Source organism: Amycolatopsis pretoriensis, from assembly GCF_900107925.1.
In the GTDB taxonomy this organism is placed as follows: Bacteria; Actinomycetota; Actinomycetes; order Mycobacteriales; family Pseudonocardiaceae; genus Amycolatopsis; species Amycolatopsis pretoriensis.
The window spans coordinates 1-903,751 of the sequence record NZ_FNUJ01000003.1 but is presented as its reverse complement, the minus strand read 5'-3'; the positions used below and the strand labels follow the sequence as shown (position 1 = coordinate 903,751).

Annotated in this window: 867 protein-coding genes, 3 tRNA genes, 6 pseudogenes and 1 riboswitch (1 of these 877 cut by a window edge); of the genes and pseudogenes, 494 read left to right on the top strand and 382 right to left on the bottom strand. The window is 70.7% G+C overall.

Features of this window, described 5'->3' with window-relative positions; genetic code table 11:
- The 3 genes in view from BLV96_RS16760 to BLV96_RS16750 are tightly spaced (each overlapping or abutting the next) and all read right to left on the bottom strand, a layout consistent with a single transcriptional unit that may run on beyond the window.
- Window positions 1-347, bottom strand: partial view of an NUDIX hydrolase gene (locus BLV96_RS16760; protein ID WP_086678023.1) — the 5' portion only. It extends 43 nt beyond the left edge of the window; 347 of the gene's 390 nt are visible here — the first part of the coding sequence; its start codon is at window positions 345-347; its stop codon lies beyond the left edge, outside the window.
- A complete protein-coding gene (locus BLV96_RS16755) occupies window positions 344-736 on the bottom strand; it encodes an NUDIX hydrolase (RefSeq protein WP_086678022.1) in 393 nt (130 codons plus the stop codon). The genes BLV96_RS16760 and BLV96_RS16755 overlap by 4 nt, the downstream gene beginning before the upstream one ends.
- The gene (locus BLV96_RS16750; protein WP_086678021.1) at window positions 733-1,227 is read right to left on the bottom strand and encodes an isochorismatase family protein; all 495 of its coding nucleotides are present in this window, start codon (window positions 1,225-1,227) and stop codon (window positions 733-735) included. The genes BLV96_RS16755 and BLV96_RS16750 overlap by 4 nt, the downstream gene beginning before the upstream one ends.
- A gap of 30 nt (window positions 1,228-1,257) precedes the next feature.
- Here BLV96_RS16750 and BLV96_RS16745 point away from each other — a divergent pair, with 30 nt between their 5' ends.
- Window positions 1,258-1,983: an SDR family NAD(P)-dependent oxidoreductase gene (locus tag BLV96_RS16745; RefSeq protein WP_086678020.1), complete on the top strand. Its 726-nt coding sequence runs from the start codon at window positions 1,258-1,260 to the stop codon at window positions 1,981-1,983.
- Between the two features lie 203 nt (window positions 1,984-2,186).
- On the opposite strand, the gene BLV96_RS16740 is transcribed toward BLV96_RS16745, so the two are convergent.
- From BLV96_RS16740 to BLV96_RS16730, 3 genes are all read right to left on the bottom strand, one after another.
- On the bottom strand, window positions 2,187-3,368 hold the full coding sequence (locus BLV96_RS16740) for a PQQ-dependent sugar dehydrogenase (RefSeq protein ID WP_086678019.1): 1,182 nt from the start codon (window positions 3,366-3,368) through the stop codon (window positions 2,187-2,189).
- Window positions 3,369-3,460: 92 nt separating this feature from the next.
- Window positions 3,461-4,117, bottom strand: coding sequence for a response regulator (locus BLV96_RS16735; protein WP_086678018.1), 657 nt, complete (start codon window positions 4,115-4,117; stop codon window positions 3,461-3,463).
- On the bottom strand, window positions 4,114-5,211 hold the full coding sequence (locus BLV96_RS16730; protein WP_086678045.1) for a sensor histidine kinase: 1,098 nt from the start codon (window positions 5,209-5,211) through the stop codon (window positions 4,114-4,116). The genes BLV96_RS16735 and BLV96_RS16730 overlap by 4 nt, the downstream gene beginning before the upstream one ends.
- A 153-nt stretch (window positions 5,212-5,364) precedes the next feature.
- Between BLV96_RS16730 and BLV96_RS16725 the strand changes: the two genes are divergently transcribed.
- Window positions 5,365-5,961, top strand: coding sequence for a class I SAM-dependent methyltransferase (locus BLV96_RS16725; RefSeq protein ID WP_086678017.1), 597 nt, complete (start codon window positions 5,365-5,367; stop codon window positions 5,959-5,961).
- Window positions 5,933-6,424 carry a DedA family protein gene (locus tag BLV96_RS16720; RefSeq protein ID WP_086678016.1) on the top strand — a complete coding sequence of 164 codons (492 nt, stop codon included), beginning with the start codon at window positions 5,933-5,935 and terminating at the stop codon, window positions 6,422-6,424. Before BLV96_RS16725 ends, BLV96_RS16720 begins: the two co-directional genes overlap by 29 nt.
- On the opposite strand, the gene BLV96_RS16715 is transcribed toward BLV96_RS16720, so the two are convergent.
- On the bottom strand, window positions 6,400-7,173 hold the full coding sequence (locus BLV96_RS16715; protein ID WP_086678015.1) for a helix-turn-helix transcriptional regulator: 774 nt from the start codon (window positions 7,171-7,173) through the stop codon (window positions 6,400-6,402). The genes BLV96_RS16720 and BLV96_RS16715 overlap by 25 nt on opposite strands.
- A 74-nt stretch (window positions 7,174-7,247) precedes the next feature.
- Between BLV96_RS16715 and BLV96_RS16710 the strand changes: the two genes are divergently transcribed.
- The 3 genes from BLV96_RS16710 to BLV96_RS16700 all read left to right on the top strand — a co-directional run bounded on the left by BLV96_RS16710 (window position 7,248) and on the right by BLV96_RS16700 (window position 12,806).
- Window positions 7,248-8,171, top strand: coding sequence for an LLM class flavin-dependent oxidoreductase (locus BLV96_RS16710; protein ID WP_086678044.1), 924 nt, complete (start codon window positions 7,248-7,250; stop codon window positions 8,169-8,171).
- A gap of 153 nt (window positions 8,172-8,324) precedes the next feature.
- Window positions 8,325-11,879, top strand: a complete 3,555-nt coding sequence (mfd, locus tag BLV96_RS16705) for a transcription-repair coupling factor (protein ID WP_086678042.1) — start codon at window positions 8,325-8,327, stop codon at window positions 11,877-11,879.
- 84 nt (window positions 11,880-11,963) lie between these two features.
- Window positions 11,964-12,806 carry a helix-turn-helix domain-containing protein gene (locus tag BLV96_RS16700; RefSeq protein ID WP_143050978.1) on the top strand — a complete coding sequence of 281 codons (843 nt, stop codon included), beginning with the start codon at window positions 11,964-11,966 and terminating at the stop codon, window positions 12,804-12,806.
- Between the two features lie 15 nt (window positions 12,807-12,821).
- Here BLV96_RS16700 and BLV96_RS16695 read toward each other — a convergent pair whose 3' ends face one another.
- Window positions 12,822-13,229 (bottom strand): hypothetical protein, encoded by a 408-nt coding sequence (locus BLV96_RS16695; RefSeq protein ID WP_091389231.1) that lies wholly within the window; start codon window positions 13,227-13,229, stop codon window positions 12,822-12,824.
- Window positions 13,230-13,314: 85 nt separating this feature from the next.
- Between BLV96_RS16695 and BLV96_RS16690 the strand changes: the two genes are divergently transcribed.
- From BLV96_RS16690 to BLV96_RS16655, 8 genes are all read left to right on the top strand, one after another.
- Window positions 13,315-14,349: a hypothetical protein gene (locus BLV96_RS16690; RefSeq protein WP_244180262.1), complete on the top strand. Its 1,035-nt coding sequence runs from the start codon at window positions 13,315-13,317 to the stop codon at window positions 14,347-14,349.
- Window positions 14,346-15,275: a nucleoside triphosphate pyrophosphohydrolase gene (locus tag BLV96_RS16685; RefSeq protein ID WP_086684162.1), complete on the top strand. Its 930-nt coding sequence runs from the start codon at window positions 14,346-14,348 to the stop codon at window positions 15,273-15,275. The genes BLV96_RS16690 and BLV96_RS16685 overlap by 4 nt, the downstream gene beginning before the upstream one ends.
- A 124-nt stretch (window positions 15,276-15,399) precedes the next feature.
- Window positions 15,400-15,957, top strand: coding sequence for an RNA polymerase sigma factor (locus BLV96_RS16680; RefSeq protein ID WP_086684166.1), 558 nt, complete (start codon window positions 15,400-15,402; stop codon window positions 15,955-15,957).
- Entirely contained in the window at window positions 15,954-16,739 is a 786-nt protein-coding gene (locus tag BLV96_RS16675) for a zf-HC2 domain-containing protein (RefSeq protein WP_086684169.1), read from the top strand. Before BLV96_RS16680 ends, BLV96_RS16675 begins: the two co-directional genes overlap by 4 nt.
- A gap of 10 nt (window positions 16,740-16,749) precedes the next feature.
- Window positions 16,750-17,538, top strand: coding sequence for an ABC transporter ATP-binding protein (locus BLV96_RS16670; protein ID WP_086684171.1), 789 nt, complete (start codon window positions 16,750-16,752; stop codon window positions 17,536-17,538).
- Window positions 17,535-18,890 (top strand): hypothetical protein, encoded by a 1,356-nt coding sequence (locus tag BLV96_RS16665; protein WP_244180261.1) that lies wholly within the window; start codon window positions 17,535-17,537, stop codon window positions 18,888-18,890. Before BLV96_RS16670 ends, BLV96_RS16665 begins: the two co-directional genes overlap by 4 nt.
- Entirely contained in the window at window positions 18,887-19,450 is a 564-nt protein-coding gene (locus BLV96_RS16660; RefSeq protein WP_086684174.1) for a hypothetical protein, read from the top strand. Before BLV96_RS16665 ends, BLV96_RS16660 begins: the two co-directional genes overlap by 4 nt.
- 71 nt (window positions 19,451-19,521) lie before the next feature.
- Window positions 19,522-19,929, top strand: coding sequence for a hypothetical protein (locus tag BLV96_RS16655; protein WP_086684177.1), 408 nt, complete (start codon window positions 19,522-19,524; stop codon window positions 19,927-19,929).
- A 36-nt stretch (window positions 19,930-19,965) separates the two neighbouring features.
- On the opposite strand, the gene BLV96_RS16650 is transcribed toward BLV96_RS16655, so the two are convergent.
- The 3 genes from BLV96_RS16650 to BLV96_RS16640 are packed head-to-tail and all read right to left on the bottom strand — an operon-like array spanning window position 19,966 to window position 22,021.
- Window positions 19,966-20,376, bottom strand: a complete 411-nt coding sequence (locus BLV96_RS16650) for a PPOX class F420-dependent oxidoreductase (protein WP_086684180.1) — start codon at window positions 20,374-20,376, stop codon at window positions 19,966-19,968.
- Between the two features lie 17 nt (window positions 20,377-20,393).
- Window positions 20,394-21,455, bottom strand: coding sequence for an SGNH/GDSL hydrolase family protein (locus BLV96_RS16645; RefSeq protein WP_086684183.1), 1,062 nt, complete (start codon window positions 21,453-21,455; stop codon window positions 20,394-20,396).
- Complete coding sequence (locus tag BLV96_RS16640; protein WP_208608237.1) at window positions 21,452-22,021, bottom strand: TetR/AcrR family transcriptional regulator; 570 nt, start codon at window positions 22,019-22,021, stop codon at window positions 21,452-21,454. The genes BLV96_RS16645 and BLV96_RS16640 overlap by 4 nt, the downstream gene beginning before the upstream one ends.
- Window positions 22,022-22,085: 64 nt before the next feature.
- On the opposite strand from BLV96_RS16640, the gene BLV96_RS16635 reads away from it, so the two are divergent.
- Window positions 22,086-22,298 carry a KTSC domain-containing protein gene (locus tag BLV96_RS16635; protein WP_086684185.1) on the top strand — a complete coding sequence of 71 codons (213 nt, stop codon included), beginning with the start codon at window positions 22,086-22,088 and terminating at the stop codon, window positions 22,296-22,298.
- Here the strand turns inward: BLV96_RS16635 and BLV96_RS16630 are convergent.
- From BLV96_RS16630 to BLV96_RS16620, 3 genes are read right to left on the bottom strand one after another with little or no spacing between them, the layout of a single operon-like run.
- The gene (locus BLV96_RS16630; RefSeq protein WP_086684188.1) at window positions 22,295-23,113 is read right to left on the bottom strand and encodes an ABC transporter permease; all 819 of its coding nucleotides are present in this window, start codon (window positions 23,111-23,113) and stop codon (window positions 22,295-22,297) included. The genes BLV96_RS16635 and BLV96_RS16630 overlap by 4 nt on opposite strands.
- Window positions 23,110-23,841, bottom strand: coding sequence for an ABC transporter permease (locus BLV96_RS16625; RefSeq protein ID WP_244180260.1), 732 nt, complete (start codon window positions 23,839-23,841; stop codon window positions 23,110-23,112). Before BLV96_RS16625 ends, BLV96_RS16630 begins: the two co-directional genes overlap by 4 nt.
- 33 nt (window positions 23,842-23,874) lie before the next feature.
- Window positions 23,875-24,858, bottom strand: a complete 984-nt coding sequence (locus tag BLV96_RS16620) for an ABC transporter substrate-binding protein (RefSeq protein ID WP_086684192.1) — start codon at window positions 24,856-24,858, stop codon at window positions 23,875-23,877.
- 106 nt (window positions 24,859-24,964) lie between these two features.
- Here BLV96_RS16620 and BLV96_RS16615 point away from each other — a divergent pair, with 106 nt between their 5' ends.
- Window positions 24,965-25,675, top strand: a complete 711-nt coding sequence (locus BLV96_RS16615; protein ID WP_086684195.1) for a methyltransferase domain-containing protein — start codon at window positions 24,965-24,967, stop codon at window positions 25,673-25,675.
- Here the strand turns inward: BLV96_RS16615 and efeB are convergent.
- Genes efeB through efeU form a run of 3 tightly spaced genes read right to left on the bottom strand, consistent with a single transcriptional unit; the run spans window position 25,672 to window position 28,915 of the window.
- Window positions 25,672-26,928 carry an iron uptake transporter deferrochelatase/peroxidase subunit gene (gene efeB / locus BLV96_RS16610; RefSeq protein WP_091389227.1) on the bottom strand — a complete coding sequence of 419 codons (1,257 nt, stop codon included), beginning with the start codon at window positions 26,926-26,928 and terminating at the stop codon, window positions 25,672-25,674. The two genes, BLV96_RS16615 and efeB, sit on opposite strands and share 4 nt — an antisense overlap.
- Window positions 26,925-28,073, bottom strand: a complete 1,149-nt coding sequence (gene efeO / locus BLV96_RS16605; protein ID WP_086682637.1) for an iron uptake system protein EfeO — start codon at window positions 28,071-28,073, stop codon at window positions 26,925-26,927. The genes efeB and efeO overlap by 4 nt, the downstream gene beginning before the upstream one ends.
- A complete protein-coding gene (gene efeU / locus BLV96_RS16600; protein WP_086682640.1) occupies window positions 28,070-28,915 on the bottom strand; it encodes an iron uptake transporter permease EfeU in 846 nt (281 codons plus the stop codon). Before efeU ends, efeO begins: the two co-directional genes overlap by 4 nt.
- Before the next feature lie 368 nt (window positions 28,916-29,283).
- Between efeU and BLV96_RS16595 the strand changes: the two genes are divergently transcribed.
- Window positions 29,284-30,030: a lysozyme family protein gene (locus BLV96_RS16595; protein ID WP_086682698.1), complete on the top strand. Its 747-nt coding sequence runs from the start codon at window positions 29,284-29,286 to the stop codon at window positions 30,028-30,030.
- A 216-nt stretch (window positions 30,031-30,246) separates the two neighbouring features.
- Here BLV96_RS16595 and BLV96_RS16590 read toward each other — a convergent pair whose 3' ends face one another.
- Window positions 30,247-30,651 carry a tetratricopeptide repeat protein gene (locus BLV96_RS16590; RefSeq protein WP_167379621.1) on the bottom strand — a complete coding sequence of 135 codons (405 nt, stop codon included), beginning with the start codon at window positions 30,649-30,651 and terminating at the stop codon, window positions 30,247-30,249.
- Between the two features lie 72 nt (window positions 30,652-30,723).
- Between BLV96_RS16590 and BLV96_RS16585 the strand changes: the two genes are divergently transcribed.
- The 14 genes from BLV96_RS16585 (at window position 30,724) to BLV96_RS16520 (ending at window position 46,136) form a co-directional block, all read left to right on the top strand.
- The gene (locus tag BLV96_RS16585) at window positions 30,724-31,185 is read left to right on the top strand and encodes a VOC family protein (RefSeq protein ID WP_086682646.1); all 462 of its coding nucleotides are present in this window, start codon (window positions 30,724-30,726) and stop codon (window positions 31,183-31,185) included.
- A 60-nt stretch (window positions 31,186-31,245) separates the two neighbouring features.
- Complete coding sequence (gene eno, locus BLV96_RS16580; RefSeq protein ID WP_086682649.1) at window positions 31,246-32,532, top strand: phosphopyruvate hydratase; 1,287 nt, start codon at window positions 31,246-31,248, stop codon at window positions 32,530-32,532.
- A gap of 6 nt (window positions 32,533-32,538) precedes the next feature.
- Window positions 32,539-33,147: an FtsB family cell division protein gene (locus BLV96_RS50685; RefSeq protein WP_244180259.1), complete on the top strand. Its 609-nt coding sequence runs from the start codon at window positions 32,539-32,541 to the stop codon at window positions 33,145-33,147.
- A gap of 24 nt (window positions 33,148-33,171) precedes the next feature.
- Window positions 33,172-33,681, top strand: coding sequence for a DUF501 domain-containing protein (locus tag BLV96_RS16570; RefSeq protein WP_086682652.1), 510 nt, complete (start codon window positions 33,172-33,174; stop codon window positions 33,679-33,681).
- 145 nt (window positions 33,682-33,826) lie between these two features.
- Window positions 33,827-34,999, top strand: a complete 1,173-nt coding sequence (locus BLV96_RS16565) for a lytic transglycosylase domain-containing protein (RefSeq protein WP_091389224.1) — start codon at window positions 33,827-33,829, stop codon at window positions 34,997-34,999.
- A gap of 9 nt (window positions 35,000-35,008) precedes the next feature.
- Window positions 35,009-35,962, top strand: coding sequence for a Ppx/GppA phosphatase family protein (locus BLV96_RS16560; RefSeq protein WP_086682658.1), 954 nt, complete (start codon window positions 35,009-35,011; stop codon window positions 35,960-35,962).
- Between the two features lie 331 nt (window positions 35,963-36,293).
- On the top strand, window positions 36,294-37,919 hold the full coding sequence (locus BLV96_RS16555; protein WP_244180258.1) for a peptide ABC transporter substrate-binding protein: 1,626 nt from the start codon (window positions 36,294-36,296) through the stop codon (window positions 37,917-37,919).
- 103 nt (window positions 37,920-38,022) lie between these two features.
- Window positions 38,023-38,952 (top strand): ABC transporter permease, encoded by a 930-nt coding sequence (locus tag BLV96_RS16550; RefSeq protein ID WP_086682665.1) that lies wholly within the window; start codon window positions 38,023-38,025, stop codon window positions 38,950-38,952.
- Window positions 38,945-39,898 (top strand): ABC transporter permease, encoded by a 954-nt coding sequence (locus tag BLV96_RS16545; RefSeq protein WP_086682668.1) that lies wholly within the window; start codon window positions 38,945-38,947, stop codon window positions 39,896-39,898. Before BLV96_RS16550 ends, BLV96_RS16545 begins: the two co-directional genes overlap by 8 nt.
- A gap of 6 nt (window positions 39,899-39,904) precedes the next feature.
- A complete protein-coding gene (locus tag BLV96_RS16540) occupies window positions 39,905-40,900 on the top strand; it encodes an ABC transporter ATP-binding protein (protein ID WP_086682671.1) in 996 nt (331 codons plus the stop codon).
- On the top strand, window positions 40,893-41,891 hold the full coding sequence (locus tag BLV96_RS16535) for an ABC transporter ATP-binding protein (RefSeq protein WP_086682674.1): 999 nt from the start codon (window positions 40,893-40,895) through the stop codon (window positions 41,889-41,891). The genes BLV96_RS16540 and BLV96_RS16535 overlap by 8 nt, the downstream gene beginning before the upstream one ends.
- A 105-nt stretch (window positions 41,892-41,996) precedes the next feature.
- Window positions 41,997-43,691, top strand: coding sequence for a S8 family serine peptidase (locus BLV96_RS16530; protein ID WP_167379633.1), 1,695 nt, complete (start codon window positions 41,997-41,999; stop codon window positions 43,689-43,691).
- 904 nt (window positions 43,692-44,595) lie between these two features.
- Complete coding sequence (locus BLV96_RS16525) at window positions 44,596-45,381, top strand: hypothetical protein (protein ID WP_086682681.1); 786 nt, start codon at window positions 44,596-44,598, stop codon at window positions 45,379-45,381.
- Window positions 45,378-46,136: a hypothetical protein gene (locus BLV96_RS16520; protein ID WP_086682685.1), complete on the top strand. Its 759-nt coding sequence runs from the start codon at window positions 45,378-45,380 to the stop codon at window positions 46,134-46,136. Before BLV96_RS16525 ends, BLV96_RS16520 begins: the two co-directional genes overlap by 4 nt.
- Before the next feature lie 138 nt (window positions 46,137-46,274).
- Here the strand turns inward: BLV96_RS16520 and BLV96_RS16515 are convergent, their stop codons facing one another.
- A complete protein-coding gene (locus tag BLV96_RS16515) occupies window positions 46,275-47,768 on the bottom strand; it encodes a S10 family peptidase (protein WP_086682688.1) in 1,494 nt (497 codons plus the stop codon).
- A 71-nt stretch (window positions 47,769-47,839) separates the two neighbouring features.
- Between BLV96_RS16515 and BLV96_RS16510 the strand changes: the two genes are divergently transcribed.
- The 5 genes from BLV96_RS16510 to BLV96_RS16490 all read left to right on the top strand — a co-directional run bounded on the left by BLV96_RS16510 (window position 47,840) and on the right by BLV96_RS16490 (window position 52,376).
- A complete protein-coding gene (locus BLV96_RS16510) occupies window positions 47,840-48,523 on the top strand; it encodes a uracil-DNA glycosylase (RefSeq protein WP_086682692.1) in 684 nt (227 codons plus the stop codon).
- An 84-nt stretch (window positions 48,524-48,607) separates the two neighbouring features.
- Window positions 48,608-49,942 (top strand): NAD(P)/FAD-dependent oxidoreductase, encoded by a 1,335-nt coding sequence (locus BLV96_RS16505; protein WP_086682695.1) that lies wholly within the window; start codon window positions 48,608-48,610, stop codon window positions 49,940-49,942.
- Window positions 49,943-50,146: 204 nt separating this feature from the next.
- Window positions 50,147-51,478 (top strand): RICIN domain-containing protein, encoded by a 1,332-nt coding sequence (locus BLV96_RS16500; protein WP_091389220.1) that lies wholly within the window; start codon window positions 50,147-50,149, stop codon window positions 51,476-51,478.
- A gap of 23 nt (window positions 51,479-51,501) precedes the next feature.
- A tRNA-Leu gene (locus BLV96_RS16495) sits at window positions 51,502-51,578 on the top strand.
- Window positions 51,579-51,671: 93 nt separating this feature from the next.
- Window positions 51,672-52,376: a hypothetical protein gene (locus tag BLV96_RS16490; protein WP_086674887.1), complete on the top strand. Its 705-nt coding sequence runs from the start codon at window positions 51,672-51,674 to the stop codon at window positions 52,374-52,376.
- Between the two features lie 230 nt (window positions 52,377-52,606).
- Here BLV96_RS16490 and BLV96_RS16485 read toward each other — a convergent pair whose 3' ends face one another.
- Complete coding sequence (locus BLV96_RS16485; RefSeq protein ID WP_086674886.1) at window positions 52,607-53,722, bottom strand: helix-turn-helix domain-containing protein; 1,116 nt, start codon at window positions 53,720-53,722, stop codon at window positions 52,607-52,609.
- Between the two features lie 236 nt (window positions 53,723-53,958).
- Between BLV96_RS16485 and BLV96_RS16480 the strand changes: the two genes are divergently transcribed.
- Genes BLV96_RS16480 through BLV96_RS16465 form a run of 4 tightly spaced genes read left to right on the top strand, consistent with a single transcriptional unit; the run spans window position 53,959 to window position 57,840 of the window.
- The gene (locus BLV96_RS16480) at window positions 53,959-54,948 is read left to right on the top strand and encodes a CBASS oligonucleotide cyclase (RefSeq protein ID WP_086674885.1); all 990 of its coding nucleotides are present in this window, start codon (window positions 53,959-53,961) and stop codon (window positions 54,946-54,948) included.
- A gap of 5 nt (window positions 54,949-54,953) precedes the next feature.
- Window positions 54,954-55,463, top strand: coding sequence for an HORMA-1 domain-containing protein (locus BLV96_RS16475; protein ID WP_086674884.1), 510 nt, complete (start codon window positions 54,954-54,956; stop codon window positions 55,461-55,463).
- Window positions 55,460-56,371, top strand: a complete 912-nt coding sequence (locus BLV96_RS16470) for an AAA family ATPase (RefSeq protein WP_086674883.1) — start codon at window positions 55,460-55,462, stop codon at window positions 56,369-56,371. The genes BLV96_RS16475 and BLV96_RS16470 overlap by 4 nt, the downstream gene beginning before the upstream one ends.
- A 2-nt stretch (window positions 56,372-56,373) precedes the next feature.
- Window positions 56,374-57,840, top strand: coding sequence for an SAVED domain-containing protein (locus tag BLV96_RS16465; protein WP_158104116.1), 1,467 nt, complete (start codon window positions 56,374-56,376; stop codon window positions 57,838-57,840).
- A 59-nt stretch (window positions 57,841-57,899) separates the two neighbouring features.
- Here the strand turns inward: BLV96_RS16465 and BLV96_RS16460 are convergent, their stop codons facing one another.
- From BLV96_RS16460 to BLV96_RS49870, 4 genes are all read right to left on the bottom strand, one after another.
- Window positions 57,900-59,090 (bottom strand): hypothetical protein, encoded by a 1,191-nt coding sequence (locus tag BLV96_RS16460; protein ID WP_086674881.1) that lies wholly within the window; start codon window positions 59,088-59,090, stop codon window positions 57,900-57,902.
- Between the two features lie 269 nt (window positions 59,091-59,359).
- Window positions 59,360-60,058 (bottom strand): hypothetical protein, encoded by a 699-nt coding sequence (locus tag BLV96_RS16455; protein WP_086674880.1) that lies wholly within the window; start codon window positions 60,056-60,058, stop codon window positions 59,360-59,362.
- Window positions 60,059-60,711: 653 nt separating this feature from the next.
- Entirely contained in the window at window positions 60,712-61,560 is an 849-nt protein-coding gene (locus BLV96_RS16450) for a hypothetical protein (RefSeq protein WP_143050976.1), read from the bottom strand.
- 2 nt (window positions 61,561-61,562) lie between these two features.
- Complete coding sequence (locus BLV96_RS49870) at window positions 61,563-61,724, bottom strand: hypothetical protein (protein ID WP_158104115.1); 162 nt, start codon at window positions 61,722-61,724, stop codon at window positions 61,563-61,565.
- A 1,008-nt stretch (window positions 61,725-62,732) separates the two neighbouring features.
- Between BLV96_RS49870 and BLV96_RS16445 the strand changes: the two genes are divergently transcribed.
- On the top strand, window positions 62,733-63,089 hold the full coding sequence (locus BLV96_RS16445; RefSeq protein ID WP_244180255.1) for an ArsR/SmtB family transcription factor: 357 nt from the start codon (window positions 62,733-62,735) through the stop codon (window positions 63,087-63,089).
- 146 nt (window positions 63,090-63,235) lie between these two features.
- Window positions 63,236-64,297, top strand: a complete 1,062-nt coding sequence (locus BLV96_RS50680; RefSeq protein WP_244180254.1) for a GNAT family N-acetyltransferase — start codon at window positions 63,236-63,238, stop codon at window positions 64,295-64,297.
- Between the two features lie 44 nt (window positions 64,298-64,341).
- Here BLV96_RS50680 and BLV96_RS16435 read toward each other — a convergent pair whose 3' ends face one another.
- Window positions 64,342-64,812, bottom strand: a complete 471-nt coding sequence (locus tag BLV96_RS16435) for an ArsI/CadI family heavy metal resistance metalloenzyme (RefSeq protein WP_086674876.1) — start codon at window positions 64,810-64,812, stop codon at window positions 64,342-64,344.
- An 83-nt stretch (window positions 64,813-64,895) separates the two neighbouring features.
- On the opposite strand from BLV96_RS16435, the gene BLV96_RS16430 reads away from it, so the two are divergent.
- From BLV96_RS16430 to BLV96_RS16385, 10 genes are read left to right on the top strand one after another with little or no spacing between them, the layout of a single operon-like run.
- Entirely contained in the window at window positions 64,896-65,258 is a 363-nt protein-coding gene (locus BLV96_RS16430) for an ArsR/SmtB family transcription factor (RefSeq protein ID WP_086674875.1), read from the top strand.
- Between the two features lie 5 nt (window positions 65,259-65,263).
- On the top strand, window positions 65,264-66,322 hold the full coding sequence (gene arsB, locus BLV96_RS16425; protein WP_086674896.1) for an ACR3 family arsenite efflux transporter: 1,059 nt from the start codon (window positions 65,264-65,266) through the stop codon (window positions 66,320-66,322).
- Window positions 66,319-66,519, top strand: a complete 201-nt coding sequence (locus BLV96_RS16420; RefSeq protein ID WP_086674874.1) for a hypothetical protein — start codon at window positions 66,319-66,321, stop codon at window positions 66,517-66,519. Before arsB ends, BLV96_RS16420 begins: the two co-directional genes overlap by 4 nt.
- Window positions 66,503-66,913: an arsenate reductase ArsC gene (locus BLV96_RS16415; RefSeq protein WP_086674873.1), complete on the top strand. Its 411-nt coding sequence runs from the start codon at window positions 66,503-66,505 to the stop codon at window positions 66,911-66,913. Before BLV96_RS16420 ends, BLV96_RS16415 begins: the two co-directional genes overlap by 17 nt.
- A 31-nt stretch (window positions 66,914-66,944) precedes the next feature.
- Window positions 66,945-68,057 carry an acyl-CoA dehydrogenase family protein gene (locus BLV96_RS16410; protein ID WP_244180253.1) on the top strand — a complete coding sequence of 371 codons (1,113 nt, stop codon included), beginning with the start codon at window positions 66,945-66,947 and terminating at the stop codon, window positions 68,055-68,057.
- A 22-nt stretch (window positions 68,058-68,079) separates the two neighbouring features.
- Entirely contained in the window at window positions 68,080-69,090 is a 1,011-nt protein-coding gene (locus BLV96_RS16405; RefSeq protein WP_086674894.1) for a translation initiation factor eIF-2B alpha/beta/delta subunit family protein, read from the top strand.
- Window positions 69,087-69,803, top strand: a complete 717-nt coding sequence (mtnC, locus tag BLV96_RS16400; protein WP_086674872.1) for an acireductone synthase — start codon at window positions 69,087-69,089, stop codon at window positions 69,801-69,803. Before BLV96_RS16405 ends, mtnC begins: the two co-directional genes overlap by 4 nt.
- Window positions 69,800-70,417 (top strand): methylthioribulose 1-phosphate dehydratase, encoded by a 618-nt coding sequence (gene mtnB, locus BLV96_RS16395; RefSeq protein WP_086674871.1) that lies wholly within the window; start codon window positions 69,800-69,802, stop codon window positions 70,415-70,417. Before mtnC ends, mtnB begins: the two co-directional genes overlap by 4 nt.
- On the top strand, window positions 70,417-70,995 hold the full coding sequence (locus BLV96_RS16390) for a 1,2-dihydroxy-3-keto-5-methylthiopentene dioxygenase (protein ID WP_086674870.1): 579 nt from the start codon (window positions 70,417-70,419) through the stop codon (window positions 70,993-70,995). Before mtnB ends, BLV96_RS16390 begins: the two co-directional genes overlap by 1 nt.
- Window positions 70,992-72,188, top strand: coding sequence for an MFS transporter (locus tag BLV96_RS16385; protein ID WP_244180252.1), 1,197 nt, complete (start codon window positions 70,992-70,994; stop codon window positions 72,186-72,188). Before BLV96_RS16390 ends, BLV96_RS16385 begins: the two co-directional genes overlap by 4 nt.
- On the opposite strand, the gene BLV96_RS16380 is transcribed toward BLV96_RS16385, so the two are convergent.
- Both BLV96_RS16380 and BLV96_RS16375 read right to left on the bottom strand, forming a co-directional pair.
- Entirely contained in the window at window positions 72,074-72,556 is a 483-nt protein-coding gene (locus BLV96_RS16380; protein WP_086674869.1) for an arsenate reductase ArsC, read from the bottom strand. The genes BLV96_RS16385 and BLV96_RS16380 overlap by 115 nt on opposite strands.
- 73 nt (window positions 72,557-72,629) lie before the next feature.
- Window positions 72,630-73,694 carry a permease gene (locus tag BLV96_RS16375; RefSeq protein ID WP_086674868.1) on the bottom strand — a complete coding sequence of 355 codons (1,065 nt, stop codon included), beginning with the start codon at window positions 73,692-73,694 and terminating at the stop codon, window positions 72,630-72,632.
- A 331-nt stretch (window positions 73,695-74,025) separates the two neighbouring features.
- Here BLV96_RS16375 and arsL point away from each other — a divergent pair, with 331 nt between their 5' ends.
- The 8 genes from arsL to BLV96_RS16335 are packed head-to-tail and all read left to right on the top strand — an operon-like array spanning window position 74,026 to window position 82,015.
- The gene (gene arsL, locus BLV96_RS16370; RefSeq protein WP_086674867.1) at window positions 74,026-75,279 is read left to right on the top strand and encodes an arsinothricin biosynthesis radical SAM protein ArsL; all 1,254 of its coding nucleotides are present in this window, start codon (window positions 74,026-74,028) and stop codon (window positions 75,277-75,279) included.
- 36 nt (window positions 75,280-75,315) lie between these two features.
- Window positions 75,316-76,575 (top strand): GNAT family N-acetyltransferase, encoded by a 1,260-nt coding sequence (locus tag BLV96_RS16365; RefSeq protein WP_086674866.1) that lies wholly within the window; start codon window positions 75,316-75,318, stop codon window positions 76,573-76,575.
- A 19-nt stretch (window positions 76,576-76,594) separates the two neighbouring features.
- The gene (locus BLV96_RS16360) at window positions 76,595-77,707 is read left to right on the top strand and encodes a GTP-binding protein (protein WP_208608236.1); all 1,113 of its coding nucleotides are present in this window, start codon (window positions 76,595-76,597) and stop codon (window positions 77,705-77,707) included.
- Window positions 77,708-77,721: 14 nt separating this feature from the next.
- On the top strand, window positions 77,722-78,480 hold the full coding sequence (locus BLV96_RS16355; RefSeq protein ID WP_086674864.1) for a methyltransferase domain-containing protein: 759 nt from the start codon (window positions 77,722-77,724) through the stop codon (window positions 78,478-78,480).
- Window positions 78,481-78,515: 35 nt separating this feature from the next.
- Window positions 78,516-79,553: an inorganic phosphate transporter gene (locus BLV96_RS16350; protein ID WP_086674863.1), complete on the top strand. Its 1,038-nt coding sequence runs from the start codon at window positions 78,516-78,518 to the stop codon at window positions 79,551-79,553.
- A 9-nt stretch (window positions 79,554-79,562) separates the two neighbouring features.
- A complete protein-coding gene (locus tag BLV96_RS16345) occupies window positions 79,563-79,913 on the top strand; it encodes an ArsR/SmtB family transcription factor (RefSeq protein WP_086674862.1) in 351 nt (116 codons plus the stop codon).
- Window positions 79,910-81,124 carry an ATP-grasp domain-containing protein gene (locus tag BLV96_RS16340; protein ID WP_158104114.1) on the top strand — a complete coding sequence of 405 codons (1,215 nt, stop codon included), beginning with the start codon at window positions 79,910-79,912 and terminating at the stop codon, window positions 81,122-81,124. The genes BLV96_RS16345 and BLV96_RS16340 overlap by 4 nt, the downstream gene beginning before the upstream one ends.
- A gap of 48 nt (window positions 81,125-81,172) precedes the next feature.
- On the top strand, window positions 81,173-82,015 hold the full coding sequence (locus tag BLV96_RS16335; protein ID WP_086674860.1) for a helix-turn-helix domain-containing GNAT family N-acetyltransferase: 843 nt from the start codon (window positions 81,173-81,175) through the stop codon (window positions 82,013-82,015).
- Window positions 82,016-82,019: 4 nt separating this feature from the next.
- Here the strand turns inward: BLV96_RS16335 and BLV96_RS16330 are convergent, their stop codons facing one another.
- Complete coding sequence (locus BLV96_RS16330) at window positions 82,020-84,518, bottom strand: molybdopterin-containing oxidoreductase family protein (protein ID WP_086674859.1); 2,499 nt, start codon at window positions 84,516-84,518, stop codon at window positions 82,020-82,022.
- Window positions 84,519-84,795: 277 nt separating this feature from the next.
- Here BLV96_RS16330 and BLV96_RS16325 point away from each other — a divergent pair, with 277 nt between their 5' ends.
- Both BLV96_RS16325 and BLV96_RS16320 read left to right on the top strand, forming a co-directional pair.
- On the top strand, window positions 84,796-85,392 hold the full coding sequence (locus BLV96_RS16325) for a hypothetical protein (protein ID WP_086674858.1): 597 nt from the start codon (window positions 84,796-84,798) through the stop codon (window positions 85,390-85,392).
- A gap of 14 nt (window positions 85,393-85,406) precedes the next feature.
- Window positions 85,407-86,348, top strand: a complete 942-nt coding sequence (locus BLV96_RS16320; RefSeq protein WP_086674857.1) for a DUF4238 domain-containing protein — start codon at window positions 85,407-85,409, stop codon at window positions 86,346-86,348.
- Window positions 86,349-86,569: 221 nt separating this feature from the next.
- Here BLV96_RS16320 and BLV96_RS16315 read toward each other — a convergent pair whose 3' ends face one another.
- Window positions 86,570-88,486, bottom strand: coding sequence for an outer membrane protein assembly factor BamB family protein (locus tag BLV96_RS16315; protein WP_086674856.1), 1,917 nt, complete (start codon window positions 88,484-88,486; stop codon window positions 86,570-86,572).
- Between the two features lie 319 nt (window positions 88,487-88,805).
- On the opposite strand from BLV96_RS16315, the gene BLV96_RS16310 reads away from it, so the two are divergent.
- Both BLV96_RS16310 and BLV96_RS16305 read left to right on the top strand, forming a co-directional pair.
- Window positions 88,806-89,513: a hypothetical protein gene (locus BLV96_RS16310; protein ID WP_167379619.1), complete on the top strand. Its 708-nt coding sequence runs from the start codon at window positions 88,806-88,808 to the stop codon at window positions 89,511-89,513.
- Window positions 89,514-89,559: 46 nt separating this feature from the next.
- On the top strand, window positions 89,560-90,171 hold the full coding sequence (locus BLV96_RS16305) for a GNAT family N-acetyltransferase (RefSeq protein WP_086674855.1): 612 nt from the start codon (window positions 89,560-89,562) through the stop codon (window positions 90,169-90,171).
- A gap of 9 nt (window positions 90,172-90,180) precedes the next feature.
- Here BLV96_RS16305 and BLV96_RS16300 read toward each other — a convergent pair whose 3' ends face one another.
- Window positions 90,181-91,074, bottom strand: coding sequence for a phosphotransferase family protein (locus tag BLV96_RS16300; protein WP_086674854.1), 894 nt, complete (start codon window positions 91,072-91,074; stop codon window positions 90,181-90,183).
- A 13-nt stretch (window positions 91,075-91,087) separates the two neighbouring features.
- A complete protein-coding gene (locus tag BLV96_RS16295) occupies window positions 91,088-91,546 on the bottom strand; it encodes a glycine-rich domain-containing protein (protein WP_086674853.1) in 459 nt (152 codons plus the stop codon).
- Window positions 91,547-91,723: 177 nt separating this feature from the next.
- On the opposite strand from BLV96_RS16295, the gene BLV96_RS16290 reads away from it, so the two are divergent.
- The gene (locus BLV96_RS16290) at window positions 91,724-93,133 is read left to right on the top strand and encodes an NsdA family TPR-like regulatory protein (RefSeq protein WP_244180251.1); all 1,410 of its coding nucleotides are present in this window, start codon (window positions 91,724-91,726) and stop codon (window positions 93,131-93,133) included.
- A gap of 15 nt (window positions 93,134-93,148) precedes the next feature.
- Window positions 93,149-93,625, top strand: coding sequence for a hypothetical protein (locus BLV96_RS16285; protein ID WP_086674852.1), 477 nt, complete (start codon window positions 93,149-93,151; stop codon window positions 93,623-93,625).
- Window positions 93,626-93,632: 7 nt separating this feature from the next.
- Here the strand turns inward: BLV96_RS16285 and BLV96_RS16280 are convergent, their stop codons facing one another.
- Both BLV96_RS16280 and BLV96_RS16275 read right to left on the bottom strand, forming a co-directional pair.
- The gene (locus BLV96_RS16280) at window positions 93,633-93,893 is read right to left on the bottom strand and encodes a hypothetical protein (protein WP_086674891.1); all 261 of its coding nucleotides are present in this window, start codon (window positions 93,891-93,893) and stop codon (window positions 93,633-93,635) included.
- Window positions 93,893-94,870 (bottom strand): Scr1 family TA system antitoxin-like transcriptional regulator, encoded by a 978-nt coding sequence (locus BLV96_RS16275; RefSeq protein ID WP_086674851.1) that lies wholly within the window; start codon window positions 94,868-94,870, stop codon window positions 93,893-93,895. The genes BLV96_RS16280 and BLV96_RS16275 overlap by 1 nt, the downstream gene beginning before the upstream one ends.
- A gap of 229 nt (window positions 94,871-95,099) precedes the next feature.
- On the opposite strand from BLV96_RS16275, the gene BLV96_RS16270 reads away from it, so the two are divergent.
- The 3 genes from BLV96_RS16270 to BLV96_RS16260 all read left to right on the top strand — a co-directional run bounded on the left by BLV96_RS16270 (window position 95,100) and on the right by BLV96_RS16260 (window position 99,594).
- The gene (locus BLV96_RS16270; protein ID WP_086674850.1) at window positions 95,100-96,122 is read left to right on the top strand and encodes a helix-turn-helix transcriptional regulator; all 1,023 of its coding nucleotides are present in this window, start codon (window positions 95,100-95,102) and stop codon (window positions 96,120-96,122) included.
- A gap of 36 nt (window positions 96,123-96,158) precedes the next feature.
- Window positions 96,159-96,812 (top strand): YdcF family protein, encoded by a 654-nt coding sequence (locus BLV96_RS16265; RefSeq protein ID WP_086674849.1) that lies wholly within the window; start codon window positions 96,159-96,161, stop codon window positions 96,810-96,812.
- 160 nt (window positions 96,813-96,972) lie between these two features.
- Entirely contained in the window at window positions 96,973-99,594 is a 2,622-nt protein-coding gene (locus BLV96_RS16260; RefSeq protein ID WP_086674848.1) for an MFS transporter, read from the top strand.
- On the opposite strand, the gene BLV96_RS16255 is transcribed toward BLV96_RS16260, so the two are convergent.
- Both BLV96_RS16255 and BLV96_RS16250 read right to left on the bottom strand, forming a co-directional pair.
- Window positions 99,591-99,977, bottom strand: a complete 387-nt coding sequence (locus tag BLV96_RS16255) for a winged helix-turn-helix transcriptional regulator (RefSeq protein WP_158104113.1) — start codon at window positions 99,975-99,977, stop codon at window positions 99,591-99,593. The genes BLV96_RS16260 and BLV96_RS16255 overlap by 4 nt on opposite strands.
- 312 nt (window positions 99,978-100,289) lie before the next feature.
- The gene (locus BLV96_RS16250; protein ID WP_086674846.1) at window positions 100,290-100,982 is read right to left on the bottom strand and encodes a prepilin peptidase; all 693 of its coding nucleotides are present in this window, start codon (window positions 100,980-100,982) and stop codon (window positions 100,290-100,292) included.
- A gap of 142 nt (window positions 100,983-101,124) precedes the next feature.
- On the opposite strand from BLV96_RS16250, the gene BLV96_RS16245 reads away from it, so the two are divergent.
- The 21 genes from BLV96_RS16245 (at window position 101,125) to BLV96_RS49195 (ending at window position 120,449) form a co-directional block, all read left to right on the top strand.
- The gene (locus tag BLV96_RS16245) at window positions 101,125-101,484 is read left to right on the top strand and encodes a hypothetical protein (RefSeq protein ID WP_244180250.1); all 360 of its coding nucleotides are present in this window, start codon (window positions 101,125-101,127) and stop codon (window positions 101,482-101,484) included.
- Window positions 101,478-102,467 carry a hypothetical protein gene (locus BLV96_RS16240; RefSeq protein WP_086674844.1) on the top strand — a complete coding sequence of 330 codons (990 nt, stop codon included), beginning with the start codon at window positions 101,478-101,480 and terminating at the stop codon, window positions 102,465-102,467. Before BLV96_RS16245 ends, BLV96_RS16240 begins: the two co-directional genes overlap by 7 nt.
- A gap of 97 nt (window positions 102,468-102,564) precedes the next feature.
- Window positions 102,565-103,260 carry a hypothetical protein gene (locus tag BLV96_RS16235; protein WP_244180249.1) on the top strand — a complete coding sequence of 232 codons (696 nt, stop codon included), beginning with the start codon at window positions 102,565-102,567 and terminating at the stop codon, window positions 103,258-103,260.
- Window positions 103,260-104,102, top strand: a complete 843-nt coding sequence (locus tag BLV96_RS16230; RefSeq protein ID WP_086674842.1) for a CpaE/TadZ family protein — start codon at window positions 103,260-103,262, stop codon at window positions 104,100-104,102. The genes BLV96_RS16235 and BLV96_RS16230 overlap by 1 nt, the downstream gene beginning before the upstream one ends.
- Complete coding sequence (locus BLV96_RS16225) at window positions 104,099-105,514, top strand: TadA family conjugal transfer-associated ATPase (RefSeq protein ID WP_086674841.1); 1,416 nt, start codon at window positions 104,099-104,101, stop codon at window positions 105,512-105,514. Before BLV96_RS16230 ends, BLV96_RS16225 begins: the two co-directional genes overlap by 4 nt.
- The gene (locus BLV96_RS16220; protein WP_086674890.1) at window positions 105,511-106,422 is read left to right on the top strand and encodes a type II secretion system F family protein; all 912 of its coding nucleotides are present in this window, start codon (window positions 105,511-105,513) and stop codon (window positions 106,420-106,422) included. The genes BLV96_RS16225 and BLV96_RS16220 overlap by 4 nt, the downstream gene beginning before the upstream one ends.
- Window positions 106,419-107,312 carry a type II secretion system F family protein gene (locus BLV96_RS16215; RefSeq protein WP_086674840.1) on the top strand — a complete coding sequence of 298 codons (894 nt, stop codon included), beginning with the start codon at window positions 106,419-106,421 and terminating at the stop codon, window positions 107,310-107,312. The genes BLV96_RS16220 and BLV96_RS16215 overlap by 4 nt, the downstream gene beginning before the upstream one ends.
- A 37-nt stretch (window positions 107,313-107,349) precedes the next feature.
- Window positions 107,350-107,535: a hypothetical protein gene (locus BLV96_RS16210; RefSeq protein WP_086674839.1), complete on the top strand. Its 186-nt coding sequence runs from the start codon at window positions 107,350-107,352 to the stop codon at window positions 107,533-107,535.
- 14 nt (window positions 107,536-107,549) lie between these two features.
- Entirely contained in the window at window positions 107,550-107,972 is a 423-nt protein-coding gene (locus BLV96_RS16205; RefSeq protein ID WP_086674889.1) for a TadE/TadG family type IV pilus assembly protein, read from the top strand.
- Window positions 107,969-108,418, top strand: coding sequence for a TadE/TadG family type IV pilus assembly protein (locus tag BLV96_RS16200; protein WP_086674838.1), 450 nt, complete (start codon window positions 107,969-107,971; stop codon window positions 108,416-108,418). Before BLV96_RS16205 ends, BLV96_RS16200 begins: the two co-directional genes overlap by 4 nt.
- The gene (locus BLV96_RS16195; RefSeq protein WP_086674837.1) at window positions 108,415-108,855 is read left to right on the top strand and encodes a pilus assembly protein TadG-related protein; all 441 of its coding nucleotides are present in this window, start codon (window positions 108,415-108,417) and stop codon (window positions 108,853-108,855) included. Before BLV96_RS16200 ends, BLV96_RS16195 begins: the two co-directional genes overlap by 4 nt.
- A gap of 12 nt (window positions 108,856-108,867) precedes the next feature.
- Window positions 108,868-109,260, top strand: coding sequence for a hypothetical protein (locus BLV96_RS16190; RefSeq protein WP_086674836.1), 393 nt, complete (start codon window positions 108,868-108,870; stop codon window positions 109,258-109,260).
- Window positions 109,257-111,908 carry an AfsR/SARP family transcriptional regulator gene (locus tag BLV96_RS16185; protein ID WP_091389217.1) on the top strand — a complete coding sequence of 884 codons (2,652 nt, stop codon included), beginning with the start codon at window positions 109,257-109,259 and terminating at the stop codon, window positions 111,906-111,908. The genes BLV96_RS16190 and BLV96_RS16185 overlap by 4 nt, the downstream gene beginning before the upstream one ends.
- A gap of 436 nt (window positions 111,909-112,344) precedes the next feature.
- The gene (locus tag BLV96_RS16180; protein WP_143050975.1) at window positions 112,345-113,220 is read left to right on the top strand and encodes a hypothetical protein; all 876 of its coding nucleotides are present in this window, start codon (window positions 112,345-112,347) and stop codon (window positions 113,218-113,220) included.
- Window positions 113,221-113,294: 74 nt separating this feature from the next.
- A complete protein-coding gene (locus tag BLV96_RS16175) occupies window positions 113,295-113,822 on the top strand; it encodes a hypothetical protein (RefSeq protein WP_086684873.1) in 528 nt (175 codons plus the stop codon).
- A 74-nt stretch (window positions 113,823-113,896) separates the two neighbouring features.
- Window positions 113,897-114,541 carry a hypothetical protein gene (locus BLV96_RS16170; RefSeq protein WP_143050974.1) on the top strand — a complete coding sequence of 215 codons (645 nt, stop codon included), beginning with the start codon at window positions 113,897-113,899 and terminating at the stop codon, window positions 114,539-114,541.
- 109 nt (window positions 114,542-114,650) lie between these two features.
- Window positions 114,651-115,619, top strand: coding sequence for a hypothetical protein (locus BLV96_RS16165; protein WP_208608235.1), 969 nt, complete (start codon window positions 114,651-114,653; stop codon window positions 115,617-115,619).
- A 17-nt stretch (window positions 115,620-115,636) separates the two neighbouring features.
- Window positions 115,637-116,365, top strand: coding sequence for a hypothetical protein (locus BLV96_RS16160; RefSeq protein WP_086674310.1), 729 nt, complete (start codon window positions 115,637-115,639; stop codon window positions 116,363-116,365).
- Window positions 116,366-116,546: 181 nt separating this feature from the next.
- Window positions 116,547-117,392 carry an N-6 DNA methylase gene (locus tag BLV96_RS16155; protein ID WP_143050973.1) on the top strand — a complete coding sequence of 282 codons (846 nt, stop codon included), beginning with the start codon at window positions 116,547-116,549 and terminating at the stop codon, window positions 117,390-117,392.
- Between the two features lie 136 nt (window positions 117,393-117,528).
- Window positions 117,529-118,269 (top strand): hypothetical protein, encoded by a 741-nt coding sequence (locus BLV96_RS16150; RefSeq protein WP_086674308.1) that lies wholly within the window; start codon window positions 117,529-117,531, stop codon window positions 118,267-118,269.
- A 1,082-nt stretch (window positions 118,270-119,351) separates the two neighbouring features.
- A complete protein-coding gene (locus BLV96_RS49195) occupies window positions 119,352-120,449 on the top strand; it encodes a hypothetical protein (protein WP_143050972.1) in 1,098 nt (365 codons plus the stop codon).
- Window positions 120,450-120,498: 49 nt separating this feature from the next.
- On the opposite strand, the gene BLV96_RS16140 is transcribed toward BLV96_RS49195, so the two are convergent.
- The 9 genes from BLV96_RS16140 to BLV96_RS16100 form a co-directional block, all read right to left on the bottom strand.
- The gene (locus tag BLV96_RS16140) at window positions 120,499-121,437 is read right to left on the bottom strand and encodes a C40 family peptidase (RefSeq protein ID WP_086674306.1); all 939 of its coding nucleotides are present in this window, start codon (window positions 121,435-121,437) and stop codon (window positions 120,499-120,501) included.
- On the bottom strand, window positions 121,434-122,468 hold the full coding sequence (locus BLV96_RS16135) for a replication-relaxation family protein (protein ID WP_086674305.1): 1,035 nt from the start codon (window positions 122,466-122,468) through the stop codon (window positions 121,434-121,436). Before BLV96_RS16135 ends, BLV96_RS16140 begins: the two co-directional genes overlap by 4 nt.
- A 16-nt stretch (window positions 122,469-122,484) precedes the next feature.
- The gene (locus tag BLV96_RS16130) at window positions 122,485-124,986 is read right to left on the bottom strand and encodes a helicase HerA domain-containing protein (RefSeq protein ID WP_244180248.1); all 2,502 of its coding nucleotides are present in this window, start codon (window positions 124,984-124,986) and stop codon (window positions 122,485-122,487) included.
- A gap of 32 nt (window positions 124,987-125,018) precedes the next feature.
- Window positions 125,019-125,822 (bottom strand): GP88 family protein, encoded by an 804-nt coding sequence (locus tag BLV96_RS16125; protein ID WP_086674304.1) that lies wholly within the window; start codon window positions 125,820-125,822, stop codon window positions 125,019-125,021.
- 34 nt (window positions 125,823-125,856) lie between these two features.
- Window positions 125,857-127,683, bottom strand: coding sequence for a VirB4 family type IV secretion system protein (locus tag BLV96_RS16120; protein ID WP_086674303.1), 1,827 nt, complete (start codon window positions 127,681-127,683; stop codon window positions 125,857-125,859).
- Entirely contained in the window at window positions 127,680-128,852 is a 1,173-nt protein-coding gene (locus tag BLV96_RS16115) for a PrgI family protein (RefSeq protein ID WP_086674302.1), read from the bottom strand. Before BLV96_RS16115 ends, BLV96_RS16120 begins: the two co-directional genes overlap by 4 nt.
- A complete protein-coding gene (locus tag BLV96_RS16110) occupies window positions 128,849-130,795 on the bottom strand; it encodes a TrbL/VirB6 family protein (protein ID WP_086674301.1) in 1,947 nt (648 codons plus the stop codon). The genes BLV96_RS16115 and BLV96_RS16110 overlap by 4 nt, the downstream gene beginning before the upstream one ends.
- A gap of 3 nt (window positions 130,796-130,798) precedes the next feature.
- Complete coding sequence (locus BLV96_RS16105) at window positions 130,799-131,116, bottom strand: pilin (RefSeq protein WP_233224036.1); 318 nt, start codon at window positions 131,114-131,116, stop codon at window positions 130,799-130,801.
- A gap of 134 nt (window positions 131,117-131,250) precedes the next feature.
- Window positions 131,251-132,291 (bottom strand): serine/threonine-protein kinase, encoded by a 1,041-nt coding sequence (locus BLV96_RS16100; protein ID WP_244180247.1) that lies wholly within the window; start codon window positions 132,289-132,291, stop codon window positions 131,251-131,253.
- 273 nt (window positions 132,292-132,564) lie between these two features.
- Between BLV96_RS16100 and BLV96_RS49865 the strand changes: the two genes are divergently transcribed.
- The 7 genes from BLV96_RS49865 (at window position 132,565) to BLV96_RS16070 (ending at window position 138,660) form a co-directional block, all read left to right on the top strand.
- Window positions 132,565-133,521, top strand: coding sequence for a hypothetical protein (locus tag BLV96_RS49865; protein ID WP_158104101.1), 957 nt, complete (start codon window positions 132,565-132,567; stop codon window positions 133,519-133,521).
- The gene (locus BLV96_RS16095) at window positions 133,514-134,419 is read left to right on the top strand and encodes a DNA methyltransferase (RefSeq protein WP_158104100.1); all 906 of its coding nucleotides are present in this window, start codon (window positions 133,514-133,516) and stop codon (window positions 134,417-134,419) included. The genes BLV96_RS49865 and BLV96_RS16095 overlap by 8 nt, the downstream gene beginning before the upstream one ends.
- Window positions 134,401-135,030 carry a recombinase family protein gene (locus BLV96_RS16090; protein WP_086674298.1) on the top strand — a complete coding sequence of 210 codons (630 nt, stop codon included), beginning with the start codon at window positions 134,401-134,403 and terminating at the stop codon, window positions 135,028-135,030. The genes BLV96_RS16095 and BLV96_RS16090 overlap by 19 nt, the downstream gene beginning before the upstream one ends.
- Window positions 135,027-135,557 carry an XF1762 family protein gene (locus tag BLV96_RS16085; protein ID WP_244180246.1) on the top strand — a complete coding sequence of 177 codons (531 nt, stop codon included), beginning with the start codon at window positions 135,027-135,029 and terminating at the stop codon, window positions 135,555-135,557. Before BLV96_RS16090 ends, BLV96_RS16085 begins: the two co-directional genes overlap by 4 nt.
- A gap of 124 nt (window positions 135,558-135,681) precedes the next feature.
- Window positions 135,682-137,778 carry a recombinase family protein gene (locus tag BLV96_RS16080; protein ID WP_158104098.1) on the top strand — a complete coding sequence of 699 codons (2,097 nt, stop codon included), beginning with the start codon at window positions 135,682-135,684 and terminating at the stop codon, window positions 137,776-137,778.
- 72 nt (window positions 137,779-137,850) lie between these two features.
- The gene (locus BLV96_RS51250; protein WP_279627540.1) at window positions 137,851-137,979 is read left to right on the top strand and encodes a hypothetical protein; all 129 of its coding nucleotides are present in this window, start codon (window positions 137,851-137,853) and stop codon (window positions 137,977-137,979) included.
- 324 nt (window positions 137,980-138,303) lie between these two features.
- Window positions 138,304-138,660 carry a bleomycin resistance protein gene (locus tag BLV96_RS16070; protein WP_086674295.1) on the top strand — a complete coding sequence of 119 codons (357 nt, stop codon included), beginning with the start codon at window positions 138,304-138,306 and terminating at the stop codon, window positions 138,658-138,660.
- 3 nt (window positions 138,661-138,663) lie between these two features.
- Here the strand turns inward: BLV96_RS16070 and BLV96_RS50675 are convergent, their stop codons facing one another.
- From BLV96_RS50675 to BLV96_RS16050, 3 genes are read right to left on the bottom strand one after another with little or no spacing between them, the layout of a single operon-like run.
- Window positions 138,664-139,260: an alpha/beta hydrolase gene (locus BLV96_RS50675; RefSeq protein WP_244180245.1), complete on the bottom strand. Its 597-nt coding sequence runs from the start codon at window positions 139,258-139,260 to the stop codon at window positions 138,664-138,666.
- Between the two features lie 18 nt (window positions 139,261-139,278).
- Window positions 139,279-139,902 carry an alpha/beta hydrolase gene (locus BLV96_RS16055; protein ID WP_208608234.1) on the bottom strand — a complete coding sequence of 208 codons (624 nt, stop codon included), beginning with the start codon at window positions 139,900-139,902 and terminating at the stop codon, window positions 139,279-139,281.
- A 14-nt stretch (window positions 139,903-139,916) separates the two neighbouring features.
- Window positions 139,917-140,774: an NAD-dependent epimerase/dehydratase family protein gene (locus BLV96_RS16050; RefSeq protein WP_086674293.1), complete on the bottom strand. Its 858-nt coding sequence runs from the start codon at window positions 140,772-140,774 to the stop codon at window positions 139,917-139,919.
- 147 nt (window positions 140,775-140,921) lie between these two features.
- Between BLV96_RS16050 and BLV96_RS49860 the strand changes: the two genes are divergently transcribed.
- The gene (locus BLV96_RS49860) at window positions 140,922-141,089 is read left to right on the top strand and encodes a hypothetical protein (protein WP_158104097.1); all 168 of its coding nucleotides are present in this window, start codon (window positions 140,922-140,924) and stop codon (window positions 141,087-141,089) included.
- A gap of 449 nt (window positions 141,090-141,538) precedes the next feature.
- Here the strand turns inward: BLV96_RS49860 and BLV96_RS16045 are convergent, their stop codons facing one another.
- The 9 genes from BLV96_RS16045 to BLV96_RS16005 form a co-directional block, all read right to left on the bottom strand.
- Window positions 141,539-143,071, bottom strand: coding sequence for a hypothetical protein (locus BLV96_RS16045; RefSeq protein ID WP_086674292.1), 1,533 nt, complete (start codon window positions 143,069-143,071; stop codon window positions 141,539-141,541).
- Window positions 143,068-144,990 carry an AAA family ATPase gene (locus BLV96_RS16040; RefSeq protein ID WP_086674291.1) on the bottom strand — a complete coding sequence of 641 codons (1,923 nt, stop codon included), beginning with the start codon at window positions 144,988-144,990 and terminating at the stop codon, window positions 143,068-143,070. Before BLV96_RS16040 ends, BLV96_RS16045 begins: the two co-directional genes overlap by 4 nt.
- Window positions 144,987-146,219 carry a coiled-coil domain-containing protein gene (locus BLV96_RS16035; RefSeq protein ID WP_086674290.1) on the bottom strand — a complete coding sequence of 411 codons (1,233 nt, stop codon included), beginning with the start codon at window positions 146,217-146,219 and terminating at the stop codon, window positions 144,987-144,989. The genes BLV96_RS16040 and BLV96_RS16035 overlap by 4 nt, the downstream gene beginning before the upstream one ends.
- Window positions 146,216-146,860 carry a 4Fe-4S single cluster domain-containing protein gene (locus BLV96_RS16030; protein WP_208608233.1) on the bottom strand — a complete coding sequence of 215 codons (645 nt, stop codon included), beginning with the start codon at window positions 146,858-146,860 and terminating at the stop codon, window positions 146,216-146,218. The genes BLV96_RS16035 and BLV96_RS16030 overlap by 4 nt, the downstream gene beginning before the upstream one ends.
- Window positions 146,857-148,125, bottom strand: a complete 1,269-nt coding sequence (locus BLV96_RS16025; RefSeq protein WP_086674289.1) for a protein kinase domain-containing protein — start codon at window positions 148,123-148,125, stop codon at window positions 146,857-146,859. Before BLV96_RS16025 ends, BLV96_RS16030 begins: the two co-directional genes overlap by 4 nt.
- The gene (locus BLV96_RS16020) at window positions 148,122-148,952 is read right to left on the bottom strand and encodes a PP2C family serine/threonine-protein phosphatase (protein WP_086674288.1); all 831 of its coding nucleotides are present in this window, start codon (window positions 148,950-148,952) and stop codon (window positions 148,122-148,124) included. The genes BLV96_RS16025 and BLV96_RS16020 overlap by 4 nt, the downstream gene beginning before the upstream one ends.
- Window position 148,953: 1 nt before the next feature.
- Entirely contained in the window at window positions 148,954-149,706 is a 753-nt protein-coding gene (locus tag BLV96_RS16015; RefSeq protein ID WP_086674287.1) for a vWA domain-containing protein, read from the bottom strand.
- Between the two features lie 20 nt (window positions 149,707-149,726).
- Complete coding sequence (locus BLV96_RS16010; protein WP_143050971.1) at window positions 149,727-150,719, bottom strand: hypothetical protein; 993 nt, start codon at window positions 150,717-150,719, stop codon at window positions 149,727-149,729.
- A gap of 300 nt (window positions 150,720-151,019) precedes the next feature.
- Window positions 151,020-151,487, bottom strand: coding sequence for a hypothetical protein (locus BLV96_RS16005; protein WP_086674285.1), 468 nt, complete (start codon window positions 151,485-151,487; stop codon window positions 151,020-151,022).
- Window positions 151,488-151,675: 188 nt separating this feature from the next.
- Here BLV96_RS16005 and BLV96_RS16000 point away from each other — a divergent pair, with 188 nt between their 5' ends.
- On the top strand, window positions 151,676-152,215 hold the full coding sequence (locus BLV96_RS16000) for an RNA polymerase sigma factor (RefSeq protein ID WP_086674284.1): 540 nt from the start codon (window positions 151,676-151,678) through the stop codon (window positions 152,213-152,215).
- Window positions 152,216-152,247: 32 nt separating this feature from the next.
- Window positions 152,248-152,715, top strand: coding sequence for a peroxiredoxin family protein (locus BLV96_RS15995; RefSeq protein ID WP_086674283.1), 468 nt, complete (start codon window positions 152,248-152,250; stop codon window positions 152,713-152,715).
- Here the strand turns inward: BLV96_RS15995 and BLV96_RS15990 are convergent.
- The gene (locus BLV96_RS15990) at window positions 152,675-153,877 is read right to left on the bottom strand and encodes a cytochrome P450 (RefSeq protein WP_086674282.1); all 1,203 of its coding nucleotides are present in this window, start codon (window positions 153,875-153,877) and stop codon (window positions 152,675-152,677) included. The genes BLV96_RS15995 and BLV96_RS15990 overlap by 41 nt on opposite strands.
- Before the next feature lie 62 nt (window positions 153,878-153,939).
- Here BLV96_RS15990 and BLV96_RS15985 point away from each other — a divergent pair, with 62 nt between their 5' ends.
- The 5 genes from BLV96_RS15985 to BLV96_RS15965 all read left to right on the top strand — a co-directional run bounded on the left by BLV96_RS15985 (window position 153,940) and on the right by BLV96_RS15965 (window position 158,842).
- Window positions 153,940-154,551 (top strand): TetR/AcrR family transcriptional regulator, encoded by a 612-nt coding sequence (locus tag BLV96_RS15985; protein WP_086674281.1) that lies wholly within the window; start codon window positions 153,940-153,942, stop codon window positions 154,549-154,551.
- A 212-nt stretch (window positions 154,552-154,763) separates the two neighbouring features.
- Window positions 154,764-155,909 carry a thioester domain-containing protein gene (locus BLV96_RS15980; protein ID WP_244180244.1) on the top strand — a complete coding sequence of 382 codons (1,146 nt, stop codon included), beginning with the start codon at window positions 154,764-154,766 and terminating at the stop codon, window positions 155,907-155,909.
- Between the two features lie 134 nt (window positions 155,910-156,043).
- Complete coding sequence (locus tag BLV96_RS15975) at window positions 156,044-156,925, top strand: helix-turn-helix transcriptional regulator (protein ID WP_167379618.1); 882 nt, start codon at window positions 156,044-156,046, stop codon at window positions 156,923-156,925.
- A gap of 78 nt (window positions 156,926-157,003) precedes the next feature.
- Complete coding sequence (locus BLV96_RS15970) at window positions 157,004-157,834, top strand: dioxygenase family protein (RefSeq protein ID WP_086674278.1); 831 nt, start codon at window positions 157,004-157,006, stop codon at window positions 157,832-157,834.
- A 246-nt stretch (window positions 157,835-158,080) separates the two neighbouring features.
- Window positions 158,081-158,842 carry a thioesterase II family protein gene (locus BLV96_RS15965; protein WP_086674277.1) on the top strand — a complete coding sequence of 254 codons (762 nt, stop codon included), beginning with the start codon at window positions 158,081-158,083 and terminating at the stop codon, window positions 158,840-158,842.
- On the opposite strand, the gene BLV96_RS15960 is transcribed toward BLV96_RS15965, so the two are convergent.
- Together BLV96_RS15960 and BLV96_RS15955 are read right to left on the bottom strand one after the other, a co-directional pair.
- On the bottom strand, window positions 158,833-159,861 hold the full coding sequence (locus tag BLV96_RS15960) for a glycoside hydrolase family 19 protein (protein ID WP_091389212.1): 1,029 nt from the start codon (window positions 159,859-159,861) through the stop codon (window positions 158,833-158,835). The genes BLV96_RS15965 and BLV96_RS15960 overlap by 10 nt on opposite strands.
- Window positions 159,862-160,153: 292 nt before the next feature.
- Complete coding sequence (locus BLV96_RS15955; RefSeq protein ID WP_086674276.1) at window positions 160,154-160,330, bottom strand: zf-HC2 domain-containing protein; 177 nt, start codon at window positions 160,328-160,330, stop codon at window positions 160,154-160,156.
- A 320-nt stretch (window positions 160,331-160,650) separates the two neighbouring features.
- On the opposite strand from BLV96_RS15955, the gene BLV96_RS15950 reads away from it, so the two are divergent.
- A complete protein-coding gene (locus BLV96_RS15950) occupies window positions 160,651-160,899 on the top strand; it encodes a hypothetical protein (protein ID WP_086674275.1) in 249 nt (82 codons plus the stop codon).
- A 59-nt stretch (window positions 160,900-160,958) separates the two neighbouring features.
- Here the strand turns inward: BLV96_RS15950 and BLV96_RS15945 are convergent, their stop codons facing one another.
- Window positions 160,959-161,918 (bottom strand): Lrp/AsnC family transcriptional regulator, encoded by a 960-nt coding sequence (locus BLV96_RS15945; protein ID WP_244180243.1) that lies wholly within the window; start codon window positions 161,916-161,918, stop codon window positions 160,959-160,961.
- A 77-nt stretch (window positions 161,919-161,995) separates the two neighbouring features.
- Here BLV96_RS15945 and BLV96_RS15940 point away from each other — a divergent pair, with 77 nt between their 5' ends.
- Window positions 161,996-163,330 (top strand): MFS transporter, encoded by a 1,335-nt coding sequence (locus BLV96_RS15940; RefSeq protein ID WP_425266179.1) that lies wholly within the window; start codon window positions 161,996-161,998, stop codon window positions 163,328-163,330.
- Here BLV96_RS15940 and BLV96_RS15935 read toward each other — a convergent pair.
- From BLV96_RS15935 to BLV96_RS15925, 3 genes are read right to left on the bottom strand one after another with little or no spacing between them, the layout of a single operon-like run.
- Window positions 163,308-163,715: a hypothetical protein gene (locus BLV96_RS15935; protein WP_086674273.1), complete on the bottom strand. Its 408-nt coding sequence runs from the start codon at window positions 163,713-163,715 to the stop codon at window positions 163,308-163,310. The two genes, BLV96_RS15940 and BLV96_RS15935, sit on opposite strands and share 23 nt — an antisense overlap.
- Complete coding sequence (locus BLV96_RS15930; RefSeq protein WP_086674272.1) at window positions 163,715-164,584, bottom strand: oxidoreductase; 870 nt, start codon at window positions 164,582-164,584, stop codon at window positions 163,715-163,717. Before BLV96_RS15930 ends, BLV96_RS15935 begins: the two co-directional genes overlap by 1 nt.
- Before the next feature lie 46 nt (window positions 164,585-164,630).
- Complete coding sequence (locus BLV96_RS15925; RefSeq protein WP_244180242.1) at window positions 164,631-165,806, bottom strand: glycoside hydrolase family 3 N-terminal domain-containing protein; 1,176 nt, start codon at window positions 165,804-165,806, stop codon at window positions 164,631-164,633.
- A 149-nt stretch (window positions 165,807-165,955) separates the two neighbouring features.
- Here BLV96_RS15925 and BLV96_RS15920 point away from each other — a divergent pair, with 149 nt between their 5' ends.
- From BLV96_RS15920 to BLV96_RS15900, 5 genes are read left to right on the top strand one after another with little or no spacing between them, the layout of a single operon-like run.
- Window positions 165,956-166,534, top strand: a complete 579-nt coding sequence (locus BLV96_RS15920) for a helix-turn-helix transcriptional regulator (RefSeq protein WP_086674270.1) — start codon at window positions 165,956-165,958, stop codon at window positions 166,532-166,534.
- A gap of 9 nt (window positions 166,535-166,543) precedes the next feature.
- Window positions 166,544-167,800: an ABC transporter substrate-binding protein gene (locus BLV96_RS15915; RefSeq protein WP_086674269.1), complete on the top strand. Its 1,257-nt coding sequence runs from the start codon at window positions 166,544-166,546 to the stop codon at window positions 167,798-167,800.
- 5 nt (window positions 167,801-167,805) lie between these two features.
- Entirely contained in the window at window positions 167,806-168,702 is an 897-nt protein-coding gene (locus tag BLV96_RS15910) for a carbohydrate ABC transporter permease (protein WP_167379617.1), read from the top strand.
- On the top strand, window positions 168,699-169,514 hold the full coding sequence (locus BLV96_RS15905; RefSeq protein WP_086674267.1) for a carbohydrate ABC transporter permease: 816 nt from the start codon (window positions 168,699-168,701) through the stop codon (window positions 169,512-169,514). The genes BLV96_RS15910 and BLV96_RS15905 overlap by 4 nt, the downstream gene beginning before the upstream one ends.
- Window positions 169,511-170,875: a GH1 family beta-glucosidase gene (locus BLV96_RS15900; RefSeq protein WP_086674266.1), complete on the top strand. Its 1,365-nt coding sequence runs from the start codon at window positions 169,511-169,513 to the stop codon at window positions 170,873-170,875. Before BLV96_RS15905 ends, BLV96_RS15900 begins: the two co-directional genes overlap by 4 nt.
- A gap of 87 nt (window positions 170,876-170,962) precedes the next feature.
- On the opposite strand, the gene BLV96_RS15895 is transcribed toward BLV96_RS15900, so the two are convergent.
- Window positions 170,963-174,586, bottom strand: coding sequence for a BTAD domain-containing putative transcriptional regulator (locus BLV96_RS15895; protein WP_244180241.1), 3,624 nt, complete (start codon window positions 174,584-174,586; stop codon window positions 170,963-170,965).
- A 225-nt stretch (window positions 174,587-174,811) separates the two neighbouring features.
- Window positions 174,812-178,057 carry an ATP-binding protein gene (locus BLV96_RS15890; protein ID WP_086674264.1) on the bottom strand — a complete coding sequence of 1,082 codons (3,246 nt, stop codon included), beginning with the start codon at window positions 178,055-178,057 and terminating at the stop codon, window positions 174,812-174,814.
- 179 nt (window positions 178,058-178,236) lie between these two features.
- On the opposite strand from BLV96_RS15890, the gene BLV96_RS15885 reads away from it, so the two are divergent.
- The 4 genes from BLV96_RS15885 to BLV96_RS15870 are packed head-to-tail and all read left to right on the top strand — an operon-like array spanning window position 178,237 to window position 180,756.
- Window positions 178,237-178,494 (top strand): WXG100 family type VII secretion target, encoded by a 258-nt coding sequence (locus BLV96_RS15885; RefSeq protein ID WP_086674263.1) that lies wholly within the window; start codon window positions 178,237-178,239, stop codon window positions 178,492-178,494.
- Entirely contained in the window at window positions 178,491-178,763 is a 273-nt protein-coding gene (locus BLV96_RS15880; protein ID WP_091389211.1) for a WXG100 family type VII secretion target, read from the top strand. Before BLV96_RS15885 ends, BLV96_RS15880 begins: the two co-directional genes overlap by 4 nt.
- A 35-nt stretch (window positions 178,764-178,798) precedes the next feature.
- The gene (locus BLV96_RS15875) at window positions 178,799-179,401 is read left to right on the top strand and encodes a helix-turn-helix transcriptional regulator (protein ID WP_086685250.1); all 603 of its coding nucleotides are present in this window, start codon (window positions 178,799-178,801) and stop codon (window positions 179,399-179,401) included.
- Window positions 179,402-179,430: 29 nt separating this feature from the next.
- Window positions 179,431-180,756 (top strand): amidase, encoded by a 1,326-nt coding sequence (locus tag BLV96_RS15870; protein WP_086685253.1) that lies wholly within the window; start codon window positions 179,431-179,433, stop codon window positions 180,754-180,756.
- Between the two features lie 86 nt (window positions 180,757-180,842).
- Here BLV96_RS15870 and BLV96_RS15865 read toward each other — a convergent pair whose 3' ends face one another.
- From BLV96_RS15865 to BLV96_RS15850, 4 genes are all read right to left on the bottom strand, one after another.
- The gene (locus BLV96_RS15865; protein WP_086685256.1) at window positions 180,843-181,997 is read right to left on the bottom strand and encodes a coiled-coil domain-containing protein; all 1,155 of its coding nucleotides are present in this window, start codon (window positions 181,995-181,997) and stop codon (window positions 180,843-180,845) included.
- 105 nt (window positions 181,998-182,102) lie between these two features.
- A complete protein-coding gene (locus BLV96_RS15860) occupies window positions 182,103-184,097 on the bottom strand; it encodes an SDR family oxidoreductase (RefSeq protein WP_086685258.1) in 1,995 nt (664 codons plus the stop codon).
- Between the two features lie 101 nt (window positions 184,098-184,198).
- Window positions 184,199-184,840, bottom strand: coding sequence for a class F sortase (locus BLV96_RS15855; RefSeq protein ID WP_091389265.1), 642 nt, complete (start codon window positions 184,838-184,840; stop codon window positions 184,199-184,201).
- Window positions 184,841-185,322: 482 nt separating this feature from the next.
- Complete coding sequence (locus tag BLV96_RS15850; protein ID WP_091389208.1) at window positions 185,323-186,783, bottom strand: MSCRAMM family protein; 1,461 nt, start codon at window positions 186,781-186,783, stop codon at window positions 185,323-185,325.
- Window positions 186,784-187,102: 319 nt separating this feature from the next.
- Between BLV96_RS15850 and BLV96_RS15845 the strand changes: the two genes are divergently transcribed.
- The 3 genes from BLV96_RS15845 to BLV96_RS15835 all read left to right on the top strand — a co-directional run bounded on the left by BLV96_RS15845 (window position 187,103) and on the right by BLV96_RS15835 (window position 190,536).
- Window positions 187,103-187,936, top strand: a complete 834-nt coding sequence (locus BLV96_RS15845; protein ID WP_091389263.1) for a Bax inhibitor-1/YccA family protein — start codon at window positions 187,103-187,105, stop codon at window positions 187,934-187,936.
- 196 nt (window positions 187,937-188,132) lie between these two features.
- Window positions 188,133-188,855 carry an LppU/SCO3897 family protein gene (locus BLV96_RS15840; RefSeq protein ID WP_086679089.1) on the top strand — a complete coding sequence of 241 codons (723 nt, stop codon included), beginning with the start codon at window positions 188,133-188,135 and terminating at the stop codon, window positions 188,853-188,855.
- A gap of 151 nt (window positions 188,856-189,006) precedes the next feature.
- Window positions 189,007-190,536: a DHA2 family efflux MFS transporter permease subunit gene (locus tag BLV96_RS15835; protein WP_086679090.1), complete on the top strand. Its 1,530-nt coding sequence runs from the start codon at window positions 189,007-189,009 to the stop codon at window positions 190,534-190,536.
- 66 nt (window positions 190,537-190,602) lie between these two features.
- Here BLV96_RS15835 and BLV96_RS15830 read toward each other — a convergent pair whose 3' ends face one another.
- Entirely contained in the window at window positions 190,603-191,823 is a 1,221-nt protein-coding gene (locus BLV96_RS15830) for an acetyl-CoA C-acetyltransferase (protein WP_086679091.1), read from the bottom strand.
- A gap of 125 nt (window positions 191,824-191,948) precedes the next feature.
- Here BLV96_RS15830 and BLV96_RS15825 point away from each other — a divergent pair, with 125 nt between their 5' ends.
- The 7 genes from BLV96_RS15825 to BLV96_RS15800 all read left to right on the top strand — a co-directional run bounded on the left by BLV96_RS15825 (window position 191,949) and on the right by BLV96_RS15800 (window position 198,437).
- Entirely contained in the window at window positions 191,949-192,878 is a 930-nt protein-coding gene (locus BLV96_RS15825) for a pentapeptide repeat-containing protein (RefSeq protein ID WP_086679092.1), read from the top strand.
- Between the two features lie 54 nt (window positions 192,879-192,932).
- Window positions 192,933-193,094: a hypothetical protein gene (locus BLV96_RS49855; protein ID WP_158104189.1), complete on the top strand. Its 162-nt coding sequence runs from the start codon at window positions 192,933-192,935 to the stop codon at window positions 193,092-193,094.
- Between the two features lie 130 nt (window positions 193,095-193,224).
- Window positions 193,225-194,595: a cystathionine beta-synthase gene (locus BLV96_RS15820; protein WP_086679096.1), complete on the top strand. Its 1,371-nt coding sequence runs from the start codon at window positions 193,225-193,227 to the stop codon at window positions 194,593-194,595.
- Window positions 194,596-194,723: 128 nt separating this feature from the next.
- The gene (locus BLV96_RS15815) at window positions 194,724-196,253 is read left to right on the top strand and encodes a hypothetical protein (protein WP_086679093.1); all 1,530 of its coding nucleotides are present in this window, start codon (window positions 194,724-194,726) and stop codon (window positions 196,251-196,253) included.
- 348 nt (window positions 196,254-196,601) lie between these two features.
- Window positions 196,602-197,054: a hypothetical protein gene (locus tag BLV96_RS15810; RefSeq protein WP_086679094.1), complete on the top strand. Its 453-nt coding sequence runs from the start codon at window positions 196,602-196,604 to the stop codon at window positions 197,052-197,054.
- Window positions 197,051-197,245 (top strand): hypothetical protein, encoded by a 195-nt coding sequence (locus BLV96_RS15805; RefSeq protein ID WP_086679095.1) that lies wholly within the window; start codon window positions 197,051-197,053, stop codon window positions 197,243-197,245. Before BLV96_RS15810 ends, BLV96_RS15805 begins: the two co-directional genes overlap by 4 nt.
- A 34-nt stretch (window positions 197,246-197,279) precedes the next feature.
- Window positions 197,280-198,437: a cystathionine gamma-synthase gene (locus BLV96_RS15800; RefSeq protein ID WP_091389205.1), complete on the top strand. Its 1,158-nt coding sequence runs from the start codon at window positions 197,280-197,282 to the stop codon at window positions 198,435-198,437.
- 3 nt (window positions 198,438-198,440) lie between these two features.
- Here the strand turns inward: BLV96_RS15800 and BLV96_RS15795 are convergent, their stop codons facing one another.
- Complete coding sequence (locus BLV96_RS15795; RefSeq protein WP_086683725.1) at window positions 198,441-198,917, bottom strand: TIGR03618 family F420-dependent PPOX class oxidoreductase; 477 nt, start codon at window positions 198,915-198,917, stop codon at window positions 198,441-198,443.
- A gap of 81 nt (window positions 198,918-198,998) precedes the next feature.
- Window positions 198,999-199,262 (bottom strand): hypothetical protein, encoded by a 264-nt coding sequence (locus BLV96_RS15790; protein ID WP_086683729.1) that lies wholly within the window; start codon window positions 199,260-199,262, stop codon window positions 198,999-199,001.
- Window positions 199,263-199,357: 95 nt separating this feature from the next.
- Between BLV96_RS15790 and ilvA the strand changes: the two genes are divergently transcribed.
- Entirely contained in the window at window positions 199,358-200,560 is a 1,203-nt protein-coding gene (gene ilvA, locus BLV96_RS15785; RefSeq protein ID WP_086683731.1) for a threonine ammonia-lyase, read from the top strand.
- Here ilvA and BLV96_RS15780 read toward each other — a convergent pair.
- The 6 genes from BLV96_RS15780 to hppD all read right to left on the bottom strand — a co-directional run bounded on the left by BLV96_RS15780 (window position 200,545) and on the right by hppD (window position 208,354).
- On the bottom strand, window positions 200,545-201,390 hold the full coding sequence (locus tag BLV96_RS15780) for a ferredoxin (protein WP_086683734.1): 846 nt from the start codon (window positions 201,388-201,390) through the stop codon (window positions 200,545-200,547). The two genes, ilvA and BLV96_RS15780, sit on opposite strands and share 16 nt — an antisense overlap.
- 12 nt (window positions 201,391-201,402) lie before the next feature.
- A complete protein-coding gene (locus BLV96_RS15775) occupies window positions 201,403-202,263 on the bottom strand; it encodes an immunity 49 family protein (RefSeq protein WP_143050969.1) in 861 nt (286 codons plus the stop codon).
- 7 nt (window positions 202,264-202,270) lie between these two features.
- On the bottom strand, window positions 202,271-206,155 hold the full coding sequence (locus BLV96_RS15770; protein ID WP_244180239.1) for a hypothetical protein: 3,885 nt from the start codon (window positions 206,153-206,155) through the stop codon (window positions 202,271-202,273).
- A complete protein-coding gene (locus BLV96_RS15765) occupies window positions 206,155-206,463 on the bottom strand; it encodes a type VII secretion target (RefSeq protein WP_086679876.1) in 309 nt (102 codons plus the stop codon). The genes BLV96_RS15770 and BLV96_RS15765 overlap by 1 nt, the downstream gene beginning before the upstream one ends.
- A gap of 10 nt (window positions 206,464-206,473) precedes the next feature.
- A complete protein-coding gene (locus BLV96_RS15760) occupies window positions 206,474-207,031 on the bottom strand; it encodes a YbaB/EbfC family nucleoid-associated protein (RefSeq protein ID WP_086679878.1) in 558 nt (185 codons plus the stop codon).
- Between the two features lie 123 nt (window positions 207,032-207,154).
- On the bottom strand, window positions 207,155-208,354 hold the full coding sequence (gene hppD, locus BLV96_RS15755) for a 4-hydroxyphenylpyruvate dioxygenase (RefSeq protein ID WP_086679880.1): 1,200 nt from the start codon (window positions 208,352-208,354) through the stop codon (window positions 207,155-207,157).
- 109 nt (window positions 208,355-208,463) lie between these two features.
- Here hppD and BLV96_RS15750 point away from each other — a divergent pair, with 109 nt between their 5' ends.
- Complete coding sequence (locus BLV96_RS15750; protein ID WP_086679882.1) at window positions 208,464-208,943, top strand: Lrp/AsnC family transcriptional regulator; 480 nt, start codon at window positions 208,464-208,466, stop codon at window positions 208,941-208,943.
- A gap of 70 nt (window positions 208,944-209,013) precedes the next feature.
- Here the strand turns inward: BLV96_RS15750 and BLV96_RS15745 are convergent, their stop codons facing one another.
- The 3 genes from BLV96_RS15745 to BLV96_RS15735 all read right to left on the bottom strand — a co-directional run bounded on the left by BLV96_RS15745 (window position 209,014) and on the right by BLV96_RS15735 (window position 211,018).
- Entirely contained in the window at window positions 209,014-209,826 is an 813-nt protein-coding gene (locus tag BLV96_RS15745; RefSeq protein ID WP_086679884.1) for an MBL fold metallo-hydrolase, read from the bottom strand.
- A gap of 49 nt (window positions 209,827-209,875) precedes the next feature.
- Entirely contained in the window at window positions 209,876-210,379 is a 504-nt protein-coding gene (gene greA, locus BLV96_RS15740; protein WP_086679886.1) for a transcription elongation factor GreA, read from the bottom strand.
- Between the two features lie 195 nt (window positions 210,380-210,574).
- Complete coding sequence (locus BLV96_RS15735; protein WP_086679887.1) at window positions 210,575-211,018, bottom strand: DUF4307 domain-containing protein; 444 nt, start codon at window positions 211,016-211,018, stop codon at window positions 210,575-210,577.
- A gap of 136 nt (window positions 211,019-211,154) precedes the next feature.
- Between BLV96_RS15735 and mca the strand changes: the two genes are divergently transcribed.
- Together mca and BLV96_RS15725 are read left to right on the top strand one after the other, a co-directional pair.
- Window positions 211,155-212,057 (top strand): mycothiol conjugate amidase Mca, encoded by a 903-nt coding sequence (mca, locus tag BLV96_RS15730; RefSeq protein WP_086679890.1) that lies wholly within the window; start codon window positions 211,155-211,157, stop codon window positions 212,055-212,057.
- The gene (locus BLV96_RS15725) at window positions 212,054-212,377 is read left to right on the top strand and encodes a hypothetical protein (protein WP_086679892.1); all 324 of its coding nucleotides are present in this window, start codon (window positions 212,054-212,056) and stop codon (window positions 212,375-212,377) included. The genes mca and BLV96_RS15725 overlap by 4 nt, the downstream gene beginning before the upstream one ends.
- Here the strand turns inward: BLV96_RS15725 and BLV96_RS15720 are convergent, their stop codons facing one another.
- Together BLV96_RS15720 and BLV96_RS15715 are read right to left on the bottom strand one after the other, a co-directional pair.
- Window positions 212,378-214,870: a polynucleotide kinase-phosphatase gene (locus tag BLV96_RS15720; protein WP_091389202.1), complete on the bottom strand. Its 2,493-nt coding sequence runs from the start codon at window positions 214,868-214,870 to the stop codon at window positions 212,378-212,380. It abuts the gene before it with no gap.
- Window positions 214,867-216,234, bottom strand: a complete 1,368-nt coding sequence (locus BLV96_RS15715) for a 3' terminal RNA ribose 2'-O-methyltransferase Hen1 (RefSeq protein ID WP_086683870.1) — start codon at window positions 216,232-216,234, stop codon at window positions 214,867-214,869. The genes BLV96_RS15720 and BLV96_RS15715 overlap by 4 nt, the downstream gene beginning before the upstream one ends.
- A 65-nt stretch (window positions 216,235-216,299) precedes the next feature.
- Here BLV96_RS15715 and BLV96_RS15710 point away from each other — a divergent pair, with 65 nt between their 5' ends.
- Window positions 216,300-218,267, top strand: coding sequence for a thioredoxin domain-containing protein (locus BLV96_RS15710; protein WP_086683865.1), 1,968 nt, complete (start codon window positions 216,300-216,302; stop codon window positions 218,265-218,267).
- A gap of 78 nt (window positions 218,268-218,345) precedes the next feature.
- Window positions 218,346-218,903: a hypothetical protein gene (locus BLV96_RS15705; protein WP_086683862.1), complete on the top strand. Its 558-nt coding sequence runs from the start codon at window positions 218,346-218,348 to the stop codon at window positions 218,901-218,903.
- Between the two features lie 55 nt (window positions 218,904-218,958).
- Here the strand turns inward: BLV96_RS15705 and BLV96_RS15700 are convergent, their stop codons facing one another.
- Window positions 218,959-219,402, bottom strand: coding sequence for a hypothetical protein (locus tag BLV96_RS15700; protein WP_086683859.1), 444 nt, complete (start codon window positions 219,400-219,402; stop codon window positions 218,959-218,961).
- Between the two features lie 19 nt (window positions 219,403-219,421).
- Complete coding sequence (locus tag BLV96_RS15695; RefSeq protein ID WP_244180238.1) at window positions 219,422-220,564, bottom strand: DUF6745 domain-containing protein; 1,143 nt, start codon at window positions 220,562-220,564, stop codon at window positions 219,422-219,424.
- A 173-nt stretch (window positions 220,565-220,737) separates the two neighbouring features.
- Here BLV96_RS15695 and BLV96_RS15690 point away from each other — a divergent pair, with 173 nt between their 5' ends.
- Both BLV96_RS15690 and BLV96_RS15685 read left to right on the top strand, forming a co-directional pair.
- A complete protein-coding gene (locus tag BLV96_RS15690; RefSeq protein ID WP_086683857.1) occupies window positions 220,738-222,102 on the top strand; it encodes a glycoside hydrolase family 28 protein in 1,365 nt (454 codons plus the stop codon).
- A gap of 80 nt (window positions 222,103-222,182) precedes the next feature.
- Window positions 222,183-224,072: an acyl-CoA dehydrogenase family protein gene (locus BLV96_RS15685; protein WP_086683854.1), complete on the top strand. Its 1,890-nt coding sequence runs from the start codon at window positions 222,183-222,185 to the stop codon at window positions 224,070-224,072.
- Between the two features lie 45 nt (window positions 224,073-224,117).
- Here the strand turns inward: BLV96_RS15685 and BLV96_RS15680 are convergent, their stop codons facing one another.
- Complete coding sequence (locus BLV96_RS15680) at window positions 224,118-224,909, bottom strand: DUF2382 domain-containing protein (protein ID WP_086683851.1); 792 nt, start codon at window positions 224,907-224,909, stop codon at window positions 224,118-224,120.
- Window positions 224,910-225,201: 292 nt separating this feature from the next.
- Here BLV96_RS15680 and BLV96_RS15675 point away from each other — a divergent pair, with 292 nt between their 5' ends.
- Complete coding sequence (locus BLV96_RS15675) at window positions 225,202-225,675, top strand: carboxymuconolactone decarboxylase family protein (RefSeq protein ID WP_086683848.1); 474 nt, start codon at window positions 225,202-225,204, stop codon at window positions 225,673-225,675.
- A 352-nt stretch (window positions 225,676-226,027) separates the two neighbouring features.
- Here BLV96_RS15675 and trhA read toward each other — a convergent pair whose 3' ends face one another.
- The gene (trhA, locus tag BLV96_RS15670) at window positions 226,028-226,669 is read right to left on the bottom strand and encodes a PAQR family membrane homeostasis protein TrhA (protein WP_086683845.1); all 642 of its coding nucleotides are present in this window, start codon (window positions 226,667-226,669) and stop codon (window positions 226,028-226,030) included.
- A 113-nt stretch (window positions 226,670-226,782) separates the two neighbouring features.
- Between trhA and BLV96_RS15665 the strand changes: the two genes are divergently transcribed.
- Complete coding sequence (locus BLV96_RS15665) at window positions 226,783-227,559, top strand: isoprenyl transferase (protein WP_167379616.1); 777 nt, start codon at window positions 226,783-226,785, stop codon at window positions 227,557-227,559.
- 51 nt (window positions 227,560-227,610) lie between these two features.
- On the opposite strand, the gene BLV96_RS15660 is transcribed toward BLV96_RS15665, so the two are convergent.
- Complete coding sequence (locus BLV96_RS15660) at window positions 227,611-227,859, bottom strand: hypothetical protein (RefSeq protein ID WP_086683841.1); 249 nt, start codon at window positions 227,857-227,859, stop codon at window positions 227,611-227,613.
- Between the two features lie 724 nt (window positions 227,860-228,583).
- Between BLV96_RS15660 and phoH2 the strand changes: the two genes are divergently transcribed.
- A complete protein-coding gene (phoH2, locus tag BLV96_RS15655; protein WP_086683838.1) occupies window positions 228,584-229,876 on the top strand; it encodes an RNA 5'-3' helicase PhoH2 in 1,293 nt (430 codons plus the stop codon).
- A gap of 63 nt (window positions 229,877-229,939) precedes the next feature.
- Here the strand turns inward: phoH2 and guaB1 are convergent, their stop codons facing one another.
- Window positions 229,940-231,379: a GMP reductase gene (guaB1, locus tag BLV96_RS15650; RefSeq protein ID WP_086683835.1), complete on the bottom strand. Its 1,440-nt coding sequence runs from the start codon at window positions 231,377-231,379 to the stop codon at window positions 229,940-229,942.
- 43 nt (window positions 231,380-231,422) lie between these two features.
- On the opposite strand from guaB1, the gene BLV96_RS15645 reads away from it, so the two are divergent.
- Window positions 231,423-231,890, top strand: a complete 468-nt coding sequence (locus tag BLV96_RS15645) for a DUF309 domain-containing protein (protein WP_086683832.1) — start codon at window positions 231,423-231,425, stop codon at window positions 231,888-231,890.
- Complete coding sequence (locus BLV96_RS15640) at window positions 231,884-232,378, top strand: hypothetical protein (RefSeq protein WP_086683829.1); 495 nt, start codon at window positions 231,884-231,886, stop codon at window positions 232,376-232,378. The genes BLV96_RS15645 and BLV96_RS15640 overlap by 7 nt, the downstream gene beginning before the upstream one ends.
- A 32-nt stretch (window positions 232,379-232,410) precedes the next feature.
- On the opposite strand, the gene BLV96_RS15635 is transcribed toward BLV96_RS15640, so the two are convergent.
- On the bottom strand, window positions 232,411-233,034 hold the full coding sequence (locus BLV96_RS15635) for an MBL fold metallo-hydrolase (RefSeq protein ID WP_086683826.1): 624 nt from the start codon (window positions 233,032-233,034) through the stop codon (window positions 232,411-232,413).
- Window positions 233,035-233,130: 96 nt separating this feature from the next.
- Here BLV96_RS15635 and BLV96_RS15630 point away from each other — a divergent pair, with 96 nt between their 5' ends.
- Window positions 233,131-234,339 carry an NADH:flavin oxidoreductase/NADH oxidase family protein gene (locus BLV96_RS15630; RefSeq protein WP_086683823.1) on the top strand — a complete coding sequence of 403 codons (1,209 nt, stop codon included), beginning with the start codon at window positions 233,131-233,133 and terminating at the stop codon, window positions 234,337-234,339.
- Here the strand turns inward: BLV96_RS15630 and BLV96_RS15625 are convergent.
- The 6 genes from BLV96_RS15625 to BLV96_RS15600 form a co-directional block, all read right to left on the bottom strand.
- Window positions 234,311-234,931 (bottom strand): Pr6Pr family membrane protein, encoded by a 621-nt coding sequence (locus BLV96_RS15625; protein WP_086683820.1) that lies wholly within the window; start codon window positions 234,929-234,931, stop codon window positions 234,311-234,313. The two genes, BLV96_RS15630 and BLV96_RS15625, sit on opposite strands and share 29 nt — an antisense overlap.
- A 92-nt stretch (window positions 234,932-235,023) precedes the next feature.
- Complete coding sequence (locus BLV96_RS15620) at window positions 235,024-235,464, bottom strand: hypothetical protein (RefSeq protein ID WP_086683817.1); 441 nt, start codon at window positions 235,462-235,464, stop codon at window positions 235,024-235,026.
- A 145-nt stretch (window positions 235,465-235,609) separates the two neighbouring features.
- Window positions 235,610-236,902, bottom strand: coding sequence for a S53 family peptidase (locus tag BLV96_RS15615; protein WP_244180236.1), 1,293 nt, complete (start codon window positions 236,900-236,902; stop codon window positions 235,610-235,612).
- A gap of 136 nt (window positions 236,903-237,038) precedes the next feature.
- Window positions 237,039-238,571: an ATP-dependent DNA ligase gene (locus tag BLV96_RS15610; RefSeq protein WP_091389200.1), complete on the bottom strand. Its 1,533-nt coding sequence runs from the start codon at window positions 238,569-238,571 to the stop codon at window positions 237,039-237,041.
- Window positions 238,572-238,611: 40 nt separating this feature from the next.
- Window positions 238,612-240,285 carry a PstS family phosphate ABC transporter substrate-binding protein gene (locus BLV96_RS15605; RefSeq protein WP_086677574.1) on the bottom strand — a complete coding sequence of 558 codons (1,674 nt, stop codon included), beginning with the start codon at window positions 240,283-240,285 and terminating at the stop codon, window positions 238,612-238,614.
- A gap of 51 nt (window positions 240,286-240,336) precedes the next feature.
- Window positions 240,337-241,200, bottom strand: a complete 864-nt coding sequence (locus BLV96_RS15600; protein ID WP_086677576.1) for a helix-turn-helix domain-containing protein — start codon at window positions 241,198-241,200, stop codon at window positions 240,337-240,339.
- A 99-nt stretch (window positions 241,201-241,299) separates the two neighbouring features.
- On the opposite strand from BLV96_RS15600, the gene BLV96_RS15595 reads away from it, so the two are divergent.
- Complete coding sequence (locus BLV96_RS15595; protein WP_086677578.1) at window positions 241,300-242,325, top strand: aldo/keto reductase; 1,026 nt, start codon at window positions 241,300-241,302, stop codon at window positions 242,323-242,325.
- An 18-nt stretch (window positions 242,326-242,343) separates the two neighbouring features.
- Here the strand turns inward: BLV96_RS15595 and BLV96_RS49190 are convergent, their stop codons facing one another.
- A complete protein-coding gene (locus BLV96_RS49190; RefSeq protein ID WP_143050968.1) occupies window positions 242,344-243,411 on the bottom strand; it encodes a hypothetical protein in 1,068 nt (355 codons plus the stop codon).
- 86 nt (window positions 243,412-243,497) lie between these two features.
- Entirely contained in the window at window positions 243,498-244,895 is a 1,398-nt protein-coding gene (locus tag BLV96_RS15585) for a class II fumarate hydratase (protein WP_086677581.1), read from the bottom strand.
- A gap of 80 nt (window positions 244,896-244,975) precedes the next feature.
- Between BLV96_RS15585 and BLV96_RS15580 the strand changes: the two genes are divergently transcribed.
- The 5 genes from BLV96_RS15580 to BLV96_RS15560 all read left to right on the top strand — a co-directional run bounded on the left by BLV96_RS15580 (window position 244,976) and on the right by BLV96_RS15560 (window position 249,197).
- A complete protein-coding gene (locus BLV96_RS15580) occupies window positions 244,976-245,608 on the top strand; it encodes a GntR family transcriptional regulator (protein WP_086677584.1) in 633 nt (210 codons plus the stop codon).
- A complete protein-coding gene (locus BLV96_RS15575; protein WP_086677585.1) occupies window positions 245,605-246,057 on the top strand; it encodes an OsmC family protein in 453 nt (150 codons plus the stop codon). Before BLV96_RS15580 ends, BLV96_RS15575 begins: the two co-directional genes overlap by 4 nt.
- Before the next feature lie 92 nt (window positions 246,058-246,149).
- Entirely contained in the window at window positions 246,150-247,451 is a 1,302-nt protein-coding gene (locus tag BLV96_RS15570; RefSeq protein ID WP_086677587.1) for a lipase family protein, read from the top strand.
- Between the two features lie 53 nt (window positions 247,452-247,504).
- Entirely contained in the window at window positions 247,505-248,158 is a 654-nt protein-coding gene (locus BLV96_RS15565) for a TetR/AcrR family transcriptional regulator (protein WP_167379614.1), read from the top strand.
- A 49-nt stretch (window positions 248,159-248,207) separates the two neighbouring features.
- Entirely contained in the window at window positions 248,208-249,197 is a 990-nt protein-coding gene (locus tag BLV96_RS15560) for an NAD(P)/FAD-dependent oxidoreductase (RefSeq protein ID WP_167379613.1), read from the top strand.
- Between the two features lies 1 nt (window position 249,198).
- Here BLV96_RS15560 and BLV96_RS15555 read toward each other — a convergent pair whose 3' ends face one another.
- From BLV96_RS15555 to BLV96_RS15530, 6 genes are all read right to left on the bottom strand, one after another.
- Window positions 249,199-249,948 (bottom strand): S1 family peptidase, encoded by a 750-nt coding sequence (locus BLV96_RS15555; RefSeq protein WP_167379612.1) that lies wholly within the window; start codon window positions 249,946-249,948, stop codon window positions 249,199-249,201.
- An 8-nt stretch (window positions 249,949-249,956) separates the two neighbouring features.
- Window positions 249,957-251,009 carry a class II fructose-bisphosphatase gene (gene glpX, locus BLV96_RS15550; protein WP_167379611.1) on the bottom strand — a complete coding sequence of 351 codons (1,053 nt, stop codon included), beginning with the start codon at window positions 251,007-251,009 and terminating at the stop codon, window positions 249,957-249,959.
- Between the two features lie 82 nt (window positions 251,010-251,091).
- A complete protein-coding gene (locus BLV96_RS15545) occupies window positions 251,092-251,313 on the bottom strand; it encodes an exodeoxyribonuclease VII small subunit (RefSeq protein ID WP_013229792.1) in 222 nt (73 codons plus the stop codon).
- Window positions 251,310-251,702, bottom strand: coding sequence for a hypothetical protein (locus tag BLV96_RS15540; RefSeq protein WP_086677594.1), 393 nt, complete (start codon window positions 251,700-251,702; stop codon window positions 251,310-251,312). The genes BLV96_RS15545 and BLV96_RS15540 overlap by 4 nt, the downstream gene beginning before the upstream one ends.
- On the bottom strand, window positions 251,699-252,934 hold the full coding sequence (xseA, locus tag BLV96_RS15535; RefSeq protein WP_086677596.1) for an exodeoxyribonuclease VII large subunit: 1,236 nt from the start codon (window positions 252,932-252,934) through the stop codon (window positions 251,699-251,701). The genes BLV96_RS15540 and xseA overlap by 4 nt, the downstream gene beginning before the upstream one ends.
- The gene (locus BLV96_RS15530; RefSeq protein ID WP_086677598.1) at window positions 252,931-253,653 is read right to left on the bottom strand and encodes a lipid droplet-associated protein; all 723 of its coding nucleotides are present in this window, start codon (window positions 253,651-253,653) and stop codon (window positions 252,931-252,933) included. Before BLV96_RS15530 ends, xseA begins: the two co-directional genes overlap by 4 nt.
- A gap of 151 nt (window positions 253,654-253,804) precedes the next feature.
- Between BLV96_RS15530 and BLV96_RS15525 the strand changes: the two genes are divergently transcribed.
- Window positions 253,805-254,800, top strand: a complete 996-nt coding sequence (locus tag BLV96_RS15525) for a 4-hydroxy-3-methylbut-2-enyl diphosphate reductase (RefSeq protein ID WP_167379610.1) — start codon at window positions 253,805-253,807, stop codon at window positions 254,798-254,800.
- 378 nt (window positions 254,801-255,178) lie between these two features.
- On the opposite strand, the gene BLV96_RS15520 is transcribed toward BLV96_RS15525, so the two are convergent.
- On the bottom strand, window positions 255,179-256,114 hold the full coding sequence (locus tag BLV96_RS15520; RefSeq protein ID WP_086677600.1) for a DUF6542 domain-containing protein: 936 nt from the start codon (window positions 256,112-256,114) through the stop codon (window positions 255,179-255,181).
- Window positions 256,115-256,453: 339 nt separating this feature from the next.
- Entirely contained in the window at window positions 256,454-257,368 is a 915-nt protein-coding gene (gene rmuC, locus BLV96_RS15515; protein ID WP_086677602.1) for a DNA recombination protein RmuC, read from the bottom strand.
- A 632-nt stretch (window positions 257,369-258,000) separates the two neighbouring features.
- Here rmuC and BLV96_RS15510 point away from each other — a divergent pair.
- Genes BLV96_RS15510 through BLV96_RS15500 form a run of 3 tightly spaced genes read left to right on the top strand, consistent with a single transcriptional unit; the run spans window position 258,001 to window position 262,313 of the window.
- On the top strand, window positions 258,001-259,152 hold the full coding sequence (locus tag BLV96_RS15510; protein ID WP_167379609.1) for an exonuclease SbcCD subunit D: 1,152 nt from the start codon (window positions 258,001-258,003) through the stop codon (window positions 259,150-259,152).
- The gene (locus BLV96_RS15505) at window positions 259,149-262,100 is read left to right on the top strand and encodes an AAA family ATPase (protein WP_086677605.1); all 2,952 of its coding nucleotides are present in this window, start codon (window positions 259,149-259,151) and stop codon (window positions 262,098-262,100) included. Before BLV96_RS15510 ends, BLV96_RS15505 begins: the two co-directional genes overlap by 4 nt.
- A gap of 21 nt (window positions 262,101-262,121) precedes the next feature.
- On the top strand, window positions 262,122-262,313 hold the full coding sequence (locus BLV96_RS15500; RefSeq protein ID WP_086677607.1) for a DUF1737 domain-containing protein: 192 nt from the start codon (window positions 262,122-262,124) through the stop codon (window positions 262,311-262,313).
- 163 nt (window positions 262,314-262,476) lie between these two features.
- Here BLV96_RS15500 and BLV96_RS15495 read toward each other — a convergent pair whose 3' ends face one another.
- A complete protein-coding gene (locus BLV96_RS15495) occupies window positions 262,477-263,853 on the bottom strand; it encodes a DNA-3-methyladenine glycosylase 2 family protein (RefSeq protein WP_086677609.1) in 1,377 nt (458 codons plus the stop codon).
- A gap of 101 nt (window positions 263,854-263,954) precedes the next feature.
- Between BLV96_RS15495 and ychF the strand changes: the two genes are divergently transcribed.
- Window positions 263,955-265,037: a redox-regulated ATPase YchF gene (gene ychF / locus BLV96_RS15490; protein WP_086677610.1), complete on the top strand. Its 1,083-nt coding sequence runs from the start codon at window positions 263,955-263,957 to the stop codon at window positions 265,035-265,037.
- Window positions 265,038-265,083: 46 nt separating this feature from the next.
- Here the strand turns inward: ychF and BLV96_RS49185 are convergent, their stop codons facing one another.
- Genes BLV96_RS49185 through BLV96_RS15470 form a run of 4 tightly spaced genes read right to left on the bottom strand, consistent with a single transcriptional unit; the run spans window position 265,084 to window position 267,618 of the window.
- Complete coding sequence (locus BLV96_RS49185) at window positions 265,084-265,620, bottom strand: hypothetical protein (RefSeq protein ID WP_143050967.1); 537 nt, start codon at window positions 265,618-265,620, stop codon at window positions 265,084-265,086.
- Window positions 265,617-266,846, bottom strand: a complete 1,230-nt coding sequence (locus BLV96_RS15480) for a putative T7SS-secreted protein (protein WP_208608232.1) — start codon at window positions 266,844-266,846, stop codon at window positions 265,617-265,619. The genes BLV96_RS49185 and BLV96_RS15480 overlap by 4 nt, the downstream gene beginning before the upstream one ends.
- A complete protein-coding gene (locus BLV96_RS15475) occupies window positions 266,846-267,187 on the bottom strand; it encodes a WXG100 family type VII secretion target (protein WP_086677614.1) in 342 nt (113 codons plus the stop codon). The genes BLV96_RS15480 and BLV96_RS15475 overlap by 1 nt, the downstream gene beginning before the upstream one ends.
- A gap of 29 nt (window positions 267,188-267,216) precedes the next feature.
- Window positions 267,217-267,618: an SseB family protein gene (locus BLV96_RS15470; protein WP_158104156.1), complete on the bottom strand. Its 402-nt coding sequence runs from the start codon at window positions 267,616-267,618 to the stop codon at window positions 267,217-267,219.
- A gap of 130 nt (window positions 267,619-267,748) precedes the next feature.
- Between BLV96_RS15470 and BLV96_RS15465 the strand changes: the two genes are divergently transcribed.
- Window positions 267,749-268,336, top strand: a complete 588-nt coding sequence (locus tag BLV96_RS15465) for a MarR family transcriptional regulator (protein ID WP_086677618.1) — start codon at window positions 267,749-267,751, stop codon at window positions 268,334-268,336.
- The gene (locus tag BLV96_RS15460) at window positions 268,336-268,803 is read left to right on the top strand and encodes a hypothetical protein (RefSeq protein ID WP_086677620.1); all 468 of its coding nucleotides are present in this window, start codon (window positions 268,336-268,338) and stop codon (window positions 268,801-268,803) included. The genes BLV96_RS15465 and BLV96_RS15460 overlap by 1 nt, the downstream gene beginning before the upstream one ends.
- Before the next feature lie 213 nt (window positions 268,804-269,016).
- Here BLV96_RS15460 and BLV96_RS51245 read toward each other — a convergent pair whose 3' ends face one another.
- A complete protein-coding gene (locus BLV96_RS51245) occupies window positions 269,017-269,145 on the bottom strand; it encodes a hypothetical protein (protein WP_257926468.1) in 129 nt (42 codons plus the stop codon).
- A 76-nt stretch (window positions 269,146-269,221) separates the two neighbouring features.
- Window positions 269,222-269,506 (bottom strand): 4a-hydroxytetrahydrobiopterin dehydratase, encoded by a 285-nt coding sequence (locus BLV96_RS15455; protein WP_086677623.1) that lies wholly within the window; start codon window positions 269,504-269,506, stop codon window positions 269,222-269,224.
- 32 nt (window positions 269,507-269,538) lie between these two features.
- Window positions 269,539-269,645, top strand: a riboswitch (TPP riboswitch).
- A gap of 22 nt (window positions 269,646-269,667) precedes the next feature.
- Between BLV96_RS15455 and BLV96_RS15450 the strand changes: the two genes are divergently transcribed.
- Genes BLV96_RS15450 through BLV96_RS15440 form a run of 3 tightly spaced genes read left to right on the top strand, consistent with a single transcriptional unit; the run spans window position 269,668 to window position 273,328 of the window.
- Window positions 269,668-270,720: a thiamine ABC transporter substrate-binding protein gene (locus BLV96_RS15450; RefSeq protein ID WP_086677625.1), complete on the top strand. Its 1,053-nt coding sequence runs from the start codon at window positions 269,668-269,670 to the stop codon at window positions 270,718-270,720.
- Window positions 270,696-272,321 carry an ABC transporter permease gene (locus BLV96_RS15445; RefSeq protein WP_244180235.1) on the top strand — a complete coding sequence of 542 codons (1,626 nt, stop codon included), beginning with the start codon at window positions 270,696-270,698 and terminating at the stop codon, window positions 272,319-272,321. Before BLV96_RS15450 ends, BLV96_RS15445 begins: the two co-directional genes overlap by 25 nt.
- Complete coding sequence (locus BLV96_RS15440) at window positions 272,321-273,328, top strand: ABC transporter ATP-binding protein (RefSeq protein WP_086677626.1); 1,008 nt, start codon at window positions 272,321-272,323, stop codon at window positions 273,326-273,328. Before BLV96_RS15445 ends, BLV96_RS15440 begins: the two co-directional genes overlap by 1 nt.
- Before the next feature lie 18 nt (window positions 273,329-273,346).
- On the opposite strand, the gene BLV96_RS15435 is transcribed toward BLV96_RS15440, so the two are convergent.
- The 3 genes from BLV96_RS15435 to BLV96_RS15425 are packed head-to-tail and all read right to left on the bottom strand — an operon-like array spanning window position 273,347 to window position 276,287.
- On the bottom strand, window positions 273,347-274,225 hold the full coding sequence (locus tag BLV96_RS15435) for an ABC transporter permease (protein ID WP_086677628.1): 879 nt from the start codon (window positions 274,223-274,225) through the stop codon (window positions 273,347-273,349).
- Window positions 274,222-275,196, bottom strand: a complete 975-nt coding sequence (locus tag BLV96_RS15430; RefSeq protein WP_086677630.1) for an ABC transporter ATP-binding protein — start codon at window positions 275,194-275,196, stop codon at window positions 274,222-274,224. Before BLV96_RS15430 ends, BLV96_RS15435 begins: the two co-directional genes overlap by 4 nt.
- Complete coding sequence (locus tag BLV96_RS15425) at window positions 275,193-276,287, bottom strand: LolA family protein (protein WP_086677632.1); 1,095 nt, start codon at window positions 276,285-276,287, stop codon at window positions 275,193-275,195. Before BLV96_RS15425 ends, BLV96_RS15430 begins: the two co-directional genes overlap by 4 nt.
- Before the next feature lie 147 nt (window positions 276,288-276,434).
- Between BLV96_RS15425 and BLV96_RS15420 the strand changes: the two genes are divergently transcribed.
- The 3 genes from BLV96_RS15420 (at window position 276,435) to BLV96_RS15405 (ending at window position 279,485) form a co-directional block, all read left to right on the top strand.
- A complete protein-coding gene (locus BLV96_RS15420; protein WP_167379608.1) occupies window positions 276,435-277,151 on the top strand; it encodes a response regulator transcription factor in 717 nt (238 codons plus the stop codon).
- Window positions 277,148-278,467 (top strand): sensor histidine kinase, encoded by a 1,320-nt coding sequence (locus BLV96_RS15415; protein WP_086677634.1) that lies wholly within the window; start codon window positions 277,148-277,150, stop codon window positions 278,465-278,467. The genes BLV96_RS15420 and BLV96_RS15415 overlap by 4 nt, the downstream gene beginning before the upstream one ends.
- Window positions 278,468-279,095: 628 nt before the next feature.
- Window positions 279,096-279,485 carry a (deoxy)nucleoside triphosphate pyrophosphohydrolase gene (locus BLV96_RS15405; protein WP_086677638.1) on the top strand — a complete coding sequence of 130 codons (390 nt, stop codon included), beginning with the start codon at window positions 279,096-279,098 and terminating at the stop codon, window positions 279,483-279,485.
- Here the strand turns inward: BLV96_RS15405 and trpS are convergent.
- On the bottom strand, window positions 279,478-280,443 hold the full coding sequence (gene trpS / locus BLV96_RS15400) for a tryptophan--tRNA ligase (RefSeq protein WP_086677640.1): 966 nt from the start codon (window positions 280,441-280,443) through the stop codon (window positions 279,478-279,480). The genes BLV96_RS15405 and trpS overlap by 8 nt on opposite strands.
- Before the next feature lie 214 nt (window positions 280,444-280,657).
- On the opposite strand from trpS, the gene BLV96_RS15395 reads away from it, so the two are divergent.
- Complete coding sequence (locus BLV96_RS15395) at window positions 280,658-280,957, top strand: YciI family protein (protein WP_086677642.1); 300 nt, start codon at window positions 280,658-280,660, stop codon at window positions 280,955-280,957.
- Here the strand turns inward: BLV96_RS15395 and BLV96_RS49850 are convergent.
- A complete protein-coding gene (locus BLV96_RS49850) occupies window positions 280,954-281,103 on the bottom strand; it encodes a hypothetical protein (RefSeq protein ID WP_166641800.1) in 150 nt (49 codons plus the stop codon). The two genes, BLV96_RS15395 and BLV96_RS49850, sit on opposite strands and share 4 nt — an antisense overlap.
- Before the next feature lie 194 nt (window positions 281,104-281,297).
- Between BLV96_RS49850 and typA the strand changes: the two genes are divergently transcribed.
- The 7 genes from typA (at window position 281,298) to BLV96_RS15360 (ending at window position 291,113) form a co-directional block, all read left to right on the top strand.
- Window positions 281,298-283,223: a translational GTPase TypA gene (gene typA, locus BLV96_RS15390; RefSeq protein WP_086677644.1), complete on the top strand. Its 1,926-nt coding sequence runs from the start codon at window positions 281,298-281,300 to the stop codon at window positions 283,221-283,223.
- A 379-nt stretch (window positions 283,224-283,602) separates the two neighbouring features.
- Complete coding sequence (locus BLV96_RS15385; RefSeq protein WP_086677646.1) at window positions 283,603-285,339, top strand: ABC transporter family substrate-binding protein; 1,737 nt, start codon at window positions 283,603-283,605, stop codon at window positions 285,337-285,339.
- A gap of 285 nt (window positions 285,340-285,624) precedes the next feature.
- Window positions 285,625-287,433, top strand: coding sequence for an ABC transporter family substrate-binding protein (locus BLV96_RS15380; protein WP_167379607.1), 1,809 nt, complete (start codon window positions 285,625-285,627; stop codon window positions 287,431-287,433).
- A gap of 191 nt (window positions 287,434-287,624) precedes the next feature.
- The gene (locus BLV96_RS15375) at window positions 287,625-288,641 is read left to right on the top strand and encodes an ABC transporter permease (RefSeq protein ID WP_086677650.1); all 1,017 of its coding nucleotides are present in this window, start codon (window positions 287,625-287,627) and stop codon (window positions 288,639-288,641) included.
- Window positions 288,634-289,563, top strand: a complete 930-nt coding sequence (locus BLV96_RS15370; RefSeq protein WP_086677652.1) for an ABC transporter permease — start codon at window positions 288,634-288,636, stop codon at window positions 289,561-289,563. Before BLV96_RS15375 ends, BLV96_RS15370 begins: the two co-directional genes overlap by 8 nt.
- 79 nt (window positions 289,564-289,642) lie before the next feature.
- Entirely contained in the window at window positions 289,643-290,659 is a 1,017-nt protein-coding gene (locus BLV96_RS15365) for an ABC transporter permease (RefSeq protein WP_086677654.1), read from the top strand.
- 43 nt (window positions 290,660-290,702) lie between these two features.
- Window positions 290,703-291,113: a squamosa promoter-binding protein 15 gene (locus tag BLV96_RS15360; RefSeq protein ID WP_086677656.1), complete on the top strand. Its 411-nt coding sequence runs from the start codon at window positions 290,703-290,705 to the stop codon at window positions 291,111-291,113.
- A 55-nt stretch (window positions 291,114-291,168) separates the two neighbouring features.
- Here BLV96_RS15360 and BLV96_RS15355 read toward each other — a convergent pair whose 3' ends face one another.
- Entirely contained in the window at window positions 291,169-292,950 is a 1,782-nt protein-coding gene (locus BLV96_RS15355; RefSeq protein WP_167379606.1) for an ABC transporter ATP-binding protein, read from the bottom strand.
- A 113-nt stretch (window positions 292,951-293,063) separates the two neighbouring features.
- On the opposite strand from BLV96_RS15355, the gene mshB reads away from it, so the two are divergent.
- Genes mshB through BLV96_RS15340 form a run of 3 tightly spaced genes read left to right on the top strand, consistent with a single transcriptional unit; the run spans window position 293,064 to window position 295,069 of the window.
- Complete coding sequence (gene mshB, locus BLV96_RS15350) at window positions 293,064-293,909, top strand: N-acetyl-1-D-myo-inositol-2-amino-2-deoxy-alpha-D-glucopyranoside deacetylase (protein ID WP_086677658.1); 846 nt, start codon at window positions 293,064-293,066, stop codon at window positions 293,907-293,909.
- A 1-nt stretch (window position 293,910) separates the two neighbouring features.
- A complete protein-coding gene (locus BLV96_RS15345) occupies window positions 293,911-294,297 on the top strand; it encodes a hypothetical protein (RefSeq protein WP_086677660.1) in 387 nt (128 codons plus the stop codon).
- A complete protein-coding gene (locus tag BLV96_RS15340; protein ID WP_086677661.1) occupies window positions 294,290-295,069 on the top strand; it encodes a hypothetical protein in 780 nt (259 codons plus the stop codon). Before BLV96_RS15345 ends, BLV96_RS15340 begins: the two co-directional genes overlap by 8 nt.
- A 19-nt stretch (window positions 295,070-295,088) precedes the next feature.
- Here BLV96_RS15340 and BLV96_RS15335 read toward each other — a convergent pair whose 3' ends face one another.
- The gene (locus BLV96_RS15335; protein WP_086677663.1) at window positions 295,089-295,847 is read right to left on the bottom strand and encodes a site-2 protease family protein; all 759 of its coding nucleotides are present in this window, start codon (window positions 295,845-295,847) and stop codon (window positions 295,089-295,091) included.
- Between the two features lie 263 nt (window positions 295,848-296,110).
- On the opposite strand from BLV96_RS15335, the gene BLV96_RS15330 reads away from it, so the two are divergent.
- Window positions 296,111-296,398 carry a WhiB family transcriptional regulator gene (locus tag BLV96_RS15330; RefSeq protein ID WP_167379630.1) on the top strand — a complete coding sequence of 96 codons (288 nt, stop codon included), beginning with the start codon at window positions 296,111-296,113 and terminating at the stop codon, window positions 296,396-296,398.
- Between the two features lie 134 nt (window positions 296,399-296,532).
- Complete coding sequence (locus BLV96_RS15325; protein WP_086677664.1) at window positions 296,533-299,805, top strand: glycosyltransferase family 2 protein; 3,273 nt, start codon at window positions 296,533-296,535, stop codon at window positions 299,803-299,805.
- 30 nt (window positions 299,806-299,835) lie between these two features.
- Here BLV96_RS15325 and BLV96_RS15320 read toward each other — a convergent pair whose 3' ends face one another.
- On the bottom strand, window positions 299,836-300,300 hold the full coding sequence (locus tag BLV96_RS15320; RefSeq protein ID WP_167379605.1) for a metallopeptidase family protein: 465 nt from the start codon (window positions 300,298-300,300) through the stop codon (window positions 299,836-299,838).
- 79 nt (window positions 300,301-300,379) lie between these two features.
- On the opposite strand from BLV96_RS15320, the gene BLV96_RS15315 reads away from it, so the two are divergent.
- From BLV96_RS15315 to BLV96_RS15290, 6 genes are all read left to right on the top strand, one after another.
- Window positions 300,380-300,733 (top strand): DUF3499 domain-containing protein, encoded by a 354-nt coding sequence (locus tag BLV96_RS15315; RefSeq protein ID WP_086677666.1) that lies wholly within the window; start codon window positions 300,380-300,382, stop codon window positions 300,731-300,733.
- Between the two features lie 80 nt (window positions 300,734-300,813).
- Window positions 300,814-302,169, top strand: a complete 1,356-nt coding sequence (locus BLV96_RS15310) for a phosphomannomutase/phosphoglucomutase (protein WP_086677667.1) — start codon at window positions 300,814-300,816, stop codon at window positions 302,167-302,169.
- A gap of 75 nt (window positions 302,170-302,244) precedes the next feature.
- Window positions 302,245-302,466 (top strand): Trm112 family protein, encoded by a 222-nt coding sequence (locus BLV96_RS15305; protein ID WP_086677669.1) that lies wholly within the window; start codon window positions 302,245-302,247, stop codon window positions 302,464-302,466.
- On the top strand, window positions 302,450-303,544 hold the full coding sequence (locus BLV96_RS15300) for a serine/threonine-protein kinase (RefSeq protein ID WP_167379604.1): 1,095 nt from the start codon (window positions 302,450-302,452) through the stop codon (window positions 303,542-303,544). The genes BLV96_RS15305 and BLV96_RS15300 overlap by 17 nt, the downstream gene beginning before the upstream one ends.
- Before the next feature lie 54 nt (window positions 303,545-303,598).
- Entirely contained in the window at window positions 303,599-304,828 is a 1,230-nt protein-coding gene (manA, locus tag BLV96_RS15295; RefSeq protein ID WP_086677673.1) for a mannose-6-phosphate isomerase, class I, read from the top strand.
- Between the two features lie 98 nt (window positions 304,829-304,926).
- Entirely contained in the window at window positions 304,927-305,478 is a 552-nt protein-coding gene (locus tag BLV96_RS15290; RefSeq protein WP_091389197.1) for a hypothetical protein, read from the top strand.
- Between the two features lie 141 nt (window positions 305,479-305,619).
- Here the strand turns inward: BLV96_RS15290 and BLV96_RS15285 are convergent, their stop codons facing one another.
- The gene (locus BLV96_RS15285; RefSeq protein ID WP_086677676.1) at window positions 305,620-308,574 is read right to left on the bottom strand and encodes an AfsR/SARP family transcriptional regulator; all 2,955 of its coding nucleotides are present in this window, start codon (window positions 308,572-308,574) and stop codon (window positions 305,620-305,622) included.
- 368 nt (window positions 308,575-308,942) lie between these two features.
- Here BLV96_RS15285 and BLV96_RS15280 point away from each other — a divergent pair, with 368 nt between their 5' ends.
- The 3 genes from BLV96_RS15280 to BLV96_RS15270 all read left to right on the top strand — a co-directional run bounded on the left by BLV96_RS15280 (window position 308,943) and on the right by BLV96_RS15270 (window position 312,401).
- Window positions 308,943-309,860 carry a cation diffusion facilitator family transporter gene (locus BLV96_RS15280; RefSeq protein WP_086677678.1) on the top strand — a complete coding sequence of 306 codons (918 nt, stop codon included), beginning with the start codon at window positions 308,943-308,945 and terminating at the stop codon, window positions 309,858-309,860.
- Window positions 309,861-309,948: 88 nt separating this feature from the next.
- Entirely contained in the window at window positions 309,949-311,475 is a 1,527-nt protein-coding gene (locus tag BLV96_RS15275) for an amino acid permease (RefSeq protein ID WP_086677680.1), read from the top strand.
- Window positions 311,476-311,735: 260 nt separating this feature from the next.
- Complete coding sequence (locus tag BLV96_RS15270; RefSeq protein ID WP_086677681.1) at window positions 311,736-312,401, top strand: LPXTG cell wall anchor domain-containing protein; 666 nt, start codon at window positions 311,736-311,738, stop codon at window positions 312,399-312,401.
- 48 nt (window positions 312,402-312,449) lie between these two features.
- On the opposite strand, the gene BLV96_RS15265 is transcribed toward BLV96_RS15270, so the two are convergent.
- A complete protein-coding gene (locus BLV96_RS15265) occupies window positions 312,450-314,708 on the bottom strand; it encodes a hypothetical protein (RefSeq protein WP_086677683.1) in 2,259 nt (752 codons plus the stop codon).
- A gap of 93 nt (window positions 314,709-314,801) precedes the next feature.
- Here BLV96_RS15265 and ahcY point away from each other — a divergent pair, with 93 nt between their 5' ends.
- From ahcY to BLV96_RS15240, 5 genes are all read left to right on the top strand, one after another.
- Window positions 314,802-316,274 carry an adenosylhomocysteinase gene (gene ahcY, locus BLV96_RS15260; RefSeq protein WP_086677685.1) on the top strand — a complete coding sequence of 491 codons (1,473 nt, stop codon included), beginning with the start codon at window positions 314,802-314,804 and terminating at the stop codon, window positions 316,272-316,274.
- Window positions 316,275-316,384: 110 nt separating this feature from the next.
- Window positions 316,385-316,672 (top strand): FitA-like ribbon-helix-helix domain-containing protein, encoded by a 288-nt coding sequence (locus BLV96_RS15255; RefSeq protein WP_086677687.1) that lies wholly within the window; start codon window positions 316,385-316,387, stop codon window positions 316,670-316,672.
- Complete coding sequence (locus BLV96_RS15250; RefSeq protein WP_086677689.1) at window positions 316,666-317,115, top strand: PIN domain-containing protein; 450 nt, start codon at window positions 316,666-316,668, stop codon at window positions 317,113-317,115. The genes BLV96_RS15255 and BLV96_RS15250 overlap by 7 nt, the downstream gene beginning before the upstream one ends.
- Window positions 317,112-317,453, top strand: a complete 342-nt coding sequence (locus BLV96_RS15245; protein WP_086677690.1) for a VOC family protein — start codon at window positions 317,112-317,114, stop codon at window positions 317,451-317,453. Before BLV96_RS15250 ends, BLV96_RS15245 begins: the two co-directional genes overlap by 4 nt.
- Window positions 317,454-317,586: 133 nt before the next feature.
- A complete protein-coding gene (locus tag BLV96_RS15240; protein ID WP_086677692.1) occupies window positions 317,587-317,973 on the top strand; it encodes a YjdF family protein in 387 nt (128 codons plus the stop codon).
- A gap of 25 nt (window positions 317,974-317,998) precedes the next feature.
- Here BLV96_RS15240 and BLV96_RS15235 read toward each other — a convergent pair whose 3' ends face one another.
- Window positions 317,999-318,997: a hypothetical protein gene (locus BLV96_RS15235; RefSeq protein WP_003085563.1), complete on the bottom strand. Its 999-nt coding sequence runs from the start codon at window positions 318,995-318,997 to the stop codon at window positions 317,999-318,001.
- Window positions 318,998-319,244: 247 nt separating this feature from the next.
- Between BLV96_RS15235 and BLV96_RS15230 the strand changes: the two genes are divergently transcribed.
- The 3 genes from BLV96_RS15230 to BLV96_RS15220 all read left to right on the top strand — a co-directional run bounded on the left by BLV96_RS15230 (window position 319,245) and on the right by BLV96_RS15220 (window position 321,305).
- The gene (locus tag BLV96_RS15230) at window positions 319,245-319,820 is read left to right on the top strand and encodes a papain-like cysteine protease family protein (RefSeq protein WP_086677694.1); all 576 of its coding nucleotides are present in this window, start codon (window positions 319,245-319,247) and stop codon (window positions 319,818-319,820) included.
- A complete protein-coding gene (locus BLV96_RS15225; protein ID WP_086677696.1) occupies window positions 319,817-320,578 on the top strand; it encodes a hypothetical protein in 762 nt (253 codons plus the stop codon). The genes BLV96_RS15230 and BLV96_RS15225 overlap by 4 nt, the downstream gene beginning before the upstream one ends.
- Window positions 320,579-320,651: 73 nt before the next feature.
- Entirely contained in the window at window positions 320,652-321,305 is a 654-nt protein-coding gene (locus BLV96_RS15220) for a dTMP kinase (protein WP_091389195.1), read from the top strand.
- Window positions 321,306-321,333: 28 nt separating this feature from the next.
- On the opposite strand, the gene BLV96_RS15215 is transcribed toward BLV96_RS15220, so the two are convergent.
- The gene (locus BLV96_RS15215; protein ID WP_086677697.1) at window positions 321,334-323,388 is read right to left on the bottom strand and encodes an FAD-dependent oxidoreductase; all 2,055 of its coding nucleotides are present in this window, start codon (window positions 323,386-323,388) and stop codon (window positions 321,334-321,336) included.
- A gap of 87 nt (window positions 323,389-323,475) precedes the next feature.
- Window positions 323,476-323,925 carry a hypothetical protein gene (locus tag BLV96_RS15210; protein WP_086677699.1) on the bottom strand — a complete coding sequence of 150 codons (450 nt, stop codon included), beginning with the start codon at window positions 323,923-323,925 and terminating at the stop codon, window positions 323,476-323,478.
- A 64-nt stretch (window positions 323,926-323,989) separates the two neighbouring features.
- On the opposite strand from BLV96_RS15210, the gene BLV96_RS15205 reads away from it, so the two are divergent.
- A complete protein-coding gene (locus BLV96_RS15205; RefSeq protein ID WP_086677701.1) occupies window positions 323,990-324,958 on the top strand; it encodes a helix-turn-helix transcriptional regulator in 969 nt (322 codons plus the stop codon).
- Here the strand turns inward: BLV96_RS15205 and BLV96_RS15200 are convergent.
- From BLV96_RS15200 to BLV96_RS15190, 3 genes are read right to left on the bottom strand one after another with little or no spacing between them, the layout of a single operon-like run.
- A complete protein-coding gene (locus BLV96_RS15200) occupies window positions 324,955-325,266 on the bottom strand; it encodes an ArsR/SmtB family transcription factor (protein ID WP_086677702.1) in 312 nt (103 codons plus the stop codon). The two genes, BLV96_RS15205 and BLV96_RS15200, sit on opposite strands and share 4 nt — an antisense overlap.
- Window positions 325,263-326,105 carry a hypothetical protein gene (locus BLV96_RS15195; RefSeq protein WP_091389192.1) on the bottom strand — a complete coding sequence of 281 codons (843 nt, stop codon included), beginning with the start codon at window positions 326,103-326,105 and terminating at the stop codon, window positions 325,263-325,265. Before BLV96_RS15195 ends, BLV96_RS15200 begins: the two co-directional genes overlap by 4 nt.
- A gap of 33 nt (window positions 326,106-326,138) precedes the next feature.
- Window positions 326,139-326,963: an IclR family transcriptional regulator gene (locus tag BLV96_RS15190; RefSeq protein ID WP_086677707.1), complete on the bottom strand. Its 825-nt coding sequence runs from the start codon at window positions 326,961-326,963 to the stop codon at window positions 326,139-326,141.
- Between the two features lie 460 nt (window positions 326,964-327,423).
- On the opposite strand from BLV96_RS15190, the gene mtrA reads away from it, so the two are divergent.
- From mtrA to BLV96_RS15155, 7 genes are all read left to right on the top strand, one after another.
- Window positions 327,424-328,101 carry an MtrAB system response regulator MtrA gene (gene mtrA / locus BLV96_RS15185; RefSeq protein ID WP_005150760.1) on the top strand — a complete coding sequence of 226 codons (678 nt, stop codon included), beginning with the start codon at window positions 327,424-327,426 and terminating at the stop codon, window positions 328,099-328,101.
- 7 nt (window positions 328,102-328,108) lie between these two features.
- Window positions 328,109-329,833, top strand: a complete 1,725-nt coding sequence (gene mtrB, locus BLV96_RS15180; RefSeq protein ID WP_091389189.1) for an MtrAB system histidine kinase MtrB — start codon at window positions 328,109-328,111, stop codon at window positions 329,831-329,833.
- Window positions 329,830-331,542 carry an LpqB family beta-propeller domain-containing protein gene (locus BLV96_RS15175; protein ID WP_086674918.1) on the top strand — a complete coding sequence of 571 codons (1,713 nt, stop codon included), beginning with the start codon at window positions 329,830-329,832 and terminating at the stop codon, window positions 331,540-331,542. Before mtrB ends, BLV96_RS15175 begins: the two co-directional genes overlap by 4 nt.
- 43 nt (window positions 331,543-331,585) lie before the next feature.
- Window positions 331,586-332,227, top strand: a complete 642-nt coding sequence (locus BLV96_RS15170) for a ComF family protein (protein WP_208608250.1) — start codon at window positions 331,586-331,588, stop codon at window positions 332,225-332,227.
- Window positions 332,228-333,378: 1,151 nt separating this feature from the next.
- Complete coding sequence (gene hpf, locus BLV96_RS15165) at window positions 333,379-334,059, top strand: ribosome hibernation-promoting factor, HPF/YfiA family (RefSeq protein ID WP_086674916.1); 681 nt, start codon at window positions 333,379-333,381, stop codon at window positions 334,057-334,059.
- Window positions 334,060-334,264: 205 nt separating this feature from the next.
- Window positions 334,265-337,150 (top strand): preprotein translocase subunit SecA, encoded by a 2,886-nt coding sequence (secA, locus tag BLV96_RS15160; RefSeq protein ID WP_086674915.1) that lies wholly within the window; start codon window positions 334,265-334,267, stop codon window positions 337,148-337,150.
- 68 nt (window positions 337,151-337,218) lie between these two features.
- Window positions 337,219-338,397: a cytochrome P450 gene (locus BLV96_RS15155; RefSeq protein WP_086674914.1), complete on the top strand. Its 1,179-nt coding sequence runs from the start codon at window positions 337,219-337,221 to the stop codon at window positions 338,395-338,397.
- Between the two features lie 328 nt (window positions 338,398-338,725).
- Here BLV96_RS15155 and BLV96_RS15150 read toward each other — a convergent pair whose 3' ends face one another.
- Window positions 338,726-339,172, bottom strand: a complete 447-nt coding sequence (locus BLV96_RS15150) for an Rv3235 family protein (RefSeq protein ID WP_244180233.1) — start codon at window positions 339,170-339,172, stop codon at window positions 338,726-338,728.
- Between the two features lie 231 nt (window positions 339,173-339,403).
- On the opposite strand from BLV96_RS15150, the gene BLV96_RS15145 reads away from it, so the two are divergent.
- Window positions 339,404-339,778 carry an HAD-IA family hydrolase gene (locus BLV96_RS15145; protein ID WP_086674912.1) on the top strand — a complete coding sequence of 125 codons (375 nt, stop codon included), beginning with the start codon at window positions 339,404-339,406 and terminating at the stop codon, window positions 339,776-339,778.
- Between the two features lie 3 nt (window positions 339,779-339,781).
- Here BLV96_RS15145 and BLV96_RS15140 read toward each other — a convergent pair whose 3' ends face one another.
- Complete coding sequence (locus tag BLV96_RS15140; protein ID WP_086674911.1) at window positions 339,782-340,543, bottom strand: TrmH family RNA methyltransferase; 762 nt, start codon at window positions 340,541-340,543, stop codon at window positions 339,782-339,784.
- Between the two features lie 34 nt (window positions 340,544-340,577).
- On the opposite strand from BLV96_RS15140, the gene BLV96_RS15135 reads away from it, so the two are divergent.
- The 3 genes and pseudogenes from BLV96_RS15135 to BLV96_RS15125 form a co-directional block, all read left to right on the top strand.
- Window positions 340,578-341,984 carry a WS/DGAT/MGAT family O-acyltransferase gene (locus BLV96_RS15135; RefSeq protein ID WP_091389186.1) on the top strand — a complete coding sequence of 469 codons (1,407 nt, stop codon included), beginning with the start codon at window positions 340,578-340,580 and terminating at the stop codon, window positions 341,982-341,984.
- The gene (locus tag BLV96_RS15130) at window positions 341,981-342,472 is read left to right on the top strand and encodes a DUF6912 family protein (protein WP_086675282.1); all 492 of its coding nucleotides are present in this window, start codon (window positions 341,981-341,983) and stop codon (window positions 342,470-342,472) included. The genes BLV96_RS15135 and BLV96_RS15130 overlap by 4 nt, the downstream gene beginning before the upstream one ends.
- A 222-nt stretch (window positions 342,473-342,694) precedes the next feature.
- Window positions 342,695-342,901: pseudogene (locus tag BLV96_RS15125) on the top strand (transposase); the annotation flags it as partial.
- A gap of 184 nt (window positions 342,902-343,085) precedes the next feature.
- Here the strand turns inward: BLV96_RS15125 and BLV96_RS15120 are convergent.
- The 4 genes from BLV96_RS15120 to rsgA all read right to left on the bottom strand — a co-directional run bounded on the left by BLV96_RS15120 (window position 343,086) and on the right by rsgA (window position 346,825).
- On the bottom strand, window positions 343,086-343,973 hold the full coding sequence (locus BLV96_RS15120) for an NAD-dependent epimerase/dehydratase family protein (RefSeq protein WP_086675283.1): 888 nt from the start codon (window positions 343,971-343,973) through the stop codon (window positions 343,086-343,088).
- Window positions 343,974-344,006: 33 nt separating this feature from the next.
- Window positions 344,007-344,747: an SCO4651 family lipoprotein gene (locus BLV96_RS15115; RefSeq protein WP_086675284.1), complete on the bottom strand. Its 741-nt coding sequence runs from the start codon at window positions 344,745-344,747 to the stop codon at window positions 344,007-344,009.
- Between the two features lie 63 nt (window positions 344,748-344,810).
- Window positions 344,811-345,701 (bottom strand): SCO4651 family lipoprotein, encoded by an 891-nt coding sequence (locus tag BLV96_RS15110; protein ID WP_086675285.1) that lies wholly within the window; start codon window positions 345,699-345,701, stop codon window positions 344,811-344,813.
- 101 nt (window positions 345,702-345,802) lie between these two features.
- Window positions 345,803-346,825, bottom strand: a complete 1,023-nt coding sequence (gene rsgA / locus BLV96_RS15105) for a ribosome small subunit-dependent GTPase A (protein ID WP_086675286.1) — start codon at window positions 346,823-346,825, stop codon at window positions 345,803-345,805.
- A 115-nt stretch (window positions 346,826-346,940) separates the two neighbouring features.
- On the opposite strand from rsgA, the gene BLV96_RS15100 reads away from it, so the two are divergent.
- The 3 genes from BLV96_RS15100 to BLV96_RS15090 are packed head-to-tail and all read left to right on the top strand — an operon-like array spanning window position 346,941 to window position 349,073.
- Window positions 346,941-347,699 (top strand): SOS response-associated peptidase, encoded by a 759-nt coding sequence (locus tag BLV96_RS15100; RefSeq protein ID WP_086675287.1) that lies wholly within the window; start codon window positions 346,941-346,943, stop codon window positions 347,697-347,699.
- On the top strand, window positions 347,696-348,304 hold the full coding sequence (locus BLV96_RS15095; protein WP_086675288.1) for an alpha/beta hydrolase family protein: 609 nt from the start codon (window positions 347,696-347,698) through the stop codon (window positions 348,302-348,304). Before BLV96_RS15100 ends, BLV96_RS15095 begins: the two co-directional genes overlap by 4 nt.
- 7 nt (window positions 348,305-348,311) lie before the next feature.
- The gene (locus BLV96_RS15090; protein WP_208608231.1) at window positions 348,312-349,073 is read left to right on the top strand and encodes a phosphotransferase; all 762 of its coding nucleotides are present in this window, start codon (window positions 348,312-348,314) and stop codon (window positions 349,071-349,073) included.
- 11 nt (window positions 349,074-349,084) lie between these two features.
- On the opposite strand, the gene ybaK is transcribed toward BLV96_RS15090, so the two are convergent.
- The gene (ybaK, locus tag BLV96_RS15085; RefSeq protein WP_086675289.1) at window positions 349,085-349,564 is read right to left on the bottom strand and encodes a Cys-tRNA(Pro) deacylase; all 480 of its coding nucleotides are present in this window, start codon (window positions 349,562-349,564) and stop codon (window positions 349,085-349,087) included.
- Between the two features lie 193 nt (window positions 349,565-349,757).
- On the opposite strand from ybaK, the gene BLV96_RS15080 reads away from it, so the two are divergent.
- A complete protein-coding gene (locus BLV96_RS15080; protein WP_086675290.1) occupies window positions 349,758-350,381 on the top strand; it encodes a sigma-70 family RNA polymerase sigma factor in 624 nt (207 codons plus the stop codon).
- Entirely contained in the window at window positions 350,378-350,698 is a 321-nt protein-coding gene (gene rsrA / locus BLV96_RS15075; RefSeq protein ID WP_086675291.1) for a mycothiol system anti-sigma-R factor, read from the top strand. The genes BLV96_RS15080 and rsrA overlap by 4 nt, the downstream gene beginning before the upstream one ends.
- 63 nt (window positions 350,699-350,761) lie before the next feature.
- On the opposite strand, the gene BLV96_RS51545 is transcribed toward rsrA, so the two are convergent.
- Window positions 350,762-350,836, bottom strand: a complete 75-nt coding sequence (locus BLV96_RS51545) for a 50S ribosomal protein bL37 (protein WP_370444718.1) — start codon at window positions 350,834-350,836, stop codon at window positions 350,762-350,764.
- Window positions 350,837-350,937: 101 nt separating this feature from the next.
- Between BLV96_RS51545 and BLV96_RS15070 the strand changes: the two genes are divergently transcribed.
- Together BLV96_RS15070 and BLV96_RS15065 are read left to right on the top strand one after the other, a co-directional pair.
- The gene (locus BLV96_RS15070; protein ID WP_086675292.1) at window positions 350,938-351,150 is read left to right on the top strand and encodes a biotin/lipoyl-binding carrier protein; all 213 of its coding nucleotides are present in this window, start codon (window positions 350,938-350,940) and stop codon (window positions 351,148-351,150) included.
- Between the two features lie 2 nt (window positions 351,151-351,152).
- Window positions 351,153-352,673, top strand: coding sequence for a sensor histidine kinase (locus BLV96_RS15065; protein ID WP_086675293.1), 1,521 nt, complete (start codon window positions 351,153-351,155; stop codon window positions 352,671-352,673).
- A 339-nt stretch (window positions 352,674-353,012) separates the two neighbouring features.
- Here BLV96_RS15065 and BLV96_RS15060 read toward each other — a convergent pair whose 3' ends face one another.
- Entirely contained in the window at window positions 353,013-353,267 is a 255-nt protein-coding gene (locus BLV96_RS15060) for a WhiB family transcriptional regulator (RefSeq protein WP_043777259.1), read from the bottom strand.
- Window positions 353,268-353,542: 275 nt separating this feature from the next.
- Window positions 353,543-354,469, bottom strand: coding sequence for a diacylglycerol/lipid kinase family protein (locus BLV96_RS15055; RefSeq protein WP_086675312.1), 927 nt, complete (start codon window positions 354,467-354,469; stop codon window positions 353,543-353,545).
- Window positions 354,470-354,780: 311 nt separating this feature from the next.
- Here BLV96_RS15055 and BLV96_RS15050 point away from each other — a divergent pair, with 311 nt between their 5' ends.
- On the top strand, window positions 354,781-355,251 hold the full coding sequence (locus BLV96_RS15050; RefSeq protein WP_086675294.1) for a hypothetical protein: 471 nt from the start codon (window positions 354,781-354,783) through the stop codon (window positions 355,249-355,251).
- Here BLV96_RS15050 and BLV96_RS15045 read toward each other — a convergent pair.
- Both BLV96_RS15045 and BLV96_RS15040 read right to left on the bottom strand, forming a co-directional pair.
- Window positions 355,248-355,730, bottom strand: coding sequence for a GNAT family N-acetyltransferase (locus tag BLV96_RS15045; RefSeq protein ID WP_086675295.1), 483 nt, complete (start codon window positions 355,728-355,730; stop codon window positions 355,248-355,250). The genes BLV96_RS15050 and BLV96_RS15045 overlap by 4 nt on opposite strands.
- 1 nt (window position 355,731) lies before the next feature.
- Window positions 355,732-356,322, bottom strand: coding sequence for an acid phosphatase (locus BLV96_RS15040; protein ID WP_086675296.1), 591 nt, complete (start codon window positions 356,320-356,322; stop codon window positions 355,732-355,734).
- Window positions 356,323-356,405: 83 nt separating this feature from the next.
- Between BLV96_RS15040 and BLV96_RS15035 the strand changes: the two genes are divergently transcribed.
- On the top strand, window positions 356,406-356,879 hold the full coding sequence (locus tag BLV96_RS15035; RefSeq protein ID WP_086675297.1) for a hotdog fold domain-containing protein: 474 nt from the start codon (window positions 356,406-356,408) through the stop codon (window positions 356,877-356,879).
- On the opposite strand, the gene BLV96_RS15030 is transcribed toward BLV96_RS15035, so the two are convergent.
- The gene (locus tag BLV96_RS15030; protein ID WP_086675313.1) at window positions 356,876-357,544 is read right to left on the bottom strand and encodes a hypothetical protein; all 669 of its coding nucleotides are present in this window, start codon (window positions 357,542-357,544) and stop codon (window positions 356,876-356,878) included. The genes BLV96_RS15035 and BLV96_RS15030 overlap by 4 nt on opposite strands.
- A 136-nt stretch (window positions 357,545-357,680) precedes the next feature.
- On the opposite strand from BLV96_RS15030, the gene BLV96_RS15025 reads away from it, so the two are divergent.
- Complete coding sequence (locus BLV96_RS15025; protein WP_086675298.1) at window positions 357,681-359,291, top strand: GMC oxidoreductase; 1,611 nt, start codon at window positions 357,681-357,683, stop codon at window positions 359,289-359,291.
- On the opposite strand, the gene BLV96_RS15020 is transcribed toward BLV96_RS15025, so the two are convergent.
- From BLV96_RS15020 to BLV96_RS15010, 3 genes are read right to left on the bottom strand one after another with little or no spacing between them, the layout of a single operon-like run.
- Window positions 359,281-359,715: a MarR family winged helix-turn-helix transcriptional regulator gene (locus BLV96_RS15020; protein ID WP_086675299.1), complete on the bottom strand. Its 435-nt coding sequence runs from the start codon at window positions 359,713-359,715 to the stop codon at window positions 359,281-359,283. The genes BLV96_RS15025 and BLV96_RS15020 overlap by 11 nt on opposite strands.
- Window positions 359,712-360,125, bottom strand: a complete 414-nt coding sequence (locus BLV96_RS15015) for an SRPBCC family protein (protein ID WP_086675300.1) — start codon at window positions 360,123-360,125, stop codon at window positions 359,712-359,714. The genes BLV96_RS15020 and BLV96_RS15015 overlap by 4 nt, the downstream gene beginning before the upstream one ends.
- Before the next feature lie 51 nt (window positions 360,126-360,176).
- On the bottom strand, window positions 360,177-360,782 hold the full coding sequence (locus BLV96_RS15010; RefSeq protein WP_086675301.1) for a dTDP-4-dehydrorhamnose 3,5-epimerase family protein: 606 nt from the start codon (window positions 360,780-360,782) through the stop codon (window positions 360,177-360,179).
- Window positions 360,783-361,141: 359 nt separating this feature from the next.
- On the opposite strand from BLV96_RS15010, the gene BLV96_RS15005 reads away from it, so the two are divergent.
- Window positions 361,142-362,323: an NAD(P)-dependent malic enzyme gene (locus tag BLV96_RS15005; RefSeq protein WP_086675302.1), complete on the top strand. Its 1,182-nt coding sequence runs from the start codon at window positions 361,142-361,144 to the stop codon at window positions 362,321-362,323.
- A 51-nt stretch (window positions 362,324-362,374) separates the two neighbouring features.
- On the opposite strand, the gene BLV96_RS15000 is transcribed toward BLV96_RS15005, so the two are convergent.
- A complete protein-coding gene (locus BLV96_RS15000; RefSeq protein WP_086675303.1) occupies window positions 362,375-363,781 on the bottom strand; it encodes a bis-aminopropyl spermidine synthase family protein in 1,407 nt (468 codons plus the stop codon).
- A 92-nt stretch (window positions 363,782-363,873) separates the two neighbouring features.
- Here BLV96_RS15000 and BLV96_RS14995 point away from each other — a divergent pair, with 92 nt between their 5' ends.
- From BLV96_RS14995 to BLV96_RS14980, 4 genes and pseudogenes are all read left to right on the top strand, one after another.
- The gene (locus BLV96_RS14995; RefSeq protein WP_086675304.1) at window positions 363,874-364,959 is read left to right on the top strand and encodes an ABC transporter ATP-binding protein; all 1,086 of its coding nucleotides are present in this window, start codon (window positions 363,874-363,876) and stop codon (window positions 364,957-364,959) included.
- Window positions 364,956-365,623: pseudogene (locus BLV96_RS14990) on the top strand (ABC transporter permease). The gene BLV96_RS14995 and the pseudogene BLV96_RS14990 overlap by 4 nt, the downstream one beginning before the upstream one ends.
- Window positions 365,620-366,303, top strand: a complete 684-nt coding sequence (locus tag BLV96_RS14985) for an ABC transporter permease (RefSeq protein WP_086675305.1) — start codon at window positions 365,620-365,622, stop codon at window positions 366,301-366,303. Before BLV96_RS14990 ends, BLV96_RS14985 begins: the two are co-directional and overlap by 4 nt.
- Window positions 366,300-367,184: an ABC transporter substrate-binding protein gene (locus BLV96_RS14980; RefSeq protein WP_086675306.1), complete on the top strand. Its 885-nt coding sequence runs from the start codon at window positions 366,300-366,302 to the stop codon at window positions 367,182-367,184. The genes BLV96_RS14985 and BLV96_RS14980 overlap by 4 nt, the downstream gene beginning before the upstream one ends.
- Here BLV96_RS14980 and BLV96_RS14975 read toward each other — a convergent pair.
- Complete coding sequence (locus tag BLV96_RS14975; RefSeq protein WP_086675307.1) at window positions 367,181-367,783, bottom strand: LysE family translocator; 603 nt, start codon at window positions 367,781-367,783, stop codon at window positions 367,181-367,183. The genes BLV96_RS14980 and BLV96_RS14975 overlap by 4 nt on opposite strands.
- 565 nt (window positions 367,784-368,348) lie before the next feature.
- Window positions 368,349-369,458, bottom strand: a complete 1,110-nt coding sequence (locus BLV96_RS14970; protein ID WP_086675308.1) for an FAD-dependent oxidoreductase — start codon at window positions 369,456-369,458, stop codon at window positions 368,349-368,351.
- Between the two features lie 69 nt (window positions 369,459-369,527).
- Here BLV96_RS14970 and BLV96_RS14965 point away from each other — a divergent pair, with 69 nt between their 5' ends.
- On the top strand, window positions 369,528-370,208 hold the full coding sequence (locus BLV96_RS14965; RefSeq protein ID WP_086675314.1) for a TetR/AcrR family transcriptional regulator: 681 nt from the start codon (window positions 369,528-369,530) through the stop codon (window positions 370,206-370,208).
- Window positions 370,209-370,211: 3 nt separating this feature from the next.
- Here the strand turns inward: BLV96_RS14965 and BLV96_RS14960 are convergent, their stop codons facing one another.
- The 3 genes from BLV96_RS14960 to BLV96_RS14950 all read right to left on the bottom strand — a co-directional run bounded on the left by BLV96_RS14960 (window position 370,212) and on the right by BLV96_RS14950 (window position 375,569).
- Window positions 370,212-371,177 carry an LLM class flavin-dependent oxidoreductase gene (locus BLV96_RS14960; protein ID WP_086675309.1) on the bottom strand — a complete coding sequence of 322 codons (966 nt, stop codon included), beginning with the start codon at window positions 371,175-371,177 and terminating at the stop codon, window positions 370,212-370,214.
- A 10-nt stretch (window positions 371,178-371,187) separates the two neighbouring features.
- Window positions 371,188-371,706 (bottom strand): GNAT family N-acetyltransferase, encoded by a 519-nt coding sequence (locus BLV96_RS14955; protein WP_091389183.1) that lies wholly within the window; start codon window positions 371,704-371,706, stop codon window positions 371,188-371,190.
- A gap of 158 nt (window positions 371,707-371,864) precedes the next feature.
- Window positions 371,865-375,569, bottom strand: coding sequence for a multifunctional oxoglutarate decarboxylase/oxoglutarate dehydrogenase thiamine pyrophosphate-binding subunit/dihydrolipoyllysine-residue succinyltransferase subunit (locus BLV96_RS14950; protein WP_086670517.1), 3,705 nt, complete (start codon window positions 375,567-375,569; stop codon window positions 371,865-371,867).
- A gap of 258 nt (window positions 375,570-375,827) precedes the next feature.
- Between BLV96_RS14950 and BLV96_RS14945 the strand changes: the two genes are divergently transcribed.
- Window positions 375,828-376,100 (top strand): hypothetical protein, encoded by a 273-nt coding sequence (locus BLV96_RS14945; RefSeq protein ID WP_086670514.1) that lies wholly within the window; start codon window positions 375,828-375,830, stop codon window positions 376,098-376,100.
- On the opposite strand, the gene BLV96_RS14940 is transcribed toward BLV96_RS14945, so the two are convergent.
- The 4 genes from BLV96_RS14940 to BLV96_RS14925 all read right to left on the bottom strand — a co-directional run bounded on the left by BLV96_RS14940 (window position 376,097) and on the right by BLV96_RS14925 (window position 382,521).
- Window positions 376,097-376,633 carry a DUF4291 family protein gene (locus BLV96_RS14940; RefSeq protein ID WP_086670535.1) on the bottom strand — a complete coding sequence of 179 codons (537 nt, stop codon included), beginning with the start codon at window positions 376,631-376,633 and terminating at the stop codon, window positions 376,097-376,099. The two genes, BLV96_RS14945 and BLV96_RS14940, sit on opposite strands and share 4 nt — an antisense overlap.
- A gap of 148 nt (window positions 376,634-376,781) precedes the next feature.
- On the bottom strand, window positions 376,782-380,528 hold the full coding sequence (locus BLV96_RS14935) for an ABC transporter ATP-binding protein (protein WP_086670512.1): 3,747 nt from the start codon (window positions 380,526-380,528) through the stop codon (window positions 376,782-376,784).
- 95 nt (window positions 380,529-380,623) lie between these two features.
- Complete coding sequence (locus BLV96_RS14930) at window positions 380,624-381,508, bottom strand: ABC transporter permease subunit (protein ID WP_086670510.1); 885 nt, start codon at window positions 381,506-381,508, stop codon at window positions 380,624-380,626.
- Window positions 381,508-382,521 carry an ABC transporter ATP-binding protein gene (locus tag BLV96_RS14925; RefSeq protein WP_086670508.1) on the bottom strand — a complete coding sequence of 338 codons (1,014 nt, stop codon included), beginning with the start codon at window positions 382,519-382,521 and terminating at the stop codon, window positions 381,508-381,510. Before BLV96_RS14925 ends, BLV96_RS14930 begins: the two co-directional genes overlap by 1 nt.
- Before the next feature lie 444 nt (window positions 382,522-382,965).
- On the opposite strand from BLV96_RS14925, the gene BLV96_RS14920 reads away from it, so the two are divergent.
- The 3 genes from BLV96_RS14920 (at window position 382,966) to BLV96_RS14910 (ending at window position 386,149) form a co-directional block, all read left to right on the top strand.
- Entirely contained in the window at window positions 382,966-383,643 is a 678-nt protein-coding gene (locus BLV96_RS14920) for a response regulator transcription factor (protein WP_086670506.1), read from the top strand.
- Between the two features lie 70 nt (window positions 383,644-383,713).
- Window positions 383,714-384,991: a sensor histidine kinase gene (locus tag BLV96_RS14915; protein ID WP_167379602.1), complete on the top strand. Its 1,278-nt coding sequence runs from the start codon at window positions 383,714-383,716 to the stop codon at window positions 384,989-384,991.
- 45 nt (window positions 384,992-385,036) lie between these two features.
- Window positions 385,037-386,149 (top strand): acyltransferase family protein, encoded by a 1,113-nt coding sequence (locus BLV96_RS14910; RefSeq protein WP_086670504.1) that lies wholly within the window; start codon window positions 385,037-385,039, stop codon window positions 386,147-386,149.
- Window position 386,150: 1 nt separating this feature from the next.
- Here the strand turns inward: BLV96_RS14910 and ald are convergent, their stop codons facing one another.
- The gene (gene ald / locus BLV96_RS14905) at window positions 386,151-387,266 is read right to left on the bottom strand and encodes an alanine dehydrogenase (RefSeq protein WP_086670502.1); all 1,116 of its coding nucleotides are present in this window, start codon (window positions 387,264-387,266) and stop codon (window positions 386,151-386,153) included.
- 172 nt (window positions 387,267-387,438) lie between these two features.
- Between ald and BLV96_RS14900 the strand changes: the two genes are divergently transcribed.
- The gene (locus tag BLV96_RS14900) at window positions 387,439-388,374 is read left to right on the top strand and encodes a zinc-binding dehydrogenase (RefSeq protein WP_086670501.1); all 936 of its coding nucleotides are present in this window, start codon (window positions 387,439-387,441) and stop codon (window positions 388,372-388,374) included.
- Window positions 388,375-388,424: 50 nt separating this feature from the next.
- Here BLV96_RS14900 and BLV96_RS14895 read toward each other — a convergent pair whose 3' ends face one another.
- Both BLV96_RS14895 and BLV96_RS14890 read right to left on the bottom strand, forming a co-directional pair.
- Window positions 388,425-389,336, bottom strand: coding sequence for a zinc metalloprotease (locus tag BLV96_RS14895; protein WP_086670499.1), 912 nt, complete (start codon window positions 389,334-389,336; stop codon window positions 388,425-388,427).
- Window positions 389,337-389,485: 149 nt separating this feature from the next.
- Entirely contained in the window at window positions 389,486-391,033 is a 1,548-nt protein-coding gene (locus tag BLV96_RS14890) for a PucR family transcriptional regulator (protein ID WP_086670497.1), read from the bottom strand.
- Between the two features lie 50 nt (window positions 391,034-391,083).
- Here BLV96_RS14890 and BLV96_RS14885 point away from each other — a divergent pair, with 50 nt between their 5' ends.
- Complete coding sequence (locus BLV96_RS14885; protein ID WP_086670495.1) at window positions 391,084-391,701, top strand: class I SAM-dependent methyltransferase; 618 nt, start codon at window positions 391,084-391,086, stop codon at window positions 391,699-391,701.
- Here the strand turns inward: BLV96_RS14885 and rdmE are convergent.
- Complete coding sequence (gene rdmE / locus BLV96_RS14880) at window positions 391,698-393,224, bottom strand: aklavinone 12-hydroxylase RdmE (protein ID WP_086670493.1); 1,527 nt, start codon at window positions 393,222-393,224, stop codon at window positions 391,698-391,700. The genes BLV96_RS14885 and rdmE overlap by 4 nt on opposite strands.
- Before the next feature lie 162 nt (window positions 393,225-393,386).
- Here rdmE and BLV96_RS14875 point away from each other — a divergent pair, with 162 nt between their 5' ends.
- Together BLV96_RS14875 and metX are read left to right on the top strand one after the other, a co-directional pair.
- Window positions 393,387-394,697 (top strand): bifunctional o-acetylhomoserine/o-acetylserine sulfhydrylase, encoded by a 1,311-nt coding sequence (locus BLV96_RS14875; RefSeq protein ID WP_086670491.1) that lies wholly within the window; start codon window positions 393,387-393,389, stop codon window positions 394,695-394,697.
- The gene (gene metX, locus BLV96_RS14870; protein ID WP_086670489.1) at window positions 394,694-395,800 is read left to right on the top strand and encodes a homoserine O-acetyltransferase MetX; all 1,107 of its coding nucleotides are present in this window, start codon (window positions 394,694-394,696) and stop codon (window positions 395,798-395,800) included. Before BLV96_RS14875 ends, metX begins: the two co-directional genes overlap by 4 nt.
- Before the next feature lie 34 nt (window positions 395,801-395,834).
- Here metX and BLV96_RS14865 read toward each other — a convergent pair whose 3' ends face one another.
- Together BLV96_RS14865 and BLV96_RS14860 are read right to left on the bottom strand one after the other, a co-directional pair.
- Window positions 395,835-396,053, bottom strand: coding sequence for a hypothetical protein (locus BLV96_RS14865; protein ID WP_086670488.1), 219 nt, complete (start codon window positions 396,051-396,053; stop codon window positions 395,835-395,837).
- Window positions 396,054-396,066: 13 nt separating this feature from the next.
- Window positions 396,067-396,945, bottom strand: coding sequence for an AurF N-oxygenase family protein (locus tag BLV96_RS14860; protein ID WP_244180232.1), 879 nt, complete (start codon window positions 396,943-396,945; stop codon window positions 396,067-396,069).
- 69 nt (window positions 396,946-397,014) lie between these two features.
- Here BLV96_RS14860 and BLV96_RS14855 point away from each other — a divergent pair, with 69 nt between their 5' ends.
- Window positions 397,015-397,641, top strand: a complete 627-nt coding sequence (locus BLV96_RS14855; protein WP_086670484.1) for a TetR/AcrR family transcriptional regulator — start codon at window positions 397,015-397,017, stop codon at window positions 397,639-397,641.
- A 1-nt stretch (window position 397,642) separates the two neighbouring features.
- Here the strand turns inward: BLV96_RS14855 and BLV96_RS14850 are convergent, their stop codons facing one another.
- Window positions 397,643-398,383 carry an SDR family oxidoreductase gene (locus BLV96_RS14850; protein WP_086670482.1) on the bottom strand — a complete coding sequence of 247 codons (741 nt, stop codon included), beginning with the start codon at window positions 398,381-398,383 and terminating at the stop codon, window positions 397,643-397,645.
- Between the two features lie 74 nt (window positions 398,384-398,457).
- Here BLV96_RS14850 and BLV96_RS14845 point away from each other — a divergent pair, with 74 nt between their 5' ends.
- Window positions 398,458-399,015, top strand: coding sequence for a TetR/AcrR family transcriptional regulator (locus tag BLV96_RS14845; protein ID WP_086670480.1), 558 nt, complete (start codon window positions 398,458-398,460; stop codon window positions 399,013-399,015).
- On the opposite strand, the gene BLV96_RS14840 is transcribed toward BLV96_RS14845, so the two are convergent.
- Together BLV96_RS14840 and BLV96_RS14835 are read right to left on the bottom strand one after the other, a co-directional pair.
- Complete coding sequence (locus BLV96_RS14840) at window positions 399,012-399,512, bottom strand: hypothetical protein (RefSeq protein WP_086670478.1); 501 nt, start codon at window positions 399,510-399,512, stop codon at window positions 399,012-399,014. The two genes, BLV96_RS14845 and BLV96_RS14840, sit on opposite strands and share 4 nt — an antisense overlap.
- 46 nt (window positions 399,513-399,558) lie before the next feature.
- Window positions 399,559-400,149, bottom strand: coding sequence for an SACE_7040 family transcriptional regulator (locus BLV96_RS14835; RefSeq protein WP_167379601.1), 591 nt, complete (start codon window positions 400,147-400,149; stop codon window positions 399,559-399,561).
- Window positions 400,150-400,459: 310 nt separating this feature from the next.
- Here BLV96_RS14835 and BLV96_RS14830 point away from each other — a divergent pair, with 310 nt between their 5' ends.
- The 5 genes from BLV96_RS14830 to BLV96_RS14810 all read left to right on the top strand — a co-directional run bounded on the left by BLV96_RS14830 (window position 400,460) and on the right by BLV96_RS14810 (window position 406,573).
- Window positions 400,460-401,230, top strand: a complete 771-nt coding sequence (locus BLV96_RS14830) for an SGNH/GDSL hydrolase family protein (protein ID WP_086670476.1) — start codon at window positions 400,460-400,462, stop codon at window positions 401,228-401,230.
- A 149-nt stretch (window positions 401,231-401,379) separates the two neighbouring features.
- Entirely contained in the window at window positions 401,380-402,993 is a 1,614-nt protein-coding gene (locus BLV96_RS14825; RefSeq protein WP_086670475.1) for a carboxyl transferase domain-containing protein, read from the top strand.
- Window positions 402,994-402,995: 2 nt separating this feature from the next.
- Entirely contained in the window at window positions 402,996-404,981 is a 1,986-nt protein-coding gene (locus tag BLV96_RS14820; RefSeq protein ID WP_086670473.1) for an acetyl/propionyl/methylcrotonyl-CoA carboxylase subunit alpha, read from the top strand.
- The gene (locus BLV96_RS14815) at window positions 404,978-406,132 is read left to right on the top strand and encodes an acyl-CoA dehydrogenase family protein (protein WP_086670471.1); all 1,155 of its coding nucleotides are present in this window, start codon (window positions 404,978-404,980) and stop codon (window positions 406,130-406,132) included. The genes BLV96_RS14820 and BLV96_RS14815 overlap by 4 nt, the downstream gene beginning before the upstream one ends.
- A 54-nt stretch (window positions 406,133-406,186) precedes the next feature.
- A complete protein-coding gene (locus BLV96_RS14810) occupies window positions 406,187-406,573 on the top strand; it encodes a hypothetical protein (protein ID WP_086670469.1) in 387 nt (128 codons plus the stop codon).
- Between the two features lie 33 nt (window positions 406,574-406,606).
- Here the strand turns inward: BLV96_RS14810 and BLV96_RS14805 are convergent, their stop codons facing one another.
- From BLV96_RS14805 to BLV96_RS14795, 3 genes are read right to left on the bottom strand one after another with little or no spacing between them, the layout of a single operon-like run.
- Entirely contained in the window at window positions 406,607-407,947 is a 1,341-nt protein-coding gene (locus BLV96_RS14805; protein ID WP_086670467.1) for a hypothetical protein, read from the bottom strand.
- Window positions 407,944-408,279 (bottom strand): hypothetical protein, encoded by a 336-nt coding sequence (locus BLV96_RS14800; protein WP_086670465.1) that lies wholly within the window; start codon window positions 408,277-408,279, stop codon window positions 407,944-407,946. Before BLV96_RS14800 ends, BLV96_RS14805 begins: the two co-directional genes overlap by 4 nt.
- Before the next feature lie 15 nt (window positions 408,280-408,294).
- Window positions 408,295-408,831 carry a YbaB/EbfC family nucleoid-associated protein gene (locus tag BLV96_RS14795; protein ID WP_244180231.1) on the bottom strand — a complete coding sequence of 179 codons (537 nt, stop codon included), beginning with the start codon at window positions 408,829-408,831 and terminating at the stop codon, window positions 408,295-408,297.
- A gap of 147 nt (window positions 408,832-408,978) precedes the next feature.
- Between BLV96_RS14795 and BLV96_RS14790 the strand changes: the two genes are divergently transcribed.
- From BLV96_RS14790 to BLV96_RS14780, 3 genes are all read left to right on the top strand, one after another.
- Window positions 408,979-409,491, top strand: coding sequence for a GNAT family N-acetyltransferase (locus BLV96_RS14790; protein ID WP_086670461.1), 513 nt, complete (start codon window positions 408,979-408,981; stop codon window positions 409,489-409,491).
- A gap of 59 nt (window positions 409,492-409,550) precedes the next feature.
- Window positions 409,551-410,396: an SDR family oxidoreductase gene (locus BLV96_RS14785; protein ID WP_086670459.1), complete on the top strand. Its 846-nt coding sequence runs from the start codon at window positions 409,551-409,553 to the stop codon at window positions 410,394-410,396.
- 112 nt (window positions 410,397-410,508) lie between these two features.
- Window positions 410,509-411,570, top strand: coding sequence for an alpha/beta fold hydrolase (locus tag BLV96_RS14780; protein ID WP_086670457.1), 1,062 nt, complete (start codon window positions 410,509-410,511; stop codon window positions 411,568-411,570).
- Here the strand turns inward: BLV96_RS14780 and BLV96_RS14775 are convergent.
- The 5 genes from BLV96_RS14775 to BLV96_RS14760 all read right to left on the bottom strand — a co-directional run bounded on the left by BLV96_RS14775 (window position 411,559) and on the right by BLV96_RS14760 (window position 416,508).
- Window positions 411,559-412,425 carry a peptidoglycan recognition protein family protein gene (locus BLV96_RS14775; RefSeq protein ID WP_158104046.1) on the bottom strand — a complete coding sequence of 289 codons (867 nt, stop codon included), beginning with the start codon at window positions 412,423-412,425 and terminating at the stop codon, window positions 411,559-411,561. The two genes, BLV96_RS14780 and BLV96_RS14775, sit on opposite strands and share 12 nt — an antisense overlap.
- A 5-nt stretch (window positions 412,426-412,430) precedes the next feature.
- Entirely contained in the window at window positions 412,431-412,634 is a 204-nt protein-coding gene (locus tag BLV96_RS49845; RefSeq protein WP_086830281.1) for a hypothetical protein, read from the bottom strand.
- A gap of 47 nt (window positions 412,635-412,681) precedes the next feature.
- Window positions 412,682-413,887 (bottom strand): acyl-CoA dehydrogenase family protein, encoded by a 1,206-nt coding sequence (locus BLV96_RS14770; RefSeq protein WP_086670453.1) that lies wholly within the window; start codon window positions 413,885-413,887, stop codon window positions 412,682-412,684.
- 20 nt (window positions 413,888-413,907) lie between these two features.
- Window positions 413,908-415,203, bottom strand: a complete 1,296-nt coding sequence (locus tag BLV96_RS14765) for an acyl-CoA dehydrogenase family protein (protein ID WP_086670451.1) — start codon at window positions 415,201-415,203, stop codon at window positions 413,908-413,910.
- Window positions 415,204-415,302: 99 nt separating this feature from the next.
- Entirely contained in the window at window positions 415,303-416,508 is a 1,206-nt protein-coding gene (locus BLV96_RS14760; RefSeq protein ID WP_086670449.1) for a low temperature requirement protein A, read from the bottom strand.
- On the opposite strand from BLV96_RS14760, the gene BLV96_RS14755 reads away from it, so the two are divergent.
- From BLV96_RS14755 to fxsT (BLV96_RS50670), 3 genes are all read left to right on the top strand, one after another.
- Entirely contained in the window at window positions 416,501-417,535 is a 1,035-nt protein-coding gene (locus BLV96_RS14755) for an effector-associated domain 2-containing protein (protein ID WP_244180230.1), read from the top strand. The genes BLV96_RS14760 and BLV96_RS14755 overlap by 8 nt on opposite strands.
- Before the next feature lie 83 nt (window positions 417,536-417,618).
- Window positions 417,619-419,085 (top strand): VMAP-C domain-containing protein, encoded by a 1,467-nt coding sequence (locus BLV96_RS14750; protein WP_244180229.1) that lies wholly within the window; start codon window positions 417,619-417,621, stop codon window positions 419,083-419,085.
- Between the two features lie 60 nt (window positions 419,086-419,145).
- Entirely contained in the window at window positions 419,146-423,108 is a 3,963-nt protein-coding gene (gene fxsT, locus BLV96_RS50670; protein ID WP_244180228.1) for an FxSxx-COOH system tetratricopeptide repeat protein, read from the top strand.
- On the opposite strand, the gene BLV96_RS14740 is transcribed toward fxsT (BLV96_RS50670), so the two are convergent.
- Window positions 423,105-424,916: an HEXXH motif domain-containing protein gene (locus BLV96_RS14740; RefSeq protein ID WP_086670442.1), complete on the bottom strand. Its 1,812-nt coding sequence runs from the start codon at window positions 424,914-424,916 to the stop codon at window positions 423,105-423,107. The two genes, fxsT (BLV96_RS50670) and BLV96_RS14740, sit on opposite strands and share 4 nt — an antisense overlap.
- Window positions 424,917-424,919: 3 nt before the next feature.
- The gene (locus BLV96_RS49175; RefSeq protein WP_143050966.1) at window positions 424,920-425,120 is read right to left on the bottom strand and encodes a hypothetical protein; all 201 of its coding nucleotides are present in this window, start codon (window positions 425,118-425,120) and stop codon (window positions 424,920-424,922) included.
- A gap of 383 nt (window positions 425,121-425,503) precedes the next feature.
- Between BLV96_RS49175 and BLV96_RS14735 the strand changes: the two genes are divergently transcribed.
- From BLV96_RS14735 to fxsT (BLV96_RS14725), 3 genes are read left to right on the top strand one after another with little or no spacing between them, the layout of a single operon-like run.
- Window positions 425,504-426,940, top strand: coding sequence for a VMAP-C domain-containing protein (locus BLV96_RS14735; protein WP_244180227.1), 1,437 nt, complete (start codon window positions 425,504-425,506; stop codon window positions 426,938-426,940).
- Entirely contained in the window at window positions 426,918-427,973 is a 1,056-nt protein-coding gene (locus tag BLV96_RS14730) for an AAA family ATPase (RefSeq protein ID WP_086670525.1), read from the top strand. Before BLV96_RS14735 ends, BLV96_RS14730 begins: the two co-directional genes overlap by 23 nt.
- Before the next feature lies 1 nt (window position 427,974).
- Window positions 427,975-432,234 (top strand): FxSxx-COOH system tetratricopeptide repeat protein, encoded by a 4,260-nt coding sequence (fxsT, locus tag BLV96_RS14725; RefSeq protein ID WP_086670440.1) that lies wholly within the window; start codon window positions 427,975-427,977, stop codon window positions 432,232-432,234.
- Between the two features lie 5 nt (window positions 432,235-432,239).
- Here fxsT (BLV96_RS14725) and BLV96_RS14720 read toward each other — a convergent pair whose 3' ends face one another.
- Window positions 432,240-434,027, bottom strand: coding sequence for an HEXXH motif domain-containing protein (locus BLV96_RS14720; protein WP_086670437.1), 1,788 nt, complete (start codon window positions 434,025-434,027; stop codon window positions 432,240-432,242).
- A gap of 519 nt (window positions 434,028-434,546) precedes the next feature.
- On the bottom strand, window positions 434,547-435,725 hold the full coding sequence (locus BLV96_RS14715; protein ID WP_086670435.1) for a TetR/AcrR family transcriptional regulator: 1,179 nt from the start codon (window positions 435,723-435,725) through the stop codon (window positions 434,547-434,549).
- Between the two features lie 147 nt (window positions 435,726-435,872).
- On the opposite strand from BLV96_RS14715, the gene BLV96_RS14710 reads away from it, so the two are divergent.
- Together BLV96_RS14710 and BLV96_RS14705 are read left to right on the top strand one after the other, a co-directional pair.
- The gene (locus BLV96_RS14710) at window positions 435,873-437,084 is read left to right on the top strand and encodes an acetyl-CoA C-acetyltransferase (protein WP_086670433.1); all 1,212 of its coding nucleotides are present in this window, start codon (window positions 435,873-435,875) and stop codon (window positions 437,082-437,084) included.
- 8 nt (window positions 437,085-437,092) lie between these two features.
- Window positions 437,093-439,264 carry a 3-hydroxyacyl-CoA dehydrogenase NAD-binding domain-containing protein gene (locus BLV96_RS14705; protein ID WP_086670431.1) on the top strand — a complete coding sequence of 724 codons (2,172 nt, stop codon included), beginning with the start codon at window positions 437,093-437,095 and terminating at the stop codon, window positions 439,262-439,264.
- A 162-nt stretch (window positions 439,265-439,426) separates the two neighbouring features.
- On the opposite strand, the gene BLV96_RS14700 is transcribed toward BLV96_RS14705, so the two are convergent.
- Window positions 439,427-440,053 carry a flavin reductase family protein gene (locus BLV96_RS14700; protein ID WP_086670429.1) on the bottom strand — a complete coding sequence of 209 codons (627 nt, stop codon included), beginning with the start codon at window positions 440,051-440,053 and terminating at the stop codon, window positions 439,427-439,429.
- Between the two features lie 105 nt (window positions 440,054-440,158).
- On the opposite strand from BLV96_RS14700, the gene BLV96_RS14695 reads away from it, so the two are divergent.
- Window positions 440,159-442,498 (top strand): GH92 family glycosyl hydrolase, encoded by a 2,340-nt coding sequence (locus BLV96_RS14695; RefSeq protein ID WP_086670427.1) that lies wholly within the window; start codon window positions 440,159-440,161, stop codon window positions 442,496-442,498.
- A gap of 49 nt (window positions 442,499-442,547) precedes the next feature.
- Window positions 442,548-444,104 (top strand): nucleotidyl cyclase domain-containing protein, encoded by a 1,557-nt coding sequence (locus BLV96_RS14690; protein ID WP_143050965.1) that lies wholly within the window; start codon window positions 442,548-442,550, stop codon window positions 444,102-444,104.
- A gap of 4 nt (window positions 444,105-444,108) precedes the next feature.
- Here the strand turns inward: BLV96_RS14690 and BLV96_RS14685 are convergent, their stop codons facing one another.
- The 3 genes from BLV96_RS14685 to BLV96_RS14675 form a co-directional block, all read right to left on the bottom strand.
- Window positions 444,109-446,160, bottom strand: coding sequence for an MMPL family transporter (locus tag BLV96_RS14685; RefSeq protein ID WP_086670422.1), 2,052 nt, complete (start codon window positions 446,158-446,160; stop codon window positions 444,109-444,111).
- Window positions 446,161-446,273: 113 nt separating this feature from the next.
- Window positions 446,274-446,939, bottom strand: coding sequence for a response regulator (locus tag BLV96_RS14680; RefSeq protein ID WP_086670419.1), 666 nt, complete (start codon window positions 446,937-446,939; stop codon window positions 446,274-446,276).
- A gap of 7 nt (window positions 446,940-446,946) precedes the next feature.
- Window positions 446,947-448,014: a sensor histidine kinase gene (locus BLV96_RS14675; RefSeq protein WP_086670416.1), complete on the bottom strand. Its 1,068-nt coding sequence runs from the start codon at window positions 448,012-448,014 to the stop codon at window positions 446,947-446,949.
- Between the two features lie 80 nt (window positions 448,015-448,094).
- Here BLV96_RS14675 and BLV96_RS14670 point away from each other — a divergent pair, with 80 nt between their 5' ends.
- Both BLV96_RS14670 and BLV96_RS14665 read left to right on the top strand, forming a co-directional pair.
- Window positions 448,095-448,553: a DUF3761 domain-containing protein gene (locus BLV96_RS14670; protein WP_086670414.1), complete on the top strand. Its 459-nt coding sequence runs from the start codon at window positions 448,095-448,097 to the stop codon at window positions 448,551-448,553.
- Between the two features lie 91 nt (window positions 448,554-448,644).
- Window positions 448,645-450,054: an MFS transporter gene (locus BLV96_RS14665; RefSeq protein WP_425266178.1), complete on the top strand. Its 1,410-nt coding sequence runs from the start codon at window positions 448,645-448,647 to the stop codon at window positions 450,052-450,054.
- 12 nt (window positions 450,055-450,066) lie between these two features.
- Here BLV96_RS14665 and BLV96_RS14660 read toward each other — a convergent pair whose 3' ends face one another.
- The 7 genes from BLV96_RS14660 to BLV96_RS14630 all read right to left on the bottom strand — a co-directional run bounded on the left by BLV96_RS14660 (window position 450,067) and on the right by BLV96_RS14630 (window position 457,557).
- A complete protein-coding gene (locus BLV96_RS14660) occupies window positions 450,067-450,873 on the bottom strand; it encodes an SAM-dependent methyltransferase (protein WP_086670409.1) in 807 nt (268 codons plus the stop codon).
- A gap of 52 nt (window positions 450,874-450,925) precedes the next feature.
- A complete protein-coding gene (locus tag BLV96_RS14655) occupies window positions 450,926-451,729 on the bottom strand; it encodes an SAM-dependent methyltransferase (protein WP_086670407.1) in 804 nt (267 codons plus the stop codon).
- Window positions 451,730-451,771: 42 nt separating this feature from the next.
- The gene (locus BLV96_RS14650; protein ID WP_086670406.1) at window positions 451,772-452,572 is read right to left on the bottom strand and encodes an SAM-dependent methyltransferase; all 801 of its coding nucleotides are present in this window, start codon (window positions 452,570-452,572) and stop codon (window positions 451,772-451,774) included.
- 44 nt (window positions 452,573-452,616) lie between these two features.
- The gene (locus BLV96_RS14645; protein ID WP_208608248.1) at window positions 452,617-454,170 is read right to left on the bottom strand and encodes an acetolactate synthase large subunit; all 1,554 of its coding nucleotides are present in this window, start codon (window positions 454,168-454,170) and stop codon (window positions 452,617-452,619) included.
- Between the two features lie 5 nt (window positions 454,171-454,175).
- Window positions 454,176-455,561 carry an FAD-binding oxidoreductase gene (locus tag BLV96_RS14640; protein ID WP_086670402.1) on the bottom strand — a complete coding sequence of 462 codons (1,386 nt, stop codon included), beginning with the start codon at window positions 455,559-455,561 and terminating at the stop codon, window positions 454,176-454,178.
- Between the two features lie 89 nt (window positions 455,562-455,650).
- Window positions 455,651-457,210 (bottom strand): multicopper oxidase family protein, encoded by a 1,560-nt coding sequence (locus tag BLV96_RS14635; RefSeq protein WP_086670400.1) that lies wholly within the window; start codon window positions 457,208-457,210, stop codon window positions 455,651-455,653.
- Window positions 457,207-457,557: a hypothetical protein gene (locus tag BLV96_RS14630; RefSeq protein WP_244180226.1), complete on the bottom strand. Its 351-nt coding sequence runs from the start codon at window positions 457,555-457,557 to the stop codon at window positions 457,207-457,209. The genes BLV96_RS14635 and BLV96_RS14630 overlap by 4 nt, the downstream gene beginning before the upstream one ends.
- 77 nt (window positions 457,558-457,634) lie before the next feature.
- Between BLV96_RS14630 and BLV96_RS14625 the strand changes: the two genes are divergently transcribed.
- Entirely contained in the window at window positions 457,635-458,531 is an 897-nt protein-coding gene (locus BLV96_RS14625) for a LysR family transcriptional regulator (RefSeq protein WP_086670395.1), read from the top strand.
- Window positions 458,532-458,583: 52 nt separating this feature from the next.
- The gene (locus tag BLV96_RS14620; protein WP_086670393.1) at window positions 458,584-459,405 is read left to right on the top strand and encodes an aldo/keto reductase; all 822 of its coding nucleotides are present in this window, start codon (window positions 458,584-458,586) and stop codon (window positions 459,403-459,405) included.
- A gap of 540 nt (window positions 459,406-459,945) precedes the next feature.
- Here BLV96_RS14620 and BLV96_RS14615 read toward each other — a convergent pair.
- Entirely contained in the window at window positions 459,946-460,443 is a 498-nt protein-coding gene (locus BLV96_RS14615) for a DUF3830 family protein (protein WP_086670391.1), read from the bottom strand.
- A 2-nt stretch (window positions 460,444-460,445) separates the two neighbouring features.
- On the bottom strand, window positions 460,446-461,702 hold the full coding sequence (locus BLV96_RS14610; protein ID WP_086670389.1) for an aspartate aminotransferase family protein: 1,257 nt from the start codon (window positions 461,700-461,702) through the stop codon (window positions 460,446-460,448).
- A gap of 92 nt (window positions 461,703-461,794) precedes the next feature.
- Between BLV96_RS14610 and BLV96_RS14605 the strand changes: the two genes are divergently transcribed.
- From BLV96_RS14605 to BLV96_RS14595, 3 genes are read left to right on the top strand one after another with little or no spacing between them, the layout of a single operon-like run.
- Window positions 461,795-463,258: an NAD-dependent succinate-semialdehyde dehydrogenase gene (locus BLV96_RS14605; RefSeq protein WP_086670387.1), complete on the top strand. Its 1,464-nt coding sequence runs from the start codon at window positions 461,795-461,797 to the stop codon at window positions 463,256-463,258.
- Window positions 463,255-464,313, top strand: a complete 1,059-nt coding sequence (locus BLV96_RS14600; protein WP_086670385.1) for a tartrate dehydrogenase — start codon at window positions 463,255-463,257, stop codon at window positions 464,311-464,313. The genes BLV96_RS14605 and BLV96_RS14600 overlap by 4 nt, the downstream gene beginning before the upstream one ends.
- Window positions 464,314-464,373: 60 nt before the next feature.
- Window positions 464,374-464,838 (top strand): DUF4262 domain-containing protein, encoded by a 465-nt coding sequence (locus tag BLV96_RS14595; protein ID WP_086670383.1) that lies wholly within the window; start codon window positions 464,374-464,376, stop codon window positions 464,836-464,838.
- A 409-nt stretch (window positions 464,839-465,247) separates the two neighbouring features.
- On the opposite strand, the gene BLV96_RS14590 is transcribed toward BLV96_RS14595, so the two are convergent.
- The 3 genes from BLV96_RS14590 to BLV96_RS14580 are packed head-to-tail and all read right to left on the bottom strand — an operon-like array spanning window position 465,248 to window position 467,515.
- The gene (locus tag BLV96_RS14590; RefSeq protein WP_086670381.1) at window positions 465,248-465,967 is read right to left on the bottom strand and encodes a GntR family transcriptional regulator; all 720 of its coding nucleotides are present in this window, start codon (window positions 465,965-465,967) and stop codon (window positions 465,248-465,250) included.
- Window position 465,968: 1 nt separating this feature from the next.
- The gene (locus BLV96_RS14585) at window positions 465,969-466,715 is read right to left on the bottom strand and encodes a maleate cis-trans isomerase family protein (protein WP_086670379.1); all 747 of its coding nucleotides are present in this window, start codon (window positions 466,713-466,715) and stop codon (window positions 465,969-465,971) included.
- A 59-nt stretch (window positions 466,716-466,774) separates the two neighbouring features.
- Window positions 466,775-467,515, bottom strand: coding sequence for a maleate cis-trans isomerase family protein (locus BLV96_RS14580; RefSeq protein WP_086670377.1), 741 nt, complete (start codon window positions 467,513-467,515; stop codon window positions 466,775-466,777).
- Window positions 467,516-467,619: 104 nt separating this feature from the next.
- On the opposite strand from BLV96_RS14580, the gene BLV96_RS14575 reads away from it, so the two are divergent.
- The 3 genes from BLV96_RS14575 to BLV96_RS14565 are packed head-to-tail and all read left to right on the top strand — an operon-like array spanning window position 467,620 to window position 470,313.
- A complete protein-coding gene (locus tag BLV96_RS14575; protein ID WP_086670375.1) occupies window positions 467,620-468,618 on the top strand; it encodes a D-2-hydroxyacid dehydrogenase in 999 nt (332 codons plus the stop codon).
- A complete protein-coding gene (locus BLV96_RS14570; RefSeq protein WP_086670372.1) occupies window positions 468,615-469,997 on the top strand; it encodes an amidase in 1,383 nt (460 codons plus the stop codon). The genes BLV96_RS14575 and BLV96_RS14570 overlap by 4 nt, the downstream gene beginning before the upstream one ends.
- Window positions 469,998-470,055: 58 nt before the next feature.
- On the top strand, window positions 470,056-470,313 hold the full coding sequence (locus BLV96_RS14565; RefSeq protein WP_086670370.1) for a hypothetical protein: 258 nt from the start codon (window positions 470,056-470,058) through the stop codon (window positions 470,311-470,313).
- On the opposite strand, the gene BLV96_RS14560 is transcribed toward BLV96_RS14565, so the two are convergent.
- From BLV96_RS14560 to BLV96_RS14525, 8 genes are all read right to left on the bottom strand, one after another.
- Entirely contained in the window at window positions 470,300-471,523 is a 1,224-nt protein-coding gene (locus tag BLV96_RS14560; RefSeq protein ID WP_086670368.1) for an MFS transporter, read from the bottom strand. The two genes, BLV96_RS14565 and BLV96_RS14560, sit on opposite strands and share 14 nt — an antisense overlap.
- Window positions 471,524-471,574: 51 nt before the next feature.
- Window positions 471,575-472,093 (bottom strand): ArsR/SmtB family transcription factor, encoded by a 519-nt coding sequence (locus BLV96_RS14555; RefSeq protein WP_086670366.1) that lies wholly within the window; start codon window positions 472,091-472,093, stop codon window positions 471,575-471,577.
- Window positions 472,094-472,215: 122 nt separating this feature from the next.
- Window positions 472,216-473,034 (bottom strand): pyrroloquinoline quinone biosynthesis protein PqqB, encoded by an 819-nt coding sequence (pqqB, locus tag BLV96_RS14550; RefSeq protein ID WP_086670363.1) that lies wholly within the window; start codon window positions 473,032-473,034, stop codon window positions 472,216-472,218.
- A complete protein-coding gene (gene pqqE, locus BLV96_RS14545; RefSeq protein WP_086670361.1) occupies window positions 473,031-474,095 on the bottom strand; it encodes a pyrroloquinoline quinone biosynthesis protein PqqE in 1,065 nt (354 codons plus the stop codon). Before pqqE ends, pqqB begins: the two co-directional genes overlap by 4 nt.
- Window positions 474,086-474,352 carry a pyrroloquinoline quinone biosynthesis peptide chaperone PqqD gene (pqqD, locus tag BLV96_RS14540; RefSeq protein WP_086670359.1) on the bottom strand — a complete coding sequence of 89 codons (267 nt, stop codon included), beginning with the start codon at window positions 474,350-474,352 and terminating at the stop codon, window positions 474,086-474,088. The genes pqqE and pqqD overlap by 10 nt, the downstream gene beginning before the upstream one ends.
- Window positions 474,349-475,038 carry a pyrroloquinoline-quinone synthase PqqC gene (gene pqqC, locus BLV96_RS14535; protein WP_086670357.1) on the bottom strand — a complete coding sequence of 230 codons (690 nt, stop codon included), beginning with the start codon at window positions 475,036-475,038 and terminating at the stop codon, window positions 474,349-474,351. The genes pqqD and pqqC overlap by 4 nt, the downstream gene beginning before the upstream one ends.
- A gap of 3 nt (window positions 475,039-475,041) precedes the next feature.
- A complete protein-coding gene (gene pqqA / locus BLV96_RS14530; protein WP_086670354.1) occupies window positions 475,042-475,137 on the bottom strand; it encodes a pyrroloquinoline quinone precursor peptide PqqA in 96 nt (31 codons plus the stop codon).
- A 114-nt stretch (window positions 475,138-475,251) separates the two neighbouring features.
- Window positions 475,252-476,616 (bottom strand): WS/DGAT/MGAT family O-acyltransferase, encoded by a 1,365-nt coding sequence (locus BLV96_RS14525; RefSeq protein ID WP_086670352.1) that lies wholly within the window; start codon window positions 476,614-476,616, stop codon window positions 475,252-475,254.
- Window positions 476,617-476,696: 80 nt separating this feature from the next.
- Here BLV96_RS14525 and BLV96_RS14520 point away from each other — a divergent pair, with 80 nt between their 5' ends.
- From BLV96_RS14520 to BLV96_RS14475, 9 genes are all read left to right on the top strand, one after another.
- Window positions 476,697-477,875 (top strand): NAD(P)/FAD-dependent oxidoreductase, encoded by a 1,179-nt coding sequence (locus tag BLV96_RS14520; RefSeq protein ID WP_244180225.1) that lies wholly within the window; start codon window positions 476,697-476,699, stop codon window positions 477,873-477,875.
- 71 nt (window positions 477,876-477,946) lie between these two features.
- Window positions 477,947-479,542: a thiamine pyrophosphate-binding protein gene (locus BLV96_RS14515; RefSeq protein ID WP_086670350.1), complete on the top strand. Its 1,596-nt coding sequence runs from the start codon at window positions 477,947-477,949 to the stop codon at window positions 479,540-479,542.
- On the top strand, window positions 479,539-481,560 hold the full coding sequence (locus tag BLV96_RS14510) for a hydantoinase/oxoprolinase family protein (RefSeq protein WP_086670348.1): 2,022 nt from the start codon (window positions 479,539-479,541) through the stop codon (window positions 481,558-481,560). The genes BLV96_RS14515 and BLV96_RS14510 overlap by 4 nt, the downstream gene beginning before the upstream one ends.
- Window positions 481,557-483,257: a hydantoinase B/oxoprolinase family protein gene (locus BLV96_RS14505; RefSeq protein ID WP_086670346.1), complete on the top strand. Its 1,701-nt coding sequence runs from the start codon at window positions 481,557-481,559 to the stop codon at window positions 483,255-483,257. The genes BLV96_RS14510 and BLV96_RS14505 overlap by 4 nt, the downstream gene beginning before the upstream one ends.
- A 1-nt stretch (window position 483,258) precedes the next feature.
- Entirely contained in the window at window positions 483,259-484,044 is a 786-nt protein-coding gene (locus BLV96_RS14500) for an SDR family NAD(P)-dependent oxidoreductase (RefSeq protein ID WP_086670344.1), read from the top strand.
- A gap of 4 nt (window positions 484,045-484,048) precedes the next feature.
- A complete protein-coding gene (locus tag BLV96_RS14495) occupies window positions 484,049-484,735 on the top strand; it encodes a GntR family transcriptional regulator (protein ID WP_086670342.1) in 687 nt (228 codons plus the stop codon).
- Between the two features lie 282 nt (window positions 484,736-485,017).
- Entirely contained in the window at window positions 485,018-485,998 is a 981-nt protein-coding gene (locus tag BLV96_RS14485; RefSeq protein ID WP_086670341.1) for an ArsR/SmtB family transcription factor, read from the top strand.
- A gap of 12 nt (window positions 485,999-486,010) precedes the next feature.
- The gene (locus BLV96_RS14480) at window positions 486,011-487,210 is read left to right on the top strand and encodes a CaiB/BaiF CoA transferase family protein (protein WP_244180224.1); all 1,200 of its coding nucleotides are present in this window, start codon (window positions 486,011-486,013) and stop codon (window positions 487,208-487,210) included.
- A gap of 178 nt (window positions 487,211-487,388) precedes the next feature.
- The gene (locus BLV96_RS14475; RefSeq protein WP_086670339.1) at window positions 487,389-488,657 is read left to right on the top strand and encodes an aminotransferase family protein; all 1,269 of its coding nucleotides are present in this window, start codon (window positions 487,389-487,391) and stop codon (window positions 488,655-488,657) included.
- Between the two features lie 56 nt (window positions 488,658-488,713).
- Here BLV96_RS14475 and BLV96_RS14470 read toward each other — a convergent pair whose 3' ends face one another.
- The 7 genes from BLV96_RS14470 to BLV96_RS14440 form a co-directional block, all read right to left on the bottom strand.
- Window positions 488,714-489,151 (bottom strand): VOC family protein, encoded by a 438-nt coding sequence (locus tag BLV96_RS14470; RefSeq protein WP_244180223.1) that lies wholly within the window; start codon window positions 489,149-489,151, stop codon window positions 488,714-488,716.
- A complete protein-coding gene (locus BLV96_RS14465; protein ID WP_004561810.1) occupies window positions 489,130-489,327 on the bottom strand; it encodes a hypothetical protein in 198 nt (65 codons plus the stop codon). The genes BLV96_RS14470 and BLV96_RS14465 overlap by 22 nt, the downstream gene beginning before the upstream one ends.
- Window positions 489,328-489,446: 119 nt before the next feature.
- On the bottom strand, window positions 489,447-489,950 hold the full coding sequence (locus BLV96_RS14460) for a GNAT family N-acetyltransferase (protein WP_086670335.1): 504 nt from the start codon (window positions 489,948-489,950) through the stop codon (window positions 489,447-489,449).
- A gap of 31 nt (window positions 489,951-489,981) precedes the next feature.
- Window positions 489,982-490,770, bottom strand: coding sequence for an IclR family transcriptional regulator (locus tag BLV96_RS14455; protein ID WP_091389261.1), 789 nt, complete (start codon window positions 490,768-490,770; stop codon window positions 489,982-489,984).
- Window positions 490,771-490,824: 54 nt separating this feature from the next.
- Window positions 490,825-491,562, bottom strand: coding sequence for a 3-keto-alpha-glucoside-1,2-lyase-like domain-containing protein (locus BLV96_RS14450; RefSeq protein ID WP_244180221.1), 738 nt, complete (start codon window positions 491,560-491,562; stop codon window positions 490,825-490,827).
- A 95-nt stretch (window positions 491,563-491,657) separates the two neighbouring features.
- The gene (locus BLV96_RS14445) at window positions 491,658-493,118 is read right to left on the bottom strand and encodes a PH domain-containing protein (protein WP_244180275.1); all 1,461 of its coding nucleotides are present in this window, start codon (window positions 493,116-493,118) and stop codon (window positions 491,658-491,660) included.
- A gap of 71 nt (window positions 493,119-493,189) precedes the next feature.
- Complete coding sequence (locus BLV96_RS14440) at window positions 493,190-493,702, bottom strand: PH domain-containing protein (RefSeq protein WP_086672773.1); 513 nt, start codon at window positions 493,700-493,702, stop codon at window positions 493,190-493,192.
- 173 nt (window positions 493,703-493,875) lie between these two features.
- On the opposite strand from BLV96_RS14440, the gene BLV96_RS14435 reads away from it, so the two are divergent.
- The 3 genes from BLV96_RS14435 to BLV96_RS14425 are packed head-to-tail and all read left to right on the top strand — an operon-like array spanning window position 493,876 to window position 496,365.
- Window positions 493,876-494,793, top strand: a complete 918-nt coding sequence (locus BLV96_RS14435; protein ID WP_086672771.1) for a proteasome assembly chaperone family protein — start codon at window positions 493,876-493,878, stop codon at window positions 494,791-494,793.
- The gene (locus BLV96_RS14430; protein ID WP_086672769.1) at window positions 494,793-495,524 is read left to right on the top strand and encodes a class I SAM-dependent methyltransferase; all 732 of its coding nucleotides are present in this window, start codon (window positions 494,793-494,795) and stop codon (window positions 495,522-495,524) included. Before BLV96_RS14435 ends, BLV96_RS14430 begins: the two co-directional genes overlap by 1 nt.
- A gap of 19 nt (window positions 495,525-495,543) precedes the next feature.
- Window positions 495,544-496,365, top strand: a complete 822-nt coding sequence (locus BLV96_RS14425; RefSeq protein WP_086672767.1) for a class I SAM-dependent methyltransferase — start codon at window positions 495,544-495,546, stop codon at window positions 496,363-496,365.
- Here BLV96_RS14425 and BLV96_RS14420 read toward each other — a convergent pair.
- The 3 genes from BLV96_RS14420 to BLV96_RS14410 all read right to left on the bottom strand — a co-directional run bounded on the left by BLV96_RS14420 (window position 496,352) and on the right by BLV96_RS14410 (window position 498,971).
- Window positions 496,352-496,702: a YciI family protein gene (locus BLV96_RS14420; RefSeq protein WP_086672765.1), complete on the bottom strand. Its 351-nt coding sequence runs from the start codon at window positions 496,700-496,702 to the stop codon at window positions 496,352-496,354. The two genes, BLV96_RS14425 and BLV96_RS14420, sit on opposite strands and share 14 nt — an antisense overlap.
- Before the next feature lie 22 nt (window positions 496,703-496,724).
- Window positions 496,725-497,711, bottom strand: coding sequence for an MCE family protein (locus tag BLV96_RS14415; protein ID WP_086672763.1), 987 nt, complete (start codon window positions 497,709-497,711; stop codon window positions 496,725-496,727).
- 69 nt (window positions 497,712-497,780) lie between these two features.
- Window positions 497,781-498,971 (bottom strand): FAD-dependent monooxygenase, encoded by a 1,191-nt coding sequence (locus BLV96_RS14410; RefSeq protein ID WP_086672761.1) that lies wholly within the window; start codon window positions 498,969-498,971, stop codon window positions 497,781-497,783.
- 453 nt (window positions 498,972-499,424) lie between these two features.
- Here BLV96_RS14410 and BLV96_RS14405 point away from each other — a divergent pair, with 453 nt between their 5' ends.
- The gene (locus BLV96_RS14405) at window positions 499,425-501,566 is read left to right on the top strand and encodes a hypothetical protein (RefSeq protein WP_143050964.1); all 2,142 of its coding nucleotides are present in this window, start codon (window positions 499,425-499,427) and stop codon (window positions 501,564-501,566) included.
- 3 nt (window positions 501,567-501,569) lie between these two features.
- Here the strand turns inward: BLV96_RS14405 and BLV96_RS14400 are convergent, their stop codons facing one another.
- Window positions 501,570-503,150, bottom strand: coding sequence for a hypothetical protein (locus tag BLV96_RS14400; protein ID WP_086672756.1), 1,581 nt, complete (start codon window positions 503,148-503,150; stop codon window positions 501,570-501,572).
- 223 nt (window positions 503,151-503,373) lie between these two features.
- Between BLV96_RS14400 and BLV96_RS14395 the strand changes: the two genes are divergently transcribed.
- The 3 genes from BLV96_RS14395 to BLV96_RS14385 all read left to right on the top strand — a co-directional run bounded on the left by BLV96_RS14395 (window position 503,374) and on the right by BLV96_RS14385 (window position 505,369).
- Window positions 503,374-504,210, top strand: a complete 837-nt coding sequence (locus BLV96_RS14395; protein WP_158104072.1) for a helix-turn-helix domain-containing protein — start codon at window positions 503,374-503,376, stop codon at window positions 504,208-504,210.
- A gap of 108 nt (window positions 504,211-504,318) precedes the next feature.
- Window positions 504,319-504,585 (top strand): DUF397 domain-containing protein, encoded by a 267-nt coding sequence (locus tag BLV96_RS51240; RefSeq protein WP_341866091.1) that lies wholly within the window; start codon window positions 504,319-504,321, stop codon window positions 504,583-504,585.
- Window positions 504,586-504,706: 121 nt separating this feature from the next.
- Window positions 504,707-505,369: a TetR/AcrR family transcriptional regulator gene (locus BLV96_RS14385; RefSeq protein WP_086672750.1), complete on the top strand. Its 663-nt coding sequence runs from the start codon at window positions 504,707-504,709 to the stop codon at window positions 505,367-505,369.
- Here BLV96_RS14385 and BLV96_RS14380 read toward each other — a convergent pair.
- Window positions 505,366-505,641, bottom strand: a complete 276-nt coding sequence (locus tag BLV96_RS14380) for a YggT family protein (RefSeq protein ID WP_086672747.1) — start codon at window positions 505,639-505,641, stop codon at window positions 505,366-505,368. The two genes, BLV96_RS14385 and BLV96_RS14380, sit on opposite strands and share 4 nt — an antisense overlap.
- A gap of 62 nt (window positions 505,642-505,703) precedes the next feature.
- Window positions 505,704-506,618: an MBL fold metallo-hydrolase gene (locus BLV96_RS14375; protein ID WP_086672745.1), complete on the bottom strand. Its 915-nt coding sequence runs from the start codon at window positions 506,616-506,618 to the stop codon at window positions 505,704-505,706.
- 86 nt (window positions 506,619-506,704) lie between these two features.
- Between BLV96_RS14375 and BLV96_RS14370 the strand changes: the two genes are divergently transcribed.
- Window positions 506,705-507,637, top strand: coding sequence for an AraC family transcriptional regulator (locus BLV96_RS14370; protein WP_086672743.1), 933 nt, complete (start codon window positions 506,705-506,707; stop codon window positions 507,635-507,637).
- On the opposite strand, the gene BLV96_RS14365 is transcribed toward BLV96_RS14370, so the two are convergent.
- From BLV96_RS14365 to BLV96_RS14345, 5 genes are read right to left on the bottom strand one after another with little or no spacing between them, the layout of a single operon-like run.
- The gene (locus BLV96_RS14365; RefSeq protein ID WP_086672740.1) at window positions 507,610-508,248 is read right to left on the bottom strand and encodes a YopT-type cysteine protease domain-containing protein; all 639 of its coding nucleotides are present in this window, start codon (window positions 508,246-508,248) and stop codon (window positions 507,610-507,612) included. The two genes, BLV96_RS14370 and BLV96_RS14365, sit on opposite strands and share 28 nt — an antisense overlap.
- Window positions 508,249-508,267: 19 nt before the next feature.
- Complete coding sequence (locus BLV96_RS49835; protein WP_086672738.1) at window positions 508,268-508,696, bottom strand: hypothetical protein; 429 nt, start codon at window positions 508,694-508,696, stop codon at window positions 508,268-508,270.
- Window positions 508,697-508,699: 3 nt separating this feature from the next.
- Window positions 508,700-509,224: a DUF2589 domain-containing protein gene (locus BLV96_RS14355; RefSeq protein ID WP_086672736.1), complete on the bottom strand. Its 525-nt coding sequence runs from the start codon at window positions 509,222-509,224 to the stop codon at window positions 508,700-508,702.
- 13 nt (window positions 509,225-509,237) lie between these two features.
- The gene (locus tag BLV96_RS14350; RefSeq protein ID WP_086672734.1) at window positions 509,238-509,693 is read right to left on the bottom strand and encodes a DUF2589 domain-containing protein; all 456 of its coding nucleotides are present in this window, start codon (window positions 509,691-509,693) and stop codon (window positions 509,238-509,240) included.
- Window positions 509,690-510,349 carry a DUF2589 domain-containing protein gene (locus BLV96_RS14345; RefSeq protein WP_086672732.1) on the bottom strand — a complete coding sequence of 220 codons (660 nt, stop codon included), beginning with the start codon at window positions 510,347-510,349 and terminating at the stop codon, window positions 509,690-509,692. Before BLV96_RS14345 ends, BLV96_RS14350 begins: the two co-directional genes overlap by 4 nt.
- Before the next feature lie 295 nt (window positions 510,350-510,644).
- On the opposite strand from BLV96_RS14345, the gene BLV96_RS14340 reads away from it, so the two are divergent.
- The 6 genes from BLV96_RS14340 (at window position 510,645) to BLV96_RS14315 (ending at window position 516,129) form a co-directional block, all read left to right on the top strand.
- A complete protein-coding gene (locus tag BLV96_RS14340; RefSeq protein ID WP_143050962.1) occupies window positions 510,645-510,908 on the top strand; it encodes a hypothetical protein in 264 nt (87 codons plus the stop codon).
- Between the two features lie 122 nt (window positions 510,909-511,030).
- On the top strand, window positions 511,031-512,227 hold the full coding sequence (locus tag BLV96_RS14335) for a L,D-transpeptidase (RefSeq protein WP_086672729.1): 1,197 nt from the start codon (window positions 511,031-511,033) through the stop codon (window positions 512,225-512,227).
- A 318-nt stretch (window positions 512,228-512,545) separates the two neighbouring features.
- Complete coding sequence (locus tag BLV96_RS14330) at window positions 512,546-513,787, top strand: beta-ketoacyl-[acyl-carrier-protein] synthase family protein (protein ID WP_425266177.1); 1,242 nt, start codon at window positions 512,546-512,548, stop codon at window positions 513,785-513,787.
- The gene (locus tag BLV96_RS14325; protein WP_086672725.1) at window positions 513,784-515,010 is read left to right on the top strand and encodes a ketosynthase chain-length factor; all 1,227 of its coding nucleotides are present in this window, start codon (window positions 513,784-513,786) and stop codon (window positions 515,008-515,010) included. The genes BLV96_RS14330 and BLV96_RS14325 overlap by 4 nt, the downstream gene beginning before the upstream one ends.
- Window positions 515,007-515,399: a lipocalin-like domain-containing protein gene (locus tag BLV96_RS14320; RefSeq protein ID WP_086672723.1), complete on the top strand. Its 393-nt coding sequence runs from the start codon at window positions 515,007-515,009 to the stop codon at window positions 515,397-515,399. The genes BLV96_RS14325 and BLV96_RS14320 overlap by 4 nt, the downstream gene beginning before the upstream one ends.
- Entirely contained in the window at window positions 515,380-516,129 is a 750-nt protein-coding gene (locus BLV96_RS14315; protein WP_086672721.1) for an SDR family NAD(P)-dependent oxidoreductase, read from the top strand. The genes BLV96_RS14320 and BLV96_RS14315 overlap by 20 nt, the downstream gene beginning before the upstream one ends.
- Before the next feature lie 21 nt (window positions 516,130-516,150).
- Here the strand turns inward: BLV96_RS14315 and BLV96_RS14310 are convergent, their stop codons facing one another.
- Window positions 516,151-517,137: a TIGR03560 family F420-dependent LLM class oxidoreductase gene (locus tag BLV96_RS14310; protein ID WP_086672788.1), complete on the bottom strand. Its 987-nt coding sequence runs from the start codon at window positions 517,135-517,137 to the stop codon at window positions 516,151-516,153.
- Window positions 517,138-517,299: 162 nt separating this feature from the next.
- On the opposite strand from BLV96_RS14310, the gene BLV96_RS14305 reads away from it, so the two are divergent.
- From BLV96_RS14305 to BLV96_RS14295, 3 genes are read left to right on the top strand one after another with little or no spacing between them, the layout of a single operon-like run.
- Window positions 517,300-518,505, top strand: a complete 1,206-nt coding sequence (locus BLV96_RS14305; RefSeq protein WP_086672719.1) for a cytochrome P450 — start codon at window positions 517,300-517,302, stop codon at window positions 518,503-518,505.
- Between the two features lie 24 nt (window positions 518,506-518,529).
- Window positions 518,530-519,216, top strand: coding sequence for a TcmI family type II polyketide cyclase (locus tag BLV96_RS14300; RefSeq protein WP_086672717.1), 687 nt, complete (start codon window positions 518,530-518,532; stop codon window positions 519,214-519,216).
- Entirely contained in the window at window positions 519,213-520,151 is a 939-nt protein-coding gene (locus tag BLV96_RS14295; RefSeq protein ID WP_086672715.1) for an aromatase/cyclase, read from the top strand. Before BLV96_RS14300 ends, BLV96_RS14295 begins: the two co-directional genes overlap by 4 nt.
- A gap of 76 nt (window positions 520,152-520,227) precedes the next feature.
- On the opposite strand, the gene BLV96_RS14290 is transcribed toward BLV96_RS14295, so the two are convergent.
- Together BLV96_RS14290 and BLV96_RS14285 are read right to left on the bottom strand one after the other, a co-directional pair.
- Window positions 520,228-520,722 carry a nuclear transport factor 2 family protein gene (locus tag BLV96_RS14290; RefSeq protein WP_086672713.1) on the bottom strand — a complete coding sequence of 165 codons (495 nt, stop codon included), beginning with the start codon at window positions 520,720-520,722 and terminating at the stop codon, window positions 520,228-520,230.
- A 36-nt stretch (window positions 520,723-520,758) separates the two neighbouring features.
- Window positions 520,759-522,279: an MFS transporter gene (locus BLV96_RS14285; RefSeq protein WP_208608230.1), complete on the bottom strand. Its 1,521-nt coding sequence runs from the start codon at window positions 522,277-522,279 to the stop codon at window positions 520,759-520,761.
- 100 nt (window positions 522,280-522,379) lie between these two features.
- Between BLV96_RS14285 and BLV96_RS14280 the strand changes: the two genes are divergently transcribed.
- From BLV96_RS14280 to fabG, 6 genes are all read left to right on the top strand, one after another.
- Window positions 522,380-522,955: a TetR/AcrR family transcriptional regulator gene (locus BLV96_RS14280; RefSeq protein ID WP_086672711.1), complete on the top strand. Its 576-nt coding sequence runs from the start codon at window positions 522,380-522,382 to the stop codon at window positions 522,953-522,955.
- 79 nt (window positions 522,956-523,034) lie between these two features.
- Window positions 523,035-523,727, top strand: coding sequence for an SAM-dependent methyltransferase (locus tag BLV96_RS14275; protein ID WP_158104071.1), 693 nt, complete (start codon window positions 523,035-523,037; stop codon window positions 523,725-523,727).
- Window positions 523,728-523,811: 84 nt separating this feature from the next.
- Window positions 523,812-524,666 (top strand): TIGR03621 family F420-dependent LLM class oxidoreductase, encoded by an 855-nt coding sequence (locus BLV96_RS14270; protein ID WP_086672707.1) that lies wholly within the window; start codon window positions 523,812-523,814, stop codon window positions 524,664-524,666.
- Window positions 524,667-525,246: 580 nt separating this feature from the next.
- On the top strand, window positions 525,247-525,966 hold the full coding sequence (locus BLV96_RS14265; RefSeq protein WP_244180219.1) for a response regulator transcription factor: 720 nt from the start codon (window positions 525,247-525,249) through the stop codon (window positions 525,964-525,966).
- Window positions 525,967-526,180: 214 nt separating this feature from the next.
- The gene (locus BLV96_RS14260; RefSeq protein ID WP_086672703.1) at window positions 526,181-526,474 is read left to right on the top strand and encodes an acyl carrier protein; all 294 of its coding nucleotides are present in this window, start codon (window positions 526,181-526,183) and stop codon (window positions 526,472-526,474) included.
- An 18-nt stretch (window positions 526,475-526,492) separates the two neighbouring features.
- Complete coding sequence (gene fabG / locus BLV96_RS14255; RefSeq protein ID WP_086672701.1) at window positions 526,493-527,278, top strand: 3-oxoacyl-ACP reductase FabG; 786 nt, start codon at window positions 526,493-526,495, stop codon at window positions 527,276-527,278.
- Between the two features lie 241 nt (window positions 527,279-527,519).
- On the opposite strand, the gene BLV96_RS14250 is transcribed toward fabG, so the two are convergent.
- Window positions 527,520-527,592, bottom strand: a tRNA-Arg gene (locus BLV96_RS14250).
- Window positions 527,593-527,742: 150 nt separating this feature from the next.
- Here BLV96_RS14250 and BLV96_RS14245 point away from each other — a divergent pair.
- On the top strand, window positions 527,743-528,843 hold the full coding sequence (locus BLV96_RS14245) for an epoxide hydrolase family protein (RefSeq protein WP_086672699.1): 1,101 nt from the start codon (window positions 527,743-527,745) through the stop codon (window positions 528,841-528,843).
- Here the strand turns inward: BLV96_RS14245 and BLV96_RS14240 are convergent.
- Window positions 528,840-529,664 (bottom strand): SDR family oxidoreductase, encoded by an 825-nt coding sequence (locus BLV96_RS14240; RefSeq protein ID WP_086672697.1) that lies wholly within the window; start codon window positions 529,662-529,664, stop codon window positions 528,840-528,842. The genes BLV96_RS14245 and BLV96_RS14240 overlap by 4 nt on opposite strands.
- A 22-nt stretch (window positions 529,665-529,686) precedes the next feature.
- On the opposite strand from BLV96_RS14240, the gene BLV96_RS14235 reads away from it, so the two are divergent.
- Window positions 529,687-530,106 (top strand): MarR family winged helix-turn-helix transcriptional regulator, encoded by a 420-nt coding sequence (locus BLV96_RS14235; RefSeq protein WP_086672694.1) that lies wholly within the window; start codon window positions 529,687-529,689, stop codon window positions 530,104-530,106.
- A gap of 155 nt (window positions 530,107-530,261) precedes the next feature.
- A complete protein-coding gene (locus BLV96_RS14230) occupies window positions 530,262-531,182 on the top strand; it encodes a cation diffusion facilitator family transporter (RefSeq protein ID WP_086672692.1) in 921 nt (306 codons plus the stop codon).
- Here BLV96_RS14230 and BLV96_RS14225 read toward each other — a convergent pair whose 3' ends face one another.
- Together BLV96_RS14225 and BLV96_RS14220 are read right to left on the bottom strand one after the other, a co-directional pair.
- Complete coding sequence (locus BLV96_RS14225) at window positions 531,183-531,908, bottom strand: DUF305 domain-containing protein (protein WP_086672690.1); 726 nt, start codon at window positions 531,906-531,908, stop codon at window positions 531,183-531,185.
- Complete coding sequence (locus BLV96_RS14220; protein WP_086672688.1) at window positions 531,908-532,720, bottom strand: DUF3105 domain-containing protein; 813 nt, start codon at window positions 532,718-532,720, stop codon at window positions 531,908-531,910. Before BLV96_RS14220 ends, BLV96_RS14225 begins: the two co-directional genes overlap by 1 nt.
- A gap of 196 nt (window positions 532,721-532,916) precedes the next feature.
- Here BLV96_RS14220 and argS point away from each other — a divergent pair, with 196 nt between their 5' ends.
- The 8 genes from argS (at window position 532,917) to prfA (ending at window position 543,213) form a co-directional block, all read left to right on the top strand.
- Entirely contained in the window at window positions 532,917-534,578 is a 1,662-nt protein-coding gene (gene argS / locus BLV96_RS14215) for an arginine--tRNA ligase (RefSeq protein ID WP_086672686.1), read from the top strand.
- Window positions 534,579-534,581: 3 nt separating this feature from the next.
- Entirely contained in the window at window positions 534,582-536,012 is a 1,431-nt protein-coding gene (gene lysA, locus BLV96_RS14210) for a diaminopimelate decarboxylase (protein ID WP_086672684.1), read from the top strand.
- A gap of 5 nt (window positions 536,013-536,017) precedes the next feature.
- Window positions 536,018-537,331 carry a homoserine dehydrogenase gene (locus BLV96_RS14205; protein WP_425266176.1) on the top strand — a complete coding sequence of 438 codons (1,314 nt, stop codon included), beginning with the start codon at window positions 536,018-536,020 and terminating at the stop codon, window positions 537,329-537,331.
- A complete protein-coding gene (gene thrC / locus BLV96_RS14200) occupies window positions 537,328-538,389 on the top strand; it encodes a threonine synthase (RefSeq protein ID WP_086672679.1) in 1,062 nt (353 codons plus the stop codon). The genes BLV96_RS14205 and thrC overlap by 4 nt, the downstream gene beginning before the upstream one ends.
- Window positions 538,386-539,273 carry a homoserine kinase gene (thrB, locus tag BLV96_RS14195; protein ID WP_086672677.1) on the top strand — a complete coding sequence of 296 codons (888 nt, stop codon included), beginning with the start codon at window positions 538,386-538,388 and terminating at the stop codon, window positions 539,271-539,273. Before thrC ends, thrB begins: the two co-directional genes overlap by 4 nt.
- Window positions 539,274-539,662: 389 nt before the next feature.
- On the top strand, window positions 539,663-541,651 hold the full coding sequence (gene rho, locus BLV96_RS14190; RefSeq protein WP_086672675.1) for a transcription termination factor Rho: 1,989 nt from the start codon (window positions 539,663-539,665) through the stop codon (window positions 541,649-541,651).
- Window positions 541,652-541,832: 181 nt separating this feature from the next.
- Complete coding sequence (rpmE, locus tag BLV96_RS14185) at window positions 541,833-542,063, top strand: 50S ribosomal protein L31 (protein ID WP_086672673.1); 231 nt, start codon at window positions 541,833-541,835, stop codon at window positions 542,061-542,063.
- Between the two features lie 79 nt (window positions 542,064-542,142).
- Window positions 542,143-543,213, top strand: coding sequence for a peptide chain release factor 1 (gene prfA / locus BLV96_RS14180; protein ID WP_086672671.1), 1,071 nt, complete (start codon window positions 542,143-542,145; stop codon window positions 543,211-543,213).
- A 17-nt stretch (window positions 543,214-543,230) separates the two neighbouring features.
- Here prfA and wsfD read toward each other — a convergent pair whose 3' ends face one another.
- The 3 genes from wsfD to BLV96_RS14165 are packed head-to-tail and all read right to left on the bottom strand — an operon-like array spanning window position 543,231 to window position 546,115.
- A complete protein-coding gene (gene wsfD / locus BLV96_RS14175) occupies window positions 543,231-544,691 on the bottom strand; it encodes a glycan biosynthesis hexose transferase WsfD (protein WP_086672668.1) in 1,461 nt (486 codons plus the stop codon).
- 18 nt (window positions 544,692-544,709) lie between these two features.
- Window positions 544,710-545,141: a GtrA family protein gene (locus tag BLV96_RS14170; RefSeq protein ID WP_086672666.1), complete on the bottom strand. Its 432-nt coding sequence runs from the start codon at window positions 545,139-545,141 to the stop codon at window positions 544,710-544,712.
- A complete protein-coding gene (locus BLV96_RS14165; RefSeq protein ID WP_086672664.1) occupies window positions 545,138-546,115 on the bottom strand; it encodes a glycosyltransferase family 2 protein in 978 nt (325 codons plus the stop codon). Before BLV96_RS14165 ends, BLV96_RS14170 begins: the two co-directional genes overlap by 4 nt.
- 237 nt (window positions 546,116-546,352) lie before the next feature.
- Here BLV96_RS14165 and prmC point away from each other — a divergent pair, with 237 nt between their 5' ends.
- Together prmC and BLV96_RS14155 are read left to right on the top strand one after the other, a co-directional pair.
- Window positions 546,353-547,219 (top strand): peptide chain release factor N(5)-glutamine methyltransferase, encoded by an 867-nt coding sequence (gene prmC / locus BLV96_RS14160; RefSeq protein WP_086672662.1) that lies wholly within the window; start codon window positions 546,353-546,355, stop codon window positions 547,217-547,219.
- A gap of 3 nt (window positions 547,220-547,222) precedes the next feature.
- The gene (locus tag BLV96_RS14155) at window positions 547,223-547,567 is read left to right on the top strand and encodes a hypothetical protein (protein WP_086672660.1); all 345 of its coding nucleotides are present in this window, start codon (window positions 547,223-547,225) and stop codon (window positions 547,565-547,567) included.
- A gap of 86 nt (window positions 547,568-547,653) precedes the next feature.
- Here the strand turns inward: BLV96_RS14155 and BLV96_RS14150 are convergent, their stop codons facing one another.
- Window positions 547,654-549,627, bottom strand: a complete 1,974-nt coding sequence (locus BLV96_RS14150) for a M6 family metalloprotease domain-containing protein (RefSeq protein WP_086672658.1) — start codon at window positions 549,625-549,627, stop codon at window positions 547,654-547,656.
- Window positions 549,628-549,985: 358 nt separating this feature from the next.
- On the opposite strand from BLV96_RS14150, the gene BLV96_RS14145 reads away from it, so the two are divergent.
- The 14 genes from BLV96_RS14145 to aroA all read left to right on the top strand — a co-directional run bounded on the left by BLV96_RS14145 (window position 549,986) and on the right by aroA (window position 562,087).
- Complete coding sequence (locus BLV96_RS14145; protein WP_086672656.1) at window positions 549,986-550,636, top strand: L-threonylcarbamoyladenylate synthase; 651 nt, start codon at window positions 549,986-549,988, stop codon at window positions 550,634-550,636.
- Window positions 550,637-550,709: 73 nt separating this feature from the next.
- Complete coding sequence (locus BLV96_RS14140; RefSeq protein ID WP_086672654.1) at window positions 550,710-551,867, top strand: glycosyltransferase family 4 protein; 1,158 nt, start codon at window positions 550,710-550,712, stop codon at window positions 551,865-551,867.
- A gap of 49 nt (window positions 551,868-551,916) precedes the next feature.
- Complete coding sequence (locus BLV96_RS14135; RefSeq protein WP_086672652.1) at window positions 551,917-552,360, top strand: Cg1360 family ATP-synthase-associated protein; 444 nt, start codon at window positions 551,917-551,919, stop codon at window positions 552,358-552,360.
- A 533-nt stretch (window positions 552,361-552,893) separates the two neighbouring features.
- A complete protein-coding gene (gene atpB / locus BLV96_RS14130) occupies window positions 552,894-553,694 on the top strand; it encodes a F0F1 ATP synthase subunit A (protein WP_086672649.1) in 801 nt (266 codons plus the stop codon).
- A 56-nt stretch (window positions 553,695-553,750) separates the two neighbouring features.
- Window positions 553,751-554,008: an ATP synthase subunit c family protein gene (locus tag BLV96_RS14125; protein ID WP_033261340.1), complete on the top strand. Its 258-nt coding sequence runs from the start codon at window positions 553,751-553,753 to the stop codon at window positions 554,006-554,008.
- A 31-nt stretch (window positions 554,009-554,039) separates the two neighbouring features.
- Complete coding sequence (locus tag BLV96_RS14120; protein WP_086672647.1) at window positions 554,040-554,597, top strand: F0F1 ATP synthase subunit B; 558 nt, start codon at window positions 554,040-554,042, stop codon at window positions 554,595-554,597.
- Between the two features lie 6 nt (window positions 554,598-554,603).
- A complete protein-coding gene (locus tag BLV96_RS14115) occupies window positions 554,604-555,428 on the top strand; it encodes a F0F1 ATP synthase subunit delta (RefSeq protein WP_086672645.1) in 825 nt (274 codons plus the stop codon).
- A 56-nt stretch (window positions 555,429-555,484) separates the two neighbouring features.
- Window positions 555,485-557,125, top strand: a complete 1,641-nt coding sequence (gene atpA / locus BLV96_RS14110; protein ID WP_086672643.1) for a F0F1 ATP synthase subunit alpha — start codon at window positions 555,485-555,487, stop codon at window positions 557,123-557,125.
- A gap of 11 nt (window positions 557,126-557,136) precedes the next feature.
- Window positions 557,137-558,084: a F0F1 ATP synthase subunit gamma gene (locus tag BLV96_RS14105; RefSeq protein WP_086672642.1), complete on the top strand. Its 948-nt coding sequence runs from the start codon at window positions 557,137-557,139 to the stop codon at window positions 558,082-558,084.
- Complete coding sequence (gene atpD / locus BLV96_RS14100; protein ID WP_086672640.1) at window positions 558,084-559,511, top strand: F0F1 ATP synthase subunit beta; 1,428 nt, start codon at window positions 558,084-558,086, stop codon at window positions 559,509-559,511. Before BLV96_RS14105 ends, atpD begins: the two co-directional genes overlap by 1 nt.
- Before the next feature lie 114 nt (window positions 559,512-559,625).
- Window positions 559,626-559,991 (top strand): F0F1 ATP synthase subunit epsilon, encoded by a 366-nt coding sequence (locus BLV96_RS14095; RefSeq protein ID WP_086672637.1) that lies wholly within the window; start codon window positions 559,626-559,628, stop codon window positions 559,989-559,991.
- Between the two features lie 25 nt (window positions 559,992-560,016).
- A complete protein-coding gene (locus BLV96_RS14090) occupies window positions 560,017-560,451 on the top strand; it encodes a DUF2550 domain-containing protein (RefSeq protein WP_086672635.1) in 435 nt (144 codons plus the stop codon).
- 66 nt (window positions 560,452-560,517) lie between these two features.
- A complete protein-coding gene (locus tag BLV96_RS14085; protein WP_086672633.1) occupies window positions 560,518-560,838 on the top strand; it encodes a putative quinol monooxygenase in 321 nt (106 codons plus the stop codon).
- A 10-nt stretch (window positions 560,839-560,848) separates the two neighbouring features.
- On the top strand, window positions 560,849-562,087 hold the full coding sequence (aroA, locus tag BLV96_RS14080) for a 3-phosphoshikimate 1-carboxyvinyltransferase (protein WP_086672628.1): 1,239 nt from the start codon (window positions 560,849-560,851) through the stop codon (window positions 562,085-562,087).
- Here aroA and BLV96_RS14075 read toward each other — a convergent pair.
- Window positions 562,084-562,659, bottom strand: coding sequence for a cob(I)yrinic acid a,c-diamide adenosyltransferase (locus BLV96_RS14075; protein WP_086672626.1), 576 nt, complete (start codon window positions 562,657-562,659; stop codon window positions 562,084-562,086). The genes aroA and BLV96_RS14075 overlap by 4 nt on opposite strands.
- 61 nt (window positions 562,660-562,720) lie before the next feature.
- Between BLV96_RS14075 and murA the strand changes: the two genes are divergently transcribed.
- Entirely contained in the window at window positions 562,721-563,995 is a 1,275-nt protein-coding gene (gene murA / locus BLV96_RS14070; protein ID WP_086672624.1) for a UDP-N-acetylglucosamine 1-carboxyvinyltransferase, read from the top strand.
- 50 nt (window positions 563,996-564,045) lie between these two features.
- Window positions 564,046-564,621: a Uma2 family endonuclease gene (locus BLV96_RS14065; protein ID WP_086672622.1), complete on the top strand. Its 576-nt coding sequence runs from the start codon at window positions 564,046-564,048 to the stop codon at window positions 564,619-564,621.
- A 1-nt stretch (window position 564,622) separates the two neighbouring features.
- Here the strand turns inward: BLV96_RS14065 and BLV96_RS14060 are convergent, their stop codons facing one another.
- Entirely contained in the window at window positions 564,623-565,210 is a 588-nt protein-coding gene (locus BLV96_RS14060) for a TetR/AcrR family transcriptional regulator (protein WP_086672619.1), read from the bottom strand.
- Window positions 565,211-565,303: 93 nt separating this feature from the next.
- On the opposite strand from BLV96_RS14060, the gene BLV96_RS14055 reads away from it, so the two are divergent.
- The 4 genes from BLV96_RS14055 (at window position 565,304) to BLV96_RS14040 (ending at window position 568,823) form a co-directional block, all read left to right on the top strand.
- Window positions 565,304-565,723 carry a nuclear transport factor 2 family protein gene (locus BLV96_RS14055; protein ID WP_086672617.1) on the top strand — a complete coding sequence of 140 codons (420 nt, stop codon included), beginning with the start codon at window positions 565,304-565,306 and terminating at the stop codon, window positions 565,721-565,723.
- Window positions 565,716-566,534, top strand: a complete 819-nt coding sequence (locus BLV96_RS14050) for an NAD(P)H-binding protein (protein ID WP_086672615.1) — start codon at window positions 565,716-565,718, stop codon at window positions 566,532-566,534. Before BLV96_RS14055 ends, BLV96_RS14050 begins: the two co-directional genes overlap by 8 nt.
- On the top strand, window positions 566,531-567,721 hold the full coding sequence (locus BLV96_RS14045) for an alpha/beta hydrolase family protein (protein ID WP_086672613.1): 1,191 nt from the start codon (window positions 566,531-566,533) through the stop codon (window positions 567,719-567,721). The genes BLV96_RS14050 and BLV96_RS14045 overlap by 4 nt, the downstream gene beginning before the upstream one ends.
- A 94-nt stretch (window positions 567,722-567,815) precedes the next feature.
- Window positions 567,816-568,823: a hypothetical protein gene (locus BLV96_RS14040; RefSeq protein ID WP_086672611.1), complete on the top strand. Its 1,008-nt coding sequence runs from the start codon at window positions 567,816-567,818 to the stop codon at window positions 568,821-568,823.
- A 1-nt stretch (window position 568,824) separates the two neighbouring features.
- Here the strand turns inward: BLV96_RS14040 and BLV96_RS14035 are convergent, their stop codons facing one another.
- Together BLV96_RS14035 and BLV96_RS14030 are read right to left on the bottom strand one after the other, a co-directional pair.
- Window positions 568,825-569,448: a LysE family translocator gene (locus BLV96_RS14035; protein WP_086672609.1), complete on the bottom strand. Its 624-nt coding sequence runs from the start codon at window positions 569,446-569,448 to the stop codon at window positions 568,825-568,827.
- Window positions 569,448-570,071, bottom strand: a complete 624-nt coding sequence (locus BLV96_RS14030) for a LysE family translocator (RefSeq protein ID WP_086672607.1) — start codon at window positions 570,069-570,071, stop codon at window positions 569,448-569,450. The genes BLV96_RS14035 and BLV96_RS14030 overlap by 1 nt, the downstream gene beginning before the upstream one ends.
- Before the next feature lie 130 nt (window positions 570,072-570,201).
- Between BLV96_RS14030 and BLV96_RS14025 the strand changes: the two genes are divergently transcribed.
- The 3 genes from BLV96_RS14025 (at window position 570,202) to BLV96_RS14015 (ending at window position 573,362) form a co-directional block, all read left to right on the top strand.
- Window positions 570,202-570,714, top strand: a complete 513-nt coding sequence (locus BLV96_RS14025) for a PH domain-containing protein (RefSeq protein WP_086672606.1) — start codon at window positions 570,202-570,204, stop codon at window positions 570,712-570,714.
- A 59-nt stretch (window positions 570,715-570,773) separates the two neighbouring features.
- On the top strand, window positions 570,774-571,262 hold the full coding sequence (locus BLV96_RS14020; RefSeq protein ID WP_086672603.1) for a hypothetical protein: 489 nt from the start codon (window positions 570,774-570,776) through the stop codon (window positions 571,260-571,262).
- 84 nt (window positions 571,263-571,346) lie between these two features.
- Entirely contained in the window at window positions 571,347-573,362 is a 2,016-nt protein-coding gene (locus tag BLV96_RS14015) for a protein meaA (protein ID WP_086672601.1), read from the top strand.
- On the opposite strand, the gene BLV96_RS14010 is transcribed toward BLV96_RS14015, so the two are convergent.
- A complete protein-coding gene (locus BLV96_RS14010; protein ID WP_086672599.1) occupies window positions 573,355-573,897 on the bottom strand; it encodes a cysteine hydrolase family protein in 543 nt (180 codons plus the stop codon). The genes BLV96_RS14015 and BLV96_RS14010 overlap by 8 nt on opposite strands.
- 72 nt (window positions 573,898-573,969) lie before the next feature.
- On the opposite strand from BLV96_RS14010, the gene BLV96_RS14005 reads away from it, so the two are divergent.
- From BLV96_RS14005 to BLV96_RS13990, 4 genes are all read left to right on the top strand, one after another.
- Window positions 573,970-574,929 carry a GlxA family transcriptional regulator gene (locus tag BLV96_RS14005; RefSeq protein WP_086672597.1) on the top strand — a complete coding sequence of 320 codons (960 nt, stop codon included), beginning with the start codon at window positions 573,970-573,972 and terminating at the stop codon, window positions 574,927-574,929.
- Window positions 574,926-575,699 carry an enoyl-CoA hydratase-related protein gene (locus tag BLV96_RS14000; protein ID WP_086672595.1) on the top strand — a complete coding sequence of 258 codons (774 nt, stop codon included), beginning with the start codon at window positions 574,926-574,928 and terminating at the stop codon, window positions 575,697-575,699. Before BLV96_RS14005 ends, BLV96_RS14000 begins: the two co-directional genes overlap by 4 nt.
- A gap of 67 nt (window positions 575,700-575,766) precedes the next feature.
- Window positions 575,767-576,267 (top strand): TetR/AcrR family transcriptional regulator, encoded by a 501-nt coding sequence (locus tag BLV96_RS13995; RefSeq protein ID WP_244180217.1) that lies wholly within the window; start codon window positions 575,767-575,769, stop codon window positions 576,265-576,267.
- Complete coding sequence (locus tag BLV96_RS13990) at window positions 576,264-576,728, top strand: DUF2867 domain-containing protein (RefSeq protein ID WP_086672591.1); 465 nt, start codon at window positions 576,264-576,266, stop codon at window positions 576,726-576,728. The genes BLV96_RS13995 and BLV96_RS13990 overlap by 4 nt, the downstream gene beginning before the upstream one ends.
- Here BLV96_RS13990 and BLV96_RS13985 read toward each other — a convergent pair.
- Window positions 576,700-577,245 (bottom strand): NUDIX domain-containing protein, encoded by a 546-nt coding sequence (locus tag BLV96_RS13985; protein WP_086672589.1) that lies wholly within the window; start codon window positions 577,243-577,245, stop codon window positions 576,700-576,702. The two genes, BLV96_RS13990 and BLV96_RS13985, sit on opposite strands and share 29 nt — an antisense overlap.
- A 37-nt stretch (window positions 577,246-577,282) precedes the next feature.
- On the opposite strand from BLV96_RS13985, the gene nucS reads away from it, so the two are divergent.
- Together nucS and BLV96_RS49830 are read left to right on the top strand one after the other, a co-directional pair.
- A complete protein-coding gene (nucS, locus tag BLV96_RS13980) occupies window positions 577,283-577,942 on the top strand; it encodes an endonuclease NucS (RefSeq protein WP_167379600.1) in 660 nt (219 codons plus the stop codon).
- Window position 577,943: 1 nt separating this feature from the next.
- Window positions 577,944-578,150, top strand: coding sequence for a DUF1653 domain-containing protein (locus BLV96_RS49830; RefSeq protein WP_158104070.1), 207 nt, complete (start codon window positions 577,944-577,946; stop codon window positions 578,148-578,150).
- A 26-nt stretch (window positions 578,151-578,176) separates the two neighbouring features.
- Here BLV96_RS49830 and BLV96_RS50660 read toward each other — a convergent pair.
- A pseudogene (locus BLV96_RS50660) lies at window positions 578,177-578,704 on the bottom strand (ribosomal protein L7/L12); the annotation flags it as partial.
- A gap of 395 nt (window positions 578,705-579,099) precedes the next feature.
- Between BLV96_RS50660 and BLV96_RS13970 the strand changes: the two are divergent.
- The 8 genes from BLV96_RS13970 (at window position 579,100) to BLV96_RS13935 (ending at window position 587,366) form a co-directional block, all read left to right on the top strand.
- Complete coding sequence (locus tag BLV96_RS13970) at window positions 579,100-579,876, top strand: hypothetical protein (protein ID WP_086672583.1); 777 nt, start codon at window positions 579,100-579,102, stop codon at window positions 579,874-579,876.
- A 190-nt stretch (window positions 579,877-580,066) separates the two neighbouring features.
- Window positions 580,067-581,764, top strand: coding sequence for a sodium:solute symporter family protein (locus BLV96_RS13965; protein ID WP_086672581.1), 1,698 nt, complete (start codon window positions 580,067-580,069; stop codon window positions 581,762-581,764).
- 10 nt (window positions 581,765-581,774) lie between these two features.
- Window positions 581,775-582,059 carry a hypothetical protein gene (locus BLV96_RS13960; RefSeq protein WP_086672579.1) on the top strand — a complete coding sequence of 95 codons (285 nt, stop codon included), beginning with the start codon at window positions 581,775-581,777 and terminating at the stop codon, window positions 582,057-582,059.
- A 47-nt stretch (window positions 582,060-582,106) separates the two neighbouring features.
- Window positions 582,107-583,111: a DUF3558 domain-containing protein gene (locus BLV96_RS13955; RefSeq protein ID WP_244180216.1), complete on the top strand. Its 1,005-nt coding sequence runs from the start codon at window positions 582,107-582,109 to the stop codon at window positions 583,109-583,111.
- Window positions 583,112-583,178: 67 nt separating this feature from the next.
- A complete protein-coding gene (gene dhaK, locus BLV96_RS13950) occupies window positions 583,179-584,180 on the top strand; it encodes a dihydroxyacetone kinase subunit DhaK (RefSeq protein ID WP_086672575.1) in 1,002 nt (333 codons plus the stop codon).
- On the top strand, window positions 584,180-584,809 hold the full coding sequence (gene dhaL / locus BLV96_RS13945; protein ID WP_086672573.1) for a dihydroxyacetone kinase subunit DhaL: 630 nt from the start codon (window positions 584,180-584,182) through the stop codon (window positions 584,807-584,809). Before dhaK ends, dhaL begins: the two co-directional genes overlap by 1 nt.
- On the top strand, window positions 584,806-585,480 hold the full coding sequence (gene dhaM / locus BLV96_RS13940; protein WP_086672571.1) for a dihydroxyacetone kinase phosphoryl donor subunit DhaM: 675 nt from the start codon (window positions 584,806-584,808) through the stop codon (window positions 585,478-585,480). The genes dhaL and dhaM overlap by 4 nt, the downstream gene beginning before the upstream one ends.
- Window positions 585,481-585,599: 119 nt before the next feature.
- Window positions 585,600-587,366, top strand: a complete 1,767-nt coding sequence (locus BLV96_RS13935; protein WP_086672569.1) for a 3-hydroxyacyl-CoA dehydrogenase family protein — start codon at window positions 585,600-585,602, stop codon at window positions 587,364-587,366.
- On the opposite strand, the gene BLV96_RS50305 is transcribed toward BLV96_RS13935, so the two are convergent.
- From BLV96_RS50305 to BLV96_RS13915, 4 genes are all read right to left on the bottom strand, one after another.
- Window positions 587,367-587,867, bottom strand: coding sequence for a hypothetical protein (locus tag BLV96_RS50305; RefSeq protein ID WP_208608229.1), 501 nt, complete (start codon window positions 587,865-587,867; stop codon window positions 587,367-587,369).
- A gap of 103 nt (window positions 587,868-587,970) precedes the next feature.
- A complete protein-coding gene (gene tsaA / locus BLV96_RS13925; protein ID WP_244180215.1) occupies window positions 587,971-588,381 on the bottom strand; it encodes a tRNA (N6-threonylcarbamoyladenosine(37)-N6)-methyltransferase TrmO in 411 nt (136 codons plus the stop codon).
- Complete coding sequence (locus tag BLV96_RS13920; RefSeq protein ID WP_086672567.1) at window positions 588,378-588,803, bottom strand: nucleoside deaminase; 426 nt, start codon at window positions 588,801-588,803, stop codon at window positions 588,378-588,380. Before BLV96_RS13920 ends, tsaA begins: the two co-directional genes overlap by 4 nt.
- Window positions 588,800-589,639, bottom strand: a complete 840-nt coding sequence (locus BLV96_RS13915) for an LLM class flavin-dependent oxidoreductase (RefSeq protein ID WP_086672565.1) — start codon at window positions 589,637-589,639, stop codon at window positions 588,800-588,802. Before BLV96_RS13915 ends, BLV96_RS13920 begins: the two co-directional genes overlap by 4 nt.
- A gap of 93 nt (window positions 589,640-589,732) precedes the next feature.
- Here BLV96_RS13915 and BLV96_RS13910 point away from each other — a divergent pair, with 93 nt between their 5' ends.
- On the top strand, window positions 589,733-590,197 hold the full coding sequence (locus BLV96_RS13910) for an Lrp/AsnC family transcriptional regulator (protein ID WP_086672563.1): 465 nt from the start codon (window positions 589,733-589,735) through the stop codon (window positions 590,195-590,197).
- Window positions 590,181-590,705, top strand: a complete 525-nt coding sequence (locus BLV96_RS13905) for a P-loop NTPase family protein (protein ID WP_086672561.1) — start codon at window positions 590,181-590,183, stop codon at window positions 590,703-590,705. Before BLV96_RS13910 ends, BLV96_RS13905 begins: the two co-directional genes overlap by 17 nt.
- A gap of 2 nt (window positions 590,706-590,707) precedes the next feature.
- Here BLV96_RS13905 and BLV96_RS13900 read toward each other — a convergent pair whose 3' ends face one another.
- Window positions 590,708-591,181 (bottom strand): Lrp/AsnC family transcriptional regulator, encoded by a 474-nt coding sequence (locus BLV96_RS13900; protein ID WP_086672559.1) that lies wholly within the window; start codon window positions 591,179-591,181, stop codon window positions 590,708-590,710.
- 58 nt (window positions 591,182-591,239) lie between these two features.
- On the opposite strand from BLV96_RS13900, the gene BLV96_RS13895 reads away from it, so the two are divergent.
- Window positions 591,240-592,358, top strand: coding sequence for a trans-sulfuration enzyme family protein (locus tag BLV96_RS13895; protein WP_086672557.1), 1,119 nt, complete (start codon window positions 591,240-591,242; stop codon window positions 592,356-592,358).
- Here BLV96_RS13895 and BLV96_RS13890 read toward each other — a convergent pair.
- On the bottom strand, window positions 592,355-592,570 hold the full coding sequence (locus tag BLV96_RS13890; protein WP_086672555.1) for an FmdB family zinc ribbon protein: 216 nt from the start codon (window positions 592,568-592,570) through the stop codon (window positions 592,355-592,357). The genes BLV96_RS13895 and BLV96_RS13890 overlap by 4 nt on opposite strands.
- Window positions 592,571-593,214: 644 nt before the next feature.
- Here BLV96_RS13890 and BLV96_RS13885 point away from each other — a divergent pair.
- From BLV96_RS13885 to BLV96_RS13875, 3 genes are all read left to right on the top strand, one after another.
- Window positions 593,215-594,339, top strand: coding sequence for an alkaline phosphatase family protein (locus tag BLV96_RS13885; RefSeq protein WP_086672552.1), 1,125 nt, complete (start codon window positions 593,215-593,217; stop codon window positions 594,337-594,339).
- Between the two features lie 95 nt (window positions 594,340-594,434).
- Window positions 594,435-595,535: an NAD/NADP-dependent octopine/nopaline dehydrogenase family protein gene (locus BLV96_RS13880; RefSeq protein ID WP_208608228.1), complete on the top strand. Its 1,101-nt coding sequence runs from the start codon at window positions 594,435-594,437 to the stop codon at window positions 595,533-595,535.
- 267 nt (window positions 595,536-595,802) lie between these two features.
- Window positions 595,803-596,108, top strand: a complete 306-nt coding sequence (locus tag BLV96_RS13875; RefSeq protein WP_086672550.1) for a peptidase associated/transthyretin-like domain-containing protein — start codon at window positions 595,803-595,805, stop codon at window positions 596,106-596,108.
- A 30-nt stretch (window positions 596,109-596,138) separates the two neighbouring features.
- On the opposite strand, the gene BLV96_RS13870 is transcribed toward BLV96_RS13875, so the two are convergent.
- On the bottom strand, window positions 596,139-596,678 hold the full coding sequence (locus tag BLV96_RS13870) for a GNAT family N-acetyltransferase (protein ID WP_086672548.1): 540 nt from the start codon (window positions 596,676-596,678) through the stop codon (window positions 596,139-596,141).
- Between BLV96_RS13870 and BLV96_RS13865 the strand changes: the two genes are divergently transcribed.
- Window positions 596,677-597,438 carry an alpha/beta fold hydrolase gene (locus BLV96_RS13865; RefSeq protein WP_086672779.1) on the top strand — a complete coding sequence of 254 codons (762 nt, stop codon included), beginning with the start codon at window positions 596,677-596,679 and terminating at the stop codon, window positions 597,436-597,438. The genes BLV96_RS13870 and BLV96_RS13865 overlap by 2 nt on opposite strands.
- Here the strand turns inward: BLV96_RS13865 and BLV96_RS13860 are convergent.
- On the bottom strand, window positions 597,426-598,238 hold the full coding sequence (locus BLV96_RS13860; protein WP_086672547.1) for a phosphotransferase: 813 nt from the start codon (window positions 598,236-598,238) through the stop codon (window positions 597,426-597,428). The genes BLV96_RS13865 and BLV96_RS13860 overlap by 13 nt on opposite strands.
- A 135-nt stretch (window positions 598,239-598,373) precedes the next feature.
- On the opposite strand from BLV96_RS13860, the gene ctaD reads away from it, so the two are divergent.
- The 4 genes from ctaD to BLV96_RS13840 all read left to right on the top strand — a co-directional run bounded on the left by ctaD (window position 598,374) and on the right by BLV96_RS13840 (window position 602,712).
- Window positions 598,374-600,167: an aa3-type cytochrome oxidase subunit I gene (ctaD, locus tag BLV96_RS13855; protein WP_091389178.1), complete on the top strand. Its 1,794-nt coding sequence runs from the start codon at window positions 598,374-598,376 to the stop codon at window positions 600,165-600,167.
- A 118-nt stretch (window positions 600,168-600,285) separates the two neighbouring features.
- Complete coding sequence (gene serB, locus BLV96_RS13850; RefSeq protein WP_086672543.1) at window positions 600,286-601,515, top strand: phosphoserine phosphatase SerB; 1,230 nt, start codon at window positions 600,286-600,288, stop codon at window positions 601,513-601,515.
- The gene (locus BLV96_RS13845) at window positions 601,512-602,291 is read left to right on the top strand and encodes a peptidyl-tRNA hydrolase (RefSeq protein ID WP_086672541.1); all 780 of its coding nucleotides are present in this window, start codon (window positions 601,512-601,514) and stop codon (window positions 602,289-602,291) included. The genes serB and BLV96_RS13845 overlap by 4 nt, the downstream gene beginning before the upstream one ends.
- A 16-nt stretch (window positions 602,292-602,307) precedes the next feature.
- Window positions 602,308-602,712, top strand: a complete 405-nt coding sequence (locus BLV96_RS13840; protein ID WP_086672539.1) for an OsmC family protein — start codon at window positions 602,308-602,310, stop codon at window positions 602,710-602,712.
- On the opposite strand, the gene BLV96_RS13835 is transcribed toward BLV96_RS13840, so the two are convergent.
- From BLV96_RS13835 to BLV96_RS13825, 3 genes are all read right to left on the bottom strand, one after another.
- The gene (locus BLV96_RS13835; RefSeq protein WP_086672538.1) at window positions 602,709-603,050 is read right to left on the bottom strand and encodes a hypothetical protein; all 342 of its coding nucleotides are present in this window, start codon (window positions 603,048-603,050) and stop codon (window positions 602,709-602,711) included. The two genes, BLV96_RS13840 and BLV96_RS13835, sit on opposite strands and share 4 nt — an antisense overlap.
- Before the next feature lie 60 nt (window positions 603,051-603,110).
- The gene (locus BLV96_RS13830; protein WP_091389175.1) at window positions 603,111-605,159 is read right to left on the bottom strand and encodes an ATP-dependent DNA helicase; all 2,049 of its coding nucleotides are present in this window, start codon (window positions 605,157-605,159) and stop codon (window positions 603,111-603,113) included.
- Between the two features lie 102 nt (window positions 605,160-605,261).
- Complete coding sequence (locus BLV96_RS13825) at window positions 605,262-605,849, bottom strand: biotin transporter BioY (RefSeq protein WP_091389173.1); 588 nt, start codon at window positions 605,847-605,849, stop codon at window positions 605,262-605,264.
- A 213-nt stretch (window positions 605,850-606,062) separates the two neighbouring features.
- Here BLV96_RS13825 and BLV96_RS13820 point away from each other — a divergent pair, with 213 nt between their 5' ends.
- Window positions 606,063-606,680 (top strand): choice-of-anchor P family protein, encoded by a 618-nt coding sequence (locus tag BLV96_RS13820; RefSeq protein ID WP_086679744.1) that lies wholly within the window; start codon window positions 606,063-606,065, stop codon window positions 606,678-606,680.
- 67 nt (window positions 606,681-606,747) lie between these two features.
- On the opposite strand, the gene BLV96_RS13815 is transcribed toward BLV96_RS13820, so the two are convergent.
- From BLV96_RS13815 to BLV96_RS13805, 3 genes are read right to left on the bottom strand one after another with little or no spacing between them, the layout of a single operon-like run.
- Window positions 606,748-607,392 carry a bifunctional 4-hydroxy-2-oxoglutarate aldolase/2-dehydro-3-deoxy-phosphogluconate aldolase gene (locus BLV96_RS13815; RefSeq protein WP_086679746.1) on the bottom strand — a complete coding sequence of 215 codons (645 nt, stop codon included), beginning with the start codon at window positions 607,390-607,392 and terminating at the stop codon, window positions 606,748-606,750.
- On the bottom strand, window positions 607,389-607,967 hold the full coding sequence (locus BLV96_RS13810) for an isochorismatase family protein (RefSeq protein ID WP_086679748.1): 579 nt from the start codon (window positions 607,965-607,967) through the stop codon (window positions 607,389-607,391). The genes BLV96_RS13815 and BLV96_RS13810 overlap by 4 nt, the downstream gene beginning before the upstream one ends.
- 21 nt (window positions 607,968-607,988) lie before the next feature.
- Entirely contained in the window at window positions 607,989-609,290 is a 1,302-nt protein-coding gene (locus BLV96_RS13805) for a nicotinate phosphoribosyltransferase (RefSeq protein ID WP_086679750.1), read from the bottom strand.
- A 74-nt stretch (window positions 609,291-609,364) separates the two neighbouring features.
- Here BLV96_RS13805 and clpS point away from each other — a divergent pair, with 74 nt between their 5' ends.
- The 5 genes from clpS to BLV96_RS13780 are packed head-to-tail and all read left to right on the top strand — an operon-like array spanning window position 609,365 to window position 611,960.
- Window positions 609,365-609,664: an ATP-dependent Clp protease adapter ClpS gene (gene clpS, locus BLV96_RS13800; RefSeq protein WP_086679752.1), complete on the top strand. Its 300-nt coding sequence runs from the start codon at window positions 609,365-609,367 to the stop codon at window positions 609,662-609,664.
- On the top strand, window positions 609,661-610,218 hold the full coding sequence (locus BLV96_RS13795; protein ID WP_086679754.1) for a DUF2017 domain-containing protein: 558 nt from the start codon (window positions 609,661-609,663) through the stop codon (window positions 610,216-610,218). The genes clpS and BLV96_RS13795 overlap by 4 nt, the downstream gene beginning before the upstream one ends.
- Window positions 610,215-611,195, top strand: a complete 981-nt coding sequence (locus BLV96_RS13790; protein WP_086679756.1) for a P1 family peptidase — start codon at window positions 610,215-610,217, stop codon at window positions 611,193-611,195. Before BLV96_RS13795 ends, BLV96_RS13790 begins: the two co-directional genes overlap by 4 nt.
- 31 nt (window positions 611,196-611,226) lie before the next feature.
- Window positions 611,227-611,469: an ATP-dependent Clp protease adaptor ClpS gene (locus BLV96_RS13785; protein WP_086679758.1), complete on the top strand. Its 243-nt coding sequence runs from the start codon at window positions 611,227-611,229 to the stop codon at window positions 611,467-611,469.
- On the top strand, window positions 611,466-611,960 hold the full coding sequence (locus BLV96_RS13780; RefSeq protein ID WP_086679760.1) for a hypothetical protein: 495 nt from the start codon (window positions 611,466-611,468) through the stop codon (window positions 611,958-611,960). The genes BLV96_RS13785 and BLV96_RS13780 overlap by 4 nt, the downstream gene beginning before the upstream one ends.
- A gap of 4 nt (window positions 611,961-611,964) precedes the next feature.
- Here the strand turns inward: BLV96_RS13780 and BLV96_RS13775 are convergent, their stop codons facing one another.
- Window positions 611,965-612,342, bottom strand: a complete 378-nt coding sequence (locus BLV96_RS13775; RefSeq protein ID WP_086679762.1) for a hypothetical protein — start codon at window positions 612,340-612,342, stop codon at window positions 611,965-611,967.
- A gap of 71 nt (window positions 612,343-612,413) precedes the next feature.
- Between BLV96_RS13775 and BLV96_RS13770 the strand changes: the two genes are divergently transcribed.
- The 4 genes from BLV96_RS13770 to BLV96_RS13755 all read left to right on the top strand — a co-directional run bounded on the left by BLV96_RS13770 (window position 612,414) and on the right by BLV96_RS13755 (window position 614,849).
- The gene (locus BLV96_RS13770) at window positions 612,414-612,821 is read left to right on the top strand and encodes a M67 family metallopeptidase (protein ID WP_086679765.1); all 408 of its coding nucleotides are present in this window, start codon (window positions 612,414-612,416) and stop codon (window positions 612,819-612,821) included.
- A 64-nt stretch (window positions 612,822-612,885) separates the two neighbouring features.
- A complete protein-coding gene (locus BLV96_RS13765) occupies window positions 612,886-613,158 on the top strand; it encodes a MoaD/ThiS family protein (RefSeq protein WP_086679767.1) in 273 nt (90 codons plus the stop codon).
- Window positions 613,159-613,161: 3 nt separating this feature from the next.
- Window positions 613,162-614,112 carry a PLP-dependent cysteine synthase family protein gene (locus BLV96_RS13760; RefSeq protein ID WP_086679770.1) on the top strand — a complete coding sequence of 317 codons (951 nt, stop codon included), beginning with the start codon at window positions 613,162-613,164 and terminating at the stop codon, window positions 614,110-614,112.
- 14 nt (window positions 614,113-614,126) lie between these two features.
- Entirely contained in the window at window positions 614,127-614,849 is a 723-nt protein-coding gene (locus tag BLV96_RS13755) for an aspartate/glutamate racemase family protein (protein ID WP_086679772.1), read from the top strand.
- Here the strand turns inward: BLV96_RS13755 and BLV96_RS13750 are convergent.
- The gene (locus BLV96_RS13750; protein ID WP_086679774.1) at window positions 614,839-615,687 is read right to left on the bottom strand and encodes an arylamine N-acetyltransferase family protein; all 849 of its coding nucleotides are present in this window, start codon (window positions 615,685-615,687) and stop codon (window positions 614,839-614,841) included. The two genes, BLV96_RS13755 and BLV96_RS13750, sit on opposite strands and share 11 nt — an antisense overlap.
- 93 nt (window positions 615,688-615,780) lie before the next feature.
- On the opposite strand from BLV96_RS13750, the gene BLV96_RS13745 reads away from it, so the two are divergent.
- Genes BLV96_RS13745 through rdgB form a run of 5 tightly spaced genes read left to right on the top strand, consistent with a single transcriptional unit; the run spans window position 615,781 to window position 619,431 of the window.
- The gene (locus BLV96_RS13745) at window positions 615,781-616,425 is read left to right on the top strand and encodes a rhomboid family intramembrane serine protease (RefSeq protein WP_086679776.1); all 645 of its coding nucleotides are present in this window, start codon (window positions 615,781-615,783) and stop codon (window positions 616,423-616,425) included.
- Complete coding sequence (gene murI, locus BLV96_RS13740; RefSeq protein ID WP_086679777.1) at window positions 616,422-617,228, top strand: glutamate racemase; 807 nt, start codon at window positions 616,422-616,424, stop codon at window positions 617,226-617,228. Before BLV96_RS13745 ends, murI begins: the two co-directional genes overlap by 4 nt.
- A 29-nt stretch (window positions 617,229-617,257) precedes the next feature.
- Window positions 617,258-618,025: an MBL fold metallo-hydrolase gene (locus BLV96_RS13735; protein WP_086679779.1), complete on the top strand. Its 768-nt coding sequence runs from the start codon at window positions 617,258-617,260 to the stop codon at window positions 618,023-618,025.
- A 24-nt stretch (window positions 618,026-618,049) separates the two neighbouring features.
- The gene (gene rph / locus BLV96_RS13730) at window positions 618,050-618,826 is read left to right on the top strand and encodes a ribonuclease PH (RefSeq protein WP_086679794.1); all 777 of its coding nucleotides are present in this window, start codon (window positions 618,050-618,052) and stop codon (window positions 618,824-618,826) included.
- Complete coding sequence (gene rdgB, locus BLV96_RS13725; protein WP_086679782.1) at window positions 618,823-619,431, top strand: RdgB/HAM1 family non-canonical purine NTP pyrophosphatase; 609 nt, start codon at window positions 618,823-618,825, stop codon at window positions 619,429-619,431. The genes rph and rdgB overlap by 4 nt, the downstream gene beginning before the upstream one ends.
- Here rdgB and BLV96_RS13720 read toward each other — a convergent pair.
- From BLV96_RS13720 to BLV96_RS13695, 6 genes are all read right to left on the bottom strand, one after another.
- Window positions 619,428-622,565: an NACHT domain-containing protein gene (locus BLV96_RS13720; protein ID WP_086679784.1), complete on the bottom strand. Its 3,138-nt coding sequence runs from the start codon at window positions 622,563-622,565 to the stop codon at window positions 619,428-619,430. The genes rdgB and BLV96_RS13720 overlap by 4 nt on opposite strands.
- A 78-nt stretch (window positions 622,566-622,643) precedes the next feature.
- Window positions 622,644-623,117: a thioredoxin-dependent thiol peroxidase gene (gene bcp, locus BLV96_RS13715; RefSeq protein WP_086679786.1), complete on the bottom strand. Its 474-nt coding sequence runs from the start codon at window positions 623,115-623,117 to the stop codon at window positions 622,644-622,646.
- A gap of 16 nt (window positions 623,118-623,133) precedes the next feature.
- Window positions 623,134-623,676 (bottom strand): hypothetical protein, encoded by a 543-nt coding sequence (locus tag BLV96_RS13710; protein ID WP_086679788.1) that lies wholly within the window; start codon window positions 623,674-623,676, stop codon window positions 623,134-623,136.
- A gap of 192 nt (window positions 623,677-623,868) precedes the next feature.
- Window positions 623,869-624,051 (bottom strand): hypothetical protein, encoded by a 183-nt coding sequence (locus tag BLV96_RS13705; RefSeq protein WP_086679790.1) that lies wholly within the window; start codon window positions 624,049-624,051, stop codon window positions 623,869-623,871.
- A gap of 135 nt (window positions 624,052-624,186) precedes the next feature.
- Window positions 624,187-625,074 (bottom strand): hypothetical protein, encoded by an 888-nt coding sequence (locus BLV96_RS13700; RefSeq protein WP_086679792.1) that lies wholly within the window; start codon window positions 625,072-625,074, stop codon window positions 624,187-624,189.
- A gap of 49 nt (window positions 625,075-625,123) precedes the next feature.
- A complete protein-coding gene (locus BLV96_RS13695) occupies window positions 625,124-626,014 on the bottom strand; it encodes an AraC family transcriptional regulator (RefSeq protein WP_091389169.1) in 891 nt (296 codons plus the stop codon).
- Between the two features lie 140 nt (window positions 626,015-626,154).
- On the opposite strand from BLV96_RS13695, the gene BLV96_RS13690 reads away from it, so the two are divergent.
- On the top strand, window positions 626,155-627,234 hold the full coding sequence (locus BLV96_RS13690; protein ID WP_086679897.1) for an aldo/keto reductase: 1,080 nt from the start codon (window positions 626,155-626,157) through the stop codon (window positions 627,232-627,234).
- Window position 627,235: 1 nt separating this feature from the next.
- Here the strand turns inward: BLV96_RS13690 and BLV96_RS13685 are convergent, their stop codons facing one another.
- Entirely contained in the window at window positions 627,236-628,153 is a 918-nt protein-coding gene (locus BLV96_RS13685; RefSeq protein WP_086679899.1) for a helix-turn-helix domain-containing protein, read from the bottom strand.
- Between the two features lie 70 nt (window positions 628,154-628,223).
- Here BLV96_RS13685 and BLV96_RS13680 point away from each other — a divergent pair, with 70 nt between their 5' ends.
- Window positions 628,224-629,171, top strand: a complete 948-nt coding sequence (locus BLV96_RS13680) for a saccharopine dehydrogenase NADP-binding domain-containing protein (RefSeq protein ID WP_086679902.1) — start codon at window positions 628,224-628,226, stop codon at window positions 629,169-629,171.
- Here BLV96_RS13680 and BLV96_RS13675 read toward each other — a convergent pair.
- Entirely contained in the window at window positions 629,164-630,090 is a 927-nt protein-coding gene (locus BLV96_RS13675; RefSeq protein ID WP_086679904.1) for an AraC family transcriptional regulator, read from the bottom strand. The two genes, BLV96_RS13680 and BLV96_RS13675, sit on opposite strands and share 8 nt — an antisense overlap.
- Window positions 630,091-630,174: 84 nt before the next feature.
- Between BLV96_RS13675 and BLV96_RS13670 the strand changes: the two genes are divergently transcribed.
- Window positions 630,175-631,032: an NAD(P)H-binding protein gene (locus BLV96_RS13670; RefSeq protein WP_086679906.1), complete on the top strand. Its 858-nt coding sequence runs from the start codon at window positions 630,175-630,177 to the stop codon at window positions 631,030-631,032.
- Here the strand turns inward: BLV96_RS13670 and BLV96_RS13665 are convergent.
- Window positions 631,022-631,399, bottom strand: a complete 378-nt coding sequence (locus BLV96_RS13665; protein ID WP_086679908.1) for a hypothetical protein — start codon at window positions 631,397-631,399, stop codon at window positions 631,022-631,024. The two genes, BLV96_RS13670 and BLV96_RS13665, sit on opposite strands and share 11 nt — an antisense overlap.
- 151 nt (window positions 631,400-631,550) lie before the next feature.
- A tRNA-Leu gene (locus BLV96_RS13660) sits at window positions 631,551-631,624 on the bottom strand.
- Window positions 631,625-631,721: 97 nt separating this feature from the next.
- On the opposite strand from BLV96_RS13660, the gene BLV96_RS13655 reads away from it, so the two are divergent.
- The gene (locus BLV96_RS13655) at window positions 631,722-631,943 is read left to right on the top strand and encodes a DUF3618 domain-containing protein (protein ID WP_086679911.1); all 222 of its coding nucleotides are present in this window, start codon (window positions 631,722-631,724) and stop codon (window positions 631,941-631,943) included.
- A gap of 6 nt (window positions 631,944-631,949) precedes the next feature.
- Here BLV96_RS13655 and BLV96_RS13650 read toward each other — a convergent pair whose 3' ends face one another.
- Together BLV96_RS13650 and BLV96_RS13645 are read right to left on the bottom strand one after the other, a co-directional pair.
- A complete protein-coding gene (locus tag BLV96_RS13650; RefSeq protein WP_208608246.1) occupies window positions 631,950-632,363 on the bottom strand; it encodes a hypothetical protein in 414 nt (137 codons plus the stop codon).
- A gap of 205 nt (window positions 632,364-632,568) precedes the next feature.
- A complete protein-coding gene (locus tag BLV96_RS13645; RefSeq protein WP_086679915.1) occupies window positions 632,569-633,168 on the bottom strand; it encodes a TetR/AcrR family transcriptional regulator in 600 nt (199 codons plus the stop codon).
- A gap of 72 nt (window positions 633,169-633,240) precedes the next feature.
- Here BLV96_RS13645 and BLV96_RS13640 point away from each other — a divergent pair, with 72 nt between their 5' ends.
- Window positions 633,241-634,698 (top strand): flavin-containing monooxygenase, encoded by a 1,458-nt coding sequence (locus BLV96_RS13640; protein ID WP_086679917.1) that lies wholly within the window; start codon window positions 633,241-633,243, stop codon window positions 634,696-634,698.
- A gap of 48 nt (window positions 634,699-634,746) precedes the next feature.
- On the opposite strand, the gene BLV96_RS13635 is transcribed toward BLV96_RS13640, so the two are convergent.
- From BLV96_RS13635 to BLV96_RS13625, 3 genes are all read right to left on the bottom strand, one after another.
- Entirely contained in the window at window positions 634,747-635,217 is a 471-nt protein-coding gene (locus BLV96_RS13635) for a helix-turn-helix domain-containing protein (RefSeq protein ID WP_086679919.1), read from the bottom strand.
- A gap of 206 nt (window positions 635,218-635,423) precedes the next feature.
- On the bottom strand, window positions 635,424-637,079 hold the full coding sequence (locus tag BLV96_RS13630; protein WP_091389167.1) for an LCP family protein: 1,656 nt from the start codon (window positions 637,077-637,079) through the stop codon (window positions 635,424-635,426).
- 133 nt (window positions 637,080-637,212) lie between these two features.
- Complete coding sequence (locus tag BLV96_RS13625) at window positions 637,213-639,375, bottom strand: phospholipase A2 (protein WP_086674910.1); 2,163 nt, start codon at window positions 639,373-639,375, stop codon at window positions 637,213-637,215.
- Window positions 639,376-639,535: 160 nt separating this feature from the next.
- Here BLV96_RS13625 and BLV96_RS13620 point away from each other — a divergent pair, with 160 nt between their 5' ends.
- A complete protein-coding gene (locus BLV96_RS13620) occupies window positions 639,536-640,417 on the top strand; it encodes a hypothetical protein (RefSeq protein WP_244180214.1) in 882 nt (293 codons plus the stop codon).
- A 3-nt stretch (window positions 640,418-640,420) separates the two neighbouring features.
- On the opposite strand, the gene BLV96_RS13615 is transcribed toward BLV96_RS13620, so the two are convergent.
- Together BLV96_RS13615 and BLV96_RS13610 are read right to left on the bottom strand one after the other, a co-directional pair.
- Entirely contained in the window at window positions 640,421-641,851 is a 1,431-nt protein-coding gene (locus BLV96_RS13615; protein WP_086674908.1) for a sensor domain-containing diguanylate cyclase, read from the bottom strand.
- Between the two features lie 302 nt (window positions 641,852-642,153).
- Window positions 642,154-643,413, bottom strand: a complete 1,260-nt coding sequence (locus BLV96_RS13610; RefSeq protein WP_086674907.1) for an MFS transporter — start codon at window positions 643,411-643,413, stop codon at window positions 642,154-642,156.
- Between the two features lie 341 nt (window positions 643,414-643,754).
- Between BLV96_RS13610 and BLV96_RS13605 the strand changes: the two genes are divergently transcribed.
- Window positions 643,755-644,654: an SDR family NAD(P)-dependent oxidoreductase gene (locus BLV96_RS13605; RefSeq protein WP_086674906.1), complete on the top strand. Its 900-nt coding sequence runs from the start codon at window positions 643,755-643,757 to the stop codon at window positions 644,652-644,654.
- On the opposite strand, the gene BLV96_RS13600 is transcribed toward BLV96_RS13605, so the two are convergent.
- The gene (locus BLV96_RS13600; protein ID WP_086674905.1) at window positions 644,651-646,507 is read right to left on the bottom strand and encodes an AMP-dependent synthetase/ligase; all 1,857 of its coding nucleotides are present in this window, start codon (window positions 646,505-646,507) and stop codon (window positions 644,651-644,653) included. The genes BLV96_RS13605 and BLV96_RS13600 overlap by 4 nt on opposite strands.
- Window positions 646,508-646,701: 194 nt before the next feature.
- Here BLV96_RS13600 and BLV96_RS13595 point away from each other — a divergent pair, with 194 nt between their 5' ends.
- The 5 genes from BLV96_RS13595 (at window position 646,702) to BLV96_RS13575 (ending at window position 651,825) form a co-directional block, all read left to right on the top strand.
- The gene (locus BLV96_RS13595; RefSeq protein ID WP_086674904.1) at window positions 646,702-647,358 is read left to right on the top strand and encodes a transcriptional regulator; all 657 of its coding nucleotides are present in this window, start codon (window positions 646,702-646,704) and stop codon (window positions 647,356-647,358) included.
- A gap of 598 nt (window positions 647,359-647,956) precedes the next feature.
- The gene (locus BLV96_RS13590) at window positions 647,957-650,461 is read left to right on the top strand and encodes a sensor histidine kinase (protein ID WP_086674903.1); all 2,505 of its coding nucleotides are present in this window, start codon (window positions 647,957-647,959) and stop codon (window positions 650,459-650,461) included.
- A complete protein-coding gene (locus tag BLV96_RS13585) occupies window positions 650,461-650,874 on the top strand; it encodes a roadblock/LC7 domain-containing protein (protein ID WP_072476758.1) in 414 nt (137 codons plus the stop codon). The genes BLV96_RS13590 and BLV96_RS13585 overlap by 1 nt, the downstream gene beginning before the upstream one ends.
- Complete coding sequence (locus tag BLV96_RS13580) at window positions 650,871-651,242, top strand: DUF742 domain-containing protein (RefSeq protein ID WP_072476759.1); 372 nt, start codon at window positions 650,871-650,873, stop codon at window positions 651,240-651,242. Before BLV96_RS13585 ends, BLV96_RS13580 begins: the two co-directional genes overlap by 4 nt.
- A complete protein-coding gene (locus tag BLV96_RS13575; RefSeq protein ID WP_086674902.1) occupies window positions 651,223-651,825 on the top strand; it encodes a GTP-binding protein in 603 nt (200 codons plus the stop codon). Before BLV96_RS13580 ends, BLV96_RS13575 begins: the two co-directional genes overlap by 20 nt.
- 22 nt (window positions 651,826-651,847) lie before the next feature.
- Here BLV96_RS13575 and BLV96_RS13570 read toward each other — a convergent pair whose 3' ends face one another.
- Entirely contained in the window at window positions 651,848-652,291 is a 444-nt protein-coding gene (locus BLV96_RS13570; protein WP_086674901.1) for a DoxX family protein, read from the bottom strand.
- A 122-nt stretch (window positions 652,292-652,413) separates the two neighbouring features.
- Between BLV96_RS13570 and BLV96_RS13565 the strand changes: the two genes are divergently transcribed.
- Both BLV96_RS13565 and BLV96_RS13560 read left to right on the top strand, forming a co-directional pair.
- Window positions 652,414-653,157, top strand: a complete 744-nt coding sequence (locus BLV96_RS13565; RefSeq protein WP_143050961.1) for an aspartate racemase/maleate isomerase family protein — start codon at window positions 652,414-652,416, stop codon at window positions 653,155-653,157.
- An 8-nt stretch (window positions 653,158-653,165) separates the two neighbouring features.
- Window positions 653,166-653,633, top strand: a complete 468-nt coding sequence (locus BLV96_RS13560) for an NUDIX hydrolase (RefSeq protein ID WP_086674899.1) — start codon at window positions 653,166-653,168, stop codon at window positions 653,631-653,633.
- Here BLV96_RS13560 and BLV96_RS13555 read toward each other — a convergent pair.
- The 4 genes from BLV96_RS13555 to BLV96_RS13540 all read right to left on the bottom strand — a co-directional run bounded on the left by BLV96_RS13555 (window position 653,619) and on the right by BLV96_RS13540 (window position 656,965).
- Complete coding sequence (locus BLV96_RS13555; protein WP_086674898.1) at window positions 653,619-654,266, bottom strand: HAD family hydrolase; 648 nt, start codon at window positions 654,264-654,266, stop codon at window positions 653,619-653,621. The two genes, BLV96_RS13560 and BLV96_RS13555, sit on opposite strands and share 15 nt — an antisense overlap.
- Window positions 654,267-654,322: 56 nt before the next feature.
- Window positions 654,323-655,114, bottom strand: a complete 792-nt coding sequence (locus BLV96_RS13550) for an alpha/beta fold hydrolase (RefSeq protein WP_091389164.1) — start codon at window positions 655,112-655,114, stop codon at window positions 654,323-654,325.
- Window positions 655,111-655,755 carry a DUF998 domain-containing protein gene (locus tag BLV96_RS13545; protein ID WP_091389162.1) on the bottom strand — a complete coding sequence of 215 codons (645 nt, stop codon included), beginning with the start codon at window positions 655,753-655,755 and terminating at the stop codon, window positions 655,111-655,113. The genes BLV96_RS13550 and BLV96_RS13545 overlap by 4 nt, the downstream gene beginning before the upstream one ends.
- A 91-nt stretch (window positions 655,756-655,846) precedes the next feature.
- Window positions 655,847-656,965 carry a metallophosphoesterase gene (locus tag BLV96_RS13540; RefSeq protein ID WP_244180213.1) on the bottom strand — a complete coding sequence of 373 codons (1,119 nt, stop codon included), beginning with the start codon at window positions 656,963-656,965 and terminating at the stop codon, window positions 655,847-655,849.
- Window positions 656,966-657,061: 96 nt separating this feature from the next.
- On the opposite strand from BLV96_RS13540, the gene BLV96_RS13535 reads away from it, so the two are divergent.
- Both BLV96_RS13535 and BLV96_RS13530 read left to right on the top strand, forming a co-directional pair.
- Window positions 657,062-657,334 carry a DUF6412 domain-containing protein gene (locus BLV96_RS13535; RefSeq protein ID WP_091389158.1) on the top strand — a complete coding sequence of 91 codons (273 nt, stop codon included), beginning with the start codon at window positions 657,062-657,064 and terminating at the stop codon, window positions 657,332-657,334.
- A 63-nt stretch (window positions 657,335-657,397) separates the two neighbouring features.
- Window positions 657,398-658,045 carry a YidC/Oxa1 family membrane protein insertase gene (locus BLV96_RS13530; RefSeq protein WP_091389155.1) on the top strand — a complete coding sequence of 216 codons (648 nt, stop codon included), beginning with the start codon at window positions 657,398-657,400 and terminating at the stop codon, window positions 658,043-658,045.
- Here BLV96_RS13530 and BLV96_RS13525 read toward each other — a convergent pair.
- The gene (locus BLV96_RS13525; RefSeq protein ID WP_091389153.1) at window positions 658,028-658,441 is read right to left on the bottom strand and encodes a DnaJ family domain-containing protein; all 414 of its coding nucleotides are present in this window, start codon (window positions 658,439-658,441) and stop codon (window positions 658,028-658,030) included. The two genes, BLV96_RS13530 and BLV96_RS13525, sit on opposite strands and share 18 nt — an antisense overlap.
- Window positions 658,442-658,507: 66 nt before the next feature.
- Here BLV96_RS13525 and BLV96_RS13520 point away from each other — a divergent pair, with 66 nt between their 5' ends.
- On the top strand, window positions 658,508-659,278 hold the full coding sequence (locus BLV96_RS13520) for a TetR/AcrR family transcriptional regulator (protein WP_091389150.1): 771 nt from the start codon (window positions 658,508-658,510) through the stop codon (window positions 659,276-659,278).
- Here the strand turns inward: BLV96_RS13520 and BLV96_RS13515 are convergent.
- The 3 genes from BLV96_RS13515 to BLV96_RS13505 form a co-directional block, all read right to left on the bottom strand.
- The gene (locus BLV96_RS13515; RefSeq protein WP_244180212.1) at window positions 659,275-659,535 is read right to left on the bottom strand and encodes a hypothetical protein; all 261 of its coding nucleotides are present in this window, start codon (window positions 659,533-659,535) and stop codon (window positions 659,275-659,277) included. The genes BLV96_RS13520 and BLV96_RS13515 overlap by 4 nt on opposite strands.
- Complete coding sequence (locus tag BLV96_RS13510; protein WP_091389147.1) at window positions 659,532-660,680, bottom strand: lytic transglycosylase domain-containing protein; 1,149 nt, start codon at window positions 660,678-660,680, stop codon at window positions 659,532-659,534. Before BLV96_RS13510 ends, BLV96_RS13515 begins: the two co-directional genes overlap by 4 nt.
- A gap of 194 nt (window positions 660,681-660,874) precedes the next feature.
- A complete protein-coding gene (locus BLV96_RS13505; protein WP_091389145.1) occupies window positions 660,875-661,789 on the bottom strand; it encodes a LysR family transcriptional regulator in 915 nt (304 codons plus the stop codon).
- Window positions 661,790-661,892: 103 nt separating this feature from the next.
- On the opposite strand from BLV96_RS13505, the gene BLV96_RS13500 reads away from it, so the two are divergent.
- Together BLV96_RS13500 and BLV96_RS13495 are read left to right on the top strand one after the other, a co-directional pair.
- Entirely contained in the window at window positions 661,893-662,588 is a 696-nt protein-coding gene (locus BLV96_RS13500; RefSeq protein WP_091389142.1) for an SDR family oxidoreductase, read from the top strand.
- Window positions 662,589-662,689: 101 nt separating this feature from the next.
- Window positions 662,690-663,265: a hypothetical protein gene (locus tag BLV96_RS13495; RefSeq protein ID WP_091389140.1), complete on the top strand. Its 576-nt coding sequence runs from the start codon at window positions 662,690-662,692 to the stop codon at window positions 663,263-663,265.
- Between the two features lie 2 nt (window positions 663,266-663,267).
- Here the strand turns inward: BLV96_RS13495 and BLV96_RS13490 are convergent, their stop codons facing one another.
- Window positions 663,268-663,702, bottom strand: coding sequence for a GNAT family N-acetyltransferase (locus BLV96_RS13490; protein ID WP_086684951.1), 435 nt, complete (start codon window positions 663,700-663,702; stop codon window positions 663,268-663,270).
- A 1,000-nt stretch (window positions 663,703-664,702) separates the two neighbouring features.
- Window positions 664,703-665,926, bottom strand: a complete 1,224-nt coding sequence (locus tag BLV96_RS13480) for an HNH endonuclease signature motif containing protein (protein ID WP_086673433.1) — start codon at window positions 665,924-665,926, stop codon at window positions 664,703-664,705.
- A 154-nt stretch (window positions 665,927-666,080) separates the two neighbouring features.
- Here BLV96_RS13480 and BLV96_RS13475 point away from each other — a divergent pair, with 154 nt between their 5' ends.
- Window positions 666,081-666,857, top strand: a complete 777-nt coding sequence (locus tag BLV96_RS13475) for a DeoR/GlpR family DNA-binding transcription regulator (RefSeq protein ID WP_086673435.1) — start codon at window positions 666,081-666,083, stop codon at window positions 666,855-666,857.
- Here BLV96_RS13475 and BLV96_RS13470 read toward each other — a convergent pair.
- The 9 genes from BLV96_RS13470 to BLV96_RS13435 form a co-directional block, all read right to left on the bottom strand.
- Complete coding sequence (locus BLV96_RS13470) at window positions 666,854-667,666, bottom strand: SGNH/GDSL hydrolase family protein (RefSeq protein ID WP_086673436.1); 813 nt, start codon at window positions 667,664-667,666, stop codon at window positions 666,854-666,856. The two genes, BLV96_RS13475 and BLV96_RS13470, sit on opposite strands and share 4 nt — an antisense overlap.
- Before the next feature lie 64 nt (window positions 667,667-667,730).
- On the bottom strand, window positions 667,731-669,218 hold the full coding sequence (locus tag BLV96_RS13465) for an alpha/beta hydrolase (RefSeq protein ID WP_086673438.1): 1,488 nt from the start codon (window positions 669,216-669,218) through the stop codon (window positions 667,731-667,733).
- An 83-nt stretch (window positions 669,219-669,301) separates the two neighbouring features.
- Window positions 669,302-670,666 (bottom strand): MDR family MFS transporter, encoded by a 1,365-nt coding sequence (locus tag BLV96_RS13460; RefSeq protein ID WP_086673440.1) that lies wholly within the window; start codon window positions 670,664-670,666, stop codon window positions 669,302-669,304.
- A gap of 91 nt (window positions 670,667-670,757) precedes the next feature.
- A complete protein-coding gene (locus tag BLV96_RS50655; RefSeq protein WP_244180211.1) occupies window positions 670,758-671,060 on the bottom strand; it encodes a hypothetical protein in 303 nt (100 codons plus the stop codon).
- 17 nt (window positions 671,061-671,077) lie between these two features.
- Window positions 671,078-671,749 (bottom strand): hypothetical protein, encoded by a 672-nt coding sequence (locus BLV96_RS13455; protein WP_244180210.1) that lies wholly within the window; start codon window positions 671,747-671,749, stop codon window positions 671,078-671,080.
- Window positions 671,749-672,735 (bottom strand): substrate-binding domain-containing protein, encoded by a 987-nt coding sequence (locus tag BLV96_RS13450; RefSeq protein ID WP_086673443.1) that lies wholly within the window; start codon window positions 672,733-672,735, stop codon window positions 671,749-671,751. The genes BLV96_RS13455 and BLV96_RS13450 overlap by 1 nt, the downstream gene beginning before the upstream one ends.
- 14 nt (window positions 672,736-672,749) lie before the next feature.
- Window positions 672,750-673,754, bottom strand: a complete 1,005-nt coding sequence (locus BLV96_RS13445; RefSeq protein ID WP_086673445.1) for an ABC transporter permease — start codon at window positions 673,752-673,754, stop codon at window positions 672,750-672,752.
- Window positions 673,751-675,280 carry a sugar ABC transporter ATP-binding protein gene (locus BLV96_RS13440; RefSeq protein ID WP_086673447.1) on the bottom strand — a complete coding sequence of 510 codons (1,530 nt, stop codon included), beginning with the start codon at window positions 675,278-675,280 and terminating at the stop codon, window positions 673,751-673,753. The genes BLV96_RS13445 and BLV96_RS13440 overlap by 4 nt, the downstream gene beginning before the upstream one ends.
- A gap of 69 nt (window positions 675,281-675,349) precedes the next feature.
- Window positions 675,350-676,363 (bottom strand): LacI family DNA-binding transcriptional regulator, encoded by a 1,014-nt coding sequence (locus BLV96_RS13435; protein ID WP_086673449.1) that lies wholly within the window; start codon window positions 676,361-676,363, stop codon window positions 675,350-675,352.
- Between the two features lie 93 nt (window positions 676,364-676,456).
- Here BLV96_RS13435 and BLV96_RS13430 point away from each other — a divergent pair, with 93 nt between their 5' ends.
- On the top strand, window positions 676,457-677,941 hold the full coding sequence (locus tag BLV96_RS13430) for an FGGY-family carbohydrate kinase (protein ID WP_086673451.1): 1,485 nt from the start codon (window positions 676,457-676,459) through the stop codon (window positions 677,939-677,941).
- A gap of 12 nt (window positions 677,942-677,953) precedes the next feature.
- Here the strand turns inward: BLV96_RS13430 and BLV96_RS13425 are convergent, their stop codons facing one another.
- The 3 genes from BLV96_RS13425 to BLV96_RS13415 all read right to left on the bottom strand — a co-directional run bounded on the left by BLV96_RS13425 (window position 677,954) and on the right by BLV96_RS13415 (window position 680,041).
- A complete protein-coding gene (locus tag BLV96_RS13425) occupies window positions 677,954-678,268 on the bottom strand; it encodes a hypothetical protein (protein ID WP_208608226.1) in 315 nt (104 codons plus the stop codon).
- Window positions 678,269-678,559: 291 nt separating this feature from the next.
- The gene (locus tag BLV96_RS13420) at window positions 678,560-679,453 is read right to left on the bottom strand and encodes an SMP-30/gluconolactonase/LRE family protein (protein WP_244180209.1); all 894 of its coding nucleotides are present in this window, start codon (window positions 679,451-679,453) and stop codon (window positions 678,560-678,562) included.
- 123 nt (window positions 679,454-679,576) lie between these two features.
- Window positions 679,577-680,041, bottom strand: coding sequence for a GNAT family N-acetyltransferase (locus BLV96_RS13415; RefSeq protein WP_086673455.1), 465 nt, complete (start codon window positions 680,039-680,041; stop codon window positions 679,577-679,579).
- Between the two features lie 70 nt (window positions 680,042-680,111).
- Here BLV96_RS13415 and BLV96_RS13410 point away from each other — a divergent pair, with 70 nt between their 5' ends.
- A complete protein-coding gene (locus BLV96_RS13410; protein WP_086673457.1) occupies window positions 680,112-680,708 on the top strand; it encodes a TetR/AcrR family transcriptional regulator in 597 nt (198 codons plus the stop codon).
- Window positions 680,709-680,712: 4 nt separating this feature from the next.
- On the opposite strand, the gene BLV96_RS13405 is transcribed toward BLV96_RS13410, so the two are convergent.
- Window positions 680,713-681,690 (bottom strand): helix-turn-helix domain-containing protein, encoded by a 978-nt coding sequence (locus BLV96_RS13405; RefSeq protein WP_086673459.1) that lies wholly within the window; start codon window positions 681,688-681,690, stop codon window positions 680,713-680,715.
- 43 nt (window positions 681,691-681,733) lie between these two features.
- Here BLV96_RS13405 and BLV96_RS13400 point away from each other — a divergent pair, with 43 nt between their 5' ends.
- The 7 genes from BLV96_RS13400 (at window position 681,734) to BLV96_RS13370 (ending at window position 687,729) form a co-directional block, all read left to right on the top strand.
- Window positions 681,734-682,123, top strand: a complete 390-nt coding sequence (locus BLV96_RS13400; protein WP_086673461.1) for a cupin domain-containing protein — start codon at window positions 681,734-681,736, stop codon at window positions 682,121-682,123.
- A 10-nt stretch (window positions 682,124-682,133) separates the two neighbouring features.
- Window positions 682,134-682,709, top strand: a complete 576-nt coding sequence (locus BLV96_RS13395; protein ID WP_086673463.1) for a GNAT family N-acetyltransferase — start codon at window positions 682,134-682,136, stop codon at window positions 682,707-682,709.
- A gap of 32 nt (window positions 682,710-682,741) precedes the next feature.
- Complete coding sequence (locus tag BLV96_RS13390; RefSeq protein WP_086673465.1) at window positions 682,742-683,245, top strand: winged helix-turn-helix transcriptional regulator; 504 nt, start codon at window positions 682,742-682,744, stop codon at window positions 683,243-683,245.
- Between the two features lie 68 nt (window positions 683,246-683,313).
- Window positions 683,314-683,805 carry an SRPBCC family protein gene (locus tag BLV96_RS13385; RefSeq protein ID WP_086673467.1) on the top strand — a complete coding sequence of 164 codons (492 nt, stop codon included), beginning with the start codon at window positions 683,314-683,316 and terminating at the stop codon, window positions 683,803-683,805.
- Window positions 683,802-684,827, top strand: a complete 1,026-nt coding sequence (locus BLV96_RS13380; RefSeq protein ID WP_086673469.1) for an LLM class flavin-dependent oxidoreductase — start codon at window positions 683,802-683,804, stop codon at window positions 684,825-684,827. The genes BLV96_RS13385 and BLV96_RS13380 overlap by 4 nt, the downstream gene beginning before the upstream one ends.
- On the top strand, window positions 684,824-687,139 hold the full coding sequence (locus BLV96_RS13375; protein ID WP_086673471.1) for a molybdopterin-dependent oxidoreductase: 2,316 nt from the start codon (window positions 684,824-684,826) through the stop codon (window positions 687,137-687,139). Before BLV96_RS13380 ends, BLV96_RS13375 begins: the two co-directional genes overlap by 4 nt.
- 44 nt (window positions 687,140-687,183) lie before the next feature.
- Window positions 687,184-687,729, top strand: coding sequence for a dihydrofolate reductase family protein (locus tag BLV96_RS13370; RefSeq protein WP_086673473.1), 546 nt, complete (start codon window positions 687,184-687,186; stop codon window positions 687,727-687,729).
- 2 nt (window positions 687,730-687,731) lie between these two features.
- Here BLV96_RS13370 and BLV96_RS13365 read toward each other — a convergent pair whose 3' ends face one another.
- The 3 genes from BLV96_RS13365 to BLV96_RS13355 form a co-directional block, all read right to left on the bottom strand.
- Window positions 687,732-688,457, bottom strand: coding sequence for a hypothetical protein (locus BLV96_RS13365; RefSeq protein ID WP_086673475.1), 726 nt, complete (start codon window positions 688,455-688,457; stop codon window positions 687,732-687,734).
- Between the two features lie 208 nt (window positions 688,458-688,665).
- The gene (locus tag BLV96_RS13360; RefSeq protein WP_086673476.1) at window positions 688,666-689,388 is read right to left on the bottom strand and encodes a hypothetical protein; all 723 of its coding nucleotides are present in this window, start codon (window positions 689,386-689,388) and stop codon (window positions 688,666-688,668) included.
- A gap of 24 nt (window positions 689,389-689,412) precedes the next feature.
- Window positions 689,413-690,936, bottom strand: a complete 1,524-nt coding sequence (locus BLV96_RS13355) for an AMP-binding protein (protein ID WP_086673477.1) — start codon at window positions 690,934-690,936, stop codon at window positions 689,413-689,415.
- Between the two features lie 61 nt (window positions 690,937-690,997).
- Here BLV96_RS13355 and BLV96_RS13350 point away from each other — a divergent pair, with 61 nt between their 5' ends.
- Together BLV96_RS13350 and BLV96_RS13345 are read left to right on the top strand one after the other, a co-directional pair.
- Window positions 690,998-691,831, top strand: coding sequence for a hypothetical protein (locus BLV96_RS13350; protein WP_208608245.1), 834 nt, complete (start codon window positions 690,998-691,000; stop codon window positions 691,829-691,831).
- A gap of 173 nt (window positions 691,832-692,004) precedes the next feature.
- Window positions 692,005-692,316, top strand: a pseudogene (locus tag BLV96_RS13345) (nitroreductase/quinone reductase family protein); the annotation flags it as partial.
- 6 nt (window positions 692,317-692,322) lie between these two features.
- On the opposite strand, the gene BLV96_RS13340 reads toward BLV96_RS13345, so the two are convergent.
- From BLV96_RS13340 to BLV96_RS13320, 5 genes are all read right to left on the bottom strand, one after another.
- Window positions 692,323-693,174 carry an LLM class F420-dependent oxidoreductase gene (locus tag BLV96_RS13340; protein WP_086673479.1) on the bottom strand — a complete coding sequence of 284 codons (852 nt, stop codon included), beginning with the start codon at window positions 693,172-693,174 and terminating at the stop codon, window positions 692,323-692,325.
- A gap of 28 nt (window positions 693,175-693,202) precedes the next feature.
- On the bottom strand, window positions 693,203-693,892 hold the full coding sequence (locus BLV96_RS13335; protein WP_086673481.1) for a TetR/AcrR family transcriptional regulator: 690 nt from the start codon (window positions 693,890-693,892) through the stop codon (window positions 693,203-693,205).
- Window positions 693,893-693,947: 55 nt separating this feature from the next.
- Window positions 693,948-694,874: a phosphotransferase enzyme family protein gene (locus tag BLV96_RS13330; RefSeq protein WP_086673483.1), complete on the bottom strand. Its 927-nt coding sequence runs from the start codon at window positions 694,872-694,874 to the stop codon at window positions 693,948-693,950.
- Between the two features lie 11 nt (window positions 694,875-694,885).
- Window positions 694,886-695,998 carry a pyridoxal phosphate-dependent aminotransferase gene (locus BLV96_RS13325; protein ID WP_244180207.1) on the bottom strand — a complete coding sequence of 371 codons (1,113 nt, stop codon included), beginning with the start codon at window positions 695,996-695,998 and terminating at the stop codon, window positions 694,886-694,888.
- A 102-nt stretch (window positions 695,999-696,100) separates the two neighbouring features.
- Window positions 696,101-697,009: a hypothetical protein gene (locus BLV96_RS13320; RefSeq protein ID WP_086673487.1), complete on the bottom strand. Its 909-nt coding sequence runs from the start codon at window positions 697,007-697,009 to the stop codon at window positions 696,101-696,103.
- A gap of 212 nt (window positions 697,010-697,221) precedes the next feature.
- Between BLV96_RS13320 and BLV96_RS13315 the strand changes: the two genes are divergently transcribed.
- The 3 genes from BLV96_RS13315 (at window position 697,222) to BLV96_RS13305 (ending at window position 698,968) form a co-directional block, all read left to right on the top strand.
- Entirely contained in the window at window positions 697,222-697,521 is a 300-nt protein-coding gene (locus tag BLV96_RS13315) for a YciI family protein (protein WP_086673489.1), read from the top strand.
- Window positions 697,522-697,640: 119 nt separating this feature from the next.
- Window positions 697,641-698,234, top strand: a complete 594-nt coding sequence (locus BLV96_RS13310) for a pterin-binding domain-containing protein (RefSeq protein WP_086673491.1) — start codon at window positions 697,641-697,643, stop codon at window positions 698,232-698,234.
- On the top strand, window positions 698,231-698,968 hold the full coding sequence (locus BLV96_RS13305; RefSeq protein WP_086673493.1) for a dihydrofolate reductase family protein: 738 nt from the start codon (window positions 698,231-698,233) through the stop codon (window positions 698,966-698,968). Before BLV96_RS13310 ends, BLV96_RS13305 begins: the two co-directional genes overlap by 4 nt.
- On the opposite strand, the gene BLV96_RS13300 is transcribed toward BLV96_RS13305, so the two are convergent.
- The 10 genes from BLV96_RS13300 to BLV96_RS13255 form a co-directional block, all read right to left on the bottom strand.
- A complete protein-coding gene (locus BLV96_RS13300; protein ID WP_086673495.1) occupies window positions 698,955-700,190 on the bottom strand; it encodes an RNA polymerase sigma factor in 1,236 nt (411 codons plus the stop codon). The two genes, BLV96_RS13305 and BLV96_RS13300, sit on opposite strands and share 14 nt — an antisense overlap.
- Entirely contained in the window at window positions 700,187-700,510 is a 324-nt protein-coding gene (locus tag BLV96_RS13295; RefSeq protein WP_086673497.1) for a YciI family protein, read from the bottom strand. Before BLV96_RS13295 ends, BLV96_RS13300 begins: the two co-directional genes overlap by 4 nt.
- A 15-nt stretch (window positions 700,511-700,525) precedes the next feature.
- Window positions 700,526-701,119 (bottom strand): dihydrofolate reductase family protein, encoded by a 594-nt coding sequence (locus BLV96_RS13290; RefSeq protein ID WP_086673499.1) that lies wholly within the window; start codon window positions 701,117-701,119, stop codon window positions 700,526-700,528.
- Between the two features lie 1,654 nt (window positions 701,120-702,773).
- Window positions 702,774-706,124, bottom strand: coding sequence for a P-loop NTPase family protein (locus BLV96_RS13285; RefSeq protein ID WP_086673501.1), 3,351 nt, complete (start codon window positions 706,122-706,124; stop codon window positions 702,774-702,776).
- On the bottom strand, window positions 706,121-707,539 hold the full coding sequence (locus BLV96_RS13280; protein ID WP_158104086.1) for an esterase/lipase family protein: 1,419 nt from the start codon (window positions 707,537-707,539) through the stop codon (window positions 706,121-706,123). Before BLV96_RS13280 ends, BLV96_RS13285 begins: the two co-directional genes overlap by 4 nt.
- Before the next feature lie 144 nt (window positions 707,540-707,683).
- Window positions 707,684-708,496 (bottom strand): DUF72 domain-containing protein, encoded by an 813-nt coding sequence (locus BLV96_RS13275; protein ID WP_086673505.1) that lies wholly within the window; start codon window positions 708,494-708,496, stop codon window positions 707,684-707,686.
- Between the two features lie 32 nt (window positions 708,497-708,528).
- Window positions 708,529-708,918 (bottom strand): NUDIX hydrolase, encoded by a 390-nt coding sequence (locus tag BLV96_RS13270; protein WP_086673507.1) that lies wholly within the window; start codon window positions 708,916-708,918, stop codon window positions 708,529-708,531.
- A gap of 15 nt (window positions 708,919-708,933) precedes the next feature.
- On the bottom strand, window positions 708,934-710,604 hold the full coding sequence (locus BLV96_RS13265) for a hypothetical protein (protein WP_086673510.1): 1,671 nt from the start codon (window positions 710,602-710,604) through the stop codon (window positions 708,934-708,936).
- Window positions 710,605-710,685: 81 nt separating this feature from the next.
- Window positions 710,686-711,048: a VOC family protein gene (locus BLV96_RS13260; RefSeq protein WP_086673512.1), complete on the bottom strand. Its 363-nt coding sequence runs from the start codon at window positions 711,046-711,048 to the stop codon at window positions 710,686-710,688.
- 30 nt (window positions 711,049-711,078) lie between these two features.
- Entirely contained in the window at window positions 711,079-711,495 is a 417-nt protein-coding gene (locus BLV96_RS13255; RefSeq protein WP_086673514.1) for a hypothetical protein, read from the bottom strand.
- Window positions 711,496-711,596: 101 nt separating this feature from the next.
- Between BLV96_RS13255 and BLV96_RS13250 the strand changes: the two genes are divergently transcribed.
- The 3 genes from BLV96_RS13250 (at window position 711,597) to BLV96_RS13240 (ending at window position 715,958) form a co-directional block, all read left to right on the top strand.
- A complete protein-coding gene (locus tag BLV96_RS13250; protein ID WP_086673516.1) occupies window positions 711,597-712,733 on the top strand; it encodes a serine hydrolase domain-containing protein in 1,137 nt (378 codons plus the stop codon).
- A gap of 328 nt (window positions 712,734-713,061) precedes the next feature.
- Window positions 713,062-713,256 (top strand): hypothetical protein, encoded by a 195-nt coding sequence (locus BLV96_RS13245; protein WP_086673518.1) that lies wholly within the window; start codon window positions 713,062-713,064, stop codon window positions 713,254-713,256.
- 92 nt (window positions 713,257-713,348) lie between these two features.
- Complete coding sequence (locus tag BLV96_RS13240; RefSeq protein ID WP_086673528.1) at window positions 713,349-715,958, top strand: CHAT domain-containing protein; 2,610 nt, start codon at window positions 713,349-713,351, stop codon at window positions 715,956-715,958.
- Here BLV96_RS13240 and BLV96_RS13235 read toward each other — a convergent pair.
- Together BLV96_RS13235 and BLV96_RS13230 are read right to left on the bottom strand one after the other, a co-directional pair.
- Window positions 715,955-716,923, bottom strand: a complete 969-nt coding sequence (locus BLV96_RS13235) for an aldo/keto reductase (protein WP_086673520.1) — start codon at window positions 716,921-716,923, stop codon at window positions 715,955-715,957. The two genes, BLV96_RS13240 and BLV96_RS13235, sit on opposite strands and share 4 nt — an antisense overlap.
- Before the next feature lie 2 nt (window positions 716,924-716,925).
- Window positions 716,926-717,714 carry an SDR family oxidoreductase gene (locus BLV96_RS13230; RefSeq protein ID WP_086673521.1) on the bottom strand — a complete coding sequence of 263 codons (789 nt, stop codon included), beginning with the start codon at window positions 717,712-717,714 and terminating at the stop codon, window positions 716,926-716,928.
- Window positions 717,715-717,929: 215 nt separating this feature from the next.
- Between BLV96_RS13230 and BLV96_RS13225 the strand changes: the two genes are divergently transcribed.
- From BLV96_RS13225 to BLV96_RS49825, 5 genes are read left to right on the top strand one after another with little or no spacing between them, the layout of a single operon-like run.
- On the top strand, window positions 717,930-723,695 hold the full coding sequence (locus tag BLV96_RS13225; protein WP_086673523.1) for a type I polyketide synthase: 5,766 nt from the start codon (window positions 717,930-717,932) through the stop codon (window positions 723,693-723,695).
- Window positions 723,689-727,525 (top strand): beta-ketoacyl synthase N-terminal-like domain-containing protein, encoded by a 3,837-nt coding sequence (locus BLV96_RS13220; RefSeq protein ID WP_091389132.1) that lies wholly within the window; start codon window positions 723,689-723,691, stop codon window positions 727,523-727,525. Before BLV96_RS13225 ends, BLV96_RS13220 begins: the two co-directional genes overlap by 7 nt.
- Window positions 727,522-727,812 carry an acyl carrier protein gene (locus BLV96_RS13215; protein WP_086679142.1) on the top strand — a complete coding sequence of 97 codons (291 nt, stop codon included), beginning with the start codon at window positions 727,522-727,524 and terminating at the stop codon, window positions 727,810-727,812. The genes BLV96_RS13220 and BLV96_RS13215 overlap by 4 nt, the downstream gene beginning before the upstream one ends.
- Window positions 727,800-728,576 (top strand): alpha/beta fold hydrolase, encoded by a 777-nt coding sequence (locus tag BLV96_RS13210; RefSeq protein WP_086679141.1) that lies wholly within the window; start codon window positions 727,800-727,802, stop codon window positions 728,574-728,576. The genes BLV96_RS13215 and BLV96_RS13210 overlap by 13 nt, the downstream gene beginning before the upstream one ends.
- A complete protein-coding gene (locus tag BLV96_RS49825) occupies window positions 728,573-729,679 on the top strand; it encodes a glycosyltransferase (RefSeq protein ID WP_167379599.1) in 1,107 nt (368 codons plus the stop codon). The genes BLV96_RS13210 and BLV96_RS49825 overlap by 4 nt, the downstream gene beginning before the upstream one ends.
- 69 nt (window positions 729,680-729,748) lie before the next feature.
- On the opposite strand, the gene BLV96_RS13200 is transcribed toward BLV96_RS49825, so the two are convergent.
- On the bottom strand, window positions 729,749-730,582 hold the full coding sequence (locus tag BLV96_RS13200; RefSeq protein WP_086679140.1) for an ABC transporter permease: 834 nt from the start codon (window positions 730,580-730,582) through the stop codon (window positions 729,749-729,751).
- A complete protein-coding gene (locus BLV96_RS13195; RefSeq protein WP_086679139.1) occupies window positions 730,579-731,514 on the bottom strand; it encodes an ATP-binding cassette domain-containing protein in 936 nt (311 codons plus the stop codon). Before BLV96_RS13195 ends, BLV96_RS13200 begins: the two co-directional genes overlap by 4 nt.
- A gap of 254 nt (window positions 731,515-731,768) precedes the next feature.
- Here BLV96_RS13195 and BLV96_RS13190 point away from each other — a divergent pair, with 254 nt between their 5' ends.
- The 14 genes from BLV96_RS13190 (at window position 731,769) to BLV96_RS13125 (ending at window position 750,095) form a co-directional block, all read left to right on the top strand.
- Window positions 731,769-733,331 carry a DUF6801 domain-containing protein gene (locus BLV96_RS13190; RefSeq protein ID WP_091389130.1) on the top strand — a complete coding sequence of 521 codons (1,563 nt, stop codon included), beginning with the start codon at window positions 731,769-731,771 and terminating at the stop codon, window positions 733,329-733,331.
- A 118-nt stretch (window positions 733,332-733,449) separates the two neighbouring features.
- Window positions 733,450-734,181: a hypothetical protein gene (locus BLV96_RS13185; protein WP_086685203.1), complete on the top strand. Its 732-nt coding sequence runs from the start codon at window positions 733,450-733,452 to the stop codon at window positions 734,179-734,181.
- Window positions 734,178-734,972, top strand: coding sequence for an MlaE family ABC transporter permease (locus tag BLV96_RS13180; protein WP_086685200.1), 795 nt, complete (start codon window positions 734,178-734,180; stop codon window positions 734,970-734,972). Before BLV96_RS13185 ends, BLV96_RS13180 begins: the two co-directional genes overlap by 4 nt.
- The gene (locus tag BLV96_RS13175) at window positions 734,973-735,788 is read left to right on the top strand and encodes an MlaE family ABC transporter permease (protein WP_013229372.1); all 816 of its coding nucleotides are present in this window, start codon (window positions 734,973-734,975) and stop codon (window positions 735,786-735,788) included.
- A complete protein-coding gene (locus BLV96_RS13170; protein ID WP_086685197.1) occupies window positions 735,785-736,981 on the top strand; it encodes an MCE family protein in 1,197 nt (398 codons plus the stop codon). Before BLV96_RS13175 ends, BLV96_RS13170 begins: the two co-directional genes overlap by 4 nt.
- Window positions 736,978-737,994, top strand: a complete 1,017-nt coding sequence (locus BLV96_RS13165) for an MCE family protein (protein WP_086685194.1) — start codon at window positions 736,978-736,980, stop codon at window positions 737,992-737,994. Before BLV96_RS13170 ends, BLV96_RS13165 begins: the two co-directional genes overlap by 4 nt.
- Complete coding sequence (locus tag BLV96_RS13160; RefSeq protein WP_279627535.1) at window positions 737,991-739,001, top strand: MCE family protein; 1,011 nt, start codon at window positions 737,991-737,993, stop codon at window positions 738,999-739,001. Before BLV96_RS13165 ends, BLV96_RS13160 begins: the two co-directional genes overlap by 4 nt.
- Entirely contained in the window at window positions 739,001-739,999 is a 999-nt protein-coding gene (locus tag BLV96_RS13155; RefSeq protein ID WP_086685191.1) for an MCE family protein, read from the top strand. The genes BLV96_RS13160 and BLV96_RS13155 overlap by 1 nt, the downstream gene beginning before the upstream one ends.
- Window positions 739,996-740,967: an MCE family protein gene (locus tag BLV96_RS13150; RefSeq protein WP_091389127.1), complete on the top strand. Its 972-nt coding sequence runs from the start codon at window positions 739,996-739,998 to the stop codon at window positions 740,965-740,967. Before BLV96_RS13155 ends, BLV96_RS13150 begins: the two co-directional genes overlap by 4 nt.
- Window positions 740,967-742,073 (top strand): MlaD family protein, encoded by a 1,107-nt coding sequence (locus BLV96_RS13145; protein WP_086675053.1) that lies wholly within the window; start codon window positions 740,967-740,969, stop codon window positions 742,071-742,073. Before BLV96_RS13150 ends, BLV96_RS13145 begins: the two co-directional genes overlap by 1 nt.
- Complete coding sequence (locus BLV96_RS13140) at window positions 742,070-742,567, top strand: hypothetical protein (protein WP_086675054.1); 498 nt, start codon at window positions 742,070-742,072, stop codon at window positions 742,565-742,567. The genes BLV96_RS13145 and BLV96_RS13140 overlap by 4 nt, the downstream gene beginning before the upstream one ends.
- A complete protein-coding gene (locus BLV96_RS13135) occupies window positions 742,564-743,148 on the top strand; it encodes a hypothetical protein (protein WP_086675055.1) in 585 nt (194 codons plus the stop codon). Before BLV96_RS13140 ends, BLV96_RS13135 begins: the two co-directional genes overlap by 4 nt.
- Window positions 743,149-743,292: 144 nt before the next feature.
- Window positions 743,293-744,597, top strand: a complete 1,305-nt coding sequence (locus BLV96_RS13130) for an AMP-binding protein (protein WP_158104120.1) — start codon at window positions 743,293-743,295, stop codon at window positions 744,595-744,597.
- Window positions 744,594-750,095: a type I polyketide synthase gene (locus tag BLV96_RS13125; RefSeq protein ID WP_086675057.1), complete on the top strand. Its 5,502-nt coding sequence runs from the start codon at window positions 744,594-744,596 to the stop codon at window positions 750,093-750,095. Before BLV96_RS13130 ends, BLV96_RS13125 begins: the two co-directional genes overlap by 4 nt.
- Here the strand turns inward: BLV96_RS13125 and BLV96_RS13120 are convergent.
- From BLV96_RS13120 to BLV96_RS13105, 4 genes are all read right to left on the bottom strand, one after another.
- Complete coding sequence (locus BLV96_RS13120; RefSeq protein WP_086675058.1) at window positions 750,092-751,285, bottom strand: PucR family transcriptional regulator; 1,194 nt, start codon at window positions 751,283-751,285, stop codon at window positions 750,092-750,094. The two genes, BLV96_RS13125 and BLV96_RS13120, sit on opposite strands and share 4 nt — an antisense overlap.
- Before the next feature lie 25 nt (window positions 751,286-751,310).
- Window positions 751,311-752,501 carry a PucR-like N-terminal domain-containing protein gene (locus BLV96_RS13115; RefSeq protein ID WP_167379627.1) on the bottom strand — a complete coding sequence of 397 codons (1,191 nt, stop codon included), beginning with the start codon at window positions 752,499-752,501 and terminating at the stop codon, window positions 751,311-751,313.
- A gap of 395 nt (window positions 752,502-752,896) precedes the next feature.
- Window positions 752,897-753,820 carry an alpha/beta fold hydrolase gene (locus tag BLV96_RS13110; RefSeq protein ID WP_086675060.1) on the bottom strand — a complete coding sequence of 308 codons (924 nt, stop codon included), beginning with the start codon at window positions 753,818-753,820 and terminating at the stop codon, window positions 752,897-752,899.
- Between the two features lie 337 nt (window positions 753,821-754,157).
- Window positions 754,158-755,366, bottom strand: coding sequence for a PucR family transcriptional regulator (locus BLV96_RS13105; protein WP_086675061.1), 1,209 nt, complete (start codon window positions 755,364-755,366; stop codon window positions 754,158-754,160).
- Window positions 755,367-755,564: 198 nt separating this feature from the next.
- Between BLV96_RS13105 and BLV96_RS13100 the strand changes: the two genes are divergently transcribed.
- On the top strand, window positions 755,565-756,758 hold the full coding sequence (locus BLV96_RS13100) for a PucR family transcriptional regulator (RefSeq protein ID WP_086675062.1): 1,194 nt from the start codon (window positions 755,565-755,567) through the stop codon (window positions 756,756-756,758).
- A gap of 105 nt (window positions 756,759-756,863) precedes the next feature.
- Window positions 756,864-757,559, top strand: a complete 696-nt coding sequence (locus BLV96_RS13095) for a GNAT family N-acetyltransferase (protein WP_086675063.1) — start codon at window positions 756,864-756,866, stop codon at window positions 757,557-757,559.
- On the opposite strand, the gene BLV96_RS13090 is transcribed toward BLV96_RS13095, so the two are convergent.
- The gene (locus tag BLV96_RS13090) at window positions 757,449-757,976 is read right to left on the bottom strand and encodes a GtrA family protein (RefSeq protein WP_086675064.1); all 528 of its coding nucleotides are present in this window, start codon (window positions 757,974-757,976) and stop codon (window positions 757,449-757,451) included. The two genes, BLV96_RS13095 and BLV96_RS13090, sit on opposite strands and share 111 nt — an antisense overlap.
- 40 nt (window positions 757,977-758,016) lie before the next feature.
- Here BLV96_RS13090 and BLV96_RS13085 point away from each other — a divergent pair, with 40 nt between their 5' ends.
- Window positions 758,017-758,607 carry a hypothetical protein gene (locus tag BLV96_RS13085; protein WP_086675065.1) on the top strand — a complete coding sequence of 197 codons (591 nt, stop codon included), beginning with the start codon at window positions 758,017-758,019 and terminating at the stop codon, window positions 758,605-758,607.
- On the opposite strand, the gene BLV96_RS13080 is transcribed toward BLV96_RS13085, so the two are convergent.
- Complete coding sequence (locus BLV96_RS13080) at window positions 758,608-759,795, bottom strand: lipase family protein (protein WP_086675066.1); 1,188 nt, start codon at window positions 759,793-759,795, stop codon at window positions 758,608-758,610.
- Window positions 759,792-760,355 carry a hypothetical protein gene (locus BLV96_RS13075; protein WP_244180205.1) on the bottom strand — a complete coding sequence of 188 codons (564 nt, stop codon included), beginning with the start codon at window positions 760,353-760,355 and terminating at the stop codon, window positions 759,792-759,794. Before BLV96_RS13075 ends, BLV96_RS13080 begins: the two co-directional genes overlap by 4 nt.
- Before the next feature lie 318 nt (window positions 760,356-760,673).
- Between BLV96_RS13075 and BLV96_RS13070 the strand changes: the two genes are divergently transcribed.
- From BLV96_RS13070 to BLV96_RS13050, 5 genes are all read left to right on the top strand, one after another.
- A complete protein-coding gene (locus tag BLV96_RS13070; RefSeq protein ID WP_091389124.1) occupies window positions 760,674-761,903 on the top strand; it encodes a DUF6801 domain-containing protein in 1,230 nt (409 codons plus the stop codon).
- Between the two features lie 76 nt (window positions 761,904-761,979).
- A complete protein-coding gene (locus BLV96_RS13065; RefSeq protein ID WP_086676294.1) occupies window positions 761,980-763,020 on the top strand; it encodes a DUF6801 domain-containing protein in 1,041 nt (346 codons plus the stop codon).
- A 34-nt stretch (window positions 763,021-763,054) separates the two neighbouring features.
- On the top strand, window positions 763,055-764,392 hold the full coding sequence (locus tag BLV96_RS13060; protein ID WP_244180204.1) for a DUF2252 domain-containing protein: 1,338 nt from the start codon (window positions 763,055-763,057) through the stop codon (window positions 764,390-764,392).
- Window positions 764,393-764,458: 66 nt separating this feature from the next.
- Window positions 764,459-764,797: a YciI family protein gene (locus tag BLV96_RS13055; RefSeq protein ID WP_086676290.1), complete on the top strand. Its 339-nt coding sequence runs from the start codon at window positions 764,459-764,461 to the stop codon at window positions 764,795-764,797.
- Window positions 764,798-764,847: 50 nt separating this feature from the next.
- Complete coding sequence (locus BLV96_RS13050) at window positions 764,848-766,026, top strand: RNA polymerase sigma factor (protein ID WP_086676288.1); 1,179 nt, start codon at window positions 764,848-764,850, stop codon at window positions 766,024-766,026.
- Here the strand turns inward: BLV96_RS13050 and BLV96_RS13045 are convergent.
- Complete coding sequence (locus BLV96_RS13045; protein WP_086676286.1) at window positions 766,013-766,360, bottom strand: hypothetical protein; 348 nt, start codon at window positions 766,358-766,360, stop codon at window positions 766,013-766,015. The genes BLV96_RS13050 and BLV96_RS13045 overlap by 14 nt on opposite strands.
- 190 nt (window positions 766,361-766,550) lie before the next feature.
- Between BLV96_RS13045 and BLV96_RS13040 the strand changes: the two genes are divergently transcribed.
- The 6 genes from BLV96_RS13040 (at window position 766,551) to BLV96_RS13015 (ending at window position 771,484) form a co-directional block, all read left to right on the top strand.
- Window positions 766,551-767,753, top strand: a complete 1,203-nt coding sequence (locus BLV96_RS13040) for a PP2C family protein-serine/threonine phosphatase (RefSeq protein ID WP_086676284.1) — start codon at window positions 766,551-766,553, stop codon at window positions 767,751-767,753.
- Complete coding sequence (locus BLV96_RS13035; RefSeq protein ID WP_086676283.1) at window positions 767,743-769,266, top strand: sensor histidine kinase; 1,524 nt, start codon at window positions 767,743-767,745, stop codon at window positions 769,264-769,266. The genes BLV96_RS13040 and BLV96_RS13035 overlap by 11 nt, the downstream gene beginning before the upstream one ends.
- Complete coding sequence (locus tag BLV96_RS13030) at window positions 769,263-769,703, top strand: response regulator (RefSeq protein ID WP_086676281.1); 441 nt, start codon at window positions 769,263-769,265, stop codon at window positions 769,701-769,703. The genes BLV96_RS13035 and BLV96_RS13030 overlap by 4 nt, the downstream gene beginning before the upstream one ends.
- Window positions 769,704-769,750: 47 nt before the next feature.
- Complete coding sequence (locus BLV96_RS13025; protein WP_086676279.1) at window positions 769,751-770,110, top strand: STAS domain-containing protein; 360 nt, start codon at window positions 769,751-769,753, stop codon at window positions 770,108-770,110.
- A gap of 20 nt (window positions 770,111-770,130) precedes the next feature.
- Entirely contained in the window at window positions 770,131-770,547 is a 417-nt protein-coding gene (locus BLV96_RS13020) for an ATP-binding protein (RefSeq protein WP_086676277.1), read from the top strand.
- A 184-nt stretch (window positions 770,548-770,731) separates the two neighbouring features.
- Window positions 770,732-771,484 carry a dienelactone hydrolase family protein gene (locus BLV96_RS13015; protein WP_086676275.1) on the top strand — a complete coding sequence of 251 codons (753 nt, stop codon included), beginning with the start codon at window positions 770,732-770,734 and terminating at the stop codon, window positions 771,482-771,484.
- A 49-nt stretch (window positions 771,485-771,533) separates the two neighbouring features.
- On the opposite strand, the gene BLV96_RS13010 is transcribed toward BLV96_RS13015, so the two are convergent.
- The 5 genes from BLV96_RS13010 to BLV96_RS12990 form a co-directional block, all read right to left on the bottom strand.
- The gene (locus BLV96_RS13010; RefSeq protein WP_091389121.1) at window positions 771,534-773,156 is read right to left on the bottom strand and encodes a phospholipase C; all 1,623 of its coding nucleotides are present in this window, start codon (window positions 773,154-773,156) and stop codon (window positions 771,534-771,536) included.
- A gap of 32 nt (window positions 773,157-773,188) precedes the next feature.
- Window positions 773,189-774,340 carry a Dyp-type peroxidase gene (locus BLV96_RS13005; RefSeq protein ID WP_208608243.1) on the bottom strand — a complete coding sequence of 384 codons (1,152 nt, stop codon included), beginning with the start codon at window positions 774,338-774,340 and terminating at the stop codon, window positions 773,189-773,191.
- Window positions 774,341-774,411: 71 nt separating this feature from the next.
- Entirely contained in the window at window positions 774,412-775,566 is a 1,155-nt protein-coding gene (locus tag BLV96_RS13000; protein WP_086684724.1) for an imelysin family protein, read from the bottom strand.
- Between the two features lie 202 nt (window positions 775,567-775,768).
- A complete protein-coding gene (locus BLV96_RS12995) occupies window positions 775,769-776,551 on the bottom strand; it encodes an ArsR/SmtB family transcription factor (protein WP_086684722.1) in 783 nt (260 codons plus the stop codon).
- A 77-nt stretch (window positions 776,552-776,628) separates the two neighbouring features.
- On the bottom strand, window positions 776,629-776,982 hold the full coding sequence (locus BLV96_RS12990) for a hypothetical protein (protein WP_244180202.1): 354 nt from the start codon (window positions 776,980-776,982) through the stop codon (window positions 776,629-776,631).
- Between the two features lie 13 nt (window positions 776,983-776,995).
- On the opposite strand from BLV96_RS12990, the gene BLV96_RS50300 reads away from it, so the two are divergent.
- The 3 genes from BLV96_RS50300 to BLV96_RS50650 are packed head-to-tail and all read left to right on the top strand — an operon-like array spanning window position 776,996 to window position 780,550.
- Window positions 776,996-777,529, top strand: coding sequence for a hypothetical protein (locus BLV96_RS50300; protein WP_208608225.1), 534 nt, complete (start codon window positions 776,996-776,998; stop codon window positions 777,527-777,529).
- Between the two features lie 40 nt (window positions 777,530-777,569).
- Window positions 777,570-778,361 (top strand): hypothetical protein, encoded by a 792-nt coding sequence (locus BLV96_RS12980; protein ID WP_086677390.1) that lies wholly within the window; start codon window positions 777,570-777,572, stop codon window positions 778,359-778,361.
- Window positions 778,358-780,550, top strand: coding sequence for a serine/threonine-protein kinase (locus BLV96_RS50650; RefSeq protein ID WP_244180201.1), 2,193 nt, complete (start codon window positions 778,358-778,360; stop codon window positions 780,548-780,550). The genes BLV96_RS12980 and BLV96_RS50650 overlap by 4 nt, the downstream gene beginning before the upstream one ends.
- On the opposite strand, the gene BLV96_RS12965 is transcribed toward BLV96_RS50650, so the two are convergent.
- On the bottom strand, window positions 780,528-780,950 hold the full coding sequence (locus tag BLV96_RS12965; RefSeq protein ID WP_086677392.1) for a hypothetical protein: 423 nt from the start codon (window positions 780,948-780,950) through the stop codon (window positions 780,528-780,530). The two genes, BLV96_RS50650 and BLV96_RS12965, sit on opposite strands and share 23 nt — an antisense overlap.
- Window positions 780,951-781,233: 283 nt before the next feature.
- Between BLV96_RS12965 and BLV96_RS12960 the strand changes: the two genes are divergently transcribed.
- The 9 genes from BLV96_RS12960 (at window position 781,234) to BLV96_RS12920 (ending at window position 792,054) form a co-directional block, all read left to right on the top strand.
- On the top strand, window positions 781,234-781,785 hold the full coding sequence (locus BLV96_RS12960; RefSeq protein WP_086677394.1) for an AAA family ATPase: 552 nt from the start codon (window positions 781,234-781,236) through the stop codon (window positions 781,783-781,785).
- 621 nt (window positions 781,786-782,406) lie between these two features.
- Entirely contained in the window at window positions 782,407-784,173 is a 1,767-nt protein-coding gene (locus tag BLV96_RS12955; RefSeq protein ID WP_086677396.1) for a chitinase, read from the top strand.
- Window positions 784,174-784,216: 43 nt separating this feature from the next.
- A complete protein-coding gene (locus BLV96_RS12950) occupies window positions 784,217-784,954 on the top strand; it encodes an IclR family transcriptional regulator (RefSeq protein ID WP_086677398.1) in 738 nt (245 codons plus the stop codon).
- Window positions 784,955-785,027: 73 nt separating this feature from the next.
- The gene (locus BLV96_RS12945) at window positions 785,028-786,179 is read left to right on the top strand and encodes a 4-hydroxybenzoate 3-monooxygenase (RefSeq protein WP_086677400.1); all 1,152 of its coding nucleotides are present in this window, start codon (window positions 785,028-785,030) and stop codon (window positions 786,177-786,179) included.
- A 90-nt stretch (window positions 786,180-786,269) separates the two neighbouring features.
- Window positions 786,270-787,889 carry an FAD-dependent oxidoreductase gene (locus BLV96_RS12940; protein ID WP_086677402.1) on the top strand — a complete coding sequence of 540 codons (1,620 nt, stop codon included), beginning with the start codon at window positions 786,270-786,272 and terminating at the stop codon, window positions 787,887-787,889.
- Window positions 787,890-787,937: 48 nt separating this feature from the next.
- Window positions 787,938-788,993, top strand: coding sequence for a LacI family DNA-binding transcriptional regulator (locus BLV96_RS12935; protein ID WP_086677404.1), 1,056 nt, complete (start codon window positions 787,938-787,940; stop codon window positions 788,991-788,993).
- 73 nt (window positions 788,994-789,066) lie between these two features.
- Window positions 789,067-790,356, top strand: a complete 1,290-nt coding sequence (locus BLV96_RS12930; protein ID WP_208608224.1) for an ABC transporter substrate-binding protein — start codon at window positions 789,067-789,069, stop codon at window positions 790,354-790,356.
- Entirely contained in the window at window positions 790,353-791,237 is an 885-nt protein-coding gene (locus BLV96_RS12925; RefSeq protein WP_086677406.1) for a carbohydrate ABC transporter permease, read from the top strand. Before BLV96_RS12930 ends, BLV96_RS12925 begins: the two co-directional genes overlap by 4 nt.
- Window positions 791,227-792,054, top strand: coding sequence for a carbohydrate ABC transporter permease (locus tag BLV96_RS12920; RefSeq protein WP_086677408.1), 828 nt, complete (start codon window positions 791,227-791,229; stop codon window positions 792,052-792,054). Before BLV96_RS12925 ends, BLV96_RS12920 begins: the two co-directional genes overlap by 11 nt.
- A 690-nt stretch (window positions 792,055-792,744) precedes the next feature.
- On the opposite strand, the gene BLV96_RS12910 is transcribed toward BLV96_RS12920, so the two are convergent.
- On the bottom strand, window positions 792,745-794,649 hold the full coding sequence (locus BLV96_RS12910) for a sensor histidine kinase (RefSeq protein WP_086677412.1): 1,905 nt from the start codon (window positions 794,647-794,649) through the stop codon (window positions 792,745-792,747).
- Window positions 794,639-795,334 carry a response regulator transcription factor gene (locus BLV96_RS12905; RefSeq protein ID WP_086677414.1) on the bottom strand — a complete coding sequence of 232 codons (696 nt, stop codon included), beginning with the start codon at window positions 795,332-795,334 and terminating at the stop codon, window positions 794,639-794,641. Before BLV96_RS12905 ends, BLV96_RS12910 begins: the two co-directional genes overlap by 11 nt.
- 146 nt (window positions 795,335-795,480) lie before the next feature.
- Between BLV96_RS12905 and BLV96_RS12900 the strand changes: the two genes are divergently transcribed.
- A complete protein-coding gene (locus tag BLV96_RS12900) occupies window positions 795,481-798,615 on the top strand; it encodes a GH92 family glycosyl hydrolase (protein WP_244180200.1) in 3,135 nt (1,044 codons plus the stop codon).
- 60 nt (window positions 798,616-798,675) lie between these two features.
- Here BLV96_RS12900 and BLV96_RS12895 read toward each other — a convergent pair whose 3' ends face one another.
- From BLV96_RS12895 to BLV96_RS12885, 3 genes are all read right to left on the bottom strand, one after another.
- Complete coding sequence (locus BLV96_RS12895; RefSeq protein ID WP_143050960.1) at window positions 798,676-799,689, bottom strand: trypsin-like serine peptidase; 1,014 nt, start codon at window positions 799,687-799,689, stop codon at window positions 798,676-798,678.
- A gap of 94 nt (window positions 799,690-799,783) precedes the next feature.
- Window positions 799,784-800,023 (bottom strand): helix-turn-helix domain-containing protein, encoded by a 240-nt coding sequence (locus tag BLV96_RS12890; protein WP_086677422.1) that lies wholly within the window; start codon window positions 800,021-800,023, stop codon window positions 799,784-799,786.
- Between the two features lie 53 nt (window positions 800,024-800,076).
- A complete protein-coding gene (locus tag BLV96_RS12885) occupies window positions 800,077-800,937 on the bottom strand; it encodes an esterase/lipase family protein (protein ID WP_208608223.1) in 861 nt (286 codons plus the stop codon).
- Window positions 800,938-801,053: 116 nt separating this feature from the next.
- Between BLV96_RS12885 and BLV96_RS12880 the strand changes: the two genes are divergently transcribed.
- From BLV96_RS12880 to BLV96_RS12865, 3 genes are all read left to right on the top strand, one after another.
- A complete protein-coding gene (locus BLV96_RS12880) occupies window positions 801,054-802,172 on the top strand; it encodes a PucR family transcriptional regulator (RefSeq protein WP_086677426.1) in 1,119 nt (372 codons plus the stop codon).
- A gap of 99 nt (window positions 802,173-802,271) precedes the next feature.
- A complete protein-coding gene (locus tag BLV96_RS12875) occupies window positions 802,272-802,670 on the top strand; it encodes a hypothetical protein (RefSeq protein WP_244180272.1) in 399 nt (132 codons plus the stop codon).
- Between the two features lie 486 nt (window positions 802,671-803,156).
- A complete protein-coding gene (locus BLV96_RS12865) occupies window positions 803,157-804,380 on the top strand; it encodes an HNH endonuclease signature motif containing protein (protein ID WP_086677428.1) in 1,224 nt (407 codons plus the stop codon).
- 1,565 nt (window positions 804,381-805,945) lie between these two features.
- Here BLV96_RS12865 and BLV96_RS12860 read toward each other — a convergent pair.
- Genes BLV96_RS12860 through BLV96_RS12845 form a run of 4 tightly spaced genes read right to left on the bottom strand, consistent with a single transcriptional unit; the run spans window position 805,946 to window position 810,547 of the window.
- On the bottom strand, window positions 805,946-807,568 hold the full coding sequence (locus BLV96_RS12860; protein WP_086677430.1) for a DUF885 domain-containing protein: 1,623 nt from the start codon (window positions 807,566-807,568) through the stop codon (window positions 805,946-805,948).
- A 22-nt stretch (window positions 807,569-807,590) separates the two neighbouring features.
- Window positions 807,591-808,361, bottom strand: a complete 771-nt coding sequence (locus BLV96_RS12855; protein WP_086677432.1) for an IclR family transcriptional regulator — start codon at window positions 808,359-808,361, stop codon at window positions 807,591-807,593.
- A 53-nt stretch (window positions 808,362-808,414) separates the two neighbouring features.
- Window positions 808,415-809,788 carry a GMC family oxidoreductase gene (locus BLV96_RS50295; protein ID WP_208608222.1) on the bottom strand — a complete coding sequence of 458 codons (1,374 nt, stop codon included), beginning with the start codon at window positions 809,786-809,788 and terminating at the stop codon, window positions 808,415-808,417.
- An 18-nt stretch (window positions 809,789-809,806) separates the two neighbouring features.
- The gene (locus BLV96_RS12845) at window positions 809,807-810,547 is read right to left on the bottom strand and encodes an SDR family NAD(P)-dependent oxidoreductase (RefSeq protein ID WP_086677434.1); all 741 of its coding nucleotides are present in this window, start codon (window positions 810,545-810,547) and stop codon (window positions 809,807-809,809) included.
- 104 nt (window positions 810,548-810,651) lie between these two features.
- On the opposite strand from BLV96_RS12845, the gene BLV96_RS12840 reads away from it, so the two are divergent.
- Genes BLV96_RS12840 through BLV96_RS12830 form a run of 3 tightly spaced genes read left to right on the top strand, consistent with a single transcriptional unit; the run spans window position 810,652 to window position 814,043 of the window.
- Complete coding sequence (locus BLV96_RS12840) at window positions 810,652-811,677, top strand: ABC transporter permease (protein WP_086677456.1); 1,026 nt, start codon at window positions 810,652-810,654, stop codon at window positions 811,675-811,677.
- Window positions 811,619-812,662 carry a sugar ABC transporter substrate-binding protein gene (locus BLV96_RS12835; RefSeq protein ID WP_208608221.1) on the top strand — a complete coding sequence of 348 codons (1,044 nt, stop codon included), beginning with the start codon at window positions 811,619-811,621 and terminating at the stop codon, window positions 812,660-812,662. The genes BLV96_RS12840 and BLV96_RS12835 overlap by 59 nt, the downstream gene beginning before the upstream one ends.
- A gap of 1 nt (window position 812,663) precedes the next feature.
- Window positions 812,664-814,043 (top strand): sugar ABC transporter ATP-binding protein, encoded by a 1,380-nt coding sequence (locus BLV96_RS12830; RefSeq protein WP_086677436.1) that lies wholly within the window; start codon window positions 812,664-812,666, stop codon window positions 814,041-814,043.
- A gap of 40 nt (window positions 814,044-814,083) precedes the next feature.
- Here the strand turns inward: BLV96_RS12830 and BLV96_RS12825 are convergent, their stop codons facing one another.
- From BLV96_RS12825 to BLV96_RS12815, 3 genes are all read right to left on the bottom strand, one after another.
- The gene (locus BLV96_RS12825; RefSeq protein WP_086677438.1) at window positions 814,084-816,675 is read right to left on the bottom strand and encodes a glycoside hydrolase family 3 protein; all 2,592 of its coding nucleotides are present in this window, start codon (window positions 816,673-816,675) and stop codon (window positions 814,084-814,086) included.
- A gap of 253 nt (window positions 816,676-816,928) precedes the next feature.
- Window positions 816,929-817,417: a DUF2199 domain-containing protein gene (locus BLV96_RS12820; protein WP_086677440.1), complete on the bottom strand. Its 489-nt coding sequence runs from the start codon at window positions 817,415-817,417 to the stop codon at window positions 816,929-816,931.
- A 15-nt stretch (window positions 817,418-817,432) separates the two neighbouring features.
- The gene (locus BLV96_RS12815) at window positions 817,433-817,909 is read right to left on the bottom strand and encodes an Lrp/AsnC ligand binding domain-containing protein (protein ID WP_086677460.1); all 477 of its coding nucleotides are present in this window, start codon (window positions 817,907-817,909) and stop codon (window positions 817,433-817,435) included.
- Between the two features lie 125 nt (window positions 817,910-818,034).
- On the opposite strand from BLV96_RS12815, the gene pdhA reads away from it, so the two are divergent.
- From pdhA to BLV96_RS12790, 5 genes are read left to right on the top strand one after another with little or no spacing between them, the layout of a single operon-like run.
- Window positions 818,035-819,105, top strand: a complete 1,071-nt coding sequence (pdhA, locus tag BLV96_RS12810) for a pyruvate dehydrogenase (acetyl-transferring) E1 component subunit alpha (RefSeq protein WP_167379598.1) — start codon at window positions 818,035-818,037, stop codon at window positions 819,103-819,105.
- Window positions 819,105-820,100, top strand: coding sequence for an alpha-ketoacid dehydrogenase subunit beta (locus BLV96_RS12805; RefSeq protein WP_086677443.1), 996 nt, complete (start codon window positions 819,105-819,107; stop codon window positions 820,098-820,100). The genes pdhA and BLV96_RS12805 overlap by 1 nt, the downstream gene beginning before the upstream one ends.
- Window positions 820,093-821,286: a dihydrolipoamide acetyltransferase family protein gene (locus BLV96_RS12800; protein ID WP_086677445.1), complete on the top strand. Its 1,194-nt coding sequence runs from the start codon at window positions 820,093-820,095 to the stop codon at window positions 821,284-821,286. Before BLV96_RS12805 ends, BLV96_RS12800 begins: the two co-directional genes overlap by 8 nt.
- Window positions 821,287-821,339: 53 nt before the next feature.
- A complete protein-coding gene (locus BLV96_RS12795; protein WP_086677447.1) occupies window positions 821,340-821,888 on the top strand; it encodes a hypothetical protein in 549 nt (182 codons plus the stop codon).
- Entirely contained in the window at window positions 821,885-822,871 is a 987-nt protein-coding gene (locus BLV96_RS12790; RefSeq protein ID WP_086677449.1) for a hypothetical protein, read from the top strand. The genes BLV96_RS12795 and BLV96_RS12790 overlap by 4 nt, the downstream gene beginning before the upstream one ends.
- Window positions 822,872-822,875: 4 nt before the next feature.
- Here the strand turns inward: BLV96_RS12790 and BLV96_RS12785 are convergent, their stop codons facing one another.
- From BLV96_RS12785 to BLV96_RS12760, 6 genes are all read right to left on the bottom strand, one after another.
- Window positions 822,876-823,358, bottom strand: coding sequence for a putative immunity protein (locus BLV96_RS12785; RefSeq protein ID WP_091389118.1), 483 nt, complete (start codon window positions 823,356-823,358; stop codon window positions 822,876-822,878).
- A gap of 38 nt (window positions 823,359-823,396) precedes the next feature.
- Complete coding sequence (locus BLV96_RS12780) at window positions 823,397-824,527, bottom strand: NAD(P)/FAD-dependent oxidoreductase (protein WP_086677464.1); 1,131 nt, start codon at window positions 824,525-824,527, stop codon at window positions 823,397-823,399.
- Window positions 824,524-824,844, bottom strand: a complete 321-nt coding sequence (locus BLV96_RS12775; RefSeq protein ID WP_086677466.1) for a bifunctional 3-phenylpropionate/cinnamic acid dioxygenase ferredoxin subunit — start codon at window positions 824,842-824,844, stop codon at window positions 824,524-824,526. The genes BLV96_RS12780 and BLV96_RS12775 overlap by 4 nt, the downstream gene beginning before the upstream one ends.
- A gap of 181 nt (window positions 824,845-825,025) precedes the next feature.
- A complete protein-coding gene (gene betA, locus BLV96_RS12770) occupies window positions 825,026-826,684 on the bottom strand; it encodes a choline dehydrogenase (RefSeq protein ID WP_086677467.1) in 1,659 nt (552 codons plus the stop codon).
- An 8-nt stretch (window positions 826,685-826,692) separates the two neighbouring features.
- Window positions 826,693-828,261, bottom strand: a complete 1,569-nt coding sequence (locus tag BLV96_RS12765) for an amino acid permease (RefSeq protein ID WP_086677469.1) — start codon at window positions 828,259-828,261, stop codon at window positions 826,693-826,695.
- 29 nt (window positions 828,262-828,290) lie between these two features.
- Complete coding sequence (locus BLV96_RS12760; RefSeq protein WP_086677471.1) at window positions 828,291-829,718, bottom strand: aldehyde dehydrogenase family protein; 1,428 nt, start codon at window positions 829,716-829,718, stop codon at window positions 828,291-828,293.
- A gap of 91 nt (window positions 829,719-829,809) precedes the next feature.
- Between BLV96_RS12760 and BLV96_RS12755 the strand changes: the two genes are divergently transcribed.
- A complete protein-coding gene (locus BLV96_RS12755) occupies window positions 829,810-830,394 on the top strand; it encodes a TetR/AcrR family transcriptional regulator (protein WP_086677472.1) in 585 nt (194 codons plus the stop codon).
- 136 nt (window positions 830,395-830,530) lie between these two features.
- Window positions 830,531-831,652, top strand: a complete 1,122-nt coding sequence (locus tag BLV96_RS12750) for an aromatic ring-hydroxylating oxygenase subunit alpha (RefSeq protein WP_086677474.1) — start codon at window positions 830,531-830,533, stop codon at window positions 831,650-831,652.
- On the opposite strand, the gene BLV96_RS12745 is transcribed toward BLV96_RS12750, so the two are convergent.
- Complete coding sequence (locus BLV96_RS12745) at window positions 831,649-832,296, bottom strand: GntR family transcriptional regulator (protein WP_086677476.1); 648 nt, start codon at window positions 832,294-832,296, stop codon at window positions 831,649-831,651. The genes BLV96_RS12750 and BLV96_RS12745 overlap by 4 nt on opposite strands.
- A gap of 57 nt (window positions 832,297-832,353) precedes the next feature.
- Here BLV96_RS12745 and glyA point away from each other — a divergent pair, with 57 nt between their 5' ends.
- The 7 genes from glyA to BLV96_RS12710 are packed head-to-tail and all read left to right on the top strand — an operon-like array spanning window position 832,354 to window position 841,414.
- Window positions 832,354-833,628, top strand: a complete 1,275-nt coding sequence (gene glyA, locus BLV96_RS12740; protein WP_086677477.1) for a serine hydroxymethyltransferase — start codon at window positions 832,354-832,356, stop codon at window positions 833,626-833,628.
- On the top strand, window positions 833,625-834,836 hold the full coding sequence (locus BLV96_RS12735) for a sarcosine oxidase subunit beta family protein (protein WP_086677479.1): 1,212 nt from the start codon (window positions 833,625-833,627) through the stop codon (window positions 834,834-834,836). The genes glyA and BLV96_RS12735 overlap by 4 nt, the downstream gene beginning before the upstream one ends.
- Before the next feature lie 8 nt (window positions 834,837-834,844).
- Complete coding sequence (locus tag BLV96_RS12730) at window positions 834,845-835,123, top strand: sarcosine oxidase subunit delta (RefSeq protein ID WP_086677481.1); 279 nt, start codon at window positions 834,845-834,847, stop codon at window positions 835,121-835,123.
- Window positions 835,120-837,657 carry a 2Fe-2S iron-sulfur cluster-binding protein gene (locus BLV96_RS12725; protein WP_086677483.1) on the top strand — a complete coding sequence of 846 codons (2,538 nt, stop codon included), beginning with the start codon at window positions 835,120-835,122 and terminating at the stop codon, window positions 837,655-837,657. Before BLV96_RS12730 ends, BLV96_RS12725 begins: the two co-directional genes overlap by 4 nt.
- Entirely contained in the window at window positions 837,647-838,132 is a 486-nt protein-coding gene (locus BLV96_RS12720; RefSeq protein ID WP_091389115.1) for a sarcosine oxidase subunit gamma, read from the top strand. The genes BLV96_RS12725 and BLV96_RS12720 overlap by 11 nt, the downstream gene beginning before the upstream one ends.
- A complete protein-coding gene (purU, locus tag BLV96_RS12715; RefSeq protein ID WP_086681213.1) occupies window positions 838,132-838,974 on the top strand; it encodes a formyltetrahydrofolate deformylase in 843 nt (280 codons plus the stop codon). Before BLV96_RS12720 ends, purU begins: the two co-directional genes overlap by 1 nt.
- Before the next feature lie 13 nt (window positions 838,975-838,987).
- The gene (locus tag BLV96_RS12710; protein ID WP_086681211.1) at window positions 838,988-841,414 is read left to right on the top strand and encodes a GcvT family protein; all 2,427 of its coding nucleotides are present in this window, start codon (window positions 838,988-838,990) and stop codon (window positions 841,412-841,414) included.
- 27 nt (window positions 841,415-841,441) lie between these two features.
- On the opposite strand, the gene BLV96_RS51235 is transcribed toward BLV96_RS12710, so the two are convergent.
- Complete coding sequence (locus BLV96_RS51235; protein ID WP_279627534.1) at window positions 841,442-841,570, bottom strand: hypothetical protein; 129 nt, start codon at window positions 841,568-841,570, stop codon at window positions 841,442-841,444.
- Window positions 841,571-841,863: 293 nt separating this feature from the next.
- Between BLV96_RS51235 and BLV96_RS12705 the strand changes: the two genes are divergently transcribed.
- The gene (locus BLV96_RS12705; RefSeq protein WP_086681209.1) at window positions 841,864-843,174 is read left to right on the top strand and encodes a S1C family serine protease; all 1,311 of its coding nucleotides are present in this window, start codon (window positions 841,864-841,866) and stop codon (window positions 843,172-843,174) included.
- Between the two features lie 4 nt (window positions 843,175-843,178).
- On the opposite strand, the gene BLV96_RS12700 is transcribed toward BLV96_RS12705, so the two are convergent.
- Complete coding sequence (locus BLV96_RS12700; RefSeq protein WP_086681207.1) at window positions 843,179-843,553, bottom strand: MarR family winged helix-turn-helix transcriptional regulator; 375 nt, start codon at window positions 843,551-843,553, stop codon at window positions 843,179-843,181.
- 86 nt (window positions 843,554-843,639) lie between these two features.
- Between BLV96_RS12700 and BLV96_RS12695 the strand changes: the two genes are divergently transcribed.
- Window positions 843,640-845,097, top strand: coding sequence for an MFS transporter (locus BLV96_RS12695; protein WP_086681205.1), 1,458 nt, complete (start codon window positions 843,640-843,642; stop codon window positions 845,095-845,097).
- A 124-nt stretch (window positions 845,098-845,221) separates the two neighbouring features.
- On the opposite strand, the gene BLV96_RS12690 is transcribed toward BLV96_RS12695, so the two are convergent.
- Together BLV96_RS12690 and BLV96_RS12685 are read right to left on the bottom strand one after the other, a co-directional pair.
- The gene (locus BLV96_RS12690) at window positions 845,222-846,586 is read right to left on the bottom strand and encodes an MFS transporter (RefSeq protein WP_086681203.1); all 1,365 of its coding nucleotides are present in this window, start codon (window positions 846,584-846,586) and stop codon (window positions 845,222-845,224) included.
- Window positions 846,583-847,038, bottom strand: a complete 456-nt coding sequence (locus BLV96_RS12685; protein ID WP_086681200.1) for a carboxymuconolactone decarboxylase family protein — start codon at window positions 847,036-847,038, stop codon at window positions 846,583-846,585. Before BLV96_RS12685 ends, BLV96_RS12690 begins: the two co-directional genes overlap by 4 nt.
- Before the next feature lie 47 nt (window positions 847,039-847,085).
- Here BLV96_RS12685 and pdxR point away from each other — a divergent pair, with 47 nt between their 5' ends.
- Window positions 847,086-848,471 carry a MocR-like pyridoxine biosynthesis transcription factor PdxR gene (gene pdxR, locus BLV96_RS12680; protein WP_086681198.1) on the top strand — a complete coding sequence of 462 codons (1,386 nt, stop codon included), beginning with the start codon at window positions 847,086-847,088 and terminating at the stop codon, window positions 848,469-848,471.
- Between the two features lie 5 nt (window positions 848,472-848,476).
- Here the strand turns inward: pdxR and BLV96_RS12675 are convergent, their stop codons facing one another.
- The gene (locus BLV96_RS12675) at window positions 848,477-848,830 is read right to left on the bottom strand and encodes a VOC family protein (RefSeq protein ID WP_086681196.1); all 354 of its coding nucleotides are present in this window, start codon (window positions 848,828-848,830) and stop codon (window positions 848,477-848,479) included.
- 46 nt (window positions 848,831-848,876) lie between these two features.
- Window positions 848,877-849,677: a glycoside hydrolase family 25 domain-containing protein gene (locus BLV96_RS12670; RefSeq protein ID WP_086681194.1), complete on the bottom strand. Its 801-nt coding sequence runs from the start codon at window positions 849,675-849,677 to the stop codon at window positions 848,877-848,879.
- 259 nt (window positions 849,678-849,936) lie between these two features.
- Here BLV96_RS12670 and BLV96_RS12665 point away from each other — a divergent pair, with 259 nt between their 5' ends.
- Window positions 849,937-851,517 carry a substrate-binding domain-containing protein gene (locus BLV96_RS12665; RefSeq protein ID WP_086681193.1) on the top strand — a complete coding sequence of 527 codons (1,581 nt, stop codon included), beginning with the start codon at window positions 849,937-849,939 and terminating at the stop codon, window positions 851,515-851,517.
- 11 nt (window positions 851,518-851,528) lie between these two features.
- The gene (locus tag BLV96_RS12660; RefSeq protein ID WP_086681215.1) at window positions 851,529-853,271 is read left to right on the top strand and encodes a glycosyltransferase family protein; all 1,743 of its coding nucleotides are present in this window, start codon (window positions 851,529-851,531) and stop codon (window positions 853,269-853,271) included.
- Here BLV96_RS12660 and BLV96_RS12655 read toward each other — a convergent pair.
- Window positions 853,265-853,939 (bottom strand): class I SAM-dependent methyltransferase, encoded by a 675-nt coding sequence (locus tag BLV96_RS12655; RefSeq protein ID WP_086681191.1) that lies wholly within the window; start codon window positions 853,937-853,939, stop codon window positions 853,265-853,267. The two genes, BLV96_RS12660 and BLV96_RS12655, sit on opposite strands and share 7 nt — an antisense overlap.
- A 103-nt stretch (window positions 853,940-854,042) precedes the next feature.
- Between BLV96_RS12655 and BLV96_RS12650 the strand changes: the two genes are divergently transcribed.
- Window positions 854,043-858,053 carry an alpha-(1->3)-arabinofuranosyltransferase gene (locus tag BLV96_RS12650; protein ID WP_086681189.1) on the top strand — a complete coding sequence of 1,337 codons (4,011 nt, stop codon included), beginning with the start codon at window positions 854,043-854,045 and terminating at the stop codon, window positions 858,051-858,053.
- Between the two features lie 413 nt (window positions 858,054-858,466).
- On the opposite strand, the gene BLV96_RS12645 is transcribed toward BLV96_RS12650, so the two are convergent.
- On the bottom strand, window positions 858,467-859,669 hold the full coding sequence (locus BLV96_RS12645) for a lipopolysaccharide biosynthesis protein (RefSeq protein WP_086673229.1): 1,203 nt from the start codon (window positions 859,667-859,669) through the stop codon (window positions 858,467-858,469).
- A gap of 70 nt (window positions 859,670-859,739) precedes the next feature.
- On the opposite strand from BLV96_RS12645, the gene BLV96_RS12640 reads away from it, so the two are divergent.
- Genes BLV96_RS12640 through BLV96_RS12630 form a run of 3 tightly spaced genes read left to right on the top strand, consistent with a single transcriptional unit; the run spans window position 859,740 to window position 862,670 of the window.
- Window positions 859,740-861,422, top strand: a complete 1,683-nt coding sequence (locus BLV96_RS12640; protein WP_086673227.1) for an MmpA family trehalose lipid delivery protein — start codon at window positions 859,740-859,742, stop codon at window positions 861,420-861,422.
- Window positions 861,423-861,425: 3 nt separating this feature from the next.
- Window positions 861,426-861,608: a hypothetical protein gene (locus tag BLV96_RS12635; protein ID WP_086673224.1), complete on the top strand. Its 183-nt coding sequence runs from the start codon at window positions 861,426-861,428 to the stop codon at window positions 861,606-861,608.
- Window positions 861,609-861,611: 3 nt separating this feature from the next.
- The gene (locus BLV96_RS12630; protein ID WP_086673222.1) at window positions 861,612-862,670 is read left to right on the top strand and encodes a hypothetical protein; all 1,059 of its coding nucleotides are present in this window, start codon (window positions 861,612-861,614) and stop codon (window positions 862,668-862,670) included.
- Here BLV96_RS12630 and BLV96_RS12625 read toward each other — a convergent pair.
- Window positions 862,637-863,776, bottom strand: coding sequence for a glycosyltransferase (locus tag BLV96_RS12625; RefSeq protein ID WP_086673220.1), 1,140 nt, complete (start codon window positions 863,774-863,776; stop codon window positions 862,637-862,639). The genes BLV96_RS12630 and BLV96_RS12625 overlap by 34 nt on opposite strands.
- Before the next feature lie 151 nt (window positions 863,777-863,927).
- Here BLV96_RS12625 and BLV96_RS12620 point away from each other — a divergent pair, with 151 nt between their 5' ends.
- Entirely contained in the window at window positions 863,928-864,623 is a 696-nt protein-coding gene (locus tag BLV96_RS12620; RefSeq protein ID WP_086673218.1) for a class I SAM-dependent methyltransferase, read from the top strand.
- Window position 864,624: 1 nt separating this feature from the next.
- Here the strand turns inward: BLV96_RS12620 and pgfA are convergent, their stop codons facing one another.
- Window positions 864,625-865,686, bottom strand: a complete 1,062-nt coding sequence (pgfA, locus tag BLV96_RS12615; protein ID WP_086673216.1) for a cell envelope lipid trafficking protein PgfA — start codon at window positions 865,684-865,686, stop codon at window positions 864,625-864,627.
- 273 nt (window positions 865,687-865,959) lie between these two features.
- Here pgfA and BLV96_RS12610 point away from each other — a divergent pair, with 273 nt between their 5' ends.
- The gene (locus BLV96_RS12610) at window positions 865,960-866,439 is read left to right on the top strand and encodes a hypothetical protein (protein ID WP_086673214.1); all 480 of its coding nucleotides are present in this window, start codon (window positions 865,960-865,962) and stop codon (window positions 866,437-866,439) included.
- Here the strand turns inward: BLV96_RS12610 and BLV96_RS12605 are convergent.
- The 5 genes from BLV96_RS12605 to BLV96_RS12585 form a co-directional block, all read right to left on the bottom strand.
- Window positions 866,436-867,434, bottom strand: coding sequence for a pentapeptide repeat-containing protein (locus BLV96_RS12605; protein ID WP_086673213.1), 999 nt, complete (start codon window positions 867,432-867,434; stop codon window positions 866,436-866,438). The genes BLV96_RS12610 and BLV96_RS12605 overlap by 4 nt on opposite strands.
- Window positions 867,435-867,437: 3 nt before the next feature.
- Window positions 867,438-867,644, bottom strand: coding sequence for a helix-turn-helix domain-containing protein (locus tag BLV96_RS12600; protein ID WP_086673211.1), 207 nt, complete (start codon window positions 867,642-867,644; stop codon window positions 867,438-867,440).
- The gene (locus tag BLV96_RS12595) at window positions 867,644-868,123 is read right to left on the bottom strand and encodes a DUF2975 domain-containing protein (protein WP_086673210.1); all 480 of its coding nucleotides are present in this window, start codon (window positions 868,121-868,123) and stop codon (window positions 867,644-867,646) included. The genes BLV96_RS12600 and BLV96_RS12595 overlap by 1 nt, the downstream gene beginning before the upstream one ends.
- A gap of 40 nt (window positions 868,124-868,163) precedes the next feature.
- Window positions 868,164-869,336 (bottom strand): PucR family transcriptional regulator, encoded by a 1,173-nt coding sequence (locus BLV96_RS12590; protein WP_086673208.1) that lies wholly within the window; start codon window positions 869,334-869,336, stop codon window positions 868,164-868,166.
- 107 nt (window positions 869,337-869,443) lie between these two features.
- Window positions 869,444-870,070, bottom strand: a complete 627-nt coding sequence (locus BLV96_RS12585; protein WP_086673207.1) for a class I SAM-dependent methyltransferase — start codon at window positions 870,068-870,070, stop codon at window positions 869,444-869,446.
- Between the two features lie 135 nt (window positions 870,071-870,205).
- Between BLV96_RS12585 and BLV96_RS12580 the strand changes: the two genes are divergently transcribed.
- Together BLV96_RS12580 and BLV96_RS12575 are read left to right on the top strand one after the other, a co-directional pair.
- A complete protein-coding gene (locus BLV96_RS12580; RefSeq protein ID WP_086673205.1) occupies window positions 870,206-872,122 on the top strand; it encodes a glycosyl hydrolase family 28-related protein in 1,917 nt (638 codons plus the stop codon).
- A gap of 25 nt (window positions 872,123-872,147) precedes the next feature.
- Complete coding sequence (locus BLV96_RS12575) at window positions 872,148-872,615, top strand: nitroreductase family deazaflavin-dependent oxidoreductase (protein ID WP_167379626.1); 468 nt, start codon at window positions 872,148-872,150, stop codon at window positions 872,613-872,615.
- Here BLV96_RS12575 and BLV96_RS12570 read toward each other — a convergent pair.
- Both BLV96_RS12570 and BLV96_RS12560 read right to left on the bottom strand, forming a co-directional pair.
- Complete coding sequence (locus tag BLV96_RS12570) at window positions 872,605-873,138, bottom strand: GNAT family N-acetyltransferase (RefSeq protein WP_086673202.1); 534 nt, start codon at window positions 873,136-873,138, stop codon at window positions 872,605-872,607. The genes BLV96_RS12575 and BLV96_RS12570 overlap by 11 nt on opposite strands.
- Window positions 873,139-873,555: 417 nt before the next feature.
- Window positions 873,556-873,948 carry a hypothetical protein gene (locus tag BLV96_RS12560; protein WP_086673198.1) on the bottom strand — a complete coding sequence of 131 codons (393 nt, stop codon included), beginning with the start codon at window positions 873,946-873,948 and terminating at the stop codon, window positions 873,556-873,558.
- Between the two features lie 154 nt (window positions 873,949-874,102).
- Here BLV96_RS12560 and BLV96_RS12555 point away from each other — a divergent pair, with 154 nt between their 5' ends.
- On the top strand, window positions 874,103-875,287 hold the full coding sequence (locus BLV96_RS12555; RefSeq protein WP_208608242.1) for a glycoside hydrolase family 18 protein: 1,185 nt from the start codon (window positions 874,103-874,105) through the stop codon (window positions 875,285-875,287).
- A 50-nt stretch (window positions 875,288-875,337) separates the two neighbouring features.
- Here BLV96_RS12555 and BLV96_RS12550 read toward each other — a convergent pair whose 3' ends face one another.
- The gene (locus BLV96_RS12550) at window positions 875,338-876,498 is read right to left on the bottom strand and encodes an MFS transporter (protein WP_086673194.1); all 1,161 of its coding nucleotides are present in this window, start codon (window positions 876,496-876,498) and stop codon (window positions 875,338-875,340) included.
- 54 nt (window positions 876,499-876,552) lie between these two features.
- Between BLV96_RS12550 and BLV96_RS12545 the strand changes: the two genes are divergently transcribed.
- Both BLV96_RS12545 and BLV96_RS49820 read left to right on the top strand, forming a co-directional pair.
- Window positions 876,553-876,921: a MerR family transcriptional regulator gene (locus BLV96_RS12545; protein ID WP_086673192.1), complete on the top strand. Its 369-nt coding sequence runs from the start codon at window positions 876,553-876,555 to the stop codon at window positions 876,919-876,921.
- Between the two features lie 295 nt (window positions 876,922-877,216).
- Complete coding sequence (locus tag BLV96_RS49820; protein ID WP_158104074.1) at window positions 877,217-877,387, top strand: hypothetical protein; 171 nt, start codon at window positions 877,217-877,219, stop codon at window positions 877,385-877,387.
- Between the two features lie 262 nt (window positions 877,388-877,649).
- Here BLV96_RS49820 and BLV96_RS12540 read toward each other — a convergent pair whose 3' ends face one another.
- Entirely contained in the window at window positions 877,650-878,606 is a 957-nt protein-coding gene (locus tag BLV96_RS12540; RefSeq protein ID WP_086673190.1) for a LuxR C-terminal-related transcriptional regulator, read from the bottom strand.
- 498 nt (window positions 878,607-879,104) lie between these two features.
- On the bottom strand, window positions 879,105-879,527 hold the full coding sequence (locus BLV96_RS12535; protein WP_086673188.1) for a DUF5709 domain-containing protein: 423 nt from the start codon (window positions 879,525-879,527) through the stop codon (window positions 879,105-879,107).
- Between the two features lie 100 nt (window positions 879,528-879,627).
- Between BLV96_RS12535 and BLV96_RS12530 the strand changes: the two genes are divergently transcribed.
- Window positions 879,628-880,446 (top strand): cyclase family protein, encoded by an 819-nt coding sequence (locus BLV96_RS12530; protein ID WP_086673186.1) that lies wholly within the window; start codon window positions 879,628-879,630, stop codon window positions 880,444-880,446.
- On the opposite strand, the gene BLV96_RS12525 is transcribed toward BLV96_RS12530, so the two are convergent.
- The 4 genes from BLV96_RS12525 to BLV96_RS12510 all read right to left on the bottom strand — a co-directional run bounded on the left by BLV96_RS12525 (window position 880,443) and on the right by BLV96_RS12510 (window position 885,110).
- Complete coding sequence (locus BLV96_RS12525; RefSeq protein ID WP_244180197.1) at window positions 880,443-882,737, bottom strand: putative bifunctional diguanylate cyclase/phosphodiesterase; 2,295 nt, start codon at window positions 882,735-882,737, stop codon at window positions 880,443-880,445. The genes BLV96_RS12530 and BLV96_RS12525 overlap by 4 nt on opposite strands.
- A gap of 92 nt (window positions 882,738-882,829) precedes the next feature.
- Window positions 882,830-883,645 (bottom strand): ABC transporter permease, encoded by an 816-nt coding sequence (locus BLV96_RS12520; RefSeq protein WP_091389112.1) that lies wholly within the window; start codon window positions 883,643-883,645, stop codon window positions 882,830-882,832.
- Window positions 883,635-884,528 carry an ABC transporter ATP-binding protein gene (locus tag BLV96_RS12515; protein ID WP_086673181.1) on the bottom strand — a complete coding sequence of 298 codons (894 nt, stop codon included), beginning with the start codon at window positions 884,526-884,528 and terminating at the stop codon, window positions 883,635-883,637. Before BLV96_RS12515 ends, BLV96_RS12520 begins: the two co-directional genes overlap by 11 nt.
- 102 nt (window positions 884,529-884,630) lie before the next feature.
- Window positions 884,631-885,110 carry a carboxymuconolactone decarboxylase family protein gene (locus BLV96_RS12510; RefSeq protein WP_086673179.1) on the bottom strand — a complete coding sequence of 160 codons (480 nt, stop codon included), beginning with the start codon at window positions 885,108-885,110 and terminating at the stop codon, window positions 884,631-884,633.
- Between the two features lie 113 nt (window positions 885,111-885,223).
- Between BLV96_RS12510 and sigJ the strand changes: the two genes are divergently transcribed.
- Both sigJ and BLV96_RS12500 read left to right on the top strand, forming a co-directional pair.
- Window positions 885,224-886,093 carry an RNA polymerase sigma factor SigJ gene (gene sigJ / locus BLV96_RS12505; RefSeq protein ID WP_086673236.1) on the top strand — a complete coding sequence of 290 codons (870 nt, stop codon included), beginning with the start codon at window positions 885,224-885,226 and terminating at the stop codon, window positions 886,091-886,093.
- A 38-nt stretch (window positions 886,094-886,131) separates the two neighbouring features.
- Window positions 886,132-886,764 carry a TetR/AcrR family transcriptional regulator gene (locus BLV96_RS12500; RefSeq protein WP_086673233.1) on the top strand — a complete coding sequence of 211 codons (633 nt, stop codon included), beginning with the start codon at window positions 886,132-886,134 and terminating at the stop codon, window positions 886,762-886,764.
- Here BLV96_RS12500 and BLV96_RS49815 read toward each other — a convergent pair.
- Window positions 886,761-886,928 carry a hypothetical protein gene (locus BLV96_RS49815; RefSeq protein ID WP_158104073.1) on the bottom strand — a complete coding sequence of 56 codons (168 nt, stop codon included), beginning with the start codon at window positions 886,926-886,928 and terminating at the stop codon, window positions 886,761-886,763. The two genes, BLV96_RS12500 and BLV96_RS49815, sit on opposite strands and share 4 nt — an antisense overlap.
- A 409-nt stretch (window positions 886,929-887,337) precedes the next feature.
- On the opposite strand from BLV96_RS49815, the gene BLV96_RS12490 reads away from it, so the two are divergent.
- Entirely contained in the window at window positions 887,338-888,120 is a 783-nt protein-coding gene (locus BLV96_RS12490) for a hypothetical protein (RefSeq protein WP_244180196.1), read from the top strand.
- 3 nt (window positions 888,121-888,123) lie between these two features.
- Here the strand turns inward: BLV96_RS12490 and BLV96_RS12485 are convergent, their stop codons facing one another.
- Window positions 888,124-890,025 carry a P-loop NTPase family protein gene (locus tag BLV96_RS12485; RefSeq protein WP_086673175.1) on the bottom strand — a complete coding sequence of 634 codons (1,902 nt, stop codon included), beginning with the start codon at window positions 890,023-890,025 and terminating at the stop codon, window positions 888,124-888,126.
- Window positions 890,026-890,362: 337 nt separating this feature from the next.
- Here BLV96_RS12485 and shbA point away from each other — a divergent pair, with 337 nt between their 5' ends.
- The gene (gene shbA, locus BLV96_RS12480; protein ID WP_167379625.1) at window positions 890,363-890,992 is read left to right on the top strand and encodes an RNA polymerase sigma factor ShbA; all 630 of its coding nucleotides are present in this window, start codon (window positions 890,363-890,365) and stop codon (window positions 890,990-890,992) included.
- A 3-nt stretch (window positions 890,993-890,995) separates the two neighbouring features.
- Here shbA and BLV96_RS12475 read toward each other — a convergent pair whose 3' ends face one another.
- Entirely contained in the window at window positions 890,996-891,298 is a 303-nt protein-coding gene (locus BLV96_RS12475; RefSeq protein WP_086673172.1) for a cupin domain-containing protein, read from the bottom strand.
- 15 nt (window positions 891,299-891,313) lie between these two features.
- Window positions 891,314-891,826, bottom strand: a complete 513-nt coding sequence (locus BLV96_RS12470) for a sigma-70 family RNA polymerase sigma factor (protein WP_086673170.1) — start codon at window positions 891,824-891,826, stop codon at window positions 891,314-891,316.
- A 156-nt stretch (window positions 891,827-891,982) separates the two neighbouring features.
- On the opposite strand from BLV96_RS12470, the gene BLV96_RS12465 reads away from it, so the two are divergent.
- Window positions 891,983-892,342 carry a VOC family protein gene (locus BLV96_RS12465; RefSeq protein ID WP_086673168.1) on the top strand — a complete coding sequence of 120 codons (360 nt, stop codon included), beginning with the start codon at window positions 891,983-891,985 and terminating at the stop codon, window positions 892,340-892,342.
- Window positions 892,343-892,431: 89 nt separating this feature from the next.
- Here BLV96_RS12465 and BLV96_RS12460 read toward each other — a convergent pair whose 3' ends face one another.
- Window positions 892,432-892,797 (bottom strand): RNA-binding S4 domain-containing protein, encoded by a 366-nt coding sequence (locus BLV96_RS12460; RefSeq protein WP_244180195.1) that lies wholly within the window; start codon window positions 892,795-892,797, stop codon window positions 892,432-892,434.
- A gap of 209 nt (window positions 892,798-893,006) precedes the next feature.
- Here BLV96_RS12460 and BLV96_RS12455 point away from each other — a divergent pair, with 209 nt between their 5' ends.
- Entirely contained in the window at window positions 893,007-894,545 is a 1,539-nt protein-coding gene (locus tag BLV96_RS12455; protein WP_208608220.1) for a GMC oxidoreductase, read from the top strand.
- Between the two features lie 55 nt (window positions 894,546-894,600).
- Here the strand turns inward: BLV96_RS12455 and BLV96_RS12450 are convergent, their stop codons facing one another.
- Both BLV96_RS12450 and BLV96_RS12445 read right to left on the bottom strand, forming a co-directional pair.
- Window positions 894,601-895,086, bottom strand: a complete 486-nt coding sequence (locus tag BLV96_RS12450) for a carboxymuconolactone decarboxylase family protein (protein ID WP_086673162.1) — start codon at window positions 895,084-895,086, stop codon at window positions 894,601-894,603.
- Window positions 895,083-896,159, bottom strand: coding sequence for an NAD(P)H-dependent amine dehydrogenase family protein (locus BLV96_RS12445; RefSeq protein WP_086673159.1), 1,077 nt, complete (start codon window positions 896,157-896,159; stop codon window positions 895,083-895,085). Before BLV96_RS12445 ends, BLV96_RS12450 begins: the two co-directional genes overlap by 4 nt.
- A gap of 116 nt (window positions 896,160-896,275) precedes the next feature.
- On the opposite strand from BLV96_RS12445, the gene ilvD reads away from it, so the two are divergent.
- Window positions 896,276-897,967 (top strand): dihydroxy-acid dehydratase, encoded by a 1,692-nt coding sequence (ilvD, locus tag BLV96_RS12440; protein ID WP_086673157.1) that lies wholly within the window; start codon window positions 896,276-896,278, stop codon window positions 897,965-897,967.
- Here ilvD and BLV96_RS12435 read toward each other — a convergent pair.
- Together BLV96_RS12435 and BLV96_RS12430 are read right to left on the bottom strand one after the other, a co-directional pair.
- The gene (locus tag BLV96_RS12435) at window positions 897,957-899,285 is read right to left on the bottom strand and encodes a class I adenylate-forming enzyme family protein (protein ID WP_086673155.1); all 1,329 of its coding nucleotides are present in this window, start codon (window positions 899,283-899,285) and stop codon (window positions 897,957-897,959) included. The genes ilvD and BLV96_RS12435 overlap by 11 nt on opposite strands.
- A gap of 14 nt (window positions 899,286-899,299) precedes the next feature.
- Entirely contained in the window at window positions 899,300-899,713 is a 414-nt protein-coding gene (locus BLV96_RS12430) for an SsgA family sporulation/cell division regulator (protein ID WP_086673153.1), read from the bottom strand.
- A 1,069-nt stretch (window positions 899,714-900,782) separates the two neighbouring features.
- On the opposite strand from BLV96_RS12430, the gene sigK reads away from it, so the two are divergent.
- The 4 genes and pseudogenes from sigK to BLV96_RS12410 all read left to right on the top strand — a co-directional run.
- Entirely contained in the window at window positions 900,783-901,379 is a 597-nt protein-coding gene (gene sigK / locus BLV96_RS12425) for an ECF RNA polymerase sigma factor SigK (RefSeq protein ID WP_086673151.1), read from the top strand.
- Window positions 901,376-902,056 carry an anti-sigma factor gene (locus BLV96_RS12420; protein WP_086673149.1) on the top strand — a complete coding sequence of 227 codons (681 nt, stop codon included), beginning with the start codon at window positions 901,376-901,378 and terminating at the stop codon, window positions 902,054-902,056. Before sigK ends, BLV96_RS12420 begins: the two co-directional genes overlap by 4 nt.
- Before the next feature lie 13 nt (window positions 902,057-902,069).
- Window positions 902,070-903,392, top strand: a pseudogene (locus BLV96_RS12415) (molybdopterin-binding protein).
- Window positions 903,393-903,485: 93 nt separating this feature from the next.
- A pseudogene (locus BLV96_RS12410) lies at window positions 903,486-903,751 on the top strand (fasciclin domain-containing protein); the annotation flags it as partial.

Below are 903,751 nucleotides of genomic sequence, written 5' to 3'. Positions count from 1 at the left end.
TTGTCCACCGCCGACACCATCGGCCGGTCCGCGTACTCCAGCCAGGCGATCTCTTCGATCTCGCTGCTGGCGGCCAACGTCCCGGCGTACTCCGCCGTGTAGCAGGTCATCCGGACGAGCGTGCCCGCGTGGCCGTGCGCCGCCGCCTCGAACACGCCCGCCGGCTCGATCGACGACTCGGCGATCGCCACGTCGAGTTCCTCGCGGATCTCGCGCACCAGCGTCTCGGCGTCCGTCTCGCCCGGCTCGCGCTTGCCGCCCGGGAGGTAGTACACCTCCTTGCCGCGCGATCGCGTGCTCAAGATCCGGCCGTCCGCCAGGTGCAGCCACGCGATCTTGTCGATCACCGCAGCGCGCCGATCTCGTGCAGGTGGTCGAAGATCAGCTGGGCCACCAGTGAAACCCGCTCGCGGTCCGCGTACCCGAGCCAAGCGATCTCCTCGATCTCGCTGCTCGCCCGCAGCGTTCCCGAGTACTCCGCCGTGAACGCCGTCGTCCGGACCACCGTTCCCTCGGCCTTCCCGTGCGCCTGGCCCTCGAACGTGCCCGCCGGGGCGATCGTCGATGGCGTGATCGCCACGTCCAGCTCTTCGCGGATCTCGCGGACCAGCGTCTCGGCGTCCGTCTCGCCCGGCTCGCGCTTGCCGCCCGGCAGGTAGAACTTGTCCTTGCCCCGCGAGCGCGCCGCCAGGACGCGGCCGTCCGCCACCTCGATCCACGCCACCTTGTCGATCACGCCAGGACCTCGGCGGTCGTCAGCACCGTGCCCAAGCGCGGGAAGATCTTCGTGATCGCGTTCTCGTGGGAGATGTCGGACAGCGCCGTCATCGCGTCCGACACCGCCACCGTGTCGTAGCCGTGGTCGGACGCCGCTCGCAGCGTCGACTCGACGCCGAACTCCGTGGCGATGCCGCCGAAGTACACCGTTTTCACGCCCTTGCCGCGCAGGAACTCGTCGAGGTCCGTGCCCGCGAAGCCGCCGATCGTGTACTTCGTGACGATCTTGTCGTCCTGCGCGTCGAAGACGAGGTCGTTGCCCGGCGGGTTGTCCGGCCGCGACACCTTGACGATCACCACCGGCGCCCCGGCCTCGCGAAACGCCGTCCGCAGCCGCAGCGCGTTCGCGACGACGTCTTCGCCGGAGTACGGCGTGGTCGGCAGCGCGACGATCCGCTCCTGCAGGTCGACGAGCACGAGCGCGGACGTGGCCGGATCGATCTTGGTCATGCCCCGATCCTAGGCACTAGGGTCGGAGCCATGGGGAACAGCAGGGAAGTAGTGGTCACGGGCGGCGGCACCGGCATCGGGTACGCCGTCGCGGCGGCGTTCGCCGAAGCCGGCGACCGGGTCACCATCACCGGGCGTCGCGAGCAGGTCCTTTCCGAGGCCGCGACGCTCCTGGGCGCGCGGCCCGTGGTCTTCGACGCCGCCGATCCCGCGGCCGTCGAGTCCGCACTCGGGGAGTTGCCCGAGCGGGTCGACGTCCTCGTCAACAACGCCGGCGGCAACACGGACTTCCTCGACGCCGACGGCGACGGGCTGGCCGGCTTCGCGGCCGCGTTCGAACGCAACCTCCGGTCCAATGTGGTCAGTGCCGCGCTGGTGACGCACGCGCTGCGCGAGCGGCTCGCCGACAACGCGCGGATCGTGACGATCGGGTCGATCGCCGCCCGCACCGGCGCCGGCTCGTACGGGGCCGCCAAGGCCGCGGTCGAAGGCTGGAATGTCAGTGTGGCCCAGGAGTTCGGCTCGCGGGGCATCACCGCGAACGTCGTCGCGCCCGGACTGATCGGCGAGACGGAGTTCTTCCACGGCAAGCTTTCCGACCGCCGCCGCGAGTGGCTGATCGGGAACACGATGAACAAGCGACCGGGCACGGTGGAAGACGTCGCCGCCGTCGTGACGTTCTTGGCGAGCCCCGCCGCCGGGCACGTCACCGGACAGGTGGTGCACGTCAACGGCGGGGCTCACCTGGGGAAATAGGGCACGTTTGGAGGCCGGTCCCCGATCGTCAGGTCGGCGATGACGATCGAGGACCGGCGCGGTGCTGCCGCGGGAACGCTATCTTCGGACCGCGTCCAACACTCGTCGGTGGCGGGCGAAAACTCTTGGTGTACACCATGTTCCGCGATCCGCCACCCCGGCGGAAGTGTCCACGGCACTCGACGGCCGTGTTTTTCTCATGATCAGGCGGGCGTGACCTTCAGCAGCTTGTCGTCCGTGCCGTCCGAAGTCGTCACGTACAGGGCGCCGTCCGGGCCGGTTCGGACTGCTCGGAGGCGGCCGAACTTGTCGTCGAACTCCGGGGGCAGGGAGACGTCCAAGACCTTGCCCGCCGCGTCCAAGTGGTACAGCAGGAGCTTCTGGCCCTTCAGCGCCACCACGACCAGCGCGCCGTCGTTCGGGCCCCACTGGGCGCCCGTCAGGAACGCGTCGCCGCTGATCGCCTCCGTGATCTTGCCCGACGTCCACAGTGGACTCACCGCGTCCGGGAAGCGCTTGAGGTCCGTCATCGGGACGCTCTCGTCGTAGCTCGTGTCCGTGCCGCCCTTCGACGGGTCCCAGCCGTAGTTCGCGCCCGGCTTGAGCAGGTTGACCTCGTCGTCGAAGGTCGGTCCGTGCTCGGCCGTGATCACCTGACCGCTGCCCGGCCGGATCGCCACGCCCTGGACGTTGCGGTGCCCGTACGTGTAGATCAGCCGTTCTTTCGGATCGGACGAGCTGATGAACGGGTTGTCCGGCAACGGGTCCCCGGTCTTCGCGTCCAGCCGCAGCACCTTGCCGCCCAGGGAATGCCGGTCCTGGGCGATCGACGCGCGGGCCGTGTCGCCCGTGCCGACCAGCAGTGCGCCGTCGGGGGCGAACGTCGGGCGGCAGCCGGAGTGCCGGCCGCTCGGGTTCACCGGCAGCCCGGTCAGCAGGTTCTTCACCTTCGAAGCCGAGGCGCCGTCCTCGGCGAGCTTCCACGTGACCAGCCGGATGTCGACGGCCTTGCCGCCCTCCTGGTGGTCCTGGCAGGTGATGAACTCGCGGCTGGTCGTGAAGTCGGGGCTGATCACCATGCCGAGCAGCCCGCCTTCGCCCTGCACGAGCACGTCGGAGAAGTCGGCCTTGACGTCGGTCGCCTTGCCGCCGCGGACCAGCGCGAGCTTGCCGGGCCGCTGCGGCACGAGCATGCCGCCGTCGGGCAGGAAGCCGATGTCCCAGCCGTGCTGCAGCCCGGCGGTCACCGTCTCGACCTTGAACTTCCCGGTCGACGCCGGGGGCGTGGACGCCGGCGGGACGCTCTGGACCGGCGCGCTCGCGGCCCCCGAACAGGCCACGGCCAGCAGGGACACCGCACCGATGAGACCCAGCACACGTCGCATACGGCTCATCCTGCCATCAAGCGGTGAAATCGCCGTGCGACGCGACCGCCGTCAGGAACTCCGGATCGTGTGAACCCGGGATGAGGTGGCCATCAGGAACCAGGCCGCACCAGCCCGGACTCGTAGGCGAAGACGACCGCGTGCACCCGGTCGCGCAGCCGCAGCTTGCCGAGGATCCGCCCGACGTGCGTCTTCACGGTCGTCTCGCCGATGTACAGCTTCGCCGCGATCTCGCCGTTGGACAGCCCGCGCGCGATGAGCCCCAGCACGTCCTTCTCGCGCTCGGTCAGCACGTCGAGCTTCGCGACGTCGACCGGGTCGCGGCCGTCGGCGAGGTAGCGGTCGAGCAGCCGCCGCGTGACCGACGGCGAGACCATCGAGTCGCCGCGCAGCACCCCGCGGATCGCCACGAGCATCTCCTCCGACGGCGCGTCCTTCACCAGGAACCCGCTGGCCCCGGCGCGCAACGCGGCATAGGCGTACTCGTCGAGGTCGAACGTCGTGATGATCAGGACGCGCACGTCCGGCAGCTCGGCGCAGATCCGCCCGGTCGCCGCGACGCCGTCGAGCACCGGCATCCGGACGTCCATCAGCACCAGGTCCGGCCGCAGCTCGCGCGCCTTCGCCACGGCCTCCTCGCCGTTCGCCGCCTCGGCCGCGACGACCAGGTCGTCCTGGCTCTCGACGATCATCCGCAGCCCGACGCGCACCAGTTCCTGGTCGTCGCAGAGCAGCACCCGCGTGGTCACGACCCCACCACCAGGCTCGCGCGGACCCGGTACCCGCCGTCCGGCAGCGGCCCGGCCGCCAGGTCGCCGTGGTACATCTCGACGCGCTGGCGCATCCCGGCCAGCCCGCGCCCGGACGACGGCAACGCGGGTACCGGCGGTGACTTGCCGCCGGTGTTCGTCACTTCGATCCGGATCACCTCCGCGGTGAAAGCGACGTCGACGCGGCCCGTCGAGTCGGCCGGGGCGTGCTTGATCATGTTGGTCAGTGCCTCCTGGACGATCCGGTACGCCTGCAGCGCGGCGCTCGCGGGCAGGCCACCGGGATCGCCGGTGACCTCGAGCGCGACCGCGCGCCCGCACTGCTCGACGAGCTCGCGCAGCTCGCCGACGGTCGGCTGGGGACTGCGCGCCGCCTCGCCGGCGTGCAGAACTTCGAGCAGGCGCCGCAGCTCGGCGAGCGCGTCCCGGCCCGTGCGGCCGATCGTGTCGAGAGTGCGGTCGACGGCTTCCGGGTCGCGGTGCCGCGCGAGCTTCGCGCCTTCGGCGTTCAGCACGATCACGCTCATGCTGTGCGCGAGGACGTCGTGCAGCTCGCGAGCGATCCGCGTGCGCTCCTCCGCGACCGCCGCCCGCGCCTGGGCTTCGTCGCGTTTCTCCTCCTCCGCGGCGAGCTGTAGCTTGGCGCGGAAGAATTCCCCGAGCGCCCAGGCCGCGAAGTGCAGCGGGATGATCCCGACGATCGTGAGCGTCGGGTTCTGGGTGAACGGGCCCCAGCTGAACCCCCACATCACGTCGAGGCCGAGGATCGCGGCCGCGGTCAGCGCGGCGAACCGGCGATCGCCGCGCTGGACGAGGGTGAACAGCACGACCGCCATGCTCAGCTCGGCGCGGCCGCGGTCGTACGCCCAGATTTCGTTGGTGTAGGTGACGAGCGTGGCCGCGAGGATCCACACCGCGACCGTGCGCGGGAACCGGCGGCGCACGAACAAGGGGAGCAGGAACAGCATCGGGATCGCCCGCACCGCCCACGAACCCGTGCCGACCCAGTTGGGCGCGAGGAAGACGAAGACGGCGTACAGCGGCAGGTCCACCGTCCACCGGTGCCTTCGCATCCACACGACGAGTCGTTCCACGCCACCGAACGTAACGCGCGGTCCCGGCCCGGGTCGTCATCATTTCGGTCCGATTTCGTCCTCCCCCGGGAGGACCGGGCCGGTCGATCCGGCGGATTCGCGGCCACCCCGGTCGTTCCTAGCGTCGGCGGCATGTCGATCACCAGGGAATTCCTCCGCCACCCGATGGTGACGGGCGCGATCGCGCCCAGTTCGCCGCGGCTGGCCGAAACGATGACGGCGGGCCTCGGCCTGGAACGCGCGGCGCGCGTCGCCGAGCTGGGGCCGGGCACCGGCGTGTTCACCGAATCGGTCCTCGCGCTGCTTCGCCCCGAAGCAAGCCTGACCGCTTACGAGATCAACCCGCGTTTCGCGTCCGCACTTCGCGAGCGGTTCCCGGACTTGGCCGTCGTCACGACCTCGGCGGAACACCTCGCGCTGGACGGCGTCGACGTCGTCGTCTCGGGTCTGCCGTGGACGGCCATGACCGCGGACCGCCAGGGCCGCATCCTGGACGCAGTCACGGCGGCACTGGCCCCCAACGGCCGCTTCACGACCTTCGCGTACGCCCACGCGGCCTGGACGCCACTCGCGCGTCGCTTCGCCGCTTCGCTGCGAAGCCGTTTCGCCGTCGTGGAGCGCACTCCGGTCGTCTGGGGCAACCTGCCGCCTGCGTTCGTCTACCGCGCGGCGCTCCCGGTGGCGGTGGGGAGGACGCGGGATGGACAGCCTGCTGCGGCCACTGCTTGACGCGCCCCCGCCGGTCGTCTACTTGGTCTGCTTCGCGATCATCGCGGCCGAAACGGCGTTGCTGCCCGGGATCGTGCTGCCGACGTTGTCGACGTTGCTGCTGATGGGTTTCCTCGCCGAGCGGGGCACGCTCCACTTCGGACTCGCGCTGCCGGTGGCGGTGCTCGCGGCCGTCCTCGGCGACCAGCTCGCGTACCTGGAAGGGCGGCGGCTGCGCCGGTCCCGGCTCGCCCGCCGCGTCGGGCAGGACCGCTGGGACCGCGCGGAAGCGGCCGTCGCGCGCTACGGCGTCCCGGCGGTGATCGCGGGGCGCTGCCTGGCCGGGTTGCGGACGCTGGTGCCGCGCGTCGCGGGCTCGGCGGCGATGCCGTACCGCCGGTTCGCGGTGGGCAGCGTGTGTGCGGCGGTGCTGTGGGCGAGCGCGGAACTGCTGGCGGGTCAGGTCACGGCGCTGGTCGTCTGAAGGCGGTCCGCGGTTTCGGCGTCCGCGGGCAGGAACGTCTCCAGCTTCAGCTCCGACACCGTGACGTCGGCGGCGGTCGCGAACGTCGTGATCGCCGTGATCAGCCGCAGCTCACCGGCCGAAGTGGACAGTCGCACCGGGACGGCGAAGCCGAGGTGGCCGTCGGTCGGCGGCCGTTGCGGCGGCAGGTAGGACTCCAGTTCGGCGAGCTGCGCGGCCAGCCGGTCGTCCGGGGTGCGGGCCAGGTCGTTGCGGAGGCGCTCGAGGATGTGCCGGGCCCAGTCGTCGAGGTTCCGCACACGCGGCGCCATGCCTTTCGGGTGCAACGCGAGCCGCAGCGTGTCGACCGGTTCCCGCAGCAGTTCCGGTTCGACACCCTCGGTGAGCAGGGAAAACGCGTCGTTCTTCGCGACGAGCAGGCCGTAGCGGTCGACGACGATCGCGGGGTAGGGGCGGTGGCCGTCGAGCAGCCGCCGCAGCCCGTCGAGCACCGGCCGGATCGCCGGGTCGTCGAGCCGCGTCTCGGGGTACGTCGGCGCGTAGCCGGCCGCGTGGAGCAGGCCGTTGCGTTCGCGCAGCGGCAGTTCGAGCGACTCGGCGACGCGCAGCACCATGCCGCGCCCGGGCAGCGAGCGGCCGCTTTCCATGAAGCTGACGTGCCGCTGCGTCGTGCCCGCGCGCAGCGCCAGGTCGAGCTGGCTGAGGCGGCGCCGGGTGCGCCAGTCCTTGAGCGCCGTTCCGAAGTCCACCCGTTCATCTTGCTCGGGCGCGCCATTCCCCGCGGGGAATTGAGGGCATACCCGCTTTGCCCGACGCTTCCGGCATGACGAAATTCGGCCTGGTCGTGCCGACCTACCAGCCCATCCTCGACGCCGGGCGGACCGCGCCCGAGCTGGTCGACGTCGCGGTTTCCGCGGAGGAGCTCGGCCTCGACTCGGTGTGGGTGGGCGACACCCTGGCGCGCGCTCCTCTCGACGCGTTCGCCGTTTTGGGTGCTTTCGCCACGCGGACCTCACGGGTGACGCTGGGGACGTCCGCGCTGCTCCCGGCGTTGCGCGACCCGGTTCTCTCGGCGAACCAGCTGCTGTCCCTCGACCTCCTGAGCGGCGGCCGGCTGACGGTGGCGGTCGGCGCCGGTTTCGCCGGGCGCAGTGAGCCGGAGTTCGCGTTCGTGGGGGTGCCGTGGGCCCGCCGCCGGGCCCGGTTGGACGACATCGTGGGGCTGTGGCGGGCGGCGTGGAGCGGTGCCTCGTCGTTCCACGGGTCGGTGCTGCACTACGACTCGCTGCCGTCCTTCCCGGCGCCAGCGCGTGTTGGCGGGCCGCCGGTGTGGCTGGCGGCGTACACGCCGGGGGCCTTGGAACGCGTCGGCCGCCTGTACGACGGGTGGCTGCCGTACCCGCCTGACCCGGCGGACTACGTGTCGGGGTTGGCGCAGATCCGCGCTTCGTCTTCGCGCCCGATCACGCCTGCTTTGTTCGCGACGGTGCTGGTGGAGGAGGACTTGGACCGCGGCCGCGCGCTGCTGGAGGAGTACTGCCAGCGGAACTACGGGATGCCGGCGGACTTCGTCCAGGGGATCCAGATGCAGGTGACGGGCTCGGCCGCGCAGGTGGCGGCCCAGCTGCGGCGGTACGAAGGGGCGGAGCACGTGCTGCTGCGGATCGCGAGCACGGACCCGAAGGTGTTCGACGAGCAGCTGCCGAGGCTGGCGGAGGTGGCGAACCTGCTGCGCGACCAGCCGTGATCGGAGCCGAAGTCCGTGAATGGCACATTGAGGGCCTTGGCGTCCGTCAATGTGCCATTCACGGACTTTCGCAGGGCGTTCTGGGCCGTCACCAGCCGTGATCGGAAACTTGTCGGGGGTGGCACGTAGGCTGGGACCGTGACCGACGCTCCACTGTCCGGACTCCTCACCGCCACCCTTCCCGACCCGGCCCTGCGTGGCGTGGTCGAGCGCGCCGGGGCGCCGCTGCTCGAGCTGCAAGGCCCGATCGCCGCCCGGCAGCTCGTCGCCGCCGCTCTCGCCGCCGACGAGGGCGCCGCCAAACCCGTCCTCGCCGTCACCGCCACCGGCCGCGAGGCCGACGAGCTGACCGCGTCGCTCGGCGCCCTCCTGGGCAAGGCCAGAGTCGCCGACTTCCCCAGCTGGGAGACCCTCCCGCACGAACGCCTCTCGCCGCGCGCCGACACCGTCGGGCGCCGGCTGGAGGTGCTGCACCGGCTCAAGACCGACGACGACACCCTGCGCGTCGTCGTCGCCACCGTCCGCAGCCTGATCCAGCCCATGGCGCCCGGCCTCGGCTCGCTCAAGCCGATCGACCTGGTCGTCGGCGAGGAAGAGCCGTTCGAGGAACTGCTCGAACGGCTCGTCGAGCTGGCCTACACCCGCGTCGACATGGTCGAGAAGCGCGGCGAGTTCGCCGTCCGCGGCGGCATCCTCGACCTGTTCGGGCCGACCGCGCAGCACCCCGTCCGGGTGGAGTTCTGGGGCGACGAGGTCAGCGAGATCCGCGCGTTCGCCGTCTCCGACCAGCGGTCGCTGCCCGGCGAGATCCCGCGCGTCACCGCGCCGCCGTGCCGGGAGCTGCTGCTCACGGCGCCGGTCAAGGAGAAGGCCGCGGAGCTGGCGAAGACGTACGAAGCCGACGCCCACCTGGCCGAGATGCTCACCAAGCTCGCCGACGGCATCCCCGTCGAGGGCATGGAGGCGCTCATCCCGGTGCTCTGCGAAGGCGAGCTGGAACTGCTCACCGACGCGATGCCGGTCGGCACCCACGTCCTGCTCACCGACCCCGAGAAGATTCGCGCCCGCGCCGCCGACCTCGTCCGCACCGGCCAGGAGTTCCTCGAAGCGTCCTGGACAACGGCCGCGGCGGGCGGCCAGGCCCCGATCGACCTCGGCGCGTCCGCCTACCGCGCGCTCGACGAGATCGCGTCGCACGCGCAGGACACCAAGCGCGCCTGGTGGACGCTCACCCAGCTGACCAGCGAAGACCCGGACGTCTACCGCGTCTCGGTCGAGGCCGCGCCGTCCTACCGCGGCGAGCTCGACCGGGCGATGACGGACCTGCGCGCCCACACGGCGTCGGGCGGCACGGCGGTGCTCGTCGTCGCCGGCCAGGGCACCGCGGCGCGCGCGGTCGAGCAGCTGTCGGGTGCCGACGTCCCGGCGACCCAGGCGGGTGACGGCCTCACCGGTGCACCGGCCCCGGGCATGGTCACGGTCACCTGCGGCGGCCTCACCGACGGTTTCGTCTCGCCCGAGCGCGCGCTGGTCGTGCTCAGCGAAGCGGACCTCACCGGCCGCGGCGCGGGCGCCGGAACGTCCACAAAGGACTTGAACACCAAGATGCCGTCCCGGCGGCGCAACGCCGTCGACCCGCTGGCGCTGAAGGCCGGCGACTACGTCGTGCACGACCAGCACGGCATCGGCCGCTTCGTCGAAATGGTCCAGCGCACGGTCGCCGGCGCCACCCGCGAGTACCTGCTGCTGGAGTACGCGTCGTCGAAGCGCGGCCACCCGGGGGACCGGCTGTTCGTGCCCACCGACCAGCTCGACGAGGTCTCCCGCTACGTCGGCGGCGAGCTGCCCACGCTCAACAAGCTCGGCGGCTCCGACTGGAAGAACACCAAGGCCAAGGCCAAGAAGGCGGTCAAGGAGATCGCGGCCGAGCTGGTCCAGCTGTACGCGGCGCGCCAGGCCGCGCCCGGGCACGCGTTCGGTCAGGACACGCCGTGGCAGGGCGAGCTGGAGGACGCGTTCCCGTTCACGGAGACGAACGACCAGCTCGCCGCCATCGACGAAGTCAAGGCGGACATGGAACGCGGCGTCCCGATGGACCGCGTCATCTGCGGCGACGTCGGCTACGGCAAGACGGAGATCGCCGTGCGGGCCGCGTTCAAGGCGGTGCAGGACGGCAAGCAGGTCGCGGTCCTCGTCCCGACGACGCTGCTCGCCCAGCAGCACCTGAACACCTTCCACGAGCGCATGCGGTCGTTCCCGGTGACGATCAAGGGCCTGTCCCGCTTCACGAACAAGGCGGAGTCCGACGCGATCCTTGAGCAGCTGGCCGGCGGCGAGGTCGACATCGTGATCGGCACGCACCGGTTGCTGCAGACGGGGATCCGTTATAAGGACCTCGGTCTCGTGATCGTCGACGAGGAGCAGCGCTTCGGCGTCGAGCACAAGGAGCACATCAAGGCGCTGCGCACGCACGTCGACGTGCTCACGATGTCCGCGACGCCGATCCCGCGAACGCTGGAGATGTCGCTGGCCGGCATTCGCGAGATGTCGACGATCCTGACCCCGCCGGAGGACCGCCACCCGATCCTGACGTACGTCGGCGCGTACGACGACAAGCAGGTCGGCGCGGCGATCCGGCGTGAGCTGCTGCGCGACGGACAGGTTTTCTACGTCCACAACCGCGTGTCGTCGATCGAGAAGGCCGCCCGGCGAATCCGGGAGCTGGTGCCGGAGGCGCGGGTCGTCACCGCGCACGGGCAGATGAACGAGGAGAAGCTCGAGAAGATCATCCAGGGCTTCTGGGAGAACGAATACGACGTCCTGGTCTGCACGACGATCGTCGAGACCGGCCTGGACATCTCGAACGCGAACACGCTGCTGGTCGAGCGCGGTGACCTGCTGGGTTTGGCGCAGCTGCACCAGCTGCGCGGCCGCGTCGGGCGAGGGCGCGAGCGCGGGTACGCGTACTTCCTGTACCCGCCGGAGGCGCCGCTGACGGAGACCGCGCACGACCGGCTCGCGACGATCGCCCAGAACACCGAGCTGGGCGCGGGCATGGCGGTCGCGATGAAGGACCTGGAAATCCGCGGCGCCGGGAACATCCTGGGGGCGGAGCAGTCCGGGCACATCGCGGGCGTCGGGTTCGACCTGTACGTGCGGCTCGTGGGCGAGGCGGTCGACGCGTTCCGCCGGCACGCGGGCGCGGAGCCTTCCGAAGAAGAGGAATTGGCGGAAGTCCGTGTGGACCTCCCGATCGACGCGCACATCCCGCACGACTACGTCCCGGGTGAGAGGTTGCGGCTGGAGGCGTACCGCAAGATCGCGGCGGCACCGGACACGGAGGGGCTGGACGCGGTCCGCGAAGAGCTGATCGACCGGTACGGCCAGCCACCGGCCCCGGTGAACAGGCTGCTGTCGGTGGCGCGCTTCCGGCACACGTGCCGCGAGGCGGGCGTGACGGAGGTGGCGGTCCAGGGCAACACGATCCGGTTCGCGCCGCTGCCGCTGGCGGACTCGCAGATGGTCCGGTTGAAGAGGCTGTACCCGAAGGCGGTGTTCAAGGCGGTGACGAACACGGTGTCGGTGCCCAAGCCGACGGAGGGCCCGGCGGGTGGCCGGATCGGCGCGCCGACGCTGCGGGACGAAGAGCTGTTGGATTGGTGCACGAAGCTGCTGACGCAGCTGACGAAGAAGCCGGCGGCGGTGTAATAGGCATTTGACACCGGCGCCGGTTCGGGCGAACTGTCGTCTTGGCTGCTGGAGTCGCGGCCGCGGTGATCGTACGTTCACGCCATTGAGGACAAACGGGGGCCGAACATCCGCGGCAGGCAGCTCGGGGAACGGCTCCTCCGGCGCATGGCCGAGCAGAACTGGGGCGTCCGCGAGATGTCGCGGAAACTGGACATGAGTGCCCAGTGGGTGTCGTCGGTGACTCGGGGGCTGCACCGGCCCGAGCCGGCGCATCTGGCGCGGTTTCTGACGACCCTCGGCTTCGCCGGCGCCGAATACCGCGAGTTGATGGTGCTGGCCGAGGAAATCCGCAAACCCGGGCTGTTGGAGAGCTACCCCGGTGGTTGGCAGATCCAGACGTTGGCCTGGCACGAGGAGCGCGCCGCTGAGATCACAGCGTTCCAGAATTTGATCCTGCCGGGACTGTTGCAGACTGCGGATTACGCGCGAAGCATCATGATCGAAGCGGGCAACGTGCCATCGCCGGATGGCATCGATGAGCGCGTGTTCGCGCGCATGGCACGGCAGCTGGTGATCACTCGTCGCCCGAGGATCGAGTTTCAGTTCTTCATCCATGAGTTCGCGCTGCGCCTGCCGGTCGGCCGCGAAGACCGCTCGGTCATGCGAGAACAGTTGGCACATCTGCTCAGGACTTCGGCCCAGTCGAACGTCTCAGTCCGTGTGGTGCCCGCGCGCATCGGCGGCCACCCGGCCATCTCAGGCCGCTTCACTCTCATCGAATCGACTGAATTCGAGCCCGTGGTCTACCTCGAACACGAAATTTCGTCGCTCTTCCTCGAAGCGCCGGACGAAATCGCGGTCTATCGCCAAGTGCTGGCCAGACTCGGTGATGCCGCACTCGACGCAGCGCAATCGGAAGCGTTCATCGCCGACCTGGGGGGATGACTTGGCGGGAACTGCTCAGCCGACTTCGCTGAACATCGGCGGCATACTCTCCGCCAACCCCATCCGCACCGACTCCACCGGCACCGGAACCGCCCCGGCACCAGCCATCGGCAACGGCCGAGGCCGGCGCGGCATCCGAGACCCCGCGCCCCCACCCCGCCCCGGGTACACCAACAACCCCCGAGCCGGATCCGGCACCGCGTCCAAAGCCGCCGTCACCACCGGCAACCCCCGGAACGCGTCCCGGCGCTCCTCCGACGCGAACTCGATCTCCAGCACCACGCCCCAGCGGTGCTCGTGCCAAACCCACTGCTCAGCGCCGTTCGTCAGCGCTGCTTCCGTGAGTGCGTCGCCGTGCGCCAGGCGCCACAACGTTGCCGTGGACTCGCCGTCGAACACCTCGATCGTCAGCCACTGGTCCATAAGTCGACATTACCGCCGCGCGTAGCCCATGGGTGTTGCGTTTCGGGTGCGATGGTGTGAGAGGGTATGGCCTGTGATGCGGATCATGGGGCGCCCTCGCGCGCTGGTCGCGGTCGTTTCCGGTGTTCTGCTGCTCGGCGGCCTCGCCGGTTGTGGCTCGGGTCCCAGTCAGGTCGGCAGCGCCGTCATCGTCGGCGACAGCTCCGTCTCACTCGACCGTGTCCAGTCGATGATCGACCAGGCCGTCCGCGAACAGCCCTACGGCCAGAAGCTCGCGCGCGAGCACAAGCTCGACCTGCTGGGCCGCGAGATCGTCCGGCAGACCGTTCTGCACGAGCTCACCGAGCGGGCCGCGCGCAAGGAAGGCCTCGTCGTCGACCAGGGGAAGGTCGCCGCCCTCACCGCGCAGGAAAAGTCCGCTCCCGTCGCCGACACCGGGCAGGGCGACGCCGTCGCCGTCACGCAGATCGTCTCGAAGCTGCGTGACTCGAACGAGGTCGCCCACGACGTCGTCCTCGAAATGCAGCTCGCGCAGAAGTACCTGCCGAAGCTGTCCGTCGGCGCGGACTACGTCGGCATCGCCGCCACCAGCGAAACCGACGCCGAGGCCCGCGCCCGCGCGTTCGACCTCGCGCAGCAGTTCGCGGCCGACCCCGGGAAGATCCAGGCCACCATCCAGCAGGCCGGCCAGGAAGCCCAGCAGGCGCAGCAGACCGGCATGCCCGGCCCGGGCGGCTTCTCCGACGCGGGCATGACCGAGGTCTTCGGCGCCGCGCAGTACCTCTCGCTCGCGCAGACGCCGCTCTTCGGCTCGCCGGCCAACAGCGTCGTCGCGTTCCAGGCACGGATGCCCGCCAAGCCCGACTGGTACGTCTTCGTCGTCCGCAGCCGCGGCACCGACAAGGCCGTCCCGGCCGACCAGGAAGCCCAGAAGCCGACCGACCAGCAGCTGACCTCGATCGGCACCCGGCTCCTGCAGCCGTACCTGACCGACGCCGGGCTGCGCGTCAACCCCCGCTACGGCGTGTGGGATGTTGTCGCCATGAACCTCGCGCCGAACTCCGCCGCCACCCAGGGCACCGTGGTGCCCATGCGCGGTGCCGCACCCGCCCAGCAGTGAGCACGGGTGTCGTCGTAGTCGTCCGCGGGGCGACACTGCCCGCCGCGGCCCTGAAGATCCTTCGTGACGCCACCGCCGTGTACGCGGCGACGGACCTCGACGCGAGCGTGTTCGGCGTCCCGGCCGTCACCGAGGCGCCCTCGCTGAAGGACGTCGTGCTGCTCGCCGGGTCCCGGGACGAGCCCGCGGCGTCGCTGCTCATCGCGACCGGCGCGGAGGTCATCGAGACGCCGGCGCCGCCGCTGGTCGAGGCCGCCGAGGTGATGGACCGGCTCCGCTCGCCCGGCGGCTGCCCGTGGGACGCCGCCCAGACGCACGACTCGCTGCGGCAGTACCTCGTCGAGGAGACCTACGAGCTGCTCGACGCCATCGAGTCGGGCGACCGCGAAGCCCTGCGCGAAGAACTCGGCGACGTCCTGCTCCAGGTGCTCTTCCACGCGCGCGTCGCGGCCGAGGACGCCACTGACCCGTTCGGCATCGACGACGTCGCCGGAGAGCTCGTCGCGAAGCTGGTCGGCCGGCACCCGCACGTGTTCGCCGACGCCGATTCGGTGCACACCGTCGAGCACCAGAACGTCAAGTGGGAAGAGCTGAAGCAGCAGGAGAAGCAACGCAAGTCCATTGTGGACGGCGTCGCGCTCGGCCAGCCCGCGGTGGCGCTGGCCGGCAAGCTCGGGCAGCGCTCGGGGCGCGCGGGCATCCCGCTCGACCTCTTCCCGGCCGGTACCGGCGCCGCTTCCCAGCTGTTCCGCATCGCGGCGACGGCGCGGCGCGCGGGCGTCGACCCGGAGGGCGAGCTGCGGGCGGTCGCGAAGCAGTTCGCCGCCGACATCCGCGCCGCCGAGCAGGCCGCGCGCGACGCCGGCCTGGAGCCGACGACCCTGGAAGCCGACGGCTGGCGCAAGTTCTGGCCCTCCCACGACTGAGCGAAAGCGGAGCTTTCACGTGAAAGCTCCCACCTGGGGGCGGAGCTTTCACGTGAAAGCTCCGCTGTGACGCAGCACACAGTCGGGTGAGAACCGATCGCGGGTGCCCGGCGTCTTGCCTGGTGTGAGACAGAAGCCACTGGAGGACGCCGACGAGGAGCACCTCGTCCGGCGCACGGCCAAGGGCGACCGCGCGGCGTTCGAGGAGCTCTACCGCCGCACGTCGCCCTGGCTCGCCGTGCGCCTGCGCCGCCGGTGCGCGGACGAGCAGGTCGTCGCCGAAGTCATGCAGGAGACGTTCCTGGCCGTGTGGCGCGCGGCGGGCTCGTTCGCGGGGGCCGCGACCGGGGGCACCGCGGTCGGCTGGCTGTGGACGATCGCCGCGCGCCGGCTGGTCGACGCGTTCCGGCGCCGGGCGCACCACGCCGAAGTCCCGGCCGAGGTGGCCCTCGACGTCGCCCCCGTGCCGGCGGCCGAGGACGTCGCGCTGGCGACGTCGATCGGTGACGACGTCGGCGACGCGCTGCGCGACCTCGCCCCCGAACTGCGGCAGGTGCTGCAGGCGATGGTGCTCGACGGGCTGACCGTCCGCGAGACCGCCGTGCTGCTCGGGCTGCCGGAAGGGACCGTCAAGACCCGTGCCCGCCGGGCGCGGATCGCGATGCGGGAGGCACTGTCATGACCCATGCGTCGGACGAGCTCATCGCCGGGTACGCGGCGGGTGCGGACCTCCCGGGTGACCGGCTGTGGGGCCTCGAAGCCCACCTCGAGACGTGCGCGCGGTGCCGGGCGCGGCTCGCGGCGGTGGCGCCGGTGCAACCGGTCGTCGACGCCGTCTGGGACCGGCTCGCCGTCGAACTGCGGCCGCAGCCGCGGCGGTCCCGGCGGCGGTGGCTCGCCACGTGGGTCACGCCCGCGATGGTGCCGTGGCTGGCGATGATCGGGCTGGTCACGCTCGTCTCGGTCGGCTTGGACCAGCTCTGGGACGTCGCCCTCACCGACGTGACGGCGGTGCAGCTCTTCGCGCCGGTGCTGCCGGTGCTCGGGGTGGCGGCGTCGTGGGCGCGGGGGCTCGACCCGGCGTACGAGGTCGTCACGGCGACCCCGCGGGCCGGGCTCTACCTGGTCGCGCGGCGGACGGTGGCGGTGCTCGCCGTCGTCCTGCCGGTGCTCGGCGTCGCCGGGTGGCTGACCGGCACCGCGCCGGCGCTCTGGCTGCTGCCGAGCCTGGCCTTCACCAGCGGAACGCTCGCGCTCGGCGGCGTGATCGGCATCAGCCGGGCGGCGTACGCGCTGCTCGCGGCGTGGGGCGCGGTCGTCGTGCTGCCGAGCTTCGTGGTTCCGGGGCAAGCGTTTGCGCTCGGCACCGGCGCGCTGCCGGTGTGGGCGGGGATCTTCGCGTTGACCACGGTGGTCGTCGTCCTGCGCGGGACGGCGTTCACCCGGCTCGGCGCACACGACTAGGGAGGACGAGATGCGGGCAGTCGAAGCCGCCGAAGTCGCGCCGGCGACCTACGCCTGGGAAATCCGGGCGGAGGCGCTGAAGGTGCGGGTCGGCCGGCGGAAGATGGCGGTGGACGGGCTGGACCTGTCCCTGGGCAAGGGCGTGCACGGCCTGCTCGGCCCGAACGGGGCGGGCAAGACGACGCTGATCCGCGCGCTGGCGACGGTGCTGCGGCCGGCGTCGGGCACGTTGACGCTGCTCGGCGGGACGGAGCTGCGCGCGTTGCGCCGCCGGATCGGGTACCTGCCGCAGAACTTCGGGTACTACAAGCGGTTCACGGTCCGCGAGTTCGTCGAGTACCTGGCGTGGCTGAAGGAGATGTCCAAAGAGGACATCCCGGGAGCCGTGCAGCGCGCGATCGAGCGGGTGGGTCTGGCCGACCGCGCGAACGACCGCATGAGGACGCTGTCGGGCGGCATGGTACGGCGGGTGGGGATCGCGCAGGCGATCGTGAACGACCCGGACATCCTGCTGCTCGACGAACCGACGGCCGGCTTGGACCCGGCCCAGCGGGTGCGGTTCCGCGAGCTGATGCAGGAGCTCGGTCAGGACTCGTGCGTGCTGATCTCGACGCACCTGGTCGAGGACGTCGCGACGGCGTGCACGGACGTGGTGCTGTTCGCCGACGGCAAGCTGGTGTTCCAGGGCAGCCCGGCCGAGCTGGCGGCCGCGGGCTCGGCGGACGACGTGGGCGACAGCCCGATCGAGCGCGGGTACTCGGCGCTGCTGAAGCACGAACCGGGCAAGGGGGCCTGGTGATCTTCCGCATCGAACTCCGCCGCTCCATCGCGCCCTGGGCCGGGCTGGCGCTGCTGGTGGTGGCGCTCTGCTTCCTGTTCCTGATGCCCGGGCCGTGGTGGAAGGTGCCCGCGCCGTTGACGGCGAACACGACGACCACCGCGCTGTGGCTGCGGTTCCTGCTGGTGTTCCTGTGGCCGATCGCCGTCGGCGCCGGCGCGATCCAGGGCATGCGCGACAGCCGCTCCGGCGTGGTCGAGCTGCTGGCCACGACGTCCCGGCCGGGGTGGCACCGGGCGGTCCGGCTGGCGGGCGCGGTGGGGGCGTCGAGCGCGCTCGGGTTCCTGCTGGTGTTCGGCGTCGGCCTGGTGGAGGTGCTCGGGCACGGCGGGTTCGTGTCGGTGAGCTTCGTGCCGGTCGTCTTCGTCGCGATGCTCGCCGTCGTGGCGGGGAGCTGGGCCGGCCTGGCGGTCGGGCGGTTGCTGCCGCACCCGCTGACCGCGCCCGCGCTGGCCGTGCTGACGCTGGTGGCGTCGATTGTGGCGTGGGCGTCGCTGGAAGCGGTCTTCACGCTGCCCTACAGCCGGCTCGGCCTGCTGGCGCCGGCTCTCGGGGAGCCCCGGGGCGCATTGGTCACGACGTCGACCGCGGTCGACCTCGGCCAGATCGCGTGGTTCGCGGGGCTCGCCGCGACGGGGTTCCTGCTGCTGGCGGCGAACTCCGTCCGGGCCCGGCTGCTGGGACTGTTGCCGGTGGTGGCGGGGGCCGCGATCGCGTTGCCGGTCCTCCCCGCGTCCGCCCCCGCGCTCCTGACCCTGGACGGCATCGCCGCGCAGGAGGTCTGCGACGGGCCGATCTGCGTCAGCCGGGCGCACGAGGACAGGCTGGCCGCCCTGGCCGGACCGGGCCGGGAAGCACTGGCGATGCTGGCGAAGCTGCCCGGCGCGCCGACGCGGGTCGAGGAGCAGGCCGGGCCGACCCCCGTGCTCGGCCCGGCCGTCCGCGACCCCGGTGTCGTCTACCTGAACTTCCAGCTCAACGACGTCCTGCTCACGGCGGGCGCGGACGACCTGCGGCTCGCGGTGCTCTCCGGCGCCGGCGTGCCGTCGTGCGTCCACCCGTACGGCGGCGGCGGGGCGGATCTGGCCGCCCGGATGATCGCGGCGGCGTACTTCACCGGTGAGCTGAAGCCGTTGCCCGAATTCGGCGCGAAGTGGTTCCTCAGCGAATCCGGCCAGGTCGACCGGGCATGGGCGACGTTCCGCGCCCTGCCCGCGGAGGTCCAGCGCGCCCGGGTGATCGCGCTGCGCCAGGTGCTCCTGACCTGCCGGGGCGACCCGCTCGACACGCTGGTGCCGGGGGCGTCGCGATGAGGTGGGCGACGCTCTACGCGCGCTCGCGCCAGCTCCCGGCGGCGGTCACGGCACTGCTGCTCGTCACCGCCGGGCTGTGGTTCCTGGCGCGCGGGTGGTGGTCGCCGGTCCCGGTCGTGCTGACGCTGACAGCGGGCATCGCGGTGGCCGCGATCGGCCTCAGCGGCCAGGACCCGGACCTCGACCGAACGGCGGCGCTGCCGTGGCCGGTCCGCCGCTTCGCGCACCTGGCGCTGATCGGCCTGGCGGCGGGGGGCACGGTGCTGGCGTTCCAGCAGCTGGGTGCGACGACCGTCGCCACAGAGATCATCCTGCGCGACGCGGCGGGTCTGCTGGGGCTGGCGGGGTTGGCGGCGACGATCGCGGGTGGCCAGTTCGGCTGGACGCTCCCGCTGCTGTGGGCGGCGATCACGCCTTTCATCCCGGACGACGACACGACGACGAGCCGGGTCGTGACGTGGATGGTGCAGCCGGCGGGGACACCGGCGGCCACCTGGACGGCGCTGATTGCGGCGTGCGCGGGAGCGGCGACGTACACGGTCTGGGGAGGTCGTCGCTAGCCCGGGCTCAACCGGAAGCGGGGTCCGCGCGTGGAGGGGGCGGCACTTCCGCCGACTGGGAAGGAACCTTCATGCGCGTTCTCCGAGCACTGCTGGCCACCGTCGCGGTGGCCGGCACCCTCCTCACCGCGACGACCGCGGCCGAAGCGGCGACCACCACGCACTGGCAGCTCACCTACGGCGCCAGCAAGGCGGTCGGAACGATCGCGTGGGGCGACGGCCGCACGGCGGGGGTGTCCGGCACGATCCACGCCGTCAGCGGGTTCCGGCAGGTCTGCTTCTGGGGGATCAACGGCGGCACCAGCACGCCCGACACCCCGTGCTGGGCAACCTTCCCCGGGGTCGACACGCCGTTCTCGGATTCGCTGACCATCAACGTGCCCGGTGGCGTGAACACGATCTACCTCAACTTCTCCGACCAGTACCACCACGAATTCGACCAGCAGCGCTGCACCCGGTCCGGGTGCGTGGCCGGCTGACCCGGTGGGGCGCCGGACCCCGGCGCCCCACCGGCGTCACACGTTGCGGATGTTCGTCTCCAGCTCCAGCGGCTCCCGGTCCCAGTCCTCGACCCCGAAGGCCAGGATCCGCTCCGGGTGGATCCGGATCACGGCGTCGTCGAAGTGGTTGTCCGGGATGTTCACCCCGGTCAGCGCCTCGGCGCGGCCGCGGATCTCCAGGCAGCGCACGCGCCACGGGTTCGTCTGCGGCTGGTCGTCGACGACGAACGCCACCCGGTCGTTCTCCCTGAGGTTGCGGAACTTCTTGCTGCCACTCAGGTTGTGGCCGGTGACGTCGATCGTCTTCTCGTCCGGGTTGTACCGGAAGCCGACCGGGTTGACCTGCAGGGTTCCGTTCGGCTGCTGGGTCGCCAGCCGGCCCAGCGGCTGGGCGTCGAGGTACTCGAGCTCTGCTTCGGTGAACATGCCACCAGCCTTCAACTTCAAGAGAGGTTGAAGTCAAGCCACGGCGCGAACCGCGAGGCGATCCGCTGGTGCGCCGCGCCGTCCGGGTGGAGCTCGTCCGGCAGCGGGAACTCGGCGTAGTCGTCGGGTCCGTACAATGACAGCCCGTCCACGTAGTGCAACGCCGGGTCCGCGCGCTGCGCCACGATCTCCGCCAGCGCCTCGCGGACCACTTCCAGCGTCAGCTTCCCCTCGCCCGGTTCGCCGGTCGCCCGGAAGCGCACGACTCCCGCCGCCAGTGCCTCGTGGTCGAAGTCGCCGGGGCCCGGCGTCTGCTCGTGGATCGGGGTGTACAACGGCGAAACGACGAGCAGCGGCGTCGACGGGTGGCCGTCGCGGATCGTGTCGAGGAAGCCGTGCACCGCCGGGCCGAACGCGCGCAGCCGCATCAGGTCCGCGTTGACGACGTTGATGCCGAGCTTCACGCTGACCACGTCCGCCGGGGTGTCGCGCAGCGCGCGGGCGGTGAACGGGTCCAGCAGCGCGTTCCCGCTGAAGCCCAGGTTGACCAGCTCGACCCCGGCCGAAAGCGCGGTCAGCGCCGTCCACGTCGTCGACGGGCTCGCCGCGTTGGAACCCTGGCTGATCGAACTGCCGTGGTGCAGCCACACGCGGTCCGCCCGGGACGCGGGCGTCACCGGCGCGTCCGTGCGCAACGCGACCAACGTCGTCAATTCGTTGTGCGGCAACCAGATCTCGACGTCCTTGTCGTGCCCGGGCAGGTCCGCGAACCGCACGCCGGCGGGCGCGGTCGCCTGGGCGGCGAGCTTGCCGTCCACCAGCAGGTCGTAGACGCCGTCGGGGCGCGGCGGCGCGCCCGGGTACTCGACCTTCGTCGCCACCGTGTCGAGTTCGATCACGCGGGCCGTCGTGCGGAACCGCACCCGGACGCCCGCGGGCTGGGCTTCGGCCATCGCGAGCCGCGGGTCGGTGTTCTGCGCCCGCGCGCGGGCCGGCAGCCGGTGCGGGACCAGGCCGCGCGGGGTCTCTTCGAGTTCGAGGGCGCCTCGGACGAGGTCGGTCAGCGGGGTGGTGATCATGAACCGGGCCAATCGCGGAGAAGGGAATCGAGGACGTCGAGGAGGCGCGTCCAGCTCTGGGGCGCCGCGGGCGGGCTGTGGTCGAAGCCGCCGTCGGCTTCGAGGGCGACGAACCCGCGGACGAAGCTGCCCAGCAGCCGGACGGCGTGCGTCTGGTCCGGCCCGGTCAGGTCGTAGCCACGCAGGACCGCGCGCATCAGCTCCGCGTGCCGCACGCCCGCGCTCGCCGCCGCGGTTTCGGCGTCGAGCCGCAGCTGCGCCGCGGCGAACCGGCCGGGGTGCTCCCGGGCGTAGTCGCGGTGGACGTCGGCGAACGCGATCAGCGCGTCCCGCCCGGACCGGCCGGCCAGCGCTTCGGCCGCCCGGTCGGCGAGCTCTTCCAGCGCCAGCAGCGCGATCCGCGTCCGCAGGTCGTGCGCGTTTTTGACGTGCGAATACAGGCTCGCGACCTGGACGTCGAACCGGCGCGCCAGCTCCGACGGCGTCACCCGGTCGAAGCCGAGCTCGTCGGCCAGTTCGGCGCCCGCCCGCACCAGCCGTTCGGTCGTCAACCCGACGCGAACCATCGGCCACCTCCTAAAGCCAACATAGATCTACCTAAAGGCTTTAGGCAAGGTGATAATGAGTGACATGCGCCGCCACGCCGTGAGCTCGTCGACGATCGCGTCGATCGGCTACGACCGGGAGGAGCACCTCCTGGAGATCGAGTTCGTGAACGAGAGCGTCTACCGGTACCGGCTGGTGCCGGAGTCCGTGCACCGCGACCTGATGGCGTCGCCGAGCCACGGGCGGTTCTTCAACACGCGCATCCGGGACAAGTACCCGACGGAACAGGTGGACTAGCCGGCTCCGGCGACCAGCGTGCGGTGCCGGCCGAGGACCCGGTTCTCCAGCACCAGGAACAGCCAGTTCACCACGTTGCCGAGGATGCCGACCAAGGCGATCCACGCCCACACCGCGGCCAGGTCGAAGCTCTGGCTGGCGAGCAGGAACCGGTAGCCGATCCCGTTCGTGGCGCCGACCAGCTCGGAAATCACCATGAGCACCAGGGACAGGCCGAGCGCGATCCGCATGCCGGAGAAGATCTTGGGCAGCGACGCCGGGAGGACGACGGTGAACAGCAGCCGCGCCCGCCCGATGCCGAACGCCCGTGCCGTGTCGACCATGACCGGTTCCACCGACTGCGCGCCCTGGACGGTGTTCAGCAGCACCGGCCATACCACGCCGGACACGATCGTCGCCAGCTGAACGGGGGTGCCGATCTTGAACAGCACCAGGAAAACCGGGAGCAACGCGGGGGCGGGCAGCGCGCGGCCGAAGTTGATGATCGCGTCGGCGTAGTCGAGCCCGGTGCGGGAGCGGCCCAGCGCGAGACCGAGCGAGCCGCCGATCGCGCTCCCGATGAGCCAGCCGGTCAGCAACCGGCCCAGGCTCGGCACGACGTTCTCGATCGCCACCGTCGTCAGGAACAGGTGGTTCGCCGGACCGGAGAACCACAGTTCGTGCATCTTCGCGGCGATCTCGACCGGAGTCGGGAAGTACGCGTCGTCGAAGTACGCCGTCAGCGCCTGCCACCCGAGCAGGCAGCAGGCGAACACCGCCCACCGCCGGACGACCCCGGACACGAGGCGGGCCGGTGCCTCCGTCCGCCCGGTCATCGCGGTTCCCCCGGCGCCCAGGCGACGAACTTCCGTTGCAGAGCGGCGAAACCGCTGTTGCTGAGGTAGCCGATGATCCCGGCGAGCACGGCGCCGGCCAGCACGACGTCCATCCTGCCGCTCTCCTCGCCGTAGCGGACGACGTAGATCCCGATGCCGCGTTCCCCGCCGAACACCAGCTCCGTCGACACCACCACCAGCAGTGCGAAGGTCGCCGCGATGCGCAGGCTGGTGATCGCGAACGGCACCACGTCGGGCAGCTTGACCCACAGGAGGATCGACCACCTGCCGAGCCCGAAGGACCGCGCGGTCTCGACGTACCCGCGCTCGACCTCGCCGAGCGCGTAGACGATGTTGAACAGGATCGGCCAGATCGCCGAGTACGCGGCGAGCGTGATCTTGGTCTGCGCTCCGTCCACGAGGATGATGGAGAACAGCGGGAACCACATGATCGCCGGGATCGGCCGCAGGAACTCGATCACCGCGCCGATCGCCGTGCGCACCAACGGGATGCTGCCCAGCAGCAGGCCGCCGGGAACGGCGATCAGCACGGCGACGCCCACCGCGATCAGCCAGGCGAGGAGCGTCGCGACCAGGTCGAGCAGGAACTCGGGCTCGCCGAGCATCCGGACCAGCGCGACGACGACCTCGGAGGGCGGCGGGAAGTACTCCCGCCGGAGCGCGCCGGACCGGCTGAACCCCTCCCAGCAGAGGAGGAGCACAGCCACTCCGGCGAGGCGGCGGAGGAACCGGCGCACGACCTACGGCGCCGGGCGGATCATCGGGCCGACGTCGAACTTCTGCTTGAGATCGCCGTAGGTGAGCATCAGGTCGGCGACCGTCTGCAGCCGGGCCCGGTCGACCGCGGTGGGGAAGACGCCGGTGCCGACCGCGTTCGCGACACCCGGATCGATCTTGGCGTAGTCCTGCAGCGTCTTCCGGACCGTTTGCCCGTCGGCGAGGTCGCCCTGGCCCTTGGCCATCGCGCGCGCGAAGGCGTCGGCCGTCTTCGGGTTGTCCTTGACGAAGGCGGCGGGCGCGACGTAGCCGCTGATCGGGAAGTTGGCGACCGGCCCGGTCGCCCGGTCGGCCACGACCTTGGCGCCGAGTTTCTGCTTGGCCATGGTCAGGTTCGGCTCCTGCAGCGACATGACGTCGATCTGCCCGGTCTGCAGGGCGGTGAGCGCGTTCGCGGTCGGGATGACCTTGAACTGGACCCGGCCGGGATCGGCTCCGGCGGCCTTGATGACCGCCTTGCTCGTGAGCGTGACGTTGCCGACCAGCGCGTTGACACCGACCGACTTGCCCGGCAGGTCCTTCGCCGAGTTGATCGGCGACTGCGGCATGGCGACCAGCGCGGTCATGCCTTCCTTCGCCTGCAGGCCGTCCGCGACCGTCCGCAGGTCGACCGCGCCCTCCGCCTGGGCCGCGAGGAACGACGTCCAGTTGCCGAAGGCGAAGTCCAGCTCGCCCGTCTTCAGCTTGGGCACCGCCTCGGTGGCGCTCTTGATGGTGACCGGCTCGACCTGCAGGCCTTCGGCGGTGAAGTACCCGGCGCTGCGTGCCCGTTCGAACCCGGCGATGTCGATCAGCTGCGGGATGATGCCGACCTTGACGGTGGCCTTCTCGACCTTGTCGTTGCCGCCGGCGTCGTCGTCCGACCCGCCGAGCAGGCCGCACCCGCCCAGGGCGGCGACGGCGACGACCGTGACTGTGGCGGTGACCCACCGCCGGAATGCGCGCATGTTCCCTCCCTCGGTCCGCGTGGGAGAATACCGGTTTTTCCTCCGCCGACCGGGCGGGAATGGGAAAATAAACCGACACTGCGGCGAGTGCGACGAGGAGTCACAAATGCCCGAAACGGACGAATTCCGCCCGGAAAACCGGATCGGCGCGATTCTCGTCAGCTCCCGCTCGCTCGACGAGTACCGGCGGATGTTCGCCCTCACCGACGGCGACCTCGCCGGCCGCCTCCTCGACTGCCCCGGTGGCGCGGCCGGCTTCACCGCGGAGGTCAACGCGGCGGGCGGCACGGCGGTGGCGTGCGACCCGGTGTACGCCCACCCGGTCGAGCAGGTGCGGGCGACGGCGCTGGAGAGCCTGCGCCGCGGGTACGCCTACCACCAGGCCAACCCGGACGAATACGTGTGGACGTACTTCCGCGACCCGGAGCACTACCTCCGGGCGCGGACCGGGTCGGTGGAGCTCTTCGCGCGTGATCGTGGCGCGCACCCGGAGAACTACGTCGAGGCCGCGTTGCCCGAGTTGCCCTTCGCGGACGGGCAGTTCGACCTGGTGCTCAGTTCCCACCTGCTGTTCAGCTACGCCGACCGGTACGACCGCGAGTTCCACCTGGCGAGCCTGCGCGAGCTCGCCAGGGTCGGGCGGGAAGTGCGCGTGTTCCCGTTGGTCCCGATGGGCTCGGCCGAGAACCCGGAACTGGCCGCGGTCCGCGCCGAGCTGGCGGCGGCGGGGCTGCCCACGACCGTCCGGCGGGTGGGCTACGAGTTCCAGCGTGGGGGCGACACGATGATGACGATCGGCGGCGAGCCGCCGGCCTAGGAGAAGAGCCCTTCGCCCCAGTAGCCGGTGCCCGAGACACCCGGCGGCACGGCGAAGTGCGCCGAACCGGTGTGCTGGACGTACTCCATCATCGCGTCCTTCGAGGACAGCGCCTGCTGCATCGGCACGTACTGCTTGCGGGTGTCCCGGTTGAACGCCAGGAAGAACAACCCCGCCTCGAGGTGCCCGACGCCGTCGGAGCCATCGACGAAGTTGTAGCCGCGGCGCAGGATCCGGACGCCGTTCAGCGCCTGGTGCGAGGCCAGCCGAACGTGGGCGTCATCCGGGATCACCTTCTCGCCGCCCGCGCCGCCGACGTCGAGGTCCAGCTCGTCGAACTCCGCGGTCTGGCCCAGCGGCGCGCCGGTGCCCTTCGTGCGGCCGACGATCTGCTGCTGGCCCTCGAGGGTTTCGCGGTCCCACGTCTCGATGTGCATCCGGATCCGGCGCGCCACCAGGAACGAGCCGCCCGTCATCCACGCCGGGCCGTCACCCGGCGCGGCCCACACCTGGTCGCGCAGGAAGTCCGTGTCCTCGGACTTGATGTTGTTCGTGCCGTCCTTGAAACCGAACAGGTTCCGCGGCGTCGCCTGCGCCCGGGACGTCGACGAGCTGCGGCCGAACCCGAGCTGCGACCAGCGGACCTCGGTGACGCCGAAGCCGAGGCGCACCAGGTTGCGGACCGCGTGCACCGCCACCTGCGGGTCGTCCGCGCAGGCCTGGATGCACAGGTCGCCGCCGCTGCGGGCGGGGTCGAGCTTGTCCTTCGGGAACAGCGGCAGGTCGATCAGCTGCGCCGGGCGCTTGCCCGCCAGGCCGAACCGGCCGTCGAACAGCGACGGCCCGAAGCCGATGGTCAGCGTCAGGTTCGACGCCGGCAGGTCGAGCGCCTCGCCGGTGTCGCCGGGCGGCGCGTACTGGCCGCCGTCGACCGCGCCGCCGGCCACGACCTCCTGGCCCGCCGTCATCCGGCGGGCCGCGTCGGTCCACGTCTTCAGCAGCTGCCGCAGCTTCTCGCGGTCCTTCGTGGTGACGTCGAGGGCCGCGAAGTGCAAGTTCGCCTGGGTCGGCGTGACGATGCCGGCCTGGTGCTCGCCGTCGAAGCCGACGGTGTTCACCGCCGCCTCGGCGCTGCCCGTCGCCTTGTCGATCCCGATCCCGGCGGCGGCCCCCGCCCCGGCGAGCGCGACCCCCGCGCCCGCCAGGCCGAAGAGCTTCCGCCGCGAAACCCGCGTGCCCTCTGTCGACGTCACTTCGAGACGACCTCCGCAACCTTGCTCAGCGGCTCGCTCAGCGCGTCGACGGCCGAGGCGAACTCCTTGACCTGGTCCTGGGAAAGGTCCGTGTAGAGCTTGAAGCCGTCACCCGCGCGCTGCTTGTCCAGCAGACCCTGGACGTTCGCGAACTCCTTGTCCAAAGTGGACACCAGGGCCGGGTCCTTCGCCTGCAGCACCGGCCGCAGCGAGGTGATCGCGCCCTTCGAGCCGTCCAGGTTGGCCTGGAAGTCCCAGAGGTCGGTGTGCGAGAAGGTCTCCTCCTCGCCGGTGATCTTGCCGGTCGCGACCTCGTCGAGCAGGCCCTTCGCGCCGTTCGCGAGGTCGAGCGCCGTCAGTTCCAGGGTCTTCGTCTTCGCGACGAGGTCCTTGACGTCGGTGAGCAGCTTGTCCGCGATCTGCGGGCTGTCGGCCTGCAGGCCGGTCTTGAACAGGTCCTTCTCCAGCCGGTGGAAGCCGGTGAACTGCTGGCCCGGCTCGAGGTCGGCCTCGCGGACGTCGATCGCCGGGTCCAGGTCGCCGAACTTCTCGGCCACCGGCTCGATGCGTTCGTAGTAGACGCGGGTGCGCGCGTACGCGGCCTTCGCCTCGTCGGTCTTGCCCGCCTTGACGAGGTCGACGAACTTGGCCGTCTCCTCTTCGAGGGCGGCGGTGTTGTTCGCGATGTAGTCGTTGTAGCTCTTGGTCGCCTGCGCCTTCTGCGCGTTCGCGTCGTTCTGCTTGGGCGCGCCGCCGGTGACGGTGAAGTCGCCGCGGATGCCGTTGCCGGCCATGCCCGGCTTGCACGCGGTCTGGTACTTGCCTCCGTCGGCGACCTCGACGATCAGCCGGCGGTTCAGGCCGGGCGCGATGTTCTCGACCTCGCCCATGATCCGGTCGCCCTCGGCGTAGAGGTAGAACTCGGTGACCTTGCTGCCCTTGTTGGTGATCTCGAAGGTGACGTTGCCCGCGTTGGCCGTGGTGGCCGAGACCTCGCAGGCGGTGTCGGATGCCGAGACCTTGATCGGGCCCGGGGTGGACCCGCTCTCGTCGCCGGTGGTGCCCTGGCTGTCGCACGCGGCCAGGGTCAGGGCCACGGCGGCACTGGCCAGGACGGCCAGCGGGGTGGTCTTGCGCACGGTCACTCCTTCGGGGCGGCCGCGGCGGCGGGCGCCGGCGCGGTCTTCTTGCTGGGCTTGAGGAAAAGGGGCAGCACGATGACGACGTAGGCGACCCACGCGATGGCCTGCAGCACGGTCGTCTGCTGCGAGTAGTTGAAGATGCCCTTGAGCAGGGCGCCGTACCAGGACGTCTCGGGCAGGGTGTTCGAAGCGTCGAACGCGAGCGTGCCGATGCCCGGCAGGAAGGCGGCTTCCTGCAGGTCGTGCAGGCCGTAGCCGAGCACGCCGGCGGCGACGAACACGAGCAGGACGCCGGTGATCGTGAAGAACTTGCCCAGGTTGAACCGGACGGCGCCCCGGTAGAGCAGGTAGGCCAGGACGACCGCGGCCGCGATGCCGATGGCGAAGCCGATCAGCGGCTGCACGGTGTCCGACTGCGCGGTCTGGACGGCGGAGTAGAAGAACACCGCGGTCTCGAGCCCTTCGCGCCCGACCGCGAGGAAGGACAGCAGCAGGACGGCCAGCGGGCCGACGTCGAGCGCGTCGTCCATCTTGCCGCGCAGCTCGGCGGCGATGCTCTTCGACGCCTTGCGCATCCAGAAGATCATCGCGGTGACGAAGACGACGGCGACGATCGAGAGGCTGCCGCCGAGCAGCTCCTGGTGCTCGAAGGAGAGCTGGGCCGTCGTGTAGGTCAGGACCGCGCCGACGGCGACCGACAGCAGCACCGCGGCGCCGACGCCCGGCCACACCCAGCGCAGCGCGTGGCGGCGGTCGGTCTTGACCAGGAACGCCACCAGGATGCTGACGACCAGCGCGGCTTCCAGGCCTTCGCGCAGCCCGATCAGCGCGCTCGAGAACAACACCGGTCCGCCTCCCTGAGTTTTCTGCTTCCGAGATGGTTTTAGGTAAGGCTCACCTGTAAGTCCAGCGCGCCGGCGGCCGCTCGAAACGATGCAACCGGACAAACAGGGCATGGATCGGAAGTTAGGTTAGGGTAACCGCAGGTCAGGGCCTTGCGCGTCGACTCGATAACGAAATCTGTGATGTCGCTGGCAGTGGGCTTGTTTTAACCATCCGCTTGCCTGGTCAGGCTTCCGGGGGTCCCTCTTGAGTGGCTCCGTAACCTGATCGGGTGGCCGATACCGCTCAGCCGACCGTCACGCCTCCGTCGTCGCCCCCGGGCGGCCCGCCCAGGCGGTACGTCGGCCGGATCGCCCTCGCGCTGGGGCTGGTGCTCACCGGCGTGGTCCTGGTCGTCACCATCGGTGTCCGGAACCCGGACGCGCCCGCCGCGCCGCCGCCGGTCCAGCCGGCGCTGGCCATCCCGGAGCAGCGCCCGCAGCCCGGCGCGGAGTCACCGCGCGCCGGGCTCGCCGCGCCGGTCGACCGGCCCGCGGTGTCCGACCAGGCCGAGCTGGACGCGTGGGCGACCCGCGTCGCGGACAAGACCCACCTGCCGGCGCGCGTGCTCGCCGCGTACGGCCGGGCGGAGATGTGGATGCAGCGGCAGAAGCCGACGTGCCACCTGTCGTGGGCGACCCTGGCGGGCATCGGCCGGGTGGAGACCGAGCGCGGGGATTTCGACCTGTCGGCGATCGCCGCGAGCGGCCGGGTCGTCAAGCCGGTGGTCGGGCCGCCGCTGGACGGTTCGCCGGGCGTCCCGGCGGTGCACGACACCGACGGCGGCAAGCTCGACGGCGACAAGTCGTGGGACCACGCGATCGGCCCGCTGCAGTTCCTGCCGTCGACGTGGAAGAAGTACCAGGAGCGGGCCAACGGCGATGGCGGAGCGCCGGACCCGCAGAACGTGGACGACGCGGCCTTCACTGCGGCGCGGTACCTGTGTTCGGGCGGCGACGACCTCGGCACGCCGGCGGGCTGGTGGCGGGCGATCCTGTTCTACAACGCGGGGGTCGCGTACGGCCAGGACGTGTTCAGTGCGGCGGACGCCTACGCCGAAGCGAGTGTGGCGCCTTAGAGCTCCCGGTCGGCGAAGAACGGCGTGACGGCCATCAGGACCAGCAGCAGCAACCCGGCGTAGGCGCCCAGGGTGACGAAGATCGACATTTCGGTTCCTCCCTCGTAACGGTCTGGAACCAGCTTCGCCGCTCACCGGGGTGGCGCGGATCGGCCGAGGGGCCCGCCTTGATCGGCCGAAAGTCCGATGCCGCCCGGGCCGTTCGGCCCTGGTGGCTCAGGAGTCGCGCAGGGCGATGTGCGCCTTGACCTCGCTGATCGCCTCGAGGTACTCCGGGACCGGGTTCATCGCCGACGCCATCCGCATCTGGGCCAGGGCTTCGACGAACCGGCCGAGGCGCTGCAGCGTCCGGCCGAGGATGAACCGGGCGTAGTGGTCGGTCGGGTCCAGCTCCAGCACCCGCGTGAACGCCTGCTCGGCGCGGCGCAGCTGGGCGGAGTGGAAGTACGCGCGCCCGGCCAGGAGGTGTACCGACGGCTTGTCGGTTTCCGTCTCCAGCAACGGTTGCAACGCCTTCAGCGCGTCCAGCGGGCGGCGGCGGGCGACCAGATCTTCGGCCTGGCGGAAGGCATGAAACCGCGACTCCTCGGGAGGCTGCGAAGCAGCTGCGGCGTCCGTCATGGTCACTCCCACGTTACCTCGGAAGAGGGGGTTGCACACGCCGCCGATCGGGACGTGGTGGACTGTTCCGCCATGAGCAGCCCGTACCGGGGCCTGGCGCCCTACCTGTACTACGCCGATGCCACCGCGGCACTCGCCTGGCTGACCAGGGTCTTCGGGTTCACCGAGGAGGTCCGGTTCTGCGACGGGGCGGGCGAGGTGTTCCAGGCGACGCTGCGCGCGGGTGAGGCGCGGATCCAGATCGCGGGCGTCGGCCCGGACTACTGGCAGGCCAAGGGCGTCGACGGGCCGGTCGGCCAGCTCAACATCCTCTACGTCGACGACGTCGACAGCGTCTACGAGCGCGTCGAGACGGCCCTCGCCGAGGAAGGCGAGCTGGAGCCGCCGCAGGACCAGCCCTACGGCGCCCGCGTGTTCACCGTCGCCGATCTCGGGGGCAACAGCTGGACGTTCTGGCAGCAGACGTCCGAGACCGTCGAACTGCCGCCGGGCTGGCAGGCCGTCCGCGCGGGCGGTGAGTCCTCCAACGGGTGAACAGCCAGGACGGCTAGGCTGGGCGCGTAATCGCAGGCAAGACGCACCGAGGAGCATGGCGTGGCTCTCATCGAGCAGGTAGGCGCGCGCGAGATTCTGGACTCGCGTGGCAACCCGACGGTCGAGGTGGAGGTGGCCCTCGACGACGGCACGCTGGCGCGGGCCGCGGTCCCGTCGGGTGCGTCGACCGGTGAGCACGAAGCGGTCGAGCTGCGGGACGGCGACACCGGCCGCTACAACGGCAAGGGCGTCGAGCGCGCGGTCGCCGCGGTGCTCGACGAGATCGGCCCGGAGATGGTCGGCATCGAAGCCGTCGACCAGCGGATCGTCGACCAGAAGCTGGTCGACCTCGACGGCACGCCGGCGAAGTCCCGCCTCGGCGCGAACGCCATCCTCGGCGTCTCGCTGGCCGTCGCGAAGGCCGCCGCGGAGTCGGCCGAGCTGGAGCTCTTCCGCTACCTGGGCGGCCCGAACGCGCACGTGCTGCCGGTGCCGATGCTGAACATCCTCAACGGCGGTTCGCACGCGGACAGCAACGTCGACGTGCAGGAGTTCATGATCGCGCCGATCGGCGCGGAGACCTTCCGCGAGGCCCTGCGCTGGGGCGCCGAGGTCTACCACTCGCTGAAGTCGGTCCTGAAGGGCCGCGGCCTGTCGACCGGTCTCGGCGACGAAGGCGGCTTCGCGCCGAACCTGGCGAACAACCGCGAGGCGCTCGACCTGATCCTGCAGGCCATCGAGAAGGCCGGCTACACCCCGGGCCGCGACGTCGCGCTCGCGCTGGACGTCGCCGCGACGGAGTTCTTCGCCGACGGCGCGTACACCTTCGAAGGCAGCAAGAAGAGCGCCGAGCAGATGTCGGCGTACTACGCCGAACTCATCCGCGACTACCCGATGGTCTCCATCGAGGACCCGCTCAGCGAGGACGACTGGGACGGCTGGGTCACCCTGACCGCCGACATCGGCGAGAAGGTCCAGATCGTCGGCGACGACCTGTTCGTCACCAACCCGGACCGCCTCGAGGAGGGCATCACCCGCCGCGCCGCCAACGCGCTGCTGGTGAAGGTCAACCAGATCGGCACGCTGTCGGAGACGCTCGACGCGATCTCGCTGGCGACGTCGTTCGGCTACAAGTCGATGATGAGCCACCGCTCCGGCGAGACCGAGGACACGTTCATCGCGGACCTGGCGGTCGCCACCGGCGTCGGCCAGATCAAGACCGGTGCCCCGGCCCGCGGCGAGCGGATCGCCAAGTACAACCAGCTGCTGCGCATCGAGGAGACCCTCGGTGACGCCGCCCGGTACGCCGGCGAGCTGGCCTTCCCGCGGTTCAGCGCCGAGGGCTGATCGCCGATGGCGGACCGGGGGAGGACGACGCGCGGACGTCGCGGCAGCGGCGGGGCCGCCCGGGCCGGTGGGGCTTCGCGAGCCCGCCGGCCCGAAGCCGCGCGCGCGGGGAGCCCGGGCTCCCGGCCACCCCGGACCGCCGACGGCACGACCGCGGCGCGCCGCCGCACCGGCGACGTGGAGACGACCCGGACCCGGCTGCGCCGGAGCCTGGCGGCGAAGCGCGCGTCCGGTGCGGCGAAGGTGCTCGGCATGTCCACCACCCGCCGCGCGGCGGTGGTGGCGATCGTGGTGTGCGCGCTGGCGTTCACCATCGCCGTGCCCCTGCGCACCTACCTCGCCCAGCGGACCGAGATCCGCGAACAGCAGGCGCAGCAGGCCCAGCTGCAGCAGACGGTCGCCCAGCTCCAGGGCCGCAAGGCGGAGCTGAGCGACCCGGCGCAGATCGAGGCGGAAGCCCGGCGGCGGCTGCGGTACGTCAAGCCGGGCGAGACGCCGTACATCGTGCAGCTCCCGGAGGACAAGGCTCCGGACGCGGCGCCGCAGCAGGGACAGCAGCAGGTCCCGGACGGCTCCTGGTACGAGAACCTCTGGAACCAGGTCTCCGGCGGCTGAAGTGCACGCTCTAACCTTGACCGCGTGAACAGCACGCAGCAGCACCGGTACGAGCCCGTCACCGACGCCGACCGCGAGACCATCGCGGAGCAGCTCGGACGGCCGCCGCGGGCGCTGCGGGCGGTGGCCGCGCGGTGCCCGGGCGGGCACCCGTCCGTGGTGCAGACCAGCCCGCGGCTGGAGAACGGCACGCCGTTCCCGACGCTCTACTACCTGACCTGCCCGAAGCTGAACTCGATGATCGGCACGATCGAGGCGTCCGGGTTGATGAAGGAGATGACCGAGCGGCTCACCACCGACCCGGAGCTGGCCGCCCAGTACCAGCGCTGCCACGAGACCTACCTCGCCGAGCGCGACGCGATCGAGCCGCTCGGGCACCAGGTCACCGCCGGTGGCATGCCCGGCCGCGTCAAGTGCCTGCACGTGCACGTCGCCCACTCGCTCGCGGTCGGCCCGGGCGTGAACCCGTTCGGTGACGAGACGCTGGCGCTCCTTAAGGCGAACGGGTGGCCCTCGGGGGACTGCGCCGCGTAACGCTCGCGGGTCGTGAACAGATAACTGGTCTGGGTGAGCGAAAACCCTGATTCGGTGAGATCCAGACTCCCGAAGGGGTGAAACCGGGCCCCGGGTACGGCAGGCTGTCACCCGAGGGTGCGACCGGCCAGGAGGGGTTCGAGCGATGCGCGTGCGGCGGCTGCCTGACGCAGTCGGGAGTCACGCCCGAAGATTCGGGCTCCGGCACCGCACCGCGTTCCCGCTGATCACCGGCATCTTCGCGGTGGTCCCGGCGTTGCTCGCCGGCGGCGGCACGCTCGGCTGGCTCGGCGGCACCGGTGACCACACCCGCGACGCCGCCCTCGCCCAGGGCTACGACCCCGGCAACGCCGCCATCCAGCAGATCGCCGTCGACGGCACCCTGCCCGGCGCGCCCACCCCGCTGCCGCTCCCGGCGTACGAACTCCCCGACGGCCCCCTCGGCATCCCGGCCACCGCGCTCGCCGCGTACAAGAACGCCGCCGACATCCTCGGCCGCGAGCTGCCCGCGTGCCACATCGACTGGGCGCTGATCGCCAGCATCGGCCGGATCGAGTCCAACCACGCGCGCGGCGGGTACGTCGACGCCGCCGGCACCACCCGCGAACCGATCCTCGGCCCCGAGCTCAACGGCCAGGGCGGGTTCGCCGCGATCCCGGACACCGACCACGGCGAGCTCGACACGGACCCGGTGTGGGACCGCGCGGTCGGCCCGACGCAGTTCATCCCGGCGACGTGGAAGGGCTACGCCTCCGACGGCAACGGCGACGGCAAGTCCGACCCGAACAACATCTTCGACGCGGCGCTGGCGACCGGCCGCTACCTCTGCTCGGGCGGGTTCGACCTGTCGAACCCGGACCAGCTGCGCGGCGCGATCTACCGGTACAACAACTCCGACACGTACGTGAACACCGTGATCCTCTGGGCCGAGGCCTACCGCAACGGGATCATGCAGGTGCCGGACAGCACGGTCCCGGTCGGCGCGCCGAACGCGGCGGCGCTCCCCGCGCCGCCGGCGATCCCGCCCCCACCGGTCCCGACGACGACGCCGAGCGCGCCCACGACGACGCCGACCACCCCGGGCTCGACTTCGACCGGGCCGACCACGTCGAAGCCGGCTTGCCCGGCGCCGACCACGACGGTCACGACCGCGACCGAAACGTCGACGACGACCACCCCGCCGCCCCCGACGACGACCGGAACCGGCGAGACCACGCCGAATCCGACGACCACGCCGCCGCCCCCGACGTGCGGGACGATCACCTCGGTGACCACGACCACGACGACCACGACCGTGGGGCCGACGCCCGCCGGTTAGGGTGATCGCATGCCTCGTGTTGCCGCGATCGACTGTGGGACCAACTCCATCCGCCTGCTCGTCGCCGAGCTGACGCCACGTCACGACGGCACGGTCGACCTGCGCGACCTGCACCGCGAGATGCGGATCGTCCGGCTCGGCCAGGGTGTCGACGCCACCGGGCAGCTGGCCCCCGAAGCCATCGAACGCACGAGGGTCGCGCTCGCCGACTACACGATCGCCGCGCGGCGCAAGGGCGTCGAGAAGGTGCGCATGGTCGCCACCTCCGCGACCCGCGACGCGAAGAACCGCGACGACTTCTTCCGCATGACCCGCGAGACCCTGGGCGTCGAGGCCGAGGTGATCACCGGCGACGAGGAAGCGCGGCTGTCCTTCACCGGCGCGGTCGGCGAGCAGGACCCGGACGACGGCCCGTTCGTGGTGGCCGACGTCGGCGGCGGCTCGACCGAGCTGGTCCTCGGCACGTGGGACGGCCGCCGGGCCGAGGTGCTCGCCGCGAAGTCGGTCGACATCGGCTGCGTCCGCATCACCGAGCGCGCGCTCAAGAGCGACCCGCCGGCCGCGGACGAGATCGCCGCCGCCCGCGACCTGGCGGGCAAGGTGCTGACCGAGGCGTTCGACGTGGTCGACGTCGCCCGCGCGCGCACCTGGGTGGGTGTGGCGGGCACGGTGACGACGCTGTCGGCGATCGCGCTGGGGCTGCCGGAGTACGACAGCGAGCGGGTGCACCTGTCCACATTGGGCGCGGCGGACATCGACCGGCTGGCCGCGCGCCTGCTGTCGGAGAACCACGCGCAGCGGGCGGCCAACCCGGTGATCCACCCGGGCCGGGTCGACGTGATCGGCGGCGGCGCGGTGGTGGTCCAGACCCTGGCCGAGCAGCTGGCGGCCCGGGGCGGGCCGACGGAGCTGGTGGTCAGCGAGCACGACATCCTCGACGGCATCGCCCTGTCGCTGGCCTGACCGGCGGCCCCTCCCGCGGCACCCGCCGAGGCCGCGCGGCATCACTCCAGCGTCGGCGCGGTCCACAACCGACCGAGCCGCCCCCTTGCGCCCTGACCGACCGTTCGGCCACCCGAAAAGACTTGCGCCGCAAGCAAACCGTGGGTGAGCGTCCGATGACCACCTGTCCGCGCTAGGCCGTCCGGAGTATCCGGATTCCTACGTTGGTTGTGCTCCAACCAGGTGGTCCCGACGACCGTCACACATTTGCAACACCGCAGTCCGTGATCAGCTTCACCCGCCCCGATAGCGTGCGTCTCACCTTTCGGACACACCGGATATGGAGGGGATCATGCGTCGTTCGCGCAGGCTCTGGGGACCCACGGTGGTGATGACTTCGCTGGCACTCGTGCTCGCCGCGTGCGGTGGCGGGTCGGGCAGCTCTGCGGGAGCCGGCGAGACCGACCCGGACGGCACGGTCAGCGTCTACGGCACCGAGCCGCAGAACGCGCTGGTCCCGACGAACATCAACGACCTCGGCGGCACCAAGGCGATCCAGGTCATGTTCGCCACGCTGGTCGGCTTCAAGGGCGCGGACGCCAAGCCGTTCAACCTGATGGCCGACTCGATCACCACGACCGATTCCAAGGTCTACGACATCAAGATCAAGCAGGGCTGGAAGTTCCACGACGGCACCGAGGTGAAGGCGCACAACTTCATCGACGCCTGGAACTACGGCGCCTACGCGCCCAACGGCCAGCTCAACACCGACTTCTTCTCGAACATCCAGGGGTACAAGGACGTCCACCCCGAGGACGAGAACGCCAAGCCCACCACGGACAAGATGTCCGGCCTGGTGCAGAAGGGCGACTACGAGTTCCAGGTGACCCTGGACGCGCCGTTCTCCGTGTTCGACATCAAGGTCGGCTACCAGGCCTTCGCGCCGCTGCCCGACGTGTTCTTCAAGGACCCCAAGGGCTTCGAGCAGCACCCCATCGGCAACGGCCCGATGAAGTTCGTCTCGCGGACGCCGAACCAGGACATCAAGCTCACCCGCAACGACGACTACAAGGGTGACGACAAGGTCCACTTCAAGGACCTCGACATCAAGATCTACGCCAGCCAGGAGACCGCCTACCAGGACCTGCTGAGCGGGCGGCTCGACTTCATGGAGGCGCTGCCGCCGTCGGCGGTCGCGGGCGGCAAGTACAAGTCCGACCTCGGCGACCGGCTCGTCACCGGCCACCTGCTCGGCATCAGCACCATCGCCATCCCGTACTACGTGCCCGGGTACAACAACCTCGAGTTGCGCAAGGCCATCTCGATGTCGATCGACCGCGCGCAGATCACCAAGACCGTCATGAACGACACCTACGTGCCGGCCGACGGCTACATCTCGCAGGGCATCCCCGGCGCGCGGCCCGGCGTCTGCCAGTTCTGCAAGTACGACCCGGCGGCGGCCAAGGAGGCCTTCCAGAAGTCCGGGTTCACGGGCAAGCTGACCATCGCGTCCAACGCGGACGGTGGCCGCAAGGAACCGCTGGTCGCGGCGTGCAACAGCATCAAGAACACCCTCGGCGTCGAGTGCGACTTCGTGCCCGCGACCGACTTCGGCCAGTGGCGCAGCATCGTGACCGGGCACAAGCTGACCGGCATGGGCCGTTCGGACTGGTCGGCGGACTACCCGTCCATCGAGGACTTCCTCAACCCGATCTTCAAGACCGGTGGGTCCTCGAACGACTCGACCTACTCGAACCCGCAGGTCGACGCGCTCCTCGCGCAGGCGGACGCGACGGCCAACAAGGACGCCGCGGTCAAGCTGTACCAGCAGGCCGAGGACCTCATCGCGAAGGACCTGCCGACGATCCCGGTGTGGGACGAGAAGGGCGTCGCGGCCAAGTCGAAGAACCTCAAGTCGGCCGCGCTGGACTTCCGCCGCATGCCGGACTACCCGTCCATCGAGGTCCTGAAGAAGTAGTGACGCGCTGACCTGCCGTAACCACCACCACGCCGTCGTGAGTGGTAATCAGGGTTAGAACCCGAATTGCCACTCACGACGGCCGGCGCGCACTAGGAACGTCATGACCCGCTATGTCCTGCGACGGCTGCTCCAGCTGATCCCGGTGTTCTTCGGCACCACCTTCCTCATCTACGTCCTGGTCTGGGCCGTGCCCGGCGACCCGTTCTCCGGCAAGTGCGGCCAGGCCGCCTGCCCGCCGGCCTACATCGCCCAGATGACCCAGAAGTTCCACCTGGACGACAACATCTTCGTGCAGTACTTCAAGTACCTCGGGAGCCTGTTCACCGGCGACTGGGGCGAAACCTTCAACGGCACGTCCGTCGGCGAGCTGATCGCCACGTCGTACCCGATCACGCTGCGCCTGGCCGTGATCGCCGTGGTCATCGAGGCCCTCATCGGCCTGACCGCCGGCGTGCTGACCGGCTTGCGCGGCAAGGGTTTCCTCGACAACCTGGTCCTGGTCTCGACGACGTTCCTGATCTCGCTGCCGGTGTTCGTCACGGCGATCGTGCTGCAGCTGGCCCTGGGCAGCAACGGCCTCGGGCTGATCGAGGCCAGCGTGTCGGACGACCCGGGCATCGGCGAGCTCATCGTGCCCGGCATCGCGCTCGGCAGCCTGTCGATGGCCTACGTCGCCCGGCTGGCGAGAACGAGCATCGCCGAAAACCGCCGCGCCGACTACGTCCGGACGGCGATCGCGAAGGGCCAGCCGCAGAGCCGGGTCGTGCTCGTCCACCTGCTGCGCAACTCGGTGATCCCGGTGCTGACCTTCCTCGGCACCGACCTCGGCGCCCTGATGGGCGGCGCGATCGTCACCGAAGGCGTGTTCAACATCAACGGCCTGGGCGGGCTCATCTTCCGCGGCATCCAGAACCGGGAGAGCGCGACCGTCGTCGGCGTGGTCGTCCTGCTGGTGCTGGTGTACCTGCTGATGAGCCTGATCGTCGACCTGCTCTACGCCGTTCTCGACCCGAGGATCCGCTATGACTGACCCGAACCTGGTGGGCGGCGGCGGGGCCGACGCGGCCGAGCTGTCCCGTGTCGACGACTCCGCCACCAGTCCGCAGAAACCCCGCAGCCTGTGGAGCGACGCGTGGCGCCAGCTGCGGCGCAAGCCGGCGTTCGTCGCCGCGGCCGTGATCATCGTGCTGATCGTGCTGGTCGCGATCGCGCCCGGCCTGTTCAGCTCGCGTGACGCAGGTTTCAGCGACCTCACGCACGCCAACGAAGGCCCGTCCGGCGACGCCTGGTTCGGCTACGACAACCAGGGCCAGGACGTCTACGCCCGCACCATCTACGGCACCCGCGCCTCGGTGCTGGTCGGGGTGTTCGCGACGCTGCTGACCGTCCTCATCGGATCGGTCGTCGGCATCCTCGCCGGCTACTACGGCCGGCTCGTCGACAGCCTGCTGTCGCGGTTCGGCGACATCTTCGCCGGCCTGCCGTTCGTGCTCGGCGCGATCGTCATCCTGACGACGTTCAACGCGCCCGGCTCGAACCCCGGCGCGGTCACCATCATCGTCCAGGTGGTCTGCTCGATCGCGGTGCTGAGCTGGCCGGTCGCCATGCGCATCATGCGCTCGGCGACGCTGGTGGCCAAGCAGCTCGACTACGTCAAGGCCGCCCGCGGTCTCGGCGCGAGCACGCCGCGGATCATCTTCCGCCACCTGCTGCCGAACACCCTCGCGCCGGTGCTCGTGTACGCGACCATCGCGCTCGGCGCGTTCATCGGCGCCGAAGCGACGCTGGCCTACCTCGGCATCGGCGTGCGCCCGCCGGTGATCTCGTGGGGCGTGATGATCAGCGACTCGCGGGACTACTTCCGCAACGACCCGCACATGCTGCTGTTCCCCGGCGCCTTCGTCACCCTGACCGTGCTGGCCTTCGTGATGCTGGGCGACGGCATCCGCGACGCGCTCGATCCGAAGTCGAGGTAGATCCTCTTGTCCGACAACGAACTCCTGCTCGAAGTTGAGGACCTGCACGTCGAGTTCCGGACGTCCGACGGCGTCGCGAACGTGCTCAACGGCGTCGGCTACTCCGTGCACGCGGGCGAAACCCTGGCCGTGCTCGGCGAATCCGGCTCCGGGAAGAGCGTCACCGCGCAGACGGTGATGGGGATCCTCGACATGCCGCCGGGCGTGATCACCGCCGGTGCCGTCCGCTGGCGCGGCGAGGACCTGCTGACGGCGTCCGAAGAACGTCGTCGCGAAGTGCGCGGCAGCGAGATCGCGATGATCTTCCAGGACGCGCTGTCCGCGCTGAACCCCGTGTTCACCGTGGGCTTCCAGATCGAGGAACAGCTGCGCGTCCGGCTCGGTATGTCCAAAAAGGACGCGCGGAAGCGGGCGATCGAGCTGCTCGACACCGTCCGCATCCCGGCGGCGGAACGCCGGATCAAGGACTACCCGCACCAGTTCTCCGGCGGCATGCGCCAGCGCGCGATGATCGCCATGTCCCTGGCGCTCGACCCGGACCTGCTCATCGCCGACGAGCCGACCACCGCCCTCGACGTCACCGTGCAGGCCCAGATCATGGACCTCCTGGGCGAGATCCAGGCCGAACGCAAGATGGGCCTGGTGCTGATCACCCACGACCTCGGGGTGGTCGCGGAGGTCGCCGACCGGATCGCCGTGATGTACGCGGGGCGGATCGTCGAACAGGCCGACGTCGTCGAGCTGTTCCGCGCGCCGGCCCACCCGTACACCGCCGCCCTGATGGACTCGCTGCCGCGGCTCGACCTCAAAGGACAGACACTGGAGACCATCAAGGGCCTGCCGCCGAGCCTGCTCGACATCCCGCCGGGCTGCCCGTTCCACCCGCGGTGCAAGCGAGCCGAAGCGCGGTGCAGCGAAGAAGTCCCGCCGCCGCACGGCATCGGCTTCGGCCGGACCAGCGCGTGCCACTTCGCCGAAGAGGTGGTGAACTCCCGTGCCTGATCCCATCCTCTCGATCACCGACCTGAAGAAGTACTTCCCGGTCCGCACCGGCGTCCTGTTCAAGCGCACGATCGGTCAGGTCAAGGCCGTCGACGGCGTCTCGTTCGACCTGCTGCCGGGCGAAACGCTCGGCGTCGTCGGCGAGTCCGGCTGCGGCAAGTCCACTTTGGCCCAGGTGCTGATGCGCCTGGAAGAACCGACCGCGGGCGCGGCGAAATTCGAAGGTCGCGACATCTTTTCCATGAAGGGCAACGAACTCCGGAAACTGCGGCGCGAGATCCAGATCGTGCTGCAGGACCCGTACACGTCGCTGAACCCCCGGATGACCGTCGGCGACATCGTCGGCGAGCCGTTCGAGATCCACCCCGACGTCGCGCCCAAGGGGTCGCGCGCGACGAAGGTGCAGGAGCTGCTGGAGGTCGTCGGGCTCAACCCCGAGCACCTCAACCGCTACCCGCACCAGTTCTCCGGCGGGCAGCGCCAGCGCATCGGCATCGCGCGGGCGCTCGCGTTGCGCCCCAAGGTGATCATCTGCGACGAGCCGGTGTCCGCATTGGACGTCTCGATCCAGGCGCAGGTGATGAACCTGCTCGGCGACCTGCAGACCGAGTTCGGGCTGTCGTACGTGTTCATCGCGCACGACCTGTCCGTGGTGCGGCACCTGTCCAACCGGGTCGCGGTGATGTACCTCGGCAAGATCGTCGAGATCGGGACGGACGAAGAGATCTACGAGCGACCGTCCCACCCGTACACCCAGGCGCTGCTGTCGGCGGTGCCGGTGGCCGACCCGGCCGTGCGCGGGCAGCGGCAGGTGATCCGGCTGACCGGCGACGTGCCGAGTCCCCTGGACCCCCCGTCCGGGTGCCGGTTCCGCACGCGCTGCTGGAAGGCGCAGGACCGGTGCGCGACGGAGGTCCCGGAGCTGGTGCCCAGGACGGACGGTCATTTGTCAGCTTGTCACTTCGCGGAGCAGAAGTCGGTTGTTCCATAACGTACGTTTGGCCGTTGTTTGCGCTATGTCCGGTCTATACGGTGCGCAGGAACCGCTTTCCCGAGGAGGAGAATCGTGAAGAGACCCAGGCTTCTCGCCGCGGCCATGGCCGTCCCGCTGTTCGGGGCGATCTCGGCCGTCGCGGTCCCGGTCGCGTCGGCGCAGCCCGCGCTGTCCGGCCCGGCGACCGAGTTCACCGTGCTCGCCAAGGACACGCAGAGCATCGGCACCGTCCAGCAGGCCGTCAAGGCCGCCGGCGGCACCGTGCTGGAGACCAACACCGCCGTCGGCCTCATCAAGGCCAGCGCCCCGGCCACTGGGTTCACCGAGCGCGTCTCGGCGAACCGGGCCGTGTTCGGCGCGGCCAAGGCCCAGGTCATCGGCTCGCTGCCGAAGAACGGCAAGAAGGCCAAGAAGGACAACGTCGAGAAGGAAGGCCGCGGCGCCGCGGCGTCGAAGAAGGCCGCCGCGAACAAGGCCGTCGGGATGGACCCGCTGGACGACCAGCTCTGGGGCCTCAAGTCCGTCCGCTCCGACCTTTCGCGCACCAAGCAGCCGGGCAGCAAGCAGGTCAAGGTCGGCGTCATCGACACCGGCATCGACGGCACGCACCCGGACATCGCGCCGAACTTCGACGCGGCCGACTCGCGCAACTTCGTCAAGGACATCCCGTTCGACGTCAACGGCGTCGAGGTCGACGGTCCGTGCGAGTTCCGCGGCTGCGTCGACCCGGTCAACCACGACGACGGCGGCCACGGCACGCACGTCGCCGGCACGATCGCCGCCGCGGCCAACGGCTTCGGCGTTTCGGGCGTCGCGCCGAACGTGTCGCTGGTGAACATCCGCGCGGGCCAGGACTCGGGCTACTTCTTCCTGCAGCCGACCGTCGACGCGCTGACCTACGCCGGCGACGCGGGCATCGACGTCGTCAACATGTCGTTCTACACCGACCCGTGGCTGTACAACTGCACGGCGAACCCGGCGGACACGCCCGCCGAGCAGGCCGAGCAGCGCACGATCATCGAGGCGACGCAGCGCGCGCTGAACTACGCGCACCGCAAGGGCGTCACGATGGTGGTCGCGCTGGGCAACGAGCACACCGACCTCGGCGCGCCGCTGCCGGACACCACGAGCCCGGACTACCCGGCCAACACGACGCACCCGCGCACGATCGACAACACGTCCTGCCTGAACCTGCCGGTCGAGGGCAACCACACGATCGGCGTCGGCGCGTTCGGGCCGTCGCAGGCGAAGGCGGACTACTCGAACTACGGCACCGAGCAGATCTCGGTTTCCGCGCCGGGCGGTTACTTCCGCGACGGTTTCGGCACGCCGTGGTTCCGCACGGTCGAGAACGAGATCCTCTCGACGTACCCGAAGAACGTCGGTGTCGCCGAGGGCAACATCGACGCGGCGGGCAACCTGACGCCGGCCGGTGTCGCCGCGGGCGTCCAGAAGGCGACGGCGGCCGACGGCCGGGTCGGCTACTACCAGTGGCTGCAGGGCACGTCGATGGCGACGCCGCACGCGGTCGGCGTCTCGGCGCTGATCATCTCCCAGTACGGCAAGAAGTCGCACGGCGAGTTCGGCATGGACCCGGACAAGGTCCAGCGCGTGCTCGAGGGCACGGCGTCGGAGATCGCGTGCCCGGTCCCCCGCACGGTGGACTACCTGGATGAAGGCCGCGACGCTACGTTCACCGCTACCTGCCAGGGTGACCCGTCGTTCAACGGCTTCTACGGCCACGGCGCGGTCGACGCCTACGCGGCGGTGACGCGCGGTTCGCAGTACCTGAAGTAGGGAGTTCCTCGAAAACGGCCCACCTCCAGCCGGGGGTGGGCCGTTTTCGCGCGCAACCTTTTCCGGGGCTGAGGCGTGTACCCCGGGACGAGGGGGTTCGGGTGGGCGTGCGTGAACCGGCGCTGCCGGTCGATCCGTGGTTGCCGGGGGAGCCGACGGCTGCGGAGGTGGCGGCCGCCCGGGCGTGGCTCGCCCGGCGGGGCGTCCGGGTGCGGCTGCCGACCCGGCTGCTCTCGCTGCGGCTCGGCTCCCGGGAGTGGGCCACCCGGACGGTGTCGCCGTGGTTCGGGGCCGTCTCCGTCGCCCTGATCGGCACGAACGTCTTCACGCAGGAGGTCCCCGGCCGGCTGGGGGGTGCTCTTCGTCGTGTTCGCCGTCCTGGAGGTGTTCCGCTCGCGGGAGGTCCGGCACCGGGACGCGGTCGCCGAACGCTGGGCGGGCACCGGGAGGCCGCCGCCGCTGCGGGAAGCCGCGCGGCAGGTCGGCTGGGGGTATCTGGCCGCCACCGCGGTCACCTTCGTCGGGGGAGCGGCGTTGTGCGCGGCCACGATCGTGGCCGCGCCCTCTTTCGACGCCTACGCGCAGACGTTCGCGCTGGCGGTCGGCGTCGGGGTGACCGCGGCGATCGCCGGCCGGATCCTGCGTACGCCGGTCATCGCGGAGGATCCCACGTCGCTGGCCGTGGACGGCCTGCTCCGGAGCCGGGACGCCCACCGCTACGCGCCGCCGGTGGTGTTCGCGCTGGCGGCGATGCCCGTGACGGCGGTCGACCTGCGCGAGCCCGGCCCGCTGGGCTGGTCGGCGCTGGCTGGTGACGCGCCGGCGCAAGCTGCCGCCGGGCTTCTACGGCCGGTAAACCTCGACGGCGTTTCGCGCGTGTACAGCGGGACGAGGGGGAGGACCGATGATCGTGCTGACGGTGGAGGAGCGAGCGGCGGCGAAGTGGCTGAAGCGCCACGGCGTGAGCGTGGCCGAGCCGGCGACGCTGCTGACGGCGCGGCTGTGCCCCCGCGGCGGCAAGGGCGTGCCGGAGGCGTTCGTCCCCGTGGCGCTGGTGACCGTGGTGAACTGCGCCGCCCTGTTCGGTTACCGCTTCCTGCAGCTCCTGCCCGGAGTGGAGCGAGCCGACTTGCCGGACGCCGGGTTCACGACGTTGACGGCCGTGCTGGTGCTGTCGACGGTGTGGCTGCACCGCCGCGCCGGCGACCGCCGGGCGGCGGTCCAGCTGGGGACCCGGCGCCTGGACCGGCGGCCACCGCCGTGGCCGGAGGTGATCGGCGGCTGGTACGTGACGTCGCTGGCGATCACGTTCGGCGGAGGGGCCGTCCTCGGCATCGCGCTGGCGGCCGGCGGGGCGCTCTGGGGCGTGTTCTGGCTCGGCCTGGTCGCGCTCGGCGCGGTCGTGGAGGCGGTGATCCTGACAGGGGTGGTCCGTCGGCCCGTCCTCGCCGAGGACGAGGGATCGCTGGCGGTCGACGTCGTGACGCGGCTGGAGGACGTCCAGCTCGCCATGCCGTCGTTCTTCGCGGTGCCGGTGGTCGCCGACCTCTTGGTCGAGGACCCGCCGGGCAGGCCGTGGCTCATCGGTTACGTCGTGCTGGCGGTCGCGACGCACGTCGTCGCGTGGTTCGCCCAGCGCGCCCGGATCCCCGCGCTGCCCGCGGAAGGCGTTTACGGGGTGCCGGCGTGAGCGCGGCGGCGCTGCGCTGGCTGGCGAGCCGGGGACAGCGCGTCCGGGCCCCGGCGCCGTTCATCGACGCGCTGCTGGCCACGCGCGACCTGAGCGGCCGCAGCTTGGTGTGGCTGCTGGTGTTCGGCGTCCCGGTGTTCCTCGGCGGGGTGTTCTACCTGGACTTCTTCGGCGCGACCGTGAGCGCGCTGGTGTACCTCGTGTGCTTGGCCATCCTGCTTGCCGGGTGGCAGTCGATCCGGTCCGCGCAGAGGCAACTGGCTCGGCGCACCCGGCCGTGGCCCGGCCCGGCCTCCCGACCCGGCGGCTGGTTCGTCGCGGCGGGCGCGCTGGCCTACGGCGGCGGGGCGGCCATCGCGGTCTCGCTGCTCCCGACCGCACCGGCGTTCGCCACCGGCCGGCTGATCCTGCTGGGAGTGTTCGCGTCCTGCGGTGTCGTGATCGTGACCAGCTTCCTGCGGGCCCCGGTGCTCGCCGTGGACGACGCGTCGGCGGCGGTGTACCGGGGGCTGGTGGCGGAGAACCTCCACGCGGCTTCGCCTGCCCTGGTGGCGGTACCGCCGCTGCTGGACCTGGTCACGGAGTCCCCGGTGCCGCGCGGGTACGCGCCGGTCTTGGTCGCGTACGCGGTCGTGGTCATCGCCGCCGAGCTGGTCGCGTACCTCCGGGGGCGCCGTCCGTTGCCGGCCGGCCATTACGGGGACCCGCTGCCGCGGGGGACCGCGGTCGACTGGTCGCCCCCTGAAGCCCGCTGACCGGGCAGACCGGGGGGCATGATCAGGACGATCGAAGCCGCCCGGACGCGCCTGGCCGCCGGTGTGGCGGACGTACGGCAGCGCTCCGGCGACCTCCACCGGTCCCTGGAGCGAGGCCGCTCCGGGGACCGGTGAAGCTCAGCGGTTCGACGCCTTCTTCACGAACTTCGCGAGGTCCTTCGACTGCTGCACCCGCGTCGGCTCGTGGACGTACATCATGTGCCCCGCCGGGTAGTACGCCGTGTCGATGTTGTCGCGCAGCTCCTCCGGGATCCGCAGGTGGGCCAGCACGTGCTCGGCCGCGAAGTACGCCGTCGCGCCGTCGTAATGCCCGAATGCCACGTGCACCTGCAAGTGGGGGTTCGCGCGCATCGCCGCGCTCACCGAGTCCACCACCGACACCGAGCGGCCCTCGAAGTCCGAGTACGACCACGCCTTGAACGTGTCCTCGTGGATGAGCTCGTACGGCAGGTCGTTCTCGTACCCGAGCTCGGCGCGCACGTAGTGGTTGAACGCCGCCGCGTACGCGCCGATCACCCGGGAGATCGACGGGTCGTCGCTCATGTGCTCGCGGCCGCCGTCCACCTCCCACGTCGTGAAGCGGCCGTCCATGCGCCCGACCGTCAGGCCGCGGTCGCGCAGCAGCTCGGTGAAGAACCGCACGTGCTCGATCCGCAGGTTCACCCGGTCCACATAGGACTCGGTGAGCCCGGTCAGCGACGCCAGCGTGGCCACCGCCTCCGCCCGGTCCTGAGTGGACAGCCGCGCACCGCGCGAAAGCACGTACGGCAGGTCCTTCGCCGCGAAGTCTTCGGCGTCGGCCAGGACGTCGTCGAGCGGACGCTCGCCGTGCAGGCCGTGGTAGTGCGCGATGGCCGCGTACGTCGGCACGTACAGCGAGTACGGCAGGTCGTTGCCCTCGGTGAACCGCAGCGTGCCGAGGTCGAGCACCGACGAGATCAGCAGCAGGCCGTTGAGGTAGAGCCCGTGCCGTTCCTGCAGGTGCGCGGCCAGCCCGGCGGCGCGCAGCGTGCCGTAGGACTCGCCGGCCAGGAACTTCGGCGACAGCCAGCGCTGGTGGCGCGACACCCAGAGCCGGATGACCTCGCCGACCGACTCGATGTCGCCCTTGAAGCTGTGGAAGTCCTTGGTCTCGCCGCCTTCGGACGCACGGGAGTAGCCGGTGGAGACGGGGTCGATGAACACGAGGTCGCTGTGCGCGAGCAGCGTCTCGGGGTTGTCGGCCAGCCCGTACGGCGGCGGCACGAGGTCGTCGACGTCGCCGGAGAGCACCCGGCGCGGCCCCAGCAGGCCCATGTGCAGCCAGATGCTCGACGAGCCGGGGCCGCCGTTGAAGGCGAACGTCACCGGCCGCGTGCCCGGGTCCGCGTCGTCGAGCGTGTAGGAGGTGATGAACACCTCCGCCTTCGCCTTGAAGCCCTCGGACTTGCCGTCCTTGACGATCTCCTTGCGGAGCACGATCCGGCCCGCCTTCGCCGTGTACGCGAGCTTCTTGCGCTTCACGGTGAGCGTGTGCTGGGTCGTGACGATGTCGTCGGTCGGCTCGGCCGGGATCTCCGTCGTCTCCGCGACCTTCTTCTCGGGGGCCTCTTCGGGGGTGCTGTCCGCCATGGACCCAACTTAGACGGCGGCGGCGCGGGCCTGTGGCAGGGTGACTTGGTGCACACCGAGGACTGGCCGCGATGAGGTCCCTGGCCGAGCTGGACACCGCCGTCGCCGGTTGCCGCGCCTGCCCGCGGCTCGTGACCTGGCGCGAAGGCGTCGCGGGCACGAAGGCGGCCTTCCGCGGCGAGGAGTATTGGGCGCGCCCGGTGCCCGGCTTCGGGCCGCCCGACGCGTCCCTGGCCGTGGTGGGCCTGGCCCCCTCGGCGCACGGCGCGAACCGCACCGGCCGGATGTTCACCGGCGACCCGTCGGGCGACTTCCTCTTCCGGGTGCTGCACGAGGTCGGGCTGGCGTCGCAGCCGACGTCCGAGCGGCTGGGCGACGGCCTCGAGCTCTACGGCACCCGGCTCGTCTCGCCCGTGCGCTGCGCGCCGCCGGAGAACAAGCCGACGCCGGCCGAGCGCGACACGTGCCGTCCGTGGCTCGCCGAGGAGCTCACGCTGTTACGTCCGACACTGCGCTCGATCGTGGTGCTCGGGGCGTTCGGCTGGCAGGCGTTACTGCCCGTGCTCGCCGAGGCCGGCTGGCCGGTGCCGCAGCCGCGTCCCGCGTTCGCGCACGGCGCCGTCCTGGAGCTGGACGACCTGCGGGTTTTCGGCTGTTACCACGTGTCGCCGCGCAATGTCCAGACTCACCGCGTGACCCACGCCATGGTGGCGGCCGTGTTCCGCGCCGCGACCTCGGTGACAGGGGACAACTGAATCGTTACGGAAACCGCAGCGACGCTGGTCACAGCCGGATGGGGCCCCCGAGCGGGGTCGCGGCGAAGGTGTCACCATGAGGACATGGCTGCTGCGAAGTCGAAGTCGGAACCGACTCGGATCCTCGTCCTCGGTGGTGGGTACGTCGGGCTCTACACGGCGTACGGCCTCCAGAAGATGCTCCGGGCCAACGAGGCCTCCGTGACCGTCGTTGACCCGCAGCCCCACATGACCTACGCGCCGTTCCTCCCGGAGGCCGCGGCCGGCGCGATCGAGCCCCGGCACGTGGTCGTGCCGCTGCGGCGGGTGCTCAAGCGCTGCCACGTGCTGACCGCGCGCGTCACCAAGATCGAGAACGACAAGAAGTCCGTCACGGTCGAGGCCGCCGACGGCCACATCGAGCAGCTGGGCTACGACGTCCTGGTCGTCGCGCTCGGCGCCGTCGCCCGCATCCTCCCGATCCCGGGCCTGGTCGAGCAGGGCATCGCCTTCAAGACCATCGGCGAGGCGATCTACCTGCGCAACCACATCATGACCAAGCTCGACGAGGCCGCGAGCACGCTCGACCCCGAGCTGCGCAAGCGCCTGCTGACGTTCACGGTGGTCGGCGGCGGGTTCGCCGGCATCGAGGCGCTGGCCGAGCTCGAGGACATGACCCGGTTCGCGGTGGAGAACTACTACCCGAACATCCAGCCGTCCGACGTCCGCTGGGTGCTCGTCGAGGCCGCCGGGCGGATCCTGCCCGAGGTCCGCGAGACGCTGGGCGTGTACACGGTCGAGCAGCTGGAGAAGCGCGGCATCGAGGTCTACCTGTCGACCGCGGCGAAGTCGTTCGAGAACGGCCACGTCGTGCTTTCGGACGGCACGGAGTTCGACACCGACACGCTGATCTGGACCGCCGGCGTGAAGGCCAACCCGGTGCTGGCCAACTCGGACCTGCCGCTCGACAAGCGCGGCCGCCTCGAGGCGACCGCCGCGATGCAGGTCGTGGGCCACCCGGAGGTGTGGACCGCGGGCGACAACGCGGCGATCCCCGACCTCTCGCGCACGGAAGAGGACCCGACGGCGACGTGCCCGCCGAACGCGCAGCACGCGGTCCGCCAGGCGACCCTGCTGGCGAAGAACATCATCAAGGTGATCCGCGGCGGCAAGCCGAAGGACTACTACCACAAGAACCTCGGCGCGGTCGCGAGCCTGGGCCTGCACAAGGGCGTGGCCGACGCGCTGAACCTGAAGATCAAGGGCTTCCCGGCCTGGCTCTTCCACCGCGCGTACCACCTCAAGGCGATGCCGACCTGGAACCGCAAGATCCGCATCCTGTTCGACTGGATCCTCGGCGGGTTGTTCCGGCGTGAGGTCATTTCGCTGGGCCAGATCAACAACCCGAAGGACGAGTTCGCGCGCGTCTCGAAGTCCTGACGTTCGTTTCGCGGAAGGCCCCCAGCCTGTCTCGGTTGGGGGCTTTTTGCTGCTGTTAGGGCGTTTTCGGCGGAGATGACCGGCTGTGTGCCGGTGAGCGACATGGTCTGGACAACTGGGCCGGTGAGCGGGTAAACCCTTTCTTCACAACGCGGAATAAGTCCGCTCCGGCTCCCCACCCCACGGTCCCCCTGGAGCTCAGTCATGCCCTTTTCCCGCACCAAAGCGGCACTCGTCGCGGCGTTGCCCGCCGTCGCCCTCGCGCTCACACCGGCCACCGCCGACGCGGCCGGTGGCGCCTTCCCCGCCCACTACGCGGCGCCGTACCTGCAGATCAGCGACGCCGACGCCGGCCAGATGGCCGCCGACATGAACGCGACCGGCACGAAGTTCTACACACTCGCGTTCCTGACCCCGCAGTCCGGCTGCACGCCGGTGTGGGAGGCGAACGGCACCGGCGTCGGCTCGTTCAAGTCCCAGATCAGCGCGCTGCAGGCGGCGGGCGGCAACGTGATCCCGTCGTTCGGCGGCGCCGAAGGCGGTGAGCTGGCCCAGACCTGCACGAACACGGCCAGCCTGACCGCGGCGTACGCCAACGTCGTGAACACCTACGGCACGCCCCGCCTCGACTTCGACATCGAAGGCGGCGTCCTGAACGACACGGCGTCCAACCAGCGTCGCAACTCCGCATTGGCGGCGCTGCAGCAGCAGAACCCGGCGGTCCAGGTCGACTACACGCTGGCGGTCGACCCGACGGGCATCCCGGGCAACGAGCTCGACCTCCTGCGCGACGCGAAGAACAAGGGCGTCAAGGTCAGCGTGGTCAACCTGATGGTGATGGACTTCTACGACGGCCAGCCGGTCCTGGGCGACGCCCTGTCGGCGGCCCGGGCCTCGGCGTCCCAGCTGGCGAGCCTGTACGGCATTTCGACCTCGGCGGCGTACGCGATGATGGGCCTGACGCCGATCGCGGGCCGCAACGACGACGGCGCGCAGTTCAGCCAGTCGGACGCCCAGCAGCTGGAGACGTTCGCGGCGCAGAACGGCGTGGCGGAGCTGTCGTTCTGGGAGCTCCAGGACTACGACCGCGCAACGGGCTACGCGTACTCGAGGATCTTCAACGCGATCACGGGCGGCGGCACGACAACACCACCCCCGGCCGGCGGCGGCACGATCACGGGCTACGGCGGAAAGTGCGTCGACGTGGCCGGCGCTGCGACCGCCAACGGAACGGCAGTGGACCTGTACACGTGCAACGGGACGAACGCCCAGCAGTGGACGTCCACGTCGGGCACGCTGCGAGCGCTGGGCAAGTGCCTGGACGTGAACGCGGCGGGCACGACGAACGGGACTCGCGTACAGCTCTACGACTGCAATGGGACGGGCGCTCAGCAGTGGACCCGTTCGGGCAACCAGCTGGTGAACCCGGCATCGGGCAAGTGCCTGGACGCGACGGGCCCGAGCTCGGCGGACGGAACGCCGTTGCAGATCTGGACCTGCACGGGGGCCGCGAACCAGTCCTGGACGCTCAACTGAGGCGATCGCCTAGAGTGTGCGGTGCCCCCGTAGCCCAATCGGCAGAGGCAGTCGACTTAAAATCGATTCAGTGCGGGTTCGAGTCCCGTCGGGGGCACCACGCAGACCATCATCACCCTGAACGGCCTCGGCTGACCGGCACGCTGGTCATCGAGGGCACGTACGACCTCTCGTCGATGCGCGGGAGGTCGTGATGGGCTACTCGGACGGCGTGACCAGGTTCGTGACCACGGTTATGGGCATCGTCATCGGGCTGACCTTCCTCTTCGGTTTCGGAAATGTCCTTGCCTTGGCGCTGCGGATCGGTGTCCCTGCCTACGTCGCTCCGTTGATAGCCCCGGCGCTGGACCTGACCGTCCTAGGCCTGCTCGTAGGGACCAGACACCTAGCCATGCATGGCGCTTCGGAAGCGGTGCTGCGGCCAGCGCGTCGCCTCCTGCTGACGGCCAGCATCGCGACGCTTGCCCTGAACGTCGCTGACCCGCTCTGCGCCGGTCACTGGGGTAAGGCCAGCTTCGACGCGGTTGGGCCGCTGCTGCTCATCGGCTGGGCCGAGGTCGGCCCTGAATTACTTCGTGGCTTGCAGGCCACTGGGGCCCCGTTGAAGATCCTCGAGACGGTCGAGCGCGAGACGGCTGTTGAGACCGAAGAACAGAATAAGCCTTGCCGACAAGGTAATCCTGCGACAGTGAACTCTGCATCGAATCTGAATCAGGGGATGAACCGAGAAGAGCTAGAGCGTGCTCGTAGCCTTAATCATGAGCACTGGAGGGCACACAAGCGGCCGATCTCCGCGGAAACGCTGCGACGCAAGCTTGGAGTTGGCGCCGCGAAATCACGTCGGCTGTGCGCAATCGTGCGGAAGGAGCCGGCTTCGGCTATCACGTGGCCTGGATGACGGCCTGGTGACGGAGGCTGAGCCATCGTCGCGAGGTAAGCGCGACTCGTCTCGGTATTGTCGGCTTCGACTGCTGAGTCTGGAACTGTTGGTGGCCGGGCAAAGCACCCGCGAGAAGCCCAGCGGTCACCGAGTCGTGGCCTGAGGGACCTCCGTCCGTCTGGCGCTTGCTTCGCGTTAAGGCTGGCCACCGGCGCTGAATCTGTACTGCTGGATTGGCTGTACGAAGTTCATAGCTGGACGCGCGGCCGTTCGCTGACATCTCGGTCGAGCAATGTCGTTACATCCGCTTCCGGAAGGCCTGCGCGTCGGAGGAACTCAGAGTAGGAAACCCCAGTTGTTTCCAGCAGTTTCAAAGCTCTCTGTAAGAGAACCGGAACCTCCGGATTGCCCAGCGGACCCGGCTCGATCTTTCGCCACCCTCGGGCTGACAATGCTTTCCAGGCCTGTGCGTAAACGTGTTCGCTCATAACCCCTAAGGTCTTCGCTCGCACCAGGAGGGCGGCCAGTGAAACATGCCACTTTGCTTTGAGTCGCAGTAATGTTGGCCAATCGAGCTGGGTTGGTAGTTCGTGCTTGATATCGCTGGCCGGCATCAGGAACGCGGCGGCGAACGCGTGGGCTTGTCCTTCGGTGACCTTGTCGCCTATTTGACTTTGATTGCCATGCAATATCAGGTGGCCAAGTTCGTGGGCTGCGTCGAAGCGTGATCGATCACGCAGTCCCTTGTCTGCCCCCAATGCGATGACTGGCCGGTCTGGGAAATTGACACAAAACGCGTCAACTTTCTCGATGCTCACCTTAAAACGGACGACGATCATGCCGTTCATTTCGAGCATTCTCACGACATCTGGTATTGGACCGTCAGGAATGTTCCAGTGGCGACGTACTTGGGTTGCGGCTTGTTCTATGTCGGTCGCCTGCAGGGACGGCCCTTCTCCGAGTGGAACACGGGGAAGGTCGAGAGTAGGCAATGCGACGTACTTTTCGAGTTCGAGTGCGAGTTCCCGGGCCAAGTGGACGTAGGCCAATGCCTGTTGGCGGTCGCGGGGAGAAGTCGACCGTAGGCTCCGGAAGAACCCCGCCAGCTCTTCCTGAGCAGGTGGGCGAGCCGGTGCCGCGAAGAAGCTCAGCGGCACGCGTAGCGCAACAGCGAGTCGCTGCAGAGTGGCCGTGGCCGGCCTGGTGTGCCCCTTTTCAAACTGGCTGACTGAGGCCGCCGTAACCGAGCCCGCTTCGCGGGCCAGCTGCACTTGAGTAAGCCCGCGCAACTCGCGCGCCATGCGAAGCCTGCTGCGATCGAACAGGGCCGCGATGTCGCCCGGGTCCAGTTGCGCGTTGTTCACGTCGGCCGTCTCCGCGCCAGTCCGCGTCCGCTCGTGAGCGGACGACTCTCGATCTTGGTCAGTCCGTTCGCATCTTAGGCGCACCTTGGTTACTGCTGGGTCAAACCGGGCCGTGCCGCCGGACACGCCCGGGTGGAGTGTGCCCATTAAGCTGTTGGATCCGTCGTGTACTGTACCAAATCACAGAAGATCGTGTACGAATCTGAGGTTCCCGCCCGCGGGAGACAGGAGCTGCGATGTCGCCGAAGGTCACGCATGCTGACGTGGCGGAGTTCGCGGGACGCGCGGTGAACTTGCCTCGCGAAGTCGCGATTGCTAAGCGTCAACAAGTGAACACATTGCGTAGTCGACTGAAAACCCACATCGCGGACAACCCCGGGTTCTCGCTAGTGAAGATGCTGCACGCCGGGTCGGTGGCCAAGGGAACGGCTTTGCGGTCGGTCAACGACTTCGACGTGGCCATCTACGTCGAGCGCGACGACGCCCCCGTCGAAGAGGCCAAGCTCGTGGAGTGGACCGCCGACCGCCTTCGCGAGGCGTACCGAGGCCTGCTCGACCCCTCGCAAATCACCCCGGGCACCCACTGCGTGAACGTGCACTTCAAGTCCACCGGTACCGAGGTCGACGTCGTGCCGGTGCTTTACGAAGGCGACCCGGACGACCGGGGTTACCTCATCGCCAAGGATGCGGCCGACCGGACGGAGTGGTTGCTCACCAGCGTCCGGCTGCACCTCGACTTCATCCAGGCCCGGAAGAACGTGTGCAAGGACGACTGGGCGCAGGTGGTGCGGCTGGTGAAGTGGTGGGTCCGTGAACAACGGATGACCAGCGGCCCCGGCGACGAATTCCGGTTCAAGTCCTTCATGGTCGAGCTGCTGTGCGCGCACCTGCTGGACAGCTCGCGCGTCGACTTCACCGATTACGTGACCGCGCTCGACGGGGTCTTCGACTACATCGTGCGGACCGAACTGCGGGAGCGGATCGCGTTCGACACCTACTACCCGGCGTCAGACCTGCCGGCCGAGCGGGTCGGGGAGATCGAGATCTTCGACCCGGTCAACCCGAAGAACAACACCGCCCGACTGTACGAGGAACGTGATCGTGTCCGGATCGTCGAGGCGGCCGAAGCCGCGCTGGACGCCATCACGGAGGCGCGCTACGCCACGACGAAGGAGCAAGCCGTGAAATGCTGGCAGGTCGTCCTCGGTAGCCGGTTCCGGGGGTAGCAGTCATGACGACGTCCTACACCCGCTCCGAGGCCGGAACGTACAGCTTGGCGTCCGCGAAGTATGTCGCCTCGAAGATCGCCACCGACCTGCGGCAGGTGCAGCGCTACTACGGTCGCCCGTCCGACAGCGCGATCACGGACTACGCCCTGGAGGCCGCGCTCCTGTCCCACGGCGGCTACGTCGACAAGGTCATCTACGGCTTCCAGAGGGATGGCGACTGGATCCTCACCTTGGAGTACACGGCCGCGAACGGCACCTTGATCGCCGACGATCGCGCGGGCGGGATCTACCGCCACGCCGACACCGACGGCGCCGTGTTCACCAGCTTCCTGCACTACAGCTTGAAGTGGTCGTTCCTGCCCAGCACCGACCGGGACGAGTTCACCGAACTGCTGCCGTTCAGCCGCACCGATGCCCCCGCCCCTGGTTACACGGGCGGCTACCACACCTTTGACCGGACCTACTCGTCCAGCGGGACGGGTTTCACGAGGAGCACGTACCGACCGCGATGACCACCACTCTCAACGACCTGTTCGAGGACGACCTCGACCTCCCCGACCCCGTCGCCCAGCAGCGCTACGCACGTCTGGTCGGGCTCGACCACGTCAAGGCCCGGCTGGCCAGAGAGGCCGAGCTGATCATGCAGCCCGACTTGCTGCGCGAGTGGAGCCTCCGGGCCCACGGCACCGTGCTGCCCGCGGTCGAACGGCTGGCCGACCGGCCACCGCTGATCATCTTCGCCGGCGACGTGGGCACAGGGAAGACCACCCTCGCGGAGACGTTCGCCGACGCCATCGCCCGCAGGCACGGCATCGACGTGCGGGTGAAGCGGCTCAGCCTGCGGGCACGCGGCACAGGGGCGGTCGGCGAGATGACGCGGCTGATCGGTACGGCGTTCGACGTCGTGCTCGATGAGGCTCGCGCGGTCGGCTCGGCACGGCCTACGATCCTCGTCATCGACGAGGCCGACGCCCTCGCCCAGTCCCGAGAAGCGAGCCAGATGCACCACGAGGACCGAGCGGGAGTGAACGCCCTGATCCGCGGCATCAGCCAGCTTGCCACCGAGGCGCCGGGAGCCCTGGTGATCATGTGCACCAACCGCATCGGCGCACTCGACCCCGCGATCCGCCGAAGGGCCGCGGCCGAGTTCGACTTCGCCCGGCCCGACGAGGCCCAGCGCGCCGCCCTCCTGCAGTCCCTCTTCGAAGGGATCACCCTCAGCTCTGAGGACTTGACGCTCCTGGTCGACCTCACTGGCCCGAACGGGCGTGGGTACGGCCACACCTACTCCGACCTGGTCGACCGGGTGCTCGCCGCCTCCTGCATGGCCGCCTACCCGGAACACCCCATCACGGCCGAGCTCATCGCAGAGCAGGTCCGCAGCTGCCCGCCGACGCCTCCGTTCACGACACGGTCGTGAACGTGAACGGCACGTCCGCCGCTGGCCGACCTAGCGCGAGCGGCGCCCGGCTGACGGGCGACGACGTCCAGCACGCCGTCGCCTGGCACGCTGCCCTCCGCACCTTGGTCCCCAATACCGGTGTCCGAGGTGTCACTGTCGAAGCCGTCGAGGCCGGCAACGTTGACGACGTCGTGATCACCAAGGCTCGAGGCCCGAACGAGTACGTCCAGGTGAAGGCGACCGTGTCCGCGGAGCGGGCCGCGACACTCGACTGGCTGTGCGAACCGACCAGAGCCGGCGGGGCAAGCATCCTGCAACGGTTCTATCGCGCTTGGCTCGACCTCTCCCGAGACGAGACGCGCCCTCAGTTGACGTTGGTCACCACGCGTTCCATCGACCCGGCCGACGCGGTGCTGACGTTGCGCGATCGCCACGACCGTCTCGACGGGCGGCTCCGGCACGCGACATCGGCCCACGCACTCGAAGCCCGGGCACGTCTCAGTCAGCACCTGAACTGCACCGATGATGAACTACTCCGCTTCCTCGCCGACCTGCGCTTCCGTACCGACGCCTCCGAAGCCGTTTGGCGGGATCACGTCGCCGAGATCAGCTACGCGGCAGGGGTCCGAGCCGACGAAGCGGCCTTTCGCCTGGGGATCGCCGAAGTCCGGGAATGGGTCAAGACCAACCGGGTAGAGAGGTCGGCCGACGACATCCGTGATGCGATCGACCGGCTCGGGCTCCAGGCCACCGACCCGTTCACTGTCCTGGCCATCAACGCCCTCGAGGACCACGCCGCCCCCTCCGACGCGGCGGTCACCCTGGACTGGGTGGACCGCTTTCGGGGAACCGAAGCGCGAAACCGCAGAGGATTGAAGAGCCCGCGGGAGTGGGAGACGATCCTCCGACCCCAGCTTCTCGATGCGCAGCGCGAACTCCGCCGTCTTGGGGCACGCCGCATCCTGATCACCGGTACCATGCGGCTCCCTACGTGGTTCACCGCCGGTGTGATCTTTCAGGAGACCGCAGGGTTCACCGTCGCGAAGGTCAAGGACGGACAGCTGTGGGTTGCGCCGACCGGTGTCCCGCCCGCGGCGATCTCCTTGTCCGGCTCAGTCTCAGATCTCCCGGTCGGGCGGGACGTGGCGTTGTGCCTCGCGATCTCCGCGGATCTCACCGCCGATGTTCGCGGGTACCTCGCTTCGACCGGCCAGGACATCCCGTTGCTGACGGTCCAACCTGCCACGGGCACATCGAACGCGAGCATCGCCGGCCTGGACCACGCCTTCGGGGTCGCCGTCGCCATCCGGGATCTCGCCCGCGAGATCGCCCGCACCGTCAGGCCCCCGATGCTGCATCTCTTTCTTGCCACGCCCGCCGGATTTGCAGTTCTCCTAGGCGGGATCTGGGACAGGGTTCCTACAACCCAGACCTACGAAGACCTCACGATCGACGGTTACGAGCCCGCGTTCGTCATACCCAACTAGCCATTCCTATGCCCCCGTCAAGCCCAGCGCTCGACTGTCGCAGGTAGGTATCCGCATCATCATGCTGGTTCTTCGAAGTCATCCGCCATTCGCTGCATCAACTCGGCGAAACTGGGTGACCCGGGCTTCAGTAGACCGAGCTGGTCCCGTTGGAAGTACCGGGCGAACACGATGCTATGCGGTCCCGGGAAGACCATCGTCTTCGAGCTGAACGGCCGAAATCCTGCGGGGAAGGTGGATTCCAGGAGACCATCACTGTCGCGGGGGGCGGTCGTGACGATTTTTGGCAATGCTTCGGGGACGAGTGGCGTCGCGGCCCAGGGGTTGATGAACAGTGTCAGCCCTTCGGCAAAGTCTTCTTGTTCACCAGGGCGTTCGCCGACGACGTAGGCGAACTCGCTCGGCGACGCTGAGTTCGGTGTGTAGTCGTAGCAGGTGCCGAAGCGTACGAGCGCGGTCTCGTCGTTGCCGAGTCCTTGCTCGATGCCGATGCGGTTGAACTTCGCGATCGTGTGGGAGTTGCTGAACAACACGCCAGCGAGGTGTGCCGCTTCAGGTTGCTTGAACAGGCCGCTGGGAAGCGGCTTGGGCTTTGCCGACCAGCGGTGTTCCACCAGCTCCTGCTGTGCGATCGTGAGGTTGCCAGCCTCGTCGTGACTGAAGGACTGGTCTAGGCCATAGAGATAGCGGGCGAGGAGGGCATCGGGGTGGAGCTGCGCGTGGTCGTTGTGGAAAGCGCCGACAGCGATCACAAAGGGAATTCCTTCGACGTGGGGCAATTCCCAGTAGGCGCGGTCCTGGGCGTCGCGGTGGGTCAGTTTGCGACGGAGGGCCTTACCGAGCTGGAAGACGAACTCTTGGTCGGCTGTCTCCAGGTCGTCCGGCAGCCAGCTCGGCGTTGACGGAGCGCCGGCCAGCGCTGCTTGGGAAGGGTTGGTGGTGGTCACTTCGATGGCAACGGGATGGTCGCCTCGGATGACAAAGTCGGGTGCGGGGGCGCTGCGGTCGAGCGGAAGATCCTGTTCCTCGAGGTAGGCGAAGAGCGCCAGTTCGAATAGTCGTGGTGAGAACCCGGTCGTCTGAAACTCCCGGACGAAGCTGCCGTCGACGTCGACGAAGTTCTCGAAGATGCGGTTCATCAGCTCTCGGGCTGCTCCATGGCGGGGACCACTGGAGGCCTGCGTGAACAGGCGGTCGAGCTTGCCTGCCGGAACCACGGGTACGAACAGGTCGCGAGACTTCTTGGCCATGATCCCCCTCCTCGTGACGGAATGGCTCCGTTAATGTTAACGAGCCGGTAGCTGGTGGTCTGTCGACCGGTAATTCAAGCTCATCGCCTTCCTGATGGCTATGGGATTTGCTGAGGCGAGTCGTGGTGGGTCGCTCGATCAACCACGCAGTCAAGGGCTTAGACTCGCGTGGTTCAACGGCGCGGGGTAAACACCTCGTTTGCCGTCCAGCCTCATCGGCGTCAGCCGGATCGCTTGCCACGCGGTCGCCGACCTCAGTGCTCGGCTCTCTAGCCCGACGACGGTGCGCGTGGCTGCCGGAACTGGATGCCGATGCCGTCTAGACGCCGGTACCGGGCTGAGCAGATGGGGGTGTGTCCGACCGGCGGCGGAGTGAGCGCCAGCTCAGTCACAGTTCGGGTTCCGTCATCGTCGCACCCGTACATCAACGCCACGGGGTCAGCGAGCGTGTCGGCGAAGCCCTGACCCCGGAGGTTGTGCAGGACCATGTCTCGGTACTGAGCCAGGAGGACGGCGTGCGCCGGATCGGGGGTGACCCGCTGCGCCACCACGATCGCCTTGCCCCCGTCGTGCAGCCGCAACTCGCCGACGAGGAGACTGTCCTTCCACGCCACCGCGGCCGCGAGCTCCGGAGCCTGGAAGACGACGTGGATGTTCACCCAGAACCCCACGCCCGGATCAGGGATCCACCGCACCTGCCCGTTGCCGTCATCGGCTTTCAGGCGTAACTCGGTGTGCGGCACGCTCACGCGGTAGCCGCGCCTCAAGCCGGAGATGAAGGGCCGCGGCTGTTCCCAGCGGTCGACGTGCCGCTCGGCGTTGGTGTCGACGTACTGCATGGCCACGTTCGAAAGAAAGGAATGTTGCCACTGCCCGGACTCGTGGAAGCTGACCTTCATGGTGTGCGCCGTCGGTAGCGAAACGAGGTAGACATCGGAACGGGTCTTCGCGGAGAGGATCTTCCACACCGTCGAACTCGGCCCACCCGACGCGCCTACCGCGAAGGGGAACCCTTCACCCGGCCTGAGTACAAGTTGCCCGGCGCCAGGCGACGGTGTTCCAGTCATATGTGGATAGACGGCTGAGTGCGCGCCCGTGTTACGAACCTCACGCACCGCGAAATGCGGACCCGGGGGTCGTAGCGGTCATCCTGAAGTGCGGCCCGCTAGCGCTTCAAGCCGCGTGGCCGTTGCGGACCCGCTCGATTGCGGACGCGGCTTCGCGGACCAAGGGGTAAGAAGGGTACCGCTGCGCTGCTCAAGGTCGCGGAAGAACACCTGAACTGGCTGCCCGTGCTCGGCGGCCCGACGGTCTTCGTGCACGACGCCGTGTGGGTTCGGCGACGCCGTGTGGGTCGTCACCGTTGAACCGGCTTGGTGAGTGGGGATTGCGCTGGCGCCACGCCGAGGATCGGCCTCGGCGTGGCGCCAGCAATGGCAGCGTGCGGCGGGCGCACGAGGTCGCCTGCTGGGAAGTCGTCGCGGCGTCGGTATCCCGGCGACGCCGGGGTTCTGCGTTCCGGTGGTCCACGACCAGGGCAGAAAAGACGGCGAGGCACTACTTGGCAGCGCCGAGAAGTACCGCGTCCGACGAGACCACGGCTCCGGATCGAACGCCTACGTCAAGACCGGGGGCCCGGCTCGTGCGGTCGGTCACCGATGAGTAGCGCCCGCAGCCGGGTCCAAGGGCCGGATCGGGTGGGTTCCTGCGGCGCACCAGCGACCGCCGAGTTGTCTTCAGAGCGCGCGAGCTCAGCGGTCGCGGAGATCGCCGGCGAAGGCGGTTCGGTGGCTTCGAGCTTCGCCACTATCGCGGCCGCGCCGAGGCGACGCCAGCATTGGACGACGTGTTGGACGTCGTCGGCCTGCAGCCCGCTCACGCTGAGCAGGTTGATTAGCTGGTCGGGCTTGCGCGGCATGCGCGCGCTCCCGGTCAGGCTGTACAGCTGCGCCCGGGAGACCCCGGCCGCGACGGCCAGGTACTTGAGCGGGATCCCAGAACGGCGGGCGACCACGTCGAGAACGACAGCGAGGTCCGCCGGGCTGCCGATATCTTGCTCTGCAGAGGTAAGGCGGAGCTCGGTCGGCCGGAAGAATGGGATGACGGCGGCGTCGTCGAGGAACTCGGTCGCCTCAGCGGCCCGCCTGACGGTCGGCTCGTCCAGGCCGCACACGCGCAGCAGCCCAGCCAGCCGCGGAGCGGGCAGGTAGACCTCGCGGTGCCGCACCTTCTCGAGCGCTTCAGCGGGTAGCCCGGATCGCTTGGCGAGAACACGCACGTCAAGATCACCGAGATCAACCGCCAACGTGAATGCCAGCTCGACGGCCAGGTTCAGGTCGTCGAGCATCTTGCGCGGGAAGCCGCGCTGGAAGGCCGGGCGCCGGGCGCGATAGGACTTGTTGCCTCGGCGCGGCGGGTCGGCCGGTCGGATCACGTCATCGACGGAGCCCCGAGGGTCGTTGATCGTCATCATCACCCCTGCAGCACCGCGCGAATGACCCGGAGGACGACCAGGTAGATGCCACCACCGGTGATGCCGACGATGCCCGCGGCGCCAGCCGTGATCAACAACGCGTTCACGGGCGTGTAGCCATTGTGGAGCAGCCAGGCGATGAAGGCGAACACGACGATCATCAACGCAACGTGAGCGAGCGTGGGCGATTGCGGCGTCGCCGGCGGTGATGTGTCGGGACGGTCCGCCGGTGGCGTGTGGGACGCACTCAAGTGCTTCCTCCTGGGGTGAATCGGGTTGCCCACGGTCGAGCACGAAGGTGCTCGACCGTGGGCAACGTGTGGATGACTGGGCCGGGGCTGATCGCTTCCCCGACGGCGCGAGCCGGATGCCCGTCCGGTTCGTGCCGCGAGCGAAGCCCTTGCCGAGCCTCGCCATGCTGTTCATGATGGCCCTTGGAAGTCGATTCGCCAAACCGTCAAACGGTTGCGGGAGCCCGATTTTGTGTCTAACTCGGCTCAACCGTGTCTAAATTGGAGGTTTGTGAGCCGGGCTCGGCGCGGCTCACAAATCCCCTGGTGGGGGGACAGTTTCGTCCAGTTGCAGCAGGTAAACGGGACATCGCTCGTGTCTAAGTCGGCCGGGTTTTGTTGGCAGCTGTTGGCACTGGCGGTTACGCTGACACCACGCTGCAAGCTGAGAAAAAAATCTTGGTAGCAGTCCCTGGGCAAGGGTCTGACTGGGCCGGGCACAGGGGATGTTGGGGCGGATGGCCGTGCCCGCGGTCACTCCCAGACTCGGAACCCCGGGGAGCGAACGCTCCCCGGGGTTCCGCGTCGTCGGCCCCGCGATGGCTAGCTTCGGAATGGTCCCGACTGCAAGGTCGAGGCGGTTGTACTTGTCGATCACCTCGCCTTGGCTGCCGCGGGACGGGCCTGTGCGGCTGCGATCGCTCGCGCTCCGCCTAGCTGACGGGCGGCGGCGTTCCTGGTGACACAGTCGTTCCGGTCGGCATTGCTATGAGCCGTTCGGCCCTGCTCTGCGTTCACATCAGCGGACGATCTTCGGCTCGGCTAGCCCTCGCGGAGCCGTCTGCGACAAGTAGTTCGTCGGCAAGCTCGGGGCCGCGGAAAGTCGATCACCTTTGATTTCGGGTGGCTTCCGCGAATGACGTCTATCGTCTATCGTCGATGAGCGATGGATGGGAGTTGGCTGTGCTGGATCGAGACATCGCCAAAACCTACGCCGAGTGGTTCCGGGCGCTCGCTGACCCGACGCGCGTACAGATCCTTAACCTGCTTGCCGAGACTGGCAGCCCGATGACGGTGGGGGAGATCGTCGAGCGGGTCAGCGTGGGCCAGTCCACCGTCTCTGCGCACCTCAAGGTGCTGGCTGACACCGGGTTTGTGTTGGTCGAGCCGCGGGGGACTGCTCGGCTCTACCGCGTGAACGAAGAGTGCGTGTCCTGCTTCCCGAGCGCTGCGGACGTCGTCATGGGGCGCGGGGTCCGGTCGTTCGCCGAGACTGCCGACGAGGAGGCCCGATGAACCCCGATCGGGACGCGGTCCATGACCGCTACGCCACCGCCGCCAGGCGGGCCCTGGCAGGGGAAAATACCGGCCTGCTCGCAGGTGAAGGGGACGCTGAGCGGCTCGGCGCTGTCCATTACGCCGGCGCAGAGCTGCCGGTCGAGGTGACCGCGACCAGCCTGGGCTGCGGCAATCCGCTCGCCGTCGCCGAGCTCAAGCCCGGCGAGACCGTCCTCGACCTCGGCTCCGGCGGCGGGCTGGACGTCCTGCTCTCCGCGCGCCGCGTCGGGCCAGGTGGGCGGGCCATCGGCCTGGACATGACCGACGACATGCTCACCCTCGCCCGCCGGAACGCCGAGCAGGCCGGCGTGACCAACGCCGAGTTTCTCAAGGGCACGATCGAGCAGATCCCGCTTCCGGACGCCTCCGTCGACGTTGTCATCTCCAACTGCGTCATCGCCCTGTCGTCGGACAAGCCCGCGGTGTTCGGCGAGATCGCCCGCGTCCTGCGGCCCGGCGGCCGGCTCGGCATCACCGACATCCTCGCCGACGACAGCCTCACCGACGCCGAACGTGCGGCCCGCGCCGGTGCGGTCGAATGCCTCGGCGGCGCGCTCACCGCCGACCGCTACCGGACACTCCTGCATGACGCCGGGCTCAGCGGCGTCGACGTCCAGCTCACCCACGAGACCGGCGACAAGCTCCACTCCGCGATCATCCGCGCCACCAAGCCGGTCAGGGTCGTCGCGATGACGGACAATCACGCCGACCAGGTGCTGGCGATCTACCAAGCCGGACTCGACACCGGCCAGGCGAGCTTCGAGACCACCGCGCCTGCCTGGGAGGCCTGGGACGCCGCCCACCTTCCCGAGCACCGGCTGGTCGCCCTCGACCCGGCCGGGCGGGTCATCGGCTGGGCCGCGGCCTCCGCGGTGTCCTCGCGGTGCGTGTACGCCGGGGTCGTCGAGCACAGCGTCTACGTCGACCCGGCCGCACAGGGGAGGGGAGTCGGGCAGGCGCTGCTGGCCGCGCTGATCGACTCGACCGAGGACGCGGGGATCTGGACGATCCAGAGCGGCGTCTTCCCCGAGAATACCGCCAGCCGGGAACTGCACCGCCGAGCCGGGTTCCGGGAGATCGGCGTCCGCGAACGCGTCGGCCAGCATCACGGCGTGTGGCGGGACGTCGTCATGATCGAACGTCGCAGCTCGCGGGTCGGCAGCTGAGCGGAGCCGGTGCGCCCCTCGATTGCGCACCGGCTCCAGGGGCTTCAGTTGCAGCAGCCCTCCGGCTTGGCTGTCGCGCCGGTCTCGGCGTCCGGCGTGCAACACGTCGCCGGGGTGACCAGTGCGGCGCTGTCGGTGCCGAACGTCGTCGAGTCGCTCTTCACCGTGTAGACCTCCCACGGCTCCTTGCCGGGACCGTGCACCCACACCTTGTCCTGCACCGCGTAGCAGCAGGTGGTGTCGTCCTCGGTCAGCGTCTCGAGTCCTTCGCCGGTCAGCCGCTGGGTCGCTGCGTTGACCTGGTCGGTCGACTCGACCTCGACGCCGAGGTGATCCATCACCGTCTCCTGGCCCGGCTCGCCCTCCAGCAGCACCAGCTTCAACGCGGGCTCCTCGATCGCGAAGTTCGCGTAGCCCGGCCGGAGCTTCGCCGGCTCCGTCCCGAACAGCTTCGAGTAGAAGTCGATCGATCCCGCCAGGTCCCCGACCCGCAGGGCCAGCTGTACCCGTGACATCTCCGCTACCTCCTTGAATAGATGACTGTCTAAACAGCTGGAGTTAGATTGCTGTCTATATGTGAATCTGTCAATATAGAGGCATGTCGAAGCAACTGCCGCTCGTCGCGATGGACGCCTGCTGCGCGCCCCTGGCCCGGGAGCCGCTGACGCAGGACCAGGCGGTCGAGCTGTCGCACCTGTTCAAGGCGATGGCCGACCCCGTCCGGCTGCGGTTGCTGTCGCTGATCGCATCCCATGCTGGCGGCGAGGCGTGCGTCTGCGACCTGACCGACGCCTTCGACCTGACCGGCCCGACCATCTCCCACCACCTGAAGGTCCTGCGCGAGTCCGGGCTGATCACCGGGGACCGGCGGGGCACCTGGATCTACTACCGCGTGCACCCGGAGGTGCTGGCGCGGCTGTCGGCGGTACTGACGACCACGGGCGAGACGGTCACCGCGTGACCGCGATCGACGCGCGGGCGGAGGCGCCGCCGCGCCTGTCCACCCTGGACAAGTTCCTGCCGGTCTGGATCGCGGCCGCGATGGTCGCCGGGCTGCTGGCCGGGCGCTGGGTCCCCGGCCTCAACACCGCGCTGTCCGCGGTGCAGGTCGACGGCATCTCGCTGCCGATCGCCCTCGGGCTCCTGGTGATGATGTACCCGGTTCTGGCGAAGGTCCGCTACGACCGGCTCGGCACGGTCACCCGCGACCGGCGGCTGTTGTGGCCTTCCCTGGTGCTGAACTGGCTCGTCGGCCCGGCGTTGATGTTTGCGCTGGCCTGGCTGCTGCTGCCGGACCTGCCGGAGTACCGGACCGGGCTGATCATCGTCGGGCTCGCCCGCTGCATCGCCATGGTGATCATCTGGAACGACCTCGCCTGCGGCGACCGCGAAGCCGCCGCCGTGCTCGTCGCGCTGAACTCGGTGTTCCAGGTGATCGCCTTCGGGCTACTCGGCTGGTTCTACCTCTCGGTCCTGCCGGGCTGGCTCGGCCTCCCGCAGGCCGACCTCGCCGTGTCCGGATGGCAGATCGCCAAGAGCGTGCTGATCTTCCTCGGCATCCCGCTGATCGCCGGCTACCTGACCCGCCGCTTCGGCGAACGCGCCAAAGGCCGCGACTGGTATGAGAAGAACTTCCTGCCGAAGGTCGGGCCTGTTGCGCTGTACGGGCTGCTGTTCACCATCGTCATCCTCTTCGCCTTGCAGGGCGACCAGATCACCAGCCGTCCGCTGGACGTCGCGCGCATCGCCGTTCCGCTGTTGGTCTACTTCGGACTGATGTGGGCCGGCTCGTACGCGCTCGGCAAGGCCGTGGGGCTGAATTACGAGCGGACGACCACGCTGGCGTTCACCGCCGCAGGCAACAACTTCGAACTCGCCATCGCCGTGGCCATCGCGACCTTTGGGGCCGCGAGCGGCCAGGCACTCGCCGGGGTCGTCGGCCCGCTGATCGAAGTCCCTGTGCTCGTCGCCCTCGTGTACGTCTCCCTCGCGCTACGGCGCCGCTTCGCCAGGAGTCCTCGATGACACGCACCTGGATGTGGATCACCCGGCACCGCCAAGCGGCCGGCGCACTCGCGGGCGTCGTTTGGGTGCTGGTGCTGTGGCCGTTCACCGGCCTGGCCGTCGCGGCGGTGTGCGGCCTCGTCTTCGCCGCGATCATCGCGACTGCCCTGCCCGTCCCGCACGTCGAAGGGGAGAACACCCGTGACCGGCAAGCCTGAAGTCCTCTTCGTCTGCGTGCACAACGCCGGCCGGTCCCAGATGGCCGCCGCGCTGCTCGCCCACCACGCCGACGGTGCGGTCGACGTCCGCTCGGCCGGCTCCGCGCCCGCCGACAGCATCAACCCCGCCGTGCAGGAGGCGATGGCCGAGATCGGGCTCGACCTTTCCCGCGAGGTGCCTAAGAAGCTGACGACCGACGCAGTGGAGGCCGCCGACGTCGTGATCACGATGGGCTGCGGCGATGCCTGCCCGGTCTTCCCCGGCAAGCGGTACCTGGACTGGCAGCTCGAGGACCCCGCGGGCAAGGGCGTCGAGGACGTCCGGCCGATCCGGGACGAGATCGATCGCAGAGTGCGGGAACTGCTCACCGAGCTCTTGGCTGCGGAGGCCTGAGCGTGTTGGGTTGACCTCGGGAGGTCTGGGGATGAACTGGCGGGAATCCAGCGCGAAGGTCGCCGCGGCCCTGCAAGCCGACGCGGCCGAGCGTGATCGGGCCGGTGCCCTCCCGGTCGCCGAGGTCGAGCTGCTGCGGCAGTCCGGATTGCTCGAGCTGCTGACCACCGACGGGTGGACGGCCGCGAACGAGGCGGCTCGGACCGTCGCGGCCGCCGACGCCTCGGTCGGGCATTTGCTCGGCTACCACTACCTGCAGCGGTGGCGGACCGGGCTGTTCGGCCCGGCGGCGGAGTCGGAGCCGGGCTGGTTCTGGGCTGGGGTCAGCAACCCGCTCGACGCGGACCTGACGATGACCCCGGACGGCGACGCGTTCGTGGTCGACGGGTTCAAGACCTTCGCCACCGGCGCCGCCGTCGCCGACCGGCTGGTCGTCAGCGCGACCCGGACCGACACCGGCGAGAAGACCACCTTCGTCATCGATGCCCGCGCTCCCGGCATCAGCTACCCCGGCGGCTGGGACAACATCGGGCAGCGCCTCACCGCCAGCGGCGGCGTCCGGTTCGACGGCGTCCGCGTCGAACGCGACGACGTGCTCGGCGTACAACCGGATCCGGTGCCTCCGCGGCTTTCGTTGGCCGCGCTCGGGTTCCAGCTGATGCTCGCGCAGGTGTACGTCGGCCTCGCTCTTGGATCGCTCGACGCCGCCGCCGTCTACACCCGCGACCACGCCCGAGCTTGGACGCTCTCCGACGTGGCCACCGCGGCCGACGATCCCTACATTCTGGCTGGCTACGGCGAACTGCTGGCGATGGCTCGCGCCGCTGGCTGCGCGGTCGACGCCGCCGTCGCGGCCCTCGGCGCTGCCGACGAGCGCGGCATCGACCTGACCGCCGATGAGCGCGCCGAGGCGGCCATCGCCGTGTCGACGGCGAAGATCGCGGCCAGTCGCGCCGCGATCGAAACCACGTCGAAGGTCTTCGAGTTCACCGGTGCCCGCTCGACCGGCGGCAAGTACTGCTTCGACCGGTTCTGGCGCAACGCCCGCACGCTCACCCTGCACGATCCGATCAGTTACAAGGCCCGCGAGGTGGGCGCCTACTTCCTCGCGGGCACGCCGCCCGTCCCGTCCGGATACAGCTAGAGGGGGCGAGCCGGTGACCGACATGCTGCCCGTCCTCGCCGACAGCGTCCGTCTCGACGAGGACGGCGTGCACATCCTCGACCGCCGCCAGTTCCCGTTCCGACGCGAATGGGTGCTGTGCAAGAACCTCGACGAGGTTGCCGACGCGATCTTCGGCATGGTCACCCAGTCCTCCGGCCCGTACTTCGCCGCGCTCGGCGGGATGGTCCTGGCCGCCCGTGACGCGGCCGGTCTGCCGCCCGCCGAAGTCCGCGCACACCTGGAATCGGCCGGCGCGCGGCTCATCGCCACCCGCACGACGAACAACCACCTGCGCAAGGCCGTGGCCTGCGTGCTCGACGCCGTCGTCGGGCGGGACGACGTGGTCAACGCGGCCGAGGAGGGCGCCCGCCGCGGCGACGAGCTGTACCGCGCCCGCAGCCGCGCCCTCGGCAGCCACGCGGCCAAGCTGCTGCCCGACGACGGCGTCGTGCTCACCCACTGCTGGGCCGATCTCTACCTCGTGGAGCTGGTGCTCGCGGCCCGCCGCGCCGGCAAGGAGCCGGCGTTCGTCTGCACCGAGACCCGGCCCTACCTGCAGGGCGCCCGGCTCACCGCGGCGACGCTCGCCGAGATGGACGTCGACACCACGGTGATCACCGACGGCATGGGCGCCGCCGAACTGGCCTCGGGCCGGATCGACGCCCTGATCACCGCGGCCGACCGCGTCACCATGGACGGCCACGTCGTCAACAAGATCGGCACGCTCGGCCTCGCGGTCGCCGCCGCGGCCTTCGACGTCCCGTTCCACGCCCTGGTGCAAGCTCCGGACCAGGCCACCGCGACCGGGACCGACGTGCCGATCGAGTACCGCGATGGTGCCGAGGTGCTCACCGTGCTCGGGCAGCCCACCACCAGCGGCCGGATCCGCGGCCGCTATCCGGCCTTCGACGTCACGCCGCCCCGGTTCGTCACCACGGTGGTGACAGACCGCGGGCCCTTCGCCCCGGACCGGCTGGGGGAGTACTACGCGGAAGGGGAACCCAACCAGTGACCACGACGCTGTCCGCCCGATGGGTGGTGCTCGACATCGAGGGCACGCTCACCGCCACCAGCCAGGTGCACGTCGTGCTCTACGACTACGCCCGTCCGCGGCTGGGCCCGTGGATCGACGACCACCCGGACGATCCGGTCGTGACGGCTGCGGTGGCCGACGCCAAGCGTCTGGCCGGCCTGCCCGAGAGCGCGACCACCGTCGAGGTTGTCGCCGCCTTGCACGGGTGGATGGACGAGGACCGTAAGGCCGCCCCGCTCAAGACGCTGCAGGGGTTGATCTGGGAACGCGGGTACGCCGACGGGGACTTGACCACCGAGTACTTCCCCGACGTCGTCCCCACCCTGCGGGCCTGGCACGACTCCGGCCTGCGACTGGCCGTGTTCTCCTCCGGCTCGGTCGCCGGCCAGATCGCCTCCTTCTCCCGCACCACCGCCGGGAACCTGACCGGCCTCTTCGCCAGCCACTTCGACACCGTCAACGCCGGCCCGAAGCGCGAAGCGACGTCCTACCGGGCGATCGCCACCGCGCTCGGCGCGGACCCTGCCGACATCGCGTTCTTCTCCGACGTCCCGGCCGAACTCGACGCCGCGGCCGCCGACGGCTGGCAGACCGTCGGCGTCGCCCGCGCCGGCGAACCGTACGAGCACGCCGACTTCGGCGCACACCTCACGGTCGCCTCGTTCGACGAGGTCAAGGTGATCCCGAGATGACCGCCATCGACCTCGCCGGGCGCGTCCTGGCCGCCGAAGCTGCGCGCTACACCGCGATGGGCTGGATGCGCGGCACGTCGGGCAACCTCTCCGTCGTCGCCGGACGCGACCCGCTGCGGCTGATCGTCACGGTCAGCGGCCGCGACAAGGGCGAACTGTCCGAGCAGGACGTCGTCCTCGTCGACGAGGAAGGCGTCGCTGTCCCGGACCAGCCGCACCCCGAGCAGGTTCCCTCGGCCGAAGCCGGGCTGCACGGACGCATCGCCGCGGCCTCCGGGGCCGGAGCCGTGGTGCACGTCCACGCGCTCGCCCCGGTGCTGGCCGCCGAACGCTCACCCACCGGGGTCGTGCTGCGCGACCTCGAAATGCTCAAGGGGTTCGGACGGGCCGCGCACGACGACGTCGTGACGATCCCCGTCATCCCCAACAGCCAGGACATGAAGGTCCTCGGCGACACCTTCGCCGCCGGCTTCCGGCCCGACACCCCCGCGCTGATCGTCGCCCGGCACGGCATCTACGTCTGGGGAGACGATCTGCACCAGGCACGCCACCGCCTCGAATGCCTGGAATGGTTGCTGCGGTTCACGATCGAAGCCCAAGAAAGGGGAGCGTGATGACGCTGTTGACCGTCTGGCCCGACGACCGCCCCGAGCAGGTGCGGCTGCTCACCACCGACCCCGAGGCCATCGCCCGCGAGCTCGGCGAGCTCGGGGTCCGCTTCGAACGCTGGGACGTCGTCGAGAACCTCCCCCTGGAAGTCACCGCCGAGGAGGTCGTGGAGGCGTACCGGCCGCAGATCGACAAGGTCATCGCGCAGGAGGGCTACCAGCTCGTCGACGCCGTGCGGATGACCCCGTCCGCCGATCCGTCGTGGGCCGACGAAGCCGCTCAGGCGCGGCAGAAGTTCCTCGCCGAGCACACCCACGACGATGACGAGGACCGGTTCTTCGCCCGCGGCAGCGGCGTCTTCTACCTGCACATCGGCACCAACGTCTACGGCGTCCTGTGCGAAGCCGGCGATCTGCTGAGCGTGCCGGCGAAGACGACCCACTGGTTCGACATGGGCACCCGCCCGGACTACGTCTCGGTCCGGTTCTTCCACGACGACGGCGGCTGGGTCGGCACCTTCACCGGCTCACCGATCGCCCAAGCCTTCCCGGACTTCGACACCCTGGCGGCCGGGCTCCGTTGACCGAGCGCAAGCTGGGGACGGTGCTGGCCGTCTTGTGCCTCACCGAGATCACCAGCTGGGGCGTCCTCTTCTACGCCTTCCCCGTGCTGGTCCCGGCCATCGCCCGCGACACCGGGTGGTCGCCGGCCACGCTGACCGCGGCGCTGTCGGTCGCGCTGCTCGTCTCCGCGGTGACGGGCATCGCGGTCGGGCGGGTGCTCGACCGGCGAGGTCCGCGGCTGCTGATGACCGCCGGGTCCGTGGTCGGCGTGGCGGCGGTGGTGGTGATCGCCGCCGCGCGCACGCTGCCGTGGTTCTTCGTCGGCTGGTTCTGCGCCGGGCTCGCGATGGCCGCGACGTTCTACCCGCCGGCGTTCGCCGCGCTCACCCGCTGGTACGGCCCTCGCCGCGTCCGGGCGCTGACGACGTTGACGCTGGTCGCCGGGTTCGCCAGCACGGTGTTCGCCCCGCTGACCGCGCTGCTGGCCGAGCACCAGAGCTGGCGGACCACCTACCTGGTCCTCGCGGTCGTGCTCGCCGTCGTCACCGTTCCGGGGCACTGGTTCGGGCTCCGTCGCCCGTGGCCGCCCGTCGTCGAGGATGCCGAGCTGTCGAAGCCGGGAAGCGAGGCGCGGAGTCCGGCGTTCGTCGCGCTGGTCGCCGCGTTCAGCCTCACCGCGCTCGGTACCTACGCCGTCGTCGTCAACCTCGTCGCTCTGCTCGCCGAGCGAGGGCTCTCGACCGGGCTGGCCGCGATCGCGCTCGGGCTGGGTGGCGCCGGTCAGGTCGCCGGGCGGCTGGGGTTCGCGACGCTGGTCAACCGCACCGGGGTCCGGACCCGCACCGCCGTCGTCATCGTCGTGCTCGCGGCGACGACCACCTTGCTGGGCGTGCTGACGTCGGCGGTGGCGCTGGTCTGCGCCTCGGTCCTGGCCGGGATGGCTCGTGGGGTGTTCACGCTGCTGCAGGCGACCGCCGTCGCCGATCGGTGGGGAACCGCCGGGTACGGGCGGCTCAGCGGCCTGCTGTCCGCGCCGCTGGTGACCATGTCGGCCGTCGCGCCCTACACGGGTGCGGCGCTGGCCGCGCTCACCGGCAGCTACTCGACGGCGTTCCTGGTGCTCGGCGCGCTCACCGTCGCCGCCGTCCCGGTGTCGCTCGCGGCCCGGCCCGCCGTCGCGGAGGCGCCGGCCAGCTCGGACAGCAAGTCCTGAACCCGCCGCTCGATCTCGTCCCGGACGGGCCGGATCTCCTTGGCGGGACGGCCGGCCGGGTCGTCGAGCTTCCAGTCCAGGTAGCGCGTTCCGGGAACGATCGGGCAGGCGTCTCCGCAGCCCATCGTGATGACGAAGTCGGACCGTTCCACGCTCTCCGTGGTCAGCTTCTTCGGCTGCTCGCCGGAGATGTCGATGCCGCGTTCGGCCATGACCTCGACGACGGCCGGGTTGACGGTGTCGGCCGGCGCGGAGCCCGCCGAGCGCACGACGACCCGGTCTCCGCCGTGGTGACGCAGGAAGGCCGCGGCCATCTGCGACCGGCCGGCGTTGTGCACGCAGACGAACAGAACCTCGGGTATGGACACGAGAAGTCCCTTCGGAGCAGAGGATGTGCCGGGCGGACGGCTGGGGGGAGGGGCAGCCCGCCCGGCACAAGCTTCACAAGAGCAGTTGAGCGAGGAACCCGAGCAGGATGCTGCCGAGCATGCCGAACGCCAGGTACAGCGCGAAGACCTTGTTGTTGACCACGCTGCGGACCGCGACCATCGCCGGGATGGTCGTCACGGACCCGGCGAGCAGGAACGTCACCGCCGCGCCCTGGGCCATGCCCTTCGCCAGCAGGCCGCCGACGATGGGGATCGCACCGACACCGTTGAGGTACAAGGGAATGCTGATGACCGCGGCGAGCGGGATGGCCAGCCAGCCCTTGTCGCCGCCGAGGATGGCGGTGATGATGCCGTTCGGGACGTAGACGCGGATGACGCCTTCGAAGACACACGCGAAGACCAGCCACTTGCCCAGGGACACGGTGTCGCGCAGGAAGTTCCGGCCCGTGATCCGCCAGTTCCGCTTCGACTTCAGACTCGCCTTGGCCTGCGGCCACCATGGAGCGCCGTCATCGTCATCCTCGTCCGGCGTGCAACTCCCGTCGGCCGCGCAGGTCGACGAACCACCGGTCGCCGCGGGCGCCTCGGTGAGGACGGTCGTGCCACCGCCGGCGGCCACCGCCACCTGAGCGGGAGTGGCGTGCCGCTCACGCTCGTCGACGGCGGGCTTCTTCTCCGGGCGCAGCACGTCCTTGAAGCCGCCGCGCTTTTCGACGAGCAGGATGATGATCCCGGCTCCCATGGCCAGCACGAGCGCGCCGAGGAGGCGGGCGGTCGCCAGCGGAAGGCCGATCTCCTTTGCGGTCAACGCGAAGATCGGCGGATCCATGGCGGGGGAGGCGATCCAGAACGACATCACCGCCGACAGCGGCACGCCGCCCCGCAGCAGCTTGCGGATCAACGGGATGACCGTGAAGGAGCAGAACGGGCTGAACGCGCCGAGGCACGTGGTGAACAGGACACCCAGCAACCCGTGCTTGCGGAACGAGCGGCGCGCGACGACGTCGAGGTAGAGCAGGTCGACCATCGCCGCGATGGCCAGGGCGATGAAGAAGAAGATGCTCAGGTCGACCAAATTCTCCCAGGCCAAGCGCAGGACCTCGAGGATCTTGTCCATGCCACCATCCTTGACATCGGGGACCGGATTCGCGTGCCGAGGACGGTCTAGCTCCCCCAGCCTTCATCGATGCTAGTCGATGAAAGGAGCTCGGTCCATACCCGCCGATAGTCGGGAAGGTCCTCCGTGGAGTCCGGCGCGGGCGTGATCACAACGTCCGAAAGGATGAATTGCGACCCTGAAAACCGTGATCTACCTGCGTTTATCGATCCATTGACATGTATCGCTGAAGCATGCAATCGTGATCCCTCGTACGAGGAGAGGCCCGCCGCCGGGTCGGTTCCGCTGGGGGAACCAAATCCTTTTTGTCCGATTCAGTTGTGGGGGAAGCATGCCCGCTGCGCGTGTACTCGTCGCGTCCGCCTTCGAAGCCGAGCTTCAGCCGCTGACCTCCGCGTGTGCCGGCGCCGCGATGCGGGCGCAGGACGCCGACGTCGTGGGCTGGGACGCCCACAAGAATCCGGACGCGGTACCGGACGGCGAATTCGACCTGGTCCTGCTGTCGGTGCAGCAGTTCGAGGGCGTCGAGCGCGGCCTGAACCTCGCCGCCCGGCTGCGGGAATCCTTCGGTGGAGCCAAGCTGGTCGCGTTCGGGCAGTACGCCCAGATGAACCATCGCCGGTTCCTCGAAACGGTCGACGCGATCGTGATGGAAGAACCAGAGCTGGTCGCGGCCGAACTCGCCGAGGTCGCCCGCGGCGAGCGCGAGGTCGCCACCGTGCCGGCATCGATGACCGCGCAGGGAATGCGGCCGAAACCGCCGCACCGGCGCATCGCCGTCCCGGCCCCGGCTCGTGATTTGTTCCCGTCTTTGGTGCATTATCCGGCGCACCATTCACCGTACGGGTTGATGGGCAACGTCGAGACAACCCGCGGCTGCCACCACAAGTGCACCTATTGCTCGGTGTACGGCGCTTACGACGGCGGAGTCGCCGCCTACAACGCCGACACCGTCCTCGCCGACTGCCTGCAACTGGCCGAAGAAGGCGCCCGGCACTTCTGCTTCATCGACGCCGAGTTCTTCAACTCCCGCACCATCGGTCCCGGGGTCGTGCGCAAGCTCGTCGACGAGATCGGGCCGATCACCTTCGAGTTCACCACCCGCGTCGACCACATCCTCAGCTACCAGAAGGAACTCACCGAGCTGGTGTCGCTCGGGCTGGTGAAGGTCACCTCGGCACTGGAGTTCCCCTCGAACCGAATCCTGCGGATCTTCGACAAGCACATCGACGTCGACCACATGCGCGCCGCGATCGCCGAGGCCGAGCGGATCGGGTTCGTGCTGTACCCGACGTTCATCCCCTTCACCCCGTGGATCGAGTACGAGGAGCTGCTCACCTTCGAGGACTTCCTCGTCGACACCGGGCTGGCGAAGGTCACCGACCCGACTGCCCTGCAGACCCGCCTGCTGCTGTTCAAGGGCTCACCGCTGCTGTCCTCGCCGTGGATGGAGGACATCGCCACCGTCGACCGCGGCCTGTGGGTCGAGTGGACCCACCCGGACCGCCGCGTCGAAGAGCTGTGGATCGAGCGCCGCGCCGACGCCGAAGACGTCGGCAAGGTCCGCTGCTGCGTGAAGTGCTGAGCCAGGCCGGAACCGGATCGGGAGGGACAGGAAGCAATGGGTGGAGCACCGCGCGTCGTGGTGAGCACGGGTCAGGGACTGCCGGACCTGGACTGGGAAGGTGAGCTCGCCGACCTCACCGACGTCTTCCCCTACCTCGGCCCGACCTGGCTCGGGGCGAGCGAGAAGGCGCTGACCGACCTGCAGCCGTGGCACACGATCGCGACCCGCGCCCGGGGCGAGCTGGCCCTGCTGCCCGGGTACGTGATGACGACGCCGCCGGTCGTCGACCACGAGCCGCGCACCTACCTCGGGTGGCAGGCACCGACCGGTGAGGAGGTCTGCTGCGGCGCGCAGACCGACGCGTGCATCAGCGGCGAGGTCGACGCCCTGGGCACCGAGCCGTTCTTCCCCGCTCTGCTGCTCGGCTCCCCGCTGGGCTACCGCACCGAAGTGGCCTACAACTTCTGGACGCCCAGCCTGATGGCGCAGATGGTGTCCGAGCTGGTGCCGGCGGCGTTCGAGCAGGGGATCAAGTGCATCGTCGCGCCGTGGATCTCCGGGCGCAGCGGCAACGACGCAATCGTGACCGCGCTGCAGCAAGTGGGCGGTCACAGCACCTTCTGGGGCTACGAGGACTACCTGCGCCTCGACGCCGACTCCTGGGACGGCCACCTGGCCGCACTGCCGCTGAAGAAGCGCCAGCGGATCAAGAGCGACGTCCGCCGCGCCGAGGCGGCAGGGGTGCACGTCGAGCGCGTCGACGGCGAAGCCATCCGCCCCTTCGTCACGCGCATCGCCGAGCTGACGTGCCTCAACCGGGAGAAGAACGGTGCCGGTGAGGAGCCCGCGCACATCGTCGACGTCCTGACTGCCCTGCTGGACGCCCGCGCGGACGTGCGCGCCTACCTCGGCACGAAGGACGGCGCCCTGGTCGCCACCTGTGTCGTGATCCGCAAGCACCACCGGCTGTTCCCGAAGTGGGCGGGCTTCGACTACGCCGCCATCGGCGAGCGCAGCGGCATCTACTTCGCCCTCGTCCTCGACGCCCCGGTCCGCGACGCCTACGCCGAAGGCCTGCGCACCGTCGAGTTCGGCGCGGGCGCGCACCAGGCGAAGGTGCTGCGCGGCTGCACCCCGCGGCCGGTGACCACCGCGATGGTCGTGTCCGATCCGCAGCTGCGCCCGCAGGTCGCGAAGTGGATGGACGCCTTCGGTGCCAGCCGCCGCGTCGCGTTCGGCGATGCCCCCGCCGCCACCCGCACTCCGCTGCCGGTCGTCTCCGGCAGTTCCGGCGCCTGCTGCTCCGACGGCTGAAATCACTGGAGGAACGTTCGTGATCACCTTCGTGCCGCTGACCGGGTTCCTCGGGGCCGGCAAGACCACCACGATGATCGCCACCGCGCAGGCGCTGCAGGAGCAGGGCCGCCGCGTCGCGGTGATCACCAACGACCAGGGCGTCGAGCTCGTCGACACCGCGCTCGTGCGCAGCAAGCTCGACTCCGTCGCCGAAGTCACCGGCGGCTGCTTCTGCTGCCGCTTCGAGGACCTCGTCGACACCATCCGCGCACTTGTCGACGGCGCCGGCGACACGCCGGTGGACACGGTGATCGCCGAGGCCGTCGGCTCGTGCACCGACCTGCAGGCGACCGTCGTCCGGCCGCTGCGGGCCTACTACGGCGACAGCATGGTCGTCAGTCCACTCACGACAGTCATCGACCCGTTGCGATACATGGCTTTCGACCGCGCCGCCCAACGTGGCGAACCGGAATCGGACCTGTCGTATCTGTTCCGGCAGCAGCTGACCGAGGCCGACGTCATCGCCGTGAACAAGCTCGACACCATCGCGCCGGACCGCGCCACCGAGCTGATGACGCGGCTGTCCGCCGACTACCCGAACGCGGCGGTCGTCGGCTACAGCGCCAAATCGGGCGACCGCGTCGACGAGCTGGTGAAGGCGTGGGACGGCCCGTCCGGCAACCACGCCGTCGACCTGCAGGTCGACTACGACCGCTACGCCGCGGCCGAAGCCCAGCTGGCCTGGATGAACCAGGACGTGCAGCTCACCTCGGAAGCTCCGCTCGACCTCACCGCCTGGGGCCGGCAGATGCTCGCGACCCTGGGCAGCTGGGCGGACTGCGCGGGCGCCGTTGTCGGGCACGCCAAGCTCACCGTCGAGGCCGGGGACGGCGACTTCGCCAAGCTCAGCCTGACCGCCGCCGGTGCGGAGCCGACGGTCGACCGGGCCGCTGAGAAACCGGCCACGACAGCCCGGGTGATCGTCAACGCCCGGGTCGCCTGCGAGCCCGCCGAGCTCGATGCCGCCGTCCGCGACGCCGTGGCCACGGCGAACGCCGCCACCGGCGCCCGTTCCGCGGCCACCGCGCCGGTGTCGTTCAAACCCGGCTACCCCACCCCGGTCCACCGGCTCGCCGCCACCGGCGCCTGACCCGAAAGACGACCATGACCGACACCACCACCGCCGAGATCCAGGACTACTACCGCGGGAAAGCCGCCGAGGCCGCGGAAGCGACGAGCTGCTGCGCCCCGGACCCGACGCGGTTCGGGCCCGGCGCCTACGGCGACATCGGCCCCGACGAAGCCTCCGACGCCGCGCTGCTGGCCAGCCTCGGCTGCGGCAACCCGACCGCCGTGGCCGAGCTGCGCGACGGCGAGACCGTCCTGGACCTCGGCTCCGGCGCCGGGCTCGACCTGATCCTCTCCGCGCGGCGCGTCGGCCCGGACGGGCAGGTCTTCGGCCTGGACTTCCTCGAGGAGATGCTCGCCGTCGCGCGGCAGAACATCGAAGACGCCGAGGTCGACAACGTCATCCTGCTCAAGGGCACCATCGAGCAGATCCCGCTCCCCGCCGCCACCGTCGACGTCATCATCTCCAACTGCGTGATCAACCTGTCCCTGGACAAGCCCGCGGTGTTCGCCGAAATGGCGCGCGTGCTCGCCCCCGGCGGCCGGCTCGGGATCACCGACGTCGTCGCCGAGGACCACCTCACACCCGCGGACCGGGCCGAGCGCGGCGGCGTCAGCCAGTGCATCGCCGGCGCCCTCTCCAAGGCCGAGTACCTCTCGCTGCTGGCCGAAGTCGGCCTGACCGACGCCGAGGTCGTGTTCACCCAGGACGCCGCCGACGGCATGCACTCCGCGATCATCCGCGCCCGCAAGCCGGGCGCCGACGACTGCGGACCCGACAGCGGCTGCTGCTGAACATCGAGGTTTCGACCACTGAGGGGAGTACCTGCATGTCCTTCACCGCGATAGTCGTGTTCGTCCTCGTCGCCGCGCTGGCGGCGGTCAACGGCAGCAACGACGTCCCCAAGGGCGTCGCCACCCTGGCCGGCGCCGGAGTGACCAAGTACAAGACAGCGATCATCTGGGGCACCATCACCACGCTGATCGGCTGCGTCTTCTCCCTCGGCCTCGCATCGAAGATGACCGCCCTGTTCTCCAAGGGCATCATCACCGGCGCCACCACCGACGCGTTCGCCGTCGCCGTGCTCGCCGGCGCCGCCTTCTGGGTCGGCCTGGCCACTGTCCTGCGACTCCCGGTTTCAACCACCCATGCCCTCATCGGCGGCATGGTCGGTGCCGGGCTGCTGATGAGCACCGGTGGTGTCTCGTGGAGCGCGGTCGGCAGCAAGCTTGTCACGCCGCTGCTGGTCAGCATCGTCGTCGCCTACGCCATCACGCTGATCCTCGCCGTCGCCACCGGTGCCGCGAACAAGCGCCGGTCCGCGGCCACCCCGCCGGTCACGTCGTCCGGCAGCGGGGATGTCGCCGTGCAGACGGCTCCCGTGGTGACGCCGGAGAAGACCTCGTCTCGGATCATGACCGCGGCGCACTGGTTCACCAGCGGTGCCACTGGCTTCGCGCGCGGCCTCAACGACACCCCGAAGATCGTCGCCATCGGCGCGTTCGCGCTGGTTCCGGCTGGGATGAAGCCGTGGCACATCATGGTCCTGGTGACCGCCGCGATGGCCGCCGGGTCGCTGTTGGGCGGGATGCGTGTCGCGGAGAAGCTCGGCGAAGGCGTGGTCAAGATGAACCACCGCGAAGGCTTCCTCGCCAACCTCACCACCGCCGCCCTCGTCGGGGTCGGCGCGGGTGCGGGGCTGCCGATGTCGACCACGCACGTGTCCACCGGGGCGATCGCTGGATCCGCCGGCCCGAACCTGAGCCGGATCTCCGGCGGCACGGTCCGCAACTTCCTGATCGCCTGGCTGGTCACTCCGCCAGTTGCTGGTGTCGTCGCGGCGCTGGTGTTCATCTTGGCTCGCTAGCCTGGGTTAGTGAGCGAGCACAAGCTGGAGCGGGAGACCGCCGAGTCCTACGCCCGCTGGTTCCACGCGCTGTCGGACGCGAACCGGGTCATGATCGTGCACTTCCTGGCCCAGCAACGTGACCCGGTTCCCGTCGGCGCGATCGTGGACCACCTCGGCATCTCCCAGCCCACGGTCTCGCACCACCTGAAGATCTTGTCCCAGGTCCGGTTTGTCACCCGCCGCCGAGCCGGGACAAGCATCCTCTACGCGATCAACCACAGCTGCGAAGTCGGCCTGCCCACCGCCGCCAACGCCGTCCTCGGCCTGCTGGCCACCCGCGACGGCAACGACCCGATTCCGCTGGAAAGGACGTCGTGACCGAGCACCCGGCGCTGTTGCTGGTCGGCAGCGGGGACCGCCGCTACCGCGAATACATCCTCGCCGCGCTGCGGCCGCACTTCCGGCTGTGGCTGCTCGACTCGGTCGAGCCGACCTGGCAGACCGAGCACGTCGACGGCGTCACCGTCGTCGACACCCGCGACCCTGCCGCTCTCGCCGAGGCCGCGGGCAAGCTCGACTTCCAGCCCGACGGCGTGCTCACCTACGACGAATCCCTGGTCACCGCCGTCGCCGCCTTCGCACAGGACGCCGGATTCCCGGGCAGCCCACCCGAAGCCGTCCAGGCCTGCCGGGACAAGGCCGCGACCCGCGCCGCGCTCGCCGAGGCCGGGGTGCCGCAGCCCGCGTCCCGGCCGGTCGCCTCCGCCGAGGACGCCGTCGCCGCGGCCGAGGACATCGGCTACCCGGTCGTGGTCAAGGCCCGTGGTCTGGCCGGCAGCCTCGGCGTCCTGCGCGCGGACACCGCCGAGCAGGTCGCCGAGGCGTTCACCGCAGCCGCTGGAGCGTCCTGGCCCGGCGTCCCGCGCTACGAGGCCGACGTGCTGGTCGAGGAACTGCTGACCGGGCCGGAGATCAGCGTCGACGCCGCCGTTAACCAGGGCGTCTGCCACCCCCTGGTGATCGCCCGCAAGCAGACCGGCTTCGAGCCGTTCTTCGAGGAAACCGGCCACGTCGTCGATGCCGACGACCCGCTGTTCGACGACACCGCCCTGCTCGACCAGCTCGACCAGGTCCACAAGGGCATCGGCTTCACCCACGGCGCCACCCACACCGAGTTCAAGCTGACCCCGTGCGGCCCGCGCCTGGTCGAGATCAACGCCCGCCTCGGCGGCGACTTCATCCCGCGGCTCGGCATCCTCGCCGGCGGCGCCGACCCGGTCGTCGCCGCTGGTCAGGTCGCCGTCGGCCTCCCGCCGACGCCGCGGCGGGCGCTGCGCAAGACCGCGGCGATCCGCTTCCTCTACCCGGCCCACGACTGCGAGGTCACCGCCACGGAGGTGCACGCGGAGCGGTTCGGGCCCACGGTCTACGAGGCTCTCGGCACGGCCGGCCCCGGCACGAAGCTCGCCCTCCCGCCGCGCGCGTATCTCGCCCGCTACGGGCACGTCATCACCGTCGGCGACGACCACGCCCAGGTGGTCGCCGACCTGGCCGTCGCCGAGGAGCTTGTCGAGCTGCTCAGCACCTGAACCATCGACGGCCGTCGATCCCTCACCTGGGTGAGGCACAATCGGGACATGACCACGACTGCGCCCGACGCCGTGCTGCTGCCCGTCGAGGACGCCGCGACCTACGCCGAATGGTTCGCCTGCCTCGCCGACACCACGCGGGTACGGATCCTGCACGCCGTCGCGGCCGCGGGCAAAGCCGTCACCATCGGCGAGATCACCGAGCAGATCGCGATCAGCCAGTCCAACTGCTCCCACCACGTCCGCAAGCTCGCCGACGTCGGGTTCGTGCGGCTGCGCAAGGTCGGCACCGCCACCCTCGTCTCGGTCAACGCCTCCTGCGCGGTGAGCCTCCCGCACGCCGCCGACGTCGTCATGGGCCTGCTCGCCCCCAAGCCCACCGAGCCCGGCGACCTCGCCCCGGACGTCACCATCCGGCCCCTGCGCGCCAAGGACTGGCCGGCCGTGCGGCGCATCTACGCCGAAGGCATCGCCACCGGCGACGCGACCTTCGAAACCGACGTCCCACCGCGCGCCGAGCTCGAGGCCAAGTGGCTGCGCGGCCACCGCTGGATCGCCGAGGTCGACGGGCAGATCGCCGGCTGGGCCGCCGCGGCGGCGGTGTCCACCCGCGACTGCTACGCCGGGGTCGCCGAGACCTCGGTGTACGTGGGGGAGAAGTTCCGCGGCCGCGGCGTCGGCAAGGCCCTCATGCACCACCTTGTGGCCGCCGCCGACGAGGGCGAGCTGTGGACGCTGCAGACGTCGATCTTCCCGGAGAACCGCAACAGCGTCGCCCTGCACCACGGCGCCGGCTTCCGCACCGTCGGCATCCGCGAGCGCATCGGTGAGCTCGACGGCCGGTGGCGCGACACCGTCCTGCTCGAACGGCGCCGCGCCTCCCAGCTCTAAGTGTTCAGGCCTTGCTGATCCGGCAGGCGAAGCACTTGTACGCCTGCTGGCCGGACAGGTTGTCGTAGAACGCGTCGTCGACCAGCCCGTTGGCGGCTTCGTAGCGCGGGTCGCCGAACTGGTCACCGACCTGCTGGGCCGGGCCGAAGGTGTTGGGCACGAAGATCGTGTCGGGCCGGATCGCCGGCCAGAACAACGCCGTCCCGGTCACCTTCCCCCGCGGGCTCTCCACCACCACGGTGTCGCGGTCGCCGATCCCGAACCGCCGCGCGGTGTCGGGGTGCACCTGGACCAGGCGGATCCCGTTGAGCTGCTCGCCGGTCGGTGTCCAGTGCGTCACGCTCGCGAAGTGCACCACGCTCGGCCGCCCGGTCATGCCCATCAGCGGGAAGTCCCGGTGCATCGCGTCCGAGCCCGGGACGCCGAGGCGCACCTTGTGCGTCACCGCCTGCGGGTTGACCGGGTTGGTGACGAACCCGGGCTCGTAGGCGATCGTCGGGTTCGCGCCGGTCACCTCGGGGTGGGTGTAGAAGACCGGCAGCGCCCGGTGGCCGGCCGCGGCGAGCTTGCGGTCCAGCTCCGGGGTGAAGATCTCGACGTTCCCGCTCGGGGTGAGGAACCGCTTGCCCGGCGCGCCGAGCGCGGCGGCGGCCTCGTACCAGGAGGGGTGGTCGAGGTAGAGCGTGCTCACGCCGGGGTGCGACGTGCTCGGGCACGGCCAGCGCAGCGGCTCGGCGCGGGCGTCCATCCGCTGCTGCGTCATCCCGCCCATCGCCGGGGTGTGCTTCACGAACTCCGCCCACAGCGTCGAGTAGTCCTTCCAGCTCTGCGGGAAGGCGTCGGTCCAGTAGCTGGCGGGCTTCTTGCGGTCGCGGCGGCCGAAGGCGTGGGCGAGGTCGATCCAGATCTCCCAGTCCGGCTTGGACTGCCCGACCCGTGGCACGGCGGCGTGCTGCCAGCGGATCGCGCGGTCGTCGCGTCGCATGTAGACGCCGTCCAGCTCCAGGCCGCTGGTGACCGGCAGGATGACGTCGGCGTAGTAGGCGGCTTCCTCCATGAACAGGCCGGTGTAGACGTAGAAGTCCAGCTTCTTGAACGCCTCGCGGACTTTGTTGGTGTTCGCTGACGAGATGAGCGGGTTGCCTTCGGTGATGACGGCCTTCAGCGGGTACGGGCGGCCGGTGAGGATGGCCTCGGCGAAGTAGTCCGGCCCGACCGGCAGCGCCTGCTCCAGCGGCGGCGTGCTGACCGTCAGCTCCGGCAGGCGCAGGTCGCCGGGCCAGGTGTTGTGCATGAAGTTGCAGCCGCCGCCCGGGACGCCGATGTTGCCGGTGACCGCGGCCAGGAAGGTCAGGACGCGGTAGGTGTCGAAGGCGCCGAGCTGGTGGGAGATGCCGGCGTTGCAGAAGATCGCGGCGGGCTTGGCCGTGGCGTAGTCCTCGGCGAGCTGCCGGATCGTCGCGGCCGGCACGCCGGTGACGCCGGCGGCCCAGTCCGGGGTGTAGTTCTTGACGTGATCCCGTAGCTCGGCGAACCCGAGCACCCAGCGCTGCACGAACGCCTTGTCGTGGAGGTCGCGGGCGATGATGTGCTGGAGCATGCCGAGCGCGAGCGCGAAGTCGGTGTGCGGCTTCGGCGCCACCCACGTGTCGGCGGCCGCCCCCGTCGGCGTCCGGCGCGGGTCGACCACGACGAGCTTCGCGTGGGTCTTCTTCCTCGACCGGAGCAGGTAGTCGAAGGTGACCGGGTGGGTCTCGGCCTGGTTCGTCCCGAGGAACAGGAAGTACTTCGCCGCGCCGAGGTCCTCTCGGCCGGTGGCGGCGTCGACGCCGTAGCCGTTGGTGAAGTTCCCGAGCCCGAAGGTGGCGGCGAGGGCGTTGCCGCCGGCGTCGTTGCAGACCGGTCCGACGTCGGTGTTGTTCGGGCTCCCCAGCAGCGCGAACAGGCGCGCGACCAGCGAGCCGGTGCCGCGGGGGAGCCGGCCGGTGGTGCGGTTGGCGATCGACTTCACCTGCCCGCTGTCGCGCAGCTGGAGGAGCCGGTCGGCGATGAGGTCGAGGGCGGCGTCCCAGGAGATCGGTTCGAACTTCGAGTCCTTCGAGCCTTTGGTGCCGGAGACGCGGCGCAGGGGCGTGGTCAGCCGCAGGGGGCTGTAGGCCAGCTCCGGCATCATCGACGCCTTCACGCAGAAGTTGCCGGCTTGGACCGGGTCGTCCGGATCGCCGGAGACGCTGATGACCCGTCCGGCACGGATGCCGACCTTGAGGCGGCAGTTCGAGTTGCAGAACTGGCAGGCGGTCGAGACGACGGTGTCGGGGTGCAGCGCGGCCGAGTCGGTGGTGAAGCTGAGCTCCCCACCTGCTGGGCTGCCGTTCCGGGCGTCCGGAATGGCAGCGACCGCAGGATCCGCGGCGGCGACGGCCGGGTTGACGAACAGGGAGGCGCCGCTGATGACGGCACCTTGGACGAAACCTCTGCGTGACAGACCGGTGAAATCGTCCATAAGGACCTACCCCCAGAAGACGAAACGGACACAGCGCGCGACTCCATCGACACGCGTCGATCCACACTAGAGACTGTCGGAACCATTGCATAGCAACGAATGTCGCAATCGATCGGTGCAGATCGATGTTCGCTGCCGATCGCCGCGAACGCGGCGGACACGCCGCTGGTCGCGCAGCGCCTGCGGTGTTGGTCAGCGTGGGTAGTCAAGCTGGTGAAACGATCACGATTCCACGTGCGACTTATCGTCACCAGTCTCGTGACAGAGAGGAGCAACAGTGGACGCGGCAACCGCGGCGCTCCTCGGCGCGAGCATCGGCCTCACCGGCACTCTCGTGGCGCCGATCGTTACCTCTTACCAAGCTAGACGAGCTAAAAGCCAAGAACTCATGCGCGACGCCTATGCGCGCGGCTTCGCCTGCTTGGCGCGGATTCCGCGCTGCGATACTCCGGACGATCATCGGAAGCTGCGCGACAAGATGCTTGAGGCTCTTGCTCACATCGAAATCGTCGGGGTCAAGTCGACCAGCGACTTGTACGGCACGGTCGTCGAGTCCTATGAGGCGTGGAAAATCCAAGATGGAACGAACAGCGGCTTCGAGTCGAGCGCAAAGAAGTTCCAGCAGGCGGCTCGTTCCGACATCGCGTCGAGCGATGCAAATGGGGCGTCGACGCCGGCCCTGCTCGGCCGCGTCGTGGTGGTCGCGCTGCTACTGGCCTTCTACTGGTGGGCCAGGTTTCCCGGTCTCCTCGATTCGGGCAATCGAGCTCTTGGCGGACTCGAGTTCGCTGTCGTGACAGCGATGACGGTCGTGGGGCTCTGGGTGGTCGTTGTTTCGGTGCGGAAGCTGTTCAAGTCAGTACCTTCGACCTAGAACTGGATGCCGGAATGAGCAACGACCACACGGTGCCGCGGATGTACCTGCGGCGCTTCGCCGAGGAGCGCCGTGGCGAGTGGTTCGTGCGCGCTCGGCGGGTCGACGACCTCGAGCGCCACTTCCCGCCGAACATCCGGAAGGTCGCGGCGGTCAGCGACTTCTACGGTGAGCGGGTCGAGAAGTTCCTGTGCATGATCGAGAAGGGTGCGACGCCGGTCTTCGACGCGCTCCTCGACGCTCGTGAGGGAGCCCTGCCGGCGTACTGGCCGGTCGACAACGAAGATCGCGCGGCCCTTGCGTGGTGGATCGCCGCGCAGATCGTGCGGACTACCCGGCAGCGGCATCGGCTCGTACATCTGGCCGGAGACAGCCATGGAGACCTGGCGCTGCCGAAGGCCCTGCGGTCTAAGGCTGGGCGAGACAAGCACGTCAAGTTCATCGCCGAGCACCTGGCGAAGCTCGCATTCATCGTGTTCAACCGTCCGTGGGGCCTGGGCTTCAGCACGCTGTGCCTGCTGACCAGCGATAGCCCGGTCGTCGTGATCAATGGGCACGACGACCCCAACCAGCTACTGGCCGCCGCGTTCTGGGATGTCGTCCTGCCGCTCGACCCGCACAGGTTCCTGATCTTGCCCGGCCGCCCGATGAGGCGGAGAGGGCGTGCCAAGCAGCGCGACCACCTGGCCCTCCTGCCTGGCGGCTTGAGCCTGGCGTTGAACTCGATCATCTTCGAGGCCGCCGACAATCAGATCTTCTGTCACCCCGATCACGACCCCCTCCCGCACCTGCGGCTGGAAGGACCGCGGTTACCGACGCCGTGGCGCGACGACGATCCGCCGAGCCGACCGGAATGGGTGTTCGACTATGGGGTCGTTGCGTTCGGCCACACCATCGAGCGCCGGTGGCTCGAGGAGCACCCTTGGCAGCAGGGCCCCGACGCATCGGCAAGCTGATCTGTGCGAAGCCGTCGGTCTAGGCAACGAGGGGCACCCGAAGATCACCTGGCCGGGCTATCATCCACGACGATCACCTCGGTGGATACGACCTCCCCGGCGCAGGCGAACTCACGAAGATCGCCGAAGCTTGACCGACCTGCAACTCGGCGGGAAGCCGCCTTCCCCGGCCCTGCGAACAGGGGAAGGCGGCTGACTCGCCATCGACACGACGGGGTCGATCAGGGAAGCCGGAAGGCCTGCAGGCTCGGCTGCCGTGTTCCCAGGTCGGTGTTCAGCGTCGACAGCACGGTGCCGTTGACGACGGCCGGGCTGATTTCGAAGTTGGTGCTGCCTGAAGCGAGCTGAAGCGTCGCAACGGTAGCGCCGTTGTCCAGCCGGACTGCGTTGACGAGCGAGCCGTTGATTCCTGTGCCGAAGTACACGACTCCGTTCGCGACGACGGGATCGCCGCCCGCCGACGGCATGGGCGTGGTCTTCTGCCAGAGCGTCGCGCCTGTGCGTGGGTTCAACGCCCGGATCACCGCGGTCGTGGTGCCGCTGTTGTTGGTGACGAGGACGGCGTTCGGAGTCACCGCGGGGGTCTGCCAGAACTGGGAGACGTCCTTGCGTTGCCAGCGGATGGCGCCGTTTCCGGTGTCGAAGGCCAGCATCCCCTGGCTCGCGTACTGAGTGCCGACGTAGACCAGCCCGTCGGCGACGGCGGGTGTGCCGTCCATGGTCACGGCTGTGGTCTTCGACCAGACCAAGTTCCCGGTTGTTGCGTTGAGGGTGTAGAGCCGGCCTTGTTGGGCCGCCGGGTAGTTGGGTACGAGCCTGGTGACCGCGTAGACGCCGTTCGCCCATACGGCCAGGCCGCTCACCATGTACACCGGCAGGTCGTTGCGCCAGAGCACCGTCCCCGAGAAGGAATCGACCTTCGCCACGGAGGTCGAGGTGAGCACGTACGCGGTCCGGCCGTCGAGCGCGCCGCTACCCACGCTGCAGCCGCCGCCGGTGAGGGACGTCTGGCTCCAGGCCGCTGATCCGTCGGCAAGGTTGTAGGCGAAGAGGCCTTGGTCGGTTTGGATCAGAACGCGGGTACCGTCGGTCAGCGGGTGGCAGCCCCAGCCGTTCAGCTGTTTCTGCCACAGCAGCACGCCGGTTTTGAAGCTGACGGCGTTCAGTTGGCTTGTGGAGGTTGCCGGGTCGAACGCGGAGAAGACGACCTCGTCGCGCCACACGACCGGGCGGGAGAAGATCCAGCCGGCGGATCCGGCGTACTGCCAAGCCCTCTTCAGCTTGCCCGCGTTGCCCGTCGTGATGGTCGAGTCGTTTGTGTTGAAGCCAGTGTGTGCCGCGGTCAGGCCTTCCTGTGACCAGCCTGCCGACGCGATCCGGTCGTTCAGCCAGTCACCTGCTCGGTTCGTGAAGCCGGCATCGGCGTAGTGCAGGTGCGAGCAGTAGAGCCTGCTGATGGGCGCGCAGGCCACGGCGTCGGCAAACGAGTAGTTGCAGACCGGATCACCGGCGAGGCAGTAGCTGCGGACGGCATTGGTCCTCGCGGCGGGGATCGTTCGCACCGTGCCAGGGCCGCGAGCTTGCCAGACTCCTACTCGGTGCGGGTCGTATGGACCGACGTCGATGACGGCCTGATCGGGGTTGAACCGCGGATCGCCGAGCAGGGTGAGACCCACGACCATGTCCTGCGCTGCTTTCCCCAGTCCTTGGTAGACGTCTCCCGCGACGTGGGCGCCCTGACTGTAGCCCGCGAGAACCACCGCCGAGCCGGAGCACCGGGTTGCGAACGAGTTGAGGAAGCCGGTCAGGGCGTTGATGCCTTTTGCGATGCTGTCGCGGTAGTGCGGAAGGTAATTCGGGTCCAGAACGTTGACGGGGATCGCCGGATAGTCGATGAAGTACGTCTGCGCGTCGGGGTACTTCGCGAGCACCCGTTGCCGCACGGAGTTGATGGTGGTTCCGTACCCTGCTCCGTCGCTGTTTTTCTCGCCGGATCCTCGGACTCCGACGAACTGGACAGCGGGGCAAGATGTCTCGGCGCCGGATGCTGTAGGTGGACCTGTTGTTCCGAGCGAAGTAAGTGTCGAGCCCAGAACCACCGCAGCGAGCGTCAGGGCTGCCCGTGTGCGCAACTTCATTGCTTTCTCCTCCCAAGGATCTGCCGCGTTGCAAAGGGTCGGTCCGATCAAGGGAAGTGTTACGGCCGCTTATGACAACAATTTTTACGGCACGAATTAGATCGACTGATCTATTTGTTCGTTACTTTCCGATGGCGTGGTGTGCGCTCTCAAGACATCGGCCTCGGTCGCCGATGCCTGTGGGTGAGGTTGGCCGGCTCGACTTGACAGCGCAGCCGTCGTCTCGCAGTATCCGAACAGGTGTTCGATAAGTTCGGGTTCGCTCGCGGCTCCCCACGCGGGTGTCTCCGGTGCGTGTTCGTGGTGCTGGAGGTGCGTGGTGGCGGTGCCGGAGGCGGTGGCGGGCCTGGCGGCGATTCCTGGCGTCCGCACTGCCTCGCAGCTCAAGCAGCCGGGTCTCGAGACGCCGGCCGCCGCCGGCTCGCTTCCGGTGGTGCCGGTGCTCGCCGAGCTCCTTCCGGGCGGCGAGCTGCGGCGTGGCAGCACCGTATCGGTCTCGGGCTCGACCGCCCTGGTCCTCGGGCTGCTCGCCGAGGCGACGCAGCAGGGCTCGTGGGCTGCAGTCGCCGGCATGCCGGAACTCGGCGTCACGGCAGCCGCCGAGCTGGGGGTCGACCTCGACCGGTTCGCGTTGGTGCCCGAACCCGGTGCCGAACTCGTCGCGGTCGTCTCGGCGTTGATCGACGGGTTCGACCTCGTCGTGCTCGGCCCGGCCGCCGCGCGGGGAGTTCAGCCTCAGCTGGGCCGCCGGCTGGCCGGGCGAGTTCGCAACCGAGGTGCGGTACTGCTGGCCATGGGCGTCTGGCCCGGTGCCGACCTGGAGCTTCGGGTCTCGAACCGCAAGTGGCGTGGACTGACTGAGGACGGTTTCGGTCACCTGAAGTACCGCGACGTCGTCGTGTCCAGCCGAGGTCGCGGAGCAGCGGCTCGTCCGCACACGGTGGCGCTCCAGCTGCCGGGACCTGGTGGTGCGGCCGCTGCGGGCTCGCTGCCTGCGCGGAGCGGGCTGTCCGAGGTCGCAGGATGAGCCGTCCGGTCCGGTATCGTGCCGCGGACCTGCCACAGGCCGCTCGATGATCGGCAGTCAGACAGGTGGCGCGGTCCGGTCAGGCGCGCGAAACGAGTTCGGCGAGTTGCTCCCTGTCCGGCCGGCGACGGGCAGACCCGCCGCCTGTTTGCGCGGACACCGGCTCGACCTCGATCTTTACGAGAAGCTCGCGTCGTACAGCCACCGTTACCGCCTGCATGCCACGCTCTGCGAGGTATGCCGTGCGCTGGAGGGCTGCGACCCATCCGAGCGTCGCCTCGCCGAATGGGCGCACCTCGACGTCGCAAGCCAGCAAACTTCCGATGCGGCGGTCGGCGAAGGCCTCGCCCTCCTCGTTCGTCCTCCTGCAGCCGGAACGCTGGCCGGCCGAATCGACCTTCACTTGGACGGCGCCCAGGTCGCCACCGCGACGCTCAGCATCTGCGTCCTCTGCCGGACTGCCACCCTCGACTACGTCCACGTCGTTGCCGATTATCGACGACTCGGTTTCGGCCGCACGCTCGTCGCGGCCGCTATCGCCCGCGCGCCGTCCTATCGGTGGACCGTCCCGCTGCCGACTGGTCCGGTGGCTCAGTCGTTCCGCGCCCGGATCGCCATGCGCAGAGCGGATCGACCCTGTTCTCATCGGGCGAGCTGAACTCCGGAATCAAATGTCGGATTCGAGTCGGTGGCGAGCCCAGTCTCGCGCGGCCGCGGTGAGCGCCGCACGGTGAGCCAGCGGCTGGTGACGTTCGAGGTACTCCCAGATACCCCAGATCGCCACGGCGAAAGCGGTCTTTATATCCCCGGAGGCGTCGCGCCAGCACGGCAGTTGGTCCGCCCAGGCTTCGGCCGCCGCCGGGGTATGACCTGCCTCGATGAGGCGGGTGACGAGGAACGCCGGATCGACGGCGGGGTTGGCCTGCCGGGACCAGGCCCAGTCGACGATCCGGGCCCGGCCTTCGTGGACGAGCAGGTTCAGGCAGTGCAGGTCGGTGTGCGCCAGCGTCCGTCCCTCGACGAGCTCGACGGCGGCGGCTTCCCAGGTCGTCAGCTGGTCGAGGTGGTCGCGAGCCCAGGGATCGAGGTCGGCGGGGGTGTCCTTGGCGAGGCGCCGCCAGGCGGCCAGCCGGCCCCACTGTTCCGCCAGGGCCGGCGCGTCCACCGATACCTCCTGCAGCGCTTCGGCCATCGTGGCGACGACGTTGAGAACCGGCTGGAGGTCGGTGGATCCGGGGGACAGGTCGGCGTGGCGGCCTGGAGAGTGCTCGAAGCCGAGCAGCAGCCAGTCGTCGGCTTCGGTTTGCCACAGCAGGTGCGGCGCGACCGAAGCCGGGAGGACCGGGTTGACGGCCGCTTCGTGCCGGTGCATGCGCCCGCGCTTGCCGTCCGCCTCGGCGATGCCCTTGCAGAAGACCGTGCCGGTCGCGGTGTGCAGGGTGGCGGAGAAGTCGGAGTTGCGGCCCGCGCTGGGAAGCACGGCCTCGTGGACGTCGCCGGTCTCGTGCTCGATGGCCGCGCGGACGGCGGCGGGCAGTGCTTCCCAGGTGCTGCGGGGCATCCGGTTCGGCCTCCTATCGCGCCGGCGGTGGGTCTTCGTGGCAGCCATTGTGGCAACCGGTGCAGCTGCCGAGCGCGGCGCGTGGCCACAGCGCGTCGTCGAGCTGGAAGCCGAGCGTGCGCATCGCGGCGCAGGTTCGGGCGAGGACGTCCGCGGGTGACTCGGCGGGGTGCAGGTCGTCGTTGGGGACGTGGTGGAGGAACCTGCCGGCCACGCGATCGCAGAACGCGGCGTACTCGTGGGTGTCGAGGATGAAGGTGTGCCAGCCGATGTCGACGAGCTCGCTGGGAGCCAGCGGTGCACCGACGTTGACCGCGCAGGCGAGGAGGAACGCCAGCGCCTGGTCCATGATGCGTTCGGCCAGCTCCCGCTCGAACTGTTCGACCTTGATGATGCGGTCGGTGAGCCGGTGGAAGAGGTCGTCGGAGATGAGGGCTCGTCCGGTGCGGTGCGGGCTGAGGGTGATCGACATCGGTGCTCCAGTGGCTCGGAGGAGTTGGTGACCTCAGCGTCGAGCGCGACGTGACGAGCTGGGAGGCCAGAGCACGGGGCGGCCGGGGGAGGCCAGGGGCAGCTCGGGGCAGATGGGCTGAACGCCCATGACTCCCAGCGTGAGCGTGGATACACTCGCCGTGACCAGGGAGGGCGGATGCCGGAGCCGAACGGCCTGTTGCGCGCAGCACGGGAACGGCTGCCCTCGCCCGGGGTGCCCGGCGAGCACGCGTCTCGCGCCGACGTCGCCGATGCCGTGGTCAGCTGGCTGTGGGAGACCACCCATCAGCGGTATCCCTTCGACGCGCACTACGTCGCGAAGCTCGAACGAGGCGTCGTCCGCTGGCCCAGCGCGGCCTATCGAGCCGGCCTCCGGCACGTGCTCGGCGCACCCGACGACGCCGCGCTCGGCTTCGCCCCGTCCTCGCGCCTCGCCGACCCTGCTCCCGTGCAGTCCTCGTTCACCGCCTGGCACGCCGACCGGGTGATTTCGCAGGCCGTCACCACCACCGAACTGGACCTGATGCCGACGTCACGTCGAAGCCTGCTGGCGACCGCCACTGCCCTGGCCGGTTCAGCGCTCGCCGCGGAGCTCACCCCCTTCCTGTGGCCGGCCACCGCAGCTCGGCCCCGAGCTGGCACCGCGGCTTTCAGCATCGACGAGCTGACCGCGGTCGAGGAGTTCGTGCGGTTCGTGCGGCAGTGGCGCACGACCAACGGCACCGTGGCGCGTTCGTCCGCCGTCGCGCAGCTCGACAGCCACCTGCGGCGGCTCAAGTCGGCCCCGGCCGGCACGCGGGAGACCCAGCGTGGGTTCCGGGCCGGCGCCGAGCTGGCCGACATCGTGGCGACGATGGCGTGGGACGAGGGAGCGCACGGAGCTGCGCAGCGCTACTTCACCCTCGCGGCCCAGCTCGCTCACCTCGCGGGTGATGACGCCTTGGCCGCGGTCGCTCTTGCCTCTCTGGCCCGGCAGTGCTTCGACCTCGGTCGCCCGCACGACGGGCTCGAAGTTGTCCAGCTCGCGCAGTACGCCACTCGCCGGACGGCCAGCCCGCGCCTGCGGGCCGTCCTGGCCACCCGGGAGGCATGGGCGCACGCCCAGCTCGGCGACACCCGGGCGTTCCAACGCTCGGTCCACCTTGCCGAAGACCACTTCGGCGAAGGGCTACGCGACGGCGACCAGGACACACCCTCGGTACGCAGCCTGGACGAGGCCGAGCTGGTGGGCGTCATCGGCGCCCGGTACCGGGACCTGGCTCGCCACGACGCTCGTTACGCCCTTCAAGCTCAGGAGTACATCACCCGAGCGATCTCGCTGCGGGATCCCGGCCGGCGTCGCAACCGCGTTTTTGACCTGGTGGGGCTCGCGCGCACACATCTGATCGGTCGCGAGCCGGAGCGGGCCGCGGAACTGATCATGATGGCACTGCCGGATGCGGCGTCTTGGACGGCGGGTCGGGTCGGAGTGAAGCTGCGGGACTTCCATCGTGAATCAGCCCGGTTCGCTACCGTTCCCGCCATACACGACGTCCGCGAGGCCGTCGCGGCGAAGCTGGCAGCGTGAGGGAGAGGACGACACGTGGTGCGCATCGGGATCACCGGCCACTCGAACCTGACCGATTCCACCGCTGAACTCGTAGCGGAAGAGCTGCGGAAGATCCTTGCCGACCAGCCCGACCACCTCGTCGGCGTCACCTGCCTCGCGCGGGGTGCCGACCAGGTTTTCGCCCGGGTCGTCCTGGATCTCGGCGGCGCGCTCGAGGTCGTGCTGCCGGCCGCGGACTACCGCGAGCGCAAGGTCAAGCCCGACAACGCGGCCGACTTCGACAGCTTGATCGCCGCCGCGAGCGTTCACACAATGCCGTTCACCGAGTCGAACCGCGACGCCTACATGGCCGCCAGCGAACACGTTCTGTCCATCGTGGACAAGATGGTCGCGGTCTGGGATGGCGGGCCGTCCGGTGGCCATGGCGGCACCGCGGATGTCGTCGATGCGGCGAGGAATCGAGGTCTGGACGTCACGGTCGTCTGGCCGGAGCACGCTGCCCGAGTCTGAAAGTCCTTCAGCGGCGGCCGATCCGATCGCGCCGTGACGGAATTCCCTTCCGTTGCCGGAGGACATCGTCACAGGGCTCGCATTGCTGGTGGACGCGGTTGTTTCGACCCTCACCGGAGAGTTTGAACTCCGCCTCGCCGGATTCGCCGCAGAGCATGGTGACAGCTTGTCCCGGTTGGGGAACCGCAGTGAGGTCCATTCGATGCCACTTGCCGTTGAGGACCGGCTGGATCGTCTGCGGGTCGACGTAGATGACGGCGGCGACCATCACGACGCCCGAGCTTGGAGAGAATCGAGCCAGCCCTCGATCGTGACCGGCTTGGCGAAGGCGCGCCCCAGCAGTGCCCTCGCGGTGTCGTGGTACCTGTTCAGCACGTCCTTGTCCGTGCCGTACGTCGTGCAGTGGCTGTGCTTGAGCGCGACGGCGATCGGCCTGGGGCCGTCCTCGAAGAGCGTGAAGGCTGCCGCGGAATCGGGACCGGAGTGGACGATTTGGATTGTGACGTCGAGGCGGCGCCCTGCTTCGCGGAACTGCCTGATCTGCTCGGCGCCGTCGGGTTTGTCGCGGGCCATGCGCAGGGCCTCGTCGCCGATCAGAAAGACGTACCGGCGTCCGCCTTGCTCCATCGTCTGCCGACGACACTGGCGCTGGAATAGCTCCTGGTCGTGGCGTTCGGACTGCTCCGCGGCCTCATCCCGAGCCGCGGCGGGCGGCGGTGATGGCAGCAGGAGGTCCGGGATGCGGAATGGCGCCCACTCCACGATACGGCTCGAAAGCTGCTCGTACGTCCACAAGAGATCGATCAGCGGCGACGCGGACTGGTCGACGAAGTTCGGGACGTCGACCTGCTTGGCGATCTTCATGATCTGGTCGAATTCGGCACGGCTGACTCGGAGGCAACCGAGAATATGGGCGACTAGCGTGGGCTCGGGGACGTTGGTCCCCAGTTCCACGTTCGACAGCTTCTGGGCGCTCATTCCCAGCAGGCGAGCCAACTCGCGGAGCCCCATCTTCCGGCGCTCGCGCGCATCGCGCAGTCCGACGCTCACGGCGAGTACGGCAGGTTTGCGAGTTGCGTTCATCGTTCGGTCCTTGCTCTTACGTTGGTCAGCTGAAAAAGCTTCAGGAAGCTGACGAAGCCCGTGAAGTACGCGGCTGAGCAACACGTACAGAGCCAGGTCTTCCTCGTTCGGCCATTCGGGACCGCACGCTGGCTCGTCGTCTGATTTCTGTTTCGAGGTCATGGTTTTCAGTTGCCGCCGGTATTGGGTGGCACCCCTGGTGACCGGGGCTCACATCGGAGGGGGAAGCGAGGTGGTCGACCAGCCACCGGGGTGCCGAAATCGACCTTCGCGGGTCGTCCAGCTGAATCACCAGGGCGTACATCCGGGGCGAATCTGTAGGAGATCTTGCGTACAGCCATCTGACCTGCGGTAATCTGATGACCTCAGGCGGTGATCTAGGGAGTGAATCATGGGAACGCGGCGCCACGGGCTCATCCGGGCTCGTAAGGCAGCTGGCTACACCCAGGAGACGCTGGCCATCGAACTGGGCCTCGACACGACTACCGTCGGGCAGTGGGAACGCGGCAAATCGGAGCCGCTGCCTTACAAGCGGCCGAAACTCGCAAAGACGCTCGGCGTCACGTCGCGCGGCCTCGAAGAGCTGCTGGCCGAAGGCGCCGCCGTGGTGTCGCGTCCGAGCGCTGACTACGAAACCTGGGCCGACGACTTGGACCGAGTCGCCGTATGCCTCGGCCGCCAGGAGTTCGACCTGGCGAAGCTCCTGCTGGATCGCTGGACCGGCCGGCTGATCCCCAGCGGCGATGACCGGGGGCTCTACCTCTACGGCCGGTCGCTACGGCTTCTCGGTGATCTGCGTCAGGACCAAGGCGTCCTCACCGGACCGATGTCCGCCCGGCAGAGCTACGGCCGCGCGATGGCGGTCTTCCGCGAGCTCGGCGCCGACCGGCGGGTCGCGCAGCTCGAACTCCAGCTAGCTGTCCTCGACGAGATGGGCGGAAACCACGAACCTGCCGCCGAGCAGTACCGGCAGCTGGCCACGGACACCCGCCTCGACGCCCGCGACCGCACCCGCGCCCAGCTCTGGGTCGGGACCGCGCTCAGCAAGGCGGGCCGGAACGCGGACGCCATCACCTTCATCAAGCCCGCCATCCGGCAGTTCGAGGCTCTCGAAGAGCCGCAGGACTGGTCGGTGGCGTTCCAGAAGCTGGCCCTAGCGCACCGTGGTGATGGCGACCTAAGCCAAGCCGGCGTCGCCTTCCAGGTGGCGCTCGACCACCGGCCCGGCGACGCACCCATGCAGCGCGTTCGCCTCGATACCGCGCACGGCCACCTCCTGCTGTCCGACCCCGCCACCGCCGATAGCGGGCTCAAGCTGCTGGAGGGCGCCGCCGCAACCTCGACGCAGTACGGGATGATGCATCAGCTACAGGCCATCTCGGGCATTCGCCGCGCGTACGAACGCCAGGCGTGAGCCCGCGCACGCGACCCGAGGGAGTACGAACGCGCCGTGACGCGGCAACTTACCGATGTGGAGTGGCAGGACGCCGAGCTCGTGTGGGACTTCCACCAGGTCCACCACGAGATTTCTGCGTGCGACGTCGCCATCGCACTGGGGTGCAACGACATCGGCGTCGCCGAGTACGCGGCCGAGCTGTACCACCGCGGCATGTTCCAGACGGTCGTCTTCACCGGTGCGACCAGCCGGGACACCGCCGCCGTCTTCCCGCGCGGCGAAGCCGTCCACTTCCGCGAGCGCGCCTTGGAGCTGGGCGTGCCGGACGCCGCCATCCTGGTCGAGCCTGAGGCCGCGAACACCGGTGCCAACATCACGCTCTCCCGTGACCTGCTCATCGGGGCCGGGCTGACACCGGACTCCGTGCTCCTCATCTCGATGCCGTACATGGAGCGGCGGGCGTTCGCGACCTGCCGGCGGCTGTGGCCTGAAGTCGCGGTGACGTGCACGTCGGCGCCGCTGACGCTGGAGGAGTACGTCAAGACGATCGGCGACGCCGCCGAGGTCGTCGACATGATGATCGGCGATCTGCAGCGGGTGATGATCTACCCCGAACGTGGCTTCGCCATCGACCAGCCGGTGCCGCCCGCCGTGGCCGCGGCCTTCGATCGCCTGGTCGCGGCGGGATTCAACAGCCGCCTGCTCTGATCGGCAGAAGTCGATCAAGTCAGTAGCGGACCGTCACGGCCGTGCTGCGATTGGGTGATCTGTCGCTACTTGTGTCCACATGGACACGGAGCGGGCATACCGTGGTTCTTCCAGGTAGGGGGGCCTGCCGGGCGAGTTTCGACGGCGGTGGGGAGGGCCGATGACCGAAACCGGGTCCCGCGGTTTTGCGGCGGCGCTGCGAGGTCGTGAGTTCCGCGCGCTGTGGCTCGCCGAAGCCTTGTCGGTCTTCGGCGATCAGGTAGCGCGGGTGGCGCTCGCGCTGCTGGTCTACGCCCGCACGGACTCCGCGGCGCTGACGGCGCTCACCTACGCCCTGACCTTCGTGCCGGCGATCCTGGGCGGCTTCCTGCTCTCCGGTCTGGCGGACCGCTATCCGCGCCGGACGGTGATAGTCGTGACCGACGTCGTGCGTGCCGTGCTGGCGGCGGCGATGGCCGTACCGGGGATGCCGCTCTGGATCCTTTGGGCGTTGATCGGCTGCCTGACGATGGCTGCGGCGCCGTTCAAGGCCGCTCAGCTCGCGCTCCTGCCAGACGTGCTTCCGAACGGGCTGTACCAGGCCGGTCTCGGCCTCCGGCAGATCAGCTCACAAACGGCCCAGGTGGCCGGCTTCGGGCTCGGCGGCCTGCTCGTGACGAGCTTGAGCACCAGCGGCGCGCTGCTGGTGAACGCCGCGACGTTCCTGGTCAGCGCCGTTGTGGTCGCCGCGGTGGTCCGAACTCGTCCCGTCAGCCGAGCCGAGACCAAGACGACGCCGCGGTCAGCTGCGGCGGCCAGCGACCCGCGCATGGTCGCCATCAACATGCTGGCCGCGATGATCGGATTTCTTGTCGTACCTGAAGGCTTGGCGGCGCCGTACGCGAACGCGGTGGGCCTGACGTCGATCGGGGTCGGCGTTCTGATGGCGGCCGATCCCGTCGGCAGCGTGCTCGGCGGCTGGCTGGCCAGCCGGCTCCGGCCCGATACCGCGCTGACGGCGAAGCTGGTCGTCGTGCCGGCGGCGGCGTCCGGCCTGCCCCTGATCGCTTGCCTCGCGCTACCAGGCGCTTGGTGGGCCGCAGGCCTCTGGGCGGTCTCGGGTGCGCTGTCCACGATCTACTTGATCCGGCTGCAGGCGGTCGTAGTCGAGCTGGTGCCGGACGCGCGTCGCGGCACCACGATGGGACGGCTGAGCACCTGCCTCTACAGCTCGCAGGGCATCGCGATACTCGGCGCCGGCGTCGTCGCCGAGCGGCTCGATCCTGTCTTCGTCGTCGCCGGGTCGGGCGCGGTGGCGTCACTCTCCGCAGTCGCGGCCGGGTTCGTCTGGTGGGCGGCTCGACCTCGGCAGGCGAGAACTGTCGAGGACGAGCCCGCACCGGTGGATTCAGCGCGCTCAGAAGTCCTTGTTACGCATAGTGACCCCCTCCCGGAGCGTCCGGCGGCGGGAGGTGCCGAGGCGCGGCAGCCGGAGCTCGAGGACCTCGGGTCCTCCCCTGGGAACGGAAGCGAGATCAGTATGCCGAACGAGGGGGTCGCTGAGCGCTCCGGTTGGTCACGATGGGCTATCTGGTTGCTACCACGGCCCGCGGCAGTGTTTCTGCTGGTCATCGACGCCATCGCGGTAGCGGTCGTCGTCTTCGACGTGAGGGCCTCGATGGCATGGCGAGACGTCGTGTCCTGCGGGTTGATCGTCGGGCTCGGCATCCTGGCCGCGGAGATGACCCGACGGGTCGAGCGGCGGCGACGGCGGTTCTCGGACACGCCGCACGTCAACTTCTCGTCCGTGTGGACCCTGGCCGCCGCGCTGACCCTCCCGACCGCCTTGGCGGCCCTCGTCGCCGTGCTGCTGTACCTGCACCTGTGGCTGCGCAGCTGGCGAGGCGTCGCCGGGATCCACGCGCACCGCGTCATCTTCAGCACGGCGAACGTCATCCTGTCCTGTCAGATCGCCGGGTGGGCTGCCAAGCAGCTGCAGGTCGTGCCGCCCGGCCAGGAAGCCGGCATCTGGACGGCGGTGGGCTTGGCATCGGTGATCGCGATCTACTTCACCGCGAACTCGACGATCGTCGGCGTGGCGATCGCCCTCGCCAGGCGGAGCCTCTCGTTCAAGCGGATGCTCGGTGCGCTCAACGAGAACATCCTCGAGCTGGCGACATTGTGCATGGGCGCGCTGACCGCGGTCCTCCTGACTCTGCGCCCGTGGCTCGTGATCGTGTTGTTCCTGCCGCTCTACGCGCTGCATCGCAGCGTCCTGATCCGCCAGTTCGAGCACGCCTCGACCACCGATTCGAAGACCGGACTGCTCAACGCGGCGAGCTGGCACGCGATCGCGGCGAAGGAGATCGACCGCGCTCGCCAGCACGGCTTCAGCGTCGGTGTCCTGATGATCGACATCGACCACTTCCGCGACGTGAACAACGTTCACGGACACCTGACCGGCGACAGAGCGCTCGTCCTCGTCGGCAACGCCATCCGAAGCGAAGTCCGGAGCGACGACCTCTGCGGGCGATTCGGTGGCGAGGAGTTCGTCGTCCTGCTGCCGGGCAGCTCGCCGGACGCGATTCACGCCATCGCGGACCGCATCCGCGAGCACGTCGAACGCACCGTCATCGAGCCGGATTCCGGACCAGGCTTCCACCTCAGCGTGTCGATCGGCGCAGCTGCGTTCCCCGCGGCGGGCAGTTCGCTGGAGGAGGTCCTGATCTCCGCCGACAACGCGCTGTTCGCGGCGAAGGACGCCGGGCGCAATCAGGTCCGAGTCGTCAAGTCGACCGCCTAGCGATGACCGCGGCTGTCCGCTCGTGTCTGGTCGCGGCGCTGCTGCGCCCAGGTGGCCAACGGACGCAGCGCGCGCAGAAGCGCACGGCCGTCGGGTGACAGCTTGTACCAGACATTGGAGAAGGCGCTGCCTTCCGCGCGTCGTTCGACGAGCCCGTCTTGCTCGAGCCGCCGGAGGGTGTCGGTCAGCGTGCGAGCCGTCAGCGGCTTCGAGTGCGCCGTCCAGCCGGAGCGCTCCTCGGTTTCGTTCACCTCGTTCCGCAGCTTGGTGAATTCCAGTTCGCCGAGCGCGAGGGTCGCGAGGACGGCGACGGTCCAGTCACCTCGCAGCAGGGCAAGTACCTCGTACACGCTCTGCCGGTACGGCACGTCCCAGTCAGCCACACCAGCAGACCTATCACGAACTGCCGCCCGGCTTGCCCCGGTCGAGATCTTGACGTCCTTTGGACAGGACACCTTCCTCCGAACGAGTGAAGATCCGTCGGCTGAGTCCAGACTCACCCGTCGACTTACCTTGCACTCAGCTGAGGTCAGGCCGCTAAACCGGAAGTCACTCGGGCTCCGGCGCCCGGGAACGGAAGAGGAATCGAAGGGGACGGGGCCGGCCGTGTCTGGCGAGAAGGCCGGCCGGTCACCGAGACCAACAGGGGGAGGGAAGCTGCGATGACGACTCGCTCGCTTGAGCCGATCAGTCGGCTACCCGTTCGCGAGGAGCATGGCGGCCAGCGTACCGGCGATCAGGAACGGTCCCATCGGGATCGCGGTTCGACGCCGACCGAGATGCATGATCGCCACCGCGATCGCGGCGGCCAGCCAGGGCAGCAGACTGCCGAGAACGAGCGTTGGCCAGCCGAACCACGCAAGCGCCGCGCCGAGAGGAACGGCCAGCTTCACGTCCCCGCCACCGAGCTGGCCGGGCGCCATGAAGTACACGGCGAGGAAGAACGCGGCGGTCACGGCCGCGCCGGCGACGGCGCGAGCCAGCGAACCGGCGTCGCGGTTGAAGACGGCGGTCGCGACGACCGCGGCGCCGACCGAACCGGCGAGTCCGAGAACAAGCAGGTTCGGCAGGCGACGGTGTCGCGCGTCGGCGAAGGCGAGTGGCACGCCGAACGCCGCCACGCTCGCGGAAACCGCGAACTGCGCCACGCCGGGACCGCGCCAGGCGAGAGCGCCGACGAGTGCGGCCGCGATCACCAGTTGCGCCGCTACCTGCCGGCGGGGAGAACGGACCACGAGCGCGCCACCCATCACGACCGCGACGGCGGCCGTGATGCCGGTCAGGATGAACAGGGGTAGCGGAATGATGTCGACTCCGTCAGGTGCGGTTCGTCCATCATGGACGAACGTGTCAACCCACGCGATCTTGCTGAGCTTCGCCGCGCTCACGCTCAGCGCGTGCTCTAACGGCGGTTCTTCTGCACCGTCAGCCTCTGCGTCGAACCCGCCGGCGACCAGCTCGACCTCGGTTCCGCAGCCGACTCCCGCGCCCGAGCTGGCGACCGATGCCTACGTCGGCATGTGGCGGGCGATGGCAAAGGCCGGTGAGACGGCGGACTGGCAATCACCCGAAGTGGCGAAGTACGCGACCGGTGACGCGCTCGGCGTGATCAACCGCAGCCTCTACACAGACCACCTCAACGGCGTGGTGTCGAAGGGCGCGCCGGTGTCGAGCCCGAAGGTCACCGAGGAGAAGCCGCCGGGCAAGCCGACGACGATCATGATCTCCGACTGCGGAGACAGCACGAACTGGTTGAAGTACAAGAAGGACGGTTCACCTTTCACCGACTCGCCGGGCGGGCACCGCGCGATCACCGCGGAGATCAAGAAGCAGGCGGACGGCTCGTGGAAGGTCACCAGGTTCGCGGTCGAGGGGGTGGGGACATGCTGAACCGTGCGGCGCCTGCGGCCGTGCTGGCGGCGGCCATCGCGGTGATCGCCGCCGGGCCCGCGCTCGCCGACGGCTACGGCTACACCGACTGCAGCCAGTACCCGAATCCCGGCTGTGAACTCGGCGCGGGCAAGGGCGGGCAGCAGGGTGGCGATCACGGCAACCAACCGAACAAGCCCGGAGGCCAAGGGCACCACAACTCCGGCGGTGGACCTTCGGATCCCGGCGGCGACACGATCATCGGCGGCGGCAACCTGGCCCAGTGCGCCTACGAGCGCAGCGGATACCAGGGACCGCCCCCTGGAATTGCTCAGCCGGCAGCGTTCCATGTCTCGCCGAGGACTGGACCGGCCACGGCGGTGCCCGCTGCCTATCGGCGCCTGGCAGGCGCGCAGCCGCCGTCCGGCGCCTGGTACGTCTACAAGTGCACCGGGGCCGGCTTCCGGGACGCGCTGTACCGGCCACCTGTCTGGATCGCGGATGGTGAGCCAGGTCCGGCACCGCTGCCGTCGCCCGCTGAGCTCGCCGCGCAGGCGCGGAACCAGCTGCGTCTGCCCTCGCCGAAGATCAAGGCAAATCCGGCCGGCGACCAACTGGTCACCCTGCCGACCTGGTTGTGGCTGGACCGGAGCAGCTGGGGTGACGTCTCGGCCACTGCGTCGGTGCCGGGGGTCTCGGTGACCGCGGTCGCCAAGCCGACCTCGGTGACCTGGTCGATGGGCGAAGGTGGCTCGGTGACCTGCACCGGCCCCGGCTCGCCGTTTCCCGGAGGCGGTGACCCGAAGAGCGCGTCGCCGGACTGCGGCTACACGTACAAGACGTCCTCGGCCGGCCAGCGCGCTGACGCGTTCCCGGTGACCGCCACGGTGAACTGGACCGTGACGTGGTCGGGCGCAGGCACGGGCGGCACGTTCCCGAACATGACGACCTCCGCCTCGGCGGCGTTCCGAGTGGCGGAGAGCCAGGGAATCGCGACCGGCTGAGGTCCGGCACGCACAACACAACCCCCCGTTGAGAAAAGGCACGTCGAACACCCGAGTCGACGCGTCGCGATGGCGTCATGCCTTGAGGAGGTCGGTGGTGACTACCGCAAGTTCAACCAGCCCGGACGCGAAACCCGCGTCGCTGAACTCGTGGGCGGGCCGTGATGGCAAGACGCCCGCACGCCTGAGTGGCGGGGGCCGGCGCCGCAGCGTGCCCCACCTGCTGCTCGGCGTCCTGCTGGTCGCCGTCTGCGCGGTCGGAGGCGTGGTCGCCGGGATGCAGCTCGGCGACCGCGAAAGCGTCGTCGCGCTGGCCCGTGCCGTCGCCGTGGGCCAGCTTCTCGAGGTTCAGGATCTCAAGCAGGTCAGCATGGCGGTGGACTCCGGAATGGACGTTCTGCCCGCGTCGGCAGCATCCACAGTGGTCGGCCGGCCGGTGGCATTCAGCCTGCCCGTCGGCTCGCTGGTGACCCGCTCGGTCCTCGGCGTTCCTCAGATTCCTGCGCCCGGCAAGGGTGTAGCGGCGGTGGGGCTCAAGCCGGGACAGTTTCCGCCCGACCTGGCGCCCGGCACCACGGTGGCGGTCCTCGCGACGCCAGGGCAAAGCCCAGCTGTCGGAACGCCGCTCGGTCAGACGTCGTCATGGACCGCGGTGGTGGCCGGCGTCGCTGCCCGGGAGACGGAGCAGATCACCGTGGTGTCCCTGCAGCTGGCCGAATCGGACGCTCGCGCGTTGGCTTCGGCCCCGGCGGGCCAGCTCAGCCTCGTCGCGATTGCCGGGGGAGGACGCTGATGCTGATCGCCGTCTGCTCCCTCAAAGGCTCGCCCGGTGCGACCACCCTGGCGACCGCACTCGGGGCCTGCTGGCCGACCCAGCGGAGTCCGGTCGTCGTGGAAGCCGACCCGGCCGGCGGCGACCTGATGGCCCGCTTCCGGCTGCCCGACACTCCGGGCCTGGTCAGCTTGGCCGCAGCGGCCCGAGGCCGTGGAGGTGCCGACCCGAACCTGCTCGTCCAGCACTCCCAGCCTCTGCCGGGCGGCTTGCGGGTCGTGCCTGGACCGGTCGGCGCTGAACAAGCTCGTGCAGCGCTCGCGGTGCTGGCCTCCGGAGGCTCGTCGCCGCTGCGTCGCGCGGCCGACCAGCCGGACATCGTGGTCATCGCCGACTGCGGCCGGGTCGATCCCGGTTCTCTCGCGCTGCCGATCGTCCGCGGTGCGGATGCGATGTTGCTGCTCGCGCGCCCGCACGACGACGAGCTCGCGCACGTCGCGCTCAAGCTTCAGGCCGCCCAGCAGTGGTCACGCCGACCGTGCCTCGTCCTGGTGGGCGACGGCTACCCGACCGCGGAGGTCTCGCAGACGCTGCAGATCCCGGTGATGGGCCGGGTGCCTGCCGACACCAAGGGCGCGGCGATGCTCAGCGGCCAGGGCACGAGCCGGCGCGGGGCGGGCAAGTCCGCGCTCGGCCGGGCCGCGGCAACGATCGCGCTCAACCTCCACGCGCACGGGCACCAGCCGACCACCACCGACGGAAGCCGGCCACCGCACCTGCGGCTGGCGGTTGTCGGCGAGTCGGTCCCAGGCGTACCCCCGCAGCGGGTCGGCCCGCACATCCGGAACGGGGCGACGCCATGACGCGCCCCGACCTGGCCGTGCCGGTCAACGGCCGCCCGCACGTGCCTGGGCCGACAGACCTTCTGCACCCGCCCGCCGGTGAGACCGCGGCGGTGAAAAGGCTGCGGCAGCACCTGCGCGACGAGCTGTCCAGCCAGCTCAGCGACCGCGTCCGGGCCGACGAGTCCGCCGGTCGGCCGCCGATGGACGCACCTGCACGCCGTCGCCTGGCCGAGGCCATCCTGACCGATGCGGCCGAAGCGCACGCGCAGGCGGAGCTGCGCAACTCCGCGGCTGGCGGGATGCTCGTGGCCCCCGAGGTCGAGCAGCGCGTGATCCGCCAGGTCCTCGACGAGGTCTTCGGCCTGGCCGGCCTGGAACCGCTGCTCGCCGACACCGACATCGAGAACATCAACATCAACGGCGACCGCGTCTTCGTCAAGCGCGCTGACGGCGGTCGCAAGCGTTTGCCTCCGGTGGTCGGTTCCGACACCGAGCTGATCGAGCTCATCCGGGACCTGGCGACCCGTTCCGGTGTGGAGGAGCGACGCTTCGACCGCGGCAGCCCGATCGTGAACTTCCAGCTGCCTGGCGGCGAGCGCGTCTCGGCGGTCATGGCGGTGACCGCGCGGCCGTCGGTGTCGATCCGCCGGCACCGGTTCACGAAGGTCACCCTGGCCGACCTGCGCAAGAACGGGACGATCGACCTCGCCCTCGAGAGCTTCCTGAAAGCCCTCGTGAAGGCGAAGCGGAACATCCTCGTCACCGGCGGTACGGCGATTGGCAAGACGACCATGCTGCGGGGCCTGGCCTCGGCGATTCCGCCGTGGGAGCGCCTGGTGACCATCGAGGACGTCTTCGAGCTCGGCCTCGGCGAGGACGCCGAGGTCCACCCGGATGTGGTGGCGCTGCAGGCCCGCGAACCGAACATCGAGGGCCAGGGCGAGATCTCGCTGTCGGACCTGGTGTGGCAGTCCCTGCGGATGAGCCCGGACCGGGTCATCGTCGGGGAAGTCCGCGGCCCCGAGGTCATCCCGCTGACCAACGCGATGTCCATGGGCAACGACGGCAGCATGGGCACCCTGCACTCCTCCAGCAGCCAGGGCGCGTTCACCAAGCTCGCCGCCTACGCGGTGCAAGGCCCGGAGCGGTTGCCGATGGAAGCGACCAACCTCCTGGTCGCCGCCGCGCTGCACTTCGTGGTGCACCTGGAGAAGCCCCGCGACGACCCCAGCAAGCGCGTCGTCTCCTCGATCCGCGAAGTCGTCGGTGCCGACGGCGCCCAGATCATCAGCAACGAGGTCTGGCGGCCCGGCACGGATCTGCGCGCGGTGCCAGGCGCCCCGCTCCGCACCGACACCGTCGACTTGCTCGTCGAAGCGGGCTACGACCCGGATCTGTTCGAGCGGCGCGAAGGTTGGTGGACGCCATGACCGTCGTCTTGCTTGGCGTGCTCGGAGGCGGTGTCGCCATCGGGTTGCTGCTGATCGTCGCCGGTCTGCGCGGTCGACCCGCGCGTGTGGCGACGTCGTCGCGGCTGAGCACCTGGCTGGCCGCACGGCACGACCGCAAGCAGGTCGGCCTGCTCGTCGTCGCCGTGCTCGCCGGCTTGGCGGTCGGTGTGGTCACCGGCTGGGTGGTCGGCGGCATCCTGGCCGTGGTTGCGGTGGTCGGCCTGCCGCGGATCCTCGGCTCGAACGTCGACCACCAGCACCAGCTCGAACGCATTGAGGCGATCGCCGGGTGGACGGAGATGCTGCGCGACACCCTCGTCGCCGCGGCCGGACTGGAGCAGGCCATCCTCGCCACCGCCCCGGCTTGCCCGGAGGCGATCCACGAGGAGATCACCGAGCTGGCCGTCCGGCTGGAACGCGGCGAACGCCTCGCACCCTCCCTACGGCGCCTTGCCGACCAGCTCCGCGACCCGACCGCCGATCTGGTGATCTCCGCTCTCGTGCTGGCCGCCGAGCACCAGGCCCGACAGTTGGCCGACTTGCTCGGCGAACTCGCTGCCGAGGCCCGTGAACAGGCGTCGATGCGCATGCGGGTTGAGGCCGGCCGTGCTCGCACCCGGACCAGCGTGCGGGTCGTCGTGATCACCACGTTGGTCTTCGCGGTCGGGTTGGTGCTGCTCAACCGCGGTTACCTCGCTCCCTACGACTCCGCGTTTGGGCAGGTCATGCTGCTGCTCGTCGGCCTGCTGTTCACGGTCGCCTTCACTTGGCTCGGCCGGATCGTGCGCCAGCGTGACCCCGAGAGGTTCCTGACCGAGCTGAGCGCGATCCGCCTGCACGACGCCGACGTCGATGACCTGCTCACCGGGAAGGGAGCGTCATCATGATCGAGGCGTTGCTGTGGGGAGCTGGGCTCGGCGTCGGCTTGTGGGCGCTCGTGGTTTTCGTGTTCCCGCCGCGGCCGCCGCTGCGGGCCCTGGTCGACCGGCTGCACGCGGCGCCAGCGCCACCGCCGATCCTCACCGCGGAATCCGACGGTTGGGCGCTGAGGGTGGGCCGTCCGTTCGTCAAGCCGCTGGCTGCTCTCGGGTTGCCCAACAGCAAGCTACGCAACGACCTCGCGGTCACCGGTAAGGGCATCGAGCACCACCTGGCCGAGAAGGCGACGCTGGCGCTGGCCGGGTTGCTGCTGCCGACCGGGATGCAGGTGCTGCTCGTCGTGGCGGACGTCGGCCTCGCATGGGAAGTTCCCGCGGCCGCCGGCCTCCTCTTCGGGCTCGGCGGATTCCTGCTCCCGGACATCCGCGTTCGAAAGGAAGCCGAACGGCGCCGCTCCACCTTCCGGCACGCGCTGTCGGCCTACCTGAACCTCATCCGGGTCCTGCTGGCCGGTGGTGCCGGCGTCGACGGCGCGCTGTCGGATGCGGTCGGGATCGGTAAAGGCTGGGCGTTCCAGCAACTTCGTCGCGCGCTGGTTACAGCCAAGCTGACCCGCACCACGCCGTGGGCCACCCTCGGTCAGCTTGGTGGCGAACTCGACGTGCACCAGCTCTCCGAGCTCGCCGCGTCGGTCAGCCTCGCGGGTACCGAAGGCGCCCGCGTCCGCGCGAGCCTCGCGGCCAAGGCCGCAGCACTACGTACTCGCGAACTCACCGACGCCGAAGGCGATGCCCAAGCAGCCACCGAACGAATGAGCCTGCCCGTGGTCATGCTGTTCATCGGCTTCCTCATCTTCATCGGATATCCCGCCCTTGCCAGCGTGCTGGCTGGCTTATGAGTCCACTTCGGACCGTCGTACCGTCAAGGAGAAGCTGATGTTGAACGAAGTCCAGATTCTGATCGCCCGCGTCCGTGCCGAGCTGGAAAAGCTCCGTCATGACGAAGGCGGCTACTCAACCGAAGCCGTCGTGGTGACCGCTGCCTTGGTCCTCCTGGCGATTGCCGTGGTCGCAATCATCGTCGCCAAGGTGACCGAGAAGGCCAACGGCATCACCCTCTAGGCCGGGTGACCACGATGCCTCGAAACGTACTGCGCCGACTTCGCACGGATGAGCGCGGCGCCGGCACGGCCGAGCTCGTCATCGCGACCCCGCTGCTGTTGCTGCTGGTTCTGCTCATCGCTCAGTTCGCGCTGTACATGCACGCCGTCCACATTGCTCAAGCCGCCGCGTCCCAGGCACTGTCCGTGGCACGAATCTCCGGCGGTAGCTCAGCCACGGGTGACACCGAGGGACAACGAGTCCTCACACAACTGGGCAACGGACCGTTGCGGGAGACCTCGGTGAACGTCCAGCGTGGAGCTGCCCAGGTATCCGTGACGGTCACAGGAACCGTGACCAGCCTGATCCCGTTCACAACCCTCGCGATCCACGCAGAAGCTGTTGGGCCAGTGGAGAAATTCACTCCGCCGAGCGGAGCCGTGGCGGTGACACCATGACCGCGGCCCGCAGCCTTCTTGCGCTACGGCGGGACGACCGGGGATCCGCCGCGGCCGAGCTCACCCTCCTGACCCCGGTGCTGATCCTGCTCTTGCTGTTCGTCGTCTTCTGCGGTCGGCTGGCCGATACCAAGCTGCGGGTCAACGACGTCGCCCACCAGGCCGCCCGCGCCGCCACTCTGGCCCGCAATCCATCGCAAGCCACCGCCAACGCTCAGGCCACCGCCAGCGCGGCCTTGCGCTCGGCCGGGATCGCATGCCAGTCGCTGTCGGTGTCCGCCGAAACCCAGGGGCTCAAACCTGGATCCACGGTGACCGTCACCGTGACGTGCAGCGTCGGACTAGGCGACCTGACCTCGCTCGGCGTGCCCGGCAGCCGGACGTTCGAGTCCACCTTCTCCTCGCCGGTCGACGTCTGGCGCGGCACCTCGGGAGGTACGGCATGAGGTCGATCGCAGTGCTACGTCGGCTGCGCGACGATGATGAAGGCCGGGTGACCGCCTTCGTCGTCACCTTCGCGCTCGCGGCCCTCCTCTTCGCCGGCCTCGTACTCGATGGCGGGCTGGCACTGGCCGCCAAGGTCCGCGCCATCGGCGAGGCGCAGGAGGCCGCACGGGCCGGCGCCCAGGAGATCGATCTGGCTGCGTACCGCGCCGACGGCTCGCTGCGCCTGGTCCCGCAGCGGGCTGGCGCCGCGGCCCGGAGTTACCTCGCCGCCGCGGGGCACACCGGCAGCGTGTCGGTCACCGGCAACAAGGTCGCCGTAACCGTCACCATCGACCAGCCCACCCAGCTGCTCGGGCTCGTCAGCATCGCCTCGATCACCGTAACCGGAGCCGGACAAGCTGAACCACAGCGCGGAATCTCCGGCGTACTTCCATGAGAGGACAAGAAAATGGTGACTACTGAAGAGATCGAACGCCGCGTCGAGGAAGCAGACGCAGCCCGCAGCGCGAAGAGGACCGAAGCCGCGCGGCGCGTCGGTGAGCTCGTGCGGCAGCGGACTGAAGTGGCCGACAAGCTCGGCGAGATCGACCGGCAGCTTGGAGACGTCCTCGTCGGAGCGAGCGATGTCATCGGCGTTGACGAGCTGGCCAAGTTCACCGATGTCTCGGCCGCTGACCTCGCCCAATGGCGCGACGGCCGCAAGACGACCCGGGCCAGGCGTAAGCGGCAGAACGCGAGCGCGCCTACCCCGAAAATCAGTCCGAGCGCGCCGCCGGCGGTCGCCGGGACGCGGATGTCGGCCGCCGATGCGTCCACACGGGCTCCCGTACCGGTGCCGTGACCTCGCAACCGCCCGTCTCGCGCCGGACGCGGGTGTTCGCCGCGGCACTCCGGTGTGTCCGCGGACTGCTCGCGTCCGGCGTCCTGATCGGTCTCGTGGCGGGCCTGCCCTGGGCGCTGGTGCACTTCGTGGGCTGGCCGCTGCTGGACCAGCTGCCGACCTGGGACGAGATCCAGGCGACTCTGCTCAACCCGATGAGCGTCCGCTTCCTGCTGAACACCTTGGCGGTGGTCTGCTGGATCGTCTGGTTCTTCTTCGTTCTGGATGTCCTTCGTTGCTCCGTCGACGCCGCGCGCGGAATGACGTGGCCGAGTCGCCGGCCCGGCCCACTGCGGGGGGTCGCGGCGGTCCTCGTCGGGACCATCGTGCTTACCCTGCTCGGCAGCCGAAGCTCGTACTCGACGCCGCTCGCGGGCACCGCGGCGCCCACCGTCGGCCTCCGGCCGGTCGCCGTCGTCGCATCGCCGCCTCCAGGTCCGGCACCACAGACGACCAGCGCGGTGATCCATCCCACCGCGCCGGCTCCGGCCGGCACGGTCCAGGTCACCGAAGAAGTCCGGCTCCCACACGACGGGGTCTACGACAGCCTGTGGCGCGTCGCCGAGCGCCTCTACGGTCCTGGCGGCGGCAGCCGCTGGCCCGAGCTCTTTCAGCTGAACCGCGGCGTGGAGCAGCCCGACGGACGCGCGCTGACGAACCCCAATCTCGTGCGGCCCGGCTGGAAGATCACCGCGTACATTCCGGCGCCCAACCAGGAGCACCCGCCAGTGCCGCCCCGACAACCACCACCTCCCACGACCACGGCGCCCACCCAGCCCGCTCCGGAACCAACCGCGGCGGAGGAGCACCGCGAAGACCGTCCCGAGCCTGCCGTGGACCTGGTGACGGGCGTGTTCGTCAGCCTCGGCCTCGCCGGAGCGATCGCCGCGGCCGTGGTGTCGACCAGGATGTGGCGCCGGCGGCGCTATCGGATCGGAAGCGGCGACCGTGCTGACCTCCGGCGCCCGATCGCCCCCGTGGTCCGCGCCCTCTGCGCCGCGCACGACGACGGCGACCTGCAGCCTGGTGAAGTTGCCGAGCTCGTCGACCTGGCATCACCGGGGGAGCCGGAACTCAGCGGCGAGCTGGACCAGGTGCCCGCGAAGATCGGCGTTCGAGAACGTCGCGAACTGGCCCTGAACCTCGCCAGCACCCGCGGGATTGGCCTCGCAGGCGCCGGAGCAACCGCGGCCGCTCGCGCGCTGCTCCTGCACCTGCTTGCCGAGCAGCAGCCTGGCAACGGTGTCGGCGTGATCGTGCCCGTTGACGACTTGCGTCTGGTCTTCGACGGCATCGCCGTTGAGGACCTGCCGAGCAACGTTCACGGCGTCGCGACGCTCGATGCCGCGCTCGACGAGATGGAAGCGGCCCTGCTGACTCGTACTCGCCACGCGATCGAGGAGGCCGGAGCTCGGCCCGCTGTACCTTCGCTCGTACTGCTCGCCAGCCCGGCATCCCACGCTGATCGTCGCCTGCAAGCCGTCCTCGACAACGGCTCAACGCTCGGCCTGGCCGGCGTGCTCCTCGGCCAGTGGCGTCCCGGTGCGACTCTGCTCGTCCGCCAGGACGGCACCGTCAGCGCGACCAGTCCCGGGATCGACGACGTCCTCACCGGTACGCGCCTGTTCAAGGTTCCGGCCGTCGACGCCACCTCGCTCCTCGAAGTGCTCCGAGTTGCAGAGAGCGCCGCCGAACAGGCTCGGGAACCGGTTCCCGAGCAGCGATCGACGGAGGTCGAGGCGAGCAGCTCGCTCGAGGAGGAGCAGCACGCTGAGGACAACCAGCTGGCGGCCGGCGAGGAACCGCCGGTCGGTACCAAGCAGCCCCGGCTGTTCCTGCGTGTGCTGGGCCGAGTCCAACTCGACGTACGGGATGAAGCAGGCGATCGCGAGCTGGGCGGTGCGTTCACGCCGAAACAGCGTGAAGTCCTCGTCTTCCTCGCGCTGCATCCCCAGGGAGTCCGGCGCGATGTACTCAACGAGGCCGTCTGGCCCGACAGCCGCCCGCCGCGGCCGTACAACTCATTCCACAACACCCTCTCGACGTTGCGCCGCGCGCTCGCCGACGCCACCGACGGCCAGACAGGCAACCTCGTCCTCAACGAGGACGGTCGCTACCGGCTCAGCGACGAACTCCTCGACGTCGACTTATGGCAGCTGCAGCGCGTTCTGCAGGCGCCGCGCCCACTGGACGAGCACGGCAGTGCCGGCCTCCGCGACGCGGTCGAGCTGTACCGCGGCGACCTCGCCGAGGATCTGCTCGCCCAATGGATCGAACCCTTCCGGGAGTCCGTCCGCCGAGACGTCTTGGACGCGCTCGGCGCGCTGATCCGCGCCGACGGCGACATTTCCCCGGAGACCGCGCTGATTCTGCTCGAACGAGCTCGCAAGTTCGACCAGTACAACGAAGGCGTCTACCGCGATATCATTCGTATGCAGGCACGGTTGGGCCAGTACGCGGCTATTCCGCGGACCGTCGCGCTTCTGAGTACGACGCTCGCCGAGATCGACCAGCAGGTTAGCGCCGAGACTCTTAATCTCGCCGATTTCCTCCAGCGTCGAGGTGGCGCGCGGTGGAAGGATGCCGCCGGCAGTGCAGCAGCTAGTTGACCGGCGGAGGGAGCTACCTCCGCAAGGTCCTTGCGACGGTCTTCTCGCGGTGCCTGTTAGAGCGGTAGCCCCCGCCAGCATATGAAGCGCCAGGTCGGCACGCTTACGGTGCCTACCGATGTGACGCCCGACTCGGATGCCGGCAGGCATGTGAACAGTCGGTAGGGGCGCGCTGCCGACAGCTTCGTTGACGTGTTACCGAATTCATTCGAATAAAATTCTTTCACTCGTCTTCTCATCTTCGCCTCTCGCGCTCTATTTGTCTTGCTCTTTGTCTATTCTTACAATTGCTCGTCTATGTTTCGGCGGCGCGCTGACCTGCGTTTTTGCTTCCATCTATTGGCCCCTTGGTCTGACTCGACGGGCCAGTGAGGGGCGCATAATTGTCGGGAAATAACCCGTTGGGGGTCTTGATTTCCTGTGGCCGAGTCCTAAAATGGAATGTAGGAGAGAACGGGACGGCAACCCCAAACTCTCCGGTTCGTCAACCAACACCGCTCACCTGACCGAAGGCTCAGTGATGACCATGCTTGAGGCGTGCGTATATCAATTCTCCCTTACTGTCGATGCGACGGAAACCATCCAAGCTTTGGTGGATAGCTCCGACCACCCTTGGGGCCGACGGCTTCACGATGCGCTGAAGTTCGCCACGTACGCGGAGTGCGTGTACGCCGTTGAGCCGTACGCGCGTATCGAAGTTGCGGACTTCCGGCCGGACACGCCCAAGTATCCCGACGTCGCCGACCGGTCCGTGTCCGGCGTGCTGGGTGGGCTGCAGGCTGCCGGGTACGTCGAGACGCGCGACGTGCTGCAGGAAGACGCGGGCCAGACCTACCTGTCCGAGGGACGCACGGTGACGTCGGTGCACGTCATCCGACCGTTCGCGCTGGTCGGCGTCGACTACCGTTTTTCGCAGGAAGCCGACAGCCGAGCGATCCGGTACGGGCACGCGTACGCCGACCGGTGGGAGATCACCGAACGCGCCTACACCGTCCCGGCCGGGTGGTACCTGGTCGGCGAGACAGGCGACTTCACAGCGGCCCTGGTCGGCGTCGCCGGCATCTCAGGGGACAGCGACGACTTGCTGTGCTCGCTGTTCGAAATCGAAGGGTTCGGCGCGTCAACCTGTCTTGCCGGGTGCGGATCGTGCGGGATGCGCTGGTCGGCGGAGTCGGGATCGTGGCACTTCCGGCCCGACGACTGCGACGCCGACGCCTGGGACTTCGACGACACCGCCGAGATCGACGACGAATCCGGCACCGTCGCGTGCCCGGCATGCGCTACCGGTCGCGTCGGCTTCTCCATCTTCTGATCTTTCGCCGTTGCGCGGGCGGTCCCGCGTCTTCGTGAGCCGTGCGCTCACCTCTACTTCCTTGTGAGGCCCCCATGTTCGCTGTGCTCTCCGTGGACGGAACCCCGATGGGGCTGTCCGACGACGTCGCCGAATCGATCACCCTGCAGTTCGACACGGACTCGGCTCCGACGCATCGGTGCCGAGCGTGCGGGGAGGAACTGGCCGAGACTCCGGACGGCTACGAATCGACGTCCGGCGACACCGCGTGTGCCGACTTCGAGCCGACGGCCGACACCGACCCGGACTACGGCGAGGGCCCGCACCATCCCGAGCGGATCCCGCTGTCCTGGTGCAACGGCGCGGCCGTGCACACCGACGAATCCGAGGACTCGGTCACGGTGTCCATTTCGGTCGGTGACCCGCGCGGCGCCTTCACCTTCACCATCCGGCGCGTGCCGGACGACGCCGACGGCGATCTCGCCGGACGGCTGATCATGCACACCCCGTACGCCGGAGAACCGATGCCGCACGCCGCCTTGACGGTGCTGCACGAAGGAACTCACGTCGTCGGCACCTACGCGCCGAATCGGCGTCTGCACTCGGTTCCTCCCGCCGCCTGAACGCCTACGGAGGTTCACGAATGAACACCGCACCAGCAGGCGACGGCGCCCAGCCGGGCGAGGTCTACGTGACCGTGGCCGACTCCGGCGCCGTCTTCCCGGCCGTGATCGAGGACGAGCGTTGGAACGGGTTCGCTCGGCCGCGCTTCAGCCGCGCGGCGGCTGAAGCCGTGGTGGCCTGGCTGACCGACTGTCACGGTGCCATCGCCGCCGCATTCGACGGCGAGGCAGTCGCCATCACCGAAACCGCGGCCGATCGCGCGGAACGCATCGAACCGGGCGCCGATGGCCGCTACCCGATCGGCGCCGGTGCGTGGGAATGGGAGCTGACCACACCAGCCGCCGACGTCGCCGCCGAGCAAACATTGCTCGCCGGTGCTTACCGGCTCGCGCCCGAGGCGGGCGAAGTCCTGGTCAAGATCAACGCCACCGGCAGCGATCCCGGCTTCCCGGCCCAGGTGGACCCCGTGTCCGGCTGGAGCCGGTCCGGGACCCCGCGCTTCCGCCCCGACGTCGCGGTCGTCGTAGTCGCCTGGCTCAACGCCTGCGGGCGGCAGTACCCGGGCGCCACGGTGGCGTACTGGGAGGACAGCACGATCATGCTCCTTGACCCGCTCGCCGCGATCCAGGACGGATACATGCCGACGCAAGTCGTCCTAGAGGCGGACGGCCGGTACGCGATCGGCGCCGACTTCGAGTGGGAACGCGCCAAAAGCTGACAGCTCGCGAACAACGAGAACCACGCACAGCCGTGGTGTTCCGGGACGGCAACCCCGGCGCACCACCGAACCACCAACACCGCACCACACCCGTCCGAAGGGATCCGTCATGACGCGCACACCCCGTCGACCGTCCAGGGCCGCAGCGAAGGCCCGGCGCACGGTTTCGCCCGAAGAACGCGCCGAGCGCCTCGAAGCTGCCCGCGAGCAGCTGCTGGAGGGCGTGGACAAGCTGATGACTGCGGACGGCTGGCAGCAGCTGATCACCTCACGCGCCTGGCTGCGCCGCTACAGCCTCAACAACCTGATCATGATCTTGCAGCAGTGCCCCGAAGCCACCGACGTTCGGCCGCTCTCGGAGTGGAAGCGCGAAGGCTACGGCTTCATGCGCAAGGGCACGCACAAGATCAAAATCTGGAAGCCGTGCTTCCGCAGGACGAGCGAAGACGAGAACACCAAACCGACCGAAGGCGCCGAGACGGATCCGGACAAGGCGCCCGCGTTGTCGGGATTCATGCTCGTGCCGGTCGTCGACGTCTCCCAGCTGCAGGGGGATCCGCGGGCCGCGCAGCCGTCCCCGCCGGAACCGATCGCGCTGTGCGGTGACGCGCCACGCGGCCTGTGGGACGGAGTCGCCGCCCAGATCGGCGCATGCGGCTTCAGGATCGAGCGTGGAGACTGCGGCGGCGCCTTCGGCCGAACCGTCTTCTCCGAGCGACGCGTGACCGTGCGCGACGACGTCGAACCCGCGCAGGCCGCGAAGACGCTGACGCACGAGCTGGCGCACATCCTGTGCGACCACGAAACCCGCTTGGCCACCACGCCACGGCATGTGCTGGAGGTCGAGGCCGAGTCGGTGGCGTGCATCGTCGCCGCGGTCTGCGGCATGGACACGCTGGCGTACTCCGTGCCCTACGTCGCCGGTTGGGCAGCCGATCGCGAGACGGCACGCACTTCGGCGGAGTGTGTACTCCGCGTTGCAGATCGGATCCTGGACCGGCTTGGCCACGCGGCAGCTTCACCCGTGGCGACTCTCGAGGATCTGGCTGCTGCGCACGGCGTTCCCGCAGTCGCGTGAACCGACCGGGGCGCGCTATGACTCCTTCAATCCTGGGCTGCGCCGAGCTCTACGGCCGCCTTCGCTACGTCACCAACCACGCCGGGGCGCAACGGCGAACCCATCCGCCCGCCGGCACGTCAACCGCATCCGCCTTCGACGACCACGACCCGCTCGGCTTGCACGGCCACGTCCTGCAGGACCTCGGGGCTACCCCCGAATACCTCGACGGCTTCACCGGGGCCTCGGCCGGCTATCCGGCGTTCGGATTCCGGCTCACCGAGAAAGCAGCTCGCCTGGCGCGGCTCTCGGAGGAGTTCGAAGCGTCCTGGACGTGGGGTGACGCCATCCGAGCCGCAGCCAGCCTGGCGCACCAGATCAACAACGCCGAGGACGACCAGGTGCTCGGCGACATGGCCTTGCTGGCCGTGGCCCGCCACGTCGGGCGTCAGCACCCACCCGAGATGACGCCGTTGCCCGGCTGGTCACCGCCCGGCACACCGCTGTTCCTCGACGGATACCCGGCGACGCTGTTCGGCCACGTGGCCGCAGATCTGCGCGTGGACGCGGTCACCGCGACCTGCACGCGGGAGACCAGGGCGGTCACGCTGTTCCGCTCGCTCGGCTGGCGACTCACTCCGCGGGCCGAAGCCTTGGCCGACGCGGTGCAGCATTACGAAGCAAAAGGGCTTCGCTGGCCCGACGCTATTGCCGCGGCGGCAAAGACCGATGTGACGCATCTCGAGCGGCACAACTGGGACCGCTGAAATCCGATTCCGAATCTATTAGTAGCGCCCGGCGGGTGAACACCTCCGAGAGGCGCGGCAACCACCCGCCGGGCTCCAACACCGCACACCCCAGAAGGGTGCGCGAGCCTGCAGTCTAGCGCACGGCTCGTGTCCGCGGTGTGACGCCGTGCCGTGCCTCTGATAGCTGGAGGGAACTCCCGTGTCTTCATCCCGTCGCGCAATTTCCACTTCTGTCGACGCTGGACAATTTGCGCATAAGATCGCCACGGCGGTCGAGTCCGCGTGGCACCGAACCTATGGAACCGGTCGGCTTGATATTCCGGTTTCAGTCGTTGCCACGCTCGCCGCCTTGCCGGACAAAGATTCGTGTGGACACAACGTCAGTGAATCGGTGCTCAGCTGGGACGCCGACACCTTCCATGACTTCGCGCGGCACACGTGGTCATCGATCATCCGGCACCGCGCCGAAATCACGCACCTCCTCCATCCGATGATCGCGTGGATCTTCGATGACCCTGACCGCGACGTGCGTGGCCACGCACTGGCCGTCGCGCAGGCCGCGCTGCGTGCAGGGCAACCACACCTCACCGGCACCGAACGGCGGTTCGACGTCGACCTACTTGGCACCGTGCTGACCGTCCTCCGACCGAAGTCGGCACTTAAGGCTCGTGGTCAGTTCTACACGCCCGGGTCTGTCGCGAAGCTTCTCGCCGGCATGTCCGACATCCAGGAGCACAGCAACGTCACCGACCCGATGATGGGGACGGGCGGCATGTTCCGCGCGGCCGCGGAAGTCATGCGCGAGCAGGGCCGAGACCCGCGTACGACCCGCTGGATCGGATGCGACGTCGACTCGCTCGCCGTGGCCTGCGCCACCGTGAACAGCATGATCTGGAACCTCGGAACCGACATCGTCTTCCACGCGGGCGACACGCTGGAGCCCGGTTGGCGAGAGCTGGCATTGGCGCGGCGGGAGGAGCTCAGTCGGCTTGCTGTGGACCTGCGGCGCGACCAGGCGATGATCGCCTTCTTGCGATCACTTTGATGATTGGGACGTCACGCTTCGCATGAGGGGCGGGCTTCGGGAGCTGGCGGAGGATGAGGGGTTCTGACGGTTGTCACTGAGGACGCCACGGGCGAGCCTCGAACGCTGAGGTCAAGATTTGCGGCAGACTTACGCTATGACCGAACTCGCGTACATGGTCCGGGAAGACTGGGCACAACAAGGCACCACTATGCAACAACAGAGCGTCGTGATCCGGGACTGGCTCGGAACCCCGCCATATGTTTTCGCCACGACCGATAGTAAGACGTATGAGGCGGACTACAGCGCCGACCGCGAGTTCGTCACGTACGTCGCTCCCGATGCCGAAGAAGGGCATATTTTTGACTTGCCCAAACTTGATGATGAGCTCCGACGTGCTGGCGAGACGGTCGACCTTTCTTTCGTTGTCTTGCATCCCCGTGAGGTACGGGATTGCGAATTGCTGCGAGAGATCGTCGTGAAGGGGTCCGTGGCGAAGCTCTTCGTCATCGTGTGGTCACCGCGCGACCTGGTCCGCACCTGGCTCGACGGCCTCGGTGCCATGAATCTCCACACCGGATCCGCGCTCGAAGCGCCGGATGCTATTCAGCAGGAGGCTGCGAAGTGCTGGGTAGGTGAGCAGTACAACGGGCTGTCGAGTGGCAACGGCAAGGCTGCTGTCGTGCAGCTACTGCGCGTGTTCACTGCGGCCGGCTATCCGCTGGACGCTGATACTTGGCTGCGTGCATTCTTCGCAGCGGGCGGCGAGTTCGACGAGGCCGCAAAGGTCGCCAAGATCATCAAGGAGATGCAGGGAGGCACCCAGCATCGCGTCAAGGCGCGCTACCAACCCAACATCTTGAGCGTCCTACGTGAGCGTGCCGCCGACACTCGATGATCCTCGGGCTGTGCGCAGCGCGCAGTCCGAGCCTCGCGCCTGGCAGCGTAGAGTTCTTGTTATGAGTAAGGGGGCCAGGAACCGCGCCAACCGCGTGAACGTCGACGTGCCAGCAGACGTCGGTTTGCTGCGTCGTAAGCATGATGAAGGTCCATGTGGCCTGTGCGGCGTTGTCGGCACGCTGAGCCGAACTCATGTGCCGCCTCAGGCGGCAGGGAATGATCATGGTGTTCAACGGCATCACCTGCGGTCGATGACCGTAGATGGAACTCGGACGCAGGTCGTAGGCAGGAAGTCCGATGGTGGACTGTACGTTTACGGTCTCTGTCAGACCTGCAACAGCAATGCGGGGAGATGGGACGCCTCGTATGCTGAATTGGCTCGGGGACTCAAGCCCTGTTGGGCTTCAGGCTCCGTTCTGGTTCCTGGTGATCGAATGCACCTCCCTTCCGTAGAGTGCAATCCCGGTCAGGTTGCGCGGTCAATCCTCATGGGTCTGTTCGGCGTCAACCATGTTCTTCGTGATCGTTTTCCCGGGCTTGCGGCAGGTTTGTTGGCGGGTGAGGATTCCCTCGTGCTCCCAGAAGGCCTCCGTCTTCGTGTGGCTCTTGCTTGGGGATCGGTTGGGCGACTCACCGGCGCTCTGCACTCCATGAAGGTTATAGACACGCAGAGTGGCGTCGTCGAATACCTGCAGTCCGATGCTGCCGTCTACTTCCCGCCGCTAGCTTGGAATCTGACCGATGAAGGATCGACCTACCTCGATCGGCAGGGGTGGGGCGATGCAAGCTCATGGGTATCCACACCTATTGGAGAACGGCGAGACGTCAGTGCACTATGCCCCTCGCTTCCTTTTGTGCGGGAACCGAGTCAAGATGCTCGCGAGTGGGACACTTTTATACATTTATTTTCTGACGAAATTACTCCGATCATCGAGTGCAGCGGCCTTGTCGTAAGGTAACGGTGATGAATGTTCGGGTGGCGCTGGCCCGGTCGAGTTCTCGGTGGGTCAACTGAGGCGGCTTGCGCAAGCGAGCTCCCCGAGGAGGCGTCGGATCGGATGTTGTGGCAGTCTGGTGATCGTGGCCTCTAGCGTGCGCCTTCTGGACGACTACACGTGGATCTTCGGTGATGCTCGCCGATCTCACGATGGAGCAGATTCCATCGTGATCAAACGCGGTGACCTTGCTGTCGCGAAGGCCACGGACCTCGCCCGCGAGCTTCGCAAGGCACGTGAACGCGAAGTCGAACCTCGTGGTGTGCTAATCGACCTTGCGCCGGGAGATCAATACTCGCCCAAGGAATCTGTCGTCGACCCGATATCATTCGTGTTGACCGACGATGGCCGCCTAGCGGTTGAATTCGATTTTACGAGCGAGGAATACTTCGACGATGATGAACAACTCCAAGCTGTCGTAAGGCCACTGATTGATCCTCTGCTGCAACGGCAAAAAGCTCATGTTGTTGCTCTGCATGTCGATGGTTACCGGTCGTCGGCTCCCTACTTCCACACGGTCGTTGTCTGTGTCCCGACACGAGGGAAAACTCTTCAGGAACATTATGCAGTCGCTGACGACGTGATGACCCTCCTTCAGGCTGCCGCGGCTGGCCAGGTCACACGTGACACGGTCGTAGATCTTCTGCTCGGTGGTCGAGCGGACCTTCTGATCGGGCTTCGGGAGGGACCCTGGCTCGACGTCAAATCTGAGCACTATGACCTCAGTGAGCCGGCGGGGCAAATTTCCCTGGCGCAAGCTATTAGTCGGTTTGGCAACGCCGAAGAGGGCGGAGTTGTCGTTGTCGGCATGGGGACCAAGCGAGTTCCGGGCGGTGAAGTCATCAAGTCTCTCAAGCCTGTGCCAATCGATGGGTCTGTCCTTCGCCGTTACCGGCAAGTCTTGGAGAACCGTCTCTTTCCGTTCCCGGATCGGCTGCGAATCGAATCTATCGAATCAGGTGCAGGCAACGGTGTTGTAGTTGTCTATATTCCACCGCAAGAAGAAGAGTTGAAACCGTTTCTTGTTCATGGTGCAATAGTCGGCGATCGTGTCGAAGGTGCTTTTATTAGCATCGTCAGGCGCAGTGGAGAGGATTCCATTCCGATTACTGCTCAGCAGATCCATGGCACACTCGCTGCGGGACGCGCACTCATGCGTCGTGGACAACTTCCGGACAGATAATGACTGATTTCGATCTTTGTAATTCTGCAAGTTATCCGACGTACCCTGCTCAACTGGCCGGTCGCGACGCCGCCAGGTAGTCGTCCCCTTTCCAGCGGTACGAGCTGACCTGGACTGGCTCGCCAAAGGTCGGGGCGTGCACCATCTTCCCTGCCCCGATGTACAGGCCGACGTGGTGCACGTTGCCGCGGGTGCCGTAGAAGACCAGGTCGCCGGGGAGTAGCGGCTGGCCGCCCGGCACCAGCGGGCCGGCGGAGTACTGGGTCCGGGCCGTCCGCGGCAGGGCGACGCCGGCAGCCGCGTAGGCCGCCTTCGTCAGGCCCGAGCAGTCGAAGCCGCTGTCGCCGTTCAACGGCCCGTTTCCGCCCCAGAGGTACGGCAGCCCGAGCTGGCCGCAGGCGAAGTTGATCGCCGTTGCGGTGGCGGCGGTCGGTGCCTGGATGTTGTCGCAACGGCCGGTGCCGACCGCGGCCTTGCTGTACCTCTCGGCTTGGTCGAGGACTTCGTTGACGTACCAATCCGCGTGGTTGTAGGCGAACAGCGCCTTGCGGATGTCGCCGGGCGCGCCGGACTCGCACAAGTAGTACGCCGCCGCGTAGATCGCGTCGTGCTTGTCCCATGGCGACGGCGGGGTCTCGCCGCCTGGCGGTAGTGGATGCCGGGCGACGACGCCGTCGAACGTGGACTGGAGGAACTGCATCGGGCCGCGGGCGCCGAACGAGTTCTCGGTGCCCTCCGCGATGCCGATCAGCTTGCTGCGGCCGTGGTCGCTCTCGACCTTGCCGATCGCCGCGAGGATCGACCAGTCCAGCCCGGGACACGCGGCAGCTGCCGCTCGGTAGAGGGCGAGGTAGTCGCCGGGGATGTCGGCGATGGCCTCCTGGCTCGGCTCGGTGCCGCTGCTGCCGAACACGGCCTTCACGACGCCTTGCCCGATGCCGCCGATGAGGATGATGACGACCACGACCGCGGTGTAGGCGAACTTCATGGGCGCCTCCGGAAGCGGCTGGCGGGCGAGGCGGGTGGGAACGGATCCGGAGCGGTCAGGGCCGCTGGGCCCTGCTGGGCCGGGACCGAGCCTGACGCCGGCACGTCGCCGGGCAGATCCGGTTGGGGCCAGAGCTGGGCGAGCTCGACGAGCCGCAACCGCCCGGCGTGACGCGTTGCCGACCCGGCGATCGGCAGCCACCGAGTGGCGGCGGGGTCGCCAGCTGCGTCCGCGGCGGTGGTGGCCAGCGGCACGAGCCCCGGCCGGTCGAGCTGGGACAGGCAGTCGGCGAGCGCTCGGCGGGCGGACGTCTCGCGCCGATGGGTGGGCAGCCAGATGAGGACTGGGGTGGTGATACCGGTCGCGGCGGCGAGCTTCTCGTAGCCGTAGAGCTTGCGGCTGAGCTTGCCGAGGTCTTCGGTGCCGAAGTCGAACTCGAGGAAGAACTCGACCTGATGGTCGTCTTCGCGCCACCGGCCGTAGGCGTCGGGACGCACCATGTCGCCGAACAGGCGTCCGCACCGCAGCTCGGACCACCACGCCGTCAGCGACCTTCGAGCCCTCGGACGTCGGCCCAGCGCGACCAGGGCGGTGAAGAAGCCGTTGACGCCGACCGTGTGGGCCAGGCGCAGGGAGTGCGCGATCCCGATCGCGTCTTCGTGCCGGTAGCCGATCGACTTCGGATCGAGCCCGTCTTCGTAGGCGAGGGCGACCGCGCCGGCGATGTCGAGCACGTAGTGCATCGGGGCGGTGCCGGTCGTGACGAACGGCTGGAACCGGTCGACGACCCGCCACTTGAACAGGTCGAGCAGCCGGTGGTTGGCCGCGCGCATGCTCGGGTAGCAGAGCTCGACGATCTGCTGGGTCGTGAAGACCTTGTGCTCGTAGAGCATCCGGGCCAGCCACCGGTCGCGGTGGGTCAGCCGCCCGGCGAGCTGGGCATGGTGCTCACCGGTGGTGGCCGCTCGCGGCGTGGGGCGCTGGGGCATGTGCCCGCGCAACGCCCGCTGAGGAGTGGAATTCGAAATCATCGGAGTACCTCCGGTTTCAGGCGGCGCGGCGGGGATCGGCGGTGGGTGCTGCGGCTCCGGGCGTGATGGGTTCGACCTCGGCGACTGGTGGCCGGGTGTTGACGCGGGCTGCTTTACGGATCGCCCTGGCACGGCCGGGGACCGCGGGCGGCAGCTTTTCGGTCACCGCGGTGAACGGCGGTGCTTCCTCGCCGCCGAGGACCAGGCGGGCGGCGACGTGGAAGGCGCCCAGGTTGGACAGGTCGTGGTCGCTCAGCCGCGGCATGGTGTGGCGTGCCAGCCGCTTCGCATCCTCAGGGGACGCGTTGAAGAAGATCTTCGACCGGGCGTTCGTGCTGATGCCCTCTTCGAGTTCCTTCGGGAGTTGGCCGAGGTACTGGTGGGCCAAGGTCATCGACAGGCGATATCCGCGAGCCTCAGCGAGCATGTCTTCCAGCGGGTACGCCAGGTTCAGGAAGTTGTGGCACTCGTCGACGTACAGCCCGCAGTCGCGCCGCTGACGCTGGGGAACGCGGGCCCGGCGCGTCGCGGCTTGCCAGGTGCGGGCGACGACGATCGAGCCGACCAGCCGCGCCGTTTCCATCCCCAGCGCGTCGCGGGCGATGCGAACCAGGCAGATGCCGCCGGTGTTGAGCACCTCGTCCATGTCCACCGTGGACGTCCCGCCGGCGATCGCGGCGCGGACGAACGGACGCAGCAGGAAGCCGCGGACCTTGTTCATCAGCGGCGCGATGACCTGCGCCCGGCTCGCTTCGGACAGGGCGTCGTACCAGGACCAGAACCCGCGCAGCACGTCATCGTCGATCTGGTCGCAGGCCCGTTGCCGGAACGCCGGGACCGTGAGGAGCTTGGGCAGGTCGACCAGCGTCGGCGTTCCGGGCATCGCGGTCAGGGTGAGCAGGCCGGCGCGCAGGATGTCATCGGTGCGCGGCCCCCACGAGGAGGCGTAGATCCGGGAGAAGATGCTGACGAGGTTGTCGACCGAGCGGGCCTTGTCCACGCCCTCCAGCGGGTTGAGCACTGGTGGCCGGCTGCGGGAGTCGGCGTCGAAGAGCACGACCTTCTCGCCGAGCTTCTCGGGGATGCGCATCAGCAGGTCCGACACGAGGTCGCCCTTCGGGTCAACGACCACCACGCCGCGGCCGGCCTCGGCGTCGTCGAGGATCAGGCGGGCCATCAGCTCCGACTTGCCGGAGCCGGTCGCGCCGAGGATGTGCAGGTGATGGCGTGCGTCGGCGACGTGCAGGCCGACCGGCCGGGAGTGTCCCGAGTCCGACAAGCCGAGCGGCTTGATCAAGTCACCGGCCGTGGCGATGCCGGGCGGCGGCGGTACGGCTTTCGCGCCGGCGCGCTGGAGGCCGGGCGTGGCTTCGTCGATCGGCAGGTGCGCGAGCGCGGCCAGCTCCGGGATCGAGAGCAGGTCGCCCTTGCCGAACCGGCGTTCGGCCAGCACCTGGACTGGGGCCCGGCGGAGCCGGATCCGGCGGAAGTAGTTGTGCTCGGAGAAGGCGGCGAACGCCGAGGCGATCGCGTGGCCGCGTCCCCGCAGCACCTCCTGGACCGCTTGGACCTCGGCGGTCGTCGCGTGCTCGGGGACCGTGGTGGCGACTGCGTATCGGATGCGGGTCTCGAACTGGTTGTGCCGCAGCTTTTCCACGACGGCGCGGTCCTGCGCGGCGAACTCCAGGGTGGTTTGCCGATCCAGCCCCGGCGTCCGCGCACTGGACGACGGCTTCGCGGTCTTGCCTGGCGTCACGAGGTCCAGCAGCCGGCCGGCCAGGTTGACCGAGCTGCCCGCGTGCACCCGCTTCGCCGCGCGCCGCGCCTTGGTCACGCGGTGCCCGGCGACGGGGCGGGCGAGGATCTGCACGCAGGCCCGCTCGTGGGGGCCGAGCCCGACCGGGGCGCCGAGCAGGGCCCGGATCGGGTCGGCGGGGTGCTCGGTGCGGATCGGAAGTGCTTCCGAGCGAGCCAGCCGCAGCTCGCCGCCGACCGCTTCGATTCGCCGGCCCGCTGCGGAGGCGGTGGGGATCGGGGGCTCGGCCGGCGTCGTGCGGGTGTGCGCGCCGGGCCAGGCCGCCTCGATGGCGCGCTCGACCATCCCCGGCGGCACCAGGCCAGGCACCCACAAGCGGATCTGCACGCCGTCGTCGGTGAACGTCAACTCGAAAGCCAGGTGAGGTTGGCCGCCGAAGCGCCGCCGCCAGCCTGGTCGCAGCAGGCCGACCAGGTTGGACCACACGGTGATCGCGCCGGATGGGTCGACGGTCGGCGGCGCCAGCACGGTGACCAACCGGGCGTCGCTGACCAGGCTCCCGTGGTAGCGGCGGCGCCAGCGGCGTCGAGCGATCACCACGGCGGTCGTCGCCACCGCCAGTGCCGGGCTGGCGATCGGACCCCAGGTGAAGACGAGATCGCGAAGGTGGGCCAGCACGGTCTGGAACGCACCGAGCGGGTCGCGCAGGTAGTCGCCGGCAGGTGAGGCGAGAGAGGTGGACAGGGCGAACGGCCGGGACATCGAGACCTCCGAACGTAAGTTGGAGCGCTGGATCAGGCAGCTCGCGGCTCGCCGCCTCGCTCAGGCCGCGCCTCGGAACGGGTGTTGTCGATGACCAGCCGCAGGCGCGTGCGGCGAGCGGAACGTGCGGCGTCGACTTCGGCCTGCCATTCGGAGAACCGGCGGCCAGCCAGGCGCTTGAGGTAGCGCGGAATCCGGTTTGCCGGCACACCGACCAGCTGCGGGCCGAGGACCGCGAGGAGGTCGCTGGCTTCCTGCGACGCCCACCCCGCCTCGACGATCGCCGCTTCGTCCGGGAACACGTCGGCGACGCGGTCCACGGCCGGGTTCAGCGCGGCGTCCTGCTTGCCGCCGTACGAGTAGACCCACAAGAAGTTCGCCGGCGGATCAGGCTCGACGAGGGACCGGAACCGGGAAACCTCCTTGGTGTACGCGTAGAAGTTCGTGTCCGGGCGAGTCCTGCAGATGTCGAGCCAGGCCAGCAGGTAGTCGTCGGAGAAGAAGTCGCCGCTGTCGTGGATCCTGATCCAGCTACCGCGGAACCTGGCCGCGCCGAGTTCGTCGACCATCGCGGTTCGCCAACCGGCCAGGTCGTCGAGGACGTACATCAGGTTCGCCTGGTGCTTGGCACGGACGACGGGCCAGGTGTACGTGCCGTGCCGGGCGTAACACGCTTGCGCACAGACCCCGGCGCTCGGACACGTGTTGTACGTGCGGCCGTCGGCCAGCCGCCCCGCCCAGGCCGGTAGTGACCAGTTCCAGACGCCGATCTGGCGCATTTCCCTGTTCTGCGTCAGTAATCGAGCGGGCCGACCAACAGCGGGCGACGAAGACATGGTTATCCCCTGGTGTGTTTGAAGGTGCGGAAGATCAGGCAGCGTCGAGGTCGACGAAGGAGGTCTCGGTCTCCGGTGAGATGTCGGAGTACTCGGCCAGCTCGGCGGGGTTCGACGTGACGAGCTGGTGCTCGACCGGCGACGCGATGGACTGGAACGCCACTCGTTGCGTGCCGGTGCTGAGCAGTCCTTGGCCGCGGTCGGCGGTGAGGAGGAACTGCCGTTCGCCCTGCGAGAGGTCGAAGATCCGGCAGATCTCGTCGATCGCCTGCGGTGCCTGGCGCAGCAGGATTTGCGTCGCCGCGTTCGCGATGATCGCCTTGCCCAGGTCGGTGCTCGTCACGTCGGGGGCGTCCTGGGTCGCCACCGTGACGCCGCCCCACCACTTGCGGGAGCCCTTGGACATCCGGAGGAGGAACTCGCCGCCGGCCAGATCCTTCATCAGCAGCCAGGCTTCGTCGACGACGACTTGCCGGGGTTTGCGGATGGCGGGATTGGACACTTGGCGCCACACCGCATCGAGCGCGAGAAGTGTGCCGATTGCCTTGAGCTCGCCGGGGAGGTCGCGCAGCGAGAACACGACGAGGTGACCCTCGGGCCGTGTCGTAGTCGGACCCGAGAACAGCCCGGAGAACGCGCCCGTGGTGAACGGCTGTAGCCGCGCCGCGAGGTCCGCCCCGCCTGCCTCAGCCAAGACCTCCGCGAGGTCGGCCAGCAGAGGCGCCGGCCGGGTCCAGGTTCGCGGATCCGACGTGATGCCGGCGCGCTGGTAGGTCGCGGTGATCGCCCGGTCGAGCGCGGCCCGGTCGGTCGCGGCGAGTTCGCTGCCCAGCAGCACCGAGATGACAGTGTGCAGGAACAGGCTGCGCCGGATGAGCGCGTCGCGGGGAGCTGTCCGGCGTCCGTCCGGCCGGGTGTGGATCGTCAAGTCCATCGGGTTCAGCCGGACCTGCTCGGCGCCGAGGTGGACGTAGGTGCCGCCGACCGCGGCGGCCAGCCGGGCGTACTCGTCCTCCGGATCGATGACGTGGATCTCGATCCCGCGATACAGGCTGCGCAGGAGCTCGAGCTTCACCAGGTACGACTTGCCGGCGCCGGACCGGCCAAGGATCACGCTGTTGTGGTTGTCGAGCGCGAACCGGTCGTGGTGGACGAGCCCTTGGCTGCCGACGTTGAAGCCGTAAAGCACGCCGCGCGGGGCACCGACCGAGGTCGGGTCCGGCGGCGGCAGGTCCGGTGACGTGAAGGGGAACGCCGCCGACAGCGCGCTGGTGTCGAAGGTGCGGCGCATCCCGACCAGGTCCAGGCCCATCGGGAGGCTGGTAATCCAGCCCTGCAGGCTCCGGTAGGTGGTGGGCTTGCAGTCCAGCAGGAGCGATGCCGCGAGCGACCGGATCGCGGCTACCTCGTCGCCGAGCGCCTCCTCGGTCGCGGCGTGCACGGTGAGGTAGAGGCCGAGCCGGTAGAGCTTGCCCTCGCCGCGGGCGACTCGCGCGGACAGGTCGTAGGCGTCCTCGGTGGCTGCTTCGACCTGGGGGTCGATCAGCCGTCCCTTGTCGCTGGTGTGCCGGCGGCCGGACTCCAGCTTCGACAGCTGCTTCTTCAGCCGGTTGGCCGCGGTGACGGGGTCTATCGGCTCGATGTGCAGCGAGACGTCGACCCGCCCGGGGTAGGTCAGCAGGGGCTGCAGCCAGCCGGGATGAACCTCGCGCGGGTAGCCGGTGACGGCGAATGAAGCGACCCATTCGCCTCCGACTTCGAGCGCTCGGGGACGCACGGAGATGGCGTCAGGGGTGAACGCGCCGGCCTGCCCGACGGGTGCCTGCCTGCTTGCGGACTCGCGGTGCCTGGTCCTCTTCATCGGCGGTCCCTCCTCGCGACGTCGTCGTAGTCGTCGTAGTCGTCGTCCTCCCACCCGGGCTCGGCCGCGCCGAACGCGTCTTCGGTGGCGAACGCGGTGCGGCCGAACGCGGTGTCGTTCCAGCTCTCGTCCGGGGCGGTGGTGATGACCTCGTCGGAGCCGGCGAGGTCGGAGTTCGGCGGGATCAAGCTGTCGGGGTTGCACGCCGCGGCGAGGACCGCGGTGGCCTGGCCGGCATCCAGCGGGGTGACCACGATCCCGGATGGCGAGAGCAGTTCCACCGCCTCGCCCAGCCGGCGCACCAACCGCGCTTCGACGGCGCGTCGGGCGGCGTCGTCGATCGACGCAGCTTGCCTCGCGGCCCTGCGTCGCGCCGACAAGGCGGCCAGCGGGGAGGCACCACCGAGCCCGTCGGTCGGGCCGCTGGTTCGCAGTGGCTCTCGCAGGATCAGCAGGACTTGGCGCCGCAGCAGGTCGGTGGCGCGGCCGAGCTGGTCGAGGTACTCGGCGTGCTCTCGTGCCGCCCGTTCCAGCGCGGGGTGCGGCAGCCCGCCGGCTTGTTCGCGAAGTTCCGCGATCTGCCCCGACAGGTCCAGCCGTTCGGCCCGGACGAGCACCTGGACCGGCGCGGTCAGCGAGTGCAGGTACCGGCCGAAGGAGGTAACGAGGGCCTCCTGCTCGGCGGGCGTGCGCAGCCCGAAGTTGATCGTGGAGCACACCGCGACCACGGCGGCGCCGTCCCTGCCGAGGTCGATGACGCCGGTGTCGGTGATCCCTTCGGCGGGCAGCCGCAGCGCGGCCGGTGAGATCGTCGACGTCGAAGAACTGGTTGTGCTCGCGGCCTGTCCGATCCACTCGGGGGTGGGCCGGACGCCCTCCGGCGCGGCAACCTGGTGCTGAGGGTTCATCCGCTGGCGCAGCGCCGCCAGCACGAGCCGGTCGAGGGAGATACCGTCGCGCTGACCCAGCACGAGGAACGCCGCGGTGACGCCGATCGGGATGGCGATGACCAGGAACACCGCCAGCGGGACGAACGCGCGGGTGACCGTGTACGTCCCGTACAGCACGATCCCGGTGACGGTCAGGATGAGCAGCTGCCGCGCGGTGAGCGGACCGATCACCCGGTCTTCGCGGTCGACATCGGCGGGAATCCGGACGGGCTGGCTCATTTCGCTTCACCTCCGGGGGCTGGCTTCGGCGCGCGAAACATCGGCGGCGGAACGGACTGGGTGCGCCGACGGGCATCACCGAGGCGGGGCTCCGGCGTCGCCTGCCGGAATGCCGGCGCGGCAGGTGCGGAGGTCGGTTTGGCTACGAGTGGTTGTGGTGCAGGCGGCGTCGCCGGTCGGAACTGCAGTTGCGGCGGCACCGATGCCGTGCGGATCGGGCGAGCCGATGGCGATGTGGCGCCACGTCGACGCGGGCCGCCGGCGGCTTGAAAATGCGGAGTTGCCGACCGTGGCCGTCGTTGTGGCGTGGGCGAGACAGGCGTCGGCGCGGAACTGAATTCGGGCATGGTCGGTCCCTGGTTCGCCGGGATCACGGCGGGGTCGTGAGTGCTGTCTTGGGGCGAGGGCTGCAGGAACTGCGGCGCCTGCGAGGGCAACGTCGGCCGCTGAGCTGCGCGGGCACGCTCGGCGTCGTGGGCCGCCTTGAGCCGCCGGTTGACCGCTTCGGGGTTGGGCGCAAAACGCGGCTGTGCCGGCCACGGTGGATCAGCCGCCGCGCCGCCGCCGCGACCGGCGTTCTTCGTCGCACCGGCGGCGCCGGCCTTGCCGAACGCGCCGGTCTTGCCGGCGACCATGCCGAAGGTTTTCGCCGCGATGTACGCGCGTGCCAACCCGCCGAGGAACGAGCGGCCGGAGCCGACCTTGACGGCCTTGAGCATCCAGAACGGGATCTTGAACAAGACGAAGAACAAGGCGATCGCGGCGATCAGCGTGCCGAGCGCGGACAGCGTCGAGCCGAACAGGTGCACGCCGCCGGACAGGAACGTGCGTACCGCGGTGATCAGCACCAGCGCCTGGGCGAACTGAACGCCTGTCGTCACGGTGATCGCCTTCCACCACCAGTGCGCCAGCGGCTCGGTGTGGGGCAGCCCGTGGCACATCAAGAAGAACGGCGCGCTGATGATCAGGACGAGGGTGATGACGATCCGGACCACGTAGACGACCAAGAGACCGAGGCCGAGCACCACCAGCACGAGCGCGACCAAGATGATGAAGAGCCCGCCGGTCTGAATGCCTTGGACGGCCTCCTGCAAGGTGTTGCCCAGCGAGGGCGCGTTGACTCCGTCTCCGAGGACACCCAGGGTCAGGCCGTTGGCCAGCCGGATGAGCTTGTCGGCGAAGAAGAGCGAGAGCGCCGAGGCGATGAACGCGATCGGGATGCGCGGCCCGATCTCCTTGATCGAGTAGCGCGTCTGGACGGTCTCGTGGCCCATCAGCAGGATGCCGCCGAGCAGGATGAGCAGCCCGTAGGCGGCGACCACGATCTCCCAGGAGCTGTTCCAGAGCTCGCCGATGCCGGGCAGGTCGCTGATCGTCGGCGTGGACAGCGCGGTGTGGCCGATCAGCTCGAGGATCGGATCCAGCGCGTCGTCGACGACACTGCGGAACGCCGAGTTGACGGCCTCGGTGATGCATGCGCCGACGTCGGTGATGCCGCAGTCCGAGTCGCCGTCGCCGCTGCCGGTGCCCGGCTGCTGCGGGTTCGTGCTCGGCGCCGGCGGAGTTGGCTGCGGGATGCAGTCCTCGCCCGTGCACGGCTTGCTCGGCGTTGTGGTCGGCGTCGGCGAGGTGCAGCCGAGCTGGCCGGGGAAGCTACACGGCGTGGGCATGGGCAGCGCGGTCGGAGGAGGCAGCGGCGGGTCCGCAGGCGGCTGCCGTGGCGCGGTCGGCGAGGCCCACGCGTTGACGGCGAGGATGCCGGCCAGGAGCACGACGGTCAGCACCAGTAGCCAGCCCGCTCGCCGGCGCCGCCGTCGGATGGAGACCTGCTGGCCGGCGTCGCGGACGGGGGCGAGCATCGGTCGATCCGCCGCGGCAGCGGTCTCGGACGGGTTGCCGGACCGGCGGTACGGGCGAACCGTGGGCAGGGTGTTGACGGCCATCGGTCAGGCCCCCACGATCCCTTTGAGGATCTCCACGACCAGGGGCGCGAGCGCCGCCAAGCCGTAGCCCCACCCCGCGGACTTGAAAGCCGTCTTGGCCTTCTCGACCTCGCCGGGGTCGCCGCCACCCATCACGTAGCGGACGCCGCCGATGGATAGGAACACCGTGGCGAGGCCGGCCAGGATGCCCATGATCCAGTTGCGGACGTTGTTCAGGACGTCGGTGACCGACCCGGCGAGGGCGACGACCATCGTGTCGGCGTGTCCCGCCGACGCCGAGGCCAGCAACGCGATGGCCGACAGCTCGACCACCAGCACCACGTGCGACCACCGTCGGCGGCGTACTGGCCTAATGGTCGGAGCATTCGAGAGCGTCGAGCTCGTTTCCATGGTCCGGTCCGGCGGTTGGAGGCCGCCGTCGAGACGAGCGCTACGCGGCCCGCTCTCGGCATCGATCACGCGCATTGGGGCACCTCCGAAGTTCGGGCTGAGCGCGGGTTCGTCCCGCAGCCCTGAACTCCGGAATCCGCGTCCGTTTTGGACACGCGGCGCCGAACTTTCCGCTCCGACTCGCCGTTGGTGTCGGACACGGAAGGTGACAACCGTGGCGTTTCGCGAGCGGGTGTGACGGGGCGTGCCAGGGCCACCGCGGCGGCCACCTGGTCGATCAGCGGGTCGGCGGGATCGGCCGTGGCCGCGCCCTCGCGCAGGTATTCGGCAAGCCGGCGTTCGGCGCGTTTGCGCGTCTTGTAGGCGGCCCACTCACCGGTCTGGTGCTGCGCGGCCCAGTCCGTCACCGGCATGTTTTCCAGCCGGGTCGCGCCGATGAGCGCGGCCTCGGTCCGAGTCAGGACTCCGTCCGCGACGGCGCGAGCGAGGACGAGATCCGGGTGTCCCCACGGCGCGTGCGGCGGGGTGGATCGGAAGCCCGGTGCGACCGGAGTCGGACCGGCCAACGCTTCGGTCAGCGCGTCGTAGCCGGCCCGGTAAGCGGCCCACCGCAGCCGCAGCATGATCCGCGGCGGCCGGAGGTCGATCGTCGACAACGCGGTCAGGAAGCCGCGCAGCACCTCCGCGTGAACGTCGGCCGGATCGCCGGCGAACCGATGGGACAAGGTGGCCGCTGCCGACGTCAGCGCGGGCAGCGCCACACCCACGGCGGCGACCGTCCAGGTCGCTCCTTCGGTTCGCGAGCGCAGCACCAGATGCGCCCACACCGCGTCTCGCGTCGCCTGCGGGCACCTGCGCGCCAGCAGGCGATCGCGGACCTCGTCGAGCGGGACGTGCCGGTCCGGGAGACCGGCGAAGAGCCGGCCGTTCAGCGACACCGGATGCGATCCCGTCACCAGCCAGGTGAACGTGTTCCGGGCGATGTCCAGAGAGTTCGGGGTGGCCTCGTCGTGACGGCGACGAAAAGTGGATTGAGTTGCCATGTCGTGACTCCCGCGGCGTCGATGTGAACAACAACGACGCCATGAATCCACGACCGGTACCAAGGAAATACCGTGCTATTGCTTGAGGTCGACTAGTAGCTGTCTTTGCGCTGTTAGAGGCCTACTATTCGGCTCGGTGGTCGTCCGAACCGTAGATCGACTAGTTGAAGTTGAAAATGATGACTGACCTGTGTTTGTAGTAGTTCTCTAGTAGGCGGCGCGGTGTCCACGTTGAGGTGCCCGGCAATTTCTTTGAAGTGTGTCCAAAATCGGACCTTCAGCCGGAGTTAAGGGGTGTCAGAACACGCAGCACCCTTCCGTCGGAGGAGATCCACGATGACCCCGGCATACGACAACGAACGTCCAGAGGATGGCTCGCCGCAGCACGCTCCCGCCGACCCGCCGACCGTCCCGATCCTGCTTCCGCAGCGTCGGCAAGCGCGGCGTCTGCGCACCGTGCGCCGTTCGCGAACGGTCCGGCCGAGCACCGTCTGGACGTGCGCGCAAGACGAGCTCCTCGGAGGCACCGGGCTGCTCGCGAGCTGGTTGCTGACTGCGGTCGTGAAGATCGTCACCGCCTACACGCAGCCGGGCCAGCGGGTGCTCCTGCTCGCGCCTGCGCCCTACCTCGGACCCTCCGCTTCGACCTCGTCAATCGGCGATCGACACCGGTCCCGGCCCGGTCCGTACGGCGGGCTGCACGAAGCCAGCTGGACAGTGGTCCGACTCGGCCGTCGCGTCCAAACCCAGACCGCCGTCGCGCCTCAGGCCCCGATCGGGGAACACCACGGCGACGCGTTGGCCGGGGCCGAGTCCGGACTCGGCCCCGGCTCGGGCGGTCCGACCGGCGTCGGGGTCGTTGCGCCGCCTGCGAGCGATCGGTCCGGACCGGACACGACCGCGACCGGCGTCGGACCGGACCGCTATGACCTCATCATCACCGCGTCCGGACCGCGGCCCGGCGACTGGTTCCGACCGGCCGATTGGGCCGATGCGCTCAACCCGATCGGCATACTCGCCGTGATCACGCATGGTGATCGTGTGGAGGGGCGGCTCATCGACCCCGCAGGCTCGTTCGTGCGTGCCGCGCAGGGCGCCGGCCTGCGCTATCTCGATCGCATCGTCCTGCTGCGCGCGCCGGTTCGTAACGGGGCGCTCGTTGCCGCGGTACCGGTCGCGCAGCCCGCTGTGCCGCCTGCGCGGCACGCCCGCGTGCACGACGACCTCTTGGTCTTCGCCCGCAAGCCGGTCTCCAAGGCCGCCGTGGCAGGGGATGAGACCTCCGATGAATGACCAGCTGAAATCACTTGGATCGTCGGTCGACGGGCTGCCTCTTTCGGTCTGGCCAACCGGACAGCGGAGCCCGCTTGTGCAGCTGCGCGACGCCGGGTGTGTGCCCGGCACCGAGATCGACGACGAGCGGATTCCTCCTGCCGTCGCCGCGCATGCGATCGCCGCCTACAGCCAACCCGGCGACCTCGTTCTCGATCCTGATTGCGGTGCGGGGACCGTACTGACCGCGGCGCTGAGCGCCGGCCGGGATGCGTTCGGCTTGACCGGCCGCACCCGGTGGTGGTCCCTGGCCCGCGCCAACGTCACCGCCGCCAAGACCGCGGGCGCGTGGCGCGACGGCTCGGTCTTCGATGCCCGTCCGAAGGTCCTCGCGACCGCCCGAGCCGCTGGCTTGATCGGGCGAGTCGGACTCGTGTTGACCGCCCTGCGAATGGAGCCGGAGCCTGCGAACCGTCCAGACCGCGACCCGGTCGAGTCCGCGCTCGCTGACGCCGCCGCGACGATGCTCTACGGCGAATCGCTGCTGCGCTCAGGCGGCCACTTCGTCATCGTCGCAAGACCGCGCCGGCGCCCGGACAGCACGTTGGCCGACCTGGCCACGCCGCTCATCGCCGCCGCGACCGCTGCTGGGCTGGCGCCGGTCGAGCGGTGCGTGGCACTGACCGCCGGACTGCGCGGCAGCCGGCTGGTCACCCGCGCCCCGCTCCCTGCCCGTCGGGCTGCTGCCCGAGCCCGTACCGCCGGCGCGCCGACCGCGCTCCCGGCGCACCACGAGGTGCTCGTCTTCGGACTTGCCCACGACGTCGAGCTTGCCGCCGCGGCGGCAAGCGGCGTTCCCCGGCCGACTCGGCCCCGAGTCAACGACACCGTCCATGCGGGATGGAGGCGAGCGGCATGACAATCCGCTTCTCCTGCTGCGAGCACACCGACACGCCGATGGTCGAGACCCGTCCACAGCGGTGGTCCCGGCTGTGGGCAAACCTGTGGACAAAACGACCTGGCGTCGCCGAAGAGGGCCGGGACGCGCTCGCTCGGCACCACGCCGAAACAACCCGCCGCGCCCGCGAGGCGATGATCGGAATCGTCCGCGCCGGTTACCAGATCGGGCCCCCGCCCTACGGCTACCGCGCGCTGCGTATCCGCGTCACCGATCCCAGCGGACGCAGCAAGCTGCGCGCAGTCCTGGTCCCTGACTGGCAGACCGCCGCGGTCGTGAGGCAGATCTTCGTGTGGCGAGCTGACGACGGCCTGACGTTCGCCGCCGTCGCGGCACGACTGAACGCCGACCTTCGCCAGTACCCGGCGCCCTGCAGGTCGTGGACGGCGAAAGCCGTCCGGCGGATCGTCACCAACGTCAAGTACACGGGGCGTCAGGTCTGGGCTCGCACCGCGGCCGGCCGTCCTGCTCCTGCCGAGCAGTGGGTGACCTCGGCGCCGAACGCGCACGAGCCGTTGATCGACGAGCGACGTTTCGAGCTCGCCCAGCTGCGTGCGGGGGCGGGGCGGTGAGCCTGACGATCGTGCCCGTCACCTTCCGCCAAGCGTGCCAGTTCATCGAAGCTCACCACCGCCACCACCGGCCGCCCCGCGGGATGAAGTTCGCGATCGGCGTGATGAGCGATGACGGACTGGTCGGCGTCGCCACGGCCGGTCGTCCTGTCGCGCGTCACCTCGACGACGGCGTCACGCTCGAAGTCACGCGGACCTGCACCGTCGGCGAGCCGAACGCGAACTCGAAGCTCTACGGCGCCGCCTGGCGAGCGGCGCGAGCGATGGGCTACCGCCGTCTGATCACCTACACGCAGGAAGGCGAGAGCGGTGCCAGCCTCCGCGCGGCCGGCCTGCAGCCCGTGGCGGAACTTCGGCCGCGACCGGGATGGACAACCGCGTCCCGGCCACGGAACTCGCACGGCGTCGATGGCGTCCGGCGAACTCGGTGGGAAGTCTGCGCGAAGCCGGCGGCATTCGTCCCCGTACCCGGTGAATCGTCTTGTCGGACAGCTGTTTCAGCTGGTACAGCTGGCGAAGATCGATGACCGGCGACGACTCGTTCGTCGCCGCCGACGGCACTCAAGTCGACTTCGAGCTTCGCGTCGTGACCGGCGCCGAGGGTGCGCGTCTCGCGAGAGCGCAGGCACGCGCGATACAGGAGGTACTGGCATGGCTCACGGCCCAGAGGCAATCCGAGCATGGGCCGGACCGCGCCGCGTAGACCGCGTCAGCGCGTTCATCGGGCAGTCGCCAGCCGCGGTGCAGCTTGAACCCGCCATCATCCGAGTCGCCTTCCTTGGCCGGACGTCGACGTACGACCAGCAGGACCCCACGCTCTCGCTGCCCCGCCAGTTCCGCAACTGCGTCTCGGCTCTGCCGGAGAACGCCACGATCACCGCCCACTTCTATGACATCGAGTCCGGGCGCAAGGAAGCCGACGTGCGCAGCGGGAGCCGCGCGCACGAGATGTTCGACATCGACATCCCGCGCGACGGTGGCATCCAGGAACTCCTCGACGAGGCCGCGCGTCCGGGCCGCCGGTTCGACGTCGTCATCTGCGAGGACATCTCGCGGATCGCACGGCGGACATACATCGGCACCCGGATCGAGCACCAGCTCGAACAACTCGGCGTCCCGCTATTCGCGGTCGACGAAGGCGTGCGGATTAGCGAGCCGGGGAAGAGAACGAAGACCGCGACCCAGATCCTGACCCGGCGCGTCAAACAAGGGGTCGCCGAGTGGTACGTCACCGAGATGCTCGAGAAGAGCTGGGACGGGTTCGAAACGCACACCGATCAGGGCTACAACGTCGGCAAGCCTTGCTACGGCTACCGCGCCGACCACATCAAGCACCCGGTGCCGGCCAAGCGCGCCAAGGGGATGAAGAAGACCAAGCTGAAGGTGCACGAGGTTGAGGGCGCCGTCGTCCGCAAGGTGTACGAGTGGCGCGTGTCGGAGCGTCTCGGCTACCAGGCGATCGCCGACCGGCTCAACAAGGACCTGACGACAAACCCGCCGCCGGTGCCGGTGGACCCGACTCGCGCCGTCGGAGTCTGGACGTATTCGAGCGTGCGTGAGGTGCTCACCAATCCCAAGCACACGGGGCACATGGTGTGGAACCGGCGGGCTCGGAAGGGAAACGGCAAGAACAAGCTGAACCCGCCGACCGAGTGGGTGTGGTCGCCGAAACCGGCGCACGAGGCACTTGTCGACTTGGATACGTTCGTCCTGGCGCAGCAGGTCGCGCCGCAGCGCGAGCGCTCGCGGACTTCGCCGGGCAAGAGCCGGGACCCTCAAGCCAAGGTGGTGTATCCGCTTCGCAGCTTCGTGTACTGCGAGCTGTGTGGCCGCCGGATGTGCGGCAACAAGCCGACGGCGCATCGCTACTACGCCTGCGCGCCGAAGCGCGCGTGGCGGCCGGCAGGGCACCCGACGATCTGCCGCGTCCGGGAGGACTCGCTGCTCGAAGCGCTCGAATCCTTCCTGGACTCGCGACTCTTCGGGGCGTATCGGCAGGACCTCCTGGACCGGAACCTGAAGGATCTCGACCACGCCGGCCGCCGAGACCGCGTCGACCGCATCCGTGCGTTGGAGCGCGCGCTCGCCGAGAACGCGACGAAGAGCAAGAACCTGCTCCGGACCCTGGAGGTCGCTGACGACGTCAGCAAGGAGATGGTGCGCGATATCAACGAGCGGCGTGCCGAGCTCAGGGTCGAGAAAGCGAGTCTCGAAGCCCAGCTCGAAGAGGCCGAGGAGACAGCTCGTCAGGCTCCCAACGCTGACCTGCTGCACGAACTGCCGCTCGGCGCCGTGCGGTTGGACGGCTTGCCTGACGAGCTGACCCGTCAGCTGTTCGAGGCTCTTCGCCTCGAGATCCGCTACGACCACGCGACCCAGAAGGCGACGTGCCGGGTCACCCTCGTGGGCGAGAGCCTGGCCGCGGTGTCGCAGGTGCTCAACCGCTCGAACGTCGTCCCGCTGCCGGTCGAGATCGCAGACAGTCCCGCCACATCGAAGGAGGGCCAGCAGATGGCCAGCTCAAGCACGTCTTCTTCGATGATGGTTTGCGTGGCATCCCGTCGGGGGCACGTACAGCATCCTCACGAGCCGGGATCCCTCTTGAACTCCGGCTTTCCGCGACTGTCAGGGTTAGCCGACGTCGTCGCAAGGGCGGTGACGCCCGGTGAAGTCACCGTTTTCGTACGCTCCGTTGTCCCGGGAGTCGGTGCCCTCGGCGGGATCGCCGAAGGATGGGAACGGGTCTGAGCAGGGTTTTTACGCCGCTAGGCTGATGATCGAGGCGAGCTTCGAGCTTCCGGACCTAAATGGGAGCTCGTCATGAGCGCCGACTCGCAGATGGTTGGTCGGTTTGTCACGGTGACCATGGGGTTGATCATCGGCCTGACCCCGTGTTTGCTGGTCAATGGGGCAAAGCCGCTTTCGGCGCGGTCGGTCCTCTACTGCTGATCGGATGGGCCGAGGTTGGCCCTGGAGGCACATTCCTCCAGCGGGGTCTGCACGCGAGACGGTTCGGTTCCAGAGTCACAGCACGGAAGCGTCGAAGACGAACTGGAACGTGCGCGGGCCCTGAACCTCGAGCACTGGACGGTGTTCAAACGCCCGATCTCCGCCGAAACGCTGCGCCGTCGGCTACGGGTTGGTTCGGCGAAATCCCGTCGGCTGTGCGCGGTTGTGCGCGAAGAATCGGTCGCTTGAGCAGCGCAGTTGCACTCTGAGTAGCTGCATGCTGTCTGGAAGGCAGTGCACAAGCAGGTCAGGTAAGGTGACGGAATGGTCATGCGGGTGGCGATTCCCGTGCTGCCGTGCCGAGATGTGCAGGCAGCGCGGTCGTACTTCACGGACGCGCTCGGGTTCGACACCATATTCACCTGGGAGACCCCACCTAGCTACGCGGCCGTGATCCGCGACACCGCCGAGTTCCACCTGTACGCCGAAAGCAGCGTCGGCCCGGCCAGGGTGACGGTTATCGTCGACGACGTCGATTCCTGCCACGACGAGCTGCGCGCCCGCGGCGCCGACATCGTCGAGCCACTGGCTGACCGGCCCTACGGGATGCGCGACTTCACCGTACGGACACCCGATGGGCACTTGTTGATCTTCAGCCAGCCCCTCACCGAGAACGGGTGACCATCAGCGGACCAGCCGGAAGAATGACCGGACCTCGTCGACGAACAACGCCGGCTGCTCGAACGCCGCGAAGTGGCCGCCCTTGCCGGGCTCGTTCCAGTACCGGATGTTCGGGAACCGGCGCGCCGCCCACCGCCGAGGCGGGCGCTGCAGCTCCCTGGGGAAGACCGAACGGCCAGTGGGTACGGTCACCGGCGCGCCGGCCGACCCGGAGATCCATTCGTTGATCTGCCGGAGGCTTTCCCAGTACAGCCGGGCGGATGAGGCACCGGTGCCGGGCAGCCGGTAGAGCATCAGGTTGTCGAGCAGCTCATCCCGGGTAATAACCCGATCGGACCGGTTCTGGGCGCAGGTGATGGCGTGCCGGTAGTCGCCGACCTGGACCCATGGGTCGATCTCGTGCCGCGGCTGTCCCGGCGCCGGCTCGGAATCGCCCCAGCCGCGGTTGTCGTACACCAGCACGGCCAGCCCGGCCGCGGCGAACACCTCCGCGAACCGGTCGAGGTACATCCGCCTCGTGGAACTCCAGCCGTGGGCCATCACGACGCACGGCGCCGGCCCCGTGGCTCCTTCGGCATCGAATTCGATGTCGTGACGCATCATTCCTCCTCGAACCCGCTAGCGGATCTGCTTGCCGACGAACGTGGCGACGTCGTCGATCTCCTGGCCGCGGACGTCGTGGCCCAGTCCGGGATAGACGTGGACCTCCGTGGTGGCGTGGCGAGCGAGCCATCGTTCGGTCCGCACGAGCGCGCCGGGCGGGATGACCCGGTCCTCCCGTCCGCGTCCCCAATGGACGGGCGGCCGCGTGACGCTCAGCGTCTCGTCGCCGGGCTGCTCGTCTCGCACGACGAACCCGGCCAGGTTCACGCAGTAAGCGAACCGGTGCGGCGCCAACCGCATGAGCTGGTGCGCCATGGCCCCGCCTTGCGAAAAGCCGAGCAGGCCGATCGAGGGCGCCTCGATGGTCTCCAGCCACGACAGCACGTCCAGTGCTGCCGCGTTCGCCACCTGCGGCCGCGGATCACCGATGGGGTTGCCCCCACTGGGGAACCACGCATAGCCACCGGCTTCGGGAATCCGTGCCCGCACCGAGGCGACCACGACCTCGTCCGGCAGGTGCGGCGTGATCAGCCGGTGCAGATGCGTCTCGTCGTAGCTCCAGCCGTGCAGCATCACCAGCAGCGGCCGTGCCCGGCGGGCACGCTCCTCTTCGGACCACAGCACCGCGCCGCGGTCCATTCCCGGCTCCCGGCTCATCCGGCGGCGAACTCGGTCAGCGGGTCGGTGTGCGCAGGCGTCCAGCCCAGCTCACGCTGTGCCTTGGCCGAGGTCAGCTGCTGGTCGAGGGCGAAGGCGTCGGCGATCGGTCCCATCTGCTCGCGCGCCTGCTCGAGGCTGAGGGAGACGGTCTTCCCGTCGAGCCCGGCGGCGTGGGCGCACGCCTCGGCGACCTCCTTGGCCGTCGGGTTGACCCCGCCCACACCGAGGTACACCGAGCCCGCCGGAGCCGACAGCGCCGCCACGTACAGCCGGGCGAGGTCGTCGAGGTGGATCAGGGCCCAGTGGTTGCCGCCGTCGCCGATGTACGGGATCGCGCCGCTTTCCTTGCCCGGCTGGACGAAGAAGATGTCGATCAGGCGGTTGTCGCCGCCGTGGAGCAGGCCGGGCTGGACGACGACCGGCCGTCCGCCGTCGGCGGCCCGCGCCAGCACCGCGTCTTCGACGGCTTTGCGCCAGGCCACGATCGCGGGCGGGTTCCAGGGCGCGCTCTCGTCCTGGACCCCGTCGGTGTCGCCGTAGACCCAGCTGCCGCCGGTGTGCACGTACGTGCCGCCACCGACGCCGTCCTGCATCGCGGTGGCGGCCGCCAGGTCCTCCTCGCCGCTTTCGGCCTGCGCGAGGTGGATCACGGCTTCCGCCCGCGCCGCGGCGTGGTTGAGCACGCCGAGGTCGGTCAGGCCGCCGCGGACGGCCGTTGCCCCGGCGGCGGCCACGGTCCGCTCGGCGCGGTCGCTGCGCGCGAGCGCCTCGACGCTGTGCCCTTGCCGGACCAGCTCACCGATCGTCGCGCGGCCGATGTAGCCCGAGCCGCCCGTGAGGAAGATCTTCATCCCTGTCCCATCACTCGTGTTTCGTTCCTCCTCCACGGTGACCCGGGCACCCCGGGCGCGTCCAAGACCCGTTCCGCGCGCTGTGATGCCGCGACGGCATCACCGACCTGCGATGATGGGGCCGACGAGGACGGGAGGTGCGCGGGCGTGGACTTCGACCTGCGGAAGCTGCGGTACTTCGTCGCGGTCGGCGAAGAGCTGCACTTCGGGTGGGCCGCCGCGCGCTCGATGCGGGCGTGCTCCCGGCGAATCTGCACGACCTTGGTGATCGACAGGCCGAACAGCAGGGTCGGCGCACCGGCGACCCGCGTGTAGTGGCAGAGCCTCGTCGTCGAGGCAACGCCGGAGCTGGGCCAGCCGCTCGTTGGCGTCGAGATAGTTCGCTCGCTGCGGGTAGGCCGGTAGCGGCATCGGTCAGCCATTCGTCCACCAGCGATTGGGTCAGCTCCGGCAGGCCGACACCTACTTCGTCAAGCCACGTGAGGAGCCGTGCCGCAGCCCGCACGAGCGGCGGAATCGGAGCCGGCACACTGTCCCCGACGCCGCGGCGTGCCACGACGCGGTACGCCTTCGGCAGCACGTACCAGCGGACATATTGCGCGAGTATGCGAGCGTGTTCGACGGGGAGGGACGCGAGTTCGTCCCGAAGGCAGGGATGGATGCGCTGCAGGTACTCCGCGTGACGTCGAGCTCCTGGTCACGGCGCTCGGACTGCTCCGCGGCCTCATCCTGGGCCGCCAGCGTCGGCCGCGGCGGAAACCCGGTCAGCCGCCCAAGCTTGTCTTGATCGCTGTTTCGGCCGCGGTCATCGCCAACTTCCCCGCCATCGTCAACGCCCACTGGCCCGCCTTCTTGAGGTGGGCCGCCACGCCTTTCTCGTCGCCTATCCGGGCCTGCTGCTCCGCCGTGGCCAGCTGGGTGATCGATTCCCGCTGTGCGTCCGTCGTCGCCCAGGACTGCAGTGCTTCGCGCAGCTCTGCCAAGTTGTCGGCCAAGTCGCGTAGCTCCGTCACCGTCTTGGTGTCGCCGGACGTCGTGATCCGGTCGCCGACGTGGACCCGGGCGTGGCCGGCCGCGACCGGGCCCTCCACGTTGCCTCCGACGCTGATGTTGCTGGTCTCCTCGTGCTTCACGACGTTTCCTCCGTAGGCGTTCTGCGTGACGGTCAGGGCACCGGCGGTCCGGTAGTACTCCTTCAACCGGTCGATTTCCTCGTACAGCCGTTTCGCGCTCTTCCACCGGCGAGTGGTCGCCTGCAGCAGCATCTCGCCGTTCGAAGTCTGGTACTGCGGGGTCAGCATCCCGAGCAGCGCGTGGCGCCGGGCGAGGTCGCTGCTGTCGGCCCAGTGCGTTCTCGCCGCCAGGATCTGGCCCTGGCACGCTCCCCAGTCCTGGCGTTCCAGCGCGTGCTCGGCGTGGGCCCACGCCCGCCAGCCCTTGAAGTGCGCCAATTCCATCGCCCGCGACCCCTGGACCTGCGACGGCAACGCGGTCGCGGCCGCGCGTTTGACCCAGGCTTCGTACAGGGCCACGGCGTCGTCGACGTAGACCAGCGCTTCGCCGATGTTGTCGGCCTGCATCTGGCCGAAGAACGAGACGAACCGGATCATGATGTCGGTGTAGGCGAACTGGTCGTCGAGCTCGCGCAGCAGTTTCCCGATGGTGTTCTGGGCGCGGCGGTCGGCGTCGGCCGCGCTCTCCAGGTCGTCCTTCAGCACCCCGTACTTCGAACGGGCTCCCTCGAACGACTCCATCGCCATCTCGTACTTGCCGCGCTGCATGGCGGCGACGCCGTCGAAGAACTCGATCTTGGTGATCGTCAGCGCGCCGGCGACACGGCCGGTTTCGCTTTGTGGCAGGGAACTGCCGAACAGTTCCCCGTAGCACTCGGACGCCTGCTCCAGGTGGACCTTGCCCTCGACGAGGTTGCCACCGAGGAGCTGCTCCTCCGCCTTGTTCTGGCAGAGCTGGCCCTGGATCAGCAGGATCAGCCCGGTCGCCGCGTCGGCCGCCGCGACGAGCCGCTCCTTGAACGGCTCGCCGGTTCCGGGCCGGTCCAGCTGCTTCCGCGCGACTTCCCGCATCACCTGGTTCAGCTTGATGACCTCGTCGAGGAGGTCGCGTGACTCGGCGAACTCGTGCTGTGCCGCGCGTTCGCCCGCCATCGCGGTGAGCCGGGATTCCAGTTCCACCTCAGTGTCGTAATAGTGTTCGAACTCTTCCGGGGACAGTTCCGCGGCCAGCTCGTAGCGTTCGAGCTCGCTCCCCAGCGCGGACACGGGCACCGGCTCGGTCACGGCTCGCCTCCGGGCAGTTCCTCGACCACGAACGGCGGGCTGCTCGCGCCGCGGTGCACCCAGATCCGCGTGCCGGGCGCGGGCGAGTTCTCGATGACCCACTTGTTGAGCGGGCGGCGGACCCACTCCTCGAGCAGCGGGCTGCGGATCTGCCGGGCCCCGAGCGCCGAGCCGGTGCCGGCCAGCTCGGTCGTCACGGCCCGCTCGATCGCCCGCTGGTCGAACACGAGCTCGTAACCGCGGGCGGCGGCGGACGCCTTCAGCTGCGTCAGGAACTTCTCGACGATCTTGGCGACGACCTCGCCGCGGAGGATGTCGAACACGACGATGCCGCTGCCGAGCCTGCCGAGCAGCTCCGGCCGGCCGAGCTCCTCCGTCAGGTAGCCGGCCACCGCCGACCGGAAGTGCTCGCGCACCTCGCTGTAGGGCGGCGGCATCTCGGGGGTGTACCCCGACAGCAGCCGCGGCAGCTCACTCGCGCCCAGGTTGGACGTGAAGATGACGACCGACTGGGAGAAGTGCGCGGTGCGGCCCAGGCCGTCGGTCAGCCGGCCGTCGTCGATGATCTGCAGGAACTTGTCGAAGATCTTCGGGCTGGCCTTCTCGATCTCGTCGAACAGGACGACGCTGAACGGCCGCTGCAACATCCAGTTGGTCAGCAGGCCGCCGTTCTCGTGCCCGACGAAGCCCGGCGGTGCCCCGGTCAGCCGCTCGCTGGCGTGCTCCTGGCTGAACTCGCTCATGTCGAACCGCCGCAACGCGTTCTCGTCGTCGAAGACGAGCTCCGCGATCGCCTTCGCCAGTTCGGTCTTGCCGACCCCGGTCGGGCCGACGAAGAAGAACACGCCCTTGGGCCGGGTGACCGCGGCGTCGGCGTCGGCCACGAAGTCCAGGCCGATCCGGGCGTTGACGAGCATGTCCGACGCCGTGCGCACGGCCGTGTCCTGGCCGATCACCCGCCGGGCGAGGATCTCTTCCGCGTGCTGCACCTTGGCCCGGTCCATCTGCTCCCACGGGTCGTCCTGCAGGCCGAACCGGTGCCGCATCACCAGCCGGCGCGGAGTGGTGACCGGGATCGCCGCCAGGCGCGAAGTCGCGGCCAGCGCCCGGATGTCCAGGATCGTCATGCCCTCGCACAGGTTCGCCAGCGTCGCGGACGCCTGTGCCGCCTGCTCCGCGCCGAGCCCGGCCGCGGCGTGGAACTGGGGAATCGTGGTCCGCAGGAACGCGGCCCGTTCGGCCGTGCTCGGCGAAGCCACCTCGATCACGGCGACGTGCGGGTTGTGCCGGTGCACCCAGTTCGGCAGCGCGCCGAGCTGCTGCGTGACGAGCACGACGATGTTGCGCACCGCGTCGCCGGCGGCGCCGGGCGCGGGGACCGCTTCGGTGATCATCTTGCGCAGGCACGCCAGGTTGGCCTGGTGGCGTTCCTCGTTCGCCCCGTCTTCGCCGAAGATCAGGTCGGCCTGGTCGATCACCACCGCGGCCGCGCGTTCGTTCTGGACGAGCAGGTCACGGGTCGCCGCGAGCAGGTCCGCCGGGGTGCGGACGCTGGGCCGGGCCGCGGTCGCCGCGCGGGCCCGCAGGTCCCGTTCGGCCTGACTGACCCGCCGGCCGCGGTCGGTCAGCCCGGCGACGGGCGGTTCGGCGGCCGGTTCGGCGACCGGCCCGGTGTCCACTCGCGACTGGACGAACTTGCGGCTGTCGTCGTCGGCGAAGGTCAGCCCGTCGACGAGGTCGTAGCGGGTGACCACGCGGAACCCGGCGACGGCGAGGAACGACGGCAACGCCTTCGGCAGGCTCTGGAAGGTGTCCTCCCAGAGCACCAGGTCGTCGATGTTGCCGTGCAGCACGAGGTGCCGCCCGCGGTGGATTTCGTGGTAGGCGCGGGCGAACCAGGTCGCGGCGGGAGCGGTCACGGCTTCCTCCCCAGCCGGCGCTCCTGCGTGCCGGCGCCCGCCCGGTGGCCGGGTACCGGCCGAGGCCCGTCTTCGTCCCACGTGACCGAACCGGCGGAGAAACCGTTGCGGCGCAGGGACGAGTTGAGCTCTTCGGCCAGCGACTTGAGGGACGAGCACGCCCTGGCTTCGAGCGGCCCGCCGCTTTCGCGGAGGTAGTTGATCCGGTGGTCCTCGGCTTCGTCGTCTTGGACGACGACCACGAGTGCCTCGCCGCTGCGCCGGTGCGCCTCCATCCCGATGCTGCCGTCCTCGCCGTGCACGAACGACCCCTGGTCGACGGCGAACCCGAGGGACGGCAGCGCTTCGATGATCGACCCGAGCATTTCGCGGCGCGCGGACAGCCGCTCGATCGCCGTGTCCAGTTCCTCTTCCAGGTCGTCCAGCCGGTGCGCGAGCCGGACGGCGAGCTCCATCGCCTCGATCGGCCGGTCGGCGGCGAGCTTCGCCGAGATGGTGCCGAGCACGTCGGCCGCCACCGGCAGCTCGCCGAGCGGCGTGCGCGCGGCCTGGGCGTCGGCGGTCAGCCCGGCCACCCGTGCGGCCAGCTCGTCGAAGGTGGACTTCGCCGTCCGGACGTGCTCGGCGTGCTCGGCCGCGCGGGTCGTCACTTCCTGGTGGTGGGCGCGAACCTGGGTGAGCAGCGTTTCGATGTTCTGCTCGAACAGGGCGATGTTCCCGTTGTCCAACGCGGTCGCGAGCAGCACGACCGACTCGTCGACCGTGCGCGCGGTGATGGGGGAGAACCGCGTCCGCTGCCCGGCGTCGAGCTCGGCGAGCAGGCCGCGCACGGCGGCGAGCTGCCCGGCGGCGTGCCGCGAGCTGCGGCGGAGGACTTCGGCGGCCGCCGCGACCCGCAGTCGTTCGGCCTCGTCGAGCGCCCGGACGGCGATCGCGATCTCGTCGTCGTTCGCCGCGGTCCCGGCGGCGCGGCGCGCCCGCTCGAGAGCGGCGTTCGCCGCGGTCAAGTCGGCGGCGACGGCCGAAGGCTGCTCGGCGAGCGCGGCACACCGGGCGGCCGCGGCCGCCACCTGCCGGGTGATCGCGGCGCGCGACCGCGCCAAGGCGGCTTTCGCCCGCCGCTCCTGTTCCTCTTTGCGTTTGCGCTCACGCGCCTGCCGTTCCGCTTCGAGGCGCTCGCGGATGAGCTCGCTCGCGCGGACGGTGCTGTACTTCGGCGATCTGCTCACTTCGTCACCGGTCCTCGGCGGGGGCGGGGGGCGGTGAGGCCCAACGCGCGTTCGAAGGCGTGCCGGAACCCGGGCGTCGGCGGGACGCCCAGCCACTGCACGCCGCCGTCGGGCCGGACCTCGATCTGCAGGCCGCCGCCCGTGTCCGGGCCGGCCAGCTCGGCGGTGTGCCGGCCGGTCAGGTCGTGGACGCGCTGGTTGGCCGACGCGCGCCAGCGCAGGTCGCCGTGCCGCGCGGCGACGTAGGGACCGTCGATCAGGATGTCCACTTCGGACAACAGGTCCCGGGTGCCCGCGTCGCCGGTGCGCCGCAGGTGTTCGAGGGTGTAGCCGGTGTAGCAGAGCACGGAGAGGTCCCGCCGGGCCCGGACGGTGGTGACGAGCCGGGCGAGCGCGTCGGCCTGCGCGAACGGCTCGCCGCCCGAGAGCGTCAAGCCGTCCGCTCCGGAGGCGGCGATCTCTTCGGCGAGCTCCGCCACGGCGACCCGGTGGCCCCCGGCGAACGGAATCCACTGTGGACTGACGCAGCCGTGGCAGGACAGCGGACAGCCCTGCACCCACACGACGTACCGGCTGCCCGGTCCCAGCACCCGGCAGGCGGGATGGGTCTCCGCGACGGTGAGGAAGCCCGCGGCGCTCACAGCAGCGCACTCACGATCGCGGAGATGATCACGAGGACGACGATGGCCGCGACGATCGCGGCGACCGTGGTGGCCCACTCGGGCAGTTCGGTGCCCTTCTTGACCGGCGGTGCGGGGGTGGCCGCCGGGGCCGGGTACGTCGGCTGCGGGGGTGACTGCGGGGCCGGCGATACCGGTGGGCGGGGCCACGGAACGGTCCGCGCGGCCGGGAGACTCGCCGGAATCGGGAGCGCAACCACGTCCGGCACCCCGAGGGCCGGGAAGTGGTCGCCGTGGCCGGCGTCGCGCCGGGCGCACCAGAGGCACGAACCGAGCGTCCGGTGGTACGTGTGGTTCTCGTTGTGGCGGCAGCCCATCAGCTGGAAGCCGACCTGGTCGAGCGTCTCGGCCCAGTCGCTCGCCGACGGCCGGGCGGCCGGGTCCCGATGACCTTCGCCGAAGCACGCCCGCGCGAGCTCGAGCACCCGCGGCGGCAGCACGTTCAGCGGCATGCCGTCGGCGAGCGCGGTGAACCGCTCGGGGAACAGGATCCGGTTGTTCTGCAGCCGGATGTTGTCCGCGGCGGTGCCTTCCGGCGCCGTCGCGTCGGCCGGGACGCCTTCGAAGGGGTGCTCGCCCTCCATCAGCAGCTGGCAGACCAGGATGGCCAGCCCGAAGTCGTCCTGGCTCGGCCGCAGCTCCACCGCCTGGCCGCTGCTCAGCTCGGGGGCGGCGTACTCGGGCGTCAGCTTGGTGCAGCGGTGCACCTCGCCGGTCTTCGCGTCGGTGAACTGGACGGTGTCGCAGTCGACCAGGGTGACGTGCCCGGTCCGGGAGAGCACCACGTTGGTGGGGCTCAGGTCGCCCATCACGACACCGGCGTCGTGCAGCATCGCCAGCAGCCGGGCGACCCGCGCCGCCACCGTGACGACCAGTCGCCAGGTCGGCGTGTCGACAGCGGTCAGCCGCTTGCGCGGGTCGAACAGGTGGGTCAGGGGCGCGCCCTCGACCAGCGGCATCAGGAAGCCGCGCGTCTGCCCGTTCCGGTCCTCGAGGACCTCCCGCGGCCAGGCGAGGTGCATGTGCTCGCCGTGGTCGCCGCGCCACCGCGACGGCGCGGCGGCCATCATCGCCACGAGCCGCTCGGTCGTGTACCGCTCCGGGTCGAGGTAGACCTTCGCGCAGAGGTCCGGGGTTTCCGCGAGCCGGAAGATCTTGCCCTCGGCACCGCCGCCGAGCGGGGCGTCGAGGGTGATCACCCGGCCCCCGGGCAGGTAGACGGTCATGGCCGGCGCACCGCCAGCACGACCGTCTTGTCGTCGCCGGACGTCGCGGCGAACTCGGCGGACGCCAGCTTCGCGGCCAGCTCACCGCTGTCGACGCGGTCGTCCGAGAAGGTGTCGAAGTAGGCCCGGAACGCCGGTGGGGCGGAGTAGTGCAGTTTGCCGTCTCCTTCCTTGCGTGCGCTCAGCAGTCCTTCGGCGACGCCGTCCGAACACAGCGCCAGCGCGCTGATCCGGTCGTCCAGCAGCACGCCGGTGCTGAGGTGCTCGTCGCGGTGGTCCGAGGTCAGGAACGTCGTCGCGCCGGCGTGTTCCCGCTCGGGCGCGCTCACCACCAGCCTCGGCTCACCGAGGTGGCGGTCGACCACGAGGAAGCAGTCGCCGACGCTCAGGTAGCCGAAGTACGGCGGTGCGGCGACCACGGCCAGCAACGTGGTCGCGAACTCGCGGCGCGAGTCCCGGACTCCTGGCCCGCCGGCGGTGTGGGGCCGCGCGGCCGCCTCGTCGACGGATCGGTCGAAGCGCTGGACGCACAGCATCCGGAACGTCCGCATCGCCCGGCGCCAGGCGTCGATCCCGTCCGGGTGCGGGTGGGCCCCGAAGGCCGACTCGGCGGCTTTGCCCGCGGCGAGGACGGCGAACTCCGCGCCTTCGCCGGACCGGCTGCGAGACCCGGCGCCGTCGGCGACCGCGTACAGGCAGGCGTGCGTGCCGATGGGGCGGACCAGCCAGCGGTCCTGGTTGGGCCGGCCCGACCGCACCTGACCGGGACCGATGACGGAGGCGACGGTGATCCGCCAGGTGTCGCCGCCTTCGGGAGTCGTCCGCATCTCAGCCGTTGCCCTGGAGGAACTGCGTCATCCGGGCGTCCAGGTCGAGGTGCTCCTGGACCCGCCGGTACACCTCGTCGGCCGGCTCGTTCCGCGCCGAGGCGGCCGACGCGGACTCGATGCTGGAGGAGACGAGGCTGAGTACCTGGGCGAAGTTCAGCCCGGCGAGGAACTGCCACGACGACGGCGCGAGCCCGGCGAGCACCTCCCGCTCGGCGCCGTCGACGCCCAAGGCGAAGAACAGCAGGTGCTTCCCGTCTTCGTGCTGCCGGATCACCGGGGCGAAGTCGCGCCAGCGATCGCTGCGGTACCCGCGCTCGTCGGTCGGCACGCCGTCGGTGATCAGGTAGACCAGCGGCCGGTTGGCCAGCGAGATGCCGTCGGCGCGCAGCTGCTGCCGGCGGGTGGCGAGCAGGTCGAACGCGTACTGCAGCGCTTCCACCATCGGCGTCACCCCGCCCGCCTCCAGCTCGGCCGGCTTGAACTGCGACACCGGCACGTAGGGCTGCTGGGCGTGACCGGCGAACGCGCCGCTCGGGTCGACCGCGACGACGTGGTCCTTGCCGAAGGTCACGAGCGCGATCTCGCCGCGGCTGCTCAGGTGGTCGTCGCCCATGAGCTCCTCCCGCCACGACCGGAGCGCGCGGTTCAGCTCGCCGATCCGGTCGCCCTCGGCCATCGAGGACGACGTGTCGACCACGAGCGTGATCAGGATCCGGCTCTTGGCCGGCTGGACGGGCAGTGCGTCTCGCACGGACGCGGGTGGTGGTTGGGTCACCGGTGGTACCCCTGCTCTGGAACGGAACGGGACGGAGTGGCCGAGATCGTCAAGGGGGCGGCGGGATCCCCGGTGTACTCGAGGCCGACGGGCTCCCCGGGCAGCACGCCGCCCGCCGGGCTCGCGGCCCACAGGACGACGTCGCCGACGGCCACGTAGCCGCCGGGTGCGTCGATGTGGGTGCGCGCCACGGCCCGGCCGCCCGCGTCGCGGATGATCCGCGCCAGTTCGGGGAGCACCGAGGAGCCGGCGGGAGGGAGCGCGATCCGCGCCGGGACGGGTGGCGACCACGGCGCGGGCGCGGGCGGCGGCTCGCCGGGCGGTGGCCGGCGGGGGATCGCCGGTGGCGGCGGCGGGCCCGGCGGGGCGACGGCGTCGCCGCCCGGCCGCGGCGGGTACCGGTGATCGATCACGGAATCACCCAGCTGTGTCCGGGGTGGGTGCCGGGGCACCGGGGTGGCCCGGCGCTTGCGCGGTGACGTCACGTTCTGCAGGGCGAGCAAAGCGATGAGGAGCGCTCCGCCGGTCAGCAATGCCGCGTACCACGCGAAGCCGCCTTGCGCCCGGCCGGCTTCGTAAACCCGGCCATCGGTTTCGAGGACGGTCACGGACAATCGGCCGGCCAGGTCCGCCACACTCTCCGGGGTCGGCGCACCGCCGAGAACGACGGTCGTGGGGGACGGAAACGGGAGCGGGCAGTAGGCGGCGATCCCCACCATGCCGCCGGGACGCGCCCCGCCGCCCGTTCCGACGGTCTTTTCGCACGGTATCCGGGCGTTTTCGCCGACCACCAAGAACACGTTTCCCGAGAATTGCTTGTGGTGCGTGACTTGCAGGTCGATGGCGTTCTGATCATTGGGCGGGCGAAGATCGACGATCAGCGTCGAAACCTGTTCAGCGGTCCGGAAAGCGTCTCCGGCCAGCCAGGACACCAGCAGGAGGAACACCACCGCGAATGCTCGCCACCAGCGGCGCCACAGCCTGGGCACGGTGATCAACTGCCTTCCCGGGTCTTGATCTCGAAGCGGTACCGACGTTCGTCGACGGGGGAGTCGCAAGAGGAGGAGCGCGCTGTTGCGCCATTTCGTGCAATCCGCGTCAACCGTGTCCGAACCGTGACCTCGTTTTTTGGATCACGGCGGAAGAAACGAGAGAACGGGCACGTCAACGACTTGAACGCAGTTCTGCTCCGACCTTCGCATGGGCTTTTCGCGGAAACAGGTGCTCAGTGGACGGACGATGGTGTCTTCTACTCTGCCCGTCGGGGCAGTCGTGCGGACCGGGGCCGGTCACTCTTTGCTGGTCATGTTCACGGTCAGGAAGGGAAGGAATCCCGATACCCAGTAGGCGACAAGAGCGGAGAGGATGACCGGAATGGCGAACTGCACCATCGCCGCCTGCATCTCGTCGGCTGTGGCGTGCCCGATGGGTGCATCGGGTGGTGCGCTGAACTTCGCGCCCACTTCGATCAGGTGGGGAGCCGTCGTCAACGTCACGACGTGCAGTAGCCGGCCGGCGAAGTCCCGCCATGGGCCGTAGATCGGCTTTGCTCGCAGCATGAGCCCGAAAGCCGCCACGCCGAGTCCGTATACCCCGATCCAGGCACCGGACGACGGGCGTCCCCAGTCGGCCATGCTCACTGGACCGCGGTGGTGGGTAAGGCTGTCGAACGCGGCGAAAACGAACATCGTGGCTCCGACGAGCACAGCGGCGCCACCGACGACGCGCACGAACCGGTAGACGGTCTTGGCGGCCATGGCACGTCCCTTCCGGGGAGACAACACCTTGGAACTCGACCACCTCGCCGCAGATGTTCCACTTACCTCCGTGAATTACCTGATCGGGGCAGGTTCGCGTGACAGGCGGCGACCCACCGAGGGACTGAATCCTTTCGCGCCGCCGACCTCTCTTATGGGGTGACAGCAACGCCAGGAGGGAGAACGACGTGGGTCGTGGCTGGGCCAGTGAGCAGCTGATCAAGGCCGCGCAGGACGGCGACCTCGAGTCGCTCGCCGCGGTCGTGCAGGACGCTCATCCGCACGTTCGCCGCTTCGCCGAACACCTCTGCGCGTCGCCGCAGGATGCCGAGGACGCCGCGCAGGAAGCGCTGATCGTCCTCTACCGCAAGATCGGTACCTTGCGGGCCTCGGCGGCGCTGGCGTCGTGGATGTTCCGGATCGTGAAGCACGAGTGCCTGCGTCGCGTCCGGCGCACGCTCGACCAGGACGGCGCGGCCGGTGCCGACCTCGTGGCGTCGGCCGAAGACGAGGTCCTCAAGCGCCTGGAAGCCGAGCGGGTCGCGGAGCTGATCCGGGCCCTGCCCGAGGTCACGCGCCGCGTGCTGATCATGCGCGACGTCCTGGGCTATCCGGGCCGGGCGGTCGCCGACGCGCTCGGGCTGAGCACGCCGGCGATGAAGTCCCACCTGCACCGGGCGCGGGCCACGCTCCGGCTCAACCTGCGTGCCGCGGCTCCACACGACTGATCACCTCCCCCGTTCGAAGGGAAGTCCCAACCATGTTCGAAACCGGATCGACCGCGCCCTCGATGGTGCTGGAAGACACCTCCGGGCAGGACGTCCGCATCCCCGGCCGGGACGCGGTGCTGCTCTACTTCATGCGGTCGACGTCGTGCCCGATCTGCAACCGGCACGTCCGGGACCTCATCGGCAGCGCTGTCGGCGTCCGCGTGCTGGTCGTGGTGCCCGAGGACCGTGCGAGAGCCGCCGCGTGGAAGGCCGAGCGCGGGATCCCGTTTCCCGTTCTCACCGGCCGCCACGACAGCCCGCACGAGATGATCGGCCTGAGCCGGAAGGTCTTCGGGTCGATGCAGCAGTCGGGCAGCGTCCTGATCGACGCCCACGGCGTCATCCGCCACGCCCACGGCGCCACCCTGCCCACGAACAGCTACGACAAGAAGGGCATCACGGCGGCCATCGCGGCTCTCATACGTGGACCGGGAACTTCGCCGGTCCCCGCAGGTTGATCCGCCCGTTCCACTCCAGCTCGCCCGCGAAACCCAGCCCCGGGAACCGCCGCACCAGCCGGCTCACCGCGACCTGACCCTCCAACCGCGCCAGCGCCGCGCCCAGGCAGTGGTGCGGACCCGCGCCGAACGACACCTGGTGACGCGCCTCCGGCCGGTCCAAACGCAACTCCGCAGCGTCCGGGCCGAAGAACCGCTCGTCGCGGTTCGCCGATCCCAAGCACGCCAGCACGAACGTTCCCGCCGGGATCTCGCGGCCGGCCACCGTGTGCGGCGCCGTCGTGATGCGGCGGGTCTGCTGGACCGGGGAGTCGTACCGCAGGAACTCCTCCACCGCGTTCGCCGCCAGATCCGGCTGTGAACGCAGCAGCTCCAGCTGGGAAGGGTTGCGCAGCAGTGCGTTGACGCCGTTCGCGATCAGGTTGACCGTGGTTTCGTGGCCCGCCACGTACAGCAGCACCACCTGGGCCACCAATTCGTCGCCGTCCAGTACCTGGCCGTCGTGCTCCGCCGCGATCAACGCCGTCAGCAGGTCCTCCGCCGGGTTGGCGCGCTTCCACGCGATCACTTCGCGGGTGATGGCCGTCAGCTCCGCGTCCGCCGCCGCGATCGCCCGGGCCGTCTCCTCGTCGGCGACGATCTCCAGGGAACGGACCAGCGTGCCGCTCAGCTCGCGGACGCGGGCGTGGTCCGTCGGGGGCATGCCCAGCATCTCGGAGATCACCGCGAACGGGAGCGGGAACGCCAGCTCCTCGACCAGGTCGCACGTCCCCCGCTCGGCCATGCGGTCGAGCGCCGCGTCCACGAGCGCGACGATCTTCGGCTCCAGCGCCGCGATCGCGCGGCGGGTGAACACCTTCGTCACCAGGGACCGCAGCCGCGTGTGGTCGGGCGGGTCGCGGTCGAGCATCGAGCGGTTGAGCGCGCCCGCGTCCTCGTCGGCGGCGAAGAACTCGAACGGGGTGTCCGCCAGGTTCGCGATGTCCACGGACAACCCCGCCCGCAGCAGCGCCGAGACGTCTTCGTAGCGCGAGACGAACCAGAACCCCAGCGGGTGCTCCTGCACCGGGTCTTCGTCGCGCAGCAGCTTGTACTGCTCGTACGGGTTCTCGAAGAACCCGGGCGCGAACGGGTTGAAGAGCAGCTCGTCGGTGTTCGTCATGGCCTACCCCCGTACCTACACCGTGTCGGTGACATACACAGTGTATGTCCTATGCTTTGCGCATGTCGACTGTCAAGAGCCGGCGCGAGCAGTACTCCGAGGCCACCCGGGCCGCCCTGCTGGCCGCGGCCACCCGCCGGTTCGCCGAGGACGGCTTCGCCGGCACGGCCCTCGAGGACATCGCCGCCGACATCCAGGCCACGCGCGGCGCGATCTACCACCACTTCGCCAGCAAGACGGCGTTGTTCGAGGCGGTCTTCGAGGAGCTCGAAACCGGCGCGATGGAGCTGTCCGCGAACGCGGCGGCGCGGGCGGCGGACCCGTGGTCGGCGGCGTTCGCGGCCCTCGACGTCTTCCTCGACCGCTGCTGCGACCCGGTGTACGGCAAGCTCGTCTGGCAGGAGGCGCCGCTGGCGCTCGGCTGGGTGCGCTGGCAGGCGGCCGAAGAGCAGTACGCGTACGGGCTCGTGGAGCAGTTGATCAAGGCCCTGGTCGACGGCGGCGACATCGACGACCAGCCGCTGGAAACCACGACCCGGCTGGTGTTCGGCATGCTCGGCACGGCCGGGATGGCGCTGGCCGAGGCGTCCGATGTGGACAAACCGCGGCTGAAGGCGGAGTACGCGGCGGTCATCGGGCGAATGGCCGCCGGGTTACGACCCGCTGTTGCCTGAAAGGCCATTCCCGACGACCGTTTTGGGCAATTCTTCACCCCATTCGAGATAACGGGGACACCCTGCGTAGCACGTGTGAGGTCCGTGTAGGCTCCCGTTTCGCTTGACCGGGTGATCGCTCACCCGAATCAGTGGCCGTCTGCGGGGGCACGCGGCCGCTCTGTCGCGGTTCGGGCTCGGATTGGAGATTTATGCAGGTCAGGTCCACTCTCGTGCGTGGCGGGATCGCGGCTCTCGCCGCGGCCGCCGCCGTCATGATCAGCTCGCCGGCCGCCCTCGCCGACGACGGTGCCGCCCGCGGCCGCGTCGTCGCCGACGAGAACGGCCACGCCAAGGCGACCGTCGGCTACCGGCTCAACCTGGGCCGCGGTGGCAACTACATCGCCGAGCTCTTCGAGATGAAGCTGTCCAACGGCAGCTCGCTGAAGCTCTACTGCGTCCAGATCACCGTCGGCCTGCGGACCGACGTCGACATGGTCGAGCGGCCGTGGAGCAAGTACCCCACCAAGCCGAAGACGTCGTTCAACGACAACAGCGCCAAGATCAACTGGGTCCTGCACAACGGCTACCCGGGCACCGGCCTCGACGCGCTGGGCAAGGCGCTGAAGAAGGCCGGCGTCGAGGTCCACGACGGCGTCTCCGAGCGCGAGGCCATCGCCGCGACGCAGGCCGCCGTGTGGCACTTCAGCGACGGTGTGAACCTGGACCCGAAGCAGCCGCTGGCCGAGGACAACCCGGCCGAGGCCAACGCCGACGTCGCCGCGCTCTACGCGTACCTCACCGGTGACCTGAACAAGGGCATCGGCGAGCAGCCGAAGCCGACCCTGAACATCGCCGCGGAGAAGACCGAGGGCACGGCCGGCGGCAAGATCGGCCCGTTCAGCGTCGCCACCAGCGGGGACATCACCTCGCTGACCAGCCAGCTGCCCGAGGGCGTCAAGATCACCGACGCCGACGGCAAGGAGCTGAAGAACTCCGACGTCAAGGACGGCAGCAAGCTGTACGTCGACGTCCCGGCGGGCACCAAGGCGGGCAAGGGTGGCTTCACGCTCAAGGCCACCGGCGAGCTGGACACCGGCCGCCTGTTCGTCGCGGAGAACTACGACCGGCAGCCGGCGCAGTCGCTGATCGTCGCCGACTCGGAGAAGACCGAGGTGACCGCGAACGCGGCCGCCAGCTGGACCGAGGCCGGCGCCCCGAGCACCGCGCCGAGCACCACCCCGGCCGGCTCGACCGGCGGGGGCGGCGACCTGGCCAACACCGGTGTCGACGCCGCGGTTCCGTTCACCGTCGGCGGGCTGCTGCTCGGTGGCGGCGCCCTGATGCTGCTGGTGAACCGCCGGCGCAGCCGCGCGTAGTCGTCAGACGCAACGAAACGGGGCCGGTCCACTGTGGACCGGCCCCGTTTTCCGTGTCCGGATACCGACGATCGGATTGCGATCATCGGGGCAAACCGGGCGAATCGCCTGGTAATTGGTCTAGACTTTTCGGCATGCGTGGGACGACCGTTCCGCCCGGGACACCCTGCCCGGCCCCGCGGGCGGGGGAGCTGCCGATGCACCGGCTGGAGGTGCCCGCCCCGCACGCGCCGCCGTTCGCGATCGGCACGTTCGACGAGATCGGGCCGCTCTCGCGCGCGGAGTTCCCGCACCGGCACACCTTCCACGAGCTCGTCCACGTCACCGGCGGCACCGGCGCTCACGTCGTCGACCTCGCCCGCCGGCCACTGCGGCCGCCGCACCTGGGCGTCATCGCGCCCGGGCAGGTGCACCAGTGGGCCGGCGCGCGCGGCCTGACCGGCCACGTCGTCGTGTTCACCGACGACTTCCTCCTCGACCACCCGGCCGACCGCGAGCTGCTGCGGCGGCTGAGCGAACAGCCGTGGCCGGAACTGGACGCGCACGCCGACGCCGTCGTCACGCGCCTGATCGCCGACCTCGTCGAGGAACACCGCCACGGCGAGGAGTCGGTGCTGCGGGCGCTGCTGCACGTCCTGGTCGCGCGCGCCGGGCGGCTGCTGGGGACATCGCCGCCCGCGCCCGCCGGGGCGGTCGCGGCCGAGTTCACCCGGCTCGCCGGCCGGCCCGACCTCGGGCTGTGGTCGGTGTCGGCGCACGCCGAACGCATCGGCGTCACCCCCGGGCACCTCACCGAAGCCGTGAAGGCCGCGACGGGCCGGACCGCGGCCCAGCTCCTGCGCGAGGCGCGGACCCGGGAGGCGCAGCGGTTCCTGCTCCGCACGGACCTCACCGTGCGGCAGGTCGCGAGCCGCGTCGGGTTCGCCGACCCGGCCTACTTCTGCCGGTTCTTCCGCCGGGAAACCGGGCTCAGCCCGGGCGACTTCCGCCGCGACGCGGGAAATCACCACGACTGACCGGTCCAGTCCATCGTCGCCCACCCGGTGCGCTGCCTACGTTCGAGGGGATTCCCGACGCCCCCACGAGGAGCAGGCATGGACGAAGACAGCAAGCTCAGCCGCAAGACGGTGCTGCGCGCCGCGCTGGCGGCGGGCGTCGCCGCGCCGGTCGCGCTGATCGGCGGCCCGGCGCTCGCCCGCACGACCGTCGCCGGTGGCCAGGTCCCGGAACTGACGCCGGCGTGCCACGACGGCGACGAGCCGACGATCGAGCAGACCGAAGGTCCCTACTTCAAGCCGAACTCGCCGGAACGGACCGACCTGGTCACGCCCGGCACCCCGGGCACGCGCCTCACGGTGTCGGGTTACGTCTTCGGGCGCGCCTGCCTGCCGATCAGCCGCGTGCTGCTGGACTTCTGGCAGGCCGACGTCAACGGCGCGTACGACAACACCGGCTACACCTTCCGCGGCCACCAGTACACCGACGCCCAGGGCGCGTTCCGGCTCTCGACGATCGTGCCCGGCCTCTACCCCGGCCGCACCCGGCACATCCACGTCAAGGTCCAGGCGCCCGGCCGGCCGATCCTGACCACCCAGCTCTACTTCCCGAACGAGCCGCGCAACAACACCGACACGATCTTCGACGCGCGGCTGCTGATGACCGTGCGGGACAACGGCTCCGCGAAGGAAGGCGCGTTCGACTTCGTGCTGAACGTCCCGCAGACGCCGACGTCGACGTCGAACCCGCCGACGTCGAACCCCCCGACCTCCACCCCGCCCGGGGGCACCACCTGGGCGGTGGGCACCAGCTACGCGGCCGGTGCCCGGGTCACCTACGGCGGCCAGGGCTACGTGTGCTTGCAGGGGCACACGGCCCAACCGGGCTGGGAACCCCCGGCCGTCCCCGCGCTGTGGCGGGCCGGGTGACCCGCTGAGGAGGGAGGGAACGGGCGGGTCGCGGTCTGCACGCCGGGGCCCGCCCGGCTTTCCGCACGATTGGCGTCGCGGGGCTTCGGCCGGCCTGCGATGTTCGCGGATCGCGGTCTGCACGCCGGGGCCTGCCGCGGCGGCTTCGGGCGGCCTGCGACCGTCGCGGTTCGCGCGCTGGGGCCCGCCCGGCTTTCCGCACGATTGGCGTCGCGCCGCCTCCGCACGGCCTGCGACATTCGCGGTATGACGGATTCCCGGCCGTGGCTCCGGCGCTTCCACCCGGCGGCCCCTGGCGCGCCGCGGCTCGTGCTGTTCCCGCACGCCGGCGGGGCGGCGAGCTGCTTCCACGCGGCGTCGGCGGCGCTGGCGCCGGCGGTCGACGTGCTGGCCGTGCAGTACCCGGGCCGGCAGGACCGCCACGCCGAACCGCTGGTGGACGACCTGCTCGTGCTCGCCGACCGGCTGGCCGCCGTGCTCGACGCCGACGTCACCGGGCCGGTGGTGTTCTTCGGGCACAGCATGGGCGCGAGCCTGGCGTTCGAGGTCGCGCGGCGGCTCGGGAGCCGGGTGCGCGGCCTGGTCGTGTCCGCGCGGCGGGCCCCGTCGGCTCCGCGGGCGGCGTGGGTGCACGAACTGGGGGACGACGCCCTGCTCGCCGACGTCCGGCGGCTCGGCGGAACCGACACGCGGGTGCTCGAGCACCCGCGGCTGGCCCGGATGGTGCTGCCGGTGCTGCGCAACGACTACCGGGCCGCGGAGACCTACCACCGCCGGCCCGGCCCCGACGTGAGCTGCCCGATCCTCGCGCTCGTGGGCGACCGCGACCCGAAAGTGCCGGAGGCCGAGGCGCGGCGGTGGGCGGCGCACACGTCCGGCGAGTTCGAGCTGAAAACGTTCGCGGGCGGGCACTTCTACGTGGACGACCACCGCGCGGCGGTGGACGCCCTGCTCGGTGAACGGCTCACCCGCTGGGCGGGTGAGCCGTCCGGGCCGGGTCAGCAGTAGAGGTTCGCGCCCGGGTCGACGCCGAGGATCGACGTGATCTGGCGGTACTTGTCGACGCGGCTCTGCACCTGGGCGGGGTTGCCGCCGTTGCACTCGATCGAGCCGTTGATGCTGCGGATCGTCTCGCCGAAGCCGCGGCCGTTCACCATGGCGTTGTGCGGGGTCATGGTGCCGGGGCCGCTCTGGGTGTTCCAGTACCAGAGGCCGGTCTTCCAGGCGACGGCCGCGTTCTGCTCGACCTGCCACGGGTTGCCGAGCAGGTCGATGCCCAGCGCGTCACCCGCGGCCTTGTAGTTGAAGTTCCAGCTGAGCTGGATCGGACCGCGGCCGTAGTAGGCGGCCTGGCCGGCCGGGCAGCCGTAGGGCTGGCCGTAGTCGCAGTAGTGCGGGTAGTTGGCCGTGTTCTGTTCGACGATGTAGACGAGGCCGCCGGTCTCGTGGTTGACGTTCGCGAGGAACGCGGCGGCTTCCTGCTTCTTGACCGTGTCGCTGCCGGTGTTCGCGAAGCCGGGGTAGGCCGACAGGGCCGCGGTCAGGCCGCTGTAGGTGTAGAAGGAGTTGCGGCCCGGGAAGATCTGGTTGAACTGCGCTTCGCTGATGACGAACGCGCCGGGGTTGCCCGGCGGGTTGCCGGGGTCCGTGCCGCCGCCGCAGGTGTAGGGCTCCCAGTACCAGGTGCTGATGATCGGGTCGTAGCCCGGGTTCGCGTTCTTGGCGCGGTAGTAGCCGCCGTTGGTGTAGCGGACGATCGCGCCGACGTCGTACCACTGGCCGGCGACCCAGTTGGGGGCGTTGCAGGTGGTCCCGCCGCCGCCGTCACAGCTGTAGGGCTCCCAGTACCAGGTGCTGATGATCGGGTCGTAGCCCGGATTGGCGTTCTTGGCGCGGTAGTAGCTGCCGTTGGTGTACTTGACGACCGCGCCCACGTCGTACCACTGGCCGGCGACCCAGTTCGGCCCGCTGCACGCGGCGGCCGCGGCCTGCGGGGCCTGACCGGTGGCGGCGGGCACGCCGAGCACGAGCCCGGCGGCGGCGGCGAATGCTGACAGGACCGCGACAAGACGTCTTCTCAAGACTGGCTCACTCCTTCGGCCACGACTGAGCCCGGGCGCGGGGGCGCCCGGAGTCGGAGGGGGTGTGCTCATCCGGCCGGGACGAGGGTGACACCGGTCACTAGAGCAGATTGGTCTAGTCCAGTCAAGGATTCTGGCGGGTCGGGCAAGGGGTGTGCGCGAACGACTCCCGAGTTGAACCGTGCGGCCGCCGTCAACCGGACGTGGCTCTCCGTGACGGTCGTGAGTGCGATCAGTCCTATGTGGACTGCGCGGGACCGAGGTGGTCGAGCATCGTGCGGACGGCCTCGAACTCCCGGACTTCCTGGCGGCAGTCCCGGCACGCGGCGAGGTGCCGCTCCACGCGTGCCGCGTCGGCGGCCTCGAGCAACCCCAGGCTGTACGCCCCGAGGTCGGTCCGGTCGTACCGGGCCATGGATCGCGTCTCCGTTTCCGCGTCCCGCAAGGGAACGCCCGCACTACCGGACGTCTCCAGAGTCCTGTCCCGTACGCGGCCCGGGTGGTCTTCCCGCGTTTTCCACCCGATCGGCCGACAACTTGAGGCGGCGAACAGCCCATGTGAGTGACAGCGGGTGGTCACGGTACTCACCGGTCCGGACACGGAAAGGGTTTGTGCCACGAATTTCCGCGATTCCGCGTCATGGCCCGGGGGTGGGCTCGTCGGTTCTGCGTCGGACCGGGATTTTCCGGCTTCGACCTGGGCGAAGGCGATCCGAAACGAGGAGAGCGAGAGCGATGACCGTACGGAGCCACCGGGCGGACGACGTCGTCAACGAAGTCGGGGTGTGGCTGGCCGGGGAGTTCGCGGGGCGGCTTCCCGCCGGGGAGATCGACCGCGTCGTCAAGCTGACGCGGCTGGACCTCGAAGGCAGTATCGCGTCGGAGGAGCTCGGGGAGATGCTCCACCGGCTGGGGCGGGCCCGGCTGCAGCGGATCCTGGAGCCGGCGCCGGCGATGCAGCTGCGGATTCCGCGAGCCCGCTGACGTAGCTTTCACGTGAAAGCTACGCCCCCTGGTGGGAGCTTTCACGTGAAAGCTGCGGGTCAGCGGGACGCGGCCGCTTTGAGGGTGCGCAGGACCGGCGCCGTCTCCAGCGTGTGGACGGCGTCGAGCGCACCCAGCCGGCGGGTCAGGTAGTGGTGCAGCCCGGCCGCGTCCGGGCAGAGAGCGTGCGCGACCAGGTTGGCCGGCCCGGTCGTCGCCGCGACGAGCGCCAGTTCCGGGTGGGTGGCCAGTTCCCGGGCGACGGCGTCGAGGTGCGCGGGCGCGACCGACATCCAGAGCAGCGCGTGGGTCGTCGCACCCAGCGCGGCGGGGTCGACCTCCAGGTCGAAGAACACCGTGCCGCCCGCCTGGAGGTCGGCCAGCCGGCGCGCGACGGTCGCCGCGGACCAGCCGGTGGCCGCCGCCAGGTCGGCCAGGCTCGCCCGGCCGTCCCGCTGCAACGCCGTCATCAGCGCGTCGTCATCCTCGGTCAGTGGCTTGCCCTCGCCCGACACGACAGGTGTCAACGCGGCGACCTGTGTGGCGTCGAGGGCATCCGCGCGGCCGAGCCACGCGGTCGGGCCGCCGAAGTAGCGGTGCAGCAACTGGTGCGCCGACACCGCGGTGATGCTCGCGGAGCGCGGGACGTCCCGCAGCAGCAGCGAATGGTCGCTCGCGGCCGGCGTGTGCACGTTCACGCAGATCTCCGTGCCGCCCGACACGAGCTTGACCCACGCCGTGTCGGCCCGCCGAGACAGTGCCAGCGCAACGTCTCGTGCGGTGTTCGGCGTCGCGGTCAGCCGGACCATCCACTCGGCCTGCCCGGCGCGTTGCGGGTCCGGCAGCCCGACAACGCGGAGCGACGCTTCGGCGCGTAGCCGTCGATAGCGGCGCGCGACTGTCTGCGTCGAGACGCCGAGCACTTCGCCGATTCTGGTGAACGGCGCCCGCCCGTCGAGGTGCAACGCGTGGATCAGCGCGCGGTCGACGTCGTCCAAAGCCGTGGTCATATCCCTCATCAAAGCGCACCACGTGGAACAAATCAGCAAGCTCGCCCTGGAAAGTGGAAGCTCCGGCGACGAAGAAGCGATGGTCGGTGGCGAACGAAAGGGGGCACCTCTTGCCGACCACGATCCGCTACCGGCACCGCTGGGCCGCACTCGCCGTGTTGCTCACGGCCGAAGCGATGAACCTGCTCGACGCGACGATCGTCCAGGTCGCCGGCCCGGTCATCCACACCGAGCTGCCCGGCCCGGCGGCCGACATCCCGTGGTTTTCCGCGGCGTACACGCTGCCGTTCGCGGTCCTCTTGATCACCGGCGGCCGGCTCGGGGACGTGTTCGGCCGCGCCCGGGCGTTCAAGCTCGGCGTGGCGAGCTTCGTGCTCGCGTCCCTGGTCTGCGCGGCCGCACCGGGCGCCGGTCTCCTTATCACTGCTAGAGCGGTGCAGGGTGCAGCGGCGGCGCTCGTCATCCCGCAGACCATCGGGCTCATCCGCGCACTGTTCGACGGCAATGAGCGCGCGAAGGCGCTCGGCACGATCGGCCCGGTGATGGGGCTGTCCGCGGTCACCGGCCCGCTGCTCGGCGGGCTCCTGACCCACGCCGTGTCGTGGCGCGCGGCGTTCCTGGTGAACGTCCCGCTCGGGCTGGCCGTCCTGCTCGCCGCGCGGTACCTGCGCGAGGACAGGGCCGCGACGCGCCCGAAGCTCGACGTCGTGGGCACGCTGCTCGTCATCACCGGAATCGGGCTCGTCGGCTACCCGCTGATCAGCCCGGCCGGAACGAACTGGTGGCTGCTCGCCGCCGGCGCCGTCGTGCTCGGCGTGTTCGCGGTGCACCAGCGTCGCACGTCCGCACCGCTGGTCGAGCCGAGCCTGTTCGCCAACCGCGGCTTCCCGTCCGCGCTCGCGGGGTCGCTGCTGTTCTTCGCGATGATGACCGGGCTGATGCAGGTCGTCCCGATGCAACTGCAGCTCGGCGAAGGCGCCGACGTCCGCACCGCGGGTCTGACGCTCCTGCCGCTTTCGGCCGGGCTCGCGGTGGCGTCGTGGTTCGCGGGCAGCGAGTTGGTGCCGCGGTTCGGCGCGCGCGTGATGTTCGCCGGACTGGCTCTATCGCTGATCGGGACGCTCGCTCTATCACTGATCGAGGTGCGCGCGGTCGCGCTCGCGGTGTGCGGTCTGGGCATGGGGACGTTCACGGTCCCGTTCTTCACCGCGGCGCTGGACCACGTCCGCCCGCACGAGACGGGCTCGGCCGCCGGGCTGCTCAACGCCGTGCAACAGCTCGGCGGAACCCTCGGAGTCGCGCTGCTCGGCGGGCTCTACCTGATCAGTGATAGAGCGGCCACGGCGTTCGGCGTAGCTGCCGGACTGACCGTGGCCGCTGCCATCGCGGTTGTGCCACTCAGTAGTCGTCGCGGCCGGTGAACTGCTGCTCCAGCAGCTCCGCCGCGCCCGCCACCAGTTCCAGGGGGTCGATGAACTCGTTGATGTCGAGGTTGATCAGCGGCAGCGAGTGGCGCAGCACGAGGTGGTCGCCCATCACCGCGAGGCCGCCCACGACAGTCGAGTTGCCGACCTCGGTCAGCACGTCGAGGAGGTCGACCTCGTCGTGGCGGGCGAACGGCGTCGCGATCTGGACCCAGTCCTCGCGCTGGTCGAGGATCTCGCGGGCGATCACCATGATCTGGGCGCGCTGCTCGGTGTCGGGGTCGTCGCCGAAGATCAGCCGGATGCGGATCTCGTCCGGCTCGTCGCGCACGACCCGGTACGCCTGCCGGATGTACGCGACCAGGTCGCCCCACTCGGCCATCAGGCGGCCCCGATCCGGTCGAGGTCGGCCAGGACGTCGGCCGGCAGTTCCAGCGAGGCCGCGGCGAGGTTCTCGCGCAGGTGCTCCAGCGACGACGTCCCGGGGATGAGCAGCATCGACGAAGACCGCTGCAGCAGCCACGCGAGCGCGACCTGCATCGGCGTCGCGCCGACGCGGGCGGCGCAGTCGTCGAGGATCCCGGACTGCAGCGGGCTGAACCCGCCGAGCGGGAAGTACGGCACGAAGGCGATGCCTTCGGCGGCGCACTTGTCGACGAGGTCGTCGTTTTCGCGGTGCGCCAGGTTGTACTGGTTCTGCACGCAGACGACCGGCGCGATCGCCTTCGCCTCGTCGAGCTGCTCCGCGGTGACGTGGCTGACGCCGAGGTGCTTGATCAAGCCTTGCTGCCGCAGCTCCGCGAGCACTCCGAACGGTTCGGCCACCGACATCGGCACCGGGTAGTCGCCGGCGGCGTTGCTCAGCCGCAGGTTCACGACGTCGATCGTGTCGACGCCGAGGTTGCGGAGGTTGTCGTGCACGGCCTGGGTCAGCTCGTCGGCCGACAACGCGGGCGGCCACGCCTTGTCGGGGGTCCGTCGCGCGCCGACCTTCGTCACGATCGTCAACGATTCCGGGTACGGGTGGAGGGCCTCCTTGATCACCGCGTTCACGGTGTGCGGCCCGTAGTAGTCGCTGGTGTCGATGTGGGTGACGCCGCTTTCGACGGCTTCGCGCAGCACGGCGACCGCGGTGTCGTGGTCGCGCGGCGGTCCCCAGACACCGGGGCCGGCCAACTGCATGGCCCCGTACCCCATCCGGGTCACGGGGACTTCCCCGCCGAGGCTGAAAGTGCCGCCCAGGTTTGCCATTCCGCTCCTCAGGTAGGTGGCGTTCCGCCGAGGAGTCTAGGGACGATCAGCCGCAGGCGCCCTTGCTGCGGAGCACCCGCGTCACCGACTCCTGCACGCGCGCCGCGGGCAGCTCTCCGGCCTGCACGGCCTTGGCCAGCCGGTCGAGCACCTCGTCCACGCGGCCGCCGGACGACCACAGCGCCTCGTCCGCGCCGGCCTGCAGTGCCTTGAGCACGGCGTCGGGCAGCGAATACTGCGCTGTGATCGCCTTCATCGCACCGAGGTCGTCGGTCAGGACCAGCCCGGTGAAGCCGAACTCGGTGCGCAGCAGCTGGTACGCCGCCGGCGAGATCGACGCCGGGACGCCGCCGGTCAGGTCGGGCACGTCGAGGTGGCCGACCATGACCGCGACCGGTCCGTAGCTCGCGATGTCGCGGTAAGGCACCAGGTCGACGGTCCGCAGCTGCGCGAGCGGGGGCGTCACGACCGTGCCCTTGTGCGAATCGCCCGAGCCGTGGCCGTGACCGGGGAAGTGCTTGAGCACCGGCTGCACCCCGCCGTCGCGCAGGCCCGCCGCGAACGCCGCCGCGTACGTCTTCACGCGGTTCGGGTCGGGGCTGAAGGAGCGGTCGCCGATGACGTCGTCGTCCGGGGCATCGGTGACGTCGGTGTCCGGTGCGAAGTCGACCGTCACACCGCGGGCGCGTAGCTGGCGGCCGCGGTCGGCGGCCAGCTTGCGGACCTCGGCGGGGGACTTGGTCGCGGCCAGCTGCCGGGCCGACGGGATGTCGCCGTCGAGGTCGTCGATGCGCTGGACGCGGCCGCCCTCTTCGTCCACCGACACCGCCACCGGCAGCTGGGCCGCGGCCTGGAGCGCGTCCAGGGAACGATCTTTCAACAACGCTGTTGCGTTACCGCCGATGAAGATCCCGCCGACCTGGTTGTCGCGCACCATCGACACCGCGGCACCCGGGTTGTCGCCGGACACCCCGACGACGACCAGCTGCGCCACCTTACGGCGTAAGTCGAGGCTGTTCACCAGTTCCGCGCAGTCGCCCGGCCGGGCCAGCTTCGACGTCGGGGCCGGCGTGGAGGTCCGTGAAGACGATGCAGAAGACGGCGGCGGCGGAAGCGGCGACCGCGGGATCGCCAACCCGGCCACGGTCTCCGACCCACACCCGGTGACCAGGGAACTCAAGGACAACGCCACCCCCACGGCGGCCAGACTTCGGCGGTTCATCGGTCCCTTCAGACGTCTGCGTGCCCCACGACCGTAGTCGACGCCCTGGCTTCACGATGTGAAGAAGGGGGTGAGGAAGGTTAGAGAATTCGTGAAGGCGGCCTCAGCAGACTGGCGCCGCAAGGACACGGACAGTGGGGAGGGGTTCGATGGACCAGGTGCGGGTGGCGGCGTGGGCGTCGGATCCGATCGCGCTCACCGGGCTGATCAACCACTTGAAGACGCGGCCGGAACTGCTGGTCGTGCCGCGTGCGCGGCGAGCCGAGGCGGCCGTGCTCGTATTCGCCGTCGGGCAGGTCGACCGCGAGGTGATCAACGCGCTGCGGGGCGCGTCCGCCGAGTCGCCCGCCGCGATCGTGCTGGTCGCCGGGCACGTCGACCCCGGGCACCTGAGCCCGCTGGCCGAGTGCCACGTCTCGGTCGTGCTGCCGCGGACCGCACTCGACCGGCTCACCGCGAGCGTGCTCGCCGCCGCGCGGGGCCGAACGGCGCCGTTGCGCGACCAGGTCGAGGCCCTGGCCCACGAAGGTGCCGGGGCGGCGCTGACGCCGCGCGAGGTGGATGTGCTTCGCCTGATGGCCGAAGGCTGGGACACTGCGGAGATCGCGGGCAAGCTCTGCTACTCCGAGCGGACCGTGAAGAACGTCATCTACGCCATGACCAACCGGCTCAACCTGCGCAACCGGCCGCACGCGGTCGCCTACGCCGTGCGGGCCGGTGTGATCTGAGGAAGCCCGTTGCGCACGATCGTCCGCCGGACCGCCGTCGCGGTCGCCGCGTTGATCCCGCTCGCCGCCTGCAGCCCGAGTGACGCGGGCGGCCCGACGAAGCTCACCATCGCCACCTTCGGCGAATTCGGCTACGCGCCCCTGATCGCCGAGTACCAGAAGCTGCACCCGGACATCACGGTGCAGAACCGCGTCACCGACTTCGACACCCACCACAAGGGCCTCGCGACGCAGCTCGCGACCGGCCGTGGCGCGGCCGACGTCGTCGCGATCGAAGAGCAGTACATCCCGCAGTACCGCAAGGCGAAGGACAAGTTCACCGACCTCGCCTCCTACGGCGCCCGGGACCTCGAAAAGCAGTGGGCGCCGTGGAAGTGGGCGCAGGGCGCCGACGGCGCGTTCGTCCTCGGCCTCGGCACCGACATGGGCAGTCTCGCCCTCTGCTACCGGCGTGACCTCTTCCAGGCCGCCGGCCTGCCGACCGACCGCGACGAGGTCGCGAAGCTGATGCCGGACTGGGACGCCTACGCGGCGGCAGCCCAGCGGTTCACGGAGAAGACGCCGAACGTTAAGTTCGCCGACTCCGCCGGGACCGTCTACACGGCGATGCTCAACCAGTCGCCGGAGAACTACTTCGCCGCGGCCGACGACTCCTTCATCGGCGACCGCAACCCGAGCGTCCGCACCGCCTTCTACCTCTCCGGCGGGATCGCCGCGAAGGGGCAGACGGCCGCCGCGACGACGTTCACGCAGGCCTGGAACGTCGCCATCAAGCAGGGTTCCTTCGCGACCGTCGCCTGCCCGGCGTGGATGCTCAGCCAGATCAAGGAAGCCGGCGGCGACGCGGGCAAGGGCAAGTGGGACGTCACGACCGTGCCGGGCAAGAGCGGCAACCAGGGCGGTTCGTTCCTGACCGTGCCGAAGCAGAGCGAGCACCCGAAGGAGGCGTACGAGCTCGCGAAGTGGCTGACCGCGCCGGAGCAGCAGAAGAAGCTCTTCCTCTCCGACGGGATCCTGCCCAGCGAGCCGTCGGTGTACACGGACCCGCAGGTCGTCGCGCACGCCGACCCGTACTTCGGGGACGCGCCGATCGGACGGATCTTCGCCGCGTCCGCCGATCAGCTGCGCCCCAACTACCGCGGCCTGCGTGACGCCGACGTCCGGCCGGAGTTCGGCCGAGCGCTCGGGCGGATCGAGGACAAGACCGACGGCGTCGACCAAGCCTGGGCGGAAGCCGTGCAGCAGGCGCAAGCCGCGCTGAAGTAGCGCGCGTGCTCGCTCGTTTCGACCGCAAAGCGACGCCGCTGCTGCTCGTCGCGCCCTTCTTCGCGCTGTTCCTGGTGTTCGGGGCCTTCCCGCTGCTCTACACGGCTTGGGTGTCACTGCGCGACTGGAACCTCCTGGACGGCGACCGCGGCTACCTCGGCCTGGCGAACTACGGCGAGCTGCTCACCGACCCGAACTTCTACAACGCGCTGGTCAACACCGTCGGCATCTTCCTGCTCGCCGCCGTCCCGGAGTTCCTGCTGGCCCTGGGCATCGCGGCGCTGCTGGACCGCCCGTTGCGCGGCGCGACCTGGTGGCGCACCGGGATCCTGCTGCCGAACGTCGTGTCCGTCGTGGCGATCGGGCTCGTGTTCGGGCAGCTGTTCAGCCGCGACTACGGCGTCGTCAACGAAGTGCTCGGCTGGTTCGGCATCGCCCCGGTCAACTGGCAGGCGACGCGGTGGACGTCGCACTTCGCGGTGGCGTCGATGGTGCTCTGGCGCTGGACCGGCTACAACGCGCTGATCTACCTGGCCGCGATGCAGGCCGTCCCGGGCGACCTGTACGAAGCCGCGGCGCTGGACGGCGCTTCGCGGTGGCGGACGTTCTGGTCGATCACCGTGCCGGGCATCCGGCCGGCGATCGCCTTCACCGCGATTGCCGGCACGGTCAGCGGCCTGCAGCTGTTCGCCGAGCCGCAGCTGTTCGACGCGGGCGGGTCGGGCGGGACCGGGGGCAATGACCGCCAGTTCCAGACGCTGGCGATGTACCTGTACGAGAAGGGTTTCACGCACTTCGACGCCGGTTACGCGGCCGCGCTGACGTGGGTGATGTTCGTGGTCTGCGCCGGGTTCGCGCTGCTCAACTACCGGCTGGTGCGCCGGTTCGTGAGGTCGGCGTGAGGCGCCCCGGCGGCTGGGTCTACGCCGTGCTGATCGGCGTGCTCGGCGCGTCGATCTTCCCGCTGTACTGGTCGTTCGTGGTGTCCACAAGGGACAACGCGGCGATCGGCGAGACGTCACCGCTGCTGCTGCCGGGCGGGCATCTCTTCGAGAACGTGCGGCGTGTGTTCGACACCGTCGACTTCTGGCTGGCGCTGGGCAATTCGCTGATCGTCGCGGGCACGGTGATGGTGTCCAACGTCGTGCTCGCGAGCCTGGCCGGGTTCGCCTTCGCGCGGCTGCGGTTCCCCGGCCGCAACACGCTGTTCCTGCTGGTCGTCGGCTCGGCGATGGTGCCGACGCAGCTCGGCGTCATCCCGCTGTACCTGGTGGTCGGCGAGCTGGGCTGGTACGGGCGGCTCGAGGCGGTGATCGTGCCGGGATTGCTCAGCGCGTTCAGCGTGTTCTGGATGCGGCAGGCGTGCGAGAGCGCGATCGACGCCGAGCTGGTCGACGCGGCGACCGTCGACGGCTGCTCGGTCCTGCGCACGTACTGGCACGTGGCCGTCCCGTCCCTGCGCCCGGCGGCCGCGGTGCTCGGCATGCTCACGTTCATGGCCACGTGGAACGACTACTTCTGGCCACTGGTCGTCCTCGACCCGAACGAGACACCGACCGTGCAGGTCGCGCTTTCCCGGCTCGCGAGTGGGTACTACACCGATTACGCGCTCATGCTGACCGGCGCGACCGTGGGCGTCCTGCCCGTGATCGCGCTGTTCCTGCTGCTGGGCCGCCACATCGTGCGGGGGATTCTGAAAGGGGCGCCGGTATGACCTTCCCGACGGGTTTCCTGTGGGGCGCGGCGACCGCGTCCTACCAGGTCGAAGGCGGGGTTTCCGAAGGCGGTCGCGGACCGTCCGTCTGGGACACGTTCGCGGCCCGCCCGGGCGCGGTGCTGGGTGACGCGTCCGGCGAGATCGCCTGCGACCACTACCACCGCTTTCCCGAGGACATCGGGTTGCTGGCGGACCTCGGCCTGAACGCGTACCGGTTTTCGGTGGCGTGGCCGCGGGTGATGCCGGACGGCCGGACGCCGGCGCCGGCCGGGCTCGCCTTCTACGACCGGCTGGTGGACGAGCTGCTCACCCGGGGCGTCAAGCCGGTTCTTACGCTGTACCACTGGGACCTGCCGCAAGCTCTGGAGGACGCGGGCGGCTGGCCTTCGCGCGATACAGCGTATCGGTTCGCGGATTACGCATCCTTCGTGCACGACGCGCTGGGGGACCGCGTCAGCCAGTGGACGACGATCAACGAGCCGTTCTGCGCGGCGTTCCTGGGGTACGGCAGCGGGGTGCACGCGCCGGGCGTCCAGGACTACGACACGGCGCTGGTGGCGGCCCACCACCTCCTGCTGGGGCACGGGCTGGCAACGCGGGCGCTGAAGTCGCAGGCTCGGCCAGGCCACGAGTTCTCGCTGGCGTTGAACTTCGCGCCGGCTCTGGCGGACGGGACTTCGCCGTCGCATGTCGAGGCGGCCCGGAAGTTCGACGGGATCCACAACCGGTTCTTCCTGGACCCGGTGCTGGGCCGGGGATATCCGCCGGACGTGGTGGCCGATGTCGAGTACCACGGCGGCCGGTTCGCGGCGTCGGTCCGCGACGGCGACACGGACACGATCGCGGCGGCGATCGACTGGCTGGGCGTGAACTACTACGCGCCGGCGCGGGTGACGCCGTTGGCGGATCCATTGTCGCCGGGTAACTGCCCGCTGCCGGGGTTGCGCGGGTTGGACGTGTTGCCGGCCCGGCCGCCGCTGACGGCGTTCGGCTGGGAGCAGGCGCCGGACGTCTTCACCGACTTGCTGGGGTGGCTGTCGGCGCGGTCCGGGTTGCCGTTGGTGGTGGCGGAAAACGGAGCGTCCTTTGTGGACCAGGTGGTCGGCGGGCGCGTGTACGACGCGGCGCGGGTGAACTACTTCATGGAGCACTTGGGGGCGGTCCACGCGGCCATCAAGGCGGGCGCGGACGTGCGCGGGTACTTCGCGTGGTCGCTGCTGGACAACTTCGAGTGGGCGATGGGGTATTCGCAGCGGTTCGGGCTGGTGCACGTGGACTTCGAGACGCAGGTCCGCACGGTGAAGGACTCGGGCCGCTTCCTGGGCAGGGTCGCCAAGGCCAACGCGCTCCCGGAGTGACCCCGGCTGAAGGGCACCTTCCTCACATCACATGAGGTGAAGGACACCTTCCACGCATCAGATGCACTGAAGGTGCCCTTCAGCCCGTCACGGCCGCTGCTGCCGGAAGGCGTCGGCGACGCCCGAGCGTGACGGGGTCTCCAGCTTCCCCAGCAACCGGGCCACGTGCGCCTGCACCGTCCGGCGCGGCAACGACAGCTCCGCCGCGATGTCCGGATTGGACTTCCCGTCCGCGACCAGGCTCGCGATCCGGACCTCGATCGGGGTCAGCGACTCCCAGCCGTGACCCGGCCGGATCGGCGAGAACAGCGCCCCGCGGCGCACGCCCAGCCGGCGCAAGCGCGTCTCCGCCCGGCGCAGGTCCCAGCGGGCGCCCAACGCCGTGTACAGCTCCGCCGCCTCCTCGAACGCCGCGTGCGCCGCGTCGAGCCGGCCCTCGCGGGCCAGCAGGACCGCCGCGTCCTCCAGGACCGTGGCCAGCTCCGGGCGGCGGCCGACCGCGCGGAAGTGCTCCGCCGTCGCCAGGACCGCCGCCGGGTCCTCCTCGATCAGCCCGCGGCACCACGACGCCGCCGCGTGGGCGCGCGCCGGGCGGCGCTCTTTCGCCGCCTCCTCCTCGCACACCGCCAGCGCGCGCCGCGCCCGGCCGACTTCGTCCTGTTCCATCGCCAGCCGGACGTACGCCGGAAGCCATTGGTGGCGCAGCATCATCTGCGCGTACGTCGGGTTCAGGATCGGCTCGAGGATCGCCAGCGCGCGGACCCGGTCACCGCGCTGCTCCGCGGCCAGCGCGTCCGCCACCAGCAGGAAGTCGAAGCTCTCGCGCTCGGCGCCGGTCGCCGGGGCGTACTCCTCCGCCGCGTCGAGGTGGGCCGCCGCCTGGGCGCGGTCGTCGCGGCGGCCCGCGATCAGCGCCGCGACGCCGTGCAGCAGCAGCGCCGCCGGCCCAGGCTCGCGCAGGCCGTAGAACGTGATCGCCGGGCCGTCCTCGGTGACCGTGTCCAGCTCGACCAGCGCCTCGTCCCAGCGGCCTTCCCAATACCGGTGCACCGCAACGGAAACCTGCAGCCCCACCGGCATCGCGTGCCGCGCCGCGACGTCGCCCGCCGCGCGCAGGGCCGCGTCCGCCTCGGCGAGCCGGTCGAGGTTCTGCAGCGTGAAGACGCGGTTGTCGAGCAGGTCGAGGTGCAGGTCGGCCAGCTCGTGCTCGTCGCCGACGGCCTCGATCGCCGCGTCGACGTGCGCCAGCGCGGAATCGTGCTCGCGGCGCACGGAATCCACCAGCCACAACGACTGCAGCGCGTGCGCCGTCAGGTACCGGTCGCCATCGGCGAACGACTTCGTCTCGTACGCCGCCTTTTCCGCGGTGTCCAAATCGGACAGATCGCCGCGCCGGAAGTTCGCCAGCAGCTGCCGGTGCTTGACCCGCCACAGCTCCGGCACGGCCGGGTCGTCGACCGACGCGGCGAGCGTCGCGACCGCGCCTTCGGTGTCGCCTCGGCGGTGCCGTAGCGCCGCCAGGACGTGCCGCATCTCCTCGACGGAGTCGGGCTCGGTGGCGACGTCGAGTGCTTGCTGCGCCAGCGTTTCCGGGTTCCGCTCCAATCGGAACAGCACCTTGACCAACGCCACGAGCAGGACCTCGCGCCGGTCGCCGGCCCCCGCGGCCAGCGCGCGTTCGAGCAGTTCGACGGCGATCAGCGGCGCGCGGTTGGACACGGCCGCGTGGTGCGCGGCGAGCCAGTCCAGCACCCATTCGTCCACTGTGGCCGGTGCTGCGACGAGCTGTTCGGCGACGCGCTTCACCGGCGCGCCGATCCCGGCGAGCGCTTCCGCGGCCTGCCGGTGCAGCGCGGCCCGCGTCCCGGCCAGCAACCGGTCGTAAAGTGCCTGGCGCAGCAGGGGATGCCGGAACGCGAGCTGAGTCCCGGTGTCGATGAGGACGTTCGCGGCGACGGCCTCTTCGAGCGGCTCCAGCAGGTCCGACGGCCGCGTGCCGAGCACTGCGGCGATGTCCCCGACGGCGAACTCCATGCCCAGCAGCGCACCCCAGCGCAGGACTTCCTGTGTGCGCGCGGGCAGGAAGTCGAGCCGCCGGTCGACCGCGGCGACCAGCGAACTCGGCGTCTCGAACTCGGCCGGGTCGTCGACGTCGGCCGCGCCGCCGGTCACCTCGAGCGCGCCGGCGCGCAGCAGGACGTCGACCATTTCCTTGACGTACAACGGGTTTCCCGCACCACGGGCGGCCAGCTCGCGCAGCCCGGGCCCGGGTGCCGCGCCGATCTGGTCCTCGATCAGCCGGCCGACGTCGTCGCCGCTCAGCGGGGTCAGGTCGAGCACGATGCCGTCGCGGGCCTGGACGCCGCGCCGCAGCTGGGCGAGCTCGGCGCGGTCCGGCGCGGGCCGGGTCGCGGCCACCAGCAGCAACGGCAGCTGCCGGGTCGCCGCGCACAGGCGGTGCCAGACCAGCACGGATGCCTCGTCGGCCCACTGGAGGTCGTCGACGACCAGCACCTGCGGCGAGTGCGCGCACAGCTCGTCGACCAGGGCCAGCAGCCGGTCGACGGCGCCGAGCACGGGGTCGGCGGGCCCCCAGCTGCGGCGCACCGGGTCGCCGGAGAGCTCTTTCGCCAGCCGCGCGCGCCGCGGGTCGGCCGAATGCGCGTCGATTTCGAGGCACTCCAGCATCACCTGCAGCGGGAAGCGGGTGCTCAGCTCGTCGGCGGCCGCCCAGAGCCGCTGGAAGCCGGGGCCGTCCGGCAGAGTGCTGGTGAGCAGCTCGGACTTGCCGATCCCGGCTTCACCCTCGATCCACACGGCCCGGCCGCGCCCGGCCCGGACGTCGGCGACGAGCTCGGCGAGCCGGGCCGTTTCGGCTTCCCGGCCGAAGAGCCGGTGCCCGGCGACCTCGACCGGCGCCGCGGGCGCGTCGAGTCCGGGGTCCTGGGCGAGGATCCGCTGGTGGAGCCGCTGCAGCGCCGGTCCGGGCTCGACGCCGAGCTCGCCGACGAGGGTGGCGCGGGCGTCGCGGAAGACGTCGAGGGCGTCGGAGTGGCGGCCGCTGCGGTAGAGGGCGAGCATGAGCGACTCGCGCAGGGACTCCCGCAGCGGGTGCTCGCCGGCCAGCACGGCGAGTTCGGGTGCGAGGTCGAGGTGGCGGCCGAGGTCGAGCAGGGCCTGGGCGCGCCGGTCGAGGGTGTCGAGCCGCAGCTCGGCGAGGTATTCGCGGTGCCGTTCGGCGAACCCGCCGGGCACCCCGGAGAGCGCTTCCCCTTGCCAGAGCGCGAGGGCGGCGTCGAGCTCGGCGACGGCGGCTCGCGGATCGCCTCGGTCGAGGTGCTGCTGGGCTCGTTCGCGGTGGCGTTCGAAGACGGCGGCGTCGAGCGCGTCTTCGTCGAGCAGGAGCGAGTACCCGGCGGGGTCCGAGACGAGGACGCTGGCCGCCGACCACCGCGACCGATCGGGTTCGAGGGCCCGCCGCAACCCGGAGACGTAGGTGTGAACGCTGCCTTCGACGCTCGCGGGCGCGGAGTCGCCCCAGACGCCGGCGATCAGTTCGGCCCGCGGCACGGGCCGGCCGGCGTTGACCGCGAGCACGGCGAAGATCGCACGCTGACGAGCGGGGCCCAGGCCGATTTCGGCTGCCCCGCGCCAGGCCCGCAGGGGTCCCAGCAAGCCCACTCGCAGACCGGTGTCCGCTTCCCCTCGCATGTCCTGCCGTTCCCTAGGGGGACGAACCCGCCGGGGGCGGGCCCCCAGGACCCCGGCGGACGTTTTCGTGCCGAGCTTACTGACGTGGCAAGCCCCGAAGGGGTTGCTCGGAGCGGGTTGGTATCGATCATCCGACCGGTATGCAGACCCCGCCGGACGTCATGAAAGGGTCGTTCACCGCGCCGGACGTCATGAAAGAGTCGTTCATGACGTCCCGGCCGGAGCTCACTCGCCGGCGACCGCTCGGGTCCGCACCGAGCCCGCCCGCCGGATCCCGAACGGCTGCATCCGGCTCTCCGCGCGCCGCACGTCCCACACCGCGCCCATGCCCGTGTACGCCGTCAACGCGCCCCGGAACGCCGCTCGCGCGTCGTCCAACCGGCCGGACTCCGCCAGCAAAATCGCCGCGTCCTCGGTCGCCTTCGCCTGCTTCAGCAGCCGGCCCGCCGCGCGGTAGTGCGAAACCGCCGTCAGGACCGGTTCCGGGTCGCCCGTCACCAGCCCTCGGCAGTGCGCGGCCGCCGCCGCGTGGGCCGGGGGGACCTCGGCCTCCGTCGTCAGCAACCGCACCGCCTCCTGCGCGCGGTCGGCCACCCCCAGCCGGAGCGCGAGCCGGACCACGTCCGGCAGCCACTGGTGGCGCGCGGCCGGCGGGTAGTTCTCCTCCAGCAACGGCAGCAACGCCGCCAGCGCCGCCTCGGGCCGGCCGTCCTGCTCGGCCAGCAACGCCCGCGCCGCCAGGAGGAAGTCGCCGCCGTCGGGCTCCAGGCCCGGGGGCCACTGCTGGCGGCCGGCCGCGTCGAGGTGCGTCCGAGCCACGGCCGGCTCGCCTCGGTGCCCCGCGATCAACGCGCCGACGCCGTGCACCAGCAACGCCGATCCCGGGCTGCGCAGGACGTACGACGCCGTTTCCGCGCCGTCGCGGATCACCGCGTCCAGCTCTTCGAGCGCCTCGGGCCAGCGGCCGAGCCAGTAGTAGTGGACCGCGCCCGCCAGGTGCATCTCGCCCGGCACCGCGCGGGTCGCCGCGATCCGCCGGGCGGCCCGCAGCGGTTCCGCGGCCTCGTCGAGGCTGTCGAGCGTCGGCACGGACAGCGCCGCGTCGTCCAGCGGGTGCAGCCCGGCCGGCGCCAGGACCGTCTCGTCGCCGAGCCGCTCCAGCGTGGCCAGCAACGACTCGTGCCGCCCGCGCCACATCTGGGGGACGTCGGCGTCGTCGAGGGTCCGCTTCAGCTCGGCCGTCGCCTCGGCGAAGTCGCCGCGGCGGTAGTAGACGTAGGCGAGGATCCAGCGCATCTCCGCCGCGCGCCGGCTGTCGGACGTCCGCGCGACGACCGAACGCGCTTCGGCCTCGGGTTCCCGGCCGAGCCAGAACAGCAGCCGCGCGAGCGTCGCGGTCAGCGTCTCGCGCGCGTCCGGCGGCAGCGCGCCCTGCGTGACGGCGTGGCGCAGCAGGTCGACGGCGACGCGCGGGGTCTCGGTCGCGACCGCGCCGATGTTGTCCAGCAGCCACGTCGTCACCCACGGGTCGACCTGCGCGGGCGCGGCCGCGAGCTGCCCGGCGACGCGCGCGGCGGGAGCATTAGCGGCGGCGAACGCCTCGGCCAGCTGCCGGTGCAGCGCCACCCGCATCGCCGCGGGCGTCTTTTCGTAGAGCACGCGCCGCAGCAACGGGTGCCGGAACGCCAGCCGGTCGCCCGACTCGACGAGCACCCCGGACGTGATCGCCTCGTCGACCGCGCCGACCAGCGCCGTCGGCGGCCGCTCGGTGGCGACGGCGATGTCCGACAGCGAGAACTCGCCGCCCAGCAGCGCGGCCCAGCGCAGCGTGTCCCGGGTGCCGCTGGAGAGGAAGCTCAGGTACAGCGTGATCCGCGAGCCCAGCGGCGCCGGGATGGTCTGGCACGAGTTGCCGTCCAGGTGCGCGTGGACGCCGTCGAGCACGATCATCGACTGCGCCAGCAGCGTCTCGACGATTTCCCTGGTGTAGCGCGGGTTTCCGGAGCCGTAGGACACCAGCGTCCGCAGCCCGGGCCCGGGTGGCGCGCCGACCAGCTCGGTGGCCAGCGCGTGCGTCTCCGCCTCGGCCAGCGGTGGCAGCGTCAGCACTGTGACATCGTTGTCGAGTTCGGCTCGCAGCTCGTCGAGCGCGGCCGGTCGCGGCACCGGGCGGCACGCGCCCACCAGCAGCAACGGCAGCTCCCGCGTCTCGCGGCTCAGGTACCGCCAGACGCGCAGGGTGGTGTCGTCGGCCCAGTGCAAGTCGTCGACGACGAGCACCAGCGGCGCCTCCGCACACAGCTCGCGCACGAGCCCGAGCAGGCCGTCGACGGGGTCCTCGCCCGACCGTTCGCCGAGACGGGCGGCCAGGTTCGCGCGGCGTTCGTCGGTGGCCCGCGGGTGCACGCCCAGCGCGTCCAGCAGCGGCCGCAGCGCGAACCGCTGGTCCAGCGCATCCGCCGCGGCGAACGCGGGCTTGAGGTCGTGGGCCACGGCGAGCAGTTCGGCCAGCAGCGCCGTCCGGCCGCTGCCGGGTTCGCCTTCCAGCCACAGCGAATGCCCGATGCCCGCGGCGGTGTCGGCGACGGCTTCGCGCAGCCGGGCCAGCTCCGCCTCCCGGCCGACGAAGACGTCCGCGCGCTCGGGCATCGCCGTGACGGGCGAGCGCGGAACGCGCACGGGCGGCGGCGGTTTCGGCGCCGGCTTGTCCCGCAGCTCGTCGTGCAGCCGCCGCAACGCCGGCCCCGGCTCGGTACCCGAAGACTCGACGAGCCGGTCGCGGACGTCGGTGTAGACGGCGATCGCCTCGGTCCGCCGGTCGGAGCGGGCCAGCGCGCGCATGAGCAGGCCGCGCAGCGTTTCGCGGAACGGGTGCTCGCGGGTCAGCGCGGTCAGTTCGGCGATGAGCTCGGCGTGCCCGCCGGACTCCAGCACGATCTCCGCGCGTCGCTCGATCGTCGCGAGCCGCACCTCGGCCAGCCGCGCGCGCTGGGCGGCGGCGAACGGCCCGGGCAGGCCCGAGAGCGGGACGCCGTGCCAGAGGTCGAGGGCCTCGTCGAGGACTTCTCGCGCCCCGCGCAGGTCGCCGGCCGACTGCTTGCGCTGGGCCAGTTCGCGCAGGGCTTCGAAGCGGTGGACGTCGATCGCGCCGGCGTCCAGGCGCAGTGAGTAGCCGGACCCGATCGACGCGAGCAGCTGCGGGCCTTCGCCCTTGGCGCGGCCGGGTTCGAGCGCGCGCCGCAGCCCGGAGACGTAGGTGTAGATGGAACCTTGGGCGCTCTGCGGTGGCGCCTCGCCCCAGACGGCGTCGATCAGCTCCTCGCGCGAGACCGTGCGGTTCGGGTTCATCGCGAGCGCCGCGAGAACCGTCCGACGGTGCGCGGAGCCGAGGTCGAGCTCCGTTTCACCCTGCCACGCTTTGACCGGGCCGAGCATTTGGAGTCTCGGTGCGGAGCCGTCCGCAGCCGACATCGGTCTCCCTTCGTGCGCTGACGAACCGTCACGCGCCGGATGCCTGACGTGAGCATACGCGGCCGCCGTGAACCGGCAGGCAAGGATGGCGGACATTCGGGCAACGGCGGACAGGCGGGGTTCCGCCGGGCCGCGGCGTGCGCGACGCTCGGGGGCGCCGAGATCTCGAGGAGCCCGAAATGGCCACAGCCGAGCCGACCGAGGACATGAAGCGGGCGGCCGCCCGCTTCGCCTTCGCCGTCGACGCAGCCGGCTCGCACCTCCGTGACGTCGCCAGCGAGATGGCGCTGGTGCAGGCGTCCTGGCGCGGCGAGGCGTCGGTGCGGTTCGGCCAGGCGATGAGCGACTGGGAGCAGGAGTTCGACGTGATCCTCTCGCGGCTGGCGCGGCTGCTCGAGACGACCGGCGGCCGGGTGCCGCTGCCCCGGCGGCCATGAGCCGGCCCGAACTGGACGTCCGGTTCGCCGATCTGGTGCTCGACCGGATGGGCGCGATCACCGGTGAGCTGGGCGACCTGCTCGCCGAGCTGGAGTCCACTGTGGAGCCGGAGCTGGCCGGCTGGACCGGCGAGGCGCGCGAGGAGTACCTGCGCGCGAAGCGCGAGTGGGGGCGGGCGGCCGAGCGGATGCCGGGGTGCCTGGAGCGGGCGCGGGAGGCGTTCGGCGAGCTGGCGGGTTCCGTCTTCACGCGCGTGAAGACGGAATAGGGACGGCGTGAAGACGGGCCGTCCACACTGCGACCATGAAGCCCGTCGAAGTGACCGTCCTCGCCTCGGACCCGATCACGCACGCCGGCGCGGTGAGCCTCCTGGAAAGCCATCCGGACGTCCGGATCACCGACCTGGTGCCCGACGTGCTGCTGGTGATGGAGGAGCACGTCACCGAGGCCGTGCTGGGCGAGGTCCGGGCGGCGAAGGCGTCACACGTCGTGCTGGTGGTCGAGCACTTCCGCGAGAGCGACCTGATGTCGGTGCTGGAGAGCGGCGTCGTGGCGATCCTGCCGCGCCGCGAGACGGGCGGCGCCGAACTGGTGACGGCGGTGCTCGCCGCGGGCGACGGCACGGCGAACCTGCCGCCGCGGCTGCAGGGGGCGCTGCTTTCGCAGGTCCAGCGGATGCGCAAGGACGTCCTGGAGCCGAACGGGCTCACGCTATCGGGGCTCGCGGCGCGTGAATGTGACGTGCTGCGGCTGGTCGCCGAGGGCTTCGGGACCGAGGAGATCGCGGCGAAGCTGTGCTACTCCGAGCGGACCGTGAAGAACGTCCTCTACGGCCTGATGACGCGGTGCGGGCTCAACAACCGCGCCCACGCCGTCGCCTACGCGCTGCGCGCAGGCGCTATCTGACCCGTTTCCCGTCGGCTAGGGTCGCGATCATGGTGTCGACCGCCGCCGAGATCGCGGCTTCCGTGCGGGCCGGGCAGCTCGATCCGGTCCAGGTGACCAAGGAGGCCCTCGACCGCATCGCGGCCGCGGACGGCGTCGTCGGGGCCTTCCGCCGGGTGCGCTCGGCCGAGGCGCTCGAGGAAGCCGCGGCGGTGGCCGCGCGGCCCGATCTGGCGTCGTTGCCGCTGGCCGGGGTGCCCGTCGCGGTCAAGGACGTCATGGCGATCGCGGGTGAGTACGCGTCGCACGGTTCGCTGGCGGGGTCGTCTTCTCCCGTCGAGGAAGACGGGGTGATCGCGGCCCGGCTGCGGGCGGCGGGCGCGGTGCTCGTCGGGCTGACGCGGGTGCCGGAGCTGTGCGTCTGGCCGATGAGCGACACCCCGGACGGCATCGCCCGCAACCCGTGGGACCCGACGTACGCCTCGGGCGGCTCGTCGGGCGGCAGCGCGGCGGCGGTGGCGGCGGGCCTGGTCCCGCTGGCCCACGGCACGGACGGCATGGGCTCGGTCCGCCTCCCGGCGGCGATGTGCGGGCTGGTTGGCCTCAAGCCGGGCGCGGGCGAGCTGTCGGAGGGCGGCTGGTTCGGCATGTCGGTGCACGGCCCGCTGGCCACGACGGTCGAGGACGCGGCGCTGCTGTACTCGGTGCTGGCCGGCGATCCTTCGCTGGCGTCGGTGCCGTCGCCGGCCGCGGTGCGCATCGGCATGTCGACGACGGTGCCGTTGCTGCACACCCCCGTGCCGCGAGAGCTGGTGTCGGCGGTGTCGCAGGCGGCCGGCCTGCTGGCGTCGGCGGGACACCCGGTGTCACCGGCCGCGCCGCGCTACCCGGCGACGATGGTCCTGGGCATGACGGCCCGCTGGCTGGCGGGCCCGGCCGAGCAGGCTCGCGACTTCGACTTCCCCCGGTTCCAGCGCCGCACACGCGCGCACGTCCGGGCCGGGCGGCTACTGTCGCGAGCGGGCGTGATCCGGTCGAGCACGCGGGACCGGTGGGTCGCGCGAGCCGCGGAGTTCTTCGAGTCGCACGACGTCTTGATGACGCCGACGTTGTCGCACTGGCCGGTGAAGGCGGGCCGCTGGCACGAGCGGAGGTGGTTGACGAACGTGCTGCCGTCGACGCGCTTGGCGGGGTTCACGGGCCAGTGGAACTTCGCGGGGTATCCGGCGATCACGGTCCCGGTGGGGCGCTCGGCGCGGTCGGGGCTGCCGACGTCGGTCCAGCTGGTGGGACGGCCGGGTGAGGAGTCGTTGCTGCTGGGCTTGGCGGCCCAGCTGGAGTCCGCGAACCCCTGGCCCCGCACCGCCCGCTCCTGAGCACGCTCGCCTGGAATCGAAAGTCCGTGAATGGCACATTCACGGACACTTAGTCCCTCAATGTGCCATTCACGGCTCTGGCAGCGTCAGGAACCCGGCTTGCTCGCCGCCGGGGACAGGGGCTTGGCGCCGTTGCCGTTCCCGTTCGCCGGCTTGGTCGCCGGGCCGTTCGAGTTGGCCGGTTTCGGGGCCGGCTTCGGCGCGGGCTTCGCCGCCGCCTGCTTCGGAGCCGACGCCGGGATCGACGGCTGGACCACCGGCACCACCGGCACCACCGGGGCCGCCGGCGTCGTCGCGGAGTCCGTGTCGCCGCCCACCAGCTTCGACGCCTGCGGGATCACCGCTTCCTCCGGCAGCGTTGCCAGCTGCGTCTCGCTGCGGTTGAGGATGTCCTCCGCCGCCGCCAGGCTCTTGCGGGCCTGCTCGCGGATCTCCGCCAGCCGCTCGACCTTGCGGTTCGCCGCCGTCGTGCGCTGGGCCGCCTGGGTCGTCGCCTCGTCGAGCCGGCGGCGGGCCTCCGCCGTCGCCTCGTCCAGCCGCCGCTTGGCCTCGGCCGTCGCCTCCGCGAGCCGGCGCTCGGCCTGGTTCTTGCTCGCCGTGCGCTGGTCGGCGACGTGCTTCTCCAGCGCCGCCTTCTGGGCCGCCTGGGACGACTCGAACTCGCGCTCGAGCTTCCGGCGCTTCCGCTCGGCCTCGTTGTCCAGCAGCTCGCGCCGCTGGGCCGCCTCGATGGTCAGCCGCTGCACCTCGGCGCGCGTCTCCGCGAGCGCGTTCTCGTGCTCCGAGTGCAGCAGGTCGGCCTGCTTGTCCAGCTCCGCGACCAGCTTCGTGTACCGCTCACGCAGCTTCGTCGACGCCTCGGTCGAGCCCGCCCACGTCTTCTCCGCGGCGGCCTCGGCGCGCTTGATGATCTCGTCCGCGCGGGCCTGCGCGAGCGTGACCGTGCGCTGCATCCGCTCGTCGAGGTCCTCGAGCCGCTCCGGCGGCTTCTTCAGCTCCTCGATGCGCGCTTCGAGCGACGCCACCTGCGAACGGGCCGACTCGGCGTCGCGCGCGGCGGCGGCGGCCTGCGCGGCGGCGGCGTCGCGTTCGCTGAGCACCCGGCGCAGCTGGGCCTCGACGTGGTCGAGGTACTGGCGGACTTCGTTGCGGTCGAAGCCGTGCCAAGCCTGCGTGTACTCGCGGCGGAGGGGGAGGAGGCCGTTGAGGGCGGTTGCGGCGGGGTCGCGCTCAGGAACCATGGGCCCGACCGTACCCGGGGACCGTCCGCATCCGCCGTCCGGCTTAACGAATCACCAACACGTGTCGCCGTGTCGCCGGAACGGCCTCACCCCCGAAACGCTCAGTTACCAGTGGAAGCCCCGCGAAAGCCGGGCCAGCGCCATCGCCGCACGCGAGAGGTGTTTCTCGCCACGGCCGATCTTCAGCTCGCCCGAACCGCCCGCCGCGGTCGAATCCGGGAAGATCCGGAATCCCTGGTACGCGACGGCGTCGGTGAGGCCCGGCGTGAGCGTGTAGGCCAGCCCGATCGCCTGCCCGGCCGGCGTGCCGATGTGCTTCGGCCGCTCGACCAGCGCCGTCAGCACCATGTCCGCGGCCTGCTCCGGCGACTTCGTCGGGAACGCGTCATAGATCTTCGTCGGCCGGATCATCGGCGTGCGCACCAGCGGCATGTGGATCGTGGTGAACGTGATCCCGTCGCCGTGCGTCTCGGTCGCCGCGATCCGCGAGAAGTAGTCCAGCGCCGCCTTCGACGCCGCGTAGGCCGAGAAGCGCGGCGCGATGCCCTGGACGCCGATCGACGACACGTTCACGATGTGCCCGAACTTCCGCTCCGACATGTGCGGCAGCACCGCGAGGATCAGCCGGACCGCGCCGAAGTAGTTGATCGCCATCGCGCGCTCGTAGTCGTGCATCCGGTCGTACGACAGCTTGATCGACCGGCGGATCGACCGGCCGGCGTTGTTGACCAGCATGTCGATCCGGCCGTGCTCGGCCAGCATCGCGTCGACGGCCTTGCGCACCGAGTCCTCGTCGGTGAGGTCGGCCGGGTAGACCGACGCCGTGCCGCCGGCGGCGACGATCTCGTCGCGGACCTCTTCGAGCTCGTGCTGGCGGCGCGCGACCAGCAGCGGGACGCCACCGGCGGCCGCGACCTTCAACGCCGTCGCCCGGCCGATGCCCGACGACGCGCCGGTGATGATCACGCGGCGGCCGTCGAGCTCGCCGCGCGGGCCGTGCTTGCGCGCGCGGAACGGGTCGAGGTGCTCGCGCCAGTAGCGCCACAGCGTCGGCGCGTACTCCTCCAGCCGCGGCACGTCGACGCTGCCGGCGAGCGCCTTGCGCGTCTCGGCCGAGGAGAACACCGACGGGAACGCCATGGTCTCCAGCAGCACCGGCGGGATGCCGAAGCGCTCCATGACGGCGTCGCGCGCGATGGTGACGCCGGGGATGTGCTCGGTCAGCTTGACCAGCCCGACGATCCGCTTCGAGAGGCCCTCGCCCAGCTGCACCGAGATCGTCGGCGCGCCCGCGGCCTTCGCGAAGGCGTTGTAGACCGAGACGACCGGCTGCGGCTCGGGGTTGACCAGGTGGAACGCGCGCCCGTCGAGCCCGGGCTTGACGACCAGCTCCAGCAGCGCCTTGGCGACGTAGTCGACCGGCACGATGTTGGTGTCGCCGAGGTCCGGGCCGACGATCGGCAGCACGTCCGGCAGCCCGGCGAGCCGGTTGATCGCGGGGAAGAGGTAGTACGGGCCGTCGACCTTGTCCATCTCGCCGGTCTCGGAGTGCCCGACGACGACGGCGGGGCGGTACACCCGCCACGGCACCCGGTCCTGCTCGCGGACGATCTTCTCGGCCTCGAACTTCGTCCGGTGGTACGGCGTGACGAGCCGCTGCCCGGCGTCGAACATCTCCTCGGTGAAGATGCCTTCGTGGTCACCCGCGACGGCGACCGACGACACGTGGTGCAGACAGCCGGCGCGCAGGTCGGCGGCGAGGTCGACGACGGCGCGCGTGCCGTCCACATTGGCCTTGACGCTCTCTTCGTCGTCGGCGGTGAGGTCGTAGAGCGCGGCCAGGTGCACGATGTGGTCGACGCTGCCGCGCAGCTCCTCGCGGTCCGCTTCGGACACGCCGAGCAGCGGCTCGCCGAGGTCGCCGGTGACGAGCGTGACGCGGTCGGAGTGCGGCCACTGGTCGACCAGCGCGGCCAGCTTGGCCTTGCTCGACGCGCGGACCAGCAGCGCGACGCGGTCGTCGTCGGGGCGGGAGAGCAGCAGCCGGGTGAACTGGCGCCCGATCAGTCCGGTCGCCCCGGTCACCAAGAACGTCGCCATCGTCTTCACACCTCTCACCGCTTCGCCCTGACCCTGGGCATTCTGCTGCATGTGGGCGTCAGTGACCACCGTGGCGGGACGTGAAGTTACTCACGGGTAACTTAGGCGGGGTCCGCGACGACGACGCGGTTCTCCTCGTAGCCGTCCGAGCCGCCGACCCAGCGGCCACCGCACGTCACGAGCACCACGCGGTGCGGGCCGGACTGGCCGAACAGGTCGTCGGCGCGGGCGGGCAGGTCGTTCTTGTGCACGGTGACCAGCTGGGAGATCCGGTAGCGCCAGGTCTTGCCCGCACTGTCCACAATGGTCACTCCGCCGCCGATCCGCGCGGACCAGAGCTCGGCGAACGGCCCGGTGGCGCCCCGCCAGTTGACGTGCCCGGCGAAGACGCTCGCGCCGCCGGCGGCGGTCAGGTCGGCGCCCCACCAGGTCGCTTGGCGCAGGTCGGCGGGGACGGGGAGTTCGCCGTCGGGGCCGAGGTCCTTGCGGACGAGGGACGCCGTGCCGCCGGCGGGCAGCCGGACGGTGCCGGGTTGCTGAGGTGGCGGCGGGGTGGACGTCTGTGCGGCGGGGGCCGCGGGCGCGGTGCTGGTGGTCGCCGGCGCTGGGGGTGGCGGTGGTGCGGGGGTGGCCGGACGGGCCGCGGGGGCGGCCGCGGCCCCGGCGGCGGGCAGCGCGGTGCCGGCGACGACGGCCACGGGAGGCGAGGTGACGACGGTGCCGCCGAACTGGATGGCGAGCACGGTGGCCGCGCCGAGCGCGAAGCCGGCGAGGAGCCGCCCGCGCTGGGGTTTCCGGGGTGCCCACTCGCCGCCGGGATCGGCCTCGCCCCAGCCGGCCCAGGTGTCGTCGGTGGTCCAGCCCGGGTTCGGCGTGGTCCGGCTGGTGGTGCCGGCGGCCGTCCAGCCGGGGTTCGCCGAGGCTTGGTCGGTGGTGGCGGCGGTTGCCGGGTTGCTCGCTGCCCAGTCGGGGTTCGGCGCGGCCTGGGCGGTGGTGCCGGCGGCCGCCCGGCTGCCGGTGTGGTCGTTCGTCGCCCAAGTCGGGCCGGCCTCGGCTCGGCCGCCGGCCGCCGCGCCCGGATCCGCATCGGCCCGGCCGCCGTCGCCGGCCGGGCTCGGCTCGAACCAGCCGCCCGCGCCACTCGCCGGCCGGCCGGTACCCGGCCGGTACAGCGTCCCGTCGTCGTCCGCCGACCAGCCCTCGGCTTTGGTGCGTGCCATCCCGCTTACCTGCGCGAGGCCCGCCGCGCGGCGAGGGCGACCAGCCCGGCGCCCACCAGCACCAGCAACCCGAGCCCGGCCAACCCCGGTACCGAATAGCTCGTCTCGACCGCACCCCGCGCCTGGACCACCGGCGCGTCACCCGCCGGGATCGCGCGCGGGACCTCGTTCGGCTTGTTCACCACCGTCAACACCAGCGTCTCGCCCGGCTTCACCGTCCCGCACGCCGACGGCGGGTTCTTCGGGTCGTACGCGTTCGTGTAGCCCGGCGGCGGCCCGGCCTCCACCACGCAGATCTCCTGCGGCGCGCGCAGACCGTCGACCGTCACGCCGCCCGTCTTCCCGTCCGTCGTGACCACGACAGGCTTGCCGTCGGCACCGGTGAGCGGCTTGCCGTCCTGGCCCAGCGCGGCCGTCGCCTTGTCCTTGCCCGTGATCCGCAGGACGGCGCCGCCGACGCCCTTGCCCGTGTTCGCGTCCGTCTTCGTCACCTGGACCTTGCCCGGCTTCGCGACGCTCACCACGCCCTGCGCCGTCAGCTCCTTCTCGCCGCCGGTCGAGACGACGCGCTGCTTGTCCGTGTCGACCGGAACCCGCACGTACGGCCGGTCGGCCGGGGCGGCCAGCGACGCCACCAGCTTCGGCTGCTCGCCGGTCGGGGTCAGCTTGACCGTCACGGTCCCGTCCGCGCCCGTGTCGAGCGTGGCGTCCTTCGCGGCGCCCTGCGGACTCGCGTTCCCCTCGGCCGGCTCCCCGCCGAGGGTCGCGGCGGACGCCACCAGTTTCACCGGGACGCCGGGAACGCCCTTGCCCTTGGCGTTCTTCACCGTGACCGTCCACTCGGCGGGCTCGCCGGGGTACTGCGGGTCCTTCGGCGTGGTCACCGACGCCGTCCACGGGCCGCGGTTCGCCTCGGCCTCGGTCCGCAGCCGCTCGACCGCCGCCACGGCGTCCGGGTGCGCCTGCAGCTGCTGCAGGTGGAACGGCGCGTCGTAGCCGATCTTGTCGTACGTCAGCGCCGGGTCGAGGTCCGCGGGCGTGCGCGGGGCCGCCGTCCAGGAGTGCAGCAGGTGCGCGAGTGCGGCGGCCTCGTCCGGCTTCTTGGTGTCGCCGTAGCGCAGGAGCAGGTACGAGATGTTCGCCGCCTGGTCGGCCGGGAGCTTCGTGCCCCATTTCGTCAGCAGCTCGTCGCCCGGCCGGTACTTCTCGTCCGAGTCCGGCGCCTTGAGCTGGAAGCTCACGCAGAAGACCTGCTGGCCGCCGACGATGTAGGAGCCCAGCCAGTTGCCGGTGTGCGGCAGCGGCGTCATCGGCTGCGGCTTCTCGGTGCGGTAGCCGATGCCCTCCTGCTTCGCGGCCGAGGCGACCGGAGCCGCGACGGTCACGGAAAGCGTGCCCAGCAGGGCCGCGGCGACCAGGCCGGTGAGTGCGCGGACGCCCGCGCGGGGACGTGTCGACCACCTCATGGTGTCCAGGCTCCTTCGTCGGACGCGGTGCGGTGCAGCCGCGTCTCCGCAGGTCACGTGATTGAGCAAGTCCCCGACGCGCGCACGGTGAGCAACCGGGCACGCCAGGTGAGGGTCACTCGGAAGGGGCTGAGGTGTCTACCGCTCTTCGGGTGGCTGTCGGTGAACGGTCGTGATCTCCGTCGCATACGGTGTCCACCGAGGCCAGGGGCCCGGCGTCGAGTAAAGTCGTCTTTACTCGACGGGAACCGCTCGCTCCCGGCGGTCGTTGAACCCGATGCAGCGTCGATCCACGAAGCAGCAGATCCAGGAGGATCAGGTGCGTTCCAGTAGCAACCCGGCGTTCCGCAACCTGCCGCACGGCGGAACGCAGACTTACGGCCAGTACGGCCCCCCGGTGGGCTTCAACCAGCCCCAGGGCGGCGTGCCCGGGTACGGCCCCGGGCAGACCCGTTCCGGTGAGGGCGACCGCCCGATGACGGTCGACGACGTCGTCGTCAAGACCGGCATGAGCCTCGGCGTCGCGCTGCTCGTCGGCATCGTCACGGCGATCTGGGCCCAGAGCGAGCTGGCGAACACCGGCCGGCTCTCCGGCGCCCTGATCGGCGCCATGCTCGGCGGCCTGATCGTCGGGCTCGTCATCTCCCTCGTGATCATCTTCCGGCAGAAGCCGAGCGGCCCGCTGACGCTGGTCTACTCGGCGGCCGAAGGGCTCTTCCTCGGCGCGCTCAGCGGCGTGTTCGAGGTCGTCTACCCGGGCATCGCCCTGCAGGCGATCATCGGCACCGCCGGCGTCTTCATCGGCATGCTGGTCGTCTACAAGACCGGCGCGGTCAAGGTGACCCCGAAGCTGACCAAGTGGATCGTCGGGGCCGTCGTCGGCGTCGCGATCCTGATGCTGTTCAACCTGATCAGCGCGCTGGCCTTCGGCTTCAACCCGCTGCGCGACGGCGGCCCGCTGGCCATCGTCTTCAGCCTCGTCTGCATCGGCATCGCGGCGTTCAGCTTCCTGCTCGACTTCGACCAGGCCGACCGGATGATCCGCGAGGGCATGCCGTCGAAGTGGGCCTGGTACACCGCGTTCGGCCTGATGACGACGCTGGTGTGGCTGTACCTGGAGATCCTGCGGCTGCTGTCGTACCTCCGCGAGTAACCCTGGCTCACCGTTCCGCGATGAAGGCGCTCCGTAACCAACCGGGGCGCCTTCTTTGTGGGTAATTCGTGCATATGGGGACCCCGCTGCGGGCCGTGCTCACCCTGCGTGTTGGATGTGCCGGTCGGTTCTTCATTTCACATGTGTGAGGTGCACAGTGAGCGTTCCCCCTCCGGCCCCCGGGGGCCAGCAGCCGGTGGGTCAGCCCGATCCCTACGGGCCGCCGCCGGGCGGTCAGCCGCAGCAGTACGGCCAGCAGGGCCAGTTCGGCGCCGCGCCGGGCACCCCGCCGCAGGGCCAGCCGGGCCAGTACGGCCCGCCGCCCGGCCAGTACCCGCCGCCGCCCGGTCAGCCCGGCCAGTTCCAGGGTGGCCAGTTCCCGCCCGCGCCGCCGGTGCCGAAGAAGTCGAAGACCGGCACGATCGTCAAGTTCTCGGTCATCGGCGTGGTCGTGATCGTCGCCATCGTCGTCGGGATCGTGTCGTTCAACAGCTCGCCGGCCAGCTCCAACGTCGGTGACTGCCTCTCGATCTCCGAGTTCACCCGGGGCGGCGACGACCCGGCGAAGGCCGACTGCGGCGACCCGAAGGCCAACGTCAAGATCGCCGCGAAGCTCGACAGCGCGAGCGACCAGTGCCCCGGTGGCTCCGACGCCGGCTACGACACCTACTCGGTCAGCGGCCGCAGCTCGTACAAGCTGTGCCTGATGATCAACGCGAAGCAGGGCGACTGCCTGGCGAACTTCTCGTCGCAGACCAAGGGCTACCAGAAGGTCGCGTGCACCGACCCGAGCAAGGACGCCGAGCTCGTGAAGGTCGTCGAAGGCCAGGCGAGCGAGAGCGTCTGCGAGGGCACCGAAGCCACCCGCGTCGCGATCTACCCGCAGCCGGCGACGACCATGTGCGTCAAGACGAACTAGCTGCCGGCTCGTCGAAAGGCCTCCTCGCGTGCTTCGCGAGGAGGCCTTCTTCGCTTGGGGCGTCCCACCGACAGCATCCGCTGAGACGCTTTTTGTCGGAGGCCCCCGGTACCCTCGCGGACGAATCGACGAAACTGGGGGAAATCTCCGCATGACTACGCAAAGAACCGGCTCGGCGCCGAACGGTGACGCGCTCGACGCCGGGGTGCTCAAGGTGGCTTCCGTGGTCGTCCTCGGTGCCATCATGGCGATCCTGGACACCACGGTCGTCAACGTCGCGCTGCAGAAGCTGACGATCGAGTTCTCGACGTCGTTCGACGTCATCCAGTGGGTCGCCACGGGCTACCTGCTGGCGCTCGCGACCGTGATCCCGGTCACCGGCTGGGCGTCCGACCGCTTCGGGACCAAGCGGCTCTACATGCTCGCGATCGTGCTGTTCCTGGCGGGCTCGATGCTCGCGGGCGCGGCGTGGAACATCGAAACGCTGATCCTCTTCCGCGTCCTGCAGGGCTTCGGCGGCGGCATGCTGATGCCGTGCGGCATGACGATCCTGACCCGCACGGCCGGCCCGCAGCGGCTCGGGCGCGTGATGGCGGTGCTGGGCGTGCCGATGCTGCTCGGCCCGATCGGCGGCCCCATCCTCGGCGGCTGGCTGGTCGACGCCGTGAGCTGGCGCTGGATCTTCTTCATCAACGTGCCGATCGGCCTGATCACGCTGCTGCTGTCGTGGCGGCTGCTGCCGAAGGACGAGCCCGAGACGGCGTCGCGCTTCGACTTCGTGGGCATGCTGATGGTGTCGCCGGGGCTGGCGGCGCTGATCTTCGGCGTCTCGAAGATCCCGTCCGCGGGCGGGATCGGCGCGGTCGAGGTGTGGCTGCCGGCGCTGGGCGGGCTGGCGCTGCTGGTGGCGTTCGTGCTGCGCGCGCTGCGCGTGCCGAACCCCCTGGTGGACCTGCGGCTGTTCAAGAACCGGTCGTTCACGGTGGCGATGGTGACGATGTCGCTGTTCTTCGTCGCGTTCCTCGGCGGGATGATGCTGCTGCCGACGTACTTCCTGCTGGTGCGCGGCGAAACGACGTTGAACGCGGGGCTGCTGCTGGCGCCGCAGGGCATCGGCGCGATGATCACGATGCCGATCACCGGCCGGCTGGCGGACAAGGTCGGCGCGCGCAAGATCGTGCTGCCGGGCATGGTGCTGATCATCGGCGCGATGGCGGTGCTGACCCAGGTCACGGCGACGACCCCGTACTGGACGCTGCTGTCGGCGCTGTTCGTGATGGGCCTGGGCATGGGCTGCACGATGATGCCGATCACGACGTCGGCGCTGCAGACGCTGCAGCCGAAGGACATGGCCCGAGCCTCGACGGCGACGAACATCGTCCAGCAGACGGCGGGAGCGATCGGGTCGGCGGTGATGGCGACGATCCTGGCGGCCCTGCTGGCGGGCAAGTTCGGCGTCCCGACGGCCCAGGGCCAGCTGGCGGCCACGGGAGCGATCCTGAACCCCGCAACGCACACGGCGGCGACGGGGCTGGCGTCGGAGGCCTTCTCGACGACGTTCGTGTGGTCGCTGGTGCTGGTGGTGCTGTGCGTGATCCCGGCGCTGTTCCTGCCGAAGAACCGCCCGGCTCCGGCGTCCGCGGAAGGCGAGGAGGCCGCACCCCCGGTGATGGTCCACTAGATGTCATGAACGACTCGTTCATGTCGTCAGGCGACATGAACGAGTCGTTCATGACAGTGGGTCAGCTCAGGAGAGGCGCTCGATGATCAGCGCCATGCCCTGGCCGCCGCCCACGCACATCGTCTCCAGGCCGAACTGCTTGTCGTGGTGCTGCAGCGAGTTGATCAGCGTCGACGTGATGCGCGCGCCCGTCATGCCGAACGGGTGGCCCACCGCGATCGCGCCGCCGTTCACGTTCAAGCGGTCCAGGTCGATGCCCAGGTCGCGGTACGACGGGATCACCTGCGCGGCGAACGCCTCGTTGATCTCCACCAGGTCGATGTCGCCGATCGACAGCCCCGCCCGCGACAGCGCCTGCTTGGACGCCTCCACCGGGCCGTAGCCCATGATCTCCGGCGACAGCCCCGTCACGCCCGTCGACACGATCCGCGCCAGCGGCGTCAGGCCCAGCTCGCGCGCCTTCGTGTCGGACATGATGACCAGCGCCGCCGCGCCGTCGTTGAGGGCGCAGCAGTTGCCCGCCGTCACGCGGCCGTCCGGGCGGAACACCGGCTTCAGGCCCGAAACGCCCTCGATGGTCACGCCGGCGCGCGGGCCGTCGTCCTTCGAGACGACCGTGCCGTCCGGGAGCGTCACCGGGGTGATGTCCTTGGCCCAGAAGCCGTCGGCGATGGCCTTCTCGGCCAGGTTCTGCGAGCGGACGCCGAACTCGTCCATGTCCTCGCGCGTGACGCCCTTCACCCGCGCCAGGTTCTCGGCGGTCTGGCCCATCGCGATGTAGACGTCGGGGACGTCGCCGGACGTGCGCGGGTCGGTCCAGCTGTCCGTGCCCGACTCGGCCGTCGCCGCGGTGCGCTTCTCCGCGTCGGCGAACAGCGGGTTGTGCGTGTCCGGCCACGAGTCCGAGCTGCCCTTGGCGAACCGCGAGACGGTCTCGACGCCGGCCGAGATGAAGACGTCGCCCTCGCCGGCCTTGATCGCGTGGAACGCCATCCGCGTGGTCTGCAAGCTGGACGAGCAGTACCGCGTGATGGTGCAGCCGGGCAGGTGGTCGTAGCCGAGCTCGACGGCGACCGCGCGGCCCATGTTGAACCCGGACTCACCGCCCGGCAGGCCGCAGCCCAGCATCAGGTCGTCGATGTCGGTGGGGTCGAGCTGCGGCACCTTGGCCAGTGCCGCCTGGATCATCTGCACGGTCAGGTCGTCGGGCCGCATGCCGACCAGCGACCCCTTCCCGGCACGGCCGATCGGCGAACGGGCGGTGGAGACGATGACGGCTTCAGGCATGACGTGACACATCCTCGTATCGCGAGCTAAGCGTGCTAAGCGGTTGCTCACCAGTGTGCCGTGAACCACGCTCCGGGCAAAGTCGAACGCGACCAACGCAACACCGGGCTGGCAGGATCACCCCGATGGGGACCGACGCGCGCGTGCTGCGGACGAGGACGATCCTGCTCTGGGGCGCCGGGCTGCTGGTGGTCGCCGCGCTCGCCGCCACCCTGCTGCTCACCCTCCTCGGCGGGGGCCGGCCCGAGGACTCCGCCCGGCTGGAGGCCCTCAAGACCGCCGCCAACATCGTCGTCGGTACCGGGGGCGCCGCCGCCCTGCTGCTCGCCGCGCGGCGGCAGCGGTCGGCCGAGCTCGATCTCGCGCAGAAGGACCACGACGCCACCGAACGGCGGATCACCGAGATCTACGGCAAGGCCGCCGACCAGCTCGGCAGCGACAAGGCACCCGTCCGGCTCGCCGGGCTCTACTCGCTCGAACGGCTCGCCGGCGGCTACCCCGAACACCGGCAGACGATCGTCAACGTCCTCTGCGCCTACCTCCGGATGCCGGTCGAGGACGCCGACCAAGAGGAGGCGCAGGTCCGCAGGACCGCGCAGCGCATCCTGCTGCTGCACCTGCGCCCCGGCAAGCCCGAACAGCCGAGCGACGCTTTCTGGCCGGACATCGACCTCGACCTCTCCGGGGCGCGGCTGGTCGGGCTGACCCTCACGCACTGCTCGATCCGCTCACTCGCTTGCTACGAAACGACGTTCTTCGAACTGACGTCCTTCCGCGGCACCCGATTCCGCAGCAAAGCGGACTTCAACAAGGCGCACTTCGAACACCGGGCCGATTTCCGCGGGGTCGAATTCGTTGACGGGTGCGAAACGTTCAACGGCGCCGTTTTCGCAGGTCCGGCCGATTTCGGGACGAAGTCCGCCGCCCGGCTCACCGGTGCCGAAGCCGAACCGGGGTTCCCCCGCACCTGGCCGCAAGGCTGGGAAGAACGCGCCGGCACGGGGAGGTCACAATTGACACGAAAGGACGAACCGGGGCAACCGGCCCGCCGATAGAATCGTCCCCGCAATGAGAGACCGCTATTCCGCTCACGGGAGGTGAACTCGGATATGGCCATCGAACGGACCCGCGGCTGGGCGTACTTGATCCTGCGGACGGGGTCCCGCGCGGTGCTCGGCACCGGGTGGCATCTCCGGGACGGGATGACGGCCCAGCCGGCGGCGGCTTCCGGGCCCGGACCGGCGACGACGAGCGGCTTGGTGGCCGCCTGAGGTCTTCGCCGGGGCGGACCGGCCCCGCGCCAGCGACCCGGCATCACCGACGCGCACCCGGAGGCCCACCCGGGCCCGGCACGTGGCTTGAGTGGACAACGCCACCGGTGCGCCGTTTAGGCTGGCGGTCGTGGAGTACGCAGAGCACATCGCAGACCTCGTGGGCAACACCCCGCTGGTCAAGCTGAACTCGTTGACCAAGGGGCTCAAGCCGCTCGTGCTGGCCAAGGTCGAGTACCTGAACCCGGGTGGCTCGGTCAAGGACCGGATCGCGCTGCGCATGATCGAAGCGGCGGAGCGCTCCGGCGAGCTGCGCCCCGGCGGCACGATCGTGGAACCGACGTCCGGCAACACCGGCGTCGGCCTGGCCATGGTCGCGCAACGCAAGGGCTACCAGTGCGTCTTCGTCTGCCCGGACAAGGTCAGCGAGGACAAGCGCAACGTGCTCAAGGCCTACGGCGCCCGCGTCGTGGTGTGCCCGACGGCGGTCGCGCCCGAGCACCCGGACTCCTACTACAACGTCTCCGACCGCCTGGTCCGCGAGATCGACGGCGCCTGGAAGCCCAACCAGTACGCCAACCCGCAGAACCCCGAGAGCCACTACCTCTCCACCGGCCCCGAGCTGTGGACGCAGACCGAGGGCAAGATCACGCACTTCGTCGCGGGCGTCGGCACCGGCGGCACCATCTCCGGCACCGGCAAGTACCTCAAGGAGGTCAGCGACGGCCGCGTGCAGGTGGTCGGCGCCGACCCGGAGGGCTCGGTCTACTCCGGCGGCAGCGGCCGCCCGTACCTGGTCGAAGGCGTCGGCGAGGACTTCTGGCCGGACACCTACGACCGGAACATCGCCGACGAGATCATCCCGATCTCCGACGCCGACTCCTTCCAGGTCACCCGCCGCCTCGCGCTCGAGGAGGGCCTGCTCGTCGGTGGCTCCTGCGGGATGGCCGTCGCCGCCGCGCTGAAGCTCGCCGAGCGGCTGACCGAGGACGACGTCGTGGTCGTGCTGCTGCCCGACGGCGGCCGCGGCTACATGACGAAGGTCTTCAACGACACCTGGATGTCCTCCTACGGCTTCCTGCCGCCCGACTCCTCCGGCGCCACGGTCGCCGACGTGCTCACCAGGAAGAGCGGGCACCTGCCGGCCCTGGTGCACTCGCACCCGAACGAGACCGTCGCCGAAGCCATCGCGATCCTGGCGGAGTTCGACGTCAGCCAGATGCCCGTGGTCAGCGCGGAGCCGCCGGTGATGGCCGCCGAGGTCGTCGGCGCGGTCAACGAACGCGACCTGCTCGACGCGCTGTTCACCGGCAAGGCGCAGCTGGCCGACCGGCTCGAGCGGCACATGTCCCCGCCGCTGCCGACGATCGGCGGCGGTGAGCAGGTCGGGGCCGCGATGACGGCGCTCGAGGGCGCCGACGGGGCGCTCGTGCTGATCGACGGCAAGCCCGCCGGCGTCGTCACCCGGCACGACCTCCTGGGCTTCCTGGCCGGGCGCTGAACAGCAGCTGAGAAGGGGCTTAATCGGTGGACCCGGCAGGGGCGTTACGAGCGCCCCGCCGGGTGATCCGATAGCGTGAGCGCGAGTACAAAACTTTCGCGTCCTCGTCAAGGGGGTTCAAGACCCACATGAGTGCACCGCAGCCACCGAACCAGCCGTGGGGTGGCGGCCAGCCACCTCAAGGCCCGCCGAGTGGCCCCCAGCCGCAGCAGGACCCGTTCGGCAGCCCGGAACCGACCCAGGTCGTCCAGCCCCAGGGCGGTTCGCCGTTCGGGGAGACGCCGGAACCGACCCAGGTCGTCCAGCCTGCCCAGCCGGGTGACGGCGGGGCGGGCGCGACCCAGGCGATGCCGCCGGTCGACGCGAACGCGACGCAGTGGGTGAACCCGGCCGGCGGCGGCGACGCCCCGGTCGCGGACTCCACGCAGCTGGTGCCCCCGGGCTCCCAGCCGCCGGCGGCGATCCCGTACACCCCGCCGCCGAGCGCGGCCGACAACCCGGCCGCGGCGTTCGGCCAGCAGCCGGGCGGCTTCGGCCAGCCCGGTCAGCCGGGGCAGCCCGGTCAGCCGGGCGGGTACGGGCAGCAGCCGGGCTTCGGCCAGCCGGGTCAGCCCGGCCAGCCGCCGCAGGGCTTCGGCGGTCCCGGGTTCGGTGGCCCTCCGCAGCCCGGCTTCGGCGGTCAGCCGCCGCAGTTCGGCGGCCCGTCGGCCGGCGGCAACGGCCTCTTCGGCTACATCGCCGGTGGCGTGGTCGCGCTCCTGGGCTTGATCGCGCTCATCATCGCGTTCAGCTACATGGGTGACGCGAGCGACTACTCCTCGCTCGTCGGGGACGGCCCGAGCCAGGAGTTCATCCAGAAGGCGCTCGACGCCGCCGGGCTCATCGGCCCGGGCCTGGTCTGGTTCTACGTCATCATGATCCTGGTGGCGTCGCTGATCTCCCTCGCCGGCGGCGTCGGACTGGCGCTCGTGGGCAAGCTGGGCGGGATCCGGAAGTTCGTTCCGATCGCGATCGTCGCGGGCGGTGCGCTCCTCACGATTTTCGCGCTCCTGCTCAAGATCGGCATGACCCCGAACGCCGAGGCGCTGGCCGGGGCCTCGGCCTCCGAGCGGGACACCTTCGGCCTCGGGCTCCCGCCGCTGATCATCGGCATCCTGATCCTCATCGTGGGCGTGCTCGGGCTCATCCCGGCGACGCGGCAGTTCGTCGGCCTCGGTGGTGGCGGTGCCGCGCCGGGTGGCCCGCAGGGCTTCGGCGGGCCGCAGGGCTTCGGCGGCCCGCAGCAGCCGGGCGCGTTCGGCCAGCCGGGACAGCCCGGTCAGCCGGGTCAGCCGGGCGGGTTCGGGCAGCAGCCGGGTGGCTACGGCCAGCCGGGTCAGCCGCCGCAGGGCTACGGCCAGCCCCCGGCCTACGGTCAGCCGGGCGGGCCCAACCCGTCCAGCGGCGGGTTCCCGCAGCCGTCGAGCGGGGGTTTCCCGCAGCCGGGTCAGCCGCCGCAGCAGGGCGGGTACGGCCAGCCGGGTCAGCCGCCGCACGGCTACCCGCAGCAGCCGGGCCAGCCGCCGCAGGGCTGGGGCCAGCCGCCGGGCCAGCAGGGTCCGCCGAGCGGCGGGTTCGGCCAGCCGGGACAGCCCGGCCAGCCGCCGCAGCAGTGGTGAACTAGTACACCTCCTCGTGCCCCGGAGCCGTTTCGGCTCCGGGGCACGCTGCATTTATAGTCGAATTCGCAATTGTCCGAAGAGGACGAATACGCGATACATCAACCGTCGGTGATCGCGTGACAGCATTTCTGCCACTACCGCAGGAAAATGATCTTGGGTTCCGCCGTCCGGCCGAATTCCGTTCTCTTTCGGAGTCATTCTCCCCTTTGCCGACTAGGGTGAACGCCGTAGTCCCGCGCTGGAGCTGATGGGGGAGTTGTGACCGGTCCGCACGGATACCCGGTGGCACATTCACGTTCGCATTCTTCGACTAGGCCGTCCGGCGTAACGGCGATTCTCGCCGGTTTGCTCGGGCTCGCGGCCGCCGTCGCCGCCGGATTCGTGCCGGTCAAGATCTACCTCGACATGCCCGCCGAATTCAGTCTCGGCGCCCTGCCGGTCTGGGTGCTGATCGACCTGGCCGGCTACCTCGGGGCCGGGCTGGTCCTCCTGCTGGGCGCGCTGGTGACGTTCTTCCGCGCGACGGCGGGGGCGGTCCTGCTCGGCATCGGCGCCCTGCTGGCCATCGGGGCGCTGCTGACCGAGCCGTTCTCGGTGGGCGTCCCGCCGGCCCGCTTCGCCGACGCGATGTTCACCCACGGCGGCTTGGCGATGGTCGACCGGGTCGGCCTGGCCGCGTTGGCCGTGCTGGTGCTGGTCCTGGCGTTCCTGCCGCCGACGTTGCGCTACCTGCGCTACCGCACGCCGACGCTGGGGATGTGGACGGGCCAGGAGGCCTACTCGACCCGGAGCTGGTGACCCTCGCCGGTCACCTCCGGACCGCACGCGCCGCCGCCGTGCTCGCGCTGCTCGGTGGAGTCCTGCTCCTGCGGCGGCAGGACGCCGGGCGGATCGGCTGCATCGCCGGGAGCGCGGCCGCGGTGCTCGCGACGCTGACAGCGGCGGCCCTGGCCGCCCGCTGGTGCACCCCTGAGATCCATCCCACCTGACGGGAATGTCCGGCCCCCGCCGTACGCTTACCCAATGGTGGACGACTACTCCGTACTGGGATTCGAGACTCGCGCGATCCACGCCGGTCAGAAGCCCGACCCCCGCACCGGCGCCGTGATCGTGCCGATTTACCAGACCTCGACCTACGCGCAGGACGGCGTCGGTGGGACCCGCGAGGGCGACTACGAGTACTCGCGCACCGCGAACCCGACCCGTTCGGCGCTGGAGGAGGCGCTGGCCTCGCTGGAAGGCGGCCGGCACGCGCTGGCCTTCGCGTCCGGCATGGCGGCGTCCGACGTGGTGCTGCGCAGTACCCTGCGCCCCGGTGACCACCTGGTGCTCGGCAACGACGCGTACGGCGGCACGTTCCGCCTGATCGACAAGGTGCTCAGCCTGTGGGGCGTCGAGCACACCGTCGCCGACCTCGCGAACCTCGACGAGGTGCGCGCCGCGATCCGCCCCGAGACCAAGCTCATCTGGTGCGAGTCGCCGACCAACCCGATGCTCGGCATCGCCGACATCGCGGCGCTGGCCGGGGTCGCGCACGACGCCGGCGCGCGCCTGGTGGTCGACAACACCTTCGCGACGCCGTACCTGCAGAACCCGCTGTCGCTGGGCGCGGACATCGTCCTGCACTCGACGACGAAGTACCTCGGCGGCCACTCCGACGTGGTCGGCGGCGCGATCATCACGAACGAGGACGAGCTGCGCGAGCAGTTCTTCTACCTGCGCAACGCCGCGGGCGCGGTCCCGGGGCCGTTCGACGCGTGGCTGACCCTGCGCGGCATCAAGACGCTGGCCCTGCGTATGGAGCGCCACAGCGACAACGCCGAGCTGGTCGTCCAGGCGCTGGTGAAGCACCCGAAGGTCGCGAAGGTCTACTACCCGGGCCTGCCGGAGCACCCGGGCCACGAGACGGCCGCGAAGCAGATGCGCCGCTTCGGCGGGATGGTGTCGTTCAGCCACGCCGACGGCGAGGCGGCGGCCCTGGAGGTGGCGTCCCGCACGAAGCTGTTCATCCTGGCCGAGTCCCTCGGCGGCATCGAGTCGCTGATCGAGCACCCGGGCAAGATGACCCACGCGAGCACGGCGGGCTCGACGCTGCAGGTCCCGGCGGACCTGCTGCGCCTGTCGGTCGGCATCGAGGACGGCCGCGACCTGGTGGCCGACCTGCTGGCCGCGCTGGGCTGACCCTCAAGCACCGACGTCGAGACCGCCGCCGTAGAGGCGCTCCACCCGGAGCGTGATCACCACGCGGCGGTCTTCGACCATGTTCCGCAGGAACACCGCCTCGTCTTCGGGGTCGGTGAACGGTGCCTGCATCGCGAGCAGCGCCCGCCCGGTCTCGTCGCCCGGCACCGCGCTCACCGGCGACACCTCGGCCACGCCCTCCGCGACGGCGAAGGCCAGGTGGTCGTCGCGGCCGACGTACAGCGAGGCGTGCGGGTCACGGGCGAGCTGGCGGACCTTCGCGCGGCCCGCCGTCGCTCCGATCCGCACGACCCGCTCCCCGGGATCCCAGGCGTAGGCGACGGTCGACAGGTGCGGGAAGCCGGCGCGATTGACCGTGGCCAGCGCGCCGAAGCTGTGGCCGCGGAGCAGCTCGCTCAGCTCGTCTTCGGTGGGCTTGGCGGGTCCCGGACCGCGGCCGGGCTCGTAAACGGTGGTCACCCGGTGATCATCGGGCGCGGCCGGCCCCCGCGGAAGAAGGCACTTTCGTGTTCCCCGGGCACACCGGGGTAACCCACCTGGTCAGGGGTTGTAGTTCCCGTGCACGACGCCGCCGGACTTCGGGGTGCCCGTGGCCGGGAGGTTCGCGCCGTCCACGCAGCCGCCGACCAGCTCGACGTGGCTGTCGTGGCGGATGTACTGGGCCGGGGACGCGCACGACGCGCTGTCCACCGTGATGTACGCGGCTCCCGTGAGCGCGGCGGCCGACGCCAGGCCGATCACGAGCGGGACCAACCCGGCGGACCGGGTGGCGCGGGCCCGTCGAGCGTCGTTCCCCCGTGCCATGGTTGCTCCCTGTTTACCGTGCGTTGACATCGCCCAGGGTACCCGGCTCCCCGCCCTGTCAACCTGTGGAGTTCCTGAGTGGCATAGTCCGGGCCATGGAACTCGTCACCATCGAGCGGATCCAGGCCGCCCGGGAACTCCTAAAAGGAGTGACCAGGGTGACGCCGATGGAGCACGCGCGCGACCTGCGCAAGCTCCACGGCGGTCCGGTGCACCTGAAGTGCGAAAACCTGCAGCGCACGGGGTCGTTCAAGATCCGCGGCGCCTACACCCGCATCCACGGTCTCAGCGCCGCCGAGCGCGAACGCGGCGTCGTCGCGGCCAGCGCCGGCAACCACGCGCAGGGCGTCGCGCTCGCGTCGTCGCTGCTCGGGGCCAAGTCCACCGTCTTCATGCCGCTGCGTGCGCCGCTGCCGAAGCTCGCCGCGACCCGCGGGTACGGCGCCGACGTCCACCTCCACGGCGCACTGCTGGAGGAGACCCTCGCCGCGGCCATCGAGTTCGGCGAGCGGACCGGCGCGGTGTTCATCCACCCCTTCGACCACGCGGACGTCATCGCCGGCCAGGGCACCGTCGGCCTCGAGATCCTCGAGCAGGTGCCGGGCGTGAAGACGATCCTGGTCGCCACCGGCGGCGGCGGGCTGGTCGGCGGGGTCGCGTCGGCGGTGAAGGCGGTGCGTCCGGACGTCCGCGTCGTCGGCGTCCAGGCCGAGGAGGCCGCCGCGTACCCGCCGTCACTGGCCGAGGGCAGGCCCGTCCGGCTGGGGTCGACCTCGACGATGGCCGACGGCATCGCGGTCGGCGAACCGGGCCCGGTCAGCTTCGCGCACGTCGCCTCACTGGTGGACGACGTCGTGACGGTGTCCGAACAGTTCCTCTCCCGCGCGGTGCTGCTCTGCCTGGAACGCCGGAAGCTGGTGGTCGAGCCGGCCGGCGCGGCGACGGTCGCGGCCCTGCTGCAGCACCCCGGCATCTTCGAGCCGCCGGTGGTGGCGGTCCTCTCGGGCGGCAACGTCGACCCGGTGCTGCTCCTGCAGATCATCCAGCACGGCATGACGGCGGGCGGGCGCTACCTGCGCCTGCACCTGCGCGTCCCGGACCGGCCGGGGTCGCTCGTGGGCGTGCTGTCCCGGGTGAGCGAGCTGGGCGCGAACGTCCTCGACGTCGAGCACTCGCGGATCTCGGGCAGCCTCGACCTCGGCGAGGCCGACATCGTGCTGGCGCTCGAAACCCGCGGTCCCGAACACTGCAAGGACCTCGAAATCGCGCTTACGGACGCGGGTTACACGGTCGTCTGAGGTGCTTCCCCGGTGATCGCCGCCAGGGCGAGGTCCTTGGCGGGCTCGGGCACCTCCGCCGGCGCGGTGAAGCGGCGGGCCCGGATGTGGGCGACCAGGTCCGGGTCCGGCGGCACGCCGTGCTCACGCAGGTAGTACGCGACCGCGCCGGGCCACGCCCAGGCCCCGTCGGTGCGGAAGTTCATCGGCACCGCGTCTTCGCGGTCCGGCGCGAACGCGTCCGGGCCGTTGCTGCGCGAGGCCAGGATGACCGGCGCCGCGTCGAGGTACGCGAGCACCCGTTCGATCTCCGCCGGGACCAGCTGCGGCCGGCGGATGAGCGGGCGGCCCGAGGCGTCGACGCCGTCGTAGATCCGCGGCGTGCGGACTTCGCCGTCGGCCACCGGCGGGGTCAGCCCGGCACGCTCGCGCAGCCAGGCCGGGACGTGCTCGTCGGCGCGCGGGAAGAACCGCAGCTCGTCCTGGAACCCGATCGGCGGCGGCTGCTGCCGGAACGGCGGTTCGAGGTCGGGCCGCACGAAGTCGACGTCGGGCGGCTGCGCCGGTTCGAACACGAGGATCGCGCCCAGCCACGTGCCGAAGCCGGGCCGGTACATGCCGGACCGCAGCACCCCGAGCAGCCGCAGCGCTTCCGGGTGCGGCTGACCGGGCCGGGGCAACCCGTCCAGCCCGGTCACCAGCAGGTCGGCTTCGACGTGCCGCCCGGCGGCCCGGTACTCGACGCGCAGCTGCCGCCACCCCGGCGGCACCTGCGACGTCAGCACCGCCCCGATCTGGCGGACGATCTCCTGCTGCTGGTCCGGGCGCAGCGGCCCCGGTGGCTGGCTCATGGCGTCCCCGGCTCAGATGGTGATCTCGCCGACGCGGGTGCCCGCGAGCAGGTGGTGGGGCAGGTAGTCCGACTCGACGTCGATCGCCATCCCGGCGTCGCGGGCGAGGCAGGCCATGGCGAGCGGCGCCAGCGCCACGAAGCCCTCCGGGTTCCGCTGCCGGTCCTCGTCGGCGGTCCAGTACTGCTTGTGCAGGTCCAGGGCGAGCACGAGGGAGTCGTTGAACTTCGCCTCTTCGCGCTGGGTGAACAGGTAGAACAGCTCCATCGGCGGGAACTGCTGCTTCAGCACGGGTTCCGGCGGGAACACCCGCAGCGACTCCGGTTCGGTACCGCTCATCGCGGTGAGCACGGCGTCGACCAGGCCGTCCTCGCCGCGAGCCCAGATCCGCAGCGCCTGCGCCCAGTCGGTCAGGAAGTCGTCGAAATCGGCGCCGGAGTCGCGGAACACCTCGGCCGGCACGGCGGCGAGCCGGTCGATCCGCGGCCGTTCGCGGCAGACGATCGCGAGGTAGAACGCGGTCAGCCAGTTCGCGGCGTGGCTGTCGCGGGTCGGGCCGGTCGCCGGGCGGCGGACGGTGTCCTCGCCGAACCGGAACTCGACCTGCTCGCCCGCGGGGCGCGCGGCCGTCACGAACAGCGCGTCACCGGCCTGCATGGCGCGCGCGAAGGCGAGCCAGGTGTCGTTCCACGCCGCGCGCGGGTCGCCGACGGTGCGCGTGCGGAACTCCTCCAGCGAGCGCTTCAACGCGAAGCCGGGGCCGAGGACCTCTTCCTCGATGTCCTCGCGTGCTTCGTGCAGCCGCTCGGCGAGCATTTCCACCGTCTCGGCGGCGTATTTCTCGTCGATTTCGTGCCGGGCAACAGTGCGCACGGTGTGGTCACTCCCCACGATTCTTCGGTGGCCGGGGCGTCAGGTCGAACTGCTTCAGGTTGTAGCCACCGTACACCGGGTGTTTCTTGTACTCGTTCGGCTTGCCGCCCTCGACGGGGACCTTGTTCCCCAGCTCGTCGAGGTCGAACTCGTCGCGGACGCGGGCCTTCGCCACGTAGTAGTCGAGCTTGTTCTTCCCCATTTGCCGTTCGAGGTCGAGCGCGAGCTTGCGTTCCGCCGGTGTTCCGTGGTTCTTCATGTTTTCCACGATGCTGTTCACGTATTCGGGATGGCCCTGTTCGTAACGGAGGCCGTGCGCGCCTTCGCGGGTGCCGAGCCCGGCGTTCGGGCCCTTCGCCTCGACGACCACGATCCGGGTGCCCTCCGGTCCCTTCACCTCGTAGATCTGGTCGAAGCGCCCCGAACCGGGTTTCTCGCCGACCCGGGTGTCCACGCCGTGGCGGGCGGGGTCGGGCAGCTCCGTGATCTCGTGGGGCGGCGACGGGAACCGGTCCCTGACGGCGTCGCTCGCGGCGTGTTCCCCGAGGTCCTCGCCGAGGTTGGTGCGGTCCCGGTGGGCGTCGGAGCGTTCGCGTTCGATCTCGTCGGTGAGCGTGCCCTTTTCCTTGGCGCCCTGGTAGTCGGCCTCGGCGTCGCGGGCGCGCGAGTTGGCTTCGTGGCGGCGGTCGATCAGGTCCTGCGCACGCTCCTGCTGCTGCGTGGTCGCGCTGTGTTCCTTCTCGTGCTGCTTGTGGTAGGTGGCTTCTTCGAAGTCGTCGGACTTCGGCTCGATGCGTTCGCCGTCCGGCTTGGTCTTGTCTTCCTTGATCTTCGGGAGGCGCTCGTCGGTGGCGTCGACCTGGTCGGCGTTCTTCCGCGAGTACTCGCCCTTCTTGTTCGGGCCGTCGTAGTACTTCTCGCGGTAGGCGTCGTCGTTGATCTTCTCCTTCATCGACGCCTTCGGCTCCCGGTCCGGGCGCTCGATGTCGACGGGTTCGTCGTCGATGTAGCGCTCACCGCGGTGCTGCGCGCTGTCGGCGTCGACGTCGTGCTGACCGCCGTGGTGGCTGTCGGGCGCGAAGCCGTCGTCGCCCGCGCGGTGCGTCGAGCCGTCCGGGCGGTGGGTGTTCCACTCGCCGTCCGGCGGGATGCGGGGGCGCATCTTGCCGTCGGGGCCGATTTCGTAGTCGGAGGAGAAGACCCGGCCGTGCGAGTCGGTCCACGCGGGCTTGGTGGGGGCCATGACTTCGGTGTCGAGCTCGCGGGAGAGCCGGTGCGCGAAGTCGTTGGAGCCGGCGTCACAGCCGATGAGCCGGATCGGACGGCCGTCGTAGTCGCCGTTGCGGCGCAGGATGTCGGCGAATTCTTCGGGCGTGTAGAGGCGGTCGCCGATGCGGGCGTGGCCGTCGGGGGTGACGTGCACGTCGACGGTGTAGCGGCCGTCTGGGTCCGGCTGGACGCGGTGGGGCAGGTCGCCCATGTCGGGGTCGCCGGCGTGGTAGGAGCTGCCCGAGCGGGTGCTTTCGGAGTGGCGGGCGTTGACCTCGTCGGGGGTGAGCGGTTCGTGGGGCGGGCCGTCGGGGTCGTGGTGGCCGGGGCCGTTGTCGTGGGGGGTGTTTTCGTGCGGGGTGTTCTGGTGCGGGCCGTGGCCGTCGGGGCTGTGCGGGCCGCCGGGTCCGGTGTGCCCGGGGCCGCCGCCGGGCCGGGTGCCGGGCGCGTGCGTGCCGGGGCGGGTGTCGGGACCGTGGGTGCCGGGGCCGAAGCCACGAGCGGCAGGCGCGTCCGGAGTGCGCGGACGGCCGCCGCCGGGCAGGTCACCGCCGGTGCGCGGCCGTCCGGGGGCGTCGACGTGCGGGCTGTGGGCGCCGGGGCTGCCCGGGGTGCCGGTCCAGCCGGGGCCACCGGCGCGCGGGGAGCCGCCGCCGAGGCCGCCGCCTCCGGGACCGCCACCGGGCGGCATACCCCCGCCACCCATCATGGGCGCGCCACCTTGGGACGGGACGGCGGCACCATCGCCGCCGCGCGGCGAGGGGACGGTCCCGGGATCGCCGGTGCGCGGGGCGGTAGGAGCGGTACCGCTGGCGGAGGTGGAGCCATCGGTACGCGGGGGTGCGGCGTTGCTGGGGGTTTCGGTCCCGGAATGCGAGCTGGGCGAGTTGCCCCCGGAGTGCGCGGGGCTGCTGTCGCCGCCGCGCGTCGGCGAAGGGCTGCTGTCTCCCGTGTGCGAGGGCGCGCTGTCGCTTGCCCGCGACGGTGTGTTGTCCGCGGAGTGCGACGGGGTGCTGTCGCTGCCGCGGGAGGGGTTGCTGTCGCTGGTGTGGGAGGGAGTGCTGTCGCTGCCTCGCGTCGGCGAAGGGCCGTTGTCGCCGGTGTGCGACGGGGTGCCGTCGCTGCCGCGGGCGGGTGAGGGGTTGCTGTCGCTGGTGTGCGACGGGCTGCTGTCGCTGCCTCGCGTCGGCGACGGGCTGCTGTCGCTTGCCCGCGACGGTGTGTTGTCCGCGGAGTGCGATGGCGTGCTGTCACTTCCCCGGGTGGGCGAAGGGCCGTTGTCGCCGGTGCGCGACGGAGTGCTGTCGCCGCCGCGCGTCGGCGAAGGGTTGCTGTCTCCCGTGTGCGAGGAAGCGCTGTCGCTTGCCCGCGAAGGGGTGTTGTCCCCGGTGCGGGAGGGCGTGCTGTCGCTGCCGCGGGTGGGCGAGGGGCTGTTGTCTCCCGTGTGCGACGGAGAACTGTCGCCGCTGTGCGAGGACGAACCGTCTCCGGTGTGGGAGGGCGAGCCGTCGTCCGAGCGCACCGACGAAGGCGAACCTTCGCCATCCGGCGAACTCGATCCGTCCCGGCTGGAACTCCGCCGCGATCCCGGATCGGTGTTCATCGGATCCGAACTCGGCGAGTCCCCATCGCTGCCGTGCGAACCGTCACCGCCGGACTCTCCATCGCCGGAGCGGGAACCCTCCCCGCCGGAATCCCCGTCACCGGAGTGCGCGCCCTCGCCGTCCCCGCCGTGGGCGCGGGTGTGGACTCCGCCGCCCTCCTTCGGGATCTTGTGGACGAAGCCGCCTTCCTTGATCTTCAGCCCGTCCAGGCCGCTGACCTTGCCCAGCACCTTGCCGAAGACCTTCGCGATCTTCTCGAACACGTCGACCAGCTTCGACAGCAGCGGCGACACCTTGCGGATCGTGTCGGTCAGCTTCTTGAGCAGGTCACCGATCTTCTTGCCCCACTTGGCGATCGCCGCCGAAGCCTGCGCGACCACCACCGGCGTGCCGAAGCCGAGGGAGAAGACCTCCTCCATCACCCACGCGATCAGCTTGCCGACCAGGTCCGCGATCAGCTGCCGCACCGTCTCGCGGACGAACGACACGACCTGGCCCATGATCATCGTGACCGTGCTGATCGCGCCGGCCACCGTCGCCGCGCCCGACAACGCCTCGGAGTGCTCCGCCGCGAACTTGCGGTAGGAGTCCGCGCCCGCGCCGGTCCAGCCCGTCGTCCCGTTCTTGACCGCGTTGTCGAAGTCGGTCTTGCGCTCGCCCAGCGCCTTCGACACGTTGCCCCACGTGTCGGCGTACGACTGGATCACCGGCGGGTTGCCCGCCACCGAATCCAGCATGTCCTTCAACGGCTGCACGTGTTCCATCAGGAACGACGCCACCGACGACATCAGGTACCCGAACGGGTCGACCGCCGCCCCGGCGATCTCGCCGGCCAGCGACAGCACGCCCAGGCCGCCGGAAACCCAGTCGCCGTCCTTGATGCCGTTGAACGCGTCCATCGACGACTCGGCGATGCCGATGCCGCCGGCCCAGCCGTAGTCGCCGTTGCCCGCGGTGAACGCGCCCGGCCCGTCCGGGTCCTTCTTCGCGTCGACGACGAGCGGATTCCCCTCCGGCATCACGCACCGCCCGCGGACTTGTTCAGGTCGTCGGCGACGCCGGCTTCGTACTTGTGGTACGCCGCAGCGGCTTCGCGGACCTTGCCCGACACCGCCGTCATCGCCTGCACGGCGTCCTTCAACGCGTCGATCCCGTACTGCTCCACCGGGTCGAGCATCATCCGGAACGGCTGGCAGAGGATGCCGTACGCGTCGGTCGGCATGCTCACCTGGTTCGCCGCGTCGACGGCCTGCTGCAGCCCGTCCCCGATGGCGTCGAGCTGGTGGGCGTGTGCCGTCAGGTCGGTGCTGAGTTCCACATCCGTCATCGGTTCCCCCTCAGGAAAGGATCGGTCCGCCGAAGTCGTCGTCATCGTCGGTGTCGGCCGGACGCCGGCGCCGCGGCGGCTGCGGCGGGGCCGGCGGCGCGGGTGGCTGCGGCGGGGTGCGCGGCGGCTGCTCGTCGTTGTCCTCCGGCAGGAACCGGCGGACGCGGTCGGGCTCCGGGAACGCGGGTTCGGGCTCCGGCGGCGGCTCCGGGAATGTGCTCTGCGCCTCGCGGACGATCTCCGCCGCGGCCTGGTCGCCGGTGCCGGTGGTCTCGCTCATGGCCTGCTGCAGCAGTTCGGGGATCCGGGCCTGCGCGCGCTGGACGAGCTGCATCACCTGCGCCGACACCTCGGCCATCCGCTTCCCCGAAGCGGCCTCGGCGATGACGAGGTTCTTCAGCAGCCCACGCGAATCGACGGTCACCTGGACGGTGCCGTCCTTCGACCGCTCGGTGACCGACTGGCCCTGCACGCGATCGGCCAGCGCCTGGTACCGGGCGGCGTTCTCCTCGAGCCGCTTGGTCCAGTTGTCGATCATCGCGTCGCTGGCGTCGATGCTGTCCGGCATCCCGGCCCCTCCTCTTGAGCTTCTCCACACTGACGGATCCGGGCAACCATCGGTTCCCGGAACACGCCAAAGGCCACCATAGGGGACCCGCAGGTTCCCGATGGTGGCCTTCGCCGAGATGGGTCAGAGGTTGCCGCGACGCTCCTGCTCACGTTCGATCGCCTCGAACAGGGCCTTGAAGTTGCCCTTGCCGAAGCCGAGCGAACCGTGCCGCTCGATCAGCTCGTAGAAGACGGTCGGGCGGTCGCCGATCGGCTTCGTGAAGATCTGCAGCAGGTAGCCGTCCTCGTCGCGGTCGACCAGGATGCTGTGCTCCTTGAGCGTCTCGATCGACACGCGGACGTTGCCGATCCGGGCGCGCAGCTCGGGGTCGTCGTAGTAGGAGTCCGGGGTGTCGAGGAACTCGACGCCGGCGGCGCGCATCGCGGTGACCGTCGCGATGATGTCGTTGGTGGCCAGCGCGATGTGCTGGCAGCCCGCGCCGCCGTAGAACTCGAGGTACTCGTCGATCTGCGACTTCTTCTTCGCCACGGCGGGCTCGTTCAGCGGGAACTTGACCCGGTGGTTGCCGTTCGAGACGACCTTGCTCATCAGCGCCGAGTACTCGGTCGCGATGTCGTCGCCGACGAACTCCGCCATGTTCACGAAGCCCATGACGCGGTGGTACCAGTCGACCCAGTAGTCCATCTTGCCGAGCTCGACGTTGCCGACGCAGTGGTCGACGGCCTGGAACAGCCGCTTCGGCGCGCCCTCGGGCCGCTTGATCGAGCTTTCGCGCGGCTCGTAGCCGGGCAGGTAGACGCCGGTGTAGCGCGACCGGTCGACCAGGGAGTGGCGGGTCTCGCCGTAGGTCGCGATCGCCGCGACGCGCACGGTGCCGTGCTCGTCGGAGACGTCGTGCGGCTCCTCGAGGATGGCTGCGCCCTGCGCGCGGGCGTGCTCGACGCACTTGTCGACGTCGGTGGTCTCCAGCGCCAGGTCGATGACGCCGTCACCGTGCTTGCGGTGGTGGTCCAGCAGCGGGGAGTCCGGCTTGACGCCACCGGTGATGACGAACCGGGCGGAGCCGGACTTCAAGACGTAGGACTTGCGCTCGAAGTCGCCCGTCTCGGGGCCCGAGTACGCGACGAGCTGCATCCCGAACGCGATCTGGTAGTACCAGGCGGTCTGGGTGGCGTTGCCGGCGATGAACACCACCGCGTCCATGGCCTTGACCGGGAACGGGTCGGTCGAGGCGTCGTGGTCCACGAGCCCGACGAGCTGACGCAGCTGGTCGTAGCTGACGTCGTCGAGCGCACCCTGGGGTTCGGCAGTCTGGGTCATACCTCGAAGGATCATCCCTGCGGGGCAAGATGCGCAATGGTCTCTATTTTTGCTGGACAATCTGACCGGTGACTGCCGGCTATCGACCGTCATCATGGACAATCTGTGCATGCCGGAGAACCTGGATGCGCTGGATGCGCGGCTGCTGCTGTTGCTCACCGACTCACCACGGCTGGGCGTGCTGGAGAGCGCGCGCCGGCTCGGCGTCGCCCGCGGGACGGTCCAGGCGCGCCTCGACCGCCTCACCGAGCGCGGCATCCTCGGTGGCTTCCCGCCGGAACTCGACCTCGCGGCGATGGGCTACGGCCTGACGGCGTTCGCGTGGCTGGAGATCGCCCAGGGCCGCCGCGCGGAGGTGACGGAAGCGCTTTCGGCGATCGACGAGGTGTGCGAGGTCCACGCGACGACCGGCCAGGGCGACCTGTTCGTCCGGATGGTCGCGCGCGGCAACGACGACCTGCAGCGGGTGATCGACAAGGTGGTCGGGGTCACGGACGTGCTGCGGACGTCGACGTCGATCGCGTTGTCGACGCCGGTGCCGCCGCGGGTCCGCCCCCTGCTCGAACGCACGGCCCGCGCCTGTGGATAAGCGGCGCTTTCACGTGAAAGTGCCGCCCCGCCCTGTGGACAAGCGCAGCTTTCACGTGAAAGCTGCGCTCTCAGCCTTGGTCGACGACGTGGGCCAGGTAGCGCCGGGCCGAGCGCTGGACGACCTCGAAGCCGTCGGTGCGCACGATCGCGTCCCACCAGGCCCCGTAGATCGCCTCGAACCGGTACCCGGCCAGCAGTTCCGCCGCGCGGCGCACGATGTGCGGGCGCTCGGGGACCAGGTTCGGGTAGCTGTACATGAAGCCGACGTGCGTCCGGTCGGGCACGACCTGCACGATGTCGCCGGACAGCAGCGCGCCCTGCCCGTTCTCACCGTCCGGCCAGTGCAGCACCGTGCCGCCGGTGAAGTGCACGCCGAGGTTGATCAGGCGCAAGTCGTCGGCGACGTCGAGCGTGGTGCCGGACCACAGCTTGACCGCCGGGTCGGGCCGGCCGATCCACTGCTGGTCGCCTTCGTGCAGGTAGACCGGCACGTCGAACGCGTGCGCCCACTCGACCATCGTCGTGTAGTAGTGCGGGTGGCTGATCGCGATGCCGGTGATCCCGCCCAGGTCGCGGACCTGCTGGACCAACGCGTCGTCGAGGTACGCGGCGCAGTCCCACAGGAAGTTCCCGGACCGCGCCCGGACCAGCAGCGCGCGTTCGCCGATCGCGAACCCGGGGTTCGAGCCGACGCCGATGATGCCCGGGCCCTGCTCTTCGACGCGCGGTGCGTACGTGCCGCTCTCGCGCAGCGACGCGAGGTTCGTCCACTGCTGCCCGGACTGCGGGACGTACTGGCGTTCGTCCTCGCAGATCGGGCAGTCGTCACGGGCCACGGCGTACTGCATGCCGCAGGCCTGGCAGATCGGTTCGGTGCTCACGGTGCTGTCCTCCCAGAAAGTGGATCCTGGGAGGACACGCTAGCCGCGGCTATTTGGCGTCGGTGTACGGAACCGCCTTGACGAGGGTGACCTTCTGCAGCTTGCCGTTGGGCAGCTCGTACTCGCGAGCCTCGCCCTCCTTGGCGCCGAGCAGGGCCTTGCCCAGCGGCGACTCCGGGGAGTACACGTCGAGCTCGCCTTCGGCGCCCTCTTCGCGGGTGGCGAGGAGGAACTTCTCGTCCTCGTCGTCGCCCTCGTAGCGGACGGTGAGCACCTTGCCCGGGCCGGCGGTGCCGTCGTTCGCGGGCGCCTCGCCGACCTTGGCCGAGCGCAGCAGCTCCTGCAGGTGCCGGATGCGCGCCTCGGCCTGGCCCTGTTCCTCACGGGCGGCGTGGTAGCCGCCGTTCTCCTTGAGGTCGCCCTCTTCGCGGCTGTCGTTGATGCGCGCGGCGATAACCGGACGATTCTCGATCATCTCGTCGAGTTCGTGCTTGAGCCGGTCGTAGGCATCCTGGGTCAGCCAGGTCACCTTGGTGTCGCTCACGGTCACCATCTCCTCGTCGGGCCTGCCAGGCTTGCGTGTTCAAGCCGGCCCACACGGGCCTAGGTGCCCGCGTGGCTGAGATAAAGGAAAAACACGGCCCGTCGTGGGCCGTGCTGAAGGGTCAGAGTATCACGGCGCGACAGTTCGACGCCCGTTAAATCCGCACGCCGCGGGCGTTGGGCGCGCGGTTCACCCCGTTGGCCGCTATGGGGTTGACAAATACTGTGGTACCTCGTACGAGCAGCCGTACACGTCGGCCGTCACCGGTGCCCCGATGCTCTTGATCGTCGTGCTCATCCTGCTGTACTTCGCGCCGGCGGGGATCAAGAGCTCTTTGCGGCCGCTCTCCGCGCCGGTCTTGTCGCGGACGCGCACGATGCACACGCCCGGCCTGCTGTTGTCGTCCCGCGTCACGTTGATGGTGATTTCCATCGCGTTGCCCGGTTTGCCGCTGAAGGCGACGCGCTCGGCGTCGATCGGCGCGGACCCGAGGTTGACGTACGCGACCCACGCGATCACGCCGCTGACCAGCAGGGCGATCGCCAGGAAGAGCCCCCGGCGCCAGCGCCGGGGCGCCTTCGCGCGGCTGGTGCCGTACCGGCCCTCGGGCAGCGCGGGGGCTGCCGTTTCCGCCGGTCCGCCTGCCAACGCGGGGCCTCCTGCTCGTTCTTGTCGTACCCGTGGGGACAATGGTGGGGCGGGTACGGCTTCGAGTATCCGCCCGCTGGGTGGGCGGCCCACAGGTGGGTCGCGGAATACGGGTAGAGAAGGAGTCGTTCGCAGCATGGTGGACCAGCTGACGAAGCCGCGCTTGCGCATGATGGCCGTGCACGCACATCCGGACGACGAGTCGAGCAAGGGCGCCGCCTCGATGGCGCGCTACGCCGCCGAGGGGCACGAGGTGCTCGTCGTCACCTGCACCGGAGGTGAAGCCGGCAGCATCCTCAACCCGGCGATGGACCGCCCCGAGGTGCTGGCGAACATGACCGAGATCCGCCGCGAGGAGATGGCCCGCGCGGCCAAGATCCTCGGCGTGAGCCAGCGCTGGCTGGGCTTCGTGGATTCGGGCCTGCCGGAGGGCGACCCGCTGCCGCCGGTGCCCGAGGGCTCGTTCGCCGTCGTGCCGCTCGAGGAGTCGACCGAGGCGCTGGTGCGCGTCATCCGCGAGTTCCGCCCGCACGTCATCACGACGTACGACGAGAACGGCGGCTACCCGCACCCCGACCACATCCGCACCCACGAGGTGACGATGGCGGCGTGGGACGCGGCGGGCGACCCGGACCGCTTCCCCGACGCGGGCGAGCCGTGGCAGCCGCTGAAGCTGTACTACATGCACGGCTTCTCGAAGGCCCGGATGGTGGCGTTCGACGCCGCGCTGAAGGAGGCCGGGCTCGAGTCGCCGTACACCGAGTGGCTGGCCAAGTGGGACCCCGATCGCGCCGATGTGATGGAGCGGGTGACGACCCGCGTCGAGTGCGGTGAATACTTCGAGGTGCGGGACGAGGCGCTCAAGGCGCACGCCACGCAGATCGACCCGAACAGCCGCTGGTTCTTCGTCCCGTTGGAGATCCAGCGCGAGACCTGGCCGACCGAGGAGTACGAGCTGGTCAAGTCGCAGGTCGACAGCACGTTGCCGGAGGACGACCTGTTCGCCGGCATCGGAGTCGAGGAGAAGGTGAACACATGAGTCTGACGCTGCCGGCCGGCGTGGCGCTTCCGGTGACCGCGTCGGCCCTGGTCTTGACGCAGCAGCCGGGTGACGGCGACAACGGCGGGCAGGGGGAGGACTTCGGCAAGTCCTCCCCGGTCGGCTTCCTGGTGCTGATCCTGTTCCTCATCGCGGTGGCGTTCCTGGTCCGCTCGATGACGAAGCACCTGAAGCGCGTCCCGGCCAGCTTCGACGAGCCGCCGGCCGAGGCCGAGACCACGGCGACGGAGAAGCCCGAGGAACCGAAGGCGGCCGAGAAGCCCGCGAAGGACTCCTCGGCCACCAAGGCCGACAGTTAGCTAGAGCCGGGGATCCACCGGGTCCGACTCCAGGGCGAGCACCGCGAACACGCACTCGTGGACGCGCCACAGCGGCTCGCCCCGGGCCACGCGCTCCAGGGCCTCCAGCCCGAGCGCGTACTCGCGCAGCGCCAGCATCCGCTTCCGGTTCAGCCCCCGCTTCCGCAGCCGCTCGAGGTTCGACGGCAGCGTGTAGTCCGGCCCGTAGATGATCCGCAGGTACTCGCGCCCGCGGACCTTCACGCCCGGCTGGGCCAGGCCGCGCGTGCCCCGGGTCAGGTTCGCCGACGGCTTGACCACCATGCCCTCGCCGCCGGCCTCGGTCAGCTCCTCCCACCACGACACCCCGGCCGCGACGGACGACGAGTCCAGCACGTCCACCATCAGCGTCCGGGTGCGCTGGAACCGCGGGCCCGCGAGCCGGTCGAGCACCGAGAGGTGCCACGCGTGCGGCCGGTCGTGGTAGGCCGTCCCCTCCGACGCCAGCAGCTGGAACGGTGCCAGCCGGACGCCGTCCAGGCCCGACGTCGGCCAGCAGTACCGCCGGTACGCCGCCCGGTAGGCGTCCACTGTGGACTCGCGCAGAGACGTGCGCCGCAGCAGGTCCGCGACGTCGATGCCGCGCGCGGAGGCCGTCGCCAACGCCGAGACCGCCGCCGGCAGCACCGCCTGGGCCGCCGCGCCGACCGACGCGTACTGGTCCGCGATCAGCCCGCCCGCCTTGGCGCTCCACGGGAGCAGTTCGGCGTCGAGCAGCAGCCAATCCGACTTCAGCTCGTCGAACAGCCCGGCCGCCGCCGACCGCACGTCCGCCAGCAGCAGGTCGTTCTGCGCCGCCGTGAAGAACGGCCGACCGGTGCGCGTGTACACCGCGCCGCCACCGTCGATGCCGAACCGCCGGACCGCGACGGCCTCGTTCCGGCACACCAGCACCACGGCCCGCGAGCCCATGTGCTTCTCCTGGCACACCACCGACTGCACGCCCGCCGCGCGGTACTCGGCGAACGCCTCCTCCGGGTGCTCCAGGTAGTCCTCGCGCGAAGACGTCGAGCACGGCGCCATCGTCGGCGGCAGGTAGGCGAGCCACCGCGGGTCGACCGCGAACCGGCTCATCACCTCCAGGGCCGCCGCCGACTGCTCCGCCGAAACGCCGACACGGCCGTGGTGCGCGGTCTGCACGATCCGCTTCCCGGTGACGTCGGCCAGCTCCAGCACCGCCGGCTCACGCCCGCCGAGCGGCCGCGAAGCGTCGAGCGGACGCGTGGGCTCGTACCAGACCCGGTGCGCCTTCACCGAGACGACTTCGCGCTCCGGGTAGCGCAGCGCGGTCAGCTTCCCGCCGAACACGCACCCGGTGTCGAGGCACATCGTGTTGTTGACCCACTCCGGTTCGAGCGTCGGCGTGTGCCCGTACAGGACCATCGCGGACCCGCGGTAGTCGCGCGCCCACGGCAGCCGCACCGGCAGGCCGTACTCGTCGGTCTCGCCGGTCGTGTCGCCGTAGAGCGCCATGCTCCGCACCCGCCCGGACGCGCGCCCGTGGTACCGCTCGGGCAGCCCGGCGTGCGCGACGACGAGGTCGCCGCCGTCGAGGACGTAGTGCGCGATCAGCCCGTCGCAGAACTCGTGGGCCGCCCGGCGGAACTCCTCGCTCTCCGCGCCGAGCTGCTCCAGCGACTCCGCGAGGCCGTGCGCGGCGTTGACCTTCCGCCCGTGCAGCGCGCGCACCAGCTTCTGCTCGTGGTTCCCGCAGACGACGAGCGCGCTCCCGGCCGCGGCCATCCCCATCACGCGCCGCAGCACACCCGGCGTGTCCGGCCCGCGGTCGACGAGGTCGCCGACGAACACCGCCGTCCGCCCGGCCGGGTGGACGCCGTCGACGTACCCCAGCTCGGCCAGCAGCTCCTCGAGCTCGGCCGCGCAGCCGTGGACGTCGCCGATCACGTCGAACGGCCCGGTCAGGTCGCGCTTGTCGTTGCGCAGCGGCTCGACGACGATCTCCGCCGCGGCCACCTCGGCCTCGCCGCGAAGCACGTGCACGCGCCGGAAACCCTCGCGCTCCAACGACTTCAGCGAGCGCTGCAGCTCGCCGCGCTGCCGCCGGACCACGTGGTCGCCGAAGTCGCGGTCGGGCCGCCCGGCGTTGCGCGCGACGCACACGGACAGCGGCAGGTCGAGCACGATCGCCGTCGGGAGCACGTCGTGCTCCTTCGCGAGCTTCACCAGGCTCGCCCGCGAAGCGCGCTGGACGTTCGTCGCGTCGATCACGGTCATCCGGCCGGCCGCGAGCCGCTTCCCCGCGACGTAGTGCAGCGCGTCGAAGGCCTCGGCCGACGCGGACTGGTCGTTTTCGTCGTCGGCGACGAGCCCGCGGAAGAAGTCGCTGGAGAGCACCTGCGTCGGCGCGAAGTGCGTGCGCGCGAAGGTCGACTTGCCGGAGCCGGAAGCGCCGACGAGCACGACGAGCGCCATGTCGGGGACGGTCAGCTTCACGCGGCCACCTCCTCACTGGTCGAAAAGACCGCCAGCTGGGTCGGCGGTCCCGATTCCTGGTCCACCGGTCCGATCGGCACGTACCGGACCTCGTAGCCACGCCGGGTCGCGACGCCGTCCGCCCAGGCGCGGAACTCGGCTCGCGTCCATTCGAACCGGTGGTCGGCGTGCCGGAAATGCCCCATCGGCAGGAACTCGAACAGCCGGTTGTACTCCGCGTTCGGCGTCGTGACGAGCACCGTGCGCGGCGCCGCGACCCCGAACACCGCGTGTTCCAGCGCCGGCAACCGCTCCTGGTCGACGTGTTCGACGACCTCCATCAGCACGGCGGCGTCGTAGCCGGCCAGCGCCGGGTCGGCGTAGGTGAGCGCGGACTGCCGGAGCGTGACGCGAGAGCGCTCCTTCAGCCGCTTCTCCGCGACGTCGAGGGCGCTCGCGGAGACGTCGACGCCGACGATCTCGGTGAACGACCGGTCCTTCTCGAGGACGCGCAGCAACGCGCCGCTCCCGCAGCCGAGGTCGAGCACGCGCCGCGCGCCCGCCGCCCGCAGCGCGGCCAGCACGCTGCCGTGGCGCTGCGACGCGAGGCTCTCCGGCTTGTCCGGCAGCTCGGTGACGAGCGCCTCGGCGTCCGCGGGGACGTCGTCGGACTCGGCCAGCCGCGAAAGCGCGTAGCGCACCACCGGCCGCCGCCGGTCGAGGTAGCGGTTCGTGATGAGCGTCCGCTCGGGGTGCGCGGCGAGCCAGCCGTCGCCGGCGCGCAGCAGCTTGTCGGCCTCGTCCTGGCCGACCCAGTAGTGCTTGCCGCCGTCGAGCGCGGGCAGCAGGACGTAGAGGTGCCGGAGCGCGTCGACGACCCGGTGCGTGCCGGCGAGCGTCAGATCGACATAGCGGCTTTCGCCCCACTCCGGGAATTCCGGGTCGAGCGGGATCGGCGCGGTCGAGACGCGCCAGCCGAGCGGCTCGAACAGCTTGCGCACGACTTCGGCCCCGCCGCGCGCGGACAGCGACGGCACCCGGATCTCCAAGTCGAAGAGCTCGTCGACGAGTTCCGGGCGCGCCGAGCAGCGGCCCGCGAGCGCGGTGGTGAACGCGGCCCGCAGCGCGACCGCGAGGTACGAGCCACCCGCGTACGGCCGGTCGTTGACGTACTGGGTCAGCGAAGTCCCGCCGCCGCGGACGAGCCCGACGGGGTCGATCTCGACGAACAACGCGACGGTGCAACGACCTTCGGCCGCCTCCGGGTAGAAGACGTGCGCAGTCCCGGCCGAGAGCGCGACCGACTGGGCCTTCTCCGGGTGCTTGTGGAGGAGGAAACCCAAGTCGGTGGCGGGGTTCCGGGTCGTCGTGATCGTCAGCAGCACCCGCCCAGTGTGGCGGAGCGACCGCCGACCGCGCGCCCGGTTTTCCCGGGTGCGACCCTGGAGGCATGAACCGTCTCGCGAGCGCGACCAGCCCGTACCTGCTCCAGCACGCGGACAACCCGGTCGAGTGGTGGCAGTGGGGTCCGGACGCGCTGGCCGAGGCGCGCCGGCGGAACGTGCCGATCCTGCTTTCCGTGGGGTACGCCGCGTGCCACTGGTGCCACGTCATGGCGCACGAGTCGTTCGAAGACGCGGAAACCGCCGCCGTGATGAACGAGCACTTCGTCAACATCAAGGTCGACCGCGAAGAGCGGCCGGACATCGACGCCGTGTACATGGCCGCCACGCAGGCGATGACCGGCCAGGGCGGCTGGCCGATGACGTGCTTCCTGACGCCGGAGGGCGAGCCGTTCCACTGCGGCACCTACTACCCGCCGTCGCCGCGGCCGGGCATGCCGTCGTTCCGGCAGCTCCTGGCCGCCGTCGCCGAGGCGTGGGGCGAGCGGCCGGACGAACTCCTGGACGGCGCGAAGCAGATCGTCGCCCACCTGGCCGAGCAGACGGGGCCACTCCAGGAGTCCATTGTGGACGAAGCGGTGCTCGCCGGCGCGGTCGCGAAGCTGCAGCAGGAGGCGGACCCGGTCAACGGCGGCTTCGGCCGGGCGCCGAAGTTCCCGCCGTCGATGGTGCTGGAGTTCCTGCTGCGCCACCACGAGCGCACCGGGTCGGCGGTCGCGCTGTCCCTGGTGGACCGGACGGCCGAGGCGATGGCCCGTGGCGGCCTGTACGACCAGCTGGCGGGTGGCTTCGCCCGGTACTCCGTGGACGCCGAGTGGATCGTGCCGCACTTCGAGAAGATGTTGTACGACAACGCGTTGCTCCTGCGGTTCTACGCCCACCTGTGGCGGCGGACCGGCTCGGCGACGGCGTTGCGAGTCGCCACCGGGACGGCTGAGTTCCTCGCCGCGGAGTTGCGGACGCCCGAGGGCGGCTTCGCCTCCTCGCTGGACGCGGACACCGACGGCGTCGAAGGCCTGACGTACGTCTGGACGCCGGAACAGCTGCGCGAGGTGGTCGGCGACGACTCCGCGGCTTCGCTGTTCGGCGTCACCGAAGAGGGGACGTTCGAGGAGGGCGCCTCGACGTTGCGCCTGTTCGGCGACCTGCCGGAACCCCTGCGCGGCAAGCTCCTGGAGGCGCGGGCGAAGCGGCCGCAGCCGGGACGTGACGACAAGGTGATCGCGTCCTGGAACGGCCTGGCGATCACGGCGCTGGCCGAGGCGGGCGTCGCGCTGGACCGTCCACAGTGGATCGCGCAGGCGGTTTCCGCGGCCGGGTTGCTGCTGGACGTCCACGTCGTCGACGGCCGGTTGCGACGCAGTTCGCGCGACGGCGTCGTCGGGGAGTCGGCGGGCGTGCTGGAGGACTACGCGTGCGTCGCCGACGGGTTCCTGGCCCTGCACCAGGCGACCGGCGAGGCGAAGTGGCTCACCGAGGCGACCCGGCTGCTGGACCTCGCGCTGGCGCACTTCGCGTCCCCGGACGTCCCCGGCGCGTACTTCGACACCGCCGACGACGCCGAGGCGCTGGTCCAGCGGCCGGCCGACCCCGGCGACAACGCGAGCCCGGCCGGGGCGTCCGCGCTGGCCGGGGCGCTGCTGACGGCGTCGGCGCTGGCCGGTCACACGGAGGCGAGCAGGTACCGCGAGGCGGCCGAGCAGGCGTTGCGGCGCGTGGGCGTGCTCGCCGCGCGGGTGCCGCGGTTCGCGGGGCACTGGCTGTCGGTGGCCGAGGCGCTGCAAGCAGGCCCGGTGCAGGTGGCGGTGGCCGGCGCGGACCCGGCGTTGCGGCTGGCCGCGGCGCGGGGCGTGCACGGCGGTGGCATCGTGCTGGCCGGCGAGCCGGACGCGCCGGGCGTTCCGCTGCTGGCGGACCGGCCGCTGGTGGACGGCTCGCCCGCGGCGTACGTCTGCCGGGGGTACGTGTGCGATCGGCCGGTCACCTCCGCCGAGGAGCTGACGGCTCAGCTCTGAGTGAACGACCTGCTGTTCCAGCTGTATTCGGCGTAGCGTCGGTAGCGTTGTAATCATGTAATCGCGGAGGTGGCGAACATGGGACGAGGCTGGAAGGGCGGCCGGGGCTGGCAGCAGGCCGAAGTGCCCCCGGCGGACGACGCGGCGGCCTGGTTCGGCGGGCGCCTGCCCGACGGCTGGTTCACCGGAGCCCCGGAGGTGACGGTCGACCGCGAAGAGATCATCGTGGTGGGCGAGCTCCCGGCGCTGACGGAGGAGTACGCGGACGACGCGGCCCGCGCGGCGGCCGAAGAGGGCCGCATCAGCCGCTACCGCGAGGAGACGCGCGACGAGCGCATCGAGATCGCGAGGCAGGCGGAGCACCGCTACCAGCGCAAGGTGGCGTGGGGCGCGAAGCTGGGCGGTACGAAGGCGCTGTTCACGACGCATTCGGCACCGGTGATGACCCGGCTTCGTCAGCCGGAGCGCTTGGTGCTGGACACGCTGGTGGACGCGGGCGTGGCCCGGTCCCGCTCGGACGCGCTGGCCTGGGCGGTCCGTCTGGTCGGCGAGCACGCCGACAGCTGGCTGGGCGACCTGAGGGAAGCGATGAGCAAGGTCGACGACCTGCGCTCGAAGGGCCCCGACCTGGCCTGACGACGGCCGGATTCGCGGGGTGCCGCCCCCTCGGTGGCACCCCGCGAGCCCGCGGTCAGTCCGCTACCAGCACCGACCCGCCCTCGTACCAGAGCGCGCCGGCCTTCCGGAAGGCGCCGGCCTCCCGCTGCCGCCGGACGACCCAGCGTCCCGGCGCGATGCCCGTCGCCCCGTGCTCCGGGTGCACCAGGTACACCGGCACGGTGTTGTGCAGCATCGCGACCGCGAGCCACTCGGGATCGGCGACCTGGACCGTCAGCTGACAGGAACCCACCAGCGTGTGCGGGTTGGTCCCGTCACCACCTCGGACGAGTTCCGCGCCCTCCGCGGGCAGGGGGTGCCAGCCGGCGCGGCCGCGCACCCCGTCGGCCATCGCCTCCGGGACGACGATCAGGTCGCCTTGGGCCTGCAAGCCGTCGATCACCGGGACGTCGACCTGCCGGTCCAGGTGGGCCAGGACGTCGAGGCCGGTCCGGTCGAGCAGTTCCGCCAAATGCATGGGAATCACCTCAAAGGTTTCAAGTCCGACGCACCAGCCGCGCGTACTGGGCTCCGGTGAGCCCGTACGTCCAGCCGGCCGCGTCGAGGGGATGGTCGATTTCGGCGGGCACGCGCAACCCGTAGCGGCGACGCGTGCCGTCGCGTTCGACGGAGCCGTTGACCACCAGCAGCAGGCGGGCCGGAGCGCGCCACGGCTGGGCCGAACCGCGGTACAGCCGCAGTTCGCACCCGGGGTTGCCGGGGTCGGCGGCGCGGCCGAGCAGGTCGAGCCCCGCCTCTTCGACGAACGCCGGCCAGCCGATCCGCTCGATCGCGCACCGGCGCACTTCGACGTTGCGCTCCGCCGTGATCAGCTCGGCCGTCGGCCCGTCGATCACCCAGGACGGCACCCGCGTCCCGTGCCACGCGTGCACGGTCCAGCCGTCGGGGAACGCCACCGCGGGGCCGTTCGCGTGGTGCGGGCGGACCCCGCCGTAGTCGTCGTCCACGCGCTCGGTGCGCACGACGAGCGGCCGTTCGGCGACGACGCACCGGCCTTCGCGCGGCCACCACCACCCGCACGACCGCGCGAGCGTGGCCCACAGATCCAGTTCGTGAACGTCTTCCGGACCGAACTCGACGCCGTCGACGCGGCGGTGGAGGTCGTACAACGCGATCCAGTGGGCTTCCTGCTGGCCGTACCAGTGCAAGCCGCTCCGCACCGGCAGCGCACCCCGCAGGGCCCCGGCGACGGAATCCCGGATCGACCGCTGCAACGCCGGGCCCAACCCGTTGTTCAGCAACGCCCGGAGCGGGACGCGCACGGGGTCCGGCGGCGGCCGGTACCAGTCGCGCCGGCTGCCGGTCCGCTGGTCGAGCCGCTGCCGAAGGGAGCGGACACACGTCGCCAACCGCGCTTCCACCGGCTGTTCGCCGTCCAGGGAAAGCGCTTGCCCCGGCGACACCAGCTCGGCCGCGGCGGCCGGGGAACCGACCCACGAGAACGTCGGCGGTGCCGCGCCGGCCAGTTCGTAGAGCCGGCTGATCGCCGTTTCCGCGGCCGGCCGGTCCGCCGGCTCGGTGCTCAGCGCGCAGCTCAGCCAGTCATCGCGGATTTCGAGGGCTCGGGACCACAGCGCGGGTCCGGGGAAGCGACGGCCTTGCCGTCGCGAGGCGCTCAACGCGCGAGGGCGCGCACGCCCTTTCGAGTCGTCATGATCCGATCATGACAGCACTTTCGCCGGCCGCGCAAGCCTGGACCCGCACCCGCGTTCACGCCTAGAGTTCCTCGTGCCCACGGTCCGTGCCGTGGTTCCGCCGTCGCACCCGGTCTTTCCCGTGAAGGAAGGCGTCCATGGACGGCAGGTTCACCCGGCGGCAGCTGATCAAGGGCACACTGGCGGTCTCCCTCGTACCGGCGATCCCGCTCTCGCACCGGTACCGCGTCGACGTTCCGGAGCTCCCGTGGCCGGCCGCGAACGACATCGTCGCGGCCACCACGATCCCGGTGTTCCCGGACCGGAGCTTCCCGATCACCGGTTACGGCGCGAAGAACGACGGCAAGACCGACAACACCGCGGCGATCGGCAAGGCGATCGCCGCGTGCACCGCGGCCGGCGGCGGCCACGTGGTCGTGCCGAGCGGTACTTTCCTCACCGGCGCGATCCGCTTGAAGAGCAACGTCGACCTCCACCTCGAAAAGGGTGCGGTGCTCAAGTTCAGCGGGGACGCCTCGAAGTTCCCGAACGTGCTGACGCGGTACGAAGGCATCGAGTGCGTCAACCGGTCGCCGATGATCTACGCCCACGGGGAGAAGAACATCGGCCTCACTGGCAGCGGCACCCTCGACGCCGCCGCGACGTCGTCGTGGAACAAGGGCAGCGACCGCGCGTACCTGGAAACGCTGGTGGCCAAGGGAACCGCGCCGGAGAAGCGGATCGTGCCGGGGTCCGGGCACACCATGCGTTCGGCGTTCGTCGAGCCGTACGCCTGCGAGAACGTGCTGATCCAGGGCGTCACGCTGAAGAACTCCATGTTCTGGCAGCTGCACCCGACGTTGTGCCGCAACGTCACCGTCGACGGCGTCAGCACCGACCCCAGCACCGCGCACTCCAACACCGACGGCTGCGACCCCGAGTCGTGCGACCACGTCGTCATCGCGAACTGCGCGCTGGGCGCGCACGACGACAACATCGCGATCAAGTCCGGCCGTGACGCCGACGGGCGGCGGGTGAACGTCCCGTGCCAGAACCTCGTCGTCGTGAACTGCGTGATGAACGGCAACTGGGGCGCGATCACCTGCGGCAGCGAGCAGACCGGCGGGATCCGCAACGTCTACGCGTACCGGCTCACCGTGCAGGGTGACACGAAGTTCGCGCTGTACGTTAAGTCGAACACGCTGCGTGGCGGGTTCTCGGAGAACATCAACCTCGACAGCGTCAGCGGCACCTTCGCGCGGAACTTCGTGTTCGTGACGTCGACGTACAACAGCCAGACCGGCGACCACGTCCCGTCCTTCGGGCCGTTCACGATCAGCGACTGCGCGAGCACGAAGATCGCGGGCAAGACGTTCGACGTCAGCGGGCTTTCGAACGCCCACGTGCACGGGTTCACCGTGGCGAACTCCACGTTTGAGGGAGTGTCGGACACGTCGAACACGCTGAAGTACGTGGACAACGCCAAGTTCACCGATGTGATGGTGAACGGCAAGCCGATCTGACCCTGCGCGATCGGCGCGGCTGCGGCAGGCTTACTACCAACGAGTAGGAAGCCTGCCGTCAGTCCTTTCCGGAGGTAGCCGTGGACGTTCCCGAAGTGCCCTCGAAGGTGGATCCGGACGCGCTGACCACCGTCCTCGACGGCCGCTGGGCCGAGCTGCGCCGCGGCGTCCGCGCGCAGATGGCCGGCGCGGAGTTCCGGGACCCGGTGGACCTCGGCGTCGAAGCGCACCGCGCCCAGGTGCTCGACCAGCTGCGCGCGCTCGCCGAAACCGACCGGCCCGGCCTGGGTTTCGACCCGGCGTACGGCGGCGGCGGTGACGTCGGCGGCTCGGTGACGTCGTTCGAGCTGCTCGGCTACGGCGACCTGTCGCTGATGGTGAAGGCCGGTGTCCAATGGGGACTGTTCGGCGGCGCCGTCCAGCTGCTCGGCACCGAGCGCCACCACGAGCGGTACCTGCGCGACATCATGGACCTGGGCCTGCTCGGCTGCTTCGCGATGACCGAGCACGGCCACGGTTCCGACGTCCAGCACCTGCGCACCACGGCGACCTTCGCCGACGGCGGGTTCGTCGTGCACACCCCGGATACCATGGCGCAGAAGGAATACATCGGCAACGCCGCCCGCGACGGCCGGATGGCGGTGGTGTTCGCGCAGCTGGTCACCGGCGGGGAATCCCGGGGTGTGCACGCGTTCATGGTGCCGATCCGGGACGAGTCCGGCGCACCGGTGCCGGGAGTGTCCATCGAGGACTGCGGCCCGAAGGCGGGCCTGAACGGTGTCGACAACGGACGGTTGAGCTTCGACAACGTCCGGGTTCCCCGCGAGGCATTGCTGAACCGCTTCGGCGACGTCGCCGAGGACGGGACGTACTCCAGCCCGATCGAGAGCGACAGCCGCCGGTTCTTCACGATGCTGGGCACGCTGATCCGCGGCCGGGTGAGCGTCGGCGGCAGCGCGGGGAGCGCGACGAAACGCGGGCTGGCCCTGGCGATCCGCTACGGCGAGCAGCGCCGCCAGTTCCTGACGCCGGACGGCGACGAGGTCGTCATCCTCGACTACCTCGGGCACCAGCGGAAGCTGCTGCCGGCGCTGGCGAAGACGTACGCGTTGCACTTCGCGCAGGAAGAGCTGGTGTCGAAGCTGCACGACATCGACTCGTCGGCGCCGGAGGAGGAGCAGCGCGAGCTGGAGTCGCGCGCGGCCGGGTTGAAGGCGCTCAACACGTGGCACGCGACGGCCACGATCCAGGCGGCGCGCGAAGCCTGCGGCGGCGCGGGCTACCTCGCGGAGAACATCCTCCCGGGCCTGAAGGCCGACACGGACGTCTTCACGACGTTCGAAGGCGACAACACGGTGCTGCTGCAGCTGGTCGCGAAGGGCCTGCTGACCAGCTACAAGCAGGACTTCCAGGACCTCTCGCCGCTGGCCACGGCCCGGTTCTTCACCGACCAGGTGGTCGGCGCGATCCTGGAGCGGACGTCGGTGCGCAAGGCGCTCGAGTCGCTCACCGAAGGGTCCGATTCGGACGTCTTCTTCCGCCGCGAGTGGCAGCTGAAGCTGTTCGAAGACCGCGAGGAACACGTGGTCGAGGGAGTGGCGAAGCGCCTGCGCAAGGCGGCCGAGGACCCGTTCGGGGTGTTCAACGCGGCGCAGGACCACGTGCTGCGCGCGGGCCGCGTCCACATGGAGCGGCTGGTGCTGGAGGCGTTCGCGGCGGCGGTCGAGCGCTGCGAGGACCCGGACGCCCGATCACTGCTGGAGAGGGTTTGCGACCTCTACGCTCTATCAGCGATAGAGGAGGACCTGGCCTGGTTCCTGGGCCACGGCCGCTTGACGGCGTCGCGCGGCAAGGCCGTGACGGCGGCGGTGAACAGCCTGTGCGCCCAGCTGCGTCCCCACGCGCGGGCGCTGGTGGACGCGTTCGCCATCCCGGAGCAGTTCCTGGCGGCGCCGATGCTGCGGGCATGACGAAGGGGTGGCCGGTGTCGGGAACCGGCCACCCCCGCGCGTTCGTCAGGACCGGCGGTGCTTCTTGCCCTCGTCATCGGTCACTTCGAACTGTTCCTTGCGGACCTTGCCGGAGACCGTCTGTTCGTCGGTCACCGTCTCCTTGCGCAGCCGAGCCCGTTCGACCGGCACGCTCTCCTTGCTCACGACGGGTTTCTCGGCGTGCAGGACGACGTCCTGTTCGGCCTCACCGATTTCGGCCCCGCGCTGCCCGTCCTTGATCGGCTCACGTTCGATGCGCACTTCTTCGTGCCGCACGGGGACGGTGACCTGCTGCTCTTCGGTGACGACGTACTTGCGCAGCCGCACGTGCCCGGTCTCGACCTGCTCGGTGCCGACGTTCAGCCGTTCCTCGGACCGCGTCATGGCGTCCTTGTCGGCCTTCCCCCGGGTCCCGGCGTCCATCCCGGCCCGGCCGCGGCCACCCATGGCGGGGTCCCGGCCCTGGGTCCGGTCACCCATCCGGCCATCCGGCGACGTCCGCGGCACGGGCAGGCCGTAGTGCTGGTAGAGCTGGGTGCTTTCCTCGGGCGAGAGGTGCCCATCGGCATCGATGCGCGGCGCGTCCGAGACGGCGTCCTTGTCGACCTGGACGTGCACGCCATCCTTGTCGGTGTGGGCGCCGGAGAGCGGGACGAAGCTCTCCTTGGTGCCGAACAGGCCGGTCTTGACGGTGATCCACTCGGGTTGGTGCGTGGCGTCGGCGAGGTAGACGTTGCCGACCTTCCCGAGCTTGTTCCCGGCCGGGTCGACCACGGCACTGTCGATGAGCTCCTGGGGCTGCATGGTCTTGGCCATCGCGGTGCTGCTCCTTTCGCGCGTCGGTGCTTGTAGGAGCCACGGTGGGACGCCCCGCTGATCACGGCAACCGTCGTGGTGTTCCCGTGGGTGACCCCGGAAAGTGGTGGTTTGAGAAGCGGCCCGCTGGCGAGGTCGGGTGAGTTTCCGCAGGTCGAAGGGTGTGTGTAAGCGGTGATCAAGAGGGTGGGTGATGGCGCGAAGGTGTGCATGTGACCGGCGCCACTCGTGAAGCTGTCACAACGCCGGCGCGCACGTCGTCAAGGGTGTGACACCGACGAAGGGAACGGTCATGGAACCGCGGTTCAACATGTTCGAGAACGAGGTCACGAGCAAGTTCTTCAAGCGCCTGATCGCGGCATCGAGGCCGATCGAGGAGTCATCCCTCCCGAAGGCGACGCAGGAGCTGGTGAAGATCCGCGCGAGCCAGATCAACGGCTGCGGAATGTGCCTGGACATGCACACGAAGGACGCGGCAGCAGCGGGCGAGACGGCGGTCCGCTTGGCAATGGTGGCGGCGTGGCGCGAAGCGGTGGTGTTCACGGAGGCAGAGCGCGCGGCATTGGCACTGGCCGAGGAGGGAACGCGCCTGGCGGACAACCACGCGGGAGTGAGCGACGAGACGTGGGAGCAGGTCCGCAAGCACTACGACGAGGAGCAGATCGGCGCGCTGGTGTGCTTGGTGGCCGAGATCAACACGTGGAACAGGCTGAACGTAATCGCCCGCAACCCGGCAGGCGAGTACCAGCCGGGCATGTTCGGCTGAGCAGGAGCCAAAGGAAAACCGCCAGCCGACGGCGAAAACGGCGGGAGCCACAGGCCAAGCTGGAAGCCGACAGCGCAAAGGCGGGAGCCACAGGCCAACCCGGCAGCCGACAGCGCAGAAGGCAGGAGCCAGCAGCCAAACCGGCAGCCGACAGCACAAAGGGCGGGAGCCAGCAGCCAAACAGGCAGCCGGCATCAAAAGAGGACCACCCCGTATCCAGACCCGCCCCTGCATCCCGATCCCAAGCCAGAACACGGCCGGCGACGCCGGGTCAAGGCACGCTGTCCCGCCTTGACGCGGTGCCGCCGGCCGTAGTCACAATAAAGAGATCGGGATGAAGGGGCATGCCAGATCAAGCGTACATGGCAAGCCAGATGGCAATGTAATGCGAAACGGCAGCCAAAACAGTACAGGCATGAAAGTATTCGTGATACCCAAAGGTATCCGGGAAGTGATTAGGCCACTTCACGGCATAAAACACAGCACCAAGGGTGTAGAACAACCCACCCACGCAAAGCAGCACCAAGGCCGCAACCCCGGCATGGTTCAAAAGCTCAGGGAAGACGAAAACCGCCACCCACCCCAAGGCGATGTAGATCGGCACCCCAACCCACCGCGGAGCATGAGGCCAAAGCATCTTGAGAGCAACCCCAAGAACAGCCCCACCCCAAACGATCGACAAGATCACATACCCGGTCGGCTGAGACATGGCCAACAAGGTGAACGGCGTATAAGTCCCCGCGATGAAAAGAAAAATCATCGAGTGGTCAGCACGCTTCATCCACTTGTAAGCCCGCGGGCTCCAAAACCGCCGGTGGTACAGGGCACTGACCCCGAACAGCCCAAGGACCGTCAACCCGTAAACCGACGTCGCCAACGTCGCGAGAGGCGACACAGTGGACGCCGCCAAAGAGATCAGCGCCGCCGCCGCGGCCAAGGCACCGAAGAACGTCCAGAAGTGGATGTGGCCTCGCAACCGCGGGCGGAGGTCCACTACGGGCTCGGGTGGTTCCGTCGTCACGCTCACCCTTCCAGGTTACGGGACCGTAGGTTCGCCGGCAGCGGTCGAGTCACGCGCCTCACACCGGGTGCGTAGGCTGCCTCGACGTGAGCGTGCGTTCCTTCTTGTCCGACGTCGTCTACAGCGTCTATGGCCGACGCCTCATCCAGCAAGCCGCCGGCCGCCATCCCCGGCACATCGCGATCATGCTCGACGGTAACCGCCGCTGGGCTCGCGAAGCCGGCTTTTCGGACGTAGCGGACGGCCATCGGGCCGGCGCGAAGAAGATCGCGGACTTCCTCAGCTGGTGCCAGGAGGCCGAGGTCGAGGTCGTCACCATGTGGCTGCTCTCGACCGACAACCTCAACCGCGACCCGGACGAGCTCACGCCGCTGCTGAAGATCATCACCGACGTCACCGACGAGCTGGCCGCGCCCGGCAAGAGCTGGCAGCTGCGGATCGTCGGGGCCCTGGACCTGCTACCCAGCGACGTCGCCAAGCGACTCAGCGAAGCCGCCGCGCGCACCGAGGGGCGGACCGGGATGGAGGTCAACGTCGCCGTCGGTTACGGCGGGCGCCAGGAAATCGCGGACGCCGTGCGCAAGCTGCTGCTCCAGCACGCCGACGAGGGCCGGACCATTCACGAACTCGCGAAGATCCTCGACGTCGACCACATCTCCGAGCACCTCTACACGTCGGGACAGCCGGATCCTGACCTCATTATCCGCACTTCCGGTGAACAACGGCTTTCCGGATTCCTGCTGTGGCAGTCCGCGCATTCGGAATTCTGGTTCACCGAAGCGTATTGGCCCGCATTCCGCCGCGTCGACTTCCTGCGCGCGATGCGCGACTACGCCTGGCGTCACCGCCGGTTCGGCTCATAAGACGCCGAAGGGGCCCCGGAGCGAACTCCGGGGCCCCTTCGCAAGCCACACTCAGTGGTGGTGGTGCTCCAGCGAGTGGAGGATCAGCGCCGGCGTCGTGGCGATGCCGGTGTAGGCACCCGCGACCAGGGAGGCCGCGCCGTAGCCCAGGGCGCCGCCGCCCTCGATGAACGTGGCGTAGGCGTCGCCGAACGTCGGGTCCGGGGTGCCCGTCGTGTCGCCCGTCGCGGCGAACGCGGTGCTGCCGATCATCATGAGTCCCGCAGCGGTGGCCGCGACGAAACCAGCCTTCTTCAGCACTTCGCACACTCCTAAGTAGAACTGTTGGAATTGGGGCACCGGGGGTCCGGTGGTGTGTCCCGCAGTCAGAAAATTACCTGTCGAACTGGCGTCTCGTCCGGGTTGTACGCCCATTGTGTGAGCCTGCAGCAGGCGCTTTCACTCGGACCGGTTCTCTCTTGGCGGCGCAAAATGCGCCACGCTACCGGACGTGGTAAAAGCGCGGCAATCGATCTTGTGAATACGACGGGTCAGCAATTTCTCCAAGATCATTCCGACGGGGGTGCACCGATCGGGACGTCGCACACGAAGAGTAGTCGTCACGGCACGTCGATGTCGGACGACCGACAGTGAGGTGACGATCTGGCGAATCACCGTGTTGGCTCCCTGCGCGATCCCTCATTCGTAGGTACCTTCCGAGGAGAGGGCACGCGTTCCGTGCGGGTCCTCGCGGGAGGCCCTGGTCGTGACGGTGATCGAGGGGGCGGCGCAGCCGTCCGCGAGACGCACGAGGGGGCCGGCACCCGGCCCTCGTGGCCGCGCCACCTGACGCAGGAGGTCAGGAGGAGTGGTCCAGCCAGGGAGGTGCCCGGCCCAGCGAGTGCGGGCGTGAGGTGCACACGCCCTCGAGGGAGATGCCGTCGTGACTGCGCAGCGTTTGCCCCGTAAGGCCTCTGGCCACTCTTCGACCGGTGCCGTTCCTGGCCCGGAGAAAGCCTCGACCTCGCCCGAATCCCAGCAGCACATGTACGTGCTCGACACGTCGGTCCTCTTGTCGGACCCGTGGGCGGTCACTCGGTTCGCCGAGCACGCTGTCGTGCTTCCGCTGGTCGTCATCAGTGAACTGGAGGCGAAGCGCCACCACCCGGAGCTCGGCTGGTTCGCCCGGGAATCCCTGCGCATGCTCGACGACCTGCGCCGGCAGTACGGCAGGCTCGACGCGCCACTCCCCATCGGGGACCACGGCGGCACGCTGCAGGTGGAGCTGAACCACTCGGACCCGTCGGTGCTCCCGTCCGGGTTCCGCACCGACTCCAACGACCACCGGATCCTCGCCTGCGCGCTCAACCTGGCGGCGGAGTTCCCGGCGGTCACCCTGGTGACGAAGGACATCCCGCTGCGGGTCAAGGCCGGGGCCGTCGGTCTCGAGGCGGACGAGTACCGCGCGCAGGAGGTGACGCCGTCCGGCTGGACCGGCATGGCGGACGTCGACGTCCAGCAGGAAGTGCTGGACGCGCTGTTCGGCGGCAGCACCGTCGACCCGGTCGAGTACGGCATGGACGAGCTCGCCGAGCTGCCCTGCCACACCGGGCTGCGGCTGCTCGCGGGCAGCTCCAGCGCGCTGGGGCGGATCACGGCGGACAAGCGCATCCGGCTGGTGCGGGGCGACCGCGAGGCGTTCGGCCTGCACGGCCGCAGCGCCGAGCAGCGCGTCGCGCTCGACCTGCTGCTCGACTCCGACGTCGGCATCGTCTCGCTGGGCGGACGGGCCGGCACCGGCAAGTCGGCCCTCGCGCTGTGCGCCGGCCTCGAGGCGGTGATGGAACGCCGTCAGCACCGCAAGGTCGTGGTGTTCCGGCCGGTTTACGCGGTCGGCGGCCAGGACCTCGGCTACCTGCCCGGGTCCGAGAGCGAGAAGATGCAGCCGTGGGCGCAGGCGGTGTTCGACACGCTCGGCGCGCTGGTCAGCCAGGAGGTCCTCGACGAGGTCTTCGACCGCGGCATGCTCGAGGTGCTCCCGCTGACCCACATCCGCGGCCGCTCGCTGCACGACACGTTCGTCATCGTCGACGAGGCGCAGTCACTGGAACGGAACGTCCTGCTGACGGTGCTCTCGCGGCTCGGCACGGCGTCCCGGGTGGTGCTCACGCACGACGTCGCCCAGCGCGACAACCTGCGCGTCGGCCGGCACGACGGCGTCTCGGCGGTGATCGAGAAGCTGAAGGGCCACCCGCTGTTCGCGCACGTGACCCTCACCCGCTCGGAGCGTTCGCCGATCGCGGCGCTGGTCACCGAAATGCTGGAGGACCACGGCTAGACCCAAGTCCGTGAATGGCACATTGAGGGACACTTAGTCCCTCAATGTGCCATTCACGGCGTTCTACCAGCCCGAGGGGAGCGGGCGGCCTTCCGCGAAGCCCGCTGCCGACTGGACGCCCAGCAGCGCGCGCTCGTGGAACTCCTCCAGGGTGCGCGCGCCCGCGTAAGTGCAGGAAGAACGGACGCCGGAGCCGATCGAGTCCAGCAGGTCCTCGACGCCCGGGCGCTGCGGGTCGAGCGCCATCCGCGACGACGAGATGCCCTCCTCGAACAACGCCTTGCGGGCGCGGTCGAAGACGTTGTCCGTCCGCGTCCGCGCGCCCACCGCGCGCTTCGACGCCATCCCGAACGACTCCTTGTACGGTCGGCCCTGCTCGTCGAACCGCAGGTCACCGGGCGATTCGTAGGTACCGGCGAACCACGAGCCGACCATCGCCGCGGACGCCCCCGCGGCCAGCGCCAGCGCGACGTCCCGCGGGTGCCGCACGCCGCCGTCGGCCCAGACGTGCTTGCCCAGCTCACGCGCGGCGGCCGCGCACTCGGCGACCGCGGAGAACTGCGGCCGGCCCACGCCGGTCATCATCCGGGTCGTGCACATCGCGCCCGGCCCGACCCCGACCTTGACGACGTCGGCGCCGGCCTGGATCAGGTCGCGCGTGCCTTCCGCGGTGACGACGTTCCCGGCGACCACCGGGACCTTCGGCGACACCGACCGGACGGCCTTCAGCGCGGCGATCATCTTCTCCTGGTGACCGTGCGCGGTGTCGACGACCAGCACGTCGACGCCGGAGGCGAGCACGGCTTCGGCTTTCGCCGCGACGTCGCCGTTGACACCGACCGCGGCGGCGACGCGCAGCTTGCCGGCGTCGTCGACGGCCGGGGTGTAGATGTCCGCGCGCAGCGCGCCGACGGCGGTCAGCACGCCCGCGAGGCGGCCTTCGGCGTCGAGACCCAGCGCGAGCGAAGCGCCGTGGCTGTGCAGCTGCTCGAAGACTTCGCGCGACGGCGTGGTCAGCGGCACCGCGACGGCCGCGGGCTGCGCGACGTCGGCGAGGCGCGCGAAGCGGTCGACACCCGCGCAGGCCGCTTCGTCGACGATGCCGACCGGGCGGCCTTCGCCGTCGACGACCACGACAGCGCCGTGGGCGCGCTTGTGCACCAGGTTGAGCGCGTCGGCGACGGCGTCACCGCCGGTCAGCACCAGCGGCGTGTCCCACACCGTGTGCCGGCTCTTCACCCAGCCGACGATTTCCGCGACGGCGGTGCTGTCCACATCTTGGGGGAGCACCACCAGCCCACCGCGGCGGGCGACGGTCTCGGCCATCCGCCGGCCGGCGACCGCGGTCATGTTGGCGACGACGATCGGGATGGTGGCGCCGGTGCCGTCCGCGGTGGCGAGGTCGACGTCGAAGCGGGACTCCACGTCCGAACGGTTCGGCAGCAGGAACACGTCGTCGTAGGTCAGGTCGTGGGCGGGCCGGTGGCCGTCGAGGAAACGCACGAGTCACCAGACTACCCGGCGGGCCCGTGGCAGGATCGAGGGCATGAGCCGCCGCGACCGGGACACCGAGGGACGCGCACGCAACGCACGGCCGCGTGACGGTCTCGGCCGCCCGCTGCCGTACGGCGCCGACGGCGTCGAGCGCCAGCCCGAAGGCATCGAGAGAACGCCGGCGCAAACGCTTGCGGAGGCGCAACGGCTGCTCGACGACGGCAAGCCGTTCCACGCGCACGAGGTCTTCGAGGACGCGTGGAAGACGACCGACGGCCCCGACCGCGAATTGTGGCGCGGCCTGGCCCAGCTGGCGGTGGGGCTGACGCACGCGGCGCGCGGCAACAACGTCGGCGCGGTGTCCCTGCTGGAACGCGGGGCGGCGAACATCGAGCCGTTCCGGAGCGAGCCGTCACACGGCATCGACGTCGCCGGCCTGCAGCAGTGGGCGCTCGCGCTGGTCGCGGAGGCGAAGCAGCGCGTACGGGTGTCGCCGAGCGCACCAAGGCTGACGTGCTGACGGCGCTCGGCGCCGCGGTCATCGCCGCGGTCGCGTCGCTGATCGGCGTGACGCTGGGGGCGCTGCTCGAGCCGTGGAAGCTGAACGCGGCGAGGCGCGCGAAATTGCGTCAGGACCGGGCCGACCGCTGTGGCAAGTACATCGAAGCCGCCGCCCGGGCGCGCCAGCACCTGGTCAGCATCAACGTCAGCCACCGCCAGGGCGCGGACGCCGAGCGGGTCACGGGCTACGAAGACGAGTACTACACGGTGCGGGCGGAGATGCGGTCCCTGCTGGGGCTCCTGGTGATGAGCGGGCCGGACGAGCTTGTGGAGGCGGCCAGGGAGGTGCGGCGGAAGGACATGGACCTGCACCACGTGCGGCACGAGCCGGACGACGGGGGCGAGTTCACCCGGGTCGTGTTGCCGACGGCCGTCCGGGACGCCGTGGTCGAGCTGGACCGGGCGATCGAGGCGTTCGCCCTCGTCGCCCGGAAGCACACCGCCTGAGCGGCACTTTCACGTGAAAGTGCCGCCTTTTCCTAAGCCGCGTCCCAGCCGCCCGAAGCCGTCTTCTCCGCGCCGAGCGTCGTGCCTTCGCCGTGGCCCGTGTGGACTTTCGTCGCCTCCGGGAGCGTGAACAGCTTCTCGCGGATGGACTTCACGATGGTCGGGTAGTCCGAATAGGACCGTCCGGTGGCGCCGGGGCCGCCGTGGAACAGCGTGTCGCCGGTGAACACGACCCCCAGCTCTTCGGCGTACAGGCACACGGCGCCGGGCGCGTGTCCCGGTGTGTGGACGACCCGCAGCGCCGTGCCCGCGATCGTGATCGTCTGGCCGTCCTTCAGCTCGCCGTCGGGCGCGCGGTCCGGGTGGGTCTGGTCCCACAGGACGCGGTCGTCGGGGTGCAGCAGGATCGGCGCGCCGGTGGCCGCGGCGAGCTCCGGGGCGGCGTTGACGTGGTCGTTGTGCGCGTGGGTGCAGACGATCGCGGCCAGTTTCCGGTCGCCGATGACGTTTTCGATCGCCTTCGCGTCGTGGGCCGCGTCGATCACGATCACCGCCGTGTCGTCGCCCACGATCCACACGTTGTTGTCGACGTCCCAGCTGCCCCCGTCGAGCTGGAAGGTTCCGGACGTCACCAGGTTCTGCACGATCGCCGTCATGGGGCGACCCTAACGGTCATTCGGCGGGTAGATGACATACCGACGGTATGCTACTCTCGCGTCACCTTACTTCGAGTAAGTTCGAGAGGGGACGCGATGACGCTCCTGGCCGAACCGCTGAAGCTGCGCTGCGGCGCCGTGCTGCCGAACCGCCTGGCCAAGTCGGCTCTGAGCGAGCAGCTCGGCGACCGGCGCAACGCCCCGACGCGCGAACTGCACGAGCTGTACCGCACCTGGGCCCGCGGCGGCGCCGGGACGCTCGTCACGGGCAACGTCATGGTCGACCCGGCCGCGCTCGGCGAGCCGCGCAACGTGACGGCTTCCGCGGACCCGGCCGGCTTCCGCGCCTGGGCGCGCGCGGTCGACGGCACCGACACGCGGCTGTGGGTGCAGCTCAACCACCCCGGCCGGCAGAGCCCGCGGTACCTCTCGCGCGAGCCGGTGGCGCCGTCCGCCGTGGCCTTCGGCAGCCGGGGTATCCGCACCGCCTTCGCCGCTCCGCGCGCGTTGACCGGCGAAGAGATCGAAGCGATCATCGAACGCTTCGCCGTTGCGGCGCGGACGTTCGTCGACGCGGGCTTCCACGGCGTCCAGATCCACGGCGCCCACGGCTACCTCGTTTCCCAGTTCCTGTCGCCGCTGACGAACCTGCGTACGGACGCGTGGGGTGGGGACGCGGTGCGCCGGCGCCGGTTCCTGCTGGAGGTCGTGCGGCGGGTGCGGTCGGCGGTGGGCGACGACGTTCCGGTGGCGGTGAAGCTGAACAGCGCGGACTTCCAGCGCGGCGGCTTCACCGAGGAGGAGTCCCTGGAGGTCGTGCGCGAACTCGGCGAATCCGGTGTCGACCTGCTGGAAGTTTCCGGTGGCACGTACGAGAAGGCTGCGATGATGGGCTCCGGACGGGCGAGCACTCAGGCGCGCGAAGCGTACTTCCTGGACTACGCGGCGAAGGCGCGTTCGGTGTCCGACGTCGCGTTGATGGTCACCGGCGGCTTCGCGACGCGGGACGGGATGGAGGAGGCACTGCGTTCGGGTGCGCTGGACGTCGTCGGGCTCGGGCGGCCGCTGATCGTCGACCCGGGGCTGCCGGCGCGGCTGCTCGGCGGCGAAGACGTCCGAGCGGAACGGCGCTGCCCGAAGACCGGCATCCGGCTGGCCGACAGCCTCCTCGAGATCCAGTGGCACACCCGCCAGATGCACCGGATCGCGGCGGGCAAGCCGGCCGACCGGCGCGGCGCGCTGCCGACGCTGGTCCAGGCCGGGTTGAGCGACGGGCTCAACGCGTTCCGCCGGGTGCGGGCGTGAGCCGGCGGTCGTAGAGGAACGCGCCGGCGGCGAGCGCGGTGAAGAACAGCCCGATGAAGACGCAGTTGAGCGCGACCCGGCCGTAGCCGAGCGCGCCGGCGTCGACGAACGGGTACGGGTAGAAGCCGGTGAGCGCGCCGCGCGGCAGCGTGAAGGCGAGCCAGGCCAGCGGGTAGAGCAGCGACCACCAGACGGTGGACCAGGTCAGCACGCCGCGTGGCGCCGCGAGGAGCCAGCCGAGCACGAACAGGATCGGCGTGACCTTGTGCAGCATGGTGTCGGAGAACAGCGGGAGGCCGTGCAGCTCGTACAGGCCGGCGAGAGCGACCTGGTAGACGATGCCGGTCACGATGATGCCGACGAGCGCGTCGAGCCAGAGGACGGTGAACAGCCGGCCGCGGGCGACGCCGAGCGCGACCAGTGCCGAAGTGATGGCGACCAGCAGGTTCGAGTCGATGGTGAAGAAGCAGAGCAGGTTCGCGAGGCGACCGTCCGGATCGGACGCGGTGGCGACGACCTGGCTGACGAGGCCGGTCAACGCGACCACGGCGGTGACCGCGAACCAGGCCCGGGTGAGCGTCTCGCTGCGCATTTCCGGAGCTTAGCTCCACTGTGGACGGCCGGCCCGGCGCAACTTCGATCGGGGGCGCCCCGGCGCTGTCCGGCACCGGGGCGCGCGAAACCTCAAGCCGTGGTGAGAGCGTCCCGAAGGGTGGTGAACGCCTCGTACTCGGCCTTCTGGTCGACGGGCAGCTGGTAGCTGGCCGCGAGCAGCTTCGGCACGGAGGGGATGATGCTGAGCCTGAAGCTCTGCCCGTCCGTCGTCTTGATGACGAACCGGCCTTGCAGGTCGCGCTTCTTGACCGAAGCGCGGTTCGCGTCGGTGATCGTCAGCGGGGTGCCCGCCGTGATCGTCCCGCTCTTTTCGGCGAGCGGGACGATCACGAGGTCGGTCGAGCCCGGCCGGAAACCGATCGCGAAATTGCTGACGGTGGTGGTGCGGAAAACGATGAAGTTCTTTTGCTTGATTTCCGCGCCGTACACCTTGGTGTAGCCGGGCCCGTCGGCGACAGCCCCGTCGAAGGCGGCGTGGATCGCCGCTTTCATCTCTTCTTTGCTTGCCACTTGTGCTCCTCCATGACCGCTCGGGGACTGAGCGGGTCTTCAGGGAGCAGCATCGTAGCGGTGACCGGATCTTCGTCCTGTCGGTAAAAATCCTGACATTTGTTCGCGTCGAAAAAACCGAATGTCACCGTTTCCGGTTAACTGGTCAGCGCAGCGCCTTCACCAGTGCGGGGACGAACACCGACGCGTCGACCGTGCCCCAGCCGCTGGCGATGTCGAAACCCTTCGCCGCGGTGAAGCCGGTGACGCCGTCCTGGCTGTTGTCGCCTTCGGTCACGTCGACGATGCCCGCCTTCGTGCCCTGCGGGCCGAGCTTCGTGTACAGCGCCGGGTTGATCTGGCCGAGCTTGCCGTGCTTGGCCTGCACCGCGAGCGCGAGCACGCCGGCGAACAGCGGCGCGGACTGCGAAGTCCCGTAGACGCCTTCCATGCTGATGTCCGGGAACGACCGCATCTTGCTGCCGGTGATCTTCTTGACGCCGTCCTGCCAGTTCGGCCGCGCGTAGGTCTTCGACAGCCCGGCGCCTTCGGAGAAGCCGTTGTCGGCGACGTTCACGACGTCGTCGGCCTTGGTGCGGGCGCCGTTCGCGTCGAGGTGCAGCTGCGTGCCGCCCAGCGTCGTGACGCGCGGGTCGGACGCCGGCCAGCTCGCGACGCGGTACGGGTAGTTGCCCGGGCCGTAGAGGTACCCGCCGGTCGGGCCGTCGTCACCCGAGGACGCGACCATCGTGATGCCCGCCTTGCTCGCGCGATCGAGCGCCGGGTCGAGCGTCTTGATCGAGTCGAACGACGGGAAGTTCTCTTCCGTGGTCCCGAAGCTCATCGAGATGACGTCGGTCAGCTTGTGCTCGGTCAGGTAGTCGACCGCGTGCATCATCTCGGGCAGGCCGGTGAAACCCTGCGTCTCCGCGACCGGCGTCGCCGCGACGATGATCTTCGCGTTCGGTGCCATGGCGTGCATCATCGTGACGTCGAGGTCGGTCTCGCCGCCCCAGCCCTGGCAGGTCGCGGTGTCGACGCCGGGGTCGGTGCACGCGGGCACCGCGCCGGACGGCTCGATGACCTCGACGTTCGCCGGCGGCAGGCCGTGGTTCTTCGAGTAGGTGTCGAGCACCTGCTTGACCTGGTCGTCGCCGAAGGACACCAGCGTCGTGACGGTGCTGCCCGCGCCGGTGATGCCGGCGTTCCACAGCTTCGTCGCGTTGTACGCGGTGCTTTCCTTCGGCAGCGACGCCATCGCCGCCTCCAGCTTGGCGACGCGCTTCTGCACGGTGTCGGCGCCGACGAACGACTGCGCGGCCGCCGAGAAGTGGTGCTTCGACGGCTGGTGCCCGGCGTTCGGCGTGCTCGGTACCGGCGTCGCACCGGCGGGCGCCGCGAACGCGGTCACGAGCAGGGTGGTGCTCGCGAGCAAGCCGGACACAGCGCGCAATCTCATGCTTTCTCCCACGGCCGAAGGAAACTCCGTCAGCCACTCTGCTCAGGACCGGGAGAAGGCAACATCGACTTTCGTCTTTCCTTTTACGAGGAAAGCACCGTCAACGCGCGAGATGTCGTGATCGCTACTTTCGTCGTCAGCTCCCTTCCGACCGGTCGCCGTGCAGCAGGCCGCGGACCGTGTCGATCGTGTCCGCGTCCGCCGGGTCCTTGTCCGGGCGGTAGCGGACGACCCGCGCGAACCGCAGCGCCAGGCCACCGGGATAGCGCGTCGAAACCTGGGCGCTGTCCAGCTCGATCTCGACCACCACCTCCGGCCGTACGTACACCGTCCAGTCGTCGCGGTGGGTCTCGATCTCCTGGAACGTCCTCGTCTGCCACGCGAGGATCTCGTCGGTCATGCCCTTGAACGTCTTGCCGACCATGATCGGCGGGCCGCCGTCCGGGTCGCGGGCGCCCAGGTGCAGGTTCGACAGCGTGCCCGTGCGCCGCCCGTGGCCCCACTCGGCCGCGAGCACCACCAGGTCGATCGTGTGCACCGGCTTGACCTTCAGCCACGCCCGCCCGCGCCGTCCGGCCGCGTACGGCGACGCCAGGTCCTTGACCATCACCCCTTCGTGCCCGGCTTCCATCGCCGCCTCCAGGACCGCGGCCGCCCCCGCCACGCCGACCTCGCCGGGGATCACGTGCGCCCCGGCGACCTTGCGCAACGCCGCGTTGCGTTCGGACAGCGGCGCGTCCAGCAGGTCGACGCCGTCGAGGTGCAGGCAGTCGAAGAAGTACGGCCGCAGCAGCAACGCCTTGACCTGCTCCTCGCGCGTGCTGCCGAACCGGCTCATCGTGTCCTGGAACGGCCGCGGCCGCCCCGCGTCGGTCAGGGCGAGCGTTTCGCCGTCCAGCACCACCGATTCGCACGGCAGCGCCCGCACGAGCTCGACCAGCTCCTGGACGCTCCCGGTGATCTCGCGCAGCGTCCGCGTCCAGACGTGCACCTCGTCGCCCTGCCGGTGCACCTGGATCCGCGCACCGTCCATCTTGTACTCGACGATCGCCTCGGCGTGCTCGGCCACGGCCTCGTCGAGCGACTCCGCCGGTGACGCCAGCATCGGCTTGATCGGCGTGCCCAGCGTGAGCCGGAACTCCGCCAGCGCGGCCTGCCCGCCGGTGATCGCGGCGACCCCGGTGACGCCCAGCTTCCCGGACAGCATGAACGCCCGCCGCACGTCCTCGGCCGGTACCTCGGCCGCCGCCGCGACCGCGTCGACCATCACGCCTTCCAGCGCACCCTGCCGCAGCTCGCCGGTGACCAGCCGGAACATGAACTGCTGCTCGTCCTTCGTGAGCCGCTCGAACAACGCCCGCAGGACTTCCTGCCGCCGCGTCGCGGAGCCCGTGCCCGCCGCGACGCCGGCCGCCGCGGTGAGCGCGGTGTCCACCTCGGCCACCGTGACGACGGGGTCCGGGACCGCACCGGCACCCAGCCCGGCCAGGGTGCGCCAGCCCGCACCCAGCCGGTCCTGCGCCGTCTGCCCGGTCAGGTACGCGATCACCACGGGCAGCTCGCCGACTTCGGCGGCGCGCAGCACTCCGGCCAGGAGGGCGATCTTCGCCTTCCTGGACCTCGTCGCCGCCAGCTCGGCGGACGCCCGGACCAACTCGCTCAGCAACACCCGGACATCATGACCCGCGCCACCGACAATTTCTCGTCGGTCAGATGTCCGGCCTGGTGCAGAGGGGGTCGAGCAACCCGTCCTTGGCCACGCAGGGGGTGTACCCGGCGTCCTGCAGCTCCGCCCGCGCGGTAGGGCTCGCCAGGTAGTCGAGGAAGTGCTTCAGCACGCTCCCGTTCGCGGGCACGCCCTTCGTGTACAGGTACTCGACGGTCCAGAACCGGTACCCGGCGCCGACGGTCGTGACGTCGGGGTAGTGCCCGTCGAGCTGCACGATGCCGAGCTGGTCGCGAGCGGCTGCTGTTTTGGCCGCCGGGACGTCGGCGTACCCGATCGCCCCGGGTACGGCCGCGACCTCGGTGAGCACCTCGGCGGTCGTGCCGCGCTCGCAGCGGGTGGTCGCGGCGGCCGGGTCGCGCTCGGGCTTGCGGCACGAGTCCGACGTCAGCTTGTCCTCCGAGCCGCCCAGCACCTTCTGCTCGAACGTCTTGCGCGTGCCCGACTCCTGCCCGCGCCCGACGATCCCGATCGGCACCGATGGCCCCGGCCGCAGCTGGTCCCAGTTGCGCACGCGGCCGCTGAAGATGTCCTTGACCTGCTGGGTCGTCAGCTTGTCGACCCCGGCCGCGCGGTTGACGACCAGGCTGTACACGACCACCGCGACGGCCTTCGCCTCCAGCTCGGGGCCGGCCTCGCCGGACCGGCCGTCCGAGAGCACCGCCAGCTCGTCCTTGCCCGCGGCGTCGACCGGGGCGAGCGCGCGGACGCCGGTGACGCTGCCGGTCGCGCGGGTCGTGATGGCCGCGCCGTCGCACTGGCCGTGGTACTCGGCCGCGATGCTGTCGATGATCGGGACGAACGCGCTCGACCCCTCGACCGACAGCTTCCCGGTGGCGCACTGCGCGGAGTCGCCCGGCCGCGACCACGAGACGAGCAGCGTCGCCAGCAGCGCGCCGGTCAGCAGCACCCCGACGGCCGTCGTGATGACCGGCCAGCCGAACCGGCGCTGCTTGCGGTCGTCCTTGATCCGGCCGGCCGCGAGCCGCGCGTGGTGGTCGATCTCCTTGCTGATCTCGCCGTCGTGCTCGTCGGACTCGCGCAGCACGACGACCAGCTTGAACTTCTCCTTGCGCTTCAAGGAAAGCCGCGCGAACCGCACGCCGTGCCACTCGGGTGCCTCCGGCGGTGCTTCGGCGGCGAGCCCGGCGAACCGCTTCGGCAGCAGCGCGCGCACGCGAGACAGCTTCACGCCTTCGACCGGCTTCTGCGGCGTCTCGCGCGTGAAGAACTCCAGGCCGTCGCGGACGTGCTGGCGCAGGCCGTCGTCGGTCGCGTCGGACACGCGCGCGTCCCAGACGATCCGGCTGCCGAAGGTGAACGACAGCGGGATCTCGAAGTCGCTCGGCGCGATGTCGAAGCTGCCGGTGTTGTGCACGCGGATGACGACGATGCTCATCCGGTCGAGCAGCCGCGCGACCTGTTCGAGCTGCGGGGCCGCTTGCGCCGAGCCGTTCTCGCCGTCGTGCAGGTCGATCGGGGACAGCCCGATCTTGGAGTTGTAGAGGACGCGGAACGTCATCCGCCGCCGCCGGATGAAGTAGCGGTCGATGAACGGCGCGGCGATCGCGACCAGCGCGGCCAGGCCGAGGACGAGGCTGCCGGAGTCGGAGCTCAGGATTTCGGCGAGTGACTGCATCGTCGCGCCGACGCCCACCGTGCTGCTCCTCTACCCCCGACTCCCCAGGTGAAGCAGCCTAGGCAGCCGTTACGCCGGGTGGGTGCGTGACGGCCGAGTGTTCACCGGTCGTTCATCGGCGGCGATCCAGCTGGCCAGCAGGCCCAGCGCGCGTTCGGTCTCCGACCCCGGTTCGGCGTGGTAGACGACCATGCCCTGGTCGGGGTCCTGGGGCAGCCGCAGCGTCTCGTAGCGCAGCCGCAGCTCGCCGACCACGGGGTTGTGCAGCACCTTCCACCCCTGCGCCTTCTCCTGGACGGCGTGCTCGGCCCACAGCTTCCGGAACTCCTCGCTGGCCAGCGAAAGCTCGCCGATCAGCTGCGCGAACCGCGGGTCGCCGGGGTGCCGGCCGCTTTCCGCGCGCAGGTTCGCGACGAGCTCGCGGCACACGGCGTCGTACTCGGGGTGCAGCTGCTTCGCGCGTTCGTCGGTGAAGATGAGCTTCGGCATGTTGCGCTCGTCGAGGTCGGCGAAGGCGAACGCGACCGCGCCGCCGAGCGCGTTCCAGGCCAGGACGTCCAGGTACCGCCCGAAGACGAAGGCCGGTGCCTGGATCGCGTCGAGCAACTGCTGCAGTTCGGGCCGGACGAGCTGCGGCGCGTGGTCGTCCCGGCGCTTCGGCGCGGCGAGGTTGCGCAGGTAGGCCTCCTCGCCGGCGTTGAGCCGCAGCGCGCGGGCCAACGCGTCGAGGATCGCGTCCGAGACGTTCTTCGCGCGGCCCTGCTCCAGCCGCGTGTAGTAGTCGACGCTGATGCCGGACAGCTGCGCCAGCTCCTCGCGGCGCAGGCCCTTGACCCGCCGCTGCGTGATCCCGGGCGGCAGGCCCAGGTCGGCGGGGTCCAGTGCGGCGCGGCGCGCCTTCAGGAAGGCGCCCAGCTCGGCTGCGTCACTCATGCCTCCAGTATCCCCGGCTCACGTTTCCCGCCTGGTACTGGCAGACCCAGGTCGAGCGTGACCTGGTCCGGTGCTTTTGCCGCCAGCAGGGTGGAACCCATGGAACGACGAATTCTGGGCGGTACGGGCATCTCGGTCAGCGAGTACGCGTTCGGCGCGATGATGCTGGGCAAGTGGGGCAACCCCGATCACGAAGAGGGGGTCCGGATGCTGCACACGGCGCTCGACGCCGGGGTCGACTTCTGGGACACCGCGGACATGTACTCCGACGGCGAGAACGAGCAGATCGTCGGCAAGGCGCTGAAGGGGCGTCGCGACGAGGTCGTGCTGGCCACCAAGGGCTTCTTCCAGATGGGATCCGATCCCAACCAGGGCGGGCTTTCCCGGCGGTGGCTGACTCGGGCGTTGGACGACAGCCTGCGCCGTCTCGACACCGACTACGTCGACCTGTACCAGGTCCACCGGCCCGACCCGACGACCGACATCGAGGAAACGCTTTCGGTGCTGACGGACTTCGTGCGCGCCGGCAAGGTCCGCGCGATCGGGTCGTCGGACTTCCCGGCCGAGCAGATCGTGGAAGCCCAGTGGGTGGCGGAAAAGCGGGGCCTGGCCCGGTTCCGCGCCGAGCAGCCGCCGTACTCGATCTTCAACCGCGCGATCGAGGCGGCCGTGCTGCCGACCGCGCGCAAGTACGGCATGGGCGTGCTGACGTGGAGCCCGCTGGCCAGCGGCTGGCTTTCCGGCAAGTACCTGAAACCGTCCGATGTGGACCTTTCGGAAGGCCGCCGGACGTTGCAGGCGCACAAGTTCGACCCGGCGCTGCCGGAGAACGCCGTCAAGTTCGAGGCGATCGCGCAGCTGAAGAAGATCGCCGACGACCTGGGCCGGCCGCTCACCCACCTCGCGACGGCGTTCGTCCGGGCCCACCCGGGCGTGACGTCGGCGATCATCGGCCCACGGACACCCGCGCAGCTCGACGATCTGCTGGCCGGCGCGGACCTGGTGCTGGACGACGACGTGCTGGACCGGATCGACGAGATCGTCCCGCCGGGCACGGACCTGAACCCGGCCGAGAAGGACTACACCCCGCCGGCGCTGGCGGACAAGCGCCTGCGCCGGCGGTGAGCTACTTGCCGCCGGCGTTCAGTTGGAGCAGGCCAGTTCGGTGTCCAGAATCGAGCAGCTCTGCGCGTTCTTCGTGCTGGTGGTCCGGAAGGGCTTGCCTGAATTGGTTACGGGCAGCACGCCCGTTTTGCCTTGGGCGGACCAGAACACGTCGGCGACCCAATCGCAGTCGCAGTCCTCTGTTTCCGCTTGGATCATGAACGTTTCCGGGTTCGTGATCGAGACGGTGTAGGGAAACTTGATCGGCTTGCGCTCCCAAGCCGGGGTGTCCTCCGGCATGGCGTCGAACTGGTCCTTCGCCACCGCCCGGACCGGATCGCGGTCGAGATCCACTTCGAGCCATCGAATAGCACCCTGGTCACCACACTCCCTGGTCAACGAAGTTCCGTGCAGGGGAGCGCGGCGATTGAGAACGCGGACCCTGATGTCGGTCAGGGTCACGGGGGCGTTGTCCCTTCCTTGGATGGTCAGCTGCACCAGTCCCGGAGGTGAGGTGGCTCCGTCGCTGACTTCCGCCCAGTCCGACCAGTTGCCGTAGGCAATGATCTGACCCGGGACCGGGAGGTGGATCTGATCCGGTCGCTTCGCTGTGACCCACGGGTACCCGCACAGCGGTGCCACTGCGTGAACTGCGGCCGTGATCGGATTCGGAGCTGAACCCGCTGCCGGGAAAGATGCGTCCTGCTGGGCCGGTTTCCCGAAGTATCCGCTCGCCCAGAGGCCGCCTCCGGCGGCGACCAGCACGACGACCGAAACGGTGATCACGAGCGGAATGGCCTTGGGGTTGAAGTGGACGCCTCCGTGGACCGTGGTCGTCGTCGTGTTGTGCCGGCCGCCCGAGCTGTGAGTGTTCACCAGCGCCGGAGTTCCGCTCCGCGAAGTGGATGGCGTGTTGCTCGTGCGTGCGGTGATCGCCGTGGCCAGGATTCCGGATGCCACGGTGAGTGCGACGACGCACAGCCAAGCCCACCAGTCGGTCTTCAGGTCAGTGGCGACGTTGATAGCCACGCCCAGGGCTGCTGCCAGGCCGGCTGTCAGCAGCCCCGGGAACCAGCCCGCGTGTGGTCGTCCACCGGTTGCGTTCACGTTCGGCTCCAAGTTCGTCTGAGGACGAACAAGGAGTCGGTCGGCGTGCGAAGCCTGTTGCGGTGATCAGGTCACGATCCGGGGTGTCACTTGCCGCCGCGGGCCATGCGGAGGACGTCGAGCGCCTCGTCGAGCTGCTCTTCGGTGAGCTTGCCGTCCTTCACATACCCGCGCTCGAGGACGACCTCACGGATCGTCTTCAGCTCCTTGAGCGCCTGCTTCGCGACCGCGGCGGCCTCTTCGTAGCCGATGTACTTGTTCAACGGCGTCACGATCGACGGTGAGCCCTCGGCGTAGGTGCGCGTGCGGTCGGTGTTCACGGTGATGCCCGCGAAGACCTTGTCCGCCAGCAGGCGCGACACGGCCGCGAGCAGACGGGCCGATTCGAGGACGTTCCGCGCGATCACCGGCAGGTTGACGTTCAGCTGGAAGTTGCCCGCGGCACCGGCGAACGCGACGGCCGCGTCGTTGCCGATCACCTGCGCGACGACCTGCAGCGTCGCCTCCGGGATCACCGGGTTCACCTTGCCCGGCATGATCGACGAGCCCGGCTGCAGGTCCGGCAGCGCCAGCTCGGCCAGGCCGGTGCGCGGGCCGGAACCCAGCCAGCGCAGGTCGTTGGCGATCTTGTTGAGCGACACGGCGATCGTGCGCAGGTGTCCGGACGTCTCGACGACGCTGTCCTGCGTCGCCTGCGCCTCGAAGTGGTCGCGGGCCTCGGTCAGCGGCAAGCCGGTGACGGTGGCGAGTTCCGCGGCGACTGAAGAGCCGAAGCCGTCCGGCGCGTTGAGACCCGAGCCGACGGCGGTGCCGCCGATCGGCAGCTCGCCCAGGCGCGGCAGGCCCGACTTCAGCCGTTCGACGCCGAACCGGACCTGCGACGCCCACGCGCCGGCCTCCTGGCCGAGCGTGATCGGGACGGCGTCCATCAGGTGCGTGCGGCCGGACTTCACGACGTCGGCCCACTCGGCGGCGCGCACCTCGATGGCGCCGGCGAGGTACTCCAGCGCCGGGATGACGTCCTTGGTGACCGCTTCGGTGGCGGCGACGTGGATGGTCGTCGGGAACGTGTCGTTCGACGACTGCGACGCGTTGACGTGGTCGTTCGGGTGCACGTCCCGGCCGAGGGCCCGCGAAGCGAGGGTGGCGATGACCTCGTTGGCGTTCATGTTCGACGAGGTCCCGGACCCGGTCTGGAAGACGTCGATGGGGAAGTGCGCGTCGTGGGCGCCCTCGGCGACCTCGTCGGCGGCTTTGGCGATGGCTTCCGCGACGTCGGCGTCGAGCACGCCGAGCTTGCGGTTCACGCGCGCGGCGGCGGCCTTGAGCAGGCCGAGCGCGCGAATCTGGGCGCGCTCCAGGCCCCGGCCGGAGATGGGGAAGTTCTCGACGGCCCGCTGGGTCTGCGCCCGGTAGAGCGCGGCGGCCGGCACGCGGACCTCGCCCATGGTGTCGTGTTCGATCCGGTATTCCTGGTCAGCCATACCCCCGATTCTGGACCTGTTCGGCGGCGCGCGCGTGGTGGCGTTGCGCACCCCGGCGGCCTTTGTATACATTGGATACCGTGAAGACGGTCTACGAAGACGTGCGCGGCCTGATCGTGCTCGGGACCTACCCGGCGGGGCGGGCGGTGACGGAGCAGGAGCTGTGCGATCGGCTCGGCGTCAGCCGGACGCCGGTGCGGGAGGCCTTGCGCCGGTTGGAAAGCGACGGCCTGGTCGAGCCCGCCCGCCGCGGTGTGACGGTCGTCGAACTGGACCCGAAAGCCCTGCAGGACGCCTACCTCGTCCGCGCCGCGCTGGAAGCGCTGACCGCCGAACTGGCGGCGACCCGCCAGTTCTCCGGAGAACTCGCGCCGGCCGATCTCGCGCGCTTGAAGGACCTCGCGGCCGAAGCCGACCGCGCGACCCGAAGCGGCGATCTCACCGAAGGTGTCCGGCGCAACCGTGCGTTCCACGGGCACATCGCGCGGCTGGCCGACAACCCTCCCGCGGCCGAGGCCCTGGAGCGGTTGTGGGACCGGATCGTCGTCTCCACCCGCACATCGCTGGCCGCGCCCGCCCGGACCGGCCAAGTCGACGACGAGCACCGGCGCCTGGTCGCGGCCATCGCCGACGGGCGGCCCGAAGACGCCGCCGCGCTCGCCCGGCAGCACGTCTTGACGACGATGTCCGCACTGGAAGGAGCCGGAAAGTGAGCCGGGAACACCGCTACGAAGTGACGGTCCGCTGGACCGGCGAAACCACGAGCTACCGCGCCTACGCCCGCGACCACGACGTCGAAGCGGCGGGCAAGCCCACGATCACCGCGACCGCCGACCCCGCGTTCCTCGGCGCGGCCGACCGCTGGAACCCGGAGGACCTGCTGGTCGCGTCGTTGTCCCAGTGCCACCTGCTCACGTACCTGTCGGTGTGCGCCCGGGCCGGCGTGGTGGTGACCGGCTACGTCGACAACGCGAGCGGCACCATGCAGGAGGACGCCGCCCACGGTGGCCGTTTCACCGAAGTCGTCCTGCGTCCGGAGGTGACGGTGGCGGAGGAGAGCATGCGCGAGAAGGCGGCCGCGTTGCACCACGACGCCCACGACCAGTGCTTCATCGCGAACTCGGTGAACTTCCCCGTGCGGCACGTGCCCGTCGTGCGGTAGCCCGCCGATCGTGTACGCGGCTGTACACCACACCTACTCACTGGTAGGTTACGGCGATCCGTGTGATCCACTTCATGATTCAAAGGGGAGTCATGATCCGTAGCCACGTCCGCACAGCCGCGCTCGCCGCCGCCGTCGCGCTCACCCTCGCCGCCGCGCCGGCGAGCCCGGCGGCCGCCGATTCCTTCTACTCCTACGACGGCAGCACCCCGCTGTCGTCCTACGCACCCGGGACCGTCCTCAAGACCCGGACCCTGAACTACCACGTCGCCGGGCTCGCGACGCCGGTGAAAGCCGTCCAGCTGCTCTACCGGACGACCGACGCGCAGGGCCGGCCGTCGGCGAACGTCACCTCGGTCGTCCGCAGCATCACCGGTGACAGCACGAAAGCCGTGTCGTACCAGTCGGCCTACGACTCGCTCGATCCCGCCGACGCACCGTCGCGGGCGATCGCCGGCGACGTCACCCTCGGCGGCCTCCTGCCCAACGGCGAGTCGCTGCTGCTCCTGCCGTCGCTCCTGCTGGGCTACAACGTCGTCGTGCCCGACACCGAAGGGCAGACCGCGAACTTCGCCGCCGGCCCGGAGTACGGCACGAACACGCTCGACTCGATCCGCGCCGTGACGAGCTCGGCCGCGACGGGGATGACCAAGAGCACGAAGTTCGGGCTCCTCGGCTACTCCGGCGGCGCGATCGCGACCGGCTGGGCGGCCGCCCTGGCGCCGAGCTACGCGCCCGACGTCAACGCGAACCTCGTCGGCTTCACCGAAGGCGGTGTGCTCGTCGACCCCGCGCACAACCTGAAGTACGTCGGCGGCAGCCCGGTCTGGTCCGGCGTCGTCCCGATGGCGCTGATCGGCGTCGCCCGCGGCTTCGGCATCGACTTGCGGCCGTACGCGAGCGAGTACGGCCTCAAGGTGCTCGATGACCTCGAACACGCGTCGATCATCAACGCCCTCGGCCGGTACCCGGGTTTGACGTGGCAGAAGATCGCGAAGCCCGAGTACGCGAACCCGAACTCGGTGCCGCCGTTCGTCGCCGCCGTGAACAAGGTCAACATCGGGTCCGCGCCGACGCCGTCGGTCCCCGGCTTCATCGCCCAAGGCAACGCCGGGTTCCTCGAAGGCACCACGAGCAACCTCCCGGGCATCGGCACCGGCGACGGCGTGATGGTGGCCGGCGACGTGCGCGCGCTGGCCCGGCAGTACTGCGCCACCGGCAACAAGTCGATCGAGTACCAGCAGTACGACCTGCTCAGCCACGTCGGTGGCGCGGCGGCGTGGGCGCCGGTGGCGATCGGCTGGCTGGCCGACCGGTTCGCGGGCAAGACGGCGCCGTCGAGCTGCGGGCGCATCCCGGCAGGCAACTCGCTGGCGCCGGAGCAGCCCGCCTGACGCACTCCGGCGGACCGGTCGCCGCGACCGGTCCGCCGGGTACGGTGCCGCGGATGAGGACCCAGGACCGCCGGCTCCCCAAGGGCCCGCACAGCCTCAGCCGCGAGGAAGTGGCCGAAGCCCAGCGCGCCCGGCTCGTCGAAGCGGTGCTGGCCAACGTCGGCGAACGCGGGTACGCCGCCACGACGGTCGGGCACGTCACGGCGTCCGCGGGTGTGTCCCGCACGTCGTTCTACGAACAGTTCACCGGCAAGCAGGCCGCGTTCCTGGCCGCCTACCGGGCGGTGACCGGGCAGTTCCTCGACCAGGGCGTCACGGTGGCGGCGCGGGCGCCGGCCCCGCTGGACGCGGTCGCCGCTTGCGGGGACTTCGTCGTCGGGTACGTGCGGCGCCGTCCCGTGGTCGCCCGCGCGGTCCTCCTGGAGATCTACGCCCTCGGCGACGCGGGCCTCGAAGCACGCGAAGAAGTGCTGCGCGCGAGCGAAGCGGTGTTCGACCGGACGGCGGCGTGGCTGCACACCACGGATCCGCTGGTGCCGGTGCCGCCGCCGTTCACCGCGCGCACCGTCGTCGCCGCGACGATCGAGCTGCTCACCCAGGCCATCTGGCTCGACACCGGCGAGGCCTACGACCGGGCCCGCGAAGCCATCCGGCACACGTGGCTGCTCGGCCTGTTCGGGCACCGGAACGTGCCCGGCTCCGGCTAGGATCGGCTGTGTTCTCGATCACCGCCATCCACCACTGGCTGGAGCGAGCATGACTGAAGTTCCTGGGGATTCCTACGACCTCGTGATCATCGGTGCGGGCCCGACCGGCCTGTTCGCCGCCTACTACGCCGGGTTCCGCGGCCTGTCGATGGCGGTGGTCGATTCGCTGCCCGAGCCCGGCGGCCAGGTCACCGCGATGTACCCCGAGAAGATGATCTACGACGTCGGCGGGTTCGCCGAGGTCCGCGGCCGCGACCTCGTCGACGGGCTGGTTAAGCAGGCCGCGCCGTTCGCGCCGACGTACTTGCTGGGGCGCAAGGCCGAGAAGCTCGAAACCGTGGGCGAAGGCGTCGAACTGACCCTCGACGGCGGCGAAACCCTGCGTGCGCGTGCCGTGCTGATCACTGCGGGCATCGGCGAGTTCACCCCGCGCCCGCTGCCCGCCGGCGACGGCTGGCTCGGCCGCGGCATGGTCCACTTCGTCCCGTCGCTGGCCGCGCACGCCGGCCAGCACGTCGTGGTCGTCGGCGGCGGCGACTCGGCGTTCGACTGGATCCTCGCCCTGCACCCGGTCGCGGCGAGCGTGACGCTCGTGCACCGCCGCGCCAAGTTCCGCGCGGCCGAGTCGATCGTGCGGCAGGCGCGTGAGCTCGGCACCCGGATCATCACCGACGCCGAGGTGACGCGGTTCGTCGAGGACGAGAGCGGCGCGCTCCAAGCCGTCGACCTCGCGATCAAGGGTGCCGAGGACGAGCGGCTGCCGGCCAACGCCGTCGTCGCGGCGCTCGGGTTCACCGCCGACCTCGGCCCGATCGAGAGCTGGGGCCTGGAGATCGACCACCGCGCGATCGCCGTCGACTCGACCATGGCGACCGCGCGTGAGCGCGTCTACGCGGCCGGCGACGTCGCCGCGTACCCGGGCAAGGTGAAGCTGATCGCGACCGGTTTCGGCGAGGCCGCGACGGCCGTCAACAACATCGCCGTCGCGCTCGACCCGGAAGCGCACCTGTTCCCGGGCCACTCGAGCAACGCCGAGTAGCTCAGGCCTTCGTCTTCTCCGCGATCCACGGCGCGTACGCGACGACGGACGTGTAGATCGACGGCGCCGTCGCGCACTGCGGGTCGTTGTTGCCCGGCCGGCTCGTGACGCCGGCGAGCAGCCAGTGGTCGCCGGCGCGGACGACCTCGGGGCCGCCGGAGTCGCCGAAGCACGCTCCGGACGTGCCGCCGGGGTTGTCCGTGCACAGCTCGGCGGTGCCGTCGAACCCCGCCGTGCACTTCGTGCCCTCGACGATGTGCGTGTCGAGCTGCTGCAGGTTCGCCGGGATGGCGCCGCAGTTGACCTTCGGGCAGGTCTGGCCCCAGCCGAGGATGCGCGTCGCGGTGCCGGGCGACGCGGCCGTGGCAAGACCGATCGGAGCCGCCTTGGCCGGCGTCGCCAGCCGCAGCAGCGCGATGTCGCCCGCCGGCTTCTGCGTGTCGAAGGCCGGGTTGACGACGATGTCCGCGACCTGGCCGACCTCGCCGCCCTGACCGACGTCGTTGGTCCCCGACCGGACGGAGATCGCGGACGGGCCCTTGTCGAACGCACAGTGCGCGGCGGTGACGACCCAGCCGGGGGCGATCAGCGCGCCGGCGCAGAAGAGCTTGCCCGCCGAGGTGTGCAGCGACACCGCGAACGGGTAGGGCTGGTCGGCGTCGCCGCCCCCGACGATGGCGGGGCCGGCCGACGCGGTGCCGGGGACCAGGGCGAACACCAGGACCAGCAGGACCAGCAATCGCCTGGGCACGGAACTCCTTACGGCAGCGGGGGAACGACGTCGTCGGCGGGCGCGTCCAGGTGGCCGTCGAAGTTGACCGAGGAGTACGCCCGCAGCTTGTTGAGCCGGTGGTAGCCGTCGATCATTCTGACGGTCCCGGACTTGGACCGCATCACGATGGACTGCGTCGTCGCGCCGCCTTCGCGGTAGTGGACGCCGCGCAGCAGGTCGCCGTCGGTGACGCCGGTGGCGCAGAAGAAGACGTTGTCGCCGGTCACGAGGTCGTCGTTGAGCAGCACGCGGTCGAGGTCGTGGCCGGCGCCGATGGCCTTCTCGCGCTCGGCGTCGTCCTTCGGCCACAGGCGGCCCTGCAGCTCGCCGCCAAGGCACTTCATCGCGCACGCGGCGATGATGCCTTCGGGGGTGCCGCCGATGCCGATCAGCATGTCGACACCGGTGGTCGGCCGGGCCGCCGCGATCGCGCCCGCGACGTCGCCGTCGGAGATGAACCGGATCCGCGCGCCCGCGTCGCGGATCTCCTTGATGATCTGCTCGTGGCGCGGCCGGTCGAGGACGCACACGGTGACGTCGCCGACGCTGCTGTTCTTCGCCTTCGCGACCCGGCGGATGTTCTCCGCGATCGGCGCGCCGAGCTCCACCTTGCCCGCCGCCTCAGGCCCGACGGCCAGCTTCTCCATGTAGAACACCGCGGACGGGTCGAACATCGCGCCGCGCTCGGCGACGGCCAGCACCGCCAGCGCGTTCGGCATGCCCTTGGCCATCAGCGTCGTGCCGTCGACCGGGTCGACCGCTACGTCGCAGTCCGGGCCGTCGCCGTTGCCGACCTCTTCGCCGTTGAACAGCATGGGCGCTTCGTCCTTCTCGCCCTCGCCGATCACCACGACCCCGCGCATCGACACCGTCGAGACGAGCTGGCGCATCGCGTCGACGGCCGCGCCGTCCCCGCCGATCTTGTCGCCGCGGCCGACCCAGCGACCGGCGGCCATCGCGGCGGCCTCGGTGACCCGGACCAGCTCCATCGCGAGGTTGCGGTCGGGCGCTTCACGACGACTCTCTGCGGCGGACATCATTGCCTCCCGGATGCTGGAACTGGCGGGTCAACAGTCTGTCAGATACCCGCGCTGATTCCAGATACCGTCGGCATGGCGAACCTCACTGCTCGGAGTCGTCCTCCACGGACGCCAAAGCGGCTTCGATACGCTCGCGCGCGCCTTCGAGATGGCGCTCACAGACCTTCGCGAGCTTCTCGCCCTTCTCCCACAACGCGAGCGACTGCTCGAGGGACAGACCACCGGCCTCGAGCTCGCGGACGACCTCGACGAGGCGGTCGCGGGCCTGTTCGTAGCCCAGTTCCTCGCTGGCTGCTTCACTCACGCTCGGTGTTCTCCGACCTTCCGGGCTTCCACGCTGTTCGCGCACACTACCGCGCTGGCCATCGCGTGGTCGTACCCGACGAACGCCAGGGCGAACTCCTGCCCGTCACCGTCCGCGATCGCCTCTTCGAGGTTCTCCTGCGCCCCGGCGACCCGTTTCCGGTGCCCGGCACCCTCGGCGAACCACCAGCGCGAGCCGACCTGCATCGACGTCGCTTCGGACAGCCGTCGCAGCTGCGGACCCAGGTCGCGGCGCGCGGCCGTCCCGCAGCCGGCGAGCAGCGCCGTCCAGCACTCGGCGGCCGCCCGGTCGGTGCGCACCGCCTGGTCCAGCAGCGCCCGCGCGCCCAGGCGGCGAGCCGCGTCCACCGTCAGCGGGAGGAACGTCACCCCTGCTCTCCTTCCGCCACCGCGCCGATCGCGCCGTCACCCACCCGCACGCGCAGCTGGGCACCGGCCTCGACTTCGGAGACGGAGCGGAGTACCTGGAGGTTGCCTTCGGGATCGAGGAACTGCACGACCGCGTACCCGCGGGCCAGCGTCGCGGCCGGCCCGAGCGCGGTCAGCCGGGCCCGCGAGCTCGCCAGCTCGGCCTGGTCCTTGGCGAGCAGCGTCAGCATGGCGCGGCGGGCGCGTTCGCGGTGGACGTCGACGTCGTCCTGGCGCCGCTGGACCGGCCCGAGCGGGTCGGCCAGCGACGGGCGGCTGCGCAGCTGCGTCAGCAGCCGTGTCTGGGTGTCGACCCAGCCGTGCAGCGCGCGGCGGCCGCGGTCGCGCATCTGCCGGACGCGTTCGGTCTCCTCGCGGAGGTCCGGGACGATCCGCTTGCCGGCGTCCGTCGGCGTCGAACACCGCAGGTCGGCGACGTAGTCGAGCAGCGGGGTGTCCGGTTCGTGCCCGATCGCGCTGACCACCGGCGTGCCCGCGGCCGACACCGCGCGGCAGAGCGCTTCGTCGGAGAACGGCAGCAGGTCCTCGACGCTGCCGCCGCCGCGGGCGATGACGACGACGTCGATCTCGGGGTCGGCGTCGAAGATCCGCAGCGCGCGCATGACCTGCGGCACCGCCTGCGAGCCCTGCACGGCCGTGTTGAGCACCTTGATCCGGACGTGCGGCCACCGGCCCTGCGCGTTGGCCAGGACGTCCCGCTCGGCCGCCGACGCGCGGCCGGTGATCAGCCCGACGCCCTTCGGCAGGAACGGGATCGGCCGCTTGCGCTGGGCCGAGAAGAGGCCCTCGGCGGTCAGGAGCTTCTTGAGGCGTTCGATCCGGGCCAGTAGCTCGCCGATGCCGACCGCGCGGATCTGGTCGGCCCGCAGGCTGATCGTGCCGCGGCCGAAGAAGAACGACGGCTTCGCGTGCACGACGACGCTGGCGCCCTCGCGCAACGGCGGTTCCATCTCGCGGATCAGCCAGTTCGGGCAGGTCACCGACATCGAGACGTCGGCCGAGGGGTCACGCAGCGTCAGGAACGCGGTCTGCGTGTTCGGCCGCGAGCTGACCTGCGTGACCTGGCCTTCGACCCAGACGGCGCCGAGGCGGTGGATCCAGTCGCCGATCTTGCGCGCGACCGTGCGGACCGGCCAGGGTTTTTCGGCGGTGCTGGCTTCGGTTTCGGTCACTGGCCGTTCTCTTGGCCGTCTTCCCCGGACCGTTCGGCCTTGCGGGCGTTGGCGATCCGGCGCGAGAGCATCCCGGTGAAGGACGAGCGGTCGGCGTTCGCCCGCTCGTATTCGAGGATGGTTTCGAGCTGGGGGATCGACAGCTGGCGCAGCCGGGCTCGCAGCTGCGGGAGGGTGAGCTGGTCGTAGCCGGTCAGCCCGGCCGGACCCTCGTAGCCGGCGGCGCTGGTCCGCGGCGCCTCGGTCTTGGCCTTCTTGTCGATCGCGGGCGTGCCGGGCTTGGGCTTGTTGTCCTCCTCCGGCGCGTCGTTCTCGCCGTCGGCGTGGTCCTCGGCGAGCGCGCGTTCCTCGTCGGCCCAGGGGTCGCCCAGTTCCGCTTCGAGTTCGGCCGCTGACGGAATGTGACCGTTGATCTCCGAACGCGGTTCGGGCACGTCGGCGACCGGTGCGAGGTTCGGCCGCGGGATGTCCGGTTCGACGTCCTCGTCGAAGGTCGCCCAGCTGGGCGCGTCCTCGACGGGGCGCAGGCTGGATAGGGCGTTGTCGCCCTTGATCGCCAGCTCGGTGACGTGCTGCTGGACGCGCATGGAGGCCTGCAGCACCTGGCTGACCACGGTCACCGGAAGCCCGGCGAGCTGCCGGGGAAGCTCACGAACCCGCTCGGCGGTGGAGACGGCGAGGCCCGCGGCGACCCGGAGGGGGAGCGGGAATGGCTTCATGCGTCCAGCCTGCCGCATCTAGGCCGAACTGCCCAACCGAACGGGTGGACTCGGGCGCGTTGCGTGACCCCCGGCACAGCTCTGAAGAGGGACGAAGCTCACCCGAAAGGGACTTCGAGTTCGTCTCGGACCTGCCCGTACCCTGGGTGGCATGAGTTCAGCGAGTCCCGGAATCGAGCCCGCGGGTACCCCGACGATCACCGGAACCGCTTCCGGCAAGCGGGTGCTGCTCGCCAAACCCCGTGGTTACTGCGCGGGTGTCGACCGCGCGGTGATCGCCGTCGAGAAGGCCCTCGAGGTCTACGGCGCCCCGGTGTACGTCCGCAAGGAGATCGTGCACAACAAGCACGTGGTCGAGACGCTGCGCGAGCGCGGCGCGATCTTCGTCGACGAGACGTCCGAGGTGCCCGAGGGCGCGCTGGTGGTGTTCTCCGCTCACGGCGTCTCGCCGATGGTGCACCAGGAGGCGGCCGACCGGAACCTGCGCACGATCGACGCGACCTGCCCCCTGGTGACGAAGGTGCACAAGGAGGTCAACAGGTTTGCCAAGGACGACTACGACATCCTGCTGATCGGCCACGAGGGCCACGAAGAGGTCGAGGGCACCGCCGGCGAGGCACCGGACAAGGTCCAGCTGGTCGACAAGGCCGAAGACGTCGACAAGGTCGAGGTCCGCGACCCGTCGAAGGTGATCTGGCTGTCCCAGACGACGCTGTCGGTCGACGAGACGATGGAGCGCGTCGACCAGCTCCGCGAGCGCTTCCCGGGCCTGGCGGACCCCCCGAGCGACGACATTTGCTACGCGACGACGAACCGCCAGGTGGCGGTCAAGGCGATGGCCGCGGAGTGCGACCTGGTGCTGGTGGTCGGGTCGACGAACTCGTCCAACTCGAAGCGCCTGGTCGAGGTGGCCCTGAAGGCGGGCGCGCGGGCGTCGTACCTGGTCGACTTCGCGCACGAGGTCGACGAGGCGTGGCTGTCCGGCGTGACGACGGTGGGGGTGACCTCGGGCGCGTCGGTGCCGGACGAGCTGGTGATGGAGCTGTTGGCTTGGCTGGCCGAGCGAGGCTACGGCGACGTCAACGAGGTGACCACGGCGAACGAGAAGATCACCTTCGCGCCGCCGAAGGAGCTGCGGAAGGTTTGACGCGGTAGGTCGGTTCGGCGGCGGGTCGCGGGTGCGGCCCGCCGCCGAACTGCGTTGGGGGTTGTCGCAGCGGCCGGCAGGTGCGTGGTGTCGGCGCTGCGGCGTGCTGAGTTGCTGGCGTTATCGCATGCCTTGGCGCTGAGCTGCTGGCGTTATCGCATGCTTTGGCGCTGAGCTGCTGGCACTGCCGCGTGCTGCGGTGCTGAACTGCCGACGGTGCTGCATGCCCTGGCGCTGAGGTGCTGGCGCAGCCGTGCCCCGGCATCGAGCTGCGTCCGCGCCCCGAAGCCGAGCCGCCGGCCACCCCGCACCGCCATGCCCGGACATGCGAAAGGGCGGTCCCCATCCACCGATGGTGACCGGCCTTTTCGCTGTTCGTCAGCGCTCTTCGTCGTCCCAGGGACGGTTCCGGCGCGGAGGCGCACCTCGCCCGCCGGATGGGCGGCGCGGCGGGGTGTCACGGCCGTCCTCCGCCGGAGGCCGCGGGCGTCGCCGGGGAGCATCTCCGCTGCGTCGGCGCGGGTCGCTGTCCGCCGGGGGCGGTGTCCGCCGGCCGGACGGCGGTGGCTTGCGCGCACCACGGTCACGTTCGGCAGGCGCACCCCCGCGCGAGGTCCGCCGTTCGCCGTCGGCCGGGGTGCGGCGTTCGCCGTCTGCGGGCGGGCGCGGGCGTCGCTGCGGTTCGCCGTCCCGGCCGCGACGCGGCGGCACCGGGGTCTGGCCGGTGCGGCTCGACCCGGGCGGCCGCGGACGGCCGCCGGCCGAGGTCGCCGCGGCCCGCGTCGACGGCTTCTCGTCGTCTTCGTCCGCCCGGCGACGGTCGGCCGCCTTGCCCTTGGGCGCCTTCTTCGGGGCGTCGGGGTCGCGTTCGCGGAAGATCCGGACGAACCCGATCAGCAGCGTGATGCCGGTGGTGATCGCCATGATCGGGAAGCTGTTGATCAGCGGGGTGCCGATGCTCAGCGCCTTCGAGAGCATGTCGTCGCCCTCGGACCCCGAGGTCAGCAGGATCACGGCGGGCACGGACACCGCCAGCACCAGCGGCGGCATGACCATCGGCCCGAAGATCCCGCGGCGCCGCACCGCACAGACCGCGATCACGGCCCCGGCGATGTAGAGGACGGTGAAGATCACCGGGATGCTGTTCTGGGTCGGCTTGCCGACCACGGCGCCCACGATGGCCAGGCCGAAGCCGACGAGCACCGCGGCCCACCACGGCAGCCCGCGCCTCGAACCGGCGACGGGACGCTCGTCCCACGGTACGGAGACGTCGTCGGCATCTGGATCGCTCTGGCGATCGCGAATCGCGGTCACGAGACAACACCGTATCTCGTGGTTGTGAAGATCTTGCCAGCACCGCCGCCGACGTGGGCGTATCGCCACCCGGCGGCGTGACCCGAAGGGCCCGCCGGGCGTCGCTGTGGTCTGGTCCAGTCCCTTCGCGCGCGCTGCCGGTTCGTCTCCTTTCCGCCACCAGGTGTTCCAGGTCGCCGCAGGTGAGAGGCTTACGGCCGAGCCGGCCCGCCGACGTCGGCAGTCCGCTGGTCGAAGCGGCATTTCGGACAACCGGCGCAGCGGCCGGACGTGTCCGCTCGGCAGCCCGGGTACCCGTGAAGCCGGGGTTCAGTCATCGGTCCACCCCGAACCGTCCACTCAGCTGGCCGCCAGCTCGTCCCCCTTCCGCACCTGGGGGACCGCGGCCGGGCTCCCCGCCGCGTCCGTCAGCGGTGCCACCGTCGCTCGGAACGCTTCCAGTGCCTCCAGCTCCCGCCGTCGCGCCGACAGGAATCGCTGCAGGTGCGTGCTCGACAGGTTCAGCGCGTCCACCGCCCCGGCCGCCGCCCGGTGCGCGGCCGCCGCCCCGGCGCGCACCTGCTCGACGTCGGCCTCCAGCGTCCGGTCGCTGGCCGCGAACAAGGCCGCCGACGCCAGCACCCCGAACCCGGTCGGCCCGCACAGGAACACCCGCCGGTCGATGAGCCAGCGCAGCAGCTCCGGGTCGGTGTCCAGCGCCGCGACCACGGCCGCGTCGGACGGGACGAACATGATCGTCCCGTAGATCGCGTCCGCCCAGCGCTGGTAGCCCTTGCCCGCCAGCTCGGCCGCCCGGGACCGGATCTGCCGGACGTGCGCGCGCAACGCGTCGACCCGCTCCGCCGGGTCGTCGGTCTCGACCGCCTCCGCCCAGATCGCCATGCTCGCCTTGGCGTCCACCGGCACCGTGCGGTCGCCGCCCACCCGCAGCACCATGTCCGGTTTCGCCGAGCCGCCGCCGCCCACGTCCGTCTGCAGCGTGAAGTGCAGGTTCTCGCGCAGCCCCAGCGCCCGCGCGGTCTCCACCAGCACCTGCTCGCCCAGCTCACCGCGCCCGCTGATCGAGGCGAACGCGACCTCGTACCGCCGCAACGCCAGCTGCTGCTGGTCCGACTTCGCCCGCTCGGCCGCCACCTGCCGGGCCGCCGCGTCCGCCCGGCGCATCCCGTCGTTGTACAGCCGCCACAGCACCGCGACGGCGAACAGCAGCAGGACCGCCAGCACGATCGCCGCCGTGGTCAGCACTGTCGCCACTTCCGCCTCCTCCCTCCGGGCCGCCTGGTTCCCGACCGTGCGGACATCATGGCGGACGGCACCGACAAAAACCGCAGCCGAACCGTCGCTCTGGGTAGCTGACCTGGGAACAAATGGAATTTCGCGGGGCGTGTCCGGTCCCGGCCCGCCGCTGCGAACCCTTCGCAGCCGACCGCTTCGACTTCCGCAGCGTCGGCACCTGCGGCCGCCTCCTCGTGTCCGCAACACCCGGCTGGCACAACGACGCCGGCCTGCCCGAGCACGCGGCCTTCGACACCCTGGAGACGCTGACCTGGGTCGCCGCGGTCAACGAGCACCTCCGCGCTGGTCCCGCTGCCCGTGCTGCTCGCGCGGCGGCCGGCGCCCCTCGACCGGCTCTCCGGCGGCCGCCGGGGCCGCGGTTTCGAGGGGTACCTCGAAGTCCCGCGCGCCTGCTGGGCGCCGGACCCCAGCGAGCACGCTGGCCCGCGCTACCCGGTCGCTCATCGGGCCCAAGCCCGAGGTCGCGCCCCAAGCGGCTTTCGAGGCCCTCGCCTTCGAATCGGGTACCTGCTAGTGTTCGTACACACGTTCGAGTGAGTTCGCGGCGAGTCGCCGCGATTTCGTCGGGGCCGGGTCGTACCTTGGCCCTCGTGAGATTCCTGCACACCTCCGACTGGCACGTCGGCCGTACCTTCCACGGCGCCGATCTGCTCGCGGAACAAGAAGCGGTGCTGGGGCACCTCGCCGACCTCGTGGCCGGTGAGGCGATCGACGCCGTCCTGGTGGCAGGCGACGTCTACGACCGCGCGGTGCCGTCGGCCGAGGCCGTCCGGGTGGCCACCGCAGCGGTCGCGCGGATCCGCGCCGCGGGCGCGCAATTGATCGTCACACCCGGGAACCACGACTCCGCTCCGCGGCTCGGCGCCTTCGCGGAGTTCGCCGCGGCGGGCGGCCTGCACCTGCGCACCACCGTCGGCGGCCTGGCCGAGCCGGTGCTCCTGGACGACGCCGACGGCCCGGTCGCCGTCTACGGAATCCCTTACCTGGAACCGGAACCGGCGCGCCACGCGCTGGGCGTGCCGGACGCGCGCGGCCACACCGGCGTGCTCACCGAGGCCATGCGGCGGATCCGCGCGGATCTCGGGACCCGGCCCGGGGTCAGGTCGGTCGTGCTCGCGCACGCGTTCGTCACCGGCGGCGAGCCGACCGATTCCGAGCGCACGATCGCGGTCGGCGGCGTCGAGCAGGTGCCCGGCTCGGTCTTCGACGGCGTCGGCTACGTGGCGCTCGGCCACCTCCACGGCCCGCAGACGCTCGCCGAGCACCTGCGGTACTCCGGCAGCCCGCTGGCGTACTCGTTTTCCGAAGCGCGGCAACGCAAATCGGTCTGGCTGGTCGACTTCGACGCACGCGGGCTCGCCGACGTCCGCCGGCACGAGCTGCCGGTGCCGAGAGCGCTCGCCACCCTGCGCGGCGAGATCGAAGACCTGCTGGTGGCGCCGGAACACGACCGGTTCCTCGAGCACTTCCTGTCGGTCACGGTCACCGACCGGGTGCGCCCGGTGGACGCGATGCGCCGGCTGCGCGAGCGGTTCCCGTTCGCGGTGCACCTGGAGTGGGAACCCGAAGGCGGGCACAGCGGCGCTCCGCTGCGGTACTCCGACGCCGTCCGCGGCCGGTCGGACATCGAGGTCTCGCGCAGCTTCCTCGACGACTGCCGCGGTGCTCCGCCCACCGAAAGCGAAGAGCAGCTCCTGTTCCGGGCCCTGGAAGCGGCCGACCGGGGGGCGCTCGCGAAATGAGGCTGCACAGGCTGGAGGTCGAAGCCTTCGGGCCGTACTGCGCACGCGAAGTGATCGACTTCGACGTGCTCGGCGCCGACGGCCTCTTCCTCCTGCACGGCGAAACCGGTGCGGGCAAGACCACGTTGCTCGACGCGATCGCGTTCGCCCTGTTCGGCGTGGTTCCCGGGGCTCGCAACGAGGCCAAGCGGCTGCGCTGCGACCTGGCCGAGCCCGAACAGGTCACCGAGGTCGCGCTGGAGCTCACCGTCCAGGGCCACCGGCTGAAGATCCTGCGCAACCCGGAGTACCAGCGGCCGAAGCGGCGCGGCGAGGGCACCACCACGCAGCAGGCCAAGGTGTCGCTGAGCTGGGTCGGCACCGCGCCCGCCGGGCTGGCGCCGGAGGGCCTGATCCGGATCGAGGAGGTCGCGCGCACCGTCGAGCGGCTGCTCGGGATGACGGCGGCGCAGTTCTTCCAGGTCGTGCTGCTGCCGCAGGGCGAGTTCGCGCGGTTCCTGCGGTCCGACACCGCCGAGCGCGAGAAGCTCCTGGAAAGGCTGTTCGGCACCGAACGCTTCGCCGACGTCGAACGCTGGTTCGCGGACCTGCGGGCCGAGCGCGGCCGGGAACTCGAGCAACGCCAAGGAAAAGTGCGCGAGCTGCTGGCCCGGTACGCGCAGGAAGCCCAGCAGGAGCCGCCCGAGGCCGAGGTGGCGGAGTGGGTCGACGTCGTGCTGGCGGCGTCCGCCGAACGCGTCGGGCAGGTCACCGCCGAAGAGGAACGAACGCGGTCGGCCACGCGGCGAGCCGACGTCTACCTGCAAGAAGAGCGTGCGGGCGCGGAAAAGATCCGCCGGGTCCGCACGGCGCACCTGCGGCTCGTCGAAATCACCGAGCAGGCACCGCAACGCGCCGAGTGGGCCCAGGAGGTCGCGGCCGCGCGGCGGGCGGCCGGGGTCGCCGTCGAGGCCGACCTGCTGGACCGGCGCGCCGCGGAGCTGACGGAAGCCGAGCAGGCGGAGAAGGAACGCGGCGCCCGGCTGCGGGAGTTCGGCACGCGGGCGACCGGCGACCTCAAGGCGCGGGCGGCCACCGCGCGGGAAGAGGCCGGCGCGGTCGCGGAACTCGTCGCAGAGGCCGAGCAGCAGCAGCTCGACGTCATGCGGCGGGACGACCGGAAGCTGGCCGCCGTCACGGCTCAGCAACAGGTCGAAGCGCTGACCACCGAGCTGGCCGCCATCCCGGGACAGCTGGCCAAGCTGCGTGCGGACGCCCTCGCGGCAGCCGAAGCCGAGGCGAAGCTCGACGGCGCGCGCGCCAAAGTGGACGAGCTGCGGGCGTTCGCGCGCGACGCGGCCGAACTCCCCGAAGCCCAGGCGAAAGTCGGGCGGGGCGAAGCGAAACTGCGCGAGGTCGTCGACGCGCACCAGGCGGCCCGGCAGCGGCGGCTGGACTTGCGCGAGCGGCGGCTCGACGGAATGGCGGCCGAGCTGGCCGCCGCGTTGCCGGACGGCGCGCCCTGCCCGGTCTGCGGGTCGGCCGAGCACCCGGCGCCGGCGAACCGGGACGCCGAACTGGTCGACCCGGCCGAGGAACGTGCGGCCGAGGAAGCCGAGCAGGCGGCGGACGCGGTGCGGCAGCGGGTGGTCGTCGCGCTGGAGGAGGCGAGGGCGCGGCTGGCCGGTCTGGCCGAACGGCTGGCCGGGCGCACAGCCGAGTCGATCACCGTGGAGCTGGCGGAAGCCCGGTCCGTGGTCGCCGGTCTGACCGAGCGGGCGGCCGGGAAGGCGAAGCTCGGCGAGCAGGTCGTGCTCCTCGAACGCGATCTCGAGCTGCGGACCGAACGTCGCCGGCAAGCCGAGCAGGCGGCGACCGAGGCCACGACCGATGTCCGGGCCCTGGAGGAACGGCTGGCCGAGCGTGAACGCCGGCTCGTCGCCGGGCGCGGCGAGTTCGCGGACGTCACGGCCCGGCGGGAACACCTGGTCGGGCTGGCCGAGGCGCTCGAAGGAGTCGCCGAGGCCCGGACGGCCGTCGCGGGCGCCCGGGAGCGCGTCGCCCAGCAACGCGTGCTGGTCGAGGCCGCGGTCAAGGCGAAAGGGTTCACGTCGCTGAAGAAGGCGCGCGCCGCGATGCTGCCGGATGAGCAGATCGAGAAGCTGGAGCAGGGCATCGCGGACGCCGAAGCGGCCGCGGCGGGGGCGCGGGCGCTGTTGTCCGAGCCGGACCTCTTCGGGATCTCGCCGGACGACGTGGCGGACGTCGGCCGCGCGGCCGACGCGGCCCAGCTGGCGCGGGCGCGCGCCGACTCCGCGTACGCGGCGCTGCGGGTGGCGACCGCCCAGCACGACGAGTTGACGCGGCTGGCCGTCCTGCTGCGCGAAGCGCTCGCCGGCCTGGCGCCGGCCGAAGCGGCGTACGCGGAGCTACGCGCGCTCGCGGACGTCGTCAACGGGCGCGGGCAGAACAGCCGGAAGATGTCGTTGCGCTCGTACGTGCTGGCGGCGCGGCTCGAAGAGGTGGCGGTCGCCGCCACCCACCGGCTGCGCACGATGAGCCAGGGGCGGTACGCGTTCGTGCACTCGGACGCGGCCGGGGCGCGCGGCACCCGAGGCGGGCTCGGCATCGACGTGCTGGACGACTACTCGGGCACGATCCGCCCGGCGAAGACGCTGTCCGGCGGGGAGTCGTTCCTGGCGTCGCTGGCCCTGGCGCTGGGGCTGGCCGACGTCGTGGCGGGCGAGACGGGCGGCGCGTTGCTGGACACGCTGTTCGTCGACGAGGGGTTCGGCACGCTGGACGCCGAAACCCTCGACGTGGTGATGAACATCCTCGACGAGCTCCGCGCGGGCGGCCGGGTGGTCGGCCTGGTGTCCCACGTGGAGGAGCTGCGCCAGCGCATCCCGACGCGGCTGCGGGTCCGCAAGTCCCGCACGGGCTCGACAGTGGAGGTGCGCGCCGGTTGACGACTCGGACAAGATGAAGCCATGACCGACGTGCCCCCGAACGGCCTGCCCCGCTACCGCCTCCTCACCGGCCCGGACGACGCGAAGTTCTGCCACCGGGTCAGCGAGGCACTGGAACTGGGCTACCGCCTGCACGGCTCCCCGGCAGCGACGTTCGACGGCAACCAGGTGATCGTGGCGCAAGCGCTGCTTTGGCAAGGCGAGCAGGGCTGACGCCGAGCGCGGATCCGGCCGGTCGAGCCCGGCCGAGCAGGTCAGGCGGGCCAGGCGGCCAGGGTCGGGCGGGCCCGGCTCGGGTGGCGCCGGCGGCCGGGCGGGCCATGCGGCGACCGCACCCTCCGTTCTGCAGGGCGCGTATCCCAGCCGGGGTGCGAACTCAGCTTGCCGCCCGGCGGAGGTGCATCCCGGCGTACGAACACCACGGCGTCCACATCCGCGCCCGGTCCGCCAGCGAGTCCGCCGGAATGCCCAGCGCCTCCGCTCCTCGCCGGATCACGGGGTCGTCGGTGAGCAGGATGTCCGGCGCCCCGAGGACCCGCATGACCACGTAGTCCGCCGTCCCCGCGTCGATGCCCGGGCAGTCCAGCAACTCCGCCCGCAGCTCGGCCGCGTCCCGGCCGACGTGCACGTCCAGCCGTCCTTCGGCCAGCGCCTCGGCCACCGGGTGACCCGTCGCCGCGACCTGCGCCGCGGTCGGGAACAGCCGCGTCACACCCCACTCGCCCGGGACCTCTTCTCCGGGCGGCACCGAAACAAGCGCCCGGAGCAGCAGCTCCTCGCCGTCGACGGTGCCCGGGACCCGGATCCCCGGCACGGCCGCCACCGCCGGGGCCAGCGCCGGGTCGGCGCCGAGGACCCGGGTGACCGCCGCCGGGTCGGCGTCGAGGTCGAGCAGCCGGCGCACGCGGCTGACCGCGCTGCCCAGGTCGCGCAGGTCGGTGAGCACCAGCTCGCAGCGCACGTGGTCGGACGAGGGCGTCAGCCGGACGACGCCGGTGCCGTGCGCGAGCCGCAGCGTTCGCGCGTAGGACGTCGAAGTCACCTCTTCGACGCCCGGCAGCGCGTGAGCTGCGAAGAAGCGAAGCAAGCCGAGAGCGTCGAAGGGCGGCCGGAACGGCAACCGGAGGCTGAGCCGGGTTCCGCTCACGTCGTGCCGACGCCGGGACGCGGCGAAGGCGCGAAGCTGCGACGGCGTCGTCGCGAACACCTCGCGGATCGTCTCGTTGAACTGCCGCACGCTGGCGAAGCCCGCCGCGAAGGCGACGTCCGTCAGCGGCAGCTCCGACATCTCGATCAGCAGCCGGGCCGAGTGCGCGCGGTGCGCCCGGGCCAGCGCGAGCGGGCCCGCGCCCAGCTCGGCGGTGAGCACGCGGCCGAGCTGGCGTTCCGAGTAGCCGAGCCGCCGCGCCAGGCCGGGGACGCCTTCGCGCTCCACGGTCCCGTCGGAGATCAGGCGCATCGCCCGCGCGGCGAGGTCGGCGCGCACGTTCCAGTCCGGCGAGCCGGGCACCGCGTCGGGCAGGCAACGGCGGCAGGCGCGGAAGCCGTTGGCCTGCGCGGCCGCCGACGTCGGGAAGAAGCGGACGTTGCGCTCCTTCGGCGTCGACGCCGGGCAGGACGGCCGGCAGTAGATGCCGGTGGTGCGGACCGCCATGATGAACTGGCCGTCGAAGCGGGAGTCGCGGGCGGTGACCACGCGGTAGCAGCGCTCGGCGTTGCGCCAGAGCGCCGGTGCCTCCGTCGATGTGACCATGATCCGAGCATGCCAGCAGGTCAGCGCGGTCGCTGGCGGAAATCCGACGCGGCGTTGGGCGCGTGGGCCCCGGCCGGGCGGCACCCGTAGACTGCGGGATCGTGAGTCTGACCCTCGGTATCGTCGGCCTGCCCAACGTCGGCAAGTCCACCCTGTTCAACGCGCTGACCCGCAACGACGTGCTCGCCGCGAACTACCCGTTCGCGACGATCGAGCCGAACGTCGGCGTCGTGCCGCTGCCGGACCCCCGGCTGGACAAGCTGGCCGAGCTGTACAAGTCGGAGAAGACCGTCCCCGCCGTCGTGTCCTTTGTGGACATCGCGGGCATCGTCAAGGGCGCGTCCGAGGGCGCCGGGCTGGGCAACAAGTTCCTCGCGAACATCCGTGAGGCCAACGCGATCTGCCAGGTCATCCGCGTCTTCGACGACCCCGACGTGGTGCACGTCGACGGCCGGATCGACCCGTCGAGCGACATCGAGACGATCAACACCGAGCTGATCCTCGCCGACCTGCAGACCGTGGACAAGGCGCTGCCGCGGCTGGAGAAGGAAGCGCGGACGAAGAAGGAGAACAAGCCCGCGCTCGACAACGCGCAGAAGGCGAAGGAGATCCTCGACGCCGGGCGCACGCTCTTCCAGGCGCAGAAGGAGGTCGACTTCGAGGCGCTGCGCGAGCTGAGCCTGCTGACCACGAAGCCGTTCCTCTACGTCTTCAACGCCGACGAGTCGGTGCTCACCGACGACGCCCGCCGCGAGGAGCTGACGAAGCTGGTCGCGCCGGCGGACGCGGTGTTCCTCGACGCGAAGGTCGAAGCGGAGCTGCTGGAACTGGACGACGAGGAGTCGGTCCGCGAGCTGCTCGAGTCCGTCGGCCAGCCGGAGCCGGGGCTCTATTCGCTGGCCCGCGCGGGCTTCCACACGCTGGGCCTGCAGACGTACCTGACGGCGGGCCCGAAGGAGTCCCGCGCCTGGACGATCCCCCAGGGCGCGACGGCCCCCCAGGCGGCGGGCGTGATCCACACGGACTTCGAGCGCGGCTTCATCAAGGCGGAGATCGTCTCCTACGACGACCTGATGGAGGCGGGCACGATGGCGGCGGCCCGAGCGGCGGGCAAGGTCCGCATGGAGGGCAAGGACTACACCATGGCCGACGGCGACGTGGTGGAGTTCCGCTTCAACGTGTAGTCGCCGGACTGCTCTCACGGTTCGGGATCGCCGGCAATGCTTGGACTCACCAGGTGTTGACGAGCGTCCTGGTCGCGGCGTCGGCATCCTGACCCGAGAGTTGCGCGACCATCGCGGTCTTCAGTGCGGCTGCTGCTTGCCCGAAGATCATTTCCGAGGAATTGACCAGGTCGAAGCCCGCGCGGTCGATCGTGAGCGTTCCTGCTGGGACACCAGGCCCTTCGCCGAGTGCGTCGGCCACCGCCCGGGCGAACTCGCTGGGCAGGCCGACAGTGAACGGTTCCTTCCACAACTCGCTCGGGCAGGTCGGCTCGTCGTCGGCGTCGAACAGCCCGAAGGTCGCCACTGCGACAGTGAATTGCGTCTGGTTGCCTTGGCCAGGGACGAACTGCCCGCCGACAAGAGCGCGTGGAGCGAGACCACCGAACCGTCGCAGGACTTCGACGTGCATCCGGACAGGGTTCGCCACGGTGCCGACGGCCGGTCGGGACGACCGCAGCCATTCTGCGGCTTGGTATGCCGCGGGGTGATCGCCTTCGCCAATCGCGACAAGGCCGTGACGTTCCACTTCGACGATCGTCATCGCGGTCCCAACCCGTTCATCTTCCGCCACCACGGACCGAACAGGGGTTCCTGGTCGATCACGTCAGGATCATAATTCTTGCCGGGAGGATGGGTTTGCAGAGCCTCGGCATGCGCCTCCTCGTAGCCCATCCCGCCATCCATCAGCTTCGCCTCGAGTGATTCGTGACGCATGAAGTTGGTCTGCGCCTCCGACAGCGGCTTTCCTTCGGCCAGGGCCTTCCCGATCCGGTCCAGCATCACGTCGTTCGGTCCGAAATGGTCAAGGCCGGGTCGGGAAAGGTGGTCCTTGACCTTGGACACGTCGGTAGGCGCGAAGCTGGTGGGTACATCCGGAGTGCCGCTCTCTCCCGGGAGACCGCGCTCCGAATCGGGCTCGTGCCCACGTGCGCGCTCCTTGAGCAGCTTTCCCGCTCCGAACGCGGTGAACCCAAGCAGCATGTTGCCGGTGATCTTGCCCAACGCACGGTCGCCGTGGCCATTGGCCCAGTCGTCCCAGGCGACCATCTCTTTGAACGTGTCGACCGGATGCGCGATGTTGTGCGCCATCGATGCGACGACTTCAGCCGGATCCGCGAGGATCTGGTAGAGGCCTTCACCTGCCCCCTTGATGCTGTCCCAGATGCCCCCGAAGAAGTTCGCGTCGGCCTGCTTTCGGGAGTCCTGCGGCGCAACTGCTCCCTCATAGCGGAGTGCGTCAGCCGTCAGGTTGCCTACGCTCGCCAACTGCTGCCGAGCGCGGTTCAGAATGTCCTGCGCGGCTTGGCGCTGGGCCTCGCCGGGGTCGGTGAACGGCGGGGCCCGCACCACGGTCGGGTCACCGTGTTGTGCGTTCGCCCTGGTCTTCGCGTCGGCATCGGCAACAGCGCGATCATGGTCGGTCTTCGCTTGCTGGGTGGCGTTGTCGCCCTGCTGCCACTGGGCGATGGCTTCGGTCGCCTGCCCCTGCGCCCAGGAGAGACAGTTCGCGAAGTCCGTCAGCGCGAGAGCGGCGTTGTCCAACGAGTCGCCGGCCCGACCCCAACGAGGCACCTCGGTCTGGTGGTCCTCGTGAAACCTGTCCGCCGCTGGTCCCTGCCAGGCGCCGGTGTCGATCCGCCGGAGCGCGTCCCCGACCGCGTGGGCCGTCTTGGCTCGTTCGCTCAATACTCGGGCGTTCTCGAACACGGCTGCCGGATCACCGGGGATCAAGGCCTTCGGATCGGCCGTCTGGCCGAGCTCCGCCATCAGACAGCGCCCATCGTCGGCTCGTCGGGCGAGACTGCGTCCCACCCGGGATCGGACTTCAGAGCCGCTGTGTTGGTGTGCTCGATCGCCCGGTAGGCGGATGCTGCCTTGCCGAGCAGGTCCCCGAGGTCACTGGCGCGATCAGATAGCGCGTCGAGCCCGACACTCCATCTGCCACATAACTCCGCGAAAGCGTCGTGAACGTCGTTGTGGCCATACAAGCTTGATTCACCGCACAGCCCGCGAAGCTCGAAGCTGTCCTGGTCGTGCACGACGGCGCTCATGTTCTTCGATGCGTTCTCCAGCACGTCGATGTCGACGTGAAAGCCTGGACCATCCATCTCTCTCCCCCTGTGCTCGCGTCATGCAACTAGTCGGCCGTGCGTCCCCGTTCTCCCGCATGCGCCCATGCCCGCGCGATCAGTTCCGGCGGCGCCATCCGAGACAGGACCGGAAATCGATGGGCATCGTCTGGGTCAACCATCAGACCCACGCCGGGCGGGACCAGTTCCAGCAGATCTGAACCCGTTGTAGTGAAGTAGCCGCACTCGCCGACGTGTGCAGCCAGCCGCTCGAGTGTCGTGAAGACGGCCATCCATTTGCCGCGTTCGCCGAGGTCGGTCACCAGCAGCGCCGGCTGCTCCGGCCGTTGCACGTAGACCAAAGCGCTCACGAACGCGTCGACGAAGTCATTCGGACCTCGGCTGCCACTCCAAACCTGCCGCGCAACGTTCGCCAGCTGAGCTTCAGCTGCCGCTTGGTCACGCTTCACGCTCGGCACAATACTTGCCGTAACCGTCCTGTTCAACGAGCTCTTGTGGGTCTGCGTCCTCGGTCTGGCATAGCAGCAACTGTCAACTACTGGTTGTTACTTTCATTGAACGCACGATATGCTGCGTCCAATGAAAGCTTCGCCGAGCCTCCTGCCCCTGCTGCGATCGCGCACGCAGGGCGAGCTGCTCGCGCTGGTGCTGCTGCACCCCGAGCGCGAGTTCAGCATCACCGAGCTCGCCGAAGCCTGCGGTGTCACGCCCACAGCCGTACTGCGCGAAGTCGAACGGCTCGTCGGCGGCGGCATCCTGGCAGACCGGCGGGTGGGCCGGAGCCGGCTCGTCAAAGCCCGCACTGACACCCCGCTCTACCGCCCGCTGAGTGACGTCATCGCGGTCACGTTCGGCCCGATGTCCCTGCTCGCCGAGGCCCTGTCCGGGCTGGCAGGCATAACCGAGGCCTACATCTACGGCTCTTGGGCCGCGCGCTACAGCGGTGAGCCGGGGCCGCCTCCCGGTGACGTCGATGTCCTCGTTGTCGGGGCGCCCGATCCGGACGAGCTCTTCGACCTGGCCGAGAGCGTGTCGCGACGGCTGGGGCGCGAGGTCAACGTCCACCGCGTCTCGCCCGAGTCGTGGGCGGCGGACACGGCGGATCCGTTCCTCACCAGCGTTCGCGAACGTCCGCTGGCCCGGCTGAACCTCGACCAGGAGTCCTGATGCCGCAGTGGAACCAGGGGCGCGAACGGATCGACGCCTTCATCGCGCGCGGTGCCATCGAGCACGTCCCGGCGTCGCGGGAGGCGGCCGAAGCCGAGCTGGCCCGCGCCCGTACCCACCTTGCTTCGGCGCGGCAGCTGCAGGACACCGACCCGGAAGGTGCCTACACGCTGGCCTACGACAGCGCGCGCCGGGCGTTGGCGGCCGTCCTGCAGAACCAGGGTCTGCGGGTGACGAGCCGGGGCGGTCACGTGACCGTCTACGAGGCGGTCCTCGGCCAGCTGGATCCGCCGCTGGGGCCGGTTTTGCGGCCCTTCAACCGGATGCGGGCAAGGCGCAACGAGATCGCCTACCGGTCTTCGGAGGCTCCGTCGATGACCGCCGAGGACGTGGCGGCCGACGTGCCGAAGGTGCTGGCGCTCATCGAGGTGGCCGAGAAGGCCATCCCGAACATGCCGCGCTACTGAGCGGCGGGGGAGCCGGCCCGGCCCGGGAGCCAGGCCGGCGGCCGGCTCAGCCGAGCAGGCCCATCAGGGCGATCGCGATCAGCACCACCGCGGGGGCGAGGGCGTTGATCCAGGCGCGCTGGGCGGGGGTGAGGACGGCGGTGCTGTTCATGGCTCTTCCTAAGGCCGAAACCGATGCTTCCGCCCTGCTCAGCGCGCTGATCATGCCCTTCGTTAGCGGCTGTGATCGAACTCACCGGCATCCGGGTGACGGCGTCCCCGGACGGTGAACCAGAGCACCCCGCCGGCCGCCGCCACCATCGTCGCGAATGCCGCCGTGCCGACCACGATCGCCTGCGTCATAACCCGTCTCTCCTAGCAAAAGTCGTTTACCGAGAGACGTCGAAAGCAGGAAAAAGTGCACTCAGCGTAACCGGGATCACAGGTCGGAAAGCACCGAGTCGATCTGGGCCGCCAGCGAGAAGTCCTTCTCCGTGAGGCCACCCGCCGAGTGCGTCGAGAGCCGGAACGTCAGCGTGCGCCAGCGGATGTCGATGTCCGGGTGGTGGTCGGCCGCTTCGGCCAGCACCGCGACGCGGTCCACCACCTCGATCGCCTGCGGGAAGCTCGCCAGTTCCGCCTCGCGCGCGATCACCGAGCCGGATCGCGTCCAGCCGGAGCCCAGTCGCTCGTCGGCCTCGGAGTCGCTCAAGATTTCCGTCATGTCTCCATGGTCGTACGTCCTGCACTACGCTGCACGGTTGCCACGGGAGTCCGGTCAGCCGGGCTGAGAGGCGGGTCACCCGCGACCGTTCGCACCTGACCGGATCATGCCGGCGAAGGGAGGGCTTTCCCTCCTCGTCCGGAGAAGTTGCAGGAGGGTAGATGAAACGCAGGGCTGTTCGCGCCGCGACGGCAGTCGCCGCCGTCAGCGTCGTCGCCGCGGGGTGCTCGCTGTCCGACGGCGACGGTGGCACGCAGCAGACGCCCACCGTCACCCTCGTGACGCACGACTCCTTCCTGGCGCCGCAGGAGGTACTCGACGCCTTCCAGAAGCAGTCGGGCATCAAGGTCTCCGTGCTCAAGCAGGGCGACGCCGGTTCGCTGACCAACAAGCTCGTGCTGACCAAGGCCAACCCGATCGGCGACGTCGCGTACGGCGTCGACTCGACCTTCGCCTCCCGCGCGCTCAAAGAAGGCGTTTTCGAGCCCTACACCAGCCCGGAGGCCGACCGCGGGCCGCAGCGCTACGCCGTCGACCCGGAGCACCGGCTGTCCGCGGTCGACGTCGGCGACGTCTGCGTCAACGTCGACACGAACTACTTCACGAGCAAGGGCATCCCGGCGCCGGAGTCCTACGACGACCTCGCCGACCCGAAGTACAAGGACCTGCTGGTCGCCGAGGACCCGGCGACGGCGTCGCCCGGGCTGGCGTTCCTGCTCGGCACCGTCGCGAAGTACGGCGAAGCCGGTTGGAAGGACTACTGGACGAAGCTGAAGGCCAACGGGCTCAAGGTCGTCAGCGGCTGGGAAGAGGCCTACACCAAGGACTTCTCCGGCTCGTCCGGCAAGGGACCGCGCCCGATCGTCGTCTCGTACGCCTCTTCGCCCGCCGCCGAGGTGGGTGACGACGGCAAGCCGCGCACCAAGGCGCTGCTCGACACCTGCTACCGGCAGGTCGAGTACGCCGGCGTGCTGGCGAACGGCAAGCAGACCGAAAGCGCGCGCAAGGTCGTGGACTTCCTGCTGTCGCAGCAGTTCCAGGCGACCGTCGCGGCGAACATGTTCGTCTACCCGGCGCGCCAGGGCGTCGACCTGCCGGCGGGCTGGGCGCAGGTCGCGCCCCTTCCGCAGAAGCCGCAGCAGCTGACGGCGGACCAGGTGCAGGCCGGACGCGAGAAGTGGATCGGCGAATGGCGCACGCTCGTGCAGTCGTAGCCCCACCCAGGACAGCCCGAGGGCTCGGTCTGGCACTGCTCGGCCTCGCTCCGATCGGCTTCCTGGTGGTGTTCTTCGCCTGGCCGGTGCTGGCGATCGTCGGCCGCGGGTTCGCCGCGGGCGGGCTCGACGTCGTCCTCGGCGACGCGCGGACCTGGCAGCTGGCCGGGTTCACGGTCGCGAGCGCGGCCGCGTCGACGGTCGTCGCGGTGGTGGCCGGGCTGCCGGTGGCGTTCCTGCTCGCGCGGGTGCGGCTGCCCGGCGCCGGTCTCGCGCGCACGCTCGTGCTCGTGCCGTTCGTGCTGCCGACCGTCGTCGTCGGCCTGGCGTTCCGGGCCCTCTGGCCGGACGGCGGCGTGCTGCCCATCGTGCTGGCCAACGCGTTCTTCAACGTCGCCGTCGTCGCGCGGACCGTCGCCGGGCTGTGGGCGCGGCTGGATTCGCGGATGACCGACGCCGCCCGCGCGCTGGGCGCGTCGCCGTGGCGGGCGTTCCGCTCGGTGACGCTGCCCGCGCTGGCGCCCGCGATCGCGTCCGCCGCGGCCGTGGTGTTCCTGTTCTGCGCCACCAGCTTCGGCGTCGTGCTGATCCTCGGCGGCGCGCGGTACCGGACCCTGGAAACCGAGATCTACCTGCGGACGGTCGACCTCCTGGACCTTTCCGGCGCGGCCGCTCTATCACTGATCCAGTTCGCCGCCGTCGTCGCCGCGCTGGTGCTCGGCGGGCTGGCACGGCGGCGCAAGGACGGCGCGCGGGCCGGCTCCGGCCGGCCACGGCGGCCGCGGGGCGGCGAGTGGTGGGTCGTCGGCGCCGCGGGCGTGGTCCTGGCGCTGCTCGTGACGCCGATCGCCGCACTGCTCGCCGAGTCGGTCTCCACTCCGGAAGGCTGGAGCTTCGCCGGTTATCGAGCGTTAACCTCCACCGGCGAGAAGGGCGCGCTGCAGGTGTCGGGCTGGGACGCCGCGGTGAACTCCCTGAAGGTGGCCATCGACGCGACGCTGCTCGCGATGGTCGTCGGCGTGCTCGCGTCCGTCGTGCTGGTGGCGCTGCGCCGGTCGCCCGCGAAAGCCGCGCGCGGGCTCGGCGAGACCATGGACGCCGTCCTGATGCTGCCGCTCGGGGTGTCCGCGGTGACCGTCGGGTTCGGTTACCTGGTGACGCTCGACGCGCTGCCCGGCGACCTCCGGACGTCGCCTTACCTTGTACCACTGGCCCAGGCGCTGGTGATCATCCCGCTGATCGTGCGGATGGTGCTGCCGGTGCTGCGCTCGGTCGATGTCCGATTGCGGCAGGCCGCGTCGACGCTCGGCGCGAGCCCGCTGCGGGTCTGGCGGGAGATCGACCTGCCGCTGACGCTGCGGCCGCTGGTCGCGGCGGCCGGCTTCGGGTTCGTCGTCGCGCTCGGCGAATTCGGCGCGACGAGCTTCCTCGCCCGGCCGGCCGCGCCGACGCTGCCGGTCGCGATCGCGTCCCTGATGGGACGTCCGGGGGAGCTGAACAACCAGATGGCGTACGCCGCGTGCGCGTTGCTGATGCTCGTGACGGTGCTGGCGGTCATGCTGATCGACCGGCTCGGGCGCGGCCGGGTGGGAGAGTTCTGATGGCGCTGTCGGTGCGGGATCTGACCGTCCACTACGGATCGTTCGCGGCGGTCCGCGACGTCCGGCTGGACATCGCCGACGGCGAGGTGCTGGCGCTGCTCGGCCCGTCGGGCTCGGGCAAGTCGACGCTGCTGCGCGCGATCACCGGGCTGGAACCGTCGGCGCGCGGCGCGGTGAGCTGGGACGGCGACGACCTCGGCGCGGTGCCGGTGCACCGGCGCGGCTTCGGGCTGGTGTTCCAGGACGGCCAGCTGTTCGGCCACCGCGACGTCGCGGCGAACATCGCGTTCGGCCTGCGGATGCACGGCGTACCCCGCGCGCAGTGGGCACCGCGCGTCGCCGAGCTGCTGGATTTGGTCGGCTTGACGGGTTTCGAGAAGCGGCGCGTGACGGAGCTGTCCGGCGGGCAGGCCCAGCGGGTCGCGCTGGCCCGGGCGTTGGCACCGAAGCCGCGGTTGCTGCTGCTGGACGAGCCGCTGTCCGGTTTGGACGCGGGGTTGCGCGAGCAGCTGGCCATCGACCTGGCGGATCTGTTGCGCCGCAGCAAGATCACGGCGTTGCTGGTGACGCACGACCAGGAGGAGGCGTTCACGCTGGCCGACCGGGTGGCGGTGCTGGACGCGGGCGAAGTGCGCCAGGAGGGCGCGGTCCGGCGGGTGTGGCGCAACCCGGCGGACGACGACGTGGCCCGCTTCCTGGGGGTGACGACGTTCGTCGAGGGCGTCGTCGCCGGCGGACACGCGCACACGCCCCTCGGCGACGTCGCTCTCCCGGACGTGGCCGACGGCCCGGTCCGGCTGGGACTGCGCCCGCACGCCCTGCGCGTGGCGGCGTCCGGCGTGGCCGGGGAAGTGGTCGCGGCGGTCCATCGCCGCGAGCACGTGCGCCTGGTGGTGCGCCTGGCGGAGTCCACTGTGGACGCGGTCGCCCCGGCGGTGTCGGACCTGCGGGCCGGGGACGCGGTGAAGCTGGAGTTCGACCCGGACGGCGTCGCGCTGATCGGCTGACGCCGTCCGGAAAGAACCTCAGCCGTCGCGAGTGGACAGCCGGGCGTAGGCCAGCGACAGGCCGATCACGATGTAGCAAGCCGCCCGCAGTGCGCCTTCGCCCAGCATCTGCGTGCCCATCGGGTCCTGCAGCACCTCCGCCGGCGCCATCGACCAGTTCTGCGTCAGCAGGAACGGGTGCAGCCAGTCCAGCGACGTCAGGAACCCGAGGATCGTGAACACGATGTCGGCCGCCAGGACCGACGCCACGACCAGCATCGGGTGTTCCGTCCAGCTGGAGATCGCCAGCGCCACCGCGCCGACCGCCCACAGCTGCAGCACCACCCAGCCCGCCACCAGCAGGATGCGGGCCAGCGCGCCGCCGAGGGACAACGTCGTGCCCGACAGCGTGAACAGCGAATCCGTCCCGTTGATGATCAGGCCGGTCACCACACCGGTGATGCACATCGCCAGCACCGAGACCACCGACACCGTCGCCACGCCGAACGCCTTGACCGCCAGCAGACGCCCCCGCCCGACCGGCGCGATCAGCCAGCCGCGCAGCGTGCCGTGCGCCGTCTCGCCCGCGATCGCGTCCGCGCCCGCCATCGCCGACGCCAGCGGCAGCAGCAACGCCAGGGACATCACGATCGCCGCGATCGGCAGCACGAACGCGTTGTTCACCGCGGACGCCAGCAGCGCTCCGCCGCCGTCGTCCGGGCCGCCGCCGGTCTGCGCGTTGTCGCTCACCAGCGTCAGGCCGATGCCGATCACGATCGGGATCAGCGCCAGCAGCCCCAGCACGGCCAGCGTGCGCGGCCGCCGGAAGATCCAGCGCAGCTCCGCGGCCAGCAGCCGCGGCAACGGCACCGTGTCGTGGCCCGTCCGGACTGCCGGTGCCTCGAGGACCGCAGTCATTCCGCCCCCTCCGTCAGCCGCGCGAACAGGTCTTCCAGCCCGGTGCGGGCCCGCGTCGCCTCGTGGACCGCGACCCCCGCGCCCACCAGGACCTGCAGCACGCGCGGTGCTTCCGTCGCCGTCAAGTCGGCGCGGACGCCGTCCGGGGTGAGCCGGACGCCGATCCGCTGCTCGCGCAGCACCTCCACCGCCTGCTCCGCGTCCGGCGTGCGGATCAGCAGGGCCGCGTTGCCGGACTCCAGCAGCTCGGCCAGCTCGCCCTGCGCGACGACGTTCCCGGCCTGCAGCACGGCCACGTGCGTGCACGTCGCCTCCACCTCGGCCAGCAGGTGCGACGACACCAAGACCGTGACGCCGCTCGCGTGCAGCTCGGCGACGATCCTGCGGATCTCCCTGGTACCCGCAGGATCGAGGCCGTTGGTCGGCTCGTCGAGCACGACCATCTTCCGCGGCACGAGCAACGCCGACGCGAGCCCGAGCCGCTGCTTCATGCCGAGCGAGTAGCCCTTGTAGCGGCGCCGCGCCGCGCCGGTCAGCCCGACGCGCTCCAGCGCGGCGTCCACCGCCGCCGGGATCCCGGCCGACGTCAGCCGCGGTTCCGCCGCGGCGAAGCGCAGCAGGTTGTCGCGCCCGGACAGGAACGGGTGGAAGCCCGGCCCCTCGACCAGCGCGCCGACGTCCGGCAGCGCGTGCGCGGCGGCGTCCGGCATCGGGCGGCCGAGCAGCTCGACCTCGCCCTCGGTCGGCCGGACCAGGCCGAGCAGCATCCGGATGGTGGTCGTCTTGCCCGAGCCGTTCGGCCCGAGCATCCCGACGACCGCGCCCTCCGGGATGTCGAGGTCGACGTGGTCGACCGCGACGGTGCTGCCGTAGACCTTGCGCAACCCCCGCGTGCGCGCGGCCAGGGGAACCGCCGGGGCGGACACCTCCGAAGAGACGTCCGCCCCGGTTTCCGCAGTCGTGCTGGTCACTTCTGGCCCAGCGCTTCGTACAGGACCTGCTCCGGCACCGCGCCGGCGGCGAAGCGGCCGTCGTCGGTCAGCACCGCGCTGCCCACCTTCGTGGTGACGAGGTAGCCGCTGCCCCACGCGCCGTTGACCTTCTTGGCGAAGCGCTCGAGCAGCGCCTTCGGGTCCGCGTTGCCCCGGCCTTCACGGCCGGACTGCTGCTTCGGCGCCGCGTTCAGCGCGTCCGCCGGGACCTTGCCGGTGACGACGGTGTCCCAGCCGTCGCCGACGACCTTGACGTCCTGCTTGGCCTGCTCGGCGAGGTCCTTGTGCTGCTGGTCGACCGTCGGCGTCTTCTCCTGCACCTTCGCGCCCTTCGGCGGGGTGAAGGTGAAGAGGTCGGCCGGCTGCTGCGTGAACTCGATCTCGCTGAACGCGACCTCGAGCGCCGGCGTCGACGTGCCGTTGCTCAGCACCGCCACCCGCAGCGGCATCCGCGTCTGCGAGTCGACCGCGACGCGGATCTCGCGCAGCAGCGTCCGCTCGCTCGGCTTCGGCGTCAGGACCAGCTCGTAGGCCGGGCGGTCGGCGACGGTCGCGGTGCCGTCGACCGACACCGTGCTGCTCTCGCGGACCTTCGCCAGCAGTTCCGTCGACGCCGCGACCGGGTCGGCCAGCTTCTCGCTGCCCGCGCCCTTCTGCTTGGCGACGTCGGCCGGGATGGTCACCTTCGTCGCGGTGTTCGTCTTGGAGCTGTAGTCCCAGACGGTCGTGCCGTCGTGGACCACGGTCTCCTGGCTCGCGCCCTGCGTGGCCGCCAGGCGGCTCTTGCCGGCGCCGTCGCTGAAGATGTGCGCCGAGTCGATGTTCAGCGCCGACGCCCCCGGCAGCGCGTTCCCTACCGACGGCAGCCCCAGGTCGTTGCTGATCTTCACCGTGCCGTCGAACGCGCCCGGCTTCGCCTTCATGACCGACTGCACCAGGTCCTCGGCGCTCACCTGCGGCAGGGCCGGCTTGTCGTCGGCGCTGGCCGGCATCGCGACGAACGCGAGCCCGCCCGCACCGAGCGCGGTGCCGACGACCGCGGCGGTGATGCCCTTCGTCTTCGGTTTCATGCGTCTCTCCCTGTGGTGTCCCGGGCTCGAGTGTGCCCGGCTCCCTGGCCACGACGCTTCCCTCTCGAGGCTGAGATACCCCTGAAGGTTCTCCCCCCGACGCTGAGATCGTGCTGAGAGCTGACGCACGACCTGCGGAGACCGGCCATGATGAACCTCGTGAAACCTCGGGTGCTGGTGGTCGACGACGAACCGGGCGTGCGGAAAGCACTGCAACGCGGGCTGCGCGCGGAGGACATGGACGTGGTCACCGCCGCGGACGGCCCGACCGGGCTGCAACTGGCGAGCACGGGCTCGTTCGACGTCATCCTGCTCGACATCATGCTGCCGGGCCTGTCCGGCTACCGCGTGCTGGAGCGCCTGCGCAAGGACGGCGTCATGACGCCGGTGCTGCTCGTCTCGGCCAAGGACGGCGAGATCGACCAGGCCGACGGCCTCGACCTCGGCGCCGACGGCTACCTCGTCAAGCCGTTCTCGTTCGTGGTGCTGGTCGCGCAGGTCCGCGCGACCCTGCGCCGCGCCGGACCGGAGGCGGGCCGCGGGACGCTGCGGCTGGGCGCGCTGGCCGTCGACCGCGGGCTGCGGCAGGTGCACTGGAACGGCGAAGAGGTCGGGCTGAGCCCGCGCGAGTTCGCGCTGCTGGAGGTGCTCGTCGGCCGGGCGGGCACGGTCGTCACGAAGGACGAGCTGCTGCGCGCGGTCTGGGGCGAGGAGCAGGCGGTCACGCGCAACCTCGTCGAGGTCTACGTCGGATACGTACGACGTAAGTTGGACGCCGTCGGCGCGGGAGCGCTGCTGCGGACTGTGCGCGGGCACGGCTACCTGGCCTCCGACGCGCAGCTCGACGAGGTCATCACCCCGTGAGCTCCTGGTGGCGGGGCCGGTCCCTGCAGGTCCGGATCACCCTGCTGGCCGCGACGATCACCCTGGCCTGCCTGCTCGGGCTGGCCGCGCTGGCCGCGTCGAACCTCTCGCCGTTGCTGATCGGTTCGGTCGACCGCGAGCTCTCGGCCGCGCTCGGCCCGGCCGGCGGCGAAGTGAGCGCGGGCCGCCCGCTGTCCGGCGCGGCGCCGGTGACACTGCGGGTGCTCGACATCGCGGGCGCGCCCGTCGACGGCGGCACCCCGACCGGCCTTACGTTGTACGACATCTCGACGCTCAAGGCCGGCCAGCCGGTCCAGCGCGACGGCGCGCGGTACCTGGGAACGGTCGTCAGCGCGCCGGACGGGTCGCAGCGGCTGGTCGTGGCCGGGGCCGGCCTGGTCGGGTTCTCCGCGGCGGTGCACTACGGCGGGGTGTGGCTGGCGGTCGTCGCGTCGGTCGGTGCGCTGGTCGCCGGGTTCGCGACGTGGCTGGTGGTGCGGCTGTCGCTGCGCCCGGTGGCGCGCATGCGGGGTTCGGTGCGCGCGCTGCCGCCGGGGGCGCGGCTGGCGCTGCCGGACTCGCACGACGAGCTGCGCGCGCTGGCGGAGGAGTTCAACGCGCTGCTGGAGCGGCAGGAGCAGGCGAGCGACCGGCTCCGGCGTTTCACCGGCGACGCGGCGCACGAGCTGCGGTCGCCGGTCGCGTCGATCCGGGTGCAGGCCGAGGTCGCGGTGACGAACCCGGATCCGGAGCTGTCGCAGGAGACGCTGTCGGACATCCTGACCGAGGCCGAGCGGCTGTCGTCGTTGCTTGACGGGCTGCTGTCGCTCGCGCGCTCGGACGCGGGGGAGGTGCCTCCGGCGGAACCGGTCGAGCTGGTGAGCGAAGTGCGCGCGGCGGTCGCGCGGCTGCCGGCGGGGGCGCCGGAAGCGCGGGTGAGCAACGCGGTCGCGCAGGCGTGGGCGTCTTCCGCGCACGCCGAGGTGGAGCTGGTGCTGGACAACCTGCTGCGCAACGCGTGCCGCTACGCGCGGGGCGAGATCGTGGTGTCGGTGCTGGCGTCGCGCTCGTCGGTCCGGGTGGTGGTCGACGACGACGGCCCGGGCATCGCGCCGGAGCACCGCGAGAAGGTGTTCGACCGGTTCTACCGGATCGCCGACGACCGGGCGCGCTCGTCCGGCGGGACGGGGCTGGGGCTGGCGATGGTCGCGGAGACGGTCCGGCGCCGAGGTGGCCAGGTACAGGTGGGCGAGTCCCCGGACGGCGGGGCGCGGTTCGTGGTCGTCTGGCGCGCGGCGGCGGGGGAGCCCGGCTGAGAGCCTGGGAGTTCGGCAGCGGCCGGGTTGCCCACAGCCTCGCCGTGATGTGGACAACCGGGCACCGGCGGCGAGCTTCGAGCGGGTTTCGTCGGACCGCGCCGATACGCTGGAGCGGGGCGGACCCCCAGGGAGGGTGGGCCCTGCTCGGCGGCGGCGCGGCCCTGCTCGGTGGCGGCACCCGCTCGGGCGGCGGCGCCCTGCTCGGCGGCAGCGCGGCCCTGCTCGGCGGTGGCGCCTGCTCGGGCGGCGGCGCCCTGCTCGAGCGGCGGTGCGGCCTTGCTCGGTGGCGCGGCCCTGCCGGGCGGCGGCCCGCTCGGGCGGCGGCGCGGTCACAACCAGCGCACCCACCAGCTGCTGCCGGCGCTGGTCGCCCAGGTGCGGTCGGGCCGGGTGCGCGTCTACGAGCGCGCGCACGGGGACCTGCTCGGCGGCGGCGTGGGCTCTGCTTGGCGGCAGCGGGGCCCTGATCGGCGCCGACGCGCGGGAAACGATCGCCCGGCGCGGCCCGCGGCGGCCGGAAAGACGGCGCACGACCCCGCGCCGCATTCTTACGCTGTAAGGCAACTTACGTCGTAAGGTGCAGCCGTGCGGCCGCGGGAGGGGCTTCCGGGTAGATTCCGGGGCTGTGAACGGTGTGATCGTGGGTGCCGCCCTGGTGCGGGACGGCAAGCTGCTCGCCCAGCAGCGGGCCTGGCCGCCGAAGCACTCCGGGCAGTGGGAACTGCCCGGGGGCCGGGTCGAGGAGGGCGAGTCCGAGGCCTTTGCGCTGGCCCGCGAGTGCAGCGAGGAGCTCGACGTCGTCATCGAAGTCGGCGAACGCGTCGGGCAGGACATCCCGCTGCCCGGCGAGAAGGTGCTCCGCATCTACGCCGCGAAGCTCGTTTCGCCCGGTGAGGAGCCGCGGGCCGTCGAGCACACCGCCGTGCGGTGGCTCGGGCCCGACGACCTCGACGACGTCGATTGGCTGCCCGCGGACCGGATCCTGCTTCCGGCCCTGCGCGCGCTCCTCAATTAGCTCCGATCATCCTCAGTGCCGCGTCGAGCCGGTGCGAGCCGCGCTCCCGGGCCCGCTCCGCGCCCGCCTTGCGGACCCGGTCCAGCTCCGCGACGTCGTCGAGCAGCTCCGATGCCCGTGAACGCAGCGGGCGCAGCTCCTCGATCACCGCGTCGGCGACCGCGTCCTTCACTGCCCCGTACGACGAAAACGCGGCAGCCAGGTCTGCCGGCGACCCACCCTGGCACGCGGCCAGGATCTCCAGCAGGTTCGCCATCCCCGGCCGGGTGTCCGGCTCGTGCGCCGGGACCGTCTCGCCGTCGGTGACCGCGCGGCGGATCTTGCGGCGGATCTGGTCGGGCTCGTCGAGCGCGAACACCACGCCCGCCGCGTCGCGCGCCGACTTCGACATCTTGCGCGTCGGGTCCGCGAGGTCCTTCACCCGCGCTCCCGCCGGCGGGAGCACCGCGCGCGGGATCGTGAACACGTCCCCGTACGTGCCGTTGAAGCGCTTGGCCAGCGTGCGCGTCAGCTCGACGTGCTGGCGCTGGTCCTCGCCGACCGGCACCTCGTCCGCGCCCTGCAGCAGGATGTCCGCGGCCATCAGCGCCGGGTACGTCAGCAGCGACAACCGCACCCCGGCCTGCCCCTTGGACTTCTCCTTGAACTGGATCATCCGCGCGGCCTCGCCGTAGTTGCAGGTGCACTCCAGGACCCACGTCAGCGCGCCCAGCTCGCGCGCCAGGTCGGACTGGACGAACACCCGCTCGGGGTCGATGCCGGCGGCGATCAGCACCGCCAGCTGCTCGTGCGCCAGGGATCGGAGTTTCGCCGGGTTGTGCGGCGTCGTCATGCCGTGCAGGTCGGCGACGAAGTACAGGTCGTCCGCGCCGCCCTCGCGCGCCCAGCGGCGCACGGCGCCGAGGTAGTTGCCGAGGTGGACGTGACCGGAGGGCGTGATGCCGGACAGCTTGCTCATGGGACTTCCTTCTCCGAGGTGGGACCACCCCGGAGAAGGCATGAAAAAGGCCGCCCGTCCGGGGCGGCCGCTGGTGATCAGCGCAGGACTGGAACGGCCGCCGAGGGCGGCCACCAGGACGTCTGCGCGTGCATGCACCCACCATAGCCGATGACCGTCACCACTCGGCAACATCCGGACGCGGGATCGGCCGCGCGGGTCTACCGTCTTAACCATGTATGTCGTCCTGCTGAACTACACGGCCCCGATCGAGGAAATCGACTACGCGCTCCCGGACCACGCCGAGTGGCTGAACAAGCAGTACGAGCACGGCCACTTCCTGGCGTCCGGGCGGCGGAACCCCCGCACCGGCGGCGTGATCATCACGCGGCCGATGTCCCGCGGGAAGCTCGACGCCATCCTGGCGTCCGATCCGTTCTGCGTGAAGCACCTGGCGCAGTACGAGGTCATCGAGTTCTCGCCGACGAAGACCGCGCCGGAACTCCGGCTGCTGAACGAAGCTGTGCCCCACTAAGCAGCGAGATCCAGCTTCGCCTTCTTCAGAGCCAATACCGGGCACTTCTTGCAGCGCGGCTTCGACCGGCAGCACTTCTTCTTGACCTTGCCGGCCTTCATCAGCTTGCGCACGACCTTCCGCGGGTCGTCGTGCTTCTTGCCCACGCGCACGCACCTTCCGGATCGGCGACCTTCACCGGGTTTCCACGTTAGGTCAGCCTAACCGTCGAGGGGGCGTGGGGCCGCTCACAATGGGGTGGCAGGTATCCTGGGTGAGGTCCGCGTGTGACCAGAGCCGGTCACGGGATGCCTGAACGGCTTGCGCGGCCACCCACCCCTTGAAGTTCAGGAGTTCTCGCGTGCCCGCAGCCAGCGCTACCGTCGAAACCGGCCGGCCGACCGGTAAGACCCGGCCCGACCTGCGCAACGTCGCGATCGTCGCCCACGTCGACCACGGCAAGACCACGCTCGTGGACGCGATGCTGCGCCAGTCCGGCGCCTTCGCCGAGCGGGCCGAGGTCGTCGACCGCGTCATGGACTCCGGTGAGCTCGAGCGGGAAAAGGGCATCACCATCCTGGCGAAGAACACCTCGATCCACCGCCAGACGCCCGAGGGCCAGGTGACGATCAACGTCATCGACACCCCCGGCCACGCCGACTTCGGCGGCGAGGTCGAGCGCGGCCTGGCCATGGTCGACGGCGTCGTCCTGCTGGTCGACGCGTCCGAGGGTCCGCTGCCGCAGACCCGTTTCGTACTGCGTAAGACGCTCGAAGCCGGCCTGCCGGTGATCCTGCTGGTCAACAAGACCGACCGCCCGGACGCCCGGATCGCCGAGGTCGTCGAGGAGACCCACGACCTGCTGCTCGAGCTGGCCAGCGACATCGAGGACGCCGACCACGACGCGATCCTCGACCTCCCGGTCGTCTACGCCTCCGCGCGCGCCGGCAAGGCGAGCCTGGAGCAGCCCGCCGACGGTGAGATCCCCGAGAGCGAGAACCTCGACCCGCTGTTCGACACGCTGCTCCGGCACGTTCCGCCGCCCGCCGCCGACCTCGACGCGCCGCTGCAGGCGCTGGTCACCAACCTCGACGCGTCCAACTTCCTCGGCCGCATCGCGCTGATCCGCATCCACGCCGGCAAGCTGCGCAAGGGCCAGACGGTGGCCTGGATGCGCGAAGACGGCAACGTCCAGAACGTGCGCATCTCCGAGCTGCTGGTCACCGAGGCGCTCACCCGCGTCCCGGCGATCGAGGCCAGCGCGGGCGAGCTCGTCGCCATCGCCGGCATCCCGGACATCACGATCGGCGACACGCTCGCGGACTCGGAGAACCCGGTGGCGCTGCCGCGGATCACCGTCGACGAGCCCGCGATCTCGATGACCATCGGCGTCAACACCTCGCCGCTGGCCGGGCGCAACGGCGGCGACAAGGTCACCGCGCGGCTGGTCAAGGCGCGCCTCGACCAGGAGCTGATCGGCAACGTCTCGATCCGCGTCCTGCCGACCGAGCGCCCCGACACCTGGGAGGTCCAGGGCCGCGGAGAGCTGGCGCTGGCCATCCTCGTCGAGCAGATGCGCCGCGAGGGCTTCGAGCTGACCGTCGGCAAGCCGCAGGTGGTCCTGCGCACGATCGACGGCAAGCTGCACGAGCCGTTCGAGCGCCTCTACATCGACTCGCCGGAGGAGCACCTCGGCGCGATCACCCAGCTCCTGGCCGCCCGGAAGGGCCGCATGGAGGACATGAGCGGCAACGGCACCGGCCGGATCAAGCTGGAGTACGTGCTGCCGTCGCGCGGCCTGATCAGCTTCCGCACCGACTTCCTCACCGAGACCCGCGGCACCGGCATCGCGAACCACGTGTTCGAGGGCTACTTCCCGTGGGCGGGCGAGATCCGCACCCGCCACAGCGGCTCCTTGGTCGCCGACCGGACCGGCCCGGTCACCGCGTACGCGATGATCCAGCTGGCCGACCGCGGCACGTTCTTCGTCGAGCCGGGCGCCGAGGTGTACGAGGGCATGGTCGTGGGCGAGAACCCGCGCTTCGAGGACCTCGACATCAACATCACCAAGGAGAAGAAGCTGACCAACATGCGTCAGTCCTCCGCCGACGTGATGGAGACGCTGGCCCGCCCGCGCAAGATGGGCCTGGAAGAGGCGCTGGAGTTCTGCTCGGTCGACGAGTGCGTCGAGGTCGCGCCGGATGTCGTCCGCGTCCGGAAGGTGACTTTGGACGTCAATACCCGCGCGAAGGAGCGTTCGCGCGCGAAGAGCCGCGACAACGGCTGATCGGCGAATAGCGAAAAAACCTCCCGGTGTTCCCCACCGGGAGGTTTTTTCGTTGCCCATCCGTCACCCTGGGTGGAGAATAGACCGACACGACGTCACGAATTCCGCGGTTCTTCTCCTTATATCTTTATAGGGGCCGCGGGGACTCGAAGCCTGGTGTTCACCACCGCGTGAATCCCGGCCCGTGTCCGGCGCGTGTTCGTTCCGCCGTTCCGGAACGGTCCGGGAACCCGGACGGTGCTCCGCGCGTCCTTTCCCATAGCGGCACCCAGGGGTGCCGGACCCGGCCGATCCGGGTGTGGGAATCTCGGTTCCGGCGGCGGACGCGGTCGTGGGAGCATGGCTGACCCGATCGGGGAGAATCTGGGAGGAACGGGGCGTGCGGGTGAATCGCAAGGCGGTGCCGGTACTGGCGCTCGCGACCGTGCTGGTCACCGCCTGCTCGAACACCCCGCCGCCGCCGGTGGTGTCGTCCTCGGTGCCGCCCGCCTCGACCACCGGGAAGACGCCGTCGCAGATCGTCGTCGGGGTCGACGACGTCCTGGGCGGGTACAACCCGCACAACCTCGCCGACTCCTCGCAGGTCACCTCGGCGCTGTCGCAGCTGCTGCTGCCCTCGGTGTTCCGCCAGAAGGACGACGGCAGCACCCAGCTCGACAAGAACCTCATGAAGTCCGCCGAGGTGGTCTCGCAGCAGCCGTTCGTGGTCGCCTACGAGATCCGGGCCGACGCGTCCTGGTCCGACGGCGCGCCGATCGCCGCCGAGGACTTCGACTACCTGCGCACCCAGATGCGCGACCAGCCCGGCGTGATCGGGCCCGCCGGCTACCGGCAGATCAGCGACCTGCAGTCCCGCGAAGGCGGCAAGCGCGTCGAGGTCACCTTCGCCAAGCCGTACCCCGGCTGGCAGACGCTCTTCTCCGACCTGCTGCCCGCCCACCTGCTCAAGGACGCCCCCGACGGCTGGCGCGGGGCCCTGGCCTCGAACTTCCCGGCCATCGCCGGCCCGTTCTCGATCAAGAGCCTCGACACCGCCCGCGGCGAGGTCATCCTCGAGCGCAACGAGCGCTACTGGGAGAAGCCCGCGGCGATCGACCGGATCGTGCTGCGCCGCTCGGACCCGCAGACCCTGCTGGCCGCGCTGCAGAGCGGCAACGACCAGTTCGCGCTGGCCCGGACCACCGGCGACCAGCTCAAGCGGCTCGGCGACCTCGGGCCGGCCGTCAAGCTGCACACCGTCGCCCGGCCGCTGGTCGCCGACGTGCTGCTGCGCCCGGTCAGCGCCACCCTGCAGGACGCCCAGGTGCGGGCCGGGGTCGCCGCGCTGATCGACCGGACCAAGCTGATCACCGAGGGCGTCAACGGCGGCCCGTCGTCGCAGCTGCACGCCGACGCGCAGGTGACGGCGCCGTCGGTGAAGGGCTACGCGGCGACCATCCCGCCCGGCCCGCCGACCGCGCCCGACGTCGCGAAGGCCGAGGAGTCGCTGAAGGCCGCGGGGTACGCCAAGACCGCGGGCACCTGGCGCAAGAACGGCAAGGCGCTCTCGCTGGTCATCGCCTCGCCGGGCACCCAGGAGCCGTACGCGACGATCGCCAAGGAGCTCACCGGCCAGCTGGCCGCGCAGGGCATCGAGGTCAACGCGATCACGCCGCAGCCGCGCGACCTGTTCAGCGGCCTGCTCGCGATGCCGGTCGTCTCCGGGGTCCAGCAGCCGACCGGCGACTCGGCGGGCAACGTCGGGGTCGACATCGCGGTCGTACCGCAGGCGGTGGGCGGCGACACGGCGTCGGTGCTCGCCTCGACCTTCGGCTGCCGCCCCGAGCAGACCGCCGCCGGCGCCGACCGGACGAAACCCGTCGTTCCGGGCAATTCGGCGGGGTTCTGCGATCCGGCGCTGCAGCCCTCGATCGACGCGGCGCTGTCCGGTTCGACACCGATCACCGAAGCGCTCACCACCCTTGAGCCTGAACTTTGGCGCCAGAACGTGGTGATTCCGCTGTTCCAATCGGCGGACACCCTGGCGATCGGTTCGGGTATCTCGGGTGTGACACCCGGTCCACCGATGGTGGGCCCGTTCGGGTCTGCCGTGAACTGGACTCGCGGCCCGAAGTAATCGCTCGGCTACGCATTCAGTACTACCGGGTGATCTTGACGCACGCCTTCGAGTGGGACCAGTTGAATCCGTGAGGTAACCGTCGTATTTCTGGATGTCGGCTGGAAGTCACCCTTTGGTCACGATCGACCCTGAACTGGTGACTGTCGGTGCTTTTCCTTTCTAGCGTGCACCCGCAGTGCGCCAGTTGAGTGTCGCTTGGCGTGTCGTAGGCTCCGGCACCAAACCGGAGCGGTGTGGGTCCTTGTCACAATTCAAGGGCTCAGTGCTAGGAGGGCACACTTCATGAGGAGAACCAAAGCAGTCTCCGCCTTGTCGCTCGTCGCAGGCGCCACGCTGCTGCTGAGCGCCTGCAGCGGCGGCGACTCGGGCTCGGGCAGCACCGACCAGAACGGGTCGTCGACCGACGTCAAGGCGATGGCGGTCGGCAAGGCCGAGCAGGGTGACACGTTCAAGCTCGCGGACGTCAAGGGCTGGGACGGCACGGTCACGGTCGGGATCGACGACGGGTACTCCGGGTACAACAACACCACCCCGGACACCAACAGCTCGTACAACACCTACATCTTGACCGCCGTCCTCGAAGACGCCTTCGTCCTCGACGGCAACAACAAGATCCTGCTCAACAAGGACATCCTCGACTCGGTCGACGTGACCTCCAAGGACCCCCAGGTCGTCACGTACAAGATCAAGCCGAACGTGAAGTGGTCGGACGACGCCCCCTTCGACTGCAAGGACTTCTACCTGAGCTGGCTCTCGCAGAGCGGCCAGGCGAAGGGCCCGGACGGCAAGAACCCGTTCGACGCGGCTTCGACCACCGGCTACGACAAGATCAAGAGCGCCACCTGCAAGGACAACCTGACCCTCGAGACGGACTTCAGCGAGCCGTACCTCGACTACAAGGGCCTGTTCAGCGGCGTCCAGATCCTGCCGGCGCACATCCTCGAGAAGCAGACCGGCATCGCGGACATCACGAAGCTCGCGCCGACCGGTGACCCGGCCCAGCTGGCCAAGGCCGGCGACTTCTGGACGAACAAGTGGAAGGGCTTCAACAAGGACCTCATGCCGGCTTCCGGGCCGTACATGATCACCGCGTTCGACGCCAACCAGAAGGCCGTCACGCTCGAGAAGAACCCGAAGTGGGGCGGCGGCAAGGGCGGCCCGTCCAAGATCGTGGTCCGCGCCATGGAAGACACCAAGGCCATGGCGACCGCGCTGCAGAACGGTGAGATCGACGTCGCGGCGTCGACCCAGCCGGACGCCACCGCGGCCAACACGATGAAGGGCCTCGCCCCGCAGGGCGTGACCTACGGTTCGGCTTCGCAGCTGACCTACGAGCACCTTGACCTGCAGTTCAACCGCATGTTCAAGGACGACGCGCTGCGCAAGGCGTTCTTCGAGGTCGTCGACCGCAAGGCGATCACCGACAAGCTGCTCAAGGAAGTCCAGGCCGACGCGGCCCCGCTGAACTCGATCGTGTTCTTCCAGGGTGAAGAGGGCTACACCGACCTGTACAGCAGCAAGGCCGGCCTGGGTGCCGAGGCGGCGGCGAAGACGCTGACCGACGCGGGCTGGGCGAAGGGTGCCGACGGCATCTTCGCCAAGGGCGGCCAGCGGGCCTCGTTCAAGATCACGCACAACCAGAACGCCCGCCGCAGCCAGACCGTCGAGATCATCATCTCGCAGGCCAAGGCGGCCGGCATCGAGGTCAAGGACGAGACCGACGCCAACTTCCTCAAGGGTGGCCGCGTCTCGACCGGTGACTACGACGTCGCTCTGTTCGGCTGGTCCTCCCCGCCGTTCAAGTCGCAGTCGCGTTCGATCTACGTCTGCCCGAACGCCGGTGGTGACCAGAACTACCAGAACCTCTGCGACCCGAAGATCGACGAGGCGTTCAAGACGGCTGTCGGCGCCACCGACGAGACCGTGAAGCTGCAGTCCTACCAGGCCGCCGACAAGGCGATCGCGGACAAGTACGCGACCGTGCCGCTGTTCCAGACGCCGAGCATGTGGGCGTTCAAGGGCATCGACCGCGTGTACATGCAGTCCTACAACGGTGTCCTGTGGAACGCCGGCGAGTGGGAGAAGAAGTAAGCAGGGCCTAGCCCCGCGGCTTCTTTCCCCTCGCTCCAGATGACCTGGGAGGTACCGGGGTCCGGCCACGAGCCGGGCCCCGGTACCCACCGGAAGTAGCTGTTGACCGTAGGGTTACCCCCACTACGGTAGACAACCGGGTAGCGGTCCAGCGCACTTCTGACGACCAGGCCCGGATGAGGAGCAGTTCGTTGAACCTGGTGATCTACATCCTTCGCCGTCTGGCGATATCGATTCCCGTCCTCCTGGTCGGGACCTTTTTGTCGTTCGCGATGGTCGCCGCCACCGGCGACCCGCTCGGCGAGCTCCGGCACAACCCGAACATCAGCAAGGAAGCGCTGGACTCGCTCTCCCACAAGCTGGGCCTGGACCAGGGCATCGTGCCGCGCTACTTCACGTGGCTCGGGCACTTCCTGTCGGGTGACTGGGGCACGTCCATCGCGCAGGGCAACGCGCTCCAGCCGGTCGCACCCAAGGTGATGGCCGCGTTCGGCGTCACCTTCAAGCTGGTCGTCGGCGCCGAGATCCTCGCGCTGGTCATCGGGATCATCGTCGGCGTGCTCGCCGCGGTGAAGCAGTACTCGATCGTCGACTACCTCGCCACCACGCTCGCCTTCCTGCTGTTCTCGATGCCGATCTTCTGCGTCGCGATCGTGCTGAAGAGCTACGCGATCGAGATCAACGGCTGGGTGCGAGATCTCGGCCTGACCGACATCCTCGGCAATCCATGGCTACGCACGACGAGCCCGGAACAGCTGAAAACCGACGGCGTCGGCGACTTCATAGCCAGCACGATCGGTGCCTACCTGCTCCCGACGCTGTCGATCATGGCGATCAGCTTCGCCGCGTACAGCCGGTTCCAGCGGGCCTCGATGCTCGAGGTCATGGGCTCGGACTACGTGCGCACCGCGCGGGCCAAGGGCCTTGCGAACGGCCGGGTCATCTTCCGGCACGCGTTCCGCAACGCCCTGATCCCGGTGACCACCCTGTTCTCGGTGAACTTCGGCTCGGTGCTCGCCGGCGCGATCATCACCGAGACGGTGTTCAACTGGCACGGTATGGGCACATTGCTGGTGGAAGCCGTCAACAAGAACGACACTCAGGTGATGATGGGCTGGCTCGTGGTCATCGCCACCAGCGTGATCGTCGCCAACCTGATCGCCGACCTGGTGTACGGCATCCTGGACCCGAGGATTCGCGTTGGCTGACTTGAACTCCCTTCTCGCGAGCGAGACCGCGACCAAGGACGGAACGCTCCCGCCGGAAGCGCTGCCCGAACCCCGGAGCCAGGGCAAGCTGGTCCTCCGGAAGTTCCTGCACCACAAGCTGGCCATGGCCTCGACCGCGGTGCTGGTGCTGATCATCCTGCTCAGCATCATCCTGCCGCTGTTCTGGAAGCACAGCTACGAGGACAGCTCCTTCCCGTCCTTCGCGAGGCCGAGCGGCGACTTCCCGCTGGGCACCACGCAGGTCGGCAAGGACATGGTGTCGCAGATCCTGCGCGGAACGCAGTTCTCGCTGCTCATCGCGCTCACGGTGTCGATCCTGTCGACGGTGATCGGCGTCGTGCTCGGCGCGCTGGCCGGCTACCTGCGCCGGTTCACCGACTCGGCGGTCTCGCGGGTGACGGACCTGTTCCTGATCATCCCGCAGATCGCCGCGGCGGCCATCCTGGCGAAGGTGTTCGGGAGCGGCTCCTGGTACATCGTCGCGCTGGTGCTGGCGGCGTTCGGCTGGATGCAGATCGCCCGGATCACCCGGGCCGAAGCGATGTCGCTGTCCCAGCGCGAGTTCGTCGACGCGGCTCGCGCTTCGGGTGCCGGCACGTTCCGGATCATCTTCAAGCACCTGGTGCCGAACATGGTCGGCAGCATCACGGTCAACGCGACCCTCGCGGTCGCCCAGGCCGTGCTGGCGGAAGCCGCGCTGTCGTTCATCGGCCTCGGCGTGCAGCTGCCGGACACCTCGCTCGGCCGCGTCATCCTGGAGAACTACGCCCAGCTGCAGACGCGGCCGGCGCTGTTCTTCGGGCCGTTCATCGTGCTCGTGCTGATTTCACTGACGATCAACTTCATCGGTGACGGTCTTCGCGACGCCTTCGACCCGCGGCAGCGGAGAATGAAGGCCTGAACGCCGACGCGGGGGTGACCGGTTCCGGTCGCCCCCGCGTCCGTTTTCGCGCGACGATCGCCGGACCTGGGGGTTTCGGATGAATCTCGTGCTCTACGTGCTCCGCCGGCTGGTCATCTCCGTCCCGGTCCTGCTGGTCGGCACGTTCCTCTGCTTCGTCATGGTCGCCAACACGGGCGACCCGCTCGGGGAGCTGCGCAGCAAACCCGGCATCAACCTCGAGGCGATCGCCGCCACCGAGCACAAGCTCGGCCTGGACCAGGGCGTCGTCGCGCGGTACTTCACCTGGCTCGGCCACTTCCTCAGCGGCGACTGGGGCATCTCCATCGCCCAGGGCAACGCGCTCCAGCCGGTGGCGCCGAAGGTGATGGCGGCCTTCAAGGTGACGCTCGAGCTGGTGCTGGCCGCGTCGATCCTGGCGCTGGTCTTCGGCGTGCTGGTCGGGGTGCTCGCGGCCGTCAAGCAGTACTCGATCTGGGACTACCTGGCGACGACGCTGGCGTTCCTGATGTTCTCGATGCCGATCTTCTGCATCGCCATCGTCCTCAAGGGCTACGCGATCCGCCTGAACGGCTGGGTGCGGCAGCTGGGCCTGTCCGACGTCCTCGGCGACCCGTGGCTGCGCACGACGAGCCCGGAGAGCCTCTCGGCGACCGGAGTGGGCGACGCGCTCGCGAAGTACGTCGGCGCGTTCCTGCTGCCGACGCTGTCGATCATGGCCATCACGTCCGCCGCGTACAGCCGCTTCCAGCGGGCGTCGATGCTGGAGGTCCTGGGCGCCGACTACGTCCGCACCGCGCGCGCCAAGGGCGTCTCGAACAGCCGCGTGATCTGGCGGCACGCGTTCCGCAACGCGCTGATCCCGGTGATGACGCTGTTCTCGGTCAACTTCGGCGCCACGGTGACGGGCGCGATCATCACGGAGACGGTCTTCACCTGGCACGGCATGGGCACGCTGCTGGTGGAGGCGGTCAACAAGAACGACCCGCAGGTCCTGATGGGCTGGCTGGTGGTGATCGCGGCGAGCGTGGTGATCGCGAACCTGGTCGCGGACCTGCTCTACGGCATCCTCGACCCCCGCATCCGGGTGGGCTGAAAACGGCTGGCCCGGCGCGTCGGCGACCGGGCAGGATCGCCCGGTGAGCTGGGTGACGAACATGATGCTGTCCACCTCGATGGAGGACTGGAAAGCCGCCGAGGCGCTGAGCGAGTGGCTGCGCACCGAAGCGCCGAGGCGCTACGACTCCGCCGCGCTCGGCTGCGGCTACCTCCGCGAGCTGACCGGGGCCGAGGTCAATCCCTGGGGCGGCTGGAAGAACCCGGAGTGCCGGGTCTGGGCCGGCGCGCTCAACCACGCCGACCTGAGCGCGCTGCTCGACCGGGTGCAGACGCTGCCGTGGCTGGCCCCGCACGCCGTCCAGGTCTTCCTGATGGACCAGGAGCAGCTGTTCTTCCGGGTCTGGATGTTCCGCGACGGCGAGTTGCGCCAGTACGCCCCGGAGCGGCCCGATGAGGAGGATCCGGCCTTCGGCCCGCCGTACCACCCGTGAAACGCCGGAAGGCCGCCACCCGAGCCGGGTGGCGGCCTTCCGTGTCTTCAGGGCCTCAGTCGGCCACGGGGGCCAGCTTGCCGGCCTCCCAGGCCGCGCGGCGCTCGGCCTGCAGCACCGGGTCCGCGACCGGGGCCGCCGACAGGAGCCGGCGCGTGTAGTCCTGCTGCGGCGCGTGCAGCACCTGGTCGCGCGTGCCGACCTCGACGAGCTTGCCGTGCTGCATCACCGCGACGCGGTCGGCCAGCAGGTCGACCACCGCCAGGTCGTGGCTGATGAACAGGCACGCGAATTGCAGCGACTGCTGCAGGTCGAGGAACAGGTCCAGCACGCGGGCCTGCACCGACACGTCCAGCGCCGAGGTCGGCTCGTCCGCGATCAGCAGCGCCGGGTCGAGCGACAGCGCGCGGGCGATCGCCACGCGCTGGCGCTGGCCGCCGGAGAGCTCGTGCGGGTAGCGGTTCATGTAGTGCCCGCCCAGCTCGACCTTGTCGAGCAGCGAGCGCACCCGCGCCGACAGCTCCTTGCCGCTCAGCACCTTGTGCAGCACCATCGGCTCGGCGATCGACTCGCCGATCGTCATCTTCGGGTCCAGCGTGGACGCCGGGTCCTGGAACACGATCGAGAAGTACCGGCGAAGCGGGCGAAGCTCCTTCGCCGACATCTTCGTGATGTCCTTGCCCGCGATCGAGACCGTGCCCGAGGTCGGGTCGAGCAGGCGGATGGCGCAGCGGCCGACCGTCGTCTTGCCCGAGCCGGACTCGCCCACCAGGCCGACGATCTCGCCCTTGGCGATGGTCAGCGAGACGTCGTCGACCGCGCGGTTCTTGCCCTGACCGCGGCGGCCCGGGTACTCGAGCACCAGGTTCTTGATCTCGAGGGCCGGGGCGGCCTCCTCGATCACGGCCTCCAGTTCGGCGTCGGCCAGCCGGATCTCCTCGGCGATCCTGGCCGCCTCGGTGCTGTCGGAGGCGATCCCGGTGTCGTCGAGCAGGCGGCGTCCCTCGGGGCGCTGGCCGAGCACCGGCACCGCGGCCAGCAGCCGCCGCGTGTAGTCCTCCTTCGGCGACGCGAACAGCTCGCGCGACGGGGACTCCTCGACGATCTCGCCCTGGTACATCACGATGACGCGGTCGGCCATGTCGGCGACGACGCCCATGTCGTGGGTGATCAGCACGATCGCCGTGTCGAGGGTGTCGCGCAGCTTGCGCAGCAGGCCGAGGATCTCCGCCTGCACCGTGACGTCGAGCGCGGTGGTCGGCTCGTCGGCGATGATGACCTTCGGGTCGCAGGAGATCGCCATGGCGATGACGACGCGCTGGCGCAGACCGCCCGAGAGCTGGTGCGGGTACTGCTTGAACCGCAGCTCGGGGTTCGGGATGCCGACCATGTCCAGCAGCTCGACCGCGCGCTTGTCCGCGGCGGCCTTGGAGATGTCCAGGTGCGAGCGCAGGGCCTCGCGCAGCTGCCAGCCGACCGTGTAGACCGGGTTCAGCGCGGTCATCGGCTCCTGGAAGATCATCGCGACCTGGTTGCCGCGGATCTTCTGCATGTCCTTCTCTTTGAGATCCGCCAGGTTGCGCTCGCCGAGGCGCAGCTCGCCGGCGATCTTGCTGGTCTTGGGCAGCAGGCCCAGCACCGACATCGACGTGACGGACTTGCCGGATCCCGATTCCCCGACCACGGCGACGATCTCGCCGGGCTTCACGTCGAAGCCGATGCCCTTGACGGCATCGACGACGCCGTCCTCGGTCCGGAACGACACGCTGAGATCGGAGATCGACAGAACGGATCCGGACACGCCGGCGACGTCCGCCGAAGTTGCTTCAGTGCTCACCAAGATGCCCTTCGTGGGGGTACAGACGATCGCGACGCGGCGGTCGCGACTCGCGCGAGGATAACCGAGGGTGTCCCCGACGAAGGTCGGACCACGGGAATTACGCTCAACCCGTGATCTCCCCGGAACCGCGCAGGCTCCTGCTCGTCCACGCCCATCCCGACGACGAGAGCATCACCACCGGCGCCACGATCGCACGATACGCCGCCGAAGGTGCCGAGGTGACCGTGGTGACCTGCACTCTCGGTGAGGAAGGCGAGATCATGGCCGGCCTCGGCGAGCTGGCCGGGCTGGGCGCGTGGGCCGCCGACCAGCTGGGCGGCTACCGCGCCGCCGAGCTGCAGCGCGCGTGCGCCGCACTCGGGGTGTCACGACATCGTTATCTGGGCGGGATCGGGCGGTGGCGCGATTCGGGCATGGCGGGCACGCCGTCGGCGTCGCACCCGCGGGCCTTCACCGGCGGCAGCGCCGAGGAGCAGGCCGCGCAGCTGGCGGAGGTCCTCGACGAGGTCCGGCCGCAGGTCGTCGTCACTTACGACGCCTTCGGCGGCTACGGCCACCCCGACCACATCCGCGCCCACGAGATCACGATGGCCGCGGCCACCCGCGCGGAGCCGGTGGCCCGGGTGTTCCACACGGTGACTTCGCGGGACGCGGTCCGCGCCGGCTTGGCCGCTCTGCGTACCCGCGGCGACACGGCGTTCGCGGTGCCGCCGGACGACGAGCTGCCCGCGACGCCGGACGAGGACATCACGACCACGCTCGACGTCACCGCGTACGTCCCGGCGAAGCTGGCGGCGCTGCGGGCGCACGCGACGCAGCTCGCAGTGGTCGGCGGCGACGTCCCGTACTTCGCGCTGACGAACGAGGTCGCCCAGCCGATCCCGGCGCACGACTCCTTCGTCCTGGCGCACGGCCCGGCCGAGGGCGCGGCGGACGACCTGTTCGGCGGGCTGTGACGTGCCGGAGCCGCTGACCCTCGACCAGCGCCTGCTGCTGGTGCTGCTCGTCGTCGACACGGTGCTGCTGGCCGTGCTGGAGCTGTTCTTCCTGCCGTTGCGGATCGGCGTAGTGCCGCTGCCGGTGACGGTCATCGTCGGCGCCGTCACCACGCCGTGGCTGGTGTCGACGACCGCGAAGCTGGTGCGGCCCGGGCTTTCGTGGGTACCCCTGGCGGTGTGGGTGGTCGTCGTGTTCGGGCTCGGCCTGCTGGGCCCGGGCGGCGACCTGGTGCTGATCCAGGATTGGCGGGCCCTGGTGCTGCTCGGCGCGAGCGCGCTGCCGGGCGCGCTGGTGCTCGGCGGCGGGCTGGGCCAGGCGGCGGGAAGGAAACCGGGACGTGGCTGAGGCGATCTCCGACAAGCAGGTCGTGGCCGTGCTGCGGCCGTTCGTGCGGGCGTGCGGGCCGATGCTCGACGCGCTGCGCGAGTCGGACCCGTTCGGCCTGCAGGCGCGGGCGAAGGAAGACCTGGCCGAGGTCGAGTCCGGGCTCAAGGCGAAGCTGATCCACGGCGTCACGTCGGTGAAGGTGCCGGGCACGGCGGCGTGGGGCCGGATGACGGGCTACGACCGGTCGAGCTGGTGGATGAACCGCGTCGGCCGCTTCACGGCGCTGCTGACGTCGATCCCGGGCCTGGGCGGCGCGCTGGCCGACCGGCTCCCGGTGCAGGACACGCTCGGGGCGGCGTCCCAGGGGCTGCTGCTGTGCGCGATCGCGGGCGAGTACGGCGTGACGGACGTCGGCACCCGCGTCCGGCTCATCGCGTGGGTGCTCTTCGAACGCGACATCGACGCCGACCTCGCGGCGGGCAAGCACCCGGAGCACGACGAAGCCGCGGAGGCGGACGAAGCGGCTCGCCTGACCGAGGACCTGACGGCGTCGGAGAAGAAGCACGGCAAGGCGACGATCAAGGCGGCGGGCCGGACGCTGTGGCGGCTGGGCCGCGGGCTGCTGGGGATCACCGAGGAGCTGGAGAAGCGGCCGCGCGGGAACTTCCTGCACCGTGCGATCGGCATGTTGCCGGTCGTCGGCGCGGCGGGCGACTACCTCGGGGAGCGGTCGGGGCTGCGGGAAGTCTGGAAGCGCGCGCACGTCTGGCTGACCGAGCACCGCACGTGAGCGGTGCCCGGCCCGGGCCTCAGTTCCAGAACTGGAAGAGGACGAACCCGTTCCGCGCGCCGGGGTAGCCGCCCAGCTGGTCGAAGACCCAGTCGGCGCCGTCCCACAGCGCCGCGTTCGCCGGCGGGAAGAGGAACAGCAGCGCGAACAGCACGATCGGCGCCCATGGGCGGACCTGCGCGCCGAACGCGCGTGCCTGCGGCGGCAGGTACGGCTCGATCGCGCCCCAGCCGTCGAGGCCCGGGATCGGCAGGATGTTGAGGATGAACGTCACGACCTGGAGCAGTGCGAGGAAGGACATCGCCATCACCAGGCCGGGCGACATCGGGATCAGCGCGACCGCCAGGCACAGCGCCGCGCCGACCGCGAGGTTGCTCAGCGGCCCCGCCAGCGACACCCACGACGACGTCCCGCGCGACCGCAGCGCGCCGCGGTTGATCCAGACCGCGCCGCCCGGCAGCGGGATGCCGCCGATGAACAGGAAGATCAGCGGCAGCACGATCGACAGGACCGGATCGGTGTACTTCCGGACGTCGAGATTGAGGTAACCCTTGTGGGCGACGCTGTAGTCGCCGCCGCGGAAGGCCACCATCGCGTGGCCGAACTCGTGCAGCGTCAGCGACGCCACCCAGCCGGCGGCGACGAAGATCACCAAGCCGGCCACGGCCAGCGCGTCGTGATCTCGGACGAAGTACGGGTCGACGTAGCCGAAGGCGGCCATCACGCCGCCGGCGACGGTGAGCGCGAGGATGCCGAGGAAGACCGGGCTGGGGCGCACTGCTGACTTCTGCACGCTTCCAGTCTTCCGTATGCCCGGTGTGAAGTTACCGGCGTGTCCCCTTGCGCGATCGGGCCCGAACGTCCCCCGAACTCGCTACTCCGCTTGACCTGACCGCACTACACGGGTGTAATCACAGTGATGTCATTCGCCGCCTAGAGGGGACGGCGAGTGTCGTTTCACCACCGCCAGCCTGGGGAGTGCTAGGGAGCGAGGAGGCGGACGTGCGGTTGGAAGCCGATGGTAAGGAATGGGGGCACGTCATGAGTTGGGGCGAGATCCCGGAGCAGGCTCTGGGAGATCTCACCGAGCTCATCGATGCCACCGAAGAAGAGCAGGATTGGCAGGAACGCGCTCTGTGCGCGCAGACGGACCCGGAGGCGTTCTTCCCGGAGAAGGGCGGCTCCACCCGCGAAGCCAAGCGGATCTGCCTGGGCTGCGAGGTCAAGGACGAGTGCCTTGAGTACGCGCTGGCCCACGACGAGCGCTTCGGCATCTGGGGCGGTCTGTCCGAGCGGGAGCGCCGCAAGCTGAAGAAACGCGCGATCTAGAGGGGGAGTCACCGGTGGTGCGCCGGCGTCACCGGTGATTCCGTGAGGTGAACACGGCGTGGGTTCACCCATCGGGTGACGGACCGGGGCCGTAGGGTGGCCGCACCGACTCCCCGCCTGAACCGGAGTGTTCGTTGCCCCGCACCGCCGCGCCGCCCGTCCTGCGCACCGCGCCCGTTCTGGCCATTGTGGTCTGTCACAACGGCGAAAACTGGTTACCGCTGGCGCTTTCTTCGTTGCGCCGCAGCACCGTCCGGCCGCGGCACGTGCTCGCCGTCGATACCGGTTCGACCGACGCCACCGCCCGGCTGCTCGCCGAAGCGGCCGCCGATCCCGGCCCGGATTCTGCGCCCGTGCTCTCTGGCGTCGTCACACTTTCGAGCGATACCGGCTTCGCCGCCGCGGTCGCCGAAGCCGTCGCGCACGCCACCGAGCGCTGGGGTGATCCCGGATCGTGGCTGTGGCTGCTCCACGACGACTGCGCGCCCGAACCCGACTGCCTCGACGAACTCCTGCGCGTCGCCACCAAAAACCCGTCGGCGACCGTGCTCGGCGCGCTGGGGCTCGACTGGACCGACCCGCGGCTGATCGTCGAAGCGGGCCTGTCCACCGACGCCTCCGGCCACCGCCAGCAGATCGCCGCGCTCGGCGAAGAACCCGCCGAAGTGCTCGCCGTGCCCAGTGCCGGCTCGCTCGTGCGCCGCGACGCCTGGGACGACCTCGGCGGCTTCGACCCCGAATTCCCGTTGCTGCGCGAGGATCTCGACTTCGGCTGGCGCGCGAACGCCGCCGGCGGCGTCGTCCTCTCCGTGCCGACCGCGCGGGTGCGGCACGCGCGCGCCGTCACCACCGGGCAGCGCGCGGCCGACGCCGTCGCCACCCCGCTCGCGGCCGCGAACCGCGCCCACGGGCTGCGCGTGTTCCTCGTGAACTGCTCGCCGTTTTCCTTCTGGCTGGGCATGATCCGGCTCCCGCTGCTCTCCCTGCTGCGCGCGCTCGCCTTCGTCCTGTTGCGCCGCACCGGCGAAGCCCGCGCGGAGTTCGCCGCGGCGACGTACCTCCTCAGTGGACGCGGCGGATTGCGCGCCGCCCGGGCCCACCGGCGGCGGAATCCGCGGCCGGGCACGGTCCGCGGGCTCTTCACCGGACGCGGGACGCGGCTCCGCAACGCCGTCCGCGCCGGGGTCGTCGGGCTGGTGCGCCGCGGCGTCGAGGAAGATGTCGCACTCGGGCGCGTGCCCGAGACCGTCGAAACCGAATCCGCGTGGGTGACGCCGGAGGCGCTCGACGCGCGGGAGACCCGGCCGGTCGGGCCGGACGCGCTGCCGGCGGGCGCGTTGCGCGGGCTCAGCTCGCGCGGGTCCGGGCTGCGCAAGCCGGGCACGCTCGTCGCCGTCGCGCTGCCGGAAACCCCGGCGCCCGAAGCGGCCGTCGAGACCAAAGACGCCCCGGCTGTCGCCGAAGAGCCCGAGCTCGTCTTCGTCGAAGTGAACCGCCGGCGCGTGCTCGCGGCGACGATCTTCGCGCCGCCGGTCGTGCTGCTCGTCGTGATGACCGCGCTCGGACTGGTCGTCAACCGCGCCCGGCTCGGCCTCGACCTCTTCGGCGGCAAGCTGCTCCCGGTCGGCGGGCTGGGCGAGCTCTGGTCGTCGTACCTGACGCCGTGGCACGCGATCGCGGGCGGCACCGGCGCCCCCGCGTCCGCGACGCTCCCGGTGCTCGGCACGCTCGGCGCGGCGTTCGCGCCGATCGGCGGCCCGGCCGCGCTCGTGGCGATCCTGCTCCTCGGGGACATCCCTCTATCGGCGATAGGGGCGTATGTCGCGACTCGACGTCTGCGCGTGCGCCGCTGGGTCCGCGCGGTCATCGCCGCGACGTACGCGCTGCTGCCCGCCGCGACCGCCGGCGTCGCGCAGGGCCGGCTCGACGTCGTCGTCGTGCACCTCGCGCTGCCGCTGGTCGCCGCGGGCATCGCCGGGCTGCTGGTCCGCGCGGACACGCGCTGGCTGCACGTCTCCGCTCTATCAGCGATAGGGGTGGCGGTGCTCGGCGCGTTCTCCCCGCTCGCGCACGGGCTCGCGCTGGCCGGGCTGCTGATCGGGTTCGTCGTGCTGCCGGCACCGACGGGGCTCGCGCGGCGCATCGCGTCGGTCGGCATCGTCGTGCTGCTGCCGCTGGCGCTGCTGCTGCCGTGGCCGACGGTGCTGCTGCGGCACCCGGAGCTGCTGGTCCAGGGACTCGGCGGCGCGGCGGCGACGGTGTCCGGCACCGACCTGGCCGGCCTCGACCCCGGCGGGCCGGGCGCGTGGCCGATCGGCGTCGCGGTGATCGCGGCGGCGCTGATCGCGATCGTCGTGCGCCCGACGAAGCTCGCCGCCGGCGGACTCGCGCTCGCCGCGCTGGGCGCGGGCGGTCTCGTCCTGGTGCGCCTGGTGACGGCGACGCCGATGCAGGGTGGCGCGGCGGCGCACGGCTACGCGGGCGTGCCGCTGCTGATCACCGGTGCCGGGCTGCTGTGGGTCGTGCTCGGGTCGTGGCAGCGCGGCGGCTCGGCCGGGGTCCCGTCGCCGTGGCTGCCGAAGGTGTTCGCGGTCGCCGGGTTCGCGGTGTTCCTCGGGCTGGCGGCGGGCGCGGTCCTGGTCGGCGGTCAGGGGCCGCTGCGCGCCGGCGAACGGCCCGCGCTCGCGCCGGAGGTGTCCGCCGAGCTCGCGGCGTCCGGCCGGTCGATCCTCGACATCGAGACCGACGCGACCCGCCAGATCGGCGGCCGCCTGCCGCACTACGGCGACGACGAACTGGCGCCGACGCCGGGCACCCCGGCGCGGCTGGCGACGTGGCGCCGCGACCTGGGCCAGGGCGACGCGGCGGCGGTCCAGCGCACGTTCGCCGCCGCGGCGGCCGCGGGGGTGCAGTTCGTGGTCCTCCCGGCGGGCGTCGACCCGGCGGCGTACCCACCGCTGGCGAAGGACCTGGTCTCGGTGGCCGCCCCGACGTCCGACGGCCGGGGCGTGCTGCGCCTGCTCCCACCGGCGGGCCAGGTGATCCTGATCTCCCCCGAGCAGGCGAAGGCGGCGGTGACGGGCGGCGGCGCGCCGGGCAACGCACCGGGCGTGGCACCGGTCCAGGCGGGGCTGCCGGACGTCCGGGTCCGGGTGTCCGACGGCCCGACGGGCCGGTTGCTGGTGCTGGCGGCCGAGCAGGAAGCGGGCTGGAAGGCATCGGTGGGGGGCAAGAGCGTGCCGATCGTCCCGGCGTGGGGGCACCAGGTGGCGGTGTCGGTGCCGCCGGCGTCGTCGGAGGTGACGGTGGAGTTCCCGGGCACGGAACGGAACTTGCTGCTGCTGGCGCAGCTGGCGGCGGTGCTGTTCACGCTGCTGACGGCGGTCCCGGCCCGCCGCCGCCCGTGAGGGGAGCGGCGCTTTCACGTGAAAGTGCCGCTACTCGCCTTCGATGACGTCCGGTTCCACGCCGAGATACCCCGCCACCTGCTCTACCAGCACGTCGTGCACCAGATCCGCCAGCTCCGACGGATCCTTGGCCCGCGCCTCCAGCGGCCGCCGGTACAGCACGATCCGCGCCCGCGTCGGCATGCCCGTCCGGTCCACCCCCGCCGGGACCAGGCGCGACAGCGGTACCGCGCCGTCGTGCAGCACGCCGTCCGATGGCGCGCGGCCGTTCTCGCGGACCTCCGGCACGTCGTCGACCGCCACGTCCAGCTTCGTCAGCTCGTGGCGCCACCGGGCCTCGATCGGTTCCAGTGCGTCGAGCACCAGCGCGTCGAACCGCTCCGCGCGGCTCGCGGCGGCGGGCAGGGTCGCCGGGTACAGCGTCCCGCGCAGGCCCCGGCCGTGCCGGTCCCGTCGCGAACGCCGCCGCTGTCGGTAGTCACGAGCCGTCGCCACCCCGGAAGTCTATGCGGTCGGCGCGTCCCAGCGCGTGTCGCTCCTACTAGCTTGCGGCGACGCGCTATCGTTTCCGATCGTGCGGAACGTACGGAAGTGTTCGCGTACCGGCTGCCTCGAGCCGGCTGTGGCCACGCTGACGTATGCCTACAGCGACTCCACCGCCGTCGTCGGCCCCCTGGCCACCGCTTCCGAGCCGCACTCCTACGACCTCTGCGAAGCCCACGCGCTGCGGCTGACCGTCCCCAAGGGTTGGGAAGTCGTCCGGCACGAAGGGGCCTTCGCCGCGCCGGACCCGTCGGCGGACGAGCTGACGGCGCTGGCCGAGGCCGTGCGCGAGGCCGGCCGCCCCGGCAAGCCGGCCCCCGCGCCCGAGCCGGAGGGCCCGTCCGGGCGCCGCGGCCACCTGCGCGTCCTCCCCGGTCGCGCCTGAACGCGTAACCCACCACCACCGCCGGTAGGCTTTCCGCGCGGCGCAGCGGGCGCCGGGACGACTATTCGCGGGGAGACGGCGTGCCAGACCTTTCGGGCATCGTGAAGGCCTACGACATTCGCGGCGTGGTCGGCGAGCAGCTCGACGCGGACCTCGTCCGCGACTTCGGCGCCGCGTTCGCCCTGCTCATCAAGCCGGAAGCGCCGGCGGTGGTGATCGGGCACGACATGCGGGACTCGTCGCCGGGCCTGGCGGCCGCCTTCGCCGAGGGTGTCACCTCGCAGGGCCTCGACGTCGTGAGCATCGGGCTGGCCAGCACCGACCAGCTCTACTTCGCCTCGGGTTCGCTGAACCTGCCGGGCGCGATGTTCACCGCGAGCCACAACCCGGCCAAGTACAACGGCATCAAGATGTGCCGCGCGGGCGCGTCCCCAGTCGGCCAGGACACCGGCCTCGCCGAGATCCGCGACACCGTCGAGCAGGGCGTGCCCGGCTTCGAGGGCCAGCGCGGCACCGTGAGCGAGCGGGACGTCCTCGCCGACTACGCCGCCTACCTGCGCAACCTCGTCGACCTGTCCGGCAGCCGGCCGCTGAAGATCGTCGTCGACGCCGGCAACGGCATGGGCGGCCACACCGTCCCGACCGTGTTCGACGGCCTTCCGATCGACGTCGTCCCGATGTACTTCGAACTCGACGGCAGCTTCCCGAACCACGAGGCCAACCCGCTGGACCCGGCGAACATCGTCGACCTGCAGGCGAAGGTGCGCGAGGTCGGCGCGGACGCCGGTGTGGCCTTCGACGGCGACGCCGACCGCTGCTTCATCGTCGACGAGCGCGGCGAGCCGGTTTCGCCGAGCGCGATCACCGCGCTGGTCGCCGTGCGCGAGCTGGCCAAGGACCCGGGCGGCACGATCATCCACAACCTGATCACGTCCAAGGGCGTGCCCGAGATCGTCTCCGAGCACGGCGGCAAGCCGGTCCGGACCCGCGTCGGCCACTCGTTCATCAAGGCCGAGATGGCCCGCACGGGCGCCATCTTCGGCGGCGAGCACTCCGCGCACTACTACTTCCGCGACTTCTGGCGCGCCGACACCGGCATGCTGGCGGCGCTGCACGTCCTCGCCGCGCTCGGCGAGCAGACCGGCCCGCTGTCCGAGCTGACCAGCGCGTACTCGCGCTACGCGGCTTCGGGTGAGATCAACTCCACGGTCGACGACCAGGTCGCGAAGATGATGGCCGTCAAGGACGCCTTCGGTGCCCGCTCCGGCGTCGAGATCGACGAGCTGGACGGCCTCACCGTGCAGCTGCCGGGCGGCGCCTGGTTCAACCTGCGCCCGTCGAACACCGAACCGCTGCTCCGGCTGAACGTCGAAGCCGCGAACGCCGAAGCCGTGCAGGGGCTGGTGGACGAGGTACTCGCGATCATCCGCAACTGACCGTCCCCGGTGAAGGGCGCAACCGTGTCCGGAAGGTGCCCTTCACCACACCCCTCTGCGTGGTATGGAGGAACCATGGCCATCACGCTCGACGCCCAGCTCCTCGAGATCCTGGCGTGCCCGTCGCCCGATCACGCCCCGTTGCGCCCCGGGGCGCCGGGCGACCCCGAGGCCGACGCGCTGACGTGCACCGAATGCGGCCGGGTGTACCCGGTCCGTGACGGGATCCCGGTGCTGCTCCTCGACGAAGCCACCCTCTCTGGCGACAACGGAAAATCCGATGCCGACAGTGCTTGACGACTCGCTGCTGGACGACCCCGGGCGGCTGGCCGAGGCCGACAGCTCGGGGCTGCTCCGGGCCGCCGCGATGGCCGGCGCCCAGGTGCGGGCGACCGCGGAGCTGGCGGCCGAGCTGGAGCTGGCCGAACGGCTCGACGTGGGCCGCCCGCGCGCCGTCGTGCTGATCGACCGGCCCGGTGTCAGCCGCACGCTCACTCGGCTGCTGGCCGCCCTGCTGGCGCCGTCGTGCCCGGTGCCGGTGGTCGTCGCCGAGGTGGTGCCGAGCTGGATCGGCGCGCTCGACGTCGTGTTCGCGCACACCGACGACCCCGGCGACCGCGAACTCGCCGCGTCGCTGGAGCGAGCCGCCCGCTACGGCGCCTCGGTGGTGCTCTCCGCGCCGGCGGAAGGGCCGGTGGCAGCCGCCGTCGCGGGCAAGGGTGTGCTGCTCGCGCCGCGGATCCCGGTGCCGCCGGAACTGGCGTTCCCGCGCGGCCTGGCCGCCGGGCTGCTCACCGCGAACGCGCTGGGCCTGCTGATCTCCGACGTCCAGGTGCTGGCCGACCAGCTCGACCTGGAGGCCGAGAAGGACTACCTCGCCCGGGAGTCGTTCGCGAACCCGGCCAAGGCGCTCGCGCTGCGGGTCGCCGACCGCGTGCCGCTGCTGTGGGGGCTGGACCCGGTCGCGGTCGCCGTCGGCGAACACGCTGCGCACGCGTTTGCCGCGCACGCTGCTACTGTCTGTGACGTCGAGGACTACCGGCAAGCGCTGGCGCGTCCCGCATTGCGGCGGGCGGCGCAATCAAGTGGCGCGGAGCGTGACATCTTCGCCGATCCGGACGATCCATCAGGTGACATCCCCACCCGGGTGCTGCTCCTCTCGGTGCGAACCGGTCCGGCCACGGACGCGGCGCGCTACCAAGCGGAGGATCTGCTGCCGGGAGCGGACGTCATCGCCCCGGCCGAGGAGATCGAGGCGGACGAAATCGTGCGGGCCGCGGTGCTGGCGCTGCGGTTCGAACTGGCGGCGGTCTATCTCGGGCTGGCGGCGGGCAGCATCGGCGGCGCGGGTCGCTTCGCGCCCGCGACGGCGTGAGACCCGCCGAGCACCGGCCCCGGCCGGCGCCGAAGGAGTGGAGTTGAGGTGACAGTGGAGCTGCTGCGCAACGCGGTGCGGCCCTACGCCTGGGGATCGCGGACGGCGATCCCCGAGCTGCTGGGCCGTCCGGTACCCGCGCCGCACCCCGAGGCCGAGCTGTGGATGGGGGCCCACCCGGGCGACCCGTCGCACGTCATCGGCCCCGACGGGACCGAGCGGAGCCTGCTCGAGCTGGTGGACGCCGACCCACTCGGCCAGCTCGGCGAGCGCTGCGCGAAGCGGTGGGGCGGGCGGCTGCCGTTCCTGCTCAAGATCCTCGCGGCCGAGGAGCCGCTGTCGATGCAGGCGCACCCGTCGGCGGCGCAGGCCGCGGAGGGGCACGCCCGCGAGGAGAAGCTGGGCATCCCGCGCGACGCCTCGAACCGCAACTACCCGGACCCGACGGCGAAGCCGGAGCTGGTCTGCGCGCTGACGGAGTTCCACGCGCTGGCCGGGTTCCGCGCCCCGGACCGCACGGTCAAGCTGCTGAAGGCGATCGAGACACCCGGGCTGGCGAAGTACACGGGCCTGCTGGAGGCGCAGCCGGACCCGGCCGGGCTGCGGGCGCTGTTCACGACGTGGATCACGCTGCCGCAGGCGTCGCTGGACTCGTTGCTGCCGGAGGTGCTCGACGCCTGCGTCCGGCACGTCCAGGAACACGGCGAATTCGCGGTCGAGTGCCGGACGATCCTGGAGCTCGGCGAGGCGCACCCGCGTGACGCGGGCGTGCTCGCGGCGCTGCTGCTGAACCGGCTGACGCTGCGCGCGGGCGAGGCGATCTACCTGCCGGCCGGCAACCTGCACCTCTACCTGCACGGCACGGCCGTGGAGATCCTGGCGAACTCGGACAACATCCTGCGCTGCGGGCTGACGCCGAAGCACGTGGACGTGCCGGAGCTGCTGCGCGTGGTCGACTTCGCGTGCGGCGAGATGCCGGTCCAGTGCGGCGACGGCGGCGACCGGCTTTCGGTGTACCGGACGGACGCGCCGGAGTTCGAGCTCTCGCGCGTCGAATGGGCCGCGGGTCAGGACGACGAGATCTCGGTCGACAGCGCGGGCCCGCAGATCCTGCTGTGCACGGCGGGCGACCTGCTGGTGACGGCCGACGACGGCGAGAAGGTCGAGCTGCGGCGGGGTCAGTCGGTGTGGCTGCCGGCGGCGGACCCGCCGGTGCACGTCCGCCCGCTCGGCGGCGAGCGCGCGCAGCTGTTCCGGGCTACGGCGGGAACCTGCGAGGACTGACGCACTTCTGTGTGCGTTCCGTGTGGTGCTCTTCTCCACTATCGCTCGTAGGGGTGGTTGTTACGCCCCAACGCGCGATTTTCGAGGAGAACGAGCTTGTGACTTCCTATCCCGATGCCGCGACCGGGCTTCCCCAGCCTGCCCCGGTCCTGGCGCCGTCCCGGCCCGGAGCGCTGCTCGCGCTCGTGGGGGTGGCCGTGCTGTCGGCGCTGGCGGCGATCGTCGACGGGGTCTTGTACTTCGTGGGCGGCCGGGACATGGCGCTGGACGTCTCGGCGCGGACGATCGCGGCGATCACGGGAACGTCGGCGGACTCGGTGAAGGCCGACGGCGGCGCCCTCCTGCAGGCGGCCGCGGACGAGGTGCAGAGCACGCTGCAGGTCCGCGGCGGGCTGGCGGTCTTCTTCGGCGTGGTGCTGCTGGTGTGGGGGTTGTCGGCGCTGCGGGGAGCGGTCTGGGTGCGGGTGCTGCTGACGCTGGCGGCGCTGGCCAACGCGGGGGTGGCGGTACGCCTGGCGACGGACATCGAGGGCGGGACGGCGGCGATCCGCGGCGTGGCGTGGCTGGTCGTGGTGACGGGCCTGGTGGCCGTGGTGCTGTCGTGGCTGCCGGCGATCAACCGGTACGCGAAGGCTCGCAAGGTCCGTTAGCCCGCTGGGGGTGACGCCGGTCGCGGGGCCCGGCGTCCGTGGGCTTGGGGTGGTGCCGCGAGGGGGCGGCACCACCCCGTTTCCTCGCGAGTCGAGGAGCAGGGGTGCGCCGGGGTGGCGTTCGGTGGGGACGAGGGGCGTTCACCGGAGGCTGCTCGGGCGCGGCTCATTCCCGGGCTCGGTCAGCGCCACCAACGCCCGCCGCACCAGCGCCGCGCTCGCGTCTCGCGGGTCGGTCAAGCTCTCCGCCTCTTCAGCCGCCTCGCGGGCCGATGCCGGGTCGCCCACCGCTTCGCACGCTCGTGACAGCACCAGCCACGTCAACCCCGTGGCCGACCGGCTGCCCATCGAGCGGAACTCCTCCAGGCACGCCCGCAACACCGGGATCGCTTCCGCCGCGCGGCCTTCGCCGATCCAGCCCGCCGCTATCGCGCGCGTGCACGACAGCTCCCGGGGCCGTTCGTCGAGGTCACGGGCCAGCTCCCGGGCCTCCGAGAACGCCGCCGTCGCGCGGGCGCGGGCTCCCGTCGCCGCGCAGATCGCGCCCAGTGTCCGCAACGACTTCGCCAGCGCCGAACGCGCCGGCGTGCCGCGCAGCAGCGTCACCGACTCCGCGATCGCCGACGCCGCCTCCTCGTCCGCGCCCGTCAGCAGCGACGACCACGCGAACCCGTGCAACGCCACGCCGATCCGGTGTGGGTCGTCCGTCGCGCGGGCCGCCGCCAGCGCCAGCCGGTCGACGTCGTGCGCGTCCGCCACCCGGCCCAGCCGCAGCAGCGCCGCCGATTCGGCCGCCCGGACCAGGTGTGCCTCCGGCTGACCGTCCACAGTGAACAGTTCGCGGGCTTCGGCGGCGGTGTGCAACGCCTCTTCCGCGCGGCCCAGCCCGATCAGGCAGTGCGCCAGGTTCGCCGCGACCCACGCGTGCGTGCGCCGGTCGCCGCTCGCTTCGAGCTCCTTCGCGCACGAGCGGTACGCCGTCGCCGCCTCGAAGTAGTGGCCGCGCGCGTGCCGCAGCAGGGCCAGGTGCGCCTCCGCGAGCACCGCCGTCGCGCGGTCGGCGGCGGCCGCCAGCACCGTTTCGTACGCCGTGCGCATGTCCGCGTAGTGGCCGTGCAGGTACAGGTACACGCTCAGCTTGTCCAGCAGCAGCAACGCTTCCCGCGCGTCCAGCGAGCCGATGAGCCGCATCAGGTTCGCGCGCTCGGCCGCGAACCAGTCCTCCGGACGCTCCAGCAGCCGCGACACCAACGCGCCCGGCAACGGCTGCGGCAGCGGCTCGTGGGCCACCGCCGGCATCGGCAGCGTGCGCGGCAGCCGGGCCGCGGCCGCGCCGGCCAGCGCGACGGTCGCCGCCAGCACCGTCGCCGAGCCGCCCTCCTCGGCCGGCCCTTCCGCCGCGTACAGCCGGACGAGGTCGTGCATCCGGTACCGGCCCTCGCCGGTCGCGTCCGGTCCGCGTGCTTCCAGCAGGCTCGCTTCGACGAGCTCTTCGACCGCTTCGTCGGCGTCCGGCGTGCCGATGAGCGTCGTGACCGCCCACGCCGGCAGGTCGGTCAGCCGGCACCGCCCCAGCAGCCCGAACGCGCGCCGCGCCGGCGGCCGCAGCCCTTCGTGGCTCAGCGCGATGCTGCTCCGGACGGCCAGGTCGCTCACGGTCAGCTCGTCGAGGCGGCGGACCTCGTCCTCCAGCCGGTCGGCCAGCTCGCCCAGCCGCAGGTGCGGGCGGATGGTCAGCCTGCTGCCCGCGATCCGCAGGGCCAGCGGCAGCCGGGCGCACGCCGCGATGATCCGGCCCGCGTCCGCGCGCTCGCGGGTCACGCGCGCCCCGGCGAGGCGGTTCAGCAGCTCGGCGGCCTCGTCGCCGGACAGCGGGCCGAGCGCCAGCCGGTGCGCGCCGGCCAGGCCGCTCAGGCGCTGCCGGCTCGTCACGAGCACCGCGCAGCCCGGCGTGCCCGGCAGCAGCGCGCGGACGTGCTCGGGGTCGACGGCGTCGTCGAGCACCACCAGGACCCGCCGGTCGGCCAGCCGGCCGCGGAACACCGCCGCGCGGGCGCGCACGTCGTCCGGCACCGCCGGGCCGGGCACGCCGAGCGCGCGCAGCAGGTCGGCCAGCACCTCGCCGATGTCGCGCCCCAGCGGGACGTACAGCTGGCCGTCCGGGAACCGCGCCCGCAGCCGGTGCGCGGCGCGGATGGCCAGGGTGCTCTTGCCCGCGCCCGGTTCGCCGCTGAGCACGGCGACCGGTACGCCGTCGCCGTTACCCAGCACGCTGGTCAGCTCGGCCAGTTCGGCTTCGCGGCCGGTGAAGTCCGCGATGTCCGGCGGCAGCTGGCACACCGGCCAGACCGGCGGCGGCATGCGCGGCACGGGATCCTCACCGCGCAGGACGGCGGCGTGCACCCGGCGGGCTTCAGCGCCCGGTTCGACGCCCAGCTCCTCGATCAGCGTGGTCCGCAGCCGCCGGTAGATCTCCAGCGAGTCGCCCTGCCGCCCGGCCCGGTGCAGCGCGATCATCAGCTGCGCGGCCAGCCGTTCGCGCAGCGGGTGCTCGGTGATCATGGCCTGCAGCTCACCGGTCAGCTCCCCGTGACGGCCCGCGGTGAGTTCGGCGTCGACGCAGTCTTCGAACACGGCGAGCCGTTCGGACTCCAGCCGCGCGACATCGGCGTCGAGCAAGGGGACGTGCAGCCCGGCCAGCACCGGCCCCCGCCACAGCCCGAGCGCCCGCCGGTAGTGCCCCGACGCGGCGACGGCGTCCCCGGCCCGCTGCCCGTCCGCGACGGCCGCCCGGAAGACGAGCAGGTCGAGCTCACCGGGTTCGACGCGCAGCCGGTAACCGAGCGGCCCGTGGCCGACGCGCAGGCCGTCGACGCGTTCGCGCAGCCGCGAGAGGTAGGTGTGCAGGTTGGAGGCGTAGGACTTCGGCGGCCGCTCCGGCCACAGCGCTTCGACCAGCACGTCGACGTGGACGTGCTGGTTGGCGTTGAGCAGAAGAACGGCCAGCAGGGTCCGCTGCCGATCACCGCGCAGCGCGACCCAGTGCCCGGGCGGCGCTTCGACGGCGAGCGGCCCGAGCACGCCGAAGTGAGCCATGTCCACCTTCCCCAGTGCCGGAGCGGCCCACCGTAGCGAAGGGGTCCGACAGAAACGGGCCGGTTCACCGAAGGCGGCAGGCTCGCCGGCGAAGGGTGGCCCCGGCCGGGGCCGCCTCCCCAGGGCGCCGGGTCGCCGAAATCCGCCGCGGCCGACGGCACCAAGGGCCGCTTCTCGCGGGTCGCCGGTGGCCCCGGTCGGAGCGGCCACCAGCGCGGAGGGCCCCGACAGGACCAGGCCGAGGATCGGCCGGACCGCCGGTCCCCACTGTCGGCTGAGCCGCAAAACCGGGCGGTGCGGCGCGGGAACCGATCAGGGTCCTCTAGGCTCCAACCCGGCAATTCGGGAACTTCGGCAGGGGAGCGGTCGTGTCAGCTGGAGGCGGAACCAAGGCGATCATCGCCGCGCTGGGGGCGAACGCCGGGATCGCGGCCGCGAAGTTCGTCGGCTTCCTCGTCACCGGGTCGTCGTCCATGCTCGCCGAGTCCGTGCACTCGCTGGCCGACACCACGAACCAGGGCCTGCTGCTGCTCGGCCAGAAGACGTCGAAACGGGCCGCCGACAAGGAGCACCCCTTCGGCTACGGCCGGGACCGGTACTTCTACTCCTTCATCGTCGCGCTGATGCTCTTCACCCTCGGCTCGGCCTTCGCGATCTACGAAGGCGTCCACAAGGTCGGCCACCCCGAGCCGCTCGAGTCGCCGATCGTCGCCGTGGTCATCCTGCTCGTCGCCGTCGGGCTGGAGGGTTACAGCTTCTACACCGCCATCGGCGAGTCCAAGAAGATCAAGGGCGACGCCACGTGGTGGGGCTTCATCCGCCAGGCCAAGGAGCCCGAGCTGCCCGTCGTCCTCCTCGAGGACGCCGGCGCGCTGATCGGCCTCGTCCTGGCGCTGCTCGGTGTCGGGCTGTCCGTTGTCACCGGGAACCCCGTCTGGGACGGCGTCGGCACCCTCGCCATCGGCGTCCTGCTCGGCGTCATCGCGATCATCCTCATCGTCGAGATGAAGAGCCTGCTCATCGGGGAAGGCGCCACCGAGCCGGTGCTCGCGACGATCGTCGACGAGCTCGCCGCGGGCAAGGTCGAGCGCGTCATCCACATCCGCACCCAGTACCTGGGCCCGGACGAGCTGCTCGTCGCCGCGAAACTGGCGATGGTCCCCGGCCTCGACACCGCCGAGCTGGCCTCGGCCATCGACGACGCCGAGGCCCGCGTGCGCGCCAAGGTGCCGGTCGCGAAGCTGATCTACCTCGAACCGGACCTCGACCGCAGCCTCGCGAAGTAATACGAGGACTTCTCGGCGAGCCGTCACGCGGCTGACCCGATAGGGTGACCTACTGCGATACATGCAGGCCAGCCGCAGGAGGTCAACGGTGCCCGGAACGGGATTGTGGCGCACTAAATCGATCGAACAGTCCATTAAGGACACCGATGAGCCGGACACCAAGCTCCGGCGGAACCTGAGCGCGTGGGACCTCACGGTCTTCGGCGTCGCGGTCGTCATCGGTGCCGGCATCTTCACGCTCACGGCACGCACGGCCGGCGACTACGCCGGCCCGTCGGTCTCGCTGGCCTTCGTCTTCGCCGCGATCGCCTGCGCGCTGGCGGCGTTGTGCTACGCGGAATTCGCCTCGACCGTGCCGGTCGCGGGCAGCGCGTACACGTTCTCCTACGCCACCTTCGGCGAATTCATGGCGTGGATCATCGGCTGGGACCTGATCCTCGAGCTCGCCGTCGGCGCGGCCGCGGTGTCCAAGGGCTGGTCGGTCTACCTCGAGACGGTGCTCGGCTACCTCTTCGGCAAGGGCACGAAGACGACGTTCGACATCGGCAGCGTGACCGTCGACTGGGGCGCGCTGCTCGTCGTGGCGGTCCTGACGACCCTGCTGGCCGTCGGCACGAAGCTCTCGTCGCGGGTCTCGATGGTGATCACCGGCATCAAGGTCGCCGTCGTGCTGTTCGTCATCATCCTCGGCATCTTCTACATCAAGGGCGCCAACTACACGCCGTACATCCCGCCGGGCGAGACCGGTGGCGCGGGTGAAACCGGCGTCGACCAGTCGCTGTTCTCGCTGATCGCGGGCGGGGCGAGCAGCTCGTTCGGCGTCTTCGGCCTGCTGGCCGGTGCCTCGCTGGTGTTCTTCGCGTTCATCGGTTTCGACATCGTCGCGACCACCGCCGAGGAGACGAAGAACCCGCAGAAGGCCGTCCCGCGCGGGATCATGGGCTCGCTGGCGATCGTCACCGTGCTGTACGTCGCGGTCTCGCTGGTGGTCGTCGGCATGACGTCGTACAAGGACCTCTCGACGAAGGCGGGCGACGGCAGCCACAAGACCCTCGCCACGGCGTTCTCCGCGAACGGCGTCGACTGGGCGGCCAACATCATCTCCTTCGGCGCGCTGGCCGGCCTGACCACGGTCGTCATGGTGCTGATGCTCGGCCAGGTCCGGATCATCTACGCGATGTCGCGCGACGGCCTGATGCCGCGCGGCCTCGCCAAGACGGGCGAACACGGCACGCCGAAGCGCGCGACGCTGATCGTCGGCGGCCTGGTCGCCCTCGCGGCCGGCTTCTTCCCGGCGGACAAGCTCGAAGAGATGGTCAACGTCGGCACGCTGTTCGCCTTCGTGCTGGTCTCGGCGGGCGTGCTGATCCTGCGCCGGACGCGGCCCGACCTGCCCCGCGCGTTCAAGGTGCCGCTGGTCCCGCTGATCCCGATCCTGGCGATCCTCGCCTGCGTGTGGCTGATGCTGAACCTGACGGTGCTGACCTGGCTGCGGTTCGTCGCCTGGATGGTCGTGGGCGTGGTGATCTACTTCGCCTACAGCCGGCGGCACTCGCTCCTGGGCAAGCGGCAGGCGGACGGTGTCGACGAGCCCGTCAAGGCCCCGGAGGCGTAGCACTTCACTCTTTCGGGAAGTCCCGCCGATCTGCGTTCGCGCAGGTCGGCGGGGCTTTTTCGTAGGATTTCACATCGGACGATCTTGCTGTTCGTACCTAAAAGGGGACCCGGTGTAGCGGGGTGAGTGACGTGCGATACCTTTCGATCCTTCGCGCACCACAGACGGGTGAATTACAGCAGCGTGATTCACACGCTCGGTGGCTTCGCGACCCCAGATTTCGCTAGTGCTCTCTCCCCCGCCGGTTACAGGAGTTCTGAATGCGCAGACGTAGCATCCGTGGCGCCGTCGCGATCATGGCGCTGACCACCGCCGCCCTCATCGGCACCGCCGGCTCCGCGCTGGCCTGCCACAGCGACGACACCCGCCCGCACCCGACGCCGGGTCAGGCGACGCCGTGCGCCAAGGGCACGGACCTCAAGCAGAGCGACGTCGAGTTCAAGATCGTCAAGAACCGCCTCAACATCTCCGAGGTGCACGAGGGCGTCACGGTCACGCGCATCGTCGTCGTCGGTGGCGACGACGGCTTCAACGACTACACCCCGGGCGCCAAGGGCCTCGACAAGTCCGCGCCGTGGAACGACCTGCGCGCGCCGTTCAGCCGCAACGGCCACCAGGCCGACATCAACCACTGGTACCTCTGCGGCAAGAAGACCGAGAAGCCGTCCGAGACCAAGACCCCGCCGACCACCAAGCAGACCGAGACCACGAAGCCGAGCGCTCCGGCCTCCTCGGAGACCACCGTGGCGCCGACCAGCACCACGGGTGCGGCCGTCCTGCCGGCGGGCAACGAGTCCGGCACCGGCGGCGGCCTGGCCAACACCGGTTTCGACAACATGTGGCTGGTCTGGATCGCGGCCCTGCTGATCCTCGGCGGTGGCGGCCTGCTCGCGCTGCTGAAGTTCCGCCGCAAGGCTTCCGAGTGAAGCTGAGCTAGCTCGCGGTCGAAGGCCCCTCGCTCCGGCGAGGGGCCTTCACTGTTTCAGGGGGAAGTCCCCGAAGAGCAGGCCCTGCTCACCGCCGGTGGGCTTGCCGAGCCCGGCCGCCATCGCGACGGCGTGGTCCCACTCGGCGTCGACGACGTAGTCCTGGTGCTTGAGCACCCCCGGCGCCCAGCGGTGACGCCCGGTCGGGCCGCGCAGCGGGTCCGGCAGCCAGTGGTCGCCGCCGAGGATGAGGACGCCGTTCGCGTCGGCCTTCGCCTTCAGCGGCCCGATGCCGCCTTCGGGCTGGTAGCCGACGCCGAAGAGCTGCCGGTCGGAGACCTCGTGGCGCCACGTCGTCACGCCGCCGCCGAAGATGTCGGTGCCGCGGCACAGCGCACGCCACCGGCCGTCGAGGTCGGCGAAGAGCGTCTCGAGCGCTTCCTGGGGCAGCAGCGCCGGGAAGGCGCGCTGGTAGCCCCACTGCAGCGGCGAACCCGCGGTGAGCACGCCGACGCGTTCGAGGTCGGCCTCCGGCAGTTCGGCCGCGAGCCGCGCGGCGGCCATGACCGTCAGCAGGCTGCCCAGGTTGTAGCCGGAGAGCACCACCCGCGTCCCCGGTTCGGCGAGGTGCTCGCGCGCCCGCGCGGCCAGTTCCGGGACGACCTTCAGGGCGTAGCAGGGCGGCACGGTCGGGTGCGCGGCCCGCGGCCAGAAGCAGACGAGGTCGGCCAGGGCGCCGAGGTGCCGGCTGCGCTGCGGGGTCCGCGCGGCCGTGTAGACGACGCGCAGCAGGCCCGCGGCCAGCGCGCCGAGCGCGACGACGCCGATCGCGGACAGCGGCCCGAACCAGCCGGGGACCAGCCCGAACCCGAACCGCAGCACGAGCAGTGCCGCGCCGCCCGCGGACATCGCGGACGCGACCGTCAGCGCGAGGTGGTGCAGGTGCCGCCGCTCCCACGCCGAGCGCGCCCACGCGGCCGCGGCCTGGGCTTCCTGACGCTCGTCGTGCTCCATCAGCGTGACGATCTCCGGGACGCCGCGGCGCAGCCGGCGCAACGGGACGGCGACCGCGAAGCCGAGCACGCCGAGCACCGCGGCCAGCGCCAGCCCGGCGCCCCACAGCACGGTGACCAGCAGGTACGTGTTCGGGACCGTCAGCAGTTCCGCCCCGGAAAGCCGCCGGACGGCTTCGGCGAGCCCCGCGCCGAACCCGCCGCCGAGCAGCCCGGCCAGCGCGAGCACCGGCGCGGCCGCCCAGCCGCCGAGCCACGGCCGCAGCCGGCGCGGCTTGTGCTCCCAGCTCGGCCGGGCCAGCAGCGCGGCCGGGAGCAGGAACAGCGCGAACAGCACCGTGACGGCGACGAGCGCCGCGCCGAGCCCTTCGACGACGCCGTTGGTGCCCGGCAGCGGGCCGGCGCCGGGCCGCAGCCGGACCGCGGCCACGACGACGAGCACCACGGCCAGCCCGATCACGCCGGGCCGGGCGAACCGGCCGGTGTCGACGCCGATCGCGGCGGCGACGATCGTCGCGACGACCAGCGCCAGCGTCACGATCCAGACGACCAGGTCGAAGACGTTCCCCGGCACGCGGAACGGCCCGCCGAGCAGCAGCAGGGCAACCGAGACCAGCGCCGCGACGGTGTGCAGGCAGCGCAGCGCCGGCGTCTCCGGGTCGGCGCGCATCCGCAGCGGCCCCTCGGTCAGGTCGCCGTCGGCGTGCACCGCCCAGGTCGCGCTCGAGATCCGGTGCAGGACGAAGATCACGAGCAGCAGGGGCAGCACGCCCACCGAGATCCGCGCGGGTACCGAGCGCAGGACGTCCGGGACCGCGGGCAGGCAGCCCGACCCGGGCGCGAGGCACTGCGCGGCGAACAGGTCGAGCGCGATCGTCGCGAGCTGGCCCATCAGCAGCATGGTCAGCAGCAGGGCGCCGACGCGCAGCAGGCCGCGGCACACGGCGCCGAGCCCGCGCGCGAGACGGCGTCCCGGCGGAGCCGGCGGCAGCATCCAGAACGCGACGTTGGCGAGGGAGAACGGGAACAGCAGCGCCCAGGTCGCCTTCGCGGCGCCCCCGGACGTCATGCCGCTCCAGAGGTAGCCTTCGAGGGTCCGCGGGATCGACCGGCCCAGCGCCGGCAGCACGGGCCCGGGCGCCGGGCGCCGCAGCCGGTCGGCCGGGCGGATCACGCGGCCCAGCCCGTCGCCGGCGACGTCGACGGTCGCGACCGCGTCGAGCAGCGTCTCCCCGCTGGTGCCGACCAGCCCGGCGACGCGGATTTCGACGACGCGGGTGTCCGGGCCGGGCATGGGCACGGTAAAGGCCTCCTACGTGATCCTAGGGAAGGTCGAGCGGACAACGGTAGTGTTCGGACGTCATCGAGTCTTGGAGGAATCGCCACTATGACCCCCGAAAGCGTTGCCAAGCGGCACCAGACCCGCAACGGCATCGAGTTCGCCGTCGCCGACCTCGAGGCCGCCGAGTTCGGCCGCAAGGAGATCCGCCTCGCCGAGCACGAGATGCCCGGACTGATGGCGCTGCGGCGCGAATACGCGGAGGTCTACCCGCTGCGCGGCGCGCGCGTCTCCGGCTCGCTGCACATGACCGTGCAGACGGCGGTCCTCATCGAGACGCTGGTCGCGCTGGGTGCCGAGGTGCGCTGGGCGTCCTGCAACATCTTCTCGACCCAGGACCACGCGGCGGCCGCGATCGTCGTCGGCCCGCACGGCACGGCCGAGGAGCCCAAGGGCGTCCCGGTCTTCGCGTGGAAGGGCGAGTCGCTCGAGGAGTACTGGTGGTGCACCGAGCGGATGCTCACCTGGGACGGCGAGGGCCCGAACATGATCCTCGACGACGGCGGCGACGCCACCATGCTGGTGCACAAGGGCACCGAGTTCGAGAAGTCGGGCGTCGTCCCGACCCCGGACGAGAACACCTCGGACGAGTTCAAGGTGTTCCTCGAGCTGCTGCGCGGCTCGGTGGCGGCCGACAAGGACAAGTGGACGAAGATCGGCGCGGGCATCCGCGGCGTCACCGAGGAGACGACGACCGGCGTCCTGCGGCTCTACCAGCTCGCGGCGGCCGGTGAGCTGCTGTTCCCGGCGATCAACGTCAACGACGCGGTGACGAAGTCGAAGTTCGACAACCGCTACGGCATCCGCCACTCCCTGATCGACGGCATCAACCGCGGCACCGACGTCCTGATCGGCGGCAAGGTCGCGGTGGTCTGCGGCTACGGCGACGTCGGCAAGGGCGCGGCGGAGTCGCTGCGCGGCCAGGGCGCGCGCGTGGTCGTGACGGAGATCGACCCGATCTGCGCGCTGCAGGCGGCGATGGACGGTTACCAGGTCCGCACGCTGGAGAACGCGCTGCCGGAGGCCGACATCGTCATCACGACGACCGGCAACAAGGACGTCGTGCTGGTCGAGCACATGGCGAAGATGAAGCACCAGGCGATCCTGGGCAACATCGGCCACTTCGACAACGAGCTCGACATGGCAGGGCTCGCTCGTTACCCGGGCATCCGCCGCATCAACATCAAGCCCCAGGTCGACGAGTGGATCTTCCCGAACGGCAACACGATCATCGTGCTGTCGGAGGGCCGCCTGCTCAACCTGGGCAACGCGACCGGGCACCCGTCGTTCGTGATGTCGAACAGCTTCTCCAACCAGGTGATCGCGCAGATCGAGCTGTTCACCAAGCACGAGGAGTACGACAAGGAAGTCTTCCGGCTGCCCAAGAAGCTGGACGAGAAGGTCGCGAAGATCCACTTGGACGCGCTGGGTGGTGAGCTGACGAAGCTGACCAAGGAGCAGGCGGAGTACATCGACGTGGACGTCGAAGGCCCGTTCAAGCCGGAGCACTACCGGTACTGAGGTTTTAGCGTTTTCGCTGGTCAGGGCCGCCCCGAAAGTGTTCGGGGCGGCCCTTTGTTCTGCGCTCTGAACAGTGATAGCACGAATGGGTGACGTGTTATCATTGATGGGTGAAGCAGTTGATCACGAGGATCGACGACGAGCTGCACGCCCGGCTGAAGGCGCGAGCCGAAGCCGAAGGGCGCAGCATGAACGACCTGGTCACGGAAGCGTTGAGGGGCGTTGTGGCGAAGACTGAAACCCGAGCGGAATGGAAGCGGCGACTGATTGCCGAAGGCAAGGTCGTGCACGTGGAGCCGCCGGCTCACGTGCCGACTTTGGACGAACTCGAAGACCTGTCCCGGGGCTGGGGCACGGCTGTGAGCGAAGCGCTCGACTGGACCCGAGGGGAGTGGTGACCGTGCTGTACGTCGACACCAGCGCGCTGGTCACGGCTTACCTGGCGGACGAGCCGGAGCACGGCAGGTTCCGCGAGCTTCTCCTTGAAGGGGACTCCCCGGTCGTGAGCAGCGACTTCACCCGCATCGAGTTCGCCGGCGCCGTGACAGCCGCCAAGCGGACCGGCCGGATTCCCGATCCCGCGGCGATGCTCGCGCACTTCGATTACCTCTCCTCCCCGGATGGAGAGCTGGTGCTCATCCCGTTCGACCCGAGCCGGGTCATTCCCGCCGCGCGCCGGCTGGTCACCGAGAACTACCCGGTGCGCACCCTGGACGCGATCCACATCGCCGTCGCGATGCACTCCACCGCCGAACTCACCGGCGGCGAGCCGGTCACCTTCGTCACCCGTGACGAGCGTCAGGCAGATGCCGCCAAGGCCAACGGATTCGAGGTGCTGTGAGCGTCGAACTCTTCGCCGGGATCGCCGTCCGGGACTTCGCCGGGGCCCTCGCCTGGTACGAACGCCTCTTCGGCTCCCCGCCCACGTTCGTCGTGCACGAGACCGAAGTCCTCTGGCAAGTCACCGACCACGGCTCCGTCTACGTCGTCCTCCGGCCCGAGCGGGCCGGCCTCGCCCTGCACACCCTCTTCGTCGACGACCTCGACGAACGCGTCGCCAAGATCTCCGCGCGCGGCATCGAACCCGCCGAGCGCGAAACCTACGACAACGGTGTGCGCAAGATCATCTACCGCGACCCCGAGGGAAACGAACTCGGCATCGGCGGCGGACCCGCGTAACCTCGACCTCGTTCTTGGCTTCACGAACCTCACGGCCCGGTAGGTAGTCCGGGCGGCCCCCTCGACGGGGCTCGTTGTCCCGGCAAGGGAAACCGGTGGCGCCAGGCTGATCCGTCACGCCTGGAGGTTCCCGATGCACGGGGTGTTCACGCTGTACCACGACGGCCGGTTCTGGGTCGGCGTCTACGAAATCCACGAAGACGGCCTGGTCCGGGCCGCCCGGCACATCTTCGGCGCCGAGCCGAACAACGCCGAGCTCGCCGCCTTCGCCGCCGGGCGCGACTTCGTGCGGCTCGCCGACGAAGCACGCGAAGCCCCGCCGGTGAAGGTGACCGGACGGCCCAAACGGACCTACGACGGCGAGGGCATCGGCACCGCCGCCCAGCGCGCGCTCAAGCACGCCGTCACTGAGCGGGCGATCGAAAACAAGGCCGCCCGCAAACGTCGGCTGGCCGCCGAAGCGACCCGCCGCCGCGCCCTCGCGCGAGCCAAGGCGAAAAGCAAGCACCGCGGCCACTGAGCGGAGCTTTCACGTGAAAGCTCCGCTAGTTCCACTCGACGGCGACGCCGGCCAGTCCCGGTCCGGCGTCGCTGAAGAACGCGCTGCTCACGCCGCCCATGTCGCACGCCAGCTCCTCCGCCACCACCGGCAGGGCGTCGTCGCGCGCGCGGACCTGGCGCGTGCACCGCGCCGGCAGAGCGTTGCGGTCGAAGCGCAGCTGGACCAGGTAACTCGCGCAGCGGTCGCGCAGCATCCGGTAGTACCCCGGCGACGCCGACCCGGAGTCGTCGCGGACCTCGAAGCAGAACACGTGGATGTCGCCCTCGGCGAGCTTGCGGTCGAACAGCAGCTCGGTCGCCATCGTGTCCGCGTCCGGGTTGCGGCGCATCCGCCCCACCCGGCAGCCCTCGTCCGTGATCAGCTCGACGTCGTCGATCCGGCAGCCCGGATCGCCGTTGTACACCGTCAGATAACGGTCCGGACCGTGGCGACGCGCGCGCGTCACCAGCCGCGTGCGCAGGCTGACCTGGCGGTGCTCCGCGTCGAACGTGATCGTGTCGTGGACCGACAGCAGCTCGAGGTCGGCGTTGTAGTGGTTCGACGACGGGTACGCGCCGAGCTCGGCCAGCAGGTCCTCGACGATCGACCCCATGTCACCGGAACGCAGGTCGTGGAACGACGCCGCCGGCTGGTGGCCGCGGCGGACCAGTCGCGGCCCGATCAGCACCACGAGGGCGTCCGCGGGCAGCTGGAGGACCGATTCCAGGGCCCGGACCGCCGGCAGCGCCTTCGGCACCTCGGGCTGGCGCAGCCCGCGTTGCCAGTAACTCAGCGTAGACTGTCCGATTTGGACCCCGCGCAGCGCGAGGTGCGCCCGCAGCCGCGCGAGCGAAAGGCCGCGGTAGGCGATCGCCAGTCTGAGGGCGTGGTGGAACTCGCCGGTGCGGAGTGCCTCGGTCAGCTCTTTCGGCAGCTCGGCGACCGATGCCCGGGTCGTGCGGGCGCCATCGATGATCAGTGGGAGGTTCCCGTCTTGTGCCACCGCTCGTCCCTTCACCCGACCAGTGTGTGCGCTGGGCGTGAACACCGCGGAACGTTCACGTTAGCAGCGTAGAGTGCCCTCGCCGACCCCCGTTCAGGGTGGTTGGCCTCGTTATGGTGACTGTTCCGCGTTCCGGCTGTCCCCCGGAACGGTCCGTTGCGCCGGATGGCGTTCTTGCTCCTTGTGACCGCGTTGTTCACCGTTGTGACCACCGCTGGTTCGCCCACGTTCGAGCAGGAGGCCGTCCGTGCTGGTGAAGTCGAGTCGGGTCCACGCCGTACTGGCGGTGAGCCTGATGTTGTGCCTGGTCGCCCCGGTCACCGCCGGAGCCGCGCCCGGAGTGCCGTCGACCTACCGGACCCAGATCACCATCCAGGCCCAACAGCGGACCCAGTGGTGCTGGGCCGCCGCCGGCGCCGCCATCGCGGCCGCCCACGGCGTCGCCGTCGACCAGACGCGGTTCTGTCAGCTTGCTCACGGTGGAGCCGGCCGAGACTGCGCGAACCTGCCCGGCACCCTCGCCGGCCCGCAGCGCGCCTTCGCCGAACTCGGGTTCTCTTCACCCGGCCGCTACCTCGACCGCCGCATCTCCTACGCCGACGTCCGGACGCAGACCGCGGCGGACCGCCCGGTTGAGACCCGCGTCGGCTACCGCTCAGGCGGTGGTCACGCGCACGTCCTCTACGGCTACGACACCCGCGGGAACTGGGTGTTCTGGGGTGACCCGGGGCCGGCCAAGCGCTACAACTGGTCGACCTACGGCTACTACACCCACAATTCGTCGTTCACCTGGACGCACACGCTCACCGGGATCGCCCGATGAGCAGGCGAGTGCTGGCGCTCGCCGTGCTGACCGGCGCGGCGCTGCTGATGACGGCTCCGGTGTCAGGCGCGGCCCAGGCCGCCGGCATCAGCAGCGCCGACGCCGTGGCCGCGCACACCGCGGCCGCCGCGCCCGGTCTCCAGGACACGTTGGTGCGCTTCTTCGCGCAGGCTCCGGACGCGCGGGGCCCGGTCACGGTCGAGGTCACGCCCGACGCGTACCCCGTCTACGAGCTTTCGCCGGACTTCGTCGCGGGCAAGCCGGGCGCGGCGCCGGGTGACTTCGCCTACTTCGCCGTTCCCGTCCGCGCCTCCGACGGCCGGACCGCGACGCTCTGGTCGGTCCGCGGCGACGACGGCGCCTGGCAGGTCGGCAACATCGCCTCGGGCGACGTCGAGGGCGGCTACGCCCGCACGTTGCCCGCGGGCGCGCAGCTGCTGCACGAGCCGCAGGTCGACGCTTGGTACGTCGTAAGGGACGGCCGGCTCACGTCGCTGTCGGAGCGAACGATCGTTAACGTCGCCGATTATCAGCGCACGGTCGCGGCGCGGTACGCCGACAAGCTCCCGGGCTCGGACTACGCCCGCGAAGGCGAGGCCGGCGGCTACGACGCGACGTCGCAGGTGATGCCCCGCGGCGACGGCGGCCCGGCGCCGTCCGCGCACGACACCGGCTGGGTGCCGCTGCTGATCCTCGTCGGCGTCCTGGCCGTCAGCGGTCTCGGCTACGTGCTGCACCTGCGGCGGATCTCCGCCTGAAGACGAACCGGCGGGCTCGGCGTCGATCCCCTTCCACCGAGCCCGCCGGTCCACCAACCGGCACCCGGTTACTGTGACGTCCGTGGGTCGACTGGTGGTCATCGAAGGGCTCGACGGCGCGGGCAAGCGCACGCTCGCCGACGGGCTGACGGCGCAGCTGCGCGCGAAGGGCGTGAGCGTCGCGTCGCTGGCGTTCCCGCGCTACGGCAAGAGCGTGCACGCGGACCTCGTCAAAGAGGCGCTGCACCGCGGGCACGGCGACCTCGCCGACTCGGTGTACGGCATGGCCGTGCTCTACGCGCTCGACCGCAGCGGCGCGGCCGACGACATCCGCGCACTGCGGGACGCGCACGACGTCGTCCTGCTCGACCGCTATGTCGCGTCCAACGCGGCGTACGCGGCCGCGCGGCTGCGGCAGGACGCGGCCGGCGAAGTCGTGAAGTGGGTGTGGGAGCTCGAGGTCGACCGCTTCGGCCTGCCGCGCCCGGACGCGCACCTGCTGCTGCGGGTCGCGCCCGCGGTGGCGGCCGAGCGCGCCGAGCGCCGCGCGGAAGCCGAGACCGACCGCGAGCGCGACGCCTTCGAGACCGACGACGGCCTGCAGCGGCGCTGCGCGGCGGTGTACGACGAGCTGGCGGCGTCGGGCTGGCTGGCGCCGTGGCACGTCCTGGACGGCGTCGCGGGTGTCGACCTGGAAGCGCTCGCGACGACGTTGCTGGGGCAGTAGCCGGAGAGCGCGATCACGTCGTAGTGCGTCAGGCGACCCTCCCGGGCACGCGCGTGCCGAAGTGCTCGACTTCCACCGTCGTTCCGGGACTGCTGTGCTCCACCGGCAGCCAGGCGAACGCGAGAGTCCGGCCCACGGTGTGGCCGTAGCCCGCGCTGGTGACGTACCCCGCAGGTCTGCCGCCGACGTAGACCGGCGCCTTACCTTGTAAGGCCGAATCGGCCGTCAGCCGGGTCAGCCGCCGGCTGACGGTCGCCGCGGACCGGCCCGCCAGTGCGTCGCGGCCCAGGAAATACCCCTTGTCCATCCGGACGGCGGCCCCGAGCCCGGCCTCGTAGGGGTCGTGCTCGGTGGTGAAGTCGACGCCGGCGACCGGAGTGCCGGCCTCCAGCCGCAGACTGGTTAACGCTTGATAACCCGCGACCGCGATGTCCCGCTCGCGCAGCGTGTCCCACAGGCGCCGCCCCCGGTCGGCCGTCGTGTGCAGCTCCCAGCCCGGCAGTCCCACCGTGGACAGTCGCAATGCGACGACCGGAACATCGCCGAGATACGTCTCTTCGGCCGAAAAGTCCGTTGTGGACAGTTCGGGCAGGGTCTCCGCGCAGTCAGGTCCCCACAAGCCGACGCAGCACGTGCCGGGCGTGGTCTCGTGGAGCTGCACCGAGCCGTCGCCGGGCAGGTGCCGCCGCAGCCAGGCGAAGTCGAGGCGCCCGCCCTCGCCGACGTGGAACCGCTCGGGGCCCAGCCGGGCCACGGTCAGCCGGCCCCGGATCCCGCCGTCTTCGCCGAGCAGCAGAGCAGCCGAAACCCGGCCCGGTTCCGCCGGATCGCCGGTCGTCATGGCCCGCAGGAACGGCAAGGCACCGGGACCGGTGACGGCCAGCCGCGACACCGGCGTCAGGTCGAACATCGCGACGCGCTCCCGAGCCGCGCGCGCCTCCGCGCCGGCGTCGGACCGGTACCGCTCCGGTCGCGCCCAGCCGTCCGCGGAAGCGAAGTGCGCACCCAGCGCGACTTGCCGTTCGTGGAAGGGGCTCGCTCGGATCGGTTCCGCGGTGAACCGGGCCGACGGTGCGAACCGGGCGAGGTCGCAGCCGTGCAGGGCCAGCGACGGCTGCCCGTCGACGAGCCAGCGCGCCAGTTCGCGCGCGACCCCCGCCGAGTGCTCGGGCCGGACCTCCTCCGCCACCCAGAAGCCGTCGAGGTCCGGGTGCTCGCCGAGCAGCGGGCGCCCGTCCGGGGTGCCGGGGAGCACCACCGTCGTCGTGGTTTCGAAACGGGCGTCGCGGAGTGCGGGGAGCAGCTCGGCTGCCGCGGTCACGCCGACGCCGAGCCGGTCGACGTGCTCGCGGACGTACATCCCGGAGTCGAGGTGGCGCAGCACGGGCTTGCCGGCCTGCACGTGTTCGTCGTTGTCCCCGGCGAGTTCCGGCAGCGGTCCGGTGGTCGCGTACTCGTGGGTCCGCGGCACCCGCGGGACGGTCAGGCCGGCGAACAGTCCCGCGCCGCACGACACGACGACGTCGGCGCGGTACCGCCCGGCCGCGGTGACGACGCCGGTCACGCGCCCGCCCGACCGGTCGACCGCCACGACGTCCTCGGCGGCGAACCGCGCGCCCCGGGCCTTCGCTCGCCGGGCCTGCGCTTCGGCCGCGCGCCGCGCGTGCAGCAGGCCGTCGCCGGGGACGTGCAACCCGCCCAGCACCCGGGTTCCGTCAAGAAGCGGGTGCAGGTCGGCGCACTCGCGGGGCGTGCGCGAGTAGGCGCGCACGCCCCACGACGTCGCCCAGCCGCGGCGCTGCTTCAGCTCTTCGAGCCGCTCCGGCGTGGTCGCCACTTCGAGGCTGCCCACCGGGTTGAAGCACCACTGGCCGTCGAGGCCGGCGTACTTCTCGACGGTGTACTTCGCGAACTCCGTCAGCGTGCGGTCGGCGTCGGTCCGGAACACCAGCCCCGGGTGGTCGTCCGCCTCGCCGCCGCCCAGCACGGTGACGTCGGTCCAGCCGCGCTCGGTCAGCTCGTCGGCGAGCGCGCAGCCGAGCAGGCCGGCGCCGACGACGACCACCCGGGGCCGTCCTGCCATGCGTTCCCTCCGGGCGACGAAGTTGCGTCTTCGGCAACAAAGTGCGTTATGCGCGACGCGGTGTCAAGCGCCCGAAAAGGTGCCCGCTCAGGCGCGGGCGAACTCCATGACCCAGTTGGCTTCCCACGTCTTGCCGCCGTCGGCGGAGAACTCCTGCTCCCACCGCGGCGTGGCCGTCTCGATGCCGGTCCAGGCGTAGTGCACCTTGACCGGCAGGCCCTCGTGGGTGTCGTCGCCGTAGAAGTCCCCGCGGCCGCCCGCGAAGGTGCCGACGACCGGGGGCTGGAGCACGCCGGACCGGCTGTTGGCCCAGTACAGCGACCACTCCTCGCGCTCGACGTCGAAGAGGCGGAGGGTGCAGCCGCGGCTGCCGAGGGTCGGGAAGGTGATCTCGTCCATGTTGCCGCCGCCCTCGAAGAGCGACCAGCAGGTCGAAGTGCCGGGGAAGACGTCCCAGTCGTCGCTGCCGGCGAGCGGCTTGGCGAGCCGCCGGTTGGTCACGGTCCAGGAGCCGATGAAGAAGTCGAAGTCGTTCATGCCGGTGATCCTGGGGCGCCACCACTGACACCTTTTGTCAGTGGTCGCTGGCAGACTCCCCGGGGTGCGCGCGAGCCGGCTGGTGTCCCTGCTTCTGCTGCTGCAGAACCGCGGCCGGATGAGCGCGGCGAAGCTGGCCGCCGAGCTCGGCGTGACCGCGCGGACGGTGTACCGGGACGTCGAAGCGCTCGCGGCGGCGGGCGTGCCGATCTACGCCGAAACCGGCCCGGACGGCGGGTACCAGCTGATGGACGGCTACCGGACCCGGCTGACCGGGCTGACCGCGGGGGAGGCCGGCTCGCTGTTCCTGACCGGCCTGCCGCAGCCGGCCGCGGAACTGGGCCTCGGCGCGCAGGTGGCCGCGGCGGAGCTGAAGCTGATGGCGGCGCTGCCGACGCCGTACCGGGACGCGTCGGTGCGCATCCGGCAGCGTTTCCACCTCGACGCGCCCGGCTGGTACCGCGAGGCCGACCCGGTGCCGCAGCTGCTCGCGGCGGCGGAAGCGCTGTGGCAGGACCAGGTCGTCGAGATCTCCTACCGCCGCTGGTCGCCGACGCCGGGCGTGGTGACGCGGCGGCTGCACCCGCTCGGCCTGGTCCTCAAGGCGGGTGTCTGGTACCTCGTCGCCGGGCCGAAGGTGCGCACTTACCGCGTCGGGAACATCGAAGAACTGCGGCCGCTCGACGAGCACTTCACCCGGCCGGCCGGGTTCGACCTGGCGGAGTTCTGGCGCGCCAACGTCGAAAGCTACGAGGAGGCCGAAGCGGGCGAGACGGCCGAAGTGCGGCTGTCCCCGGCGGGAATCGAGGCCTTGCCGGACATCCTGGGCCCGCGAGCCACTCGGCTGGTGAAGCGCACGCTCGAACCGCCGGACGCCGAAGGCTGGCAGCGCGCTCGCGTGCCACTGGAAAGCGTTCCCCACGCCGCCGCGGGATTACTGCGCCTCGGCGCGGACGCGCAGGTGCTGGCACCGGCGGAACTGGTGACACACATGGGAAAGACGATCCGCGCGATGGCGCGGCTGTACCCCTAGGCGTGCGGTTCCGCCTGGCACCGGCGCACTTCGCCGACGAGTTCGTCGAGAGCGTCGAGGGCGCCGGCCGGGACGTCGAGGCGGTAGACGCGTTGCGCACCCGCGCGGCTGACCGCCAGCAGGTGCGCGTCCAGCAGGATCCGCAGGTGGCGTGACACCGTGGACTGCGGCAGCTCGAGTGCCGTCTGGATTTCGCCGACCGTCGCGGAGCCGCCGCGTTCGAGGAACACGCCGATGATCCGCACCCGCGTCTCCTCGCCGATCGCCCGCATGACCGGCAACGCGGTGGTGAGCGCGTCGTGGATCATCCGGCCACCGCCGAGGGAAGCAGCGCTTCGAGCTCGTTCACCGGAAGATCGTGCCGTCGTCCCAGCTCGATCCAGTCGTGCAGCATGCGGACAGTCTGCGCGCTGTGTCCGCCGAAGTGGTTTCGCAGGTGCTGCCGGACATCGAAGGGTGCCAGGCGCGGCAACACGGTCAGCGCGGCACGGACAGCGGCCGGGCGCACCGCCTTCGGCCGGCGGACTCCGAACTCCGCCGCGACCGCGTTTCGGGCCTGGGTCGCGGCGAGAGCCAGCGGCCGCGCGGCCCGGCGAGCCGCCGTGAGGTCGAAGTCCGCAGCCTGGAGTCCGGCCACCACCGGCATCATGCCCGCGGCGGAGACCAGCGGTGCGGCCGAAGACGCGCGGCGAGTCCATTGTGGACGGGCGAAGAGGGAACGCAGCGAAGGGGGACCGGTGGTCGTGAACCGGAACCGTCCCGGCTGCCACCACCAGTCCTCCGCCGCGAAGAACTCCGGGACCACCAGCCCCCACGGTCGTTCGCCCGCAAGTTCACGCAGCCGCGCCACTTCCGACGGCACCTGCGTGACCGCGGCGACTGTGGCGGACGCGCCGAGCAGCCGGGCCACCTCGGGCGCGGCGGGTGATGCCGTGCTGATCACCACGTCCCAGTCCCGGGCCGGAGCGTCGATCGCCGTCAGGCCCACACGACGTTCGGCGCTCCGAGTCCCACGCAGCCGGTTGGTCGTGACGAGCAGCGAATCGGCCGCGGGCTCGCGCACCGCGAGCGTCAGTTCGTGGACCGGCGCCATCGACGTCACCAGTACCCGGGCCACCGGGCCGCGCCCGATCACGAGTACACGCATGTCGACAACATATCCGGATATCCGGATGTAGTGCTAGTCCCGGAAGTAGCCGAGCTGCGCGGAGAGGTCGTCCGCCGCGTCGGTCATCGGCCGCACGATCTGCTTCACCCGCTGCTTCGAAAGCCGGTACGACGGGCCGGAAGCGCTCATCGCCGCGACGACGTCGCCGCCCGGGCCGTGGATCGGCACGGCGACCGCGTGCATGCCGAGCTCCAGTTCCTCGTAGCAGGCGGCGAAACCGTCTTCGAGCACCCGGTCCAGCTCGGTCATCAGCTCGTCCGGCTCGACCGTCGTGCGCGGCGTGTACTGCTCGAGCTTCCGTTTGAGCACCCGCTTGCGCTCGGTTTCGGCCATGTACGCCAACAGGATCTTGCCGCTGGACGTCGCGTGCAGCGGCGTGCGCTGGCCGGTCCAGTTCTGCGTCGTGATCGCCGCGGAGCCGCGGGCCTGGCTGATGTTGATCGCGACGCCGTCGTCGGCGATGGCGATGTTCACCGTCTCGCCCAGTTCCTCGGCGAGCGACTGGCAGCTCGCGCGGCCCAGCTTGGCCAGGTCCATCCGGCCGGTCGCGGCGCCGGCCAGGCGCACGATGCCGAACCCGATCGCGTACTTCCCGCGTTCGCCGAGCTGCTCGACCAGGCCTCTCGCCTCCAGGACGCTGAGCAGCCGCGACGCCGTCGACTTGTGGACGCCCAGCTCGCCCGCGATCTCGGTGATGCCGGTTTCGCCGTTGCGGGCGAGCAGCTCCAGCACGCTGATCGCCCGATCGACCGACTGCACCTGGCTTTGAGTTGCGTTGCCACCAGCCGAGGCATGCTTTCCCGCCGAGGTTGCGTCAGCAGAGTCCTGGTTCCGCATAGCGCAACAGTATCCGTTTCGCGCCGTTCCTATCGGCTGAGTGGGCGAATCTCTTGACGCGGGCGAGGTTGGCGCCGGATTGTTGCGCAGGAAGCGTCCAGGCGCGTCATGCGCAACTTTCACGAACCGTCCCGGCATCCCGCCAGTCTTTTCCGGAGGCCTCGATGATCCGAGCGTGCACCGTCGCCGACCTGCCCGTGGGAACGCCGGCCGGCTCGAAGGCCGTTTCGCCGAGTGCCCGCCACGCCGCCCGGTTCGACCTGCGCACGTCCATGTGGACGTGCCCGTCCCGGCGGTTCCCTGACCTCCTCCCGCAGGTCCGTGAAGGCCGCGCGCCGGCCTTCACGGACCGTCCAGGGGCACCCGGATGGAGCAGGCACCCGTGCCGATCTTGATCTTTCTGGTGGTCAAACACGCGGGTCGTGCGTGCGGGCGCCGGAACTAGTGCGAATATGTGGTCATGAAGGCACGTGTTCTCGTGGTCGACGACGACCCCGCACTCGCGGAGATGCTCACCATCGTGCTCCGTGGGGAGGGGTTCGACACGGCCGTGGTCGCCGACGGTTCCCGCGCGCTGCCCGCGCTGCGCGAGCTGAAGCCCGACCTCGTCCTGCTCGACCTGATGCTGCCCGGGATGAACGGGATCGACGTCTGCAAGGCGATCCGCGCCGAGTCCGGGGTGCCGATCGTCATGCTGACCGCCAAGAGCGACACCGTCGACATCGTGCTCGGCCTGGAGTCCGGCGCCGACGACTACGTCGTGAAGCCGTTCAAGCCGAAGGAGCTGGTCGCCCGGGTCCGCGCCCGGATGCGCCGCACCGAAGCCGAGCCCGCGGAGTCGCTCACCATCGGCGACCTGGCGATCGACGTGCCGGGTCACGAGGTCACGCGCGAGGGCAAGGCCATCCCGCTGACCCCGCTGGAGTTCGACCTGCTGGTGGCGCTGGCCCGCAAGCCGCGCCAGGTGTTCACCCGCGAGGTGCTGCTCGAGCAGGTGTGGGGCTACCGGCACGCGGCCGACACCCGGCTGGTGAACGTGCACGTCCAGCGCCTGCGTTCGAAGGTGGAGAAGGACCCCGAGCACCCCGAGGTGGTGTTGACCGTTCGCGGTGTCGGGTACAAGGCCGGCCCGCCGTGATGAGTCGATGACTCTCGCTTCCGGCAGACGGATCCCCGCGTTCGCGCGTTCGACGGCACGCCTGGTGCGGCGTGTCGTCGTTTTCGCGCGCCGCCGGGCGGTCGCGTTCAACGAGCTGTGGAAGCACTCGCTGCAGTTCCGCGTCACCGTCTCGACGCTCGCGCTGTCCTCGGCCGTCGTGTTCGTGCTGGGCATGGTGCTGCAGAACCAGATCACCGAGCGCCTGCTGGACACCAAGCGCGACGCCGCGATCGCGCAGACCCGCGCGGCCGCGGACACCGCCGCGGGCGAGCTGGTCGGCCTCGGCGGCGAGACGCCGGAAGCGCTGAGCAACCGGCTGCAGAACGCCCTGAAGAAGATCGCGATCACCCCGACCAGCCAGGACGCCGCGGGTTCGGCGGCCGGCACGTTCGTCCCGGTGCTCGCCAGCGGCGGCCGCGACCAGTCCGGCGAGGAGCCCGCGTCCGCCGGGCCGTTCGACAGCGTTCCGCCGCGGCTGCGCCAGTTCGTCGAAGCCAACGAAATGAGCTGGCTCGAGCACACGGTCACCGACCCCGACGGCGGCCGCACGACGTACCTGATCGTCGGCACGCCGCTCAACACCGTCGCCAGCCCGCTGCAGCTCTACCTGCTGTTCCCGCTGACAACCGAGCAGAACACCGTCGCGACCGTGCAGAACACGCTGCTCGTCGGCGGGCTCGTGCTGCTGCTCCTGCTGGCCGGCATCACGAACCTGGTAACGCGGCAGGTGGTCCGCCCGGTCCGGCAGGCCGCCGCGGCGGCCGAGCAGTTCGCCGGCGGCGACCTCGACCAGCGCCTCACCGTGCTCGGCGAGGACGACCTGGCGAAGCTCGCGGTGTCCTACAACGGGATGGCCGCGAGCATCCAGAACCAGATCCGCCAGCTCGAGGACTTCGGCGGCCTGCAGCGCCGGTTCACCTCCGACGTCTCGCACGAGCTGCGCACGCCGCTGACCACCGTCCGGATGGCCGCGGACGTGCTGCACGCGTCGCGCGAGCAGTTCCCGGCCGGGCTCGCGCGCTCGACCGAGCTGCTGGTCGACGAGCTCGACCGGTTCGAGTCGCTGCTCGGCGACCTGCTGGAGATCAGCCGGCTCGACGCCGGCGTCGAGGAGCTCTCCGCGGAGTTCATCGACGTCCGCCCGATCGCCACCCGCGCGGTCGAGCAGGTCCGGGTGATCGCCGGCAACGCGGGCAGCTCCGTGGAGCTCGTGCTGCCCGACGAGGAGGTCATCGCCGAGGTCGACGCCCGGCGCGTCGAGCGGATCCTGCGCAACCTGCTCGGCAACGCCGTCGACCACAGCGAGGGCCGGCCGGTGGTGCTCACCGTCGGGGCCAGCGAGACGGCGGTCGCGGTGACCGTGCGCGACCACGGCGTCGGCCTGCGACCCGGCGAAGCCGACCTGGTGTTCAACCGGTTCTGGCGCGCCGACCCGTCGCGCAACCGGCGCACCGGCGGCACCGGGCTCGGCCTGGCGATCAGCCAGGAGGACGCGCGGCTGCACGGCGGCGAGCTCGACGCGTGGGGCGAGCTGGGCCAGGGCGCCTGCTTCCGGCTCGTGCTGCCGCGCCGCCAGGAGGTGCCGGCCGGCGACCCGCCGCTCGTGCTCCCGCCGCCCGACCGCATCGCCGCCGAGGTGCCGCTCGGGCTGATCGAGATCACGCCGGCGCCGGAGGCGATCTTCGCGGAACGTGAGGAAATCGGGCAGTGAAGCGCATTTTGCTTGCGGTGTTGTGCCTGGTCCTCGTGGCGGGTTGTGCCAACGTCCCGCTGGAATCGCAGCCCGTCGTCGTCTCGGGTGAACGCCAGGGCCAGGGCTCGGGGGACGTCGTCCCCGACCCGGAGAAGGACATCGACCCGCTGACGCTGGTCCGCGGCTTCATCGGGGCGACCCTCAAGCCGGGCCAGAACAACGCGGCCGCTCGCGCTTACCTGGACGACCAGAGCCGCGCCGCGTGGCGCCCGAACCGCAGCCTGACGATCATCCAGAACACCTTCGGCACGGTCTACGACCCGGCCCCGCAGCCCGACCCGAACACGCTGGTCGTCAACGTGCGCGGGTTCGACATCGGCACGCTCGACCAGAGCAGCGCGTTCGTCCCGGACTACAACGCGGCGGCGCTGCGGATCAAGGTGCGCAAGCAGGCGAACGGCCAGTGGCGGATCACCGACCCGCCCCCCGACCTCTACGCGACCGAGTCCGACTTCAGCGAGAACTACACCGCGGTGCCGGTGAACTTCTACTCGGAGCAGTCGGCCACCTTCGTCCCCGACCGGCGCTACGTCGTCGCGAAGCCGCAGTCCGGGCTGCCGAGCCGCGTGGTCAACCTGCTGGTCAGCGGGCCGTCGACGAGCCTGGCCGGGTCGGTGAAGAACCTGCTCGCCGAGCCGGTCGAGGTCGACACGAACGTCAAGAGCCTCGACGACGGCACGCTGGTGGTGGCGCTGACCGGGCTGTCCGGGGCCGCCGACGACATCCGGAACCTGATCGCCGCGCAGATCGTCCTCACACTGCAGTACGTGACGTCGGCGCGGATCCGGATCCTGGCCGACGGCGCCCCGCTGGTCGCGAACCACCCGGACTGGCGGGCGAACGAGCTGCCCGCGTACGACGCGACGCTGTCGCCGCGCCGGGAGCTGCCGGGCCTGATGACGGTCGGCGGCCGGGTCCGGTCCCTGGACGACGGCGCGCCGGTCGGCGGCCCGGCGGGCAACGGCGGCTACGACGTCGTGAGCGCGGCCCAGTCGATCGACGGCAAGCGCCTGGCGGTGGTGGAGCGCGAGGGCGGCGGCAAGGTCGGCCTGCGGATCGGCGACCTCGGGCACGACCTGGCGTCGGTCGGGCTGAGCGGGACGACGCTGAGCCGCCCGACGTGGCGGCCGGGCACCGGCGAGGTGTGGACGGTGGTCGACCAGGCGTCGATCGGCCGGATGGTGGTCAACCAGAACAACCAGTGGACGGCGCTGTCGGTCAACGCGACGGACCTGATCCAGCAGGGCGGCATCACCGAGCTGCGGTTTTCCCGCGACGGCGCCCGCGTGGCGGCGGTGGTGAACAGCCAGCTGTGGGTCGCGTCGGTGACCGGCAGCGGCGATTCGGTGGCGCTGCGCGAGCCGAGGCTGTTGCAGCCCAACGACCTCAAGGAGGTCGTCGACGTGGACTGGCTGGCCCAGGACACCCTGGTGGCGGCGACGAAGTCGACGTCCCAGCCGGTGGTCCGCGTGACGGTGGACGGCCAGCGCATGGACGCGTTCAACAGCTCCAACCTGACGCCCCAGGTCCACGGCGTGACGGCCGCGCCGGGCCGCCCGATCGTGGTGGCGGACGCGAGCGGCCTGTGGACGGCGTCGGTGCTGGGCGAGGTGTGGCGGCCGCAGAACCACTCGATGAAGGACGCGGATCCCTTCTACCCGGGTTAGGTTTTCCGAAACTGTCGGTGGTGGCGGGGACACTGTCCGTGTGGTGTTGCTCGATCTGCTGATCCCCGCCCGGTGCGCCGGCTGCGGGGCCCGTGGGCTGCCGTGCTGCGACCGGTGCGCCGCGGTGTGGGGTGCCGTGTCCGAGGTGGTGCGCGTGCCGGTGGCGGGGTTGGTGCGGGTGTTCGCGCTGTCCCGGTACCGCGGGCTGGGGCGCCGGTTGCTGATCGCGTTCAAGGAACGCGGGCGGCGGGATCTGGCCGCCCCGCTGGGGTTGGCGTTGGCGCGGGCGTTGGTGGTGTTGCCGGTTCCGGGGTCGGCGGTGTGCTTGGTGCCGGCGCCGAGCCGCCGGTCGGCCGCGCGGGTGCGGGGTGGTCCGCACGTCGAGCTGCTGGCTTTGGCGGCCGCGCGGGTGCTGGCGGGGTGGGGGTTCGAGGTCGCGGTGGCTCCGGCTTTGGAGCTGGCGGGTGGAGCGCGCGACGCGGTGGGGTTGGATCGCGCGGCCCGGGTGGCGAACCTGGCGGGGCGATTGCGGTTCCGCGAGGCGGGGCGGCCGCCGCCGGGGATGCCGGTGGTGGTCCTGGACGACGTGATCACAACGGGAGCCACGGCCGCGGCTTGCGTGCGGGCCTTGGCGGGGGAGGGGATCGAGGTGGCGGCGGTTTTGACGTTGCTCGCGGCCGGTTGATTTCCGGACGCGCGGCGGCGGGCCGACCTTGGCTTCGGCCGGCGTTGCCGACCCGCAGCTGCTGCCAACCGACCGCAGCTTGCTGCCAGCCGATGTAGCCGCGGGATTCCCGCCGCACCCGGTGCCGGCCTACTGCAGCGGCTGCCAGCCGATGTAGCCGCGGGATTCCCGCCGCACCCCGTGCCGGCCCACCGCAGCGACCGCCAACCCATGCAGCCGCCGCAGCCGCTGCCAACCCACCCAGTCGCTGTCGACCGACCGCGGCCGCTGCTAACCCACCCAGTCGCTGTCGACCGACCGCGGCCGCTGCTAACCCACCCAGTCGCTGTCGACCGACCGCGGCCGCTGCTAACCCACCCGGTCGCTGCCGGCCCATCGCAGCCGCCGCCGACCCGCTGCGGCCGCTGCCGACCCACCGCGGCCGCAGGAATCCGCCGCGCCCGAAGCCCACCGGCTCGATGGGGTGGATTTCGCGCAATCGCGACCAAACCTGACCCGTCCAGGCGCACAAAACCGACCGCGGCGCCACCGCAGCCCTCACCACCGCATACTCGCGTCCAGCCGGCCGACACCCGTCCCCTCACCCTCACTTCACCCGCCCCCGGGTGAACCCGAACGTCACCTACACGAGTGACATCCGCCGGGAACGCGTCCGGCGCCCCGGCCGTTGTCCCGGCATGAGGGTGTCGATCAAGACCACCTGGCCGCCGCGCCACTCCACCGGAGTGGCGGCTGCCGGAAACCTGGCCGTCACCCTCGGCGTCCACCAGCGGCCGGCCTTGCGCCGTCCGTGTGAAGTCACGCTCCGAAGCGGGCGTCCGACCAGCGGGTGTTGTCCGGTGTTCACCCTCCGCTCACTGCGCGGGGTGACGGAGTCTCATTCCTCGACATCCCCCGGCTCGGGGGCTGTTGCTCCGGGCGTGAGGAAGCTAACGTGCTCCGCTATCAGCAATCCCCGCAGGCAGGGAGGTGACGAGCCCATGTCCCTGGCGCCGGAGGTGCGCTGAGTCCGCGCTCGGGTTCCCGGCACGAGACGTCGTGATCCGACCCCGAGTTCCTTCTCAGCCCGCGATCCGGGCTTCCGTCCCCGCTACACCGGCGCCGTGTGTGAACTCAACAGCTCGCAGTCATCTCAGCGAGGGAGGTCGTGTATGGACATCGTCGTTAAGGGCCGCAACGTAGAGGTGCCCGAGCACTATCGGGCACTCGTCAGCGAAAAGCTGGCCCGCCTCGAGCGCTATGACAGGAAAGTCATCCGGTACGACGTGGAGCTGTTCCACGAACCCAACCGACGCCAGGCCAAGAGCTGCCAGCGCGTCGAAATCACCGGAAAGGGACGTGGCCCGGCCGTACGCGCTGAAGCGTGTGCCGCCGACTTCTACGCAGCGCTCGATTCCGCAGTCACCAAGCTGGAAAACCGGCTGCGGAGGACACACGACCGGCGGCGCGTGCACTACGGCCGCAGCCGCCCGGAATCGGTCGCCGAAGCGACCTCGGCACTGCCGGGTGGCGCAGCCCCGGCCGCGGCCGCACCCGTCGCGGGAACCGCCGTGCTCGAAGCACCGGAACCGCAGGCGAACGGCTTCGCGAGCGCCGATGAGATCCACCTGCCCCAGCAGCAGAGCTGGGCCGACGACGACCTGGGTCACCAGCCCGGTCGCGTCGTTCGCGAAAAGCAGCACACCGCGGAACCGATGACGGTGGACCAGGCTCTCTACGAGATGGAGCTGGTCGGCCACGACTTCTACCTCTTCAACGACTCCGAAGCGGGCCGGCCCAGCGTGGTCTACCGGCGGAAAGGCTTCGACTACGGCGTGATCCGGCTCGGCTGAGCCGGTCCTAGGAGGTCCTGCCGGATGGCCCGCACGCGGCTCGCGTGCGGGCCATCCGCATGTCAGGACGTACGGCGTGTGCACACGACCCCCGCCGTTCCCTACGATGGGGTGGGATGGTGGCGCCGACCGCGGCGGCCACCGCGGGAAAACCTGCCCGGGACCGGCCTGGGCGCACTCATGATCAGCTAGTGAGGTCGACCGGATGGTGCTGAACCGCCTGCTCCGCGCGGGTGAGGGCAAGATGGTGAAGCGGCTGCGCAACATCGCCGATCACATCAACACCCTCGAAGACGACGTCAAGGACCTGACCGACGCCGAGCTGCGGGCCAAGACCGAGGAGTTCCGCAAGCGGAACGGCGACGGCGAATCCCTGGACGAACTGCTGCCGGAGGCCTTCGCGGTCGTCCGGGAGGCGGCCAAGCGGGTGCTCGGCCAGCGCCACTTCGACGTCCAGTTGATGGGCGGCGCGGCGCTGCACCTCGGGCAGGTCGCCGAGATGAAGACCGGTGAGGGCAAGACGCTCACGTGCGTCCTCCCGGCCTACCTCAACGCCATCCCCGGCAAGGGCGTCCACGTCGTCACGACGAACGACTACCTCGCCAAGCGCGACTCGGAGTGGATGGGCCGCATCCACCGCTTCCTCGGGCTCGAGGTCGGCGTCATCCTGTCGGAGCAGCAGCCGGACGTGCGGCGCTCCCAGTACAACGCCGACATCACCTACGGCACGAACAACGAGTTCGGCTTCGACTACCTGCGCGACAACATGGCGTGGAGCCTCGACGACTGCGTGCAGCGCGGGCACAACTTCGCCGTCGTCGACGAGGTGGACTCGATCCTCATCGACGAGGCCCGGACGCCGCTGATCATCTCGGGCCCGGCGGACCAGTCGTCGCGCTGGTACGTCGAGTTCGCCCGGCTCGCGCCGCTGATGAACGGCATCGACACCACCACGATGGGGTCGCGCGAGCGCACCGAGAAGACGAACCTGATCAACTCGAAGTACCACTACGAGGTCGACGTCCGGAAGCGCACCGTCGCCGTCACCGAGAAGGGCGTGCGGTTCGTCGAGGACCAGCTCGGCATCGAGAACCTCTACGAGGCCGCGAACACGCCGCTGGTCGGCTACCTGAACAACGCGCTGAAGGTCCAGGAGCTCTTCCACAAGGACAAGGACTACATCGTCCGCAACGGCGAAGTCATGATCGTCGACGAGTTCACCGGCCGCATCCTGGTCGGCCGCCGCTACAACGAGGGCATGCACCAGGCGATCGAGGCCAAGGAAAAGGTCGAGATCAAGGCCGAGAACCAGACCCTCGCCACGATCACGCTGCAGAACTACTTCCGCCTCTACGAGAAGCTGTCCGGCATGACCGGTACGGCCGAGACCGAGGCCGCGGAGTTCCACCAGACCTACAAGCTGGGTGTGGTGCCGATCCCGACGAACCGGCCGATGATCCGCGTCGACCAGGCGGACCTGATCTACAAGACCGAAGAGGCGAAGTACGAGGCGGTCGCCGAGGACATCGCCGAACGGCACGAGAAGGGCCAGCCGGTCCTGGTCGGCACGACGAGCGTCGAGAAGTCCGAGCGGCTGTCGAAGCTGCTGGTGAAGCTGAGCGTCCCGCACGAGGTGCTGAACGCGAAGCACCACGACCGCGAGGCGCTGATCGTCGCGCGCGCGGGCCAGAAGGGCGCCGTCACGGTCGCCACGAACATGGCCGGCCGCGGTACCGACATCGTGCTCGGCGGCAACCCCGACCTGATCGCCGACCAGGTGCTGCGCGAGCGCGGCCTGGACCCGGTCGAGCACTCCGAGGAGTACGAGGCCGCCTGGCCCGAGGTCCTCGAGCAGGTCAAGGCGGAGTCGAAGGCCGAGGGCGAAGAGGTCCGCGAGGCGGGCGGCCTGTACGTGCTGGGCACCGAGCGGCACGAGTCGCGCCGCATCGACAACCAGCTGCGCGGCCGGTCCGGCCGACAGGGCGACCCGGGCGAGTCCCGCTTCTACCTCTCGCTCGGCGACGAGCTCATGCGCCGCTTCAACGCGACCATGGTCGAGCGGGTCATGACGACCATGCGGCTGCCCGACGACGTGCCGATCGAGCACAAGATGGTCTCCAAGGCCATCAAGAGCGCGCAGACCCAGGTCGAGCAGATCAACATGGAGCAGCGCAAGGACGTCCTCAAGTACGACGAGGTCATGAACGAGCAGCGCAAGGTGATCTACGCCGAGCGCCACCGCGTCCTCGCCGGCGAGAACCTGCGCGACCAGATCGAGGGCATGCTCGTGGACGTCGTCAACGCCTATGTGGACGGTGCGACCTCCAACGGGTACGCCGAGGACTGGGACCACGAGAAGCTCTGGACGGCGCTGAAGCAGCTCTACCCGGTCAGCATCGACTGGGACGACCTGATGGAAGACGGCGACCTCGACGCCCAGGGCCTGCGTGACGCCCTGGTGCAGGACGCCCGCGACGCCTACGACAAGCGCGAAGCCGAGATCAACGCGCTCGTCGGCCCGGAGGGCATGCGGACCCTGGAGCACCAGGTGATGCTGACGGTCCTCGACCGCAAGTGGCGCGAGCACCTCTACGAGATGGACTACCTCAAGCAGGGCATCGGCATGCGGGCGCTCGCGCAGCGCGACCCGCTGATCGAGTACCAGCGCGAGGGCTTCGACATGTTCCGCGCGATGCTCGACTCGCTGAAGGAGGAGGCCGTCGGCTTCCTGTTCAACCTGCAGGTCGAGCGGGCCGAGGCGCCGCCGGCGGAGGCCGCGGCCGCGGTGCCGACGGGCGTCGGCGCGGGCAACGGCCAGGCGCCCTCGGAAGGCCGTCACGCGCGGCCGGCGCCGCCGCAGCCGCCGACGACCGACACCGAGTCCGTCCCGGCCGCGCTGCGCGGCAAGGGTCTCGGCGGCGGCGGTGGCCAGCAGGGCGTGACGCTGTCCGGTCCGGGCGAGGACGGCGAAGTCGAGTCCCACGCCGAGGGCGGGGCGCAGGCCGCGGGCGGTGGCGGGGGTACCCGCCGGGACCGTCGCGCCGCTCAGCGTGACGCCCAGAAGAAGGGCAAGAAGGGCCCGCGTCGCTGACGTTGGTTTCCGGAGCCGGGGTGCGTGCTTTCGCGCGCACCCCGGTTCTTTCGTGAGGGGACGAGAAAGTGGATCCGCAGGAGTTCTTCGCGCTGTTCGCCGCCGAGCGGCGGCCGGACCCGTACCCGGCGTACCGGGAATGGCGCGAGCGGTTCCCGGTGGCGCGGTTGTCCGAGCAGATGTTCGCGGTCAGCGGCTTCGCCGAGGCCACGCAGGTGCTGCGCGATCCGGCGTTCGGCCACCCGGAACCGGAGTACCTGGATCCGGCGGACCGGCTTCCGGACCAGCCGGTCGACGAGTCGGGACGCGTGGTCCGGGCGTTCCTGTCGCTGAACCCGCCCGACCACACACGGCTGCGGCGGCTGGTCGCGAAGGCGTTCACCCCGCGGATGGTCGAGCGGCTGACACCGCGGATCGAGGAGCTCACCGCGTCGCTCATCGACGGCGCCGGCGAGTCGTTCGACGTGATGACCTCGCTGGCGAAGCCGTTGCCGGTGGAGGTGATCGCGGAGCTGCTGGGCGTGCCGTTGGACGACCGCGAGCGGTTCGCGGAGTGGTCGCACGCGATGGCGCGGGCGCTGGACCCGTCGTTCCTGCAGCACCCGGACACGATCGAGCCGGCGGTGAAGGCGCGGCAGTCGTTCGTGGCGTACTTCCGTGAGCTGGCGGAGCAGCGCCGCGGCTCGCCGGGCGACGACCTGCTGTCGGCGCTGGTGGCGGTGTCCGACGCGGGCGACGTGCTCAGCGAGGGCGAACTGCTGGTGACGTTGACGTTGCTGCTGATCGCCGGCCACGAGACGACGACGAACCTGATCGGCAACGGAGTCTTGGCGCTGCTGCGCCACGGAGGTGTCGTCGCGGCGGATCCGGAGCGGGTGGTGGAGGAGGTGCTGCGCTACGACTCCCCGGTCCAGCTGACGGCCCGGACGGCGTTGCGGGACACGGAGCTGGGGACGGTCGCGGTACCGGCGGGCAGCCAGGTGATCGTCCTGATCGGAGCGGCTAACCGCGACCCGGCAACGGGCCCGGAAACGTTCGACCCGTCGCGCGCGCCAGGGCGCCATTTGGCGTTCGGCCAGGGAATCCACTTTTGCCTGGGAGCACCCCTGGCACGGCTGGAGGGTCGCATCGCGTTTGGCGAGCTGGCGCGCAGGCTGCCCGGACTGAAGCTGGCAGGCGACCCGACCTGGAACGCGACAACGACATTGCGCGGGTTGGCAACGCTGCCGGTCGTGAGCGGTAAGTAGGGTTACAACCCTCCTGAACACTCACGACTTCGGGCTTTGGGGGCCGGCCCGAGCGCCCCAATGTGGCCTTGGTTGCGTCTCACGCACCCAATGTGGCCTTCGGTGCGTCAGACGCACCGAAGGCCACATTGGGGCGCTCGGGTCCGGCGATGCTCGGGCTGAGCAGCGCGGACCGCATGCATCGCCGGCTCGCCGACGGCCGGCGCGCCGGTCTGCCGGGTGCTGGACCCGACCGCCGCATGTCGCCGGGCTTCGGCGGTGCTCGGGGTCGAGCGGGCGCGCCACCCAAGCCGCGGGCGCGGCGGTGCTCGGGCTGAGCGGGCCCCTCTCACGCCGCCGCCTGCCGGGGTGTCCGCCGGGCCGGACCGCTCGGCTTGAGCAGCGCGAACCGCACGCACACCCAACCCGCCGGCGTGCGCGTGAAGCGGGCCGCCAGTGCGAACGACCGGCCGTCCGCCTCCACGCGGGTGCACGCCTCGATCACCTCCGGCGCCGGCGTGCACGTGTGGACGCGGCACAACCGGTGCCGTGGCCGCGTCCACCTCGGCCCGCTCAGACCCGCGTACACCTCCGGCGCCACCAAGCCCCGGATCTGCGGCACCGGGCGGCGCCCGTCGTAGGCCTCCAGCAGCATCGTCAGCAGCCGGCCCACCTCGCTCGCCTCGAGCTGCCGGGGCGAGGGCCACCGGGCGTCACCCCCGCGGTTCCCGTGCGGAGGCACCGCCGGCGGACGTTCGGCCCGGCGCGGCACTTCGGCGTGGATCAGCGTTCTCACGCGGTGTTCCTCGGTCATTTCCTCCCCTCCCGGGCGCGGCATTTCGCCGTCGCCACCGCTTAGAGGGAGGAACGGGCCGGAAAGGCGACGGGAATCGCCCGATTCGGCAAAGAACCGCCGAAGCGATGGATTCGCGCGAGCACGTGCGGTAAGCGCCATGTCGCGTTGTTGCGCTATGCGAGACAACGCGTCGCCGCCCCGGCTATGGTGTGCCGGGTGCTGAAGGGGTTATTGGTCGATTTCGCCGGAGTTCTCACGGATCCCGACGCCGGCCGCTTCTACGACTACCTGGCCGCGGCGCGCGAGCGAGGCGTCCGCACCGCGCTGCTGTCCAACGCTCCCGGGGCGTCGGCCGAGGTCAAGAACACGATGTTCGACTATTTCGACGCCCTCGTGTTTTCCGGCGAGGTCGGTGTCGCCAAACCGGATCCGGCGGTCTACCTCATCGCGGCCGAACGGCTCGGCGTGCCCGCCGTGCGCTGCGCGTTCGTCGACGACTCCGCCGCGAACATCCGCGGCGCCGTCCAGGCGGGCATGGTCGGCGTGCACCACCGGACGGTCGAGGAAACGCTCACCGAGCTCGGCGTGCTTTTCCCGGACGGGTGAGTGTCAGCGGGCGCGGCGGACCAGTTCGAACGACAGGACCGCCGCCGCGGCTGAGACGTTCAGCGACTCGACGTCACCCGGCATGGGAATCGACACCCATTCCGTGACGAGCTCGCCGACTTCGCCGCCGACCCCGGCCGTCTCGCCGCCGAGCACGAACGCGGCGCGCTGCGGCAGGTCGACGTCGAACACGGTCGTGCGCGCCGACGCGCCCAGCGCGTAAAGGCCGTACCCGGCTTCGCTGAGCATTTCGGCGGCTTCGCGAGCGGAGCCGCACCGCAGCACCGGCGCGCGGAAGGCGACGCCGGCCGAAGCCTTGACCACCAGCGGGTCCAGCGCCGCGACGCCGCGCCGCGGCACGATCACGCCGTCGAGCCCGGCGGCGGTCGCCGTCCGCAGGATCATGCCGACGTTCGCGGGCGTGGTGATGCCGTCGAGCAGCAGCACCCGCGACGGCGGCCGCCGATCGGCCAGCGCCGCGGACAGCGCCCGCATCCGCGGCGCGACGACGTCGGCGAGCACGCCCTGGTCCTGCTTGCCGTTGCCGGCGAGCACCTTGACCCGGTGCGCGCTGGCGCGCTGCACCGGCACGCCGGCGTCCTTCGCGGCGCGCTGGATCTCCGCGGCGCCGGGGCCGCGGGCGGTGTCGGCGAGGATCACCTTGTCCACGCGCAGGCCGGCGTCGGCCAGCGCTTCGAGCACCGGCTTCCGGCCGTACACCGTAAGAAAGCGATCTTTCGGCGAGATCGTCGACTCATCACCCACACCGGGCAGTCTCGCACTGTGCGACGATCGCCTCATGCCCGACCGCCTTTCCGCGCTGGACGCCTCGTTCCTCTACGTCGAGGACCACGCGACGCCGATGCACGTCGGCGGGGTGGCGATCTTCGAGCGGCCGCGGTCCGGGTTCGGCTACCCGCAGCTGCTCGACCTCATCGGCGCGCGGCTGGCGTACCTGCCGCGGTACCGCCAGCGCGTGGCGGAGGTGCCGGGACACCTGGCGCGGCCGGTCTGGGTGGACGACGTCGACTTCGACCTCAACTACCACGTCCGGCGTTCGGCGCTGCCCCAGCCGGGCAGTGACGAGCAACTGTTCGACCTGGTCGCACGCCTGATGTCACGGCGGCTGGCGCCGGAACGGCCGCTCTGGGAGGCGTACTTCATCGAGGGCCTGGCCGGCGACCGCGTCGCGTTGGTGACCAAGACGCACCAGTCCGTTGTGGACGGTGTCGGCACGATCGAGCTCGGCCAGCTCATCCTCGACCCGACCCCGGCCGAGCCGGAGCCGTTCGAGGACATCTGGACGCCGCGGCGCGAGCCGAGCCGCACGCAGCTGGTGCTGGACGCGGTCAGCGAGGGTGTCCAGCGGCCGGGCGAGGTCGTCGAGAACGTCCGGTCGGCGGCGAACGACGCGTTCGCGGCGGCGGGCAAGTTCGCCGAGACGGTCGGCGGGGTGGCGTCGACGCTGCGCACGCTGGTGAAGCCGGCGCCGACCGGCCCGCTGAACGTCCGGGTGTCCGGCGGCCGCGTGTTTTCGGTGGTCCGCACGCGGCTGGAGGACTTCCGCAAGATCCGCGCGGCGCACGGCGGCACGGTCAACGACGTCGTCCTGGCGGCGATCACGGGCGCGCTGCGCGAGTGGCTGCTTTCGCGCGAAGAGCAGGTGACGCCGACGACGACGATCCGCGCGCTGGTGCCGCTGGCGGTCCGCGACGCGGAGACGGCGGAGTACTCGACCCCGGCGCTGGTCGGCAACCAGGTGGCCGCGTACCTGGTGGACCTTCCGGTCGGCGAGCCGAACGCGGTGCTGCGGCTGCAGCACATCGGCCACGCGATGGCCGAGCACCTCGATTCAGGGCGCCCGGTGGCCGCGCGCGGGCTGCTCAAGGTGGGCGGGTTCGCCCCGGCTACGCTCCATTCCCTCGGCGCCCGGGCGGCGGGGTCGCTGTCGGGGCGCATCTTCAACGTCATGGTGACGAATTCACCGGGCCCGCAGGTGCCGATGTACGCGGGAGAGGCCAGACTGGTCGAGATGTTCCCGGTCATGCCGCTGATGCGCACCCAGGCGCTGGCGATCGGGGTGACGTCCTACCACGGTGGCGTCTACTTCGGACTGAACGGCGACCGCAAGGCCGCGTTCGACGTGGACCTCGTGGCCGGGATGATCGAAGAGTCCCTGGAAGAGCTGAAGGGTGCGCACTGGTGAGGGTCTATCTGCCTGCGACCATCGCGATGCTTCGCGACCTCGAGTCCTCGGGGGAGTTCCGCGCCCGCAGCGGAACGGCGTTCGCGTTGACGCCGGCGTTGCGCGAGGCGTACGTGAGCGGTTCGGACGAGGAGCTTGAGTACGCGGCACTGCTGGACGCGGCCCGGGCCTCGTTGCGTTTGATCGCGGCGGAGGAGAAGGGCGAGCCCCGCCGGGTAGTGATTTCGGCGGACGTCGAGGGCGTGACGTTGCGGCCCGACCTGGACGCCCCGGTGGTCCGGATAGGCGGCCCGATCCCGCTGTCGGCGGTGGCGGCGATCCACGTGGACGCGGCCGAGGCGGCCGACGCGGTGGCAGCCGCGGCGGCGGTGATCGACGCGGCGGACCTCGGGGACCCGGACGCGGAGTTCACTTTGGGGGACGCTGAGGACCATGAATTGGCTTGGTACGCGCCGCAGGAATTGCCGTTCTTGCTGGAGCTGCTCTGAGTTGTCCACAGGTGAGTAGACCTGTGGACAACCTTGCAACACCTGAGTGTTCAGGAGTTGCCTCATGTCCAGCCGGGATCGAGACCGGGCCTTGCGCGGTGTCGTGCGTGGTCCTGATCGGCGTAGCGTAAGTTACCGGACCGCGAAACGCTGGCGGGCTTAGGCGGCCCAGGCCACAGCGCCGCCGCCGGTGGAGCGGCGGCCGCGGATGGCCACCCGATGGTGATGATCAGCGACCGGCACGCACCCTGGCAACGCGGCTCGAACGAGAACACCAACGGCCTGTTGCGCCAGTACTTCCCCAAAGGCACCGACCTCTCGGTGCACACCGCCGCGCACCTCGATGCCGTCGCCACTGAACTCAACGACCGCCCCAGAATGACCCTCGACTGGGACACACCCGCCGAACTCATGACACGGTTACTCAACACCACCCAGGGCTGTGCGCGTGCGCCTTGCTGCTCGGGCCCGCGGCTTCGAGCCCCGGCGTTGTTGAGGCCACGTCACCGTCGGAGTGAGGGTCCAGAGCTGCGGCAGGCGCCCTATCAATGATCGAGACCCGCGCCGCGGCGACAGCGGAACAGGCCTTGCGCGGGCCCCGAGAGCAGCCGCGTCAGTCCTCCGTGAACCACTCCGGGCCCGGCACCGGCCGTTCGCACTTCCATCCGGTCGCATCCATCAGCTTCTCCGAAACCACCCGCTGCGACCGCCCCATCGGCTCGGCCAACGAGATCCGCGAGACCAGCCACTTCGGCAATGCCCGGGCCCGTCGCACCCCAGCGGCCTCGGCCAGCACCGCCCCCAACTCACCCTTGAGCACCGGCGGCGCTCCCACGTTGTAAACGCCCGAAGGCGCGTCCAAAGCCGCCACCGCCGCCGCGGCCGCATCGCTCGGGTGGATCGCCGTTGTCCAGTCTGAACGCGATCCCATGATCAACGGCGCTCCGCGGCGGGCCGCCGCCAGCAGCGCCGCGGTCATCGCGTCCGTTCCCAGTAGCGTCCCGATCCGCAGCCGCACCACCGTGCGGTCCTCCAAAGCCGCCACGTTCGCGTGCGCCGTCACCGATGAAGCCGTCACCCCGCGAGGCCGCAGCGGTGCGTCCTCCGCCAAGAGCGCCGCGCCCCCGTCCGCGTACACGAACGAGATCCCCTCCTGGACCACGACGCGCACCTCGTCGACCTGCCGGACCGCCGCCGCCAGCGCCGCGCTCCCCGCCACCCGGACCCGGTCGTTCTCCGCCCACGCGGACGCGCGAGTCATCTTCTGCGGAATCCGCGTCGCCAGGTTCAGCACCGCGTCATGTCCGCGCAACGCCGTCACCAGCGAAGGCGTCGAAAACAGATCGCCCACGACCGGCTGCGCACCCGTCGCGCGCACGGACTCCACCCGTGAATCGGACCGCGCCAAGCCGCTCACCGAATACCCCGCCGCCAGCAGGCGGGCCACCGCCGGCCGACCCAGTACGCCCGTTGCCCCGATCACCATCACTCGCTTGCTCATACGGCCTGGACGAGACCGCGAGCCGAAACGTGACTAGCCCACTTCACCCGGGGGTGGCGGCTGGACGTCGACGGGCACACCCCAGTCCGAATACCGCGTCGTGATGCGGGCGTCGGAACCCTGCAGGATCGGCGAAAGGTCCAGCACGATCTGCAGCGGCCGGTGCGAATCGTCGAGCCACAGCTCCACCGGGAACTTGCCCAGCGAGCCCGCGGGCAGACCCGCCGGCAGGTCCGCGCCCAGGCGCGCCAGGTCCAGCTCGACGCGGTAGTGCTCCGCCGTCACCCCGTCCAGCTGCCCGCGCTCGGCCGAGACGATCGCGCCCGCCGTGCGGATCTCGCCCAGCGTGTGCGCCGGGTCGTTCTGGGCCGCCAGCTGCGCCAGGCTGCCGCCGAGCACCTGGGAGAACGGGTCGGTGCCGTCCGCCGCGACCGCCACCCACGGCTTGCCCGTGCCGACCTCGTCGCGCGATCCCTCCGGCACCTTCGCGTACAGCTTCCCCGCCACCTGACGCAGCTCCATCGGCTCGCCGATGAAGTCGGTGGTCAGCACCTGCGTCGTCCCGCCCGCGCCGAACTTCGCCTGGCCCTGGCTCTTCGACCGGACCTGGCCGACCGCGACGTCCGTGCCGAACTTCGCCGAGCCGCCGCTCGTGGTGGCCGCCGTGGCGGCGTCGGCCAGCGCCCGCGCGTCGGCGAACGCCGGTGGCTGTGACGGGGTCGTGCACGAGCCGGCGAACAGGGCGAGGACCAGCACGGCGGCGGCTTTGCGCATGGCGCAACAAAAACACAGCGGCTCCCCCGAACCCGTTCGGGGGAGCCGCTTTTACTCAGAGTCTCAGCGACCGGCCTTCTTCATCAGCTCGCCGAAGTCGACGACCTGGTCGGCCGGCGGGGCCGTCACGTCGACCGTGGTGCCCCAGTCGCTGTACTTCATCGTGAACTTCGCGTCCCCGGCCGGCGCGCCCAGCGCCTGCATCATCGGACCCTGGTCCATGGTGACCTGCACCGGCAGGTTGTCCTTGTCCAGCCACAGCTCGGCCGGGATCTTGAGGTCCTTGCCCTTGAGCTTCTCGTTGATCTGGTCGCGCGCGGCGGCCGGGACCTGGCCGGTGAACTGGTCGATCGCCTTCGCGACGTCGAGTTCCACCTTGTAGTGGTTGACCTTCTCGCCGTTCAGCTCGGTCTGGTCGGACGAGATGATCCGGCCGGCCTTCGAGACCTGGTCCAGGATCTTGCTCGGGTCGCTCTGGTCCGCCGACTGCGACATCGCGGTGCCCATCGCCTGCGAGATCGGGTCCGTGCCGTCGGCCGAGATCTTGGCCCACGCCTTGTCGGTGCCCATCTGCTTCTGCTGGTCGGCGGGCAGCTTGATGTACATGACCTTGTCGACCATGCGCATCTCGGTGGTCTCACCGGCGGTGGTGGTCGACATCGAGAACTTGGTGTTCGCGCCGTCGAAGGCCATCGCGCCGCTCGCGCTGAGGGTCTGGCCGGCGGCCGAGCCCTCCATGGTGAACTTCGCCGACTTCGACTTCTCGGTGCCCTGCTTGGACGCCGAGGCCAGCGCGATCGCGTCGGTGAACGGCGAGGCGAGGCCGCTGCCGCCCTCGGCCTGGGTCTGGCTGCCGGCGGCGGCCGGCTGGGCGGTGCCGGAGTTGCCACTGCACGCCGTCAGCGTCAGCGCCAGCACGGCGGCGCTGGCGGCGACCAAGGTGGTCTTGCGCATCGAATTCCCCTCAGAGTCGGATCTTCCGCTCGGCATATCGCCCGAACGGGCGAATGATTACATCTCTGACGGTGACGATCCGCAATCGGTTCCCGGTTGTCTCAGGACTCTGTGACCCGGGTCACTTCGTGGCCGCCGCGCGAGGCCAGCAGGCGCCGCAGCGACGCGAGCCGTTCGGCGCCCGCCCGGCCTTCGGTGACGACGTCGTCGAGCGCGCAGTCCGGGTCTTCGGGCGGCCCGAGGTGCCCGCAGCCCGATGGGCACTCCTCGGCGGCTTCGGCGAACTCCTCGAACGCGTCGACGATGTCGTCCGCGGTGACGTGGGCCAGCCCGAACGACCGCACGCCGGGCGTGTCGATCACCCAGCCGCCGTCCGGCAGCGGCAGCGCGACCGCCGCGACGGACGTGTGGCGCCCCTTGCCGACACCGCTCACCACGCCGACGGCCAAGTCGGCGGCCGGGACCAGGCGATTGACCAATGTCGACTTGCCGACACCGGAGTGACCCACCAACGCCGTCACACGGTCCTTCAGCAGCTCGTCGAGGCCTTCGGGCTCTTCGTCGTAGCGGCTGACGATGACCGGGATGTCGAGGCCCGCGTAGCCGGCCAGGAGCTCGTCCGGGCTGGCCAGGTCGGCCTTCGTTAAGCACAGCACCGGCTCGACGCCGCCCGCGTAGCAGGCGACCAGGCAGCGGTCGATGAAGCCGGTGCGCGGCGGCGGGTCGGCGAGCGCGGTGACGATCAGCAGGCGCTCGGCGTTGGCGACGACCAGCCGCTCGTACGGGTCGGTGTCGTCCGCCGTGCGCAGCAGCGAACTGGTGCGTTCGTCGACGCGGACGATCCGGGCGAGCGTGTCCGGCTTGCCCGAGACGTCGCCGACGATCCCGACCCGGTCGCCGACGACCACCGGCGTCCGGCCCATCTCGCGGGCCCGCATCGCGGTGATCACCCGCTCGGGATCGGCGTCGACGGCGCAGGTCCAGCGGCCGCGGTCCTTGCCGATGACCATCGCGGTGACGGCGTCGGCGTGCTCGGGACGGCGCTTGCTGCGGGGCCGGGTGCCCTTGCCCGGACGCACGCGGACGTCGGACTCGTCCAGCCTGCTCCAGTCGTTGCGCGCCAAACCCTCGTCCTCTCGTGCGCCGGTGCCACCCGAATGATCCCACGTCACTCGCCAGGGCCCTGGCCTGCGTGTAACGATGGCGTCCCGGACGTATCCGGCAGGCAAGGAGGCACCCATGTGCGGCCGCTATGCCGCCACGAAGGACCCGGCGAAGCTGATCGAGGAGTTCGAGGCGATCGACCTCACCGAGGGGCACGCGCGCGCGGACCACAACGTCGCGCCGACGAAGAACGTCGTCACGGTCGTGCAGCGGCACCCGCGTGACGACGAGGGCGAGGTCCTCGAGGACGAACCCGCCGAGCGTTCGCTGCGGATGATGAAGTGGGGCCTGGTGCCGTTCTGGGCGAAGGACCCGTCGGTCGGCTCGCGGATGATCAACACGCGCGCCGAGACCGCGGCCGAGAAGCCGGCCTTCCGCCGCGCGCTGGTCTCGCGCCGCTGCCTGGTGCCCGCCGACGGCTGGTTCGAGTGGCGCCGCACCGGCAAGGAGAAGGAGCCGTTCTACATGACGGAGCCGGACGGCTCCTCGATCGCGTTCGGCGGCATCTGGGAGACCTGGCACCCTAAGGACGACAAGGACGCGGCGCCGCTGATCACGTTCTCGATCATCACGACCGACGCGGCGGGCCAGCTGACCGACGTCCACCACCGGATGCCGCTGATCGTGCCCCGCTCGCACTGGGACGGCTGGCTCGACCCGGACCGCGAAGACGTCAAGGATCTGCTGGTCCCGACACCGGACGACATCGTGGCGTCGCTGGAGCTGCGGCCCATCTCGACGCTGGTGAACAACGTCCGCAACAACGGACCCGAGCTGCTGGAGCGCGTCGACCCGGCGAACGAGGACGCTCTGTTCGACGTGCCGAAGTCATGACGGCCGTATCGGTCGATACAGCGTATGGCCCCGCGCGGGTGTATCTGCACTGCGCGGAGGAGGGCGACGCGGTGCTGATGCTGGGCCACGGCGCGGGCGGCGGCCTCGGCGCGAAGGACCTGGTGGCGGTGACGCGCGCCGCGCAGGCGGCCGGGGTGCACGTGGCGCTGGTCGAGCAGCCGTACCGGGTGGCCGGCCGCCGCGCGCCGGCCCCGGCGAACCAGCTGGACACGGCGTGGTTGACGGTCGCCGACGAGCTGTCGGAGCGTTTCGACGCACTGCCGCTGGTGTTCGGCGGCCGGTCGTCGGGAGCCCGGGTGGCCTGCCGGACGGCTTCGGCCGGGCAGGCGGTGGCGGTGTTGTGCCTGGCGTTCCCGGAGCACCCGCCGGGCAAGCCGGAGAAGACGCGGCAGCCGGAGCTGGACGCGGTCGAAGTGCCGGTGCTGGTGGTGCAGGGGGAGCGGGATCCTTTCGGCCGGCCGGCCGCGGGTCCGCACCACGAGATCGTGATGGTGGACGGCGACCACAGCTTGTCGAAGGACCTGGAGACGGTGTCCCGGGCGGCGACCGAGTGGTTGTCCCGGGTGCTGCGCCCGCTGGCCTGAGGAACGCGTGACGGAAATCCCGCTGACCGGCGGCAACGTCAGCGCCGGTGTGGTCCGGGTCGGCGACACCGTACGGCGCCCGGCCGGTCCGTGGACGCCCTCGGTGCACGCGCTGCTCGGCCACTTGCACTCGGTGGGGTTCCCCGGCGCACCCCGGCCGCTGGGCCTCGACGAGCGCGGGCGCGAGGTGCTCGAGTTCATCGACGGCGACGTGCCCTGGCCCGGTCGCGTCGACCTGCTGCTCCCCGACGCGGCGGTGGTCGCTGTGGGCGAGCTGGTCCGGGACTTCCACGACGCCGTGGCCGGCTTCGTCCCGCCCGCGGACGCGGCGTGGCAGGTACTGATGCCCGCGGACGGTGCCGAGATCGTCGCCCACCACGACCTCGCGCCCTGGAACCTCGTAGCGGGCCGGGGACGCTGGGCGTTCATCGACTGGGACACCGCCGCGCCGGGGACCCGGCTGTGGGATCTGGCGTACGCCGCGAACGGCTTCGCGCTGCTACCCGAAGGAGCGGGGGTGGCCGAAGCCGCCAGGCGCATGCGGCTGATGGCCGATGCCTACGACCTCACGGAAGCCCAACGCCACGAGCTGGTGGACCTGCTGGGCCCGCGGGCCCGTGCGATGCACGACTTCCTGGGCGCACAGAGCGCGGCGGGAACCGAGCCATGGCGGAAGCTCTGGGACACCGGCCACGGCACGCACTGGCGCCGTCGCGCCGACCACCTCGACCGGCACCGCGACGCCTGGCTGCGGGCGTTGCTCGGGTGAGCCGGCCTGGCTCAGGGGGCCGCGATCGGCGCCACGACCGCGTTGGTCAGCCGGATCAGGTCCGCGGGGGCCAGCTCCACTTCCAGGCCACGACGTCCCGCTGAGCAATACACTGTATCGAATGAATACGCTGTCTCGTCGACCACCACCGGCAGTCTGCTCCGGTGCCCCAACGGCGAGATCCCGCCCAGCACGTAACCGGTAGCCCGCTGCGCCGCCGCCGGGTCGGCCATCTTCGCCTTCTTGCCGCCCGCCGCGGCCGCCAGCGCCTTCAAGTCCAGCTGGCCCGTGACCGGGACCACGCCCACCACCAACCGGCCGTCCACCTCCGCGACCAGCGTCTTGAACACGCGGGACCGGTCCAGCCCGAGCGCCTCCACCGCCTCCAGCCCGTACGACTCCGCGCGCGGGTCGTGGTCGTACGCGTGCAGCTCGTGCGCCACCTTCTGCTTCCCCAGCAACGCCGTCGCCGGGGTGCCCTTGCCAGCCATGCGGCGGAGTCTAGGGAATGCCCGCGTGACCCGATCGGTTGTACGGGGCGTGACCACAACCCTCGCCACCACACGCTCTCGCAGCCGCCGCCGCCCTGAGGCACCGGCGAACCGCGGTGTGCCCGGCCCCCGCGTAAACTCGGGTCCGCCGTATGCGCGTACGCGCATCGACGCCGAGCGGGAAGGGAACGGTTTGCCGAGCACGCAGAACTCAGCGCCGGAAGAAGCGACCGAAGCCGAGCGCGCCGAGCGCTTCGAGCGGGACGCCATGCCGCTGCTCGACCAGCTGTACTCGGCCGCGATGCGGATGACGCGCAACCCCGCCGATGCCGAGGACCTGGTCCAGGAGACCTACCTGAAGGCGTACGCGGCTTTCGCCTCCTTCAAGGCGGGCACGAACCTCAAGGCGTGGATGTACCGCATCCTCACCAACACCTACATCAACGGTTACCGCAAGCGGCAGCGCCAGCCGGTGCAGCAGCCCACCGAGGAGATCACCGACTGGCAGATCGCCAAGGCGGAGAGCCACACCTCCAGCGGGCTGCGTTCGGCCGAGGTCGAGGCGATGGACAACCTGCCCGACACCGACGTCAAGGCCGCCCTGCAGAAGCTGCCCGAGGAGTTCCGGCTGGCCGTCTACCTGGCCGACGTGGAGGGCTTCGCGTACAAGGAGATCGCCGAGATCATGGACACGCCCATCGGCACCGTGATGTCCCGCCTGCACCGCGGCCGCGCCCAGCTGCGCGACCTGCTCGCCGACGTCGCCCGCGAGCGCGGGTTCGTCCGGGGTGCCCAGGAGGAGGTGGCGGGGCGATGAGCGACATGTGCGAGGGCTCGTCGGACAAGGTCCGCTGCGAGGAGGCACTCGCCGACATCTACCTGCTCCTCGACCGCGAGTGCAGCCCCGAGCGCGACGCCGCGCTGCGCGCCCACATCGAGGACTGCCCGCCGTGCCTCGAGGAGTACGGCATCGACGAGCACATCAAGCAGCTGCTGGCCCGCAAGTGCGGCGGTGACCACGCCCCGGCCGAGCTGAAGAGCCGGCTGCGCGCGTCGATCCGCCAGACCGTCGCCACGCGCGGCGGCGTCACCGTCGAACGCACCGAGATCACCCTCGAGCAGCGGTCCGAATAGCGCCTGAGCACGACGAAGGCCCCCGCGCAGGTGCGCGGGGGCCTTTTGCGTGCCGGCGCCGGCTCAGGAGTTGGGCTTGCCGCCGTGGTTCGCGGCGTTCTTCTTCCGGCTGCGACGCTTGCGGGCGCGCTTCGACATGTTCACTCCTCGTCGTCAAAGCTGGTCAACCTCTCAAGTGTGTCATGACGTCCCGTTCTGGTTGGATGGGGTGGCCGGGCGAGCGCGAGGAGGGGTGCCGGATGGCCGAGATCAGGGCCGAAATGGTCGGCACCGTGCTGGAGGTCGTCGCGGAGCCGGGCGCCGCGCTGGCCGCGGGGGACACCGTGCTGATCCTGGAGTCGATGAAGATGGAGCTGCCCGCCGTGAGCGAGAAGGCGGGCACGCTGACCAGCCTCGTCGTCGCGAAGGGTGACCGGGTCCAGCAGGGTGACGTCCTCGGGACGGTCGAGTAACCGTGTCCACGCTCGCCGAACTGCTCGCCGACAACACCGGCCTCCCCGGGGAGGCGGCGGACCACCTGCAGACCGTCGTCGCGGAGTGGCAGCTGCTGGCCGACCTGTCGTTCGCGGACTTCCTGCTCTGGGTCCCGGTGACCGAGGAGCTGCAGCCCGACGGTGGCGACTTCGTCTGCGTCGCGCACGCGCGGCCGACGACGGCGCCGACCGCGCACCCGGAGGACGTCGTCGGCACGCGGTTCACGGTGGAGGAGCACCCGCAGCTGGCCAAGGCCATGCGCGAGGTGCGGATCTGCCGCGAAGAGGACCCGCACTGGTACCGCGACCTGCCGATGCGGCGTGAGGCGATCCCGGTGCGCTTCCACGACACCGTTATCGCCGTGATGAGCCGCGAGACGAACCTCGCCGCGCCGCGCGTGCCGTCGCCGCTGGAGATCGCGTACCTGGGCAGCGCGGGCGACCTGTGCCAGATGATCGTCGACGGCACGTTCCCGCCGAACGGCAGCAACGCGACTGACACGCACACGTCCCCGCGGGTGGGTGACGGCCTGATCCGGCTCGACTCGAGCGGCACCGTGGTGTTCGCGAGCCCGAACGGGTTGTCCGCGTACCACCGGATGGGGCACGAGTCCGACCTGGTGGGCACGCGCCTGGCGCCGCTGACGCGGTCGCTGATCCGCGACCCGTTCGACGCGACCGAGGTGTCCCACCGGATCATCGAGGCCCTCGACGGGAAGCCGTCGAGCCGCACGGAGGCCGATTCGCGCCGCGGCGCGGTGGTGCTGTTCCGCGCGCTGCCGCTGCGGCCGGCCGGACAGGCGGCGGGCGCGCTGGTGCTGGTCCGCGACGTCACCGAGGTCAAACGTCGTGACCGCGCGCTGCTGTCGAAGGACGCGACGATCCGTGAGATCCACCACCGGGTGAAGAACAACCTGCAGACGGTGGCGGCGCTGCTGCGCCTGCAGTCCCGGCGGACGACGTCGGAGGAGGCCCGGCTCGCACTGGCGGAGTCGGTGCGCCGCGTGACGTCGATCGCGCTGGTGCACGAGGCGCTGTCCATCTCGGTGGACGAGCGCGTCGACCTCGACAAGCTGCTCGACAACGTGCTGCCGATGGTCGGCGAGGTCGCGACGGCGGAGTCGCAGGTCGGGCTGACCCGCAAGGGCTCGTTCGGGGTGGTGGTCGCGGAGATCGCGACGCCGCTGGTAATGGTCCTGGCCGAGCTGGTGCAGAACGCGGTCGAGCACGCGTTCCCGGCGGGCCGGTCGGGCAAGGTCGAGCTGGTGGTGGAGCGGTCGGCCCGCTGGCTGGACGTCGTGATCCGCGACAACGGGCGCGGCCTGCCGGCGGGGTTCTCGCTGGAGCGCTCGGACGGGCTGGGCCTGCAGATCGTGCGGACGCTGGTGGAGTCCGAGCTGCGCGGGTCGCTTTCGCTGCGGAAGGTGCACGCGGAGACGTCTTCGCCGCGCGTGACGGGGACGGAAGCCGCTCTGCGCATCCCGCTGTCGCGGCGGCTTTAGCTCTTTCGGTCCGCCTCCGCACTGTCGCGTTTGGACTCGATCACCGCCGGGCATATCCGGTGCAGCGGAAGCGATCGGGTGCGGATCGCTTGGAGGGACACACGCTGAAGGCCCGGCACCCACTATCCCGGTGCCGGGCCGTTCAACGTTTTGCGGGAGGACTTGAAGTCCTGGTGAGGTTTCAGCACACCCGTCGTCAGGTGGTTTCGCCTCGGTTGTTAAGCTCGAACCGGGTAGGTATCACCCCAGACGAAGTGGGCACAGCAGTGCTCCGCCGGGAGGATTCCGCCGCGGTTCTGGTGTAGCTGTACTGCTTTAGAACTGTGTTGCTGAGAAACGTCAGGCGTTGGTACGCGTGCCGATGTGCGTACGGCGGCGCTTGAGCGCGCGTCGCTCGTCCTCGCTCATGCCGCCCCACACGCCGGCGTCCTGGCCGCTGGCCAGAGCCCAGGCCAAGCAGTCGGAAGCGGAGGGGCAGCGGTGGCACACGGCCTTCGCCTGAGCTACCTGCGACAGAGCCGGACCGCTGGTTCCCACCGGGAAGAACAGCTCGGGGTCCTCGTCTCGGCAGGCCGCGTCGTGGCGCCAGTCCATGTTCGTGAGCTCCTTACACATGGCGCGGGAGGGCCGCGCCACAGTCGTCAATGGCGGTCGTGTTCTCGGGTGCTTGTGAATGCTTTCACGAAGCACCGCTTTCGACAAGGGTTTTCGGAAGATCGGTGAGTCAGCTCACCCGGCCGAGCGACACGTCTGACCTGCGGTTTCTCTCCGAAGCAGCCACCCGAAGGGAAGGCTGATGCGGTGAGTGGGGGTTCTGCGTCGACGAACGGCAGATTGCACTTTGCCGCAGGCGATCAGCGGTCCCGTCGTCACACGATTACCGTGAGTGCGTTCGGGACGCTGAAGAATTCCACCCTGGTCCGCTGGCCGACGAGGTCGCCGTCCACCTGGAAGTTTACCGGTTCAGCTGCATCGATGCGGATCATCGGCACGTCGTCGTGACGCACGAGACGTTTCCCTTTTTGGTTGCTCTTCGTAGCCAAAGCGCGGCGTACATGCTTGAACACCGTCGGCAACCCGAGACCGTTCAACGCGAACAGGCCCAATCCCGTCTCGAACGAGCAACCCGGGTTGAGGTGCACCGGACGCTCGCCCAGGTAGCTCCACGGATCGGTGTTGGACACGAAAGCGGTCAGCGCCTCGACGGGGTCCTCACCCGGGACGCGGATGGTGAGGGCGGGCCGGCCCAGCGGCGGCCGGAAGTACGAGCGGACGGCGGCCCTCATGTAGAGGCCCGCGGTCGTCTGCTTGCCGCGGCGCTTCGCCACGCGGCCGACGACGTCGGCGTCCCAGCCGAGCCCGGAGTTGAAGGTGAACCAGTGCCCGTCGGCCAGGCCGAGGCCGACCCGGCGCGAGCGGTCGTTCTCCAGCGCGTGCAGCAGCTGGTGGGTCGCTTCGACGGGGTCGGACGAGATGCCGAGGGCGCGCGCGAAGACGTTGGCCGAACCGCCGGGCACGACACCGAGAGCGGGAACGCGCCCGATCTGCGTGGGATCGCCGTCCGCGTCGGCCAGCAGGCCGTTGACGACCTCGTTGACCGTGCCGTCGCCGCCGTGCGCCACGACCAGGTCGATGTCGTCCCGCGCGGCCGAGCGCGCGACGGCCATCGCGTGGCCGCGGTAGTCCGTTTCGACCACGTCGAGCTTCACCTGGCTGGCCAGGGCGTGCGCCAGGACGTCCCGGCCACCGGCGGTGGTCGAGGTGGCCTGGGGGTTCACGACGAGGATTGCGCGCACCACCGCAGGGTAGGTGACTTCCGGCGGCCCGAGAACCTTCCGGACCCGCATGGTGACGGGCGCAACCCTGACGAACAGCACCTTCGGGACCCTGTGCCGGGCGGCCCTCCTTCACGCGCGAGTGTCCGCTCGTCGTGACAAGTGCACCCGGGCCGACCGCCCGCTCATCGACGACTCCTGAATTCTCAGCGCCCGGGCGGTCCCGGGAAAACGGCCGACCGGGTGGCATACGATCGAATCAGCTCACGCACGGTGACTCGCCCTGGTCGAGTCCACTGTGCTCCCGCAAAGGACCCCCGGAAGGCCCCGCCGTGAAGCTCTCGCCCGCTCCCCGTGAGGTCCGCTGGGCCGGCGCGGTCACCGCGGTGCCGTCGCTCGCCCTGCTGGTGTTCGGGGTGGTCGTGCTGGTGAACGGACTGGGCACGCCCGCGCAGCCGGGCAACAACGTCTACGTCGAGTCGGGCACGTTCATCGTGGTGGCGCTGGCTTTCCTGGCCGCCTCGGCCGGGCTGGTCCTCGGGCAGACGTGGGCGCGCTCGCCGGGCGTGGTGATCGCGCTGATCGTGGTCGGTCTCGGCTGGTACCTGCTCGGCCCGTCGGGCGAGCCGGGGTGGGGCGTGCCGGTCGCGCTGTTCGGCATCGCCACGCTGGTGCTGCTGTTCTCGCGGCCCTCCCGGGCCTGGGCGCTGGGCCTGCGCGAAGGCGAGACGGAGACGGAAGCCGCCGAACGCGGTGGTCTCGCCGGCCGCCGCGCCGAGCGCGAAGGCCACGAAGAGGACTAAGCCTGGGCGGCCAGCGCTTTCAGGGGCTCGTCGGTCAGCCGGTTGACCGTCCACTCGTCCATCGGGACCGCGCCGAGTGCCTTGTAGAACTCCGTCGCCGGGTTCCAGTCCAGCACCGACCACTCGAGCCGCGCGTAGCCCTTCTCGACGCACTCCGCGGCCAGCGCCGCGAGCAGCGCCTTGCCCAGCCCGGACCCGCGGTGCGACGGCAGGACGAACAGGTCCTCCAGGTAGATCCCGTGCACCCCGCGCCAGGTCGAGTAGTTGAGGAACCACACCGCGAAGCCGGCGATCTCGCCGTCCACTTCGGCCACGTGCCCGAACAGCTTCGGCGCCTCGCCGAACAGCGCCTCGTGCAGCTGCTCGGCGGTCAGGTGGCACTCGTCCGGGGCGCGCTCGTAGTCGGCCAGCGCGTACGCCAGGCCGACGGCGGCCTCGACGTCGTCGGGGCGGATCCGGCGGATGCGGTCGTCGGGCACGTCAGTCCTCCAGGGCGGGCGGCAGGTTGAGGTGTTCGATCTGGGGTTCGCCGCGCTCGTCGCCGAGCACCGCGATGCCGGCCGCGTCGAGTCCGAAGTGGACGCCGGACGTCGCGGGCAGGCCGAGCCAGCGCGACACCAGCACGCGGCTGAAATGCCCGTGGCCGACCAGGATCACGTCGCCGGCTTCGGTGTCGCGCCGGGCACGCGCGAGCACGCGGTCCGCGCGGTCGGACACCTGCGAAGCGCTTTCGCCGCCGGGGATCGGGTGGGTCCACACCGTCCAGCCCGGCACGGTTTCGCGGATCTGCGGCGTGGTGATGCCTTCGTATTCGCCGTAGTCCCATTCGGAGAGGTCTTCGGTGACCTCGTCGACGCGCAGGCCGGCCAGCGCGGCCGTCCGCAGCGCCCGGGTCCGCGGGCTCGACAGCACCAGCGACGGTCCGCCGACCAGGCTCCGGAGCGTGCCGCCGGCGGCCAGCGCCTGCCCTTCGCCGGCCGGCGTCAGCGGGATGTCGGTGCGGCCGGTGTGCCGCCCGTTCACCGACCATTCGGTCTGGCCGTGCCGGAGGAGGAAGAGACGGTTCGCCACACGGGCGAATATATCCGGCGGTTTGCCCGGCGGCCGGTCGTCTGCTTAGCTACTGAACAGTAGCTTAGTTCGAGGAGACCCCGATGTCCGAGACGCCGACGTTCGCGCTGTGGCACAGGCTGGCCGCCAAGCCGGGCGGGAAACAGCTGTTCAGCGCCGCGATGTGCGTGCGCGTGCCGTACTTCCGGACGGTCCTGCCGTCGGTGCGCGAGCTGCGGCCCGGTCACTGCGAGGTCACCGCGCCGAAGTGGTGGGGTGTCTACAACCACATCCGCACGTTCCACGCGATCGCCGCCTGCAACCTCGCCGAGATCGCGATGGGCATGCTCGCCGAGGCGACCGTCCCCGGCACCCACCGCTGGCTGCCGAAGGGCATGAACGTCCAGTACGTCGCCAAGGCCGAGACGGGCCTGCGCGCGGTCGCCTCGCTGCCCGAGCTGCCGGAGTTCGGCGACGAGGGCTTCGAACTGCCCGTCCCGGTGACCATTTCGGACACGAACGGCAAGCCCGTGGTCACCGGGACGATCACGATCTGGGTGACGCCGAAGAAGCGTTAGAGCGGCTTGTACTGCACGTACGTCGTCTGGTGGAACGTGTTCTCGCCGGCCGGCGACGGCAGGCCCAGCCGGTGGTCGACGAGCTTGCCCAGCGGGCCGCAGCCGGTCGTCGCGGGCAGGGCCACATCCGGGTCGACGACGCCGAAGTACGCCGTTCGCGGGTTGTCCGAGATGACCCGCGGCGGCACGGCCGGGTCGTCGTGGACGATCGTGTGCAGTGGTTCGGCCGGGGTGCCGATCCGGCAGTTCTTACGCAGTAAGGGGTGCTGGACCACGGCGTAGACGTCGAGAGCTCCGCGCCGCTCGGCCGTGCTCAGGAAGTCGGAGTACCCGCCGTAGCGCAGCTGGATCGTCGCGCCGGGAACGCCGGGCAGACGCACCGGCTCGTGGCGCAGCGTGCCGAACACCTGCGCGTACTGGCCGTTCACCTTGCCTTCGCTGAAGGTCAGCCGCATCTCCCCGAGCGGCACCTCCCGGTCGTGGATCGTCAGTTTTCCTTGCGAGATGAAGGCTTCGCAGCGCCACGTGCCCGGGTCGGCGTTCGCGGGCGGCGCCGGGCAGTCGGTGAAGTCGAATGCCGGCAGCTCGTCCGCGGACGCCGTCCCGGGCGCGACCCCCAGTGCGGCCACGGCGACCGCGGCCACCCCCAGTGCGAGAAGTTTCATGCCGGTGAGCTTGCTCGCGCCGCCCGGCGCGGACATCCGGGATCGCCCCCAGGGGGAGGCCGGAAATTTCCCTCGACTGGGTGAAACGTGTTCCATTTAGTTAACGCCGTTTACTGATCTCCGGCATGCTCGGCCCATGTCTGCCTTCTCCCGCCGCCGGTTCCTCGGCCTCGCCGCCCTGAACTCCGCCGCCGCCCTCGGGCTGACCACGGTCTCGACGCGGCCCGCGGCCGCGTCGCCGCTCCCGGAGTACGCGCCGGCGGTGGTCATCGGCACCGGCTACGGCGCCGCCGTCACGGCGTTGCGGCTCGGCGAGGCCGGGATCCCGACGCTGATGCTCGAGATGGGCAAGCTGTGGACCACGCCCGGCGCCGACGGCAAGGTCTTCTGCTCGATGCTCGCGCCGGACGAGCGGGCGATGTGGTTCAAGGACCGCACCGAGGCGCCGCTGGCGTCGTTCCTCTGGCTCGATTTGGCCAACCGCGACATCGGACGGTACGCCGGCGTGCTCGACCGGGTGAACTTCGGCGACATGGCGGTGTACCTCGGCCGCGGTGTCGGCGGCGGATCGCTGGTCAATGGCGCGATGGCCGTGACGCCGAAGCGGTCGTACTTCGAGGAGATCCTGCCGCGCGTCGACGCCGGCGAGATGTACGGCAAGTACTTCCCGCGCGCGAACGCGGAGCTCGGCGTGAACGTCGTCGACCCGGACTGGTTCGAAACGTGCCGCTCGTACCAGTACGCGCGCGTCTCGCGGAAGGCCGCGCGCAAGACGGGATTCGACACGACCTTCGTACCGACCGTGTACGACACCGACTACCTGCGGCGCGAAGAAGCGGGCGAAGTCCCGCGCTCCGCGGACGCGTCCGAAGTCATCTACGGCAACAACCACGGGAAGCGCTCGCTCGACCGGTCCTACCTGGCCGCCGCGCTCGGCACCGGCAACGTGACCATCGAGACGCTGCGCGAAGTCCGCGAGATCCTCCACCGGCCCGACGGGACGTACACGCTGGTCGTCCGCGAGATCGACGAGCACGGCACCGTCCTGGGTACGCGGCACGTGAACACGAAGTACCTGTTCCTCGGCGCCGGCAGCGTCGGCTCGACGGAGTTGCTGGTGCGCGCCCGCGAGACCGGCCGGCTGCCCAAGCTGAACGATGCGGTCGGACAGGGCTGGGGCACGAACGGGAACGTCATGTGCGGCCGCGCGAACCACGTCTGGGACACCACCGGCAGCCTGCAGTCGGGCATGCCCGCGCTCGGCATCGACAACTGGGCCGACCCGGTGCACCCCGCGTTCGCCGAGATCGCGCCGGTGCCCGCCGGCCTCGAGACGTGGGTCAGCCTGTACCTGGCGATCACGAAGAACCCCGAACGCGGGCACTTCACCTACGACGCCGCGAGCGACTCGGCGAAGCTGCACTGGACGGCGTCGCAGGGGCAGCCGTCGATCGACGCCGCGAAAGCGCTGTTCGACAAGATCAACCGCGCGAACAAGACGATCTACCGCTACGACCTGTTCGGCGACACGCGCACGTTCGAGAACCGCTTCACCTACCACCCGCTGGGCGGCCTGGTGCTCGGCGACGCGACCGACGACTACGGCCGGGTGCAGGGCTACCGCAACCTGTACGTCACGGACGGTTCGCTCATCCCGGGCAGCACCGGCGTCAACCCGTTCGTGACGATCACGGCGCTGGCCGAGCGCAACATCGAGCGCGTGCTGGCCGAGGACCTCAGGGGCTGAGCTTCGCGAGCGAGTCGGTGAAGCCGTCGTCGACCTCCACGAAGAAGGACGCGTCGGCGGCTTCGACGTCCTTCAGTGCCTTCGCGACCAGCTCCAGGCCAGCCGGTGTGATCTCCAGCCGCTTCGCGCGGGCGTCCGCCGGGTCGTCGGCGCGGGCCAGCAGGCCGCGATCGGCCAGCTTGCGGACGACCTGGCTGGTCATCATCGTGTCCGTGCCGGCCTGCTCGGCCAGCTGCCGCTGCGTCGGTGGCACGCCCGAGCGGGTGAACCACCACGTGGTCGTGAGCAGCACGAACTGGACGTGCGTTAGGTCGTGCGGGGCCAGCGCGGCCCGCATCGCCCGCTGCCAGGCCAGCGTCACGCGCCACAGCAGGAAGCCGGGGCTGCGCTCGGGGCCGGGCAGGCGGGACGTCGGGGTGGTCATACCCGCGAGGATGCCTCAGCCAGCCGTGCGAGTGCGCGCATGGCGTCGGGAGTGTCCGACGTGACCTGCGGACCGAAGCCCTCCGGCCCGTCGATGGTGACGCGGTAGGTGATCCGCGTGCCGTCGTCGACGTCGGTCAGGACGTGCTCGAACCGCAGGAACGCGTCGGGCAGCCGGGTCTCGTCGGTGAAGCTGCGGCCCTCGGTGACCTCGGTCAGGGTGAACGGGATCGGCGGCATCCCGTCCATCGTCATGGTGCCGCTGGTCCCCACGGTGAACGTCCCGTCCAGGACCACCGAGCGGACGCCCGCGTCCCACTCGGGCCAGCGGCCGGTGTCGGCCCAGAGCGGCCAGATCGCGGCGGCGGGAGCGGTGGACGTCTCGGTGTGCTCGTACTCGTAAAGTGCCATGCGTGCATACTATATGTGCGCTGCCTATCGGCGCTAGAGGTCAGTTGGCGATCAGTGGGCGGAGCGCAGCTTGTCGTAGTACGCGACGCAGTCCTGGTACGACGGCAGCAGGCCCTGCTCCAGGGCTTCGGCGAGCGTCGGAGCGGTGCGGTCCTTCTCGGACAGGATCAGCTCGACGTCCGCGGGCCAGGGCAGGTCGAGCGCCGGGTCGAGCGGGGTGATGCCGTGCTCGCCGGTCGGGTTGTAGCCCTCGGAGCACAGGTAGGCCATCACCGTGTCGTCCTCGAGCGCGATGAAGCCGTGCCCGAGGCCTTCGGCGAGGTACGCGGCGTTGTACCGGCGCGAGTCGAGCTGGACGGCGTCCCAGGTGCCGAAGGTCGGCGAGCCGACGCGGACGTCGACGACGACGTCGAGCAGCGAGCCGCTCGCGCAGTAGATGTACTTCGCCTGGCCGGGAGGAGTGTCGGCGAAGTGGATGCCGCGGATCGCGCCCCGCCGGGACACGCTGTGGTTCGCCTGCGCGAGCCGCAGGGGGTGCCCGGTCGCTTCGCGCAGGACGTCCTCTTGGAAGGGGGCGACGAACAGGCCGCGCTCGTCGGGGAACGCCCGGGGGGAGAACTCGAAGGCGTCCGGGACGCTCAGCCGGCGGAATTCCATGGCGTCACCTTATCGGGCGGCTAAAAAACCGAACGGACGTCTTGGCAATTGCCGGAATAGGGGTGCGGATGTGACATCAGCCGCACCGAGGGGTCCCCCTCCGGACCGGACCTGTCACACTGATTGGACCGCCGCGTCCGCGGCCATCGCCAGACCCACGGCACCGATGGCCGACGTGACGCCTCGCCGACAGGCCGGCGCTACCGCGCTGGGCTGCCGTGCCGGGACACAACCACGGTTTCCCCTGCAGCCCGTGGTCCCAGCTCGCATGCCCAGGAGAAATTCCAGTGACCCAAGTCCGATCCGCGAGTTCCGTCATTCCCACTGGGGGAATGACGGAAACGACGACAGGAATCCCCATGAGCGACCCCACCGGTGCCGGAGCGCCGGTCACCGACGAAGAGATCTTCACCGGGCACGAGGGCGGCAAGCTCTCGGTGGCGGCCACCCGCCCGATTTCCAGCCCGCGTGACCTTTCGATCGCGTACACCCCGGGGGTGGCGAAGGTCAGCCGCGCGATCGCCGAGGACGCCGCCAAGGCCAAGCGGTACACGTGGGCGGACCGGCTCGTCGTCGTGGTGAGCGACGGGACGGCGGTGCTCGGCCTCGGCGACATCGGCGCGAGCGCGTCGCTGCCGGTCATGGAGGGCAAGTCGGTCCTGTTCAAGACCTTCGGCGGGCTCGACTCGATCCCGCTGGTGCTGGACACCACCGACGTCGACGAGATCGTCGAGACGATGGTGCGGCTGCGGCCGTCCTACGGGGCCGTCAACCTGGAGGACGTCTCCGCGCCGCGGTGCTTCGAGCTGGAGGACAAGCTCAAGGAGGCGCTCGACTGCCCGGTCATGCACGACGACCAGCACGGCACGGCGATCGTCACGCTGGCCGCCCTGCGCGGCGCCAACCTGGTCCTCGACCGGGCGATCGCCGACCAGCGCGTCGTCGTCTCGGGCGCCGGCGCGGCGGGGGTCGCGTGCGCCCGGATCCTGCAGGAGGCCGGCATCGGCGACGTCACCGTCCTCGACTCGCGCGGCATCATCCACGCCGGCCGCGACGGCCTGAACCCGGTCAAGGAACGCCTGGCCGCGACGACGAACAAGGCCGGCCTGAAGGGCGGCTTGGCGGAGGCGCTCGAGGGCGCGGACGTGTTCCTCGGCCTGTCCGGCGCGACGATCGACGAGTCCCTGCTCGGCCGGATGGCGGGCGGCGGCATCGTCTTCGCACTGTCCAACCCGGACCCGGAAGTTCACCCGGACGTGGCCGCGCGGTACGCGTCGATCGTGGCCACCGGGCGCAGCGACTTCCCGAACCAGATCAACAACGTGCTGGCGTTCCCCGGCGTGTTCCGCGGCGCGCTGGACTCCGGCGCGCGGTCGATCACCGAGGGCATGAAGCTGGCGGCCGCCGAGGCGATCGTGTCGGTGGCGATGGACGACCTGGGCCCGGACCGGATCGTGCCCTCGCCGCTCGACCCGCGCGTGGCCCCCGAGGTCGCGGCGGCGGTGGCGAAGGCCGCGGAAGCCGACGGCGTCACGGACTGACACGTCGATCCGAAAGCGGCACTTTCACGTGAAAGTGCCGCTTTCGGCGTGTCAGAGGAGTTCGGCCAGGCGGTGGCGGGGGACGTCGACCAGGCGCAGGTTCACCAGGTCTTCCGGGACGTCCAGCGAGACGTTCGCCAGGCGGGCGTGGGCGCGGGTCAGGACCTCGTCCTGGTGCTCGACCGCGTCCGCGACCACCACCGCGTGCCGGTTGTCCGGCGTGCTCCGCAGGTACCGCAGCGCGTACTTCCCCCGGACGAGGGACGCCAGCGCCTCCTGCGAGGCCTGGTCGGCCAGGTCCGGGTGCGCGTTCGGGACCAGCAACGCCAGCCGGCGTGCGTTCGTACCCAGTAAGGTGCGCAGCAGCCACGGGCCCGGGTCGGCCGAGAGGTCCATCGCGACCGCGTCGCCCTCCGGCCCCGAGATCGACCAGTCGACCGGCCGCGACTCCAGCGCGAGCCCGCCGGCGCCCGCGATCTCCTTCAGCTTCTCCAGCAGTGCCGGCTTCGTCCCGGCCGCCTCCACCGACTGCGGCCCGTGCGTGTAGATCGCCTTGCCGGCGCGCACCTTCTTGGCCTTCGCCGTCGGCTGGCAGACGTACAGGTCCGCCGCGCTGCCGATCGCCTGCGCGCCGAAGTAGCGGTTGAAGTCCGGCAGGATCGCCTCGAACGTCAGCCCGAGCGTGGCCAGCGACCGCTGCACCTGCGCGCCCAGCGCGGGGTGGCGGGGGCTGTAGCCGTACGCGAACAGCAGCCGTCCCTCGCTCGGGTTCCGCAGCGCCTGCACCCCGCGCGCCGCGAACAGGCCCATGCCTTCCGGCGTGTACGGCGGATCGCTGAACACCAGGTCGAAGCCGCCGGTCACGGCCGGCGGCAGGCCGACGCGCAGGTCCGCGTGCGCGGTCGCGATCTCGCGTCCGCCGCGGTCGTCGAGGTAGGCCAGCACGCGCTCGTCGAGGTCGACGACCGTCAGCGACGCCGCCGGGCAGACCGCCCGCAGAGCCAGCGACGTCAGGTCGTGGTCGCCGAGGAACAGCAGCCGCGCGGACGCGAGGTCGTAGCGCGCGTCCAGCCACAGCGCGCGGCGCAGCACCGTCTCCGGGGTCGCCTGCACGTGGTCGAGCGCGGCCAGCGGCGGCGGCACCTCGGCCACCCACTCGGCGACCTTCGGCAGCAGCTCGTGGTTCGCGACGGCCTCGTCGAGCGGGTCCGCGTAGCGGGGGGCGCTGTACTGCAGGTACGCGGCGGCGACGCCGGGGGAGATCCGCAGCCGGTCGCCGCTGCGGTCCAGGTCGTCGCCGAGGGCGGCGAGGACGTCCTCGACGCTGCGGCGCGGCGCGGTGGACAGCCGCACCAGCTCGCCGAGGTCGTGGTCGCCGGTGCGCAGCAGGTCGATGACGCGGTACAGCGGGCGGACGCCGACACCGTGCGCGGCGAGGACGTCGTCGAGGGACTTCACGGGCCTTGAGCCTAGTCACCACCCCTCGGAACACCGTGCCAACCGCCGCCGACTCGGCTACGGTCGATTCCACCGGACATGGGGAGTGGGCAGTGACCATCGAATTCCGCGACGTGACCAAGCAGTATCCGGATGGGACGGTCGCCGTCGACAAGCTGAACCTGACGGTCGAGGACGGCACGATCACCGTGCTCGTCGGCCCGTCCGGCTGCGGGAAGACGACGTCGCTGCGCATGATCAACCGCATGGTCGAGCCGACCGGCGGCCAGGTGCTGCTCGACGGCAAGGACGTCGCCGAGGGCGACCCGGCGCTGCTGCGCCGCGGCATCGGCTACGTCATCCAGCACGCGGGCCTCTTTCCACATAGGACGGTGCTGGACAACATCGCCACCGTGCCCCTGCTGTCGGGCTGGGACAAGGCGAAGGCGCGCAAGCGGGCGGCCGAGCTGCTGGAGACCATCGGCCTGCCGGCCGAGCTCGGCAAGCGGTACCCGGCCCAGCTCTCGGGCGGCCAGCAGCAGCGCGTCGGCGTCGCCCGTGCGCTCGCTGCGGACTCGCCGGTGCTGCTGATGGACGAGCCGTTCTCCGCGGTCGACCCCATCGTGCGCGAAGACCTGCAGAACGAGCTGCTGCGCCTGCAGTCACAGCTGGGCAAGACCATCGTGTTCGTCACCCACGACATCGACGAGGCCGTCCGGCTCGGCGACAAGGTCGCGGTGATGCGCGTCGGCGGCAAGCTCGCCCAGTACGGCACCCCCGCCGACGTGCTGCGGCACCCGGTGGACGACTTCGTCGCGTCGTTCGTCGGTCGCGACCGCGGCTACCGCGGCCTGTCGTTCCTCTCCGCCGACGGCGTCGAGGTCAAGGAGATCGAGCTGGTCGAGATCGGCGCCCCGGTTTCGGCGAGCGACGGCTGGCGGCTCGGCGTCAACGCCGACAAGCAGCCGCGCGGCTGGCTGCCGCCGAACTCCACTGTGGACGGTGCACTGTCCGAAGACGACTTGGTCGCCGGCGGATCGCTGTGGATCCACGGCACCCCGATCCGCGGCGCGCTGGACGCGGCGCTGTCGTCGCCGGCCAGCCTCGGCGTGGTCGTCGACGAAGACCACCGCGTGCTCGGCGGGGTGGTCGCGAGGCAAGTGCTGGACGTGATCGAGGCGACGCCCCAGGCGTCATGAGCTTCTTCGACGAGCTCGGCCAGTACCTGAGCAGCGGGAACACGCGCGCCGAAATACTCGGTGACCTGGGCGACCACGTCTACCTGGCGCTGCTCCCGCTGGTGCTGGGCATCGTCCTCGCGCTCGCCGCGGGCTGGCTCGGCCACCGCTGGCGGCCGGCCCGGCAGGTGCTGATGGTGCTCGCCAACCTGCTCTACACGATCCCGTCGCTGGCGCTGTTCGTCGTCATCCCCGGCCTGATCGGGTCGAAGATCCTGGACAGCGTCAACGTCGTCGTCGCGCTGACGATCTACACCACGGCGCTGCTGGTCCGCCCGGTGCTCGACGCGCTGGACGCCGTGCCGCCGCCGGTGATCGCCGCCGCGACCGCCGTCGGGTACAAGCCGGTGCGCCGGTTCTTCGCCGTCGAACTGCCGCTGTCCGTGCCGGTCCTCGCGGCCGGGGTGCGGGTGGCGTCGGTCAGCAACATCAGCCGGTCAGCGTCGGTGCGCTGATCGGCACCGGCGGCCTCGGCGTCCTGTTCACCGACGGCTTCCAGCGCGAGTACTTCTCGCCGATCGTCGTCGGCATCGTGCTGACGCTGCTGCTGGCGCTGGTCGTCGACCTGGTCCTGGTGGGGATCCGGAACCTCCTGACGCCATGGGAACGGGTGAGCGCCGCATGATCACCGATCTCTTCCGCTGGTTCGGCGACCCGGCGCACTGGTCGGGCCCGGACGGCATCCCGCAGCGGTTGCTGGAACACCTGGGCTACACGGCTTTGTCGCTCATGATCGCGTTGGTCATCGCTGTCCCGTTGGGACTGTTCGTCGGGCACACGGGACGCGGTGGCGTCGCGTTGGTGGGTGCGGGCAACGTGATCCGCGCGCTGCCGACACTGGGCCTCGTGACGTTCCTGTTCCTGCTCTTCACCGAGAGCGTCACCTCGACGATCATCGGGCTCGTCGTGCTGGCCGTGCCGCCGATCCTGGCCGGGACGTACGCGGGGCTGCAGGCGACCGACCACGGCGTCGTCGACGCCGCCCAGGGCATCGGGATGACCGGCTGGCAGCGGCTGTGGAAGGTCGAGGTGCCGATCTCGCTGCCGCTCGTGCTCGGCGGCATCCGCAACGCCGTGCTGCAGCTGGTCGCGACGGCCGCGGTGGCCGCGTACGTCGGACTCGGTGGCCTGGGCCGGTTCCTGCTCGACGGACTGGCCATTTTGGACTATTCCGAGGTGATCGCGGGAGCGTTGCTGACAACGTTGCTCGCGATCGTGCTGGATCTGCTCTTCGCGTTGCTGAACCGCGCTCTGGTGCCGCGCGGCGTCCGGCTCGCGACGGCCGTGAAGAAGGTGACGGCGTGAAACGGCTGGTCGTGTTGCTCGCTTTGGTGCTGGCGGCCGGGTGCGGCAACCCGCTGGCGGGCGGCGGCGAGGGCGGCGCTTCCGGCGACATCATCATCGGCGCGTCCGACGTCGGGGAAAGCCTGCTGCTGGCCCAGATCTACGCCGGCGCGCTGCGCAACGCCGGTGCCACGAACGTGACCGTGCGGCCGCCGGTGGGCAGCCGCGAGGTCGTCGTCAAGGCGCTGCAGGACAAGTCGCTGTCGGTGGTGCCGGACTACAGCGGGAACCTGTTGCGGTACTTCGACAAGGAGACGTCCGCGACGACGTCCCAGGACGTCTACGCGCAGCTGCGGCAGAAGATCCCGGCGGGCTTCGAGGTCCTGGACCAGGCGCCCGCCGAGGACAAGGACCTGCTGGTGGTCGGGCCGCAACTGGCTTCCTCGGGCGTCAAGACGTTCTCGGACCTGGGGAAGCGCTGCGGCGAGCTCGTGTTCGGCGGCCCGGGCCAGTGGAGCAGCCGCTGGAAGGACAAGATCAAGTCGTTGTACGGCTGCGAGTTCAAGGAGATCCGCACGACCGACACGGGCGGCCCGGTGACGGTCGCGGCGTTGAAGTCGGGCGACGTCCAGGTGGCGGACCTCTTCAGCACGTCGTCGACGATCGCGGCGAACGGGTTCGTGCCGCTGGTTGACGACAAGAACATGTTCCCGGCGCAGAACATCGTGCCGCTGGTGGCGCGCGGGACGCTGTCGCCGTCCGAAACGGCTGCGCTGAACCGGGTTTCGGCCGCGTTGACGACCCAGCAGCTGACTGAACTGAACGTCGAGTTCACCGAGAAGAAGCGGAACCCGCTCGACATCGCCGAGGACTTCCTGGCGCGCAACAACCTGAAGTCCTAGTCGAGCGCGAGTTTCACGCCGAGGCCGATGAAGATGCCCCCGGTGGCGACCTCGATGCGCCGCTGATTCTTCTTCCGCCGGACCCACCCGCCGACGCGGCCGGCGAGGACGCCGACCGCGCCGTCGACGAGGAACTCGAACACGATCATGATCGCGCCGAGGACCGCGAACTGCAGCCAGACGTGCCCGCGCGCGGGGTCGATGAACTGCGGGAGGAACGCGATGGTGAAGGTGACCATCTTCGGGTTGAGCAGGTTGGTGAGCAGGCCGCTGAGGTAGGCGCGGTCACTCTTCCGTTCGACGAGCGGCTTGCGGTTCCGGATGGCTTGGACGCCGAGGTGGATGAGGTAGGCGGCACCGGCGATCCGGACAACGGTGAAGGCGACGGGAACGGCGGCGAAGAGGGCGGCCAGCCCGGCCGCGGCCATGGCGACGTGGATGGCCTCGCTGGTGGCGACCCCGGCGGTGGCGAGCAGCCCGGCTTTCGGGCCGCCGCGCATGCCGCAGCCGAGGATGAAGAGCATGTCCGGACCGGGGGTGACCATCGCGATCACGGTGGTGACGACAAAGGCGACGAGGAGATGCGGATCGACCGGCATGGGCCGATCCTGACACGCGTCCGAGCCGGGGCGAACCGCTTTTCTTCGGGGGGCGCTGGACGACACGCCCGGACCTTCGCGCGCCCGGAGCACTGCCCGCTGGCTGAGCAATGCCCGCTCCCTGAGCGGCGGCCGCTCTCCGGCCGACGTCCCGCTCTCCGAGCAGCGCCCGCTCCGGACAGCGCCCGCTCCTCGCCCGGACCTTCGCGCGCCCGGAGCAGTGCCCTCTGGCTGAGCAATGCCCGCTCCCTGAGCGGCGGCCGCTCTCCGGCCGACGTCCCGCTCTCCGAGCAGCGCCCGCTCTGGACAGCGCCTGCTCCGTGGGCAGTGGCCGCTTCCTGGGCAGTGGCCGCTCTCCGGCTGGCGCCCCGCTCTCCGGACAGCGTCCGCTCCCCGCCAGCGCACGCTCTCCGAGCAGCGCCCGGCCTCGGACAGCGCCCGCCCTCCCAGGGGGTCCGTCCCGGTTCCAGCGTATCGAGCGTCCCCGACAATCCGGCCACAAATAGCCGCCGCGCGGCCGGGTTGTCCACATCTCGGCCTGGCTGTGGACAAGCTCTCGGCTCGGTCAGCTCGGCTGGAAGAACTCGAGCAGTTTCCGCGCCGCGTCCGGTGACCGCAACAGCTCCTGCATGCCCGCCGACATCCGGGCCGCCTTGCCGGTGCGGTCGAACATCTCGTTGTCGTACTCCTTGATCGCCGCCGGGTAGTCGTCCCGGTGAGCTGCCAGCGCCAGGCCCAGCGCCGCGCCGTCGAGCAGTGCCTGGTTCGCGCCTTCGCCCACCGCCGGCATCAGGTGCGCGGCGTCGCCGAGGAGCGTCACGTCCGGCTTCGACGGCCACGTCAGCCCGATCGGGAGCGTTGTCATCGACCGCCGCGCGACCGTGTCGTCGCAGGCCTCGATCAGTGCGGTGAACCGGGCGTCCCAGCCGGGGAGCAGCTCGATCAGCCGCGCGCGGGCGGCGGCCGGGTCGTCGAGCGGGATTCCGCTCTTCGCGAACCAGTCCTCGGGGGTGTTGTAGAAGCTGATCCCGATGCGGACGCGGCCGTCGCCGTTGCGCTGCGCCGCCAGGGAGGTCCCCTTACCCATCACCCAGTAGGTGCCGCGGCCGACCATCGCCGCGAGGTCCGGGTGCGTGCGGTCGATGTCCGGGATGCCGACCTCGACGACGTTCTGGCCGGTGTGCGCCGGGCAGGCATCGGTGACCAGCGGACGCACCCGGGACTGCGCGCCGTCCGCGCCGACCAGCAAGTCGTACGTTGTATGGCTGCCGTTGGCGAACTGCACCACGCCGTTGTCCGCGGACTCGAACGCGTGCCCCCACCGGACCGTCCCGGCGGGCAGCGAATCCAGCAGCAGGTCGCGCAGGTCCGCGCGGTCGACCTCGGGACGCAGCAGCGGGGCGTCGTCCGGCGTGTCCTCCTGGAGCAGCAGGGTGCCGTCCGGCTCCAGGAGCCGCATGTCCTGGCCTTCACCGCGCGCGATCGCGAAGAACTCGTCGAGCAGTCCGGCCTCGCGCAGCGCGCGCTGTCCGGAGTGGATGTCGAGCATGCCGCCCTGTCCGCGCGCGTTGCGCGACGTCTCGCGCTCGTACACGGCGGACTCGATGCCGTGGACGTGCAGCACCCGGGCCAGGGCCAGGCCTCCCGGTCCGGCGCCGACGATGACGATGGTCATGAGGTCCCCATTCGATACGCTGTATCTCTCGATACACTGTATCGCACCAGGCGCTGTATGGTCAGCGCCGTGACGGTGTGGGAGCGGCCGGAGCCGCCGGAGAGGCCGACGCCGGCTCCACTGAGCCGGGAACTGATCATCCGCGCGGCGATCCGCCTGGCGGACGCGGACGGCCTGGCGGCGGTATCGCTGCGGAAGGTCGCCGGCGTGCTGGACGTCGGCCCGATGCGGCTGTACGGCTACATCGCCACCAAGGAAGAGCTGCTCGACCTGATGGTGGACGACGTCTACGCCGGGATCCGGCCCACCGGCGACAGCTGGCGCGAGGTGCTGCTGGCCCTGGCCGAACTGACCCGGCGCGCCGCGCACCGGCACGAGTGGTTCGCCGACCTGCTCGGCGGCCGGCCGCAGCTCGGGCCGAACGCACTCGCCCGGGGAGAGGCCGTCCTCACCGGGCTGCAGGGCATCGACGTCGACGACGTGATGCCGGTGGTCAAGGCCGTCAACGCGTACGTGGTCGGCGCCGTCCGCCGGGAGATCACCGAGCGCCGCGCCGAGCGGGCCACCGGGATGAACGAGTCGGAGTGGCAACGCACCCACGGGCCCTACCTGGAGCGGACCTTCGCCACGGGCAAGTACCCGGCGCTGGAAAAGGTCATCCGCGACGCCGTCCACTGGGACGTCGACGAGACCTTCCGCAAGGGCCTCGACTACCTCCTCGACGGCGTCGAAGCGAGCCTCTCGCGCTGACGCTCAGGCGCGCAGGGCCGCCGCGACCTTGCCCGCGTCCTCGATGCCGCGCTCCGGCGGCTCCTCCGGCAGCGGCAGCAGGACGACCGATCCGCTCCCGGCCGCGTGCAGCGCGCGCACCGAGGCCACGCACTGGTCGAGGTCGCCGCAGATCGCGAGCCGGTCGAGCCACTCCGGGCGCAGGCCGGCCGCCAGTTCGTCCACTGTGGACGCCGAGTCCACCAGTGCCAGCAGCTCGTCGGCGAACGGCAGGTCCGCCACCTGCACCCGCGCCCCGGGCGTCAGCGATTCCGCCACGGTGAGCCGCGCGCGTTCGCGGTCGCCCAGCGCCAGCCAGTTGTACGTCACCACCGCGTGCTCGGCGGGCTCGCCGGCGGCGATGCCCGCCAGCGCCGTCCGCACGAACTCCGGCGGCGACGGCTCGGCCAGGATCGTGCCGTCCGCCGAAGAACCCGCCACCGCCAGCGACTTCGGCCGCCGGACCCCCGCCAGCACCGGCGGCACCGTGGCGGGCGGGAACACCAGCTCGACCTCGTCCAGGTTCACGTGCCGGCCGCGCACCGAAACCCGGTCGCCCGCCAGCAGCCGGCGCACGGCCACCAGCGTCTCGTCCAGCGCCGCCAGCGGCGACTCCGGGTACGCGCCGATCTGGCGCATCCACGACGCCACCCCGTGGCCCAGCCCGCCGATCAGCCGTCCCGGGTGCAGCTCCGCGAGCGCGGCCAGCTCCATCGCCGCGATCGCCGGGTTGCGGGCCACCGCCGGCAGCACGCCGATGCCCACCTTGATCGTCGACGTCACCGCCAGCGCCGTCGCGACCGTGGCGATCCCGGCCGCCCAGAAGCAGTCCTCGACCAGCCAGACTTCGTCGAGGCCGGCGTCTTCCGCCTGGCGGGCCAGGTCCACCAGCTTCGACGGGTGCTGTTCGCGGTTGACGCGGACGCCGACGGACGAGCTCGGTGCGTACATGCCAGGCTCCTCAGATCCGGGAGAACGCGGGCGCGTACTCGAACGCGCCCGCTTGCGCGGGTTTGTAGCCGGTGAGCGTGCGGGCCTGGAAGTTCTTGACCCAGGCGGGATCCGGCGACGCGACCGAGAGCGTCGACGCCGCGACGAAGCCGAAGCGCGAGTAGTACGCCGGGTTGCCGAGCAGGACGACCAAGCCGTAGCCGAGCGCGTCCGCGGCGCCGAGCACCGCGTGCATCAGCGCCGAGCCGACACCGCTCGCCTGGTGCGCGGGCAGCACGCCGAGCGGCCCCAGCCCGACTGCCGACGTCGAGTCCTCGCCGACGCGGGCCCGGCTGCAGCACACGTGCCCGACGACTTCGCCGTCGCGGACGGCCACCAGCGAGAGCGCGTCGAGCAGGTCGCCGTCCGCGCGCAGCTCGTCCACCAGCGGTGCCTCGACCGGGGTGACGCCGGGTTCGCGCCGGAACGCTTCGCTGTGGATCGCGTGGACGGTGGTCCGGTCGGCGGGCGTCTCGCGGCGGATCAGCATGGTCGCCACCTTGCCGTGAACCGGCGGCCGCGGGCAAACGGGTTTGGGCTGCGCCCCCGATTGCCACGGTACCGGGAGGCACCGACAGTTCCGGAGGCGAGACGGCGAAGGCCTCCTCGCCGGCGAACCGGGAGGAGGCCTTCGGCGGGCTCAAGCGATCAGTCGAACGCCTTCGAGATCAGCGCCTTCTGCTCGACCTCGTGGACCTTCGACGAGCCGGCCGACGGCGCCGCCATCGGGCGCCGCGACACGACTTCCAGCTTCCCGAACAGCTCCGGGAACTTGCGCGGCAGGTTGAGCCCGAAGAACGGCCACGCGCCCTGGTTCTCCGGCTCCTCCTGGACCCACGCGACCTGCGAAGCGTTGGTGTAGCGCTCGAGCGCGGCCACCAGCTTCTTCTTCGGCAGCGGGTAGTACTGCTCGATCCGCACGATCGCGACGTCGTCCGCCTCGCGCTTCGTCCGCTCGGCCACCAGCTCCCAGTACAGCTTCCCGGAGGTCAGCAGCACCTTGCGGATCTTCGCCGGGTCCGGCGTCACGTCGTCGATGACCGACATGAAGCGGGTTTCGCCGGTGAAGTCGGCCGTCGGCGACGTCGCGGCCTTGTTGCGCAGCATCGACTTCGGCGTGAAGACGATCAGCGGGCGCTGGATGCCGTCGAGGGCGTGGCGGCGCAGCAGGTGGAAGTAGTTCGCCGGGGTGGACGGCACCGCCACCGTCATCGAGCCCTCCGCGCACAGCGAGAGGAACCGCTCGATGCGGCCGGAGGTGTGGTCCGGGCCCTGGCCCTCGTGGCCGTGCGGCAGCAGCAGCACGACGTCCGAGCGCTGGCCCCACTTGGCCTCGCCGGAGGAGATGTACTCGTCGATGACGGTCTGCGCGCCGTTGACGAAGTCACCGAACTGCGCTTCCCACATGACCAGCGACTCGGGGTTGGCCACCGAGTAGCCGTACTCGAAGCCGACGGCCGCGTACTCCGACAGCGCCGAGTCGTAGATCATGACGCGGCCCTGGCCGTCGGCCAGGTTCTGCAGCGGCGAGTACTCCTGGCCGGTCTTGCGGTCGATGAACACCGAGTGCCGCTGGGTGAACGTGCCGCGGCGGGAGTCCTGGCCCGACAGCCGGACCAGCCGGCCCTCCATCGCCAGCGACCCGAACGCGAGCAGCTCGCCGAAGGCCCAGTCGATGTCGCCTTCGCGCGACATCTTGTGGCGGCGCTCCATGACCGGCTTGACGCGCGGGTGCGGCGTGAAGCCCTCCGGGACGTTCACGAACGCGTCGCCGATGTGCTCGAGCGCCTCGGTGCTGATCGCCGTCGGCACCTTGGCCGGCATCGGCTGCTCCTCCTCGACCGAGGGGCTCGCCTTCGCCGGGTGCTTCTCCAGCTCGCGGACCTCGTTGAAGACGTGCTCCAGCTGGCTCGAGAAGTCGCGCAGCGCGGCCTCGGCCTCCTCGACGGAGATGTCGCCGCGGCCGATCAGCGACTCGGTGTAGGTCTTCCGCACCGAGCGCTTCGTGTCGATGATGTCGTACATCGCCGGCTGCGTCATCGAGGGGTCGTCGCCCTCGTTGTGGCCGCGGCGGCGGTAGCAGATCAGGTCGATGACGACGTCCTTGTGGAACGCCTGCCGGTACTCGACGGCCAGCTTGGCCACCCAGTGCGCGGCCTCCGGGTCGTCGCCGTTCACGTGGAAGATCGGCGAGCCGATCATCTTGGCGACGTCGGTGGCGTACTGCGACGAGCGCGAGTGCTCCGGCGCGGTCGTGAAGCCGACCTGGTTGTTGACGATGACGTGCACGGTGCCGCCGGTGCGGTACCCGCGCAGCAGCGCCAGGTTCAGCGTCTCGGCCACGACGCCCTGGCCCGCGAAGGCCGCGTCGCCGTGCATCAGGACCGGCAGCACGGTGTAGCCCTCGCCGCCCTTGTCCAGCAGGTCCTGCTTCGCGCGGACGATGCCCTCGAGCACCGGGTCGACCGTCTCCAGGTGGGACGGGTTCGCGGTCAGCGACACCTTCGTCTCGCCGTCGCCGAACATCCGGAAGTACTTGCCCTCGGCGCCGAGGTGGTACTTCACGTCACCGGAGCCGTGCGCCTGGCCCGGGTCGAGGTTGCCCTCGAACTCCTGGAAGATCTGGCTGATCGGCTTGCCGACGATGTTGGCCAGCACGTTCAGGCGGCCGCGGTGCGGCATGCCGATGACGACCTCGTCGAGCTCGTGCTCGGCGGCCTTGTCCAGCAGCGTGTCGAGCAGCGGGATCGCGGTCTCGCCGCCTTCGAGGGAGAACCGCTTCTGGCCGACGTACTTGGTCTGCAGGAACGTCTCGAACGCCTCGGCGGCGTTCAGCTTCGAGAGCACGTACTTCTGGACCGCGGGGTCCGGCTTCTCGTGCGGGATCTCGACGCGCTCCTGGATCCAGCGGCGCTCCTCGGGGTCGAGGATGTGGGTGTACTCGATGCCGACCGTGCGGCAGTAGGAGTTGCGCAGGACGCCCAGGATGTCGCGCAGCTTCATCCGCTCCTGGCCGGCGAAGCCGCCGACCGGGAACTCGCGGTCGAGGTCCCACAGCGTCAGGTTGTGCGAGAGGACGTCGAGGTCGGCGTGGCTGCGCTGGCGGTAGTTCAGCGGGTCGGTGTCGGCCATCAGGTGGCCGCGCATTCGGAACGCGTCGATCAGCTCGATGACGCGGGCGGTCTTGTCGACCGGGCCCTCGGGGATGTCGGCGACCCAGCGGATCGGCTCGTACGGCAGGCGCAGGCTGGTGAAGACGTCGTCGTAGAAGCCGTCTTCGCCGAGCAGCAGCTCGTGGATGCGCTTGAGGAACTCGCCCGACTCCGCGCCCTGGATGATGCGGTGGTCGTAGGTCGAGGTCAGCGTCATGATCTTGCTGATGCCGAGGTCGACCAGCGTCTTCTCGCTGGTGCCCTCGAAGGCGGCCGGGTACTGCATGGCGCCGACGCCGATGATGGCGCCCTGGCCGGCCTGCAGGCGCGGCACCGAGTGGTTGGTGCCGATGCCGCCCGGGTTGGTCAGCGAGATCGTGGTGCCGGAGAAGTCGTCGGCCGTCAGCTTGTTGTTGCGGGCCTTCTTGACGATCTCCTCGTAGGCCTGCCAGAACTGCAGGAACGTCATGTCCTCGACGCCCTTGACCGAGGCCACGACGAGGTTGCGCGACCCGTCCTTGCCCTTCATGTCGATCGCGAGCCCGAAGTTGACGTGCTCCGGCGTGATCGCGAACGGCTTGCCGTCGATCTGCTGGTAGTGCCGGTTCATGTTCGGGTAGTTCTTCAGCGCCCGCACCATGGCGTAGCCGATGAGGTGCGTGAAGGAGATCTTGCCGCCGCGCGTGCGCTTCAGGTGGTTGTTGATGACGATGCGGTTGTCGGCCATCAGCTTGGCCGGGACCGCGCGCACGCTGGTCGCGGTCGGGACGCTCAGCGAGGCGTCCATGTTCTTCGCGATGGCGGCCGCGGCGCCGCGCAGCTGCTTCGACTCCGGCTCTTCCTTCTTCGCGTCGGCCTTCGGCTCCGCCTTGGCCGCGGGCTTCGGGGCCGCCTTCGGCTCCGGCTTCGCGGCCGGCTTGGGCGCCGCCTTCGCGGGCGCGGCCTGCTTGGCCGCCGATTCCGCGTTCCGCACGGCCGTGGCCGACGGCTGCGCCGCCTGGCCGTTGGTGGCCGGCTTGGTCTCGGCCTGCTGCCGGGCCGTGTCCGCCTTGGCCTGCGCGTTCTGCGTCGGCTTGAAGTCCGCGAAGAAGTCGTGCCAGGCGGCATCGACTGAAGAAGGGTCGGCGAGGAACTGGTCGTACATTTCTTCGACCAGCCACTCGTTGGGGCCGAACTGTGACGCAGGGCTGCTGCTGGACACGGCTGGGGCTCGCCTCTATCCGTCTCGATCTCGATCTTGAATCCGCTGATGCGCCTACCAGGCTAACCCCCTCGGTGACCGCGATGTGATGGAACCGGCCTGTGTGAGGCGTGGCGCACTAGGGGATCGGTCACTGACTCGATCAAGATGTGCTAAGGGAACCTTAAGCGCTGGACCCGGTACAGGGTTCGCGGTCTCTTTCGTCCGGCTTCTCCCGGTGGCCGTCGGTCGTTCACCGCGGCGGGTTCCACTGGTGGGATGTGGCTGGTCGAATGTCCTTCGTTCTGGGACCAGGGCCTGGTGCGGCCGCTGGTGACGGAGTCCGGCACGGTCGTCCTGCGGTGCGACTCGTGCCAGGCGGTCTGGCCGACCCTGGCCGACTTCGAGGAAATGGAGTGGGTCGAGCCGGACGAGCCCGATTGGCTGGTCGGGGCCGGGGTCCACGTCCGCCCGGGGACGGTCCGGTGGGCTTCCCGCCCGGACGTCGAGGCGGCCGGCCTGGGCGCGCTGAAGTGGCGGGCGCTGCCTTAGCCGGTGGCGTCGACGGCCCGGGCGAGGTCTTCGGGCAGCTCGTACGGCGGCTCGTGGGGGACGAGCTTCACCGCTTTGTGCAGCCGGTCGGTGGCCAGCAGGCCGGAGATGTCGCGCATCACCGGTGTGACGTCGGTGATGGCGGTGATCCACTCGTCGACGTAGTGGTCGACCGCCTCGCCGGTGAGGCCGATGCGGATGGCCTGGAAGTTCAGCGGGGTGTGGTCGAGGTCTCGCTCGGCGTCCCACTGGATGAGCACCGGGCCACGGTGGGCCAGCGCCCATTCGAAGCCGGCCCGGGTCAGGTCGACGGCCAGGATGCGCTCGTGGCCGGGCTTGCTGCCGTTGCCGCTGTCGTAGGCGGCCAGGCGGAACGACGGGTCGAGCCGGACGGTTTCGCCTCGGGTGCCGAACGACTGCTTCTCGAGGGCGGCGTCGGCGACCGCGGGCGTACAGGCCTGGTAGACCCGGACGGTCGAGTCGGTCTGCGCCGCGCGGATCTGCCGGTCGGGCACCCGGTGCTCTTCGAACATGCCCGCCATGCTGCCAGCGCGGCGTGACCTCGGCCACGAACTTTCGGCGTTCAGCCGGGCGGTCGGCGCGCTGGTGAGCGGCGCGGAAGGGGCTTTGCAGCGACGGGAGCGGTTCTCGGGCACCTGCTCCCGGCTGCCCCAGTCGGCCTCAGCCCAGCGCCCACAGCCGCGCGTACAGGCCCTTCGCCGCCAGCAGCTCCTCGTGCGTTCCCGTCTCCGCGATGCGGCCGTGGTCCAGGACCACGATCCGGTCCGCCCTCGCCGCCGTCGCCAGGCGGTGGGCCACCACGAACGTCGTGCGGCGGCGAGCGACCGTCTCCGTGGCCCGCAGGACCGCCGCCTCCGTCGAGGGGTCCAGCGCCGCCGTTGCCTCGTCCAGCAGCAGTACGTCCGGGTCCACCAGCTCCGCCCTCGCCAGCGCGACCAGCTGGCGCTGGCCCGCCGACAGCGAGCGGCCGCGCTCGCCCACCGGTTGCAGGAAGCCCGCCGGGAGGGCCGCCACCCCGTCGAACGCGCCCACCGCGCGGACCGCCGCCTCGACCTCCGCGTCCGATGCCGCCGGACGGCCGTAGCGGACGTTGTCCGCCACCGTGCCCGAGAACAGGTGCGCCTCCTGCGGCACCACGCCCATCCGGCGGCGCAGCCCCGCGAGCTCGTACTCGCGGACGTCCGTGCCGTCGATCCGGACCTCGCCGCCCGTGACGTCGTAGTAGCGCGCCACCAGCTTCACCGCCGTCGACTTGCCCGCGCCCGTCGCGCCGACCAGCGCGATCGTCTCGCCGGCCGCCACGTCCAGCGAGAACTCCGCCAGCGCCGGCGCGTCCGTGCCGGCGTAGGCGAAGTCGACCTCCTTGAACGACACCTCGCCGCGCAGCCGCTCAGGCACCGCGACGGCGTTCTCCGCCGCCGGCACCGACGTCGGCGTCCGCAGCAGGTCGCCGATCCGGTTAAGGCCGACACGCGCCTGCTGGTACCCGTCGAACACCGACGACAGCTGCTGGATCGGCGAGAAGAACTGCTGCAGGTACAGCAGGAACGCGAGCAGCACGCCGGCCGACAGCGTCCCCGCCGAGACGCGGTTCGCGCCCGCGACCAGCACCGTCGTGGTCGCCAGGTCGGACAGCAGTGCCACCAGCGGGAAGTACGTGGCCACGTACCGCTGCGCCCGCAGCCGCGAGCGCCGGTAGTCGTCGCTGCGCGAAGCGAACGCCGCCGCGGAGCGGTCTTCGCGCGTGTACGCCTGGGCGACGCGCAGCCCGCTGACGTTCTCCTGCATGTCCGCGTTGACGACGCTGACCCGCTCGCGGGCCTCGTTGTACGCCTTCGACGCCGCGCGCCGGAAGATCACCGTGGCCACCGCCAGCACCGGCACCATGGCCAGCGCGAACAGCGCCAGCCCGGCGTCGGTGACCAGCAGCGCCGCCGTGATGCCGGCCAGCGTCAGCGCGCTGACCACGGCGGTCGCGAGCCCGGTCTGCAGGAACGTCGAGAGCGCGTCGACGTCCGTCGTCATCCGGGTCATGATCTTCCCGGACAGCTCCCGCTCGTAGTAGTCGAGCCCGAGCCGCTGCAGGTGCGCGTAACTGCGGACGCGCAGCGCGTACAGCACCGTCTCGCCGACCCGCGAGGTCAGCCGCGTCTGCGCGAACACGACCAGCCAGTCGGCCGCGATCACCAGCGCGCCGATCCCGGCGGCGAGCCAGATCATCCATTCGACGCCGGCGCGGACACCGTGGTCGACGCCGAACTGGTACAGCCCCGGCAGCGCGATCGACGCCAGCGCGTCCGCCGCCACCAGCCCGATGACCAGCGTGAGCGGCCAGCGGACCGGCCGCAGGAGCCGGGTCAGGCGGAAGGAAGGGTCGGGCGCGGTGACGTCCACATCGGACAGTCGCGGCTCGTCGGCCGCCGCGGGCAGCTTGCGCACGCCTTCGATCAGCTCCGGTGTCGGCGGCACGTCGAGGCCGGCGCCCCCGCCGACGAACCCGCTGCTGTTCGGGTCGCCGCTGCGTTGGCGCGCCGCGTCGGCCAGGTCGTCGACGTCGTCGCGGTTCTCGTCCCGCGGCCACAGCGCCGGGGTGATCCCGTCCTGGCCGCAGTCGAGGCCCTCGCAGCGGTGCTTCTCCTCGACGTCGTCGCCCGGGCCCGCGACCAGTTCGCGGAACAGCGGGCAACGCGCCATCAGCTCGGCTTCGGTGCCGACATCGACGACGCGGCCCTCGTCCAGCACCGCGATCCGGTCGGCCAGCGCCAGCGTCGAGCGCCGGTGCGCGATCAACAGCGTCGTGCGGCTCGCGGTGACCGAGCGCAGGGTGTCGTGGATCGCCGCCTCGGTGACGGTGTCGATGGCCGACGTCGCGTCGTCGAGGATCAGGATGCGCGGGTCGGTGATCAGCGCGCGGGCCAGCCCGAGCCGCTGCCGCTGGCCGCCCGACAACGTGAGGCCGCGCTCGCCGACCAGCGTGTCGTAGCCCTCCGGCAGGGCGCGGATGAACTCGTCGGCTTCCGCCGCGCGCGCCGCCGCGACGATCTCCTCCTCGCTCGCGTCCGGGCGGCCGTAGGCGATGTTGTCCCGGATCGACGAGGAGAAGAGGAACGCCTCCTCGAACACGACCCCGATCGCCTGCCGCAGCTGCCGCAGCGGCACGTCCCGGACGTCGAGGCCGCCGACCCGCACCGAGCCCGCGTGCACGTCGTAGAACCGGGGCAGCAGCAGGGAAATCGTCGACTTCCCGGACCCCGCGGTGCCGACCAGCGCGAGGGTCTCGCCCGGGTTCGCGGTGACCGAGAGACCGGCCAGCACCGGTTCGGTGCGCGTGTAGCCGAACCGGACGTCGTCGAGTTCGACGCCGAGCGCCCCGGACGGCAGCGGCCGCGCGTCGGGGGAATCGACGACCTCCGGTTGCGCGTCGATCAGCTCGTAGACGCGCTCGGCGCCCGCGCGGGTCAGCTGGGCCTGCACGACCAGGCCGGACAGCATCCGGGCCGGGCCGATCAGCGTCGCGAGGTAGGTCGCGAAGGCGAGGAAGGTGCCGAGCGTGATGGAGCCGTTCAGCGCGAGGACGCCGCCGATGCCGAGCACGGCGACCTGGCCGGCGGCGGGCAGGGCCGCGGTCGTCGCCGTCGGCACCGCCGACAGCTTCGCCGCGCGAAGCCGCTCCGCGAACAGCTTGCGCGCGGTGCCTTCGAGCTTCGAGACCTCCCGCGCCTCCTGGCCGAAGCCCTTGACCACGCGGACGCCGGTGACGGTCTCCTCGACCTGCTGCGCGACGTCCGCCGCGCGCTGCTGCGCCGACCACGTCGCCGGGAAGAGGCGCTTGCGGCTGCGGGCGATGACGATGCCGACCGCGGGCGTGACGACCAGCGCGATCAGCGTCAGCACCGGCGACATCCACAGCATCGCCGCGAACGACAGCACCGCGAAGATCACCGAACCGAACGACAGCGGGATCTGCATGAGGATCCCGACGACCAGCTGCAGGTCGGAGATCGCGCGCGAGACGACCTGGCCGGTGCGCAACGCGTCCTGCTTGCCGCCGTCGAGGCGCGAGACCGCGTTGAAGACGCGCTGGCGCAGGTCGTGCTGGACGTCGAGGGCGAGCTTGCCGCCGAAGTACCGCCGCAGGAACGCGGTGCCGAACGCGACCAGCTGCAGCGCCACCAGGAAGACGGCGATCCCGGGCAGCGCGCCCGTGCGCCCCGCCACGGCGTCGTCCACCGCCGAGCGCACCAGCAGCGGGCTCGCGGCCTGCACACCGACGCTGAACACGGCGGCGAGCAGCGACAGCACGACGATGGCGCGGTGCTCCCAGGCCGCGGCGAACAGCCGGCGGACCCAGCCGACGGTCTCAACGGGCGGGAGCTCTTGACGGGAGCGGGGCGGAGCGGTGGTCACGTTGCAACACTAAGCGCCACCACCGACAAAATATTTCCCGGAAAGCCGTGAAGGCCGTCTCGAAGACATCGAGACGGCCTTCACGGACGAGTGAACTACGTGATGTCGCGCTTCTGGTTGCCCGCCCAGCCCAGGCCGAAGAAGGCCATCGTCCAGGCGAAGAAGATCAACGCCGACGCCCACCACGAGAGCACGCCGGGCGCCGCGGCCGTGTACTGCAGCAGCAGCTGCGCACCCGAGTTGACGTCGTCGGGCAGGTTCAGCGAGTTGAACCCGAACGCGTCCGCCGCGATCCCGCCGACGATCCCGTTCGCGGTGCCGTTCGGCAGGATCCCGCCCAGCAGGGTCGTCTGGCCCCACAGCAGGATCACCAGCACGTTTTCGATGATCAGGAACCACACCAGGAACAGCACCACCGCCAGCGGCACGTTCCGCAGCACCGCGCCGAACCCGATGCCGAACAACGTCACCAGCACCGCGGCCAGCACCGTCCCGCCGAGCGCGGCCAGCCACTGGCCCGCCGACGGCCAGCGGCCCGAGTCGACCGACGACATCACGGCGATCGCCGAGACACCGAAGCTGACCAGCCCGTAGATGGCGCCCCACGCGACGTAGGTGAGCATCTTCGCCGTCAGCGCCGAGATCCGGTTCGGCGCGGTCAGGAACGTCGTCGTGATCGTCTTGCTGCGGTACTCGCCCGCCAGCGCGAAGATCCCGAACAGCCCGGGCACCAGCTGCGCGATGTTCACGCCGTGCGCCAGCGCGAGCAGCCCCACCGGCACGCTGCCCGGGTCCAGGCCGATCAGCCGGGTGACCTGCCGCGCGTCGCTGTCGCTGCTCAGGAAGTCCGCGAAGTCGTTGGTGATCTTGCCCCACGCGAACGTCAGCCAGAACGCCACCAGCGCCAGCGGGATCAGCAGCACCCACCACGTCTTCAGCGAGAGCGTCTTGCGGAACTCCGCCTTGATCAGGTTGCCCATCACCGCTGCGGTCCTCCCCAGTGCTGCTGCTGTTGCGGCCCGGACGGCGGGTACCCCGGCGGCGGACCCTGGTACTGCGGCTGCGGCTGCTGACCCGGCCCACCGGCGAACTGGCCCTGCGTCAGCTGGAAGAACATCCGCTCCAGATCGGCGTGGTCCTCCTGCATCCCGTAGACGGCGATCCCGGCCTTCGCGGCGAGGTCGCCGATCTGCTGGACGCTGGACCCGGCGACCGCGACCCGGCCGTCCGGTGTCGGCGAGACAGCGGTGATGCCGTTCTCCTGCAACGCTTTCACGAGCGCGCCCGGATCCGCCGGCTGCACCAGCACCCGCGACTGCTGGCTCTTGCGCAGCTGGTCCAGCGAGCCGTAGTAGCGCGTGACGCCCTGGCTGATGATGACGACCTGGTCGATCAGCTGCTCGACCTCGTTGAGCAGGTGGCTCGACACCAGCACCGTCCGGCGCTGCTCCCGCGCGTACGAGCGCAGGAAGTTCCGCAACCACAGGATGCCTTCGGGGTCCAAGCCGTTCGTCGGCTCGTCCAGCACCAGCACCTGCGGATCACCCAGCAACGCCGTCGCCAGCGCCAGCCGCTGCCGCATGCCCAGCGAGAACCCGCCCGCCTTCCGGTCCGCGGCACTCCCCAACCCGACCAGACCGAGCACCTCGTCCGCCCGCCGATCCGGCACCCCGATCGCCGCCGCGTACACCCGCAAGTGGTTGCGCGCCGTCCGGCTCGGGTGGAAACCCTCGTTCTCCAGCACCGAACCCACCACCCGCGCCGGATTCCCCAGCTGCGAGTGCGGACGACCGTTGATCGTCGCCTGCCCCGCCGTCGGCGTCACCAACCCGAGCAACATCCGCAACGTCGTCGTCTTCCCGGCACCGTTCGGACCCAGAAAACCCGTCACCGAACCCGGCTCGACCGTGAAACTGAGGTTCTGCACCGCGTTCACCGCGCCGAACTGCTTGCTCAGGTTCTGCACCACAATCCGGCCACTGCCGTCGTGCATACCGTCCCCTAACGTTCCCGCTGATGCGGCGTCATCCTGCCCTACCCGCGCGACCCGCGCGCACGGAACGCCCGAACCCACCGCGAGCGACCTTCGTCACGTTCCGCTACCACCCCGCCCCGGCATCGACGTCCTGACCTGAGGATTTCCCAGGCCGCTCAGATCAACTTGGTAAAGAATTCGTGCGACTTGCCGACCCGGTGCAGCGAAGACCGCCCGACACCTCTAAGCTAGGTATCGGCGGCCCGCTCCCAGTGACCCCCAGGCTGGTTGAGCGGGTCGCCCCTTCGTCTCTGCTTCGGGCTTCGCCCCTCGCTCGACTCATCCCGTTTCACCCGGGGGGCCGAGCCCCCCGGACCCCCCACGGTGCCTCTCTCGCGGCTTCTCGGGGTGGCCGGTGCCGGTTCGCCAGGCTGGTTGGGCTTCTTGTGGCATCTTTGCTGCGTGCGGATCTTGCTTGTTGAAGATGAACGGCGGCTTGCCGAGGCTCTGCGGGCCGGGCTCAGTGCTGAGGGCTATGCCGTTGATGTTGCCCACAACGGGCGGGATGCTCTGTGGCTTGCCCGGGAGCATCCTTACTCCGCCATCGTTCTCGACATCATGTTGCCCGGGCTCAACGGGTATCGCGTCTGCCGGCGGCTTCGGGAGCTTGGGGACTCCACCCCCATCCTCATGCTTACCGCCAAGGATGGTGAGGATGATGAGATCGAGGCTCTTGATACCGGGGCCGATGACTTCCTGCCCAAGCCCTTCTCCTATGGGGTCCTGCTTTCGCGGCTTCGCGCGCTCATTCGGCGTGGTGGGGCCACCCGGCCGGGGGTCCTCAAACTGGGTGACCTCGAACTCGACCAGGCTGCCCGGGCCTGTCGGCGCGGGGCTGCCGAGATTGCCCTCACCGGCAAGGAGTTCGCTCTTCTCGCCTACCTCATGCAACGGCCCGGGCAGGTGGTTACCAAGGCTGAGCTGCTGGACAACCTCTGGGACTTCGCCGCCTCTGCCACCGCCAACCTCGTTGAGGTCCATGTCAGTGCCTTACGGCGTAAGATCGATGTTCCGTTCGGTGTTGAGACCATTCGGACCGTTCGTGGGGCCGGTTATCACGTGGTGTCGGCGGGTGGCTGACTTCCTGCGCACCACTCGCTTTCGCGTTGCGGCTACCGCCTTCGCCGCTTCGCTCGTTGCGCTCGGCGCTGTGTCCGTCTGGTTCGTTCTCCAGGCTCAGAACCGGCTCGAGAACGCCGCCACGCAGCTCGCCGGCGCTCACGCCGACGCCATCGTCCAGCTGCTCAACACCGGTGCCCGGCCTGCCGATCTCGCGCTGCTGGTTCGCGACTCGATCTACGAGGTCCGCGGCCGCAGGGACGCGTCGGTCGTGTCGTGCCCGCTTCTGCGCGACGCGACGCTGGGCAGCTACGACACCACGGTCACTCTTCGGCCGTACGAATACGACCGGTCCGCGCCGGAATCCGTCGGCTGCGCGCCGGAACTGCGCGGCCTCGACGACGACCTCGTCCTGCACGTCGTCCACGCGAACAGCGGAGACAGCAAGTACGACATCTACGCCGGCGCCGCCATCGACACCGAGGGGCAGGCGGCGGTCGATTCCGTTCGTGCCGTGCTCACCGTGGGCGTACCTGTTGTCGCTCTGCTCATCGGTGTCATCGCCTGGCTTGCCGTCCGGCGGGCGCTGCGGCCGGTCGAAGCCATTCGTGGTGAGGTTGCCGAGATCGGCGCTCACGATCTGAGCCGGCGCGTTCCGGACCCGCGCACCGGCGATGAGATCGCGCGGCTCGCCGGGACCATGAACACCATGCTCGCGCGGCTCGACGAGGCCGTCACGCGGCAGAGCCGGTTCACCTCTGATGCTTCGCACGAACTGCGCACTCCGCTCGCTTCGCTGCGGACGCAGCTCGAAGTGCTGCTGGCTCATCCCGATCGTCTGGACTGGCGCCACGCCTGCGACAACGCGCTGCTCGATGTCACCCGGCTGCAGGACCTCGTCGCCGACCTCGTGCTGCTCGGCAAGCTCGACCACGCCGGACCCGATCGTCTCGAGCCCGTGGCACTGTCCGAAGTGGTCGAGGCGGCCGTGGCGGGGCGTGCTGTCGACGTCGACGTGCGCGGGACGCCCGTCGTGCACGGCCACCGGTCTCGGCTCGAACGGCTCGTCCGCAACCTCGTCGACAACGCTCAACGGCACGCGGTGTCGCGGGTGGCGGTCGAGGTGTCCGCTGTGGACGGCTGGGCTGTGCTCTCGGTCACCGACGACGGCCCCGGCGTCCCCGAAGCGGACCGCGAGCGCGTCTTCGACCGGTTCGTCCGCCTCGACGACGCCCGCGCCCGCGACGACGGCGGATCGGGCCTGGGCCTGGCGATCGTCGCCGACATCGCCCGAGCCCACGGCGGCACGGCCGCGGTCGAAGCCGGGAGCCGGTTCGTCGTCCGGCTGCCGGAGCTGAAGACGTCTTAAGCCGGCTTCAGGCCCGGTTCAGCGTCCGGGATCGACGCTGCGCGCATGATCATCTCCTGGCGGCCGCTCGACCACGCCGCATACCGGTCGTCGTCCTGGTTCCCCGGCCTGACCGGCCTGCGCGGGCTCGCCGCACTGGCCGTCGTGTTCTTCCACTACGGCGGCCCTATCACCGATAGAGTGCAGGGCTGGATCGCCGTCCAGCTGTTCTACGTGCTGTCGGGGTTCCTCATCACCACACTGGCGTTGCGCGAAGAGGACCGCACCGGGCGGATCTCGCTGCGCGACTTCTACGTCCGGCGCGTCTTCCGGATCATGCCGGTGTACTTCCTGCTGCTCGGCCTTACAGCGTTGGCGGTCACGCTCGCCGGGACCTACCAGAGCAGCCGGCTCGCCGACGCGATGCCGTACTACCTGACGTTCTTCAACGAGGTCGTCGACTTCAATACACCGTATCCCACATCGTGGTCACTCGGCGTGGAGGAGAAGTTCTACCTCGTCTGGCCCGCGCTGCTCGTGCTGACGTCGTTCGCGAAGTCCGGCAAGACCGCGCTGCGGGTGCTGATCGGCGCGGGTGCGATCGGTGTCGTGCTCGGTGTGCTGCCGCTGGCGCCCGCGCACCAGTGGGCGAGCCTGACCGTGCACTACGGCTCGCTGGTCGTCGGCTGCCTGCTGGCGCTGGCCCTGCACCACCCGCGCGGGTTCGCGGTGCTGCGGCCGCTGACCAGCCCGGCCGCGGCGGTGCTGGTCGCGTTGGGGTTCGTCGCCCTGCAGCTGTCGGTCAAGCCGCTCGGACAGGCGCTCGGCGGGAACTGGCAGTTCGTCGTGCCGATCTACGCGGTGGGTGCGGCGCTGCTGCTCGTCGCCGTGCTCGGACAGGGCCCGATACAGCGTTTGCTCTCGAGCCGGCCACTCGCCTTTATCGGTGATAGGTCGTATGCGCTCTACCTCGCGCAGACGGGCGCGGCGGGCGTGACCGGGCTGCTGTTCCCGACCGGTCTGGCGAAGGCCGCGGCAACGTCCGCTGTCGCGCTGCTCTTCGCGTGCGCGCTGCGCAAGTGGGTCGAGCTGCCCGCGATCGCGTTCGGACGGCGGCTGTCGGCAAAAGGGGAGCGGGCCCCTGCCGAAGAACGACAGGGGCCCGCTCGGGTGGGATAGCTCAGGCGAGCACCGTCTCCAGCGCCGTGTGGGGCAGGTCGTGGGCGACCGCGACCGGGCCGTTCGTCAGCGCGCCCGCGTGGGTGTTGAGGCCCTTCGCCAGCGCCGCGTCGGCCTGCAGCGCGGCCTTCCAGCCGTGCTCGGCGAGTTGTACGGCGTAAGGCAGCGTGACGTTGGTGAGGCCGTAGGTCGACGTCCGGGGCACCGCGCCCGGCATGTTCGCGACGCAGTAGAAGACGGACTCGTGCACGGTGTAGGTCGGGTCGTCGTGCGTGGTCGGGCGCGAGTCGGCGAAGCAGCCGCCCTGGTCGATCGCGATGTCGACGAGCACGCTGCCCGGCTTCATGCGGGCGACGAGCTCGTTCGAGACCAGCTTCGGCGCCTTCGCGCCCGGGACCAGCACCGCGCCGATGACCAGGTCGGCCTGCAGCACCGCCTCCTCGACCGACAGCCGGTTCGACGTTACCGTGCGGATGCGGCCGCCGAAGTCGTTGTCGATCTGGCGGAGGCGGTCGACGTTCGTGTCCAGGATCTCGACGCCTGAGCCGAGGCCCAGCGCGACGCGGGCGGCGTTCAGGCCGGCGACGCCGCCGCCGATCACGACGACGCGCGCCGGGTGCACGCCGGGGATGCCGCCGGGCAGGACACCGCGGCCGCCACTCGGCTTCATCAGCGAGAACGCGCCGACCTGCGGGGCCAGCCGGCCCGCGACCTCGGACATCGGGGCGAGCAGCGGGAGCGCGCCGTTCGCGGTCTGCACCGTCTCGTACGCGATCGCGGTGGTGCCGGCGGCCAGCAGCGCGTCGGTCAGCGGGCGGTCGGCGGCGATGTGCAGGTAGGTGAAGAGCACCTGGTCGGCGCGCAGCCGGGGGTACTCCTCGGCGATCGGCTCCTTGACCTTGAGGACGAGCTCGCCCTCGGCCCACGTCTCGTCGGCGGTGGCGAGGATCTTGGCGCCGGCGGCGACGTACTCCTCGTCGGTGATGGACGAACCGACGCCCGCGCCCGTCTCGACGAAGACGTCGTGCCCGCGGCCGACCAGCTCGTGCACCCCGGCCGGGGTCAGCGCGACCCGGTACTCGTGCTTCTTGATTTCACGGGGAACGGCGATACGCACGGTCGGCCTCCTGGGTCGGTCTGCGTCCGGATGCAAGGCGGTGTTGCCACTCACGGTGAACCACCCGGACGGCGGTGTCATCGTGCTGAGCGGACATTTCTTCGCCGGTTTCGTGGTGCCCGGCGGACAAGTGCGTTGACTTCGACCTCACTGGAGGTTGCAGCGTGGCCGCATGAGAGCTGTGTGGTTGCGGGAGTTCGGCGGGCCGGAGGTGCTGGTCCCGGGAGACGCGCCCGACCCGGTCGCCGGGCCCGGTCAGGTGCTGGTCGAAGTGGCGTACGCGAACACGACGTTCGTCGAGACGCAGTTCCGGGCGGGGGCGCCGGGGCCGTTCCGCGCGGAGCCGCCGCTGATCCCGGGCAACGGCGTCGGCGGCGTGATCAGCGCGATCGGTGAGGGCGTGGACCCGGGTTTGGCGGGGCAGCGGGTGGTGACGTCGACCGGCGGCTCCGGCGGGTACGCCCAGCGCGTGGCGGTGGACGCGGCGGCGGTGTTCCCGGTGCCGTCCGCGCTGGACCTCGACGCGGCGGTGGCGCTGCTCGCGGACGGCCGCACCGCGACCGGCTTGGTGCATGCCACCAGGGTGCGCCCGGGCGATCGTGTCCTGGTTGAGGCGGCGGCGGGCGGCGTCGGAGGCTTGCTGGTGCAGCTGGCTCGAGCGGCGGGCGCGCTCGTGATCGGCGCGGCGGGCGGGCCGGCGAAGGTGGCATCGGTGCTCGGCGCCGATTCGGTGGTCGACTACCTGGCGCCGGACTGGGCTTCGCGTGTCGGCGAAGTGGACGTCGTGTTCGACGGCGTGGGCGGGTCGATCGGCGCGACGGCGTTCGGGCTGCTGCGGCCCGGCGGCCGGATGGCGATCTACGGCCTGGCAGGCGGTTCGTGGACGGAAGTGTCCGAAGTGGACGCCGAGGCGCGGGGAGTCGCGCTGGTGCGGTCGATCGGGAGCCCGGCGGACATGCGGGGGCTCACGGAGTCGGCGTTGGCGGAGGCGGCGGCGGGGCGGTTGGTCCCGGTGATCGGCCAGCGGTTCCCGTTGGAGAAGGCGGCGGACGCCCACGCGGCGATCGAATCCCGCGCCACGGTGGGCAAGACGTTGCTGGTGGCCTGAACGCGGTGAAGGGCACCTCTGACGACGAGGGTGCCCTTCACCGGACGACGTCAGGCGCGGTAGGCCGACCAAGAGCTGTTCATCCGGGTGGCCTGGCCCGCGGTGAACTCGTACATGCAGGAGTCGTAGCTGTAGTCCATGAAGTTGTGCACCGGGTCGTTGCCCGCCGCCGAGCAGGTGTTCTTGCTCGCCGGGCAGCCCGATGTCGCCGTTGCCTCCGCCGGGGTGTCCGACACGTAGTCGCCCGAACCCGAACAGCCGCCCTGGAACGTGTGGTACAGACCCATCCAGTGGCCGACCTCGTGCGTTGCCGTGTCGCCCTCGTTGTAGTTCGTCGCCGAGCGGCCCGGGAGGGACTCGTCGAGGATCACGACGCCGTCGAGCTTCGGGGACGACGTGTAGTTCCACGGGAACGTCGCCCAGCCGAGGAGGTCGTCGCCGAGGTTGGCGGTGTAGATGTTCAGCGCGTTCTTGCCGCCCTTGCGCAGCGCGTTCTTCATGTTGCGCTCGGCCGACGTGCCGTCGGTGATTCCGTTGTACCAGGTGGAGTTGTTCGTGTAGTCCGTGCTGACCAGCGAGAAGCTGAAGCCGCTGGAGGCGTACGCGCTGTTGAGCACCGAAATCTGCTTGGTGATCGTCGACGCCGGCAGGTTGCCCGTCGAGCCGCTCGTGATCACGTGGAAGTACACCGGGATCGAGACGGCGGCGGCCGCGAGCGCCGTCCGCTTGCCCGCCAGTTTGCTCTGCATGTCCGCCTCGACGCGGGCCGCTTCGGCCGGGGACAGGCTGTCGGCGTGACCGTCCTTGCTGCGGTCGGCCGAGTGGGTCGGGGTGAAGCAGTCGCCCGACGGCGCCGCGACGGCACTGCCGGTCGTGGTGCCCGGGACGACCAGGGCGACCAGGGAGAGCGCGGACACCGCGCCCAGCTTGACGGCCCTGCGGAACCGCTCCGAACTGCTCATGGAGACTCCTCTGCGACGACCCGGCTACCCCGGGTGCTGCGAAGAAGGTGCGTCAGGCGATCACCGGAATCCACCACCTTTCGGCTGGAAAAGACAATCGGAACGTTCGGCGCGATCCATGCGGAGTAGTGCATACGACGCCGAACGGCCTAACTCCAGCGCAATGCCACCAGCTGGGTGATCAGGGCCAGCCGGACGTCCGGGTCGTCGAGGTCCATCGGGACGAGTTCGAGGAGCTTGCGCATCCGGTACCGCAGCGTGTTCGGGTGGATCCGCAGTTCCCGCGCCGCCGCGCGTGGGTCGCCCGGGTGACGCAGCCACTCGTACAGTGTCTCGACGTAGCCGGCCTTGCCGGTCTCGTCGTGCGCGCGCAACGCGCTCAGCGGGCCGAGTTCCGCGACCTTCGCCCCGGCCGCCGCCGTCGCGCCGCGGTGCAGCGTCAACGCCGTCCAGGCTTCGTCGAACGTGATCACGCGCTCGCCGAGCAGTTCCGCGCGCAGCAGGCCGAGCGCTTCGTCGGCCTGCAGGCGCGACGCGGACAGGTCGCCGATTTCGCCGGGCGCGCCTGCCGCGGCTCGGGGGGCACCGCCGCGCCGCGACGACGCCGTCGTCAACGCCTCGCGCAGCTCCGCCCAGCCGCCGGGCCCCGGCCGGTCGGGGACCACGGCGTAGAGCAGGCCGCCCAGCTCGGTCGCCACCGGGCGGTGGCCGATGCCCTGGGAAATCCGTTCGAGCAGGGCGAGCCGCAGGCCCTCGGCGTCGCGCCCGTCGCCGCCGGTGACCTCGATGACGACCACGCGGTGCGGCTCGTCGGACAGGTCCAGCTCGGCCATCGCCTTGCGCGGGTTCGCCCGGCCTTCGAGCACCCCGCGCAGCAGCTCGGCCGACGCGCGGCGCTGCGCGTCCGTGTGCGCGCGGCGGCGCAGCAAGTGCAGCGCGACGACCGGGGCGGCGTCGGCGAAGGCGGCCGCGCGCTCGTCGGACACCGGGCCGGCGACCACCGCCCACATCGAGCCGAGCAGTTCGCCGCCCATCCGGATCGGCACGATCAGGCGCGGCAGCGTCCCGTCGCGCTGGGCGGGGACGAAGATCGTCTGCCGGCCGCGGGACAGCTCGCGGAACACGCCACGCGAGCGGAACCGCGCGAGGACGTCGTCGGGAATGCGGCGGCCCATGATCGTCGCGACGCGCGCGGGGTCGGTCAAGTCCTGGCGCGCGGAGTAGGCGAGCACGCGGGAGTTGGTGTCCTCGATGGTCACCGGGGCGTCCACAACGGACGCGACGGCGTCGGCCAGCCGGAACAGGTCGCCGGAGCCGGGATCGAGGTCCTCGGATTCGTCGGCGAGCGCGTCGAGGACGGTCCGCAGCAGCCACACCAGCTGCGCCCACGACGTCGCGGCGTGCACCTGGACCAGCGCGATCCCGCTGGCCTTCGCGGCGCGTTTGACGGCCGGTTTCGCGGCGAGCGGCGGCTTAAGCAGCACGGCCGCGGCGCCCTGCTCGGCGCTCTGCTTCACCAGCTGGGCGGCGTCTTCGGGCCCGGTGGTCGCGACGCCGAGCACGAGGTCACCGGCGGCCACGGCCCCGCCGGGCTCGGCGATCACGACGTCGGCGACGGCAGGGGAGTCGTCGGGCACCTGGAGCGCGTGGAGCAGCGTCGGCCCCACCCGGTCGACCACGCTGCGCACCGAGACCACGGGATCATTCTGGCCGAGAAATGACCGGACGGCTCGGTAGGGTCGAAACGGTGAGCGACGCGCGGAAGATCGTCGAGTCCGGGTACGACGGCTCGGCGGAGCGGTACCTCGAATGGAGTGCCCGGATCGCCGACGATCCCCGGTTGCGCTTCCTGAGTGAGCTGACTGACCGGCTCGACGACGGCTCCGACGTCCTCGACCTCGGCTGCGGCGCGGGCGTTCCGTGCACGAAGCTGCTCGCCGAGCGGCACGACGTCCTCGGCGTCGACCTGTCCGCGGCGCAGCTCGACCTCGCGCGGCGGAACGTCCCGGACGCGCGGTTCGAGAAGGCGGACATGGCCGCGGTGTCCTTTCCGGACGGCGGCTTCGACGCGGTCACGGCGTTCTACTCGGTGCTGCACGTTCCGCGCGAGGAGCAAGGGGCGCTCTTCACGCGGATCGCGCGCTGGCTGCGGCCCGGCGGTTGGTTCCTGGCGGCACTGGGGTGCAGCGAAATGAACGGCGTCGAGGACGACTGGCTCGGCACACCCATGTTCTTCAGCAGCCACTCGACAGCGGAGAACCGGCGGCTCCTCGAAGCCGCCGGTTTCACGCTGGTCGTCGACGAGCCCGTGACGATGCACGAGCCGGATCCGGCCACCTTCCACTGGGTGCTGGGCCGGCGCTAACGCGACAGCACCGCGTCCAGCACCCGACGCAGCTCGCCCGCCGGGTCGTTGACCGGCTCCTTCGCCCGCCACGCGACGACGCCGTCGGGACGCACCAGCGAAGCGCCGCCCCGCGAGAGGCCGTACCGCGAGGCGAACAGCTCGTCCTTGACGACGTGGCAGTCGATCCCGGCTTCGGTCGCGGCCGAGGTCCAGCCGTCGTCCGTGCCGAGCAGCACCCACGACTGCCCGAGCAAGTCCACAGTGGACGCCAGTCCGGGCGCCCGGAAGCCGGGCCGTCCGGTCGGCGCGTTGATGTCCTCGACGCGCGATCCGTCGTCCGGCTCCTCGGTCAGCACCGCCGTCGAGCGGTAGCGGAACCCGAGGATGGCGTTCAGCATGTCCTCCGGCTCGCCGATCCCCGAGACGTCGAGGCCGGGGTGCATGCGCTGCTTCATGTTGTGCAGCGACGTGTCGATGATCATCCGCGCGATCGGCTTCCGCTCGGCTTCGTAGGTGTCGAGCAGGGCCGGACCCGCTTCGCCGCGCAGCACCGCGGCGAGCTTCCACGCGATGTCCGCGCCGTCGCCGACCGCCGTGTTGCCGCCCTGGCCGCCGGTCGGCGGCGTCACTTTCGCCGCGTCACCGACCAGGAACACGCGCCCGGCGCGGAACCGGTCGGCCAGCCGCGCGGCGATCTCCCACGAGCCGGTCCAGACGATCTCCGGCTCCAGCTGCGGCAGGTCGGTCGCCGCGCGGATCATCGAGACCAGCCGGTCGTGCGTGAAGTCCGCCGGGCTCTCGCCCTTCTCGGGGAAGTAGTCCGGCGCGAAGACGTACCGGTCCGGGAGGTCGGTGTTGACCAGCCCGGCGGTGAAATCGCCGTGCTGCAGGTAGAAGAGGTCCGTCACGCCGGCCTGGACGCGGTCGCCGAGGTCGGCGTCGAACACGACGCCGAGGCAGTGGCTCAGCGCATCCAGTCCGGTGGTCCCGATGCCGAGGCGGGCCCGGATGCCGCTGCGGCCGCCGTCGGCAGCGACGACGTAGTCCGCGTGGACCACTGTCTCCTCGCCGGAGTCGCGGTGGCGCAAGGTCGCGGTGACACCGTCATCGTCCTGGACCAGGTCGGTGAGCTCGGTGCGGAACCGCACCCGCGCGCCGGCCTTCTCCGCGTGCGCCAGCAGGATCGGCTCGACGACGTCCTGCCCGGCCATGCCGGCCGGCATCGTCGTCGACGTCGAGACGTCGAACTCGCTGCCGTCGTTCATGAGCCGGTGCAGGACGCGCCCGGCGAGGCTGGTCGCGACGGTGATCCGCAGCCCCTGCGACGCCCGCGGGCTCACTTCCAGCACCTCGCGGTCGATTCCTGCCCAGTGGAACAGCTCCATCGTGCGCCAGTTCTGCCCGGCGGCCCGCGAGTGGACCGACGTTCCGGCGTGCCGCTCGACGGTCAGCACATCCACTCCTTCCCGCGCCAAGAACAGCGACGCCGACAATCCGCCCAGCCCGGCCCCCACGACCAGCACCTGTACCCGCTCCGCCATGACTTCCTCCCTGCTCATAAATCTCCCTGTGTGAATATCTTAGACACAAAGAGATTCGACTCGCAAGAAAACCTGGCTCCCAGGACGTGGGAACGGTTGGGTACTCCGTTCGGCCGAAGTAGCTTCGAACCACCAGACCCCTTGAGCCGCAAGGAGAAACCGATGAGCGCGGACGACACCTCGGCGTGGTCCTTCGAGACCAGGCAGATCCACGCGGGCGCCGCGCCGGATCCGGCCACGGGCGCGCGGGCGACGCCGATCTACCAGACGACGTCGTACGTCTTCCGCGACAGCCAGCACGGCGCTGACCTGTTCAGCCTCGCCGAGCCCGGCAACATCTACACGCGGATCATGAACCCGACGCAGGACGTGCTGGAGCAGCGCGTCGCATCCCTCGAAGGCGGGGTCGCGGCGCTGGCGTTCGCGTCCGGCTCGGCGGCGACCACCGCGGCGATCCTGAACCTCGCGGGTGCGGGTGACCACTTCGTCTCGAGCCAGTCGCTCTACGGCGGCACCTACAACCTCTTCCACTACACGCTGCCGAAGCTCGGCATCGCGGTCACGTTCATCGACGACCAGGACGACCTCGAGCAGTGGCGCGCCGCGGTCCGGCCGAACACGAAGTTCTTCTTCGCCGAGACGCTCGCCAACCCGGGCAGCAACGTCCTCGACATCCGCGGTGTCGCCGACGTCGCGCACGAGGCCGGCGTCCCGCTGCTGGTCGACAACACCATCCCGACGCCTTACCTTGTAAGGCCGATCGAGCACGGCGCCGACGTCGTCGTCCACTCGGCCACCAAGTACCTCGGCGGCCACGGCACGACGATCGCCGGCGTGCTGGTCGACGGCGGCACGTTCGACTTCGGCAAGGACCCGGCGAAGTTCCCGGGCTTCACCGAGCCGGACCCGAGCTACCACGGCCTGAAGTACTGGGAGGCGCTCGGTCCGGGCGCGTACGCGGCGAAGGCGCGCGTGCAGCTGCTGCGCGACACCGGCGCGGCGATCGCCCCGCTCAACAGCTTCCTCATCCTGCAGGGCATCGAGACGCTGTCCCTGCGCATCGAGCGGCACGTGCAGAACGCGCAGGCGCTCGCGGAGTGGCTCGAGCAGCGCGACGAGGTCGATACGGTGTATTACGCGGGACTGCCGTCCAGCCCGTACTACGAAGCGGGGCAGAAGTACCTGCCGCGCGGCGCGGGCGCGGTCCTGTCGTTCGAGCTGCGCGGCGGCGTCGAGGCCGGACGCAAGTTCGTCGACGGCACCGAGCTGCACAGCCAGCTGGTGAACCTCGGCGACGTCCGCAGCCTGATCGTGCACCCGGCGTCGACCACGCACAGCCAGCTCGCGCCGCAGGAGCAGCTCGCCAGCGGCGTCACGCCGGGCCTGGTCCGGATCGCCGTCGGGCTGGAGGGGATCGAGGACCTCAAGGCCGACCTGGAGGCCGGATTCCGGGCGGCCAAGGCGGAACTGTGACCGTTACCGGTGCCTGGCGGGTCGGGGACCCGCCGGGCCGCCGGCAGTTCGTCACCCGCCCCGGCGCGTTCGCGCTGGAGGCCGGTGGCGTGCTGCCTGAGTTAACGATCGCTTACGAGACGTGGGGGACGCTCGACTCCGACGCGTCGAACGCGGTGCTCGTCGAACACGCGCTGACCGGCGACAGCCACGCGGCCGGACCGCGCGTGCCGGGGCACCCCAGCGCGGGCTGGTGGGACGGGCTGATCGGGCCCGGGAAAGCCCTGGACACCGGCGAGTTCTTCGTCGTGGTCCCGAACGTGCTCGGCGGGTGCCAGGGCTCGACCGGACCGTCGTCGGACCTGGACGGCAAGCCGTGGGGCAGCCGGTTCCCGGTCGTGACGGTCCGGGACCAGGTGGCGTCGGAAGCCCTTTTGGCGGACGCGCTGGGCATCGACCGCTGGGCGGCCGTCGTCGGCGGGTCGATGGGCGGGATGCGTGCGCTGGAGTGGGCGGTGACGCTGCCCGAGCGCGTGGCGTCGGTGCTGGTCCTGGCGTCGACGGCGCGGGCGTCGGCCGAGCAGATCGCGTGGGCGGCCCCGCAGCTGCACGCGATCCGGTCGGACCCGCACTTCCACGGCGGCGACTACTACTCGGCGCCGGCGGGCCCGCACGCCGGGCTCGGCATCGCGCGGCGGATCGCGCACGTCACCTACCGCAGCGAGCCGGAGCTGGCCCAGCGGTTCGGCCGGGCGTACCAGGGTGACGAGGACCCGTTGCGGGGCGGCCGGTTCGCCGTCGAGTCCTATTTGGACCACCACGCGGACAAGCTGGCCGGGCGGTTCGACGCGAACAGCTACCTGGTGCTGACGGAGTCGATGAACACCCACGACGTCGGCCGCGACCGCGGCGGCGTGGCGGCGGCGCTGGGAAGGGTGACCGCTCGATCGGTGATCGGGGGCGTGGACAGCGACCGGCTCTACCCGCTGTACCAGTCCGCGGAGATCGCCGCGGGCATCCCCGGCGCGCCGGAGCCGTCGGTGGTGTCGTCGCCGTACGGCCACGACTCGTTCCTCATCGAGACCGGCCAGATCGCGGCGCTGGTGAAGGCATTGCTGGGTTGAGGTCCGGGCGCGCACGCGGCTGGGTCGCTCGGGGTCAGCGGCCGGCGACGCGTTCTCCCAGGCGTACCAAACGGTTGGCGACCCGCCGCGACGCGCCCGCCGCGTAATCGCCGAGACGTTCGGCCGCGCGGTCGGACAGCTTCGCCACCCGCCAGGCGACATCGTCCGCGCGGTCGCCCGCTTCGTCGCCGGCCGTGGTGATCCGGTCGGCGAGCCGTCCCGTGCCCGCGGCGAGCAGATCCTTGAGCGCCATGGCTTCCCCTCCGCTAGAGCATTCCGGCGCGGCGCCACAGCGCCGCGCTCGGGCCGCCGATCAGGTCGTTCTCCCGCAGGAACCGCACGAGCTTCCGGGCCCCGAAGGCCAGGGTCTCCCGCCGGTGCGGGCTGGTCCGCGCGGCGGCCACCGCCACCCCCGGGTCGATCCCCGCGCGCAGGTACTGCCGCGGCCGGGAAAGCAGGCGGGACATCAGCAACGCGCCGACCGCGACGACCACCCGCGCGAACTCCTTGCGCCACCACGGGGCCCGGGCCAGCGAGCGGACCAGGTCGTCGCGCGCGTACCGGACGTGCCGCGCCTCTTCGGTGACGTGGATGCGCATCACCGCGCGGACCACCGGCTGCACGGACTCGTCGTCGAGGTGTTCGCGCTGCAGCGCGTCGAAGATCTCCTCGCCGATCAGCGTCGCCACCCACATCGCCGGGCCGTGCAGGATCACCGGCAGCGCCTGCGCGGACAACTGCAGCCACCGGTTGTTGCGGTACGGCCGGCCGCCGACGCGCTCGATCAGCGTCGCGAACATCGTGGAGTGCCGGCACTCGTCGGCGACCTCGGTCAGCGCGTAGTGCACGTGCCGGGTCGTCGGGTCCTGGCGGTAGGACGCGCGCAGCAGCATCTGCATGAGGATCAGCTCGAACCAGATCCCTACGCTGACGGTGTTCACCAGCTCCTGGCGCGACAGCTCGATCCGCTGCGCGCGGCTCAGCGTGTCCCACACCGGCGTGCCGTACAGGGAAACGAGCTTTTCGGGGATGAAGAACTGGTCGTCGTTCAGCGGGGCGGCCCAGTGGACGTCGACATCGGGGTCGTAGGAGAGCCGGGCGCTCGAGCGGAGCAGCCGTTCGGCGGTGGCTTCGCGATCACCCATCCGTGCCTCCCTGTGTCGTTTAACACTAGAACGCATGAAACAATCTCCGTCAAGATGTAAAGTCAGCTCATGCGCGATCTCCTGAAGCAGGCACTCGAGGCCGAACTGCCCGGCGACGAGACCGCGGAACGGATCATGGGCGCGGCGCTCACCCAGGCGGAGGACTTCGGGCTGCGCCGGTTCACCGTGGACGACGTCGCGCGCCGCGTCGGCCTCTCGCGGGTGACGATCTATCGCTACTTCCCGAAGAAGGACCAGCTGCTCGGCGCGCTGATCCAGCGGGAGATGAAGCGGTTCCTGACGAAGGTCGACGCCGTCGTCGAGGCGCAGGCGACCCCGGAGGAGAAGCTCATCGAGGGGTTGAGCTTCTCCCTCGGGTACCTGCGGGGGCACCGGCTGCTCAACCGCCTGCTGCGCACCGAGCCGGAGCTGATCCTCCCGCACCTGACCGTCCAGGCGGGCGGTCTGTTCGCCGCGGCCCGGGCGCGGATCGCGGCGCACTTCCACGCGGAGATCGCCGCGGGCCGGCTCAGCCTGCCCGCCGCGGACGTCGACGGCATGGCCGAGCTGCTGATCCGGATCGTCGTGTCCCTGGTGCTGACCCAGGAGACGGTCCTGCCGGTGGACGACGACGCCCAGCGCCGGCGGCTGGCCGAGCTGTACCTGGCGCCGATCGTCCGCTCGCTGCGTCCCTGACTCAGCCCTGCCGGGTGGGCCGGATGGTGAGGTCGCCGATCTCGACGTCGTCGGGCTGCTCGATCGCGAACGCGATCGCCCGCGCGACGGCCTCGGGGCTGATGCCGAGAGCTGCCATCGCCTGCTGGGCCTGCTCGCGCTGCGCGGGGTCCTCGACGTGGTCGACCAGTTCGGTGCGCACGTACCCCGGCGAGATCGACGTCGTGCGCAGGACGCCGTCGGTGGACTCCTGGCGCAAGGCCTCCAGCAGCGTCCGGACGGCGTTCTTGGTCCCCGCGTAGACGGCTTGCGTCGGGACGATCTTCAGCCCCGACGTCGAAACGGTCGTGACGAAGTGGCCGCGGCCCTGCATACGGAACACCGGGAGCGCGGCGGCGATGCCGTGCAGGACACCGCGGAGGTTGACGTCGATCATCGCGTCCCACGCGTCGACGTCGAGGTCGGCGACGGGCGAGATCCGCGCGACGCCGGCGTTGGCCACCAGGACGTCGAGACGTCCGAAGCGGTCGACGGCAAGCGTCACGAGCCGGTCGAGGTCGGCGCGCCGGGTGACGTCGACGTCCAGTACTTCCGCGCGGCCGCCGTCGTCGCGGATCTTCCGCGCGAGCGCTTCCAGCCGGTCGGTTCGCCGCGCGCCGAGCACCACCGCCGCGCCGCGGGACGCCAGCTCGACGGCGGTGACCTCGCCGATTCCGCTGCTCGCGCCGGTGATGGCGACGACCTTGTCGAGTCCGTTCGTCATGGGTCCTCCGTTAAGCTGACAACTGTCCGGTTAAGCCTACCGGACACTTGTCCACTTAAGCGAGGAGAGTTGCTGTGGCCGGTCGTGAGCGCCGTTCGGACGCCGTCGCCAACCGCGACCGGATCGTCGAGGCCGCGCGGGCGGAACTGAGCGAGTCCAACGGCGCGCCCGGCGACCTGAAGCTGCACCGGGTCGCCAAGACCGCGGGCGTCGGGCAGGGCACGCTCTACCGGCACTTCCCGACGCGCGAGCACCTGCTGGCGGAGGTGTACCGGGCCGAGCTGACCCAGCTCGTCGAGACCGTGGCGCCCCTGCTGGCCGAACACTCCCCGCTGGACGCGCTGGCCCGCTGGCTGGAGCGGCTGGTCGAGTACGCGCGCGTCAAACGCGGTGTCATGGCGGCGATCGAGGTGCCGGCGTGGCAGGACCTCTACTCCGGCCAGCACCACCGGCTCGACGAAGCGCTCGAAACGCTGCTGGACCGGGGCAAGACCGCCGGGGAGATCCGCGCCGGGGTCGACGCGGCCGACGTCATCCTGCTCCTCGGCGCGCTTTCGCGGATCCCGGAAGCCGAGTGGGACGACCGGGCGCCGCGGATCGTGGCGGTGATCGTCGACGGCCTCCGGGCCTAGTCGGAAACCGCTTCGGAGATCCAGGGGGCCACCGGCAGGTCGCGGTCGAGGCATTCGACCGACAGCCGGATCGTCCAGCGCAAGGCCTGCAGCACCAGGCTGTCCACCTCGTCGGGCGCCGCGTTGGCGAGCGCGATCTCGACCTGCTCCTGCGCGGCCTCGGTGTTGCCGTGGACCTCCGCCAGCAACGTCCGGACCGCGGTCCGCACCGGCGGGTCGGCCTGGTCGATCGAGACCTCTTCGCCGTCCTCGTCGAAGACCTGGACCTTCACCGGGGCGCTGCCGCCGTCGCCGAGGGTGGAGACCATCGCGCTGCACTCGCCGAACAGCAGCAGCATCAACGCTTTCGTCTCGTCCGCGCGGGCCTGCGGTTCGACGGCCGTCGGCGCGACCTCGACGAGGGCTTCGGCGTCGTCTCCGAGGCTCAACGCCGTCAGCGCGCGCTGAGCCTTCTCGACGAGCTCCTGCTCGTTCCAGTCCGCATCCACGTGCCCCATCAAACACCAGCGACGGCGGTCGTGGGGATACCTTGATCCGGGTCGGTCATCCGGCCGCGTGGAGCGCACCCAGTGCGAGCTGGGCGAGCAGTTCGGCGAGTTCCGAGTCACCGAGATGGCGGTTGTACGGCGTCGAGTTGATCAGGCCGAACACGGCGTGTGCCGCCGACCGCGCGTGCCGTTCTCCCAGCTCCGGCATGGCTTCCCGGATCGCGCTGACCCACACTTCGACGTACTGGCGCTGCAGCGCGCGGACCTGCTTGCGGTCGGCGTCGGTGAGGTTCGCGAGGTTGCGCTCCTGAACGGTGATCAGCGCCGGGTGGTTGAGCGCGAAGCCGACGTGGAACGCCACCAGGCCGGCCAGCGTGTCGTGCGGCGTGCCCGGCCGGGCCGCCCACGTGGTGCCGCCGTCGAGCAGGTAGCGGCTGATCGAGTTCAGCATCTCGCCGAGGATCGCGTCCTTGCTGCGGAAGTGCCGGTAGAGCGCGGGCCCGGAGATCCCGACGGCGGCGCCGATGTCGTCGATGCCCACGCCGTGGAACCCGTGGTGGGCGAACAGCTCGGCGGCCGCGGCCAGGATCTGCTCGCGCCTGCTCGCCTTCTCGCCGTTCACGAGCGGAGTGGAGTTGGCCGGCATCCCGCCATATTAGAGGGCGAAGTTAGCGACCGCTAACGCCCAGTGGTGCGCGGCGTGCGTCACCGTCCCGGGTGAACCTTTCCGCGCGGCGCCGGCGCCCGGCCGGTCCAGCCCGCCGCTCCCGTGAAACTCGCCGAATGGTGGCCGCTGACACAGTTCCCGTCTTCCGGCGTGAGCCGAGTGGGTTACTTACAGGTAACCAGGGGTTCCTTGTGGGGCTTCCACCTGCTGTGATTTTCAGGTCGGTTCTGTCACAAAGGAGTGGCCCATGGGGGTTCCGATCCGTCTTTCGCGACGGTTTCTGCAAAGGTTGAGCACGGCTCTCGGGGCCGTCGTCCTGTCCACTCTCGGCGTCACGGGTATCGCCCACGCCGCCGGGACCGTCTACGCCGCGCTCGGCGACTCCTACTCCTCCGGGGTCGGGGCCGGCAGCTACGGCAGTTCCGGGAGCTGTTACCGCAGCTCCAACGCCTACGGTCAGCTGTGGGCCAACGCCCACAGCGGCACGTCGTTCACCTTCCTCGCCTGCTCGGGCGCGAAGACCGGCGACGTCATCAACCAGGCCAACTCGATCCCCTCCAACGCGACCCTGGTCACGGTCACCGTGGGCGGCAACGACGCCGGCTTCAGCGACGTGATCCAGACCTGCACCCTCGGCAGTGACGCGACCTGCACCGCCCGCGTCAACACCGCGAAGACCTACGTCAACAACACCCTGCCCGCGTTGCTGACCAACACCTACAACGCGATCAAGGCCAAGGCGCCGGGCGCCAAGCTCGTCGTGCTGTCCTACCCGCGCTTCTACACCGTGCCCGGCTCCTGCTGGGTCGGGCTGAGCGACACCAAGCGGACCGCGATCAACTCCGGTGCGGACACCCTCGCCTCGGTGATCCAGTCCCGCGCGGCGTCGGCGGGTGCGACGTTCGTCGACGTCCGGCCGTCGTTCGTCGGGCACAACATCTGCTCGTCGTCCGACGACTACCTGCACAGCCTGACCTGGCCGGTGATCGAGTCCTACCACCCGACGGTGGCCGGGCAGTCGGGCGGCTACTACGCCCCGCTGCGCGGTGCCATCGGCTGACGTTCCTCCCGCGGAGCGGAGGCCACCCCGGTTCGCCGGGGTGGCCTTTCCGCATTCCGGCGACTGCCGCATTCCGGCGACTGGACACCCACGTTAGCGGTCGCTAACATCGAGACGGAGGTTAACGACCGCTAACTTCGAGGGAGCCCATGGACACGCCGGCACTGGGGACTTCGGCTGCCCCGGACAGCGAGGCTTACGCCCGCAACGCCACATCGCACGCGGAACTCGTCGAAGACCTTCGCAAACGCTTGTCCGCCGCGCGTCTCGGCGGGCCGGAGAAGTCGCGCACGCGGCACGTCGAACGCGGCAAGCTGCTGCCGCGCGACCGTGTCGACACGCTGCTGGACCCGGGTTCGCCGTTCCTCGAACTCTCGCCGCTGGCGGCGAACGGGCTGTACGACGACGAGGCGCCGTCCGCGGGCATCATCACCGGGATCGGGCGCGTCTCCGGCCGCGAGTGCGTGGTCGTCGCGAACGACGCCACCGTCAAGGGCGGCACGTACTACCCGCTGACGGTCAAGAAGCACCTGCGCGCCCAGGAGGTCGCGCTGCACAACAACCTGCCGTGCGTCTACCTGGTGGACTCCGGCGGCGCGTTCCTGCCCAGGCAGGACGAGGTCTTCCCGGATCGTGAGCACTTCGGCCGGATCTTCTACAACCAGGCGACGATGTCCGCGCGGGGCATCCCGCAGATCGCCGCGGTGCTCGGCTCGTGCACCGCGGGCGGCGCGTACGTCCCGGCGATGAGCGACGAAGCCGTGATCGTCCGCAATCAGGGCACGATCTTCCTCGGCGGGCCGCCGCTGGTGAAGGCCGCGACCGGCGAGGTCGTCACGGCCGAAGAGCTCGGCGGCGGCGACGTCCACTCGCGCCAGTCCGGCGTCACCGACCACCTGGCCGACGACGACGCCCACGCGCTGCGGATCGTCCGGCAAATCGTCTCGACGCTCGGGCCGCGCACGCCGCGGCCGTGGGACGTCCTCCCGACCGAAGCGCCGGCCGTCGACCCCGCGGAGCTTTACGGCGTGGTGCCGACCGACCCGCGCACCCCTTACGACGTAAGGGAGGTGATCGCGCGGATCGTCGACGGCAGCCGCTTCGGCGAGTTCAAGAAGGAGTACGGCTCGACGCTGGTCACCGGGTTCGCCCGGATCCACGGCCACCCGGTGGGCATCGTCGCGAACAACGGCGTGCTGTTCGCCGAGTCCGCGATGAAGGGCGCGCACTTCATCGAGCTGTGCGACAAGCGCTCGATCCCGCTGCTGTTCCTGCAGAACATCACCGGCTTCATGGTCGGGCGCGCGTACGAGGCCGGCGGCATCGCCAAGCACGGCGCGAAGATGGTCACCGCGGTGGCCTGCGCGCGGGTGCCGAAGTTAACGGTCGTTATCGGCGGCTCGTTCGGTGCCGGCAACTACTCGATGTGCGGCCGGGCGTACTCGCCGCGGTTCCTCTGGATGTGGCCGAACGCGCGGATCTCGGTGATGGGTGGCGAGCAGGCGGCGTCGGTGCTGTCGACCGTCCGGCGCGACTCGATCGAAGCTCGCGGCGGCGAGTGGTCCACCGAGGACGAAGAGGCGTTCAAGGACCCGATCCGCGAACAGTACGAGGCGCAGGGCAGCCCGTACTACTCGACGGCGCGGCTGTGGGACGACGGCGTGATCGACCCGGCGGACACCCGCACGGTGCTCGGTCTCGCGCTCTCGACCGCGGCCAACGCGCCCCTTTCCGATGTCAACTACGGCGTCTTCCGGATGTGATGATGTTCGACTCAGTGTTGGTCGCGAACCGGGGCGAGATCGCGGTCCGGGTCATCCGCACGCTGCGGGCGCTCGGCATCCGCGCGGTCGCGGTGTACAGCGACGCGGACGCCGAAGCCCGGCACGTCCGCGAGGCGGACGCGGCCGTGCGCATCGGCCCGGCCGAAGCCGCTCGCAGCTACCTGTCCATCCCGGCCATCGTGGACGCCGCCGTTTCGTCCGGCGCCCAGGCGGTGCACCCGGGTTACGGCTTCCTCGCGGAGAACGCCGAGTTCGCGCGCGCCTGCGAGGCCGCCGGGCTGGTGTTCATCGGCCCGCCGGTCGCCGCGATCGAGGCGATGGGCGACAAGATCCGCGCCAAGGCGACGGTGTCGAAGGCCGGCGTCCCCGTCGTGCCCGGTGCGTCCGATGTGGACATCCCCGAAGGCGGCTTCGCGGAAGCTGCCGCTCGCGTGGGCTATCCGCTGCTGCTCAAGCCGTCCGCCGGCGGTGGCGGCAAGGGTATGCGGCTGGTGCACGCGCCTGAGGAGCTGGACGCCGCGATCGAGTCCGCGCGGCGTGAAGCCAAGGGGTCGTTCGGCGACGACACCCTGCTGATGGAGCGGTTCGTCACGACGCCGCGGCACATCGAGATCCAGGTCATGGCCGACAAGCACGGCAACGTCATCCACCTCGGCGAGCGCGAGTGCAGCCTGCAGCGGCGGCACCAGAAGATCATCGAGGAAGCGCCGTCGGTGCTGCTGGACGACGTCACCCGCGAGAAGATGGGCTCGGCGGCGGCCGAAGCGGCTCGTTCGGTCGGGTACGTCGGCGCCGGCACCGTCGAGTTCATCATGTCGGCGAAGAACCCCGACGAGTTCTTCTTCATGGAGATGAACACGCGGCTGCAGGTCGAGCACCCGGTCACCGAGCTGGTCACCGGCCTCGATCTCGTCGAGTGGCAGGTGCGGGTCGCGGCGGGGGAACACCTTGCCGTCAAGCAGGAAGACGTCGTCCTCAACGGACACGCCGTCGAAGCGCGCGTGTACGCCGAGGACCCGGCGCGCGGGTTCATCCCGACCGGCGGGACGGTGCTGGCGGTGCACGAGCCGGCCGGCGACGGCGTCCGCGTCGACTCGTGGATGACGCGCGGTGCCGTGATCGGCTCGAACTACGACCCGATGCTGGCCAAGGTCATCGCCTGGGGCCCGGACCGCGCGGCCGCGCTGCACCGGCTCGACCGGGCGCTGGCCGACACGGCGTTGCTGGGCGTCGGCACCAACACGGCGTTCCTGCGCGAGTTGCTGGCCGACGACGACGTCCGCGCCGGCCGGCTCGACACCGAGCTGGTCGACCGGCGGCTCGCTGAGCTGGTCTCCTCGGACGTGCCGGCGGAGTTCTTCGTCGCGGCCGCGCTGGACCGCTTCCTGGAACTGCAGCCGTCGGGGTCCGTTGTGGACCCGTGGGACGTGCCGGACGGCTGGCGGATGGGCGGCTCCGGCGGGGTCGTCTTCCGGCTGAAGTCCGGTGCCGCCCGTGCGGTGGTCCGCGTGCAGGGCACGCCGTCCGCCGCGGTCGTCCAGGTCGACGACGCCGAGCCGGTCGAGGTCTCGGCCCGGCGTGAGGGTGACGTCCTGGAGATCCGGCACGCCGGCGGGTTCGACCGGTACCGCCACGCCTGCGGTCCCGATCGGACGGTCTGGCTCGCCCGTGACGGCCTGAGCTTTCCCTTCGGGGAGCAGGAGTTCGTGCTCTCGTCCCGCGGCGAGGCCGCCGGGGCGGGACCGGTCACCAGCCCGATGCCGGGCACGGTGCTCGTCGTGAAGGTCGCCGCGGGAGACGTCGTGAAGGCCGGCACGCCCCTGCTGGTCGTCGAAGCGATGAAGATGGAGCACACGGTCACCGCGCCGATCGACGGCGTCGTCAGCGAACTCCCCGTCCGGGCCGGCCAACAGGTCGCGCTGGACGAAACCCTTGCCGTAGTCACGCCCCAAGAGGAGCAGCAGTGATCGACTTCCGCCTGGACGAGGAGTACGAGTCCCTCCGCAAGACCGTCGAGGACTTCGCGCACGCCGAGGTCGCGCCGGTGATCGGCGAGCTGTACGAGAAGGAAGAGTTCCCGTACGCGATCGTCGCGAAGATGGCCGAGATGGGCCTGTTCGGCCTGCCGTTCCCCGAGGAGTTCGGCGGCATGGGCGGCGACTACTTCGCGCTCTGCCTGGCGCTGGAGGAACTCGCGCGGGTCGACTCGTCGGTCGCGATCACGCTGGAGGCCGGCGTCTCGCTCGGCGCGATGCCGATCTTCCGCTTCGGTTCCCAGGAGCAGAAGGAAAAGTGGCTGCCGTCGCTGTGCGAGGGCACGGCGCTGGGCGGCTTCGGCCTGACCGAGCCGGGTGGCGGTTCGGACGCGGGCGCGACCCGCACGCGCGCCACTTTGGACGGTGACGAGTGGGTCATCAACGGCAGCAAGGCGTTCATCACGAACTCGGGCACGGACATCACGCGCCTGGTCACGGTCACCGCGGTGACGGACGTGATGGAGAACGGCCGCAAGGAGATCTCGGCGATCATCGTCCCGTCCGGAACGCCGGGCTTCCAGGTGGCGCCGAAGTACTCGAAGGTCGGCTGGAACTGCTCGGACACGCACGAACTGTCCTTTTCGGACGTCCGCGTGCCGGCGGAGAACCTGGTCGGCACCCGCGGTCGTGGGTACGCCCAGTTCTTGTCCATCTTGGACGAAGGCCGCGTCGCGATCGCCGCGCTGTCAGTCGGTTTGGCACAGGGCTGCGTCGACGAGTGCCTGAAGTACGTGAAGGACCGCGTCGCGTTCGGCAAGCGGATCGGTGAGTACCAGGCGATCCAGTTCAAGGTCGCCGACATGGAGGTCCGCACGCACACCGCGCGCCTGGCGTACTACCAGGCGGCGTCGAAGATGCTGCGCGGCGAGCCGTTCAAGAAGGAAGCGTCGATCGCGAAGCTGGTCGCGTCGAACGCGGCGATGGACAACGCGCGCGACGCGACCCAGATCTTCGGCGGGTACGGCTTCATGAACGAGTTCCCGGTGAGCCGCTTCTACCGTGACGCCAAGATCCTCGAGATCGGCGAGGGGACGAGCGAGGTGCAGAAGATGCTGATCTCCCGCCACCTCGGCGTCGTGTGAGGTAACGCCGGAGCCGCCGTCGGCGAAGTCCTCCACGAGAGCGAGGGGGGTTAGGTGAAGCGGTTCGCGGCCATCGCGGTGGGTCTGTGCCTGACGGCGGGGTGCTCGCCCGCAGCGCCGGTCGACGACGGCTCGGAGTTCGACGAGCCGTCGTCGCCGGCCAGCACGGTCACCCTTCCCGCGCCCAGCCCGGTGCCGACGTCCTTCCCGGCCGGCTTCCCGAAGGTCGTGTCCGTGGCTTCCCTCCCGGCGCGACTGCGGGACGAGTACCGGGCCGGCGGCGCGGCCGAAGCCGTCGAGGTCGCGCCCGGTGTGTGGACGCCGGTGCAGGCCGCCGAGGCCATCGTGGAACCCCGCGTGCTCGACGGCTACTGCGCCTCCGTCAAAGCGTTCGAAGAGCAGTACCGGGCCGGCCGCGAGTACCCCGGCACCTGCTGGTGACCAGGACGCCGCCCCGCGGTGGGCGGCGTCGCGCTACTGCGGCTGTTGTTGCTGCTGCTTCTTGTCTTCCTCGGCCCAGGCCGCTTCCGCCTGCATCTGGATGTCGGTCAGGCCGCGGTCGACCTGCACGATGTCCTTGCCCGCCCAGCCCACGAAGTTCTTCGAGCTCTTCGCGTCGGAAAGCGCCTTCAGCATCGGGTAGTAGTCCGGGGCCTTGGCCTTCAGCCAGTCGTCGACGAACTTCATCTTCTTGTAGCTGTCGCCGAACTTGGTCTTCAGCCAGTCCTCGTGCTTCTTGATCGTCGAGATGTCGTGGTCGCTCAGGTGCGACTTCGGGCCCGACGGCTTGGGCGGGGCCGCGGGCGGAGGCAGCGGCCGCGAGAAGTTGGGCGTGGTGCCGTCGCCCGGGGGCCGGGTGCTGGGCGTGGCGCCACCACCGGGACCGTCGTGCGTGACCGCGGTGCCCGGCGGGGGGAGCGGCCGCGAGAAGTTGGGGGTCGTGCCGTCGCCCGGGGGCCGGGTGCTCGGGGTGGCGCCGCCACCGGGACGGTCGTGGGTGATCGCGGTGCCCGGCGGCGGCATCGGCGTCATCTCGTGTCCCGCGCTCGAGGAGGAGCCCGGCTTCCCCTTGACCAGCTTCGACAGCCCGGTGAGGCGGGCCAGCGTGCGGCCGGCGTAGGCGACGACCTTGGCGAGCTTCGCCATCATCGCCGCGACCTGCACCGAGACGGTCGCGACGCACTTGGTCACGCCGACGGCGATCGACGCGCCGAAGGTCGGGATGGCGAGCGCGAGCGCGATCAGCATCGTGGAGATGATGTCGCCGAGGATGGTCGTGATGATGTCGCGCAGCAGCGAGCGGACCGCGCCGATCAGGGCGCCGGTGGTCTCGACCATGTAGCCGGCGACGTCGGCCGCCTTGGCGTTGGCGTCGATCCAGCCCTTCCGGTCGTTGATCGACTTGATGAAGCTGTCGTAGCCCTTGCCCTGCCACTGGGTGATCGTCGACTTGAGCGTCTCGTCGAGCGAAGTGCCGGTGTTGCGCAGCGACTCGCCGATCTTGTGCAGTTCGTTGGCGACCTTCGTGACTTCCGACGGGTTGCCCGCGACCTGGTCGAGCGGCCACTTCAGGAACGAGACGTGCTCGATCAGCCAGCCGAGGCCCGCCGCGATCAGCTTCGCCAGCGGGTCCATGGCGAACGCGACCGTGTCGAGCACGGCGCTGATGACGTTGATACCGAGTTCGACGCTGACGGCCGCGAGGTCACCACCGTGCTCGGTCTGGACCTTGCCGATCGAGTCGCCGACCTGCTTCCAGCTGTCGAAGACACCGGCGCCCGTGGTGGAGTTCGCGGACGTGATGGGGACGGTCACTTGCCCAGCTCCGTTTCGAAGGTGCTCAAACCCTGCGCCGTGTTCGAGTCGTGGGTCTGGTACGTCTCGGCGGCCTTCTTCACGTCCTCGGCGGACTTGCCGATGTCCCCGACGAGGTTGTTGATCTCACCGGTGATCACGGCCATCGTGACCCGCGAGGGCACGGCGAGCACCTGGGCGAGCAGGATGCCGAACGCGGCGTTGTCGAACCCGTTCGCGGCCTGCATCCGGTTCGCCGCCTCCTGCACCGCCGGCTGCGTGGTGCCCGACAGGAACTGGCTGAACTTCTGCAGCTCGGCCGGGTCGACCGTGAAACCTTCTCCGGAAACCACCGGTTCTCCTCCGTACTACCAGGGGTTGCTGTCGCCGTCGTCCTCGTCCGGCGCGGGCCGGGGACGACGACGCGGCTGGTCGCGCTGCGGCTGTGGCGGGGGCGGCGGCTGCCGGTGCGGGGGTGCGGGCGGCCGGTCCTCGGCCTCCTGCTCCGGCATGAACACGTCGCTCTTGTCCGGCGGCGATCCCGCGTCCGCTTCGGGCGCGGGGAGGAACTCGTCCAGGAGCTCGCGGGCGGCCGAGCTTTCGCCGACCATGCCGTCGAACGCGCCGGCGACCTGGGCCGAGACCTTCTGCTGCGCGCGGCCGATGAGCTGCATCACCAAGCCGGACAAGGCTTGCGGCGGCCGCTCGTACGCGCGGGGGCCGAACCGGAGCTCCTGCAGCACGCCGCTGGGGCCGACGGTCACCGAGACCGCACCGTCCGGCGACTGCACGCTGGCGGTGGCGGATCGGAGCGCTTCCTGCGCGGTTGCGGCTTTTGCCCGGATTTCTTCGAGTTCGACGCTGAACGCGGCCAACGGATCGCCCGGGGGCACTGACTGAGTCACTTCGTCCTCGTCGCGAGAGAGGTGGGGAACGGCGAAAGTCAATCAGCGCTCTTTGAAGCTCGGATGACGTGCATCGAGCCGACGGCTGAACGCGGTGTGGATCGCCGAAGTCGGCCCGCGCGTACGCGTCGTGCGGTAAACAAGGGCATGGACAACACCGTCATCCGATCGGGTGACTCTGGGGACGCCGAAACGCTGCTGGGCTTCTTCGACGAAGCCGTCGAGTGGCTCGTCGCGCGGGGTAGCTCGAAGCAGTGGGGGACCGAGCCGTGGAGCCGCGTGCCGAAGCGCGTCGAACGCGTGACGGGCATGGCCGCGGACCCGGGGCTGCGCATCGCGGTGGTCGACGGCGAGCCGGCCGGCGCGCTGATCGTCTCGGAGGAGCACGACCCGCACGTGCCGCCGGTTAACGAGCGTGAACTGTACGTCCGGCTGCTGATCACGTCGCGGCGGTTCACCGGCCGGAACGTCGGCGGCCGCCTCGTCGAATACGCGCTCGACGAGGCCCGGCGGCGCGGTATCGACCTCGTGCGCGTCGACTGCTGGGCCGGCGGCGACGGTGCCTTACAACGTTATTACGAGAGCCAGGGCTTCAAGCCGACCGTGCGGTTCCACGTCGAGGAGTGGGTCGGGCAGGTCCTCGAACAACGCGTGGGGTAGCGCGATCGCGGGCCAGGGGTGACACTGTTGACGCTGTGCCAACAGACGAAGGAGTCGCCATGGCCGAGGAGCTCGCGGGCAAGGTCGTCGTCATCACCGGCGGCGGGCAGGGGATCGGCGCGGCGACCGCGTCGGCGCTGTCCCGGCTGGGCGCGAAGGTGGTGATCGGCGACCTCGACCAGGTCCGGGCCGAGAAAACCGCGGTTGAGCTGGACGCCGAGGCGCTCCCGCTGGACGTCACCGACATCGCCGGCTTCACGGAGTTCCTCGACGAGGTCGAGCGCCGCCACGGCCGCATCGACGTCCTGATCAACAACGCCGGGATCATGCCGCTCGCCCTCCTCGAAGAGGAAAGCGACGCCACGACCCGGCGTCAGCTGGAGATCAACCTGCACGCCGTCATCCACGGGACGCGCGAGGCGATGAAGCGGATGCGGCCGCGACGGTCCGGACACATCGTCAACGTCGCTTCCTTCGCGGGCAAAGCGGGATTTCCGGGCGCGGCGACGTACTGCGCGACCAAGCACGCGGTCGTCGGGTTGTCCGAAGCGGTGCACCTGGAGCTGCACGGATCGGGCGTGCACGTTTCGTGCGTGATGCCGGCGATCGTGCGGACGGAGCTCGCGAGCGGCCTCGGCGAGGCGAAGCTGTTCAAGTCCTCGCGGCCGGAAGATGTGGCCGACGCCATCGTATCCACGCTGCGCAAGCCTCGTTTCGAGGTCTTCGTGCCCCGGTCCGTGGGAACTATGGGGAAGCTCACCCGGCTGCTCCCGCGCCGGGCCGGTGAAGCGCTGGCGCGTGCTCTCAAGGCGGACCAGCTTTTGGCTTCAGCGGCCCATTCCCCGGCCCGCGCGGAGTACGAGGCGCGTGCGGCGGAAAGCGCGCCCGGAGCGTCCCAGGAGTAGCTCGGACGGCCTAGCGACTGTCCGATTTGGACGTGGGAGGTGTTGAGTCCACCGGCCTGACCGGGCAAGATTGACCGGAAGTGCCCGGGGGACGTCGCAGGAGGCTTTCGAAATGGTTTCACCGCCCGCACGACTGGCCGCGGCGGCGTCGAACGTGGTCGGCAAGGTGCTGCACGGCGGTGTCGCCGACCTGCGCCCGATGCCGCGGGTGCTGATCGACCAGGGCCCCAACCGCTCGGTGTACCGGATGACGCACAGCAGCCGCCCGGTGTCCGGGCCGCCGATCCTGCTGGTGCCGCCGCTGGCCGCGCCGGCGATCTGCTTCGACCTGCGCCGCGGCTGCAGCCTGATCGAGCACCTGGTCGAGGGCGGCCGCAACGCCTACCTCGTCGACTACGGCATGGTGGCGTTCTCGGACCGGCGCCTGGGCATCGAGCACTGGATCGACGAGGTGCTGCCGCGCGCGATCCGCAAGGTGAGCGCCGACAACGGCGGCCAGGCCGTGCACCTGGTGTCGTGGTCGCTGGGCGGGATCTTCTCGCTGCTGGTGAACGCCGACCAGCCGGACCTCCCGATCGCGTCGATCACGGCGATCGGCTCGCCGGTGGACTTCACGGCGATCCCGATCGTGGCGCCGTTCCGGCCGCTGGTGGACCTGACGAACGGCCACCTGCTGACGCCGATCTACCGCGCGTTCGGCGGCGCACCGTCCTATTTGGTCAGTCGCGTGTTCCGCGCGACGGGTATCAGCAAGGAAATCACGAAACCGATCGCGATCCTTTCGCACCTGGACGACCGGGACTACCTGGCGCAGATCGAAGCCGTCGACCACTTCATGAGCAACATGTACGCCTACCCCGGGCGGACGTTCGGCCAGCTGTACCACCGGTTGTTCCGCACGAACGACCTGGCGGAGGGCAAGGTCGACCTGAACGGCCGGATCATTTCGCTGTCGTCGGTGCGCGTCCCGACGCTGGTGGTGGCGGGCGAGAACGACACGATCGCGCCGCGGCCGTCGGTCGAGCGGGTGGTCGAGCTGCTGGACAAGGCGCCGGAGGTCCGGTTCAAGACGGCACCGGGCGGCCACCTGGGTGTCCTGACCGGCCGCAAGGCCCGCGGGACGACGTGGCGCTACCTCGACGAGTTCCTCGACGATCAGGTCTCAGCCGACTAGGTCGATCTCGAACGGTTCGGCCGCGCTGTAGCGGACGTCCGCCCACACCGCGCCGGGCACGTCGTACCGCCGGTGCGACGTCAGGCGTGCGTCGTAACCCGGTTGCTGCGCGGGGTTGTGGCCGACGCCCGCGTGGTCGGAGCCCCAGGCGAGGATGCCGCCCACCCACATCGGTTTCGAGGAGCCGTCCCCGCCCAGCCGGGGCCGCACGACGATCGCCGAGCCCGGGCTGCCGGACAGGAAGACGCGCACGGTGTGCTCGCCGCCGTCCGGCGGTGTGACGGTGATGCGTTCGAGGATTTCGACGCTTTGCGGCACGGTCACGGTCGGATTGGCGGCGCGTTCGCGCAGCCAGTCGGTGTCGATCCCGACGGGATCGATCTTCCGGCCGACGGGCAGGCAAACGTCCTTGTGCCCGGCGTAGCGGTCGAGACCGCGTGACATGTACCGCAGCAGCGCGGCGACGAGCCGGGGATAGGCATCCCGCTGGGCGTCCGTCCAGCCACCGGCGCCGGCTGATTCGGCTTCGATACCGAGGAATTCGTCGTTGACGTCGAGGAAGCCGAGCCACCGCGAGGCACCGGCGTGGTACGCGCACCCGGCGGCGACGACGTAAACGGTGCCGCTGCGCCCGAGCCCGAGGTTGCACAGCGGCCCGGCGAGATCGGCCCGGCCGTTGGTGACGATGTCGAGCGAGGGATAGTCCCCCGGCGCGGAGTCGGAGGTGGCGGTGTGGTGCCCGACCACCCCTTCGACGACGCGCATGCCACCGTGGCCGCGGGTCTGCCAGCCGGGAACCTCGACCACGGGGTAACCAGTGCTGCGAGCGGCGTCGACGAGCCAGGGAACGTACACGGCGATCAGCCCTCCAGGCCGTCGTAGGCCCCGGACTCCGCCTCGGTGTCGGGAGCGTGCGGATCCGCGATCCGGGCGTCGAGAGCGGACCGGGCTTCGCCGAGATCCTTCGGGCGTTGCCGATCGGCGTCCCAGCCTTCGGCGTCCCATTCCGCGGGGGTTTTGACGGGCGTGGAGTCATCGGGCTGGTGAACGATGAAGTCGGTCACGATCGGCCTCCCTGCCCCGAGGGTACCGGAGGCCGATCGCGCGTGACTCACTTCAATTCGGCGGAGGACTTCCCGAGGATGCGCCGGGCGACGATCAACTGCTGAATCTGCTGCGTTCCCTCGAAGATGTCCAGAATCTTGGCGTCCCGAGCCCACTTTTCGAGCAAAGACTCCTCACCGTAAGCCCCGGTCAGCTCGACGCACTTCAGCGCGATCTCCACCACCGAGCGCCCCGCCTTGGCCTTCGCCATCGACGCCTGCAGCGAGTTCGGCTTGCGGTTGTCCGCCATCCACGCGGATTCCAGCGTCAGCAGGTACGCCGACTCGTAGTCCGCTTCCAGGCGCAGGAACTCCGCCGCGGCCGCGTGCTGCGAGTTCGCCGGCCGGTCGTAGTCGATCGCAACGCCGGCTTCGGTCAAAATGCGGCGCGTTTCGTCCAACGACGCACGCGCGACGCCGATCGCCATCGCCGCCACCAGCGGGCGCGTGTTGTCGAACGTCTGCATGACGCCCGCGAACCCCTTGGCCGTGTCGATTTCCGGGGTGCCCAGGAGGTTCTCGGCCGGTACGCGGCAGTTCTCGAAGCGCAGCACCGCCGTGTCCGAAGCGCGGATGCCGAGCTTGTGCTCGGTGCGCACCACCTCGAAGCCCGGCGTGCCCTTCTCCACCACGAACGACTTGATCGCCGCGCGGCCCTTACTCTTATCGAGGGTCGCCCACACGACCACCGCGTCCGCGCGCTCGCCCGACGTCACGAAGATCTTCTCGCCGTTCAGCACGTAGTGGTCGCCGTCGAGACGGGCCGTCGTGCTGACCGCCGCCGAGTCCGAACCGAACGCCGGCTCGGTGATCGCCATCGCCGCCCACATGCCGGAGAAACGCTCCAGCTGCTCGTCCGTCGCGACCGAGCCGATCGCCGCGTTGCCGAGGCCCTGGCGCGGCATCGACAGCAGCAGCCCGACGTCACCCCAGCACATCTCGATCGTGCCGAGGACGACGTTCAGGTTGGCGCCGTTGCGATTTCCCTTGGCTTTCTCATCGGAGCCGGAGCGTCGGACGCCCGCCGCGCCCGCGCCGCCTTCGCCGGAGGAGTTGAGGCCGTCCAGCAGCGCCGCGAACATGTCCAGCTCGCTGGGGTACGTGTGCTCCGCGCGGTCGTACTTGCGCGAGATCGGCCGGAACACCTCGGCCGCGGCCTGGTACGCCTGGTTGATCAGGGCGCCGGCCTTCTTGGGAGCTTCCAAGTTGATCATCGTTAACGCCTTTCCGAAGCTTAGAGAAGGACAGCGCCTTCCATGACGCCGATGGCGCGCAGGTCGCGGTACCAGCGCTCGACCGGGTGCTCCTTGACGAAGCCGTGCCCGCCGAGCAGCTGCACGCCCGCGCTGCCGATCTGCATGCCCTTGTCCACCGCGAGCTTCCGGGCCAGCGCGACCTCCCGCGCGTAGGGCTTGCCCTGCTCGGCCCGCGCCGCCGCGCGCAGCGTCACCAGGCGCAGGCCCTCCAGCTCGATCGCGATGTCCGCGACGGAGAACGCCACGGCCTGCCGGTGGCTGATCGGCTCGCCGAACGCCACGCGCTCGTTGACGTAGGGGACGACGTAGTCGAGGACGGCCTTCGCGGTGCCGGCGGCCAGCGCCGCCCAGCCCAGTCGCGAAAGGCGGACGAGGTCGGTGAAGACGTCGAGCTTGCCGCCGCCGAGCAGTGCGCCCGCGGGAAGCGCGACGTTCTCGAGGTGCAGCTTGCCGGTCGCGGCGCCGCGCAGGCCCATGGCCGGCTCGGCCTCGATGGTCACGCCGGCCGTCGACGACTCGACGAGGAACAGCGCCGGCCCGCGGCCTTCGAGGTCGGCCGACACGATGAACAGCTCGGCCTGCGCCGCGCGCGGGACCAGCGACTTCACGCCGTCGAGCTGGTAGCCCTTCGGGGTGCGACGCGCCTTCGTCGCGGGCTTGAACGGGTCGTAGAGCGCCTTCTGCTCCTGCAGCGCCAGCGCCGCGGCGGGTACGTTCTCGCCGACGAACGCGGGCAGGTAGTCGGCCTGCTGCTGCTCGTCGCCCCAGCTGACGAGCGCGGTGCTGACCGCGGACGGCGCGAGCACGGCCACGGCCAGGCCGAGGTCGCCGTGGGCAAGCGCTTCCGCGACGAGCGCGTTGGTGACGACCGAGCGTTCGGTGCCGACGCCGCCGAGCTCCTCGGGGATGCCGACCAGGCTGATGCCCAGCTCGGCGGCCCGGGCCAGCAGTCCTTCGGGCGCCTCGAGCTTGGCGTCGGCGTCCGCGGCGGCCGGGCGCAGCTGCTCGGCGGCGAACTCGGTGACCGTCTCGACGATGAGCTGCTGGTCTTCGCTCGGGGTGAGGTCGAACAGCCCCGTGTCGGCGGACGGCGCGAGCCGGGCGGGCTTGCCCAGCTTCCGCACCGACTTGAACGACCGGGTCGCCGCGCCGGCGACGCGGAAGCCGTTGCGCGTTCCCGCCGTGACCAGGCCTTCGATGGGCTTGCGCAGCCCGGCCCGATCGACGACCTTGCTCCCGGCCAGCCGGGTCAGCGCGGAAAGGCCCCAGCCCATCGCGTCCCGTTTCCTTGGCGCAGCCATGTGGCCCTCCATCCGTTACCTACTCGCCAGTAGGTTAACCGGTGGGCCGGGATCGCGCCAGTGTGGGCTCACTTACGAGTGCGCGGTGTGCACCTTTCTGCGCCAGTCCGCGAACCGGAGTCGTTCGAAAGTGATGAGCCCGAGCACGACCGCGGCGGCGACCAGCAGCAGCGCCGCGGCGGGCACGTGCTCCAGCAGCGGCGTCGCCGCGACCAGCAGCACGCCGACGACCAGCCGCTGGACGTTCCAGCTGCCGAGGTTGCGCTTGCGCAGGGCGCTCAGCGCGACCAGGTACACCGCGAGCCCGCCGGTCAACGCCCAGATCGGGACGCCGTGCAGTGCCTCGCCCGGCGTGTGGTGCTCGGTGTCGGCGATGTAGACGAACGCCTTCTTCAACCCGAGTGCGACGAGCACGATGCCGGCGATCAGCGGCAGGTGCAGGAAGGTGTAGGTGTCGGTCGCGAGCTTCGTGCGTTCGGTGCCGGTGGCCCGGGTCAGCCGGTGCTCGGAGACGCGCGCGACGACGTCGAAGTAGGTCCACCACATCCCGGCGGCCAGCGCGAGCCCGCAGACGGCCGCCCCGGTAACCAGCCACGACATCGGCAGCGGCCCGATCCCGATGCCGATCGCGACGATCGACTCGCCGAGCGCGATGATCACGATGAGCCCGAACCGCTCGGCGAAGTGCGCGGGCGAGTTCAGCCGCCAGCCGTCGGGGCCGGCGAGGTAGACGTTGAGGTAGTCGGCCAGCAGCGCGACGACCCACAGCCCCAGCTGCCACGGCCCGCTCAGCGCGGTGCTGACGGCGAGCAGCACGACGGACGGCAGCAGCCCGACGAACATCCGCAGCAGGACCTTGCGCAACCCGGGATCGTGTTTAGCCGCGCCGAGGTAGGCGACGAGGTGCAGCAGCCGCACGAGCGCGTAGCAGACGACGAAGAGCACGGGCGCGAACAAGCCGCCGGGCCGGTCGACGAAGGCTTCGGGAATGGTCAGCGACACGAGGAACATCACGGCCATGGCCCCGAACATGGCCAGCCGGGCGACGCCGTGGTCGACGTGGATGGTGGTCCCGAGCCAGGCGTAGGAGCACCAGCACCACCACAGGACGGCGAGCATGACGAGCCCCTGCCCGACGCCCATCGGGCTCAGGTGGTCGGCCATGAGCTGGGTGGTCTGGGTGATGGCGTAGACGAAGACCAGGTCGAAGAAGAGTTCGATGGTGGAGACGCGGTGGTCCTCGTCCGCGGTCACCAGGTGCAGTCGTCTCGTGGGCACGCCGAATTATGGACGAAACAAGGACAAGGAGGACCGGTTTCGCGGTAACGCCCTGCGCGAACATGGCCGAGGGTGCACAGGTCTGGGACAATGGGCGGCGGACGTGGGGAGGTGGGTCGTGCATTCCTATGCGGCCGCGCACCACAAGACGATCATGGCGGTGGACATCGCCGGCTACAACGACCCGATGCGCACGACGGCGCACCGGCTGGTCGTCCACGAGGGTTTCTGGAAGCTGATGCGCACGGCGTTCGCCGAGGTCGGCATCCCCTGGGACGTGCTGTTCATGGAGAACACCGGCGACGGCGCGATGATCCAGCTGCCCCCGGAGGTGGCGAAGGCGGACTTGGTGGCCCAGCTGCCGGAGCGGCTGCTGGCGGAGCTGCGCCGTTACAACGCGGTCCACGCGAAGGAGGCGAACGTCCGCCTGAGGGTGGCGCTGCACGCGGGCGAGGTGTACCAGGGCAGCCACGGAACGATCAGCGACGCGAACAGCTTCGCGTTCCGCCTCTTGGAGGAACCGGCGGCGAAGAAGGCGCTGAAGGAATCAGGCGCGGCAATGGCGTTGATCGTTTCGGACACGTTCTACAAGGACGTGGTCCGCGCGGACCCGGCGGCGGACGCGGGGTCGTACCACCGGATTCCGGTGGAGGTCAAGGAAACTAAGACAGAGGCGTGGTTGCGCCTGTTGGGAGCGGCCACCAACGGTTTCTCCCTGCACAGCCGCCCGGCACCGGCGTCCGGCGCAGCGTTCACGGTGCTGGTGGAGGCATTGCTGGCGGTGCCGTGCGTACGCAAGACCGAAAGCCGTCGCTTGTTGCTGGAGCTGTTCCCCCGCCGGGAAATCGCCGACGTGGTGTCGTACCACGCCGAAGACCGCCTGCACGTGATCGCATTGGCCAGGACGTGTCAGCGCTTTGAAGGCGGACTGGCCGACCTGCTCGAGGCAATCCGGATGATCGAACCGGAATCACCACAGGTCACTGCCTTGGCGGAGATCATCGCTCGGTTCTCGGACACCCGCTGATCGGCGTTGTTGTCATTGAATTGTCATTTCGATCAAGATTTCATGCTGGTTAACTCATCTACTCGGGCTGTCGGCGAGGGGTGGTGAGCCATCAGGTGTCGGCGGGACTGGGACGGCACGAAGTGGCGATCGGTGCGCACAAAGCATTGGTGGACGTCCTGGTCGACGCGGGCTTCGCCGACGACCGGTCGGTCCGCTCGCTCATGGTGAGCGAACTCCGACAGGCGCTTCGGCAACCCTTCACCGTGACCGACCAATTGACCGCGCGAGACCAGTTGATCGAAATCGTCGGTGTCTGCAGCCGGATCGACGAAGGCCTGGGTGTCCTGGTGTCGGTCCTCGAACTGATGCGCCCGGGCAGCCCCGAATGTCTCAAGGCCCGCCGGCTCATCGCCGCGTTGCCGGTGCACGATCTCTTCCCCGAACCGGACTTGGTGATGGTGAAGGACTTGCTGGAGGGGTTGGTGCCACCCGCGTTTCCGTCGCTGGTGCAGCGAGCCGCCCGGCACGCGGCCCAGCCGCCTCCGCGGTTCGAGGATGCGTGGGTGGCGTTCTACTACCTGACAGACCTCAACACCACGCCTGGCGAATTGCCGCCGGCATTGGTCTTCGCCGAGCTCATCGCCGCCGGTTGCCTGGCCGATCGCCCGCGGCTCAGGGAGTGGGTTTCCGATCAAGCGACCCGGCTTCGGTGCGATGATGCCCTACGCGATTTGCGGGCAGAGGCGAGCAATGCGCTGCCCGAACGGGAAAAGCTGTACCTGGTGATCGTGATCCGGCAGGACCAGATCGAGCCGGATCTGTACCAGGTGTGCGGCTACCGGCAGGATACGCCGGATTGGCCACCCCCTTGCGGCGACACAGTGCTGGTGCGGGACGCGGATCTGGAGAGTCACGTCGACTCCCTCGTCGCCGCGTCGGAGGAGGCTTGGGCCGGCCGAGCGGTGGACGTGGCCATCGAGTTCGTGCTGCCCCGGAAGTTGGTGAACACACCCGTCCACCTGTGGTCGGCGGAGCTCCGGTCGGACGCACCCCAGCCGTTGAGCTTGTCCTACCCGATCGTCGTCCGCTCGCTCGAGCGGATGGCCTACCCTCGCTGGCACCGTCGCTGGCGAGTGCGCTGGTCCGAGCTCCAGGAGCACCCCACGTTCGACCGCGTGTACTTCTGCGAGGACAAGGACACCGGGGAACGCAACCGCCTCGACGGCATCCTCGGCGACGAGCGCCTGGTGATGCTCGTGTTCGCGGGATCGCCACCGAGCAGGCCGGTTCCCGGGCAGGATCAGCTGCACTCGGCTTTGTCGGCCGGCCTCCCGGCGCTCGTCTGGCACCCGACGGCGAGTTCCGACGTCTTGCGCGAGGTCGTGGCCTGGCTCGTCGACCAAGACCGGTTGAACGATCTCCCGAAGCGGACTCAAATGTCCCGCCAGGCGGTTTTCCGCGATCAGGAGGTGCCCTTCGATCTCGATCTCCTCCGCGATTTGGTGATCTTGTGGGACGATCCCCGCAGAGTTCTCTTCCTGGCCAGCTCGTCGTCGTACTCGGCGTAAGGGGTCTCGCCGTGGTTGATGCCATCCGTCCGGCTCGGCTCGACCAGACGGAGCAGTGACATGACCGGGAGCGCAGGCGATGTGCCAGACGCCGAAGCCCTGGTACCGCGGGACATCGCCGATGATCTGTGCCCGCCGGTTCTCCGAGGCGGCCATGTCGGGCAGGACTCCGTGCTCGACGTCGCGGTAGTCGTTCCCGATGCCCCATCGATGGTTCTTTGGCAGCCGGTGGTGGCGAGGTTCGTGGAGTTGATCACGGCCTCGAACGTCTTCCGGGCGGTGCGCCGATGGCGGCTCACCAACACGGAGGCGGAACCGTCCGGCGGCGGTGCCGCCGGCCAGCTGGTGCTCCGCGGCGAAGGCGAGGACTCTCCGGCGCGCCAACCGGCCGAGCTGCTCGAACACCCTGATCCCCAGGTGGTCCTCGTCGTGACCGACGGCCTCGGTGACATGTGGAGCAGGGATTTGGTGTCACCCGTACTTGCCGGCTGGGCCGGTTCCACGCCCACCGCGATCCTGCAGCTGCTGCCGACGCGGTTGTGGAACATCCGGGGTCCTGAATTGCACCAGGCGATTCTCGCCTCGGACGAGCCGCTGGAGGCGAATCGGCACTATCGGCTGAACCTCGTGGATGCGTGGATAGAGCCGACCGGGTTCGCGGAATTGGCGGAATCGGCAGTCCCGGTTCCCGTCCTGGAATTCACCCGCAGAGGGGTTCGGTGGTGGTCCGAGTTCATTTGCGGCGGAGGCGGCGAGCTGCCGGCGAAGGTGTTTTTGGCCCGCGATGAATCTTCGCGCACGTCGGAGGGGTTGTCAGTCGGTCAGGTGGATCTGACGGCGCACGATAGGGTGACGCGATTCCGGAGCGTGGCTTCGCGCTCGGCATTCCGGCTGGCGACACTGCTCGCGGCCGTGCCGATCAGCGTCGGCGTGGCCCGGGTGCTCCAGGAACGAATGGTTCCCGGCGGTGGGCTCGTCGAACTGGCGGAGTTGTTCGGAAGCGGACTGTTCGAGTCGTCGCCCGGTCTGTCCTGGGACAGGGCTGAATGGCGGTGCTCGATCGAGGTCCGAGAGCGTCTGCTCGGTGGTGCCCGCCGCTCCGAGACGGCCGAAGCGATCGAGGTCGCGTACAGCCACGGGGTCGACGTCGATCCGACGCTGTCGCGGCTGCGCCAGGCGGTCGCGGAGCCTGCCAGTGCTCTCAGCGGCCCTGCGGTGGACGCCGACGAGTCGGCCTTGCAAGGGGCGGTGCTCCGAGCGCTGTCGGGCGTGGCATATGTCTCAACTGCGACAATGGGTCTTGATACCACCTCGCGAAGAGCTACTTTAGAGGGTTCCCCTAAGGTCAATGCAATGATAGAGGCTTCGGTTCCCGCTGGGTTGGATGAGTGCACGTCGCCGGATGACGGTGTGGACGATGACGATGTCCGGAAGAAAACCCAAGCGCAAGCCGCCGCGGCGGAGATTCGGCGGCGCCATCCGAGGCCTGATGGTGAAGCTCCACCCGTTTGGGGACAGATTCCGCCACGGAACGCCAACTTCACCGGAAGGGGTGAGCTTCTCGCCCGATTGGTCAGGCAGCTGACCTATGGCGCTACCGCTGTGTTGCCTGCCGCGCTGCACGGAATGGGTGGGATCGGAAAAACTCAGATTGCGGTCGAGTACATTTACCGTTACAAGCAAATCTATGACATTATCTGGTGGGTGCAGGCCACTCGGCCGACGCAGATTCGAAAGTCGTTGACTGAATTGGCTCAGCGGCTTAAACTGCCGGACACCGAAGAATCTCTGACGGCCGTTCCCGCTGTGCTTGAAGCTCTTCGGGTCGGGGCGCCGTACAACCGGTGGTTGCTGGTTTTCGACTCTGCCGAGGACCCCGACGTTGTCCGGCAGTTCTTTCCCAGCGGTATGCCGGACAACGTGCGCGGCGATATTTTGGTGACCTCGCGCAATCCGAGCTGGGCCGGCGATGCCCAGCCGCTCGGGGTCGCGGTGTTCGATCGCACGGAAAGCAAGCAGCTGCTCAGCGCCCGCGGGTCGGCGCTCGACGACGCTGCCGCGGATCGAATCTCGAGCAAGCTGGGCGATCTGCCGCTCGCGGTGGAGCAGGCGGCCGCGTGGCTGGCGGAGACGGGCATGCCGGCCTCCCAGTACCTGGAGCTGTTCGACAGCAAGGTCGCCGAGTTGCTCAACACTCCGGCGCCGCGTGACTACCAGGTCTCGGTCGGGGCCGCGTGGAACGTGTCGCTCGACGAGTTGAGGAAGAAGAACCCGGCGGCCGATCAGCTGCTGCAGGTCTGCGCCTATTTCGCGCCCGAACCGATCGCACGCAGCCTGTTCACCGTAGTGCAGAAGATCGATGTGACGCCGGAACTCAACGCCGCACTCCACGATCCGATCCAGTTGGGGCGCGTCGTGCGCGACGTCAGCCGATACGGGCTCGCCAAGATCGATCATCGTGCCGACACGCTCCTCGTACACCGCCTGGTCCAGTTGGTGTTGCGAAGCCGGATGGACGAAGAGCGCAGGGGCCAGATGCGCAGCGCCGCGCACCAGTTGCTCGCGAACCTGGATCCGAACGCGCCGACCTCTCCTCGGGAGTGGCCGCGCTACCAGCAGATTGTCCCGCACATCTACGACGCCGAGCTGGTCAAGACCACCGAACCCGTGGTGCGGAAGCTGGTGGTGAACCTGCTCAGCTACCTCTACCACTGGGGTGACCACCAGGAGGCGCTGACACTGGCCGAGAGTGCCGTCGCGGAGTGGCGGCGAAACCGCTTCGAGCGCCTGGACCGTGGCGAAGAGCTACCGGAACAGGACCTCCTGCTCGAACTGCTTGCTGCCGAACGGCTGGCATTCTTCCAATGGGTTGTCGGCCGCTACGCGCACGCCGAGGTCACCATCAGGGAAACACTCGAGGCGTATTTGGAGTCCATTGGCCCCCGGCGAGAGGAAACCCTCGATGCTCAGGTCACCTACGCGCTGATCCTCAAGTCGCGCGGCGACTTCGCCGGAGCTCGGGCGCTCAATGAGCAAATCTTGGCAGAGGCCACGGGTTTGCTCGGACGAGACGACCCGATTTCTCTGGCTGCCGCGCACGACTGCGTCGTATCGCGTCTGCTCACTGGTGATTACAAGGCGGCCCGGGAACTGGCCGAAGAAACCTTCGAACGGCGAAGCCGGATTCTGGGCCACGACAATGTCAACACTATCGCGACGCAGGTGTTGCTGGTGATCGCACGGCGCGAGCTGGGTGACTATTCGTGGGCTCGGATCGAGCAGGAACAGATAACGAAGCGGGCCGAATCGTTCTACGGCAACGATCGAGTCGGAACCTTGCGTCGCAAACACCACCAAGCGGTTGCCTGCCGCAAGGACGGTGACCACGTTCGAGCCCGCTCGTTGTCGTCCGACGCGAACAAGCGTTTCGAGGCGCGGTACGGTGATCGGCATCCGAACGCTCTCGCCTGCGCTCTGGGGCACTCGATCGATCTGCGGCACGCACAGCTGTTCGACCAGGCCAAGGATCTGGGCGAGAAGGTGCTCGCGCGTTATCGTGAGAGCTTGGGCGAGAAGCACCCGCACACGCTCGCGGCCGCGGTCGATCTGGGTGTGACCTTGCGGCTCAGCGGCTCACCAGCCGATGCGCTGAAGATGGACGAGACGGCGCTCGAACTGCTCGAGGAGATCTTGGGGGCGGACCACCCACACACGATCGTCTGCGCGATCAATGTCGCCAGTGATCTTTTCGCGCTCGAGCGGACACAAGAGTCGGCGGCCAAGGATGCCAGGCTTGTCGAACGAGCTACTGGTGTTCTGGGGCGGAACCACCCGACCACCCTGGCAGTTCGGCTCAACTACTCGTTGGACCTCCGTGAGGTCCGGCGCTTCGAAGAGGCAGACGAGCTGTTCGCGGACGTCATGCACGGGTACCGGCAGAAGCTGGGGGATACCCATCCCGGCACTCTCGCGGCCAGTCGCGGAGTCCGGGCCGACTGCGACATCGACCCGATGCCGCTCTAGCGTCGATCAAGGACGAAGCGACCGATCCACTCGGCGACCGTCTCCACCGAAACGGCCGTGCTCGGGCGGAGCGAGCGGTGCACCGCCCGGACCAGCTCCGGGCGGTGCACCAATGCGCGGGAACTCGGTCCGCCGGTTCGTGCGGTGAGCGCGAGGCCGAGGCCGGCCAGCGCAGAAGGACTGTCGGGGTCCGCCGCCAGTTCCGCGCGATAGCGGACCGCCGCGCCCGCCGTTTCGCCGGCCACGAATGCCAAATCGGCCGAAGTCGCTCCGGGAACCAATGGGCCTTGGGTGTGCAGTGCCTCGGTGCCGCCCTCGCTCAAGCGCAGCCTGATCAAGTCGGCCCTGGCGTCCGGCCAACGGCCGTCCGGTACCGCGTTCGGCACCGAGTCAGGAGGAAGCGCGATGACCCGGGGGCTGCCGTTGCGCCATGCGCCGACCAGTTCGGTGACGAGGTCCGGGTCAGGGCGAAGGTGGCGGATGCGCCAGCCCGCGTAGTGATCGGTGATGGCGCGGTTCGCCCACAGCAGGGCCTCCGGAGCTACGGGCTCGGTCTGCCAAGGCCCCAGCCTCTCGGCGATCCCGGCCAGGAACCGGCGACCTGCGGGAGTGAGGGCGTCGTCTCGATGGACCGCCAGCAAGGTGCGCCACGTTCGCCGACGCCACAAAGCGAATTCGAACGCCGCCAGCAGGTTCTCCGGTTCGGCGCGGCTCAGTGCGCGCCAGAAGGTGGCGACACCGAAAAAGGCGTAGACGCCGTGGATCACCCCGCCCAGCGGCCGTGGATCGTCCCGCCAGGGAGCGTAGAACCGTTCACGTCGGTCGTCTTGGTGCAGGCGGACGAGGTGCAGCAGACTGCCCAGCCGGATGTGCTGGAACTCGTGCACGAGCGCCGCGGCCATCGCCGTGGGATCGCGGGAGTAGGAGACGATCGCGCTGCCGAACGCTTCCCCCGTCGACGCGGTCGGCAGGCGGAATGGGACCGCAGGCTCCGGGACCACGGACTCGAGACCTGCCGGCAATGCCTCGGCGACGGCGGGCAGGTGAGTTACGAGCAACCGCCAAGCGCCTTCGAGAACGGTTCTCCAGGATTCGACCTCAGCTGTGGTCAACCTGCTCGACGGCTGAGGTTTGTACAAGCCCCGGTACGGATCGACGTCGTCCAAGCGGAGTGCCAGGCGCCGCCCTGCGGCTATGAGGTCGACTTCGCGGATCGGATGCCACCGAGGATCGGTGTGGTGCACGTGCACCCGCAAGTGCCTGTCAACGACCTCGGCGCAACCGTGATGGCCGCGTACGACCACGACGGCGCAGGAATCGTCGGTGCTCAATTCGGCCATGCCCAGAGTGGGCAGCGCGACGTACCGGCCCCAGGCCGGAACTTCGATTTCGAACACAATTCCGGCCAAGATCGCCGCTGCGGCTGCGAGGCAGCGAACATACCCGACGTGAACCCACAGCGGGAAGTCCGAGGAGACATCGTGCCGGTACAACCGGGTGGTGTAACCGACCCAGCTGCCGACGTAGGGATGGGCGAGAACCTTTTCCACGGCCCCGGCGGCCGCGTGCTGGGCCCTTGCGAGCAGATCCCAGGCCACGCCCGGGGAAGGCAAGGGACGGAACATCTCCTCGGATTCCGTGGTCTCGTCGAGCAAGGCGCGCATGAGCAGCAGGCGTCGGCTTCGCTCTGCCGCGCGGAGCCGACTGATCGGCTCAGGACCACCCAGACCACGTGCCAGAGCGTCGAAATCCGTCCACGAGAGGTGATGTCGGGTCAATGCCGATGCGTTGTCCTCCGGCGCGAGCATGGTTCAGTCGACCCGTTTTGCTCCGCTGCCACCACTGCTTCCGCTCGCTGTCACCGGGACGTACGAAACTCGTTCGACCGCATGCCGCATCGCCTGCCGCAATTCGCCGCTGTCGAGGGTGCGCAGCCGCGCCAGTGACACCCCGCTGAGGTCGAGAAGCTCGGATTCGACTTCCGCTTCCCTGCCGGAGCGCGGCGCCTGCATCAAAAACCCCTCTCACAGGGAGAACGGACCCCGTCGGCCCGCTTTGCATTGTCTCGCATTCCCGGCGCTGGCGACAGGGACGCACGCGTTAGGCCGTTCAGGCGACCTGAACCGGCTGGCCCGCAACGCAGTGCGTGACGCGTGCCCATCGGCGTGGCCGATTCGCCGGTGTTGACAACTAGCACGCCGCAGACTGTCCGCCATTCTCTGCGTTGTGTCCACCTTTTGCCCACTACGACACCGGGGTTGGGGTGGGTAGAATCGTGCTCCCGGGCGGGGAGGTGGTTCGTCACGTGTCGGCCGGAGAACGAACCCATGGACCGGGACGGGAACTGCACTTCCCGTCGGCGGTCCGGGTGGCGGTCCGGGAGGCGATCGTCAACGTGCTCGCCGGCGCGGGTCTGGCCACCGACCGGTCGAGCCGGTCGCTGCTGGTGGACCTGATCCACGACAACCTCGGCTTCCTCCTGACGCTTTCCGACCAGGTGACCGGGCGAGACCATCTGATCGAGGTCGTCAACGCCTGTGCCAAGGCGGACGGCGGGATGCACGCGCTCGACCACGCCGTCCGCATGCTGCGCCCCGGTTCTCCGGAGTCCGCGCTTCTGCATCGGCTCGTGCACGAACCCCGCATGCACGATCTGCTCCCGGAGTCCGAACTGCTTTGGCTGCGGGCCACGCTGACCGGGTTCACCCCGCCGGGACTGAAGGCACTCGTCCGGAGAGCGGCGAGCCCGGCGTGTCCGGTGGACGACCCGGGCGATGCGTGGGATGCGTTTCGCTTGCTGACCGACTTCAACACACCCGCGCACGGACTGCCGCCCGCGCTCGCCTTCATCGAGCTGGTCGCCGCCCGGTGTGCCCGGCCGCTCGGCGACGAACTGCGGGAGTGGAACACCTGGCAGGCCCGCCGGGTGCAGGGGGAAACCCGGCTGCGGGCGCTGCGCGCCGAACAGGAACCCGCCGGTGCCACCGGTTTGCGTCTCCACCTGGTGATCATGGTGGAGGTCGACGGTATCGATCCCGACCGGCACGTGGTCTCTCACTGGCGTCAGGAAGATCCGCGGGAGTGGCCACCGGCCTGCGGTGGGATGGCGACCATCCGCGGCGCGGAGCTCGAACACCACGTCGATCGGTTGATCGTCGATGCCGAACGCGCCTGGTCGGAACACCCGCAGGAGGTGGCGCTCGAGTTCGTCCTACCCCGGGCGCTAGTCAACCTCCCGGTCCACCGGTGGTGCAAGGAACACGAGACCGGCGATCCACGGCCGTTGTTCCTGGACTACCCGATCGTCATCCGTTCACTGGAAAGGATGTTCTCCCCGCAGTGGCACCGCGCGTGGCGGATCCGGTGGGAAGCGATGCTCGGCAGTCCCTCGGCGGAACGGGTGTATTACTGCCGTCCACAAGACATGGACGAGCGCCACCGGCTCGACGCCGTCCTCAGCGACGGGCGGTGGCTCGTGATGGTGCTCGCCGCGCCGCCGACGGCGCGACCGCGACCGGGCGGGGACGAGCTGGCGACGGGACTGCGGACCGGGATCCCGGTCCTGCTCTGGCATCCCGACGCTTCAGCCGACGTCCTGCGCGAAATCGTCGCGTGGCTTGTCGACGGTGGCAGGCTCGGCGAGCTTCCCCTGCGAACCCAGGATTTCCGGCTGGCCGCTTCTCGCGAGCTGACCGATCCCGTCGACTTCCGGGTGGCCCGGGACCTGGTGATCCTGTGGGACGACCCGAGCAGATTGATCTTTCTCGACGATGGCCCCTACCTGTCGGACATGACGCGGGAGAGTGCTGATGAACGGGGAAAAGCGTCCTGAACGGCCGGACTGGTGGATCTACCGGGGTACCGGCCGCCCACTCGACGGCGCCACGCTGGCCGACTTGCTCCCGCCCGCGCCGCCGTGGCGCGCGTTCGAGGGCGGGCCGCTGCCGGACCAAGACGTCGTACCCCCGGACGAAAGCGAGGCGGACCGGCGGTTGGGCTCGGAGCACCGGCTCGTCACGAGACATGTGGACCCGCACGAGATCGACATGGTCAATGCGGCGCTGTACCTGCGGCGCCCGCTGCTGGTGACCGGACGGCCGGGCAGTGGCAAGTCGAGCCTCGCCTACCGCGTGGCCCGCGAGCTCGGGCTGGGCCGGGTGCTCCGGTGGCCGATCACCTCGCACACCACACTGAAAGCCGGGCTCTACACCTACGACGCGATCGGCCGCGCGCAGGCGGCCGGTACCCGATCGGCCGCGCGGGACAGCGATCCGGAGCCACCGATCGGCGAATACCTCCAGCTCGGCGAACTGGGCACCGTCTTCCTGCCCCGCCGGCTGCCTCGCGTGCTGCTCATCGACGAGCTCGACAAGAGCGAGGCCGACCTGCCCAACGACCTGCTCAGCTTGTTCGAGGACGGTGAATTCGCGATCCCCGAACTGATGCGGATGCGCAGCCGGACGCCCGAGGTCGAGGTCTTCACCGCCGATCCCGGCTCGACGGCCACGGTCGTGGACGGCCGGGTCCGATGTGTCGCCTTCCCCTTCGTGGTGATCACCAGCAACGGTGACCGCGACTTCCCGCCCGCGTTCCTGCGCCGGTGCCTCCGGCTGGAGATCCAGGACCCGGACATCGAGCAGCTGGCGGCCATGGTGGCCGCGCATGCGCTGGACCCGGGGGACGCCCACCGGTCCCGCATCATCGAGGAGTTCGTCAGCCGCAGCGAAGCCTACGGAGGACTGCCGGTCGACAAGCTGCTCGAAGCCGTCTACCTGGCGACTTCGGGGGCTTACCACGAGGAGGGCGACTCGTGGCCGCGGCTGGTGGACGCTCTCTGGCGGCAGCTGAACTCCGTGGTGCCCTGAGATGAGCCGGGAGCCGCAGGACATTCCGAGCGGGCAGCTGTCGTGGAGCGAAGTCGCCGACGCGATGTGGCTCGCGGCGGTGCTGGGACCACGGGCGCCGAGGCCGGAGGAGGAACCGGAACCGAGTCCCCGGCCGCGGACACCGGAATCCCCGCCTGAGCCACCACGTCCCGTCCGCGATCCGGAACCGCGAGCGGACCCGCCGTCCGCCGCGGAGGCGGGGCCGGCCGCTGGACCGCGCCCGCGTTCCCTCGCGCGCGAGCCGGGCCGGGAGATCGGCGGGGGCGGCAGCCTGCCGGGGACGCTGTGGAACGCCCTGGCCCGAAAGCCGTCGACGATGCCCGGCGGCCCAGACATCCTGCGGGCGCTTCGGCCGCTGAAGCAGCTACGCCCCTCTTCGCGAGAAGACGATCTCGAGCTGGACGAGGACCTGACCGCCGAGCAAGCGGTCCAGGACGGTCTTTGGTTGCCCGTGCTGAAGCCCGCCCCGACGACCCGGGTCCTCGATCTGACGGTCATCGTCGACGCGGGTACGTCGATGGCGCTTTGGGAGCCGGAAGTGACGGCGTTTCTGAAGCTAGTACAGCAGCTGGGAGCGTTCCGTACGGTCCGGATCCGTTATCTCGAAACGGAAGCCCGAGCGACGGACGGCTCGCTCGCACCGGTGCTGCGCGGCGGGACCCCGGACGCTCCGCAGCACAGCGTGGCCGAGCTTCTCGACTGGTACGGCGACCGGTTGATGTTCGTCCTGACCGACGGCGCCGGCGAAGCGTGGCGGCGCGACCTCGTTTCGCCGCTGCTCGCACAGTGGAGCCGAGCGATGCCCGTGGCGCTGGTGCACCTCCTGCCGCAGCACCTGTGGAAGAAGACGGGCCTTCCCTTGCACCGGGCGATGCTGACCACCCCGGGCCCGTTCCGGCCGAACGGCCGGTACGGGTTCGAGCTGCCGGACGCCTGGATGACCATGGCGGACCCGGAGAAGGCGGTCGCCGGTGCGGTGCCCGTTCCGGTGCTCGAACTCGACGGCCGGTGGTTCGGCTGGTGGGTGCGGTTGGTCTCGCGCTCGGTCGGCGAGCCGGTGCCGGGAACGGTTTTGCTCGCCCGCGACCAGCCACTGGTCGAAACATCGGACGACGAGCCCGCGGCGCCGCGCTCGGCCGAGGAACGAGTCCGGCGCTTCCTCGGTGTGGCGACGCCGTCGGCGTTCCGCCTCGCGACCCTGTTGGCCGCGGTTCCGGTCAGCCTGCCGATCGCGCGGTACGTCCGCGAGGAACTGGTACCCGAGGCCGGCACTTCACACCTCGCCGAGGTTTTCACGAGCGGACTCCTCGGACCGCCGTCGGCGGGCGGCGGCACCGGGAACGAAGCGGTCTTCGAAGTCCCGGTCGCGATTCGCGAAGCTCTGCTCGCGGCCGGGCGGCGCGCGGACACCGTGCGCGTCGTCGCCGTGACCGGAGAGCGGTTCGGCGAGCGCCACCCCGTGCTGTTGCGGATCGCCGATGCCCTCGCCGATCCCGACCGCGCGGCTTTGCCCGGCGAGACGGGGGAGGTCTCGCTCGAGAGAGTCGTCATGCGCGCGCTCTCCGGCCCCTATGCGCGTCGAGCCGAACGGCTGCGGGAGCGGGAGCAGGAGCTCGTCGCGGCGCAAGGTGAGCGGGAAGCCGCGAAGGACGAAAACGGAAGCGCCCCAGCGCTGGTCGACAAAGGTGTTCCGGACGAGCGGCTCGTCGCGGACGTCCGGGAGGAGGCGGCCACCTCACTGCGCCGGATCCGCCGGATCACCACGGACGCCCCGGTGGTCTGGGGTGCGGTCCCCGCGCGGAACGCGGAGTTCGCCGGCCGCCGCGAACTGCTCGACCGGCTCGGGGCGAGCCTGCGGTCGACGCGTTGCGCGGTCCTGCACGGCCCGGGCGGCCTCGGCAAGACTCAGATCGCCGTCGAATACATCTACCGGCAGTTGCGCGATCACGATCTCGTGTGGTGGGTGAGCGCGCCCGAGGAAACCCAGATCCGGGCGTCCTTGACCGTGCTGGCCCGGCACCTGCGGTTGCCGGGCGCGGAGGAGACCCTCACCGCGGTGCCCGCCGTCCTGGCGGCGCTCCGCGCGGGCCGGCCCTATCGGCGCTGGCTGCTGGTCTTCGACGCCGCCGACCAGGCCGAACTCGTCCGCCCCTTCATCCCCGCCGGAGGACCGGGGCGAACCATTGTCACCGCACGTGACACTCCTCGCGACTTCCCGGCGGACTCGATCTCCGTGGGCCGGTTCGCTCGTGCGGAAAGCATCGAACTCCTGCGGCGCCGGGATCCCGCGGTCTCGGACGCGGACGCCGATGCACTGGCACGGAGGCTGGGCGACCTGCCGATCGCGCTCGCGCAGGCAGCGGCGTGGCGCGCCGAAACCGGAATCCCGGTCGGCGAGTACACCCGGCTGCTCGAGGAAAAGGTGACCGAGATCCTCGATACCCTGCCCAGGCCGTCGGACGACGAGATCTCCGTGGCGGCTGCCTGGAACGTCTCGTTCGACGGCCTCGCGGCCCGTAGCCCGGCCGCACACCAGTTGCTCCAGGTCTGCGCTTTCTTCGCCGCCGAACCGATTTCCCGGAGCCTGTTCGCCGGCGTGCGGGGTGTCTCGATCGCCCCGGAATTGGACACCACCATGGAGGACCCCGTTCTGCTGGACCGGGCGCTCAGGGATATCAACCGGTGCCGGCTGGCGAAGCTCGATCACCGCAGCGGCACCCTGCTCCTGCACCGGCTCGCGCAGCTGGCGTTGCGGGCCCGGATGTCCGACGAAACCCGTGCCAGGATGCGCCACGGCGCCGCTCTCCTGCTCGCCAACCTCGACCCGAACGACCCCGAGACCGCGCCGTTGTGGCCGCGCTACCAGATGGTGCTGCCGCACCTGCGGCACGCCGGCCTGATCGACTGCGACGATCCGTGGGTCCGGCGGCTGCTGCTCAACCTGATGAAGTTCCTGTATTTCTCCGGTGACCACGCCGGGTCGCTGGCCCTGGCCGAAGAAGCCGTGGCTGCTTGGAGCGACCGATACGGGGCTGAAGATCCTCAGACCCTGGCCGCGTCGGAACACCTCGGGTTCGTGCTGTGGGTGCTCGGCCGGTACGAGGCGTCGTCCGAGGTCAGCAGAAGAACGCTGCGGTTGTACCGGCGGACTGTCGGCCCGGACTCGGAGCAGGCCATGCGGGCCGAGATCACGGTGGCAGTCGGGTTGAAGGCCGGCGGGAGCTTCTTCGCGGCTCGTGACCTCAACCGGCAGACCTACGAGAAGGTCCGCTCGCTCGTCGGAGACGACGATCCGATCGCCCTGCGGGCGGCGCACGACCTGGTCGTGTCCCTCCTGCTGGCCGGGGACTACGAACAGGCTCGCTGGCTCAGCGAGGACACCTACGAGCGTCGCTCGGAGCTTCTCGGTTACGACAATTGGGAGACCATCAGCAGCCTGAACATCATGATCATCTGCCGCCGGGAGCTCGGTGACTACTCGTGGGCGCGCATCGAGCAGGAAAAGGTCGTGGAACGGGTGCGCGGCCTGTTCGACTCGGAGACCGACGGCGTCATCCGTCGCGACTACCACCTCGCGGTGGCCCAGCGCAAAGACGGCTATCACGAAGCTTCGCTCAACCTGTCGGGCAGCGCGCTCGAGCGGTTCCGCCTCAAGTACGGCTCGAACCACCCCAACGCGATGGCCTGCGCATTGGCCCACGCGATGGACCTGCGCAACGCCGGCGATTTCCGGGAGTCCCTTGCGTTGGGTGAGCAGGCCTTGGCGCTTTATCGCGGCAGCCTTGGTGACCGGCACCCGCACACGCTGGCCGCCGAAGTCGACATCGGGGTGACGTTGCGGCTGTCGGGTGAACCGGCGAATGCGCTGGCCCGGGACGAGCGGGCGCTGAACGGCCTACGTGACCGGCTCGGTCCCGCTCACCCGCACGTCCTGGCCTGCCTGATCAACACAGCGAACGACTGGAGCGCGCTCGGCGACGTGCCCCGCTCACTGCGGATGAACACCGAAACGCTGGCGCGGTTGCGCAGGGCGCTGCCTGATAACCACCCCACCGCGCTCGCGGCCCGGCTCAACCGGGCCTTGGACCTAGAACGGCTCGGCCGCATCCGCGAGGCGGTCAGCCAGCACCAGGAGGTGCTCGGCGCGATCGGCCGGGTGCTCCGGCGCGGACACCCTGCGATCGCCGCCGCGGAAGAGGCGGAGCGCGCGGAGTGCGACATCGACCCGATGCCGTTGTAGCGGCGTCAGTGCAGCCCTTCCCCCGCCCATGCGGCGAGCTGTTCGACCGCGGGCGCGCCGCCGGCGTCGCGCAGCTTCCGGTGCACCGCGCGGATCAGCTCCGGCGCGTCGAGCAAGGCTCGTGCAGCCGGGCCGACCGGGAGTGACAAGCCGAGCCCGATCAAGGCCGAGGCGTGGTCCGGATCTTCGGTGAGTTTCGCGGCGTACGTGGCCCTGGCTTCCCCGACCCGGCCGGCGATCAGCCAGTGGTCGGCTTCGAGTACGTCCGGGACGTGCGACCATAGCTGCGACAGTCGGGTTTCGCCGTCTTCGCCGAGCCTGATCCGGATCAGGTCGGCGCGGGCGTTCGACCACTCGCCATCCGAGACCGTGTCGAGGCGGCCTGCCGGCTCGACACGGGGGCAGGCGAGTCCGTGCTGCCAGGCCCGTGCGAGTTCGTCCACTGCTCCGGGCTCGGGGCGGATGTGACGCAGCCGCCATCCCGCGCGGTGATCCGCGGCCAAGGCCGCTGTCCAACGCAGCGCTTCCGGTGTGGCCGGCTCGGCCTGCCACGGCCCGAACCTGGCTGCGAGTTCGGCCAGGAACCGCCGCCCCGCCTCGGTCAGCGTGACGTCGTCGCGGATCACTTCGAGGGTTTGCCAGGTCTGAGCGCGCCAGTGGGCGAACTCGAACGCGGCGAGCCGGTCGTCGGGGCGTGCCCGCGACAGCGCTCGCCAGAACGCCGATACCCCGAAGAAGGCGTAGACGCCGTGCACCAAGCCGCCCAACGGCCGGGGGTCCTCCCGCCACGGTGCGTAGAGCCGTTCGGTGCGGTCGTCGTCGTGCAGCCGGGCCAGCTGCAACAGCCCGCCCAGGCGGATGTGCTGGAACTCGTGCACCAGTGCCGCGGCGAGCGTGGCGGGTTCGTCGGGTGCCGCGATCGCCGCGCTTCCGAAGGCCTCGCCCGTCGACGCGCTGGGGAGCCGGAAGGGGACAGCCGGTTCAGGCACGATCGACGTCAGGCCGATCGGCAGGACTTCCGCGTATTCCGGCAGATGCTCGGCGATCAGCCGCCAAGCCTCGCCGAGCAGGTCCTGCCAGACTTTGACGTCGGCTTCCGCGAGCCGGTCGGGTGGGATCGGGTGGTAGAGCCCTCGATGCGGATCCAGATCGTCGAGCCCCAGCTCCAGGAGCCGTTCGCCGGTCGTGAACCGGAAGATCCGCAGCGGGCTCCACCCGGCCGCGCCGGAGGTGACCTGCGAGCGGTCACCGCTGATCGTGAAGCCGCCGGCTGCCGCGCTGACCACGGCGGTTGTGAAGCCGCCGCGTTCGTCCAGTTGCGCCGCCCCCAGCGTCGGGAGCACGACGGTGTCGTTCCAGACCGGTACCCGGATGGCGAAGTTCAGCTTCGCGTGGATGGCGGCCGCGGCGGCGAGCGTGTGGAGGTAGCCGAAGTGAACCCAGAGCGGGCACTCTCCGGTCAGCTTCTGCTCGATCAGTCGGGTGGTGTACCCCGCCCAGCTCCCGGTGTAGGGGTGGGCGAGCACTCGTTCGAGCGCTTCAGGGTCGGCTTGCTCTGCTCGTTCGAGCAGGTCCAAGGCTTCTCGCGCCTGGGGCAGCGGACCGGTCAAGCCGCTGTCCGGGGTCGCCTGATCGACCAGCCCACGCAGCAAGAGCAGCCGGCGACTGCGGTCGGCGCTGCGCAGCAGGCGGATGGCGTCGACTCCGCCACCACCGGAAGCCAGCTGGTCGAGGGTGTCCCACGGGACCTCGTGGAGGCCCGGAGCGGACGTCGCATGGTCCTGCGTGTGCACGGTGAACCTTCCGGAGCGGCTTCAGTCGACGCGTTTGGCGCCGCCGCCACTGCCGCTCGCGGTCACTGGGATGTGTGCGGTCCGATCGGCGGCATGACGAATCGAACGGCGCACTGCGGCGGAGTCCAGTTTCCGCAGTTCGGACAGCGACACGGCACTCAGGTCGAGGAGTTCGGATTTGATGCCCCGCCCGCACCCCCCAGGCGACTCCATGCCGATTTTCTCCTCGTCGGGAAGTGTCTTTAAGGGCGGTAAGTTAAACATGGTGTCGGCTGCTCGATCGTGGCGGCCCTGCCTAGCAACTTCCCCAGCTCAAGGCAGGTTTGACAGATGACTGGCATCGTACGCCCGTTCGAACGCCGGGAGACGGTTGTGTCGACATGTGGCACGCCTGTACGTAGGGTGACAACGGCCTTGCGCTTTGGAATCGACTGGTGGGCATCTATCCGCTGTTGAGCGCATTCCGTTTGCCCTTGTTCGGGAGATATTGGAATTGCAAATAGGATCTTTCGGTTCCGATTAGCCGATTCCGAGAACCGTGTGCAGCAGCGTTGTGAGTTCCGCTTCGAAGTGTCGCCGCGTCGCCAAGCGGCGAGTGCGGGCCAGGTCGTTCGCGATGGTCAGCGCCGCGTGGACCGTGATCTTCGCTTCCCGTACCGGCAACTCCGGACGCACCGCCGAAAGCAGCGTCACCCACTGGGCCACGTAATCCCGCTGCACCCGCAGCAGGTCCGCCTTGTCGCGGTCCGGCATCGTCACCCGGTCCGCCGAGAACGACACCAGCAATTCCGGCGTGTGCAGAATCGTGTGCACGTACGACGCCGCCAGCCGGCGCAAGGCGGAGAGCTCGTCCGACGTCTGCATGGCCCGCTCGGCCGCCAGTGCCAGCCTGTCCGCCGCGCGGTGGCCGATGGCCACCATCAGCGCCGCCTTGCTCGGGAAGTGGCGGTACACGCTCGGGCCCGCTATGCCCGCCGCCGCTCCGATGTCCTCCATGCTCACGTCGTGGAAGCCTCGCTGGGCGAACAGCGCCGTCGCCTCCGCCAGGACCTGCTCGCGACGGGACGGCGTGCCGAGACCCGCGATCGGCGACGAAGGCGGTGACGACGGCGCCGGCAGTGTGGCGTTGAGCACATCGAGCGCCAGTTCGACCAGTAGCGCGGCGAACCGGCGGCGCGCCACTGACGTGTGGTGGACCGACACGCTCCCGAACACTGATAGAGCCGCCCAGCAGAGCAGCTCCGCGTCCTCGGCCGGCAAGTCCGGGCGCTGGACCAGCAGTGCCTTCGACCACGTCGTCAGCGCCAGCGTCGAGCGGCGGGCGATCTCGCGCTGGTCCTCCTTGGGGAGGTGTCGGCCCTCCCAACGCCACAGCGCCGCGATCTCGCGTCGCTCGACCGCCTGGGTCGCCAGCCGGCCCAGCAAGCCTTCGAGCTGGTCAGACGCGGGAACGGAGTCCGACAGCGCCTCCGCCGTCGCCTCCTCCAGGTCCTCGAAGCCGTTTAGTACAACGTAAGAAAGGATCGCCTGCTTGTCCGCGAAGTGCCGGTACAGCGCCGGCCCCGTGACGCCCGCCGCGTCCGCGATGTCCTTGATGCCGACCCCGGGGAAGCCGCGGGCGCGGAACAGCTCCGCCGCCACCGCGGCCAGCTGGGCCTTGCGGTCGCGGGGTCGCGTGCTGCGCTCGACGTCGGTCATGGTGAGTGAACGATAGCGGCTCACGGCACACCCGCAACCCATTGACACCTTAGGGTTACCCGGCGATATGTTAATGGCCATTAGCACTACCGGTCGGTATCATCGGCCACGGAACGACGACGTCCACCGCTCGCGAGGAGAGGTTCTGTGAGTAGCGAGGCCTACATCTACGAGGCGATCCGCACGCCTCGCGGCAAGAACAAGGGCGGTGCCCTGCACGGCACCAAGCCGGTCGACCTGGTGGTCGGCCTGATCGAAGAGCTCAAGGTCCGCCACCCGAACCTCGACCCGAAGGCGATCGACGACATCGTCCTGGGCGTCGTCTCGCCGGTCGGCGAGCAGGGCGCCGTCATCGCGCGCACCGCCGCGCTGAACGCCGGCCTGCCCGAGACCGTCGCCGGCGTGCAGCTCAACCGCTTCTGCGCCTCCGGCCTGGAAGCCACCAACACCGCCGCGCAGAAGATCCGTTCCGGCTGGGACAACCTGATCATCGCCGGCGGCGTCGAGTCGATGTCGCGCGTACCGATGGGCTCCGACGGCGGCGCGCTGTTCATGGACCCGGCCACCGCGTACGACAACTACATCGTCCCGCAGGGCACCGGCGCCGACCTGATCGCGACCATCGAGGGCTTCTCCCGCGAGGACGTCGACCGCTGGGCCGTCCGCTCGCAGGACCGCGCCGAGGCGGCCTGGTCCGGCGGCTACTTCGCCAAGTCCGTCGTCCCGGTCAAGGACATCAACGGCGTCACGGTCCTCGACCACGACGAGCACCGCCGTCCCGGCTCCACCGTCGAGGGCCTCGGCAAGCTCAAGCCGGCCTTCGCGATGATCGGTGAGATGGGCGGCTTCGACGCCGTCGCGCTGCAGAAGTACCACTCGGTCGAACGCATCAACCACGTCCACACCGGCGGCAACTCCTCCGGCATCGTCGACGGCGCCGCGCTGGTCCTCGTCGGCTCCGAGCAGGTCGGCAAGACCTTCGGGCTGACCCCGCGCGCCCGGATCGTGGCGACCGCGTCGATCGGCTCCGAGCCGACGATCATGCTCACCGGCCCCACCCCGGCCACCGAGAAGGTCCTCAAGGCCGCGGGCCTCAAGCCCGAGGACATCGACCTGTGGGAGCTCAACGAGGCGTTCGCGTCCGTCGTGCTCAAGTGGATCAAGGACCTGCACCTCGACGAGGACAAGGTCAACGTCAACGGCGGCGCGATCGCCATGGGCCACCCGCTCGGCGCCACCGGCGCGATGCTGGTCGGCACCGTGGTCGACGAGCTGGAACGCCGCCAGGCGCGCCGCGCCCTGGTGACCCTGTGCATCGGCGGCGGCATGGGCGTCGCGACCATCATCGAGCGGGTGTGAGGACCACAATGGCCGAGAGCAAGACCATCCGCTGGGAGCAGGACTCCGACGGCATCGTCACCCTGACCCTGGACGACCCGAACCAGTCGGCGAACACCATGAACGCCGACTTCCGCGAGTCGCTCGGCGTCACGGTCGACCGCCTGGAGGCCGAGAAGGACTCCATCACCGGCGTCGTCATCACGTCCGCCAAGAAGACGTTCTTCGCCGGCGGCGACCTGAACGACCTCATCCAGGCCAAGCCCGAGAACGCGGTCGAGCTGACCGAGGGCAGCGGCGCGATGAAGGGCCAGATGCGCCGCATCGAGCAGCTCGGCAAGCCGGTCGTCGCGGCGATCAACGGCGCCGCGCTCGGCGGTGGCCTGGAGATCGCGCTGGCGACGCACCACCGCATCGCCGCCGACGTCAAGGGCAGCCAGATCGGCCTGCCCGAGGTGACGCTGGGCCTGCTGCCCGGCGGCGGCGGTGTTGTCCGCACTGTCCGATTGCTGGGCATCCAGAGCGCGCTGCTGAACGTCCTGCTGCAGGGCCAGCGCCACCGCCCGGCCAAGGCGCTCGAGCTCGGCCTGGTGCACGAGCTCGTCGGCACGGTCGAGGAACTCGTCCCCGCCGCGAAGGCGTGGATCAAGGCGAACCCCGAGGGCGGCGTCCAGCCGTGGGACGTCAAGGGCTACAAGATCCCGGGCGGTACGCCGTCCAACCCGAGCTTCGCGGCGAACCTCCCGGCGTTCCCGGCGAACCTGCGCAAGCAGATCAAGGGCGCGAACATGCCGGCGCCGCGGGCGATCCTGGCCGCCGCGATCGAGGGCGCGCAGGTCGACTTCGACACCGCGATCACGATCGAGACGCGCTACTTCATCCACCTCGCCACCGGCCAGGTCTCGAAGAACATGACGAAGGCGTTCTTCTTCGACCTGCAGACCATCAACTCGGGCGGCTCCCGGCCGGACGGCTTCGAGAAGTACACGGCCAAGAAGGTCGGCGTGCTCGGCGCGGGCATGATGGGCGCCGCGATCGCGTACGTGTCGGCGAAGGCCGGCATCGACGTCGTCCTCAAGGACGTCTCGCTCGAGGCGGCCGAGAAGGGCAAGGGCTACGCGGAGAAGCTCGAGCAGAAGGCCCTTTCGCGCGGCAAGACCACGCAGGAGAAGTCGGACGCGCTGCTGGCGAAGATCAAGCCGACCGGTGACCCGGCCGACTTCGCGGGCGTCGACTTCGTCATCGAGGCCGTCTTCGAGAGCGTCGAGCTGAAGCACAAGGTGTTCGGCGAGATCGAGAGCGTCGTCAACGCCGACGCGGTGCTGGGCTCCAACACCTCGACGCTGCCGATCACCACCCTCGCCGAGGGCGTGCAGCGGACCGAGGACTTCATCGGGATCCACTTCTTCTCGCCGGTGGACAAGATGCCGCTGGTCGAGATCATCTGCGGCGAGAAGACGTCGCCGGCGACGCTGGCGAAGGTCTTCGACTACACGCTGCAGATCAAGAAGACCCCGATCGTCGTCAACGACAGCCGCGGCTTCTTCACCTCGCGCGTCATCGGCACGTTCATCAACGAGGCCGTCGCCGCGCTGGGCGAGGGCGTCGAGCCGGCGTCGATCGAGCAGGCGGGTTCGCAGGCCGGCTACCCGGCGCCGCCGCTGCAGCTGATGGACGAGCTGACGCTGACCCTGCCGCGCAAGATCCGCAAGGAGACCCGCGAGGCGATCGAGGCCGCGGGCGGCACGTGGAAGGCGCACGCGTCGGAAGGCGTCATCGACCGGATGGTCGACGAGTTCGACCGCAAGGGCCGCTCGACCGGCGCGGGCTTCTACTCCTATGGAGAAGACGGCAAGCGAACCGGCTTGTGGCCGGGCCTGCGCGACGCGTTCAAGTCCGGCTCGGTCGAGGTGCCGTTCGAGGACCTCAAGGAGCGGATGCTGTTCGCCGAGGCGCTCGAGACGGTGAAGTGCTTCGACGAAGGCGTGCTGACGTCGGTCGCGGACGCGAACATCGGCTCGATCTTCGGCATCGGCTTCCCGGCGTGGACCGGTGGTGTCATCCAGTACATCAACCAGTACGAGGGTGGCCTGCAGGGCTTCGTCGACCGGTCCCGTGAGCTGGCAGCCCGGTACGGCGACCACTTCGAGCCGCCGGCTTCGCTGGTGGAGAAGGCCGCCAAGGGCGAGATCTACGAATAAGCAGTGACTGTGTGAAGGCCACCCCGCGTTCGCCGGGGTGGCCTTCACGGTTTTCAGAGCGCGACCGCCACCTCGGCGTGGCCGACCTCGTCGCGGACCGGGCGACGCAGTAATCGGCGCCCTGGAACCTGGCAGGCGCCCAGCCCCGCCAGGTGCGTGCGATCACCTTCGGTTCCCCGATCCGTCGAGGGCCTCGACGGTACCCGCGGTCTCCGAACGGAAGCTGTGCCCGAGTTCCGGGCCGAGGCCGAAGTAGTGCCGGAAGTTGTAGACCAACGGGCTCCACGCCGCGGGGTCGACGTGCTCGGTGTCGGGAACCACCACGCGCGGGTCCGCGTGCACCGCGAGCACCGCGGCCTCGACGATCAGGAACTGTCCCGCGGTGTCCGATTGCTCTATCAGTGATCGAGCCTCCAGTTGCAGCGGACACTCCGCGACGCGCGGTGGACGCACGAGCCGCGACGGTTCCGGCGTCAGACCCGCGGCTTCGAACTTGGCGCGCTCGTGGCGGAACCTCGGCTTGGTCGCCGGGACCGGGAACCGGCCGGTCAGCGGCGCCAGGCGCTCCACCGCCTCCCACTGGTCCGGGCCGGGCAAGTTGATCACGAGGTCCGGGCGGGCGCGGAGGTTGTGCGCGGTCTGGCCGTCGGCGGCGATGCCGAGCACGACCGTCCACCCGAGTGCCCACGCCGACGACATCGGGGCCAGGTTCGGGCTGCCGTCGTCGTTCTCGGTGCTCAGCAGCACCACCGGGGTGCCGAAGTACAGGATCCGGGGCTTGATCTCCATGACCGCGAACGTAGGCAGCGGAGCGTTCGCCGCGAGCCGAAGTGTCCGGCAGTTTGTCCGTTCGCGTTCGCCCGGAAGCCACTGAACGCGGGTTAACCTCCGCCCATGCGCCGTCCTGTCACGGTGGCGATTGCCGCCACCCTGCTCGCCTCGACGTTGACAACGATGTCGGCAGCCGCCGACCTGAGTTCCGCCGACTTCGTCGATCCGCTCATCGGCTCGGCCGGGGACGGCAACACCTACCCCGGCGCGACCGCGCCTTTCGGGATGCTCGCCTGGAGCCCGACCAGCACCCGCGACGACCAGACGTCGACCGGCGCCGCCAACGGCTACCAGTACGACACCACGCGCCTGCGCGGCTTCAGCCTCACCCACGTCAACGGCGCCGGCTGCAACCCCGGCGCTGCCGGCGACGTGCCGATCCTGCCCTTCGCCGGCGACGTCACCTCGTCGCCGACCGCCGACACCACCGACGCCGTCTACGCGAGCAACTTCAGCCACGCCGACGAAGCCGCGACGCCCGGCCGCTACCGCCTCGGTCTGCAGAACGGCGTCACGACCGACGTCGCCGCCACCGAACGGACCGCGATCGGCACGCTGGCGTACCCGCAGGGCAAACCGGCCAGCCTGCTCTTCCGGACGTCGAACTCCCTCAACGGCAGCGAAGACGCCGAGACCCACATCGACGCGGCGAACCGGCGTGTGACCGGGTCCGTGCTCACCGGCGCCTTCTGCGGCCGCCGCGCGAACGGCGGCGTCAACAACCGCAAGTCGTACTACCGCCTGTACTTCACCGCGCAGTTCGACCAGGCCGTCACCGGCACCGGGACGTGGAAGGACGCGACGCTCCAGCCCGGCGGCACCGACCAGACCGGCGGCGAGGGCTACGCGACCGGCAAGGACCGCGCCGGACGCGGTTCCGGCGGCTACGTCACCTTCGCGCCCGGCAGCAAGGTCACCATGCGGATCGCGATCTCCTACGTCTCCCTCGAAGGCGCGGAACGCAACCTCCGAGCCGAGCAGCCGAAGAAGTCCACAGTGGACAGCGTGGCCGGCGGGACGAAGAAGGCCTGGAACGCTGAACTCGACCGGGTGAACGTCGCCGGTGGCTCCGCGAACCAGCGGATCACCTTCACCACGGCGCTCTACCACGGACTGCAGCAGCCCAACCTGGTCAGCGACGTCGACGGCCAGTACCTCGGCATGGACGGCAAGCCGCACCGCGTCGAACGCGGCCAGGACGCGCAGTACTCCAACTTCTCCGGCTGGGACCGGTACCGCGCGCAGGTGCAGTTCCTGGCGCTGGTGGAGCCGCGCGTCGCGGGGAATTTCGCGCAATCGCTGTACAACTACGCGAAGCAGAACGACGGCGTCTGGGACCGCTGGGTGCACGTCAACGGCGCGACGCACGTGATGACCGGCGACCCGTCCGCGGCGACGATCGCGACGTTCTACGCGATGGGCGTGCGCAACTTCGACTACCGCGGCGCGTTCGATACGCTGTATCGGCAGGCTACGGTGTCTCGGCCCGAAGGCCTGCAGGACGCCGGCTGTCCCGGGCAGTGCGTCAGCCAGCGGCCCAACCTTACGCAGTACGTCACGTCGCACTACGCGCCGAACGACGTCTGCCACTGCTGGGGCGGCGCCGCGGAAACGCTGGAAGACGCCGTAGCGGACTCCGCAATCGGACATTTCGCGGAGCTGCTGGGCCGCACGCGCGAAGCCGCGGAGATGCGTGCGCGCGGTGCGTACTGGCGCAATGTCTTCAACCCGGACACCGGCTACGCGCAAGCCCGCAACGTCGACGGCAGCTGGGTGACGCCGTTCGACCCGGCGAGCGACCGCGGCTTCGCGCAGGGCAGCGCGGCGGCCTACACCTGGATGGTCCCGCAGGACGTCTCCGGTCTCGCCGACGCGATGGGCGGCAAGCCCGCCGCGGCGACCCGGCTCGACGGCTTCTTCCACGACGCGAGCGGCAACTGGCAGCTCAAGGGCGGCGGCCCGCTCAAGTACGACCCGACCAACGAGCCCGACATCCACGCGCCGTGGCTGTACAACGAGCTCGGGCAGCCGTGGAAGACCCAGGAGACCGTCCGGCAGCTGGTGTCGTCCGTGTACGGCACCGGACCGTCCGGCCTGCCCGGCAACGACGACCTCGGCACGATGTCCGCCTGGTACGTCTTCGCCGCGCTCGGCATCTACCCGCGCACGCCGGGGACGGGCGAGCTGCTGCTGTCGAGCCCGCTGTTCCCGAGCGCCGTGATCCGGCCGGCGGGCGGTGCGCCGATCCGGATCACGACGTCGGGCAGCGGGAAGTACATTCAGGACGTCCGTCGGGACGGCCGGCCGCAGCGCGACTGGAAGGTCGACGCGTCCTTCCTGCGCGGCGGGATCCTGGCCTTCCGCCTGTCCGAGACGCCGACGGCCTGGGGGAGCGTCACCTGATCGGGCTGGATCCAATCAGCCCGAGCGGTCCGGCGAGTACGGTCGGCGGATGCTTCCGGCCATGCACCACGCGATCTTCGCGGTCGACATGGAGAAATACGGCGCCGCAAAGCGGACGACGCATGACCGTGCCGCGCTGCGAGAAGGACTCCACGACGCGCTGAAGACCGCCTTCGCCGCGGCCGGTTTCCCGTGGCACGCCCTGCGGTGCGACGACAACGGCGACGGCTTCTGCGTGTTCGTTCCGGCCGAGTTCCCCAAGGCACTCTTGGTCGAACGCGTTCCGTTCGCCCTCGTCGAGGCAATCCGCGCGTACAACGTGAGGCACCGCAGGCAGGCACGCCTGAGGGTGCGTGTCGCGTTGCACGCGGGCGAAATCAGCGACGACGCGCACGGACCACAGGGGCCATCGATCATCACGGCTTCCCGCCTGCTCGAAGTGCAGCAACTCAGGGACGCGCTGACGGAGTCCCGGGGCGTGCTCGTCGCGATCACCTCAGCCTGGTTCTACCGCGAAGTCGTGTGGCACAGCACAATCGTGGACCCGGCGACCTTCCGGCGGATCCGGGTCAAGGTCAAGGAAACCGAGGAAGACGCGTGGATCGCGCGGCCGGACGACCCGTACCCGCCGGCGGCCCCGGCCGGTGCCGCAAGACGGTCGTGGCGGCTGCGCACCACCGCCGCGGTCGTCGCGGTCGCCGTCGTCGGCTACGTCGCGGGCATCGCCGGCGGCGACGGTTTGACCTCGCAGACGGCGTCCGTGGTGGCGGCGCACCCCGAACTCGTCATGGGAGACCCTCGGACGGTGCGGCCCTGCGGGCTGACGGACGCGAACGCCCTCAGCCGCTTCGGCGAGGTGGAGATCTCCGACGACTACGGCAACTTCGGCCGCTGCGACCTCTTGGTGCACGGGCCCACGGCCGATCCGGACCCGGTCGACGTGAAGATCGAGTTCGCCACGGGAGCCGCCGACCTCGCCACGGCGGTCGAGCCGGTCGGCGCGGTCGGCGTCCAGCGCCCGCCCGCCGATCCGGACGGCTGCACGCGAATCCTCCTGCTTCCGGACGACGACCAGGTGATCGTCGACGCCGGCGCGAGCGCCGATCCCTGCGGCATGGCCGACGCGGCCGCCGGCAAGGCCTTGGCGGTGTTGGGCACGGGCCGTCTCCCGCGCCGCGACCTGCCCGCCACGTCGCTGGTGAACGAGGACGCCTGCGCGCTGCTGGACACGGCTTCGGTGACGGCGGCGCTCGGTGGCGGTCCGGTGAAGCAGGTCGCGGCGTTCGGAAGCTGGGCGTGCGACTGGAGCTATGTCGGCTCCCGGCGGCTCGTGAAGGTCATCTTCGACCGCACCGCCGACGGCAGCGGCCAGAGCGAGGAGGTCCCGGCGCAGCTCGAGGGGTTCACGTCGTGGACACAACCTCGCGGGCGCGGCGACGATGATTGTCTCGTTTCCATCGTCTACCGGGCGTACGTCGACTCCAAGCAAGAACGGACGAACGAGCTGGTGCTCGTCGACGTCGAGAACGCCGACGAGCCGCCCGCACGCCTGTGCGCCCCCGCCCGCCGATTGGCGGCGACGGTGGCGCACCGGCTGGCGGGCTGAAGCGTCACGGCTCCAGCGCGACGTGCGGCAGGCGGCGGTCCAGCCACCGGGGCAGCCACCACGCCCGGGCGCCGAGCAGGCGCATGATCGCCGGGACGATCAGGCAGCGGATCACCAGCGCGTCCAGCAGGACCGCGGTCGCCAGGCCGAGCCCGAACTGCGCCAGCATCCGCGACGGGTCCAGCAGGAACGCGCCGAACACCAGCACCATGATCGCGCCCGCCGCGGTGATCACCGCGCCGGTCGACGCGAGGCCTTCGCGCACCGCGAGCCGCGCGTCGCCGGTGCGGCGCCACTCCTCGTGCATGCGCGACACGAGGAACACCTCGTAGTCCATCGACAGCCCGAACACGATCGCGAAGATCATCACCGGCACGAACGCCTCGATCGGGCCGGACTGCGCGCCGAACCAGCCGTCGCCGAACACCAGCGTCATGACGCCGAGCGAGGCGCCGATGCTCAGGAGGTTCAGCAACGCCGCCTTGAGCGGGATGAGGACCGACCGGAACACGACCATCAGCAGCAGCGCGGACAGCCCGACGACGACCAGCACGAACAGCGGCAGCCGGTCGGCGACGGCGTCCGCGAAGTCCGTCGCGGCCGCCACCGAGCCGCCGACCAGGTAGTGGCCCGGCAGTGCGGGGAGGACATCGGTCCGCAGGCGCGTCACGAGTTCGGCGGTCGCGGCGTCCTGCGGTGACGTTGTCGGGAATACGAGGACAGTCTGGTTAACCGGCGCTAACACGCGTGCGATCCCGGGCGTCGAGGCGAGCGCCTGCTGCAGTGCGGCGGTGTTGCCGTCTTGGCTGACGATCGCGAGCGGACCACTGAAGCCCGGTCCGAAGCCTTCGGCCAGCAGGTCGTACGCCCGCCGCGTCGTCGATCCGGCGGGGTCGGTGCCGGCGTCGGCGAGCCCGAGCCGCATGCCCGCGGCCGGGATCGACAGACCCACGAGGACGATCAGGCCGACCGCGAGCGGAGCCACCGGTCGCTTCTGGACGCCGTCGGCGAGCCGCCGCCACGTCTTGCCGTGCTCGCGCCGGGCGGCGTGCTTGCGGATGCCGCGTTCGAGCCGCGAGCCGAACAGCGAGAGCAACGCGGGCAGCAGCGTCACCGACGCGAGCATGGTCATCAGGACGGTGAGCGCGACGGCCAGTGCCACTCCGCGCAACCCGCCGAGCCCGAGCGCGAGCAGGCCGAGCAGTGCGATGATCACCGTGGTCCCGGCGAACAGCACCGAGCGTCCGGCGGTGTCGAGCGCCCGCCGCGCGGCGGTGTCCCGGTCGTGGCCGGCGAGGATCTCGCCGCGGTAGCGGGAGAAGATGAGCAGCGCGTAGTCCACGCCGACGCCGAACCCGACCAGCATCATCAACGGCGAGGTGTAGCTCGCGATGTCGACGAGGTGCGAGACGACCGTGATCACGCCGAGCGTGCTACCGACGGCGAACACCGCGGTGAGCACCGGCAGCCCGGCGGCGAGCAGCGAGCGGAACAGGAACACGAGGATGACCAGCGCGGCCAGCAGCCCGACACCTTCCGCGGGACCGCCGCCGCCCGAGACGCGCTCGATCGGGTCGCCGGCCAGCGCCACTTCGACCGGTCCGGCCTGCTTCGCGACGTCGGCGAACGTGACGATGTCGTCGTACGGGAGGTCGGTCGAGGAGGTGTCGAAGGTGACGGTCGCGTAGCCGATCCGGCCGTCGCGAGACAGTGTCTCGAACGGTCCGGTCACCGACCGCACGTGCGGTTGCAATCGGACATTTCCCAGAGTGTTCTCGATTGCGGCGCGCTGCGTGGTGAGCCCGCTGTCCGCCTTGAACACGATCTGCGCGGACGCGCCGGACTGCGCGGTGTGCTGCAGCATGTCGACGACTTGCTGCGATTCGGTGCCGGGCAGCGAGTTGTCGTCGTGGAAGGCGCTGCCGGTGAGGCGGGAGGTGAACGTGACGCCGATGAGGACCAGCGCCCAGAGTGCGACGGCGAGCCACCGGTGGCGCTGCGCCCAGCCGGCCAGTTTCGCCAGGCTTCCCCCGGTGGGGCGAGTGATGGTGTCCATGGTGGACAAGGATTCGCCGCGAGGGCACTACTGCGCGTCGCGCAGCGGAGGACACTTGCCGTGCTCCCGGCGGTGTCCCTTAAGGCGTTTCCCGTACCCCCGCGGGAGTACGGCTAGGGGGTGAGCCACCTCGGCGTCACCGCGCCGGACTCGTACGCGAGGACGACGAGCTGCGCGCGGTCGCGCATGCCGGTCTTCGTCATGATGCGGCTGACGTGCGTCTTCGCCGTCGCCGGGCTGAGCGTCAGTTCGCGTGCGATTTCGTCGTTCGACAGGCCGGCCGCGACCAGCGAGAGGACCTCGCGTTCGCGGTCGGTGAGCCGGTCGAGTGCGGGGGCGGGGGCCGGGCGCGTGACGCGCGCGGCGAACTCCGAGATCAGCCGCCGGGTGATCGACGGGGCCAGCAGCGCGTCGCCGCGGGCGACCACGCGCACGGCGTGGATCAGCTCTTCGGGCTCGGTGTCCTTGACCAGGAACCCGCTCGCACCCGCGCGCAGCGCGCCGTAGACGTCCTCATCCAGGTCGAACGTTGTAAGAATGACGACCTTACTGTGTACGGCGGGGTCTTCGAGGAGGTGCTTCGTCGCGGCGAGGCCGTCGAGCACCGGCATGCGGATGTCCATCAGCACGACGTCCGGGCGGTGGTCGTGCGCGGCCTGCAGGGCTTCGCGGCCGTCGGCGGCCTCGGCGACGACGTCGATGTCGTCCTCACCGTCCAAAATGGACCGGAAGCCGGCGCGGACCAGCCGCTGGTCGTCGACGAGCAGGACCCGGATCATCGGCCCATCATCGCACCGGCAACCGGGCGCGCACCCGGTAACCGCCGCCTTCGCGCGGCGCCGCGGTCAGCTCGCCGCCGAGCGCCCGCGCGCGTTCGGCCATGCCGCGGATCCCGGCGCCCGGTGGGGCGTCGCCGCCGCGGCCGTCGTCGTCGACCTGCACGGACAGCGCGTCGGTGCCGTACCCGAGCCGGACGACGACGGTCTTCGCGCCGGCGTGCTTCGCGACGTTCGTCAGCGCTTCCTGCACCACGCGGAAAGCGGCGTGCTCGACGTCCGGCGGCAGGTCGCGGGCGTCGCCGTCGATCTCGGTCCGGACGGTCAGCCCGGACGCGCCGACCGACTCGGCCAGTTCGGCGACGCGGGACAGGCTCGGCTGGTCGGCCTGGCGGAGCATGCCGAGCGTCGCACGCAACTCCTGGAGTGCGGTCTTGCTGGCGTCCTTGATGGTGCCGAGCGCCTCTTCGGCCTGCGCGGGATCACGCCGGTGCAGCGCGGCACCCGCCTGGACGTTGATCAGTGATAGATGGTGCCCGAGGGCGTCGTGCAGTTCGCGCGCGATGCGCAGCCGCTCGTCCGTGGCGCGGGCGCGGGCTTCGGCCTCCTTGGTGCGCTCGGCTTCGGCGCGGTAGTGCGCGACGGCACCGCCGGCGACGAGTGCGACGAACCAGCCCGTCATCAGGAAGAACGCGAAGTTGTCGACGTGCCGCCCGGTCCGCGAGCTGACCTCGCCGACGGCGACGCCGGCCATCGCGGCGACGACGAGCAGCGCGGCTCCGCGGATCCGTCCCGCCGCGGCCGCGTTGTAGAGCGCGTACGCGAAGGCGAGCAGGACGAGCCCGTCGGGATCGGTGAGCGGGTAGTAGAGGCCGCAGCAAACGAGCGTTAACCCCGCGACCGTCAACGGGTACTTACGCCGTAAGAAAACGGCCGCGCAGCCGAGAACGGTGAGCACCCAGCCGACGGCGGCGTGGTTCGCGGGCTTGGCGCCGTCGTTCAGGACGGCGAACAGCGAACCGACCAGCACCGCGACGGTGACCGCCAGTTCGGGAGCCCAACGCCGCAACCAGGCCATGCGGCGAGTCTAGGCGCCGTAACAAACACTTCCGGCGCAGCGACTACGGCGGCATTGGTTCGTGTTGCTAAGGAGTCGTCGTGGGAAAGAAACTGGGGTGGATCCTGGCCGCCGGCCTGCTGGTCGCGGGCTGCGGTGTCGGTTCGGTGCCGGCGAAGGATCCGGGTGGGGTCGGTGTTCTGGACGCACCGGCGACTTCGTACACATCGCCGACGGCCACCGTTCCGAGTACGACGGACACGCCCACCGCCACGTCCGAAGCGCCGGTGGTCACGACCGTGCCGACGCAGGCGCAGGCCGTCGCGCCGAAGACGACCGTGGCCAAGCCCAAGGCAGCGCCGAAGACCACCACGCAGGCCGCGCCGAAGCCGGCCGAGTGCGGTGCCGACTACTACCGGAACTCCGAAGGCAACTGCGTCCACCGCCCCAGCGACAACCCCGCCGGCGCCACGGCGCTCTGCAAGGACGGCACCTACAGCTACAGCCAGCACCGCTCCGGCACCTGCTCCGGCCACGGAGGTGTCCGCACCTGGCTGTGACGAATCACCAATCGGACCGAAACCAGCCACCCGGTGGGTACAGTGCATGAAGTTGCATGATGCGTACTAATTACACACCGGGGGTGTGCTGGTGTCCGAGACCGGACGGTCCGGCCGCGCGATCGTCGTCGTGCTCGCGTCGTGCGGGCTGGTCGCGTCGTTCATGCAGACGCTGGTCGTGCCGCTCATCCCGGTGTTCCCGCGGCTGCTGAACGCTTCGGCGGCCGACGCGTCGTGGGTCGTCACCGTGACGCTGCTGGCCGCGTCCGTCATCACGCCGGTCAGCGGGCGCCTCGGCGACCTCTACGGCAAGCGCCGGATGATCCTCGTCAGCCTCGCGCTGCTCATCGCCGGCTCGGTGGTGTCCGCGACGACGGGCGCGCTCGCGTTCCAGATCCTCGGGCGCGGGCTGCAGGGCTGCGCGATGGGCGTCATCCCGCTCGGCATCAGCATCATGCGCGACGAGCTCCCGGCCGAACGCGTCGGCGGCGCGATCTCGCTGATGAGCGCGACGCTCGGCGTGGGCGGCGCGATCGGGCTGCCGGTCGCGGCGATCGTCGCGGAGAACGCCGACTGGCACGTGCTGTTCTGGATGGCCGCCGGGCTCGGGCTCTTCTTCGCGCTGCTGATCGTCCGGTTCGTGCCGGAGTCGCCGCTGCGCACGCCCGCGCCGTTCGACTACTTCGGCGCGTTCGGGCTGGCCGCCGGCCTCGTCTGCCTGCTGCTGCCGGTCGTCAAGGGCGCCACGTGGGGCTGGACCAGCACGCCGACGCTCGGGTTCGCCGCGGCGGCCGTCGTCGTCCTGCTCGCCTGGGCCGCCTACCAGCTGCGCCGGCGCGACCCGCTCGTCGACCTGCGCGTGTCCGCGCGGCGGCCGGTGCTGTTCACGAACCTGGCGTCGATCATGGTCGGGTTCTCGATGTACGCCATGGCGCTGTCGTTCCCGCAACTGCTGCAGGCGTCCGCGTCGACCGGCTACGGGCTGGGCCAGACGATGGTCCAATCCGGCCTGACCCTCGCCCCGAACGGCCTGGTGATGATGCTGCTGTCGCCGGTGTCGGCCCGGCTCATCGCCCGCTTCGGCCCGCGCCCGACGCTGATGACCGGCGCGCTGGTGATCTCGCTCGGGTACGTGTTCGCGATCGCGCTGATGGACAACGCCGTCGAGCTGATCACGGCGTCGGTGATCATCGGCGCCGGCGTGGGCATCGCCTACGCCGCGATGCCCGCGCTGATCATGGGCTCGGTGCCGGTCACCGAAACGGCGTCCGCGAACGGCCTGAACTCCCTGATGCGCTCGGTCGGCACGGCGGTTTCGAGCGCGGTCATGGCGGCGATGCTGGCCCAGCTGACGATCACCGTCGGCGGGTTGACGGTGCCGTCGTTGTTCGGCTTCCGGGCGACCTTCGCCGTGGCGGCGTGCGCCGCGCTCGCCGGCGTGCTGCTCGCGGGACTGGTACCGAGGTCAAAGGTGGCGCCCGAACTGGTCGGTGCCGTCTGAGTTCGGGGCCGTCTAGTTCTTGCGCGCCACCAGCGCGAGCCCGCCGCACTCGGCCGGGTTCTCCGGCACGTCCGCCGGATCGTCCGGCCGCCACTGCGGGATGAACACGACACCCGGGTCGAGGATCTCGAAGCCGTCCACGAGCGCGCGCAGCTCGTCGGCCGTGCGGGGCGTCACCGGGTTGGCGCTCTTCTGGTACATCGCGACCGCGCGGGCGGTGCCGTCGCTCTGCTGCTCGGGGGTGGCCGACGACATCGCCAGGTAACTGCCGGGCGCGAGCGCGTCGCGGTAGGCGGCGATCAGCCGGGCCGGGTCGCGCTCGTCCGGGATGAAGTGCACGAACAGCGCCATCACGACCATCACCGGCTGGTCCAGGTCCAGCATCATCTCGGTGGTCTCGTGCTCGAGGACGTCGTCCGGGAACTCCGCGTCGGCGTGCACCATGACCGCGTTCTCGTTGTCCTCCAGCACGATCTCGCTGTGCGCGACGGCGACCGGCTCGTTGTCGACGTAGACGACGCGGGCGGTCGGGTCGACGGCGTGCGCGATCTCGTGGACGTGCCCGACGGTCGGCATGCCCGAGCCGATGTCCAGGAACTGCCGGATCCCGTGGTCGAGCCCGAACCGGATGGCGCGGCGCAGCCACTGCCGGTTCAGCCGGGCGCGCTCCCGCGCGTTCGGCTGCGCGGCGAGCACCTGGTCGGCGAACATCCGGTCGACGGCGTAGTTGAGCTGGCCGCCGAGGATGTAGTCGTACACGCGCGCGGGGTTCGGCTTGTCGAGGTCGATGCCACGCCGCGCGTACTCGTCTTCACTCATTCGCCGCTCCACGGTCCGGTGTGACGGCGAGAATAGCCGACGTGAGACATCCTCAGTTCTTGCGCGCCACCAGTGCGAGCTGGCTCGCCAGCTCCGGGTGCTCACCGACGTCGCCGGGGTCGTCCGGCCGCCACTCCGGAATGAACACGACCCCCGGCGGCACGAGCTCGAAGCCGTCCAGCAACGCGCGCAGCTCGTCCTTCGAGCGGGCCACGACCTGCGTGCCGCTCTTCTGGTACATCTCCGCCGCGCGACGCACCTCCTCGCCCTGGCCTTCGAACGTGCCCGACGACAAGGCGAGGTAGCTGCCCGGCGCGAGCGCGTCGCGGTAGGCGGCGATCAAGCCGGCCGGGTCGCGCTCGTCCGGGATGAAGTGCACGAACGCGGCCATGATCAGCATGACCGGCTGGTCGAAGTCCAGCAGCATCTCGGTGGTCTCGTGCTCGAGGACATCCTCCGGGACCTCGGCGTCCGCCTGCACCATCTCGGCGTTCTCGTTGTCCTTCAGCACTATTTCGCTGTGCGCGACGGCGACCGGCTCGTTGTCGACGTAGACCACCCGCGCGGCCGGGTCGATCGCCTGGACGACTTCGTGCACGTGCCCGACGGTCGGCATGCCGGAGCCGATGTCCAGGAACTGGCGGATGCCCTGCTCGGCGCCGAACCGCACCGCCCGGCGCAGCCAGCGCCGGTTCAGCAGGGCCAGCTCCCGGGACTCCGGGCGCACTTGCAGGATCTGCTCGGCGAACATCCGGTCGATGGCGTAGTTGAGCTTGCCGCCGATCAGGTAGTCGTACACGCGCGCCGCGTTCGGCTTGTCGAAGTCGATCCCGCGCGGCGCGTGGTCGTCGGTCAACGCCGTCCCCCTCCGTCGATGCGACAGTGAGGATAGCGCCGGCTACTCCTTGCGAGCGACGAGTGCCAGCCCGCCCGACTGCTCCGGAGGGTCTTCGAGCGGCCCGTCCGGACGCCACTCCGGCGTGAACACCACGCCCGGCGGCAAGATCTCGAAGCCCTTCACCAGCGCGCGCAGTTCGTCGGGCGAGCGCAGCGTCAACGGCGTACCGCTCTTCTCGTACAACGCCACCGAGCGCTGCGACTCTTCGCCTTGCCCCTCCCACGTGCCCGACGACAACGCGAGGTAGCTGCCCGGCGCGAGCACGTCGCGGTAGGTCGCGATCAGTCCCGCCGGGTCTCGCGAGTCCGGGATGAAGTGCACGAACGCCGCCATGATCATCATCACCGGCTCGCTGAAGTCCAGCAGCGCCTCGGTGGTGGGGTGGTCCAGCACTTCGTCCGGGTACTCGGCGTCGGCCTGGACCATCGCCGCGTTGTCGTTGCCCTCCAGGACGATCTCGCTGTGCGCGACCGCGATCGGCTCGTTGTCGACGTAGACCACCCGCGCGGCCGGGTCGATCGCTTGGACGACTTCGTGCACGTGCCCGACGGTCGGCATGCCGGAGCCGATGTCGAGGAACTGCCGGACGCCCTGCTCCGCCGCGAACCGCGCCGCGCGGCGCAGCCACGCCCGGTTGGTCAGCGCCATGTGCTGCGCGTTCGGCAGCACGCTCCGGATCTGGTCGGCGAACATCCGGTCGACGGCGTAGTTGAGCTGGCCGCCGATCATGTAGTCGTACACGCGCGCCGCGTTCGGCCGCTCGAGGTCGATGCCCCGCTTCGCGTGTTCGTCTTCGCTCATCCGCCGCTCCCGGGCTCTAGGTGTGCCCGGGAGAATAGTCCGGTTCAGAGCAGAGGCGGCACCACGGCGTCGATGAGGTGCGGACCCGGTTCGGCGAAGGCCCGCTGCAGCTGCTCGGCCAGCTCCTCGGCCGTGGTCGCCCGCGTCGCCGGCACGCCCATGCCCTCCGCGATCTTGACGAAGTCCATGTCCGGCCGCGAGAGGTCGAGCAGGTCGTTCGCCTTCGGGCCGCCCGACGCCGCGCCGACGCGCTGCAGCTCCAGCCGCAGGATCGCGTACGCGCGGTTGTTGAGCAGCACCGTCGTCACGTTCAGGTTCTCGCGCGCCTGCGTCCACAGCGCCGATACGGTGTATAGCGCGCTGCCGTCGGACTGCAGGTTCAGCACCGGCCGGTCCGGCGCGGCGATGGCCGCCCCGGTCGCGACCGGCATGCCGTAGCCGATCGCGCCGCCGGTCAGCGTGAGGACGTCGTGCCGCGGCGCGCCGGCCGTCGCCGTCGGCAGCATCAGGCCGGACGTGTTGGCCTCGTCGGCGATGATCGCGTTCTCCGGCAGCAGCGCGCCGATGACGTCGACCCAGTTCTGCGGGGTCAGCGGACCACTCGGCAGCGCGGGCCGGGATGCCGGCGCCAGCACCGGTTCGGTGTCCGCGGCGACGAGGTCGGCGACGTCGTTCAGCGCGCGCGTGACGTCCTGGCCGACCGACGCAAGCGTGTGCACCTGCCCACCTTCCGGCGTAAGGTCGCTCGGCTTGCCCGGGTAGGCGAAGAACGACACCGGCGCCTTCGTGCCCGCGATGACGACGTGTTTGATCCCGTCGAGCTGGTAGGTGACCTGCTCCGCGAGGTAGCCGAGCCTCTCTATCACCGGTAGACCCGCGCCGCGCTCCAAGCGGGCCGGGAACGTCTCGACGAACACCTTCGCGCCGGTCGCGGTGGCGATCCGGCTGGCCGCGCGCAAGCCCTCTTCGCGGCACGCGCCGCCGCCGATGAGCAGCGCCACCGGCTCGCCGGCGCCGAACACGGCGGCTACGTCCTTGACGGTAGTGGCGTCGACGGCCTGCGGCACGCGCGGCGGAACGGGCGCGCACGTCTCGCCGCCGTCACCCCACGAAGCGTCCGCGGGCAGGATCAGCGTGGCGACGCGGCCGGGAGCGTCCTGCGACGCGGCGACCGCGGCGGCGGCGTCCGCTCCGACGTCCTTCGTGTGCTCGGAGCGGCGCACCCAGCCTTCCAGCGAGCCGGCGAGGGCCTCGATGTCCGACTCCAGCGGCGCGTCGTACTGCTTGTGGTAAGTCGCGTGGTCGCCGACGACGTTCACGATCGGCGTGTGCGCGCGACGCGCGTTGTGCAGGTTCGCCAGGCCGTTGCCCAGGCCGGGACCGAGGTGCAGCAGCGTCGCGGCGGGCTTGTCCGCGATGCGCGCGTACCCGTCGGCAGCTCCGGTGACGACGCCTTCGAACAGCGCGAGCACGCCGCGCATCTCCGGAACGGTGTCGAGTGCGGCGACGAAGTGCATCTCCGACGTGCCGGGGTTCGCGAAGCACACCTCGACGCCGGCGTCGACCAGCGTGCGGATCAGGGACTGGGCGCCGTTCATCTCGCTCATTCGGTTCCTTCGGGGAAGAGAACGCCGGGGTTGAGGATCCCGGCGGGGTCGAAGCTCTGCTTGATCCGGCGCATCAGCTCGATCTTCGCCGGGTCTTCGAGTTCCTGGTGGTACTTCGCCTTGGTGCGGCCGAGGCCGTGTTCGCCGGAGATCGCGCCGCCCAGCTCCATGGCGTACGCGAAGATGTCGGTCAACAGCTGCTTACGCTTGTCCGCGTCCTTGCAGAAGATCCCGAAGTGGACGTTGCCGTCGCCGGCGTGCCCGCAGCCGAGCGCGCCGCCGCCCGCGGCCATCGCGAGCTCACGCGACTTGGTGATGAACTCCGGCATCGCGGTGCGCGGTACGACGACATCGATGATGTCGTCGGCACCGGCCGCCTTCGCGGTCCAGAAGGCCTTCTCGCGCGCTTCGATCAGCTTGCGCGCGGCGGGGCCTTCGAGGACGTAGACGTCGGTCGCGCCGAGTTCGCCGAGCAGCTCGCCGACCGTCTCGACGTCCTCGTGCAGCCGCGCGTCGTCCCGGTTCTCCAGCGCGACCACGAGGTAGGCCTCGCTGGTCTCGCGGATCTTGTCCGGGACGCCGAGCTCGAGCTTCTCGTTGTAGACGATCGCGGCCATCGTCAGGTTGTCGATGTACTCGAGGATGTGCGGCGCGAGCCCGCTGGAGAGGATCGCCGGCACGGCGGCCATCACCTGGGCGAGGTTGCCGAACGGGGCGAGCACCGTGGCGCCGTGCGTGAGCCGCGGGTGCAGCTTGACGGTGATCTCGGTGGCCAGCGCGAGGGTGCCTTCGGAGCCGATGATCAGCTGCGTGAGGTCGTAGCCGGTGGAGATCTTCGACGTCTTGCCGCCGGTGCGGAGGATCTCGCCGGTCGGCAGCACGGCCTGCAGGCCGAGCACGTTGTTGCGCGTGACGCCGTATTTGACGGCGCGCATGCCGCCGGCGTTGGTGCCGACGTTCCCGCCGACGCTCGCGCTCAGCTCGCCGGGGTAGACGGTGTAGCTGAGCCCTGCCTCGGCGGTCTTCGCGTCGAGTTCGGCGAGGGTGACGCCGGGCTGCACGACGGCGACGTGGTTGCCGGTGTCGACTTCGAGGACGGCGTTCATCCGCTCGAAGGAGATCAGCAGCCCGTCCGCACGCGGTCGCGCGGCGCCGGACAAGCCGCTTCCGGAGCCTCGCGCGGTGACAGGCACGTTGTGTTCCGAAGCGGCCTTAAGCAGCTCCGCGACTTCCTCCGCGGTTGCCGGCTTCGCGACGTACGCAGGCTTCTGCGGCTCCGCGGTCAACGCTTCGTCGTGCGCGTAGTCCTCGGAGATCGCCTCGCCGGTCAGCAGGTTCTTGTCCCCGACGATCTCGGCCAGCCGTGCCGCCACGTCGCCCATAGACAGCCTCTCCTCCGCGCCGTTGCTGTGGTTACCGCAGCGTAGTACGTACCGCCGGTACGCCGCCATGAAGGTTTTTCACATTCGGCTCAGACGGTCTCGAAGTTGGCCATCATGCCCATGTCCTCGTGCTCCGCGTTGTGGCAGTGGAACATATAGCGCCCCCGGTAGCCGTCGAACCGTGCGATCACTTCCACAGCTTCGCCCGGCCGCAGATCGACCGTGTCCTTGAGCCCGCCGTCGAAGGGCCCCGGCTCGCGGCCGCCGCGGGACAGTACCCGGAACTGCACGAGGTGCAGGTGGATCGGGTGGTGCACGTCCGCCACGAACCGCCAGATCTCGACGTCGCCGAGCCGGGGCCGCGCGTCGATCCGGGACGGTGAGTACGGCTGTCCGCCGATCAGCCAGCCGTGCCGCCCACCCGAGGGAGCGCCGCGGAAAGAGAACTCCCGGATCACTCCGGCACGTGTCCGGTCGAGGGGTTCGATCGTGCTCAGCCGGTCCGGGACGTGGCTGTCTTCGGTGCCGCGGCGGGTGACGCGAAACCGCAGCACGTACGCGGTGCTGCCGGTGCCGGCCCGGTTGACGAGCGTGATCTCGGTGCCCACCGGGTAGCGGCCGAAGTCGACGACGACGTCGTACCGCTCGGCCGGCGCGATCGGCAGGTGGTCGTGCCCGCGCGGCGCGTCGAGCAGGCCCTGGTCCGAACCGATCTGCGTGAAGGCCGGGCCGTCCGGCGGAGGCGGGTCGAGGGCGAGGTCGTAGCGGCGGGCGTTGGACGCGTTGAGCAGCCGCAGCCGGTACCGGGTCGCGGACACCTCCGCCACCGGCCACGGTGCGCCGTTCACCAGGATGACGTCGCCGAACACGCCGGCGGCGTAGGGCTCCTCGACGCCGGGCACGGTGCTCAACGTCGAGTCGAGCGAGGGGTAGCGCATCGAACCGTCCGCGGCGAACGCGCGATCGGCGATCATCAGCGGCAGTTCGCGCTCGCCGCGCGGCAACGGCAACGCGTCCTCTTCGGCGTCCCGGACGAAGTGGAACCCGGCCAGCCCGCGGTGCACGGCCGGGCCGGTGAAGTCCATCCGGTGGTCGTGGTACCAGAGCCCCGATGCCCGCTGGCGCAACGGATACGCGTAGTCACGCAGCCCCTGTGTGATCTTCGCGTCCGGGTCGAGCATGCCCTGGTGCGCCGCACGCCACCCGCTCGCGGGCAGGACGAGGTCGGTGGCGTAGCCGTCGGAATCCGGGGGTGTGCGGCCGCCGTGCAGGTGGACGACGGTCGGCACCGGGAGTTCGTTGCGGTGCCGGACGACCGTCGTCCGGCCGCTGCGGGATTCGATGGTCGGCCCGGGGAAAGTGCCCTGGTAGCCCCAGATCGGGGTGCGCAGCCCGGGCAGGATCTCCGCGGTGGCCACGCGCTGGACGATCTCGTACCGGTCGGCGTCCGCGTCACGCGACAGCGGCGGCAGCACGGCCGGGATCGGCAGCGGGACCTGGAACGGCGGCGGCAGCGGCACCTCGCTGGTGAGCAGTTCGCCGGTGGCCGCGGCCCGGCCGAGCAGCCGCGGCCCGACGGCTCCGGCGGCCACGACGAGACCCGCGCCGCCGGCCAAGCCGAGGAACCGGCGCCGGGACAGCCCGCTCATCGCCAGATCCCGATCAGCACGACCACGGCCAGCGTGACCAGCGCGACGCCCAGCGGGACGTGCAGGTCGAGAGCGCCGGCCAGGCCGGCGAAGTACTGCGCGGTCTCGCCGGCGACCAGCAGCAGGCTCGCCCAGAACGGCCACCGCGGGCCGCCCCGCCACCACAGCAGCGCCGTCGGCGCCAGCTGCGCCAGCCCGATCGCGAAGACGAGGTCCGCGCCGAACCGGTGCACCGCCAGCATGGCGTAGTCGCCGGTCAGGTACCTGCCCGCGAAGACCGGCTGGCCGAAGATCGCGACGGCGTGCACGGTGGCGAACCCGCGCACCACACTCCTTGCTTTGCTCACCCGATCGACACTAGGGACGACGATCTATGCTGTCCAAGACCGGAATTGCCATGGATTCATGACTCTGAGGCTATGAAATGGACCTGCTGCAGCTGCGCTACTTCCAGGCGGTGGCCCGCCGCGAGCACCTCAGCCAGGCCGCCGCCGAACTCCGCGTCGCGCAGCCGTCGTTGAGCCGCGCGATCGCCCGGCTCGAGGCCGATCTCGGCGTGCCGCTGTTCGACCGCGTGGGCCGCGGGCTGCGGCTCAACCGGTTCGGCGCCGGCTACCTCCGCCGCGTCGACCGGGCGCTGGCCGAGCTGGACGACGCCCGCCGCGAGCTGGCCGACGCCGCGGGGCTCGACCACGGCAGCGTCTCCGTCGCCGCGGAAACCCTGCTCACGCTCACCGGCGTGGTCACCGAGTTCCGCGCGGCGCACGCCGGCGTCGACATCCGCCTGTACCAGTCCTCGGCCACCGAGATGGCGAACCAGTTGCGCGCCGGGGAGGTCGACCTCTGCTTCGCCTCCCAGCCACTGCCCGGCGCGGACCTGCGGACGCGGGAGCTGCTGCACGAGGACGTGCTGCTCGCCGTGCCGGTCGGGCACCGGCTCGCCGGGCGGGAACGCGTGCGGATCGCCGACCTCGCGGGCGAACCGTTCGTCACCACCCGCCCCGGCTACTGGCCGCGCGAGCTGGCCGACCGGCTGTTCGCGGCGGCCGGCCTGCGTCCCGAGTACACGTGCGAGAGCGACGAGCCCGGTGCCACCGGCGACCTCATCGGAGCGGGTCTCGGGATCGGGCTGGTGCCCGCGTACTCCCGCGGGGTCACCCACATCCCGGGCGTCTGGCTGCACGTGGACGCGCCGGACTGCCACCGCACGTTGAACCTCGTCTGGCGCGCCGACGCGTACCTGTCCGTCGCGGCGCAGCGGCTGTCCGATTTCGCGGCCGAGTACTTCAGCGTGACGACCCGGTTACCGAACAGGATTTAGTCCAGACTAAATCTCTGGTGAGTGACGCCGGCGCCGGGTGAAGCTTCGCGACATGACATCGACGTACACCTTCGAAGACGGTGTTTCCGTGCGCCGCCTGGGTTTCGGCGCCATGCGGCTCACCGAGTGGGACCACGTCCGGGACGGCGCCGCCGCGGTGGCCCGCCGCGCGGCCGAGCTGGGCGTGACGTTCTTCGACACCGCGGACGCCTATGACCTGGGCCTGAACGAAGAACTGCTGGCCGACGCGCTGCACCCGTACGAGGGACTGTTCATCGCGACGAAGTGCGGCCACGCGCGCCCGAGCCGGGGTGAATGGGTGCCGCTCGGCCGGCCCGAATACCTGCGGCAGCAGGCGGAACTCTCCCTGCGGCGCCTGCGCGTCGAGCGTCTCGACCTGCTGCAGCTGCACCGGCTCGACCCGCAGGTCCCGATCGCCGATCAGGTCGGCGCGCTCGCCCGGCTGCGGGACGAGGGCAAGGTCGCTCGGATCGGGTTGTCGGAGGTCAGCGTCGCGCAGCTGGCCGAAGCGCGGGCGATCGCGCCCATCGCGAGCGTGCAGAACCGCTACAACCTGACCGACCGCGCGTCCGAGGACGTCCTCGGCTACTGCGAGCGCGAAGGGATCGCGTTCGTCCCGTGGCTGCCGATCGCGCGCGGTGACCACGCGACGGAGGGCGGAGTGCTGGGCAAGGTCGCGGCCGGCCTGGGGGCGACCCCCGCTCAGGTGTCCCTCGCCTGGTTGCTGCGACGCTCGCCGGTCGTGATTCCCATTCCCGGCACGTCTTCGCTCCCGCACCTCGAAGAGAATTGCGGCGCGGCTGGAATCACGCTTTCCGACGACGATTTCGCGCGGTTGTCCGAGCTGGCGTGAAAACGGCCCGGCTGCGGTTTCCCGCGGCCGGGCGTCGAGTTCCAGTCAGGCTCAGACGAGCCAGCCGAGAACGTGCGCCAGGTGCGCCAGCGCGCCGGTGATGATGTCGTGGCAGTAGGGGGCGTGCTGGACGAACGTCTGCATGGAAAGGCTCCTTGGTGAAGTGAAAAATGGTTTCCCTGGAGATGCTCTCGCGAGAGCGGAGTCAGGTTTTCACCGTGCTGGCGAGCTGTCAAAGAGCCGTATCCGCAAAGCTGTGGCGCCGCGGAATCTTCCCATGCTAAACACGTAATCCCTTCGTGTTTGACGCCGGGGTGCCCGTTTCGGCGGTCAACCACTCTGGGTAGTAAGCGGCCCGATCATCACACTCCGTGATTTCGGCCTTGATCCGGCATCTCGGGTACGCGAGTAGCTCGATCTAGTGATCACCGGCCACGAAAGGTGATTTTTTGATGATCACTCTTTCGGGTGGCCGCGGGCAGTGAAAAGGGACGCCGGATGCGGTCACCGCACCCGGCGTCCCCTTGGCGGGAAAGGGAATCAGGCCCGCGCGAACGAGAGCGTCTCGCCCTCGACACCCCGCAGCCAAAGGTCCTGCGCGGCCGCCGCCATGTCGGCGAGACCCTCCTCGATCGTGGCGAACACGTTGCCGGGCACCCAGCCCGCGTCCCCGTTGATCAGCAGGTTGTTGCGCCCGTAGAAGATCGCCAGGTCGGTCGCGCCCTGGTCGCCGTGCGCTTCGCTGTCGTCCTCGTAGCCGTACGCGGGGTTGCCGATCTCCCCGGCCTCGAAGCCGAAGTACACGACATCGCCGGGAATCGGCGTGATCGTCGGGTTCTCCCGCCCGGGCTTCGGCTCCGCGAAGGGCGGCACGAGCGTGTAGACCTCGTTGCGCGCGTACTTCGCGTGGTAGGCCGAGCCGCTCTGCGGCAACGCGTCCCACACCGCCTTGCACGTCCGCGGAGCTTCGTCGTCGAGCAGCCGCGCGCGGCAGGACACCCCGCGCTTGTCGAGGGTGATCGTGATGTACCGGGCCATGCTCAGCTCCCCGTGACCGATGCGACGACGTCTCCCCAGATGCGCAGAGCCTCGTCGACCTGCTCGGCGTTGACGATCAGCGGCGGCACCATCCGGACGACGTTCATGTACGGCCCGCAGGTGAGCAGCAGCAGGCCGTTCTTCGACGCCGTCTGCTGCGCGGCGGCTGCGGTCGCGGCGTCCGGCTCGCCGTCGGCGGTGGTGAACTCCGAGCCGACCAGCAGCCCGAGCCCGCGCACCTCGCCGATCGCCGGCGTCTTGTCCGCGATCACTCGCGCGCCTTCGAGCAGCTGGCGGCCGCGCTCGGCGGCGTTCTCGACGAGGTTCTCCTGCTGGATGACCTCGAGCGTCGCGATCGCCGCCGCGCACGAGACGGCGTTGCCGCCGTACGTGCCACCCTGCGAGCCCGGCAGCGCCTTCGCCATCAGCTCCTGCGAAGCGGCGATGCCGGACAGCGGGAAGCCGCTGGCCAGGCCCTTCGCGATGAGGACGATGTCGGGGGAGACGTCGAAGTGGTCGTGTCCCCAGAACTTGCCGGTGCGCCCGAAACCGGTCTGGATCTCGTCGACGACGAGCAGGATGCCGTGCCGGTCCGCGCGTTCGCGCAGGCCGGCCATGAACTCGGTGTTCGCCGGGACGTACCCGCCCTCGCCGAGCACCGGCTCGACGAAGATCGCGGCGGTCTCGTTCGGAGCGCTGACCGTCTGGAACAGGAAGTCCAGCTCGCGCAGCGCGAACTTCGTCGCGGTCTGCTCGTCCCACCCGTAGTGGTAGGCGTAGGGGAACGGCGTGACGTGCACGCCCGCCATCAGCGGGCCGATGCCGGCGCTGAACCGCGTCCCCGACGTCGTCATCGTCGCCGCCGCGACGGTCCGGCCGTGGAAGCCGCCCTGCATGACGATGACGTTCGGGCGCTTCGTCGCCTGCCGCGAAAGCCGCAACGCCGCTTCGACGGCTTCGCTGCCCGAGTTCGCGTAGAAGACCGAGTCGAGCCCGTTCGGCAGGACGGCGCCGAGGCGCTCGGTCAGCTCGAGCAGCGGCTTGTGCATCACCGTCGTGTACTGCCCGTGGACGAGCTTGCCGATCTGCTCCTGCGCCGCGCGCACGACGCGCGGGTGGCAGTGCCCGGTGCTCGTGACGCCGATACCGGCGGTGAAGTCGAGGTGGCGTTTGCCCTCGACGTCGTAGAGGTAAACCCCTTCACCGTGGTCGACCACGACGGGCGTTGCCTGCTTGAGCAGCGGAGATAGCTGGGCCATGGCAGCGTGCTCCTTGGTCGGTTGAGCGGGTTGTCGATTGTTGACAATATCCATAGCATGGCCCTCGGGACAACACGTGAGGAGCAGTCGGGATGAGCGCGAGCACCGAGTCCGGCGTCGTCGACGCGGTCGGCAAGGAACTGTTCATCGGCGGTAAGTGGGTCGCCGCCCGGTCCGGGAAGACGTTCCCGGTGGTCGACCCGGCCACCGGCAAGGAGCTGTGCCAGATCGCCGACGCCTCCCCGGCGGACGGCGTCGCCGCGCTGGACGCCGCCGTCGCCGCGCAGGCCGACTTCGCCAAGATGGCACCGCGTGAACGCGGGGAGATCCTGCGCCGCGCGTACGAGCTGCTGATGCAGCGCCAGGAGGAGCTCGCGCTGCTCATGACGCTCGAGATGGGCAAGCCGCTCGCCGAGTCGAAGGGCGAGATCGCCTACGCCGCCGAGTTCTTCCGCTGGTTCGCCGAGGAGGCCGTCCGCATCGACGGCGGCTTCGCGACCGCCCCGAACGGCGTCGGCCGGTTCCTCATCACCAAGCAGCCGGTCGGCCCGACGCTGCTGATCACGCCGTGGAACTTCCCGATGGCGATGGGCACCCGCAAGATCGGCCCGGCGATCGCCGCGGGCTGCACGTCGGTAATCAAGCCCGCCGCGCAGACGCCGCTGTCGATGCTCGCGCTGGCCGGCATCCTCGCCGAGGCCGGGCTGCCCGAAGGCGTGCTCAACGTGATCACGACCAGCGACTCCGGCGGCGTGATGGAGCCGCTGATCCGCGACGGCCGCGCCCGCAAGTTGTCTTTCACCGGCTCCACCGGCGTCGGCCGGAAGCTCCTCGAACAGTGCGCGGACAAGATCCTGCGGACGTCGATGGAGCTGGGCGGCAACGCGCCGTTCCTGGTCTTCGACGACGCCGACATGGACGCGGCCATCGACGGCGCGATGCAGGCCAAGATGCGCAACATCGGCGAGGCGTGCACGGCGGCGAACCGCTTCTACGTGCAGCGCGGCGTCGTCGAGGAGTTCTCGCGGCGGCTGACCGAGCGCATGGAGGCGCTGCCGATGGGCCGCGGCACCGAGAAGGACGTCGTCGTCGGCCCGCTGATCGACGACAAGGCCGTCGACAAGGTGACGGAGCTGGTCAAGGACGCCACCGACCGCGGCGCGAAGGTGCTCACCGGCGGCTCCGGCGTCGACGGGCCGGGGCACTTCTACCAGGCGACCGTGCTCACCGACGTCCCGCAGGAGGCGCGGCTGACGCACGAGGAGATCTTCGGGCCGGTCGCCCCGATCACGCCGTTCGACACCGAGGAAGAAGCGGTCGCGAAGGCCAACGACACGGAGTTCGGCCTCGTTTCCTACGTCTTCACCAGCGACCTCAAGCGCGCGCTGCGGGTCTCCGAAGCCCTGGAGGCCGGGATGATCGGGCTCAACCAGGGCATCGTGTCGAACCCGGCGGCGCCGTTCGGCGGCATCAAGCAGTCCGGGCTCGGCCGCGAGGGCGGCTCGGTCGGCATCGACGAGTTCCTCGAGACCAAGTACATCGCGGTGGCGATGTGACGGCCTACCGCATCGCGAGCATCCCCGGCGACGGCATCGGCGTGGACGTCACGGTCGAGGCCCGCAAGGTCCTCGACCGGGCTTCCGCTCTCTTCGGCTTTTCGTTGGAGTGGACGGAGTTCGACTGGAGTTGCGAGCGCTACACCCAGCTTGGGTCGATGATGCCGGACGACGGTGTCGCGCGGCTCTCGGAGTTCGACGGGATCCTGCTCGGCGCGGTCGGCTTCCCCGGGGTCCCGGACCACGTTTCCCTGTGGGGGCTGCTGATCCCGCTTCGGCGCGCGTTCCAGCAGTACGTCAACCTGCGTCCGGTGCGGCTGTTGCCCGGCACTACTTCGGTGCTGGCCGGGCGGAAGGCCGAGGAGCTGGAGCTGGTCATCGTCCGCGAGAACTCCGAAGGGGAGTACTCCGCGATCGGCGGCCGGCACAACGCCGGACGGCCGGACGAATTCGTGTTGCAGGAGTCGGTTTTCACGCGCGTCGGCGTGGAACGGATCATCCGGTACGCCTTCGAACTGGCGCGGACGCGGACTTCGCGCGTCTGCTCCGCGACGAAGTCCAACGGGCTCATCCACTCGATGCCGTTCTGGGACGAGATCTTCGCCGAGGTCGCGGCGGAGTTCCCGGACGTCCACAGTGAACAGATGCACGTGGATGCGCTGGCGGCGCGCATGGTCCAGGCGCCGGACCGGCTCGACGTCATTGTCGGGTCGAACCTCTTCGGCGACATCCTGAGCGACCTCGCGGCCGCGATCACCGGCGGGCTCGGCATGGCGCCGTCCGGCAACATCAACCCATCGGGTGAACATCCGTCGATGTTCGAGGCGGTCCACGGGAGCGCTCCGGACATCGCGGGACAGGGGATCGCGAACCCCGTGGCGCAGGTCCTGGCGGCCGCGATGCTGGTCGAACACCTCGGTGAAACCGTTGCCGCGCAAGCGATTCGGGCCGCGGTGGACCGGGTGCTCGACGAGGGCCGGGTGCGCACCCCCGACCTCGGCGGCACGGATACCACAGAACGCCTCGGCACGGCGGTGGCAGAAGCGCTGGGCTGAGTTTTTGTCGGTGCCCTCCGGCACGGTGGTCGCACACCCACCGAGGGGGAGGAGCCACCGATGTGCTTTGCCTGTGAGGACCCGGACAGATCCGGTTACGTGCAACGGCTTCGCGACGGCGTCGCCGAGCGGGGCTGGCTGGTGCAAGGGATCGAGGGAGCCGGGGCGTACCCGCCGTGGGCCTACACGATCGGCCTGAGCGGGTACGACCTGCCCGAGCTGGTCGTGACGGGCCTGCCGGTCGAGGCGGCCGGCCGGCTGCTGAACGACTCCGCCGCGCGCGTCTTGGCCAGCTCACCACCCGCGGCGGGCGACCGCGTCTCGCTGCCGGGCGGCACGCTGCTCGAGGTGGTCGCCCTGACCGAGCCGGGGGTGCACCTGGTGTTCGCGGCGGACCTGTACGGCCCGGAAATCCGTGCGCTGCAACTGGTCTACACGGACGCGCGTGGCCGCTGGCCGTGGGCCGCGGACTACCGCGACGGCCTCGGCGGCCAGCCGGTCCTGGGGGTGCGCGATGGCGATTAGCTGCGGGTGTTCTCCGCCGTCCAACTGCTTCCCGCCACCACCCGTGCGGATCGTCCACGCGCGCCTGCCGCGCGATTGGGACACCGAGCCGGAGCCGGAGCCGGTTGTCCGGGCGAGCCCGCCGGGCGATCCGGAGTCGGTTGTCCACGTGCACGTGCCGCGTGATTGGGAAGCCGAGCCTGAGCTGTTCGTCGATGTGTGCCTGCCGCGCGAGCCGGAGGCCGAACCAGAGTCGGCCGTGCGCGTGCCGCCCGATCCGGAAACCGAACCAGAGCCGGCCGGCCACGTGCCGCGCGATTCGGAACCCGAACCTGAGCCGGCCGTGCGTGTGCCGCCCCGGCGGCGGTTGCACGCGCCCGTTTACCGGGCACGTGCGTGGGCCCGCAGGTCACGGCTGCCGCAGCTGCGCTCAAGCGTTTCCCGGTACCGGCGGGGCGTGCCCGTCCCGGAGGCTCGTCCCCGGCGCCAGCCGCTGCACCGCGTCCTCCATGTGCGCCTCGAGGAGGGTCAGGGCCGTTTCCTCGTCCCCGTCGCGAAGCGCCTGGATGAGCTTCGTGTGTTCCTCCACGCGTTCCTCGACCCGCTGGTAGGTGCTCTGCAGCGCGGTGAGGCACATCCGCGTCTCGATGAGGAGGGTCCGGGCCATCCGGACGAGCCGCTTGCTGCCGGAAGCGTCGATGAGGGCCTCGTGGAACCTGAGGTCCGCGGTGGAGAGCGCGTTCGGATCGTCTTCGCTCGCAGCCGTCGCCATCTCCGTCACGGTGTGCTCGAGGACGTCGGCGATCCGGTCGCGGTCCCCGCCGCGCAGGGCGCGGAGCATGGCGGCGCGTTCGATCGCCGAACGAGCGGCATAGATGTCGTAGACATCGCCGGGCTCGAGGTCGATGACGAACAGCCCGCGGTGGCGCTCGCTGCGCAGGAGCCCTTCCGAGACCAAGTGCTGCATTGCTTCCCGGAGTGGCCCCCGTGACACCTGGAACCGGGACGCCAGCTCGGTTTCGCCGAGCTGGGTCCCGGGCGGGAGGGCGCCGGTCATGATCGCGTCGCGCAGCTGGCGCGCGATCACTGCGGCCGTCGACTCGCGGCTGACCGGTTCGATCTCGGGCAGCATGCCCGGCGGCAGGGCCATGTCAGGCGCTCCCGCCCGGCAGGTGCCGGAAGAGCGCGCCGAGCGAACGGACGAGCCGGTGCCGCCCGGTCAGGCGCAGGCCCTCCCACACGGTCACCTGGTTGGCGGTCAGCACGGGCTTCTTCAGCGCGGCTTCGACGATGTTGATCTCCTGGAGCGTGCGCATCGCGGTGTCCGGCACCAGCACCGCGTCCGCGTCCGGGTGGTCGTTGCGCACGGCGAGCTCGACGACGGCTTCGGACGTCATCGCCCCGACCTCGGCGGCCGTGACGATGTCCGCGCTGGCCATCGAGACGACCTCGATGCCGCCGGCCTTGAGGAAGTCCACGAACAGCCGGGCGATGTCGTCCGGGTAGCTGGCGGCGACGGCGACCCGCTTGACGTCCAGGGCGCGCGCGGCGTGCACGAACGCGAAGGAGGTGCTGGAGGCGGGAACCCCGGCGACGGCGGCGAGGCGGTCGGCCTGGTCGCGCGCGCCGTCCCAGCCGTAGACGAAGCTGCCGCTGGTGCAGGCCCAGATGACGGCGTCCGGCTCGTGCTTCTTGAGCAGAGCGGCACCGTCGGCGAGTCTGCTCTCGCTGCCGAGGTCGAGCAGTTCGGCCACCGCGTGCTTGTCGGTGCCGTAGATGTGCTCGACCGCGAGCCGGATGTCGCCCTCGTCGGCGGCCGCGCCGCCGAGCAGCTGCTCGGCCAGCGGGTAGTCGTCTTCGGCCGCGTGGTCGGGGTAGATGAAACCGATGGTGGTCACGGATCCTCCGGAGGGACGCAAATTGTCGACAATCCTAGAGGGTTGGTCAAGGAAAACCTTCACGACACGTCACGAAGCCACTTCCCGGGTCCGACGATGGGCAGGTTCATCCGGCGCAGGCACGCCCACATGGTCAGCTGGTTGGCCGTCAGCACCGGCTTGCCGAGCGCGGCCTCCAGCGGCTCGATCAGGTCGTAGGTGGGGAGGTTGGTGCAGCTGACGAAGATCGCTTCGGCCTCGCCGTGGTCGGCGGCGAGGATGCGCTCGGCGATGGTGCGGTAGCTGACCTTCCAGATGCCGCCGCCCAGGCCGAGGTGGTCGCTGGCGACGGTTTCGACGTTCAGCTCCGCAAGGAAGTCGTGCAGGGCGCGGGTCAGGTCCGCGTCGTACGGCGTAAGAACCGAGACGCGGTGGAGGTCGAGCTGGTGCAGCACCTCGGCCAGCGCGCCCGAGGTGGTGACGGCGTCCGGCGCGCCGGCATCGCAGATCGCCTTGGTCAGCGAGCGTTCGTAGTCGACGCCGTTGACGAAGCTGCCCGAAGTGCAGAGGTACGCGACGACCTCGGGCTCGACGTGCAGCACGTCGCGGGTCGCGCTGGCCAGGTGGTGGCTGTCGCTGACCAGGCGCGCCATCTCCATGCTGACCGGCACCGGCTCGTAGGGCGTGCGGGCGAGGTGGAGGGACACCTCCATCGGCACCCAGCGCCAGAGCTCGCGCTCCAGCGCGAGGTCGAAGGGTGCGATGACGCCGATGCCGCGTTGCGCCAGCGGGCCGTCGAACGCCAGGAAGTCGAAATCCAAGGCTCAGCCTCCGGAATACGTCTGCACTTGATGACACGTCCGGTGCTCCGGGGGTCGTTCCTCGGATTGTTGACAATCATACGAGCCGCTTTTACCGTGTCAACGTGATCGCCTCGGAAAACCAGGAAACCCCGGTCCTGGCAGTGCTCTGTGGCGAGCACCGCCCACCGGACATGCGTGCTGTCGAATCCAGGGCGGTCGTGCGTTACACGGACGCGGCGGGCCTGCCCGAAGCGCTGTCCGGAGCCGACGCGTTCTTCGTCTACGACTTCCTCTCCACGGCCGTGCCCGGCGCCTGGTACGCGGCCGATCGCCTGCGCTGGCTGCACATCGCGAGCGCGGGTGTCGACCCGGTGCTGTTCCCCGGGCTGGTGGAGAGCGACGTCGTGCTGACCAACTCGCGGGGTGTCTTCGACGACGCCATCGCGGAGTACGTGCTCGGCGTCGTCCTGGCGTTCGCGAAGGACTTCGCGCGCTCGCACGATCTACAGCGCGAGGGCCGCTGGCTGCACCGCGAGAGCGAGCGGATCGCCGGGCGCGAGGTGGTGGTCGTCGGCACCGGGCCGATCGGCCGGGCCATCGCGCGGCTGCTGCGCGCGGCCGGGATGCGGGTGCGCGGCGCCGGCCGCCGTGAGCGCACGGGCGACCCCGACTTCGGCGTCGTGCACGAGTCTTCGCGGCTCGAGGAGTTCCTGCCGCACGCCGACTACGTCGTCGCCGTCGCGCCGCTGACCGAGCACACCAAGGGCATGTTCGACGCGCGCGCGTTCGCCGCGATGAAACCCTCGGCGCGGTTCGTGAACGTGGGCCGCGGCGAGCTGGTCGTCACGTCCGACCTGGTCGCGGCGCTGGAAAGCAAGGCCATCGCCGGCGCCGCGCTCGACGTGTTCGACACGGAGCCGCTGCCGCCGGACAGTCCGCTGTGGAGCATGCCGGACGTGCTGGTCTCGCCGCACATGTCCGGCGACTTCGTCGGCTGGCGGAACACGCTCGTCGAGGTGTTCACCGAGAACTTCCGCCGCTGGCAGGCTGGGGAGCCGCTGCGCAATGTCGTCGACAAGACGCTCGGCTACGTGCCGTCGGGGAACCAGGGAGCCGGATGAACGACAGGATGCTGACCGCCAGCGAGCTCGTGGCCGCCTTCGCGACCGGTGAGCTGTCACCGGTGGAGGCGACGCAGAACGCGCTGCAGGCCATCGAAGCCCGCGACGGCGACTGCAACGCGTACTGCCTCGTCGACGCCGAGCGCGCGCTGGAGCAGGCCAAGGCGTCGGAGGCCCGCTGGCGGGACGGCAACCCGATCGGCTGGCTCGACGGCGTGCCGTCCTCGATCAAGGACATGTTCCTGACGCAGGGGTGGCCGACCGTCCGGGGCTCGAAGAGCATCAGCCCGGACCAGCCGTGGGACGTCGACAGTCCCGTCGCCGCGCGGATGCGCGAGGCCGGGCTGGTCTTACTGGGTAAGACGACCACGCCCGAGATCGCGTGGAAGGGTGTCACCGACAGCCCGCTGCAAGGCATCACGCGCAACCCCGCCGACCCGTCGAAGACGGCGGGCGGGTCGAGCGGCGGCAGCGCCGCGGCCGTCGCGGCGGGCATGGGCGAGCTGTCCGTCGGCACCGACGGCGGCGGCTCGGTGCGGATCCCGGCGTCGTTCTGCGGGATCGTCGGGCTGAAGCCGACGCACGGCCGCATCCCGTTGTTCCCGGCGAGCCCGTTCGGCCCGCTTTCACACGCCGGCCCGATGGCGCGCTCGGTGGACGACACCGCGTTGCTGCTGGACGTCCTGTCGCTGCCCGACCACCGCGACCCGGCCGCGCTGGCGCCGCCGGTGGCGTCGTTCCGTGAGGCCGTCCGCCGGGACGTGCGCGGGCTGCGGGCCGCGTTCTCGCCGACCCTCGGGTACGTCGACGTCGACCCGGAGGTGGCCGCGGTCGTCGCGGCGGCGGTGCGCGCGCTCGGCGACGCGGGCCTGCACATCGAGGAGACCGACCCCGGGTTCGCCGACCCGAAGCCGGCGTTCGACATCCTGTGGTCCTCAGGTGCGGCGAAGCTGCTCAGCACGTTCCCGCCCGGCTCGGAAGAGCGGACGGACCCGGGCCTGCGCAAGGTCTGGGAGCTCGGCGAGAAGTGGAGCGCGAGCGACTACCTCGACGCGACCGCCGAACGCGCCGCGCTGGGCATCCTCATGGGCGAGTTCCACACGCGCCACGACGTGCTGATCACGCCGACCGTCCCGATCCCGGCGTTCGAAGCGGGACACGACGTGCCGCCAGGCAGCGGGTTGAGCGAGTGGCCGGAGTGGACGCCGTTCACGTACCCGTTCAACATGACCCAGCAGCCGGCGATCAGTGTCCCGGCGGGCACGACGTCTTCGGGTTTGCCGGTGGGGCTGCAGATCATCGGGCCGCGGCATTCGGACGACCTCGTGCTCGCGGTGGCGAAGCTCCTGGAGGAAGTCCGGCCCTGGGCGCCCGCCTGACCACACGTGAGGGTGAAAGCGGTGCCGGGCCGGCGGAGGCTGTGCCACTGTCGGCCGGGTGAACGCTGAAGGCTGGCGGTACGAGCGCGCCATTCCGACCGTCGACCCGGCGGGCGAACCGACCCGGGTGGTAGTGGGCCTGATCGAGCAGGGCGACCGGCTGACGGCGGCCATCCGGGTGGACGACGGCAAAGTGGCGCTGGTCCCCCTGGAGATGGGCGGAGAACTGCTGAAGGTGCTGCGGGAAACGCTGGAGAGCTGGTGGCGGCTGGACGGCCACCGCGACCTGACCCCGGAACGCCTCACCCCGAACTGACCGGCGCGTGGCGGACCAGCCCGCGGATCTGCGGGTTGACCAGGACGACCGCCGTCGCCGCGACGACCAGGGCGGACGCGCCGAGCAGCGTCGCCGAACGGCCGGCGTGCTCGGCCAGCGGACCCGCGGCGATCTGGCCGAGCGGCATCGCGACGAACGAGCCCAGCATGTCGTAGGAGTAGACGCGGGCGAGCTTCTCCGGCGGCACGTTCTCCTGCAGCGAGACGTCCCACGCCACCACGAACTGCTCGATCGCGACACCCGCGAGGAACATCGCGAACAGCAACGGCAAGACGTACGGCGTAAGGCCGAGCGCGAGGATCGGCAGGGCGTCGACCATCACCAGCGCGACGCCGATCAGCAGCATCCGCCGGGGTTGCCAGCGCGCCGCGACGACGCCGCCGACCAGCGACCCGGCGGTCTGGACCGCCAGCGCGAGGCCCCAGCCGGTGCGGCCGAACGTGTCGTCGGCGACCAGCGGCCCGATCACCAGTAGAGCGCCCGCGTTCACCGCGTTGACGATCATGAACTGCAGGACCACGAGCCAGACCCACGACCGGGAGCGGAACTCCCGCCAACCCTCGGCGAGCTCGGCGAGCGGGCGGCTGCCGGGGATTCGTTCGCCGCGCGGCAGGTGGATGCGGCGGTAGGAGACCGCGGCCGCGAGGAACAGGACGGCGTTCCCGGCGAGCGCCCACCCGGAGCCGGCGAAGGCGACGAGGACGCCGGCGAGACCTGCGCCGGCGATGCGACCGGCGTTGGAGAGCAGGCGAACGAGCGCGTTCGCTTGGGCGAGCAGCGGCGCGGGCACGGTCAGCGGCGTGAGCGACGCGGCCGCCGGCAGTGAGATGGCCGAGACGGCGCCGTTGACCAGGCTGAGCCCGACCAGCAGCGGGATCGACGCGAATCCGAGAAGGACACTCGCCGCGATGGCGGCCTGCGTGAGCGCGGCGGCGGTCTCGGTGCCCTGCAGGATGACCGACCGCGGCAACCGGTCGGCGAGCATGCCGCCGAAAAGCACGAGCAGCACGTTCGCGATCGACCGCGCGCCGACGACGATCCCGAGGTCCACGGCCGACCCCGTCAGGTCGACGACGGCGAAGGCAAGCGCGAAGGGCGCGACGGCGTTGGCGAAGTCGGCGAACGTCCGTCCGGTGACGAGCGCGCGGAAACGTCTTTCGCGAAGCGGGGCGAAGAGCAGGGAGGTCATGGCAGCGGCTCCGGCGAGGTGGGGGCGATCAGGGCACGTGTTAACGCGCGTTCACGAGGACTCGGGCGGCTCGGCCAGTTCGAACAGCGCCACGCTCGCGCTGACTCGCACCGTCCCCGGGGTTCGCGGCGGCTGGGCCGCCGCGTGGAGTTCGTGGCTCAGCTCCGATGCCTGCTTCAGCAGGCGCGCCCAGACGTTCGGGTCCACCCACAGCTCCGCGTCCGTCAGCGACGCCGGCCGGCCGTGGGCCCGTTGCGACGCCCGGCGGAGCAGCTCGCCCGCTATCGCCTGCGTCAGCAGCTGCGCCTCGGCCGGGGAGCGGGTCGTCAACCGGCGGCCCGAGTCCGGGTCGTGGCGGTAGCGCTTCGCGCGGCCGCCGCGGATCGTGACTTCTTCGGCCACCTCGAGCAGGCCCGCTTCGTGCAGCCGGCGCAGGTGGTAGCTGATGTTCGCCTGCGTGTCGCCCAGCTCGCGCGCCGCTTCGGCCGCGCTCAGGGCCGTTCCCGTCAGCAGCGACAGGATCCGCATGCGGAGCGGATGCGCGAGCACGCGCAGGTTGTCGTGGGGCATGACGCCAGTCTGGCACAACTGTCAAAGAGTTATTTGGGGGTCTCGTTGGCCGGGAAGATCGCCTTCGGCACCTGGCAGCTCGACGCCGTCCAGGTCGCCGGCGCCGCTCCCGAAGGCATCGCCTAGAGCACGTACGTGGCGCCGTCCGGCGGGAGCAGCGCGCCGGCGGCTAGGACGGCGGCGTGCTCGGGCGATGTCGGGTCCAGCACCGGGTTCGTGTTGTTGAGGTGCGTGTACGCCCAGCGCCGGCCGGCGATCCGGGGCAGGCTCGCCGTGATCGGCAGGTGCCCCATCGCGAGCTGGTCCGGACCGCCGACTCCGGCCATCTCGTCCGGCGCGTAGAAGGTTCCGTCGAGGAGGACAAGCGAGGCACCGTCCACGAAGGCGTCGAACCCGGGAGGCCAGCTCTTCAGGCACGGCGCGTAGACCAGGACCCCGCCGGTCGCGACGTCCGAGATCCGGTAGGCGACCACCCACGGACCCTCCCCGGCGGCCGCGTACTTCGGCTTCTTGTCGCTGACCGGCAGTACGTCGACGCGCAGGCCGGGCAGGTCTGTGAGAGACGTCCAGCCGCCGTAGCCGTCGGCTATCGCGCGGAACGGGGACAGTGCTTGCCATACAGCGTAAGGTGCCTGCACCGGCAGCCCGCCGGCCTCGCGCAGCATCAGCAACCCCAGCGTGTGGTCGAGTTCGGCGTCGGTGAGCAACACTCCGCGCAGCGGGATCTCCCGCGGTCCCGGCCCGGCTCGCAGCGCCGGCGTCCCGAGGATCTGGGCGCGGATGTCCGGGGAGCAGTTGAGCAGGTACCAGCCGGTGCCGTCCGCGCTGATCGCGACGCAGTCCTGCGAACGCGGCGGCAGCCCGGACGCGCACAGCCGGCACGCGCAGTTCCACTGTGGACATCCGCCGCCCGCCGCGGTGCCGAGCACGATCACCCTCACCGGCGCATGACCAGGTCGGCGGCCGGCGGCCGCGACAGCGCGAGATCGACCAGCGAACGCTGCGGGGATCGCGAGCACACCGGGTCGGTGGCCGACGCGTCGCCGGTGAGCAGGAACGCCTGGCAGCGGCAGCCACCGAAGTCGAGCTCACGCCGGTCGCACGTCCGGCACGGTTCGGACATCCAGTCCTCGCCGCGGTAGGCGTTGAACGACTCGGACCGGTACCAGATCTCCGCGAGCGGCGTGTCCCGCACGGAAGAGAGCCGCAGCGTCGAGATCGCCGACGCCGCCGGGCACGGCAGCACCGTCCCGTCCGGCGCGATGGTCAGCTGCCGCGCGCCCCACCCGTACATGCACGGCTTCGGGTACGGCTCGTAGTAGTCGGCGACGACGTAGACGATCTCCATCGTGCCTCGCAATCGCGAAACCGCCGCGCGCACGACCGGTTCCGCCGCGGCGAGCTGCTCGGGCGTCGGCATCAGCGCCGCGCGGTTGCGCAGCGCCCAGCCGTAGTACTGCGTGTTCGCCAGCTCGAGCCGGTCCGCGCCCATCCGCTCGGCCAGTTCGATGATCCCGGCCAGCTGGTCGTGGTTGCGCCGGTGCAGCACGACGTTCAGCGACAGCGGCAGCCCGGACGACTTCACCAACGCGGCCGCGGCGAGCTTGTGGTCGAACGCCCGCGCGCCGGCCAGCAGGTCGGACCGCTCCCGCGTCGCGCCCTGCGCCGACAGCTGGACGTGCGCCAGCCCCCGCGAGACGAGGTCGTCGAGCCGGGGCGCGGTGAGCCCGAGCCCGGACGTGACGAGGTTGACGTAGCACCCGAGCGAACTCGCGTGCGCCACCAGTTCGGGGAGGTCCGGGCGGGCCAGCGGCTCGCCGCCGGACATGTGCACCTGCAGCACGCCCAGTTCACGCGCTTGCGACAGCACCGAAAGCCAGTCCGCTGTGGACAGTTCGGCGGCGCGGGAAACCAGCTCCACCGGGTTCGAGCAATAAGGACAGTGCAGCGGGCACCGGTGGGTCAGCTCGGCCAGCAGCCCGAGAGGAGGTTTCACGTCCACGCGACGACCCGCCGTTCGCCCAGCCGGGCCAGCACGTCGAGGACGTCCCGCTCCCGGACCCCGGTGAAGCGCGTGCCCAGCGCCGAGGTGATGTCGGTGACGGTCCGGACGCCGTCGCAGAGTTCGAGCACCGCCGCCGCGGTGGTGTTCGGGACCAGCACGCCTTCGGGGAACAGCAGCACGTGCGTCTCGCGAACGTGGTCGAAGGACAATCGGACACCGCGCCGGAGCTGCGGGACCGAGCCCACGGTGATCACCGCGCCGCCCGTTCGACCGCGTCGAGCATCGACCACAGGACGTCGCACTTGAACGACAGCGCGGCGACCGCGCGGTCCTGCTGCTCGCGCGTGACGCAGTGGCGGACCACGATGTCGAGCGTGTCCTTGCCCTCGCCGGAGACCTTGTCGATGCGGTTGGTGAAGTACGCGAGGTCTTCGCGCGCGATCCAGGAGTAGTGCGCGAGCATGTCCGCGACGCGCTGCTGCATCAGGTGCCCGGCGAACATCTCGGTGAGCCCGGACGCGACGGCCTCCCACCACGGCTTCGTCCGCGCGAACGTCACGTACGCGTCGACGGCGAACCGGACCCCGGGAGCGACGTGCCGCTCGTCGAGCACCTCGTCGCGATCGAGGCCGACAGCCTCACACAGCCGCAGCCACCGCTCGATCCCGCCGGCGCCGGCGTGCGGGCCGTCGTGGTAGACGATCCGGTCGAGCCACTGGCGCCGGATCTCCGGCAGCGGGCAGTTGCTGATGATCGCCGCGTCCTTCTGCGGCAACTGGCACTGGTAGTACCAGCGGTTGGCCGCCCAGGTCCGCAGCCCGTGCGCGTCGAGCTCGCCCGCGTGCAGCCGGTGGTGGAACGGGTGCGTGCCCCAATAGCGGGCGGAAAGACCGCGTAGGGCCGCGATGAATGCGCTTTCCGCGAGCGGCTCGACGGGCACCGGTCAGTCCGCCATGCGGGCCGCGTAGGCGGTGACCTCCATGGGGGTCTCGTACTCGACGAAGTCGGGAGTCGTCCACACCTCAACGGATTCGGTCATTTCCTGCTCCTCTCCGGGACTGATCGCCGCCACCCTAAGAGCGGGTGCACACGACTGACCAGCCGGTTCGGAAAGTTTCCTTCCGATGGGGGAGCAAACGTTTCGATGAGCGGGTTACTTTACCGCGGCTTCGAGTTCCACCAAGGCTGTGTCGAGGTGTGTCAGGATCCGCTGCAGGTGCGGAACGCTGCGGCGGCAGCCCGTGACGCCGAAGTCGAGGTGGTCGCCGTTGCTGGTCAGCGTGATGTTGACGGCCTGGCCGTCGAGCAGCACCGACGCCGGGTAGATGCCGTCGAGTTGCGCGCCGTTCCAGTACATCTGCTTGCGCGGCCCAGGCACGTTCGAGATCACCAGGTTGAACGGCGGCCGCGTGTTGTTGACGATGCCCGGAATCGGCGAGACGCCCAGCTGGGCGACGTTAACGGCCGATAACATCAGCGTTTGCAACGGCGTCAGCTCCGAGAACAGCCGCTTGCCGTTGCGCATCGACTGGTGGATCGTCACGAGCCGCTTGCCCGCGTCCGGCAGGTCGGTGGCCAGGTTGCACAGCAGCGCGCCGATGTTGTTGCCCGCCGCTTCGCCCGGGTCGTTCTGCCGGCGCAGCGACACCGGCACCATCGCGATCAGCGGCGCGTCCGGCAGCGCGCGCTGCTCGATGAGGTAATCCCGCAGCGCGCCGGAACACATCGCGAGCACGACGTCGTTGCGCGACACCCCGGCCGCCGTCGCCACCTGCCGGACGCGGTCGAGCGACCACGACTGCGCCGCGAACCGCCGCGCGCCGCCGATCGGGACGTTGAACATCGTCCGCGGCGCCTGCCCCGGCAGGGTCACGGTGTGCTCGCCGAACGCCTCCCGCGCCACCTTGATCGCGGCCGGGGCCAGCCCGGCGAGCTGGTTGGCGGTCTTGCTCGCGGTCTGCAGGAAGGACCGGGGCCGCTTGACCCGGCCTTCGCCGGGCTTGCGCCGGCTGCCCCACCACGGCGGGCAATCCAGGTCCGCGGGGTCGTCCGACAGCGTGCCCTGCAGCTGGCGCAGCGCCGAGACGCCGTCCATCAGCGCGTGGTGGACCTTGGTGTAGACGGCGAACCGGCCATCGGCGAGCCCTTCAATGAGGTGCGTCTCCCACAACGGCCGGTGCCGGTCGAGCAGGGTGCTGTGCCACCGGGACGTGAGCTCCAGCAGCTCGCGGATGCGGCCCGGTTGCGGCAACGCCGAGTGCCGGAAGTGGTAGTCGAGCTCGAGGTCGGTCTCCGCGCGCCAGGCCACGTGTCCCATCGTGTTGACGGGCCTCGCCGGACGGCGCCGGAACACCGAGCGCATGTTGTCCGATTCGAGCAGGTTCTTGCGGATGTCACGCAGGTACTCGGGTCCGGCGCCGTCCGGTTTCTTGAACAGCTGCAGACCGCCCACGTGCATCGGATGCTCGCGCGTTTCGACGAGGAGGAACATCGAGTCGGTCACGGGCATCATCGCCATGGGACATCACCTTCCGCACTCGGCACGCCGACTCTACGCGCTCGGCGGCCGCCGGTGGATCACGTTCTACATTGGCGAGTATGACCGTCACCGGCGCCGGGGAAACGTCGTTGCCACCGATGGCCGAGTGCGTCGTGATCGGTGGCGGTGTGATCGGCGTGAGCTGCGCGTTCCGCTTGGCGGAAGCCGGCGTCGACGTCCTGCTCCTGGAACGCGGCGGCCTGGGCGAGGGCTCGACGGCGAAGGCCGCGGGCGGCATCCGATCGTCGTTCACCAGCCGCGTGAACGTCGAACTGGGACTGCGCGGGCTCGCCGCGTACAGCGCTTTCTCGGAGCGGTTCGGCACGGAGATCGACTTCCGCCGCGACGGTTACCTGTACCTGCTCACCGACCCGGCGGAAGTCGCCGCAATCGGACACTGCGCGGAGCTGCAGCGGACTTACGGCGTAAGGAGCCACCTGCTGGCTCCTGCGGAAGCGAAGGATGTTCTCCCGCTGCTCGAGACGGACGGGATCATCGCCGCACTCTGGTCTCCGGGCGATGCGAAGGCGACGCCGGACGCGGTTGTCCGCGGGTACGCGCGTGCGGCGAGGATGTTCGGAGCGACGCTGCGCACCGGCGTGGAAGTGATCGGCGTCGAACGTGACGGCGACTCGTTAACCGGCGTTAACACGACCGCGGGCTTCGTCCGGACCGGCGCGGTCGTGTGCGCGGCGGGCGCGTGGTCCGGCCGGATCGGCGAACTGGCCGGACTGGACCTCCCGGTGCGGCCGTTCCGGCGGCAGGTCGTGTTCACCGGCCCGGTGCCGGGGCTGCCCGAGCGGATCCCGCTGACCATCGAGCTGCCGTCGGCGTTCTACTTCCACCGCGAAGGCGCGGGTCTGGCGATGTCGTTCCCCGAAGACGACGGCTTCCCGGGCTTCGACACCCGCTACGACGCGGGCGAGTGGCTGCTGCGGCTGGCCGAACTCGCGGGCCGGCGCGTCCCGGCCGTGCTCGACGCCGGCGTCCGGACGGCCTGGGCCGGTCTGTACGAAATGACGCCCGACCGCAACCAGATCATCGGGGAAAGCGTCCTGCTGTCACGGTTCTTCTACGCGACCGGCTTCTCGGGCCACGGCTTCCAGATGGCGCCGGCGACCGGCGAGCTGATCCGGGACCTCTACCTGGACCGACCGACGGCGGTGGACATCACCGAGCTGGACGTCCGGCGCTTCGGCCGCGCCGGTACCGCACCGGCGGAGCACAACATCGTTTAGGGGTCGATTGCCAGATCGTTCAACGATCTGGCAGTATCCGGGCCGTGGCTGTGAGTGGTGCTCGGGAGCTGGTGGACGCGCTTCAAGCGCTGGGGACGGAGATCGTCTTCGGCCTCCCGGGGGTACACAACCTGCCGTTGTGGGAGGCGCTTGCCGAGACGAGCATCAAGCTCGTCGGGGTCCGCCACGAACAGACCGCCGGCTACGCCGCCGACGGCTACGCGCGCGCGACCGGCAAGCTCGGCGTCGCCCTCGTCACCACCGGTCCGGGCGCCGCGAACACGCTCGGCGCGGTCGGCGAAGCCATGGCGTCCGCGGCTCCGATACTGGTCGTCGCCACCGACATCCCTTCGACGCTGCGGCGGCCGGGTGTCGTCCGCGGCGTGCTGCACGAGACGTCCGACCAGCAGGCGATGTTCGCGCCGGTGACCAAGGGCGGCTTCACCGTGCGCGCGGCCGACCAGATCGGCACCACCGTGCACCGCGCGGCCCGGCTCGCGCTGCAGCCGCAGAGCGGTCCGGTCTACCTCGGCGTGCCGACCGACTACTTGCGCGAGACGGTGCCGCGCCGGCGTCCGCCCGCGCCGCACCGCAAGCCCGACGGTGACGTCCCCGACCTCGCCCGCGCCGAGGCGCTGCTGTCCGACGCGGAGCACCCGCTGATCTGGGCGGGCGGCGGCGCGCTGCGGTCCGGCGCGGGGGACGCGATCGGCGCGCTCGCCGAGAAGATCGCCGCGCCCGTCATCACGACGTTCGGCGCCCGCGGCCTGCTCCCGCTCGACCACCCGTGCCTCGCGCCGAACCCGGTGCACACGCCGGAGGTCGGCGAGCTGTGGGACGAAGCCGACGTCGTGCTCGCCATCGGCACCGACTTCGACGGCCTGATGACGCAGAACTGGCGGATGCCCAAGCCGCGCAAGCTGATCGCGGTCAACGTCGACGCCGACGACGCCGCCAAGAACTACCAGCCCGACCTGACGCTGGTCGGCGACGCGCGCGGGATCGTCGAGCGGCTGCTGCCCAAGGAACGGCCGGGCCTCGACGACATCACCTTGCGGCTGGCCGGCATCGGCCGCCGGGTGCGCCAGCGGATCCGCGAGGAGGAACCGCAGGCCTACGACTTCCTGTCCACTTTGGACGAAGTGTTGCCGACGGACGCGGTGCTGGTGTCCGACATGTGCGTCGCCGGGTACTGGGTCGGCGGCTTCCACCGGGTGCGGGCGCCGCGCAAGCTCGCCTACCCGATGGGCTGGGGCACCCTGGGCTACGGCTTCCCGGCGTCGCTCGGCGCCGCCGCGGCGGGTACCGGCCGTGCCATCTGCATCACCGGCGACGGCGGTTTCCTCTACGGCTGCGGCGATCTGGCGACGCTCGCGCAGGAACAGCTGCCGGTCACGGTCGTCCTCGTCGACGACGGCGGGTACGGCATGCTGCGCTACGACCAGGACCGTTCGGGTCTCGCGCGGCGCGGAGTCGACTGGGACAGCCCGGACTTCGTCGGCCTCGCGCGGTCCTTCGGCGTGCACGCGGACCGCGTGTCCGGGTTCGGCCGGGCGTTCCGGCGGCTGCTCGGGGAGTTCGTCGAGTCGGACGAGCCGAACGTCCTGGTCGTGAAGGCCAGGCTGAAGCCGCCGCTCAACACGTCGCCGCGGTGGTACCGGACATGAGGATCGGCGTCGACATCGGCGGCACGTTCACCGACGTCTGCGCGGTGGACGACACCGGGATCGTCGCGGTCGGCAAGGTCCTGACCACGCACGACGAGCCGGCCCGGGCGGTCGAAGAGGGCCTGGCCGCGCTGCTCACCGATTTCGGCGCCGTCGAGCAGGTCGTGCACGGGACGACGCTGGTGACGAACGCGCTGATCGAGCGCAAGGGCTCGCGGACCGCGTTGCTCGCGACGGCGGGCTTCCGCGACGTCCTGGAGATGCGCCGCGAGCACCGGTACGAGCTGTACGACCTGCACCTCGAACTGCCCGCGCCGCTGGTCCCGCGGCACCTGCGGTTCGACGTTCCGGAGCGGATCCTCGCGGACGGCTCGGTCCACAGCGCACTCGACGAGGCTTACGTTGTAAGGCTCGGGCGTGAACTGACGGACCGCGGGATCGAGGCGGTCGCCGTCTGCTTCCTCCACGCGTTCACGAACCCCGCGCACGAACGGCGCGTGGCGGAGATCCTCGCGGAGGTGGCGCCCTTGCTCCGGGTGGCGCTGTCGTCGGATGTCGTCCCCGAGATCCGCGAGTTCGAACGCGCGTCGACCACGGTCGCCAATGTGTACGTCCAGGACCTCACCGAGCGCTACCTGCGCGACCTCGAACACCGGCTGCGGCGGCTGGGGATCACCGGGGCGCCGCACATCATGCTGTCCAACGGCGGTCTGGCCACCGTGGACACCGCGGCCCGGCACCCGATCCGCATCCTCGAGTCCGGCCCGGCGGGCGGGGCGCTGGCGGCGGCCGCGATCGGGCCGGCCGACCTGCTCGCTTTCGACATGGGCGGCACGACGGCGAAGCTGTGCCTCATCGCCGACGGCGCGCCGCTGGTCACGCACCAGTTCGAAGTGGACCGCAAGTACCGGCTTCTGCCCGGTTCCGGGCTGCCGGTGCAGGTGCCGGTGACCGACATGATCGAGATCGGCGTCGGCGGCGGGTCGATCGCCCGGATCGACGCGCTGGGCCTGCTGACCGTCGGTCCCGATTCGGCCGGCTCCGAGCCCGGCCCGGTCTGCTACGACCGCGGCGGCACCGAACCGACGGTCACCGACGCCGACCTCGTGCTCGGCTACCTCGACCCGGACTACTTCCTCGGCGGCGGCATGCGCCTGGACGCCGAAGCTTCTCGATCAGTGCTAGGGGAGAAAATCGCCGTCCCGCTCGGGGTGAGCGTTGAAGAGGCCGCGTGGGGCATCCACACCAGCGTCAACGAGGACATGGCCAACGCGGCCCGGGTGCACGCCGTCGAGCGCGGGCACGATCCGGCGAAGCTGCCGATGTACACGTTCGGCGGCGCGGGGCCGGTGCACGGCGTCGGGGTCGCGCGGGCGCTCGGGGCGCCGTCGGTCGTCGCGCCGCCGGCCGCGGGCGTGCTCAGCGCTGCCGGGTTCCTCACCGGCCCGCTCGCGTTCGATTTCGTCCGCTCGGCCCGCGCGGCCGTGCACGACCTGCAATGGGAGCAGGTCGACGCGCTGTTCGCCGAGATGGAGGCCGAGGGCGCGGCGCTGCTCGCGAAGTCCGGCGCGTCCGAAGTCACGCACCGGCGGATCGCCGAGATGCGCTACACCGGGCAGGGCTACGAGATCCGCGTCCCGGTGCGCGACGGCAGCTGGCCCCGAACACTGATAGAGGAGTTCACCCGCACCTACCGTGCGCTCTATCGGCGATCGGGGCCGGAAGTCGGCGTCGAGGTGCTGAACTGGCGGGTGGTTTCGAGCGGCCCCGCGCCGGACGTCACGCTGCGGCTGAAGGCGTCGGCGCGCAGCGGCGACGCGCGCAAGGGCACCCGCAAAGCGTACTTCCCGGCGGCCGGTGGATTTGTCGATACGGCGATCTTCGACCGGTACCTCCTGACCCCCGGTGAGCGCGTCGACGGACCGGCCATCGTCGAGGAGCGCGAGTCCACCGTGGTCGTCCCGCCGGGCGCGCACTGCGTCGTGCGGGACGACGCCGCGCTGGAGGTGACGGTGTGACCGTCGACCCCATTCTGGTCGGGTTGTTCGGCAACCGCCTGCACTCGATCCTCGCCGAGCAGCAGAACGCGCTGGTCAACACGGCTTTCTCCGCCGTCGTCCGCGAATCGCTCGACCTCGCCTGCGCGGTGTTCGACTCGCGCGGCGAGATGATCGGCCAGTCCGTCGGCGGCACGCCCGGCCACATCAACGCGATGGCCACCGGCATGCACCACTTCGTCACCGCGTACCCGCCGGAGACCCTCGAGCCCGGCGACGTCCTGCTCACCAACGACCCGTGGCAGACGGCCGGGCAGATCAACGACATCACCGTCGCGACCCCGGTGTTCCGGCGCGGCCGGCTGGTCGCGTGGTTCGCGTCCTGCTGCCACGCGCCCGACATCGGCGGCCGGCTCGTGTCCGCCGAGGCCCACGAGGTCTTCGAAGAGGGCCTGCGGCTGCCGATCCTGAAGTTCCTGCGCGCGGGCGAGGTCAACGCCGATCTGGAACGGCTCATCCGGGCCAATGTGCGGACGCCGGAGGAGACCATCGGCGACCTGTACGCGCAGGTCACCGGCAACGAGGTCGGCGCGGCAAGCCTGCTGCGGCTGCTGGACGAGTTCGGCCTCGACAGCCTCGACGACGTCGCCGCCGAGATCATGAACCGGTCGGAGAAGGCGCTGCGCGACGCGCTGCGGAAGCTGCCGGACGGTGTCTACACCAACGAAATCGGCACCGACGGCTTCGACGACGAAGAGATCGTCCTGCGCGTGACGGCCACTGTGGACGGTGACGGGATCCACCTCGACTTCGCGGGTTCGTCGCCGCAGAGCCGGCGCGGGATCAACGTCGTGCTGAACTACACGCGGGCGTACGCGTCGTTCGCGGTCAAGGCGGCGATCTCGCCGGAGGTGCCGCACAACGCCGGGTCGTTCCGGCCGGTGCACGTCACCGCGCCCGAAGGCTCCGTGCTGAACTGCCGGCCGCCGGCACCGGTCGCGTCACGGCACCTGATCGGCCACTTCCTGCCGTCGCTGCTGATCGGCGCGCTGCCCGGCGCCGCGATCGCGCCGAGCGCGGACGCGCTGTGGATGAGCATCTGGCGCGGGCCCGGGTTCATGCTCAACGTCTTCCAGACCGGCGGGATGGGCGCGCGCGTCGACAAGGACGGCCTCAACACCACGGGGTTCCCGAGTGGACTGCGCTCGACGCCGACCGAGGTCATCGAGACCATGGCGCCGCTGGTCCAGCGCACGCGCGAGCTGCGGGTGGACTCGGGCGGCGCCGGCCGGTGGCGCGGCGGCCTCGGTCAGGTGACGACGATGGCCCTGCGCACCGGTGAAGCGTGGAGTGTCAACGGGAACGTCGACCGCGTCCGGGCGGCGGCACCCGGCGCGGGCGGTGGATCGACCGGTGCGGCCGGGCGGTTCGGCCTGCACGACGGTCCCGACCTGCCCGCGAAGAGCCGCGTCACCCTGACGCCGGAGTCGCTCGTGGACGTGACGCTGCCGGGTGGCGGCGGTTACGGCTCGCCGTTCGAGCGGCCGGTGGCGGCGGTGCTCGCCGACGTCGTCGACGGTTACGTCTCCCTGGACGCCGCACGCGATCGATACGGCGTATCGATCCGATACAGCGGATCGCCCGAGGCACTCGTCCGGCTGCCGGAGGACTACGCGGTCGACGAAGAACGAACTGCACAACTGAGAGCGGGGAAGTGACATGGGTCGGTTGGCCGGCAAGGTGGCGGTCGTCTTCGGCGGCGCGCGGGGCATCGGCCTCGCTACGGTGAAGGAGTTCCTCGCCGAGGGCGCGACGGTGTTCGCTTCCGACATCCGCGAGCCCGCGGAGTCCGTCGAGGGCTACCGGCACTCCATAGTGGACGCGACGGACGAGGACGCCGTGGCGGCGTTCGTCGACGGCGTGCTCGCCGAGGCCGGCCGCGTCGACGTGCTGTTCAACAACGTCGGTATCCACCTCGGCAAGCCCCTCGCCGACACGACGCTGGCCGAGTTCGACAACATCTTCGCGCTCAACGTCCGCGCCGCCTTCCTCGGCACCCGCGCCGTGCTGCCGCACATGATCGAGCGCAAGGCGGGCAGCATCATCACGACGTCGTCGAACGGCGGCGTGATGGGCCGTCCCGGCGACCCGGTCTACAACGCCACGAAGCACGCGCTGGTCGGGCTGACGAAGTCGATCGCCGTCGCGCACGCGCACCAGGGCATCCGCGCCAACACGGTGAACCCCGGCGCCATCGACACCGACATGCTGCGCAGCACCCTGAACTCGCCGGAGGAGTTCGAGACCAAGCGGCACCAGCTGGTCGCGAGCACGCCCGCGGCGCGCGTCGGCGAAGCCTGGGAGGTCGCGAAGGCCGTCGTGTTCCTGGCCAGTGACGAGTCACGGTTCATCAACGGCGTCGTCCTGCCGATCGACGGCGCGAAGGCCGCGGGCGCGATGCCGGGCAACCGCTACGCCCTCGACTTCGACCTCGGCGTCAGGTAGCGCCGTGTCCGTCGACGCCTCGGGGCTCGAGAGCGAGCGGCACCAGCTCGAGCGCAGCGGCACGGCCGAACGGGTCGCCGCGATCCTGCGCCAGTACATCACCGACGGCGTCTTCGCCCCCGGTGAACGGCTGTCCGAACCGGTGATCAGCTCGGCGCTCGGCGTCTCGCGCAACACGCTGCGCGAGTCGTTCCAGCTGCTTGCCCACGAGCGGCTGGCGGTGCACGAACTGAACCGCGGGGTGTTCGTCCGCGAACTGACCACCGAGGACATCGAGGACCTGTACGTCGTCCGCCGCGCGACCGAATGCGGTGCTCTCCGGCGGGCGGCGGAGCTGTCCACTGTGGACCTGACACCGGTCGAGCGGGCCCTGCGCGACGGCCGGGTGGCGGCCGGGGCCGAGGACTGGACCGCGGTCGGCACCGCCAGCATCCACTTCCACCAGGCGCTCGCCGACCTCGCGGGCAGCGAGCGCATCTCCGCGACCATGCGCCAGGTCCTCGCCGAGACGCGGCTGTTCTTCGTCCTCAACGAGAACACGCGCGAGTTCTACGAGCCGTTCCTCGACTGCCACGAGCAGATCCTGCGCGACCTGCGGCGCGGCCGGTTCCGGGCCGCGGAGGCCGCGCTGGATCGCTACCTCCGGGACGCCGAGACCCGGCTGCTGGAGCTCAGCACACTTACAATGTAAGGCACACTTACGGCGTAAGGCTTGCGGTAGGTGGTGGCGCGGTACGTCCCGTCGGGGCCGGCCGACCAGCTGCGCCAGGCGATCGTGCGGACGACGACGTGCACGGCGTAACCGGGGGACTCGGCCGCGGCGGGTGGCGCCGAAGCGAAGGACACGGCGGCGACGGCGGCCAGGGTCCACGCGCGTCCTCGGAACACCGCACCAGTCAACCCCGCGGCGGCGACCGTTCGGAAAGGATTCGAGCCGGTTCAAATCCACCGCGGCGGCTGTTACCGTCGATCGGTGTTCACGCTGCGCGTCGACGCGGAGACGGTGGCCAGGACCCGGTTCTCGCCGTCACTCGCGGCGGAGTCCCTGGCCTGGCTGAAGCTCGCCGCCGGACCGGCGCGCCACCCGGTCTTCGGGGATCCCGGCCCGGCCGCCCGCGCCGCCCTCGCCCACCCCGACGTCGCCCTGCTCCTGGACCTGCTGCCGCGCCCCGGCGAGATCTACACGCCCGACCTGCTGACGCCACAGCCCGGCACGGCCACCCGGCATCGCGACCTGCTCGACGAGCAACTCGCGCGGATCGAAGCGACCCCGCAGGACGATCTCGAGGAGCAGGTGCTCTCCTACACGAGCGTGCACTGGAGCCGGCCGCTGCCGGTCACCGCCCGCCGGGCCGCGGAGTCGGGGACGATGCCGCGGCGCCTGGCCAACGGGCTCGCCCGGTTCTGGCGTGACGCGCTGGCCGAGGGCTGGGCCGGGCTGCAGTCCGTCCTCGACCGGGACATCACCCACCGCGCGAAGACCATCGCCGGCCACGGCGTCGGCGCGGCGCTCGGCACGCTGCACCCGAGCATCGACTGGGCGGGCGACGCGATCACCCTCGCCAAGCCGTTCGACGGCGAGGTCGACGTCGCCGGCCGGGAGCTGGTCCTCGCGCCCGGCGTGCTCAGCTGGCCGGGCACCAGCGTCCAGGTCGACGTGCCCGGGCAGGTCGTGCTCTGCTACCCCGCGCACGGGATCGGGACGGGCGGGGCGCCGCCGCCGGACCGGCTCGCACCGGTGGTCGGCGCCGCACGCGCGTCGCTGCTGGCGGACCTCGAAACCGCGCGGTCGACGGCCGAGCTCGCCACGCGGACGGGGTACGCGCCGGGCACCGTCTCCTACCACCTCGGCGCGCTGCGCCGCGCGGGTCTCGTCAGCCGGAGCCGGGACGGCCGGTTCGTGCTCTACCAGCGGACCCCGCAGGCCGTCGTCCTCCTGGACGGCGGTCAGTGATAGAGAAGGGACATGATGCCTGCCGACCACGCCGGATTCCGCCCGCTGGACGGGATCAAGGTCGTCGACCTGTCCCGCATCCTCGCCGGGCCGTACTGCACGCAGTACCTCGGCGAGATGGGCGCGGACGTGGTGAAGGTCGAGCCGCCCGGGCACGGTGACGACACCCGCGGCTGGGGACCGCCGTTCGTCGGCGAGAGCGACGAGGCCGTGTACTACCTCGCGGCGAACCGGAACAAGCGCGGGATCGTGCTCGACCTCAAGAGCGACCGCGGCCGCGAAGCCCTCCGGCGGCTGGTGGCCGGCGCGGACGTGCTCGTCGAGAACTTCCGGCCGGGGACGCTCGAGAAGTGGGGCATCGGGTACGACGTCCTGGCGGAGCTGAACCCGCGGCTGATCCACGTGTCGATCACCGGGTTCGGGCAGACGGGCCCGTACCGCGACCGCGCGGGGTACGACCTGGTGGCCCAGGCCCTCGGCGGCGTGATGTCGCTGACCGGCGAGCCGGACGGCGCGCCGGCGAAGGTCGGGCTGCCGGTCGCGGACCTGAACGCGGGGACGTGGGCGATCATCGCGGTGCTGATGGCGTTGCAGGCCCGGCACACGACCGGTCGCGGCCAGTACCTCGACGTGTCCCTTTTGGACAGTCAGCTGGCTTGGCACGTGTACGCCGCGGGCGCCGCGTTCTACGACACCGCGCGGCCGCGCCGGATGGGCTCGGCGCACCCGAGCATCGTCCCGTACCAGGCGTACCACGTCTCGGACGGCTGGCTGATCATCGCGGTGGGCAGCGAAAAGCTGTGGCAGGCGTTCTGCGGGGTGCTGGACCTGGACATCGCGGCGGACCCGCGGTTCTCGTCCAACGCGCTGCGGGCCGCCCACCGCGACGAGCTGAACGCGCTGCTGGAACCGGTCCTGCTGACGCGCACGACGGCGGACTGGCTGAAGGCGTTCGACGCGGCGGGCATCCCGGTGGCCCCGATCAACGAGATCGACGACGTGTACGCGGATCCGTGGGCGGAGGCGCGCGACCAGGTGGTCCGCCTGCCGCACCCGACGGTGGGGACGTACCTGGGGACAGGCTTCCCGGTGAAGGCATCGGACACCCCGGCACGGCCGACGTCCGCGCCGCCGACGCTGGGTCAGCACACCTCGGAGGTGCTGGCGGAGCTGGGCTACTCGGTGGAGGAGATCGCGGAGTTCCTGGCCTGAGGGGCCAGTGAGGTGATCCGCGACCGTCCGCTGCTCCTCGGCGCCAGGTCGACCGAGCGCTGTCGTTACAGGTTGCTGCGCCATCCGGGCCAGTCCCGCGGGGCGAACTGTGCACCATGGAGTGTTCGCGCTCCTCGCTTCGCCCTGGTAGGGATGGGGGAAGGACTGAGGAGGACCGATGTCAGCACAGCACGCCCTTTGGCACCCCTTCGCCGACATGGGCGCGGTCGCGAACGACCGGATGGTCATCACCCGCGGCGAGGGGTCCTACGTCTGGGACGACGCCGGCCGGCGGTACTTCGATGCCACCGCGTCGCTCTGGTACGCGAACTTCGGCCACGGCCGGCCCGAGATCACCGAGGCCGTCACCAAGCAGCTGCGGACGCTCGACTCGTACAACCTGTTCGGCTACAACGCCAACGAACCGGCCATCGAACTGGCCGATCGCGTCGCCGCGCTGGCGCCGACGCCGGGTTCGAAGGTCTTCTTCGGCTCCGGCGGCGGGGACGTCATCGACACCGCCGTGAAGCTCGCGCGCGCTTACTTCGCGCAGACCGGGCGGCCGGAAAAGGTGCACGTCATCGGCCGGGCGCAGGGCTACCACGGCACGCACGGCTTCGGCACGGCCGCCGGCGGCATCCCGGCCAACGCGGCGGGCGTCGGGCCGCAGCCGCCGGAGTTCTCGCACGTCCCGTTCGACGACGCCGCGGCCCTGGAGGCCGAGATCGAGCGCGTCGGCGCGTCGCACGTCGCGGCGTTCTTCTGCGAGCCGGTGATCGGTGCGGGCGGCGTGCTGCTGCCGCCGGACGGGTACCTCGAGGAGGTGGCGGCGATCTGCCGCCGGCACGACGTGCTGTTCGTCGCGGACTGCGTGATCGCCGCGTGGGGCCGGCTCGGGACGTGGTTCGGCATCGACCGCTGGGCGGTCGAACCGGACATGATCACGACGGCGAAGGGCATCACCGGCGGCACGATCCCGCTGGGCGCGCTGATCGTGGCGCCGCGGGTCGCGGAACCGTTCTTCACCGGAGCGCCGGGCGCGCCGATCTTCCGCCACGGCGCGACGTACGCGGGCCACCCGGTGGCGTGCGCGGCGGGCCTGGCGACCTTGGACATCTACGAGCGCGACGGCCTGATCTCCCGCGGCCGCGAGCTGGAGAAGCCTCTCGCCGACGCGGTCTCGGCGGCGAACGGGCACCCGCTGGTGGCGGAAGTCCGGGCCGGGCTGGGTTTCCTGGCGGCGGTGGAGCTGACGGCGGAAGTCATGGACGCCGACCCGGGAGCCCCGGTGAAGCTGCAACGCGCGTGCCGCGACGAGGGTGTGATCGTGCGCAACCTCGGACGCGGCGTCGCGGTGTCGCCACCGCTGGTGGCGGGGGAGACGGAGCTGGACCTGCTGGCTTCCGTGCTGCCCAAGGCCCTCGACCGGCTGGCTTCCCAGCGCTGACGCGGCGACCGGCTCTTTCCTGTCCTGAAGACGGCAGGAAAGAGCGGGTCATCACGTCACGAGATGCAGAACTCGTTCCCCTCCGGATCGGCCATGGTCACCCAGCTGTGCGGCCCCTGGCGTCCCCGGTGCAGGAACTTCGCCCCGCGCCCGGTCAGCTTCTCCAGCGTCGCCTCGACGTTGTCCGCCCCGACCCACACGTCGATGTGGAGCCGGTTCTTCACCGTCTTCGGCTCGGGCACCTCCTGGAACAGGATCCGCCGTGGCGGCCCGTCCGCCGGCGAGTCCGGATGGCGGATCGCCGCCCCCGTCCGCCACACCAGAGACCCGTTGTACGTCCGGGTTTCCTCTTCCTTCGCGTACCCCTTCGCGATCATCTCGCGGATGAAGTCCTCGTCCGTCGGTTCGACCGGCCAGCCGAGCGTCTCCGCCCACCAGTCCGCGAGCACGTGCGGGTCGGCCGTGTCCACCACTACCTGGAAGTCATGCGCCATACGGGCACGTTAACGACCGAGTCCGACATTTTCCGGAGCATCGGGTCCTCGGGCACGACCGTGAAGCGCCACTTGTCGACGCCGCCGCCCATGATCTCGGCGTAGCGGCGGGCGCCGTCGGCGTTGGCGAACCGCACCTGCTGGCCGTTCGTGAGGTGGGTGATCTTGACCGCCATGACAACCTCCGAAGTCTGTGGGCCGGCCCAGGAGCTTCCCCCTCCGAGGCCGGCGAGCACAGTAGAACACACGTTCGACTACGTTCGCCACTGGATCCCCCGCGCAGGTGAGAACACGTTCAGAGCGGCCGGATCATCGCCACGCGTGGCCACGCGTCGAGGCCGCGGGCCGCCTCCGCGCGCCGGATCGCGCGCAGGCCGTCTCCGATCTCTGCGTCAGCCAGCACTCGGAATCCCAGTCGTACGTAGTAAGGCGCGTTCCACGGCACGGTTTCGTACGTTGTAAGGGTCAGCGCCGGCAGTCCGCGGGCAGTGGCCCACCCGGCGAGTGTCTCGATCAGTGCCAGACCGAGCCCGCGTCGCGCGTGCGAGGGCCGCACCGAGACCTGCTCGACGTGCGCGCACCCGTCGACGACCTCGGCGACGAGGTACGCCACCGGCCGGTCGCCGTCGTCCACGGCCACCCAGGCGCGGCCGTCGGACTGGTACACCGCCAGTTCCGCCACCGAACCCGGGTCGTCGTCGGCGATCGCCGCCATGTCGACGGTGCGGAACAGGTTGCCCGCCTCGAGTTCGACGTCGATCAACGCGGGCAGGTCGTCGGGGCGCGCGAGCCGGATCACGCAGGCATTCGTACGCGCTCCGCCGAGATTTTCACAGCGAATAAGACGAAATCGTGCGCTCGATGCGGGTCGCGTACCCCTGCAGGGCGGTGATGGCGTTGTGCCGGGCTTCCTCGGTGATCCGCGCGGCCGGGCCGGCCATGGTCAGCACCGTCGGCCGCCGTCCGTAGGCGGTCACCGGCACCGAACACGCCCAGACGCCCTCGTCGATTTCCCCGGAGCTGACCGAATACCGGTTCTCCAACGCGCGCTTGAGCTCGTCGCGCACGTAGGTGCCGCGCTGCTCGACGACCGGCGCCAGCCGCCGGTCGCGTTCGATCTCCGGCAGCAGCGCGAGCAGCATCTTGCCGGACGCGCCGACGCCGAGCGGCAGCGAATGCCCCGGCTCGAACGTGAACCGCATGGCGCGGTCGCACTCGACGCGGTCCGCGCACACGGCGGCGTCGCCGAACTGCTGGAAGAGCATCACCGTCTCGCCGAGCTCCCGCGCGGCTTCCTCCATGGACGGCTTCGCCAGCCGCACGAGGTCGTTCGCCAGCTGCGCGGCCCGCGCGAGCGGCATCACCTGGCTCGTGAGGTGGTAGTGCCCGGCGCGGCCCTCCTCGAGCAGCTGCAGCTCCTTGAGCAGTGCGACGTAGCGGTAGGTCGTCGCGACCGGGGTGCCGATCGTCGCGGCGAGTTCGGCGACGCTCGCCTCCCAGCGCTGTTCGGAAAAGGCGAGGAGCAACTGGAGGACCTTGCGGGAACTGCTGGCGCCGGGAGTCCGGCGCGGGGCGGTGGTGGTGGCGGAACCGTCGACGGCACTGACGGCAGGCGTCATCATGACCTCTCGGTGAGACAAAAACGACCTTCGCTATCACACGCGGTGAATAAATTAGCACGTTGTGTTAATCGAAGGCCAGCATTGCGCCGGTGGTCGGCCAATCGGGAAAGAACCGGGTCGGAGCGTGAGGAACTCGCCCGGTTTCGTCACCACCGGTGACTCGACGTAGAGCCCGCGGTACTCGTCCTGGATCCCGGAGTTGTGCACCTGCAGCGCGAGCGGGCCGACGCGCCCGGCGGTCTTGTCGGTGAACCGCAGGACCTCGACACCCTTGCAGGTCACCGCCGTCCCGGTGAGCGGGCAGCACGCCATCCGGGCCACGCCGGTCGTCAGGTCCCCGATCAGTTCGCACTGCGCCCACTTCTTGATGTCGATCGTCGTGTGCGGCCACTGCGTGAACAGTTTGCCGCCGCCGTCGTTGTGGCCCGGCCGGTAGTCCCAGTGCCCGCCGTTCGGCGGCTGGAACTGGATGGCGCTCAGCGCGTCGCGGATCGGGTCGGTGGTGCCCCAGATCAGCACGGTCGGTTTGTGGTTCCCCTTGACCTGACGGACATTGAATATCCACCGAAACGTGCCGACCTGCTGTTTGTTGTAGTACAACCAGCCGCGCGCGGTGCCATCGCCGTGGACGACCCCGTTCTTCACCGACCAAAGGCCGGTTTTCGACGACGTCCAAGCGCTCAGGCTGGTGCCGTCGAACATCGAAACCAGGTTCGGGTCGCCGTAGGGGTTGCCGGCCGCCGCGGCCGGTGCCGAGACCGAGGTCGCGACGATCCCGACGGCCACCACGCCAAGGAGTTTCCGGAACATCCTGCCGCCTCTCTCTAGCACTGATAGAGGGTTCGGACGGCGGATTTCACGTTAGAAGCCGCGCGCGTGGAGCGTCAACCGCGGTCCCGCTCATCGGTCAGGAACGGGGTCAGCAGGCCGGGAACGGCCCGGTCGGCGAGCGCGAGCCCGTCGGCCTCGCCCACGTCGAGCACGCGGTAGTGGCCCTTGCCCGCGGCGACCGGCGCGATGATCGTGACCAGCCCGGCGCGGCGCTGGAAGTACGAGCGTTCGACGACGACGCCGGTCATCCCGTCGCAGCGGACCGCCGCGGTGCCGCGGTCCAGCGACCCCGAGCGCGTCACGAGGTAGCGGCCGGTGAACGCGTGCCCGAGGCCGCGGTAGCGGTCCCAGCCGACGAGCGCGGCGAACGGCAGCAGCACCAGCGCGGCCTGCCACGGCCAGTCCGGCAACGCGTCGAGCCACGCCAGCCCGTAGAGCGCCGCCGCGAGCAGCAGCACACCGACGACGGCCCGCGTGAGCCGTCGGTAGAGCGCCCGGCGTGGGTGTCGCACCAGCGGCGTCGCGGCCGGGTCCTCGCCGAGCACGTCCGCGACGACTTCGTGCGCTTTCGCGAGCGGCGCGGGCGGGAGCAGCAGGCCGCCGCTCTTGTCCGCGCCCTTGCCCTCGCGCAGGCCGCCGGCGATGGCGACGCACCGCGCGCCGCCGGCCAGCCGCAGCGGCAGCGGCTCGCGGATTTCGACGCCGCGCAGGCGGTCCTCCTCGATCGACACCGAGCGCGTCGTGATCAGCCCGCGCCGGATGTGCAGCGTGCCGGCCGGTTCGCGGGTGAGCCGGAAGTTCCAGAACGACAGGATGTACCCGCCGATCGACAGCACCGAGACGAGCACCAGCAGCCCGGCGGCGGCGAGCACCAGGCTCACCCACGTCGGCGTGTCCGCGAAGTGCCCGACGACCGTCTGGACGACCGAGAACCGGACCGGGTCGAAGTGCAGCTCGTGCGCGAAGTGGTAGACGGTGCCGACGGCGGCGCCGACCACGGCCAGCCCGGACAGCGTGAACGGCGCGTACCGCAGCCACTTCTTGTCGACGGCGGCGACCAGCTGCTCCGGCGGCGCGGGCGCCTCTTCGGTGGCGACCACGGCCTTACGGTGTAAGAGCAGGGTCCGCAGCCGCTGCGCTTCGGCGATCGTGACGGCGTCGAGGACGAGCTCGTCCTTGCCCGGCCCCTTGCCGTGGGAGTGCCGTCCGGTGCCGATCCGCGCGGCGGCCAGCGAGAACAGCCGGTGCTTCGGCTCGGACGTGACGTCGACCGTGCGGATCCGGTCGCGCGGGATGGCGCGCTGCTTGCGCAGCAGCAGCCCGGTGTGCCACTCGACCTGCGTCTCGGTGATCCGGTAGCGCGAGGTCAGCACGTGCGAGACGCCGGTGAAGACGGCGATCGCGGTGAAGACCAGGCCGATCCACTGCCACGGTTCGCCGTGGCCGAACAGCAGCGCGCCCAGCAGCACCGGCAGCGACCGCACCAGGTCGAGCACCGGCCGGATGAGCAGCATGCGCCGGTCGAGGCGGTGCCACGGCGCTTCCGGCGTGCCCTCGGCGGGCAAGGTCACGACGGCTTCGGTGCTCACGTCGCGTCTCCCCGTGCGGCCTGGGTCGTCTTGGTCAGCTCGTCGGCCAGCTCCAGCGCGCGGTCGTGCGCCAGGCCCGAGATGCGCAGCGGCCCGGCCGCGGACGCCGTCGTCACCGTGATCTTCGCCAGCCGGAACAGCTGCTCACCGGGGTCGCGTTCGATGTCGACGGTCTGGATCCGGGAGATCGGCGCGATCCGCCACTCCTGCTTCAGCCAGCCGGACTGCGTGTAGACGGCCTCGCCGGTGACCTCCCAGCGGTGCACGCGGTAGCGCCACTGCGGCATCACGATCAGGTGCAGCGGACCCACCACGCAGGCGACCACGAGGGCCACCGTGAGGAATGCCGGCGGATCGTCGCTGGTCACCACGATGGCCGTGAGGATCCCGATGACGACGATCCAGGAGATCGACGCCATCGCCGTCCAGTAGCCGATGGCCCGGCGGCTGACCCGGTGCGCCGGCGGCCGCAGCCGCACCGCCGCTGTGTTCGTGGTGTGTTCGCTCACGCCTCAAGCGTGCCCGATCGGCGCCTTGCGCGCCCACGACAAGTGTCATGATGCCGATCCGGTCCGGGTTCGATCGCATGCCGTTACGATCGGCCACACCGTCGGAGGAATGGAAACGCCGTCGGGCTGTGTTGTGCTTGAAGGATTGATGTGTAGGCGAGCAGGAGGATCCGGTGGGACTCGATCCCGACGACCTGTACGAGGTGGACTCGGACGTCCCCGACCTGACCGGGGCGGTGCTGCTGCACCACTTCGAAGGGTTCATGGACGCCGGTTCGGCGGGCCGCCTCCTGGCCGAGCACCTGCTCGGCGGTGAGCACCGGGTGGTCGCGCGCTTCGACGTCGACCGGCTCATCGACTACCGCTCGCGCCGGCCGACGATGACCTACGCCGTGGACCACTGGGAGGACTACGACGCGCCGGAACTGGTCGTCCACCTGCTGCACGACGGGGACGGGACGCCGTACCTGATGCTGTCGGGCCCGGAGCCCGACCACGACTGGGAGCGGTTCTGCCTCGCGGTCCGCAACCTGGTCGAACGCTGGGGCGTCCGGCTCACCGCCGGGTTCCACGGCATCCCGATGGGCGCGCCGCACACCCGCCCGCTCGGCGTCACCGCACACGCCACCCGCAAGGACCTGGTCGGCGACCACCAGCCGCTGCCGAACCGGCTGCAGGTGCCGGGCAGCCTGGCCGCGCTGCTGGAGCTGCGGCTCGGCGAGTGGGGCCACGACGCCATCGGGTTCGCCGCGCACGTGCCGCACTACCTCGCGCAGTCGACGTACCCGGCGGCGTCGCTGATCGTGCTCGACGCGCTGAGCCGCTCGACCGGGCTGAGCCTGGCCGAGGGCGAGCTGCGCGCGGCGGCCGAGCTCGCCGACGCCGAGATCAACCGCCAGGTCGCGGAGACCGACGAGATCGCCGACGTCGTCCGCGCGCTGGAAAGGCAGTACGACACGTTCATCGAAGCTTCGGAGCGCGGTTCGCTGCTGGCGGAATCGGTTGAGCACATGCCGACCGCGGAAGAGCTGGGCTCGCAGTTCGAGCGGTTCCTCGCGGAGCAGAACGGCGGCGACGGCCCGGAGCGCTGATGACGCGCTACGACGAGATCGGCGTCGGCTACGCCCTCGGTCGGCGGACCGACCCACGCTGGCTTGCGCCGGTGCTCGACGCGCTGGGCGACGCGGCTTCGGTGCTCGACGTCGGGTCCGGGACGGGCTCCTACGAACCGCCCGGTCGGCGGGTCGTCGCGGTCGAGCCGTCCGCGGAGATGGTCCGGCAGCGCCCGCCCGGCGCCGCGCCGGTCGTGCGCGCGGTCGCGGAGGCGCTGCCGTTCTCCCTATCAGTGTTCGAGGCCGGGCTGGCGGTGCTGACCGTGCACCACTGGGGCGATTGGCGCCGCGGTCTCGACGAGCTGCGCCGCGTCTCGCGCCGCCAGGTCGTCCTGGCCTACGACACCGCGTTGCACAACGACTTCTGGCTCGTCCGCGAGTACGTGCCGGAGGTCGCCGCGCTGGAGCTTTCGCGGCCGTCGGCCCCGGAGATCGCGGACTACCTCGGCGCGTCTTCGGTGCGCGTGCTGCCGGTGCCGTGGGACTTCACCGACGGCGTGTTCCCGGCGCACTGGCGGCGGCCCGAGGCGTACCTCGATCCGGCGGTGCGGCGCGCGTGTTCGGCGCTCGCGCAGACCCCGCCCGCGACCGTCGAGCGGGGGATCGCCCGGCTGCGAACGGATCTGGCGTCCGGGCGGTGGCACGAGGAGCACGCGGACCTGCTGAGCTTGACGGAGTGGGACGCGGGGTTCCGGCTGATCGTCCGCTGAGCTGAGGTACCGTCCCGAAATGAACCAAACGAAAAACCGTTCACCCGTAACGAAAACCGTGAGGCGCACGCTCGGTAGGCTGCTCAACCAAGCTGCCGCGAAAGTGCACGACCCGTACACCGATCAGCTGAACCGGATGGCCGCCGAGCTCCGCGAGGAGATCATCCGCCAGGGTGACCGAGTCCTCGATCGGGTGGTGGAGTTCGAGATCCGCAGCCGCCGGGACATCGTTTACGCCGGCGACCAGGACGCCGCCCTCGAGAGCAACGTCTTCGCCCGCGAGAACCTCGTCGGCGCCCAGCACTTCGGCCGTCCCAAAGAGACACTCGAGTACGCGCTTTCCCTGGCGCCGCAAGGCGGACTGGCGTTGGAGTTCGGCGTCGCGTCCGGCAACACGCTGCGCACGATCGCCGGCGCGCGCGGTGGCCGCGAGGTCTACGGCTTCGACTCCTTCGACGGGCTGCCCGAGGCGTGGCTCAACGGCATGCCCGCCGGCGCCTTCGCCCGCGACGACCTCCCGGACGTCCCCGGCGCCGAGCTGGTCGTCGGCCTGTTCGCCGACAGCCTCCCCGGCTTCCTCGAGAACCACGAAGGACACGTCGACTTCCTGCACGTCGACGGGGATCTCTACAGCTCCGCCAAGACGGTGCTCGATCTGTGCGGGCCGCGGCTGCGCGCGGGCAGCATCGTGCACTTCGACGAGTTCTTCAACTTCCCCGGCTGTAAGCGGCACGAGTACCGCGCCTGGACGGAGTACGTCGAACGCACCGGCGTCGAGTTCGAGTACGTCGCCTACACCTACAGCGACAACCAGGTGACGGTGAAGATCACGAAGCCGTAGGCGGCCCGTCGAGGATTTCGCGCAGCTCCAGCGTCCCGACCTCGGCCCACGGGTGCCGCGAGGCCACTTCGACGGCCTTCGCGCGGTCCGCGCACTCGAGGATGTTGTAGCCGCCGACCTGCTCCTTCGTCTCGGCGAACGGGCCGTCGGTCAGCAGCACCTCGCCGTCGCGCACCCGGATCGTCTTCGCTTCGGCGGGTGGGCGCAGTCCCTTGCCGGCCTGCCGGACGCCTTGGCGTTCGGCCTCGGCGGCCCATTCGTGGCAGCGCCGCGCCATCTCCGGGCCGGCCGAAGCGGCCGCGGACTCGTCGCCGCACAGCAGGAGCAGGTATCGCACCGCGTCAGCATGCCACGCGGGCTCAGCCGTGGCAGCCCTCTTCGTTGAGCGGCCCGAACGACGGCAGGATCAGCCCGCACAGGTAGCCGTCGATGAACCGGCCACTGCCGGAGATGTTGGTGCCGAGCCGGACCAGCGGCGCGAACCCGCGGATGCCGGCGGCGAGCGCGTCCTGGTTGCGTTGCAGCATCGACGTCAGCTGGTCGAGCTGGGTGAGCAGCGGGTCCAGCCGGGTGTCGTTGTCCTCGATCAGCCCGGACAGCTCGGTGGCGAGCCGCCGCGAGCCGTCCAGCAGAGAGCTGATCGCCTGTTCACGGTCGTTAACCTCGGACAATAGCTGGTTGCCGTCGTTCAGAAGCCGTTGCACGGCGGCATCGCGGTTAACGAGCGTTTGCGAGATCACTCGCGTGTTGCCCAGCAGGGTGGCGAGCTGGTGGTCGCGCGTGGCGAGCGTGTCCGACAGCCGGGACAGCCCGGTGAGCGCGGCGCGGACACTCTGCGGCGTATCCGCCAGCGTCGCGGACAGCGTGTCGAAGCTCTTCGCCAGCTGGGACGTGTCAATCCGGTCCACAGTGGACGAAAGCTCGCCGAACGCCGTTAGTACGTCGTAAGGCACGGTCGTGCGCGACCGGGGGATGGGCCGGCCGGGATCGAGCGTCCCCTCGCCCTGCGGGTCCAGCGCGAGGTACTTCTGGCCGAGGACGGTCTTCAGCCGGATCGCCGCGCCCGTCGCGTCGCCGAGCCACGCGCCCTTGACCCGGAACGAGACCAGCACGCGGTCGCCGCGCAGCTCGACGTCGGAAACCCGGCCCACCTCGACGCCGGCGATGCGGACGTCGTTGCCCTGGAACAGCCCGGCCGCTTCGCTGAACTCGGCGGCGTAGGTCGTGCCGTCCCCGATCACCGGTAGGGAACGCGCGTTAAGCGCCGTTAACACGCCCAGGGCCAGCGCAGTCAAGCCGGCGAGCGCCGTTCTGACCGGGACGTCGGCGGCCCGGCGTATTGACATGGCGTAAAGAGTGACGCACGCCACGCCGGGCCGCCAGCGGAGTCCCCCGAAGAGACGAAGATCGCCGGGTCACGCGGACGTGAGCGCGGGGTACTCACGATATTCCAAAGCGTTGGCCGCGCGGTCGGTCATCCAGGTGAACACCTTCCCGAACACCCGGGTGCTGATCATCCGGTAGGCGCGGTTACGGCTGCGGATCTTCGCGGCGGTGCGCGGCGCGAGGAAGTTGCCGGAGCCCTTGCCGTTCTTCTGTCCCACCGTCGCCGGCTTGCGCAGGCGCTCCTCGTACTTCGCGAACGCCGTCACGTGGTCGCCGCCGGCCGCGGCGAGCTCGCCGGCCAGCACCTGCGCGCCCATCATGGCGAGCCCGGTGCCGGACCCGCCGGGCCCGGCGCACCACGCGGCGTCGCCGAGCAGCACGACGCGGCCCGTCGACCAGCGCTCGAGGTGGATCTGGCTGATCGAGTCGACGTACAGGTCGTCCGCCGCGGGCAACGCCCGGAGCAGCGCCGGCGTCTCCCAGCCGGTGTCCGCGAAGAGCTGCGAAACCAGAGCGCGCTGCTCGTCGGCGGTGCGGCGGCGGAACTCGACGCCGTCGGCGGCGAAGACCAGGCTGACGTGCAGCTTGTCCGGCAGCCGGTGGCTGCCGACGGTGAGGCCGCGACCCGGCTCGTTGTACATCACGCTGGTGTGGTCGAGACCGAGGTGGTTGGGCGCGGTGAAGCCGGCGATGCCGAAGCCGAGGTCGCGCCGGAAATCCGCTTCGGGACCGAAGGCGGCGGCCCGCACCCCGGAGTGCACGCCGTCGGCCCCGACGACGAGGTCGAACCTGCGCGGCGCGCCCCGGCGGAAGGTGACGTCGACGCCGTCCGCGGTCTCGGTGAGGCTGGTGACCCGGTCGCCGAAGACGTATTCGGTGTAGTCCTTCGTGTGGTCGTAGAGCACCCGCGCGAGGTCGCCGCGCAGGATCTCGACCTCGCCGCTCCAAGCGGCGCCGGGCACGGTGAGCACGGGACGGGCGTCGAGGCCGAGCAGCGTCTGGTCGCCCATCGCGGTCTCGAACCGGCGGATGTCGTCGAGGACGCCCATGGCGCGCAGCAGCTTCACCTGCTCGCCGCGGAAGTCGACGGCCTGGCCACCGGGCCGCAGCGCGGGCGCGGTCTCGACGACGGTCACGCGATAGCCGTACCGGTGCAGCCAGTAGGCCGCGGACGGGCCGGCGATGCTGGCCCCGGACACGAGCACGGTCTTGGCGGTCATCGGAGTTCCTCTCGGTCGGTGCTTGGTGACACCGAGAGTGCGCGGCCGCGCTGACGGTCCGCGCACGATCCGCTGACCGTTCGGCGGGAACACCGTGCTCGCGATTGCTCCGGTGGGAATTCCTCGATTCAGCGTCACCCGTTGGAGATTCGCTGTCTCTACTTTGCGACGCCGATGATGAGATCCGATCCGGATAAGCATAAGGTGCACTCATGGCGGCGCGCGTGCCAATGCGGGTGCGTCGGCACGTGCATGTAACAGCGGTGCGTGCTGCTCCGAACCCACACAGGGATGTGTCAATGCGAAAGTTGGGTAGTCGTCCGGAACGCGGGTTCTATCCCGAGTTGCCTGGCATAGTGGCCGTGTATCCAGGGGGTGACTACCGCCTTAGCGGCTTCGGAAGCCGCTCGGGGCTGGAATACTTACGGGGGTTGCGACGGACGGTGGAGGCCGATGCCGTATTCGACGGTTCGGACTTACCGGTCGGGAAGCGAGCTGATGAGCGCTGACGGGAGACAGGACGCCGCGCCGGCCACCGGCAGTTCTGGCGCCACGTGGTTCCCGGCCGACGGCGTCGATTCCACGGCGCTCGGCCCGAACGTACCCCGGCAATTGCCTCCACCGCCCCCGGTGTTCGTCGACCGCGTCCGAGAGCTCGGTCTGCTGACCGAATGGCTGCGGGATCGGCCGAGCCGGACGCGGGCGCCCATCGTCGTGTTCAGCGGGCTGGCCGGGGTCGGCAAGAGCGCGGTCGCGCTGACGTGGGCTCATCGTTATCGCGATCTTTATCCGGACGGTCAGCTGTACGCCGACCTGACGGCCTACCGTCGGCCAGGCGGAGTCGAAATGACCGAGGTACTGGCCGCCTTCCTGCGTGCCCTGGGAGTCCGGGACGAATTCATCCCGCTCTCGTACCCGGAGCGCTCCGCGCTGTTCCGAAGCCGGACGCGCGGCCGGAAAGTGCTGGTGCTGCTGGACAATTCGGACGCGGCGGCCCAGGTGCGGCCGGTGATTCCGGGCTCCCCGGACAGTGCGGTCCTGGTGACGAGCAGGCGCCGGTTGGGTGGCCTCGTCATGGACGGCGCGGATTTCGTGGAACTACCGCCCTTGTCGGTCACGGACGGCACTTCACTCGTCCGGACGATCCTCCCCGGCGTGCCGGACGCAGCCGACGAAGAAGCGATGGCCGCGTTGACGGAGCTCTGCGGCGGCCTGCCGATCGCCTTGTGCATTGCGGGAGCCCGGCTGGCCGAACGACGGAGCTGGACGGTGGCGCGCCTGGTGCGGTACTTGTCGGATGACCGGCTTGGTCGCCTTTCGGTGGAAGGAGACGGCGCGGTGGGACGGGTTTTCGATGCTGCGTACGAAGATCTTCCGGAGCCGGCACGCCGCCTCTACCGCAGACTGGGTTTGTTGCCGGGCACGGAGTTCGAGTTGGGGGCCGCGGCCGCGGTCGCGCTGCTTTCGCTTGCCGACGCCGACGATCTGACGGGCACCCTGGTCACTTCGTCCCTGCTCGAAGAGCTCGATCCGGAACGCTATCGCTTCCACGAGCTGGTTCGTTTGCACGCCAGGAAAATGGCGGAGAAAGACGACAGCGCAGCCGAACGGGACAGGGCGACCCGGGGTTTCGTCGATTGGTATCTGCTGGGCGCCGCGGCTGCGGATCACGCGATATTCGGTGAAGGTCGCTGGCGGCTCGCGCGCCTGCCCGTGGATCGGTGGTACCGGCCGTTCGATTCCGCGTCGGCCCTGCGCTGGCTGGAGAGAGAACGGTCGAACCTGCTCGACGTCGTGCGCACGGCGTGGCAGTCCGAATGGTACGAAACCGTCTGGCAGTTTTGTGAAGCGCTGTGGGCGCTGTACCACAGCCACAAGAATCACGCGGACTGGCTGGCCGCCCACCAACTCGGCCGTGCTGCCGCGCAGAGGTGCGGGAATCGCCAGGCCGAAGTGCGGATGTGCAACCAAAGCGCGCGGGCGCACATCGAACTGGGCGAATTCACCGCCGCGGCCGAGCTCCTGGAGTCCGCGACGGAGATCGCGGCAGGTGACGCCCGGTCCGAGGCGGTGCTCGCGGAGTCTCTCGGTCTGCTGCACCGGGAACAACATCGCTACGGCGAAGCCGAGCAGATGTTGCGGCGGGCACGCGACCTCAACCGGGCGGTGGGCAGCGCCCGCGGGGTCGCCCTCCAGAGCTATCAGCTCGGGGACGTCCTCGTGCTGGCAGGGCGGACCGAGGACGGGCTGGAGGAACTGACCAGCGCGCTGGCCGCAGCGGGGGAGATCGATGACGAGCTGACCGCCGCACGGGTGCGCATCGCCCTCGGCCGAGCCTACAACGCACTGCGTCGCGACCGAGACGCGATCGATGCGCTCGACGCCGCGGTAGAGATCACCCGGCGGCGCGGTCAGCCAGTCAAGGAAGCGCAGGCGTTGGAAGTCCTCATCCGGATCGCCCGACGCGACAACGACGTCGAGCGCTTCCGAGAGTCAGCGGGACGGCTGGTGCGGCTTTACCACGAAGTCGGCAGCCCCCGGAGCGCGACGGTCCAGGACTGGCTCGACGGTGGTCCGGGCTGCGGACAGGACTGACGGTCAGCCGCGTCGCCGAATCACGACCCGCTCGCTGAGCCGGCCGCCGACGTCGGCCCGAAGCCGGAGTGCGTCGGGCACCGGCTGTTGTGCGCGCCGCCAGGCGAAAGCGGCGATCGACGTGGTCGACACGTCTTTGTCCGTGGTGAACAGCTCGACGCCGTCGAGGAACCGCAGGATGCATCCGGCCGCGGTCCGGACGGCGACCAGCGCGGCATACGGGGAGTAGGCGCGAACGTCGGCGAACCAGGCTCCGAGGTCTTCGGGGATCTCCTCACCTATCACGATTTCGGCGTCGCTGTAGGTGTCCGGGTCCACCTCAAGGTCGGTGACGACGTAGAACACCGGGTCCGTGCTCTGCCGGTTCGTCGCCAGGAGAGGGAACCGCCGGGCGACGACCGTGCCGCAGGTCGCTTCCGCCTCGACCAGGTCGGCCGAGACGGCGAACGCCGTCGGCGGCTTTCCCACGAGCGGCCGCGGACTGTCGATCGCCCGCAAGCGGGGGGTCGTGTCGGGCGGACGGCGGCCCATCGCTTCGTAAAGCACGCGCTGCAGCGTCTCGCGCGCTTTGCCGCGGTTGGCGAACATCAGGTCGACGGCAGGCCGCAGCAGCGCGGGATCGTGGTGCTCGATCGCGCGCGCCACCTGCGGTTCGAAGGGGGAGTCCAGGTCGAGGGCGTTGGCCGTCGCACACAGTTCGGCCGTCGGCGACCCCGGGATGAGCTCGCGGCGGCCGTCGGCGGCGAGCAGGAACGGGATGTCGAGAGTAGCGCCGTAGAACGACACGGAGCCGTGGTCGCCGATCACGACGTCGGCGGCCATGATGACCGCCTCCCAGCTGCTCTGGTGCGGAACCAGCAGGAGCCCGCTGTCGAGTTCGTCGCGCAGGGAGTGCTGCACGGCGAAGGGGCTTTCGCCACGCCAGATGTTCGGGTGCAGCACCAGCGCGAGGCGGTACTCGTCCATGGGCAGGGAGCCGAGCAACCGGCGAGCGAGGTCGCCGTGGCGGCCCCAGAGCGAGTACGGACCCCAGGTCGAGGAGACAACGACCAGGCGCTGCCCGCAGGACAGGCCGAGCTCTCGCCGGAACTTCTCGCGCCAACGCTGGCTGCCGCACATCCGGTCGAGTACCGGGTCGCCCAGCACCACGGCCAAGTGGGCGATCTCCGGGCAGGTCCGGCGCAGCCACTCCCGCTGCGACGGGTGAGACAGCAGGACACGCGCGACGGCCGGCTGTCCGTCGGCTCGCAGCAACTGACTCCGCGCCAGCCCGGTGGGCACCGATTCCCGACCCCCGGTGATCCGGCTCAGGTCCCGGTTGTGGCCGGCGCCGTGCGGCATGACGACCGCGGGGCCGCGCAACTCGGCGAACCTGGCGCTGGCGTGCGCGGCGAGGATCACGTCGAACTCGATCTCGCGTCCCTGATCCCAGCTGAGCACCGTCGCCCCGCGTCCCGTGAGATCCTCGATCACCCCGTCGGCCCACAGCGAGTCGGGCTCCATCACGAACACGATCTCGACCGTGCCGGGGCCGAGGTCTTGGAGAACCCGCAGCAGCCGGTTCGCGGCGGCGAAGCTGCGCACCGGGGCGCCGAGCCGGAAATCGGCAGGCCTCGTGCGTTTGGGTGGCACATCACCCGACAAGGGCGGCTCACGCCTACGTTCCGTCACTCTCGTGGCTGCCGATCCTCGCCTGCCTGCCGTTGATACCGAGCAGTAGGTGCGGTATCAATTAGTCAGTGGCAGAACGCCACGTGGCAGATCGTACCTCGCTGACCGGTACATGGCGAGGAGGGAGGACGGTGTCATGGCCACCGAGCTGAACCCGCTCGCCCAGCAGAGACGGTTGCGGACCCGGTTGCGCCAAGCGCGGACGCACGCGGGGCTCACCCAGAGGAGTGTCGCCGAGCAACTCGATTGGTCGACGTCGAAGGTGATCAGGATCGAGACCGGTGCCGTCGGCGTGTCCACGACGGACCTTCGTGCCCTGCTCCAGCTCTACGGGATAACCGAGCCGGACCGGGTTGCGGAGCTGGTCGAGGTGGCCAAGGCGGCTCGGCGGAAGGCGTGGTGGGACGAGTACCGGGACAGCTTCAACCCCAAACTGGTCAACTTCGTCGCCAGCGAGGCCGGTGCGTCCGGTATCAGGCACTTCCAGTCGTTGGTCGTGCCCGGCGCGCTCCAGACCGCCGACTACGCCCGTGCGGTGCTGCAGGACTTCGGGTCCGAGTCCGAGCTCGTCGAGCGCGCCGTCCGGATGCGGCTCACGCGCCAGGAAGGCATCGTCGCCGAGGGCGGCCCCTCGGCGGTCTTCGTCCTCGACGAGTCCGTCCTCCTGCGCCACGTGGGCGGCCCCGGAATCATGCAGGCCCAGATCGAACACCTCCAGGAGCTGGACCGGCTGAAGCACATCGCGATCAAGGTGCGGCCCTTCGGTGCCGGCGTGCGCGACGGGATGCAGGTGTCGTTCACGATCTTCGACTTCGACGACGGGCCCGAGCACGTCGTCTACGTGAACCAGCCGGGCGAAGACGTCGCGGTGAAGAACGACGCCGATGAGGTCTGCCACTACATCGATTTGTTCGCCGAACTGGACGAACGTGCATCTGCACTGTCGACATTCATCGGAAGCCGTCCGCAATGAGACGTTGACCGGTTTGAGTCGTCGTTTGCCGTCATCTCCTTGGCTCAACGACGGTTCACTCCGTGTGTTGTTGACCGGGAATTGTCCACTTTCCCCCACCGGGACGAGGTGCGCGGATCCGCTATCCTCGACCTGTTCGCGGAGCCTGAGGGGGTTGCGGTGCAACGAAGCACGGCTCGACCTGTGGAGATCGACGATCATCAGCCGTCGTGGCGGAAAAGCTCGCGATGCCAGAACCCCGACGGCGGGTGTGTGGAACTCGTCGTGGGCGGTAATTCGGTCCGTATTCGAGATTCACAGCACCCGGCCGGCGGCTTTCTGATCTTTCGCGGCCGTTCGTGGTGTGCCTTCGTCGTCCAGCAGAAGGGACCTTGATTCCCCTGTCCGATTAATGGTGCGAGCGGAGCTCGCGAACGAGCTCGGCCGGCCTCGCCGCGGCCGGCACGACAAGCCCGTTCGGCTGTTCGGCCGGTGGTGTCCGGTTCGAGTGGCTAGCATGACGCGCGTGGACCGCTCCGCCGAAGACCGGATCCCGCAGGACGGCGAAGACGCCGCCGTCGAGGCGCGCATCCTGAACGCCGCCGCGCACCTCATCGCCGACGAGGGTTTCGGCAGGCTGAAGCTCGGGGCCGTCTGCGCCCGGTCCGGTTACGCGCGGTCGGTCATCTTCCAGCACTTCGGCGACAAGGACGGCCTCGGCAAACGGCTGGTCGAGTACGCCGTCGAGGAGTTCACCAATTCCTACAGCGAAGCCGTCGCGGCGCGGACCGGCGCGGCCACCGCGACCCCGATGGACCTGCTGCGCGCGCTCGTCGACATCATCTTCGAGCTGATCCGCACGATGCCGACGCTCAACCAGGCGTTCCTGGCGCTCTGGGGCGACGCGGCGGCGGAGTACTCGGCGCTGCGCGGCGCGCTGACCGAAGCCGACCGCCGGTTCCGGTTCGCGATCGCGCAGACGCTGGCCAGCGGCGTCGCGGACGGATCGATCACCGGCGTCCGCGACGCCGACGCGTACGCCTCGGCCATGCTGGCCCAGCTGCGCGGCATTTCGATGCAGGCGCTGATCGACCCGGACGGCATCGACCTGCGCGGCGTCCGCACCGAGCTCGAACGCGGTATCGACCGCCTTTCGGCGGGATTCCGCGGCAGCCTTTAGAGCGCGAAGACGATCCCCCGCAGCACGACGACGCCGATGAAGACGAGCGTGAACGCGAGATCGAGCGAGATCCCGCCGAGCCGCACCGGCCGCACGACCCGCCGCACGGGCCCGATGACCGGCTCGGTGGCCGCGTAGGCGAGGCTCCGCGCCCGCCGCGTCCACGGCGGGCTGTTGGCGACCATCCCGACCCAGTCGAGCACCATCCGCGCGATCAGCACGAGCATGTAGACGGTCAGCGCGAAGCCGAGCAACGTCCCTAGTGCACCCATGGTTCCTCCTCCGTCCCCCTGAGAACGCGCGGGCGGGGCGGGGAGTGCCAGATCTGTCCGATTCACAGCGTTTCAACAGGATCGGCGGGCCACCGGTGGATGGCGAACCGGCTGCCGTCGCGCCGGACTTCGACGGCACCGGGGCCGGCGAAGTGCGCGGGGACGACGAGTTCGTGGCCGTCCGCGGCGCGCGCGAGGACGCTGCGCCGGGTGGCGGCGGCTCGCACCGGGTCTTCGCAGAAGCAGCTGCTGTGCTCCGGCTCGAGGATCTGCACCGGACTGTGCAGCAGGTCACCGACGAACACCGCGCGGTCGTTCCCCGAAACCACCCGCAGCACCGACGAACCGGGAGTGTGGCCGGGCGCGGGTTCCAAAGTGAGGTTGCGGTCGATGCGGTGAATTCCCTCCCACAGCACGGCTTTGCCGAGCACGGGGGCGATGCTGTCGGCGTAGACGAGCAGGCTGCCCTCCCGCCGGAGCTGATCGTGTTCAGTGCGCGGGGCCGGACGCCGGTGGGCGTTGCGCGGGTCGAAGTACGTCTGGTCGGCGCGGGGGATCAGGTAGGTCGCGTTGGGGAAGGCGGGCACCCAATCACCGTTGCGCGGCACCGTGTTCCAGCCGACGTGGTCATAGTGGATGTGGGTGTTGACGACGACGTCGACGTCCTCGGGCCGGACGCCGGCGTCGGCGAGCCGGTCGAGGAAGGGCGTCGACAGGTGGTCGAACAGCGGGATCTGCGGGCGTTGGCGGTCGTTGCCGACGCCGGTGTCGACGAGGACGATCCGGCCTTCGCTGCGCAGCACCCACGTCTGGACCGCGCCGCGGTAGCCGCCGGTTCCGGCGTTCCAGTGGTCGGGCGCGAGCCACTCGGCGTTGTCCTCCCAGAGCGCGGCCGGGCTGGGCACGATGGTCCGGGCGGGCGCGATCTCGCCCTGCCATTCGACCACCTTCACGATTTCGACGTCACCGATGTGCATGTCTCCACTCTGCCGCGACCGGCTGAGCGTTCCAATGCGTTATCCGCTCGTTCTGATACGTGATCCGCTCACGGTATGGTCGTGGGGTGGATTTGCTGAGCGACGCGATCGCGGCGGTGCGTCTCGGCCGGCCGACGTCGAACCGCCTGCGTGCCGGCGACGAGTGGTGTTACCGCTTCGCGCCGTACGAGGGCGCGGGCTTCCACGTGCTGCTACGCGGAAGCGGCTGGCTGATCCCGCCCGGCGGTTCGCCGATCCAGCTGAGCGCGGGTGACGCGGTCCTGGTGCCGCACGGCGGCGAGCACACGCTGTCGTCCCGCCCGGACGGGTCCGGCGCGGTGCCGTTCGAAACGGCGGTGGCCGACCCGGCCGGCCGCACGGAGTTCCTGTGCGGCAAGTACCGCCAGTCCCGGACCCGCCGGCACCCGGTGCTGGCGACCCTGCCGGAGGTGGTCCACGTCCCGGCCCGGATCGGCAGCCACCCGGAACTCCGGGCGGCGATCGACCTGCTGGGCGGCGAAGTGGCCGCGAACCGCCCCGGCGCGTCGACGGCGCTGACGGGCCTCCTGGACTTGCTGCTGGTGTACCTGCTTCGGGCGTGGCTGGAGCAGAACCCGGCGACGGGCTGGCCCGAGGCCTTGCGCGACCCGCCGATCGCGGCGGCGCTCGAAGCCCTGCACGCGAATCCCGAGGCGCCGTGGCGGATCGAGGACCTGGCGAACCGGGTGGGACTGTCCCGGGCGACGCTGGCCCGCCGGTTCACGACGTTGACGGGTCACCCGCCCATGGCGTACCTGACGTGGTGGCGCTTGACGACCGCGGCCCGGCTGCTGCACGACACGGAGCTGCCGCTGCCGTCGATCGCCGCGAAGGTGGGCTACGGCTCGCCTTTCGCGTTCTCGCACGCGTTCAAGCGCCAGTTCGGCGTCGCGCCGGGGAACTACCGGCTGGGGTCGCGCCGCGAGCACTCGCGGCGCGACCCGGTCGCCGATCAGCCGGCGAAGCTCCACAGGATGTAGCTGTCGTGGAGGTTCATCCGGTGTTCCCGGTACGCCGCGGCGATCGCCAGCAGCAGCGCGCGCAGCCCGGCTTCCGACTTCGCCACGAACTCACCGATGTTCGGGTCGAACAGGTGGACCTCGCGGGAGTGGCGGTACACGCCGAGCGAGTGGCCGCCCGAAGTGCCCTTGATCGACAGGATGAACGCCCGCGAGTGCGCGTCGAACGCCGCGTGGACGATCTTCTCCGGCTCGTCGTTCGGTTTCTCCGTCGCGAAGCCCCACTGGGCCGACGCCGTCGTGTCCCGGATGACGAACCCGAGGCCGCCTTCCGAGAGCGCCTGTTCCGTGGCCGGGTCGAGCACGAGCCGCGACTGCGCGACGCGTTCGTACTCCTCCTGCAGGCGGACCGCCTTGGACAGCCTCGTCGAGGCCGCCAGCAGCGGCTCGGTCACCTTGCCGCTGCTCGTCCAGTAGTCCTCGCCGCGGGCCTTCGCCACCAGCCAGTGCACGACCAGGGCCCGGCACACGCCGTCGCCGATGTGCACGCGCTCGCGGGCGGCCTCGACCGACTGGTCGAAGCCCTGCACGCCGGAACCGGGCACCTTCGAGCTGATCTTTTCGTAGTCCATGGGCTGCCCTTTCTTCGTGTTAACGGTTGTTCACGGGGACGGCTGTCCCCGGGCCGCGGACCCGGGTGCGGGCCGCGACCACGACCGCGTACCGGCGGCCGCGGCGGAGGGGGCAGAACGGCACCACCGCCGTCGTGCCCGAGACGGTGCTGGTGCGCAGCGTGACACCGCCGCGCACCAGCCTTACAACGTAAGTCGTCGCGTCCGGAACCGGTGCCCAGCGTGCGACGAGCCGGCCGGCGCGTCGCCGGACGGTGACGCACGCGGGTGCGGGCACCGGCGTCGAAGACACCCGGGCGGCACCGCCGCCGACCACGACCCGCACGGCCCGGGCGCCGCCCGGCGCGGCGATCCAGAACGCGGCCTCCAGCGTCCGCATCGGGACCGCGCCGAACTCGCCGTTCAGGTCGCGGAACAGCGTCCGCAGCCGGTCGGTGACGGTGTCCACCGGTCAGCCCTTCGCCGGCGGCCGCGCGACGGCGGTGACCGACTGCGCCATCAGGTCGAGCACGCGCGCCAGCGCCTCCGACGGCGGTGCCGCCGACGCGCGCAGGTCGACCGTGTACTTCGCCGTCTTGTCGGTGTCCCGCGTGTTTTCCCGCTGGGCGGCGGGTTTCACGAGCACCTGCGGCGTGTCACCGCCGGTCGGTGCCAGCGAGCGGATCTCGAGGCTGAAGTGCGTCTCGAAGGAGTCGATCCGCAGGCTGGGCACCGAAACCAGGGCCAGCAGCGGCAGCGAGACGTGGACGTCCTGGGCCTCGACGGCCGGCTCGTCCGCCGGGCCCGGCTGTTCGACGGGCCGGCTGAACGCGAAGTCGACGGTCCGGACGGCGCCTCGTTCGTCGACGCCGACCCGGCGCACGAAGTCCGCCGACGCGTCCGCGAGGGCTTCGGCCGCCCGGGCCGCCGAGACGACGGGCGCCGCGATCATCTGGTCGAGGGACAGGGTGTCCGCCGGCGGATCCGGTGTGGTCACGGCAGTTCTCCTTTCACGGCACGTTGCTGGTGGTCATCCGGTCGAGGAGCCGGGCGAACGCCTCGGGCCGCTCACCGGTCTCGAAGGTGACCTTGAACTGGGCGAAGTCGCCGTCGTCGCCGGAGCCGAGCGACGCGAGCAACGGCGCGACGGCGGCCGGGTCGCCCGGCGTGTCCGGGGCGGTGCCGAGGCCGAGCAGCCGGGCCCGGAAGCTGACCGTCACGTCGTGGATCCGCAACGGGTGCGGCGGCGCGAGGGCGAGCACCGGTACCTGGATCTCCTGGTCCTCGGCCTCGGGCAGGGTGCCCGGGATCGTGACCGGCAGCAGCTGCGGCGCACGGCTCTCGCCGGCGTCGCCGAGTGTGTGCCGGCGCAGCTGGCGCACGTGCTCCTGTTCGGCCAGCTGCTGGGCGTCGAGCACCGCGTGGTGCAGCGCCCGCAGGATCGTCGCGACGGTCTCGCCGGTCATTTCGCCGCGACCGCCTTGTCGGCGGGCTTGTCGGGCATGACCGTCGTCACCGGGGCGATCGACGTCGCCATGATGTCGAAGACCCGGGCGAGACCTTCGGGCATCGCGTGGTTGGTCGCCTTGACCGCCACGTGGTACTTGGCGGAGTTGTCGGAGCTGCGGGTGTTCTCCTGGTGCGTCGCGACCTTGCCGTGCACCGAGACCGACAGGCTGAACGGCCCGATCCGGCCCTCGCCCTTGGCGTCGAGCGAGGCTTCGACGTCCTTGCTGTCCTTCGACTGCTCGGCGGACTTCACCTCCATGTCGAAGGCGACGTCGACGGTGTCCACCTGCAGGTTCGGCACCGGGACCATGGACAGCAGCGGCACGGAGAGGCTGACGTCCTCGGTCACCGCGGTTCCTTCGCCGCCCGTGTCACCGGTGGGCGGGACTTCGCGCGGGCGCTGGAAAGCGAACTTCACCGTCCGCAGCCGGGCGAAGCCGGCCTGGTCGGTGACCGGCCCGTCGGGCGGGCGGTCGAAGCCGACCGTGTTGATGTAGGTCGCGGTGGAGTTCGCGAGCATCACCTGGGCGTTGCAGGCCGCGGTCAGCGGACCGCCGATGAGCGACTCCATCGGCAGTCCCTGGAACTGGTCGGACATCTTTTCGAGAGCCATGGTTCCTCCGTTCGAAAGCGGTATCTTCCGAGATGGAACTGTAGGCAGTTCTCCGGAAAAGGAAATGTTTGCAGGCGGTTGTTCGCCGCATCGGACCAATTACACCATTGTGGTTGACGATTTGACGTGAATGCGTCAAGGCGCTTTCACGAGGTCCGTCGAGTACCTTGTGGACGGGCGCTGGCCTGCCTCGATCGTGCGCGCGGTGTCACTCCAATGGCCGTCTGGTCATTCCCGGTTCGCGTGATCAGACTCGAAAGGAGTGATCAACCGTGCCGAGTTCAAAGAGGACGAAATGGCGAGCAGAGAACGCGTCGACGACCCTGCGGACGATCCGGAGGACCCGCGGATCCTCACGGTCGAAACGGTGACGGCGCACCGCGTGAGCGTTTATCTGCACCCCGACGACGCCCGGGTGCTGCGCCAGGGCCGGGTGGACGACGGGGCGGACGTGAACACCCGCATCCGGGCGTTGCTGGCGGTCTACCGAGCCGACCACGAGGTCCGCGAGCGAGTCGACGCGCTGGCCCGCAGCGCCTCCCGCCGCGGCCGTCATTGAGCCATCCGGGCCGAGTCGGCCTCGATCGAGGGAGGGGCCGTCACGCGTAGTCAGAGCGTCTTCAAGAGATCGAATCGTGACACAACGCGCAGCGGGGTTCGGACGTCTCTGACAGCGTGAGAGTGATCCGTATCGCCGGACTCGGCTTGGCCGGCTTGTTGCTGGCGGCGTGCAGTGGACAGACCGCGGGGACGGCGCAGGCCGTCGGAGCGGCCGGGACGGCGGCCACCACGCCCGGGGTACCGGCCGCGACGGTGGCGTTCGAGGGTGGGGACCGGCTGAGCCCGAAGGACCCGATCGTCGTCAAGGTGTCCGGTGGCACGCTGCAGGCGGTCACCGTCACCAACCCGCAGACCGGCAACGCCGTCAAGGGCGACCTCTCGCCGGACAAGACGACCTGGACCAGCGACGACCACCTCCGGTACAACGCCACGTACCAAGTGGTCGCCACGGCGGTCAACCAGGCGGGCGCGGCGACCGAGCAGCGCGCGGAAGTGCACACGATCAAGCCGGCCGGTGTCGCGACGCCCGCGCTCTTCCAGCCGGCGTCGAACGACGTCGGGGTCGGCCTGATCATCGGCCTGAAGTTCGACCACGACATCACCGACAAGGCCACGGTCGAGAAATCGCTGAAGGTGACTTCGTCGCCGTCCCAGGACGGCAGCTGGTACTGGGTGAGCAAGCGCGAGGTGCACTTCCGGCCCAAGGACTACTGGAAAGCCGGCTCGACGGTGAAGCTCGAGACGACGACGTTCGGCACCCCGATCGGCGGCGAGGTGTACGGCGGCCAGGACGTCACGGCGACGTACAAGGTGCACGACTCCTGGATCGCCAAGGCGGACGGCAAGACGCACCAGATCAAGGCGTTCCACAACGGACAGCTGGTGAAGACGGCACCGATCAGCATGGGCAAGACGGCCAACACCCCGCCGCGCGGCCCGACGCCGACCTTCAACGGCACGCACACGGTGCTGTCGAAGGAGGAACACAAGATCATGGACTCGTGCACGTACGGAGTGTGCGAAGGCGACCCGGGTTATTACAGCGCACCGGAGAACTGGAACGTCCGCATCTCCAACGACGGCGAGTACCTGCACGAGAACCTGAAGACGGTAAGCGTCCAGGGCAGCGACAACGTGTCCAACGGTTGCCTGAACATGAACACAGAGAACGCCAAGTGGTTCTTCGACAACTTCAACACGGGGGACGTCGTCGAGGTCACCAATTCGGGCGGACCGCAGCTGTCGATCAACAACGGCCACGGCGACTGGGCGATCAGCTGGGCTGCTTGGCAGGCGGGGAGCGCTTTGCGCGGCTAGCCCGGCCCGACCGGTGAGACGTAGATCGGCCCCTATCGCGTTCGCGCTGGTAGGGGCCGGTTCTTTGGGTTCGACCCGGCCGGCTCGGTACGACTTGCGAAACATCTGACGATGTCCTGAAGTTTCCCTGGAAATCGCGGTGAAACTTCCGAACCTCATTCGCGATATGTACGAGTCGTGAACAAAGTGATCTTGCGATCTTTTCGGCGCTACCGAGACAATCTGTATGAAAAGTGTCGGAACAGCCCGAATCCTGGGGGATCTCATATGCGTGGAACACGCCTGGCGAACCATACCCGTCGTGTCGGGATAACCGGTATGGAGGTCATCGCTCCGGGGGGTTTCGGCACCAAGCGGTTCTGGAACCTGCTGACCGAAGGGCGCACGGCCACCCGTGGGATCACCTTCTTCGACCCTTCACCCTTCCGCTCGCGGGTAGCCGCCGAGATCGACTTCGATCCCCTGGAGCACGGCCTCTCGCCGCAGGAAGCGAAGCGGATGGATCGTGCGGCGCAGTTCGCCGTCCTGGCGGCGAGGGAGGCGATCGCCGACAGCGGCGTCGAGCTCGACGCCCTGGACCCGTACCGCGTCGGCGTCGCGCTCGGCAGTGCCGTGGGTGCCACCATGCGGCTGGAACAGGACTACCGCGTGATCAGCGACGGCGGTCGGCTGCACCTGGTCGATCAGGACTACGCCGACCAGCATCTCTACCACCACCTGACGCCGGGTTCGTTCGCTGCCGAGATCGCGTTGGCGACCGGCGCCCAGGGGGCGTGCGCCGTCGTGTCGTCCGGCTGCACGTCCGGCATCGATGCGGTCGGCTACGCCGTCGACCTGATCCGGGAAGGCACCGCCGATGTGATGATCACCGGCGCGTCCGACGCCCCGATCTCCCCGATCACGATGGCCTGTTTCGACGCGATCAAGGCCACCACGCCGCGCCACGACGAGCCGGAGCGCGCGTCGCGGCCGTTCGACCGGACGCGGAACGGTTTCGTGCTCGGCGAGGGCGCGGCGATGTTCGTCCTGGAGGAACTGGGCAGTGCCCGCGCGCGGGGTGCCCACGTCTACGCCGAAATCGCCGGGTACGCCACCCGCAGCAACGCCTACCACATGACGGGTTTGCGCGCGGACGGAGCCGAAATGGCGGAAGCGATCCGCGTCGCCCTCGCGGCCGCCCGGTTGAACGGCGACGAGATCGACTACGTCAACGCGCACGGTTCCGGCACCAAGCAGAACGACCGGCACGAAACCGCCGCGTTCAAGCGCAGCCTGGGCGAGCACGCCTACCGGACGCCGGTCAGCTCCATCAAGTCGATGGTCGGGCATTCGCTGGGGGCGATCGGTTCGATCGAGATCGCCGCGTCCGCGCTCGCGATCGAGCACAACGTCGTTCCCCCGACGGCGAACTGGCGGACACCGGATCCCGAATGCGATCTGGACTACGTGCCGGTCACCGCCCGGGAGCACGTCACCGACGCCGTCCTGACCGTCGGCAGCGGGTTCGGCGGCTTCCAGAGCGCGATGGTGCTCACCCGGCCGGAAGGCGAAGCGGCATGACCGGCGCAGTGATCACCGGCTTGGGCATCACCGCCCCCAACGGCCTCGGCAAGCAGCAGTACTGGGCCGCGGCGAGCGCCGGGACCAGCGGTATCGGACCGGTGACGCGCTTCGACCCCGCGCGCTACCCGGCCACCCTCGCCGGGGAGATCGCCGGCTTCCGGCCGGAAGACCTGCTGCCGGCCCGGCTGCTGCCGCAGACGGATCGGGTGACGCGGCTGGCGCTCGTCGCCGCCGAATGGGCACTGGCCGACGCGCGTGTCGAGCCGGCCCGGCTGCCGGAGTTCGAAATGGGAGTGATCACGGCCAGTACCTCCGGTGGCTTCGAGTTCGCCCAAGGTGAGCTGCAGCAGTTGTGGAGCCGGGGCAGCCGGTACGTGAGCGCCTACCAGTCGTTCGCCTGGTTCTACGCGGTGAACAGCGGGCAGATCTCCATCCGGCACGGGATGAAGGGACCGGGTGGGGTGGTGGTCAGCGACCAGGCCGGCGGCTTGGACGCGCTCGCCCAAGCCCGCAGGCAGATCCGCAAGGGCACCAGCCTGATCGTCTCCGGCGCCATGGACGCCACGCTGTGCCCGTGGGGCTGGGCCGCGTTGTGGACCAGCGGTCTCGTTTCCGCCGCCGGCGACCCGAGCCAGGCTTACCTGCCGTTCGACCCGCGGGCGTGCGGACACGTGCCGGGGGAGGGCGGTGCGATCGTCATCATGGAATCCGCCGAGCATGCCCGCCGTCGGGGTGCGCACGTCTACGGGGAGGTCGCGGGTTACGGCGCCACGTTCGACGCCCGTCCCGGCAGCGGTCGTGAACCCGCCCTGCGCAAGGCCATCGAGCTGGCACTGGCCGATGCCCGGACCACACCCGCCGAGGTGGACGTCGTTTTCGCCGATGCCGCCGGTACTCCCGCTCAGGACCGGATCGAGGCCGCGGCCATCACCGCGGTGTTCGGGCCACGCGCGGTACCGGTGACCGCACCGAAGACGATGACCGGCCGGCTCTATTCCGGGGCCGGCCCCCTGGACACCGCGACGGCCCTGCTGGCGATGGCCGAGGGCGTCATCCCGCCGACGGTCAACGTCGAACCGGGCCCGGACCACCCGCTCGATCTGGTCGTCGGTACCGCACGTCCGGCGTCGCTGACCACCGCGCTGGTGGTGGCGCGTGGGTACGGCGGGTTCAACGCGGCCGTGGTCCTGCGCAAGCCGCGAGAGGAAGTGGCAGCGTGACGCCGGCGCCGGACGAGCTCGTCGGCGCGTGGGAGCTCGAGACGTTCGGCGATCCCGCCGGACCGCTGGGCCCGCGGCCCGCCGGGTTCCTGCTGTACCTGCCGGACGGGTACCTGAGCGTCAGCATGATGCGAGCGTCTCCGGGCGAACCGCGGTTCATGGGTTACGCCGGTCGCTGGCGCATCGAGGGCGACCGGCTGGTCCACCGGATCGTCGTGTCGTCGAGAGCCGACTGGGTGGGCACGGAACAGGAGCGCGTCGCGGAATTGGACGGCGACCGGCTGCACATCACCACGGCCGGCCCACGCCGGCGCCGCGTGGTCGTCTGGCGCCGGGAAAACGGTGAGCTTCGAGGCAAAGGAACCCGAGATGTCGAATTTGGCCGGTAAAGCAGCGGTGGTCACCGGAGGAAGCCGCGGAATCGGCGCGGCGACGACGATCCGGCTGGCCGACGCCGGGGTGCGCGTCGCCTTCACGTACCTGAATTCGGCGGAGGAGGCCGGAAAGGTCGTGCGGCAGATCGAATCCCGCGGCGGGCGGGCCGTCGCGATCCGTGCCGACGCCGCGGATCCGGCCGCCCAAGCGGCGGCGATCGACAGTGCGGCGGCCGAGTTCGGCAGGCTCGACATCCTCGTCAACAACGCCGGAATCCTGATGGGCGAGGAACTTCCCAAGATCACGCTCGAGCAGATCGACCGGATTCTGGCGGTCAACGTCCGTGCCGCGCTGATCGGGGCACAGGCGGCCGCGAAGTACCTGCGCGCGGGTGGGCGGATCATCAACATCGGCAGCATCGGCGCCCGCTGGTTCCCGCAACCGATGGGCACGCTCTACGGGATGAGCAAATCGGCGTTGTGCGGCCTCACCAAGGGGCTGGCGCGCGACCTCGGCGAGTACGGGATAACGGTGAACCTGATCGAGCCCGGCCCCATCGAAACCGACATGCTCGACGCGGACGGTGCGGACGGGCCGATGGACATCCCGTTGTTGCCGCTGGTGGCGCTCGGGCGGTTCGGGTCGCCGGCCGAGATCGCCTCGCTGGTGGCCCACCTTTCCTCGGAGGAGGCCGGCTTCATCACCGGCGCCACCATCACCGCCGACGGGGGCCTGACGCTCTGACGAACGGCGGGCCCGGGCGGCTCAGCAGTCTCGCACCAGCGGGGCCAGGGTGCGTCCGGCGAGCTCGATGACACCCGGCTCGTGGCCGTCGGCCAGGAGGTTCACCATCAGCCCGCGCACGCCGTGGGCGAAGACCTTGGTCCTGATCTGGTCGGCGACCTCGGCGGGGGTGCCGACGAAGAACCGGTCCGTGGCGGCGGCGCGCTCGGTGCCGGACAGCCGAGCGATGTCGACGCCGGAACGGAGAACCAGGTCGCGCAGCCGCTTCCGGGCGCGGTCCCCGTCCTCGTCGATCATCATCGGGGTCGCGAAGCTGACTTCCAGCGTCTCGGGATCGCGCCCGGCCTCCGCGCACCGGTCTCGCAGGGCCCGCATCTTGCGGGGGAGTTCGGCCGGGTTGCAGATGATGTTGAGGTGGTCGGCGTGGCGTGCGGCGGACGCGAAAGTCCGGCGTTCGCCGCCGCCGCCGACCAGCACGGGAAGGTCATCGCGCAGGCGGGGCTCGTTGATGGCGTTCTCGGCGCGGTACCAGGTTCCGTTCAGCGTCGGACGGCCTCCGCGCAGCATCGGCACCGCGATCCGCAGCGCCTCCTCCAGGCGGTCGGCCCGGTCCGCCGCGGTGCCGAAGTCGAATCCGTAGCCGCGGTGTTCCAGCTCGAACCAGCCCGCGCCGATGCCGAGCACCGCCCGTCCGCCGCTGATCACGTCGAGGGTGGTGACGATTTTGGCCAGCAACGCCGGGTTGCGGAAGAGGTTGCCGGTCACCATGGCCGAGAGCTGGATCCGCGTGGTGGTGGCCGCCAACGCCGCCAGGGTCGTGTACGCCTCGAGGATCGGCTCGTCGGGTTCGCCGATGAGGGGCGGCTGGTAGAGGTGATCGCTGACCGTCAGCACGTCGAATCCGGCGTTTTCCGCGGCACGCGCTTGAGCGGTGACGGCGGAAAACAACTCGGTCAGCGAGATTTCGTGATTGAATGACGCGATGTGGTATCCGAGCTGAATACTCATGATCACGATTTTATCCAGGCATTCTTGGCAGCGTCAATTCAGTTGATGGCCAGGTGTGTCAAATAATTATGCAGTCAATTTCAAGTTTTCTTGTAATCGTAACCGGAGGTGGTCTCGTACGATGATTCTGAAAGAGTGGAATCTCTTGCCGGAGGAAGCCCCATGACGACCGAGCCGCCTCAGTTTCCGTTTCATCGCGAGTGTCCGTTCACCGAACCGCACATCTACACCGAGTCCCGCGCCGAGCAGCCCGTCCGCGGTATCCGCATGGTCGACGGGCGTCCGGCCTGGCTCCTGACCCGGTACGAGGACGTGCGTGCCGTCCTCAACGACCGCCGGTTCAGCTCGGACAAGTCCGCCCCCGACTACCCGGTGTTCGTGGTCGGCCAGAAGGAAGGGCTGGACAAGAGCGAACGTTTCATGGTCAACATGGACGGCGAGGAACACGCCGCCGCGCGCCGCGCGGTGATCAGCGAGTTCTCCACCAGGCGCATAGCGGCGTTGACCCCGCACATCCAGCAGTCCGTGGACACCGCCGTCGACAACCTGCTCGCGTCGCCGCGGCCCGCCGATCTGATCCGGTCGGTGGCGATGCCGGTACCGTCGATGCTCACCGCGCGGCTGGTCGGCATCGACCACACCGACTACGACCGGTTCCAGAACCTGACCTCCCGCTCGGTCCGGCACGACATCAGCGCCGAGGAACGGGTGCGGTTCGCCGAAGAGCTGCGGGAGTACATGGACTCGCTGGTCGCCGCGAAGGTGGAGCACCCCGGCGACGACCTGCTCAGCAGGCAGATCGCGCAGCAACGCCGGGAGCGCGGCGAGGTCGACGTCGCCGGCCTCTCGAGCCTGGCCGTCCTGCTGATGATCGCCGGCCAGGAAACGACGACGGACACGATCGCCCTCGGGGTGCTCGCTCTGCTGTCCGAGCCCGATCAGCTGGCCGAACTGGCCGCCGATCCCGGCAAGGTCCCGCTCGCGGTGGAGGAGATCCTCCGGTACTTCTCCGTGCTCGACTTCGGTCCGCCTCGCCTCGCGACGGCGGATGTGGAGGTCGGCGGGGTGCTCGTCCGGGCCGGCGAGGGTGTGGTCGCCAACGTCTACGCGGCCAATCGCGACAGCTCGGTGTTCACCGATCCCGGGGCGTTGAACGTCAACCGGGCCAACGCCCGCAGCCATCTCGCGTTCGGGTACGGCCCGCACCAGTGTCTCGGCGCGAACCTCGTCCGGCACGAGCTGCGGATCGTTTTCGAAACGCTGATCCGGCGGGTGCCCGGGTTGCGGCTGGCGGTGGATTTCGGCGAGCTGAAGTTCAAGAACAAGGGACTGATCTACGGCGTGCACGAATTGCCCGTCACCTGGTGACCTACGCGAGTCGAGGGGAAAGCTATGCACAGCGTGGTATTCGTCGGGACCATGGACGCGGACGCGGCGCCGGCGGTGTCCGATCTCTTCGCCCGGTTCGACGCTTCGGATCTGCCGCACCTGGCCGGTGTCCGCAAACGGCAGATGTACACCTACCACGACCTGCACATCAACGTCGTCGACTTCGGTCGGGAACCCGACGACGCGCAGATCGAGGTGCTGAAGACCGACCCCCGGGTGGTGACGCACCAGCAGAAGCTGAACGCACTGGTCGCCCCGCTGCGGCCGGACAGCTGGCGCGGCGCGGCGGATTCCGCGGCCACGCCGTTCTACCTGTGGCAGCAGCGCGGGTGGAAGGATACCGCCGCCGGTTCGACGCACAGCACGATCGTCGTGAACAGGATGGACCAGAGCGCCCGGCCGGAGGTCGCCGCCCTGTTCGCGGGGCTGGACGCCACCGATTTCCCGTACCGGATGGGTACGCACCGGCGCCAGCTGTTCACCCACCACGGGGTGTACTTCCACATCCAGGACTTCCCGGAGCAGAACGGGAAGGCCGTGATCGCCGAGGCGTGGAAGGAAAAGGATCCGCGCTTCATCGAGATCTGCCGGGAGCTCGATCCCCACATGACTGTCTACGACCCCGGTACCTGGCGTTCGACGGCCGATCAAATCGCGACGCGGTTCTACCACTGGGAGGCAGCGGCATGACCTTGTCCGGGCGACACGGAACACAGCACGAGATCACGGTCGCGGCGGCCGCCGGATCGGTGTACCGGCTCCTCGCCGACGTCCGGCAGTGGCCGCACGTCTTCCCGCCGACCGTCCACGTCGATCGGCTCGAGGGCGACGAGCGCACGGAACGCATCCGCATCTGGGCGACCGCCAACGGCGTGGTCAAGAACTGGATCTCGCGGCGCGACCTCTTCCCGGAGGAGCTGCGGATCGCGTTCCGGCAGGAGGTCAGCGCCGCCCCGATCGCCTCGATGGGCGGTGAGTGGATCATCGGGACCACCGGCGACGGGCAGTCCCGGGTCCGGCTGGTCCACGACTACGAAGCCGTCAGCCCGGAGGAGGTGGCCTGGATCGAGGAAACCGTCGACCGCAACTCGCGGGCCGAACTCGAGGCACTGCGGACGCACCTCGAAGCCGCGCGGGCCGGTGAAGAGCTCGCGTTCTCGTTCGAGGACACGGTCGAGGTCGACGGTGGCGCGCAGGACGTGTACGACTTCATCGACCGTGCCGACCTGTGGCCGGAACGGCTGCCGCACGTGGCGAAGGTGAAGCTGGTGCGGGAGCCGGACGGGGTGCAGACCCTGGAGATGGACACTCGTGCGCACGGCGCCACCCACACGACGAAGTCCTACCGGGTGCCGCTGCCGAACCACTGCCTCGCCTACAAGCAGGTGACCTTGCCGTCGTTGTTGTCGGTGCACACCGGGTGCTGGACCGTCGCGCCGCGCGACGGCGGAGTCACGGTGTCGTCACAGCACACGGTGGTGCTCGACGCCGGCAACATCGCGCCGGTGCTCGGTGAAGACGCCGCGGTGTCCGACGCGAGGAAGCACGTCCAAGACGCGCTGAGCGGCAACAGCCGCGTCACGCTCGAGCACGCGAAGCAGTACGCCGAAGCAAGGCGCCGGTAGGAAAACCGGCGAAGAGCCTGTGCCCCGCTACCGGACGGACGGTAGCGGGGCACAGACCTGGGTTCGGACGTCGCCGCTAAGCCATCGCGGCGAAGTCGATCAGCAGCGGCGGCCCCGCGCCGTCGCGCCAGGTGATGTTCAAGGACAGCTCGCTCAGCCGCCAGCCGGCGGACGTCCGGGCCGCGAGCGCGTGGAAGACGCCGCCGGAGATGAAGTGGTTCTGCAGCGAGTAGGGGTCACTGCCCTCGGCGGTCCACAGGTGCATCGCGATCATGTTGGCCCGCATCCGCGCGTGCTCGCCGTCGAGTTCGACGATGTGGTCGCCGGTCACGTGGTGGGTCGACCGGAACTGGGCGAAGTTGGTGGTCTCGCGGTCCAGGATCTTGTCCCAGCCCGCGAACTCGACGCCGGCCGGGTTGATCAGCTTGCCGTCGGGCGCGAAGACGGCTTCCACCGCCGCGCGGTCGAGGCGGTTGTCGTCGATCGCCGCGTAGTAGCGGCTCAAGAGCTCGATGATCGCCGTGCGGTCGGCCGGGCTGATGGTTCCGGTGGCGATGGCTTCCGATTTCATCGAAAATTCCCCTCTGTTCGGATCTGGCTGGACTCGTTACTGGGTACCGGCCTTGACGCCGGCCTCCCGCGCACCGGCCTCGACCGGGCTCGGCGGGGTGCGCCGGGTGGTGATCGCGACGAGCCCCGCCGACACGGCGCAGATGCCGGCGCAGATCGCCAGCAGCAGGCTCATGCCGCTCGTGAAGGCGGAGTGGACCTGGGCCAGCATCGCGCCGTCGTGGGCTTGGTTCGCGACGCCGACGCCGGCGATCACGCTGTCGCGGATCGGTTCGGTGTCGAGTGCCCCGAGCCGGTCGTGGTAGCGGGTCATCGCGACGGTGCCGAGCACGGCCGGGCCGAGTGTCATACCGGCGTTGCGCAGCACCGTGATCAGCGCCGAGCCGACGCCGGAGCGTTCGTCGTCCAGCGATCCCAGCGCCAGCGCCATCGAGGTGATCATCACGAGGCCGATGCCGACCCCCAGGACGGCCGTCCACACCGCGGTGAACCAGTACCCGGTGGACGCCGTGGTGAAGGCGCCGAGTGCCATGCCCGCCGTGCTGATGCCGAAGCCGGCGAGCAGCACCCTGCGCGCCCCCAGTTTGTCCTTGAGCGGCTCGGAAACGCCGTTGGCCACCAACATGCCCGCGACCATCGGCAGCAAGCGCAGGCCGCTGCCGAAAGCGTCGGTGCCGAGCACGCCTTGGAAGTACATCGGCACGGTGAACACCACGCCGAACATGGCGAACGCGTTGAGCACGGAGTAGAGCGTTCCCCAGCGGAACCCGTTGTCCGAGAACAGGCTCAGGTCGATCAGGGCGTGCCGCGCCCGGCGTTGCCAGACGAGGAACAGGCCGAGGAAGACCACGCCCGCGAGGAGGGAGACGGTCACCGGCGGGTCGCTCCAGCCCTGTTCGCCCGCTCGGATGAACCCGTAGGTGACGCCGACGAGGCCGAGGCTCGACAGTGCCGTGCCGAGCAGGTCCAGGCGACGCGCGGTGCTGCTGCGGGACTCGGGGACCAGCGCCACGACAGCGGCGATGGCGATGACCGTCAAGGGCACGTTGATGATGAACACCGAGCCCCACCAGAAGTGCTCGAGCAGCCAGCCGCCGAGCAAGGGGCCGAGCGGCATGCCCACCGCCAGCGCGGCGATCCACACGGCCATGGCGCGGTCGCGCTCGCGCGGGTTCGGGAACAGCACCGGCATCTGCGCCATCGACAACGGCATGATCGCCGCGCCGCCGAGGCCGAGCGCGACGCGGGCGGCGATCAGTTCCCCGGAGCTGGTCGAGTAGGCGCACCAGGCCGAGGCCAGGCCGAACACCAGCAGCGCCGCGAGGAGCAGCTTGCGCCGGCCGTACCGGTCGCCGAGGGCGCCGATCGGCAGCATCACCGCCGAGACCGTCAGCGTGTAGGCGGACGCGAACCACTGCAGGACGGAGGTGTTCGCGTTCAGGTCGTGCGCCAGCGTCGGCAACGCGACGTTGAGCACGGTCATGTCGAGCGCGGTCGCCAGCACGGCGAGCGCCAGCGCGATGAGCGCCGCCCACCGGCGCATCGGGGTCACTTGCATCAGGATCTCCTCAAAGTCGAAGTGACTACGAAAATACAGTAGCAACGATTATGGCGTGAAGGTAGTTTCAATCTGACTCCGACTACGGTAGGCTGGCCGCATGCCTGGTCCTGGACTTCGAGAGCGGAAGAAGGCGCAGACCCGGCAACGGCTGGCCGACGTGGCCTTCGCGTTGTTCCGGGAGCGCGGGTTCGACAACGTGTCGGTCGCCGAGATCGCGGACGCCTCCGACGTGGCGGTCTCCACCCTGTTCGCGTACTTCCCGAGCAAGGAAGCCTTGGTCTTCGACGAGGACCAGGCGCACGAGCAGCGGCTCGTCGGCATGGTCCGGGGGCGCGCCGAAGGCGTGTCGATCATGGACGCGCTCGAGGCGCAAGCCGAAAGCCTGATGGCCGGGCTGCTGGTCGACCGGGCAACGGTGGAACAGTTCCAGGAACTGCTCGCGGCGACACCGCAGTTGCGGGACTACTTCGAGCGCATCCGGCGCCGCTGGGAGAAGTCGCTGGCGGTGGCGATCGCGCAGGAAGCCGGGTTGCCCGACGACGACGTGTCCGCCGCGGCGTTGGCGCGCTACGTGATGGGAGCGGTGGAGCTGGGCCACGACAGCGGGGACCCGCGCGCCGCGATGCCGGTTCTGTTCGCCCGGCTGCGGCGTGGCTGGCCTGATTTCTGCTGACCCACCGGTCGTGGCGGTGAGCTGTGCCGGAGTCGGACCGCATCGCGGTTCACGGGGTGCTCGAAAGGAGTGTCGGCCGGTGATCGAATTCTGTTCCGAAGCACGGCATCGCGACTACGACCTCGCCTACCGTGGCGAAACCGCGCTCGGAGAGCAGCTGCCCTGGGACATCCCGGGGCCGCAACCCGCCTTCGTCGACATCGAACGGGCCGGCCTGATCCGTGGTGCGGTGCTCGACTGCGGTTGCGGCACCGGCGAAAACGCGCTCTTCCTCGCAAGCAAGGGATATGCCGTCACCGGTGTCGACCTCGCGCCGACAGCGATTTCCCGGGCGCGGCAGAAGAGCGCGGAGCGCGCGATCGACGTCGCTTTCGCCGTGGCCGATGCGTTGGAACTGGCCGGGTACGAGGAATGTTTCGACACGGTCGTCGACTCGGGCATGGCGCATGTGTTCGGTTCCGGGGAGCTGCCCCGGTACGCGGCCGCGCTGCACCACGCGTGCCGTCCGGACGCGGTCTTGTTCGTCCTCGGTATCGACGAGCAGCACGCTTCCGGAAGCCGGCTGTCCGAGGCGGTTTCCCGGTTGGCCGAGGACGAGCCCGGCCCGGGGGCGCGGACGCTCCCGATGATCGACGAAGATTCGCTTCGCGAGGCTTTCGCCGATGGCTGGACCGTGGGTTCGATCGGGGAGGCGAACATGCGCGCGGTGCTTCCCCACGCAGGACGGGACACCGTGGTTCCGGCCCTGCTGGCCCAATTCGTCCGGGTGTGAATCGACGGCGTGATCCTTCGGGATCCGCTGTGTCAGCCGAGATGGCCTTTCACTGAAACAGGTGGCTTTCGAAAGGGGTTCGGTATGCGGTTTTGCGTGAACATGGAGGCGTCCGCCGGGCGGCGGGAATGGGTGCGCAGGTGCCGGGAAGCCGAGGAAATCGGAATGGACGTCATCGCGACGCCGGACCACCTCGGAATCACCGCTCCTCTTCTTCCGTTAGTGCTTGCGGCCGAGGTGACCGAGCGGGCGCGGCTGACCACGCTCACCCTCAACGCCGCTTTCTACAACCCGACCCTGCTGGCCAGGGACGTGGTCAGCGTGGACGTGTGCACCGACGGCCGGTTCGAGCTCGGGCTCGGCACCGGCTACGCGAAGCCGGAGTTCGACAAGGCGGGTATTCCCTTCGAGCGTGCCGGAGCGCGCGTCGACCACCTGGTGCGCACGCTCGACGAACTGGAGCGCTTCTACGCGGACCCGGAGGAGCCGAATCCGGTGCAGCAACCCGGTCCGCCGGTGCTGATCGGTGGTGAGGGGGACCGGATGCTGCGGCTGGCGGCGCGGCGGGCCGACATCATCGCGTTCCCCGGCGCGGGGATCGACCAGAATGGCCTGCACCTGCGCGAGCCGGAAGAGCTGCTCGAACGCACGCGGTTCGTGCAGAAAGCCCTTGACGGCCGGGACGCCGAACTGAACCTGCTCGTCCAGCACGTCGAAGTCACGAACGACAGTGCGGGTGCCTACGAACGGCTCGCCGAGAGGTTCAGGGGCGCCTACAGTGCCGAACAGCTCAGGCGGTACCCGATTTTCCTGATCGGCAGCGCGGAGCACATCGCCGAAGAACTGCGCGCGCACGGCGAGCACTACGGCATCACCTACTTCAGTGTCAGTCACACCAGCATGATCGAGCTCGCGAAGGTGTTGCCGCGACTGCGTTAGACGACCATTTCGAGGAATTCGCTGAATTTCCCCTCGGTATCGGCGGAATAATTGGGCCTTGTCGCTGCGTCGGCAGTGTCGGCGAAGATTTGTTGTCGCCTCGGCAACAACTGTGCCGCGGTGACTTCGCGGACCTCTCTGCCGGCTTTTCCGCATTGCGCCTGCCTGCGGCTCGCTGTAGACTCAGGTCACGGATCACGGTGCCGCGAGGCGGCTGGTGAGCGTGGGAGCCGGCGGCCAGGGTGAACCGCGGTGGGCTTACCAGGTTTTGGTGGCTTGTGCTGGAATACAATCGTGGTGCCAAGGGGGGCACCCTGTTTTCGGCCCCGTGGTCCGGACGGCGATAGTGGTGAAATCGTATACCGTCCAGGGGGAATTTTGTCAGCCAAGTTTCTGTTTTCCGGTCCGAACCTGCCGTTTCGGCTCGCGTCGATTGCCCGGGCCTGCTCCCCGTGGTGCGCCTGGGGCGTGGCCGATGAGTAGAAGTGCTGCTGTTTCGGGTTCGGCCGCACCGGACGGGGCCGGTGTCCTCCCGTGGGAGAGGGCGGAGCTGACGTCGGATCGTGGTCATCGTGCGGGTGTGCTGTTCGGCAACTGGCCGGACGTCCGGGGCCGTGCGGCGCGTCCGATCAGGTCGTCGGACTCCTGGCGGCTCCTCGTCGTCGAGGACGACGACCTGGAACGGGACACCCTCAAGCAGGGCCTGGGGCGGCACGGGCACGAAGTCGCCGAAGCCAGGACGGGTGAACAAGCCCTGGCCGACCACGACGACGCCGACCTGATCCTGCTCGATCTCGAGCTGCCCGATCTGGACGGCCTCGAAGTCTGCCGTGCGATCAGGGTCGACCGGGACACACCGATCATCGTGGTCACGGAACGGGCGTCGGAGCTCGACTGCGTCCTGGCGCTGCAGAACGGCGCCGACGACTACGTCGTGAAGCCGTACGGCTTCCGGGAACTGCTGGCCCGGATCGAGGCGGTGATGCGGCGGGCCCGATCGGGGGTGTCGGCGGTGGAGGTCATCGAGCACGGACCGCTGCAGATCGACACCAACACCCGGGAGGTTACGTGCCACGGCAAGCAGATCCGGACCACTCGGAAGGAGTTCGATCTGCTGCGCCTGCTCGCTTCCCGCCCGGACACGGTGGTGTCGCGGAAGTTCATCATGCACCAGATCTGGGGTGATTCCTGGTCGCGGAGAACCGTGGACACGCATGTCAGCAGCTTGCGCAACAAGCTCGGTGGAAGCGATTGGATCGTCGCGGTCCGCGGGGTGGGATTCCGGATCGGACCGGTCTGACAGCCGGGCGTTGAAGAAGGGGCTCGCGGCCGGTTGCCGCGGGCCCCTTGTGCGTGTTGTCAACGTTATGACAATCGTTTCTGGACTTTCCATGGCATTTCTCTGAATCGATGACTACTCGTCGAGGGACCTGGCCAAGATTTGAACCGGCTGCCCTTGCTGCTGCCGTTGGTTTTCTTGGACCATGGGGTTGTGGTGCCGCCGCGGGGCGGGTATGGCGACCACCGGAAAAATCTTTCTGGAAGGAGTTTTCGTGCTCGAAAAAGCGTTCACCATCGAGGACCTCAAAAGAATTCTGGCCGAAGGGGCCGGCATCAGCGAGAATATCGATCTGTCGGCCGATATCCTCGACATCGAGTTCGCGATGCTCGGCTACGACTCGCTCGCCCTGCTCGAGACGGCAGGCCGCATCGAGCGTGAGTACGGGATCAGCCTGGACGAGTCGATCCTGGGCGATGCCACCACCCCACGCGCGTTCGTCGATGCCGTCTGCGCGTCTGCCGGCTGAATTCACGAAGGGGAACCCATGTCGCAGGAAGACAAGCGAGTGGCGCTCGTCACCGGGGCCACCAGTGGTATCGGCTTCGCCGTGGCGCGGCTGCTGGCAGGTCAGCAGCACCGGGTCTTCGTCGGGGCGCGGACCGGAGAAAACGTGGTCTCGACCGTGAAACTGTTGCGGGAGGAAGGTCTCGACGTCGAAGGAACGGTGGTCGACGTCCGCTCCGGCGAGTCGGTGCGACGATTCGTGCGGGCCGCGGTCGACCGGTTCGGGAGCATCGACGTCCTGGTCAACAACGCCGGGACGCCGGGCGGCGGCGTCACCGCGGACCTGGAGGACGAGGTGTGGGAACGCGTCATCGACACGAACCTCACCAGTGTGTTCCGCGTGACGCGAGAGGTCCTGAACGCCGGCGGCATGCGTACGAAGAGCCGCGGGCGGATCATCAACATCGCCTCGACCGCCGGCAAGCAGGGAGTCGTCCTCGGAGCCCCGTACTCCGCGTCCAAGCACGGCGTGGTCGGCTTCACCAAGGCGCTCGGCAACGAGCTGGCGCCGACGGGCATCACGGTGAACGCCGTCTGCCCCGGCTACGTGGAGACCCCGATGGCGGAGCACGTCCGCCGGAACTACGCAAAGCTGGGCCGCACGACCACCGAGGCGGTGCTGGCGAAGTTCAACGCGAAGATCCCGCTGGGCCGGTACTCGACGCCACAGGAGGTGGCGGGCCTGGTCGGCTACCTGGCCTCCGACCCCGCGGCATCGATCACATCCCAAGCCATGAACGTCTGCGGCGGCCTCGGCAACTTCTGACCCGGCCGCACCACGGGCCCCGCTGAAGGCGACTCATCGCCGCGACATCTGGGTGTGGCCTTGCCGCGGTCGGACTCCCGGACCTCACCGGAGCCCGTCATGAGCGCCAACTCGCAGGCGATCGCTCGACAAGTCATTGGCCGCCGGCTGCCGGATTCGGCCGCGGTCTGCCGGGTAGGACGCAAATCGGCCCCTACCGCGTTCGCGCTGGTAGGGGCCGGTTCTGTTTGTCCAAAGTGAGTGCCCTCGGCAGGATTCGAACCTGCGACACCTGCCTCCGGAGGGCAGTGCTCTATCCCCTGAGCTACGAGGGCCCATCGCTGGGCGACTCGGAAAGCTTAGCGCATCGCGACGACCCCTCGCGCGCAGGTGGTCCGACTGGCGAATCGGCTGGTCAACGGGCTGAAAGTTGATCCACTCGCCGAGACATCGCTAGCGTGGGAAGCCCACCTGAAGGAGCTGAGATGGTCAAGCCGTTCCAGGTGTCTCTCGATGAGGCCGATGTCGCCGATCTGCGGGAGCGGCTTCGGCGGACTCGGTGGCCCGAGGCCGAGACCGTCGGGGACTGGTCTCAAGGCGTTCCGCTCGCCTACGTGCGGGAGCTCTGCCGGGACTGGGGTGAGGAGTACGACTTCGGGTTCGCCGCGCGGCTGAACGCTTTCCCGCAGTTCCGGGCCGACGTCGACGGTGTCGGCCTGCACTTCGTGCACCTGCGGTCGCCCGAGGCCGATGCCCTGCCGCTCGTGCTCACCCATGGGTGGCCCGGTTCCGTCACCGAGTTCCTCGATGTCTTCGGGCCGCTCAGCGATCCCGCCAAGTACGGCGGCGACCCCCGCGACGCCTTCCACGTCGTCGCGCCGTCGCTGCCCGGCTTCGGGTGGAGTGACAAGCCCGCCCTCAAGATCGCGCGCGTCGCCGAGCTCTTCGACCTGCTCATGCGGGAGCTCGGCTACGACCGCTACGGCGCTCAGGGCGGTGACTGGGGTGCCGCCGTCACCAACGCCCTCGCGCGGTCCGGGCGCGTTGCCGGGGTGCACGTCAACTTCGCCTCCATCCGCATGATCCTGGACGATCCGACGCCGGAGGAACGCCGCGCGCTCGCCGATCTCGAGGAGTTCCGGCGGACCGGGAGCGGGTACTCCGCGCAGCAGAGCACCCGGCCGCAGACGCTCGGCTACGGCCTCACCGACTCGCCCGCCGGCCAGGCCGCCTGGATCGCCGAGAAGTTCTGGGCCTGGACCGACAACAAGGGGCACCCGGAAGACGCCGTCGACCGGCAGAAGATCCTCGACGACATCTCCGTCTACTGGTTCACCGCGACGGCCACGTCGTCGGCGCGGATGTACTGGGAGAACAACGACCGGGACCTGTCCACTGTGGACGTCCCGGCCGGGGTTTCGGTGTTCCCGCGGGAAATCGTGCGGCCGTCGCGGCGGCAGGCCGAGCGGCGCTACACCGACCTGCGGTGGTTCGAAGAGCTGCCCGTCGGCGGGCACTTCGCCGCGCTGGAGCAGCCCGAGCTGTTCGTCGACCAGGTCCGCGGCTTCTTCCGGCTGGTGCGCTAGGCGAGCCAGCCGGTCGTCAGGCGCTGGACGGCCGAGCCGTCGCGGTCGGCGAACTTGAGCCCGGTGAACTCCTCGGCCTGCTTCGACGTCTGGATGCGGAACGCGGGCGACTCGGCCGTCATCGCGTCCAGGATCACCTCGGCGACCTCGTCGGCCGTCTGGGCGCCCTCGAACGACTTCGTGACGTTCGCGATGTACTTCCGCAGCGACTCCGCGTAGGGGCCGGCTTCGGCGAAGAGGCGCTCGTCGACGCCGATGTTGTTCACGAACTCCGTCGCGACCGCGCCCGGCTCGACGACGCACACCTTGACGCCCTGGGCCGCGGCGACCGGCGCGAGGGACTCCATCAAGCCTTCGACGGCGAACTTCGCCGCGCAGTACGCCTCGTTGAACGGCTGGCCGACCGCGCCGCCGATGCTGGTCACCGTGATCACGCGGCCGCCGCTCGCGCGCAACGCCGGCAGCGCGGCCTTCGTCGTCTCGACGACGCCGAAGAAGTTGACCTCCATGGTCTCGCGCACCGCGGAGACCGGCTCCTGCTCGAGCGTGCCGACGTGGCCCGCGCCGGCGTTGTTGACCAGCACGTCGAGCCGGCCGTAGTCGGCGAGGACGCCCTCGACCGCCGCGCGGACGGACGCGGGATCGGTCACGTCCAGGGGGCGGATGTCCAGGTCGGCGCCGGCTTCGCGCAGGCGGTCCGCGCGGGCGGGGTCGCGCAGCGTGGCGACGGTCCGGAAGCCCGCGCGAGAGGCCCGGACGGCGGTGGCGAGGCCGATGCCGCTGGACGTGCCGGTGATCAGGGCGACGCGGTCGTTGCTCATCTGGGAGACCTCGACTCTCCGGATGAGCGCTGACCCGATCACCGACGACGTCGTCGCCCTGCTCGCGCGGATCGTCGACCGGTTCGTCGACTCCTACGAGTCCGCGGCGGCCACGCAGGGGCTGACGACGGTGCAGGCCAAGGTGCTCGGCGCGCTCGGGGAGCCGCTGCCGATGCACCGGATCGCCGAGAAGCTGAAGTCGGAGCGCTCGAACGTGACGGGCATCATCGACCGGCTCGAAGCGCGCGGGCTCGTCGAACGACGGGTGGACCAGCGCGACCGGCGGATCAAGAACATCGTGGCCACGCCCGCGGGGGCCGTGCTGGCCCGCGACCTCCAGCGGGGGCTGGGGTTCGCGGCCGACCCGCTGGCCGCGCTCGGCGCGGACGACCGCGTCCAGCTGCGCGACCTGCTGCGGCGGATGGTCGACGTCGAAGCGTGACGGGCCCACCGGGTGGGAAACCCCGCCTGGAGGATTGGTGCGCGCTGTTCCGGGTAGTAGCTTTCGGATGGGTGAACTTAGGGTGCCCTCTGTTGCACATATGCGCATCCGACTATATGTTTGGCCTCGACGGTGACCACGGGAACGGAGGCGGAATGGGACACGGCCACGGACACGGGCACACGAGCGCGCCGACGAGCGCCTCGGGCCGGTACGTGCGGAGCCTGACCATCGCCCTCTGCATCGGCGCCGGCTTCATGGTGCTCGAGTTCGTCGTCGGCTTCACGACCGGTTCGCTGGCCCTGATCTCCGACGCCGCGCACATGTTCACCGACGTACTCGGGGTCGGCATGGCGCTGACCGCGATCGTCCTGGCGCGGCGCTCGGGCCCCACGGTCAGCCGCACGTTCGGGCTCTACCGCGCGGAAGTCCTGGCCGCGCTGGCCAACGCGGTCCTGCTGTTCGGCGTCGCGGGATACGTCCTCGTCGAGGCCGTCGGCCGGATCGGCGACCCACCCGCGGTGCCGGGCCTGCCCGTGCTGCTGGCCGCTTCCGCGGGACTCGCGGCCAACATCGTGTCGTTCGCGGTGCTGCGCTCGGGCGCGAAGGAGAGCCTCAACGTCCGCGGCGCGTACCTCGAAGTGCTGGCCGACCTGATCGGCTCGGTCGGCGTGCTGGTCAGCGGCGCCCTGACGCTGCTGACGGGCTGGCGCTACGCGGACCCGATCATCGGTGTCGCGATCGGGCTGTTCGTGCTGCCGCGTACGTGGACGCTGGCCCGCCGGGCGCTGCGCATCCTGTTCCAGCACGCGCCTCAGGGTGTCGACGTCGGGGCGATCAATAAAGAGTTGGCCGCGCTGCCGGGCGTCGCGGACGTGCACGACCTGCACGTCTGGACTTTGACTTCGGGCATGGAAGTGGCTTCGGCGCACTTGACGCTCGCGCCGCCCGCGAAGCAGTCCGATGTGCTGACGGAGGCGCAGAACCTGCTTTCTTCGCGGTATGCGATCGAGCACGCGACGCTGCAGGTGGAGGCGCCGCAGTGTGCGCGGCGGTGCCAGGAACTGAGCTGGTAACTACGCCGGGAGCGGCTGGGCGCCCCGGCCCGAAAGCATCAGCTTGATCTGGTCCATCTCCGCCCCCTGCGAAGTCAGAATGCTGGTCACCAGCGCCTTCAACGCCGGCAGTGTCGAATGCGCCGCCGCGTACTGGGCCATCGACGTCCCGCCCTGGTGGTGGCGGAGCATCAACTGCAGGAAATAGACGTCGAACTCGCGGCCTGACAACGAACGCAGCTTCTTCAGCTCCGTGTCCGTCGCCATGCCCGGCATCAGCGCGCCGCCCGCGGGGTTTACCGAAGACGTGCCCATCGACATTCCGTCGTGGCCCGCCATCGGTTCCGTCATCCACTTCATCGGCGCGCCGATCGGCTGCTCGGGCTGGTCCCACAGCATGAGCCAGCCCTTCATGCGGCCGACCTGCTCCAGCTGCGTTCGCTCGATGTCGAACGACAGCTGCTTGATCTCCGGGTCGGTCGTGCGGTCGCGGGCGATGCCCGCCATCGTCACCGCCTGGAGGTGGTGCGTCGACATGTCCTGGGCGAAGCCGACCTCGACCGAGCCGGCGGCGGGCGTCGCCGCCGTCCCGGAGTCGTCGACGGCACGGGTGAGGAACATCCCCGCCGTCGCGCCGATCAGCAGGACCGCCAGCAGCGTCCCGCCGATGATCACCCAGCGCGACCAGGTCGGCTGCTCGGTGACCTCTTCGGATTCGAAGTCGGGGTCGAGGTCGGCTTCGGCCATCACTTGGTCGGGGTCGGCGAAGCCGGAGCGGACGAAGCCGGCGGCTGCGAAGCGGGCATGCCCTGCTCACCCTGCGCCGCGGTGCTGCCCTTGTAGTCCATCGGCTTCGCGTCCGGGCCCGGCTTCGACGCGTCGAACGGCGGCGGGTTGTCCGGGTCGAACTGGCCGGGGACGGCGTCGCAGGACGCGCCGACCTCGGGGTAGACGCCGTTCGGGTTGGCGCGCAGCGCCGCGATGAACTCGTCGATCCGCGCGTCGTTGGCGTCGTCCAGCTTCAGCTGGTGGCCCCACGACTGCAGGGAGATCGGCTTGTCCAGGCCCGGGTACGGCGACATCATCGTGTACGGCTTGTCCTTGACGCGGACGCTCAGCAGGTTCAGCGCGTCGCCGGTGACCTGCTGCGGGTTGTAGGCGATCCAGACGGTGCCGTGCTCGAGCGCGTGCACCATGTTCTCGGTGCGGACCGCGGTCGGGTAGACGATGCCGGTGCAGGTGGCCCACGTCTGGTCGTGCGGGCCGCCGAACGGCGGGGTCTTGTCGTAGGCCACGCGCTCGGTCGGGAGCACGTGCACGCTGCCGGTGTAGGTGGCCGTCACCACGCCCGGGATGCGCTTGGACGGGTCCGGCTCCTGCGCGCTCGGCGCGAACGACGCGGCGGCGGCCTCGCGGTCGGCCTGCTCACGCTTGGGCGCGGACTTCACCATGTAGTAGGTGATCACGGCGCCGAGCAGGGCGACGATGGCCACGACGGCGATGATCGTGCCCCACGGCGTGCCCTTCTTGCTCACCACGGAACCGCGGGCCGCCTTCACCGCCGACCCCTTTTTCCGAGTTGTCCCGTTCGCCATGGCTCCCGCGTTCTCCCTCTGGTGGCTGCGGACGGATTCCCGCCCCGGCCAGTGTAGAGACCACCCGTCTGATCACCGTTAACACCTCACGAACCCGCCCGCCGTGACATCCCCGAGACCGCTGCGAGCGCCCGACCAGGGCACACCTAGAATTCGGCAGGTGACTCCCGCCGCTCTCGCCGACCTGGTCCGCAGCTCCGCCGTGCAGGTACTGACCGCACGCGGCATCGACGACACCGTGCTGCCGGAGCAGGTGACCATCGAACGCCCGCGCAACCCCGACCACGGCGACTACGCGACGAACCTGGCGCTGCAGGTGGCCAAGAAGGCCGGGCTGAAGCCGCGCGAGTTCGCCGAGGCGCTCGCCGAAGCGGTCTCGGCCGACGACGGTGTCGACTCGGCCGAGGTGGCGGGCCCCGGCTTCCTCAACTTCCGGCTCGCCGCGGCCGCGCAGGGCGACATCGTGCGCCAGGTGCTGGACGCCGGCGCCGCGTACGGCCGCGGGGACGCGCTGGCCGGGACGAAGATCAACCTCGAGTTCGTCTCGGCGAACCCGACCGGCCCGATCCACCTGGGCGGCACGCGCTGGGCCGCGGTCGGCGACGCGCTGGGCCGCGTGCTGGGCGCGCAGGGCGGCGACGTCACGCGCGAGTACTACTTCAACGACGCCGGCGCCCAGATCGACCGGTTCGTCCGGTCCCTGATCGCCGCCGCGAAGGGCGAGCCCGCGCCGGAGGACGGCTACGCGGGCGGCTACATCAACGACATCGCCGCCGAGGTCATCAAGGCCGAGCCGAGCGCGTTGTCGCTGCCGGAAGAGCAGCGCCACGAGACGTTCCGCCGGATCGGCATCGAGCTGATGTTCACCGAGATCAAGCAGAGCCTGCACGAGTTCGGCACCGACTTCGACGTCTTCTTCCACGAGAACTCGCTGCACGAGTCGGGCGCGGTCGACGCGGCCGTCCAGGAGCTCAAGGACTCCGGGAACCTCTACTTCGAAGACGGCGCCTGGTGGCTGAAGTCCAAGGAGTACGGCGACGACAAGGACCGCGTCGTCATCAAGCAGGACGGCAACCCGGCCTACATCGCGGGTGACCTGGCCTACTTCAAGGACAAGCGCAACCGCGGCTTCGACCTGTGCATCTACATGCTCGGCGCGGACCACCACGGCTACATCGCCCGTCTCAAGGCCGCGGCCGCCGCGTTCGGCGACGACCCGGCCACGGTCGAGGTGCTGATCGGCCAGATGGTCAACCTGGTCAGCGACGGCAAGCCGGTGCGGATGTCCAAGCGCGCGGGCACCGTGATCACGATGGAGGACCTCGTCGAGGCCGTCGGCGTCGACCCGGCCCGCTACGAGCTGATCCGCTACTCCGTCGACTCCACTTTGGACGTCGACCTGGACCTGCTGCGCAAGCACTCCAACGACAACCCCGTCTACTACGTCCAGTACGCGCACGCGCGGCTGTGCACGATGCTGCGCGGGGCAAGCGATCTCGGCCTCAAGTCCACTGAGGACGTCGACCTCGGGCTGCTGACGCTGCCGGTCGAAGGCGACCTGATCCGCACGATCGGCGAGTTCCCCGAGACGGTGCGCCGCGCCGCCGAAATGCGGGAACCGCACCGGATCGCGCGCTACCTCGAAGACCTCGCGGGCGCGCTCCACAAGTTCTACGCGGTCCGCGAGGCCCGCGTGCTGCCCAAGGGCGACGAGCCGGCCACCCCGGCCAACCACGCCCGGGTGGCTCTCTGCGAGGCGGCGCGCGTGGTGCTCGCCAACGGCCTCGCCCTGGTCGGTGTCTCCGCTCCGGAACGGATGTAAGAAATGGCGCACCCCGCGGGCCCCAGGCACGCCGACGTCTACCCCCACGCCGACACCTCCGGGCTCCAGCCGTCGGGAGCCGAGGAGCTCGACAAGCTCCCCGCGAAGGTGTGGCCCCGCAACACCTTCCGCGCCGCCGACGGTGTCGTGCGGATCGCCGGGGTCGACGTCCGCGAGCTGGCCGAGAAGCACGGCACGCCCCTGTTCGTGGTCGACGAAGCCGACTTCAAGTCCCGTTGCGCGGACTACGCCGAGGCGTTCGACGACCCCTCGCTCGTGCACTACGCGTCCAAGGCGTTCCTCTCCATCGAGATCGCCCGCTGGGTGGCCGAGCAGGGGCTGAGCCTGGACGTCTGCAGCGGCGGCGAGCTCGCCGTGGCGCAGCGCGCGGACTTCCCGGCCGACCGGATCACCTTCCACGGCAACAACAAGTCGCCCGCGGAGCTCGAGGCCGCGGTCGTCGCCGGGGTGGGCACGATCGTGCTCGACTCGTACTTCGAGATCGCCCGGCTGGGCGACATCGCCGCGCGCCACGACGTCGTGCAGCCGGTGCTCATCCGGGTCACCGTCGGCGTCGAGGCGCACACCCACGAGTTCATCGCGACCGCCCACGAGGACCAGAAGTTCGGGTTCTCCCTCGCGAGCGGCGACGCCGCCGAGGCCGTGCGCCGGGTGCTCAACGCGCGGTCGCTCAAGCTCGTCGGCCTGCACAGCCACATCGGCTCGCAGATCTTCGACGCCGACGGCTTCGAGGTCGCCGCCCGCCGCGTAGTCGGGCTCCTCGCCGACCTCGCCAAGGAGCACGGCCCCGAGCTGCTCGACCAGCTGAGCCTGGTCGACCTCGGCGGCGGCTTCGGCATCGCCTACACCGAGAAGGACAACCCGCCGCCGCCGGCGCAGATGATCACGCAGATCCGCGAGATCGTCCGCAAGGAGTGCGCGTACGCGGGCCTGCCGGTGCCGCGCATCGCGGGCGAGCCGGGCCGCGCGATCGCCGGTCCCGGCACCGTCACGCTCTACGAAGTCGGCACGATCAAGGACGTCTCGCTCGGCGACGACGCGGTCCGCCGCTACGTCAGCGTCGACGGCGGGATGAGCGACAACATCCGGACCGCGCTGTACGACGCCGTGTACGACGTCCGGCTGGTTTCCCGCTCCGCGGAAGACGCCGGCCGCCCGGTGCAGGCCGTACTGTCCCGCGTGGTGGGAAAACACTGTGAGTCCGGCGACATCGTCGTACGAGACTGCTGGCTGCCCGACACGCTGGCTCCCGGCGACCTGCTGGCCGTGGCGGCGACCGGTGCCTACTGCTACTCGATGGCGAGCACGTACAACCGGCAGCCCCGCCCGGCCGTGGTCGCCGTGCGCAACGGCAGCCCCCGGCTGCTGCTGCGGCGGGAGACGACCGACGACATGCTGCGCCTGGAGGTCTGAACACAGTGGCTGCCCCAGAGGAACGCCGGGCCGTGCGCGTCGCCCTGCTCGGCTGCGGGACCGTCGGCGGTGAGGTCGCCCGGCTGCTCACCGAGCAGGCCGATGAGCTCGCCGCGCGGGCGGGCACGGCGGTCGAGCTGGCCGGCATCGCCGTCCGCCGCCCGGACAAGCACCCCGAGCTGCCGCCGGAGCTGCTGACCGCCGACGCGGAGAAGCTCGTGACCAGCGACGACGTCGACGTCGTGGTCGAGCTGGTCGGCGGCATCGAGCCGGTGCGCGGCTGGCTGGTCGCCGCGCTGAAGGCCGGGAAGTCGGTCGTCACGGCGAACAAGGCCCTGCTGGCCGAGCACTCCGCCGACCTGTTCGAGGCGGCCGACGCCGCGGGCGCCGACCTCTACTTCGAGGCCGCGGTCGCCGGCGCCATCCCGCTGCTGCGCCCGCTGCGCGAATCCCTCGCGGGCGACCGCATCACGCGCGTGATGGGCATCGTCAACGGGACCACGAACTACATCCTGTCCGCGATGGACTCCACGGGCGCCGGCTACGCCGAGACGCTCGACGAGGCCAGCCGGCTCGGGTACGCCGAGGCCGACCCGACCGCCGACGTCGACGGCTACGACGCCGCGTCGAAGGCCGCGATCCTCGCGTCGCTGGCCTTCCACACCCGCGTGACCGCTTCGGACGTCCACCGCGAAGGCATCGCCGACGTCACCGCGTCCGACCTCGCGGCGGCCCGCGGGCTGGGCCGCACGGTCAAGCTGCTGGCGATCTGCGAGCGCGTGACCGACGACGACGGCGTCGAGTCGGTTTCCGCCCGCGTGCACCCGGTGATGATCCCGCGCAGCCACCAGCTGGCCGGGGTCGGCGGCGCGTTCAACGCCGTCTACGTCGAGGCCGACGCCGCCGGCGAGCTGATGTTCTACGGCCAAGGCGCGGGTGGCGCGCCGACGGCGAGCGCGGTGCTCGGCGACCTCGTCGCGGTGGCCCGCAACCTCGTGGCCGGTGGCCGCGGGCCGCGCGAGTCCGCGCACGCGGCGCTGCCCGTGCGGCCGATGGGCCAGACGCCGACCCGTTACCACGTAAGCCTTTCCGTGGCCGACCGCGCCGGGGTGCTCGCCCAGGTGGCGCAGGCGTTCGCCGGGCACGGGGTGAGCATCGCGGCCGTGCGGCAGAGCGACGTCGGCGACCGCGCGAGCCTGGTCGTGGTGACGCACCAGGCGCCGGACGCGGCCTTGCAGTCCACTGTGGACGAAATCGCGAAGCTCGACGTCGTCCACGAAGTTGTCAGCGTGATGCGGGTGGAAGGCGAAGACCAGTGATCAGGCACCCTTGGCCCGGACTCATCGAGGCCTACCGCGACCGCGTCCCGGTTCCCGACGGCGCGCAGGTCGTCACGCTCGGGGAAGGCAACACGCCGCTGCTGCCCGCGCGGTACCTGTCCGAGCTGACCGGCTGCGAGGTGCACCTCAAGGTCGAGGGCGCCAACCCGACCGGTTCGTTCAAGGACCGCGGGATGACCGTGGCCATCACGCACGCGCTCGCCAGCGGGCTCAAGGCGGTGATCTGCGCGTCGACCGGCAACACCTCCGCCTCGGCCGCCGCCTACGCCGCGCGCGCCGGCCTCACCTGCGCCGTGCTGGTGCCCCAAGGCAAGATCGCGATGGGCAAGCTCGCCCAGGCCGTGCTGCACGGCGCCCGGATCCTGCAGGTCGACGGCAACTTCGACGACTGCCTCGAGCTGGCCCGCAAGACCGCGGCCGACTACCCGGTCACCCTGGTCAACTCGGTCAACCCGGTGCGCATCGCCGGCCAGAAGACTGCCGCGTTCGAAATCTGCGACGTGCTCGGCACCGCGCCCGACATCCACTGCCTGCCGGTCGGCAACGCGGGCAACATCACCGCCTACTGGGCGGGGTATTCGGAGTACGCGGCCGACGGTGTGGTGAAGAACACCCCGCGGATGTTCGGCTTCCAGGCCGCCGGCGCGGCCCCGCTCGTGCACGGCGAGCCGGTGGCGGACCCCGAGACGGTCGCGACCGCGATCCGGATCGGCAGCCCGGCCTCCTGGACCGCCGCGGTCAAGGCGAAGGACGCGTCGAACGGCCTCTTCGAAGCCGTGACGGACGAGAAGATCCTCGAGGCCTACCGGCTGCTGGCCGGGCGCGAGGGCGTGTTCGTCGAGCCGGCGTCGGCCACCAGCGTGGCCGGCCTGCTGGCCACCGCCGCCGACGGCCGGCTCCCGAAGGGGTCGCGCGTGGTCTGCACGGTGACCGGGCACGGCCTGAAGGACCCGCAGACGGCCCTGGCGGGCAACGTCGAGGTCGAACCCCTCGCGGTGGACCCCTCGGCGGTCGCGGCGGCGCTGGACCTGCGGTGACCGGCGCGTTCAAGGTCACCGTCCCGGCGTCGACGGCGAACCTGGGGCCGGGTTTCGACGCCTTCGGCATGGCCCTGGGCCTCTACGACGTCGTCGAGGTGCAGGTCATCGACAGCGGCCTCAAGGTCGAGGTGGTCGACGCCGGCGCGGGCGGCGTCGAGGACGTCCCCACCGACGAGACCCACCTGGTCGTCCGGGCGATCCGCGAGACGTGCGCGCACCTCGGTGCCGAGCCGCCGGGCCTGCACCTGCGCTGCCACAACGCGATCCCGCACGCGCGCGGCCTCGGCTCGTCGGCCGCCGCGGTGGTGTCCGGCGTCGCCGCCGGCTACGCGCTCGCGGGCCGGGAACTGGACGCCTCCGGCGCGCTCCAGCTCGCCGCCGGCTTCGAGGGGCACGCCGACAACGCCGCGGCGAGCCTGTTCGGCGGATTCGTCCTCGCCTGGTGCGAGGGTGGCGAGTTCCACGCCGAGCGCCTCGCGCCGCACGCGTCGATCCGGCCGGTCGTGGCCGTCCCGGCCGTCCGCTCGGCCACCGCGACCACGCGCGGCCTGCTGCCGGCGACCGTCCCGCACGCCGACGCCGCGCACAACGCCGGCCGCGCCGCGCTCGCCGTCCGGGCGCTGACCGCGAAGCCGGACCTGCTGCTCGCGGCCACCGAAGACCGCCTGCACCAGCACTACCGCGCCCCCGCGTACCCGGCGAGCGGCGAGCTGGTGGCGACGCTGCGTGCACGGGGAGTGGCCGCCGCGGTGTCCGGCGCGGGTCCCACGGTGCTCGCGCTGACCACCACGGGAATACTGCCGCCCGGGGTCGACGTTGAGGGGTTCGACGTCTTCGAGCTGCCCGTGGATCTTTCGGGTGTGCAGGTTGCGGCCCGGTGAAGGCCGGGTCACACGCCCGCCACGCGGGGGGTGGTTGTTGCACCCGGAACCGCCGCGGTCTACCCTCGGGGGCGTTCGATCACCGTGCGTTTCCGCACCCGATGCCGGTCCTCCGGGATCGCATCCTTCGTTGATCCGCCGAATCCGCACCGCCTGGCGAGCGGGGTAACGCGGATGAACGCAGGCGGGTTTCCGGTTTCGGCGGTGCCGAATTCCGTGTCCTCCGAATGGAGGACGCAAACCCCTGTGGTGGAGGCGCTCCAGCTGTGTTCCGCACGGCCGAAGAGCTCATCTCCCGTATCGGGGGACAGATACGCCGGTTCGCGATCAGAAGCGAGCGGCAGTCCGCTGATCCGCCTGGAGGCGTGGATCGGTCAGGAAGGACATGTGTGAGCAACACCGATCTTTTGAGCGACGTGAGCGGCACGGCCGAGACGAACGGCACCGCCCCCGCTCCCAAGCGGACGGTCGGCGGGCTGACCGGTAAGACCGTCGCCGAACTGCGTTCGCTTGCTGGGGAGCTCGGCGTCGGCGAGACGACGGGCATGCGCAAGGGCGACCTGATCGCCGCGATCCGCGAGCGCCAGGGCAAGTCCCGCAAGCGTCCGGCCGCCGAGACGCTGCCCCTCGAGGGCGTCGGCGAGCCGGTGAAGGCGTCGGCCCCGAAGGCCGAGCCCAAGGCCGAGGCGCCCGTCGCCCCGGTCGAGAGCAAGCCGGAGCCGAAGGCCGAGGCCGCGGCTCCCGCGGACACCCAGCCGCAGGCCGAGCGCCCGCAGCAGGACAAGCAGGACGGCCAGCAGGGCCAGGACGGCCAGCCCGAGGAGGGCGGCCGCGGCCGTCGCCGTCGCGGCTCGAACCGCGCCGCCGGCTCGCCCGACGGCGACCGTCAGCAGGGCGACCGCCAGCAGGGTGACCGGCAGGGCGGTGGCGACCGCCAGCAGGGTGACCGCCAGCAGGGCCAGGGCGGCGGCAACCGCGACCGCGACCGCCAGCAGGGCCAGGGCGGCGGCCGGGACGGCAACCGCCAGGACGGCAACCGTGGCGACCGCGGCGACCGCCAGCGCAACCAGCAGCAGGACGGCGGCAACCGCGGCGGCCAGGACAACCGCAACCAGCAGCCGGACGACGACGAAGAGGGCGGCCGTCGCGGCCGTCGCTTCCGCGACCGTCGCCGCCGGGGTTCCGGCGGTGGGCGCGAGCAGGGTGGTTCGCCGGACACCGAGATCCGCGAGGACGACGTCCTGCTGCCCGTCGCGGGCATCCTGGACGTGCTCGACAACTACGCGTTCGTGCGGACTTCCGGCTACCTCGCCGGCCCGAACGACGTGTACGTGTCGCTTTCGCTGGTCCGCAAGTACGGCCTGCGCCGCGGTGACGCCATCACCGGCGTCGTGCGCCAGCCGCGCGAGGGCGAGCAGCAGCGGCAGAAGTTCAACCCGCTGGTGCGCGTCGACTCGATCAACGGCCTGGAGCCGGACGAGGCCAAGCGGCGGCCGGACTTCACCAAGCTGACCCCGCTGTACCCGAACGAGCGGCTGCGCCTCGAGACCGAGTCGCACAAGCTCACGACCCGCGTGATCGACCTGATCATGCCGGTCGGCAAGGGGCAGCGCGCCCTGATCGTGTCGCCGCCGAAGGCCGGCAAGACCACGATCATGCAGGACATCGCGAACGCGATCTCCACGAACAACCCCGAGTGCCACCTGATGGTCGTCCTGGTCGACGAGCGTCCGGAAGAGGTCACCGACATGCAGCGCTCGGTGAAGGGCGAGGTCATCGCCTCGACCTTCGACCGGCCGCCGTCGGACCACACCTCGGTCGCGGAGCTGTCGATCGAGCGGGCCAAGCGCCTGGTCGAGATGGGCCACGACGTCGTCGTGCTGCTCGACTCGATCACGCGGCTGGGCCGCGCGTACAACCTGGCGGCCCCGGCGTCCGGCCGGATCCTGTCCGGTGGTGTCGACTCGACCGCGCTGTACCCGCCGAAGCGGTTCCTCGGCGCGGCGCGCAACATCGAGAACGGCGGCTCGCTGACCATCTTCGCCACGGCGATGGTCGAGACCGGCTCGACGATGGACACGGTCATCTTCGAGGAGTTCAAGGGCACCGGTAACGCGGAGCTCAAGCTGGACCGGAAGATCGCCGAGCGCCGCGTGTTCCCGGCGGTCGACGTCAACCCGTCCGGTACCCGCAAGGACGAGCTGCTGCTCTCGCCGGACGAGCTCGCGGTCACGGTGAAGCTGAGCCGGGTGCTGCACGCGCTCGACTCGCAGCAGGCCATCGACCTGCTGATCTCGCGCCTGCGGAAGACGAAGACGAACGTCGAGTTCCTGATGCAGGTCTCGAAGACCGCCCTCGGCGGCGGCGAGGACGACTGAACGTGCTCATCGGAGGCCTCCCCGCTTCGCCGCGGGGAGGCCTCCGGCACGTTCGGAATACCAGGTCAGCGGGGTGCGTTCCACTGAGCGTCTGCCCGTCTGGCAGAATCATCCGCTGAAGTCCGGCACCGGTTCACCCCGCGGAACGACTGGGGACCCGGAGCCAACGAGAGAGGACACCATGAAGAGCGGTATTCACCCCGAGTACGTGGTCACGAACGTGAACTGCGACTGCGGCAACAGCTTCACCACGCGCAGCACCAAGACCAGCGGCAGCATCCACGTCGAGATCTGCTCGAACTGCCACCCGTTCTACACGGGCAAGCAGAAGATCATGGACACCGGTGGCCGGGTCGCGCGCTTCGAGGCTCGCTACGGCAAGCGTCAGAAGAAGGACGCCGACGCCAAGTAGCTTTTCCGACGACGCCCACTCGCTCGCGCGAGTGGGCGTCGTTTTTTGTCGTTTTCCCCCGGGCTGAGAGGTGGCAGAGGTGGATTCGAGCTCGCTCAAGGGGCTGCTCGCCGAACACGCGGAGCTGGAGACCCAGCTGGCGGACCCGGCGGTGCACGCCGACCAGGCGCGCGCCCGCAAGCTCGGCCGCCGCTACGCCGAGCTGACGCCGGTGATCCGCGCCGTCCACGAGCTCGACACCGCCCGCGACGACCTCGCGGCCGCGCGGGAGATGGCCGCGGAGGACGCGGACTTCGCCGCGGAGGCCGAGGAGCTGAGCGCGAAGATCCCCGAGCTGGAGTCGAAGCTCACCGAGCTGCTGCTGCCGCGCGACCCGTACGACGGCTCCGACGTCGTGATGGAGATCAAGTCCGGCGAGGGCGGCGAGGAGTCGGCCCTGTTCGCCGGCGACCTGCTGCGCATGTACCTGCGCTACGCCGAGCGCCACGGCTGGAAGGCCGAGGTCCTCGACTCGGTCGACTCCGACCTGGGTGGCTTCAAGGACGTCACGCTGTCGATCAAGACGAAGTCGGCGGTCGTCGACGGCGTCTGGTCGCGCCTGAAGTTCGAGGGCGGCGTGCACCGCGTCCAGCGCGTGCCGGCGACGGAGTCCCAGGGCCGGATCCACACGTCGGCGTCCGGGGTGCTCATCTACCCGGAGCCGGAGGAGGTCGAGGTCGAGATCGACCCGAACGACCTGCGCATCGACGTGTTCCGGTCGTCGGGCCCGGGCGGCCAGAGCGTCAACACGACGGACTCGGCGGTCCGGATCACCCACCTGCCGACCGGCATCGTGGTGTCCTGCCAGAACGAGAAGTCCCAGATCCAGAACCGCGCGCGGGCCCTGCAGGTGCTGCAGGCCCGCCTGCAGGCGATCGCGGAAGAAGAGGCGGCCGCGAAGGCGTCGGACGCCCGCAAGTCGCAGGTCCGCACGGTCGACCGCTCGGAGCGGATCCGGACGTACAACTTCCCGGAGAACCGCATTTCGGACCACCGGGTGAACTACAAGGCGTACAACCTGGACCAGGTCCTGGACGGCGACCTGGACGGCGTGCTGGACGCGTTGGCGACCGCGGACCGCGAAGAGCGGCTGGCCGCCTCGGCGGGCTGAGCCCCCGGCCCGCCGTCTCAGCGGACGGCGGGCTTCTCCGGTTCGCGGAACGCCTCGAAGATCTCGGTCGGCTGCTCGTCCGGAGCCTCTTCCGGCTCCGGCTCGGGCTTCGCCGGCTTCGGGAACAGGCTGATGACCCCGAACACGAACGCCAGGAACGTCGGGAACAGCGTCAGCAGCTGGTGCTTCACGCCCTCGACGCCCTCGCCCAGCGCGGACAGCCCGAACTGCCCGATCGCGAAGAGCAGCAGGAAGAACACCACGATCCCGTACTCGCGGCGGTGCCGGCGGAACGCCCGCACGCCCGCCCAGCCGATCAGCAGCCAGAACGGGACCAGCACGAACAGCCCCAGCGGCGCCGCGAGCTTCGACAGCCCGGAGAACACCGGCACCCGGTACTCCTGCGCCATCTGCGGCAGTCCGGACGACTCCGCGAAGCTGCCCAGCCGGGACGGGCGCGCCGTCAGCGTGTCGACCGCTCCCTGCTGGAGGATCTGCAGCGTGCGCTGCGGGTGGGCCGCGTAGTAGCGCACCACGTTGCGGCGGCTGATCTTGTCGCGGAAGCCGTTGTAGTCCGCGTCCGTCCACGGGTGCGCCGCCCACCAGCCGGTGCCGATGAACTTCTTCGCGCTCGGGGGCAGGCCCAGGGCCGCCAGGTCGGCGTCCGTGTCGTGCTTGCCGTCGACGATGCTGTCGAACACCACGTGGTAAATGTTCGCTTCGCGGTACTCGGCGTTGGCCGGGTCGCCGTGGGACTGCACGGCCGCCGTCCCCGCGCCGACGACCACCAGCACGCCCAGCGGCAGCAGCCACCGCGACCAGCCGCGCTTGCCGAGCGGCTTGACCAGCGCCAGCGCCAGCACGAACAGCGGGATCAGCAGCAGCGTCTGCGACTTCGCGTTCAGGCCGATCAGCGCGCCCCCGACCGTCAGCGCCGCGCCCCAGTACCGCGCCGCGCCCGTGCGGCTCATCAGCAGCAGGCCACCGGCCATCAGCAGCATGCCGACGAACCCGGCACCCTCGCTGAGCACCGACGCGAAGTAGCCGAAGAACGCCGAGTCGGCCATCACGAGCAGCAGGAGCACCGCGGCGATCACGCGGTTGCGGCGGCTCAGGTCCAGGCCGAGCACCGTCGCCGCGACGCCCACCGCGACCAGCACGCACGTGATCGCGCCGAGCACCAGCAGGTTGAGCTCCGCCGACGAGCCGAGCACCTTGCCGAGCTTGCTCGCGAACCAGTCGAGCCACGCCTGGCTGGAGATGTAGTCGCTCTTGCAGGCCGAACCCGGCCCGTAGCTGAAGTGCACGTAGAACTCGGAGCTGAGCTCCGGGTGCCGGCCGCCGAGGTCGCACAGCAGGCGCCAGCCGTCGCCGTTGTCGGCCATCCCGACCGGTCGCGGCACCAGGAACCGGAGCAGCAGGACGCCGAGGGAAAGGACGAAGACGCCCAAGCCGAAGCGCAGTTCACGGAATCGCACTCGGAAGAGCGTACGAGATCACGCAGAGTCGACGGGTGCCGCACCGGGAACGGGCGAAACGGGCCGGTGCCGGAACACGACGTAGTGGTAGAGCAGGTAGTTCCAAAAAAGCCCGACGACGATCGCCGCGCCCTTCGGAACCAGCAGGTTGATCCCCGGGAACAGGCGGCTGACCAGCGTGATGACGCCGAACTGCACCACCCAGAGCCCGAACGCCGTCACGCCGAAGAACAGCAGCGCCTGCTTGCGGATGTCGCCGTCCTTCGCGCGGAAGGTGAAGTTCCGGTTCAGCGTGAACGACAGCAGCATGCCGGCGGTCGTCGAAATGAAGTTGGCGACGAACGTCGGCACGCCCAGCGTCGCCAGGAGCGCGTAGCCCAGCGCGTCGACCAGGGTGTTGCCGATGCCGACGATCCCGAACCGGACCTGCGTGGCGGTGACGAACCTCATTGGACGGCGCTCCGGTCTCCGGCACCGGTCCGCACCGACGCCACCGTGTACAACGGCCGGTTCTGGACCTGGGAATACGTGCGGCCGATGTAGCTGCCGAGCACGCCGAGCATGATGATCTGGATGCCGCCGAGGAAGAACATCGCGATGGTGATGAACGCCCAGCCGGGCACCGCGGTCTCCGGCGCGAACAGCTTCACGCCGACGACGTAGAGCACGCCGAGGAAGCTCAGCAGCGAAATCAGGTACCCCATCCGCGTGATCATCCGCAGCGGCGTGGTCGAGAACCCGAGGATGCCGTCGGCGGCGAAGCGGAGCATCTTCGTCAGCGGGTAGCCGGTGACGCCGGCGTTGCGCTGGTCGCGGTCGAACAGCACCGCCGTCTGCCGGAAGCCGACGTAGCTGACCAGCCCGCGCAGGAACCGGTCGCGCTCGCGGTACTTGCGCAGCTCGTCGACGACCTTGCGGTCGACCAGCCGGAAGTCGCCGGTGTTCTTCGGGATCTCGACCGCGGCCATCTTCTGCAGGAACCAGTAGAACGCGCTCGCGGTGAACCGCTTGAACGGCGAATCGCGGCGCGACCGGCGCTGCGCGTAGACGACCTCGTAGCCCTCTTCCCACTTCTCGAGCAGCTCGAGGGCCACCCGCGGCGGGTCCTGCAGGTCGCTGTCCATGATGATCGCGGCGTCGGCGTCGACCAGGTCGAGCCCGGCGGTGACGGCCATCTGGTGGCCGAAGTTGCGGGACAGCTCGACGACCGTGACCCGGGCGTCGCGCGCGCCCAGCTCGGTGAGCCGGTCGAGGGAGGCGTCGCGGCTGCCGTCGTCGACGTAGATGAAGCTGAAGGCGTAGCGCCCGGCCAGGGGCGCGGTCACCTCGTCGACCGTGCGGTGGAGCAGGTCGATGTTCGCTTCCTCGTTGTAGATGGGGAAGATGAACGCGATCCGGCGGCGCGTGGTCGGCTCGGTCGGCACTGGCGCTCCCGGTGGGTCGGCGTCTCGGTGATCGGTGACGCTCCGGCCAGGATATCCGCGCGGTGGCGGCACCGGGAGCGTCCCCGCGCGGATCCATTGTGGCGGTGACCGGTGTTTCGCGGCTGTTTGTCATGCCGGTGAGGGGGCCTCGATACGCTGGACGGCGTAGGACCGGCGCGTGTCCTGACGGGGGAGTTCCGCCTGGTGTGCCAGGCTCGACGAGGTGAAGGACGACGAGTGAATCGGCAGCCGCTGCGCCTGGCCATCATCGAGGCCACCCGGATTCTCGAACGGGCGGGTGTCGAGTCGCCGCGGTTCGACGCCGAGGTGATCGCGGCGCACGTGCTCGGCGTCGAACGCGGGCGGCTGCCGATGGTGCCGCTGGTCGACCCGCCGGTCATCGAGGCCATCGGCCAGCTCGTCCAGCAGCGCGCGAAGCGGATCCCGCTGCAGTACCTGACGGGCTGGGCGGCGCTGGGGGAGATCACGGTCGCGGTCGGCGCGGGGGTCTTCGTACCGCGGCCGGAGACCGAGCTGCTGCTCGAGTGGGGCGTCAAGTTCCTGCAGGGCCGCGAGTTCCCGGTGGTGGTCGACCTGTGCACCGGCTCGGGCGCGCTGGCGCTGGCGGTGGCGAACGCGCGGCCGGACGCGGTGGTCTACGCGGTCGACGTCGACCCGCAGGCGCTGGCCTGGGCGCGCCACAACGCGGACGTCCACGCGGACGCGGGCAACACCCCGATCCGCCTGTACTCCGGTGACATCGGCGACCCGACGATGTTCGCCGAGCTGGACGGCCTGGTCGACCTGGTGCTGTGCAACCCGCCGTACGTCCCGGAGGGCACCCCGGTGCCCCCGGAGGTCGCGGAGCACGACCCACCGCGCGCGGTGTTCGCGGAGGAGAGCGGGCTGGCGGTGATCCGCCACGCGATCGCGGCGGGCTCCCGGCTCCTGCGGCCCGGAGGAGGGCTGGCGATCGAGCACGACGACACGCACGGGTCGGCGGTCCCGGCGCTGGTCCGGGCCCGTCGGGTGCTGACGGGCGTCGAGGACCACGCGGACCTGACCGGGCGAGCCCGGTTCGTCACGGCGCGAAGGCTGGGCTGAGCCATGTCCGCCGTGTTCGTCGTCGATCCCCGAGGCAAGCGCGACTTGGGGTTCCTCGACTGGAATCCGAGCCGCGGCATGCTCCTGCGAGTGCTGGGGTTTCTCGCGGACGAGGTCGAGGACCCAGCCCTTGCCGCGGACCTGCGGGAGTTCGTCGCCGGGGGATACGCGTTCATCTCACTGAGCAGCTACACCGCGGAGCAGGGGGCCGAGGTCATGAAGGTGATCCGGGAAAAGCTGCCGGCCGCGGTCGAAGAGTGGCTTCCGGGTCACGAGGGGGCCCGGCAGCACATCGCGGAGCTGGTCGAACTCGTCGAAGAGGCCGAAGCGGCGCCGGACGCGGGCTGAGCAGCCCCCGTTCCCACGTTACCGGGGAGCACCGACGATTCCGGGTGGCCCGGAGGGGGCTGTCCACAGCCCCCTCCGGACTCCGGCTAGAAGCCGAACGCCGTGCAGCTCGCCGTCGCCGTCTTCGACGGGTCGCTCACCGAGGTCGCCGTCAGCTTCACCCGGGCCGCCAAATCACCGCGCGCCCCGCGCTTCGCGTACGCCGGGACCTTCACGTGGCCGCCGAACTTCGCCGTCGCCAGCTCGTTCGGCAGGCGGACCTCCCAGCCCTTCGCGTCCGTCGACACGCTCAACCGGTACGTGTCCGTGTCGTACGGTGCCTTCGCGCCCTGCGCCGACCCCGTGTTGAGCAGGCCGAAGTCGCACGTCGCGAGGCCGCCGCGGGCGAACGCCGGCAGCGCCGGGGTCACCGCCGCGCCGCGGGACTGGCTGCCCGAGCCGTCCAGCGAGGCCACCGTCACCGAGTACGACAGCACGCCGTGGCGGTCGCGGGCCAGGTCGGTGATCAGGAACCGGAGCCGGTTCGCCTCGTCCGTGTACTCGTACGGGCTCGCCGCCTCCGTGCCCGCCTTGAACAGCGCGTCGTTGAGCTGGCGGTAGTCACCGATGGTGATCTTCACCGGGGTGCCGTCCGGCTTGGTGTAGTCGGTGATGCCGATGTCCTGCGGGTTCGCGTCGATCACCCAGTCGAAGGGCGCGTTGTCCTTGTTCTTCGTCTTGGTGATCATGACGCCGGAGTCCGGCGCGAACGAGTCCGCGCCCATCCGGTCGACGACCTCGACCGTGTAGTTGTCGTAGCCGCCGCCGTCGCAGAACGGGTCCTTCGCCCGGTCGCACTTCGGCGCCTTGTCGCCGCCCGTCAGCTTGATGTTCAGCCCGGTGAACGCCCCGGGCTGCGCCTCCGTCTCACGGGCGGTGATGCGCGCGGACACCGGACCGGTCTTCGCCAGCTCGTTGCGGTCGAGCTGCAGGACGTCCGCCGGGTCGACGATGCCGAGTTTCAGCTTGTTGCGCAGCTGGTGCTGGGCGCCCATCGAGCTGCCCTGCGTCGCCGGGATCTGCCAGCGCGTGTGCGGGCCGCCGGGCCCGTTGAACGTGCCGCGCGACAGCATGTCCCACGGCCCGCTGTAGCTGCGGGACGGCGGCACCCCGAACGGGTTGTTGTAGTTGTCGCCGATGCCCAGGATGTGGCTGAACTCGTGGGCGTAGGTCGACTGGCCGGAGCTTTCGGCCTGCACCGAGCTGCCGTCCTGGGCGTTGGGCCAGATGCTGGCGGCCGACGCCCACGACGTCCACGGCACGTACCGCGTCGCCGCGTAGTTGGGCAGGTCGTGGTTCGGCGGGCCGAAACTGTCCGGCACGTTCTCCTTGGCGCCGAACTTCATCTCGCCGAACTCCTGCCAGGTCGAGCTCTCGTCCTGGCCGGCGGAGAGGAAGAAGACGAAGTCGAACTGGTTCGCGGTGTCCCCGACGTCGGCGCGCCACGCGTCCCCGGCGTCCTTGCGGATGTCGCGGGTGCAGTTCGCGCCCGGCGGGCAGGCGCTCGGCTGGAACTCCATGCCGTATTCGTAGGACTTCCCGGACATCCGGTAGGGCCCGAACGCGGTCAGCTGCACGCCGAAGCGGCCGCCGGAGTCCTCCATCCAGTACTCGTTGATCGTGTGCCCGTTGTTGAGCGCTTCGGGCTTGTTGAGGAAGTCCTGGTAGTACTGCGCGACGTTCGCGCGCGGGATGTTCGCGGCGGACGGCGCGGGGTTGCCGAACACCGTCGAGTTCGCCGGCTTCGTGACGACGAAGTCCTGGTCGGGGTAGTCGGCGAGGACGACGGCGCCCTTGAAGGTGCGCTGGGTCGGCTTCAGGGTGGGGTCCGCCCAGTTCGTGCCGGGCACCTTCTTGTAGTCGGACCAGGTCATGTGGTCCTGGTTCTCCCAGTGCGCGGCGTCGATCGGCGCGGGCCAGCCACGGGTGAGCGGCTCGGCGGCGGCGGTGCCCGCGCCGAGCCCGGTGAGGACGGTGACCGCGGCGAGCAGGGCGAGCGCTTTCGGGGTTCTGGGGCGCATCTGCGGCTCCTTCACTGGGAACCCACGGGGGTGGTGGTTCCCGAAGATCGACCGTATTGAGCCACGCTGTCGTGGTTCTGCCTCGCGGCGAGGTTTACCCGCTTGCCCCACGACGAAAGTCTGGCCGGTTGTCAGCCCGGCGCGCAGCCGGGTCAGGCCGCGCGCCGGCGTGCGGCCCAGCCGTTTGGCCGAGCGTTGTGGACAACTTCGGCCACGCGGCCCGGGAGCGCCGGAAACTGTCGGTGCTCGCCGGTAGCGTGGAAGACGGGGGGCGCCCCCAAGGCGGCCGGGCCGGGCGGGGCCGCCGGGTGTGACGCGGCGAACGCCCCCTTCGGCCGCCGGACTACCCTTGGCCCCCATGAGCGTGGTCTACGACTGCAGCAAGCGGGAGTCCCGGGCCGACGGACTGGCGGCCGCCGCGGGGGCGGTGCGGTCGAGCAGGCTGGTCGTCCTGCCCACCGACACCGTCTACGGCATCGGTGCCGACGCTTTCGACGCCGGTGCCGTGCAGGCGCTGCTGCGGGCGAAGAACCGCGGGCCGGACATGCCGGTCGGGGTGCTCGTCGGGTCCTGGTCCACTGTGGACGGCCTTGTGCTCGGCGTGCCGCCGCAGGCTCGTGCGCTCATCGAAGCCTTCTGGCCGGGCGATCTGTCCATCGTGCTCCCGCACGCGCCGAGTCTGCAGTGGAACCTCGGCGACGCGCGCGGCACCGTCATGCTGCGGATGCCGCTGCACCCGGTGGCCCTCGAACTCCTTCGCGACGTCGGCCCGATGGCCGTCTCGAGCGCGAACGTCTCCGGGCGCCCGCCGGCCAGCACCGCGCAGGAGGCGCAGGAACAGCTCGGCGACTCGGTCGCGGTCTACCTCGACGGCGGCTCGAGCGGCGAGCCCGTCGCGTCGAGCATCGTGGACCTCACCGGCACCGAACCGGTCGTGCTGCGCGAGGGCGCGGTGACGAAGACGGCCATCGCGGAGGTGCTCGGTGTGCCCGCGGAAACGTTGGCCTGAAGCCGGATCAGCCCGGAAACCGCGGCACGATAGCGTGTCGCGGGTGACCCCCACCCCGCGAGCGTGACACCCCGTGCCGCCCACATCCGGTCTCCTCCCCATCCGGGAATACATCCTCGTCGCGCTGACCGCGACGGCCGTGACCTACCTGCTCACCGGCCTCGTGCGCCGGCTCGCGATCCGCGTCGGCGCGATCGCCAACCCGCGGGCGCGCGACGTCCACGTCGCCCCGATCCCGCGGATGGGCGGGATCGGCATCTTCCTCGGCGTCGCCGGCGCGATGGGCCTGGCCCACCAGCTGCCCGCGCTGTCGCACGGCTTCGACGCGTCGTTCGACTCGGTCGGCGTGCTGCTCGCCGCCGGTGTCATCTCGCTCATCGGCGCGCTCGACGACCGGTTCGAGCTCGACGCCTGGACGAAGCTGGCCGGCCAGGTCATGTGCGCCGGGATCCTGGTCATCTTCGGCGTGCAGTGGGTGTCGTTCTGGGTGCCGTGGGGCGGGCAGGGCGACTCGTTCGGCTCGGTGCTGGTGCTCGACAAGAACCAGGGCGCGCTGCTCACCGTCGTGATGGTCGTGGTGATGGTCAACGCGATGAACTTCGTCGACGGCCTCGACGGGCTGGCCGGCGGTCTCGGCTTCATCGCCGCGGCGGCGACGTGCGCGTTCTCCCTCGGCCTGCTCGACAGCTCCGGCGGCGACGTCGGCACGTACCCGCCGGCGCTGATCGCGGCCACGCTCGCCGGAGCGTGTCTGGGGTTCCTGCCGTACAACTTCCAACCCGCGAAGATCTTCATGGGCGACTCCGGGTCGATGATGATCGGCCTGATGCTCGCGGGCGCGACGACCTCGGCGTCCGGTCGTGTGCCGTACCCGCAGTTCAGCGGCAAGGACGCGATCGCGCTGCTCTCGCCGCTGGTGGTCGTGGCGGCGGTGCTGTTCGTCCCGCTGCTCGACCTGATCATGGCGGTCGTGCGCCGCACGCGCCGCGGCGAAAGCCCGTTCGCGGCCGACAAGATGCACCTGCACCACCGCCTGCTGGAGATCGGCCACTCCCAGCGCCGCGCGGTCCTGCTCATCTACTTGTGGGCGGGGATCCTGGCGTTCGGCGCGGTCTCGGTGACGCTGTTCGACGACGCCGCCGCGCTCTGGATCATCGGGGCCGGGCTCGTGTTCGCGGTGGTCGTCTCGATCGTCCCGCGGCTGCGCTCGCGCAACCAGCCCGGAACCTGACCGGCCGGGTTCTCTACACTCGGTGGCTGAACCGAGCAGGGAGCCAGCCGTGAGCGAGACCGAAACCGAAGCGCAGGAGAACCCGCACGCCAAGGTGGTGCTGCAGGCCGCCCGCGCGATGACGAAGGCTTCGCTGCTCGTCACCCCGCCCGCGGTGCTCGTCTGCATCGTGCTCTTCAGCATCCTCAACGGCTTGCCCGGCTTCCTCGGCTCGCTCGTCGGCGCGGTGCTGGCGATGCTCGCGTCGCTGTCGACGCTCGGCCTGATGCGGTTCAGCGCGGGCCAGGACCCGATGTTCGTGATGGTCATCGCGCTCGGCGGGTACGTCGTGAAGGTCGTGCTGCTGTTCGGCGCGCTGACGCTGCTGAAGGGCGTCACCGCGCTGCACCCGATGTCGCTCGGCATCACCATGATCGTCGCCATCCTGGTGGCCGCGGCGGCCGAGTTCGCCGCCTTCCGCAAGACCAAGATCCCGACGATCATCCCCTCCTGAAGCCCGTCCGTTTTGCCGCGCGCTTCCGTTACTCACCGTGAATCGCGCTGCGGCCGCTTGAGTGTGACCGGCGTCACGAAAGTGCGCCTTCGTGCGCGGCCGGAAAACGGGCCGGGACCCCTCGCCTGCACCGTTGCCGAGCGGGTCCTGTCCGGTCCCGGACCAGGGTCCCGGATCGACCCGGGACTTAGGTCCTGGGCTGATCGGTGGGTATGGAGTACGCGTGTACGGCACTGATTGACCTGCTGGTATGGTCCGCGTCAAGGGTGGCGGCCTCGGCCGCACGCTCCCTAAGACGAACCGCGATCAGCAGTGTGGCGACCGTGTAGTTCCGCCTCTTCGCCGCTGGTCCGAAGTAGACCGCAGGGCAGTGTTCACGCGAGACAACCCCGTGTGCAGAACGTGAAGGTGTGTTCTGCGGACCGTGGGGTAGCCGCCTCCGACGTCCCGATACGTATCGGGTACGTTAAGTCCAGATCGTGACGATTCCCCCGGCGGAGTGAACGCCGGCCGGGAGAACCGGAAGGAGCCCAGTGGGCGCGCTGGTACTGACCGAGGGTGGCACATTCACGCCCCCCGGTGTGGCGGACTTCAACCTGCCGCCTCTTTTCGGCTCCGGGTACTGGGGCAGCTTCACCAAGCCGATGCTGCTCGTGGTGATCTCGCTGGTCATCATCGTCGCCTACTTCATGCTGGCGTCCCGGAAGCTGAAGGTCGTCCCCGGCAAGGGACAGTTCATCGCCGAATCGATCTACAACTTCGGCCGCAACAACATCGCGCGGGAACAGATCGGCTCGAAGGACTTCAAGCCGTTCATCCCGCTGGTCCTCGGGCTGTTCGTCTTCGTGCTGGTGAACAACCTGTTCGGGATCATCCCGTTCTTCCAGTTCCCGACGATGGCGCGGATCGGGTTCCCGCTGGCGCTGTCCGTCCTGGTCGTTTACCCCGTGTACCACTACGTCGGGTTCAAGCGCCACGGCTTCGGGGGCTACCTGCGGAAGGAACTGGCGCCGCCGGGCATCCCCGGTTTCGTGCTGCCGCTGTATTCGACCATCGAATTCGCGCAGAAGTTCTTCATCGCGCCGGCCACGCTGGCCATCCGAGTCTTCTCCGCGATGTTCGCCGGGCACCTCATCATCATGGTGTTCACGCTCGGCGGCAGCTTCCTGCTGACGGAGACCGACGGCTTCGGGCTGAAGCTGGTTTCGCCGGTGGCGTTCATCTTCGCCATCCTGATGACCTTCCTCGAGGCCTTCATCCAGGTGCTGCAGGCCTTCATCTTCGCCCTGCTGTCGGCCGGGTACATCGGCGCCGCGCTGGCGTCGGAGCACTGAGAAACACAAGCCCCCGATCCACGCGAGCGCGTGGACCGAAGTGAAGGGAAACGCACGTGAGCAACATCGTTCTGGCCCAGGCCGCGGAGCAGGCCGCCAACATCAACCCCGGCCTCGCCGCCATCGGTTACGGCCTGGGCGCGATCGGCCCGGGCATCGGTGTGGGTCTGATCTTCGCCGCCGTCATCAACGGCACCGCGCGTCAGCCGGAGGCGCAGGGCAAGCTGCAGGGCATCGGCTTCTCGACCTTCGTGCTGACCGAGGTCCTCGCCCTGATCGGCATCGTCATCTACTTCATCGCCTCCGCCGCCTGAGTTCGGTTAGCTCATCGCTTAAGGAGACGTTGTGCTGAAGACGGACCTGGTGTTGGCCGCCGAAGAGGCGCCCAACCCGATCATCCCGCACATTCCCGAGGTCATCCTCGGGCTCGTCGCCTTCCTCATCCTGCTGTTCGTCCTCAAGAAGTACGTCGTTCCGCGCTTCGAAGCGGCGTACGAAGAGCGCGCCCAGATGATCGAGGGTGGCATCGAGAAGGCCGAGAAGGCCCAGGCCGAGGCCGAGGAGGCGCTCGCCAAGTACCGGGCGCAGCTGCAGGACGCCCGGACCGAGGCCGCGAAGATCCGCGACGACGCCCGGCTCGAAGCCGAGCAGATCAAGGCGGAGCTGCGGGCCGAGGCGGAGGCCGAGTCCCAGCGCATCGTCGCCCAGGGGCAGGCCCAGCTGCAGGCCCAGAAGGCGCAGATCATCGCCGAGCTGCGGGCCGACATGGGCCGCAACGCCGTGGAGCTGGCCAGCCGCATCGTCGGTGAGTCGCTCGAAGACGAGGCGCGCCGTCGTGGCACCGTCGACCGGTTCCTCGCGGAACTGGAGACCGCCGGTGCCGCTGGTGGAGCGGGGAAGTAGACCGGTATGACGCTGCATGCTGCGAGCCGTGAAGCGCTCGGCCTCGCCGAGGAACGCCTCGGCGAGGTTCTGGCCGACGCGGGAGCCGACGCGGCCACGGTCGGCGACGAGCTGCTCTCGGTCGTCGACCTGCTGGACCGGGAGATCGGCCTGCGCCGGGCGGTGAGCGACGCTTCGACGACGCCGGAGGCGCGCACCCAGCTGGTGCGCCGGCTGTTCGACGGCAAGCTGTCCGAACCGGCCCTGAAGGTGCTCGACGCCGTGGCGGGCAGCCGCTGGTCCAGCCCCCGTGAGCTGACCGACGGGCTCGAGGAGCTCGGCCGCTCGGCGCTGCTGACGTCGGCCGAGAAGACCGGGAACGTCGACACCGTCGAGTCCCAGCTGTTCCAGGTCGCGCGGATCGTGGCCGGCGCCCCGGAACTGGAGGCCGCGCTCTCCGACCTGGCCGGTCCCGCCGACGCCAAGCGCACCCTGGTGCGCGGGCTGTTCGCCGACAAGGTGGACGTGGTCACCGAGACCCTCGTGGAGCAGGTCGTGCGCCGGGCCAAGGGCCGCGGCGTCGGCGTCGGGCTCGACAAGCTGGTCAAGCTGGCCGCGGAACGCCGTGAGCGCTCGGTCGCCTACGTGACCAGCGCGAACGCCCTGACCGACGAGCAGACCGCCCAGCTGGGCGCGAAGCTCAACGACATCTACGGGCGGCAGATCGCGCTGCACGTCGAGGTCGACCCCCGGCTCGGCGGCGGGCTCGTCGTCCGCGTCGGCGACGAGGTCATCGACGGGAGCGCGGCGGGTCAGCTGGCGGCGTTGCGCAGGCGGCTGGCCCGGGCGTAGCCCCGGTCACACAAGACTTTGCATACTGGCAAGAACGAAGCGAGAGCGGGAAAGACATGGCCGAGCTGACGATCTCCTCGGATGAGATCCGTAGCGCGATCGAGAACTACGTCTCGAGTTACGCCCCGGACGTGAGCCGGGAAGAAGTTGGCATCGTGGTGGACGCCGGTGACGGCATCGCCCACGTCGAGGGTCTGCCCTCGGCCATGGCCAACGAGCTGCTCGAGTTCCCCGGCGGCGTCCTCGGCGTCGCGCTGAACCTGGACGCGCGCTCCATCGGTGCCGCGATCCTCGGTGACTTCGAAAGCATCGAAGAGGGCCAGCAGGTCAAGCGCACCGGCCAGGTCCTGTCGGTGCCGGTCGGCGACGGCTACCTCGGCCGCGTCGTCAACCCGCTGGGTGCCGCCATCGACGGTCTCGGCGAGATCGAGACCACCGACCGCCGCGCGCTGGAGCTCAAGGCCGCCTCGGTCGTCGAGCGCCAGCCGGTGTCGGAGCCGCTGCAGACCGGCATCACCGCGATCGACGCGATGACCCCGATCGGCCGCGGCCAGCGCCAGCTGATCATCGGTGACCGCAAGACGGGCAAGACCGCCGTCGCCGTGGACACGATCATCAACCAGAAGGCCAACTGGGAGACCGGCGACCCGAAGCAGCAGGTCCGCTGCATCTACGTCGCCGTCGGCCAGAAGGGCTCGACGATCGCCGCGGTCAAGAAGTCCCTCGAGGACGCGGGCGCGATGGAGTACACCACCATCGTCGCCGCCCCGGCGTCCGACTCGGCCGGCTTCAAGTGGATCGCGCCGTACACCGGCTCGGCCATCGGCCAGCACTGGATGTACGAGGGCAAGCACGTCCTCATCGTGTTCGACGACCTGACCAAGCAGGCGGACGCCTACCGCGCGATCTCGCTGCTGCTGCGCCGCCCGCCGGGCCGTGAAGCCTTCCCCGGCGACGTCTTCTACTTGCACTCCCGTCTCCTCGAGCGGTGCGCGAAGCTCTCGGACGAGCTGGGCGCGGGTTCGCTGACCGGGCTGCCGATCATCGAGACGAAGGCCAACGACGTGTCGGCCTACATCCCGACGAACGTCATCTCGATCACCGACGGCCAGTGCTTCTTCCAGTCGGACCTGTTCAACGCCGGCCAGCGCCCGGCCATCGACGTGGGCATCTCGGTGTCCCGCGTGGGTGGTGCCGCGCAGGTCAAGGCGATGAAGTCGGTCTCGGGCTCGCTCCGGATCGACCTGTCGCAGTACCGCGAGCTGGAGGCCTTCGCGGCCTTCGCCTCGGACCTCGACGACGCCTCCAAGGCGCAGCTCGAGCGCGGTGCCCGGCTGTACGAGGTGCTCAAGCAGCCGCAGTACTCGCCGATCCCGGTCGAGGAGCAGGTCTGCACGGTGTGGCTGGGCACGAACGGCCACTACGACTCGGTCCCGACCGAGGACGTGCGCCGCTTCAACCACGAGTTCCTCGACTCGGCCCGCCGCAAGCACGACGACGTCCTGGGCGCGATCCGCGACTCCGGGAAGTTCGAGGACGAGACGGCCGACAAGCTGGTCGCCGCGGTGAACGAGTTCAAGAAGGAGTTCACCACGTCCGAGGGCAAGCCCCTGGTCGAGGCGGACGCCGACGCGATGGACGCCGACAAGGTCGGGCACGAGACCGTCAAGGTCAACAAGCCCGCCCCGAAGAAGTGAGCTGATAGCTCATGGCCGCACAACTCCGGGAACTCCGGTCGCGCATCAAGGCGACCAAGTCGATCGGCAAGATCACCAAGGCGATGGAGCTCATCGCCACCGCGCGCATCACCAAGGCGCGGGCGAAGGTCGCCGCTTCCCGGCCGTACGCGGACGAGATCACCAAGGTGCTCTCGGCGCTGGCCGGTGCGGCGGCCAACCTCGACCACCCCATGCTGGTCGAGCGCCCGAACCCGAAGCGGGCCGCCGTCCTGGTCGTGACCAGTGACAAGGGCCAGTGCGGTGGCTACAACTCCAACGTGCTGCGCGCGACCGAAGAGCTGCTCGCCCTGCTCCGCAAGGAGGGCAAGGAGCCCGAGGTCTACGTCACCGGCAACAAGGGGCTGAACTACTACCGGTTCCGTGACCGCGACGTCGTCGACAGCTGGACGGGCTTCTCCGACCAGCCGGCGTACGACGACGCGGTCGCCGCGGGCAACGCGCTGGTGGAGTCGTTCATGCACGGCGTCGACGACGAGCACGGCAACGCCGACGGCATCGCGGGTGTCGACGAGATCCACATCGTCTACACCGAGTTCGTGTCGATGCTGACCCAGCGGCCGGTCGCCAAGCGCGTCGCGCCGCTCGAGGTCGAGTACACCGACGGTGAGGAGGAGCAGAAGCCCAAGGAGGGCGAGCTGCTCCCCAGCTACGAGTTCGAGCCGAGTGCCGACACGCTGCTGGACGCCCTGCTGCCGAAGTACATCAACACGCGGCTCTACGCCGCGCTGCTCGAGTCGGCGGCGTCCGAGCTGGCCGCCCGCCGGACGGCGATGAAGGCCGCGTCGGACAACGCGAACGAGCTGGTGGGCAACCTGACGCGGGAGATGAACCAGGCCCGCCAGGCGCAGATCACCCAGGAGATCTCCGAAATCGTCGGTGGCGCGAACGCGCTCACCGCAGCAGGAAGTGATGATTGATGACCAGTACTGAAGCCCCGCGCGCCAAGGGGCGCATCGTCTCGGTGACCGGGCCGGTCGTCGACGTCGAGTTCCCGCGCGGTTCCGTTCCCGACCAGTTCAACGCGCTCAAGGTCGAAATCGAGTTCGAGCAGCTGCGCAAGACCGTGACGCTCGAGGTCGCCTCCCACCTGGGTGACAACCTCGTCCGCACGATTTCGCTCCAGCCGCAGGACGGCCTGGTCCGCGGCGCCGAGGTCACCGACACCGGCAAGCCGATCACCGTGCCGGTGGGCGACAAGGTCAAGGGCCACGTCTACAACGCGCTCGGCGAGTGCCTCGACGAGCCCGGCTACGGCGACGACCTCGAGCGCTGGGGCATCCACCGCAGCGCGCCGTCCTTCGACCAGCTCGAAGGCAAGACCGAGATGCTGGAGACCGGCCTCAAGGTCGTCGACCTGCTCACCCCGTACGTCCAGGGTGGCAAGATCGGCCTGTTCGGCGGTGCCGGCGTCGGCAAGACGGTGCTCATCAAGGAGATGATCACCCGCGTCGCCCGGAACTTCGGTGGTACCTCGGTGTTCGCCGGTGTCGGCGAGCGCACCCGTGAGGGCAACGACCTCTTCCTGGAGATGTCCGAGGACGGCGTCATCAACGACACCGCCCTCATCTTCGGCCAGATGGACGAGCCGCCGGGCACGCGCATGCGCGTCGCGCTGTCGGCGCTGACCATGGCGGAGTACTTCCGCGACGTCCAGAACCAGGACGTGCTGCTGTTCATCGACAACATCTTCCGGTTCACCCAGGCGGGTTCCGAGGTGTCGACCCTGCTGGGCCGCATGCCTTCCGCGGTGGGTTACCAGCCGACGCTGGCCGACGAGATGGGGCAGCTGCAGGAGCGGATCACCTCGACCCGGGGTCGTTCGATCACCTCGATGCAGGCGATCTACGTCCCCGCGGACGACTACACCGACCCGGCCCCGGCCGCGACGTTCGCCCACCTGGACGCCACCACCGAGCTCTCCCGGTCGGTGTTCCAGAAGGGCATCTTCCCGGCGGTCGACCCGCTGGCGTCGACGTCGACGATCCTCGACCCGGCCATCGTCGGTGAGGACCACTACCGGGTGGCTTCCGAGGTCATCCGGATCCTGCAGAAGTACAAGGAGCTGCAGGACATCATCGCGATCCTCGGTATGGACGAGCTGTCGGAAGAGGACAAGCTGACCGTTCAGCGCGCGCGCCGCATCGAGCGGTTCCTGTCGCAGAACATGCTGGTCGCCGAGGCGTTCACGCAGATCCCGGGCTCGACGGTGCCGCTGTCGGAGACCATCGAGTCGTTCGACCGCATCACCAAGGGTGACTTCGACCACTACCCGGAGCAGGCGTTCCTGGGTATCGGTGGCCTCGAGGACCTCGAGAAGAAGTACAAGGAAATCACCAAGAAGTGATGTCCTGACGACGGCGGGGGCAGTGTCCACTATGGACTCGGGCCCCCGCCGTTCTCATAGCTTCAGACAGACCTATTACACTCGGTGGTAACACCCCGAGCGAAGGAGTGCTACGTGGCTGAGATGTCCGTGGAGCTGGTGGCCGTCGAGCGCCGTCTCTGGTCGGGTACCGCCACTTTCGTGGTGGCGCAGACCACCGAGGGCGAGATCGGCATCATGGCCGGCCACGAACCCGTGCTCGGGCAGCTCGTCGAGGGTGGCGTGGTCAAGGTGACGACCACCGACGGTGAGACGGTCTGCGCGGCCGTGCACGGCGGTTTCCTCTCCGTGACCGGCACCGGGGTGAGCATCCTCGCCGAGAGCGCCGAACTGTCCGACGAAATCGACGTCGACGCGGCGAAGGCGGCACTGAGCGCCGACGACGAAACCGAGCGGACGAGGGCCTCGGCCCAGCTCCGCGCGGCAGGCAAGTCGGTCTGAGCGCGAGACGGGCAGGAGCCGGGCCGTGAAGATCACCGTGGTGGTAGTCGGGCTCCTGATCGTGCTCGCGGTGCTGGCCGCCTGGTACGGCCAGCGGTGGATCCGGATGCGCCGCGGCGGGGGCGTGAGCGTCGCGCTGCGGTGGCGTCCGGACGCCGCGCGGTCCAGCTGGCACCTGGGGCTGGGCCGCTACGAGGGCGACGAGTTCGTCTGGTACCGCGTGTGGAGCCTGCGGACCGGCCCGGACCGCGTCTTCCAGCGCGAAAGCATGCAGATCGCCGACCGGCGTGACCCGTCCGGGACCGAGGCCTACGCCGTTCCCGAAGGCTCGACCGTGCTGCGCTGCGAGTCCGAGACCCAGGAGGCGATCGAGATCGCCATGGGCCCGGGCGCGTTGACCGGGTTCCTCTCCTGGCTCGAATCCGCCCCTCCCGGACGCCGTCTCCCGCGCGCGTCCTGACCTGTCTCGCTGTGTTGTCTCGAACTGGGACAGCCACGGCCCCTGATTTGGCCTACGGTTGAGCGCATGATCCTCATCGTGGTCAAGTTCCCGGTCAAGCCGGAGCACGCCGAAGCCTGGCCGGAAATCGTCGCCGACTACACCCGGAACACCCGCGCCGAAGACGGCAACCGCTTCTTCGAATGGTCGCGCAGCCTCGAGGACAAGAACACCTACGTGCTGGTCGAGGGCTTCGACGGCCAGGACGCGGCCGTCGCGCACGTCGGCTCCGACCACTTCAAGTGGGCCGTCGAGAACCTGGGTGGCTACATCAGCGACAACCCGCGGATCATCAACGTCCAGGACGCCTCCGACTGGGGCCCGATGGCGGAGATCCAGCCGCACTAAACTGGGGTCCGTGACTCTCGTCGAGATCCCCGGCTCCAAGTCCGTCACCGCCCGAGGCCTCTTCCTGGCCGCCGCCGCCCACGGCACCACCACGCTCGGCCGTCCCCTGCACTCGGACGACACCGAGGGCTTCGCCGAGGGCCTGGCGAAGCTCGGCTACCGCGTCGACCGGCAGCCGGGCGCGTGGACCATCGAGGGCCGCCCGTCCGGCCCCGGCGTCGCGGAGGCGGACGTCTTCTGCCGCGACGGCGCCACGACGGCCCGGTTCCTGCCCGCGCTGGCCGCGGCCGGCACCGGGACGTTCCACTTCGACGCCTCCGACCAGATGCGCCGGCGCCCGCTCGGCCCGCTGACCGACGCCCTGCGGGAGCTGGGCGTCGACCTGACCTTCCACGGCGAGCCCGGCCACCACCCGGTGACGGTCCGCGCGAACGGCGTCAAGGGCGGTTCGCTCACTCTCGACGCGGGGCTGTCGTCGCAGTTCCTGACGGCGTTGCTGCTGCTCGGGCCGCTGACCGCGGAGGGCCTGCGGATCACGGTGACCGACCTGGTGTCGGTGCCCTACGTCGAGATCACCCTCGAGATGATGCGCCGCTTCGGCGTCGACGTCCGCCGCGAGGGCAAGACGTTCGTGGTGCCGCCGCAGCCGTACCAGGCGTGCGAGTACCCGGTGGAGCCGGACGCGTCGACGGCCAGCTACTTCCTCGCCGCGGCGGCCGTCACGGGCCGCACGGTGACCATCCCGGGTCTGGGCTCGAAGGCCCTGCAGGGTGACGTGAAGTTCGTCGACGTGCTGCGCGAGATGGGCGCGCACGTGGAACTCGCCGAAGACTCGGTGACGGTCGCCGGCCCGTCGGACGGCCTGCGCGGCGTCACGGTGAACATGCGCGACATCTCCGACACGGTCCCGACGCTGGCGGCGATCGCGCCCTTCGCGTCCGGGCCGGTGCGCATCGAGGACGTCTACAACACGCGCATCAAGGAGTGCGACCGGCTCGACGCGTGCGAGGAGAATCTGCGCGCGCTGGGCATCGAGGTCGAGACGGGCCGGGACTGGATCGAGATCCAGCCCGGCACGCCGACGGGTGCCCTGGTCAAGTGCCGGCGCGACCACCGGATCGCGATGGCGTTCAGCATCACCGGTCTGCGCACGCCCGGCATCACGCTGGACGACCCGGACTGCGTGAAGAAGACGTTCCCCGGCTTCCACCAGGCGCTGGCGGCGCTGCGGGAGAGCTGGGGGATCTAGGAGGGCTGCCCGCCCGGCTGCCACAGCACGTCACCTTCGGGGTTGGCCAGCCGGGCGAGGATGAACAGCAGGTCCGACAGCCGGTTCAGGTACTTGAGCGCCACCGGATTCGTCGTTTCCGGCTCCGCTTCGTACAGCTCCCACGCGGACCGCTCGGCCCGGCGGGACACCGTGCGCGCCTGGTGCAGGAACGCCGCGCCGGGTGTGCCGCCCGGCAGGATGAACGACGTCAGCTTCGGCAGGCGGTCGTTGAACTCGTCGCACCAGCCTTCGAGCCGCTCGACGTACTTCTCGGTGATCCGCAGCGGCGGGTACGGCGGGTCGTCGGAGATCGGCAGGCAGAGGTCCGCGCCGACGTCGAAAAGATCGTTCTGCACCGTACGCAGCACGTCCGTGATTTCGGTGGGCAGCTGCCCGGCCGCGATCGCCAGACCCAGCACCGAGTTCGTCTCGTCGGTGTCGGCGTACGCGCCCAGGCGCGGGGACGTCTTGGGCACGCGGGACCCGTCGCCGAGCGCGGTCGTGCCGCTGTCGCCGACCTTCGTGTAGACGCGGTTGATGCGAACGACCATGAACCCACCATAGCGGCCCCCGCCCGGGCCGAATCCGGGCGAGAGGGCATGATTGGCGGCCATGAGCGAGCACTTCGACGTGCATGGCGGAGCCCGGCTGGTCGGCGAGGTCGACGTGGTCGGCGCCAAGAACAGCGTGCTGAAGCTGATGGCCGCGGCCCTCCTCGCGGAGGGCACCACGACCATCACGAACTGCCCGCAGATCCTGGACGTCCCGCTGATGGGCGACGTGCTGCGGAGCGTCGGCTGCGAGGTCGTCATCGAGGGCGACACCGCCACCATCACGACGCCGGCCGAGCTGTCGCACCGCGCGGACTCGGCCGCGATGGGCAAGCTGCGCGCGTCCGTCTGCGTGCTGGGTCCGCTGGTCGGGCGGCTGAAGCAGGCCGTCGTGGCGCTGCCGGGCGGAGACGCGATCGGCTCGCGCCCACTGGACATGCACCAGAACGGCCTGCGCAAGCTGGGCGCGACGAGCACCATCGAGCACGGCTGCGTCGTCGCGAAGGCCGAGACGCTGGTCGGCGCGCAGATCTGGCTGGACTTCCCGAGCGTCGGCGCGACCGAGAACATCCTGATGGCGGCCGTGCTGGCCGAGGGCACCACGGTCATCGACAACTGCGCGCGCGAGCCCGAGATCGTCGACATCTGCACGATGCTGACCGAGATGGGCGCGAAGATCGAAGGTGCCGGCACCTCGACGCTGACCGTGCACGGCGTGGAGCAGCTGCACCCGACGACGCACAGCGTGATCGGCGACCGGATCGTCGGTGCGACCTGGGCGTTCGCCGCGTCGATGACCCGCGGCGACATCACCGTCCGCGGTGTCAACCCGCACCACCTCGACCTGGTGCTGAACAAGCTGCAGCTGGCCGGCGCCGAAGTCGAGACCTACGACGACAAGGGCTTCCGCGTGGTCCAGCCCGAGCGCCCGAAGGCGGTCGACTGGGTGACGTTGCCGTACCCCGGCTTCGCGACCGACCTGCAGCCGTTCGCGGTGGCGCTGTCGGCGGTGTCCGAAGGGACGTCGATGATCACGGAGAACGTCTACGAGGCGCGCTTCCGGTTCATCGAGGAGATGATCCGCCTCTCCGGCGACGCGCGCACGGACGGCCACCACGCGGTGGTCCGCGGCGTCAAGACGCTGTCGAGCGCGCCGGTCTGGGCGTCCGACATCCGCGCGGGTGCGGGGCTGGTGCTGGCCGGGCTGTGCGCGGACGGCGTCACCGAGGTCTGGGACGTCTTCCACATCGACCGCGGCTACCCGCACTTCGTGGAGAACCTGAACCGCCTGGGCGCGAACATCAAGCGCGTCAGCGGCGAGCCCGACCGGGCGTAGCGCGCACCGGGTACCCTGAGACAGACAAACCGGCTGGCAGGGGGTTGGCGATGACGGCGCTACCCGACTGGATGGTGCTTCCGCCCGAGGGCCTCACGGTCGACGGGTACGAGGCGCTGCCCGAAGAGGTCTGCCGTGCGATCGAGATCGTCGATGGAGCGATTGTCGTGAACCCGGCCCCGCGCCGCCCCCACCAGAAGATCATCCGGCGGATGTCCTACGCGCTCGAAGAGGCGTGCGGGGTCGAACTCGCTGTCGAGTTCGACGTCGACCTGCGCCTCCGGGACGTGCCGCTGCTCAACCGCCGTCCCGATCTGGTGGTCTATGACGCGACCCTGAACGCGGACACCGTGCTGCGTCCGGAGCACTGCGCCCTGGTGATCGAGGTGATGTCGCCGGGTTCGATCACCGCCGACCAGACCGACAAGCCTGCGGAGTACGCGGGCGCCGGGATTCCCCATTTTTGGCGAGTGGAGAACGAGACGGACGATGTCCGCGGACTGACCGTCTTCTGCTATCGGCTCGACCCGACGACCGGCGTCTACACTTCGTCCGGCGCCCACAAGGGAAAGCTGGCGGTGTCCGATCCGTTCGATTTTGCGGTGGATCTGGCCGACCTGCTCTGATTCACACCGCGCCCAGTGCGCGCAGGGCGAACTCCACCAGCCGGTCCAGGTAGTCGGGTTCCGCCGGCGCCTGCCGGACGACCAGCCGCCAGTAGATCGGCGCGGCCAGGACGTCCATCGCCAGCTCCAGGTCGAGGTCGGCGGGCAGCTCGCCGCGCGTGATCGCCCGGCGCAGCATCACCTCGGCGACCTCACGTCGCGGCCCGCCGATGTTCTCGCTGGTGGCCCGCGCCTGCTCCGGGTTCCGCGCGGCCTCGGCGACGAGGTCCGGCAGGATCCGCGAGAACAGCGGGTGGGCCAGCCAGTCGAGCACCGCCTGCAGCGTCGCGCGCAGGTCGCCGCGCAGTGAGCCGGTGTCTTCGAGCACCGCGCGCGACACGCTGAACTCCGTGACGACCGCGGCGATCATCTCGTCCTTCGACTTCCAGCGCCGGTAGAGCGCGCTCTTGCCGACGCCGGCGCGTTTCGCGACGGCCTCCATCGAGAGCCGCCCGTAGCCCTGCTCGGCCAGTTCGTGCAGGACCGCGTCCGTGATCGCCTGCGTGACCTCGGGTTGGAGGACCGCCGCGCCGGTGGGGGTGCGTGCCATGGGCGCAGTCTAGCGGGTGGACGAGACGGTACCGTCCCGGCTATATTGACGTCGGGACGGTACCGTCTCGTCCAAACGTTCAAGGAGGCTGCGATGCGCGACTTCGTCTCCCGCGCGCTCGATCTGCTGCTGAAGCACGACATGGCCGGGTTCGCCGGGTTGTGGGCGCCGGCCGGTGTCCTCGAGTTCCCGTTCGCCGGCCCGGGCTACCCGAAGCGCGTCGAAGGGCGCGAAGCGATCGCCGAGTACCTGCGCGACTACCCGAACCTGCTGGACGTCCGCGAGGTCGTCGCCGAGACCGTGCACGAGACGGCCGACCCGGCCGTGGTCGTCGCCGAGTTCACCCTCGCCGGGGTCGTCGTGGCCACGGGGAAGCCGTACGAGCTGTCCTACATCGCGGTGATCACCGTCGAGAACGGCGAAATCCGGCACTACCGGGACTATTGGAGCCCGCTGGCCGCGGCCGAGATCATGGGCGGCGTCGAAGAGCTGACGGCAGCCTTCGGTGGCTGACGTCCTGGTGCTCGGCGGCACCGGCACGACCGGCCGCCGCGTCGTCGCGTGCCTGCGGGACGCCGGGTTCGCGGCGCGGGCGGCCACGCGCAAGCCGGGCGAGCCCGGTCAGGTCCGGTTCGACTGGACCGACCGTTCCACCCACGCCGACGCGGTGCGCGGGGTCTCCGCGGTGTACCTGCTCGCGCCGATCGGCGAGGCCGCGCCGGCGGGGCTCGTCGAGCCCTTCCTCGACGACGCGCTCGCGGCGGGTGTCCGCCGGGTCGTGCTGCTCAGCTCGTCGGCCGTCACGGCGGACACGCCCGGGCTCGGCGACCTGCAGCGGCTGGTGCGCGCGGCACCGGAGTGGGCCGTGCTGAAGCCGTCGTGGTTCATGCAGAACTTCACCGGCGAGCACCTGGTCGCCCAGGGGGTGCGGGACGGCGAGATCGTCACGGCCACCGGCGACGCCCGGGTCGCGTTCGTCGACGCCGGCGACATCGCGGCGGTCGCCGTCCGCGCGCTGACCGACCCCGAACCGCACAACACCGAACACGTCCTGACGGGCCCGGCCGCGTTGAGCTACGCCGAAGCCGCGTCGGTCATCGCCGCGCGCACGCACCGTCCGGTGCGGCACCGCGCGGTGAGCACCGCTTCGCACGCGGCCTCGCTCACCGCGTCCGGGATCCCGGCGGAGTTCGCCGCGGTGCTCGCGGCGCTCGACGAGGACATCCGGCGCGGTGCCGAAGACCGCGTCACCAGGGCCGTCGAAGAGGTCACCGGCCGGCCTGCCCGCTCGTTCGAAACCTTTGTGGAGGAAGAGATCCGATGAAGCAGATCCTGTTCGAAGAAGACCCGCAGTTCTGGTTCGAGACGCTGCGCCTGTTCGGCCACGCGACCTACGGTGGTTCGGACTTCGGCGAGGTGCTCGCCGCCGCGTCGACCGTGACGGCCGGCGACTACGACAGCTGGCACGACGCCTACCGCGCGCTGGCCGACCGGTTGTACGCCGAAGCGGCCGACGCCGGCCCGGTCACCGCGCGCGACCTGCTGCTGCGCGCGTCGACGTACTACTTCTCGGCGGAGTTCTTCCTGCACGGCGACCCGGCGGACCCGCGCATCGAAGCGGCGTACGACCGCAGCGTCGAGTGCTTCCGGCGCGCCGGTGTCGCGGAACCGGTCGAAATCCCTTACGAGGGAACGGTTCTGCACGGGTACTTCTACCGCGCGCCCGGTGCCGGGCCGAAGCCGCTGCTGCTGATCCACAGCGGGTTCGACGGCAGCGCGGAGGAGTGCCACTTCATGGGCGCGGGGGCGGGCGCCGAGCACGGCTACCACGTCCTGACGTTCGACGGCCCCGGCCAGCCGAGCGCGATGCGGCGCGAGAAGCTCGTGTTCCGGCCGGACTGGGAGCACGTCGTGACGCCGGTGGTGGACTTCGCGCTGGGGCTCGACGGGATCGACGCGGCGCGGATCGCGTTGCTGGGCATCAGCTTGGGCGGCGTGCTGGCCCCGCGCGCGGCGGCGTTCGAGCGCCGCCTGGCGGCGGTGGTCGCGGTCGACGGCGTGTACGACGCGGGTTCGGCGGTGACGCAGCTGCTGCCGTGGCCGCGCGAGGAGATCGTCCGCCGGGCGCGGGCCGCGGAGGACGCGGAGTTCGACGCGATCCTCGCGGCGGGCCGGGAAGCGAGTTCGACGTTGCGCTGGGCGTGCGACCACGGCCGGTACGTGCTGGGCGCGGCGACGGACCGCGAGTTCATCGCGAAATATCTGGAGTACACGCTGGCGGGCGGCATCGCGGAGCGGATCGAGTGCCCGACGCTGGTCTGCGAAGCGGCGGACGACCTGTTCTTCGTCGGGGAGGCGGAAACCGAGCCGCGCCGGCTGTACGACCACCTGAAGGCGCCGAAGACGCTGATGACGTTCACGGCGGAGGAAGGCGCGGACGCCCACTGCCACGTCGGCGCCCAGCGGCTCGCGGCCGGGCGCGTCTACGACTGGCTGGACCGGACGCTCTGACGCGCGGCCGAACGGGTGAACCGGGTCCCGGGGACTCAACGGCGAACGGCGCCGGCGCGTGGTGCCGTCGACCGAGTGACCGAGGGGGACCTTCATGAACCTGTTCAAGCGAACCACGGCGGCGGGGCTGGCCGGGCTGGCCCTGGCCGTCGTCCCGGCGGTTCCGGCGGCGGCCGATCCGGCACCGCCGGGGGCGTCCTGCACCTGGCGGGCCGAGCCGGTCCCGGTACCGCCCTTCGCCGAGCCCCGCTCCTACTACGTCGACGCGACGGACGGCGAGGGGAACTTCTCGGGCCGCACGTTCGTCGGCCAGAGCGCGTTCGGCGTGGTGCTGTGGGAGCACGGCGAGCCGCGGCAGCTCGACCTGCCGGAGGGCTTCGACTCGGCGGTGCCCGCCGGCCAGACCCGGTCGGGGACCGTGCTGGTGAACGCCACGTCCTTCGCGACCACCCCGGCGACCCAGCAGATCTTCCTGTACCGCAACGGAACGTACGAACCGGTCCGGCTGCCCGCGGGCTACCGGAACGCGCGCGCGGACGCGATCAACGACCGCGGTGACGTCGTGGCCACCGCGAGTGTGCCGGGTGGCAGCGTCGTGATCCTGTGGTCGGTGCTCGCCGCGGGGCCGATCGTCATCTCGCCGCCCGAGCTGCCCTGGGCGTCCGCGGTGGACATCGACGAGGACGGCACGATCCTGCTCGGCGACGGGTATTCGGCCTACCTCTGGCGGTCGGGCACCCTCACCCCGCAGCCGCCGTCCCCCGGGACCCCGGTGCTGACCCGGGAGATCAGCAACGGCACCGCCGTGGGCACGGTGCTCGACCCCGCCGGCCCGAAGGCCGTGCTCTGGTCGCAGGACGCGCCGCACCTGCTCGACGGCGGCGGCGAAGCCGAAAGCGTCAACCACCACGGCACGATCGCCGGCCGGCTCGGGGCCTGGGACGGCCCGCCCGCGGTGTGGCAGGGCACGAGCCTGGTCGCGAAGCTGCCGCTGCCCGCCGGCGCGGCTTCGGCGTCGGCCGACCTCATCGGCGACGACGGCACGGTCTTCGGCCGCGGCGACGGCGACACCGGTCCCGTCCGCTGGCGCTGCGGGTCCTGAATCAGCCTTCGAAGACGAGCGCCGCACCGAAGCCGACGAGAGCCGCGCCCGTCGCGCCGTCCATGGCGCGGCGGACGCGGCGGCGCTCCAGCCACCCGCGGACCCGGTGCACGAACAGCAACAGCAGCACCTGCCACACCACGCCGAGCGCCGCGACCGTGTACGCCAGCAGGAGCGAGTCGGCGAACGTCGACGCCGGGGTGAGGAACTGCGGCAGCACCGACAGGTACAGCACGATCACCTTGGGGTTGGTGATGTTCGACAGGAACCCCTCGCGGAACCGGCGGCTCCGGGTGCCGCGGGCGCGGCGGACGTCGTCGAGGGCTTCGTAGTTCCCGCGCCAAGCTCCGCGCAGGGCTTGGATCCCCAGGAACACCAGGTAGGCCGCGCCCAGCCACTTCACCGTCTCGAACAACGGCCGGTAGCGCGTGATCACCGCGCCCAGCCCGAACGCGACCGCCGTGCCCTGCAGGAAGTTCGCGACACTGATGCCCGCGCACGCCCAGCCGCCGCCGCGGGCGCCGCCGGTCAGGGCGTTCTTCAGGACGACCATCGTGTCCGGGCCGGGCATCATCGCCAGGAACGCCATCATCCCGGCGAACCCGAGGTAGGTGCTCCACGTCATCAGGACTCCCACGCGAGGGCGGCGCCGAACCCGAGCAGCGCGGTGCCGGTGACGCCGTCCAGCGTACGGCGGACGCGGCGGCGGCCCAGCCACTCGCGCACGCGGTGCACGAACAGCAGCAGCACCAGCAGCCACAGCCCGCCGAGCACGGCGACCGTGTAGGCCAGCACGAGCGAGTCGCCGAGCGTCGACGACGGCGTCAGGAACTGCGGCAGCACGGACAGGTACAGCACCAGCACCTTCGGGTTCGTGACGTTGGAGAGGAACCCCTCGCGGAACCGCCGGAACCCGCCGCCCCGCCGGCGCTGCGCGTCCCCGACGACGTCGTAGTTGCCGCGGAACGCCCCGCGCAGCGCCTGGAATCCGAGGAAGACGAGGTAGGCCGCGCCGGCCCACTTGAGCGCGAGGAACACCGGCTGCGACCGCGCGATCAGCACGCCGAGCCCGAGCGCCGCGGCGCTGCCCTGGACGGCGTTGCCGGCGAAGATGCCCAGCGACGCGAGCAGTCCGCCGCGGAATCCGCCGGACAGCGCGTTCTTCAGCATCACCATCGTGTCCGGGCCCGGGGCGAGCACGATCAGGACCACGATGAGCAGGTAACTGCCGTAAGCACTCCACGTCACAGCTGCCCACGCTAATTGAGCGGACACGTCCGGTCTCGCGGATTTCGGTCACAGTGCACTGAGCGTGCGCGGGTCCTCGCAGCGCGCTCAGGGCTCGGCGGGAGCGGCCGCGGCAGAGTAGTGTTCGGCCATGTCAGCAGGGGAAATCGATCTTCTACCCGGGGAGCGCGTGCTCTGGGCGGGAGAGCCGGTCCAGCGCCCGTTCTACGTCGCCGCGGACGGGGTGATCGCCCCTGCCGGAGTCATCCTCGCCGTCGCCGCCCTGTGGTTCCTGCTGGTGAAGCAGCCCAGCGGGGGCGCCATGGCCGGGGCGGTCGTCGTCCTGGTGGTCGGGCTCTACGGCGCCGTCGGCCGGTCGGCCGTCCGGTACCTCGCGCTCGGGCGCACGACCTACGCCGTGACCGACAGCCGGATCATCGCGCGCTCGGGCCTGTTCCGGCAGAAGGAACGCTCGAGCGAGCTCGCCGGCCTGCCAGAGCCGGTGCTCAAGCCGGGCCCGTCCCGCACCGGCACGCTTTCCTTCGCCGGGCCGGGAACCGTGACGCTGATGGGCATCGGCGAGCCCAAGCGCCTGCGCGACCTGCTCGTGAAGGCCATCGAGGAGGCCAAGTCCCGCCAGGCGCCGGACAGCTCCGCCGCCTGAAGGCAACCGGCACGGCCTTCTCGTGCGTCTGCCCGGCAACGAACGCCGGGGAGGTCGCCGTGGGGGAGCCGATCATCGTCCTGGAGCCGGGCGAGCGGCTGTTGTGGTCGGGGCGGCCGCGCCGGGTCGTCCCGACCGGCTGGGAGTGGTGCCGGCTCGGCTTCGGCTCGGTCCTGGTGTCGGTCGTGTTCGCCGCCCTCGGCGCCACGTTCCTGTTCCTGGCGACCCTCGGGTTCGCTGTCGTCTGGGGGCCGGTGCTCTGGCGGCTGTGGACGACGCACCGTGCGGTCTACGCGGTGACCGATCAGCGGGTCGTCGTGGCCGACCGCGTCTCGGGCCACACCCGCAAGTGGATGGACCTGACCACCCCGGCGGTCACCTCCCTCCGCCGCGACGGCCTCGGCACGCTCACCTTTCACCCGCTGGTCGAGACGATCGACGTCCTCGGCTTCGGCTTGCCGAAGAAGAACCAACCGCTCCCGATCGTGCTGTCCGCCGTGCCGGACGCCGAAGGGGTGCGTGAGCTGATCGCACACGCCCAGGCCTGAGTCACCCGGACGTGTTCGATTCCACTGCCACGTTAAGTTACCGGTCGGTACACTCGACGAAACGTCCACCGCCGGAGGTGCCCAGTGCCGTACCCAACGGACCGCGAGCGAGACCGACCGTGGGTGATGCGGACCTACGCGGGGCACTCCTCCGCGGCCGCGTCGAACGAGCTCTACCGCCGGAACCTCGCGAAGGGGCAGACCGGCCTCTCGGTCGCCTTCGACCTGCCCACCCAGACCGGCTACGACCCGGACCACCAGCTCTCGCGCGGTGAGGTCGGCAAGGTCGGCGTGCCGGTGTCGCACATCGGCGACATGCGGCGCCTCTTCGACGGCATCCCGCTCGCCGAGGCGAACACGTCGATGACGATCAACGCGCCCGCCATGTGGCTGCTCGCGCTGTACGTCTCCGTGGCGCGCGAGCAGGCCGAAGCCGAGGGCCGGGACGTCGACGAAGTCCTCGCGAAGCTCACCGGCACCACGCAGAACGACATCATCAAGGAATACCTGTCCCGCGGGACCTACATCTTCCCGCCGGGGCCGAGCCTGCGGCTGATCACCGACATGATCGCGTGGACCGTGCACCACGTGCCGAAGTGGAACCCGATCAACATCTGCAGCTACCACCTGCAGGAAGCCGGCGCGACGCCGACGCAGGAGGTCGCCTACGCGCTGTGCACCGCGATCGCCGTGCTCGACGCCGTCCGCGACTCCGGGCAGGTCGAGCCGGCCGACATGGCCAAGGTCGTCGCGCGGATCTCGTTCTTCGTCAACGCCGGCGTCCGGTTCGTCGAGGAGATGTCCAAGATGCGCGCGTTCACCGCGCTCTGGGACGAGATCACGCGGGACCGTTACGGCGTAACGGATCCGAAGGCACGCCGGCTGCGCTACGGCGTCCAGGTCAACTCGCTCGGGCTCACCGAAGCCCAGCCGGAGAACAACGTCCAGCGGATCGTGCTGGAGATGCTCGCGGTGTCGCTGTCCCGCGGCGCTCGTGCCCGCGCGATCCAGCTGCCGGCGTGGAACGAGGCCCTCGGCCTGCCCCGGCCGTGGGACCAGCAGTGGGCGCTGCGCATGCAGCAGGTGCTCGCGTTCGAGACCGACCTGCTGGAGTACGAGGACATCTTCGACGGCTCGCACGTCATCCAGGCCAAGGTCGACGAGATCATGACCGGCGCGCGCGAGGAGATCGCCCGCGTGCAGGACCTCGGGGGCGCGGTCGCCGCCGTCGAGAGCGGCTACATGAAGTCGCAGCTGGTCGGCTCGCTCGCCGAATACCGCCGGGGCATGGAGAACGGCGAGCGGATTCTGGTCGGGGTCAACAAGTTCGAGACGACCGAGCCGTCGCCGCTGCAAGCCGAGGGCGCCAAGGCGATCGAGACGATCGACCCCGCCGTCGAAAAGGCCGCCGTCACGGCGATCGAGGAGTGGCGCACCCAGCGCGACGACGCCGCCGTGGAGCGCTCCCTGGCCGCTTTGAAGGACCGCGCGCAGACCACGGAAAACCTGTTCGAGGCCACTGTGGACTGTGCGCGGGCCGGCGTGACCACCGGCGAGTGGTCCGGCGCGCTGCGCGAGGTGTTCGGCGAATACCGCGCGCCCACCGGGGTTTCCGCCGCTGCTGCCGGTGGCGGTGACCCGCAGATCGAGCGCGTCCGGTCCCGGGTCCGGGAAACCGAGACCGAACTCGGCGAACGGCTGCGGATCCTGGTCGGCAAGCCGGGGCTCGACGGCCACTCCAACGGCGCCGAGCAGGTCGCCGTCCGCGCGCGTGACGTCGGGTTCGAGGTCGTCTACCAGGGCATCCGGCTGACGCCCGAGCAGATCGTCGCGGCCGCCGTGCAGGAGGGCGTGCACGTCGTCGGGCTCTCGGTGCTGTCCGGCTCGCACCTGGAGGTCGTCCCGCACGTCGTCGACGGCCTGCGTGCCGCGGGCGCCGGGGACGTCCCGGTGATCGTCGGCGGGATCATCCCGCCGGACGACGCCGCGCTCCTGACCGAACGCGGCATCGCCCGGGTGTTCACGCCCAAGGACTACGAGCTGACCGAGATCATGGACGGCATCGTCTCGCTGGTCCGGGAGCGCAACGGGCTCAGCTGAGCCCGGCCAGAATGTCCTTTGTGGACTTCACGGTGGCGAACTGGTTGGCGAGGTTCGCCGCCGTGACGCGGTACAGCTCGTCGGCGGTCACCTCCGGGAGGTCGAACGTGAACGTGGCGTCGAGGGCGAAAGTCACGTCATAGCCGAGGTTCCCGCCCATCCGCGCGGTGGTTTCGCAGCAGAAGTTCGTCTGGATGCCCGCCAGGACGAAGCTCGTGATGCCGCGCTTGCGCAGCCACGCGTCGAGGTCGACGTCGCCGAGGAACGCCGAGTTGACCTTCTTGCCGAACACGAGGTCCGGGCGCGCGCCGGCGAGTTCGGGCTTGAAGTCGTTGCCCGGCTGGCCGGGCCGCAGGGGCGAGTCCGGTTTCGCGGAGTCGTGGTGCACGAGCACGACGGGCAGCCGCCGTTCCTGCCACGCGTCGAGCAGCGCCTTCATGTTCGCTTCGGCACCGGGGTTGTTGCGCGGGCCCCAGAAATCCGCCTCGTCGAACCCGCGCTGGACGTCGATCAGGATGAGTGCTGTTTCGGTCATGACGTCGAGTTTCGCGGGCTTTGGGCGCTCGGGGGGAGTGGCAGAAGACGCGCGATGCGGTACTTTCCTGCCATGCGCACCATCGGCGTTCTGCTCCTGCCGGGCACCCGGATGTTCGACCTCGCGGTGATCGGCGAGGTCTGGGGCCAGGACCGCACCGACAGCGGGATCGGCCCGTTCACCGTGCGGTTGTGCAGCCCGGGCCGGGGGCGCACGGCCGTGTCGCCGTTCGGGGACGTCGCGGCCACGCACGGGCTCGCCGGCCTCGACGGCTGCGACCTCGTCCTGGCGCCGGGCCGCGACGACCCGCTCGCGCCGGTGCCGCCGGTCGCCGTCACCGCGCTGCGCCGGGCCCACCGGGACGGGCGCACGGTCGCGGGGCTGTGCTCCGGCGCGTTCACGCTGGCCGCCGCCGGTCTCCTCGACGGCCGCCCGGCGACGACGCACTGGCGCGACTTCGACGCCTTGACCCGCGTCGCGCCGCGGGCGGACCTCCAGCGGGACGTGCTCTACACCGACGACGGCGGCGTCCTGACGTCCGCGGGTGTCGTCGGTGGCCTCGACCTCTGCCTGTACCTGGTGCGCCGCGACCACGGCGCGGACGTCGCCGCTTTGCTCGCGCGCCGGCTGGTGATGCCGCCGGCGCGGGAAGGCGGGCAGCGGCAGTACATCGACAGCCCGGTGCCGGCCGCGACGCAGCCGGGCTTGTCGTCCACAATGGACTGGGCGCTGGCGCGGCTCGGGTCCGGGATCGGCGTCGACGACCTCGTCGGGCACGCGCGGATGAGCGAGCGGACGTTCCACCGCGAGTTCGCCGCGGCGACCGGCGTGACGCCGGGGCGCTGGCTGCGCGTGCAACGCGTCCGGCTCGCGCAGCAGCTCCTGGAGACGACGTCGTTGCCGGTCGACCGCGTCGCGGAGCGGTCCGGGCTGGGCACCGCGGCGAACCTGCGCCGCCGGATGCACGCCGAAGTCGGCGTCGGGCCGGACAGCTATCGGCGCACGTTCCGAAGAGTTACGGTCGAGGCATGACCGAGTACGAACACATCCTGGTCAAGCGCGACGGCGACACCGTCACGATCACGATGAACCGCGCGGCGCGGCGCAACTCGCTGTCCGCGGACCACCTGGCCGAGCTGCTCGCCGCGTTCCACGAGGCCGGGACGTCCGACGCGACCGGCATCGTCCTGGCCGGGGCGGGCCCGGTGTTCTCGGCCGGCCACGACTTCGGCGACGTCGCCGCGCGCGATCTGATGGGCGTGCGCGAGCTGCTCACGCTGTGCACGGACCTGATGAAGACCATGCAGTCGGTGCCGCAGGTCGTCATCGCGCGGGTGCACGGCCTGGCGACGGCGGCGGGCTGCCAGCTCGTGGCGTCGTGCGACCTGGCGATCGCGGCCGAATCCGCGGGCTTCGCGCTGCCCGGCGGCAAGGGCGGCTGGTTCTGCCACACGCCGGCGGTCCCGGTGGCGCGCTCGATCGGCCGCAAGCGGCTGATGGAGCTGGCCCTGACCGGCGACGTCATCGACGCGCCCACCGCGCTGGACTGGGGCCTGGTCAACCGGGTCGTGCCCGACGACCAGCTGGACGACGCCGTCGCGGAGCTGCTGGGCCGCGCGACGCGGGGCAGCCGCGCGAGCAAGACGATGGGCAAGGTGACCCTGTACGCCCAACTCGACCGGCCCGAAGCCGACGCCTACGCGATCGCGCTGGAGGTCATGGCATCGGCGTCGCAGCTGCCGGGCGCCCGCGAAGGCATGGCCGCGTTCCTCGAGAAGCGCAAGCCCTCCTGGCCCGACTGATCCGCAGCTTTCACGTGAAAGCTCCATTTTCGTGCCCGCCGGCCGTACCATACGGTATGGTATGGCCATGGCGAGCAAGCGGGACTGGCTGGACGCGGGGTTGGTGCTGCTGGCGGAGCAGGGCGCGCCGTCGGTGACCATCGAGCGGCTGACCGAGCGGCTCGGCCTGTCGAAAGGCTCCTTCTACCACCACTTCAAGGGCACGGGCGGCTTCCGCACGGCCCTGCTGGCGCACTTCGAGGCCGAGCGCACGACGCGGTTCGTGGAGCAGGCCGACGCGGCCCCGGACGACAGGCTGGGCGCGCTGCTGAAGCTCGTCCTCGCGCCGGGTCCAGGCCTCGGGCTGGAGATCGCCGTGCGGGCCTGGGCCCTGCAGGACGCCGAGGCGAGGGTGGTCCAGGAACGCGTCGACCGGACGCGCGTGGCCTACCTGACCGAGGTCAGCGGCGACGCCGGCCTGGCGCAGGCGCTGTACCTGATCGTCGTCGGCGCCGGGCAGGTCGTGCCGCCGCTGTCCGGGCGGCAGCTCAAGAACGCGTTGGAACTCGTACTGGGGAGACGAAAATGACCGAACCGTTCGCCGAAGGCGCGGACTACGTCGAATTCAAGGAGATCGAGAGCGAGAACAGCCTGCGCGAGTTCGTCGCGGGCGTGTTCGGCTGGTCGCCGGCCTGGGTGAAGGCCCTGTTCGGCGTCCGGTACGTGCTCGCCAAGGCGCTGCGGCTGGACACCGCGTCCGTGCCGCGGTCGGGCCGGCTCCGGCCGGAGGACGTCGGGTTCGCGCCGGGCGACCGGGTCGCGTTCTTCACCGTCCGGGCCGGCGATCCTTCGCGGTACCTCGTCGCGGGCGTGGACGACAGTCACCTGACCGGGTACCTGACGGTCGAAGCGGTGCCCCGCGGGTTCCGGCTCGGCACGCTGGTGCACTTCCACAACCGCGTCGGGCCGGCCTACTTCGCGCTGATCAAACCGTTCCACCACCTGGTGATCCGCGGGATGCTCAAGGCCGGTGCCGCTCGAAGAGCATGAGCTGCGCCCACGCGGCGACCGACTGCGCGTCGGTGATCTCCCCGGCCAGGATCATCTTCTCGAGGTCCGCGCGGGAGAACCACGCGCTTTTCATGTCCTGTTCTTCGTGCTCGCGCTCGGGTTCGCCCTCGGTGATGTCCGTGGCGAGGAACACCCAGCCGCGCTGGCTGCTCATGCCGGCGGCGACGTCGAGCTTGCCGAGCGGCACCATCGAGCCGGCGCGCAGGCCCGTCTCCTCGCGCAGCTCGCGCGCGGCGAGCTCGGCGGGCGGTGTGTCGGCGAGGCCGGGCGCGGTGCCCTGCGGGAACTCCCAGCGGCGTTCGCCGAGCGGGTAGCGGAACTGCTCGACCAGCCGGAACCGGTCGCCGTCCTGGGCGATGACGAGGGCGTAGTCCGGCTTGTCGATCACGCCGTAGACGCCGGCCGAGCCGTCCGGGCGGCGGATGTCGTCCTCGCGCACGGTCATCCAGTTGTTCCGGTACACCTCGCGGGACGCGACACGCTGAATGGGGTCCACGCACCCAGTATCACCGACCCTGTCCTACCCTCCTCGGGTGCGTCTCGTGATCGCGCGGTGCCAGGTCGACTACGCCGGCCGGCTCACCGCCCACCTGCCGATGGCCACCCGTCTGCTGCTCGTGAAGTCCGACGGCTCGGTGTCGGTCCACTCCGACGACCGTGCGTACAAGCCGTTGAACTGGATGAGCCCGCCCTGCTGGCTGATCGAGGACGGCAAGATCTGGATCGTCGAGAACAAGCAGGGCGAGAAGCTGGTGATCTCCATCGAGGAGGTCTTCCACGACTACTCGCAAGCACTGGGCGCGGAGCCGGGCCTGCAGAAGGACGGCGTGGAAGCACACCTGCAGGAGCTGCTGGCCGAGCACATCAAGACGCTGGGCGACGGCTACACGCTGGTCCGCCGCGAGTTCCCGACGGCGATCGGCCCGGTAGACATCATGGCCCGCGACGCGGACGGCAAGTCGGTGGCGGTGGAGATCAAGCGTCGCGGCGAAATCGACGGCGTCGAGCAGCTGACGAGGTATTTGGAGCTGCTCAACCGCGACCCGCTGCTGGCGCCGGTCCAGGGGGTGTTCGCGGCCCAGATCATCAAGCCCCAGGCCCGGACGCTGGCCGAGGACCGCGGGATCCGCTGTTTGACGCTGGACTACGACGAGCTGCGCGGCATCGAGTCCGACGAGTTCCGGCTGTTCTGAGGTGGAGCCGGGCCGGTACGTCCACTACAAGGGCGGCGAGTACGAGGTCATCGGGGTGGCGCGCCACAGCGAGACCGAGGAGCGGCTGGTGGTGTACCGGGCGCTGTACGGCGCGCGGGGGCTGTGGGTGCGCCCGGAGGCGATGTTCACCGAGCCGGTCGAGACGGCTGGTGGTGTGGTGCCGCGGTTCCGGCGGGTGGCGGACTGAGGGCCGCAGCAGTTCGACGGGGTGCCGGTCACCAGTTCCTTGGCATCGATCAGACCGATGCCCCGCACGAGGTGGCGGACCGCCCGCACGACTTCGACCTGACGGGCGCCCGCGTTGAGCAGGGCAACGTCGAAGCGCTCCTGGCCGCCCCGCGGCCGGCTTTGCTCGCGGCGGTTCGACGCGGGGTGCGCGTTGAGGTGATTCAGCTGCTCGGCGAACTCTCGCGCCACGTCCGCGCCGTCCGGGTGCTTGCGGAGGCTCACCGCTCGTTCGAGTCTCGTTCCCCGCCCTTCGATGACCAGGTTGACTTCGGTGTCGTACTGCTCCTTCTTGACCGCCAGCGCGAGGATTCCGAGGAACGGCACCCTGGGAACCGTGACGCGACCGGTCCGGGCGCTCCGGATCTCGACCCTCGCGGACAGTCCCGTCAGGGAGTGGCGCAGAGCTCGGTCGCCGGCGCCCTCGACAACCGCGGTCCCGGTCAGCCGCAAGCCGCCGAAGGATCGCGATGACGCCGTCCGCCAGATCTCCCGGGCCGTTGTGGCGGAACGCATGACTCTCCAGTCACCGCGCGACGCCCAGGAGTCGCCCGGCCGCTCCTGGCTGTTACTGAAACACTGATACCGAATCGATGCCGGATTCCCGTATCTCGTTTCCCGCCTGATTACTCCGCAAGGAAATCGTTGACCCGATAGGTGGACGCGTAGTTATCCAGCCCATTCTGACCTGGATTTATGCGCTGTTCGGGTGAGTTCGGGATCCTTTCCCGCCGGCGAGTGGCACACTTATTTCGAGGGGTTCCGCCGGTGCGTCCGGCGTGGCCGGAGGGTGGTGTGCTCGGCCGTCTTTTCTCTGTCGTGCCTACGTTTCCGATCCGCCTTCGAGCTCGGGGTGCGCCACTTCGTCCGGCCGGTGTGCGCGCGTTTTCGCCTGCACGGAGGAGGATGTCATGCGTTATCGCCCACTCGGTTCCGATCCGGCCGATCCACGGCTCGGGCGGTTCATTCCGGACGACTGGCGGCACGTCGAACGGTACCCGCTGACCGCGTTGTCCGACGACGACCGGCCCACCCGGGCGCCGGTCGTGATCGGGGTCAACTGGTACTCCGCCTTCGACAAGCCGGAGCAGGACGAGACCTCCGGGGAGTTCTTCATCGCCAAAGCCGGCGTCGGGAAGCTCGGCCGGATCCGGGGCGGGCACTGCGTCTGCCTCGAACCGGGCGGCACCCCGGACACCGATGCCTGGTACGGCTTCTACGACCAGGGCAAGGAAGGCGCCTGCGTCGGGTTCGGCTGGTCGCGGTGCATGTCGATCTTCAACGGCAGCGAGTACACCGCCCGCTGGCTCTGGGACTCGGCCAAGAAGCGCGACGAATGGCCCGAAACCAACCCCGGCGACGACAACGGCACGTCGGTGCGGGCCGCCGCCGAGGTGCTCAAGGAAGCCGGGCACGTTCTCTGGGACGACTCGTTCAAGAACGACGACTGGCAGGCGCGCGAGAAGTACGTGCCCGAGGCCAAGCAGGGCATCAAGGCGTTCCGCTGGGCCAAGTCGGTCGACGACGTGCACTCCGTGCTCGCCAACCCGCGCGCGGACGAACTCGGCGCCGTGCCGCTGCTCAACTCGTGGGGCCCGGGCTACCCGCACCGCACCTACCTGCCCGACGAAGTGCTGGCCAAGCTGATCGACGAAGAGGGCGAGATCGGGGTCCCGACCGACCGCTGATCCGCCACCGCTCCCGCGGCGCACCAACAAGAGGGCGCGTTTTCCCAGCTCACGGGCTGGGGAGACGCGCCCTCCGGCCACTTTGGACACGTCAGCGTGCCGACCCTGAATCCATGCAGTACTGTCCGGATCCGACAGGACAGTGGTGATTCCTGTGGGTTGTTGTCCAGTTTGAAAAGAGGTGGGTCGGGTGCTCGTCCTAGCCGATGCGAACCTGCGACTCGACGCGAGCGCGATCGACTACATCGAGTTGGCGTTCTATTTCGTGCTCGTGCTCGGTATCGGGTACCTGGCGCGGCGGCAGGTGTCGAGCAGTCTCGACTTCTTCCTGTCGGGCCGGTCGCTACCCGCCTGGGTCACCGGCCTGGCATTCATCTCGGCGAACCTCGGCGCGGTCGAGGTGATGGGCATGTCGGCCAACGGCGCCCAGTACGGCCTGCCGACCGTCCACTACTTCTGGATCGGCGCGATCCCGGCGATGCTGTTCCTCGGCATCGTGATGATGCCGTTCTACTACGGCTCGAAGGTCCGCAGCGTCCCTGAGTTCATGCGCCGGCGCTTCGGCAAGCCGGCCCACCTCGTCAACGGCGTCAGCTTCGCCGCCGCGCAGATCCTGATCGCGGGCGCGAACCTGTTCCTGCTGGCCAGCGTGGTCAACCTCCTGCTCGGCTGGCCGCTGTGGGTGTCGATCATCGTCGCCGCCGCGATCGTGCTCTCCTACACCGCGCTCGGCGGCCTCTCCGCCGCGATCTACAACGAGGTGCTGCAGTTCTTCGTGATCGTCATCGCGCTGGTGCCGCTGACGATCATCGGCCTGGTCAAGGTCGGCGGCTGGCAGGGCCTGGTCGACAAGGTGACCAACAGCCCGGGCGGCACCGCGCAGCTGCACTCCTGGCCGGGTGACAACCTCACCGGCTTCGGCAACAACATCCTGTCGATTCTCGGCATCGTGTTCGGTCTGGGCTTCGTGCTGTCGTTCGGTTACTGGACGACGAACTTCGTCGAGGTCCAGCGCGCGATGGCGTCGAAGAGCATGTCCGCCGCGCGGCGCACGCCGATCATCGGCGCGTTCCCGAAGATGCTGGTCCCGTTCATCGTGATCATCCCCGGCATGATCGCTGCGGTCACCGTGTCCGAGTACGTCAAGGACAAGCAGGTGCTGCTCGACGGAGGCAAGGCCGAAAGCGGCGTCACGTTCAACAACGCGCTGCTGCTGCTGATGCGCGACCTGCTGCCGAACGGCATGCTCGGCATCGCGATCGCCGGCCTGCTGGCCTCCTTCATGGCCGGCATGGCGGCGAACCTCAGCTCGTTCAACACGGTCTTCACGTACGACATCTGGCAGACCTACATCAAAAAGGACAAGCCGGACGGCTACTACCTGCGCCTCGGGCGCGTGGTGACGTCGGTCGGCACGATCCTCGCCATCGGCACCGCGTTCATCGCGTCGAACTCCGGGAACATCCTGAACTACCTGCAGGACCTGTTCTCCTTCTTCAACGCGCCGCTGTTCGCGACGTTCATCCTCGGCATGTTCTGGAAGCGGATGACCCCGCACGCCGGCTGGAGCGGCCTGGTGCTCGGTACCGCGTCGGCGATCACGATCTGGGGCATGTCGCAGGCGGGGTACATCGGCCTGGAGGGGCAGGGCACCAGCTTCGTCGCCGCGGGTGTCGCGTTCGTCGTCGACATCGTGGTGAGCGTCGTGGTGTCGCTGGCGACCAAGCCGAAGCCGGACGAAGAGCTGGTGGGGCTGGTCTACTCGCTGACCCCGAAGGAGACGCGCAAGCACGACGACACCGGCGAGAACGCGGGCTGGTACCGCAAGCCGGGCCTGCTCGCGGGCATCGTGCTCATCCTGACCATCGCCCTCAACGCGATCTTCTGAGGAGGCCGCAATGGCTACCGAATCCGGAGCGCGGCCGCGCAAGGCCGGCGCCTTCGACATCCGGCTGATCATCGCCCTGCTGATCGGCGTCTACGGGATCATCCTGACGATCATGGGTGCGGCCTTCACCTCCGACGAGGAGATCGCCAAGGCCGCCGGCGTCAACATCAACCTCTGGGCCGGCATCGGCATGCTGGTGGTCTCCGCGTTGTTCATCATCTGGGCCCGCGTCCGGCCGCTGGTCGTGCCGGCCGAGCCCGAGAGCGACGACACACCCGCGGCCGCGGCCGAATAGCCGGGTTGCCCGGACAGGGACACGCGGTTCCGGATACCGTGCACCGCGTGCTCCCTGACGCTCGGCGCCGCCGTCTCCCGAAGCTGTTCCTGCTGGTCACCGCCCTCGCGCTGCCGCTGACCGCGTGCGGGCAGGACCTCGGCAAGTCCAACTTCGCGCGGACGACGGTGCCCGCGGCGGCCGGCACCGGCCAGGTCTCCGACGGCCCGATCACCGACGCCGCCGTGGCGGCGAACGTGCTGCGCACGATCAAGCCGTGCCAGTTCCTGACCAAGGACGCCCTCGGCTCGCTCGGGCTCGGCACGGTCGACGCGGACCCGTCGCCGTCGTCGATCGCCTTCGACCGGTGCAGCAACAAGGTGAAGGACCCGGGTGGCAAGGAGATCCGGCTCGAGTTCGAGATCGGCAACACGCTGCTGCCGCGCGCGGACAAGACGACCGGCCAGGTGGGCGGGCTGCCGCTGCGCGTCAACAAGACCGACGACACCAGCTGCACGGTCGCGGCGATGACGGCGCTCAACCCCGACCTGGCCCTGACGCTGTCGGTCACCTACCCCGGCGACCCGTGCCGTCCCGGTCAAGCCGTGATGGAAGCCGCGGTCCAGAAGGTGCACAACGGGCCGGAGAAGTACTCGACGCCGTCGGGCACCGTCCTGACCGCCGACCCGTGCGCGGCCGCCGACACCGCGGCGGTGACCGCCGCCGTGCCGTCGCCGAAGTCCGCGCCCACCGGCCTGCACTCCTGCGACTGGAAGAGCAACGGCACCGACCCGACCATCACCGTCGAGTTCCTGCCCGGCCTCCCGCCCCTCGAGGGAGACGGATACTCCAAGGTGGACCTCGGCGGCGGGATCACCGGCTTCCAGAAGAAGGGGACGGCGAGCTCGTCGGAGTGCGAGGTCGAGTGGCAGCACCGGCCGTGGCAGGGCGACGACGTCGAACTGGCCCAAGTGGACTACCGCAGCTACGCCGCCCAAGCGGACTCCGACGATCCGTGCGGCAAGGCGGTAGCCGTCGCCAAGAACGTCGTTACGAAGCTGCCGAAACCCTGATCTGGCGGTCGGCCGCGCGGAGAGGTAGGAAGGGGTCACCCCACCCGCCGATGCGCCGGAGGCTGCCGTGAAGAAGATCATCAACGATCCGGCGAACGTCGTCGCGGAGTCGCTGCGGGGCCTCGCCGCCGCGCACGCCGACGTCCTCCGCGTCCAGTACGACCCCGACGTCGTGGTGCGCGCCGACGCGCCGGTCGCGGGCAAGGTCGCGGTCATCTCCGGCGGCGGGTCCGGGCACGAGCCGCTGCACGGCGGGTTCGTCGGCCCGGGCATGCTCGCCGCCGCCGTGCCCGGGGCGGTGTTCACCTCGCCGACGCCGGACGCCGTGCAGGCCGCCGTCACCGCGACCACCGGCGACGCGGGCGCCCTGCTCATCGTGAAGAACTACACCGGCGACGTGCTGAACTTCGAGACGGCCGCCGAGCTGGCCGCGGCCGAGGGCCTCGAGGTCCGCAGCGTCGTGATCGACGACGACGTCGCGGTCAAGGACTCGACCTACACCGCGGGCCGCCGCGGGGTCGGCGGCACGGTGCTGCTGGAGAAGATCACCGGCGCGGCCGCCGAGCGCGGCGACTCCCTCGACGCCGTGACCGCGCTGGCGGAGAAGGTGATCGGCCAGGTGCGCTCGATCGGCGTCGCGCTGACCGCGCCGACCGTGCCGCACGCCGGCACCCCCAGCTTCGACCTCGGCGACGGCGAGATCGAGTTCGGCATCGGCATCCACGGCGAGCCGGGCCGCGAACGGATCCCGCTCGAACCGGCCGACGCGCTGGTGGCGCGGCTGGTCGAGGCGGTCGTGTCCGATCTGCCGTTCTCCTCGGGTGACCGCGTGCTGCTGTTCACCAACTCGATGGGGGCCACTCCGCTCGTCGAGCTCTACCTGGCCCACGGCATCGCTGAGCGCTTGCTCGCCGAGCGTGGGATCGTGGTCGAACGCCGGCTGGTCGGGCCCTACATCACCAGCCTCGAGATGCAGGGGATGAGTCTGACGTTGCTCAAACTGGACGACGAGCTGACCGAGCTCTGGGACGCACCGGTCAACACCGCGGCCCTGCGGTGGGGGCTCTGATGACCTGCAAGGCCGACGGGGTCGCGGCCGCCGTGCGCGCCGCCGCGGCCGTCGTCGCCGAGCACCGCGCCGAGCTGATCGACCTCGACCGCGCGATCGGCGACGGCGACCACGGCGAGAACCTGAACCGCGGGTTCACCGCCGTCGTCGCGGCCCTCGACTCCGCTGTTCCGGACACTCCGGGCGGGGTGCTGAAGCTCGTCGCGACGACGTTGATCTCCAAGGTCGGCGGGGCGGCCGGCCCGTTGTACGGCACGGCCTTCCTGCGGGCGTCGGCCATGCTGGGCACCGCGTCCGAGCTCGACGTCCCGGCGCTGCTGGACGCGTTGCGCGCCGGGCTCGAAGGCGTCCAGGCCCGCGGCAAGGCCGTGGGCGGCGACGCGACCATGGTCGACGCCCTGATCCCGGCGGTGTCGGCCGCGGAGAAGGCGGCCGGGGACGGCGGGGACGTCGCCGCGGTGCTGACCGCGGCGGCCGACGCCGCCGATCGCGGCGCGGAGTCCACAGTGGACCTGGTGCCGCGCAAGGGCCGGGCGTCCTACCTCGGCGAGCGGGCGGTCGGGCACCTCGACCCCGGTGCCCGGTCGTCGGCGCTGCTGCTGCGCGCGTTCGCGGAGGCCGCCCGGTGAGCGTCGGCATCGTGCTCGTTTCGCACAGCGCGAAGCTCGCGGAAGGCCTGGCCGAGCTGGCCGCCCAGATGGCCCCGGACGTCACCATCACGGCGGCCGGCGGCCTCTCCGACGGCTCGATCGGCACGGACTACGACGAGGTCGTCGCCGCCACCCAGCGCGCCGATTCCGGCGACGGCGTCGTGCTGCTCTACGACCTCGGCAGCGCGCAGATGACCGCCGAGCTCGCCGTCGAGTCGCTGGCCGACCCCTCGGCCGCCGTCGTCGCGGACGGCCCGCTGGTCGAAGGCGCGATCGCGGCCGCGGTCGCGGCGCAGGCGGGCCAGGACCGCAAAGCCGTGGCGGAGGCCGCCGCCGCGGCCGGGATGCCCGAGGACCTGACGCTCACCGAACCGGCCGCCGGCGAGGGCGACGAGATCGAGCTGGTGCTGCACAACGAGGTCGGGCTGCACGCGCGCCCGGCCGCGGTGCTGGTGCGCGCGCTGAGCGCGTTCGACGCCGAGGTCAGCGTCCGGCTCGGCGACCAGGAGGCCGACGGGCACAGCGTGCTGGCGCTGATGTCGCTGGGCGCCCGCCAGGGTGACCGGATCCGCGTGCGGGCGCGCGGCCCGCAGGCCGCAGCCGCGCTGGACAAGGCGAAAGAGCTGGTGGACGGCAATTTCGGCGAGTGATCCGGGGTCGCCGACCGGGTGACGTCCGCCGTTCTGACTCGATTCCGTCTGGGCTTCCGGCGGTTCGGTGTGGCAGCATCGGGGCCAATTACCAGCGAGTAACATCTCTGGAGGCCTCGATGGCGCGGGACATCTCGACGGTCGGAGTGGTCGGCCTGGGCACGATGGGGGCCGGCATCGCCGAAGTGCTCGCGCGCAGCGGGCTCGACGTCGTCACGGTCGAGCTCGACGAGGCCGGCGTCGCCCGCGGCCGCGGGCACCTGGAGCACTCCACCGAACGCGCGCTCTCGGGCGGCAAGCTCGACGCCGCCGGCCGGGAGGCGCTGCTGGGCCGGGTCCGGTACGGCACTTCGCTGTCGGACCTGTCCGAAGTGGACCTGGTTATCGAGGCGATCCCGGAGAGCCTGGGGTTGAAGGCGGACGTCTTCTCCGAGCTGGACAAGATCACCCGGCCCGAGGTCGTGTTCGCGTCCAACACGTCGTCGCTGTCGATCACCGAGATCGGCGTGCACACCGCGCGGCCGGGCAAGGTCGTCGGGATGCACTTCTTCAACCCGGCGCCGGTGCAGAAGCTCGTCGAGATCGTCAAGACGGTGGTGACCGAGCCGGAGGTGGTCACCGACGTGGTCGCGTTCGCCGAGCGGCTCGGCAAGGTGCCGGTGGTGATCGGCGACCGGGCCGGGTTCATCGCGAACGCGCTGCTGTTCGGCTACCTCAACCACGCGGTGCGGATGTACGAGCAGCGCTACGCGACGCGCGAGGACCTCGACGCGGCGATGCGCTTCGGCTGCGGTTATCCCATGGGCCCGCTGGCGCTGCTCGACCTGATCGGGCTGGACACCGCGTACGAAATCCTCGACACGATGTACCACCAGTCCCGCAACCGGCTGCACGCGCCGGCGCCGCTGCTCAAGCAGATGATCACGGCGAACCTGCTGGGCCGCAAGACCGGCCGCGGTTTCTACACCTACGACGCGCCGGACTCGCCCAACGTGGTCGCGTCGGCGGCCGTGTCCACTGTGGACTCGGTGCCGCCGCGCCCGGTCGCCCGCGTGGGCGTGGTCGGCACCGGGACGATGGCGACCGGCATCGCCGAGGTGTTCGCCAAGCGCGGCCTCGACGTCGTGCTGCGCGCCCGGAGCCTGGAGAAGGCGCAGGCGTCGGTGGCTCGCGTCAAGAAGTCGCTCGACAAGGCCGTGGTGCGCGGCAAACTGTCCGAAGAGGACGGTGCGGCCGCCTTGGCGCGGATCACCCCGGTGACCGACTTCGAAGCGCTGGCCGACGTCGACCTGGTCGTCGAGGCGGTGGCCGAGGAGCTGTCGGTGAAGCAGGCGGTGTTCGCGGCGCTCGACGAGGTCGTCCGCCCAGGCGCTGTTCTGGCGACGACGACGTCCTCGCTACCGGTGATCGAGTGCGCGGCGGCGACGTCGCGCCCCGCCGACGTGATCGGCCTCCACTTCTTCAACCCGGCCCCGGTGATGAAGCTGGTCGAGGTGGTCTCGACGATCGCGACGGCCCCGGACGTCGTCGCGACGGCGAGCGCGGTCTGCACGGCCGTGGGCAAGCACGCGGTCCACTGTGGAGACCGCGCGGGCTTCATCGTCAACGCGCTGCTGTTCCCGTACCTGAACGACGCGGTGAAGATGCTGGAGGCCCACTACGCGGGCGCGGACGACATCGACACGGCCATGAAGGTGGGCTGCGGCCTGCCGATGGGGCCGTTCGAGCTGCTGGACGTCGTCGGCCTGGACGTGTCCCTGGCGATCCAGCGGACGCTGTACAACGAGTTCCGCGAGGAGGGCTTCGCGCCGGCACCGCTGCTGGAGCACCTCGTGACCGCTGGGCGGCTGGGCCGCAAGACCGGGAAGGGCTTCAAGGACTACTGATCAGCTGCCCAGGCTGAGGGCGACGTTGCCGTTCCGCGCGTCCTCGGGCTGAACCATGATCCGGCCCCGGTGGGACACCTCGACGAGGTAGAACTTCTCGCCCGCCGGCACGTTCGGCGCGGACAGGGTGAACACGCAGCTGCCGGCGCCGTTCGGCCGCCCGGTGCCCAGCGCTCCTTGGGACAGCACGGTTCCCGCGGCGTTGTACACGGTGACCGCGGTTCCGGTGGTGATGTCCGAGTAGCCGCCGGAGCCGCCGCAGGTGCTGTAGCCGTACCCGCCGCTGTTCAGCGTGAACGTGCCGCGGAGGTCGAACGCCTCCCCGGAAGTGCCGGGCGGGCTGATGGGCGCGCCGGCACCGGCCAGATCGAGTCCCACCCACAGGGCGCCGACCAGGGCCCCGCCCGCGACGGCCGCGAGCACGAGGTGCCAGGGATTCGTCCTGGTCCGCACGGGCGGCGGCCACGTTTCCGGCAGTACGGGCTCGAACGCGTCGGTCATCGCGGTTCCTCCGTTCGGCGCTCGGGCTTACGCCGATCGCACGAAGGAGGTCGGGTGGAAACCGGCGGTCGTTACCCGAGTGCCCCGATCGTGATCGACCGGGTCAGCGGCCGGCCACCTCGCCCAGGACCGGCTTCACGTCCAGGACCGGCGTGCCGTCGATCGCCTCCAGGCCCGTCACCATCAGCACGCCGTTCTCGACCGCCGTCACCGTCACCGTGTGGAGGCCGATCGGGTTCGGGCGGTCCGGCGAACGGGTCGAGAACACCCCTTCGCGCGGGCGGTCCGGGTCGCCGCGCGGGTGCACCGCCTGGACTTCGCGGTCGGCTTCGTGCAGCCACGTCAGCAGGACCAGGTGGTCGCCCGGGTGGAGGTCGGCCGCCGCCGGGTGGTACTCCGGGGCGAACACCACCCGGGCCGGTGGGGCGCCTTCGTCGCCCTGTTTCGGGGCCGACGCGCGGTCCGTCAGCGCCGACGCGACGCGCGCCACCGGGCGCACCTCGTAGCTTGTCACCTGTAGTAGCCCTCGACCGGCACGCGGGCCTCGTCGAACAGCGCGGGGCCCTCCGATTTGTAGCCCCACGTCACCGGCGGGCGCAGGGTGAGGAACTGCTCCGACGATAGCGCGTAGACGACCCGGCCGAGCCCGGACCGCTCGATCGCGCCGGTGCACATCCCGCACGGCTGCGTGCTCGTGAACATCGTCGTCGCCGCCGCGGTTTCCGGGTCCAGGTTCTGCGCCGCCCAGCGGGCGAGCTTCAGCTCCGGGTGCGCCGTGATGTCGTTGTCGGTCAACGACGTGTTGCGGTCCTCGGCCAGGACGTTGCCCTCGGCGTCGGCCAGCAGCGACCCGAACGGCGGGTTGCCGTGTTCCTCCCGCGCCTCGCGGGCGAGCTCGATCGCACGGCGCAGCAGGGCTTCTTCGGTGTCCTTCACCGGTTCTCCTTCCAGGACGCGGCGATCGCCGCGAGGTCTCGCCAAGCGACCTCCGGGTGGAGGGTCTCGGCCGGGTCCGCGTCGAACGGGTCGAGCACGACGGTGTCCGCCCCCAGTGCCCGCAGCTGCGCCAGGTCGTCGACGACCTGGTCGAGCGTTCCTTCGCCGGCGCGCCGGTCCGGCCCGCTCACCGGTGTTCCGGTCAGCCGCAAGAGGATCCGCGGCGCGAACGCCGGCACCGGCCGGTCGCCGGCCAGGGTTTCCAGGCGCGCCAAGCCTTCCCGGAACCCGGCCATCGTCATCCGCAGCGGGTGCCACGCGTCGCCGAGCTCGAGCGCGCGGCGCAGCCCGGCGTCGCTGTGCCCGCCGAGCCACAGCGGGATCGGGCCGGCGCGGTAGTCGTCGTGATCGGCCCAGGCCGCACGGATCGCCCGCAGGTACTCGCTGGTGAGCTTCCCGCGCTGCTCGAACGGCACGCCGAGCGCGGCGAACTCCTGTTTGGCCCAGCCGATCCCGGCCCCGAGCACCAGCCGGCCGCCGCTGAGCGCGTCGAGGTTCGCCGCCATCCGGGCCACCAGCAGGGGGTGCCGGTACGGCACGACCAGCACGGTGGTGCCGAGCCGCACCCGCTCGGTGACGCCCGCGAGCCACGACAGCGTCGTGAACGGCTCGTAGAACGGCGCCGGGTACTGGCCGGCGACGTCGGGCGTGATCGCGACGTGGTCGGACACCATCAGCAGGTCGAAGCCGAGGCCTTCCACCGTGCGCGCCCACGCGCGCAGCACGCCGGGGTCGGTGCCGGGACCGAAGTTGGGGACGTTCACGCCGATCTTCACCGGAAAAGGCTATCGACGTTTTGCCCGGATCCGGAAGGGAACGATCACGGCGTTCGGCGGCTTCCGCCGTGGATCTCGCGGTACATTCGCCGGATGACCGAGAGTCTCGATCCGACGGACTGGGCCATCCTCGTCGAGCTCCAGCAGGACGCCCGGCTGCCGCTCACCGAACTCGGCCGCCGGGTGAACCTCAGCGCGTCGGCCACCACCGAACGGCTCCGCCGGCTCGAGGCGACGGGCGTGATCACCGGCTACCGCGCCGACATCGACCTCGGGAAGGTCGGCTACGCGGTGCTCGCCGTCGTCCGGCTCAAGTACCCCGGCAGTCGGCACGAGGCACTGCACAAGCTGCTCGGCGAGCGCCTCGAGATCCTCGAATGCCTGCGCACCACCGGCGACGACTGCTACACGCTCAAAGTCGCCGCGGCCTCGATGGCCCACCTCGAGCGCACGATGGACGAGCTGGCCCAGTTCGGCAGCACGACCACGAGCATCGTCTACAGCCAGACCCTGCCCTACCGCGGACCGCGGGAGCCCGCCCGTGACCTCGACGCCTGAGCGCATCGTCGTCTACGGCGTGACCGGTTCGGGCAAGTCGACGCTCGCGGCCCGGATCGCCGAGCGCGCCGGCCTGCCGTACGTCTCGGCCGACGACCTCACCTGGGAGCCGGGCTGGGTCGCGGTCCCGGACGACGAGCAGCGCCGCCGCCTCGCCGAGGTGTGCGCGGGGGAGCGCTGGGTCCTCGACGCCGCGTACGGCAAGTGGAAGGACCTCGTCCTGCCCCGCGCCCAGCTGATCGTCGGCCTCGACTACCCGCGCTGGCTTTCGCTGGGCCGCCTGGTGCGCCGGACCGCCGTGCGCTCGCTGACCCGCGAGCGGATCTGCAACGGCAACGTCGAGTCGTTCCGCCAGATGTTCTCCGCGGACTCGATCATCCGCTGGCACTTCCGGTCGTTCGCGCGGAAGCGGGCGACGATCCGGGACTGGGCGGCGTCGTCGCCGGGCCCCGCGGTCGTCCGGCTGACGTCGCCGCGCGAGACCCGCCGCTGGCTCGCGACGGTCTGAGGTCAGGCCGGCGGGAGCAGCGGGCCGCCGCTCCAGTGCTGGAACACGAGGTTCGTGTGCACGCGGGCGACCTCGTCGCGCGCGGTCAGCTCGTCGAGGACCAGGCGCTGCAGCTCGCCGGCGGAGCTGGTCGCGACGTGCGCGAGGAAGTCGTCCGGCCCGGTCAGGTGGTAGACGGCGCGCACCTCGGGCAGCGACAGCAGGTGTTCGACGAACGGGTCGACCAGCGGCCGCCGGTGCGGGCGGACCTGGACGAACAGGAACGCCTCCAGCGGCCGGCCCAGCTTCGCCGCGTCGACCGACGCGTGCTGCCCGGTGATCACGCCGGTGTCCCGCAGCCGGGCGACCCGGTCCAGGCACGTCGACGGCGCGATGCCGACCGCGGCCGCGAGGTCCTTGTTGGTGATCCGGGCATCGTTCTGGAGCAGGCGCAGAATCTCCAGGTCCACCGGACTCAGTTCGACAGAATCGGGCATCGGCGAATGATATCCGAGACTGTTGCCCTCGATCCGGTGAAAGCTCGACCATGCTGGCATGACTTCCTCGCTGCGCACGCGCGCCGTCCACGCCGGCCGTGACGACCTCACGGACCTCGGCGTGCACGCCGCCCCGCTGGACCTGTCCACGACGTACCCGTCGCGGGACAGCGCCGCCGAAGCCGCCCGGATCGACGCTTTCGCCGCCGGCGGTGAGCTCGACGGGCCGCCGATCTACGGCCGGGTCGGCAACCCGACCGTCGAGCGGTTCGAGCGGGCCCTCGCCGAGCTCGAGGGCTTCGAGCACGGCGTCGCGTTCGCCAGCGGCATGGCCGCCGTGTCGGCGTGCTTGCTTTCCGCGGTGGCGCAGGGGAAACGGCACGTCGTCGCGGTGCGCCCGCTGTACGGCTGCAGCGACCACCTGCTCGAGTCCGGGCTGCTCGGCACCGAGGTCACGTGGGCCGCGCCCGAGGGGGTCGCCGCCGCGTTGCGGCCCGACACGGGGCTGGTGTTCGTCGAGACGCCGGCGAACCCGACCCTCGCCGAGGCCGACATCGCCGCCCTGGCTCTGGCGTGCGGGGACGTGCCCCTGTTGGTGGACAACACGTTCGCGACCCCGGTGCTCCAGCGCCCGGGCCGCCACGGGGCGCGGATCGTGCTGCACAGCGCGACGAAGTTCCTCGGCGGCCACGGCGACGTGATGGGCGGGATCGTCGCGTGCGACGCCGCGGAAGCCGCGCGGCTGCGGCAGATCCGCTTCGCCACCGGCGGCGTGCTGCACCCGCTCGCCGGATACCTGTTGCTGCGCGGGCTTTCCACGCTGCCGCTGCGCGTCAACGCGGCATCGGCCACCGCGGCGACGCTGGCCGCCCGGCTCGGCGACCACCCGGCCGTGACGGCGGTCCACTACCCGCGGATCGGCGGGCCGCTGGTGGCGTTCGAGGTCGCCGGCGACCCGCACGCCCTGATCGGCGCGGTCCGGCTGATCACGCCGGCGGTGAGCCTGGGCAGTGTGGACACGCTGATCCAGCACCCGGGTTCGATCAGCCACCGGATCGTCGACGAGGGCGACCGGCACGACGCCGGCGTGTCCGACCAGCTGATCCGGCTTTCCGCCGGGCTGGAGGACGTCGAGGACCTGTGGGCCGATCTGGAGCAGGCGCTGAAGGCGGTCTAGCCGCAGCAGCCGCCGCCACAGCAGCCACCGCCGCCGCCACCGGCCGGGGCCGCGGGTCCGCTCGCGGCCCCGGTGAGGGCGACCGTGGTGAGCAGCTTGACGGTGTCGGTGTGCCCATCGGGACAGGCGGCCGGCGCGCCGGATTCGCTCATCGGCCGCAGGAGCTCGAAGGTCTCGGTGCACTCGCGGCAGCGGTAGGCGTAGGTCGGCATGCGGTGATTATCGCCGGGAACGCGGTGCTGGGACAGCCCGGGTCTTCGCGGTGCGCTGGGGCGCCGGCTGGGTTCGGTGCTGCGATATCGCCGAGGTGGGGCATCGCGGCTCCGCCGGGTCGGATCGGCGCAAACGCCAGTTGGTCGCTCCGGAGCTCGCTACCCGGGCTCGGGAACCGCCGAGTTGCGGCCGCCGGGAGGCTACCGGTGCCTCTGGGCGGAGGCCAGCTACTGTCCGGGGCTTCGGCCGTGGGGGCTTGAACCCGCTTGGCGGCGGCCGCCGCTGCTGCTCGGCCGTCCGGGGCTTTCGGCCTTGCGTAGGAGCTGCTCGAACCGCTGGGTGGCGGCCGGCGCCGCGCTCGGCTGTCCAGAGCTTTCGGGGGTGGGCTCGGGCTGCGGAATCGCCGAGGTGCGGCCTTCCTCGCCGGATCGGGATCGGCGCGAACGCCGAGCGGTGGCCGGCGCTGCTGCTCGGCCGTCCGAGGTCTTCGGCCTTGCGTAGGGGCTGCTCGAACCGCTGGGTGGCGGCCGGCGCTGCGCTCGGTCGTGGGGGCTTTCGGCCCGGCGAAGGGCTCCTGCAACCGTTAGGCGATGGCCGGCGCTGCCGCTCGGCCGTCCGGGGCCGCCGGTGGGAAGCTGGGCGCGTGCAGCCGCCTTCGCTTGCCGATGTTCCGCATCTCGGCCAGGTCGTTCCGTCCCTGCTCGCCGCTCTCGGGGTGCCCGGTTGTGGGAACTCCCTGGCTCTGCCGGAGGCGAGCAGCGCCGGCGTGCTGCTCGTCGATGGGCTTGGCCGGGAGCTGCTCGCCGAGCACGCCGCGGATGCGCCCGTGCTGACCGAGCTCGTTCAGGAATCCTTGCGCGTCGGGTTTCCGTCCACCACCGCCGCGGGTGTCGCCGCCATCGGTACCGGGCTCGCGTCCGGTGAGCACGGCATGGTCGGCTACACCTTCGAAATGCCGGGCACCGGCGTGCTGAACGCGTTGCGCTGGTGCAGTCACGAAGACGGCAGCGACCTGCGGGGCGCCCTCCCACCTCGCGAAGTGCAGCCGCTGCCGACGACCTTCGAACGGGCCGCCGCGGCGGGCATCGACGCGGCCGTCGTGTCTTCCGCCAAGTTCCGCGACACGGCCTTGACCCTGGCGACCCAGGGCGGCGCGCAGTACGCCGGGGTGCACGCGCTGGGCGACCTCGCCGCGCGGACGTTGTCGGTGCTCGGCGGGCGCGCCTTCTGCTACGCCTACCACAGCGAACTCGACCTGCTCGGCCACGTTTACGGCCCCGGCTCGGCCGCGTGGCGGATGCAGCTGCGGCAGGTCGACCGGTTAGTGGAGTCCCTTGTGGACGGTCTGCCGCCCGGTGCCCTGCTCGCGGTGGTGGCCGACCACGGGATGGTGACCGTCGACGACAAGCTCGACCTCGAAGACGTCCCGGAGCTGCTGGACGGTGTCCGGACGTTCGGGGGCGAGGTGCGGGCCCGGCACGTCTACACCGAGCCGGGCGCGGCCGCGGACGTCCTCGCGGCCTGGCGGGAGGTGCTGGGCGAGCGGGCGTGGGTGCGCTCGCGGGAGGAGGCCGTCGCCGAGGGGTGGTTCGGGCACACGGTCAGCGACCGGGTGCTGCCGCGCATCGGCGACGTCGTCGCGGCGGCCCGGGACCGGTTCGGGATGGTGCGGGGGCTCGCGGAGGCCGTCGAGACGTCGCTGATCGGGCAGCACGGGTCGCTCACCACCGCCGAACAGCTGGTTCCGCTCGCCCTCGCCCAGGGCTGACCGCGCCCGGTTTCCGGGAACGTGCCGCCGCGGGAACTTTCCCGGGCGGGGCCCCGACCTGTCCACTGCGTACCCGAGTGACGGGAGTGGGCGGAATGGGCGGGCTGGACGGGATCGGGGTCGTCGGTGCGGGGGGCGAGGGACGGGCCGTCGCGGCGTACCTCGCCTCGCGGGGACTGGCGGTGCACCTCTGCACGCGGGATCTCGAGGCGGTCAGGGAGATCGCGCGGCGGCGGGAGATCGTCACGAGCGGGGTGCTCACCGGGCGGTTCCCGCTGCGTGAGGTCACCGCCGACCCCGCCGCGCTGGGCGGGCGGGCCGTGGTGCTGGTCGCCACCGTCACCACCGCCTACCCGGAGGTCGCCGTCCGGCTCGCGCCGCACCTGCGCGCCGGGCAGGTCGTGGTGCTGTTCTCCAGCAAGCTCTGCGGGAGCGTCGAATTCGCGCACGCGCTCGCGGCCGCCGGGGCACCGGGCGTCGATGTCGTGGAGACGGACGCGTTGTTCGCCGCGCGGCCGTCCGGCACCGGTGGCGTGACGGTGCTGGGTGCCAAGGGCTGGAACCTGATTTCGGGCAGCACGGCCGCCGCTGTCGGACGGCACGCCGGGCTGCTGCGCTCGTGGTTTCCGATGCTGGAAGTCGCGCGCAACCCCGTGGAGCGCGGCCTGCACGACTTCGGCGCGGTCGCGCACGTGCCGATCGCGCTCGCCAACCTCGGCACCATCGACCGCGCGGAGGAACTGCTCTTCTACGTCGACGGCGTTTCGGCGCGGACGGTCGCGCTGCTGGAGCGCACCGAAGCGGAGTTCGCGCTGGTCGCGCGGGCTTACGGCGCGCGGCTGATGCCGATGACCGAGGTGCTCGACCGGTACTACGGGTGCCCGGCCACGACGCTGCTGGACGCGTTGCGGACGGTGGAGCCGTACCGGACGATCGCCGCGCCGACCAGCCTCGACCACCGGTTCCTGACGGAGGACATCCGGTCGACGCTGGTGCCGCTGCAGGCGCTCGCGCGGTGCGCCGGGGTGGCGACGCCGGTGGTGGACGCCGCGATCACGATCATGTCGGTGCTCGGCGGGGAAGATTTCCGGCGGACGGGGCGGACATTGGCCCGGCTGGGTTGGGATGGGCTGGGCCATGAGGGGATCGTGCGCCGGTTGCGGGGTGGCCGGGCGGTGGCAGGCCGGGCTGCTTGAGGTTGCGGAGTTGCGGGCGGGGAGCGGTCGCCGACCAGGCGGATGCCGGCCCGGCTCGGGTGGGATGGCTGGGCCACGAAAGGGATCGTGCGCCGGGCGAGCGGTGGTGGACCGAGCTGCTTGAGGTTGCGCGGTGAAGAGGCCGAGCGTGGCCGGGACTGCGCGGACGGGTGCCGGGCCGGGGCCGGTGGCACGCCGGGGATGGACCGACCCGGCCGACCAGAGCCGCGCGGTCGGCTCCGGCCGGCGCCGTTTACCGTTGGCCTCGTGCCTCGACGGAACCGTCCCGGCCGCCGCTCGGACGGTGGGCCGCCCGATCGCGAACTGGGTGCCGCCACCGGGTGGGCTCGTGCCGAGTCCGGGGACGATGGGGACTGGCTCGTCCGGACCGTGCCCGGCTCGCAGGCCGGCAAGACCTACCGGTGCCCCGGCTGCGACCACGAAATCCGGCCCGGCACGCCGCACCTCGTCGTCTGGCCCGCCGACGACACCGGCTCCGTCGCCGACCGGCGGCACTGGCACCGGGCCTGCTGGGACGCCCGGGCCCGGCGCCGGCCGAACCGCCGCCGCTGAACACTGTTGAGTTGTCAAACACCGCCCGGCTCAGCGCCGGTAGTGCCGCGAGAACGCGCCGTCGTACAGCTCCTCCGTGTACTCCGTGAAGCCGAGCCGCTCCGCCACCCGCAGCGACGGCTTGTTCTCCACGCTGACGCTCGCCAGCACCGGCACCGACGGCAGCTCGCGGGCACACCACTCCAGGACCGCCAGCCCGGCCTCCGCCGCGTACCCCTTGCCCCACGCCGACGGCCGGAACCGGTAGCCGAGGTTCAGCACCTTCTCGCCGTGGAACTCCCGCAGCCGCACCCCGCACATGCCGATCACCTCGGCGCCCCCGCGTTCGAGCACCGCGGGGTAGCCGAAGCCGTGCTCGGCCCAGTGCGCCAGCCACTCCGAGAACATCGCCGACGCGCGCGGGACGTCGGGCGGGTCGGGGTGGAAGCGGTTGGTGCGCGGGTCGGTGTGGATGTCGACCATCGCCTGCCGGTCCGCCTCGTGGAGCGGACGCAGCAGCAGCCGGTCGGTTTCGATGTCGGTGAACACATCGGCGAAGCTAGCGCGGGGGTCCGACAAAATGGCCCGCATGACCGAACTGCCGCTGGTCCTCCTCCACGCCTTTCCCCTGGACGCCCGCATGTGGAACGCGGTGCGCGAGCCCCTCGCTTCACACCTTCGGGTGATCACTCCGGACCAGCGCGGGCTCGGCCGCTCGCCGCTGCCGGAGTCCGATCGCGAGCCGAGTCTCGAGGACGCCGCGCGTGACGTCCTCGCCCTGCTCGACCGCCTGGAACTGGACCGCGTCGTGCTCGGCGGCTGCTCGATGGGCGGCTACCTCGCGATGGCCGTGCTGCGGCTGGCGCCCGAGCGGGTCGGCGGGCTCGTGCTCATCGACACCAAGGCGACGCCCGACACGCCCGAGGCCGCCCAGAGCCGGCTGGACGTCGCGAAGCGCGTCGACGACGAAGGCGTCCACGGCTGGCTGGCCGATGCCAACCTGCCGAACCTGCTGGCCGATTCGACCCGCGAAGAGCGCCCGGACGTCGTCGGGAACGTCCGGGAGATCATCGAATCGCAGCCGCCGGCCGGCATCTCGTGGACGGCGCTCGCCCTGCGGACGCGGCCGGATTCCCTCGATCTGCTACGCGAATCGGGCGTCCCCGCGCTGGTCGTCGTGGGCGAAGAGGACCCGATCACCCCGCTGGCCGCGGCGAACGAGATGGTCGAAGCGCTGGACGGCGCGACCCTCGTGGTGCTCCCGGGCGCCGGCCACCTGACCCCGCTGGAGGATCCGGCGGGCGTGGTCGAGGCGATCCTGTCCTGGTACCCGGCGACTCACGAGAAGTAGGCGTCGAGCGCCGAGCGGGCGCCGGCCAGCCGGTCCGGGAACCGGATCGCGATGACGAACTGCCAGACCGCGGCATACAGCTCTCGCAGCCGGGTGAAGTAGCGAAGAGCGTCTTCGTCCACGGACGCCGGGTACGCGGCGAGGTACTCCGGGCCGCCCTGCCGGGCGAGGATGCCGAGGTCCCAGGCCAGCGGCCCGCGCCAGGTGTCTTCGAAGTCCAGCCAGCACGGGCCGGCGGGGGTGGCGATCAGGTTGCCGGGGTGCGCGTCGCCGTGCAGCGGCTGCGCGGCGACGTCCGGCAGCAGCGCGGCGAGCCGGTCCGCCTCGGCGCGCAACCGGGGGTCCAGGTCGTGCCGGTCGAAGATGCGCCCGAGGTCGTCCAGCGGGCCGCGCCGCGGGAGTTCGCCGGGGTACTCGCGCAGCGCCGCGTGCACCTCGGCGAGCGACCGGGCGACGACGTCCGGTGCGTACCGGTGGTCCGGATCGTGCGGGGTGTGGTTCCAGAGAGTGACCGGCAGTCCCTCGGCGAAATGCGGTCCGGCCGGGGCATCCGTGGCCGGTGAGACGACGCGCACACCACGGTCCGTGAGGAACCCCGACACCGCCAGATCCCGTTCCTGCCAGGCCGGACCGAGCCGCGCCAGGCGGCTGGTCCCCGGCACCCGCGCGACCAGCGGACCCAGCCTCACCAGCACGTTCGAGCGCTCGTGGAGCACCTCGGGCTCGTGCGCGCGCAGGCCGAGCCGCGAGGTCACCGTCAGTGCGGCGCGGACCGCCGCCCGCGTGTATTCGTCGGCCACGGCCCGATCTTGCCAGCCGGTGCGCGCGACTGTCGGTAGCGAGGGCTACGATCCCCCTTGACCGCTGATCCGGGCGTTGCCCACCTCGGCGGCCGGACGATGACCACCACGAGGTTCTGAGTGTTGGAGGCAGGAGTGACGGCCGTAGCCCCCAAGCCGATCGCGACGCGCCCGTATCCCGCGCACGAGTCGGTCAAGGGTTCGTACCTGCTGCGGTTGTTCCGCACGACGGACCACAAGCAGATCGGGATCATGTACCTGGTCACGTCGTTCGCCTTCTTCATGGCGGGCGGCGCGATGGCCATGCTCATCCGCACCGAGCTGGCGCGCCCCGGGCAGCAGTTCCTTTCGCAGGAGCAGTACAACCAGCTCTTCACCATGCACGGCACGGTGATGCTGCTGCTGTACGCGACCCCGATCCTCTTCGGCTTCGCGAACTTCGTGCTCCCGCTGCAGATCGGCTCGCCGGACGTCGCGTTCCCGCGGCTGAACGCGTTCTCGTACTGGCTGTACCTCTTCGGCGGCCTGATCGTGCTGTCGGGCTTCCTGACGCCGGGTGGCGCCGCCGACTTCGGCTGGTTCGCCTACACCCCGCTGTCGGACGCGATCCACTCGCCGGGCGTCGGCGCGGACCTGTGGATCTCCGGCCTGGTGGTCTCCGGTCTCGGCACCATCCTCGGCGCGGTCAACATGGTCACCACCGTGGTCTGCCTGCGCGCGCCCGGCATGACGATGTTCCGGATGCCGATCTTCACCTGGAACATCCTGGTGACGTCGATCCTGATCCTGCTCGCCTTCCCGATCCTGACCGCGGCCCTGATGGGCCTGCTGGCGGACCGGCACCTCGGGGCGCACGTGTTCGACCCCGAAAACGGCGGCGTGATCCTCTGGCAGCACCTGTTCTGGTTCTTCGGCCATCCAGAGGTCTACATCGTCGCCCTGCCGTTCTTCGGGATCGTGTCGGAGATCTTCCCGGTCTTCAGCCGCAAGCCGATGTTCGGCTACAAGAGCCTGGTCTTCGCGACGCTGGCCATCGCGGCGCTGTCGGTCGCGGTGTGGGCGCACCACATGTACGCCACCGGCGCCGTGCTGCTGCCGTTCTTCTCCTTCATGACGTTCCTGATCGCGGTCCCGACCGGCGTGAAGTTCTTCAACTGGATCGGCACGATGTGGAAGGGCCAGCTGTCCTTCGAGACGCCGATGATCTTCTCGATGGGCTTCATCGTCACGTTCCTCTTCGGCGGCCTGACCGGCATCATGCTGGCCGCGCCGGCGATCGACTTCCACGTGTCGGACAGCTACTTCGTCGTCGCGCACTTCCACTACGTGCTCTACGGCACGATCGTGTTCGCCACCTTCGCCGGCATCTACTTCTGGTTCCCGAAGATCACCGGCCGGATGATGGACGAGAAGCTCGGCAAGTGGCACTTCTGGACCACGTTCATCGGCTTCCACGGCACGTTCCTCGTCCAGCACTGGCTGGGTGCCGAGGGCATGCCGCGCCGGTACGCGGACTACCTGACCAGTGACGGCTTCACGACGCTGAACACGATCTCCACGATCGGCGCGTACATCCTCGGTGCCTCGACGCTGCCGTTCATCTGGAACGTCTTCAAGAGCTACCGGTACGGCGAGATCGTCACGGTGGACGACCCGTGGGGCTACGGCAACTCGCTCGAGTGGGCGACGTCCTGCCCGCCGCCGCGGCACAACTTCACCGAGCTGCCCCGGATCCGGTCCGAGCGGCCCGCGTTCGAGCTGCACTACCCGCACATGATCGAGCGCATGCACTCCGAAGGCGAGATCGGCTTCTTCGGGAAGCAGAAGCTCAACAGCCACGCGGCGCCGTCGCAGGTGCTCACCGAAGCGGTGATCCCGGGAGACCACTCCAGCGACAACGCCAGCGAGCAGGGCGACGACAAGCAGTAACAACCCGAACGAGTGAGAGCGCGTGCCCGGCTTTTGTGAAGCCGGGCACGCGCTCTACTTATGTCCGGGCCCGGACCGGCAGACTGACCGTGCAGCGTTGCCGAACGAGGGATGACCAGTGACCCAGACCCCCGTCCTGATCACGACGACCGGCCCCGACAAGCCGGGTGTCTCGTCCGTGCTGTTCGCCGTGCTGACCCGCCACGACGTCGACGTGCTGGACGTCGAACAGGTCGTCATCCGCGGGCAGCTCGTGCTCGGCGTGCTCGCCGGCGTGTACCGCGACCCCGAGGGCCTGCAGGAGTCGGTCGAGCAGGCGATGGCGTCCGTCGGGATGCAGGTCGACGTCAAGATCGGTGCGGCCATCGGCGAAGACCCGTTCGCGCTCGGGCGCCGCGACTCCACCCACGTGCTGGTCGTGCTCGGCCGCCCGGTCACCGCGCGCGGCTTCTCCGAGGTCGCCCGGCGGCTGGCGTCGCTCGGCGCCAACATCGACGCGATCCGCAGCGTCGCCGACTACCCCGTGACCGGGCTGGAGCTGTACGTCTCGGTCGACCGGGACACGCCCGAGGCCGACGCCGCCCTGCGGTCGGAGCTCGCCGACGCGGCGGTCGAGGTCGGCGTCGACATCGCCGTCGAGCGGGCCGGGATCACGCGCCGGGCCAAGCGCATGGTCGTCTTCGACGTCGACTCCACGCTCATCCAGGGCGAGGTCATCGAGATGCTGGGCGCGCACGCCGGCGTCGAACCGGAGATCCGCGAGATCACCGAAGCCGCCATGCGCGGCGAGCTGAACTTCACCGAGTCGCTGGAACGCCGGGTCGCGCTGCTGGAGGGCCTGCCCGCCACGGCGATCGACGAGGTCGCCGCGTCGATCGAGCTGACGCCGGGTGCGCGCACGACGATCCGCACGCTCAAGCGGATGGGGTTCAAGACCGGGGTGGTGTCCGGCGGGTTCACCCAGGTCATCGGCGGCCTGGTCCAAGAACTGGGCCTGGACTTCGCGGCGGCGAACGAACTCGAGATCGTGGACGGCAAGCTGACCGGCAAGGTCGTCGGCGACGTCGTCGACCGCGCGGGCAAAGCGAAGGTGCTTCGCCGCTTCGCCGGTGAGTACGACATCCCGCTGGAGCAGTGCGTCGCGGTCGGGGACGGCGCCAACGACATCGACATGCTTTCGGCGGCCGGCATGGGTGTGGCGTTCAACGCCAAGCCCGCGCTGCGCGAGGTGGCCGACACCGCGCTGTCGCACCCGTACCTCGACGCCGTGCTGTTCGTGCTCGGCCTCACCCGCGGCGAGGTCGAGGCGGCCGACGCCGCCGACGGGCTCGAGCTGATGCGTCCGTGAGCAGCGTTCTCGACCCCCTGGGTGCCCGCTACGCCTACTGGCTCGGGCTTCCGGCCGAAGACACGTCGGGCACTTCGGACGAGCTCCCGGAGGAAGTCCGGGCGATGCCGGTCATCCTGCGCATCGAACGCGCCGAGCCGCCCGGCCGCACGCCGCTGCTGGAGGCCGCCGCGGCCGCCGCGCTGGCGGTCTGCCTCGACGAGCGCACCGAGCCCGGCGGCGAGTGGGCCGAGCCGATGCACGCGTGGCTCGACAACCGGATCCGCAAGGTCGCGCGGCGGGCGCGGGGCGCGCACTGGGCGGCCGTGCAGGACCTGCCGGGCATCACCGTCGAGATCGACGGCGCCGAGGCGCGGGCGCTGGTGCCGGGACTGGTCACCGAGGCGCCCAAGGAGGTCTCGCGACTGCAGATCTCGGGCAGCGAACTGCCGCCGGACGAGCCGGGCCCGGTTCCCGGCGGCGTCCCGTTGCTCCTGCTCAACCCGCACACGCCGATGACCGTCGGCAAGGCCGCCGCGCAGGTCGGCCACGCCACGATGATCCTCGCCGCGCTGCTGGACGACGAGCAGCGCGCGGCCTGGGCCGCCCGGGGCTACCGGACCGCCGTGCGGTCGGCGAGCGTCGCGCGGTGGAAGGAACTGCACCCCGGCGACGACCCCGAAGGCGCGTGGCGGCGCGACCGCGTCATCGCCGTGCGGGACGCCGGGTTCACCGAGGTCGACCCGGGCACCATCACGGTTCTCGCGCAGTGGGAGCCGGAACAAGGGGCTTCCTGAGCCGGTTGGAGCGGGCATGGGACTGGAAGTACAGCGCGACGGCCGGCACTCCTTCGTCGGCCGCAACGACCGCGGCGCGGAGGTCCGGCTGGGCCGCACCGGCGCCGAGGGGGCGTTCTCGCCCGCCGAGCTGCTGCAGATCGCGGCCGCGGGCTGCAGTGCGGTGACGGCCGAAGAGCTGATCACGCGGCGGATCGGGGAAGACGCGAAGTTCCGCGTCACCGTCAGCGCCGACCGTCGCGAGGGAGCTTCGGAGCTGGACGCCGTGCACGTCGCATTCGACGTCGACGTGTCGACTTTGGCCGCGGATCAGCGGGAAGCGCTGGCCGGCGCCGTGGATCGCGCGATCGAGCGGCTGTGCACGGTGAGCCGGACGCTCAAGAAGGGGATCCCCGTGACGGAAGAGTTCCCGACCGCCTAGTTCTCGCTGGATTCCCAGACGACGTAGGCCTGGTCGGCGTCGGTCGTCATGGCCTCGATGAACTTCTCGTTGTCGAACCCCGGCAGGGCCTGCAGGCGCTCGATCAGCGCGTCCGCGGCCGGGTCGCCGCTCGGCACCGCCGTGCCCTTGCCGTCGGTGCCCACCAGCATGAAGAAGACGTCTTCGTTCCAGGGGCCGTCGGGGATGACGCGGACCATCACCGACGACAGGCCGGCCCACGTGACGGCCTCTTCGCTGCCGTCCGCGAGCCGCCGCCGCACGCCGGTGTCGTCGACACTGACGGTCCGGGACTGTGCGCTGGACGAATCCTGGGTCAACCGGTGCTCCCTAATGTTGCTTGGGTTGCTTCACCGTACCGGTCGGCGCTGTGGACCGCGTCACGCGGGCGCGGCTGCGTCCAGCCGGCGCAACGCGTCGCGCGCCACCTTCGGGTCCATCGTGGGCCAGAACGGCGGCAGCGACGCACGGAGGAATCCGCCGTAGCGGGCGTTCGCCAGCCGCGAATCCAGCACCGCGACCACCCCGCGGTCGGTGACCGAGCGGTGCAGCCGCCCGGTGCCCTGCGCCAGCAGCAGCGCCGCGTGCGTGGCCGCGACGGTGAGGAAGCCGTTGCCGCCGCGGGCTTCCACCGCGCGTTGCCGCGCCGAGGAGACCGGGTCGTCCGGGCGCGGGAACGGGATCCGGTCGACGACCACGAGCTGCAGCGACGGCCCGGGCACGTCCACGCCCTGCCAGAGGCTCAGCGTGCCGAACAGGCACGTGCGGACGTCCTCGGAGAACTTCTGGACCAGCAGCGAAGTCGCGTCCTCGCCCTGGCAGAGGATCGGGAAGTCCAGCCGCTCGCGCATCTCTTCGGCCGCCTGCTTGGCCGCGCGCATCGAGGAGAACAGCCCGAGCGTGCGGCCGCCCGCGGCCTCGATGAGCTCGGCCAATTCGTCCATTGTGGACGATGCGAGGCCGTCGCGGCCCGGCGGCGGCAGGTGCTTGGCCAGGTAGAGGATGCCGTTGCGCTGGTGGTCGAACGGCGAGCCGACGTCCAGGCCGGTCCACTTCGGCCCGGAGGTGTCCGACGGCGCTTCCTTTTCCGTCGCGGCGCCCGGCGCCTGTTCGACGCGGGCCGAGCCCGGCGGGAGACCCCACTGGCGCGCCATCGTGTCGAACGTGCCGCCCAGGGTCAGCGTCGCCGACGTCAGGACCGTCGTGTGCAGGTTGAAGACGCGCTCGCGCAGCAGCCCGGCGACGCCGAGCGGCGCCACCTTCAGCGCCGGCGGCCGCGGGTTCGACGAGTACTTGTCTCCGGAGAGCCACACGACGTCGCGCTGGTGCGCCTGGTCGTCGTCGAACGCCTCCAGCAGCCGGACCGCGGTGTCGTGCACCTCGTCGAGCAGCGAGCGCGCCAGCTTGCGCGCGGTGGCCCCCTCGACGTCCTCCTTGCGGTCGGAGCCCAGCGCCGTGATGCACGCGTGCGCGGCGTCGCGGACCGCCGGGATCGCGCCCTTCAGCGGCCTCGGCAGCTCGTCCATCCGGCCCGCGGGCAGGTCGTCGACGATCAGCGCCAGCCCGTCACCCGCCTCCAGGAGGCCGTCGGCGATGTCGGCGTCGATCAGCTTGCCGCAGCGGCGCGCGGCCGACGCGCACATCGCGCTGGTCAGTTCGCCGGTGGCGACCGAGGTGACGCGGTCGACGAGGTCGTGCGCCTCGTCGATGATCACGACGTCGTGGTCCGGCAGGACCTGGTAGCCCTGCAGGGCGTCGATCGCCAGCAGGGCGTGGTTGGTGACGATGATGTCGGCGCGCCCGGCCTCGGCGCGGGCCTTCTCGGCGAAGCAGTCCGTGCCGATCGGGCAGCGTGAGGCGCCGAGGCATTCCCGCGCCGTGACCGACACCTGGCGCCACGCCTGGTCGGAGACGCCGGGTACGAGCTCGTCGCGGTCGCCGGTTTCGGTGTCCGACGACCACTCCCGCAGCCGCGTGACCTCCTTGCCCAGCCGAGACACCGCGAACGGGTCGAAGAGCTGGGCGTCCTCCGGCTCGTCCGGCGCGCCGGAGTCGAGGCGGTGCAGGCACATGTAGTTGCGGCGGCCCTTGAGGATCGCGAAGGTCGGTTCGCGGCCCAGCGGCTTCTTCAGCGCCTTCGCCAGGCGCGGGAGGTCGCGGTCGACGAGCTGGCGCTGCAGCGCGATGGTCGCCGTCGAGACGACGACGGTGGCTTCCTTCTCGACGGCGTGGCGGATCGCGGGGACGAGGTAGGCCAAGGACTTGCCGGTGCCGGTGCCCGCCTGCACGGCCAGGTGCTCGCCGGTGCGGATGGCGCGGCCGACGGCGTCCGCCATCTCCACCTGCCCTGGGCGTTCGGCACCGCCCACGGACTCCACCGCGTGGGTGAGGAGTTCGAGGACGCCGGGGAAATCGGTTCGGGCGGGCACAGCGACACATTAGCCGCCACCACCGACAGAGATCGGTGCTCCGTCGCGAACGGGCCACTCGCGTCGCGGAACCTCCCGGGTGAGAGGTCCCGCGACGAGCGATCAGTCCTGCTCGCGGCCCGAGACCAGCTTCCAGGTCAGCGGCAGCAGACCGGCGGCGACGACGATCTTGATCGCGTCCCCGATCAGGAACGGCGTGACGCCCTTGGCGAACGCCGTCGACAGGTCGAACCCGGTCGAGGCCATCAGCCACGGCACGCCGAACGCGTAGATCACGACGTTGCCGAGCACCATCGTGCCCGCGGTGCGCACCGGCGTCCGGTCGCCGCCGCGGCCGGCGAGCGCGCCCACGAGCGCGCCGGCGAAGACGAACCCGACGATGTAGCCGGCGCTCGCACCGGACAGGCCCGCGGTGCCGTGCTGGAACCACGGCACACCGACCGCCCCGACGAGCAGGTAGACCAGCATCGACGCGGCACCGCGCGACATGCCGAGCGACGCGCCGACGAGCAGCGCGGCGAACGTCTGGCCGGTCATCGGCACCGGGCTGCCGGGCACCGGGATCGTCAGCTGCGCGGCGGCGCCGGTGAGCACGGCACCGCCGGCGACCAGCGCGATGTCCCGGACGAGGGAACCGGGCACGAGGTCGGCCAGCACGGGCCGCTTGGCGGCGAAGGACAGCGAAGACACGAAACCTCCCAGGGTGGGACACAGGCGACGATCGAGGTTAACGCTCGTTACCCCCGCGGCAGCCCCTTAAGTTGCGTTCCTCACCGGCCACCCGTCCGGGTGGACCCGATCAGGGGCGGCACCCGGCCTGCCGATGACGAGATGGGTAACTACGAACTGTCACGCGAACGGGGAGGCCGGCACATGCGAACCGCCAGGAAGAGGACATTCCGGTTGCTGGCGGTGACGACGCTGGCCACTCCGCTCCTGGCCGCGGCGCCGCCGGTGACGTCCACCGGATGGGCGTCTTCCGGCTCGCTGGACGTGACGGTCGACAACGAGCACGTCGTCACCGGTGAGCTGGCGAAGTGCACCGCCGACGGTCCGTACCGCGCCCGGACGGTCGGGGGCACGACCGGCGACGTCGCGGCGTTCGGCATCGGCGAGAGCGGCTGCGGCCGCTCGGGCGCGGTGTCGGTCGCGCAGGCGTCCGGGCACCGGTTCGAAGCGACGGTGCTCCAGCGCTACGGCGGCCCGGTGATCACGGTGCGCACCTACTCGGCGAAGTGCGCCACGAGCGAGACCGGCAGCGGCGGCGAGGTCTCGATCGGCACGGTCGAGGGGATCACCGTGCCCGCGCAGATACCGCCGAACGACCGGATCGTCATCCCGGGCGGGGCAGCGGGCACGGCGTTGGCGACGGTGATCCTCAACGAGACCGTGACGCCCCAGCCGCCGGACGGCAGCCTGGTGACGCACGCGGTGCACATCAAGCTGTTCCCGCAGGGCGGCCCGGCGAGCGGCGACATCTACCTCGGCACAGCCGCCTGCGACCCCTTCGGCAAGAAATAACGCGGCACTTTCACGTGAAAGTGCCGCTTTGTGCCGCAAAGCGCAGCTTTCACGTGAAAGCTCGGGTTCAGGGGGTGGTGAAGCGGGCGGCGGCCGCGACGAACTCGCCCGCCCGGGTCGCCAGGTCCGGGAGGCTGCCGCTCGGCGAGAGAGCGTCGCCCAGCAACGGCGTCGCCGCGGCCACCGCGATCGCGCCCGCCTTCAGGTAACCCTCGACGTCGGACAGGTGGACGCCGCCCGTCGGGACCAGCGGGACGTCCGGCAGCGGCGCCCGGACCGCGCGCAGGTAGGCGATCCCGCCCACCGCCGCGACCGGGAACACCTTCACCGCGGCCGCGCCGAGCCGCCACGCCTGGTCGATCTCCGTCGGCGTCAGCGCGCCGCAGACCACCGGGGTGTCCAGGTCGGCCGCGCGCTCCAGCACCGCCGGGTTGACCGTCGGCGTGATCAGGTACGCCGCGCCCGCGTCGACCGCGATGTCCACATCGGACGGTTCGCGGACGCTGCCCGCGCCGATCAGCGCGTCTTCGCCGAGCGCCAGGCGCAGCGCGGTGATGGCCGCGGGTGCGCCCGGCGTGGTCAGCGTCGCTTCGAGCAGGCGGACGCCCGCCGCGTGCAGCACCATCGCCGCGTCGGCGAACCGCGACGCGTCGGCGGCGCGCAGGATCGCGACGAGCCGGTGTTCCGCCAGCAGCGCCCGCAGGTCCTTCACCCGGCCGACCCGACGAACGCCGTGCCGGTGTGGGTGACCCCCGCCTCGTCGAAGTCCGCGATCGTCGCGTCCACCGTCGGCTGCGAGCCGCCGACCGTCAGGTCCAGCAGCACCCGGACACCGAAGCCGGCCCGGGCCGCGTCGAGCGCCGTCGCGCGGACGCAGAAGTCCGTGGCGATGCCGACGACGTCGACGTCGGTGACGTCGTGCTCGCGCAGCCACGTCTCCAGGGACTTCCCGTCGCGAGCCGCGCCTTCGAAGCCGGAGTAGGCCGCGCTGTACTCGCCCTTCGAGAACACCTCGCCGATCGGGACGATGTCGAGCGCGGGGTGGAACGACGCGCCCGGCGTGCCGGCGACGCAGTGCACCGGCCAGCTGTCCTTGAAGTCGGGCGTCTCGCTGAAGTGGTCGCCCGGGTCGATGTGGTTGTCCCGGGTGGCCACGACGTGGCTGTACCCGCCTTCGGCGGCCTGCTTCGAGATGCCGGCGGCCGCGGCGGCCCCGCCCGGCAGGCCGAGCGAACCCCCTTCACAGAAGTCGTTCTGCACGTCCACCACGATCAGCGCGGTCCCCATGGTCGAACTCCGTTCGGAAGATCAGAAGAAGAGCGTCGGGATAGCGGGCTCGCCGTGCGAGAGCTTGAGGCCCTCCCACGGCAGGCTGACCAGGCCGCGGCGCAGCCGCTGCCTCGCGTCGTCGAGCGTAGGCAGGTCCGCCTCCGCGCGGCCGCCGCGGATCAGGGGAATCTGCAGCGGGCGGTCGTTCGCCTCCGGCTCCGGGGCCTTCCCGGACGTGGTCCAGACGACCTCTTCAACCGCCGTCCCGGTGCCGCGGTGGCGCCGCAGCGCGGACTTGCGCCCGCCGCGGGACTCCTTGTGCGCGCTGCGCTTGGCGACCGGCCTGCCGTCCACCTCGACCAGCTTGTAGACCATCCCGGCGGTCGGCGCGCCGGAGCCGGTGACCACCGACGTCCCGACGCCGTACGCGTCCACGGGCTCCGCGCGCAGCGCCGCGATGGCGTGCTCGTCGAGGTCGCCGGACACGACGATCCGGGTGTCCTTCGCACCCAGGGAGTCCAGCTGCTCGCGGGCGCGGCGGGCGAGCGGGCCGACGTCGCCGGAGTCGATCCGGATCGCGCCCAGCTCCGGCCCGGCGACGCGGACCGCGGTCTCGATGCCGGCGGTGATGTCGTAGGTGTCGACCAGCAGCGTCGTGTCCGCGCCCATCTTGTCGACCTGCGCGCGGAAGGCCGCTTCTTCGCTGTCGTGCAGCAGCATGAAAGCGTGCGCGACGGTGCCGCGGGTCGGAATGCCGTAGCGGCGGCCGGCTTCCAGGTTCGACGTGGTCGCGAAGCCGGCCAGGTAGGCGGCGCGCGCGGCGGCGACGGCGGCGTACTCGTGCGTGCGGCGCCCGCCCATTTCGATGATCGGGCGGCCGTGCGCGGCGCCGGACATCCGGGCCGCCGCGGACGCGATCGCGCTGTCGTGGTTGAGGATCGACAGGACGAGCGTCTCCAGCAGCACGCACTCGGCGAACGAGCCGGTGACCGTCAGCAGCGGCGAGCCCGGGAAGTACAGCTCGCCCTCGGGGTAGCCGTCGATGTCACCCGAGAACTCGTAGCCGGCGAGCCACGCCAGCGTCGCGTCGTCGACGACCGCCGTGGCCTCCAGCTGCGCCAGCTCGGCGTCGGTGAAACGGAAGTCCGCGATCGCGTCGAGGACGCGGGCGGTACCCGCGACGACGCCGTAGCGGCGCCCGTCCGGCAGGCGCCGGGCGAACACCTCGAACACGCAGGGCCGCTCGGCCGTCCCGTCGGCGAGCGCGCTGCCCAGCATGGTCAGCTCGTAGTGGTCGGTGAGCAGCGCAGTGCTGGCCGTCGCCGGCTCCGGTGAACCCATGGGGTCAGCCTATTCACCCACATGGCCGGACCTGGCGCGGCGTACCCCGTGCGCCCCGTGACACCATGGGGTGCATGTCCACGCCTGTCGCATCCGAACAGACGCAGGTCGAACCGGCCGGTGCGGAAGTCGCCGAGTCGGACACCCCCTGGCGGACCGTGGTCTGGAACGACCCGGTGAACCTCATGTCGTACGTGACGTACGTCTTCCAGAAGCTGTTCGGCTACAGCCGCGACCACGCCACCAAGCTGATGCTGGACGTGCACCACAAGGGCAAGGCGATCGTGTCGTCCGGCAGCAAGGAGAAGGTGGAGACGGACGTGGCGAAGCTCCACGCGGCGGGCCTGTGGGCGACCATGGAGCAGACCTCGTGAACGGCTGGCGGCGCAAGGGCGCGGTGATCCACGCCGGGTTCGAGCAGCAGGAGGCGGCGGTCCTGCGCGGACTGGTCAGCCAGCTCGAGGACATGCTGACCGCGCGCGCCGAGGAGGCGCCGCAGGACGAGCTCGCCGAGCTGACCGGCATCCGGACCGGGCCCACCGAATCGCCGGACGACCCGGTGCTCTCGCGGCTGCTCCCGGACTTCCACAAGCTCGACCCGGACAACCCGTCGCGGGAGGACATCGACGCGGCCGCGGCGATGCGCTCGCTGCACGAGCCGGAACTGCTCGACGTCAAAGTCGGCGTCGCGAAGATCGTGCTCGACACGCTGCCGCGCGACGGCGGCCACGTCCGGCTGACCGAGGAGCAGGCCGACGCCTGGCTGGGCGCGCTCAACGACGTCCGGCTGGCGCTGGGCACCGCGCTCGACGTCACCGAGGACATGCCCGACGAGCTGCCCGAGGACGACCCGCGGGCGCCGCACCTGGGCGTCTACCACTGGCTGACCTGGGTGCAGGAGACGCTGATCCAGGCGCTGACCGGATGATCACCGACGTACCGGGGGTCCTCGTCGGGCACCACGAGCGGGTCGGCGACGGCTGGGCGACCGGGACGACGGTCGTTCTGGTCCCGGACGGCGCGGTCGGCGCCGTCGACCAGCGCGGCGGCGCGCCGGGCACGCGGGAGACCAACCTGCTGGAGCCGGAGAACCTGGTGCAGCGGGTCAACGCGGTGTGCCTCTCCGGCGGTTCCGCGTACGGGCTGGCCGCGGCGGACGGCGTCATGAAGTGGCTCTCCGAGCGCGACCTGGGCTTTCCGGTCGGGACCCGGCCGCACGAAGTCGTGCCGATCGTGCCCGCGGCCGTGCTGTTCGACCTGCCGCGCAGTGAGTGGGGCAACCGGCCCGACGCGTCCTTCGGCTACTCGGCGTGCGAAGCGGCTTCGGGCTCTTTCGCGCTGGGCACGGTCGGAGCCGGTGCCGGCGCGGCTGTGGGGTCGCTGAAGGGCGGGATCGGTTCCGCGAGCGAGGTCGTCGGCGAGTACACGGTGGGCGCGCTGGCGGCGGTCAACGCGGCCGGCGAAGCCGTGGACCTGTCGACCGGCCGGGCGTACGCGGCCGACCACGGCGACTTCGGCGTGACGTGGCCCTCGCGGGCCGCTGACCTGCCTTCGCGGCGGACGGACCTGAACACGACGATCGGCGTGGTGGCGGTCGACGCGGCGCTGTCCAAGGCCGAGGCGCGCCGGCTGGCGGTCGCGGCCCAGGACGGGCTCGCGCGTGCGGTGCGTCCGGCACACACGATGTTCGACGGCGACACGGTGTTCGCGCTGGCCACGGGGGCGCGAGAGCTGCCGGACGCGAGCGGGCCGTTCGGCGCGGCGGCGCGCCCGGCGGCGTTGGACGCACTGTGTTCGGCGGCGGCGCGGGTGTTCGCGCGGGCGATGGTCCACGGGCTCCTGGCGGCGACCACGGCCGGCGGGGTGCCGGCCTACCGGGACGTCTGGCCGGAGGCGTTCGCGTAACGCCGGACGGCCCGGTTCGGATCATCCCGGGGTGCAGCTCGACGAGAAGTGGGTCGTCCGGATCCACGACGACAACGTGAACAGTTTCGCCGGGGTGGCGCTCGTGCTGGCCGAGCTGCTGGGCTTGCCCGTCGAAGAATCGTGGGCCGCCGCGGAGCGGATCCACACCACCGGCTCGGCCGGGCTCGACCCGCTGCCGGCCGGACCGGCGGAGGACTTCGTCGCCGCCCTGCAGGTCCGCGGCCTGCACGCGACCCTGGAGCCGGCCCCGTGACCGACTTCGCGCACGTCACGGCGTGGTCCGGGCGCGTCCGGCTCGCGCTGGCGCCCAACACCGCGTCGGTGCTGCACCGCACCCTCACCGAGGTCGCGGCCCGGCTGGGCGGCTCCGGGCGGAAGCGGATCGCGGACGCCACGCTGTTCCCCGATGCCTACCGGCGCCGCCAGCCGAGTGCGGCCTTCCGGGACCGGCACGGCGCCGCGATGCGCGCGGAAGTGGCGGCCGCGTTCTCCCGGGTCCTCGCGGCCTGGGACGGCGCGACGGTGCTCGACCTCGACCTCGCGGGCGCCCGTGACCTGCGGCTCGTACTCGCCCACGCCCAGTCGGCGTACCTGCGGCAGCCGCGCTGGGAGGTGCCGGCCGACGACCTGTTCGCGACGCGGTGGGGCTCCGAAACGAAGGTCGCCTGGCTCCAGGAGCTGGAAAGCCACGTCGCGACGGCCGCGCTGGCCCGGGACGACGTGCCGGTCTTCCTGGAGCTGTGACGGCTCAGAGGTCCGGGAGCGGATCCGGCGGCAGGTCGTGGGCGCCTTCGAGGTTCGCCGCGCGGACGGCGCTCACGTACTCCTCGTCGATCTCGAGGTGCAGCCGGGCGAACGACAGCACCGGGCCGAGTGACGGGTGGACCTCGACCGGGCCGATCTCGGTGCGCCGGGAGACGCGGTCGTAGACCGCCTTCGGCGAGTAGCGGCGGAACCGGCCGCCGTAGAGCACCGTGATGGCGCGGTCGGTGACCACGATGAAGAACGCGGCGCGCGTGCGGACGCCGTCGACGTAGAGCGAAATGCCGGGGATGAGGTACTGGATCACCTCGCCGTCTTCGAGGAACTCGCGGCAGCGTTCACGGGCGTTCGCGGGCATCGGCATGCCTCGATTGTCCTGGTGAGCGCAATATCTCATCATCTGGACAGCTTGTGTCCACCACCTAAGATGTCGGTGTGCTCCGGATCCGCCGTGAACTCGTCGACGAGATCGTCGCCCACGCCCGTCGTGACCACCCCGACGAGGCGTGCGGCGTGATCGCCGGGCCCGAGGGGTCCGACTCGCCCGAGCGGTTCATCCCCATGCTGAACGCCGCCCGCTCGCCGACGTTCTACGAATTCGACTCCGGCGACCTGCTGAAGCTCTACCGCGAAATGGCCGCCAACGACGAGGTGCCCGTGGTGATCTACCACTCGCACACCGCGACCGAGGCCTACCCGTCGCGGACCGACGCGAACATCGCGGCCGAGCCGGACGCGCACTACGTGCTCGTCTCCACCCGTGAGCCCGAAGTGCACGAGTTCCGCTCGTACCGGATCGTGGACGCCGAGATCACCGAGGAGCCGGTCGAGATCGTCGACTGACCCTCGGAATAAACCGCCGCGCCACCGGCGTCTGCGTGTAAGAACCCACCGGAGGTAAGAACCCATGGCCGTGACCGTCTCCATCCCGACGATCCTGCGCACCCACACCGGCGGCGAGAAGTCCGTCGAGGCGAAGGGCGCGACCGTCCTCGAGGTCATCGACGACGTCGAGTCCCGCCACGCCGGCATCAAGGGCCGCCTGGTGAAGGAGGAGAAGCTGCACCGCTTCATCAACGTCTACGTCAACGACGAGGACGTGCGCTTCGCCGGCGGGCTCGAGGCCGAGGTCAAGGACGGCGACACCCTGACCATCCTCCCCGCCGTGGCCGGTGGCTGATCGATGGCTCGCTTCGAGTCCCTGCTCGACGCGCTCGGCGGCACCCCTCTGGTCGGGCTGCCCCGGCTCTCGCCCACGCACGACGTGCGCCTCTGGGCGAAGCTGGAGGACCGCAACCCGACCGGCTCGATCAAGGACCGCCCCGCGCTGGCCATGATCGAAGCCGCCGAGCGCGAGGGCAAGCTCCGCCGCGGCTCCACGATCCTGGAGCCGACGTCGGGCAACACCGGTATTTCGCTGGCCATGGCCGCCAAGCTCAAGGGCTACGGGCTGGTCTGCGTGATGCCGGAGAACACCTCGACCGAGCGCAAGCAGCTGCTGCAGGCCTACGGCGCGCGGATCGTGTTCTCGCCGGCCGCGGGTGGCTCGAACGAGGCCGTCCGGCGGGCGAAGGAGCTGGCCGAGGCGAACCCCGAGTGGGTGATGCTCTACCAGTACGGCAACCCGGCCAACGCCGACGCGCACTACCGCGGCACCGGGCCGGAGCTGCTGAAGGACCTGCCGACGCTGACGCACTTCGTCGGCGGCCTCGGCACGACCGGCACGCTGGTCGGCGTCGGGCGCTACCTGCACGAGGCGAAGCCGGACGTCCAGGTGATCGCGGCCGAGCCCCGCTACGGCGAGCTGGTGTACGGCCTGCGCAACCTCGACGAGGGGTTCGTGCCGGAGCTGTACGACGCTTCGGTGCTCAACGGCCGGTATTCGGTCGGCGCGTACGACGCTTTGCGGCGCACCCGCGAGTTGCTGGAGCACGAAGGCATCTTCGCGGGCATCTCGACTGGCGCGGTGCTGCACGCGGCGCTGGCGGTGGCGGAGAAGGCCGCAGCCCGCGGCGAGGCGGCGGACGTGGCTTTCGTCGTGGCGGACGCGGGGTGGAAGTACCTGTCGACGGGGGCGTACGCGGGGTCGCTCGACGAGGCCGCCGAACGGCTCGACGGGCAGCTCTGGGCCTGAGGCATCCTGATGGCATGAAGGTCATCGGGTTGCTGGGCGGGATGAGCTGGGAATCGTCGATCGAGTACTACCGGCTCGTCAACGAACGCGTGAAAGCCCTGCTCGGCGGCTTCCACTCGGCGCACACCGTGCTCTACTCCGTCGACTTCGCCGCCATCGAACGGATGCAGGCCGAAGACCGCTGGGACGATGCCGGGGCCGAGCTGAACCGGGCCGCTCGCGCTCTCGAAGCCGCCGGGGCCGACTTCGTCGTGCTCTGCACCAACACCATGCACAAGGTCGCCGACCGGCTGGAAGACGGCCTCGGCATCCCGTTGCTGCACCTCGGCGACGCCACCGCCGCGGCCATCGAGGCCGCCGGGGTCCGGCGGGTCGGGCTGCTGGGCACCGGGTTCACCATGGGGCAGCCCTTCTACCGCGACCGGCTCGCCGCGCACGGCCTCGACGTCCTCGTGCCCGCCGAAGACGATCGCGACCTCGTGCACCGCGTCATCTACGACGAGCTCGTGCTCGGCGTCGTGAAGCCCGAGTCGCGCGAGGCCTACCGGGGCGTGATCGGGCGGCTCGTCGAGGCCGGTGCCGAGGGGATCATCTACGGCTGCACCGAGATCGAGCTGCTGGTCGGCCCGGACGACGCGCCCGTGCCGACCTTCCCCACCACCAGCCTGCACGCCGACGCCGCCGTCGGCTTCGCGCTCGGCAAGACGCCGCTGCCGCCGGCGCCGGTCACACGCTGACCACCGGCCCTCCCGCGTGGGCCTCGTGCTGCGTCACGACCTGGCGCCACAGCCGCTCGCGCTCGGCGTCCGTGAACAGGTCCGGCGTGACGCCGAAGACGTCCGCCGCGGCCGTCCACCACTCGGCCGGCGACTCGACGACCTCCTTCACCCCGTGGCGGTTCAGGGTCCGCGCCCGCAGGGTGTCGACGCCCGCCGCGTCCCGGCGTTGCAGCACGCAGACCCGGACGAACCCGGACTCCGGCGAGGTCGACAGCCACGCGTGTTTCTCCGCGAAGTCGGCCATCTCCGCCGCGCCCGGGGCGAAGTCGAAGCCCGCGAAGCTGCCCGACGGGTCGTGGTCGAACCGCCAGCCGCCCGGCGCGACCTCCGACGGCCGTAGCCGGTAGGTGTGCGGGCCCTGGGTGTACGTGCCTTCCCGTAGGGGGAGCGGCTCGTGGATGCCGTCGCCGAGCCCCACGTCGATCAGCCACGTCGCCGCCGGGTCGTCCGGCAGCCCGGAGACGGTCAGCGCCAGGTGGTTGCGGTCGACGTTCGGAGCGTCGCCCGGACCGCCCTGCACCCCGCCGAGGTGGCGCGTGACCTGGTAGCCGAGTTCGCGCAGCAGGGCCGAGAAAGCACCGTTCAGGTGGTAGCAGTACCCGCCGCGGCCCCGCAGGATCCGCGCCAGCGACGCCGACGGCTCCAGCGGTGTCGGCCGGCCGAGCTGGACCTCCAGCGCCTCGTACGGCACGCGCTCGACCTGCGCCGCGTGCAGCCGCCGCAGCGCGGCCACGCTCGGCGGCTCCGCCTCCAGACCGAGCCGGTCCAGGTATCCCGTGACATCGAAGTTCCCCATGCCGCGAAACGTTAGCGGCGAGGACCGACAAAAAGCCGGGATCAGGGATTTCACCCGAGGTGAACGCGGCCGGATCGACGTAGCGTCGATCACGTGAGCACCTTGAACCCCGCCCCGGAAACCGACGCCGCCAAGCGCGTGCTGCCGCCGAAGCCCAAGGCGGCCGCGCTCGTGGCGCTCTCCTTCACCCTGCTGCTCTACCTGGTCGAACTGGCGGACGTGATCCTGCCCGGCGACCTCGACCAGGGCGGCATCCACTCGCGGGCCCTCTCCGGCCTCGACGGCGTGCTCTTCGCGCCGCTGCTGCACGCCGGCTGGTCGCACCTGTTCGCGAACACCGTGCCGGTGCTGCTGTTCTCCTTCCTCGCCATGGCCGCCGGGATCGGCCGGTTCGCCCTGGTCACGGCCATCATCTGGGTGGTGTCCGGGCTCGGCGTGTGGCTGGTCGGCCCGGCGAACGGGGTCACCGTCGGCGCGTCCGGGCTGGCCTTCGGCTGGCTCGCCTACCTGCTGGTGCGCGGCATCTTCAACCGCGCGGCCGGGCAGATCCTGGTCGCCGTCGTCCTGCTCGGCGTGTGGAGCGGCATGCTCGCCGGGCTGCTGCCGGGCAATCCCGGCGTTTCCTGGCAGGGACACGTCTTCGGCGCGCTGGCCGGCGTCCTCGCGGCGTGGCTGACCGGCCGCACGGGCAAGTCCCGCAAAGCCGAGCCCGCGGTCCCGGGTAACCTCGAAGGGTGACATCTTCGCCCGCGGACGCCCCGATCGGCGTGTTCGATTCCGGCGTCGGCGGGCTGACGGTGGCCAGGGCGCTGCTGGAGCAGCTGCCCGCCGAGCAGCTCCGCTACGTCGGTGACACGGCGCGCAACCCGTACGGCCCGCTCCCGATCGCCACCGCCCGCAGCTACGCGCTGGCGGCGCTCGACGAGATCGTCGAGAGCGGCGTGAAGGCGCTGGTCATCGCGTGCAACACGGCGTCCGCGGCCTGCCTGCGCGACGCGCGCGAGCGCTACGACGTGCCGGTCATCGAGGTGGTCCTGCCCGCGGCGCGGCGCGCCGTCGTGGCCACCCACACCGGGCGGGTGGGGGTCATCGGCACCGAGGGCACCGTGCGGTCGCGCGCCTACGAGGACGCGTTCGCCGCCGCGCCGGGCATCACGCTCACCAGCGTCGCCTGCCCGCGCTTCGTGGACTTCGTCGAGCGGGGCATCACCTCCGGCCGTCAGGTGCTCGGGCTCGCGCAGGGCTACCTCCAGCCCCTGCTCGACGCCCAGGTCGACACGCTCGTGCTCGGCTGCACGCACTACCCGCTCCTGCAGGGCGTGCTGCAGATCGTGATGGGCCAGGAGGTCACCCTGGTCTCCAGCGCGGACGAGACGGCCAAGGACGTCGTCCGCGTGCTCACCGAGCGGGACCTGCTGACGACCCGGGAGACGCCCCCGCGCCACGAGTTCCTGGCCACCGGCTCGGCCGAGCCGTTCACCCGGCTCGCCGCGCGGTTCATGGGATTCGCCCCGGGTGTCCTCGCTCCCACCACCGCGTGATCGCGCCTGAAGGCGCTTAGGGTGTCGACGTGCGACTGACCATCCTCGGGTGCTCCGGCAGCATCCCCGGGCCGAACACCGCGGCGTCCGGCTACCTGGTCGAGGCGGAGGGCTTCCTGCTCGGCCTCGAACTCGGCAACGGCACGCTGGCGCAGCTGCAGGCCGTGGCCGACCCGTTCGACCTCGACGCGCTCGTGCTCACGCACCTGCACCCCGACCACTGCGCCGACGTCAGCGCGCTCACCGTCCTGCGGCGCTACCACCCGGCGCCGCCGTACCCGGCGCGCCCGCGCCTGCTGCCGCTCTACGCGCCGCCGGACGCGCCGGTCCGGCTGGCCAACGCGTACGCGCCCAACGAGACCGAGCGGGCCGTCACGGACCTTTCCGACGTCTACGCCTTCCACCCGCTGCGGTCGGAGCCGTTCCGGATCGGCCCGTTCGAGGTCGTCGCGGTCGAGGTCGACCACCCGACCCCGGCGTACGGCCTGCGCATCTCCTACGGCGGCCGGATCCTGGCGTTCACCGGCGACACCGGGCCGTGCCGGGCGCTGAACGAGCTCGCCGACGGCGTCGACCTCCTGCTCGCCGAAGCGTCCTGGACGGACTCGGCGGAGCGGCCGGCCGGGGTGCACCTGTCGGGCAAGCAGGCCGGCGAGCTGGCGCGCGACGCCGCGGTCGGACGGTTGCTGCTGACGCACATCGCGCCGTGGACCGACGCCGGCGCGGTTCTGGCCGAGGCCTCGGCGGAGTTCCCCGGCGCCGAGGTCGTCAAGCAGGGTGCCGTCTACGACGTCTGACCCGCCGGTCCTAGAGTGCTCTCCGTGGCTCGCAAAGATGGCAGGAACGACGACCAGCTCCGGGACATCAAGATCACCCGGGGGTTCCAGCAGTGGCCGGCGGGGTCGGTCCTGATCGAATTCGGCAACACGCGCGTGCTGTGCGCGGCGAGCGTCACCGAAGGGGTGCCGCGCTGGCGGGCCGGGTCCGGGCTGGGGTGGGTGACCGCCGAGTACGCGATGCTGCCGTCGGCGACCAACACCCGCGGCGACCGCGAGTCGGTCAAGGGCCGGATCGGCGGGCGCACGCACGAGATCTCGCGGCTGATCGGCCGTTCGCTGCGGGCCTGCATCGACCTGGCCGCGCTGGGCGAGAACACGATCGTCATCGACTGCGACGTCATCCAGGCCGACGGCGGCACCCGCACGGCCGCGGTGACCGGCGGCTACGTGGCACTGGCGGACGCGATCACGTGGCTGGGCGCGGCGAACCGGCTCAACGACCCGCAGCCGCTGTCGTCGTCGGTGGCCGCGGTGAGCGTCGGCGTGGTCGACGGCCGGGTGCGGCTCGACCTGCCGTACGAGGAGGACTCGCGCGCCGAGGTCGACATGAACGTGGTGGCGACGGACGCGGGCACGCTGATCGAGGTCCAGGGCACCGGCGAGGGCGCGACGTTCGCCCGGTCCACTTTGGACACCATGCTGGACGTGGCGCTGGCGGGGTGCGCCGAGCTGACCCGGTTGCAGAACGAGGCGCTGGCGCTGCCGTACCCGGGCGAGCTGCCGGAACCGCGTCCGGACAAGAAGAAGGGCTCGAAGTGACGAAGCTGCTTTTGGCGACTCGCAACGAGAAGAAGCTGGGCGAGCTGCGGCGGATCCTCGTCGCGGAAAGCATTTCCGGCATCGAGGTGCTTGGTCTCGCGGACGTCCCTTCGTTCCCGGAGGCTCCGGAGACCGCGCCGGATTTCGAGGGCAACGCGGTGGCGAAGGCGCGCGACGCGGTGGCGGCTTGCGGGTTGCCGGCTATTGCCGACGATTCGGGTCTTGCGGTCGACGCGTTGAATGGCATGCCGGGGGTGTTGTCGGCTCGGTGGTCGGGTGGCCACGGCGATGACGACGCGAACTTGGACTTGGTGCTGGGGCAGTTGCGGGATGTGCCCGATGAGCGTCGTGGGGCGCAGTTCGTTTGCGCGGCGGCTCTTGTTTTGGTGTCCGGTGAGGAGACTGTTGTCCGCGGCGAGTGGCGCGGGTCGCTGGTTCGTGCGCGGCGGGGTGTGAACGGGTTCGGGTATGACCCGATCTTCGTGCCGGACGGGGAGTCGCGGACGTCTGCGGAGATGGAGCCGGCGGAGAAGGACGCGGTTTCCCACCGGGGGCGCGCTTTGCGGGCTCTGTTGCCGGCGCTGCGGGAGCTTGCTGAGGGTTAGTCGACGATCAGCTTGACACCGGGGCCGAGCTTCTCCACGCCGAGGAGCTCGGTCTTGGTGGCTTCGATGGTCAAGGTCAGGTCGGCCAGTGGACTGAGATCCACCGGTGTCGAGAGTGAGTGGAGAGTCAACCTGCGCAGATGTGGTGCGGTGGCGACAAATCCGAGATCGTCGATCTCCGTGCTGCGGAGATCAAGGTCCTCCACCTGGGGAAAGCATGCGATGATCGCCTCGCCGGTCATGTGAATCTTTTCTGACCTGCCCTGAGAGTGGATCACGACACTTTTCGGTGCAGTCAGCGGAGCCGATGCGGTCAATGTTCCCGGTCGAATCCCCTGAAGGACGATTGTGCTCAGTTCTTCTAAAGCGGTGAGCGGATCGAGGCTTTCTACCTGCTGTAGGCTGTTGAGGGCCAGGAAATTGACACTCGTCAGCTCGCTGAAGTCTTCAAGATCGCGCCACGGCAGCCTGTTGTTGAGAATCAGGTACTTCAGCTGATGAAGATTCTTCAAGCTTCGTATGCCGATGAACTTGCGAGCGAAGTGCAGGAAGATCGAGTCCAGGTTTGAGTGATTTCTCAATGATCCGAGATCGACGGTAGCATCCTCGCGTAAGAATAGCAGAACAGAGGTCAGGCATGCTGCAGATTCGAACGCGCTAAGGTCTGATTGCGTCTCCGAGAATGGTAGGCTCACTCGGAGATCAGAAAGATTCTTGAGATGCCGCACGTGCGGTAAAAGTCGTGCGGTCTCGACGATGACCGAGCCGTCATCCAGGGGAGAATCGGCCAAGACCTCGATCGCATAGCTCTCAGGATCGAAGTATTGCCAGGCGTGGCACAGTTGCTCCTGAACCTTCGAGCGGGAATCCTGCGCGTAGTTGCGTAGAAGCTTCAGCGCTTCGGTGCCCGCGGTCAAAGCCGCCGCTCGGACCGAAGCCGCTGCCACCGCGTCCGACAGCCCCTCAAGGGTCTCCGGCAGGTACCTCAGCACCCGATGTCCGATCGACGCCAACGACCGCGTCTCACGCATGCTTCGCGGCGGCACCAAATGCTCCTGGACCGTCCGCTCGACCCGCGCGATGACGTCCGGCGACACATTGCTCACCGTCTCTAGACAGGCCGCCGCCAGCAACCGCAGGTGCCGGGCGTGACGGGTTTCCTCGTCCGCCCGGTCCAGGATTCCGTTCAGCAGGGTCCCCGCCTGATGGTGTTTCGCGTGACCGCAAGCCATTACGATCGTCTCCCACCACGTGTCCAGGTGGGCTCGGTCGATCAGCGTCTCCAGATAGTCCTGTTCGGTCGCTTCGTTGGCGGCCAGGCACTCCTGGAACGTTCGGTGCACGAAGTCGACCCGGTCCCGCACCGGCTCGCGGAGCACCCCGCTGCGTTCCAGAAGGTGATCCAGCACTTCGTCCGGCGTGTGGTCGACGTGCGGCAGCGACGGCAAGCGCCGGGCCACCTGCTGCCGGACGCGTTCCTTGGGCAATTCCACCTTCGAAGCCATGGTGAGCCGCCACGCCAGATCACCCAGCAAGATCTGCTTCTGCGCTTCCGTGAGGATCACACCGATCTTGCGCTCCGCGTCACGCAGGTGCAGCAGCATCGACAGCGCCTTGCGGTACAGATCCATCCGGTCGCGCGGCAGTTCCGACCGGTGCGCCAGGTTGAGCGCGCATAGCATGGCGCACAGGAGAGGGCTCGCTGCCAGCGTCCGCAGGTGCGGGCGGCTGTCGAGCTGGTTGAGCAGCCGTCGCTGGACCGCGGGCAGGTCCGTGTCCGGTCGTACTGTTCCGCCGGCCGCAGCCGCTTTGTGCCAGCGCTCCACCAAGGCCCGGATGTCGTCGGCGTTCATCGGCTCGAGCAGGACGCAGCCGAACTCTTCTTGGAGCAACCAGCGTTGATCGGCCGCAGCCGTGCGCGAGGTCACGACGACCACGCTGTCCGGGAAGGCCATCGTCAGTTCGCGCAGCCAGGATTTCACCCCCCGGCGGTGGCTCGTGCCCACCTCGTCAACGCCGTCGACCAAGACCATGGCCCGGCCGGTCTCGAGGAGACGGCGGGCCCAGCCCTCCGGCGGCGCCAGCATCGGCGCGATGTGCGCCACGAACTCCTCCGGATGCGGCAGCGGCTGGGCGGCGAAGGACCGTAGCCGAATCGGGAACGGTACCCGGCCGTTCCAGCCGGCGAGCTTGCCGGTGAACCGGCCACGAGCCGCCGTCACCGCCAGCCAGTCCAGCAGTGTCGTCTTGCCAGATCCTGCCTCCCCGCGCACCAGGACCCGGATGGTGCCGCTCAGTGCCGTTTCCACCCGCATGTTCGCGCTACCGACGTGGTCGTGGCGCTTTTCGAACCACAGCTCATCCATACGGCGGTCGGCCGGACGGGATTCGCCCTCGGGCGAGACGCTCAAGCTCAGGTAGGCGACCGTCAACGGTAGCGCAGGCTGGTCGTCCATGGTCAGGCCGAGCAGTTCCAGCCGGTCGAGGGTGCGGGCGAGGAAGCTCAGATAGCCAACCTCGAACTCGGCGTCGCGGTCGATGCCTTCCGGGGCCGCGAGGCTCGTCTTGGGGAGCCGCGCGAGCAGCTCCTCCAGTTGGTCACCCTGCTTGCTCAGCCGGCTCAGCACCTCCGCGAGCGCGCGCGGTTGAAACGACGGCAGGTGGCGGACCACCTGCACCAGGTGCCGACACGCTTGGTCCAGCGCCAGCTCGTACAACGCCGCTGCCTTCGGGGCGAGGTGCCGTGAAGCCGCCAGGTCGGGCAACGAACCGCGGATCTGCCGGGCCAGCTGCTCCGGATCCGCGTCCACCGACAGCAACGCCTCGTCCGACAGATCCGCCTTCGTCAGCGCGTCTTCGACCGCCAGGAAGGCCGCGTTGATCTCGTTCTGCGGCAACGTCGAAAAGCGGTCGGCGAGGACCTGCTCCAACTGCTCGGCCACCTGCGTGCCGATGTGCTGGACCAGGTTCTCCAGCTTGCGCCGCTCCAGCGGCCCCTTCAGCTCGCCCGCCGCGAGGTCGACCAGATCAGCGGACCGCGCGACGCCGGCCTTTCGCCGTTGCAGCCACGATTTCGCCGCCGATGACGCGATCTGCCCGCCGAGTTTCAGCGCCGGTGCTTCCAAGCCCGTCAAAACGTCCTCCCGCCCTCAGACCGCCGGATGTTTCCTGGCGGACCGGGGGAGGACAAGCCTGCAAGCGGGTGGAAGAACTCAAGAAGCCAGGCCGAGGTCCCGGATCAGCTTCGCCACGTGGCCGGTCGCGCGGACGTTGTAGAACGCGTTCGCGATCTTGCCGTCCGCGTCGACCACGAACGTCGAACGGATCACGCCCAGGTACGTCTTGCCGTAGTTCTTCTTCTCGCCGTACGCGCCCCATGCCTCGATGACGCCCTTGTCCGGGTCGCCCAGGAGCGGGAACGTCAGGCTCTCGTTCGCGGCGAACTTCGCCAGCTTCGCCTGCGTGTCCGGGGAGATGCCGATGACCTGGTAGCCCGCGTCGTTCAGCTCGGCGAGGTTGTCGCGGAAGTCGCACGCCTGCTTGGTGCAGCCCGGGGTGCTCGCCGCCGGGTAGAAGTACACGACGACGGACTTGCCGCGGTAGTCGCGCAGCGAGACGTCCTTGCCCTCGCTGTCGGGCAGGGTGAAGTCGGGGGCTTCGTCGCCGGGGGAAAGTCGCTCGGTCATGGGGCCGAGCGTAGCGTCAGGCCGGGCCGCAGTAGGTGACCGCGGCGGGCTCGGTCGCGCTCGGGCGGATCTGCAGCCGCAGCTGGGCCGGCTCCTGCGGGACCGCGAACGCCAGCGTGACGCGCACCGAGCGGCCCGGCAGCACGTCCTTGCCCGCGTCCGCGATGCCGGTGAACCCCTGGGTCGTGTCCACGACCTGCTTGACGGGGCTGCCCGACTTGGTCGCGGTGACCGTGAGGCCCGAGAGCTTGTACGTCGTCGCGCCGTCGTTCGTCAGCTCGACGTCGAACGCCGCGCCGCGGGGGCTGTGCGGGTAGGCCGACGCGCTGGGCTGGAACGACTTCGGCGAGCCGACCGAGATGGTGAGGCCGCTGGCGAACCGGTGGTCGGCGCCGAACTTGAGGTCGTTGCCCGCCTGTGAGGCCGACGCTCCCGCGCCCGCGGGCGAACCCGCGCCGAGGGCCGCGGTGCCGTCCTGCGCCGAAGGGACCCCGCACGCCACCGCCAGGGAAAGCAGTCCTGTGGTGAACATGATCTTGCACGTGCGCGCGAGCGCCATCGCGGGTACTCCAGTCGGCGGGTCGGGGGTGCCGTTCGGCAACGGGGCGTGCCGGGCGAACCCGCTCCACTCTGGCCGTGATCGCGCGGGGTTACGAGGAAACACAGGGGGTTGTCGCGCACCTGGTGCCGCCCCGTGGCCAATCCGTGACCGGAACGGCACGGGTGGTGACAATCACCACCGACATGCCACTTAAACGGCGAGTGCCAACAGCAGGATGAAGATCGCCACGCCGGCCACCCACGCGGCCATCAGCCAGCCGAAATCGCGGACCGGGTCGACCGCGCGGCTCTCCTCGCCGGGCACGTAGACGCCGCGTTCCTCGAACCAGTCGGCCCAGCGGGCGAACCAGCTCAACGGGTTGCGCGACGACATGCCTCACCTCCGGGCGCGAGCGTTCCCGTCACAGTACGGGGTCGGCCGGGCACACCGTAAGGCGCCGGACCGGTCACCGCCGGTGATTCCGATGTGCCACGGCCGAGTGAAGCTCCATATCGCCCGTGTAGAAGCTCAGACGACTCCGTTGCGCTGCAGGATCGACACCGCACGCACGGTCGCGTAACCACGCCATTCGAGCTCCGCGGCGGGCGAATAGCTCGCGAAGTCGACGCGCCAGCCGCCGTCGTCCTGCTGCTGCCCGGCGAGCCGCTGAAGCTCCGCGTCGATGACGGCGTCCGCGAACAACGCGCGGGCCGGGCGATCTGGCAGCGGCGCGAAGTCCAGTGCCCGCAGCGTTTCCCCTTCCGAACCGCCGGCCACCGGGACCAGCCCGTCGGGCGAGACGTACGCGGCCAGCCGGTCCAGGAGCGGGGCCGCTTCGGCGTGGAAGTCGTGCGCCGCGTCCACCATGCCCACCGCGAACGACAACGCGATCGCGTGCGGTGCTTCGGAAAGGCCGCGGATCTCACGGAAGCAGTAGTCGGTCGCCGCGGCCAGCCACGGGTGCTCACGCACCGCGCGGTCGTGGCGGGCGACGCGCAGGGCTACCCCGGCGGCGAACGCCGTGCTCTGCAGCGTCGCCTCCTTCGGGTCGGCCTGGACCCAGAAGGGCGCGCAGCCCGCCGGGTCCGCCACGGGCAAGGCGAAGGGCAGGCCACCGTCCGGGGTCGACACCGAGGCCAGCCAGTCGCAGAGCCGGGCCGCGTGCGGGGTCGTGTCCGGGCCGAGGTCCTCGAAGACCTCGAAGGCGTGCAGCGCGCCGCCGGGCTGGCTTTCCGGCGCCCGCAGGTCGGGCTCGAGGCCCCAGCCGTAGCCCCCGTCGGGGTTGCGGTAGCCGTCGACGGCGGCCAGCACGGCGTCGGCGTGGGTTTCGCCGCGGAGCAGCTCGAAGCGGCGTCGGTCGAGGAGCCGGGCGTGCGTCGCCATGAACGACGCCGCCGCGGAAAGGTTCACAGCCATGTGCCCAGCGTCGCACCGGCGCGGGCGCGGGTCTTGAACGGATCGGACGTCAGGGCAGCCGCGGCCCCGGGGCGGCCGCCGCGCGCAGCCGGGCCGCGTCCTGGCCGGGCGGGGCGCCGAAGAGGCGGCGGTACTCGCGGTTGAACTGCGACGGGCTGTCGTAGCCGACGATGTGCCCGACGCCGGCGACGTCGCCCGCGTCGGCCAGCAGCAGCGAACGGGCCTCCTGCAGGCGGATGCGCTTCTGGAACTGCAGCGGGCTCATCGCCGTGACCGCGCGGAAGTGCCGGTGGAACGCCGACGGGCTCAGCCCGCTCAGCCGCGCGAGCTCGTCGATCCGCATCGGTTCGGCGAAGTTCTCGCGGATCCACCGGATCGCGCCGTTGATCGAGTGGGACCCGCTGTCGGCCAGGCCGATCTGGCGGAGCAGACCGCCGTGCGGGCCGGTCAGCAGCCGCCAGAGGATCTCCCGCTCGATCAGCGGGGCGAGCACGGGCGCGTCGGCGGGGTGGCCGACCAGCCGCACCAGCCGGACGACGGCGTCGAGCAGCTCCGGGCTCGCGTCCCCGGTCGCGATCGGCGACGCCGGCGGGGTGCGCGGGAACCGGCCCGGCGGGGCTTCGAGCAGCAGCGGGGCGATGGCCGCGGGCCGCAGCGCCAGGCCCACGCCCAACGCCGGCGTCTCCGGTGTCGCGCCGAGGAAGTGGCCGGTCACCGGCAGGTCCGTGCCGACCAGGAGGTACTGCCCGGCGCGGTAGGTGTGCACCTGCTCGCCGAGCAGCAGGCGCTTGCCGCCCTGGGCCATGACCACCAGCAGCGGCTCGGCCAGCGAGTGGTGCGGCTCGCTGGTGTCCACTTCGGACAGCAGCAGGCCCGGGATCGGCGTGCGCAGGTCGGCGCGCGCGTGGGTGGCGACGAGGTCGCGGAGCTCGGTCAGCACGCTTCCAGGGAAGCACGGCCGATTGTCGTCGACAATCCACTGTGCGCGGATCGTGCAAGGACCCGCGTCGATCGATCTACCGTTGAGCTGGGTGTTCGCGGTTTCCTGGTGGTGTCAATCCGACACCGGAGGAGAGTTCCATGCCACTCGACCACTACGTCACCCTCGGCCGCTCCGGGCTGCGCGTCAGCCCGTTCGCGCTCGGCGCGATGACCTTCGGCGAGGACCCCGGCGGCGCGGGGTGCAGTGTCGAGGAGTCCGAAAAGATCCTCGCGACCTACCTCGACCTCGGCGGGAACTTCGTCGACACGGCCAACTTCTACACCAACGGCCACTCCGAGAAGATCCTCGGCGACTTCTTCGCGGCGCGGCCGGGCCTGCGCTCACGCGTGGTGCTGGCGTCGAAGTTCTTCGGCAACATGTTCCCGGGCGACCCCAACGGCGGCGGCGCCGGCCGCGCGTCGATCATCGCCCAGCTCGACGAGTCGCTGCGGCGGCTGCGGACCGACCACCTCGACCTGTACTGGCTGCACAACTGGGACCGCCACACGCCGACCGAGGAAACCCTGCGCACGCTCGACGACCTCGTGCGCGCGGGCAAGATCCGGTACGTCGGCTTCTCGAACACCCCGGCGTGGGTCACCGCGCAGGCGCAGACGACCGCGCTGCTGCGGGGCTGGACGCCGCTGGTCGCGCTGCAGGTCGAGTACTCGCTGCTGGCGCGGACGGTCGAGGGGGAGCTGGCACCGTTCGCGCTCGACCAGGGCCTCGCGCTGACACCGTGGAGCCCGCTGAAGAACGGCTTCCTGTCGGGCAAGTACCGCCGCTCCGGGGTTCCCGATTCGGCGCGCGCCGCCTTCGTCGGCGGCCCCACGGAGGAGGAGTTCGCCGTGCTCGACGTGGTGGCTTCGATCGCTTCGTCGTTGGAGACGACGTCCGCGGCGGTTTCCCTGGCGTGGCTGCGCGCGCGGCCGGGCACGGTGGTCCCGATCGTCGGCGCGCGCCGGCTCGAGCACCTGACGGGCAACCTCGCGGGCCTCGACGTGACGCTCTCGGCAGCTGATCTGGCCCGGCTGGACGAGGTGTCCGCACCGACGCTGGACTACCCGGCCCCGATGCACGGCGCCCAGCGGGCGATGCTGCAGTTCGCGGGGACGACGGTCGACGGCGAACCGTCCACTGTGTACCCGCCGCTGCTGCAGAGCGACGTGCGCTATTGACCTAACCGCGGAAGGTGCGGCGGTAGGTGTCCGGGGGCACTCCCACCGTCCGGTTGAAGTGCCGGCGCAACGTTGTCGCCGTTCCCATTCCGACCGCCGCCGCGATCGTCTCCACCGGTGAGTCGGTGTTCTCCAGCAGTTCCTGGGCCCGCCTGATCCGTTGGACCAGCAGCCACCGCAACGGTGTCGTGCCCGTCGCCGCGTGGAAGTGGCGGGTCAGGTGCCGTGTGCTCACCTTCGCCTGGCGGGCCAGGTCCTCCACCGTCAGCGGCCGGTCGAGGCGCGCGGTGATCCACGGGAGCAGCGCGGCCAGCGGGTGGTCGTCGCGGGCGGGGACCGGTGTGGCGACGTACTGGGCCTGGCCGCCCGCTCGGTGCGGGGGCACGACCAGGCGGCGGGCGACCGCGTTGGCGGCCGCGGGGCCGTGGTCGGCGCGGACCAGGTGCAGGCAGAGGTCCATCGCCGCGGCCTTGCCCGCCGACGTCAGCACGCTGCCGTTGTCGACGTACAGGACGTCCGGGTCCACCGTCACGCTGGGGAACCGGGCGGCGAGGACGTCGGTGTGCGCCCAGTGCGTCGTCGCGCGGAGGCCGTCGAGCAGGCCGGCGGCGGCGAGCACGAACGCGCCCGTGCAGAGGGACGCGACCCGCGCGCCGGCCGCGTGGGCCGCGCGCACCGCGGCGACCAGGTCGGCGGGCGGGTCCGCGTCGACGTCCGCCCAGCCGGGCACGAGCACCGTGCCCGCGTGCGCCAGCCGGTCGAGGCCGGCGTCCGGCTCGAGGAGGAACCGGCCGACGCGGACCGGCGCCGGTCCGCAGACGGCGAAGTCGTACCGCGGGTCGTCGCCGAACACCTCGGACGCGATCGTCAGCTCGAACGACAGCATCCCGTCGGTGGCGGCCAGCGCGACAGCGTGCATGTCCGAAAGTGTACGCAGGACGTCGTTCCGGACACTGTCGCGAGCGCGGAACGATCGCGAGGATTGCCGCATGACTTCGGTACTGGTTTACGGCGCTTACGGACACACCGGCCGCTTCGTGGTGGCTGAGCTGCGCGAACGCGGCTTCACGCCGGTCCTTTCCGGTCGCGACGCGGCGAAGCTTCCGGGCGGCCGGCCGGCCTCGGTCGACGACCCGGCGTCGCTCGACCGCGCGCTGGAGGGCGTCGCCGCGGTGATCAACTGCGCGGGCCCGTTCGCGGCGACCGCGCGCCCGGTGATCGAGGCGGCGGCGCGTGCCGGCGTGCCGTACGTGGACGTCGCGGCGGAGATCGAGGCCAACCTCGACACGTTCGCGCTGGACGTCGCCACGCCGGTGGTGCCCGCGATGGCGTTCTTCGGCGGTCTGGCGGACCTGCTGGCGACGGCGGCGATGGCCGGCTGGGCGGCGGCCGACGAGGTCCACGTGGCGTACGGCCTGAGCGGCTGGCACCCCACACCGGGCACCCTCGACGCGGGCCGGGTGTCGCGGGAACGCCGTGGCGGCAAGCGCATCCGCTTCGCGGGCGGCCGGCTGGAGCACCGCGAGGACGCGCTGCCGTCGCTGGAGTGGACGTTCCCCGAGCCGCTGGGGACGCGGCCGGTGCTCGGCGAGTTCTCGATGGCGGACATCGTGACGATCCCCCGGCACCTGAAGGTCGCGGACGTCACGAGCTACATGACGGCCGACGCCGCGAAGGACCTGGCGGCGGCGAACGAGCGCGACGCGGCGGAGGAGTTCGTGGTGGAGGTGGTGGTCCGCGCGGGCGCCGAGGAGCGCCGGGCGGTGGCGCGCGGCGAGGACATCTACGCGGTGAGCGCACCGCTCGCGGTCGAAGCGGTGGACCGGATCCTGAGTGGACGGACGAAGGCGACGGGCGTCGCGTCGGCGGGGGAGATGTTCGACGCGGCCGGCTTCCTGAAGGCCCTCCACCCGCACATTTCGGTGGAGCTCAGCTGAGTTCGGCGCCGCGGTAGCCACCCGGGGTGGTGGCGTACTCGCGCCGGAACGCTTTGGAGAAGGCGAAAGCCGACCCGTACCCGACGGCCGCGGCGACTTGGGCCACGGGCCGATCGGACTCGCGGAGCAGCTGCGCGGCGGTGGTCATCCGCCACCGCGTGAGGTAGGTGAGCGGAGGTTCACCGACGAGGGAGGCGAACCGCCGGGCGAAGGCGGCCCGCGAGAGGCCGGCGGCGGCCCCGAGCTGTTCGACGGTCCAGGCGCGGGCGGGATCGCCGTGAATGGCGGCGAGAGCCCGCGCGGTCGCGGGATCGGCGAGCGCGCCGGACCAGCCGGGCGAACCGGCGGTCTCCCCGAGCCAGGCCCGCAGCATGTAGACGAGCAGGGCGTCGACGAGCGAGGGAGCGACCACGGCGGCACCGGGCGGATGAGCGGCGAGCTCGTCGCCGAGGAGCTGCACGAGCGCCCGCAGCCCGGGATGCCGGCCGGGCGCGGCGGGCAGGTGCAGCACCTCGGGCAGGTCCCGCAGCAGGGGGTGCGGCCGATACCGGCGCAGCCGGTAGGCACCACAAACCACGGTGGCACGAGCGCCAGTGCCAGGAAGCGAGACGCGTCCGAAGGGCGTGGCAGCGGACGGCCGAGTGGGCCGGAAGTCGACCAGGGGAGTTCCGGGCGTCGAGGTCATGGCGTGCGGAACACCACGCCCGAGCAGGACGACGTCGCCAGGTCCGAGTTCGACGGGCTCGAAATCCGGGCCGTCGGGTAGCGGGGTCAGCCAGGAGGTGCCCTGCAGGACGACGTGGAAGGAAGCGCCCGTGGTGTGGTCGAAGCGCAGCCCCCAGGGAGCATGGGCCTCGGTGTGGGCGGCGACGGGAGTACCGGCTCGCAGGGCGCCCAGAACATCGGCAAGCACATCCATGAGTCCACAATAGCGAGACGATCGGACAAAGTAGCGAGAGTTTGAGCCATTCACCGTCTCGCCGAGTGACCATAGCGTGCAGCCATGACAGTGTGGATCGAAGGTGCGACAGGCAAGGCCGGAAGACGCGTGGTGGAGGCGTTGACGGCAGCGGGGGTCCCGGTACGGGCAGCGAGCCGCCACCCCGGCGAACCGAGCGCTTCGGTGACGCCGGTGAGGTTCGACTGGTACGACGAGTCGACGTGGACGCCGGCGGTCGGAGACGCGGAAGCGGTGTTCCTGAAGGGTCTGGACAGCGACGACGACGCGGCGGCGATCATGACGCGCTTCCTGGCGGCGAGCTCGGTGAGCCAGGTGGTGCTGATGTCGGCGGTGGGCGTCGACCGGACCCCGGAGGTCGCCCCGCGCCGAGCGGTCGAGCTGGCGGTGGAGCGTTCGGGCAGGAGCTGGACGATCTTGCGCCCGAGCTGGTTCCTGCAGAACTTCGACGAGGACGAGTGGGTGTTCGCCGGCGCGTTGCGAGAGAAGAACGAGCTGTACGCGGGAAGCGGCAAGAGCAGGGTCGGCTTCACGGACACGAGGGACCTGGCCGACGCGGCGGTGGCGGTCCTGACGGAGGAAGGCCATGAGGGCCGCGGCTACACGATCACGGGCCCGGACCAGCTGACGTTCGGGGAGATGGCGGAGCTGCTGGCCGAGGTGTCGGGCCGCCCGATCCACCACGTGGACGCGACCCCGTCGGAGCACCGAGCGCACTTCGCGAAATCGGGCCGCCCCGAAGCCTGGGTGAACCACATGCTGCACCTGTTCGAGCTGGTGAGGGCAGGGGTGTTCAGCCCGGTGACGGAGGACTTCGAGCACCTGACGGGCAAGAAGCCGCGAACGCCGAGGCAGTACGCCGAGGAGAACTGGCAGCCCCGGGCGCTGCCGGCTAAGGGTTGATTGTCCAGGTGAACGAGGTCGTGGCGGTCCGCTGATCGATGGTGTCCTTCACGGTCCCGTTGACGGTGTAGTAGCCGGCTGCCGTCGGCGTGCCGCTGATGTTCGCGAAGCCCGTGTAGGTCAGGCCTGGCGGCAGGCCCGTGATGTCCCAGGCACAAAGCAAGTTCTGGTGGTAGCAGTAAAGCTGCACCGGAGTGACCGGGACGCCGGCGGTGCCGGTCTGGGGGCCGGGGTTGCTGGCCGTGAGAGGCGGCTTCGGATCCGCCGGGCGCACGACGGCCGCGGCCTCCTGGGTGGCCGCCACCACCCCGCCGGACGACAGCACCAAGGCCGCCACGAATGTCAGCGATCGCTGTGACCGGCGCATTTCCCCTCCTGGATCCCGAGCTCCGCCCACGGCGGGCAGCCGTTGATCGGCAACGTCCCGAGGGTAAAGATCCGGATCGCCCCGAGACGTCTCTCATCGTGCGGCCACGCTTGCGTCGAATCCGGAGCGGTGCCGAGCGGGAAGCGGAAAGTGGGCCCGGAGAGACTCGAACTCTCACTGGCATGGACCTAAACCATGTGCCTCTGCCAATTGGGCTACGGGCCCGGTGCACTTGGCAGCGTAGCGTGCGGCGTGGCCCGTGCGGGGGACGCGGGGCGGTCGTCTAAGTTGGGTGGGGTAGTTCCAGCGGCGAGGAGGACACGTGGCTCGCGATCCGGAGACGATCGAGCGTGAGATCGAGCAGGCGAGGACCGCTTTGGCGGCGACGCTCGATCAGCTGACCGTCAAGGCCGACCCGAAGAAGCTCGCCGATGCGGCGCAGCGTGGGGTGCGTGCGAAGCTGGACAACCCGAAGGTCAAGTACCCGTTGATCGGTGGCGGGATCCTCGTGGTGGTCCTGTTGGTGCGCAAGCTCCTGAAGTAGGCCTTCTCAGGCGCGGGCCTGCTCGGCTGCTTTCTCGGGCTGGGCGGGCTCCGCTGCCGGCTTGCTTTCCTCGACCGCTTTGGGGAGCTGCTTGCTCGGGGGCAGCGCCGGCTTCTTCTCCGCGACGGCCTTCTGCTGCTTGGGCACGCTGCCGGGCGGCGGGACCTCGAGCGGGGGCAGCTTGGGGAGGGTCAGCCGGGCGGTCATGTAGGCCTGGGTGAACTCGAACGCGCTGCCGTTGAGCAGGTGGACGACGGTCGTCTTGCCTTCGCCGCCGAGCTCCTCGACCAGCTGGTCGGCTCGGTCGCGTGCGGCGATGATGCCGGGTGCTCGCGCCGTCAGTTCCTTGCCCTGGCCGCTGACCGTGATCGCCCAGTCGGCGTCTTCTTGGCTGTACGTCGCCGTGATCATTTCCACCATCTGCCTCACGCCCCTCTCCCTCTCCAGCATGCTTTACACAACCGTGACGCGGCTACCGCATTCCCATGACGCGGTACACGCGCCCCCTCTCGGCTGCGAAAAGTCCAGCACACTTTCTACCGTGTCCTCGACACCGTAGAGCAACTCTGTGTCACACGACACGACAGCGCTGAGTAACGACCGAATGGCCTAATGCACTTGCATTTTACCGTGCACGGTGCTGGAGGCCACTCCACAGCACGTCCATGGCGTATCCGGTGGCCGTCTCGGGGTCCACTTCGTCGTGGCGCTCGCACCAGATCGCGAGCCGTTCGCACGCTCCGACCACGAATTCCGCGGCCGCTTCGGCCCTCAGGTCGTCGCCGCTGTCGAAGTGGCCGCTCATGAGGGCGGCGATGAGGTCGGTCTGCTGGCGGCGGGTCTCCTCGACCTCGTCGGCGGCCGGCGTGCCGATCAAGGCCATCTCGTGGCGCAGCAGGGACCACGCCTGGCGCCGCTCGCGGATGAAGACGAAGAAGGCCAGCAGGCCGCGGCGCAGGGCGTCCTCGGCGGTGGCCGCGCCGACCGTCGCCTGCTCGGTGACCTCGCGCAGGACCGACCGGGACTCGCGGATGCAGGCCAGGAGCAGGCCTTCCTTCGAGTTGAAGTACTCGTAGAGCATCGGCTTGGAGACGCCCACGAGCTCGGCGATCTCGTCCATGGACGCCGCCGCGTAGCCGCGGGCCGCGAAGACCTCTTCGGCGACCTCGACCATTTGCCGCATCCGCTCGGCCCGGGGCATGCGCTTGCGCTTCGCGGTCGTCATGGGCAACACTCTACCGGCAGTAACCTACTCCGAGTAAGATGGACGACGGGTAACAGGCAACCGGGAGGCGCGATGGGAAACCGCACGGAGACCGGGGTCGTCATCGTCGGGACCGGGTTCTCCGGTCTCGGCATGGCGATCCAGCTGCGCAAGGAGGGGCGCGACGACTTCGTCATCCTCGAGAAGGCGCACGACGTCGGCGGCACGTGGCGGGACAACAGCTACCCCGGGTGTGCCTGCGACATCCCGTCGCACATGTACTCGTTCTCCTTCGAGCAGAACCCGGGCTGGTCGCGGGCGTACTCGCCGCAGCCGGAGATCTGGCGGTACATGCGCGAAGTGGCCGACAAGCACGACCTGCGCCGGTTCACCCGCTTCGGCCAGGAGATGACCGGCGCCCGCTGGGACGCCGACGAGAACCGCTGGCACGTCGCCACGAGGGGCGGCGACGAGTTCGTGGCGGACGCCCTGGTCGCCGGGGTCGGTGCCCTGCACCTGCCGATGGTCCCGGAGTTGCCCGGCATCGAGAACTTCGCCGGCCCGGCCTATCACTCCGCGCGGTGGCGTCACGACGTCGACCTGAAGGGCAAGAAGGTCGCGGTGATCGGCACCGGCGCCAGCGCGGTCCAGTTCGTGCCGAAGATCGCGCCGGACGTCGAAGAGCTGACGCTGTTCCAGCGGACGCCGCCGTGGATCATGCCGAAGGCCGACCACGAGATGTCCGGGCGCACCCGCGCGTTGTTCAAGGCGTTCCCGCCGGCCCAGCGCGCCTACCGGAACCTGCTGTACTGGCTGCTCGAAGCGCGCGCGATCGGCTTCAACGGCCAGTCGTGGGTGATGAAGCTCGGGCAGCGGCTCGCCAAGCGCAACATCGACCGCGCGATCACCGACCCGGCCTTACGGCGTAAGGTCACGCCGGACTACACCATGGGCTGCAAGCGCGTGCTCATCTCCAACGACTACTACCCGGCGCTGGCCCGGGACAACGTCGACGTCGTGACCGACGGCGTGCGCGAGGTCCGCGAACACAGCGTCGTCGACGCCGCCGGGGTCGAGCACGAGGCCGACGTCATCGTCTACGGCACCGGCTTCCACGTCACCGACGCCTTCGACGACCTGGAGATCGTCGGGCGCGACGGGCGGAACCTCGGCAAGGAGTGGGCGACCGAGGGGATGCGGACGCACCTCGGGATCACCGTCGCCGGCTTCCCGAACCTGTTCTTCCTGCTCGGCCCGAACACCGGGCTCGGGCACAACTCCGTCGTGTTCATGATCGAGGCCCAGATCTCCTACGTCGCCGAGGCGCTGCGGCTGGCGCGCGGCCGGGCGATCGAGCCCAAGCCCGAGGTGCAGGAGCGGTTCAACACCGCGATCCAGCGCAAGCTCGCGAAGGGCATCTGGACGCGCGGCGGCTGCAAGAGCTGGTACCTGGACGCGAAGGGCGTCAACCGGACGATCTGGCCGGGCTTCACCTGGCGGTACTGGCTGGACACGCGCAAGGTGCGGCGCGAGGACTTCCTGGTCGGCTGACCGGGCGCGGTCCCCGCCGGCGGAGGAGGCCGGTGGGGACCGCGGGGATCAGCGGGAGGCGTAGCGGCGCAGGCGCGCGATCAGGTCGACGGTCGGCAGCCCGCACAGCTCGGCCATGCGCTCCAGCGCCGGCAGGTCGAGCGCGATCTCGCCCGCGCCGTGCTCGCCGGCCTGCTGCAGCCGGTCCTCGGCCCAGCGGCGCAGCGGCAGCAGGTCGTCGGAGGCGTCGGCGACGACCTTGCGCAGGTCGACGCGGACCCGGCCGGGCTCGTCGACGAACACGCGGCGGTGCACCTTGGCCAGCAGGTCCTGGGGCAGCTCGTCCATCGCGACGCACAGCTCGACCAGGCGCACCACGGAGCACTGTCTGGTGCCCAGTTCGTAGGTGGCCAGCGTCTGCAGCGAAATCTCGCTCTGCAGGTGCTGGTTCAGCTCCTTGCGCGTCCAGCCTCGGCTGCGCCTGAGCTTGCGGAGCTCGTCTCCGAGAATCCGCTGATACTCCTCAGCGTCGATCAGCACATCAATGTCCCCTGCCGTGCTCTCCCGCGGCACCGGTACGGAAGTGACAACTTTCCCGTGCAGGTGCACCCTCACCTTTATGTAAGTGCGCAGGAGGCCGGCCCTTACGCGAATCCGGGCATGTCTTTGATACCGATTGCGCGAGTTAGGCCGATCGGGTTAACGACAGGTGGCTGAGCGTGCAAATTGCAGTCTGCGACTGGCTTTCAGTTGACGCAGGGGACGCCTTCGGCGGTGATCGGCTTCTCCTCGTCGGCCGGCGGCGGGGCCGGGGCCTGCGACGTCGCGCCCGCGGCGGCACCGGACCCGGCGCTCGCGTTCGAGCTCTCGCCCTCGTAGTCCGAGCCGAGGAACACCATCACGTGTCCCGCCTGGACGCTCTTGTCCTCCTGGACCGTCGGCGAGCCACCGAGGGCTTCGGCGACGGCCTGGCCCTTGTCCTTGCCGCCCTTCGGCACCCAGATCACCGTGGTCTTGCGCGCGGTCGCGTTCGCCGTGTCGCCGGAGGTGAAGCCCTTGGCCTCCAGGGTCTTGGCGACGCTCGCGGCCAGGCCGGTCTTGCCCGAGGCGTTGCGCACGTCGACCGTGGTCGCCTTGTTCGCGGGGTCGGCCTGCTGCGCCGGCGGCGTCGTGGCGCCCGGCTGCGGCCCGGCGAGGCTCTGCACGAACTGCTTCACCTCGGCCGGGTCGACCTGGATGGCCGTGCCGTCCTCGGGGGTCTTGTACTCGATGTTCTTCACCGGGATCGTGCGGAACTCGAGCTGGCCGCCGGTCAGGCCCTTCATCTGCTGGGCGAACCCGAAGATGTCCCAGTTCTGGTTGAGCACGACCGACTTCTTGATGGCGTCGATCAGGTCGGACAGCTTGCCCGGGTTGGTCAGCGTGCCTGCCGAGAGCACCTTGCGGGCCATCCCGGCCATGAACACCTGCTGGCGGACGACCCGGTCGAGGTCGCCGTTGGGCAGGCCGTGGCGCTGCCGGACGAACTCGAGCGCCTGCACGCCGGAGATCGTGTGCTGGCCCTTGGTGAAGTCCGCGCCGGAGTACTGGTCCTTGACGTTGTTGTTGAGGCAGACGTCGACGCCGCCGATGGCCTTCGTGATGTCGCTGAAGCCGAGCAGGTTGACCGCGGCGTAGTTGTCGATGGTGGACCCGGTGAGCTTCTCGATGGTCTCGATGAGCTCCTTCGCCCCGGCCTGGTTGGCCTTGACGTCGAGCTCCTTCGGGTCCGTGACGCCCTGCTTCTGCAGGTCCTTGCGGGCCTGCAGCATCGCGCGGGCGTAGGCGGAGTTGATCTTGTGCTTGCCGTAGCCGGGGATGTCCACGTAGGAGTCCCGCGGCAGCGACATCGCGACGGCCTTGCTGCCGTCGTTCGGGATGTGCACGAAGATCAGCGAGTCGGTGTTGAGCTCGCCGTCGGAGTCGCCGGCGCGCAGCTCGTCGAGCACCTCGCGCGAGAGCGGGTTGCCCTGGGCGTCGGTGCGGCTGTCCAGGCCGACCAGCAGGATGTCGCGGGCGCCGTCGGCGGGCTTGTCGCCGCCACCGCCGTCGCTGATCACGTTCGCGTAGTTCAGCCCGTTGACCAGGCCCTGCATGGCGGCCCACGCGTACCCGGTCAGGCCCATCACCAGCAGCGACACGACGGCCAGCGCGATCTTCGCGCCGCGGAAGGAGTTGCGGCGGGCGCGCGGGGCGGGCTTCGGCTGGGGCCGGCGGGCCGGCGGAGCGCTCCGGCGCGCGTCCGCCGGTTCACGGCGGGGCGCGGGGCGGCGGGACGGCGGGGTGCCGCGCCGGCCTGGCTCGTCCTGCCAGGGCCGGGCGGGGCGGCGGTCGCCTTGCCCGTTCCGAGGCGGGTGATCCACGCGGGCGACTCCTCACTGCTTCGATCGGTGGTCCTGGGGTTGGGACGCATGGTGCCCGCACCTGGTTGCCGTAGCGTTACACATCCCCCTGTGAATGTGGCACGCACCACCCAGTTTCCCGCATCCGCGCCGGTTACGCCTGGTCAGGGAGCCGGATCGGCGTCCGGCGGGCCGGCAGCAGCGTGCCCGCCGCCGCGAGCAGGGCGAACCCGGCCGTCGCCGCGTGGAGCGTGACGCCGAGGAGCTCGGACGTGCCGCCGCCGTCGGCGAACAGCAGCGAGGGCGCGCAGGCGAGCGCCGTGGCGAGCCAGGTGCCGGTCGCCGCGCCCGCCCCGAGCCGGATCGCGTGCAGCAGGAACACCCCGAGCAGCAGGTGCACCAGGCTCTGGATCGGGTCGAGCCGCAGGCCCAGCAGGTCGGCGTCGGCCGCGACTCCGCCGAAGCGGGTCAGCGCGAAGCCGAACACGCCGAGCGTCGCGTAGCCGATGCCGAACGCGGCCGCGGCCCGCGTCAGGACGACCGCCCGGCGGCCGGGGAGCTCGGCCGCGCGGGGCCGCCGTCCGTGGTGGCTGTGCCGCTCGAACCACCAGAAGACCAGGGTCGCGGGCACCGCGAGCAGCCCGACCGCGACCAGCGTGCGCGGCCGGACCAGCCAGCTCAGGCCGTCGGCGATCCGGCCGGGCAGGTAGACGACCGCGACCAGCAGCAGCATCGCGGCGAGGAACGCCAGGTAGAGGCTCATCGGCGCGCGCACGACCAACCGGCACACGGCGGTGACGCGCGGCCGGTCGCCGAGCCTGCCGAGCGGGCCGGCCACGAGCCCGAGCACGCCGAGCTGGACCAGGCCGAGCAGCAGCACGCCCCACGGCGGCGCCGACAAGGCCGCCGGGGCGCCCGGGCTGCCGAGCAGGACGGGCGGCCCGGCCCGCAGGACGCTCGCCACGGCAAGGCCCGCGACGCCGGTGGCGGCGGCCGCGGCGAGCAGCCGTCGTGACGGGCGTACGCCGTCGGCGTGCGCGAAGGCGAGTTGCTGGGCGAGAAGCGCGAGGGCGAACGTCGCCGCGAAGCGGGGCAGCGGCGAGCCGGTCGCGTCCGCGGCCAGTTCGCCGCCGACGACCAGCACGAGCAGCCCGGCCGCCGCGCTCACCGGGGCCCGGCGGTGCAGGGCCAGCAGCGGCGGCGCGCAGACGATCGTCAGCAGGTAGACCCCGAGCAGCCACAGCGGGTGCAGCGCGATCCGCATGACCGTCGCCGTCGTGCCGGCCGGGATGCCGAGCAGTTCGAGCGCGAGCGGCGTCAACAGGGCGACGACGGCGAAGATCAACGCCGGGCGCAGCAGCGGGCTCGCGCGTTCGGCCAGGTAGTGGCGGTAGCCGCCGCCGTGGTCCTGCTCGGCGCGCCAGCCCGCCGCGTTGGCGTGCCCGCCGGCGAAGAAGATCAGCGGGGCGAGCTGGGCGAGCCAGGTCAGCGGCCAGAGGGACGTCTCGGGCGCGCCGGCCCAGTGCGCGAGCGCCGTCACCGACTCGCCGACGAGCAGCAGGACGACCCCGCCCGCGCCGAGCAGCGCCCACCGGGTGACCTCGGCGGGCGGGCCAGCGGTGACCGGCACGCGTGGTTCGCGCCGGGCGCGCAGCCAGCCGCGCAGCCGGAACACGAGCAGGCAGGCGATCACGAGCACGCCGGCGACCATCGGGCCGATCGGGTCGCCGACCGGCGGGCCCCAGCGCTGGTGCCACGAGTTGACGACCAGGCCGGCGGAGTAGAGCGTCGCGACGACCCGGCAGGTGGCCGCCGAGTTCATCGGGTTGAGGTCGCAGGCGTGGTGCATGTCGTGCGACAGCTGGTTGTCGAGCGCTTCGCGGACCTCGGGGCCGAGCGGGTGGCCCTTGCGGTCGGCGTAGCGCAGCAGGTCGTAGCCGAGGTCGTGCGCCTTGCACGGCACGGCGTAGTCCCACTTCGTGTTGTCGTCGCCCCACGGCGTCGAGCAGCCGCCGTCGGTGTGCACGGCGCGGACGGTGCCGTCGCGGGCCGGCATCGCGCCGGGGGTGACGCCGCTGAGCGCGGTGAAGTCCTTCGGCAGCCGGGCGAGCGCGTCCGGGTGCGGGCCGGGGTGGACGAGCGCCTCGATGGCGTTCTGCGCGGCCAGGACGTCGCCGGTGGGCGGGCCCTGGTCCGGCGGCGCGGGCGGGCGCGAGGCGATCAGGCCGAAGGCGAAGACGACCAGCAGGACCAGCAGCAGCCAGCCGGACGTCGACCAGGGTCGGCGGACACGCGGCGGCTGGGTCGGGGCTGGCATGGTCCCAGGGTGCCAGCCCCGTCCCGGCGGCGACACGGGGCTAACCCCCGGAATCGCGTTGCCCGATCGGGTGGCGCTCGGACTGCCCCTTCTTACGTTCCTTCCCCGCTTCGAGCCGGGGAGAATGACGGCGGGGGTGCGGCGACCGGGAGGGCGTGCGGTGGGCTCGCTTGTGGTGCCCGTGGAGAACACGGTGTGCGCGTTGCGCCGGCTCGCTCCCGGCGCGGCGTTGCGCTCGCCGGCCTCCCCGGACCTGCGCGTGCTGGCGCGGGCGTTGCGTGCGTGCGCGCCGGCGGAGCTGGCTTCCGCGCGGCCGGGGACGGTGGTGCGGGTGGTGCTGGCCGCGCAGTCGCGGGCGCTCGACCGGGCGATGACGGGCCTGTTCGGCTCGGAAGCACCGGAGGCGGCCCGGCTGGTGCGCGCGGCCCGGTTCAGCGGACGCGGCCCCCAGCTGTCGCGGGTCCGGGCGGAGCCGGGGTTGCGGGCGGCGGCGCTGGGCTGGGCGTCGGCGACGGGTGCCCGGTTGCTGGCCGCCTCGCTCCGGGGGGTGCCGCTGGTCCCGGACGCGGCCGACGGGCGGCACGCGGCGGAGCTGGCGGTGGCGGCGCTGCTGCCGCGGGCATCGGCGGACGGCGAGGCCGTCGAGGTCGCCGGCGTGGCCGGTTTCCTGGAGGCCCGGTCGCTGCGGGTGGGCGACGGCGGCTTCCGGGTCGACGTCCTGGCGGATCCCCCGGTGGAACTGGCCGGCGACGCTCCGGTCCTGCGGGCGCTGTGGTGGAACGGCCTCGGCCGGGTGACGGACGACCTGGGGTACGAGTACTTGATCGTGGGCAAGGACCCGGAGGGCACCGGGGTGGTGCGCCACTGGTGCCACCCACGCCCGGCCCCGGGGGCGACGGTCCTGCGGCTGGAGTCGGCGGGGTACCGGGGCGAGAGCCTGCGGCTGGCGTCGGCGGTGGCGCACGGGACGTCGGCGGAGGTGCTGGTGAAGCGCGAACTCACGGTCCGGCTGGCCGACGCACCCGGCCGCACGCCCTCGTGAGCGTCAGGCTTCGGTGGGGCTCGGGAGGCCGCCGCCCGGGGTGTCCGGGGCGAAACACACCTGGTCGCGGCCGTTCTCCTTCGCCAAGTACACCGCCGCGTCCGCCGATTGCAGCAACCTCTCCAGCGTGTCCCCGTGGCGGGGGTGCCGGGCCACGCCGATCGACGTGGTCCGGTCGGCGATCGTGGCGGGATCGCCGCGCTTGTCCGTTGTCACGATATGCAACTTGGCAATGGCAACGCGTATGCGTTCGGCCGCGTCCCACGTCGACTCCTCGTCGATGTCCGGGAGCAGAATGAGGAATTCCTCACCCCCGAAACGGCCGACCAAGTCGCTCGGTCTCGTCACTTCGTCGAGGGTTTGCGCAACCGTCCGGAGCACGTCGTCGCCCGCCGGATGTCCATAGGTGTCGTTAATCCACTTGAAGTGGTCGAGATCGACCATCAGCAGTGCCAGTTGATCACCCGATCGTGCGGTCCGTTCGAGTGCCCGCTCGGCCGACTCCGACCAGCCGCGCATGTTGAGAATCCCGGTTTTCGGGTCGGTCCGGACGTCGTTCTGGAGCTGGTCGAGTTCCGCGAGCCGATTGAAGACCACGGTGACCACGGCCATCACCGCCACCATCGGCGGCACAGCGGCGAGCAGGATCGCGGTCACCGCCCCCAGGCCGATGGTGATCGCTTCGAGCGTGTTGTCGGCGGGGCTGCCGAGGACGTTACGAACCGTGCGCCCGGCGGGGGATCCGAGCAGCAGGACCCCGCCCACGTACGCGATCTGGATGGCCTCGTAGATGAGCCCGGTGAGCACGATCGTGCCCGACTCGCGGAGGAAGCCGCCCCAGTCCGGCGAGCCCGCCAGGTGCGGTCCGAGCGACGTGTAGGTGACGTGCGCGAGCGTCGCCGCGAGGCCGTGCGTGATCGACGAGAAAAGGAAGTTGTTGGCCGGCCGCCGCGCGATGAACCAATGCTGCGCGCGGATGACGGCGATGACGAAAAGAATCAGCGGGACCGGCAGGATCATCGCCGCGGAAAACGTCCAGACGGCGGTCAGGTCGATCAGCACCGTTTTCGTGCGGCTGCGTCGCCGCTCTTCCTGGCGCTGGGTCAATTGGATGTGCACGGTGGCCCCGGCGGCCAGGATCGCGCAATTGATCCAGTCGTTTCCGGACGGAATGGGGGACCGCGCGAACGCCACGGCGATAACGGCGAGGGCGACTGCTTGGGCCGCGAGCATGAACGCGATCTGGGGCGGCCGGCGGCGCCACAGCGCCCAGTTGCGCGGCCGGTACGGGTGGTCGGCGCGGAGGGTCGCCGGTGGACCACCGGTAGTGGCCGCCGGCCCGTCCGTGGTCACGCCCCGTTCCGCTTCGGTTTCCCGGTGCGCCGGCGCCGGGTCACCCGGCCCGTGCGGGTCGCCGTCCGGTCCTGGATGCAATTGGTCACCTCCTTTCCAGCCTAGTCGTCGCCTTGAGTAATCTCATCGGTACCTGGCAGAGTGTTCACGCATTCCGCGGCCGGGTATCATCCCACAGCAACACGCCTGCCAAGGGCCCGGAGGAACTGCCGGGAACGCGGCGGAAAAGGTTCTCCGAGACTCTCCCCGCACGGAGGTGGCCCCCATGCGCAACCGCGACTTCTGAACCACCCGCGAATTGTCGTCCGTGAATGTCGTTCATGATCTTGTCCGCACGGAGAGGTGGCGTCCGATGGCCAACCGTGACTTCTGATCCGGTCCGCTCATGACGGCCGCGGTTCCGGTTCCGCGGCGCCCACCCGGCGCCAGGACAACGCGACCGGCACCGCCAGCAGCAGTCCCACCGCCCCCGCGAGCGCGATCGTCGCGTGCGCGGACCCGAGCCACTGGGCCACGAGCCCGCCGATGCCCACGCCCACACCCTGGGCGACCCGCAGCCCCGTGCGGTAGAGCCCGCCGGCACTGCCCCGGATGTCATTGGGCACCCACGTGATGAACGTGGCCGACACCGTGATGACGTACGCGCCCGTCGCGCCGGCCAGCGCGAGCAGGACCAGCGCGACCGCGAGGCTCGGCCGCAGCGCGAACGCCGCGAGCGCGGCCAGCGGCAGCGCGGCCAGCACCCCCAGCAGCCGGCGCCGGTGCTCCGTCGAGACGAACCGCGAAAGCAGGAACGTCCCGACGACGAAGCCGAGCGGATCGGCCGCCAGCAGCCAGCCCACCGCCTGATCGCCCGCGCCCAGCTGTGCGGCGAGCGGCGCGGCGAGGCCCTCCGGGATCACCGCGAGGCCGACGAGCCACGACAGGTAGAGCAGCACCCGCAGCCGTTCGTCGCCGAAAACCTGCCGGACGGCGCCGAACCACGGGGCGCCGCCGTCCCCCGCGGCCGGTCGCCGCAGCACCGCCAGCCGCACGGCGACGGCGGCGACGAGGAACGTCAGCGCGTCGATCGCCAGCGCCCACGACGTGCCGAGGCCGGTCACCAGCAGCCCGCCGGCGGCGAGGCCGGCCAGCATCGCGGTGTTGTTCGTGATCCCACGCAGGTCCTGGCTCTGCAGGTAGACGTCGTCGTCGCCGAAGATCTCGCGGCCGAGCGCGTTCTGCGCCGCGTTGCCCGGCGCGTTCGCCAGCCGGGCGAGGACGAAGAGGACGAACAGCCAGCCCATCGGCATCCCGGGCAGCGCCATCAGCCCGATCAGCACGGCCTGCGCGAGCGAGCCGGACACGAGCACCGCGCGCCGCGGGAACCGGTCCGCGAGCTGGGACAACCCGAGCCCGCCGGCGAGCGCGGGCAGGAACGTCAGCGCGTAGACGACGGCCGACAGCAGCGGCGACCCGGTCCGGTCGAAGACGAGGATGGCCAGCGCGACGATGGTCAGCTGGTCGCCGAGCATCGACTGCGTTTCGGCGAACCACAGCGCGCGGAACTCGCGGTTGGCCAGGACGGCCCGGAGGCGGGGGGTCGCGCGCGTCGTCACCTCGTAACCACCGTCCCCCGATCGAGTGAATGGGTGCGCTCGCATTGTGCCTCGTGTGTGACGACCCCGTCCGGTGGAGTCACACTCGTCCGCCCGGAAGCACTGTCAGTATGCCGCCGATTACCCGCCGGTGTCCCCGGAACGGCTCCGCGCAGCTCCCTTCGGAGCCGATCGGGTTACGCCCCCTTCGGGGTCCGGTGATTGGCCGTGACCGGCCCGCGGGTACCTCCGGGCTGATCGAACCGGATTCGCTCGGCGCAGGGCGGCGGCCGCTCGTCGTCGCGACGATGCCCCACTGGACCGAATGGGCCAAGACTGGACAGCAGAGCCGGCCGGGGTGGACGGACCGCGCCAATGGCGGCGCGCCGCAGAGCGGGGAGACGACGATGGACGGGTTGATGCAGGGCAAGGCGGTCGTGGTGACCGGCGCCGGCCGTGGCCTGGGTGAGGCGTTCGCGGTGCACGTCGCCCGGGCGGGCGGGTCGGTGGTCGTCAACGACGTCGACGTCGAGCTGGCCGAGCGCACGGCGGAGAACATCCGCGCGCACGGCGGCCGCGCCGTGGCCAGCGGGCACAGCGTGGCCGAGGCCGGAGAGGCGCAGGAGATCGTGGACCTGTGCGTCAAGGAGTTCGGCGGGATCGACGGGCTGGTGAACAACGCCGGCCTGAACTACGAGGCCCTGCCGTGGGAGGACGACGCCGAGCTGGCGCGCGAACTCGTCGGAGTCAACGTCATGGGCGTGGTCAACACGGGCCTGGCCGCGATCAAGGCGATGGTCGGCGCCGGCACCGGCGGTTCGATCGTCAACATCTCTTCGGGCGCTTCGCTCGGGCAGCGCAAGCTCGGCGTGTACGCGGCGAGCAAGGGCGCGGTCGCGTCGCTGACCTACTCCTGGGCGCTGGACCTCGAAGAGCAGGGCATCCGCGTCAACGCCGTCTGCCCGCTCGCGCACACGCGGATGGTGTGGAAGTCCGAACGCTCGCTGCGCGCGTGCCCGCCGGACCGCACGCCGGCCCGGATCGCGCCGGTCGTGCTGTTCCTGCTCGGCGAGGGCTCGCACGGCATCACCGGGCAGATGATCCGGTGCAACGGCCCGCAGCTGCACGTCATGGGCCAGCCGTTCCTCAAGCAGCCGATCCTCGAGCGCCCGGTGTGGGACACCGAGACGGTGCAGAAGGCGTTCGACGAGGTCTTCTCCGCCCACCTGGAGAACTACGGCCTGGAAAAGCGCGTCCCGCCGCGGCTGCGCAAGTGGACGGAGTCGACCTCGCCCCGGACTGCCTAGGAACCGGCCGCCGGCTCGGGGTCGCGCGTCGCCGCATACAGCGCCTCGATGTCGGCCGAATAGCGGTCGTTGATGACCCGGCGCTTGAGCTTGAGCGTCGGGGTCAGCTCGCCGGACTCGGGCGTCCACGCCTTCGGGAGCACGTGGTAGCGCTTGATCTGCTCGATCCGGGCCAGCCTGCTGTTGGCCGACTCGACCGCGCGTTCCAGCTCGGCGCGCACGGCCGGGTGGTCGGCGAGTTCCTCCGGCGACGCTTCGACGCCGTTCGCCGCGGCCCAGCCGGGGGCGATCTCGTCGTCGAGCACGATCAGCGCCGTCACGTACGGCCGGTCGTCGCCGATCGCGACCGCCTGGCCGATCAGCGGGTGCTCCTTGAGCAGGCCCTCGACCCGGGTCGGCGCGATGTTCTTGCCGCTCGAGGTGATGATCAGTTCCTTCTTGCGGTCGGTGATCGTCACGAAGCCGTCTTCGTCGACCGTGCCGATGTCGCCGGTGGCGTACCAGCCGTCGGCGTCGGTGGCGTCGGCGATCGTCCCGTCCTCCTGCAGGTAGCCGAGGAAGACGATCGGGCCGCGCACCAGCAGCTCGCCGTCTTCGGCGACCTTCACCTCGATGTCGGCGAGCGGCTTGCCGACGGTGCCCGCGCGGAACGCCTCGCCGGAGTTCGACGTCGCCGCGCCGGTCGTCTCGGACAGGCCCCAGACCTCGCAGATCTCGACGCCGAGGCCGGCCAGGAAGTAGATGATCTCGACCGGCAGGGCGGCCGCGCCGCTGGAGGCGACCAGCACCTTGTCGAGCCCGAGCAGCGCGCGGATCGGGGCGAGCGCGGCTTCGTCGGTCTGCCGGATCTTCTCGGCCAGCTCCTCGGGCACCGGCTGCCCGGCGCTGCGCAGCTTGTAGCCCTGCTGCAGCAGCTCGTTCGCCTGCAGCAACGCCGTGCGCCGCTCCTCCGGGACGCCGCCGAGCATGTTCTTCAGCCCGGCGACCATCTTCTCCCACACGCGCGGGACGCCGAAGAAGCTTTCCGGGTGCACCTGGCCGAGCGCGCCGACGACGCCGGCCGGGTCGGCGAGCGTGTGCACGTGCCCGGCCCACACGATCGGCAGGTAGATCGACAGCTCCCGCTCGGCGATGTGCGCGAGCGGCAGGTACGCGATGTTCGACGCGTGCATCGGCGGGTGGTGCAGCTCGGTCACCGCGTACGCCTGGTGGATCGCGTTGCGGTGCGAGAGCACGACGCCCTTGGGGTCGCCGGTCGTGCCGGACGTGTAGATCATCGACAGCGGGTCGTCCGGCTTGATCTCCTGCCACGACGCCTCGAACGAGCCGGGGTCGGCGGCAAGCGCTTCCCGGCCCTGTTCCCGCACGGAAGCGAAGGAGTGGAACCGCTCGTCGCCCGCGGGGATCGCGGCCTCGTCCATGACGACGATGTGGCGCAGGGCCGGGAGGTCGTCGAGCACCTGCCGCCAGCGCGCCAGCTCGGTCTCGCCGCCGAGCACGACGACCGGGGCCGCGCTGTGCCGCGCGACGTACCGGATCTGGTCCGGGCTGAGCGTGGCGTAGGCGGTGCACGGGATCGCGGACAGGTGCGTCGCGGCGAGGTCGGCGATGATGTGGTCCGGGCAGCCGGGTGCCATGATCAGCATCCGGTCGCCGGCGGCGAGCCCGAGCCCGGCGAGGCCGCGCGAGACCTCCGCGATCGCGGTGCGGAACTCCAGCCAGCTGAGCGTCGGCTTGCCTTCGATGTCGAGCGAGGTGATCGCCGGCAGGTCCGGGTAGTCGACCGCGTTGCGGTGCAGCAGCCGCGGGATCGTCAGGCCTTCGGTCTGCTCGGCGACGGACGGGGTGGTCAACGCTGGCCTCCTCGGTGCTGAAGATGGCCCACACTGTATTGGCTCCCCGCCGAGGTGGATAGAGAATCGCGGCCACGTCAAACGCCCCCTTTACCCGGCCCTTCGCGGTCAGCTCCCCACGACTGTCCACAGTGCACACGGGCGCCGGCGCGCGAACTCCGGTTCAATGGAGGGGACTTCCAGGGGGGAATGCGATGACGAGGTCGGCTCGGAAACTGCATGACGAGATCCAGGCGGAGCTCGCACCGCGCGACGACGACAACCGGCTCGTCCCGCTGCTCGCCGCCGGCCGCGCGCCGCGCGCGGTGTTCGCCGCGCTCGCCGCGGAGGAGAAGCGGATCACGCTCTCGGACTGGCGCAGCTTCCACGCGCTCGCCGCCCGCGCCGACGAGCCGAACGCGCGGACCTTCTTCGGCGGTCTCGCGCCGGGGGAGCAGCAGGCGAACGGGATGCTCGACGCGTTGATCGCGGCGGCCGGTCCGGACCACGGGAAGGAACGGCCGCGGGCGGGCTGCCAGGCCTACCCCGCGTACGTCGCGTGGCTCGCGCTGAACGGCGAGTCGTCGGCGACCGCGGCGGGGATCTACGCGAACTTCGCCGCCTTCGGCCGGTACTGCGCCGACGTCGCCGCGGCCATGCGCCGCCACTACGGCTTCGGCGACGCCGAGTGCGCGTTCTTCGACTTCTTCGCTGCGGACGTTCCGGAAATCGAAGAACAAGCGCTCGCCGCGATCCAGGCCGGGATCGACGCGCACCGGCTCGACGAACGCGAAGCCCACCTCTACGCCCGGCTGTTCCAGAGCTACGAACTGCAGTTCTGGAACACCCTCGCCGACGAGTTCCGGGGCTGACGGCCGCGGAACCGGTTCCAGGCCCCTCGCGGGCGCCACGCGCGGTGGTCGAACCACTGCGTATGCGGAATGGCGGGAATTTCGGCTGCCCGCCCGGTGAATCCGTGGCGATGGTGTCGAATGCCACGCAATTCCGCTTTGCGGAGACCGGGGACCCCGGACGAACGAGCCGGCGCCGATCGGCGCGGCGCACTCGTGACCTTTCTCACCGAACCATCCGGCTCTTCCGTACGTAGCGGATCCTCGCCGGACCGTTGGGTCGATCGCACCACCGAAGAGCCTGCACCCAAGGGGCGGAACGGAAGTCGACCTGGGACGAACGTCACGACTTTCGGTGGTGGACTTTCCAAGCGCAGGCAGCAAGTGTGGACGGGTCACCGTTCCAAGATCACGTTCTCGCCACGGACTTGACGCGCCCTGAGCGGCTGCATACCGTCGTCGCGGGCGAAGCAGACCACGGTGATGTTGATCCGGCTGGTCGGAATCCGGGTGTTGACCGCCTCGGGCGACCCGAAACCATGTACTGCCGGAAGGAAAACGGACCCAGGTGAAGCAGATTTCTCTTCGACGCAACCGGGGATCCTCGATTCGGAAGCGCGTGCTCACGATCGCGCTCATCCCCAGTGTTGCCCTGCTGCTCGTCGGCGTGGCCCTCGCGGGCTACCTCATCTACGACGCGGTGACCGCGCGCGACTACACGACCAAGATCCGGAACTCGGAAGCCCCGGCGATCCCGTTCTTCGCCGCGCTCCAGCAGGAGCGCCAGGCGACGCTGAGCCTCCTGGCCGGCCAGGGCAACCAGCGGGCCGTGCTCGCGGCCATCCGGCCGAAGGTCGACGCGACCGCCGCCAAGGAGATCGAGAACCTCCGCGACAACTTCGCCGACTACGACGGGACGCCGCCGAGCGTCCAGAAGAACATCGCCACGTTCTTCGGGCTGTTCCAGCAGCTGCCGCAGACCCGCCAGGCCGTCGACGGCGGCCAGATGCAGATGCTGCAGGCCTTCGGCTACTACAACAAGATCATCGACCAGTTCACCGACGGCGTCGCCGGGCTGGCGCAGAACGCCCGCGGCGCGCAGAACGCGTTCGACCGGCTGACCGCCATCCCGATGTTCACCGCCGCGGACCAGATGCAGCGCAGCGACGCGCTCGCCGCGGCGGGGCTCGCCGCCGGCGGGCTCGGCAACGACGAGTTCCGCACCTACGTCGGCCAGGTCGGTGCCTACCACGCGCAGCTCGACGCGTCGGCGCCGAAGATGATCCCCGAGGTCAAGGCCAAGTACGACCAGCTGCTGGCCAGCCAGCCGTGGCAGACGGTCACCCAGGTCGAAACCGCTTTCCTGCGCGGTGACCTCTCGAAGCTGCCGGTGGCGCAGGACCAGTGGCGCACCGCCGCGCGTCAGGTCGGCGACGCCCTGATGGGCATCTTCGTCGCGCAGAGCTCGAACGCGAGCGCGGCCGCGATCGACGACGCCGACTCGACGTTCACCGAGTCGCTGATCGCCGGCGTGATCGCCGTCCTGTTCGCGGTCTTCGTGGTGTTCGTCGCCGTCCGGCTGTCGAACCGGCTCATCGGCCGCCTGCACCGGCTGCGCGAGGACACCCTCGACGCGGCCGAGGTCCGGCTGCCGGAGCTGGTCGCCCGGGTCCAGGCGGGCGAGCCCGTCGACCTCGAAGAGGGCGGGCACTTCCTCGACCACGGCACCGACGAGATCGGCCAGGTCGCCGACGCGTTCAACAAGGCGCAGCAGACCGCCATCGCGGCCGCCATCGACGAGGCGAAGATCAAGGAGGGCACCAAGACGGTGTTCCTCAACATCGCCCACCGCAGCCAGGTCATCGTGCACCGCCAGCTCAAGGTGCTCGACCAGGCCGAGCGCAAGCAGGAGGACCCGGAGCAGCTGGACACCCTGTTCCAGCTCGACCACCTCTCCACCCGCGCCCGCCGCAACGCCGAGAACCTGATCATCCTCGGCGGCGGGCAGCCGGGCCGGCAGTGGCGCAACCCGGTCGGGCTGGCCGAGCTGGTCCGCGGCGCGTCCGCCGAGACCGAGGACTTCGCCCGCGTGAAGACGGCCGCGCTGCCCCAGATCGCCATCCGCGGCCCGGTCGTCGGCGACCTCGTGCACCTGCTCGCCGAGCTGATCGACAACGCGACGTCGTTCTCACCGCCGCAGTCGCGCGTCGAGGTCCGCGGCAACGTGGTCGGCAAGGGCGTCGTGATCGAGGTCGAGGACCAGGGCCTCGGGCTCGAGCCGGACCAGACCGAAGAGATCAACTCGATGCTGGCCAACCCGCCGGACTTCGGGATCATGGCGCTGTCCGACGAGCCGCGCCTGGGCCTGTTCGTGGTCGCGCGGCTGGCCGCCCGCCACGGCATCCAGGTCCACCTGCGGGAGTCGGCCTACGGCGGCACCCGGGCCATCGTGCTGGTGCGCACCGACCTGCTCGCCCCGCTCGCCGAGAGCGAGCCGGAGCAGCCGATCACGCCGCCGAAGCCGGAGCTCGTGCCGAACCCGGTCGATCAGGAGCCGGCCAACGACGAGGTCGCGCCGCTGCGCCGGCCCGTCCGCCGCCCGGCCCGCCACCGCACCGAGCCGCCGGCGCCGGTGACCCAGCCCGAGCCGATCGCGCCCGTCGCGCCGCCGGCCCCGGCGCAGCCGCCGTCGGCGCCGACGCCGGTCCCGGTCGGGTCCGTGCCGGCGTCCGAGCCGGTCAGCCAGCCGACGCAGGCGCAGCCGGCGGTCGCGCCGGTGCGCCCGGCCGCGCCGTCCGCCCGGACCTCGCGCCCGGCCCGCCCGGCCGCGCCGCAGCCGGCGTGGCCGCCGTCGGAACCGCGGCCCGCGGTGCCCGAAGGCCGGCCCTCGCAGCCGCGCCGCCCGGAGGCCCCCGGCCGCCCGCCGCTGCCGCAACGGCGACGTCAGCAGAGCCTCGTTCCGCAGTTGCGGGAAGATAGGCCCGCACAGGAGCGCGAAGAGGTCAGGCTGGACTCGCCGGAAGCCGCCCGCAGCAGGCTTTCCGCCTTCCAGCAGGGCACCCGCCGGGCCCGTGACGAAGAACAACCGGCTGAGAACGACGACAGGTACGGAGAGCGCGACTAATGGCCAACGTCAGTGAGCTCGACTGGCTGCTGGACGACCTCGTCAAGCGGGTCGCCGGGGCGGACCGCGCGGTGGTCCTGTCCTCGGACGGCCTGCTCATCGGGCGGTCGGGCAACCTGTCCGAGGAGGACGCCGAGCACCTTTCGGCCGTCGCCTCGGCGTTCCAGAGCCTCGCCCGCGGGACCGGCCGGCACTTCGGCGGCGGCAACGTCCGTCAGACGATGGTCGAGATGGACCACGCGTTCTTGTTCGTGACGGCGGCCGGGCGGGGCGCCTGCCTCGCGCTCCTGGCCCGCGAAGACGCGGACATGGGCCTCGTCGCGTACGAGATGAACCTGATGGTGAAGCGGGTCGGTCAGGTGCTCACCTCGGCTCCGCGGACCGGCGCCGGCGTCCAGCCCACGTCGCCATGAGCGGGCGGCACGAAGCCTGGTTCGACGACGAGGCCGGCCCCCTGGTCCGGTCCTACGCGGTCACGGGCGGCCGCACGCGGTCGGACACGCTCGGGCTCGACCTCATCACGCTCGTCGTCGCGCTGCGGACGGCGCACGAAGCGGGCATGCTCGAACCGGAGTACGCGCGCATCATCGCCCTGTGCCAGCGGCCGGTCTCGGTGGCGGAGGTCGCCGCGCGCGTCGACCTGCCGCTGCCGGTGGTCAAGGTGATGCTCAGCGACCTCATCGAGCAGAACCTGGTGCTGTTCCGCACCGCGGCACCGGTCCAGGAAACCCCCAACCGACACGTATTGCAGGCGGTCCTTGATGGCATCCGGAAACTCTGATCCCCGGCGGAACCTGACCGCGACCGCGGTCAAGGTACTCATCGCCGGCGGGTTCGGGGTCGGCAAGACCACGATGGTCGGCTCGGTGAGCGAAGTGCCGCCGCTGCGCACCGAAGAGGTCATCACGACCGCGTCCGAGGGGGTCGACGACCTCTCGGGGATCGAGCAGAAGACCACCACGACGGTCGCGCTCGACTTCGGCCGCATCACGATCAACCCGGACCTGATCCTGTACCTGTTCGGCACGCCGGGGCAGGACCGGTTCTGGTTCATGTGGGACGAGCTGGCCGAAGGCGCGCTCGGCGCCGTCGTGCTGGCCGACACCCGCCGGCTGGACAGCTGCTTCGCGGCGGTGGACTTCTTCGAGCGCCGCAACCTGCCGTTCGTCGTCGGCGTGAACTGCTTCGACGGCGCGTACCGCTACGGCACCGAGGAGGTCCGGCAGGCGCTCGACGTCGGCATGGACGTCCCGCTGCTGCTGTGCGACGCGCGCGAGCGGGAGTCGACGAAGCAGGTCCTGACGAGCCTGATGGAACACGTGATGGCGCGGTCCGACCTCGCGGCCGCCCAGGGCGGCTACTGACCGGACCGCGCCGGGGTTCGGCTCAGCGGCGGCGCTTGATCAGGTTGTCGACGGCGAACCGGCCCGGGCCGATCGCGGCGAACAGCAGGAAGATCCACGCGTACACCGCGGCGGGCTCGCCCATGTTCTGCAGGGGCAGCAGCCCCATCGGCGCGTGCACGGTGAAGTAGGCGTACGCCATCACGCCGGACAGCAGGATCGCGGCCGCGCGGCTGCCGAGCCCGGCGAACAGCAGCACCGCGCCCACGAGCTCGAGGACGCTGCCCCACCAGCCGGGGAACGAGCCGAACGGGACGCCGCCGCCCTGGCCGTCGATGCCACCGAAGAAGCCGAATCCCTGCAGGCCGTGGAAGCCGAAGAGGAACGAGATCACGACCCGGCTCGCGCCGACGACGATGCCGGTGACCGGGGCGGTCCGGGTGGCGGCGGTGCGGGTCTGGGTCTCGCGGGCGATGGTGGTGGTCATGGCGGGGTTCCTTCCCTGGGTTCTTCCTTGCCTTCTGCCTACGCGTCGAGTGGCTTCTCCCCGGATCGACAACCCCGCGAAAGTTTTTTCGGGCCGCGTGGGTACCCGCGAGGATGATCCGCTTGGCCCTGCTCTACCCCACGCCGGACGCCGCCGAGGACGACTTCATCGACCTCGCCGCGCGCTGCGATCCGCCGGCCGAAGTCGTCCCGGTCCACTTCCCCTGGCCGGACGGTGTCGGGGACCTGTCCGCGCTCGGCACCGAGCAGACCTACGCCGCGGTCCGCGAGCTGGGCTCGGACGCCCACCTCGAGCGGGTGATCCCCGCACTGGACGGCTTCGACGCGGCGATCTTCGCCGTGACCAGCGCCAGTTTCCTGCACGGCGAGCACGGCGTCGGCCGCCAGCTCCGCACCCTGCGGCGGCTGACCGGGCGGCCCACGGTCAGCACGACTTCGGCGTTCCAGCACGCCGTGCGGCGGCTCGGGCTGACGAGAGTGGCCCTGGCCTCGGTCTACCACCCCTCGGCCAGTGCGCACTTCGTCCGGCGCCTCGCCGAAGCCGGCGCGACCACCGTCGGCCGCGTCGACGCCGATGCCCCCTCCGACCGCGAGCTCGCCGGGTGGACCGCCGACCGGATCGAAGCGCTGGTCCGGTCCTGCCGCCACGACGAGGCCCAGGCCGTGGTCCTGCCCGAGACCGCCCTGCACACCGCCGCGATCGCCGACCGGCTCGACGAAGCCGCCGGCCGTCCGGTCCTCACCGCCACCCAGGTCAGCGTCTGGGCCGCCTACGACGTCCTGGGTCAGCGACCCCGCGCGACGAACGCCGGTGTCCTGTTCGGCCGGCCGGCCGCATGCGGTTGACTGGGGCGATGGCGGGCAAACGCAGTGCCGGGCTCCTGCTCCACCGCGGGCGGGGCGACGACGTCGAAGTGCTGCTCGGGCACATGGGCGGGCCGTTCTGGGCGAAGAAGGACGCGGCGGCGTGGTCGCTGCCCAAGGGTGAGCTGGATCCGGACGAGGAGCCGGAGCACGCCGCGCGGCGTGAGTTCGAAGAGGAGCTGGGCCTGCCGGCGCCGTCCGGTGAGTACGTCCCGCTGGGCGAGGTGAAGCAGTCCGGCGGCAAGGTCGTCACGGCGTGGGCGGTCGAAGCGGACCTCGATCCGGCGTCGGTCGTGCCCGGGACGTTCAGCATGGAGTGGCCACCGCGCTCGGGCCGGCAGCAGGAGTTCCCCGAGGTGGACCGGGTTTCGTGGTTCTCGCTCGAGGTCGCGCGCGAAAAGCTGGTCAAGGGCCAGCTGCCGTTCCTGGACCGGCTGCTGGAGCTAGTGGGTCAGTAGGGCCTCGAGCGGCTTGGCGGTGAAGGACGGGAGCACGACGTCGGCCTGGCCGAAGTCGAGGCTCTCGGTGATGGCGTTCGGCACGGCGACGCAGGTCAGCCCGGCGGCCTTGGCGGAGGTGACGCCGTGGGGCGTGTCCTCGAAGGCGATGGTCTCCGCCGCGGTGGTGCCGAGCGCGGCCAGGGCGGCGAGGTAGAGGTCGGGGTCCGGCTTGGCCTTGTGGAGGTCCCCGGTCAGGACGGCGTCGAAGTAGGGCGCGATGCCGAGCCGCTCGAGGTGCGGGTTCACCCAGGCCCCGGACGAGCTGGAGGCCACGGCGAGCTTCAGGCCGTGCTGCTTCGCGGTCTCCAGGTAGGTGCGGACGCCGTCGCGCGGGCCCAGCTCGTCGAGGAGTTCGTAGACGCGGGCCTTGGACTTCGGCCGCAGCGCCTCGGGGTCGATGCCCGGGACGTGCTCGGCGAGCAGGGCGAACATGGCGGGTGTCGTGTGCTGCGTCCCGATGACGGCGTACCAGGCTTCCATCGGCAGCTCGACGCCGTGGTCGAGGAACAGCTCCCGCCACGACTGCAGGACGGCGGACTCGGTGTCGGCGAGGGTCCCGTCGAAGTCGAAGACCAGGGCGCGGGTGGGCACGCCTGCACCCTGCCCGGTCGGTGATCGACCGGGCAAGGGAGTTGTGACGAGGGCGGCTAGCCCAGGTAGAACTCCGCCAGCGCCGGGGCCAGCGCCGCCGCCTTCACGATGTGCGTCTGGCCCGGCAGCGTCCGGTACTCGGCCGACGGCAGCACCTTCGCCAGCGACGACACGCCGTTGCGCATCCACTCCGGGCTCTTGCCGCCGTCCGCCACCAGCGTCGGAACCTTCACCTCGGGCCACGCGGCTGGCAGCGGCGCACCCGACTGGTGGTCGCCGACCAGCGCCGTGTCGTACGGGAGCGTGTGGGCCACGCGCTTGAGCTTCGCCCAGAACGGCATGATCCGCATCAGCGCCACCGTCGCGCCGCTCAAGCCGACGCCCTCGGTCATGAACATCTTCACCGCCGTGCCGGGCTTGCCCGCGGCCAGTGCCGCGTCGAGCCGGGCCGGGTAGCCGGCCGGGACGCGGGGACGCGTGCCGTCGACGACGAACGGTGGCTCGTACAGCGCCAGCTTCGTCACGGGCAAGGAGCGGGCCGCCTCCAGCGCCAGCGCGGCGCCCGAGGAGATGCCGAACAGGAAGACCTCTCCGCCCGCCTCCTTGATCAGCGCGGCGAGGTCCTCGACCTCGCGCTCGACCGCGTACGGCCCGGTGTCGCCGCTCTCGCCGCGGCCGCGGCGGTCGTAGGTGTACACCGTGAAGCGCGTGGCCAGCTCCTTCGCGAGCGCGTCGTTCGGGGACGAGCCGCGGTAGCACATCGCGCCGTCGACGAGGACGAGCGCGGGGCCGGACCCGGCGCGGGTGTAGGCGATCTTCGTGCCGTCGGCGGAAACCGTCGTGCTCATCGGGCCTCTCCTCGCGACAGCAGGTAGGTGGACGTGGCGGCGAGCCACGTGAACGCGACGACCACGGCCGCCCAGAAGCCGAGCGTGACGGCCGGGCTCGCCGATCCGGACGCTACGCCCGCGAAGCCCGCGAGGAACAGCAACCCGCTGAGCCGCGAGTACCACGCCCGCGCGGGTGCCAGGTGCGAGCCGATCGCGAAGCAGGCCCCGACCAGGGCGAGGAATCCGATGCCGCCGGCGGCGAAGTGCAGCGTGCCGTGCCAGCTGATCGACGACGGCGGACCCGCGGGCGTCCCGGCCGGGAAGCCGTCCTGCGGGTCGGCGCGGAACACGCCCGCGCACAGCAGGCTGATTCCGTAGCCGGTGAGGAGTCTCGGCCCCCACCGCCCGGGCAGCACACGCCGGATCCCGGCCGCGGCGGCGATCGTGAGCAAGCCCGTGACCAGGAAGTTCGTGATCTGGACGAAGCCGAGCGACCCGTTGGACAGGACGCTCGCGGGGTGCCGCGTGAAGTCGAAGCCGGCGCGGGTCAGGCCCTGGACGACGCCGGTGGCGACGAAGACGGGCCCGGCGAGGATTCCGCAGGTCAGCAGCGTGCGGGTGGACGAGAAAGTGCTGGTGGGAAGCGTCGTGGTGGTCATGGCGAACAGCGTGGCATCCGACTGTCGAAACTGTCAAGACAAAAAAATTTGTCGGTGAGCCGGCGATCAATGAGAGAGGACTTCCTCGAGGTCAGGCCGAGCGCAGCGTGAGGAGCGTGATTTCGCTGGGCGCGAAGACGCGGAACGGCGGCCCCCAGAACCCGGTGCCCCGGCTGTTGTACAGCTGGGTCGGTCCGTGCCGGGTCAGCCCCGACAGCGTCGGCTGGTCGAGCCGCACCAGGAGGTGGAACGGCCAGATCTGCCCGCCGTGCGTGTGCCCGGAGATCTGCAGCGCGACGCCGGCTTCGCGCGCCTGCTTGACCTGCTTCGGCTGGTGCGCCAGCAGGACCACCGGGACGTCGGCCGGGGCGTCCGCCAGCGCCGCCGCCAGGTCGGGACCGTGGCCGGGCAGGCCGGACGCCGACCCGGTCGGGTCGTCGATGCCGGCGAACACGATGCGGTCGCCGTCGCGCTCCAGCAGCGTCGAGCGGTTGTGCAGCGTGTCCCAGCCGAGCCCTTCCATGTGGTCGATCCAGGCCTGGGCCTCGCCGAAGTACTCGTGGTTGCCGGTGATGTAGAACCGCCCGAGCGCGGCCTGGACGCCGCCGAGCGGGTCGACCTGCTTGCGGCGCGCGGCCACCGCGCCGTCGGCGAGGTCGCCGGCGTGGCAGACGACGTCCGCGTCGAGCGCGTTGACCGCCGCGACGACCTGCTCCGACCACTTCGTCCGGTCGATCGGCCCGTAGTGGGTGTCGGTCAGCACGGCCACGCGCAGGCCGTCGAGGCCGGGGCCGAGCCGCGGGATGACGACGTCGGTCGCCTTCACCGGCGGCACCCGCATCGCGACGCGGTTGCCGTGCACGAGCAGCCCGGCCGCCACGAGGAAGGTCGCGCCCGCGACGATCCGCGAGCGCAGCGGGTCGTCGACGCCGAGCAGCGCGGCGCGCAGCACCAGGCTCAGGACCGACCAGCTGAACAGGACCCAGATCACGGCCAGCAGCGAGTCGCCGAGCTTCGCGGCGCCGTCCTGGTGCCGCGCGTGCCCGCGGAACATCGCGACCGGCATGGTCACCAGGCCCAGCGCGAACACCGCGGTGCCGGCGATCGTGGCCGCCGTGCCCCAGTCCGGCGCGAGGACGAGCGTCCACCAGGGCACGGTGAACAGCAGGATCAGCGCCAGGATCGGCACGACGACGAATTGGCCTCTCATCGATTCAGGTTACAGCCCATCGGGCTGTTACCCCGGACCGCCGGGGGTCGCGATTCCGCTACCCTGGGGTTTCGGGCGATAGGGGGTGACGAGGCCGTGAACACACTGCTGGAGCTGGTGTTCCCCGTTCTCGCGAGCCCGACGGCGCTGGTCGCCTTCGCCTCGATCGCCGCCGCGAGCCTGCTGGTCGTGCTGCTGGTCGGCAGCACCCACCGAGCTGAGCTCGCCCTCTGGTCGGCGCCGGTGCGCAGCCGCGCGACCGCCCTGCGCCGCCGCGCCCGGCGTGCCGAATCGATCCGCCTGCGCGACCCCGGCGCCCCGGGACGCAGCAGGCCACGAGCACCCGGTTCCCGCAGCACGGCTGCGTAGGAACCTCTTCGACGCAGCCATTCCGCTCACCCCCACCCCTTCTGCTCATGCGGAGTGCTGCCCATGTTCGGCTTTCTCGACGTGCCCGTCGAAGGCGCGTACCACCTGATCCACGCGCTGACCGGTCCGTTCTCGACCGCGTTGGCCATCGTCGTTTTCACCCTCGGGGTGCGGCTCCTGCTGCACCCCCTCGCCCGGTCGGCCGCGCGCGGCGAGCGCGCCCGGGCCGCGTTGCTGCCGGAAATCAAGACGCTGCAAGCGAAGCACGGAAGCGACCGCGACCGGCTCGCCGCGGAGGTGACCAAGCTGCAGCGGGAGTCCGGGACCTCGTTGTTCACCGGCTGCCTGCCGATGCTGCTGCAGTTGCCGTTCTTCACGGTCATGTACCGGCTCTTCACGACGCCGGTCATCGGCGGCGAGCCCAACTCGCTGCTCGGCTCGACCCTGCTGGGGACGCCGCTGGGCGCGCACGGTCTCGCCGGCGGCCCGCTCGTGTACGTCGTCGCCGCCGGGCTGGCGCTCGTCGCGTGGTTCTCGGTCCGGCAGAACCGGCAGGCCGCCGACGGCGTGCCGGGCGGCAAGCTGATCCGGCTGCTGCCCTACGGCACGGTGCTCGCGACGCTCGTCCTGCCGCAGGCCGCCGGGATCTACCTGCTCACGACGACGGCGTGGACCGCCGCGGAACGGGCGCTGCTACGACGCGGCTCGTGAGCGACGCCAGTCCGCCACGGCCTCCTCGACGTCCACCAGCGCCACCGTGAGCGGCGGTCCCGTGTGGTGGTTGAGGTAGGCCTGGCGGATCCGCGTGTTGAGGTCGTCGACGACCTCCCGCACCCGCTGCTCGGTCCGTTCGGCGGTGAGCCGGCCCGGCAGGTCCTGGACTTCGCGCTTGAGCGCGAGCGCCGGCGGCAGCAACGCCTTGGTGTCGTGGCCGCCGGCCCGGACCTGCCGCAGCACCCAGTCGGTCGCCGCGTCGTGGCCGGTGGGCTTCGGCAGCGGCTTGCCGGTGCCGGGCAGGTCGTCGAACTCACCGCGGTCGCGGGCCTCGTCGATCTGCCGGTCGACCCACCAGCGGAAGGCGACCTTGGGCGGTTTGCGTCGGGTCATGACTCCAGAATGCCAGGTCGGACGGCCGGTCCGGGTAGGATCACCGGCGGGGAGCGAGGGGAGCGCATGACCGCCGAACGCACTGGTGCCGACGACGTGGACCGGACCCTCGCGCTGCTCTGGCGCGCCCGCGGCGGCGCGGCCGAGCCGACCCGGGGCCGCCGCCCGACGCTGACGATCGAGCGGATCGTCGCCGCGGCGATCGCGGTCGCCGACGCCGACGGGCTGGCCGCCGCGTCGATGCACCGCGTCGCCAAGGAGCTCGGCGCCGGCACGATGACGCTCTACACGTACGTCCCCGGCAAGGCCGAGCTGGTGGACCTGATGGTCGACGACGTGCTCGTCGAGCGCCGGCTGCCCGGGCCGGGCGAGCCGCGGCCGGCGGATTGGCGCGCGCAGGTGGCGCTGTACGCGGAGCGGACGCGCGAGGCGTACCGCACCCACTCGTGGCTGTGCGAGGTTTCGCGGGTCCGGCCGCCGCTCGGGCCCGGTCAGCTGGCGGGCCAGGAGTACCTGCTGTCCATAATGGACGATCTGGGGCTGCCGCCGCGGCAGGCCGTCGCGGCGGCCAACGGAATCGGCACGTACGTCGACGCGAACGCGGCGCTGGGCGCGGAGAACACGCGCCTCGAGCGCAGCACCGGGCAGTCGACCGAAGCGTGGTGGCACCAGCGCTCGTCGTTCTGGGAGAACTACTTCGTCGTCGACGCGCACCCGGCGATGAACCGGATCTGGCTCGGCGGCGGCTTCGACGAGAGCGCGAAGGGCCAAGGGGAAGCGGCCTTCGAGTTCGGGCTCAACCGCATGTTGGACGGCATCCAGGCGCAGGTCGGCTAACGCCGGGTCCGCCACCTCGACCGGCGCCGCTCCTGCCGCGGCACCGACGGCTCGGGCGCGTCGCGCAGGACGACCCGGCAGACGGGGTCGAACCGGCCGGGCGCCTCGATCATCGGCGCCGCCAGCACCACGTGCCCGCACACCGCGCGGAACCGCCCGTCGTGCCGGCCCGCCGCGAACTCGTCCTCGGTGACGGCGTGGGTGTAGCCGTCGGTGTCGCAGCGGATGTGCACCAGGAACGGCTCCACCGGGCTCATCCCGTCGGGCTGGTCGTGGTGGATTCGGTCGGGGTGCTCGCCGAGTCGGCGGCGGTGCTCGTCGGCGCCGCGCTGCTGGTCGTGGGCGTGCTCGACGTCGTCTCCGGCGGCGTGCTGGACGAGGGCGGGGTCGAGGTCGGGTCCGACGTGGGCGTGCTGGGCTTGGTGGTCGGCGTGGACGACGGCGGCGTGCTGCCCGGCGGCGTCGTCGTGACCGGGAGCGAGCCCGGCGGCTGGGCGACCACCGGCGGCGCCGGCGGGGCGGGCGCGCCGACCGGGCCACCGGCGGCGGCCGCGTCCGGGGCGTTCGGCGTGCCGATCGGGACCTCGCTGTCGGGCAGCTGGGCCACGCCGCCGCGGTAGGCCGCGGCCCACGCCAGCACCGTGTCCACATAGGACTGCGAGTTGTTGTACCGGCGGACGGCCAGGCGCTGGCCCGCGTCCGTCGAGAGGTCCAGTCCGCCCGAGCACAGGTAGCGCGCGGTGGCCAGGGCCTCGTCGTAGATGTTGTTCGGGTTGGACACGCCGTCGCCGTTGCCGTCGGAGGCGTAGCCGCGCCACGTCGACGGGATGAACTGCGTCGGGCCGACCGCGCGGTCCCAGACCGCGTCGCCGTCGTACTTGCCGCCGTCGGTGTCCGGGATCGCGGCGAACGCGCCGGCGCCGTTGAGCACCGGGCCGAGGATCGGCTCAAGGGTGTCGCCGTTGGCGTTGACGTACCCGCCGCGCGCGTGGTTCGACTCGATCCGGCCGATGCTCGCGATCAGCGCCCAGTCCAGGTGGCAGTTCGGCTGCTCCTTGGCCAGGATCGCGGCGGCGTTCTGGTAGGCCTTGAGCATGCTCGCCGGGATGCCGAGCGGCCCGGAGATGCCCGCGGAGCCCGCGCGCCCGCCGGGCACGACCAGCGGGGTGGGCAGCGGCGGCTGCGGGAGGCTGCCGTCGACGGCGACGGGCGGCATGACGATGTTCGGCTGCTGGAGCGGGGCGGCCTGGTTCGGCAGAGCGTCCCCGGCGTTGGCGACCACGACCGGCACGGGCAGGCCGGTGGTCAGCGTCGGCAGCACGACGAGCGCTCCGCCCGCGAGCGCGGCCGCGGCCCGGCGGACCGTCCGCGAGCTCTTGCGACGTGGCCGGTGCTTCGCCATGGTGCGTCCCCGCTTCCCTTGATCTTCGCTGATCGCCTCACCCGATCGGCCCCACCGCCGGTACTGGCCGGTAGGAGCAAGCTATCCGATGGAACCAAACTTTGGCGAATAGCACAGCGAAATCGGGGTGGCGAAGAGAAGTTCGTCCTGATGGCACAAAACCTTCGTAGGAAATCTGTCACATTCACCAGGACTTAACGCGGTGCTGAGGAGAGTTTGCCCTGCAGAGCGCCCGGAAGGGCGATCCCGCGGTGCCGTACGTCCGCGCGAAACCGCCGGACGAGTGGATCCGACGGCGTCGCGGTGAACGTGACGACGTCCCGGTGCAGCGCGGGCTTCAGCCGCCGCAGCGCACCCGCGAACGTGCGGGTCAGCGCGGTCGCCGGGACCAGCGCCACGCCCAGCCCGGCCGCCGCGAGCTGGGCCGCCGTCGCCGCCTGCTTCGTCCGCATCACCGCGCTCAGCACGGTTCCGTGCCGTGCCGCCTCCTCGTCGAGCCAGCCGCCCAGGCCGTTGTCCGGGTGGTAGTGCACCACCGGCAGGCCGGCCAGCTCGGCCATCGGTACCGCCGCCCGGGTGGCGAGCGGGTGGTCGGCGGCCAGGGCGACGACGACCTCCTCGCGTCCCACCAGTTCGGCGTGCCCGGTCCAGCGGGTCGGCCGCGGCCCGATGGCCACGTCCGCTTCGCCCGCTTCCAGCGCTGTCACCAGCGCGTCCGCGCTCGTCGTCTCGGCCAGGGTGATCGACACGCCGGGGCGGTGCCGGTGCCAGGCCCGCAGGACGGGCGCGAGCAGCCCGGCGGTCATGCTCTCCGCGCACGCGATCCGCAGCGTGCCTTCGCCGCCGCCGGCTACCGCGCGGCCGGTCCGGACCACGCGGTCGGCGGCGGCCAGCGCCGCCCGCGCGTCGGCCAGGACCGCGCGTCCGGTGGCGGTCGGGCGGACGCCGCGCGGCAGCCGTTCGAGCACCGGCGTGCCCAGTTCCCGTTCGAGCGCGCCGATCTGGTGGGACAGCGCGGGTTGCGAGAGGTGCAGCCGCGCGGCCGCCTCGGTGATCGACCCGGCGTCCAGCACGGCGACCAGGCACTCGAGGGCGCGCAGCGTAGGCATTCGCCGATTCTATCGCAGCCATCGAAAAGATTCGGATCGCGACGGGATGGTTCCGGCGGTCCGCCGCGCTGACTCCGGTATGCGAAACGGAAGGAGCACGAAAATGTCGTTCGAAGGAAAGCGGCTGGTCGTCGTCGGCGGCGGATCGGGGATCGCGCGCCGGATCGCGGTGGACGCGCACTCGGCGGGCGCCGACGTCGTCCTGGCCGGGCGGGACCCGGTGCGGATCGCCGTTCCCGGTATTCGCGCCGCATTCGCGGATCTCGGCGAAGAATCGTCGCTGAAAGCGCTTGCCGAGGAGGTCGGCGAACTCGATTACCTCGTCACGCTCGCGGCGGCGCCGGCGAACGGGCCCCTCGCGACGCTTTCGCGGGACGCCGTCGTCCGGGCTTTCGACGCCAAGGTGATCGGGCCCTTGCTACTGGCTCGGCAGTTCGCGCCGAGGTTCCGGGACGGTGGCGCGATCGCGTTGTTCTCCGGGGTCGCGGCGTGGCGCCCGGCGCGTGAGCGGGTCGTGATGGCGACGACGAACGGCGCGGTCGCGTTCCTCGCGGAGGCGCTCGCGGTCGAACTCGCGCCGATCCGCGTCAACGCCGTCTCGCCGGGCATCGTCGACTCGGGAGCGTGGGATCGCCTCGGCGAGGGGAAGGACGATTTCTTCCGCCGCACCGCGGAAGCGAATCCGGCGCGCCGGGTGGGCCGTCCGGCGGACGTCGCCGCGGCGACCCTGCAGGCGCTGGCGAACCCGTTCGTGACGGGCACGGTGCTGCACGTGGACGGTGGCGGCCGGCTCGCCTAGAAACGCTGGGTGAACAAGCCTTTACAGGAAGCTGGACCATTCCTATGATCGGCCGTCCGGACGCAGTTGCCCGCGTCCGGTCGGCCCAGGTGGAGGGTTTGATGGCACGCAGGGCTCCGCGCGGCGAGGCGGTCACGGTCGCCGAGCTGCTGGTCCGGTCCGCGACCGACGGGCGGCACCGCGAGCCGCCGCGGCACCGCGAGAAACCGCAGGCTTTGCGCTCGCTGGCCCGGTTGCGGGTGTTCTCGGTGGTCGCCGGCGCGCTGGCGCTGACCGGCGGCGTCGCGACGGCGGTGTCGATGCCGGTCGAGCGCGGCGCGGGCGCGTCGTGGCCGCCGGTCGGGCTGGAACCACCGGCGGCCGCGCTGGTGCCGTTCCCCGCGGACGTCGTCGTGCCGCCTGCCGCCCCGGCTCCGAAATCCGTTCCCGCGGCGAGTGCTCCTGACGAGGTCGCGCCGGTTGCGGTGCAGCCGGTTTCGAATTCCGTTCGTCGCGGGAATCTGGCCAAGGCGGTCAAGGTCGTCGGCAAGGTGAAGCCGCAGAAGGTTCTGAAGGCTCCGGCTCTGTCTCCGGCTCCGGCTCCGCCGAAGAAGGCGGCGCCGGTGCGGCACGAGATCCCGGACTTTTCGACGTGGTGGCGCGGCCGGCACGACGGCTGCGGCCACCACCGGCGGTGACGTCAGAGCGGGATTTGGTACTGCATGAAGCCCTTGTCGAGCGCGACCTGGTCGTAGAGCCGGCGCGCTGTGGTGTTCGAGGTCTGGGTGTGCCAGTAGACGCGGACGCAGCCTTCGGTCCGGGCCCAGTCGGCGACGGCTTCGATCAGCGCCCGGCCGGCCCCGCGGCCGCGGGCTTTGGTGTCGGTGAAGAGGTCCTGCAGGTAGCAGACGTCGGCGGAGGTGGTGCTCGGGTGCGTGAAGAAGTGCACGATGCCGACGAGTTCGCCGTCGAGCCGCGCACCGAGCGCGTGCATCCGTTCGCCGCTCTCGAACTCGCGCCACGCGCGCTCCACGAGTTCCGGCGCGAGCGTCCGGCCGTAGAACGTGTTGTAGCCGGCGAACAGGTTTTCCCAGGCCGGCCGGTCTGCCGCGGTGAGGCCCCCAGTGGTGATCATGCCCCGAGGCTAACGCGCCGGCTGACCGGTTCGATGAACACGCGAGACACAACTGGCCAGTAAGGTGACGAACCCGAATCCGATTCATAGAATCGGCAGCCATCAGCTCCCGGTAGGCCGAGCAAGCGGAGGTTCCCGATGGCGCGCACGGTGCACCGTGCCAGTGGCAAGCCAGTGACGGTGGGGGAGCTGATGCTCCGCCCGGACGTGCACGGCAGACGCCGCCCCGAGGACCTGGAGGTGTTGGAGCTGGCGTACCGCATGCGCCGCCGGGTGGGTCCGGAGCCAGCGGCGGCGCGGACACCTCGCTCTCGTGCGTTGGCCGTGGTCACGGGCCTTTGGCGGCGCAAGGCCCGGTAGGTTCGCAGCCCGACGGCCGAGATCGCCTGCCCGCCTCCCGTCTCCCCGCCGCCCGGGACCGCCGCCCGCCGCCGCTGGCGGGAACCGCCGCCCGCCTACCGTCGCCTGGGACCGCAGGCCCTCCGGCGCCGCCGCTGGCCGGAACCGCCGCCCGCCGCCCGCCTACCGTCGCCTGGGACCGCAGGCCCTCCGGCGCGGCCGGCGATAGTCCCAGCTCCAGAGCGGCGGAATCTTCACTTGCTCGTTCTTCGCGGGCCACTCTCATCGAGGGTGGCCTTTTTCGTGCCCGCTGGCGCCCGCTCAGCCACCCGCCGCTCCCTTCTCCTGCGCGCTACTGCTCACTTGATGCTCGAATCTGCTCGCTAAGCCGATTGACGATGCGCAAATGAGCTTGAGTGTTTAGTTGAGGATTCGTGGCCGGTGGGTGGAGCCGCGGGGTTCGGTGGCGCTGGAGCAACTTGCGGGCTCATTCTGAGCAGCCGATTCGTGGCGCGGCCTGGTGGCGGCGACGGCTGTGGTGACTCCGGTGCGGGCAGTGGCGGGAGCAACCGGTGGGTGAGAGCGTGGAGCAACCGGTGGGTGAGGGCGTGGGTGTAGGCCCGTAGCCGGTGGCTGCGGGCCTTTCCCATCTTTGGTTGTCTCAGGCTGCGAACGGCAGCGGTTGATGCAGGTTGTTGCGCCTGGGTTTTCGGCGCTTATCCAAGAACGCCGGCGGTAAGAACTCCGGGAGGCCATCGGCAGCGATGCGGACCTCCCAACCCGAGCGGTGCAGTAGTCGGTGGTGGTGGGCGCACATCAACACCAGGTTGTCCAAGTTCGTCGGGCCACCTTCTGCCCAGTGGCGGATGTGGTGACCTTGGCAATGCCTTGGTGGGCGGTGGCAGCCGGGGAAGGCGCAGCCTCGGTCGCGCAGGTAGAGCGCTCGGCATAAGCCTGCGGAGATCAGGCGTCGGAGGCGGCCTAGGTTCAGCGGCTCGTTTTTCTCGCCTAGGACTGCTGGGATGATCATGCTGTCGCAGGCGTGGATTCTGGCCTCGGCTGCGGTGATTGTGCCGGTGTCGCCGAGGGTTGCCTGGCCGACTGCGGACTTCAGATCGTTGAGGTGGACTGCGACCATCACGTGCGCTCGCTCGCCTGCCTGCATCGGCAGGGTCGGGGCGTTGAGCGCGAGGTCGATCGCGTCGGAGAACGCATCGCCGTAACGTTCCTGCGGAGAACGGTGATCGCCACCCTCGTCCGTGGTGCGGCGTTCGGCCAGCGCGTCCAGGAGGGCACTGGTCCGAGTTCCGGTTTCGTCGTCGAAGCGGCCGTGCAGCTCCCAGATACCGGTTCTTTTGCGGCGCAGGGAGAGTTCCCGGCCAGGAACCGCGGGTTCGGTGGTGTCGGGTTCGGGGCCGTCGAGGTCCAGGTGCGCCACGATGCGGGCGCCGAGGGCGGCGACCTGTTTGTGGCCAGCGTCTTCGGCGAAGGTGAGGAGGTGCTGTTCGGCGTCCTCGCGGTGTTCGGGCGGGATCTGCGTGAGCGCACCGACGATGGTGTCGATCATTGGGTTGCTCAGGCGACCCTCCGCAGCCGCCGCGGCGGTGGAGGGGGCGACTGCGGCAGGGCTGTCGAGGTGGTGACCGGGGTGCAGGGAGCGGGCTCGTTTGACAACCGTTTCCGCGGCGGACTTGGGCACGTCCGCCAGGTGCTCGAAGAGACGAGCCACAGACCGGTAGCCGAAGAGCTCCATCACCCCACGGGACTCGATCTCCACCAGCAACGCACCGATCTCGGCCTCGGCGGAGCGCACCACAGTAAGCAGAGTGGAGATGCGATCGGCCAGAGCCATCGCATCCGCTTTCCACACCGCTTCCGTTGCCATAAAACAAGGTTAGCCAACTTCGAACGCATGATCACCACACGAACAGGTGATAGCAGGGGTAGCGTGCGAGAGACACCTCCAATGCACCATAATGCTTGAAACACCGGCCAACAGCGCACGGGAATGCGCGAAGCCAAGCTAGGGAGCACCGCGAATGGCCCGGCACGAAAGACTCACCACCCTCCTGGACATGCTGGGCCAGCGGGAAAAGATCGACGTCGAGGACGTGGCGGTGGAACTGGACGTCTCCGCGGCCACCATCCGGCGGGATCTCGACCACCTCGCCGAACAACAGCTCCTCACCCGCACCCGCGGCGGTGCCGTGGCCAACGACCTCGCCTACGACCTCCCCCTGCGCTACAAGACCGCCCGCCACGTCCCGGAAAAGCAGCGGATCAGCGCCGCCGCGGCGGGGGAAGTCGGCAAAGGCATGGTTGTCGGCCTCAACGGGGGGACCACCACCGCCGGGGTTGCGCGCGCTCTGGCCATGCGGTCCGATCTCAACAGCGCTCCCGGGCTCACCGTTGTCACCAACGCCCTGAACATCGCGCACGAGCTGGCCGTGCGGCCGAACGTCAAGATCGTCGTCACCGGTGGGGTTGCGCGGCCTCAATCCTTCGAACTGAGCGGGCCGCTCGCCACTCGCGTGCTCAGTGAGCTCAGCATCGATCTGCTCTTCCTCGGCGTCGACGCCTTCGATGCCGACGCCGGCGCCTTCGCCCACCACGAAGGCGAGGCCAGCATCAACCGGCTGATGGTCGAACGCGCCGAGCGTGTGGTCGCCGTCGCCGATGGGTCCAAGCTGGGGCGGCGGGCCTTTGCCCGGATCTGTGAAACCACCCAGGTCCACGCCCTCGTCACCGATACCGACGCCGATCCCGAAGCTGTGCGGGCCTTCGAAGCCGCCGGGGTCGAGGTTCGGACCGTCTAGTGCGCGAACGCCAGCGCCGCCGTCAGCGCTCGGTGGCCGGCCGCGCTCGGGTGGACGTCGCAGCCGCCCGTTGACAGCTTCACCAGCAAGCCCGCCGCGCACGGGTCGCCGCCCGTGCGCAGGGATGCCAGCAGGAACGCCGTGAAGCCGTCGGCGATCTTGCCGTGGTAGCGGCGGGTCACCTGGGTCAGCGCCGCGTTGATCGCCTTGACCTGCGCCACCTGCGTCGGGTCGCGGTAGTCGAGGGAGTAGTACGACACCAGCACCACGTCGCCGCGGTACTGGGCGCGCACCGCCGACAGGATCGACGCGAGGTTGCGGCTCACCTGGTTCAGCGCGGCGGTGAACGACGCTCCCGTGCAGTGGTCCGGGGTGTTGTCCTGGCACAGGAACATGTCGTTCGCGCCGATCGTGAGCGTCACGAGCCGGGTGTCGCGGTGGGTCCGCAGGTACTGCACGGCGTAGCCGATCTGGCTGCCCGCGTACGAAACGTGCAGGGGATACGCCAAGCGGTAGCCGTTTTCGCAGCCGTTGCTCGGAGCGGTGACCACCAGCAGGCTCCCGGTCGTCTCACCCGGGCACGACGCGTTCGCCAGCCGAAGCCCGCGCAAGGCCGCGTATTTCTCCGCGTAGCCGCTGAAGTTGGCCGCGTTCGGGTAGTCCTCGCCCGCTTCGGGCCGGTAACCGAACGCGACGGAGTCGCCGAGCGCCAGGTACCCGCCGTGGCGGGACGTCGCCTGCGCCGGCGCCGTCAGGAGGGAACTCGCCGCGATGACCACCGCGGCCAGGACGAGAAATCGACGAAGCATGCTGAGCTCCCTCCGACACGTGGCCGGAACGATTGTGCCTCGTTCCGGCCACGCGACGGAAGCGTCAGAAGCCGATCGTCGACGGCGGTTTCGGCCCGGCGATCCGGGCTTCGGCCGACCCCGGCTCCACCGCCGCGCAGTGCGTGCCGCGCGCCGGGAGCTTGCCGGTGATCAGGTAGTCGTCGGTTGCCTTGATCACGCACTGGCTGTTCTTGGAGTACGCGCCGTGGCCCCAGCCGTCGTAGGTGAGCAACGTGCTGCCGCTCTGCCGGGCCGCGGCCTGCGACCACGCGTACGGCGTCGCCGGGTCGTACTTGCTGCTCAGCATCAGCAACGGCGGCGCGCCGTGGACCTGCAGCGGGTGCTGCGGGTTGCTGGTCTTGTTCGGCCAGCCGACGCAGCCGGTGACCGCCCGCCAGCCCAGCGAGTTGACCTTGACGTCCGGTGCGAGCGCCGCGGCCGTCCGGCGGTAGGCCTCGAGCTCGGCGTAGTTGTGCACCGGCAGGTTCCAGTCGTCGCAGAACACGCTCTGGAACACGGTGTTGACCGGGATGTCGTCCTTCAGCCGCGCCGACGCGGGCGGCGGGGTGCCGTCCGCGAGCGACTTGAGGACCGTCGCCAGCCTGTCCCAGCTCGGGCCGTAGAAGGAGCCCTGGATCAGCCCCGCGAGCGAAAGCGGCGTGACGACCTCACCGCTCTGCGGGTCTTTCAGTTCCCCGCGCGCGGCTTTGTCCTGCAGGTCTCGCGTCAGCTTCGAGACGTCCCGGCCGTGCAACGCGCAGCTCGGCGTCCGGTCGCACCACGCGACGAACTCGCCGAACTCCGCCTGCACCGACTGCGTTTCGCTGTTCAGGAACTGGAACGCGGTGAACTGCGAATGGTCCATGTTGCTGTCCAGCACGAGCGCGCGGACCTTGTCCGGGAACAACTCGGCGTACTGCTGGCCCATCAGGGTGCCGTAGGAAACCCCGTAATAGGTCAGCTTCCGGTCGCCGAGCGCGGCGCGGATCGCGTCCATGTCCCGCGCGACGCTGGCGGTGTCGCCGAACCGGCCCAATGGCCCGGAAAGCCGGTTGCAGCTCTCGCCGAGCTTCCGGTTGTACGCCGCGAGCTGCTCGAATTCGGCTTGGTTGCGCGGAACTTCCGGGTGGTCGGCGATGACTTCGTCGAGCCCGCACTTGATCTGCGTGCTGCCGCCGACGCCGCGCGGGTCGAAACCGACGGTGTCGAACCGCTTGGTGATCTCCGGCGAAAGCGACCAGCCGGCCTCGACCTCGCCGGCGCCCGGCCCGCCGGGGCCGCCCGGGTCCATCAGGATCGACCCGATGCGCGCCGCCGGATCGGTGGCCTTGCGCCGCGCGAGCGCGATGCTCGCGGTGCCGCGATCCGGGTGGGCCCAGTCGATCGGCACGGTCACCGTGCCGCAGTCCACGCCCGGCGCGTCCGCGCACGGCTGCCAGTCGATCGCCGCCGGGGCCGCGTTCGCCGGCGTCGCCGCCAGCAGGCTCCCCAGTACCGCGGTCGCGGTCAACAGCTTCGCTACCCCCGCCATGCCAGCCCTTCCCCTTTACCGACAGTGGTTGTCCGGCTCCAGGAAATCACCAATCGGGGGTTCGCGCCAGGTTCCCAGGTGGATCAGGCCGTGGTGTCCACTGTGGACGTACGCTCCGCGTGCCGGAGCCACGCCGTCGCCGCGGTGCCGAGCGCGCACACGGCACCCAGGACACCGAAGGCCCAGCCGAACCCGGTCGCCGGGCCGGCGGTGAGGCCGCGCGACAGCACGATCACGCACAACGCGCCCCCGGCCGCGCCGCCCACGCGCATCACGATGTTGACCAACGCCGTCGCGTGGCCGAGTTCGCCGGCGGCGACCGACGCGTACGCCGCCGTCGACGCGGGCATGATCGACAGCCCGAGTCCCGCGCCGCGGACCACGAGCAGCACCTGGATCAGCCACATCGGCGCGTCCGGGCCGAGCCACGGTAGCGGGACGGTCGCCGCCAGCACCACCACCGACCCGGTGAGCGAGACGGTGCCGCCGCCGTGGCGGTCGGTGAGCCGGCCGGCGACGAGCACGAACACCGTCGTGGCCAGGCCCATCGGCGCGAGCAGGACGCCGGCTTCGGCGGGGCCGGCCCCGAGGCGGACCTGGAACCACAGCGGCAGCACCAGGACCGCGCCGAACATCCCGGCGCCGGCGAGCAGGACCGACGCCAGCGCCGGGCCCATGACCGGCCGCGCGGCCAGCCGCAGGTCCAGCACCGGGTGCCGCACGCGCAGCGAACGCCGGACGAACGCCGCGAGCGCGACGGCGCCGACGGCCGCGAACAGCGCGTTCCGCTCGGTGAGCGTGTAGACGAGCAGCGGCAGGCCGAGAGTGATCAGGGCCAGGCCGGGCCAGTCCACCGGCGGCGGCTGCCCGCGGTCGCCGCGCGGGACGTACCGCAGCGCCAGGCCGAACGCGAGCAGGCCGATCGGCAGGTTGAGCCAGAACAGCACCGGCCAGGAGAAGTGCGCGAGCAGGAAGCCGCCGACGCTCGGCCCGACGACCGGCGCCAGCCCGACGACCAGGCCGAGCGTGCCCATGGTGCGGCCGAGCCGGTCCGGGCCGACGGCCAGCCCGATCACGGTCTGCCCGGCGGTGACCATGACTCCGGTGGCCATGCCCTGCAGGGCGCGGAAGGCGATCAGCGTGCCGGCGTCCGGGGCGAGGGCGCAGGCGATCGACGTGAGCAGGAACGCGGCCAGGGCCCAGAGCCAGAGCCGTCCGGCGCCGAGTTTCCTGACGAGCCACGGGGTCAGCGGGAGGGCGGCGGAGAGGCCGAGCAGGAAGGCCGTCGCCACCCACTGGATTTCGATGAGGCTGACCCCCAGGTGCAGCCTCATCGATTCCAGCCCGACCGCGACGATCGAGCCGTCCATGTTGCCCAGGAAACCGCCGAGGGCCATGACGCCGGAGGCGATCCAGACCGCGCGGGGGATGGGCGGGGCAGTGGTCATGGTGCCGACGGTAGAAGTTCGAGGAAGGTTGAAGTCAAGCGAGCGAGCAGCCCCCGGTTTCCACGCTAGCGGAGGGGACCGACAGTTCCGCTCACCCGCGGGTGAACTCGTCCAGGGTTGTCCCCATCAGCTCGCACACCGCCCGCAGCTCAGCCCGCCGGTCGCCCGGCACCGCGTGGATGTGATTGGCCCCGAAACGGGACAAGAACGTCGACGCCGGTGTGTCGAGCCGGGCGAACGCGTGGGGCCACTCCGGGGTCGACCGCGCCCCCAGTGCCGAAGTCGTTTCCTCGTCGTAGTTTTCGAACGAACCCAGCATGAGCTGCAGCCGGTAGTGGCCGTCCAGGCGGGTCAGCCTGGCCAACGTCATCTCGCCCGGCGCCGCGATGTCCATCGTCGCGAAGTGCTGCGTCAGCTCGGGCTGCCCCTTTGATGCCGGTGAAGTCCAGGCTCCCCTCCGAAATCAGTGAACGCATCACGAGGTACGCGCCGATCTGCCGCTCCAGCCACTCCCGCGCCCCGCGCTTCTCCGCCGGGTCGGCCGCTTCCGCCCGCCAGACGACCTCCCACTGGTCGATCTCCTCGACGTCGATGCCGAACTCGCGTTGCCACTGGTCCGTGTTGGCGACGGCCGTGTTCATGCCCATCGGCCGCCCGGGCGAGGACCCCGATCGGGGCGACGACGTCCGGCGGGGCGCCCCAGAGCCGCGTGTGCCGCCGGCCGATCTGGTCGAGCGCGCCGCCCGCCGCGAGCATGCCGACCATGCCCGGCTGCACCGGATCCAGGGTGGCCACCAGGACCAGCGGCCCGGTCAACGCGCCCGCGGCGAGCATCGTGAAGTGCGGGAACGCCCAGACGCAGTAGTGCAGCACGGTCAGGTCGACGCCGGCCGCCTCGAGCTCGCGCTCGGACGACGTCGCCAGTGTGCCGGCCGAGATCGGCGCCGACGCCCGGACGACGTCGTGGCCCTCCGCCACGAGCGCCGCGACCAAGCGGTCCTCGTTCTCCCGCACGAAGCCCGCGATTCCACTGTGGACGTAGTCGCGGCCGTTGGACGGCGAGAGGACGCCGATCCGGGCCATCAGCGGTTGCCCCGCGCGTACACCTCGGCGGCGTTCGCCTGCGTGACCAGCTGCGTCGGCAGCATCTGCGTCTTCGCCGGCTTCGCGCAGTCGACGAGGATGCTCTTCGCCGACGCCACCGCTTCGCGCCCGCCCGTCGGGTAGACGAACGTCGCCGCGAGGCGGCCGGCCTCGACCGCCTTGATCCCGCCGGACGGGATCGGCAGGCCGTCGATGCCGATGAACTTGACCTTCCGGTCCAGGCCCGCGGCCTTCGCGGCGAGGTACGCGCCTTCGGCCATCGGGTCGTTCTGGGAGTAGACGGCCTGGATCTCCGGGTGCGCCTTGAAGATCGCGTCGGCCTGCTGCTGGCCCTTCTCGCGCAGCCAGTCACCGTCCACAGTGGTCACGATGTCGATGCCGCGGCCCTCGATGCCCTTCGCGAAGCCGTCCTGGCGCTCCTTGGCCGGGGTTGACCCGGCGAGCCCGCGGATCTCGGCGATCTTCCCGCCCTGGGGCAGTACTTTGTCCGCCAGATACCGGCCCGCCTGCCGGCCGATGTCGACGTTGTCGGCGCCGATCCACTGCGTGTACGCGTCGCCGTCGACCTTGCGGTCCAGCACCAGCACCGGGATGCCCTTGTCGTAGGCCTTCTTGACGACGGCGGTCAGCGGCGTGGCCTCGTTCGGGCTGATGATCAGCAGGTCGATCCGCTGCGTCAGGAAGTTCTCGACGTCGGCGACCTGCTTCGAGTTGTCCTGCTGCGCGTCGGCGAAGTTCACGGTGAACTGCGGCACCCCGCGGGCCGCGCGGGCGATGTCGTCGTCCATCTGCTTGCGGTAGGGCTCGCTGAGGTTGGCCTGGCTGACGCCGATCGTGTACTTCCCGGCGGCGCCCTTGCAGGCCGCCGCGGACGTCGTCGCGCCCTGCCCCGAGTTCTCGTGCGTGGTGCCGCACGCGGCCAGGAGCAGGACGAGCGCGGGTAGCGCGAAGTGCTTGCCGGACATCTCTTTCTTCCCCTCTACGGTGTCGGACGCAGCCGCTGCAGACCCGCGGCGACCACGATGACCAGGCCTTTGATCAGGAGCTGCACGTTGGGGTCGACGCTGTTGAGCGCCAGGACGTTGTTGAGCACGCCCAGCAGCAGCGCGCCGGCGACGGTGCCGGACACCGAGCCGCGACCGCCCGAGAGCGCCGTGCCGCCGATCACGACCGCGGCGATCGCGTCGAGCTCGTAGCCGCTGCCGTCGTTGGGGCTGCCCTGGTTCAGCTGGCCGGCGTGGATGATCCCGGCGAGCGCGGCGAGCAGCCCGCTCAGGCCGTAGACCAGCACTTTCACCCTCGTGACGGCGACGCCGGAGAGTCGTGCGGCCTTCTCGTTGCCGCCGATCGCGTAGACGTGCCGCGCGAACGCGCTGGTGCGCAGGAAGACGATGGCCGCGACGGCGACCACGGCGAAGATCACCGCGGGGATCGGCACCAGCCCGTTGAACGTCCGCTCGCCGAGCAGGGAGAACGCGACGGGCGCCTCGCCGGGGCCGTCGCCGTACGCGATCGCGACGCCCTGCCCGCCCGACCAGATCCGCGCCAGCCCGCGCGCGACCTGCAGCCCGGCGAGGGTGACGATGAACGCCTGGATGCCGAAGACCGCCGACGCGATGCCCTGCAGCAGGCCGAAAACCAGGCCGGCGGCGAGCACGACGAGCACCGCCGGGAGCACGCCGAAGCCGTCGTCCACCAGCAGCACGGCCGAGCCGACCGCGGCCAGCCCGAGCACCGCGCCGACCGACAGGTCGATCCCGCCGACCAGGATCACGAACGTCATGCCGACCGCGATGATGCCGATCTCGGCGATCGCGCGGACGACGTTGAAGAGGTTCTCGCCGCTGAGGAACACGAGTTCACCGTCGTGGCTCGGCGAGAACACGATCGCCGCGGCGAGCACCAGGACCAGGCCGAAGAGGCTCTGGAAGCGGAACAGCGCGGTCACGACGTCGCGCCGCGGCAGGAACTCGGTGGTGGTCAATCCGTTGCCCCCATCGCGGCGGCGAGCAGCTCGGCTTCGCCGGCGTCGTGCGTGTCGAGTTCGGCGGCGCCGCGGCCGTCGTGCAGGACGACGACGCGGTCGCACAGCCCGACCAGCTCGGCCGGCTCGGAGGAGGCGAGCAGGACGCCGATGCCGCGGGCGGCCGCGGCGGCCAGCAGCTGGTAGATCTCGGCCTTCGCGCCGACGTCGACGCCGCGTGTGGGCTCGTCGAGCAGGAGCAGCCGCGGTTCGGTGAGCAACGCGCGGCCCAGCACGACTTTCTGCTGGTTGCCGCCCGAGAGCGTGCCGACCGGGTCGGTGAGCGCCCCCTTGACCTTGAGGTCGCCGAGCACCTTCGCGACGGTGTCGTTCTCCCGCCGCCGGGTCAGGAAACCGGCCGTCGCCAGTCTGTCCACAACGGACAGCGCGGTGCTGGCGCGGACGGAGTGGGGCAGCGCCAGGCCGGCGATCCGGCGGTCCTCGGGGACCAGCGCCAGCCCGAGCCGGACGGCGTGCCGCGGGCTTCTCGGCCGGATTTCACTGCCACCGAGGGAAACGTGGCCGTGCCACCGGCCGGGTGTCCCGGCCCCGAACAGCGTCTCCAGCAGTTCCGTGCGCCCCGAACCGAGCAGCCCGCCCAGGCCGACGATCTCGCCGGCGCGGACGGTCAGCGTGATGCCTGCGGGCTCCCGGCGGCCGGGCCGGTGCCGCCGCGGCTGCAGCGCGAAGTCGTCGAGGCGGAGCAGTTCGTCGCCGGTTTCGCCGTGCTTGACGCGGAAGAACGCCTGGACCGGGCGACCGATCATCGCCTCGGTGACCCGCTCGACGGTCAGGTCGCGGGCGGTGAACTCCGCGGCGACCCGGCCGTTGCGCAGGACGGTCGCGCGGTCGGCGAGCCGGCCGATCTCCTCGAGCCGGTGGGAGATGTAGACGATGCCGGCGCCCGCGTCGCGCAGCTCGTCGATCACCTTGACCATCCGCTCCACCTCCGCGCCGGTGAGCGCGGACGTCGGCTCGTCCATGACCAGCACGCGCGCGTCGAGCGCGAGGGCCTTGGCGATGGCGACGAGCTGCTGCTCGCCGGTGCGCAGCTCGCCGACGGCGCGCTTCGGGTCGAGCGCGATCCCGGTGCGGGCCAGCAGTTCGCGCGTCTCGCGGTGCATGCGCTGCCGCGCGACCGCGCCGAGCTTCGTGTGCGGCTCGCGGCCGAGGAAGATGTTGGCGGCGACGGAAAGCCCGGGGACGAGGTCGAGTTCCTGGGGGATGAGCGCGATGCCGCGGCGCTGCGCGTCGGCCGGGCCGCCGAACACGACGGGCTCGCCGTCGACCTCGATCGTGCCGCGGTACCCGGTGATGTCCCCGGACAGGATGCGCACGAGCGTCGACTTGCCGGCGCCGTTTTCCCCGAGCAGCGCGTGGACTTCGCCGCGGCGCACGGTGAAGTCCACGCCGTCGCACGCGAGCGCGCCGCCGTAGGCCTTGCTGATGCCGGTCAGCGCGACCAGCGGGGTACCCGGCTCTTCCATGACACCCCTCGCGTCGGCGGAAGATGGGAGTAATCGATTACTCGACGCTAGGGGCGATCCCGGGGTGTGTCAAGCGTCACTTCGGGCGGACTGACGGGCGGAGCTGCCGCGGACGATGAGCTGCGCGGCCATCGTCGTGGTGGTCGTCGCGCGGGATCCGTCGCCGATGCGGTCGAGCAGCAGCCGCGCGGCCAGCTGGCCCATCGCGTGGGCGGGCTGGGCGACGACGGTGAGCGCGGGCGAGATCAGCGTCGCCCACGGCGCGTCGTCGAACGACACGATCCCGACGTCGCGCCCGGGCCGCCGGCCGAGTTCCGCGAGCGCTTGCAGCACGCCGACGGACATCGTGCTGCTGGACACCAGGAGCGCGTCCGGCGGGTCGGGCCGGGTCAGCAGCTGGACCGCGGCTTCGCGGCCGCCGGTTTCCCGGAATTCGCAGCGGCGCACCAGTTTCGCGGCGTACTTCCGGCCCGCGGCGCGGAGTCCGTCGCGGTAACCGTCGAGCCGGTCGTCCGCCGTGGTGACGCCCGGTGGGCCGGCGATGCAGCCGATCCGCTCGTAGCCGTTTTCCGCCAGGTGGAGCACGGCTTCCCGGGCCGCGGCGCGGGAATCGAGGAGCACGGCGTCGCAGTCCGCCGAGTCGAGGCGGCGGTCGACCGTCACGATCGGTGTCCGGTGCGTGGTCAGCGGCCGGACGTCGCTGCCGCCGGTGGTCGGCGACATGATCACGCCCGCGAGCCGCTCCTGCGCCGCGACCTCGACGTACCGCCGTTCCTTGGCCGTGTTCTCGTCGGAGTTGCACAGCATCACCGAGTACCCGGCCGCCTGTGCCGCGTCCTCGACGCCGCGCGCGATCGCCGTGAAGAACGGGTTTTCGACGTCGGAGATGATGAGCGCCAGCACCGCGGTCTCGCGGCGGCGCAGGCTGCGCGCGAGGCCGTTCGGCGTGTAGCCGAGTTCCGCCACGGCCCGGGCGACGCGCTCGGCCAGCACCGGGTCCACAGTGGACTTGCCGTTGAGCGCCCTGGACACGGTCGCGGTGGAGACGCCGGCCAGTGCCGCCACGTCGGAGATCGTCGCCACGCGCGTCCTCGTTCGCTCTCGTTGACAGTGCTCTCGGCACACCATAGCGTGGTGGTAATCGATTTCCCGCAGGGTGAGTCCGTGGAGGGGCGGATGACGGGACTGCTGCTCGGCGTGGACATCGGCACGGCCGGTTCGAAGGGGGTGCTGGTGGACCCCGGCGGCGCGGTGCTCGCCCGGTCCGTCCGGGAGCACACCGTCTCGACGCCGCGGCCGGGCTGGTTCGAGCACGACGCCGAAAAGGTCTGGTGGGCGGACTTCTCCGCGATCATCGCCGACCTGCTGCGGGCCGCCGAAGGGCGGCCGCTGGCCGGGCTGGGGGTCAGCGGCATCGGGCCGTGCCTCCTCCCGGCGTCGGCCACGGGCGAGCCGCTGCGGCCGGCGATCCTCTACGGCGTCGACACCCGCGCGGGCGCGGAGATCGCGTCGCTGAACGCCGAACTGGGGGCGGCCGAAATCCTGGCGCGCGGGGGTTCGCCGCTGACGAGCCAGGCGGTCGGGCCGAAGGTGCGCTGGCTGGCGCGGCACGAGCCGGACGTCTACGCGCGCACCCGCAAGCTGCTGATGGCGAGCTCGTTCCTGGTGCACCGGCTGACCGGCCGGTACGTCCTGGACCACCACTCGGCGAGCCAGTGCACGCCGATGTACGACCTCGCGGCCGGGAAGTGGGCCGAGGACTGGGCTTCGCACGTCGCACCGGGGCTGGCGCTGCCGGAACTGCTGTGGCCGACGGAGGTCGCGGGAGAGGTGACCGCGGCCGCGGCGGCGCTGACGGGGCTGCCCGAGGGGCTGCCGGTGACGGCGGGGACGGTCGACGCGTGGGCCGAGGCGGCGAGCGTCGGGGTCCGCGAGCCGGGTGACGTGATGGTCATGTACGGCACGACGATGTTCCTGGTCCAGGTGCTCACCGAACCGCGTCCGCACCCCGGCCTGTGGGGTACGCGCGGGGTGACGCCGGGCAGTTTCACGCTCGCGGCGGGCATGGCGACGTCCGGCGCGGTGACGGGCTGGCTGCGCGAACTGACCGGCGGCTCGTACGCGGATCTGGTGTCGGAGGCGGCTTCGGTGCCGGCGGGCAGCCGCGGGCTGCTGATGCTGCCGTACTTCGCGGGCGAGCGGACGCCGTTGTTCGACCCGGACGCGCGCGGCGTGCTGGCGGGGCTCACGACGTCGCACGGCCGGGCCGAGATCTACCGCGCGGCCCTGGAGGGCACCGCGTACGGCGTGCGGCACAACCTGGAGGCGATGGCGGCGGCGGGTGGCGCGGCGGGCCGGCTGGTCGCGGTCGGCGGCGGGACGAAGGGCGGGCTGTGGACGCGGATCGTCTCGGACGTGACCGGGCTGCCGCAGCAGATCCCGGCGGAGACGATCGGGGCCTGCCTGGGTGACGCGCTGCTCGCGGCGGAGGCCGTGGGGATGGAACCGGCGCGGGGCAACCCGATCGCAGCGACGGTGACGCCGGATCCGGCGAACTTTGCGCGCTACGAGGAGTTCTACCGGCATTACCGGGCGTTGTACGAGGCCACCGCGGAGACGGCGCACTTCCTGGCGGAACAGCAGCGCGCGGCGACGCCGTGATCCGCGCCCCGGTCACTGGGCCGAGCGGCGGCGGTCGGCGACCGTCGCGCGGTAGTGCTCCAGCGCCGCCACGGATTGGGTGACCTGCTCGAAGCTCGGCAGCGCGTGCGCGTTCGCCACCAGCGTCATGTCCTTGCGCGGGATGTCCATGAAGCACACGTCGACGCCGAACTCGGCCGCGTGCTCGGCCACCTGCATCCGCCACGTCGGCAGGTCGTACTCGTCGCCGAGCCATTCGTGCAGGTAGACACACCACTTGCCGCGGCTGAGCTCGCCCGCGATCGCTTCCTGACCGACCAGGTACGGCTCGGTCACGCGGTCGTCCATGACCGTCCCCGGGTACACCAAGGCACTGCTTCCCTCCTGTCCGGCGGCGACCCCTACCTCCGGAAAGCGCTCTCTCGGCGTCAGCCTCCCCGCAGCGACCGAGCAGAGCGAGTCCCGGGAGCCGCTGTCGGCCCGGCCGGGACGGCGCAAACATACCGAGGGATTTGGCGCACAGCAACCATTTCGCCGGTGCGCGGCGGTTCCGTGACGGCGAGTGTGCACAGCTCGCGTGCGGATGCACGTGCCGATCATCGGTGATCGGCACGTGCGATCTGCACAATGCAAATTGCGCTACCTGGTGAGCGAGGCGCGGAGGAGGTTCGGCGATCCGCCGAAGTAGGCGCCGTCGGTGACGTACACCGTGTCGCCCCGGACGGCGACCGCGGTCGGGTTCGCCAGCCCGTCCGAAGTGGACAGAACGGTCCGCGCGCCGTCGCGGCCGATCGTCACGACCCGGTTGTCCTGGTTGACCGCGGCGACGACAGTGCCGCCGTGGAACGCGAAGTCGTCGACCGGGCCGAGACCCGACGCGACGACCCGGCCCGGTGCCCCGGTGAGCGGGAACCGGACGAGCGTGCCGCGGTCCAGGTTGGACACCCAGACCGCGCCGGCGTGGACCTTGATCCCGTTGGCGCCGAAGCCGGTCACCGGCGCGAGCAGGTCGCCGGTGGCGAAGGCGGTCACGCGCCCGTGCGAGACCCGCCAGACCGTCGAGCCGAACGAGTCGGCGACGAACAGGTCGCCGGTAGCCGGGTCGCGTGCGACGCCGTTCTGGAACCCGGACGGCGGCAGGGAAGCGACCTGGACCGGGGTGCCGCCGGGCCGGACCCGGTAGAGGCCGGTCGCCGCGGTGCCCGTCGAGACGGCGAAGTACAGGTCGCCGCCGGGTGCCCGGACGATGCCGCCGAGGAAGATTTTCCGGTGCACGACCGGGATGTCGCCGTCGGCCGGCACCGGGACGCGGGCGAGGACGCTCACCCGGCCACCGGGCGTGACCCGGCCGATTTCGCCGGTCCAGGCGAAGGTGAGGTCGGCGGAGCCGTCCGGCTCCAGGGCGATGTTTTCCGGCTGCTGCCCGGTGCCGGCGTCGAGGGGGATGATCCTCGACGCCGCCGTCGCGGGGGCCGCCGGCAGGGCGAAGACGGCGGCCGCGGCCAGCACGGCGCCGATCTGCTTGATGCGCAAGGGAAACTCCGGTTTCGTGAAGGGAACGGCGAAAAGAACCCCAGATCGCCGTGCCTTCGACGGTAGGCCCGGTGCGCTCCCGGCCACCAATAGCTCAGGCTGGGGTGGCCATCGGAAAACCGATCACAGGTCGCGGGCGAAACACCGCGAGAGCGCTTCGCCGACGTACGGCCCATAAGCGTCGATGGGTTCGTAGCCTTCGCGCTGGTAGAAGCGGATCGCGTCCGGCTGGCCGGTGCCCGTCTCCAGCAGCAGCCGGCCGATGCCCAGGCCGCGCGCGTGGTCTTCGAGCGCGCGCAGCACCGCGGTCGCGACGCCGGTGCCGCGGGCCGGCGGGTCGACGTACATCCGCTTGACCTCACCCGATCCCGGGCCGAGCAGGCGCAGCCCGCCGCAGGCCACGGCCGTGCCGCCGGCGTCCCGCGCGACGAGGAACACCGCGACGGTGTCCGCGGTCGGGGCCGCGCCGGGCTCGTGGTCGTCGGTGCCGTAGCGGGCGTCCAGTTCGGTGCGCTGGGCCGCGCGCAGCCGGACGGCGTCGGGATCGTCCCAGGTCACCGGCTCGATCGCGAAGGTGCAGTCGATCATCAGGTCGTACCCCCGTTTCGTAACGCTTGTTACCGTAGCAGCTGTTACGCTACCTCGGAAGGAGGTTCCCGTGCCGAAGCAGCGTGACGTCCAGGCGCAGCGGGAGCTGCTGTCGAACGCCGTCTGGCGGGTGCTCGCCGAGGACGGCCTGCCCGGGCTGACGCTGCGGGCGGTCGCCGAGCGCGCCGGCTGCACGACCGGCCTGGTGATGCACGCGTTCCCGGCGAAGAAGGCGCTGCTGCTGCACGCGCGCGACCTGCTCTACGCGCGCACCGCCGTCCGCGCCGACGCCGCCGAGGCCGCGAGCGCGGACGCGTCCGGCGCGCTGGCGGCGGTGCTCGGCCAGGCCGTCGACCTGCCGCACGGCCACCTCGAGGAATCCCGCGTGTGGGTCGGGTTCCTCGCGGCGGCCCTGGCCGACGAGGACCTGGCCGAACGCCACCGCGTGGCGAACCACTCGTTCCTGGCCCGGATCCGGCGGCTGGTGGCGGCGTGCCGTCCGGAGTGGACGGACGAGCGGCTCGAGCTGACGACGAAGAGCCTGGTGGGCCTGGTGGAGGGCTTGAACGTGCTGGCCGCGGCGGACCCGGAGGCCTACCCGGCCCGGTTGCAGCAGGCCGCGTTGTCGGCTGCGCTGAAAGATGTCGTGAGTGGTATTTCGGGTTAGAACCCTAATTGCCACTCACGAGGGCGGGGCCGAACCGGCGGCGGTACGCGCTCGGGCTCAACCCCGTGTGCCGGCGCAGCTGCAGACGCAAGTTGGCCGCCGTGCCGAAGCCGCTCGCCGAAGCCACCCGGTCCAGCCGTAGCTCGCCGCGCTCGATCAGGCGGCACGCCAGCGACACCCTCTCCGTCGTCAGCCACGCCAGCGGCGTCGTGCCCAGCTCCGCGCGGAACTTCCGGTGCAGCGTCGCCGGGCTGGTCGCCGCGCGCGTCGCCAGGTCGGTCACCGTCAAGGGCTGGTCCAGGCGGCTCAGCGCCCACGCGAGCACCGGCGCCAGCGACGTCTCCGGGACCGCGGGCACCGGCCGCGCGATGAACTGCTGCTGCCCGCCGTCGCGGTGGCCGGTGAACACCAGGCGGCGGCTGACCGCGTTGACGACTTCGGCGCCGTGATCACGCTGGATGAGGTGCAGGCCCAGGTCGAGCGAGGCCGCGCTGCCCGCCGCCGTCAGGACGTCGCCCTCGTCGACGAACAGCACGTCCGGCTCCCACCGCACCGCGGGGAACCGCGCGGCGAACTCCGCCGCCCACTGCCAGTGCGTGGTCGCCCGCTTGCCGTCCAGTACGCCGGCCTCGGCCAGCGCGAACGCGCCCGTGCAGAAGCTGACCAGCCGGGCCCCGCGGGCGGCGGCCCGGCGGATCGCCGCGATGACCGCCGGGTCCGTCGGCACGCCGGTGTCCGGCCGGGCCGGGGCGATTAGCGTGTCCGCCGTGTCGGCCGCCTCGATGCCGGCGACGCCGGTGAGCGTGAACATGCCGAGGTTCATCCGCACGTCCGGGGTCGCGGCACAGAGCGTGAAGTCGTACCAGGGCCGGTCCAGCTCCGGGCGCCGCAGGCCGAACAGCTCGGTCGCGACACCCATCTCGAACGGGTTCGACTCCGCCGTCACGATCGCGACGACCCGGTGCGAGAATTCTTGCGGCATGTGCGATTCCTAGCACTCGCGTCGGCGAAAAGCCAGGTCGACCATGGTGGGCATGAACCCGATCGACCTGAACGAAGTCCTCGCGACCTTCGACGCCGCCTGGAGCCCGCGGATCGTCACCCGCGTCAACGACTACGACATCCGGCTCGCCCGGTTCGACGGCGAGCACGTCTGGCACGTCCACACCGACACCGACGAGTTCTTCCTGGTTCTCGACGGCGAGATCGAGATCGGCGTGCGCGACCCGGACGAGCGCGTCGTCACGCTGTCGCGTGGCCAGGTCTTCGTGGTGCCGAAGGGGACGTTCCACAAGCCGTCGTCGAAGACGGGCGCGAGCGTGCTGCTCGTCGAGCCGGCCGGGACGCTCTCGGTCGGCGACGCGCACGACGAGGTGCCCGAGCACGTCGACGTCACCACCGGGCACCTGGTCTAACGTCGGGCGGATGCTGACTGTCGTACCCGTCGACGAGGCCTCCTGGGCGGACCTGGACGCGATCTTCGGCGACCGCGGGGATCCCGCCCGCTGCCGGTGCCAGTACTTCAAGCAGACGCCCGCGCAGTGGAAGGCGGGCACCCCGCCGGAGCGGGCCGAACGGTTCCGCGCGCAGACCGCGGACCACGCCACCGGGCTCGTCGCCTTCCTCGACGGCGAGCCCGCCGGCTGGTGCGCGGTCGAGCCACGCACGGCCTACCCGCACCTGCTCGGCAGCCGCGTCGTCTGGGCCGGCCGCGACGAAGACCCGGCGGACGACAGCGTCTGGGCGGTGACGTGCTTCGTCACCCGCAAAGGCTTCCGGCGCCGCGGGGTCAGTGCCGCGCTGGTGCAGGCTGTCCCGGACTTCGCCCGCGAACACGGTGCCCGCGCGGTCGAGGGCTACCCGATGCTGGTCGCGCCCGGGCAGAAGGTCGCCTGGCCCGCCGAACTGTTCGTCGGCACGGCCGGGATCTTCGCCGACGCGGGCTTCACCGAGGTCAGCCGCCCCACCGCACGCCGGGTGGTCATGCGGCTGACCTGCTGAGTCCTTCTCGAAAACGGCGTACGCTCGGCCGCATGAAACGGACCTCGTTCGCGCAGTGGCCGTGCTCGATCGCGCGCACCATGGACCTCCTCGGCGACTGGTGGACCCCGCTCGTGCTGCGGGACGCCTTCTACGGCGTCCGCCGCTTCGACGAGTTCCAGCAGGCGCTCGGCATCGCCCGCAACACCCTCGCCGACCGGCTCAAGCGGCTGGTCGAGGAGGGGCTGCTGGAGAAGGTCGCCTACCAGAGCGAGCCGGTGCGCTACGACTACGTCCTCACCGAAAAGGGCCGCGACTTCTACCCGGTCCTGCTCGCGATGACGCGGTGGGGCGACAAGTGGCTCGCCGCCGAAGCCGGCCCGCCGATCACCGTCCACCACCTCGCCTGCGGGCACGACACGCACGCCGAAATCGTCTGCGCGGAGTGCCGCGAACCGATGACGCCGGACGACACGCGCATGCGCCGCGGCCCCGGCTTCCCGCCGCGGCTGGCGCAGCGACCCGACGTCGAAGCCCGCTTCGCGCGGCAGGAGTGACGTTGACAGGGTAGGTCTATCTACGCAACTATCGTGGTCAACGGCTCAGTGAGGGGAGTGCGACCACGATGGAGTGGACCGGCGCGCGGTACGCGGACAGGCCGACGGCGGAGGTCTCGACCTGGATCGACGCCCTCCCCGAGGACGTCTGGCCGGTCGTCTCGGACATCTCGCTGATGCCGTCGCTGAGCGCGGAACTGCAGTCCGTCGAGTGGTGCGAGCAGGGCCGCACGTTCGTCGGCCGGAGCAAGCACGACGCTTTCGGCGAGTGGGAGACGACGTCGTACGTCGTCGAATGCGAGGCCCCGCGCGTGTTCTCGTGGGCCGTCGCGGACCCGGCCGAGCCGAGCGCGATCTGGAAGTTCACCCTCGAGCCCGACAACGGCGGCACGCGCCTGAGCCAGTGGATGCAGATGGGCCCGGGCCGGTCCGGGCTGTCGTTCGCCATCGACCGGATGCCCGAGAAGGAGCAGAAGATCGTCTTCGTGCGGCTGCGCGAATTCGAGACCGCGATGACCGGCAACCTCGCCGCGATCAAGGAGCGGATCGAGGGCCGATGAAGACCGCGACCACCGTCGAGTTCTCGAAGGACACCCGCGCGACGCTGGATTTCGTGCTGGAAGCGGAAAAGCTCGGTCTCGACGTCTGCTGGGTCGCCGAAGCTTGGGGCGCAGACGCGCCGTCCGCGCTCGGCTACCTCGCCGCCCGCACCGACCGGATCCGGCTCGGCTCCGGCATCGTCCAGCTCGGCACGCGCACGCCGGTCGCGATCGCGCAGGCGGCGCTGACGCTGGCCGACCTGTCCGGCGGCCGGTTCGCCCTGGGCCTGGGCCCGTCCGGGCCGCAGGTGATCGAGGGCCTGCACGGCGTCCCGTTCGCGAAACCGTTGACGCGCATGCGAGAGACCGTCGAGATCATCCGCCGGGCGTTCGCGGGGGAGAAGATTTCGTTCTCCGGCAAGGTGTTCGAGATCCCGCTGCCCGGCGAAGCGCGCCCGATGCGGCTGTCCACCGCGCCGAACCCGGACATCCCGATCTACCTGGCGACGCTGTCGCCGAAGCTCCTGGAGCTGACCGGCGAGGTCGCGGACGGCTGGCTCGGCACCAGCTTCGTGCCCGAAGGCGCTTCCGCGTACTTCGAGCCCCTCGACGCCGGGCTCGCGAAGTCGGGCCGCGCGCGTCAGGACATCGACGTCTGCCAGGGCGCCGAAGTCGCCTTCGCCGCCAACGAAGACGAGCTGCGCGTGCTGGTCGGCAGCCGCAAGAAGGAACTGGCCTTCAGCCTCGGCGGGATGGGCTCGGCCACCACGAACTTCTACAACGACGCCTACAGCCGCCAGGGCTGGGCCGACGTCGCCGGCGAAGTCCGCGAGCGCTGGCAGGCCGGCGACCGCGACGGCGCGACCGCGCTCGTCACCGACGAAATGGTCCTCGGCACCACCCTGATCGGCACCGAAGAGATGGTCCGCGACCGGCTGCGCGTCTGGCGCGACACCGGGGTCGACACGGTCCGGCTGTACCCGGCCGGCGAAACACTCGACGCGCGTCTCACGACGCTCGGCCGCGCATTGGAGCTGGTATGACCGGCGAATGGCACCGCACCGCGTGCAGCCTCTGCTACCTCAACTGCGGGCTGGAGGTGCAGCTCGACGGCCGGAAGATCACCCGCGTCCGCGGCGACAAGGCGCACCCGCGCTCGGGCGGCTACCTGTGTCAGAAGGCGCAGCGCCTGACCTGGTACGGCGACCACGCCGACCGGTTGACGACGCCGTTGCGCCGACGTCCCGACGGCACCCACGAGCCGATCGACTGGGAGACCGCGCTCACCGAGATCGCCGCGAAGCTGCACGAAATCCGGGACGCCGACACCGAAGCCGGCCGCCCGGGCTCGTTCGCCTACGTCGGCGGGGGCGGGCAGGGCAACCACTCCGGCGGCGCGTACGGCGCGTCGCTGCTGAAGTGGATGAAGTCGACGCGCCACTTCAACGCGCTGTCCCAGGAGAAAACCGGCGACTTCTGGGTCAACGGGCAGATGTACGGCTCGACGCTCGTGCACACCGCCGAGGACGTCGAGCACTGCGACCTGCTGCTCGTGCTCGGCTGCAACCCCTGGCAGGCGCACGGGTTCAGCAACGCCCGGCACGCGCTCAACACGATCAAGAACGACCCGGCGCGCCGGATGATCGTCATCGATCCGCGGCGCACGGAGACGGCGGAGATCGCCGACCTGCACCTGCCGCTGCGTCCGGGTACCGACGCCTACCTGCTGGGCGCGATCCTGGCGCTGCTGCTGGAGCGCGGGGGTGCGGATTCCGCGTTCCTCGCCGCGCGTACCGAAGGTTTCGACGAAGTCGCGGCGGTGCTGGCGAAGATCCCGGTGGACGAATGGATCGCGCACGCCGAAGTGTCCCGTGTGGACGTCGAGCAGGCCGTCGACCTGATCCTGGCCTCGACGGCCATGACCGTGCGCGTCGAACTGGGCATCCAGCAGGGCCGGCACTCGACGCTCAACAGCTACCTCGAGAAACTGTTGTACCTGGTCACCGGGCACTTCGGCCGCCGGGGCACGAACAACCTGCACTCGTGGCTGCTGCCGCTGTGGGGTTCGGGCAGCGGCAAGCGTTCCGACGTGACCGGGTTCGAGTACATCGGCGGCCTGCTGCCGGCGAACACCCTGGCCGAAGAAATCCTGACCGAGCACCCGAACCGCGTCCGCGCCCTGTGGGTCGAGTCGTCGAACCCGGCCAACACCTTCGCGGGCACGCGGGAAGTCGAACGCGCGATCCGGGAAACCGAGCTTTCGGTCGTCGTCGATGTCGCCTACACCGAGACGGCCGCGCTGGCGGACTACGTGCTGCCGGCGGCGTCGCAGCACGAGAAGTGGGAGTTCACGCTCTTCACCTTCGAGTGGCCGACGAACTACTTCCAGCTGCGGCCGCCGTTGCTGGACCCGTTGCCGGGCACGCTGGTCGAAGCCGAGATCTACACGCGGCTGTTCGACGCGCTGGGCGTGCTGCCGCCGTCGGACGTCCTGGCGTCGCTGGCCGCGGGGCCGCGTTCGGACCTGCAGGCCGGGATCGGGGCATTGGTCCAGGCGATGCCGGAGCGGTCCGCGATCCTGCCCGTGTTGCTCTACCGGACGTTGGGGGCGTCGCTGCCCGGCGGCGCGGCGTCGATCGCGCCGCTGTGGGCGGGGTGCCACCGCGCGGCGAAGACGATGACCGTGCCGGTGCAGCGGGCGCTGGGCAGTTCCGCCACCGGGGCTTCGCTGGGTGAGGAGCTGTTCGCGCGCGTGCTGGCCGGGCCGACGCCGTTTTCGACGCACGAGCAGGACGAGGTGTGGAGCCTGATGCGCCGGTCGCGCGTCCGGCTGGCCGTGCCGGAACTGCTGGACTGGCTCGGCTCGCTGGACCCGGCCGCGGAACGGCCTGACCCGGCGTTCCCGTATTCGCTGCTGAACGGGCAGCGCCGGGCGCACAACGCGAACCAGATCCTGCGCGACCCGCGCTGGCGCCGCACGGATCCCGACGGCGCGCTGCGGGCGCGTCCCGAAGAACTGGCGTCGATCGGTGCTTCGGCGGGCGACTGGGTGGCGGTCGTGACGCCGGCCGGCCGCGTGGTCGTCCGCGCCGAAGCCGATCCGGGGCTGCGGCCGGGACAGCTGGCGTTGCCCCACGGCTACGGCATGGCCCACCCGGACGCCGACGGCCGCCGCGTGGTCAGCGGTCCGCGGATCAACCTGCTGACCGACGCGCTCGACCGCGACCCGATCGCGGGGACGCCGCACCACAAGGACGTCCCGGCGCGGCTGGAGCCGGCGACGGAGGCGGAACGCGAGCGCGCGGAGTCCGACAGCGTGCGCGTTCGTGCGACTGTCGCGAGTGGACGATCCTGACGTTTCGCCGGTTTATAGTGGGACCCCTCAACCGAAGGGTGCCCATGCGCAAGATCGTTTCGAACCTGTTCATGTCGCTCGACGGCGTGGTCGAGGCGCCCGACCAGTGGTCGCTCCGGTACTGGACCGACGAGATCGGCCGGGCGGTCGGCGGCGGGATGGCCGCGGCCGACGCGATGCTGCTCGGGCGCGTCACCTACGAAGGGTTCGCCGAGGCGTGGCCGGGCCGGACCGTCGAGGACGACGAAGGTGCCGAGTTCATGAACAACGTGCGCAAGTACGTGCTTTCGTCCACGTTGTCCGAAGTGAGCTGGAACAACTCGACGCTGCTGACGGGCGACCCGGCCACGGCGGTCCGCGCGCTGAAAACCGAACCCGGCGGCGACATCATGACCAGCGGCAGCACGACGGCGGTGCGCTGGCTGCTGTCCGAGGGGCTGGTCGACGAGCTGAACCTGCTGCTGTACCCGATCGTCGTGGGCCGCGGGAAGCGGCTGTTCGCCGAGGACGGGCCGACGTTCCCGTTGGCGCTGAAGAAATCGGCGACGTTCGGCAACGGGGTCGTCCAGCTGACGTACGTCCCGGCCTGATCTCAGCCGATCGGGTGCTCCGGCGGTGCGAGGACCCGGTACTCGCACGCGCGGTCGTGCGGGAAGTAGTAGTGCGTCATCGTCCGGAACCCGGCCGCGGCGAGCACTTCCAATGCGGCCCTCAGCAGGATGTGGTGCGTCTCGATCGAGTAGGCCTGCAGCTCCGTCCGGTTCTGCGCGAGCAGGTCGTCCCGGTACTCCTTGGCGTTCTCGAGCGGGTTGCGCCACGTGAGGGTGATCCCGTAGGGCGGCAGCGTGAGGTTCAGCGCGATGTGGACGCCGGGCGCCGGGTCGAAGAGCCGCGTCTCGATGGTCGCGCCGATGCCCACCCGCGTGAGCTCCGCGTGGACCTGTCCGGCCAGGTCGCTCCACGCCGCGATCGCTTCCGGGGGCGCCAAGGTCACGATCTCCTCGGGGTCCTCCAGCCGGTCGACGACGAGCGGATCGGTCACCAGGGGTTCGCCCGGCGCTTCCGGGCCGCGGTCGTCCGACCGGATCCGCGCGACGAGCGCGGGATTCCACGGCGGGTCGACGGTCATCCACTCCGGCGCGCCGGCGGGCCAGGACGTGAACAGCAGCACGCACACGCGCCGGACGTGCGGGCCCAGTGACGGCCACAGTTCCCGCACCGACTCGAGGTCGAGCGCCGCGCGCAGGAACATCGAGATCACGGTGTGGCGGTCCGGGTCGCCGGGGCCGGCGAGCACGTCGTCGAGCACGGCCAGCACGCGACGGCGTTCCGCGGGACGCGAACGCGCGGCCCAAGCTGATGATCCGCATGCCCCGCGGCAGGCCTGCATCCGCCGGGTCACGGGGCGGGTAGCGCTCGCGCCAGCTCCGCACCTGCTCGGCGTCGAACCCGGCGAGGTGCTCGCTCGCCGCCAGTACCGCACCCCACCACGCCGGAACGTCGTTGGCCGTCATCGTTTCCGCCGCTCAGTCGAAGGGGATTTCCGGCGGGCCCAGGACCCGGCACACGCGCGAACGGCCGTACCGGAAGTCGTACCGCACCGCGGTCTTGAACCCGGCCGCGGCGAGCACGTCCAGCGCCGCCCGCGCGAAGAGGTCCCGGACGTCGTCCACGTAGTCGCCCAGGTATCCGGAGTCGGTTCCGGTGAGGGCCTGGTACCGCGCCGATTCGGCGTCGAGGGGGTTCCACTCCAGGAAGACGCCGGCGGGTTCTTCGGCGCTCACCGACAGCACGACGCCCGTCGGTGCCGGGCGGGCGCCACGCGGAACCACCGTCGCGGGCAGACCGCACCGCTCGAGTTCGTCCCTGGCCAGTTCCGCGAGTTCCGGCCAGGAAGCGGGATCCGCGCCGGCGGCCGGCCGGTGCCCGGCGATCAGGTCCAGCTCGCGCCGCACCCGGTCACCCAGGTCCGCGGGGCGCGGCCGGCGGGCGAGGGGCCACAAGAAGGTCAAGGCGATCGCGCGGCGGTGCGGTTCGCTTTCGTCGCCGAGGAGGTCGTCCAGCACCGCCAGGACGCGGCCGAGTTCGGCGTCACCGACCTCGGCCGCGAACCCCCGGGCCAGTTCCCCGATCCGCAAGCAGGCTTCCGCGCCGGGTCCGAACCCGTGTTCGTTCACCTGAAGTGGCTCCACCGCGGCGAGGTGCTCGCTCACCGCCACCACCCGCTGCCACCACCCGGGGATCCCCATGATCGGCAGCCTAGCGGCCGAGTGTCAGTTGACCTGCCGGGACTGGTCCTTCCAGAACGGCTCCCGCAGCTTGAACTTCTGGATCTTCCCGGTCGCCGTGCGGGGCAGTTCGTCGAGGAACTCCACCCGCTTCGGGCACTTGTAGCCGGCCAGGTGCTCCCGGCAGTGCTTGATCAGGTCTTCCGCGGTCACCTCCGAAGAAGTCACCACCAACGCCGTGACCAGCTCGCCCCATTTCTCATCCGGGATGCCGATCACCGCGGCTTCGCGGACCGCCGGGTGCGAGATCAGGGCGTCCTCCACCTCGATCGACGACACGTTCTCGCCGCCCGAGATGATCACGTCCTTCTTGCGGTCCGCGATCGTCAGGTAGCCGTCTTCGAAGGAACCGCCGTCGCCGGTGTGGAACCAGTTCCCCTCCTGCACGCGCGCGGTTTCGCCGGGGTTCTCCCAGTAGCCGTCGAGGTTGTGGTTCGACTGGGCCAGCACCTCGCCGTCCGTGTCGACGGCGATCCGGACGCCCAGCGCCGGCGTGCCCGCGCGGCCGAGCAGGCGCGCCTGCTCGTGCGGGTCGAGGTCCGCCCACTCGCTGCGCATCCGGTTGACCGTCAGCAGCGGGGCCGTCTCGGTCAGGCCGTAGATCTGGATGAACTCCCAGCCCAGTTCGGCCCGCACGCGCTCGATCGTGCGCGTCGGCGGCGGGGCGCCGGCCACCACGATCCGGACGCGGTCGCGGCCCGGAATCTCGCCTTCCCACGTCGCCGCGCCGTCCAGCGCCGCCGTGACCACCGCCGGGGCGGCGCACAGGATCGTCACGCCGTGCTCTTCGATGCGCCGCAGGATCTCGGTGCCGTCGACCTTGCGCAGCACGATGTGCCGCCCGCCGAGGCCGGTCACCGCGTACGGCATGCCCCAGCCGTTGCAGTGGAACATCGGCAGCGTGTGCAGCAGGACGTCGTGGTCGCTCAACGTCGTGTGCAGGCCGAAGACGGCCGCGTTCAGCCAGATGTTGCGCTGGGTGAGCTGGACGCCCTTCGGCCGCGCGGTCGTGCCGGAGGTGTAGTTGACGGTCGCCGTCGCCGATTCGTCGCCCGCCCACGGGCGTGGCGTCCCGCCGCCGCCCCAGATGGCCTCGTCGTCGCGGCCGAGGACGAAGACGTGCTTCGCCGTCACCGTGTCCAGCAGGTGTTCCAGCTCGGGGTCGACGATCAGCACCTCGGCGCCGGAGTGCTCCACGATGTACTTGACTTCGGCGGGCGCGAGCCGGAAGTTCACCGGCACCAGGATCCGGCCCCAGCCGGACACGCCGAAGAACGACACGAGCAGCCGCGCGGCGTTGTGCGACACCATCGCGACGCGCCCGCCGACCGGCACGCCGAGCGCGTCGAGGTTGGCGGCCTGCGCGCGAGCCCGCCGCGCGACCTCGGCGTAGGTGAGCGAACCCCAGCTCGGCGCGGGCTGGTCCGGCTCGTCGACCACCGCGACGCGGTCCGGGTACACCGTTTCCGCGCGGTCGAGGAAGTCCCGGACACCCAGATCGAAGTACATGCACCCGATGATGACTCTTCGCACGTGCTCGCACCAGTCCGATGTGGTTCGCTGGGACGCGATGGACTTCGACACGGTGGCCGGCGAGCTCTACGGGGGTGACCTCGCGGAGTTCGTCACCGCGCGCAACGCGGCGGCGAAAGCGGCGAAGGCCGAGGGGGACGCCGAGCTCGCGGCGAAGATCCGGGAGCTGCGGAAGCCGACCACGGCCGCCGCGATCGTCAACCGGCTGGCCCGGGACGACCCCGATGAGCTGCGGGAGCTCGCCGAACTCGGCGACGAGCTGCGGGACGCGCACACCCGGCTGGCCGGTGACGACCTGCGGGCGCTGACCCGGCGCCGCGGCGAGCTCGTGCGGCGGATCGTCCACGGGCTGCCGGCCATGAGCGACACCGTTTCCCGCGAGGTCGAGGCGACCCTGGAGGCCGTCGCGGCCGATCCGGGCACCGCGGCGCTCGCCCTCGCCGGGCGGCTGACGTCGGTCGCGCACCAGGACACCGACCAGTGGTTCACCCTCGCCGCCACCGCCCCGCCGTCGAGCGGCAAGCGGCCGGCCAAGCTGGTGGAAAAAGCCGAACCGGCCAAGCCCAAAAAGGACCACCGGCGCGAAGAGGCCGACCGCAAGGAGCGCGAACGCCTCCGTGCCGAACGCGAGCGCCTGCGCAAGGGAGCCGCCGAGCTGGCCAAGGAGCGCGCGGTGGCCGAGCGCGACCTGGTCCGCACCGAACGCGCGGCGGAGCAGGCGACCGCCCGCGTGGAAGACCTGCGAACCCGCCTGGCCGAGGCCGAGGAACGCGCCGAGCGCGCGACGGCGGAGTTCGAGCAGGCCAAGGAAACCTACGAGCGAGCCGACACCGCCGCCGAGGAAGCGCGAAAAGCCGCCGAGGCCCGTTGATCCTGTGCTAGCGTGAAAGCGCGCCCCGGATGGGCCTACGCACGGAGGTAGTGGCTACTCAGCCCCCTTGGCTCGACACGTTCCTGCTTTCCCGGCAGAAGTGTGCCCTCCGCGCGCCCATTCCGTGTCGGTTCACGGCCTCCGGCGATCACTTCCCTCGCCAAAGGAGCAACTTGATCCACCTCACCACGACCGGTGCCCGCACCGGCCGCCCGCACCGCGTTCCCTTGGGGGCCTTGGACATCGACGGCCGCCTGGTCGTCGTCGCGTCCGCGATGGGCTCGCCGAAGCACCCCGCCTGGTACCACAACATCCGCCACAACCCTTCGGTGACAGTGGAAACGGCGACCGAGACATTCGAGGCGATGGCCGTGCTCCCGCCGGACCGCGACGAGCTGTTCGCCGAGATCGTCGCGCGAGAACCGGGGTTCGCGGCCTACCAGGCGCGAACGACCCGGCTCCTGCCCGTCGTCGAGCTGCGCCGGACCTGATCAGAGCAGCACTTCGGCCAGCCGCCGGTGGTTCTCCGCCTCCACCTCGGCGGACCGGCCGATCACCTGGACGGCCACGTGGTCGGCGCCGGCGTCCACATGGGACCGAAGCCCCTTCGCGACGTCTTCCGGTGACCCGTGCAGCGCGAGGTCGTCGATCAGCCGGTCGCTGCCGCCGCCGGTGACGTCGGCGTCGGTGTACCCGTGGCGCCGCAGGTTGTTCACGTAGTTGCGCAGCCCGAGGTAGGGCTCGCGGATGAAGCCACGGCCGATTTCGCGGGCCTCCCCGGCGTCGCCGAGGACGACTTTCTGTTCCGGGGCCAGGAGCTTGCTAGCGCCGAGGACCGACCGGGCGTGCCGCGTGTGCGCGACCGGCACCAGGTACGGGTGCGCGCCCGCGGTGCGGTCCCGGGCGAGCTTGAGCACCCGGTCGCCGAGCGCGGCCAGCACCCGGGCTTCGGCGGGCACGCCGGCCGCGTCGAGCCGGTCGAGGTAGCCGACCAGCGTGTCGTACGGGCTGTGGTAGCCGGTGACGGACTCGGGGTGGCCGACGCCGATCCCCAGCAGCAAGCGCTTTCCGTACCGTTCGGCGAGCCGGTGGTACGACTCGGCCAGCGGCTCGGGCTCGTCGGCCCAGACGTTCACGATCGCCGTCGCCACGGTGATCCGCTCGGTCGAGGCGAGGATGTCTTCGACGAAGGCGAGGTCGCTGATCGACGCCCGCCCGGTGCCGAGCCAGACCGTGCCGTAGCCGAGCGCGTCCGCCGCGATGGCGTGCTGCTTGCGCGTCGGGTCGTCGCGGTGCGGGGACAGGAAGACGCCGTAGGTGCCGAAGTTCACTACATTTGTCATAGAACTCAATGTAGCAAATGTAGCGCGGTCAGTTCGAGAGGCGGTGCAGCCACTCCCGCAGCATCTGCCGTTCGGTCGACGTCAAGGCGTCGACGTCGTCGGCGAGCCGGGTCGACAAAGCGACCGCGAGCGCGCCGACGGACGAGCCCTCGGCCGGCCGCTCGGCGAGCAGCCCGGCCAGCACCGACTCCCGGACCTGCGTGGACATCGCCAGGTCACGGCCGTCTTCGGGCTGCGCGATCAGGCTGAGCGTGACCCCGCTGTTGGCCGCCGCGAACTGCCGCGCGGCCTCCGCGGCCTCGACGCGCAGCCGGCCGTCACGCGCCAGCGGCGTGAACAGCTCCAGCAACATCGCTTCGGCGCTGGAGGTCAGGTTGCACGGCACGCCGGGTTCGATCTGGCCGTAGAGCAGCACGTAGAACTGCGGGTTCTCCAGGCCGTACTCGACGTGCCGGTCCCAGCCGGCGCGGATCCGGTCGACCGGGTCGCCGCCCGGCGCCGGAGCCTGCACGTACTGCGTGAACCCGTAGTTGACGACGGCGTCGAGCAGGCCCTGCTTGCTGCCGAAGTGGTGGTAGAGCGTGGGGGCCTGGACGCCGGCGCGTTCGCAGATCGCCCGCGTCGACACCGACTCCCCGCCGGACTCGTGCAGGAGCTGCCCGGCCGCCAGCAGCAGGCGGTCGCGGGTGCTGGTGGCGTTGCTCGATCGTCCGGCCATGTAGCAATTGTAACGCCAGTCTGTAACGCGGCACTTTCGTAGGGAAAGTGACGGGTCAGCGGAGGCGGAGCTGCACCCGGCGAAGCCCGACGAAGGCGTTCAGCACCGCCGGGTCGGTCGTGGCCGCGTCGGGCCGCACCGACCGGTAGCCGTCCAGCAGCGCCTCCCGCAGCTCCGTGCGCTGCGGCAGGTGCTTGAGCTGGTCGAGCGCCACGGCGAGGTCGTAGGCGTAGTGCCCGTACCCGCAGTCGTCGAAGTCGATGGCCCGGACGCGCCCGCGGTGGAACAGGTAGTTCACCTGGCGCAGGTCGCCGTGCACCAGGCCGAACACGTCGGCGCCGCACCCCAGCCCGGCCCGCACCGCACGGACCCGCTCGATCGCGCCGCGGACGCGTTCGTCACCGCCGGCGAGCGTCACCGCCCGGTCGAGGACGGCGTCGGAGAACCCGTCCACCTGGGACCGCCCGAACTCGGTGAGGTCGTCGACGCGCCCGCGGTCGAGGCCGTTCATCCGGGCGCCGTGCAGGTGCAGCCGCGCGGTGAACTCGCCCACCGCGTACAGCTGCGGCGGGCTGAGCCGCTCGTCGACGAACCGGCCATCGACCCAGTGGCAGAGCACGCAGGTCCGCGGTTCCGGCACGGCCGGGTCGGCGACCACGGTGATCAGGTCCCGCGCCCGCGTCGGCACCGGCCGCGGGACCACGAGGTCGGTTTCCTTGCCCAGCATGGAAAGCCACGCCATTTCCGCCCGCACCTGCGCGGCGCCCGGGCCGTCCGCGCGCTGCACCCGCAGCACGTACCGGTGGCCGTCCGCGCCGTCGACGCGGAACGTCGTGTTGAGCCCGCGGCCCAGCGGCGTCAGCCGGGCGACCGGCACGTCGTAGTCGGTCAACGCGGCTTCGGCGAGCCGGCGCAGGCGCCGGGTGCGGCCCGAGCGGTCCAGCTCGGCGAACGGCCGGTCGTTCGCCGTCGAGCCGGCCATGGCCCAGGTGCTCAGCTGATCGACCGTTCCGGCTCGCGGGAGTGCGCGACGAGCTCGATCGCCGGCGTGTGGCGGCCGCCGCCACCCAGCCGCTCGACCCCGCGCAGGCCCTCGACCAGCCGCTCGACCTCGGTGTCCGGCCGCACCCCGAAGCGCATGAACTGGCTGGTCATGCCGATCTTGTTGCCGCACTGGCGCACCAGCAGGTGGTGCTCGGCGAGCAGGTAGTCGCACAACTCGGCGCCGTCGACCGAGCCGGGCAGCTTGACGAGCAGGAAGTTCGCCTGCGACGGGAACACCGTCAGCTCCGGGAACTGGTTCAGCTGCGAGTTCATCATGAACCGGTCGAGTGCGAGTTTCTTGAGGCTGTCCTCGTACTCCGCGCGGTGCTCGGCGAGCATGAAGATGACGGTCTCGGCGAGCGAGTTGAGGTTCCACTTCGGCAACGCGCCGGACAACTTGCGCGTCAGCGCCGGGTTCGACACCTGGTAGCCGAACCGGATCCCGTGCAGCCCGAAGTTCTTGCCGAGGCTCTTCAGCACGATGACGTTCGGCCGCACGACGGCTTCGGCGGCCACCGACGGGTTCAGCTCGGCTTCGACGAAGTCGATGAACGACTCGTCGATCACCACGAGGTCGAGGTCTTCGAGGGCGTCCATGAACCGGACGACCTCGCGCCGCGGCAGGTACCCGCCGTCGGGGTTGTTCGGGTTGCACAGCACCGCGACCCGGGAGCCGCGGCGCTTGATGAAGTCGACGTACTCGTCGACGCGCAGCTCGAAGTTGTCGGATTCCTTGAGCAGGAACATGTCCACGCGCTTGCCGGTCTCCAGCGGCTGGTCGGTCCAGCGGCCGAACGTCGGGATCGGCACGGCGACGCTGGCGTCGACCAGCAGCCGGTCGATCCAGGTGATCAGCTCGGTCGAGCCGTTGGCGAGTGAGATCGTCGACGGGTTGAGCCGCAGCACGTGCGCCAGCTGCGCGGTGATCGCGCCGGCGTCGCTCGGGTAGAACTTGAGGATCGTGCGGAGGTTGCGCTCGAGCTGGCCGAACATCTCGTCGGTGGGGAAGTACGGGTTGCAGGGGATGCAGAAGTCCGCGAGGTCGTCCGCGTGCTGTCCCATCGCGCGCGCCACGAAGAAGAACGAGGGGCTGTGGGCCGCGCTCTGCTGGAAAAGGCCTCTGGGTGTCATACCGTGCCGCACGCGTGGTCTCCGTCCGCCGCTTTACCGGCCCCTTGCCTTCCCGATGGGGACACGGGTGAATCGGACGGGCGGTTCAATGCCGGACAGCGCGTAGATCCCGGTACCGGCCAGCGCGGCCGCGGCCAGGGCGGACAGCGCGAGCACCGGCAGCGGCGCCGCGAACGGCGAGACGCCGGTGAACGACTCGACGCCGATGACCGCCGTCAGCACGGCGTCGGCGGCGACCGCGAGCTTCACGACCAGCAGCCGGTGCGTCTCGGGCCAGCGCGTGAAGCGCAGGATCCAGGCCAGCGCGGGCAGGACGAGGATCGCGTGCATCGCGACCGCGTGCAGCGGCTTGAGCGAGCCGGCGGTCGTGTACGCGGCCTGCGGGTCGCCGCCGCGCGCCGCGACGACGCCGCGGCCGATCATCACCGCGCCGGTGGAAAGCGCGACCAGCAGCACGACCAGGCCGGCCCGGACGGCCAGGCGCAGGCTCGCCGCCTCCGGGCCGGGTTCGACCAGGGCCGCGGCGGTGAAGCCGATGACGGTCAGGACGAGCACGCCGCCGCCCAGGGCGAGCGACATCGACACGGCGGTGTCGAACGGCGTCTCGAAGTTGAAATGTGACGGCACCCCGCGCCAGGCCTGCATGCTGACCAGCGCGACCTCGGCGACGCTCGCGACGGTGAACGCGCCGAGCAGGATCGTCCGCAGTCGCGGGCGGATGGTGAGGAACGACGTCGCCCAGGCGACCGACGCGAGCGTCAGCCCGAACGACAGGCCGAAGGTGACGGCCTTGCGCATCGACAGCGGGCCCAGCCACGAGCCCCCGGAGGCGATGAGCACGATCGCGTGGACGACGCCGCCGAGGAGCAGCGCCGCGCCGACGGCGTAGGCGGTCTTCTCGGCTCGCCTGCCGTCGTGCCGGATACCTGTCAGAGCGTTCATGGGAGGGAGTGTCGCGCCCGGGGGAGCGGCACCGCGTCGGCCCGGTGGCGGCACCGCGGCGTACGACGACGGGCGTACGGCAATGGGGAAGAATGTCGAAAAGTGTTGGTAAAGGAATTGCGGTGTTCTTGACCGGAATATGGGGGAAACGCGTGTGCCGCGACACTCGCCAGGCGGATGCGGTCCGGCCGGAAGAGTCCTACCATCGGATCATGTACATAGCCCTGCTGACCTACACGGCACCTGAAACAGAAGTCGACTACGCGCTGCCGGACCATTCGGAATGGTTGCGCAAACAATTCACGAAGGGGGTCTTCCTCGTTTCCGGAAAGGGGAACGGCGCGGCCGACCAGGTGATCCTCACGCGGTCGGTGCTGCGCGGCAAGCTCGACGCGGTGCTCGCCAGCGACCCGTTCGTCATCCGGCGGCTCGCCCGCTACGAGGTCATCGAATTCACCGCCACGCGCACCGCGCAGGAGCTGCTGGCGATCAACGAGGCCATCGCCTCCTGAGGAGTTCCGCCGACGGTCGGGTGGCCCGGCGACGAGGCCCCGCCACCTGCCGGTGAAACGTGCGCTCCCGCTGACTCGCTTATGATCGCGAGGCACGGATGTCCAGCAGGGAGAGCGCGATGAAAACCCCCGACCTCGTCTTCCGGGGCCGCCGGTTGAGCAGTGACCGCGCGCTGGTGCTGGCCGCGATCCAGGTGCTCCCGGAGCCCGACGCGGCGCGGGATGCGGTCGTGAGCGCCGTCGAGGACGGCGCCGACCTCGTGAGTTTCGCCGGAACCGGCGTCGAACCCCTGATCTCGTGGACGCGGGAGAAGTTCCCCGACCTCGTCGTGGCCGTCGACACCGCGGACGCCTCGGTCGCCGCCGGTGGCTGCGAAGCCGGCGCGGACCTGATCATCGCGCGGACCGACCTCACCGACGTCGCGGCGCGGTTCGGTGCCGGATACGCCGGCTCGTCGGAGGCCGGCCCGCCCGGGTTCGTCCTGGACGTCGGCGTCCTGCGGTCGGCGCCGTCGCTGCCCGAGGACGTCCCGGTGCTGGTGGAAGTGGCCGGCGACGGCACCCCGGCCGGCCTGGCGCTGGCGGCGCTCGCGGCGTCGGCGGGCGCGGCGATCATCCGGACCCGGCACGTGCGCGCGACGCGGCACGTCGCCGAGATGGCGGCGAGCATCGCGGGCACGCGCCCGCCGGCGAAGGCGGTCCGATGGGAGTGATCCGGCAGATCTGGCCGGTCGAGCGCGGCCTCGACGACCACGAGCTCGAGCAGCTGTACCGCTACCCGGACGGCCCGCGCTGGGTCGCGGTCAACTTCGTGTCCAGCGCGGACGGCGCGATCACCGTCGAGGGCCGGTCGGCGAGCCTGTCGACCCCGGCCGACCGGATCGTCTACCGGCTCGGCAACGACCTCGCCGACGTCGTCCTGGTGGGCGCGGGCACGGCGATGGCGGAGGGCTTCGAGGGCATGCGGCCCGACGAGCGCACGGCCGAGCGCCGCCGCCGGTTCGGCCTGGCCCCGATCGCCCCGGTCGCGGTGGTGACAACCGGGCGGTCGCTGCCCCCGGACGCCCCGGTGATCACGAAGGCGGCGGTCCCGACGCTGGTGTTCACGACGTCCTCGGCGCCTTCGTCGCTGCGGGACGAATGGGCCGCGAACGGCGCCCGCGTGTTCGTCACCGGCTCGACGGGCGTCTCGGCGACGCAGGTCGTCGAGACGTTGGCTGCCGAAGGCTTGGGCCGCATCGACTGCGAGGGCGGGCCGCGGCTGTTCGGCTCGCTGATCGAGGCGGGCGTCGTCGACGAGTTCCGCCTGACGGTGGCGCCGTTCCTGGTCGCGGGCGCGTCGAGCCGGGCCGCGGTCGGCGCGGCGATCGACCCGGCGTCAATGGAGCTGGCGTCGGTGCTGACGGACGGCGCCAGCGTGCTGCTGCGGTACCTCAGCCCCCGTTAGGCAGCTGGTCGCGGCGGCGGGTCAGCGACGCGGTCTCAGCGGTGTTGCCCGCCAGTTGGATGGCTTTGTCGTAGGCCGCGCGCGCCTCCGCACCGCGGCCCAGCCGGCGCAGCAGGTCGGCGCGGGTGGCGTGGAACGGGTGGTAGCCGGTCAGCTCGGGTTCGAGCCGGTCGACCGCCGCCAGCGCCACCTGCGGGCCGTCGAGCTCGGCGACCGCGATGGCCCGGTTGAGCGCGACGATCGGCGAAGCGTCGACGTGGACGAGCTGGTCGTAGAGGGCGAGGACCTGCGACCAGTCGGTGTCGCGCATGTCGGCGGCGGAGGTGTGCACGGCGTTGATCGCGGCCAGGATCTGGTAGCGGCCCGGCGCCACCCCGGCCGCCAGGCGTTCGCGCACCAGCGCGTGGCCCTCGGCGATCAGCGTCGTGTCCCAGGTCCCGCGGTCCTGCTCGTCGAGCGCGACCAGTTCGCCGCCGGCCGAGACCCGGGCGGGGCGGCGGGCCTCGGTGAGCAGCATCAAGGCCAGCAGCCCGGTCACCTCGCCGTCGTCCGGCAGCAGGGCGTGGATGAGGCGGGTGAGCCGGATCGCCTCGGCGGTCAGGTCGTGGCGCACCGGGTCGGTGTCCGGGCCGGTCGCCAGGTAACCCTCGTTGAACACGAGGAAGAGGACGGTCAGCACGCCGGAGACGCGGGCCGGCAGATCCCCGGCCGAGGGCACGCGGTAGGGGATGCGGGCCGCCTTGATCTTGGCTTTCGCGCGGGTGATCCGCTGGCCCATGGTGCTCTCGGCCACCAGGAAGGCCCGTGAGATCTCGGGCACGGTCAGGCCGCCGACCAGGCGCAGCGTCAGCGCCACGCGGGCTTCCACCGCCAGCGCGGGGTGGCAGCAGGTGAAGACGAGCCGCAGCCGGTCGTCGTCGATGGCGCCGAGGGGTTCGGGCGGGTCGTCGTCGTACACCAGCCCCGCCTCCTTCTGCTTGTCGTCGCGCTTGCTCTCGCGCCGGATCCGGTCGATGGCCTTGCGTTGGGCGGTGGTGGTGAGCCAGGCGCCGGGGTTCGGCGGCACGCCGTCGGCAGGCCACTTTTCGACGGCGACCGCGAACGCCTCGGCGGCCGCCTCTTCGGCGACGTCGAGGTCACCGAAGCGCCGGGTCAGGGCCGCGACCACCCGGGCCCACTCCTCGCGGTGGGCCCGGATGATCGCCTCGTCGACGTCGTTCACAGGAATGGCCGGACCTCGATCTTGCGGTCGCAGACCTTCGAGGCCTCGGTGGCGAGCTCGAGCGCGACGTCCAGATCGGGGGCCTCCCACACCCAGACGCCGGCGAGGTACTCCTTGGACTCGAGGAAGGGCCCATCGGTGACGACGGTCTGGTCGCCCCGGTTGTCGACGACGGTGGCGGCGTCGGTGTCGGCGAGCCCGCCCGCGAAGACCCAGTAGCCATCGGCGATCAGCCGGTCGTTGAACTCGCTGATCAGGGGCTGCCGGTCGGTGCTCCCGGGACTGCTCTTGTCGTCGATCACGGAAACCAGGTAGCGCATGCTCGTTCTCCTGTGTCAGGCGGTCGCGTACTGCGGGCGTCCGGCCGGCCGGTGGACCTGGATCGTCACGCCATTGGCGTCGACGCGCGAGTCAACCAGGTCGAGCGCGAGGTCCGGGCCGCTTTCCGGGAACAACCGCATCCCCTGCCCGACGACCACGGGGATCACGATCAGGGTCATTTCGTCGACCAGGTCGTTCGCCAGGAGCCACCGGATGAGGGTGCCACTGCCGTGCACCTGCAGTTCGCCGCCGGGCTGGGCTTTCAGTGCTTTGATCGCGTCCGCTGCGAGCACGGTGGAGTTTTCCCAGGTCGGCGCGGTGAGGGTGGTCGAGGCAACGTACTTGGGGGCGGCGTTCAGGGCGGCGCCGACGGGGTGGGTCTTCTGCGGCCCCCAGGCGGCGGCGAAGAGTTCGTAGGTGCGCCGGCCGAAGAGGAACGCGTCGGCGTTTTGGTAGGTGCGGGTAATGAAGGCGCGGGTTTCGTCATCGCCTTTGCCGAGGGCCCAGCCACCCCGTTCGAACCCGTTGCGTCGGTCTTCGGGGGAGGCTCCGCCGTTGCCTTGGACGACTCCGTCGAGGGTCAGCTGGGTCATGGTGGTCAGCTTCATGGGGTTCCTTCCCGCCGGGGCCGCTTGCTCGCGGCCTCACCCCTGCTACGAACGGTCCGAGCGGGATCCGACAGGTGCTTCGAAGATTTTTTCGGCACGTTGAGCCGGGCTACCGGTTCACGGAGGTGGGCGTGGTCCCGCAGCGAGACGGCGAGGCCATCGACATCGGTGGTGGCGGCGTCGCGCCGCGCGAGCTCCCACGGGTGGTGAAGCCGGCGTAGTGAGGGGAGTTCAAAGACGTCTTCGCGGAACGGGGCGTGGCGCGTGAGAAATGCCGAGTTGCGTAGCTGTCTGTGGAGCCTGGGACAATCCAGCGCGACCGCGCAAGCGGCGAACCTTCCGCAGCTGCAGGTGGTGTCCGGAGACAACGACAAAGAATTCGACGCTGCTACCGTCCAGTTGCAACACAGCTACGAAGCACTCCGCTCTCTCGCAACCTTGGCGATCCAAATGTGCGGCTTCATCATCGTCGCCGGCACTCTCTTGCTCGGCTATGGCTTGTCCCAACGGCAGTCGGACTTTCTCCTGATCGCGAGTGCGATGCCGCAACTCATCGCCCTGCTCGCCGCGATGGTGATTGCTCTCGGATCCCGATGGTTTACCTCGCGCTCTGAGCGGAACGCCGCCTGGCCGAGCACCGAGACACTGTGCCCGACTGATCTTGCAATCAGAGCCCCGCGCATCTTGCGCAAAGTCAACCAACACCTGGATGGCGATGATCCACCGATTCGGATGTCCGAGCTTCGGCGGCTCGCTTCGTGCAACGATTCGTCGACTTTCGGTACACTGGAATGGTGTTGTTCGAGGTCGGCTGAGTTAGCCAGGTTGTGCTCTTCATCCTCGCATTGTGTAGTTTCAACTACCGGTTGTTCTGAAAGTGTCACGGATGCCGGCGGAATGCCCGCGCATGCCGCGCAATGTGAGGGACCTGCGCAAACGCCCGCCCGCACCGGCAGGACCAGCGCGCAAGGTAGGAGACCGCAGTTACGGCTTCCGGTTCGGTCCGACAAACGCCACACACCTTGCGTCCGACCTGCGGTCGCGGTAAGTGAGCGCATACGTGCTCGGGAACTGGCACGCCCGGAAGTGATCGGCTCGGTGACCCGGAACCGCCGCGGATCGACACGATCAAGTCCGTGAACCTGCTCGAGATGGTCCTCGATCGGCTCGCCGGCCACCCGGCCAGGTGCCGTCTCTGCAACCTGGAAGGCTCACGACCTGGACACCATGGCAACGAGCGTGGGGAAGAGGGAATGAGGGCGTCGTCGCGCCGATTCCGGTCGCCCGGCGGCCACGCAGCGGCTCTGCAGGACAGGCGAGGATGTGCGCCCATCCGCGGACGAGTTGCCCCGATGGTCGCTCAAGCCGACGTGCAGATGGTCGGCACCTCCGTCGGCCGGTTCCGCAGCTACCGCCCAGTCACTGCTCCAGGTCGATCGCGCTTCGCCGAGGTTCGTGCGGATAGCCCTGGGCATGGGGCGGCGAGGATGACCTTATGCAGCGGTGCCGCTCGACCCAGGGCACCCAAGACCGAGATTGGTAGGCGGGCGCGAGGTTGTTCCGCGGACCGACCTTGGAACGTTAGTACTGCCGTGCGCCAACGGCGTGCAAGATCGTCAGTAGACGCTCGATTTACGGGACCGACGGATCAATCTCAAGATAGCTCGGGGTCGACAAAATTTCTGGCGAAATTGACGCAATTGAGGGCCTGAATTCGGTGTTCATCAAGATACTTCCAGTTGTGTATCCATGTTTCCAATCTGTCGAGTACCTCATTGGGCTTGCTTGGGGAGTTTTTCGATAGAATTAATAGACTGGTCACGCGAGATACGAATTCAATGTACGAAGTGCCGACTGAACAGTGCGGGCTCAGGCTTTCTGGTCGAGATAGCCACAAGCGAATCAAGTCATCGAACCTTGCTCCAAAAATGCCCGTTTTGAGCTGAGGGATTCGGCACAAGGCCTGCATGAGTGAGTCAACTTCTGAAAACGAGTTCAGAGTAGTCGTATTTGTTGGTATGGTCCAGACCATCTCTTCGATCGCGGCTAACAACTTGATTGTAAGGTCTGGCCACTTTTCTGTGTGTTTCACAAGCCTCGAAAGGCGCCAACTGACATCTTCATTGCCAGGATTGGCCATGGCCCATTCAATAAATTTTATGGCAACAGGCTTGGTCATCTCTCGCTGTCTGCTTACGAATTTTGATACGAGATCCGATCCGGCTCCGTTTTCCTCAATCCAGTCTAGTGAGAGTTGTACGACCTCGCGACGAGACTCGACCTTTAGTTTTATTGTAAGCATGCGGCTAAGAATGAATTCTGCGTCAGGTGTGGTGCCGTGCTGAGTGAGCCACGTTAATGCGGCGGTTGTGGCGACTTTTGTGTCTTTTTCGCTCAGATCCTGGCTCAAGAGTGAGGTGAAAACGAACTGGGCGCTGATGGTGTTGCCGTGTTGGTTGAGCCAGGATAGTGCGGCGGTTGTGGCGGTTTTTGCGTCTTTTTCGCTCAGGTCCCGGTTCAGGAGCGGGGGTAGAACAAAACCAGCTTCTGTGGTGGTGCCGTGTTGGTTGAGCCAGGATAGTGCGGCGGTTGTGGCGGTTTTCGCGTCTTTTTCGCTCAGGTCTCGGGCCAGGAGCGGGTTGAAGACGAACTGGGCGTCGATGGTGTTGCCGTGTTGGTTGAGCCAGGATAGTGCGGCGGTTGTGGCGGTTTTCGCGTCTTTTTCGCTCAGGTCTCGGGCCAAGAGCGGGTTGAAGACGAATCGTGCGTCGAAGGTGGTGCCGTGTTGGTTGAGCCAGGATAGTGCGGCGGCTGTGGCGGCTTTCGCATGTTCTTCGCTCAGATCCCGCGCCAAGAGGGGCGCTAGAACAAAACCGGCTTCCGTGGTTGTGGCGTGCTGAGTGAGCCACGACAGTGCGGCTGGGGTAAGTCGTTGATCAGTCTTTCCCTGCTCGGAGCGAAGACCTTTGTACAGCAGATGTCGAGCGTAGATTGACTTCGTGTACTTTTGCAGCCATGGGTCAACTACGAGTTGCCACTCCGCGAAAGCCACGTTGGACCACGACGGATTATCCAGTACCGCGCCAAGCGCGTACGAACCTTCATCCTCACGGGAGGCCAGTACTTTTCCGGTCTCTTCGGCTCGGCCGCTGAGCCACCTGGCGCAGTGCGTGCGTACACTCATCGCTTCGGGCCGATGTAGATCACGGATAATGCGGCTGAGGTTGATCGCGTAACGGCCGATTGTGCGGCCGGTAACCAGGCAAGCGTTAAGGACGTTGTCTGCGACTTCGGTCCTGACAATGTCGGTGGGCCGTTCCAGCAGGACGTTCTCGACCAGTTGATCGGTCACGAGATCGTGGACCGGCACCAGGCCCGTCGGACTGTTCACCACCCATTTCATCGAGCGCAATCGACGCAGGATCCGTTCCGCGTTGGCCGTCAGGTCCTTGCCGCAGGCCAGCAAGCCCGGCTCGTCCAGCGGGGTGGCCAGCAGCATCGCCGCGCAAGCCTGCAACGCCTGGCTGGGTTCGTTGTCGTCGTCGGAGAACAAGTTCTTCGGGCGCGGGGGCAGGAGGTCGTCTTCGGCGAGGCGGCGTTCGAGCCACTCCAGGAGGTTGGCCGGGCGGATGTGGCTCAGCATTTCCCGCAGTTGGCCCTGTTCGTGCAGGTGCTCCGCCTCCGCGGCGATCAGCATGGCGATCACCGGCCGGTCTCCGCACGTTTCGCGCATCCGCTCCAGCCCGACGTCGAGGACCGCCTGGCGTGCCACGACGTTGAGGATTTCGTCGCGGACAGCGGCTGTCCTCGCGGCGTCGGGTTCGAGGGTGACTTCCTCGAAGAGGAGACCGAGCGGCGCATCGGTCGTGGCGTGCCAACCCGGTCGGCAGGACGCGATCAGGGCGACTTTCGTCCGAGCCGTGAACTTGTGTGGCCGGATGCTGTTCTGCAACGTCGGGATGTGGAGGTTGCCGTACTCGTTGAGGTAGTCCAGTACGACGAGGACCTTGGCGGCACGCTCGAATTCGATCGCCTCGAACAGATCCGCGCTCGTGACCGCGGCGTCCCCGGAGGCGACGTGCATGACTGCCCAGCCTTCGCGCACCGCCAGCTCCGCCACTTCGAAACAGGTGCGTGTCTTACCAACTCCCGCCGCGCCCACCAGCAGCACACCTGGCAGGCCGCCGTCGTCGCCAAGCCGCTCCAGCAGCCGTTGGGGTTCGGTCGGGTCCTGGGGATCAGCCGGGTGGACGAAGGGCAGATTGGTGCTCAGGAGGTTCTCACGGAAGCCGTCGAGTGTGTCGATCGCTTCACTGTGCGTCGAAATGCCGCTGGGCTTGCGCGGTTCGGAACGGAACTCCCCTTGCGTAGCGTATTTGAGCCCCACGTCCGCCACGATTGACGCCTGCCACTCCGGCGATGTCAACAACTCGGCCCCCGAGCGCACCGCGTCGTCGAACGTTGCTCCGGCGCTGGTGATCCGGGTGACGTCCACGGGGAGGAACGCGCCGAAGTCGTCCGGTTCCCGACGCAGGCCACGCGCCCACGACACGTCACCATCGGTGCCCGGGGCGAAGGCGCGGTAGTCCGGGGCGCCGCCGGGGCCGGGCCACACACCTGCGGCCCACACCACGACGATCGCGTGCGCGGGGCCGCCGGCCCGAGGATCGAGCACCACGATGAGCGGGTGCACGCCGGAGTCCAAGCACGCTCCGGAGAACGTGACGGCCAGATCGACGCAATTCGCCATCCTGGCGGTCCGAAGCACCTCGGTCGGTCCTCGGATCGCTTGCCAGCCGCTCTCGCTGCCCACGGGTTCGTCCGCGTACCGGATGTTCAGGTCCGCGAAGGCCTCGAACACCGCGCGGGTCCGCTCGACCGCCCCGGCACCGACGGCTGCGGCGCGCGGCGGCAGCGTCGGCAGTAGCGACGCCGCGGTGCCGGTCTCGACGTAGCGCACCAGGAGGTCGGGATTCTCCGCGCGGTTCCAGTGGGGCCTGCTCATCCGGCTGCCGCCGCTTCCTCCGCCGCGTCCAGGACGACGATGTCGATGTCGGCGAACACCGAGTCCGGACCGGTCGTCCGGCGCGCTTCGAAAGTCAGCTGATAGCGGCCGGCCGGCAGGGCCGGAAGCATGGTCCGCCACGTCCGGGCGCCGCCATCCATCGCGGTGGCGAACACGGTTGCCCCGCCGAGCACGGACTTCGCGGTGACGCGCACCCGCTCGGCCTCGGTGCCTTCCGGGTGGACAGTCAAGCCGACAGTTACCTCTTCGCCGGCCGGCACCACGTCCTCGACGTCGAGACCGAGCCAAGGGGAGGAAGGTGCTTCGGCGCCCCGGGTGGGCAACGCCTCACCGGAGTAGGATCGCAGCGGATCGAGCAGCGACAGGGTGCTCGCGAGCGGGCCGTGCCGCTCGGCTGTGCCCCGCCAGATCAACCGGGTCTCACCGAGCTCACGCGGGATCGCCGACAGCGTGGGGACGGTGCCGTCACCGGCCCAGCCGACGTTCCCGCGCCACGGCGGATCTTCCTTGGTGATCACCAGACGGCCGCTCGATCCCAGGGTGACCAGGTTCGGTGTGGCGTGGCCCCGGCCGAAGAAGGGGACAACGTCCGGAACCCGGTCCGGGGGTATGTCCGCCCACGCCTTCGCGATGTCTTCGTGCACCTGCCGGCCCGCGGCGGCCATCGACGCGAACTGGTCCGCGTAGCTCGACCTGGGCAGCGTGGTCAATTCGATCTCGCGCCCAGCCACCGTGTCCCACACCGCCGGGTACTGCGGCAGCAGTTCGTACATCGACGGCCACCCGCGCAGCACGTTGCGCACACCGAGGTGGCGCAACGGGCCTACGCCCGGCCCCCTGATAAGCCATTCGAGAGCTTTCGGCGCGCCGCGGTGCGGTGTTCCGAGCGTCAGGAGAGCGTTACACACCGGCCAGCCCCCGAGCGGTCCCAGCCAGTACCGGGCTACCAGCCCACCCATCGAGTGAGCCAGCACCACGACCCGCCGTCGAGGTGCGTCCGGGCCCAGCGCCTCGTGCACGGCGGCGGCGAGCCGCTGTGCCGCGTCGGTCACCGACCGCCGGAAGTCGTACGGGAACAGCAGGACGTCGACGTTGCGGGGAATGGGTAAGCCAGGGTTGTGGACGTGCGTGACCACGTTCCGGAAGTTGTCGGTCAGCAAGCTGCTCAGACCCTCGTAACCCGGGCTCGTCACGATGGATCCCAACGCGGTGAATGTCGTGATCAACGCGGTGGGCTTCATTTCGGGGAAGCGGTCGAGGCCGAGGTACGAGGGGCGGATCACCGTGGTCGCGAGCTTGGCCGGCGTCCGTTCCCACGTCTTCCCGTCCGGCCGTTCCAGAATGCTGCCGCCGATGCCCGGAATCACCACGACCAGGTGCTGGAGGTGCTGCAAGCGGCTCGCCTTCCTCATGCGCACGGGTTTCGCCCGCTGACCGATAGTTCTACTATCGCAAAACGCCACCGCGATGTTGCAGCAAATGGTGCCGTCGTCGTGACACCGTCGAGCACGATCAGTGCTTCTCGTGGCGACGTGCGCTCAGAACAGCGTCGCGGGCTCAATCGGCTCCGGCTCTGGCAGCGCGTCCAGGCCGGGCACCAGCGCCCGCACCTCGTCGTGAAAACGGCGAGCCAACGCTGGCGCGTCGACATTGTCCGGCGTATGCACGAACACTGTCGGCGACCGACCCTCCCGCAGCCAACCCGCCGCCACCTCGACCCACGGCTGCCACCCGCGCACCGTCTCCTCCACCGAATCCCGGCCCAGGTAACGGACCACAGGCCGGTCGGTCAGCGCCCGCGTTCGTCGGGGCAAGCGCGGCTTCTTGGCCCACGCCTCCTGCTCGGCCTCACTGACCGGCGGACGATGGAAGAAAACCGTCGTGTCGAAAGGCACCCACTCCGCGTCCGCGTCCGCGAGTGCCCCCTCCAGCAGAGACGTCGAGCCGGCGAAGAAGTCCGGGTGACGCACCTCCACCGCGCGCCGGAGGTCGGCTGGTAGCCGGCGCAGGAAACGGCGGAGCGCGTCGACGTCGGATGGGCCGAACGAGCCCGGCAACTGCGTCCACAGGACCGCCCGGTCGCCCAGCGGCTCGATCGCGTTCAGGAACGCGCGCATCTCGGTCTCGACCCCGGCGAACCGGCGCTCGTGCGTGACGACCTTCGGCACCTTCACCACGAAGCGGAACCCGGGGCCGGTCTGCTCCGCCCACGTCGCGACGGTGGCCCGGGACGGCGTCGCGTAGAACGTCGTGTTGCCTTCGACCGCGTTGCACCAGCCGGCGTAGGCCTTCAGGCGCTCCTTCGCGGGCAGCGATGGCGGCTGGAAGGGCCATGCCTTGTGGGTCCACATCGCACAGCCGACGTGGAGAACGCCAGTTCCCATCAGAGCAGCCGGCGGAAGTGCTGGGACATCTCCAGGCCGCGCGCCTCTAGTGGGGTCAGCCAAGCGAAGTCGTCGTGCTCCTCCGGGTTCAGCACGACGTCCCCCTCGCCCTCCTCCTCCACCGTGTACACCCAGGCGTGGATCTCCATCTCACGGCCCGCGATGTCCGGCCAGGACGTGCGGGACAGCTCGCCCGTCACCTGGACCTTCAACCCCGTCTCCTCCACCACTTCGCGGATCGCCGCCGCCTCCGGGAGCTCGTCCGGCTCGACCGTTCCGCCCGGCAGCTCCCAGCGGCCCGCCAGGAACACGCCCGGGCCGCGGCGCAGGAACAGCACCCGGTCGCCGCGGGCTATCCAGCAGTACGCCAGGTACTTCAGCTCCGTCATGCGCCCGATTCTCGCTCAGTTGGTCTTCGACGTCGGCAGGTGGGCGCCGAGGTAGCCGACGTACACCGTGCCCGTGCGGTCGGTGTCGTCGAGGAAGTGCAGGCGGGGCGCCGGTGCCTTGAAGCGCTCGAGCGCGATGTGGGCGCCGAAATAGTCTCGGCCCGCCGGGTTCGTGCGCGGGTCGACGCGGAACGTCCGGGCCTGGCGGAGCCGCTCGTTCGTCGTCACCGTGTCCGACTCCGCCAGGGCGATGATGTTGGCGCTGATCAGCGAACCCGGCTGGCCGGTGCGGGCGAACGCGAGCACGTCCGACAGCCCGGGCCCGGGGTCCTGGCCCGCGTCGAGCAACGTCGTGCGCGCGCTCGCGTACGCGTCGAGCGTGCGCAGCGCGTCCCACGCCTTGCGGCGCCACGCCGTGGCTTTCGGGTGGTGGTCGAGGATCGCGGCGGGCGCCGGCTCGGCCGTGATCGCGAGGTGCTTGAGCGTCGCCGCCGCGGCGCCGATCAGCTCGGCGAAGCTCGGGAACTCCTCCGGCGGGCGCTCGGCGGCGGCGACCTCGTCGTCGGCGTCGTGGTAGCGGGCCAGCGTGCCCGCCAGCAGCCCGTTCACGCGTCTGAGCTCGTCGCGCTCGGCCTCGGTCTCCTCGAACGCGCGCGCGTAGTCGTCCACCGACCCCTGCAGCTGCGCGAGCTGCGTCCGCAGGTACCCGACGTCGACCGCGGACAGGTCGTCGAGCCGCCGGCGGAGCGCCTTCGCCTCGTCCGCGTGCCGGTCCCGTTCCTCGGCGTGCGCCTTCGCCTTCTTGCGCAGGATCGTCAGCACGCCCCGCGCTTCGGCGAGTTCACGCTCGGCGCGGCCGAGCTTCTCGGTCAGCTCGGCGTCCGGTTCCCGTTCCGGCGCGTCGAACGGATTCGCGGCGTACCACGCCTTCACGCTCGGCACCTCGGCCCACTGCTCCGGCAGCGGCGTCCGGCCGCGCGTCTGCAGCAGCCGCGTGATCGCGCCCTGCAGCGCTTCGCCGGACACGGGGCTGGCCGTCTCGACGAAGTCGGGGAGCTGGTCGCACAGCGGCGCGTACAGCCGCGCGCCCTGCGGCACCTCGTAGCCGAGGGGCACGTGCTGGTTGAGCGTGCGGCGGAAGCGGTCGTCGACGTCGAACACGTTGACCAGGCCGGGCCAGCCGTCGACCGGGACCGTCGGCGGTTCGGTGAGCACCAGCACCGCCGACGTCCGCCAGTCCGCGACCAGCGCCTCGCCGAGCAGTTCCGCGACGCGGTCGCACTCCTCGCGAGACCATCCGCGCATCGCGAGAACCGGGGCTTCGATCGGGATCTCGTCACTGCCGCTCGCGCCGAGCTCCTCCAGCCCGATCCGCTGCGCCGGCGCTTCGTGGCAGCTGCGCCACGGCCGCGTGCACGCGGCGGCCAGCAGCCACGCGACGCGGTCCTCACCCGCGTGGTAGCACAGGGAAAGCAATACCTGAACGGAGTAGCGGCCTCGGCTGTCCGTCCAGCCGAACTTGAGGTCGCACCGGCGCGATCCGCCGTCGTCGGACGAGCCGAGGTCGGTGACCGTGTAGTCGTCGTGCTGCCGCTGACGGGCGATCAGCCTGCCGCGCAACGCGTCGAGGGGGCGTTTTCCTTCGGTGGGAACCAGTCCGTGGTGCCAGATCCGGTGCACCCCCACAGGACTCAACTCCGTTCGCCGGAAACAGGACCTCAGCCGAACATAGCGGATCCTGTGACCGGACGAACGCGGGGCGTCACGTCATTCACGCGTCCAGAGGCAGAAGGGGTGCCCGGCCGGGTCGAAGCAGACGCGGACGTCGGATTGGGGCTGGAAGTCCGCGACGACGGCGCCCGCGGCGGTCGCTTCCGCCGTCGCCGCGGCGAGGTCGTCGACTTCGATGTCGAGGTGCAGCTGCATCTGCTGGGCGCCGCCGGCGGGCGGCCACACCGGCGCGAGGTGGTCGCGCTCGAGCTGGAAGGAGAGCCCGGCGCCGCCGTCTTCGGGGCGCAGGGTCACCCACTCCGGCTCGTCGGTCTTGATCGGCCAGCCGAGCAGCTTCGAATAGAACTCGGCGAGCGCGCGCGGTTCCGGCGTGCCGAGCACGGTGGAGGTGAGTTTCATGGTCCGGTGTTACCCGCCGTCCGGGGACTTCTACCGGGCCGGACCGGTCCGCGTGTCGAAGTAGGCGACGGGCGGGCCGACGCCGCGCCACGACGTCGTCGCGAACACCGCGGCCCCCGACAACGCGAGCAGCGCGGTGAGGACGGCGAGCGTGGCGCCGATCCGGCCGGGCCCGGGCCGGGTGCGCGCCCCGGCGCCGACGCCGAAGACCAGCGCGAGCACGCTGATCGGCAGCAGCGCGAACCACAGCGCGCCGAGGACCAGCACGAAGGCCTGCGTGACCCAGGAGAACGTCCAGGCGGCCACGACCGGCGGGCGGACGATCAGCCACGCCGCCCAGGTCGCGACGGCCAGCGTGAGCCCGGACGCGCCGATCGCGAGCGACGCGATCGCCAGGCCGCGGCCGGACCGCGTGGTCTCGGTCGGTTCTTCGTCGAATTCCCCCATGCCGGGAACATCCCGGCCGGATGCCCCGGCGTTACGCGGAATACCGCGGCACCGGGCGGGTTGTCTCCAGGCACAGGCTGAAGATCACTGAGGGAGCCGCCATGTCGTCCGAGCACATCCAGGGGACCGTCGCCGACGGGTTCGAGGCCGTCCGCGCGGAGTTCGCCGCCGTCGCGGCCGACGAGGGCGGGGACTACGCCGCCCAGCTCGTCGCGCACGTCGACGGCGAGCGCGTCGTCGACCTGTGGACCGGGCCCGAGATCACCGCCGACTCGCTGACCGGGGTCTTCTCCTCGACGAAGGGCGCGGCGCACCTGGTGGTCGCGCTGCTCGTCCAGGACGGTGTGCTCGACCTCGACCAGCGGGTCAGCCACTACTGGCCGGAGTTCGGCGCCGCGGGCAAGGCCGCGATCACGCTGCGGGAGCTGCTCGCGCACCGCGCCGGCGTCGTGGGCGCGGACGGCGGCTTCACGGCCGAGGAGCTCGCCGACGACCGCGTGATCGCCGAGCGGCTCGCGCCGCAGCGGCCGTACTGGCGGCCGGGCACGCAGTTCGGCTACCACGCGCTGGTGATCGGCGCCCTGACCGGCGAGGTCGTCCGCCGCGTGACCGGGCGCAGCATCCAGGAGCACTACGAAGAGCGCGTCCGGAAGCCGTTCGAGCTGGACTTCTACCTCGGGCTGCCGGAGGAGCTGGAGCCGCGGTTCCTGACGACGCAGCCGATGCTGCCGACCCCGGAGCAGCTGGCCCAGCTGGCGGCCGGCGCGACGGGCGCGGACAGCATCACGGGCATCGCGTTCAACCGCAACCACCCGAAGGCGCCGGAGCTGTGGGACCTCCCGAACATCAAGGTGGTCCGGCAGCTGAGCCCGGCTTCGGTGGGCGGCGTGGCGTCGGCGCGCGGCCTGGCGGGCATGTACGTGGCGGCGACCCGGCTGCTGGACCCCGGGACGGCGGCGGAGTTCGCGCAGATCCACTCGGCCGGGGACGACCTGTCGACGCGCAACCGCAACGCTTTCGGCCTCGGGTTCGCGATCGTGTCGGACGACTACCCGGTGCTGGGGCAGGGGGCGTTCGGGCACAGCGGGGCGGCGGGGTCCCAGGCGTTCGCCGACCCCCGGAGCGGGCTGGCGTACGGGTACAACCGCCGCCGGTTCGCGTTCCCGGGCGGAGCGGCGCCGGAGAACGTGCGGCTGGTGAGCGCGATCCACCAGGCGGTGACGGCGAAGCGAGGCTGACTGTCCACAGAGGACGGTCCGGGTGCGGGTGGTCACCCTCCGCACCCGGACCAAGACCTCACTCCGGACGGCCCCGGTCCCGCTCCGCCACCCAGGGGGATGCACGTCCCCAATGGACGTCGTTACAGAGTTCACCCGTTAGGACGTTCCAACCCCGACGTTTCGCCTGATCACGGACGTCGGACTGACTTTCCGTAGCGAAAACCCTCCCGATCAATGCTCCGTTGTGAAACTATTGGGCCGTTCGCGGGGAGAGGGCCTCGCGAAGGGGACTCACCGTCACGGCGAGCGGCCCCATGCAAGATCCCCAGGGGAGAGGAGATCGACCATGTCGACGCCCACGGACACCAAGCCGGAGGAAACCCCGGAACCGGTCGAGAAGGCCGGCCCGGTGGTCCCGCACCCGGAGGCCGACGAGCACGGCTGGGTGCACATCGACCACGAGCACATCGGCATCAAGAAGGACGACGGCCCGATCGTGGTGCCGAACTGCGGGCCGCCCTGCTACCAGGTCGCCCGCTGACCTTCACCGAACTGTGATCGCCCGCCTGCCGATCTTCCAGCGGCAGGCGGGCTTCTTTCTGCTACGGGCTGTGGTGTCATAGTGGGGTGCCCGTGACAAAGCTCGATCCGACCGAAGTCATAGACAAGGTTCGGCAGCTTCACCGGACAGCCGCGGACAAGTCCTGCCTCGCGCGCTACCACGAAGGCGTCCGCCTCCTCCGGCGAGCGGTCGGCCTGCTCGACTCGATCTACCCCGTGCCCGACGAGCACTACACCGAGTGGCTCGTGGTGCGGATCCGCGTGTCCAGCCTGCTGGCCGCGCTGTCATCGGAGATCTCCGGCGATGTCGGCGCCGGCCTCGCCGCGCTGGACGACGTGCGGCTGCTGACCGGCGCGGTCGACGACCTGGTGCTCAAAGCCGAGCTGAACGGCGCGCTCGACCACAACTACGCCGCGAAGCTCACCACGGTGGGGCGCAACGAGGACAGCCTCAAGTACTTCGACCTGTCGCTGGAGCACCAGGAGTATCGGCTCCAGCACGGGGCGGCCCCGGAGTCGCGCATGGAGGCGTTCACGCAGACGCTGACCATGCGCGCGTCGAGCCACACGCGGCTGGGCAACGTCCAGCAGGCCCGTGCGGACCTGACCCGGTCGCTGGAGCTGGCCGAGAAGTACGAGCTGCGTGCCCAGGCCGCCGACATCCACCGCAACCTCGGCACGCTGGCGCTGCGGACGGGAGACGTGCCGGAGGCCCTCCGCCTCTTCGAGGTGAGCGAACGCAGCTACCGGGCGCTGGGGCGGGACGCACCGCCGTGGCTTTGGCTCGAGCAGGCTCAGGCGCTGCTCGCCGCCGGGCTGGCCGACGAGGCCGGTGCCCACCTCGACGGCCACATGGCGGTGATGGCCGACCAGGACAGCGTCACCCGCGACCTGGGGTTCGTCGAGCTGCACCGGGCTTCGGCCGCGCTGCTGAGCGACGACCTCGACCTCGCCCGGCAGATGGCGGCCGCCGCGCGCAGGCGGATGCTGAAGGTCGGCTGCAAGACCTGTGTCGCGAACGCGACCATCGTCGGCCTGCAGGCCGACACGCGCGAAGCCCTACGGACCGGCGAGTTCGCCGCGGCCCTGCCGGGCCGGGCGTTGCGCGCGGCGGACAAGATGCCGGTGCCCCGCCTCGCCGACCAGGCCGCCACCGCGCGGATGCTCGCCGTCCGCCTGGACATCCGCCGGGGGAACCTCAAACGCGCCGTCGAAACCCTCGACAAGGTCCCTCGCCCCGGGCAGCTCACCCCCATCGACTACCGGATGCTGCGCCGGCTCTGCCGGGCCGAGCTCGCCGTCGCACAGGGGAACCGGGCCAAGGCCCTTACCGAAATCCGGTCCGGGCTCACCGAACTCGACGCCGTCCGGGACCGGATGGGTGGGCTCGACCTCGTCTCCGGGACCGCCCTGCACGGCCAGGAGCTCGCCGACCTCGCCGTCAAGCTCGTGCTCGAACGCAACGACGCCCGGCGGCTGTTCGTCTGGCTCGAACGCACCCGCGCGCAGACCTACCGGTACGAACCGCTGTCCGCCGGGACCGATCCCGAGCTCGCCGCGCGCGTCGCCGAGGTGCGGGGCCTCGGGCAGGCCATCCAGGAGGCCCAGCACGACGGCCACCCCATCGCCGGCCTGCGCGCCAAGTACAACGAACGCCTGCGCGAGGCCCAGCGGCTCGGCTGGCACACCGGGCGCTGGGGCCGGCCGCGGCCGGTGGCCGGGCTCAACGAGGTCGCCGACCGGCTCGGCGACCGGGCCATGGTCAGCTTCGCCGCTTCCGGGGACGAGCTCGTCGCCGTCGTCGTGGCCGGGGGTGAGTGCCGGCTCGTGCGGCTCGGGTCCGCCGAGGCCGCCGCCGAGTCCGCGCGCGTGCTCAACGTCGACCTCGACGCCCTCGCGCCCGACAACCTGCCCGAACGGCTGGCCGAGGTCGTCATGGTCTCGGCGCGCAAGCAGGCCGACAAGCTCGACGCCCAGCTCATCCGGCCACTGGCCGAACTGTTCGGCGGCCGTGAGCTGGTCATCGTCCCGACCGGGCCGCTCTACGCCGTGCCGTGGGGCGTCCTGCCCGGGCTGCGGGGGCGGCCGACCGTCGTCGCGCCGTCGGCGACCGCCTGGCTCGCCGCCGAGCTGACGAAGTCGCCGCGCGCCCGCAAGATCGTGCTCGTGCGCGGGCCCGGCCTGGCCGGCGCGCGCGGTGAGCTGGAGAAGCTGACCACCCACTACCGCACCGCGACGACCATGACCGGCGCGAAGGCCACCGTGAAGTCGGTGCTGCGCGCGATGGACGGCGCCAAGCTCGCCCACTTCGCCGCCCACGGCGCGCACGAGCCGGAGAACGCGCTGTTCTCCCGGCTCGAACTCGCCGACGGCGCGCTCTTCGGGCACGAGATGGCCGGGCTGCGGCAACCGCCGCGGCAGGTCGTCTTCGCCGCGTGCGAGCTCGCGCTCAACCGGATCCGGCCCGGCGACGAAGCGCTCGGTTTCGCCAGCGCCCTGCTCGCCAGCGGCTCCCGCACGGTCATCGCGCCGCTGTCGCGGGTCGGCGACCTGGCCTCGGCGGCCGCGATGGACGACTACTACCGCGCGCTGGCCGCGCGGGACAGCCCCGCGCTGGCGCTGGCCGACGCGATCGCCGTCGACCCCTTCCGCCGCCCCTTCGTCTGCCTCGGCTCCGGCTAGATCGCTGAGGACGCCGGCGGCGACCACACCAGCCGTGGGTCGGTCTGCACGAAGCTGCCGAGCAGGTGGTCGACGCGGGTCAGGACGTCGAGGTCCAGCCGGATGCCGGCCGCCTTCGCGTTCTCGGTGACCTGCTCCGGCGTGCTCGCGCCGACGACCGCCGACGCGACCGTCTCGTGCTGCAGCGTCCAGGCCAGTGCGAGCTGCGCCATGGTCAGCCCGGCGTCGTCCGCGACACCGCGCAGCATTTCGACCCGCTCCAGCAGTTCGGGCATCAGCAGTGGCCGCGCGTGGGGCTTCGCGGCCGCGCGCGAGCCCGCCGGGACGCGCCCGTCGCGGTACTTGCCGGTCAGCACGCCCTGCGCCAGCGGCACCGACGCGAACTGCCCGACGCCGATCCGCTCGCCGACCGGCATCACCTGCGCCTCGGCCACCCGCCACAGCATCGAGTAGTGCGGCTGGTTGCTGATCAACGGGACGTCGTAGCGCTCGGCCGCGTCGCGGGCCTGCAGGAGCTGCTCGGCCGTCCACTCCGCCGTGCCGGCGTACAGGATCTTCCCTTGCCGCACCAGGTCCGACAGCGCGAGGAACGTCTCCGCGACCGGCGTCCGGTAGTCGAAGCGCAGCAGCTGGTAGACGTCGACGTGGTCGGTGCGCAGCCGCCGCAGCGACCCCTCCAGCGACGCGATCACGTGCTTGCGGCTCAGCCCGGCGTCGTTCGGGCCGGGACCCTCGGGCCAGAACACGCCGGTGCACAGCACGAGTTCGTCGCGGCGCACGCCGGAAAACGCTTGCCCGAAAGCGGTTTCCGCCGCGCCGCCGTCCCACGCCGCCGCGGTGTGGAACGTCGTGACGCCGGCGTCCAGCGCCGCGGCGACGCAGCCGGGAGCGTCGTGCGTCAGCCAGTTGCCGTAGGCGATCTCGCTCACCGCGAGCCCGCTCGCGCCGATCCTGCGGTACTCCACGCTCAGCCTCCCTGGACGGCCATCTCGTCGATCCACGCGTCGACCGCGCCGGCCTTGCGCAGGAACGCCTCCCGCACCGATTCGTGCGGCAGGATCAGGAACTCCTCCGCGCCGAGCCCGGCCACGACCGCGTCGGCGACGTCCTCGGGTTCGAGCAGCGGGGCCGCCGCGGCGATCGCCAGCGCGGCCGGGTGCCCGGCGGCGATGCCGGGTTCGAGCAGCGCCGTGCGGACGCCGAGCGGGCACAGCGCGCTGACCCGCACCCCCCGCGGCCGGTAGGTGATCGCCAGCCACTCGGCGAGGCCGACGGCGGCGTGCTTGGTGACCGAGTACGGCGCGTCGCCGGGCGTGCCGAGCAGGCCGGCGCCGGACGCCGTGATCAGCAGGTAGCCCTCGCCGCGCGCGAGCATCGCGGGCAGCACGACCTGCGCGGCGTGGACGTGCTGCATGACGTTGATCTCCCACGACTTCGCCCACTGCTCGTCCGCCGCGTGGACACCGGTGCCGAAGGCCGCGCCCGCGTTGGCGCAGAACAGGTCCACCTCGCCGAACTCGGCGCGGGCCGCCGCGACCAGCGTCTTCAGGTCCTTTTTGGACGTCGCGTCGGCGGTGACGGCGATCGCGCGCCCGCCCGCGTCGGCGATCTCGTCCGCCACCCGGCCGGCGCCCGCGGCGTCGACGTCCGACACGACGACCCCGGCCGCGCCCGCCGCGGCGAAGCGGCGGGCCATCGCCGCCCCGATCCCGTGGGCCGCGCCGGTCAGCACGGCCACCCGTCCGGTCAGTTCCACGTGGGCTCCCGTAATTTTCGAGCCATTGTTACGCAGGTGAGTGAATGGTATTTCTCATTTAGAAGCCGTATGATAAAAGTGCTGGTCAGCGCCCTGTTCGTGCTGTGTTCCACAGTTTCGCACCCTAGCACGAGTATTGCTTTTTCCGGGCCTGGTGCGTTATTCCTTGGATTGGTCTCGTGAAGATCACCCCACCCCGCACTGGAGGTCCGCCGATGGCCGAGCTCGTCCCGCCGTCGCACGCTCGACGGCTGCGGTGCCTGGGCATCGGCGACCCCGGTGAGGTGGCGGCCGTCGCGCGCGGTGGCGGTCTCGGGGTGCTCGACGGCGCCGATCCGGCCGCTCTCCGGCTCGTCGCGGCGCGGGTCCGGGTGCCCTACGGCGTGCGCACCGACGGCCCGGTTCCCGAGGGCGCGGCGTTCGCCGTCCGCACGAGGGCGCCGTGGACCGGCGCGCTCGCCGAGGTGTCCGACGTCGCCACGGCGGCGGAGGCCGTCGCCGGCGGTGCGCTGGGACTGCTCGCGCGTGGCGGCGAGCTGAGTGACTTCATTCTGCTGCAACAGCTTCTCGGCGCCTTCGACGTCCCAGTGTGGGGTCGCGTGGCGGGTCCGCGGACGGCCGTCGGAGCGCTCGCCGGGGGCGCGGCGGGGGTACTCCTGGAGTCCACTGTGGAAGCGGACGTCCGCCGGGTCGTCGGTGCCGAGGTACCCGCGGTGACGTCGTCGGAACGGCTGTGCCGGACGCTGGGCAGCGCGCTGCCGGTCGTCCAAGGACCGATGACGCGGGTGAGCGACCAGCCCGGGTTCGCGGCCGCGGTCGCCGACGCGGGCGGGTTCCCGTTCGTCGCGGTGGCCACGTCGAGCGGCACGCGCACCACGGACCTGCTCACGCGCACCGCCGAACGGCTCGGCGACCGGCCGTGGGGCGCCGGGATCCTCGGGTTCGTGCCCGACGACCTGCGTGTCGAGCAGCTCGCCGCGATCCGGGCCGTCCGGCCGCGGTGCGTGCTGATCGCGGGCGGCAAACCCGGTCAGGTCAAGGCCCTGGAAGCGGACGGGATCGCGACGTTCGTGCACGTGCCGTCGCCGGTGCTGCTCGGCCAGTACCTCGACGCCGGGGTCCGCCGGTTCGTCTTCGAAGGCGCCGAATGCGGCGGGCACGTGGGCCCGCGGTCGAGTTTCGAGCTGTGGGAGGAACAACTGGCCGTGCTCGGCGCGGCGAAGGACGTCGAAGTGGTCTTCGCCGGCGGGATCCACGACGCCCGGTCCGCGGCGGTGGTCACCGCGATGGCGGCGCCGCTCGACGCCGTCGGCGTGCTGATGGGCACCGCCTACCTGTTCACCGAAGAGGCCGTCACGCACGGCGCGATCACCGGGCTGTTCCAGGAACGGGCGCTCGCCGCCGGCGCGACGGTCACCCTCGAAACCGCGCCGGGACACCGCACGCGGTGCCTGCCGAGCCCGTACACGGCGGAGTTCGAGCAGGTCAAGGCGGGTCTGCGGGACCTGCCCGCGCAGGAAGCCTGGCAGCGGCTGGAAGAGCTGAACACCGGACGGCTGCGCGTCGCGAGCAAGGGCGTCCGCCGGGACGGTTCGCCGCTCGGCGAAGAGACCCAGCTCGCCGAGGGGATGTTCATGGCCGGCGAGGTCGCCGTGCTGCGCGACCGCCGGACGACGATCGCCGAGCTGCACCGGGAAGTCGCGTCGGGGAAAACCTTTGCCCGGCGGGAAGCACCGCAGCCGCGGGACAGCCGGGACATCGCGGTCATCGGGATGGCCTGCACGTTCCCCGGAGCGCCGGACCTGGAAGCGTTCTGGTCGAACGTCCTGCGCGGCGAGGACGCCGTCACCGAGGTGCCCCCGCAGCGGTGGGACCCTGCTGTCTACTTCGGACAGTCGACGTCGAAGTGGGGCGGGTTCCTGCCGCCGGTGGCCGTCGACCCGCTGGACTACGGCATCCCGCCCGCCGCGATGGGCAGCATCGACCCGGCCCAGCTGGTGTCGCTGGAAACCGCGCGGCGGGCGCTGGTGGACGCGGGGTACGGCGAGCGGGAGTTCGACCGCGAGCGCACGAGCGTCGTGTTCGGCGCGGAGGCGGGCGGCGACCTCGCCAACGCGGGAACGCTGCGTTCGCTGCTCGACGGCTACCTCGACGAGGTGCCACCCGAGCTGCTCGCCCAGCTGCCCGAGCCGACGGAGGACACGTTCCCCGGCACGCTGGCCAACGTCATCTCCGGCCGGATCGCCAACCGGCTCGACCTCGGCGGCGCGAACTACACGGTGGACGCGGCGTGCGGGTCGTCGCTGGCCGCGTTGGACCTGGCCGCCAAGGAACTGCGTGCCGGTACCAGTGAGCTGGTGCTGTGCGGCGCGGTCGACCTGCACAACGGCATCCACGACTACCTGATGTTCACGTCGGCGGGCGCGCTCTCGCCGACGGGCCGCTGCCGCCCGTTCGACGCGGCGGCCGACGGCATCGCGCTCGGCGAGGGGGTGGCGTGCCTGGTGCTGAAGCGCCTGTCCGACGCCGAGCGTGACGGCGACCGGATCTACGCGGTGGTCAAGGGAGTCGGCGCGGCGAGTGACGGCAAGGCACTGGGCTTGACCGCGCCGCGTCCGGAGGGCCAGCACCGGGCGCTGGAACGGGCGTACCGCGACGCCGGAGTGTCCCCTGTGGACGTCGGGTTGGTGGAGGCCCACGGAACGGGCACGGTGGTCGGCGACGCGACCGAGCTGCGCACGTTGACGGGGTTCTTCTCGTCGGCGGGCGCGGCGCCGGGATCGTGCGTGCTGGGATCGGTGAAGAGCCAGATCGGCCACACGAAGTGCGCGGCGGGGCTGGCGGGGCTGATCAAGGCGGCGCTGGCGTTGTGGCACCAGGTGGTCCCGCCGACGCTGCACTTGAGCGCCCCGAACGCGGCTTGGGACGCGGAGACGAGCCCGTTCACGTTCACGACTTCGGCAAGGCCCTGGGCGGAGCCGGCCCGGCTGGCGGGGGTGAGCGCGTTCGGCTTCGGGGGGACGAATTTCCACGCGGTGCTGGGCGCGAGTCCGGTGGCCCCGGATCGCCGGCACGGGTTGCGTGACTGGGCGCCGGAGGCGGAGCAGGCGTTGGCGGACCTGCGGCGGGTGGTGGCCGAGCGAGCGGCGGAGCGCGGGCCGGCCAGGTCCGGCGCGACCGGCGCTGCCGGCCCCGGCAAGGTCGCCTTCCTCTTCCCCGGCCAGGGCAGCCAGCGCCCCGGCATGCTCGCCGACCTCTTCGTGCACTTCCCCGAACTCGCCGACCTCCTCCGGCTCGCCCCCGACGTCGCCGCGAAAGCGTTTCCACCACACCCCTTCGACGCCGCCGAAGCGCAAGAACGAGCCCTCACCGACACCCGCGTCGCGCAGCCGGCCCTCGGACTCGTCGAAACCGCCGTCGCGGACCTCCTGGCGCAGGTCGGCGTCCGCCCGGACTTCCTCGCCGGGCACAGCTACGGCGAACTCGTCGCGCTCTCCGTCGCCGGGGCCTTCGACACCGACACGCTCCTGCGCGTCAGCCGGGCCCGCGCGAACGCCATCGCCGACGTCGCCGAGCCCGGGACCATGGCCGCCGTCAAGGTGTCGCGCGACCTGCTCACCTCCACCCTGATCGGCCCGGACGTCGTCGTCGCCAACCACAACGCGCCCGAACAGGTCGTCCTCTCCGGGCCGGTCGCCGCTATCGAACGCGCGATCCGGCGCCTGCGCGAGACCGGCGTCACCGCCCAGCGGATCCCCGTCGCCTGCGCCTTCCACAGCCCGCTCGTCGCCAAGGCCGGCGACCTCTTCGCCTACGAACTCACCAGAGAGCCCATCGGCGATCCGCGCCTGCCGGTCTGGTCGAACCGCACCGCGAAACCGTACGCGGGCGACGTCAAGAGCGAACTCGCCGCGCAGATCGGTGCCCCCGTGCGGTTCCTCGACCAGATCGAAGCCATGTACGACGCCGGCGCGCGGACGTTCGTCGAGGTCGGTCCGGGACGCGTGCTCACCCGGCTGGTCAAGGACATCCTCGGCGACCGCCCGCACGCCGTCGTCGCGTGCGGGCCCGACCTCACGGCCTTCCTGACCGCGCTGAAAACCCTCGCGCAAGCCGGCGTCGACGTTCGTACCGAACGGCTGACCAGGAACGACCGCCCGGCACCGTCCCCCACCGCCTGGGCCGTCGACGGGCGGTCCGCCCGCGCCCCCGGCATCGAAGCGCCCGCCCTGCCCCCGGCCCGACGAATCCGGAGTTCTGTGATGACCCAGCCCGCTCCCGGCCGTGACCAGGCGGTCGTCGACTTCCTGCGCACCACCCGCGAACTCGTCGCGGCGCAGCGTGAGGTCATGCTCGGCTACCTCGGCAGCGCAGCCGCGCCCGTTGTCGTGCCCGAACCCGTGCGCATCCCCGAACCCGAGCCGGAACGGCAGCCCGAACCGGAACCCGCAGCCGACGTCCTCACCACGGTAATCGGCGTGATCAGCGAACGCACCGGCTACCCGGCCGAGATGATCGCCGGCGACCTCGACCTCGAAGCCGACCTCTCCATCGACTCCATCAAGCGCACCGAGATCGCCGGGACGCTGCTGAGCCGCCTCGGCCTGCCCGCCGACGACCGCACCGACCAGCTCAGCCGCGACCGCACCGCCAACGCCCTGACCGGGCACCTGGAGAGCTGGCTGAACCCCACCCCGGCGGCGGTCGCACCGACGCGGTACCGGCTCGAGCGAGTGCCCGTGCCGCTGGACCCGGACCCCGGGCGGCTGCGCGGGAAGACCGTGGCAGCGCCGGACGAAGCCGTGCGGGCCGCCTTCGTGGCGGCCGGGGCGGAGGTTGTCGCCGGGGACGCCGACATCACCGTCATCCTGGGCGGAGAAGCCCCGGAAGTGTTCAGCCGGCTCAAAAACGCCAAGGGCACCGTGCTCGTCGCGGCGGAGCCGGGCACGCCGGGCCTCCGCGGCCTGGTCCGCTCGGCCGCGCTGGAACGCGACGGCGTCACGCGGCTCGTCGAGGTCACGCAAGACGTCGCCAAAACCCTCGTCGACGAGGCCCTCAGCGACGGCCCCCCGGTCGTCGGCCACGACGAGACCGGCCGCTTCACGATCGAGCCGCGGCCCGCGGACGTCCCGTCGATCGCCTACTCCGGCGCCGGCCCGGGCGGTGGCGAGCTGGCCGCGCTCGGCCTCGGCCCGGACTCCGTCGTCCTAATGGTCGGCGGGGCCCGCGGGATCGCCGCCCGCGCGGCGATCGCGTTCGCCGCTTCCGGCTGCCGGCTCGAACTGGCCGGCCGGACGCCGTGGCCGGGCGAACCGGACGACCTGCCGGCCGACCCCACGGCGATGCGTGCGGTACTGGCCGGCCGCGGTGGCTCGGTGGCCGAAATCGAACGCCGTGTGCGGACCGTGCTGGCCCAGCGGGAGATCGGCCGCACCCTCGACGAAATCCGCGCCGCGGGCGGGGAAGCCGGCTACACCGCGCTCGACGTGCGCGACTCCGACGCCGTGCGGCACCTCGTCAAGAACCTGCCCAGCCGGCTCGCCGGGGTCGTCTTCGCCGCCGGCGTCATCGACGACAAGCTCATGGCGGACAAGGACGAGACGTCGTTCCGGGCCGTGTACGAGACCAAAGTGGACGGCGCGCGGACCTTGCTCGACGTGCTCGACGCCGAACCCGGGTTCGTCGCGTTCTTCGGCAGCATCGCCGCGGTGCTCGGCAACCGCGGCCAGACCGACTACGCCGCCGCGAACGACGCCCTGGACGCACTCGCGACGAGCTGGCCGGGCCGCGCGGTGACCGTCCACTGGGGACCGTGGGCACCCGCGGCCGACCACAGTGGAATGGTGTCGCCGGAACTCGCCCGCGAGTACGAACGCCGGGACATCAGCCTGCTCGACGCGGACGCGGGCACCGCCGCCCTGCTGCGCGAACTCGCCTACGGCACCGACCGCGCGGTCCTCTACACGGCGTCGCTGTGGTGAGCCAGGAGCCGGTCGCCATCGTCGGCCTGGGCGTGTTCCTGCCCGGTGCGTCCACAGTGGACCAGTACTGGCGCAACGTCGTCGGCGGCGTCGACGCCGTCACCGAGATCCCCGCGCACCGCCGTGACCCGGCGTTCCACGGCCACGACGGCACCGCGCCGGACCGGACCCACGGCCGTCGCGGCGGGTTCGCCCCCGACCTGATCGACTTCGACCCGGTCGCCCACGGCGTCCCGCCGACGTCCCTGGAGGGCACCGAGCCGGACCAGCTGACGGCGCTGGCCGTCGCCGTCGACGCCGTCGAGGACGCCGGTGGCCTCGGCCGGCTCGGCGACCCCGAGCGGATCGGGGTCGTGCTCGGCCGCGGCGGCTACCTCTCGCCCGGGCTGCAGGGCTTCGACCAGCGGGTCCGCACGGTCCGCCAGATCACCCGCACGGTCGGCGAGCTGCTGCCGTCGGCGGGCCCGGACGTCCTCGACCGGCTGCGAACGGCGCTGCTCGAACCGCTCGGTGAGTTCCGGCCGGAGACCGCCGCGGGGCTGGTGCCGAACCTCGCCGCGGCGCGCGTCGCCAACCGGCTCGACCTCGGCGGCCCGGCGTACACGGTGGACGCCGCGTGCGCGTCCTCGCTGGTCGCGGTCGACCAGGCGATCGGGGAGCTGACCCGGCACCGCTGCGACGTCGTCCTCGCCGGCGGGGCGCACCAGACGCACGACGACACGCTCTGGTCGCTGTTCACCCAGCTCGGCGCGCTGTCGCCGAGCCAGCGGATCAGCCCGCTCTCGCGTGCGGCCGACGGCATGCTCATCGGCGAGGGCACCGCGCTCGTCGTGCTCAAGCGGCTGGCCGACGCCCGCCGCGACGGCGACCGCGTGTACGCCGTGGTGCGCGGCAGCGGCACGTCGAGCGACGGGCGGGGAGCGAGCCTGCTCAGCCCGTCCGTCGCCGGGCAGACCCTCGCGCTGCGCCGCGCGTGGGAAGGACGCGACCCGGCGGAGATCGGCCTGCTGGAGGCCCACGGCACGGCGACGCCGGCCGGGGACGCCGCCGAGCTGACCACGGTCGCCGACGTCTTCGGCCAGGCCGACGGGCGGCGGTCGGTGATCGGCTCGGTCAAGTCGATGATCGGGCACACGCTGCCGACGGCCGGGGTCGCCGGTCTGGTCAAGGTGGCCCTCGCGCTGCACCACGGCGTCCTGCCGCCCACGCTGCACTGCGCCGACCCGAACCCGCTGCTGGACAAGACGCGGTTCCGGGTGCTGGCCGAGGCCGAGGACTGGGGTGCGCTGCCGCGGGTCGGCGCGGTCAACGCGTTCGGCTTCGGCGGCGTCAACGCGCACGTCGTCCTCGAAGCGGGCGACCCGGCACCGAAGCGGCGGGTGCGCGTCGACGAGCCGGAACGCGTGCTGCGGCTGGCCGCGAACACGCCCGAAGAGCTGCTGGAGCGCCTCGACCGGCCTGGCGAAGGCGACGGGCCCTGCCGGCTCGGGATCGTCGGCCCGGACGAGCGCAAGCTGGCGACCGCCCGCAAGGTACTCGCCAAGGTGACGGCCGAGGGCCGGTCGTGGCACGGCGGCGGGGACGTCTGGTGCTCGGTCGACCCGCTGCTGCCGGCCGGCCGGATCGCGTTCGTCCACCCGGGACTGGAAGACGGCGCCGAACCGCGGATCGACGACGTGGCCAAGCACTTCGGGCTCGACCGTCCACAGTGGTCGACGACGACCGTGCTCGACCGCGCGACGAGCGTGTCCGCGACCGGGCTCCTGCTCGACCAGGCCCTGCGGCGCCTCGCGATCCGGCCGGACGCGCTCGCCGGGCACAGCGTGGGCGAGTGGACCGCGATGCAGTCCGCCGGGATGTACCGGGCGGTGCCGGACCTGCTGGAACGCTACTGGCCCGGCGGGTTCGAGCTGCCCGACGCGGACTACCTGGTGCTGGGCTGCCCGGCCACCCGGGTCGTCGAGCTGCTGCCGGACGACCTCGTGGTTTCCCACGAGAACGCGGCCAAGCAGACGATCGTGTGCGGCCCACCGGAGTCCGTCGCGAAGTTCGCCGAGACCTGCCGCGGCGCCGGGATCGTGGCGCGGACCCTGCCGTTCCGCTCCGGGTTCCACACCCCGCTGATGCGTCCGTACCTGGCACCGTTCGCCCGGCTCGCCGCCGAGCTGGACCTGCGGGAACCCCAGCTGCCGGTGTGGTCGGCGACGACCGCGCGGCCCTACCCGGCGGACCTGGACGCGGTCCGCGAGCTGTACCTCGAGCACCTGGTCCGGCCGGTCCGGTTCCGGGCGCTGACCGAGGCCCTGCACGACGCCGGGTTCCGCGCGTTCGTGCAGGTCGGCGCCGGGCAGCTCGGCTCGTACGTTACCGACACGCTCGGCGAGCGGCGGCACCTGGTCGTCGCCGCCGCGTCCGGCACCCGGTCCGGGCTCGCACAGCTGCGCCGCGTCGCGACCGCGTTGTGGGTCGAAGGCGGCACGCCGGACTTCGAAGCCCTCGAACGACGCCGGATCCGGCTCCGCACTGGGAACTCCCTGCTGTCGCTGGGAGAGTCGGCCCGCGGTCTGCTCGCCGACCGTGCGCTGCCCGAGCTGCCGGCCGGGGTGCCGGACGCGATCGTCGCCGAGTTCACCGCGCTGCTCACCGAGACCCGGCAGACCGCGGCGGACGTCGTCGCGGCGGCCGCGCGCCGGCGCACCGAGTCCACTGTGGACGTCTCGCTGACCGCGATGCCGTACCTGCGCGACCACCGGTTCTTCCGGCAGCGCGACGACTGGCCCGACGAGTCCGACTTCCGGCCGGTCGTGCCGGCGACGACGCTGGTGGACCTCGCCTGCCGGACCGTCGAACGCACCTGGCCGGGCACGACGGCGGTCGCGGTGCGGGACGCCGTGTTCTCGCGGTGGCTCATCGCTTCTCCGGCGCAGCGGGTGCCGCTGTCGATGAGCCGCGAGGGCGACGACGTGACCGTCGAAATAGGACCGTACGCGCTGATGACCGTCGAGCTGGGGACGTACGCGCCACCGCCGTCGCGGACCGCCGTGCCCGGCCCGGAGACCGAGCCCCCGTTGAGCGCGGCCGAGATCTACGCGCGGCGCGAGATGTTCCACGGCCCCTCCTACCAGGGCCTGGCCCGGCTGGCAGGGCTCGGCGAGCAGCACATCCGCGGCGAACTGGTCGTCCCGGCAGCACCCGGCGGGCTGCTCGACAACGTCGGCCAGCTGCTCGGCTGCTGGCTGATGGCCACCCGCCCCGACGGCCTGCTCGCCTTCCCGCGGTCGATCGGCCGGCTCACCTGGCACGGGCCGGAACCCGCGCCCGGCACCCGGCTCGAGTGCCTCGTGCGCGTCCGGCTGCCGCGGCCGGACGTCCTCGAAATGGACGCCGAGCTGGTGCGCGACGGCCGCGTGCTGGCGAGCATCGAGGGCTGGCGGGACGTCCGGTTCCCCTGCGACCGCGCGGCCCACCGCGTCTACGCGTTCCCGGCGGAGCACCTCCTGGCCGAACGGCGGGACGACGGTTCGGTCGCGGTCACCGACCGCTGGCCGACGGTCGCCGCGCGGGACATCTACGCCGGGATCTACCTCAGCGCCGAAGAACGCGCCGAGTTCGCCGCCGTCCCGCCGCGGCGGGCGCGCGGCTGGCTGCTGGAACGCATCGCCGCCAAGGACGCCGTCCGGGCCCGGCTCGCCGAGCCCGTCTACCCGGCGGAAATCCGCGTCCACGCCGACGGCCGGGTGTCCGGCCGCGGCCGCGCACTCCCGGGCTTCGCCGTCACCATCGACCTGACCGGGGACACCGCCACCGCACGACTCAGGAGCACGCCATGACCATCGACCACTCCACCGCCGTCTTCGACGTCGTCGCCGAGCTGCTGACCCAGCTCACCGGCGACGCCGACGTGCTCGGCATCGACATCACGCCGGACACGACGTTCCACGAGGACCTGCAGCTGGAGAGCATCGACCTGGTGACCTTCGCCAGCATCCTTTCCGAGCACTTCGGCGCGGACGTCAACCTCGCCGAGTACCTGGCGGAGAAGGACCTCGACGACGTCATCGGCCTGACCGTCGGCGACATCGCCCGGTTCGTGGGGGAGCGCACGTGCCCACGATGACCGTGAACGGGCTGCGCACCAACGTGCAGCTCGTGCCCGCCGGCGGCACCGAGACCGTGGTGTTCCTGCACGGCATGGGCACCGACAGCCTCGCGAGCTTCTACCTCACCCTGGCCCCGCCGGTGGCCGCGGCCGGCATCGACGTCATCAGCTACGACCTGCGCGGGCACGGCAAGACCGAGCGGCCGGAGCGCGGCTACACCCTGGACGACTTCGTCGCCGACCTCGACGACCTGCTGCGGCAGCTCGGCGTCGACCGGCCCGTTCACCTGGTGGGCAACAGCTTCGGCGGCACGCTCGCCTACAGCTACGCCGTGGCCAACCCGGCCCGGGTCCGCAGCATCGTCTGCATCGAATCCGAACCCGCGACCGAGGTGTGGGCGGGCAAGATGGCCGAGATCCTCGCGCACACCGTGCGGTTCCTGCAGGTGGAGGAGAGCTTCGACTGGATCGAGGCGAACTTCAGCGCCCACCACCGGCGGCTCGCGCGGATGGCGGCCGAGCGGATCACCTCGACGAAGATGGCCGAAGAGGTCCCGCTCGGACCGTTGCTCACGTGGGAGCAGGTGGCGGCGATCGGCTGCCCGGTGCTGTCCATTTTGGGCAGTCACGGCTACCAGGCCGACGACCTCGAAGCCTTGACGTCGTTGCTGCCGAACGGCGAGCTGCACGTGTTCGAGGGACAGGGGCATTCGGTGCTGGTGGAGCAGCACCGGGAAGTGCGCGAGCTCGTGCTCAAGTGGGTCGAACGGCACGCGGCGTGAAGTTCCTGCTGGTCGTCCCGCCGCTGGCCGGGCACGTGGCGCCGTTGCGCGGGGTGGCCGCGGTGTTGTCCGCGCGGGGCCACCAGGTCGCCTGGTGCGGCCCGTGCCCGGAACTGTCCGCTTTGGTCTCCGGGCCGGTTTTCCCAGCGGGGGACTCCGCGCCGTTTTCGCTGGCGTTGCGGCCATCCGAGCTGCGCGGGTTCGCCGCGTTGAAGTACCTGTGGGAGTCGTACCTGGTTCCGCTGGCCGACGCGATGGTCCCGGGGGTGGCCTCGGCGGTCGCTTCCTTCGAGCCGGACGTCGTGGTGGCGGACCAGCAGGCGATGGCGGGCGCGCTGGTGGCCGCGCGGTGCGGGCTGCCGTGGGCGACGTCGGCGTCGACGTCGACCGAGCTGGCCGACCCGCTGGGCTCGCTGCCGAAGATCGCGTCCTGGGTGACCGATCTCCAGGCCGGGCTGCGGGCTCGCCACGGCGTGCTGCTCGGCGACCTGCGATTCTCGCCGCACCTGGTGCTGGCGTTCACGACCCGGGCGCTGGCCGGCGAATCCCGGTTGGCGGTGCCGGTGTCCTACGTCGGCCCGGCGCTGCCCGCGGCTTCGGGCGAATGGTCCCCTGTGGACGATCGGCCGCTGGTCGTGGTGACGCTGGGGACGTCGAACACCGCGGTGGGTTCACGCTTCCTCGCCGAGAGCGTGGACGCGCTGGCGGGGATGCCGGCGGTACAAGGCTTGGTAGTGGACCCGTCCGGCAGCTTGATCAGTGAAAGCTGCGCGCTGGCGCCGTGGATCCCGCAGGTGGCGGTGTTCGCGCACGCCTCGGTGGTGGTCTGCCACGGCGGGCACAACACGGTGTGCGAGGCGCTGTCGGCCGGGGTACCGCTGGTGGTGGCGCCGATCCGCGACGACCAGTCGATGCTGGCCCAGCAGGTCACGGCCGCGGGCGCGGGTGTCCGGGTGCGCTTCGACCGCGCGAAGGCGGCGGACATCCGCAAGGCGATCGAGTCGGCGGAGCAGTACCGCCCGGGGGCGGCGAAGATCCGCGAGTCGTTCGAAGCCGCGGGCGGCGCGGAGGAAGCGGCTTCACACCTGGAACGGCTGGGCTGAAGGGCACCTTCCTTGCGTCACATGAGATGAAGGTGCCCTTCAGCTCATCACATGCACGGAAGGTGCCCTTCAGCCGCGGTTGCGGAACGTGCGGGCCGCCAGCGTCGACCCCGCCACCGCCGCCACCGCGGCGATCACCAGAGCCGTCGCCACCGACCAGCCGATCGGCCGGGCCAGCGCCAACGCGCGGGTCGCGTCGATCGCGTACGTCAGCGGGTTCACCGCCGAGACCGCGCGGACCCACGCCGGCATCGTGTCCAGCGGCATGTACGCGCTCGAGGAGAACATCAGCGGGAACATCACCACGAACGACGCCGCCTGCAGGGTCTCCGCCTTGCGCAGCCACGTCGTGATCGCGACGAACACCCAGCTCAGGCACCAGCCCACCACCAGCGTCAGGACCAGCGCCAGCCCCAGACCGAGCACCCCGCCCGCCGGGCGGAAACCCAGGAACACCACGCTCGCGACCGCCGTCACCACCAGTTGCACGCCGAGCCGCGCGGAGTCCGCCAAGGTGCGGGCCACCAGCACCGAGAACAGCGAAATCGGCAGGCACCGCAGGCGCCCGGTGAAACCGCCGTAGATCTCGGCCAGCAGACCCGCGCCCGAACTCATCGCCGTCGTCATCGCGATGTTCACCAGGGTCGCCGGCACCAGGAAGTTCACGTAGCCCTGGTACGCCGCCACGCCCGGCAGCGCCCCGACGCCGCTGAACACCTGGCTGAACAACAGGAGCAGCACCACCGGCTGCAACAGTCCGAAGAAGACCAGCCGCCGGTCGCCGAACGCCGTGCGCAGCGAACGGGCCGCCAGCACGCGGACCTGCGTCCAGAAGCCGGATTCGGGCCAGGCCGCCGGGTCGGCGAGGGCGGCCACCGCCGCGCGGTGCCGGGCCTGCGTCACGACGCCACCGCCGTCCGGTGCAGGGAAAGGTAGACGTCGTCGAGCGTCGGCTCGGTCACCGTGAGGTCCCGCAGCGGTGCGCCGGCCGCGTCGAGCGCGCGCACCAGCACAGGGATGTCGCCCGGGCCGCCCAGCGGCACCGACAGCACCAGCCCGGTGCGGCCGGCCGCCAGACCCAGGCGGGAGAGGGCGTCCACCGCGCGCCGCAGCGCCAGTTCGGTGCCGAACGTCAGCGTCGCCGTCCGGTTGCCCAGGCGCGCCTTGAGCTGTGACGGCGTGCCGGACACGGTGATGTGGCCGAAGCCGAGGACGACGACGTGGTCGGCCAGCCGGTCGGCCTCTTCGAGGTACTGGGTGGTCAGCACGACGGTGGTGCCCCGCGCGGCGAGGCCTTCGACGACCGACCACAGCCCGGACCGGCTGACCGGGTCGAGGCCGGTCGTCGGCTCGTCGAGGAACAACACCTGCGGCGCGCCGACGAGGCCCGCGGCCAGGTCCAGCCGCCGCCGCATCCCGCCGGAATAGGTGCCCGCCGGGCGGTCGGCCGCGTCCTCGAGGCCGAACGACGCGATCAGCTCAGCGGCTCGCGCCTGCGCTTGGCGCGGCTTCGCGCCCAGCAGCCGGGCGATCAGCACGAGGTTCCCGCGCCCGGACAGGGCGTCGTCGACCGCGGCGAACTGCCCGGTGACGCCGATCCGCCGCCGGACCGCGCGCCCGCGCTGCACGACGTCGTAGCCGCACACGCGGGCGGTGCCCGCGCTCGGCCGGACGCGCGTGCTGAGGATGTCGATCAGCGTGGTCTTCCCGGCGCCGTTGTGCCCGAGGACCGCCAGCACCGCGCCGCGGGCGACGCTCAGGCTGATCCCGGCGAGCGCGGTGACTTCGCCGTAGGTCTTCGCGAGGTCCGTCACGGCGATGACCGGCTGGTTCATGGCCGCTCCTTTCCCTGCCCGCGAAAAGGTATCGGGAAACGGCCGATCCGGGCAAGAAGATCGCCGCCATTCGCCGGGCGCGTGACAATTTTCGCGACGCCGGATAGCACGCGCGTGACAACCGCTGACCTGCGTGACCCTTCAGGTGAGGGGCGATCCCCTGCGCATGACAAAGAATTCTGCCTCGCTTGTTAACCCGGTTTTGCGGAGGTACTTTTCGCTGAAATTACCCCCATTCCCCGAGGTGACGATCCGTGAAGTTTTCGTGGAAGTCGAGAAAGCCCGCCTACGGCCTCGCCGTCGCGACCGTCGCGGGCATCGCGGCGACCGTCGCGCTGGTCGGGGCCGGGCCGACCCAGGCCGCGCCGGTGAGTCTGACGCTGAACTACAACTGCCCGTTCCCGCTGATCGGCGACCAGGTCCTGACGGTCAAGATCGACACGAACCTGCCGGACAACGCCGTCGCGGGTGCCTCGTCGACCCCGATCACCTTCGACGTCGACGTCACCGTCCCGGAGACCGCGACCGAGGGGCTGGCGCTGGTCGGCGCCACGTCGCTGGACGGCTCGGCGAAGGCCGCGGCCGTGCTCAAGTACCCGGTCGACAAGACGCTGAACCTGAACCTGCCGCTGACCATCGCTTCGACGCCGGTACCGCCGTCCGGCGCGTTCCACGTCAAGAGCAGCGGCAAGGCGCCGGCCGTGACGTTCCCCAGCCCGGGCACCGCGTCGGTGACGGTCGGGAACTTCAGCACCACGATGACCCCGCGCACCGCGGACGGCCAGCCGACCGACCTCGGCACGTTCACCTCGGACTGCGTCGCGGTCCCGGGCCAGAACCAGCAGCTGGGCACGTTCGAGATCAAGCCGGCGGGCGGCACCACGACGCCGACCACCCCGACGACCCCGACCACGCCCACGACGCCGACGACCGAGCCGACGACGCCGACCACGGAACCGACGACGCCGACCACGGAACCGACGACTCCGACGACCGAGCCGACGACTCCGACCACGGAGCCGACGACTCCGACGACGGAACCGACGACTCCGACCACGGAACCGACGACTCCGACCACCGAGCCCACGACTCCGACCACCGAGCCCACGACTCCGACGACCGAGCCGACCACCCCGACCACGGAACCGACGACTCCGACGACGGAACCGACGACTCCCACGACCGAGCCGACCACTCCGACCACGGAACCGACGACTCCGACGACGGAACCGACGACTCCCACGACCGAGCCGACGACCCCGACCACCGAGCCGACCACGCCGACGACCCAGCCGACCACCCCGCCGGGTGGTATCGAGGTCAAGTACTCGGTCAAGGGCAAGTCGCAGCTCAAGCAGCTGCACGCCACCCTGCCGCTCGGCCCGGGCACCCTGGACGCCAAGCTCGACGCCGCGTCCGGCAAGTTCGGCGCGCGGCTGGTGCTGCCCAAGTCCGATGTGGACTTCCGGGTGCTCGGCTTCATCCCCGCGTCCGCGACGGTGAAGCTAAACCAGGTCGGCGCCATCAACGGCACGCTCACCGGCGGCGCGGTCAAGGCGAACGCCCAGGTCGACGTCCAGCTCACCAAGGTCCGCGTGTTCGGCTTCCCGATCCTGTCGTCGAACTCCTGCCACACGGTGCGGCCGGCCGACGTGCCGCTCGTCTCCGCGGCCGGGTTCGACCCGCTCAAGGGCGGCAAGCTCACCGCGACCTACGGCATCCCGCAGTTCACCGGCTGCGGCTTCCTGACCGGCCTGATCACCGGCATCACGTCCGGCCCGGGCAACAAGCTGGAGGTCACCCTCACCAAGAAGTGAAGTTGTGACGCGGCGCGGAAAAACCGCGCCGCGCACCACTGAGCGGCATGACAAGAAACGCGGATTCCTTGTGTGACAACGGGAATCGTGAGTAACTACGAACCATGAGGAACTACGGATGTCAATGCTGACACGCGCGGTGCCGCTCCTGCTCGTGCTGGCGCTGACCGCGTTCTCGCTCGGCGCCGCGGAAGCCGCGCCGGGCGAGACCGCGCCGGCCCAGGCCCAGGCGGCCACGTCGATCCCGTTCGGGTTCACCCTCGGGGACGCGCAGCAGCCGACCACGAGCCACGTGGCCAAGCTCGGTTCCGACATCGCCTTCCCGCCGGGCACCTTCGACGGGGCGCTCGGCGGCCTCACCAACACCGTGCCGATCTCCGGCAAGCTGACCATCCCGCCGGCCGACGGCTACTTCGTCGCGTTCCGGTTCATGGCCACCACCGGCCGGGTCGAGATCATCCCGGACGGCGACGCCACGGGGATGGCCACCGTGAAGACCGGCAAGGACACCAACTGCAAGGCCACGCAGACCAACATCTGCGCCGACACCGACGTCACCGCAAAGGTGTTCATCAAGCTCTCGGACGCCAAGGTGGACGGTAAAACCCTCGACGTCGGGCCGAACTGCCGGACGGCCCAGCCCGCGTCGGTGAACATCAAGGCCCTGGTGCCGATCTCCCTGCCGGCCCCGCCGGTGAAGGTGACCTCGACGTTCACCGCGCCGCCGTTCGCCGGCTGCGTCGGGCACGAGGACGTCAGCCGGCTGCTCACCGGCCTCGTTTCGGGGCCCGGCAACACCTTCGTCTCGAACCTCACCTTGCGGTGCTTCAGCAGCGGGTGCAAGGCATGACTACGCTGCTCACGGAAGCGCCGAAGCGAGCCGCGAACGGCCTGCGCGAATTCGGCCGCATGTGCGCGATGGGCCTCGACATCATCCTCGCGATGTTCCGCCGCCCGTACCAGGTCCGCGAGTTCGTCCAGCAGTTCTGGTTCATCGCCAGCGTGTCCATCACGCCGGCGATCCTCGTCTCGATCCCGTTCGGCGCGGTGATCTCGCTGCAGCTCGGCTCGCTCACCAGCCAGATCGGCGCGCAGCAGTTCAACGGCGCGGCGAGCGTCCTGGCCGTCGTGCAGCAGGCGAGCCCGATCGTGACGACGCTGATCATCGCCGGGGCCGGCGGCAGCGCCATCTGCGCGGACCTCGGCGCGCGCAGCATCCGCGAGGAGATCGACGCGATGGAGGTGCTCGGCGTCTCGCCGATCCACCGGCTGATCGTGCCGCGGGTGCAGGCCGCCGTCGGGGTGTCCGTCCTGCTCAACGGCCTGGTCAGCGTGGTCGGCGTGCTCGGCGGCTACTTCTTCAACGTCATCATCCAGGGCGGGACGCCCGGCGCGTACCTGGCCAGCTTCAACGCGCTCGCCCAGTTGCCCGACCTCGTCGTCAGCTCGGTCAAAGCCGTCATCTTCGGCTACCTCGCGGGGGTCGTCGCCTCCTACCGCGGCCTCAACCCGAAGGGCGGGCCGAAGGGCGTCGGCGACGTCGTCAACCAGTCCGTCGTCATCACCTTCCTGCTGCTGTTCTTCGTCAACACCGTGCTGACCGCGCTGTACCTGCAGCTCGTCCCCGCGAAGGGAACCTGAGTGGCCATCCTCGGCAAACCCGGCGACCGGCTGTTCGACCTCGGCGACCAGCTGCTCTTCTACGTCCGCGCGCTCGCGGCCGTCCCGCTCGCCGTCACGCGCTACTTCCGCGAAGTCGTCCGGCTGCTGGCCGAGGTGACGTTCGGCAGCGGCGCGCTCGCGGTCATCGGCGGCACCATCGGCGTGATGGTCGGGCTGTGCGTGTTCACCGGCGTCACCGTGGGCCTGCAGGGCTTCAGCGCGCTGAACCAGATCAACATCTCGGCGATGACCGGGTTCCTGACCGCGTACTTCAACACCCGCGAGATCGCGCCGCTGGTGGCCGGGCTCGCGCTGTCGTCCACTGTGGGCAGTGGGTTCACCGCCCAGCTCGGCGCGATGCGGATCTCCGAGGAGATCGACGCGCTCGAAGTGATGGCCGTGCGGAGCATGCCGTACCTGGTCACCACCCGGATCGTCGCCGGGTTCATCGCGATCATCCCGCTGTACGTCATCGGGCTGCTGATCTCCTACCTCGGCTCGCGGCTCACCACGGTCGTCTTCTTCGGACAGTCCGGCGGCACCTACGACCACTACTTCACGCTGTTCCTGCCGCCGGGTGACGTGCTGTGGTCGTTCGGCAAGGTGCTCGTCTTCAGCGTCGGCGTGATCCTGACGCACTGCTTCTACGGCTACCGGGCCAGCGGCGGGCCGGCCGGCGTCGGCGTGGCGGTGGGCCGCGCGGTGCGGACGTCGATCGTGCTGATCAGCGTCCTCGACCTGTTCCTGTCCTTGGCCATCTGGGGTGCGACGACGACGGTGAAGGTGTCGGGATGAGCCGTTTCGGCACGCAGCTCGCCGGGGTCGCGTTCCTCGGCGTGCTCGTCCTGCTCGGCTACCTCGCGGTCGCCATCTACGACAAGGACTTCGACGATTCGAAACTCGTGACGCTGCGCGCGGACCGCGTCGGCAACCAGCTCGCGCCGACCGCCGAGGTGAAGGTCAAGGGCGTCCCGTTCGGCGAAGTCCGCGCGGTGCGCAGCACGCGCACCGGTGCGGAGATCGACCTCGCGCTCGACCCGGCGAAGATCGGCCTGCTGCCCGAGAACATCTCCGCGCGGCTGCTGCCGAAGACCGTGTTCGGCGAACGGTACGTCAACCTCGTGCTGCCGGACCGTCCACAAGGGAAGCTCGCCGCCGGGGACGTCATCGGACAGGACAAGTCCGCCAACGCGATCGAGCTGGAACGCGTGCTCGGCGACCTGCTGCCGCTGCTGCGCGCGGTCCAGCCGCAGAAGCTGAACAGCTCGCTCGGCGCGATCTCCCAGGCCCTCGACCACCGCGGTCAGCCGATCGGCGACAGCATCGTCAAGCTGCAGGACCTCCTCGGTCAGCTGAACCCGCTGATGCCGCAGTTCAAGGCCGACATCACCGGCTTGGCGAACGCGGCCGACGTCTACACGACCGCCGCGCCCGACATCCTGCAGGCGCTCACCGACCTGTCGACCACCGCGAAGACCATTGTGGACACCCGCGCGGACCTCGACAGCCTCTACTCGAGCGTCACGAGCGCGACCGGGCACCTGAACGACTTCCTGCGCAAGAACAAGGACAACATCATCGGCGTCTCGGCGGCAAGCCGGCCGTCGCTGGAGCTGCTGTCGCAGTACTCACCCGAGTTCCCGTGCCTGTTCGACGCCGTCAACCGGCTCAAGCCGCTGATGGAGAAGGCCCTGGGCAAGGGGACCAACGAGCCGGGGCTGCACGTCACGCTCACCGTGCAGGACCCGCGCGAGAAGTACGTGCCGGGTCGCGACAACCCGCGTTACAACGCCACCGGCGGCCCGAAGTGCTACGGCGGCGGCGCCGCGGCTTCGGGCGCCACGGACGGCGACCTCGGCCCGGCCAACTCGCCGGGTGAGCGCCGGCTCGTCGCCGAGATCCTGAAGCCGACGCTGGGAGACGTGCCCGACTGGAGCAGCGTCCTCATCGGACCGGCGCTGCGCGGGACGGAGGTGACCGTCCGATGAGGAGCGTCGTGGCGCCCGCCGTCAAGGGGCTGATCTTCTTCCTGGTGACCGCCGTCGCGACCGGGATCCTCGCGATCACGATCGCCAACTCCAGCGTCGGCGCGACGATCGGGTACACCGCGCGGTTCACCGACGCGACCTCGGTCAACCCCGGCGACGAAGTCCGGATGGCCGGCGTCCGGATCGGCCAGGTCGAGGACGTGAAGGTGGTCGAACACCGGCTGGCCGACGTCGGCTTCTCGGTCGACCGCACGCACCGGCTCACGGCGTCCGCCGCGATCACCATCCGCTACCGCAACCTCGTCGGGCAGCGGTACCTCTCGGTCGACCCAGGGGCCACGGACACCTCGCCGACGCTGGCCGAAGGCGCCGAGATCCCCTTGGAACGGACCAAGCCGGCGCTCGACCTGACCGCGTTGTTCAACGGCTTCAAGCCGCTCTTCCAGGCGCTGTCGCCGAACGACGTCAACCAGCTGTCGTTCGAGATCATCCAGGTCCTGCAGGGCGAGGGCAGCACGATCGAAAGCCTGCTGCAGCACACGGCGTCGCTGACGTCCACTTTGGCCGGCAAGGACGCCGTGATCGGCCAGGTCATCGGCAACCTCAACACCGTCCTCGACACCGTGAACGCCCAGGGCGACCAGTTCGACGCGCTCGTCGACACGACCGCGCAGCTCGTCACCGGCCTCGCCGCGGACGCCAAGCCGATCGGGCAGGCGATCGGCGGACTCGGCGACCTGACCACGGCCACCGCCGGCCTGCTGCAGCAGGGGCGGCAACCGCTCAAGGACAGCATCACCGCCCTCGGCGACCTGTCGAAGAACCTGGCCGACAACACCCCCGTCTTCCAGCAGTTCATCGACAACCTGCCGAAGAAGCTCGAACGGATCGGCACGCTCTTCTCCTACGGCTCGTGGGCGAACTTCTACCTCTGCTCGGTGGAGTCCGACGCGAAGCCCGCGCCGGGCGGACCGCCCCCGGGCATTCCCGTGACCGCTGCGAGGTGCCGGTGAAACCCCCTCGGATCAAGCCGTTCCGCTCCCGCAACCCGATCGTCGTGGGGGCGGTGACCGCACTGGTCATGGCCCTGCTCGGCGGCGCGACCTTCTTCTCCGACGACCTGCCGATCGTCGGCGGCGGCACCACCTACAAGGCCGAGTTCCACGAGGCCGCCGGGCTCAAGCCGAACGACGAGGTCCGCGTCGCGGGCGTGAAGGTCGGCGAGGTCACCGACGTGCGGCTGGCCGGCGACCACGTCGAGGTGCTGTTCCGGGTCAAGGACACCTGGGTCGGCAACCGGACGACCGCGGCGATCAAGATCAAGACGCTGCTGGGCCAGAAGAACCTCGTCCTCGACCCGGTCGGCAACGGCGAGCTGAACCCGGACCAGCCGATCCCGGCCGAGCGCACCAGCTCGCCCTACGACGTCACCGAGGTGTTCAACGACCTCGCGAGCACGGTCGGGGCGATCGACACGAACCAGCTCGCGCAGGCGTTCCGGGTGCTGTCCGACACGCTCGGGGCGTCGGCGCCCGACGACGTCAAGACGGCGTTCAATGGCATCGCCGCCCTGTCGCAAACGCTTGCGTCCCGCGACGACGAACTGGTCAAGCTGTTCCAGAACACCAACCAGGTGTCCAAGACCCTCGGCGAACGCTCCGACCAGATCGAGGCCTTGATCCGCGACGGCAACACCCTGCTCACCGAGCTCAACGCCCGCAAGGACGCCATCGCGCAGCTGTTCACCGGCATCAAGAACCTCTCGATCCAGCTCCGCGGGCTGGTCGCCGACAACCAGCAGACGCTCGGCCCGGCACTCGACCAGCTCGACCGCGTGGCCACCGTGCTGCAGCAGAACCAGGGCAAGCTCGAGGACAGCCTGCGCCTGGCCGGCCCGTTCTACCGGCTGCTCGGCAACGCCGTCGGCAACGGCCGGTGGATCGACACCTACATCTGCGGGCTCATCCCCACCGGCACCACACCGGGCAGCTGCCTGCCGCCGAAGAACGGAGGACGCTGATGGCCCACCAGCTCATCGACCTGGGAGCCCGGGCCCGGCGGCGAACGCGGCTGCGAGCGCTCACCCTCGGCGTGCTCCTCGCGCTGGTGGTCTCGGCGGCCTGGCCGATCGCGACGGCACCCGCCGAGCGGACGCTGACCGCGTACTTCGCCGCCGCGGTCGGCGTCTACCCGAACTCGGACGTCCGCGTCCTCGGCGTCGCCATCGGCTCGGTGTCCAAAGTGGAACCGAACGGCACCGACGTCAAGGTGACCATGACGCTCAAGCCCGACGTCCAGCTGCCGGCCGACGCCGGAGCCGTCGTCATCACCCCGAGCCTGGTCGCCGACCGGTACGTGCAGATCACGCCCGTCTACCGCGGCGGCCCGCGGCTGGCCGACGGCGCGTCGATCCCGCGCGAGCGCACCGCGACCCCGGTCGAGGTCGACGACCTGCTGCACAGCCTCAACCAGCTGATGACCGCCCTCGGCCCCCAAGGCGCCAACAAGGACGGCGCGGTCAGCGAAGTGCTGACCAAGTCGGCCGAGTACCTGAACGGCAACGGCCAGACCATCGGCACGGCGATCAAGAACCTCGGCGAGTTCGCCCGCGCCGCGAGCGACTCGAAGGACGACCTCTTCGGTTCCGTCGACAACATCAGCAAGTTCACCGCGATGCTCGCCGCCAACGACGGGCAGGTCAAGCAGGCCATCTCGCAGATCGCGTCGCTCAGCCAGGTCCTGGCCGACCAGCGCGACCAGTTCTCCGGCGCGCTGACCGAGCTGACCCAGGCCCTGACCGTCGTGCAGGGGTTCATCAAGGACAACCGCGGCAAGGTCCAGTCCGATGTGGACAAGCTCGCCGACGTCACGAAGGTGCTCGTGAACCAGAAGGACTCCCTCGCCGAGGCGCTGAGCGCGGCCCCGAACGCCCTGACCAACCTGCTGGGCGCCTACGACCAGGCCAACGGGACCATCGACGGCCGCGGCAACCTCCTCGAGTTCCCGGAGCCGAAATGAAATCCCTGGTCAAGCTGGCCGCGGTGGTGACGCTCGCACTGGTCACCACCGGCTGCGGACGGGGGGTGAGTGTTTACGACATCCCGCTGCCCGGCGGCGCCGCGCTCGGCGACCACCCGATCCACGTCACCGCGAGCTTCACCAACGTCCTCGACCTCGTGCCGCAGTCCGGCGTCAAGGTCAACGACGTCCCGGTCGGGCAGGTCGTCAAGGTCGAACTGGCGCCGGACGGCCACAGCGCCATCGTGGACCTGCTGCTCAACGGCGACGTCGACCTGCCGGGCAACGCCGTCGCGCGGCTGCGGCAGGCCAGCATCCTCGGCGAGAAGTTCGTCGAGCTGGCCCCGCCGGACGACGCGACGCCGTCCGGCCGGCTCCTCGACGGCGCGAACATCCCCCTCGACCGGTCGACGTTGACGCCGGAGATCGAGGAGGTCTTCGGCGCGCTGTCGCTGCTGCTCAACGGCGGTGGCGTGGCTCAGGTCCAGAACATCAGCCGCCAGCTCAACGAAGCACTCGGCGGCCGCGAAACCGCGGCACGCAGCCTGCTGTCCAGTTTGGACGCTTTCGTGAAGGGGCTCGACGAGCACCGCACCGAGATCACGCGGGCCATCGAGAGCGTCAACAAGCTCGCGCAGACGCTCAACGCGCACACCGAGCAGATCACCACGACGCTCAACGGCCTCACGCCCGGCATCGGCGTCCTCAACCAGCAGCGGGAAGCACTGGTCGGGATGCTCAAGTCGCTCGACGGGCTGACCTCGGTCGCCGTCGACACGGTGAACCGCAGCAAGGACGACCTCGTCGCCGACCTGAAGGCCCTGGAACCGTTGCTGCGCCGGCTGGCCGACTCCGGCGACAAGCTGCCGAAGGCGATGGAGATGATCTTCACCTTCCCGTTCCCGGACGCCGCGCTCGACACGATCCGCGGCGACTACCTCAACGGGTTCCTCAAGGTGGGCCACTGATGCTGACCCGGTTCGTGCGCGTCCAGGTGACGATCTTCGTCGTCATCGCGGTGCTCGGCGTCGCCTACGTCGGGGCGACCTACGCCGGTCTGGACAAGGTGTTCTTCGACCGCGGTTACACGGTGAAGGCGCAGTTCCCGACCGGTGGCGGCATCTTCACCAACGCCGAGGTCACCTACCGCGGCGTCCCGATCGGCCGCGTCGGCGAGCTGCGGCTGACCCCGGCCGGGATGGAAGCCGACCTCGAGATCGACTCCGGCACCACGCCCGTCCCGGCCGACACCGAAGCCGTCGTCGCCGACCGCTCCGCCGTCGGCGAGCAGTACGTCGACCTGCGCCCGCGCACCGACGGCGGCCCCAAGCTGCACGACGGTTCGGTGATCACCCAGGCCGACACGAAGATCCCGCTGCCGGTGGACGTCGTCTTGTCGACAGTGGACACGTTCGCCAACTCGGTGCCGAAACCCGCGTTGCGCACGGTCGTCGACGAGCTGTACAACGCGACGACCGACGCCGGCCCGGCGCTGGACCAGCTCGTCGGCCGCGGCATCGAGTTCGTGCAGGCGGCGAGCGCGCACGTCGCGCCGCTGACCCGCTTCGTCACCGACGCGCACACCGTGCTCGACACGCAGGTGCAGCAGGCCGGCGCGATCCGCGAATTCGGCGCCAACGCGAAGCTGCTGGCGGCCACGCTCAAGGAGTCCGACGGCGACCTGCGCACGCTCATCCCGGCGGTCCCCGCCGCGGCGAACGAAGTCGGCGCGCTCATCCGCGATTCCGGGCCGCAGCTGGGCGTGCTGCTGGCCAACCTGCTGACCACCGCGGACGTCCTCGAAGCCCGCCAGGACGGGCTGCGGCAGCTGCTGATCACCGCACCGCAGGCGGTCGCCGCGGGCACCGCCGTGATCCGCCCGGACGGCGCGCACTTCGGGCTGTCGCTGACTTTCTTCGACCCACCGCCGTGCACCACCGGGTACACGACGCCGTACCACAACGGACTCGACACCTCGACCCGCCCGCTGAACACGGCCGCGCGCTGCGCGCTGCCGAAGGGCAACCCGACGAACGTGCGGGGTTCGCAGAACGCACCGGGAGGACGGCCGTGAGGGTTTTCGCGTGGGTTCTGGCGGCCGTGGCGACCGTCGCGGCCGGGTGGTCGGGGTACACCTGGTGGCAGGCGGCGCACGACGACGGCGTCGCCCGCGCGGTCGTCCGCGAGGACGCGCTGGCGGCGGGCCGGACGGCCGTCGCCGGACTGACCACTTTGGACTACCGCCAGGCCGCGCCGGGCTATCAGCACTGGCTGGACCTTTCGGGTGGGTCCCTGCACGACGAGCTGGCCGCCGATCGCCAAGGCAGTCTTGACCGGATCGCGCAGGCGAAGACCGTCACCACCGGCAAGGTGACCGACGCCGCGGTGACCGAAGTGGACACCGGCGCGGGCACGGCGAAGCTGATCGCGTCGGTCGAGCTGGTCGTGGCGCCCGACGGCGGCGACGCCGTGACGAAACGCAACCGGTTCCAAGCCGACCTGACGCGCGGGCCCGACGGCTGGCGGGTCACTGGGCTGGGCCAGGTCCCGACGGGGGAGACGCCATGACCGTGCCGACGAAGAAGCGAGCGGTGAAGGTCGCGGGCCGCCACCACGAACCGGCGCCGGAGACCGAAACGCCGGTTGCCGTGAAACGCCGTCGAGTGCCGTGGCCGGTCGTCGCGCTCGCCGTCGTGATGGCCGGGTTGGCGGTGTGGTTCACCCTCGAAGCGCGGAGCACGAACGCCGTCGTCGCGCACAACACCGCGCTTTCGGACGTCGCGGGCACGGCCGAAGCCGGGAAACAGATCAGCGCCGCGCTCGGCACGCTGTTCTCCTACCGCTACGACGACCCGGCCAAGAACGAACAGGCGGCGAAGGACCTCCTCGCCGGCCCCGCGCTCGCGCAGTACGACCAGCTCTTCGGCCAGGTCCGCAAGCTGGCCGCGGACCAGAAGCTCGTGGTGACGTCGACGGCCGTCGCGTCCGGGGTGAAACTGCTCGACGGCGACCGCGCGGCGCTGCTGGTGTTCCTCGACCAGACCGGCACCCGCGGCGACGGGCAGCGCAGCACCGGGGCGGCCCAGCTGAGCGTCACGGCCGAGCGCGTGGCCGGGAAGTGGCGGGTCACGGGGATGTCCGCCGCGTGATTGTCACGTTGACAACAGGCGTTGCCCGCGTCGCAGTGAACGGAATGACAAAGTATTTTCGCGCATTCCCGGTTCGTTGACACGGATTCAACGCGGGAAATACGGTGAATCACCGATCCGCCGCGAGAAATGCGCGAGGAATCCATGCTCACGAGTTCAGAACGGGTCTTCGGCGGCCGCGTCGCCGAAGCCGGCGCCACGACGCTTTCCACCTTGCTGGCCCGCCGGGCCGGGGTGGCGGGCGGCGAGCCGGCGCTGACGTGGCTCGCGACCACGTTGACGTGGGCGTCCCTCGACCGCCGCGTGACCGCGGTCGCGGCGGCGTTGCGGCAGGTCACCGAGCCGGGGCAGCGGGCCGCGATCCTCATCGCCCGGCCCGTGGACCACGTCGTCGCGTTCCTCGGCGCGATCCGGGCGGGTCTCGTCGCGATCCCCTTGGACACCGGAAACCGCGCGGCCGTCACCGACGCCGAGCCCTCGATCGTGCTGGCGACGGCGGACTCGGTGACCGCCACCCGGCGCTTCTTGTCCACTTTGGACACATGTGGGCACCGGGTGCTGGCCGTCGATATCGTCGAAAAGGCGAAGGAATTCACCGAGGACCCGGTGGCCGGCGAAGACGTCGCCTATCTGCAGTACCCGGCCGGCGTGATGGTGACGCACGCGAACGTCGTGGCCAACGCGCGGCAGGCGGCCGCCGAGCTCCCGGGGCGGACGATCGTGAGCTGGCGGCCGCCCAGCGATCCACTCGGGTTGCTGCTCGCCGTGGCCGTCCCGATCACCACCGGGCGGCCCGTGGTGCTCGTCGACCGGCGGCCGCCGCTTCACCTGCCGCTTGACGCCGGAGTGCTGGCGAGTGCCGCCGACCCGGACCTGGTGCGGTTCCGGGAGGCGTTCGCGGCGGACGCGCTGCGGGTGTGTCACGTGGTGGCCGAAGCGACGGCGGTGGTGGCCGTCGAGGGAGCGCCCGCCGGGCAGCGGATCGCGATCGTCGACCCGGCCGGGCGGCGGCGTCCCGCGGGTGAGGCCGGTGAGATCTGGGTGAGCGGCCCGAACGTCGGCCGCGGCTACTGGAACCGGCCCGCGGAGTCGGCGCGCGTCTTCTGCGCGTTCCTCGCCGATGACGACGAGCCCCGCTGGTGGCTGCGGACGGGGGACCTCGGGGTCCTGGACGGGTCCGCCACGCTGTCGGTGCTCGGCCGGGTCGTCGCCGGCCACGACTCCCGGGAGCTCGAGGCGACGGCGAAGGGGGCGCACCCGGCGGTGCGCGAGGCGGCCGCGACCGGGGGTGAGCGAGCGGTGGTCGTCGTCGGGCTGCGGCCACGAGTGGTGCCGCCGCGCGGGGAGGTCGAGCGAGCCGTGCGGGCCGCGCTTGCGGCCGAGCACGGGCTGACCCCGCGAAGGGTCGTCGTGCTGCCGGCGGGCGCGGACCTCGGTGGCGCGCGGTGAACGACCCCGACGAGCTGCGGCGGTGGCTCACCGAGCGGATCGCCGGGCTGGCGGGCCTCGCCCCGGAGCTGGTCGACGCCGGCGTCCCGCTGGCCGAGCTGGGCCTGTCCTCACGGGACGCGGCGACCGTCGCCGCGGAACTGGGGGAACTGCTCGGCCGCGAACCCGACCTCGGCCTGCTCGGCCGGTACCCGTCGATCGCGGCGCTGGCCACGGCGCTCGCCGGGCGTGACACCCGTCCTCGGCCCCGGGCGGGTGAACCGGTGGCGGTGCTCGGCATCGGCTGCCGCCTGCCGGGCATCGAGTCGCCCGACGAGCTCTGGCGCGCGTTGCTGGCCGGCGCTTCGGGGGGCGCGTCCGGCGCCGGGTTCGACGCGGCTTTCTTCGGCATCGACGTGGCGGAGGCGGCGGAGATGGACCCGCGCGAGCGTCTGTTGCTGGAGACGACGTGGGCGGCGTTCGAGCACGCGGGCATCGCCCCGAGCACGGTGCGCGGCAGCCGGACGGGGGTGTTCGCGGGCGGATCGGTGCGCACGACGGGGGTGTCGGACCGGTTCGACCTGCGCGGACCGAGCTTGACGGTGGACGCGGAGGGGACGGCCTCCCTGGCGGCGGTCCACCAGGCGGCGCGCGCGTTGTCGGCGGGGGAGGCCGACGTGGTGGTCGTGGCGGGGGTGAGCGAGGCGGTCGCGGGAGTGGCGGTGCTGAAGCGCTTGGCAGACGCCCGCCGCGACGGCGACCGGGTCTTGGCGGTGATCCGCGGAAGCGCGGTGGGCGCGGGCGGTGCGGAGGTCTTGGCGGACGCACACGCGGTGGCGGGCTCGGACCCGGCCACTGTGGACTACGTCGAGACGCAGGGAGCGGAGGCTGGGGCGCTGGAGGGGGTGTTCGGCCGCAACCGGGAGGGCCGGCCGTTGCTGGTCGGCGCACCGGCGGCGGGGATGGGTGATCTGGGCGCGGCGGCGGGGATCTTCGGGTTGATCAAGGTGGTACTCGCCTTGTGGCACAACCGGATCCCACCGGCCGGCTGGCCCGCGTTGCCGAGTTCGGCCGAGTGGCCTGCGCCGCCGAGCCAGCGGCCCGGCGCACCGGACCTGACTTCGGTGGACAGCGCGGCCGACCATCCCGGGCCGGCGAGTCAGCGGCTGGGCGCATCCGGGTTGCCCCCTGCGGACAGCTCGCCCGATTGGCCGGCGCCGTCGAGCCCGCAGTCCGGCGCAGCTGGGCTGTCGGACGAGGACGAACCGGCTGACCGGCCCGCGCCGCCGAGTCAGCGGTCCGGCACGCCCGGGTTGCCGCCTGTGGACAGCTCGCCCGATTGGCCGGCGCCGTCGAGCCCGCAGTCCGGCGCAGCTGGGCTGTCGCCGGTGGGTGACCCGGCCGAGTGGTCCGTGCCGCCGGGTTCGCAGTCCGGCACACCTGGAGTGAAGGGGGGCTGGCCCGCGCCGCCGAGTCAGCGGGCCAGCGCAACCGGGCCGTCGCCGGTGGACAACCCGGCCGAGTGGCCCGCGCCGCCGGGTTCGCAGTCCGGCACACCTGGCGTGGAGGGAGCCCAGCCCGGGCCGCCGAGTCGGCGGCCCGGTGCACCTTCGCTGTCCCTCGGCACCAAGCCCGCTGACTGGCCGCGCTACGGCGGGACCGCTCGCGCCGGGGTCTCCGCCTTCGGTCGTACCGGGGCGCACCTCGTGCTCGAAGAATGGCCGAAACCCCTCACCCCCGCCGCCCCCGGGTCGCGGTGGAATGGCCGGCCTCAGGTCTTCTCCCTCTCCGCCCACTCGGAAACCGCCCTGCGGCGGCGGGCCGGTGCGCTGGCCGACTGGCTTGCCGGGCCCGGCCGCGGTGTCGCGCCCGGGGATCTCGCCGCCGCGCTCGCGCGGCGGCGGGACCACCTGCCGCTGCGGGCCGCCGTTGTCACCTCCTCGCGCACCGCGCTCGCCGCCGGGCTGCGGGCCCTCGCCGACGGGCGGACCACCGCCGATGTCGTGCGGGACACCGCCGGGCGTGACCGGCCGCGTCCGGTCTTCGTGTTCTCCGGCAACGGGTCGCAGTGGCCCGCCATGGGACGGCGCATGCTCGGCGCCGAACCGGAGTTCCGGGCCGCCGTCACCGCGCTGGAACCGGTTTTCCTCGCCAGAGCCGGCTTTTCACTGCGGGGCGCCCTGCGCCGGCCCCTCGGCGACCCCACCGTGGTGGCGCCGCTCGTCTACGGCACCCAGGTCGCCCTCGCGAACTGGTGGCGGGCGCACGGCGTCGAACCCGCCGCCGTGCTCGGCCACTCGACCGGTGAGGTCGCCGCCGCCGTCGTCGCCGGGGCGCTCGACGTCGGGGACGGTCTCGACATCGTCGTCACCACCGCCGGCCTCCTCGCGGAACTGCCGCCGACCGCGATGGCCGTCGTCGAACTGCCGGCCGGCGAGGTGGACGAGCCCGGCCTCACCGTTGTCGAGTACTCGTCGCCCACGCAGTGCACCGTCGCCGGCGACGCGGAGCACATCGCCGCTCTCGTGTCCCGAGTGGACGGTATGGGCCGGCTCGCGAGACGGCTCGAAGGAACCGGGCACACCGCCGCCGTCGAGCCGATCCTCGGCCGGTTCCGTGCGGCCCTCGGAGATCTGCGGCACCGGTCGCCGACGACGACCTGCTATTCGAGCGCGTCGGACGACCCGGTGTTCGATGTGGACCACTGGGTCGCCACCCTCCGGCGACCGGTCCGGTTCACCCAGGCGGTCGCCGCCGCCGTCGCCGACGGGCACCGCTGGTTCGTCGAGGTCTCGCCGCACCCGATCGCGCTGCCCGCCGTCGAACAGACCGCCGCCGGTGTCCGGACGCTGGCCAGCCTGAGCCGCCGCGACGGTGAAGAAAACGCTTTCGCGCGCTCGCTCGCCGAACTGCACGCCGCCGGTCATCCGGCGGTGCTCGACCGCCGCTACCCGGAGGCGCCCGTGCTCGACCTGCCCCCGCCGCCGTGGGACCACCGGCCGTTCCGCCGGCCGCGACGCACCACGAGCCACCCGCTGCTCGGCGCCCGCGTCGAAGTGCCGGGCGAGGACCGGCACCTGTGGCAGACGGCGATCGCCCCGGACGCGCCCGCCTGGCTGGACGGACACCGGGTGCACGACGTCCCGGTGTTCCCCGCCACCGGGTTCCTGGAGCTGTTCCTGGCCGGCGCGCGGGAGCTGTTCGGTACCGGACGCGTCCGCGTCGACGGCCTCGAAGTCCACCGGGTGCTCGCGGTGACCGGGGAAACGCTGCTCAGCACGGAAATCCGCGTCGACGGCACCGCCGTGGTGCGGGCGAAAGCGGGCGCGGGCTGGGTAAGGCATGCGACGGCGTGGGTCTCGCCCGACACGGACCCCGCGCCAGCAGCCCTGTCCGAAGTGGACAAAAACCTGCCGACCGTGCCGAAGGGGTACGCGTTGCACCCGATCCTGGCCGACGCCTGTTTCGAGGCGGGCGAACCGGCCGCGTTCGGCCGGGTCCGGCTGCTCGGCGACGCGAGCCGGGGCGCGCGGGTGCGGACCGACGGCGCCGGAACGGTCCAGCTCGGCACCGAAGACGGCGAAGTCGTCGCCGACTTCGCCGACGTCCGCTTCCGGGCACCCGGCGACGTGCCGCTCGCGGCCCGCGCCTTCGGGACGACGTGGGCGGAAGTGCCGCTGACCGGGCCGGGCGAGCCGGGTTCGTGGCTGCTGCTGACCGACGAGCACCCGGCCGCGCTGGGCCGGGCCGTCGCGCTCGCCCTCGCGTTGGCCGCGGCCGGCGACGAAGCGCTTTCACTGCCGCAGGACGACCTCGACGAGCTCCCGGGTTTCCTGGCCGAGCGTCCGGTCCGCGGCGTCGTCTTCCTCGCCGGCGCGCCGCACGCCTACCACGACCCCGAGGACGCCCGCGACCTGCTGGACACCGTCCGCTCGGTGGTCGCCCGCCTGGGGCCGGACGTCCGGTTCCACCTCGTCACGCAGTCCAGTGGCGAGCCGGGGCTCGCGTTCCTGCGCGGGTTCGTGCGCGTGCTCGCCTTCGACCGGCCGGAACTGCGGGCGACGCTCGTCGACTGCGACGCCCGGTCCGATGTGGACGTTCTCGCGCGCGAACTGCGTTCGGCCGCGCCCGACGACGAAGTACGCTGGCGCCACGACGTCCGGTACGCGGCGAGGCTGACCCGCGTCCCGCTCGTCGACGGCGGGTCGACCGGGCCGGGCGCCTACGTCGTCACCGGCGGGGACACGCTGAGCCTGGCCACCGCCCGCTGGCTGGCGAGCGGCGGCGCGACCCGCATAGTCCTCTGTGGACTCGGAGAGATCGAACTGCCCGGAGTGGACGTCGTGGTCGTCGACGGCGACATCGCGGCGCCCGGCGTCGCGGAACGGCTCGTCGCCGCGGCCACCGAGGACGGGTTGCCACTGAGGGGAATCGTGCACGCGGCGAACGTGGCCGGTGATGGTGTCGCGGCCGTGTGGCGCCCCAAGGTGCTCGGGGCGCGGCGGCTGCACGAAGCGACCGCCGGCACTCCGCCCGAGTGGTGGCTGACGTACGCGTCGACGGCGGCGCTGTTCGGCGCGCCCGGCGAGACCGCCCACGCGACGGCGGACGCGTGGCTGGACGCGTTCGCGGCCTGGCGCCGCTCCCGCGGCCTGCCCGCGACGACCGTCCACTGGGGTGCGCTGCCGGACGCCGTCGAAGCCCTGCCGGCCGTGCTCGCGGCCGACCGGCCGTCGGTCGGGATCGCGCGGCCGGACGCGAACCGCGACTTCGTCCGGCGGCCGTACTTCTCCGGAGTGATGGCCGGCGTCCCCGCGGTCGCCACCCCGCGCGATCGGCTGGCGGACATCGTCGCCGGGCTGCTCGGCCGCGCGGCGGCGCCGGACGTACCGCTGGTCGAGCTGGGCCTGGACTCCCTGACGGCGATGCGCGCGCGGGCCGCGGTCGAGCGGGAGTTCGGCGTCGCGCTGCCGGTGCCGCTGCTGCTGGGCGGGGCGCGTCTCGACGACCTCGCGGGCTACGTGACGGGCACGACCGTCCCCGTCCGCACCCGGCGTGGCGGCACGCCGCTGGTGCTGTTCGGCGAGCCCGGCGTGTACCGGCCGCTGCGCGAGCACCTCGGCGACGTGCCGTGCCACGTCCTCGACGTGTCCGATGTGGACGCCGGCGTCGCCCGGCTGCGGGAGGTGCGGCCGGCCGGGCCCTACCGGCTCGGCGGCTGGGCGGCCGGCGGCGTGCTGGCCTACGAGACCGCGCGGCGGCTGACCGCCCTGGGCGAGCGGGTCGACGTCGTGGTGCTCTTCGCCACCGACGCGCCGCCCGATCCCGAGCCGTACGCCGGCCGGGTCGTGCTCTACCTGACCGCGCGGCAAGCCGCCGCCGGCTGGGCGGAATGCTGCTCGGACCTGCACGTGGAGGTCGTGCCGGGGGACCACCGGTCGATGCTGGAGCCGCCGCACGTCCGCCACCTCGCCGCCGAACTGGCCGGACGCACCAGCCCCGGCACCACGCCGGTCTAGGCCAAGGTCGCGCGCAGCGCCAGGATCATCTCGAAGCGGTCGTCCGGGTCGCGCAGGTGGTCGGCGAACAACGCCTCCAGCTCCTGGGCGCGGGCGCGGACCGTCTGCGGGTGGATGGCCAGGCGGTCGGCCACCTCACGGACGTTGCCGCACGTCTCCAGCCACGCCAGCAGCGTGCCCGCCAGCCGGTTGTACTGCTTCGGGTTCAACGCCGTCAGCGGCGCCAGCCGACGCCGGGACACCTCCGTCGCCAGGAACGGTTCCTTGCGCAGCCACAGCGTCGCCAGGTGGTCTTCGCACCAGGTCAGCGGCTCGTCCGGCAGGACGTCGGGGACCAGGCGCAACGCTTCCTGCGCCGTCGCCAGCGAGCGGCCCGCCTGCCGCGGGGGCACCGGCGGGCCGACCGCGGCCCGGTGCCCGGCCAGCGCGGCCGTCAACGCGGCGCGGTCCGAAGGAGCCGGCAGCAGCAGCCGCGGTGTCCCGTCCTCGAAGTCCTCCAGCGCGCCCAAACCGGCGACGTCGACGGGCCCGTCCAGCGCCACCGCGACGAGCCGGTGCGGCAACGGCCAGTCCGCCGCCGTCGCCGCTTCCTGGACCGTCCGCGACGGCGACGGCGGGTCCGCCAGCAGCAGGTCGAGCAGCCGGCGGCGCCGCCGTTCCAGCGCTCCCGCGGCACGGGCCTGCGCGGCCGCGTGCCCTTCGATCGACAACGCCGACAGCTCGTCGATGTAGGCGAAGATCGCCTCGGCCAGCAGGCACAGCGTCGCCGACGGCACACCCGCCCGCGTGCCGACCTCGGCCATCCGCCGCCAGGTGACGCGCGCCCCGACCCGGTAGGCCGCCTGCAGGACGTCGAGGTTGCGGCCCTGCGCGAGCTCGTGCACGCCGAGCCCGACGAACACCTTCCGCCGCGAGTCCGGGATCGGTCCCGAGGCGGCGATCCGGTCGATGAACTGCAGGATCGCCGCCTGCACGCCCGCCCGCAGCGCCTTGCCGAAGGCGCCGTCGAGCGGCCGCGCGTAGTCCGGGATGGTCCGCTGGATCTCGCGCAGCACCTCGTCGGCGACGTCGAGCAGGCGCGGCCGGAACACCGCGGCCAGCTCGCGGGGGAGCATCGCCCACAGCTGCCCGGGCCGGCCGTCGCCGCCGAGCATCGGCCCGAACGTCGTTTCGCCGGACGGTCCCGTCATGGCCCACCTCGTCGTTGAAGGGGAGTCAGGAGCCGAGCAGGGCCTCCGCCCGCAGCGCGATCTCCATGTCGAGCCGGTCGTCGGCGTTGTTGAGCCGGTCGCCGAAGAGGTCGATGAGCTGGTGCATGCGGTACCGCACGGTCTGCGGGTGCACCTTGAGCTTCTTCGCGATCTCCGGCGCGCTGCCGCGGGACTGCAGCCAGATCAGCAACGTCTCGCCGAGGCGCGCCCGCTGCTTCGGGGTGAGGTCGTTGAACGGCTCCAGGCTGCGCGAACACAGCTCGCGGACCAGGAACTCGTCGGCGAGCAGCCACAGCGTGGACAGGTGGTCGGTGCAGTGGGTGACCGGCGCGTCCGGCAGCACGCCGCGTTGCACGAGCTTGAGCGTCCGGCGGGCCCACAGCAGTGACCGCGGCGCGTCGGTGAGCCGGACGGTCGGGCCGATCACCGCGCGCCAGCCGGCCAGCCGCTCGCCGAGGTTCTTCAGGTGCTTCTCCGCGTCGCCGGTGACCAGGCACGGCTCGCCGCCCTCGAGGTCGACGAGGACGTCGGGGTGCAGGTCGGGCGCGGCGAGGCTGTGCTGGTCGGCGCGCGGTTCGAGGGCCACGACCGTGACCTCGGCCGGGAGCGCCCACTGCGCGGTCGCGGCCTGGGCGCTGATGGTCTGCGGCGCCGACGGCGGGTCGGCGAGCAGCAGTTCGAGCAGCCGTCTCCGGCGCCGGGCCCGGGTGCCGGCCGCGCGGGTCTGCGCCGCCGTGTAGCCCTCGATCGAGAGCGCGGAGATCTCGTCGACGTAGGCGAAGATGGCCTCGGCCGACGTGCAGAGCGTGTCCGCGGCGACGCCGGCGGCCTGCCCGAACTCCGAGATGTGCCGCCACGCCACGCGCCCGCCGACCCGGTAGGCCGTCTGGAGGCAGTCGAGGCTGCGGCCCTCGTTGAACTCGATCTTGCCGAGGTTGCGGAACACGGTCGTCCACGTCTCGAGCGGCACGGCACCGGGGGTGCCGACACTGTCGAGGCACTGGATGATCGCCTGCCGGACACCCTGGGTGATGATATGCCCGAACGCGCCTTCGAGGGGCTGGCGGTACTCGGGCACCGCCCGCTGGACCTCCTGCAGGATGGCGCGGGCCAGCGGGTCGACCCGCGGTTTGAAGCGGATCGCCAGCTCACGGGGCAGCGAAGCCCACAGCCCGATGGCGCCGGAAGCGCGCACGGGCCGGGGTTCCCCGGCGGTCCGCTGGGTCGGGGGGTAGGCGGGCCGGGGCCGGTCGGCCGACACGGACTGGTGCCGGTAGGCCGGTCCGGAAGGGCGTTCTCCGGGGTTGGGCCGTCCCGCGCGCAGGGCGGGGGCGGCGAACCCGGTGTCCACGTCGGTCATGTGTTTTATCCTTGCTGGCAACAAAACTGGCCTCTTCGTCGTCGAAGCCGGTCCGGATTTTGTGGCTCAGGCAACATAATTTCGCGCGAACCGCAGTGTCAACGGGTTCTCCGCTGACTTTGCGGTAACCCGTCCGGACTACACCCGAACGGGTGGAAGCGCGCGATGAGAGGTGACACTTCCGCTTCGGGCGGATGGTGCGCGGGTGACAACTTTTCCGTGGGGTGTTTTCACGGGGCCGACAGCCCGGCGCTCAGCCGTGCGACGACGTCGTCGAGCGTGAGCCGCGCGGGTTCCGTCGTGGTGACGAACTCGTGCAGGAGCAGGCGGAACCCGTCCGGATCGGCCACGTGCGGAAAGTGTTTCATGTTTTCTCGCACGGTCAAGCGGCTGTTCGGCAGCAGCTCGGCGGCCCGGCGGCCGTGCGCGGCGGGGATGAGCGGGTCGCGCGCGCCCCAGACCAGCAGCACCGGCACGGCTTCCGCCAGGTAGAGCTTCTCCAGCGCGCTCGCGCGCTGGCCGCGCAGGTCGATCAGGCTGCGCGCGATGGCGAAGAACGCCCGCCGCCGGGCCGGGTCGGCGAGCGAGCCGAAATGCCTTGCCAGCTCACGTGTTTCAGTTTTCAACGATCCACCCAGCCGGCGTCCGAGCCGGGCCGCGGCACGCGCGATCGCGAGCGTGCCGCGGTTCACCGCGCAGGCCACGACGGCCCGGGCGCCCGGCAACGCCGTCGCGCGCAGCACCGGGCTCACCTCCGGGCCGAGCCCGGCGCTGGCGACCAGGACGAGCCGGTCGCACATTTCCGGGAACTGGTAGGCGAACTGCAGCGCGACGCCGCCGCCGAGCGAGTGCCCGACGACGGTCGCGTGCCGCACACCGGACACCGCCAGCACGTCCCGCACGGTGCTCGCCAGCGCGCCGAGACCGTAGTCCGTGCGCGGTGCTTCGGATTCGCCGTGGCCGGGCAGGTCGAGTGCCAGCACGCGTTCGCCGAGCGATTCGCACCGCTTCAGCAGCGGTGTCCAGGTCTCCACGCTGCCCGCGATCCCGTGCAGCAGCACGATCGCTTCGTCGCGCGCACCCGCCGCGGGCAGGTGCTCGTGCAGCCGGATGCGGCGGCCGTGGAGGGTCAAGGTGTGCGTCTCGAGTGTCATCGGGAGCCCTTTCTCGCGAGCCGAAAATAGGGCATCCGACTACTCGCGCCGGATGTGTCGCACGCCACTTCGCGGGAATGCGGGTGCGGGTGACAAGAACGGCCGCCGAAAGGCGATCGCGGGTGCGGGTTTTCCCGGTTCACCCGGTTATGCGTATCGACATTCCGCCGGTATCCGCGTATTCCTCGAAGGCATGGTCGCAATGACGCACCGGACGCGCTGATGTCGTGCCGCGCGAGTTTCCACCCCTATTCGCGAGAGCCCCGGCCACCGCGGCCGGTGCGGCGCCCGTGGCGGCGCGTGCTGCCCGTGCCGGTGCGCGCGCTCGACCGCGCCCTCAGCGCTCCCGCTCACCGTCCGGCCGGTGCGCGCGCATGAGCCGCTGAGCCCGCAGCGCCAGCTGCATGCCGAGGCGGTCGTCGGCGTCCTTGAGCCGGTCGCCGAAGAGCTCCTCGAGCTGCCGCAGCCGGTTGCGCACGGTCTGCGGGTGGACGCCGAGGCGCTGCGCGATCTCCGGCGCCCCGCCACGCGTCTCCAGCCAGGCCAGCAGCGTCTCGCCGAGCCGGTCGCGCTGCTTCTCGCTCAGGGAGGCGAACGGGTCGAGGCTCTGGCGCGCCAGCTCGGCGGCCAGGAAGTCCTCCGCGAGCAGCCAGAGCGTGGCCAGGTGGTCGCGGCACCAGATGATCGGGCCGGGGACGTCGGGCCCGGACAGCAGCAGCGCCCGGCGGGCGGTGCGCAGCGCGGCCGGGGCGTCGGCGAGCGGCACGGTGGGCGACACCGCCGCCCGCCAGCCGTCGAGCTTGGCCTCCAGTGGCCCGAGATCGGCGTCCGGGTCGCGGGTCAGCAGGTGCGGCTCGGGCCCGTCGAGGTCGGCCAGGACACCGTCGCCGAGCAGGTCGGCGGGGAAGCCGGCGGCGTCCGGGCCGCGTTCGAGCGCGACCATCGCGGCGGTCTCGGGCAGTGGCCAGCCGGCCCCGCCCGCCAGCTCGGCGATGCTGGTCGCGGCGCCTTCGGGGCCTTGGACGATCAGCTCCAGCAGGCGCCGGCGCCGGACCGGGACGGCGCCCTCGGCCTCGGTCTGCGCCCGCTGGTAACCCTCGATCGCGGTGGCGCAGAGCTCGTCGACGTAGGCGAAGATGGCCTCCGCGGCGACCGAGATGACGGCCGGGTCGACGCCGGCCGCGACGACGCCGGGGTGCATCGCCCGCCAGGCCACCCGGGCCCCGATGGTGGCGCTGTCCTGCAGCGCGTCGAGGCTGCGGCCCTCGGTGAACTCGATGCGGCCGCGGCCCCGGTAGAAGTCGATCCAGTGGTCGTGGGCCAGGCCCGGTTCGCCCATCGAGTCGACGCAGTGCTGCACGGCGTACTCGACGCTCTTGACCAGGACTTTTCCGAACACGCCCTTGAGCGGCTGGCCGTAGGCCGGGACCGTGCGCTGGACCTCCTGGATCATCGCGGCCGCGGCGCGCCCGACGTGCGGACGCAGGCCCGCGCCGAGCGCGCGCGGCAGCGAGGCCAGCAGGCGGAAGCTGCGGTACTCGACCACCGATCCCCCTTCGAGTCGGTCCGGGCGGAGCAGAGCGTATCCGACGGTTGTGTCACTGAAAAATCAACGAGGTGTTCCCGGAAAGGGTGACGGGATGACGTCCTTTTGACACGGACGGGTGGGCGTCCTACGCTCCGTGTCAGGTGGTGGGGGCCAATTCCGAGTGTCGATTAATCCCGGTGGAGGACCGAATTCCCCATGCGTTCTCCTGCTTCGGACGGCTCGGTGTGGGCCCGGCTGCCGCACGAGCTCGGCGACGCGGTGCGCCCGCGGATCCCGGAGATCGCGCGGGCCTGCGTCGACGGCATCGCCGCCGAGATTCCGGAATATTCCGGGAGTTTCGGCCGGGGACCCACGCGCGTCGCGGCGATCGAGCAGACGCGGCGCGGGATCGAGCGGGACATCGACCGCGTCGGCACGCCCGCGCTGTGGCAGGCCGACCGGCTGGCCGAGTTCCGCGGGCACGGGCGTGAGGCGTTCCACAATGGCCTGAGCCGCGAGGCGGCGCAGGCGGCGGTGCGCGTGTCGAGCCGGGTGACGTGGCGCTGGATCGCCGACATCGCCCGGGAAGCGGGCCTGTCGGGCGACGTCCTGTACGGCGCGGCCGAGGGCATGTTCGCCGACGTCGAGACGTCGATGGCGGCAATCTCCGAGGGCTACCGCGCGGCCGAAGCGGCGATGACCGGCACGGGCGAGCGGCACCGCCGCCTGCTGCGCGCCCTGCTCGGCGGCCGCACACCGGCCGAAGTGGACGGTCTGATCGCGGCTTCGGGACTGCCGGTGCCGGCTCGGCTGGCGGCGGTGGCGTTCCGCGCGTTGCCGGGCGCCCCGGAGTTCCCGCCGGGGCTGCTGCCGGAGCACGTCCCGGCCGACCCGTCGGGCGACCCGCCGGCGGCGCTGACCCCGGCCCCGGACCCGGACCTGGCGGGCTTGGTGGGGTTGCCGGCCGGCTGGACGGCGGCGGTCGGCCCGCTGGTGCCCCCGGCGGCGGTCCCCGAATCGTTCCGGGTGGCCCGCCGCGCCCTGGAGTTGTCGGCGCGTGGGTTGCTGGACAACCCGGGGCCGGTGGTGTGGTGCCGCGACCACCTGACGACGTTGCTGCTGCTGGCGGACGAGTTCCTGGTGTCCCAGCTGGCATCGGCGACACTGGCCCCGTTGTCGGGGCTGCCCGAGCGGCGGCGCGAGCAGTTGGCGGAGACGTTGCTGGCGTTGGTCCGGACCCGCGGGAGCGCACCGGAGCTGGGGCGGCTGTTGGAGCTGCACCCGCAGACGGTCCGGGCGCGGTTGAAGAAGCTGGGGGAGCTGTTCGGGTCGCGGTTGGACGATCCGGGGGAGCGGCTGCGGATGGAGCTGGCGTTGCTGGCGGAACGGGCGTTGCCGGGCGGGGAGTGAGCGGCGCGGGTCGTCGGGTAGCGGGGTTCCGACGCGAAGTGGCCTGGTCCGGGCCGGCCGGATTGGCTCTGGGGGTAGATCCACTTCGCCCCTAAGCTGCCCGGCATGACCGGATTGCTCACCGAGCGCCGTCGGCAGGCCTGCGACAACGCCGTGGCCATGTGGACCACCCTGGCGAACGCCCGCGGCGACGTCGTCCGCGAGACCTCCACCTGCACCGTCATCGACGGCCGCCGGGTCCGGATCATGGTGCGGACCGACACGCCGGACCACGCCGAAGTCGCCGCGCTGGCTCGCGAGTACCGGGAAAACGGCCGGACCGTCGTTGTCGAAGACCCCTGGCGGACGGTCGACCTGAGCGACCTCGGCATGGCGCCCCGCTTGCTGCCCGTCATGGTCCGGGAACCCGGGCCGGTGCCGGACGAACCCGCCGTCACCCGCGTCGAAACCGTCGCTGAACTGCGGAAAGCCGAAGACGTCATCGTCCGCGGCTTCCCGCTGGAGGAGTACCAACCGGCCGAGCCCGGCCAGGTCTTCCCTGACGAACTACTAAGCCAAGCCTTCTTCCGCAAAGGCGACGAAGGCGCCTGCTTCACCATGGCCCACGGCGGAGTCGGCGGCGCCTACTGGGTCACGACGATGCCCGAGCACCGCTCCAAAGGCGTCGGCCGCGCCCTCATGCACGCCGTCCTACGGCACTTCGACGATCTCCCCGTCACGCTGAGCGCCTCGCGGTCGGGCAAGCCGCTCTACGACAAGCTCGGGTTCACCGACCTGGGGGACGCCCACTGGTGGCGCTGACCGGGGGAAAACCCACCGGCGGTAGCCGTACCAGCGGAACGCCGTCCCGGACAACGTCCCCAGCACCATCCCCGCCACGAAGTCAGCGACCTCCTGCGCCACGAAGCTCACATGGGGGACGGACAGGTGCAGGACGTACCGCGACACCAGCGGCGGCACCAGGTTCACCGCCACCGCACCAGCGTTGACCACGAAGAACAGTGCCGCCTCGCGGACGCGGTGGTGGCCGCCGCGGCCGGCGAACGACCAGCGGCGGGACAGCAGGTACGCGAACGCCGTCGAGGCCACCGTCGCGCAGAAAAGGGCCGTCACCGGTTTCTCGCGGAACACGGTGAGCTTCAGGCTGTAGTCGCCCAGTAGGGTGACCCCGTACGCGGCCAGGCCGACGACGGCGAAGCGGAGCAGCTCTCGCGGCATGGTTCCTCCAGGGAGACGCCGACAGGGTGGAGGTCTTTCGATGGCACGCACGGGCGGTGAGGGTGACATCCCCTCGGTCGCCGAGCTGGTGAACCTCTCGCAGACGAAACCGCTGATGATCCGCGGTGACCTCGACGAGATGCTCGCCAGGGAAGAACCCGCGCCCGAACCGAAGCCCGATCCGCTGGCCATCCTCGACGCCGAGCTCGCGGCCCCGGAACCCGACGACGAGCGCCCGCTCGAAGCGCCGCCCGCCGAGTCCCGGCGCACCAAGCCCTACGTCCTGGCCGCCGGTGCCGCCGTCGCGCTCGGGCTGGCCGCCGTCGTGCTCTTCCAGCCGCAGCAGGTGGGCGGGACGGCCACGCCGCCGCCGGGCGCGACCGCCCCCGCCGCGCCGCCGGCCTCGAGCGACGCGGTGGAGACGATGAGCGCCACCGCGGAGGCGCCGCCGCTCACCGCGAAGGTGCGCGACTCGCCGGTCCGGACCACGAACCCGCCGGCCGCCGCGGGGCGCAAGCCCGCGAACCCCACGACGTCGGCGCCGCCGGCCGAAGACCAGTGGCAGCAGTACGTGAGCTCGGTGGTCAGCTCGTGGCAGCACCAGCACCCGCACGGCCGGCCGAACCGCTGATCAGCAGTTCGGCGTCGCCGGCTTCCCGGCGATCCGGTCCTTGACGAACGCCAGGACGTCGGCGTTGCCGGTGTAGACCAGCGTGATGTGGTCGGTGTCGTAGGTCTTCCACGTCACCGCCACCCCGGCCGCGCAGTACGCCTTGTGCAGGCTGTCGGCCTGCGCGAACTGCACCAGCTGGTCGCCGGTCGCGTGGTACTCGAACACGGGCACGCGAGGCGGGCTGCCGCCGAGCTTGTTCTCGTTCAGCCGCGCGACCCACGCGGGCTTGATGTAGCCCGGGCCGGTCGTGTAGTCCGCGATCTTCTGGTTCGCGTACGTCGTGAGCAGCTCGAACGTGCACGCGCTCTGCTTCATTTCGGCGAGTTTCGCGCGGCCGTTGTCGCTCAGGAACGAGTCCAGCTGCAGCTCCGGGTAGGCCTGGTCGAGGCCGAGCAGGGCGTAGGCGAACACGCCGAACCCGAACTTGCCGTCGAGCTGCAGCGTCACCTGGACGAGGTCGGCGGGCACGCCGCCGGCCGCGATACCGACGAGGTTCAGCTCCGGCGCGTACGTCGGCTGCAGCTCCCCGGCCCACGCCGCGGCGCCGCCACCCTGGGAGTAGCCGCGGAAGACGACCTTCGCCGTCGTGGACAGCCCCGCCGCGGGCAGCCGCTGGGCCGCGCGGACCCCGTCGATCACCGCCGGTCCTTCGGAACGCCCCACGACGTACGTCGTCTTCGGCGCGCTCTGGTAGCCCTCGTAGTCCGGGACGGTGACGGCGTACCCCGCGTCCAGGAGGTCGTCGAGGCCGGGCTGTTCGTAGAACGCGCCGATGTCGATCATCTTCGACGGCGTGCAGCCGAACGCGGGCCCGTGCGTGCCGGGGTCGAACGAGACGATCGGCGCCGTCGCGCGGTCGGCGTTCTTCGGCACCAGCACGGTTCCGGTGACGGCGTCGGGCTGCCCGAGCGCGTTCGTGGACAGGTACATCACCTGCCACGCGTCGACGGACGCCTGGCGCGGGCCCGCGTTCGACGGCCGCCAGCGGAGGACGTCGCCGGGTTTGCCCGCGGGCAGCGGCGACGGCGGCGTGTAGAACGAGTCGTCGGCCGGACCGGGTGCCGGGGCCGCCGACGCCGCCGCGGGCGCGAACACGCCGGCGAGCGCCAGCGCGATTAAGACGGCCAGCACGCGGCGGGCCGTCACGAGCCCGTCCCGTAGACGCGCTTGCAGGTCGCGGACTCGCTGAAGGCCAGGTTCAGCTCGGGGTTCGCCTTGAGGTCCTTGATCGGCCCTTCCGGATCGGCGAGCTGGCCCATGGTCGCGTCGGCGTCGGAGATGACCTTGCGCAGGCTCGGCTGGTCGGTCACCTTCGCCTGCTCCATCTTGGACTTCGTCTCGGCGAGCTTGGTCTTCGTCTCGGTGAGGTTGCCGGTCGCCTTGTCCACAGCGGACTGTCCATCCGGGACGGGCGGGACGCCGGCGGTGCGCAGGCCGCCCGCCATGTCGTCGAGCGCGGAACCCAGGCGGCCCAGGAAGTCGACCATGGCGTCCCGGGTCTTCACCGGGTCGGCGTCGTCGACGGCCGGCGGCTGCGACAGCTTCGCCGAGCCCGAAGCCACCCCGGTGCACACCTTGTCGACCCAGGCCAGCGCCGCGGGATCGGCGTGCCGGCCGGGGTCGGCCGGGGCGTCCGACCCGCACGCGGAGCACGACAGAAGCGCGGCCGCCGCCATTGCGAGCACCGCGCTGTGCATTCTTTTCATGGGTTTCGAAGCTACGCGGCGCGGTCGCGCCCGAGCAAGACGGGAATGGCCGATTGGCACGCGCGTCAACATTTCGGGAGCGGTGTTTGTCACGCTCGTCAGCGCTTCGGCGACGGCCCTGTGCTGGGAAAACCTTCCCGGGGCTGCTAGGAACCCCGCCCGGGTGGCGTGCCGGGGTGACAATTTGCGGTGCCCGTGTGGACTTTTCACCGAAAGGCCTTGATCGGCGCTATCCGCGCTCGTTAGCTTACGGATCGGTCGCGATTCTCGAATAGCGCGGGCCGTTTCGTATCACTGTTGATACACGGAAGGACCATCGTGAGTCACCCAAGAGGCAAGAAGAAGACGGTCGCGGCCGCCGCGGCCGTGGGCGCGGTGGGGCTCGTCGCCACCGCGCTGGTCGTCGGGGCGCAGGCCAGCGCGGCCGACCCGATCTCGCTGACGCTGAACTACCACTGCACGCTCCCGCTGGTGGGGTCCCAGTCGCTGAAGGTGGTGATCAACACCGACCTGCCGACCACGGTGAACACCGGGCAGCCGACCGGCGCGTTCGACATCCGGGCGGTGTCCACGATCAACGCCGACACCGTCGCCGGCCTGAGCCTGATCGGGGCCACCACGATCGAGGGCACCGCGACCGCCGCCGCGACGGTGGCCGCACCGAGCCTCAACCTGCCGGTCAACGTCCCGATCACGCTGGAGAAGACGAACATCCCGGCCTCGGGTGAGCTGAACATCAACGCGGCGGGCAAGACGCCGTCGCTGACGTTCACCCAGGCCGGCCAGGCGAAGATCACCGTCGGCGACCTGAACCTCAAGGTCACCCCGCGCAAGGCCGACGGCTCGGTCACCGGCATCACGCCGGACGGCACGATCGACGCGCCCTGCACGCAGGACGCCGGCCAGAACAACACCCTGGCCACGATCACCATCGCCGGCGGTGGCGGCACGACGACGCCGCCCACCACCACCCCGCCGACGACGACCCCGCCGACCACCACGCCGCCGACGACCACCCCGCCCACCACGACCCCGCCGGGCGGGGGCATCAAGTACTCCTTCGGCATCACCGGCCAGACGGCGCTGAAGTCCCTCGGCAGCACCGCGCCGATCACGGGCTCGTTCGACGCCGACGTCAACCTGTCGGCCAAGACGTTCACCGGCAGCCTGCAGCTGAACCCGACCCACACCGACTTCAAGCTGTTCGGGTTCATCCAGGGCAGCTCGGACGTCAAGGTCGTGCAGAACGGCCCGCAGACCGGTGAGCTCGTCGGCACCGGCTTCAAGGCGCACATCAAGTTCGACACGTTCCTCACCACGGTCAACCTGTTCGGCATCCCGATCAGCACCGACCCGAAGTGCGGCACGACCACCCCGTCGACCAGCGAGATGACCACCGGTCCCGACTTCGACCTGCTCAAGGGCGGCAAGCTGTCGGGCACCTACTCGCTGTCCGCGCTGCAGAACTGCGGCTCGTTCAACGACATCATCAGCGCGTTCGCCAAGAGTGACGGCAACTCGCTGGACCTCGTGCTCGCCAAGAAGTGACCCGATCTGCCGGCCCCCGTCGCGCTGCGGCGGGGGCCGGTGCCACGCCCGAGAAACTCGAGAAAGGGGAGCGCCCGTGCGGATCGCCCGGTCGTTGCTCGCCGCCTGCGTGCTCGCCCTCGGAGTCGCCACGCCCGCGGCGGCGTCGACGCCGATCGACAAGAAGCTGAGCTTCACCTGCCCGTTCCCGTTGATCGGGCTGCAGAAGCTGGACGTCGAGGTCAAGGCGTCGTTCGACGTGCCGGCCGCGCCCGGCGGCACGTTCACGACGGCGGACCTCGCGGTGGCGGTGACCGTGCCGGACAAGTCCACCCGCGGCCTGGCCCTGGTCGGCGCGGCGAGCATCGAAGGGACGGCGTCCGCAGGGGTGACGCTGGCCAACGGTCCGCTGACGCTGCCGCTCGCCCTGCCGCTGACGGTGGCGAAGACCGCGGTGCCGGCGTCGGGGCCGTTCACCACAAACGCGTCCGGTTCGGTCCCGCCGGTGCAGCTGCCGAACGCGGGCCGGACGACGCTGACGATCGGCGGCTTCAGCGCGCGGCTCACGCCGAAGAAGGCCGACGGCTCGTTCACCGGGCTCGGCTCGTTCACCTCGGACTGCACGCTCGACGCGGGGCAGGACCCGGTGCTGCTTTCGTTCGACCTGGGCGCCTCGCGCGACTACGGCGTCACCGGCTCGACGACGCTGAAGGCGCTCGGGGCGACCGCGCCGGTCACCGGATCGTTCACGGGGTTCACCCCGGCGTTCGACCGGACGCGGGCGGAGTTCAAGGTGTTCGGGTTCGTGCCCGGGACGGCCGACCTGCTGTTCAGCCCGGACGGCCCGCAGACCGGGGAACTCACCGGCGACGGTTTCGTCGCGCACGCGAAGCTGGCGCTGGCCTTGCCGCAGGTGACGCTGTTCGGGCTGCCGGTCGCGGACGCGGGGTGCCGCGCGAGTGCCTCGATCCCGGTGGAGCTGCGGTCCGGCAGCGGCTTCACCCCGGCGACGGGCGGCCCGGTGAGCGGGCAGTACGCGATCCCGCCGCTGACCGGCTGCGGCACGTTCACGGCGTACCTCAGCTCGCTGGTCCAAAGTGACGGCAACACGTTCGCCGTCACGTTGGCCGCACGCTGACCGGGGTTCACGTCGGTCCGGTAGCTGTGGCCGAATGCGCCGAACCACTGTGGGGACCCTGCTCGTGATCCTGCTCCTCGCCACCGCGGCTCCCGGGGAGGCCGCCGGGCTGACCCGGGACCCGGTGGCCGTGGTCTACGACCGCGACCACGCGTTGCACGTCCTCAACGGCGGCGCGACCGACGACGAGCTGACGCTGCGGACGCAGACGCTCGCGTCGAGCGCGTGGGCGTTCTTCCGCGGGACTTCGCCGCTGTACTACCGGGATCTCGGCGAACTCCCGAAGTCCGCGTACGCCACCGCGGCCGGTGACGTCTGGCTGACCGGCGACGCGCACCTGGAGAACACCGGCGCCGACCGCGGGGCCGACAACGAAGAGCAGTTCGCGATCGACGACACCGACGACGCCTGGCGCGGTTCCTGGACGTGGGAAGTGCGCCGCGAAGCCGTGTCGATCGTCCTCGCCGGCCGCGCGAACGGCCGCGGCGCGAGCCAGATCGCCACCGACGTCGACACGTTCGTCGCCGAGTACGCGCAGTGGATCGCGAAGTTCCACGGCACCGACGACGAAGCGAGCTGGCGGCTCACTTCGGGCAACACCTCCGACCTCGTCGGGGACCTGATCGACAAGTCGGCGGGGGACAAGCGGGCCGACCTCGTCGCGAAGTGGACCACCGGCGGTCACTTCAAGTCCGACCCGGAGCTGCAGCCGGTCTCCGCGACGACGCGCACCCAGCTCGTCGACGCGATCGCGTCGTACCGGACCACCGCCGGCAAGCCGCTGAAGACGTCCGAAGCCGTGGTGAAGGACGTGCGGCGGCGGACCGGCGCGGGCACCGGCAGCCTCGGCCGCTTCCGCTGGTACGTCCTCGTCGAGGGGGACACGACCTCGGCGTCCGACGACCGGATCCTCGAGGTCAAGCAGGAAGTCGACCCGGCGCCGAAGCAGCTCGCGCCGAACGCCACCACGCTGACCGGCGGGCAGCGTCCCGCCCTGGCCCTGCGCTGGCTGGCGAACCAGTCCGACCCCCTGGCCGGCTGGGCGAGCGTCGGGAGCACGCCGGTGCTGGTGAAGGAGAAGTCGCCGTTCGCGGAGGACCTCGAAATCGGCGACCTGACGTCGTCGGCGACCTGGGACGACACCGTGCGGGACGTCGGCCGCCTGCTCGCCGCCGCGCACTCCCGCGCCGACCAGGACATCGCCGGCACCGGCCTCACCTACTCGGCGGACGCGGCCATCGACGGTGCCATCACCTCGGTGTCCGGGCTGCAGGCCGAGACCCGCGCGTTCGCCACGAGCTACGCGGATCAGGTCACCGCCGACTGGCACGCGTACGTCGCCGCGAAGAATTCCGGACGTCCGTTGTTCTGAGCTGTCGATTTCGCCGTTCCCCGCGTGACGGAGTAGGAAAGGACAGAACGACGAGGAGGAACGGACATGGCGCAGTACGCGGTGCTGATCTACGAGCGGGTGCCCGCCGAAGACCTGCCGAAGGAGATCATGGACCGGCACATCGGCCTGCCGGAGCTGATCGCTTCGAAGGGCGGCAAGGTGACCGCCGGCCTGGCCCTGCAGCCGAACGAGACGGCCACCGCCCTCCGCGGCGACCTCGTGACCGACGGGCCGTTCGTGGAGACCAAGGAGGTGCTCGCCGGCGTGTACCTGCTGGAGGCCCGCGACCTCGACCACGCGCTGGCCTGCGCGAAGCTGACGCCGATCGTCGAAGGTGGCGTCGAGGTCCGGCCGCTCGTCGACTTCCAGGTCGTGGCGGACTGACCCCGGTCGCGGACGCCGTCGCCGAAGCGCACCGTCGCGAGTGGGCCTACGTGCTCGCCGCGACGGTGCGGGTCACCCGCGACCTCGACGAGGCCGAGGAGGCCGTCCAGGACGCCTACGTCCAGGCGCTGAAGCGCTGGGCCGACGACGGCGTCCCGGACCGGCCCGGCGCGTGGCTGACCACGGTCGCGCGCCGGACCGCGCTCAACGGCGTCCGGCACCAGGAAGTGCTGCGGCGCAAGCTGCCCCTGCTCGTCGAACCCGATGCGGACCCAGCCGACGACCCGCCCGAGCCCGCCGGGCCGATCCCCGACGACCGGCTCCGGCTCGTCTTCACCTGCTGCCACCCCGCGCTCGCGCAGGAAGCCCAGATCGCGTTGACGCTGCGGCTGGTCTGCGGTGTCGCGACGGCCGACATCGCGCACGCCTTCCTGGTGCCCGAGCCGACGATGGCCGCCCGGATCACCCGCGCCAAGAAGAAGATCGCCGCCGCGCGCATCCCGTACGCGGTCCCCGCGGCCGAGGAACTGCCCGCCCGGGTGTCGGTCGTGCTGACCGTGCTGCACCTGCTCTACGCGGCGGGCCACACCGCGCCGTCGGGGGACGACCTCGTCCGCGACGAGCTGACCGGCCGCGCGCTGGACCTGGCGCGGATGCTGCGTGCCCTGCTGCCCGCCGACACGGAGGTCGCCGGGCTGCTCGCGCTCCTGCTCGTCCAGCAGGCCCGCCGGGCCACCCGGACCGACCCCGCCGGGCGCCTGCTGCGGCTCGAAGACCAGGACCGCTCGCGCTGGGACACCGCGATGATCGCCGAGGCCGACCTGCTCGTCGTCGAGGCGCTGAAGTCCGGCCCGCCCGGGCGGTTCAGCGTCCAGGCCGCGATCGCGGCGCTGCACGCCCAAGCGCCGAGCTACGCCGAGACCGACTGGCCGCAGATCCTGACCCTCTACGACGTGCTGCTGCGCCTGTGGCCCTCGCCCGTGGTGGCGCTCAACCGCGCGGTCGCCGTCGCCGCGGTGGCCGGCCCCGAGGCCGCGCTCGGGGAGATCGCCCGGCTGGAGGCCGACGGGCGGCTCGCGGGTTACCGGTACCTGCCCGCCACCAAGGCGGACCTGCTGCACCGCCTCGGCCGCGACGCCGAAGCGGCCGACGCCTACCGCGCGGCGCTCGCGTTGAGCGACAACGCCGTCGAGCAGGAGTTCCTGGCCGCGCGGCTCAGCGGCGCCTGAGCAGCAGGACGACCGCGGTGGCCGCGAGGAGCAGCGCGGCCAGGAAGAACGCGCCGTGCACCACGGCGCCCGTGGCCAGGTCTTCGGCCAGCTGCCGGACCAGGACCACGATGCCGAGCCCGCCGACGATCGCCGACGCGACGCGAGTTCCTTTCACACCGCGGTGAACGCCGTACCCGAGCAACGCGAACAAGCCGGCGCCGACGACGTACGCGAGGATCGCGACCGGCAGCGGGACAGCGGCCTCGGCCGGTGTGCGGCGGCCGCCGAGCAGCGAGCCGAGGAACCAGCACGCCGTCGCGCCCCACCAAGCGAGAGCGGCGCGCGGGGGCATGGCTGCAGCCTAGGACGGGGTCGTCCGGTTCCGGCACGGTCACGACCCGAACCGTTACCGGCCCGGTGTCACACCGGAGTGCTATAAAACGCTACCTCCGTGGGACCGGTTTCGAGGTCGTGGCCGCCGGTGCCGCTAGGGTGATCGTCTGGATGTGCTGGGCTCGCGAGCAGCCGAACGGGAGAAGCCGGTGACCGCCGCGCACGACTCATCGTGGGACTCCGGCACCCGCTTGCGCGTGCTGCTCGTCGAAGACGACGACGGCGACGCGCTGCTCGTCGAAGAGATGCTGGCGGACACGTCCGTGCCGTTCTCGCTCGAACGCGTCGACACGCTCGCCGCGGCGCTCGCCGGCCCGCTCACCGCCGACTGCGTCGTCCTCGACCTGCAGCTGCCCGACGCCATGGGCCTGAGCGGGCTGACGAAGCTGGGTCAGCACGCGCCCGGCGTCGCGATCGTCGTCCTCACCGGCGGGCACGACCAGGCCACCGGTGTCGCCGCGGTCGCCGCCGGCGCGCAGGACTACCTCGTCAAGGACCAGGTGGACGGGCCGCTGCTGGTGAAGGCGCTGCGCTTCGCCCGCGAACGCAAGCGCGCCGAGCAGGTCGAGCAGCAGTTCCTGCAGCAGCAGCTGCTCGCCCGGGAGAACGCGCGGCTGGAACGCGGCCTGCTGCCCGTCCCGCTGCTGCGCGACCCGCACCTCGACCTGGCCTCCCGCTACCGCCCCGGCCGCAACGGTTCCCTGCTGGGCGGCGACTTCTACGACGCGATCGAGCTCGCCGACGGCACCGTGCACATGATGATCGGCGACGTCTGCGGCCACGGCCCGGACGAGGCCGCGCTCGGCGTCGCGCTGCGGATCGCGTGGCGCTCGCTGGTGATGGCGGGCCTGCCGATGGCGGACGTGCTCAGCATGGTCGAACGGGTGCTGGTGCACGAGCGGATCGAGCCGCTGTTCGCCACCGTCTGCATGGTCGTCGTGGCGCCGGACCGGAGATCCCTGCGCCTGTCGCTGGCCGGGCACCTGCCGCCGCTGCTGCTCACCCCCGGCGACGGGCACCTCCTGTCCGGCGAACGCCTAGGCGTCCCGCTCGGCATCGTCGAAGGCACGAAGTGGGAGGCCCTCGACGTGCCGCTCGAACCGGGCTGGTCGCTGCTGCTCTACACCGACGGCGTCTTCGAGGGCCGCGTCGGCGCCGGGTCGGAACGGCTGGGCCACGAGCGGATGGCGGCCATCGTCCTGGAGGTCCAGCACCAGACCGGGCTGACCGGCACCGACCTGCTCGACGAGCTGATCGCCCGCGCCGAACGGCTCAACTCCGGCCCGCTCGACGACGACGTCGCCCTCGCCCTGCTCAGCCACGATCCGACAGGACCCGCCGATGAGCACTGAAGCACGCGGCTGGACGATCCGCCGCTGGCTGAGCCTGTTCGCCGTCTTCGAAGCCGTCCTGCTGCTCGCCGCGGTGGCCGGCGGCGTGATCGCGCTGAACAACCTGACCGAGGCCCGCAACAGCCTCCTGGACGTCATCGGGCCGCAGCGGCTGGCCGCGACGCAGCTGTCGACGGCGCTGCTGAACCAGGAGACCGGCATCCGCGGCTACCAGCTCGGCCGGCAGCCGGACTTCCTCGCGCCCTACACCGCGGGCCGCCAGGCCGAGGGCGACGCGGTCAGCCAGCTGCGCCAGCTCGGCGCCCTCCCCGGCACGCAGGCCGGCGACGACCTAGAGGCCGTGCTGCGGGCCGCCGTCGCCTGGCAGGCCGTGGCCGCGCCCAGCGTCGAACCCGGCGCGGGGGCGATGACCCCGGCGCAGATCGAGCGCGGCCGGACCCTGTTCGACGGGGTGCGCCAGTCCCTCGGCACCCAGTTCGACCACCTGACCGCCGTCCGCGACGCCGGCCGGGCGGACCTCGACGCGGCGGCGAGTTTCCTGACCGCCATGCTCGTCGCCATCGGCGTGCTGGTCGTGCTGCTGTTCGCGGTGCTCTTCCTCGGCCTGCGGCGGGTCATCACCGGGCCGATCGTGCGGCTGGCGGGCGAGGTCCGCGAGGTCGCCGACGCCGACGTCCGCCACCCGGTGCACGGGAGCGGGCCGCGCGAGATCGCCCAGCTCGGCTCCGACGTCGAGGCCATGCGCCTGCGGATCCTCGCCGAGGTCGCCGAGCTCGAGCGGGCGCACGCGCTGCTGGACCGGCGCACGCACGAGCTGGAGCGGTCGAACGCCGACCTGGAGCAGTTCGCCTACGTCGCTTCGCACGACCTGCAGGAGCCGCTGCGGAAGGTGGCGAGCTTCTGCCAGCTGCTCCAACGGCGTTACGAGGGGCTGCTCGACGAGCGCGGCCAGCAGTACATCGAGTTCGCGGTCGACGGCGCGAAGCGGATGCAGGTCCTGATCAACGACCTGCTCGCGTTCTCCCGGGTCGGGCGCAAACCCGCCGAGCACGTCGTGGTGGACGCGGGCAGCCTGGTCGACGACGCGCTCGCGAACCTGGAGGTCGCCCTTTCGCTCAGCGGCGGGAAAGTCGAACGCGGCGAGCTGCCCGAGGTGCGCGTCGAGCCGGTGCTGATGACGGCGGTGTTCCAGAACCTGATCGGCAACGCGCTGAAGTTCAAGGGCGAGGCACCGCCCGAGGTGCGGGTCACCGCCGAGCGCGACGGCGATGACTGGGTGTTCTCGGTGACGGACAATGGGATCGGCATCGACGCGGAGTACGCCGAACGGGTCTTCGCGCTGTTCCAGCGGCTGCACACCCGCAGCGCGTACCCCGGCACCGGGATCGGCCTCGCCCTGTGCCGCCGGATCGTCGAGTACCACGGCGGCCGGATCCGGCTCGACACCGAGGCCGAGGGCACCACGTTCCGCTTCACGCTGCCGGCGGCCACCGAGGATGGTGAGGACGCATGACGCACGCGCCAGTTCCGATCGACATCCTGCTCGTCGAGGACGACCCGGGGGACGTCCTGATGACCCGGGAGGCCTTCGAGCACCACAAGATCCGCAACGCGCTGCACGTCGCGAGCGACGGCGTGGAGGCCCTCGAGTTCCTGAACCGCCACGGGCGGTTCGCGGAGGTGCCGCGGCCGGGGCTGATCCTGCTCGACCTCAACCTGCCCCGCAAGGACGGCCGCGAGCTGCTGGCCGACATCAAGCAGGACCCGGACCTGCGCACCATCCCGGTGGTCGTGCTGACGACGTCGGAGGCGGAGGAGGACATCGTCCGCAGCTACGACCTGCACGCCAACGCCTACGTCACCAAGCCGGTCGACTTCGAGAAGTTCGTCGAGGTGGTCCGGAAGATCGACGACTTCTGGGTCACGGTGGTCAAGCTGCCGCACCGGTGAGGAGCGCCGTTGGCGCGGCGGCGGGGATTGGGGCACCATAAAGCGCCGTGGCCTCTTCATCCCGGGATCTCCCCGCCGTCGAGCTGGCGGTCACGCTCGACTGGCGGGACACCGCCGCGGTGCTGCGCGTGGCGGGGGAGATCGACCTGCTGAGCGCGCCGGAGTTCGAGGAAGTCGTCGACACCGTGCTGGCCGACGAGCCGCGGACGCTGGTGGTCGACCTGCGCGCGGTGACGTTCTTCTGCTCGGCGGGCCTGCAGGTGCTCGCGGCGGCGCACCGCCGGCTGCCCGAGCGCGCGCTGCGGGTGGTGAGCGACTCGGCGGTGACGTCGGGTCCGTTGAAGACGACCGGCCTCGACACGTGGATCGGCATCCACGCGACGGTCGACGAAGCGCTGAGCCAGTGACGGGCCCGGAAAGGCGACCGATGGACGAACCCCCGGGACCGTTCCGCTGCCACGGCGTGGAGGCGGTGCCCGAAGCCCTGCGCCGGCTCCGCCACGACCTGACGGCGTGGGTCCTCGCGGCGGGCGTCGACGAGGCCCGGACCCAGGACATCGTGCTGGCGAGCTACGAAGCGCTGGCGAACGTGGCCGACCACGCCTACGACGGCACGGGCTCCGGGGTGGTCGACCTCGACGCGGCCGTGCACCCGGACCGGATCGAGGTGGTCATCAGCGACCACGGCCGGTGGCGGACCCCGGTGGTCGACCCGCGCCCGGTTTCGTTGCGGGGGCGGGGATTGCTGCTGCTGCGGGCGAGCGCCGACCGCGCGGACATCGCGTCCGGCGAGTCGGGAACCGTGGTGACGCTGGTGTGGGACCGGACGCCGGTGCGCCCTTGACCGGCGACGCCGAAAACAGGTTGGGCGCCTCGGTGACCGGCTGGTAGCGTGCCGTCGACCGTGACCCACCCGAGGAGGTGAGACCCGTGAACGCTCAGCGCACGTGGGTGCTCCCCCTCGCCGTCATGGTCGGGCGATAGGCCAGGGGAGCGCCTCGATCCAGGCACTCCCGAAAGGCTTTCCCATGGGTTCTCTTTGTTTCACCTCCGTCGCGAAGGCGGACGGGGTCGTCGAGCGCGGCTTCACCGTCGGTGACGTCCCCGGCGTCCTTTGGTCACCCGCGTCCGGTCCGGCGGCCGCGGCCCTGGTCCTGATGGGGCACGGCGGCGGCCTGCACAAGAAGACGCCGGCGCTGGCGGCCCGCGCCCGCGAAGCCGTCACCAGGCAGGGTTTCTCCGTCGTCGCCATCGACGCGCCCGGGCACGGCGAGCGCCCGCGCACGGCCGAAGACGAGCAGGTCCGCGCTGATTTCCGGGAAGCGCACGCGACGGGTGACCGCGAACGCTTCCGGTCGGTCAGCATCGCCTACGCGCTCTCCCTGACCGAACGGGCCGTCCCCGAATGGCAGGCCACGGTGGATGCCCTGCAGCAGTTGCCCGAAATCGGCCGCGACGCGCCGATCGGCTACGGCGGCGGGATCTCGCTGGGCACCGCGATCGGGATCCCGCTGACCGCGGCCGACCCGCGGATCTCCGCGGCGATCTTCGGCGGCGGGTTCTTCGTGTACGACGAGCTGCTCGCGGCGGCGCGGCGGATCACCGTGCCGGTCCAGTTCCTGCTCCCGTGGGACGACGAGCACGTCGACCGCGAATCGTGCTTCGAGCTCTTCGACGCTTTCGCGACCGCCGAAAAGACGTTGCACGCCAACCCCGGTGACCACCGCACCATCCGCTGGAACGGAGTCGACGAGGGCTTCCTCGCGCGGCACCTGAGCTGACGGAACGGGCCCGTGGCGGAGTCGCCACGGGCCCGTCCTCCACTGTGGACTAGCTGTGCACGACCGCCCCGGTCTTCGGGTCGAGCGTGACCTTCTTCGCTTCCGGCCACCAGAAATCGAACATCCCGTTCATCGACCCCGCGCGGGTGTCGAAGGACGAGTCGCCGACCCGGCCGGTGAACCAGTTGTCCTCGATGAACTTCAGCACCGAGGTCTGGTCCGTCTGCGTGTGGTCGACGTGGTTCACCTTGCTGTACGGCGAAATCACCAGCAGCGGCAGCCGCGGGCCGTAGCCGCAGCGGTCGGCGTACGTGCCCACCTTCGTCGGCTTGCCCGTGCACACCGCCTGGTCCTGCGAAGCGTCGTGCGAGCCGTTGACGATCTGCGACGACACGTGGTCGTACCAGCCGTCGGAGTCGTCGTACGCCAGCACGATCGCCGTCGACTTCCACTCCGGGGACTGCTGGATCTTGTTGATCTCACCGACCACGAACTGCTGCTCGTCCAGCGGGTCCGAGTAGCCCGCGTGACCGTCCTGGTACTCCGGGGCCTTCAGGAAGCTCACCGCGGGCATCGAGCCGGCCGTCAACGCAGCGTCGAAATCGGAGATGTCGTACTGGTGGTTCGCGCGGTCGGTCTGGCCGATCGCCCGCACCGACGACGGCGCGAGGTGCTTCGGGTTCGCCGTCGACGGGTAGTACTGGAACGGCTCGTGGTGCGGGCTGTAGTCGACCGCCGCGTTGCCGCCGACGTTGGTGTGCGTCTGGCCGCAGACCGCGTACCCGTTGGCTTCGCCGGTGGGGCGGAAACCGCCCTGGAACCAGCCCCACGTCACGTGGCGCTGGTTGAGCAGGTCACCGACGTTGCGGCCGTGCATGGTGGCCAGGTTGTCCTTGCTCGTGTGGTTCTTGTCCGAGCAGTCGTCCCACGCCGGGTCCGGGTCGTTGATCATCGTGCCGACGCCGTTCGCGTCCGGCGACTGCACCGCGTAGGCGTCGCTGACCGGTTCGTGCGTCACCGGGTCGACGGCCTGGACGCCGTGGGTGTTGCCCGAGATCAGGTCGATCGCACCCGGGCTGGACGGGCCGAACACCGTGTTGAACGAGTTGTCGTTCAGCGCGTAGTGCTGCGCGTAGTTCCACATGCCGGTGACGGTGTTGCCGTCGTAGTAGTCCATCACCAGGCCGGGCTCGCCGAACAGCACCGGCTGACCGGTGCACTTGTCCGTCTCGGTCTTCTCGACGAACTTGTCCATCTTGCCGCCGTTGAACGCGGCCTGCTCGGCGCCGTAGTTGTGGTTCTGGTCGCAGGTCAGCGCCTGCTCGTGCGTCAGCCGCTTCGGGTTGTACGCGTTCGGGTTGTTCGTCAGCAGCTTCTTGTCGAGGCCGTTGACCTTCGGGGTGTTGCGCGCGGCCTGGAACGGGGTGCCGTCCGTGTTGGCCGCGTTCGGGTAGGTGCCGAAGTAGTGGTCGAACGAGATGTTCTCGCCGAAGATGACCACGACGTGCTTGATCGGCGTGGCCGTGGGGATCCAGTGGGCCGGGAAGACGTTCAGCGGCTGGGCGTCCGCGGTGGTCGCCGCGGAGCCGGTGACGACGGCCAGCGCGGCCACCGAGGCGAGGGCCCCGGCGCCGAGCAGGCCGCGCCGTCGCCGGCGGGTTCTCTTGTCCACAGTGGATGTTCCTTTCGTGGTGGGATCGCCAGTCAGGCGAGCAAAGCGCGGCCGAAGTGGTCGTCCGGCCCGGTGACGCCCGGCAGCGCGAAGAAGTAGCCGCCGCCGAACGGGGAGATGTAGTCGGTCAGGGGTTCGTCGGCCAGCCGCGTCTGGACCGCTTCGAACTGGCGCTCCAGGTCCTGCTGGTAGCAGACGAAGACCAGGCCCATGTCGAGGTTGCCGTTGCTGTCCAGGCCGCGGTCGTAGTTCACCGCGCGGCGCAGGATCCGGCTCGAGTCCGTCTCCGGCGTGCGGGGGTTGGCCTTGCGGATGTGGCTGGTCAGCGGGATGACGGTGCCGATCGGGTCGTCGGCGTAGCGCGGGACGTCGGTTTCCTCGGTGCCGTCGAGCGGGGCGCCGGTGTCGCGGCGGCGGCCGAACATGTTCTCCTGCTCGGCCAGCGAAACGCGGTCCCAGAACTCGACGAGCATCCGGATCAGCCGGACCACCTGGTAGCTGCCGCCGGCGGTCCAGGCGGGATCACCGGGTGTCCACACAAGACGGTCGAAGTCGGTTTCTTCCGGGTTGGCGGTGCCGTCCTTGAAGCCCATCAGGTTCCGCGGCGTCCCGGCCGGCCGCGGCGGCGAGCTGAAGCCGTTGATCTTCCAGCGCGGCTGCATGCCCCCGCGGGTCGCCCGGGCGATGTCGCGCAGGGCGTGCAGCACGGTGTCGGTGGAGTTCGCCGACAGCGTGAGGCTGAGGTCGCCGTGGCACTGGGCGGGGTCGAGGGCGTCGTTCGGGAACGTCGTCATCGGCTTCAGCTTGGCGGGCTTGAGTTTCGCGAGGCCGAAGCGGTCGTCGAAGAGCGAGGCGCCGACCCCGAGGACGACGCCCAGGTCGCCACCGGGCACGACGGGACCGAGCACCCCGGAGTCGGCGGGCGGCGCGGTGATGCCGAGCGCGGCGGGCGCCCCGCCCCCGGTGAGGAACCGCGCCCGCTCGGTGACGGCGCGGAAGAGGTCGGCGAGCTCGGCTTTCGACTCGGCGACGACGTCGAAGGAGGCGACGATGGTCTGGGTGGGCGGCTTCCGCAGGATGGCGGCTTGGTGGGGGCCGTGGAAGGGCACGGGCGCGGTGCTGTCGGTGACGGCGGCGGAAGCGCCCAGCCCCGCCCCGGCGGCAACGGTGAGGCCGGCGCCCATGGCGGCGCGCCGCAGGAAGGAGCGGCGCGGCAGCCCGGTGGGGTGGGGGACGGGACAGCGAGACTGGTCGGTCACGAGACCCTCCTCGGCTCGGCGATCGCGGCGATCGGCGCCAGCAACTCCGTCAACTCGCCCACATCCGCGTTCAGCTTCTGCCTTTCCTTCTGCGGCAGCTGCGCCAGCGGCGTCCAGCTCCCGTCCGGCCGGTGCGCCGCGTCCAAAAGGGACTGAGTCCGGGTCAGCCAGCGGTCCACCTTGGACAGATCCGGGTACCGGGGCGCGAGCAGCGGGCGGAGCACGTCCAGCACCGCGCGCGTGCCGTCGAGGTTGGCGCGGGCCGTGGCCAGGTTGGTGCCGCTGCCGTAGTCCGTGCGGCCCGTCAGCTCGAACTGCAGCGTGTTCTCCACGATCTCGTGCGCGCGCAGGCCGAGGTCGTTGCCGTCGACCTGGCTGTCGCCGAAGGACGCCTGCAGCGCGTGGGCGTCGGTGTCCAGCTGGTCGGCCGCCGCGCCCAGCGCGCCCAGGTCCTCGCCGTGCCAAAGGCCCTGCTCCAGGCGGTGGAAACCGGTGAACCCCGCGTCGGATGTGCCGTCCGGGAGGCCGTCGGCGGTGCCGTTGATGGCGCCGTCGGAGTCGCCGAACGCATCGTACGCCGCGCCCAGGCGCTCGTAGGTCAGGTGGGCCGTCAGCCAGGCGGCTTCGCTCGCCGCGCGGTCACCGCCGTGGACCGCGTTCTTCAGCGCGCCCGTGTTCGCGACCAGCTCGCCCAGGCCCGTCGTGACGTGCTGCTGGTACTGCTTGAGCGGCCCGAGCAGGTCGTTGTGCGTCACCGGCGCGACGCCCGGGCCGGTCCGCTCGGCACCCCCGCTGACCTGCACGGCCGGCCCGACGATCGCGCTCGCGTCCTCGGGCAGGCAGCGGAACGCGTAGCTGCCGTTGCCGAGGTTGACCTGCAGCGGCCGGGTGGTCGCCGGGCCGAGGCCCTCGACCTCGCCGTAGATCACGCCGGTCGCCGGGTCGATCAGGTCGACCTCGGCGGTCACCGACCCCGTGTTGTGCAGGCGGAACGTCTGCGGCCCCGGCTTCGGGTCCGCCCAGCCGGTGCCGCACGCCGAGCGCGACACCGCGATTTCGGGGTCACCGGCCGCCGCGCTGTCCGGCCAGAACGCCACGACGGCGCCCGCGGCGGCCACGACCACCGCCGCCACTACCCAGCGGGTACGCACTGACCCCGGCACGCCTGCTCCCGTCACTCGATCGGACCATCACCGGTCACGGATTATGCGAGCCTATCGCCCGGAAAACCGCATCGGATGCCGTCGAGAGGAGGGAATTCACCGGGACTTCAGCCGGGCGCCCACGAAAGGGGGAGGAATCAGACGATTGTGTGTGTCAGATCTGTCTGGTTGGACTGGTTGGTCCGATTGGTCACGCTGCGGGTAGCGGAGAACCGGTCTCCAGCAGCGTCTTCAGGCTGGAGAGCAGCGCGGGCCAGCCCTGGCTGCACATCGCCAGGACCGTGCTGCCGGGCTCGAAACCGTCGTGCAGGACCGTCAGCTTCACGGTTTCCCCCTGCGGTTCCAGGGTGAACGTGACCTTCGAACGGCCTTCCTGCTGCAATTTGGCGAGGGTTTCGGCGTCGATCCCGTTTCCGTCCGCCCATTCCTGGGTGAACGTGTGCCAGGTGTAGGAAAGGCGGCGGTAGGGGTCCGCTTCGAGGACGACCTGCTCGGGGTGACTCGTTTTCACGCCGCTTTCCGCCCAGATCATCGGCGAGCCCTTTTTCCAGTCGGTTTCGAAAGCGACGCCCCAGTACTGACGCGTGAACGCCGGCTTGGTAAGCGCTTGCCAGAGCTTTTCCGGGGTGGTGCTGATGTAGCTGGTGTACGCGAATTCGTTCATCGGTTCGGACTCCAAAGCTCGTTTCAGATCGGCGAGTGCGCCCGCCCGCCGCCGGTCGAAGCGGGTCATCCAGCGCTCGGCGATCGCGTTGATCGGCGCGGTGTCGAGGTGGTGCAGCTTTTCGCGGCCGCGCCAGGTCGTCGTGACCAGCCCGGCCGCCTCGAGCACGGCCAGGTGCTTGCTCACCGACTGGCGGGCCATGTCCAGCCCCGCGCACAGTTCGCGCAGGGTCCGGCCGTTGCGCTCGTTGAGCACGTCCAGCAGCCGGCGGCGGCTGGGATCGGCCAGGGCCTTGAACACCTCGTCCATCGCACCCTTTCACAACATGCAGCCGTTCGGCTGCCTATTCACGATAGGCAGCCGAACGGCTGCATGTCAACCGGGGGTCAGCGGAAGCGGATCACCGTGATGCCCGCGAGCACGAAGAACACCAGGACGACGAGGGTGCCGGTCTGCCCGCCGGACGAGCGGGTCACGACCTGGTCGACCGAGCCGGTCAGCCGCACCCCGCACTCGGCGACGACGGTGTGCCGCCCCGCTTCGATCCGCGCGAACTGGACCGGCGCGGTGAAGGCGCCGGAGCTGTCGGTGTAGGCGGAGCCGACTTCGGCGCCGTCGGAGGTGAGGGTGACCATCCGGCCCGGCTCGCAGCCCTTCCCGGACGCGGCCAGCTTGTCGCCGGGTTGGACGCTCGGCCGGTCGAGCACCAGTTCACCGGGCTTGGGCTCGGTGGTGGTCACCGGGGTGCCGGGCGTGGTGGGGGTGGTGGACGTCGGCGGGGTCGTCGTGGTGGTCGGCGGGGTGGTGGTCGTGCTCGGTGGGGTCGTGGTGGTGCCGGGCCGGGTGGGGCGTGTGGTGACCGGCGGTGCTGGTGTCGTGGTGGTCGGTGGCGGGGGTGTCGTGGTGGGGATCCCGGTCACGGTGAAGGTGCCGCTGGCGGTTTCTTTCTGGCTCGTGCAGGTCGCGGTCACGGTGTGCGGGCCCGGAGTCGCGCCGGCGGGCACGGTCGCGGGGAACGAGCCGCTGGTCGCCGGGGCCACCTTCGAACCGAGGGAGGTGCCTTCCCAGGTGAAATTGATGATCCGGCAGACCGCGAAACCGTTCCAGGAAATGGTGAAAGAACTGCCCTTCGGGCCGCTCGACGGTTTCAAGCCAACTGAAGGGGGAACTTGTGCGCTACCCGTGCTCGCCAGCGCGAGCAGAAGTATCGTTCCGGCCACGGCGCCGAAAAACAGCCGAACCACGAATCGCATTGGGACGTCCCTCCCCGGTGTGTGCTCGCTGTAGCATTCCGGACCAGTCGGATAACGCAAGTAGGGGATGCCCAATGGGACGTGTCATCGCGGCGGGGGTTGCGTTGGGTTTGTGCGCCGTCTTGCTCGGCGCGCCACCGGCGTCGGCGGACTCCGGCTCGCTCGACGTGCAGGCTTCGATCGACGGGCGGCCGGTCGTAGACGCGACCGTCCCGGTCGACCCGGCCAAGCAGATCGAGCTGATGGTCGTGGCCACCAACTCGGGCACCGCGCCGGTGAAGGTCCGCAGCGTGCGGCTCTCCGGCGTCGCGCTCGCCCTGACGTTCTTCGCCTACGACACGACGGCACCCTTCGAAGTTCCGGCGCGGGGCTCGATCACCCGGACGTTCGTGCTCGACCTCGGCGACCTCACCGGACAGGCGACGGGGCTGCTGCCGTCGTCGGTCGAGCTGCTCGACGCCCAGCGCGCGACGCTCGGTGAAGCGACGACCGTCGCCGACGTCCAGGGGTCCTTCTGGTCGGTCTACGGCGTCTTCGGCCTGGCGATGCTCGTGCTCACCGTGCTGGCGTGGCTGACCGCGCTGCTCGCGCTGGCCCGGCACCGGCTGGCGCCCAACCGCTGGCGCCGTGGCCTGCGGTTCCTGCCCGCCGGGTTCGGCACCGGCCTGGTCGCGGTGATCACGCTGTCGGTGCTGCGGCTGGTTCCGCCGGAGCCGGCGGTCGAGATCCCGGTGGTGCTCGGCGCCGCGGCGATCGCGTTCCTGCTCGGCTACCTGACGCCGCACCCCGCGCCGCCGCCGGTCGTCACCGACAGTGACACCACGGTCCGGCTGGCGGTCCCGCCGACGCAGGAATTCACCCGATGAGCGCACCGGCCGAGCTGGTCGCCGCCCTGCCGCAGTACGACATCGGGGCGGAGATCGGCGAAGGCGGCATGGGGGTCGTGTTCGCCGGGACGCACCGGACGCTCGGGCGGAACGTCGCGATCAAGCAGCTGCCGTGGGACGTGCTCAACCACGCGGCGAGCAGCGAGCTGTTCGACCGCGAGGCGCGCGTGCTGGCCAGCCTGGACCACCCGCACATCGTGCCGGTGTACGACTACGTCCGCACCGGCCGCGAGCACCTGCTGGTGATGGAGCGCCTCGACGGCGGCACCGTGCACAGCCGGTTCCACGGCGACGGTGTCACCGGCGAGCAGGCGTGCGCGATCGGCCTGGCGATGCTCGCCGGGCTGCACGCGGCGCACCGCGCGGGCGTGCTGCACCTGGACGTCAAGCCGCGCAACTTGCTGTTCACCCTGCAGGGCGTGGTGAAGGTGGCCGACTTCGGCATCGCCCGGGTGATCAGCGAGGGCGCGACCCTGGTCACGCACGGTGGCGAAATCCTCGGCACGCCGGCGTACATCGCCCCGGAGCAGGCGATGGGCAACGCCCTGAGCCCGGCGGCCGACGTGTACGCGGCGGGCACGGTGCTGTACGAGCTGCTGGCGAGGGAGCTGCCGTTCGACAACACGCGCGGCGCGATCAGCATGATGCGCCAGCACATGTTCACCGACCCGAAGCCGATTTCGGGCGTACCGATGCCGATCGCGGGCGTGATCATGCGAGCGCTGGCCCGCGAGCTGGACTCGCGGTACCGAGAGGCGGAGTCGTTCGCGGCGGACCTGGCCGGAGCGGCGACGGCGGTTTACGGGCCGGGGTGGCTGGAGCGGTCCGGAGTGCCGGTGCTGCACTTGACGCCCCGGGTGATCGCGGGGTTGAACTCGGCCACGGTTTCGCCGGGCGAAGAGCTGACGCGGCCGGTGAGAAGGCCAACGGGTCCAAACGCGACACTCGTCGCGACGAGTGGTGGGGTGGCCACGAGCCCCGGCTCGGGTGGCGCTGCGGGTGGCGCAGGCCTGGCAGGGGGCGCCGCGGCCGGCTTCGCCGGCGGGCCTGGCTCGGCAGGAGCCGCGGGCGGCTTCGGACCAGGCTCTGCCAGCGGCACGAGCCTGGCAGACGGTCCCCAGGCCGGCTATGCCAGTGGCCCTGCGGCCGGCGCGGGTTCCGGCTCGGCAGGCGGTCCCCAGGCGGGCTATGCGGGTGGCGCTGCGGCCGGAGCGGGTTCTGGCTCGGCAGGCGGTCTCCAGGCGGGTTATGCGGGTGGCGCTGCGGCCGGAGCCGGTCTGGCCGGCAACCCGGGCGCCGCGGCCGGCTTCGCCGGAGCGGGTTCCGGCTCGGCAGGCGGTCTCCAGGCGGGCTATGCCGGTGGCGGTGCGAGCCCGGCGGGCAGCTCCGGCTCCGCGTCCGGCTTCGGCGGCACCGGCTCCGGCTCGGCCGGTGGCACCCTCGCCCCGGATTCCGACCCTTCCAGCCGCTCCCAGGCCGCCGTCCTCTGGCTCCGCCTGGCCGCCGCTGCCGCCGCCGTCGTTCTCGTCGTCCTCGCGCTGCTCAACCCTGACCGATTGCCGCACGAGGCGTCGCCCACCCTGTTGCTCGGCGACACCCGCGTCACCGCTCCGGTCGAAGTGGACCTCAGCACGCCGCTCGTCCTCGCCGGGGCCGGGAACCCCGGGCGGGTCGCGATCAGCCTGTCCGCCGCCGGGATTCCGCTCGGCTCGGCTGAAACCGTCGCGAAGCCGGCCGGCAACGGCTTCACCGCCGAGCTCACCCTGCCGGCGATCGCGCGGTGGGTGGTCGGCGGGGCGGTCACCGCGACCGTCCAAACCGGACCCGTCACCCAGACCTTCACTCTGCTCACCAGCCAGCACCCGCTGGCCAGCGCGATGGGCGCGGGCAGCCTGATCCTGGCGCTGTTCGCGCTCGCCTACCTCGAATCCGGGCTGCGGACCATCCGCAACGGCCACCGCTGGCGCGGCGCGGCCGTGGGCGGGCCGGTGCTGGGCCTGCTGTTCGGCGCCGTCGCGTGGCTGTGCGTCTGCGTGTTGCGGGTGCACGAGCCGGCGCCGGGGTTCGGCGCCGGGTGCGCCGTCGCGGGTGCGGTCGCGGCGGGGCTCGTGGTCGCGGCGGCGCGGCGCCGCGCGTCCACAGTGGTCAGTCGACCATCCGGACGGTGACGTGCGGGCTGTAGCTCTTGCGCCGGCTCCACCCGGTTTCGGCGCAGAGGCCCAGCTGGATCGCGCGGTCGGCGGGCGCCCAGTAGCCGGTGCGGACGAAGTAGCCCTCCATCGTGTTCAGCGCGCCGAGCCGCTTGCGGGCCGAGCACATCTCCCAGCCCCACTGGCGCCCGGACTTCTCGACGCCGTTACGGCGCACGGACAGGCACGGGTTGCCGACCGCGCGGATGTCGGCGTCACCCTCGGTGACGTAGACGACGCCGTCGATCTTGTAGAACCGGTTGTTGTCGAGCAGGGACACCTGCCCGGAGAGCGTGACGGCGACCCGCCCGCTTTCGTCGCCCGTGAGCGTCCAATCGAGACAGAATTCCTGGACCGGGAGTTCGAGCGACTGGGTCATGACGAGTTCCCCTGTTCTAGGCCGAGCGTCCCTTTCAGAAGATAGGGAAAATCCGGACGCCGGGAAGGGAACGGGAAGATCTTCACCCGAAGCGGTTCCCGGGCGACGAATGCCTTGCCGCGCATGGGTTTTCAGGCGAGTGGGTGACACCGGGCACGGGAGGTGACATCGGCGCGTCTTCCCGGGTGGCGCCGTCCGTACGGTCGGGTTTGCTCCGGGCTTGGTTACGCTCGGTGAGGCAAAGGTAAAGGAACCATTACCTTTGCCGGGGCGTTGACGGGGCATGAGCGAGCCCACGGTCATCGAACTCGGGCCCCGCGACATGCTCGTCGTGGCGGGTCTGCCCGGCGCGGGCAAGACGACGATGCTCCACCACGCCGCGCCCGGCCTGGTGGTGCTGGATTCCGACCAGGTCCGCACGCGGCTGGCGGCGGCGGTGCCATCGGTGCCGTACCGCTGCTACCGGCCGGTCGTCCACGCGTGGCACCGGGCGAGGGTGGTCAGAAGGGCGCTGGCGAGAGGGCCGATCGTGGTCCACGAGCCGTCGACGCGCGCTTCGACCCGCGGGTTGCTGGCCCTGGTGGGAGCGGTGAGCGGCCGCCCGGTGCGGCTGTTGTTCCTGGACGTGACGGCGGCGCAGGCACTGGCGGGCCAGCGCAGCCGGGGGAGAGTGGTGCGGCCGCGGTCGTTCGCCCGGCACGTGCGGCGGGTGCGGCGCTGGCGGGAGGGGTTGCTGGCGGAGCGGGTGCCGGCGGGGTGGAGCAGCGTGCAGGTGATCGACCGGGCCGGTGCGGGCCGGACGCGCCTGGTGGCGAAGTCCCTGGTGGGCTGCTGACGCGGGTACGACGAGCCGCGGAAGACCGGCCGAGCTGCGGCAGATCGCTCGGCGGCGGGTGCCGCGGTTTGGGCCTGCGAGGCTTGCGGGCGCTGGTGGGTCGGTTGCCGGCGCGGCGGCCGGCCGGCTGTCGGGGCAGGAGTGGCCGGAGCCGCGACGGGGATGGCTGGGCGGTGAGCAGGGTGGCGGGGATCGCCAGGTGCGGCGGGCTGGGCTGCGGGTGCTGTGAGGCGAAACTCGGGCTTTTGAGGCGCGAGTTCGGGCAGTGGAGGGCTGTTGAGTGGGGCTTGGCTTGGCGGAGGTCTTCGCGGCGGGCTGCTGGGAGCTGGGGCGGAACCGTGGCGGTTGGCGAGGATCGCGGGGTCGAGCGGTTCGCGTGGCGGCGGGCCGCCGGGGCGCGCGGCGAATCTGTGGCGGCGAGGGCCGCCGGGCGTGGCAGGGCCGACTCTCCGGGCGATCGGGTGCAGCGAGGTTGATCCCGACGGCCGCCGAGACGTGCGGATGAGTTCGAGCCGTCGAGGCGCAGGGTTATCCAGCTGCGCAAGCCTCACCCTCGGTTGGTCTGGACATTTTACATATTGGTCTAGACAATATACCCAGTCTCCCCGACTGGAGGACCCGATGAGGCGTTCCAGACTGTCCGCAATCCTCGCCGCCGCGATACTCGCGCTCTCCGGACTCGCCACCGGAACCGCCGAAGCGGCCAACCTCCTCGCCAACCCCGGCTTCGAAGCCGGCTCCCTCACCGGCTGGACCTGCGCCAACGCCGCCGCCGTCAGCACCCCCACCCACAGCGGCGGTTACGCCCTCGCCGGCACGCCCGTCGGTGCCGATTACGCCCAGTGCTCGCAAACCGTGTCCGTTCAGCCGAACACCACCTACTCCGTCTCGGCCTGGGTGCGCGGGAACCCCGTCTACCTCGGCGTCACCGGTGGACCCTCGACCTGGTCCGGCAACAGCGGCGCCTACAACCAGCTCTCCCTCACCTTCACCACCGGCGCCCAGACCTCCGCCCAGCTCTACCTCCACGGCTGGTACGGCGCCGGCACCTACTACGCCGACGACGTCGTCCTCGACGGCCCCGGTGGCAACACCCCCGGCACGCCCACCACGCCGAGCACTCCCCAGATCACCACCGTCACGGCCAACTCCATCGCCCTGAGCTGGGGCGCGAGCGCCGGGACCGTCACCGGGTACCGCGTCTACGAGGGCAGCACCGTCGTCGCCACGACGACCGGGACCAGCGCCACCGTCGGCGGCCTGAAAGCCTGCGAAACCCACAGCTACGCCGTCGCGGCGTACAACAGTGCCGGCGAATCGCCCAAAACCTCGACCACCAGCGCCACCACCACCGGCTGCGTCGACACCGGCCTGCCCAAGCACGCCCTCATCGGCTACCAGCACGCCAGCTTCGCCAACGGCTCCGGCTACGTCCGGATGGCCGACGTCCCCGCCGCCTGGGACATCATCGACCTCGCCTTCGGCGAACCCACCTCCGTCACCTCCGGGGACATCCGCTTCAACCGCTGCCCGGCCACCGAGTGCCCGAACGTCGAGAGCGACGCCGACTTCACCGCCGCCATCAAGGCCAAGCAGGCGCAGGGCAAGAAGGTCCTCATCTCCATCGGCGGCCAGAACGGCCAGGTCCAGCTGACGACGACCGCCGCGCGGGACAAGTTCGTCAGCTCCGTCTCCGCCATCATCGACAAGTACGGCCTCAACGGACTCGACGTCGACTTCGAGGGCCACTCGCTCTCGCTCAACGCCGGTGACACCGACTTCCGCAACCCGACCACGCCGGTGATCGTCAACCTCATCTCCGCGCTGAAGTCGCTCAAGGCCAAGTACGGCTCGGGGTTCGTCCTGACGATGGCGCCGGAGACGTTCTTCGTGCAGGTCGGCTACCAGTTCTACGGCGGCACCAGCGCCGGTGACGCGCGGACCGGCGCCTACCTGCCCGTCATCCACGCGCTGCGCGACTCGCTCACCGTGCTGCACGTCCAGGACTACAACTCCGGCCCGGTGATGGGGCTCGACAACCAGTACCACAACATGGGCGGCGCCGAGTTCCACATCGCGATGACCGACATGCTCAAAGCCGGCTTCACCGTGGCGAACACCGGCCAGTTCTTCCCCGGCCTGCGCCCCGACCAGATCGCGATCGGCCTGCCCGCCGCGGTCAGCGCCGGCAACGGCTACACCTCGCCGGCCGACGTCCAGACGGCGGTGAACTGCCTGGTCAAGGGCACCGGATGCGGCTCGTACACGCTGCGCGGCGGTACCTCGCCGGCGCTGCGGGGCCTGATGACCTGGTCGATCAACTGGGACAGGTACTACAACTGGGAGTTCCAGAACAGCCACGAGTCGTTCCTGAACTCGCTGCCGTGACGCCGGGCAGTGTGCCCCGCTCAGGTGGGGCACACTGCCTGACGTGGCAAAACGCGACTCCGTGCTGACGCGCATCGTCCGCATCTACGAGACCTTCGGGCCGGACACGCCGGCGCTGCGCGTCACCGACATCGCGCGCCGCGCCGAACTGCACGTCGCCACGGCGTCCCGGCTCGTCGACGAGCTGGTCGGCCACGGCTGGCTGCACCGCGACCCCGATCGGAGGATCCGCGTGGGCGTTCGACTGTGGGAGCTGGCGTCGCGCGCGTCGCCGACGCTGGGGCTGCGCGAGGCCGCGATGCCCTTCATGGAGGACCTGCACGCCGTCGTCGGGCACCACACCCAGCTCGCCGTGCTGGAGGACCGGGAGGTGCTGTTCGTCGAGCGGCTTTCGGCGCCCGGCGCGGTCGTCAACGTGACGCGGGTGGCCGGCCGGCTGCCGCTGCACGCGTCGTCGTCCGGCCTCGTGCTGCTCGCCCACGCCCCCGTCGACCTGCAGGAACAGGTCCTGTCCGGTCCGCTCGAGGCGTTCCGCCGCACGACGTTGACCGACCCGGCGCGGCTGCGGCGGTTCCTCGCCGATGTCCGGCGCAACGGCTACGCGTTCTGCGCCGGCTTCATCGACGAGGAGACGACCGGGATCGCCGTGCCGCTGCGCGGGCGCGGTGACACCGTCGTCGCGGCGCTGTCGGTGATCGTCCCCAACGACCGGAACGCGCGGATGCAGATCCCCGCGCTGCGGGCGGCCGCGCGGGGCATCTCGCGGATGCTCTCTCACTGAATGAGAATGCTCTGGTCGGCGCCGGACCCGCCGGGAGATGCTTTGGGCTCTGTCGCGGGAAAGGACTCCTCCAGTGCGCACCCAGGTCGTCATCGTCGGCGCCGGCCCGGCCGGGCTGCTGCTGTCCCACCTGCTCGGGCTCGACGGCATCGACTCGGTGCTGCTCGAACGCCAGACCGCCGAGTACGTCCAGGCCCGGATCCGCGCGGGCATCCTCGAGGCGGGCACGGTCGAGCTGCTGCGGCAGGTCGGCCTCGGCGACCGGCTCGACGTCGAGGGCATGGAACACCGCGGCATCCACCTGCAGTCGGCGGGGGAGCGCCACCACATCGACTTCACCGACCTCATCGGACGGTCGGTGACGGTCTACGGGCAGACCGAGGTGACCAAGGACCTCATGGTGGCGCGGGAAAAGGCCGGCCGCCAGGCGTATTACTCCACTTCGGACGTCGCCGTGCACGACGTCACCGGCAAGCCGTACGTGACCTTTGTGGACGGTGACGGCAAAGCACGGCGGATCGACGCGGACGTCGTCGTCGGCTGCGACGGGTTCCACGGACCGAGCCGCGCGTCCGTCCCGGAGCCGAAGGTCTGGGAGCGGACCTACCCGTTCGCGTGGCTGGGCGTGCTGGCCGATGTCGCGCCGTCGACGGACGAGCTGATCTACGCCTGGCACCCGGACGGCTTCGCGATGCACAGCATGCGCTCGCCGCGGGTCAGCCGGTTCTACCTGCAGGTGGCGCCGGACGAGGACATCGAGCGGTGGAGCGACGACCGGATCTGGACGGCGCTGTCCGACCGGCTGGGCGTCGACGGCTGGACGCTCGAAACCGGGACGATCACCGAAAAGAGCGTCCTGCCGATGCGCAGCTTCGTGACGACGCCGATGCGGCACGGCAACCTCTACCTGGCCGGGGACGCGGCCCACATCGTGCCGCCGACCGGCGCGAAGGGCCTGAACCTGGCGGTCGCCGACGTCGCCCTGCTGGCCCGCGCCCTGAAGGCGTCTTTCGCCGGCGACGACGAACTCGTCGACGCCTACTCGGAGACGGCGTTGCGACGGGTCTGGCGCTGCACGCACTTCTCGTGGTGGATGACGTCGATGCTGCACCGCCACGGTGACGACTTCGACGCCCAGCTCCAGCTGTCCCAGCTGCGCCGCACGGTCACGTCGACCGCCGCGATGACCGAGCTCGCGGACAACTACGCGGGCCTGCCGCTGTAGTCCTGTCCGGTTCTGACTCTTGACGCCCAGTGCGCCCGCGTCGCACCATACCCGCGTAGTAATTCGAATTATCAGCGCCGGGAAGGGCTCATGAGGGAACTGGACACGGAGATTCTGGTGGTCGGCGGCGGACTCGGCGGGGTCGCCGCCGCGCTGGCCGCCGCGGCCCATGGACGGCGCGTCGTGCTCACCGAGGAGACCGATTGGCTCGGCGGGCAGCTCACCGCGCAGGCCGTGCCGCCGGACGAGAACCCCTGGATCGAGCGGTTCGGCTCCACCCGCACCTACCGCGACCTGCGCCAAGGCATCCGTGACCACTACCGCCGCCACTACCCGCTGCGGGCCGAAGCCGCGAAACGGTCCGAGCTGAACCCCGGGGCCGGGCGCGTCAGCAAGCTCTGCGGCGAACCCCGCGTCGCCCTCGCGGTCATCGAGGCCATGCTCGCGCCGCACGTCAGCGCCGGGCGGATCCACGTCCTGCGCCACCACCGGCCGGTCGAAGCGCACACGACACGAGATCGCGTCGACGCCGTGACGCTCGAGAATGGCGAGGAACGGATCACCGTCCGGGCCCAGTACGTCGTCGACGCCACCGAAAACGGCGACCTGCTGCCGCTCACCGGCACCGAACACGTCACCGGCGCGGAAGCGAAGAGCACGCACGACGAACCGCACGCGCCCGACGAAGCCGCCCCGGCCAACCTGCAGGGAATCACCTACTGCTTCGCGGTTTCCCACCACGAAGGCGAAAACCACGTCATCGACCAGCCGGAGATGTACGGCTTCTGGCGCGACTACCAGCCGGACTTCTGGCCCGGGCCGCTGCTCGGCTTCGTCGCCCCGGACCCGCGGACGCTCGAACCGGTGAAACGCACCTTCGTCCCGAACCCGCCCGGCGACCCCCTCGCGGTGAGCGCCGACCAGAGCGCCGACGCCGGCGACAAGGAACTGTGGGCCTTCCGCCGCATCCTCGCCCGCAACCTGCACACCGAAGGCGCGTTCGACTCCGACATCACGCTCGTCAACTGGCCGCTCAACGACTACTGGCTCAAGCCCGCGCTCACGATCCCCGGCCACACGACCGAAGCGGACGTCGCAGCAGCGCACCACGAGGCCAAGCAGCTCAGTCTGTCCGTCCTCTATTGGCTCCAGACCGAAGCGCCCCGCGCGGACGGCGGCACCGGCTTCCCGGGGCTCAAGCTCCGTCCCGATGTGACGGACACAAAGGACGGACTCGCGAAATCCGCGTACGTCCGCGAAGCACGGCGCATCAAGGCGGTCACGACCGTCACCGAGCACGACGTCTCGGCGGAAATCCTCGGCGTGGACGGCCAGGTGCGCCGCGCGGACGCCGTCGGTGTCGGGAGCTACCGGATCGACCTGCACCCGTCGACCGGCGGCGACAACTACATCGACGTCGCCAGCGTGCCCTACGAGATCCCGCTCGGGGCGCTGCTGCCCATCCGCACCAAGAACCTGCTGCCCGCCGGCAAGAACATCGGCACCACGCACATCACCAACGGCTGCTTCCGGCTGCACCCGGTGGAGTGGAACATCGGCGAGGTCGCGGGGCTGCTCGCGGCGTTCGCCATCAGCGAGGACGTCGAACCGAAGGCCGTCCGGGAAGACATCCGGCTCTTCGAAGACTTCGCCCGCGTGTTGGACGCCGCCGGGGTGGAGCGCCGGTGGCCGGAAGTGCGGGGTTACTGACCGTGCCGCCGGTAGAGTCCAGGCGAACCGCACGGGAGGGAGTCACCGATGACGGCGGGTTCGGGCCGGGTCACGCAGGCCCAGGTGGCGCGGCTGGCAGGCGTCTCGCAGGCCGTCGTGTCCATGGTGCTCAACGGCTCCGACAGCCTGCGCATCACCCCCGAGACCCGCGACCGCGTGCAGCAGGTGCTGCGCGAAACCGGGTACACGGTGGACATCATGGGCCGCCGGCTGCGCGGCGGGTCCAACCAGATCCTCGGCGTCTTCACCTACGAGTCGGTGTTCCCCTCCGGCGTGGCCGACTTCTACCGGCCGTTCCTGCTCGGCATCGAGGAGGAAGCCGAGGCGCAGGGCTTCGACCTGCTGCTGTTCACCAGCGGTGGCCGCCGCGACGGGCGCCGCCGCATCTACGAGGCGGGCACGAACCGGCTGCGCATCGCCGACGGCTCGGTCCTGCTCGGCCGGCACAACGACCCCCAAGAGCTCGCGCAGCTCGTCGAGGAGCAGTTCCCGTTCGTGTTCGTCGGGCGCCGCGAGTCGCCGACCGGGCCGATCAGCTACGTCGGCGCGGACTACGTCGCCGCCACCCGTGAGGTCCACGAACGGCTGTGGGGCCTCGGACACCGCCGGATCGGACTGCTCAGCGTGACCGAGGAGAACGAGCCGACGCTCGATCGCCGCAGCGGTTACGAAGCGGCGGCGCGCAAGCACCGCCGGCCGCCGCTGGTCTTCCTCGCCGACGACCCGGCGGTCGCGCTGCGGCAGGCGCTCGACGAGGGTGTCACGGCGTTGCTCGTCGAGAGCTCGGCGATGGCCGACGGGATCCTGGCCCGCGCGCACGAGCTCGGCCTGGACGTGCCCGCCGACCTGTCCATTGTGGTGCTCGGGGACGCCGACCCGTCGCAGCAGCCCCACGCGCACGCCGTGCCGAGCACCGGCACGGACTGGTCGATGTTCCGCATCCCGCGTCACGAAATGGGCGCGCACGCCGTGCGCGTGCTCGTCGGGCTGCTGAAGAACCCCCAGCCCCGCCAGCTGCTCCTGCCGTGCACGATCCACGAGGGCGCCACCACGACCGGACCCTCCACAACAGACTCCCGCTGAGGCCGAATGGCCTGTTGACAGCTTTGGCGGCGGAACCTACCGTCGCTGCTAATTCGAATAACCAGGAGGCATCGTGGCCTACCGGAGAATCCGGCTGCTCGCCGCGGCCCTGTCCGCCGTCGCACTGGCTTCGACGGCGTGCTCGGGCGGCGCCGGCGACGACAAGAACATCGCCCTGCGCATGACCGTCTGGACGACGGACAAGAACCAGCTCGCCCTCTTCGACTCCATCGCCACCGAGTACCGCACGGCCCACCCGGAGGTCACGTCGGTCAAGTTCGACGTCGTCCCGGGCGACACCAGCGCGTACTCGGCCGCGCTCACCACGCAGCTCTCCGGCGGCAACCCGCCGGACCTCGCGTGGATCCTCGAGCGCGATGCCCCGGACTTCGTCCAGTCCGGGGCGCTGACGAACCTCAAGCCCACTTTGGACAGTGCCGCCGGGTACGACGCCGGGGAGCTGGTGCCGTCCGCGACGAAGCTGTGGACCAAGGACGACGGCCTCTACGCCTACCCGTTCTCGACCTCGCCGTTCGGCATGTTCTACAACAAGAACCTGCTGACCCAGGCCGGGATCACCGAAACCCCGGACCAGCTGCTCGCGAGTGGACGGTGGACCTGGGACGCGGCCAAGCGGATCGCCACCCAGGTCGCCGCGAAGGACACCGGCAAGGCCGGCCTGGTCATCCGCGAGTTCGAGTACAAGCAGTGGGTGCTGCTCGCCTCGGTCTGGCGCGGCTTCGGCGCCGACGCCTGGGGCCCGGACGGCAAGACGTGCGGGTTCACCTCCCCGGAGATGACGTCCGCGATGACGTTCCTGCACCAGGCGATCTTCACCGACAAGGCACTGCCGGGCCCGGGCACGACGGCGGACTTCTTCGCCGGCGAGTCGGGCCTGACGATCGCGCAGATCAGCCGCGCCGGGCTGCTCAAGGCCAAGCCGTTCGAGTGGGGGATCGTCCCGCTGCCCGCCGGGCCGAAGGCGGCCGCGCAGGTCATCGGCCAGGCCGGGATCGGCGTCCCGGTCAAGGGCAAGCACGCCAAGGCCGCCGCGGACTTCCTCGCGTTCTTCACCAACCCGGCCAATTCCGCGAAGCTCGGCCAGTATTTCCCGCCGGCCCGCGACAGCCTGCTCAACGCCGCCACCCTGGCGAAGGCGAACCCGCTGTTCAGCCAGGAGCAGCTGCAGAACGTCGTCGTCAACGGGATCAAGACCGGCGCGGTGCTGCCGTCGCACACCGGGAGCGCGCGGATCGCGTCGCTCGTCCAGTCCGCTTTGGACCCGATGTGGAAGCCGGACGCGAACGTGCCCGCCGCGCTGGCCGGCGTCTGCCAGGCGATCGACCCGGCGCTGAGCCGATGACGTGGACGACGAAGAAGCGCGACGAGCTGGCGGGGTGGCTCTTCGTCGCCCCGCAGGCTCTCGGGTTCCTCGCCTTCGTCGTCGCGCCGCTGGTCGCGGTGGTCTGGTACAGCTTCCAGGACGTCAACCTGCTGGCCGGGACGTCGTCGTTCGCGGGTGCGGACAACTACGCGAAGCTCTTCGACGACCCGACCGCGCCGAAGGTCGCCCGTGCCACGGCGATCTTCTGCGTCGGCCTGGTCGTGCTGAACCTGGCGCTCGCGCTGTCGCTGGCGTTGCTGCTCAACCTGAAGCTGCGCGGCACCACGGTGTTCCGGACGGTGTTCTTCTCGCCGGTGGTCGTCACGCTCGTCGCGTGGACGATCGTCTGGAACTTCCTCCTGCAGGACAACGGCGGCATCAACTCGCTGCTGCAGACGATCGGGGTCGACGGGCCGAACTGGTTGCGGGGCAACGGCACCGCGATGCTTTCGGTGATCGTCGTGCAGGTGCTGAAGAACGTCGGGCTCAACATGGTGCTGTTCCTCGCCGCGTTGCAGGGCATCCCGGCGTCCGTCATGGAAGCGTCGCAATTGGACGGTGCCGGGCCGTGGCGGCGGTTCCGCTCGGTGATGCTGCCGATGATCAGCCCGACGACGCTGCTCACGGCGATCATCACCGTCGCCGGTGCGCTGCAGGTGTTCGCGCAGATCCAGGTGCTGACCCTGGGCGGGCCCGCCGACAGCACCAACGTCCTGGTGTTCTACTTCTACCAGCAGGCGTTCGCCAACCACGACCTCGGCTACGGCTCCGCGCTGGCCGTCGTGCTGTTCCTCGTCATCCTCGTGCTCACGCTGCTGCAGTGGCGGATGCGGAAGCGGTGGGTGTTCCATGAGTCGTAGGGCCAAGATCGCCTGCTACGCGGTGATGGTCGTGCTGGCCGTGCCGTTCGTGTTCCCCACGTGGTGGATGATCACGGCGTCGCTGCTGCCGGCCAACGAAGTGCTCGCGTACCCGCCGAAGCTGTTCCCGAACCAGCCGCAGTGGGAGAACTACCGGACCGCGTTCACGGACTTCCCGTTGGCGCGGCAGTACTTCAACAGCTTGTACATCGCCGTGCTCGTCACGCTCGGCACGATGTTCTTCTCTTCGCTCGCCGGGTACGCGTTCGCGCGCATCCGGTTCCGCGGCGAGAAGCTGTTCGCGTTGATCCTCATCGGACTCATGGTGCCGAGCGAGGTCACGATCATCCCGCTGTTCCGGGTGGTCGACGACCTCGGCCTGACCAACACGCACTGGCCGCTCATCATCGTGCCGATCTTCGGCGCGCCGAGCGTGCTGGCGACGTTCGTGATGCGGCAGTTCTTCATCACGATCCCGGGCGAGCTCGAAGAGGCGGGCCGGCTCGACGGCCTGTCCCGGTTCGGGCTCTACCGCCGGGTCGCCCTGCCGATCGCGAAACCCGCCCTGGCCGCGGTCGCCATCTTCACGTTCCTCAACACGTGGAACTTCTTCCTGGAACCCCTCGTGTACCTGACCGACAAGGACATGTTCACGCTGCCGGTGGCGCTGACGCAGTACGTCGACGTCTACGGCGGCCACCTCTGGAACGTCCAGCTCGCCGCCGCGACCACCACGGTCGTGCCGGTCCTGATCGTCTTCATCATCGCGCAGCGCCAGTTCGTCGAAGGGCTCGCCCAGAGCGGCCTCAAAGGCTAGGAGGCAGTGGTGATCGATCGCAGAACCGTCCACGGCGGAGCCGCCGCGGCGACCCTCCTCGGGGTCGCCGGCGCCGGGACCGCGTCCGCCGAAGTACCCCCGGCGGTGGGCCCGTTCCCGCCGGGGGTACTTCGCCCCGCTCCCGCCCGGTGCCCCGAACCGGCGGCTCTTCTCACCGCGGAGCAGCGTTTCGCGCCCTACCTCGCCATTTTGCCAGGCGTTGTCAACGATGTCGGCACCGATCCGGCCACGCTGGGGATGGTTCTATGCGAACCGGCGCCCGTGGAACCCGTACTACCTGGACAGTGCCCTGCGGAACCGGCTCGACGCGGCGGCTCGCTTCCGGAGTACTCGATCACCGAGAGGTCCAAGGCCGCCACCGGGTCCGGCCTGGGCTACGTGGCGAAGACGCCGGCCAACCTCCGCCAGGTCAACGCGCTACCCGCCCGCCCGCGCTGAAATCGAGGCGGCGTCGCACCAGGGCATGACGTGGTTCCTGAACCCGGCCAACCCGATCCGGGCGCACCCGGTCGAGTTCGCGAACCAGAACGCGTCCGGGCTGTCGTCGCAACTGGCAGTGAAGCTGAACGCGGACGCCGGGCTCTCGAGAGAGCTCCACGACCGCATCGAGTTCCTCGCCGCATGGACGTCAACTACAACTTCGAGGTCATGCTCCCGGAGCCGACCGCGTCAGGGCTGACGATCCGCCGCGGCGGCACGACGATCACCTTCGGCTGGGGCGTCGCCCTGGCCGCGACCGTCACCGCCGCCGCCGTCACGTTCCTGCGCGACGGCGCCCGGAAGCTGCACGTCCTGCGCGTCCCGCACCCCGGTACCCTCACCACGGAAATCCGGCTTCGGTAGCCGGACGGTGAACGTCGACCCGATGTCCACTTCGGACTCGACGGCGATGGTGCCCCCGTGCGCCTGCACGAGGTGCCGCACGATGGCGAGGCCGAGCCCGCTGCCGCCGGTCTGGCGGCTGCGGGACTTCTCGGCCCGCCAGAACCGGTCGAACACGTGCGGCAGGTCCTCGGCGGCGATCCCGGTGCCGGTGTCCGCGACGGCGAGCGTCACAACGTCCACAGTGGACGACACGCGGATCGTCACGCGGCCGCCGGGCGGGGTGTGCCGGACCGCGTTGGTCACCAGGTTGCCGACGATCTGGCGCAGCCGCACGGGATCGGCGTCCAACGCGGTCTCGCCGGTCGGCTCGACGGCGAGCGTGACGCCGGCCTCGGCGGCCCGGTCGGCGTGCGCGGCGGCGACGTGGCCGGCCAGCTCGGCCGCGTCCACCGGCTCCGGGTGCAGCCGCAGCCGGCCGGCGTCGGCCGCGGCGAGGTCCTGCAGGTCCTCGACGATGTGCTGCAGCAGCACGGTTTCCTCGAGCAGCGACGTCGACAGCGCCCGGTCGAACGGCAGGTGCCCGTCCTCGGCGGCCTCCAGCCGGCCGCGGATGACGTTGAGCGGGTTGCGCAGCTCGTGGGCGATGTCGCTGACCATCGCCTTGCGCTGCTCCTCGATGCGTTCGCGCCGCGCCGTGAGGTCGTTGAACGCGGCCGCGAGGTAGCCGACCTCGTCGCGGGACTTCACCGGCGCCGGCCGGTCCTGCTTCGCGGCCTCGGTCAGCGCGCGCAGCGGCCGCGACAGCCGCCGCGCGACCAGCACGGTGATCAACGCGGCCAGCACCAGCACGCCGCCGGTCACCGCGAGGATCCGGGTGAGGTTCTCCTTCGAGAGCGTGAACGTCGGCAGCTGCGACCCGCCGGGGCCGAGCGTGAAGAGCAACGCGGGCGGCGCGACGAACGGCGTCAGCTGCGCGCGGCGGGCGGAGTCGACGCAGGCACGGCTCGGGCCCTGGTCGGCGACGCCGAGCGCGTCGAAGTCGAGGCCCAGCTTCACCTGCTCGGCGCCCTGGGCCTGCAGGCAGCGGTTGACGGCTTCGTCGAGGCTGTCGAGCGCGGTCTGCTCGGTCGGGGTCGGGCTGGCCAGGTCGTAGATGCCGCACTTGGCCGCGAAGTAACGCGCGGCGAGCGGGTCGAGCCCGGTGAGCTGCGGCCGGCCGCTCGGCCCCGCCCGCACCTGGCTGGGGAAGCCGAACGAGGTCAGGCACGCGGCGGCCTTCTTCGCCAGGCCGTCGAGGTCGCCGCGTTCGTCCGCGGGCAGCCGGAACGGACCCGCCGCGCGCGGGTCGATGCCGCTGGTCCCGGCCTGCGGCAGCAGCACCGGGTCGACGTGCAGCGGGTCGACCGACGCCGTCGCCTTCACCGGCAGCGTGACCGGCTCGCCGCCGGAGTCGCCGAGGACCCGCCGGTCGAGGGTGGTCAGCACGATCCGGCGGCCGGTGCCGGCCGACAGCTCCCGCAGCCGCGGCCCGACCTGGTCCCACGTGTGGTTGGCCGCGGCGAAGCCGATCAGCTCGGTGTAGATGGTCGCGTCGCCCGACAGCGCCTGGCCCTGCTCCTGCTGGATCGCGCGGGTCGTGGTCTGCACGGCCAGCCACGCGGTCGCGGCGATCGAGCCCAGCGCGATCAGCAGGGAGACCGCCGTCAGCCGGACGACGAGACTGCGGCGGAGAGGAAAGCTACGCGTCATTTTCCGCCGTCAGCTTGTACCCCACACCGAAGACGGTACGCAGGTAGACGGGCTTCTGCGGGTCGGGCTCGAGCTTCTTGCGCAGGTTGAGGACGTGGACGTCGATGATCCGGGTGCTGACGAACCGGTCGTCGCCGCGGGTCAGCTCCAGCAGTTGCCGCCGGGTGAACACCCGTCCGGGCTGCCGGATCAGCGTCTCCAGCAGCTGGAACTCGCCCGGGGTGGTCTCCACCGGGCGGCCGTCGACCGACACCTCGTGCCGGACCGGGTCGAGCCGCAGGGCGCCGGCCCGCAACGCCGGGTCGGGCGGCTCACCGCGGGCCGACGTCCGGCGCAGCAGCGTCCGGACGCGGGCCATCAGCTCACGCGGGCTGTAGGGCTTGGTCAGGTAGTCGTCGGCGCCGAGGTCGAGACCGAGGAGCAGGTCCTCCTCGGTCGCGCGGGCGGTGAGCATCAGCACCGCGACGTCGGACTCCCCGCGCAGGATGCGGCAGACGTCCAACCCGTCGACCTCGGGCATCATCACGTCGAGGACCAGCAGGTCGGGCCGCTCGCGGCGGGCCTCGTCGAGGGCCGCGCGGCCGTCCGGGGCCAGCACCACGGTGTGACCTTCGCTCTCGAGGTAGAGGCGGAGGACTTCGGCCTGCTTCTCGTCGTCCTCGGCGACCAGTACACGTGCGCACACGGCGTCGAGGTTAGGCGTCCTGACACGGTCACCACCCGATCCTGACCGGATCTTCATACGTTGAGGGCACGAGCCAGGTCTTTGTCAAAGTGTTGACCCGGGGCTCGGTGACCGGCAAAGGTCGGATGACAGCTCTGGGAGGCACGGTGCGATACAAGTTCATGGCGGCGCTGGTCGCGACGGCGGTGATCGGGGCACCCGCCGTCGCTTCAGCGGCCCCGACAACGTTGTCACCGCTGGTCGGGGACCCGGCGGCCCACGTCGACCCGCTGATCGGCACCGGCCGCGGCGGCAGCTCGGTCGGCGAGATCAACAACTTCCCCGGGCCGGCGGCGCCGTTCGGGATGATGCAGTTCTCGCCGGACACCCAAGGCGCGTACGCCGGCTACCAGTACCACTCGGACCAGATCCGGGGTTTCAGTCTCGACCACGCCTCCGTCGGCTGCAACGCGTTCGGGGACGTGCCGCTCCTGCCCGTCACCGGGGACGTCGGCAGCGCGCCCTGGGACCGCACCGAGCACTTCGGCCACGACGGCGAGCAGGCCGAGCCCGGCTACTACGCCGTGACGCTCGCCGACTCGAACGTCCGGGCCGAGCTGACCGCGACGACCCGCACCGGGCTCGCGACGTTCACCTACCCGGCCGGCTCGACACCGCAGGTGCTGGTCAAGGGCGGGGCGAGCCTGGCGGGGAACTCACACGCGGATCTGAAGATCACCGGGGACCGCGAGGTCAGCGGCTCGGCGACCACCGGCAACTTCTGCGGCAAGGGCAACCACTACACCGTCTACTACGACATCGCGTTCGACCAGCCGTTCACCGCGCACGGGACGTGGGACGGCTCGTCGGTCAAGCCGGGCACCGACAGCGTCGACTCGCCGCGGGCGGGCGCGTACCTGACGTTCGGTTCGGGGACCGTGCGCGCGAAGGTGTCGATGTCCTATGTGGGCGTCGACGGCGCGAAGGCCAACATGGCCGCGGAAGCCCCGGGCTTCGACTTCGCCGCGGTCCGGAAGTCCACACGGGACAAGTGGACGCAGGCGCTGGGCAAGATACGCGTCGCCGGGCGTGATGAGGCACAGCTCAAGACGTTCTACACGTCGCTGTACCACTCGCTGCTGCACCCCAACACTTTCGACGACGCCGATGGCCGTTACATCGGCTTCGACAACCAAGTCCGGACGCTACCGGCAGGACGGCACCAGTACGCGAACTTCTCCGACTGGGACACCTACCGCTCGCTCGCGCCGTTGCACGCCATGCTGTTCCCGAAGGAAGCCAGCGACATGGCGCAGTCGCTGACGAACGACGCCGTGCAGGGTGGCTGGTGGCCGCGCTGGCCGATGGCGAACGGCTACACCGGGCAGATGACCGGCGACAGCTCGGTCGCGCTGATCTCGAACCTCTACGCGTTCGGCGCGCGGGACTTCGACGTCAAGACGGCGTTGAAGTACCTGGTCAAGGGCGCCACTTCGGTCGACGACACGCCGGGTGCGTACCAGGAACGGCGAGGCATCGCGGACTACGTCGCTCGCGGGTACCTGCCGAACAACGACGCCTCGCGCGGTGACCACGCCCGTGTCGGCGCGTCGATCACCCTGGAGTGGGCGATCGACGACTTCGCCATCGCGCAGTTCGCGCAGGGGATCGGCGACCGTGACGTCGCCCGCGAGTTCACCCGGCGAGGTCAGAATTGGCAGAACATCTTCAACCCGCTGACCGGCTACCTCCAGCCGCGCGGGCAGGACGGCCGCTTCCCGGACGGTCCGGCGTACGTCCCGCCGCCGCCCGGCAAGTTCGGCCAGGACGGCTTCGACGAGGGCAACGCGGCCCAGTACACGTGGCTGGTGCCGCAGGACCCGGCCGGGCTGGTGACGGCGATGGGCGGGCCGTCGGCGGTCGCGTCCCGTTTGGACACGTTCTTCCAGAAGCTGAACGTCGGCCCGAACGAGCCGAACATGTGGGCGGGCAACGAACCCGACTTCGGGGTGCCGTGGCTGTACAACCACGTCGGGCAGCCGTGGAAGACGCAGCAGGTGGTCCGCGAGATCGCGACGACGCTGTTCAGCGCGACGCCGGACGGCGAGCCGGGCAACGACGACCTCGGCGCGCAGTCGTCGTGGTACGTCTGGGCCGCGCTCGGCATCTACCCGGCCACGCCGGGGACGCCGGACCTGGTCGTGCACACCCCGCTGTTCGAGCGCGCGGTGCTCTCGCTGCCTTCCGGGCGGACGCTCGACATCCGCGCGCCGAAAGCGCCGGCGACGTACGTCCACTCGCTGTCGTTGAACGGCCGGGACTGGAACCGGACGTCGCTGCCCGCCGGGGTGGCCCGTGATGGTGGCCGGCTGGACTTCTCGCTCGTGTCCACTCCGGACAAGCGGTGGGCGGCCGACTCCGTGCCACCGTCCTATCGGGACAGTGAGAAGCCGTTCCTGGCTTCGGCGACCAACCAGGTCGTCGTGTCGCCCGGCAGCACCGGGGAGGCCGTGATCAGCGGGCAGCGGCTCGGCGGGCACGACCGCGTCCTCGACGTCACCACGAAGGCGCCGGCCGGGATCTCGGTGACCGGGCCGCGGCAGCTGCGGCTCGACGACCGGACCGGCAGCGGGACCACGAAGCTGGCGGTGTCGGTGGCCGCCGGGACGCCCGAGGGCTACTACCAGGTGCCGGTGACCGTCCGCGGCGGCCCGACGTCGGTGCCGGGCTCGGTGATCGTGCTGGTGGCGCCGAAGGACGGGCTGGCGGCGGCGTACTCGAACGTCGGCGTCTCCGACGACGGCGACACGGGCTCGGCCGACATCGACGGCGCCGGGAACAGCCTGTCCCGGCAGGCTTTGGCTTCCGCCGGACTGGTGGGCGGTCAGACCACGCAAGCGGTGGGCACGTCGTTCGTGTGGCCCGCCGCGCCGGCGGGACGGCCGGACAACGTCGTCCCGGCCGGGCAGACGATCCGGCTTTCGGGCACGCGGTTGTCGTTCATCGGCACGGCATCGAACGGCGACCACCGCGCGTCGGCGACGGTGACGTTCACCGACGGCACCACCGCGGCGGCGGACCTGTCCTTCGGCGACTGGGTGTTCCCGGGCGGCGGCACGGACCCGGTGTTCGGCAACACGCTGGTGGCCCGCACGGACCACCGCAACCAGCCGGGCGGCCCGGGCGGCGGGGCGTCGGTCTACGCGACGACGCCGTTCGACGCCCCGGCCGGGAAGCAGATCGCCTCGGTGACCCTGCCCTCCGACACGAACCTGCACGTGTTCGCCATCGGCCTCGGCTGAAAGACGTCGTGAGTGGTAATTCGGGTTCTAACCCGAATTACCACTCACGACGGGGTGGGGTCAGGCGGCTTGCTGGGCGTTGTAGACGTTGATCGCCGCGTCGCCGAAGTGCGGGCTGCGTTCCTCGTCCGAGTTGTCGTCGGAGTGGTAGCTCACGTTGCCGACCAGGTAGCCCCAGCCGCGGGCGAGCTGCAGGTCGTCGAGCCAGGGGCCGCCGCTCGCGCCGTGGCCCTGGTCGCAGTGGATCGCTTCCTGGTCGGGCTGGAACGGCCAGATCCCCGGGCGCCACGTCGTCCCCGTGCAGTAGCGCAGCTGCTGCCCGGTGATGCCGGTGCGGGCCGGGTGCGTGTCGGACGGGTAGCCGAACTCGTAGACGTTCCAGTCGTAGCCCTGGCCGAATTTGTAACCCTGCCAGCCGGTCACATTGGCGACGCTCACGCCGGCCCGCGGCCAGAGCGTGATGGCGGCGAAGTCGTAGTCGCTGTCCTTGCCGTCGAAGTACCCGTTCGGCGTCGACACCGACTTCCAGCTCCACCGGCCCAGCGGCTCACCGGAACCGGCGTAGTCCGGGACGAACACGAAGTTGCTGTACCAGTGCTTGGCCCCGTCGGTCACGCAGTGCCCGGCGGTCCAGATCATGCTGCGGTTCGTCGAGTTGATGACGCTGGCGGTGCACTGGTAGCCGCCGTCGGGCTTGTCGAAGTACAGCTTGCCGACGGTCGTCGCGGGCATCTGGCCGTGCGCGGTCCAGACCTGCGACTGGCTGAGGGAAGTCAGCGCGTCCGGGCGCACCTGCCCGGGTTTCGTCACCGCCGCGCCCGGCGCCGACCGCGCGGCCAGGACGTGCGACTGCGGCTCGGCCCCGTGCTGCTCACGCGGGACGTCGACCGGCTTGGCCGCCCGCATCCGTTCGGGCGTCCACGAGCTGAGGACGTCCTTTTCGGCCGTGGTGGACTGCTGGACGACCGCGGCGGAAGCCTTTCCCGGCACCGCGGGTGTCCCCGCTTGCGCGGTGCCGTGCACCAGCAATCCCCCCAGCGCGACGACGGCGGCGACGCCTGCCCATCTCCTCATGCGAAACCTCCCCTGTTCCGGACGGCGAACCCGCCCGGCAGCCAGATTGCCGTCGCGGCGCGGCCGGCGACACTGGACCTTGGAGTTGCGCCGTTCAGGGGAGACCGGGCGGAGCCGGCCGGGCGAGGAGCAGGCAGGCCACCGATCCGGCCTGCAGCCGCGACTCGACGCGCAGCTTGATCAAGACGTTGCTGACGTGAAACTTCACGGTGCTTTCGCTGATCTCCAGCCGGCGGGCGATCCCGCGGTTGGACAGGCCGTTGCCGAGCAGGCCGAAGATCTCGCGCTCCCGCCGGCTCAGCCGCTCGACGCGTTCGAAGACGCCGTCGTTCATCTGTTCCCCCTCCGCTCGCACCGAGAAGAGGGGGAACGCGCGGATGCAGATACTCAGCCGGGGGAGCCGACGGCGCAGACCTTGATCGGCGCCGCGTGCGCCGGGTCGAGCGCGTTGCGGACCAGGTGCCACACGTTCAGGTCGTAGGCCTCGCCGATGTGGCCCACCGGGTCGAACGGGCAGAAGTCCTGGACGTACTGGTTCTTGACGCCGGGCTCGCGCACGAACGACGTCTCGGTCGGCGTCACGAGCTCGTCGTAGCGCGAGGTGATGATCGTGTAGCCGATGCCGGGCTGGGCGACCGGGCCGGTGTTCAGCGCGACGACCGCGGCGCCGCCGTCCAGCTCGTCGGCGAAGATCGGCAGGCCGATGGTCTTGACGATCGTGTCCCACGTGCTCTTGCCGAGCAGCGTGTAGGCCAGCGTCAGGAGGCCGGACGCGTTCGCGCCGTGCGTCGGCGGGGCGATCGCGACGACCTGGCCGAGCTCACTCTGGATGCCCTGCATCTTGGCCAGGTAGAGCGACTGGAGGCCGCCTTCGGAGTGCCCGACGACGTCGACCTTGGCCGCGCCGGTGGCCGCGCGGACCTTCTCGACGAAGGCCTTGATCTCCAGCGACGACTCCGCGACCGGCTTCAGCCCGCCGACGAACGGGAACTGCGGGTAGGCGCCGTAGGTGAGCGAGAACGTGCAGTAGCCGCGGGCGGCGAGGTCGGCCTGCAGGAAGTTGAGGTCCTCGTAGTAGGTGGCGAAGGTGCCGTGGAGCAGGACGACCGGGTTCGGGTGGGCCGCGCTCGGGCGGCAGCCGAAGTCGTTGTTCCCGCCGCCGGCCGCCTGGGCCGGGACGGTCGCGCCCAGCGTCAGCAGGCTCGCCAGGCCCATCGCGGCCAGCCATCGTTTCGTTCCCCGCGCCATTGCGAAGTCCCTTCGTCTGGTGGTTGTGCACAGCATGCGCCGGTTGATCAACGCTGTCTGCTGGCAAAACGCGCAGAAACTTGCCGCGGCCGTTTGTGCATGGTGACAATGTAGGGGTGGATGCCGTCGAGGCGCTCTTCCCGCGGTCCGGGGAGATCGCCGCCGCGATGATCGCCCGGTGCGCCGCCGAGATCCCGGCGTACCGGCTGCTGCCGGCGAGCGTGCTCGAAGGTGACCTGGTCGCCAACGCGACGGCCGTGTTCGAGCTGTTCCTGGCGACGGTGGCGGAGGACCGCCGGCCGACCGCCGAGGAGCTCGCGTTGCCGATCGCGTGGGGTGCGGAGCGGGCCCGGGACGGCCTGCCGCTGGAGGCCGTGCTGCGGATCTACCCGCTGGCCGCTCAGGTCGCGTGGGAGCAGGTCGACGGCGACCGCGCGCTGCTCGGGGCGCGGATGCTCGGCTTCCTCGGCGAGGTGATGCCGCGCGTCGCCTCGGCGTACCTGAGTGAGCGTGACGCGCTCGACTGGGAGGAGCGGGAGGACCGGCAGCACCTCACGGCCAACCTGCTCGCCGGCCGGCCGGTGCGTCGCCGCGAGCTGGCCGAGAGCTACGACGTCGTGGCGTTCCACCTGCCCGCGTTGCCGGCGGCCGCGGACTCGCGCGCGGCGACGGACCTGTTCCGCGCGGTCCGGTCCGATTTGGACGGTCAGCCGGGCGTGCTGGTGACGTTCGAAGGGGACGGGGGCGTGCTGCTGGTGCCGGCCTCGTCGTCCGCCGACGACGTGGCAGCTCGGGTGGACCGGGTTTGCGGACGTCCTTGCGTCGCGGCCACCGCCCGCGCTTCGACGCACGCGGACATTCCTTTCGCGCATTCGTCGGCGTTGGAAATCCTTGCACTGGCGGAGAACTTGGGTCGGCCGCCGCGGCTCTACCGGCTGGGTGATCTGGCGATCGAATACCAGATCGCCCAGCCCGGTCCGGCGCGGGAGGCGTTGGCTCTCGTGCTGGCGCCGTTGGCGGACCACCCGCATTTGATCGACGCTTTGCGGGCGTTCGTGGCGTCGGGGTACAACCGCGGCGAAGCGGCTTCGGCGTTGAACATTCACCGGAATACGTTGACGTACCGGCTGGGCCGCATCCAGCTGATGACGGGGTACGACGCGACGCAGCCGGCGGACGCGCGTCAACTGGCCGCGGCGATGACGGCTCACGACATCGTGCGCCGGAACGGCTGATCCTCACGGGATAACGCTTGGGTCGCGTTCTCCCGGATCCGTTGCGGATCGGCGCGGGCGGCCGATTCCTGAGGGCGGACACGGAAGAAGTTGATTCCCATGAAAGCCTCCGTAATTCTGGTCGCCGTCACACCACCGGCACCGACCACCAGTACGGCAGTCGTCGCCGTGCCGCAGACGGTTTACGTGCCACAACCGGCTTACGCCGCTCCGGCCGACACGGTGGTGGCGTACTACGACGCCCTCAACCGCCGCGACTTCACGACGGCGTGGTCCCTCGGCGGCAGCCGAATCGCGGGCGGCGGCGGATATACCAAGTACGTGAACGGTTTCGCGACGACGTCGTGGGACACGCTGACCGTGACGGAGGTCCGCGGGAGCACGGTATCCGTCGTGTTGTCCGCTGCGCAGACCGACGGCAGTACGCGGATCTTCACTGGCACCTATACGGTTTCCGGCGGCGTCATCACCGGAAGTCACATGACCCGGACGAAATGAGCCAGCACATGCGTCTTTTCCGCGCAACAGTAGTTCTTTCCGCCGTGTTGGCGCTCGCCGCGTGCGGGTTGCCGAGGACTCTTTCCGGGAGCGGTCAGCCGGCAGTGTCCACTGTGGTCACCACCGCGCCGAGTACGCCGACTGTCACTGTCGCTCCGCCGCAGACGGTCGTCGTTCAGCCACCGCAGACCGTCGTCGTCGCGCCTCCTTCTGCCCGGTGGTATACCCAGCCGAGCTGGATTTCCGCCCAGCCGTGGATCACGATCACCCCGGCGGCCGGGCAGACGCCGTGCCAGTGGTTGCACGCGCGCGGCTACTCCTACGCGCAGGCGTACGCGGCTTGGGCGCAGAACGGGTATCCGGCCAGCTGGTCGGCCACCAATGATGGGTATCCCTGTCAGAGGTCTTACGGTATGCAGCATTAGGTTTGGGGAGTTAGCTCGTTCGTGTGGTGATCATGCGTTCGAAGTTCGGTAGTCTTGTTGTATGGCAACGGAAGCGGCGTGGAAGGCGGATGCGATGGCTTTGGCCGATCGTATCTCCACTCTGCTTACTGTGGTGCGCTCCGCCGAGGCGGAGATCGGTGCGTTGCTGGTGGAGATCGAGTCCCGTGGAGTGATGGAGCTCTTCGGTTACCGCTCTGTCGCGCGTCTCTTCGAGCACCTGGCGGACGTCCCGAAGTCCGCTGCTGAAACGGTTGTCAAACGAGCCCGCTCCCTCCACCCTGGCCACCACCTGGACAGCCCTCCCACGGTCGCGCCTGCCACCGCTGCCGTGGCCGCGGAGGGTCGCCTGAGCAACCCGATGATCGACACCATCGCCGGTGCCCTGACGCAGATCCCGCCGGAGCACCGCGAGGACGCCGAGCAACACCTCCTCGCCTTCGCCGAAGAAGCGGGCCACAAGCAGGTCGCCGCCCTCGGCGCCCGCATCATCGCCCACCTCGATCCCGACGGCCCCGAACCCGACACCACCGAACCGGCCATCCCCAACCGGGAACTCTCCCTTCGCCGCAAAAGAACCGGTATCTGGGAGCTGCACGGCCGCTTCGACGACGAAACGGGTTCCCGGGCCAGCGCCCTCCTGGACGCGCTAGCCGAACGCCGCACCACGGACGAGGGTGGCGATCACCGTTCCCCGCAGGAACGTTACGGCGACGCGTTCTCCGACGCGATCGACCTGGCCCTTAACGCCCCGACCCTGCCGATGCGGGCGGGCGAGCGAGCGCACGTGATGGTGGCGGTGTCGTTGAAGGACCTGAAGTCCGCGGTCGGCCAGGCAACCCTCGGCGACACCGGCACAATCACGGCAGCCGAGGCGCGGATCCACGCGTGCGACAGCATGATCATCCCAGCGGTCCTAGGCGAGAAGAGCGAGCCCTTGAACTTGGGCCGCCTCCGCCGCCTGATCTCCGCAGGCTTACGCCGAGCGCTCTACCTGCGCGACCGAGGCTGTGCGTTCCCGGGCTGCCACCGCCCGCCCCGGCATTGCCAGGGTCACCACATCCGCCACTGGTCCGAAGGCGGCCCGACGAACTTGACCAACCTGGTCTTGATGTGCGCCCACCACCACCGACTGTTGCACCGCTCAGGCTGGGAGGTCCGCATTGCCGCTGACGGCCTTCCCGAGTTCTTACCGCCAGCATTCTTGGACAAGCGTCGAAAACCCAGGCGCAACAACCTGCATCAACCGTTGCCGTTCGCGGCTTGAGACAACCGAAGATGGGAAAGGCCCGCAGCCAGAAGGCTCCGGGCCTACACCCACGTCCTCACCCTGCCAGCGGTAGATCCGCCACTGCAGGCGGCAAACGTTGCTGACACGGTGCTGGTTCTGCAACGTCAGCAAATCAGCCTCGCCACCGCCCACCGCCAGCAACGATCAAGTCGCTTCCTGGCCACCGTCGCCTGGCCCCCGCTCGAGTTACAGCCCGGCATGGGCACCGCACACGGTAAACCCGCCGTTGTGAGGGCACAGGCAAGTCATTCGGCGCACCAGCTTGAATCAACCACGCCCACCCGGCTGGGAATCAGCTTGCTTGCCCGGCCCGACGGCCGGAAACCGGCCGGCCGAGCCGGCCTAGCTCGGCGCATCGGCTTGAGCCCCCACTGCCATCAGCCGCATCACCTGGGCAGGTACCGGTTCGCTCTACCCAATGGCCAGAAACTGGTAGCCGCCGAGCGGGCCTTGGCTCGCCGCATGAGCTTGAACCGGCCACGCCACGGCCGAGAAACAGCCTTCCAGCCCGGCCGGTCCGCCGGGCCAGCCACAACTCGGCGCGTCAGCCTGAGCCTGCGCCGCGTCGGCGACGTCACTCGGGTAGGAATCGGCTTGTCCGGCCCGGTGGTCGGAAGGGGGTACTCGCCGGGTCAGTCTTGGCTTGGCGCATTGGCTTGAGCCCGCGCCGCGTCGGCCATGTCACCGGGGCAGGTATCGGTTTGCTCAGCCCGGCGGTCGGGAAGCCAGCGCCCGCCGGGCCGGCCATAACCCGCGCATCAGCCTGAGCCTGCGTCGCATTGCCCGGGTGGGAGTCGGTTGCCCGGTCCGGCGGTCGGAGGTCAAGGCCGGCTGGGCCGGTCATGGCGCATTGGCTTGGGTCGGCCGCATCGTCTGGCGGCAATTCGGCTTGCCCGCCCGGTCGGAAGTCGGTGCTCGCCGAGCCGGTCGTGGCTCGGTGCATCAGCTTGAGCCCAAAGCCGCATCACTCGAGCGGAATCGGTCTGCCCGGGTCCGGCGGTCGGAGGCCAAGGCCGGCTGGGCCGGTCATGGCGCATTGGCTTGGGTCGGCCGCATCGTCTGGCGGCAATTCGGCTTGCCCGCCCGGTCGGAAGTCGGTGCTCGCCGAGCCGGTCGTGCCTCGGTGCATCAGCTTGAGCCCAAAGCCGCATCACTCGAGCGGGAATTGGCCTGCCGGGTCCGGCGGTCGGAGGCCAAGGCCGGCTGGGCCGGTCATGGCGCATTGGCTTGGGTCGGCCGCATCGTCTGGCGGCAATTCGGCTTGCCCGCCCGGTCGGAAGTCGGTGCTCGCCGAGCCGGTCGTGGCTCAGCGCATCAGCTTGAGCCCAAAGCCTCATCACCCGAGCGGGAATCGGCCTGCCCGGTCCGGTGGTCGGAGGCCCAGGCCGGCTGGGCCGGTCTTGGCGCATCGGCTCGGATTGGCCACCTCACCCGCGCGGAGTCGGCTCGGCGGTCGGAACCCGATGCCCGCCAAGGCGACCTGGCTCGGCCGGCACCCGTTGCGTCAGTGAGCGCCGCAAAGCCTCGAGACCTCCTCCACCTCAACCCACCCAAGCGCGGACCACCTCCTCCAAAACCGACAACGGCAACGGCCCACCCCCAAGCACCACACCATGGAAGTCCCTCAAAGAAAACCGTTCCCCCAGCTCCTCCGCGGCGAACCGCCGCAGGCGCATGATCTCCAACCGCCCCGTCATGTACGCCAGCGCCTGGCCCGGGCACTCTATATACCGGTCCGTCTCCGACTGGACCTCCACCTCGCTCAACACCGTCCGCGTCCGCAAGAACTCCACACACTGCGAACGCGTCCAACCCAACGCGTGCAGGCCCGTGTCCACCACCAGCCGGGCCGCGCGGACCGAATCCTCGGCCACCATTCCCAACCTCATCAAGTCACTCGAAAACAACCCCATCTCGTCGGCCAGCCGCTCGGAATACAACCCCCACCCCTCGCCGTACGCCGTCACCGGGGCGATTCGGCGCAGCAATGGCAGGTCCGTCAGCTCCTGGGCCAGCGACACCTCGAAGTGGTGGCCCGGTACGGCTTCGTGGAACGCCACCGTCTCCGCGATGAACCAGTCACGCTTGTGCACCTCGTGGGTGTTCGTGAAGTAGATGCCCGGGCGCGAACCGTCGAGGGCCGCCGGCAAGTAGTACGCCGGGGCCGCGAGAGGCGCGTCGGCCGCCGGGACCGCTCGCACGACGCACTCCGCGCGAGGGATCCGATGGAACCACTCCGGGGCCGCCGCCGTCGCGCGGGCTACCGCCGCCCGGGCCACTTCGAGCATCTCCTCCGCGTCCGTCCAGCGGAAAGATGCGGAAGTGCGAAGCCGGTGGCGGACCTCCGCCGGGTCCGTCAACCCGAACTCGCGGGCGCCGATCTCGGCGTACTCCGCCTCCAGCTCCGCGAGCACGTCGAGACCCAGCTGGTGCAGCTCCTCCGGCGTGTGGCTCGTGGTCGTGTGCATGCGCGCCAACGCCGCGTAGTGCGCTGCTCCGTCCTCGAGGTGGCAAAGCCCCGGCCGGTCGTCGGCCCGGCCGTGCCCGACGACGTCGGTGGCCAGGAACTCGCGGTAGCGCGTCAACGCGGGCCGGACCGCCTCGGCCACCAGCCGGTCGCGACGCTCGCCGCGGGCGGGCGTCAGCGGCTGGGCGAACAGTTCCTCCTGCGCCAGGTACCGGTCCAGGAACGCGACCGCGTTGCGCGCGTTGCGGTCCACCGGTGTCCGGCCGGCGCGCAGGCCGGCTAGCTGGCGCTGCGCCAGCGCCGCGTAGAACGCCGGGAGCGCGGCCAGCCGGGTCAGGTAGTCCTCCTCCGCCTGCTCGCCGGACGGCGTCAGCTGCGGCAGGAACGACAGGTGGCTGATACCGACCGCGAACATCGGGTCGGCGAGGGTGAACTCGACGACCCGCGCGTCGAGCTGGGTGAGCACCGCCTCGGCCTGCTGGACGACGACCCCGAGCGTCACCCGGTCCGGATCAACCGAGGCCCTGGCCCGGGCGAGGACGTCGGCGGCCCGCTCCCGGATCCGGGCGTGCCCGGCTTCGGACGGATCGGGCAGCTGCGCGTCGTGACCGGGGATGCCCACCAAGGTCGCTTCGAGCGGCATCAAGGTGCCCAGCACGTCCAGCAGTTCGTCCGCGAGCGCGGTGGCGGAGGTCATCTCCCCATTCTGTCGGCGCCGCTCAGCCGCGATCCAGGGGATTTCGCACCGGCGCGAGCGCCAGCTCCCGGGACAACGCCAGCGCCGCCGTCCGGACCGCCGGGGCGAGCCGGTCGAGGTCGAGCTTCGCCGCGTTGCCCGTGATCGACAGCGCCGCGAGGACCCGGCGGCGCGCGTCGAACACCGGCGCGGCGACCGCCGACACGCCGACCTCGTACTCCTCGTGGTTGACGCCGTAGCCGCTCACCGCCGCCCGGGCCAGCTCCTGCCGCAGCCGCCCGGGCGCGACGATCGTGCGCGGCGTCCAGCGCGCCAGCCCGCCGACGGCGACCCGGCGGAACCAGTCGGGCGCGCCGAGCGCGAGGAACACCTTGCCGGTCGCCGTGCAGTGCAGCGGCAGCTTGCCGCCCACCTGCGACTCGATCGGCATCGACCGGCGGCCGCTCACCTTCTCCAGGAACAGCGTGTGCGGCCCGTCCTGCACCGCCAGGTGGATGTTCTCGTGCGTCGCCTCGTACAGGTCCTCCAGGTACGGCAGCGCGGCTTCGCGCAGGTCACGCCGCCGCGGCACGCGCTGGCCGAGCTCGAACAGCTTCATGCCGAGCCGGTACCGGCCGTCGGTGCGCTCCAGGCCGCCCCAGCCGACCAGCTCGGCGGCCAGCCGGTGCACGGTCGGCTTCGGCAGCCCGGTCCGCGCCGTCAGCTCGGCCAGCGACAGCGTCGTGTCCGCCGAGGAGAACGCGTCCAGCAGCGTCAGGCCGCGGGCGAGCACGGACTTCGGCGGGCCGGTCATCCCGTGATGATGATCCGGTGGTTCCGCCGGGGCAACGCCGGTGAGCCGAGCGGTCACCGGATCGCCTCGGCGACCTTGGCGGCCAGCGCGCGCACGGTCAGGTCCGGGGCCACCGAGAGCACGGCCGGCAGCAGCGACGCGTCGGCGACGTACAGGCCGTCGACGTCGTGGGACCGCCCGTCCGGACCCACCACCGAGCGCGCCGGGTCGTCGCCCATCGGCGCGCCGCCCTGCGGGTGCGCCGCGAACAGGCCGCTCCACACGACGTCACACGCCCCGGCCTCGCGAAGCAGCGCCACGGCGGCCTCGAGCGCGTCGGCGAGCAAAAGCCGTTCGGCCGTCGAGAACCGCTTGCCCACGACGACCTCGTCCCCGACGCCGAGGCCGGCGACGGCGGTGTTGTCGTCGGTGACCGGCACCCGCACGCCCGTCCAGCCGGGGTGCCCGCCGACGACCTCGGCCAGCCGCCCGCCCCACAGCGGCCGGTCCGCGGGGTCGACGAGGCTCGCGGCAAAGCCGACCGGGCCGGGCAGCTCGGCCGGTTCGACGGTGAACCCCGCGCCCGGGCGGGGGCCCGGTGCCCGGGCGCGCAGGCCGTACACCAACCGGGCCGGGCGCAGGCCCAGCGTCCGCCCGGTCAACCGGGCCGACGGGGAGTCGATCTCGGCCGACTCCTGGGTGTGCAACAGGATCCGGGGTGTCGCGAGCGGACCGGCGGCGAGCACGACGACCGGGGCTCGGAGCACGCGGTCGCCCGTGCAGGCGACGCCGGTGACCTTCGGGCGCGGCCCCGACGTGTCGACCAGGACGCGCCGGACGTCGTGCCGCCGGCGCATCCGGGCCCGGGAGACCGGTACCGGGCGGTCGTACCACGGTTCGAGGTCGGCCGGCCCGAACGGTCCCGCCGCGCCGAGCAGGCCGGTGTGCTCGTGGAACTTCGCGACGTCGGACGCGGGCGCGCGCTCGGCCTTCGCCGGGCCGGGCGCGGCCGGCGGCCCGATCGGCTCCTCGTCCACTGTGGACACGAAACGGGCGCGGCCGGGTCCGCTGTCGAGCAGCAGCACGTCGGCTCCCCGCGCGGCCAGCACCGACGCGACCGCCCCGCCGCCGGCGCCGACGACCAGCACGTCGGCCTGGTCAGGCCCCCGCCGGCCCGGCGGGGTGTGGTCGCCGTAGAACGCCTCGATCGCCAGCAGGCGGAACCGGTCGACGGCGGCGCTCCCGGCCACCCTCGCCAGCGCCCGCGCGTCCGAGACGCCGGCCAGCACCCCGATCGCCGCGTGCACCGCGTCCTCGTCGGCGGGGGAGAGAGCGGGCAGGGTCGCGGCGAGGTAGCGGTCCGGGCGGGCGGCGGCCGAGCCGGGGACGAGCAGCTCGCAGACCCGCGTCACCACGGCCGCCTCGCCGGCCCCCAGCAGCTGGCTCACACGCCCCCCTCAATGCACTCATCGGAAAGCCGACCCGCCGTCGACGTTCAGCGTCTGGCCGGTCAGGAACCCGCTGCCCTCGTCGCAGACGTACCGCAGCGTCGACACCAGGTCCGCCGGGCTTCCCGTGCGCGGCACCGCCTGGCTCGCCCGGACGCGCTCGAACCCGCCGCCGGCGCCGGTCGTCCGCGTGGCGGTCGCGGTCGTCACCAGCCCGGGCGCGATGGCGTTCACCGTGATGCCGTCCGGGCCGACGGCGTTGGCCAGCGCGCGCGTGAACCCGACCAGCCCCGCCTTGGACGTCGTGTAGGCGACCAGCTCCGGCGGCCCGAGGAAGACGACGGCCGACACGATGTTCACGATCCGGCCCCAGCCGGCGGCGCGCAGGTGCGGCAGCGCGGCCCGGGTGACCAGGAACGGGCCCTCCAGGTTGAGCCGCATGACGTCGCGCCAGTCGTCCACAGTGGTCTCTTCGAACGCGATCGGCGGGTAGATCCCGGCGTTGTTCACCACGATGTGCAGCCCGCCGAAGGAAGCCACCACCTGCTCGACGGCGGCTTCGACGGCGACGGGGTGCGTCACGTCGACGGTCACCGGCAGGAACTCCCCGCCCGCGGCGACCACCCGCGCGGACGTCTCGGCCTGGTTCTCGACGTCCCAGCCGGCCACGCGGTGGCCCAGCCCGGCGAGCGCGACGGCGAACTCCTGACCGAGCCCACGCGCGGCCCCGGTGACCACGGCGACGCGGCTGGACGGCATGGCGGCAGCGTGGCGGCCGGGGCCGGGTCGCGACAAGGTCACCGTTTCACCCACCGAAACGCGCGTCTTGCCGAACCCGCGCCCGGCTGGTGACCTTCGCGGCCATGACCACTCCGGCCGTCCGCTGGTACCGCGACGAACTCGGCGTCGTGCTGGTCCTGGCCGTGCTGGTGGGCGTCGTGGGGCTGGCGCACCCGGACTTCCTGCGCCCGGTCAACCTGCTCTCCACCGCGCAGAGCTCGGTCTACGTCGGCCTGATGGCCTGCGGGATGGTGTTCCCGCTCGCCATGCGCGAAGTCGACTTGTCGCTGGGCGGGCAGTACGCGCTCGGCATCGTGCTCGGCGCGGTGCTGATCCGCGACGGCTGGTCGCCGTGGCTCGCGCTGCCGGCGATCCTGCTCGTCGCGACCGTCCTCGGCTGCCTCAACGGCGTGATCACGACGTACCTGCGGCTGCCGTCGTTCATCGTCACCCTCGCCGCCGCGCTCCTGTTCCGCGGCGCCGCGCTCGCGCTGGCCGACGGCAAGCAGATCAGCGGCATGCCGCTGGACCACGCGTTCTTCAGCGTGCTCGGCGGCGACTTCGCCGGCGCGCCGACGTCGGTCTGGGTGCTCCTCGCGGCCACGATCGCCCTCACGGTCGTGTTCACGCGGACCCGGTTCGGGGCGCGGGTGCGAGCGGTCGGGTCGAACCCGGACGCCGCCGAGTTCAGCGGCCTGCCGATCGCCCGGACGCGGATCGCCGCGCTGGGCCTGTCCGGGTTCATGGGCGGCGTCGCGGCCGTGCTCGGGCTGGCGTTCTTCACCGCCGGCGACCCGACCGTCGGCAACGGCTACGAGCTGACCGCGATCGCCGCGTGCATCATCGGCGGCACCCCGCTCGCCGGCGGCCGCGGCTCGGTGCCCGGCGCGGTGCTCGGCAACCTCATCCTCACCACCGTCGCGGCCAGCCTGGTGTTCCTGCAGGTGCCGATCAACTGGACGACGTTCGCCACCGGCGCGGTGATCCTGGTCGCCGTCGCCTTCGACAGCGTGCTGCGCCGCACGCGCGGCCGGTCCACTAGGAGATCCCGTGAAACGCATCCCGATCCTGGCCCTGATCGCGTGCCTGACGGCGACCGCGTGCGGTAGTTCCGGCGGAGGCGGCGGCGGAAACCTCAAGATGGGCATCGCCGTCGCCAACATCAGCCTCAACTTCGCCCACGAGATGGTCGAAGGCGCGGAAACCGCCGCGCAGCACGAAGGCGGCGTCGACTTCAAGGCCGTGGGGCCGCCCAACACCGACGGCCCGGCCGAGCAGCAGCTGTTCACCAACCTCACGCAGACCAACCCGGACGGCGTGGTGCTGGAGAACCTCGACCCGCCGATCTTCACCCGCCCGGCCGCGACCGCGATCGACCGCGGCGTGCCGGTGGTCGCGCTGGACACCGCGCCCACCGACGGCAGCAAGATCACGTTCTACGTCGGCAACGACAACTACGACCTCGGCGTCCAGCTCGCTTCCGAACTGCTGAAGCGGTTGCCCGCCAACCCGTCTGGCACGGTCGTCGTCGGCGTGCCGAACCCGGGGACGCCGGTGCTGGACAGCCGCGCCCGCGGTATCAAGGGGACCCTGGCCGCGAAGGCGCCGGGGATCAAGGTGCTCGGCCCGTTCCAGACCTACAGCGACCCCAACCAGAACTACGGCGCCTGGGCGGCCCTGGTGCACGCGAACCCCGGTGCGTTGGCGTTCCTCGGCGTCGGCGACGCGGACAGCTACGACCTCGCGAAGATCAAGCAGACGGAGAACGGCAAGTACCTCGTCGCGGGCGCGGACGTCGACGCGAAGACGTTGCAGGGCGTCAAGGACGGCCTCGACTTCGTCACCATCGACCCCGAGCACTTCCTCAAGGGGTACGTCGTGACGGCGCTGCTGATCCGGTCGGTGAAGGAGAAGAAGCCGTTGCCGCAGGGGTGGTTGCGGATGCCGGGGCTGGTCGTGGACTCGTCGAACATCGACGCGGTCATCAAGCGCCAGACGTCGACGCAAGCCGCGTACGACTTCTACAAGCCGGAGATCGACCGCATCCTGGCGAACCCGACCGCCTTGGTGCGGCCGCTGGCCGAGGCCCGCTGACGTGCTGCGCGCGACCGGCCTGACCCGGCGCTACGGCGGCGTCACCGCACTGTCCGAAGTGGACATCGCATTGGCGCCGGGCGAAGTGCACGCCGTGGTGGGGGAGAACGGCGCGGGTAAATCGACGCTCGTGAAGCTCCTGTCCGGTGTGGAGCGGCCGGACGCGGGCACACTGTCGCGTTTGGACCGGATCGCGCTGGTGGCGCAGGAGCTGACGGTGTTCCCGGACCTGACGGTGGCGGAGAACCTGTTCCCGCTCGACCCGCCGCGGCGCGGCTTCCTGGTCAGCCGGCGGCGGATGGCTTCACTCGCTTCGCCGGTGTTGCGGGAACTGGGCTTGGACGTGCCGCTGGACGCCCGGGCCGGGACGCTGTCGCTGGCCGACCAGCAGCTGGTGGAGATCGGCCGGGCGCTGCTGCGGGAGCCGGCGGTGCTGATCCTGGACGAGCCGACGTCGGCGTTGCCGGCCGACGCCGTGTCGCGGCTGATGGGCGTGCTGCGCAAGCTGGTTTCGCGGGGCGTGGCGGTGCTGTACGTGTCGCACTTCCTGGAGGAGGTGCTGCGGATCGCCACGCGGATCACGGTGCTGCGCGACGGCCGGTCCGTGCTGGCGGGTGTCGAGACGGCTTCGGTGGACCTGGACGGCGTGGTGGCGGCGATGCTGGGGAACCGCGCACTCGCTCCCGTCGCGCAGCGGCGACCACCGCGGGACGGGCCGCCGGCGCTCGTGGTCGATGGCCTGTTTTCGGTGGCACCCGGGGAAATAGTCGGGCTGGCGGGTCTGCAGGGCGCCGGCCACCTCGAGGTACTGGCCGCGTTGTCCGGCCGGGGAAGCGGCACCGGCATGCCGCGTTCGGTGCGGGCGGCGGTCCGGGCGGGGGTGGCGTTCGTGCCGAGCGACCGGAAGCGCTACGGCCTGATGCTCGACAAGCCGTTGTGGCAGAACACGAGTGCAGCGGCGTGGCTCGGCGCCGGCCGCGGCGGCTGGTGGCTGCACCGCCGCGCGCACGTTTCGGCAGCGCGCCGCTCGATCACCCGGCTGCGCATCCGCGGCGGCCCGGACGACCTCGTGGCCACGCTGTCCGGCGGCAACCAGCAGAAGGTGGTGTTCGCGAAGTGGCTCGAAGCGGATCCCCGGCTCTTGGTGCTGGACGATCCGACCCGCGGCGTCGACGTGGGTGCCAGGGCGGAGATGCACGCGGTGATCTCTTCGCTCGCCGCCGCGGGGACGCCGGTCGTGCTGGCGTCGACGGATTTGGCGGAACTGTGCGAGCTGTGCGACCGGGTACTGGTGTTCCAGCGCGGCCGGGTGGTGGCCCGGTTGACGCGATCGGAGCTGTCCGAACGCGCGCTGAGCGTGGCGATGAACGCGGGAACGTAGACCGGGCCGGGAGCTTCACGCTCCCGGCCCGGTGCGGTACCTAGGTCAAACTCGAACAGGGCCTCGCATCAGGATCCTTCGCCCCGTTGGGCACCCAGCGCACGTTCGCGAACGACGCCTGGAACGCGGCGTCGGTGTACACGAGGAACGGCGTGTTGATGTGCTCGAAGTCCAGCCCGTTGTTGAAGCAGGACAACGGGATCTTGACCGTCGTCTTCGGGCCGCCCGCCAGGTCGGTGAACAGCTTCGTCGCGTTCACCTCCGAGAAGCACGGGTAGACGCAGTGCATGCTGATCACCGTCCGGTTGACCGGCGCCTGCTGCACGGTCGTGTCGAACTCCAGCGCCCCGTCCGCGTTCAGGTAGCTGCGCAGGTCGTTCGTGCCCGCCGTGTTCTGCATGTAGAGCTGAGCCGCTCCGGTGCCCGTCCAGGTGGCCTTCAGGCCGTCGCCCTGCACGTTGACGTCCGTCGGGACCGTGGTGATCTCCGGGTGCGAAGCCGTGCCGTCCGGGCCGATCACGGTGCCGCCCCAGTTCGAAGCCGAGCCGATCTGGCTGGTGTACGGCGGCACGTCGGTGCGGTCGTAGATCGACAGGTCCTCGGTCGCCGTCCCGCCGCCGCCGGTCGACCCGCAGGCCGCCGGGCCCGGCGTCTCGTCCAGCTGGCCGATCGTGACGCGCTGGCCGCTCTTCAGGCCGTAGCCCAGCTTGAACAGCGGGTCGTAGTCCGGGGACCACGGGTTGAGCGGCGACTGGCACGCGCTCTTCGGCCACGAGTACGACAGCGTGCCCTGGTAGCCCGTGCCGTCCTTGCCCTTGACCAGCATGTCGGCGACGCCGCCGCCCTCGGTGCCGGGCAGCCAGGCCGCCACGAACGCGTCGGAGCGGTTGATCTCCTTGTTCATGTACAGCGGGCGGCCGCCGACGTAGACGGTGACGACCGGGGTGCCCTTGCCGCTGACCTTGTCCAGCACGGCCAGGTCCTCGGGGTAGAGCTTCGACGCCTCGAGGGTCTTGCGGGTCAGGTCGCCGACGCCCTCGGCGTACGGCGTCTCGCCGATGACCGCGATGACGGCGTCGTAGCCCTTCGGGTCGACGTTCCCGGTGGCGTCGAACGTGACGTTCGCGTCGCCGAGGTCCTGCTTGATGCCGGTCAGGATCGAGGTGGCGTTCGGGAAGTCGGCGTTGGTGTTGCCGGTGCCCTGCCAGCTCAGCGTCCAGCCGCCGGTCTGGTTCTGGATGTTGTCGGCGCTCTTGCCGACGACCAGGACCTTCGACTTCGGCTTCAGCGGCAGCACGTTGCCGTTGTTCTTCAGCAGCGTCTGCGACTCACGGGCCGCGTCACGGGCCAGCCAGTTGTCCTTCAGCGCCTCGTCGGAGTTCGCGTAGGAGCGGTCGGACGGCTTCTGCGACTCGAAGAGGCCGTCGCGGATCTTCACCCGCAGGATGCGCGTGACGGCGTCGTCGATGCGTGACATCGGGATCTGGCCGCTCTGGACCTGGGCGATCGTGTTGGTGATGAACGCCTTCCAGTCGGCGGGCACCATCACGATGTCGATGCCGGCGTTGATCGCCTGCGGGCACGAGGAGTTCGTGCAGCCGGTGACCTGGCCGATGCCGTTCCAGTCGGACACGACCAGGCCGTCGAAGCCCATCTTGCCCTTGAGGATCTGGTTCAGCGCCTTGTCGCTGCCGTGCAGCTTGCCCTCGTTGATGCCGAGGTCGGCGTTGGTCCAGCTGTTGAACGACACCATGACGGTCTGGGTGCCGGCGGCGAGCGCGCCGTAGTAGCCCTGGCCGTGGATGTTGATCATGTCGGCCTCGGACGAGGGGTTGACGCCCTGGTCCTGGCCCTTGATCGTGCCGCCGTCACCGATGAAGTGCTTGGCCGTGGCGATGACGCCGTTGTAGCCGATGCGCTTGGTGGCGCCGTCCTGGAGGCCGTTGATGGCCTCGAAGCCGTAGGAGCGCGTGATGCGCGGGTCCTCGGAGAAGCCTTCGTAGGTGCGGCCCCAGCGGTCGTCCTGCACGACGGCGAGGGTGGGCGAGAAGGCCCAGTCCTGGCCGGTGGCGCGGATCTGCCGCGCGGTCGCGCCGGCGACGTCGCGGACGAGGCACGGGTCGTGCGCGGCGCCGAGACCGATGTTGTGGGGGAACACGGTCGCGCCGTAGACGTTGTTGTTGCCGTGCACCGCGTCGATGCCCCAGATGACGGGGATCTTGGTGCGGCTGGTCTTGGAGGCGTTCCAGTAGGCGTCGGCGAGGTTCAGCCAGTCCTGCTGGGTGGCGTGCTTGTTGCCGCCGGGCCACGCGCCGCCGCCGTTGAGGACGGAGCCGATGGCGTACTGCTTGACCTCGTCGGGGGTGATGGAGGTGATCTCGGGCTGCGTCATCTGCCCGACCTTCTCCTCCAGGGTCATCCCCTTGAGGATCTGGGCGATGCGCGCCTCGTCGTCGGCCTTGCCCTTGAACCGGCTGTCGACCTTCGGCCAGTCGGCGAGGGTCGGCAGGCTGTTCTCGATCTTGGCGCAGCCGTCCTTGTCCTTGGCGGGCTGGCCGATGACGGGCTGCGGCGCCTCGGCGGCTTGGGCCGGGATCGCCTGCGCGGCCCCGCCGAGCAGGCTCAGGCTCATCAAGGTGACGAGCGAACTTCGGCGCGCACGGACCCACGCGCGGGATCTTCTGGGCATGGTCTGGTCCATTCTGCGATGAACGGCGGACCGGCCGATCCTCACCGGGTGAGGGGAGCGGCGTCAATAGGTTTCGAGGTAGTTATTTCTCGACATAAAATAAGAGTCGCCCGGCGACGGGGTCACGTGGTGTCCTGCCTAATCGGTGCCGTGGTGAAAGGCAAGGGTGCTCGCGGGCAGCGGTTTTGCCCGCGCGTCAGGGGTGCAGCAGCATCTCGGCGACGGTTTGCACCCGGACGAGCGTGATCCCGTCCCGCTGCTCGACGGCGAGCGGGTGCCCGGTCGACTCGACCTCGATGACGGGCCGTTCACCCGGCGGCCGCGTGTGGAGGTGGGTCTTGAGGTTCAGGGAGCCGGGTTCGTAGCCGGGCAGCTCGGTCGCGAGCCAGCCGAAGTACGGCGGTTCTTCGACGCGCTCGGGGCTGTCCCAGAGTTCTTCGGCGCGGAAGAAGTTGTCTTTGCTGACGGAGACCCAGACGCCCCACTCGAAGTCGTCGTCGGCGTCGAGCACGGGGAGGACCAGGCGGCCGCGGAGGAAGAAGTGCTGACCCTCGATCACGCAGCGTTCGGGTTCGAGGACGCTGTCCGGAAGGCCGTCCTGCCAGAAGGCCGGAGCCGGTGCGCTGTAGGCGAACGGCAGGTCCTCGTGGTGCTCGCCGCAGCTGGTGCAGGCGTAGCCCTTCATGCCCCGCAGCCTAGGTCAGCCGAGGACCGAGCCCGGCAGTTCCTCGAAGATCAGCCAGGTCCGCGTCGACCGGACCCCCTCCAGGGCCTGCAGCCGCTCCAGCACCACGTCCCGCAGCGTCTGGTTGTCCGGTGTGCGCACCAGCAGCAGGATGTCGAAGTCGCCGCCGACCAGCGCCACGTGGTCGACGAACGGGATCTCGTGCAGGTCCGTCGCCATCGTGCGCCACGACGTCTGCTCCACCGTCACCATGATGTACGCCGAGGTGCCCAGCCCCGCCCGTCTCGGGTCGATGCGGGCGCCGAAGCCCGTGATCACGCCCTCGGCCAGCAGCCGCTCCAACCGGGCGTACGCGTTCGTGCGCGAAATGTGCAGCTTCTCCGCCAGCGCCCGCACCGCCAGCCGGCCGTCCGTGGACAGCTCCGCCAGCATCGCCCGGTCGACCTCGTCGAGGGCCGCGGCCGTTCGTCCCGGCAGGCCGCCGTGCGCCAGTGCGCCGATGGACGTTTGGTCACCGGAACCGCCAACTGAAGGCCGTTTGTCGCTCATTCGGCCAAGTCCTTGTACACCCGACCAGTAAGAACCACCATTTCAGCATCATATGTCTGCGAGAGGTGGTGTCCGTGGATACCCTGCTGCCGTCCGCGTCGCCGGTGCGGTTCGTCGCCGAGGACGGGACACCCGTCGACCAGCACGGCGAGTACGCCCGGCCCACCGAGGACCGGCTGAAGGCCGCCTACCGGCTGATGGTCCTGGGCCGCCGGTTCGACGTCCAGGCGACCGCCCTCACCAAGCAGGGCCGCCTCGCCGTCTACCCCTCCAGCGCCGGCCAGGAGGCCTGCCAGGTCGCCGCCGCGCTCGCGCTGCAGGACCAGGACTGGCTCTTCCCGACCTACCGCGACTCCGTCGCCCTCGTCGCGCGCGGTCTGGAGCCCGGCGAAGTCCTGACGCTGCTTCGCGGCGACGCGCACTGCGGCTACAACCCCGCCGAGACGCGCGTCGCGCCGCAGTGCACTCCGCTCGCGACGCAGACGCTGCACGCCGCCGGTCTCGCGCACGCGATGCAGCGACGCGGTGAAGACGCCGTCGCGCTCGCGCTCATCGGGGACGGCGCCACCAGCGAAGGCGACTTCCACGAGGCCCTCAACTTCGCCGCCGTCTTCAAGGCGCCCGTCGTGTTCTTCGTGCAGAACAACCGCTACGCCATCTCCGTCCCCTTCGAGAAGCAGAGCGCCGCACCCGCCCTCGCCTACAAGGGGATCGGCTACGGCATGCGCTCGGAGCAGGTCGACGGCAACGACGCCGTCGCGGTCCTCGCCGTCCTCGACGACGCCGTCAGGCACGCCCGCGAGGGCCAGGGCCCGGTGCTCGTCGAAGCCCACACCTACCGCATCGACGCCCACACCAACGCCGACGACGCCACCCGCTACCGCGACGCGGACGAAGTCGCGAAGTGGCGCGAAGCCGACCCGCTCAAGCGCCTCGAGACCTACCTCGGGGACGCCCTGAGCCAGAACGAGATCGAGCTCTGTCACGCCGAAGCGGAGGAGTTCGCCCAGTCCGTCCGCGACACCCTCAACGCCGACACCGAGCTCGACCCGATGTCCCTGTTCGACCACGTCTACGCCGAGCCGACCCGCCACCTCGAAGCCCAGCGGGCCGCCCTGCAAGCCGAACTGGAGGCCTGATGACGACCACGATGGCGCAGGCGCTCAACGCGGCCCTGCGCGACGCGCTCAAGGACGACGACCGCGTGCTCGTCTTCGGCGAGGACGTCGGCACGCTCGGCGGCGTCTTCCGGGTCACCGACGGCATCACCGCCGACTTCGGCGAGGACCGCTGCTTCGACACCCCCCTGGCTGAATCCGGCATCGTCGGGTTCGCCGTCGGGATGGCCATGGGCGGCTTCCGCCCGGTCGTCGAGATGCAGTTCGACGCCTTCGCCTACCCCGCGTTCGAGCAGATCACCTCGCACGTCGCGAAGCTGCGCAACCGCACCCGCGGCGCGCTGGAACTGCCCATGGTCATCCGGATCCCGTACGCCGGCGGCATCGGCGGCGTCGAGCACCACTGCGACTCCAGCGAGGTCTACTACACGCACACGCCGGGCCTGCGCGTCGTCACGCCGGGCACCGCGCAGGACGCCTACGACCTGCTCCGCGACGCCATCGAGTCACCGGACCCGGTCGTCTTCCTCGAGCCGAAGGCCCGCTACTGGTCCGGCGAAGAAGTCACCTTCACCCGGAACGGCCCGGCCATGGACAAGGCCGTGGTGCGGCGCCAAGGCAAGGACGTCACGCTCATCGCGTACGGCCCGATGGTCGCCACGGCCATGGAGACCGCCGAAGCCGCGAAGGACGAGGGCTGGGACGTCGAGGTCGTCGACCTGCGTTCCTTGAGCCCGTTCGACGACGAGACCGTCACGGCGTCCGTGCGCCGCACCGGCCGGGCCGTCGTGGTCCACGAGGCCGCGGGCTTCGGCGGCTACGGCGCCGAAGTCGTCGCGCGCGTCACCGAGCAGTGCTTCCACCAGCTGCACGCGCCCGTGCTGCGCGTGACCGGGCTCGACATCCCGTACCCGGCGCCGAAGCTGGAGCGGCACACGCTGCCCGACGTCGACCGGATCCTCGACACGATCGCGCGCCTGCAGTGGAACGACACGCCGGTGGTGGCCGGTGCCTGACTTCCTGCTGCCCGACCTCGGCGAAGGCCTGACCGAGGCGGCGATCCTGAACTGGCACGTGACCGTCGGCGACACGGTCAAGGTCGACCAGATCGTCGTCGAGGTCGAGACCGCGAAGGCCGCGGTCGAGGTGCCCGTGCCGTTCGCCGGCGTGGTCTCCGCGCTGCACGGCGAGCCGGGGCAGCTGCTGCCGGTCGGCGCGCCGCTGCTGTCCGTCGGCGGGTTCGCCGAGCCGGGCGTGACGACCTCTTCGGGGAGCGGCAACGTCCTCATCGGCTACGGCACCGCGCCCACCACCCGGCGCAAGCGCGCCCGCCGCGTCGAAGCGCCCGCCCCGAAGGCGGCCAAGGCGCCCGGCGTCATCTCGCCGTTCGTCCGGAAGCTGGCTTCGGACAACGGGATCGACCTCGCGAAGCTCACCCCGGCCGGTACCGACGGCATCATCCGCCGCGCCGACGTCGAGGCGGTGCTCAAGAACCCGGTGCCCGAGAAGCCCGTCGCGAAGGGCAAGCGGATCCCGCTGACCGGCGTGCGCAAGGCCGTCGCCGACAAGCTGACGACGTCCCGGCGGGAGATCCCCGAGGCCACGGTCTGGGTGGACGTCGACGCGTCCGAGCTGGTCGCCGCCCGCGCGGCGCTCAACGCGAAGTCCGACCGGCCGGTCAGCCTGCTCGGGCTGATCGCGCGGTTCGCCGTCGCGGGCCTGCGCAAGTACCCGGAGCTGAACTCGCGCGTCGAAGGCGACGAGATCGTGCTGCTCGACGAGATCCACCTCGGGTTCGCCGCGCAGACCGACCGCGGGCTGGTCGTGCCGGTCGTGCGGGACGCCGGCGCGCTGTCGACGCGGGACCTGTCGGCGGCGATCGGCGACCGCGCCCGCACCGCGCGGGACGGCAAGCTCGCGCCCGCGGACCTCACCGGCGGCACGTTCACCGTCAACAACTACGGCGTCTTCGGCGTCGACGGGTCCGCGGCGATCATCAACCACCCCGAGGCCGCGATCCTCGGCATCGGCCGGATCATCGACCGGCCGTGGGTGGTCGACGGCGCGCTGGGCGTGCGCAAGGTCTGCGAGCTGACGCTGGCGTTCGACCACCGCGTCTGCGACGGAGGCACGGCCGGCGGGTTCCTGCGGTTCGTCGCCGACTGCGTGGAGTCGCCGGTCACCGCCCTCGGCGATTTGTAGACGCACCGGCCGCATTGGCCGGTGGTGACGGTTTTGGCACCTACAGTGTTCGCGTGACGACTCCAGCCCAGCACGACCGGGACCAGGCGGAAGCCCGCGTGGGCCGGCTCAAGCAGGACCTGCGGGGCGGGCTGGCGACCCCGCCCGCCGACGTCGAGGCGATGGACGAGCTCGTCGCGACGGCGCACCGGCTGCTCGACGCCGAAGTGGCGTTCGACGAGGCGAAGCACCGGCTCGCGAACGCCGAGCTCGAGTCCCGGCACGCGGCGACGCAGCGCGCGGTCGTGTACTACGCGGCCGCGCCGGTGCTGGTGCCGCTGGTCGCCGCGGCGCTGGTGCTGTTCGACGTGCTGTCGCCGGTGTGGCTGCTCGCGCTCGTGCCGCTGTTCGCGGCCGGGCTGTGGATCGGCTTCGGCCCGGTGCGGCGCGTCGGCGACGTCATCCGCTCGCGGACGCGTGCGGCGTGGGCGGGGTGCGGCACGGCGGCGCTGCTGGTGGCGGCGCTGATCCCGTGGTCCGGGGCGGTGGTCTGCACGATCCTGACGGCGCTGGGCGTCGCGGTCACGTGCGGGCTGCTGTGGCGGGAAAGCCGGATCCCGTGAGCCACGGCTACGCGACCTACGGCGACGACCCCGAGTTCTCGGCCGATTACGAGGAGCCCGTCGACCCGACGCGGCGCGACCTCGACGAGCTGTTCGCGGCCGTCGACGGGCTGCGCGCGGCCGTCGAGGAGACCGACGACCGGGTGCGCCAGGACGTCGCCGACCTGACCGAGCGGCTCGAGACCGGCGGCGCGCAACGGCAGGAGGACCGGCTCGACCTGCTCGGCCGGCGCCTGGACCGGCTGCAGCAGCAGGTCCAGGCCCTGGAGCGCGCGGTGCGCGTGTCGGACGGGGTGCCGCAGGTGAACCTCGACGACGTCGGCGCGGAGACGCGCGCGCTGGCGGCGGAGGCGGCGCGCTGGGACGACCTGCACAAGGAGCTCGTCACGAAGGAGCAGCGGGCGCGGTACTCCGACGAGATCTCGCGGCTTTCGTCGGTGCAGGCGGCGTTGTCCCGCTGCGACGCCGACCTGCTGGACGTGATGGGGGTCCTGGCGTCGACCGATCGCGCTTCGCGGGCGCGGGGAGATGCGGAGTCGTCGTTGCGGGCGTTGTCGACGCGGCGCCGGACGTTGCTGGACGAGGAGATCCCGGCGGCGGTCGCGGCGGCGGACCAGGGCCGGCTGGCGTTGCGGGAAGCGGACGCGGTCGAGGCCCGGGTGGTCCCGCAGCTGGAGCGGGCCGAGCGCGCGTGGCACGACCTGCAGGTGCGGCTGCGGACGCGGATCACGGACGCGTTGGGGTCGAACGCGTTGCTGCCGACGTGGTTCGGTCACGCGCTGGGGGTGGCACCACCGGCGGGAGCCTCGGGAGACGCGTGGATCCGCACGGCGGCTTCGGTGCTGGCGTACCGGGTGACGTTCGGGATCACGGACCCGGCGTTGCCGCTCGGCCCGCCGGCGCTGGAGGGCGCGGACACGACCGAGCGGCGGTGGACCTGGCGGGCCCGCCTGGAGTCGGATCTGGACGACCTCTCGCTGTAGGCACTCAGCCGCGCAGCGCCGACTCCAGCTCGCGGTGCAGTTCGCCTGCGCGCGTCTTGCCCGGCTTGCCCTCCGGGAACCTCCGCAGGATCTCGCCGACCTCGCGTGGCGCGTGTTCGAGAGCCCACCGGATCTCCGCCTCCGCCGAACCGCCCGCCAGTTCGCGGGCCAACGCCGCCTGCTGTGCGGGTCCGACGATGTGTTTCACCTGGTGCGGCGACTCCAGCGGGTGCAGGTAAGCCGCCCCGGCCGCGCCCACCGCCGCGCGGGCGGCCGCCGCGGCCGCCGGGTCCGAAGTCTTGCTCGCCGCCAACGCTTCCCAGGCCGCCGTGCGCAGCGCGCGCGTTCGCGGGCCTCCCGAAGCGAACTCCCGCGCCGCCGCGATCGCCGTCGCCGGGCGCGGATCCGGTACCAACGGCAGCACCCGCGCCGCGCAGTCGGCCGCCCAGCCCGTCAGCGCACGCAGTTCGTCCAGAGTCAGCTCCATGTGGGTGAAGCGTATCTTTGAAACCCCGGTTGAGACTTTCAGACGACCGCCGGCCGGCGAAGGGGCCGCCGCAGCCGGTTGAACAGCTTCGCGTTGTTCAACGCGAACACCCCCACCGTCTCGCCGTCCCGCTGCCACACCGCCGCGAACGACGACGATGCCGGATCGCCGTCGACGAAGGAAAGCGTGTCGTCCGGGCGGGGGTGCCCGGCCAGCTGCAACGTCCCCGAATACTGGTCCGACCACACGTACCCGCTGGGTGTGTACGTCCGCGCGGTGTGCCCGGCCAGCAGGTTGGCCACCGCGACCGGCGCCTGCTCCGACGCGTTCGTCCAGTGCTCGTGCCGCCGTCCCGCGTACCGGGCCACGTCCCCGACCGCCACCACGTTCGGCAGCGACGTCACCAGCCCCGCGTCCGTGTGGACGCCGTCGCCGACCTTCAAACCCGAACCCGCCAGCCACTCCGTCGCCGGGGTCATCCCGACGCCCGTCACGACCACGTCGGCCGGCACCGACGAACCGTCGGAGAGCGAGACGCCGGCGGGGGACAGCCCCGAGACCCGGACGCCGCACCGCAGGTCCGTGCCGTTCTCGTGGTGCAGCCGGGCGCACACGGCGGCCAGCGTCGGGCCCAGCACTGGCGCCAAAGGAGCGTCCAAAGCTTCCAGGACCACCACGTCCAGACCCAGCGAACGGCAGGTCGAAGCCACCTCGGCCCCGATGAAACCCGCGCCGACGATCGCCACCCGCACCCCGGGCACCAAAGCCGCGCGCAAAGCGAGCGCGTCGTCGAGCGTCCGCAGCACGAAAGCGCCCTCGAACCCCGGCAGCGTGCGCGCCCGGCCGCCGGTCGCGATGACGACGCCGTCCGCGTGCACCGAACCGCCGTCCGAGAGCAGCACTCGACGCGCGGCCGGCTCCAACGCCGTCGCCCGGACGCCGAGCCGGAAGTCCAGTGCCAGCGAGGCGAGGTCCCCGGCGTCGAGCAGCTCCAGCGACGCCGCGGAAGCGGTCCCGGCCAGGAAGCCCTTCGACAGCGGCGGCCGGTCGTACGGCAGGTGGGCTTCGGCGCCGATCAGCACGATCCCGCCGTCGTACCCCTGCGCGCGCAGCTCCTGCGCCGCGCGGACCCCGGCGAGCGACGCGCCGACGACCGCGATGCGCTTCACGCGGCGTCCTCGCCGGCCACGCCCCGCACGTAGACGACGCCTTCGTCGACCACGACCGCGTACGTCCGCACCGGGTCCTTCGCCGGCAGGCACGTCGGCATGCCCGTGCGCAGGTCGAACAGCGCCGCGTGCAGCGGGCACTCGACGAAGCAGCCTTCGAGCCAGCCGTCGGCCAGGGAGGCGTCCTGGTGGGTGCAGGTGTCGCCGATGGCGTACAGCTCGCCCTCCTCGGTGTGGAACACCGCGATGGCGGGCGGTCCGGGGATCCGGACGGACTCACCCGGGGGCAGCTCGTCCACGGTGCATGCGCGAATCATGAGTCCTCCGAGACTGTTGCGCATGAGGGAACATCAACTGTCTTACGCAACAAAGTCTGAGTCTCGCGAAGGACGTCGTCAAGGGGTACGCCCGGGTAGTTTTCGTTACCGGGTAACGGGTATCCCGGGTACGCCGAAGGCCCGTACCGGGGATGGCGGTACGGGCGCTGCGACGTCGGGGCTAGTTCTCGCCGTGGCGGTAGAACGGCGTCTTGATCGGGGCGAGCGGGGTGTTGCCGAGGATCAGGTCGGCGGCCTTCTCGGCGGTCATCATCACCGGCGCGTAGATGTTGCCGTTGGTGATGTAGGGCATCACCGACGCGTCGACCACGCGCAGGCCCTCGGTGCCGTGCACCCGCATGGTCTGCGGGTCGACGACGGACTTCTCGTCCACGCCCATCTTGGCCGTGCACGACGGGTGCAGCGCGGTCTCGGCGTCCTTGGCGACCCAGTCGAGGATCTCCTCGTCGGTCTCCACCGACGGCCCCGGCGAGATCTCCCCGTCGTTGAACGGGTCCAGCGCGGACTGGTTGAGGATCTTCCGCGCCACCCGCACCGCTTCGACCCACTCGCGGCGGTCGGTCTCGGTCGAGAGGTAGTTGAACTTGATCGCCGGGTGCTGCCGCGGGTCGGTCGAGGTGATCTTCACCGAACCGCGCGTGTCGGCGTACATCGGGCCGACGTGCACCTGGTAGCCGTGGCCGCCCGTCGGTGCCGAACCGTCGTAGCGGATCGCCACCGGCAGGAAGTGGAACATCAGGTTCGGGTACTTCACCTCGTCGTTGGACCGGACGAACCCGCCGCCCTCGAAGTGGTTGGTCGCGGCCGGCCCGGACCGCAGGAACAGCCACTGCGCGCCGATGTAGGGCCGCTTCCACTTCGCCAGCGACGGCTGCATCGACACCGGTTGCTTGCAGGCGTACTGGATGTACACCTCGAGGTGGTCCTGCAGGTTCTCGCCGACGCCGGGCAGGTCCTTGACGACGTCGATGCCGAGCTTCTCCAGGTCGGCCGCGTTCCCGACGCCGGAGAGCTGCAGCAGCTGCGGGCTGTTGATCGCGCCGCCGCAGAGGATGATCTCCTTGCCGTACACCTCACCCGGCGCGCCGCGGCCCTCGGTGAACTCGACGCCGATCGCGCGCGTGCCGTCGAAGAGTATCTGCGACACGAACGCGTGCGTCTTCACCGTGAGGTTGGGCCGGTTCATGACCGGGTGCAGGTACGCGCCCGCGGCGGACAGCCGCCGTCCTTTCCGGACGTTGCGGTCGAAGGCGGCGAAGCCTTCCTGCCGGTAGCCGTTGACGTCGTCGGTGCGCGGGTAGCCCGCTTGCTCGGCGGCGTCGAAGAAGGCCTGGAACAACGGGTTCGACGCCGGGCCGCGCTCCAGTTCGAGGGGACCGTCGTGGCCGCGCCACTTCCCGTCCGGCGGGTCGGCGAGGCAGTTCTCCATCCGGTTGAAGTACGGCAGGCAGTGCGCGTAGTCCCAAGTGGACATTCCGGGGTCGGCGCCCCAGCGTTCGTAGTCCATCGGGTTGCCGCGCTGGAAGATCATCCCGTTGATGCTGGACGACCCGCCGAGCACCTTGCCGCGCGCGTGGTAGATGCGCCGGCGGTTCATGTACGGCTCGGGTTCGCTGCGGTAGCCCCAGTCGTAGAACTTCGACCCGATCGGGAAGGTCAGCGCGGCCGGCATGTGGATGAAGACGTCCCACTTGTAGTCCGACCGGCCCGCCTCCAGGACGAGGACCTTGTTCGCCGGGTCGGCCGAGAGCCGGTTCGCCAGCGCGCAGCCCGCCGAGCCACCGCCGACGATGACGAAGTCGTAGGTATCGGAACTCATGCGTCCTCCTAGCCGGGCAGGGTGTCCGGGGCGTTGTCGGGCATGTGCTCGGGGCTCGTGTGCGACGAACCCCAGGTGCGGCGCCGGACGTACAGCATGATCCCACCGATGATCACGATCAGCCCGGTGACGATCACCGCGCCCCACTGGAAGTACCAGTGGTCGTCGCCGTAGACCTCGGCGCGCGGCCAGATCAGGTTGACCGTCATCGCGCCGCCGTAGACGACCGCGACCAGGTTCACCAGCGTGCCCCAGCGGCCGAGCTTGAAGTACGGGCCGTGTTCCGGACGCGGCCAGTGCCCGCGCAGGCGGCGCACCAGCATCGGGCCGGTGACCATCAGGTAGGGGATGTAGAACAGGATGATCGCGGTCGAGGTCAGGATGAAGAACGCCCGCTGGTTGCCCAGGTTGATCAGCAGCACCACGATCGTGAGGCCGCCGGTGAGCAGCGCCGGCAGCACCGGCGTCTTGGACCGCGGTGACACCTTCGCCATCGCCTTGCTGAACGGCAGGCGGCCGTCGCGGGCCATCGCCCACGTCATCCGGATGGCCGCGGTCTGCACGGCCAGGCAGCACACGGTGATCGCGATCGCCGAGCAGATCAGGAACGCGTCGCCGAGCCCCTCGCCGAGGGTGCTCTTGAGCAGGTACGGCATGCCGGACGTGCTGAGCTCGTCGGCCTTGAGGTTGCCGACCGCCATCATGCCGAACAGCATGATCAGGCCGCCGACGATGAACGCGGCCGCGAGCGCCCGCAGGATCGCGCGTGGCGCGTGCCGCCGCGGCTGGGTGGTCTCCTCGGCCAGCGAACCCGCGGTGTCGAAGCCGTAGAAGACGTACGCGCTCATCAGCGACGCCACCAGGAACGCCCCGAGGTACCCGAACGAGTGACCCTCGCCGGTGCCCGCGGTGTCGAAGACGAGGCCGGGACCGCGCTTGATGTGGATGGCGAGCGCGATCACGAGCAGGATGCTCGCGCCGAGCTCGACGGCCACGCCGAAGTTGTTGATCTTGGCCATCAGCCGGACGCCGATGATGTTGACGATCGTGGCGAACACGATCAGCACCACGGCCAGGATGATGGCGTTCTGCGCGCCGCCCGGGGTGGACGTCAGGCCGGCGTCGGAGTCGCTGCCGACGATCTGGAACGCGGTCGAGACCTGCGGCAGGATGATCTGGTAGGCCACCGCGACGGCGCCCGCCGTCACGATCGCGCCGATGATCATGATCCAGCCGGCCAGCCACGACGTCGCGGGTTTCGCGATCTGCTTGGCCCACTGGTAGACCGAGCCGGCGAGCGGGAACTGGCCGGCGAGCTCGGCGAAGCACAGGGCTACGGCGAACTGGCCGAGGAAGACCAGCGGCCACGTCCAGATGAACGCCGGGCCACCCGACCCGAAGCCGAAGAAGAAGAGCTGGAACACGCCGGTCAGGATCGAGATGTAGCTGAACCCGGCGGCGAAGCTGGAGAACGACCCGAGCGAGCGCTCGAGCTCCTGGCGGTAGCCGAACTTTTCGAGTTCGGAAGAGTCGTCCGGAGCAGGCCCCCCGCCCGCCGGTATTTCCCTGGTGGTCATCGCAACGTCCTCACGTGGTGGGGGAGGTTTCAGCCCTTGAACCAGTGCTGCGGAACGGGATCGATGTTCTGGTAGACGTGCTTGCTCTCCTGGTACTCCGCCAGCCCGGACGGTCCGAGCTCGCGGCCGATGCCGGATCTGCCGAAACCGCCCCACTCCGCCTGCGGCAGGTAGGGGTGGTAGTCGTTGATCCACACGGTGCCGTGGCGCAGGGCCCCGGCGACCCGCTGGGCGCGGGACGCGTCCGACGTCCACACGGCTCCGGCGAGCCCGTACTCGGTGTCGTTGGCCAGCGCGATCGCGTCGGCCTCGCGCGCGAAGCGTTCCACGGTGACGACCGGGCCGAAGACCTCTTCCCGGACGACCGCCATGTCCCTGGTGCAGTCGGAAAACACGGTGGGGCGCAAGAAGAAACCGTTTTCGTACTCCGGTCCTTCGGGACGCTTGCCGCCCGCCCGGAGCGTGGCGCCGTCCTTGAGAGCGCTTTCGATGTAGCCCTCGACCTTGGCGCGGTGCTGCGCCGAGACGAGCGGGCCCGTCTCGGTGTTCGGGTCCAGGCCGTCGCCGACGCGGATCTTTTCGGCGCGCGCGGCGAGGTCCGCGACGAACCGGTCATGGATCTCATCCTGAACGATCAGGCGCGCGCCCGCCGAGCAGACCTGTCCGGAGTGGACGAACGCGGCCATCAGCGCGTAGTCGAGCGCGGTGTCGTAGTCGGCGTCGGCGAAAACCACGTTCGGGTTCTTGCCGCCGAGTTCGAGGGCGACCCGGCGGACGCCCTTCGCGGCGGCTGTCATGATCTTCTCTCCGGTCGCGTAACCGCCGGTGAAGGAGACGAGGTCGACCCCCGGGTGCTCGACCATCGCCGCCCCGACCCGGCCGTCGCCGAGCAGCAGGTTGACGACGCCGGCCGGCGCGCCGGCCTCTTCGAGCAGGGCGACGAGCTTGATCGTGGTCAGCGGCGTGACCTCGCTCGGCTTGAGCACGACGGTGTTGCCCGCGGCCAGCGCCGGCGCGACCTTCCAGGACATCTGCAGCAGCGGGTAGTTCCACGGCGCGATCAACGCGCAGACGCCGACGGGTTCGTGCACGATCCGGCTGACGACGGTCGCGCTGCCCGCGTCGACCAGGCGACCGGCGTCCTTGTCGGCGAGATCGGCGTAGTAGCGGAAGACGTTCGTGACGTCGTCGATGTCGATGCCGCCCTCGCCGAGCGTCTTGCCGGTGTCGAGGCTCTCGGTGCGGGCCAGTTCCTCGCGGTCGCGGACCAGCAGATCCGCCACCTTACGCAGTAAGGCACCGCGTTCGGTGGCGGTCGTCCGCCGCCACGGGCCTTCGTCGAAAGCCCGGCGGGCGGCTCTGACCGCGGCGTCGACCTCCTCGGGGCCGGCTGCGGCGACCTGCTCGATCACCTGGCCGGTCGCGGGGTTCAGTACGTCGAGGTAGCGGTCCGTCATGCGGCCCTTCCCGGATCGGTAGTGGCTGCTTCGCGTCGAGAGTGCGTACATTTGTACGCGAAACGTGTACAGATGTCCACAAGGGGGCTCAATGGCCAAGGACGAACCCGGCGCGACGCGGCGCCGTGGTCCGAACGACCCCGAGCGGCGCGCGCGGATCGCCCAGGCGGCGATCGAGGTCGTCGCCCAGCGGGGGATCGACGGGGTCACGCACCGCTCGGTCGCCGCGGCGGCCGGCGTCCCGCTCGGCTCGACGACCTACCACTTCGCGACGCTGGACGACCTCCTGGAGGTCGCGCTGCACGAGGCGGCCGAGAAGAACGTCCACGCGCTGAAGGAGTGGGAGGCCGCGCTGCCGCCGGACGCCGACTTCGCCGCGGCGCTCGCCGACCTGGTGATGGGCTACGTCAACGAGCAGTACCGGGACACCGTGGTCGAGTACGACCTGTACGTCGCCGCCCTGCACCGGCCCGCGCTGCGCAAGGCGAGCGCGGCCTGGGACGAAGCGCTCATCGAGTTCTTCGGCATCCGCACGGACCCGCTCACCGGCCGTCTGCTGGCCGGCCTGTTCTGCGGCCTGCTGATGCAGCTGGCGCTGGCCGACCCCCGCCCGGACCGCGCGGAGGTCGAAACCCTGTTCCGCCGGGCGATCAACGGCCCGGCCCCCTGTGGATAAGCGCAGCTTTCACGTGAAAGCTGCGCTTGTCCACAGGGTTGACAGCCGTGCGTGGCGGCAGTCACTCTGTTCCGGAGTGAGCAACAAGACGCGTTATGCGCAACTCCCGAACTGATCCGCGGAGAGGACCACGCCGGTGACCGCAATCGATCTCCCGCCGAGCCTGCTCGCCACCCTGCCCGGCTCCGCCTACACCGATCCGGCGGTCTTCGCGCTGGAGCAGGCGAAGATCTTCGAGGCGGACTGGTTCTGCGCCGTGCGCAGCGCCGACCTCGCCGGGCCCGGGGCGTTCGAGACCGTCCAGATCGGCAAGGAGAGCGTCCTGGTCTCGCGGGGCCGGGACGGCAGGCTCAACGCCTTCCTCAACGTCTGCCGCCACCGCGGCGCCCGGCTGTGCACGTCCGAAAGCGGGACGGTGAAGCGCGCGTTCCAGTGCCCGTACCACGCCTGGACGTACGGCCTCGACGGCAAGCTCGTCGCCGCGCCGAACCTCACCGGGATGCCGGACGTCGACCGCACCGAGTTCGGGCTGACGAGGCTTCACCTGCGGGAATGGCTCGGCTACGCCTGGGTCTGCCTGGCCGACGAGCCGCCGTCGTTCGAAGAGACCGTCATCGGTGCCGTCACCGAACGGCTCGGCGGCCCGGCCGAAATCGACGCCTACGGCATCGACGGCCTCGCGCTCGGCAAGCGCATCGAGTACGACGTGCGGGCGAACTGGAAGCAGATCATCGAGAACTTCATGGAGTGCTACCACTGCGCGACGATCCACCCGGAGCTCACCGAGGTGCTCCCGGAGTTCGCCGACGGCTACGCCGCGCAGTACTACGTCGGCCACGGCGCCGAGTTCGGCGGCGAGATCAAGGGCTTCACCGTCGACGGCTCCGAAGGCGTCGACCGCCTCCCTGGCGTCACCGAGGCTCAGGACCGCAAGTACTACGCCATCACGATCAAGCCGGGGGTGTTCGTCAACCTCGTCCCCGACCACGTCATCGTCCACCGGATGTTCCCCCTGGCAGCGGACCGGACGCTGGTGCGCTGCGACTGGCTGTACCTGCCCGAAGTGGTCGAGTCCGGCCGGGACCTCAGCCGGTCGGTCGAGCTGTTCCACCGCGTCAACCTGCAGGACTTCGAGGCGTGCGAACGCTGTCAGCTCGCGATGGACTCCCGTTCGTACGCGCGCGGCGGGGTGCTCGTGCCCAGTGAGCACCACATCGGCGCGTTCCACGACTGGGTCCGCGCCCGCCTGGCGGTCTAGATCAAGGCCCGGATGGCGGCCTCGAAGCCGGTGACGTGCGCGTGCGTCAACGCGGCCGCCTTCTCGGCGTCACCCTCGATGATCGCGGTGAGGAGCGGGACGTGCTCGTCGACGTGGCCGGCCATCCCCGGCAGCCGGGGCACGAACACGCACCAGATCCGCGTCGCCAGGTTGTCGTACCGGATCAGCGTGTCCTCGAGGAACGGGTTGTGCACGCACCCGTAGATCGCCCGGTGCAGGGCGAGGTCGGTGCGCAGCAGTTCGCTGTTGCCGCCCCCGGGAACGCCGGCGTCGAGCTGGGCGCGCAGCTCGGTCAGGGTCGCCCGGTCGGCCGCGGTCGCGCGCTCGGCCGCGGCGGCCGTGGCCATCGGTTCGAGGGTCCGCCGGACCTCGGAGATGTGCGCGAGGTCGGAGATGTTGACGTCGGTGGCGAACGTCCCGCGCCGCGGGTAGGCGACGACCAGCCGCTCGGACTCCAGGCGCTTCAGCGCCTCGCGGATCGGCGTGCGGCCCATGCCGAGTTCGCTGCCGAGCTCCTCCTCGTTGATGGGGGAGCCGGGCCGGATGTCGAGCATGACCAGGCGATCACGGACGAACCGGTACGCCTGTTCCGCCAGGGACGGGGGATTGACCTGCGGGTGCATGGCGCTTAGCCTACATCGACGATTGATATATCAGAAGTCGACCACGGAAGGTCCGCGATGACCGCGACGATCGAACCGGTGCTCAACCGAACTCTGGCCGACTACGACCCGGCGGTGGCCGAAGCGATCGGCGCCGAGCTGCACCGGCAGCAGTCGACGCTCGAGATGATCGCCTCCGAGAACTTCGCCCCGCTCAGCGTGCTCCAGGCGCAGGGCTCGGTGCTGACGAACAAGTACGCCGAGGGCTACCCCGGCCGGCGCTACTACGGCGGCTGCGAGCACGTCGACGTCGTCGAACAGCTGGCCATCGACCGCGTGAAGGCGCTCTTCGGCGCGGGGTTCGCCAACGTCCAGCCGCACTCGGGCGCCCAGGCCAACGCGGCCGCGATGGCCGCGCTCCTCAAGCCCGGCGACAAGATCCTCGGCCTCTCGCTGGCCCACGGCGGCCACCTCACGCACGGCATGCGGATCAACTTCTCCGGCCTGCTCTACGACGTCGCCGCCTACGAAGTGTCCGAAAAGGACTACCGCGTGGACCTGGCGGAGGTCGAGCGGCTGGCTCGCGAACACCGGCCGAAGGTGATCATCGCCGGCTGGTCGGCCTACCCGCGTCAGCTGGACTTCGCGCGGTTCCGGGAGATCGCCGACGAGGTCGGCGCGTACCTGATGGTCGACATGGCCCACTTCGCCGGCCTGGTCGCCGCGGGGCTGCACCCGTCGCCGGTGCCGCACGCGCACGTCACGACGACCACCACGCACAAGACCCTCGGCGGCCCGCGCGGCGGCGTCGTGCTCACCAACGATCCGGCGCTGGCCAAGAAGGTCAACTCCGCCGTGTTCCCCGGCCAGCAGGGTGGGCCGCTCGAACACGTCATCGCGGCCAAGGCCGTCGCGTTCAAGATGGCCGCCGAGCCGGAGTTCGTCGAACGCCAGCAGCGCACCTTGCAGGGCGCGAAGCTCCTGGCCGAGCGACTGGTCGCCGAAGACGACATCTCCGTGCTGACCGGCGGCACCGACGTCCACCTCGTGCTCGCCGACCTGCGGAACTCCGAACTGGACGGCAAGCAGGCCGAGGACCGGCTGCACGAGGTCGGCATCACGGTGAACCGCAACGCCGTCCCGTTCGACCCGCGGCCGCCGATGGTGACGTCCGGGCTGCGGATCGGCACCCCGGCCCTGGCCACCCGCGGCTTCGGCGACACCGAGTTCCGGGAGGCCGCCGACGTCATCGCCGAAGCGTTGAAACCCGGCTTCGACGCCGAGAAGCTGCGCGCCCGCGTCACCGCGCTGGCCGAGGCGTTCCCGCTGTACCCCGGGGAGGAGACCCGATGACGGACCTGCCGGAGCACCCGGACTTCCTCTGGGACAACCCGGAGCCGAGCAAGGGCTACGACGTCGTCATCGTCGGTGGCGGCGGGCACGGGCTCGCCACCGCCTACTACCTGGCCAAACAGGGCATCACGAACGTCGCCGTGCTGGAGAAGGGCTGGCTCGCGGGCGGCAACATGGCTCGCAACACCACGATCATCCGGTCCAACTACCTCTGGGACGAGAGCTCCGGCATCTACGAGCACTCCCTCAAGCTGTGGGAAGGGCTCGAAGAGGACCTCGGCTACCCGATCCTGTTCAGCCAGCGCGGCGTGCTGAACCTGGCGCACAGCCTGCAGGACGTCCGGGACAGCGTCCGGCGCGTCGAGGCCAACAAGCTCAACGGCATCGACGCCGAATGGGTGGACGCCGCCGGCGTCAAGGAGATCTGCCCGATCGTCAACACCTCGCCGGACGTCCGCTACCCGGTGCTCGGCGCGACCTTCCAGCCGCGCGCGGGCATCGCCAAGCACGACTACGTGGCCTGGGGCTTCGCCCGTGCCGCACACGAACTGGGCGTCGACCTCATCCAGAACTGCGAGGTCACCGGGATCTCCACAGTGGACGGACGGGTCACCGGCGTCGAGACGTCCCGGGGCCGGATCGCCGCGGGCAAAGTGGCGCTGTGCGCGGCCGGGCACACGTCGGTGCTGGCGCGCATGGTGGGGCTCGACCTGCCGCTGACGTCGCACCCGTTGCAGGCGCTGGTGTCCGAGCTCCTCGAACCGATCCACCCGACGGTCGTCATGTCGAACGCCGTGCACGTCTACGTTTCCCAGGCGCACAAGGGCGAACTCGTGATGGGCGCGGGCATCGACAGCTACAACGGCTACGGCCAGCGCGGCTCGTTCCACATCATCGAGCAGCAGATGGCGGCCGCGCTGGAGCTGTTCCCGGTGTTCGCGCGGGCGCACCTGCTGCGGACGTGGGCCGGGATCGTCGACACGAGCCCGGACGCGTCGCCGATCGTCGGCCTCACGCCGGTGGAGAACCTGTTCCTCAACTGCGGCTGGGGGACCGGCGGGTTCAAGGCCACCCCCGGTATCGGTGACGTCTTCGCCGCGACCATTGCGCGGGGCAAGCCGCACGAGTACGCCGAACCCTTCGCCCTCGACCGGTTCACCACCGGTGCCCTCGTCGACGAGCACGGCGCCGCCGCCGTCGCGCATTAGGAGTTTCCGTGCAACTGATTCCCTGCCCCTGGTGCGGGCCACGCGAGGAAGCCGAGTTCCACTACGGCGGCCAAGCGCACGTCGCCTACCCGGCGGACCCGTCGGCACTGTCCGATGAGGACTGGGCCAAGTTCGTCTTCTTCCGCGAGAACCCGAGCGGACCGTTCGCCGAGCGGTGGAGCCACTCCGCGGGCTGCCGTCGCTGGTTCAACGCCGTCCGCGACACCCGTACCCACGACCTCCTGGCGGTCTACCGCCTCGACGAGCCCCGGCCGGTGATCTCATGAGCCGACTGTCCGGCGTCCCGCTCAAGTTCACCTTCGACGACCGCGAGCTGACCGGTTACCTCGGCGACACCCTGGCTTCGGCGTTGCTGGCCAACGGCATCCACCAGGTCGCGACCAGCATCAAGTACGGCCGGCCGCGCGGCATCATCGGCGCCGGCGTCGAGGACTCGAACGCCTTGGTGCAGATCGAAAAGCCGTTCCCGGAGCCGATGCTGTCCGCGACGACGGTCGAGCTGTACGACGGCCTGGTCGCGCGGGGCCTGCGCGGTCAGGGCCGGCTGGCCACCGAGCCCGACCCGGCGCGCTACGACGCCAAACACGCCCACTGTGACGTCCTGGTCATCGGCGCCGGGCCCGCGGGCCGCGCGGCCGCTGCCGCCGCGTCCGGCCGGGTCCTGCTGGTGGACGACCAGCCCGACGGCGAGGCGCCCGAAGGAGTCCGGTTCCTTTCGCGCACCACGGCATTCGGCGTCTACGACGACGGTTTCGTGCTCGCCCTGGAACGCCGGGGCGAGCCCACGGCCCCCGAACGCATCTCGCGGCAGCGCGTCTGGCGGATCCGGGCGAAGCGGATCGTCATCGCGACCGGCGCCCACGAACGGCCGATCGTGTTCCCGGACAACGACCGCCCGGGCATCATGCTCGCCTCCGCCGCCCGCACTTACCTGAACCGCTACGGCGTCCTGGCCGGGCAGCGCGTGGTCGTCTTCACCACCAACGACTCCGCGCTCGACGCCGCCTCCGAACTGGCCGACGCCGGGGCCGAGATCGTGCGGATCGTCGACGCCCGCGAGGGCTACGGCGTCATCGGCACCGACGGTGACTCCCACATCACCGCCGCGCACGTCGCGCCCTTGGGTTCGCTGGAGGGGGAGCGGGTGCCGTGCGACCTGCTGCTCGTGTCCGGCGGCTGGAACCCGGCCGTGCACCTCTACAGCCAGGCTCGCGGCACCCTCCGGTACGCCCCGGAACTCGGTGCGTACGTCCCGGCCGGCGACCTGCCGAACGTGAGCGTCGTCGGTGCGGCCGCCGGGGAAGGACTGCCGGAGACCAAGGTGCTCTGGCAGGTGCCCGCACCCGAGTCCGAAGTGGACACGCGGTTCGTGGACCAGCAACGCGACGCGACCGTGTCCGACGTCCTGCGCGCGACCGGTGCCGGGCTCGTCTCGCTGGAGCACGTCAAGCGGTACACCACCATCGGCACCGCGCACGACCAGGGCAAGACGTCCGGCATGCTCGCCGCCGGGATCACCGCCGAGGCCCTCGGCGTCGACCTCGCCGACCGCCGGCCGACGACGTTCCGGCCGCCGTACACCCCGGTGCCGTTCGCCGCACTGGCCGGACGCGACCGCGGTGAGCTGCACGACCCCGTGCGCGTCACGACGATCCACCCGTGGCACGTCGAGCACGGCGCCGAGTTCGAGAACGTCGGCCAGTGGAAGCGGCCGTGGTACTACCCGCGGCCCGGCGAGTCGATGCCCGACGCCGTCCGGCGCGAATGCCGCGCGGCCCGCAACGACGTCGCGTGCATGGACGGGTCCACTTTGGGCAAGATCGACGTCCAGGGTCCGGACGCCGGCTGGTTCCTCGACATGCTCTACACGAACATGATGAGCAACCTCAAGGTCGGCCGGATCCGCTACGGCGTGATGTGCGGCGTCGACGGCATGGTGATCGACGACGGCACGGTCATCCGCGTCGGCGAAGAGCGGTTCCTGGTCACCACGACGACCGGCAACGCGGCCATGGTCCTCGAGTGGATGGAGGAGTGGCTCCAGACGGAGTGGCCGCACCTGCGCGTCTTCGCGACGTCGGTGACCGAGCACTGGACCACGATCCCGCTGGTCGGCCCGCGGTCGCGGGAAGTCCTCGGCCGGTTGGCCCCGGACCTCGACGTCTCCAACGAGGCCTTTGGGTTCATGACCTGGCAGGACGCCGAAGTCGCCGGCCTCCAAGCACGCGTCTGCCGGATCAGCTTCTCCGGCGAGCTGGCCTACGAGATCAACGTCAAGTCGTGGCACGGGCCCGCGCTCTGGCAGTCCATAGTGGATCAAGGTGCGACGCCGTACGGCACCGAGACCATGCACGTCCTGCGCGCCGAGAAGGGCTACCCGATCATCGGCCAGGACACCGACGGCACAGTCACCCCGCAGGACCTAGGCATGTCCTGGGCGGTGTCCAAGAAGAAGGCCGACTTCATCGGCAAGCGCTCCTTCGCCCGCCCGGAGAACAACCGCCCCGACCGCAAGCACCTGGTCGGTTTGCTCCCGGCGGACCCGTCGGTGCTGCTGCCCGAGGGGTCGCAGCTCATCGAATCGGAGGTCGTGCCCGAACCGCCGGTGCGGATGCTCGGCCACGTCACCTCCAGCTACGACAGCGCCGCCCTCGGCCGCACCTTCGCGCTCGCTCTGGTCCGCTCGGGTCGCGAGCGGGTGGGCGAAACGCTGTACGTGCCGGTCGGCGACGAAGTGGTGCCCGTGACCGTGACCGAATCCGTGCTCTTCGACAAGGAAGGAGCCCGCCGTGACGGTTGACGCGGTCGACGAACCGTTCCGCACCCAGCTCACCGTCCGCCTCCGCGACGGCGACTCACTCCTCGGCGTCCCCCTACCCGGCCCGTGCACGTTCACCAGCGGCAGTGACAGCAAGGGCAGGGACGTCGACATCCTCTGGATGGGCCCCGACGAATACCTGGTCCTCGGACCGGAGCTTTCACGTGAAAGCTCCGACCTGGAAGCGGCACTTTCACGTGAAAGTGCCGCCGTGGTGGACGTCTCGGCGCAGCGGAACGTCGTGCGGCTCACCGGGGCGCACGCGGCCGATGTGCTGGCGCACGGGTGCTCGATCGACCTGGAGGCGGCACCGCCGGGGACGTGCGTGCAGACGCTGCTGGCGCGCACCGGGATCGTGCTGATGGTCCGGGAAGAAGGCTTCACGATCCTCGTTCGGCAGTCCTTTTCGGACTACTTCCACGCCTGGCTGGCCGACGCGAGCCTGGAGTACGTCTGATGGCCTTCACCCTGACGCTCAAGTGCCCCGAACGCTCGGGCATCGTCCACGCCGTCACGTCGTTCCTGGTCGGGCAGGGCTGCGACATCGTCGAGCACCAGCAGTTCGACGACGACGTCCGCGGCTCGCTGTTCCTGCGCACGTCGTTCACCTGCACCGAAGCGACCACAGTGGACGATCTGACCCGCGCGTTCGCCCCGGTGGCCGGCGACTTCGGCATGGAGTTCGGCTTCTCCGACGGGACACCGCCGCGGATCCTGGTGATGGTCTCGAAGTTCGGGCACTGCCTCAACGACCTGCTCTTCCGCTGGCGCGCGGGCGGCCTCGGGGCGGAGATCGCGGTGGTCGTCTCGAACCACGAGAACCTGCGGCCGATGGCCGAGGCGGCCGGCGTGCCGTTCGTGCACGTCCCGGTCACCGCGGACACCAAGCCGGAGGCCGAGCAGCGGCTGCTCGACCTGGTCGGGGAGTACGAGGCCGACCTCATCGTGCTCGCGCGGTACATGCAGGTGCTGTCGAACGAGCTGTGCCAGAAGCTCGAAGGCCGCGCGATCAACATCCACCACTCGTTCCTGCCCGGGTTCAAGGGCGCGAAGCCCTACCACCAGGCCTACGACCGCGGCGTCAAGTACGTCGGCGCGACCGCGCACTACGTCACGCCCGACCTCGACGAGGGCCCGATCATCGAGCAGGAGGTGCAGCGCGTCGACCACACGTACTCGCCGCGCGAGCTCGTGACCGTCGGCCGCGACGCCGAAGCCCTCGCCCTCTCCCGCGCGGTGCGCTGGCACTGCGAACGCCGCGTCCTGCTCAACGGGAACAGCACTGTCGTCTTCCGGTAGAAGGAGTTCCGCCATGACCGCACCGCGAGTCGTGATCATCGGCGCCGGCATCGTCGGCGCGAACCTCGCCGACGAGCTGACCGCCCGCGGCTGGACCGACGTCACCGTGCTCGACCGGGGCCCGCTGCCGCGCACCGGCGGGTCCACCTCGCACGCGCCCGGCCTGGTGTTCCAGACCAACGCGTCCAAGGCGATGACGGACTTCGCGCGCTACACCGTCGAGAAGTTCCTGGAGCTGGACTGTTTCCTCCAGGTCGGCGGCATGGAGGTCGCGACCACCCCGGCCCGCTGGGAAGACCTCAAGCGCAAGCACGGCTGGGCGACGTCGTGGGGCGTCTCCGGTGAGCTCATCGACGCTGCCGAATGCGTCGAGCGCTGGCCGCTCCTGGACGGTTCCCGGATCTTCGGCGCGCTGCACGTCCCGACCGACGGGCTCGCGCGAGCCGCGAAGGCCGTCGAGGTGCTGGCCGCGCGGGCGGGATCCCGTGGGGCGAAGTTCATCGGCTCGACGCGGGTGACCGGCGTGCTCCAGGACCGCGGCCGCGTCACCGGCGTCCGGACCGACCAGGGCGACTTCCCGGCCGACGTCGTCGTGTCGTGCGCCGGGTTCTGGGGCCGCGAAATCGGCGCGATGGCCGGCATGGACGTCCCGCTGCTGCCCCTGGCCCACCAGTACGCGAAGACCGGGCAGGTCGCGGAACTCGCCGGGCGCAACACCGACGACGTCGAGGCGAGCCTGCCGATCCTGCGCCACCAGGACCAGGACCTGTACTTCCGCGAGCACATCGACCGGCTCGGCATCGGCTCCTACGCGCACCGGCCGATGCCGGTCGAGGAGTCCACGTTGGACCCGTCGGTGACCGAGACGGCCATGCCGTCCATGCTGCCCTTCACCGAGGACGACTTCGCGCCGTCGTGGGAACAGAGCCAGTTGCTGCTGCCCGCGCTGCGTCAGACGAAGGTCGAGGAGGGCTTCAACGGCATCTTCTCCTTCACCCCGGACGGCCAGTCGCTGGTCGGCGAGTCGGCCGACGTCCGCGGGTTCTGGCTGGCCGAGGCGATCTGGGTGACGCACTCGGCGGGCATCGCGAAGGCCGTCGCCGAACTGCTCGTCGACGGACATTCCGAGGTGGACACCCACGACATCGACGTGCACCGCTTCGAGGAGGTGCAGCTTGCGCGGTCCTATGTGGACGAGACCGCCCAGCAGAGCTTCGTCGAGGTCTACGACATCCTGCACCCGTTGCAGCCCAAGCTTTCCCCGCGCGATCTGCGCGTCACGCCGTTCCACGCGCGGCAACGCGAACTGGGCGCGGTGTTCCTGGAGGCGGGCGGGTGGGAGCGGCCGCACTGGTTCGAGGCCAACGCGCCACTGCTGAAGAAGCTCCCGCACGACGCACACCCGCCGGCGCGGGACGCGTGGTCGGCGCAGTTCCACTCGCCGATCGCCGCCGCCGAGGCGTGGCAGACGCGCAACGGCGTCGCGCTGTACGACATGACGCCGTTGAAGCGCGTGGAGATCAGCGGTCCCGGCTCGCTGGAGTTCCTGCAGTCGCTGACCACCAACCAGCTCGACAAGTCGGTCGGGTCGGTGACGTACACGCTGATGCTCGACAACGCCGGCGGCATCCGCAGCGACGTCACGGTGGCGCGGCTGGAACCCGAGGTGTTCCAGGTCGGGATCAACGGCGGCATCGACGTCGACCACTTCGTCAAGCACGCGCCGGCCGGGGTCCGGGTCCGGGACACCACCGGCGGGACGTGCTGCGTCGGCGTCTGGGGTCCGCTGGCCCGGGACCTCGTGCAGCCGTTGACGCGCGAGGACTTCTCGCACACCGGGCTGAAGTACTTCCGGGCGCGCAAGGCCCGGATCGCCGGGGTGCCGGTGGTCGCGATGCGACTGTCCTATGTGGGCGAGCTCGGCTGGGAGATCTACACGAGCGCGGACAACGGCCTGCGGCTGTGGGACGCGTTGTGGGCGGCCGGGCAGCCCCTCGGCGTCATCGCGGCCGGGCGCGCGGCCTTCAACAGCCTGCGGCTGGAGAAGGGCTACCGGCTCTGGGGTACTGACATGACGACCGAGCACGACCCGTACGAGGCCGGCGTCGACTTCGCGGTGCGCCCGGCGAAGGGGGAGTTCCTCGGCCGGGACGCGCTCGAGGGCCGGACGCCGACGCGGCGGCTGCGTTGCCTCACGATCGACGACGGCCGCACGGTCGTGCTGGGCAAGGAACCGGTGTTCGTCGACGGCGTGGCCGCGGGCTACGTCACGAGCGCGGCGTACGGCTACACGATCGGGCGGCCGATCGCCTACGCGTGGCTCCCGGCGTCGGCGGACATCGGCAGCGGCGTGGAGATCGAGTACTTCGGCCGCCGGGTCGCGGCCACCGTGGCCGCCGAGCCGCTGGTCGACCCCGGCATGGAACGGATCCGGCGGTGAGCGCGGTCCGGGAGGCGGGGCCGGCGGTCAGTCGCTGAAGTCTCCGTTCATCGACTGGGTGGACGGGCCGTCGCCGGAGCCCGCGCTGCTGCTCTGGAGCTTGCCGTCGAGCTTGGCCGTCGCGTTCACCGACCCGTCCGTGTACTTCAGGACCACCCGGTACTCGTGCTTGCCGGTGCCGGCCGGGAAGCTGAACGTGCGGCTCCAGGGCAGCCGAGCTGGTGCGGCTCGCCCGGCGGTACCTCGTTGCCACAGCCGGCGGCCAGCACCGCGGCGGTCACGAACACGACGGTGCGCTTCACCCCCCGAGGGTAACGTCGGTCACGTCGGCATGTCCGCCGTTCGCGCCGGGTACATCCACAGCAAGTCCATGGAAGCGCGCCAGGAAATTCTCAGGAACGAGGCGTTTCCTGGAACGGCCGGAGGCTTGTCGAGGGCTGGAGCTGTGCATGAGCGAGTACGACCGAGGACCGCAGGGCGGCGGCGAGTACCCGTACGGCTACGGCCAGGGCTACTACGACCAGCAGCCCCGTGACCAGTGGGGGCGCCCGTACCCGCAGCAGCAGTACACCCAGCCCCAGGGCTTCTACGCACCCCAGGGCTACTACGGCCGGCAAGGGTACGGCTATCCGCCGCCGCCCGTTCCGCAGCCACCGCGCCGGCGGCCGGTCCGCGCGCTGGCGTTCGCCGTCATCGCGGTGGCGATCGCCGTGGTCGCCGGGCTCGGCATCGGGCAACTCATCTCGGCCTCGACCAGCCCGACCGCGAGCAGCAACCAGAACTTCGGCTTCTCCGGGCAGCCCAGCTCGTCGCAGACGGTGCTCGACGCGGACGCCGTGGCCGCGAAGGTCAACCCGGCCATCGTCAACATCAACACCGAGCTCGGCCTGCAGGGCGCGGCCGCGGCGGGCACCGGGATCGTGCTCACCGCGGACGGCGAGATCCTGACGAACAACCACGTCGTGGCCGGCGCGACCAGCATCAAGGCGACCAGCATCGGCACCGGCGACACGTACAAGGCGCACGTCGTGGGCTACGACCGCGGCGAGGACATCGCGGTCATCCAGCTCGAAGGCGCCTCCGGCCTGCCGACGGCGAGCATCGGCGACTCGGGCACGGTGAAGGTCGGCGACCAGATCCTCGGCCTCGGCAACGCGGGCGGCAAGGGCGGCGACCCGGTGCCGGCGCCGGGCACGGTGACGGCGCTGGACCAGTCGATCACCGCGTCCGACGAGTCGAGCGGGTCGTCCGAGCAGCTCACCGGCCTGATCCAGGTCCGCGCGAACATCGAGTCCGGCGACTCGGGCGGCCCGCTGGTCAACGCGGACGCGCAGGTGATCGGCGTGGACACGGCGGCATCGACGGGTTACCAGCTCAACGGCCGCCGCAGCGGCGGCGCGGGGCAGGGCTTCGCGATCCCGATCAACCAGGCGGTCGACATCGCCCACAAGATCGTCGCGGGCACGGCGACGGACAAGATCCACATCGGCAAGACGGCGTTCATCGGCGTGTCGGTGGCGGACGGCCAGAGCGGCGCGCAGGTCCGCGACGTGGTGTCGCGCGGCCCGGCGGAGAAGGCGGGCCTGGCGAAGGGGAGCGTGATCACGGCGATCGACGGCAAGCCGATCGACTCGGCGACGACGTTGACGAACGTGATGGACACCCACCACCCGGGCGACCAGCTGACGCTGACGGTGACGGACGCGTCGGGCGGGCAGCAGCAACTGCAGGTGACGGCGGCCGAGGGGCCGGTCGGCTAGGGAGTCAGCGGAGAGTTTCGTTGAGTACTTCGCGGTGCGTGCGCTTGGCCGCGAGGTACTTCTCCCGGCCCGCGTCCGTGATCGTCACGAAGATGCCGCGCCGGTCCACCTCGCACAGTGCCCGCTCGACCAGCCCCTCCTTCTCCAGCCGCGCCACCAGTCGTGACGTCGCGCTCTGGCTGAGGTGGATCGCTCCGGTCAAGTCGGCCGAACGGCACTTGAAGTCGCACGTCGCGAGGCGTTCCAACGCTTCGAACTCGTTCGCACCGATGCCGTGCTCTTCCTGGAGGCGGCACTCGAGCGTGGTGAACACGGCCGAGTAGCGGGCCAGCAGCTCGTGCCACTCCTCGACCAGACCTTGCTCAGCGACGTCGCTCACGGCGGCCAACTTACCATGCGCAGACATCAGATGCAAGCGCATTAAATGCTTAGACATTAGATGCGTGTGCATGTAGTGTCGCCGCCATGAGCTCTTCCGTGTCCTTGTCCACCACCGCTACCCGGTGGGACGCACGTCTCTGGGGTGTCCTGCTCACCGTTTCGATCGTCATCGGCCTCGACGCGCTCGACGTGTCGATGGTCGGCGTCGCGCTGCCCGCCATCCAGGCCGACCTCGGCCTGTCCACCAACGCGCTGCAATGGGTCGTCAGCGGGTACGTCCTCGGCTACGGCGGGCTGCTGCTGCTCGGCGGGCGCACCGCCGACCTGCTCGGCCGCCGCCGGGTGTTCCTCGTGGCCGTCGCCGTCTTCGCGCTGGCCTCGCTGCTCGGCGGGCTCGTCGACGACGGCGCGCTGCTCATCGCCAGCCGCTTCATCAAGGGCCTCGCCGCCGCCTTCACCGCGCCGGCCGCGCTGTCCATCATCACCACGACGTTCCAGGAAGGCCCCGCGCGCAACAAGGCGATCAGCATCTTCGCCGTGTTCGGCGCCAGCGGCTACTCCGCCGGCCTCGTGTTCTCCGGCCTGCTGACCGAGGTCGGCTGGCGCTGGACGTTCCTGCTGCCCGCCCCGATCGCGCTCGTCGCGCTGGTCGCGGCCTGGAAGCTGATCCCGTCGTACCGGCGGGAAGAGGGCAAGGGGTACGACTTCCCGGGCGCCATCACCGGCGCCGCCGGGTCGCTGCTGCTCGTGTTCGGCGTCGTCGAGGCACCGGAGATCGGCTGGGCCGCGCCGCGCACGCTGATCACGTTCCTCGTCGCGGCCGCGCTGCTGGTGACGTTCGTCGTCATCGAAAAGCGCAGCAGCCACCCGCTGCTGCGGCTGGGGATCCTCAAGTCCGGCCCGCTGGCCCGCGCGAACCTCGGCGGCGCGCTCTTCTTCGGCGCGTACATCGGGTTCCAGTTCGTCGTGATGCTGTACCTGCAGCGGGTCCTGGGCTGGTCCGCGCTGCAGACGGCGCTCGGCTTCCTGCCGGCGGCGCTGATCGTGGCGTTCGGCTCGCCGCGCATCGAGCCGCTGATCGACCGCGTCGGCACGCCGCGCACGATCTTCGCGGGCGTGGTCGCGCACGTGCTGGGCTACGCGCTGTTCCTGCGGGTGGACGAGCACTCGGGGTACGCGGCGTTCGTCCTGCCCAGCATGATCCTGCTCGGCATCGGCTTCACACTGGCGTTCTCCTCGCTGAACATCCAGGCCACGGCCGGGATCTCGGACAGCGAGCAGGGTCTCGCGGGTGGCCTGCTGAACACATCGCTGCAGGTCGGCGGCGCGATCGGGCTCGCGGTCGTGACGGCGGTCCTGACCGCGAACGGCGGGCGTGAAGCCTCGCCGACCGCGCTGCTCACCGGGTTGACGCCGGCGTTGAGCGTGGTCACCGGGATCGCGGTGCTGGGCCTGCTGATCGCGATCAGCGGTCTCGCCGCCCGGAAGCAAAAGGCCGAGGAGCCGGTCCCCGAGGCCGATCTGCTGGCCCTGGCCGACTGACCCGGTGTCATGAACGACTCTTTCATGTCGTCAGACGACATGAAAGAGTCGTTCATGACGTTTGCCGCGCTCGACGGCGCCGGGACTGTCGGTGCCCTCCGGTAGCGTGGAAAACGGGGGCTGCTCAGGCCGGAACCGCCACCGCCGGCCGGGCGCCGCGGAACCGCAGGGCCGCCACCGCCGTCAGCGCGATCCCGGCCGCGGCCAGCAGCACCGCCGTGCGCAGACCGTCCACTTCGGACGTTCCCGCGTTGGCCACCGCGACGAACACCGCGAGCCCTACCGTCCCGCCGACCTGCTGGGCCGTCGAGGCCACACCGGACGCGATTCCCTGCTCCGACGCCGGAATCCCGGCCGCCGCCGCGCCGAACATCAGCGTGTACCCCGCACCTTGCCCCAGCCCCAGCACGACCAGCGCCGGCACCAGCTCCAGATAGGACGCCGAAAGCGTCATCGACAACCCCAGCATGACCGCCCCGGCCCCGCCGACGACCAGCGAAACCACCAGCGTCGGCCGGGTGCCGTAGCGGGTGGCCAGCCGGCCCGCCGCCTGCGAACCCGCCGCGATCGCCACCATCGGCACGCCGAACGCGAGCCCGGTCGCCAGCGCGCCGTAGCCGTGCACGCCCTGGAAGTACCCGGTGAGGAAGTACAGCAGCGTCCCGAACGTGCCCATGTAGAGGAACGTCACGACGGCCCCGGTGCCGAGGTTGCGCTCCCGCAGCAGCCGTAGCGGCAGCAGCGGGTCGCGGCTGCGGCGCTCGATCACCACGAACGCGGCCAGTGCGGCGAGACCGGCGAAAGCCGGGAGCAGCACCGACGTCCAGCCCAGCTCCGGGCCTTCGACCAGCGCGAACACCACCAGCGTCGTGCCGAGCGTCGCGGTCAGCGCGCCGGGGAGGTCGAACCGGCGGCCGGGCACCCGGGCCGGGTCGGCCGGCAGCAGGACGAACGCGAGCACCGCGGCCGCCGCGGCCAGGGGCACGTTCACGAAGAACACCGCCGCCCAGCCGAACACCTGCGTCAGCACGCCACCCAGCAGCGAGCCCAGGATCATCCCGCTGCCGCCCGCGGTGCCCCACACCGCGAACGCGCGGTTGCGTTCACGACCGGCCGCGAACGACGTGCTGACCAGGGTGAGCGTCGCGGGGAAGAGCAGCGCCCCGCCCAGGCCCTGCCCGGCCCGGGCGGCGACGAGCAGGCCGGGCTCGCCGGCCAGCCCGCCCAGCAGCGACGCCCCGGCGTAGAGCGCGCAGCCGGCGGCGAACACCCGGCGCGGGCCGATCAGGTCGCACGCCCGGCCGCCGAGCAGCAGCGCCCCGCCGAACGCGACGGCGTACGCGCTCACCACCCACTGCAGGCTCTGCGCGGAGAACCCGAGTTCGCGGCCGATGTCCGGCAGTGCCACGTACACGATGTTGTAGTCGAGGGAGATGATCAGCTGCGCGAACGCCAGCAGCGCCAGCACCGCGCCCGGCCGGCGGGTCATCGCGCGACCCGCTCGTCCGTGCCCGGCACCTTCGCCGTGGTGATCGCGATGCGGTTCCACGTGTTGATCGTGAAGATCAGCGCGAGCAGCTGGGCCAGCTCCTCTTCGCCGAACTGGCCGGCGGCCCGGGCGTAGACGTCGTCGGGGACGCCGCCCGAGATCAGCGTGACGGCTTCGGTCAGGGCCAGCGCCGCCTGCTCCTTCTCGGTGAAGAAGCTCGTGGCCTCGTGCCACACCGCGACCATGTGCAGCCGCTCTTCGCTCTCGCCGGCCTTGCGGGCGTCGGAGGTGTGCATGTGCAGGCAGTAGGCGCAGCGGTTGAGCTGCGAGGCGCGGATCTGCACCAGCTCGACCAGCGCGGGGTCGAGGCCGGCGCGGGCGGCGGCGTCGAAGCCGATCAGGGCCTTGAAGGCCTTCGGAGCGGTCTTGGCGAAGTTCACTCGGTTCGTCATGACCAGAAATCTATGGCTACTTTGACCCCTGTGTAGGGTGCACTTCCGTGCCGGAATCGTGGGTCAATTCGGGAGTCGACCTCCACCTGGAGCTGACGGGCGGCGGCAAGCGCGCCGCGCTCATCACCGCCCTGCGCGACGCCGTCCGCACCGGACGGCTCGCCCCGGGCACCCGCCTCCCGCCCTACCGGGCCTTGGCCGTGGACCTGGGGCTGGCCCGCAACACCGTCGCCGACGCCTACGCCGAACTGGTCGCCGAGGGCTGGCTGACCGCGGTCCAGGGCTCCGGCACCCGGGTCGCTTCGCGGGCCGAGCCGCTCCCACCGGCCCGGACGCCGAAGAAGGCGCCAGGATCAGCGGCGCCCCGGTACAACCTGCGCCAGGGCCAGCCGGACGCGACGTCGTTCCCGCGCACCGAATGGCTGGCCGCCGCGCGGCGAGCGTTGAACGTCGCCCCGCACGACGCTTTCGGCCCCGGTGACCCGCGCGGCCGGCCGGAACTGCGGGAAGCACTGGCCGGCTACCTCGCGCGCGCCCGCGGGGTGCGGACGGCGCCGGAGCGGATCGTCGTGTGCTCGGGGTTCGCGCACGCGCTGCGGCTGCTGTTCCCGGCCGTGCTGGCCGGCCCGCTCGCCGTCGAGGCGTACGGGCTCGCGTTCCACCGCTCGATCTTCGCGAAAGCCGGCGTCGAGACGATTCCCCTCGCCCTGGACGAAAAAGGCGCCCGCGTCGACGAGCTGGCGGTGCCGTCCGTGCTGCTGACGCCCGCGCACCAGTTCCCGACCGGCGGTCCGCTGCACCACGACCGCCGCACGGCCGTGCTCGACCACGTCCGCGCGACCGGCGGCGTGCTCATCGAGGACGACTACGACGGCGAGTTCCGCTACGACCGCAAGCCGGTCGGGGCGGTGCAGGGCCTCGACCCCGAGCGCGTCGTCTACGTCGGCTCGGTGAGCAAGAGCCTGTCGCCCGCCTTGCGGCTGGGCTGGCTGGTGCTACCGGAGGCGCTGGTCGACCCGGTGCTCGCGGCGAAGGGTGAGCGCGAGGCGTGGGCCGGGGTGCTCGACCAGCTGACGCTGGCGGAGTTCCTGAAGGCGGGCGCGTACGACCGGCACATCCGGCGCATGCGCCAGCGCTACCGGCGCCGCCGTGACCTGCTCGTCGACGCGCTGGCGAACCGGGCGCCGCACGTCGTGCCGGCCGGCATCGCCGCGGGACTGCACGCGGTGCTGCGGCTGCCGCCGGGGACCGAGCAGTCGGCGGTGAAAGCCGCGGCGTGGCAAGGACTCGCGCTGGACGGCCTGGCCGCGTTCCGCCACCCGGCCAGCACGATGTCCACAATGGACGGACTGGTCGTGGGGTACGCGACGCCGCCGGAGCACGCGTACCCGGCCGCGATCGAGGCCCTGTGCCGCGCGCTCCCGCCCGCGTGAGGCGATCAGGCGGGCTGCCACAGCTCGACGCGGTTGCCCTCCGGATCGGTGACCCAGCCGAACCGGCCGATGCCGGCCATCTCCTGGACGTCGTCGGCCACGACGGCGCCCTTCTCCCGCAGCTGCGCGAGCATCGCGTCCAGGTCGGCGACCCGGAAGTTCAGCATCGTCTGCTGCGACGGCGATCCGAAGTAGTCCGTCGAGGCCTCGAACGGCGCGAACACCGTCGGCCCCGGCTCCTGCCGCCACAAGCCGTTCGCGTCCGTGTCCAGGCCGAGGCAGTCCCGGTACCAGGCGCCCAGCGCCTCCGGGTCCGCCGCGCGGAAGAAGTACCCACCGATGCCGAGCACGCGTTCCATGCCCCGATCCTGCCAGTGAGAAGGCAGAACCGGGGCGAGGGACACGTCAGCCGACGATGTCGATCTCGAACGCGTCGGCCGCGCTGTAGTTGATGTCGGCCCACACCGCGCCCGGCAGATCGTAGCGCCGGTGGGACGTCAGCTTGTTGTTGTAGCCCGCGACCTGCGTCGGGTTGTGGCCGACACCCTGGTGGTCGTTGCCCCACGCGAAGATGTCGCCGACCCACATCGGCTTCGAGAAGCCGTCACCGCCCAGCCTCGGCCGGACGATGACCGCCGCGCCGGGGCTGCCGGACAGGAACACCCGCACCGTGTTCTGGTTGGCGTTCGGCGGGGTGACGGTGATGCGCTCCATGATCTCCACTCCAGTCGAGGCGGAACCGTTTCCGTCCACTCCGGGCCAGTAGTCCGCGACGGACGAGACGTCGTAGCCCGGGGCGACGTCCCCGCGGTACTGCTTGGCGATCGCGCCGGCGGGGATGGCGGGATCGCCGTTGTAGTGGGCGATCCAGTAGTGCGGCTCGGCGACGCCGGCGGACGAGAACGCCGAGCGCACCGAGGGCCAGGTCGAGAGGTTGCAGTAGATCGTGGGGTCGGCGCCCGCCGCGCGGCGCATCCGGACCCACCCCGGCGCCTCGCCCGGCGTGGCGTCGCCGGGTTCGACGTCCAGGACGTGCCCGTCGTCGGTCGAGGCCTTCTTGACGATCGTGACCTTGACCGCGTTCGGGAAGCGGGCCCAGTCGGCGGCCGACCAGGGTTCGAGCTTGATCTTGTCGATGTATCCCGCGACCATCTCCGCGCCGGCGGGGATGTTCGCGGCCGTGACCGCGTCGTACATCGTGCGCACGGGTTGCGTCTCCGTTCGGTTCCGTTCGCCGTTTCGGGGACGGCGAAATCGTCTCCGCGATCCGCCATCGTGCTGTTACCCATGTGGGACGGGCGTCAAGCAGGAATGTTACGCAGTTCGGAGCAATCACCAAAATGGCCGCACTTCGCAATTCCTTCACCACGGTTTGACGCGGGAGCCGTCACTTTCCGCTGCCGGGTCTGGCTTCCCGCTCACCCGGCTGGCAAGCTGCCAGGACTCCACGACGGAAGGCGAGTGCATGGCGGCACACCCGGCGCGGGCCCGGCGCGTCGACGCGCGGGTCGTCGTCCTGAGCGTGCTGCTCGTGGTCGCCCTGCTCGCCTGGGCCGGCGTCGACTGGCTGCGCGACCGCCTCGCCGCCGGCGGCTGCGACACCACGACCCCGGTGCACATCACGGCGGCCCCGGACGTCGCGCCGGTGCTCAGGGCGCTCGCCGGGACGGTGCCCGGCCCGGACTGCTACACCGTCGAGGTCACCGCGACCGCGTCGGCGGCCACCGCGGCCGCGCTGGAAGCCAACGGCGCGAACGGCCCCGACGTCTGGGTGCCGGAGTCGAGCAGCTGGCTGCTGCAGGCCCGCGACCTCGGCGCGTGGAACCTGCCCGAGTCCGGCCAGTCGGTGGCGAGCTCGCCGGTCGTGCTGGCGCTGACCGACGACGTCGCGAAACAGGCGGGCTGGCCGGGGAAGTCACCGTCCTGGTCGGACGTCCTCGCGGGCAGCCCGGTCGGCCTGCCCGACCCGAGCCGCGACCCGGCGGCGATCGCCGCGCTGATCGGCCTGCAGCAGCTGACGAAGGACGCGCCCGACCCCGGGGCGGCGTTCACCGAGGAGATCCGCAAGGCGTCCGCGGTGAAGCAGCCGTTCACCGCGGCACCCGCGTCGGAGCAGTCCGTGCTGGCGCGCAAGCTCGTCGCCGCGTACCCCGCGGCCGGCGTGCCGAGCTTCGACTACCCGTACGTCGTGCTGCCGCGCGCGTCGGAGGCGTCCCGGTCGGCGGCCGAACGGTTCCTGCGGCTGCTGCTGGACCAGACCGCGACGAAGTCGTTCGCCGAGGCCGGGTTCCGGACGCCGGCCGGGCAGCTGCTCGGCGACCGGCCCCGCGACACGCGCACGGACGCCGCGCCGCGCCCGGCCGGGCCGCCGGCACCCGACGCGATGTACGGCGTGCTGCAGGCGTGGGCCGGGGCCAACCTCAGCGCGCGCGTCCAGGTGCTGCTCGACGTCTCCGGCTCGATGGCCGCCACCGTCCCCGGCACCGGCCGCAGCCGGATGGCCCTGACGCTGGAAGCCGCGACGCAGGGCCTCGGGTTGTTCAAGCCCACGACGGAAATCGGCCTCTGGCTGTTCTCGACCAAGCTCGACGGCGACAAGGACTACAAGGAACTCCTGCCGATGCGGCCCATCTCCCAGCAGCTCGCCGCCGGCGGGGTCGCGACGCTGCAGGCGGTCAAGCCGAAGCCCGGCGGCGCGACCGGGCTGTACGACTCGATCCTCGCCGCCTACCAGAACGCCCGCCAGAACTGGCAGCTCGGCCGGATCAACGTCGTCGTCGTGCTGACCGACGGCCGCAACGAGGACAGCGACTCGATCGGGCTGCCCGGCCTGCTGGCCGAGCTGGGCCGGCTGCAGGACCCGCGCAAACCGCTCCCGGTGATCGGGATCGGCATCGGCCCGGACATCGACGCGAGCGAGCTGCGCCAGGTCTCGGCCGCGACCGGCGGCGAGTCGTTCACCACGCCGGACCCGCGCAAGATCTCCGACGTCTTCTACCAGGCACTGAGCAAGCTCATGTGCCAGCCGCCCGCCTGCAAGAATTGAGGACGCCCGTGTTGGTGGAGACCGAAAAGCCCGCGCCACGGGTGACACGAAGACCGTCCACTGTGGTCCTGGCGGCGTTCGTGGCCGGCGTGGTGCCGTTCGTTTTCCACGCTTGGGCGGCGCTGCACGGGAGTTTCGCGCAGGACGACTTCGTGATGACCTACCGCGCCGCCGCGGCCGGGCCGTTCGACCTCGGGTACCTCTTCCAGGACTACCACGGGCACCTGAGCCCCGGCGGCTTCTTCGTCGTGGCGGTGGCGACGTGGTGGGCGCCGCTGAACTTCCCGCTGCTCGTGGTGCCGCTGCTGCTGATGCGGGCCGTCGCGACGGTGCTGTTCTGGTGCCTGCTCGTGCGCTGCTTCGGCCGCCGCTGGGCCATCCTGGTGCCGTTCACCGTGTTCACCGCCTCGACGCTGCTGCTGGTCCCGACGCTCTGGTTCGCCTACGGCATCCAGATCGTCCCGGTGGTGCTCGCCGCCGCCGGGGCGCTCTACTGGCACGTCCGCTACCTGCGCGAGGGTGGCCGGTGGTGGCTCGGCACCTTCGCGTGGACGCTGTTCGGCCTCGCGTTCTACGAGAAGGCCGTGGTGGTCCCGGTGCTGCTGGCCGGGGTGACCGTCCTGCTCGGACAGTCCTTCCGGGAGCGGTGGCGCTACTGGGCGGGGCACGCGGCGCTGCTCGCCGCGTTCGTCGTGGGCTACCTCGCGCTGACGTCGAGCCAGGTGGCCCCCGGCGGCACGCCGATGACCGCCGGGACCGTCGCCGACCTGGCCGGCCGGATGCTCGGCGACACCTTCCTGCCCGGGCTCGCCGGCGGGCCGTGGTCCGGGCCCGGTCCGGGCGCGACCTGGGCGCCGTCGCCGTTCGCCGTCGTGGTCCTGCTGTTCGCCGCGGCACTGGGGGTGCTCGTCCTCGGCGTGCGCGTGGGCGGCCGCCGGGCGTGGCGGGCGTGGGCGCTGCTCGGGCTGCTGCTCGCCCTGGACGTCGGGTTGCTGGCGTTCACGCGGCTGCGCGAAGTCGGCCCGGCCGCGGGGGACGACCCGAGGTACCTGGCCGAGCTGGCGTTCGTGGCCGCCCTTTGTGGAGCGTTCGCTTTTCTGCGACCCGGGGAAATTGCGCCGTCCGGCGGAAAGCGTGAACGGCCGATCGCGCTAGCCGTGTGCCTGCTTTTGCTCATCAGTTCGATCATCGGATTCTCCGGGCTCGCCCCGGCGCTGCGGTTCGAGCATTCCGCGCAGTACCTCGGCCACGTCCGGGCCGCCGTCGCCGAGGACCCGGATCTGGTCTTCTACGACACGTTCGTGCCGTCCGATGTGGTCCACGAGTGGTTCGGCGTGGACTCCCAGGCCTCGCGCGTGGCCGGCCTGGTCCCCGGCACGCACTTCGACCAGCCGACGAACCGGATGCACCAGCTCGACGCCACCGGCACGCCGCACCTGATCACCGGCGTGGCCGCGGAATCCCGCGGGGTCCCGGGACCGGTGCCGAACTGCGGGTACACGGTGGGCGAGACGCTCGTGCGCGTCCCGCTGGACAAACCGGTGCTCGGCCGGCACCTGCTGAAGATCGACTACTTCACCTCGGACGGCGGCGAAGGCCTCGTCGACCGGACGCCGGTGTGGTTCCAGGCCGGGCTGCACTCGCTGTACCTGCCGGTCGACGGCCTCTTCGACCACATCGGACTACAGCTGTCGAGCCCGGGCGCGCCGGTGTGCGTCGCGCGGGTCGAGGTCGGGAAACCCGTCGCTCAGTAGGGGTCGTACGGGCTGTCGTGCCCGAGCAGCCGCGCGACCGGCCGCAACCGCAGGCGCAGCAGCACTTTGACGACGACGTTGCGCAGGAACCACGGCAGCTGCGCGAGCACGCGCAGGCGGTCCGCCGTGGACGGTGGCGTGAGCTTGAACCGCGCCAGCGAAGTCGCGCGGTCCACATAGGTGTACCGGCGTCCGAAGAGGACTTTCGCGATCGTGCCGAGTGTGACGCCGATCGAGGAAAAGCAGTCGTGCACCAGGATCTCCGCGCCCGGCGGCAGGTGCGCCGACCAGCGCAGGTCGTCGGTGTAGGTCCAGTAGTCGTGCTTGCCGTCGATGTAAAGCAGCTGTAGGGGCCGGTCCCAGTCAGGCCGCAGTTCCGTGCTGTAACCGGCGACGAGCTCGACGACGTCGTCCAGCCCGGCGTGGCGGATGTTGCGCTCGAACAGCTGCCGCGTCGGCGATCCGCCGAACAGCCGGCCGTCGACGAAGGGGTCGACGGCGATCACCGTGGCGCCGGCCGTGCGGGCCGCCGCGCCCAGGACGATCGTGGATCTGCCCTGGTGGCTGCCGATTTCCAGGACGACGTCGCCCTTCTCCAGGCGGCACACGGCGTTCCACAGCGCTTCGCCCTGCGCGCGCGTCATCCAGCCCTTGACGGGTTCGGCCAAGGCCCAGGCATCTTCGAACGAGATGGCGCACCTGCCAGGAGTTCGGGGACTCGGAGAAATTCGTCGGCACATGGTAGCCAGGTTTCGGCCTAGTATCTACCGGATGGTAACCGCCACCCGCGAACGGTCCCGGGACGACGCCCCGCCCTCGAGCGGCGCCCGGAAGTTCTCGGTGGGCGCGTTCGTGCGCCGGCCGAGCACGTGGATCGTGCTGGCGCTGACCACGTTGTCATTCCTGCAGATGCCGGGGAAGACGACGTTCGACACGAAGCTCGACCTCGCCGTCGACCCGCTCGCGTTCCTCGGCCGCGCGCTGCACCTGTGGAACCCGCAGGCCACCGCGGGGGAGCTGCAGAACCAGGCGTACGGCTACCTCTTCCCCATGGGCCCGTTCTTCGCGCTGTGCCAGGCCGTCGGGATGCCGGCGTGGATCGCGCAACGGCTGTGGGGCGCGATCCTGCTGTCGGCCGCGTTCGGCGGCGCCCTGCTGCTGGCGCGCGCGATGAAGCTCGGCACCGAGCGCACCCGGCTGATCGGCGCGCTCGGGTACGCGCTCGCGCCGCGCATGCTGACCGAAATCGGCGGTCTGTCCGCGGAAATGCTGCCCGCCGTGCTGCTGCCGTGGGTGCTGGTGCCGCTGGTGCGGGCCGGGACGATCGGTTCGCCGCGGCGGGCCGCCGGGTTGTCCGCGCTCGCCGTGCTGTGCATGGGCGGGGTCAACGGCGCGATGGTCGTGATGGCGCTCGTGCTGCCCGGGCTGTGGCTGCTGACGCGCAAGTGGACGCGCCACCACGTCGAGCTCGTCCTGTGGTGGTTCGTCTTCGTCGTCGGCGCGACGCTGTGGTGGATCCTGCCGCTGCTGCTGCTCGGCGAATACAGCCTGCCGTTCCTGGACTACATCGAGTCCGCGACGAACACCACCGCGCCGATGTCGCTGTTCGAGGTGCTGCGCGGGACCAACCAGTGGGTCGCCTACGTCGTGCAGGGCACGCCGTGGTGGCCGGGCGGCTGGTCGCTGATCGACAACCCGGTGCTGATGCTCGCGACGGGACTCGTCGCCGGCGTCGGCCTGCTCGGCCTGACCCGTCGCGGCCTGCCCGAACGCCGGTTCCTCGTGCTGGGCGTCCTCACCGGGCTGACGCTGCTGACCATCGGGTACGTCGGCACGCTCGACAGCCCGCTGGCCGAACAGGTCCGGCACCTGCTCGACGGCCCGCTCGCCCCGCTGCGCAACGTCCACAAGTTCGAGCCGGTGCTGCGGCTGCCGCTGATGCTGGCGTTCGTCCACGGCATCGCGAGCCCGGTGCGGCTGAAGTCCGCGCGCCGGTTCCTGCGGCCGGCGCTGGGGCTTTTGCTGGTCCTCGTGATGGCCGCGCCGGCGTGGCTGCTGAACCTGCGCTCCGGGCCGGGCTGGGACGAGGTGCCCGGCTACTGGTACGCCGCGATGGGCTACGTCGCCAAGGCCGACCCGAACGCGCGGACGCTGCTGCTACCGGCCACCGGGTTCGGCGAATACGACTGGGGCCGCACGGTCGACGAACCCGCGCAGGCCATCGCGAAGAGCCCGTGGGCGGTGCGCAACCAGGTGCCGCTCGGGTCCGAAGGCAACACGCGGCTGATGGACTCGGTCGACGCGGCGCTGGCCGACGGCCGCGGCGACCCCGGCCTCGCCGCGCTGCTCGCCCGGTCCGGGTACCGATTCCTGCTGCTGCGCAACGACATCGACCGCGACCGGGGCACCGCGCCGCCGATCGCGACCCTGCGGGCCGGGCTCGCCGGTTCGCCCGGTATCGGCAAGGCCGCGGAGTTCGGGCCCCTGGAGATCTACGAGGTCCGCAAGCCCGTGCCCCTCGCGACGGCGACGGCCACCACGGACGTCCCGACGGTCAGCGGCGGACCGGAAAACCTGCTGCCCCTCATCGATTCCGGGCAATTGGACCCGTCGACGCCGACGGTGCTGACCGGCGACGGCGGTTCGGCGGGCGGGCCGCGGCTGGTGACCGACGGCCTGCGCCGCGCCGAGCGGAACGTCGGCGGCGTGCGGGACAACCTCAGCCAGACCCTGACCGCCGGTGAGGCGTTCCGGCAGCAGCGGGCCGCGGGGGACGTGCTGCCGTTCCCGGGCGAAGAGCACCAGACCGTCGCCGCCTACCGGGGCATCCGCGCGGTGACGGCGTCGACGGCCGCGTCGTTCGCCGACGCGTTCGGCGGGTCCGACCCCGGCCACCAGCCGTTCGCGGCGATCGACGGCGACCCGCGCACGTCGTGGCGCTCGTCGTCGTTCACCGGCCCCATCGGCCAGTGGCTCGAGGTCGAGCTGGACACCCCGCGGCTGGTGAACTCGGTGGACCTGGAGATGGTCGACGACCTGCGCGTGGGCTGGCCGGCCACGCGGGTCCGGATCACCACCGACAACGGCTCGGTCGACCAGCAGGTGATCCGCGGGGCCGGGCCGCACACCTATTCCGTGGCGGCGGGTGTGACGCGCAAGGTGCGGATCACGCTGCTGTCGCTGGTGGTCGGGCGCCAGGACGGGAACGTCGGCATCGCCGAGCTGAAGATCCCGGACACGGAACCGCAGCGCGCGCTGGAAGTCCCGGCCGACCTGCCCGCCGGGCCCGCACCCGGGTTCGCGTTCACGCGGGGTGCCGCGCCGCGGTTCGCGTGCCTGCCCGCCGAGGGCGCGGTGCGGTGCGACGCGTCCGCGGCCCGCGACGGCGAAGAGCCCGACGGCATCCGGCGCCTGTTCAGCACTCCGGCCGAGCAGACGTTCCTCGTCGGTGGCACGGTGCTGCCCGCGGGCGGCGGCAAGAACCCGCTCTCGTTGCCGGGGGTCACGGTGGCGTCGACGTCGCAGCTGGGCGGCGACCCGGCGGCGGGCGGGTTCGCGGCGGTGGACGGCGACGCAGGCACGACGTGGCGCCCCGACGTCACCGACCTGCGCCCGACGCTCACCCTGAACTGGACCGCGCCGAAGCGGATTTCGGGGCTGCACATCGGGGTCGCGCCGGCGAGCGGCGCGCGGGCGCCGCGGCAGGTGGAGCTGGTGGCGAAGACGGGGTCGCGCACGGTCCAGCTCGACGCGAGCGGGTCGGCGTCCTTCGAACCCCTGAGCACCGACCAGCTGCAGCTCGTGCTGCCGGGTGACGACGACGACCCCGCGGCGCGGGCCGTGGTGGGCATCGGGAGCCTGGAACTGTCCGGCACCGACGGGCTGCTGCCCGGGCCGGACCCGGCGTTCACGGTGCCGTGCGGGTCCGGGCCGAACGTCCACCTCGACGGGCTGGACTACCGGACGTCGGTGCAGGGAACGCTGGCCGACATCATCGCGCACCGGCCGCTGGAGCTGCGGATGTGCCGGGATTCCGAAGGCGGGATCTCGCTGCCGTCCGGCGGGCACGAACTGCGGACGGACCGTTCGGACTCCTTCGTCGTCCAGGACCTGTGGCTGCGCCCCGCGGTCGAGCCGGCCCCGCCGGTGCACCGCGCGGTGCAGGTGGGGAAGTGGGACGCGGCTTCGCGGTCGGTGACGGTGGCGCCGGGCGCGGAGGCGGTGCTGGCGGTCCCGGAGAACGCGAACGCGGGCTGGGTGGCCACTTTGGACGGACGCGAGCTGACCCGCACCCGCGTCGACGGCTGGCAGCAGGCATGGATCGTCCCCGCCGGCGCGGGCGGGGTCGTGTCGCTGTCGTTCACGCCGGACTCGGCGTACCGCATCTCGCTGCTGGTCGGCGCGGTGGCGGTGTTCCTGCTGCTGGTGGGCGTCTTCTGGCCGGCCCGGCGGCGGGCGTCCGCGGTGCGGCCGGGCGGTGCTTTCGTGCCGGTGGCGCTGATCGGGCTCCTGGTGGCGCTGGGCGGGATGCTCCCGGTGGTGCTGCTGATCGCGTGCCTGCTGGCCCGGCAGCTCTGGGACCGCGCGCCGAGGTACCTGGCGTTCGGCGGGATGGCCGTGGCGGCGGTCGTGTCGGTGACGGGCCGCGTCCTGGGCCACGGCCAGGAGTGGGCGTACGGCCCGGTGACCCAGGCGGCGCTGCTGCTGGCGGCGGCCGCGATGGTGGCGACGTGCGTGGACTGGTTCACCCGTGGGGACAACCCGACGGAGCAGTCGACCTAGGCACCGGAAACTGTCGGTGCCTCCCGGTAGCGTGGAAAACGGGGGGCCCGCCCCGGCCAGGAACGACATGAAAGGGTCGTTCATGTCGTCCGGCGACATGAAAGAGTCGTTGATGACTACCGGAACTCGGCATCCTGCCGAAGCGCCTCTTCGGCCCGGCGTTCCGCGGGCGGTGGTGCCGGGCGGGGGCAGCTGTCCTGCCAAAGCGCCTTTCGGCACCCCGAAGCTGTCATTGTGACTACGGCCGGCAGCACCGGGTCAAGGCGGGAAAGATGCCTTGACCCGGTGCTGCCGGCCGTGTTTTGGCTTTGGATCGGGGTGCGGGGGAGTCTGGGTTCTCGTCGGTGCCCGTTCTCGGGGGCCTCTCGCCTTTGGCGCAGTCGTTCAGGCGGCGGTTGGCATGAACGAGTCGTTCATGCCGTCCGCCGCGCCCGCAGCTCCAGGATCGCGCCCGCCACCGCCAACCCGCCCGCGCAGCAGGCCGCGACCGTCACGACCTGCGTAGCCGAACCGTGCAGCCAAGCGGTGATCAGCAACGCCTCCACGCCGACCGCCGCCCACATCAGCACCGCCACCCGCCGATCCCCGTCCGCCAACCGCGCGTACAACAGGATCTGCACCAACGCCAGCATCGACCCCGCCACCGCGAACGGCCACACCGGCATCGTGCTTCCGGCGTACCGCGCACCGCCGATCACCGCGAGCAGCGACGGCCCCAGCACCACCGACGTCAGCACCACGAAGGCGTCCAAAAAGGCACACACGGCCAACGCCACCGGCAACGCCCGCCGACGTCCCGAAGAAGCCGCGAACCGGGGCAACACCAACACCCCCACCGCCTGCGGCAGCCAGTACGCGATCTTCGTGACGATCGCGCCGAGCGCGTACTCCCCGGCGGCCGACGACGGCAGCGTGTGCCGCGCCAGCACCAGGTCCAGGTTGACCAGCAGCACCAGCGCCAGCATCGCTTGCGCCGTGTGGAGCACTTCGGCGCCGTGCCGGTCGGCCCAGCGCGGCCGCGGGCGGCCGCAGACGAGCCAGCCCGCCACGACCACCGCCAGCGACCCGAGCGCCGTCCCGGCCAGCGCACCCGTCGGCGACCCCGACACCAGCAGGCCCACCAGGGAGCCGCCGACCTTGCCCACGCCCTCCAGCGCGATCAGCCCGGCCAGCAGCGCGAACCGGTGGGCGCCCTGCAGCAGCCCGTGGAACACGCCCAGCAGCGTCAACGGCCCGAGTGCGGCCGTCACCAGCAGCGCCGGCGTCAGCGAGCCCAGGTGCAGCAGGAGCACCAGCAACGGGCTGAGCGTCAACGCCGCCGTGGCGACGATCGCGCTCGTCACCAGCCCCAGGGCGAACAGCGAACCCTGCGCCAGCGACGGCGAGCGCGCGACCCGCAGCGCCACCACCGTCTGCAGCCCCATCGCCGGCACGACGCCGATGACCAGCACCGCCAGCAGCGAGCTCAGCTCCCCGAAGGCCCCCGGCGCGAGGATCCGCGCGGCCGCGAGGCTCAGCACGTAACTGCCCGCGTTGTTGCCCGCGAGCGCGAGCGAGACGAGGATCGCCGCGACCCGGTTGCCGGTCCGGGCCGGTTCTTCGGTGGCTACGCTCAACGGCGGGCTCCCATTACCGGCGGGTAATTTCCAGGGACCCTAACCGCGCGGACACCGGAAAGGAAGGGCCGTGGACGCACCGGGCAGACGCCTCGCGCTCCCCGCGGTGTCCGTCCTGCTCGCGTTCGCCGTCTGCGCGCCGCTGCTCGGCCGCGGGTTCGTCCTGAGCTACGACATGGTGTTCGCGCCCCGCCAGTACTTCGTGCCGGACGCGTTCGGGATCGGCAGCACGCTGCCGCGGTCCGTGCCCGCGGACGCCGCCGTCGCGCTCGCCACCACCGTGCTGCCGGGCGAGATCGTCCAGAAGATCGTGCTGCTGCTGGCGATCTTCGCGGCCGCGCAGGGCGCCGGCCGGCTCGTCCCGACCGAACACCTCGGCACGCGGCTCGTCGCCGCGACCGCGTACGCCTGGACGCCGTACGTCGCCGAGCGGCTCTTCATCGGGCACTGGCCGCTGCTCCTGACGTACGCGGCCCTGCCCTGGATCGTCCGCGCCGGCCTCGCCGCGCGGAAGCACGAACCGAACGCGCTGCCGAGACTCGTCATCGCCTGTGCGCCCGCCGTCCTGACGCCGCCGGGTGGCGTGCTCGCCGTCGTCGTCATGGCCGTCGCCGCCGGGTCGCGCCGCCTGTGGCAGACCCTCGCCCTCGCGATCGTGCTCAACCTGCCGTGGCTGGTCCCGACGTTCCTGAACGCCGGCGGCACGTACTCCGACCCGGCCGGCGTCACGGCGTTCAGCGCCCGCGCGGAAAGCTGGGGCCCGGCGCTGTTCAGCGTGCTCGGCCTGGGCGGGATCTGGAACTCCGAAACCGTGCCCGGCAGCCGTTCCCTGCCGCTCGTCCCGGTGCTGACGCTCATCGTCGTCGCCATCGCGGTCGCCGGTCTGAAGCCACTCACCGAACGGTGGGGGAAGGCGCCGGCGCGGTCGTTGTTCGCCCTGGGGCTCGCGGGCGTGCTCCTGGCGTCGCTGGCGACGTTGCCGGGTGGCGACGCGGTGCTGACCGCCGCCACGCGTCACCTGCCCGGCGCGGGACTCCTGCGGGACGCCCAGAAATGGGTCGCCTGGTGGGCGTTGCCGCTCGCGCTCGGGTTCGCGCTCGCCATCGAGGTCGCCGCGGCCAAGCTCAAGACCGACCGCGGCCGCGTCGCGCTCGTGACCGCGGCGGCCGTCTTCCCCTTGCTGACCCTGCCCGACCTGGCGTGGGGCGGCTGGGGCCGGCTCTCCACCGTGCGTTATCCGGCGGACTGGCAGGCAGTGTCCGAAGTGCTCGGTGACCGCCCCGGCGACGTGCTGACGCTGCCGCTGTCGGCGTTCCGCGGGTTCGCCTGGAACGACGACCGCACGCAGCTCGACCCGGCGCCGCGCGTCCTGCCGAAACCCGTGCTGATGGACGACACCCTCCAAGTGGGAGCGGACCGCGTCGCCGGCGAGGACCCGCGCATCGGCGACGTCCGGGCCGCGACGTCCGCGCGCGAGCTGACGGAGGCGGGCATCGGCTGGATCCTCGTGGAACACGGGACCCCCGGCGACGTCGACAAGCGGTTGCTCGCCGACGCGACGCCGGTGTGGTCCGGTGACTGGCTGACGCTCTACCGGACCCCGGGTGTGCCGGCCGTGAAACCGATTTCCTGGGCGCCCGCGTTGGTGGCGAACGGAGTAGCGCTCGCGTCGCTGTGCGTCGCACTGTTGTGCCGCATGTTACCGATGCGTACATTGGGCCGCGGCAGGAATCTCCCGCCGCGGAAGGAGTGACACGTGGGCACGGTCATCGGCGTGGTCGCCGCCGTCATCCTCGGAGGCGGTCTCGCGACCGGAGCGGGCTTCGCCCTCACCCAGGGCGCGGACCCGGACAGCTCCGCCCAGGTGCAGGAAAAGCTGAACGCGCAGGTGAAGTACAACCCCGCCGACCACCCCGGCAAGATCTACGGGAACCGCTGACGCGTGACCCGGCTCGCCTCCGACCACGCGCACCGCGTCGTCGGGCTCTACGGCGACCCCACCGTTTCCTGGAGCATCCTCCTCGAAGCGGACCTCGGCACGGCCGCACCCGAACCGGAGAAGCTCCGCGCCCGGCTCGCGGCCGCCGTCCAGCAGTACCCGCACCTCGGTGCCGTGCCGGAAATCGAGCAGGCCACGGACCTGCCGGCCACTCGCGACCGCTTCGCTTCGGCGCCCTACGAACGCGGTGCGCCGCTCCTGCGCGTCGCCGTCGGTGAGTCCACCCTGCTCGTCGCCGCGCACCACGGTGCCCTCGACGGTCTCGGCCTGCTCTCGCTGCTCGGCGTCCTGCTCGACGTCCCGGTTTCCTCGGGGGCGACGGGGATCGGCGAGCGCGCCGGCGGCAAACCCTTTGCGCTTTCGGCCCTCCAGCGGCTCGCTGAGGCACTTTTCGCGCCCCCGGGCCGGATTACGCCCGAACGGGCCGCGGTGGCGTCGGGTGACGTCTTCTGCGCCCGGCACGAGCCACGGCTGCGTCTGGGGGCGGCGGGGTTCGTCGCGGCGGCCGCCCGCGCCACCGGCCGCTGGAACCGCGCGCACGGCGCTCGCACGGCCCGCGTGGTGGCCGCGCTGGGTGCGTCGTGGCGGTCCGGCGCGGCGCCGGAACCGGTGCACGACAGCGCGTTCTTCCGGCTGCGGCTGCGTCCCGGCGCCGATGTCGCCGCGGTCTTGGCGGCCCAGCCACCGGAACCGGACTTCCCGGCCCGCAGCAGCCGGCTCGCGCGGCTGGGCACGCGGCTGCTGGCGGGCCGGCTCGGCTCGACGTTCCTGGTGTCCAACCTCGGTGTGGTGTCCACCGGGGACACCGTGCGCTCGCTGGCGTTCTACCCGGCGGCGAGCGGCCGGTCAGGAGTGGCGTTCGGCGCGGCGACCACGGGGGACGTCACCACGGTGACGGTGCGGGCTCGTCGGCGGGACTTCGACGCGGCGGCGGCGGAGCGGTTGCTGGAGGAGTTCCGGGCCGCGGTTCACGAAGCCAGCGCTTCACCCCGCGCCACTTGACCCAGGACCCGCGGCCGTGGCGCCGGAAGCCCGGAGACGTCCCGGACCAGCGATTCGAACTGCCCCGCACTCGCGTCCCAGCTGTACATCCCGGCCCGCTCGGCGCCGGCCAAGCCCATCTCCGCGCGCCGCAGGCCGTCGGCCAGCAGGCCGTCCACCTGGGCCGTGAAGTCCTCGAAGTCGTCCGCGAGCAGACCCGTGCGACCTTCCACAATGGATTCGGCCACCCCGCCCGCCGCGCGGTAGGCGACCGAGGGCACGCCGTGCGCCGCCGCCTCCATGATGACGATGCCCCAGCCCTCCTTGACCGACGGGCACAGGTGCAGCCACGACCGCGCGAGAATTTCGTGCTTGGCGTGCTCGTCGACCCAGCCGTGCAGCACCACGCGGTCGGCGACCCCGCGCGAAACCGCGTGCGCGCGCAGGACCTCGTCCCACGGCCCCTGGCCCACCACCTCGAGCTTCAGCTCCGGCCAGCGCCGCGCGAGCCGCGCGACGACGTCGATGGCGTGCTCGATCCGCTTGTGCGGCACCAGCCGGCTCACCGCGACCAGCGTCGGCGTCGTGTCCCGTTCGGACTCGCACGCCGGCGGCGCGTCCAGCCCGTTCGGCACCACGGCCACCCGCTCGCCCTCGACGCCCAGCCCGGCCAGTTCGGCCTTGGTGACCTCGGAAACCGTGACGTACCGGCACTTCCGGAACAGCCACGGCGCCAGCCGCGACTCGATCCACCAGCCGACGCGGCCGAGGGTCTCGCCGAGCGCGCTGATCCACTGTTCCTCGTGGACGTGGTGCACGAGCACCAGCACGGGACACCCGGCGACCAGCCGGGCGAAGAAGGGCATGCCGTTCTGCACGTCGACCACGAGATCGGCACGGGCCCGGCGGATCGCGCGCACCGCGTGCGCGTACACGCCGAACTTGTTGCCGCGGCGCCGGTAGCGGACGCCGTCGCGCCACTCGCCCGCGGTCGCGCCCGGGTAGGCGGCGCACTGGATTTCGACCCGGTACCCGGCTCTCGCGAGCCCTTCGGCCATCCGCTCGACGTACCGCTCCGACCCGCCGCCTTCGGGGTGGCCGGTGTCGCGCCAGTTGACGAGGAGCACACGAGGTCGTTCCATCGGGTTATCCAAACTGTAGCGACGATGCTAGGTTACCGGTGCGTACACAGTAGAGGAACGTAATCGGGAAAGCGACGGTTCAATGGTAGGTAATTCTGTTGTCGACCGGCCGCACCGGGCCACGCTCGGCCGTTCCGTGACGCTCTTCCGCACGTTCCTCACCGAGCAGACGGACCCGGACGGCTTCTATTCCGCGCTGGCCGCCGACTCCGTCCGGCAATTGGCGGCGCACACTCCGCTGTCCGGGCGCACGGTGCTCGACGTCGGCGGCGGCCCCGGGTATTTCTCCGACGCGTTCCGCGCGGCCGGCGCGGTGTACCTCGGCCTGGACCCGGACGTCGGCGAGCTGTCCGCACGCGGTGAACCCGGCGAGAACATGATCCGCGCCAGCGGCACGGAACTGCCGGTGCGCAGCGGTTCCGTCGACGTCTGCTACTCGTCGAACGTGCTGGAGCACGTCAGCGAGCCGTGGGTGATGCTCGAGGAGATGTGCCGGGTGACCAAGCCCGGCGGCACGGTCTTCGCGTCGTTCACGCCGTGGTTCTCCCCGTGGGGCGGTCACGAGACCGCGCCGTGGCATTTCCTCGGCGGGTACTACGCCCGGGAGCGGTATTCCCGGAAAGAGGGGAAGCAGCCGAAGAACAAATTCGGTGAAAGCCTGTTTCCCGTTTCGGTCGGCGCCGCGCTCCACTGGGCGAAGAAGACGCCGCTCGCCGATCTCGTGGCCGGGTACCCGCGTTACCACCCGAGCTGGGCGATGTGGATCGTGCGGATTCCCGGCCTGCGTGAGATCGCGTCGTGGAATCTGGTGCTGGTCTTGCGGAGGAAGTGACTCAGCTGCCGGCGAAGGCCACCTGACGCCGCCGGTGCGACGTCGGGGGCTCCGGCCGCCGGCGGCGGGCCAGCAGGACGATCGCCACGATGATCAGCACGCCACCGCCGATGCCGAGCCAGAGCGGGCCGGTGCTCGACAGGAACTCCAGCTTGCCCTTGTTCGCGTTCACCTGGTCGACCATCTGCGAGATCGTCTTGCCGTTGTAGGCGAGCGTCCCGTCGAACACGACCGCCGCGCTGGTCAGGGTCCGCAGTTCCTGGTGCTGCTGTTGCTGCTGCTTGACCTCGATCCCGGTGACCGGCTCCACCCACAGCGTGTTCACGCCGCGGTAGTAGAGGTCCGCGTCCACAGTGGACTGCTCGGAGCCGACGAGTGAGCCGGGCACCTTCTTCGAGTCGAGCTTCGTGTCCGGGATGTCCTGGACGAACTTGTAGGTCTCGATGCCGTTCACCGTCTCGGTGCCGGTGTAGCGCGCGGTGACGGCCGCGCCGGTGTTGTCGTCGTAGACCTTGTAGTCCTTCTGCTCGGTGCCGAAGGGGAACTTGAAGTTCAGGCCGGGCTGCGCCTTCTCGATGTTCGTCTCCGGCGGCTTCTGGCCGTCCTGGTCGGCCTTGTCCTTCAGCTCGGTGACGTAGCTGCTGTTCGCGGCGCACATCGGGTCGGTCGCGCCGCGCGGGTCGTAGCCCTCGCCGGTGCGCCGGTCGAAGCAGACCTGCCGCTTGCTGGCACTGAGCACCGTGCCGTCGGCGTCGTCGGTGACCTGCACCGCGAGCAGCCAGACCGCGTAGTCGGTGTCCTGGTGCATCTCGGGCGCGGCGAAGTTCGACTGCACGTGCGCCACCGCGGTCAGCTTGGCGTTCTCGCGGATGTTCGACACCGGGCCGGTGCCGTTGTCGGTGACGGCAAGGACCTTGCTCGCGGTGCCCTCGAGCACCGACGTCGAGTCCTGGTCGAGGGGCACCTTGGCGAGCTTCGGGTACACGTACGTGGGGAGGAGCACCGCTCCCGCGGCGGCGAAGACGCCCAGTGCCAGCAAGATCAGGCCGAAAGCACGTCGCAACGGTCCTCCTGGGTCGTCTTCGTCGACAGCACAAATTACCCGGCGGTAATCAGTGCTGCGGATAGTGGCCCGCGCCACGCCGCGCGTCAAAGTGTGACCGGCGGTCACAGACACCCGGTGCCACCGGAAGGTCGCATGTGCGCGGCCGTTCGGACCAAGCGACCAAACAAGTTTGTTCCCGGGCACAACGGGCACGGGCCCACCATCGGACGATCCTCACTCCGCCGCGCCGGACCGCAAAGGAGAGAATCCCTTTTGCCCCAGGACCCTTCGATGGTCGCCATCGCGGCCACCGCGCGCTGGCGGGCCCGGATCGTGGCGGCGGCCGCGAGCGCGGGGATCACGCTGACCGACCCGCTGGCCGGCGTGCCCGGCATCCGGCCGCTGGCCTGCACGCTCGGCGACCTCGGCGTGATCGTGCCGAGACTCGGCGGCGAGCCGTCCCCCGCGGCGATCGGCGCGCACTCCGACTCGATCGCCGACCGCGAGCTGCGCGACGCGGTCGCGGACGTGGCGGCGCTGCTTTCCCTGCACGGCAACGTGGTCCTCGACCTCGACGCCGGCGGCCGCCACCACCCGGACGTGGTGGTCTCGGCCGCGGTGGACTGTCCGCAGTGGACGGAACCCGCGGTGACGCTCCCGGTGGGCACGGGCCGGCGCGGGGGCCCGCTCACGGTGGCGCTCACCGCGGGTCCGGGTTTCGAGGGGACGTTGCTGGAACTGGCCCGGTTGGTCGAGGCGGACGCGGCTTAGCCGTCGAACGTGGCCGGCTCGGCGAAGGTCGCGGTGCCGAAGTCGGGTTTCTCGGCGAACTCCGCGAGGTCGAAAGCCGCCGGGCCGGCGAACCGGCTCCGCCAGAACACCGCGGACCCTTCGAACCGCGCCCCGTGGAACCGGGCTTCGCCGGCGAAAGTCGTGTCCTCGAACCAGGCGCTGCCGCCGAAGACGGCGCCGGCGAACTTGGCCTCGGAGGTGAATGTCGCCCCCTCGAACCCGGCGCCCTCGGCGAAGTGCGCGTAGTCGAACCAAGCCCGTCCGGCGAACGTCGCGCCGGTGAAGTCCGCGGCGCCGACCCGGCAGCCGATGAAGTCGAACTCGACCAGCGTGGCACCGGTCAGGTCGAGGGCGATGTCCGGCCAGAACGTCGGTTCGGGGTGCTTCGGGTTCTTGCCTGGATTCAGGTGATCGGTGAGCACCCGCTGGACGGTGAGCCGGACTTCGCGTTCCTGCCGCGCGTCGCCCGCGGGCAGCGCTGCCGGCGGGCGGAGGCCGCGCCGGGTCACCAGCGGCCGCCGGACGCCGCCCCGAGCCGGAGCCGGTTCGGTGTACGGCGTCCGCAGGTACGCGCACAGCACGTTGACCACCGTCTGCCGGTGCCCGGGGTTGTCCTGCGCGACGCGTTCGAGTGCGTAGCAGCCGCCATGTCGGACGGCCGCCTTGTCGGACCCGAGCTGCTCGATCGCCTTCAGGTAGAGGTCGGTGAGGCGCCGCTCGGCGGCGTCGTGCTCGGTGGTCCGCTGCCGGCGGCCGGTGAGCACCAGCGCGACGACGCCGCCGGTGCCCGCGCCGACCGTCAGCCCGGTCTTGATCAGCTCGATCCGGTCCGAGGGGGTGCCGCCGCCGACGAACAGCAGGAGCAGCGTGATCGCGGCCGCGGTGACCAGCGCGACGGGTACGACGATGACGGCGATCGCCCACCACCACGTGCCGCCGCGACGGCGCCACCACCGGCCGAGGCCGTCGAGCACGAGCTACTCCTCCACCCACTCCAGCAGGTCGCCGGGCTGGCAGCCGAGGACCCGGCACATCGCCTCCAGCGTGCTGAACCGGACCGCCTTCGCGCGTCCGTTCTTCAGCACCGCCACGTTGGCCGGCGTCAGCCCGACCTTCTCCGCGAACTCCCCGACGCTCATCTTGCGCTTCGCCAGTTCGACGTCGATGCGCACGACGATCGCCATCAGATGACCGCTTCCATGTCGGACCGCAGCGTAGTGGCCTGCCGAAGCAGGGCGCGCATGACCACCATCAGCAGGCCGAGCACGGTGATCCCGACGGTCACCAGGAACAGCAGCATCGGCATCCCCGGGTCGTCCGCGTTGAAGCCGACGAACAGCAGCATGCCGACGAAGACCAGCCACGCCGCGCCGATGGCCCAGACGATCGCGTCGACCCACTTCAGCGACGCCGTCGTGAAGATCCGGTCCTTCTTGACCAGCGTCAGCAGCTGCCAGGTCGCGACGAGCACCACCTGCACGCACAGCACGAGGAACACCGCGATGGCGGTCAGCGGCCAGCGCAGCGGAGCGTCGTGCGGGTTCTGCTGCGTGTGGTAGGCGATCCCGCCGGGCAGCGACAGCGTCTGGAACACGACGAGGACGCCGAACAGCACGACGAGGAACACTCTGAGCGCGCGAACGGCCCACTTCTCGGAAATCATGCGACGACTATCGCTCGATATCTATCGAAAGTCAATCGGTCTAGTCGGGATCGAGACGGACCGACTCCAGCGCCACGTACAGCTCCCCGATGTCGACGGGGTCGGTCAGATCCCGCTTCGTCAGGTCCTGCACCCGCCGCAGCCGGTACCGGACCGTGTTGGGGTGCACGAACAACCGGTCCGCGGCCTCCTTCGCCGAGCCGTGGCCGGCGAACCACGCGAGCAGCGTGTCCAGCAGGACCTTGCGCTCCGCGTCCGGCAGTGCGAGCACCCCCGTCAAAGCCGACCGCACGACGTCGCGGGCCATCCCGGGCGCCGCCGCGACCAGCGTCGTCACCGGGGAGTCGCCGAACACCACCACGCCCGCCGTCCCCGAGGGCAGCGAGCGGCGGGCGATCCTGGCCCGGTGCAGCGCGTCCGGGACGTCGGGGAAACCGCTGAACGGCTTGCTCATCCCGGCCGCCACCGGCAGCGACGCCAGCACTTCCCGCAGCCGCCGGACGTCCTCGATGCGGTCGATCGCCACCAGGCCCGCTTCGCCGCCCGGCCGCCACGCCGAGCGCCAGCGGCGCGCCCGCAGCAGGGCCTCGACCGTGTCGTGCTCGTCGGGCTCGACGCGCTCGGTCACCACCGCGACGAACATCCCCGCCGTCGGCAGGCCCAGCTCGCGAGCGGCGGCCTCCATGTCGGCCTGAGTCGCGAGCCGACCGCGCAGGAGGTCGTCGAGCAACCGCACGTTCGCGTGCGACGGCTCGGCCGCCACCTGCTCGTACGCCGTCGTCAGCGCGTCCGAATAGAGGTCGATCGCCTTCCAGACGTAGGAGTTGATCTCGATCGTGCGGGTGGGGTTGAGGAACTCCGGGCCGGCCAGTTCCAGCAGTGCTTCGTAGACGAAGGTGCCGCCGATCCGGAACGCGCGCAGCACCGCGGGCAGCGGTATGCCCTGCCGCGCCTGGACGAGCCCGGTCTTGCGGGCGGCGTCGAGCGCCAGGCCGCGGCCTTCGGCCAGTGCGGACAGCGCGCGTTCGAGGTTGGCGTGGCAGACCTGCCGCAGCTCGTCCGGCGCGACGTGGTCGACCTGCCGGTAGAACTCGTCCTCTTCACTCAGGAGCTGGGCGAGCCGGTCGGCGAATTCGGGCAGTCTGGCCAGCATCTCTCGCACCAGCTCGCGGTGTTCGCGAGGTACCGGCCTGGCCGGAGCTTCGATGCCCATCCCTCACTTTAGCTCGGGTCCCCGGCCCGGGACATGCACGAACTTGAGCAAAATTCATGTCCACCGGGTGATCGGCCCGGTGAGGGGTTGACGCCACGATCGACTCATCAACGGCGGCGCGCGGTGAGGTAGACGTGCGGTTCGGGCCCGGCTTCGGGGTGGTCCGGGACGAACACCGCCTCTTCTTCACGAACGATCTCCAGCCCGGCGGCGACGAGCTTTTCCTTCAGCACCTCGGCGGTGAAGCTGCTCGCGCGGACCGGGTGTCCCATGAAGACGATGTCGACGCCGTCCACGTCGGCGGGGACGGTCGCGAAGACGAGCAGGCCGCCGGGCTTCAGCCACGCCGCCAGCCGGCCGAGCATCGTCTCCTGGTCGGCGCGGGGGAGCTGCAGCATCGAGAAGAACGCCGTGATCGCGTCCCACGAGCCGTCCTCGAAGGTCAGTTCGCGCATGTCGCCGACCTCGAACCGCGCCGCGGGCACCTGGGCGCGCGCGATCTCGACCATCTTCGGCGCGACGTCGTACCCGGTCACGGCGCAGCCGGCCGCGGCGAGCGCGGCCGCGGCCGGGCGGCCGGTGCCGGAGCCGAGGTCGAGCACGGTCGCGCCCGCCGGCAGCCGCTCGGCCAGCGCGGTGAGCGCGGCCCGCTGCTCGGCCAGGTTCCGGAAGGCGTGTTCGTAGTCGGTGCCGAGGGCGTCGAACACTTCGGCGGCGGTTTCGGGACGCGTCATCCGCCCAACCTTGCCAGACGGTCGGCTTTCGCAAGGAATCGACTTCTTCTTGCAAGTTCAGGGCAAAGTCTTGTTTGATCCGCGAGGGTGACTTAATCTTCCGCCGCAGTCCTCTCCGGCGAAACGAGGCCCTGGATGTCGCGACGCACCTTCGGAGCCGCGCTCGTCGCGGTCACCGCTCTCGTGTCGGTGGCCGCGCCCGCGGCCGCCGCCGACCGGCCGGTCGTGACGCGGGCGGCGCTCGACCCCGCGCTGGTCGCCGGGCGCGGTGCCGGTGTCGGCTTCCTGGAACAGGAGGCGGAGAACGCGCGCACCGACGGTGTCGTGATCGGGCCCGACCGCTCGGCCTACACGCTGCCGTCGGAGGCGTCCGGCCGGCGAGCCGTGAAGCTGGCGCCCGGGCAGTACGTCGAGTTCACGCTGCCGGCCGCGGCGAACGCGATCACCGTCCGCTACAGCATCCCGGACGCCCCGCGCGGCGGCGGGATCACCGCGCCGCTCGACGTCACCGTGAACGGCGCTCACCGCCAGCGGATGACGCTGACCTCGCAGTATTCCTGGCTGTACAACCAGTACCCGTTCAGCAACGACCCGGACGCGGACCTGCTGCACCCGGACTGGTGGATCACCGAGTGCTCGTGCGTGCCGGCGGCGACCACGCCCGCGCCGGTGATCGCGAAACCGTTCCGCCCCACCCACTTCTACGACGAACAGCGGCTCCTGCTCGGCCGTTCGTACCGGGCGGGGGACCGGGTGCGGCTCACCGCGTCGGCGGGTGCCGGGTGGACGGTCGTCGACCTCCTCGACTCCGAGCTCGTCGCGCCACCGCGCGTGCTTCCCTTCGCCGCCAACGCGCTGCTCTTCGGCGCCGACCCGACCGGCCGCCGCGACTCGGCCGCCGCCCTGGACCGGGCCATCGCCTTCGCGCGGCGCGCGCACCTCAAGGTCTACCTGCCGCCCGGCACCTACCGCGTCGACCGGCACGTCATCGTCGACGACGTCACGATCGAAGGCGCGGGCAGCTGGTACACGATCGTCAAGGGCCACGGTGTCGGCATTTACGGCAAGGCCGAGGGCAGCCACGACGTCCACCTCTCCGGCTTCGCGATCGAGGGCGACGTCCGGGAACGCGTCGACACCGACCAGGTCAACGCGATCGGCGGCGCGCTCGACGACTCCACTGTGGACTCCCTGTACCTGCACCACACCAAGGTCGGCCTGTGGTTCGACGGACCGATGTCGGGCACGCGGATCACGAACAACGTCATCGTCGACCAGATCGCCGACGGCCTGAACTTCCACACGGGAGTGACGGACTCGGTGGTGGCGAACAACTTCGTGCGCAACACCGGCGACGACGGACTGGCCATGTGGTCGGAGAAGGCGCAGGACGCGCGGAACACGTTCGACCACAACACCGTCCAGACACCCGTGCTGGCCAACGGGATCGCGCTCTACGGCGGCGTGGACAACGTCGTCTCGGGAAACCTGATCGCCGACCCGATCCGCGAGGGCAGCGCCATCCAGGTGGGCTCGCGGTTCGGCGCGGAGCCGTTCGCGGGCAGCCTGCGGATCGCGGACAACACGACCGTCCGGGCCGGGACGTTCGAGCTGAACTGGAAGATCGGGCTCGGCGCGATCTGGTTCTACGCGCTGGAAAAGGACATCGCCGCGGACATCTCGGTGACCGGCGACCACTTCCTCGACTCCACCTACAACGCGATCATGCTGGTCAGTGACTTCCCGGTGAAGGACGAGTACTCGATCACCGGGCTGCGGTTCGCGGACCTGCGCGTCGACGGGACGGGAACGTCGGTGGTGAGCGCCCGGTCGGCCGGGGCGGCGTCGTTCCGGAACGTGGCCGCGCGGGGTGTCGGCGCGGTCGCCGTCAACAACTGCGGGTCGTTCAACTTCCCGCCGACGGGGTCGGAGTTCGCGCTGACCGACCTCGGCGGCAACGACGGCTGGCTCGCGCCGTGGCTCCTGCCGAACACGATCACCTGCGACGACCGGCCGCCGGTCGTGCCGCCCCCGCCTCCGTCGAGCTGGTGACCGCTAGGGTTTCGCCGTGGCTGGTTTGCGAGGTGTCTTCGCCGGGTTCGGCAAGAGCAGGGCGTTCGCGGTGCTCGGACGGGCGCTCGTGCCCGCCGACCGGGTGCTGCTGCGCGTCACCGGGGGCCGGGTCGGGGTCGGCGCGGCCGTCGGGCTGCGGACGCTGCTGCTGACCACGGTCGGCCGGCGCAGCGGCGAACCCCGGCAGGTGCCGCTGCTGTACGTCGAGCGCGGCGGCGGGTACGTCGTCATCGGCTCGAACTGGGGCGGCGAGGCGCACCCGGCGTGGTCGGCGAACCTGCTGGCCCAGCCGAAGGCGGCGGTCGCGATCGCCGGCCGGACCGTCGAGGTCACCGGCCGGCTCCTGACCGGCGACGAGCGGCAGGAGATGTGGGACGCGGTCGCGTTGTACTGGCCGGCGTACGACCGCTACGCCGTGCGCGCCGGCGACCGCGAAATCCGCGTCTTCCTGCTGGAGCCGGTCAGCCGATGAGGTCGGTGTGCCGGATCCGGTACACCTGCAGCCGCAGGTTGTAGTACTTCTCGGTCTCGCCGACCCACTGCATGCCGAGCCGTTTGGCGACGGCGATCGCGCGCGTGTTGTTCGGCCGCGCGACGGCGAAGAGCTCCTCGGTGTCCTGGGTGAACGCCCACTCGATCAGCGCGGTCGCCGCCTCCGACGCGTAGCCCTGGCCCCAGACACCGGGGGCGAGCTGCCAGCTGAGCTCGAGGTCCTCTTCGAACGGCGGCAGCAGCCGGATGCCGAGCCCGCCGATCACGACGCCGTCCTCCTTGCGCTCGACAGCCCAGCGCCCCCGCGGCGGCGGCAGGTTCGGCTGCACCTCCTGCCAGGCGGCCAGCACCGAGCGCATCGCGCCGATGTCGCCGACGCGCTCCATGGCCGGGGTCAGCCAGTGCGTGACGTCTTCCGCGCCGTAGATGCCGTACGCGGCCTCGGCGTCGTCAACCGTCCAGTCCCGGATCACGAGCCGGTCGGTGCTCAGCGGGGTCTCCATACCAGGACGCTACGCCGCACGGCCCGCGATTGTTCCCGGCTCCGGCGCACGTCACTTCGGGCTTGCGGTCACGTCGTGGACGAACTGCGTGATCTCCTGGCCCGCGCCGGCTCGGCGACCGCCCGCTGGTAGCTCCGCGACGCTCCGACACCGGCCGCGACCGTCCTCGAAGAACTCGCGCGAGCCGCCGAGCCCGGGCTGGACGCCATGGCGGGCTTGCCGGGGGCGCCGCGCGTCTGCGTCGTCGCGAGCGAGGAGCGGCACGCCACCGTCGACGGTGCGCCACCTCGTCGGGACCTGCCGGCTCGGCGGAACCAGCTGGCGCGCCCGCCGATACCTGCGGATTTCGGTGTCCGGCCGGACGACGACGGAAGCGGACGTCGACCGCTCGGCCGCGGCGATCCTCCGGCCGGCCGCTCAGTGGCCTTCGCGCACCGAAAGCGGGTCGGTCCGCCAGCCGATCTGCTTCTCCGCCCCGGTCGGCCAGCTCGACGACAGCCGCCGCCGGAGGCTGCCGAGCGCGCCCAGGCGCACGAGGTCGACGCGGGAACCCTGCGCTGCCAACGATGTCACCTCGGCGGGGGTGAGCGGCACGAAGTCGAAGTACTGCGCGTCCTCGCCGCCGGAGAAGTCGACGAACTCGGTGAAGATCGCGGCGAACCCCTGGCGGCACTCCGGACATTCGCGCAGCGAGATGCCGAAGTGGGACTGTTCGACCAGGCGGTGGGTTTCGCGCAGGCGGGTCGTGCAGAAGGCCAGCGCGGTGAGGGCGTCTTCGCCGGAGCAGCGGGCGCAGCCGAACTCGGTCATCGGCCGATCATGCCACGCCGTGAATTCGCGCCGGGCTGCGGTGTCATCGCGAAACCTTTGACCACAACGTTTCGCCCTGGTCCGCAGTGGTCTGGACCTGTTAGCCTCAGCGCGCCACCCAGTCCGCAGGCCGGAAGGGAAAGTCGTGCTCCGCATGAGAAAGAGCGTCGCCGTCGCCGCACTGGCGCTGGCCGCCGCCGGCGTCGTGGCGCCGTCCGCCGAAGCGAGCCAGCCTTCGGGCAAGGTGATGGCCTACTTCGCCGATTGGGACGTCTACGCCCGCAACTACCACGTCAAGGACATCGAGACGTCGGGTTCGGCCGCGAAGCTGACCCACATCAACTACGCGTTCGGCAACGTCACGGGCGGCGGGTGCGCCGTCGGCGACCCGTGGGCCGACCACGACATGCCCTACGACGCGACCATGAGCGTCAACGGCCAGGCCGACAGCGGCACGCTGCACGGCAGCTTCAACCAGATCCTCGAGCTGAAGAAGCTGCACCCGAAGCTGAAGGTGCTGTGGTCGTTCGGCGGCTGGACCTGGTCGGCCGGCTTCCCGGAGGCGGCCAAGAACCCGGAGGCCTTCGCCGAGTCCTGCTACAACCTGGTCAACGACCCGCGCTGGGCGGGCGTCTTCGACGGCATCGACATCGACTGGGAGTACCCGAACGCCTGCGGCGACACCTGCGACACCAGCGGGCCGAAGGCGTTCACGACGCTGGTCAAGGCGCTGCGGGCGAAGTTCGGGCGCCAGCTCGTCACCGCCGCGATCACCGCGGACGGCTCGAAGGGCGGCAAGATCGACGCCACCGACTACGGCAGCGCGAGCCGGTACCTCGACTGGTACAACGTGATGACCTACGACTACTTCGTCGCGGGCGGCCAGCCGACCGGGCCCACCGCGCCGCACTCGCCGCTGCGGTCCTACCCGGGCATTCCGCACGCCGGGTACTACGCCGACGCGGCGATCCAGAAGCTGCGTCACCAGGGCGTTCCGTCGTCGAAGATGTTGCTGGGTCTCGGGTTCTACGGCCGCGGCTGGGACGGCGTGACGCAGAAGCAGCCCGGCGGCACCGCCACCGGGCCCGCCCCGGGCACGTACGAAGCCGGCGTCGAGGACTACAAGGTCCTGAAGACGACGTGTCCGGCCAACGGCAAGGTCGCCGGTACGGCGTACGCGAAGTGCGGTTCGCAGTGGTGGAGCTACGACACGCCGGAGACGGCGTCGGCGAAGGCCGGGTACGCGAAGTCGCAGGGGCTCGGCGGGATGTTCGCCTGGGAGCTCTCGGGTGACACCGCGAACGCGGAACTGCTGCGGGCCATCGCCGGCCGCTGCTGAAACACCAGCTGGAGGGCCCGGGCGCGAACCCGCCCGGGCCCTTCGTCCATTCAGGACGCCGCCGGGAAGCCGTGCCGCCGGGCGCCGAGCACCACGGCGAGGACCGGCAGCAGGAGCAGCAGGAGCGTCCAGGGGAAAGACGCGGGACCGGCCGCGTCGAGCAGGACGCCGCCGAGCACGCCGCCCGCGGCCATCGCCGCGTTCCACAGCGTCACGAGCATGGCCTGCGCGTTGTCCGCCGCGTCGCCGCCCGCGTTGCCCGCCGCGGTCTGCAGGAGCGTCGGGACGCCGCCCCAGCCGAGGCCCCACAGCGTGACGGCGGCGTAGACCAGCGCCGGGCTGCCCGACGCGGTCGCCAGGATCGTCGCGGCGACGCCGACCAGGATCGTGCTCAGGACGGTCAGGGTGCGCAGCGCCCGGTCGATCCGCGCGCCGACGACCCAGATGCCGGCCATCGACGCGATGCCGAAGACGAGCAGGACGACGTCCACCGCGTCGCCCATCCCGGCGTGGCCGAGGAACGCGGCGACGTAGGTGTAGAGCACGGTGTGGGCCAGCACGAACACCAGCGTCACGGCCAGCACGGGGGCGACGCCGGGCACGGCCAGCGTGCGCAGCACCGGTGTCCGGGCGCCGGTCCGTCCCGGCTGGTCCGGGACCTTGAGGACGATCCAGGGGAGCAGCGCCACGGCGATCGCGGACATGACGCCGAACGCCGAGCGCCAGCCGAGCAGGCCGCCGAGGAACGTCCCGGCCGGGATGCCGAGCGACAGCGCCAGCGGGATGCCCGCCATGACGAGCGCGATCGCCTTGCCCTGGTTTTCGGGCGCGAGCCGCCGGGCGTACCCGGCCAGCAGCGCCCAGACGACGCCCGCGGCCACCCCGGCGACGAACCGCGCGACCATGGTGACGGGGTAGTTCGCGGACAGCGCCGTCACGGTGTTGGCGACGGCGAACCCGGCCACCCCGGCCAGCAGCAAGCGCTTGCGGGACCAGGCCGCGGTGGCCGCGGCGAGCGGGATCGCGGTGAGGGCCGTGCCGAGGGCGTAGACCGTCACGGCCTGGCCGGCCGCGGATTCGCCGACGCCGAGGCCGGCGCTCATGCCGGGCAGCACGCCGGCGGGCAGCGCCTCGGTGAGCACGGTGACGAACGCGGCGGTGGTCAGGGCGAGGAGGGCGGGGGTCTGTCGGCGGACTTCGGTGCTCGTCATGCCGCTATGCTCGAACCTTCACATACGTGTGAAGGTCTACGTGAGGTGGCGCACATGCGGATCGGCGAGCTCGCGGAGCGGACGGGGACGTCCCGGCGGCTGCTGCGGTACTACGAGGAGCAGGGCCTGATCATCGCCGCCCGCGGGGCGAACGGGTACCGCGACTACGACGAGCCGACGGTCGACCGGGTGATCCAGGTCCGCGGGCTGCTCGACGCCGGGCTGCCCACGAGGATCATCAAACAGATCCTGCCCTGCCTCGACAAGCCCCGCGCGATCTACTTCCCGGACGCGACTCCCGAGATGATCGCGACGCTCGAGGAGGAACGCGACCGCATGGCGCGGCGGGCGGAGTGCCTGCTGCGCAACCGCGACGCGATCGCCGAGTACCTCGACGCGGTGCGCGCGTACGACCCGGTCTAGTCGGGTTCGTCGGGGATCCGCACCCAGTGCAGGGTGTCGGCTTCGGGCCACCAGCCGGCGGGCTCCGGCCGGGGACGCGCCCCTTCTTCGGCCCACCAGCGCGTGTCCTCACCCATGGCTCGACGGTAGGGGCGGAGCAGGGTCTCGCGCACCGGTCGGGGGCGGCCAACGTCCGGTTTCGGCCGGTTCGCCGGTGGCCGGAAGCGGACAGTGGCCGAACCCGCCCCTGCCGGTGCGCGGGGCTCGGGTCTTAGGTTGGCTGCGGATGAAGAGCACTTCTTTTGGGAGAAGGACCATGATCAAGCGAGCGCTGGCGGGACTGGCCGCGGCGGCGGCGATCGGCACGCTGTGCGCACCCGCGGCGGCGGCCGCGACGGGCAACGGCGACCCGACGTACCGTCCGCCGGGAGAGGTGTGCGTCTGGATCTGGACCGGCGGGCCGCCGGAGTGCAAGAAGCTGGAGTAGCCGCGGCGGGAGTGGGCGGGCGCGGCTGATCGGCGGTGGTTCGGCGCCGGTCAGGTCGGATCCGCCGGACCTTGGGTGGGATCGCGGGTCGGCCAACCCGGTGCGATCCGGCCCGGCTGAGGTGCCGGGCAAGAGCGCCCCAATGTGGCCTTCGGTGCGTGAGACGCACCCAATGTGGCCTTCGGTGCGTCTGACGCAACCAAGGCCACATTGGGGCGCTCGGGCTCAGCCCAGCCGGGCCAGCCGCGGGGACCGTGCCGGCTCAGCCCAGCCAGCCCAGCCGGGTCGCCGCGAAGACCGCCGCCACGCGGTTGTCCGCCTGCAACGCCTCCAGCAACCCCTGTACGTGCCGGCGGACCGTCCTCTCGCTCACGTCCAAATGGCGTGCGATGGCCCCGTCCGTCATCCCCGTCGCCAGCAAGTCCAGCACCTTCGCCTGCGTCGGCGTCAATCCGTGCCGGGGCCGGGATGCCGGGCCGTGGACCGCCACCGCCTGGCTCCACACCAGCTCGAACAGCATCCGCAGCGCCGCCACGATCGTCGGGCTGCGGATGAACAGCGCGCCCTCCATGCCGCTCGGGTCCAGGGGCACCAGCGCCGAATGGCGGTCGGCGATCACCATCTTCATCGGCAGCTCGGAGGCCACCCGCATGGTCCAGCCCGCCTTGACGCTCGCGTCGACCACCTCCTTCGCCCCCTCGAACTCCAGGGCCGCGCGCTCGTACACGTTGCGCAACGCCACCCCTCGCTCGGTCACCGCCTCGGGCAGGCGCATCACCGTGCCCGCGTCCGGCTTGCGCTTGAAGTGGTGCGTCGTGAACGTCAGGAACTCCTCGCGCGCGGACAGGCAGAGCTCCAGCGACAGCGAGCCGATGCGCCGCGGGTCCGTCAGCACTTCGACGGCCGAGTCGCCGCCCGCGCCGTTCGCCGCCCGGTACACCGCCTGCAGCACGTCGAGCTGCTGGCGCGCCGCGACGATCTGCCGCTGCTGCTCCAGCAGCTGCTGCTGCGCGCCCAGGATCGCGTGGTCGACCGCGCGCACCGGCTCCATCGGCGCGATCACCGGGTCTTCGCGGTAGTCGCGGCGCACGAACCCGCGGTCGAACAGCTCCCGCATCTCCGGGCTCTCGGCCCGCGGGTCGTCCAGCGCCAGCGGCCCGGTGCGCACCATCGTGTCGTACAGCGCGCCCGCGCCGGGTGTGAGCAGCCCTTCGAGCATCCCGTGTCCCCTTCCGGCAGCGCGAGCGGGCCCGGCCGGATCCGGACACGACCGCTCTGCCGCCTACCCCACGCGCCGGACGGGGGAAAGGATTAGGCCGGTCGCGAAATCGGGGCCGGACCCGTCGAGGGGGCGGGTCCGGCCGGCGCGAGCAGGCACGCCTCGATCTCCTTGAACCGCGCCCCTCGGGGTGGGTCCGGTAGCGCTCGCGTGCCTCGTGCAGGACGTCGCGGGCTTCACCGTTACGGCCGGCGATGCGGTAGCAGTCGCCGAGCGCGACGAGGAAGAACGCCGCATGTTCCCGATGGTCCGCAGCGCCTCGACGGCCCGCTCGAGGTGCCGGATGGCGGCGGCCCAGTCGCCGCGGCGCAGGGCGACGTAACCCAGGTTGCCGACGGCGTGCGCCTCCCCAGCCAGGTCGTGGTGCTTGCGCGCCACGGCGGCGGTCCGGTGGTGGCGGGCGGCCCGGTGATCCCCGACGCCGGGACGCCCGCCACGTCACCAGCGTCGCGAGGGGTCGATCACGTGGACGGCCGCTTCCTCCGCCGAGGCCGCGCCGCCGTCGATGCCCGCGTCGGACGCGTAGAGCTCTTCGTCGGCGTCTTCGCCGAAGCCCTCGTCCGTCGCCACGAGCCGGCCCGCGCGGACGTCGCCGACCTCGTCGTCGATCAGCTCGCCGTCGGTGTCCTCGCTGTCGCCGAGGCCGTCGCCTTCGTCGGCCTCGATGTCCGGGACCTCGCGCGCCAGCCGGCCTTCCCAGCTCTCGCCCTCCGCGGTCTCGCGCGCGGTCGTGCCCCACTCCTCGGTCTCCCGCGGGCGTTCCGGCGGGGAGTACCCCTCGGCCAGCTCGTCGCGGTCGTCCAGCGTGTCCTCCGGGTCGAGGATGCCTTCGTCGGCGTGGTCTTCGATGTCGTCGTCCATGCGTCCATCCTCGCTCAGCTCCTTGGCCCCGCGCGGCTCGGGTGATATCACCGTGCAGGCCGCCGCCGCACGGGCGGTGTTCCGGTGAAAGGTGATCCCCATGCCGATGAGACGCAGGGTGCTGGCCGCGGGCCTGGCCGGGGTGTTCGGTGCCGCGCTGTCCGGGCGGACCGCCCAGGCCGCGACGGCGCCGCCGGTCCGGCTCGACCAGCTGAACCTGGTCAACCTCTCGCACGTCAACGATCCCGCCACGACGAACGTGTTCCCCGGCGACCCGGCCTTCGAGCTGGAAACCATCGCCACCATCCCGGACGACGGCTACTACCTGCAGTTCGTCCGCGAAGGCGAACACACCGGCACGCACTGGGGCGCGCCGGGCCACTTCAACACGGGCGAACCCCTCGCCGACGACCTGGACCCGGCGGATCTATTCCGGCCCGCCGTGAAGATCGACGTGAGAACGAAGGCCGCGGGCAACCCCGACTACGCCGTGACGGTCGACGACCTCAAGGCGTGGGAGAAGCGCCACGGCCGCATCCCCGACGAGTCCGTCGTCGTGCTCTGGACCGGCTGGGACGCGAAGTGGGGCACCCCGGCCTACCCGAACACCGGCGCCGACGGCGTACTGCACCAGCCCGGGTTCTCGATCCCGGCGGTCAAGTGGCTCATCGACACGGGCCGGCTCGGCCGCCGCGGCGGCACGGGCACCGACACGTTCAGCCCGGACGTCGGCACCGACGAGACGTACACGGTGTCGAAGCTGGTGTACCGGCGGCACCGGATCAGCCTGGAGATCCTGGCGAACCTGAAGGCGCTGCCGACGACGGGGGCGTGGGTGCTGGCGGGCGGCCCGATCAACCGGAAGGGGGCGGGCTCGACGGCGACGATCTTCGGCGTCCTCCCGCCCGGCGTGCGCTAACCCGCGGGGATCGTCGACAGTCTCAGCGCCGGCAGCGGCGCAGGGCGGCCGTACAGGTAGCCCTGCGCCGTGGTGCACCCGGCCGCGGTGACCAGCGACGCCTGCTCGGGCGTCTCGATCCCCTCCGCGACCACGTCCAGCTCGAGGTCCGCGCACAGCCCGACCAGCGACCGGCACAGCGCCGCGTCCCGGTCCGGCTGCACCCCCGTCGTCAACGCGCGGTCCAGCTTGATCAGATCGACCGGCAGCGCGTGCAGCACGGTCAGCGAGCTGTACCCCGCCCCGAAGTCGTCCAGCGCCACCCGGACGCCCAGCGCCTGCAGCCGCCGGATCGCCGCCGCGCCCGCGGCCAGGTCGGGGACCGGGACCGTCTCGGTGATCTCGACGACCAGCCGCGACGCCGGCAGCCGGTAGCGCGCGAGCGCGGCCGCGACGCTCTGCTCCAGCGCCGCCGCGCCGAGGCGGCTCGCGCACACGTTGACGTGCACCGTCAGGTCCAGCCCGGCCGCCGTGATCTCGCGGCACGCCAGGTCCAGCACCAGCGCGTCCAGCTCGGCGCCGAGGCCGGCGCCCTCGGCCGCGCGGACGAACGTTTCCGGCGACACGGCCGTGCCGTCGCGGGTGGTCCAGCGGGCCAGCGCCTCCACGGCCACCGGCGTCTCGCCGGCCAGCCGGACGATCGGCTGGAACACCAGGCCGAACCCCTCCGGGATGCCGCCCGATGCCCGCCGCAGCGCGGAGGGGAAGTCCGGCGGGCCGTCCTGAGACGGGCGGTAGACGACGGTCGTGTCCTTGCCGAGCCGCTTGCCCGCGTACATCGACGTGTCCGCGCGGCCCAGCAGCACGTCCGACGTCACCAGCGGCTCCGCCGGGTCCGGCACGACCAGGCCCATGCTCGCGCGGACCGGGACGAGCGTGCCGTGCACCGCGAACGGCCGCCGCAGCGCGCCCTGGATCCGGTCGGCGACGGCCTGCGGCGCGTCCAGCTCGCCCTCCAGGAGGATCGCGAACTCGTCGCCGCCCAGCCGCGCGACCGTGTCGCCCGCGCGCACGCAGCTCAGCAGCCGCTGGGCGACGGCGTGCAGCAGGACGTCGCCGCCGGCGTGCCCGAACCGGTCGTTGACCTCCTTGAAGTCGTCGAGGTCGACGAAGATCAGGACCAGCGGCCGGTCGACGGCCTCGACCGCGCGGTCCAGCCGGTCGGCGAACAGCGCGCGGTTGGCCAGCCCGGTCAGCGGGTCGTGGTAGGCCTGGTGGGTCAGCTGCTGTTGGCCCTCGTACACCCGCCGCAGCAGCAACCTGTTGTCCAGCAAGGAAAGCAGCTGGCGCGCGAGCACGAGGAACACGACGAGCACGCCGACGAACACCTCGACGCCGTCCGGGCCGGCGCCCGCCACGAGCTGCACGGTGATCAGCAGCGCCACGGCGGTGACGGGGACGTACGGCAGCGCGAGCTGCCACCAGTCCACCGCGGCGGCCGAGCCGGCGTCGTCACGGCGTCGCGAACCGGGCGTCACCAGCAACGCGAAGGCGATGAACAGCGGCCCGAGCACGAACCCGCCGTCCGACCACGGCTTCATGCTCTCCGCGCCGATGCTGACGAGGTAGGCGAAGACGCTGTCGGACGCGGCGAGCGCCACGATCCCGACCGCGGCGAGCAGCAGGTTCGCCCGGTAGGGGCGGTCCACCCGGTCGAACACGACCAGCAGCACCGCGACGACGACGATCACCAGGTCCGACAGCGGGTAGGAGATGGCGACGGCCCAGGTCGGCTTGTCCGGCGCGGTGGCCCGCACCAGCTGCCCGAGCGCGGCGGTCCAGGTGAGGATGAACAGCGAGCCGGTGACGATCAGCCCGTCGAGCACGACCGCGACGCCGAAGTGGGCGGTCCACTGGGCGGGCTGCCAGCGTTCGCGGTCCGGCCGGACCCGCGCCCGCGCCAGCACGAACAGCGCGGCGAGCGCGAACAGTGGGAAGCTCAGGTAGCCGACGTCGGCCAGGGACGGCGACGGCAGCCCGCGCCCGTCGATCAGCTGGTAGTACGACCAGGCGCACTGGCCGAGCGACCAGCCGGCCATCCCGATCGCGACGAGCACCCGCCACCCGCGCTGGTGCCCGCGGACCCGGCGCGCGGCCAGGACGCCGCAGACGACCGCGCCGACCCCGGCGCTCAGCTGCATGGCGTCGTCGACCCACAGGGCGAAGGTGTCGCCCCAGAACGCGAAGCCGTTGACCACGACGAGGGTCACCGTGAGGACGACGAGCAGGGCCGCGACTGGGTACCGCCGCACTGTCATGGCACCTCACGTGGGTCACCCGCCGGTCGGACCGGCAAACACTACACCGCGCGCACGGCCGTGCGCGGACACCGCACCGGCCCGCGTCAGGCGATGTCGCGGCGGTGCAGCAGCCAGCCGCCGAGCACGGCGAAGCCGACCAGGTACGCGCCCAGCACGACGGCCGCCTGCCCCGATCCGACGATCGCGTCGACACCCGGCGCGCTCGCCCCGAACGCGGCCGCCAGCGCGCCCGCGTTCGGCCCGGGCAGCGCCTTCTGCAGCTGCGCGACCCAGTCGAGCAGCGGCGCGGCGATGGACGCGAGCAGGTTCTGCACGGCCAGCAGCCACACCAGGCCGAGCCCGATCGGCAGCGCGACCGAGCGCAGCCCGACGGCGAGCAGCACGCCGAGCGCGCCCCACATCGTCGTGACGAGCCAGCCGGCGCCGACGCCGAGCAGGACGTCGGAGGCCGCCGGCCAGCCCAGCGGCTGGTCCTTCAAGGACGCGACGAGCGCGCTCGCGCCCGCCGTCGCCGCCAGCAGCGCGAGCACCGCGGCCAGCGCGCCCACCGCGACGGTGACCAGCTTCGCGGTGAAGACGGCGACGCGCGAAGGGTGTTGCACCAGCACGGTCTTCCAGGTGCCGTAGCCGTATTCGCTGCCCGCCACGAGCACGCCGAAGATCAGCGCGAGGGCGCCGACGAAGATCGGCAGGCCGCCCAGGGCGCTGCCGACGAACGCGCCGGGCAGCAGCGCGTCCAGCCCGCGGCCGGAACCGGGCGGCCCGGCGGCGCCGCTCAACCCCGCGTAGGGGACGGCGTAGCCGAACGTCAGCGACAGCACGACGGCGACGGCGAGCAGCAGCCAGCTCGCCGGGCGGCGGGCCTGCTTGGTCAGTTCGGCGCGGATGTCACGCAGCATGGCCGGTACATCCGGTGAGGGTGAGGAAGGTCTGTTCCAGGTCGGGTTCCCGCCAGCGCAGCTCGGTGACGGTCAGCCCGGCACCGACGAGCTCGGCGTTGACCCGCCCGGCTTCGCGGGCGTCGACGTCGAGTTCGAGGGCGTCACCGTCGACGCGGACTCGGCCGTAGAGCTGCCGGAGGTGGTCGCGGGCCCGGGCGAGTGGCTCGGCGACGACGCGCAGCGCCCCGCCCGCCCGCAGGTCCGCGACGGTGGTTTCGGTGACCAGGCGGCCGTGGTCGAGCACGCCGACGCGGTCGCAGATCTGCTCGACCTCGGCCAGCAGGTGGCTGGACAGCAGCACGGTGCAGCCCTCGGCGGCGAGCTTGCGCAGGGTGACCCGCATGTCGGCCATGCCCGCCGGGTCGAGGCCGTTGGTCGGCTCGTCGAGCACGACCAGTTCGGGCTCCTTCAGCAGCGCCGCGGCGAGCCCGAGCCGTTGTTTCATACCGAGCGAGTACGCCGAATACCGATCCTTCGCGCGGTCGGCGAGGCTGACGACGTCGAGCACGGCGTCGACGCGGGTGCGCGGCACCCCGGCGTGGTCGGCGAGGACGCGCAGGTTGGCCCGGCCGGACAGGTACGGGTAGGAGGCCGGGCCTTCGATCAGCGCGCCGACGCGGGCGAGGCTGCCGGGGCCGGGTTCGGCGCCCAGCACGCGGACGCGCCCGGAGGTGGGCCGGATCAGGCCGAGCAGCATCCGCAGCGTCGTGGTCTTGCCGGCGCCGTTCGGGCCGAGGAAGCCGTAGACCTCTCCGGCGCGCACCGAAAGGTCGAGCCCCTCGACGGCGGCGGTGGATCCGTAGCGTTTGGTCAGTGCGGTGGTTTCCACCGGCAGGGTCATGGGTCGCCTCCTTCGTGGCGTGTCCCATGGTCGGGCTCCCGGCGGCCCCGGTCGTCCGGCGGCGTACGGCAATCGCCACTACGCCGGCGGACGTACGCGGGGCTACTTCGTGTAGTTCTGGCCCAGCGGCTTGCCCGGCACCGGCTTAGCGATCAGCGCGACCGGGAGGAAGTAGCACATCTGGCTCAGCGCGAGGGCGAGCGTCCAGAGCGCTTTTTCGTCGTAGTGGGCGGAAGCCCGGGTGAACAGCTCGTCGGAAACGCGCTCGCCCAACGGGTTCGCGGTCAGCACGGCTTCGGCGAGTTCCAGCGCGACGCGCTCGGCGTCGTCGAAGTACGGGGAAGTCGGCCAGGACGCCACCGAGTCGACCTCCTCCTGGGTCGCCCCGGCTTTGCGGAGCAGGCCGGCCTGCCGCACCGTGTGGTAGGTGCTGCCCGCGAGCTGCCCGAGCCGCAGCTGCACGAGGTGGACCGTCTTGCGCGGGATCGCGCCGTTCATCGTCACCCGGGTCATCGCGCCGGCCAGCTCGCCCATCTCGGGGAAGAGCTCGGCGGCGTCGGGCAGGCGGGACTTGTCTGTCATCGTGGGTCCTTCCGGTCGGTTCGCCTGCCCGACGACGCGGGCGGCTCCGATGTGAGGCGGTGTCACAGATCGCCGCCCCGGCTCGTCGAGGCGGTGTGAGCGACAACGACTTGATGGCCGAGCGGCCGCAGCTGATCGGGATCGCCTACCGGCTGCTGGGTTCCCTGAGCGACGCCGAGGACGTCGTCCAGGAGGCGTACGGCCGGTGGTACGCCCTGCCCGGGCGGCAGCGGGAAGCGATCGCGAAGCCGGGGGCGTGGCTGACGACCGTCGCGAGCCGGATCTGCCTGGACCTGCTCGGCTCGGCGCGGGTCCGGCGGGAGCGGTACACGGGCGAGTGGCTCCCCGAGCCGCTGCCTTCGGACTGCCTGGCGGACCCGGCCGAGGCGCTGGTGCTCGACGAGTCGGTCACGATGGCGTTCCTCGTCGTGTGCGAGTCGATGACCCCGGCGGAGCGGGTCGCGTTCGTCCTGCACGACGTGTTCGGCTACCCGTTCGCCGAGGTGGCGGCGGTGCTGGGCCGGTCGGCGGCGGCGTGCCGCCAGCTGGCGACGTCGGCCCGCCGCCGCGTCCGGCCCGCGCCGGCTCCCGCCGGTGCGGGGGACGCCGCGGTCGTCCGGGCGTTCAAGGCGGCCTGGGAAGCGATGGACATCGCGGGTTTGGTCGGGCTGCTGGACCCGGCGGCCGTCGCGGTCGCCGACGGCGGGGGCCTCGCCACCACGGTGCCGCGCCCGGTCGTCGGCGGCGAGAACGTGGCGCGGTACACCGTCGAGATCACCCGCCGGATCCCGGCGATGACGCTGGTCGAGCGGGTCGTGAACGGGCGGCCGGGGCTCGTCGCGGAGCGGGACGGCGTGGTCGAGTCGGTGCTGGCGTTCGACGTCGCGGACGGGGTGATCCGGCGGATCTGGGGGGTGCGGAACCCCGAGAAGCTGCGCCCTTGGCGGGCCGTGGTCACGGAAAGCCGGTCAACTGCCCGATAGACTGAATCGAGCGGCCCACGACGTGACGGACGGTGCAGGTGACCGAGGCGAAGGAGCGGACCCGCGACCGGATCTCGCGCCGTCAGGTGGACAAGTTCGCCGACCGCCGGGCCCAGCTGGCCGAGTCGGCGCTGCGGACCCTGGCCGAGCTCGGCTACGCGCGCACCAGCCTGCGGGAGATCGCGCAGAACTCGGAGTTCTCCCACGGCGTCCTGCACTACTACTTCGCCGACAAGGTCGACCTGCTGACCCACTGCGTGCGCCGCTTCGAGGAAGTGTGCGTCACCCGGTACGACGAGATCGTCGCCCGCGCGCGGACGGCGGCCGACCTCGAACGGGACTTCGCGGCGGCGATGGCCGGGACCCTGCGCGCGGACGCCAAGATGCACCGGCTCTGGTACGACCTGCGCAACCAGAGCCTGTTCGAGGAGTCCTTCCGCGCCGACGTCCTCGAGATCGACCGGCGCCGCGAGGAGATGATCGACCACGTCGTCGCGCGGTACGCCGAGCTGGCCTCGGTGCCGGCCCGCGTGCCGCGTTCCGTCGCGTACGCGCTGTTCGATGGCTTGTTCCAGCAGGCCCTGCTCCGGCACCTAGCCGGCGCCGAAGACGCCGCGGCCGAGCTCGAACGGGCGGTTCCGGCCGTGCTGGCGCGCGTCGTGGCTGCCTAGGGGCCCAGGCGCTGGTGCGCGGTCCGCGGCGCGGGCACGACGAACGCGATCACCGTCGCGACCACCCCCACGAACAGGGAGAGGTGCGCGGCGGCCGGGACGGCGCTGATCAGGAACAGCCGCAGCGACCCCGAGATCAGCAGGCGCCACACCTTCGGGTTCATGATCAACAAGTACCCCGGTCCGCCCGCGACCACCCCACGATCACCCGCCCGGGGCGTTCGACACTTTCGACACGAAGGCGCGCGGCCGCTTCCCGGGGGCCGGCGCTTTTCGGGTGCGAAATCGATGCGGCTCGCCAAGAATGCGGCGGATAACGATCCGTTTGCCGCGGCTTGATCGACTGGACATCGGCGTCGGCGCTGACGAATATTGATGCCCGGCGGGAAGGGCGAGGGAGGAACGGTGGACCTCAGTGCGGCGGACGTGGTCGGTGAGCTGAAGGTTCTGCGCAAAGGGCGGGGAATTTTCACCACACCACTGGCGGATCGCGTCGGACCCGCTTTGCGCGCCACCTGTGGCATTTTGGAAGATGACGACTCGGTGGAGGTGCGGCGTAAACTCACCGACCGATTGCGCCCGCTCGTCGAGTCGTTGCCGGACGATCTGAAGATCGCTCTGCGGGCCGCGTTCGCGCTGGACGAGCGGGCGCGAAAACCGTTCTACCAGGAGCGGGTCCATTGGGCGGCGATCACGCTCGACCGCGACGACCGGACGGTCCGGCGCCGCATCGACGAAGGAATCGAGCAGGTCGCGGCAATGGCCGTCGCGGCGGGCGGACCGGATCCGCGACCGCGCTATCCGAGCCGCAGTTGGCACACCGAAGAACTGCGCGTGACGCTCGCACTCGACCAGCCGGTGGCCGAGGCGTTCGAATTCCGCCGGGTCGTCGCGGACGCCGACGAAATCGCCGAGCTGGACCTAGCGCTCACGCTCACCGCGGGCGCCGAATCCGGCGATTCGGTGCGTGAGTCCGATCTCGAGGTCGACGTGTTCCACGGCGGCGAGCTGACCGGCCGCGCGATGGAGTCGAGTGACCGGATCGGGTTGGCGTTGCGGTTGCCGGAGCCCCTGCGCCGGGGTGAGCGCCACGACATAGGTCTGCGATTCCGCGCGAACATGCGCCAGCCCCATTACATCTGCGTACCGAGGCACCCGTGCGACCTGTTCGACCTGCACGTCCGCTTCGGCGACCGGGTGCCGGACCGGATCGTGCTGCTGGAGAAGGCGTTCCAGAACGACACGAGGTCGCCCCGCGGAGCGGAACTGGAGCTGGACGACGTGGGCGAGGTGCACGTCCGGTTCCGGCACCTGGCGCCGGGTTTCGCGTACGGGATCCGCTGGCAGACGGGGTGAGGATCAGGGCGCAGGCCGATCGGTCCCGGCGGCGGCTTGACGGGTGTGGGCGAGGGCTTCGGCAACGAAGCCACAGGAGAGTTCAACCCGGGCGGCGGAGGTGAGGTCGGCGGAGGTGGCTTCGGCGGTCCCGAGGATGGCGGCGTGGATCTCACCGGCGGTGGCCGGGTCGCCGAGGGTTTCATAGGCGGTCGCGACGGGGCGTAGCAGGGCGGCGCGGTGGGCTGGGCTGTGGTTGGCGAGTACTCGGGCGTGCTGGATGAGGTAGGTGTGGGTGATGGTGGTCAGGTGGCCGGGTGGTGATGCGGTGGGGGAGCCATCGGTCGGGTTGCTGACCGATCCGCCGGCCGAGCCACCGGTCATTCCGCCGGCCTGCCCGCCGTTTGAGGTGCCCGCCGAGCCTCCAGTCGCTCCGCCGGTCATTCCGCCCGCCGGGATTCCTGCCGAGCCGCCGCTCGAGGCGCCCGCCAGCGCTCTCGACACCACCTCCGCCACCCCATCGGTGGGCGGCTCCCCGAACTCGGCGCGAGCCACTTCCACCGCCAGCGCCTGAAGCCGCAAGCCGCCCTCCGCCCACACCGCGAACCCGCGCGCGACCAACTCCTCGACCGCCGCCTCCCCGCCACTCACCGCGCCGGCCACCACCTCGACCGGGATCGGCGAAGGCGCCAGCACCGACCCCAGCCGCAGCACCTCGCAGACCGGCCGCCCGAGTCGCAAAAGCACCTCGCGGATCGCGTGCGGCGCTGTGTCCGGTAGCCCATCCAGTGCCTCACCGCGCGCCAGCAAGAACGCCGCCGCCCGGAGGGTCATCGGGTGCCCGTCGCAGCGCGCGATGAACTCCGCCGTCCCGGCCGGCAGCGACCGGCGATCCTCGATGACCGTGAGGTCCGGCGTCGTGGATGGCAGCGCCCGGCGGCGGTCCTCGGTGACCGTTGAGCTTGGTACCTCCGCCGTCCCGGCCGGCAGTGACCGGCGGTCCTCGGTGCCCGTGAGGTCCGGCCCCGCCGCGGCGGGCAGCGGCTGGCGTTCCTCGGTGGCCGTGAGGTCCGGCGCCGTCCCAGTCGGCAGCGACGGGCGGCCCTCGGTGGCCGTGAGTTCCGGTCCCACCGCGGCGGGCAGCGACCGACAGCCCTCGGCGGCCGTGAGGTCCGGCCCCACCGCGGTCGGCAGCGGCCCGCGGTCCTCAGCGCCCATGAGGTCCGGCGCCGTCCCAGACCGCAGCAATCGACGACCCTCCGCGACGGTCAACCCCGGCACCTCCACCGTCGCCCCCGGCCACCGGGCCGCCCGGCTCGTCACCAGCGTGCGGACCCGGCTCGCCGGCAGCAGAACCCGGGCCAGCTCGCCCGGCGGCAGCCCGGCCGGAACATCATCGACCAGCACCAACACCCGCGACCCCGCCGAGTCGATCCGGGCCGCGAGCCGCTTGCGCAACCGGTCGAACCCGCCGCCGGACGTGCCCGTCGCCGCCGCCAACGCCAGGTGGAACTCGGGCAGGAACTCGTCCGGGTCGAGGTGGCCGAACGGGCCCGTCCGCAGCACCCGGCCGCCGAACCCGCCGGCCAGGCACGCGTACTGCTCGGCCAGCGCCGTCTTGCCGATACCCGGCAGGCCGCGCACCAGCACCGCCCGGCGCGCGACCAGTTCACTGTGGACCGCCCACAGCAACGAGCACCCGGGTCCGGCGGCCGCTTTCTCGCGCACCCGCCGCACCAGGTCCGCGAGTGATTCCCCCGGAACCGTCGAATGGCCGGCGAGCACCACCCGGGAGGCCGCCAGTTCCGGCGCGAGATCGTCGAACGACGAACCCCGGAAAACGCGCAGCCCACCGGCGCGCAGGGCTTCCGCCACCCTGCCGGGCACCGTGGGACACAGGAAGACGTCGTACCGGTCGGCGGTCAATGGGTGATCATGGCTTCGGTTCCCGGGAGATCGGATTCGGTCACGCGCCAAGGATCGGAACGGGCCGCGAATTCGCTACGCGCGGCAGTATTTGTCCACTATTTGTCCCGCCCCGCGGGGATGACCCCCGGGTAAGCCCGGTGGGCCGTTTCTGGTTAACGGACAATATCTGGACAAGAACCACACTGCTGCAACGTTGCTGGTCAGCGCCTCGATTACTCCGATTGTCGGACCGGGAACCGAGGACAACGGACACGGGCCAGTGTGGTCCATTGTGGACGACGGGTACCCCGGTGGCGGTCCGGTGGACGATGCGAGGAGGGAACCCGTGGACACCATGATGGCGGAGACGGCGGTCGACGGCTACGTCGTGCTCGAGGAGCTGCCGCGCCCGGACGGGAAGCTGACGAAGGAGCAGCTCGACCCGGTCGTGGCGGCGGCGCGCGCCGGCGACCCGGACGCCGTCCAGGCACTGCTGCGGCTGATCAAGCCGACGGTCGTGCGCTACTGCCGCGCCCGGATCGGCGGGCGCGACCTGTCGTACCTCTCGGCCGACGACGTCGCCCAGGAGGTCTGCCTGGCCGTGCTGAAGGTGCTGCCGAGCTACCAGGACCGCGGCGGCTCGTTCCTCTACCTCGTGCGCGCCATCGCCGCGAACAAGGTCGCCGACGCCTTCCGCTCGGTCGCGCGCGACCGGTCGAAGCCCGTGCCGGAGCTGCCGGACCGGCCGCTCGGCGGCAACGAGCCGGAGAGCCACGTGCTCGACCTCGACCTCGGCGCCCGGCTGGGCAAGCTCATGGCGTTGCTCCCGCCGCTGCACCAGGCGATCCTGTCGCTGCGGGTCGTCGTCGGCCTGTCGGCGAACGAGACGGCGGAGGCGCTGGGCATCTCCGCCGGCAACGTCCGCATCACCCAGTACCGCGCGCTGACGAAGCTGCGCGGCATGATCAGCGACGGCGGGTTCTGAGCGTCACTCCAGCCATTCGGTGATGAAGTGGTCGCTTTCGTGGATGTGCACGGCCTCGTAGACGCCGGGGCCGAGCACGGCGAACTTGTGCGGCGTGCCGGCCGGGACGACCAGCACGTCCCCGGCGCCGCCGTCGCGTTCGGTGTCGCCGACGGTGAACCGGGCCCGCCCTCGGATGATCACGAACGTCTCGGTGTACGGGTGCTTGTGCAGGCGCGGCCCGGACCCGACGACGTCGCTGCTTTCGCGGATGACGGAGATCCCGGACCCGACATCGCGTCCTTCGAAGTTCTCGCTGTCGCTCACCGAGCCAGCGTAGCTCTAACCGCCGACCACTTTCCGCAGCTGGCTGAGCGCCCGGTGCTGGGCGACGCGCACCGCGCCCGGCGTCGACCCGACCTGTTCCGCCGTCTCCTCGGCCGAGAGGCCCACCGCGACCCGCAGGATGAGGATCTGCCGCTGCTTCTCCGGCAGCACCTGCAGCAGTCTCGCCATCCGCTCGCCCAGTTCCCGGCGCAGGGCGTGGTCTTCGGGGTCCATCGAAGCGTCGGCCTCGTCGGGCAGCTCGGCCGCCGGCTCGTCCCACTGGCGGGCGGCGGCCTTGCGGGCGGCCGTGACCTTCTGCCGGGCGATGCCCTGGACGAACGCGGGGAACGGCCGGTCCGGCGGCCGGGTGGTCAGCGCCTTGAACACGGCGACGCACACGTCCTGCGCGACGTCGTCCGCGGAGCACCAGGTGGCGTGCCGGGTCCCGAGGCGGGCGTGGCAGTAGCGCACCACCAGCGGCCGGGCCGCGGCGAGCAGGCGGTCCGGGGCTTCTTCTGCGGTTGTCATGGTTCCCCTCCATCCGGCGAGGGGACTACCCGTTTTCGCCCGGTCCGGACCGGAACCGGGCGAAGTCCCCGTTATCCCGGGCAGAACCCGCTCGCCGTGGCGATTCCGATGGTCATCGGGCGGAATGACCATCGGGCCGGTGGCACCCTGGGAGCCATGACCTTCGGCCTGCACCACGTCCAGCTCGCCATCGAACCGGGCAGCGAGGACCGCTGCCGCGCCTTCTACGTCGGCGTGCTCGGCCTGACGGAGATCCCGAAACCGCCCGCGCTCGCCGGCCGCGGCGGGCTCTGGCTGCGGACCGGCGGCCTCGAACTCCACCTCGGCGTCGAGCCGGGCTTCCGGCCCGCCCGCAAAGCCCACCCGGGCATCCTCGCCGACGACCTCGACGCGCTCGCCGACCGGCTGCACCGGCACGGCGCCGAGGTCGAGTGGGACGACGGCTTCCCCGGCCACCGGCGTTTCTACACCCACGACTGCCTGGGCAACCGGCTGGAGTTCCTCAGCCCGGCGTGACCGTGGTGCGCATTTGCCGGCGCCGGTGAATTACCGCGGTCGTGTTGCGATCGACCCATTTCGGAAATGGGTCGATCGCAACACCACGATCAGAGGTCCTGCTGCCGGAAAGCGTCCAGCACGCGACGCTCCCTTTTGGTCGGACGGCCCGCGCCGCGGTCGCGCCGGGCGACCGGGATCGCGGTCTCCGGGGGCGGCTTCGGAGTCCGGTCCACGTAGCACGTCACGGCGTCCGGCGCGCCGACGCGCTTCTGGATCACCCGTACCACGTCGAGGATCCTGGTCGTCCCGCCGATGCGCAGGCGCACTTCGTCACCGGGCACGACGGTCGTCGCGGGCTTGGCCGGCTTGTCGTTGACGCGCACGTGCCCGCCCCGGCACGCCGCCGCGGCGTCCGGTCGGGTCTTCGTCAGCCGGACCGCCCAGAGCCAGCGGTCCACTCGGGTCGACTCCACAGTCGTCCATCATGGCCCATTCAGCGGAATCCTCGCGCAACCCGGGGAGGTTACTCGCGGGTATATGTCGACTTGTCTGCACCACTGAGTTATAACCTGTTCTAATATACCTCAACGGTGAGGACCATCACATGCGTGACGAATCCGTGTGGAGCACCGCTTCTGGGCAAGTTTCCCGGCGTCTTTTCATTGCTGGAACTGGTTCTATCTTGGCGGCCGCGGCTGTGGGGAGCCGGGCGGCCGCCGCCACCATCGCCGACGCCGCGCGGGTGCCCGCGCTGGTGATCGGGTCGGGCTACGGCGGCTCGGTCGCCGCCCTGCGCCTGGCCCAGGCCGGCATCGACGTCCAGCTCGTCGAAATGGGCATGGCCTGGGACACGCCCGGCTCGGACGGCAAGATCTTCGCGAACACGACCAGCCCGGACCAGCGCTCGTTCTGGTTGCGCACCAGGACGAAGCAGCCGCTGTCCAACTTCCTCGGGTTCCCGATCGACAAGGACATCCCGAAGTACACCGGCATCCTCGACGCCGAGGAGTTCAGCGGGATCACCGTGTACCAGGGCCGCGGCCTCGGTGGCGGCTCGCTCGTCAACGGCGGCATGGCCGTCACGCCGAAGCGGGAGAACTTCGGCGCGATCCTGCCGACGGTCAACGCCGACGAGATGTACAACACCTACTACCCGCGCGCCAACGCCGGTCTCGGCGTCGGCCTCGTCGACCCGACGTGGTTCGACTCCGCCGAGTGCTACCAGTACGCGCGCGTCGGCCGCAAGCAGGCGCAGCGGTCCGGGTTCCCGTTCGTCTTCGTCCCGGACGTCTACGACTGGAACTACATGCAGCAGGAGCAGGCGAACACGGTCCCGCGCTCGGCGCTGGCCGGGGAAATCCTGTACGGCAACAACTACGGCAAGAAGTCGCTGCAGAAGACGTACCTCCCGCAGATCAAGGCGACCGGCCGCGTCACCATCTCGCCGTTGCACCGCGTGTCGTCGGTGACGCCCGCGGCGGGCGGCGGCTACGCGGTGTCGCTGGAGCAGCTGAACACCTCGGGCGCGGTGATCGCCACGAAGGGCGTCACCGCCGACAAGGTGTTCTTCGCCGCCGGTAGCGTCGGCACGAGCAAGCTGCTGGTGAAGCTGAAGGCCACCGGCGCGCTGCCCAACCTCAACGGCGAGGTCGGCAAGGGCTGGGGCGACAACGGGAACGTGATGTGCGGGCGCGCCAACCACATCTGGGACCCGACCGGCAGCCTCCAGTCGTCGATCCCCTGCGGCGGCATCGACAACTGGAACGCGGGCGGCGCGTTCGCCGAGGTGGCCCCGCTGCCGACCGGGATCGAGACGTGGGCGTCGTTCTACCTGTCCATCACGAAGAACCCGAACCGGGGCCAGTTCACGTACAACCCGGCGACGCAGGGCGTGGACCTCAACTGGCAGACGGCGTGGAAGCAGCCGTCGATCGACATGGCGAAGTCCATTTTCGACAAGATCAATTCGAAGGAGGGGACGATCTACCGGACGGACCTGTTCGGCGTGTACAAGATCTGGGGCGACCACCTGACGTACCACCCGCTCGGCGGCGCGGTGCTCGGCAAGGCGACCGACAACTACGGCCGGCTGGCGGGCTACCCGGGCCTGTACGCGATCGACGGCTCCCTGATCCCGGGCAACACGAGCGTCAACCCGTTCGTGACGATCACGGCACTGGCCGAGCGCAACATCGAAAAGATCATCGCCACCGACTTCTAGCAGTCTGCCGCGGCTTGTCGTGAGTGGCAATTAGGGTTCTAACCCCAATTGCCACTCACGACCGGTGGGACGGCAGGACGCAGACGGTGTCGAGACCCAGAACGTGGTTGAGGCGCCCGAAAGCCAGCCACGAGCCCAGGCTCATGGACAGCTCGACGATCTCCTTCTGGCTGTACACCGCGGACATCCGCTTCCAGAACTCGTCGTCCAGGTTGTGGTGGTCGGTCGCGTACCGCTCGGCGTACTCCGCCGCGAGCCGCGTCCGCTCGTCGAAGAGTTCCGTCGTGCGCCACTCCAACACCGCGTCCGCGAACTCCGGCTCGACCTTCACGCCGTCGCGTTCGGTGCGCCAGTCCAGGCAGAAGACGCACCCGTTGATCTGCGCGATCCGCAGCCGCGCGGCCTCGAACTCCCGCAGCCCCAACGTGGTGTGCGAGTACACGGCCAGCGAGAACTGCGACGCGGCGATGCCGATGCCGGGCACCAGCTCGCCCCACACGTACCCGATCGGGTCCTTGCCTTCGGGGATGTCGATGTTCACGAGCGCCTCCTTCCGAGCTTGCCGGCTGCCGGGCGCAGCGGGACGTCGAGTGCGTCGTAGAGACCGGGTTCCGCCTCGGCCAGCCAGTCGATCGCGCCGACGAGCCGGCCGACCGCGGTGGCATTGCCGCCCGCGGACCGGTTTTCGCCTTCGTCGGAAGCTTCGACGCTGACCTCGATGCGCGGCCGGCCTTCGATGATCACGCGGTGGGCGCCGTCGCCGCTGGGCGGCGTCGGCCAGTCCGGCGCGCACGACGGGTGGATGCGCGTGACGTGCTCGATGACGATCCGCGGTTCGCCGTCGACGATGCCCTGCACCTCGAAGCGCACCGCGCCCTGCGTGCCCTTCTCGAAGTCGCCCATCGTCCGTGTGGAGACGGTTTCCTCCAGCGGACGCCGCTGCAGCGTCTCGCGCAGCTCGTCGACCTCGACGCCGAGGCCGCGCGCGATCAGCCGGACCTGCCCGCCCCACACCATCGACGGCACGCCGGTCATCAGCATCGGCGGGTCGTAGTCCATCGGCTGGCCCATTCCGACCAGGTAGCGGACGGAGTCGGGCTGCTCGTAGGTCGAGTAGTCGAAGATCTCCTGGCAGCGGATGACGTCGACGTCCGTGCCGAGCCCGCTGATCAGCAGCGGCAGCACGTCGTTGCCCCAGCCGGGGTCGACGCCGGAGACGAACAGCGAGCCGCCGCCCTCCTTGATCGCCGCCAGCACCGGGTCCCGCAGCTCCGGGGGCGCGTTGCGCTGGTCGTAGAGGGGGTAGAGCGCCGGCGTCACGACGACCGCTCCCGTCCCGACCGCGCGGACGATGTCGGCGAGCGCGTCGTCGAACCGGACGTCCCCCGAAGCGGCGTAGACGACGGCCCGGGGACTCGCCGCCAGCACCGCGTCGACGTCGTCGGTGGCGGTGACACCCAGGTCGCCGACACCCGCGAGCGCGCCCGCGTCCTTGCCGACCTTGTCCGGGTTGTTCACCAGCACCGCGGTGAGCTCCAGCGCCGGATGGGCGTCGACGGCCCGGATTGCCGCACGGCCGACGTTGCCCGTGCCCCACACGACAGTGGCGATCATTTCGCCGAGTTTTCGCCGGTTCGCCCAGCTCCGGGAAGCACTTCGTTCCGGCCAGCGGACCGCGCCGGGCCGAGTAGGCTGCAGTGCGTCCGAACGTCGTATCGGAGGGCCCCGCGATGACGATCGATCCGAAACCCCGCAGCCGCACGGTGACCGACGGGATCGAGGCCGCGCCCGCGCGTGGCATGCTCCGCGCCGTCGGGATGGGGGACGGCGACTGGCGCAAGCCGATCATCGGCGTCGCCAGCTCGTGGAACGAGATCACGCCGTGCAACCTGTCGCTGGACCGGCTCGCGCAGGCGTCGAAGGAGGGCGTGCACGCGGCCGGTGGCTACCCGCTGCAGTTCGGCACGATCTCGGTGTCCGACGGCATCTCCATGGGCCACGACGGCATGCACTTCTCGCTCGTGTCCCGCGAGGTCATCGCCGACTCCGTCGAGACGGTCATGCAGGCCGAGCGCCTCGACGGCTCGGTCCTGCTGGCCGGCTGCGACAAGTCCCTGCCCGGGATGCTGATGGCGGCCGCGCGCCTCGACCTGGCGTCGGTGTTCCTCTACGCGGGCACGATCGCCCCCGGCTGGGTGAAGCTCACGGACGGCACCGAGAAGGACGTCACGCTGATCGACGCCTTCGAGGCGGTCGGCGCGTGCCGGGCCGGCCGCCTGAAGACCGACGACCTCGACCGCATCGAACGCGCGATCTGCCCCGGTGAGGGCGCGTGCGGCGGCATGTACACGGCGAACACGATGGCGTCGGCGGCCGAGGCGATGGGGATGAGCATGCCGGGGTCGGCCGCGCCGCCGTCCGCGGACCGCCGTCGCGACCACTACGCGCACCTTTCGGGTGAAGCCGTCGTCGGGCTGCTCGAGAAGGGCATCACCGCGCGGGACATCCTCACGCGGGAGGCGTTCGAGAACGCGATCACCGTGATCATGGCCCTCGGCGGCTCGACCAACGCCGTGCTGCACCTGCTGGCCATCGCGCACGAGGCGAAGGTCGAGCTGACCCTCGACGACTTCAACCGCGTCGGCGACCGCGTGCCGCACCTGGGCGACCTGAAGCCGTTCGGCAAGTACGTCATGAACGACATCGACCGCCACGGCGGCATCCCGGTGCTGATGAAGGCGCTGCTCGACGAGGGGCTGCTCCACGGCGGCGCGCTGACCGTCACCGGCCGGACCGTCGCGGAGAACCTCGCCGAGCTGGACCCCGACCCGATCGACGGCGAGGTCCTGCGGCGCTTGGACAACCCGTTGCACCCGACCGGCGGCATCACGATCCTGCGCGGCTCGCTCGCGCCCGAGGGCGCCGTCGTGAAGTCCGCGGGCTTCGACACGGCCAACTTCGAGGGCCCGGCACGCGTGTTCGAGCGCGAGCAGGAGGCGATGGCGGCGCTGAACGAGGGCCGGATCTCTTCGGGGGACGTCGTCGTCATCCGCTACGAAGGACCCAAGGGCGGGCCCGGCATGCGCGAGATGCTCGCGATCACCGCGGCGATCAAGGGCGCCGGCCTCGGCCGGGACGTCCTGCTGCTGACCGACGGGCGGTTCTCGGGCGGCACGACGGGGTTGTGCATCGGCCACGTCGCGCCCGAGGCGGTCGACGGCGGCCCGATCGCGTTCGTCCGCGACGGCGACCGGATCGCCGTCGACATCAAGGGCCGCAGCATGGACCTGCTGGTCGACGCCGCCGAGCTGGCGCGGCGCCGCGAGGGCTGGGAGCCGTTGCCGAACAAGTTCCCGGAAGGCGTGCTCGGGAAGTACGCGAAGCTGGTCCGGTCGTCGTCCTACGGGGCCGTCACGAGCTGAGCGCGCGCTTGTCGACCTTGCCGACGTCGGTGAGGGGGAGCGCGTCGACGAAGTCCACCTTCGCCGGGACGTAGTGCTCCTGGCCGAAGGTGGCTCGAGCGTGCGCTTTCAGTTCGTCTTCGGTGACCTTTCCGGCGACGACGACGGCGTGCAGCACGTCGCCCCGGCCGAAGACGGCCGCGCTCCGCACCGCCGGGTGCGTCTCGAGCGCGTGCTCGACGACGGTCGTGGCGACCTTCGTGCCGTGCTCACCGACCACGACGACGTCGTCGGCGCGGTCGAGCAGGTAGAGGTAACCGTCGTCGTCGAAGCGCCCGAGGTCGCCGGTGCGCAGCCAGCCGGCGCCGACGTCCGGGCCGCCGAGGTAACCGTCCATCATGGACAGTCCGCGTACTTCGACCTCGCCGCATTCGGTGATGCGGGCTTCCATGCCGGGGACGATCCGGCCGACCGAGCCGAGGAGTTCGGGACGGCCGATCAGCTCGCCGGCGGAGATGCTGGCGATCATCGGCGCTTCGGTGAGGCCGTACCCCTGGCCGACGACCGGGCCGAAGACGTCGAGCGCTTGGGCGAGCCGGTGCGGCGGCAGCGGCGCGGCGCCGAGGGAGAGCGAGCGGACGCTGCTGAGGTCGGTGTTCTTGCGTTTCGGGTGGTCGAGGACGGCGGCCAGCCGCGGCGGCGTCAGGGAGAGCGTGTCGATGCGGTGGTGCTGGATCGCGTCGAGGACGGCACCTGCGTCGAAGCCGTCGTGGATGACGACGGTGTCGCGCTTCAGCAGCGTGCCGAGGACGGTGGCGTTGCCGGTCATGTGCGTCATGGGGGCGACGAGCAGTGTGCGGCTCGGTTCTTCGGGATTCGGCGTGAAGATGTGGGCCATGCCGTCGTAGATGCCGCTGTGGCGGATGAGCTTGGGGGTGCCGGTGGTGCCGCCGGTGGGGAAGAGGAGGTGCACGGCGTCCGGCGGGTCCAGCGGTGCGGGGTCGCCGTCGAGGTCGTCGAGGGTTCTCGTGTCGGCGCCGGGCCAGTCGTGGGGCCGATCGGTGACGACGGTGGCGCCCGCGGCCGCGGCGAGCCGGTCTCGCGTCGGCGCCGAGGCGGGGACCATGAGCACGGTCGCGCCGCGCAGGAGGGCGGCGAGCTGGACGAGAACCGTCTCGGGCCGGTTCCGCAGGTCGACGGCGACGGTTTTTCCGGTCGTGTTCAGGCGGCGGAGGCGGTCGCGGGCCTGGTGGTAGGTGGTGACGCCGTCGTGGATGAAGAGGGGGCGGTCACCACCGTCCTCGAGCGCGGCGAGGACCTTCGTCAGGAAGAAGCTCACCGGGTGGACGGTACTCAGTCCTGGTAGGAGAGCTTCTCGAGTTCCTGGTCGAAGTCGAACCAGTCGCTCTCGCTCCCGGCGGGGACGACGTCGTAGGTCCGGTCGAGGAAGGCGGCGATCTCCTTGGCGGGAGCTTCGAGCACGGCGGCGCCATCGGGAGAGGTCAGCTCGACGACGACGAGGGCGGGATCGCCGGCGGGCCCGACGCGGACGTCACCATCGCCGCAGCGGGCGAGCAGGCCATCGGCGAGCAGGTCCCGCCCGAAGAGCCACCGGACGGCGCTGGGGCCGGCGTGCAGCACCACGGCGACCGCATAGGGATCGCGGGTGTCGTACTCCAGCTCGGCGGGCACCGGCCGCGGCCCGGCGCCGAAGGTGCGCAGGGCGAAGTCGATGCTGGCGCTGGTCACGTTGTGCGGGTCGGCCATCGGGACTGCCTTTGCTACTCGTCGGTTAACTTCGTCTTGTTCCAGGGATAACCCATAGTCAGTTCAACGCCCAGCGTTCCGAAAAACTTTCACACTCTGGGGTGATCAAGAAGTGCCCGAGGTCACCTTGGGCGTGGCCGGAAGGGCAGTTTTCTTACGCTGGGTGAGCAGTCGTTCGGTCGTTCCTTAAGGGCAGTCGTTCCGTCTCAGGTGTCGTTACTTCTCGGCGGCCGCGGCTGGAGTCACTGCATACCTGAAGTGACTCAAGTTTCTTGGCTGCTCCACCTTTGGATGTGCTCGGCGCCGAGGTGTGCGCATCGCTGTGCCGACGGTCGAGACACGGCCGCGCGGCTCTCGCGACCGCGACGTCGCCGCGCGGCCCCGCGGCCCCGCGGCCGTGACCGTGACATCGCCGCGCGGCCCGCGCCAGCCCGCGAGCCGGCCTCGGCGCCAGGCTCTCGGAGCCACCGGGTTGGCTGGGCGGCCAGTCGCGAAGTGACTCAACTTTCCGAGTCGCCATGCAACTGATGTCATCTCGACTTTGGAGCCGCTGCGAACCTGGAGCCACCACAGCGGCTGGCTGATCCGCCGATGCTGATCCGCCGATGCTGGTCGCCGCCTCGGTCGGCCGCGCGCGAGCCTGCCTCGGCCTGCCGGTCGGCATCCGTGCCAGACTTTTCGGCGCCACCGGGCCGGGTCCGGCTCCCTCGGGTCGCCCACCGAGGATTCGTGGCTTGGGTGCGCACTTGGATCCACTTCGTAACTGAAGTGACTCAACTTTCGCATCCGATGCGCGGCTTTAGTCACTTCAAGTTTGGAGCCGCTGTACACCTGGAGCCGCCGCAGCGGAGGAGCGATCCGCAGCCGCCGCCTTGACCGAGCCCGCGCGGAACCGTGCCCGCCCCTCGACCGGCCGCGACAACCAAACTTTCGGAGCCACCCCACCACCGGATGGGTCCCACTCCGAGAGTTGCACCGTCCGGGTGGGAAGCCCCACCCCAAACCAGTCCACCAAGCCGCCCAGCCGCGAACCCCCCGCACAACCAGGGTGAGGCGGAGGGTGCCGGGCATGGGTGAGCGTGGGCGGCTGCGGCTGCAACCGGACGAGGCTCCGGTGCCCGCGGCGGGCGCCGAAGAACTCCTGAGACGGGTCGCGGCCGGAGACGAAAGCGCCTTCGCGGCGCTGTACGACGTCATCGCCGGTCCGGTGCTCGGGCTGGTCACGCGCGTGCTGCGCAACCACGCCCAGGCCGAGGAAGTGGCGCAGGAGGTGCTGGTGGAAGTGTGGCGCAAAGCCGCGCGATACGTCCCGGACCGGGGGAGCGCGCTGTCGTGGGTGCTGACCATCGCCCACCGCCGGGCCGTCGACCGCGTGCGCTCGCACCAAGCCGTGCTCGACCGGGAAGAAAAAGCCGGCCGGATGGATGTGCGGCGGCCGTTCGACGATGTCACCGAGTCCACTTTGGCCACTCTTGACCAGCAGCGCGTCCGGCAGTGCCTCGCGCAGCTGACCGATCTGCAGCGCGAGTCGATCGTCCTCGCCTACTACAACGGCTACACCTATCCCGAAGTCGCCGAGGTGCTGAAGGTGGCACCCGGGACCGTCAAGACCCGCATCCGGGACGGCCTGATCCGGCTACGTGACTGCCTGGGGGTGGATCGATGACCGCCGAGCTGCACACGCTGACCGGGGCCTATGCACTGGACGCACTGTCCGATGTGGAGCGTGCCGGGTTCGAACGGCACCTGGGCGAGTGCCCGGCGTGCCGCCAGGAAGTGGCCGAGCTGCGTGCGACCGGTGCCCGGCTGGGCGCTGCCGACGCGGTGACCCCGCCGCCCGAACTGCGGTCGCTGGTGCTGGCCGCGGTGGCACGCACCCGTCAGCTGCCGCCGCGGATTCCGGTCCAGCGGGGCGGGAAACCTAGACGCGGCAGGGTCTTCCGGTTGCGCATGACGCTGGTCGCGGCCGCCGCGGCGGCTGTCGTCGCGGTCGGCGTCGGCGTCGTCACCTCGACGCCGCCCGCTCCCGTCGACTCCGTCCTGTCCGCGCCCGACGCCTCCGCGATCCAGGGCACCGGCGAGGGACACGCGACTCTCGTCGTGTCGCGCAGCCGGAACCAGGCCGTGCTGCTCGCCGCGGACCTGCCCGCGCTCGACGCCGGCCACGTCTACCAGGTGTGGCTCATCCGCGCCGGCGAAGCGCACTCCGCCGGGATCCTGCAGCCGCGGATGCTGATGTCCGACATCCCGCCGGGCACCGACCGGATCGGCATCACCGTCGAACCCGCGGGTGGCTCGGCCGGCCCGACGACGCCGGCGGTCACCCGGATCTCCCTCGCCTAGCGATCGGACCGCGATGAGCACCTCGACGGCCGAACGGCCGGCCCCGACGCCACCCGCGCCGAAGCTGCGCCGGTGGGTGGCCGCCCTCCTGGGCGTCCCCGCGCTCGCGGCGGCGCTGGCCGCGGGCCACCTCGTCGCCGGGTTCGTCGGCGTCAACGCGTCGCCCTACCTGGCGGTCGGCAACGGCGCGATCGACCTGACCCCGGTGGGGCTCAAGGACTTCGCGGTCCGCACCTTCGGGACGTACGACAAGCTCGTGCTGCTCTCCGGGATGGCCGTGGTCATGGTGCTGGCCGCGGCGGTCGCGGGACTCGCGTCGCACGCCGTGGCCGGGGCTCGTCGTGGTCACCGGGTTCGGCCTCGTCGGCGCCGTCGCGGTGTACGCGCGCCCCGATCTCTCGACCGTCGCGCTGCTCGCCCCGCTGGCGAGCCTCGTCGCTGGCGTCGCGACGTTCGCCTTCCTGCACCGCGCAACCCGGCGCGACGTCGTGGCCGACTCTTCGCGCCGGACCGTGCTGCTCGCCGGCGCCGGCGTGGCGGGTCTCGGCGGGCAACTGCTCGCCGGCAGCCGGGACGCGGCGTCGTCGCGCGCTGCCGTCGGGCGGCTGGTCGCCGATGATCCCGGCGGACGCCGACTTCGCGAAGCTCGGCACGCCGACGTTCCTCACCCGCAACGCCGACTTCTACCGCGTGGACACGGCGTTGTCCGTCCCGCAGGTGCGGACCGAGGACTGGAGCCTCCGCCTGCTCGAGGAGGCCGGCGTGCGGCCCGGCGCCGAACAGCTCTATTCGTCCAGTGTGGACGGCTGGACGTCCGGCAGCCCGGTGCCGGCGGCGATGGACCGCGGGCGCGGCGCCATGCTCGCCATCGGGATGAACGGTGATCCCCGGGTTGTACGGTTACGTGTCGGCGACGAAATGGGTCAACGATCTCGAAGTGACGACCTGGCAGGCGCGGCAAGCCTATTGGCTGAAACGCGGCTGGAGCCGGGAAGCGCCGATCAAGACGGAATCGCGGATCGACACGCCGAAGGGTTTCGAAACCGTCCCGTCGGGAAAGGTGCGCGTCGCCGGGATCGCGTGGGCGCAGCACGCCGGCGTCGAGAAGGTCGAAGTGCGCCTCGACGACGGTGCCTGGCGGGAAGCCTCGTTGTCACAGCAGGTCAATCCCGAAACCTGGCGCATGTGGTGGATCGAAATCGACGCCGCGCCCAGCGGTCACCAGGTCGTCTGCTGGGCCACCGACAAAAGCGGGTACACGCAGACCGACATGCGCGCCGGAACCGTGCCCGACGGGGCCACCGGGTGGCACCGCATCAATTTCACCGCGCGGTGACCCACGTCACTCGATCGGGCGCCAATCCGGTTTCCGCGTAGCTCCGAATACCCCGCAAGAAGAAGTTCACAGCCGCTTTTTGGAGTGATTTTCGTGACCAAGCTTCGTGTCGCCGGAATCGGTTTCGCCGCCGTGGCCGCGCTTTCGCTGACCGCGTGCAGTGGCAGCGACACCGCTTCCTCCGGGAGCTCCAGCAGCGCCCCGGCCCCCGCTCCGTCGTCGTCGATGGCCGCGCCGTCGTCCAGCATGGCCGCCGGGGACGGCGTGACCACCAACGCCGACGTCTTCGGTCCCGCCTGTTCGCAGCTGCCGCAGGGTTCCGCGCCCGGTTCGCTGGACTCGATGGGCCCGCAGCCGGT

What these genes read in the sequence shown, in the direction of transcription:
- BLV96_RS16750 (WP_086678021.1), bottom strand. Translation starts at nt 1,227, where the DNA reads ATGACCAAGATCGATCCGGCCACGTCCGCGCTCGTGCTCGTCGACCTG.
- BLV96_RS16745 (WP_086678020.1), top strand. Translation starts at nt 1,258, where the DNA reads ATGGGGAACAGCAGGGAAGTAGTGGTCACGGGCGGCGGCACCGGCATC.
- BLV96_RS16740 (WP_086678019.1), bottom strand. Translation starts at nt 3,368, where the DNA reads ATGCGACGTGTGCTGGGTCTCATCGGTGCGGTGTCCCTGCTGGCCGTG.
- BLV96_RS16730 (WP_086678045.1), bottom strand. Translation starts at nt 5,211, where the DNA reads ATGCGAAGGCACCGGTGGACGGTGGACCTGCCGCTGTACGCCGTCTTC.
- BLV96_RS16725 (WP_086678017.1), top strand. Translation starts at nt 5,365, where the DNA reads ATGTCGATCACCAGGGAATTCCTCCGCCACCCGATGGTGACGGGCGCG.
- BLV96_RS16720 (WP_086678016.1), top strand. Translation starts at nt 5,933, where the DNA reads ATGGACAGCCTGCTGCGGCCACTGCTTGACGCGCCCCCGCCGGTCGTC.
- BLV96_RS16710 (WP_086678044.1), top strand. Translation starts at nt 7,248, where the DNA reads ATGACGAAATTCGGCCTGGTCGTGCCGACCTACCAGCCCATCCTCGAC.
- BLV96_RS16695 (WP_091389231.1), bottom strand. Translation starts at nt 13,229, where the DNA reads ATGGACCAGTGGCTGACGATCGAGGTGTTCGACGGCGAGTCCACGGCA.
- BLV96_RS16690 (WP_244180262.1), top strand. Translation starts at nt 13,315, where the DNA reads ATGGGGCGCCCTCGCGCGCTGGTCGCGGTCGTTTCCGGTGTTCTGCTG.
- BLV96_RS16675 (WP_086684169.1), top strand. Translation starts at nt 15,954, where the DNA reads ATGACCCATGCGTCGGACGAGCTCATCGCCGGGTACGCGGCGGGTGCG.
- BLV96_RS16670 (WP_086684171.1), top strand. Translation starts at nt 16,750, where the DNA reads ATGCGGGCAGTCGAAGCCGCCGAAGTCGCGCCGGCGACCTACGCCTGG.
- BLV96_RS16660 (WP_086684174.1), top strand. Translation starts at nt 18,887, where the DNA reads ATGAGGTGGGCGACGCTCTACGCGCGCTCGCGCCAGCTCCCGGCGGCG.
- BLV96_RS16655 (WP_086684177.1), top strand. Translation starts at nt 19,522, where the DNA reads ATGCGCGTTCTCCGAGCACTGCTGGCCACCGTCGCGGTGGCCGGCACC.
- BLV96_RS16650 (WP_086684180.1), bottom strand. Translation starts at nt 20,376, where the DNA reads ATGTTCACCGAAGCAGAGCTCGAGTACCTCGACGCCCAGCCGCTGGGC.
- BLV96_RS16645 (WP_086684183.1), bottom strand. Translation starts at nt 21,455, where the DNA reads ATGATCACCACCCCGCTGACCGACCTCGTCCGAGGCGCCCTCGAACTC.
- BLV96_RS16640 (WP_208608237.1), bottom strand. Translation starts at nt 22,021, where the DNA reads ATGGTTCGCGTCGGGTTGACGACCGAACGGCTGGTGCGGGCGGGCGCC.
- BLV96_RS16635 (WP_086684185.1), top strand. Translation starts at nt 22,086, where the DNA reads ATGCGCCGCCACGCCGTGAGCTCGTCGACGATCGCGTCGATCGGCTAC.
- BLV96_RS16630 (WP_086684188.1), bottom strand. Translation starts at nt 23,113, where the DNA reads ATGACCGGGCGGACGGAGGCACCGGCCCGCCTCGTGTCCGGGGTCGTC.
- BLV96_RS16620 (WP_086684192.1), bottom strand. Translation starts at nt 24,858, where the DNA reads ATGCGCGCATTCCGGCGGTGGGTCACCGCCACAGTCACGGTCGTCGCC.
- BLV96_RS16615 (WP_086684195.1), top strand. Translation starts at nt 24,965, where the DNA reads ATGCCCGAAACGGACGAATTCCGCCCGGAAAACCGGATCGGCGCGATT.
- BLV96_RS16590 (WP_167379621.1), bottom strand. Translation starts at nt 30,651, where the DNA reads ATGACGGACGCCGCAGCTGCTTCGCAGCCTCCCGAGGAGTCGCGGTTT.
- BLV96_RS16585 (WP_086682646.1), top strand. Translation starts at nt 30,724, where the DNA reads ATGAGCAGCCCGTACCGGGGCCTGGCGCCCTACCTGTACTACGCCGAT.
- BLV96_RS50685 (WP_244180259.1), top strand. Translation starts at nt 32,539, where the DNA reads ATGGCGGACCGGGGGAGGACGACGCGCGGACGTCGCGGCAGCGGCGGG.
- BLV96_RS16565 (WP_091389224.1), top strand. Translation starts at nt 33,827, where the DNA reads ATGCGCGTGCGGCGGCTGCCTGACGCAGTCGGGAGTCACGCCCGAAGA.
- BLV96_RS16560 (WP_086682658.1), top strand. Translation starts at nt 35,009, where the DNA reads ATGCCTCGTGTTGCCGCGATCGACTGTGGGACCAACTCCATCCGCCTG.
- BLV96_RS16555 (WP_244180258.1), top strand. Translation starts at nt 36,294, where the DNA reads ATGCGTCGTTCGCGCAGGCTCTGGGGACCCACGGTGGTGATGACTTCG.
- BLV96_RS16550 (WP_086682665.1), top strand. Translation starts at nt 38,023, where the DNA reads ATGACCCGCTATGTCCTGCGACGGCTGCTCCAGCTGATCCCGGTGTTC.
- BLV96_RS16545 (WP_086682668.1), top strand. Translation starts at nt 38,945, where the DNA reads ATGACTGACCCGAACCTGGTGGGCGGCGGCGGGGCCGACGCGGCCGAG.
- BLV96_RS16530 (WP_167379633.1), top strand. Translation starts at nt 41,997, where the DNA reads ATGGCCGTCCCGCTGTTCGGGGCGATCTCGGCCGTCGCGGTCCCGGTC.
- BLV96_RS16525 (WP_086682681.1), top strand. Translation starts at nt 44,596, where the DNA reads ATGATCGTGCTGACGGTGGAGGAGCGAGCGGCGGCGAAGTGGCTGAAG.
- BLV96_RS16515 (WP_086682688.1), bottom strand. Translation starts at nt 47,768, where the DNA reads ATGGCGGACAGCACCCCCGAAGAGGCCCCCGAGAAGAAGGTCGCGGAG.
- BLV96_RS16510 (WP_086682692.1), top strand. Translation starts at nt 47,840, where the DNA reads ATGAGGTCCCTGGCCGAGCTGGACACCGCCGTCGCCGGTTGCCGCGCC.
- BLV96_RS16505 (WP_086682695.1), top strand. Translation starts at nt 48,608, where the DNA reads ATGGCTGCTGCGAAGTCGAAGTCGGAACCGACTCGGATCCTCGTCCTC.
- BLV96_RS16500 (WP_091389220.1), top strand. Translation starts at nt 50,147, where the DNA reads ATGCCCTTTTCCCGCACCAAAGCGGCACTCGTCGCGGCGTTGCCCGCC.
- BLV96_RS16490 (WP_086674887.1), top strand. Translation starts at nt 51,672, where the DNA reads ATGGGCTACTCGGACGGCGTGACCAGGTTCGTGACCACGGTTATGGGC.
- BLV96_RS16480 (WP_086674885.1), top strand. Translation starts at nt 53,959, where the DNA reads ATGTCGCCGAAGGTCACGCATGCTGACGTGGCGGAGTTCGCGGGACGC.
- BLV96_RS16475 (WP_086674884.1), top strand. Translation starts at nt 54,954, where the DNA reads ATGACGACGTCCTACACCCGCTCCGAGGCCGGAACGTACAGCTTGGCG.
- BLV96_RS16470 (WP_086674883.1), top strand. Translation starts at nt 55,460, where the DNA reads ATGACCACCACTCTCAACGACCTGTTCGAGGACGACCTCGACCTCCCC.
- BLV96_RS16460 (WP_086674881.1), bottom strand. Translation starts at nt 59,090, where the DNA reads ATGGCCAAGAAGTCTCGCGACCTGTTCGTACCCGTGGTTCCGGCAGGC.
- BLV96_RS16450 (WP_143050976.1), bottom strand. Translation starts at nt 61,560, where the DNA reads ATGACGATCAACGACCCTCGGGGCTCCGTCGATGACGTGATCCGACCG.
- BLV96_RS49870 (WP_158104115.1), bottom strand. Translation starts at nt 61,724, where the DNA reads ATGATCGTCGTGTTCGCCTTCATCGCCTGGCTGCTCCACAATGGCTAC.
- BLV96_RS16445 (WP_244180255.1), top strand. Translation starts at nt 62,733, where the DNA reads ATGAGCGATGGATGGGAGTTGGCTGTGCTGGATCGAGACATCGCCAAA.
- BLV96_RS16435 (WP_086674876.1), bottom strand. Translation starts at nt 64,812, where the DNA reads ATGTCACGGGTACAGCTGGCCCTGCGGGTCGGGGACCTGGCGGGATCG.
- BLV96_RS16430 (WP_086674875.1), top strand. Translation starts at nt 64,896, where the DNA reads ATGTCGAAGCAACTGCCGCTCGTCGCGATGGACGCCTGCTGCGCGCCC.
- BLV96_RS16420 (WP_086674874.1), top strand. Translation starts at nt 66,319, where the DNA reads ATGACACGCACCTGGATGTGGATCACCCGGCACCGCCAAGCGGCCGGC.
- BLV96_RS16410 (WP_244180253.1), top strand. Translation starts at nt 66,945, where the DNA reads ATGAACTGGCGGGAATCCAGCGCGAAGGTCGCCGCGGCCCTGCAAGCC.
- BLV96_RS16405 (WP_086674894.1), top strand. Translation starts at nt 68,080, where the DNA reads ATGCTGCCCGTCCTCGCCGACAGCGTCCGTCTCGACGAGGACGGCGTG.
- mtnB (WP_086674871.1), top strand. Translation starts at nt 69,800, where the DNA reads ATGACCGCCATCGACCTCGCCGGGCGCGTCCTGGCCGCCGAAGCTGCG.
- BLV96_RS16390 (WP_086674870.1), top strand. Translation starts at nt 70,417, where the DNA reads ATGACGCTGTTGACCGTCTGGCCCGACGACCGCCCCGAGCAGGTGCGG.
- BLV96_RS16375 (WP_086674868.1), bottom strand. Translation starts at nt 73,694, where the DNA reads ATGGACAAGATCCTCGAGGTCCTGCGCTTGGCCTGGGAGAATTTGGTC.
- arsL (WP_086674867.1), top strand. Translation starts at nt 74,026, where the DNA reads ATGCCCGCTGCGCGTGTACTCGTCGCGTCCGCCTTCGAAGCCGAGCTT.
- BLV96_RS16365 (WP_086674866.1), top strand. Translation starts at nt 75,316, where the DNA reads ATGGGTGGAGCACCGCGCGTCGTGGTGAGCACGGGTCAGGGACTGCCG.
- BLV96_RS16355 (WP_086674864.1), top strand. Translation starts at nt 77,722, where the DNA reads ATGACCGACACCACCACCGCCGAGATCCAGGACTACTACCGCGGGAAA.
- BLV96_RS16350 (WP_086674863.1), top strand. Translation starts at nt 78,516, where the DNA reads ATGTCCTTCACCGCGATAGTCGTGTTCGTCCTCGTCGCCGCGCTGGCG.
- BLV96_RS16335 (WP_086674860.1), top strand. Translation starts at nt 81,173, where the DNA reads ATGACCACGACTGCGCCCGACGCCGTGCTGCTGCCCGTCGAGGACGCC.
- BLV96_RS16330 (WP_086674859.1), bottom strand. Translation starts at nt 84,518, where the DNA reads ATGGACGATTTCACCGGTCTGTCACGCAGAGGTTTCGTCCAAGGTGCC.
- BLV96_RS16320 (WP_086674857.1), top strand. Translation starts at nt 85,407, where the DNA reads ATGAGCAACGACCACACGGTGCCGCGGATGTACCTGCGGCGCTTCGCC.
- BLV96_RS16315 (WP_086674856.1), bottom strand. Translation starts at nt 88,486, where the DNA reads ATGAAGTTGCGCACACGGGCAGCCCTGACGCTCGCTGCGGTGGTTCTG.
- BLV96_RS16305 (WP_086674855.1), top strand. Translation starts at nt 89,560, where the DNA reads ATGATCGGCAGTCAGACAGGTGGCGCGGTCCGGTCAGGCGCGCGAAAC.
- BLV96_RS16300 (WP_086674854.1), bottom strand. Translation starts at nt 91,074, where the DNA reads ATGCCCCGCAGCACCTGGGAAGCACTGCCCGCCGCCGTCCGCGCGGCC.
- BLV96_RS16295 (WP_086674853.1), bottom strand. Translation starts at nt 91,546, where the DNA reads ATGTCGATCACCCTCAGCCCGCACCGCACCGGACGAGCCCTCATCTCC.
- BLV96_RS16290 (WP_244180251.1), top strand. Translation starts at nt 91,724, where the DNA reads ATGCCGGAGCCGAACGGCCTGTTGCGCGCAGCACGGGAACGGCTGCCC.
- BLV96_RS16280 (WP_086674891.1), bottom strand. Translation starts at nt 93,893, where the DNA reads ATGGTCGCCGCCGTCATCTACGTCGACCCGCAGACGATCCAGCCGGTC.
- BLV96_RS16275 (WP_086674851.1), bottom strand. Translation starts at nt 94,870, where the DNA reads ATGACCTCGAAACAGAAATCAGACGACGAGCCAGCGTGCGGTCCCGAA.
- BLV96_RS16270 (WP_086674850.1), top strand. Translation starts at nt 95,100, where the DNA reads ATGGGAACGCGGCGCCACGGGCTCATCCGGGCTCGTAAGGCAGCTGGC.
- BLV96_RS16260 (WP_086674848.1), top strand. Translation starts at nt 96,973, where the DNA reads ATGACCGAAACCGGGTCCCGCGGTTTTGCGGCGGCGCTGCGAGGTCGT.
- BLV96_RS16245 (WP_244180250.1), top strand. Translation starts at nt 101,125, where the DNA reads ATGGCAAAGGCCGGTGAGACGGCGGACTGGCAATCACCCGAAGTGGCG.
- BLV96_RS16240 (WP_086674844.1), top strand. Translation starts at nt 101,478, where the DNA reads ATGCTGAACCGTGCGGCGCCTGCGGCCGTGCTGGCGGCGGCCATCGCG.
- BLV96_RS16230 (WP_086674842.1), top strand. Translation starts at nt 103,260, where the DNA reads ATGCTGATCGCCGTCTGCTCCCTCAAAGGCTCGCCCGGTGCGACCACC.
- BLV96_RS16225 (WP_086674841.1), top strand. Translation starts at nt 104,099, where the DNA reads ATGACGCGCCCCGACCTGGCCGTGCCGGTCAACGGCCGCCCGCACGTG.
- BLV96_RS16220 (WP_086674890.1), top strand. Translation starts at nt 105,511, where the DNA reads ATGACCGTCGTCTTGCTTGGCGTGCTCGGAGGCGGTGTCGCCATCGGG.
- BLV96_RS16215 (WP_086674840.1), top strand. Translation starts at nt 106,419, where the DNA reads ATGATCGAGGCGTTGCTGTGGGGAGCTGGGCTCGGCGTCGGCTTGTGG.
- BLV96_RS16210 (WP_086674839.1), top strand. Translation starts at nt 107,350, where the DNA reads ATGTTGAACGAAGTCCAGATTCTGATCGCCCGCGTCCGTGCCGAGCTG.
- BLV96_RS16205 (WP_086674889.1), top strand. Translation starts at nt 107,550, where the DNA reads ATGCCTCGAAACGTACTGCGCCGACTTCGCACGGATGAGCGCGGCGCC.
- BLV96_RS16200 (WP_086674838.1), top strand. Translation starts at nt 107,969, where the DNA reads ATGACCGCGGCCCGCAGCCTTCTTGCGCTACGGCGGGACGACCGGGGA.
- BLV96_RS16195 (WP_086674837.1), top strand. Translation starts at nt 108,415, where the DNA reads ATGAGGTCGATCGCAGTGCTACGTCGGCTGCGCGACGATGATGAAGGC.
- BLV96_RS16190 (WP_086674836.1), top strand. Translation starts at nt 108,868, where the DNA reads ATGGTGACTACTGAAGAGATCGAACGCCGCGTCGAGGAAGCAGACGCA.
- BLV96_RS16180 (WP_143050975.1), top strand. Translation starts at nt 112,345, where the DNA reads ATGGAATGTAGGAGAGAACGGGACGGCAACCCCAAACTCTCCGGTTCG.
- BLV96_RS16175 (WP_086684873.1), top strand. Translation starts at nt 113,295, where the DNA reads ATGTTCGCTGTGCTCTCCGTGGACGGAACCCCGATGGGGCTGTCCGAC.
- BLV96_RS16165 (WP_208608235.1), top strand. Translation starts at nt 114,651, where the DNA reads ATGACGCGCACACCCCGTCGACCGTCCAGGGCCGCAGCGAAGGCCCGG.
- BLV96_RS16160 (WP_086674310.1), top strand. Translation starts at nt 115,637, where the DNA reads ATGACTCCTTCAATCCTGGGCTGCGCCGAGCTCTACGGCCGCCTTCGC.
- BLV96_RS16150 (WP_086674308.1), top strand. Translation starts at nt 117,529, where the DNA reads ATGACCGAACTCGCGTACATGGTCCGGGAAGACTGGGCACAACAAGGC.
- BLV96_RS16140 (WP_086674306.1), bottom strand. Translation starts at nt 121,437, where the DNA reads ATGAAGTTCGCCTACACCGCGGTCGTGGTCGTCATCATCCTCATCGGC.
- BLV96_RS16135 (WP_086674305.1), bottom strand. Translation starts at nt 122,468, where the DNA reads ATGATTTCGAATTCCACTCCTCAGCGGGCGTTGCGCGGGCACATGCCC.
- BLV96_RS16130 (WP_244180248.1), bottom strand. Translation starts at nt 124,986, where the DNA reads ATGTCCCGGCCGTTCGCCCTGTCCACCTCTCTCGCCTCACCTGCCGGC.
- BLV96_RS16125 (WP_086674304.1), bottom strand. Translation starts at nt 125,822, where the DNA reads ATGTCTTCGTCGCCCGCTGTTGGTCGGCCCGCTCGATTACTGACGCAG.
- BLV96_RS16120 (WP_086674303.1), bottom strand. Translation starts at nt 127,683, where the DNA reads ATGAAGAGGACCAGGCACCGCGAGTCCGCAAGCAGGCAGGCACCCGTC.
- BLV96_RS16115 (WP_086674302.1), bottom strand. Translation starts at nt 128,852, where the DNA reads ATGAGCCAGCCCGTCCGGATTCCCGCCGATGTCGACCGCGAAGACCGG.
- BLV96_RS16110 (WP_086674301.1), bottom strand. Translation starts at nt 130,795, where the DNA reads ATGGCCGTCAACACCCTGCCCACGGTTCGCCCGTACCGCCGGTCCGGC.
- BLV96_RS49865 (WP_158104101.1), top strand. Translation starts at nt 132,565, where the DNA reads ATGACCCCGGCATACGACAACGAACGTCCAGAGGATGGCTCGCCGCAG.
- BLV96_RS16095 (WP_158104100.1), top strand. Translation starts at nt 133,514, where the DNA reads ATGAATGACCAGCTGAAATCACTTGGATCGTCGGTCGACGGGCTGCCT.
- BLV96_RS16090 (WP_086674298.1), top strand. Translation starts at nt 134,401, where the DNA reads ATGGAGGCGAGCGGCATGACAATCCGCTTCTCCTGCTGCGAGCACACC.
- BLV96_RS16080 (WP_158104098.1), top strand. Translation starts at nt 135,682, where the DNA reads ATGGCTCACGGCCCAGAGGCAATCCGAGCATGGGCCGGACCGCGCCGC.
- BLV96_RS51250 (WP_279627540.1), top strand. Translation starts at nt 137,851, where the DNA reads ATGAGCGCCGACTCGCAGATGGTTGGTCGGTTTGTCACGGTGACCATG.
- BLV96_RS16070 (WP_086674295.1), top strand. Translation starts at nt 138,304, where the DNA reads ATGGTCATGCGGGTGGCGATTCCCGTGCTGCCGTGCCGAGATGTGCAG.
- BLV96_RS50675 (WP_244180245.1), bottom strand. Translation starts at nt 139,260, where the DNA reads ATGCGTCACGACATCGAATTCGATGCCGAAGGAGCCACGGGGCCGGCG.
- BLV96_RS16055 (WP_208608234.1), bottom strand. Translation starts at nt 139,902, where the DNA reads ATGGACCGCGGCGCGGTGCTGTGGTCCGAAGAGGAGCGTGCCCGCCGG.
- BLV96_RS16050 (WP_086674293.1), bottom strand. Translation starts at nt 140,774, where the DNA reads ATGAAGATCTTCCTCACGGGCGGCTCGGGCTACATCGGCCGCGCGACG.
- BLV96_RS16025 (WP_086674289.1), bottom strand. Translation starts at nt 148,125, where the DNA reads ATGACCGTCTACCTGCCCGGGGGCCGGGTGATCACCCTCGACGCCCCG.
- BLV96_RS16020 (WP_086674288.1), bottom strand. Translation starts at nt 148,952, where the DNA reads ATGCGGACGACTCCCGAAGGCGGCGACACCTGGCGGATCACCGTCGCC.
- BLV96_RS16005 (WP_086674285.1), bottom strand. Translation starts at nt 151,487, where the DNA reads ATGGCCGCCAAGACCGTCTACCGGTTCGTGCGCGTCGTCGGTGGCGCC.
- BLV96_RS15995 (WP_086674283.1), top strand. Translation starts at nt 152,248, where the DNA reads ATGTTCGAAACCGGATCGACCGCGCCCTCGATGGTGCTGGAAGACACC.
- BLV96_RS15990 (WP_086674282.1), bottom strand. Translation starts at nt 153,877, where the DNA reads ATGACGAACACCGACGAGCTGCTCTTCAACCCGTTCGCGCCCGGGTTC.
- BLV96_RS15985 (WP_086674281.1), top strand. Translation starts at nt 153,940, where the DNA reads ATGTCGACTGTCAAGAGCCGGCGCGAGCAGTACTCCGAGGCCACCCGG.
- BLV96_RS15975 (WP_167379618.1), top strand. Translation starts at nt 156,044, where the DNA reads ATGCGTGGGACGACCGTTCCGCCCGGGACACCCTGCCCGGCCCCGCGG.
- BLV96_RS15970 (WP_086674278.1), top strand. Translation starts at nt 157,004, where the DNA reads ATGGACGAAGACAGCAAGCTCAGCCGCAAGACGGTGCTGCGCGCCGCG.
- BLV96_RS15965 (WP_086674277.1), top strand. Translation starts at nt 158,081, where the DNA reads ATGACGGATTCCCGGCCGTGGCTCCGGCGCTTCCACCCGGCGGCCCCT.
- BLV96_RS15955 (WP_086674276.1), bottom strand. Translation starts at nt 160,330, where the DNA reads ATGGCCCGGTACGACCGGACCGACCTCGGGGCGTACAGCCTGGGGTTG.
- BLV96_RS15950 (WP_086674275.1), top strand. Translation starts at nt 160,651, where the DNA reads ATGACCGTACGGAGCCACCGGGCGGACGACGTCGTCAACGAAGTCGGG.
- BLV96_RS15945 (WP_244180243.1), bottom strand. Translation starts at nt 161,918, where the DNA reads ATGAGGGATATGACCACGGCTTTGGACGACGTCGACCGCGCGCTGATC.
- BLV96_RS15935 (WP_086674273.1), bottom strand. Translation starts at nt 163,715, where the DNA reads ATGGCCGAGTGGGGCGACCTGGTCGCGTACATCCGGCAGGCGTACCGG.
- BLV96_RS15930 (WP_086674272.1), bottom strand. Translation starts at nt 164,584, where the DNA reads ATGGCAAACCTGGGCGGCACTTTCAGCCTCGGCGGGGAAGTCCCCGTG.
- BLV96_RS15925 (WP_244180242.1), bottom strand. Translation starts at nt 165,806, where the DNA reads ATGAACCGCCGAAGTCTGGCCGCCGTGGGGGTGGCGTTGTCCTTGAGT.
- BLV96_RS15920 (WP_086674270.1), top strand. Translation starts at nt 165,956, where the DNA reads ATGGACCAGGTGCGGGTGGCGGCGTGGGCGTCGGATCCGATCGCGCTC.
- BLV96_RS15900 (WP_086674266.1), top strand. Translation starts at nt 169,511, where the DNA reads ATGACCTTCCCGACGGGTTTCCTGTGGGGCGCGGCGACCGCGTCCTAC.
- BLV96_RS15895 (WP_244180241.1), bottom strand. Translation starts at nt 174,586, where the DNA reads ATGCGAGGGGAAGCGGACACCGGTCTGCGAGTGGGCTTGCTGGGACCC.
- BLV96_RS15890 (WP_086674264.1), bottom strand. Translation starts at nt 178,057, where the DNA reads ATGTCGGCTGCGGACGGCTCCGCACCGAGACTCCAAATGCTCGGCCCG.
- BLV96_RS15885 (WP_086674263.1), top strand. Translation starts at nt 178,237, where the DNA reads ATGGCCACAGCCGAGCCGACCGAGGACATGAAGCGGGCGGCCGCCCGC.
- BLV96_RS15880 (WP_091389211.1), top strand. Translation starts at nt 178,491, where the DNA reads ATGAGCCGGCCCGAACTGGACGTCCGGTTCGCCGATCTGGTGCTCGAC.
- BLV96_RS15875 (WP_086685250.1), top strand. Translation starts at nt 178,799, where the DNA reads ATGAAGCCCGTCGAAGTGACCGTCCTCGCCTCGGACCCGATCACGCAC.
- BLV96_RS15870 (WP_086685253.1), top strand. Translation starts at nt 179,431, where the DNA reads ATGGTGTCGACCGCCGCCGAGATCGCGGCTTCCGTGCGGGCCGGGCAG.
- BLV96_RS15865 (WP_086685256.1), bottom strand. Translation starts at nt 181,997, where the DNA reads ATGGTTCCTGAGCGCGACCCCGCCGCAACCGCCCTCAACGGCCTCCTC.
- BLV96_RS15860 (WP_086685258.1), bottom strand. Translation starts at nt 184,097, where the DNA reads ATGGCGACGTTCTTGGTGACCGGGGCGACCGGACTGATCGGGCGCCAG.
- BLV96_RS15850 (WP_091389208.1), bottom strand. Translation starts at nt 186,783, where the DNA reads ATGAGGTGGTCGACACGTCCCCGCGCGGGCGTCCGCGCACTCACCGGC.
- BLV96_RS15835 (WP_086679090.1), top strand. Translation starts at nt 189,007, where the DNA reads ATGACTACGCAAAGAACCGGCTCGGCGCCGAACGGTGACGCGCTCGAC.
- BLV96_RS15830 (WP_086679091.1), bottom strand. Translation starts at nt 191,823, where the DNA reads ATGCCTGAAGCCGTCATCGTCTCCACCGCCCGTTCGCCGATCGGCCGT.
- BLV96_RS15825 (WP_086679092.1), top strand. Translation starts at nt 191,949, where the DNA reads ATGGGGACCGACGCGCGCGTGCTGCGGACGAGGACGATCCTGCTCTGG.
- BLV96_RS49855 (WP_158104189.1), top strand. Translation starts at nt 192,933, where the DNA reads ATGGCCATCGAACGGACCCGCGGCTGGGCGTACTTGATCCTGCGGACG.
- BLV96_RS15815 (WP_086679093.1), top strand. Translation starts at nt 194,724, where the DNA reads ATGAGTGCACCGCAGCCACCGAACCAGCCGTGGGGTGGCGGCCAGCCA.
- BLV96_RS15800 (WP_091389205.1), top strand. Translation starts at nt 197,280, where the DNA reads ATGGTGGACGACTACTCCGTACTGGGATTCGAGACTCGCGCGATCCAC.
- BLV96_RS15790 (WP_086683729.1), bottom strand. Translation starts at nt 199,262, where the DNA reads ATGGCACGGGGGAACGACGCTCGACGGGCCCGCGCCACCCGGTCCGCC.
- ilvA (WP_086683731.1), top strand. Translation starts at nt 199,358, where the DNA reads ATGGAACTCGTCACCATCGAGCGGATCCAGGCCGCCCGGGAACTCCTA.
- BLV96_RS15780 (WP_086683734.1), bottom strand. Translation starts at nt 201,390, where the DNA reads ATGAGCCAGCCACCGGGGCCGCTGCGCCCGGACCAGCAGCAGGAGATC.
- BLV96_RS15770 (WP_244180239.1), bottom strand. Translation starts at nt 206,155, where the DNA reads ATGCCGGAGGGGAATCCGCTCGTCGTCGACGCGAAGAAGGACCCGGAC.
- BLV96_RS15765 (WP_086679876.1), bottom strand. Translation starts at nt 206,463, where the DNA reads ATGACGGATGTGGAACTCAGCACCGACCTGACGGCACACGCCCACCAG.
- BLV96_RS15760 (WP_086679878.1), bottom strand. Translation starts at nt 207,031, where the DNA reads ATGCCGGACAGCATCGACGCCAGCGACGCGATGATCGACAACTGGACC.
- hppD (WP_086679880.1), bottom strand. Translation starts at nt 208,354, where the DNA reads ATGACCCAGACTGCCGAACCCCAGGGTGCGCTCGACGACGTCAGCTAC.
- BLV96_RS15750 (WP_086679882.1), top strand. Translation starts at nt 208,464, where the DNA reads ATGCCGGAGAACCTGGATGCGCTGGATGCGCGGCTGCTGCTGTTGCTC.
- greA (WP_086679886.1), bottom strand. Translation starts at nt 210,379, where the DNA reads ATGGTGACCGTGAGCGACACCAAGGTGACCTGGCTGACCCAGGATGCC.
- mca (WP_086679890.1), top strand. Translation starts at nt 211,155, where the DNA reads ATGGTGGACCAGCTGACGAAGCCGCGCTTGCGCATGATGGCCGTGCAC.
- BLV96_RS15725 (WP_086679892.1), top strand. Translation starts at nt 212,054, where the DNA reads ATGAGTCTGACGCTGCCGGCCGGCGTGGCGCTTCCGGTGACCGCGTCG.
- BLV96_RS15710 (WP_086683865.1), top strand. Translation starts at nt 216,300, where the DNA reads ATGAACCGTCTCGCGAGCGCGACCAGCCCGTACCTGCTCCAGCACGCG.
- BLV96_RS15705 (WP_086683862.1), top strand. Translation starts at nt 218,346, where the DNA reads ATGGGACGAGGCTGGAAGGGCGGCCGGGGCTGGCAGCAGGCCGAAGTG.
- BLV96_RS15700 (WP_086683859.1), bottom strand. Translation starts at nt 219,402, where the DNA reads ATGCATTTGGCGGAACTGCTCGACCGGACCGGCCTCGACGTCCTGGCC.
- BLV96_RS15690 (WP_086683857.1), top strand. Translation starts at nt 220,738, where the DNA reads ATGGACGGCAGGTTCACCCGGCGGCAGCTGATCAAGGGCACACTGGCG.
- BLV96_RS15680 (WP_086683851.1), bottom strand. Translation starts at nt 224,909, where the DNA reads ATGGCCAAGACCATGCAGCCCCAGGAGCTCATCGACAGTGCCGTGGTC.
- BLV96_RS15675 (WP_086683848.1), top strand. Translation starts at nt 225,202, where the DNA reads ATGGAACCGCGGTTCAACATGTTCGAGAACGAGGTCACGAGCAAGTTC.
- phoH2 (WP_086683838.1), top strand. Translation starts at nt 228,584, where the DNA reads ATGTACGTGCTCGACACGTCGGTCCTCTTGTCGGACCCGTGGGCGGTC.
- BLV96_RS15645 (WP_086683832.1), top strand. Translation starts at nt 231,423, where the DNA reads ATGAGCCGCCGCGACCGGGACACCGAGGGACGCGCACGCAACGCACGG.
- BLV96_RS15635 (WP_086683826.1), bottom strand. Translation starts at nt 233,034, where the DNA reads ATGACGGCGATCGTGCAGAACCTGGTGACGTCCGGAACCTTCCAGCTC.
- BLV96_RS15630 (WP_086683823.1), top strand. Translation starts at nt 233,131, where the DNA reads ATGACGCTCCTGGCCGAACCGCTGAAGCTGCGCTGCGGCGCCGTGCTG.
- BLV96_RS15625 (WP_086683820.1), bottom strand. Translation starts at nt 234,931, where the DNA reads ATGCGCAGCGAGACGCTCACCCGGGCCTGGTTCGCGGTCACCGCCGTG.
- BLV96_RS15615 (WP_244180236.1), bottom strand. Translation starts at nt 236,902, where the DNA reads ATGAGATTGCGCGCTGTGTCCGGCTTGCTCGCGAGCACCACCCTGCTC.
- BLV96_RS15600 (WP_086677576.1), bottom strand. Translation starts at nt 241,200, where the DNA reads ATGAGTGACGCAGCCGAGCTGGGCGCCTTCCTGAAGGCGCGCCGCGCC.
- BLV96_RS15595 (WP_086677578.1), top strand. Translation starts at nt 241,300, where the DNA reads ATGGAACGACGAATTCTGGGCGGTACGGGCATCTCGGTCAGCGAGTAC.
- BLV96_RS15585 (WP_086677581.1), bottom strand. Translation starts at nt 244,895, where the DNA reads ATGGCTGACCAGGAATACCGGATCGAACACGACACCATGGGCGAGGTC.
- BLV96_RS15570 (WP_086677587.1), top strand. Translation starts at nt 246,150, where the DNA reads ATGATCCGTAGCCACGTCCGCACAGCCGCGCTCGCCGCCGCCGTCGCG.
- BLV96_RS15565 (WP_167379614.1), top strand. Translation starts at nt 247,505, where the DNA reads ATGAGGACCCAGGACCGCCGGCTCCCCAAGGGCCCGCACAGCCTCAGC.
- BLV96_RS15560 (WP_167379613.1), top strand. Translation starts at nt 248,208, where the DNA reads ATGACTGAAGTTCCTGGGGATTCCTACGACCTCGTGATCATCGGTGCG.
- glpX (WP_167379611.1), bottom strand. Translation starts at nt 251,009, where the DNA reads ATGATGTCCGCCGCAGAGAGTCGTCGTGAAGCGCCCGACCGCAACCTC.
- BLV96_RS15530 (WP_086677598.1), bottom strand. Translation starts at nt 253,653, where the DNA reads ATGAAGCCATTCCCGCTCCCCCTCCGGGTCGCCGCGGGCCTCGCCGTC.
- BLV96_RS15525 (WP_167379610.1), top strand. Translation starts at nt 253,805, where the DNA reads ATGAGTTCAGCGAGTCCCGGAATCGAGCCCGCGGGTACCCCGACGATC.
- BLV96_RS15505 (WP_086677605.1), top strand. Translation starts at nt 259,149, where the DNA reads ATGAGGCTGCACAGGCTGGAGGTCGAAGCCTTCGGGCCGTACTGCGCA.
- BLV96_RS15500 (WP_086677607.1), top strand. Translation starts at nt 262,122, where the DNA reads ATGACCGACGTGCCCCCGAACGGCCTGCCCCGCTACCGCCTCCTCACC.
- BLV96_RS15495 (WP_086677609.1), bottom strand. Translation starts at nt 263,853, where the DNA reads ATGGTCACATCGACGGAGGCACCGGCGCTCTGGCGCAACGCCGAGCGC.
- BLV96_RS49185 (WP_143050967.1), bottom strand. Translation starts at nt 265,620, where the DNA reads ATGACGATCGTCGAAGTGGAACGTCACGGCCTTGTCGCGATTGGCGAA.
- BLV96_RS15480 (WP_208608232.1), bottom strand. Translation starts at nt 266,846, where the DNA reads ATGGCGGAGCTCGGCCAGACGGCCGATCCGAAGGCCTTGATCCCCGGT.
- BLV96_RS15475 (WP_086677614.1), bottom strand. Translation starts at nt 267,187, where the DNA reads ATGGATGGTCCAGGCTTTCACGTCGACATCGACGTGCTGGAGAACGCA.
- BLV96_RS15465 (WP_086677618.1), top strand. Translation starts at nt 267,749, where the DNA reads ATGAAAGCTTCGCCGAGCCTCCTGCCCCTGCTGCGATCGCGCACGCAG.
- BLV96_RS15460 (WP_086677620.1), top strand. Translation starts at nt 268,336, where the DNA reads ATGCCGCAGTGGAACCAGGGGCGCGAACGGATCGACGCCTTCATCGCG.
- BLV96_RS51245 (WP_257926468.1), bottom strand. Translation starts at nt 269,145, where the DNA reads ATGACGCAGGCGATCGTGGTCGGCACGGCGGCATTCGCGACGATGGTG.
- BLV96_RS15455 (WP_086677623.1), bottom strand. Translation starts at nt 269,506, where the DNA reads ATGACGGAAATCTTGAGCGACTCCGAGGCCGACGAGCGACTGGGCTCC.
- BLV96_RS15450 (WP_086677625.1), top strand. Translation starts at nt 269,668, where the DNA reads ATGAAACGCAGGGCTGTTCGCGCCGCGACGGCAGTCGCCGCCGTCAGC.
- BLV96_RS15445 (WP_244180235.1), top strand. Translation starts at nt 270,696, where the DNA reads ATGGCGCACGCTCGTGCAGTCGTAGCCCCACCCAGGACAGCCCGAGGG.
- BLV96_RS15440 (WP_086677626.1), top strand. Translation starts at nt 272,321, where the DNA reads ATGGCGCTGTCGGTGCGGGATCTGACCGTCCACTACGGATCGTTCGCG.
- BLV96_RS15435 (WP_086677628.1), bottom strand. Translation starts at nt 274,225, where the DNA reads ATGACTGCGGTCCTCGAGGCACCGGCAGTCCGGACGGGCCACGACACG.
- BLV96_RS15425 (WP_086677632.1), bottom strand. Translation starts at nt 276,287, where the DNA reads ATGAAACCGAAGACGAAGGGCATCACCGCCGCGGTCGTCGGCACCGCG.
- BLV96_RS15420 (WP_167379608.1), top strand. Translation starts at nt 276,435, where the DNA reads ATGATGAACCTCGTGAAACCTCGGGTGCTGGTGGTCGACGACGAACCG.
- trpS (WP_086677640.1), bottom strand. Translation starts at nt 280,443, where the DNA reads ATGAGCAAGCTGTCCGGCATCACGCCCTCCGGTCACGTCCACCTCGGC.
- BLV96_RS15395 (WP_086677642.1), top strand. Translation starts at nt 280,658, where the DNA reads ATGTATGTCGTCCTGCTGAACTACACGGCCCCGATCGAGGAAATCGAC.
- BLV96_RS15380 (WP_167379607.1), top strand. Translation starts at nt 285,625, where the DNA reads ATGAGGAGAACCAAAGCAGTCTCCGCCTTGTCGCTCGTCGCAGGCGCC.
- BLV96_RS15365 (WP_086677654.1), top strand. Translation starts at nt 289,643, where the DNA reads ATGAATCTCGTGCTCTACGTGCTCCGCCGGCTGGTCATCTCCGTCCCG.
- BLV96_RS15330 (WP_167379630.1), top strand. Translation starts at nt 296,111, where the DNA reads ATGAGTTGGGGCGAGATCCCGGAGCAGGCTCTGGGAGATCTCACCGAG.
- BLV96_RS15305 (WP_086677669.1), top strand. Translation starts at nt 302,245, where the DNA reads ATGGCCATCACGCTCGACGCCCAGCTCCTCGAGATCCTGGCGTGCCCG.
- BLV96_RS15300 (WP_167379604.1), top strand. Translation starts at nt 302,450, where the DNA reads ATGCCGACAGTGCTTGACGACTCGCTGCTGGACGACCCCGGGCGGCTG.
- BLV96_RS15285 (WP_086677676.1), bottom strand. Translation starts at nt 308,574, where the DNA reads ATGGCTCACTTCGGCGTGCTCGGGCCGCTCGCCGTCGAAGCGCCGCCC.
- BLV96_RS15270 (WP_086677681.1), top strand. Translation starts at nt 311,736, where the DNA reads ATGCGCAGACGTAGCATCCGTGGCGCCGTCGCGATCATGGCGCTGACC.
- BLV96_RS15265 (WP_086677683.1), bottom strand. Translation starts at nt 314,708, where the DNA reads ATGCCCGGCCCGGACACCCGCGTCGTCGAAATCCGCGTCGCCGGGCTG.
- ahcY (WP_086677685.1), top strand. Translation starts at nt 314,802, where the DNA reads ATGACCCCCGAAAGCGTTGCCAAGCGGCACCAGACCCGCAACGGCATC.
- BLV96_RS15240 (WP_086677692.1), top strand. Translation starts at nt 317,587, where the DNA reads ATGCACGGGGTGTTCACGCTGTACCACGACGGCCGGTTCTGGGTCGGC.
- BLV96_RS15225 (WP_086677696.1), top strand. Translation starts at nt 319,817, where the DNA reads ATGAGCAGGCGAGTGCTGGCGCTCGCCGTGCTGACCGGCGCGGCGCTG.
- BLV96_RS15215 (WP_086677697.1), bottom strand. Translation starts at nt 323,388, where the DNA reads ATGGCAGGACGGCCCCGGGTGGTCGTCGTCGGCGCCGGCCTGCTCGGC.
- BLV96_RS15210 (WP_086677699.1), bottom strand. Translation starts at nt 323,925, where the DNA reads ATGAACGACTTCGACTTCTTCATCGGCTCCTGGACCGTGACCAACCGG.
- BLV96_RS15200 (WP_086677702.1), bottom strand. Translation starts at nt 325,266, where the DNA reads ATGATCCACGACGCGCTCACCACCGCGTTGCCGGTCATGCGGGCGATC.
- BLV96_RS15195 (WP_091389192.1), bottom strand. Translation starts at nt 326,105, where the DNA reads ATGCGTGTACTCGTGATCGGGCGCGGCCCGGTGGCCCGGGTACTGGTG.
- BLV96_RS15190 (WP_086677707.1), bottom strand. Translation starts at nt 326,963, where the DNA reads ATGCGGAACCAGGACTCTGCTGACGCAACCTCGGCGGGAAAGCATGCC.
- mtrA (WP_005150760.1), top strand. Translation starts at nt 327,424, where the DNA reads ATGAAGGCACGTGTTCTCGTGGTCGACGACGACCCCGCACTCGCGGAG.
- mtrB (WP_091389189.1), top strand. Translation starts at nt 328,109, where the DNA reads ATGACTCTCGCTTCCGGCAGACGGATCCCCGCGTTCGCGCGTTCGACG.
- hpf (WP_086674916.1), top strand. Translation starts at nt 333,379, where the DNA reads ATGGACATCGTCGTTAAGGGCCGCAACGTAGAGGTGCCCGAGCACTAT.
- secA (WP_086674915.1), top strand. Translation starts at nt 334,265, where the DNA reads ATGGTGCTGAACCGCCTGCTCCGCGCGGGTGAGGGCAAGATGGTGAAG.
- BLV96_RS15135 (WP_091389186.1), top strand. Translation starts at nt 340,578, where the DNA reads ATGCCCGACCGCCTTTCCGCGCTGGACGCCTCGTTCCTCTACGTCGAG.
- BLV96_RS15120 (WP_086675283.1), bottom strand. Translation starts at nt 343,973, where the DNA reads ATGAGCAAGCGAGTGATGGTGATCGGGGCAACGGGCGTACTGGGTCGG.
- BLV96_RS15115 (WP_086675284.1), bottom strand. Translation starts at nt 344,747, where the DNA reads ATGCGCAAAGCCGCCGCCGTGCTGGTCCTCGCCCTGTTCGCCGGCTCG.
- BLV96_RS15110 (WP_086675285.1), bottom strand. Translation starts at nt 345,701, where the DNA reads ATGCGCAAGACCACCTTGGTCGCCGCCAGCGCCGCCGTGCTGGCGCTG.
- BLV96_RS15100 (WP_086675287.1), top strand. Translation starts at nt 346,941, where the DNA reads ATGTGCGGCCGCTATGCCGCCACGAAGGACCCGGCGAAGCTGATCGAG.
- BLV96_RS15095 (WP_086675288.1), top strand. Translation starts at nt 347,696, where the DNA reads ATGACGGCCGTATCGGTCGATACAGCGTATGGCCCCGCGCGGGTGTAT.
- ybaK (WP_086675289.1), bottom strand. Translation starts at nt 349,564, where the DNA reads ATGGCTGGCAAGGGCACCCCGGCGACGGCGTTGCTGGGGAAGCAGAAG.
- rsrA (WP_086675291.1), top strand. Translation starts at nt 350,378, where the DNA reads ATGAGCGACATGTGCGAGGGCTCGTCGGACAAGGTCCGCTGCGAGGAG.
- BLV96_RS15070 (WP_086675292.1), top strand. Translation starts at nt 350,938, where the DNA reads ATGGCCGAGATCAGGGCCGAAATGGTCGGCACCGTGCTGGAGGTCGTC.
- BLV96_RS15060 (WP_043777259.1), bottom strand. Translation starts at nt 353,267, where the DNA reads ATGGACTGGCGCCACGACGCGGCCTGCCGAGACGAGGACCCCGAGCTG.
- BLV96_RS15035 (WP_086675297.1), top strand. Translation starts at nt 356,406, where the DNA reads ATGTCCGAGACGCCGACGTTCGCGCTGTGGCACAGGCTGGCCGCCAAG.
- BLV96_RS15030 (WP_086675313.1), bottom strand. Translation starts at nt 357,544, where the DNA reads ATGAAACTTCTCGCACTGGGGGTGGCCGCGGTCGCCGTGGCCGCACTG.
- BLV96_RS15025 (WP_086675298.1), top strand. Translation starts at nt 357,681, where the DNA reads ATGTCTGCCTTCTCCCGCCGCCGGTTCCTCGGCCTCGCCGCCCTGAAC.
- BLV96_RS15020 (WP_086675299.1), bottom strand. Translation starts at nt 359,715, where the DNA reads ATGACCACCCCGACGTCCCGCCTGCCCGGCCCCGAGCGCAGCCCCGGC.
- BLV96_RS15015 (WP_086675300.1), bottom strand. Translation starts at nt 360,125, where the DNA reads ATGGCACTTTACGAGTACGAGCACACCGAGACGTCCACCGCTCCCGCC.
- BLV96_RS15010 (WP_086675301.1), bottom strand. Translation starts at nt 360,782, where the DNA reads ATGGAATTCCGCCGGCTGAGCGTCCCGGACGCCTTCGAGTTCTCCCCC.
- BLV96_RS15005 (WP_086675302.1), top strand. Translation starts at nt 361,142, where the DNA reads ATGAGCGACCCCACCGGTGCCGGAGCGCCGGTCACCGACGAAGAGATC.
- BLV96_RS14985 (WP_086675305.1), top strand. Translation starts at nt 365,620, where the DNA reads ATGATCACCGATCTCTTCCGCTGGTTCGGCGACCCGGCGCACTGGTCG.
- BLV96_RS14975 (WP_086675307.1), bottom strand. Translation starts at nt 367,783, where the DNA reads ATGCCGGTCGATCCGCATCTCCTCGTCGCCTTTGTCGTCACCACCGTG.
- BLV96_RS14970 (WP_086675308.1), bottom strand. Translation starts at nt 369,458, where the DNA reads ATGACCATCGTCATCGTCGGCGCCGGACCGGGAGGCCTGGCCCTGGCC.
- BLV96_RS14960 (WP_086675309.1), bottom strand. Translation starts at nt 371,177, where the DNA reads ATGTACGCACCGAGCTCGTCCGTCGGCGTCCGCGTCAACCGCGAACAG.
- BLV96_RS14955 (WP_091389183.1), bottom strand. Translation starts at nt 371,706, where the DNA reads ATGCTGATCCGCCGCGAGACGCCCGCCGACCGGACCACCGTCCACGCG.
- BLV96_RS14945 (WP_086670514.1), top strand. Translation starts at nt 375,828, where the DNA reads ATGTGGCTGGTCGAATGTCCTTCGTTCTGGGACCAGGGCCTGGTGCGG.
- BLV96_RS14940 (WP_086670535.1), bottom strand. Translation starts at nt 376,633, where the DNA reads ATGTTCGAAGAGCACCGGGTGCCCGACCGGCAGATCCGCGCGGCGCAG.
- BLV96_RS14930 (WP_086670510.1), bottom strand. Translation starts at nt 381,508, where the DNA reads ATGGGCAACCTGATCAAGGCGGAGTTCCGCAAGACGCTCTCGCTGAAG.
- BLV96_RS14925 (WP_086670508.1), bottom strand. Translation starts at nt 382,521, where the DNA reads ATGCACGACGGCAGTGGCCGGATTGTGGTGCAGAACCTGAGCAAGCAG.
- BLV96_RS14910 (WP_086670504.1), top strand. Translation starts at nt 385,037, where the DNA reads ATGATCATCTCCTGGCGGCCGCTCGACCACGCCGCATACCGGTCGTCG.
- BLV96_RS14900 (WP_086670501.1), top strand. Translation starts at nt 387,439, where the DNA reads ATGAGAGCTGTGTGGTTGCGGGAGTTCGGCGGGCCGGAGGTGCTGGTC.
- BLV96_RS14895 (WP_086670499.1), bottom strand. Translation starts at nt 389,336, where the DNA reads ATGAGCAGTTCGGAGCGGTTCCGCAGGGCCGTCAAGCTGGGCGCGGTG.
- rdmE (WP_086670493.1), bottom strand. Translation starts at nt 393,224, where the DNA reads ATGGCGGAGCGGGTACAGGTGCTGGTCGTGGGGGCCGGGCTGGGCGGA.
- BLV96_RS14875 (WP_086670491.1), top strand. Translation starts at nt 393,387, where the DNA reads ATGAGCGCGGACGACACCTCGGCGTGGTCCTTCGAGACCAGGCAGATC.
- BLV96_RS14865 (WP_086670488.1), bottom strand. Translation starts at nt 396,053, where the DNA reads ATGGCGCTCAAGGATCTGCTCGCCGCGGGCACGGGACGGCTCGCCGAC.
- BLV96_RS14860 (WP_244180232.1), bottom strand. Translation starts at nt 396,945, where the DNA reads ATGGGTGATCGCGAAGCCACCGCCGAACGGCTGCTCCGCTCGAGCGCC.
- BLV96_RS14855 (WP_086670484.1), top strand. Translation starts at nt 397,015, where the DNA reads ATGCGCGATCTCCTGAAGCAGGCACTCGAGGCCGAACTGCCCGGCGAC.
- BLV96_RS14850 (WP_086670482.1), bottom strand. Translation starts at nt 398,383, where the DNA reads ATGACGAACGGACTCGACAAGGTCGTCGCCATCACCGGCGCGAGCAGC.
- BLV96_RS14840 (WP_086670478.1), bottom strand. Translation starts at nt 399,512, where the DNA reads ATGGGGCACGTGGATGCGGACTGGAACGAGCAGGAGCTCGTCGAGAAG.
- BLV96_RS14835 (WP_167379601.1), bottom strand. Translation starts at nt 400,149, where the DNA reads ATGCCGGCCAACTCCACTCCGCTCGTGAACGGCGAGAAGGCGAGCAGG.
- BLV96_RS14825 (WP_086670475.1), top strand. Translation starts at nt 401,380, where the DNA reads ATGGACACGCCGGCACTGGGGACTTCGGCTGCCCCGGACAGCGAGGCT.
- BLV96_RS14820 (WP_086670473.1), top strand. Translation starts at nt 402,996, where the DNA reads ATGTTCGACTCAGTGTTGGTCGCGAACCGGGGCGAGATCGCGGTCCGG.
- BLV96_RS14790 (WP_086670461.1), top strand. Translation starts at nt 408,979, where the DNA reads ATGGACAACACCGTCATCCGATCGGGTGACTCTGGGGACGCCGAAACG.
- BLV96_RS14785 (WP_086670459.1), top strand. Translation starts at nt 409,551, where the DNA reads ATGGCCGAGGAGCTCGCGGGCAAGGTCGTCGTCATCACCGGCGGCGGG.
- BLV96_RS14780 (WP_086670457.1), top strand. Translation starts at nt 410,509, where the DNA reads ATGGTTTCACCGCCCGCACGACTGGCCGCGGCGGCGTCGAACGTGGTC.
- BLV96_RS14770 (WP_086670453.1), bottom strand. Translation starts at nt 413,887, where the DNA reads ATGATCAACTTGGAAGCTCCCAAGAAGGCCGGCGCCCTGATCAACCAG.
- BLV96_RS14765 (WP_086670451.1), bottom strand. Translation starts at nt 415,203, where the DNA reads ATGGGCTGGGGCCTTTCCGCGCTGACCCGGCTGGCCGGGAGCAAGGTC.
- fxsT (WP_244180228.1), top strand. Translation starts at nt 419,146, where the DNA reads ATGACCGGGAGCGCAGGCGATGTGCCAGACGCCGAAGCCCTGGTACCG.
- BLV96_RS14740 (WP_086670442.1), bottom strand. Translation starts at nt 424,916, where the DNA reads ATGCTCGCGCCGGAGGACAACGCATCGGCATTGACCCGACATCACCTC.
- BLV96_RS49175 (WP_143050966.1), bottom strand. Translation starts at nt 425,120, where the DNA reads ATGCAGGCGCCGCGCTCCGGCAGGGAAGCGGAAGTCGAATCCGAGCTT.
- BLV96_RS14730 (WP_086670525.1), top strand. Translation starts at nt 426,918, where the DNA reads ATGAACGGGGAAAAGCGTCCTGAACGGCCGGACTGGTGGATCTACCGG.
- fxsT (WP_086670440.1), top strand. Translation starts at nt 427,975, where the DNA reads ATGAGCCGGGAGCCGCAGGACATTCCGAGCGGGCAGCTGTCGTGGAGC.
- BLV96_RS14715 (WP_086670435.1), bottom strand. Translation starts at nt 435,725, where the DNA reads ATGACCGACGTCGAGCGCAGCACGCGACCCCGCGACCGCAAGGCCCAG.
- BLV96_RS14705 (WP_086670431.1), top strand. Translation starts at nt 437,093, where the DNA reads ATGGCCGAGAGCAAGACCATCCGCTGGGAGCAGGACTCCGACGGCATC.
- BLV96_RS14700 (WP_086670429.1), bottom strand. Translation starts at nt 440,053, where the DNA reads ATGGAGATCAAGCCCCGGATCCTGTACTTCGGCACCCCGGTGGTGCTG.
- BLV96_RS14695 (WP_086670427.1), top strand. Translation starts at nt 440,159, where the DNA reads ATGCGCCGTCCTGTCACGGTGGCGATTGCCGCCACCCTGCTCGCCTCG.
- BLV96_RS14690 (WP_143050965.1), top strand. Translation starts at nt 442,548, where the DNA reads ATGCTTCCGGCCATGCACCACGCGATCTTCGCGGTCGACATGGAGAAA.
- BLV96_RS14685 (WP_086670422.1), bottom strand. Translation starts at nt 446,160, where the DNA reads ATGGACACCATCACTCGCCCCACCGGGGGAAGCCTGGCGAAACTGGCC.
- BLV96_RS14680 (WP_086670419.1), bottom strand. Translation starts at nt 446,939, where the DNA reads ATGATCCGGGTCCTGCTCGTCGACGACCAGCGGCTGGTCCGCGCCGGC.
- BLV96_RS14675 (WP_086670416.1), bottom strand. Translation starts at nt 448,014, where the DNA reads ATGGCCTGGTTGCGGCGTTGGGCTCCCGAACTGGCGGTCACCGTCGCG.
- BLV96_RS14660 (WP_086670409.1), bottom strand. Translation starts at nt 450,873, where the DNA reads ATGAGTGAAGACGAGTACGCGCGGCGTGGCATCGACCTCGACAAGCCG.
- BLV96_RS14650 (WP_086670406.1), bottom strand. Translation starts at nt 452,572, where the DNA reads ATGAGCGAAGACGAACACGCGAAGCGGGGCATCGACCTCGAGCGGCCG.
- BLV96_RS14645 (WP_208608248.1), bottom strand. Translation starts at nt 454,170, where the DNA reads ATGAACGGCGCCCAGTCCCTGATCCGCACGCTGGTCGACGCCGGCGTC.
- BLV96_RS14640 (WP_086670402.1), bottom strand. Translation starts at nt 455,561, where the DNA reads ATGGGCGACGTGGCGGCACGGCTGGCCGAGATCGTCGGGGACAAGAAC.
- BLV96_RS14635 (WP_086670400.1), bottom strand. Translation starts at nt 457,210, where the DNA reads ATGAGCGGGCTGTCCCGGCGCCGGTTCCTCGGCTTGGCCGGCGGCGCG.
- BLV96_RS14625 (WP_086670395.1), top strand. Translation starts at nt 457,635, where the DNA reads ATGGACCTGCTGCAGCTGCGCTACTTCCAGGCGGTGGCCCGCCGCGAG.
- BLV96_RS14620 (WP_086670393.1), top strand. Translation starts at nt 458,584, where the DNA reads ATGACATCGACGTACACCTTCGAAGACGGTGTTTCCGTGCGCCGCCTG.
- BLV96_RS14615 (WP_086670391.1), bottom strand. Translation starts at nt 460,443, where the DNA reads ATGGCCCGGTACATCACGATCACCCTCGACAAGCGCGGGGTGTCCTGC.
- BLV96_RS14610 (WP_086670389.1), bottom strand. Translation starts at nt 461,702, where the DNA reads ATGGCCCAGCTATCTCCGCTGCTCAAGCAGGCAACGCCCGTCGTGGTC.
- BLV96_RS14605 (WP_086670387.1), top strand. Translation starts at nt 461,795, where the DNA reads ATGAGCGCGAGCACCGAGTCCGGCGTCGTCGACGCGGTCGGCAAGGAA.
- BLV96_RS14595 (WP_086670383.1), top strand. Translation starts at nt 464,374, where the DNA reads ATGTGCTTTGCCTGTGAGGACCCGGACAGATCCGGTTACGTGCAACGG.
- BLV96_RS14590 (WP_086670381.1), bottom strand. Translation starts at nt 465,967, where the DNA reads ATGGCCCTGCCGCCGGGCATGCTGCCCGAGATCGAACCGGTCAGCCGC.
- BLV96_RS14570 (WP_086670372.1), top strand. Translation starts at nt 468,615, where the DNA reads ATGAACGACAGGATGCTGACCGCCAGCGAGCTCGTGGCCGCCTTCGCG.
- BLV96_RS14560 (WP_086670368.1), bottom strand. Translation starts at nt 471,523, where the DNA reads ATGACCTCCCTGCTCTTCGCCCCGCTTCGCGAAAGACGTTTCCGCGCG.
- BLV96_RS14555 (WP_086670366.1), bottom strand. Translation starts at nt 472,093, where the DNA reads ATGCCCCACGACAACCTGCGCGTGCTCGCGCATCCGCTCCGCATGCGG.
- pqqA (WP_086670354.1), bottom strand. Translation starts at nt 475,137, where the DNA reads ATGACCGAATCCGTTGAGGTGTGGACGACTCCCGACTTCGTCGAGTAC.
- BLV96_RS14525 (WP_086670352.1), bottom strand. Translation starts at nt 476,616, where the DNA reads ATGGCGATGATGCCCGTGACCGACTCGATGTTCCTCCTCGTCGAAACG.
- BLV96_RS14520 (WP_244180225.1), top strand. Translation starts at nt 476,697, where the DNA reads ATGACCGTCACCGGCGCCGGGGAAACGTCGTTGCCACCGATGGCCGAG.
- BLV96_RS14510 (WP_086670348.1), top strand. Translation starts at nt 479,539, where the DNA reads ATGAGGATCGGCGTCGACATCGGCGGCACGTTCACCGACGTCTGCGCG.
- BLV96_RS14500 (WP_086670344.1), top strand. Translation starts at nt 483,259, where the DNA reads ATGGGTCGGTTGGCCGGCAAGGTGGCGGTCGTCTTCGGCGGCGCGCGG.
- BLV96_RS14480 (WP_244180224.1), top strand. Translation starts at nt 486,011, where the DNA reads ATGATGCCTGCCGACCACGCCGGATTCCGCCCGCTGGACGGGATCAAG.
- BLV96_RS14475 (WP_086670339.1), top strand. Translation starts at nt 487,389, where the DNA reads ATGTCAGCACAGCACGCCCTTTGGCACCCCTTCGCCGACATGGGCGCG.
- BLV96_RS14470 (WP_244180223.1), bottom strand. Translation starts at nt 489,151, where the DNA reads ATGGCGCATGACTTCCAGGTAGTGGTGGACACGGCCGACCCGCACGTG.
- BLV96_RS14465 (WP_004561810.1), bottom strand. Translation starts at nt 489,327, where the DNA reads ATGGCGGTCAAGATCACCCACCTCACGAACGGCCAGCAGGTGCGGTTC.
- BLV96_RS14455 (WP_091389261.1), bottom strand. Translation starts at nt 490,770, where the DNA reads ATGACGCCTGCCGTCAGTGCCGTCGACGGTTCCGCCACCACCACCGCC.
- BLV96_RS14445 (WP_244180275.1), bottom strand. Translation starts at nt 493,118, where the DNA reads ATGCTGCTCATCCGGCCGGTGCTCGACCTGGTGCGGTCGCTGCCGGTG.
- BLV96_RS14430 (WP_086672769.1), top strand. Translation starts at nt 494,793, where the DNA reads ATGACGCGCTACGACGAGATCGGCGTCGGCTACGCCCTCGGTCGGCGG.
- BLV96_RS14425 (WP_086672767.1), top strand. Translation starts at nt 495,544, where the DNA reads ATGAACCAAACGAAAAACCGTTCACCCGTAACGAAAACCGTGAGGCGC.
- BLV96_RS14415 (WP_086672763.1), bottom strand. Translation starts at nt 497,711, where the DNA reads ATGTCAATACGCCGGGCCGCCGACGTCCCGGTCAGAACGGCGCTCGCC.
- BLV96_RS14410 (WP_086672761.1), bottom strand. Translation starts at nt 498,971, where the DNA reads ATGACCGCCAAGACCGTGCTCGTGTCCGGGGCCAGCATCGCCGGCCCG.
- BLV96_RS14405 (WP_143050964.1), top strand. Translation starts at nt 499,425, where the DNA reads ATGCCGTATTCGACGGTTCGGACTTACCGGTCGGGAAGCGAGCTGATG.
- BLV96_RS14395 (WP_158104072.1), top strand. Translation starts at nt 503,374, where the DNA reads ATGGCCACCGAGCTGAACCCGCTCGCCCAGCAGAGACGGTTGCGGACC.
- BLV96_RS14385 (WP_086672750.1), top strand. Translation starts at nt 504,707, where the DNA reads ATGACGCGCGTGGACCGCTCCGCCGAAGACCGGATCCCGCAGGACGGC.
- BLV96_RS14380 (WP_086672747.1), bottom strand. Translation starts at nt 505,641, where the DNA reads ATGGGTGCACTAGGGACGTTGCTCGGCTTCGCGCTGACCGTCTACATG.
- BLV96_RS14375 (WP_086672745.1), bottom strand. Translation starts at nt 506,618, where the DNA reads ATGCACATCGGTGACGTCGAAATCGTGAAGGTGGTCGAATGGCAGGGC.
- BLV96_RS14365 (WP_086672740.1), bottom strand. Translation starts at nt 508,248, where the DNA reads ATGGACTACGAAAAGATCAGCTCGAAGGTGCCCGGTTCCGGCGTGCAG.
- BLV96_RS14350 (WP_086672734.1), bottom strand. Translation starts at nt 509,693, where the DNA reads ATGACCGGCGAGACCGTCGCGACGATCCTGCGGGCGCTGCACCACGCG.
- BLV96_RS14345 (WP_086672732.1), bottom strand. Translation starts at nt 510,349, where the DNA reads ATGGCTCTCGAAAAGATGTCCGACCAGTTCCAGGGACTGCCGATGGAG.
- BLV96_RS14340 (WP_143050962.1), top strand. Translation starts at nt 510,645, where the DNA reads ATGGCGAGCAGAGAACGCGTCGACGACCCTGCGGACGATCCGGAGGAC.
- BLV96_RS14330 (WP_425266177.1), top strand. Translation starts at nt 512,546, where the DNA reads ATGGAGGTCATCGCTCCGGGGGGTTTCGGCACCAAGCGGTTCTGGAAC.
- BLV96_RS14325 (WP_086672725.1), top strand. Translation starts at nt 513,784, where the DNA reads ATGACCGGCGCAGTGATCACCGGCTTGGGCATCACCGCCCCCAACGGC.
- BLV96_RS14315 (WP_086672721.1), top strand. Translation starts at nt 515,380, where the DNA reads ATGTCGAATTTGGCCGGTAAAGCAGCGGTGGTCACCGGAGGAAGCCGC.
- BLV96_RS14310 (WP_086672788.1), bottom strand. Translation starts at nt 517,137, where the DNA reads ATGAGTATTCAGCTCGGATACCACATCGCGTCATTCAATCACGAAATC.
- BLV96_RS14305 (WP_086672719.1), top strand. Translation starts at nt 517,300, where the DNA reads ATGACGACCGAGCCGCCTCAGTTTCCGTTTCATCGCGAGTGTCCGTTC.
- BLV96_RS14300 (WP_086672717.1), top strand. Translation starts at nt 518,530, where the DNA reads ATGCACAGCGTGGTATTCGTCGGGACCATGGACGCGGACGCGGCGCCG.
- BLV96_RS14295 (WP_086672715.1), top strand. Translation starts at nt 519,213, where the DNA reads ATGACCTTGTCCGGGCGACACGGAACACAGCACGAGATCACGGTCGCG.
- BLV96_RS14290 (WP_086672713.1), bottom strand. Translation starts at nt 520,722, where the DNA reads ATGAAATCGGAAGCCATCGCCACCGGAACCATCAGCCCGGCCGACCGC.
- BLV96_RS14285 (WP_208608230.1), bottom strand. Translation starts at nt 522,279, where the DNA reads ATGCAAGTGACCCCGATGCGCCGGTGGGCGGCGCTCATCGCGCTGGCG.
- BLV96_RS14280 (WP_086672711.1), top strand. Translation starts at nt 522,380, where the DNA reads ATGCCTGGTCCTGGACTTCGAGAGCGGAAGAAGGCGCAGACCCGGCAA.
- BLV96_RS14270 (WP_086672707.1), top strand. Translation starts at nt 523,812, where the DNA reads ATGCGGTTTTGCGTGAACATGGAGGCGTCCGCCGGGCGGCGGGAATGG.
- BLV96_RS14260 (WP_086672703.1), top strand. Translation starts at nt 526,181, where the DNA reads ATGGCGACCACCGGAAAAATCTTTCTGGAAGGAGTTTTCGTGCTCGAA.
- fabG (WP_086672701.1), top strand. Translation starts at nt 526,493, where the DNA reads ATGTCGCAGGAAGACAAGCGAGTGGCGCTCGTCACCGGGGCCACCAGT.
- BLV96_RS14245 (WP_086672699.1), top strand. Translation starts at nt 527,743, where the DNA reads ATGGTCAAGCCGTTCCAGGTGTCTCTCGATGAGGCCGATGTCGCCGAT.
- BLV96_RS14240 (WP_086672697.1), bottom strand. Translation starts at nt 529,664, where the DNA reads ATGAGCAACGACCGCGTCGCCCTGATCACCGGCACGTCCAGCGGCATC.
- BLV96_RS14235 (WP_086672694.1), top strand. Translation starts at nt 529,687, where the DNA reads ATGAGCGCTGACCCGATCACCGACGACGTCGTCGCCCTGCTCGCGCGG.
- BLV96_RS14230 (WP_086672692.1), top strand. Translation starts at nt 530,262, where the DNA reads ATGGGACACGGCCACGGACACGGGCACACGAGCGCGCCGACGAGCGCC.
- BLV96_RS14225 (WP_086672690.1), bottom strand. Translation starts at nt 531,908, where the DNA reads ATGGCCGAAGCCGACCTCGACCCCGACTTCGAATCCGAAGAGGTCACC.
- lysA (WP_086672684.1), top strand. Translation starts at nt 534,582, where the DNA reads ATGGCGCACCCCGCGGGCCCCAGGCACGCCGACGTCTACCCCCACGCC.
- rpmE (WP_086672673.1), top strand. Translation starts at nt 541,833, where the DNA reads ATGAAGAGCGGTATTCACCCCGAGTACGTGGTCACGAACGTGAACTGC.
- BLV96_RS14170 (WP_086672666.1), bottom strand. Translation starts at nt 545,141, where the DNA reads ATGAGGTTCGTCACCGCCACGCAGGTCCGGTTCGGGATCGTCGGCATC.
- BLV96_RS14155 (WP_086672660.1), top strand. Translation starts at nt 547,223, where the DNA reads ATGTCCGCCGTGTTCGTCGTCGATCCCCGAGGCAAGCGCGACTTGGGG.
- BLV96_RS14150 (WP_086672658.1), bottom strand. Translation starts at nt 549,627, where the DNA reads ATGCGCCCCAGAACCCCGAAAGCGCTCGCCCTGCTCGCCGCGGTCACC.
- BLV96_RS14145 (WP_086672656.1), top strand. Translation starts at nt 549,986, where the DNA reads ATGAGCGTGGTCTACGACTGCAGCAAGCGGGAGTCCCGGGCCGACGGA.
- BLV96_RS14115 (WP_086672645.1), top strand. Translation starts at nt 554,604, where the DNA reads ATGACGCTGCATGCTGCGAGCCGTGAAGCGCTCGGCCTCGCCGAGGAA.
- atpA (WP_086672643.1), top strand. Translation starts at nt 555,485, where the DNA reads ATGGCCGAGCTGACGATCTCCTCGGATGAGATCCGTAGCGCGATCGAG.
- BLV96_RS14105 (WP_086672642.1), top strand. Translation starts at nt 557,137, where the DNA reads ATGGCCGCACAACTCCGGGAACTCCGGTCGCGCATCAAGGCGACCAAG.
- atpD (WP_086672640.1), top strand. Translation starts at nt 558,084, where the DNA reads ATGACCAGTACTGAAGCCCCGCGCGCCAAGGGGCGCATCGTCTCGGTG.
- BLV96_RS14085 (WP_086672633.1), top strand. Translation starts at nt 560,518, where the DNA reads ATGATCCTCATCGTGGTCAAGTTCCCGGTCAAGCCGGAGCACGCCGAA.
- BLV96_RS14075 (WP_086672626.1), bottom strand. Translation starts at nt 562,659, where the DNA reads ATGGTCGTTCGCATCAACCGCGTCTACACGAAGGTCGGCGACAGCGGC.
- murA (WP_086672624.1), top strand. Translation starts at nt 562,721, where the DNA reads ATGAGCGAGCACTTCGACGTGCATGGCGGAGCCCGGCTGGTCGGCGAG.
- BLV96_RS14065 (WP_086672622.1), top strand. Translation starts at nt 564,046, where the DNA reads ATGACGGCGCTACCCGACTGGATGGTGCTTCCGCCCGAGGGCCTCACG.
- BLV96_RS14060 (WP_086672619.1), bottom strand. Translation starts at nt 565,210, where the DNA reads ATGGCACGCACCCCCACCGGCGCGGCGGTCCTCCAACCCGAGGTCACG.
- BLV96_RS14055 (WP_086672617.1), top strand. Translation starts at nt 565,304, where the DNA reads ATGCGCGACTTCGTCTCCCGCGCGCTCGATCTGCTGCTGAAGCACGAC.
- BLV96_RS14045 (WP_086672613.1), top strand. Translation starts at nt 566,531, where the DNA reads ATGAAGCAGATCCTGTTCGAAGAAGACCCGCAGTTCTGGTTCGAGACG.
- BLV96_RS14040 (WP_086672611.1), top strand. Translation starts at nt 567,816, where the DNA reads ATGAACCTGTTCAAGCGAACCACGGCGGCGGGGCTGGCCGGGCTGGCC.
- BLV96_RS14035 (WP_086672609.1), bottom strand. Translation starts at nt 569,448, where the DNA reads ATGACGTGGAGCACCTACCTCGGGTTCGCCGGGATGATGGCGTTCCTG.
- BLV96_RS14025 (WP_086672606.1), top strand. Translation starts at nt 570,202, where the DNA reads ATGTCAGCAGGGGAAATCGATCTTCTACCCGGGGAGCGCGTGCTCTGG.
- BLV96_RS14010 (WP_086672599.1), bottom strand. Translation starts at nt 573,897, where the DNA reads ATGACCGAAACAGCACTCATCCTGATCGACGTCCAGCGCGGGTTCGAC.
- BLV96_RS14005 (WP_086672597.1), top strand. Translation starts at nt 573,970, where the DNA reads ATGCGCACCATCGGCGTTCTGCTCCTGCCGGGCACCCGGATGTTCGAC.
- BLV96_RS14000 (WP_086672595.1), top strand. Translation starts at nt 574,926, where the DNA reads ATGACCGAGTACGAACACATCCTGGTCAAGCGCGACGGCGACACCGTC.
- BLV96_RS13995 (WP_244180217.1), top strand. Translation starts at nt 575,767, where the DNA reads ATGGCGAGCAAGCGGGACTGGCTGGACGCGGGGTTGGTGCTGCTGGCG.
- BLV96_RS13990 (WP_086672591.1), top strand. Translation starts at nt 576,264, where the DNA reads ATGACCGAACCGTTCGCCGAAGGCGCGGACTACGTCGAATTCAAGGAG.
- BLV96_RS13970 (WP_086672583.1), top strand. Translation starts at nt 579,100, where the DNA reads ATGCGTTATCGCCCACTCGGTTCCGATCCGGCCGATCCACGGCTCGGG.
- BLV96_RS13960 (WP_086672579.1), top strand. Translation starts at nt 581,775, where the DNA reads ATGGCTACCGAATCCGGAGCGCGGCCGCGCAAGGCCGGCGCCTTCGAC.
- dhaL (WP_086672573.1), top strand. Translation starts at nt 584,180, where the DNA reads ATGACCTGCAAGGCCGACGGGGTCGCGGCCGCCGTGCGCGCCGCCGCG.
- BLV96_RS13935 (WP_086672569.1), top strand. Translation starts at nt 585,600, where the DNA reads ATGGCGCGGGACATCTCGACGGTCGGAGTGGTCGGCCTGGGCACGATG.
- BLV96_RS50305 (WP_208608229.1), bottom strand. Translation starts at nt 587,867, where the DNA reads ATGACCGACGCGTTCGAGCCCGTACTGCCGGAAACGTGGCCGCCGCCC.
- BLV96_RS13910 (WP_086672563.1), top strand. Translation starts at nt 589,733, where the DNA reads ATGACCGAGAGTCTCGATCCGACGGACTGGGCCATCCTCGTCGAGCTC.
- BLV96_RS13900 (WP_086672559.1), bottom strand. Translation starts at nt 591,181, where the DNA reads ATGCCCGATTCTGTCGAACTGAGTCCGGTGGACCTGGAGATTCTGCGC.
- BLV96_RS13895 (WP_086672557.1), top strand. Translation starts at nt 591,240, where the DNA reads ATGACTTCCTCGCTGCGCACGCGCGCCGTCCACGCCGGCCGTGACGAC.
- BLV96_RS13890 (WP_086672555.1), bottom strand. Translation starts at nt 592,570, where the DNA reads ATGCCGACCTACGCCTACCGCTGCCGCGAGTGCACCGAGACCTTCGAG.
- BLV96_RS13880 (WP_208608228.1), top strand. Translation starts at nt 594,435, where the DNA reads ATGGGCGGGCTGGACGGGATCGGGGTCGTCGGTGCGGGGGGCGAGGGA.
- BLV96_RS13865 (WP_086672779.1), top strand. Translation starts at nt 596,677, where the DNA reads ATGACCGAACTGCCGCTGGTCCTCCTCCACGCCTTTCCCCTGGACGCC.
- BLV96_RS13870 (WP_086672548.1), bottom strand. Translation starts at nt 596,678, where the DNA reads ATGCGGGCCATTTTGTCGGACCCCCGCGCTAGCTTCGCCGATGTGTTC.
- BLV96_RS13840 (WP_086672539.1), top strand. Translation starts at nt 602,308, where the DNA reads ATGGGACTGGAAGTACAGCGCGACGGCCGGCACTCCTTCGTCGGCCGC.
- BLV96_RS13810 (WP_086679748.1), bottom strand. Translation starts at nt 607,967, where the DNA reads ATGGGGACCGCGCTGATCGTGGTGGACGTGCAGAACGACTTCTGTGAA.
- BLV96_RS13805 (WP_086679750.1), bottom strand. Translation starts at nt 609,290, where the DNA reads ATGGGTTCACCGGAGCCGGCGACGGCCAGCACTGCGCTGCTCACCGAC.
- clpS (WP_086679752.1), top strand. Translation starts at nt 609,365, where the DNA reads ATGTCCACGCCTGTCGCATCCGAACAGACGCAGGTCGAACCGGCCGGT.
- BLV96_RS13790 (WP_086679756.1), top strand. Translation starts at nt 610,215, where the DNA reads ATGATCACCGACGTACCGGGGGTCCTCGTCGGGCACCACGAGCGGGTC.
- BLV96_RS13775 (WP_086679762.1), bottom strand. Translation starts at nt 612,342, where the DNA reads ATGCCGATGCCCGCGAACGCCCGTGAACGCTGCCGCGAGTTCCTCGAA.
- BLV96_RS13765 (WP_086679767.1), top strand. Translation starts at nt 612,886, where the DNA reads ATGGCCGTGACCGTCTCCATCCCGACGATCCTGCGCACCCACACCGGC.
- BLV96_RS13760 (WP_086679770.1), top strand. Translation starts at nt 613,162, where the DNA reads ATGGCTCGCTTCGAGTCCCTGCTCGACGCGCTCGGCGGCACCCCTCTG.
- BLV96_RS13755 (WP_086679772.1), top strand. Translation starts at nt 614,127, where the DNA reads ATGAAGGTCATCGGGTTGCTGGGCGGGATGAGCTGGGAATCGTCGATC.
- BLV96_RS13750 (WP_086679774.1), bottom strand. Translation starts at nt 615,687, where the DNA reads ATGGGGAACTTCGATGTCACGGGATACCTGGACCGGCTCGGTCTGGAG.
- bcp (WP_086679786.1), bottom strand. Translation starts at nt 623,117, where the DNA reads ATGACCGAGCGACTTTCCCCCGGCGACGAAGCCCCCGACTTCACCCTG.
- BLV96_RS13710 (WP_086679788.1), bottom strand. Translation starts at nt 623,676, where the DNA reads ATGGCGCTCGCGCGCACGTGCAAGATCATGTTCACCACAGGACTGCTT.
- BLV96_RS13705 (WP_086679790.1), bottom strand. Translation starts at nt 624,051, where the DNA reads ATGTCGTCGCGCAACCCGTTGAGCTGGTTCGCCCGCTGGGCCGACTGG.
- BLV96_RS13700 (WP_086679792.1), bottom strand. Translation starts at nt 625,074, where the DNA reads ATGGCTGTGAACCTTTCCGCGGCGGCGTCGTTCATGGCGACGCACGCC.
- BLV96_RS13690 (WP_086679897.1), top strand. Translation starts at nt 626,155, where the DNA reads ATGCCACTCGACCACTACGTCACCCTCGGCCGCTCCGGGCTGCGCGTC.
- BLV96_RS13685 (WP_086679899.1), bottom strand. Translation starts at nt 628,153, where the DNA reads ATGCACGCTGTCGCGCTGGCCGCCACCGACGGGATGCTGTCGTTCGAG.
- BLV96_RS13680 (WP_086679902.1), top strand. Translation starts at nt 628,224, where the DNA reads ATGACTTCGGTACTGGTTTACGGCGCTTACGGACACACCGGCCGCTTC.
- BLV96_RS13675 (WP_086679904.1), bottom strand. Translation starts at nt 630,090, where the DNA reads ATGGATGTGCTTGCCGATGTTCTGGGCGCCCTGCGAGCCGGTACTCCC.
- BLV96_RS13670 (WP_086679906.1), top strand. Translation starts at nt 630,175, where the DNA reads ATGACAGTGTGGATCGAAGGTGCGACAGGCAAGGCCGGAAGACGCGTG.
- BLV96_RS13665 (WP_086679908.1), bottom strand. Translation starts at nt 631,399, where the DNA reads ATGCGCCGGTCACAGCGATCGCTGACATTCGTGGCGGCCTTGGTGCTG.
- BLV96_RS13650 (WP_208608246.1), bottom strand. Translation starts at nt 632,363, where the DNA reads ATGGTGGAAATGATCACGGCGACGTACAGCCAAGAAGACGCCGACTGG.
- BLV96_RS13645 (WP_086679915.1), bottom strand. Translation starts at nt 633,168, where the DNA reads ATGACGACCGCGAAGCGCAAGCGCATGCCCCGGGCCGAGCGGATGCGG.
- BLV96_RS13640 (WP_086679917.1), top strand. Translation starts at nt 633,241, where the DNA reads ATGGGAAACCGCACGGAGACCGGGGTCGTCATCGTCGGGACCGGGTTC.
- BLV96_RS13625 (WP_086674910.1), bottom strand. Translation starts at nt 639,375, where the DNA reads ATGCCAGCCCCGACCCAGCCGCCGCGTGTCCGCCGACCCTGGTCGACG.
- BLV96_RS13610 (WP_086674907.1), bottom strand. Translation starts at nt 643,413, where the DNA reads ATGCGAGCGCACCCATTCACTCGATCGGGGGACGGTGGTTACGAGGTG.
- BLV96_RS13605 (WP_086674906.1), top strand. Translation starts at nt 643,755, where the DNA reads ATGGACGGGTTGATGCAGGGCAAGGCGGTCGTGGTGACCGGCGCCGGC.
- BLV96_RS13595 (WP_086674904.1), top strand. Translation starts at nt 646,702, where the DNA reads ATGACGAGGTCGGCTCGGAAACTGCATGACGAGATCCAGGCGGAGCTC.
- BLV96_RS13585 (WP_072476758.1), top strand. Translation starts at nt 650,461, where the DNA reads ATGGCCAACGTCAGTGAGCTCGACTGGCTGCTGGACGACCTCGTCAAG.
- BLV96_RS13580 (WP_072476759.1), top strand. Translation starts at nt 650,871, where the DNA reads ATGAGCGGGCGGCACGAAGCCTGGTTCGACGACGAGGCCGGCCCCCTG.
- BLV96_RS13575 (WP_086674902.1), top strand. Translation starts at nt 651,223, where the DNA reads ATGGCATCCGGAAACTCTGATCCCCGGCGGAACCTGACCGCGACCGCG.
- BLV96_RS13570 (WP_086674901.1), bottom strand. Translation starts at nt 652,291, where the DNA reads ATGACCACCACCATCGCCCGCGAGACCCAGACCCGCACCGCCGCCACC.
- BLV96_RS13560 (WP_086674899.1), top strand. Translation starts at nt 653,166, where the DNA reads ATGGCGGGCAAACGCAGTGCCGGGCTCCTGCTCCACCGCGGGCGGGGC.
- BLV96_RS13550 (WP_091389164.1), bottom strand. Translation starts at nt 655,114, where the DNA reads ATGAGCACGACGGTTTCCGCCGACGGCACGAAGATCGCCTACACCCGC.
- BLV96_RS13545 (WP_091389162.1), bottom strand. Translation starts at nt 655,755, where the DNA reads ATGACCACCACGACGCTTCCCACCAGCACTTTCTCGTCCACCCGCACG.
- BLV96_RS13540 (WP_244180213.1), bottom strand. Translation starts at nt 656,965, where the DNA reads ATGAGAGGCCAATTCGTCGTCGTGCCGATCCTGGCGCTGATCCTGCTG.
- BLV96_RS13530 (WP_091389155.1), top strand. Translation starts at nt 657,398, where the DNA reads ATGTTCGGCTTTCTCGACGTGCCCGTCGAAGGCGCGTACCACCTGATC.
- BLV96_RS13525 (WP_091389153.1), bottom strand. Translation starts at nt 658,441, where the DNA reads ATGACCCGACGCAAACCGCCCAAGGTCGCCTTCCGCTGGTGGGTCGAC.
- BLV96_RS13520 (WP_091389150.1), top strand. Translation starts at nt 658,508, where the DNA reads ATGACCGCCGAACGCACTGGTGCCGACGACGTGGACCGGACCCTCGCG.
- BLV96_RS13515 (WP_244180212.1), bottom strand. Translation starts at nt 659,535, where the DNA reads ATGAGCCCGGTGGAGCCGTTCCTGGTGCACATCCGCTGCGACACCGAC.
- BLV96_RS13510 (WP_091389147.1), bottom strand. Translation starts at nt 660,680, where the DNA reads ATGGCGAAGCACCGGCCACGTCGCAAGAGCTCGCGGACGGTCCGCCGG.
- BLV96_RS13505 (WP_091389145.1), bottom strand. Translation starts at nt 661,789, where the DNA reads ATGCCTACGCTGCGCGCCCTCGAGTGCCTGGTCGCCGTGCTGGACGCC.
- BLV96_RS13500 (WP_091389142.1), top strand. Translation starts at nt 661,893, where the DNA reads ATGTCGTTCGAAGGAAAGCGGCTGGTCGTCGTCGGCGGCGGATCGGGG.
- BLV96_RS13495 (WP_091389140.1), top strand. Translation starts at nt 662,690, where the DNA reads ATGGCACGCAGGGCTCCGCGCGGCGAGGCGGTCACGGTCGCCGAGCTG.
- BLV96_RS13490 (WP_086684951.1), bottom strand. Translation starts at nt 663,702, where the DNA reads ATGATCACCACTGGGGGCCTCACCGCGGCAGACCGGCCGGCCTGGGAA.
- BLV96_RS13480 (WP_086673433.1), bottom strand. Translation starts at nt 665,926, where the DNA reads ATGGCAACGGAAGCGGTGTGGAAAGCGGATGCGATGGCTCTGGCCGAT.
- BLV96_RS13475 (WP_086673435.1), top strand. Translation starts at nt 666,081, where the DNA reads ATGGCCCGGCACGAAAGACTCACCACCCTCCTGGACATGCTGGGCCAG.
- BLV96_RS13470 (WP_086673436.1), bottom strand. Translation starts at nt 667,666, where the DNA reads ATGCTTCGTCGATTTCTCGTCCTGGCCGCGGTGGTCATCGCGGCGAGT.
- BLV96_RS13465 (WP_086673438.1), bottom strand. Translation starts at nt 669,218, where the DNA reads ATGGCGGGGGTAGCGAAGCTGTTGACCGCGACCGCGGTACTGGGGAGC.
- BLV96_RS13460 (WP_086673440.1), bottom strand. Translation starts at nt 670,666, where the DNA reads ATGACCACTGCCCCGCCCATCCCCCGCGCGGTCTGGATCGCCTCCGGC.
- BLV96_RS50655 (WP_244180211.1), bottom strand. Translation starts at nt 671,060, where the DNA reads ATGGACATCGCGGCGCCGGGCGAGATGACGTTGGCCAGGCTGACCCGC.
- BLV96_RS13455 (WP_244180210.1), bottom strand. Translation starts at nt 671,749, where the DNA reads ATGGCCCGGATCGGCGTCCTCTCGCCGTCCAACGGCCGCGACTACGTC.
- BLV96_RS13450 (WP_086673443.1), bottom strand. Translation starts at nt 672,735, where the DNA reads ATGTCCGGCAAGCACTTCGCGCTACCCGCGCTCGTCCTGCTCCTGGCC.
- BLV96_RS13440 (WP_086673447.1), bottom strand. Translation starts at nt 675,280, where the DNA reads ATGGAAGAGCCGGGTACCCCGCTGGTCGCGCTGACCGGCATCAGCAAG.
- BLV96_RS13430 (WP_086673451.1), top strand. Translation starts at nt 676,457, where the DNA reads ATGACGGGACTGCTGCTCGGCGTGGACATCGGCACGGCCGGTTCGAAG.
- BLV96_RS13425 (WP_208608226.1), bottom strand. Translation starts at nt 678,268, where the DNA reads ATGGACGACCGCGTGACCGAGCCGTACCTGGTCGGTCAGGAAGCGATC.
- BLV96_RS13415 (WP_086673455.1), bottom strand. Translation starts at nt 680,041, where the DNA reads ATGATCGACTGCACCTTCGCGATCGAGCCGGTGACCTGGGACGATCCC.
- BLV96_RS13405 (WP_086673459.1), bottom strand. Translation starts at nt 681,690, where the DNA reads ATGCCGCAAGAATTCTCGCACCGGGTCGTCGCGATCGTGACGGCGGAG.
- BLV96_RS13400 (WP_086673461.1), top strand. Translation starts at nt 681,734, where the DNA reads ATGGTGGGCATGAACCCGATCGACCTGAACGAAGTCCTCGCGACCTTC.
- BLV96_RS13395 (WP_086673463.1), top strand. Translation starts at nt 682,134, where the DNA reads ATGCTGACTGTCGTACCCGTCGACGAGGCCTCCTGGGCGGACCTGGAC.
- BLV96_RS13390 (WP_086673465.1), top strand. Translation starts at nt 682,742, where the DNA reads ATGAAACGGACCTCGTTCGCGCAGTGGCCGTGCTCGATCGCGCGCACC.
- BLV96_RS13385 (WP_086673467.1), top strand. Translation starts at nt 683,314, where the DNA reads ATGGAGTGGACCGGCGCGCGGTACGCGGACAGGCCGACGGCGGAGGTC.
- BLV96_RS13380 (WP_086673469.1), top strand. Translation starts at nt 683,802, where the DNA reads ATGAAGACCGCGACCACCGTCGAGTTCTCGAAGGACACCCGCGCGACG.
- BLV96_RS13375 (WP_086673471.1), top strand. Translation starts at nt 684,824, where the DNA reads ATGACCGGCGAATGGCACCGCACCGCGTGCAGCCTCTGCTACCTCAAC.
- BLV96_RS13370 (WP_086673473.1), top strand. Translation starts at nt 687,184, where the DNA reads ATGCGCAAGATCGTTTCGAACCTGTTCATGTCGCTCGACGGCGTGGTC.
- BLV96_RS13360 (WP_086673476.1), bottom strand. Translation starts at nt 689,388, where the DNA reads ATGGGGATCCCCGGGTGGTGGCAGCGGGTGGTGGCGGTGAGCGAGCAC.
- BLV96_RS13355 (WP_086673477.1), bottom strand. Translation starts at nt 690,936, where the DNA reads ATGTACTTCGATCTGGGTGTCCGGGACTTCCTCGACCGCGCGGAAACG.
- BLV96_RS13350 (WP_208608245.1), top strand. Translation starts at nt 690,998, where the DNA reads ATGGACTTCGACACGGTGGCCGGCGAGCTCTACGGGGGTGACCTCGCG.
- BLV96_RS13340 (WP_086673479.1), bottom strand. Translation starts at nt 693,174, where the DNA reads ATGACAAATGTAGTGAACTTCGGCACCTACGGCGTCTTCCTGTCCCCG.
- BLV96_RS13335 (WP_086673481.1), bottom strand. Translation starts at nt 693,892, where the DNA reads ATGGCCGGACGATCGAGCAACGCCACCAGCACCCGCGACCGCCTGCTG.
- BLV96_RS13330 (WP_086673483.1), bottom strand. Translation starts at nt 694,874, where the DNA reads ATGGCCGGCTCGACGGCGAACGACCGGCCGTTCGCCGAGCTGGACCGC.
- BLV96_RS13325 (WP_244180207.1), bottom strand. Translation starts at nt 695,998, where the DNA reads ATGGGACAGCACGCGGACGACCTCGCGGACTTCTGCATCCCCTGCAAC.
- BLV96_RS13320 (WP_086673487.1), bottom strand. Translation starts at nt 697,009, where the DNA reads ATGAACGCTCTGACAGGTATCCGGCACGACGGCAGGCGAGCCGAGAAG.
- BLV96_RS13315 (WP_086673489.1), top strand. Translation starts at nt 697,222, where the DNA reads ATGTACATAGCCCTGCTGACCTACACGGCACCTGAAACAGAAGTCGAC.
- BLV96_RS13310 (WP_086673491.1), top strand. Translation starts at nt 697,641, where the DNA reads ATGAAAACCCCCGACCTCGTCTTCCGGGGCCGCCGGTTGAGCAGTGAC.
- BLV96_RS13295 (WP_086673497.1), bottom strand. Translation starts at nt 700,510, where the DNA reads ATGCGCTACCTGGTTTCCGTGATCGACGACAAGAGCAGTCCCGGGAGC.
- BLV96_RS13290 (WP_086673499.1), bottom strand. Translation starts at nt 701,119, where the DNA reads ATGAAGCTGACCACCATGACCCAGCTGACCCTCGACGGAGTCGTCCAA.
- BLV96_RS13285 (WP_086673501.1), bottom strand. Translation starts at nt 706,124, where the DNA reads ATGAGCAGGCCCCACTGGAACCGCGCGGAGAATCCCGACCTCCTGGTG.
- BLV96_RS13275 (WP_086673505.1), bottom strand. Translation starts at nt 708,496, where the DNA reads ATGTGGACCCACAAGGCATGGCCCTTCCAGCCGCCATCGCTGCCCGCG.
- BLV96_RS13270 (WP_086673507.1), bottom strand. Translation starts at nt 708,918, where the DNA reads ATGACGGAGCTGAAGTACCTGGCGTACTGCTGGATAGCCCGCGGCGAC.
- BLV96_RS13260 (WP_086673512.1), bottom strand. Translation starts at nt 711,048, where the DNA reads ATGAAACTCACCTCCACCGTGCTCGGCACGCCGGAACCGCGCGCGCTC.
- BLV96_RS13255 (WP_086673514.1), bottom strand. Translation starts at nt 711,495, where the DNA reads ATGGGGGAATTCGACGAAGAACCGACCGAGACCACGCGGTCCGGCCGC.
- BLV96_RS13250 (WP_086673516.1), top strand. Translation starts at nt 711,597, where the DNA reads ATGTCGTCCGAGCACATCCAGGGGACCGTCGCCGACGGGTTCGAGGCC.
- BLV96_RS13245 (WP_086673518.1), top strand. Translation starts at nt 713,062, where the DNA reads ATGTCGACGCCCACGGACACCAAGCCGGAGGAAACCCCGGAACCGGTC.
- BLV96_RS13225 (WP_086673523.1), top strand. Translation starts at nt 717,930, where the DNA reads ATGGCCGAGCTCGTCCCGCCGTCGCACGCTCGACGGCTGCGGTGCCTG.
- BLV96_RS13215 (WP_086679142.1), top strand. Translation starts at nt 727,522, where the DNA reads ATGACCATCGACCACTCCACCGCCGTCTTCGACGTCGTCGCCGAGCTG.
- BLV96_RS13195 (WP_086679139.1), bottom strand. Translation starts at nt 731,514, where the DNA reads ATGAACCAGCCGGTCATCGCCGTGACGGACCTCGCGAAGACCTACGGC.
- BLV96_RS13185 (WP_086685203.1), top strand. Translation starts at nt 733,450, where the DNA reads ATGTCAATGCTGACACGCGCGGTGCCGCTCCTGCTCGTGCTGGCGCTG.
- BLV96_RS13180 (WP_086685200.1), top strand. Translation starts at nt 734,178, where the DNA reads ATGACTACGCTGCTCACGGAAGCGCCGAAGCGAGCCGCGAACGGCCTG.
- BLV96_RS13170 (WP_086685197.1), top strand. Translation starts at nt 735,785, where the DNA reads ATGAGCCGTTTCGGCACGCAGCTCGCCGGGGTCGCGTTCCTCGGCGTG.
- BLV96_RS13165 (WP_086685194.1), top strand. Translation starts at nt 736,978, where the DNA reads ATGAGGAGCGTCGTGGCGCCCGCCGTCAAGGGGCTGATCTTCTTCCTG.
- BLV96_RS13155 (WP_086685191.1), top strand. Translation starts at nt 739,001, where the DNA reads ATGGCCCACCAGCTCATCGACCTGGGAGCCCGGGCCCGGCGGCGAACG.
- BLV96_RS13150 (WP_091389127.1), top strand. Translation starts at nt 739,996, where the DNA reads ATGAAATCCCTGGTCAAGCTGGCCGCGGTGGTGACGCTCGCACTGGTC.
- BLV96_RS13145 (WP_086675053.1), top strand. Translation starts at nt 740,967, where the DNA reads ATGCTGACCCGGTTCGTGCGCGTCCAGGTGACGATCTTCGTCGTCATC.
- BLV96_RS13135 (WP_086675055.1), top strand. Translation starts at nt 742,564, where the DNA reads ATGACCGTGCCGACGAAGAAGCGAGCGGTGAAGGTCGCGGGCCGCCAC.
- BLV96_RS13130 (WP_158104120.1), top strand. Translation starts at nt 743,293, where the DNA reads ATGCTCACGAGTTCAGAACGGGTCTTCGGCGGCCGCGTCGCCGAAGCC.
- BLV96_RS13120 (WP_086675058.1), bottom strand. Translation starts at nt 751,285, where the DNA reads ATGACGGGACCGTCCGGCGAAACGACGTTCGGGCCGATGCTCGGCGGC.
- BLV96_RS13110 (WP_086675060.1), bottom strand. Translation starts at nt 753,820, where the DNA reads ATGACACTCGAGACGCACACCTTGACCCTCCACGGCCGCCGCATCCGG.
- BLV96_RS13100 (WP_086675062.1), top strand. Translation starts at nt 755,565, where the DNA reads ATGCGTTCTCCTGCTTCGGACGGCTCGGTGTGGGCCCGGCTGCCGCAC.
- BLV96_RS13095 (WP_086675063.1), top strand. Translation starts at nt 756,864, where the DNA reads ATGACCGGATTGCTCACCGAGCGCCGTCGGCAGGCCTGCGACAACGCC.
- BLV96_RS13090 (WP_086675064.1), bottom strand. Translation starts at nt 757,976, where the DNA reads ATGCCGCGAGAGCTGCTCCGCTTCGCCGTCGTCGGCCTGGCCGCGTAC.
- BLV96_RS13085 (WP_086675065.1), top strand. Translation starts at nt 758,017, where the DNA reads ATGGCACGCACGGGCGGTGAGGGTGACATCCCCTCGGTCGCCGAGCTG.
- BLV96_RS13075 (WP_244180205.1), bottom strand. Translation starts at nt 760,355, where the DNA reads ATGAAAAGAATGCACAGCGCGGTGCTCGCAATGGCGGCGGCCGCGCTT.
- BLV96_RS13060 (WP_244180204.1), top strand. Translation starts at nt 763,055, where the DNA reads ATGCGCCGAACCACTGTGGGGACCCTGCTCGTGATCCTGCTCCTCGCC.
- BLV96_RS13055 (WP_086676290.1), top strand. Translation starts at nt 764,459, where the DNA reads ATGGCGCAGTACGCGGTGCTGATCTACGAGCGGGTGCCCGCCGAAGAC.
- BLV96_RS13045 (WP_086676286.1), bottom strand. Translation starts at nt 766,360, where the DNA reads ATGCCCCCGCGCGCCGCTCTCGCTTGGTGGGGCGCGACGGCGTGCTGG.
- BLV96_RS13035 (WP_086676283.1), top strand. Translation starts at nt 767,743, where the DNA reads ATGAGCACTGAAGCACGCGGCTGGACGATCCGCCGCTGGCTGAGCCTG.
- BLV96_RS13030 (WP_086676281.1), top strand. Translation starts at nt 769,263, where the DNA reads ATGACGCACGCGCCAGTTCCGATCGACATCCTGCTCGTCGAGGACGAC.
- BLV96_RS13020 (WP_086676277.1), top strand. Translation starts at nt 770,131, where the DNA reads ATGGACGAACCCCCGGGACCGTTCCGCTGCCACGGCGTGGAGGCGGTG.
- BLV96_RS13015 (WP_086676275.1), top strand. Translation starts at nt 770,732, where the DNA reads ATGGGTTCTCTTTGTTTCACCTCCGTCGCGAAGGCGGACGGGGTCGTC.
- BLV96_RS13005 (WP_208608243.1), bottom strand. Translation starts at nt 774,340, where the DNA reads ATGGGCGCCGGCCTCACCGTTGCCGCCGGGGCGGGGCTGGGCGCTTCC.
- BLV96_RS12995 (WP_086684722.1), bottom strand. Translation starts at nt 776,551, where the DNA reads ATGGACGAGGTGTTCAAGGCCCTGGCCGATCCCAGCCGCCGCCGGCTG.
- BLV96_RS12980 (WP_086677390.1), top strand. Translation starts at nt 777,570, where the DNA reads ATGGGACGTGTCATCGCGGCGGGGGTTGCGTTGGGTTTGTGCGCCGTC.
- BLV96_RS50650 (WP_244180201.1), top strand. Translation starts at nt 778,358, where the DNA reads ATGAGCGCACCGGCCGAGCTGGTCGCCGCCCTGCCGCAGTACGACATC.
- BLV96_RS12965 (WP_086677392.1), bottom strand. Translation starts at nt 780,950, where the DNA reads ATGACCCAGTCGCTCGAACTCCCGGTCCAGGAATTCTGTCTCGATTGG.
- BLV96_RS12960 (WP_086677394.1), top strand. Translation starts at nt 781,234, where the DNA reads ATGAGCGAGCCCACGGTCATCGAACTCGGGCCCCGCGACATGCTCGTC.
- BLV96_RS12955 (WP_086677396.1), top strand. Translation starts at nt 782,407, where the DNA reads ATGAGGCGTTCCAGACTGTCCGCAATCCTCGCCGCCGCGATACTCGCG.
- BLV96_RS12940 (WP_086677402.1), top strand. Translation starts at nt 786,270, where the DNA reads ATGAGGGAACTGGACACGGAGATTCTGGTGGTCGGCGGCGGACTCGGC.
- BLV96_RS12935 (WP_086677404.1), top strand. Translation starts at nt 787,938, where the DNA reads ATGACGGCGGGTTCGGGCCGGGTCACGCAGGCCCAGGTGGCGCGGCTG.
- BLV96_RS12925 (WP_086677406.1), top strand. Translation starts at nt 790,353, where the DNA reads ATGACGTGGACGACGAAGAAGCGCGACGAGCTGGCGGGGTGGCTCTTC.
- BLV96_RS12920 (WP_086677408.1), top strand. Translation starts at nt 791,227, where the DNA reads ATGAGTCGTAGGGCCAAGATCGCCTGCTACGCGGTGATGGTCGTGCTG.
- BLV96_RS12910 (WP_086677412.1), bottom strand. Translation starts at nt 794,649, where the DNA reads ATGACGCGTAGCTTTCCTCTCCGCCGCAGTCTCGTCGTCCGGCTGACG.
- BLV96_RS12895 (WP_143050960.1), bottom strand. Translation starts at nt 799,689, where the DNA reads ATGAGGAGATGGGCAGGCGTCGCCGCCGTCGTCGCGCTGGGGGGATTG.
- BLV96_RS12890 (WP_086677422.1), bottom strand. Translation starts at nt 800,023, where the DNA reads ATGAACGACGGCGTCTTCGAACGCGTCGAGCGGCTGAGCCGGCGGGAG.
- BLV96_RS12885 (WP_208608223.1), bottom strand. Translation starts at nt 800,937, where the DNA reads ATGGCGCGGGGAACGAAACGATGGCTGGCCGCGATGGGCCTGGCGAGC.
- BLV96_RS12875 (WP_244180272.1), top strand. Translation starts at nt 802,272, where the DNA reads ATGAAAGCCTCCGTAATTCTGGTCGCCGTCACACCACCGGCACCGACC.
- BLV96_RS12865 (WP_086677428.1), top strand. Translation starts at nt 803,157, where the DNA reads ATGGCAACGGAAGCGGCGTGGAAGGCGGATGCGATGGCTTTGGCCGAT.
- BLV96_RS12860 (WP_086677430.1), bottom strand. Translation starts at nt 807,568, where the DNA reads ATGACCTCCGCCACCGCGCTCGCGGACGAACTGCTGGACGTGCTGGGC.
- BLV96_RS12855 (WP_086677432.1), bottom strand. Translation starts at nt 808,361, where the DNA reads ATGACCGGCCCGCCGAAGTCCGTGCTCGCCCGCGGCCTGACGCTGCTG.
- BLV96_RS12845 (WP_086677434.1), bottom strand. Translation starts at nt 810,547, where the DNA reads ATGCCGTCCAGCCGCGTCGCCGTGGTCACCGGGGCCGCGCGTGGGCTC.
- BLV96_RS12840 (WP_086677456.1), top strand. Translation starts at nt 810,652, where the DNA reads ATGACCACTCCGGCCGTCCGCTGGTACCGCGACGAACTCGGCGTCGTG.
- BLV96_RS12825 (WP_086677438.1), bottom strand. Translation starts at nt 816,675, where the DNA reads ATGAGCCTGAGCCTGCTCGGCGGGGCCGCGCAGGCGATCCCGGCCCAA.
- BLV96_RS12820 (WP_086677440.1), bottom strand. Translation starts at nt 817,417, where the DNA reads ATGAAGGGCTACGCCTGCACCAGCTGCGGCGAGCACCACGAGGACCTG.
- BLV96_RS12805 (WP_086677443.1), top strand. Translation starts at nt 819,105, where the DNA reads ATGACGACCACGATGGCGCAGGCGCTCAACGCGGCCCTGCGCGACGCG.
- BLV96_RS12785 (WP_091389118.1), bottom strand. Translation starts at nt 823,358, where the DNA reads ATGGAGCTGACTCTGGACGAACTGCGTGCGCTGACGGGCTGGGCGGCC.
- BLV96_RS12775 (WP_086677466.1), bottom strand. Translation starts at nt 824,844, where the DNA reads ATGATTCGCGCATGCACCGTGGACGAGCTGCCCCCGGGTGAGTCCGTC.
- betA (WP_086677467.1), bottom strand. Translation starts at nt 826,684, where the DNA reads ATGAGTTCCGATACCTACGACTTCGTCATCGTCGGCGGTGGCTCGGCG.
- BLV96_RS12765 (WP_086677469.1), bottom strand. Translation starts at nt 828,261, where the DNA reads ATGACCACCAGGGAAATACCGGCGGGCGGGGGGCCTGCTCCGGACGAC.
- BLV96_RS12760 (WP_086677471.1), bottom strand. Translation starts at nt 829,718, where the DNA reads ATGACGGACCGCTACCTCGACGTACTGAACCCCGCGACCGGCCAGGTG.
- BLV96_RS12755 (WP_086677472.1), top strand. Translation starts at nt 829,810, where the DNA reads ATGGCCAAGGACGAACCCGGCGCGACGCGGCGCCGTGGTCCGAACGAC.
- BLV96_RS12745 (WP_086677476.1), bottom strand. Translation starts at nt 832,296, where the DNA reads ATGCACCCGCAGGTCAATCCCCCGTCCCTGGCGGAACAGGCGTACCGG.
- glyA (WP_086677477.1), top strand. Translation starts at nt 832,354, where the DNA reads ATGACCGCGACGATCGAACCGGTGCTCAACCGAACTCTGGCCGACTAC.
- BLV96_RS12735 (WP_086677479.1), top strand. Translation starts at nt 833,625, where the DNA reads ATGACGGACCTGCCGGAGCACCCGGACTTCCTCTGGGACAACCCGGAG.
- BLV96_RS12725 (WP_086677483.1), top strand. Translation starts at nt 835,120, where the DNA reads ATGAGCCGACTGTCCGGCGTCCCGCTCAAGTTCACCTTCGACGACCGC.
- purU (WP_086681213.1), top strand. Translation starts at nt 838,132, where the DNA reads ATGGCCTTCACCCTGACGCTCAAGTGCCCCGAACGCTCGGGCATCGTC.
- BLV96_RS12710 (WP_086681211.1), top strand. Translation starts at nt 838,988, where the DNA reads ATGACCGCACCGCGAGTCGTGATCATCGGCGCCGGCATCGTCGGCGCG.
- BLV96_RS12705 (WP_086681209.1), top strand. Translation starts at nt 841,864, where the DNA reads ATGAGCGAGTACGACCGAGGACCGCAGGGCGGCGGCGAGTACCCGTAC.
- BLV96_RS12695 (WP_086681205.1), top strand. Translation starts at nt 843,640, where the DNA reads ATGAGCTCTTCCGTGTCCTTGTCCACCACCGCTACCCGGTGGGACGCA.
- BLV96_RS12690 (WP_086681203.1), bottom strand. Translation starts at nt 846,586, where the DNA reads ATGACCCGCCGGCCGGGCGCGGTGCTGGCGCTGCTGGCGTTCGCGCAG.
- BLV96_RS12685 (WP_086681200.1), bottom strand. Translation starts at nt 847,038, where the DNA reads ATGACGAACCGAGTGAACTTCGCCAAGACCGCTCCGAAGGCCTTCAAG.
- BLV96_RS12675 (WP_086681196.1), bottom strand. Translation starts at nt 848,830, where the DNA reads ATGGAACGCGTGCTCGGCATCGGTGGGTACTTCTTCCGCGCGGCGGAC.
- BLV96_RS12665 (WP_086681193.1), top strand. Translation starts at nt 849,937, where the DNA reads ATGGCGGCACACCCGGCGCGGGCCCGGCGCGTCGACGCGCGGGTCGTC.
- BLV96_RS12650 (WP_086681189.1), top strand. Translation starts at nt 854,043, where the DNA reads ATGGTAACCGCCACCCGCGAACGGTCCCGGGACGACGCCCCGCCCTCG.
- BLV96_RS12610 (WP_086673214.1), top strand. Translation starts at nt 865,960, where the DNA reads ATGGTCGCCATCGCGGCCACCGCGCGCTGGCGGGCCCGGATCGTGGCG.
- BLV96_RS12600 (WP_086673211.1), bottom strand. Translation starts at nt 867,644, where the DNA reads ATGGCGATCGTCGTGCGCATCGACGTCGAACTGGCGAAGCGCAAGATG.
- BLV96_RS12595 (WP_086673210.1), bottom strand. Translation starts at nt 868,123, where the DNA reads ATGATTTCCGAGAAGTGGGCCGTTCGCGCGCTCAGAGTGTTCCTCGTC.
- BLV96_RS12590 (WP_086673208.1), bottom strand. Translation starts at nt 869,336, where the DNA reads ATGGGCATCGAAGCTCCGGCCAGGCCGGTACCTCGCGAACACCGCGAG.
- BLV96_RS12585 (WP_086673207.1), bottom strand. Translation starts at nt 870,070, where the DNA reads ATGACGCGTCCCGAAACCGCCGCCGAAGTGTTCGACGCCCTCGGCACC.
- BLV96_RS12580 (WP_086673205.1), top strand. Translation starts at nt 870,206, where the DNA reads ATGTCGCGACGCACCTTCGGAGCCGCGCTCGTCGCGGTCACCGCTCTC.
- BLV96_RS12570 (WP_086673202.1), bottom strand. Translation starts at nt 873,138, where the DNA reads ATGGAGACCCCGCTGAGCACCGACCGGCTCGTGATCCGGGACTGGACG.
- BLV96_RS12560 (WP_086673198.1), bottom strand. Translation starts at nt 873,948, where the DNA reads ATGACCGAGTTCGGCTGCGCCCGCTGCTCCGGCGAAGACGCCCTCACC.
- BLV96_RS12555 (WP_208608242.1), top strand. Translation starts at nt 874,103, where the DNA reads ATGAGAAAGAGCGTCGCCGTCGCCGCACTGGCGCTGGCCGCCGCCGGC.
- BLV96_RS12550 (WP_086673194.1), bottom strand. Translation starts at nt 876,498, where the DNA reads ATGACGAGCACCGAAGTCCGCCGACAGACCCCCGCCCTCCTCGCCCTG.
- BLV96_RS12545 (WP_086673192.1), top strand. Translation starts at nt 876,553, where the DNA reads ATGCGGATCGGCGAGCTCGCGGAGCGGACGGGGACGTCCCGGCGGCTG.
- BLV96_RS49820 (WP_158104074.1), top strand. Translation starts at nt 877,217, where the DNA reads ATGATCAAGCGAGCGCTGGCGGGACTGGCCGCGGCGGCGGCGATCGGC.
- BLV96_RS12540 (WP_086673190.1), bottom strand. Translation starts at nt 878,606, where the DNA reads ATGCTCGAAGGGCTGCTCACACCCGGCGCGGGCGCGCTGTACGACACG.
- BLV96_RS12535 (WP_086673188.1), bottom strand. Translation starts at nt 879,527, where the DNA reads ATGGACGACGACATCGAAGACCACGCCGACGAAGGCATCCTCGACCCG.
- BLV96_RS12530 (WP_086673186.1), top strand. Translation starts at nt 879,628, where the DNA reads ATGCCGATGAGACGCAGGGTGCTGGCCGCGGGCCTGGCCGGGGTGTTC.
- BLV96_RS12520 (WP_091389112.1), bottom strand. Translation starts at nt 883,645, where the DNA reads ATGCTGCGTGACATCCGCGCCGAACTGACCAAGCAGGCCCGCCGCCCG.
- BLV96_RS12515 (WP_086673181.1), bottom strand. Translation starts at nt 884,528, where the DNA reads ATGACCCTGCCGGTGGAAACCACCGCACTGACCAAACGCTACGGATCC.
- BLV96_RS12510 (WP_086673179.1), bottom strand. Translation starts at nt 885,110, where the DNA reads ATGACAGACAAGTCCCGCCTGCCCGACGCCGCCGAGCTCTTCCCCGAG.
- sigJ (WP_086673236.1), top strand. Translation starts at nt 885,224, where the DNA reads ATGGCCGAGCGGCCGCAGCTGATCGGGATCGCCTACCGGCTGCTGGGT.
- BLV96_RS49815 (WP_158104073.1), bottom strand. Translation starts at nt 886,928, where the DNA reads ATGAACCCGAAGGTGTGGCGCCTGCTGATCTCGGGGTCGCTGCGGCTG.
- shbA (WP_167379625.1), top strand. Translation starts at nt 890,363, where the DNA reads ATGATGGCGGAGACGGCGGTCGACGGCTACGTCGTGCTCGAGGAGCTG.
- BLV96_RS12470 (WP_086673170.1), bottom strand. Translation starts at nt 891,826, where the DNA reads ATGACAACCGCAGAAGAAGCCCCGGACCGCCTGCTCGCCGCGGCCCGG.
- BLV96_RS12465 (WP_086673168.1), top strand. Translation starts at nt 891,983, where the DNA reads ATGACCTTCGGCCTGCACCACGTCCAGCTCGCCATCGAACCGGGCAGC.
- BLV96_RS12445 (WP_086673159.1), bottom strand. Translation starts at nt 896,159, where the DNA reads ATGATCGCCACTGTCGTGTGGGGCACGGGCAACGTCGGCCGTGCGGCA.
- ilvD (WP_086673157.1), top strand. Translation starts at nt 896,276, where the DNA reads ATGACGATCGATCCGAAACCCCGCAGCCGCACGGTGACCGACGGGATC.
- BLV96_RS12430 (WP_086673153.1), bottom strand. Translation starts at nt 899,713, where the DNA reads ATGGCCGACCCGCACAACGTGACCAGCGCCAGCATCGACTTCGCCCTG.
- sigK (WP_086673151.1), top strand. Translation starts at nt 900,783, where the DNA reads ATGGGTGAGCGTGGGCGGCTGCGGCTGCAACCGGACGAGGCTCCGGTG.
- BLV96_RS12420 (WP_086673149.1), top strand. Translation starts at nt 901,376, where the DNA reads ATGACCGCCGAGCTGCACACGCTGACCGGGGCCTATGCACTGGACGCA.